The sequence below is a fragment of the Nitrosomonas ureae genome (assembly GCF_900206265.1).
In the GTDB taxonomy this organism is placed as follows: domain Bacteria; phylum Pseudomonadota; class Gammaproteobacteria; order Burkholderiales; family Nitrosomonadaceae; genus Nitrosomonas; species Nitrosomonas ureae_C.
The window spans coordinates 288,358-1,211,103 of sequence record NZ_LT907782.1; the positions used below are offsets into that span (position 1 = coordinate 288,358).

The following is a 922,746-nucleotide window of genomic DNA, read 5'->3' on the forward strand; positions in this document are numbered from 1 at the left end:
CGCGGTATTCCGGCAATATTGATGACTCCCAATTTCTTTATCGAAAAACCCGTGCGCTGGTTAGAAGTTATTTCGCGTTATCGCGCAACGGTTAGTGGTGCTCCCAATTTTGCTTTCCAACTCTGTGTCGATCGTGTCAGAAGTTCGCAATTGCTGGATATCGATTTATCGACTTGGCGTGTTGCATTCTCAGGGGCGGAACCTGTGCGCAGAGAGACCATGCAAGCGTTTATTGAATGTTTCAGTCCGGTTGGTTTTTCAGCGGGTACGATTTATCCTTGTTATGGTTTGGCTGAAGCCACGCTATTTGTAACCGGAGGGGTGCGCGGAGAAGGAATGCAGACTCACGAGTTTTCTTCTGCAGCGCTTGCGCTGGGACGCGCAGAGTTGGCAACGGAAGGAATGCCGGTCGTAGCGTGTGGTTTTCCGGCATCCAATCATTCAATAAAAATCGTCGACCCGGAGAAACTGATTCCTTTATCTGATGGTAATGTCGGTGAAATATGGACAATGGGTCCAAGTCTGACATGTGGCTATTGGAAACGTCCTCAGGAAACTGCGCAAGCCTTCGTGCATATTGAAGGAGAGTGTTGGTTGCGGACTGGGGATCTTGGTTTTATCCACGCCCATCAGTTATACATTATGGGGCGATGTAAAGATCTCATCATTATTCGTGGGCAGAATATCTATCCACAGGATGTTGAGCTGACTATCGAGGAAGAAGTGGAAGCCGTTCGGAAAGGACGGGTTGCAGCATTTTCCGTGCAAACTGCTGAAGGAGAAGGAATCGGCGTCGCCGTTGAAGTTTCCCGCAACATGCAGAAACTGATTTCGGTCGAGGCACTGATTGAGGTGTTGAGTGAAGCAGTCAGCGCAAGCTGTAACGAACCTCTGTCTGTGGCGTTATTGTTAAACCCGGGCGCTTTGCCTAAAACTTCGAGCGGAAAATTGCAGCGTACTGCCTGCCGCCAGGGATGGCTTGAGCGTACGTTGGATGCGTATGCAATTTATGAATATGGTTATTTTATTCTTGATGAGAAGGGACAATTACCTCAAGCATTGACCGATGAAACAGAAATTGCGGTGGCAGCTGTTTGGGAATCGGTATTAAGCCGCACCGTATTGACACGCGAAGATCATTTTTTTGCAATTGGTGGCAATTCATTAACCGCCATTCAGGTTGCCGCACATATTTCAGAACACTGGTCTATTCAATTTACTCCGCGCAACTTGTTTCACAATCCGCGATTACATGAGTGTGCAGCGGAAATCAAAGGTTGTTTATCTTCAAGTTCATCGCAGTTCGCATTGGAGAATCGCATCTTACCCCTGCGGAACAAAGTTAATGCGCTGCCTTTATCTTTCGGGCAACAGCGATTATGGTTTCTTTGGCAACTTGATCCATCCAGCAATGCCTATAACATTCAACATGCATTACGATTGTCCGGTGCGCTGAATAAGTACGCATTTTATGCAAGTATTGATGATCTGATTGAGCGGCATGAATCATTACATACGATTTTCCGTGTTGCCGATGATGGTGCGGTGGAACAATTCATTCATCCGGAAATACCCAACGTGGTTACCGGTATCGATTTGCGCGATATTACGATAACAAAGCGCGAAGCAGAGGTTGCAAAGGAAGTACAGAGAATCATCTCGATTCCCTTCGATTTGACGCAAGGGCCATTGCTGCGCATCGCCTTAATCCAGGTGACCGAGAGCGAGAGCATTTTTGTAATCATCATGCATCACATCGTTTCGGATGGGGTGTCCGTGCAAATCTTGCTGAATGAACTCGCCGCATTTTATCAGGCGCATGTGCAGGGTAAATCAGCGTGTCTCGATAATTTACCCATACAATATGTGGATTATACGGTTTGGCAGCAGGCATGGTTGGAAGCGGGTGAGAAAGATAGGCAACTTGCTTACTGGCGTGATTACTTAGGTGACGAACATCCGATTCTACTGCTTCCTGCCAATCGCGTCAGACAACCAGTCACAAGTTATCAAGCCGGACGTTATAGTTTCGATCTGCCTCCCGATGGGTTGAATAAGTTACGGCAGTTGGCGTTGCGCCGTGGAGCAACCCTTTTTATAACGTTACTGACAGCTTTCCAAGCGTTGTTATTTCGATATACGGGGCAACAAGACATTCGCGTGGGTGTTCCGGTTGCTGGTCGTAATCGGATCGAAACAGCCCGCCTAATCGGATTTTTCGTTAACACTCAAGTGTTACAGAGTCAACTAGATGGCCGAATGTCGCTTGATGAACTCTTGAATCAAACACGGGAATCTGCGATTAATGCGCAAAGCTACCAGGATCTTCCTTTTGAACAATTGGTCGAGGCACTGCATCCTCAGCGTGATTTGCGCCATAGCCCGTTATTTCAGGTGACCTTCAATCACCTGTTGAAGGATTTTCGTATTTTTCAGGAATTTTCGGGACTTGCACCTAGCGATTATTCACTTCCCGAGCAGTCTGCACAACTCGAGTTGCGGCTGGAGACAATCGAATTACCGGATGGTAGCGTAAGTGCCAGTTTTATTTATGCCTCCGATCTTTTCAATTCGTCATGGATTAAGCGATTGGGACAGCATTATCTGCGCATCCTGGAGGCATTAGCAGATTGTCCGGGTGTGATGATCAGCGATATCGATTTGTTAAGTGAAGAAGATAAGCAACAACTTGAAACTTGGGGAAACCATTGGTCTGATATATCAGTTTTTCAGCCCATTCATCAACTAATCGAACATCAGGCAGAGAGTAATCCTAACAGAGTGGCTATAATCTCGGGTCACATCGAGTTGAGTTATGCGGAACTCAATTGCAGATCAAACCAACTGGCGCATCGACTGATCGACCTCGGTGTCAAGCCAGAAATGGGGGTCGGTATTGCAATTGAACGTAATTCTATTGAATTGATTATAGGTCTTTTGGCCATCTTGAAGGCGGGTGGCGGCTATGTTCCGCTTGACCCGGAATATCCAACAGAGCGATTGGATTATATGCTTGAAGATAGCGGTATTCAGCTTCTGCTGACACAAGCGCATATTAAATCAAGAATTCCTCATAAAGAAGGCATAGAAATACTGGCGCTTGATGCGCTTGATTTGAGCGCTGAGCTGAAAATCAATCCTGAGATTGCTTTGCATGACCAAAGTTTAGCCTATGTTATTTACACTTCAGGTTCAACCGGTCGACCTAAAGGAGTTCCGGTCGCGCATGGTTCTTTAGCCATGCATTTGAGCGCTATTAAAGAAATTTACGATGTTCGGCCAGACGATCGTGAATTGATGTTCTTCTCCATGAATTTTGATGCAGCTGCCGAGCAATGGATCACTCCCTTGACACAAGGTGCCGCGTTAGTACTTTCCTCAACCAGTGATTTGGCAGGCGATGGTTTTGTGGATCTGATCGAGAAACATCGCATTACTACGCTGCATCTTCCTCCAGCCTATCTGAGAATGCTGCTGCCGTTGATGAGCGGAAAAGCACACACGGTTCGTACTTGCATAGCAGGTGGGGAGGCGTGGTATGCCACCGATGTAATGGCGGTCCGGGATGCGTTTCGGAATGCCCGGCTAGTCAATGCATATGGTCCTACTGAAACCGTGATTACTCCCGCTGCATGGATTAGTCATGCAGATAAGGATGGCCGTATTTGTATAGAAAGTGAGTATGTTCCAATCGGCGTGCCGGTTGGTGCACGCAACCTATATGTTCTGGATGCGCAACTCAATCTTGTGCCGCCAGATGTGATAGGCGAGTTGTATGTGGGTGGAGAAGGATTGGCCCGTGGTTATCTGCGGCGACCGACTTTAACCAGTGAGCGCTTTATACCGGATCCGTTTGGTTCACCGGGTAGTCGTCTTTATAGAACAGGTGATTGGGTGCGCTGGCGCGACGAAGGGAAACTGGAATATCTGGGTCGCGTCGATCAACAAATCAAGATTCGTGGTTTCCGCGTAGAGTTGGGTGAAATCGAAGCGCAAATACTTGCCCAGACCGGCGTGCGCGAAGTGGCGGTGTTAGCGCATGAGGGTCATGGCGACTTGCGTTTAGTCGCTTATCTGGTGCCGCATAACGGCGTGCAGCTGAGTTCGACATTGCTAAAAACATCGCTAGCAGCGGCCCTTCCCGAATATATGATTCCCGGTTTGTTTGTTTTTCTGGAAGCTTTGCCGCTCAATCCCAACGGAAAAATAGACCGGAAAGCACTGCCTTTACCGGAGCAATATGACAAAACTGATTACGACCCGCCCGTCAACGCACTGGAAATGGTTATAGCCGAGATCTGGTCGGAAGTTCTGGAGATTCCTCAAGTCGGATTGCAAAACAATTTTTTTGATCTGGGAGGTCATTCGTTATTGTTGATCAAGGTTAAGCAAAAATTGGAAGAACGCTTAAATATTCACATAGCTATCGTAGATCTTTTCAAATATACCACTGTAGCAAGCTTGGCAAAATTTGTTAGTCAAGGAGATACCAGGAATGCATCTTTACAGCGTCATCGGGAGCGGGCGCAGCGGCAACGTAGCACTTTTATTCAACGAAAACAAAAAGCGGAGAGGATACAGTGATGCATAGTGCTGAAGAGTTGCAGGAAAACACAGAGCTTGATATTGCAATCATTGGGATGGCGTGCCGTTTTCCCGGTGCGGGCGATATCGAGTCTTTTTGGCATAATCTGCGTGAAGGGATTGAATCCATCAATTTTTTTACCGATGAGGAATTGCTTTCGCGCGGCGTATCTTCCGAGGTTATTAATGACCCTCTGTACATAAAGGCAGGCGCTCAGCTCAAGGATGTCGATCTCTTTGATGCTTCTTTTTTTGGCTATACCCCACGTGAAGCGGCAGAAACAGACCCTCAGCATCGGATTTTTCTTGAAGTGGCATGGCAAGCCTTGGAAGACGCAGGCTACGATGCATCAAGATACGTCAATCCGATTGGTGTATATGCGGGATGCGGCGTAAACACTTATCTGTTAATGAATCTAATGGCTGGCGGCAGTATGTCAGATATGCAGGATATTTCTGCATTACAAGGCCTAATGAATGGCAATAATAAGGATTCCATGACCACCACGGTTGCCTATAAGCTCAACTTGCGTGGACCGGGTATTACCGTTCAAACAGCGTGCTCTACTTCTCTTGCAGCAACACATGTGGCTTGCCGGGGTTTACTTAATCATGAAGCCGATATGGCCATTGCGGGCGGAGTATGGGTAAATTTGTTGCACGGCGAAGGGGGTTATCATTACCAACCGGGTGCTATCCTTTCACCGGACGGTCATTGCCGCGCTTTTGATGCTAAGGCTGCGGGGACAGTGATAGGAAGCGGCGTGGGTGTGGTGGTACTTAAGCGATTGACGGATGCTTTGGCTGATGGCGATACCATCCATGCGGTGATTAAAGGCTCCGCGATCAATAACGATGGTTCCGCTAAGGCGGGCTATACCGCTCCCAGTATCGAAGGGCAGGCGGAAGTCATACTGGCCGCTCAAGCCAATGCAGGTATTTCTGCGGACACCATCAGCTATGTTGAAGCGCATGGCACCGGCACAACGATCGGTGATCCGATCGAGATTGCCGCATTGACACAGGCTTTTCGGGAAAGCACCGACAAGCGGGGTTTCTGCGGTATCGGTTCAGTCAAGACGAATGTAGGTCATCTGGATGCAGCTGCAGGCGTCGCAGGTTTGATTAAAACAGCACTTGCCCTGAAATATCGGATTCTGCCCCCTAGCTTGAATTTCGAGCAACCCAATTCACAAATAGACTTTTCTTCGAGTCCGTTTTACGTCAACACTGAGAATAAGGCCTGGCCGGATGGTTCAACTCCGCGTCGCGCAGGCGTCAGTTCGTTTGGTATCGGCGGAACCAATGTACACATGGTGGTTGAAGAAGCACCAATGAGCAATCCATCGGGAGCTTCTCGCGACTGGCAAACGCTCATGGTTTCGGCTAGAAGTCCAAGCGCACTGGAGACGGCGATGACCCGCTTGCAAAGTCATCTTACTATTCATTCAGAACAAGCTTTAGCTGACGTTGCCTATACCCTTCAAGTCGGGAGAAAGGATTTTTCTTATCGAGCTATTGCATTATGCAGGAATCGTGAAGAGGCACTAAGCCTGATGCAGAACCGGAATGAAGATCTTTTCATGACACAGCAGGTGGCATTTGAGAATCGCCCGGTCACATTTCTTTTTCCAGGGCAGGGAGCTCAATATGTGGATATGGCTCGCGATCTCTATCGGAATGAGCCGGTTTTCCGCCAGGAACTGGATCGTTGTATTGATCTGCTTAAACCGTATCTGGATTTTGATCTATTCACAATATTGTTTCCTGATACCAATGAAGAAGATCGCGCTGTGGCGTCAGAGTGGCTTGAGCAAACTGAAGTTACACAACCTGCATTGTTTGTAATTGAATACGCTTTAGCAAAATTATGGATGTCATGGGGCATTCAACCCACATCGATGATAGGTCATAGTGTGGGTGAATACGTTGCAGCTTGCTTGGCCGATGTATTTTCCCTGGAAGACGCTGTGCAGTTAGTGGCGATGCGCGGACGCTTGCTTCAGCAAATGGACAAGGGCTCAATGCTGGCTGTCATGTTGTCCGAAGACAAACTTATGACAATGATCACTGAAGATTGCGATTTGGCAGCAGTCAATGGGCCGGAGCTTTGTGTTTTATCGGGTTCTATTGCGGCTATTGATGAGATTGAAAAGAATCTGATTCAGCAAGAGATCGTGTGTCGACGATTACATGTTTCGCATGCTTTTCATTCCAGCATGGTGGAGCCCATAATTCCGGTTTTTGGTAATCTGATGACCAATGTTAAGTTGCGTCGCCCCACGATTCCATTTTTCTCAAATTTAAGCGGGGGCTGGATTACCGCTCAAGAAGCTACAGATCCCGGTTATTGGGGACGGCATTTGCGTGGAACGGTGCGTTTTAATAATGGCCTGCAACAATTGTTGAGTAATCAGGCGCAAGTTTTTCTCGAAGTGGGTCCAGGAGAAACATTGATTACATTAGCTCAACGCCATCCATTAGCAAAGCCTGAGCAACTGATGGTTTCCTCGTTACCCCATCCGAATAAAAATCATGATACCCAGAAACACTTGTATCTCAGTTTGGGTAAGCTTTGGTTAAACGGACTATCCATTGATTGGGAGGGTTACTATGCTCATGAACGCCGCCGCCGTGTTTCACTACCGACCTATCCATTTGAACGCCAATCCTATTGGATTAAACCGGAAAAACAGGAAGGGCAAGCTTCGCATACCGCAAAAATGCATACACGCTCAATCAATGATTGGTTTTATGTACCTTCATGGCGGCGTGCTGAGAAACTTGAATTTGGAAGTCTTTTCCCTGAAGCAGCCGGGTATTGTTTGATTTTTAAGAATGAAAATACGCTTGGCGCTGCCTTGGTGGAGCAACTGCTGACTTATGGCGTTAAGGTTATCACGGTTTCTGCTGGCTCTGAATTCTGCCGCAAAAATGAGCATGCCTACATCATACGCCCTGATGATAAAAATGATTTTGATCGACTGCTTCAGGACATTCGTGATGAGAAAAGATCAATTCAGCACATTTTCTATTGTTGGAGTTTAAGCTCAAACGATGAAATTTTGACTCAGGCAGAAAGCTTGGCAAGATATTTTTACAGTCTGCTTTATCTTGTCAATGTATTAGAAAATAGCCAATCGAGTGTTCTTTCGGGTGAGCGAACGGAAATTACCATCGTGGCCAATCAGTTTTCAGATGTTACGGGTAACGAAACACTGAGTCCGGAGAAGGCGTTGTTAACAGGGCCATGTAAGGTCATTCCGCAAGAGCATTCTAATCTGAATTGCCGCCTGATTGATGTTGAATTGCCGGTGCCGGGCAGTGTTGCCGAATCACGGCTGGTTGAGCAGATACTCGTCGAATCACAAGCGGATAATGATAATTCAATGATCGCTTATCGAGGTCCGCACCGCTGGGTTCAGTTTTTTGAATCCATTCGCTATCCCACATCTGCAATCAACCGCTTTAGATCCGGCGGAGTTTATTTTATTACGGGTGGATTAGGTGGCATCGGTCTAACGCTAGCGGAATATTTAGCGCAAAAATTTCAGGCTAAATTGGTGTTATTGGGGCGTTCTCCGATTCCACCTCGCGAGAGTTGGTCAGAGGTTTTGTCTGCAGCCAGTAAAGACAGCGCTGTGTATCACAAAATAGAAAGCATCAGGAAACTTGAGGAACTGGGTGCTGAAGTGCTAGTGGTCAATGCGGATGTTGCGAATTTAATGGAGCTGAAAGCGGCTGTGATGCAGGCAAAGCATGACTTTGGTGTCATCAATGGTGTTATTCATACTGCCGGTGAAGTGAGTAATGGGTTAATGTCTTTAAAAACAGAAGAGACGATTGCGCGAGTACTGGGACCAAAGGTGCATGGGATGCAAGCGTTGCAAGCGATATTTAAGGGCGATTCGCTGGATTTCATGCTGTTATGTTCTTCACTGGCAACGATGGCGGGCGGCCTTAATAAAGTTGATTATTGTGCAGCCAACGCTTATTTGGATGCGGTTGCCCATTCTGCCTACCGTGAACATGCATATCCTGTCATATCGATTAACTGGGATAGTTGGCGTGACGTCGGCATGGCTGCAAATATGGAGATGCCTGACGGTATAGGAATTGCACCAAAGGAAGGTGCAGAGGTATTCGAGCGTATCGTGAATGGCCCGAATATTCCTCAGGTTATCGTTTCGACACTCGATTTGCAGACTCGATTGGGGCAGACTCAACAGGATCTCCTTGCTCAGCCTTTTGCCTTTACACCGCCTGTACATAAAGCGGGAAGATTTTCAAGGCCTGTACTACAGACCACTTTTAAATCACCCGAAAGTGAGTTGGAGATAAGTATCGCTGAAATTTGGCAGAGCTTGTTGGGAATAGAAGCTATTGGTGTTGATGATAATTTATTTGAGCTGGGCGGCGATTCGCTGCTGGGAATACAGTTGTTGTCAAGAGTAAGAGCAGGTTTTTCCGTGGATTTGCATCCGGCCGATTTTTTTAGATCACCCACCATTACTGCTTTGGCGGCACTGGTCGAAACTAAACTGCTTGATGAAATCGAATATTCTTAATAATGGAAAACAATAACGACCTTACCCAGAGACGGGCCCGTCTGACGCCAGAGCAGCAACAGCGACTAAAACAGCGGCTTCAAATAAATAGTGATCAGGTGCCCCCGAAATCCACTATTTCACGCCGTCATGCCAGCGAATCTGCACTTGTTTCCTATGCTCAGCACCGCCATTGGTTTTTATGGCAACTGGATCCGCAAAGCACGGCGTACCATCTCAGCGGCGTGTTGCGTTTGCTTGGGAAGTTGAATACTGAAGCATTGCAAGTCAGTTTTCAAACACTGGTAGCACGGCATGAATCGTTGCGCACGGTTTTTCGGGCCAATGCAGAAGGGCTGCCGGAGCAGATCATAGAACCGGAAGGCAAGTTTGAACTGACAATGATCAGTTTGTGCGATTTACCGGTAGGGCAGCGCATTCAACGCGCGCGTGACGAAGCGATCCGGATCAACGCAACACCGTTTGATTTGACGCAAGGCCCCCTATTGCGCGTTGCCTTGATTCAGGTTGAGGCAGAAGAACATCATCTGGTGGTTGTGATGCACCACATTATTTCCGATGCCTGGTCCAATCGCATCATCATCGACGAATTTGCCGCGTGCTATCGTGCACACATTGAAGGGGATCCGTTACTGTTGCCGGAACTTCCGGTTCAATATGCCGACTATGCGCAATGGCAGCGTAACTGGCTGGAAGCAGGAGAGAAAGATCGTCAATTAATATACTGGCGCAATCAGTTGGGTACAGAGCATCCGGTATTGCAGCTACCGACTGACCATGCGCGTTCGTCGAACAGCAGTTACCAGGCGGCACAGCATGATTTCACTTTGCCCGATTCACTGGCAACTCGCTTGCAATGCCAAGCGCAGGATCGGGGAGCAACGCTGTTCATGATGTTGCTGACCGGCTTTCAGGCATTGTTGTACCGCTACACCGGTCAAGGCGACATTCGCGTAGGGGTGCCGATTGCCAATCGTCACCGGGCGGAAATAGAGAATGTTGTGGGCTTGTTTGTGAATACTCAAGTATTGCGCAACACCATTGATAGCCGCATGCCGCTGAGCATAATACTTGAGCAATCCCGTGAAGCGGCTTTGGGTGCGCAGGCATACCAGGACTTGCCGTTTGAGGAACTGGTTGAAGCGCTGCAACCGGAGCGCAGCTTGAATCAGAATCCACTGTTCCAGGTCATGTTCAATTACTTGCGCGAGGACTATCGCGCGCTGCAGCAACTGCCCGGTTTAACGGTCGAAGAATATCAACCCAGGGAGCGGGGGGCGCAATTCGAATTGACGCTGGATATCGTGGAGAGGCCGGAAGGCCGGATTGATGCGCGCTTTACTTACGCCACCGAGCTGTTTGAACCGGGGACAATCAAGCGGTTAAGCGAACATTACTTAAAGGTTCTGGAACAACTGGCTGAATGTCCGCAGCGATGTGCAGGTGACATCACGTTATTAAGTGTGGATGAATGGGAGCGGCTGAAGAACTGGGGAGTGAACGAACGGCGTTATGCCAATATTGAGCCCGTGCATCGGCTGATCGAACATCAGGTGGCAGTTCATCCTGATTCGATAGCACTTATTTTTGCTGATACCGAACTCAGCTACGCAGAACTGAACTGTCGCGCGAACCGGTTGGCGCACCGGCTTATTGCACTGGGCGTTAAACCGGAAACTCGTGTGGGGATTGCGGTTGAGCGTTCAATCGAGATGATCGTGGGTCTGCTGGCAACGCTCAAGGCGGGTGGTGCGTATGTGCCACTGGATCCGGATTACCCGCAGGATCGTTTGAATTACATGGCGATGGATAGCGGCATTGAGTTATTGCTGACACAAAGTCATATCAGACAGAAAATTCCACTGCTTGCAGAGTGTGAAATACTGGAACTGGATAGACTTGACCTGGCAAAAGAACCGGAGCATAACCCAAAAATCAATTTGCACGGCGAGAACCTCGCCTACATCATTTATACCTCGGGCTCCACCGGAAAACCTAAGGGCGTAGCCGTGCGCCATCACGCATTGGGTCATTTCATACTGAGTATGCTTGAGTCACCTGGTATGGAAGCTGGTAATACGCTGATATCAGTTACTGCATTCTCATTTGATATCGCCGGTCTGGAGATTTATCTGCCTTTAAGTGCAGGCGCGCGGTTAGTGTTGGCATCCCGGACAATAAGCCAGGATGGACCCCAGCTCGTGCGCTTACTCAAAAATTACCAGCCAAATGTGTTTCAATCGACACCGGCTGGGTGGCGCGTGCTACTGGCAGCCGGGTGGAAAGGTTGGCAGGAAGAAAATCACTTATCGTTGAAATGCTTATGTGGTGGAGAAGCGTTATCAATCGATCTGGTGAATCAGCTGCAGGCATTGAATGTTGAGTTGTGGAATATGTACGGTCCCACTGAAACAACTATTTGGTCAATCATCGGAAAAATCAACCAAAAAGTGATAACACTTGGTGCGCCTATTGCCGCTACCCGGTTGGTCATTCTCGATACCGAACTGAACCCGGTTACTTGCGGTATGCCAGGAGAATTATATCTCGGTGGTGCAGGGCTTGCGCGGGGTTATCACAATAAATCAGGTTTAACTGCACAACGATTTGTAGCTGATCCATTCAATGAGAAAGGGGAGCGACTTTACCGTACGGGAGATCTGGTGAGATGGCGATCAGATGGGCAGATTGAGTATCTGGGACGCCTAGATCATCAGATTAAGATCAGAGGTTTTCGTATCGAGTTGGGTGAAATTGAAACGCAACTGCTGCTACAACCGCAAATCCGGGAAGCGGTGGTGGTAACAAAAGAAAGGCTGGATAGTATAAGGCTGGTTGCTTACATTTCTTGTCGAGAGGAAAGTAAGATAAATACGGCTGAACTGCGTGACGTCCTGGCAGAATCCCTGCCGGACTATATGATTCCATCAGCAATAGTTATATTGGAAAGCCTGCCACTGAATGCGAACGGTAAGGTGGAGCGCAAACTTTTACCCGATCCGGAATTAATCGACATGAACCTCTATGAAGAACCGCAGGGCGAAGTGGAAGAAGCATTGGCGGCAATCTGGAAAGAAGTATTGGGTCTTCATCGAGTGGGACGCAATGACCATTTTTTTGAGCTGGGAGGACATTCTCTGTTGGTTTTGCAAGTCCAGCAGAAATTACAGGCCATGAGGCGAATTACATTACCATTGCGCGCCTATTTTGAGCACCCTCTTTTGAGAGAAATTGCTGCGATGGTACAAGCACAGAGTGTTTCAATTGCCGAAGAATGCAGCACATTGGATGAAATGGCAGAAATAATTAATTTATTGGAGAATTGATTGGAATTGAATAAACAAGATATTGCTAAACGGTTCGGTGCGCTTTCGGTTGAGAAACAAAAAGCCTTTCTCAATACATTGAAGGAACGAGGAATTGATTTCTCGTTGCTTCCTATCGTTCGGCAATCTCTGGAAAATTCTCCAATTCTATCCTATGCTCAGCACCGCCATTGGTTTTTATGGCAACTGGATCCGCAAAGCACGGCGTACCATCTCAGCGGCGTGTTGCGTTTGCTTGGGAAGTTGAATACTGAAGCATTGCAAGCCAGTTTTCAAACACTGGTAGCACGGCATGAATCGTTGCGCACGGTTTTTCGGGCCAATGCAGAAGGGCTGCCGGAGCAGATCATAGAACCGGAAGGCAAGTTTGAACTGACAATGATCAGTTTGTGCGATTTACCGGTAGGGCAGCGCATTCAACGCGCGCGTGACGAAGCGATCCGGATCAACGCAACACCGTTTGATTTGACGCAAGGCCCCCTATTGCGCGTTGCCTTGATTCAGGTTGAGGCAGAAGAACATCATCTGGTGGTTGTGATGCACCACATTATTTCCGATGCCTGGTCCAATCGCATCATCATCGACGAATTTGCCGCGTGCTATCGTGCACACATTGAAGGGGATCCGTTACTGTTGCCGGAACTTCCGGTTCAATATGCCGACTATGCGCAATGGCAGCGTAACTGGCTGGAAGCAGGAGAGAAAGATCGTCAATTAATATACTGGCGCAATCAGTTGGGTACAGAGCATCCGGTATTGCAGCTACCGACTGACCATGCGCGTTCGTCGAACAGCAGTTACCAGGCGGCACAGCATGATTTCACTTTGCCCGATTCACTGGCAACTCGCTTGCAATGCCAAGCGCAGGATCGGGGAGCAACGCTGTTCATGATGTTGCTGACCGGCTTTCAGGCATTGTTGTACCGCTACACCGGTCAAGGCGACATTCGCGTAGGGGTGCCGATTGCCAATCGTCACCGGGCGGAAATAGAGAATGTTGTGGGCTTGTTTGTGAATACTCAAGTATTGCGCAACACCATTGATAGCCGCATGCCGCTGAGCATAATACTTGAGCAATCCCGTGAAGCGGCTTTGGGTGCGCAGGCATACCAGGACTTGCCGTTTGAGGAACTGGTTGAAGCGCTGCAACCGGAGCGCAGCTTGAATCAGAATCCACTGTTCCAGGTCATGTTCAATTACTTGCGCGAGGACTATCGCGCGCTGCAGCAACTGCCCGGTTTAACGGTCGAAGAATATCAACCCAGGGAGCGGGGGGCGCAATTCGAATTGACGCTGGATATCGTGGAGAGGCCGGAAGGCCGGATTGATGCGCGCTTTACTTACGCCACCGAGCTGTTTGAACCGGGGACAATCAAGCGGTTAAGCGAACATTACTTAAAGGTTCTGGAACAACTGGCTGAATGTCCGCAGCGATGTGCAGGTGACATCACGTTATTAAGTGTGGATGAATGGGAGCGGCTGAAGAACTGGGGAGTGAACGAACGGCGTTATGCCAATATTGAGCCCGTGCATCGGCTGATCGAACATCAGGTGGCAGTTCATCCTGATTCGATAGCACTTATTTTTGCTGATACCGAACTCAGCTACGCAGAACTGAACTGTCGCGCGAACCGGTTGGCGCACCGGCTTATTGCACTGGGCGTTAAACCGGAAACTCGTGTGGGGATTGCGGTTGAGCGTTCAATCGAGATGATCGTGGGTCTGCTGGCAACGCTCAAGGCGGGTGGTGCGTATGTGCCACTGGATCCGGATTACCCGCAGGATCGTTTGAATTACATGGCGATGGATAGCGGCATTGAGTTATTGCTGACACATAGTCATATCAGACAGAAAATTCCACTGCTTGCAGAGTGTGAAATACTGGAACTGGATAGACTTGACCTGGCAAAAGAACCGGAGCATAACCCAAAAATCAATTTGCACGGCGAGAACCTCGCCTACATCATTTATACCTCGGGCTCCACCGGAAAACCTAAGGGCGTAGCCGTGGAACATGGGGCATTGGCAATGCATGTGCAAGCCATCGGCGAACTTTATGAGATGACGACGGAAGATCGTGAATTGCAATTTGCCTCGATAAATTTCGATGGTGCGCATGAACGCTGGCTGGTACCGCTGGCCTTTGGTTCAGCACTAATGCCGCGCGATAATGATTTCTGGTCTGTTGAACGTACTATTTCCGAAATTGACAACCATCGAATTACTATTGCTTGCTTTACACCGAGCTACTTGCAACAATTGGCAGAATTTTCCGGCAATACGGGACAAAATTTGCCTATTCGTTCCTATACTGTCGGCGGCGAAGCAATGAGCCGCACCAGTTTCAACTTTATACAAAAAACACTCCTTCCTCCGCGTATCATCAACGGTTATGGCCCTACCGAGACAGTTATCACACCCTTAATTTTTAAGGCATATCCAGAAACCCAGTTCGATTCAAGCTATATGCCCATTGGCTCACTAGTCGGTGATCGTACGGCCTATATTCTAGATGCAGAATTCAATCTGGTGCCGCAGCAAGTCATTGGAGAATTGTATCTTGGCGGGACAGGGCTTGCGCGTGGTTATTTGAACAAAGCCAGCTTGACAGCGGAGCGTTTTATAGCGAACCCTTTTGATGCAGAGGGAGGTCGTTTATACCGGACGGGTGATTTGGCGCGCTGGCGAATGGATGGACAGATTGAATATCTGGGACGCGCGGATCATCAGGTAAAGGTGAGAGGTTTTCGCATTGAGTTGGGGGAAGTTGAAGCGCAGTTGCAATTACAGCCTGATGTTAGGGAAGCGGTAGTGGTGGTGAAGGAGGGGCCCGGCGGTGTGCGTCTGGTCGCTTATGTTTCGCTACATGTTGGGTATGCGAGCGATGCTGCCATGTTGCGTGAGTCCCTTGGAAATACATTGCCGGATTACATGATTCCATCGGCGATCATCGTGTTGGAAAGTTTACCGCTGAATGCGAACGGAAAAGTGGATCGCAAGCTCTTGCCGGAGCCTGAATTTGTCAGCACTGATCAATATGAAACACCCCAAGGGGAAATAGAAGAGACATTGGCGGGAATCTGGCAGGAAATTCTGGGTATCGACCGTATAGGACGCAACGATAATTTTTTCGAGCTGGGAGGTGATTCGATTCTCAGTTTGCAGATTGTCACCAAAGTACATCGTGCAGGCTGGAAAATCACACCGCGGCAATTATTCGAGCGGCAAACGATAGCTGCCTTGGCGGTATTGACCAAACCGGTGGAAACGGTTGTCGGGATTATTCGTGAACAGGCCGTTTCTACGGGTAAGCCCATTCCCATGTTGCCCATACAACTCGAGTTTTTTACACAACAAATACCCTTGAGGCACCATTGGAATCAGGCCATGCCGTTGAGAATCCGGCAATCTCTGAATGTGCTGTTACTGGAGCAGGCGCTAAAGGCGATTGTTCAACATCATCGAGCGTTACGTTTTTGTTATGAAGAACAGATCGATAGCCGGTGGACACAAATTCCCACAGAATCAATATCGCAAGACCTGTTATGGAAGCGGCATGCCGCTGATGCGAAACAATTAATCGCGCTCTGCAACGAAGCGCAGCGTAGCCTGAATTTGCAGCAAGGTCCGTTGATCCGAGGCATGCTCGTCGATATGGCCGATCATACCCAGCGGTTGCTGCTGGTAATTCATCATTTGGTGATTGACGGTGTTTCTTGGCGCATTCTGATGGAGGATCTGGAAACTGCTTACATGCAGGCGTTGCGCGGTGAAGCAATTCTCCTCCCTGAGACTACCAGTGACTATTCCATATGGACTCAGCGGCTGCAACAGTATGCACGTAATCATGCAGCTGAATTTGCTCATTGGCAGAATCTGGCAAATATTTCCGCTGATTTGCCCTGTGATTTTCCGCAAGGTTCAAAGCGCACGCAATGCTATCAGAAAATCACGATAAACCTGAATCAGGAACAGACTCAGGCTTTACTCAAAGATGCGCCGGCTGCTTATCGCACGCAAGTCAACGACCTGCTCCTTACCGCACTGGGTAATGCGTTATGTCGCTGGAGCGGTCATAAAGAAATTCTGGTGGATCTCGAAGGTCATGGGAGAGAGGATCTCTATCCTGAAATTGATCTTTCGCGCACAATTGGATGGTTTACATCCATTTTTCCAGTAGCCCTAGGCGCATCGGGAGATCTGGCTCAGAGAATCAAGCAAACGAAAGAATATTTACGGTGCATACCGAACAAAGGGTTAGGTTATGGTCTGTTTAAATACTATGGTACCGAGGAGCAACGGCAAATTCTAGCCGAACTATCGAAGGCGCAAGTGGTATTTAATTACCTGGGTCAATTTGATGCCAATTTTGCAGAAGATTCGCTCTGGACGCTGGCCGAGGAATCAGTCGGCGAATCGATGGATGCCGGCGTTCTCCAGCAGCACGATTTATTGGTTAACAGCCATGTATACGGTGGTGAGTTTTTTCTGGAAGTGGGTTATAGCGAAGCGCGATATCTTAAAACAACGATAGAGGTATTTGTAAATGCGTTTGTGGTTGAGCTTGAAGGTGTGATTGAGCATTGCAAAGGAGATATTCAGGGTATCACACCGTCTGATTTTCCTTTGATTCAAATGACTCAGGATGAATTGGACAGTTTACCGATACCTATTGCGCGGCTCGATGATCTTTATCCGTTATCGCCAATGCAAACCGGGATGTTGTTCCATAGCGTATTTGATACGAATGAAGATATTTATCTGAATCAATTACGGGCGGATGTGGAGTACTTGGATGTGGAGCGTTTCAAAGCTGCCTGGGAGGCTGCGATAGATCGGCACGAGATATTGCGTACCGGTTTTGTTCAGGAAGGAAAGACCCCGTTACAATGGGTGGCCAAAATCGCTGAGCTGCCATTCATGGTGCATGACTGGCGTGATCTGAATATTCATTCGCAAACTGCCTGGCAGCAGGATCTTGATGCAGTGGCACAATCAGAACACACATTGGGTATTGATTTAACAAAACCACCGCTGGTTCGTATTGTCATTGTGTGCCTCGCTGATAATCGCTATCACGTCATTATGACGATTCATCATCTTTTGTTGGATGGATGGAGCACTTCTCAGCTAATGGGAGAAATACTGCGGCAGTATAGTGGTGAAACACTATCCCCGCCCCGCGCCCGATATCGGGATTTTATTCAATGGTTAAAAGATCGCGATCAGAAAAAATCAGAAATATATTGGCAGGAGCTATTGCATCATACTACCGAGCCGACAAGATTGGCCAATGTGATTTCCATGCCTGTAAGAAACATGGGATATCAAGAGCATGTACATCCACTTGACTCAGCTATTAGTAACAAACTGATTTCTTTTGCAAAACGTGAGCGTATCACGATAAATACCTTGCTGCAGGCTGTTTGGGCTCTTTTGTTGGGGCACTATACAGGTCAGCAAAGGGTTACCTTTGGAGTGACGATAGCCGGTAGACCCTCGGATTTGCTCGCAGCGGATCAGATTCTCGGACTCTTTATCAATACCTTGCCAGTGAGCATTGAACTTCGGCCCGAATTGACAGTGGGTAGCTGGTTGCGTGATTTACAAGTGCAAAACCTGGCTTCGCGCGAACACGAGCATACGCCTTTATATGAAATTCAACGCTGGGCGGGACAAAGCGGGCAAGGGTTGTTTGATAGTATTTTAATCTTTGAAAACTATCCGATTGATGAGGCATTCAAACAATATACGCCTGGAAAGCTTATTTTCTCTAACGTCAGGGGACTGGAGACTACCAATTATCCAATGACGGTTTCGGTCATAGAAAATGACGGGTTAAGTTTGCACTATGGATACGATTGTCAATTCTTTTCAGAAGTAACCGTCACTGGCATTGCAACTCGGATCGAGCAATTGCTTGAAAATATTACTCATAGTGAAAACAAATGCTTACATGATATTACATTTTTAGGTGCAGCAGAATGGAAACAGCTAAGAGATTGGGGGATCAACGATCAGCGCTATAATCGTAATGAACCCGTGCATCGTTTGTTTGAGCGGCAAGTAAATAAACAACCTGACGCCATAGCACTCATTTTTGATGACGTGCAGCTCAGCTACGCGCAATTGAACGAGCGTGCAAATCGATTGGCACACCGGCTGATCGCCCTGGGAGTAAAGCCGGAAAGCCGGGTAGGAATCGCGGTTGAACGCTCGATCGACATGGTAATCGGATTACTGGCGATACTCAAAACAGGAAGCGCGTATGTACCGCTTGATCCGGATTATCCGCAGGAACGGTTAAATCATATGATTGCAGACAGCACAATTGAATTGCTGTTAACTCAAAGCCCGTTGCGGAACCGGATTCCTCATTCGGTGGAGTGTAATATCCTGGAGTTGGATAGGTTGGATCTAACCGGGTATCCGGATACCGATCCCGATGTGAGGCTGCATGATGAACATCTGGCCTATATCATTTATACCTCCGGTTCTACCGGAAAACCTAAAGGCGTCGGCGTTGTTCATCATGCATTGGCTGAACATACATATGTTGCCATCGATTTTTTCAAACTGTGCAGCACAGATCGGATGTTGCAATTCTCCACTATCAATTTTGACGGCTTTATTGAACAGTTTTTCCCCCCTTTATGCGCGGGTGCAGCCATTGTGTTACGGGGCTCCCAGTTATGGGATAGCGAAATGTTTTATCGTGAATTGCTGGATAAACAGATTACCGTTGCCGATCTCACCACTGCCTATTGGTTTTTGCTCGTGCAAGATTTTGCCAAGCTAGGGCTGCGCAATTACGGTGCGTTGCGGCAAGTGCACGCGGGTGGCGAGGCCATGTCTCCGGAAGGAATCAAAGCTTGGCGGCAAGCCGGTATGGCTGGAATCACATTGTTGAACACCTATGGACCCACAGAAGCAGTGGTTACCGCCACAGTTGCAGATTGTGGCGGGAATAAATCCGTCGATAATTTCGACTCGACTCAAGTGACAATTGGGAAACCTTTGCCAGCACGACACATTTACTTACTCGATGCTAATTTGACACCCGTTATAGGCGGTGTGGCCGGTGAATTGTGTATCGGTGGTGAGCTGCTCGCACGGGGTTATCTCAATCGATCCGCATTAACTGCGGAGCGGTTCATCGCAGATCCTTTTGATAGCAAAGGAGGGCGACTTTACCGCACCGGCGATCTGGCCAGATGGCGAGCGGATGGACAGATTGAATATCTGGGGCGTCTGGATCATCAGGTTAAAATCAGAGGATTTCGTATTGAATTAGGTGAAGTTGAATCCCAACTATTGTTACAGCCGGGAATCAGAGAGGCCATTGTGGTGGTGAAGGAAGGATCGACCGGAGCAAAGCTTGCCGCGTATATATCCCTGCATGCAGGGGCGACGATCGATACAACTGAGCTAAAAGAAACTCTGACGCAATCTTTGCCTGACTATATGATTCCTGCGGTATTTGTCGTGTTAGAGAGTTTGCCATTGAATGCGAATGGTAAGGTTGCCCGAAACTTGCTGCCCGAACCGGAATTTGTCGGCACAAGTCAATACGAAGCGCCACAGGGAGAAGTAGAAGAAGCGCTAACGGCCATTTGGATAGAAGTATTGGGAATCAAGCGCATCGGGCGAAATGATAACTTCTTTGAGTTGGGGGGAGACTCTATCCTGAGCTTGCAGATTGTTACACAAGCACGCCGAATAGGATGGAAGCTTTCACCACGGCAACTATTTGAACAACAGACGATTGCCGCGTTGGCGCTGGTGACAGAAACAATGTCAGAACCTGTGCTTCATGAATCACAGCCTGATCGCGGTTATCTGGAAGATTATCTCGATGAAAAAATCATTGCAACACTGCCATTCGATAGTGACGAAATAAGAGATATTTATCCGCTGTCCCCGATACAGGAGGGCATGTTATTTCATACCCTGGAGGCGCCTGGTACCGGCCTTTATGTAACTCAAATCAGCGTTGAGGTGGAAGGGCTTGATGCAGCGCGTTTGGTGCAGGCTTGGCAGACGATGATTGCCCGATATCCGATATTGCGCACCGCTTTTTTATGGCGAGCGGGGCTTGCCCGCCCATTGCAGATTGTTCTCAAGCAGGCGGCAATGTTGGTCAATCACTTGGATTGGCGCGAAAAGGAGCTTAAAGAGGAACACATTACTGCGTATGCTGATCAAGAGTTGAAACGTGAATTTGATTTTCTCAATCCTCCATTGGCGCGATTAAGCCTGATCCAGATTGATGAAAATCGCCACCAATTAATATGGACTAAACACCATATATTGCTGGATGGTTGGAGCGATTCGATACTAATCAGTGATTGGTTACGCTATTACAATGGTGAAAAACTTGCACCGATCGGTCCCGATTACGGTACGTATGTGCACTGGCTGGAAAAACAAGATAAACAGGCTTCACAACATTTCTGGCAAGCTGAGCTTAGTGGCATTGAAGGGTCGACATTCTTGTCGCAAGCCGTTACCAAAAAGGTTGATAAGGAAGATCGACCGGAGTTTGCTCAAATTTATACGCGATTGAATGTTGAGGAAACGCGTTCATTGCAAATTTTTGCGCAACAAACACACATTACACTGAATACTTTTGTCCAGGCCGCCTGGGCATTATTGTTGCAACGATATACGGGGAAACAGACGGTTGTTTTTGGAGCCACGGTGTCAGGTCGGCCACTGGGGTTGTCTAAAGCGGACGAAATAGTCGGATTATTTATCAACACGATTCCTATTCCGGTAGAGCGGCATAGTCATCTAACAGTCAGAGAATATCTAAGCGTGCTGCAGAAAACCAATGCGCGCTTGCGCGATTACGAGCACACATCGCTGGCCGATATTCAACGCTGGGCGGGATTTTCTGGTCAGCCGTTGTTCGATAGCATTATCGTATTTGAAAATTACCCGATTAACGCAGCCTTACGTGATACTGAGTCATATGGATTGCGCTTTGGCGCAATGCAAGGCAAGGGATTGACAGGATATACGATGGATTTGCAGGTGACGGTCGAGGATACGTTGGAAATAGAATACTCATACGCTTGCAATGATCTCACCGATCAATTTGTACTGATTCTGCGTAATCATATGGAACTTTTGATGTGGGAAATGATGAGCGATCCGCAACGAATTGTTGGAGAACTGGGATGGCTGGGGAAACAAGAGCTTGACCGATTATTCCTTCTTCGTGGCAACTCAGATTCACGCCATGTGTCGCAGGCTTATCAGCCGGTTCATCGTCAGATCGAACGTAATGCAGCACTACAACCGGATGCCATTGCGTTGCTGATGGGGGACCAGGAAATATCTTATGCTGAACTGAATATGCAAGCGAACAAATTGGCTCATCGACTCATGCAACTAGGGATCAAACCGGAAATACGTGTAGGTGTTGCGATGGAGCGTTCTCTGGATATTATTGTCACGCTACTGGCCATACTTAAATCCGGCGCGGCTTATGTTCCTCTCGATCTGGATTATCCAACTGATCGGCTTGCATTCATGATAAAGGACAGTGTCCTATCGCTATTAATCACGCAAAGTAAAGTATTGTCGAAGCTCGAATTTGATGCCGCTGTACCTAAACTGGCCATAGATGCTATCAAGCTTGAGGCTGAATCAGCACGTAATCCGGAGATACCAGTTCATGAACATAATCTTGCCTATGTCATTTATACATCAGGATCCACGGGTTTGCCAAAAGGTGTAGCGGTGACGCATGGTCCACTTGCCATGCATTGCCAGGCGACCGGCCGGATTTATGATATGCATCCCCGTTCCTGCGAATTGCTTTTCATGTCATTTTCATTTGATGGTGCACATGAACGTTGGTTAACCGCATTGACTGTCGGAGCTGGTCTAGCGATACGGGATCAGGAATTGTGGACTGCCGAGCAGACCTATGATGCTTTGCGTCATTATAGTATTACTAACGCCGCATTCCCTCCAGCTTATCTGGGGCAGATTGCCGAGTGGGCGATGCCACGTAATGATCCGCCACCGGTAGAACTCTATGTGTTTGGCGGTGAAGCCATGCCCAAGACTTCGTATGATTTGATCCGCCAAACCTTGCGGCCGCGCACGCTGATCAATGGTTATGGGCCGACCGAAACTGTGGTGACGCCATTGATTTGGAAAACACAAGCCAGCAACAGCTTTGATTGCGCTTATGCACCGATTGGACGCCCTGTAGGTGAACGCGTTGTGTATGTCTTGGATGTCGATATGCAACCGGTGCCAATGGGTATTGTCGGTGAGCTTTATATCGGCGGGTATGGATTGGCACGCGGATATCTGGGACGTGCCGGTTTGACCGCGGAACGCTTCATTGCCGACCCGTTTGATGAGCATGGCGGGCGCCTGTATCGTACCGGTGATCTGGTGCGGTGGATGGATGATGGCAATATCGAATATGTTGGCCGTGCCGATCATCAGGTAAAAATACGCGGATTTCGCATTGAGCTGGGTGAAGTTGAAGCGCGTATCCGAGAAGTAACCGGCGTTGCCGATACGGCAGTGGTAGTGCATGACGGTGTAACGGGTGCGCAACTGGCGGCCTATGTGGTTCCTGTTGAGGAAAAGTCGACGCAGAACCTGATGGCACAGTTGAAGCAAACGCTTGTCAAACGCTTGCCCGAATACATGCTGCCCGCGCACTTCATTGCGCTAACTGCACTGCCACGTTTACCGAACGGCAAACTCGATCGCAAACTGTTGCCACAACCCGGTGTCTTGGTGAGCGATACCTACCAAGAGCCATCGACACCTGAAGCCAAAATGCTCGCAGAGATATGGCAGGAAGTTCTGGGTGTGGCGCGTGTGGGAGAAACAGACAATTTCTTTGCGTTGGGCGGCGATTCGTTGTCGAGCTTGAAAGTCATTGCGCGTATACGCAGCCTTAATAATGAGAAATTGAATTTCAAGCTGCGGGATTTGATCCAGCGACCAACTATTGCCAGTTTGCTGGGATTGGATAAACGTGCTGCAACCGATACCAGTGGATTATTGGCGCTCAACCAATTTAGCGAAAACGTGACAATTAAACCATTATTCTGCATCCATGCCGGATTGGGTACCGTTTTTGACTACCAGCCGTTGGCGCGACAATTGCAGGGCGTGCGGGCTGTGTATGGGTTACCTTGCCGTATGCTGGCTGATTCCGCACACTGCGATATATCCTTAAATCAAATGGCAGAAGATTATTGCGCGATGATTCGCTCCATTCAGCCGGTGGGGCCGTATCATTTGCTGGGCTGGTCATTGGGCGGCACCCTGGTCGCCATGATGGCTGCATTGCTGGAAGCCAAGGGAGAAACCGTGGCATTCCTGGGTCTTATAGACCCCTTTATTCCTGTGGCTGAGCTAGCGCAACCCGATGACTGGCAACAGGATTTTGTTGGTTTTGTTGCCGTGGCAATTCCCGGTGTTATGCTTGATGCAACAGCATTACCCAATCAATCTTCGGAGGTAGGGTCAAAGCAAATAGTCGTCGATTTGCTGGAAAGCGTGTTGGCCATTAGGCAAGCCCAGCTTCAAGCTGGTAAACATACGGAATTTCAAGGCTATGCCGATATGGGAGCAGAAGAACTGGCGCAAATTTTTCTCGTGGCGCGTCATTTAAAAGCACTCTCACTGCAGACACTTGCCCTAGATCCTTTGAACACGCAAGCAATATGTTGGTGGGCGGCTGACCGTAAGGCAGACGAACGGCTTGTGCTTACCCAGCAAATCAAACCGGCTAAGATATGCTCGCTGGAAATCGATGCTGGCCATTTTGACATCGTGCGCGCCGAAACTTTGTTAGCAGGGGTGAAGTCGCTATTGATGACAGCCCAAAGGGAAATTGGCCGTGTTCACGGTGAAGAGAGCGGGGTTGCGAGAGAAAATCTTTAATCATTATCATTGTTCATACATTGATAATGATTGCACACCTAAGACGTGAACGATTTTTCGGGATATTAATTTGTCGTTATTCTAATTTTTTTACACTAATGGATGACTTTTTCTATTACCCTCTGTATGCTTTTAATAAGTCTGCAGAGTTCTAAGTAAGGAAATAGAGACGCACAGGAGGATAATTCATAGAGCAGACTGTTGGATTATTCTCGACCCAAGCTGTTTAAATCACTAATCAAGCAAAATCTGGCGAACCACTAGCCTATCAATTGAGAAAGGGGTTAAACATCATGAACGCACTTTTCACGCTGTTGGCTGCTTTTTTTGTTTCCTTTGTACTGGCGGGTTGTAAAGATCACCAGCTCACACCACCTCAAGAAATGATTTGTGGCACTATCCAGGGATTAACATGTCCGGATAAGCAGTATTGTGATTTTGGAGTCGGTCAATGCAAAATTGCTGATGCTCAAGGCATTTGCAAAGTTAAACCAACGATATGCACAAAAGAATACAAACCAGTCTGTGGCTGCAATGGAAAAACCTATGGTAATGCCTGTGAAGCGGCCGCGGCAGGTGCTTCCATTGATTATCCGAGCGAATGTAAAGCCGTAGAACCTCAAGTTTGCGGAGGAATTGCAGGAATTAGATGTCCAGGCAACCAAATCTGTATTGATGATCCAAGTGATAGCTGTGATCCTGAGCACGGAGGAGCAGACTGCCCAGGGATATGTGCAACCCAGTAGAAGTGGTGGGGTATCGTTATTTAGTTGACACGAAGAGCTTGTTCTGTTTTTTAAGATGTATAGATGAGATAGCCTGACATGAGCTCCACGTGTGAAGCGATGTAAGCAAAGAAAATATTGTCCATCAAGAGCATTAAATCAAGTGAGGTGACTGTCATGAAACAACTTAATATGATCAATCTTTTTTCCATGTTGCTCGGATTATGGTGCTGGTTTGGTCTCATCGGCATCCAGCAGGTTGCTCAGGCAGAAACGACGAAATACTCAGAGACGCTTAAAACTGAGTATCAATATGCTGTAAAAGTTAACTGTTCGCTACTGCTACCGCACCAGGATGGTAACTTAGCAAGAGGAATTTATCGTACGGCTGTCAATATTCATAATCCCACCGATAAGAAAATTACCATTGCTGCCAAGGTGGCGCTTGCGACACAATTTGGTTCCGAGCCAGGTCCCTTCGATGTTACTCCATTCAAGAAAGCTGTTCTTCAACCGGACGGAGCGGTCGGAGTTAGCTGTTTTGATATTGCAGGCTACTTTTGTCCGATTAATAGTGTTTGTGTAGATTTCGCATTTTTAGAGGGATTTCTGGTAGTGAAAAGCCCTGTTCCATTAGATGTCGTGAGCGTATATACCGCTCGGCATACTGACGGAGAAGTTGAATCTATGGCTGTTGAAACAATTGAACCGCGAAAAATTCACGATACCGTTAAGCTGGAATCAGCAGTACCTATCAAACCTGGAGAAGGAAAACGGATGGATTATCCACCCAAGGGGGGAGCGGATTATTATGATCAGAAACCAAAACAAATGTGTGGCGGAATTGCCGGTTTTCCCTGCCCTGAAGCCATGAAGTGCGTGGATGATCCTACAGATGATTGTGATCCAACCAAGGGTGGCGCCGATTGTGCGGGCGTCTGTGTGAAATAACTACAAGTAAGCATAAAAATGGTTCAGCAAGATGTGTAACAGTTGACTTGCTCCCGCTTGCTGGACTATCAAGGAAAAGCGTCATGAAACCATTTGCTGTGATTCTTATGGGTACGTTATTCCTTCAGAAAAATTCCATGGCAACGTCACAGGAGCCTTTCGATTTGAAAAACATGACTTGCTATATTTCTATAATGAACACGAATGACTGCACAGGGATACCAACACTTCATTCCGGGGTGCTGACTATTTTAAAAGAAGGCACTTTTGAACTGAAGGCACAGTATGAGGGGTGCTTCATGGCTGAGAAGGTGACAGAATCAGGAAAGTATGAGGTATTCCGTTTTAAAGAAACGATGAGTCTTGAACTTCTGACAACAAAGACAATGGGAATGAAAGATGCAATAGCAGATTTTCCCAGAACGCTTGGGTTTGCAAATTTAAATTACGATAAACTGAATGGGTACTTTGTTGACATATCTGCTGTGATTCGTGGGCATGGGCGCCATCCGGAAAATATTATTACCTCGAAATTGCAATGCGAGGTGGATGAATGACCCAATCACCAGGTACTATCCCTTTACGGACTTGACAAGAGTTGTAGCGGTTAATGCAGTAATAATTCTTTTTATAAGAACAGATCAATTTTGATTAATTCAGAAAAGGAGTTCACAGCATGGCACACCATAAGGAAGTTTTTGAAGGTTGCACGATTGAAATAAAGGATGATACCAGCGTATCGATTAATGGTAAGGAAATTTTTTATCAGCATGATGCGGCAAAAAACAAGTGGTCTTCGAAATATCTGCCCTATACTCAGTATGATTCGTTATTGGAAATGGCTAGAGCAATCGTTCGCGATAGTGTTGAGTTTTCCCACGTAGAAGAATAGTTTGAAACACTAGAAGAAGGAGGAAATTCTTATGGCTATTAGAAAGGATGCAAATACCCTGACTGCTGCTGAACGAGCAGAATTTGTTGCCGCTGTTCAAGCTTTGAAAGCCGAAGGTATCTATGATCAATTTGTCCTCAGGCATGCAAACGCTCCTATGAGCGCCATTCATCGGTGTTCGGCCTTTTTGCCCTGGCATCGCCGCTTTATTTTTGATTTCGAGCTAGAGTTGCAGCGTGTCTCAAGCAACCCAAATCTTGGGTTACCTTACTGGAACTGGCCATCAGGAGGAGCAAATGCTTCCATGTGGAATGACGATCTTCTCGGGGGAGATGGTGATGCTGGTGGAGTCGTCCGCACCGGACCATTCCGGGCTGGCCAATGGACGGTCATTAATGCTAGCGGATTACCAGCCGGACCGCTGATGCGGGCTTTTGGCCAGAATGGGTTGCCAACCTTGCCTACGCAAGCGGAAATCGATCAAGTCATGGCTGTTACGCCTTATGACACGCCTCCCTGGGACATGAACAGTAATCCAAGCTTTCGTAACCAGCTTGAAGGCTGGATAGGTCCCAATCTCCACAACCGGGGACATGTCTGGGTCGGCGGTTCCATGTTGCCGATGACATCGCCGAATGATCCGGTGTTTTTTATGAATCATTGCATGGTCGATAAAATCTGGCATGAGTGGCAAATACGCTTCCCGAATCAAGGTTATCTTCCAGCAGCTGGTGGTCCCTTTGGACAAAACCTTACAGATCCGATGGGTAGTACCCCTACAGGACAGGTTGGGCAGCGTCCCATCGATGTGCTGGATAGTGCCGCCTTGGGCATTGTGTATGACGATGCCGTTGTTCAGCCTCAGCCAGAAATACCGCTCATTGTTGTTGGAGCCGGCCCCACGCAAGCTGATATTGGAACACCGGGAGAAACCGATGTTTTCCGGTTCGAGATTCCATCTTTCGGTCCGCATACTATTTATACCACTGGACCATCTGATACTTTCATGACTCTGTTCGGTCCTAATGATCCGAATGTCGAAGTGACGTCGGATGATGATGCCGGTGAGAATTTCAATGCACAAATCACGCGGAATCTTTCGGCTGGCACTTACTATCTGCGCATTCATCTTTATAGTCCAAGCACTACGGGAAATTATGCGATTGGCGTGCGTTCTGAAGGTACCAGCCCTAGTCCAATCCCTGAACTCATTGTCGATGGCGCAAGTATCAATGCAGCTATTTCCGCGGCCAATGAGAGCGATTTATACCGGTTTAATATAACCACTGAAGATACCTATACCATTGAGACGAGCGGGACTACCGATACCATTATGACCTTGCATGGCCCTAACAGCCAGATACCGGAAATTGACAGAAATGACGATGGCGGAATTTCCTTAAATGCACGTATTCGCCGCCAGCTCGCAACAGGTGAATATTTCGCGCGCGTGAGACACTACTCACCTATCGGGACAGGAGCCTATTCCATTCAGCTAATTCGAGGGTGATATTAAAAAATTCCTTTAAGTTACAATTCAGAAGCAGACTTCTCAGATTTTTCTCTATCGAGCTACCTCCATCTTTACCGGAGGGAGCTCAATTGACCCTGGTTTGTGACTCTGCCTAAAAAAGAACTGTAATTCCTCTCTAGATAATGAAGTCACGAGATTAGAACGATGAGATTCTTGTAAAAACACAGGGATTTCATATGACATATTCACACCGCAGACATGACATATCAGAGGAAGTATGGGCGCAGCTAGAGACACATCTGCCTGGACGCCAAGGCGTTTGGGGAGGGCTGGCCAGAGATAACCGGCAATTCATCAATGCTGTTTTCTGGATTATGCGCACGGGTGCGCCATGGCGGGATTTACCGCCGGATTATGGCGATTGGAGCAATACGCACCGTCGTTTTATTCGCTGGCGCGACAAGGGCATCTGGGAAAAATTACTGGAAGTGCTGATTGACGACCCGGATTACGAATGGCTGATGATTGATGCCAGTCATTGTAAGGTACATCCTCATGCTGCCGGAGCCAGATGCGGGAATCAAGACATGAGCGGCACAAAAGGGGGCTCAATACCAAGATACATCTGGCCGTGGATGCGCATGGTATGCCGGTCAGAGTTTTTATTACACAAGGTACCACAGCGGATTGCACGCAGGCTGGCCGCCTGATCGAAGGGCTTGATACGGATTATTTACTGGCGGATCGCGGTTATGACAGCAATGCGATTATTGAACAAGCAAGAAAACAGAGCATGGAAGCTATAATTCCTCCAAAGAAAAGCCGTGCAGCGCAAAGGTTCTACGATAAGGCATTGTATAAATTGCGGCATCTTGTAGAAAATGCTTTTCTGCACCTCAAGAGATGGCGCAGCATCGCCACAAGATACGCCAAAAATACCACCTCTGTTGACACCGGTCGAAAATTGACCAGAAAAGGCTAGTTGTAACGGTTGAAAATTGACCAGGTAATTTCCGTATCCTGCTTAAATTTTAGGCAGGAGAATTTAAGAGGTGATTACCATGGTTATGTATGCAAAGATACGACGGATGTTTTACCGTGAACATCTGTCAATTAATGAGATTCAACGAAGAACGAGTTTGTCGCGGAACACGGTCAAGAAGTGGTTGAAAGTGCCAAGCGACAGCGCGGTTAAATATCAAAGGGCGAAGAAGCCTGGCAAGTTGACACCGTTTGAATCCAGGTTAATGTTAGCGCTGGAAGCGGATGCGCGTCGTCCGAAGAAGGACCGGCGCACGGCGTTGATGTTGTTCAAAGAGATATTGAACGAGGGTTATACAGGCGGTTATACGATTGTATGTGACTTTGTTCGCAACTGGCGCAATCGAGGGAATCAGAGTAAAGCGGCGTATGTGCCGCTGAAGTTTGCGCTGGGTGAAGCATTCCAGTTTGACTGGAGCGAAGAATGGCTGGTGATCGGCGGCATCCACCGCAAGGTACTGGCAGCCCATACCAAGCTATGCGCCAGCCGTACTTTCATGTTGTCGGCTTATCCGTCACAAAGTCACGAAATGCTGTTTGATGCGCATACCCGGGCATTCACTACTTTTGGTGGTGTGCCGAAACGCGGCATTTACGACAACATGAAGACCGCCGTGGACAAGGTGTCTAAGGGCAATGGACGTGTGGTGAATACGCGCTTCTTTGCGATGACGGCACATTACCTGTTCGATCCTGATTTCTGCAATGTGGCTTCCGGCTGGGAAAAGGGTGTTGTCGAGAAGAATGTTCAGGATATGCGCCGCCGCATATGGAATGAAGCCAAGCAACAACAGTTTGGCTCATTCGATGACTTAAACAGATGGCTTGAAACGCGCTGTCGCGGACTGTGGTCTGAAATCGAGCATCCGGATTATGCGGGCATTACCCTTGCCGATGCACTGGAACAAGAACAACTGTACCTGATGCCGATGCCAGCACCGTTCGATGGCTATATCGAAGTATTGGCGCGGGTATCCAGCACGTGTCTGGTTACATTACTGCGCAACCGGTATTCCGTTCCCTGTCGTCTGGTCAATCAGGTGGTGGCCGTTCATCAGTATGCCGACCGTATCGAGATCGTCCATGACAATGCCGTAGCAGCCTGTCATAGTCGTCTGATGGATAGCGACCAGGTCAGCTATAACTGGCAGCACTATATCCCGGTCATTGAGAAGAAACCGGGGGCCTTGCGCAACGGTGCGCCATTCGCCGAACTACCGGCACCTTTGCTGCAACTGCAGATTGCACTGAGGCGCAGAGAACGTCAGCAGGCCGATCGAATCATGGCAAAAGTGCTCAGCCTGGTGCCGACGCATGGGCTGGAAGCTGTGCTGGTCGCTGTTGAACTGGTGCTGGAATCCGGCGTGCCCAGTGCCGAGCATGTTGCCAATGTATTGGCACGGCTGAAATACACCGACGTACCAGCGTCAGTGGAAACAACACTGAAACTCAATGAAGAACCGCAGGCCGATACGGCGCGCTATGATCGTTTGAACACCAAAGAGGTGCCGCATGTCAGACATACTTGCGCAATTCAAAGCGCTGAAATTATATGGCATGGCCAGCTCCTATGCTGAACTGAGGCAACAGAATACGCCCGATGTCGCTGACAGTTTTAATTTCGCAGACACACTGCTAAACCAGTTACTCCAGGCTGAAACAACCGAGCGCAACCTCCGTTCCATTCGCTATCAGACACAAGCTGCCAGATTCCCGGTGCAGCGCCACTTACAGGGCTTCGACTTCAGTCAGTCCAAAGTCGATCAGCAACTGATTCATCAGCTGGCTACAATGGAATTTACAGCCGCTGCACAGAACCTGGTGTTGGTCGGCGGCACCGGTACTGGCAAAACACACCTGGCCATTGCCATCGGCACTTCAGGCATCCAGCATCACAATAAAAAGGTACGCTTCTTCAGCGCCATCGATCTGGCCAATAGTCTGGAACAAGAAAAATCAGCGGGCAAACAAGGCAGGCTTGCCTTGCGGCTGTTGCAGATCGACCTGGTCATTCTCGACGAACTGGGCTATCTGCCATTCTCACAAGCCGGTGGCGCACTATTGTTTCATCTACTCTCCAGGTTGTATGAACGTACCAGTATCATTATCACCACCAACCTCGCATTCGCAGAATGGAGCATCGTATTCATCGACGCCAAAATGACTACAGCGCTGCTGGATCGACTCACACACCATTGCCACATCATCGAAACCGGCAACGAGTCTTTCCGCTACAAACAAAGTACAGCCAATGCAAAGATCAGAATACAGCAGCGGGAAAAAGAAAAATATTCTCCAGAAGAAAATCTGGTCGATTCGTAGTCAATTACAACAAACTAAAACATCAACAGGAGGCAAATTACCAATCCAGTCTGGTCGACTTATCCACAGATGCGTAGTATCCTGCGCTCTATTTTCCCCTGGTCAAATTTCAACCGTAATGGGTGGTCAATTTTAAACCGGTATCAACATCTGTTAACCTTCTTTTTAGCTAGCCATGCTCCTCCTTCGATTGATAGCGGATCACGGTTTTTGTGGTATACATGAAGAACTTGAATAATTTCTACCACCGTAAATTGAGCTTTTCCGCAATCTGATGGAATTTTTGTTTGGGGAATTTGAATATAACCCCAGAACTTGTAATCATCTATACACGTAATTGTCTCATTAGAGTCGTTGAAAAATTTGCATAGGGTGCCATCAAATTCTATGCACAAGCGAATTTTTCCTAGTTTGGCTAATTTAATTACATATGCTTTACTTCTTTTCTTATTGGAACTTGAAGTTAAAAATTCTGCGGCATCTTCAATGGTGCAATACTCGTGGTCTGACATAGCACTCCTTTTCAGCGCCCTTTGAAAGAAGCCACTGTCAGGCCAGCAAAGGTATCTGGCTTTTTCCTCCGTCGAGGTAGGCAGCGGCTAATCGTTAATTTAAGCTTGCTGAATATAGCGTAGCGCTGTAGCAAAAATACTTATGGTGTCGGCTGATCCCGTCGGATGAATGGGGCGGATAGAATCGGGTATGCGGTTGCCACCAGGGCATAAATCTTTAACACCTATTTCGTTGGAGATACGCTCAATTTCTCCATAGCTATCGAGGCCAATCAGCAGGGCATGATTGATTGCTTTCTGTTGTTCAGCGTCGATACTAAGTTCATGATTATCAATTATCTTGTGCCGTATTTTTAGTGCCTCAGAAATGATTGCTGCTGTTTTATGGTTTATAACCTCAATAAAAGCATCGCCATTTTCATCGTTAACAGCCCACTTATTATGAGGTGCATCTATGCAATACCAAATTTCAAATGGATCGCAATTATCCGGATATTGCTCTGCCAATTGCTCGGGTGTTGCTTCGTTGTATGCTGTAGAATCTTCATTAGCCATGATTCAAACTCCTTTATAGTTTGTGTTGTGGTTAGGGGCTCAAGTGCTATTACACTTGATAACCCCGCTTTTACCTGAATCCGTCAGGCGGCGGTTTGGGTTCGTTATGCAGCCCTAAAAGGTAATATTGATGCTCCTGTCTTGATCCCATCCAAATAATCAGCCCAGTCCTGCATCATGCGCGCCCGTGGTTCCAGATAGAGAGCATGGTTGTAACTCGCTGAAACGGCATCACGCTTGCTGTGTGCCAACTGCAATTCGATATGATCATGGTTATACCCGCGTTCATGCAGGACCGTTGATGCTATCCCCCTGAAGCCATGTCCGGTCATGCGTGAGTGATAGCCAAGCCGGTATAGTGCATACAGTATGGTATTGTTGCTCATCGATTTGCCGTTCCTGCGTTCGCTGGGAAAAAGTAAGACTTCATCGGCTGCCAGGCTCTTTATTTCCGTTAGTACTGCAATAGCCTGATCGGATAGGGGTACGATATGCGGTGTTTTCATCTTCATTCGTTCAGCCGGTATGCGCCATTGTTTTTTATCCAGATCGATTTCATCCCATCGTGCACCAATTAATTCACTGGTTCGCACAAACGTTAACGCCATCAATTGCAGTGCCAGCTTGGTTAATGGCTGGCCGTCGTATGAATCGATTTTATGCAGTAGTTCTGGTAATTCTTTCTGATCCAACCGTGCATAGTTGGTTTTCTTGGTGGGTTTTAGTACATCGGAAGGCTTGATATCCGCTGCTGGGTTGCGTTCTGCCAGTCCATGTGCCACGGCATAGCGCATGATCTGATTGCAAGTGGTTAATGCGCGTTTGGCAATATCTAACGCACCCCTGGCTTCAATCTTCTTGATTGCCATTAATAACATGGGTGCGGTTAATTCAGTGACAGGCTTTCTACCGATAACCGGGAAGATGTCCGCTTCCAGTCTCCGGATCGTATAACCTGCATGGCGTTGGTTGCGTGCTGCGCTCCATTGAGTCCACCAAAGACGTGCTATTGATTCGAAGCTATTGGTTGCCGCCATTGCCTGCTGCCGCTTCTGTTCTTTTCGATTGTCGGAAGGATCAATACCTTGTGTCAGCAATTCTTTGAAGCGGATGTGTTCTTGTCTTGCTGCGGCCAACGATATGGTCGGGTAGAAACCCAGGGATAACATCTTTTCTTTATCGTTAAAGTAATAACGAAAACGCCAGCATTTCTGACCATCTGGCTGTACCCATAATGCCAGCCCCTTACCGTCTGGTAGGTTGTAACGTTTATCCCTGGGCTTCGCTGCTTTGATGCTCGAATCAGTGAGTTTCATGCAATCTCCTGAATACCGGTAAACACACTAAAAACGGGTAATAAAAATACGGGTAATTTATTACCCTTAAATATACCCGCTTTTCGATTATGTTACCCGCTTTACTCAGGGTTGCCAATAGTTGGCTAAATTACTGCAAGATTATTTATTTCAAAGAGGTTTTTTGGTGTTGCTAGGTATCTATTGGTGTATCTGTGGCGGAGAGAGAGGGATTCGAACCCTCGATAAGCTTTTTGTGCCTATACTCCCTTAGCAGGGGAGCGCCTTCGACCACTCGGCCATCTCTCCGTTAATTTGTTGAATGCAATCGTAGAATAGTTTGTTGATCAATTCTTCTGATTGAGTTTAAGGGGCTTGCTCAAGATCAAACGCTTTATGTAGAACCCGAACCGCCAGCTCCATATATTTTTCATCGACGACAACCGAAATTTTTATTTCAGAAGTGGCGATCATTTGTATATTGATTCCTTCTTCCGCTAATACACGAAACATTTTGCTTGCAATCCCCGCGTGTGAGCGCATTCCAACACCCACGACAGATACTTTTGCAATTCTATCACCTCCGAGTACATCACGTGCACCAATATGAGGTTGAATCTTTTCTTTCAAAATATTCATCGTATTGTTAAATTCATTGCGGTGAACAGTGAATGAGAAGTCGGTTAGACCATCATGACCAACGTTTTGTATGATCATATCCACATCGATATTGGCGTCTGCTACGGGACCAAGAATTTGATATGCAATCCCAGGATGATCTGGAACACCCAATACAGTAATTTTTGCTTCGTCGCGATTAAATGCGATTCCTGAAATAACCGCTTGTTCCATATCTTCATCTTCCTCAAAAGTAATCAAAGTGCCCTGGCCTTTATCTTCAAAGCTTGATAAAACTCTCAGTTTCACTTTATATTTTCCTGCAAACTCGACAGATCTTAATTGCAAGACCTTGGAGCCAAGGCTTGCCATTTCGAGCATTTCTTCAAAAGTTATGGTGTTTAACCTTCTTGCTTCTGCTACAACACGTGGATCAGTAGTGTAAATTCCATCAACATCTGTATAAATTTGACATTCATCCGCTTTTAGAGCTGCGGCCAGCGCCACTCCGGTTGTATCGGATCCGCCGCGACCAAGTGTTGTGATGTTGCCTTGCTCGTCTACACCCTGAAATCCCGCTACGACCACTACATAACCCGCAGCAAGATCAGCCCGGATTCTGTCTTCATCGATATTTAAGATTCGAGCTTTCGTGTGTGTGCTGTCAGTTAAAATTTTAACTTGTGATCCTGTATAGCTTCTAGCTTGGATATCGAGTTCCATTAATGCCATTGCCAATAATGAAATGGATACCTGTTCGCCGGTGGAGATCATGACATCCAATTCGCGCGGATCCGGATTCACTTGCACTTCATGAGCCAAAGCGATCAAGCGATTTGTTTCACCGCTCATGGCTGAAACAACAACTACAATTTGGTGTCCTTGTGAGTGAAATTTTGCCACTCTACGGGCAACATTCTTTATCCGTTCGGTGCTTCCGACTGATGTGCCGCCATATTTTTGTACGTAGAATGCCACGGATTAATAACTCACTTTATTTCTGAATTGGAAAACCGCAGGATTTTACACACTTCCTTCAAAGAAAACCAGATTTTGCTTTTCTACCTAGTGCTCCGGTTTGAGATTTTTCCATACCTCAAGCGTATCAAAATTTAAATAAAGCCCCTTGTTTACCATTTCTTGTGACTTGATTTTTCTCATAAGTTGATGAGACAAAATGATTTCATATGGTTAATTCTTATTCTCAAGTTTTTTTGTTAAAATCTCCAGCAACTCGCTATTAATCCAGGCTTTCCTTGGCAAAGCCCAGAGTTTGTCATGGGCGAATTTTCTGCACTGCAATGCATTTTCTTCCGGCATGAGGATAACATCGGCTTCTGGTAGATTAATCTCGTGTTGACTAAATCGATGATTTTCAGCATAAGAATGCAATTTTGCATGGAGGCCTTTGTTTTGCATGAGGTCAAGGCACCAACGAGAGTTATCAGCATCAGTTACAATATGCAGCTGCTTATTTTTAAAATGGGAAATGGATTGCTGGATCTCGGGCTTAAGCACGTTATACACCATTTCATCTGTCAGCTGCATAGTGTTGTAGGTTTTACCCCATTTGCTCATATCCGGGTAATGATCAGGTTTCCCATTTGTTACGAGAATATCGGATTTTTTTAATTGATTAAGATTGATACGTAGCGGTCCCGCGGGCACCGAGAGTCCATTGCCAAAACTATGTTCACTGAAATTGACCGTTATGATTTCTATATCGCGTTCAAGCCGATAATATTGCATACCGCCATTACAGATGATGATATTACATTCCGGGTGGGCGTTCAGTAGTGCATGGGCGGTGGCTATTCTATCTTTTCCAACCCACACCGGACAGGATGCCCGACAGCGATGAGCCAGCAACAATGTTTTTCCATCGATACTATACGGATCACTCTCGGAAGTTATTTCACGTGGCAAGTCGGGGGTATCGGAGTTGTCGTGCGTTATAATTCCCGGTTGATAACCTTGAGTTGTCAAGCAATCCACTAACCAAAGCAATAAAGGCATTTTGCTGCCATCTTCGACACTGATACTATCAATCACAATGACAGTGACGGGTAATTTCACCGAGGGAAAAATATCCAACCAATAACAAAGTTTTTTCAGTGTCAATAAAAAACCATAGAGAACACTGATTGGCCACAAAAGAAAATGCAAAGGAGTAATGCGATACCAATAGAGGTCAGATAATTTCATATTTTACTTCTACTCAAGAATTGTTTAAGGTGGCTAGGCAATTTGAAAAAATGATTCAATGCGGCATAAAAATTTTTACACGGCTTATATTCCGCATGCAACAAAAATTATGAGCAAGTCCCGAGCCAATCATTAAAAAAACAACTTCTACAGTTTTTAAATCGATGCTATTTATACTGATGATCCGGATGATGATATGAAATCTTGCATACCTATATTGCGATCACAGTTGATGCAGCGTTTTTAAAATTAAAAGACAGTACATATTAAGCTTATGAAAATACCTGTAAATCGATTGCTTGTACCTACTTTGTCAGCGGATGGCAAACCAAGAAAACCGCATCATATTGCATATACTGACTGGGGTGACCGCGAGAATCCACATGTTGTGATCTGTGTTCATGGATTGACGCGTAATTGCCGTGATTTCGATTATCTCGCGCACGCGCTGCAAACGGATTGCAGGGTAATTTGTGTTGACGTGGTGGGCCGGGGTCAAAGTGATTGGCTGCAGGAGGCGCAGGATTATGAATATTATCCTTTGTATCTTTCGGATGCGATAGCTTTGCTGAACCACCTTAAATCTCAATACACAACGGCAATAGTGCTGGATTGGGTGGGTATCTCCATGGGTGGGTTGATTGGCATGGTGCTGGCTTTGCAGCAAAATTTACCCATGTCGATCAAAAAGTTGGTTATAAGTGATTTAGGCCCGCTTATTTCTTCGGTGGCATTAAAAAGAATAGCCGAATATGTGGGTAAGGATCCCCGTTTTGTTAGTTTTGAGGAATTTAAGAATTATATGAAACTGATTTCAGTTTCATTTGGCCCCTTAACTGATGAGCAATGGACTCATATGGCGATTCATAGTGCCCGTGCGTATCCTGACGGCTCATACGGTTTTCGCTACGATCCAAGAATTGCAGTGAGTTTTCAAACGCATGAGATTACAGACATCGATCTGTGGGCACAATGGGATCAGCTCAATGTTCCTACATTGGTATTGCGTGGAATGGAATCCGATATTCTGTCGGCAGAAACGGCTGAGCAAATGAAAGTGCGTGGCGCAAAAGCCAAGGTAATTGAATTGCCGGGTATCGGTCATGCTCCCATGCTGATGGATGATAACCAGATCAAGATCGTGCGGGATTTTATTTTGAATGTGCGTGACGGCGCAGTTTGAATTTCTACATCATGCAAATATCGCAATAAGAAAGATTTTAACGATAACGGCAGCTAAATCCCACTGACGTTATCGTTAGGTCCTGATAAGAAATTAGAAACGAATATTATATTGAACGTAGAAAAGATCAGGGGAAATTCCCGGTCTTTGTTTGTCCAGGAATTCACCGCGCCACATTTTTGAATAGCCTACTAATACATCCTGGTGGCGATTTATATGGAGATTTAGGCGGAAATCAAGTTCATCTCCGATATGACTGCCTGACTGACCTGTGACATCCTGTAGTGTTGCCAGACCGGCAGCGTTGTATAAATAATCGCGGTTATTAGCCAAATAGAAGCGGTGGTATTGCGTGATGAATGTTATCCATGGCATCGGTTGCATAGTAAATTGAGCGTTGATGTCGTGCATATTTTGGCGTCCGATGCGATCCAGGAAACCCAGATAGTAATGGCCGAACGGAAACAACTGATTGAATGTGTTACTTCTGCCATCTTTAGAGTTGCTATCGCCGGATGCAAAATCATAACGTATCCAGCCTTGCGGATTCATCGGTAGCGGTAAACGATAACCAAGGCCGGTCGCTACCGCAAAAGCGGAAATATCGAGATTGGAGCGCTGACCGAACTGATACATTCCTTCCAGTTCGTACAAGAAATTGTCAAAATTTCCAGCTACGCGGCCACCGATCGTATGCGTATCCGCATTACCTTGTAGAATGTTTCCTGCGAGTATATTAGTAGCTGCAAGATTACGATCATTGATTAAGCTTAGAAAGTAAAGATCGATTAAGTGGCCGGGTTTTGGCTTATTCGTAGCCCACAAGCCAAAAAAGTTTTGCTGCGTATCCCAATTATCGACATTGCCTTTCTCAATAACCATCGGGCGCATCCAGAATGCATCCAGATCCCATTCTGCCGTACGCCAGAAAGCTTTCACACCCTGGAATGTTCTGCGCGTATTAACCCAATCCAACGTGGAAATCAGCCTTTGTGAGCCGTACATAAGCTCTTGCCGGCCGACACGAATATATGCCGGACCATTATTAACGGTGGCCAGCTTGATGTCGGCAAACATATTTAAAATATCGGCATGATTCCTGTCAGTTACCAGTGGAGGCAGTTCAGAACCAAAAGCACGCGCGTCAATCAGTTCTGCAAATAAGCGCACCCGGTCGCGATACCATAAATCTGCATGAAAACGTGTACGTAACAGATGGAAATCGTTATTGGTACCTTCCGCATTCAAGCGGCTGTCGGTTTCATGAGTGTAGCGATACCAGAAGCTTCCGCCAAAAGATAGCAACCAATCACTGGCTAAATGAATTCTCTTAACCGGATCAAACAGGTCTTTTTCATGCTCCGGATTGTCCAGATAACGAAAGTCTATGTCATAGGCCGGCGTGGTTAAGAGCGCAAACGGTGCATAGGGTGCAACGGGCGGTTTTTCACGCTTATTGCCGGTAATTAAATCCCATAGGGAAAAATAGCCAGGGCCTGCAGGAGGTAACATAAATAAGCCGGGGCGTGATGCCGGACTGACCGGGGGTACCTTCGACATATCGAATTGACCTGGAGCAGGTTGCGCTGCTGCGAGGGGAGGCGAACTGGTGCTTGCGGGCGCCGGGTTTGTGGCATAGGCTTGAGAAACCAAGCACATAGCAGCAGTAATACTAAAGCCGATAATATTGAATAATCTGTGTTGCATTTTTTTTATCCAATGTATTCTTAACCCAGCGGAGGGCTCTGCTGAAAAAGAAGACATGCGCGATGAACTCATTACAAAACTCCTGTTATTGGGGTGAATATGGTGTTACAGAGGCAAAAATTGTTGCTGGCAGAGTACTTTTTGAACAATTTGGGTTGCCATTATAAGCGATAAGCTCTTTTCTTAAAGTCCGGATATAATTTCTTTATAGATTTTGATCGGATACTTACGCGTGTTTTGCATTAATATCAGTGATATAAAATGTAAGTATTGATTAATATCAAGGAACTTCATTCTGTTGTAAATTGGCTACATTAAAATCAAGATAGCGTTACAGCAGAAAATTCGAAAGATGATTTTATGGATTAATTTTTACTGCTATCCCCAGGGCTTCAATTCTTTTTGCGTAATCTTTCAGCCAGGATTCATCCACTGTTGATAGCTGAACTGCTTCAGGTTGCAGGGAGGGTCGCGCTATGCCATACAATAAAACGCCTTTGAGCGGAATTTTATGATTAATCAGTTGTTGCAAGAAATTCAAATAAGCGACTATTTCCTCTTCGGCAGGAGGCAGGGCATTTATCTGAAAAACACAGGTTTGTAACCACGTGGGGCACAATGAAGTGGCTATCCGCAGATGATCATTAATTTTCCTCAGACTGATCGATGTATTGTTGATGTATTGTCTCGCTGTTGCCAATGCGCGATCGAATTTGAACCAGACTTCGCCATTTAATTCAGCCATCTGTTTCAGGCCCGCTTGTACAGTAGGCCGATAAATTAGGCTACCGTTGGTGATTAATACGATTTTCAAATCTGCCGGTAATGCAAAGTCTTTCTTGACGCGACCAATCAACTCGATAACTTGATCAAATTCTTTTGCACTGGTGGGTTCACCGTTGCCGGATAAAGCGATATCGTGGATTTTTCTGGCTTCCGGGGGTACTTGCTTGTGCATGAAATCGCCATGAATCAAATCGCGCAAGAATGATTGCAACTCGGCTTCCAATCTGCTCAGATCAATGCGCGGAGCTGAGCCACGCTTAAGTTCCGGCACCTGGCAATATATGCAGCGCCAGTTGCAGGCATTATTAGGATTCAGATTAATTCCGATTGAAACTCCGCCCGCACGACGCGATATCACCGGATAAACATAGGTGAGTCCGGCACTATCGCGACTGTGATTAATGGTATTCAATAAGTTAGGTTTTGGTTGCAATGTTACAATCTCGTTTATTTAGCACTAGTAAAATTGTATCTATGTTAATCACACGCAAGTTGGAATTTGACGCAGGCCATCGCATTTCAACACATAACAGCCAATGCCGACATTTACACGGACATCGCTATTGTATTGAAATTACCTTGTCGGGTAACATTATCGCTGACGAAGGCGTAGCACAGCAAGGCATGGTCATGGATTTTGCCGCAGTGAAGCAAATTGCCAAATCTACTTTGGTGGATTACTGGGATCATGCATTCCTGGTTTATTCCGGGGATAAGAAAGTTTTGCAATTCTTGCAATCCATTGAAGATCATAAAACGGTTGTGCTGGATGTTCAGCCTACCGCAGAGAATCTGGCATTGATCGCTTTTAACATTTTGGATGATGCTTATCAAGATAGCTATGGCAACCATCTGCAATTAGAACAGGTGCGCTTGTTTGAAACGCCCAATTGTTGGGCTGATGCAGTGCGCGGAGCACGGTAACTTTTAACTTATTTTACTGTCATGTTTATAGATTCACATTGTCACCTGGATTTCCCCGATCTTGCCAAAGATCTTGATCAATTATTAGTTAATATGCAGGAGAACCAGGTTACGCATGCGTTATGCGTCAGTGTCAATTTGCGTGATTTTCCACGGGTACTTGCGTTGGCGGAAGCGCATCACAATCTGTTTGCCTCAGCAGGCGTACATCCTGATTACGAACATGAGATTGAACCGTCCGCGCATGAATTGGCAAAGCTGGCCCATCATCCCAAAGTCATTGCCATCGGTGAAACCGGTTTGGATTATTTTCGCCTGCAAGGCGATATGGAATGGCAGCGGGAGCGTTTTCGCCAGCATATTCGCGCCGCATTGGAAGTAAACAAGCCTTTGATCATTCATACGCGTTCCGCTGCCGCAGATACTTTGCGCATTATGCGGGAGGAGGGCGCTAGCCAGGTAGGAGGTGTGATGCATTGCTTTACCGAAACCCGGGAAGTTGCCGAGCAGGCGATGGCAATGAATTTTTACATTTCATTTTCAGGTATCGTGACATTTAAAAACGCGATTGCATTAAAAGAAGTTGCCAAGAGTATTCAATTGGATAGAATGCTGATTGAAACCGATTCGCCTTATCTCGCTCCAGTGCCATTTCGCGGCAAACAGAATCAGCCTGCGTTTGTGCGGCATGTCGCGGAAGAAATCGCGCGTTTACGCGCAGCGGAGTTAAATGACATTGCTATTGCTACCACAAATAATTTTTTCAACTTATTTAAAATCCATAGAAATGGCCTACCTACTTAAATTGCATATTCTGGCTGCATTCATAATCACATTTCTCAGTGGGCCATTGACTGTTTCCGCCGGTATTCAGGAAGATTTAATCTGGGCCATAGAAAAGGACAACTTATTCGAAGTCTCTAAATTGCTTAACAAAGGCGCTAACCCTGATGTTCCTGATAATGAAGGCTACACGCCATTGATGATTGCTGCAAAAAATAAAAATTTGAAGCTCGCGCAGATATTGATTGAAGCAGGTGCAAAACTGGATATTCGGAACGGTTATGGTGAAACAGCCATTATGTTGGCTAGCTATCATGGCCAAACCGAGTTGGTAAAACAGCTCTATATCAAGGGTGCAGAAATCAATCATGACGGATGGAACCCTATAATCTACGCCGCATCCGGCGGGCACTCGCAGATTATCCGATTGTTATTGAGTGGCGGCGCCGATATTAATTCGGCAACCGACAATGGGACGACAGCGTTGATGATGGCGGCCAGAGAGAATCATTTGGATACGGTTGCCTTGTTACTTGAGAATGGTGCAGATTTGACGGTTGAAAATGAACATGGCGACAATGCCTTGGCTTGGGCTGAAAAACAAAATCATCAGAGTATTGTGAAATTCCTTAAAAACTATGGAAAATCCAAGTAAACCGGTTGTAAGCACTAGTTCCTGGTAAAAATTTGTGATGCAATCCTTACATGGAAAAGTTGCGGTTGTTACAGGCTCCGCCCGGGGAATTGGAGCGGAAATTGCACTTACACTAGCCAGTGCGGGGGCAAAAGTTGTCGTCAATTATGTAGAAAACGAAATGGCGGCAGATAAAGTTTGTGCGGCTATTGTCAAGGCAGGCGGCGAATGCATTGCAGTGCAGGCCGATGTCAGTGATCCGGTTGCGGTACAAAAACTTTTCACTGTAACCGCTGAACAGTTTAATCAAATCGATATTCTTATCAATAACGCTGGAATTCTGTTGTTTAAGGAAATTTCTGAAATCCGCAACGAAGAATTCGAACGCATCGTCGATATCAATTTCAAGAGCGTTTTTTATACCTTGCGTGAAGCAGCCACTAAACTGGCGGATCATGGCCGCATTGTCACTATCTCCAGCACCGTGACGCGCTTGATGTTACCTAAATACGGTGCATATGCCGCGACCAAAGCTGCTGTGGAACAGTTGACGCGTATTTTTGCCCGTGAAGCGGGAAAGCGTGGCATTACTGCCAATATCGTTTCACCCGGTCCCGTCGATACGGAGTTATTTCGCACGGGAAAAACTGCAGCAGACATAGCGCGTATGTCTGAAATGGCTGCACTGGGGCGAATCGGCGCAACCGATGATATTGCCCAAGTGGTGTTGTTTCTAGCGAGTGATGAAGCACGCTGGGTTACAGGGCAAAATATTGGTGTCAATGGTGGAATCATTTAGTAAAGAGGATCGGAAAATCAAATGCGTATCGGCGTACCTAAGGAAATTAAAATTCATGAATCCCGTGTGGGGCTGACACCAACTGCAGTGCGCGAGCTGGTTGCGCATGGTCATCAGGTCATGGTGCAAAAGAATGCCGGAATACAAATTGATTTGGACGATGGCAAGTATCAGAATGCAGGTGCGGAGATCGTGGAAACGCCGCAGGAGATTTATGCCAAAGCGGATTTGATTGTCAAGGTTAAGGAACCGCAACCTAATGAGATCCCGCTGCTGCGTCAAGGTCAAGTACTATTCACTTATCTGCACCTTGCAGCTGATCCGGTACAAACTCAAGGATTGATAGATTCCGGTTGTATCGCCATTGCTTACGAAACCGTTACCGATCGCTTCGGCGGTTTGCCCCTGCTGGCACCGATGAGTGAAGTAGCCGGACGCATGGCGATTCAGGCGGGTGCGCATGCGCTGGAGCTGGATCAGGGTGGTCGCGGTATGTTGCTTGGGGGCGTATCCGGTGTTCCTGCTGCGCGCGTCGTAGTCATTGGTGGAGGAGTGGTTGGCACCAATGCCGCACGTATTGCCATGGGTGTGGAGGCGCATGTTACAGTGCTGGATAAATCGATTCATCGCCTGCAACAGCTGGATTTCCAGTATGGTTCCAGAATCAATACCGTCTTTTCAACCGTGGATGCACTGGAAGAGCATGTTTCAAGCGCCGATCTGGTTATCGGTGCCGTGTTACTGCCGGGGGGGGCGGCACCCAAGCTGGTAACGCATGAAATGGTTACACGCATGAATCGCGGTGCTGTTTTGGTCGATGTTGCGATTGATCAAGGGGGTTGTTTTGAAACTTCCAAACCTACTACGCTAGCCAATCCCATTTTTACTGTCGATGGCGTGGTGCACTATTGTGTTTCCAACATGCCGGGAGCGGTTGCCAGGACTTCCACTTTCGCATTGAATAATGCAACCTTGCCGTTTGTGGTGACGCTTGCCAATAAAGGCCACCGCAAGGCGCTAATAGAAGATGCGCATTTGCGCAACGGCCTGAATGTTTGTCAAGGTCGATTGACGCATGAAGCTGTGGCGCGCGATCTGAAATTGGAATATACGCCTGCGACAGCTGTACTGGATTAAGTTGTATGATTTGAGGTCCATTACTGAATTTCCATAACGTTATTAAGTTCATGAAGTTGTGTCAGAGGTGATTTTCTGGAATTGTCAGAAGCATGATTAACGATTCCTTTAAACAAACGACAAATCAGGGTTTCTTCGATCAATTCATCATATGGGGTTTATTCATGCGGATGTTTCGTCCATGCATGTATTTTGTAAGTTTGTTTTTTTTATTGTCTGCATGTCAAATTAATAACACTCTATTTCCCAGCATTGCGCCTGCACCGATTCCGATTGCTTTACCCGCGCCTGCCGAGAATCCGGTTTCCTATGCTGAAGAAATCCGCCCGATTCTTGAGAAAAAGTGCTTGACATGTCACAGTTGTTACGATGCGCCGTGCCAGCTTAATTTGGAAGGTGCGGAAGGGTTAGCGCGCGGCGCTTTCCGTGAATCGATCTACGGCGGCGCACGGACCGAGGCGATGCAACCCACTCGATTGGGTCTCGATGAACAGACCATTTCCGGTTGGCGGGAGCGTGGTTTCTATTCGGTGCTGCACGCTGAGAATAAACAGTCGGAAGCGTTAATATCCGGCATGATTTCTCTGGCAAAGCAGTTTCCTTTTCCAGAGAACAGTAAATTACCGGATTCTATCGAATTGGGTATTAACCGGAAAAATCAGTGTGTCTCTAGTGAAAAATTTGCAGATTATGCGCATGAATACCCGCTCAGTGGGATGCCATTTGCAGTAACCGGTCTTAGTGACCAGGAATATTCCCTTTTGGCTGGATGGGTCGGGCAAGGAGCGGTGATTCCGGATGAACCTATCACTCTTACAAGTGATGAGAAAAAGGTAATTAAAGAATGGGAGACGTTTTTCAACCGGAATGAAAATCGCCATAAGCTTGTAGCACGCTGGTTGTTCGAACATCTGTTTGTGGCATCTCTGTACTTTCCTGAATTGAAGGGAGAGCCTCGTTTCTTTGAGATATTGCGCTCATCGACACCATCTGGCACGGATATCGAACCGATTGTCACCGTCAATCCGAATGACGACCCCATGGGGCCGTTTTTTTATCGCTTGCGCCCGATTACTGGCAGCATCGTGCACAAGCGGCGTATTCCTTATCCGCTGCATCAGGAAAAACAACAACGAATCAATGCGCTTTTTTTTAATAAGCCCTGGCAGATCAGAAACTTGCCGGGTTACAGTTATGCAGAGCGTGCCAATCCGTTTGTGACGTTCGCTGATATCCCGGCTTACGCCCGTTATCAGTTTATGTTGGATGATGCGGAATATTTCGTGCGTACTTTCATTCATGGTCCGGTTTGTCGCGGACAGATTGCTACCGATGTGATACGGGACCATTTCTGGACATTGTTTCAGGATCCGGAGTCCGATCTTTTTGTAACCGATGCCGCTTATCAACGCGAAGCTATTCCTTTGCTGGCAATGCCAGGGCAAAACGATGATCTGCTCGCAATGGGCGAAAACTGGCTGCATTATCTTAAACGACATAATGATTATCAAGCGTTGCGGCAGAATCGGTATGTATCGCAACAACCGCAAGGCGCTTCGCTCGCGCATGTCTGGGATGGTGCTGGGAAAAATAAGAATGCTTTGTTGACCATTTTCCGTCATCACAATAGCGCTTCGGTGGTTGGGGGGCTTGTTGGGGGTATTCCGCAGACCCTATGGTTAATGGACTATCCATTGCTTGAGCGAACTTACTATGAGCTCGTGGTCAATTTCGATGTATTCGGTAACGTTGCGCATCAACTATTGACCCGATTGTATTTTGATCTGATACGTAATGGTTCGGAACATAACTTCATGCGCTTGATGCCGGCTGGTCAACGTGAAGCCATTTTGCATAATTGGTATCAGGATTTAGGTAAGCTGAAGTTCGGAATTGTTTATGAGAAGATTGACGATGAATCACCCTCAGCGGAAATCTTTACCACAAAAAATCCGAAGCAAGAATTGGCACATAGAATTCTTGCTCGTTTTCAATCTGTTAATGCTATGTCATCCGATCCGCTGAATCGTTGCCAGAACGCAAATTGCAGCCGATCGAGTGAACCGCGATGGGTGCAAAACGCAGATGCAGCTTTATCCACTCTTGCAGCACGGCCTGCAGCCGGGCTGAGTGGCATCAAGCAATTGCCGGAAGTGACATTTATACGCGTCACGAATGAGAAAAATGAGCGCACTGTATATACGTTGCTGCGAGATCGCGCGCATAGCAATGTTGCTTTTATTCTGGGGGAGGAATCACGGTATCAGCCTGAGAAAGATCAACTTACCATATATCCGGGTATCACCGGAAGCTATCCTAATTATATCTTTGATGTGCCTGTCGCTCAAATCGGGGAATTTGTCACATTGCTTGGTAATGCGGAGAAAATGGAGCATTTCGAATATATTGTAGAAACTTGGGGGATACGACGTACGCATCCGCAGTTTTGGGAAATCCTACATGACTTTACCGCTTGGCAGAGCGAGCGACAACCCTTGATAGCGGGTATATTCGATATCAACCGTTATGAAAATTTTTAACATTATTGATAATTGAATTTGATGAACCTGATTCGTAGCTACGGATTACTTTAAAGCTTTTTATTGCCATGCAACCTACTGTTATTATCAATCAACATCGAAATACAGCGTTAATTGTCGCTTCAAGCGGGAAGAAGTTGCTCGTTATTAAATTAGGTAAAGGCAAATTGGCGGTAACTCCACTTTCTTTGGCAGAAATTAAAGATCAAGGTTATATTGTCAGTAATTATTCACCTAAACTGGCTGCGCAGTCTTATTTGGAACATGGTGCAGGAGTGGGTGAAAGGGCTAAAAAATACCTTGAAATGATCGCACGTAGCGAATTTTCGGATAAATTGATTTATGACTTAACGTAGGAATGCCTGGATCTGAAAGATTTCGGGGATGGTTTATAGCAAGCTGATCAATACTTCGAAATACAGGAAATCGGTATTGCCCGAGCGATGATCAACACAGGGGTGTATGTTACCGCTTGCACAGGACGGGCTTGCCGCAATGCGGTTTTTCACGAAATCTTCCGCGGTGAAGTGAGTGTATCCCAGAACAGCGTTGATTTTGGGGGTTACTTGATAACGGATGCGTCCCTCCAGTGAATGACCGGCATAATCCCCGCTTTGCCCGGTTCGATCGCGATTAAACCCGGGATCCTTAATGGTATTGCTGATGTTGCCGTCCAGAATATCGAACATGCGATCCCGTTTGCTGGCTAGAAAATACCAAGCATAGGTAAGTTCAAATCCTATTTTTTGCATCGGTTGAAGATCAAAGCGGATTTTGGGAGCCTTGAGGTTTTCATAAACAACATAGTGGTCGGCCGACCAAGGTCGCGCAAATCCAAAAAAGCGATCGAAGCGATTATCGACGCCATCATTGGGATCTCGATCGCCGCTGGCATAACCATAAAAACCCGTCAGACGGGGTTTCCATGGATGTTCAAAAGTCTGTCCCACTTCAACAGTATACCCTTGTGCATCTTGTCTCAGAGGACCGCTATATCCGAGTTGATGGTTATAACTGACATCAAAATCAAAGAAATTCCCTGCCTTGCCGTATGCACGGAATCCCGGCATGTGGATTTCCCGATCTAACTGATTGGTGGCGGTAAAGCCATTGGGGTCAGCCGTTTGCTTCTGGCCCATATAATACGGTTGCAGGGTGACGATGTCAGACCATTTGCGCCAATGGCCGATAGCACCAAAAAACCATAAATGATCATTCGCCACATCAAATTTTGTTTGCAGGCGCCTGACAGGTTGCAGGCCAAACAGATCAAGTTCCCAGTCATTGACATCGCGTCCCAGATTTAAGCGAAAGCCTTCGAATGTATTGGTGGTATTGCGCCATTCATTGCGCGCGATAAAACGCCTATCGGTTGTTTCATAGGCCATCCGGCCTACGCGAAAGCGGATGGGTCGATCCTGATTCCGATCATCGATCCCGAGTCCTTTTTTGAAATATAATTCACCGTAGGCATTCAGTAGATCATACTCGTTTCTTTCCTGATCAGTGATGGCATGTTTGTTGTTAACCACTCTTGAATCCTGAAACTCTACCGCAAACCGGAATGGATCCAAAATATCTCTAATGCCTATCCATGCTCGATGTCTCAGAAATATCGGATTATCTTCACCACCTTCAATGCGTCGAATATCATTATTGCGCCATTCATAACGCGTGCGATGTTCCAGACCGACATCCAGCCAGGTTAAATCACTAAGCGCAGGGATACCGATATCGCTTAAGCGGCGTACATAACGCGGCGGATCCGATTCCGGATTGGTCGCATAACCATCCGATCGCCGATAATAACTGGCTAGTTGTTTGTTTGCATCCGGCTTTGATTCCGGCACAATGGCAGGCAATGACTTTGAGTGATCGACCGATTTATCGGCAGCTGTTTTTAAATCTATGGTACCTGTTTGAGCAATCCGCACAACACTTGATTTATCCATTTCATCTTCAATCGATGGCGGATTGCTTGAAGCCGCCTGAATAGGTTCGATAAATGCACTTAATGCGACGATGTGTAAAAAAAACCAAATAAATTTCACTTTATTCTCCTGCATGAATTACCTTGTAATGCGGTACGATCACTAAAATTTTTGTTTTTTAATAAATTAAACGATGCTCAATTGACTATTTAACAGAGTGAGTCGAGGTTTATCGCATAGCCATAAAATTGACAGGGGCGAAAGATAGCAATTTTCTGATATGAAGAGAAATATTATTTGTTCATTTTTTTATAACAAAAATATATATGTAAGATTTATATTATGATCATTGGGTGTCATATTTCGATAGCGGCATTTTAGTGTGATAATTCACTTGTGAGGCAATATAAAAATTTATGATTCTATTAGCGATAAATGTGGCAGCACTAAAAAGAAAACTATTAATTGCTATACCAAAGCTTGTTGGGGTAATGGCGATTTCGGGATGCTCTGTTTTTATGGCGGCTAAACAACCAGAAAAAAAAGACATCGATTTATTACAGGAAGGTGTTACCAGAACTCAGTTAATATCGGAATTTGGCGCTCCCGTCATTAGTGAATATAAAAACGGCAAGCGGTTTGAAATTTTTAAGTTCGTGCAAGGATATAGTACCGGAGCCAAAGCTGGAAGGGCATTTCTACATGGTGCCGCCAATGTTGCAACGCTGGGTCTTTGGGAGTTGGTTGGTACGCCGACTGAAATCACCTTTAGTGGTAACGATATGGCTTTTCAGGTGCAGTACGATGAGAGTGATGTGATTGAAGAGGTGGTTATTATTAAAAAGGAATAAATGATAATTCAATATCAGCACTTGAAAAATGATCAAAAATAACCTCCGGTATAAACCGGAGGTTAAGGGAGGGATACCGCAAGTAAATCAAATCATATACTTCTGAACGAATAGCAAAAAATTCAACCTGCCTATTCCAGTTCAATATACTTCGCAAACATGGCTGATCGAACACGATCTGTTGTCAATATTAGTTTGCGATGTCTGTAAAATCAATGTGACAAAATGTCGCACTACTCCAAAATTTAAACAAAAGCCTGATACAAATTGATCTTTCGAGAATCTTGATTGCAAGGTGCGACAATTTGTCGCATTGTAATTCATGATCGGGGGTTGGATAATCCAGTCAGCGGATAGAGTAAATGAGAATACATTGAATGCGGTAAGTACAATGTGAAACTGTGGTTTCAAGATTCTAGAAGCTTAAGACAAAGATTGCATTGGGTTGCAAAAATCAGAAAAAACAGAGTATCAGATTCATCTGAACTAACGAAAAGAGGAATTGGAATGGCAAGCCATAATAAAATTAAATTTGTAGCAGGCTCAGTGATTGCTGCGGCAATATCAGTCATCGGGCAAAATGTATTCGCGCATACTGTGCTTGAAGTACCGTCTATCGCTGAAGGTGTCAGAGCATCGAATAATGTTGTCGTCGGACATGGTTGTGGGGAAATCAATGTCATCGGTACCAGCGTAGTGTTCCCTGATGGCGTGGATTCGACCATCACCGTTGATGGTCAGCCGCATACCGGTGCGTTGACCGATTTTATCCAAAACTGGGGAAACTTGAATCAGAAAATATTTAGCAAAGCTGTCTTTACCTTTCAGGGTGAAAAAGTGGATGCCAATGGCAATGTTTCCGGTTTCTGGGCCGGCGGTGGCGATTCCTTACCGCATGATATGGCAGGTTTTATTCCTTTTAGAACCAGCGCAGCGATTATCGAACCAACCTCTTGCGCAGCCAGCGTGAAATTCCATGTATCGATCGTCGATATTTGTGAAATTACACCGGTTGATGGATTTAGTGATGAAACAGTTAATCGGTGGACCCTGGCGGGATTGGGCACACCTTATGATCGCCCGGAAGATGGTGCAGCTTCATTGACTATTACACGGAGCGAAACTAATCCTTTGCCGGAGTCTTGTGGAGGAACAGGTCAGGTTGTTGAAGTTAAGCCATCAGCAGCGCAAATCAATCGGGATATGCCAATTATTTTTAATGGCAGTCAAGTTTGGCCGCAATAATTTGCACCATACTCTATAGGCAAGGCGATCGCAGGCGTGTAAAAACGTCCGCGATTGGAACATTAAAGGTGGTAATTAAGTATGAAAGCTATCGATGAGGTATGATCATGGCACAACTATTTTTCCAAAAAGCATTAACCATTATTTTTACTTTAACTGCGCTTGGGGTTGCAGGTGTCAGTCATGCACATGATGCCGGGGCCACTATGGATCCTGAGGGTAATATCGCCAGTTTTACCGGCTATGCGCAAGTTACTTGTTCCTTGGATACTCACCGTTTGGTTGCCAGTGTTCAGGATACTTCGTTGCCACAAGCTAATTTATTCGTAAATTTGCAGATGATTAAAGGGATCAACGCAATCAGCACGACCGATCCGGTTTCCGGCGATGGCGTTTCTAGTCCCGAAGTGAGTATAGCGGGCGGTGGTGGCGTATATCTTTTGCTGGTGAATAAAACCGGTCCGGGTCCGCGCTCTTTTATTGTGTCATATCATTGTATGTCCATTAATAATGAGCATACGAACACGGATATCAAGGTTAATCAATTCCAATAATAGTTTTTATTTCTTCGTATCATAGTGTTATAGGATCATTGAGGTATTAGCTATGAAAAAAATTAAATTCTTTTGCTTTGCTGTTGCATTGCTATTCCTGTTTGCAAGTCCGTCTTTCGCGGAGCATCTGGAGCGGGCATCGTCTTCTTGTCACTTGACTACACTGGATGGTGAACCCACCTATGATCTGCAGGAATTGAAAGGTAAAGTGGTCTACATGGATTTTTGGGCGTCGTGGTGTCCGCCATGCATAAAATCTTTCCCGTTTCTGAATCAATTGGAGCAGGATTTGAAGGATGAAGGTTTGCATGTGGTCGGTATCAACTTGGATGAAAAAGTTACCGATGCGCAAGCATTTCTTGCCAAAAACCCGGTTGATTTTTCGATTGTTGCGGATCCCAGTAAACAATGCGCCCAGGTATTTGAGCTGATGGCGATGCCAACATCGTATTTGATCGATCGCAATGGAAACATTCGCCATGTTCATCAAGGATTTCGTTCGGGTGAGTCAGAAGAATTACGTGCGCTGATTACACAATTACTGAAAGAGTAGATCCTTGGCCTCAAGATTTGCGTATTTCCAACTCCAATGATCAGACGAAATAATCGCGTTATAATTGCGCACTATTTAATTCTTGCAGTGTGTGCTGTTTTGTCAGGCTGCAAGAGCGTGGCGCCTTGGGAGCGTGGCAATCTGGCAAAAATGCAGATGGAAATAGATCCCCATCCTTTGCAAAGCGAACTCCAATCCCACAACTATAGCAGCCGGGAAGCAGCGCCCAGTCATAAATCCTCTTCCGGTGGCGGGGGGTGTGGCTGCTATTAAAGCTAAGTTCTTTCCGGAATGGCCATTGAGGTAACACAATTTGCATCGAAACAGTAAGAAGCCTCAGCGTCAGCGCGGATATCGGTCATTCATCAGCACCACGGAGTTAGTTCCATCAGCAAAATCAAGAAATACACTCCAGGCATTGACTTCCGCAGCATTGGTTTTGCCCGGCTTGTTATTATCGCCGGAGCATGCAACAGGAAAAGATCGGGTCAATTTTCAATACAGCCGTTATCAGGAAGGCGAGCGCAATCTATTTGGCGCACCCAATAATTTAAAACCCATTTCCGCTGATGTTTTGCACGGTAGCGGGATTTTTTCGCTCAGCGACCGCACCAAATTTACGTTTGGATATACCCAAGACACGTGGTCCGGTGCAACGCCGGTCACTATTACGCCATTGGCCACCGATGGGGGTAATCGTCCCTATACAGTTAATGGGACAGTGGTTGGTGCTTCGCCCATTCTCAACAGCAATATACTTTTAGACCAGGATTTGAATCCTATCGGACGCGATCCCATCACCAAGCAATTAACGGGCGATGTGGATACCCGATCAGTATTGGTAATGTCGTCAGCTTCTCCGGAAACACGCCGCCAGGCTAATTTTGGATTGAGTCATGAATGGAATGAGGCAGCAATCAATGTGGGGGGGGATTCTCCCGGGAAAGGGATTATCAATCAAGTTTTGGTTCTATTGGCGGGCGGTTGGATTTTAATCAGAAACTCACCAGTGTTAAATGGGGAGGGGGTTATACATCCAGCAAGATTGGCGCCATTCTCGATCATGATTCATCGCCCTATATCACCAAAACTGCGTATGAGTCGCAGATTGTCAGGCGCAGCGGTTCGGAGATTCTGCGAGGCGACCGGCAAGATTGGGTAACGAATATTGGTTTAACCCAGGTACTTAACAAGAACGCATTGATCGATGCCAATATTAGTTATACGCACAGTTCCGGCTTCCTGGAAAATCCCTATAAGGCTACTTCGATCATTTTTATTGATCCGGCTAACTTGAACAACAATTCAATTACGGGTGATGTACGTGCATTGATCGAGCAACGTCCCGATAGACGTAATCAGGTTGCTCTGAATGCCAAATACATTCAATATATCAATCCGTTTAATGCCGCGATGCATGTGGGTTACCGGTTATCGGTTGACGATTGGGGGGTCAATACGCATACGTTTGATGCCAGCTGGGTGCAACCGATTGGCAGCAGTGGGTGGACGCTGACACCGCGGATTCGTTACTACTCGCAAGATTCTGCCAGTTTTTACCAACCTTATTTATTTTCTCAACAAGCCTTCAATAAGCAAGCTGTGGATAATTTAGGGCGGAAAGTCTGGATTGATCAAAATAATCCTGCACGTCAATATTTTGGCGAGACTCAATTTGATCTGGTTGATCAAAATGGCAATCCGGTCGACCTCTCGGTTGGTGCTGCGCCTAAAATGGTTGCATATGATTCCGGAAAATTACCCGATCATTTCTCCAGCGATCATCGTCTGGCGGGATTTGGCGCATTAAGCGGTGGTGTGATATTAAATAAAATGCTCGGCAAAGGCGTCGCGCTGGAAGCCGGTTTTGAATACTATACCCGCGCGAGCTCGATGCAGGTTGGCAGTGGTGGGAACAACAGTTTTGCCGATTTTGATTATTATGTGGCAAATGCAGCGATAAAGTTTGATATTGAACCGGCCACTTCCCTGCCCATGGTTGGTTCCGGTGGGTCTTCCACATCGCATGCGCATGCGTCGCCGCATCATCACGCCCAACCTCCCGCAGGGGTTATGTTTGGTCATATGCTCGATAAATCCGGAGATTTCATGGCAGGCTATCGATTTATGTACAATTGGACCGGTGGAAATATGATGCAGGGTACGCACAAGGTGAATGATCAAACTATTGTCGACCAGGGTTGCAACAGCGAATCTTGCCGGTTTGTGCCGACATTCATGGATATGCGCATGCATATGGTTGATCTCATGTATGCCCCGACGCAGTGGTTCAACGTCATGTTAATGCCGACATTTATGGATATGGATATGAATTTGCGCAGGCTGGACGGGGCTCCGTCCCCTAAACCGGGCGTACATGAACATACCGGTGCGGCCGGGCATGAGACCGGCGCAGTGGGAGATACTTATTTTTCATCACTGATAAAATTGCTGGATATTCCCGGTCATCGTGTACACGTGAATCTTGGATTCAGCGCACCGACTGGAAAAGTGGATATCGAACTTCGCCGCATCGCTAAGATTGATGGTGGATTGATCCATTTCGGCATGCAATTGGGGAGTGGCACCTGGGATTTTACCCCGAGCCTGACTTATGCGGGTGACCATAACCGTTGGTCGTGGGGTACGCAATTCAGCGGTATCAAGCGTCTGGAAGCACAAAATAAATCCGGCTATCGCTTGGGTGACCAGTTTCAGGCGACAACCTGGGGCGGCTACGACTTGATACATTGGTTGACTGCCACAGTACGAGGTGCTTACACATGGCAAGATGCGATACATCGGGATTTTAACCAATTCAATGCGCGTATCGGCCCAATGGATTTTCCATCCAATTACGGCGGACAATTTTTTGATCTGGGGTTTGGTGTCAATGCGCGGATTCCAGACGGTCGCTTTGCCGGAAACCGGTTCGGAGTTGAGTGGTTACAACCCGTCAGGAGCGATTTCAATGGATTTCAGCTTGATCGGCAGGGAATGTTATCAGCAACCTGGAGTTATCAGTTTTAAACGGATTGAGTCATTAAATAATAATTTACCGGATGGTCGTTTGATATGTGATGACGCAATTAAAGTATTATCACTATGATTTCAGTGCAATGGGCTCGCCTTGCTCGATCCAGCTTTACGCCCGTCATGAAAAAAAGGTCAAGTACGCCGCCAAATTAGTTATAGATGATGTATATCGCCTGGAAGCAAAATACTCTCGATACCGCACTGACAGCTTTCTATCCGATATAAACCGCATTGCAAAGCAGGGCGGTCACATTGGTGTCGATGATGAAACTGCCGGATTGCTTGATTATGCCAACACTTGTTATCAGCAAAGCGATGGCTTGTTTGACATCACTTCCGGGATTTTGCGGCGCGCCTGGAATTTTAAGTCTGGAAATATACCTGATCCGGAAGTGATTCAATTGCTTCTAAATAAAATAGGCTGGCATAAAATCAGTTGGCAGCGCCCGGTTCTGAAGTTTATGGCTCCGGATATGGAAATTGATTTCGGCGGGGTGGTCAAGGAATACGCTGTTGATCGTGCTGCTTCATTATGCTGGGATGCCGGCATACATCATGGACTGATTAATCTTGGAGGGGATATCAGAGTCATCGGAGCGCATCCGGACACCAGTCCTTGGCGTATTGCCATCCGCCATCCGCGTAATCCGGAGGGTATACTGCAAACACTTTTACTGCATTCCGGCGCATTGGCTAGCAGCGGGGATTATGAACGGTGCATCACACTGAATGGTATTCGATATGGTCATGTGCTCAATCCAAAAACCGGCTGGCCAGTGCATTATATGGCGGCAGTCAGCGTATTGGGTGAATTCTGCGTGGTTGCCGGCAGTGCGTCGACTATTGGCATGTTGAAAGGAGAGGATGGAGCCGAATGGCTCAATACTTTGGGTTTGCCACACCTGTGGGTAAATGTGAATGGGGAATCCGGAGGGTCATTGATGGCGTAAGCAGAAATATATGATTTGGCTCTACCTATTTTCTGAAAAATGATTAAACTGCTAGAGTTTAATTACATTCATTAATGAGCCATTTTATGACACTAGGGTATTTTAATTTAGCCATCCTGACCAGCGTTGCAACGCTGTTTTTTTGTGTATCTACTGTCAAAGCACAACCGGAAGAATGCGTTGATTTGACGGCACCCGTTACGTTGATTGAGTCCAGTGGTTTGGTGTGTTTGCAAAAAATTATCGTGAGCGATTCATTTGGTGATCAGATATATAAAGCATCGTTACAGTGGTTGGGGGTGGATAATCCGAACCGGTTTTTATTGCTGAGCGCAGAGTTCGACGATGCTTCCGAAGCGCATAGCCCAACGTTTTCTTTTCTCACAGGCGTGCTGACTTTGCCTAAGGTTGATTTTCCCAAGCGTTATGGGACGGAGCGTTATACGGTGAGCTTGAGCTGGGTGACCGATGCCGATGATGCGACAGTGGATGCCGTTTCCGTGTTCGAACTGAATTCGGTCGCGGTGTACAACAATCCCGATTATGTGCCCAATGTCACTTGGAAACCCTATGGTATGTTGTTTCCTGAAGAACGGCGTGCGGTCGATTTGCTGGCACAGTCCATTCCTTATGCGCAACTCGCTGACGCCATATACGATTTTGATAACGTAACGATTGGTTCCTGGGAGCTGATTGAATCCACTGGGACAAGTTCGGGGATGGATGCAGGCGTTTTTATAGATCGTGATACGGGCGAATTGGCACTGGTATTCCGTGGCACGGAAACGTGCGATTTTCCATGCTCATTTAAGGAACTGGAAGATACCGCACGGGATGCCATAGCGGATATCGCCATAGGTACGGGGACGGTGAGTGATCAGTTTAAAGATGCCTTTAGATTTGCTCAGGATGTGGTCAAGCGGAATCCCGGTGTAAAAATCACAGTAGTGGGACATTCATTAGGCGGTGGGTTAGCGCAAGCGATTGGTGCTGCTCTGGGATTGAAAACATTTGCATTCAATTCCTCTCCCGTTCCGGATCACTTTTTTGACACTTATACTGTTTCATTGAGCAATGAACAATTGCAAGAATTAATTCATGTGATTGCCGATGTCCATGACCCGGTCTCCAATACCGATGAAACAGGAAAGATATATTTGGATTCGCATCATGTCACACCCTTGATTCAATTTAATTTTGAGTTGCGAGAGATTTTACCTACTCGCAATGTGGATCTGGAAGACTTGAGGTTTGGCCGCCATAGTATTGCCAGGCTCACCGATAATGCGACCAAGCTCATGGCTATTTATCAAGAAGGGTGGTAACGAACGATTACTTCAAGCATTGAAATCATTTCCCTTGGGAACGGCGAATGTGTTGGAAATACACAATTGATTTCGCACAATGATAGGGTACTCAATAGCATAATTGGATATAAGTCAGCCGGATAGTTGCAATTTATTGCTTGATTCCTTGTCTGATAACGATGTCATGAATCAACAAGAGAATGCACGATGACAACTATTCGTTCTCCCGCAGTCGCCGGACTTTTTTATCCTGCTGATGAACACCAGTTGAGGCAGGATGTGCAATTCCTGCTTGAAAAAGCAGATCGGCATGACCTAAAGTCAAAAGCTTTAATCGTTCCACATGCCGGATATCAATATTCAGGTGCCATTGCGGCAGCAGCTTATGCCAGTTTGCGCGTGGCCGCTGCAAACATAAAGCGCGTAGTACTGTTAGGGCCAGCACATCGGGTAGCTATGCAAGGTCTGGCTTTGCCAGGTGTGGATGTTTTTACCACCCCACTGGGCGGCGTAAACGTGGATACCGATTTAGTTAATGCAATCGCTCATTTGCCGCAAGTCAGCATTAGCAGAGCAGCCCATGCATTGGAGCATTCTCTGGAAGTGCAGCTTCCGTTCCTGCAAAGTGTATTGAATGAATTCACCCTCCTGCCATTAGCGATTGGTATGGCATCAGCCGAAGAAGTGGCTGAAGTGTTGGATTATCTCTGGGGGGGTGAAGAAACGTTGATTGTGATCAGTTCCGACTTGTCGCATTTTTTACCCTATGCAACTGCGCAGCATATCGATAATCAAACAGTGCAATTCATCCTGCAATTACAGCAGCCGATTGCATCCGATCATGCCTGTGGAAGCATAGCGATCAATGGTTTGATAATTGCAGCGCAGAAACACGGCTTAATACCGCATTTGCTGGATTTGAGGAATTCCGGAGATACCGCGGGAACCCGTGATCAAGTAGTCGGTTACGCAGCTATTGCGTTTGGCCAAAGAAAGTAATCATGGTGTGTGATAACGCTCCACAAGGAGGAATTTTACTGCAAATTGCACGTGCATCTATTGCACGTGCCTTGCATGTTCCTTGTGCGGCGGTAGCTGTGGAGGAACATATGTCTTGGCTGTGTAAGCCGGGAGCAACTTTTGTCACTTTAATTCAATACGGTGAATTGCGAGGTTGTGCCGGTTCTCTAAAGGCGTATGATCCAGTGCTTGAAGATGTTAGCAATAATGCGGTCATCGCTGCATTGCATGATCCTCGTTTCTTGCCGCTGGTAAAGAATGAGCTCGATACAATAAAGATTGAAGTTTCATTGTTATCGCAATTGCAGCTAATAAATTTTACCAGCGAAGCCGATGCCTTAGCCCAATTGCATCCGAATATTGATGGCATTGTGCTCGAATATGAGCTTCATCGCAGCACATTTCTGCCTCAGGTATGGGAAGACCTGCCTGAACCTCGACAATTTCTTGCCAAGCTAAAACTGAAAGCCCGTTTATCTGAAGATTTCTGGTCTGAGAAGATTCAGTTATCTCGATATACTGTCAGAAAATGGCGGGAAATAGATAATTTTAAGGAGTGTGCACATGGATGAGCCGATTAGTGCGATTCAGCAACATCCCGCCAAGTATTGGCATTTACTGGATGATGGACGGATTCAATGTGATTTATGTCCGCGTGATTGCAAGCTGCACGATGGGCAGCGTGGAACGTGCTTTGTTCGCGGGCGTGTCGGTGCTGCTATGGTGCTGACAACTTATGGACGTTCATCCGGTTTTTGTGTTGATCCGATCGAGAAAAAACCATTGAATCAATTTTATCCTGGTAGCAGTATTTTATCTTTTGGTACAGCAGGTTGTAATCTCGCATGCAAATTTTGCCAGAACTGGGATATTTCAAAATCGCGGAGCTTTGATAAATTGCAGGATCAGGCCAGCCCCGAAGCAATTGCAAGCTATGCCAGGCAGTATGGCTGCAAAAGTGTTGCATTCACCTACAACGATCCAGTGATTTTTGCTGAATATGCGATGGATGTTGCCGATGCTTGCCATGCTGAGGGTCTCAAAACAGTTGCTGTGACTGCAGGCTATATTCATGCTCAACCGCGCCGCGACTTTTTTGCCAAAATGGATGCGACCAATGTTGATCTCAAGGCTTTTACCGAAGAATTCTATGTCAAGCAAACAGGATCGCATCTACAGCCTGTATTAGATACCTTAAAATACCTGAGGCATGAAACCGATGTATGGCTTGAGTTGACAACGTTATTGATTCCCGGTTTAAATGATTCAGATCAGGAAATCAGCGCGATGAGCGAGTGGATCATTAAAGAATTGGGTACTGATGTGCCGCTGCACTTTAGCGTTTTTCATCCGGATTACAAACTGCGGGATCTACCGCAGACACCGGTTGAAACCGTAATCAGAGCGCGCGATATTGCATTGAATGCCGGGATAAACTACGTGTATACCGGAAATGTGCATTTTATCGAGGGCGATACCACTTTTTGTCCGTTCTGCAAGGGTGAATTAATCGTGCGCGATTGGTATGAAATTAAACAATATCATTTAACGTCTGACGGACATTGCGCCAATTGTAATGCCGCAATTGCAGGTCATTATGATCAATTTTCCGCTCAATTCGGCCGACAGCGTATTCCGGTCAGAATGGGAACAGCGGTATGACAATGCTAAGATTCGGCTGCTCCGGGAGAATTTCCAGACAAGCATTGTAGTACAGCAATCACCAGTTAGTTACCGAATATTAGCGTTAAAGATAATATCTCTATAATTAATTATAAATAAGTAATTTTATTTATCTGTTTTATTCAGGTTCATCGATCATGAATTGAAAACCTGCATCATTCAAGTCATCCAGCTCTAGCGCACTATCTACCTCGGTTTCAGCTTCTAACCAATCTTGTACCATATCGGTATCATTATTGCTAAATCCCCGTTTTTCGGCGCGGTAATAGGCTGAGGTTGCAATTGCTTCCTCGCGATCCATTAATTGATCTTTATGGGTTATCGGATTGGTCAGTATATTTCGTTCGTTTTTAGATAATTTTGTATGGGATTTCTTGCTTACCATTTCATTCAATTTGCTAGGCATTTGAGAATTCTCCTTTATTTTCTTGAGCAACGGGCATATCTGCTGATTACACTTCATGTTACTCATCCAATTTACCAAAGGATTGAGAAATTATCGTTGTTGCTGCAATGATGTTAAGATCGCTGTCAAGGTACTGAATAGCGAAACATAGATTATATTTCTCGCCTTTCTTCAGACTTGCGCTCCGATGTTTTTCCACAATTTTTAGATACATAACAAAAATAAAATCAGCGTGTGTTGTCCATTGATGTGTATTTTAATAAAGGCTTTTAGTAACCGATTTGATATGAATCAATACTTGTGGAGAAAGTAAGTAAAATACTCCGCCTGTACTTGCAACGGGGTATTTTAGGCGGATTCCTTAATCCTGGATGAGGATTGTTTCTGGTAATCTTTTGAGAATTCTGTATACATTCCTAACGTAGCGCAGATTTTCTGAAATTCGCTACGGATACTAGCGGGAGATCTTTTTAAGTATGCAGCAAGAATTCGAGTATCTGTCGTTTCCAGAGTTAAACTTGCTTCCAGTAGTTCACGCAGGAATGGTGTTAATAGTCTTTTGCCATCCAATGTTTCAATGAGGCGTGCCGCATGCATTTTTGCACGCCTTAGCTGACCCGTTTCATAAAACTGCGAGTTATTTTTGCGTCGATTTAACTGATAATTAATATTGCGTTGGGTTTCAATTGAAAGTTGTTTCATCCGGAACGCTCCTTGTGTAAGGTGATAGCATCCAGGGTAGCAAAGTTATATGACAGGGATATAACAGAATGTAACCAGCTTTTTGGTATTACGAGATCCCCAGGTTGGTAAAACTATAATGCGTGAAGTTATCGCTCTTCATTTCTGCACATGATTAAGAAACTGCGGAATTTTTTTGGAATCATGCCAATCAACCGGATAACGCCTAATATTCCCGGTTGATTGAAATCACTCATTCATTATGGGCGATGCCGAACTTCTTTTTTCTGCTCGTATCTGACTAACTTGGCAAGATCAAGCAATGATTCGGATAACCATTGCAGGGCATCATCTAACGTTAAAATACCAATTAATTCGCCGGCATCATCAACTATCGGCAAGCGCCGAATGGTTTTGCGGCGCATTAATTCGATCGCCTCATGTATCTCGGTGCTCTCTTTTACGGTAAATATGTCGGGTACCATAATATCGCCGACCGTGATTACTGTTTCGTCCAATTCTGTTGCCATAACTTCGACAATCAAATCACGATCTGTGACCACTCCTACCGGCACGGCGCGGCCATTGGGTTTGTCGATTACTATGACAGCGCCCACATGAAACTGACGCATTAGTTTGGCGGCCTCTTGAACGGTTTCATCCCGTTGAATCACAATTACTTCACGATTACAAATTTCACCGATGGTCATTTTATGCTCTCCTTTCATGTTATCTGAATAAAACAGCTGCATGGATCGATTAATGCGACCAATGAACGTGTAAAAAGTTTTCTGCCTGGTAAAGATGGATATGTGGGTTTTCTATTTTTTCTAAATGAAATTTCATACGCGGAAATGTTCTTTGTGTGCTGATAGTCAGCTTTCTCTTTCTTTGAAACAACAGATTTAATTCGGACATGAAGCCGCCTCTTATTTTGATTGGATAAAAGCCTTATTAACATGATTAATACTGCAACTACATCTTGATCGCTTTGATGATTTTGTCAAGCATTTCAAAGGTGCTTGTTTATCAATTCCAGGCTATTGTCACATACTGATTCTGTAACTTATTGGAAGGATAGAGAATGATTATTGCAGGTAAATAGATTGACACTGATTCATGCTTTTATTACGCTAGAACCACTGCATGATTCTTTCATGACCACCCTGTAATGAAGCAGAGTGGAGTGTATTGTGTCATTTCCCTCGAATTTTTATAGAGTCAGTCAGTATTATTTGAATTTCCAACAAGTGATCGCTTGTGTCTTGCCAATTCAACCAACCCAGCCAAATCAGCCATGAATTAGCTGTAATTGCCGATGATTACATTGATGAAAATTTGCCGGAGTGAACCATAATCGTAATTATTAATCGAATCGCTCATTAACTTTGGCTTTACTTTTTACATAATAACGATTGATTTATGTATTTCGATAAAATCTATAAATTACAGACAGGCGTAAGTTTCAAAATTTCAACCTTTGCTTTACAAGAATTGATTGCTAACGCCATCACTAGACAAAAATTTCCTGAATTGAAAAGCATACGCAGTACCACAGATCTTCATGATTATTTATCGGTTATTGTTTGTGATGGGGTTGAGGGTTTAATTGATAGGCGGCAGCGTTGGTTAGATCATAAGATCAAATCTGCCTTAACTGCAGGACACCCAGTTTCATTTCATAATTTCTGCAATCTTTTTTGGCGTAATCTTGATGAAGATGATCCAGATGGCGATGAATGGCACCAATTAATGGCCAGTGATCAATTCTATTTACAATTGACCATTCTACTCAATAAATTGCGTATAGTGGAACGAAGTTTGTTGCAACATAAAGATATTACGCCAGATTTGTTCTTAGGCTCAACATAAGAGCAGATTGAGGGAGTTAATGGTTAGAGCATTTACAAACCTGCATTGCAAAGTGAATTAATTCCCAACTAATCCTATTTAAAGTATTTTTCTATCAATATTCTCAAGATGGATAGTTCTTGGGTTCATGATATTATGAATTTTATCGATTATTCTGTGTGTGGAAATCCACAACAAATAGTGCAAGCACCTGTGTTCACTTGATTTCTGTCATTATCGGATACAGCCATAGTGTGTAAGGCTAGTTTCCGATTACCGGAGCACAAGTGACTAACGCAGTGCAAAGCCTCCTTAAGTAATAAAAAATATCAAATACTCAAATAATTACGAATCTTTTGATGTAAGGCGAATTCCTACATTGCGATAAGAAGACTACCTAGCTTCGTTTAAGTCTAACTTCCATTTACTTCCGCTGCGCCATAATTGAAAATCTCTCCTACACGAACACGTGTTTTCGACTAAAAATTTATTTATTTTAGGGGTGATTAAATGCAAACAGATCAAATGTTGGATGAAATCAGGGATATTAACTTAAGCTATCTATTGCTTGCAAAGCAAATGCTGCATGATGATAGGGTATCCGCCATGTATCGGCTGGGTATTAATCAGGATCTGGCTGATATCCTGGATAAGCTAACTTCTGCACAGTTAATTAAAATGGCTGCCTCAAATATGCTACTTTGTCGTTTCCGTTTTGATGATCGTTTGATTGCTGAAATGTTATCCACCGATAGCCGTGAGCAATCTGTCTCTAAGTCGCATGTGGCTATTTTGATGGCCGGAAAGCCTGCAGAAGCTGTAGCGTAAAAACAAGCATATAAAGAGGGTTGATCCCATGCGCAATCGAAGCATTATCACCGAAGCCAAGCAAATTCAACTGGCAACTGAATTGATTCAATTAGGGGCTCGATTACAGGTATTGGAAATGAACACGGATCTGAGTCGAGAACGATTAGTAAAGTTATATAAAGAAATTAGAGGGGTATCGCCTCCCAAGGGTATGCTGCCTTATTCAGAAGATTGGTTTATAAGCTGGCAGCCTAATATGCATTCTTCGCTGTTTATTAACATATACAATTATGTAATTGAAAATACAGGGATTAGTGGTATTTATGCATTAATTAAAAGTTATAGGCTCTATGATGAGCATGTTAAAGTCAATCAATTAGAAAAGGTCTTAAGCTTAACGCGTGCGTGGACCTTAGCGCGTTTTGTTGAAAGTGGGGTGTTGTGCATAGCGCCTTGTGTAAATTGCCACGGCAAGTATGTAGTGCATTCACTGGAAATTCATTCAAATCACGTGTGTGGTTTGTGTAATATACCTTCACGAGCAGGAAAAACTAAAAAAGCAGCAATGGCCGCGCTTCATTAAGATACAAAATATAAATCTGCTGAATTAGGTGAGCTTATTTCAGCAGATTCTTCATCCGACTTAATGCTTGTTTAAGATTTTCCATTGAAGTGGCAAAAGATAGCCGCATATACCCTTCGCATCCAAACGCAGAGCCTGGAACTACGGCAACACCGGCTTTCTCCAGAAGATATTCGCTAAACACAATATCATTGGGTGTGTTTATCAGATTTTTCTCATATAACGTATTGATCGATTGACGAACATCCGCAAATGCATAGAATGCACCTTGCGAAGGTAAGCACTGCACGCCGTTTACTTGATTTAATTGTTCGGTTACAAAAATATTACGTTCTTTGAACGCTGTGACCATTGGACGGATACACGATTGATCACCATTTAGTGCCGCTTCAGCAGCTGCTTGAGAAATGGAACTGGGGTTCGATGTACTTTGTGATTGAATATTTTCCATTGCTGAAATGATGTGCGCAGGTCCGCCACAATAACCGATACGCCATCCTGTCATTGAATAGGCCTTGGAAACACCATTGAGAACTATGGTTTGGGGAAATAAATCGGGACAGGCATTGGCAATATTTCCAAATCGTTGCCCAGTTAGCATTATATGCTCGTACATGTCGTCGGTGGCAATGATAATTTTGGGGTGTTTGCGTAAAACCTCACCCAATGCTTTGAGTTCATCCAAAGTATAGACTGCCCCGGAGGGATTGCTGGGGCTGTTGATAACAAACATTTTTGTTTTGGATGTAATGGCTGCTTCCAGTTGCTGTGCGGAAATCTTGAAATTCTGTTCGATTCCGGTACTGATAAACACAGGCTTACCTTCAGCGATTAACACAATGTCAGGATAGGAAACCCAGTAAGGTGCCGGAATAATCACTTCATCTCCCGGATTAATTACAGACAACACCAAGTTGAAGAAGCTTTGTTTACCTCCGCAGGAAACCAGAATTTGCTTGGCGTCAAAATAAAAATTATTTTCGCGTTTAAACTTGGCGACAATCGCACTTTTTAGTCCGGGAGTGCCGCCAACAGCGGTGTATTTCGTCTGGCCTTTATTAATTGCAGCAATCGCGGCATCTTTGATATGCTGGGGCGTATCAAAATCAGGCTCGCCCGCACCCAATCCGATAATATCCTTACCTTCGGATTTAAGCTTGGCGGCACGGGCCGTAACAGCAAGAGTGGGAGATGGTTTGATAGCTTGAACGCGACTAGAGAGTTCCACAAAAAATCCTCGCACTAAAATGAATAGGCCTGCATGTTAGAATGGTACAAAAACATAATATTCAGTCGGAATTATACCTGTGATCGTAACCTTCCCCAATAGTCCGTTCAAATTACATCAAGCATTTGCACCTGCAGGCGACCAACCTGCAGCTATCGCACAGCTAATTGAGGGAATACACGATGGTCTTGCATTTCAAACATTACTGGGTGTTACCGGTTCGGGGAAAACCTATACGATCGCCAATATGATCGCCCACTCAGGGCGTCCGGCAATTCTTATTGCGCCAAACAAAACACTGGCAGCACAACTTTATGCTGAGATGCGTGAATTCTTTCCGGAGAATGCCATTGAGTACTTTGTATCTTATTACGATTACTATCAACCGGAAGCTTATGTACCGGCACGGGATCTGTTTATCGAAAAAGATTCCAGCATCAACGAGCATATCGAACAGATGCGCCTGTCTGCGACAAAATCCTTGCTGGAGCGCGATGATGCAATTATCGTGGCTACGGTGTCCTGTATCTACGGTATCGGTGATCCGGTAGATTATCATGGCATGATTCTGCATTTGCGCAGCGGTGAGAAGATTTCCCAGCGTGATGTTATAAAGCGTTTGACCGAAATGCAATACGAACGTAATGAATTGGAATTCAAGCGCGGGGTATTTCGTGTAAGGGGCGACGTGGTGGATATTTTTCCGGCGGAAAATTCGGAAGCTGCGGTTAGGGTATCATTATTCGATGATGAAGTGGATAACTTGTCTCTATTTGACCCGCTGACTGGCCGCATGCTGCAGAAGTTATCGCGATTTACCGTCTATCCTTCCAGTCACTACGTGACGCCGCGTAGCACCACGTTACGCGCAATGGAAACTATTAAAGATGAACTGTGCGAGCGGCTGGAATATTACTATCAGGAGCATCGTCTGGTTGAAGCCCAGCGTCTTGAACAGAGAACAAGATTTGATTTGGAAATGCTTAATGAATTGGGATTCTGCAAAGGGATTGAAAATTATTCACGTCATCTTTCCGGCAAGAACCCGGGTGAACCGCCACCAACACTGCTGGATTACTTGCCATCCAATGCATTAATGATCATTGACGAGAGCCATGTCACTGTGCCGCAGATCGGAGGAATGTATAAGGGTGATCGTTCACGCAAGGAGAATCTGGTGAATTATGGTTTTCGCCTGCCATCCGCCTTGGATAATCGTCCATTGCGGTTTGAAGAATTTGAAAAAAGAATGCCGCAGACTGTTTTTGTATCGGCAACCCCCGCAAATTATGAGCATCAGCACAGCGGACAGATCGTCGAGCAGGTGGTACGGCCAACGGGCTTGGTCGATCCGATAATTGAGGTGCGTCAGGTAACGACTCAGGTTGATGATCTAATGTCCGAAGTTCACTTGCGTACTGCCAGGAATGAGCGTGTGCTGGTTACTACACTCACTAAGCGCATGGCGGAAGATTTAACCGATTATTTTTCGGATCACCAAATCAAGGTACGGTACTTACATTCTGATATCGATACGGTAGAACGCGTTGAAATTATCCGCGATTTGCGTTTGGGGCAGTTTGATGTGCTGGTTGGGATTAATTTGTTACGTGAAGGTTTGGATATTCCTGAAGTTTCACTGGTCGCGATATTGGACGCTGATAAGGAAGGCTTCCTGCGCTCGGAAAGGTCACTGATTCAAACTATCGGCCGTGCTGCCCGTCATATCAACGGCACGGCCATTTTGTACGCTGAAACCATAACCAGATCCATGCGTGTTGCGATTGATGAGACAAATCGCCGACGTCAGAAGCAGATAGACCATAACGTGCAGCATCAAATTATTCCCCGATCGGTGCATAAAAGAATTAAAGATCTCATCGATGGCGTTTATAACTATGAATCATCGCAGCAAAACCTCAAAGCAGCACAAACACAGGCACGTTATGATGCCATGAGTGAATCGCAATTGGCCAAGGAGATTCAACGTGTTGAAAAAAAAATGCTCAGTGCTGCAAAGAACTTGGAATTTGAACAAGCAGCACGCTATCGAGATGAACTGAAAAGTCTGAAGAATAAATTGCTGATCGGTTTTCCTGATATGACATAACCCGGTTATTTTTTAATCTGCGTAGAAGTCACAAAAACAATCGTGCTGAATGTGCGATTCAAAGTCTTGCTGGTAAAGTTGCTCATGACCATACTTCCAAAGTAGCGGATATGGTCGCCTTTATTTACCTGAGTCGTGGGTGCGGCAATCCAGAACTTATGTCCGCTATTCTCCAATTCCATATAGGTGTAACCGCCGGCATCCATCGTGTCAACAACAATTCCTTCATTGTCAGGCATCTTTTCTTTGGATTCTTGTGTATTCTGCGGCTCATGGTGTAAAGCCATGACACTGGAAGAATTGAATAACGAGCATCCGAGAAGGATGATGAGGGATAAAAATGAAATTTTCATGATACTCCATAGCAACGGTGTTGATCGGTGCAATATAATACACCTCGGCATTATTTAGTGCCAATAGTGGAAGATAGCGATGAGTATTTATCTTGGCGTACTTTTTCAAAAAAGCAAATAGCGGCCGCCGCCGCGACATTCAGGGATTCAGTTTTACCAGGCATGGTAATAGCGATATTCAGGTGTGCTGCTTGAATCATTTCTGCAGATAATCCAGCACCTTCATTGCCAAATAGAAAAGCCGTAGGTCCAGCCAATGAAATTTCAAAAAGATTCTTCGTGGCTTGTATCGAGGTGGCGATGACAGTTCCCGGAAACTGTTGCGCAATCTGTTTTAAGTTGCTATTTTCATAAATATGCAAAAAGAAATGTGCACCCATTGCAGCGCGTAATGTTTTGGGTGACCAGGCATCTGCGCAATGTTTTGACAGGTAGATATGGCTGGCATTGGCGGCGGCTGCCGAGCGCAATATCGAACCCAGATTTCCAGGATCCTGAATCGTTTCCAGTAGAACGCTAAGCACTTCTTTTCTGGTATGAGTTTTCCCTTGCAATGCTGGTTTTGAGATAAGCGCGAGAATTCCTGTAGGTGTCTTGACTGGAGATATTGCGCGAAATAACGAATCGCCGACAATAGTTATTTTCGGAGGTTTATATCCAAAAATTATGTCCATAAAATGTTTATTATCGGTATCTGCAAAATAAGATTCGCTGACGATCAGATTCTCGGGCTTGCCTAATATTGAACAATGAATTTGAATGAGATGAATGCCGTCAAGGAGTGTCAGGCCGGTTCTCTTGCGATATTGCGATGATTCTTCCAGCTTGATCAGTCGTTTAATAAGCGGGTGATCGCGTGAAGTGATAACTGGCATAAATAAATCCCGCAAGTATCGAAACTATTGCAGTAAAGTTCCGCAATTATTGATTTTTGTAGCGGTATTCTGCCGATAAAGCATGTGCTTGTAATCCCTCTCCCATCGCGAGCACTGAGGCAATTTCCCCTAACTTTGCAGCTCCCTGTTGCGAAACCTGGATCAAGCTGCTGCGTTTCTGAAAATCATATACCCCCAATGGGGAAGAGAAGCGTGCGGTTCTTGATGTCGGTAATACATGATTAGGACCGGCGCAATAATCTCCTAATGCTTCGCAAGTATGGCGGCCCATGAAAATAGCACCGGCATGACGGATTTTATCAATCCAGTTTTCTGGTTGCTCGATGGATAACTCAAGATGTTCAGGTGCGATGCGATTGGCAATTGCACAGGCTTCATCCAGATCGTGCACTTGAATCAAAGCGCCGCGATTTTCCAGTGAAGTGCGAATGACATCTCTGCGGGGCATTGTTGTCAACAAACGATTCAAGCTGTGCATTACCTGGTCGAGAAAATCAGCATCAGGTGATAACAATATCGATTGGGCTAGCTCATCGTGTTCGGCTTGGGAAAACAAATCCATAGCAATCCAGTCCGGATCGGTCCGGCCATCACAAATGACTAAAATTTCAGATGGTCCGGCGACCATGTCGATGCCGACGATACCGAACACCCTGCGTTTGGCGGCTGCAACATAAGCATTGCCCGGGCCGACAATTTTATCCACAGCGGGTACGGTTTCGGTACCATACGTCAATGCGCCGATAGCCTGAGCACCACCGATAGTGAATACACGATCCACTCGACTGATCGCCGCTGCCGCCAGAACCATATGATTCCTCTCGCCATTCGGTGTCGGTACGACCATGATCAATTCTTTTACCCCAGCAACTTTAGCCGGAATAGCGTTCATCAGAACCGAAGAAGGGTAGGAGGCTTTTCCTCCGGGAACATAGAGTCCGACACGATCCAATGGCGTTATTTTTTGACCTAATAACGTACCTTCCGAGTCGATATATTGCCATGAATGCATCAACTGTTTTTCATGGTAGCTGTGGACCCGCTCGGCTGCTTGTTCCAGAGCAGTTCGCTGGTTTGATGGCAAAACGGTCAGAGATTGCTGCAAATGATCCTGCGTAAGCTCAAAATCCTTACCGGAAACTGCTGATAGTCTGTCAAATCGATTGGTATACTCGATCAAGGCAGCATCTTTACGCTGCTTAATATCTGCAAGAATCTTGGATACGGTTAATTCGACTGCGTCGTCCTGAGCATTCTCGAATGCCAGAAGTTTCTCCAGATGGGAATCAAAATCAGAGTCTTTTGAATTAAATCGTTTTATTTCTATCATGGTTAAGAGGAATGAATGTCGAAAAATTATGGTTTGACAGCTGCAGAAAATGCATCCAATACCGGCTGGATGGTATCTCTTTTTAACTTTAAGGCTGCCTGATTAATAATCAATCTTGACGAAATGGCCATGATTTCTTCCACCGCTTTCAGATGGTTAGCTTTTAAGGTGCTACCGCTTGAGACGAGATCGACGATGGCATCCGCCAAGCCCACCAAAGGGGCTAATTCCATCGAACCATACAATTTTATCAGATCGACATGCACGCCTTTGGCAGCAAAATGTTCGCGCGCAGTTTGTACATATTTGGTGGCAATGCGTAGCCGCGCGCCTTGTCGAACCGCAGAGTCGTAATCAAAATCTTCAGGTGCTGCCACCATCATGCGGCAGCGTGCAATATTCAGGTCCAGTGGTTGGTAAAGCCCTGCACCCCCATGCTCCAGCAGCACATCCTTGCCGGCGATGCCAAGATCAGCAGCGCCATACTGCACATAAGTTGGCACATCCGATGCGCGTACTATGATCAGACGTACATTCGCTCGATTAGTAGAGAGAATCAGTTTGCGCGATGTTTCCGGGTTGTCCAGTGCCTCAATTCCTGCGGCATTGAGTATAGGTGCGGTGTCATCAAAGATTCGCCCTTTTGACAGGGCGATGGTGATATCAGTCATAAAAAAGTGGAATTACCCAAGATTAGCTGCAGCAAAATCCCAATTGATCAATTTCTCCAGAATTGCGTTCGCATAATCGGCACGGCGATTCTGATAATCCAGATAGTAAGCATGCTCCCAAACATCAATAGTCAATAATGGCCGGACATTTTTTGTCAGCGGGGTTTCGGCGTTGCCGGTTTTGACTAAGGCGATTTTATCGCCATCCTGAACCAACCATGCCCAACCGCTTCCAAACTGAGTCAATGCAGCTTGTGCAAATTCTTTTTTGCAAGCTTCCAGACTGCCGAATGAAGCTTCAATTTTTTGTTTCAGGGTCGATGAGGGTTCCCCGCCGCCATTGGGCTTCAAACTATGCCAATAGAACATATGATTCCAGACTTGTGCGGCATTATTGAAAATCGCAGCTTTTTCCGTTTGCCCGGCGGTTGCCTTGATGATTTGCTCCAAGGATTGTCCTGCCAGATCGCTGTTTGCCAGCAGATTATTCAAGTTGTCGACATAGGTTTTGTGATGTTTGCCATAGTGAAAACTCAGTGTATTTGAAGATATCACAGGTTGTAGCGCAGTATCCGAATAAGGCAATGGGGCCAGGACATACTGCGTCCCGGATTGTGCCGCTTGGGAAAAATTGTCAAGATTGACATTCGTCATAGTGCTCTCCTTATTAAATGGGATATTAGAGTTTATAGTAATTATTATTACCGAATTCAATCATGATCCGAAATAATGATCAATTTGCATTATTCGTTTCAGTGGTGAAAGTGATTTTATTGTAACCTGCCAAGCGCGCGGCTTCCATTACAGTAATCACAGATTGATGCGTAGCCTTGGCATCCGCACTGATGATAATAAAGGGATCGGGGCGATCCTTGGCTGCGAAAAGTAAAGCATCACGCAAGCTTTCAATACTGGAAAACTTGATGGGAATAAGATTGATGGTGTAATCTCCCAGTGCATTGACGGTTATGTCTATACTATTTGGCTTGTCAATATTTTTGTCGACTTCTTCAGCACTGGCTTGTGGGAGGCTGATTTCAAGTTCAGCAAATTTCGAATAGGTTGTCGTCACCACCAGAAAGATCAAAATCACCAGCAGCACGTCGATCATGGGTACCAGGTTGATTTCCGGTTCGTCACTATGTTTTCTGCGTTGAAAATTCATTCAAGGTCAAGCCGTCATTAAGAAAAAAGTAATGTCGCAAGCTTAATACATTGAATAGTCACATCAATGTAAAAGTGCAGCTGAAAATATACCTAGTATAATACCAGTTATAATTTTTATTGAAGCGATCAAAATAGATTGCACGATTATTATGCGGACTATATAAAATAGCCGGCCGTGTTTCAAAATATCCGTGTGTAACGTGCTATTAGATAATTATTATTAAACCTTAAATTCGATTAAAGTTATATGATTAAACCATTAGTGAGCATTGTCATGGGCAGCAAAAGCGATTGGGACGTGATGCGGCATGCGGTAGTTATTCTGGATGAATTCCAGATCACACATGAAGCCAAAGTGGTTTCAGCGCACCGTACGCCGGATTTGATGTTTCAATTTGCTGCAGAAGCCAGGGCGCGCGGCATCCGGTGCATCATCGCCGGAGCAGGAGGCGCGGCGCATCTGCCCGGCATGATTGCGGCAAAAACCACCTTGCCGGTTCTGGGTGTTCCGGTCAATTCCAAGCATTTACAAGGACTGGATTCATTGCTTTCGATTGTACAGATGCCCAAAGGAGTTCCTGTCGCTACGTTTGCCATCGGTGAAGCGGGGGCGGTCAATGCCGGGCTATTTGCGGTTGAACTACTGGCGGTGAATGACAATAAACTGAGTGATCAGTTAAGCCAATACCGGCAGAAGCAGGCTGAATCTGTACTGACTTCCGAACTGCCGAGATAATGCGCATCCTGCCTGGAGCCATGCTCGGTGTCCTTGGGGGCGGACAGCTCGGACGCATGTTTGTCCAAGCGGCACAACAGATGGGGTATCGGGTAACCGTTCTGGATCCGGCAATGGACAGTCCTGCCGGACAAGTAGCGGATGATTTTGTTTGTGCGGATTATGCCGATCATGCAGCGCTGATGAAACTCGGTAACCAATGCGCTGCAATTACCACCGAATTCGAAAATATTCCTGCAGAGTCGCTGCAAAAGCTCGCTGAATCTTGTATCGTCAGGCCGGATACCCGCAGTGTAGCTATCGCACAGAATCGCGTGCTGGAAAAGCAATTTCTGGCGGACAATGGTTTCTCCGTCGCACCGTTTGCCATCATTGCCCACCAACAGGATTTGGTTTCTCCGGATATTGCCCAGTTACTTCCCGGTATCCTGAAAATCAGTCAATTTGGTTACGATGGTAAAGGGCAGATGCCGGTTATCAGCTTTGATGAATTGACGATTGCTTATGATCAACTCGATCATGCGGTGTGCGTGCTAGAAAAATTTATGCCACTTAAAAGAGAATTATCGGTCGTGGTAGCGCGGGGCGGCGATGGGGAATTACAGATCTTTCCGGTATCCGAGAATCAGCATGTGAACGGTATCCTCGATATCAGCATTGTGCCGGCTAGGGTAGCGCCGCAACTTGCAAAGCAGGCACAAGACCTGACTTGCCGGTTGGTTGAGAAGATGGACTACCAAGGGGTGCTATGTGTCGAGTTTTTTGTGCTGCAGGATGATACGTTATTAATCAATGAGATCGCACCACGCCCGCATAACAGTGGGCATTATTCTATCAATGCTTGTATTACGTCGCAATTTGAGCAACAAGTACGAGCTTTATGTGGGCTTCCGCTGGGAGCCACCACGCAACACAGTGCGGCGGTGATGGTTAATTTGCTGGGCGATTTATGGCGCAATGGAAAACCAGACTGGCAACGGGTTTTGCAACACTCATCGGTCAAATTACATTTATACGGCAAAACTGCAGCGCGACCGGGTCGTAAAATGGGACACTATACCGTGTTGAGTAATGACATTGACAACGCATTACGAGAAGCGGGTCACATCAAAAAACAACTTGAGCATCACTGAATTTACTATCCATGACACAACTATCCGCTTTATTTGAAACGACGATCAAAAGCTTGCCTTTTTTACATCGCGGCAAAGTCAGGGATATATATGCTGTCGGTGACGATAAACTGCTCATCGTGCAAACTGACCGCTTATCCGCTTTCGACGTGATTCTGCCAACCGCTGTGCCCGGCAAAGGGAAGATTCTCACCGCGTTATCTCATTTCTGGTTTCAGAAACTTGCGCATATCTTACCCAATCACCTGACGGGCATCGCGCCGGAATCGATGGTGGCGGAAAGTGAACGTGAACAAGTACGCGACCGCGCATTTGTCATTCAACGCTTGAAACCATTGCCAATCGAAGCCATCGTGCGCGGCTATGTGGTTGGCTCCGGCTGGAAGGATTATCAGCAAACTGGCGCTATTTGCGGCATTCCGCTGCCATCCGGCCTGAAACTTGCTGATAAACTGCCCGGCGGCGCGATTTTCACCCCCTCCACCAAAGCGCCAGCCGGTGCGCATGATGAAAACATTGCTTTAACGGAAGTGGAACAGCAATTGGGCAAAGCACTCTCTGAAGAGGTCAGTGCAAAGGCCATCCAACTTTATACCGAAGCTGCCGATTATGCGCTGCAGCGCGGCATCATTATCGCCGATACCAAATTTGAATTCGGTCTGGACGATGCCGGTGAATTGTATTTGATCGATGAAGTATTGACACCCGACTCATCCCGCTTCTGGCCTGTTAGCCAATATCAACCCGGCCAAAACCCGCCGAGCTTCGACAAACAGTTTGTGCGCGACTGGTTGGAAAAACAGGATTGGAATAAAAAAGCCCCAGCGCCTGAGTTGCCGCAAGATATTTTGCAGCAGACGGTGGAGAAGTATCAGGAGGCGTTGCGGTTGTTGGTTGTATGAATTGGAGTTAGATCGTTTTTTCCTTACGCTAATATCTTTCACACATTTTTGTATCAAATTTTGGTCAGACTGGCATTTACTTGCTTATGCTAAAGTACCTTGATTCAATAGATCTTTTTTGTATTGACTTTGTTTGACACATATAATCTTTTTTTCCAGAATTTAAGATAGTAAATTCCTATGAGTAGTAGCATTGAGCAACTATCAGCAGAAAGTATAAAAGGCAGTGTGGATTTTGCGCTAATTGCTATTCGAGAAGATGAGTTTGCAGCTGTATTGCATTATTTCCCGTCGAACGCAGAAGTAAAAGGACAACATAGAACGTATGAAATTTCAGATTTCGAAACCGTTGATGGTTCTACTTATCGGGCAGCACTATTACGTAGCTTGGAACAAGGGCACAGTGCTGCACAATCCGCTACATCTGATGTAATTTCTGACCTTGATCCAGCTTGGATTGTGCTTGTTGGTATAGCTGGTGCTGTCCCTGAAGCTGAGTTTTCTCTCGGTGATGTCGTATTGGCGACACGCATGATCGACTTTAGCATTACTGCTGCCTTGGCTGATGGTACGAAAGAAACTGCCCACAGAGGTGCTCCTGCTCACAAAGCGGTTCAGGACTTTGTTATCCGCCTACCCGCTCTTAAGTCGAGATTGGGAGATTGGAATCATCCTTCCAAGCTTGGAGTCATCATTCCATCCGTTTCTATCGAAGAAGGACTTTCGCATATAACTGATGATGTTTGGAAGGATAACTTGCGACGTTCTCTAAGGTATCGCTTCGAACTCAATGAAGAAAATACACCAAGACTGCCCATTGTGACAGCGGCTCCTATCGCATCCGGAAATATGTTGATGAAAGATCATGTTCTTCTTCAAGATTGGCTGAAAAATGCGCGAGACCTAAAAGCAGTTGAAATGGAATTGCCAGGTGTATTTGAAGCAGCTCGTAGCATAGAGGGAGACATCCCAGTATTAGCTGTACGTGGCATTAGCGATATTGTTGGTTTTAAGCGAGATCCAGGTTGGACTGCGTTTGCCTGCAAAACAGCTGCTTCTCTGGCAAGAGCACTACTAAACTTAAAACCAATACCGCCACGTTCAGAACAACACTCGGATAATATTCCTAAAAATATTATCTCTAAACTTTCTTCTAAACATACGCCACTTGCAAATGGTGCAATAGCCGAGCATCACGGTGAAGATGTAAAAAATGCTCTCGATGCGATTCTCAGGCGTCGAGCATCGCCCGGTCAGGATACTCTCGCACAATTACATGAACTTGCCCGTTTTCTTGATGGTAGTGGAAAGTTTGCGGCAGCGCCTCTTCCCATAAAGGCAGAGGTGTATGACTGGATTGTGCGCATTGCAGCTAGCAATGGATATCTTGTTGATGCCGAAAATGCTCTGTCAAAACTTGTCGAGATGGACCTTCCAGCATCAATCACTGCACAAGCTTGGATGGAAGCGGCTCGCGGAGAGATCGACGCCGCTCTTCGCATGCTTCGCTCAGAAGATTCGGCAGCTGGTAGAAGTAACATCTTTGCGATTTTGCGTACAAAAAAAGGGGATACAGACGCACTTGCTTACCTAGATAAACTTGAAAGCATCAATCCGGATTTGTTTACAGCAATTGGGTGGACCAATGTTATGGGTTGTCTCGCAGTCAATGACAGGATAGAACAGGCAACAAATCTTATATCAATTTTGCCGGATGAAATGTTGTTAGAGTGCACTATTCTCAGATATTTCTGTGGGATGCTGTATGTTGCTAACTCTGTGCCAATGGATCTGCATAGAAGAGTGATTCATGAAGAATTTCTTGCGGTCAGCGATCATTTGCTCGAGGGTGATGAAGCGGAAAATTGGCGCAGTAAGGCTTACGAGGCTTTTGAGGCGTGTAGCCAAATTGCAAAGAATGCAGGCGATGAATCCCTCCTTGAACGATCAAAGACTTGGCTCCGCTGGCTTAGAATAGTGGATCCTGCGCACAGGAGAGAAGAGCTTGATGTGCTAAGGAACGACATGAATGATGGCAAAACAGCCGTGAAATTGATGCCGCTAGCACATGCGTTTGGTGTCAATTTCGATGTGTCAGCGCTGACTAAATACCTTGGTCGAGCTGAAATACTCGGTGGCCTCACACCTATAGAATTGAATGCGAAGGTATTACTGCTAAAGCATCTCGAGCAATATTCAGAACTTGCATCATTTATTGTTGATAATTGGAACAAACTTTTAGAAGTCGAATCTCTTCCGATTCTCGGCGGAACTTTGATTCAGGCTTATGTACAGGCAGGTGAATGTGGGCTTGCCGAAGATGTATTGGAGTTGTCCCAATTTGACGGACATTTTTTTCATGGAGTCGAGAGAGTCTCGACCTGTGAAAGCGAATTGTAGTCTATCGCGATTTGATTTTTCTCATTCAGTTTTCTCTCAAAATTGTTTGGTGATAAGTATCCCAGTCCAGAATGCCTGCGAGTGGGGTTGTACCATGACTCGATCCAGGTGAATATGGCCAGCCTTGCTTCAGTTTTATTTTTCCAGGAGCGCCTATCGATCAATTCACATTCTAGGCTGGCAAAAAAGCTTTCAGCCATCGCATTGTCGTAAGCATCCCCCACACTGCCCATGGAGGGACGCACACCCATTTCCCTGCATCGCTTGCCGAACTCAACACTGGTGTATTGACTACCCTGATCGCTGTGGTGAATCACTTTGCCCGGTTTACGAGTGATTAACGCCATGTTCAACGCACTGATCACCAGACTTGCTGTCATGGTTTCGCCGAAAGACCAGCCCACTACCTTACGGCTGAATACATCGATGACCACGGCTAGGTACAAAAACCCTGCCCAGGTAGGAATGTAAGTCATGTCCGCAACCCATAGTTGATTGATGCTAGCTGCCTTGAAATGACGTTGCACTAAATCCGGTGCAGGGTGGTCACGCTTATTCCGATGAGTCGTGATCACAAAGCCTCGCCTGCGACTCACTCCTTTAATTCCAGCTTCACGCATCAACCTGCCTACGCGCTTATGATTGACCCTGACTCCACGATCGGCTAACTCAACGGTAATGCGGGGGCGGCCATACGTACCATCGCTTGTACGGTATATAGCCATGATCTGCTCGATCAATCGACAGTTGGTAATGGCCCGTCGGCTGGGTGTGCGTTTTGCCCAGTCATAGTAACCGCTGTGCGATACACCAAGTGTTTCACATAGAACACGAGCCGGAAATTGAGCCCGGTTTGCCTTGATTAATTGGTACACCTTCCCTATCAATCCGTGTTGTTTGCAAACCAGGCCGTAGCCTTTGCCAATATGTCACGCTCCATCTCCACACGCTTGAGCTTCTTACGCAATTCCAGCAGCTCCTGCCGTTCGTTGGCACTCAAGGAAACAACACTCGATGTTGCAGCGAAAGCAATTGTCTGGCTTGATCTAATTGGTACACCTGCTGCTCGACACCAGGTTTGTATCGAAGTGTAGTGGCAACCAAATTCCTTGGATAATTGCTTGGGGCATTTGCCTAATGCTACCAATTCCACCATCTGCTGACGAAACTCCGGTGGGTAAGCAGGTTTGTAGTTTTGTGTCATATTTCTTCTCCTTTAAACAGAACATAATGTGTCCGTTCAAAGGGGGCAACTCCAGTATTGAAAACGAAGCAAGCAGAGCTTTATCCTGACGATATTCCGAGATTTCAATTAATGATTCAGCATTGTCGAGGAGAAGATCCGACAAAACAAGCCAAGGATAACTACGATGCATCTGGGAAGATAGAGGATCTTTCGAATCTCATCATAAGCCTTGAAAAAGCACAGCGCTGGGCGGAACTCATACCATATGCTTTAGAGATGTTTAAGCGGGAGCGGAATGTGGCGAATGTACTGCGCTATGTTACATGCCTGCGCAGAACGTATGCTCAAGACGAAGATATAGTTAATTTCCTTGATAGCTGTACCGATCTGGTAAAAAAAGAGCCAGAACTGATGTCAGCACAAGCATGGGCTCTATTTCATCTCGGGGAGTTAAAAAAATCAGAAGAAATCAACAATCAGCTGTTAAACATACGAAATAACATCAACGACCTAAGTTTGGATATTTATTTAAGTGTTCGGACAGGTGAATGGGAGAAACTTCCAGCGATATTGGATCGCGAATGGAATAGACGAAATGAACTTCCTGTTGCATTGCTGCTTGATCTTGCGCGATTGACCGTATTTAGTGCGAGAGAGCGAGCTTTACAACTTGTTAGAGAGTGCACTGAGCGGGAACCAAACAATCCGCGTTCGTTGCTTCAAGCCCACTCTGTAGCTATGGCTTTAGCGCAGGATGATATTGCGATGCCATTATTAAACAGAGTCAGACAATCTTCCAGAGAGGGGGATAACTTTATAAAAAGTTTATCGACCCGGGAGGTAGTTGAATTTATGCAAGATTCAGCGATTGGCTGGCGCAAGAAGAATGAACTGTTTAGAAATGGAAGTATTCCGATTCATTGGGCAGCTCATATTTTCAATGTTCCACTTAGCAGATTGCTGATTGCTATCCCGCGCGAGAATAAAGTACAAGCTGATGCACGAAGACGTCAACCTATCCCGATCAGAGCAGGAAACCGGCGTTCGATTAAGATGTTATCAGTAAAGAGATTAGCTCTCGATGTTACGTCCATTTTTATTCTAAATGAGCTTGGTTTTCTTGAACACCTTTTTGATGTTTTAGATGAAGCACTACTGTCTCCAAGATTTATGGAGATGCTTTTTTTTGAAGGGGAAAAAGTTAAATTTCACCAGCCTTCGAGAATTAAAGCTGCAAAGCCTTTACTTGAACTTCGTAGGAAGGAGCTTCGCGTGCTTGAGGAAACTGAAGGTCATCCCGATTTGGTTACAGCTGTGGGTGAAGAAGAAGCTGCCTTGCTGTGCGCAGCAAAGCGTTCTGGAGGTTTATACATTCATTCGGGAAAGCTCTACCGGATTGACTCTTACATGGAAGAAGAAGCGAAATTAGGAGATTTCTCTGAGAATCTCGCCAGTCCGGTTGTGGTGACCCATGCGCTATGTAATGAAGGACTTATCACAGAAAATAAACTGAAAACAGCATTAGAATATCTAAAATTGGTCAGCACAAGTGAAATGTCAGGAGCAACGCTTGCTCGAGCTGTACCTGTTTTCCTCGATAGAGTTTCAGCTGAATATTTCTCTAAAACTGAGTTATTGGAAGTTCTAATTAATTCGGGTAGAAAAGTATTCATCCACCCGGCTGCATTCGACGAATGGCAGGCTCTGGTTGATACTGAGCGATACTCTGAAGATATGATCGAAGCGCTAGAGAAAGTTCGCAGAGTTATCCGGGAAAAAATGACGGAAGGCAAGGTAAAGTTTCTTCGTGAGGGAAAAAAAAGCAATGACGAAGAGCATTTTGGTATCTCTGCATTATCGCTGGTTGATTTGCTAGAAGATGCTAGTCGAATTGATGCAGCATGCATAGATGATCGTATGCTTAACTCGAAGTCTATTCTTGAAGACAGATATGGCAGGAAAGTTGATTTGCTTTGCTCACTTGATGTTATTGATATGCTGGTGGAACGAGAGGCTGTCACAAAGACCGAGCGCACAGAAGCCATCCATAAGATGCGGGAATGGAGTTTTTCCACGCTACCTGTGGATGCAAATGAGCTCTTGGAGCAGTTATTGGAAAAGAAAGTGGGCGAGACTGGAATTCTCATGGAGTCAGCGAAACTTCGGGTTATACGGGAGTATCTGGCAAGGCTTCATTCCTCAGATTTTTTTTGTGCTCCATCGGATTTGGAATACTTGGACGAGCTTTGGCGAATTGGCCAGAAAGTCATTTGGGATTTATGGAAAGATGAAAAATCGGCCGTGGGCGATATTGTTGCGAGAGCAGATTGGGTGGTAGATCATATTATTCCTGATATTGAGCTGGCACTGCGCTTTGCTCCAGATGGGAAAGAACGAATGGAGGATATAGCTCTAGCCAGAATGATGACTGCTCTGGTGCCCGTGGAGATTCCAGGTGAACTCAGGATAGGTTACGCGGAATGGCTGGAAAGAAAGATCATTGCTCCTTATTTTCCGGCATGCTCGACCTTGATTGATAAGGCGTCGGAAAAAATTGCAGCGTGGGCGATGACGTGTGCGAAGGAGATTGCGAATGAAGCAGAAAATGAAATTGGAGAGCTTGGCAGCGGAGATGCTAATCAAGAAGTTACCAGGAACGATAATTCGTAAGCTTATAAATAATGAGGAGTTTTCTTCATTCTCACAGCTACGTTTAATTAGTTATAAAGAAATCGGCTCCTTTCATTACGAGAGTATTCTGGTTGCCTTGGAAAGGATTCAAAAGCGGGGTAAACGAGTAAGCATTTTTACGAAAGATAGCAAACATTTCTTTTTGGTACGCTCTCCAGAGGGTATTCGTATTGTTAATGCCGAGAATGAAGATGATAGTCGACTAATCCATGATCTGGCTTTTTTGTATCCAGATAAGGATATTCGTCTTGAAGCGCTCAATTATGTCATAAAACAGTGTTGGCCTTCACTGCCATCTAGGAGTTATTGGTTAAGAATTCTTGCAGATAGACCGTTGAGCGAAACCGAATTCTTTCAATTGATATCGGATATTAGCGAAAATCCTGGACGTTTTAAGTCTACGATGAAAAATAGTTGGCATTGTGGAGGCGAAATTGATGTCGCCACATTTTTCCCATCGTCCTTTATATATTACGAAGCCTTGATTGGGTCTTCCTCTGAAGGAATGAGTGCAGAGGATTGGATTGATAGTATTCTGATTCCGAAATTAGAGCAGCATATCGATCTATCGTTATCTGATGGATTGAGGTGTGCTTTGGCTTTGAACATCGATCTTAAGTTGTCGCCAGTAAAGTTGGTTAGTGATATACCGGCTTCCGAACTTCTTGTCGCGTTGAGCGCGCTCGTGGAAACACATTCACCATTGATATTACTCGGCATTATTGAAATCGCTATTTTTCACTTAGATAGCGATGCGAAATTCCTCGAGCTTGCGTCTGAAGCACTGGAGCGTCTATTAGGTAAGAAGTCGGAAGAATCAGGAATTATATATGCGTGGATAATGATGCCGTCTATTGTTAAGACTGGTTTGAGTCGAATGAGTGTCGATGAGAAATTCTGGCATTATCCTCCGTATTGGCGCGGATTGGCTGCATTTGCTCATGCCAATATACTCATTGAGACATTGGAAATGGATTCAAAGGAGGCCGTAGATGATTTCACTGGCTGGCTGGATAATCTGATAACACCAAAAGAAGTTTCTGCAACCTTGCTCGACATGAGGAAAGAACCAATGTGGAGATTTTGGGATATGACATCGCTCAACTTGAAGGATATGATTGTTGGGCGTCTAATGCTTATAAAGAATTGGCGAGTGAAAAGCGGACTGATGTTTACGAATAGTCATCTTGTAGATTCAGCAATTGAAGATCTGGACGGGGAAGGAAGTTTGCTAAGTATAAGAAGATTTAGTCCTTTGCAGGACAAAAGAAGAATTGAAAGTATGGATAGTATCGAGAAAATTGACTCTGATTTAGTGACTGAATTCTTCTCAGATATTATTGATGAGCTTGGACGTGAGCCAACTGGAGTTGTATGGAAAAAGCTTGTTGTTGCTTGTCGTGTTCAGTGTTTCGATAGTAATCTTTTTGATAATCTTATTAAAAGGGTCGGTAATTTGACCTTGGAAAAGAAGGAAAAAGAAAGATTCTTTAATACACTGGAGAGTGCGGCGGAGATAGCTGCGGTACAACGATGCAAGGCTCTTGCTGATGCAGTGACTCATGCGCTTGTTAAAGCAGCCGGAAAATTTTCAACAGCACTGGATGCAAAGATAGGTTATTACATTATTCTAATGTCGTCAGGTGCTATTATTGATGACTCAGATTGGACAGAATGGATTGGGAAAAAGATGTCTGAATACGCATTTTCCGTGCCTAAAGGAGAAGCATGCCAACAGTTACTTGCAAATCTTGATGACTTATCTTCTCTAATGAAATTAAAAGTAAGATGTTTAGGACGCGCTAGAAAGCTTGCAGTATCAGGAATTAATTAACTCGTAATGTAGCAGAAAAATCACAGAATTGTATCAATTACATTAAGTGGTAAATGAACAGGTTAGGATACTAAAATTTTTGATTTTGTTTTGTTACGCAACATTATGTGTAGATTGCCACAAAAATATTTATGAATACAATAACAATCAGTTCTATTTCTAGAAAATTGGTGAATTGGACTTGGGCTCAACTGGCCTAACGACTAGGCAGCTATTACATGCTTTAACTGTCCACTATGCTGTTTTGAATCCGCTGAGTGCAAAAGCATGATTGAGTGGCTGGGAGACTGTGTATACAGTAACTATTTAGCAATAATGCAGATAGACTGAACAGAAATTATATTATGTATCAATTCATTAAATACAATCTAAAACATATAGTATTTCTTACGTATCTCATATTTTTCTTTTACACGACCTCAGACCTTAACTATCGGCCCGGATTTTGAAAAGAATTTCATTTGTTCTATGAATCCACTGTCAATACAATTTTTCCAATAGGATGGCTTTGTTCAAGAAAATTCTGTGCTGCAGCAGCATCTCTTAGTGTGAAAGTACGCGCAATTTCCACCTGTAATTTGTGGGCATCAAATAATCCCGCGCATTGCCGCAGTATTTCACCTTGATGACGCTTTGCGTCTTCCAGTTCGAGTAAAACCGGCGTCAGCATTAATTCAAGGCTGAAACGCGCATTGCGTTTGCGAGCCTCGCTCCAATCAGTATCCGGTGCGGATTGCAGAATGGTTACGATGTCCCCGTAGGGTTTGACGCAGTGGAAACAGTTTTGCAGTATTTCCGGTCCCACAGTGTCAAACACAATATCGACGCCGTTATCGTTTGTCCAGTGCAATACCTCTGCGACGACATCCTGCGAGCGATAATTGATGACCAGATCTGCACCCAGGCGCTTTACAAAATTTGCTTTTGTTTCAGTGCTCACTGTAGTAATGACGCGAGCCCCGGCCAGCTTAGCCAGTTGAATAGCGGCGTGGCCAACGCCGCCAGCACCAGCGTGGATCAATACAATGTGGTCTTGAGTGATGTGTGCCCGATCATGCAATGCTTCCCATGCGGTAATAAAAACCAAGGGGACAGCGGCTGCCTGCTCGAAGGATAGCGAGCGTGGTTTTAAAGCGAGTAAGCTGGCGTCGACTTTTACATATTCGGCATAAGTACCTTGGCGGTTGTTAAAAGCGGGTTGAGAAAAATAAACTTCGTCACCCAGTTTGAAATTATCAACTTGCGCGCCTACGGCTTCTACAATACCAGCCCCGTCGCATCCCGGAATTACCGGAAAAGTGACAGGAAATCGTTCCGGATTGCTGCGAATCTTGCAGTCAATCGGGTTGATCCCGATCGCTTTAATGCGCACTAAAACCTGATCTTCATTGCAATGATCAGACAGTGCGATATCTCCAAAATACAATATTTCCGCTGAACCACCTGCGTTAAAATAAACTGCTTTCATTTTTGCTCCGATAGCATGTTGACTGCGAGAAGGCCGTTAATTATTGGTAATCATGCTGTAGAGCTTATCTTTATGTAACAAGCGCTTCTTTTTCAATTCTTCTAAGTATTCGTCAGTGGTGTTTTCGATACCTTCTTCAATCCTGAGTATTTCACGGTTGAGGTCATGGTATTCCTCAAATAGACGAGCAAAGTGACTATCATGAGTTTTTAATTCATGAATGCGATCGTAATATTCAGGAAATTCGTGGTGTAAATCGTGTTTTTCTATCATGGCTAATTCCTAATTAGTTATATAAATTCAAGGTATAAGTTCTGGGCTATAAAAATTATTAATACTCAGTATGTTGCTATCATGTGTTTAAATTTTTTGTAAGTGACTCAAATTCTTATGCGTGATCCAAAGTTTACTGATATGTAATTAGACTTTGCAAGTTACCTGTAAATAAAGTTTTAAACAGCATTTATAGGAAATTTGTTTACATACAGCATAACTAAGCTACTGCTTTGCAAAGTCAAGTATATTTAAAGTTGTATCGATTCTTTTGAGTAAGCGAATTCAGCCTCGATGCGCTATAATTTCATGTTTATGCGACTGTAAGGTTCAAACAATGTTGCAGGGTGTTAATCTTGCTTGTGTTCGTGGTGATCGCGAGCTTTTCAAGGATATCAACTTTTCTCTCGAGGCAGGTAGCTTGCTGCAAGTGCGCGGCCCTAATGGCAGTGGCAAGACCAGCTTATTACGCATGTTATGCGGCTTATCAAATCCCGCTGCGGGTGAAATTCTCTGGAACGGTACTTCGATCCGATTGCTAGGTGGAGATTATTTTGCGGATGTCACTTATATTGGCCATTTAAGTGGTACCAAAGATGATTTGACGGTTATCGAGAATTTACGTATCTCAAGTGCACTGGCCGGTTTTGAAATTACCTCTAACCAGGCTAATGAAGCGCTGAAACATATGGGACTGAAGGGCAGAGAGGCATTGCCCGCCAAGGTTTTATCGCAGGGACAGCGTCGTCGCGTTGCTTTAGCGAGGTTATTGGTCTGCAGTACTACTTTATGGATACTTGATGAGCCATTAGTTGCACTGGATGTCATGGCCGTTAAATTGATTCAAGGATTGCTGGAGCAACATTTGCAACAAGGTGGCGTGATTGTGATGACAACGCATCAGGAAATTGAGGTGACCGCAGCATCAATTATGCAATTGCATTTGGCTTAATATGTTTATGTGGATAATTAAACGCGATTTATTATTGGCAATGAGGCGCCAATCCGATGTATTGACTACATTATTTTTTTTCATCATCGTGGTGAGTTTGTTTCCCCTGAGCGTTGGGCCTGAAATGAATATGTTACGCACAATGGCACCCGGTGTAGTTTGGGTGGCAGCCTTATTGGCTTCGATGTTATCTCTGGGAAGAATGTTTGCAAATGATTATGTTGATGGGACATTGGAGCAGATGTTGGTATCGCCTCAATCACTATCACTGTTAGTGCTTGGTAAAGCGTTTGCGCATTGGCTGGTAACCGGAGTGCCGCTTGTTTTAATGGCACCGGTATTGGGGATTCAGTACGATTTGCCAGCTGATGCACTATTTGTTCTGACGGTTGCATTATTATTGGGGACGCCGGTTTTAAGCTTGATCGGAGCGATTGGCGCAGGATTGACTCTGGGATTGCGAGGAGGGGGAGTATTGGTTTCGTTATTAGTATTACCTCTTTATATTCCTATATTGATTTTTGGAGCCGGCGCGGTTGAAGCTAATATGGCAGGGATGGATTTTGACGCGCATTTATCATTGATTGGTGCATTTTTACTGGTTTCGATTGTGCTAGCACCTTGGGCTGCGGCTGCATCCTTGCGCGTTTCTTTAGAATAATTGAAGTGCCATTTTTGAATTTATTTCAATATCATCTCATCAATTAAGGGTAATTTATTATGCCTTTTATATAATTTCTGATTTTTTGGTATAAAATTACAGGCTAAGAAAATTGGGGATAGTCGAGAGGTAAAATTAACATGAAAAATTTTATTAATATTGAATATGGCAATTAATTGGTTTAAGTACTCTTCTCCTGCCAGTTTTTATTCATTGGCGGGAAAAATGATTCCGATATTTGTTTTTGTTTCTGTGGTATTGCTAGTGGCAGGACTCTATGTCGGTTTTTTTGTTGCGCCAACCGATTTTCAACAAGGTGAGGCTTATCGGATTATTTTCATACACGTACCCGCAGCGTGGATGTCAATGTTTCTATATGTGGTGATGGCATTTTGGGCAGGTATGGGATTGGCTTTTAATACACGATTGTCTTCTATGCTTGCAACTGCAATTGCACCAACCGGTGCCATGTTCACTTTTATCGCGTTATGGACTGGTGCGTTATGGGGGAAACCCATGTGGGGAACCTGGTGGGTATGGGATGCGCGATTAACTTCTGAATTAATCTTGTTTTTTCTCTATATTGGGTTCATGTCGTTACAGGCAGCAATTGATGATCCACGACGTGCTGATAAAGCTGGCGCAATCATTGCCTTGGTTGGCGTCATCAATATACCGATTATTTATTTTTCAGTACAGTGGTGGAATACTCTGCACCAAGGTGCATCGGTAAGCATCAATCAAGCGCCTGCAATGGCGACGACGATGTTGACCGGTATGCTGATTATGGTACTCGCTAGTTGGATGTATTCTATTGCAGTAATATTAAAGCGAACACGCGTTATTATTCTTGAGCGAGAAAGTCATACGGCCTGGGTGACTGAGCTACAAAAGAAAGGAGCTTTATTGTGATTTGGTCAAGCTGGTCAGAGTTTTTCTCAATGGGAGGATATGGACTCTATGTTTGGGGATCATATATTGTAACGTTCATGTGTATAGTTGGTGAAATTCTGTTAATTTCAAATCGTCGACGAACTTTAGAAAAACAATATAGTCACATCGAAGACTTAGATAATAATGAGACAAAAAATGAAACCACGTCATAAGAAGCTTGTAATGATAGTCTCTGGAGTTACTGCATTAGGAGTTGCTGCTATTTTGGTATTAAACGCTTTTCAAAGTAATCTGGTGTTTTTCTTTAGCCCATCTCAAGTTATCGCGAATGAAGCGCCAATTGGTAAAAGTTTTCGCATTGGTGGATTGGTTGCAGAAGGCAGTGTTAAGCGTGATGATGGATCGACTACGGTACATTTTTCGGTGACAGATACGGCGGAAACAATCCCTGTTGTATACACAGGTATTCTGCCTGATTTGTTTCGAGAAGGTAAGGGGGTGGTTGCGCAAGGAAAAATATCTGCTGAAGGTATTTTTTTGGCTGATGAAGTTCTTGCTAAGCACGATGAAAATTATATGCCGCCTGAGGCTGCCGAAGCTCTAGAGAAAGCTGCTAAAGCACAGAAAGCATCTCTGGTACAGTAAGGTTTTCCCTGAAAAGTTAATAAATTAATATTTGCTTTTCAGGGGAGTTCAATTTTTAATCCTGAATAATTTTTTAATTCTTAAATAAAATCATGATTCCAGAAATTGGTAATTTTTCTTTAATACTTGCTCTCCTACTGGCTACTTTGCAAGGAACATTGCCTATTATTGGCGCAGCACGTGGTATTCCTTCCTGGATAGCATTGGCGAGACCTGTAGTTCAGGGGCAATTTGTATTTGTACTGATTGCATTCTTTTGTTTGGCATATTCTTTTGTCAGTAGCGACTTCTCTGTTTTAAATGTAGCCAACAATTCGAATACAGAATTACCATTTCATTTTCGATTGGCTGCGACGTGGGGATCTCATGAAGGTTCTTTATTGTTATGGGTTTTGATGCTTGCCAGTTGGTCTGTTGCAGTCAGTGTCTTTAGTAAGCAGTTGCCAGATGATGTTGTTGCAAGAGTAATTGGAGTTTTAGGCCTGGTCAGTATCGGTTTTTTGGTATTTATGTTATTTACCTCAAATCCATTTGATCGTTTATTACCTGCTGCAACGGAAGGAAGTGATTTGAATCCTTTGTTGCAAGATTTTGGCATGGTAGTGCATCCGCCTATGCTCTATATGGGGTATGTAGGGTTTTCGGTTGCTTTTGCTTTCGCTATCGCCGCGTTATTGAGCGGGAAGCTGGATGCGACGTGGGCGCGCTGGTCACGTCCATGGACGATTATTGCCTGGGTATTTTTGACAATTGGAATTATGCTCGGTAGCTGGTGGGCCTATTATGAATTAGGCTGGGGCGGCTGGTGGTTCTGGGATCCGGTAGAGAACGCATCTTTTATGCCGTGGCTTGTTGGTACAGCTTTAGTTCATTCGCTTGCGGTTACTGAAAAACGCGGTAGTTTCAAAAGCTGGACAGTTTTATTGGCAATTAGCACATTCGCGCTGAGTTTGTTGGGAACATTTTTAGTGCGCTCAGGTGTTTTAACTTCTGTTCATGCATTTGCAACCGATCCTGCCCGGGGTGTATTTATCCTTGCTTTTCTTGTGATTGTGATTAGCTGTGCATTATTATTGTTCGCATGGCGTGCGCCAAAAGTTGGCTTAGGAGGCAGATTTGACTTGCTCTCGCGCGAATCAATGTTGCTGGCTAATAATATATTGTTGCTAGTCGCAGCGGCAAGTGTATTGTTGGGAACACTTTACCCATTGATTATTGATGCTCTTGGTTTGGGTAAATTATCGGTAGGCCCTCCATTCTTTGAGGCAGTTTTTGTACCAATCATGACACCGGCGATTTTCTTGATCGGTATTGGGCCTATTTCACGTTGGAAACAGATGAGTTTGCCAGCACTGGCTGTTCGTTTACGCTGGGCGTTTGGAATAAGTGTAGTTTCTGCTCTCATGACACCTTTTTTTATGGGCGAATGGAAACCGATGGTTAGCTTTGGTTTACTGCTTGCATTCTGGATTATTGTGTGTGCATTTGTTAATTTAAAGCATCGTCTGAATAACTCCGGAAAAGGGAGTCTGTTTACTAAACTGGCTAAACAGTCAAGAAGCTATTACGGAATGCATTGTGCACATATCGGAGTGGCGGTATTTATTATCGGTGTAACGCTAGTAAACAGCTATGAAACTGAAAAAGATGTACGTATGGAAATTGGCAGCAAGGTAACGGTTGGTGGCTATGTTTTTCAGTTTAATGGTACCAGTGATGCCGTTGGTCCAAACTATAAAGCTGTGAAAGGTGATATTTCTGTTTTTAAAGATGATCAATTTATTCGCACTTTATATCCGGAAAAGCGTACTTATAATGCTTCGGGTATGGCAATGACTGAAGCGGCGATCGATACGGGGTTTTTTCGTGATTTATATGTTGCTTTAGGAGAGCCGTTATCGAATGGCGTCTGGGTGGTTCGTGCTTATCATAAACCGTTTGTGGATTGGATATGGTTTGGGTGTATATTGATGGCAATGGGGGGGATTACCTCAATTACCGATCGGCGTTATCGTCTTAAGATTACTAAAAAGGAATCTGCTGCTACGAGCGATATTGAATCGAAAAAGCAAACCGAAGGCACGCCCGCAGCAGTTGCATCTGCAACAACCAAGGTTGAATTGGCTACGGAGGCCACAAAGTTATGATGCGGTATTTGATGCCTCTAGCCATTTTTATGGTATTGGCCGTTTTTTTACTGGTTGGGTTGACATTAAACCCTCGGCAAGTGCCTTCACCGCTGATTGATAAACCGGCCCCAAAATTTCAACTTAATCAACTGCATGAACCAGAAAAGATAATGTCTTCAGAGGATAATCTTGGAAAAGTTTGGATGCTCAACGTATGGGCGTCTTGGTGTGTTGCATGTCGTGATGAGCATCCTTTGTTGGTGCAATTGGCAAATTCGGGGATCATTCCAATTTATGGTCTCAATTACAAAGATGAACGCAATACAGCGTTGCAATGGTTAAAACGCTATGGCGATCCTTATGCCATAAGCATTGTAGATATCGATGGAAAGGTTGGAATTGATTACGGTGTTTATGGTGTTCCGGAAACTTATGTAATCGATAAAAAAGGAATTATCAGACACAAGCAAATTGGACCTGTTACAGTAGATTCACTTGAAAAGACAATTCTTCCTTTAATTAAAGAATTACAGAATCAAGCATAAAAATTTTTAAGTTAAATGTAAGGATCGATTTTCATGACATGTCAGCTCGGTAATGTAGTAAAGATTATCATTTTTACTTTGGTACTATTCTTAGTTTCTCCACTTAGCGTATGCGCAAAAGAAGCTATACCTGTCGCTGAAGATCCAGAGATTGAAAAAAGAATGTTGGCATTGACCGTAGATTTACGTTGCTTGGTTTGTCAAAATGAATCCATTGCAGATTCCAGGGCGGAATTTTCCAATGATATTCGCCGTGAAATTCGCGAACAGATAAAAGCCAACAAAACAGATAAAGAGATTGTGCAGTTTCTGGTTGATCGATACGGAGATTTTGTTCTTTATAATCCCCCTATGAAACCCACGACCATTCTTTTATGGTTTGGTCCGGTCATTTTGTTCATGATTGGATTAGGTTCACTAGTTGTTTATTTAAGGCGTCGACGGTTACAAATAGAGGATGTAGCGCTTTCACCAGAGCAGCTTAATGAAGCGGAAGCATTATTGAATGAGAATAAAAAAGGTAAGGGCGTATGACGGCTTTTTGGGTTATTTCCGGAATTTTTATTGTTACAGCACTATTGTTTATCATTCCAACCTTATTACGGAATAAGGACACTCAGCTTAAAAACCTGGAACATGATGCGATTAATATTACAGTCTATCGTGATCAGCTTGCTGAGCTTGATAAAGACTTGGAAAATGACATCCTAAGTCAAGAACAGTATAGTAAGAGCAAGCAGGAACTCCAGCAACGTATGTTGCAAGACGTTACTAAACATGAAGAAGTCGTTCTTAAAAAAAATAAGAAAATTCATAACATTGTGCTCTCAGTAATGATTGTGCTGATGTTCCCGCTCGGTGCAGTTTTTCTGTATTTGAATATTGGTGATACGCGCGGATTATTACCACAAGAGCAACTTGCCAGTGCAACACAAATGAACCGAGGTAACAGTGGCGATGATCTCTCAGGCCATGATTTCTCAGCTGCATTGGAAGCCTTGATTGCTAGGTTGAGTAATAATCCAGAAGATATTGAAGGTTGGATAATGTTAGGTCGCACTTACACAGCAATGGAGCGCTACACGGAAGCAAGCAATACATATGCAAAACTGGTGGAATTGATACCTAATAACCCTCAAATTTTAAGCGATTATGCCCGTGTATTGGGACTGAGAAATCAAGGAACCCTGGCTGGAAAGCCAACCGAGCTGCTTTATGAAGCACTTAGGATTGATCCGGAATATCCACCGGCACTAGCACTTGCAGGCCATGCAGAATTTGAGCAGGAAAAATATAATGAAGCTTCGGCGCATTGGGAGAAATTACTGGTGACCATACCTTCTGATTCCCCTTTGGCGAAGTCTGTCAAGGATAGTATTGCTGAAGCCAAGTTATTGGCATCAAGCGGTAAAGGGAATGCTTCGGACCAGCATATTGCGGCGAATGATGCAGTAGTGGAAAAAAAAGATATCCAGCCCGTTAATAATACTTCAGCAACTGAGCCCATCAAGACAATCGCACTTTCAGTATCTGGACAGGTAAATATTCAGCCTGAATTGGTTTCGAAACTAACACCTAGCGATACTTTGTTTATTTATGCACGGGCAAGTACCGGACCTAAGATGCCCTTAGCAATTTTGCGCTTGAAAGCCAGTGATCTTCCAGCAACTTTTACACTGACAGACGATATGGCGATGATGCCTACAATGAAAATGTCCAGCTTCCCAGAAATTGTTATTGAAGCAAGAATTTCTAAATCTGGTCAGGCTGTTCCTTCGAGTGGCGATTTGCAAGGATTTAGCAAACCAGTTAAGCTTGGCAGCGATAACATTGCAATAATGATCGATAAGCAAATACCATAAAAAATGCTGGAAATTAATCATGCAGTAGAAAATTTCAAGTTACCTTCAACCGGTAACAAGGAATTCTCATTGTCTGATTGCATTGGGAGAAATGTGATTATCTATTTCTACCCTAAAGATGATACACCTGGATGCACAGCAGAGGGCCAAGATTTTCGTGATAATTGGCATTTGTTTACCGAGAGGAATTGTATTATTGTTGGCGTGTCTCGTGATAGCATCAAATCACATGACAGCTTTAAAGCTAAAATGCAGTTTCCGTTTGAATTGCTGAGTGATGAAAATGATGAAGTATGTAATTTGTTCAGTGTAATGAAAATGAAGAATATGTATGGCAAACAAGTTCGCGGTATTGAACGGAGTACTTTTGTAGTTGATACACACGGCATCCTAATAAAAGAATGGCGTGGAGTTAAAGTGCCTGGACACGTACAAGAGGTTCTGGATTTTATTAATACATTCAACAGTAATTCACATCAATATTAATTTATATGCCTCTGTACGGTTTTCAATATCGGGAAAAAACGCGGAAAAATCTGGGAAATTTATAGGGTGAGGTACAATTTGAAGCCCTGTCCATTCAATAAAAACGTCAAACTTAAGAAAGTTCATAGGCATATTAATTTATTAGAATCTATAACTTAGCTTTGTATGCTTGTTATGTTGATTGCGTAGAAAGCGAGTACGGAAGTTCGTAGTCCTATTATAGATCAATGCCCTTTTGCGCCTGAACACCGTTACGAAAAGCATGCTTAACGTCGGTCATTTCAGTGACTGTATCGGCTATTTCGCATAGCGCGTCGGGTGCACCGCGTCCGGTAATGACAACATGCTGCATAGTTGGCCGATTTTTTAAATCGTTTAGCACAGCAGTTAAATTCAACCAGCCAAATTTGAGTGGATAAGTCAATTCATCCAGTACAATCAAATTTATCGACGGATCACACAGCATTTCCTGCACGATAATCCAGCCACGTTGCGCTGTCTCGGTATCTCTCTGAAGGTTTTGCGTATCCCAGGTGAAACCTTCTCCCAATACATGCCAGACGACATTGTTCTGTTTCCGGAAGAATGCTTCCTCGCCTGTATCTGAGCGACCTTTAATAAATTGCGCCACCCCTACACGCATATCATGTCCAAGTGCTCGTGCAAGCATGCCAAAGGCTGAGCTGGATTTACCTTTACCGTTACCGGTAAGAATCAAAAGTAAACCTTGCTCACGGTTTGCCCGGGTTATCGCTTCATCAATGATTTCCTTTTTACGCTGCATACGGGTACGGTAGCGTTCCGCGCGGTCAGACTCAATCATAGTGTTATCCTGCGGCGTTGTTTGAATTAAATTGTTGAGAAATTAATATTAGAAACGTGTGAATTACAACAGTCAGGCCCAGATAAAATACAAATGTCTCGGCATAGAGGGGAAAGTATTTGATGAGTTGTTCGCCAAATTCATTAAAGCTTGTTTCAGCAATGCGACCGGAAAAAAAATAGAAGCCACCGCTAGAAAATAACTGGCATAAGGTTAAACCGGTTATGGCGCTGACAGAAAGTGGCAATAAAGTATTCCATGCAAATTGATAGCGCTCTCTGTACCAACGGCCAGTGAGCCATAAAGAAACGTAAGCTGGTAATAGAAATACATAAGCCGGAGTCAAGCAATAATCACTTACATTTCCCCAGTGAGTAGCGGCAAAATCCAACCACCCGCTTAATGCAAAGAAGCCTAAAAGTGGCCAAGTGGAACGTAGATACACACCGGCAAAAAAGAAAATGGCCCAGGATGCGTCTGCCATGCTATATATCGAGGCAAAATGATGACTGCGAGTAAATATCATCAATAATACTAGCAATAATCCTATAGATATTTGACTGCGAATGGATAAGGTCAACATATTGGGTTCCTCTGTTAGGGTTGGTAACGTACCATGGCAAAGAAGCTTCGCCCTGGTTGATTATAGAATGCAGCTGTTTCATAGCGCTCATTAAGTAAATTTTCAATGCGTCCCTGCAGACGCCAGCGTCTATTAAAGTTATATTCAGCGCGCAGATCAAATTTTACATAGCTGTCCAATTTAAGGGTATTGGCGAGATTATCGTAGCGCTGACCTTCAACCAGCAGCATTGCGCCTAATGTATATTGACCGAACTGACGATCGGCATCCAACCGGAATGATTGTTCAGCACGTCGTGGCAATATATTACCGCGATTTAATCCGGACGAATGATCTTCTGGATTCAGGAGCGTCAGGTTACTATTGAGTTGCCAACCTTTAATCTGTGTGCTTAATGTGCCTTCAAATCCGCGGATGCGTGCCTTTTCAATATTGGAGAGTGCAATATTAGTGCGTGCAAAAGTAGTGGCATCAAAAGCAATCAAGTCATCAATACGGGTTTCATAAAAATTCAATGACCAATTACCCCAATCAGCCTTACCGCGTGTGCCGAATTCATAGCTAAGTGAATCTTCCGGACGTAAATTGGGGTTACTAAAATTAGGAAAATACAGATCGTTGAATGTTGGAGCTTTAAAGGCAGTACCAAAGTTGGCAAGTAGGCGGATATTTTCAGTAATCGGATAACCCCAGCCGGCACCGCCTGTCACTCGGCTGCCAAATTGCTGGTTATCGTCATGACGCAGAGATAGTTGAATGTCATGCTTGGCAAATGTTGCCTGATGTTGCGCAAAAACCCCCCAATTGTTCCGTGAATGAACAGTAAAAGCCTCGGTACTTCTAACATGGTCTTTCTGATAATCCATACCAATGGTCAATAGGTTATTGGAGTTTACGGTAAAATCATTCAATACGGAAATCGTATCACGTATGGTATTAAACCGGCTTTGGAAAGCAGTACCAAGAAAGTTATCCGAATCTTCCCGGCTGCGTCCGCCTATCAGGCTAATGCGCCAGAAATCCAGCGGAGAATATCGTGCTGTGCCACCGAGGACTTGTTGCATTAAAACAGCTTTGTTGGCAAAGTTGCCATCAAACTGGGTTTTTCCGGCAGATTGCATAAAACTACCATCAATTTCCAATCCATTCTGAAAGCGATATCCGGCGCGCGTGGATCCGGCGACATTACGGTAACCATCACGATCGGGTTCAAGCTCATTAATAAAGCAGCCGGCGCTGCTAGAACCGGTACAGGCATTAAATCCTTGGGTACCAATTCCACTGGCAGTCATATTAAACCAACCTTGTTTGCCACTATACGATAAACCCGTGGAACCTTCCAAGGTACCGTAGCTGCCGCCCCCAAAGCCAAAGGTTGGCTTAAGTCCAGCCCCGTCACCTTTGCGCGTAAAAATATGAATGACCCCGCCAATGGCTTCAGAGCCATATAAACTGGAGCGCGGGCCACGCACGATCTCAATACGATCAATCTGATCAATAGGAATGTTTTCGAATGCGGTCGTGCCGGATGTGGCCGAGCCGACTTTGATGTTATCGACCATCACCAGGACATGATCTGATTCGGTACCGCGCATGTGTACAAAGGTAGCTTTACCAGCGCCCCCCTGATTGACAATATTGATCCCTGGTACGCCACGAAACAAATCCTGAATCGAACGTGCCTGTTGACGTTCAATATCTTTGCGGGTGATCACAGTCACCGAAGCTAGTGAAGCATCAGCGGTCTGTGCCGTGCGGGTTGCAGTGACAATGACAGGTTTTTCCTGATGATCCGCATTCGCTGCGAATAACGATGTAGTGATCCCCAGAGATAGCAGGGCCAATGCCGGATGGTGGCTTCTTCGCATGATCTGATTCCTTCGCGCACACCCGCGCGTTTTCAAATTTAGAAGTTACGGAATACAGAGGGATAATCAGGAATAGGGCAAACAGACTAGCCCGCAAAAAGCTATTCGAAATGCCACTGATTGCCCTCCGCAATGCCGCAGTATGTTTACTTCAGGCCGGTCTCCGGACTCATGAGCGGAATAAATTCCTGATCTGCGCCTTCCCGTGAAATCGTTCACAGTGGCATGATGCAGATAATTTACTCATTTACCGTTGCGGGGGCAGTGCTGGCATTGTTTAATTATTAATTAATTTGAAACGCACCAGCTTCCCGTTTAACTTTCAAGGAAGACGCTTGAAGGCACCTGAAATGTGAGGGCGAAACTTACCTGACCTGTGGTAAGTATGTCAAGGAAATTAATAAATCGATTCAATGAGCGTAATATTGAGGTCGCGCTTGGCGGAGCACGAGGTGTTCGCATGTCGTGCAAAGCGCGCCGGGATAGTGTCAAAGGATGTCGTACATCATTAGCAATTCGTAATTTGTATGCAGTCAATATGGTTGATGATGACATAGTTGTTTCTTACTTAATGCGTTCAAATTGTTTCAGTTCGAATGTCAGGTTTGACTGCCCCGGCACCTGCTGCAACTCAACGGAATAGGTGAATATTTGCCCGTTGCTATCCGCAACATTGATAAAAGAAAGGTTGAGTTTGCCAGTAGATTGATTAAAGGTGGCGCTTTCATCGCGAAAGCGGTTGGCTAATCTCTCAGCATCCATCAGTTCAAAACGCATTGGATCGCTCCCTGGAAGATGCTGCAAGCGAGCGTGATAAATCATGCTCTCCTCATTCGTTGATGTGACGCTGACTGCCGGTATTTCAAGTAAATTACCTTCAAAACTGGCATTGAGAACCAGTTTGTAGACTGCGCCCGTGGTTCCAAAGGGCGTGCCTGTAGTATTGCCAAGTACATAAAGCTCGCCATCGCCATCTCGTCCGAAACCAAGTATCCAGAAACCAGGTTGATCACGATCGGCCAAGTCTAATTCAAGAATTTCACTGCCATCGGAATAAAAAATCCGGCCATCGGCATTCCCGGTTCTGGCGGTATCGCCAAATACGTATTTTCCTTGTAGCGCCGGGATAGCATTGCCGCGATAGACGAATCCACCAATGATGGCGATGCCTTCGTCATGATCATATTGAATCACCGGATCGATGAAGTTCCCTGCAACAGTGCCATCAGTTACAAATCCCGGGTCGTTACCATTGGGCTCAAAACGAAAACTGCCTTCTTTCAATCCCCAGCCATAATTTCCTCCGGCTTGAATCAGGTTCACTTCTTCAATGTCATTTTGCCCGACATCGGCTAATACGAGCGCGCCTGTTTGAGAGTCAAAAGAAAATCGAAACGGGTTACGAAAGCCGTAGGCATAAGTTTCCGACAGTATGGTATTCGAACCTACAAAAGGGTTGTCGGCCGGTATGCCGTACTTTCCATTGCTTGAATTATTACCTAGTGGGTTGATTCTGAGTAAGCTGCCCAAGGGATTGCCAGGATTCTGCCCGTTACCGTCAACGCCGTGACCGATCATAGAATTCTGCCCATCACGATCGTCGGCTCCGCCGCCGTCGCCAAGCGCAATATATAACATACCATCCGGACCAAAATTCATCGCTCCGCCATTATGATTAAATTGGGGTTGATCAATCGTCAGCAAATCTCGAACCCGTTCTATCGTTGCTGGAGGATCATTTAAGCTGGGAGAGACGAATCGCCATTCGGTAATGACAGAACGATGATCGGCAGTAGCTCCGGGAGGGATAGTGGAAAAATCGCTAGTGGTGATAGCAATTTCTGAATCATAAGTATAAAACAATCCATTGTCGATGTACTGGGGATGGAATGCAAAACCAAGAAAACCACGTTCATCGTAGGATTCGTCACCAAATGCTCCCAGCGGTACTTGATTCGAAGAAAAGAAATCGATGAGAATTTCTTTATTGTTTGTAGCCAAATCGATACGCCATAATTTACGATCTTGATCGCTGACGTATAAATGTTCTGTCGCGCCTGGAATGGGAACTGCCCAGTTAGGTGCAGTCAAGCCGGTTGCAATTTGTTTCAATCGCAAGCGAATGGGACCTTTCTGAATCTGATCCGGAATAGGATCATCTACACGTTCTCCTGCAGATACAGAAGTTTCAGCAGTATTTTGGGCTGTATTGATTGCTGATCCATCAAGTGCAGCACCCAGCAACAATAAAGTTAATAATGGATAAAGGAATTTCATTTTGAAACCTCCCATGGGTGGAATTCAGTCTTATATGTTTTTAAATAATCATTTTTTGGATGCCTTTAAGTTAATGTGAAAATAATAGCAGTTTCATTATAAAAGAAAATGATTGTTACTGAGAAGCTATCGCGATCAGGTAAAGGTTTGTTAAAAGCTACCACTGATTGGGGTTAGGAAAACTGCGGTTATCAAGCGAAATTACGATGGAGTGATCGTTTTTGACCTGATAGGCAATCTTTGCTACATTGTTTTCAGGTGATGAAATCGTCATCTTGCTGGTATCGGTATTCGATGGATTCACACTTTTTATGGATTCCACAGATGGGACAAGAAATTAGCCAAACGCAATTTAATGAACAAGCCTTTAAAGAATATAACCGTCGTTTGCTTAATGAAGCAGAATTGTTGCAGACCCAGCTAACAAAAAGATGTTTCTCGGATATTGGTGAAATTTGCGGATATGAATTGGAGTTCTGGCTGATTGATCACAATTATTTTCCGTCCCCAATTAATCAAGCTTTTTTGACGCGCCTTAACAATCCCTTAGTGGTGCCGGAGCTTTCATGTTTCAATGCGGAACTCAATGGGGTTCCTTTGCCGTTAAGAGGAGATGTGTTGACGGCAATCTCCAAGGAATTAAACCAGAATTGGTTGCAATGCCAGGAAGCTGCGCACGGAATGGATAGCGTGTTAATGATGATTGGGATCTTGCCTACTGTACGGCAAAAAGATCTTTGCCTCCGCAATATGTCCGATCTTAAACGGTATCGCGCGTTGAATGAGCAGGTGGTAATGCAGCGGGTTGGCCGGCCACTTCACATTCGTATTAAAGGACGTGAAAATCTGGATATCTATCATCCGGATGTGATGATGGAAGCCGCTGCAACATCGTTTCAAATTCACCTGCAAAGCGCTCAACGCGAAGCGGTTCGTTATTTCAATGCCTCGATCATAGCTGCAGGACCCATACTGGCGGCGGCAGGAAATTCTCCTTTCTTGTTTGATACCGATCTGTGGGATGAAACACGCGTACCATTGTTTGAGCAGTCGGTCGAAATCGTGGATGAAGCAAACGTGGAAAATCATCGTGTCAGCTTTGGGCAAGGCTACGCACGAGAATCTTTGTTTGAGTGCTTTGCACACAACATTGCCACACACCCAGTCTTGCTTCCTATGCTAATGGATACCCCGACGCAGCAGTTTGAGCACCTTAGATTGCACAATGGAACCATCTGGCGCTGGATTAGACCTTTGATTGGTTTTGATCATGATGGCACTCCGCATTTACGGATTGAACAACGTGTATTACCTTCCGGTCCGACTATTGTCGATATGATGGCAAATGCAGCCTTATACTTTGGCTTGGTTCGTTTTCTTGCTGATCTGGGTGATGCACCTGAATCCCGGCTCAGTTTTGAACAGGCGCGCAATAATTTTTATGCTGCGGCACGCGAAGGATTACGTGCACGGATGGTGTGGTGGAATGACAATGTAACTGATGCAAAGACATTGTTTATAGAAGAAATTTTACCTATGGCGCGACAGGGTCTAAAAGATCTGAAAATTGACAAGGCAGATATTGATCATTATTTGGGTGTTATCGAAATGCGCGTTCAATCCGGCCAGACCGGTGCTGTTTGGCAGCGGGCTTATCGTGAGAAGCATCAGGCGGATAATCTGCAACTTGTAGCCGCTTATCTTGAAAAACAGCGCAGTGGCGCGCCCGTGTATGAGTGGGAAATATAGGCATGCTGACCGAATTGGAAAATTTACCGGAGGGCTTGCTTCAAGTTGAAGCTAAAGAGCTGCATACAGTTCTAGCTGGCCCAACCTTGATTCACCTTCCTGGACGCCGGGATGCACCATTATTTGTATCCGTTTTGCTTCACGGCAATGAAGATACCGGTTTAAAAGCGGTACAGGAAGTATTGAAGAAATATCAAAATGCCGCATTGCCACGCGCACTTTCACTTTTTGTTGGCAATGTTGACGCTGCGCGTCAAGGCGTACGACGCCTGGAAAGACAATTGGACTATAACCGGATCTGGTCAGCAGGGAGCAATGATACGGCTCCGGAACACCACATGACGCGCAAGGTAACTCAAATAATGGCGCAGCGCGGCGTGTTTGCGAGTATAGATATCCATAATAACAGTGGATTAAATCCCCACTATGCGTGTATTAATCGCTTGGATAATGCTTTTCTGCACTTGGCCACCATGTTTTCACGTATTGTCGTATATTTCACTTCTCCTAAAGGAGTGCAATCCGAAGCCTTTGCCGGTCTTTGTCCTGCAGTGACCTTGGAATGTGGAAAACCTGGGGGAAGAAGTGGGGTGGATCATGCTGCAGTTTTTGTCGAAGGTGCATTACATCTATCCAGTTTTCCAATGCATCCCGTGCCCGAGCACGACCTCGATTTGTTTCGCAGTGTCGCTGTAGTTACCGTGCCGGAAGCGGTAAGTTTAAGCATTGGTGCTGGTTCGTCGGATTTGTGTTTGGAAGAGTGCATTGATCAATACAATTTTCGTGAATTAAAGACGGGCACCCGGTTGGGGCGTGTGACGAATGAAAATTTAATACCGCTTTGCACCCGCAACGCAACTGATCATGATATCAGTGATTATTATTTTGAAATTAAGGCGGGAGAGTTAATAACCCGGCGTCCTGTCATGCCCGCCATGCTGACGCGGGACACTAGGATCATTCGTCAGGATTGCTTGTGTTATTTGATGGAGCGTTTGGAAACGCTATCTACCTAAATTTGATATGATTTCTGTTATGGGATCTGATTATCGAGATCGAATGCCAGCAATAAGTGATGACAAATTATCTAAAATTTGATACCCGTTCCAACAAGTTCCGCAGACATGATTTTGTATGAAAAATTCTCAGGATCAAGATTATCCAGTGAATTTCCATCAATTTCTGCATGGGGATACATGAAGAAAGGAAACTTGTTGGAACTATTGGGGCTTATCGCTATATCTTCGGCATGATTAAATGCCAGCCAATTCATTTCCCACGCGCCAAAGAATTTTTCTCTGAGCTGGATGATTTTTGCATCATCCAGCGTCAGGTCGCCCAGTTTTAATACTTGCAGGACATCGGATGGATTGACCGGTATCCATCCACGCCCTGCCAGAAAGAATTCTGCGCGGCAATGCTGGGATTGACTGATATCGCCGTATTGCCCGATGCTTTCATGCAAATCTGAATCGTTGATGCGGATGCCATACTGGTTTCTTGCCGGAATATCGGCGGCTTTTAGAAGTGCAACCAACAATGAATTGAGATCGACACATTTTCCGCTTAACTCGTTATTTTCAAGCATGTATGTAACATTGCCTTGACCGCGCCCACGAGTATTTTCATCATAGTGTGTATTATTGATAATCCAATCGTAGATAGCTCTCGCTTGTTCTAATGGCGTAGAGGCATTTTTCTCCCTGATGATTGCGTGTGCGGTTTCGCGCACAATGCCATTGGTTGGTTTCAACTGGGTCGGATTAATATAATTCCTGATACTATTTGGCAATGCTTGGTTTTTATTTTGCGGATAAAGTGTCGGATCAATGGCATGATGAACAGTTTTGACAATACAGTTGACAGTGACATGCCGCCGATCGCTTTGTTCTTTACCATGCCATTCGGCTTTGAAAATAGGGAATGGGTCTTTACCCAAGGTAGAGAATGAAGCTTTAGTCGCATTGCCATACCAGTTGTTACCTTGAGTAAATTGAAAAATAGTGTCAGAGTCATTGCTGTCGGGCAATGGGAGCCATAAGTGTGCGGATTTACCATGAGCGGGTAGAGCAACTTGATAAGTTATCCGATAACTGGTCCAGTTACTGTGATCGGAAGATAGCAATTGCGTCGCGATGGAAGGTGAAGCAGAAAGGGATAACGCACTGGTGCCGAATAGTTTTATAAAGTCTCTGCGTTTCATGGCTTCCTTCGTATCTTCTGATACTTAAATTTAAGTTGAGCAGATTTTATCCTATCAATTTATTATGTCAATGTGATGAGAGCTATTGCTGTATATGATGACAAAAACAACCCAATTTTTACCCGCCATTGAAATTGAAACAGCTCCTAATCCAATCTATGCCATTATTTGGCTACATGGACTGGGTGCCGATGGGAATGACTTTGTACCCATTGTGAATGAGTTGGGGTTATCAGCCGAGCAATCGACTCGATTTATTTTTCCACATGCGCCCGAGCGGCCAATCAGTATCAATGATGGATACATCATGCGTGCCTGGTATGATATTTTTTCTTCTGATTTTAATGATCATCACGATGAATCGGGTATCCGCAGCTCCCAGGTTGCGATAACTGCTTTGATTGAAAGGGAAATGCAACGTGGAATTTCGGCAAAAAATATTTTCCTGGCGGGATTTTCTCAAGGAGGAGCTCTGGCATTGCATGTTGGATTGCATCATCCTTTGCGCCTGGGCGGAATTGTCGCATTATCGTGCTACTTGCCATCCGTCGAAACTTTTGCAACGGAGGTCACGGTAATGAATGCTACGGTACCCATATTTATGGCACATGGCAGTTTTGATACGGTTATCCCTATCGCAAACGCCGTAGCTTCGAGAGAAAAATTGTTTGCCGCTGATTATCAAGTTGAATGGCATGAGTATCCAATGGCGCACTCTGTGTGTGCACAGGAAATAGCTGATATCAGTAATTGGCTACAGCGAACCATGAATAACAGTGTCAAGATATAGTTCAACGTTAAGCTTTATTGTGTTAATAAAACCAAACCCGAATTGCCATTGTGATTGACTGAACCCAAGAATGCAATCAGGTATACTGAGCGGGTTGGTGAAAAATATTTTCAGGAAAATCGATACTCGATAGAAGTGGTTATAATATTTGATAAATTTGTATTTATTTTATAACTGTTTCTAACAGTGCATCGATAATGCAAACCGTTTCTCAATCATTCACTTTACTTAAAACGTTCACTACTTTTCAAAATTTTTAATTATCATAAACTATGAGCGAATATCTTTTTACGTCTGAATCTGTTTCTGAAGGGCATCCTGATAAGGTTGCCGATCAAATTTCAGATGCTGTGCTGGATGCGATTCTAAGTCAAGATGCTAATGCCCGGGTTGCGTGTGAAACGCTATGCAGCACCGGCTTAATTGTATTATCGGGTGAGATAACAACGCACGCCTCTGTGGATTACAATATTATTGCCCGTGAGACGGTCAAGAATATCGGTTATACCAGTTCAAACATCGGTTTTGACTCCACGACTTGTGCGGTTTTGACCGCGTTTAACAAACAATCGCCGGATATTGCTCAAGGGGTCAATCGGTCAAAAGAAGAAGAAATGGAGCAAGGTGCAGGCGATCAAGGTTTGATGTTTGGATTTGCTTGCGATGAAACCCCACAATTAATGCCGATGCCTATTTTTTATGCACACCGTTTGGTTGAACGTCAAGCAGAACTAAGAAAAAAAGGACAATTGGCATGGCTGCGTCCGGATGCCAAATCGCAAGTGTCTGTAAGATATCATAATGGGAAACCCCAAAGTATTGAAACGGTCGTAATTTCAACTCAGCATGATCCGGATATCTCACACCAAGCATTGACTGAGGCAGTGATTGAAGAAATTATCAAACCGGTATTACCGTCTGAATTGATCAGTAAGCAGATTAAGTATTTAGTCAATCCAACCGGACGTTTTGTAGTGGGTGGCCCGATGGGTGATTGCGGACTAACCGGACGAAAAATCATTGTAGATAGTTATGGCGGCTCGGCACCTCACGGCGGCGGTGCCTTTTCCGGAAAAGATCCATCCAAAGTGGATCGATCAGCAACTTATGCCGGGCGTTATGTTGCAAAGAATATCGTGGCGGCCGGAATTGCCAGCAAATGTGAAGTACAGGTTGCCTATGCTATTGGTGTCGCACGGCCCGTTTCATTAATGGTCAATACATTTGGTACTGGCAAGATTGCTGATGAAAAGATTGTACAATTGATAGAAAAGCATTTTGACCTGCGTCCTCGCGGTATTATTCATACGCTCCATCTATTACGCCCAATCTATGCGAAGACTGCTGCATATGGGCATTTTGGTCGTGAATTTCCCGAGTTTACCTGGGAAGCTACGGATAAAGCCGCTCAATTACGTATTGATGCCGGGCTATAAATTTAGTTATTTTCTCTTTCCTGTTGATTAATAGGCTTTAAATTTATTTTCCCTCTGTGGTGAGGAGCGCTGCAACGGTTTATTCCGTGAGGCTCATCATGAGCGGGTATAGTTACAACGGCGCTCGTTCATACTTTAAGGAGATAATTATGAACGCTGTGCTTAATTCCGACGGTAGTTCCTTTACTGACTATAAGATTGCAGACATCTCACTGGCGGAATGGGGACGTAAAGAAATTGCGATCGCTGAGACGGAAATGCCCGGTTTAATGGCGCTACGCAAAGAGTATGCCAATCAGAAACCTCTGGTTGGTGCATGCATTGCAGGTTCTTTGCATATGACAATTCAAACCGCCGTGCTGATCGAGACATTGGTAGCGTTAGGCGCGCAAGTGCGTTGGGCATCCTGCAATATTTTTTCCACTCAGGATCATGCCGCTGCAGCTATTGCCGCCAGGAATATTCCAGTATTTGCCTATAAAGGTGAATCTCTGAGTGACTATTGGGAATATGCACATCAGATCTTTGAGTGGTCGGTTGATGGGCAATCGCAGGGTGCCAACATGATTCTGGATGACGGTGGTGATGCTACATTGTTGCTCATTCTGGGTGCAAAAGCTGAAAAAGATCCTACAGTAATTGCAAATCCGAACAATGAAGAAGAAATCGCTTTGTTTGCTTCAATTAAAAACAAATTGGCTTCACGACCTAATTGGTATTCAACGAACCTTGCCAGAATACAGGGTGTAACAGAAGAAACCACGACCGGTGTGCATCGATTATACGAAATGTATAAAAACGGCGAACTGCCGTTTCCAGCATTTAATGTGAACGATTCGGTCACCAAATCAAAATTCGATAATCTTTACGGATGCAGAGAATCGTTGGTTGATGGAATCAAGCGCGCAACGGATGTAATGATTGCCGGGAAAATTGCTGTGGTTTGCGGTTATGGAGATGTCGGTAAAGGGTGTGCACAGTCACTACGTGGTTTGGGTGCAACGGTATGGATCACCGAAATTGATCCGATTTGCGCATTGCAAGCGGCAATGGAAGGTTATCGCGTCGTTACGATGAACGATGCTTGTGATCAAGCGGATATTTTTGTGACTGCAACGGGAAACCTGCGCGTGATCACGCATGATCATATGATAAAAATGAAAGACCAGGCGATAATCTGCAATATCGGCCATTTTGATTCGGAGATCGATATTGCTTCCATTCAAAAATATCAATGGGAAAATATCAAACCGCAAGTTGATCATGTCATTTTCCCGACGGGACGGCGGATCATTGTGTTAGCGCAAGGACGATTGGTCAATCTGGGATGTGCAACGGGACACCCTTCTTTTGTTATGTCCAGCTCGTTTACTAATCAGGTATTAGCACAAATGGAGTTATGGCGGAATGGGGCGAATTACCCAAAGAATGTTTATGTCTTACCGAAGCGGTTGGATGAAAAAGTTGCGCGCTTGCATATCGGAAAGCTTGGAGTGAAACTTACCGAACTGACGGATGAGCAGGCAAAATATCTGGGCTTGGATAAGGATGGTCCCTATAAGCCTGAAATGTATCGATATTAATCATTGAAGTATTGCTTATGATGGAGGAGCAATTGAATTTTTTGATCCGATTGCTCCTTTCTGATTGATAGAGTCCTGTCAAAATCAGAGTAATAACGATCATTATCAATGATGGTCGCCCTATAATTTATAGATTTATATCGATGGATTCACAAAAAAAATTTTCTCCAACTTTCAGTTTCGAGCTTTTCCCACCACAAACTCCACAAGGTATCGAAAAATTAAGACTTACGCGCCAGCAGTTGGCGCAATTTAACCCCAAATTTTTTTCTGTAACTTTTGGTGCAGGCGGATCGACGCGTGAGCGGACATTTGAGACAGTACTTGAAATTCAATCGGAAAAGCATGTGGTTGCGCCTCATCTATCTTGCATCGGATCAACGCAACAAAACATTCGCATTATTCTGGAAAAATATTATGAGATAGGAATCCGACGCATTGTCGCCTTACGTGGCGATCTGCCGTCAGGTATGGCGCAGGCTGGAGAGTTTCGATATGCCAGCGAACTGGTCGCTTTCATCCGCAAAGAATTTGGTTCGTCATTTCATATTGAAGTGGCTGCGTACCCGGAATACCACCCGCAAGCTCGATCCGCACAAGCGGATTTTGAGAATTTTAAGCGTAAAATTGAAACAGGTGCAAATTCGGCAATTACCCAATATTTTTATAACACTGAGGCCTATTTTCATTTTGTTGATTCTTGCGAATCAGCGGGTTTGAATATTCCGATAGTGCCGGGAATCATGCCGATTAACAAATTTTCTCAGCTTGTCAGATTTTCAGATACTTGTGGTGCTGAGATTCCCCGATGGATTCGCAAAAAGCTGGAAGGGTATAGCGATGATAGCGCATCTATCCAAGCATTTGGTTTGGACGTGGTGACGGATCTGTGCGAACGTTTATTAAAAGCCGGTGCACCCGGATTACATTTTTATACATTAAATTCAGCCAGCCTAACCTCCATCATTTGGCAACGGCTTAACCTTAAAGAATATGTTCAATAATTAACACTCCTTTACCCGATTCTGCCTATGATCAAATGCTTCCTCAGAGTAGCAGATACGGATTTTGCATCAATAGTGTTCCGGAATGATCTTTTTCCTGATCGCGCAAGCCGGTATATAATGGACATCAATGTTTTGATTAAAATAAAAAAGTACGGGGTTATGAGATGAAAGAGAAAAATACCATTGCCGACAAGGCCATTGTAGAACAGCCAGTGTCAGAAACCATGACTTCAGATGTTCCGACTGTGGATGCCTGTATCGCACATGCCAGAGAAGTCAAGGCTGTACAGCTAGAGCTGATCGCAAATAAGAATTATGATTTTGCGCCAGAATTTTACGAGATGACAATTCAACTGTACCTGTTCGGGGTAATGTGGAAATTTGCAGAAAATTTGGGGAATGCAGAAGGTGCGCGTGAATTGGCGTTTACAGCTTCACAAGTGATGTTAATTCAAGACGGATTGCATAAACAAAAAGCGCTGAAACGTATCGTTTTTCTGAGAAAAATGTCCAAGCTGGAAGACGATCACAATGCCTTGGCAGTGGCCATTGGTTATGAATCTGAAATGGGCGACAATAGTTTAGCTGAGATATTTGATCATTATGTCGATGATACGCAGGTTTCTGGCGCTTTCTGGCGATTGTATGATCGTGGTCGAAAAATAATGCTTTATGGTGGTCTGTTTATAGCCTTTCTGGTCATTTGGTTTGTAACTTTATTTATGCCAGGAAATAGTACGATTGCAATTCTTGCAGCGGGGCTTATTGCAGCGGCGCTTTTTGTAATACCGGTATTCTTGATCGGTATCTTTATATACCGTACAAAAATTAGAAAGGCAAAACAAGCTCATTAATAATAGAGCGAAGGTATTAATGATTGCTTTAGGTAGTTCAATATAAAGCATTAAATTTACTGTAATGAATCAAATTGGCTGCTGAAATTAGATGAGTGCTCAAATTCTTGATGGTAAGAAAGTAGCTGAATCAGTGCGTTCCGAATGGAAAGTCCGCGCTGACAAGCTAGTCCGGTCAGGCATAAAACCAGGGCTGGCCGTAATTATCGTCGGCAATAATACGGCATCCGCAATTTATGTCAGGAATAAAGTCAAAGCCTGCAACGATATTGGCATTTATTCGGAGGTGCATAGCTTTTCCGAGCTTGCAACACAAAATGAAGTACTGGACTGTATCCAATCGCTCAATGAAAATTCACATATTCACGGTATTCTAGTGCAGTTGCCGCTTCCGGTACATTTTGAAAGTAATCGCATCATCACTTCAATTGCCATTGAGAAAGATGTGGATGGTTTTCATCTCTATAACGTCGGGGCATTGATTACCGGTAATACAATCTTTTCACCCTGCACTCCCTATGGTGTCATGATGATGCTGGAAAAGAATCATATTTCAATAGAAGGTCAGCATGCAGTAGTGGTCGGGCGCAGTAATATTGTTGGAAAACCAATGGCATTTATGTTGTTAGAGCAAGGGGCCACGGTTACTATTTGTACTTCGAAAACAGCTGATCTATCGCAATTTACCAGGAGTGCTGATATTTTGGTAGTTGCAACAGGCAAGCCACGCATGATTACTGCTAAAATGGTAAAACCAGGGGCAGTAGTCGTTGATGTGGGTATTAATCGATTAACGGATGGTAGCCTTTGTGGCGATGTTGATTTTGAATCTGTCAAAGAGGTTGCCAGTTATATTACACCGGTGCCTGGCGGCGTGGGACCCATGACAATTACCATGTTGTTGTGCAATACCATTCTGGCCGCAGAGCGAGCTCAAGCCAGCGTTGAGTAGTTTTAAGCCAATTAACCTTTGATAAGTGTGCCTGGAAATGGAATTACAACCTGATATTGATCCGCAGGAAACACAAGAGTGGCTGGATGCACTGAATTCAGTTATTGCCAGTTCCGGTGGGGAGCGTGCCCATTTTCTGCTGGAAAAATTGATTGAAAAAGCGCGTCGTTCAGGCGCGTATTTGCCTTATAGTGCCAGAACAGCTTATATCAACACGATTCCAACGGGTAAAGAAGCACGTTCACCGGGTAATAACGCAATCGAACACAGAGTTCGTTCGTATGTCCGTTGGAATGCCATGGCGATGGTATTGCGTGCTAATAAAAAAACTAATGTTGGCGGGCACATCGCAAGTTTTGCATCCGCAGCGACTCTCTATGATGTTGGTTACAATCATTTCTGGCATGCGCCGAGCGAAACTCACGGCGGAGATTTGGTTTATGTGCAAGGACATTCCTCCCCGGGTGTTTATGCATATGCATTCCTGTCTGGAGAATTAAGCCAGGATCAACTGGATAATTTTCGTCAAGAAACGGACGGAAATGGTTTATCTTCTTATCCGCATCCATGGTTAATGCCTACTTTCTGGCAATTTCCAACGGTTTCAATGGGATTGGGACCGTTAATGGCGATTTATCAAGCGCGATTTATGAAATATCTTGGCAGCCGGGGAATGGTTAATACCGAAGGACGGAAAATCTGGGCATTCATGGGTGATGGCGAGATGGACGAGCCCGAGTCGCTCGGTGCAATCTCACTGGCATCGCGCGAGAATTTGGATAATCTCATTTTTGTAGTGAACTGTAATCTTCAGCGTCTGGATGGACCCGTACGAGGAAATGGCAAAATTATCCAGGAGCTGGAAGGTGCTTTCCGGGGTGCCGGTTGGAATGTGATCAAAGTGATTTGGGGATCTTATTGGGATCCCTTATTGGCTAAGGATACTAAAGGGTTATTGCAGAAACGCATGATGGAATGCGTCGATGGTGAATATCAAAATTTTAAATCGAGAGATGGGGCATATGTGCGTGAGCACTTTTTTGGAAAGTATCCTGAATTATTGGAAATGGTTGCCAATATGTCGGATGATGATATTTGGCGATTAAATCGGGGCGGGCATGATCCCTATAAGGTATTTGCGGCTTATGCAGCGGCGGTAAAGCATACGGGTCAACCTACGGTGATACTCGCTAAAACTATTAAGGGATATGGTATGGGGGAGGCCGGGGAAGCACAAAATATAACGCATCAGCAGAAAAAAATGGGAACCACCTCGTTAAAGGCATTTCGTAACCGTTTTGGTTTGAACATTCCGGATGACAAGATAGACGAAGTGCCTTATCTGACTTTTGCTAAAGATTCGCCGGAATTCACTTACTTGAAAGAACGGCGTAAAGCACTGGGTGGTGCTTTCCATCGCCGTGCAACCAAGGCGAAGCCATTGCAGGTGCCGCCGTTGTCCGCTTTTGAAGCTCTGTTGAAAGCCAGCGCGGAAGGACATGAATCGTCAACCACCATGGCTTATGTGCGTATTCTGAATCTTTTGGTTAAAGATAAAAAAATTAATAAGCATATCGTCCCGATAGTTGCTGATGAGTCGCGTACATTTGGTATGGAAGGCATGTTCCGACAGCTGGGGATCTGGTCTTCAGAAGGTCAGTTATACACGCCACAAGATGCTGATCAATTAATGTATTACAAAGAAGACAAGAACGGCCAGATTCTTCAGGAAGGTATTAATGAAGCAGGTGCGATGTCATCCTGGATAGCGGCTGCGACATCTTATAGTACTCATGGAATTCAAATGATTCCATTTTTTATTTTTTATTCCATGTTTGGTTTTCAGCGTATCGGTGATCTAGCTTGGGCGGCAGGAGATATGCGTTGCCGCGGTTTCTTGCTGGGAGGCACGGCGGGCCGCACGACATTGAATGGTGAAGGGCTGCAGCATGAAGATGGGCATAGCCATATCGTTGCATCAACGATTCCCAATTGCGTATCGTATGATCCGGCATTTGCTTATGAGCTGGCTGTTATTATCCAGGATGGATTGCGCCGGATGTATCAGGAACAAGAGGACATTTATTATTATATTACAGTAATGAATGAAAACTACGCTCATCCTGCAATGCCCGCTGGCGCTGAGAAAGATATATTACGAGGGATGTATCTGTTCAAGCAAGGAAGCAAGAACAGTAAGGAGTTACACGTTCAATTACTAGGGGCGGGAGCTATATTGCGCGAAGTAATCGCAGCTGCCGAAATACTCAAGCAAGAATATAATGTTAATGCGGATATCTGGGGTGTCACCAGTTTCAATGAATTGAGGCGAGAGGCGCAGGGAGTGATGCGTTGGAATATGTTGCACCCCACGCAACCGGCCAAACTGTCTCATGTGCAAAATTGCCTTAAAGGGTACGTAGGGCCGGTAGTTGCTGCAACCGATTATATGAAAATTTATGCTGATCAAATTCGTGAATTTATTCCAGGGCGATATTATGTCCTCGGAACGGATGGTTTTGGGCGCTCCGATACACGCGAAAAATTGCGTCGTTTTTTCGAAGTTGATCGTTTTTATATTACCATTGCAGCACTTAAGGCATTGATGGAAGAAGGAAAAATTTTACCTCAACAGATTGCGGATGCGATACAAAAATACGGTATTGACCCTGAGAAGCCGAATCCCGCAATAAGCTAGATGTGCAGGAAAATAGCATTAATCGTTTAAGAAAAACACTTGTATCATTATCTCTTTCCAGTGAAGTAATTTGAGGAAAATATGTGGCTGAATTAAGAAAAGTTTTCATTCCGGATATCGGAGATTTCAAAGATGTTCCTGTTATTGAGATCTTAATTAAAGCGGGCGATGCTGTTAAAACAGAGGATTCGCTTATTACACTGGAATCTGACAAGGCCACAATCGAGATTCCATCACCTTTCAGTGGCTTGATCAGGGAGATTTTTGTCAAATCCGGAGATAAAGTATCGGAGGGCACGGCAATCTTAAGCATCGAAGATTCTGATGATACCCAAAGTGAGTCGCTGCCACAAACTGCAGTGGAAGAAAACGCTAACAAGAATGTTGTCGAAGTTACGCCTGAAGTTGGCGTTAAACCGGATAACGTCCAGTCAGTACAAAACATGCCACAACCGATATCCGCTAGAGATGATATTTCTTCCAGAGCGCATGCAAGTCCATCAATTCGCCGTTTAGCACGGGAGTTGGGTGTTAATCTGGAATTAGTTACAGGAAGCGGCCCTAAACAACGTATCTTGAAAGAAGACGTGCAAGCCTATGTAAAAGCGGAATTATCGAAATCTGGGAATAAAAATTCAGGAACGGCGTTTGATTTTCCGCCATGGCCCGAAGTCAATTTCGCTAAATATGGTCCTGTTGAATCAAGAAGCCTGACACGTATCAAACAAATCTCTGGCGCCAACTTACATCGTAATTGGGTAATGATTCCGCATGTCACTCAGTTCGATCAAGCGGATATTACTGATTTGGAAGCGTTGCGAAAAAAATCCAACGAGAATCAAAATGCCACTAAATTTAAATTGACTTTGCTGGCATTTGTGATGAAGGCATTGATCGCGCCGCTAAAGAAATTTCCGGAGTTTAATGCATCACTCGATAATTATGCAGATGAGGGAAGCAGTTTAATCATCAAACATTATTATCATATCGGCTTTGCCGTGGATACGATCAATGGGCTGGTTGTGCCTGTAATCAAAGACGTGGATCAGAAAGGAATCTTTGCGATTGCCGAAGAACTAACTCGGCTATCTTCATTAGCACGTGAAGGCAAACTAAAGCCCACTGATATGCAAGGCGCCAGTTTTACCATATCAAGTTTGGGTGGAATTGGCGGTACAGCATTTACACCCATTATCAATGCTCCTGAAGTTGCCATTCTGGGAATTTCAAAGGCCGATATTAAACCAGTTTATCAAGACCTCCAATTTATTCCCCGCTTGATACTTCCCCTGTCGCTTTCCTACGATCATCGCGTCATTGATGGCGCGGCTGCAGCGCGTTTCACTACACATTTGTCAGAGATATTGACAGATATGCGGCTTGCTTTACTATGATGTATCCTAAATCTTGAGATTGAGAAAAAGTGGAAATTATTGATAAGTTTCCTCTAACCGGGATCTATGGGGGTACGTTTGATCCTATTCACTATGGTCACCTGCGTATCGCTGAAGAATTACTCGATCATGCCGGTTTAAAGCGCATTCTTTTTATTCCTTCAGGTGCACCTCGGTTGCGGGTTGCTCCCGCTGCATCAAGAGGTCACCGGTCAGCCATGGTGCGTTTGGCAATTCAAGATAACACCCGGTTTTCTCTTGACGAGCGTGAAGTTAATCGTCCGGGTATTAGTACAACGATTCAATCGCTACGTGAGTTCAGGTGCGAACTTGGTGATCATGCAGCACTTTGTTTTATCCTTGGAGTTGATGCGTTTGTTAAAATAGATCACTGGGTGGAATGGCAGGAGTTATTTGCTTTGTGCCATATTATTTTGGTTGCCCGTCCGGGTTATGTTCCGATCGGCAAAAACAAGGCGTTATCTGCAGAAATACAAAAGGAATTGGTATCTCGGTCCGTCGCGTATGCAAGCGATCTCGGATCACAATCCAATGGCTTTATATATACTGCCCGGACATCATTACTGGAAATTTCAGCATCGCATATACGATCATTAATAAAAAACAATAAAAGCATACGTTATTTATTACCTGAGAATGTCGTTGATTATATTCAAACCAATCGGTTATACACTGGAAATTTATGAATTCTGAAAAGCTTATTAAGGTCATAATCGATGCACTGGAGGAAATTAAAGCGCACGATATCGATGTAATCAATGTCACAAAAATAACTTCGATGTTTGAACATATCATCATTGCCAGCGCGGATTCAACGCGCCAGACAAAATCTCTGGCAAACAATGTACAAGAAAAGGTCAAAGCTGCTGGAGGAAATGTTTTTAGTGTGGAAGGAGAGCAGTCAGGCGACTGGCTGCTGGTTGACGTGGGTGATGTGATCGTACACATCATGCTACCGGCCGTTCGCGAATACTACAATTTGAAAGCGTTATGGTGCGAGCGGAATTAATCCTCCCCGGATCATGCATGATTTCTTCATATTATGAAATGTTTTATACTCGCGGTCGGGCATAAAATGCCAGATTGGGTCAATACGGGTTATCTTGAATATATCAAACGCATACCGCGAGAAATATCAGTGAATTTGATTGAAATAAAACCGGAAAAACGGGTTGCGGGGAAACCGGTTGAACAGCTTCTTTTGGCAGAATATCATCGTATTCGTGCAGTTCTGCCGCACCATTGCCGGATTCAAGTCTTGGATGAAAGTGGTCAGCAATGGACAACAAAACAATTTGCCAATGAAATGCAAGGATGGATGGATAGTGGCGATGCAATCGCCTTTGTGATTGGGGGAGCAGATGGTTTGCATTGTGATATCAAACATACTGCCAACGCATTGATCGCCGTATCGAAATTTACGTTACCCCATGGACTTGTCCGTGTAGTACTGGCAGAGCAACTCTATCGGGCTATATCAATTATAAAAAACCATCCTTACCACAGGGATTGAAAAACGAGCATGCTCTTACTCAATTTTCCACCGTATTTCAGATCCGATAAATAAACTGCTACTGATATCGAATCCTGCGTTTACTGATTAAAACTATATTAATTGAGATGTTTCCCGAGAACCAAATCTATCTTGCCTCAAGAAGCCCTAGAAGACGTGAATTATTAAGACAGGTGGGCGTACGATTTAATCTTCTGATGATGCGTGAAACTTTAGGCCGTACGATTGATATCGATGAACAGTCATTTGAAAATGAAGCGCCTACTGACTATATTTATCGGATTACACAGTATAAAGCTAACGAAAGCTGGAAAAGGTTGTTGCAACGCCGGTTGCCGGTATTACCTGTCCTGGTCGCTGATACAATTGTCACGATTGACGGCACCATATTAGGTAAACCCAGGGATAAAATGCACGCAACTGATATGCTAAAAACTCTATCCGGGCGATCACATCAGGTACTAACCGCTATTGGTGTTGGAATCAGAGATAATATTCAAGTTAAGCTATCGACTTCAACCGTACGATTTCGTGAAATTACCGAACAGGAAATACGCCGATATCTGGAAAACAATAATATCTTGGACAAAGCGGGCGCTTATGCAATTCAAGGTATGGCAGCTGCATTTATCGCTGAAATATCAGGAAGCTATAGTGGGATTATGGGTCTTCCACTGTATGAAACCATACAATTGTTAGAGGAAACCGGCATACAAGTTGTTTAATTTGAATATCAAGATTGAATTTATCCTGCGATATTATACGAAGGATGTTGTAATAAGCCTTTGACTCCTTAGATCAATTACCTGATTTAACGTATCGGACATGAGTAACGAAATTCTAGTGAATATTACGCCCCAAGAAACCAGGGTTGCTATACTCGAACAAGGCGTAACACAAGAACTGCATATCGAGCGTACCAGCGGACGCGGTATCGTAGGAAATATTTATAACGGACGGGTGAGTCGTGTGTTACCAGGTATGCAATCGGCGTTTGTAGATATTGGTCTTGACCGGGCGGCTTTCTTACATGTGGCTGATATTCGTGATCCCAAGCCGGAAGGGGATGTTATGAAACCGATCGAGAAGCTGCTTTACGAAGGCAGTAGTATCGTGGTTCAAGTGATCAAGGATGCGATAAGCACCAAGGGTGCTCGTCTTTCTACTCAGATAAGCCTGGCGGGCCGGTTATTGGTTTATCTGCCGCAAGAATCCCATATCGGTATCTCGCAGCGTATCGAAGATGACAGCGAGCGTGAGTTATTACGTGAAAAGTTGCAGCAAATTCTTCCCGAGGATGAAGCGGGTGGTTATATCATCCGAACTATGGCGGAAACTGCGGATGAAAACGATCTGCGCGCTGATTTGGAGTATTTGCATCGATTGTGGCGCGACATCCAACAAAAGTCTGCGACCATTTCTGCGCCCGTATTGCTTTATCAGGATTTGGATCTCGGCCACCGCGTATTACGCGATTTTATCGATGAGGATACAGCTCGTATTCTGGTTGATTCACGTGAAAATTATCAAAAACTGGTGAAATTTGCACAAAGCTACATGACGTGCATCGCGGAGCGGATAACTTTGTATACCGGCGATCGGCCATTATTTGATTTGTATGCTGTTGAAGAAGAGATTGAGAGATCTCTGGCCAAGCGGGTTAATTTAAAATCGGGCGGATATTTAATCATCGATCAAACTGAAGCGCTCACCACAATGGATGTCAATACCGGCGGTTTTATTGGTGTGCGCAATTTCGACGATACTGTATTTAAAACCAATCTTGAGGCGGCACAGGTCATTGCCAGACAACTGCGTATGCGCAATCTGGGTGGAATTATCATCATAGACTTCATCGATATGGAGTCTGACGACCACAAAAATGCGGTTCTGACTGAATTCAACAAGGCGTTGTCGAAAGATCGTACACGCATAACCGTCAACGGTTTCAGCACATTAGGTCTGGTTGAAATGACGCGCAAACGTACCCGCGAGAGTTTGGCCCATGTACTCTGCGAAACCTGCCCGACTTGCCAGGGGCGCGGCGAAGTCAGGACGGCACAAACCATCTGCTATGAGATTTTGCGGGAGCTGCTTCGGGAATCGAGGCAATTTGATGCGAATGAATTCCGAATTCTGGCATCACAGCAAGTCATTGATTTGTTTCTGGATGAAGAATCGCAAAGTTTGGCGCAACTGGGTGATTTCATAGCTAAGCCTATAAGTCTGCAAATTGAGGAATCTTACTCACAAGAGCAATACGATGTGATATTGATGTAGCATATCTGTGGATGGAAAATTCAAGGTTCGATCAATTATCAGATAAATTCTAAAATCCCAGAAAGAGTACGCTGTTTACTTAACCCTGTTGGCGCTGTGTTTGACAGCCTATCAAGCTTTCAGTATATTTAATAGAATATAAAGTATTTTGATTTCTGCCTTAAATCTTTTTGTTTGATTTTGTATGCGCATCGTTGTTACTGGAATGGGGGTTGTTTCACCGATCGGTACCGGCATCGATCAGTTCTGGAATGCAGCAATTAAAGGTACGAGCGGAATCAATGTCATTCAGTGTTTTGATGCATCCGGCCTTCGCTCCCGCATAGCCGGTCAAATTACAGGATTCGATCCAGCGACTTTTCTGACAGCAAAACAGTTGGAACAAACTGACCGGTTCACACAATTAGCATTATGTGCGGCAGATCAAGCCCTAACAGATGCAGGTAGTCTGAAACACTATGAGCCACGGCGTTTGGCTGTAAGTCTAGGTTCCGGCATGGGTGGATTTTCAACCTTTGAATCTTCAGCAGCACGCAAGTTTCAGAACAAATCCATACCCCCGTTTACTGTACCTCGCATTATGGCCAATTCCGCGGCCGCCTGGATTGCCACAAAGCATGGATTTAAAGGTGCCAATCTGACATGCAGCACCGCCTGTTCGTCTGGTGCGAATGCTATCGGCATGGGATTGGATTTATTGCGCACCGGAAAAGCAGATGTCGTTGTTGCAGGTGGTACGGAAGCGTGCGTATTACCGCTGACTATTGCAGGTTTCGAAGCGTTGCATGCATTATCCACCGGATTTAACACTGATCCTGCGCATGCATCACGTCCATTCGCCCAAAGGCGTGACGGCTTTGTCATTGGAGAAGGTGCGGGTATATTGATTCTGGAAAAAGAAGAACAAGCACAACAGCGAGGAGCCAAAATCTATGCGCAAATTGCCGGGTATGGCTGTGCTTGTGATGCGGCGCATATTGTTGCGCCTGATATAAGCGGACAAGTTGCGGCAATGCAAACTGCGATTGAGGATGCCGGAATTGCACCTGACCAGATAGATTATATTAACGCGCATGCAACTTCTACGCCACTGGGGGATGTGATTGAGACTAAGGCGATCAAGCAGCTTTTCGGTTTGCATGCAGAGGAAATTTCCATTAGCGCAACTAAGTCGATGATCGGTCATACCATTGGTGCCTCGGCTGCGATCGGCAGCATCGCAACCATCATGGCGCTGCATACCAGCATGATCCATCCCACGATAAATCTGGATGAAGCGGATTCTGAATGTGATCTTAACTATACGCCCAATCATGCAGTGCAGAGACAAGTACAAGCAGGTATGTGTAATGCATTTGGTTTTGGTGGAAATAATGCCAGTATCGTCTTTACAACTCCTTAATATGGATACGAATATATGGATACAACAGAACTTGAAATGAAAGTGATCCGGTTTATCACGGAAAAAGTTGAGAATGCGAGCGCTTCAATGATTACTACTGCATCGAAATTTGAAGAACTTGGACTTGATTCGATGGATACTATCCAACTCCTCTTTGACGCGGAAGATGCTTTTGGTATTAGCTTTGAAGGCGAAGAAGTTAAAGGATTCCGTAGCGTAGGGGATATTATCGATTATATAAGCAAGCATCCACCGGAATCGAAACAGTGAAAGAGAGTTTTGTTACACGTTGGTTTGCTTGAACTTGAATAAGGGGCGGGAATAGCTGATTTTGAGTTTCCCCGTACCTGATAAAAATATTTCCCTATCCCTGTTTTTACAGATATAACTTAGACCAATGATGATGGTTAGATTGATGGATCGATTCATGGAAGGGATAATGTTATGAGAATGCAGAAGCTGATTCTCAATTAAAATATAATATTCTATGAGATCTTTGCAAAATCACAAAGATTTTCTATTTTGCTGTAATTCCCGATTTATTTGCCTGTCACTGGGAATTTTTAAGCTATCTTGCCGTAAATAAGCCGAAATAATCATTCTAAAGTGGCCGTTTCTGTCGAGAGGAGGAGGCAATCTCCCTATGTTTGTGTTATCAATCGGTGATCGGCAACGAGTCTGGGTAACCTTTTTAAGTTATACGCCATAGCCAAGAGCATGTGCCAAGCATGCGCTTTGGCCAGACCACGATAACGCAGGATTTTGGCATTGAACCACCTTGCCTGGCTGCCGAAAGTGCGCTCTACAACATACCGGGCTTTCGTGATCAAGCTATTGCGCTGCAACTGCCGCCGCGTCAATGGATTGTTCCTCAAAGCCTTATCCTGAATGCCGTTTTTGATACCACGTGATTTCAAAGCAGCCCGATGTTTTTGACTGCTATACGCCTTGTCGGCATGGATACGGGTTCCCGGTCGGATATTGGCTTTCTCCAACAAACCCAGCAGCGGTTTGCTGTCATGGCAATTGGCCGCGGTGGTTTCAACCGTCAGCACCAAACCATTGCCATCTACTACCGTATGCTGCTTATAACCGAACACTGATTTGCCGCCCTTCTGAATCCAATATGCTTCGCTATCTACACCGGGTTGGGTCACTTCAATGACCCGCATCGCTGATTGAGCACCCGGCTCATCATCTCGTTCTTCCCGATCGTTGACCACTTCATAAGCAGGCCTGGCTTTAGGTCTACGCGGACTTTGCGTAATGCTCGCATCAACATGGCAGCCTTTCCTAACCGCGATGTCGTGCACTTGTATCTGCTCATTCACCCGCGCTAACAATTCATCCCAAGCGTCCGCTGCCGTCAGGCGGGTTCTGAAGCGTGATAACACGGAATGATCCGGTACATCGTCTTCTAACGACAAACCCAAAAATCGCATCACATGCAGGTTCGAATTCGACATGTCTTCCACCGATTCATCGCTTAAACCACCGTTCCAGATTCTTACCAGCAGCATCTTGAACAGCAGCAATCCGGAATACGCCGGACGACCTGCCGCATCCGATACCGGTGCATAATGAGCTGCGATGGCTTTCTCTATCGAGTTCCAGTCTATCAACTGATCGATTTGCTTTAGAAAATTTTCCTTACGGGTACGGCGGGTTACATCGTATTCCGAAAAACTCATAGTCAACACTTCAATGCTATTGTTTTAAAACACAATACTATCATCCAATCCCTTATTCTGGGAGTGTTACGTGCAAAGGTCTCTCTATATGTTATATCCGCATAATTCTGATTACATCACCTGTTGAATCTTTTCTGGTATTACAAAGGTCATACCGCTTGGTTGAATAAGTTAATTTTTTGACATTGCTGGTGTGGGCCTGGGTTGATGCATGGGATAAATTCTACCTCTGAGTCAGATAACCCACTCGAGAACACCCTACAAGACAAGAGCTTTTATTCTACGCTGACACACTCTGATTCAAGAGACTCATTACGATAAGCCTGATCATTCATTCGGACCAAACACTGTAAAGTGGAACGGCTTAACTTTTTTTGCAATTTAAGAGGATAAAAACATGAAAAATATACCGCCTATTATTATAACCAGTCTGGACCAGGCACGCCTTGAACGCTTGTTCAGCTCCAGAAACTATAGTCAACTTCCCGGGATTGATGCACTTATTGATGAAATTGATCGCGCATCAGTTGTAGAACCCACTGAGGTACCACCTGATGTAATTACTATGAATTCGACGATTCGTTTTGTCGATGATATGAATGGCTCGGAGCATCAGCTTACGCTTGTTTATCCTGATGAAGCAGGCGCACATGGAACAATCTCTATAGCAGCTCCTGTCGGAAGCGCTTTGCTCGGGTTGTCTGTAGGTCAATCAATTAGGTGGCAAGTACCAGGAGGACGAGAACTCAATCTGCGCGTACTTGAGGTCATTCGACAGCCCGAAGCAATGGGAGAGTACCTCCGGTGAACTCCGTATTTTCAATTAAAAAGAAGTCAATAAATATTCCATTCCAGTTTGGGATAATCCCGCAAGATTGATATTTTCCTCGTTGAGGGTTGTATCTGCTGCCATAATGCCAATAGAGGCAACGGTATGAGCGCCTGAATCCAGCAAACCTACATAATAGGCTTGATCTTTCTCAGACGGCGCAAGGCCAACCACATTCTCATATAGCAGATTCACAGCAGCCGTATGATTTGTTATGTTGTCACCCAGCGCCGCACTGATTGCAAATTGCATCACGGTTTCATAACTCATACCGGCATCGAGCAGGCTCAAGCCGATGCCGGAAAAGGTCTCGTTTGACACCGATTCTCGGCCAAAAACAGCACCCAGCGTTTTGGCCGTGATGCCAGCCTTGCCGTCAAGGTCAAGCGCTAATGAGATATCATTAAATTGAATCCGTTCGATTTGATTGAGGGTATCTGTGCCGTCTACTCCACCATTCTGATGGATAACCGTCCAGCTTCCATCAGCATCAGGACGGATATCGTAATCACTTAAGTGGCCACGGTAAATGGCTGTGTCAGTATTTTCATTTCCGTTTAATGTGTCATTACCTTCAAACCCGGTCAGTGTATCTCTGCCCGTTCCACCTGTAATCAACTCGGCTGAGCTATGATCGACCGTAAAAGGAGTCTGGAAGCCTGAAAAAGAAATCATAAAAGTATTGGCAGTGGTTCCATTTCCATCTGCTTTGCTGATAATCGCGCCCGACTGCAAATAGCCTTTCAAACCAGCTGTTTCAGATGAAGTGCTTCCTGCGCCGACAAGATGTGCAACTGACAGCATTCCAGAGATTGTTATCTGATTGTCATTAAGGATCTGTCCTTCGTATTTATCAAGTTCCAGAAACTTTATTCTTTCCCATAAAATATCGTGCCATTCCCGGACGATTAATTCCTGTATGGCACCGTCGTTAAAGTAATCCTGCTTACTATCAATTCCATTCTTGCCTGACCAGTTGCCAACCCAATCGTTTCTGAATAAATTGCCATCACTATTATCAAGGCCATAGTATCCGAGATCAAAAAGAGCCGCTTCCCCGAATTGATACTTTCCGATATAACCAAATGAATTTTCAGTGCCATAGTTTTGTGCGCTACCGGGAACACTGGATGATTCTTTGAAACCCAATTCATCAAAATAATCTTGATATGTTTTAGCCATGATTATTTCTCGTTAAGTAAAATAGTATTGATAACACGAAAAGCCGATCAGCCCCTGAGCGCTGGCAGCTGCTCTTCTTTTGGTACGAAATTGAGCGCAATGCCATTATTACACCAGCGTTCTCCACGAGGAGGAGGGCCATCCGTGAAGACGTGGCCTTGATGACCTCCACAGCGTGCGCAGTGATATTCCGTGCGCGGCCAAATCATCTTAAAATCGATTTTAGTTGCTATATGCCCGGCTATTGGTTGGGTAAAACTGGGCCAGCCGGTCCAGCTCTCATACTTGTATGCACTTTCAAACAATGGAAGATAACAGGCGGCGCAAATAAATGTGCCTTCACGATCCTCATAGACCAGATTACTCGATTCCGGACGTTCGGTCGCTTCCTCGAATAGGATCTGATAGGCTCTGGGCGAGACCAATTCACGCCATTCCTTATGAGGCTTGTTGAGAGAGGAAATAGGGCTGGCTGCTTCGCCAACCATCGGCGTGCGCAAACATCCCGGCATCAGAGGAAGCACGGTTGCAACAGTCAGTGTTTTAAATAAAAAAGTGCGTCGTTTCATAAATCTTCTCCAATTCAACAGGATCATCGCGTGCTGAATGATATGCCTCCGTGTTCCTCATCTAGCTTAAATCAGCTTAAGCACAAATATCATGATCACACTTTGATCGTTACAACAGGGAATCCTGTGCTTTAATTATAATTGTTTCAAAGGCGTTCGAACGCCAATAACCAAACTAATTAATTTTTTGATATGACCCGGCAATACTTCGACAAAGCACAAACTCTGATTGATGCGGCAAATAACGAAGATCCGAACCAGGAAATCATTGAGGGCCAAATCTGGCCGAAAGAGTTGCTTTATTCACACCGCATGTCAGATATGCTTGAACGTTATTCACCCAACGCCGATGATGCCATAAAACTGGCAGTGAGAGCGCAACATATCCAGCGCTGGAGAACGCCACGCAGTGCTTATCCGATGGGTCGCAAGGGTTATCATCAATGGCGAGCCGGATTGAACAAATTCCATGCCGACATTATTGCTAATCTGCTTGCTAAGGCTGGATATGAAAACGAATTTATCATGCGCGTGGCCCAGGCCGCTGGCAAAAAATCATTGAAGACCAATCCGGATACCCAGTTATTGGAAGATGTCTCCGGATTGGTCTTTCTTGAACACTACTTACCCAATTTCACGAGTAGGCACCCTGAATACGCTGAGTCGAAGTGGATTGATATCATGGATAAAATTTGGAGAAAAATGTCTCCTCAGGCTCATCAATTTGTTCTTGATAGATACATCAAATTATTGGATTCCTTTGCTATGCTGATTAGAAAAACCGTGATCAAATGAATCAGGATGTTGTTTCTATAGCAAATAAAGCACCCCGCCGCAAGCAGCGGGGTATTAACTGCGCTCTACAATCTGCTGGTTTTCAACCAGCTTTCGCCCCAAGGGGGCGGGGAATTAAACCCGCAGAGATTAAATTAGACGTATTGATGTGGTTACATTAAATCAGGGACATTCCTTAAACTATTTTTTCATTACGGAACAAATATAAGTACGTCCGAACAGCTTATCACTAGATAATGTAGTCACGAGATTAGAACTATGAGATTCTTGTAAAAACACAGGGATTTCATATGACATATTCACACCGCAGACATGACATATCAGAGGAAGTATGGGCGCAGCTAGAGACACATCTGCCTGGACGCCAAGGCGTTTGGGGAGGGCTGGCCAGAGATAACCGGCAATTCATCAATGCTGTTTTCTGGATTATGCGCACGGGTGCGCCATGGCGGGATTTACCGCCGGATTATGGCGATTGGAGCAATACGCACCGTCGTTTTATTCGCTGGCGCGACAAGGGCATCTGGGAAAAATTACTGGAAGTGCTGATTGACGACCCGGATTACGAATGGCTGATGATTGATGCCAGTCATTGTAAGGTACATCCTCATGCTGCCGGAGCCAGAGGCGGGAATCAAGACATGAGCCGCACAAAAGGGAGCTCAATACCATGATACATCTGACCGTGGATGCGCATGGTATGCCGGTCAGAGTTTTTATTACACAAGGTACCACAGCGGATTGCACGCAGGCTGGCCGCCTGATCGAAGGGCTTGATGCGGATTATTTACTGGCGGATCGCGGTTATGACAGCAATGCGATTATTGAACAAGCAAGAAAACAGGGCATGGAAGCTATAATTCCTCCAAAGAAAAGCCGTGCAGCGCAAAGGTTCTACGATAAGGCATTGTATAAATTGCGGCATCTTGTAGAAAATGCTTTTCTGCACCTCAAGAGATGGCGCAGCATCGCCACAAGATACGCCAAAAATACCACCTCTTTTCTCGCCGCTGTACAAATCAGATGCATCGCTCTCTGGGCAAATATTTCGTGACTACACTATCTAAAGCACCAATAATGATCTTCTGCAGAAAGCGCAGTTGTTTTACTATGAAGCGGTGTTGGTTGATATAATTTTTTGTTATTCCTACATTATCAGAGAAAATACTATGTTTACTCGTTCAAAATTTTCATCCCATAAATTTATGTTTGTAATTTTGATTGGGATCATATTTTCCGTCCTGGCGTTTGGTATGCTCTATGGTACAAGCTCACAAGGGGATTCAGCCGAAACTTATCCCAAAGGTTTTCGCGGCGGTGCCTGCACCATAGAAACTGAGAACCTAATCATTGGCTATTCAGGATATTATCTTCCGGCGGACTACGAGTCACCTGAAGATACTCTGCGGTCACCCCATGTTCCTGTTCAATGTGGAAAAGTACCCGAACCAGCGGCAGTGAATATTTCGATCGATTTGCTGTATCCGGAATCGGCACGAAATTTTCTGTTATCTCAACGCTTGGTTAAGATAGTCACTATTGAAAACACGGAAAAAGAACTCGAAATATTGTCTGCACCCGCGGAGCAGCACCCATCGGGTGTAATCACCCAAGCCTTTAAACTGAGTGAAGTGGGGCAATATATTTTGTATTTGGAAGGAAGTACTGAGAACACAAACATTCAAGTCAAAGTACCATTAAAAGTCGGATTGGATTGGCAAGATCATTTCAAAAAGCTTTTCTCAACATTTCTAAAAAAAGATTAATCTTCGTAACCTTACAAGAAATGATTCATGTCGCTATGAACATAGAAAATTTAGTCTGGTAGAGTGAAAATCTTAAGAATCCCTAAAAGATGGGACAATACTTGCCGTAATGATCATTATAAAAATTGGGAGAAATTTCATGGATGTAGCCGGTATAGCAAGAATAGCAACTGAAATGACGGACTTTAGTACTAAGGAGGCAGTTGGCATTGCAGTTCTTAAAAAGGCCATAGATATTAATGCTGCAGGCGCTCTCGCATTAATTGAAGTCATTCCCGATAATTCTCAATCTGCACCAAACTTACCCTTAAATCTCGGACGAAATATAAATACGATCGCCTAATTTCCGTCTCTATTGACTCATCATTAGTAGCTTGTACTCATAAATTTATGTAATGTTGCGGTCAAATAAAAAGCTGAATACTTCAATACGGTTGTTTTAAAGCATAATTATAATACCAGATCCCATACTCTTGGGATTTGGGTGTGCAAAGGTCTCTGATGGAAATTTCAACTACAAGGACATGCATTTTGCTGGGGGCCGTTTTCTCGGGCGGCTTCTCCATAATAACAATAGTTGTTTGATGTTTTTTCAGGGGCAGCTAGGTAGCTCAGTCTTTGATTCGGGGCAACTGATTTGAGTGAATTTCTGACTAATATTGTATTTTTGCAATATTTGCCGAAATTATGATTATATTTCATTTATCTAACGAAGTTTCTAAGATTGTCAGAGATCTTGACGATGATACGATGAATAAAAATCAACAGTTAAGTTTTACAATAAACCAATATTTCAGGAGATTTTATGAAAAAAATTATTTTAACAATGTCTTGTGTAATATCACTGCTTATTGCGAATATACAGTCCATTACGGCTGAAACTATTGCGGTGGAAGGTAATTCCATTTTTATTCTTGATAACAGTGTGACAGGCTCTCAATTGGTTGTGAGAAACCTTAGTGATGGTACTTTGAATTCGTGTCTTGCCGATTCAGGTTTGAATCTTCTCGGTTTGAATATAGACACAGATGCAACTGACGTCATTATCAAAAAAGGTACCGCTGTAGTTACAACTTTAAATACTGTTAGTCAGATAATTGATGTTAAGCTGGTAGACGTTAAAAACTGTCCAATTAGTTATACTACTGATCTCATTGAATGTTATGCAGCGGTACAGGGTGATAAATTAATCATACCATGCCTTAAATACGGTGATAATATCATCTCGGTTGTACTGGGACGTCGAGGCAATTCAATGAACTATGAGTATGAATCATCCAAGCCTGGCAAAGATCATAAGCAAGACAGTGAAAATGATTAGAAAAAAAACATTCAGTTAGTCCAATCAGCCTAGATACGCCGCTTTTTAAGATCTCATCATTAAAGGTAGTCAATAGATGCAATTGCCCTAAAGCTGATTGGAACATTATTTGCTAGGTTTTTTCACTAGCGAATACCCTACAGCATTAGGAAGTTGCCAAGCATAGGTAGTATAGCTGCATCCAGCACATTGCTTCTGCTGAATTAGAGCCGGTAATGCCTCAGTAGATACTTATAAATCAAGTCTCTGTATAAGGACTCGGCTTGCTTTCATCGGATCATAAAGCTCCGCTGCTGCTCAAAAAGTGCATCGCTCCATTTCTATGGTGGCAAGCAACATCAACTTGTGTATACAAGATTGCATCATTATCTTTTCTACTCCTTGTGTCAGCCGCTAGTATAATTTGATCTCAAGAAATCAACTTGTTAAGCCGTAATGTTAAAGTTACTACTTAGCTATTTAATTTAATTTGAAAAAGTAAAGAACCTAAGTACTAAGAGGTATGTTTGTTAATCAAAAATAATTACGAAGTATAGTTTTTCATAAAAACTGGATTTCGATTTATATGGAGCTCTTTTAGTGAATTCACGCATTTCTTTCAATTTACTATCAGATATATGTGATTTTGCTGTGTGCATTAATGCACAAGGAATTATTCAACAGGCATCCAAATCGTCACAGCAATTTTTACAATTATCTAAGGGCTTGCTTCATGAATCGATTGGGTCATACATTCAACCTGAAGATATAGCATTATTTTGGGATGCTCAGGAAAAGGCAAGGAAGACTGGCGAGAAACAGACTTTTATTTGCCGCATTCTACGCCAACTCATGTTGCCGATATGGGTTGACTGCTTCATTCATCGATTAGTGAATGATCAATATATTGTTATTGCATTCGATGCTACGCATTGGAAGGAAAGTGAGACTCGACTGGCTTATTTCTCAACACACGATACGTTGACAGGACTGCCTGGAAAGGTATTACTCGATGACCGCATTGCTATGAATATTCAAACCGCGCAGCGAGAAAAGAGCTTTTTGTCATTAGTGGTAATAAGTTTAGATGGATATAGAAAAATTAATGATTTATTGGGACATAGTATTGGTGATGAGCTAATCAGGAGTGTTGCAGAGCGTCTGCAAAATTGTGTTCGACGTAGTGATACCGTAGCGCGCGTGAGTGATGACGAATTTTCTATGATAATGATAGGGGTAGGGCAGAATAATATTGAGATGATCGCAAGAAAAATATTGACGGCATTACAACAATCATTTCATATTAGTGAGCATACCCTTCATATTAGCGCAAGCTTGGGTATATCCTTGTATCCAGAGCATGGAAGCAGTGCTTCACATTTATATCGACATGCCGAGGTTGCAATGTATAGAGCGAAAACACTGGGCAAGAATCATTGGAAAATTTATAGCGATCAAGTTGATGATAGTGAGAGAAGCGATTTATCATTAGAGTCCGCTATGTATCGAGGAATTGAGAATGGTGAGTTTATGTTGCACTATCAACCGATTTTCTGTGCACAAACTGGTCAATTAAGAGGTGCTGAAGCCTTGATGCGTTGGAAAAATCCAAATCAAGGTTTTATTCCCCCGATAAAATTTATTCCATTGGCAGAAAATAGCGGCTTAATTAAAATTCTTGGAGCATGGGCTTTGCGAAGTGCATGTTATCAAGCGAAACAATGGCAAGATGCGGGCCTTAAAGATTTTTATATTTCTGTTAATGTATCTCCACGTCAGTTTGTTCAGGAAGATTTTCTGGAAATGATCAATGGAGTGCTGAGAGAATCTGGTTTATTACCACAGAACCTTATGCTGGAGATCACGGAAGGTGTGCTGATGGATAATCCTCAGCGCTCGGGTGAGATTCTTACTCAACTACATGTGGCGGGAGTAAAAATTGCTATTGATGATTTTGGCACTGGTTATTCATCATTGGCTTATTTAAAAAAATTTCCCCTATCAGTATTGAAAATTGACAAATCGTTTGTGGATGATGTGATAAATTGCGCCGAAGACATGGCAATCATTGGTACCATTTTGAGTTTGGCAGAAGGCTTGAATCTGATGGTTGTGGCTGAAGGTGTAGAAAATGATGCACAATTAGGATTCTTAAAGCAAGAAGGTTGTAATTTAGTTCAAGGATACCTTACCGGTAAGCCTGTACATTCAGAAGACTTTAAAGACAAATATTTGGCTTGATTTAAAGCCAAAGAAACAAAATCGAGAATCCTTCTTCATATCGAAATTACCCTAGTTACGTTTTTTACTCTCAATTGAGTATACTGAAACTTATCAACAAATTACATAATTCAACTCAGGAAAGTTATTAGCTGTTGGTTTGCTAAGCGTTGAGTGTGAATATAATTTGAAAGTTCCAATACTGATACGATTCTGTATCATTGAGCTTGTCCGTTATCAAAAGAATAGAAAGGAATTTTTAATGACTAAGATTTGGTTTAAAGATTACACTATTGAGTATTTGGAAGGTTTGCGGAATGCCAATATGGGAGAACATATTGGGATTCAGTTTGTTGAGTTGGGTATGAATTTCTTGAAGGCGCGTATGCCAGTCGATAAGCGCACGACACAGCCATTTGGTATATTGCATGGAGGTGCAAGTTGTGTGCTATCTGAGACTTTAGGCAGTGTATCTGGCTGGATGACTATAAATCCCGAGGAATATCGTGCAGTTGGGTTAGAATTAAATATTAATCATATTCGGGCAGTCACTAAAGGTCATGTTATGGGTATCTGTACACCTTTGCATACTGGTCGACGTACACAAGTCTGGCAAACAGATATTATCGAAGAAGATACAAACAAGCGCGTGGCAATTTCGCGATTGACGCTGGCAATTATCGAACAAGGGACGCTCAGCGCACAAAAAGAGCACGTAATTGTCGACCGGCCATCGTAAACCCTAGTATCAGTTTTCCAACTTTGGCTTGTTGTATGTTTAGACTATACGGAAGTTTTATAGTATCAGTGGGATGCTTGCATTAGATTTTTTCATTGCTATTAGTGTTGTGTTCTACATTTTTGTGATTTGTTATTTTTTCTTCTGCAGCGGGATCAATCTCAAGCTGTATTTCTGCTTTCTGATTAGTGAATCCATTGTGGACATCTGGAGATGTTTTGCTTGCATTATTAAATTCGTTTTCATCCGAGTTATCATCTTGCTTACCTTTGCTATTCCACATGAAATATACCGCCCCCAGTGTTACTACAACCACCGGTAAAGTAATGAACACCAGCAATGCATACTCGACAGTCATGTCAGCACTTTGAGGAGGTGGGCTGCTAACAATTACATAAGCGTGCGTTAGCGCAACGCCATATACAGGTAGTAATGCCGCTATATAACGATTTGTGATGAATGGGCGAACTGTTAACATATTTAGTACGTTAGAAGCATAATATCCGACGAAATAAATAAAGATATAAAAGAAAATAGCACCCATAAGTTTTCCTGGTTAATCTGGTTTATCAGTAATTAGAAAGCGTTTTTAGAAAAAAATAATATAACTATTATATGATACACAGATCATCATTAAAAATGTACCAGTCAGTATTCTGGGCACTGAGGAATAATAAGAATTTATGGGCAATAACTCTAAGTTATTTATTTTTCTATCACAAATACTTCACATTTCTCGTGTTAGACTTCATTTACCTTCCTGATAGTTAGTCGATCAGCGTTCATTTGGACGCTGATCTTTTTATCACAAAATTTTCTTCATTAGATTTCTAATACTAATATCTGCGAAAAACATCTCATAGTCGTTCGTAGTAGTTAGTTTAAGTGAAATTGAGAAAATTATTCTTTACTCTTCCACAAAAGATTTATTCTTTTTAAATAAATTAGGTATGCTGCAGACTAGATAATCTAGTTAAGTGATCTATGAATCTATTTACTTTACAGTCTTCAATTGAATCAAATCTGCTTGCAATAGAAAAACCGTTGAATATCCCCGAATATTCTGAGAGACAAGAACTGCATGCTGAATTGAATGCGGTAGCATACGAATTATTGGCGCCGCCTTTTGAGCTCTCACATCTGGTGCTGATGTCTGAACGAGAGTGGATCGAGCAAGAACGAAAGCTGATCTGTCAGTTATGTAGGCGTTATAATATAAACCCGCCCAATTCACATGAAAATGATTTTAGTGCAGATTTTGGTGAGTTTCGTCTTAGATGGGAACGGCATACCGAATATTCGACGTATACTGTTTATCGTTTGGGAGTGTTTGATATTCCATTTAAGCATCCCGCGATTACATATGTGCCACAGGAGTGGTTGTCCAGCTTACCTGGTGAACTCCTAGTTGCGACGCATATTGCCCTGGAGGATCGATCACGACCCAAGCGCAGCTTGCATGAATTATCGGCGCTATTTGCTTCTGGAACTGTAATCGGTTCCAAAGTGGCAGGAGGTGCTGCAAGTGTATGGAGTGATAATCAGATTCACTCTGATAATTTCGGCCGTATTTTGATTCATGATGAGAATTTGCGCAGTCGTCAGATTGGGCGCTTGGTGCAGCGTCTTCTTGAGATTGAAACTTATCGCATGTTGGCGATGTTGCCATTACCCGTTACCCGCAAAATTATTCCGCAATTGGCTCGCGCAGATCAGCGTTTGGCCGAATTGACTGCCAATAATGTGATATTGACCAGTATTGAAGACGAACAACATTTATTGAATGAATTAACACTTTTGGCAGCAGAGGCAGAGCGCCTATCTGCACAAACCAGTCATCGGTTTAATGCATCTCGGGCTTATTATGATATTGTAAAATTGCGTATAGCAGAGTTACGCGAAGAGCGGATTGAAGGGTTGCAAATGTTGCAGGAGTTTATGATCCAGCGCTTGTCGTCGGCAATGGGAACTTGTGAGCTAGTTCATACTAAGCTGGAAACGCTGTCGATGCGTTTAGGGCGTGCATCTGCGTTATTACGTACACGGGTAGATTTATCCATGGAAGCGCAGATTCGTGATTTACTTAAATCCATGGATAATCGGGCGCACATACAACTGCGCATGCAGGAAACGGTTGAAGGCTTATCCGTAGTTGTATTGAGTTATTATTTGCTAGGTATCATCGGTTACGGATTAAAAGCGTTTAAGGCAGCAGAGCATGATATCAATGTAGAATTGCTGACGGGTATTGCGATTCCGGTGGTAGTACTTGGAGTTTTCTTAGTTGTTAGAAGGGTGCGTAATATGATCAGTAAATTGTAAAGATAGCCATAAAGGCTGATTAGAGAGTCACTGAACAATTAGCGGTTTCCAGATTTTTTGGCACTACTGCCAGTTATTTGAACACGAATTCGCAGTACTTCATTTCTCAGCGAAATTTTGTCACCGAATCCCTCCTGTTTTTGCTCATTATCCGCCGCCGGGGTATTTTGAGCAGGCTTATTCCTCAACTAGGGCCTGTTAATACTAAGAGACCTTTGCACGGTTACTGCGCGGCACGATAATTGCGTTAAAAATTTGCGAAAAATGCTCATTTACCCCGTGTAAACTCCGCTTTTTCGCAAATTTTTGACTTATTCTCGTACCGCTCATGACACCGTGCAAAGGTCTCACTAATTAAATGCTTCAACGATAAGAGCGAAATGGAAAGAGAGGAAGATGACATCCAATTTGTCGAATCTGGAGAATATTCGACGAAATCCTTTGAGCCTGCGGAATAATCTTTCAATCCCATTGTGTTTTTTGTACATGGCGCGATCATATTCCTAGGGTTCCAAGCGATTAGCTTTAGGTGGGACAATTGGGATATAGCCAAGCTTCAATGCAAGCTGTCTGGTTTGATCACCTTCATAAGCATGATCCCTCAGAAGATGAGTAAGTGAAGAGACGGGGCCGAGCGCTAACAGGAGTTGTCGTCCTTCCGGTGCGTCATGTGTATACCCCGGAGATAGGGCAAAAGTTATGATTGTTCTGGCATCTGCGGCAACCAGATGAATTTTATTGGTCCAACCACTTCTGGATTTACCGATGGATTGCGTGGTTTTTTTAATGTACCAATACCGCGCTTTGATGCAGGTGCCATTCAACGAAACGGCTCCGATTTTGATGCGAATGATTTGTTGTCGCTGCAACTGTTCAAAAGCTTTTTGAAGCACGCCACTTTTCGCCCATCGATTAATTCGAGTGTAGATGGTATGCCAATTACCGAAGCACTTGGGTAGTCCACGCCACTTGCAGCCATGCTCGGTAATATACAGAATAGCATTGAGAATTTGCAGATTAGAATAATCTGACATTGCCACGTTGGCGCGGCATGCTAGAAAATTTCCCGAAGCATCCGCCGTTTCTTGTGATTATAGCCAAGATCCGCAAAGCTTGATTGGCGTGACATGGTGTATTAAAAAAATTATCAGAAAACACGATTGTCCCAAACTTCGGGATCTGTTCAGTGTTTCTTTAGCATTCCGTAATACTGACAGCTAAACCGCCCAGTGAAGTTTCTTTATATTTTACTGACATTTCCAATCCGGTTTGTTTCATTGCGGTGATGCAGTTGTCCAATGACATAAAATGTTGACCATCCCCACGAATTGCCAGGGATGCAGCGGTGTATGCTTTGATGGCTCCGAATCCGTTGCGTTCTATGCAGGGTACTTGAACCAGACTGCCCACAGGATCACAAGTCATGCCTAGGTGATGTTCTAGTGCGATTTCTGCAGCATTCTCAATTTGTTGTGTAGTGCCGCCTTTTATAGCACACAGGCCTGCCGCCGCCATGGCCGAAGCTGAACCTACTTCTCCTTGGCATCCAACTTCCGCTCCGGAAATTGAGCTATTATGCTTGATTAACCCTCCAATCGCTCCTGCTACCAGCAAAAAATCCCGTACATGTTCCGGAGTTGCGCCTTCATGTTTTACCGCATAGTAAATAACAGCCGGTATTACGCCCGCTGCACCGTTGGTCGGTGCGGTAACCACCATATGTCCGGCTGCATTTTCTTCATTAACTGCCATGGCATAGGCACATAGCCAGTCATTTAAGTTAGCTTTTTGCGGATTGCTCTGTAATTGTTGAAACAATGCATGCGCGCGCCGTTTAATATTTAAACCACCGGGTAACCGGCCTTCCGCGATCAATCCATTTTCCAGGCAAGTTCGCATTGCGTTCCAGATTGCATCCAGTCCCGCATTGAGTTCTTTTTCATTAATGCGCTCTATCTCATTGCTGCGCTTCATGGCGGAAATTGATAAATTGCTATCGGCTGACATTTTCATCATCTGATTAGCTGAATCAAAGGGAAAACCACAGGAGTTGGTTGCCTCTATTTTGATGGGTGCTACAAGTTTGCCGATTTCCGGCAATGTGGTGATAAAGCCGCCACCAATAGAAAAATAGGTTTCGGTTAGCAACGTCTTGCCGGTTTCGTCCAACAGTTGAAAAATCATGCCATTAGGATGTTCTGGCAGAGGTTCTCCACGATCGAAGATAATATCTTCTGCCGGATTGAAGTGAATTGTGATGGATTCTGGGATCTGAATCGTTGTTTGTTGCCAAAGTTGTTCAAATAATTCATTAACATTCAGTTTGGCTAACCCTTGCGGTGTGTATTCATGCATGCCTAAAGTTACAGCTCGATCGGTAGCATGACCTTTGCCCGTGAAAGCCAGAGAACCTCGCAAAGTACAACGAACTTGCAAAAAGGATGGAATCTTGTGATCGGAAACGTAAATCTGGATACGGTCACGAAAATCTTTGGCTGCGACCATAGGACCCATAGTATGCGAGCTCGATGGCCCGATACCTATTTTGAAAAGATCAAGAACGCTAATGAACATTAAATTACCCGTGAAAATTAGGATTATTTACCATAGAGAGTTATGCGCTGAGTGGTGGTGTTTACGCGCTTAAATCAGCAGTCAGCTAGTATCCTATATGTCTTGTATTGACTCAATAGTTTTTATTGGTTGCAAAGTCTAAACACACGACTGTTCAACCATATATTGCCGGGTAATAAAATTATCGAAATAAGTTGCTTTTTACAATTAGTTCGGTATAATTAAGAATCATTCTCATTATTAATAATTCTTTGATCTTGGTTTTGTTTGGTAATAAATTTGACTGAACTTTAGATTACAGGGTATTCGATATGTACGTATGTATTTGCAAAGGAGTTACAGAAAGAGCATTGCGGGAAGCAATTTATCAGGGTGCGGACCGGATGAGGGATTTAAAGGCTTGCCTCGGTGTTACGGAGCAGTGTGGTTTGTGTGCGTGCCATGTCAAACAGGTCTTGGATCAAACCCTGGAGCAAAAATCCCACACGCAAGATCTGATGCCTCAATCTTTTTCTACTCAATCGACTTGTATGTGTGAAAATGCTGCATAGGGGAAAGAGTATCGGGTAGTTTCAAACTGGCGTAGCGGGGAGACGCTACAATAGTATTGTTATTCTATTAGGCCGTTTCAGTGTCTTTTGAATCTTTTTTGTGCCAAGAATATTTTGATTTGTCTTGAAAAGGCGCACCGACGTATGCAGCCAATGTGTGCTTACGTACTTTAGTCAGTTTCTGCGCTAAGGAGCAGAAACTGACTTCGCAGAAGTTAGATACAGGCTCGATCAAACGATATCTATATTTGCGCACTTATTTTCCTTATGTGATACTTGTGTATCATTAAATAGCGCTGTTATGTTACATAAAATGCCTTAGGGTGCTTGCTAAAATAGCAAAAATATTTGTGTCTTAATTTATTATGGTTATCCGCAGGATTGTTAAGTGTGTCTGTTTCTATGCAATATTGTTAAATTTCAGCTTGGCGCTAACCCTTCCTCCGAAATCAAGTTTTGCTGAATCAATAAATCCTCCATCAACTATACGCACCTTTAGTATTCCAGCCGGTTCTTTGCAAGATGCTATCAATCAGTTTGTGGAACAATCGGGAATTAAACTGATTGCCGATCCTGCTTTGCTCCAGGGAAGAGTGACTTTTGGTCTCGATGGCAATTTTGAAATTCAGTCGGCTTTGAATCAATTGCTTGAGAATTCTGGGTTACAAGTAAATAAGCAAGCTGATGGTTATATCATTGCGGTACAGTCAGCTGAATCAGGTTCAGGGGCTGAAGAATCGATCGTTACTTTGCCTTTGATTAAAATCACTGCCGATAGTACGAGTCGTTATACGGCGGTGAGTACCACTACAGCGACAAAAACCAATACTTTACTGCGCGATGTTCCACAAGCTATTTCAGTAATAACCAATGAGTTGATTAAAGATCAATCAATTCGTAGTCTGAGCGATGCAGTTCGCTATGTGCCCGGTGTTGGTGTGTCCCAGGGTGAAGGCAATCGTGATGCGCTGGTTTTTCGCGGTAATCGTTCGACCGGAGATTTTTTTATTGATGGCATTCGGGATGATGCGGAATTCTACCGCGATTTATACAATATTGAACGTGTCGAAGTACTCAAAGGCGCTAACGGAATGATTTTTGGCCGTGGCGGTTCGGGTGGTGTAGTAAACCGTGTGTCGAAGCAGGCCAATTGGGATCCGGTTCGGGAATTTACTTTTCAAGGAGGTTCATTCAATCAGAAAAGAATGACCGCTGATGTCGGCTATGTTATTAATGATGTAGCTGCCGTTCGTTTAAATGCCCTGTACGAAGATGCCGGCAGTTTTCGCGATGGAGTCAATATGGAGCGTCTTGGAATATCTCCCACCATTACGATCAAACCAACACATCGCACTAAGGTGATTGCAGGTATGGAGCGATTTCATGATGATCGTACTGCTGATCGAGGTATTCCTTCATTTTTAGGCCGTCCTGTCAATGTGCATGAGTCTCAATTTTTTGGCGACCCGAAGCGCAGTAATGCGAATATCGATGTGCTTTCATTCAACTCCCTCATTGAACATAAATTTGATTCCGGGGTTACGCTGCAGAACAGGACAAACTATACGACGTACGATAAGTTTTACCAAAATATCTTTGCCAATAGTCAGGTTTTCGCCGGGTTGGTATCGCTCGGAGCGTATAACAATGCAACAACGCGTGAAAATGTTTTTAATCAGACAAATCTGCTCTATTCGCTCAATACCGGACCAATTTCACATACATTGATGGCAGGTATCGAGGTAGGGCGTCAGGAAACCCATAATCAGAGGAAAAACGGTTTCTTTAATAAGGATGTGTCGCAAGTCAATTTACGGGTGCCTATCAGTAATCCGGTTACAAACACTCCAGTGGATTTTTTGACACGCGATACGGATGCGCATAATCGGAGTGTCGTCAATGTTACATCCCTATATATCCAGGATCAGATTGAATTGCTGCCACAGCTGCAATTAATTGCAGGCGTACGCTACGATTTGTTTGAAGTGGATTTTCGCCAGCGGAATGCAGGAAGAGATCACCTGAAAACTAGGGATGATTTGATCGCTCCGCGCTTTGGGGTTATTTATAAACCTATCGAGCCGGTTTCTTTTTATGCCAGTTACAGTCAGGCTTATGTACCACGTGCTGGCGATCAGCTGACATCCTTGAACGTAACAGTCGATACACTTAAACCGGAAAAATTCACGACACTGGAGACTGGAGTTAAGTGGGATATTCGTCCTGATTTGGCATTAACAGGTGCTGTTTATCAACTGAATCGAACCAATGTGATCACGGCTGATCCGAATGATCCGACACGAACCTTCTTAGCTAAGGGGCAGCGTACAGAAGGTGTGGAAATCAGTCTCAATGGTCAATTGACTTCAGATTGGAGTGTAATGGGCGGTTATGCTTATCAAACCGGTGAATTTACCAGTGAAGTACCCGGAGTAGCAAAAAAAGGAGCTACGGTAGGAGAGCTTCCTCGGCATACTTTTTCTGCCTGGAATCGATACGATATTACTCCTAAAGTGGGAGCAGCGGTTGGTGTGATTTATCGTGGTGAGATGTTTGCTTCGGCTGATAATACGGTCAGAATTCCTGATTTTACAAGAGTTGATGCGGCATTGTTTGCACAGTTTACCAAGCGGTTCCGCGGTCAGTTAAATATTGAGAATTTGTTTGATGCCAATTATTTTGCTTCGGTACATAACAACAATAACATTACGCCGGGCTCACCAATAGCCATTCGCGCGACTTTAATTGCAAATTTCTAACAAATAAACAGTAATATCAAAAAAGCAGTTGATAAGATATAAATTGATTTTATAAATAATAATAATTATCATTGATGTTCGTATTTGTATTGATTAATTTTAAAAAGGGCTCCTAATGATGTTTCTATCTAAAAAACTCATGATTTCAATAAGGAAGTTGTTGATAATGAGTTTAATTGTTTTTACTTTAATGATAAATAACACCAGTGTATTTGCTGCAGCTGATGTTCAAGCGATTCAAAACGCTGTGACTGCTTACCAGACGATTGGAACGTTGCGTAGAGAAACGCTAATTAATGGAGATGCTATTGCAAATGCTTATGCAGGTGCGTTACAAACACTTGTGCAGGAAGTAGATACGGCCAATAATCTGAAGTTGGATAGTGATGTTTTGGCTGCAATTGACGAAATCAAAAGTGGAAATGAACCGGCATTGGCAGGTCAGGTAGTCGATAAGACTCTGCAACGTGTTTTTTATCAAGTTGTTTTTAATCGTATGTCAGATATACGCAATCTGTTTGAGTCCACCTCAACTGAGGTATTAAATCAAATGTTGGATGAAATGATTGCGTCTTTTCAAGCGATTTCAGGAAATGTCGCCAGAGCCAATCAAGTGCTGAGTGCGGATAAACAATCAATCGTGGAAGGTAGCAATCCGGGAGCCGATATTGCGTTTAATGAATCGGTTGCACGAATTAGAACAGCGCTGAATAAAAGCAATCCGGAAGAAGATGCTGGTGTTGTCGCTGTTGAGCGTTACGTTACAAGAATCTCATCGCTAGCCCGGGCGTATTACAACGCTGTTCTACGCGAAGTAGCAGGCGCTATAGAAAGTAAAAACAATGCGGATGTTGAAGGGATGCGCGTAGAGCTGAAAGAAGGAGAGGTTTTCTATCGCACTATCGAATCTCTGGTTGCACGCGATAATCCCGTGGGTAATTTGCTCATTAAAGCCCGATTGGCAGGTGATGGTTCTGATCTTGTAGTGGACGAGATAGTTAGCGATTTAAACAAAGGAATGCTGGGTCGATCAAGAGGGGAAATGGCTAATATTGCTACAGCTGAAAATCGTGTAGGAAGAATGGCGGAAGCTTCAGGAACAGTGGAATTTGCCAAAATCTTTATGCCTGATCTTGAATTACGATTGGGCGCGACTGTGCGCGGCAATCTGGAAACCGCATTGAATGATCTGAATAGTGCGGCTAAAGCAGATGATGCTGCTAAATCAGCGGCGGCACAAGCTACAATAACGACGATTTTTGATAGTTATGAGGCTGAGCTTAATTTAACTGAATATGACGCTACTACTGAAACAGCGTTGATTGATAATGCAGTTGCAAGTTTCAAGACAATTGGTGAATTACGTGCAGAAACTACGATTAATGGAGCAGCAATCGAAGCCGCCTATGCAGGGGAATTGCAACAACTGACACAATTGGTTGATCAAGTATATGGCTCAACGATTGACGCAGATGTATCGGCTGCAATTGAATCGGTAAAGGCTGGAAATGAAATTCCATTTTCGCTGCAAATCATCGATAAATCATTACAACGTGTATTTGCTCTCGTTGTTTATAACCGAACAACGCTCGTGATAGAAAACTTTGATAGCTTATCCACTGATGATCTGGTCTTAGAATGGGATAGAGCTAATTCAGCTTATGGCGCTATTGCTGGTACCGCCGCTAGGGTTAACAAGGTTCTCACAGAGGATAAACAAACACTCCAGGATGGCAGTAATCCCGACTTAGACGATCAAATTACTTTGGCGTTTGTGCAGGGAAGAGAGGCATTAAGCAAAGCAAATTCGGATGATAGCTTCAATGTCGTCATAGCGCGTGAAAACATCATCGTTCCATTGGCGAGAAGCTTCTTGATCGGTGTATTACGTGAAGTTGAAGGAATTATTGCGAGCCGGAATACAGATGCCATAGATGCACGGGAAAAACAAATCGAAGGTGAGTTTTTCTACCGTATTGTTGAGAGTTTTATTGCTCCGGATAATCCTGTAGGTAACGATCTGATTAAGGCTCAATTAACGGGTGACTTAGCTAATGTAGTCGCAAACGAAATTGTTATTGAGATCAGCAAAGGAATTATTGGTCAAGTCAATAGAAATATCGACATCATTGAGTCGACTTTTGGGATTGACAGAAATCAGGCTCTCGTAGCGGTTGAGAGAGTTTCTTTATATATCAATATCTTCTTGCCGGATCTGGAATTGCGTTTAGGTACTCTGGAACGTGTTAAGGTACAGAATGCATTGCAAGATCTGAGAGAGGCCAGTGAAACCGATGATGTATCCAAGGCATTAACTGCGGGATCGACGCTAACCGGAATTATAGCAGCGTACGAAAACGAACTAATCTAATAGTTGAATTGAGTAGTATAGCCCATCACTGAAAAATTCAGTGATGGGCTAATTTTTATTCACGACAGTAGAGTAGGGTCAACATTGTCGGTGGATATTTTATCTTGCAACTGTGAAGCTTCCTTTGCAGAATCCAGACAATAATCTTCCAAACAATTATTAGCTATTACAATCCATACTGTATCGTCAAGACACAATTCGGTTAAGTTAAAATCTGTTACCGAGGAATTTTCCAAAATATGATATAACTTTATTGATGGTTTGAGCGTACATCAGATAATGTCTCAGAGTTCATTTATTGCTAAACAGCAGCTCTTAGTGATGCAAAGAGAGAATTTTATATCCTGAGCTTAAACTTTTAGTATTCGGAAATAACTGCTGAAAAAGAAACTGTCACTGAGTGTTATACTGAGCAGGTGCGCAAGAAGCAATGCATATAAATTCAATATCATATTGCTTATTCTAGCCTAAATACGATTGTCAATAATTTTGATATTAACATGCAATTCGTAACCAATGGCCCGGATATCCCAGAAGAACTCTTACGAATGCACGAAGAAGGGCATCTCGTGTTCTTTTGTGGTGCAGGCATTTCCTATTCAGCCGGACTCCCCGGATTTAAAGATTTAGTAGATAAGATCTATGAGTCTGCGGGCACAAAGCGGGATCCGATTGAGCAAGCTGCATATGACCAAAGTCAGTTTGATGCTACCTTGAATTTTCTAGAGAACCGCTTACAAGGACAACGGCAGGGATTAGAGATGCGCAAGGTGCTAGAGAAGGTACTTCAGCCTAATCTACGCCGCAAAGGGGCAATGGACATTCACACTGCATTGCTTAAATTGGCGCATGATCGGAAAGGCTCGTTAAGGTTGGTAACAACTAATTTCGATAGAATTTTTGAGAAGGTAGCAAAACGAACAAAGCAGCCAATTAATTCTTTTGCGGCACCAATGTTGCCAATCCCCAAAGACAGTCGTTGGAATGGATTAGTTTACTTACATGGATTAATACCTGATAAACCGAATGACGATGATTTACAGCGACTAATTGTAACCAGTGGAGATTTTGGCTTGGCTTACCTGACCGAACGTTGGGCAGCGCGATTTGTTAGCGAATTGCTGCGCAATTATGTCGTTTGTTTTGTTGGTTACAGCATTAATGATCCAGTGATGCGCTATATGATAGATGCGTTGGCTGCTGACCGAATGCTGGGAGAAGCTACTCCGCAAGCCTATGCATTAAGTGATTGTGAATCTGGGCAAGAAGAGCATAAGGCTAACGAATGGAAAGCTAAGGGTATTATACCGATTCTATATGAACCCATTGAAGGTCATGCTGTATTGCGCAGCACTCTGAAGCTTTGGGCTGATATCTACCGCGATGGCATTCTTGGAAAAGAAAGAATTGTTATCGAACACGCTATTGCACATCCATCAGCTAGCACGCAGCAAGATGATTTTGTTGGTAGGATGCTCTGGGCTTTGTCTCACCAATCCGGGTTGCCTGTTAAATGCTTTGCTGAATTTAACCCCGTTCCATCTTTAGAATGGCTCAAAGTATTCTCCGAGGATCGCTATCAATACGGTGATCTTGACCGTTTCGGGATATCGCCATGTCCTACGGTTGTTAAAAAATTGCATTTCAGTTTTATTCGTCGACCTGCACCTTACATGCTCGCACCTTATATGTCGCTGGCACCGGAGGTAGCAGATGCCCGGTGGGATGCTGTGATGTTACAACTTGCACGCTGGCTGGTACGGCATCTTAATGACCCGGAATTAATTATTTGGCTGGCTCAACGAGGCGGTCAATTGCACAATCAGTGGTCTAAGTTGATCGAGAATGAATTGGACCGCTACACAAGATTGGAACGTGATGGAAAAACGGATGAGCTAGAGGATATTCGAAAAAATGCTCGGAATGCGATTCCTCAACCATCGATGCGAATACTGTGGCGTTTGTTATTGACGAATCGAGTGAAATCATGGGGGCACGATTGGGAGTTTTACAGATGGAAAGAGCGATTGCAGCGCGATGGCTTAACTGCAACGCTGCGTTTTGAGTTGCGTGAATTGTTGGCACCTAAGGTGGTGCTGAAAAAGCCTTTCCGTTGGAACGAAGATAAAGACAATGACAAAGCAGGGGGCCCGCAGCAACTCAAACAACTCGTAGATTGGGAGTTAATGCTGACTACCGATCATGTTCATTCGGTGCTGGCAGATCTTGCTCAAGTAAAATGCTGGGATGAGATATTGCCAAAACTGCTCGGAGAGTTTCAACAGTTGTTGTCTGATGCATTAGATTTGTTGCGGGAACTGAGTGAGGCAGATGATTTTAAAGATCGTTCTTTTTGGGATCTGCCCTCCATTGAATCGCATTGGCAGAATCGAGGATACCATGAATGGGTAGCACTTATTGAATTGCTTCGGGATGCTTGGCTGGCTACAAGGAAGACTGATCCCAATAAGGCAGCTTGGATCGCGCAAGTTTGGTTCGATTTGCCGTACCCGACGTTCAAACGTCTTGCCCTACTTGCTGCTAGCCAGGATGACTGCATTGCTTCCGAACGATGGTTTGAGTGGTTAATCGTCGATGGTGTGAAGTGGTTGTGGGCAACAGATACTCACCGGGAGGTGATGCGTTTGCTCGTATTGCAAGGTAATCGACTATCGCAGGAAGCAAGTACAAAACTGGAAAACGCTATTCTTGCTGGGCCACCGCGAGAAAAATTCCAGGATGATATTGAGCCGGAATGGCGGCAATCTCATGTTGATTATTCGATCTGGCTGCGCTTTGCCAAGCTTCAAGCAGGCGGCAGTAATCTGAGCACTATTGCTTTGTCATATTTCACAGAATTATCTAAAAGAAATCCTAAATGGAAGCTCTCAGATGACGAGCGAGATGAGTTTACACACTGGATGAGCGGCACAGACGATCCAGATTACGAGGAAAGTCGCAACATCGACATTGCACCGCGAAGTCGTCGAGAACTCGCTAAATGGCTTAAACGACCACTGCCAGAACGCCATCCATTTTACGAAGATACCTGGCGAGACACTTGTAGTTCTCGTTTATTCCACAGCTTAGGTGCTCTATGCGATCTTGCTCAAGAAGGGATATGGCCGCCTGGGCGTTGGCGAGAAGCGTTATATGCATGGAGCGAAGATAAAGTAATTCTCCGGTCGTGGCGCTACGCTGCGGCGTTGGTACAGACCATGCCTGACGACGTACTTCAAGAAATTGCACCCAGCATTGCCTGGTGGCTGGAGAAGGTGTCTAAATTCGTTGACCGGCATGAAGATATTTTACTGGATATGTGCCGTCGGGTAATGGAACTGCCACTTGAATCTGACTCCAGTATCATGATGGATGGTAAATCGATCAATCGACCTGTTCTTGAAGCGATCAATCACCCGGTTGGTCACGTTACCCAAGCATTGCTGAATCTGTGGTTCAAACATAAGCCAAATGACAACGACACACTACCGACAGAATTCAAATCGTACTTCACCAAGCTGTGCGATACGACTGTTAAGCAATTTCTTCATGGCCGGGTGCTGCTCGCCTCACAATTAATTATACTTTTTCGCGTGGATCGTCCTTGGACGGAGCAACATTTGTTGCCGCTGTTCGATTGGACTGCCCAACCAGTTGAGGTGCGAGCGGTTTGGGATGGTTTTCTTTGGTCTCCACGTTTATATCGACCACTACTGATTGCCTTCAAGACGCAATTCTTAGAAACCGCTAATCATTACTCGGAGTTGGGCGAGCATAGTGGCCAATTTGCAGTATTCCTGACTTATGCGGCATTGCATCAGGTGGAAGGATACACTTCACAAGATTTTCGGTCAGCTGTAAGTATTTTGCCTAAAGATGGTCTGCAGGAGATAGCGAAGGCTCTCTCACAAGCTTTAGAAGGGGCCGGAGAACAACCTGAGGATTACTGGAAGAATCGGATTAAACCATTTTTGGAACAAATTTGGCCTAAATCGCACCGCCTTGTTTCAAATGAAATTTCTAAATATTTTGTTCGTCTTAGCATTGCCGCAGGTAAGGAATTTCCTATAGCCTTATCACTAATTCTGAACTGGTTACAACCGTTTGAACATCCAAATCATGCTTTACGTCTTTTCCATAAATCCGGTTTATGCAATCGATTTCCCAATGAAGCACTGCAACTACTGGATAAGATAATTGATAATCAACTTTGGATAACTCAAGAGCTAAAGCAATGTTTGGAAGTGATTTCCCAGGCATCGCCTGCACTGATCAATGATCATCGATACAAACAATTATCGGAACAAGCTAGACGATCGAGTGGTTGATTATCGAGAGTGTTTATATTTTATTATTCATATTGCTGAATTTTCAGCTGATTTCTGTCCCACTGCAATAAATTTCCGGATATATGGAATGGTTTTGTCCGATTCCCGCATTGCCAATAACAATTTCTGATACAACCCTTGCTTGCCAATACGGACTTTTCTTAACTCAAGATTTTTGGTTTTAATATCCGCTAGCCACTCCGGTAGTACGCAGACGCCGCGGTTTAAGGCGGTCATGTGCAGCATGATTTCCAGTGATTCAATCGGTTTTAGTTTCTCCGGTTTTAGGTGTGCGGGGGTCATAAAATGCGTCAGAATATCCAATCTTTCCAGTGGCACCGGGAAGGTTAACAAGTTTTCCTTGCTCAAGTGTTCAGGTGTTAAATATTTTATGCCTGCTAACGGATGATCGGCACACACTAGCAGTACCAATTGATATTCTGCCAAAATCTCATAAACGATTTTTTCTTTTTTGACTATATCAGGTGTGATCAGAACGTCAATATGATGGTTGAGCAAACCTTCCAATCCGGTAAATTGGAATTTTTGTACAATATCGATATCAATCTCGGGCATTCCTCGCATGAACTGGCCGATCATCCCCGTAAGCCATTCAAAACAGGGATAGCATTCCACACCGATACGTAAAATACCTTGTCGGCCCACACTATAAGCTTCGAGAGTTTTCTCCGCCTGCGATAAAACCGGCAATACTTGATTGGCTACCTCCAGAAGAAGTTTACCCGCTTGGGTCAAGCGCAAGTTACGGCCCTCACGTTCCCATAATGTAATGCTTAGTTTCTTTTCCAGATAACCAATCTGATGCGATAAGGCAGGCTGACTTAAACATAATGCATTAGCGGCTTCGGTGAGCGTGCCATTGGAATGGAGCGCCTGGATGATTTTGAGGTGACTGTGTTCGATCATTTATTAGGAAACCTTATTGGTAGATCAAAATTTATCATTATTATTCATTAATCGTTATTCGTACAATAACCCCATCAATATTTATGAGTGGTGATGAAATTATGGTAACGACACACAACCTCGGGTTTCCACGCATCGGTAGAAACCGGGAATTAAAGTTTGCTTTGGAAAAATACTGGAAAGGTGGCATTTCTGAATCAGCCTTATCGGATATCGCGGCGGATCTGAGAGTTCGGCATTGGCAGGATCAATCGATACTCGATTGGATTCCAGTCGGTGATTTTTCATTATACGATCACGTGCTGGATATGAGCTTTATGCTGGGCAATATTCCAGAACGCGTCAGCATGTTTTCCACCGGCAATACAATCGATAACTATTTTCGTGTGGCAAGAGGCCGCTCAGCCAACGATATTACCGCTCATTCCTGTATTAATGCAGGTGAAATGACCAAATGGTTTGATACCAATTATCACTATATCGTACCCGAGTTTAACCGGAATACAAAATTCTCACTAAATGTCAGTGGCCTGCTTGAGCAAATTCAACACGCTCAGAAAATCCATCAGCATATTAAGCCTGTCATACTAGGGCCAGTGACCTATTTATGGCTTGGAAAATCCAAGGATGACAGCGATAAGCTTGACCAATTGGATGAATTACTCGTTATTTATGCGCAATTGCTAGATCGGCTAAAGCATGCGGGTATTCACTGGGTACAAATCGACGAGCCGATTCTGGTTATGGAATTGGCGCAGGAATGGAAATATGCGGTGCGCAAGACATATTATCAATTACAAGCTGCGTCTGTGAATTTAATGCTGACGACATACTTTGGGCAGTTACAAGATAATCTGCAACTTGCTTGCGAACTGCCGGTTCAGGGCTTGCATCTGGATGCTGTTACGGCGCATGATGAGATTGACAAAGTGATTGATTGGTTGCCGGCGCATAAAATACTTTCATTGGGTGTTGTTAACGGACGCAATATCTGGAAAACCGATTTAACTCATACACTGAATTGGCTGGAGCCCATACATGCACGACTGCAAGATCGACTGTGGCTCGCACCATCCTGTTCATTGCTGCATGCACCTGTTGATCTGGAAAGTGAGCAAAAACTCGATGCGGATATTCGGTCGTGGCTGGCATTTGCTGCGCAGAAATTAAACGAAATCGAAGTGCTTGCAAAAGCTTTGAATCACGGCAGAGAAAGCGTTGCTGTGGTTCTGCGGGAAAATAGCGCGGCGGTTACTAGCCGCAAACAATCCAAGCGCGTACATCACGCGGACATAAAAGCACGTGTGGATGAAATCAATGAAGCGATGGGTATACGCCAATCGCCCTATCATCAGCGATCAATCCTACAGCGCAAGCAATTCCGATTGCCGCTGTTTCCTACCACAACCATTGGTTCTTTTCCGCAAACGCTGGAAATCAGACAAACGCGCCGTAATTTCCGCGAAGGCAAACTACCGGAAGCGGAATACCGGCAAGCGATGCGTAAAGAAATTGAATTTTGTGTGCGGGAGCAGGAAGCATTGGGATTGGATGTTTTGGTGCATGGTGAGCCGGAGCGTAACGATATGGTGGAATATTTCGGCGAGCAACTCGATGGGTTTGCCTTTACTCAATTTGGCTGGGTCCAATCGTATGGATCACGGTGTGTCAAGCCGCCGATCATTTATGGCGATGTTTCACATTCACATGCCATGACCACGGAATGGATCGAATATGCCCAATCACTTACCCAAAAGCCGATGAAAGGAATGCTTACGGGGCCTGTCACAATGTTGAATTGGTCATTTGTTCGTGACGATCAACCGCGCGCGCAAACGTGTATGCAGCTGGCGCTTGCGATACGCGATGAAGTTCTGGGTTTGGAGCAAGCGGGCATCCAAATTATTCAAATTGATGAGGCCGCAATGAGAGAAGGTTTGCCGCTCAGAAAATCGCAATGGGATGATTATTTGAACTGGGCAATTCGTGCATTTCGTGTCACCGCAAATGGCGTAAAAGACGCGACGCAAATTCATACGCATATGTGCTACTCGGAATTCAATGACATTATGGAGGCGATCGCACGTATGGATGCCGATGTGATTACGATCGAAACGTCACGTTCGGATATGGAATTACTGGATGCCTTTGATCAGTTTCGATATCCGAATGAAATTGGTCCGGGCGTATACGATATCCATTCGCCCAATATACCGTCTGTTGATTCCATTATTGAATTAATGGAGAAGGCTGCGCAACGAATACCGGTTGAACGTTTGTGGGTGAATCCCGATTGCGGGCTAAAAACACGCACTTGGGAAGAAGTAAAACCGGCATTGCACAATATGATTGCCGCCAGTCGGCATTTAGCCCGTCATTTAATCGCGAAGCAGGTCAGCTAAATTTGACTTGCCGGTGTTATTTAGCGATGATATGCAACACTTTATCCATCACGGTTTATAAGGAGTAATCATGACGACCAATACCATACTCAAGCAAAAAATCACTGCCATTATCAGCGAAAAGCATCTGCTCAAACATCCGTTCTATATTGCCTGGACTGAAGGTAAACTGACCAAGGAGCAATTGCGCCATTATGCTGAGCAATATTTCTATAATGTGCTGGCTGAACCCACCTACCTAAGCGCTGTACATTTCAATACGCCACATATCCATTCGGAATCGAATAGTGGTGATATCAGCGTGCGCCAGGAAGTATTGAAAAATCTGATTGATGAAGAACATGGCGAAAAGAATCATCCGACATTATGGAAAAATTTCGCTTTTGCTTTGGGTGCAAATGACAAGAGCTTAGCGAGTGCCTCTGCATTGCCGACTACCGAGAAGCTTGTTTCCACATTCCGCGATATTTGTTTAAATCGGCCTTTCTACGCGGGGCTTGCTGCGCTGCATGCATTTGAATCGCAAGTGCCTGACATTGCTGCGGTAAAAATTGATGGTCTGGCTAAGTTTTATGGTATGAAGAACCCTGAAGATTATGAATTCTTTTCGGTACATCAGAAAGCCGATATTTATCATTCTCAGGCAGAATGGGCAATTATCGAACGATTTGCCGACAACCCGGAAAAACAAGCGGAAGTTTTGGCTGCAACCCAGGAGGCTTGCGATGCGCTATGGGGTTTTCTGGATGGAATTCATGAAACCTACTGCGCTAACCTGATGTGCGAACAAAAAGAAGCGGTAACTTTACATTAGCGTTCGGAAGCTTGCTTAATTTTCTGATAAGTTCATGTAAAAGTTAATTCTATGATTATATTGCATTATTGTTAATATAATCCAAATCTCTTTCAAGCTTCTTTAGAAAGAATCGCAACAGACTGAGAATAAGCCAATCCCCGGTCATGCCGCGGATTGGCTTATTTATTGATACCTTGAAGAGTTTCCATTTCGATTATCAAAGGGTCACTACTGCGCGATAATTCGCTTTAATTCACGGTCAAAGTTTGCCGTATGGGAACGTGTTTAGCGTATATAATGCTACGTTTGATTGTTCCAAGAAAATCTTGCACTATCAGAATAGATTGTTATTCAATCTTCGCAAAACATTTTCATTACCATGCGCCCAATTTTAAAATCCAGAAAACTGACAAATGTTTGTTATGACATTCGTGGGCCGGTGCTTGAGCGCGCCCGTCAAATGGAAGAAGAAGGCCATCATATTATCAAACTGAATATTGGTAACCCTGCGACATTTGGTTTTGATGTGCCGGAAGAAATTTTGCAGGACGTAATTCGTAATTTATCGGATGCTTCCGGTTATTGCGATTCTAAAGGGTTGTTTGCTGCGCGCAAGGCGATCATGCATTACACGCAGGAAAAGCAGATAAAGAATGTGCAACTGGATGATATCTTTATCGGCAATGGTGTATCCGAACTGGTTGTTCTGGCAATGCAGGCCCTGTTGGATAATGGCGATGAAGTGCTGATTCCGATGCCGGATTACCCACTGTGGACCGCCGCCGTTGTGCTTTCAGGAGGGATAGCTAAGCATTATCTGTGTGATGAAGAATCCGGATGGTTTCCCAATTTGGATGATATTCGTGCCAAAATCACACCGAAAACCCGTGCAATCGTCATTATCAATCCCAACAATCCCACCGGTGCCCTCTATCCTGATGAGTTGTTGCTTAAGATCATTGAAATTGCCCGGCAGCATCAATTGATTATTTATGCGGATGAGATCTATGACAAGATATTGTACGAACAAGCAACGCATACCTCCATTGCATCGCTGGCGGAAGATATTTTGTTTGTAACATTCAACGGACTATCCAAAAATTACCGGGCAGCTGGCTTCCGTTCCGGTTGGGCGGTGGTTTCGGGAGAAAAAAACCATGCCCGGGATTATATTGCAGGGTTGAATATGCTGGCGTCCATGCGATTATGTGCGAATGTGCCGTCACAATTTGGAATTCAAACCGCATTGGGCGGGTATCAAAGTATTTATGATTTAACTCTGCCTACCGGCCGATTGATGCGCCAACGCGATGTAGCGTGGAAATTGTTGACCGATATTCCCGGTGTAACCTGTTTTAAACCGCAATCGGCATTGTATTTATTTCCCCGCTTGGATCCAGAAATTTATCCGATAGAAGATGATCAGGAATTTGCCTTACAACTTTTGCTTGAGGAGAAAGTTTTGCTTGTGCAGGGTACCGGTTTTAACTGGATGAAACCGGATCATTTTCGTGTTGTATTTTTACCTAATGTAGATGATTTGACTGAGGCTGTCGGACGTATCGCACATTTTCTGCAACATTATCGCAAGCGTCACGGTACGTACTGATCAAGAGCTTTGACTTTATTTCTTGTCAGCTGAACCCTATAATCACGCATCAACTTGATTATTAATTTTTTATTGAATTTATGAAACCCATTCACATTGGTTTATTAGGAGTTGGCACCGTTGGCGGTGGCACCTACACGGTTCTCAAACGTAACCAGGAAGAGATCGCACGCCGTGCCGGGCGGAAGATTGTCGTCAAGATGATAGCCGATAAGGATATGGATAAAGCCCGGAGTTTGGCGGATTCGGATGTGACGGTGACCTCCGATGCGCATGAAATTACTAAAAATCCTGATATTGATATCGTAGTGGAACTGATCGGAGGTCAGACCATTGCCAGGGATTTGATCCTGGAAGCGATCGCTCATGGCAAGCATGTCGTTACAGCCAATAAAGCGCTGCTGGCAAATCACGGCACCGAAATTTTTGCCGCTGCGCGTGCCAAAGGCGTTATTGTGGCTTTTGAAGCTGCGGTGGCAGGTGGTATTCCGATCATTAAAGCCTTACGTGAAGGTTTGACAGCAAATCGTATTACCTGGATTGCCGGAATCATCAATGGCACAGCAAATTTTATTTTGTCGGAAATGCGTGAAAAAGGATTATCGTTTGAGCAAGTTTTGATGCAAGCACAAAAACTTGGTTATGCCGAAGCTGATCCTACCTATGACATTGAAGGCATTGATGCGGCGCATAAAATTACTTTGATGTCAGCGATTGCATTTGGTATACCAGTACAATTCAGTAAAGTTTATACCGAAGGAATTACCAAGCTAACCGGTGAAGATATTCGTTATGCGGAAGAACTGGGTTATCGTATCAAGTTGTTGGGAATTACCAAGCGCGTGGAGAAAGGCATTGAATTGCGCGTGCATCCTACGTTGATTCCGATGCGACGTTTGATTGCCAATGTCGAAGGCGTGATGAATGCGGTTGTCGTTAGGGGTGATGCGGTTGGTGCCACACTTTACTACGGTGCTGGGGCTGGTGCTGAACCTACTGCCAGCTCGGTGATTGCGGACCTGGTTGATGTGACGCGCATGCAAACCGCTGATCCGATGCACCGCGTTCCAATCTTATCCTTTCAGCCGGATTTATTATCTGATACGCCGATTATTTCGATGGAAGAAGTCGAGACTTCATATTATTTGCGCATGCAGGTAATCGATAAACCGGGTGTCATGGCTGAAATTACCCGCATCGTGGCAGACCACGATATTTCTATCAGTGCTCTAATCCAGAAAGAAGCCAGCAGCGATTCTGACAGAGTCAGCATTATCATGCTGACCCACTTGACGGTCGAAAGGAATATCAATGCGGCGATTGTGCAGATCGAATCGTTATCTGTGGTGATGAGCAAAGTGATCCGCATCCGCATTGAAGAGCTAAACAATTAATACTAAAGTGAGTCCCGATTATTCGAGAGCTTGACGGAGATTTCCCGGTAGGCCAAACCATAGGTTATCTGAATCAACAAAATTAGCATGCGTTATATTTCTACTCGCGGCGGAATGCCGCAGAAATCTTTTTCTGAAATTCTTTTGAGCGGTTTAGCGCCCGATGGCGGATTGGCGATGCCGGAGATCTATCCCAAAGTTACAATGGCAGAACTGGATGCTTGGAGAAACTTGAGTTATCCGTCGCTTGCATTCGAAGTTTTGTCACGGTTTGCGGATGATATTCCGGTTGATGATTTGCGCAATCTGATCAGCAAGACGTATACTCCCGAGGTTTTCGGCAGCGTGGATATTACGCCACTAAGAACCTTGGAGCCGGGTTTACATATTTTGGGATTATCCAATGGACCGACTCTGGCGTTCAAGGATATCGCGATGCAATTGCTCGGTAATTTATTTCAATATCAATTGGCCAAAACCGGGGATGAATTGAATATTCTCGGTGCAACATCGGGGGATACCGGTTCCAGTGCTGAATATGCCATGCGTGGTAAGCACGGCATTCGCGTTTTTATGCTTTCCCCATTGGGAAAAATGAGCCGCTTCCAGACCGCGCAAATGTTTTCGCTGCAGGATAAGAATATTCTCAACATCGCGATTCGCGGCGTGTTCGACGACTGCCAGGATATCGTTAAGGCTGTCAGCAACGATCATGCCTTCAAACTGGCGCACCGTATCGGCACGGTCAATTCGATTAATTGGGCGCGCATCGTGGCGCAAGTAGTGTATTATTTCAAAGGGTATTTTGCCGCGACCGGAAATAATGACGAGCAGGTTTCATTTGCAGTTCCGTCCGGGAATTTCGGTAACATTTGTGCCGGGCACGTGGCGCGAATGATGGGGTTGCCTATCAAGCATTTAATTCTGGCAACCAATGAGAACGACGTACTGGATGAATTTTTCCGAACCGGCGTGTATCGTCCACGTACCACCGCAGAAACCCGGCACACCAGCAGTCCATCGATGGATATTTCCAAAGCCTCCAACTTCGAACGTTTTATTTTTGACTTGACTGACAGAAACGCGGAGCAGGTGACTGAATTCTGGTCAAAAGTCGACCAAGGCAACGCCTTTGATCTATCCATCACACCATTATTTCCTAAAGTCAAGGACTACGGTTTTGTTTCCGGAAGCAGCAGCCATGCCGCGCGGATTGCAACTATTCGGGATATTTACCAGCGCTATCACGTGCTGGTCGATACCCATACCGCAGATGGTTTGAAAGTCGGGCAAGCACATCGCGAGGCGGGTGTGCCATTGATTTGTCTGGAAACCGCCTTGCCTGCCAAATTTTCTGAAAGCATCACGGAAGCCATTGGTTGCGAGCCGGAACTCCCGGTCGGCTTCGAGAATCTGGAAAGCCTTCCGCAGCGGTATGTGGTTAAAGAGGCGGATGTGCAAGCGATCAAGGAATATATTGATCAGCAATGTAAGATACCTGCGTAGTTTATTCCGGTTCCGGGAAGGAATAATACACCCCGTATTTTACTGTGGTGTTTCCCTTTTGCTAAGCTGACGAGACTGCAATCATATCGATTTTCAGTCGCGTAGGATATACGGCAGTGCCAATCGCTTCTACTATCAATGATGACCTGGTCGGTTACTTCGTTCCATTACGCTCATTCTACGATTAATTTTATAATATTGTTAAACTATATGCTCATAGCGTTATCAATGATATGACGCGGGAGGAGAAATTAACGAATTTTTGCTTCCACTTGTAAACAATTCGAGTAATTTTTACACTTTCAGCTATTAAAATTAACTTTTATTTCTGCGAAACTGTTGCTTCATCACCCTAAGCGATGTTACGGATTTCATATATCTTAAAAATCAGCATAGTTGTGATTCAGTTGAGTTGGCTCAGTGCTTGCGCCAACCTTTCGTATTATGCGCAGGCTGTCGATGGGCATTTTAAAGTAATACATCATTCGCGACCGATTAGCACGGTAATTGCAAACCCTGCTGTTGATCCTAAATTGAAGCAAACATTGAGCAAAGTGATGCAGATGCGTGAATTTGCCAGCCGGGAGTTAAAGCTGCCGGATAATCTGAGCTATACCAGTTATGCAGACTTAGAGCGTCCTTTTGTGGTGTGGAATGTTTTTGCTTCCCCCGAACTTTCGCTTAAACTCAAAAAATGGTGTTTTGTGCAGGTAGGATGTGTCAATTATCGCGGTTTCTTTTCTCAAGCCAAAGCCGAGCGTTATGCGGAAGAACTGCGCCAGGAAGGGTACGATGTTCATGTCGGTGGAATTCGTGCCTACTCCACGCTCGGCTGGTTCAGCGATCCGGTGCTGAATACTTTTATCGGTTACTCCGAAATGGATCTTGCCCGGTTAATTTTTCACGAGTTGGCGCACCAGGTTGTTTATGTGCCGGATGACACTGCTTTCAATGAATCTTTTGCCACGGCTGTCGAGCATGAGGGTGTAAGACGCTGGTTTGCAAGCAATGGCACAGCTTTCGAGCAAGCAGCATTAAGCATCCGCCAAGAAAGGGAAGCAATTTTTACTGATTTAATATTCAGGCATCGGAAAAAACTACATGAACTTTTTGATTCAAATGTGAGCGACTCCGAGAAGCGTATTCGGAAAGCTCAGATTTTTGATGAATTACGCGCTGAATTTTTGCACCTGAAAGCTGAAAAAAGCGAGCTGGCCAACTATGACCGGTGGTTCGGACAAACTTTGAATAATGCATTACTGGCGACTGTTTCAATTTATACTCAATTATTACCGGCATTTAAAGGAATACTCAAACAGCAAGGCCAGGATATGCAACATTTCTTTGATGCAGTAATAAGAATTAGCAAGTTACCTAAACATGAGCGGAATGCAATACTCCTGAAAGCCGCCGAAAATTATTCTCACTGGAATGTCGTCGAACGGTAATTTTCAAATCGCTACGAAAGAATTCATAGAAGGCAAATATATGCCAGGGACAGCTGATCAGTCAGTAAGGTAAAAAACACAAACTACTTGATCAAGCTCAATAATCGCCGGGTTTCTTTTTCGTCCAATTCCAGCCATTGCCCGCGCTTGATTCTGGGCGGCAGATTAATCGGGCCGAAGCGCACACGCATCAGGCGGCTTACCGTCAATCCTATGGCTTCAAACATACGTCGTACTTCGCGATTCTTACCTTCTTTCAAGATCACGCGATACCAGTGATTAGCGCCTTCTCCGCCTTGATCTGCCAGATAGGTGAATGCTGCTTCACCGTCTTCTAATGTTATACCGGTGGTTAATTGTTGCATTTGTTCTTCAGTGAGCTCGCCCAGTATTCGTACAGCATATTCCCGCTCCATTTCAAAACGCGGGTGCATCATGCGATTGGCCAAAGCACCGTCGTTGGTGAAAATCAACAAGCCACTGGTATTAAAATCCAGGCGGCCGATAGCAATCCATTTGGAAGATCGCAAATGCGGCAGTTTGTCAAAGACGGAAGGGCGGCCTTGCGGATCATTGCGGCTGACAATTTCACCTTCCGGTTTGTGATAGAGCAGTACTTTAGGTAACTCTTCTTCCTCATGGATGCGAATTACGCGCCTGCCGATACGTACTATGTCGCCCGGCCCGGCCCGGTCCCCGATCACGGCTATGTGATCATTCAGTTTGACTTGTCCTGAAGCAATCAGTGCTTCCATTTCCCGTCTCGAGCCCAAGCCTTTTTGCGCTAACAGTTTCTGCAGCTTGAAAGTGAGTGTTGCCGATACGGCGGAGGAGGCGGCTAGTGGTTCTGTAGCATTTTTCTTTAAGGTAACTGTTTTTTTCTTGACTGGCCTGATGGGCTTGTTTACTTTCATGAGTGTTTGAATCCGGGAAATGTGCTGACTGAAGCGGTCATTGAATGAATCATTAAACAACCGATTTTAAACCATTCAGAGTTCAATCATGAACTATCCCTCATGGTTCGATATATGATTGAGTATTTATTTTCCAGACTTGTTTCTAATTGAGTCCTTTGCAAGATGCCGCAACCTTATCATTTCGATGCAATTCCGGGTTTATTTCTGACGGATCGGGTGATTTTTAGTCATTTCTCCACTAATGGACCATAAGTAATCACTCTAAACCGGGTATTTTCGGTCAAGAGAGCGTAATATTCCTTGTTTACGCGATCAATTGCCGATCGACAAAGAGATTGGGTAGCTTTTTCAGGTTTATAATCCATAATCAATAGTATATGTCAAGCATGCGCTTTGGCTAGGCCGGGGTAACGCAGTGTTTCGGCATTGAACCACCGCACCTGGCTGCCGAAGGTGCGCTCTACAACATAGCGGGATTTAGTAATCAGGTTGTTGCATTGCAACTCCCAGTGCGTCAAAGGATAATTCCTGGTAGCTTTGTCGGCATGAATGCGGGTTCCTGGTTGGATATGGGCTTTCTCCACCAACACATTTAGCAGCGGCTTGCTGTCATGGCAATTGGCCGCGGCGGTGATTACTGCCATGATATCAACCCGGCGCTATCGACCATTGTGTGCTGTTTATAACCAAATACCGCTTTGCCGTCTTTCCTGACCCAACGTGCTTCGCTATCCACTCCGGGCTCGAGAGCTGCGTATAATAATTTGATTCTACTCAATGAATGGGTGAAGGAATCACTCTCGTAAGGTAAAAAAAATACCTTATATTGTCAAAATGGGAGAAGTTGCTTTAGAAAGGCAATTTAATACCAGGTGGTAAGCCTAACCCGCTACTCAGTTCCGCCATTTTTTCCTGAGTTGTTGTTTCCACGCGCCGCACGGCATCATTAAAGGCTGCTGCAACGAGATCTTCGAGCATTTCTTTATCGTCTCCGACAAGACTGTCATCAATGCTGACTCTTTTGACATCATGACGACAGGTCATAATCACCTTAACCATACCCGCTCCGGATTGTCCTTCCACTTCAATGGTGGCGAGTTTTTCCTGCATTTTTTTCATGTTCTCCTGCACCATTTGAGCTTGTTTCATCATATTTCCCAGATTACCTCTCATCATTGCTGTCTCCTTTGTTTTGAATGGGTTTAATTGAAGGAATAATTAATTTGGCATCAAATTGTTCAATCAGCTCTTGCACAACCGGATCTTTCTCAATTGCTGCAATGGCTTGTGCCTGTTTTTCTTCTTCTGCGCGCTGTTGTATTGCTGCAGGTGTCAATCCTGTGATAATGCCAACGAAAAAATCAAGTGCGATAGGCTTGCCAAAAAAAGTATTCACTGCAGACTGGATTTTATCCTGATATTTCTTTTCCAGCAGGTGCTTATGCACTTCTGGAACGCAGAGTTCTATTTTATCAGTTGAAAGAATTTTGGCTTCACTATGTTGTGCCAACATTTTAGCCATTCCTGCAAGCTTTAATTGCTGAGCCAGTTGCGGCCAAGTAAGATCGGAGTTATTAGCCGGTACGGGCGGGGTTATATCCGGGATGGGTTGCGGTTCATGACCAACTTTTACGGATTGCGGGATGCTTATAGAAGAAACTTGAGGCGGTTGTTGATGTGCTATAAGATCCTCCGGCATGAAGGTAAGCATACGGAGTAATGTCATGGTAAAGCCGGCATATTCATCGGGTGCCAGGCTCAGATCGCCGCGCCCGTGCAGTGCGATTTGATAAAATAATTGTATATCGTCGGGCGCCAGAATTTTTGCCAGCGCATTGATGCGTATATAATCAGGAATATCTTCGCCCAGTGCTTGAGGAATGACTTGCGCCAGCGCGATACGGTGCAGGATGACCGCCAGATCCTGCAATGCACAGTCGAATGAAAGGCACTGGGTTTCCATTTCATCGGCCAATGATAATAATTTCAGACCATTCTTCTGGGTCAAGGCATCCAATAAATCAAACAGGTAGCTATGATCAATGATACCCAGCATATCCCGTACGCTGGCTTCTTCAATTTTGCCTGCTCCAAAAGCAATGGCTTGATCCAGTAAGCTTAATGCGTCGCGCATGCTGCCTTGTGCCGCGCGAGCGACTAGCTGCAGTGATAGGATGTCGCAAGGGATTTTTTCTTGTGCCAGTATTTTCTTCAGGTGATCGGTAATTTGAGGTTGCGGGATTTGCTTCAGATTAAATTGCAAACAACGCGATAAGACTGTGATAGGAATTTTCTGCTGATCGGTGGTCGCGAGTATAAATTTGACATGCGCCGGTGGTTCTTCCAGCGTTTTTAGCATGGCATTGAACGCCGACTTGGAGAGCATGTGCACTTCGTCAATGATATAAATCTTGTAACGCCCGCAAGTAGGGGCATATAGCGCATTTTCCAGTAACTCGCGCATGTTATCGACTTGGGTATTTGAAGCCGCATCCAATTCAACCAAATCAATGAAGCTTCCGGAATCAATTTGCACACATGTTGTGCAAGTACCGCAGGGTGTTGCGGTTATACCTGTTTCACAGTTGAGGGATTTGGCCAGGATACGGGCGATCGTTGTTTTGCCGACACCACGTGTTCCGGTCAGCAAGTAGGCGTGATGCAACCTGTTTTGTTCAAGCGCATTAGTCAAGGCTCTGACTACATGTTCCTGTCCAGTCAGATCTGTGAAATTTCTTGGACGCCATTTGCGCGCAAGGACTTGTGTTTGGGACACTTTTTAGATTTGAAAAGTGAATGACATCCGATTAAACCTACCCGCAATGCGCAAATGACACTCTCAGTTTGCATTGGGTGGCGAGCCAGACCCCCGGCACTCGCAATAAATAGCTGTGGCTGCTTCCTTCCGGACCTGACCCGATTCACTACCTTGCAATGCGGGGAGGCCCGCCATAAAACTTACTAAAACAGATCGACAAGTATACCAGCAGATGATGGATTACTCCAATTTGATTGCCGCAGTATTCGCCCAATATTGGGGAATTTCATCATGAAGTGATGAATGAAAATGGTTACTCGACTGAAAAAAAGAATAATATGACCTCTCTTAAAGTCCATGGCGTCGTTACAGCTGACGTATCCGGTTCAAAACATCACAAGTGCAATAAATAGTAATTCAATGCGCATTGGCCAAATCCGATAAAATGGGCGGTTTTATTCCGGGGCTTTTGAATAAAGCCATGACTATCACCCAATCGACTCGAATGCTAATCAAACCGAGCGATGCCGTCGTGTGGATCTCGTGTCAGCGCCGTGCATGGCTGGATAAGCATCAACCTACTGCGTATGAACCCGATGCATTTAATCAGCTGCTGAGTGATCGTGGTTTGGCGCATGAGGCGGCCATCCTCGCTAAACTGGAAAATCAATTTTCAGTAGTGCAAGCAACATCCTTCGAGCATACGCAAGCTTTGATCCAACAGGGTGCCCAGGTTATATATCAAGGACGGCTTGTGGATGAGAATCAAGGATTGGTGGGTTATCCTGATTTCCTGATTCGACAGGAAAGTGGTCAATACCAATCTGCAGATGCGAAACTTTCACTGAGTGAAAACAAAAAAGCAATTCAGATTCAATTGGGAATCTATCGACGATTATTGGGAAATGGATTGCCTGCCATGGTTTTTCTTGGAGATGGCCGTACTGCATTGCTCGGTGATGAGGTCGAATTGCTGGTTGATGAATTCATTACCAGCATGAAAGCCTTGCTTGACCTGGAACAGCAGCCATCGGTACGTTATAGTCATAGTAAATGCCGTATTTGTCCTTATGAAGCCCATTGCCGTCCGGAATTTGAGATGCGTGAAGATATCTCGTTGCTCTATGGCGTTCATGGCAAAGCCGCGGACGCTTTAGCCGAAGCCGGTATTTCGACTATTTCCCAGTTGGCTGCAAGTACCGTCGACACTGTACCCGATGTGCCTTATCTCAAGGGCAGTAAAAGAAAATACCGTGCCATTCTGCAGGCACAATCTTTTCTGAGCGGTAAAGTCTATTCACTGGATAAAACAGTTCTTCCGGAAGGAACCTGGATTCATTTTGACATTGAAGACAATCCGCTAACCAGAAGCCGTGAGCGTCATGTGTATCTATGGGGTTTTCTGCTGCCGACATATGCCAAGGATGATTTCGATTATGTCTGGACTGACGGTGAAGCAAATGACTATGAAGGTTGGCTAGGTTTTCTACAAAAGGTTGAGGCGTATCGTTCCTTATATCCATCGATAGTGCTAGCGCATTATTCGAATCACGAAAAAGCGACTATACGGAAGTATGCCGAACGCTATGCTATGGAAAATCACACCACAGTATTGTGGTTGCTGGGTCAAGATAGTCCTTTGTTCGATATGCAGAATCCGGTGCTGAATTGCCTGGTCTTGCCATTGCAGGGATATGGACTGAAGGATATTTGTAAACATCCGGATTTGGTTGACTTTCAATGGGAGAATCAAGAATCCGGATCGCAGTGGTCAGTAGTACAATTTAATCGTTTTCTCTCAGAAACCAATCCGCGTGAAAAGCAAAAATTGAAAAATGAAATTCTCGGCTACAACCGCGATGACGTGGTGGCGACGCGCCATCTGGAATTATGGTTGAGAAACTTGTTTTGTTGATTAAAAGCCGATTGCCTCCTAAGTTCTATTCTTGTTCTGACGCAATAATTCGACCGTACGAATCTTCAAATCTTAAGATGTCATCTTCTCCGAGATAACTGCCGGATTGCACTTCGATCAAATGCAGCGGAATCTTACCGGGATTTTCCAAGCGGTGCATTTTACCCAACGGTATGTAGGTCGATTGATTTTCGGTAAACAAGGTTTCTTTATTTTCCACGATGACTTTAGCGGTGCCACTGACGACAACCCAGTGCTCGGCACGATGGTGATGCATTTGCAGGGATAGTTTTTCGCCGGGCTTAACCATGATACGCTTAACTTGAAAACGTTCACCTTTATCGATCCCTTCATACCAGCCCCACGGACGATGGATTCGCAGATGCTCGAGATGTTCCTTGCGTTGATTGAGTTCAAGATGTTGTATTGCATCTTTCAATTGTTGCGTTTTGCTCTTGTGCATGACCAGCACGGCGTCGGCTGTTTCAATCACGATGATGTCATCCAGTCCGATGACAGTAACCAAGCGATTTTCTGCGCGGATATAACTTTTTTGGGTATCCAGTACCAGGGTATCGCCGCTGATAAAATTGCCATCGCTATTCTTGGGTGCAATTTTCCACAGAGAATCCCACGATCCGACATCGTTCCAGCCGAACTGTGCGGGCACCACAGCGGCACGGCTGGTTACCTGCATGATCGCGTAGTCAATTGAGTCCGATGGGGAAGCAGTAAACGCATCTTTATCCGGCAAAATAAAACCAAGATCCGTGGTTCTTTCCAGCCAGGCTTGATGAACGGCAGTGAAAATATGCGGTTGGTGCCGTTGCAGTTCTTGCAAATAATTCTTGGCTGTAAAAACAAACATCCCGCTATTCCACATATAACCTCCTTCCTGTAAATAAGCGGTTGCGGTTTCCAGGTTGGGCTTCTCAAAAAAGGATTGAATGCGGTAAGCGGTGAGCAGAGGTGGTGCTTTAAGTTCGATCGCATCACCGGTTTTAATATAACCGTAGCCGGTTTCCGGCGAAGAAGGCGTGATGCCGAAAGTCACCAGATATCCTTCCTGAGCGGCGATTTTCGCTGTTTCTACAGCTTGCGCAAACGCATCCTGATCATCAATGACATGATCGGCAGGGAGAATGAGCATCAAGGCATTTTCGTCAATCTGGGTCAAATGAAAAGCTGCAAGTGCAATAGCCGGTGCGGTGTTGCGACCGATTGATTCGAGATAAATTGCTTCCGGTTTGATATTGATCGCTTCACATTGCTCCTGGATCAGAAATCGATGCTCGGAATTGCACACCAATATCGGCGCTTGTACATTCTCCAATCCTGCAGCCCGGCCAAGGGTGACTTGCAGCATGGTTTCTTTACCGACAAGCGGGAGCAACTGTTTGGGATAATTGGCGCGGGACAATGGCCACAGTCGGGTGCCGCTACCGCCGGAGAGAATGATGGGGTGAATATTCAAGTTCATTTTTCAGGTATTTTCAGTGTTGGGGTTTATGATGCCATACAAGCTAAGTCACTAACTTATTCGGGGGGTTGTCAAGCCTGTCACAAATAAAAAGCGTAACACGATTACGCATAAACAGGGCATTTTTGATAAGTAGCCTTTGGGCCAATAAGCATGACATACTTCACTAATCTATGATGAATTTGCTGGAGAGAAGCATTTACCTAAGAAAGTGCTTAATAAGCGTTATTTCGAGCGAGTTGAAATATCTTGAGATCCTTTAAATAAAATAGTGCATGCTTAGGTTAAAATACGCGCTATTTTCTTGCGTTGCGTTGCGTTGCGTTGCGTTGCGTTGCGTTGCGTTGCGTTGTTTGTAACAGCCTGAATTTTTGCTTTTCAATACTTGTATAGATCACTCAAGAAGGATTTTTCTATGAAATACCAGACCGATGATTTGCGCATTATCGGTGTTCACGAGCTTACTCCGCCAGTAGATCTCCATCGCGAATATCCTATGACGGAAATCGCGACCGAAACTGTTTACGCAGCGCGGCAGGCGACTCATCAGATTTTGCATGGTGAAGATGATAGATTGCTGGTCGTGGTTGGACCCTGTTCCATTCACGATGTCGATGCAGCATTGGAGTATGCGGCACGTTTGAAGCATCTGCGCGAGGTGCTTAAACAACAGTTGCATATCGTGATGCGCGTGTATTTCGAGAAACCACGCACAACCATTGGCTGGAAAGGATTAATCAACGATCCTGATTTGGATAACAGTTTTCATATCAATAAAGGGCTTAGAATGGCGCGCCGTTTGTTGCTGGATTTAAACACCATTGGCATGCCTTCCGCAACCGAGTATCTTGATCTGATCAGCCCACAATACTTATCGGATCTGATCAGCTGGGGGGCCATCGGTGCACGCACCACCGAAAGTCAGGGTCATCGTGAGTTGGCTTCCGGCGTATCGTGTCCGATAGGCTTTAAAAATGGCACGTATGGCAATTTAAATATTGCGATTGATGCGATCAGCGCAGCTTCGCGTCCGCACCATTTTCTTTCGGTTACCAAAGAAGGGCACACCGCTATTTTTGCTACCAAAGGAAATGAGGATTGTCATATCATTCTGCGCGGCGGAAGTAAGCCGAACTATGATGCCGCTAGCCTTGCTTCTGCAGTTGAAGCGTTAAAAAAAGCTAAATTGCCGCAACAATTGATGATTGATTTCAGTCACGCGAATAGTCACAAAGATTTCCGTCGTCAAACAGAGGTGGCTGCTAATGTGGCCGGGCAGATTGCAAATGGAACCCGTGCCATCTGCGGTGTGATGATCGAAAGTCATTTGGTTGAGGGTTACCAAAAAGCTGACGGGAAAAAACGCGAGGAATTGGTTTATGGGCAAAGTATTACGGATGGTTGCATAGGTTTTGATACAACCGAACAAGTACTTCATCAGCTTGCCGGTGCAGTGGAAAAACGCAGAAAATAATCCTTTTCTTTATCAAGGTACATGTTAGCCGTAGTCGACTATTAATAATATTCCGGATCGTAAAATAAGCATTGTTGCGTAGGCTGCAATCGCACCCTTGAGGTTCTCATTATCTTATCCTCTTACAGATTATTTCCATATTTGAGAAAGAATTACCCCTTTATTCCAAGAATTAAGTCTGTTTGCACGCGCTGATAATGTAGCAATTATAACTGCTTGATATTAATTGGCTCAAAATCTGTGATGGGGAATTAAAGCATGATCCGAATACTGGGAATTACGCTGCTGTTGATCAGTTCGCACGTGTCAGCCTTAACGCTCGGCTGGGTACCGCTAGAAACAGCGGAAAATAACGGAAATCCATTACATATCAATGGAAAAGCGGTGCTTGAATATAAAAACGCCGGACCGGGTGGAATGGAATGGGAAGTTTCGGGTGAAGGCCCCAGGGGAGGTCTGGGAATACGCGAATTATGGTTGTTTGATAATTCAGCAGCGGGAATACCCGGAACAAGCGAGGCAACCACGAAATTCTCAGTGAGCAGCAACAGTATCGGTTTTGTGATGGCAGGAGATCATAACGATGGCTTTGCACAGTTTTTTGTCGATGGCATCGATGTGGGTACCTACGATATGTTTCAAACCGGTAATAGAATTCTGATGGTCACTGGATTGGATTCTTTGGCGCATTCTTTAAGGGTGGTGCAACTCGGACTGCATAATCCAAATTCAACCAAGGGCGATGTCGCAATCTTTGGCGGCGTAGCATTCGATACTCTTACGGCCGCAATTCCGGAACCGGAAACGTATGCGATGCTGTTGGCCGGATTGGGATTGCTTAGTTTAGTCGCATGCCAGAAAAAGCGAAATGTATAACCGAAAAATTTAACTCTCATAAAAAACCCCGCAAAGTGACGGGTTTTTTCATTTTTCATAATCTCTGAATCAGATCCTTTCTTGCACGAGATAAGGAAGCGTTACAGATTCTAATAAAGCACCCCGCCGCAAGCAGCGGGGTATTAACTGCGCTCTACAATCTGCTGGTTTTCAACCAGCTTTCGCCCCAAGGGGGCGGGGAATTAAACCCGCAGAGATTAAAATACCTTTACGCTGCACTCAGAGTCAATCCGAGTTGTGATATGCTTTTAAAGACATACTGACAACTAGGGGGATTATTTATGAAACAGTCAATCAAGAAATTTATTCTATCCACTTGCACGGTTACTCTGATGGGCAGTGCGCATTTTGCATCGGCTGATATCAACAGCGATACCGAAACACTGCTGAATTGGGCTGAAAATACCTATCGAGATCTTTTTCCAAGCCACCAAGTGACACAAAGCCTGGACCCATGGTTATACCGGTTTTATCCGGAAACCGGCATTTATGCGGGGGTGAACAGGGGAGATAATAGCGCTTACGTATTAGGCGGGCCTTATGGATCTACGCCGACCCGGATCGCGGGAGTGCCGGAATTAATTACACAAATCATCGATAGCGGCGGAAACACCAGTATTCCGGCATGTGATACCTCAGGTGCACCCGCTGGTTTGACTTATACGCAAAGCGGTAATGTCGTCAATATCAGTACGGGAGGGGCTTGTGTAGCATTACCCGAGAATAATAATTTTTGTTCAACACCCCAGCAACCGACCGAAACAGGAATTTCCGTGTTGACGACTTCGACGACTAACTCACCCTCAAGAATTAATGGAATTTCAATAGACATTCCTGGTGTTCCCAATCCCATTCAATCTTTTGCAAATGGATTTTCCGACAGCAAGCATTGTACTGTGCATGTTCCAGCCGACACAGCCAATTTGATCATTAATTCCGATGTGTGTTTTGATATGACAGCGCAGACTAGTGGATTCGAAGGCATACCAGGAATCACTGTTACCCCTCCGGTTACAATGAACCTTAATACTACATCCACTAATGTGGTTGTGGCTGATTGCTTTACCACTGATGCGGCTTCGATTTACAATACGGTAACCGGCGAATTCTGGATCAATGACGAGGGTACTTTCGTATCTCAGGGTTCAAGTCGGTAGAGGATTGAAGGTCAGCAATTATTTTTACGATTGTGCGTGACACCAACTTAACAATCAAAGTGCGCTGCATTCCGGCGCACTTTCTTTAAACAGCACGCTATTGTCGGTACTTTTGCGTGACTGCAGCGCATCTTCGCTGATCATCATGGTTTACCGTACCATAACCGGAATGCACTACGCCGGACATTGGAACATTAATCCGGGCCAATAAAGTCAATTCAGCCGGAATATCTCACTCGCACATTTTGTGTGATAATCAATTCACCATTCCGGAATGGACAGAAAGTTTTTATAAAGCAGAATCCATCCATTAATCTTTCTCATTTCCGCGAAGGTTCTCCGAAGTTCAACTCAATGGTGAGGTGATAACTATGACTCCTTTTCTTGGCGAATTAATAGGTACTTTTATTTTAGTGTTGTTGGGTAACGGCGTAGTTGCTAATGTCGTGCTGAATAAATCCAAGGGCAATAATGCCGGATGGCTAACCATTGCAGCCGGTTGGGGAATTGCGCTTTTTGTCGCGGTCTATGCCGTAGCTGCTTCCAGTGGGGCGCATTTAAATCCTGCGGTCAGTATCGGTCTCGCTGCGGCAGGTAAATTTGCTTGGAATGACGTACCCCTTTATGCGGCGGGACAAATGCTGGGCGCCATGCTGGGTGCTTTGATAGTATGGATTACCTACCGCCAGCATTTTGACGCGACGACCGACCCCGATATGCAATTGGCGGCATTTTGCACCGGGCCTGCGATCAGAAGCCCATTCAATAACTTCATCACTGAAGCGGTTGGTACCTTCATGCTAGTGTTTGGCGTAATGATGATTGTCTCACCGCATGCAAGCCTGGGTGCGTTGGATGCATTGCCGGTTGCTCTGCTGCTGTTTGGTATCGGCTTATCACTAGGTGGGCCGACCGGTTTTGCAGTCAATCCGGCGCGTGATCTGGGTCCGCGCATCATGCATGCGATTCTTCCGATGACCAATAAACGCGATAGCGACTGGGGTTATGCGTATGTACCGGTAGTGGGCGGTATTATCGGCGGATTGATTGCCGCCGTGGTGTATTCCCTGCTGTGAGGTTTTGTCGAAGTGCAATTCTGGGTTTGGCTAGCGCCTAACCCAGTCTATGCATTAGTTATGCATTGAATCGGAGATTCTGTCTCTTTATGCGATTCATTCTCCTTAGCTAGGCTTTGCAAATACATTAAATCATAATAAGATAACTCATTCAGAGCCTTAGATGATTTAAGCTCCTTGCCGAGGATAATAATCAAGATAAGAACGGCAAATGTGCCAAACAGTTTGATTAAGAATATTTTTACGTTTTTATCCATGATCTGAGCTTCAGTATTGATCATATGTCATTGGACATGTTGAATCTCTAGGTTTTGCCAGATTTCTAATTTTCTGACGATCAATAGCACATTCATTGCGTTGAATTTCTCTGTTTAACTGATCGGGCATGAAGTTACCAGTGAACTGTATGCTGAAATCGTAAAAGGTAAAGAAATCAATATCACAAATAGCAAGACTTTCATGGCCACTTTTTAGATTGATTGTAATACGAAATTACTCTGCGCAAAATATCAAGAACGCAAACCGACTAGCATAGTAATTCAGTGCGTCATACGAGGTAAACAGCCGATGGCCGGGTGAGAAAATGAGTGTGTCAGAAAATTTACAATTTCTATTAGCCAAGTTGTTGTTTTGTGTTATTGCGATGGGTTGTGCATCGCAGTTACAGGCGCAATCAAAATCCGCTTCTCAACGCTTGGTTTTAACCGGTTCAAGTACCCTGGCGCCTTTGGTCGGTGAAATTGCGCGGCGGTTTGAATCGCTGCATCCAGGCGTACGCATCGATGTGCAAACAGGCGGCTCTTCACGCGGCATTCATGATGTACGGAAAGGAATTGTCGCAATCGGCATGGTGTCGCGTGCGCTGAAACCGGACGAGGCGGATCTGCATGCATTCGTGGTCGCACAAGATGGCGTCAGCATCATTGTGCATGCTGATAATCCCGTCAGAGCCCTCAGCCGGGAACAGATCGCGGATATTTATTCCGGTAGGATTACACGCTGGAATACCGTGGGTGGCACGAATACCCGTATTACTGTGGTTAATAAAGCCGAAGGACGATCTACACTGGAACTGTTTCTGGATTATTTGCAATTGAGAAACAGTGAAATCAAACCGCATGTCATCATCGGTGATAATGCACAAGGTATCAAAACGGTGCTTGGCAATCCGCAAGCCATCGGTTACGTATCTATCGGTGCAGCTGAATTTGAAGCACGGCGCGGTGCGCGGGTACGGTTATTGTCCTTGGATGGCGTAGAGGCTTCGGTGGAGAATGTCCGGCAAGGTATTTTTCCCTTATCGCGTCCGCTGAATTTGGTTACATCCGGAGAGCCGCATGGCCTGGCACGCCAATTCATTGAATTTGCCTCTTCACCGCAAGTGCATGATCTTGTCAGGGCGCAATATTTTGTTCCGGCTAATACTGACTGACAAACTGCTGATTAGTATTCTGCGTGTGGGTGCAATGCTAGCCGCACTGGTTGTGCTGCTCATTCTGATTTTTTTAATATACGAATCCTGGCCGGCTTTATCAAGCCTATCCATAACCCGTTTTATCAATGACGTGTCATGGCATCCACTGGAGAATACCTATAATTTAATGCCCATGCTGTCAGGCACGGTATTGACAAGTTCTGGAGCGTTGTTGCTGGCTATTCCGCTAAGTTTGGCATCCGCATTATTTATTGTATTTTATGCACCATTGCATCTGGCAACGGCTTATAAACGCTTGATAGAGTTGCTGTCCGGCATCCCTTCGGTGGTTTTTGGGTTCTGGGGGTTGACGACTCTGGTACCATTGATCAATCAGTGGAACCCGCCCGGTGCAAGTTTGTTGGCTGGAATACTGGTGCTGACGATGATGATTCTGCCCACGGTAACGTTGACAGCTTATACCGCTTTGGCGGCTGTACCGGACGAATTGTTGCGTAATGCTGCTGCGTTGGGGTTATCGCGTTGGGGAGTGATCAATGGGGTTGCATTGCCCGCTGCAAAAACAGGGGTTGCCGCCGGAATCATTCTGGCAGCGGCGCGTGCACTCGGCGAAACCATGGCAGTGTTAATGGTGGCAGGTAACGTGGTGCAATATCCGGAAACATTTTTTGATCCGGTGCGCACACTAGCAGCCAACATTGCGCTGGAAACCGCTTATGCCATGGGAGACCATCGTGCTGTTCTGTTTGTGTCGGGATTGCTATTGATGTTGTTGATTATGGTGCTGTCGGGTTTGGTCGAGTTGCTGGAGCAACAACGTCATGCATAAAACGACAAATATTCCTATGCGGCAAATTTTACGTGATCGTGCGGTGCAGTTTCTGATTTATGTGTCGGTTATCATGGTCAGCGTAGTTTTTATCTGGATATTGATTGATCTGGCACGAGGTGGCGTGGCGCATCTTTCCTGGGAATTCCTGATGGAATCTCCGCGCGATGCCGGACGCGCAGGAGGCATCGCATCCATACTGGTTTCCACACTATTAATCCTGCTGGTGACAATGCTGACGGCAGCACCGATTGCCTGGACAACTGCGATCCTGCTGGTGGAATTTGTGGCGATTGATAGCGCTTTCGGCAAAACCGTGCGATTTAGTTTGCATGTCTTGGCGGGAGTGCCTTCGATTGTTTTCGGATTATTTGGCAATGCTTTTTTCAGTATTTATCTGGGATTGGGATTTTCTATTTTATCCGGTGGCTTAACGCTGGCCTGCATGTTATTACCGATTCTGGCGAGTACTGCGGAAGCCGGGCTGCGCGCCGTACCGTATGCTTATCGCTTATCAGCCTCTGCTTTAGGCCTGACACGCACGGCAACACTGATTCATTTGATACTTCCAGCGGCCGCGCCGGTTCTGGCTGCCGGACTTCTGCTGGGAATAGGGCGTGCATTAGCGGAAACGGCAGCTTTGCTGTTTACCAGCGGTTATGCCGATCGCATGCCGGACTCGTTACTGGATTCAGGACGTGCGTTAGCATTGCATATTTTCGATTTGTCCATGAATGTGCCCGGGGGTGATGCGCCGGCTTATGCTTCAACGTTGGTGTTAGTCAGTTTGTTATTATGCATTAACGTTTTGGCCATGAAATTTGCCCACAGTATGCACCGCAGGAAGATCATGACATGAATTGTAACCAATGGACCGATAAGCAGGATACTTTTACCCTGGGACCACTGGAGGCCGGACCACCGTGCTGTGATCCATGGCCAGCGATTCAGGTCAGAGATCTGTCTTTGTCATATAACGGCAAGACTGCCCTGGATAAGGTGACGCTGGATATTTATCAAGGCTGCATTACTGCATTGATCGGGCCATCCGGTTGCGGGAAAACCAGCTTTCTTTCAGCAATCAACCGCCTCACTGATCTGATCCCGGGTTGCAGTATCGCAGGAAAGATTCTAATAAATAATCAGGATATACATCATCCTGATATCCATACGCAGACATTGCGCCGCCAAGTCGGCATGGTGTTCCAGAAACCCACGCCCTTTCCGCTTTCCATCCGCCGCAACCTTTCTTTACCACTCAATGAACATGGTACCACTCAAAAAAGGGAAGTAGCGGCAATTATCGAGCAGGTGCTGCGCGATGTGGGTTTATGGGAGGAAGTTCATGATCGGCTGGATGCGTCCGCGCTCAGTTTGTCCGGCGGGCAGCAGCAACGTCTGTGTATTGCGCGCGCGTTGGCGTTGCAACCGCAAATCTTATTGATGGACGAGCCCTGCAGCGCGCTGGATCCGCTTGCGTCCGGCGTCGTGGAAGATCTGATTTGTCGTCTGCGCGGTCGTTATACCATCGTCATCGTTACGCATAATTTGGCCCAGGCGAGGCGGATCGCCAATTATGCAGCTTTTTTCTGGATCAGCGGGCATGCCGCCGGACAGCTGATCGAATTTGGTCGCTGTCAGCATATTTTTGAATCGCCCAGCCATGAACTGACTGCTGCATATATCAATGGCGTAAGAGGATAATTTCATAAGAAATTGGAGTAACACCTTATCAGAAAAGGAGAAATATGAAATATCGCTGGTGGATACTGGCTCTGCTGGGTGTGGTGATAATGTTATTTTTCGGCTTTGGTTTGGAGCGTTTTTTTACCTTGGAAATGCTCAAGGAGCGGCATGAAGAATTACAACAGGCCTATCAAGCAGAACCGTTTCTGGTGATCAGCATTTTCTCGGCAATCTATATTGTGTTGGCCGCATTGTCATTTCCCGGCGCAACAATAATGACATTGGCTGGAGGCGCCATGTTCGGAATATGGATTGGCGTACCGGTAGTATTGGTCTCGGCTACGATGGGTGCCACGCTGGCGTTCTGGATGGCACGTTATGTGTTGCGTGATACCGTGCGGCACCGTTTCGCCGAACATCTGGAAACAATCAACAAAGGCCTGGAGCGGGATGGCGTATTTTATTTGTTGTCGTTGCGCTTGGCTCCGATTTTTCCATTTTTTTTAATCAATTTATTGATGGGATTAACTACGCTGCCCAGCATCACTTATTTCTGGGTCAGCTTGGTGGGAATGTTTGCTGGAACAGTTGTGTATGTTAACGCGGGCACGCAGCTGGCGGCAATCACGCAGATGTCGGATGTGATGTCGCCCGCACTGATTATTTCATTTGCTGTACTTGCGTTGTTCCCCTGGCTGGCCCGTTGGACCGTCGAGCGGGTTAAAACCCGGCGGCTGTATGCACGCTGGCCCAAGCCCGCACATTTTGACAGAAATTTAATTGTGATCGGCGCTGGAGCTGCCGGATTGGTGAGCGCGTATATAGCGGCAGCCGCACGCGCCAAAGTAACGTTGATCGAAAGCCACAAAATGGGGGGCGATTGCTTGAATTATGGGTGCGTTCCATCGAAGGCTTTGATTCGTACCGCGACCTTTTTGCAACAAACGAAGAATGCCAGGTCATTGGGAATTCAACAGGTCGATGTGAATTATGACTTTGTCGATGTGATGGCGCGTGTTCAGCGTGTGGTCAGAACCGTTGAACCGCATGATTCGATTGACCGCTACACGCACCTGGGCGTTGAGGTATTGCAAGGCAAAGCAACCATCGTTTCACCGTGGTCGGTGGAGATCAATGAGAAAACACTGACCACGCGTGCCATCGTCATTGCGACCGGTGCACGCCCGATTGTGCCGCAAATTCCCGGCTTGGAAGCGGTACGCTATTACACTTCCGATACTATCTGGTCACTGACGCAGCGGCCGCAACGTTTGATCGTATTGGGTGGCGGCCCGATTGGCTGCGAACTGGCGCAAGCCTTTGCGCGTTTGGATTGCCGTGTAACGCAGATTGTCCGCAGCGATTTGTTACCGCGTGAAGATACCGATGCGGTGTCGTTGATAAAAACTGCGCTGCATGCCGATGGCGTGACGATACTGACGCACACAGAAACATTGCGCTGCGAGAAAGAAAGTGATGCCCAGTATTTAATAGTGCGTAGTTCAAATGGCGAGGAAATGGAATTGCCGTTTGATGCGCTGCTATGTGCCGTTGGGCGAACAGCACGCACCGAAGGTTTCGGACTGGAAGAGCTGGGTGTCCCGGTATCGTCTCAGCACACCATTGAAACCAATGCCTGGCTGCAAACCCTCTACCCGAATATTTATGCGTGCGGTGATGTTGCCGGGCCGTATCAATTCACCCACACGGCTGCTCATCAAGCATGGTATGCATCGGTCAATGCATTGTTTGGCGCTATCAAGCGGTTCAAGGCCGATTATTCGGTGATTCCATGGACAACTTTTACCGATCCTGAAGTCGCGCGCGTTGGATTATCGGAGCATGAAGCGAGACAGCGCGGTATCGCTTACGAAGTGACGTGTTTTAATCTGCAGGACCTGGATCGCGCAATCGCCGATGAAGCCGCGCATGGCTTTGTCAAAGTGCTGAGCGTGCCGGACAGGGATCGTATTCTTGGCGTATGTATCGTTGGCGTTCACGCCAGCGATTTGCTGGCGGAATTTGTGTTGGCGATGAAGCACGGATTGGGTTTAAACAAAATTCTGGGCACGATTCATACCTATCCCACTTGGTCGGAAGCCAACAAATATGCAGCAGGGGAATGGAAGCGCGCGCATGTGCCGCGATGGCTGATGAAATGGGTGGAGAAGTATCATGCGAAGAGAAGAGGAAAAGTCGACTCGCAGCTTGATAAAAGGAAAAAGTGATTTTATATATTCAGACCCAATGGGTGGTCTTGTTGAGTTAATTACCGGATTTAGAGTGCAACCTCCGACAAATACTCCGGAATACTGGCTGTCCAATTCAGTTTTTGCTGAATCGCATTGACCAGGGCAGTGGAATTGCTGAGCTCGCCATGCACAACGTAAATCTTTTCAGGCATTTTCTGGAAGTGTCCAAGCCAAGCGAGTAAGTCAGCCTGATCGGCATGCGCGGAGAGGCCACCTATGGTATGAATAGTTGCCCTGACACGAACTTCCTGACCAAAAATATTAACTTGCCTGGCGCCATCCACAAGACGCCTGCCCAAGGTTCGCGCGGCTTGAAAGCCGGTAATCAGAATGCTGCATTCAGGTCGGCCCAAATTGTATTTGAGGTGGTGTTTGATACGTCCGGCGTCGCACATGCCGCTGGCTGAAATGATGATAATGCCGCGTTTTATATCATTGAGTTGCATGGATTCCTCAATGTCTTGCACAAAATGTATCCGGGGCTTTCGTGCGCTATCGCTTATCCATTGCAATGCATTGGCGGATTCCTGATCGAGCAGGGCAAGATGCTGCAGCGTGATTTCAGTAGCTGCCCGAGCCATCGGTGAATCCACATAAATTTCCATGTCCTCAAGTCTGCCTTGCCGATAGAGATCTACCAGAAGAAACAGAATGTCCTGAGTACGTCCCACGGTGAATGCCGGAATGATGACGTTGCCGCCTTTTTGAATGAGGGTATCGTTAATTGCATGCACCAGTTCATCCAATGTATCGGTCATATTGCGGTGCAACCGATTGCCGTAGGTGGATTCAATCAACAGAACATCGGTTTGGCGGATAAACGCAGGGTCCCGCACGACCGGATGTCCGGGTTGCCCGAGATCACCGGAAAATACAATTTTCTTATGTCCTGTGGGTTGTTTTATCCAAACCTCGATGATGGAAGAGCCAAGAATATGTCCGGCATCGCGAAAACAACATCGTATTGTGGAATGAGGAGAAATTTCGATATCGTAATCAATACGATGTAATTGCTTCAGCAGGGCTTCCGCTTGTGTCACTGTATAAAGCGGGGCGAGATCTTGTGGAAATTGACTACGGCGACGTGATTTATTGCGCCATTCGATTTCTTTCTCCTGAATATAGGCGCTATCCTTGAGCATGACATGGAGTAAATCGGCGGTCGCCGCAGTGCAGTATACCGGTCCTCGGAAGCCCCAAGCGCTCAACCGCGGCAATAATCCGGAATGATCGATATGAGCGTGAGTCAATAATACGAAGTCGACTGTTTTAGGGTCAAATTTAAAAGCGGTGCGGTTCTTTTTGTCCGCTTCCCTTCCACCCTGAAACATACCGCAATCGACCAAAAATTTTACTGTTCCTGTTTCAATGAGGTAACTGGAGCCAGTGACTTCTCCTGCTGCTCCTAAGAAAGTCAGTTGCATGATATATATTTTATCGATGAATTTAAAGTGTATTCAATATTTGCAGCGTGCCATTGACCAGCAAGTCCATCTCCGATTCATTGATAATATAAGGTGGCATGAAATAAATGGTTTTTCCCAATGGGCGCAATAATAATTGTTGCTTCAACCCGGCTTGAAAACATGTTGCAGCAAAATCCGCATCTTCTGTTTCAACTTCAAAAGCCCAGATCATGCCGCAATTGCGGAAATCGATGACTTTGGGATGAGCTGCAAGCGGGGCGGCAATTTTGTTGAGATAGGCTGCCTTGATTTTGTTGGCATCAATGATTTGATGCTGTTCAAAAATATCCAGTGTGGCTAGAGCTGCGCGGCAGGCTAATGCATTGCCACTATGCGAGTGCGAATGTAGAAATGCATGAGCTGTTTTGTCATCATAGAAAGCTTGATAAATCGTATCGGTGGTCATGACGACCGAGAGCGGCAGATAACCACCGCTCAGACCCTTCGATAAGCATAGGAAGTCCGGAGCGATATCAGCCTGGTTGCAAGCGAACAGGGTACCCGTTCGACCAAAACCGACCGCAATTTCATCAGCAATCATATGTATCTGATACTGATTGCATATTTCCCGCGCGCGCTGCAAATAAACCGGATGATACATGCCCATGCCGGCTGCGCCTTGAACCAGAGGTTCAAGAATGAGCGCGGCGATCTGTTTGTGGTTTTCCGCGACATGCCGCTCGAGGGCGGCAGCAGCGCGAATAGCGTAATCTTGCGCTGATTCGCCTGGTTCAGCATAGCGCCAATCGGGGGTGGGAACATGTACGCACGGATTTAATAATGGCGCGTAGGTTTGCTTGAAAATGGCGACATCGGTGACTGATAGTGCGCCCAAGGTTTCACCATGATAATCGTTTTGCAAACTGATAAAACGATTTTTCTGCGGCTGCCCGCACAAAAGCCAGTAATGAAAGCTCATTTTCAATGCGATTTCAATTGCTGAAGCGCCATCGCTGGCGTAGAAACAATGTCCGAGTGTCCCCGGTGTCATGTTTTTCAGCCGTTCCGATAGCGCTACCACCGGCTCATGGGTAAAACCTGCCAGCATGACATGTTCTATTTTCTCGAGCTGGTCACGAATCGCGGCATTGATATAAGCATTGCTATGGCCAAAGAGATTGACCCACCAGGAACTGATTGCATCCAGATAGCAATTGCCATCCGCGCTATGAAGCCATACGCCTTTTCCGCTGACTATTGGAATAAGCGGATAGGCTTCGTGTTGTTTCATTTGCGTGCACGGATGCCATACAGTTTCAAGACTTCGCTGTTGCAGATGTAATGGAGGTATAGGCGTATCGAGATTGTTTTTTGTCATATTAATTTGTTAACCGAAGTGCGAAAATTCCTGGAGATTACTGCTAGCATTTTCGATGATAGTTAATGATCATTGTAGACTATGAGATGGCACTTCTGAGTATTTTTGACCTGGTACAGGATCCTTGATACATTCATGTTTCCCAATAAAATTCTTTTTTTTCGCAGGTATGAGCCCAGAAATTAATGCCTCTCCATCCAATTTATTGCCTGATGACGATGCGCAACGCATAGTGCTCCACAATGAGGTGCATGCCCGTCCCAGCCAGCGCATCCAGCTACCCGCATTGGTGATCTATGTGGTTGTAATCAATGCGGGTATTACGCGCGAACAGGAATGTGACCATTTGCGCCGTCTTCCCGGGCAACAAACCCTAATGCCGGAGCAATTGCAAAATAATTTTTTACAATTGTACCTGCAAGATTATGTTTTGAGATGGGAGCGTCATACGGAGTTTACACGCTATGCGTTATTACAACACATGCCTGAAACTGTCCAATTGGGTGCGGTAGATCCTGAACTACTGGCTTATATTGTGTTACCGCAAGGATGGCTGGCCGGAATTCCTGGAAAAACCTTTGCGGCTATCAAGCTGGCGATGATGGAGGGTGAACTAAGTCAAGCAGACAAAACACTTGAGCAAGCGCGCAACTGGTTTGGCGGTAATCGCGTGGTAGCGTCGCTAATGGGCAGAGAAGGATACTCGCTTGCAGTGACGGATTTCAGGCTGCGTCCAAGCGGTTTTGAGCGCATGTTGGTGATTATGTCGGCTGATGCATCCGAGACACGCGCTGGGCGTGTTGCGCAGCGCTTGCTTGAAATTGAGACTTACCGGTTAATGGCATTAAAAGGCTTACCGTTCGCTAAGCGACTTATTCCAGAGTTAACCAGTGCAGAACAGCAATTATCGGACATTACCGCGCAACTCGAGAATAAGGCCAGCTCTGATCAGGAGCTTCTCGATACACTGATCTTTCTGGCTGCACGCATTGAGCGTGCCACGGTTGAACATGGTTATCGTTTTGCGGCGACACAAGCGTATAACAAACTGGTGATACAACGTATAAACGAACTTAGGGAAAAAGCCATACCAGGTACACCAACCATTGGAGAATTTATGCAACGGCGGCTTTCTCCCGCGATAGCGACAGTGGATGCGACGGCACAGCGCATGAGCTATCTTTCCGCGCGCGTATCACGAACCAGTGCTTTGCTGCGCACACGCGTTGATATCCAGACGGAAACGCAGAATCAACAGTTATTGGAGAAACTTACCCGTGGCCAGGAATTACAATTGCGCTTACAGAGCACAGTGGAAGGCTTATCGATCGCAGCAATTTCGTATTATGTCATCAGTCTGTTATTGTATTTGGCGAAAGCAGGCAAAGCGGCCGGCTTACTGATACAGCCTGAGCTGCTGACGGGATTGATGATTCCTGTTGTCGTGTGGTTGGTCTGGCGAGCTACGCGCCGTATTCATGACAAATTTTTTAAACTACCTCAATAGTGCTCGTCACAAAATACTGACCCAAATGCAGTTTGGCATAGCGCGTGACGATACGCACCATTGTTTGAGATATAAAATATATTCTCATCAATGTGACCGTGAACGATTAAGTTCTGAACTATGATCTCTTTGTGTTTTTCGGTTCCTGCGTGGGATGGTGTCACACGATTCATACTTTTAGTTTTAGCTTGTCCCCCAATAGTATCGTTGTCGTAATTGCGATCCGCAAGCAAATACTCTGCTGTAATCCCCTCGACCAGACGAGAAGCTTGTGAACAATCTTCTGTGGTATCTTGCGTAGTATCGACTCTGATCGGCATACCAAACGTATCCACAGCCAGACATAATTTTTTATGTTGAACCTCTTTTTGTACGGTTTAGATCGTCGCCTCTTCGCCAGCAGATTAAAGAAAATAAAGAAAGTTAAAATTCAGTCGAAGTAAGCGAAACACAGAATGATGCAATAGCGCCGGTATCCGCAACCATCATCAATCAATCCATTAAAGAATCGCCGTCAAATGTGTTGATTATTGACCACTAGTCGCCGCTTGCTTATACAGCAAAGCAAATTCAAATTGCGTTTGCTATGGCACAAAGCGCAACGCCTGAATATTGTTCCGGATGCCTGTAATGCAACCATCAATTGTGGTTGGATTGTGACTAACAAGCTTTGAGGAAAACAAATGAAGACAGTAAATTATGAATATGGCATTTACAGTTTAAACCTAAGCCAATCCGAAATTATTATGCTTGTATCAGGCTATATTCCTTACGTTGCTTTTGAAAGTGACCCGGAAATTCCTGATGATGAGACACTTTGGATTTACTATGAACCGAAAGAAAATGACATCATTCCGCATATTTATCCTTTCCCGTGCCGGATTATTTCTTATGTGACCTTACCGCATCAGACTATTCTCACGCTGACGCCCAATGAATTTAATGCTGAGCTTATGGAAATGATAGAGAAATTCAAAACAAAAATGGAAAGGGCGGGTGAATGCGTGCATTCTACGGCATCACTGCCGCAGTACACCTTATCCTAAATTACTTTGTTCTACTATATGAAAGCTATTGATTTCATTTTTTATAAACTGCTTTTGCCAACTTATATTTTATTTATTGTATTTTTGAGAAGTAATGATCTTATTTCGCCTAAACGCTTTCAGTGTTTACTATTCGATATACCCGAAAAAATAGGAAAACGCCTTTAAACTCTCACTAATAGCTAATATTGAAAGGACCTCGAGGCTCGACCTCAGGTCGAATATAGGAAACACTGATCTATTCGATCACATCGAATAGAGTTGCAGAGGTTTGATAAATACATGGCTATAGATAAATGGAATAGAGCGATGCAATCAAGCTTTTCTGACCTGGAATATGCGGCAAAGAAGAAACAAACCCGACGAGATCGTTTTTTGGATGAAATTGAAGCTGCAACACTTTGGGCATCTGTGTTGAATGTTATTGCGCCGTACTATCCGGTTAGCGGTAGGCGGGATCACCCACCGACTGGTCTGGAACGGATGCTGATGTATGTTGTGCAACAGTGCTTTGGTTTTTCGGATGAAGGCACGGAAGATGCTGTATATGATAGCCAAGCCATTCGTCACTTTGTGGTAGTGATCTGAATCGGGAAGCGGCAGCGGATGCGACGACTCTGCTGAGATTTCGTCATTTACTGGAAGGGCATCCTCTGACGGAATCGATCTTTGATGCAATCAGCTGAACGTGGATTATTTCATCGCGAAGGCACGATTGTTGATGCTACGCTGATTTCAGCCCCTCCTTCGACTAAGAACAAGGAACGGGCGCGCGATAGCGAAATGCATCAAACCAAGAAAGGCCAGCAATGGCACTTCGGCATGAAGGTACACATCGGTGTCGATGCGCAATCAGGGCTTGTTCACACCCTGATCGGAACGGGCAGCCAATGTCCACGATGTTACTTAGGCACAGGCGCTGCTGCATGGTGATGGAACCGATGTGTTTGGTGATGCGGGCTATCCAGGCATTGAAAAACGACAAGAAGAATCCTGAATTGCCCGTAACCTGGCATATTGCAATGCGTCCTTCCAAGCGCAAGGCATTGCCCAAAACAACAGCAGGCGAACTGATGGGAAGCTTGAACATGCAAAAGCCAGCATTCGCGCCAAGGTTGAGCATCCCTTTCATGTTGTAAAGAATCTGCTCATGCACCGCAAAACCCACTACAAAGGAATGGCCAAAAATAACGCTCAGATGTTTTCACTGTTTGGGCTTGCCAACTTGCTGCTGGCTCGCCGGTGGTTATGTAGCTCAGCCAGCCGGATTGCGTCTTAAAGACAAGAATTGAGGGAAATAATGCAAGAAATAGCGCAATTCAAGCCAGAATATGGCAAATTCTAACCTAATATCCCAAAACCGTTCGCTTAGCCCCTGGGGTGCGGTGTATTAATCAGCGTTTCTTTAGGAGTTCTCAAGTTTGCCCAACCGTTCAAAATTTATCTTATGTGAGAAACCGCACATAAGATAAAGCTCAAAAGATATAACGAGACCTTTGCGCGGTTACAATTCTGGAGCAATGGATCGGATGATATAATTTATATTTTGAAACAATGAATTGAAGCGATGGCCATGAGTTTTTCGGAATATGATGTAACCCGCCGCACGCGGAAAGGGAATTTCCTGAAGCAGATTGATCAATTGATAGACTGGAATTCGATAGAGAAAGCGATCACAGTCCATTACGCACCGGTATTGGATGCAGCGGGCCGTCCGGCGTATCCGGGTTTGCTGCTGTTCAAGATGCTGCTGGTAAGAATCTGGAACGGCGGTTTAAGCGATGAGTCGGTGGAAGACATGGCGAACTCGAATCTGCACGTGATGCGCTTTCTGGGACTGTCACTGGAAGACGATGTGCCGGATCATTCCGTGCTGTCGCGCTTTCGAATCCGGCTGACGGGAGCGGGCGCTTGGGATGGATTGTTAACACGGATAAATGAGCAAATACAAATGTACGACATTATGGTCATGAAAGGCAATCATATTGATGCGAGCATTACGCAGAGTCCGCGTAAACTTAAAGCCAGGCCTGCTTATGAAGTGGTGAGTGATCGGGAAGAACGGGATGATGAAGCGGATGCCCGGACAGCGTGCAAGTCGTTGAAGCGACCCAGCTACGGTAGTCGATGACAATGGTTTGGTGCTGGTGGTTGAAACTACCGTGGCCAATTGCCATGACAGCAAGCCACTGCTGGATTTGCTCGACAAAGCCAATATCCAGCCGGGAGTCCGTGTTCACGCCGACAGGGCGTATAGCAGCCAGAAACATCGCGTTGCGCTGAAATCACGCGGCATTAAAAACGGCATTCAGGATAAAGCCGCGAAGCACAACCCGTTGACGCGCCGGCAGTTATGGCGCAATCACCTGATCGCGAAAGCGCGGTATGGGGTAGAGCGCACCTTCGGCAGCCAGGCAAGCTGGTTCAATGCCAAAATCCTGCGTTACCGTGGTCTGGCCAAAGCGCATGCCTGGCATCTGCTCCTGGCGATGGCGTATAACTTGAAAAGGCTGCCCAAACACTTCGCCGATCGCCGATTAATCACGCAAACATAGGGATTGGGATATTGCGTCTTCTTGATCGGGAATGCCCGGTTTAGAGTGATTATTCCCTGCTCATTTGTAGAAAAATGGCTAAAAATCACACTGCCATATAAAGATAAACCCAGAATTTCATCAAAATAAAAAATCGCGTATTTTTGCAAAGATCTCATATTGTGTCCGATCGAGTCGCTGAATGCATTATCGCAGGACACGTCGTTGCGTATCGATGCAAACATTAATTGACGAGAAATAGATATAACGCGATAAAATCACTACTTTGAATGAAGCTGAATTTGGCTGGATAGTTATTTTAACAAATCGAATGATTATCAGACCAAAGCGCGACTACACTATAAGGAAGTGAATATACTTTTCAACTGATGTTAACTACGTTCCTGATTACAACTACAATATTAGCCATTCTGACAATTTTGCCCTTCAGCCGCCATGAGGCATGGTGGATACGGGGGCTCGACTTTCCACGGTTGCAGCTTTTTCTGGCACTACTGTTCACACTTGTCTTGGAATTGTCACTGCTCGATTTATCATTGTGGCAAACATGGGGGCTCGTTGTGGTTGCATTGGTTTGCCTGGGCTATCAAGCATGGTGGATTGTCCCTTATACACGGATATTTCCGTTAGAAGTAAATGCCGCAAACAATTCCGATAACCAAGGTCGAATTAAAATTATCACCGCCAATGTTTTGATGACCAATCAGAACGCACAAGGATTGATTGCACTGATTCACGAGTGTCAACCGGATATACTGGTAACTCTGGAATCCGATATCTGGTGGCAAACGCAACTGGATATCCTGGAAATCGATTATCCCTATACGATCAAGTGCCCGCTGGATAATCTCTATGGCATGCATGTTTATTCCAGATTTCCAATGATGAACACTCAAATCGAGTATCTGGTAGAACCGGATAAGCCGTCAATGCATGCGCTTGTACTTCTGCCATCGGGACACAAAGTTCGCATACATTTTTTGCACCCCGCACCTCCCAGCCCAACGGAAAATAGTGAATCTTCCGAACGTGACGCAGAGCTTGTGATCATTGCTAAAAGTGTCGCCGATACCGACGTGCCGGTTATCGTAACCGGGGATCTGAATGACGTGGCCTGGTCGGCAACCACGCGGTTATTCAGAAAAATAAGTGGATTACTTGATCCAAGAGTGGGGCGCGGTATGTTTAATACTTTTCATGCCAACTATTGGTTCTTACGCTGGCCGCTAGATCATCTGTTTCACAGCAAGCACTTCTCGCTTCAGAATTTGAAGCGACTCAGAAGCTTTGGTTCGGACCATTACGCACTCTTTACCGAGCTAGTACTTACCGCTGACCGCAATAATGAAGATAACGGCCTGGACGCCGATGCCGATGATTTGGCCTGGGCTAAGAGCAAAACAGAAAATCAGAATGTTAAAAAGAGTGATGTTCCCCAACCTGAAAAACATTCAGTGATCTAGCACATTATTTGATGTATCAAAATTTTTTCTGATACGAGTTTTCTGATACGAGGTTAATAAGTAGCATCAGGTTGTTATTCTTCGGGTGCTCCGTTCATTTATATTTTTTAGATTCTCATAAAAAATATCTTATTTGTCTAATTCGATTGGATAGCAATTTTTCTATGTTGGCTGGGTAAATCTGATAAATGAGAATGCGGTATTCTAATTTTTGCTAGATAGGCTATGTCTGAACCTTTTACAAGCGGGGATACCATTCCTCAGAATCTGGGCTGTGGTTGGTCCACTTCTAGCTGCTGCTGCAAGTGCGATGTGGGCGCGCCATTTTCAAGTGAGGGATCGAGACTACGAACATTCTCGATAGTTGGCACAATTAAACCGCTCTGACCAGTCCAAAAGGTACGATCATTTTAGAGTGGTACAAAATCGAGAACCGTAATGAGCTAAAAGTGAGCTAAAAGGTGCTCTTGTAGACTTCATGGCAAGTTCACATGAATATGTTCGTAAGCAAAGCGAATATCTTACTGAACCCGTGCCGTAGAAGCACTAAGCAGCATCTAAGGCCAATGACACATATGTCTATAGCTGTCAGGATGGAGTTGCCCCCTTTGAACGGACACATTATGTTCTGTTTAAAGGAGAAGAAATATGACACAAAACTACAAACCTGCTTACCCACCGGAGTTTCGTCAGCAGATGGTGGAATTGGTAGCATTAGGCAAATGCCCCAAGCAATTATCCAAGGAATTTGGTTGCCACTACACTTCGATACAAACCTGGTGTCGAGCAGCAGGTGTACCAATTAGATCAAGCCAGACAATTGCTTTCGCTGCAACATCGAGTGTTGTTTCCTTGAGTGCCAACGAACGGCAGGAGCTGCTGGAATTGCGTAAGAAGCTCAAGCGTGTGGAGATGGAGCGTGACATATTGGCAAAGGCTACGGCCTGGTTTGCAAACAACACGGATTGATGGGGAAGGTGTACCAATTAATCAAGGCAAACCGGGCTCAATTTCCGGCTCGTGTTCTATGTGAAACACTTGGTGTATCGCACAGCGGTTACTATGACTGGGCAAAACGCACACCCAGCCGACGGGCCATTACCAACTGTCGATTGATCGAGCAGATCATGGCTATATACCGTACAAGCGATGGTACGTATGGCCGCCCCCGCATTACCGTTGAGTTAGCCGATCTTGGAGTCAGGGTCAATCATAAGCGCGTAGGCAGGTTGATGCGTGAAGCTGGAATTAAAGGAGTGAGTCGCAGGCGAGGCTTTGTGATCACGACTCATCGGAATAAGCGTGACCACCCTGCACCGGATTTAGTGCAACGTCATTTCAAGGCAGCTAGCATCAATCAACTATGGGTTGCGGACATGACTTACATTCCTACCTGGGCAGGGTTTTTGTACCTAGCCGTGGTCATCGATGTATTCAGCCGTAAGGTAGTGGGCTGGTCTTTCGGCGAAACCATGACAGCAAGTCTGGTGATCAGTGCGTTGAACATGGCGTTAATCACTCGTAAACCGGGCAAAGTGATTCACCACAGCGATAGAGGCAGTCAATACACCAGCGTTGATTTCGGCAAACGATGCAAGGAAATGGGCGTGCGTCCATCCATGGGCAGTGTAGGTGATGCCTATGATAACGCAATGGCTGAGAGTTTTTTTGCTTCCCTGGAATGTGAATTGATCGATAGGCGCTCCTGGAAAAATAAAACTGAAGCAAGGCTGGCCATATTCACCTGGATCGAGTCATGGTACAACCCCACTCGCAGGCATTCTGGACTGGGATACTTATCACCAAACAATTTTGAGAGAAAACTGAATGAGAAAAATCAAATCGCGATAGACTACAATTCGCTTTCACAGGTCGAGACTCTCTCGACTCCATGAAAAAAATGTCCGTCAAATTGGGACAACTCCAGTTTGTTACTTTGCTCGGTGATGATCAGTTAACAGTCTCTGCTATAGCTTTCTGGAATGCAACACTGGCAATTCTCAAGTCGTATACCACTCCAGTGGATGAGGAGTATGAGCAGAAGCTCGTAGTGTATCGTGGCGCTAGAACTGAATTCAACGAGCAAGTCCGGAACCATTTACGAGTCTTGGAAGCCATGAAGGCCTAACTTTGCGCTCAAGCGAAACTGACTTACAAAGGCATCGCCCGGCTCCAATTTGCCTTTTACCTTCATGCTAGACTTCTTTAAATTGTATTGTGGTGAACGAGATCCGAATATGGCTATTTGTATCATATATAACGTTAAGGATCAGCGTTGTATCCTCGTGTCTTTCAGAATTGGTCAATTTCTATTTGTTGAAGAAGCTCTAGTGGAAACGTAGGTTGCTATTTTTGATTCAAATTCCATTATGGTAATAAGTATGGACAAGTATCAGGAACATTTGAATTAGGTATATACTGAAAGCGTGCTGGTGACTCCAATAAATATTGGGTAATTATGTTGAAGCTCCTCCAGCCACTAAGATTTTATAGAAAATCTTGTTCTTTTAACGTATTGTTATAAAGGGAGAAATAATTATGAAATTGATATCAACAGCAATCGTAGCCGGAACATTCGCATTTTTTACCGGTACCCAGGCTTGGGCATCGGATGCGGGTCATACCTCAGAAGCAATGGAGCATGCAGGAAAAGCTCAGGCTCATGGTGAAATGGGGCATGCCAAGGAATCGCTTTCGCATGCAAAAGAAAGTTTGGCGCATGCAAAAGAAGCGGGCAAGGAGCATGCTGAAGCACATAAACATATGGATGAAGCGATCAAGCATTTGGAAGAGGCAATCAAGCATGCTGAAATGGGTCATGGCCAGGAGTCTGCTAAACATGCCGAGGAAGCGATGAAACATATGCGTCAATCCGGTCATTGATGAGTTAAGGTTATTTCCCCTCGAGCTCACGAGGGGAAAATTTATGGATTAGCTTTTTGCGCCCATTTCCAAAGCCAGCTTTCTTGATAACTGCGTGGCTTCCTCGGAAACTTCGTTATCCAGCCACCCTTGCAGATGGTTGCACGCAATATCCGCCAATGTTTGAATCCAGTCGGTGCGCTCGTTCAGACAAGGTATATAATGAAACTCCTTACCCCCTGCTTGAACAAATATATTTTTCGCTTCAATCGCAATTTCTTCCAGTGTTTCCAGACAATCAGATACAAATCCGGGGCATATCACATCAACCCTTTGTGTTCGTGCCTTGCCCAATTGTTCCAGAGTAACGGCAGTGTATGGCGTTAGCCATTTGGCTTTGCCAAAACGCGATTGGAAACAAACGGCATATTGGTTTGCATCCAAAGCCAATGCTTCAGCCAGCAGTCGTCCGGTTTTTTGGCAAGCGCAATGATAAGGGTCACCTTTATCCAGGCTAGAGCGCGGGGTACCGTGAAAGCTGATAATTAATTTGTCTGGGCGTCCGTGTGCGCTCCAGTAATCGCGCACATTATGGGCGAGTGCCGCGATGTAAGCCGGATGATCGTGGTATTGTTTGACGGTACGTATAGCCGGTTGATTACGCATCCGGCTTAATACCGTGAAGACATTATCCATTGCCGCTGCGGTGCTGCTGGCAGCATATTGGGGAAAGAGCGGGATGACCAGAATGCGCTCGCAACCTTGTGCCTGCATGTTTTGTAGAACGGTGGCCACTGAGGGTTTGCCAATGTTCATCGCGTATTCGACCATGGGTGGATTTTTTAACCGGGTTTGTAACATTTCCTGTAACAGTTTTGTTTGCCGTTCGGTATGTACTTTAAGCGGTGAGCCTTCCGGCATCCAGATTTTTGTGTATTTTTCTGCGGATGCCTTAGGCCTGAAAGGCAGGATAAAACCATGCAGAATTGGCCACCAAATTAGCCGGGGCACTTCAATGACACGAGGATTGCTGAGAAACTCCTTGAGATATGGGCGTAGTGCCTGAGCCGTTGGCGCGTCAGGTGTTCCTAAATTTATTAGCAATACGCCGGTTCGGTTGCGCGAACCATGTTGATAGTGAGATTTTGAGGTCATGGATTCTAAAGGTTACCTTCATCTGAGAAAATCAATTAACAGTATTTGGATATTACTGGATTACCGGCTTAATGAAAGAATGCAATGGTATTGCGGGTACTTCGTGAATAGTCAGTAATAAATCCGCTGGATACAAGCTCAATGCTGCGACAAACTGTTGGAAAGCAGCTTTGCAGTAATGTCGACAATTGGGATAATGCGCTCATATGCCATGCGTCTAGGGCCGATGACACCGACTGTACCTACAATTTTTCCTTCCATTTCATAAGGCGCGGTCACCACGCTGAATTCTTCCAACGATGTGCTATCGGATTCGCCCCCAATGAAAATTTTTACGCCGTGCGCCTGCCGGCTTAATTCGAGCAGCTGCAACAGCCTAGTTTTGCGTTCGAATAACTCAAATAAACTTTTCAAGCTATTCAAGTTGTCAGAGAAATCATCAACTTGTAATAAGTTATGCTCTCCGGAGAGCACCACGGCCTCGCTGCTTTCATTGATTGCATCGCCACCCATTTCAATCGCTGCACTCATAAGGCTGATCATTTCACTACGCAATTGCTTTAATTCGCTGCCCAAGCGACTACGAATTTGATCCAATGTACAGCCTGCATAGTTCTGGTTAATGAAATTACCGGCTTCGATCAGATCGGATTGGCTATAAGGAGTATGCGTAAAGAGAATGCGGTTTTGCACATCGCCCTCGGGTGTTACGATAATCAGCAGAATGCGTTTTTCGGATAATGCCATAAACTCCACATAACGGAATATTGCGCCTTTCCGTTTGGGCGTAATCACGACACCGGCGAAACGGGTCAATTCTGATAACAACTGAGAAGCCGCGCTGATTAGGCGTGAAGGATTGTCAGGATGGAGCTGATTTTCCAAATGATTCAATTCAATTTTATCCAATGTTTTCACTACCAGCAGCGTGTCGACAAAAAGACGATATCCCTTCGGAGTTGGAATTCTTCCCGCCGAAGTATGCGGACTGGCCACGAGCCCCATTTCCTCCAGATCCGCCATCACATTACGAATAGTCGCCGGACTGAGATCAAGTCCGGAAAATTTTGATAGTGAACGCGAGCCAACTGGTTGGCCTTCGTGGATATACCGTTCTACCAGCGTTTTCAATAATATCTGTGCACGTTCATTTAGCATGGCGTAATTCTACACGAATCAGCAGAATCCATAGTTTGGTTGTAAGAGTAATTTGTCGAATCTCATCTATGCTAAACTTCATTGACGATGGGATTCCCCGATGAGTTTGGCGTTGCAATCGGAGTATAAGTATTTCTGAGAGGGTTTGTATTGTCGATTAGCTATGTTCAATTTGGTTATTTTCAACTTTGCTTAAATTGTTTTTGAGATTAACCTGTTTAATTTTAGAGATAACTTTAGTATTTAAATTTAATTTTTTCGCAATACAATTAAAGTAGGTTATTTTCCTGAGTCATGAATTCCTCATTTTCCACCATCGCGTTGATCGGCAAACATAAAAATCCTGAAATTGCGATACCACTGCTGAGTTTGGCGGAATACTTAACGGCGAAAAATTATACCGTTCTGCTGGATCATCTCACGGCATCACAGATTGGTAGCGATAAATATCTGGCACTGACTCTGGAAGATATCGGCACGCAGGCCGATCTGGCGGTAGTAATGGGTGGTGATGGCACCATGCTAAATATCGCACGAATGCTGGTTTCCTATGATGTGCCCTTGATCGGGATTAATCAAGGAAGACTTGGCTTTCTTACCGATTTATCGGTAGACACAATGTTTAAATCCTTAGATGAAATACTTGCGGAGAATTACATTACCGAACGAAGGATGTTGTTATATGCTGAAGTCATTCGGGATGGTGTTAGCGTTTTTGGCAGTTTGGCATTCAATGATGTGGTTCTTTATCGCGGCATGAGCAGTGGCATGATTGAATTTGAAGTAAGAGTCAATAGTGAGTATGTCAATACACTACGTGCCGATGGATTAATTGTGACGACACCAACCGGATCGACTGCTTACGCACTGTCCTCCGGCGGTCCGATTTTGCATCCCGGGCTGGATTTGATAGCGCTGGTGCCAGTTTGTCCGCATACCCTTAGCAATCGTCCCATCGTGATCGGACCGGAAGCCATTGTTGAAATTCAGATACAAAGTTGTGCGAATGTGCGCATAAATTGTGACAGTCATTCCTGCTTTGATCTGGATCTGACGGACAGCATTATCGTACGGCGATTTCCCAAAACAGTGCGATTGTTACACTCGGTCAATCACAGTTATTATCGTATGCTCAGAGAGAAATTAGGTTGGAGTGAGTTTCCCTGATGTACTTCGCACGGAATATCCTTTCATGCTAAGGCACCTGAGTATAAAAGATTTTGTCATTGTGGAGCGGATTGAGCTTGATTTCATGTCCGGCTTTACAGTTCTGACTGGAGAAACGGGTGCAGGAAAATCGATTCTGATTGATGCGCTGGCGCTGGCCTTGGGTGAGCGCGGCGATGCTAGTCAGATAAGACTGGGTTGTGAACGTGCTGAAATCAATGTGGCATTTGATATCAGTCATTTGCCCGAGCTATTACGCTGGTTGAATGACAGTGACCTACAGGGTGATGTCGATAACTGTCTAATGCGTCGTATCATAGAAACCAGCGGTCGTTCGCGCAGTTATATTAACGGACATGCGGCTACACTTCAGCAATTACGTACTGTGGGGGAATATCTGGTAGCCATTCACAGTCAGCATGCGCATCAATCCCTCATGCAGAAAAATGTACAATGTGAGTTGCTCGATGCTTTTGCAGGCAGGGATGATTTGGTACAAGCGGTTAAGCTGAAGTATCGACATTGGCAGGATTGTCATCAGCAAAGGGTAGCCATGCAGCACCGCACTGCGGAATCTCAGGACAAGCGCGAGCAGCTCGAGTGGCAATTGCAGGAATTGGCAGCGTTAAATTTTACGTTAGAGGAATGGCAAACCTTGCAAGCCGATCATCGCCGGTTATCTCATGTGGCTGCTTTGCTTGCTGCGGCGGATACAAGTATTGATACCTTATCCGAGAACGAAAATGCCGCGTTGATGCAACTCAATGCTGCAAAAAATCAATTGCAGGATTTATTGGAGTTCGATCAGCAACTCAAATCCATTACCGATTTGCTTGATTCCGCGCAAATCCAGCTGCAGGAGGGGATTTACGAGTTGAAACATTATCGCCAGAGTCTGGATCTGGATCCCCAATGGCTGCAACGAATCGAACAACGAATATCCGAGATTCATGCGGCGGCGAGAAAGTTTCGCATAACGCCGGAAGAATTGCCGCATTTGCTCGATACGACTACCGGCCTGTTGGAATCCCTGGGTTCGGACTCGGATATCAGCCATTTGCAAGCACTCGAAGCCATGGCGTTGACTGACTATCTTAGTCAAGCCGAGATGCTAAGTCAGGTACGGAAAAAAGCCGGTAAAGATTTGTCGTTACAGGTGACTGCGGCAATGCAAACGATTGCGATGACTGGAGGTGAATTTTCAGTGTCATTGACGCCATTGGAAACAGGCAATGCCAATGGTCTGGAGCAGATTGAATTTCAGGTGGCTGCGCATCAGGGTTTGCCGCTGCGGCCTTTGGTAAAGGTGGCTTCAGGGGGCGAATTGTCGCGCATCAGTTTGGCAATCCAGGTGATTACCAGCAAAGTGGGTGCTGTCCCTACACTCATCTTTGACGAGGTTGATGTCGGAATCGGTGGACAAGTCGCGGAGATTGTCGGTCTTTTATTAAAAAAGCTTGGAAAAGACCGGCAAGTTCTGTGCATTACGCATCTGCCGCAGGTTGCTGCGACCGGGGATCAACACCTGCAAGTGATGAAGTGCATTAATCAACACGAGAGAAATATGCAAGTGGTGAGTAAAATTGCGCTTCTCAGCCCGCTGGAACGTATTGAAGAAATTGCCCGTATGCTCGGCGGCGTCAATATCACGGAAACCACGCGGCAGCATGCGGTAGAGATGCTGCAAAACAGTGCTTGCGATTAGTTTACTAACTCAGTCAGTCAACACATGTCAATGACATGAGCAAGTTATATTCAATTCATGTCGCTCTGATTTTTGGAAAAAAAGCTCAGTGACGATTCAAGGCCGTTTCCAGCATCAGTAAGGCGATATTTTGCTGGATAGCAATTTTCTTGAGATCTTTTTCTTTAAGTGCTCCGTTTTGTATCTGTTCCCGGGTTATGTCGTAGTAAATTTTCTTTCCATTCCGTGAAAGGAGTGTCTTGTGGCGAATTCCACAATCAGTCAGCAATTTTAGTGCATGGTTGCGGCTGACACCTCCGAGTTCGTCTGATATTTCTTTTAAGCTAAGCATGGGTTGTTTCCATTTTTGATAGATTGATTGGGTTATCCGGTATTTTTTACCTCATCTGACTAGCGGATAAAGTGATGGGTACCGATTGAGTCAACGATCATGCGCCGATAGAGCTCGGATTTGCGGATTTGCAACAGTTCTAGGTTACTGTGGTTATCAGTCAGAATGGTTCCATGCGTTGCATCGATATCCAATAGTCTCTGCTTTAGCCAGATACGAGTGGAAAATGGCAGTGAATCATGGTTCAAATCGATGGCATGGTTCGTGGCGAGAAAGATGAAATCATTGAAATCGGCGCCTGGATCCGAAATGAAAACGTGCTGATGTGGAAAGACCTGTGCCAATGTTCTTGCAACAGAAGCCAGTGCCGGATTCTTACCTTGATCCAGAAACGAGACAAAATTCAACGCAAGAATTCCATGTTCTGAAAGCAGGTTGTGCAATTGGGTGAGTGCTTCAACCGTCAATAGGTGCGTGGGTTCGGTGCCACCCGTGAAAACATCCAGAATGATCAAGTCATAAGGACCTTTGAGCTGGCGAATTTCATAGCGCGCATCGCCGATGATTCTGCGTCCTGTTGGCATAAAGTCGAAGTGTTCACTGGCCGCTTCGGCCACAGCCGGATCAATTTCCAGCGTATCCGTTACAATTGCCGCTTTGTTCAGAGTCGCAACCATATGTCCGGCACCTTGACCAATTAATAAGGCTTTCGCAATATTAGGTGCAAGATGAGGGATTTGTGTCACAATTTTCTGATAGGTGAGGAGGTTTTCTCCATGACTGATACTGGCTGCGCCGATGGTGGAAGCATCTGCAGTAAGCAAGCGGATATTCTCCTTGGGTTTGTCAATGACACGGACCCAGCCATATAGGCTTTCGCGTTCAAATCGGGTTTGGAAGGCATCGGTGTATTCCGCGTGTCCGGAACTGATGATGGGTGGATATAAGCTCAATCCTATAACCGTCAACAGAGCTGTCGGTATCATGGCCGTAATGGATTTCTTCAAGTATTTTCGCTCAATCCATGCTACGGCCATTGCCAGTATCAATAGTGCTACTCCCAAACCCATAAAAATTTCTCGGGAGCCGATCAGAGGAAATAAGTAAAAACCGAGAAATAATGTACCAATCACGCTGCCGACGGTGCTGACCGCATAAATCGATCCCGTGCTGGCGCCTACGTTGGCCAATGCGGAAGTAGACAATTTAACCGCAAAAGGTCCGACCATACCCAGCATGATCAAGCTGGGTGAGAATAAAATCAGTGTACTGATGAAGCTGCCCAGACGTAGGCCAAGCGGGTCCGTAGCCAGCAAAACCGGTCCTGTCAGCCAGGGAATGATGAGCGTTAATAATCCTGCAGTTGCGATGATGAGGGATAATCCCGATCGTGCCCGGTCAGCCCAGATTCCTCCCAGATAGTAGCCGATTGCCAATGCAATCAGTGTAACTGCGATGAGTGAGGTCCATACATAAAGGCTGGCGCCGTAGAACGGTGCAATCAGCCGCGTGCCCAGAAGCTCTATAACCATGACGGCCGCCCCGGTCAGAAATACAGTGCAATAAAGCCAGGTTTTGCCAAGAAGAATTGAAGATGAAGGATTCATAGTTGTTTTTAGTGTCTTACCTTGTTTTTATTAAAGTCGTTGACGATGATACGGCCGCCGGAAATGACCAAATCGGGATATTCCAGTAATTTAAATCGTTGAAACGGGTTGCCGCGGACGGCAATAATATCTGCCGGAGCTTGTTTCATTAATGTACCTAGCAAAGGATTATTCAAATGTTTTCCAGCCTCGGAAGTTGCCGACCTGAATATTCGTAACACATCTTCAAAGTCAATGCCGTCCGGACTGGTTAAATTCAACATCAACACCATTTCTTCAGCGTTAATACCCCAAGGCACATTGTCGTGACCAATTTCAGATCCATAGATAAATTTTGACTTCGTCGTTGTGTTGTGGGATATGATGTGTGCAAGCTTATGTGCATTGGCATGAATGCCAGTACAGCCGGACAGGGTGTCCACCGTGGTTACAAAGGTTACGTTTTGTTCTACTGCACGGTGTAACAGGTCGTCACGAATTTCCGCACAAGGGATATGCGCCCATTCATCGACACCGCCGTCCAGCGCCAGTTCAACACCGGTATTTTCGCTGACATGCGCAGCCACTTTCCGGTTCAATGCGTGTGCCTTAGTTACTATCGCCTTGATAATATCCAAAGAAAGCAATGGCCATGGGGTTTGTGGAATCTCTCCATGCCCGTGACTAGACATCCAAGGTGTGCCCGCCTCACCCCCGGGCTCCAATGAAATTTTGATTACTGTCGAGCCGCCTGCGACTAGATCCGTTACAACTTTTTCCGCTTCTTCAGCGGTGGCAACAGCTACACCAATGGCGCTGTATTTGTCATGAACAGGGGAATTTGCGTTATGATGGCTAAAGATATTTAATGGATAACCATTGACCGCCTGAATGATCGGACCCGCACTCAAAATGCGTAAATTGCCGTTTCCTCCCATTGGTTTTAGCAGCGGTCCGCCGGTATCCCGGACAGTAGTTATGCCATGCTTTAATACCTTATTGCTGGGAATATTCTGAAATGTAATATGTGCATGGGTTTCAATAAACCCCGGCAGAATGGTTGCATCGCCCAATTTTATTTTTCTACTGCACAATCCCTTTAATTGGTTTGCATCTCCGACTTGAACAATTTGATTGCCTTTGATCAGAACGGCTGCATTTTCATGCAATTCGAAGCCGTCGAAAACGCGCTCGGCACTTAGCATATAGCAATGATTGCTTGCAGATGGGGCCGTTGAATCACTTTGAGCTAAAGCATTCAGGCCAAAGGTGAGCGCCAGAGCCAGAAGGGTGAGTTGTGCTGTGGTTCTGAATTGATCTATTTTTGTTTCCATATCTGCCTTAAGTAATTGTTCTTATAGACCTAAACTCTTCAGTGGAGCTGTAGTGATCTTGCAGCGTGCTTAACAAGAATGGGGTTGTAATTAATCTTTGTAGAGAGCCGGTAATTTCTATCGACCTAGATTGATTATTTGGAATTGTAAGTAAAAAAATCGATACTGATAATGCGACAAATTGTCGCATCCATGTAAATAATGAACTGAAATATTATTGATTAATTTATTCTAATGGTTTGTTTGGTAATGATTTATATATGTCTGTAAGAAACACCATGGCAATGTAATAATTGCCTGCGGCAATTTGTCACATTGTTTTTCCATCGTGTGATCCCTATTATCGGTTCCTGAAGAAATTGCCATCTATCTCCTGGTGATTTTTTTAAATGATGTCTCGTTGAAAAACCTCTTGTGGTGCGAGCGCTTGTATCTTTGAAAGTTTTTTTTCTTGCCGTGAGGAATGAGAAGACAAACAATCAGTGGATAATTAAGCGCAATTAGTACCCCGCAGCGTGCTGCGGGGTTTTTTTTGAAAGGTGGCAAGGTGCGACAATTTGCCACATTGCTTTTATCGGATAGAGAAAATATTATCGCACCCTGAAATAAGTTCTTTTCTTAAAATAGTAATATTTTTCAGGGATATAGGAAAAGAATGGTTTTCAGTTGCCCTTTGAGATCCACCTCAAAAGGCAACTTTAGTAAGAGAAATATAAATCATTCTATTAATAAGTTAAAAAGGGGTCTTTGTAACATGTTAACAAAACAATTCAAGCGTTTTACCCATACTGCTTTAGCGACAGCTTTGCTGTTGGGTCTCTCACAAAACGTATTATCGCATACTCGTCTGGAAATTCCTGTAGGAGTTGAAGGCGTTAGAATAACAAACAATGTGGTCATTGGGCATGGCTGTGGGGATGGTACTTTCACAACTAAAAGTTCCGTGGTTTTTCCTGACGGTGTTGACTCAATCGTTAAAGTCAATGGCACAGTTTCAACCGATACTATTGATGCACATGTTACAAATTGGGGTAATTTGTTTCAGAAAGTACTGGATCCCAGTGTTTTCAAGGCTGAAGATGAAAAGACCGATGATAACGGCAATGTCGTAGGGTTTTATGTCAAGGATGGCAAAATGCCGGACCACTACGCGAGCTACCTTAAATTCAGAGCTGGCGCAGTTTTGTTTGAACCGACCTCCTGTGCTTCAAGCGTGAAAATTGTTCTGGCCATTGCGGATATTTGTAAGCCAACGACGATTGCAGGCTTTGCTGAAGGCAAACTTAACTTATGGACGCCGGCGGTAGGATCGGATTATGACGGTCCTGGCTTGCACGGTTTCGATTCTCCAGCCACTTATACGGTAACACGTGACTTGGCTAAAAATCCCCTTCCTGGAAGTTGCTCAGCGACAGGTGACACAGTTGATCTAATTCCATCCGCAGCACAAATCAACCGTGACATGCCGATTAAAAACCAGAAGGGTGTTCAGATCTGGCCGAAACCATAAGAAATTTCGTCATTTATTAGCTTTTTGTTGAAAGAGGAGATGGGCGGTGTGGGAGCTCTTGTTCATCTCCTAATTTTTAAGGGGGTCATAGTGTTGAAATTGACAAACCATAAGAACGGGATTGGCATACCGTTCGTTATTTTTTTTATGGCAGCTACTGGATTTTCCAATTATGTGCTTGCAGATGCAGCCACAGTGAACTCAGTTTCCAGCCTGAATGCCATTCAGATTTATTGCATGGAAGAGCATGGCAACGCATTGAAGCCTGACGCTGATTTTACCGAAGCGATTGTTAATCTTGCCGCATCGAATGATCCGGCGCAGCGAGTAAACGCATTGTCGCAATTGGCGGTAAAAGGCTTGATTGATTCTGAAGTCGTACAAAAAATCCTGCAAACCGCGATCCAGGATTCCGATCCGCAAGTCAGAGGACAGGCAGTGTATGCTTTTGCGCAACAAGGGTGCGGCGATTTATTCGTGGTGCTTGAGCAAGCGTTGCAAGATACTGAGTTTTCAGTACGGTTGATGGCATTGGATAGTTTGGGCGACGATGAAAGAAGCGTGGCATTGCTGAAACAAGTGGTTGAAGACGAAGATGAAGCGCAAGCCATCAAAGATCTGGCGACCATGAAACTGGAAGCTTTGTCCACAAGCAATCAGACGCAGGATAATGGTATTTAATAAAGCGCTTTGGGTATAGCGGTAGTGTGAAAAGCTATATCTGATGATCGTTCAGATCAAAATGAGTGGAAAAATAATTTTTTTAAGGGAGTTTATAATGCAATTCTCAAATGTAAAGGGAATGCTTGTTCCAATTCTGGTATTGATGGCAATCTACGCCAATACAGTTTCAGCGCATAACCAGACAGGTAGTTTTACCACCGGCTTGGCCGCAGCTGTTGATTTTTATCAAGTTACCTGCTTTGACGATGGTAACGGCACACCATCCTATCTTGAAGCACAAGTCAAGGATATGACAGCGAGCACATCTAAAGTCAGTATTCTGGCGTATAAAGGAACTAGTTGCACTACCAACGCGTGCGCACAATTCAGCGTGGATACTACGGATAGTAATACCACATACAGCCCTTTGGTTAAAATTACGCAAGGATCCGGTGTATACAGTTTATTCGTTATGCATACAGCCGCAGGGACGGATAGCTATGATGCAGCACTTCATTGTAAAACATCAACCGGAGTGCATACGGGCACCAGTGTAGTATCAAGACAGCAGCAGTAAGGCTTATTCGGCTCAATCCAATTGTTGCAGATACTTGGGGCGAGAGCATTATTTGGCTTTTGTATCGCAGGCGCCCAATCTCGTGGTTACAATCGAAATAAACGATAATGCTCGGACCCTATTCGCATACTCAAACTTGTACCCCGCATTCTAAAAAGCATACCGAGAATTCAGTAATCCTGAATCGAATTGACTTTTATCAGAACGAGATCATCCTGTTGTGTTTCAATAAAAGCGGATATTTTGTTGAAGTAGTTGGAAAGCTAATTTGCGAAGTGAGGAATGAAAAAATCAGGAAAGCGAAGGTTTTATTCAGAGCAATTTAAAAAGAATGTGCTATCGCTGGTTTTGCTGGCAGTAATTTAAGCAATGCTAGGAATTTTTGCAGATAGTTGTTTGATTTACCGCTTGTTAACATCTTGCTACACTAATAAATTGTGCCTGCTTGTCTAGCGCCCTTTATATTTTCCCAGATCGATCATTCAGTTATTTTAATTCTGATAAAATCCTTGTTTTATTTGAATTAATTTATGAATATAACATACTAGTATTAAAAAGAAATAAGGATAATTATGCTTTCAGTATTAAAAATTGGTGTGATTTTTATTTGCATTTTTGGATTAAGTTTTTTTTCATCGATAACGCTTGCTAGCTGTGCCGGGTGCTTATGTCCGGGTGATCCATGTAATCTTTGTCCATTACCCGCGATGCAGGATGATGCACCGAAGTTAAATGAGCCTGAGTTATGCGGCAAAATAAGAGAGAAAGTGCCACCGACTTCGGCACAACCTGGGTCTAACGAATATTTTCCTAATTTGGATATGTCAATTATGGTATGTGTCAAAGAAGGCGGAGATGTTATCAGGAATAAGCAACGTAATTCTGAATTCCCTGCAAGGTTTTATTGTAAACCACCCATATCCGATATTGGGAGTAAATAAAAGAAATTGTGAGTTGCAATAAAAAAAAAAAGAAAGTAGTATCTAAACCTTTTTTCTTTAAAGGAGCTAAGGATTTATGGCTAATAGCGCACAAGCGAGAAAGCGTGCAAGGCAAGCTGTCAAACGTAGAGAATACAATGTCAGTTTACGATCTGAATTGCGTACTGCGATTAAATATGTAAGAAAAGCGATAGGGTCGGGGGATAAGGATGTGGCTCAAAATGCGTTTAACAATTCTATAAGTACAATTGATTCAATTACCGGAAAAGGCATTATTCACAAAAATAAGGCCGCGCGTTATAAAAGTCGATTATCTTTTGCAATTAAGATGATGAATTAGCAGGTAGAATGAAATTTACTTTTTTATAAAAAAGTAAATTAAAAGCATAAAAGCAAAAATAAACTTGGTTTATAGTTGAGTAAACGTAAACAATTAGACTGGTGTGTTGATATATAGTGTTTAAGATTAAAGATTTAACAGTACAAGGATGACTAAGTAGTCTAGGGGAGGATGCTATCTGTTGAAGGTGGACGGATGGTGGGGTTTTATGCTGAAGGGAAGGGGGTCTTATGAGAGGCCGGGAAGATAAGGAAAGGGAAAGAAATTATGGAAAACCAAAGGAGAGAGAGATGAAAGCCAAGCGATGGGCTGGGGTAATAGCGGGGCTGTTAGGAGCTATGCTGATAGGAACGGCGCATGCGAACATACTGAGTGTTCCGGACGAATTGTATGAAGCATTGAAGCTGGATCGTGAGAAAGCGACACCGAAGGAAGTATACGAAGCGGTGGTGAAGCGCTACAAGGATCCTGAGCAAGGAGCGGGTCGGGGAACATTGGCGCAATACTGGGAACCGATACCATATGGAATATATTTGGATCCTGCGACATTTTACAAATCGCCGACCTCGAATAAAGAGATAGCGAGCCGGAAGGAATGTGTGGAATGTCATACGGACGAATCGCCGGTATGGGTGCAAGCATGGAAGCGCAGCACGCATGCGAATTTAGACAAAGTACGTAATTTGAAACCGGAAGATCCGACTTACTACAAGAAAGCCAAGCTGGAAGACGTAGAGAAGAATTTGCGCTCTTTGGGTAAGCTGGCGGAAGGCGAGAACCTGAAGGAAGTGGGGTGTATTGACTGTCACGTGGATGTTAATGCGAAAAAGAAAGCGGATCACACCAAAGACATTATTATGCCGACAGCGGATGTATGTGGTAAATGCCACTTGGCGGAATTTGTGGAGCGGGAATCGGAAAGAGACACGATGATTTGGCCGCACGGCCAATGGCCTGATGGACGCCCATCGCACGCATTGGATTATAAAGCCAACGTAGAAACCACTGTTTGGGCAGCGATGCCGCAACGCGAAGTAGCTGAAGGTTGTTCGATGTGTCATACGAATCAGAACAAATGTGACTCATGCCATACGCGCCATGAATTTTCAGCTGCGGAATCGCGTAAGCCGGAAGCGTGTGCCACTTGCCATAGTGGTGTGGATCACAACAACTGGGAAGCTTACTCCATGTCCAAGCACGGCAAGATGGTATCGATGCTGGGAGACAAATGGAACTGGGAAGTACAGTTGAAAGATGCCTATGAACTAGGTGGTCAAAATGCACCGACCTGTGCGGGATGTCACATGGAATACGAAGGCGAGTATAGCCATAACATGGTAAGGAAGATTCGCTGGGCGAACTATCCGTTTGTTCCGGGAATAGCGGAAAATATTAATAGCGAATGGTCGGAAGCGCGTTTAGACTCGTGGGTGGTTACCTGTACCAAATGTCACTCGGAGCGTTTTGCACGTTCATATTTAGAATTGATGGACAAAGGCACGCTGGAAGGATTGGCTAAGTATCAGGAAGCTAATGAAATTGTGCATACACTGTATAAGGAAGGCTTATTGACAGGTCAAAAAACTAATCGTCCTGCCCCACCGGCACCGGAGAAAGAAGGCTATGCATACTTTGCACAGTTGTTCTGGTCGAAAGGTAACAGTCCTGCGGCGATTGAGCTGAAAGTACTGGAAATGCACGAAAATGACCTGGCTAAGATGCATGTAGGTTTGGCGCACGTAAATCCGGGTGGATGGACCTATACGGAAGGTTGGGGTCCGATTAACCGCGCGTATGTTGAAATTCAAGACGAAAATACTCGTATTCGCGAGATGATTGCGCTGCAGGAACGGGTGAAGAATCTTGAATCGAAACGTACCAGTTTACTTGATCTGGATGGCACAGCTGAGAAGATCTCGCTGGGTGGTTTAGGTGGCGGCATGCTGCTGGCCGGGACACTGGCCTTGGCGGGTTGGCGTAAACGTAAGCAAAGTGAAGCTTGATAGGCGCTGATACGACAGACCGCACCACCCAGGTGGTGCGGTCAGGAGACAGGCTCCTCCCGTCATTAGGAATTTTTCTGGTGGCTGGAGGATTACTTTTATTGGGCTGGTTTGTGTATCTTTGGTTTAAGCCGATACCGGCTCCCTATCAATATCAATTGGTAGAAGAAGGCGACAGCAGCAAGTTTGGTAAAATAGATCTGACAGGTTGGCCGGATTTAAAGCTTGGTCAATACAAAGTACAAGCTGACGGGGTAGGCAAGCCGATCGCTGAATTCATTGTTGCGAGGCAGAATGATGGGGCGCCGGTACTGATCTATTGGAAGAATAGCACCAATGAAGTGCTTTACAATTTTGACAGAAAGCCATCGGAGCTTACTATTCTGGCTGAAGCGATCAGGAAGTACGCCCCGAAAGATGCGCTGATACTATCCTGGTGGGATACCTCGCGGCAAATCAAACTGCTTACAGGGCACGACACATTTTTTACCCATCACCTGAACGAACCCCTCATGATACCGGCTCCTTGGCTGGAGCACAGCAAAGAGATTCAGGCCTATGAAAAACAATTCTGGCAAAGCAATGCGAACTCGGCGGAATTGGATCGATTTAAACACTTTAGTCAGGCATTGGCGGCACCGGCGGAAGACGGCATTAAGCAACTGCGGCAACTGATTGGTTCCGATCGTGAGACCTATCTGATTGTACACGTGACTGATCTCTATAAACTGGGGCTCATGTACCCTGAAAGTATAGGTGTTGCCTATCAGAATTTTCCGATGACGGGAAACATGCATGGCATGATCAATCAAATGAAAGTACAAGTTAAGGAAAATAATTTTGACACCTATACGTTGCAATCGGTTTCAGACAATGAGATCAGAGTATTTTTTCTGAGCGATGAAGAAAGCAGTCAAACATTGTTGGCAAGAATGCTGCCATTTGTTGATAAGACCGCGCCGACGGAACTGGATTTGGCGCAACTGATCTACCAACAAGGGGGTTATTGGGTATATAAGCTACCTTAAGAACAGAAAAATGACCTTGAGCGATATAAAACCCTCAAAGTGGGCACATAATCATTTACACAAAACGATGATAGCGTACAATACGAACCCATCAAATTTGAATTAAAAAAGTATAAAGGAGGAGAGATGAAATACCCGATAACCTATATATTGGCCATATTGGCGATGGCTGCATTTTTCTCGGGCACGGTGTTGGCGGCGGATTTTGAAGGTCGCACGAAATGTAGTTCGTGCCACAAATCGCAAGCCAAATCATGGAATGACACGGCACATGCCAAAGCGATGGAATCGTTAAAGCCGGGCACACGCAAGGAAGCCAAGATAAAAGCGAAGCTGGATCCGGATAAAGACTACACGCAAGACAAGGACTGTGTAGGTTGTCATGTTGATGGATGGGGCAAGAAAGGTGGCTATACGGTAGAAGCACCGAAGAAGCCGCTAGCGGCAGTTGGTTGTGAATCCTGTCATGGTCCTGGGAAGAGCTATCGAGGAGATCACCGTAAGGGAGGGCAGGCCTTTGAAAGCAAAGGGACTACCATGCAACGCAAGGTATTGGCAGACAAAGGTCAAGATTTTCATTTTGAAGAAGCTTGCAGTGCTTGCCATTTAAACTACGAAGGTTCACCGTGGAAAGGTGCGAAAGCTCCGTATACACCATTCACTCCGGAAGTTGATGCGAAATATACATTTGATTTTGACAAGATGGTGAAGGATGTCAAAGCGATGCATGAGCATTACAAGCTTGATGGTACATTCGTAGGGGAACCCAAATTCAAGTTTCATGATGAATTCCAAGCGAATGCCAAAGAGAAAGTGGCAGATAAAAAAGATAAAAAAGGAAAAGACTGATGAGCGGCTTACAGAAAGGTGCGATAGGGACACTACTGACAGGCGGGTTATTGGGGATATTGCTGGTAGCGGTGGTATTTGGAGGAGAAGCGGCGCTATCTACCGAAGAGTTCTGTACCAGCTGCCACTCGATGACTTATACGCAGACGGAACTCAAAGAATCGACACATTATGGGGCATTAGGAGTCAATCCCGGTTGTAAGGACTGTCATATACCGCAAGGATTCAAGAATTTTCATTTAGCGTTATATACGCATGCGGTGGATGGTGCGAGAGAGCTTTATTTGGAATTGGTTAATGATTATTCGACGTTGGAGAAGTTTAATGAGCGTCGGCTGATTATGGCGCATGATGCACGGATGAACTTGAAGAAATGGGACAGTGTTACCTGCCGTGACTGTCATAGGGATCCGAATCCGCCTGGGGCGGATGCACAGGAAGCGCACAAGAAGATGAAGACGGAAGGAGCGACGTGTATAGACTGTCATCAGAATTTGGTGCATGAGGAAGTACCGATGACGGATCTGAATGCAAGTTTGGCTGCGGGCAAGATGGTATTGAAGCCGGACGAGGACGAAGAAGATGAGGATGACGAAGAAGAAGATGAGGACGATGAAGAAGAGGACAGTGCTGGTGATGTAACCGCAAGCGAAGAAGTTGATGAAGATGAGGATGATGAGGATGACGAATAATTCTCTTCGTGCTTAATGAACTTCAATAAAGTTAATAGAGCGATCTTAACAAAGAATCTGCATATATTCCGTGCAGATTCTTTTTGTGTTTTTGAAAACTAAATTGTGGATTTGCACTTGATTTAATAATTGTATTAAGATCTTCAGGGTTTAATTACTAGATTTGATTCTTCCCCTCCTTATAGCGAAGTGCTTTATCGTTAAATAAAATTAAAGAGGTAATTTTTGTAATATATGAGTAGTAATATCTCATTCGAACAACTCGGCTTATCAACTGATTTGTTGCGAGCCATATCGGAACAAGGGTATACAAATCCCACCCCAATTCAACAGCAGGCTATACCTATAATCCTGAAAGGTTTTGACGTCATGGGCGGAGCTCAGACGGGTACAGGTAAAACAGCGGGTTTTACTCTTCCTATGTTGCAAAAATTAGAGAGTCATGCGAATAGTAGTACATCACCTGCAAAACATCCAACACGCGCATTGATTTTAGTGCCGACCAGAGAGCTTGCGATGCAAGTTTACGAGAGCGTTAGAACGTATGGAAAATATGTGGCACTAAAATCAGCTGTAATTTATGGTGGTGTAAATATCGATGTGCAGATTGCCGCTATACGTTCTGGTGTAGAAATCCTGGTAGCAACGCCAGGACGTTTATTGGATCATCTTCAACAAAAAAATTTGATACTTTCAAAAATTGAAATATTAATTCTTGATGAAGCCGATCGAATGCTGGATATGGGGTTTTTGCCAGATATAAAGCAAATCATTCAGATGTTACCCGATCAACGACAGAATTTAATGTTTTCCGCAACCTTCTCAGAAGAGATCAAGAAACTTGCAGGAAAAATTTTGAAGAATCCGATATTGATTGAAGTGGCCAAGCAAAACTCAGTTAGTGATTTGATTTCACACATAGTTTATTATGTAGAATCAAAGGGTAAGCAAGAATTTCTAATCGATATGATCAAGAAAAAAAACTTGCAGCAAGTATTGATTTTTACACGTACTAAACATGGAGCAGATCATCTGGCACAAAAACTAAATAGTCGGGAGATCCTGAGTTCTGTAATACATGGCGATAGAAATCAACTGCAACGAACCCAAGCTTTGGATAATTTTAAATGTGGTTTAATCCGAATCCTTGTTGCGACTGATGTTGCAGCACGTGGTCTTGATATTGAAGAATTAACTCATGTGATTAATTTTGAGCTACCTAATAATCCTGAAGATTACGTACATCGCATTGGGAGAACAGGGCGTGCGGGAGCGAAAGGATTTGCAATTTCTTTTGTTAGCAGAGAAGAGGCTATCCTATTGGGTGGTATAGAAAGATTATTAGGGATTAAGATTCAAGTAGAGGAAAGTAATTTTGGATTAAAGAGCCAGCAAACTGAGCTTTCAAATAAAACAAATACAATTGAGGAACAAAAAAAATCGAGAGCTTTTTCCTTTAAGAGAGAGCCTCTATCGAAGAGGTCAAAAAGGATTGAGAAAATGGAAGACCCGTTGTTTTCACAACCTTATATATCGAAACATTCTGACTTGATATCAATTCAAGTAGGAATTGATAAGTCCAAAAAGCAAATTATTCATAAGCAATATCCTAGTAAAACATTACCCGCTCTGTTTATTCCTCCCGTAACCAGCAAACAAAAATAAACTAGCTAGGGTCTGTTGATATTTTATAAAAACACCTGCTACATCAGCAACTTGTGATTCACCCCAATAATTATAACCGACTGTTTCTGAATATCTATTTTTGAAATGTCAACAGACCCTAGTGTATCACGAGACATTTGCTCAAAAAGAGATACATTTGATCTATACAGCAGCGAGGAAAGAAGCGGTGTTTCTGGGAGTATCTTGCGGCAATACTCCGACCCTTTTTAAGATGTAATAAAGCATTTTCGACGGTTGGAGTTGTCCCATTTTGATGGACAGTTTTTCATTGAGCCGAGAAAGTCTCGACCTGTGAAAGGGGATTGCAGTTTATCGTGATTTGATTTTTCTGCTTCAATTTTCTTTCAAAATTGTTAGGTGATAAATACCCCAACCCAGAATGCCTACGAGTTGGGTTATACCAGGACCCGGTCCAGATGAATATAGCCACAGTCTTGCTTCAGTTTTGTTTTTCCATGCACGTCTGTCGATCAGTTCACATTCCAAGCTGGTAAAAAAACTCTCAGCCATCGCATTGTCATAAGCATCGCCCACACTGCTCGTGGAGAGGCAACCCTTTATTTCCTCGCATTGTTTGCCAAACTCAACGCTGGTGTACTGACTGCCGTGGATACCCTTCTAAATGTCAGGCAGCAATTTGGATACTATTGATAAGATTGTTGCGTTTTTTCAGAATGTAATAAACTTCTCGCGCAATATGGCGATGAACAACCCCGCCACAAGCAGCGGGGTTGTTCATTTTATTACTTGACGAGCAGTTTCTAAGTAACGAAGACCCTGATTCTTTGCTGTTTCGGCATCCGCAGTTTCTGAAGCCACATGTACTTTTTCTAGTGTTTCTGCGAGCTCTACGAATTCTTCATTAATTTTTTTTAGTGCTTTTTCTAAAGTGTAGGTTAGTTGATGCACATTATATAATTCTTCTGGAGTCAAATTTTCTTTGGTTAGAATTTCTTCTAATTTAGCATTATGTTCAGAAAAGTTAATTACTGCTTCTTTCAGCGTATTCGCTGACTTACCCTTAAAATGATCTGGTCGTTCGCTTGCCGACGCAAATGTCGAGAAGCCTAAAATAAGTATGCTTGCTGTTAAAAATACCGGTCTTTTCATATTTAACTCTCTTAAATAATCTTTCTAGTGATTTAATTCAATTTATTGATGGTTGAAAAAGTGAACTATGATAGATACAACAAATGTCCTGAAAGCCCTGCGTTTGTATATTTCCAGAAGACAGTGACTTTAACCACATTACCATTAGTATATAATAATGATTATTATTTGTAGCAATTAGATTCTCTCCAGGAAAGTTGCTTACATCACCTTGTAAATCAATAAACTGTAATAATCGGCGGCTTCTAATATTTACCTGCCTGGATAAACTTTCCTTATCTGCTGGTACATCGCTATTGTATAGTTTTTGATGTCCGCTTATGTAATTTTGTAACAGCATCTACAGTCGCAACCTTTAGTTCTTTGTAGAAAGTATAGTGTGATTTTTATTAGGGTCTGTTGACATTTCACATAGGTAGCCATAGATATCCACACGCCCTGGCAACCATGCTCTCAAAATTTCTTTTCAGCTTATCGTATCGTATTGCCACTGCTCGATACTGTTTTAGCCGGGCAAAGGTGTTTTCCACCCAATGCCGATATTTGTATAAACCCCAATCCATGTGTGCGCTACCCTTAACCGAGTTGTACTTTCTCGGTATCACAGCTCAAGCCCCCTTCTTTACTATCTGCTCCCGTATGCACTCACTGTCATAACCCTTATCCGCAACAATCGCTTCCACGTCAGGTAACTTGGCGATCAAACCGTGTGCTGCAGAACAATCATTGATTTCTCCACCGGTGATTTCAAACTCAACTGGCGAGTCATAACTATCAACCACCCGATGAATCTTTGTGGTATTTGCCTACGCGGCTTTTACCAATGGCTTGTGGCTTCTTATCAGCAGAACCTGTACTATGCTGGTATGCCTTAACGTAGTGCCATCAATAAATTCCCACTCCTAATCAGGATCAATGGTCAGCGCCTTGAAAATCCTTACCCATTTGTCATGGTGCAAATTGTGCTTGTTATAAATAGCTTCTTGAAGCACAATCTTCTCCAGCTTCGACCAGGACTCATCACTGAGCATCAATCGGGGCATCGCATACTCGTTTTATTGATGGTATAGGAACCTCAATATTACGAGTTTGTTTCTGTTGATTAAATACTAGTCTCAAAATGTCAACAGAACCTAATGATTCTTACATATTAAAGGTTTAATAAACTCAAAACTCATTTTCTTACACGCGTAAATACTCGGTCTTGTCACCCAGCCAGCGCGAGATATGCTGCTGTGCCAATTCCGGGTAATTATTCAGCATTTCATTGGCAGAATCTAGTGCAGCCTCCAGTAACTCACCATCTTGCTCTAAATCAGCGAAACGCAACATAGGCATGCCACTCTGACGTGCACCAAGAAATTCTCCGGGACCTCTCAATTGCATATCTTGGTGGGCAATTTCAAAACCATCAGTATGTTCAAAAATGATTCTGAGCCGTTTGCGAGCAATTTCTGATAAGGGTTGCTGGAACAGCAAAATACAAATACTCGCATCCGATCCGCGCCCTACACGGCCACGTAGCTGGTGCAATTGGGATAATCCCATTCGTTCGGCATTTTCAATCACCATTAACGAAGCATTCGGTACATCCACCCCCACCTCTATCACGGTTGTCGCTACCAATAATTGAATTTTTCCTTCCTTGAACAGCAGCATAATTTCAGCTTTTTCCTGCGGTGACAAGCGTCCATGTATCAGACCCACATTCAATTCCGGAAATATTTTCCTCAGATGCTGATAGGTTTCCATTGCGGCCTGCAATTGCAACGCTTCTGATTCTTCAATGAGCGGACAAACCCAATATACTTGCCTATCCTGTTGACAAGCTAAATGTATACGCGCAATGATCTCATCACGACGTCGATCAGCAATTAATTTAGTGATTACAGGCGACCTGCCGGGTGGCAATTGATCGATAATTGACACATCCAGATCAGCGAAATAGCTCATCGATAACGTCCTTGGAATTGGCGTAGCGCTCATCATCAATTGATGCGGCATCAGATCGGATTGCGCGCCTTTCATGCGTAGCGCCAAACGCTGATGCACGCCAAAGCGGTGTTGTTCGTCAATAATCGCCAGGCCGAGCTGGTGAAATACTACCTGATACTGAAACAAAGCATGCGTACCTACAACAAGTTGTGCTACACCCGATTCGATTTTATCCATCTCGGCTTGTTTTTGTTTTTTTCTCATCCCCCCGGATAGCCATGCAACATGTACTCCCAGTGGTTCAAGCCAAGCAGATAATTTCATGAAATGCTGTTCAGCAAGAATTTCAGTCGGCGCCATGATGGCTGCCTGAAAACCATTCTCAATTGCCTGTAGTGCAGCCAGCGCGGCTACAATGGTTTTTCCGCTGCCCACATCGCCTTGTAGTAAGCGTTGCATTGGGTAAGCGACTGTCAAATCACGGCCGATTTCCGCATATACTTTGAGTTGTGCAGAGGTCAGCTCAAAACCAAGCTGCGCTAGTAATTGTTTCGCTAGTATATTTTTTTGCTCCAGCACTGGCGCAGTGTGGCTTCTCCGTTGCCGGTAATGCAAGCGCATCGATAACTGCTGCGCCAGCAATTCATCGAACTTGATACGCCGCCATGCTGGATGCGTACGTGTTTGCAGGGCTTCAATCGATTCTTCGGGAGAGGGATGATGCAAGCACATCACACTCTCCTCAAAACCTTTCAACCGATATTTTCTGATGATTTTGTCAGGCACTGTTTCAATCAGTGCCTGCACCATTTGTGCATTATGCAATCCTTGTTTGATTATTTTTGCCAGAGTCTTTTGCATCAAACCGGCAGTGGTGGGATATATCGGCGTCATCGAATGCGCCAGAGATTCTCCTACGCGTACAATACGACATTTCGGATGTACCATTTCGGCACCAAAAAAACCATTACGAATTTCGCCCAATAATCGTACACGCTTACCCACCGCATAGGTTTTAATCTGACTACTGTAGAAATTCACAAAGCGCATAACCAGAATGCCGCTGCTGTCTTCAATCCGGCAAATCAATTGCCGTCTAGGGCGAATAACCACTTCATTATAAATAATTACACCCTCAATTTGTACTGTGTGCCCTTGTGGTGCATCACCGATCGGGAACAAATGCGTTTCATCTTCATAACGGATTGGCAGATGCAAAATCAGATCTAATCCATTGTAAATACCCAAGCGGGATAATTTCTCTTGCACGCCGACATTGACAGGCAATGTTTTATTCCTGCAATACCATGATCCCATCCATTTCAACCAAGGCGCCACGCGGCAAAGCCTTGACACCAATTGCCGCACGCGCGGGGTAAGGTTGTGCAAAATGAGTGGCCATGATTTCGTTGACTAATGCAAAATTGTCGAGATCGATCAGAAAAATATTCAATTTCACAATATCGTTCAAACTACCGCCCCCCGCTTTTGCCACCGCTTTCAGATTTGAGAAAACTTGCTGGATTTGAGCTCCAATCCCATCTACCATTTGCATACTGGCTGGATCCAAACCGATCTGACCCGATAGATAAACAGTATTACCGCCGTTCACCCGGATTGCTTGAGAGTAGGTGCCGATGGCTTGTGGTGCATCCACGGTGTGGATTATTTGCTTAGTCATTCTTTCTCCTTATAAAAATTGATTCAATATTTTTGATATAGTTGACACTATTACAAAACCTTTATCGTGCTATTGCGTTATGATGCAACGAACTTTGATCCATTTCAACCGCACCAGAGCATCACTAAAATTCATTTAAATTTTTTACACTATGCAAAAACTGATTATCCAAGGTGGTGTGCCACTACACGGTGAAATTACCATTTCGGGAGCCAAAAATGCTGCGTTGCCCGTTTTATGTGCCGCGCTTCTAACCGAGGAGTTTATAAAAATAAAAAATGTACCGGTGCTTCAGGATATTACCACCATGCTATCCTTGCTCACACAGATGGGAATTAATGTCACTGCAACCAATATTCCGGAAATATCGCTATCAGCTTCTACATTAACTCATCTTGTCGCTCCTTATGAAATGGTTAAAACCATGCGTGCAGCCATTCTGATACTGGGGCCGTTGCTGGCTCGAGCGGGAGAGGCTAATATTTCCTTACCTGGTGGGTGTGCGATCGGCTTACGACCCGTTGATCAGCATATCAAAGGACTGCAGGTAATGGGTGCCGAGATTCATATCAAACACGGTTATATTCACGCTAGAGCGAAGAAGCTGCATGGAGCACGCATTGTATTTGACATCATTACTGTAACTGGAACAGAAAACCTGATGATGGCTGCAACCTTGGCGGAAGGTACAACAATACTTGAAAACGCTGCCCGTGAACCTGAAGTGGTAGATCTGGCCAATTGCCTTATTGCCATGGGTGCAAAAATTCATGGTGCAGGTACTGATATCATTACCATTGAAGGTGTGCCATCATTGTATGGTGCTGAACACACGGTTATGCCTGACCGAATAGAAACCGGAACTTTTTTGGTCGCAGCTACAGCTGTCGGCGGTGAAATTCTCTTAAGAGAAACAGACCCCCATTTACTCGATGCAATCTTGGATAAACTTACCGAGGCAGGTGCTCATATTGATTCCAATGAAAATTGGATTCGTTTAAAAATGCACACCAGACCGAAATCAATCAATGTACGTACCGCTCCTTATCCAGCTTTTCCAACCGATATGCAAGCACAGTTTATGTCATTGAATTGTGTTGCTTCTGGAACAGCCATCGTCACAGAAACAATTTTTGAAAACCGTTTAATGCATGTGCAAGAATTAATACGCATGAATGCGAATATTGAAGTTGAAGGTAATACAGCCATTGTCCATGGTGTTCCCCAGCTCGATGGTGCTCATGTCATGGCGACCGATTTACGCGCCTCAGCAAGTCTTGTGATTGCTGGCTTAGTGGCACAAGGAGAGACTGTAATCGATCGTATCTATCATTTGGATCGGGGTTATGAAAATATTGAAGGAAAATTATCGACCCTGGGTGCGCAGATCCGACGCGCTCAATAAAAAAAGCCTTTGCAATCGCAAAGGCTTTGTAATTAAGAATAAAAAAGCAAACTATCCGATAATCAATTCACATTAAAGTTTCTGTTGTTTGTAGCTAACGATAACCGTTGCAATTTTCTTGTTCAATCCCATCACAGGAACAACCAATATCTTTTTGCCATCCACATCCGATCTTACAGTAATTTTCTGCAAATTTAGAATTTCTCTAGGAAACAACTCTGTACCATTAGCTTCCTCTAATCGTTTGTCCGTTGAAACTAATAATTTTCCATCGTCATTTATTAACACGACACGTTCAGTATCCTTCATTTTGACAATTTCACTAAGGTATTGATCTATCTGATCAATATTATTACGAATCAGTTCACCACGAACCGCCCAAGACAAAATCTGACCAAAACGCTCTTCTTCTTTAATATATTGATGATCAGCATATTCACGGGCTTGCTGTGTAATCAATACACGCTCATGCTCAAGCTTTTTGGCCATGTCAGATTCTGCTTTATTGACGGCAATGATTTTCCAAGCAAAAATAACGACGATAACTCCAACCAGAATCATTGCGTATTTCCCCGGAAGTTGCATCGTCGGAACTTTGGCCAGCCACTCAAACTTGGCGCTTAATTGTGAAAACAAGTTATCAACTGGCGATTGTTGGTTCTGGTTTTGCTTGTTGTTAGCTGTCATGGATAACTCCTTGTGTTATTGGTAGCGAGGAATGCAAATTATCCACTAATCCTGGAGGAAGTAAAAGTGGCGGGTATCAATTAACTCGTGGTTTTGCGCATGATTTGCTATTTTTACATCATAACTGCAACACCATGTCATTCACAGAATCGTGATTAGTCAAAATAACTCGCTTGTATTTTGCTCTATAATAAACGCTTCATGGCATTTTATATGGAAAATAGGGAATCTCAGCGACATAATGGATAATAATTCTGCAGCGAAAAAAGAAAATCACAAAAACACTTGGTCCGGGCGTTTCAACGAACCGGTCTCCACCCTTGTGGAACGTTATACCGCTTCTGTTGATTTTGATCAGCGTCTCGCTGAATATGATATTCAGGGATCGTTAGCTCATGCACAAATGCTTGCAGAGCAAGGAATTATCAGCAACGAAGATTTTACAGCCATACGGCATGGATTATATCAAATCCGCGATGAAATCCGGTTGCATCAATTCACATGGTTGCAAGAACTCGAGGACGTTCATTTAAATATTGAAAAACGCTTAACCACATTAGTCGGCGATGCTGGCAAGCGATTACACACCGGTCGCTCACGTAATGATCAGGTTGCGACCGATATTCGGTTATTTTTGCGCACTTCGATTGATGAGATCACCAGTTTGATTAAAGCCATGCAAGTTGCCTTGTTAAATTTGGCGGAACAGCATATTCACACGATCATGCCTGGATTTACGCATCTTCAGGTCGCTCAGCCTGTATCCTTCGGCCATCATCTGATGGCTTATTTTGAGATGCTAAAACGCGATTCTGAGCGACTAAATGATTGTAGAAAGCGTGTGAATCAATTACCACTGGGTGCAGCTGCATTGGCTGGCACGAGCTATCCGATCAATCGCGAACGGGTGGCGCAATTGTTAAGTTTTGAGAGCGTTTGCCAAAATTCCTTGGATGCGGTGTCAGATCGGGATTTTGCCATTGAATTTTGTGCTTGCGCAGCATTGATCATGACGCATCTATCTCGTATGTCGGAAGAATTCATTTTATGGATGAATCCTGCATTCGGTTTTATCCAACTCGCTGATCGATTCTGTACCGGCTCTTCGATCATGCCACAGAAAAAAAATCCAGATGTGCCGGAACTGGTACGCGGCAAAACCGGACGTGTCAACGGTCACTTAATAGCACTGCTGACATTGATGAAAGCCCAGCCACTGGCTTATAACAAGGATAACCAGGAAGACAAAGAACCACTCTTTGATACTGTCGATACCTTGACAGATACGCTGCGGATTTACGCCGATATGCTTACCGGCGTGCAAGTGAATCAGCAAGTGATGCGCCGGTCGGCTTTGCACGGGTATGCAACGGCTACCGATCTGGCCGATTATTTGACTAAAAAAGGTATTCCTTTTCGTGATGCACACGAAATTGTAGCGAAAACAGTGCAGTATGCGGAACAAAAAGATTGTGATCTTAGTGATCTGGCACTTGATGAGCTACAAAAATTTTCTCCACGAATCGAATTCGATATTTTTGCTGTTCTAACCCTCGAAGGTTCGATGCAGAGCAGAAAGCACACCGGTGGCACAGCGCCTGAACAGGTACAAGCCGCCATTCAAAAAGCCAAAGAGTGGTTGGCTGCAGAAAATTTAAAACATGCAAGCATGGCATGAAATCAACAGACAAATTTCTGTTGCCACGGATAGTTTCTTCGAGGTTAAAGAGGCCTATTCCATCGGTGGAGGTTGTATCAACAAGGCTTATTGTATTGCAGACGGAAAACAACGTTACTTTGCCAAATTAAATACCTCTGGAAATTTGGCCATGTTTGAGGCCGAAACTGCTGGTCTCCTGGAAATTTGCCAATCACGCACTGTGCGTGTTCCCGTACCGATTTGTTCCGGACAAGACGCTCATGCAACATGGCTCATTCTGGAATATCTCGATATCAATAATGGAAAATGCGGCAAAGCATCCGATCTGGGTCAACAACTTGCTGCTATGCATCGTACGACTTGTAATCAATTTGGTTGGATTCGCGACAATACCATTGGGAAAAATCCACAAATCAACACAACCTCCTCAAATTGGGTCGAATTCTGGCGCATGCATCGTTTAGGCAGTCAACTCGAGCTGGCTAAAAACAATGGATTTAATGGAAAGCTGCAAGAGTTTGGAGAACAATTACTGGTGAATCTGGAGAAGCTTCTTCCAGACACTTCGCCATTACCTTCATTATTGCACGGCGATCTCTGGGGTGGTAATTATGCTTATGATAAGACCGGAGAGCCGGTGTTATTTGATCCTGCAGTGTATTACGGCGATCGAGAAACTGATATTGCCATGACCGAACTTTTCGGTGGGTTCCCGGCTGATTTTTATTCTGCTTACCGCTGTGACTATCCTCTGGATTCCGGTTATAATATCAGGAAAGTAGTTTATAATCTGTATCATGTTCTTAATCATCTAAACCTGTTTGGCGGCGGCTATTACTATCAAGCCGAACAAATGATAAGTAACTTGCTTGCAGAAATTCGCTGATAAAATCAGAATCGCATTACCCGTTCTAACGACATACAAAAACCATCTTACTGTTCCAATGAACTATTCATATTGCGATAACCACTCATGACCAAATATGTCTTTGTGACAGGCGGTGTTGTTTCCTCGCTGGGTAAAGGGATTGCAGCTGCATCTCTTGCCGCACTGCTTGAGTCGCGTGGACTTAAAGTGACTATGCTTAAATTGGATCCTTATATCAATGTGGACCCGGGTACCATGAGTCCGTTTCAGCATGGTGAAGTATTTGTAACTGAGGATGGCGCCGAAACAGATCTTGATCTGGGACATTATGAGCGTTTCATCACTACCCGTATGACTCGACATAATAACTTTACTACCGGTCAAATCTACGAAAGTGTTATTCGCAAGGAACGACGCGGTGATTATCTTGGAGGCACTGTTCAGGTTATTCCCCATATTACTGATGAAATTAAGCGCTATATTCAAGCCGGCGTGGGAGATGCGCAAATCGCGATTATTGAAATTGGCGGCACGGTCGGCGACATCGAATCGCTTCCGTTTCTGGAAGCTATCAGACAAATGGCAGTACAAAATCCGCGCTTGGACACCTGCTTCATCCATCTTACCTTATTACCTTATATCGGCTCGGCCGGTGAGCTGAAAACCAAGCCCACTCAGCATTCGGTCAAGGAGTTACGTGAAATTGGGATTCAACCGGATGTTTTGCTATGTCGTTCAGACCGTGAGCTGCCCGAGGACGAGCGCCGAAAAATAGCACTTTTTACTAATGTTCGGGAAGAAGCCGTCATATCCGCCATCGATGTGGATAGCATCTATAAAATTCCAGGTTTACTGCATGCACAGATGTTGGATGAAATTATCTGTCATAAACTGAACATTCTGGCAAAACCTGCGGATTTGGGTGTCTGGAACAAACTAGTATATGCGCTCGAGCACCCCAAACACACAGTTACTATCGCCATTGTAGGTAAATACGTTGATTTAACCGAGTCTTATAAATCATTGTCAGAGGCTTTGATTCATGCCGGTATCCATACTCACAGCCAAATTAACATCACTTACATTGATTCTGAAAATATTGAAACAGAAGGCACCAGGGGTTTGAGTGAAATGGATGCAATCCTGGTTCCTGGCGGATTTGGCAAACGTGGTGTCGAAGGTAAAATAATGGCCATCAACTTTGCCCGAATCAACCGCATACCGTACCTCGGCATTTGTTTAGGTATGCAACTGGCTGTAGTTGAGTACGCACGTAACAAAACCGGCATGAAAGATGCCCACAGCACTGAATTCAATCCGGAAACACCGTTCCCAGTTATCGGATTGATTACCGAATGGCGAACTCGGGATGGACAAATTGAAATACGCGATGAAAATTCCGATATTGGTGGGAGTATGCGATTAGGCGGACAGGAATGTATATTGAAGAAAGATACTCTCGCCTGGAAGACCTATGGCACAGATACCATTATCGAGCGTCATCGCCATCGGTATGAAGTTAATAATCTCTATATTCCTAGATTAGAAAAAGCAGGGCTCTGCATCAGCGGCTTTTCTAAAGAAGAGAATCTATGTGAAATGATAGAACTGTCTGATGCTGAACATCCCTGGTTCTTGGGTTGTCAATTTCATCCGGAATTTACTTCTACCCCACGGTTAGGGCATGCATTATTCAAATCCTATGTTCAAGCAGCAATAAATTTTGCCAGCAAACATCAACTCTCCGGAGATGAAAAAATTCATGCATTATGTAACAACTGACGGAGCACAAAAAACTTAGAATCAAGAAATAAAGAAGAATAATCGGTATTATCGATACATCATTGTGGTTGTAGCAAAAATCACAAAATTGCCATCAATTAATTAATAACAGTAAACGCAAATAACAGGAAAAATGTAGCATGAGTGCAATTGTAGAAGTCATCGCCCGTGAGATTCTGGATTCTCGCGGTAATCCAACTATTGAAGCAGATGTAACGCTGGAATCGGGAGTTCTAGGCCGCGCCTCAGTTCCCTCTGGTGCATCTGTTGGAACCAAAGAGGCAATGGAACTGCGCGATGGTGATGCACAACGCTATTCAGGAAAAGGTGTTCTTAAGGCGGTGAAAAATGTTAATACCGAAATCTCCGAAGCGTTATTGGGTTTGGATGCTATTGATCAAAGTTTCATTGATCAAACTGTAATTGATTTAGACGGATCCGAAAACAAATCCAGACTTGGTGCCAACGCAATTCTGGCAGTATCGCTGGCGGTTGCCAAAGCCGCCGCCGAGGAATCAGGATTGCCGCTGTATCGTTATCTGGGTGGTGCTGCTTCAATGTCAATGCCCGTTCCGTTGATGAACTTAATTAATGGTGGCGCGCATGCCAATAATAATATCGATATGCAAGAATTCATGATTGTGCCGCTGGGAATCTCAAATTTTCATGACGCCATTCGTTGCGGTGCCGAAGTTTTTGGAACGCTCAAGAAGCTTATTAATAACAAAAATATGCCTACTACAGTGGGCGATGAGGGTGGGTTCGCACCTAACTTGGAAAACAATGAAGCAGCTTTGCAATTAATTGTAGAAGCTATTGATCAAGCAGGTTATCAACCTGGAAAAGATATTGCGATTGGTGTTGATTGTGCCAGCTCTGAATTTTTTCATGATGGCAAATACCATTTATCTTCCGATAATTTGCATCTGACGTCAGCGCAATTCGTCGATTATTTATTATCGTGGGTGGATAAATATCCTATCATCAGTATCGAGGACGGTATGAGCGAGCATGATTGGGATGGGTGGAAATTATTAACCCAGAAATTGGGTGATTCAATTCAATTGGTTGGCGATGATATCTTTGTCACCAACGCAAGAATTCTACAGGAGGGGATCAAGCAAGGCATTGCTAATTCTATCTTAATCAAGGTAAATCAGATTGGCACATTAACAGAAACATTCGCAGCCATTGAGATGGCTAAATGTGCTGGTTACACTGCAGTCATCTCACATCGCTCAGGAGAAACCGAGGACACCACCATCGCCGACATCGCAGTAGCGGCCAATGCACTACAAATCAAAACTGGCTCACTATCCAGATCTGACCGTCTTGCTAAATACAATCAACTATTACGAATTGAAGAAAATTTAGGAGATACAGTAAAATATGCCGGCCGGAGCGCGTTTTATCAGCTTAAATAATGAAGCCATTGAGTTTCATACTGCTGATGTTAATTCTCGCAATGCAATACTCATTGTGGGTTGGTAAAGCAAGCTGGTTAAGAGTTCTACAGGTAGATCAAGAAGTTGTCGTGGCACGTAAAAATAATTTACAGTTACAGGCGCGCAATAACAAGCTGGAAGCCGAAGTCAATGACTTAAAACAAGGGCTTGAAGCAATTGAAGAGCGCGCTCGAAGCGATTTGGGTATGATCAAGGAAGGGGAAGTGCTTTTCCAGATTGTCAGGAACGCACAACCTCAAACTTCCCAATCATATATCGCACCATAAAATTCTCTCGAACTTGAGCGATCCTGAGCACTGAATAATCAAATGATTGTTATTCGGATGCTTATCAATTGTTCAATCTGGCTTTGGCTTAAATAAATTTGCTTGAAAAACGTCAAATAATTGACATATTACTTCTGTCGAACTAAATCTCATTGTGGAGCAAAAAAATGAAAAGGATTTTTCTTTTTTTAATTACTAACTTGGCTATCATTGTTGTGCTTAGTATTACTTTACGGCTGCTGGGATTCGAAAGAATTTTGGATGAGCAGGGTGCAGGTCTGGATATTAATTCAGTATTATTGTTTGCAGCTGTATTCGGATTTGGCGGCTCCTTCATGTCGTTAGCAATGTCAAAATGGACCGCTAAACGTTTTACTGGTGCGCAAGTCATTGAAATTCCGAGGAACGCGCGAGAGCATTGGCTATTATCTACCGTACAGCGGCAGGCAAAGATTGTCGGTATTGGCATGCCAGAGGTGGCCATTTATGAAGCTCCTGATGTCAATGCTTTTGCTACAGGAATGTCAAAAGATGCCGCACTGGTTGCTGTGAGTACTGGATTATTAAATACCATGAGTCAGGATGAAGCGGAAGCGGTACTGGCTCACGAAGTCAGTCATATCGCAAATGGCGATATGGTCACATTGGCGCTAATACAAGGTGTCGTCAACACATTTGTTATCTTTCTATCACGCGTTATTGGACATACGATAGATCGTGCTGTATTTAAAACTCAAGAAGGCCACGGACCTGCTTTCTGGGTTACCACCATTATCGCTGAAATTGTTCTGGGTGTTCTGGCTAGTATCATTGTCATGTGGTTTAGTCGTCAACGCGAGTTTCGTGCCGATGCAGGTGGGGCCAGTCTGGCAGGTAAAGGAAAAATGATTGCTGCACTTCGACGATTACAACTAGCTCACGGGCAGGCCCATTTACCGGATCAGTTAGCTGCTTTTGGTATTTCTGGAAGCAGTAATGGATTAACGAGACTATTTATGTCGCATCCCCCCTTGGAGGAAAGGATCGCAGCACTTGAAGCCCAACAGCCCGCTAAATTCTGACATATGATGATAGGAAACGCCACGCGAGTCGCATGGCGTTTTATTTTTTATACAACTTATTATTTATTATGCTGAGCTTCGTTGGTTATTATTTAAGTATGACTAATAACTGATCTCACACAAAAAATATTCGTAATTCTCAAATACAGTTAAAAAGAGTCTTTCCTTTCTTGTATTAATAAGATCTCTTATGAAATTGGTTGTACTGTAAAATAAAAATTAATAAGAAGTTTCTCTCGAAAAATCTTCCCAGATATAAGGTGGATTTACTGAAGGCTTTAATGGCATCCAGAAGGTTGCCACATCCAATGCTCCAACAAGTGTTCGACCCACCGTATGCATGAGACCCATTGCCAATCCAACCGTAATACCATATATCGGACCATCTTTTTGCCCTGTCAGCACTACATTCTTTGGCAGCTCCACCCACCCAGTAGCCACATTTGCAATTCCGCTTACAAATCTCTCACCCGAGGCACTAAAGTTACTGCCTGAAGCAATTGCTTGAGACGAGAAAATAAAAGAAATCGCAAGCACCAAAGATAATTTAACAATACTTCCCATCAAAGAATCTCCTTTATACAGTTTTTAGAATTTATTAAATTTTTGCCTTTAATGAGAGCCAGCAAAAATTCCCTAGCAGTTTACTCTTTCGGAATTAATCATACAAATCAAGCTGAAGTATATTGTGATCGGTTTCCTTCTATATAACTAATGTTAAATCTCTCAGAAAAAATTCTTTTATCTTGCAACAGCTTATCGATTTTGGTTAATCGAAGAATTTGGGATTAAACGCTCTCGCATTGCCAAATTTTCTTTAATTTCCTCCAGTGCGCGCCAGGCCGGTCGGAGTTTCTGGTCTGCAGTTAATTGCAATTGGTTGCCTATTTCAAAAATGCTGTCCTGAGTGGCATTTCCATACGCTGTTAGTACTTGGGCGCGAATAGGTTGTGAGAATTCAACTATCGCAATATAACTATCTCCAGAAGTGGATTTGAATTTGCCATCTTCATCCTTCTCATAAATAATTTCACGAAAAATACCTAGCTCCGTGCTAGAACCGTTACCGGGCAAATCAACTCCATTACGACGCAGACGGGCAATATCTCCCCACGGCGTGTCGAGCTCATTCACACTGGCTCGCAATTCATCCACGGCATCGCGCAAAGCCGATACGGCCAATGACTTGTCAGCTAAGCCGCGAGGCGATATCAATGGCTCTGACGGCGTAAAAGGGTGTGCATAAAAAAGATCGCCAAGCAACTGTTCGGGAAGAAACACATAATTCGCGTCAGCTTCGATAGTTTTGGTAATGGTTCGTTCAACCCATTTCTCGAACCAAACGCTAAAAAGCAATGCACCACGGCTTTCCGCCAAATACTGCCGGTCCCAATGGCTGAGCACATCGGCGGCTTGCTGTAATGACGACTCACCACTCGCATGCGCAGCTGCGAGCAGATCATCAAGCAATTGATCGGCTACCAGTGCGCGCGTAGAATGCTTGGTAGTAATCAGTTCTGCATAACTCATGCGCTGATGCGTATGCAGCATCTGTAATCCCCGCAGTTCACGGTTATTGGTTACATCCGCTGCAATGTTGGAGGAATAGAGATTCTTGTCGAGAAAAGGCATCGTCATGTACCAGGGCGCGCCATTGCTATTTTGTACCCAGCCCGACGTGGGGTCGATTGATTTTGGTAGATTGTGGTAGCTGTGTGTCTCTGTCCAGATCAGACGTGAATCATCCCCGATTATGGGTTTGCGCCAAAAAGCTGTATCTCCGAAGTCTCGAACCGGAATAATACCATTGAAGGCTAACATTATATGTTTGTCTACATCCGCATAAATTACATTGAACAGAGGTAAATGACCGCCTTGTAAGGCTTTCTGGAATGCTTCTAAATCAGCAGCGTGTCCCATTTCCCACCATTGCCGGTTCATATTGGCCAGTAACGGCGTTTGCAGTAACGCCAGGCGTACCGCTAAAATTTGTCCTTCGTGTTCAATTATCGGTCCTTGTCGAGCTCTTCGAATTAGGAAGGCTTCGCTTGCTACACTATCATCCGGTTGACGAATCCGAATAGTTTCAGTAGTGACAGTAAAGCTTTGCTTGACTCCATCTAGCCAATAGCCCTCGTCGAGCACATCACCGATTAATTTCAGTTGATAGAGATCACATCCATCCATGGGGTTGACAGTGTGTGTCCAGCCCAGATGATCGTTAAATGCAATTTGCAATACCGGAGAACCCACTAAAGCCGCACCATAAAGATTCATCTCCGGCAACACGATATGAGCTTCATAAAATGTTTCCAATCCTCCCCAATCGAGATGTGGATTAACCAGTAGCATGGTATTTCCACTGTCAGAATAATTAGCACCTAGTGCCCAACCATTTGAAGCAGCCGGTTGATCAGAAAAATCAAAGCCAGGCAACACTGCGCCACATTCCGATATACCGGCAATAAAGACGGTCATTACTCGCGTGGTATGGGCAATCACATCTTGTGGTGTCACCGGCAGTATGGCTTTTACGGTGTCGGAAATTAACTCAGGGTGTTGTCGTGCGAAATCATTGATGCCAATAGAGAATGCCATCAAGTTTTTCTTAAAATCAGTATCTTGCTGTGCATACCATTCTTCGGCTAAATTCGGAATGCCGAGTAGCCGTGTGGAGCGGTCAGCAGCCAGATAATTCTCGCCAAAAAATTCGGCACCCCGCCCGCGTGCAATAGCATAGAGTTTAAGCAGTAAATCAGCATGACTTCTCATTTGTGCCCAGCCAAAAGCATAAAAGGCATCGCTGTCTCGTCGGGCAACAATATGTGGAATACCCCAGGTATCCCACAAAATCTCCGCAGCATCATGAGTTTTTGTAGGGGGTTGAGCAGGTTGACAGGCGCCCAGAAGTAGAGCGGTCTGTAGCATGATGTACCGTAATAAGTACAACCGAGATCGGTTTTTCATGTTGGTCCTCAATTCCGACGATGTAATAAGCCCCGTTAAAGCAACCGCAGACATAAAAACATTCGTGATTTATTGTGCAACCGCGTGTTCTGCGCGCAAAGCTTTCTTGTCAATCTTACCGACACTGGTTTTAGTGATACTTTTAACTTGCTTGAATCGCGTAAGTAACGCATGCTTTGGAATTGATCCGCGCTCGACAAACAAACGCACCTGTTCTTGTGCAGCCGATTCTTTAAACAGATTATTATCTACGATCAGTAACGCCAGCGGACATTCTCCCCAGCGCTTATCCGGAACACCGATAACTGCCACTTCCTTGACACCGATAACCTGAGTGAGGGCATCCTCCAATTCCAGTGATGATACCCATTCACCAGCGACTTTAATGACATCTTTCAGACGATCAGTAATGTACAGATAGCCATTGGAATCCATGGTGCCGATATCCTGTGTATGCAGATAATCGCCACGCCAGAGTGCAGCACTGGCTTCGATATTATCGAGATACCCGTGCGTTAACCAAGGCGCGCGTGCAACAATTTCTCCGCTGCTTTGACCATCATGTGCTTGCGACTGCATTACTTCATCGACGATCTGCAGATCCACCAAGGGTATTGCACGTCCGGCACAGCATAATTTTGCCAATGTATCATCTGTCATCGGACCTTGCGCAGTAGCATTTAATTGCGCCAACGTAAGTATAGGCGCTGTTTCGGATAAACCATACCCGGCAAAGCAATCGATCCCCATTTCCAATGCCTGTCTGGCCAGTACCTGGGGCAATGCCGATCCACCAATAACGACTTTCCAGCCGCGAAGATCCACTGCAGCTGCTTGTGCCGCGGTCAGTATCATTTTCAATAAAGTTGGTACACAGTGCGAACATGTGACCTGTTCTTCACGGATTAATCGCAGCAACATATCGGGTGCGTACCGTCCTGGGTAAACTTGCTTTATACCAAGCAATGTAACGATGTAAGGAATGCCCCAGGCATGCACATGAAACATCGGTGTCAGTGGCATATAAACATCTTCGGAATGAAAACGTTGCTGCGCTGCCGGTGCAGTTAAGGCCATGCCTGCTGCTAGGGTATGCAATACCAATTGCCTGTGCGTGTAATAAACACCTTTAGGCACCCCAGTCGTTCCTGTGGTATAGAAAGTTGTCGCCCGGGTGTTTTCATCAAAATCACTAAAATTAAAACCGTCTTTTTGATCTGCCAGCCAGCATTCATATTCATTATCAAATTGCAAAATGGTTTGTGGTACTGCTGTTTCATCCGCCATGACAATATACTTTTGTATTCCAGGCAATTCTGCATGAATGCTCTCGATAATCGGAATGAAATCCGCATGCAGCAGCAACATCGAGGCACGGGAATGATTCAAGGTATAGGCAATCTGTGCCGGTGTCAGTTTAGTATTGACTGTCATCAATGTCGCACCATACATCGGTATCGCGAAATAGCATTCGAGATAGCGGTGACTATCGTGATCCATAACCGCAATCACATCGTTCTGCTGCAAACCATATGCGGCCAATGCGGCACCGAACCGTTCAATACGATCATATACCTGACGGTAATTCAAGCGTAATTGATCGCGATAAACAATTTCCTGATTGGCTGCATTCGCTAGCGGTGTATGCCAAAGTTGTTTCAGTAACAGGGGGTATGATGTCATATTTGTTTTAACGCATAATCCATTAGGATGGGTTGTGTCCCCAATGAGAATATTCGACGTTGTGTACTTATCTTTCAACCGGCTTTTAATTCCGGATAACGAAAAGGATTCGGATTGATCATTTTTGAGCGCGCGCCCAGCGTTTCCTTTGCCAGATAATAACACCTGTTACTGAAAGCATGGCAATGAGTAATCCCAGCACCGAGATTATGATGCGTCCGGGCAGGCCAAGAATCCGGCCGGAGTGTAGCGGAAATTGAGCGTCCAGAAAGATATCGCCTGCGCTCCCGGTTCCAGGTATTTTTTCTCCTAGTAAAGAGCCATCCTGGCCGTCGAAATAAAGCCAGGGATTACCAAGGCCAAACTCAGCATGATCTTGTCCCGGTTCATGAAATGTAACACCATAAATACCATATTCCGGATCATAAAACATGCCTCCTAATGGAATGCTCCAATTCCTTTTTTGCGATTCCGCATGGGCTAATTCTATGATTTCGCTGCGAGCAATTATGGGTTCGATTGGTTCATCATGTGGATTGGGAGTACGTATTGCAAAGGGATCGGGGGTAAGTGTGGAAAAGATTGAGACGATGGGTCGGGAAATTTCCAGTTTAAGATTCATTGAGACTGCTGTCACGGAAAGTATCAATAATAGCCCCCATAGCCATACCCCGCCGGAACGGTGCAGATCAAAATTCAACTTATAACTACCTTGCCTCCAGCGAAAAGCAAATGATTTCCGCCAGACCTCAAAATTGGGAAATGAAATCCATAATGCAATGAAGCAATCGATGGACCACACAATTGCCAAAATACCCATTAATACAATGCCTAATTCAATGTCAAAAGCATCCGGAATGTGCATGCTATAGTGCAGTTTATACAGAAAGGGAATGAAGTTCTCGCGAGTGAGCGAGATTTCGCCCCACATGCGCGAGCCCCGTAGTTCTCCACTCACAGGGTCCAGTGCGATTTGATTGAACCCCAAAACAAATGCTTTACCTGTTCTCGGATCTATGCGTCCTTTCACTCCCAGTCCCAAGTTTTCATCAGGCTCGATAGTTAGCGGTAGCCATGTGATGAGTATTCTGGGATCTGCTGCTTCAAGTTGATCCGCAAGGATCGTTGGAGGCAGCGGATCCCCTTGGCTTTGTCTGTCGAATAATTGTGGATTTAACCATTCATCGAGTTCATGATCCCATGAAATGATTGCGCCGGTTAGGCCCGAGATAAAAAGGAACACAGCTAAGAAAAGACCGGCCCAGCGATGTAATAACGTTAGAATCTGACGATTTGCCCTGGATTTTCCGGATTGTTTTTCTTGCTGTTCAATTGCAGCCGGTATTGCAGATTCAATATATTTTTTCATAATGTTAAGCTACGCCATGGGCTGTTATCAGCGGTGAGGCGATTGTTCCGGGTTCGGTTTTTGATGACCGCACATTAACCTGAGTCAAACGACCGTTTTCCATTCGGATAAGGCGATCTGCCAAGTGAAAATAACGATCATCGTGGGAAATCACTAATATTGTTTTGCCCATTGCACGCAATTCGGGAAGCAATTCATGATAGAAGATTTCCTTAAAAACAGGGTCCTGATCAGCGGCCCATTCATCAAATACCAGAAATGGCCGATTCTCAAGATAAGTGATCGCAAGCGCCAGGCGTTTGCGCTGTCCTTGCGATAACGTAAGCGTAGTAAAGGCACCATTCTGAACTTTTACCTTATGCTGTAAGTGTAATTTCGTTAAAAGCTCGTTTCCTTTTTTATCCAGATCGTTTTCATGCTTGGTTTCAAGTAATCGATCAAAAAGGTGGAAATCGGAAAAAATTGTCGAAAAAAATTGCCTGTAATAATCACGATTTATATCTTCGATAGTTACACCATTAAGGATGATCTTTCCTTCTTCCGGAGGATAGAGGCCCACCAGTAATTTTGCTAAAGTCGTTTTGCCGCTGCCATTACCTCCAACCAGGAAGGTAATTTCTCCAGGATGAAATTGCAAATCTATCGGGCCTAGCGTAAACATTTCATCTTTTTGTTCATGATAATAGCGGTGTAACACACTTTCCAACCTAATGGATTGAAAGGGGGGCAATTCAGCTTTAAGGGTTTGCGATTCGGTGGAAGACATGGAGCGCGTAATTTCATCGATGCGTTCAGCCGAAACTTGTGCCAGATTTGCGCGTGGAATATTCAATAATAGAGCTTCGAGCGGTCCCAACATATAAACAAATACCAGTGCATATCCTGTCATGATCAATGTTCGATCGGGAACATCGCCAACCAGCATGAACAGCACCATGCCAATAAATGCATAAATCAAGAAATTTCCCCAGCCTGCTGAAGCTACAAAAATGGACATCCCCAGCGTCCGTTCTTTACGTACTTTTTCAATTGATTGCCCGAGTACATCATTATAAAAAGCAGCGCGCTTGTCTCGATTGAGACGTAATTCTTTTGCACCGTCCGTGAGTGAACGAAAATAAGCAAATAAGTTATCCTGTTCCTCAGCGGCAATATCCAGGTGCCGTATGGCGCGAAGATGGGCAAGATGATATCCAAGAGAGCCAAATCCGATGACCAGGAGCGCTAATAAGAAAACCTGCCATGACAGAAAAGCCATGTAAACCAGGCAGCCGGCAACTACGACAGCATTTGTCAGAATTACCGGAAAACTAACGAAAAATTCGGCTACACGGGTGCAATGCTCGGAAAGTGCGGACTGTATGCGCGCTGCGCCCAGTAATTCGAGTTGCCGGTAATCAGCGACAATCACACGTTTTGCAATAAAACCGCGAAGCTCGGCGTGCGCGGCTTGTCCCAGTCGTTCAAACAAAATGGCGGCCACCACATAACTCACCATGACGCAGAGCGCTGTTGCTGTGAATATGAAAGCCATTTTTTCGTTATCCGATTCAGCGGTTGTCAGTGCGGCACTGATTTGTGCAAGCAGCAGAACACTGCAAATTCCATGCACAATGCTGGCCATTGATGCGCTTAGAAGTAGAGGCTTGGACTGTTTAATAAGATACTTCAACATGGTTTATCCATTTCGGAAAAGATATCAGTAGTGACGAATGATGAAAGCAAATGTTTACTTTCCTGGGCTAACGTAGACAGTAATTTTAAGTAGTTAAACGATTAACTGAAGAAGTATTTGTAGACAGTCATTTCTTGCTATTTGTCAGTGGCAGAGCCATTTTCCAATTTTATTGAGACGTTCTGAAAGATGAGAGGAATAGTTATCAGAAAGTAAAAATAATAAATAATAATACTTCTCATTCGTCTTCAAAATAGATAAAGAAATTACAAAAATAATCTCTCATTGGAAATGAATGAAGCAGTTTCAATTAAATGATCAGCCTGGTGAATTATTAATGAAGCAACCGATACTTCCGGTTCGCTTGATATCTCGTCCGAATCAAATTTGCTATGGCGTTACCTATGAAAATAAAACTTTACGTGTGAAAGAAAATGAAAAGGGGAGAGAAACGCTCTGGCATTTATATAAACAATCTGACCAATTAAACTTGGAATGGGCGGGTTATTCTCATGAATATCCTGAAGCGACCGAATTATTGGCAGCAATAGAAGCTTCGGTAGTGAACTATCCGCATCAGAAAAAACTATCTCTATTGATTCCAAACGATCATCTCAGCGAGCTTTTTGATTCGGGTGTTTTGATTAAAAATGCGAATAATCAGGTTTTTGTTTATGTAGATATTTTTTGGCAGCAAGCCAGAGTATGGCGCCCTTCGATACCTGTTCAGATTTTTCCTATTCACTATGTCGTGAGTCATGGACGGAGTCATCCGCTACGTCCGCCAAAACCCATCGGTAAAGTTTATCAACGGTATATTTCGTGGCTGAACCGTACCTTGATTTTTCGGGCAATTGATCCGGTAACAGATCTGATCTGTTTCAATCGCTGGATGAATGATCCGGTCGTGGCAGAGTTCTGGCAGGAAGAAGGGGATTTATCCAAACATCGTGCTTATCTTGCTGCTATCGAAGCTGATCCACATATAACGGGTCTGATGGGTTGTTTTGATGATGAGCCATTCGGTTATTTCGAAATTTATTGGGCCAAGGAAGACCGGATTTCGCCCCATTACGATGTCAATGATTTTGATCGTGGCTGGCACGTATTGATCGGGGAGCCTCATATGCGTGGCAAGCCTTTTGTTACAGCCTGGCTACCGTCCATTTCGCATTATTTGTTTCTTGATGATGATAGAACACAACGTCTTGTGATCGAGCCGCGCATTGATAACCATAAGATGATACGAAATCTAGCGCAGTGCGGCTATGCAAACATCAAGGAATTCGATTTTCCTCACAAGCGCGCGATGCTTGGCATGTTGTCACGGGAACATTTTTTTGTTGAACAACTATGGGTGCCGCGTCGCATTTCGTTACCCCAGTCTGTCGCATTATCTTAAGGATCTCATGATGAAAATTTTTGATTTGATTGGTATTGGTTTTGGCCCATCCAATATAGCGCTTGCTATAACGCTCGAAGAGAAAAAACAGGCTGGTTATCCCACCGAATCCTTTTTTATTGAGAAGCAGCCTAGTTTTGCATGGCATGCCAACATGATGCTGGATAACGCGCACATGCAGGTTTCTTTTCTTAAAGACTTGGCCACGATGCGCAATCCGGCCAGTCATTTTACATTTATCAATTACTTACACGAGAAGAGTCGATTGCAGGATTTTATTAATCTGAAAACTTTCTTTCCGAGTCGTCGTGAGTTTAATGATTATCTCGCGTGGGCCGCGGGGCATTTTGATCACTGTTGCGCATATGGTGAAGAGGTGATTGAAGTGTTACCGGAAAAATTCAGTGATGAGATTTCATTGTTGCGCGTCCGCTCCAGAGATAAAAGACAAATTGTTCATGAACGATTAACTCGAAGCCTGGTGGTCAGCATTGGCGGTCAACCCAGGATTCCGGAGAGTTTTGCACAAATAAAAGATGATCCGAGGGTTTTTCATTCAAATGATTATTTGAAACAAATTAAACAGCATGTGCAGGCCAGGAAAATTGCTGTAGTTGGAGCAGGGCAGAGCGCATCGGAAATTTTTATGGATTTGCATCATCGTTCTGATGCCACGCAAATTGATTTGATTATGCGCGCCCGGTCAATCAAGCCATCGGATGATAGTCCATTCGTTAATGAAATTTTTAATACCGATTTTACCGATTTTGTTTTTAATACGCCTGAGCAAGAGCGAGGAAGAATTCTCGGTGAATTTTGGCACACCAATTATGCGGCACCCGATCTGGTTCTGATCGAACAAATTTATAACGTGTTTTATCAGCAGAAAGTTGCTGATATAAAGCGGCATCGTTTTTTACGGCGTCATGTAGTCAGACAAGCAATCGCTCAATCAGATGGGATTCAATTCACTCTCCATGACTTGAATGACGATCGCGAGAAAATCTCAACTTATGACGCGGTGGTATTGGCAACAGGATATCACCGCGATCATTACAAATCATTGCTCGCGCCGCTCATGCCTTATTTGAAGGATTGCTCAGTTAATCGCCAATACCGGATAAACAGCGCACCTTCGTTTAAGCCGGCAATTTTTCTTCAAGGTGCTTGTGAGAACAGTCATGGCTTAAGCGATACGTTGCTGTCAGTAACAGCAGTACGTACCGACGAAATAGCACAAGAATTGATGAATCTCATCCATCAGTCAAACAGTACCCAACCTCAGCGTGCAGTAACTTCCGCATTGGCTTAGTCAGTGTATAGAAAAATAAGTAACTAACTTTTTGTGAAATTTAAGATGAAACCCCAGAATAATATTAAAATTATTTCAAAATATGCATGTATGTTTTTTGCCTCGCAGTTGATGATTTTTTCATTACCTATTGATAGTCATGCACAATCCAAACAAGGGTCTTCAGCGCAATCTGCTGCATCAGGCAATCCGCCGCAACCAGCATCTGTACCTCAAGCAGAATCGGAAAAAACCCATCCTCCTGTTTTTCCTATGGTTACAGTCGAAGGAAAGGCCGCTGATGAAGTTGCCGGTTATGTAGCCAAGCGTAGCAACACAGCAACAAAGACGGATACGCCGATTCTGGAGATTCCACAATCAATTTCTGTAGTAACACGCCATGAAATGGATATGCGAAGTGTACAGAATTTTACCGAAGCCTTGCGCTATGTTCCTGGTGTTACTGTTGATCAGCTTGGGTTTGATGGTCGTGGTTTTGAATATATATTGATGCGTGGCTTCAACGGTAATCCGAATGCAAATTTTCGGGATGGTCTGAGTAATGCAGCGCAAGGGTTATTTTTTAATTCTTTTATCACGGATACGTATGGCTTAGAGCGAATTGATGTGCTGCGCGGTCCTTCTTCAGTTATGTTTGGCCGTGGTGATGCAGGTGGTATCATCAATCGTGTTACTAAGAGGCCCAATGCTAATCCAGTACGTGAAATCGAGTTTCAGTACGGTAATTTTGATCGCAAGCGGATTGCGGCTGATGTAGGCGCTGTCAGTAAGGATGGAACTATAATGTTTCGATTGGTCACGACGGCGCTGGAGTCAGGCACGCAAGTCAGGTATCCCAACACCGGCGGCGAACGTGCGCAGATTGAGCGCTTTTATATTGCGCCATCAATAACCTGGCGTCCTACAAATGCCACATCCATTACACTGATGGGTGACATACTGCAAAATCGCAGTGGCTCATCGCCATTTTATATTGCTGCACCGGATGGCAGTTTCTCAAATGTACTGCAAAGCGATCCGAAATTTTCACGATACAATACCAACCAAGCGTCGTTCAGTTATCAAATTGAACATCATTTCAATGAGGCTTTTACTGCGCGCCAAAATTTTCGCTATACACAGCAAACCGGAAATTTCCAGGATTTGTTTTCGAATGGATTCCTTACGGCTGATCGGCCTACATTCGCCGATAGAGGAGCTTATGCTACCAATGAAAGGTTAAGTCAGATTGTTCTTGATACGCATTTGCAAGGCAAGTTTGATACCGGCCCATTTAATCATACGGTATTGTTGGGGGCGGATTGGAATCAGACTAATGCTTCTCTTAAATATTTTGAAGGTTACAATAATGGTTTCGCTCCACCCGGCATTGATCTTTTGAATCCTGTGTATGGTGTGCCGATTCCAAGGCCGGATGTGCTTGGGATAAATGCAAAACAACGCATTGATCAACTGGGTTTTTATATTCAAGATCAAATAAGGTACAACGAAAATTGGATTCTGACACTGAGTGGGCGGTATGACAGAATTCATTCTAAAGATAATGATTTGTTGAGTGTTTCAACAACCCGGGTCAAAGATAGCGCATTTACCGGGCGGGCTGGCTTGACCTATCTGTTTTCGAATGGCATTGCGCCTTATTTCAGTTATTCACAATCCTTCCTGCCGCAGGCCGGTTTTGATTCAAGTAATAAACCTTTTGATCCCACACGTGGCGAACAATTTGAGGCGGGCATCAAATACCAGCCTGTGGGAGGAAGAAGTTTATACACGGCTGCATTTTTTGATCTCTCCAAAACCAATGTATTATCGCGGGATCCAAGCGATGAAACGGGTTTTCGCTTTATGCAATTGGGTGAAGTTAGGTCACGTGGGGTTGAACTGGAAGCTCGTGCCGAATTATTGCGTGGCTTGAATGTAATCGGTTCTTTTACTTATCATGATGTGGAAAATGTTAAGGATACCGACTTCAAAGGCAAAATGCCTGTACAGGTACCAACGACTATGACATCGGGATGGCTGGATTATTCTTTCGGTGCATTGGGTATTGATTGGATACGGGGGTTTGGACTGGGTGGCGGGGTGCGCTATGTCGGTAGAGTTTTTAATGAACAAGAAAATATAAGCTCAACCCCGGCATTTACATTATTCGATGCCACGCTACGCTATGAAAGAGGCCCCATGCTTTTTACCATCAACGCCAGCAATATCTTTGATAATAGATACATTGCCACAACATTTTTCGGTAGACACTATCTAGGTACCGAGCGCACGGTGATCGGTACGTTGACTTTCAGATTCTAGATACATTCGCTCGATTCGTATTCACAATCCCCTTTTCTGGAGAATAATCATGCCACTTGATGAGGATTTGGCGGCATTTCTTGAGCTTGTCGAGAAAAGCATCATTTGCGGGGAAACAACCCCGATGCATTTACTGGCGCCAGAAAAAGCGCGATTGGATTACGATCTTTCCACACAAATACTGGATGTTTCCGGACCGGCCGTTGCGAGCGTGACAGAAATTTCTATTTTGTGTCGTGATGGAGGATCAATTAATGCGCGACTATATAAACCAATCGAGTTTGCGCAAGTTACAGATCCTCGCCCGGTGTTGCTCTATTTTCACGGAGGAGGGTACTGCATCGGCGGACTTGAGTCGCATGATTCGCTATGCCGGTCTTTGGCAGCATTGACTCCGTGTTATGTGCTGAATGTAGCTTATCGCTTGGCACCAGAATATCGTTTTCCTACGGCAGTACAGGATGCACAGGATGCCTATCAATGGGTGATATCCACCGGAGCAGAATTTTCTTTGGATCCAAGCCGGTTGGCAGTGGGGGGTGATAGTGCCGGCGGAACATTGGCCACTGGATTGACAATTAACGCTCGTGAAGAGATGTGGCCACAACCGGTGTGTCAGATATTGCTTTATCCGTGTACAAGTGCTTGGCAGGATACCGAATCTCATCGGCGTTTTGCACAAGGGTATTTGCTTGAAGAAAAAACGTTGCAATGGATGTTTATGAATTATCTCCGCGACAAACCTGATCGAACTGATTGGCGTTTTGCACCGCTCCAGGCAGATAATTTATGCAATCTTGCTTCGGCATTTCTACTTCTTGCAGAATTCGATCCATTGTTGGACGAAGGAATCGAATATGCTGATAAAATGAAAACCGCAGGTGTTTCTACCCGTGTCAAAATTTATCCTGGAATGATTCACGATTTCGCTCGTCTTGGAAACATTGTGAATGAGGCCCATCAAGTGCGAAAAGATATTGCGGATGCTCTCGCGAATACATTCTATTCGAACTAGAAATAAAACTGATGAAGAAGCATATTTTCTATTTAAAGATTGGATTAATCTAAGTGATTGGGGTATTTGTTCGTTTGGCATTATTTCTCATCTTGACGGGGTGCAATATTTTACCCCAGCGAGACCAGCACGAAGTAGGAGCGAAGCTTCCGCATCAATGGAGTGAGGGACAGCCAGGGATCAGTCAGCCGATCCCTGAACAATGGGTAGAAGTTTTTGATGATTTGCAACTGCGGGATTTGATTAAAGCCGCTCTGGCCAATAATTATGAACTGAAGGCGGCGGCGGCACGAGTGGACGCGGCGATTGCGCAGGCCCGGATTGATGGATCTGGGCGTTGGCCGCAAATCTTCTTTAGTGCCGATCACCAGCAAGTGCAGATACGTGAGGCGGGTTTTGGTTCATCGAGATTTGGTGTGTTTGAAGCATTGTTTGGTGTTAGCTGGGAAGTGGATGTATGGGGGCGGATACGTGATTTCCACCAAGCGGCGATGTCGGAGGCCGATGCCACTCAAACTGATTTTTATGGCGCACGACTGTCCTTGGCAGCGCGAGTTGCACAAAGCTATTTTGAATTGATTGAAGCGAAGCTGCAGGCGGCAGTGGTCGAGCAATCGATCAAAGACCGTACCATCATTGCTGACCTGGTACGTGGACGTTTCCAGCGCGGCCTGGTGCGCGGATTGGATTTGCGTTTGGCACTGACTGATTTGGCCAGTGCGGAAGCGCAACTGAAGATAACTCGTAACCGGATTCAAGCCACTGCACGTCGTTTGGAAATTTTGCTGGGCCGTTATCCGGAAGGAGACGAGCTGCAAGCAATTGCTTTGCCTTCTTTGCCTGGTGTTATTGCAGCGGGATTGCCCGCCGAGCTACTGGAACGCAGACCCGATGTAACGGCTGCTTTCAGTCGTCTGCAAGCAGCCGATTTTCGTGCCTCAAGCTCAAGGAAATTACGCCTGCCACGCATTACACTCACTGCGGCAGGCGGCACACGCAGTGCGGATCTAACTGAACTGGTTGACCCCAGATCATTGGCTTGGAACGTGTTTGCAGGGCTTATGCAACCCTTGTTTACAGGCGGGCGAATCGAAGGTGAGATCTTCCGTAATCAAGCACGTGCGGAGGAAGCTTTGAGTCTGTATAAAAATACCGCGCTCAATGCTTTTCGTGAAGTGGAACAGGCTCTGGCAGCTGAAGAATGGTTGCGGGAGCAAGAAATCTCGCTCCGAAAGGCCGTCGAGCAAACCGAAGCGAGCCAAAAACTGGCGGTTTATTCCTATCGCAATGGCCTGATTCAAATTCTCACATTGCTTGACAGCTACCGCAGTACGCTCGATGCGCAAAGCGCGCATTTGTCGGTTACCCGTCAATTACTGAGCAACCGTATCAACCTTTACTTGGCATTAGGTGGAGATGTGTAAAAGGAATAATACGTTGATCTTACAGCGAAATTCTATGACTACGAGTGTATGAAGACACGAAGCCAGTTATTCATCGCACTTTTGCTTGGGATTGCAGGCGTATTGACTGCCGTTGCTATTGTCAGCTTTCCTCCTCAAGTCGATCATCAGGAAAATATTGTTAAAGCGCCATCAGTGCAGTTTATTAAGGTAAAGCCGCAACGATTGCGCATGAACGTGCGTTCGCAAGGTCGCGTAATGGCGCAAACTGAAATAGATTTGGTGACGGGTGTTTCGGGTAATATCATTAAGGTTTCACCGGTATTTGTCAGTGGCGGATTTTTTAGCAAGGGCGATTTGCTGGTGGCAGTCGATCCGGCGGAATATGACTTACGCGTGGCCCAAGCGCAAGCCAGAGTGATGGAAGCGCAATATCAGTTGACGCGAGAAGAGGCCGAAGCGGAACAAGCCCATGACGAGTGGCAACAGTTGGGACAAGGGGATCCGAATCCGCTGAGCTTGAGGATTCCACAACTGAGGGAAAAGAAAGCTAAGCTTGCGGCCGAACAAGAAGAACTGAGAAATGCACGTCTGTTACGCCAGCGTACAGACATAAAAGCGCCTTTCAATGGACGAGTGCGCAGCAAGGAAATCGGGTTAGGGCAATATATTGATGATGGCACCCTATTGGGCAGGATTTACAGTAGTGATGTCGTTGAAGTGCGATTGCCTATCAGTACGCACGAATTGGCTTTTATTGATTCCCCCGACTTGCCTCAGCACCAACAATCTGCGCAGCCGGCAATTGTAAAATTGACGGCTAATTATCAAGGGCAACAGCAAATTTGGCCGGGGAAGATTGTACGCAGCGAAGGTGTTGTTGATCAAGATACCGGAATGATCATCATCATTGCGCAAGTCACTGATCCATTTAGGTTGGCAGTCAAAAAAAATCAATCTACCGGAGAAACATCACGTACTCCCATTTTGCCGGTGGGCTTATTTGTAGAAGCAATTATCGAAGGACGCTGGTTTGATGATTTAGTCGTTATACCTGCTAATGCATTGTATAAAGAACAACGCGTTGCGATCATCGATTCCGGGAATCGATTGCGATTCCGCAGTGTGGAGGTATTCAGGCGGGAACGGGAGCAGGTGATTATTAAAGCCGGATTAAATAAAGGTGAGCGAATATTGACGGCCGGGCTTCACCATCCGGTTGAAGGAATGGAAGTTGCGCCCACTGATGAGTCTATTCCATGAAATTGATCGTCTGGTTTGCCAAGAATCCGATTGCCGCCAATTTCCTGATGTTGATCATTATCGCAGGCGGTGTACTGGGTTTAACGATTTCTAAACGATATACGGTTCCTCCCGCACCTCAGAATCAATTGAAGATAGAAATTGCTTATCCTGGTGCAAGTCCTGCAGAAATAGAGCAGGTGTTATGTATTCCGATTGAAGCGGCTCTACATGATTTGGAGGGCATCCGGCATATCAACTCAGTTGCCGATCAGACAGAATGCGAAGTGACCGTAGAGTTTGATCCAGAGATTGATGCTGCACGATTCCAGGCAAATGTGCAGGCAAGAATAGATCGTATTACAGTTTTTCCAAAAGGCGCTGAAAAGTTAAAGATTCAGGAATTAAATGCTGCTGACATGAACGCAGTAATAATCATGGTGCATGGAGAAGTCGGTACCCATACTTTGATGCGTCAGCGCGATCAATTACAACACATGCTCAGCAAACATCCAAATATCGGAAGGATATTTCCCTGGCCCGAGATCCCTTATGAAATTTCGATTGAAATTACGGAATCCGATTTACGCCGCTATCGATTGAGTTTTGAAGAAATCGCAGAGGCTATCCGGGCTGCTTCCAATAATATCCCGGCAGGAGAGCTTAAAAAAACGGATGGTAAATTATTACTCAGGAGTAAGAGCCAAGCGATGACCGTGGCTGATTATGCTGCGATTAATCTGCGGTCTGATCAGAATGGTTTGCGTTTGTTGCTGGGAGATATTGCGCAGATTCGGGAGACTGTCAATGAAAGAGATGTCTTGGCGAGAATCGATAGCCAGACAGCCATGCCGATACACGTCATGTCAAAAGACCGGATTACGACGACAGTGGAAGCTGTTAATGAGGTTATTGCAGCATTCCGTCCTGGATTGCCTGATGGTGTCAGTATTACAACTTGGGATGATTGGTCGAAATATTATAAGCAAAACATGTCGATGCTGATGGACTCGGCTTTATCCGGATTTTGTTTGATCTTTCTGATATTGGCATTAACCTTGCGATTTCATCTCGCCCTGTGGGTAAGCAGTGGGATTCTGATATCAATTATGGGTACCCTTTGGGTGATGCCGATGCTGGGAATTTCATTGAATGCCTATTCAATCGCGGCATTGATCCTGGTTTTGGGCATTGTAGTGGATGACGCTATAGTAATAGGTGAAAATATTTACACGCACCAACAACAAGGATTTGTCGGTTTAACTGCGGCGATCAATGGAACCTTGGAGGTTGCTCCCTTGGTTATCATTATGGTGTTGTCGACGATGATTGCTTTCATCCCGGGTATTTTTCTGCCCGGGCTGAGTGGTCATTTGATGTATAACGTATCCGCCGTAGTTATTTTAACGCTGATGTTTTCCTTGTTGGAAGCGTTACTGATACTGCCTTCCCATTTGGCGGCATATCATAACCCTGCTGTCAGGCACACTCAGACTGATTTAACAACTTTTTTTAACGCGCTTCAGAAAAAGGTTGATGCAGGATTGCACGGGTTAATTAACAGCATATATATCCCGACCCTTGAAGTCCTGTTGCGTTTTCGTTACATCACATTATCAGCCTTTGCCATTGTTCTGTTGATTGCTGTTGCACTGGTTTCTTCCGGGCGTGTTCAGAGCGTTATGGATATGCCGGTAAACGATTATTACATATTCGCTGTTCTTGAGTTGGTACCGGGCACTCCGTTTGAAGTGGTTGATCATGAAATGATGCGCCTGGAACAAATAGCCAATGAAATCCGGCTTGAATTAAACGCGGAGCTTGGAATCGATGCGACAACCTCATTAAAAGACAGTTTTCAGCATATCGTTACAGTGATTAATGATAATGCGGGTTATGTAGATATTGAGATCGCTATTGATGAGCGTGTTCGCTCTCGGATAGATAGTATCAAACAAAAATGGCAGGAACGTTTTGGCGAACCTCCGGTTGATGGAACTCTAACGATACAGACCTTCTGGCCACGGAATCTAGGAATGCCTGCAACCCGATCGGCAAGTGCAGTTGAGTTAAAATTAATTGCTCCAGATGCTGCAACCCAAAGCGCTGCTAGTGAAATACTGAAAGCCAGACTTTCTTCCTATGCTGGGGTTCATAGTGTAACGGGTACTATGCAAACCGGAAAACCTGAATTGAATCTTAGGTTAAAACCTGAGGCTGCACTTCACGGATTAACCATGAGAGATCTGGGGGAGCAGGTGCGCAACGGTTTTCTGGGGCTTGAGGTACAACGATTTTTTCTTGATCGCGATGAAGTTCGGGTTATGCTGCGCTTTCCTTCGGAGCATCGTCGTTCTAGGGATGATTTGAGTCGCATGCCGATAAAGCTGGCTAATGGGAATACCGTTCCATTTTTTACTGTTGCAGAGGCGGAATACACGCCGGGTTTTGTCAGTATTACACGTGAGAATCGTGAGCGAATACAACGTATTAGCGCAGAAGTGTATAAAGAGGAAGTAAGTGTGGAAGCTATTCTTGCTGATTTACGTATGAATGAGATCCCCAAGCTGGAAGCGCAGTATCCAGGACTTAAAATTGAACCAAGTCAGTCCCGGCAGAAGCAAGAAGAAACGATGTCGGCGTTGTGGGGTTATGGCGCATTAGCAATACTCGGAATTTATGCAATTCTAGCAGTGCCATTGCGCTCTTATGCACAGCCGCTAATAATCATGCTTGCAATTCCATTCGGTTTCATCGGCGCAGTTTTAGGCCATTTGCTTTTGAATATACCGTTATCGTTGGAATCTTATGTCGCGTTGTTTGCGGTTGGAGGAATAGTTATCAATGATAGTTTGATATTGGTTGCAAAAATCAATAAGGATTCACAGAAGGATACATCAGCTTATGGCGCTGTGATCTCTGCCGGCAAAGCACGTTTCCGCGCGGTATTCCTCATGACTACGACTACTTTTGCGGGGTTGTTGCCGCTGATTAATGCGCAAAGCTCAGATGCGGAAAAGATAATGCCGATGGCAGTCACCCTTGCATTTGGCATATTGTTCTCGTTCTTGGTTACTTTATTTCTAATACCGACCGCTTGTGCTATTTTAAAAGAAATATCTTATCAGAAGCCTATGCATAAGGTGCTCGGGTAGATTTTGCAGATGTAATCCTTGAGACCTTTGCACGGTGTCATGAGCGGTACGAGAATAAGTCAAAAATTTGCGAAAAAGCGGAGTTTACACGGGGTAAATGAGCATTTTTCGCAAATTTTTAACGCAATTATCGTGCCGCGTAGTAACCGTGCAAAGGTCTCTCCTTATGATTAATGAATTAGTACTAAATCGTATCGGAGTGAGGGGAGGTTCAATGTTCGATAGCTTGAATCAAGCTTATGGCCCGCGGACACTTTCTTCTGTCAATCGAAGCCGGTAATTTGTGATGATTTAATCAGTTGACCCATTTCATATCCAGAATAACATAGACTTATCGACATCAACCCTGGATCTTCAATTCACGATTACGCGTGCTGGTTCGTCGGCTTCGGATAAATCCATTGCTTTATTTTCTCAAAAAATGGGGTATTCATTCTGTTGAACGCAGGAGAGGTCTGTCTTTATATTTCAAAAATATCAGGAGAAATTATTTCTAATCGAGAATTTAATTTATAGATGATTATGATTTACTGGAAGCATTTCCAATAACTCTGTGAGGAGGTTTACCATGATGAGGAGTAAGTTATTGCATAATAATGTCTATGATATAGATTTTGAACCTATGAATTTTGATGATGAGGATGCATTAGCTGATGGCATGATTCCAGATAGCCGGATTGTAAAACTTATCGATGAGTTGGAAGCTGGTGATGATGATTTTTGTGTTGCTGAGGAATCTGAAATCGCAATAAAATCATTGGGATTTTGCCAATATTACGACTACGAATAATAAGGAAAGGATTAGATATAAGCTCTTGGAGTCGTTTTGCTGATATTGGGGTGATTTATACTTTTTATTTTATCTTCAGTTAGATAGATCTGGATAAACGCGGTTACGTCCTTTCTTCTTGGCATGATAGAGTTGTTGATCCGCTTGTGCGATTAATTCGTTCAGAGATACGTTAATATCTTGAGTGGTCGCAACGCCAAAGCTTGCGGTAAATGAGATTTTCTCGCCATTATCAATAGAAATTTGAATCGTCATGATTCTTTTGCGCATTCTATCTGCTATGGCTATTGCATCGGTCAGTTGCGTTTCCGGCAGAAAAATAAGAAATTCCTCGCCTCCCCAGCGTGCCAGAATATCTCCGCTGCGTGCTTCTTTTTGAATTGTTTCCGCTAGCTGCACCAGAACAAGATCGCCTATAGGATGACCGTAATTATCATTCAGCAATTTGAAATCATCGATATCCAGTATGATTACCGAGGTATAACTTTTACTGCGCAAACTTATGGACCACAGTGGCTGCACGAATTTGTAAAAAGCCCGTCGGTTATTTAGGTTAGTTAATAAATCAATATCAGCTCTTTTTTCAGCTGCCAGCTTTTCGCTCTGATTGATGTTAAAACGTTCGGCAAGTGCAAGTGCCAGCAAAATCGCATCCGCTACCATTCCAATTTCTGTAGCTCGGTAAGTGAGCCAGTTGAAAGGAATGAAACCCCATACCGTATTAGCTGTAACAATCCCGCCGCAAATCGTAAAAATTGATGCTAAGAGAAAATATTGCGCGAATCTGTTTTTTTTACGCAGAGAAATGATCCCTAGTATGACAGCAAGACTAAAGAAGTAAAATATAAAAAGTAGCGATATAAATAACGTTATTATGAATTTGTCGGTCAAAATCGCGATTAATGTTAATACGCAAAAGCTGAGGCAGCAGACGATAACTGATTGATGGATGCGAGGACTTGCGGTTTTGATATCCAAGAAATTCAATGCAAATGCACAGCCACTTAAGGTACACAGCATAATCAATACTGGATTGGACCATTGTTGCCAAAGCGGTGAGTCAGGCCATAACCATTGATAGCCATGGCCGGTATAGGCAGCATTTAGCAGCAGAAATAATAAGAGATAGAGTGAGTAAAAAAAATAGGGACCAGAGCGTAATCCGATATACAGCATAAAATTGTAGGCTACCAATGCCAAAATAATTCCGTATATCAATCCGTAGCTATATGCTTGCAGCATATTTCTATCAGCTGTCTCTTTCGCGGTAAGGAAATAAATGGGTAAAACCATTGCGTCGTCGGATTCAATGCGGATGAGCACGGTAGTGTTACCGGTTCTAAAATCATGCTCAGTAACAAAAAAACGATGGTTAATCGGTCGTTGCGAAAATAGCTGCCTGTCGCCAATATGATAGCTATTAACTAACTTGTTCTTATGGAGATAATAAACATCAATCTTGTCCAACCAGGAGGCTTCAAACAATAAATTTCGGAGCACATAGTCATGCGCATGATTTCTAACGCGAAACGCAAGCCACACTGGTTTTGCGCCGATGCCAAAATTAAGCACGGAATCTGAAGATTGCGAAAAGTCACCATTTTGGAATGCGTCATATGCACTTTGCATGCTTAGATGAGTCTCTTTATTTTGATAAAACTGAATATGCTGCCCAATCGGTTCTTGGTATTTTGTAGAGACATCAATATCTTGTGCGTTTGCCGGTAAGCTCCTGAACGAGCACACGAGCACCATGGCTAGCAATACGGATATTTTTTTCATGAACTGCTTGTGTGCGATAGTCAAGTATGGAGAGCAGTTGTGTTAAGCGGATTAAATTCGCGTTATCTTAAGTTTCATAAACAGTTGCCTGACGTGCGTGTATTTCTAAGTATAATGATAACCCTGAATAGGGAATTTTCGCAAAATCGAGTCTAGCTAACCCCGGAAAGCAGGTTGTTCCGATGCGAATTCATTCGCTGGGGATTGATTCTGCGGTCAGATTTTTGAGCAGACAGGTATATTGACAAAAATGTGATAAGGAGAGTGTGGTTTTTCTGACGAATAACCGAATTGAAATTACCCGTGCCACATTTATCATAGTTTGTTTGATCAAAAGTTAGGAAACCGTGCATGGATATGCATTCGGCCTTCAAAATTGGAAGGAGTGCACGGAGTCAATTCCGCGCGTATAGGGTTTTCTGGCTGAGTTGTGGAAATGGCGATGAATTCATTACTACGGAATCGATGCTCAAATGAGCAATCTATAGAGATGGTAATGATATCATTTTGCAAATTATTTTCGATACTGGTTTTTGTTGATATCCGATGTTTTTATTTAACAGTTTTGTTTCATCACAGTCTGATGGGACAAGTTTATGAAAAAATCTGAAAATGTTTGTAAGGTGGCAGTGTATAAAATAATTGTATTATTCCCGCAAAATTATATTTAAGTGATTAATGTTGAAAAGAGCTATATGAATTAAGCAGGAAATGCTCAACAGCTAATACTATCCTATCTATGAATTTATCGCTTGTCGCGCTTATACCTTTTGTCGGTGCAATCTTTGTTGCTTCCGTTTCCCGCTTGGGTCGATTGCATGCCGCCTGGGGCGCCGGTTTCGTGACGCTGATTGCTTTAGCCATTTTATACCCGATGATTGCTGATGTTTTTTCCGGGCAAATTATCATTCAGCGCTTTAGTTGGATACCGGGGCTCGGCCTGGACCTAGCTTTTCGTCTTGATGGATTGGGGCTGCTCTTTTCGCTGATGATCTTAGGTATTGGCCTACTTATTATTCTCTATGCCCGGTATTACTTGTCGGAGCGGGACGACATGGGGCGTTTTTTTGCTTATTTGCTGATGTTCATGGGTTCCATGCTGGGAATTGTGTTATCAGAAAATATTATTCAGCTATTGATTTTCTGGGAGTTAACCAGTCTGTCGTCGTTCTTGCTCATTAGTTACTGGCAACACCGGCAAGAATCACGCAGCGGTGCGCGTATGGCGTTGGCCGTTACTGGCGGTGGCGGTCTGGCACTGCTTGGCGGTTTTCTGTTATTGGGTGAAATTTGCAACAGTTATGATTTATCCGTGATTTTGATATCAGGCGACAGCATTCGTGCCCATGCGTTATATCTGCCGATGTTGATACTGGTATTACTCGGTGCTTTCACTAAATCAGCTCAGTTTCCATTTCACTTCTGGTTGCCTAATGCCATGGCAGCTCCTACGCCGGTGTCTGCTTATTTGCATTCCGCCACTATGGTAAAAGCCGGCGTGTTCTTGCTTGCTCGTTTGTTTCCCGCTTTGTCGGGTACAGCGGAATGGTTCTGGTTGGTTAGTATGACAGGTCTGGTTACATTGCTTGTGGCCGCTTACATTGCTATGTTTAAGCACGATCTAAAAGGATTGCTTGCGTATTCGACGATTAGTCATCTGGGTTTGATTACTTTATTATTCGGCATGGGAACCCCGCTTGCAGCGGTTGCCGGTGTTTTTCATATCATTAACCATGCGATTTTCAAAGCCTCCTTGTTTATGGCTGCAGGCATTATCGATCACGAAGCGGGTACGCGTGATATGCGCCGTTTGCGAGGATTATGGAAATTTATGCCCCACACAGCATTACTGGCCATGGTGGCTGCCGCTTCTATGGCCGGTGTGCCTCTATTTAACGGTTTCTTATCTAAGGAAATGTTTTTTGCCGAAACTCTGCATCATACTCATCAGCCGTTGGGATGGCTGATGCCTGCCGCAGCAACTCTGGCCGGTATTTTTGCCGTGGCTTATTCATTACGTTTTATCCATACGGTTTTTTTTAATGGCGAGCCGGTTGATTTGCCCAAAACACCACATGAGCCTCCACGTTGGATGAAAGTGCCGGTAGAGATTCTGGTGGCTTTATGTTTGCTGGTGGGGATGCTCCCGGCATTAACTGTAGAACCCATTCTTGCTGTAGCCGCTGCCGGGGTTCTACAGGGATCTGTTCCAGAACACGATTTGGCTATCTGGCATGGTTTTAATCCGGCATTATGGATGAGTGTTGTTGCGTTATTCGGTGGAATTTTAATTTATTTGGTTCGCCGTCCATTATCCGCAGGGTACGAAAAAATCGGTGACCGGCTGGAATTTAGATCACTATACAATTATATGCTTAACCAGCTTTTTAAAATTTCTCATTATATAACCCATTTACTGAATGCACATTCTCTTCAGCAGATGCTGTTTGTTTTTATGCTTTTTATTATGGCGCTTGGCATGATAGGCTCCATCGATAATGCATTCGTTCTAACTGGGGATCGCATACGACTGCCTGTAGATGGCGTCAGCGTATTGGTTACGTTGATTCTTATAATTGCCGCGATAGGTGCTGTTATCCTGCATCGGCAACGTCTAGTATCGCTCATTTTAATGGGTGTGATAGGCTTGGGAGTGTCTCTTGTTTTTATCAAGTTTTCTGCGCCGGATCTGGCCTTGACACAATTATCCGTCGAGGTGGTAACGATTGTTCTGATGCTGCTAGCGTTATATTTTTTACCGCAATTTTCGCCGCGGGAATCCGGCAATTACGTACGCAGCCGTGACGTTTTGGTTGCTACAGCAGCGGGTTTAGGTGTGAGCTTATTAGTTTGGGCTATTTTAACCCGTCCATATCACAGCATCGCAGATTACTTCTTGAGTAATAGCGTGCCAGGTGGCGGTGGAACGAATGTAGTCAATGTCATTCTGGTTGATTTCAGAGGTTATGACACGCTCGGTGAAATTACCGTGCTGGCGTTAGCCGGACTGGGTATATATGCGATGCTGCATCAACTAAAGTTATCGGGCTCGGAACAAGACAGTCAGGGACAAACCTGGGATCATGATTTGCATCCGGTTATCATGGCGTCGTTTGTGCGTCTACTATTACCGCTCGCTTTGCTGGTTTCCGTATATATTTTGTTGCGTGGGCATAATCTGCCCGGAGGGGGATTTATCGCAGGATTAATAACTGCGGTAGCACTAATCATGCAATATTTGGCCAATGGTGTGGCATGGGCGCATAGCCGTTTGTCAGTCAATATGCATCATGTGATAGGTGCGGGTATTTTTATCGCGGTATTGACAGGTGTTGCCAGTTGGTTTTTTGATCATCCTTTTTTGACCTCTACCTTTAGTCATTTGCATTGGCCGATAATTGGAGAGTTCGAGCTAGCCTCGGCTATGATGTTTGATCTGGGTGTATATCTAGTTGTCGTCGGTACCACGCTATTGATACTTATTTATCTTGGTCTGGTACATAAAGAAAGTCATTTGACAAACGTCAGAAAGAGAATCCGTTAATGGAAGCGCTGGTAGCAATACTGATAGGAACGCTCACGGGTTGTGGCGTTTATTTGGCTTTACGCAACCGTACTTTTCCGGTTGTGTTGGGTCTGACTTTTTTGTCTTACGCAGTCAATCTATTTCTACTGGTAATGGGGCGGCTCACTATCGGTAAACCACCCATTATTGTAGAAGGTGTTACGGAATATGCAGATCCCTTGCCGCAGGCGTTAGTGTTGACAGCAATTGTAATCAGTTTTGCCATGACTGCTTTTGTCATAGTATTGTCCCTCAAAGCGCATCTGGAAATGGGAAATGATCATGTGGATGGAAAACATAAACCATGATAAGTCATATGGTTATTCTTCCTGTGATATGGCCATTATTGCTTGGCGCGTTGTTATTGTTGCTGCAAAAACAGAGTCTGCAGGTGTTGCGTATTGTAAGCATTTCATCCGTAAGTGTTTTGGTTCTATTGGCAGGATGGTTGCTCAGCATTGTTAACGATGGCGAGATTCTGGTTTATGCATTAGGTAACTGGCTACCGCCCTTTGGCATTATTTTGGTCGCTGATCGGCTTGCTGCCTGGATGTTGATCATTACTGCATTGGTTTCTTTGTGTGCGCTACTTTATGCAGTGCGCGGCACGGATACTGTGGGACCACATTTCCATGTGTTATACCAATTGCAATTATTTGGTTTAAATGGTGCATTTCTGACCGGTGATTTGTTTAATCTGTTTGTATTCTTTGAAATTCTGCTACTTGCTTCCTATGGTTTATTACTGCATGGTGGGGGTCGGTTGCGCACCATGGCCGGGTTACATTTTGTCATCATCAATCTCGTGGGTTCAACCTTGTTTTTGTTTGCCGTAGGAACACTCTACGGGCTTTTGGGTACATTAAATATGGCTGATCTAGCGGTTAAAGTTGCCGATGTTGCTAGCGAGGATATTGCACTCATTCGTACGGCTGGCTTACTGTTGTTTGCCGTATTTGCTCTCAAAGCCGCTCTTTTGCCGCTTTATTTGTGGTTGCCTGCAGCTTATGCGCATACATCTGCTCCGGTTGCCGCTTTATTCGCCATCATGACCAAAGTTGGTGCGTACAGCATTCTGCGCATTTATACCTTGATCTTTGGCGAACAAGCCGGGCCGATTTCCAATTTGATTCAACCCTGGTTGTTACCCTTGGCTTTGGCAACACTCGTTGCAGGCGTACTGGGTGTTCTGGCAAGTACGCATTTGCGACAGCAGGTGGCCTATCTGGTGGTTGCATCGGTTGGTACACTGTTTATCGCTTTTGGCATCAACACGAGCGCCGGAATAGCGGCCGGATTGTATTATCTGCCACATTCCACCTTCGCTGCCGCCGCATTTTTTTTACTTGCTGATGGCATTGCCAATCGACGTGGCGAAATGGGCGATCGCTTTGAGCCGGGTTTGATCATGATGCATCAGCGAATAGTAGGTACACTCTTTTTTGTAGCGGCGGTTTTAGTGACAGGATTGCCTCCATTATCCGGTTTTGTAGGAAAATTCATGATTTTACAAGCGGCGCTATCACATACGGCTCTGCCATGGATAATGGCTATTGTATTAATAACCAGCTTATTTACTATCATTGCATTGGCGCGTAGCGGAAGTCTGCTTTTTTATCGAGCTCAAGCTCCGCAAGCGAGCCATGCTGCAACGGATACCCATGTTCAGCCTAGTATAGTGCCAGACATAAATGGCTTGGTGATTGCTACCTGTTTGCTTGCGCTATGTGTAGTTATAATGATCTGGGCGGGTGCAATTATCGAGTTTGTACAGGCAACATCAAATCAGTTGCTGCAACCTGATGATTATATTCAATCTGTGCTAGGTATTGAGAAATGACAGCCATGGCTCGTTTGCTACCTCATCCAATTTTATCCCCTACACTGACAGTTTTATGGTTATTGCTGGTTAACAGCATAACACCAGGGCAGATTGTTCTCGGTTTGTTGCTAGGTTGGATGATACCGTTATTAACCCAACGCTTTTGGCCGGAGGTTGTGACAATTCGTAAACCTTTTACTTTGTTGCGGTATATTGGGCTATTACTATTGGATATTATTATGGCCAATTTTACGGTAGCGCGATTAATTCTTGGCGATCTAGATCGGCTTAAGCCGGTTTTTATTCAATTACCATTAAGCGTGACATCTGATTTGGCTATCAGTTTATTGGCTAACAGCATCACATTGACACCAGGGACAGTATCGGCGCGATTGTCTGAAGATCGCAGATATTTGTTAATTCATGCACTCAATGAAGCTGATCCGGATACATTGATCGCAACAATTAAGCAACGCTATGAACGTCCATTACAGGAGATTTTTGAACAATGTTAGATCTCGTGATTAGTATTGCACTTGCATTAGTGGCCGCGGCCGTCGCTATGAGTTTCTGGCGACTGTTGCGCGGCCCCAGTTTGCCGGATCGGATTCTGGCACTGGATACTCTATATGTAAATGCCATTGCATTACTTATGCTGCTAGGAATTCATCTAGGTAGTGCGCTATTCTTTGAGGCAGCATTATTGATTGCTTTGATGGGTTTCATAGGCACTGTTGCATTATGCAAGTATTTATTGCGTGGCGATATTATCGAATAAACTATGTTGGAATATTTATTATCTTTTTTAATTTTGACTGGCGCTATCTTTACTTTCATTGGCTCATTAGGCTTGCTGCGGTTAAAGGATTTTTATATGCGCTTACATGGACCGACCAAGGCTACAACATTGGGTGTAGGGAGCCTGTTAATTGCATCGGCGGTATTTTTCAGTAACCGCGACGCCGGTTTCAGTCTGCACGAAATATTGATTACGCTGTTTCTTTTTATTACTGCGCCGGTAAGCGCACACTTACTTGCCAAGGCAGCATTACATCTGAATCTGCATTCGTTTGCGAAAATACCAATCAAATCAATAAAAGAAAAAGCAAGTAGTGACACAAGTATCAAACACTAAAAGGAAAGTCTTTTTTGCCAGATAAGCATGTATCACATAAACCGGTTTAATTAAAAAAACAGCAGTGATATATTTTATTCATCAAGCTTCTTATTCTGCGCGATTTTCTAGCATAAATTTTTCTTGCTAAATATATTCTTAATTATATAAATGCAAAAAATTGACTTTACTTAAAAATCCGTAAATATTATTTGAAATCAATTAGATATTCCAAGACTAATCAAGACGTTCAGAAATTTAGATAATTTTCGTTGTTCGCTGTTAGTATTGCTAGCTTGAAATTCAGGCATTTCATTCCTACTTGAATAAACAAGTAGATTGACAGGGAAGTTATAGTAAGTTTTAAGATTTGATTCTTTAGTACCTGCTATTATTCAATAATAAAGCCAACTGTTAATTCACGTCTACATTTATTAAGCAGGAAATCAAAAGGCTTGCTTGTAAGCTAAAATTACGGGGATAAACTGGTTTATTTCAAGATAAGAAAGATCCTCTATTTATATTAATATAACCCTAATGCTATTACATCTTTTTGAAGGAAACTATTAACAATGTTGACACATATACAACGCCTTGAAGCGGAGAGTATTCATATCATGCGGGAGGTAGTTGCAGAGTGCGAGCATCCGGTAATGCTCTATTCTATCGGCAAGGATAGCGCAGTGATGCTGCATCTGGCAGTAAAGGCGTTTTATCCCTCGAAACTACCTTTTCCATTACTGCATGTCGATACTACATGGAAATTCAAGGAAATGATTGAATTTCGTGACGTAATGGCAAAAAAATTGGGAGCTGATCTTATTGTTCATATTAACCCAGAGGGTGTTGCAAAAGGAATCAATCCTTTTACACATGGTTCGGCAATTCATACGGATATTTGGAAGACTGAGGGTTTAAAGCAGGCGTTGGATAAGCATGGTTTCGATGTCGCTTTCGGGGGAGCACGTCGCGATGAAGAAAAATCACGTGCAAAAGAGCGTATTTTTTCCATTCGATCTGCACAGCATCGTTGGGATCCCAAGTTACAGCGTCCTGAGTTGTGGCGGCTATATAATGCGCGCAAGAATCCGGGTGAGAGCATTCGAGTTTTTCCACTTTCCAATTGGACTGAGCTGGATATTTGGCAATACATTCATTTGAACAATATTCCTATTGTCCCATTGTATTATGCAAAGGAACGACCTGTTGTAGAACGTGATGGTACTCTAATTATGGTTGATGATGAGCGTTTGCCGCTAAGAGAAGGTGAGTCGCCGATGATGAAGAAAGTCCGCTTCCGTACATTGGGTTGTTATCCCTTAACTGGTGCGATTGAAAGTGAGGCAAGCTCTTTGGTGGATATTATTCAGGAAATGTTACTGGCGCGAACATCTGAGCGGCAGGGGCGATTAATCGATCACGATTCCACAGGTTCGATGGAGAAAAAGAAACAGGAGGGTTACTTCTAATGGCACACGTATCGGATTTAATTGCCGAAGATATCGAGTTGTATTTAAGAACGCATGAAAACAAAAGCATGCTTCGGTTCATCACTTGCGGCAGTGTTGATGATGGGAAAAGCACCTTAATTGGGCGCATGTTGTACGAATCCAAGATGCTATTTGAAGATCAATTGGCTCAATTAGAGGTAGATTCCAAGAAAGTCGGTACTCAGGCCGGTGATCTGGATTTCGCATTACTGGTCGACGGGCTTGCTGCGGAGCGCGAGCAGGGGATAACTATTGATGTCGCTTATCGTTTCTTTTCCACCGATAAGCGCAAGTTTATCGTCGCAGATACGCCGGGTCATGAGCAGTATACCCGCAATATGGTCACAGGAGCTTCAACTGCTGACGTAGCAGTCATTCTTATTGATGCACGCAAAGGCGTACTGACGCAGACACGGCGTCATAGTTATTTGGTTTCATTAATTGGTATCCAACATGTAGTGCTTGCAATCAACAAGCTGGACATGGTGGGATATTCAGAAGAAATTTTTCATCGAATCAATAGCGAATATCGTGAATTTGCAACAGAATTAGGGCTGAATAATATTGTAACTATCCCGATGTCAGCCCTCAAAGGCGATAATATTACTGCATTAAGCGAAAACACCCCTTGGTATCACGGCGAAACATTGATGGGGTTTCTGGAAAATGTACAAGTCGATGATACGAATGTCGAATCCGGAGTCTTTCGTATGCCGGTACAATGGGTCAATCGTCCCAATCTGGATTTTCGCGGTTATTCCGGTATGGTTGCACGTGGTAGTGTTAAGCCGGGTGATCTTATTCGTGTTTTACCTTCCGGCAGAGAAAGCCGCGTAACTCGCATTGTGACCAGCGATGGCGATTTAACCCAAGCAATTTCGGGGCAATCCGTTACATTGACATTAGCTGATGAAATCGATATTAGCCGTGGGGATATTTTAGCCGCAACTGATTCTTTGCCTGGTGTAGCAGATCAATTTGAAGCTACGATAGTGTGGATGGTTGATGAACCGATGCTACCCGGTCGGCCCTATTTGATGAAAATCGGGACAAAAACTGTTACTGCGAATGTTTCGGTACTGAAATATAAGGTTAACGTCAATACACTCGAACATATCGCTGTTACCAAGCTGGAACTCAATGAAATCGGTATTTGCAATCTCAGTACTGATCAGTTGATCGCTTTCGACCCGTATAAAGAAGATCATGATATCGGTGGGTTCATTCTCATTGATCGCCTAACTAATAATACGGTGGGCGCCGGCATGTTGCATTTTGCCTTGCGTAGGTCGCAGAATATTCACTGGCAAGCGATTAATATCAATAAGCAAGCGCATGCTGCCACAAAAAGACAGAAGCCATTTATTCTTTGGTTTACTGGCTTGTCCGGCAGCGGTAAATCAACCATTGCCAATTTGGTTGAGAAAAAACTCTATTCTCTTGGTAAGCATACCTATCTGTTGGATGGAGACAATGTACGCCATGGGCTTAATAAAGATCTTGGCTTCACCGATGCGGACCGGGTTGAAAATATCCGTCGCATTGCTGAGGTTGCTAAATTGATGGTCGATGCAGGACAGATTGTATTGGTGTCATTTATTTCACCTTTCCATTCTGAGCGCAGAATGGCCAGGGAATTGGTAGAGCAAGGTGAATTCTTTGAAGTATTTATTGATACCCCCATTCATGTCGCAGAAGAGCGCGATCCCAAAGGATTGTACAAAAAAATGCGCCGGGGTGAATTGAAGAACTTTACCGGAATTGATTCCCCTTACGAAGCGCCAGAGAATCCGGAAATTCATATTAATACAACGAAGCTTACTCCCGAGCAGGCTGTTGAACACATTGTCAATTATCTGATGCACATAGGTGCATTAAGTTAATACTTGTGTAGTCATTGTCCGTTGAATAAAAAATGAGAGTTAATTGTTTTTCATATGTTTTCATATAGGAAGCTATTCAAATGAATCGTTTTTATGTATTTAATGGTGACGCGGATGGCGTATGCGCATTACATCAACTCAGACTTGCGGATCCAACAGCCGCGAATCTGATAACCGGTGTTAAGCGGGATATCAAGCTGCTGGATCGAGTGGAAGCAAATCGCGGCGATCTTTTAACTGTGCTCGATATTTCTCTGGATAGTAATCGCAAAGGATTGATGCGGTTACTGGAGAAGGGAGTTAAGGTGGAATATTTTGATCATCATCATGCGGGAGAAATACCGCAGCACCCTAACTTGACTGCACATATCGATTTGTCCGCTGATGTCTGTACCAGTCTCCTGGTTGATCGGCACCTAAAAGGGAAATTTCATTTGTGGGCGATTACTGCCGCTTTTGGCGATAATCTTGTGCAAAAGGCTCGTCAACTCGGAATTGCCGCACAATTAACAGAAACTGAAATAGATCAGCTTGCACACTTGGGTGAATATCTAAACTACAATGGCTACGGGGATAATTTGCCTGATCTGCACTTTCATCCCGCTGCACTTTACGAAGAAATCAAACCTTATATTAGCCCATTTGATTTCATCGCCGAGTCGATTGCTTTTAGGAAGCTTTCTGCAGGATATCAGGATGATACGAGCCGGGCAGATTCATTGCAACCTTTGACAACCGATGAACGGTATGCTGCATATTTATTACCCGATGCGCCGTGGGCAAGACGGGTCAGCGGTATTTTTGCCAATAAATTGGCAAACACGCATCCGCAACGCGCACATGCCGTAATAACACCTAATCATTCGGGTACTTATACTGTAAGCGTGCGATCCTCCCTTGCAAATCCAAATGGTGCCGATGTATTGTGTTTGCAATTTGATACAGGAGGAGGACGAAAAGCCGCAGCGGGTATCAACCACTTACCGACAGGTTCATTGGAAAGTTTTATAACCAGCTTTAAACAGCATTTTTGCAGTTAATTCCGTGAAGTACGGGGAAATTTAGGCGAATCTCAATCCGACTAAATAAATCTATCATTTCTTGCCGAGGTTTATTGTCATGATTCTTGTCACCGGCGGTGCCGGGTATATCGGATCTCATACATGTGTTGAGCTGCTGAATGCCGGTTTTGATGTAACCGTGTTTGATAATTTTTGTAACAGTAAACCCGAGGCACTGGCGCGTGTAGCACAAATTGCCGGTAGAGAACCGGAATTAATTTCTGGCGACTGTCGCGATCGAGCTGCTTTAGTGGCCGCCATCAAGCAAAGCAAAGCTAGTGCAGTTATACATTTTGCTGGTCTTAAAGCTGTTGGGGAATCTGTCGCTCACCCCCTTTCATATTATGATAATAACGTAGTAGGTACATTGCGCCTCTTGGAAGCAATGCAGGAAAGTAACGTTAAAACCCTGGTATTCAGTTCTTCTGCGACAGTTTATGGTGATCCGGTTAAGTTACCATTGACGGAAGATCATCCTCTGGCTCCAACCAATCCCTATGGACGCAGTAAGTTGATGATTGAAGAGATATTACGGGATTTTCAGCACAGCGATCATTCATTCCGAATCGGCATATTGCGTTATTTTAATCCAGTAGGTGCGCATCCAAGTGGTTTAATCGGCGAAGATCCTCAGGGAATACCGAATAATTTGATGCCTTTTGTGGCTCAGGTTGCCGTAGGTCGTAGAGATATTCTAAGCATATGGGGTAACGATTATCCTACCGTCGATGGTACTGGGGTACGTGATTATATCCATGTCGTTGATTTGGCGCATGGTCATCTCAAAGCATTGGAAGCACTAGGCGCTTCATCACAAAGTGAACAAAAAAATAATCAATATTCGGAGTGTTTAACCGTAAATCTAGGCACCGGTCGAGGATATAGTGTATTAGAAGTTGTGCGCGCTTATGAACAGGCAAGCGGACGGTCTATTCCTTATCGAATTGCACCGCGACGTTCGGGTGATATTGCTTCTTGTTATGCGAATCCGGATCGTGCTTATGCGTTACTGGGCTGGCAAGCAAAACTTGGATTAGATGAAATGTGCACTAACAGCTGGCACTGGCAGAACACCAATCCCCATGGCTATTAAAATGAAACTGAAGCACTTTCCAATTTAATTTACTAAGAAATATTAAGGAGATATTGGATGAAAGCAATAAGAAAAGCTGTATTTCCTGTTGCAGGGTTAGGAACCCGTTTTTTACCGGCAACCAAAGCGAATCCCAAGGAAATGCTACCTATCGTTGATAAGCCATTAATCCAGTTTGCTGCAGAAGAAGCGGTTGCTGCAGGCATCGATGTGCTAATTTTCATTATTGGTCGTAATAAGAGCTCAATACCGGATCATTTTGACAAAGCTTTTGAGTTAGAAGCCAAGCTTGAGGAGGGCAAAAAGCAGGAAATGCTCAATGTAGTGCGCAATATTCTGCCGTCGCGTATTGATTGTGTTTATATCCGCCAGGCAGAAGCATTGGGATTGGGGCACGCTGTTTTATGTGCGCAATCTGTAGTTGGTGATGAGCCTTTTGCGGTATTGCTGGCAGATGATTTGATCAATGCAAATGAGCGATGCTGTTTGAGTCAGATGACCGATATTTATAATCAGAATCATTGTTCAATTTTGGGTATTGAACGGGTGCCACACGAAACGGTTAACCGCTACGGCATAATCGATAGCATGCCAATTTCAGATAAATTGTCCAAAGTAAATGCCATTGTTGAGAAACCAGCGGTTGATCAAGCACCTTCCAATCTTGCAGTTGTCGGACGTTATATTTTGACGCCACGAATTTTTAAACTTCTGGAGCAAACCGAGCGCGGCGCCGGTAATGAAATTCAACTTACGGATGGTATTGCAAAGCTGCTAAAAGAAGAATCTGTAATAGGTTATGAATTCCAAGGCAAGCGTTTTGATTGTGGCAGTAAGTCAGGTTATCTGCAGGCAACGGTAGAGTTTGCATTACAACACCCTGAACTTAAGGAAGAGTTTAAAACATACTTAACTGATTTAACAAAAGAATATTCCTGAGAACTTCTAACTATATACAGTAACTGAGATTCCCATATCAGATAATGCAGTCACGTGATTAAAGCTATGAGATTCCTGTAGAAACGTAAGGATTTCATATGCATTCACAATTCACACTACAGACATGACATATCAGACGAAGTATAGGGGCAGTTAGAGGCCATCTGCTTGGACGCCAAGGCGTTTGGGAGGATTGGCGAGAAGATAACCGCCAATTCCTCAATGCTGTATTCTGGATTATGGGCATGGGTGCGCCATGGCGGGACTTGCCGCCGGATTATGGCAATTGGAGCAATACGCACCGCCGCTTTATCAGCTGGTGCAACAAGGACATCCGGGAAAAATTACTGGAAGTGCTGATTGACGATCCGGATTACGAATGGCCGATGATCGATGCTAGTCATTACAAAGTTCATCCTCATGCTGCCGGAGTGAGGGGGAAATCAGGGCATGAGCCGCACAAGAAGGGGCTCAACACTAAGATACATCTGACTGTGGATGCGCGCATGGTATGCCTCAGAGTTTTTATTACACAAAGTACCATAGCGGATTGCACGCAAGCTGATCGCCTGATCGAAGTGTAATGGTCAACTAACTCTGGAATGTAAAACCTAGAGAATAGGCTTCAGTACATCTTGCTGTGCTGCATAGCGGTTATGCGAGGAAAAGGTTATTGTTTTTCAATAGGGTTGGCTTTTTCCAATTGATGACGAAATTCATCCAATTGTCGTATCAGTTCATCACTAAAAGATCTAATCTGGTTCTCAAAAAAGGGTACTTGCTGTTCCAGCTTCTTGTTAACGACATCACCAATTGCCCGCAGGCTATTAATAACCTCTCCGAAAGGCATAATTGAAAGGTTATTAAGGGTTTGTCGATAATCTACTTTCCATGCATCATTTTCTTTTAATAAAACAGTATCGAAAGACAAAATTTTATTACTTACGCTATTCTTCAATGCGATAACAGTGGCAACCTTTGCATTGGAGCCATCGATAACGATCATGCCAGTTTTTTCTAGTGATGCTCCCATAATATTTTCTTGTTTAACCACATGATCCTGGGTCTCGCGTGTCGCATATTTTCTGGCGGATTCGAGATCCCCATTCGCCATCGCCTTCCAGAATGTTGTAGTGGTTTGTTCGGGGCTTAATATTGTCTGACAGCCGCTGAATATCAATGATAGGCTCAGAATTAAAACCAATCTTGATAGCCTATGTTTTATGCAATTCAAGTTCAATGTCTGTAATAGGATGTTGTATTCAATCATTAGAAACTCCAAGATTACTCAAGCAACAATCTTTTGCTCAGGAAATATTCTTATAATTCAACTATATTAATAATTTCATTATTATGGAACATCGATTTGGCGAATATTAATCAGTACGACGGCAAAATATCTGTTCCATTTTATTTCTCCCAAGGATGAATCAGATATTTGTCTGATATGTGTCGTCAACGAAAGCTAGACAGATTTATCGAGAGTGTTTCCGAGTATAGTCATCGCGATCCATTTAGTTGCAACTTAGAGAATATACCATCAAGCACAGCTCTGCATAAGCTCGGTTCAAAGCTGAACATCAAATATTTTTTAATTTCTGGAAATTTCGAAGTAATAGATAACACTATAGATAAGAAAAGTTTTGTTGTGTTTTCAAATAAAAAAGGATTTTCACTATGCGATTTAAAGAGCTATTTGATAACTATAAGATCGGAAGCAAGATAATTATTGGCTTGGTCATGAGCTGCGCTTTTTCCGCGCAGGCTGCAAGCAATTTGCATACACAAGAACTAATGCAGCAGCTTGGAATTTTGCAGCAAGAGCTGGTAAATTTAGAACGAGGAAAAGTTGTTTCCTTTCAGGTTACTGAGAATGACAAGAAGGAATTGGCTGCCGGCGTCGCTATCTTTATTTCGTCAGCCCCCGCCGAGGTTGTTGAGTTCCTCAGAAATAAAGGCATGATATCGGTGGATACTGAAATTATTTCTCAATCGCTTATTTCGCCGCAAACGACACTCAGTTCTTTTAAAGAGTTAAATTTTAAATTGGATGAAAAAGATGAAGCGGATCTTTTAATTGCCAAACCGGGGGACACCTTTAATCTGTCCGCTCAAGAATTCAAGACCCTTCAAACCATAAAATCAGAATATCCTGATTTAATAACAGAAGTTTACAGGGAGATTTTATTCGAGCGGTGGCAGGGTTACCATAGAAAGGGTTTGAAGGGAATTGCCACTTATGATCGTGGTGCTGGCAGAGTTTCTGACCCTGGTAAGGAATTACGCACAGCGATGTTAAGCAACAAAGTGCTGTCCAAACATTTTCCTGAGCTTTATCAAGCTTGGCTTAATTATCCTGTCATCATGCCAGCTAATGCTGAAGAACGGTTTTTTTTGATTAATCGACAGGTTGAGAATCGTTCGACCGCCGTTTTGCTGCATCGCATTATATCGACTGAGAAAACTGGTGGGATAATTCTTTCCCGGCAGTTTTATGTGGGACATTCCTATAATTCAAACCAGTTTATTATTGGTTGCCTACCTTATCGCAATGGTTCATTGGTTTTCTACACGAATCGGACTTTTACCGATCAAGTGACAGGTTTTGGCAGTGGTTTGAAACACTCGATCGGACGCGAGCAAATGCGCCATAGAATGGAGAAACACTTAACAAATATAAAAAATGCTCTAAAATAAAAATACAGATCCTGAACTGCTTCAAAACAATCATAAGTATTCCCAGGATGTCTTCACAGTGAGCAAAATATCAATCGCGGAATTTAAGTTTTTAGATTACTATTTGTCTTAATGTTATTTGTATCCGGAATTATCTGCCATCTGTCCGGATCTCTCAGCGGCAACATATAAACACTCGCTCACAGATCAGCACCTTAAGATTTTTGGCTTGTTATTTTTTAACAATTCTTTTGAGTTCAGGAAGATAAATGCCTAATTTAATCAACAAACCAATTCATATTCTAGGAATTGGCGGTATTGGCGCAGCACTTGGCTGGGTGCTGGCACAGCAAGGTTATGTTGTGATTCTGGTGGACAGTGATCGCAGCAAGATAGCTGAAGGATCAAAACACGGTGTAACGGTAGTTGCATTGGGGACACAGATTGTTCCGTTTATTTTCTTTGATGATTGGATACCTCCGAAAGAAGGATTTATTTTACTTTGCACCAAAACCTACGACAATCCTAAGGTACTGGCTCGTTTGTCAAATGATGCTTTTCTGATTCCGGTGCAAAATGGTTTTGATCCCGATCTTGATCAACGTAACCATGCATGTGAAGGCATTGCCTCTTTTGTTTCGGAATGTCAGCGTGATCGTCCGATAACCCGAATTACCCGACCGGGTAGCCTGCACATTGGGGCGCGTCGGCCGATTTCTGATGGCGAGCATGTTGAGATCATGTCATTGGCTCTGGCTCTGGGAAAAGCCAAGTTATTTCCTGTTGAGTTGGTTAAGGACATACGGCCTTATAAGGCAACAAAGCTTATGTACAATGCTGCCATATCACCGCTTGCGGCTGCGGCTGGTGTGGATAACGGAGAACTGCTAAGCGATCAGTTGGCCAAACTGCTTTTCTTTACATTGCTGCAAGAGAATTATGCGATTCTTCAGAATGCCAAAATACCACTTGCCCGTATTGGTCCTTTTCACCCGGATACCGTGTCTTTAATTTTACGCACACCCGGATTGCCGGCAATGATGGCTGTATTCTTTCGTCCATCACTACGCGGTACCTATTGTTCCATGGCGCCCGATATTCATGTCGATCACGCACGTACTGAAATCGATGCATATACAGGTCACCTAATCCGGCTTGCCGGAGAGTTTCCTTGTCCCTTGAACCGTGCCGTGCTTGCACTCATCAATAAGATAACTTCTGAAGGTTTGAAACCAAAGTATCAACACTTGCAAAATTTGGCAGATCATTGGGCCGAGAGGATTGCGTCTTGATTTTAGTCACCGGTGGCGCTGGTTTTCTAGGTACGCATTTAGTCTCTCAATTACTGGATGCAGGGCAGTCAGTTCGTGTCCTGGAACGGCCGGGAGCTGGCGTTGATCATTTGCCGTTGAACCGGATCGAGTTGATCAGTGCTGATATTCGTGATGAGCACGCGGTTAAGAAAGCTACGCGTGATTGTGAGTATGTCTATCATCTGGCAGCAGATCCTAATCTCTGGCGCCGTGACCGGCGGGAATTCGATAGTATCAATCGTCTCGGCACGCTTTATGTTATGCGGGTTGCGCTTGAGAGTGGCGCTAAACGAGTATTGTATACCAGTACCGAAAGTATTCTGACATCCCGCAACCCTAATGGAGAAGCGGTTGAGACACTACGGCTCAAAGCAAGCGATATGGTTGGCCCGTATTGTCTGAGCAAGTTTCTTGCAGAGAAAGAAGTTTTTAAGATGGTGTCAGAAGGCGCTCCCATTGTGGTAGTCAGTCCCACTTTACCTGTAGGACCTGGGGATCGCTTGAAAACACCGCCAACGCGATTATCCTTAGCGTTTTGCAGGGGAGAGCTGCCAGCCTTCCTGGATTGCCAATTCAATCTCATTGATGCCAGAGATGTTGCGGCTGGCATGATTGCGGCGATGAAGAAAGGTAGAACGGGAATTCGTTATTTGCTGGGAGCGGAAAATCTCTTGCTTTCAGATTGGTTAAGCATTCTAAGCAAGGAAACGGGTCAACCCTTGCCGCGTTGGAGGGTTCCTTACCTGGTTGCCCTGCTTGCAGCGGGGATCAGTGAAGCATGGGCAGACCATGTCAGCGGAGAAATGCCGCTCGCCACGATAACCGGGGTGCGTTTGACTCGCCGCAGCATGTTTTTTGATCCCTCTGCCAGCTTGAATGAACTCGGATTGCAACCACGTTCAATAAAAACAGCGGCTCACGATGCCATAGCCTGGTATCGGTTGCAGGGTTGGCTCTAGCTGCGATAAAGAATTGTATCGATTAGGGTGTCGGCTATGGATCACGACAAATCCGAGTAATCAGGTCATCAATACAATAAACCAGACGTTTTCAAGCAACGGGCATGGTTTCCTGTCAGATCAACATGATAGTGAAAAAATTGCAGTATTATTTGCAGCGTTTAATCAATCAAATCAAATTAATAAGATCGAGGATATTTCTAATATTTGATCGCATCGCTAAGTCAGGCTCTCGGTTTCTCGCAGGCCGTTTGTATATCCGAATTTGGATAATTAACCTGCTGGTATTCGTTCATCTGAATCCCGGCATTGCTGCAGTGCAGGAGGTGCAGAATTCGACCAAAGATTCGGCAGTGATTATCTTATCGGCGCCTGATCGTATTAAAAAATTTCTTGTTAAATACCTGAAGCTTCCATCAGAACCGTTTGCGGATGCGGCTGCTGAAGAAATCTTTTTGTACCGTGTACAAAAAGAAATCCGCGATTTATTAGCCACCGAGGGTTATTTTTCCCCATCGATTTCAGTGTTGCGGCAAATTCAGGATGATGTTGCCATACCCGAAATCAAAATTGATCCCGGTGTATTGACGCGTGTCGGGAGTGCTTTGATTACATTTCGAGGAGAAGTTGCTCGTGAGGATGGCAAATATTTGGAACGCATCGAACAGTACCGCGCTGCATGGTCGTTGAAAACGGGTTTACCCTTTCGCTCTTCCGAATGGGAAAAAGCAAAAGCTGCTTTGTTATCCGATGTAACTCAAGAAGAATTTGCTGCTGCGCATATTGTGAGCAGTAAAGCCACTGTTAATCCTGATAATGCGCGTGCTGACCTTTCAATCATCATCGATTCCGGGCCTGTTTTTTATTTAGGTGAAATACAAATCACCGGATTGGAGCGATTTGATCCCGCATTGATCACCAACCTGGCTCCTTTTAAGACGGGTGACGTTTACCGACGGGATGTATTGCATCTTTATCAAATCACGCTGCAGAAAGGTCCACAATTTAGCTCCGTTTCGGTTAGTGTTACGCCGGATGTTGCGCAGCATCAATCCGTTCCCGTTCAGGTCATGTTGACAGAAGCATTATCGCAGCGTTTTGCCTTTGGTGCCGGCTACAGTTCAAATAATGGCGCTCGGGGAGAGATCAATTATCGCAATCATGATTTCTTGGATCGCGCCTGGAATTTAACCAGCATGCTGCGCCTGGAACAAAAGCGCCAAACTTTTTTTGCCGGCATTGATACTTTGCCTGATCAGAACAATGTCAATTATTCATTGGGTGCCAGTCTACAAATGACTGATATAGAGAATTTGAAAACGACTGAAGAAAAAGTCGGTATAACACGAAATTACCAAACCCAAAAAATTCAAATGCATTTGGGTTTGAATTGGCATCATGAAAGCAAGAAACCTGCCGGTGCGATTAACCAGATTAATGAGGCACTCGTCCTCGATTGGCGTTGGAGGCGTCAAGTTGTAGATGATCCGATTAATATCCGGCGTGGTGACGTAACAGAGCTGCGTATCGGCGGTGGCAGTCAGATGTTTCTGTCGGATCAGGATTTTCTTCGTACTTATGCGCGACATCAGACTTGGTGGCCCGTCGGCTCTCAGGATGTCTTTTTTTTGCGCGCGGAGGTTGGTTATACGTTTGCCGCTTCGCGCTTTGGTATTCCACAGGAATATCTATTTCGTGCCGGTGGCATTCACTCGCTGCGCGGATATGATTTTAAAGGTATAGGCGTACAAGAAGGTAATGCAGTCGTGGGCGGGCTGGTCATGGTAACAGGCACCGCTGAATACACGCATTGGTTAACGCAGCAATGGGGCGTTGCCGCTTTTGCCGATATTGGTGGTGCCGAGGATCGATGGCAAAAGATACATCCTTTTTTAGGTTATGGCGCCGGTATCCGCTGGCGCAGCCCGGCGGGTCCGATCGCGCTTGACTTGGCCCGGGGGCACGAAACCGGTTCGCTACGCGTGCACTTTTCAATGGCTGTGGCATTCTGAGTTGCGACTATGATAAATCCATCCGTTGATAATCCGCTGCCAGGAAATCGCCCACGTCGATTCAGATGGCTTGCGGGTTTGATATCGTTAATGTTGATTTGCGTTTTACTTGCCGGATATTGGCTTGTGAATAGTCAATCAGGGGTGCAATGGGCTTTTTCTGTCGTGCATCGATTGAGTTCTGGGACGATTCATTTTGCTGGCGTGCAAGGGGCATTGCATGATCTACGAATTGAGAATATTTATTTTGCCGGTGATGAATTTGAGTTTGAGGGGCAAAATATCCGCATTGTTTGGAACCTGGGTAAATTGTTTTACAAGCAGATCGCAATTGATCAATTGACAGCGGAAACAGTAAAAATTCATCATTTGGCTTCGGCAGAAGATACTCCGCGCGGCACATTACCTGAAAGTTTGAATCTTCCCTTGGCGTTGTCGATTCATGCATTGACTATTGATTCGATGTATCTGATGGCGGCAGAAAATAAGAACGCCGAACCTATCATAACTAACCTTGCGCTGGCACTGGAAAGTGATGGCCATATGCATCAACTGAAATCTCTCAATTTTTACACTCCGTGGGGTTCTGTCACCGCATCGGCGGAATTTAACGGCAGCTCCCCGTTTGATTTATCAGCGCAAATTGAATTATCGAGTGTTGATCCATGGGGTGATGCGCAGATGCTGATCACGGGCAACCTGGAGCACATGAAGATTCAAGCCAGCACGGTGCAATCCACGATTGTTGGAGATTTGCAGCTGCAATTACATCCTTTTATAGACAATCCTGTGGCGCAACTGGATGCCAATATCGAACGACTGAATCCTGCCAGTTTTATAGCTGTGGCACCCCAAGCCAGTCTTTCGCTATCCGCGCATTTTGTGCAAAATGACTCCGGGCAACTGGAAGGCAAGGTGCGAATTGAGAACCATGAGGCTGCTCCATACGATGCTGGTGGCCTTCCTTTATCTTTATTCAGCACGCAGGCATGGATTACTTCTGAGTCTTTGAAATTGCAGGATATTGACATGCAAATGGATGGTGATGGATTGCTTCGCGGTGATTTAATTTGGCATTGGGATGAGCAGTTCGGATCAACCAATATACGGGTCGAACGATTAAATCCATATCATATCGATAACCGTTTGCAAGCGGCGCAAGTTTCCGGACAAATCCAATGGTCCGGCAATGTGCAAACACAGTCTGCGCGTATTCATCTCAAGGATAAATCGATCAATTTGGCAGCGGTGATTGTGAGATCCGGTGAGAATGTCGCGCTTGAACAATTGAATTTGCAACGCAACCAATCACAGTTTACCGGGCACGGCACGCTTACGCTTGATCATGACCAATTATTCGAGCTGTCAGGCCGGTTGGCAAATTTTAATATTGCGGATTTTGTCCGAACAGTGGATTCAAATCTGAATGCGGTTCTTCACATATCCGGGCAATTGTCGCCACACGTATCTGGTGCCTTAAAGTACACAATTCAAAATAGCCGATTAGCGAAATCCCCGGTAAGCGGGTCTGGTGAAATCGCTTTTAACGGCCTTAATGCGTTCGATGGAAAAGCGGGATTAAAAGCGGGATCCAATCATCTGGAGGTGCAGGGCAGTATGGGTGCAAAGAGGAATGCATTTCATCTGCGCCTTAAAGCACCGGATTTGGCGCAATTGGGATTCGGATTGGCGGGTGATTTACAAGCGAACGTGAACTTTACCGGTAGCTTTGATGCACCCGGCCTTGATCTGAAACTTGCAAGCACGCGCTTGTATTTACCGGACAATCGAAGTGTGTCTGGAGTTACTGTAGATGCGAATCTGCACAATGAGGACATTTCTCTGGAAGCTTCGATTGAGCATTATGATGCGCATGAGAAAATTGCAATCAAGAAGCTGAGGATCGATACTCAGGGGAAAATTTCGAACCATATCTTATCAGTTAAAGCGCAGATCAATGAGGATATTACTTTCCGGTTAGCAGCAGCGGGCGGAGTAAGTCCTAAAAAAATCTTGCAATCATTGCGCTGGACTGGTCAATTTACTGAAATTGCGGCCACCGGAAAAATGCCAGTGCGCTTGCTATCCCCTGCGGCATTCTCAGTCAGTGCCCAATCGATTTCTTTAGGTCAGGCTAGATTTTCCATATCAGGCGGATTTGCCAATATTGATCAATTGCGTTGGTCACCGAGGGACTGGAAAACTCAGGGCGACTTTTCCGGTATTGCTCTACTTCCTGGTTCGCAGCAAGTATCCAATCAATCTCCCCTGCAATTGGGTGGTCACTGGAATTTTGTTTCTACCCAGCAATTAATGGGCAATCTGAAAATTTTTCAGGAGCAGGGTGATTGGTATCTGCCCGGCGAAGTGCCGCAGCCATTGGGTATGAAGAAATTACAGTTGATGGTGATCGCCGAGCGCGGAAAATTAATCAGTGAATTCAACTTATTCAGTCAATCTATCGGCTCCGTCACAGTTGATCTGACCATGCCGATCAAGCAGTCCGATTCCAACTGGTCGATTTCCCGTGAGTCAGCATTGCATGGTAAGGTCAACGTAGATATCAATACCTTTAACTGGCTGAATACCCTGCTTGACGGCAGCATGAGTGCCGAGGGACAGATTCAGGCTCATGTCGATATTCAAGGTACGTTGCAGCAGCCGGATTTCAGTGGAACAGTTTCCGGTAGTCAATTGAGTGTGGTATTACTGGATCAGGGAATCAATTTACAGCAAGGTACGATGACGGCAAAATTCCATCAAACGGATTTAAAAATTGATCGGCTCCATTTTGTCACACCCCATGAGGTACCTCCGGATAAGCGCTTGTTTGGCGATTTCGAATCGGATGACATGAGGGGATCGTTAACTATTGCCGGCGATATCGGACTTGCCGGTAATGAAAGCCGGATGAATTTCACAATTCATCAATTGCCGCTGGCGCATAAAGCTGAATATTGGGTCATTGCGTCCGGTTCTGGAGAAATCCGATTTCAGCATCATCGCCTGAATGTGAAAGGGGATTTATGGGCCGATGCGGGCTTATTGTTGCAACCACCGGAAGGTCGGCCGGAATTGGCGGAAGATATTGTTTTTGTAAATGCTCCAGAGCAGCTTGGGCAAAATTTGTCGTTGCTTTTAAACATGAGCCTCAATTTAGGCGAAAGATTCCATATTCGCGTGGCCGGTCTGGAAGGCCGTCTTACCGGTCAATTGCAGGCGCAAAGCGATGAAAATAATAAATTGAAGCTCAATGGTACCATTGCGGCGCAAGATACTTCGTTTAAGGCATACGGTCAAAACCTTTCGGTTAAACGTGGAATTGTCAGCTTTCAAGGTCCTTTGGATGATCCGGAATTAAATATTCTGGCGCTACGGGAAAATTTGGCGGTTGAAGCCGGCGTTGAAATTATGGGCTCGGTGCGTTATCCGCGTGTGAAGCTTATATCAACTCCGGATGTTCCTGATACTGAAAAGCTCTCCTGGATCGTGTTGGGAAGAAAACCAGATGCAAGCGGTTTGGATACATCCGTGTTGTTAGCGGCTGCCGGATCGATATTAGGCGGTCAATCCGGAGGAGGTATTACAGAAAAAATCAGTGCTGCTCTGGGGGTTGATGAAATCTCATTTAGACAGGCCGGTATCGGCAGTTCATTGACCGGGCAAATTGGTGTGGTCGGAAAACGTCTATCGTCGCGTGCGTACCTGAGCTATGAGCGTGGTCTGACAGCAACGACAATGGGCATCACAAAACTGACTTACACGCTTACGCCAAAAGTGACTATTGTCACTCAAGCAGGTGAAGACAGCGCGGCTGATCTGTTTTATACGATTCAGTTTGATTGAATGAGTGGACGAATATCGATTTTTACTCCTGAATTCTGTTTTTTTGCTACGCCCTTAAATATTCACATTAATTTTTTATCATTCACCCGGTTGCAAAGTGACTGATATATCGATAGTCGCGTTTTTTCGCAATACCGTGATCTTGATGGTGTCGCCGACTTTATAGTTATCGATGCGGGAAAGTAACTTATCTACTGAATCGATAGGCTTGTCCTCAACCGCCACAATAATATCCTTTGCGATGATGTTACCTTCAGGCGTGATCGTTGCGCCCTGAAGTCCGGCTGTATCTGCTGCGGATCCGGGGCTGATGCTCAAAATAACCACTCCGGTGACTTTCAGGTGTTGAGTCAGGCGATCATTGAGCTTGCTGTCGACTGTGATGCCCATAGCCGGACGAATATATTTACCTCGGCTGATGATTTGCGGAACCACGCGATTGACAGTATCGACCGGTACAGCAAAACCAATCCCGGCACTGGCACCGCTGGGACTGTAGATGGCGGTATTAATGCCAATCAGGCGGCCTGCCGAATCCAGCAGAGGCCCGCCGGAATTACCTGGATTGATGGCAGCATCGGTTTGAATCAGATTATCAATGGTGCGGCCGTCACCGCCCGGGAGTGATCGATCCAGTGCCGAAACAATGCCGGTCGTCAATGTCCAGTCCAAGCCAAAGGGGTTGCCGATGGCGAATACTTTTTGCCCGACTTTGAGGTCATGGCTGGTACCCAAGGGAACCGGGGTCGGTCTTTGGAAGCCGATACCGATTCGCAACACTGCAATATCGTGCGTCGGACTCGCGCCTACGAGTGAAGCCCTATAATCACGCCCATCGGTCAAGCGTACGGTAGCTTCGCTGGCACCTTTGATCACATGGAGATTGGTAATGATGTGGCCGTGGTCATCCCAAATAAAACCTGAGCCGGTTCCGCTCGGAACGGAGAAGATATTACGCGTCCATGCATCCATAACGCGTTGGCGGGTAGTGATAAATACCACTGAAGCACGCGAATTTTCAAATAATTCAATTGTGCTTTTCTCGTCTTCAGCCAGATTGCCGCGTGCTTGGACTATTCGTGGTTCAGCGCCTTCAAGTCTATCATCAGCGGAAAAATAACCCGGCTGAAGCATATTCGGAAAATAATGGTAAAGAAAGCTGTGAAAAAAAAGTACCAGCAATACGACAGCCAATGATATAGAGATAAAGCGGGGTAGCGTGGGCATGGATGATTGTTCCTGTGGTTTTATTATTTATATCATTGGATTGTGGATTTTGCCCAACGTATTATGTCTTGTTCATTCATCGCGCCGGATTCACGGGCAATTTCTTTGCCATTTTTAAATAGCGCCAACGTCGGAATACTGCGAATTTGGTAATGAGCTGCCAGACTTTGTTCTTCTTCGGTATTTACTTTGGCGAGACGCATTCCCGGTTCAAGAGTGGCAGCTGCCTTAACAAAAGCCGGAGCCATTATACGGCACGGGCCGCACCACGGCGCCCAGAAATCGATCAGCACCGGAATATCATTATTGGAAATATGCCGGTTAAAGTGATTTTTTGTCAGTTCAACCGGGAGTGCGGTAAACAATACTTGATGACAGGCGCCACATTTTGGTGCCGCACTCAGACGATCTGCCGGTACACGATTGGTCGCATGGCAGTGCGGGCACACGATATGTAAGGACATGAGCGGTTTTCCTTGCTAATTTGATAATGTATAAATTAATTACTAGTTCTCGTTCAGTTCGGATGCGTTCAAACGAGTGCGTAGCGATTCAACTTCTTCGATCAGATCGGCAACCAGACCGGCTAATTCGGGGTTGCATTCAAAATCCCGTTCAATTGCAACCATCCGCCTAACACGTAAGAAGCTATGACTATCAAATATCCATACATCCGGATCCGCATTGATGAAATCTTTATCGGGCAATAAACCCCACTGAACATGTTCAATAATCCATTCCCGGCTAACCCGGCAGCTTCGCGCCAAATCATCCAAACTGAGCATGGTGTCTTCGAGTAAGACGGCATCGATTTCTTGCAACATAGTTTTTAGACTCCAAGATTTTGGCGCGGATTAAACGCGAGTTCATGCGCCATGGTTTGGTAAAATTTTCGTGCCTTTTCTGTTGCAGCGGATGGTAGCACGACCTCCAGCACTAAATATAAATCACCGGGTGTGGCCGCTGGAATACCACGGCCTTTTAAGCGCAATTTGCGGCCGGATTGGGAATTCTCCGGTACCCGCACATCGACCAGGCCATCGGGCACCGGTATCTTGACTGTGGCACCCAATGCAGCTTCCCACGGAGCGACAGGTAATGCGGCATAAATATCTTTGTTTTCGATCCGGTAGCGGTAGTGCGGTTTAAAATGAACTTCCAGAAACAAATCTCCGGAGACTTCTCCCGCATGACCCGGACCGCCTTGTCCGGCGAGGCGGATTACTTTTCCGGCATGCACCCCTTTGGGAATGCGTACATTTAACGTATGCTCAACAAGTATGGTGCGTCCTTGATGATCGAGCTTGGGCATGCGCAGTGTCAGGCTGCGCGTTGTGCCATGATAGCTGTCTTCCAGGTCAAGCATGATCTTTGCGTGATGATCTTCACCACGCATGTGGTGTGTGTGCCGGGGATCCGCTCTCATTTGATTTCTAAATAATTGTGAAAAGAAATCGCTGAAATCCGCTGTCTGCGCATCACTAAACCCCTGTCCTGTGAATTCAAAACCCGCATCCCAACCAGGGGGCGGTTGAAAATCACTGCCAGCCTGGAATCCCTGTCGTTCCAATTGATCATAAGCGGCGCGTTTCTCCGGATCAGACAGTACTGTATAAGCTTCATTGATTTCTTTCATTTTTTTCTCGGCGTCCACTTCTTTGGAAACGTCGGGATGATATTTGCGCGCTAAGCGACGAAATGCTTTCTTGATCTCATCCGCTGCGGCATCGCGCGAAATGTCGAGCGTTTTATAATAATTCTTGAATTCCAAGTCAATTCTCCCGGTTCGGTGCAATGTTTACTTCATAAATATTATTAGGGCTGCTTTGAGCTAAATAAAGATGTTTTAGCCGTGGAAAAACGTCTCACTGAGCTTACTTGGTGATAACTTATAAAGCAACCAAAATACATGTAATCAATAGATTGACTCTACATTAGCAGGGATTAACAAAAATCTGTGAATTATCATGGCAGTAAAGAGTGCGGAAGGCATCGTGGCGGACGGATTGAAGCGATGAAGAAGCGGTTGGAATGAGGGTCGCGCTATCTCAAATGATTATGATTTTGAAGCGTAATAACAATTTGATGAATTAAATTATCTGCAAAATTTGAATGTTATATGTGATTAATAGATAGTGTCATCAACCTCAGAATTTAGATATCTTTTCCCGAGGTTGAGCTCGAACATCTCTGAATATGCCGCGATTTTATTTTTTCAGAGCATCACATTGATCAAGAAATGCTTGCCGCGCTGCTTCATTGTCCTTCAAATCCGCAAGCGAGGACTCCAATCCTTTCCCTGCGCAATTTACCGCATTGGCTTCGGGTACTCCGCCACAACCGATCAGAGAGAAACAAAGACCAATCATGCAAGCGGCGCTATATTTTTTAAAATTCATCTAAAATCTTCCTCTATAAAATATACATTAGGGTTAATGGGTGATACTCGATCTCTCAATCGTTTGATGTCGGTTCGGCTACACGAACCGAGCCGCGTATTTTACCCTAATCCATGCTTTTTGTATTTCTACTGTATTTTAACCCGACCAAAGTCTATCGAGAGTGCCTCAAATTTGCTCGTGAATTTATAGCTTTGTCCGATGTGTGCCGTGCATCATGCCTGCGGTTTGATGTGCGCGGCAATTTAAAAAGCCAAACCAAAATATGCTAATCTAGTTTCATATCTGTATACTTCGTAATATTTTGAGAGATTTCTATCGACGATAAGCAATATTCAAACCCACTGGAGCCGGCCAATGAAGTTTTCAATTTACCGCTATGATCCCGATAAAGATGAGAAACCATACATGCAGGATTACGACGTACAGTTGGCTGCGACGGATAAAATGCTATTGGATGCATTGTTGCGAATCAAGTCGATTGATGATAGTTTGAGTCTACGCCGCTCCTGCCGTGAAGGTGTGTGCGGATCGGACGCAATGAATATCAACGGACGTAATGGATTGGCGTGCATAACACCGCTTAAGAGTCTGAAAGATCCGGTTGAAATACGTCCGTTACCTGGATTACCGGTGATTCGTGACTTGATCGTGGATATGACGCAATTTTTCCAGCAATACCATTCGATCAAGCCTTATTTGATCAATAATGATCCGCCGCCTGAAACGGAACGGTTACAGTCGCCGGAAGAAAGGGCTGCATTGGATGGTGTCTATGAGTGCATTTTATGTGCTTGCTGCACTACTTCCTGTCCTTCCTTTTGGTGGAATCCGGATAAATTTGTCGGGCCGGCGGGATTATTGCAAGCCTATCGTTTTCTAGCCGATAGCCGCGATCAAGCAACGGCCGAGCGCTTAGATAATTTGGAAGATCCTTATCGGCTGTTTCGCTGTCATTCCATCATGAATTGTGTTGATGCATGCCCTAAAGGTTTGAATCCAACCCAGGCAATCGGCAAAATCAAAGACATGATGGTTAAGAGAATGGTATGAAAGAATTCGAGCGTGCACGCTGGCGCTGTCGGCGTGGTATGCTTGAACTGGATATCGTGCTGCAACGGTTCATGGAGCAAAATTACCGCCAGCTTGACGAAACGGGATTGCTGCAATTTGAACGATTACTGGCATTACCGGATAATAATTTATGGGATCTGATCAGCGGAAAGCAAGTCAATTATGACACGCAGTGGCGGCCGGTATTGGAATTGCTGCAGAAGAGCTAGATCTGGGTGTTCTTATCAACACCATTAATCCGTTAACAATGCATACTGATTTAATATTGCAATTTGTGGAGATGTAATATGGCACAAGAAGGCAAAGCGACTCTGAATTTGAATAACGGTAGCGACCCTATTGAGCTGCCGGTTTTATCCGGGACTATGGGTCCGGATGTGATTGATATTCGTAAGTTGCACGCACAGAGTGGCTTGTTTACTTATGATCCCGGTTTTTTGTCAACCGCCAGTAATAATTCCGCGATTACTTTTATTGATGGCGATAAAGGAATTTTGCTGTATCGTGGCTATCCGATTGAGCAATTGGCGCTGCATTGTGATTTTATCGATGTATGTTATCTGCTGTTGCAGGGTGAATTGCCAACATCTGAACAGAAAACGGAGTTTGATAGCAAAATAAAAACCCATTCGATGCTGCATGAGCAACTGGTACGGTTTTATAGCGGGTTTCGTCGCGATGCTCATCCCATGGCGGTGATGGTCGGAGTAGTCGGCGCTTTATCGGCATTTTATCACGACGCTTTGAATATTTCCGATCCGTTGCATCGCGAACAATCCGCATTACGGTTGATTGCAAAATTGCCGACGATTACTGCGATGGCATATAAGTACAACATTGGACAACCATTTGTTTATCCGCAAAATAACTTGAGCTATGCTGAGAATTTTTTGCACATGATGTTTTCTGTTCCGACAGAAAAATATGAGGCCAATCCGGTGATTGTGCGTGCATTGGACCGGATATTGATTCTGCATGCGGATCATGAGCAGAATGCTTCCACTTCGACTGTACGCTTAGCGGGATCTAGCGGCGCTAACCCATTTGCTTGTGTTTCTGCCGGTATTTCCTGCCTATGGGGACCGGCGCATGGTGGAGCAAACGAAGCTTGCTTGCATATGCTGGAGGAAATCGGGGATGTTTCGCGCATTGATGAATTTATTCAACGCGCAAAAAATAAAGAGGATAACTATCGGCTGATGGGTTTTGGTCATCGCGTCTATAAAAATATGGACCCGCGGGCAAAGCTGATGCGTGAAACTTGCCATGAAGTTTTGAATGAATTAGGTTTACAGAATGATCGTTTATTCAAACTTGCGCTGCAACTCGAAAAAATTGCATTGGAAGACGATTATTTCATTTCGCGTAAGCTCTATCCTAACGTTGATTTTTATTCCGGCATTGTGCAGCGCGCATTAGGTATTCCAACCAGTATGTTTACCGCGATTTTTGCGATGGCAAGAACAGTTGGCTGGGTAGCGCAATGGAGCGAGATGGTCTCAGATCCGGATTATAAAATCGGGCGCCCTCGTCAACTCTATACCGGTGCAGCCATGCGGGATATTGCCAGCTCGTTTTCTCAAAAATAGCCATCCTTGATAAAAGCTGCCATTTTATGAACAAGCCGTTGATGGAAGAAACTCTTTTGTCTGGAACTAACGCAAGTTTTATAGAAGCGGTTTATGAGGAATATTTGCATAACCCTAACTCTGTCGCATTGGTCTGGCGTGAATACTTCGATAAATGGGCCAGGCAGCCGGATTCTATTGCCGGTAAATCATCAGTGAACAGCGTTGCCATTGCTCCGGTCACAAAATCTTCCGGCTTAGAAATTCAAGCCGCGCTCCCGGAAGTGATGCCAATTGATTCTGATGACCGTAAGCAAGTGGCCGTACTGCAACTGATCAACATGTATCGAAGTCTCGGATTGAATCAAGCCAATCTTGATCCTCTCGGACTCAAACAACAATTGACCATCCCCGAATTAAATCCGGCGCATTTTGGGTTTACCGATGCGGATATGGATAAAGTATTTAATACCGGTTCATTAGTCGGGCCTGATCATGCTGCGTTACGTGAAATTTTGCAAATCCTGCGCGAGACATACTGCGGCTCGATTGGTGCCGAATATATGTATATTTCATCAGTCGAACAGAAACGCTGGATACAGGCTCGACTAGAAGGACAGCGTTCCAATCCGGATTTCTCCATTGAAGTCAAGCATCATATTCTTGAACGACTCACAGCGGCAGAGGGACTGGAGAATTATCTGCATACCCGCTATGTAGGGCAGAAGCGTTTTTCGGGAGAAGGTAATGAGAGCCTGATTCCACTGTTGGATAGCTTGATTCATCGTGCGGGGAAAGCGGGCATTCAGCAAATTGTAATGGGAATGGCGCACCGTGCTCGGCTCAATGTGCTGGTAAATACTCTGGGGAAAATGCCCGCCGATTTGTTTCGCGAATTTGAAGAAAAACAACCGCAACACTTGCCATCAGGCGATGTGAAATATCACCAGGGTTTTTCTTCCGCTATTAAAACATCAGAAGGTATTGTGCGCTTGGCATTGGCTTTTAATCCTTCGCATCTGGAAATTGTTAATCCGGTTGTCGAGGGCTCGGTGCGTGCCCGTCAACATCTATTAAACGATAAGCTGGGGGATCGCGTATTGCCTGTATTGATTCATGGCGATGCGGCGTTTGCTGGACAGGGTGTAGTAATGGAAACGTTGAACTTGTCTCAAACTCGCGGGTATGGCACTGGTGGGACGGTGCATATCATCATTAATAACCAGATCGGATTTACCACTTCAGATCCGCGTGATAGCCGTTCCACGTTGTACTGCACCGATGTCGTCAAAATGATTGAAGCGCCGATTTTTCATGTCAATGGTGATGATCCGGAAGCGGTCGTGATGGTGACTGAATTGGCGTTTGATTTCCGTATGCGGTTTCATAAGGATGTCGTGATCGATATGGTGTGTTTCCGTCGCCTCGGCCACAATGAGCAGGATGAGCCGATGGTGACGCAACCTAAAATGTACCGGATCATTAACCAGCACAACGGTACACGCAAGTGCTACGCCGATAAACTGATTGCCGAGGGCATAATCCGACCGGAAGAGGCGGATAATCTTATTAAATCTTATCGTGATGCGATGGATGAAGGTGTGAATCCTAATAAGGCTGTTTGTTATGATTATAAATCTCCGTATTCCATCAACTGGGAACCTTTTTTAAAACCATTTAAATGGAATAAGCGCATTAGAGCCGGTGTTGCGATACAAACGCTGAAACAGCTTGCCATAAGGTTGACGGATATTCCTGAAGGGTTCAAGCTGCATTCGCGCGTGGAAAAGATCATTGCGGATCGGAGCCTGATGGGTAAGGGTGAGTTGCCTCTGGATTGGGGAATGGCGGAGAACCTGGCTTACGCCACCCTGCTGAAGGAAGGGTATCCGGTAAGATTGTCCGGTCAGGATTCCGGTCGTGGTACATTCTTTCACCGTCACGCTGTATTGCATGATCAGGTAGCAGCGGATCAGAACGAACGTATTTATGTGCCATTACGACATCTTTATCCCGAGCAACCGGATTTTGTCGTGATTGATTCAATGCTATCGGAGGAGGCGGTGCTGGGGTTTGAGTATGGTTATGCAACGACGCAGCCCAATGAATTGATAATCTGGGAGGCGCAGTTTGGTGATTTTGCCAATGGCGCGCAGGTGGTAATCGATCAATTTATCGCCTCGGGTGAAGCTAAGTGGGGGCGAGTGTGTGGTTTGGTGATGATGTTGCCGCACGGCTATGAAGGACAGGGCCCCGAGCATTCTTCCGCTCGGTTGGAACGTTTCTTGCAGTTATGCGCGGACTATAATATTCAGGTTTGCATACCTTCAACGCCGGCACAAATGTATCATTTGCTTCGTCGGCAAATGATCAGACCGATACGCAAACCGTTGATCATCATGAGCCCCAAGAGTATGTTGCGTCATAAAGAATCGGTGTCGAGCCTGGATGAGCTGGCGCATGGATATTTTTACCCGGTTATTTCCGAAGCCGATAGCCTGGATCCAAGAACCATCAGGAGAATTATTGTTTGTAGTGGGAAAATATACTATGAATTATTGGCTTACCGTAAAGAACAACGCATCAAAGACATGGCAATTATTCGATTGGAACAATTATATCCATTCCCGCACGAGGAATTTCAAGCTGAGATTGATCGCTTTTGCAAGGCCAAGGAGGTCATTTGGTGTCAGGAAGAACCAGGCAACCAGGGAGCATGGCATCGCATTCAACATTATCTTCTGCGCCATATGCGATCCGATCAAGTGTTGGGTTATGCACTGCGTGCTTCTGCAGCCTCACCGGCCGTTGGTTATATGGCAAGGCATAAATTTACGCAGAATGAATTAATTGTGGCAGCATTCAGGGATAAAATATAAAAAGAGGGCACCATGTTAGTTGAAGTCAAAGTACCCGTGTTATCTGAATCTGTAGCTGATGCTACACTCATTTCCTGGCATAAAAAAACAGGAGATCAAGTCAATCGATCGGAAAACTTGATCGATATAGAAACCGACAAGGTCGTGCTGGAATTACCTGCTCCTAGTGCGGGTGTATTGACCAAAGTGCTGAAAAATGATGGGGCTACCGTTATCAGCGGTGAAGTGATTGCAATGATTGAAACCGAGGCTACTGGAGTTGCCGACGTTCAACCGCCTCAACCGGATAGTCAGTCGGTTACCGTCACTGAAAAAGAAACATCAATTGCTGCCGAGAAAAATACAGAAAATTCTGATATTGAAGATAGCAATCAAGCAATACCCATGTTGATGCCGGCGGCGCGTAAACTAGCGGAAGAAAACAATTTGAAAACTACGGAAACTTCTGCAATTAAAGGCAGTGGTTTGGGAGGGCGTATAATCAAGGAGGATGTGCAAGCCTATATGGACCGAAAATCCAGCACATCCCTAGAAATTGAATCCGAACCTGAAGCCACCATTACATCTAAGGCTGGGAGGCGTACTGAACGCAGAGTCACCATGTCACGGCTGCGGCAACGTATTGCGGAACGTTTAATAGAATCACAATCTACCGCAGCGATTTTGACCACCTTCAATGAAGTTAACATGCAGGCGATCATAGATTTGCGTACCCGCTATAGAGCTGAATTTGAGAAGGAATATGGCGTAAAACTGGGTTTTATGTCGTTCTTCATCAAAGCGGTTATTGCTGCGCTTAAGAAATATCCGGTTATCAACGCCTCGATCGAGGGCAATGAAATTATCTATCACGATTTCTACGATATCGGCATCGCTGTCGGCAGCCCACGGGGGCTGGTGGTACCGATCATCCGCGATGCAGATCGTTTGACACTGGCGGAAATTGAGTTGCAGATTGCTGATTTTGCCAAGCGTGCTCAGGATGGTAAATTGACCATTGAAGAACTTAGCGGCGGCACTTTTTCGATCACCAATGGTGGTGTGTTTGGCTCCATGCTATCAACGCCTATCATTAATCCGCCACAAAGCGCTATTCTTGGTATTCATGCCACAAAGGAAAGACCAGTGGTAGAGAATGGGCAAATTGTGATCCGCCCAATGAATTACCTCGCGTTGTCCTACGATCATCGAATTATCGACGGCAGGGAAGCGGTATTATCGCTGGTAGCAATGAAAGAGGCGTTGGAATATCCGATGAGTCCATTACTGGAAAAATAAACCGATTATTGTAATGGATTAATCGCGACACAGCGTTCACCGATCCAGCGGCCTGACGTTTCGGCTAATACATGCACCGGGTTGCCACCGATAGTGCTGTCGAATTCGGTATTTCCCGTAAAACTTTCCGGATTGGTAAAGCTACCTTGGGCAAAGCCACTTCCTTGAAAATGTTGATTGGAGCATGCCAGATCAAGCTGATAACGATTGCCCGTGCGGGAGGCATTTTGCACCGTGCAGCCGGATCGACCTTCATAAAAATAAGTGGGAATTTCCTGCTTTGCCATTTCCTCGGTAATACAAATCTTTGACGTGGCTGAGCCATTTTCGATTTCAGGTAATTTAAGCCCATAGCGGCGAGCAAGGGTGCTGAGTTGCTGCATTTGTTCTGATGGAATATGCGGTACCAACGCTAAAAGTTCGGAGCGAGTGGTAACCTCCCATAAGCCTGGACGAATGTGCTCATGTGCAAAACTAGGCACAATGAAGATAAGTGTTAACAAACTTGCAATAAGAATTATTCGCATGAAATGTCTGTAGTGGGTTTCTTGATATCAAAGTCCGGCAAAAGTTTCGTTAAATCGCGCCGATAAATAGCGGGTTTGATAATGAAAATTGATTTCGGTTTTTTATAACCTCCCAGAGTAAAAAGGAAATCTTAATTACTTGGTGCATGACGGCATATAAGTTGTGATCATATCTTTATAATAATTGATTATTTATATTCCTACTATCATCTGCTGTATATTTCAAACTTTCTTTGAGGTGTAGAACATATGGAATGGCAAGGCTGGTTTACGTTAGGGCTATGTATTGCGGTACTGGTAACACTCATTTCTACTCGAATTGGTCCTCATTTGATCATGATTGGAGCGTTGACGCTATTGAGTGCACTCGGAATTCTAAGCAGTTCCGATGCATTGAGTGGCTTTAGTAATTCTGGTCTGATTACGGTTGCTGGCATGTTTGTGGTAGCGACCGGCATGCATGCCTCCGGTGCGATTGATCTGCTTGTCAACACGTTATTGGGTAGGCCTGCGACTCCACGTGCAGCGCTAAATCGCATGTTTTGGCCGGTTGCATTTTTGAGCAGCTTTCTTAACAACACGCCAGTGGTTGCTACGATGATTCCGGCAATTTATAGTTGGTCGAGGAAGATCGGAATTTCACCTTCCAAACTAATGATCCCATTGAGTTATGCGGCAATTTTAGGTGGTACGGTAACGCTGATCGGAACCAGCACCAATCTGATTGTCAATGGACAATATCAGGCATTGACTGGTGAGCCTGGATTTTCTTTGTTTTCGATCACTGCAGTAGGAATACCCGTAGCGATAGCTGGTTTTTTATTTATGTGGTTATTTTTCCCTAAGCTATTGCCGGATCGCACTCAAGGTCAAGCTTTTTCCAATCTGCGGGAGTTTACACTGGAAGTTTCTATCGCACCTGACGGTCCTTTAGTTGGGAAAACGATCGAGCAAGCCGGACTAAGACATTTGCAACGTGTATATTTGATTGAAATTGAGCGCAACGGAATAGTACTGACTGTTGTTACCGCCGATGAAGTGCTTCAAGGGGGGGATCGGCTTGTATTCGCCGGCGATACCGATGCAATTTCTGATTTGTTGCGTATTAAGGGAATCGTACCATCCGCTGAGAAGGGGCAAACGCAAACATTTGCCGAACGGCATCCTGAGCGGCGCCTGGTAGAAGCAGTGGTATCACCCCATTGTACTGCGGTGGGATATGCCATCCGCGATGCGCGCTTCCGTGCTCGCTATGGTGCAGCGGTTCTGGCTGTGGCACGACATGGCGAACGTATCAAGGGTAATCTCGGTAGCATTATTTTGCAAGCAGGAGATACACTACTGCTGGAAGCCAGACCGGCCTTTGTCACTCGGCAACGCTATAACAAGGATTTTTTGCTGGTGAATGACCTGAACACAGAAGCGCCGCGTCATGAAAGGGCTTATATTGCCTGGATGATTTTATTGGGTGTGATCACAGCCGCCAGCTTTGAGATAATCACTATGCTCAATGCTGCATTAATTGGTGCCGGATTAATGATTATTAGCGGTTGTTGCACTGCCAATCAAGCGGAGAGAAGTCTCGATTTAAAGGTCATTATCACGATTGCGGCATCCTTTTCGCTAGGTATGGCACTGGAAAAAACCGGAGTTGCCAAATACCTTGCAGTAAACATCGTTGATCTGAGCGGAGGCACGCCGTGGCTGTTACTGATTTTGACATATATAACCATTTCGTTGTTAACTGAAGTCATTACCAATAATGCTGCAGCGCTTTTAATGTTGCCGATTGTGTTGGAGATCACCGAAAAAGCCGATTTGAACAATGTTCCTTTTGTATTTGCCATCATGATGGCAGCCTCCGCCAGCTTTGCGACACCTCTAGGATATCAAACCAATATGATGGTGTATGGGCCTGGCGAATATCGTTTTATTGACTTTCTCCAAGCGGGTATTCCAATGAATATCATTGCAGGCGTGGTCACTATCACGGTTTTATTGATTGGATGGCCGTTGACTAAATAATTGAGGTGAATCAATTAAAGAATGAAATAAAGCATATATTCTTTTTCTTTTCATTTGATTCTGATGAATGATTACCTTCTATCATAGTTGCAATTGATTAAATCACCGGAGAAAACTGTACATGTCATTAAAAAAATCAATTAATGAATTTGGAGATCATCTAGGTGATAAAGAATCTTTGTTAGAAAAGAATTACCCAAGAATTGCTGAGATAATCCAATTACACTGGGGATATAAAGAGATTTATCAATATATTAATAAATTGCTTGTGGTTGATAAGAATCGAGACCGACAAGGATTCCCAGTGCAGGTATTGCAGGAAATCTATAAATTACAAGAGATACATGAGAAGCTATTTCCTAACTTAAAAGCATTATCAAAGGGCTAATTGCAAGATGGCTCCTGAAGTTATAAACAAAAACTCAGTTTTTTACTTCCCTTTCTACTCATATCAAGCGCGATAGAGGATCTCCTAATGGTAGGCTTACTTTTCTTGTTGCACAGGATGAGATTTTTGCAAAAATACGCGATTTTTTATTTTGCCGATTCAAAATTGAGGGGGTGTCTTATTTTGAAACATCCTAAGGAAGAGAAAATTGGAAGTAAGCTTCTATTAATAAAATAGATTTATAAAATTAGATCGAAATTTAGGTTTGAAACAATTTGGAAAAAAACGCTACAAATGGCAGATAAAATGAAACAAAAATGCGACTAAAATGCGTCACTTTTGATAAAAAATGATTTTTTATGAATTCATATATATTGCGGACAATAGTTATAAGCTAGGCATGTTTTGAACATAGCGGCAACTATAGAGGAGGGCGCTATATCTTCCGTAAAGTGGGTAAACACTATGAAATCCACCTTACCAGCCTACCCGAATCCATCCAAGCTGAATATTGGCTTAAACACTACAAACCAGATAATTCCACATGAAATAAGTGAATTGGAAAATTAACGAATCAAAACCGAAAGGCATTATTCAGCAAGATTAATCACTTCTTTCACCATTTTTTCACTTACTTCCTTACCGGGATAAGCAAGGCGATAAAGAATTACAACTACCTGGGCTTTCTTTTGTGGTGACAATACTTGCTTGTTTTCATTAAGAACTATTTCTAACTGCTCAATAATCATTGAAATTATTGGGCATTCAAAATCTGGAGAGGACTCTCTATATACAGATTTTTCCCCAGTTATGATGTAATCAATATCTGCACCTATGCTATCAATGGCTACCAAATATTCAACGTTTGGCGAACCTTCTCCCTTTTCATATTTTACTTGCGTATTTCTATGAATTCCGCAGACCGAAGTCCACTGCTCTTGAGAGTGTCCGAGGCGTTCTCGTTCCGATCTTATCCTATCACCGATTTCCATTGCACATAATTATATTTATTTGTTGCAATAAGTGTGCATAATGCACATATATTGTTAAGTATTCGTTGGAATTGATAATGAAAGCACGAAAAACACTATCTTTGCAAGAAGCTAAGGAAAATCTTGATAGAAACGGGATGAGTATCCGTTCTTGGGCTTTGAAAAATAATTTTACTCCTTCGCTTGTTAACAACTTCTGAAAGGTAAAGTTAGCTGTCGCATCGGAATGTCTCACAAAATTGCTGTTTTGTTAGGTATTAAAGATGGTGAAATCATTGAAGATTAAGTTGCTACCTTTGCAGTTAAAGGTAGCAACATGGGTTGCAACCTGTTGACACCGGTCGAAAATTGACCAGAAAAGGCTAGTTGTAACGGTTGAAAATTGACCAGGTAATTTCCGTATCCTGCTTAAATTTTAGGCAGGAGAATTTAAGAGGTGATTACCATGGTTATGTATGCAAAGATACGACGGATGTTTTACCGTGAACATCTGTCAATTAATGAGATTCAACGAAGAACGAGTTTGTCGCGGAACACGGTCAAGAAGTGGTTGAAAGTGCCAAGCGACAGCGCGGTTAAATATCAAAGGGCGAAGAAGCCTGGCAAGTTGACACCGTTTGAATCCAGGTTAATGTTAGCGCTGGAAGCGGATGCGCGTCGTCCGAAGAAGGACCGGCGCACGGCGTTGATGTTGTTCAAAGAGATATTGAACGAGGGTTATACAGGCGGTTATACGATTGTATGTGACTTTGTTCGCAACTGGCGCAATCGAGGGAATCAGAGTAAAGCGGCGTATGTGCCGCTGAAGTTTGCGCTGGGTGAAGCATTCCAGTTTGACTGGAGCGAAGAATGGCTGGTGATCGGCGGCATCCACCGCAAGGTACTGGCAGCCCATACCAAGCTATGCGCCAGCCGTACTTTCATGTTGTCGGCTTATCCGTCACAAAGTCACGAAATGCTGTTTGATGCGCATACCCGGGCATTCACTACTTTTGGTGGTGTGCCGAAACGCGGCATTTACGACAACATGAAGACCGCCGTGGACAAGGTGTCTAAGGGCAATGGACGTGTGGTGAATACGCGCTTCTTTGCGATGACGGCACATTACCTGTTCGATCCTGATTTCTGCAATGTGGCTTCCGGCTGGGAAAAGGGTGTTGTCGAGAAGAATGTTCAGGATATGCGCCGCCGCATATGGAATGAAGCCAAGCAACAACAGTTTGGCTCATTCGATGACTTAAACAGATGGCTTGGAACGCGCTGTCGCGGACTGTGGTCTGAAATCGAGCATCCGGATTATGCGGGCATTACCCTTGCCGATGCACTGGAACAAGAACAACTGTACCTGATGCCGATGCCAGCACCGTTCGATGGCTATATCGAAGTATTGGCGCGGGTATCCAGCACGTGTCTGGTTACATTACTGCGCAACCGGTATTCCGTTCCCTGTCGTCTGGTCAATCAGGTGGTGGCCGTTCATCAGTATGCCGACCGTATCGAGATCGTCCATGACAATGCCGTAGCAGCCTGTCATAGTCGTCTGATGGATAGCGACCAGGTCAGCTATAACTGGCAGCACTATATCCCGGTCATTGAGAAGAAACCGGGGGCCTTGCGCAACGGTGCGCCATTCGCCGAACTACCGGCACCTTTGCTGCAACTGCAGATTGCACTGAGGCGCAGAGAACGTCAGCAGGCCGATCGAATCATGGCAAAAGTGCTCAGCCTGGTGCCGACGCATGGGCTGGAAGCTGTGCTGGTCGCTGTTGAACTGGTGCTGGAATCCGGCGTGCCCAGTGCCGAGCATGTTGCCAATGTATTGGCACGGCTGAAATACACCGACGTACCAGCGTCAGTGGAAACAACACTGAAACTCAATGAAGAACCGCAGGCCGATACGGCGCGCTATGATCGTTTGAACACCAAAGAGGTGCCGCATGTCTGACATACTTGCGCAATTCAAAGCGCTGAAATTATATGGCATGGCCAGCTCCTATGCTGAACTGAGGCAACAGAATACGCCCGATGTCGCTGACAGTTTTAATTTCGCAGACACACTGCTAAACCAGTTACTCCAGGCTGAAACAACCGAGCGCAACCTCCGTTCCATTCGCTATCAGACACAAGCTGCCAGATTCCCGGTGCAGCGCCACTTACAGGGCTTCGACTTCAGTCAGTCCAAAGTCGATCAGCAACTGATTCATCAGCTGGCTACAATGGAATTTACAGCCGCTGCACAGAACCTGGTGTTGGTCGGCGGCACCGGTACTGGCAAAACACACCTGGCCATTGCCATCGGCACTTCAGGCATCCAGCATCACAATAAAAAGGTACGCTTCTTCAGCGCCATCGATCTGGCCAATAGTCTGGAACAAGAAAAATCAGCGGGCAAACAAGGCAGGCTTGCCTTGCGGCTGTTGCAGATCGACCTGGTCATTCTCGACGAACTGGGCTATCTGCCATTCTCACAAGCCGGTGGCGCACTATTGTTTCATCTACTCTCCAGGTTGTATGAACGTACCAGTATCATTATCACCACCAACCTCGCATTCGCAGAATGGAGCATCGTATTCATCGACGCCAAAATGACTACAGCGCTGCTGGATCGACTCACACACCATTGCCACATCATCGAAACCGGCAACGAGTCTTTCCGCTACAAACAAAGTACAGCCAATGCAAAGATCAGAATACAGCAGCGGGAAAAAGAAAAATATTCTCCAGAAGAAAATCTGGTCGATTCGTAGTCAATTACAACAAACTAAAACATCAACAGGAGGCAAATTACCAATCCAGTCTGGTCGACTTATCCACAGATGCGTAGTATCCTGCGCTCTATTTTCCCCTGGTCAAATTTCAACCGTAATGGGTGGTCAATTTTAAACCGGTATCAACACGTTAGGAGTGATTTCAGATTTCCTGGGCATTGATAGAAAAAAAGTATTAACCTAAACTAAATAATCCATCGTTATCATTGGTTTCAAAGGATTTCAGTTATGGTTAATGACATCGTATGCAATTATTGACGGTGCATCAGAAGATTGGTTTTTTGTTACTTATTTTTAATACATTTATACATTATTTGGCACTGATTTACCGCAGAAGTAGATTTAAATCTATTTCAAATCATTTGTCCCGATGTTTCAAAATAATTGTCCGCTGTCAACTCTGAAAGAAAATCGGACTTCCGGCGTAATTTTTTTCTTCGATTTAACATAATACAAATTATACGCAATAGGAAGATGCAAGAAATTTAGGAGGAAATCCGATCTTTTATCATATTGGTTAGGTAAGCTTGTAAACGCTTTTCAGCATGGACATTGACAGCGGACAATTAATTTGAAACATCGGGACAAATAATTTGAAACGAGCTAAAAGCAATTTTTATATTGATTAGTGCCAAATAACGCGAAAATTTAACGCTCAGCAGAAATAAAACAATTAATTAGCTTTTAAGGATCTTTCGGCATTCTGTAATTAAGCATGGTAAATCGCAATTTAAATCAATTCCGCTAGGGTTATTTAAAAATTTCAAAAAATCCCTTAGCAAAGATTTAAGCTCACCTGCATGTGTGGAATTAGCATCGCAGCTTTTGTCCTGTACTGTGGAATTGCGTCCACAGCATCTTGACAAGCTGAATGAATGGAGACAACGCGGACGCATGTCCGCGTGAAGAAACTAAATTTGCAATCAAGCCGGTTAAATTGCTGGGTGGGAGGCCGGACGTCCCTCCATCAACGAATCAACGAAACGTCTCTGTGGACTCCGAAATTTCCACAGCTCACCCATTAAAACTTATTTTATACTCTACTTTAAATAACCTCCATTTTTATTTAAAGGATTAGCGCATTCAGTTTTTTCTTTACAGATCAATCCCGCTCGTTGACTGTTTTCATGCCGTTGACCTTATCGCATTGATGCACCAAATTATTGATCGCGCCGATCATGAATTTCTGCAAAACGTCGGGTTGAAACACCATTTTGTTGTTTAGTTTGTCGAGTATTTTTTCTTCGGTGGTCAAGAACTCTTCTGGCAATATCGGTTTGAACCGTAAACCGCCATCATAATCGAACCAGACCAGCCAGCGGCTGCCTTTCAGAGTTTCCATCATTTCATGATCAATCTGAATGTTGGAAGAAGGTTTCGCTTTAGTGGACATGATTGCCTCCGCTTGCTTTGGTAAATTTGATCGATTTATTGCACACGGATTGCCGATTCGCTTCTCTGCCGATTGGGTAATCCAATCGGGATGAGGTAGGGATAATGATTTGTTGCATGGTATTACTCCTGTATTAGCGTTTAAACTTCCCGCCACTCTGACGCCAATCAGGGAGGCGGAACTGTGCAAGTTGGCGTACCGGATACAGGAACCGGCGAGCATGAAGCTCCCTACACAGCTCGCCCAAAAATAGGCTTGTGTATAACGGACAATAAAATAGCCGCTTTAGCGGCTTATCCGCCTGTATACGGGACGCCAATCCCGGCGCGGTATTGACCGCGGCTTTTATCACTTTAACGCGCTATAGCTAGTGCGTCAAAGTAGATTCTTGAATTCTGCGTTAAAAAAGCTGCAAACGCTCACTATCACGTTAACTTTCTATTCCTTTTTATTTTCATCAAAAATTAACGCGTATTTAATGGTGTTTCTGTATGTGCTGTTAACATTCTCTCATGCCCTACTGCATCGAGATTTTTGGAATCAACAACACCCTTTTTTTGCCTGGCCAGGAGGGCAATGATATCCAGGATTTACATTACCTGGATAAACTGGATAAGCATTACGCGGGTAATTATTATATTGGCTTCCAACTGGAGCATTATGCCGCTGACCTTGATCTGTAGTGATTGCAGTTCCTACCGACGCTCCCAGTGCTCCACCAACAATTGCACCGTTACGACCCCCAAGTTCATTTCCCAGTGCAGCTCCAGCGGCTCCACCAAGCGCTCCGCCGACTGCTGCATCAAGTGTGGAGTTTGCACTTACTTCCATAGCAACCAATATCAATATTAGTGAAAAATATTTTAAATCCATGGAATGTTCCCTTTTGAATATAGATTAATATTAATTCACCAACGCTATTTGCCGCCAAAACTTGAGAGCACATCAGCACTCATTAATTTTTCTCTTTTTATATTTCAGCCATTTTTCCAGCCCGACAATGACATCCGAGATCTTTTTCCGGATCAGAAAGCGTGGATTTTCCAACATACATCGGCTTTACGTCCGTTTGATTCCCATAATTTATGAACCCGAAGCGTTGTATAATCGCGCTTGAGGTGCGGCAAGCTTTCTTTTAACGCTGTTATGCCTTTACGTAACAGTATTTTTTCATTTTCAGACACGTCGGTTTCCCAACGTCTCAGGAACGTCCTGCAACTGGGTAATTCACCCCAGCCATTTTTTACAGCAGCTTTGACAGTTTCACGATAGATGACCGTATCAGGTTCGGACAGTTGGCCATACTCTTTACGGAAAAAGAACTATGCATCAGGATGAATTTCCATGCGGGAACGGCCTTGATAATCGGGTGCCAGAATGACTTCCCAATATTGGCGCGGATGTTTTTCTACTCGCTTCAACCAACCGCCATGAAGTAGCTTTAGAAACACCTTGGTAGCGTGATTTAATGATTTCTAATGCTCTTTTCTGCTTAAAGCCACCTTCCAGTAATTTTAAATACTCATCCAGAATATAAACCCTTCGCTGTGCTTCTTCTTTAATTCCAGCGGCTTTACGGCTGTATTGATCAGCTATTGCTTCGTACACATCTAGATCAAATGGTTGATTCTCTTGATCTTGTTTGAGTGATGATAGTATGGAATTAGTTGGTTTATGGTGTTTAATCCAGTATTCGGCTTGTATTGGCTCCGGTAGACTGATTAGCAGTATTTCATAACGCTTTCCTATCTTGCGGAAGATATAACGCCCTCCTCTATAATTGCCTTCTCGTTTCGCACACGCTTCGCGAATTGTTGCTACATTTAACCCATTCAGATAAGAAACTTCAGTAATAGTCAGCTAAATCTCACCAGCAAAACCCGCGATATTATTTTTAGCCAAAATCCTGATATTTTTATCTTTACTCATTGTTCTATTTATATTTTGTTGTCAACCGCTGGTATTGATGTATCCCGCGCATAACCCGCGATAATTTGATATAGTTATCGCAGGTTTTTTACTCGACAATTTCCCCATCCTTAATACCTAAAGTAACTGCAATTTTGTGACCAACTCCCCGAGTACCTGCATTAGTTCCATTTAAGACTTAGAAAACTGTGACAGGAGAAAAACCGTTATTTTTTGCCCAGCTAGCCATGCTGATACCTTTACGAAAAAAATCCTCGCGTACTTGTTGCGGTGTGCGAATGTTTTGTGTTTTCATGAGCACCTCATTACTAAAATAAATACAAACGGTTCCATACGGAACCATGTCAAGGAATTTTTATGAATATTGGCGAACGGCTTGTACAGGAAAGAAAAAGGCTCGGGCTAAGTCAGACCGCTTTCGCTAAGCAAATTGGAGTATCACTTAGTAGTCAGAAGCGCTACGAATTGGGAGAAAGAGAGCCTAATATCGGTTACTTAGAACGTGCAATGCGCTTAGGTATGGATATTAGCTACATCCTGACCGACATCAGGCGCGAGCAAGATCATCTTAAGGAATTGGGTATAGATGAATTCCATGGGGCGCGTATTTTTGATGCAATAGCTAATTACTTAAATTTACTAAAGATGATTTGTCAGCAGTGATTCAATCTGTTGATACAGCGATGGAACATGATTTGTATAATAGAAATCTTCCGCCAGATGATAGCGTGTTTGCGAGCGAAGAATTTTTCTTAATTGCTGCTTCTGAATTATTGAATAAAAATTACAGACTAAAGAATTTGAAAATACTAATGATAAAGTCGACTTTAAAATACTTCATGAAATTATTGAGAACCTGGAATTAATTCAACAAAATAATAACCTCATCCTTACACCTTACAAGAAAGCCCGCGCCGTTGTGATGCTTTATCGTTCATTTAAAGCCAGCGGTAAGATTGATCCTAATATGATTGAAGATATTGTCGCTATATCAGGGAAATCTTTAGATAACTCTAAGAATAATAATACGTTTTAATAGCGACTTATGAATAATTTCGCACTAAAGGATGCTATTTCGTAATACTTGATAGCACACCTACTTTAAACAATTAGAATAAGCTCTCAAAAACCATTTTTCTCAAGCTACTTTATAATGACAGGGCTCCGGGCAAAATACCTTTTACTCAAGAGGCAGTAGCACATCTTTTGAGTGTGCGGCGCGAAACTATTACTGATATAGCTAATAAGCTTCAAAAAGAAAACATCCTCTATTATACACGTGGGTAAATTGAGATCATTGATCGGGAAGTCTTTGAAAGTCATTCGTGTGAGTGCTATCAAGCGATAAAAAATATTTTTGATCCTCAGGACAAGATTGCTGCCTAAAACATAGTTGGAAAGCGTACAGACAGTGCCTTACAACCGCAGTAAATTTCAATTTTAACCATTTGAGGTCAATAATATGAAAGCTTTAAAATTAACTGCTAGTTTAATTCTGATCAGCATACTTTTTATTTCTACAATAGCCGTAGGGGAAAATTCGAGCGTTGGCGAATTTGTTAAAGATTCGGCCATTACGACTCAAATCAAATCTAAAATACTCGTAGCAAAAGATATTGACTCATTGCATATTAAAGTAGATACCGACAACAATGGTATTGTCGTGTTAACCGGCGCAGTGAAATCAGCGGAAGAAAAGGAAAGAGTGCACAACATTGCACATGATGTCGATGGTGTAAAAAAAGTTCTAAACAATTTAAAAATCGACCCTGCTCTATTTAATTAACCCGATAAGATAAGTTATTGTTGATTTATGCTAATTTATTAAACCCGTTCAGCAAAAGGGTATATCAGAATGAACGACCCCGCCCCAAGGGGCGAGGTATCAGAGTTGTGAGATGTGGAAAGTTAGAAAAGTACAAGCTGCCTATCCTCGTGTAGTTTGACCTAGTTTAATGAAACCGGACAGTCCAGTTAAGAGAAAATAGCTTAACCGGAGGAAGAAATGGTAACGAGAAAACAATATGCAAAAGAATTTAAATTAGATGCTATGAGTCTGGTATTGGATCAGGATCACACGACGTCAGAAGTATCTCGAAACCTTGAGATCACGCCTAATATGTTGAGGAGGTGGATCAGGGAATACCAAGCAGATGATGCTGATCAGTCATTCCGTGGTAATGGGAAGCTGACGCCAGAGCAGGAAGAAATCCGGCAGTTGAAAGCGCAAATCAAGCAGCTCAAGCTGGAGAGGGAAATACTAAAGGAAGCGACGGTCTTTTTCGCGAAAGAAACGAAATGAAGTATTCGTTCATTAGCCAAAGGAAAAAGACCTATCCTGTTGGCTTGATGTGCCAACTCATGGGTGTAAGTCGTAGCGCCTACTATGATTACGTTCGGTGCGTTGATAATTATTCTGAACGCCAGCATCACGAGGAAAAACTTGAAGCGGTGCGGGATATAGCAAAATCCAGCAATTATAGTTATGGCAGCCGCAGAATCGGAAAAGCGCTGAATGCGCTGGGTTATCCGATTGGTCGCTGGAAAGCTCGACGCCTGATGCGGGAAGCCGGTGTGCAAGTCAAGCATCGCAGGAAATACAAAGTGACAACCCATAGCGATCACAAACAGCCGGTATTTGAGAACAAGCTGAATCGGCAGTTTGATGTTGCAGCCCCCAATCAAGTCTACGTTGGCGACATAACCTACATTTGGACTCGAGAAGGCTGGCTGTATCTGGCTGTGATCATTGATTTATTTTCCAGGAAAGTGGTCGGCTGGAGCATGAGTCCAAGAATGAAGGCCAGACTGGTTTGTGATGCATTAAGAATGGCTATCTGGCAGCGTCAGCCGCAAGCAGGACTGATAGTACAGCAGGACTTGCGGGGCCCAATATGCCAGCAGGGAGCACCGGAAGTTTCTGGAAATACACGGTTTTGTGGGTAGTATGAGCCGCACTGGCGATTGTTTCGATAATGCTGTGGCAGAAAGCTTTTTCGGCAGCCTCAAACAGGAGCGAATCCACTGGTGCCATTATCAAACTCGTTTCTCAGCTCAGCAAGATGTGTTGCAGTATATTTCCATGTTTTATAACAGTCATCGACTGCACTCATACTTGGGGTACAAGAGCCCAAATCAATATGAGGTAGAAATTGAAAATGTAAAGAAAGTTGCTTAACTGAGTTGTCCGGTTTTACTTGACCGCGTGGGGGTAGATATACCCGGGGTAGGGTGTGCCAGGAAAAAATGTCACATAATGTAATCGAGCTTGGTACCCAATATCAAGGTGGATAAGCTTAAATTGTAGTAACTCAGACTCGATCTAACAGGCACATCGCCAAATCGGGTAACTGTCAGATCGAGTCTGAATTACTACACCTTATGGACTGCAAGAAGCTTTGTCATGTAGTTATCTCCATATGGGCTAAGCATCCATTTGTCACTGTCTACAATAGAAATTAACTTCAATGCTCTGAGTTGGATTTTTAGTGTATCAAACGAACTTGAGTAAATTCGAATATTGTAAATCTTTTGATTTTCATGTTTCGTTGCAAAGTATGAAGAGTTGCTTTCTTCAATGAATTGATTTAGCCGGGATATCACACGATACTCACTTGTCGGACTGATTAAATCGGGCGCAAGGTAGGTAAATAAACTATCCCAGCTAGTCTTAAATGTATGGTCAAATTCTCCATCCTTCTTCCAATACTTAGCCCCGTTCTTTGCTGTCTCTGCGTTCTTTGTCTCGAAACTAAAATCAACTGAGAATTCGTCCTTTCCTTTGGATAATTTTTCTGTACCAGCGGGTTCTACCAGTCCAACTTGCCTAAGTCTTTTTTCAAGTTCCTCAATGTGTTTTTTCATATTGAGAACCTCCTGAGAATGGTCTTCAGGAATTTGGTTCGCTCGAATCCATCCGGGTGATGGATGATGTTTAATTAATTGAGTAATGCTACGACTCATCTTTGCGCCGAGATCAGCAGGGCTTGTAAAATACTTGCATAAGCGTTGCTCTGCGAGTTTTCTGAACTGCTCGAGTTTCTTCTTCGCCTGAGAACTCCCTTCCGTTTTCCCCGCTTCTATCTTAGATGGATCTTCGTGGAGAAAAGCAATCACAGGCTTCACGGTTTCTATAGCATAGCGATACTCCATCTCGGTGAAGCTCATGCCGGTAGCATTTGAGATCGTGCCATATCTTCCTCCAATTATTACTAAATAATAGTCTGATTCATCGATTACTTTCTTAATCCAGTTCCATTGTTCTTCGTTTGCGGCTGGAAATAATTCCATACCAGCAGGCATGCAATCGAGTTCAAGAAGCGCCTGCATGATTTCTGCCCGCTCTTCGATGAGGTCGTTGTATGTCGAGCTAACAAAAACCTGATAGCGCTTACTGGTCATAGTTTGAAGGTATAACGTAATTAAAAAATCATTTAGTCAAATAATCGGGTTGGTATAGTCACATATTTTTGGATATATAACTCTATCATATTGTATTGAATTAAAATTTTTATGAGGAAATATAGTTGGAATGACTAAAAACTACTCGATCAAGTTCGTGAGAAAAATATGATGCATGCACTATAGCTTAATTTTTTTTAGAAATTAGTATAGTAAATTGCTTAATCTTATAATTTAAAGATTGTAATTTTTATTATAGCTTCTGCATTTAGTCATCTCTTTCAACCAACAATCCCGCATACCACCGAATAACTTGCTTAATCTTAGCATCAGCAATCCAACTCTTCTGAACCACAACTCTCGCAAGCTGTTGCCTGAGATAAACCGTACCCTCCTCATTCACCTCAAAATCCCGCTTACGCCACTTCTGAGTTTGTATCCAGCCAATCAACTGTTCATCTAAAGTTGGACGTAACAATTCGATTAAATCCCAAGCCAAACTTGCTCGCCCATCCAAATGCACATGCAAGGCACCTGCTGCCGGATCATATCCATCAAATACTAACGCCCGCTCCGCTCAATGCGCCCAGCAAGGATGGTGTAGCCATAATTTAACATTGCATTAACCGGATGCACCGCTTTGCGTCCCGATCCTGTAAGTGGTGAAGTTCGATTAGAATATTGGCTCCAGTGCTCCGGAAAATCCTTATAGTGAGCTAATTCAAAATTCCATTGATTCCAATACAATTGAGCCGCTCGTCCTTCGGCAAGCCGAAGCATTTCCAAGCTATTCATCAGAGATATGTCATTTAAAATTCTTCGATAAAGCAGCGTTAATTCAGGTTTTACCCGCACAGCCCCATTTAGTTTTTCGACGACGATGCTACGAGCAATCAAAAATGAATTAGCCGTATATTGTGCTCGTCTCTGAAAAGGACGATGGGGAGGAATAGCAGGAATCAAATTCAAGCACAGATCTCCAACCAAATCTAAGGTATAAAGTGCGATACTTTGTTGTGCTAGCCACTCAATGGCGTCTAATGTGATATATCCTGCATAACCCACGATTATAATAGCTTTGATACCATGCACTCCTCGAGCAAGTCTACGGGCCGTATCTTTTGCAGTGAACCAACTGAAGACCAAAAAGCAGTGGGTGTTAAATATCATTTCTCAGATAGCAAAAACCAAGTTTTTACTAATCTAACACTAGGAGTGTCTAGACAATTCCTTACCGATTTTCTTTCAAAACGAAATATAAGATCGTATATTACGTCGGTAATGGATAAAAGAGTTGAAGAAGTAATAAAAAGACTATCCGAACGAGATGTAATTATACCTACTACCAAACGAGACTTATCAACTAAAGATTACATTAAAAAAATAACTTCTAAAATAAATAAAAATGTTATTGATTGTATTGACAGCGAAACCATACCTCATTTATTGATTAACAAACTTGATTCTAATATTTATAATAAAAACTTGATTTACGATGATATTATTAATCAAATTATTGATGATGAAAAAAAAATTACTATATTACGAAATTATTTTGAAAGTACTAATTTGAAAATAGATGAAAAAATTATTTTGCCTTTTGGTAAAATTTATAATTCACCAGTTGATCTAAAAAATCGTGAGCGTAGTGGCAATCTTGGTCAACTATTATTAGCCTCAAATGTAGTATCCTCATATAGAGAGTGGAGCAAAAAAAGAACTAAATTTTCAGAATTTGCTATTTGTTTCCAGAAACCTGACAACGCTGGAAATATTGATGGCGGGCTAACTCATATAGTTACTGATTACAAAGAAATTGGATCAAAACCAATTATAAAAAAGATTGAGGAGCTTAAACAGAAGCCGAATTTTTATTCGCATTTCAATTTTTTATCAACTAATTTTTATGTAATTGGGTTTTATCTAGATAAAATACCTAATATTTTAAAATATGATAAAGATGATACTATTGATTTTGCAAAAAGTCTTAGTCTTGAATCATATTTAGAACAGCTTCAAATTTTGATAGATATTGAGAAAATTGATTTTTTTCATAATGAGAAATTAATTTTAATCACTGCACGCTATAAAAACATTCAGAAAATAAATTTTGAAACAGGAAAAACTTCACGGAATTTACAAAGAAGCACCCCGCCGCAAGCAGCGGGGTATTAACTGCGCTCTACAATCTGCTGGTTTTCAACCAGCTTTCGCCCCAAGGGGGCGGGGAATTAAACCCGCAGAGATTAAAATCCCCATTTCCCGTCCAGATTAATGGCGAGTGCCTTGAAAATTTTGATTCATTTGTTGCTAAAAGATCATGCCTTGAATCTTTTGTAGATGCAATTCTAGTACTTAAACAACTCGGGCAAAACTTCATTACGGTTGACCAACACGCATTCGATACAACATACCTTCTGCCGTAATGCGCGAGTTCCGCTCGTTATTAATTTTTCTTAGTGCAGCCATTTTCTCTAACTTCGATCATAATTCATCACGGAGGATCAATCGTGGCATAGCAATTGTTTTATTGGTGAAGTCGGAATCTCGTTTATTTTTTATTTATGAACACGTTTCTCTAAAACGTCAAGTATTCCTTAAATTTTCATATATTTTTTTCGTTATTTACATGTTAAGCAAATATAAGATTATTTTTTTTAGTTCAACTTTATTTTTTTTCACGTTTGTGACATTTTTTCCTGGCACATCCTACCCCGGGTATATCTACCCCTTACTTGACCGCGTCAGTTTTTGATACTCTTTCCCTTGCCCCTTAACATAGTTCCTTATCGTGTGTTCATCGCCATGACGACCAACAGTACTCGCAAAATAGCCATCACTCCAAAACTCACCGTCCCAGAATTGTTTTTTGACATGAGGACACAAGCGAAATATCTCACTTGCTGTGATACTCTTAATCAGTGTTACCAGTTTTGTTACACTATATGAAGGAACACTTTGTACTAAAAAATGAACATGATCTTCATCTGTTCCAATCTCCAGAAATTTCAACTAATAACGCTTCTCCAGCTCAAGACACACGTCTTGCAGTGTCTTATCTGCAGCCTCATCGAACACAGCACGACGATATTTCGCTGGAAATACCAAGTGATAAAACAATGTTGTTACGTTATGTCGCTTATGTATATATTCGCTCACGCGAATATTTTACGCCCCAAGGGGCGAGGAATTAAACCCTGCAGAGATTAAGCTACTTAAAGATTTTAAGATGAAATTCACCCATAATTAATAACTGCATTACATGTATCTGAAACAATATTCAAGCATTGCGCCTGGGTGCACATCCTTCACACTCGTCGACAACCATTTATATAATGGTTGGTATTATGGAGGGAAGGGAAGTAAAAGTGTAAAAAAAAAACAGGAACATACCTGTTTACGCAAACTTGAGAACTCCTACATTTTGCCCCTGGCAAAGCCTCGGAGCCTCCTTTCAAGATTTGCTACTAGAGTTAGTTTAAAAGGTTTTTCAATTCTAAAGCAGTTTTTACGATTCCGACCTTCTAGATCAACAAAAGAAAAATAATAAAGCTCCTCAGTTCCTGCTTTCACAAAATTATTTCTTAAAGCTTTTTGCCAACAAAGATCAAAATCTTTATGTACCGTACTTTTTTCTTTTAATGGAATCGTTGAGTAGGGATAACAAGCTACAAATTGATCATTCCGAACTGCCCGAATTAATATTGCAACTTTCATATAGTCTTTCCAAACATGCGGTTAGTGTCTGTTGTCAATCTAAGAAATTCATTAACGGCATTGATTTCTCTCCTCTAAAGTTTATTTGTGGCAATCCACCCATAATTAATAGCCGCATTACAGGTATCCGGAACAATATTCACTCGTTGCGCTTGATGGCCGTAGCAGATGCAATTTGATTTGCTTGAAACGCACGCTGCAACCTGCGACCAGTCGACGGCGTCAGATAACATTGAGAGCGACTTGGTAATGAATGACCGGAATTACGCTTGAAGGCTGTATTTCGCCCTCCTGTGTTGATTTGTTGGTTTTTTCCTCTAATTTCTTGCATCGGATCAGCTAATCGGTCAGTAATGCGTCCATAAGTGATTATGGCCATAGCCGGAACTGCGAAAAAGAGGAAAATTGCTGCATAAACCATTTTGGGAATTGGGCGCTTTGGTTTTTCTACATGCAGGCTAGCCGAGTAATACAATTCGAACGCTTTCTTTTCCAGTTTGTACGGTTTCTTGACTGCATTCGCCCGGTTGGTTTTCAGTTTTGGGTTAGCGCAGTATTTCGACCATTCATATTGCGAGGCCTTTGCACGGTTACTACGCGGCACGATAATTGCGTTAAAAATTCGCGAAAAATGCTCATTTACCCCGTGTAAACTCCGCTTTTTCGCAAATTTTTGCCTTATTCTCGTACCGCTCATGACACCGTGCAAAGGTCTCATTGCTTGTTACCTGACCATTCCTGGCTTAAATGAATATGCCGATCAGCATTTTCGAGTACGAACGGATGCACGAATTTGGGCGATTGCGTGATTACCAGGAAATCAAGCCCGTGCTTTCTATGTTGGGAAAGATATTTGATGTACTCTGGAGGGTCTTTCAGATCGATGGCCGGCCACGGATAAGCGGCTTCATCGACAACTATAAGGCTTCTGAGGTATGCTGATTTTCAAGGAGTCCAAAGTTTCATAAAATGGAGACACGAAATGGAGGGTAATCCCCCCATTATTAACCGAAGTTAAAAGTAGAGGTTAATGCGCTAACTGAGCGAGCTTTTGTTTTGGTGTTATTCCTCCAATGGCCGTATTAGGCCGTTCATGATTATAGGTCCACAACCATTTTGTTGCATAGTCCTGAACTTCGGCGATTGACTCAAAGCAGTGCTGGCTTAACCAGTCATAACGTACGGTTCTGTTGTAACGTTCAATGTAGGCGTTTTGCTGAGGTTTGCCGGGCTGTATGAATTCCAGCTGTATGCCGTTCTTTGCCGCCCAGGCAGAGAGTAAGCCGCTGATGTACTCAGGGCCGTTGTCACAGCGAATCCGCTTTGGCTTGCCGCGCCATTCGATCAGGCGATCCAGCGTGCGTATGACGCGCCCTGCAGGTAAGGAGAAATCCACCTCTATTCCCAATCCTTCACGATTGCAGTCGTCCAGTATATTGAGTAACCGAAAGCTGCGGCCATCTTCCAATTGGTCATACATGAAATCCATTGACCAGGTTTCATTGATGGTTAACGGTACCGCCAGCACTTCCGGCTTGTCACGTTTGAGCCGCTTTCTCGGCTTGATCCGCATGTTCAGTTCCAACTCCCGGTAAATACGATAAACACGCTTGTGGTTCCAGAAAAAACCTTTTACATTGCGTAAGTACAGAAAGCATAAACCAAACCCCCAGTTTCGCTGATTGTGCGTCAACCGCAGCAGCCAATCGGCAATGATACGGTTATCAGCATTGAGCCTGGCTTGATAACGGTAACATGTTTCGCTGATATCATAGATCTCACACGCCAGGCGGATACTGATCCTTTTTTGCTTAACAACCTGTTTAGCCATGTCGCGCCGCTGCCAGGGCGCTACCACTTTTTTTCGAGGGCTTCCTTACGTAGCTCGGATTTTAACCGTTCCTCAGCATACATCTTTTTCAACCAGCGATTCTCTTCTTCAAGTTCCTTGAGTCGGGCTATCATTGATGCATCCATACCGCCGTATTTGCTGCGCCATTTGTAAAATGTCGCATTACTCATACCGTGTTCACGGCACAATTCAGGCACCGGCACTCCTCCCTCGGCCTGTTTGAGTATCGCCATGATCTGGCTGTCACTGAATTTCGATTTCTTCATTGCAGAATCTCCTGTCTATATAAATTACAAGAAAATTCTACTTCTGACTCCTGTTATTTTCTGGGGGGATTACCACTGAACTTGAGTTAGAGCTATCCAGAGTTAAACGCGAATTAGCAGAAGCGAAGATAGAGCGTGATTTTATAAAAAAGTGTGCGACGTATTTCGCCAAGGAGTCACGGTGAGATACGGTCTGATTGAGTCGATGCGGCAAAGCTATTCGGTTGGGCTCATGTGTCGAGTATTGAATTGAATGTTTCCGAGAGCGGCTTTCATGCTCAAAGAACGCGCCCGCTTACGTTTACAGTCGCTTCCTTTAGTATTTCCCTCTCCACCCTGAGCTGCTTGATTTGCGTCTTCAACCGCCGAATTTCTTCCTGCTCCGGGGTCAGTTTCCCATTACCCCGGAATGACTGATCAGCTTCATCCGTCTGGTATTCCCTGATCCATCTCCTCAGCATATTGGCACTGATTTCCAGGCTTCGAGATACTTCCTTCCGATGTCGTATCGGCCCTGACAATACCAGACTGACTGCATCTAATTTGTATTCCTTTGTGTATTGCTTTCTTGCTGTCATTTTCTTCCTCCAATTAAGCTATTTTCTCTTAACTGGACTGTCCGGTTTCATTAAATCAGGTCAAAGTTATAACAACTTCTAAGTTGAAGGCTTGTCGGGTTTCTTTTATCGAAATTGAAGTCAATTCAAATTTGTAATGATGTGTTTTTGCTTTTAGGCTGAGAAAATGAACGATCTAATTTATATAGATAACGAAGAAATTAAAAAATTACCGGGAAAGAGTAAAATCAACATTGAAAAGCTTCCGTCTAAACCTAATGATTCTCAAAACTTACCTACAAATGCGGGTACACTGCGCTCCGTTTCCTCCTGATCAAATCTCAACCGCAACGGGTGCTCAATTTTAAACCGGTATCAGCCACCCTTGAACATATAAACAATATCCTTCAATGATACGAGAGGCGACGAGAAACAAATTAATATAATTTTATTTCAAAGTTAGATGCGAACAGATTTCCAATAATTGGATCTCCAATAGATATGATCAAGCCTTGATATTGTGACGCCTTTCTTTTGAGATGCATGCAAGAATTTATTTTTCTCTAAATAAATTCCTACGTGATTTGATGTTTTACCGGTTTTGAAGAACACCAAATCTCCAACCCTTAAATCATTCTGTCTAATTTCTTGTCCAATTTTTGCTTGCATCCACGTTGTTCTTGGTAAATTCATACCGAGTTTAGATTTAAACGTCAGATGCACAAAACCTGAACAATCAATTCCTTGTCGACTCAGTCCGCCATATTTATAGCGCACACCCTGCCATTCATCATAATGAGAATAGAGCACTTTTCTCATGTTATTTGGATCTAATAATGGCTTACTGACAGTAGGGCGATAATTTTGTTTGTAAATAGACCCTTCTTGAATTGATTCGCAACCAACCAAGAAACTTACGCCAATAAAAATTATAGATCGACCAACATATCTTTTCATTGATGAAGTACTTTCTACTTAAATCAGTTCTTAGTTCTCAATCAAAAACCAAGGAATAAAGGATCTAAATGCGGTTACTATGTGACCCTATGCTGGATAATTTTGATAGAACACACTTAGCCATATCTTTTAATGAAACAATCTCATTAACTCCCCCTGTTGCAATGGCTTCTTTGGGCATCCCAAAAACAACACAACTCGCCTCATCTTGAGCAAAGGTATATGCTCCTGCTTTGTGCATTTCCAACATTCCTGCAGCGCCATCTTTTCCCATACCCGTTAAAATCACACCAATAGCATTCTTTCCTGCGCAATTTGCTGCTGAACGAAATAGTACATCAACTGACGGCCTATGTCGACTCACTGGCTCTCCATGATTTAGTTCAGTTATATAATTCGCACCACTACGTTTGAGTAATAGATGCGAATGGCCTGGCGCGATAAAAGCATGACCCGGTAATATCCTTTCCCCCCCCTGAGCTTCAGTAACTGATATCTTACATATACTATCCATACGGTTAGCAAACGACTTGGTAAATCCTTCCGGCATATGCTGCGTTACAAGTATGCCCGGAGAATCAGGTGGCATGCGAATCAGAAATTCTTTAATCGCCTCCGTTCCACCGGTAGAAGCACCTATTATAATTAATTTTTCGGTTGATGAAATGCGATTTAACACAACCGGTAAAACGGCATCCGCAGTAGCACTTTTTGTAACCGGTATAGACATTTGCCGTTTAAGCCTAGCCGATTTGGCTATACGAATTTTATCTGCAATTTCGGTACCATATTCTTTCAATCCTGACACAATATCGATTTTAGGCTTAGACACAAAATCAATTGCACCTAACTCAAGTGCGCGAAAAGTTACGTCCGAACCTTTCTCGGTCAACGTTGAAACCATGACAACAGGCATAGGTCTCAATCGCATTAATTTCTCCAGAAAGTCAATTCCATCCATTTTAGGCATTTCAACATCCAATGTCAGCACATCAGGATTCATGGTTCGAATCATTTCACGTGCCGCCAAAGGGTCAGCTGCAACTCCAACGACTTCCATATCTGGTTGGCTATTAATAATTTCACTCAATAACTTACGAATAAGGGCCGAGTCATCAACGACCAAAACTGAAATTTTTTTCATATTATGAACTCAATGAAATACAAGAGTAGGTTCAATCAAGAAAATAACTCTATTTCTCCACCATTTTCGACTTTGCGTAAGCGTTGACTATAATCTTTTTCACGCTCAGAAATAGTCATGTTACGAGTATTCCGCAATTTCTTTACCATTACCTTACTATTTTTTGGGAAAAAATAGACTTTGCGCGGAAATATATCAACTAAATCTTGTGCTACCACTCTTATTCTTTCAGTTCGCAGAAACTTCAAAACAAAATCTGCATTCCTTTGGCCAACATTCGCAACCGTCAACCCATCCAGAACATTTCCGCCACCAAATACTTTAGCTTCAAGATTACACCTGCGGGCACCCAGTTTGAGCAACTGATTAATCAGTATTTCCATCGCATACGTGCCGTAGCGAGCTGAAGCATTCAAGGGGTTACCCATATCCGCACCACCATCTGGAAGCATAAAATGATTCATACCACCGATACCGCTATAACAGTCGCGTATGCAAGCTGCAACACATGAACCAAGTACAGTTACCAAAAGCATGTCTTTATCAGTAACGTAGTATTCGCCTGGTAACAATTTGACAGCTTGATGATTAAAGCTTTTGTCAAAATATAAATTGCTCGCAATTTGATCATCAAGGATCTCAGTCATACGATTATTACCTTTTCCGGTTAGCTAACTCATAAACTGTTTTCTCACGCAACTTAAATAAATCAATAGCATGTTGAAAACTTTCAGAGTGCCCAGCAAACAACAATCCATCAGAGGCTAACAATGGCACAAATTTTTTCAAAATTTTGTATTGCGTTTTCTTATCAAAATAAATCATTACGTTACGGCAAAATATCGCATCAAATGGACCTCGAATTGGCCAATTATCATCAAGCAAATTCAATTTGCGGAAGGTAATCATATTCCGTAACTCAGGACGAACTCTTGCCGAGCCATCATGAGAACCTTTACCTTTCAAAAAAAACTGTTTCAGCTTTTCCTTAGGTAGTTTTTCTAATTTATCCAGTGAATAAATGCCCATTTGGGCTTTTGCCAACACATTTGTATCCAAATCCGTGGCCAGAATATGTACAGGTGGAGTATATGACTTAAATGCATGCACCATTGCCATTGCCATTGAATATGGTTCTTCACCAGTAGATGAGGCACTGCACCAAAGTTGAATTTTGTCGTGATTTTTACGTTTCTCTATATGCCTCTCGAGAATGGGAAAATGATGTTGTTCACGAAAAAAGGCAGTAAGATTTGTTGTCAAAGCATTAGTAAATGCTTCCCATTCTTCCGGATTGCCGCGCTCTAAATAGTCCAAGTATTCATCAAAACTATCAAAACCTGTCGCACGTAACCGTCTGGCAAGTCGACTATACACCATGTTCTGCTTACTAGTTGAAAGTGAAATACCCGCATGCTTATATATCAACTTTCTAATACGTTCAAAATCAGCCTGAGTAAAATTATATTCGCGCACTTTACTATCAGAGTTATCTTCGATATTCGTTATTAACCCCATAATTTCCACCCACAAATAAGATAAAATGCTATTTTCCGATAACTGTCCAATATCAAACTAAAACCCAGGTACTTCTTTAACAGCGGCAGCCTCATAATCGGTCGAAGTGATACAATTTAACATATTGATAATACAAGGTAATGATATTGCGATAAAGCTCATGCAATTTTTATATGATCTTCTCTTTTTTCATAAAGAATTAAGTATGACCCCTACACAAGCTCCTGCTGAGATGCCATCACCAGAGCTGCAGCATCAAGAATAAGCGCAACTTTGCCATCACCCATAATAGTCGCACCCGAAGCTCCCTGAACTCTACGATAATTACTCTCCAGACTCTTAATAACTACTTGGTGCTGTCCAACCAAATCATCCACAAATAAAGCTGCTTTATGTCCCTCAGCCTCAAGAATGACAAGAATTCCTTTATGAATCTCCGTTACGTTCGGACGCAAATTGAAGAATTCATGCAATGCGATCACAGGGAGATATTCACCTCTTACTTGCACTACACGCCCTTGTCCGCTCACTGTTTTAATATCGGTGGCCGCCGGTTGCAATGACTCGGTTATATAATTTAACGGGACAATAAACATTTGATCTCCCACAACCACAGATAATCCATCAAGTATCGCGAGCGTTAGTGGTAAGCGGATAGATATGCGCGTACCAGATCCAAATGTCGATTCAATATCGATACGCCCTCCCATACTCTGTATATTGCGTTTCACTACATCCATGCCAACACCACGACCTGACACGTCTGTAACTTGATCCGCTGTTGAGAAACCAGCTTCAAATATTAATAACCAGACCTCCTGGTCAGTCATTGCATCATGTGCAGGTAAACCACGTTCTTTTGCTTTGGCAAGAATTTTCCCTCTATTTAGTCCTGCGCCATCATCACTGACCTCGATAACAATGCTTCCCCCTTGGTGGAAGGCTCGAAGGGTAATTGTGCCTTGCGCCGGTTTCCCAGCAGCAATACGTTTTTCAGCTACTTCTACACCGTGATCCAAGCTATTTCTAACTAGGTGTGTTAAAGGGTCAGCAATTTTCTCGATTAACCCCTTATCAAGTTCTGTATTCTCACCAACAGTCCTCAACTCCACGTGCTTATTCAGTTTCGCCGCCAAATCACGCACAACTCGTGGATATCGGCTGAATACAAAACTGATTGGCATCATGCGAATTGACATCACGGATTCTTGCAAATCTCGTGTATTTCGTTCCAATTGACTCATTCCACTATACAATTTCTCGAACAACACCGGATCATACTGAGAAGCTGTTTGCGCAAGCATTGCTTGAGTAATTACCAATTCCCCAACTAAATTAATCATTTGATCAACTTTCTCTATACTGACTCGAATAGATGACGTTTCACTAACAGAGGCTGCTGTATTAGTTTTTCCAGAAGATTTATTTGTAACTTGGGATTCATTTTTGGTGCTACATGTATTCGGCAACTGTGCCTGATCCAGGTTAATTTCGGAATCTTCTATATTCCGCGGTGCAGCGGGTGCTCCTGGGAAGAATCCATATCCTGGTGTAGAAGGCGTCTTACACGCCAATTCATCTTCCTCTGCTAAAACTTCTGCATCACGGACTGATTCATTTAGGATCTCAATTTCTGCAACCTTGGTTGAAGTAATTGTCGTTGCTTTAATTTTAAGACTCGCGGGATCGACCACGAATGCCAAAGTTTCCCAAATATCTTCTTCGCTACTACTTGTAGTCAGTGTTAATTTATAATGCCCCTCCGCATTTACCGGCGTAAGGTTCTCCAGATCCCCCAACCCCCTTAAATTAGAGAATAAATTCTCAAGTGCTGCACTAGTCAAATCCATACTGGAAAACTCGATAATAAAACTAAGCCCTGTGGCAATATTTTCATGAGAAACTTTATCTATACCGGCCCCAACATCAGTCTCTTGCGACACTAACTTAGCCTTAGTTTCAAAAAAAGCTGTTTTGGTATCTACTATCGATGGGGTCTCCTGCGGATCCTCACTTAATCTTTTAAGTTCTTCACAAATGGCTTCAGCAACAGTGGGATCAGCTTGTCCTTCTCCACGATGTCCAGCCAATTGTGCTTTGATAACGTCCCCGGCCTTTAAAAAAGCATCGACCATCTCGCTACGTACCTCAAGCTCGCCCTTACGTAATCTGTCTAGCAGTGTCTCCAACATATGCGTCATCTCCGTCATATCTGTAAAACCAAATGTTCCCGCTCCACCCTTAATTGAATGAGCAGCACGAAATATAGCGTTTAAATCTTCCAAATCTGGCGAATTCACGTCAAGTCTAAGTAAACATGCCTCCATATCCGCAAGTAACTCTGAGGATTCTTCAAAAAATATCTCATAAAACTGTTCAAGATCTGTACTCATGAGAAGCCCTATTTCAAGTTAAATTGTTTGATTGACGCTTTAAAGAAAGAAACCCAATACAACAAAACACTTACTCTTTGAGAGTAGAGGTTATTTAAGCCAATTATTCCGCTTAAAAATATTATTTTCTAACCAATAACTTTACCGATTACTTCCAATAATCGTTTGGGATCAAACGGTTTCACTAACCATCCTGTTGCCCCCGCCGCTCTACCTTTTGCTTTTATTTCATCCCCAGATTCAGTGGTCAATATCAAAATAGGAGTATTTTTGTATTGAGCTAATTTCCGCAGTAACTCAAGTAACTTTAATCCGTCCATGCGTGGCATATTGATGTCAGTTAGTATTAGATTAATCTGATGATGACTTGCCTTATCGAATGCATCTTGACCATCAACTGCTTCAATGACCTCATAACCTGCACCTTTAAGTGTAAAAGTTACCATCTGCCGGATTGATGCAGAATCATCCACTGCAAGTATTGTCTTAGCCATTTATTACTCCTTTGCTGATATTATTAAGTTGCTCGGTAGAAAATGTCCGTTAAGCATTTTTAAAAAAGCTCAACATCGCCCATTTGCATCCCTTGCTGCACAACCGGTTTTTTTTTGCTTTTATTCTTCACCACCTCAACTGCTTTAGAGATTCCTGAATGTATTGAATCCAAAGCTTTCCTTTCAGTTTCTCCCTGCCAAGCACCTTGCCGATCAATACGCTGCAATTCAACATTTAACATTTCCACTTGACGTGTAGTATGAGCAAGCAATTGCGCAACTAAATCACCAAATTGCAAAGAGGTAATTACCATCTCCAACTCTTGTTCGATTTGATTGGCAATAACCATTTGCTTCTCCAATAACTCATTAATGGAGCTACTTGCCTCAGGAGCGGTCATTCTTTCAATAGCTAGAACCATTTCATGATGAGACTCTGTTAATTTACTTATGTACCTGAAATTAATAACTAAGTTATTAACCGCATCACTAACTAGTCTTTCAGCCTGATTCAAATCCCCTTTGATACCCATGAAATATTCATCGGCCGCGTTATTGCATATAACCTTATCGTTATCTTTCAGCGCCAATTTATCTTCAGATTTATTATCAAGTTTGTCGCTAACTGATTGCAGCTCAGTCATAATTTTTTCCTCGCCACTTGTTTTATTCGAAGTCATTGTCGCAATCGTTTGATACAGAAGACCATTATCATGCACCATACATAAGCTTTATCATCGGCTATCACAAATGCCTTATTCAACAGAGCAAAGCCATAACGTATTTGTTGTATCAATACTTCTTTAGCATCAAAAGTTAACGTCATAACATTTACCAACTTTAATTCTGCAGCTCTGCAAAGAATCTAGTAAATTCATAAACATAAAAAATATGAAATCAGCGTTTATGAATAGGTCAAATATGTCGTGAAAATTTTTTACGAATCAATAGGATTCATCAATTCCGATGAGTTATATATCAATACCCAAACTGAAAAATAATCCGATACCACACTCAATCTAATTTAATTGGCAACCTCATTGATTCGATTTGCCCATCCAATTGCTTGTATCTCGATATCTGCCAAGTCACTCAAACTTAGAAAATCAAGTTCAGCCAATATTAATTGAATCGCAGTAACATCCCCTTTCTCATTAGCTTCTATTAACTTCAGTTCTTGACCTAAACGCCCTTCTCGGTTTAATAGCGCTTGACTCATATCATCCGGGATTTCCAGCTTATCGACAATTTTCTGCATCTCAATACCCAGTAGTACATTGAGCAGAGATAATATTCCTACCATAAAAGCTCTTTCTTGATGATTCTTATCATGGGGTCGTTCCGCTGTTGCAATTAATTCCATTAATTTGCCCCGTGCAGCCGCTGTCTGCATTAATGCATTGGACATATTTTCATTAGACTGATCAGCCGTATAGAGCAATAATTGCACCCATCTTTGCAACTGCTTTCGCCCCATTATCATAATCGCATGCTTGATCGAATTGATTTTTTGTGGCAATCCACTTGCTACAGAATTCACCATTCGCATCAAGTTGTAACTCAGTCCAGGTTGATGCTTAAATTCCTTCTCTATTTCTTCAATATCGTTATCCCCCATCACAAGTGTCAGCAATTTTAATAGCGACAACTTTCCAGGATCTGCCCGTTTTACTGATAACACTTCAGGTTTTGCAAAATAAAATCCCTGAAACATCTGGAATCCAAGTTTCATACAATTACTTTCCTGTTCGCGAGTCTCCACTTTTAACGCCAAAAGCAATACTGGCCAACGATTTAATTCAATTACTAATTTAGAAAGCTCATTTGTCTCCAGTTCAAGCACATTCACCTTAACCACACTGACCAATGGTAGCAATTGCTTGACTTTCTCATTTATGGCAACCACATTATCCAGTGCAAATTGATATCCTTTTTGCTTTAACTCGCTACATCGTTGCATAAAATCGGCTGTCAAAGCCGTTGTCTCTTTTATTTCGAGTATCACATGTTTACTGGGTAGCAAACTAATGATATCGCTCATCACTAATCCTGGATCCGCATTGATAAAGCCTCGTTGTTTACCCAACACATTCTGAATACCCAACTGACAATATGCATTGATGATGACATTTGCGGATGCGGATAAGTCGTTACTAATACTGATCTCCTCATCAGCTTCCTCTTGCCTAAACAGCAATTCAAAGGCCACTAAATTTTGATTGCGATCGAGAATGGGCTGCCGTCCAAGAAAGAAACCTTCCATTCACTCCCCCACACTAATCAAGCAATATAAAGAAACTTCAAGTACACCGATTCTGTTTATTTCTCTAGCTTTCTTCATATTTTTACAAATATATTTTCCTGAAATTCATATAATGGAAAAGATGGTTCTTCATCCCGCTCTTGCTCCAAACTAAGCCAAAGCAGGAATTGCTCTGTTTTTTCCTGTTCGCTTTGCTTGATAAAGCGCTCTATCGGCACGGCTTATAACTGAATTCTGATGCTCTCCAAATGAGCGTAATGCAACACCGGCACTAAAAGTTATTGGTATTGATTCGTTATCGATTTGCAAAGAAAAATTTCTTTCCAAGTTATTTTGTAGCCTCTGAATGATAGTTAATGCATCTTCTAGCTCAACCTCGGGCAATAAAATTACAAATTCCTCTCCACCAAAACGCGCCACTATATCGGAAGGCCGTAGTGTCTCCTTGGCAACCGTAACTAAGTTAATGAGTACGCTATCCCCATATTGATGACCAAAATTGTCATTAATTTTCTTAAAATTATCCAGATCAATTAGAACTACCCCCAATGACTGGGCATTTCTATCGGCTCGCGCTGCTTCACGCTTAAAAATATCATCAAGACCACGACGATTGAATGCACCCGTCATTTGATCTGTCTGTACAAGTCCCCGCAGCTGTTCCAACTCATCCTTTAATAATTCAATCTTCTGCTCTGCTCGTTTCACTTGCTCCTGAGCGGCAAAAACCTCATCACTAAATTTCAACCCTCGCGTCTCGGATAACACGACATCCAGAATTCGAATGATCTCATCAGCATTATGTGTTTTACGAATTTGTTCAGCATAATGTTCTACCTGCTTATAATAATCTTCAGAATCAATCATAGATTTCTGCTCACTTCTAATAGCATTAGTCGATTTAACCAATCTTAATATTCTTTTTTGTTTATGATTAATAGCTTCTTGCATTGCTATCCTCCTCAATTGACGACATTAGATGCGGAACAAAACCAGCGGGAGATAATTCGTTGGATTGCGAAGGAGAACCCGTCCTGGTATATACTGCCATGCCAGTAAATTAACAGAATAGGGTTAGAACAGATGTAAAGAATAAAAAGGGAAATCGGGTGTTATTTACCGATAAGAGCGGCTTCTATACTGACTCAATGGTTCATCTGAAAAAGCATCGATCCATAGTTATAAGGATAAGTTACGTGAGAAACTGTGTGAGTAATACCCTAAATGAAAAACTCTATCAATCGTCCATCTCGCCATCGACATTAGGCAAAATCCAAAATAATTATTTTTCTTTGATACAATGCTCCACCATTGCTTGCTTGTAATCAATCCGACCAAATGAAACATCTTTTAATTGACCCTTGCGGTCAAACAAAATACACGAAGGTGTTCCTTGCAGTGCAAAGTTCTCGAAAGTTTCAGCCTTCATCGATTTCTGTTCCAGATAATGCCTAACTTGATGCAGCACTAATTTTCTCTGCTCGTTACTTAAGTTCTCAAAATCCGGAAGAAATTCACCAGCATACCGTAACACGCGTTTATCAGTAACCGGCTCAGTTTCCGCCACAACGCGATCCATGCCCACTGCAAAAGGAATTTTCCATGGCAACTTACCTTCGGATAATATGCCATATTGATTCAGCGCCTTGAGTGTTTCACCGATCACTTCACCGGTGGTAATTAATTTTTGCAAATTCTCGAGCGTATTTTTGTCATAATCCTCAAATGCGGTGGCCAAACCGATGACAACCAATCCATGTTGATGATAACGTTCATGCAGATCGATAGCTTTAGGTAATGAATAAATAAAACAGCCCGGACAATTCACCTGAAAAACCTCAATCAACACCACCGAACCCACTAGATTATTTAACACAATCGGTCCTCCCTGCACCCAAGCAGCAACCGAAATATCAGAAAGCGAATGATTATTCATGGTTAAAATAGTTAAAATAAATAAATAGAAACTCTGGCATATTACAGAAGCTGGACACTGTCATGCATTATTTTTGATAAAAACTAATTCGAATTCGCTAGAAATGCGTTACTGGTTAATGAAATCCGATCCGGATGAGTTCAATATTGACGACTTTGCAGCATTACCCAAGCAGACTGTAGCCTGGGAAGGCGTGCGCAATTATCAATCACGCAATTTTATGCGCAATCAAATGAATATCGGTGATCAAGCTTTTTTCTATCATTCCTGCTGCAAAGATCCCGGGATTATGGGTATTGCAACTGTTAGCAGACCCGCATATCCGGATGTCTCGCAATTCGATTCCAGCAGCAAATATTTTGACCTCAAGGCATCATTGAGTAACCCGCGTTGGTTTAATGTTGAGCTTACCCTAACAAGAAGAATCCGTCTGATCTCGATCAAAGAGCTCAGGCAGCATGAGGAGTTGCGTCGTATGCGGGTACTGCAAACCGGTAACCGCTTATCGATCACCCCGATTGATCCGGCCGAATGGCAATTTATCCTGAACCTGCTATGATCTTATTGGATCCTTTCTAAAGAAACCAAATATGGAATGGTGGCTGATTTACCTTCTGACCGGAGCATTTGTAGGTTTCTTCGCCGGTTTGCTCGGCATCGGTGGCGGACTGATCCTGGTGCCCGTGCTGATCACCGTATTTACAGCTCAGAACTTTCCCGTCGATCGCATCATGCATATGGCGCTCGGTACCACGATGGCCACCATCATTTTCACATCAATCACCAGTTTGCGCACTCACCATCAGCATGACGCAGTAAATTGGCAAATTGTAAGAAATATTACTCCCGGTATTTTTCTCGGTACTTTCGGCGGCGCCACCCTGGCGGGATCGATGACGGGTCAGCTACTGAGCTCTATTTTTGTCATTTTTATTTTTTATGCCGCCACGCAGATGCTGCTGCAATTTCGCCCCAGCCCGATGTTTCAGTTACCTGGAAGAATCGGCTTGTTACTCGCCGGCGGAGTTATTGGCGCACTTTCCAGTCTGGTTGCTATTGGTGGCGGGTTATTGTCAACACCATTTCTTACTTTGTGCAAAATCAAACTTCAACACGCTATTGGCACAGCAGCCGCCATCGGTTTTCCCATCGCGCTGGCCGGAACCATCGGATATGTCGTAAATGGATTGATTCAACCGGATCCACTTCCTGCCAACAGTTTAGGTTATGTTCATTTACCCGCATTAATTTGGTTGGTATCCGCCAGCATGTTGACAGCACCTCTCGGTGCAAGACTTACGCATTCGATCCAAACCGCCATTCTAAGAACAATCTTTGTTGTATTGCTTTATAGTTTAGGTATCAGGATGTTAATCAACTTAATTTAAATTAAAGGGGGAGATGTTGATTTATCTTATTGCAGTATTTCAACTGTAAGATTCCAACCCTTTTCCATCCCTGCCCCACCTAAGAAAACATACACTTAATCTCTGAGAATTCAGTTCTCCGCTTCTTAACGGCAGAACTGATGCAGTTGTGCAGTTAATAATTTCGTAGCTTGCAGTGAAGTACTTTACTCCGCAGCTTTAGCCATTTTGATCGCTCGCATCACCATGTCGCGCGCTTCGGCCGCATCACCCCAGCGACCGACACGCACCCATTTTTCCGGCTCAAGATCTTTATAATGCGTAAAAAAATGCTCTATCTGCTGAAATACGATATCAGGAAGATCCTTTCGCTCGGATACATGTGCGTAATAAGGGAAGGTCTTGGTATCCGGCACACAAATAAGCTTCTCATCACCGCCATGCTCATCTTCGAGATGAAGCAGTGCAATCGGTCTTGCGCGCACTACGCATCCGGCCAGGAATGGCGAACGGGCAATAACAAGCGCATCAAACGGATCGCCGTCATCACATAAAGTATGAGGAATAAAACCATAATTAGCCGGATATCGCATCGGTGTATGTAAAATGCGGTCTACGAATAATGCTCCGGATTGTTTATCAAACTCATATTTAACGGGTTCACCGCCTGTGGGCACTTCTATGATGACATTGACATTGTTGGGTACATTGGCGCCTACAGGGATTGCTCTAATATCCATGAAACATGCCTTTCTCGCTTTTGGGGATTAGGAAGAAACAAATACTGCGACTACGCGGATCATTACTTTTGTAATTTTAGTGTACTGAAGGCTGGAACGACTGTCAAACATTCGTCCTTGGCATTCGAAGAACAAATAAAATAGAACGACTAAATGAATCACCGCTTCCGCAAACGACCCTCAAGTGCAAGTCAAATGAACAACCTCGCTCCCCTCAGGAACGAGGAATAAAACCGGTATCGATTAAACCAAATATTCCGCTCACAAATATTTTGTTACGAGCAAATTGAGTGGACTTAACCAATACCATTGAGCAAGCTTAGCTGGCTCTGATTTTACATATTTTTGCTTACATTACTCACAGACGTGGTGTTATGACGCCATTTTCATCGGACAAGATAATTTCTACGCGCCGATTCAGTTGACGATGTTCGGCAGTATCATTTCCGGTAATCGGCAAGGTTTCACCATAACCGCGTGAAGCGACACGATCATTACTAATACCGCTATTCAGTAAAGCCATCTTCACAGCATTGGCACGTCGCTCGGAAAGTTCCTGATTATAATGGTGACTACCCGTATTATCGGTATGCCCTTCAATTAATACCTTATGCTGAGTATACTGTCTGAGAAAATCTGCCAGTTTTTGCACAGTCCGAACACCATTCGCTTCGAGCTGTGCCATATTGGTACGGAACAATACATCGTTCAATGTAATCACCAAACCGCGTTCTGTTTTCTTGGCGTTTAACTCCTCCAATTCTTTCTGTTGCTGAGCAATCAGTAATTGATCAAATGCCACCTGTTGTTTGGATTCTTCAGCCTCAGCTGTTCTTGCTTCAAGCAGAATTCGATCACGTTCGACATCGGCATTTGCCACCACTGACTCAGCGATTTTCGCTTTGGCAGTTTCTTGCGCGATGGCAACTTGTTGTTTTGCCATGTAGGCTAGATGATTAACTTTAGCATCGTTTTCTCCTTTGTTTAGCGCAACGTCTGCTTTATCCAGAATATTACCGGCTTCTTTTAATTCCAACGCTGCCATATTGGTAACTTGCGGATTTGCTAGTGCACTGTTGTAATGGGTATGCGCTTGCGCAAGAGAAGGGTTGTGCGGAGTCGAGCCGCAACCGGAAACAGTATAAATAGCGATAACAATCAGAATAGTAGAGAAATACCAACTTTTTTGCATAATAAACTCCAGTGAAGATTACTGAACTTGACGATCAATTTCTTGACGTAGTGTATGGCTCGCTTCCTGTAGCGCATCTGCCGCTTTCTGTGCTTTAGCAGTGCGCGCCATGGCTCCAGCAAGTTGGGCATCCATCTGCGCTTGTTCTGCCAGTTGGCGGGCAAGCACATAGTCTTTCTCTCCCATCGCGCGTTCGGCAGCTTCCATCTTTTCCATCGCGGACTTAAATTCCACTGGCGCGAATTCACTACCGCCCGCGCTGAGTGCATTATTTACTGCGGTTCTGGAAGTGGCTATCTGCTCGGTAGGTGCCGGAATGCTTTCACAACCAACCATAAAGATGGCACAAATTACTGTGATATTGAATATGCGAATCATGGGGTACGAATTTAGGGAATAAAAATTCTTCATCATTTTTTGATCCATTGGTAAACCTCCTAAAACAATGGTGGCAATAATTACTTGGCTTTTTGTAATTATTGGAAATTTATTGATATCAAAATCCAGACAAGTCTATTTTAGAAATAACCTTTTTAAGACCATCGCTGATAATTAGATGCTTTCTAATGGAAAAAAACAGTACGCTAGCGCACACATCAGTTCAGACGCCGAGATGCAAACCTGTCTAGTAAGAAACTTGGATAAGCTATCTCAATCTGACAGCAGCAAAGAAAGACTCAATTGGGAGCGGTGTTCTGGAATGCTGTCAATTCTCGACAGGATACTCATACAAATCGACATGGAGGCTTTGGTTTTAGGCCGCATTACAATGCCTCTGGAATATTTCGGACTGAATCCATTCTGTACAGTGATAAAGCGCTTGATAAGTTTTTTCTGATTTCTGTCTGCCGAATCTGTGTAAGAGATCTTTAACTTCAGATTGCAGGAAGATTAAGCAATTTTCCAATATCTTGGCAATCTATGTTCCCAACAATGTGCTGATCCGCGCCGGAGTCGCTTTGCGGTGTCCCAGCACAATGTGACGCGGTCAAGTAAAAAACTGGACAACTCAGTTAAGCAACTTTCTTTACATTTTCAATTTCTACCTCATATTGATTTGGGCTCTTGTACCCCAAGTATGAGTGCAGTCGATGACTGTTATAAAACATGGAAATATACTGCAACACATCTTGCTGAGCTGAGAAACGAGTTTGATAATGGCACCAGTGGATTCGCTCCTGTTTGAGGCTGCCGAAAAAGCTTTCTGCTACAGCATTGTCGTAACAATTACCAGTACGGCTCATGCTGCCAATAAGACCATGTATCTTCAGAAGGTTTCGGTGTTGTCGGCTGGCATATTGCGATCCGCGATCCGAATGCACAATCAGTCCTCTTTGTGGTTGACGCCTCCGGATAGCCATTCTTAATGCATCACAAACCAGTCTGGCCTTCATTCTTGGACTCATACTCCAGCCGACCACTTTCCTGGAAAATAAATCAATGATCACAGCCAGATACAGTCAGCCTTCTCGAGTCCAAATGTAGGTTATGTCGCCAACGTAGACTTGATTGGGGGCTGCAACATCAAACTGCCGATTCAGCTTGTTCTCAAATACCGGCTGTTTGTGATCGCTATGGGTTGTCACTTTGTATTTCCTGCGATGCTTGACTTGCACACCGGCTTCCCGCATCAGGCGTCGAGCTTTCCAGCGACCAATCGGATAACCCAGCGCATTCAGCGCTTTTCCGATTCTGCGGCTGCCATAACTATAATTGCTGGATTTTGCTATATCCCGCACCGCTTCAAGTTTTTCCTCGTGATGCTGGCGTTCAGAACAATTATCAACGCACCGAACGTAATCATAGTAGGCGCTACGACTTACACCCATGAGTTGGCACATCAAGCCAACAGGATAGGTCTTTTTCCTTTGGCTAATGAACGAATACTTCATTTCGTTTCTTTCGCGAAAAAGACCGTCGCTTCCTTTAGTATTTCCCTCTCCAGCTTGAGCTGCTTGATTTGCGCTTTCAACTGCCGGATTTCTTCCTGCTCTGGCGTCAGCTTCCCATTACCACGGAATGACTGATCAGCATCATCTGCTTGGTATTCCCTGATCCACCTCCTCAACATATTAGGCGTGATCTCAAGGTTTCGAGATACTTCTGACGTCGTGTGATCCTGATCCAATACCAGACTCATAGCATCTAATTTAAATTCTTTTGTATATTGTTTTCTCGTTACCATTTCTTCCTCCGGTAATCCCCCCATTATTAACCGAAGTTAAAAGTAGAGGTTAATGCGCTAACTGAGCGAGCTTTTGTTTTGGTGTTATTCCTCCAATGGCCGTATTAGGCTGTTCATGATTATAGGTCCACAACCATTTTGTTGCATAGTCCTGAACTTCGGCGATTGACTCAAAGCAGTGCTGGCTTAACCAGTCATAACGTACGGTTCTGTTGTAACGTTCAATGTAGGCGTTTTGCTGAGGTTTGCCGGGCTGTATGAATTCCAGTTGTATGCCGTTCTTTGCCGCCCAGGCAGAGAGTAAGCCGCTGATGTACTCAGGGCCGTTGTCACAGCGAATCCGCTTTGGCTTGCCGCGCCATTCGATCAGGCGATCCAGCGTGCGTATGACGCGCCCTGCAGGTAAGGAGAAATCCACCTCTATTCCCAATCCTTCACGATTGCAGTCGTCCAGTATATTGAGTAACCGAAAGCTGCGGCCATCTTCCAATTGGTCATACATGAAATCCATTGACCAGGTTTCATTGATGGTTAACGGTACCGCCAGCACTTCCGGCTTGTCACGTTTGAGCCGCTTTCTCGGCTTGATCCGCATGTTCAGTTCCAACTCCCGGTAAATACGATAAACACGCTTGTGGTTCCAGAAAAAACCTTTTACATTGCGTAAGTACAGAAAGCATAAACCAAACCCCCAGTTTCGCTGATTGTGCGTCAACCGCAGCAGCCAATCGGCAATGATACGGTTATCAGCATTGAGCCTGGCTTGATAACGGTAACATGTTTCGCTGATATCATAGATCTCACACGCCAGGCGGATACTGATCCTTTTTTGCTTAACAACCTGTTTAGCCATGTCGCGCCGCTGCCAGGGCGCTACCACTTTTTTTCGAGGGCTTCCTTACGTAGCTCGGATTTTAACCGTTCCTCAGCATACATCTTTTTCAACCAGCGATTCTCTTCTTCAAGTTCCTTGAGTCGGGCTATCATTGATGCATCCATACCGCCGTATTTGCTGCGCCATTTGTAAAATGTCGCATTACTCATACCGTGTTCACGGCACAATTCAGGCACCGGCACTCCTCCCTCGGCCTGTTTGAGTATCGCCATGATCTGGCTGTCACTGAATTTCGATTTCTTCATTGCAGAATCTCCTGTCTATATAAATTACAAGAAAATTCTACTTCTGACTCCTGTTATTTTCTGGGGGGATTACCCTCCCGTTAAGCTATTTTCTCTTAACTGGACTGTCCGGTTTCATTAAACCAGGTCAATGTAACCGATAGTTAATTTGAAAGAATTTTTAAGTACCCGCTTTTCTCTTATTCGTAAGAAATGACCGTAGCTCTATCAGATATCGCGCCTTGAATTTAATCCATGATTGAGGCATTGCGAAACCTGTCTTACTGCTTTATTCGGAAAGGTTGATACGCTTGGTCGACTTCATCTGCGCACTGCGCGACAAATAGCCTAAATAACAGCCTGCCAGCACCCCTAAAATCCAGCTGAGAACAACGAGAGCAGGCATTAAATGTGAATCGTTTGTATCGCGAAATCGGCTGATCAATACCCCCAGCGGTGCCGCACCTACCACTATGAAAGCGCAAATTCCCAGTGCGCCTTTACTCCATCGGTACACCGCGTATGATAACAACAGAAAAGGTGATGCCATGATTAGTTGAATAGGCCAGGAAATACCACTCCAAAGTAACCCAAAACCAATAAATGACAATAGAAAACCACTGACAAGTGCGCAAAAAATAATGAATATATCGTGCCAGAAATTGCGGGTATGCAGTTCTTTTTTCATCTTAAACACTCATTATTTCCAAACACATTGTTAAATGATTCAGCATGCGCACTTGTTCAACATCGATAACACTATCTTAAAATTAACTTTTCCGGAAATTATAATGCCAAGTGTCAATCATTCAATACAACCGCATTGATAATCCGGTTGATCTCAACAACTTGAGAAAACTTTAAGCTATATCGAGAACCTATAATGAATTCAAATTAAAATGCTATACTCGCAAAGCCATTGTAAGCTTGAGAAGGAAGAGGATCAATTTAAATTATAGTTAGATTCTGAATGAGAAAACTTAACAAAATATGTGGCTATTTCTTCTGTTCCCGTTATTACGTCTACAAAATTTCATAGAATGCTGACAACCGTTGTAATCGCATCGATCAATCATGTTTTACGCAGTGAAAGCTGGGCATCCAGGCGATTGCAATCTTTTACCGGGCAAACAGTCTGCATTCGGACTTCTCCCTTAATTAATCTCAAAATGCTGATCAACACAGCGGGTGAATTACAGAAAGTTGATGATTCTATAAATGCAGATGCAACATTGACATTATCTCCGTTAATGTTGCCTGGATTGTTGACCCGCGAACTGAATGCATTTGCGCAGATAAAAACGGCCGGCAATCCGGTCTTGGTTGAGGAACTGATTAATATCGGTCAGCATATCGACCTTAAAGCAATCGTTGAGCACGATCTTAGCAATGCAATCGGAGACATACCAGCGCATCGAGTCGCTCATGCAGGCGAACATCTGATGCAATGGCAAACAAAAAACATTGATCGCTTTTCTCAGACATTGATCGAATATTTAACTGAAGAAAATGTTTTTCTAATCAAGCCAGACACAGTCCATCGATTTGCAGAAGAGATCAATTGCGTGCAGCTTGATATTGATCAACTGGAACGAAGGTTAAATAAATTGGCGCAACATAGCACCTTCGCAAATGAATAGAGAACGCTATGAAGCGCATTCCCATCACCAAATGACACCGCAGAGTAAATAATAATACCTGAAGAAGTATCCTACTAACCTTTTTAACACAATTCACCCCTACCGATTATAGATTTACTCATGCGCCTATTTCGACTTCTAAAAATACAATACGTCGCTTTCCAATTCGGATTGGATGAATTTGTCTTAAATCATAGCCGCCTGCGGGTGTTAAGAATTGTTGTAAAGACCTTAACCTTCTGGAGAAAGCTGGATAAGCCGCGTGGAGAGAGATTACGGTTGGCTTTAGAAAAATTGGGCCCTATTTTTGTTAAATTTGGCCAGATGCTGTCCACCCGGCGCGATCTTTTGCCTCACGATATCGCCGATGAATTGGCTAAACTGCAAGATCAGGTTCCCCCGTTTCCTTTACCGCTCGTATTAGCAGCATTAGAAAAAGAATATGATCAAAAGATCAGTGAAGTATTTTTCGAATTTAGTGACATCCCGATAGCTAGCGCATCTGTTGCACAAGTCCATTTTGCAGTCTTGCACGATGGAACCGAAGTAGCGGTAAAAATATTACGTCCTAATTTGGAACCCATTATCATGCACGATGTTGCATTGATGGATACAGGCGCCTGGCTGGCAGAAGCACTCTGGTCGGACGGCAAGCGTCTAAAATTACGGCAGGTCGTTTCAGAATTCGCCCGCCATTTGGATGATGAGCTTGATCTGATGCGTGAAGCAGCCAACTGCAGCCAATTACGCAGAAATTTCCTGAATTCTCCATTGTTGCTGGTACCCGAAGTCTACTGGGATTATTGCCGCAATGGTGTAATGGTGATGGAACGTGTTAAAGGTACCCCTATCAGTCATGTTGAAAGATTGCAGGCCCAAGGAATCGATATCCCGCAATTGGCACGCGTTGGAGTGGAAATATTTTTTACTCAAGTATTTCGCGATGGATATTTCCATGCCGATATGCATCCTGGAAATATCTTTGTGGGTCAAGATAGCCGGTATATTGCGGTTGATTTCGGCATCATGGGAACACTCAGCGATCAAGATAAAAATTATTTGGCACAAAACTTTCTGGCCTTCTTCCGCCGGGATTACGGGCGCGTCGCACAAGCTCATGTAGAAGCCGGCTGGGCACCTAAAAATACCCGGGTAGACGATTTTGAATCTGCCATACGGGCTGTTTGCGAACCCATCTTCGACAAGCCGCTGAAAGAAATATCCTTTGGGCGGGTTTTGTTTCAGTTGTTTCAAGCCTCGCGGCAATTCAATGTCGAAATCCAACCTCAACTGGTGTTACTGCAAAAAACATTGCTCAATATTGAAGGCCTTGGCCGTGATCTGGATCCGAATCTGGACCTCTGGAAAACCGCCAAACCGTTTCTAGAGCATTGGATGGCTGAGCAAATCGGCTTGCGTGGATTTGCCAGTCGAATACAAAAAGAAGCCCCGAACTGGGCGATTATCCTGCCGGAATTTCCTCGCCTGATACATCAAGCTTTTGCAGAAAACCGCAATCATGCTTTGGAAAAAAGAATGACCGACCTGGTCATCGAAGAAAAACGGCAAAACCGGTTGCTGTTGCTGATTGCAATCTTGCTGGCTGGATTGCTGTTCTGGCAAATATTTCACTGATTCGCTTTAATTCAATATTTCTTCGCGGAGAAAAGCATTCTTCCCGTTAAAACAGTCTTTGCCAGCATAAGTACCCTGCACATCATCAATCCGGTTTTAACAAAAAGAAATACGTTAAACTAGCAACTTATTTTTCTAACCTCATTATTCATTCTTATGAGCTATTATCAATACCATGTTTTTTTCTGCACCAACCAACGTGACGGGGGTGCAAAATGCTGCAATAATTTCTGCGCCCAGGAACTGCGTGACTACGCCAAGCAGCGCATCAAATCGCTAAAACTCGATGGTAAGAAAAGAATCCGTATTAATAATGCGGGCTGCCTTGATCGCTGCAATGAAGGTCCCGTTATTGTGATTTATCCGGAGGAAACCTGGTATACCTATATCGATCAAGAAGATATTGATGAAATCATCGATGAGCACTTGCTCAAGGGAAATATTGTCGAGCGTCTTAGAATCTGATTTACTGCATCCCAATGAATGCTCACTTCCATCCAGGAGGCTTTATTGGTACGGGATCCGCTCTCCAGGTATGAAGTTACTGCAACAATAACAAAATCTACGCGTCATCATTGTACATTCTCATCTACTATTCAGTATCGCCCCGCTCGGAATAACAACATTATCCAAACCATCGCTAGAACTGCCCCAACACAAGTTTTTATGCCACTCAATTGAGTTTTATACTCGTCTCATCGAGTCAAAAAAATCAGAATTATTTTTGGTCCCTTTGATTTTATCTAACAAAAACGCCATTGCATCCATATCATCCATTGGATGCAGTAACTTACGCAGCACCCAGATTTTCTGCAGAACTTCGGCGGCAATCAATAATTCTTCACGGCGCGTGCTTGATCGATTCACGTTAATTGCAGGATATATCCGTTTCTCAGCCATACGGCGATCAAGATGGATTTCCATATTGCCGGTACCTTTAAATTCCTCATATATCACATCATCCATTCGTGAACCGGTATCAATCAGGGCAGTCGCAATAATTGTCAACGATCCACCCTCTTCGATATTCCGTGCCGCACCAAAAAACCGCTTAGGTCGTTGCAGCGCACTTGCATCCACGCCCCCTGTTAACACCTTTCCAGATGCAGGTACCACGGCATTATAAGCACGAGCCAGCCGTGTAATCGAATCAAGCAGTATTACAACATCTTTCTTGTGCTCGACCAAACGCTTAGCTTTTTCAATGACCATTTCAGCCACTTGAACATGCCTAGCAGCGGATTCATCGAAGGTGGAAGAAATCACCTCTCCCTTGACGGAGCGAATCATTTCCGTAACCTCTTCCGGACGTTCATCGATCAATAACACCATCAGAATCACATCCGGATGATTAGCCGCAATGGCATGTGCAATATGTTGCAGCATAACCGTCTTTCCTGATTTAGGGCTGGCCACCAGCAATCCGCGTTGCCCTTTGCCAATCGGAGCAATCAAATCGATAATACGACTTGTAATATTTTCTTCAGCTTTAATATCCCGTTCAAGTACTAGCCGTTCATCAGGGAATAACGGTGTCAGGTTTTCAAAGAGAATTTTCTGCTTGGAATTTTCTGGTGGCTCATTATTAACTTTATCAACTTTCACCAGTGCAAAATAACGCTCTCCATCTTTGGGTGGACGAATCTCGCCATCGATTGAATCGCCCGTATGCAAATTAAAGCGCCGAATTTGACTCGGTGAAATATAAATGTCATCCGGACCGGCTAAATAGGAAGTGTCAGGAGAGCGTAAAAAACCAAATCCATCCTGCAGCACTTCCAGCGTCCCATGACCATAAATATTCTCACCCTTGCGTGCCTGGTTCTTAAGCAAAGCAAAAATCAAATCCTGCTTCCGCATTCGGTTGGCACCGTCAATTTCGTTTTCGATAGCCATTTTTACTAATTCAGTGACATGTAAATTTTTTAGATCAGATAAGCGCATGAGAAAGCTCTTAAAAAAGAATACTTGGGAAAAAGGTAAAGGTGCTGGAAAGGAAAATGTTACAGATGGGGTAATAAAAAAAGCCGCGACGAGGTCTTTATCGGTAAATAACCCACAGATCTATCTGTTTCTAGACTAACGAGCTTAAATATGACTGTCAATAAATGCTGTCAATTGCGATTTTGATAGCGCACCCACTTTGGTGGCTTCTATATTTCCGTTTTTAAAAAGCATTAATGTCGGAATACCACGGATGCCATATTTCGGCGGTGTCAACTGATTTTCGTCAATATTCAGTTTTGCCACTTTGAGTCGCTCGCCATATTCATTGGCGATTTCGTCAAGTATGGGCGCTATCATTTTACAAGGGCCACACCACTCCGCCCAATAGTCAACGAGTACGGGAGTAGTCGATTGTAAGACTTCCGTTTCAAAATTTGCATCGGTAACGTAATGAATATGCTGACTCATAAAATAAAATCCCTCATTAAAATTGTTCAATTCTTGGAATAATAGCCTCAATATTATCTCTGAGACCGGTTTACACGATTATTGGGAAAAAAGCTGTAAAAGAGAGGTATAAAATACCAACCTGATTATGCTATAGAAAAAACTATTAAAAGGGAAGTAGCTGCACCGCAAAAAAATGCTTTAAAACCCAATCCTATAAAATTTTTATACAAAATTGATTCAAGAATCAAGTCTCAGGGCTCCAATTGTTGAAATGCCACAATATGATCAATTTCAAGCTTGATACCAATCTTTTCGCCAATGGCATGATTATGGTGACTGGATACCAATGCCAACACCCGCGCTCCACCAGCAAGACGCAACGTATATAAAATTTCTGCACCACGAAATGCTTTGCTCACGATTGTCGCCTGCAGCGAACTCGTATCGTCATGTACGATATCATCGGGCCGTAACAACACATCCACGTTACTACCCATCACATAGGGATGAGGAATCGCATTCTCTAAAATCCCAAGTTCGACTTCAATCCGTTGCGCACTAATCACTTTTCCGGGAAGAAATACGCCTTGCCCGATGAAGTTGGCAACAAAACGATTCGCCGGTCGATGATACAAATTAAAAGCAGTATCCAACTGTTGCATTTCACCGCGATGCATGACGCCAATTTCGTCAGCTATCGCAAACGCTTCGGCTTGATCGTGGGTAACCAATATAGCCGTGATTCCCTGACTCTTAATAATTTCACGAACTTCTATGCTTAAGCGTTCACGCAAGCTAATATCCAGATTGGAAAAAGGCTCGTCCAATAACAATAGCTCCGGCTTGGGCGCCAATGCTCTCGCCAATGCCACGCGTTGCTGCTGCCCACCCGATAATTCATGCGGATATTTTTGCGAGGCTTCAGTCAAATGCACCACATGCAGCAATTCATCGACACGCCGGGCACGTTCCGCCGCGGTTAAACGATGCAGACCAAAGCCGATGTTGGCAGTCACATCCAAATGTGGAAATAACGCATAATCTTGAAAAACCATGCCGATACGTCTTCGTTCCGGCGGCACAAAGACATCCGCGCTACTGACACAAACTCCGTTTAAGAAAATTTCCCCGCCCAACACGGGCTCAAATCCTGCAATACAGCGTAATGCCGTGGTTTTGCCACAGCCACTCGGCCCTAGCAAACAACCTATTTTCCCTTTCTGCAAAGTCAGGGTTAAATCATGAATCACGCCCTGATTACCATAAGCTTGCCGAACGTTGTTTAATTGCAACAATGGGGTGCTCATTACTTTATTTCAGTTTGCCGCATAAATAAATAGATCGGTATCAATCCAGCCAGTATCAACGTAACCGCCGGCAAAGCCGCCTGCTCCCATTGGCCTTCCGAAGTCATTTCATAGATTCTGACCGCCAGCGTGTCCCAACCGAATGGACGGGTCATCAGCGTAATCGGCATCTCCTTCATGACATCAACAAAAACCAAAGTGGCAGCGGTAAAAATGCCCGGTTTCAATATGGGAATATGCACTGTCCTGATCATTGTCCAGCCATGCACACCCAAACTCATCGCCGCCTCATCAACGCTGTGCGTTATCCTTTGCATTGCGCTGTCAATGGGATAATGACTGACAGCCATGAAGCGTATCAAATAAGCAATCAACATGATGGCCAATGTACCCTGAATCAATCGGCCTGTTTCTATTTCAAACCAGTGTAACGCCAATTCACCAAGCTGCCCATCCAGCCAGGTCAGCGGCACGTACACGCCAATTGCCAACACTGCGCCCGGTAATGCATAACCAATGGTTGCGATACGCACTGCATAGCGCGTGACAGGATCAGAATAACGCCGCACCGCATAAACCATGGCAATCACAACCAGGCAGATTAGCAAAGCCGCCAGACTGGATAATGTCAGGGAGTGCCAGAGAAATTCCAGGTAACGGTCTACATCATAATCCTGTGTAAACGACTGCATGGCCCAATAGCACAATTGTGCAACAGGTAAAAAGAACGCAAAAAACAGCACACTCACCACAAAGCCGATGACCATCCAATTATGCCACCCGGTCAACTGAATACGCTGAGCGCGCGCACTTCTTTTAGTTTCTGCGTAACGCATACGGGCTCTGAACTGCTGTTCCAGCACAATCGCAATAAAAACTATGATGATCAACAAAGAAGCCAGTTGAGAAGCGGCATGCAATGAAAACATGCTAAACCACGCCTTGTAAATAGCTGTGGTAAACGTATTGTAGTTAAACACCGCAACCGTTCCGAAATCCGCCAATGTTTCCATTGACACCAGCATGATACCGCCGGCTATCCAGGGGCGCGCCATAGGCAACACTACTTTGAAGAAACCCTGCCTGCGGCTGAAGCCCAGTGATTGCGCAACCTCTAACGAACGCTTGCCCTGGCTCAGGAAAGCATTCCGTGCCAGCAAATAGACATAGGGATAAAAAGCCAGGGTCATGACGATAATAACGCCCATCCTGCCACGGATATCCGGAAACCAAGATAGATCAGAATCCAGCCAAACACGCAATGTGGTTTGTATCGGGCCGGTAAAATCAAATAAACCCAACGCTACAAATGCGGTTACATAAGCAGGTGTCGCCATCGGCAATAACAACGCCCAGGAAAAAAAACGCCGCCCGGGAAATTCATACACCGCAGTAAACCAGGCCAGGCTGATACCCAATAGCGCAGTCCCAATGATCACGCCCAATACCAGCCAGAAGGTATTGAGTAGCAAAGGAATCAGTGTGGTTTCAAAAAGATGTTTCCAGATCTCATCCGCCGGTGCCAACATGGAAGAAAGAATTACGCCAATGGGCGCCAGTACCAGTACAGCTGCGATAAAAGGTACCCAGCGCCAATTGATCATCAAACGTTTGAAAAAAGACAGAACAAAAAGAAACTTACGTATTCAGGAAATTGATTTTGCACCATTTCAGTCTGCATCAACTTCCTTACTTACGCGGTTTTTAGCGGTATCCTGCACGATCCATCAGTTTTACTGCGGTCGTCTGCAATTCTCCGGCCTTGATCAGATTCATTGGGTTTTGCTTAAAGCTACCCCACCCCGCTACAAATGGATCTGCGGGAATTTTGGGATTGACGGGATATTCCATATTCACATCCGCGAAAAGGTTTTGTGCTTTATCGGATGATAAGAATTCCAGCAGCTTGATCGCCGCTTGTTCGTTGCGGGCATAGCGCGTGACGCCTGCGCCAGAGATATTGACATGCACGCCACTGTTATTCTGATTGGGCCAGAAAATCGCCAGCGGCAAATTGGAATCATTTTTCATTAAACGGCCAAAATAATACGTATTGACCAATGTCACATCGCATTTCCCAGCCGCAACAAATTCCAATGCCCGGGTATCATCGGACAATGGATCGGTGGCCAAATTAGCCACCCAACCCTTAACAATCTTCTCCGTCTCAGCTTCGCCATGCTCGGCAATCATCATTGCCACAAGCGATTGGTTGTATACTTTCTTCGAAGTACGCAAACACAACCGTTTGCTCCATTTAGGATCCGCCAGACCTTCATACGTTGATAGTTCCGCGGGATCCACTTTCTTCGTGTTATAAACCAGAGTTCTGGCACGGATGGATAGCCCGAACCACGCATTGCCCGGATCGCGCAAATGCGCCGGAATATTGCGCTCAAGCACCTCGGATTCAACAGGTTTCAACAAGCCTTTCTGCGCAGCTGCCCAGAGATTACCGACGTCCGCAGTTATCAGCATATCCGCCGGGGTATTTTTTCCTTCCGCCTCCAACCGGGCAAGCAACGCGCCTTCATTATCCGTGGTGTATTTGACTTTAATCCCGGTTTCCTTGGTAAAAGCATCAAACATCGGCTTGATGAGCTGCTCGATCCGCGCTGAATATACAACTACCTCGTTAGCATGCGCGGGCTGAACAATCATTAACGAAAAAACAAAAGGAACGACAATAAGAAAACGGCTTAAATTTGGGCTTACCATGAAAGAAATTCCAGGAAAAAAAGTTATATCAATCGAATTAATCAATGACGAATACTATAGTATGAATAAGAATAATTATCAATTAAATATCTATCGTGAAGAACTGCAAGATCCCGATCAATTCTCGGTTAACGGCTGCGACCACGAACCTAATACCTTGCGTCCCACCAAGGGCAATTTAATGGCGAGCGGATTCCAATTCAGGCCAAAAGACAGGCCCAGAAAATTGAATTCAATGCCTTCCACCGCACTGACCAGAACGCCCAGCAGGCCAAAAAAGGAGATCTGCAAACCACTGCCGCTCGGCGCATGGGAAATAAACCGGTAACCGAGATAATCCTTGCCAATCGCGGTCGGCGGCAAATCCAGCTGCAACTCCGGCACCGCGCGTGAAACCCAAGCGGTAAACGTATTGGAATTCGGCCCCGGCCACATGGTGTAATCTTTCATGTAAGGATAGCGATTAGCCGCCAGATCGATTTTCTCGATCAATGCATCCACCCCGTCACCGCGTAAATCTGCCAAAATCTCGGGCGTATTGCCGTACCAGCGCCGGTCAGGCGCATTCTCATAAACTGCCAATACCGACCTCTGGCTACGACGCAGCCATCCGATCACCTCATAAATGGTATAAGACTGAGCTCCCGTGGGTTTCACGGCAATCCAGGTATGAATCCCGAAATAACCGCGCCAGCCAAAAGCGCGCGCACCATAAACCTGAATAATCGCCTCAGAATTCGTGGCCGGATCAGGCGCTATACCGACCGGCTCGCGGCTCGCATTCCACCAGTACTGCGCTTGCGCATGCTGCGAAAAAGACAGTCCGGCAAGCAAAACAATCACCCAACAACTCAATAAAACAGAGCGACCCACACCCCGCGCAACTGATACTAACATCTTGAGAAAATCCGGTTAAGTCAATGAAAATTTAAATGCTAGATTGAGGAGCACTAAAGAATTCGGCCTACTAGAGAAACTTTCTCATCCAACCAAACATCTTCTGGACTGATAAACCCTTTAGAGTTAAATTCGAACTCTTTACCTGCATGAGAAAAACACTCGTGAACCAATTCCGAGCAGATGTACTCCCGGTCCTTTTCCTTTTTTCCAATACCCAGCGTAATGCGTGCCAAAATCTTTGCGATTTCGTCTTTATCATAGGGTTGCGTCAGCTCGTCTATGCCAAATCCTGCAATCCCTTCAACCGTTGAAGAATTCACATCTTTGCAGCGTGCCAACACTACCCGTCCTTTATAAGGCTTTCCATCTTCATAATCATCCAGGTACTTGGATAAAGGCGCAAAACGCACCCCCATGTCTTCGACACTTTCCAATAGTAAAACACGATCAATCGAATCGAGCCGAAACACTATCCCTACATGACTCCAAGGATTTTCTGTGACTTTTTGTATTGCTTTGGAAGCCCAATAATCACCGGAAGCAAAGAGAATATCTCCGGACTTCAGTTTTGCCCGTAGATCCGAATAAGGAAGAACGGGGAGTGCCTTGATGTCTTTATTTTCAATATGAGCAGCCATTATTTACTCCTTTTGTTGTTAGTGATGTAGGACGCTTGAGTTCAGCGACACCCGTCAAGGTGCCTGCTGAAGCGAGTCATTAACTCTTAGCGCTCGAACCTGAGCATCAAGATCGTTGAACGAAAGACGCTGAAGCGGTAATGCCTCTAGTGAAGCGAGAGAGATCGATTTTTGTGCCGGAAATTTCTTATTTAATAGTTCCGTCGTACAAGTCAAGAAGGATCACTGACGTGTATCTAGGGGATCAGCCCCATCCCGATCTTGCGCCGCAAACACACAGAACACATACACATCAGCAGAGCGAGTGGCTTCTACATCGTAAGTATTGGTTTTCGCATGCCACGCCTTCTTATGCGCGATATCGAAGCGGATGGGACTCAAGACTTTCTGATTCCATGCTTGCAGGTAGGCTGCCGACTTGACCTCCACCTTCAGGTCCTCTCCCGCATCCAAGTCGTATGCGTCCCATTCAATCCTCGGTGTACCGGTACATCCTAGTGCCTTTGCCACCAAGTATTCGGCCAATACTCCTCGCTGCGCGTTCGATAGAAAGTTTGAATACGCCCAGGTCCAAAATTCGTTCTCAGAGATCCCTGTCATATCCATAAGGGCTAACGTAATATATACGACAACAAATGTCTTACTATTGGGAACGGAATATCATAAACGCGGCTAAGCATATTTTAGAATTTGTTTTTTTAGGCACTTTGCAAGAAAGCATCTTCTAATACATATACCAAACACACCATTTACTTTACCCTCGTTCAAGCAATACCGAGATAAAGAAATGCATAGTCACTACTCATCCACCCGTTTACCCAGCATTTCCGGCAAATCACGCAAGAAACGCCCCGCCCCTGCCATCTGACGCCGCAACATGATCCAGTCTTCCGCTCTTTTTTTGGCGTCCAAACAGCGCATCAAGCGGATTCTGAGCGCTTCATCCTGATGGTTCAGGATAGCCGCCCACAATGTGTCATCCACATTATAAATTTTGCCTTCTTGCAAGCTGACAGGAATGATTTGCTCAGCTGGCACGGCCAGATCGGCAGCGACGGCTTGCACCGCGGCGCTTATATTGGCCGACTTGGTATTCGCGGTATCGGTCAAATCATAGGGTGGCTGCCATTCATTCGCCGGGCGCAGCCGATCTATAAAGCTGACGACGACCAGCAGCGGTGCCGGACGCCGGTCTATCCGCGCAGCTTGGTAGGTGCGCAAGGCATTGAGAAATTGCCGTTCAACTTGCCGATCCGGACGATTGGCTGGGGTGACCCAAAGAATCAAATCCGCATTCCCCGCTGCGACCAGCATTGACTTGCTGTCAAAAAATGAATTATCGCAACCGGGGCTATCGAAGATCAGTGCTTGAGTGAATCCTTCGCGCGATAATACGAACGGTTCAAGCGTTTGTGTCGTACCCGTCAAAACATCGGTAGCGGTTTTAAGCTCTCCAAATAAGGCATTGATTAAACTGGATTTGCCCGAATTGGATCGGCCTAATACAAGAATCCGCAAGGGCTCGATCGCCAATGCCGCCGTTTGATCGGTCTGTTTCATATCTGCCTTGGACTCCGGTGTGGCAGACTCCACTTGATCTTCATCGCCGAGCGCCAATCGTCCGCTATACAGATCGATGGCGTAATAACCCACTTTGCACACATAGGCACGTAGAAACCAGCGATGCAATTCATGCCTGGCCTGATCAAAACTGCGCTCGCGCAAATGCCGCCAGGCTTCGCTCAGTAAGGCATTAATCGGATTAATCAATATGCTGCCGGCGCGGTATACATTGAACATTTTTTCCGCCTTGGCTTTCCAACGCTGGATGCGAAACAGATCGCCCACGGTCAGGCGGTTGCTGAAGGGTATTTTTTCTGCAATATCCCTGCGCAGCTCGCGACTGGCCCGCTCGATAATCAATAAAGTATGCGGCAAGGTCAGTTCATAAAGTGGCTTCTCAACCTCCGGATGATAACAATGCGCCACCGTTTCCATCGCTTTTTGCCCCAATTCCGATATCCACCGGCCATCTTCAAGCGGCCAATCCTCCGGATTACAGGTTGCGGCTAGCGCTTCAACCTGTTGCCATACCACGTCCGCACGGGGCGGCCATTCCGGATTGGGTTCGGTCGACATATTCATCAATAACTGACGTTCCTGCCACACGAGCAATTGTTGTAAGCCATAACCCAGCACGCCGCACACCACCATCGCGATCAACCAGTACAGCAGATTTCCGCTTTGCCACAGCCAAAGCACGCCAAAACCCAGTAAGGCCAGCACGGGCAATAACAGCAGAATGACTACCAGTAATCGTAACGGATCAACGGTTGGCAGCGGTTTTTTCATTTGGATTGACTCCGCAACCGTTCTTTGAGCAGGGAGGTGCCCTGTTCCAGTTCCTGCGTATAAATCCTGCGTAACGTTTTTTGGTCAACCTTCAAGCCATCCTTGCGCCTGGCAAAAAAATAGATCGCCGCTTTTCCTAATGCATAAGTGGTCGCGCCGCTGGAACTGGCGCCCCATACGGCACCTATCGTTTGCCCCCAGAAGGGAATCACCTTGACCACAGCGCGGCTCAGCACACGCGTAAGAAAACCGGACGCGATCCCTGCCCCCGCTAATCCGAGAAATTCTGTGATTGTACTTCTATCCCAATACTGCCCATAAAGCCGCGCAAGACTGTGCAAAAGTTTGGCCTGCACCGCGGACACAGCCACCAGGTCCACCACCGGCAAAGCGCCCAATCCTGCCGCGGTGAGCGAATAACCCACAATATGCTGGTGCGCGGTGCGCGCATACAGATCATACACTTCTTTATCGCCGCTCAACTGATGTTGCAATCCTAACGAGGTCAATGACTCGATCGCCTGCCACAATGCTTCCAGCCCATAATCATGCGGTTCAAATCCATCTTCGGGCAGGGTTAAATCCACAACCACCCAGCGCATGGGTGCAAAACCGGGTAATTTTTTCAAAGCATCGCGTTGTGCCTGCAAAGCGCGACGCAGATCAAGCGGAACCGTTTCCGGCAAGGGATCATCCTCATAAGGCCAAGGATGCACATGACCCTGTCCGTTGGGATACAGTTCGTGCAAACCGGTATGCACGATCAGCACAGGCCATTCAGGGTGACGCTGACGGATGGCATGCAGCACTTCAAACACCGCAGCCTGATTGATATCAGCCACTTTCATCACGGCAACCAGTAGATGCGCCTGGGATTCGCAATATTGAATATCGTCACCCGGATCATAAGCCACTTCGCCCAAGCCGCGCGTATCCAGAAACCTCACAATAGGGATGTCGGCGGGAAAATCATAAAAACGGGAATTGCGCGTGCACGGCTGAAAACCATTGCCGATCTCGGCCGCTGCGCTACCGGTCAATGCCCGGATAATCGAAGTCTTGCCCGCCTGTGTTTTGCCCAACAGCCATAACACCGGTACCGGCATCTTGGCGCGTGCTTCACGCAAAGAGGCTTCCAGCAAGTTTTCGTCGACTCTGGGCTCCAGCAAAGCCGTCCGCAATTGCTCCCAGTAGCTCGTCCAGTTTTTCAGATCGCTTAATTTCATCACGTTGTCATCTTATCATCAGTAAAGACGGAGTTAAGCTTGAATCATCACACATCGCGTTCAAACTCATACAATCTTTTAATCTTCTGCGAGAAAAGAAGGCATAAAAGGCGTTATTACATCATTTTTACCCCATCGCCCGGCTGTTAGAATACTTATTATTTAAACCATAAAAGAAAAAAATTGACCTTTGATATCAAATAGGTTACTTATGCCATTTGAAGTTCAATCTTAAAAAGGGGAAGACCAATGAAACTGAGTAAAAAAATGCAAAGCTTTTTTTCTTTGACCGCTGCCGCAATACTCATGACCACAGCGCCTGACAGCGCAAACGCCGGAACGGAACCCTTTATCGGTGAGATAAGTTATGTCGCATTCAACTTTGCACCGCAAGGATGGTATCAATGCGATGGTCAAACCCTCCCTATCAACCAGTATCAAGCGCTCTTCTCCTTGCTGGGCACTAATTACGGCGGCAACGGCACCACCACTTTCGCCCTGCCTGACATGCGCGGCAGAGTTCCGGTGCATCAGGGACAGCATCCCGGCGGTTCGATGTTCACCCTGGGCCAATCCAGTGGCGCGGAAAACATGACACTGACTGTGAACAATATGCCGGCCCATAATCATCCGGCAACGGCGACCTCGGCTTCCACCTCAGCCTTGGCACCGGGCGGTACCGCAACATCGACATTAAAAGCGGTCAATAGCGACGCGGACATAAAAACCGCAGCAGGAAATTCTCTGGCCAATGCCAAAGGATTGAACAGTGCTTATTCTGCCTCCGCGCCGAATGTCAGCATGAGTCCCGCTTCGATTGAGACCACGCTCGATGGACTCAATATCGTCACCACGACAAGCACCAACGTCGATATCGGTGTTGCGGGCAGTTCTCAACCTTTTTCGGTAATGCAGCCGTATACCGTTGTGAATTGCATTATTGCCTGGAATGGCATTTACCCTTCGCGACCCTAGTCTTGTTCAGTGCGGTTATTTGATATTTCTGCCGGCAGAAAATGAAGAAAGCTTTGTGGGCATTGCTATGCGCCGCGACTTTTCTGTCTGAGGCTTGGGCGGATAAAGTTAGCGGCGTAAATATACAAACAACCCGCTCTTTAACTATGCAAGATGCCCAAGATGCATTGGCGTCCGGCAATTATGAGGAAGCCTTTAACCAATATCATGATGCTGCTGTACAGGGCAACAATGCCTTAGCGCAGTTTTCACTGGGGCTTTTTTACCAGAATGGCTGGGGACGTAAAATCGACCCCGTCATTGCGTGCCGGTGGTTCGAACAAGCTGCACAAGGCGGCATTCCGGTAGCTCAACATTTGACCGGCGTGTGTTTTGACGAAGGCATCCATCACCCGGAAAATTCGGTTACTGCGGCCCACTGGTTCCGGAAAGCAGCTCAGGCAGGACACCTCTATTCGTACTGCCACCTCGCCAATCTGCTGATGACTGGACGAGGCTTCCCCAAGGATCCCGTAAAGGCGCTGGAACTCTGCCACCCTGCAGCGCAGCAAGGCTCGCCTCCCGCACAACTCTGGATGGGAAAATTTTACCTGCAAGGCGATCCGGCCATTCGGAATAAACAGGAAGCTTATCGCTGGTTTGCAGCCGCCGCGCGGAAACAAGCGCCTGAAGCCTTTTATTATCTGGGTCTGATCATGCAGAGTGATTCATCGGGAAAACATGCGCCGCCAGAAATCAGGCAAATGTTTGAACAAGCCGCTGCGTTCAAATATGTCCCCGCCTATTTTCAGGCAGGCAAACATTTTTACGATGCGGAACCGGATCCGGAAACCGGTCAATTATCCGCAGAACATCTGGCCAAAGCTTATCTATGGCTTTCAGCAACAATACAACAATCTCAAGACTCGGAAGAAATCTCGGTTGCAAAATCGCTGTTGCAGCAGATCCTCGCCGTCATGCCGGAAACATGGCTAGCCGAGCTTGATCAGAAAATCGCACGGCATTTACAGGGAAATTAAGCAGGGGTCGCTTGATGAAATCCAATCGCAGCGGTATCCAAGCGATCATCTCGGAAACGATCACACTTGAATAGTATATTTTCAGAAACAATGATTAGCCTGAAGTTTTAGAACATTCAAAGGAGTCACGCAATGACCACTACAAATTTCGATAGCGATCCGCTAGTCACTAACGATAACGTTACTTCGGCCACCTACAGCGGATGGACATTTGGTGCCAGTAGCGCAGTCAATTTTGCAAATGCCAATTCTGGAGAGCTTTCGGTGCTTTTGAATCAATCCGGCGGACGATCCATTATTTCCAATTATGGCGGCGCCAGCGTAACCGATTTTTACTTCAAATCTTCGGACGGCTCCGATTTTCAGCTCAATTCATTCAAAATTGACAATGGTCCTAATGGTGCTTCAAGTTCTTTAACCATCGCCGGTTACCGGGATAACGCTCTGATCGTGAGTGCGGAATCTGTCAATTTAGCCATCAGCGATGCGGCTGGAAATATCACTTATACACAACAAGATAATTTTGCACCACTTTACAGCGGATTGCTGACGTTCAATTCCGCATTTAACAATATTGATGAGATACGTTTTGTTTTTGGCAGTGCGGTAGAACTGACCGTCGATGATATCGACATTTCAGCAGCGGTTGTTCCTCCCACGATCACCTCAGCCGCTTACGACGCCAGTACCAATTCGTTGATCGTCACGGGTACCAACATGGTTGCTACCGGCGGCGCAGTGAATGATATCGATGTTTCAAAACTGACCCTGACCGGACAAGGCGGCGCAACGTATACGCTCACTTCGTCCAATGTCGAAATCACTTCAGCTACTCAATTCACGGTTGCTTTAAATGCCATCGATCAGATCAATGTGGAAGGATTGTTGAATAAAAACGGCACTTCTTCAGTAGGCGCAACCACTTATAATATCGCAGCAGCGGTTGACTGGAATCCTGCTCAAACCGGTAACGCCGATACTACAGGTAACGCCATCACTGTCAGCAATGTGCAAACACCAACGATTACCTCTTCCACCTACGATGCCAGCACCGGAACCCTGGTCGTTACCGGATCAAATTTCGTTCAAGCGAGCGGCGCAACCAATGACATCACCGTCAACAAACTTACATTCACCGGCGAAGGCGGATCCACTTACACACTGACAAATAGCAGCAATGTTGAAATCACCTCGGGTACGGCTTTCACGGTTACGCTCAGCGCCACCGATAAAGCCGGGATCAATCAGATTATTAACAAGAATGGCACCAGCTCCACGGGCACCACAACGTATAACTTAGCCGCCGCCGATGACTGGAACACCGTAATCGGCAATACCGATATTTCAGATGCGACCGGTAACGGCATTACCGCCTCCAACATAGCCGCACCCACGATCACATCCGCCACTTTTGACGCCAGCACCGGGGCGCTGGTGGTCACCGGCAGTAGCTTCTTAAAAGCAAACGGTGCCACGAATGACATCGATGCCTCCAAACTGACTTTTACAGGTGAAGGCGGTACCACTTACACATTGACCGATTCCCCTGATGTCGAGATCACCTCCGGCACGGCATTCACCGTAATCCTGAGCGGCACTGATAAAGCCGCGATCAATCTAATCGCCAACAAAAACGGCACAGCGTCAACCGATGGCACGACCTATAATCTGGCTGCTGCGGAAGACTGGGCAGCGGGTGCCGATGCATCCGTCAGTGTAGTGGACACGACTGGCAACGGTATTACGGTGGCCAATGTTGCTGTGCCTGCGATCACTTCAGCTACTTACGATGCCAACAGCGGCGCGCTGACGGTTACCGGCACCGGTTTCCTGAATGCCAGCGGTGCCACCAACGACATTGTTGCCAACAAATTTACGCTCACCGGCGAAGGCGGTTCCACGTATACGCTGACCGATTCCAGTAATATCGAAATCACTTCCGGTACGGCATTCAACATTACGTTGAGCGCGACCGACAAAGCCGCGATTAATCAGATCATCAATAAAAATGGCACGTCTTCGACCGTCGGCACCACATACAATCTGGCCGCTGCGGAAGATTGGGCCGCCGGTGCCGATGCGGCGGTTACCGTAGCCGATACGACAGGCAATGGCATCACCGCATCCAATGTAGCCGCACCAGCCATGACATCGGCAACCTATGATTACAGCAGCAATATGCTAACCGTCACCGGAACCGGTTTTCTCTCCAACGACGGTGCCAGTAACGACATTGATCTGTCCAAGCTGACTATCACCGGAGAAAGCGGTGCGACTTATACGCTGACCACCGTCACGGATGTGGAAATCACATCAGGTACGGTATTCTCGGCAACATTGACTGGCGCGGATCTGATCAATGTTGAGTCGCTGCTGAATAAGGATGGCACATCGTCGGTCAGCAGCACGACCTACAATCTCGCGGGCGCCGAAGATTGGTCAGCGGGTGCCGATGCCGCAGTAGCGGTAGCCGATCTCACCGGTAATGGCATCACGGTCAGCAACTACACCGTTCCGGCGATTACTTCCGCTACTTTTGACGCCAGCACTCATGTTCTGACCGTAACCGGAAGCAACTTTGTTGCCAACAGTGGCGCGAGCAACGACATTGCAGTTTCCCTGCTGACATTAATCGGCGAAGGCGGCAGTTACACATTAACTTCTTCGGATGTTGAAATCACCTCGGCAACCGCCTTCAGCGTCACGCTGAATGTAACCGACCAATTGGCCGTGCACGGCTTGCTGAACAAGAACGGCACCGCTTCTTCCGGCGCAACCACTTACAATATCGCGGCGACTGAAGACTGGATGGCCGGAACCGCAGCTTCCAGCACTGTCGCCGACCTGACAGGCAATGGCATCACAGTCAGCAATGTTCAAACACCTACAATCACTTCGGCAACCTACGACTCTGATTCGGGTATCCTGGTCGTTACCGGCACCCATCTATTTAACAAGACCGGCGCTAATAATGATGTGGACATTTCCACATTAACCTTGACCGGCGGCGTTGCCAATGCCACGTATACCATCACCAGTTCGTCGGATGTGGAAATCACTTCGGCAACTTCTTTCAGCGTTACCCTATCCGGCGCGGACAAAACCAACGTGGATGCATTGCTGGACCAAACCGGCACGACCTCATCGGGGGGTTCTACCTATAACCTGGCCGCTGCAGACAACTGGCTGGCGGGTGCTGATTCTGCGACTGATATTAGCGACACGATCAATGCAATAACCGTTTCAATCAATCCAAGAATCACCTCAGCGACTTATGATGCATCTTCCGGTGCTTTAGTCGTCACCGCCACTAATCTGCAAGCCAATAGCGGCGGTGCCGACATCGATGCATCACTCTTAACGTTCACCGGCGAAGACGGGACCACTTATACGCTGACCGATTCCGCCGATGTCGAAATCACTTCCGCCAGCGCATTCACCATCACGTTAAGCGCTACCGACAAGACCGTCATCAATCAGATCGTCAATAAAAATGGCACCGCTTCCACCGGGGGAACTACTTACAATCTGGCTGCAGCGGATGACTGGAACACCAATGTCACCAGCGGCGACACCGCGGATAGCACCGGCAACGGCATTACTGCTTCCAATGTGGCAGCACCAGCCATCACGTCCGCCACCTATGACGCCAGCACGGGTGCCTTGGCAGTAACCGGCACCGATTTCCTGAAAGCCGGCGGTGCAACCAATGATATTGATGCATCCAAATTCACGTTCACCGGCGAAGGCGGTGAAACCTATACGCTGACTGATTCCGCCGATGTCGAGATCGCCTCCGGCACCGCGTTTACAATTACATTAAGTGCCACCGACAAAGCCGCCATCAACCAAATCATCAATAAAAATGGCACCGCTTCCACCGGTGGAACTACTTATAATCTGGCTGCAGCGGAAGATTGGGCGACCGGTGCCGATGCAGCCGTCAACGTGGCCGATACTACCGGCAACGGCGTAACCGTTTCCAATGTCGCCGCGCCGGAGATCACTTCGGCGACGTATAACACGGGCACCGGCATATTGGTAGTGACCGGCAGCGGCTTCCTGAAAACCAGCGGCGCTGCCAACGATATCGATGCTTCCAAATTTACTTTTACCGGCGAAGGTGGCGCTACCTACACACTCACTGATTCTGTCGATGTCGAGATCACTTCCGGCACCACGTTCACTCTCACTTTGAGCGCAACCGACAAAGCCGCAGCTAATCTTCTTTTGAACAAAACAGGCACCACATCGACTGATGCGACAACTTACAATCTGGCCGCTGCGGAGGATTGGGCGGCAGGCGCCGATGCCGCCGTCAATGTGGCAGATCTCGCTGGTAATGGCATTATCGTAACCGTTGCGACTTCATCTTCCGGCGGTGGCGGCAATGGCAGCTCAACGACCACAACGGTCGATGGCGTTGAAATTGCCACGACAACGCAAGCGGACGGCACCGTAATAACCACTCTATTACCCATCACCGGAACACGGGAAGACGATCCGTCTTCGCTGCTGAATGATCGCGCAGATATTCCGCTGATTACCGGAACATCGGGCAACACCTTACTAACTATCAGTTTACCCACTGGCGTGGGCGTGAATGCCCAGGGCTTGCCTCAGGAAATGAATTTGACCAATGCCAGAAGTGATCTGATCCAACGTATCGCACAACAAGCCGGACTCGATAGCACGGATGAAAGAGTTGTTAATCCGGTTGAAAATTTCTTGTCTACGCTCAATTCTGAAACCACACTCGGTATTCGCACCGTAACCCCCACAATTAATAGCAATCAAGCCCCCGAACTCCCCATTATCATTACAGGGACGGAAAATACCGGTGATCTCCGGCAGGCACTGATAATCGATGCCAGTAATCTGCCACCCGGCAGCATTCTTCAATTAATGAATGTCGCGTTTGCATTTATCGTCGGAGCAGTCAACATAACAGGAGGCGCCGGTGAAAATTATGTCGTAGGTGACGATCACAATCAATATATCGTGTTGGGCGCTGATAATGATGTTTTATTTGGCAGCGGTGGCGATGATACGATCGGTAGCCTTAGCGGCGACGATCAGACTTCGGGGGATACCGGCAATGATATCGTTTTCGGTGGCAGCGGCAACGATCGGTTAAGCGGTGGAAGCGGAAATGACCGACTCAACGGCGGATTGGGTTTCGATACTGCGGTACTGGAAGGAGGATTATCAGACTACCGGATTGAAATAAACAATGACAACGTTATGCTGACACAACTCAGTAATGAAGAAACGGATACATTGACGGATATCGAATTGCTCCAATTTGCTACCGGCAGTAGCGCAGTCATAGCTTACTCTGAGAATGAAGCGGTTGCGCATCATCTGGCAAGAACATGGCTGAAGCGTGATTTAACAGCGGTTGAAGGCAACGCGGTACAGAATTGGGAGAATGCGACTCCTGATGAAATCCTGACAGCTTTTTACAACCTTCCTGAAGACATTGAATTACATGATAAAACCAGTGATGAATTGCTCGCAGGTCTGAACACCAATCCATCGATTATCCGCCTGGACGCAATTCGAAACTTTACGGGCAGCGATGAAAACGATCTTGGTTATCTGCCGCTGGGACTATCCATCAATGCGAATGGTGGCGCAGGCCATGATGCTTTGCAGTTCCCGGGCACACGAGAAAATGTGCATGTGGAATTTTCAGGTGACTGGCTGGAATTAACGCAATTAAGCGATGGCGCCATGTTGAATCTGAAGAATGCTGAAATGATAGCCTTTGACAATGGAGAATCGGTTGTCATTGCACACAATGCAACTGAAGGGATTTTAGGCCGCCTATTCCATGGCTTCTTCGATCGGGATGCCACTATGGCTGAATGGCAATTGGGGCGGGAAGCACTGCAAGATCAGATCGATCCTGACACAATTCTGGATTGGTTCCAGCAGCGCGCCGATCTGGATGCGTTAACCGACGCAGACTACGTACAAACAATTTATTCCCGGACACTGGATCGTTCTGCAACTGACGATGAACTCAGCTTGCAAATGTCGCGGTTGGCTAACGGTCAAATTGAGCGAAAATGGCTGGCTGTCGAAATTGCACAGGGCAGCGAGGCAGCAACCCATTTAATCGGCAGCGTGATGCTGCAGGAGGGATGGATATGAAGTTTTATACACCTGCATAAATGTTACGCTCAGTAATAAGTAATAGTGAAAAATCGACACAGCGCAATTCAATACGCCTTAACTTATGCCTTTGCAATTGAGAGCATATTAATAAATCAGTTGCACTATGCCAATGAGACTCTGGTCGCCATGATGACAAGTGCAATAATAGGCAAGAAAATATATAAACGATCCTGTCCATGAGTACGAATATTGATTTTCATAACCATCATGAATGGAATAGATATCAAAAAGGTGTTTTGCACAGCTTGCAAAACCATTGGAGAAATTTGCAAATCCCCCATAACTATAAAAACCACAAACCCGATAATGAAAAGAACCAACAACTCAAAGTCTGATAAAAAGATAATTTCTTTACATTCGGTGAACACCAACTTCAACATCACCGATAAACATGCTATCACCGACAGTCCGTTTATATACTCATGGAGCCAGGAAAACTGAGCCAGCGCTGAGAGATTGTAAACCAGTATCAACGCAAAAATATTTAAATACAAAGTGCCATGCAGAATACTTAAGTCTGCTGCACGTCGCGTGCGAAAGGAAAAAAATACCAATAATCCTGCCAGACCATATAATATCAAAGCCTTACTACCGCTTAAACCAAACAGTGGTGCAAGCAGTACAGGAAGCAGCAATGCCACAAGTATTGTGATACCGATTGAATGCCATCTTTCAAGCCAATGAGCCATCAGTTTGGAAACATCAGATTGCCTGAGTTTATCAAAATAAGGAATCGTCCATTTTTTGCTGCAAATACCGGTTCCTCGTACGAGCATGAACCATGAAAACATCAGCAATCCTGCGCTGATCAGACTTAGAAAGATCACCCAATCCGGTTTGGATTGCAGCATGATTGCTAATAAACCGAAGGCAAACATCGCAAGATAGATCACCGATACTACTGCCGGATGAGACAACCCGATATCGATCAAACGATGATGCAAATGCCTTCGATCAGAAAGAAATGGATTGTTCTTGGAAAAAATACGCCCTGCCATTACTGACAATGTATCAAACAGCGGCAGCGCTATTATCATAGCAAGCGCGGATAGCGGCAGTTGCGGAGCGGTATGATTCAAACTGACAAGCATTACCCCTAACACATAACCCAACATCATACTCCCGCTATCGCCCATAAAAACTCGGGTGGGATAACTGTTGTGACGTAAGAAACCAATAATCGCACCAATTAGAGATATGGCAATTATCATTAACCCATCGTGATTGACACTCCAGGCAAAATAACCCAAGAATGCCAGTGCAATTACTGAGATTCCACCCGCCAGACTATCCAGCCCATCTGTAAAGTTCAGGGCATTGATGATCCCCACCAAGAGAAATATCGTGAAAAACATCGATGCCTTACCCAATTGTATGTCACCAATACTCAGAATATTCCCAATATGCTCAACTTGCATGTCGCTCAGATAAACAAACAATGTTGCGGATATAAATTGACCCAGAAATTTCCAGCTTGGTGAAATTTCCATGATGTCATCAACAGCGCCGGTTATGACAATTGCGATCAATCCTGTCAGAAAGGCAATAAAAAAAGCATTCAGTGGAAAAAAAATCAAACAAATTATTACAAAACTAATTGAAATTGCCAGGCCACCCATTCGCGGCTTTGGTGTTGTATGAACACTCCGCAGCTTTGGAATATCTATCGCCCCAACCTTCTGAGCCAAGCTGGAAGTAATTGGCATCAGCAACAGTGACAAGAAAATTGCCAGAGATAATATTAATCCAATAAATTCAACTGACATTTCAGCCATAGACAGCACTGATTATTCGAAATACCCACTACAGGATTGCATCTTAACTACCGGGGCTCTTGTCCAATTCACCAGCTTATCGGCTGCTTCGATGTCAATAAATTTGTTCCGAGCCAAACATCGATCCAGTTTCTTATGGGCACCTTTCAAGCCTATATAGGATTTAAATCTTCGATGGAGCGGAATATTTAAAACTGGCTGATCAACATCAAAATCTCGCGGATGAAAATATGTCATCATATAATCAGTCTGATTGGTCAATTTCTGAATCGCCCAGAACGGCATCAATCTGAAATATCCTCTTCCGGAAAATACTAATTTTTTACCTAAAATCTTCCCAAGACTGATTGGGAATTCTTTAATTTGTCCGCTTGCACAACCTAATAGGGAAGGCCGTGCTCGTCCAAAGTTTTTATAGCCGCCATGCCCTCGTTCAATAGGAAAAATAGAACTATCTCTTTCGATTCCATTTTCAAGCAAAGTTTCGACTATCCAGGTATTTCCTCTAACAAATGAGAAACCGGGTGCTCGATAGGTTTTAACTTTTTTTCCGGTAATATTTTCCAGAGTGCAAATTGAACGCCTTAAATCTTCTCGGAATTGACACCGGGTTTGCTGATAGACTAGTTGGTGCATGTATGAATGGGAAGCCACTTCAAAACCAAGCTCATCAATCCGGCGAATAATTTCCGGATAATGCTTAGCCACCCAACCCAGGCAAAAGAAAGTTGCTTTATGCCCATGCAGCAAGGTTAGCTCCAGTAAACGATCGACATTGGCATGGATGCGTGGCTTAAAATTGCGCCAGTGAGCTTCTGTAGCAGTACACTCAATGTCCAGCATATGAAACCAATCTTCTATATCGTAAGTCAGAATATTCATCTTAACGAAATACTCGCAATATCTTATAAATTCAGCTCAGTATAAAATGTTGTCCGTGTTTTGTTGAGGAAAATCATACGCAAGCAGCATATCTCATTTTATTAAAATAATATATACGTCAAATAATTAATAGCGAATGCGATACTGCTCTTAAGAGCTCTGCGACAATTTCCGGAATTGTGTTACCTCATCCCCCGCCAATCAATTTTAGTGAAATAATGATCAATGCTGTTTGTAAAATCAGCGCGGTGGTTTCTGTGATGTAGCAGAAGATATTATTTAAGGCTATACACGGTACATTTTTTTGTTTGAATTTGAAAGATGATGCTTTGGATTGACCGGTAATGCACTGTTCTAGCTGCTCAATTTTAATACTACCGTGCACATGAAATAATTGCTGATAAAAACCAGTCTACAAATATGCTTCACGGCCCCCTTTTTTATACCGGTCAAGCCTGAGCGAATCCCGCCATAGCGAAAAGCTTGCTCCTTAGCGCTACACAAGTTTAACTACAATCTTTTTTCTCGGGTTATTACCTTATTTGTCAGAGAGTTTCATCTATTACTCACAATTTCTGTGGATAACTTTGTGAATAACGCTTTGTTTGGTACGCTAACTTAAATATTTCTAAGGGTTTTTCTTGAATTGATTAATAAGTTAACACTTTAATTATTTTATATTTATCATGCAGTTATGGAACCTTCCTCAGACTGGCATGAAGTTTTTCTGATAACAATTGTATCTTACTGAAATTGTGGATGACTCAGAATGTCAAGCAAAATTTAAGTGTGCTGAAAACACGTACCCCAAGTAAAAACTGACTAGACAATCCTCAAATGAAACTGGGAGTTTTCACTGAATGATGGGCAATAATATGAATCCATTATCCCGAGAGGTACTCCTACAATCCGGATGATCCATGATGTGTTTGTGCATCCAGAAATTGCTGTAAATGAGGTAATAGCCTTGATGGCGCTTCCTCCTGCACGGCATGACCCACCTCATTAAAGATAATCAGCTTCGAATTGGACAAATTCTCATGCAGACGCTCACCAATGGTCAGTGGGACAATTTCATCATCCCTGCTCCATATGATTAAGGCGGGAAGCAGCAAACTCGAATAGTTTTCTGAGAATTGCTGTAAATCTGCCGGCAACAACTGTCGTACGGTGGTGAGTGTTGCGTACTTTGCATTGGGTTTGGCGAGATTGCCTGCATAGTGATCAATGGTGCTTTGCGGAATAGCGGCATCATTAAAATACACTTTCTTCAGCAAGCTTTTAACCTGAACAGCATTTGGAATAGCGTGGATCACTAGAGGACCCAGTACCGGAGTGGCCAGTATTTTCACAAAGCCGGGCAGTTCTTGCGGATATGCAATACTATCTATTAACACCAGACTGCGCTGCAGGTTCGGATGCGAAGAGGATAAATAGATCGATGCAGCCAAGGCTACTCCGCCTCCGTAAGAATGACCGATAATGTGAAGATTCTTCAGATTATTTTCAAGAATAAAATTCCTTACCAACCGTGCCTGATCATAAACGGAATAAGCGTTATCGCGTGGTTTGGGCGATTCTCCAAAGCCTTTCAGATCAATGGTGATTACCCGGTATTTCTGCGCCAAAGGTTCAACAATATGCCGCCAACTATAACTGCTGGCACCAAAACCGTGAATCAGAAGCACCGGATCCCCTTCACCCAAACTTTTAGATGCCAATCGCAATTCACCCGTCTGTTCCGGATAACGATATTGCGACCAACCCGGAATATCCTTGTCCATAACGGCACAGCCGCCAAGACCGAAAATCATACACAGACAGGCAAAAACAAAAACGCTTATGCGAGGATTTTTCATTAATTTAGAGATCGGACTAACATCACCATATCAAATAGGCCGCCAGCAGCAAAAGAAATGGCTCCGAAAATAGGCAATATCGCAATAATCCGGCAAGCTATTCTTAAATGCTCAGCTTCCTCCTTATTTTCAATCCTCATGTGACGCGGAATTGACAGGATCACATAGCTAATCAAACTAAGAAAAATGATATTTCCAATAGTAAGCGGCAGCAGATTGGTGAAATAGATTTCTATTGGGCCGAGTGTCTTCCCGGCACAGTATCCACACTCATCGATCAGTTCAAATATCAAGTCGCGCCGTGCATTAATGGTTTGAAAAAAGCTCAGTGTCGTGTTTACTGCCCCCCATAAAGCTGCCAGCAAGACAATGGGAAGTCCCAATCGATCCATTTCTGCTCCTTTTCAAATCAAAAATTGAGGAAGTCTAAGCGGATTCACACGCAACCGTACCTACATTGCATGACAGAGGTTATCACGGCGATATGCAAAAAGAAATTCGATTGCTATCAGAGGCAGGCAATAATGAAACCAAGCTTCCGCATTATTGAACGATTCTCTAAACAGCAGGAATCCAATCAATGCTGAACGAATCCAGCCATAGTTATATAAAAAACTGCGCGACTTCTGTACATTCACGTATCCTACGCGGTTATTCCATAATCAATCACAAATTATAATGCAATACCAACTCTTCGCCACCACGCCCAAAGCGATGGAAGGCATTCTCGCAAATGAAATCAGCGCTCTGGGTGGACACGATGTACATCAAAAATTGGCTGGTGTGGCTTTTCAGGGCGATCTGGCCATGGCATATAAAGCTTGTCTATGGCTACGCACTGCCAGCCGCGTTTTGTTATTACTTAACAGCTTCGAGGTAAATTCCCAACAGGATCTTTACGAAGGCATTCAACGCACCGACTGGTCCGAGCATTTAGGTCCTGACGACAGTTTAGCGGTATCGTTCAGCAGCAAAAATAATCCGGTAATCGATAACACGCACTTTGGCGCACTGAGAGTCAAAGATGCCATTGTCGATCAAATGCGTGCCAAGTTTGGCAGCCGACCTAGCATCGATACCGCTTACCCCAGCATTCGAGTCAATGTCTATCTGCATAACAAAACCGCACAGTTAAGCTTGGATTTATCCGGTGAAAGTTCACACAAGCGTGGTTATCGCGGTGTCAATATTGCGGCACCTCTCAAGGAGAATCTTGCTGCGGCCATTCTGTTGCGCGCAGGTTGGCCGAAAATTGCCCGCGAAGGGGGTTCACTGCTCGATCCGATGTGCGGTTCGGGTACGCTTTTGGTGGAAGGTGCGCTGATTGCAGGGGATATCGCACCGGGCTTGCAACGGGATTATTACGGGTTTCTAGGCTGGAAGCAACACGATGCTGCGCTGTGGCAAAACATTCTAGAACAAGCCCGGCAGCGCCGCGAGATAGGCTTAGCCACATTACCGGTGATGGTTGGTTTTGATCAGGATCGCGACAGCGTCAATGCCGCATTGCGGCATATTGAAAATGTAGGGTTATCCGACAAGATCCACATCGAGAAACGTCATATCGCCGATGCCTCCGCCGCGACAAGCTGGCCCCAGGGATTGATCGTTTGCAACCCGCCATATGGCGAACGTCTTGGCGATGAAGAACAAGCCGGAATGCTATATCGTGAATTTGGCGAGGTATTGAAACAACGCTTTACTGGCTGGCAAGCCGCGATCATTATCGGCAATCCGGAACTGGGCTTCCGATTGGGCATCCGTTCGCACAAACCGATCACGCTTTTTAATGGCGCACTGGAATGCAAGTTGTTGCGATTGACCATTGAGGAAAAAGCTTTTTTTGAACCGAAAACCAAATCCCAGCAGGAACGTATTGAATTCATCCACCGCCGCGCCCAAGCCGGGCAGCCCGACAATCAGGCGGAGATGTTCGCCAACCGATTACGTAAGAACCTGAAAAAGGTAACCAAATGGGCCAAACATAATCACATCCAGTGTTATCGCCTATACGATGCCGATCTTCCGGAATACGCCGTCGCTGTGGATGTTTATCAAGGCGAAAAAATCTGGGTCAATGTTCAAGAATATGAGTCACCCCGATCGATCGACCCTGCCAAAGCCAATCAGCGGCTCGCCGGAATAGTGGCAGAAATACCCAAAGTGCTGGAAATTCCCGCCGAACAAGTATTCTTGAAAATTCGCCGCAAGCAAAAAAACATCGATCAATATGAAAAGCAAGGGAATTCCCGCCGCTTTCATGTGGTTGAGGAAGGTGGGTGCAAGTTTTGGGTGAATTTTGAGGACTACTTGGACACCGGTCTGTTTCTTGATCACCGCCCAATACGCTTACTGATTCAACAACAAGCTAAAGGTAAACGTTTCTTGAATTTATTCGCTTACACCGGCAGTGCCACCGTGCATGCAGCAGTCGGCGGTGCGATATCGAGCCTCACGGTGGATATGTCCAATACTTATCTGGATTGGGCCAGGCGCAATTTTCATCTCAATGGCATCAGCGACGAACACCAACTGATTCGGGCCAATTGCTCGGAGTGGCTAGCGCAACAAGCGCAAGCAAAACATAAACAACAATTTGACCTGATCTTTCTCGACCCCCCCACTTTTTCCAATTCCAAAAAAATGGATGAGATCTTCGATATCCAGAAAGATCATATACCACTGATCCATAATACCGCGGCCCTACTGGCACCCAAAGGAACCTTGTATTTTTCGACCAATTTCCGCCGTTTCAAATTGGACAAGGAAGCATTAAGCGATCTGATCATTGAAGATATCAGCACCAAGATGGTCCCCGAGGATTTTGTGCGCAACCCCAGAATACATTATTGCTGGAAAATATCTCGCTGATCAAATTTCATCAGCAATAGCGCCACAAGAGTTATTGAGCAAAAAACCTGCATGAACAATCAATTCTTAGTAATCCGATAGTTTATATCATCTTACCTCACAAGCGGATTGACGGGAAATATTCAGACATGCTATGAAAAAGACCGAATAGCGGTATCATTAAGTCATAAGACTTCCTACTCAGGTAAAAAACGATGAAGAAAACAGTACTCATTACAGGTTGCAACCGCGGTATCGGACTGGAATTTGTGCACCAATACGCCGTGAACGATTGGCATGTCATTGCTTGCTGCCGCAACCCGGTGTCAGCCGATGCATTGAACCGTTTGGCTGCGCAACATTCAGAGCAAATCAGCATTTATCCATTGGATGTCGCTAATCATTCGCACATTGAACAGTTGGCACACACGCTATCCGGGAATGCCATTGATTTATTGATCAATAATGCCGGAGTTTACCCATCGGAATCAGGCGATGCTTTCGGAATGACGGATTACGAAGCGTGGGCACATACCTTTGCAGTGAACACCATGGCACCGTTGAAAATGACCGAGGCATTTCTTCAACCGATTGCCCGCAGCAATCTGAAAACCATTGTTACCATTACCAGCAAAATGGGCAGTATTGCAGATAATCGCGGCGGCGGCAGTTACATCTACCGTTCCAGCAAGGCGGGTGTCAATATCATCATGAAAAGCTTATCCATAGATTTAAATCCCAAGCAAATCACTGTTGTCTTGCTGCATCCCGGTTGGGTAAGAACCGACATGGGTGGCCCGAACGGATTAATCTCGACCGAGCAAAGCGTCATCGGCATGCGCCGCGTTATCGATAACCTAAAATTCGAAGATTCCGGAAAGTTTTATGCTTTTGATGGGCAGATTGTGCCTTGGTGAATACAGATCCAACCCGATAACAATTTAACTACTTCGAATCTTGCCTCCAACTAAAACCAGCTATCCGTGCCATTCAATAGTGCCTTGACCGATAAACGTTACGCAAAGGCTTCACCAGCATCGACAAGCCAAACACCAACACGCTGAACAGCACAATGGTAGTACCGGAAGCGACGTTGAAAATATAACTCAAATACATACCCATCACGCCGGTCACCGCGCCGATGATGGTCGAATAAATAATCATGCTGCTAAAACGATCCGTCAGCATTCTCGCGGTCATGGCCGGAGCAATGAGCGTAACGGCGACCATGGTAACGCCGATGACATTCAGCGACGCGATAACCGAGAATGTAAGCAACAACGAAAATAGCCATTGCACGGAAACGGTTTTGATACCGAACACACGCGCCGCTTCATTATCGAAAGTGGAAAACAGTAATGCGCGATACGTAATGAACATGGTAATCAGCGTGAAGAAAGCGACCATCCCGATGATCATCAAATCCTGTTCAGTGATGCCAAGAATATTGCCAAATAAAGCTGCTTCGAAGTTTTGTTTAAAATTCCGCATCTTGCTGACAATCGCCACACCCAGGGCGAACATCGCTGTGGTTACTATCCCGATCGCAGCATCCAGTTTGATTTTATTATTTTCAGTAATTTTGTTGATGATGAATGCGGCAAGTAACCCCATCGCGCACGCGCCCACATAAAAATTCAGATTCAGGGTGATACCGATTACTGCGCCGCCAATTGCCGCATGAGACAATCCGTGACCGACGTAACTCATGCCGCGCAGCACGACATAAACCCCGATCAAGCCACCGGATGCTCCCACCATCAACGCTGCAAGCAAGGCATGGCGAAAGAATTCATACTCGATCGGTTCCAACAGGAATTCCATCAGGGATGCTCATCCATGAAATTGAGCGGCGTACTGTTTGCAATCAGGAGATGTCCTTCGGATCTCACAATGACGATATCCCCCCCATAGGTTTTAGTCAGGATTTCGTTGGTAAATATCGTATTCGGCCGACCTTGGGCAACCAATCCCCGATTGAAACAAATCACCCAAGGCAAGTGAGATGCCACTGCATTTAAATCGTGTGTAGTTAACAATATAGTAATACCTCCCTTATTGATATCACCCAACAAATGCAATACCTCGTGCTGAGTCTTGATATCAACCCCGGAAGTCGGTTCATCCAGGATCAGAAGCTTAGGATTGTTGATCAATGCACGCGCCAGAAACGTACGCTGTCGTTGCCCCCCCGATATATCGCTAATATGGTTTTGCAGGCAATTATCAACACCTAATCGATGCGCAAGGTCCCAAATGCAAGCTCGTTCCTGCTTACTGAGCCAAGGCCAAATACGCCCATTGGTATAAAGTCCCATGGAAATGACTTCTTCAACCGTTACCGGAAAATTCCAGTCAACACTGCCTAGTTGCGGCACATAACCTATTGTGCCTGGTCTCACTGTATTCACGGGATAGCTATAGAGTTCCACCTGACCTGCGCTCACCGCATGAATCCCCAAAATAATCTTCAGCAACGTCGACTTCCCACAAGCCGTGGGACCGACAATTCCGGCAAATTGACCTGCGGCAATTTCCAGACAAAGGTCGTCAAATACTACATTTTGTTCATAACGAGCCGAAACGCCGGTCAATTTTACTGCAGGAACCAAGGGTGAATCAGAATGCAATGTTGCTGGCATCAATGTTGCCCATACAGGTTGAATTACCGCCTAAGGCTTCGGTCATTGTGACCATGTTAGCCGTCATCATACCGATAAAAGAATTATTAGGTGCTGCCGGAAGCTCATCATCCGAAAGTTGATCGATAAATTTGGCTTTTGCTTCCCGGGCAATTTGTTTCATCACCTTGCTGGGAAAAACTTCTGAACCAAATATGGCTGGTACCCCTGTTTCCCGGATTTGTTTAATGATACTGATAACTTCTTGGGGACCGGGTTCGGAGAAATCGGAAGGTTGAATTGCTGCGATAACTGTCATGCCATAACGTGGCGCAAAATAGGCAAAAGAGTCATGATAGGTTACCAGCTTACGGTTTTTTTCAGGAATTGTCTCAATACAATTGAAAATGGCCTGATCCAGTTTCTTTAATTTGGTCAAATAAGTTGCGGTATTTTCCTGATAATTCACTTTATTGTCAGGATCGAGCAAAATCAGGTTGTCTTTTATTATTTCTGCATAACGCATTACCAATTCAATATTTAGCCATAAATGGGGATTCGGGTGTCCGTGTTCGCGGGGAAAACTAAAATCATACTGCCAGTCCGCTTCTTTTAGCGTAAGGTTTCCCAGCTGCAGAATCGAAGTTTCAGACCTTTTTACCTTTCTCGCCAATTTTAATGTGGGCAATTCCAGATCAAGGCCATTCATGATAATCATGTCGGCCGCCCGTAATATTTTTATGTCCGAAGGAATGGGCTCAAACGTATGGGAATCGATACCATCAGGAACGATTCCGGTTACTTTGATGTGTTTTCCACCGATATTTTGCACGATGTTCGTGATCGGTGAGACGGTAGTAACAATTTCCGGTACTTCATGAGTACTGGCTGCAAATACCGAACTTTGCAAGTAAGGTAGCAGCAAACATAAAAAAATCCATGTAATTCTGAACGTTATAAATTTCATAACCACGCTTCCCTTAATTAATATTCTTCTGTTGTATGAAAAAAAAACAATTTATCATACATTTTGAATTATTATGAGTCGCCATAAGGCATTCAAATAATAAAACATGAGATTTTACGGGGAATAACATGCAAAAAATAACTGCCCTGTCGTCCGTATCACTGCGGTTTATCCAAGCGAGTAGTATTTTATCAATGAGTTGGGCACCCTTGTGGGCCGACGCTGCAGGTATTCCAACTCTTAACGAAATGGTCGTACGTGCCAACGCGCGGGAATTGATCGGCTCTGCCAATTCCGCCAATGAAGGCACTGTCCTTAAGCATCAGCTTGATCTGCGCACGGTTTATCGTCCGGGAGAGTTACTTGAAACAGTACCGGGTTTAATTGTTACGCAACATAGTGGCGAGGGCAAAGCCAATCAATATTTCTTGCGCGGTTTTAATCTCGATCACGGCACAGACTTACGAATTACCGTCGATGGCATGTTAGTCAATCAACGTTCGCATGGTCACGGCCAAGGTTGGGCAGATACCAACTTTATCATTCCGGAATTGATAGGCAACCTGCAATACATGAAAGGGCCGTATTACGCTCATCAGGGAGATTTTTCCTCTGCCGGAGCTGTCAGTATGGGCTATGTCGATAAACTACCCAAAGGCATTGCGAGCTATGGTTTAGGACAACAAGGATTTATGCGGGGGCTGGTAACTAAATCGCATGAAGTCGGACGTGGCAATGTTTTGTATGCGGTCGAACTGCTCACTAAAGATGGCCCATGGGTTAAGCATGAAGATTTCAAGAAATTTAATGCAGTATTGCGTTATAGCCAAGATACCGGATCAACCAAATTCAATGTTACCGCGATGGGCTACGGTGGAAACTGGAACTCTACCGATCAGATTCCGGCAAGAGGGGTAGCCAGTGGCTTCGTTCCACGATTGGGTGCCATAGATCCCAGTAGTGGCGGGGAATCGCATCGTTTTAGTCTCTCGAGCGCCCTTCAACACACAAGTCGTTATGGCATCACTCAATTCAACTTGTATACGCTTCATAGTAATTTGGCATTATTTTCAAATTTCACCTATTTTCTGGATGATCCCGTAAATGGAGATCAATTTTCTCAGATTGACAAACGCTTTCAGTCTGCAATGAATGTAGATCATCTTTGGGTCAGCAGAATTAGAGGGATTGAGATCGAAAATACGGTAGGTGTTCAGTTTCAAAACGACGTAATCGATAATGGACTGCTGAGCACAAAAGAACGTCAAACCTTGTCAACTACCCGCAAGGACCATATCTATCAAAACAGCGTGGGTATTTTTTATCAGAATAGTATTCAATGGCTGGAAAAATTTCGTAGCGTGGCCGGCGTCCGTTCGGATTATTATTGGTTTGATGTCAACAGCAATCTCAATGTAAACTCGGGCAACCGTTACGATAGTATGACAAATCCTAAATTGAGTCTGATTTTTGGACCTTGGGTACAAACGGAATTGTATTTTAATTATGGCAGTGGATTTCATAGTAATGACGCGCGCGGAACAACTTCTATCGTTGATCCAAAATCTGGGGATCCGACTAACAGGGTCAATCCGCTGGTACGCTCGACCGGCTATGAAGTCGGGGTTCGCACCGCGATAATTCCAGGGCTTCAGGCTTCCTTTGCCGCATTCCAGCTGAATCTTGACTCAGAATTATTATTTGTAGGCGATGCCGGAACAACTGAGGCCAGCCGTCCAAGTAAGCGGGAAGGATTTGAGGTTTCACTGTTTTATATGCCCAAAGATTGGTTGACAATCGATATTGATTATGCATTGGCACGTGCGCGTTTTAGTGATGACGATCTCAGCGGCAATTACATCCCTGGCGCAATTAGAGGCGTAGGCAAGATGGCGGTTTCCGTCGACAACATTGGCCGGTTCTTTGGTAGCATGCAGATGCGCTATTTTGGCAAGCGCTCATTGATCGAAGATAACAGCGTACAATCCAATCATACCGTGACGCTTAATGGTCAGCTCGGGTATAAAATCGGCAGCAATGTGCGCGTGATCCTGCAAGGATTCAATTTACTTAACACGTATGCGCATGCGATTGATTACTACTATGCTTCCAGGCTTCCTGGAGAACCTGCGGCTGGGGTCAACGACGTGCATTTTCACCCGATCGAGACTCGTTCACTGCGGGTCAATCTGGTAGCCAATTTTTAATTGACAATATAAATTAACGATTCCTTAAATTATCTGCTGATGTACGATTTTACGTTTTTCCAACCAACTGAATTCTAATCATAATTCCTAGGGGGGTGTTTTATGGAGCGCTTTACTATTTCAATGGATGATCAGCTTTTTAAACAATTCGATAAACTTGCGCAGGCACGTGGTTATGACAATCGTTCAGAAGCGATTCGTGATCTTGTCAGAGAATATCTGGAAACCGCGCGCCTGCAAAAAAACAACCAAGGCTATTGTATTGCCACGCTGAGTTATATCTACAATCATCATGAAAGGGATCTGGCCAGTCAGGTAACTTCAGCACATCACAGCCATCACGATTTGACATTGTCGAGTATGCATGTTCATATGGATCACGATAATTGCCTCGAAGTTGTTATCCTTCGCGGTACGATTCAGGATGTCCGGGCTTTTGCCAATCAGATAATTGCTACCAACGGTGTGCGGCATGGCAAATTGCACATCGTACCGATTGAATTTGCCCAGGAACATCACTCCCATTCGACTGCTGCGCATACGCATAGCAGCCCATTGACCTAATTTTCTAATATAACCTTTTGAAAATAAAGAACCTCGTATTTTAGTAACGAGGTTTAACCGCAGAATTTTGTCATATTCAGTGTGAATTTCCCCAATATTTGGATTTGCTGGCGGCAAATAGAAACATCCACATGACTAAAACAAAAGGGAATGTCAGGGTCGGCAGGCCAATCGGTGCAAGGAAATTAGCCAAACCGGCCTGGCAAATAACAGTTAGAACTCCTGCCAGTAGAGCTAGAATCGCAGTGCCGGTAGTAGGCTTGAGGAAAACCCAGCCAATAGCCATCATTGTCAGCACCGGATTGAATGCATAAAGCCCCATTTCAATCAGCGTCTTATCCGCACCCAAGCAGATCGGTAAGGCGACACCAACAATTGCACCGGTTAGCGCCATGGATGCTCCGCGCAATGACGTAATTGCAATACCGATAAGAAACAGGATGCCTACAATAACGCTATCGGCAAACATCACTTCGGCGACGCCTTTTGTAATGGCGGTGTACCAGGCTTCTGCCGCATCTTGCGTAAAGGCAGCAAACTCCGCTGCTACCACTGAGGCTGCCGCAATGTCGGTGGGAATGCCGGGTTCCGGCAACACAGGACCACGCGCAAATCCGTCAAAAGAATAGACGGCTACCATAAACATCCAGCATGTCAGAACAAAGGGAGATGTCGATGCGGGAATGTTATAAGGCTGCAAAATCCGCATCAAAGCAGCGAGCACAATGGTTGATAAAATTGATGCAAGCACCACAAAAAGCCAGAGTTGTGGTGTGTTTTCCAGAAATAAAAATAGACAAGGACCTACCAAAGTTCCGTTAAAACCGTATAACCCTGCTTCGATATCATCATCCGGGAACCCTAACAAATACGCAGCAACTGTACTGCTGATTACCCCCACTGTCGCAGCAAGTCCGGCAGTAACCCCCCCAACATATAAGGCGATTAGAAAAATAAGACCGGTAACCGCATTACAGCAGAAAAACACTTGCCCTACACCTCTAAAGATAATACGCAAAGGCTTAGGTATTGCTTTGTCAATTGATAAAGACCATTCCATGATTATTAGCTCCTAAAGTTTATATAAAAAAGAAACTACGGTAACTAAATAAAACAATAATCCACTTAATCATTCGGACTAGGGTTAACAATTAAGCTTATGCCAGGAAATTTATCGACCTGCCTGTTGTTTCACTTCGTCCAGCAGTCCTTGTTTAACAATAAAATCAATTATTTGATCAACACCTTCGCCAGTGTGCAGATTAGTAAACACAAATGGCCGATCACCTCGCATTTTTTTTGCATCTCGCGCCATCACATCCAAATTTGCTCCAACGTAGGGTGCCAAATCGATTTTATTAATGACCAGCAACGCTGAGCGGGTAATGCCAGGTCCCCCCTTGCGTGGTATTTTCTCACCCGCTGCAACATCGATCACATAAATGGTTAGATCAGAAAGTTCCGGACTGAAGGTGGAGGCTAGATTGTCGCCACCGGATTCAACCAGGATAAGATCAAGATTGGGAAAGTCGGCCGTCATGCGCGCAATGGCCTCAAGATTAATGGATGCATCTTCCCGGATGGCGGTATGCGGACATCCTCCTGTTTCCACACCCATCAGACGCTCCGGAGGCAGGGCATTGGCGCGTAATAAAATTTCCATATCTTCCTTGGTATAGATATCGTTCGTAATGACAGCCATTTCGTAACGATCACGCATTTTCTTACTCAAAGCCTCACATAAGGCTGTTTTTCCTGATCCTACCGGACCCCCGATACCCACCCGAAGTGGATTTGATTGTTTATTCACGTGTAATACCTCAGAAATTATGACCGATATATCCTGCTATATTGCGTTTCATGTTGCATCGACAACAATGACAATCCCGGTGCCCAATTCGACAGTTCATCATCATTGAGTTGCTGCGCACGTACCGATGCTTCTTCTATGACTGAATGTAACGACAATAAAAGACTCTGTCCGGAAACCTGTCCAAGCGGCACTGATTTCACGCAAACTAATACCTGGTTTTCAACCAAAGAAAACAACATTCCAAGCAGTGCCGCTTCATGGGGTACGCCCAGTGCTTCAGCCGCACATGCAAACGCGGTGGGTAAAGGCATTTCGGATTGATTGGCTAAAATTGCATTCAAGGAATCGTCCGCAACCTGTAGGTCCGTGACCAATTTCCCCAGAGAATACCCCATCTGTATAGTTTCCGCGCGAAACTCTGCAGTATCTCGTGCTGCAATAAAACATTCAGTCCAGTAACTAACGGCTGCCACATCGCGCTCGGCAAATGCTTTAAGCAAGCGCCATAGGATGGGTGCTTCGAAATCCGCGATGATATTCAAGGCCTCAGAAATCCACGCACGCGCAGAATTCTCATTATGCACGTCACCCTTTTCAATAGCGGACTCCAAGCCTTGCGAATACGTATAGGCGCCAATTGGCAGCGAGGGACTTGCGAGTTGCAGTAAACGAAGCAATGAAGCGGATTGCACAGTGAATGACTCCTAAGATTGCGAGTCGGAAGGTCTGTGAATCTTTTGACGTACTGGTATTGGCGCAAGCGGACCATGCGCATGATAATGACCATCGTCATGGTGATGGTGTCCTCCTCCACCATAAGCACCTGATTCCGGTTCAAATTGCTCATCCTCTTCGATGACAGAAGCACCCAACCCCTCCAGCATTTGTTTCAAGACAGCATCTTGATGAATACGCAGGAAAGCTTCCCCAACTTGTGTTTGCGTATGTCGATTACCCAAATGAAAAGCACAGCGCAATAAATCATGAGGCGTCTGGCAAGTAACTCGATAAGTGGGTTCTTTAGCGGCAATAATCTGCACTACCCGCCCGTCATCGCTTCTGAGAAAATCATTATTACGTAATATTGTGCCCCGCACAGTAAAAATCGCCACTTCCTCGCCTGAGGCAAGCGTCGTTCTTAACCGACTGTTTTCGCGCATTTCATAAGGCAAAACGAGTTGCGCATATACTGAGTCTGCATGATCTATTTTCGTATTCAGCGTAAGCATTTTTATTAACATAAGTCATTGATTATATGGCAGCCATCAACGAAATAAACGTCGTGATAGCTGCTCATCGGAATGGAAAAATCCTTTGTTCCTGTTTACTCGTTAAAGAAGTAAAGAAGAATTACGCCTAAAACAGAAAGTAACGTTGTGCCATTGGTAATACATCTTCAGCACCGCATGTCAGCAATTGCCCATCTGCACGGACTTCATAGGTTTCCGGATCAACTTCCATCTTAGGTGTCGCGCTATTGTGAATCATGTCTTTCTTGCGCAAATTTCGGGTATTCTTTACCGCAATAATATCTTTATCCAACTTCAGTTGATCAATTAAATTGGCATTAAGTGCGGCTTGCGAAGCAAATGTGAAACACGATGTTTTGATCCCGCCCCCATATCCTCCAAACATGTAGCGATAATGTACTGGCTGAGGTGTTGGAATCGATGCATTAGGATCACCCATCAGCGACGCTGCAATCATTCCACCTTTCAATATCATGGATGGTTTTACGCCGAAAAAAGCTGGCCTCCATAATACAAGATCCGCATATTTACCGACTTCTATCGAACCAATTGCGTGCGCAATACCGTGTGTGATGGCTGGATTAATTGTGTATTTGGCAACATAGCGCTTGACACGAAAATTATCATTCCTCGAATTATCTTCTTGCAATGTTCCGCGTTGTATTTTCATTTTATGCGCGGTTTGCCATGTGCGCAATACAACTTCACCAATACGCCCCATCGCCTGTGAATCTGAGGACATCATAGAAATTGCCCCCATGTCATGCAAAATATCCTCAGCGGCAATTGTTTCTTTACGGATACGTGACTCTGCAAAGGCAACATCCTCCGGAATGTTGGCGTGTAAATGATGGCACACCATCAACATATCCAAATGTTCATCAAGAGTATTGACCGTATAAGGACGAGTCGGATTCGTAGACGATGGTAAAACATTTTCCTGACCAACAACCGCGATAATATCCGGAGCATGACCTCCACCCGCACCTTCGGTGTGGAAAGTATGAATAGTCCGATCTTTCATGGCAGCAATGGTATTCTCCAAATATCCGCCTTCATTAATGGTATCGGTATGGATTGCGACTTGTACATCATATTTATCCGCAATATCCAAGCAATTGTCGATCGCGGCGTATGTGGTACCCCAATCTTCATGAAGCTTCAGACCACAAGCGCCGGCAAGTACTTGCTCCTCAAGCGGTGTGGGCAAGCTGGTATTACCTTTACCGAAAAAGCCTGTATTCATTACTAGCCCGTCCGATGCCCTTAGCATCGAATGAATATGCCAGGGGCCGGGCGTACAGGTGGTTGCCGCTGTTCCTACTGCAGGTCCGGTACCGCCACCCAGCATGGTAGTGATGCCGTTCATCATGGCATCTTCGGCTTGTTGCGGAGAAATGAAGTGAATATGGGTATCAACACCGCCTGCGGTAACAATCGAATTTTCACCAGCAATAATCTCAGTCGCTGAGCCAATTGCCATCGTAACATTCGGCTGAATATCCGGGTTACCGGCTTTTCCGATATTAGCTACTTTGCCATTCTTGATCCCTATATCCGCTTTTACAATCCCCCAGTGATCGATAATGATCGCATTGGTAATGACGGTATCCATAACATCCGCATGATTTCGCTGTGATTGTCCCATACCATCCCGGATCACTTTGCCACCACCGAATTTCACCTCTTCACCATATGTAGTGAAATCTTTTTCAATTTCTATAAATAGTTCTGTATCTGCCAGACGAACACGATCCCCGGTCGTTGGACCCATCATCTCGGCATAGTTTCGACGGGAAATTTTTACGCTCATTTTCTTACTCCTGTAAAATTATTGCGATACAAACTATTTGAGTTTGCCCATCACTTTTTGGTTAAATCCATAAACGATCCGATCTCCCGCAAGCTCAACAAGCTCAATCGTTCTTTCTTGCCCTGGTTCGAAACGAATAGCTGTCCCGGCCATAATATTCAGGCGCATGCCATAGGCAGCTTCTCTATCAAATTTCATGGCAGAATTAACCTCATAAAAATGAAAATGGGAGCCTATCTGTATTGGGCGATCCCCTCCATTTGAGACGGTTAGAGTTTTAGTGTTTCTACCCACGTTTAATTCTATTTCTCCCGCCTCAGTAAATACTTCACCTGGAATCATCGGTACTCTCATGGCGATCTCCTATACTTTAAATTAGCTAAACAATCGGATTATGAACAGTCACCAGTTTTGTACCATCTGGGAACGTTGCTTCAACCTGAATGTCCGGAATCATTTCGGGAACACCTTCCATGACATCAGAGCGAGTTAATATTCTTTGCCCGGCAGCCATAAGCTCTGCCACCGTCCGACCATCTCTGGCCCCTTCCAGTACAGCACATGTAATCAGAGCAACTGCTTCAGGATAATTCAGTCGTAAACCACGCGCTTTACGTCTTTCTGCGAGTAGTCCGGCAGTAAATATCATTAGCTTGTCCTTCTCTCTCGGTGTTAAGTCCATAGTTTTTCTCCTGGGTAAAATAACATTTACAATTTAAAGCTGCTGCAGCATCGTTAATGTAAAAACACTACAATTAATTATTACTAGGGATTCACGTATTCCACATCCGCGGCACAATAGCAGCACTTCCGATTAATTCGGGTCGCAGCAAACCCCAGACACACAACATTACCTGCCTTGCCACTTCGCTTGAATCACCCAAATAACGCACCACCACAGCTGATTTAAGTTGCGATAGGCCGACCTGGCCGGTTCCCTTTGTAATTTTATTTGTTTCTTCTCGAACCAGATCAATCAATGGCTGAGGTATTGTTTTTCCAGTCAAAATCAGTGTCGCGCAGACTGTTTTTCCAGACAATGCCAAAGCGCCATTCATCGCAGAGCTCTCGCCAAGAAGGCGTATTTGCTCCAGCCAGATCAACTTGTTATTTCTCTTGATACTGGTACGTTGCTTGATTTGTCCGTTACTGAATGTTTCACCGTAGGCGGTTCTTCCAAAACACAATATTTCACAACCTACATAAACTGCGTCATCTTCCAGGATCACCTGATGATCAATTTCTACGTTTGCATTGTTGTAAAAAATGGTTTCCTGTGGTACCCATTCAAGAGAGCCACCTTTTCTTACATAGACTTTGATTTTCTGATGTGAAGTATGGCCGTTGGCTTTATACCATTTGGCAGCACCGGGGGTAGTTATCTGTGCATTGGCCGATGCATCGACTTGAGCTGAAATTTCCAGCTGATCACCACCTACAATTCCACCTGGCGGATGAATAATCACCACATGGCAAATCTTTTGTCCTTCAGGGTAAAAAGGTTTCTGTACTAATAAAGGACCGAAGTGTTCTCGTTCTACGAGGCGCGTTACCCCATCCACTTCAGAGAATTTGAGTGATAATCTTGCTTGGAGGGGCTTATGCTCTGAAGCTACGTTTGAAGTGGGCATAACGGCATCAGTTGGCTGCTTGAAATCACTCGGAACAGTAAAATGCCGCTGCGTGATCTCTGATTCTTCGGAGTAAGTGGATAACAACATGGTTTTTTTCCAGTATTTATTAACGGAGAAAAGATTACAGAAAATCCTAAATTTGTAACTGGAAAGAAATTTTAAAAACATCAAGCGTTGGACCTGAAATTCCGGGAGCATAATTTAATCCCTTCATCAGCAGATCTCCATGCTGATAGTAGGCTGAAATACGTGCATTAAATCCATCGATAATATAGTTTAGACCCGTTTCAATTTCTTCTCGATTACTGCTTACATTGGGTTGGACGCTGGTAAATCTGCCATAAGGCTGAAAATGCCCTATGCCAATTTTAGTTGGAAACATATAAAGACCGGTTACTGTCCACGACTTACCATCAAACATGCAGAAGCAATCGCGATCAGAAAATGCGGCGGTAGAATAGTTAGCATAAAATTGTTTATATTCGGCGTTTAGAGTAGTAACTCCCATGTTCCTGGGCAATACTTTTTCAAATAGCAAATCACCTGTAAAACCAAGAAAATCACTACGATTTGTAAACGAGCCGGCACCATTCTTTTGATAAGACATACCAAACGCGAGTGCTAAAATATCTCCCGCTTTGCCATAATACGTGCTGGAAGTGTAATAACCGGGGTTTTTTTCCGGATTCAGAAAATTATAGGTAACACGCGCAGCTGTCAGTATAGTGCCGCCCGGATTAGGACCTGCAGTTTTCGAGGATTCCAAGCCACGAAAAACTCCCACTGCATAACCCAGCGTGCCTGGAATAATACCAGGCTCTGCATTACCCCAAAAAGTTACACCGTCGTCACGGCCGTAACGACCGGCACCACCCTCACCAAACTTAGTGCTGAAATCTTGAGAAAAGAAAGGGGTTTTGAATGCATCATGGGTAGCCTGGAAAAAAGGACCGCTTAATTCCCCCCGTTCCGTGGGTGCCAACATACGCCCCCCCCATATATTAAAGTAGCGGTTGTACTCAAATTTAACAATCGCATCCAGAATGTTGTAGGACATCTTTGGATTTTCACCAGAAGCGGTATTGTTACAAAAGAAGCACTCGGTATTCACTTCGAATTTGAAATGCTGATTAAACTGCCCATTGAGATAAAGACGCGCATTGTCATTGCTGTAGGCACCATCGTTTAAATTTCCAGAATTTGGATTTTCCGTCCACAACCCTGTACCGCGATACCCCGCACCTAAGCTAATCCATCTGTTTTCATTCGTTTCCACCCTGAGCATCTTTTTAATCGGTGCCGTTGCTCCGGCCATCGAGTGGGCTTTCGATGCAGATAAAAGAAAAACACTTATTAATAGAGTCGTTAGGAAAAACCATATCCATACCTGTTTCCTCAATTTTTTATTACTTATATGGAAACTGCGCGGGTCGAACATGATAAATAACTCCAAATTTGTATTCTTAATTTTCATTTGAAAGTTGCTATTGTCTTTATGCATGAGATTGCTCGTTCCCTATATTAGACTGCCCCGATTGAATGGTCGATGATTGTTATTACAAAGATAAGCAAAGTAATTTTATCGCAGAATTTCTATTAATTACATTTGGTAATACTTTTCATATGTTTAGTATGATTGATTATTAACAAATCTTTAATAATTCGATGCTGTCAGTTCAACGCTTTCTTGTTAACCGAGGTATGCTGATTTTCGTAAAGTCCGAAGTTTCATATAAAAGGAATAATTGTATACTCAATATAGCCAGGTATTTCGGGATCAATGCGCAAGTTACAAATACAAGACTCTAAACCAGCGAATACAATCTATAATCCTAAAGCTACTATTAGGATGATCAACCAGATAGTACGAGCGGCGCGACCAATTTGGATACACGTTCGAAAGTACCATAGGGGTTATGTGAGTTAAAGTGCTCAAATAACACAGAACAATCATTGAAAAGGAATGGAATGCTGATAGGTTACCCAAGCAGATAAATCATGTGATGGCAAAAAAGGTCTAACCACAAAAATGTTAGCCTGAACTTCTACCTGTATACCACTGCTTCAGGCTAATACAGGGATAGAAATATTTTTGGCAGAGGCTAGCTTGTCATAAAGCTCTGTGCAAAATTGCGGCCGATTTCTTCATTGCGAAAACACACACTATCTCTTGTCAAATCGGGAGGCATCTATATAAATGAAAATGACTGATATTACTGCGATTCTGGGTAACGAAAGCGAACTACTTCTCAAGCATGTTTGCAATACGATTCCTAAACATAACTTACAACTGCCAGGTATTGATTTTGTCGATCGTGTAATGGCATTGAGCAATCGCAAGCCAAGTGTTTTACGCAATTTGCAGGCACTTTATCATCAGGGGCGATTATCCGACACAGGTTATTTGTCCTTGTTGCCTGTAGATCAAGGGGTGGAACACTCGGCAGGCGCATCGTTTGCACCTAACCCAATGTTTTTTGATCCGAGATGTATCGTTGAACTTGCTATTGAAGGTGGCTGCAATGGCGTCGCCTCCACTCTGGGAGTATTGGCTATCGTGTCACGTCAGTATGCACATAAAATCCCTATGATTCTTAAAATTAATCATAATGAATTGCTGACTTATCCTAATAAATTTGATCAAACAATATTTGCGAGTGTTGATCAAGCCTTCGACATGGGAGCCTGTGCAGTGGGCGCAACTGTATTTTTTGGTTCGGAGGAATCACGTCGTCAAATTCAAGAAGTTTCAGCAGCGTTTGAACATGCGCACAATCTAGGTATGGTAACCATACTATGGGCTTACACTCGAAATAGTGCGTTTAAAGCTGCAGATAACGATTATCATGTCAGCGCCGATCTAACGGGGCAGGCTAATCATCTGGCAGTCACCATCGGTGCGGATATCGTTAAACAAAAAATGGCTACCAATAATGGGGGCTATAACGCAATAAAATTTGGCAAAACTCACCCTAAAGTTTATAGCGAACTCACCACGGATCATCCGATTGACCTCGTGCGCTATCAAGTCGCAAATTGTTACATGGGACGTATCGGCATGATCAATTCGGGTGGGGAGTCGGGCAGTGATGATTTGCACCAGGCCATTAGAACGGCCGTAATTAACAAACGTGCCGGAGGGATGGGGCTGATTTCCGGGCGTAAGGCCTTCCAAAAACCTTTCGCCGAAGGTGTCAAATTGCTACACTCGATTCAAGATGTGTATTTGTCGCACGAGGTAACCATAGCTTGAGAGGGTGGTTGGAATGTAGCAGGTTAAACCTGATAAGACAGTCACCCGATCAAATCGGGACTGTCTTATCAACAATGCAATCACTTGGAATGTGATTGCTGTATCGCATCCAGGTTGCTTCGCGCCTCTTCATTTCCTTGCGCAGCTGCTTTCTCAAACCATTCGATAGCTTTCTTCTCATCCCTTGCCACGCCTTCTCCGGTAAAATACATGGCACCTAAATTATTTTGTGCATCTACATGTCCTTGTTCCGCAGCCTTTTTAAATAACTCGACAGCTTGTTCCATATCTTGAGGCACCCCCTCACCATTGGCATACATAAGCCCTAAATTGAATTGCGCATCGGCATAACCCTGCTCCGCCGCACGGTAAAACCATCCAGCCGCAAGTTCCGGATCGGTATTTAACACTTGACCGGAAGCTGTCTTGGAAACGGCATCACCCGTATAATACATTACACCTAAGCCATTCTGGGCGACTGGATCTCCAGCCCTTGCATCCTCCATGAGCGCCTTAAATTTTTCCGCAGCAATATTTTCATCGCCGACACCGGACGGCATAATCTGTTCCTTCAACGCAGCCTTCTCTTCTTCAGTCAGTCCCTCACTCATAAATGATGGGATCTCGCCCATCTTGGTAATTTCACCCATGGGATTAGGTATTGCGCTCTCTTCTGATTTATCACTTTTTGTCTCTTCACTGCAACCATGCAGCAATAAAACCGCTGCCGCAAGTAATAAAACAGCCAAAACTTTCATTTATAATTTCCTTTATTTCTCAAGTTAAACAATATAAAAAATACACTATAACAACTCGATGAGAAGTTGTGTATCGATAGTTACTAACGAGCCCCCGCCTTTTTTAATAATTCAGTAATTTCCCGATGATGATAGCGGCTGGCAAGCATCAATGCAGTCATTCCATTACCCGCTTTAAGATTGAGATTGGCATTTGCTGCGATCAGCGAATAGACTGCTCTCAAATTACCATGTTGAACTGCAAGCATTAATGCAGTAGCACCATTTTCCAACTGATAATCTACTTCAGCTTTTGCATTAACCAGAATTTGAATGGTCTGCTGATGCCCTTCCTGAGCAGCCAGCATGAGAGCTGTCATACCGTCTGCCCGTTTAGCATTCACATCGCTCTGGGCGTCTAACAACAGAGTAATTACTTTCCGTCTATCTTTCTCAGCAGCCAGCATCAATGCTGTGCCATCTTCTTCAGAAACGGCATTCACATCCGCGCCAGCTCTCAATAAAATCTCAACCATCTGATCACGACCATCCCGGGAAGCACGCATTAAAGGAGAGAGACCGTCATCTGCTCTTAGATTCACATCCGCACCGGCTTGTAGAAACCGCTCGACGATAGCGGAATTTCCTTTATTTACCGCTGCTAGAAATGCCGCATTCAATTCTTTCGAGCCTATTTTTTGATTCTCAAGAATAGTATTCACCACAGAAAGATTTCCCTTATCTGCGGCAGTAATCAATTCATCATCAGTATTCCCTGACCAGGCATCGAAAGCTAGAAAAGCCAGCAAAAATATTACTTTTGTTATAAATTCTTTTTTGAAAAATCTTATCATGCAAAATTTCCTATAATCATTCAATTATATTCATATGATTCCAGAATTCTAATCAGCTTATCGGTTTTGTATTTATTAATCGAATGGAAGAATTATACAATTTAAACAATTTTATTACCGCCATGTAACCCAGAATTCTCTTATCTATTACATTTCAAGATCATGTGCTGTATGCTATTGTTGCATAGACTGTATTAATCTACTGCCCGATAAAAAAATCTGACGCAAACCGCTAATTTTGATGGATACCAATCGGAGCGTATTTAACGTGGTATCTTGGCTGGTCATGTAATTACAGTTAATAAGCTAAAGTTCTTACTCTGCAAATAATTCAAAAAATTAATTTTTATGATCATTGATCATTATGACATTGTTATTGTTGGCGGTGGCCCAGTAGGCATGGCATTAGCGCTTAGCCTGCATGATCATGGAATATCCAGCCTGCTTCTTGAAGCTCGCGGATTACCGGAAAAAGACGAGGATCCGCGTCCATTGGCATTATCGCATGGCAGCCATCTGATATTGCAGCGCCTGAAAGTGTGGGATAAGTTAATACAAAATACCCCGATCCGGACAATTCATATTTCCAACCGCGGCAGTTTTGGTCGTACTATTTTGGAATCTCTGGATGCCGGTGTTCCTGCGTTGGGTTATGTAGTGAATTATCATGATCTTTTTAGCGCCATGCATACGCAGCTAACTGCCGCGCAATCCAAATATATTACTGGTGCTTTAGTTACCCGAATCGATACTGCTGAAAGCTCAGGCAATGTATTTTTTGATCATCGCGGACAATCGAAACAAGTAACCGCTAAGCTGCTAGTTCTGGCTGATGGCGGTCAGCTTACCAAGCACATCCCCGACATTAATTATCAATCCTATGACTATCAGCAATGGGCAGTAGTAGCAAATATCAGAGCTGAGAACAAGCAAGCGGGTATCGCTTATGAGCGCTTTACGCCGGATGGACCTATTGCGCTACTTCCCAATGATCCGGATTTTTCTTTGGTATGGACTGTAGCTCCAGAAATTGTAAAAAAAATTACCGAATTGAATGACAAATCTTTTTTATTCCAGCTTCACCAACATTTTGGTGATAGACTCGGAAAATTTATTGATGCGGGAAAAAGATCGGCATTTCCGTTATCACTTAAATATGCCGCATCCTCCGTATCGCAAAGAATTGCACTCATCGGCAATGCAGCCCAAACTTTACATCCTGTTGCAGGACAGGGGTTTAACCTAGGCCTGAGGGATGCCTACGAATTGGCACATGAAATTGTTCACACAAAAGATGTATCGCAAGAGCTCGGCACATCCACCATGCTATCCAGATATCGCCAGAGAAGACAAAAAGACAGTAACGCTGTTAGAATCTTTACCGATACTTTGGTCAAGCTATTTTCCAATGATAATAAAATACTAAACCAGGCTTGTGGATTTGGCTTAAGTACGTTGGATTGCCTACCGCCGCTGAAGCGTTTTGTTGCACGTCGAATGATATTTGGCGCTAAAAGATAATGTTGATCTTTGTTCCACGGTCAATTTGACAAAGGTTATAATAAAGCGCGCAGGGAATACGAATATAGAGTTCCGTTTTGCACGGTTGGGCTTTAAGCTACTTTCTACAAACTTTCAAATTACAGCAATACTCAACATCAGAGCTAACCTACTATTACTAATCTCCAAAAGATGTTTTCATGCAAATCGGCCCTCACATTCTAAAGAATAAATTGATTGTTGCTCCAATGGCCGGTGTTACCGATCGACCATTCAGACAGCTTTGTAAATCAATGGGTGCCGGGATGGCCGTATCCGAAATGGTATCAAGCAACTCTCTGCTCTGGGGTTCTAAAAAAACACAGCGTCGCGCGAATCATGAAGGAGAAGTTTCTCCCGTTTCTGTTCAGATTGCTGGCGCTGACCCGCAGATGCTTGCGGCAGCAGCACAGTACAATGCAGAAAATGGTGCCCAGATCATTGATATCAATATGGGATGTCCGGCAAAAAAAATTTGTAATGTCATGGCTGGTTCAGCACTATTACAAGATGAAAAATTAGTAGAAAAGATCCTAACTACTGTAGTCAGAGCAGTTGATATTCCAGTAACACTTAAAATCCGAACCGGATGGGATAAACAGCATAAGAATGCGTTAGCAATTGCACGTATTGCAGAAAATTCCGGCATTCAGGCACTTGCAATTCATGGTCGGACACGAGCATGCGCATACACTGGCACCGCGGAATACGACACCATCGCCGCGGTGAAGGCAGCAGTTAGAATTCCTGTCATCGCAAATGGCGATATCACTACCCCGGAAAAAGCAAAACAAATCCTGGTTTATACTAAAGCGGATGCGATTATGATTGGCCGCGCTGCGCAGGGAAGACCCTGGATTTTCCGCGAAATTGATCATTTTCTTACTACAGGCCAACATCTACAATCACCTGAAGTATCTGATATACATAGAGTTTTAATTGATCATCTGTATGATTTATATCATTTCTATGGTGAATACTCGGGCGTTCGCATCGCACGCAAACATATATCCTGGTACACCAAAGGGCTCATAGGTTCCGCCGGCTTTCGTCAGGCAATGAACCAATTACCGACCAGTGATCAGCAAATTTCTGAAACCAATAAATTTTTTACCCAATTAGCTAAACAAGGCCAAAGATTGAGTTATATCAAAGAGGGGAGTAATTAGTTTATGAGCGCAGTAAAGGAGAATGAAATTGCATCATGCATACGAAATGCCATAGGTGGGTATCTCAACGATCTGGATGGAGAAAAGCCGGGAAATATTTATAGCATGGTAATTCAAAGCGTTGAAAAACCTTTAATAGAAGTTGCCATTCAGCATACCCAAGGGAATCAAACACAAGCGGCTGAATTACTTGGAATTAACCGCAATACCTTACGTCAAAAAATGAAACAATATCAGATTAAATGATTATTAAACAAGCACTCATCAGTGTTTCTGATAAAACCGGAATCATTGATCTAACCCGGAAACTCATACAATACGGCATCAAAATTATATCTACGGGCGGTACTGCGAAATTATTAAATGAAGCTGGAATATCCGTTATTGAAGTTAGTAATTACACGGGTTTTCCGGAAATGCTGGATGGTCGAGTGAAAACACTTCACCCAAAAATTCATGCAGGTATTCTCGCCCGCGATGATTTGCCTGATCATCAGCAAGCGCTTGATCAAGCATCAATATCAAATATCGAACTGGTAATAGTCAATCTATATCCATTCAGGCAGGCAATCGCAAAACAAAACTCCACACTCAGTGATGCGATTGAGAATATTGACATTGGAGGCCCCACAATGATCCGCGCAGCTGCTAAGAATTATCAGAAAGTCACCGTAATAACCGACCCCTTGGATTATTCTTCACTCTGCGAAGAACTGGAAGCTAACAATAAATCGATCAATGCGACCACTCGTTTTAAGTTGGCCCAAAAAGCTTTTGCGCATACAGCCTCGTATGACAGTGCCATCAGTAATTATTTGACTGCATTGGATGAAAACTTTCTCCACAAAGATTTCCCAGAATCACTTCATCTGAATTTCAATATCGCACAGAATTTACGCTACGGAGAAAATCCCCATCAAAAAGCGGCATTCTATCGAGATTCGGTCATAACTGCTGGTGGTTTGGGGAATTATCAACAGCTGCAAGGAAAAGAATTATCCTACAATAACATTGCAGATACCGATGCAGCGTGGGAATGTGTTAAAACATTTGACAAACCGGCCTGTGTAATTGTAAAACATGCCAATCCTTGCGGAATAGCCATTTCTGAATCAGTACTGAGTGCTTATCAACTGGCATTCGCAACCGACCCGGTTTCTGCTTTTGGCGGCATCATCGCTTTCAATCGAATCATCGATAAAGATACTGCAGAGGCGATCCTCAAACAATTTGTTGAAGTGATTATTGCGCCGGAAATTTCACCCGAAGCGCAACAGTTGTTATTACAAAAAAATAACATTCGAGTATTGATGGTACCGTTACAAACAGGAGGCTCTATCTATGACTTAAAAAAAGTCAATGGCGGACTTCTTGTTCAAACACCGGATATTTCTAATATTACCGCAGCCGATTTGACGATAGTCACCAAAGTAAAACCCACTTCGCAACAATTGGATGATTTATTGTTCGCATGGAGAGCAGCAAAGTTTGTCAAATCCAATGCAATTGTATTTTGCCGCAACGGTCAAACAATCGGCATTGGCGCAGGTCAAATGAGTCGGATTGATAGCGCACGGATTGCGTCCATAAAAGCCCAGCAATCGGGCTATACACTTGCAGATTCTGTTGTCGCATCGGATGCATTTTTCCCCTTCCGCGATGGTTTAGACGTTGTTGTACAAGCAGGAGCAACAGCGATAATTCAGCCTGGCGGCAGTATTCGTGATGACGAAGTTATTGCGGCCGCGGATGAACAAGGCATCTCCATGATATTCACAGGCATCCGTCATTTTAGACATTAGAAAATCTCTGTATCATGAAACTATTAGTTATTGGTGGGGGAGGCAGAGAACATGCGCTGGCATGGAAATTAAGCCTCTCATCACGCGTACACAAGGTATTTGTGGCACCTGGAAATGCGGGTACTGCACTAGAGCCAGGGGTAGAAAATATTCCCATTACTGCAATCCCTGAGTTAATCGAATTTGCACGGAAAGAGCATGTTGTAATCACCGTTGTCGGACCAGAAATACCGCTTGCTGCAGGTATTGTTGATGCCTTCCAAGCCAGCGGCTTAAAAATATTTGGACCAACTCAGCAAGCGGCTCAGCTCGAGACTTCAAAGATTTTTGCCAAGAAATTCATGCAGCGACACCAGATTCCTACCGCATCCTACATGAGCTTCACTGATGCTGAATTAGCACATCAATATATTGATCAGCAACCCATCCCTTTAGTAATCAAAGCAGATGGCCTCGCGGCAGGAAAAGGTGTCATTGTTGCACAAACCCATGAACAAGCACACTCAGCTGTGGATGCCATACTGGTCAATAAAAATCTTGGCACTGCAGGATGTGAAATTATTATAGAAGAATTTCTCCAGGGCACAGAAGTCAGCTTTATCGTCATGACGGATGGCCTCCATATCCTCCCGATAGCAACAAGTCAAGATCATAAACGTCTTTATGATAAAGAATTGGGTCCTAATACTGGCGGAATGGGCGCATACTCACCCGCTCCTTTTATTTCACCCGATCTGCATGCACAAATCATGCGTAATATTATCGATCCTGTCATTAGCGGATTACGGCAAGAGGGCATCCGCTATACCGGCTTTCTTTACGCCGGTTTAATGATTACAGCGGATGGTCATGCAAACGTACTGGAATTTAACTGCCGTCTGGGAGATCCGGAAACGCAACCTATCATACTTCGTTTAAAAAGCGATCTGTTGACACTCATTGAGCATGCTATAAATGGAACGCTAGGCAATGTTGATATTGAATGGGACAAACGTGCCGCGCTTGGGGTTGTGATGGCGGCGCATGGTTATCCTGAAAATCCGAGAAAAAATGATGTCATTCATGGCCTGCATGATCTTATCAATGAACAAAAGGACAATGACACTTTTCATATTTTCCACGCCGGAACGATCATGAAAGGAAAAGACGGAAACGAAATTCTGACTGCAGGAGGACGGGTTTTATGCGCAACGGCACTAGGCGAAAATGTTAAAGCCGCTCAGCAAAATGCTTATAAGCTCATCGAAAAAATTTACTTCGAGGATTACCAAATTCGCCATGATATCGGCTCTCAAGGCATAAATTATCAGGAAAAAAACAAAAAGTAATTGAATAAGTATTTTCAAATATAATTGAACAAGGATAACCCAGAAATTTTAATATAGGATTGTTGCGCAGCTTGGAGATACAGCTGTTGTCTTTGAAAATCTGAAATTACCTTCGACAGATCGGCGTTTTGCAAATCAGAAAGTAGTTTTTCAAATTGAATACTTTGATCTTCGCCAACACTTTCCAAGCTGTCTATTTCATTCATTCGAGCCCCGATAGCGGACTGTTTAGTAAGTACATGCTCCAAACTGTTGTTAATATTTTGAAGTGCTGTATTTAAGCTATTTGACAATCGTGTGCTTGCCGGTTGACTGCTGGACGGTGTTTCGAGTGCCGTAATCAAATCGCTCACGGTTTCAAAAATACTTTGATTACTGCTTGGAAAAACTGTAAATCTATCCCCATTCGCCGGATCCCCCGTAATACTTAATTGTATTCCATCAAAACTGATCGCGCTGTCACTGGTGTAAGGATTACCTGACGAAACTGCCGACCCTGTGGTTACGTTTACAATATCATAGGTTGTCACACCGGCTGCAACTGTGAAATTAATTTCATAATTAGCACCAGTAAGATCAGTTGGTACAGTCACTGATCCCTTATCGATAATGCCAGTACCCGTGTTTAATGCGTCGGCTGCGGTTGAGAAAATACCGTTCCCGTCCTTTATACGCTCAAAAACATCGGTACCAGAATCGCTGACAGCAAGCTGACGCGCCGATCCAACATGATTCATTCTCTGCCCTTGATCTCCCGCATACTGCACATTCAGACCCGTTTGAACAAAAGGCTTTGTATTAGCTTGATATCCCGAAAATAGGAATTGCCCATTTTCATCCGTGGTATTGGCTAAACCCACTAATGAATCAAACTTACCACGTAATTCCGTAGCAAGAATTTTCTTATCCGCATCGTTTAGTGTCGAATTTCCGGCATAAACGGCTGAGTTATGCACGCTCTGAAGAATCGAAGTTATTTGCTTGAGTACATTCTCTTCCAGCCCCAATGAGGAGCTTGCACTGGCACGATTAACAGAGAATTGTTTATTCAGTGATGCTGCTTGTGTAACATTCAACGCCTGTGCCGCAGCAATTGGATCATCTGAAGGTGTCAGGATTCGTTTACCGGTAGATAGTTGCTGTTGGGTCTTAACTAAGTTGCCCTGGTTCTGGAGCATCAAATTAGTCCCAGTTTCATGAATTGTTTGTGTACTGACGCGCATGATATGACCCTCAGCTTAGAAATACATTTAACGGATACGAAGAATTGAATCAAACAGTGTATTGCTCATTTCAATAATCTTACTTGCAGCTTGGTAAGCTTGCTGAAAACGCATTAAATTGGCAGCTTCTTCATCCAGATTAACACCTGATGTGGACTGTATAGTATTTTCAATTTGTGCCAGGAAATTAGCTTGTGACTTACTGGTCACTTCCAATTCTCGCGTTTTATTACCAATCTGACTAACAAGCTGTCCATAAGCGGACTGGTATGATGCCGTACCATTCTCCACAGTATTTTTAGTTTGTAAGGCACCCAGCAACAATGCATTCCGATTATCGGCAGAGCCGTTAAGGTTAGGTGTAATTGTAAAAATATCCCCTGCAGCAGGGTTGCCACTAATTTGAAAAGTATAACCATTGAAACTAATATCAGCTCCTTCAGTATATGCTTGATTAGTGGCTGGTAACCCGGCACCAGTACCCGTCACATCATATTGACCATCGTATGGCGCATGAAATGTTATAGTCAGGGGTTGCTGAAGATTGGGATCCAAAGGCAAAGGATTTACAGTGCCAGCACTGATCTTTCCAGTACCGATATTCGTTACTGCTGCATTGGTACGATTAGGCGCTGCTGCAGCAATTTTGGTTGTGTCGGCAATATTTACCGCGATATCTTTCGCGCCATTTACAGTAGGTTGTATTCGGAATCTCTCATTAGTAAGAATAGTCGCTCCGGTAACAGAAATACCATCAAGCACTAATGGCGCTCCTCCTGACGGAGCAACTAAGGTACTTACCGAAGTATTATCTGATAATCTCGTTAATGTATAGTTAGTGCCATCGTATGAGAACTGATAATCACTCGTAGTTAAGGCACCATGATCACTTATGCTTGCAGTGATATTAGAAGCCGGATTATTGGTTAATGCTGAAATTACCTTGGGCGAGGAGACAGTGAAGAAATTTTCTCCCATATCACCATTAAGATCCACACCTAACTGATGTTGCTCATTGAAACTATGCGCTAACGTAATGGCAATTCTTCCTAAAGCATTTTGTGCATTATCAAGCGTTTCGCTTCGAAAGGACAAAAGCCCTCCCAAAACCCCACCGGTAATCTGATCCTCATGAATTTGAATAGTATTATTCCTTGAGATGAGACCTAAGGTTAAATCGCTCGGATCATCAGGTGATTGGATCGCTTTTAGCGATAGTACCTGGCTTCCAACAACCAATGCTTGTCCATTTCCCACAAAAATACTTACACTTCCATTACTTTCCCGAATGGTATCCGTATTGATTAATTTACTTAGCCGGTTGATAAGTTCATCACGCTGATCGAGCATATCATTAGCGGGTTGCCCACCAGATGCGCCTTCTGCCAGTGTAATCTGTTGATTTATCTCGGCTAGCTGACCCGCCAAAGAATTTACCTCAACAACAATACTGGTAACTTGAGCGTTAATGTCTTCTCTCATTTGTGACATGCGTTGATCCATACTTTGGAATCGCGCCGCGAGCGCTTCACCATTACTTATCATAGCTTGGCGTGATGGAATCACAGATGGATTTGATGCCACGTCTTGCAATGCACTAAAAAAATTTTGGAGTGCTGGAGAGAGTCCTGAAGTAGTGTCTCCCAGCATATCGTCTAGTTGCTTAATTTGTGCAAAATGACTATCGAGCGATTGGCTTTGTGTTTGGATCTGTAAGGATTGGTTAACAAGAAATTGGTTGTATATACGTTGAACTGTCGTTGAGTGAACACCACGCCCAACAAATCCGGCTCCCGATGATTGGGGTGTATTGGTGTTCAGTATGACCTGCTGGCGATTATACCCGGGAGTAGCCACATTACTGATATTATGACTGGTTGTTAGTAACTGATTTTGCGCAGTTAGTAAACCAGAAATCCCAATGTCAAGAATACCATTTCCCATAGCTTATATGCTGGCCTTTAATTTTATTAAATTTCTAATAGTGATATCGGTAAGTTGATAAAAGAATTAAGAAAATTTCTTTGTCAAATGAATTCACGATTCCGCATTGCTTCACTGTTAATTATTCGAATCAGCTTCTCGGCATATTTGGGATCGGTAGCATAACCAGCTCGCTGCAAACCTGTTGCAAATCCAGCAAAATCAGGAGATTCTAAGACTTTTGCATAGCGCGGATTATCCAATAACAATCTAGCATAATCGTTAAACCCTTCCGCATAGGAGCTATAAGCACGAAATTTATCTACGATCTTTTGTGGTATACCATTAATATATTCAGTAGTTACTTTCTCTACGGTGTCACCCTTCCAACTTGAGCCGGCTTTAATACCGAACAAATTGTAGCTTGGGCTATTGTCATCACGACGAATCTCATGTTTGCCCCAACCACTCTCAAGGGCTGCCTGGGCCAGCATAAAATGAGAAGGAATACCCGTTGATTGAGAGGCCGCCTTTGCATGTGGTAGAAGCGTATCGATAAAATCCATTGAGCGATTGAACGATTTCGTCAGCTGTGATTCAATTTGAATGGGCGTTATAAAAACTTCATTCGTTGAAGTCATTTGTTCTGCTTTCTTCGAATTATGCATGCTGGACCACAATTGGCCGGATATATCCTCGGGGTGTCCATTTTTTGGAGGTGATGGCGGATTAACGGCATTAATAGAAGACAAAATAGCATCGGCCTGACTTATCGAAGTCTGTGGTTCAATCGAACCCTCTGTTCTACCTAATTGCTTTACTAATATATTAGCGATACCAATTCCTTTGGTTGACAGATGCTGGGCAAGTTGTTGGTCATACATCTGTGTAAAAAACTGCGTTTGTTGACTATCAAAAATTCCATCTTTAGGAGTCGCCTCCCGCATGCTTTTAAGTAACATATTCATAAACAGTGCTTCAAATTGCTGTGCCGCCTTATGCAGCGCCTGCTGCGGATTCCGTTTTGCCATCAACTGCAAATCATCAATGCTTTTGGCATCGACTGCAAGCTTGCTTGAAATATCCGCTGATATCATCATGTATATTTTCCGGGTTAAATAATTTCCAAATCCGCACGCAACGAACCCGCGGCTTTTAGTGCTTGCAAAATGGACAATAAATCTTGTGTTGTTGCACCAATCGCTGTTAACGCTTTAACAACTTCCCCAAGATCGGCTCCGTTTGGCAACAACATTAAATTTCCTTCGTCAGTACGTATCTCAACTTGAGACCGTTGTGTGACAACAGTTTCGCCCCGCTGTGCAAAAGGGCCTGGTTGGCTAATGACAGGCTCTGTATTAATAATGATTGATAAATTGCCATGCGCAATTGCGCTTGTTTCCAGCGTCACCGATTGATTCATTACAATTGATCCGGTGCGGGAATTAACAATAACTTTTGCTGTTGCTTTAGCGGGAACTACATCCATGCTCTCAATCTGGGAAATAAACATGATTCTCTGGCTAGTATCAGCAGGCGCTTTCACTTGCACGACACGTCCATCAACCGCAACGGCAGAAGCCGGGTAAAATGAATTAATGGCATCTACGATTCGATTCACCGTTGTAAAGTCGGTTGAATTCAGCTCAAGATTAATGTAATCCCCCTGCCCTACAACCGTTGGAATCTCACGTTCGACTATACCTCCTCCGGTGATCCTTCCCACGCTGAGATGATTAACCTGCACACTGCTTCCTCCGGCAGCGGCGCCGATACCCCCTACCAAAACACTTCCTTGTGCCATTGCATAAACTTGATTATCAGCTCCTTTTAGTGGAGTCATTAGCAACGTTCCGCCACGCAAGCTTTTTGCATTTCCCATGGACGATACCGTAACATCAATATGCTGCCCGGTTTTGGTAAATGCCGGCAGTGTTGCTGTCACCATTACAGCTGCAACATTTCGTAACTGTAAATTGGTTCCGGGCGGCAAATTAACACCTAGCTGACCCAACATATTGATAATGCTTTGTACCGTAAATGGTGTCTGGGTAGTCATATCACCACTTCCATCTAAGCCGACTACTAACCCATAACCTATCAATTGATTGTTACGTACTCCCTGAATCGATGCTAAATCCTTTATTCGATCCGCTAGACTTATGCCCGGCAGGAATAAGCATATCATCAGCAAACTTTGAATAATCATGTGCAAAATTTTCATAATGTTATGTACTTTTCAGAAAATCGAATATACGTATCAAAATAATCAAAAAGGTGTCGCATTCAGAAAAAAGCGCGATAACCACCCCATCGTCTGAGCTTCATCAATATAGCCATTAGCTCGATATTCAATGCGCGCATCAGCTATCTGTGTCGATGATATGGTGTTTCCCATGACATGGATTGGATTGACCACTCCAGAAAGCCTGATGAATTCTTGCCCTTGGTTTATACCAATCTGTTTTTCACCACTGACCACCAGATTTCCATTGGGCAATGCCTCAATCACTGTTACTGTAATCGTTCCTTTAAAATCATTTTTGCTGGAACTCTCACCACCGCCATCAAAACTATTATTGGATTTAGCTTCAACAGTGGCGTGTTTTTTTAATAAACCTAAAGGTATTCCAAGAAGACTGGGAACCGAGAAATCAATACTTCCTGAGCGATCTACATTACTTCCTGAGCTCTTACTTGCATTGGTTCGTTCATTCAAAGTAACAATGATCGTATCGCCAACACTTCTTGCGCGGCGATCTTCAAATAAAGGGGTATAACGAACACCATTCGTCGTACTATTTAGGGCTTGCAAAATGGAGCCATTAGGCTGAATGACTGCCAAGCTTTGATGAGCTGGTCGTAAGGAATTAGGTTGATGAGTAACTGTTGATGGCGTGGTTGTACAACCCGATGCGAGCATAAAAAACATCAATATATACGCGAAAAGATATTTATTACCTATCAACGGCTGGCAGTTAACCATTCCTATTACTCCCGTAATTAACCGATTATAATTGCGCTAGTTTTTGCAGCATTTGATCGGATGTCTCAATAGACTTGGAATTCATTTCATAAGCACGTTGCGTTTGAATCATATTAACCAATTCCTCCACTACACTTACATTTGAAGTTTCAACGAATCCCTGATCCAGAATTCCCAATCCATTTGTCCCAGGCGCATTCTGATTGGGCGTCCCGCTGGATGCAGTTTCCATATAAAGGTTCTCGCCCATTTTCTGTAATCCGGATGGATTGATGAAGCTTGCCAATTGGATATTACCAAGTTGTATAGGTACATTAGAGCCGGGCACCGTTGCAGATACCGTGCCATCTCGCCCTACAGTCACAGTCTGAGTATTGGGTGGAACAACAATTGCCGGCTGTACCATATATCCGCTCGAGGTTACAAGTTGACCATTAAGATCCAATTGAAATGCTCCATCACGAGTATAAGCAGTTGTACCATCAGGCATTAGCACCTGAAAAAAACCCAGCCCTCGGATTGCAACATCGCGCGGATTATCTGTCGGTTGTATTATTCCCTGGGTAAAAATACTTTCAGTTGCTACTGGTTTAACACCCGTGCCAAGCTGTAAACCAGAAGGTAATTGGGTTTGTTGCGAGGATTGAGCGCCGGGTTGTCGCAACGTTTGATACATTAAATCTTCAAACACTGCACGAGATCGCTTAAAACCATTGGTATTGACATTCGCCAAATTATTAGCAATCACATCCAATTTGGTTTGCTGTGCTTCTAAACCCGTTTTGGAAATCCATAATGAACGTATCATTTGATTAATCCCCTCAATTTACTGTTTCTAAGCTCTTACAAGCATAATTTGACTCGCCTGCTGTGCGTTGCGTTCTGCATTCTCCAGCATCTTCATTTGCATATCGAACTGACGAGCCAAAGCAATCATGCTGACCATCTCATGCACGACATTCACATTACTGCCTTCCAGTGTTCCGTCGATCAGTCGAACTCTGGCATCAACAAGTGCCTCCTTACCGTCTTTCTGACGAAACAAACCATCGGCACCTTTTACAAGACTCTCCTCCGGAGGATTGACCAACTTAATTCGCCCGACAATAGCCACAGTATTTGGCAGCGCATTAAGCGGAACTGTTGATACGGTTCCATCCACACCGATGGTTATACGCGTTTCCGGTGGGACAGAAATAACCCCCGTGTCACCTTTAACTTTCAGGCCATTCTGGGTTAACAGCAAACCATTTGGACCGACTTGCAAACTGCCATTGCGGGTATACGCCTCTTCACCATTATCAAGCTGTACGGAAATCCAACCAGGACCACGAATAGCGACATCAAGATCGCGCCCAGTTGTTTCTAATGGGCCGGTAGTGAAATCGGAACCTGTTGTTGAATCCACCACAAAAGCGCGGGTCGGCAATCCATCGCCAAATAATGGAACCGCACGGAATGCATTGGTTTCAGACCGATAGCCCGTGGTTGATGCATTAGCGAGATTGTGTGCTACCGTCGCTTGTTGATTCAGCGTATGGTTTGCACCGGTCATTGATGTGTAAATAAGTCGATCCATGGATTTCTACTCAACTTTCGTAAAAAAAAACTAAAGATTAACCAATGTTTGCAAAATTGCATCCTGAGTTTCAATTGTCTTCGCATTCGCTTGATACATACGCTGAGCGGTAATCATTTTTACCAATTCAGAGGTTAAATCCACATTGGCGGATTCAACGGCAGAAGCTTGCAGCACTCCTAACGTTCCTGAGTTGGGCTGTCCAACCAGTGGTTGGCCTGAACTGGGCGTTTCTATCCAACGACCATCACCAATGGGATTGAGACCTTGTGGATTTACAAAACTGGCCAAGACAACTTGCCCCAGTGTTTTATTTTGTCCATTACTGTAATTTCCTTGAATTATTCCCTCAGGAGACGTTGTAAAACCAGCTAATCGACCCGATGCATATCCATCGCTCTGTGCCAAATTAATACCAAATTGAGAGCCAAATTGTGTCGCTGTAGTCAGATCCAAAGCGAAAACCAAAGGAGAGCCTGCTCCCAGTGTCGGATTGATGGTTGCCAAATCCACTGACACATTAAAAGGTGCGATCGGTGCAGTCAGAATTCCATTATCGTCAAACGTTAAGGTCACTGCAGCAGCGCCGTCCAACGTAACGCCAATAGGGACGCCTGCCGGATCAATTGCGCCATCGACACTCGCATACATATCCCATGTATTGGCTAATGCGCCCGATTTCTGAAAATAATAAGTAAACGCATGATCATTACCTAAGCTATCGAAAAACACTCCGGATCTTTTTTCATTAAAGCTCTGAGTATTATTCGCATCAAAAATAGCGACTGCAGGCGCATCAGCATTTGATGGCAAATTAAAACCCAGATTGAAAGTCGATGTGACTCTTGGAGAAATATCGCTGGTATTCAATTGTAGATTGGTTGGCTGAGCGGTGTTTATATTGCCATCCGCATCGGGTGCATACCCGGTCAGATTTATTCCGCTCGCATCGGTGAGAAATCCATTTCCATCGAGACGGAATTGACCATTACGGCTATAACTAATCACACCGTTATCATTCATACGAAAAAAACCTTGGCCATTTATCGCGATATCCAATGGATTATTGGTTGGCGCAATATCCCCCTGGTTAAATAACTGCGCAACAGTAGCTACTCTCGCACCAATGCCCACTTGAGTGCGCGAAGAACCGGCTCCATCCAATGAATTTGCAAATATATCGGTAAATTGAGCTTGAGACTGTTTATACCCGACAGTATTTACATTGGCAATGTTATTACCCACTACATCCAGATTTGTCGATGCCGCGCTTAAACCACTTAAACCTTGTTGAAAACCCATCTTGCTCTCCTAATCAAAATACCTGTTTAACGTCAGATAAACTGACTAATCCCAACGCTTTACCCATATCGAGAAAAGTACCCAGTTCTCCATGGGAAACGCTATTTACCGTTCCAAATGAAAGCGTATTGACTTTTACGTCCTTATCACCCTGTTTTGCAGTAACCTCAAAACTATAATCACCCGCGGCTGCTTGAGTGCCGCTGTCTGTTTCGCCATCCCAAGCAATAGTACTGACGCCTGCCGGTTGCACACCCAATTCCATTTTTCTAATTGCAATACCCAAGCTATCGAATATCGTTACAGTTGCTTGATCGACCGATTGAGCTAATTCAATTCCGGCTATAGCGCCTTCTCCTTCAAGAGTAATGGATTTGCCGGGAACATAAGCGCTATGTCCAATCATTTCCAATGCTTCGATCGATCGGCCATCATCAGCGCTGGAAACCAATTGCTGCAGTGTTGTGTTTAATTTATCGATACCTGTCACCGTGCTGATTTGCGCCAACTGACTAGTCACTTCTGCATTGTCTAATGGTTTGAGTGGGTCTTGATTTTTCATTTGGGTAATCAGAAGCTTCAAAAAACGATCCTGAGGGTTTTCGGCATCCTTCTTAGTTTTGATACCTGCTGTGGTTCCCGCCGAAATTGATTGCGAATCGGCTGCTTGAACTGAAGTCATGGAATGCTCCTTTATTGACCGAGGGTCAGGGTTTTTTGTAACAGAGACTTAGTAGTGTTCATCATATCGACACTATTCTGATACGAGCGTGAGGCCGACATCATATTGACCATTTCATCGACGACATTGACATTTGGCATCGTCACATAACCGCTTGTATTCGCAAATGGATGATTGGGTTCAAATACTTGCCGCATCGGCGATGGATCATGAATAACGCCCGCAACCTTAACACCCGCAGCACCATTAGCATCCGCACGCAATGTGCTGAAAACCACTTGACGTCCACGATATGGTTCTCCAGTCGAACTGGTAACACTATCCGCATTCGAAAGATTGCTCGCCACCACATTCAAACGCTGCGACTGCGCGGACATGGCCGAGCTAGCTATACCAAACACATTAAATAATGACATTTTTTATCTCTCCTGCAATGCTAATGATATATTTTTAAGCTCATTACTTAAGAAAGTGATGCTCGCATCGTACTTGATTGCATTATCAGCAAATCGGGTGCGTTCCATATCCATATCAACCGTATTTCCATCTGCGCTAGGTTGCAAAGGAACGCGATATAGAATGTTATCTCCGAATAATCCAGGCACAGATGAATTAATATGCATTAACGATGTCGTATTAAGGCTTACTTTTTTCAGGCTTGGGGTAGAAGAAAGTTTTTCATGAAGCATACTGGCAAAGTCAATATCTTTTGCCTTAAAATTAGGGGTATCAGCATTAGCCACATTGCTTGAAAGTAATTCTTGCCTCGCAACCCTTAAGCTTAACGCAGTGTGGTGATAATTTAATTCTTTATCAAGTTTATTAATCATCTTCTATATTGCCTTAATCAAATAATTTTCTATTCATCATTTAGCATTTAGCATTTAGCATGCCAACTATAGTAAATGCTCGGATTGATAGGCGAAGCAACAATAAAGACAAGAAATAGAGGTTATCTTTGAGCATGAATCCATTTGCAATTGCTTAATATACGGATATAGCGGCAATAATTGCCGGCATCGGCAAAAATGAATGATCCAGCAAATAAAAAAATTATGATACGTTACTCAATATTAATCCTTTGCCCAATCATCGTGGTACTTGCTTCTTTTACGCCGGCACTTGCGTCTCGGCACAAAAATATTCCCCCTAGACAAGAAATATCTCTGATAAATAATGCAATTGAAAATTTTCTCTACAGCAACACAGCTAGCTTGCCCGGTCACGTCACTGTAAATATAAGTCAAATTGACAGACACCTGGTATTACCGGAGTGTCCGCAGTTAGAACCTTTTATTCCGGTAGGAAACCGTTTATGGGGAAAAACTTCTATTGGTGTCCGTTGTAATAGCGGGATTGCAACCTGGACCATCTACGTGCAAGCAGAGATAAATGTGATGTCGAATGTGTTACATACCGCTCGACCTATCGCTACCGGACAAATAATCACCAATGAGGATATTGCGCCTCAGAATACCAATCTGACACAATTACCCGAAGGCATACTCACCGATGCTTCGCTAATAGTGGGTAAAGTTGCCGCAACTAATTTACCAGCCGGTCAACCCTTACGTCCGCAAATGCTACGGGCTCCCTATGTAATCTTACGGGGACAAACCGTCAGTTTAGTCGTTCAAGGCCGCGGATTTAATATTCAATCTGAGGGACAAGCATTAGCTGATGCGGCTGATGGGCAGGTGATTCAAGTTCGCAATAAATCAGGACGAATCGTCAGCGGATTAGCCCGTCCCAATTCAATTGTTGAAATAAAACCATAGCTTATACCCAACAGAATAATTCCCCTGCAGTCGCTAACCACTAAAAATTAATACCGTATTAATACTTAAATCAGATTTATAATCATTAATGACATCGCAAAACAATTAACAAATTATTTTTTACTGTGATAAACATAAACCATACGCTTGAAATCAAAAAAATTCTGACCGATACTTTAGGATTGGACAAACGGCTCGATGCAATGGGGTCGGATGTAATATTACTCGGCAATATTCCTGAGCTTGATTCAGTTGCAATTGTTACGATCATTTTGGCTTTAGAGCAAAAATTTTCTATCTCAATAAAGGATGACGAAATTAGTGCCAAAACTTTTGAGAAGCTTAGTTCATTGGCTAACTTTGTAGAAATAAAACTGGCTGAAAAGAACAGGCAATTAGCCTGAATCTACCCTCAAATACCGGCACACTACCGATTGTGTTCTGATTCAATTCATGCATAATCACTTTTAATACAATCAAAATCATCATGGAGCATAGCATTGAAATTACACCCTGCTCATTTCTCTCATCAATATATTTTCACTGGGTACGGTGACGAATATGTGGAAATCAATCAAATTCGATATGAAAAAAATTTGATTGTATTACCGAGCCAGCTAATTGAAAACTGGCCGGTTATTTCGATTTCCGAGCTAGAGATACAGCATTTTGAAAATCTGTTACCTCATACACCAGAAATAGTTGTTCTAGGCACAGGTATCTCGCATCAATTCCCGCACTATTCATTGCTGGATCAAATGGCTAAAATGGGTATTGGAATTGAGATTATGGACACAAAAGCTTGCTGCCGGACCTATAATATTTTAGTTGAAGAAGGACGGCACGTCGCAGCGGCTCTGTTTATATAAAACTGCAGCGATGCAAGGGAACACCCGCTATCCTGAACGACATCAAAATACCAAAAAGGAAGCATTCTCAGACTCACGGTATAGATATTCATAGTAAGACTATGTTGCGCAAACAACTGCGTCACAACAAGATGCCGCAATTCCCGTCAATTCTAGACTCTGCCCGATTGGCAAGGAAGTAGCAGTAGCGCTACTTACTGGGCACGAGCGCCAGGTGAATTGAACAAACCATCAAACTATCATCAATCAGTATCTTTGACTTCAAGCGCAGTTAGTTCCAATCCCTCGATTTCTTGCAAGGACCTGCCCGCAATCCCTTGCAAATCTCCGTACATGCCCACTGTCGCTGTCATCACGCGTTCAATCTGTTCTTCGCGTTTGGCCCATTGTTTCATAATCGCCTTTCGTTCCCTTTCGAGATCTTGTTGCATAGTGGAAAACGCTTCGACAATTGCTTCCACACGCTGACGGAAACGCGGACCGGTGAGGTACTGGTAGACCATTTCGGTTTTGGTTTGCTGGCCTTCGGATGATTGGCGCGCTAATGCAACTTCCAATAGGGATTGACGCAGAATCATCGCTACCGGCAATGTGGCACGTGGATGGGTAACCCAAACACCTTCAATCAATTCAAACGTTTCAACACCTTTTGGCAGGCTATGGCTCACAATAATGGCGATTTCCGCCTTCGCGGTACGCTGATCATCACGCAGTTTCACCAACCAGGTATCGCTCCAATTCTTGGTACGTTTGAATTCCCACAAAATGACACCACACGGTTGGCCGCCTGTGCCAACAACACGATGCAACACATCCCCACCATATTCCCCCTTGGGTACCGGATCAATCCCATCATAAGGAAATTTCAAGCGCAAAAGATTCTCCAGCTCGAGTTCCTGCACTTCCCCTTGCAATTGTTGCGATCCTTGCTCTGCTCTACGTTTGAGGTCTTCAATCTGTTTTTGCATCGCGGCAATGGTTTGTTCCTTTTCCATTACTTTGAATTTTTGCTCTTCTTCGGCTTCTTTTTTGGCGAGGGTACGAGCTTCGATCAATCCATCCTGCACCCGCTTGGCAACGGTGAGCTCCAACTCGCGTTTGGCATCATCAAGTTCTCGCTGTTTCTTGATCAATTCAGCTTGCGCTAGTTGTGCTTGCGCGAGCTTTTCTTCACGGACTTTCAGTATTTCTTGTAACTCGATCAATTCGCGCCCCTTGCTTTCCAGCTCAGCGGCATTGGCCAACTTAGCTTTGCGGGACTCTTCTGCAATCACACGCACGCGCTCTGTTTTCAGCTGCTCCGCCACTTGAGTGGCTATCTGGTCTTCCAACCCGCGTTTGTCTTCGGTCAACTGCTTTTCCTTGTCACGTATCGCTTGCTCACGCTGAATGATTTCGCTGTCTTTTTGGGCTAATCGTTGCTCAAATTGCTTGCGCGTCGATTCGATCAGTGGGGCTGCCAATGATTCAGTGAGCTTGATTTCTGTTTTGCAGTTCCAGCAGGTAATCGTTGGTTCTGTCATAACGCTGTTTCTCCGGTTAAGGGCAATGATATTATTCACTGCACGTGATTGGCACCTTGATTTTGCAGTGGATTCAAATCTGAAGTTGCAACTTTTTTAAACCAAGTAAGTAAAAGCAGGCTATATTAGCCGGTCAAACTGCTTGAACATTAAATAAAAAAACCAATGCACTATCGTGCAGTTTGCCAGAGCGCAACGATAACAGATTTACGAATGTGTAAGCGATGCAAAAAACAAGCTTTGAAGAAATATTTCATATCCTTCGCTCAAATGAACACATGCAGCACTTGACGGCAAAACGTGAAATGCGTTCTACTTCTATAAATTACCCGCAATGAAAAAACAGCACAGACATTCACCGCAAGATTTTTACTTTATGCATGAACAGGTCTGTTCAATCAAGCGAGGCCACTTTTCAAGCCTTTCCTTGAGAAATATTGAATAGATTCAACTCGATCAATCTTTACCAAGGGTCGCAACTATGAGTGAATTTATCAAGATACTGATTATCGAAGATGAAAAAATAGTGGCTCTTGATTTAAAAAGGCGTCTGACGAAATTAGGTTACCACGTCACAGGGATGGCTGCCAATGGTCAAAAAGCGTTAACTCTGGTGAATCAGGATCTGCCCAATATTGTTTTGATGGATATTCATATCCAAGGAAGTATGGATGGAATCGAGTTGGCCGGCATATTGCAAAGAACGCATAGTATTCCAATAATTTATCTCACAGCCTATTCCGAAGCGCAAACCGTAACCCGCGCAAAAGCAACCAAACCCTACGGGTATCTGCTAAAACCCTTTTCTGACAGAGAATTAAATATCATCATCCAAGTCAGTATAGAACGCTACGAAAGTGATATTCTGTTAAAAAAAAGCGAGCAGCACTTACGCCTTGCATTAGAAGCGGCACGTATGGGCACCTGGGAGGTGACAAAAGCTTCCCAGAAGGTATTCATGGGCAAAAGCCCGAGAGGCGATCTTGAACCCATAACCAATTGGGAAAGTTTTTTCCTCACCATCGACAATAGCGATAAATCAAAAGTTTGTGACTTCATTGATAAACTCTGTGCTAAAAAAGGTTACGCAGCCGAAATAGAATTTCGTGTCACCACTAGCGCAGGGAAAATTTGCTGGTACAAGCTATACGGGAAATCATTTGAGAATGGTAGCTCCGCTCAATATCAAGTTGTTGGAATCTTGCAGGAAACTACTGAAAATCGACTTGCAAAAGATCGCCTAGCTCAGGCAGCAACGGTTTTTGAATGTTCCACGGAAGGTATTATCATCCTGAACAAGAACAAGTTGGTTGATTGCGCCAATAATGCCTTTTATTCCATGACCCAGTATCAAGAGCGTAATCTCAAGAATAAAGAATTGCCTTTTCTTACCCATCGATCACTGAATGGAAATATTTATGAGGACTTATGGCGTAGCGTTGAGACACATGGCTGTTGGCGCGGAGAAATCAAGGCATTTAAAAGAAATAAAGAAATAATGTACATCTGGCTTACGATCGGACTAATTCCGGTCGAGACAGGTATGGAAAAGCAGTTTGTAGTGATGATATCGGATATTACAAAGATCCGTGAAACCCAAGAGCAATTAGCGCATTTTGCGTATTACGATAGCCTTACTAATTTACCTAATCGTATTTTGATCATGGATCGCCTCAATCAGGCCATAGCAAAGGCGGCACGTGATTCATCCTTGCTGGGCATATTATTTATTGATCTGGATAACTTTAAACGAATTAATGATACTTTGGGGCATAAACACGGCGATTCAATGCTATGTCTCATTTCGCAAAGAATATTATCAGTATTACGCCAAAGCGATACATTAGGGAGATTGAGCGGGGATGAGTATATTGCTGTTGCGGGTAACGTTGAATCATATGATGCCTTGATCAGAATTGCCGGAAAAATATTGGATTGCATTTCGAAGCCTGTCGTTCTCAGTAATATGGAAATAATCCCCTCATGCAGTATTGGCATCAGCGTGTATCCCCATCACTCCGAAAATCCGGATCATTTAGTGCAAATGGCGGATACAGCAATGTACGAAGCTAAAAAGAACGGGCGTAACAATTACGCCTTCTATCATCCTGGTCTAACACAAAGGGCCGCCCATCACCTGACGCGGGAAAGGGAATTGCATCATGCGCTGATCAATGATGAATTTTTACTTTATTTTCAGCCCCAATTTTCTCTGATAAATAAAGAAATAATTGGAGTGGAAGCTCTGATCCGTTGGAAGCATCCCAAGAGAGGACTACTACTACCGGCAGAAATTATTCCCGTTGCCGAAACCAGCCGATTAATTATTGATATCGGTAATTGGGTCTTAAAGGAAGCATGCAAGCAACTGCATCAATGGCGAACCGATGGTTTGGACAATTTACGTATGTCAGTAAATGTTTCAATACGCCAGCTCGCAGATAATAATCTGCAAAAATTTATCGCAAAATTATTACATCAGTATTCTCTCCCTGCGCATTCTCTCGAACTGGAAATCACAGAATCTTGTTTGCAAAATGAATTAATTTATATCTCCTGCCTGGAACAATTAAAAAAATTGGGAATACTCATCTCCATTGATGATTTTGGCACAGGTTATTCTTGCCTGAGTTCGTTAAAAAACCTCCCGATACATCGCTTAAAGATTGACCAAAGCTTTGTTAAGGGAATCCCGCTGGACAAGAATGATTGCGCCATTGCAACAGCTGTTCTGGCATTAGCTCAGAAGCTTAATCTGCAAGTAACCGCTGAAGGCATCGAAACATATGATCAGATTACTTTTTTGCTCGGTCACGGATGTAATGAATTACAGGGTTACTGGCTTAGCAAACCGATTTCTCCCAAACACATCCCCGATTTAATACGTGACTTTCCCGATCAATTGGCAGATTTAAAATCCTGAGTTTTTATTCATCATCAGCAAATCCAGTTATGTCTTCTAATCGATTTAGAAATTTCAGCAACCCCGAGGAAATGGTACACCTTGCTGTGGAAGCCTCCCCTAATGGGATGGTGATGGTCAACGGTGAAGGTAAAATAGTCTTGGTAAATTCAGCTTCGGAAAAACTTTTCGGTTATTCTCGGCAAGAACTTATCGGGCAGCCAATTGAAATGCTGCTACCGGGGCGATTTCGCGCACACCATCCAGAGCTGCGGCTTACTTATGTGAAGGAATCAAAGTCTCGCCCGATGGGCCATGGCAGGGACCTCTATGGTTTGCACAAAAATGGAAAGGAATTTCCGGTCGAAGTTGGCCTTAATCCAGTTGAAACCAAGCACGATGGGACGTTTGTACTGGCTGTCATCATTGACATAAGTGAGCGCAGACAAGCTGAGAAAATGATTAACCTGGCCGTGGAAGCAGCGCCAAATGGTATGGTCATGACCGATCATAATGGGAAAATTTTGTTGGTCAATTCCACAACTGAGGAATTGTTCGGTTATCTGCGTCAAGACATGATAGGACAACCGATAGAAATGCTCATACCGGCATCACACCATTCGCACCACCCGGCATTGAGAAAGAATTTTCTAAAAAACCCTAGTAAACGCGCTATGGGGCATGGGCGAGACCTTCATGGTGTACACAAGAACGGCAAAGAGTTCCCGGTTGAAGTGGGCTTAAATCCAATCCAAACGACAGAAGGAATTATAGTTCTGGCTTCGGTTATCGATATCACCGCACGCAAACAACAAGAAGAACAGCTTATAGCGGCTCTGAAAGAAAAAGATTTATTATTATCGGAGATTCATCACAGAGTTAAAAACAACCTGCAAATTATCGACAGTCTTTTAGGTATGCAATCTGAAACTCTGCATGATGATACTGCGGCAATCAAGGTCTTAACAGAAAGTCAGAACAGGGTCAAATCGATGGCTCTCATTCATCAAATCCTGTATCAATCGCAAGATTTCTCCCAAGTTGATTTTTCCGCATTTATCCACTCATTGGTGAATAATCTTTTAGTTTCCTACACTCCGGAGGCTTCCAGGATAAAAACTAAAATCGATACTGATGAAATTCTTATTCCCATTAATATCAGTATACCTTTGGGTCTGCTGCTAAACGAATTATGTACAAATGCAATGAAGTATGCTTTCCCAGGGAATCATTCGGGAACAATTCGAATTAGCTTAAAGCATCATAGCGCAAACAAGTTGTTGATGCGTATTAGCGATAATGGAATTGGCATAGCAGAGGATTTTGATATGGGAGATACATCCACACTGGGTCTACAACTCGTTCAATTGCTTAGTGAACAAATTAACGCAGAGTTAACCATTCATCGCAGAAATCCGACAAGTTTCACCCTTATTTTTCCGAAGGATCTGTAATAAAGCCGATTCTTGTCATGCCCGCTTTGGCTGCGATGCTCATTACCCGTGCAACATGTTCATAATGTGCCAATTTATCCGCGCGAAGATGTAACTCAGTTTCAGGTTCCTGGGTTATTTTTGCAGTGAAACGCGGTGCCAGCTGCTCCAACTGCTCAGGCTCGCCATTCCAGAACAGACTACCATCCGCACGTATAGCCAACTCAATATGTTCGGTTTGTGTAATATTGGGAACATTTTCCGCTTTTGGCAGATCAATCTTGACTGAATGTGTCAGAAGCGGGGCTGTAATAATAAAAATAATCAACAAAACCAACATCACATCCACCAGCGGAACAACATTAATTTCTGACATAGGCGTCTGGCGACTGCTATCCTGTATACTTCCGAACGCCATTATTGCCCCCTGTCCATAACAATATCAATCGAATTTGCATCTATTTCATGCCGCGATTGCGCGGAAGAAGAGATGGATGCATCAGTGTTATCTCCAGCCGTTATCAATACGAATAGATCATGAGCAAAAGCTTCCAGGCGCGCAAGCCAGATACGGTTACGGCGCACAAAAGCGTTGTAGGCCAGTACCGCCGGAATGGCTACCGCCAACCCCAGCGCCGTCATGATTAATGCTTCACCCACAGGACCGGCAACCTTGTCTAAAGTACCTTGCCCCGAGAGGCCAATTTGTATCAATGCATGGTAAATACCCCATACTGTTCCAAACAAACCAATATAAGGCGCTGCCGAGCCTGCGGTAGCGATTAGCGTTAGTCCATTCTCAACTCGCGTAGCTTCCTGATCGATACCGTTGCGTAAGGTACGTGTCAGAAATTCATTCGTCCCTTCGGCGGTCAAAGACTTATGTATGTTGCGTATTTTGGAGTCACTCGTCGCATCAATGCTCATTTTAGCAAGCTCTGAGAATGCATTATCCGGCACCGCATTTTTTAATTCGATGCGAGCTGTTTGGAGCGAATCATAGCTCCAGAAATGTTTTAAAAAAGCTTCGACACGCCGTTTAGCAATTAGATTTGCAATGCTTTTTGTAATAATTAAATACCAGCTTGCAATTGATAGTGACAACAGTAATACCAACACGCCAATACCCACCCCATCAATTTGATTGAGAAAATGGGAAAAGCCAAGTCCTTGTTCCATGAATTAATTTCCTTGCAATACAAAATTAAAAGGTTGTAAGGCTACCGCCCGAACCGGTTGGCCATTACGCAGTGACGGATTACAGTGCCAGCTTTTTACCGCAGTCAATGCTGCAGTATCAAGACGCTCATAACCACTGCTATTAAGAATTTTTGCCTCATCAATACGCCCACTCTCATCCAGCTCTACACGCAATACCAATTTACCTTCCTCACCCATGCGCCGGGAGATGGCAGGATACGTTGGCGGAGATAATTTTGGACACGAAACGGATAATTCCGAAGTTAATGTTACAGGTCCGGTCGGCATTTGCGCTGGCGCAGAATCCGACAAAGATCTGGATTCTCCGGTTTGATCGAGAACCAGCTCTGTTGCAGGTGATGGTTCCGGAGCAGATTCGATATGCTCCTGCTTAGGAATTGCGGGAGCTTTCGCTACAAGACGTTCTTGTTTGGGTTTGACAGCAGGTTTTTTGGCTGGCTGAAGTTTTACAGGCACAGGCTCCGGCAATGCTTCAGGGGCAGCGCGTGATATTGAGGGAGCAATCAGCTCAGCGAACAAAGTAACTACCTGATCAGGAGCTGGAATTAAGCGCTGATTCCATAAAAAATAAAATAAAGCAGCGTGCACAACCAGTACGAACAACAATCCCGGCAATGAAATAAGACGTTGTTGCTGCGAAAAATATTCACTATTTTTCCAAGATAATGATTGCATTACAGAATAACAAATCCAGAAAAATTCTTACTTATTATTGACCCGAAAATACCACCAGCTAATGCATTTACTCGACAAATTCGTATGTAACTATTACATCGACAATCTGTTTCCGTGACCTAAGTGCCATTGGTTAGAAAATAAAGCTTCACATTTTTATATGATAACGCAAACGATAATAGTTATCAATCGCCGGATTGAAGCTTAACATCAGGATAATTTGTCAAAATAATATAGGAGGCTTTATCATTAATAAAAACACACTTCGCTAACTAACAGATAATGCGATCATATTTAATTTAATTCAAACACATGACTTACTCCACACCCGGCTTCTGGCGTCGCATTATTTGTCTGATTTATGAATTTCTTCTTCTACTAGCCGTTTTGTTATTTGCGGGATTCATTTTTCATCTTATTTTCAGAGATACACAAGCGGTTTATTTTCGCCCACTATTTCAATTTTATCTACTCTTAGTCATGGGGTATTACTTCACCTGGTTTTGGACACATGGCGGGCAAACATTAGCCATGCAAACCTGGAAGATGCGCATCGTGACAGCGAATGGCAGCGGCCTAACAAAAAAACAAGCTATTATTCGTTACTTGCTTGCAATAACCGGGATCTTTCTTTTTGGGTTTGGAATCATCTGGGCATTGCTTGATCGCGATCACCAATTTCTCCATGACCGTATCGCAGGAACCCGAATCATTTTGTTGATAAGTTAGGTTCACTTGGAATCGACTAACCCTGTTACGATAATCCGTCTATTACCTTGATCTTTTTATAGGGATTTACATGCACATTTTTAGACACAGCATAAAAAGTGTATACTAAACGCCTTGTTATAGTTTTCTCTATATGATAATAACTAGTATTTAAAGGTTGGTTTTAATAATCCGTTGATATCACAACTTTACTTCTAGATTAGCGAACATTTAAAAAAACAAATGCGTAGCCAAATTTTATCAACCATTACCTGTTTTAAACTCTATCTGAAAGAATGTTCCATTCAAGCTAACTGCGTTGTTATCTTAGCTGCAACAATCGCTATTTTTATCACTGACTTAAGCCTCCCCTTAGGCGTTGCGGCTGGCGTTCCTTTTGCACTGGTAATATTTGCCAGTCTGTGGGTAAGCGGAGTTCAATTTACCTATCTGATTGCCGCGCTTGGATTCATTCTAACCATCGCGGGATTCTTTCTGTCATCATACATGGTTGCACCATTAAACATTGTATTGTTTAATCGAGGAATAACTTTGTTGTTGATCATTTGTTCCGCATACATGGTAATTAAAATCAAAAAAGCAAATCTGGACATTACAACGCTAATGAACCAAATATTGATTGATCCTGTTACAGGATACAAAAACCGCCAAGCTTTTGAAACCGAACTGGATACAGAAATTCTGCGCAGCAAGCGATATAGTCGCAGTTTATCCTTAGCGATTATCGATATTGATCTTTTAAAGTTATTTACTGACAATTACGATTATAAAAGCAAAAGCAATTCTATCAAGAAAGTTTCCCAAGAAATCAAAACCAACATCAGAATAACCGATTTCTTTTACCGCATTGATATTAATGTGTTTGCTATTATATTTTCTGAAACAGATTTGATTGAAGCTAAAAAAGTATGTGAAGCCATCCGCAAGAAAATCTCCTCCATCATCGATAAAAACGCTGAAAACAAGATCATGATAAGTATCGGTATCGCGACGCTAGAACAAGCGGATAACAAAATTAATCTATGCAAGCGCGCGGAAGACGCCCTCTTTATCTCAAAGCAGAATGGAGGACATCAGGTTTCCACTTTGCCTGCAGTTGCCAATAAAGAAAAACCCCCTGTCGCTGCCATCTTGTCTCGTTCAAGATACGATTGACCCCATTTTCTAACTCAAAACAAGTAAAATATCTCCTGCACACTCAAATCAATTCTTTTTTTACTGCAGAAAAAATGCATTTATTGATGCATTGAAGAAATTATCTCAAGTTCTCTTATATAATTCAGGGTATCCATCAGGCAAAACCCTACGTTTCTGAGATACCCATGAATTTATTGAACAAGCCAATGGCCAAAAAATCAAGCGGCCATTCTTTTCCACCCAGAGTAGCCCGGTTATTGCGTGAATCGGGGCTATTGATGTTGATGGGCGCTGCACTCTATCTGATATTAATATTTTTTAGTTACGACCGTAGCGATGCAGGTTGGTCGCACAGTGGCGATTTTAATCAAATCAATAATGCAGGAGGACACGTCGGCGCATGGCTAGCTGACTTATTGCTATATCTATTTGGCGCATCCGCATGGTGGTGGATTGCTTTCTTTCTGTCTGCAATTGCATGGAGTTATCGTCGAATAGATACTGTCGGTATTTTTGATCGGCATTCCCTGTTACTTTCTCTTGGTGGTTTTTTATTGTTGCTAGCAGCAAGCAGCGGCCTGGAATCGCTCAGATTTTACTCTCTCAGTATTTCGTTGCCCTTACTGCCGGGTGGGATGCTAGGCAACACAATCAGTCATTATCTCTCGCAAATACTGGGATTTACGGGCGCAACGCTGACATTACTGATACTCATCGCTGTCGGATTTAGTCAATTTACAGGCTTATCCTGGGTCCGATTCGTAGAAATGCTTGGCGAGAGTGTTGAAAATCTATTATTACTCCTCAAAAATACATGGGAAACAAAGCAGGATAAATTTGCAGGCATCATTGCCTCTCACGTCCGGGAAAGAGTCGTTGAGAACGAAAAAAAACGTATTGAAAGCAATCCAATTCTGCATATCGAGCCACCCACGACGAATATTGCTAAATCTCAACGCATTGTCAAAGAGAAGCAATCTTCATTATTTTCAGATTTACCTGACTCACCGCTGCCTCCCCTGCATCTCCTGGATGAACCGGATAAAGATTTTGAAGTATTATCCAAGGAGGTTCTGGAATTCACTTCTCGCCTAATCGAACGAAAGCTTAAAGAATTTGGTGTTGATGTCAAAGTTGTTGCCGCCTTCCCCGGGCCAGTTATCACGCGCTATGAAATTGAGCCTGCCATTGGGGTCAAGGGTAATCAAGTCATTAATCTGGTTAAGGATCTGGCGCGCGCACTATCAGTTGCCAGTATCCGGGTAGTCGAAACTATTCCGGGGAAAACCACCATGGGACTGGAAATTCCCAACCCAAAACGCCAGATTGTTCGACTCCAGGAGATTCTCAGTTCACAAGTCTATGCTGATTCCTCTTCGCCGTTGACTATTGCATTGGGCAAAGATATCAGTGGTCGCCCGATGGTATCGGATCTTGCTAAAATGCCTCACGCACTGGTAGCTGGAACCACTGGATCAGGCAAATCAGTGGCGATCAATGCCGTTATCCTGAGCCTTATATATAAAACCGCACCGGATCAAACCCGCTTGATCCTGATTGATCCCAAAATGCTGGAATTATCGGTGTATGAAGGTATTCCGCATTTGCTGACACCGGTTGTCACCGATATGCGGGAAGCGGCTAGTGCATTACGCTGGTGTGTCGCCGAAATGGAGCGTCGTTATAAGCTGATGTCTGCATTAGGTGTACGCAATCTCGGTGGTTATAATCAGAAAATACAAGAAGCCAGTAAAAATGAAACGCCCGTAATTAACCCGCTGGCACTGCCTGGAGAAGAACCGGAATACCTGGAAGAATTGCCGCTCATTGTCGTAGTAATTGATGAGTTAGCCGATTTAATGATGGTCGCCGGTAAGAAAGTTGAACAATTAATTGCCCGACTTGCACAAAAAGCACGAGCATCAGGCATCCATTTGCTATTGGCAACCCAACGCCCCTCCGTCGATGTGATAACCGGTTTGATCAAAGCAAACATTCCTACACGAATTGCTTTTCAGGTTTCGAGCAAGATTGATTCACGCACCATTCTCGATCAGATGGGAGCAGAAGCCTTACTGGGTCAGGGTGACATGCTGTACTTACCGCCCGGCAGCGGCTATCCGCAGCGTGTTCATGGAGCTTTTGTCGCCGATCATGAGGTACACAAAGTGGTTGAATACCTCAAAGAACATGGTGAACCTAACTATATCGAAGAGATTCTCAGAGTTGACGATGAAGAAGGCGATACCGGTAATTCACTAGAATTTAAAAAATCATCCGAGGGAGAAGCAGATCCGCTCTATGATGAAGCAGTTGCCATCGTAATTAAAACCCGCCGTGCCTCTATCTCTCTCGTACAAAGAAATTTGCGCATCGGCTATAATCGCGCAGCCCGGCTAGTTGAAGATATGGAACGGGCCGGTTTGGTCTCATCGATGCAAAGTAACGGTAATCGGGAAGTGTTAGCTCCGGCACGTAACGAATAACCCACCACTCAACTAATTGTAGTTGGTACTACACACCCATTTCATTAAAGGAACCTATGGTGCGTTTGAACTGTTCCATTTTCTTCTTGCTACTCACCCTGATACCCGTTTTGGCTGAAGCAACCGCTATTAACAGTCTGAAAACTTTCATCCAGGAAACCCGCACAGTCCGCGCAAAATTCTCACAAACACTGTACGATAAAAATTCCCGTGCCATTCAAGAATCAACAGGCACCATGCAATTCGAGCGTCCGGAAAAATTTCGCTGGACTTACGAGAAGCCATATGAGCAACTGATTGTTGGCAATGGAACGCAAGTCTGGTTTTATGATCATGACCTCAATCAAGTAACGATACGCCAATTCAGCATCGCTATCGGCAGCAGTCCAGCCGCATTACTCGCCGGTAGTAGTACGATTGAAGATAATTTCGAACTGGTTGAATTAGGCATGCAAAATGAGATGGAATGGCTCGAAGCAATTCCCAAAAGTAAGGAGAGCGCTTTTGAATTCATCCAGATGGGATTCTCACCAGAGGGCGCGCTCAAGATCATGGCATTGCGGGATAATTTTGGGCAAACGACATTATTGTCATTCTCCGAGCTGGATAAAAACCCTACTCTACCCGCCGATTTATTTAAATTCATCCCTCCGGACAATGCAGACGTCATCACTGAATGATCCAGGTCTTTTCTCGGCCAACGCACCGCAAGCACCACTAGCGGAACTGCTACGTCCCAAACAACTCAGCGACGTCATAGGACAAAACCATCTACTCGGCGCTGGAAAACCGTTACGCTTAGCATTTGAATCGGGTAAACCACATTCCATGATTTTATGGGGTCCGCCAGGAACCGGAAAAACTTCCTTGGCGCGTCTCATGTCCACTGAATTCAATTGTGAATTCATATCGTTATCCGCCGTTCTATCTGGCATCAAAGATATTCGCAATGCGATCGAAGAAGCTCGATCAGTCTTGCAAAAAACCGGTCGACACACCATTCTTTTTGTCGATGAGGTACATCGCTTTAACAAATCACAGCAAGACGCTTTCTTACCGCATATAGAACAAGGCTTGATCACTTTCATCGGCGCGACTACGGAAAATCCATCCTTTGAAATTAACAATGCGCTGTTATCACGCATTCAAGTATATATCCTCACCGCCTTATCCGAACACGAGCTATCCTGTTTACTTGAACACGCCCAAAACCAGATGCCGGATAATTTACAATTTTCCGATGAATCAAGGAAGCTGCTAATCGAATTCGCTGATGGCGACGCCAGACGTTTACTGAATCTGCTGGAGCAAATTCACACTGCAGCTAAAACCGAATCAATCACGCAAATCAGCAAAGATATCGTCCTTAACACGCTATCACGTAATATGCGCAGCTTTGATAAAGGTGGCGATGAGTTTTATGATCAGATATCCGCATTGCATAAATCCGTCCGTGGATCTTCGCCCGATGCAGCGCTCTATTGGTTGTGCCGCATGCTGGACGGCGGCGCCGATGCCCTGTATATCGGACGCAGATTGATCCGCATGGCCGTTGAAGACATCGGCTTGGCTGATCCGCGTGCTTTGCGTTTGACATTGGATGCGTGTGAGACTTACGAACGACTAGGGACGCCCGAAGGTGAATTGGCGCTGGCACAAGCCACCTTGTATTTGGCATGCGCAGCGAAAAGTAATGCCGCCTACCTGGCTTACAAGAAAGCCCGTTCTCTGGTTGCCCAGGATAAATCGCGCCGTGTTCCGATACAACTGCGTAATGCCCCCACAAAACTGATGCAAGATATTGGTTATGGAAACGCATATATTTATGCACATGATTGCCCCGAAGCATATGCCGCAGGTCAAAGTTACTTTCCGGATGAAATGTCTGAAGTGAGCTTTTATGAACCGACTGCTTACGGACTCGAACAAAAAATTCAAGAAAAATTAGCTTACTTGCGAAACTTGGATAAACAAGCAAAGAATAAGCTATAGAATTTAATTAATACCGGTTATTTGGGAGGTCTTGCATGTTAGAAATTCAACAACTACGTACTGATCTGGATAATGTTATCCGACAGCTCGCCAAAAGAGGCTACATTTTTCCGGTCGAAACATTCAATACCTTGGAAGCAGAACGCAAAATTATACAAACCCAGACACAGGAATTGCAGGCACAGCGTAATACAACTTCAAAGAGAATCGGTCAGGCCAAAAGCAAAGGTGAAGACATTTCGGCAATTATGACTGAAGTGACACATCTAGGTGATGCATTGAAACTTGCGGAAGATCAGCTTGAGCAAATTCAATATAATTTGCAGAAAATACTGCTCGAGGTGCCTAACCTGCCGCATATCAGCGTCCCTGATGGCAAGGACGAGACGGGCAATGTGCAAATTCGCCACTGGGGCGAACCGCGGCAATTTGATTTTGCCATCAAAGACCATGTCAGCATCGGCGAGGGCCTCGGGTTACTGGATTTTGAAACCGCCGCCAAGCTCAGTGGCGCACGCTTTAGCTTGATGAAAGGCGGACTCGCCCGTTTGCATCGGGCACTGGCACAATTTATGCTGGATACGCATACGCTGGAACATGGATACACGGAAACATATGTACCCTATCTGGTCAACCGGAACAGTCTGCGCGGTACGGGGCAACTCCCCAAATTCGCACAAGATTTATTTGCTATCACTACCGGTGACGCAGAATCATCCTCTGTAGGAAGTATATCTGAATATCATCTCATTCCTACTGCTGAAGTACCGATTACCAACATGGTGCGCGATGAGATCGTGCCGCTGCAATCATTACCCCTCAAATATGTATCGCATACACCCTGTTTTCGTTCGGAAGCCGGCAGCTATGGCCGTGATACGCGCGGCCTGATTCGTCAGCATCAATTTGATAAAGTGGAGCTGGTACATATCGTTCACCCGGATCAATCCTACGATGCCCTGGAGCAACTGGTCGGTCATGCGGAAAAAATTTTACAGAAGTTGATGCTACCCTACCGGGTCATGGCTTTGTGCACCGGAGATATGGGCTTTTCGGCGGCCAAAACTTATGATATTGAGGTTTGGCTGCCAGCACAAAACACCTATCGGGAGATTTCCTCCTGCAGCAATTGTGAAGCGTTCCAGGCCCGCCGCATGCAAGCACGCTTTCGTAATGAAAATGGCAAGCCGATGTTGCTACACACATTAAATGGCTCTGGATTGGCCGTTGGACGCACGCTGGTAGCGGTGCTGGAAAACTACCAAAATGCGGATGGCAGCATCACCATACCGGAAGTTTTACGCTCCTATATGAACGGCCTTGACCAACTCGGGCGTAGCAGCGCAAAATAAAACTGAATACAACCATTCATTCTTCTTTATAGGAAGCACCATCATGCAAAATGAACATACCGGTCAGTTCGACAACACATCTGACAACGATAGTAAGCTTAAAACACTCGAAGCAGAGGTTCGTGAAGCGATTGCCAGCGGCACGCATATTCAAGAAACCGTACACCGGCTTACCCTGGAAGCCATGAATGCAAAACATATTGATCTGGAATCCCTGCAGCGAATCATCACTGCGGTGATGGATGGCGTGCACGACGGCGCGGCACACCAATTGCAACATGCAACTAATCAAGCGCACGCAGCAAAATCACAGATTACCGAAGCGGTTGCAGGGCTTGATTCGGCGCTCGCTGGATTTGCTGAAGCTTCCAAACTTGCCGTTCAAGAAGTAACAAGCCAAGCCAGGAAATTCTCTGACACCGAGTTACAACGCACTCGCTCTGATCTGGAAGGTCTGGAAAGTTTATTTCTTGATACGCTTCATCGTACCGGCACAGCAGCGCAAGGCGTGATTGCAGAGATTCTGTTGGATTTAAGCCAGCATGCAAAAAATAATGGAACCACGGTAGGTTCGCAATTAAAAGAAACCTTGGCCATTTTTGCACAGCAGATCGCAGCAGTCGGGCAATCCCAGCTGGAAACCGGTGCCACTCTCGCGCAAAAAACAGCTGAATTTGTGAGTAAAATTACTCAAGGTGTCCTCTCTGGAATCAAGGACAAATCCAAATAAAGCTATTATAAAATTCGATAAATGAGATGATTGCTGGTCATGCACAGAATCTGCATAACCAGCGAAGCCTAGCTTAAATCCTCACCACCTAGTGCATCAACCATTTCGGTAATAAGTTGACTTAACTCACCGGTCATAATGGCGAAATCACTGACAAACAATTCCTCAGCATCCTCTGTCGATTCTTTCACAATATCCTGTGGTACGATCCGTCGCAGTTGTAAATTATCATGCAGCACAAATGAAATTTTACTATCCCACGTCATTGCCAGTTTAATCACTTTCTTCCCCGCCCGGATATGACGCGCGGTCTCTTCGGCTTCCAGCACATGATGAGTATATTTGACGGTCGCTTTCTCATCATTCATGCCTTGCAACTCGCAATCCCTATCGATACTGAATATAGAGGGCAAATCAGTACCGGACAACCAACGCGTCATCGCTGAGGAAGGAGAAGTCTGAGTTTCCAATGGTGCCAACGTCAGGCCGTGCATCGATTTAACCAACACCTCAACCAGTTCATCGGCTTTCTGAGTACTTGCCGTATCGATAATCAAACGATTCTTGACCGCATCGATCCAGGCATACGTTTTGTGCCGCTGCGTAAAAGCGCGTGGCATCAACTCAATAATTGTAGCTTCCTTGATATCCCTGATTTGTTTCTTACTTGGCTTGAAGCCTTGCATCTGCTCCATTTTCGCTAAACGGCCTTTAGCCTGCTGATTGATCACACCGGCCGGTAGCAACTTCTTCTCCACACCCAAAGCAATCAGCCACTGCTGACCATAGGCATGGACAAAATTTTGCGGTTCCTCGCGCGGTGTCATCCAACCACGGCTTTGCATCTCCATTTGCAGACATGGCTGCAACGCATGATTGGACAACGCCTCTTCGAGGCTATTCAATGTTATATTTCCGCTGGTGATACGATAGACTTGTAAATTTCTGAACCACATAATTTATTCTATATTAACTGTTTGATTTGTATTAAATTTATATAGTATGAAGAAAATATATTCCGCCAACACTTTGATGGAAGCCCAGATAGTACTGGATCTGCTCGAACACGCCTACATTCCGGCGCAAATTTTTAACCAGCACGCGCAAGGCGTAACCGGGGAAATCCCTTTTACGCACGCGTATCCTGAAATATGGATCACCCGCGACGATGACCATGAGCGCGCCAAACGTGTCATTGAAACCTACGAAAACACCCCGGTTACAACCGGCAATGTGCACTGCCCCTCATGCCATGAAGAAAATCCGGCGAATTTTCAACTGTGCTGGAAGTGTGGAAGCGGATTGGAAGTTGCAGTATATCGCGATCATATCTGAAACCTGAAACTAAAATTTCGTAATGAGAGAAAAAATCTCTGTTATCACTCCAATCTGCGATTGATCAATTATGATTGCACGGTAAATTGATTTACCATCTTTCTTCAATACTTCACTCACCCAAAGAAATCTTATGTTACCCCCCATCGAACACCGCCTTGCCACCGCACTTGCAGCAAAACCCTCACAAATCCATGCTACGATTCAATTGCTCGATGATGGCGCTACGATACCGTTTATCGCACGTTACCGCAAGGAAGCGACCGGCGGGTTGGACGATGCACAGTTGCGATTGTTGGCAGAGCGATTGCATAGCCTGCGCGAGCTGGAGAAACGGCGCACAGCAATCATTGCAGCCATTGAAAAGCAAGATAAAATGACGCCGGAATTGCTCGATGTGATCGCACATGCAGAAAACAAAGCGCATTTGGAGGATTTGTATCTGCCGTACCGCAAAAAACGCCGCACCAAAGCACAAATTGCCATCGAAGCGGGCTTACAGCCACTGGCAGATACTTTATTGGACGACCCGAGGATCGACCCGCTCATTGAAGCGGCGAAATACCTGAAGACACCATTTACTACTGACGAAGGCGACAATCCAGGAGTGGCCGATACCAGCCAAGCATTGGTGGGTGCACAGCATATTCTGATCGAACGTTTTTCCGAACATGCCCCGCTGCTGCAAATGTTACGCGATTACCTGCACGTGCACAGTGTTTTGACCGCCAAGGTTGCCAAGGACAAAAAAGACAGCGACACTAAATTCACCGATTATCACGACTATTGCGAAGCTATCGGCAAAATCCCTTCGCATCGTGCGTTGGCGCTGCTACGCGGAGAACGCGAAGGCATTCTGAAACTAAAACTACTGCTGAATTCTGAATTGGAAGAAAAGAATCGGATTTTAGCACCCAATCCATGCGAACAGCGGATCGCGCGCCAATTCAATATCCATGACCAGAAGCGCGCGGCAGATAGCTGGTTGATCGATACTGTGCACCAAGCATGGCACAACAAAATTTTCACGCATCTAGAAACGGAATTAATGGGTAACCTGCGAGAACATGCCGAAACTGAAGCGATCCAGGTATTCGCACAGAACCTCAAAGCCTTGTTGCTTGCACCCCCCGCTGGTGCGTGCGTCACCATCGGACTCGATCCGGGATTGCGCACTGGTGTCAAAGTGGCTGTTGTTGACATTACCGGTAAAGTACTCGACACCGCGACGATTTATCCGCATGCACCAAAAAACGATTGGAACGGTGCGCTGGCGATTTTGAAACAACTGGCGGAATGCCATCGTGCCACGCTGATTGCGATCGGCAACGGTACTGCATCACGCGAAACCGACTTGTTGGCTAAGAATCTGATTAAACAATATCCGCAACTTAAACTCACATCGATTATGGTGTCAGAAGCGGGTGCGTCAGTGTATTCCGCTTCCGCACTGGCGTCGGAAGAATTACCGCAATTGGATGTATCTCTGCGCGGTGCGGTTTCGATCGCACGGCGGTTACAGGATCCCCTGGCCGAGTTGGTCAAGATCGACCCGAAATCGATCGGTGTAGGCCAGTACCAACATGACATAAATCAAAGCCAATTGGCGCAATCGCTCGATGCTGTGGTGGAAGACAGCGTCAATGCCGTCGGTGTTGATGTCAACACCGCATCTGCGGCATTGCTGCGTTATGTCGCCGGGCTCAGCAGCAAAATCGCGCACAACATCATCGCATACCGCAACACCCATGGCATGTTCGCTAAACGCATCGATCTGATGAAAGTCCCGAGCCTGGGTGAGAAAACCTTCGAGCAAGCCGCCGGATTCCTACGTATTCCCAACGGTGCCCATCCACTTGATGCTTCCGCTGTTCACCCGGAATCGTATCCGCTAGTTGAGCAAATACTGAATGACACAAAACTGAACATCTCAGAATTGATCGGCAATCAAGCAGTTTTAAAAGCTATCCGCCCGGAACAATACGCCAATGCGCAATTTGGTTTGTTGACCGTCAAAGACATTCTGAAAGAACTCGAAAAGCCCGGTCGCGATCCTCGCTCCACCTTCAGAACCGCCGCTTTTAAGGAAGGCATTGAAACTATAAAAGACTTACGCTCCGATATGATACTCGAAGGCGTTATCACCAATGTTGCCGCATTCGGTGCATTTGTTGATATCGGTGTGCATCAGGATGGTTTAGTGCATATCTCGGCACTATCAGATAAGTTTGTCAAAAACCCACATGCAATCGTTAAGGTGGGTCAAGTAGTCACAGTCAAGGTATTAGATATTGATGAAAAACGTAAGCGAATTGCGCTAACAATGCAACTTGCTGATAACAAAAAAATATCCTAAAGGAATTATCACTTTAATGCCTGTTGAACTTGCGATTCCCCGCGGTCTTGCCACGTGGATAAGTGAAGGGCGCACAAAGCAAAATTATTGGAAAACGCTTCCTCATGGGAAAAATTTTAAACTTTGATTACGAATCTGAGAATCTGATATAGATTCTTGTAACAAAGCCCTGGGAAGCCGGGGTAAAAAATTTAATTCATAGAAATATCAAATAGTAAGCGATATCAGCAGTTACCAAATCTGCACTCCCCTTGATAAAGCCATTTATATTAGCTGTCGAATCGGATATAATACCGCGCTTTGGGTCGTTAGCTCAGCCGGTAGAGCAGCGGACTTTTAATCCGTTGGTCGCGCGTTCGAATCGCGCACGGCCTACCAAATAGAATAAGGGGTTAGCTAAACACTAACTCCTTTTTTCTTTTTGAACGTGACTAAAACGTGACAGATTCACAACATTCCCGCCACGTCCATCCTCGATTCTAGCCGCTGCAATCCGTAAATGCTCAGTAGCATACTTCGCATAGCGATCCACCATGATCCTGGATTTCCAGCCGCCTAAATCCTTCAGTTCATCGCAGCTCGTACCAGCCTGACGATGCCATGAAGCCCAAGTATGCCTGAGATCATGAAACCGAAAATCCTTCAATCCTGCTTTAGCTAGAGCGGTATGCCACGCACTGTTCGTAATTTCCCAGAGAATCGGCTTACCTTGATAGGTAAAACAAAACTGCTCATGCTTTCCGAGTTGCTCTTCAAGAACGGCGATAGCATCATAATTCAGCGGCACACCTCGCGGTGTTCCATTCTTGGTTTGGTTAAGCCAGGCCGTTTTACGTTGTAAATCAACCCGATTCCACTCCAAACCAGTTATCTCCCTAGCGCGGCAGCCCGTAGCAAGAGCAAAACGAATCAGAGCCGCCAAATGAGGAGGACTAACGACTATTAACCGATTAGCTTCCTCTCTTGTTAGCCATCTATCACGTTCTGTTTCGCCTGTTAAAAAGCGAATTTTTGGCATAGTCTCAATCCATTGCCATTCATCTCGTGCCATACGCAACAAGCTACGAATTAATGCCAGATAACGATTTACTGTAGCAGGCTTATTTCCTTTAGCAAGCACACCTTGTATAACAGACCAAATTACATCACCGGTAATCTGATCTAATAATAAGTGACCTAAAAAAGGATCAAGCTTGCGGCAAATGCGCTGAACATCATCGAAGCTTCGCAAAGTTGCTTTTATCGCGAGATACCGTATTACGGCTTCTTGCCATGAACGCTGGGGTTTGATTCCGAAGTGATGTTCCCTGAATGCTTCAAGCCTGATTTTGGCTAGCAGTGCTTCGGCATCTTGTCGGTTTTCAGTCCCAGCGCTTTGGCGTATTCTTTTGCCGTTTGGGAGCGTTGTTGCAATCCACCAGAAGCGGGAATCTTGCCTCCGGTAGACACCTTCTTGGGTTTGGGCCATATTGCCTCCTTCTTAGCCCGCCCGTGCTCGCACTGCTTATATTCTTCTATCCAGGCATCCAGGTCAACCCTGTCATATAGGCAGCGACGACCCAGTTTGATACAGGGAATCTCTAGTTCAGAGAGCAGTGTCACGCCAATACCGAGATATTGCGCCGCTTCTTCTTTGGATAAGCATCGGATTGAAGGCAGAGGCAGGCTAATTTTATCCATCACTATTCACCGTCTGACTGTTTCCGATACTCAATGGCAGATTTATCCAGCTTGGCTTTTTCTTCGGCTTCGATATCACGATTCAGAATGATATTGAACTGACGCGCTTTGATAGCTATCTTTTCTTTGATGAAATCATCGAAAGACAATCCCAAATTGAAGCTTTTTTCATCAAAATGCTGGCAGAAAGCGAGCTTGTAAGCAGCAAAGCCATGATCAAAATCCGTAATTTGCTCACGCGCCATAAATGAAACCAGCGAGCTCAAAGCGTAGCGGAAAATCATTTCATTTCTGGGAATACGAGTTGAAGTAAAACGAGGCAACAGAGGATTGTTATCCGTTTGCCAATCCACCGATGATAAATAGCACCACAATGGATGGATAGGCCAGCGTGAACGAGTTTGATCTTCAATATTAGGCAGCGTTAGCCGCAACCATTCAGTAGTTGCGTAACTCCATAAACCGTTGAGATTATCCAATACTTCAGTTAACTTACCGAGCCCTTTCTGGGTAAGTACTTCACGTTTTAATTGAAATTCAAGCCGCCAGACCGGATCATATCCATTCCATCCAGCTTTGTGCCACAATTCAAGAAGATAAGCTTTCTTGGAATGCCTAATCTCCAGGGTTTTGTTATACAAACGGCAACTGATAACACCACCCGCCCCGATCATCCAGCCGGAGAATTCCCGCTCAACCGAATAGGTATTGATAGCTGCTGCACGCGTAACCCAGGCGTGACGATCCCAGCTTTCCATATTTACCAAAGTGACAAAATCAACAAACAGATCAATCCGGCTGACATTGGCTGATTGATCCATAGTCCCTAATCGCTTCAGAATGAGATACAGAGCATTTTCTGCATCCACAGGAGCCTTATAGGTCAGATACTCGCTGGAGAGCTGCACATAGGCAAATGGAATAGACCGGCTACGGGATAGCTGAATATGAAAGGCATTATCTCTCAGCACATAAGGAAAAAAACCTTTTCCGCTACTTTTTACTTCAAAGATATGCTCGTTTATTGGGTATTGAGCAAGCGCCTGCTCATGTAACTCAGGCGACTGAGCAATCTGTTTCAGCTCTTTTAACTCTTCATCCACATCAGACAATAACTCACCTGGATAGGATAAATAAAGGCTATCAACCCCAAATCTTAACAGCTTGAAATACTCTCTATTGCTGTTATTGGGTACTGTGTTACTAGGGGGCGTACCCTGTGGCGATGATTCTGACTGATGCAATGCATCTGTCAAATTCTGTTCCACTTCGCCATCACGCCACGCGGCCGTGCTCACGCACGTCGCCTCGCGTGTTGGCTCAGCGGATTGATTTTGATTTAATGTTACAGCACTCGATAAAACGTCAGCTTCTTCGTTCATGATATACCTCATATCCACGGCGGCCATGCAAAATGCTTGCCGCAACGGATAGAGATTTTGTATACCAATTCAGAATTTGTATTCCACCCAAAAATTGAACTTTTAAGTGGTTGCGTATTGTTTCATATAGGTGTTGGCGAATTTACGTAATGACTTTTCAACACCGCCACCTGCTGAATTAGCTGTATAGAGTTTTAGCTCTTCTACAAACAATCGGTAAAGTTGATCATTGGATAGACGTGTTGCACCTGCTTCAGAAAGAATTCTGAGAATTAGACGCATTTGTTGAAAATTAGCCTGCTTGAGTTTTGCCGTAACGCCACTTTGCGTTTTTCTAAGCTTGTCAAGAAATACATCATCACGCAACCGCCTTGCTTTACTGATTCTGTCGCTGACTGTTTGACATCCAATAATCGTTGGGTCAATTCGAATCGCATCAAATAGTGCTTCATCATTACCAGAACGGACACGATCAATCAGTTCATTTAAAAAACAGCCATGGTAAAGAAGGCAAAGCAAGGAATACTGAATGGAATAAAAGTATGCGCAATAATCGTGAAGAAAAGGACGTAAAGCTTCAATCTCTTCTTCGGTCAGACTATCTCTTGTTTCAAAATGGTCATCAACTTGTTTGGCGACATCCGGCAAAGCAATAATTTTCCCAGGTGATTCCGTAATCTGCTTGCGCCAGGCAACCATTTGATCCTGTTGAAGGAGGACTGGAAAGTTGAAATTTATATGATCTTTGACAGGTAATTCATATAAATGGCACCAACCGAATGAGTCGCTCTCTTTATCAAACAACTTATCATTAATTTCAATGATCGTTTGCATCGTCTCCTCGATTTCAGGAACCATTTGTTCCCATAACTCAAGGATAGCTCGCAAATTTTGTGCTGTAATGCCGTTAGCATAATGGGTTTCATTCATGTTGAGTTGCCGTATTAATTAATTCGACTTGCGACTAAGATGCTAATTACTAATTATTAGCTTCTTTTTTGGTTTTTATCTGTTACGGAAAACTACGGCAACATATTCAAATACTGAATTAATATTGTGCACAACAGCTTTGCTCTTGTGCATAGTATGGGAACAGACTGGCTATGCCAGACTGTGACATTAAACCAGTGAGAATCAGTTTATTTAAACAAATACTGAGCTAAGAAAGAATAATTTCTTAAAAACTAATTCTTTTCGAATGGCAATTCTTTATTAATTTGCTATTGCGACCACACCGTTAAGCATTTATCGTTGTACTTTAACCGACAAAATGGGGTTATCTGTGAAATCTGTAGTCTTTTTTAACAACAAAGGTGGGGTTGGAAAAACAACACTTGTTTGCAATGTGGCGTCATATATTAGCATCCATAAATCAAAGCGAGTTTTGCTGATTGATGCCGACCCGCAATGTAATGCAACTCAAGCAATGCTTTCAGACGAAATATGCGAAAAGATTTACCTTGATCGCGACCCTAATTTGCCAACCTTATTTGATTATCTTGCACCAATTGAAGCAGGCGAGCCTGCAATATCTAAAAAAATAATTCCTTTTCTTGGTACACAAAACCAGTTTAAAACAGATTTAATACCTGGCCATCCCAAGATCTCATTAGTAGAGGATAAGCTGAGCAGTGCCTGGAATGATATGCAAGCGGGAACACTAGCCGCTTACCGCATCACAAATTGGTGTTCCCAGCTCTTTGAAAATCTGGAATCCCGATATGACCTAGTAATTATCGATGTAGGCCCATCTCTAGGCGCTCTTAACAGAACAGTTTTGCTTTCTGTAGACTATCTTGTGACGCCTTTTGGATGTGATATTTTTAGTTTGCTTGGTATCCAAAATATTGCCTCATGGTTAAAAAATTGGCAGCGTCAATACACCAGGAGTATCGCAAATGTAAAAGAAGATCGGCCAGGGGAAATAGAGAATTATCCAATAATCACTGATAGTGATACTAAATTTAGATTTGCAGGCTACTCAGTTCAACAATACGTGACTAAAACTTTCAAATCCGGTAAGCGACCTGTAAAAGCTTACGATAAAATTTTGCAAGAAATCCCTATTACCGTTGAAGTCAACCTAAGTTTCCTGAAATCAAGGAATTTGCAGACTAATGATCTTGAACTAGGTCACATCCCTTTCTTATACAGTCTCGTTCCCCTTGCCCAAGCCCACAGGTATCCAATTCATGAGCTCAGAAAATCAGGAAAACTTATGGGAAACCAATTTAAACAAGTAGAAGATTACCAAAAAATAATGAACATCTTCTGTGACAAGCTCATGCAAAATATCGGAATCGAGCAATGATAAGTTGGCCAAGATCGCTAATTCGAGAAGTGGCAGCCAGAAGATGCGTTTTCTTTTTGGGCGCTGGAGTATCTGCAAGTTCTATTGATGATCATGGAGTCCATCCTAAAACATGGAAAGAATTCCTTAATGAAGCGCAGTCGCTTATAGAAAATACACAAGAAAAAACTATTGTTAAAAAAATGATAAAAGAAAAACAATATCTTTTAGCACTCCAAGGTATTCACCAATTTGCCAATAAAAGTGATTACAAAGATTTCTTGAATAAAAATTTTAATAATCCAGCGTACCAACCCAGCAAGCTACATGAGAATATTTATGATCTAGATTCTCGCATCGTAATCACAACAAATTTTGATCGTATCTATGAGAATTATTGTATGACAATAGCAAATTCTGATGCGTATAAAATTATCAATTATTATTCTAGGGATTTAGTTGATGAGATTAGATCGGATAGTCGTCTTATTATCAAGGCACATGGATCTATAGATGATATCTCAAATATGATATTTACACGCTCGCAATATCACATGGCTAAAAGAAATCATTCACAATTTTATGAAATTATAAAAGCAATTTTTCTAACAAACACCGTTGTTTTTATAGGCTGTAGTCTCACTGATCCTGACGTGTTACTGATTCTTGAGGAAGTAAAAATTTCAAGCTCATCAGAAAGACCGCACTACGCAATCATTAAAAAGAAATCGATGAATACTCTAGAGCTTAGTGATTGGCAAAATACCTTCAACATTAGTGCACTTGAATATGGACCATCATATGAGAATTTGTTAACCGATCTAAATAATTTATTAGGACAAGTAGAAAATGAACGATCCACAGTCATATCGTAAAAAAAACATTGCTACTGATCTAAACAGATAAATCCTTTGATACAACCGCAGCACACAAAAATATCCCATCTTGGGATGTTTTCAAAATGAGGGTATAACTTTGTGAAATTTAATTTTTACAAGAAGAGCCCAGTCTTTGAAGTCCATCAATAGTGATGAATATCATAGTTTCCTGGAATGTCTAATATCTGCCAGAAAAAATGCAGATTTAACTCAGCAGGAATTAGCCGATAGGCTTAATAAACCACAATCCTTCGTATCAAAATATGAGAATCGCGAACGCAGGTTGGATGTTATAGAGTTTCTACAGATTGTTCGTGCGATTGGCGTAAGTCCATCAGAAGTGCTTAGAAAGATGGAAATAAATAATCCATTTAAAAAGATCTGAGGGCATTATGAAAATTGTCCACATCGAAACACTTATCCAGAAAGGTAATTTTGCTGTTTCAGCAGAATGGGAAAGAATCAGAGAGCAGGCGCTTTCTTCAGTAAAGTTAGTGGATTGGCCACCAGGCTCTGGGTTTTTTACAATTTTCCCAGAAAGCGGCAAGAAGACAGGCCAAGGCAATGGCGTAAAACCTATTAAGAACCGTGCAATTGATAATTTAATCAAAGAAGGCTGGGTTAGCGAATACCCTTGGCCGGTAGGTGAGCGTATAAGACCCGGTAATATGGATGCAGCTTTCATTTCACAAAGTGGTATCGTTGCGTTTGAGTGGGAAACTGGAAATATCTCATCAAGTCACCGCTCTATGAATAAGATGGCACTTGGTCTTCTTACTGATGCAATTATTGCTGGATTACTTATTGTTCCTTCTCGTAAGCTTTATCCTTATTTAACCGACCGTATTGGTAACTATAGTGAATTAGAGCCTTACCTTCCCTTGTGGCGTGCCATACCATGCAACCGAGGTGTTTTGGAAATTATCGTAATAGAACATGATGCTGAAAGTAAATCTGTTCCAAGAATCCCAAAAGGAACTGATGGTCGCGCCAATATTTGATTATCCTTCTATATAATCAGTATTTTTGTGATGATGAATATGGTTATTTTCGAGACGGAAGATAATATCATCTGAAAAATCTAGTTCTATGCCAATCCATCTCCTTCCTTTTTTTTCGCAGACCGTATAGGTTGTTCCACTTCCACCAAAGGGGTCAAGAACAAGATCATTAGCTGATGTTGAAAGCTCAATGACACGATCAAGAATTTTTGTCGAGAGTGCATTAGCTTTTCGATTTTTTGATTTAAATTTAGAATGCCTTACAGGAGGAATATCTGTCCAAACATCTTTCAGATTTACACCTTGGGGATTCATCGCATTTCGATGGCCACCATAGTCCTTTATTTCACCATCGCAGTGTCTACAAGTTTCAATAGGTGTTCTAATTTTCCTGAAAATCCTCGGTTTTCCTTTGGTAAAGTATAAAAGACTATAGTGAGCTGGATAGAGTTTTCCTGAAATCGGAAGACCACTCTTCATTTCTATTGAGATGTCATGTCGGAACTCAAGACCTTTATCCATTAAATAAGCGCCTAACAATATATTCCAACGGGGTAGATTATAAAGAAAAAAAGCTCCTCCTGGCCTTAAAAGCCGGATGCACTCATCAATCCATCTATGACACCATTTTATATATTCATTTTCAGGACGATTATCCTTAGTCTTAGCTCCATAAACCTTATTTAGATTAAAAGGTGGATCTGCGAAAATGGTATCGATTATTTCATCGCGAAAAGCTGGCAATATATCTAAACAATCACCATCAAATAGAGCTCCTAATTTTGTTTTGTAGCAAAGATTAGGCAGAGGTGAGCTATTGATTAGAAATTGAGAAGCATCAAAAAACGATTCTGCAAATAATGAATGTTTTTGATTATCATCTTGTGCAATAGTCAGTGTAGACACGCTCTTTCTCTTTTAAAATAATCTGTGCATCTAATAATATCCTAAAATAGGATAATTTTAAAATAAAAAACTGCTTAACCCCAATCTTAATTTGACAAAAAAACTAAACTAACTTCAAATTGAGGCATTGTCAAAGATACAGAATTACTTGAAGGATACAAGAAGGATTGTGTCAAATTTGTGTCAAACTACACTGCTAATCCTACTGTTTAGGGTTGTGTGGCACTGGTTTTATGCTTGGCAAGCATTGCAAGTAATTGATTTGTATATATCTAAATTTTACAGCTACGTTTCGTAATCAGCGAGTCGGAGGTCCGACCCCTCTCCATTGCGCCAATTAGACATTTTTATTAGTTCATTATCAATTGGGTTTAATGAACTTTTAGGCCGTATATTAAATGGAAGTGTAGGGATGTCACTACCCTTTCACTTCATTTTCTGGTTAATTTTGTATCTAAGGATGTTAGCCTGTGTACATACTAAAATTGGAATTTATTAAGAATAAATACCTGAATAAATTCCAAATAAGTCATTTTCTCATGCTCCTGAGTGTTTATTTACTCAATAAATTCAGCAAATTCACTTTTCTTTAACTTAATCTTATAAAGAAGTTGATCATAAAAATGAATTCGAATTATCGAGTGAATAATTAAATATGCACTTAAAATAACTAAGGCAAGATTAAGTATTCCCAGTGGAATTAGAAAATGCAAAACATTGAGGGCATCATAAAATTTTGAAGTGGCTACCAGTAAGCTCCCGACTGACAAAGGAAGGGCTAGTATTGCTATGCCTGTTCGCATAACAGATAGTGATGTACGTTTTTCAGCTAAAATAAGCTGAATCTCATCCACTACTGCCGAATCAATTTTCGATATTTCCTCAGTCAAATCTCAGTCCTTTGAAATATTACAGCTTCTAGCTATTAATTAAACAATTCCAATATTCATTATGTTGTGTTTGGAGAAATCTAAATCAACAGTATTGATGCAAAATACTATACAATTTTGCATCGAATGAGAGCATCTTCGTCGTAAGTGTATATCGCACACAGTCTATGATATCCATCCGCCACAATAACTTTACCATTGATTGAGTCTCTTATCAGAAGAAGAGGTGACAACTGATCCCCCGACAGTGTTTTCTGATGATTTTTAATGATATGAGTATTGCTTATCCCGAGCAATGATAAACCGGATGTCCTAAAGATATCTTTAGCTTTAAATTCTGAAGGTACTACTTTTTTTTAAGATTACCCACATAATTAGCGGCCGTCTGTTCATCGTAAATTAAACGCAAATAAGATAAAGCCGCTGGATAATTATGTGCTTCTGGCTCATTTAACCAGTTAATTTCTACTTTATTTACCATATTTATTAAAATATCATTAGTGGAATCGAACATATTAGTCATTCATATATCAATTAATTTTGAGATATTGATGATCATATTTTGAACCACAATAAATTTTTATTTATCAGCAACTTATGAATAGTGATTGACAGAATTTGAGCGTGACAAATCTGTCTGCTATTTACGAGTGTTGGCGAGCACTAGCGAGTTTAATATTAATATAAACAGTAAGTTATAATACCTTTTAATCCGTTGGTCGCGCGTTCGAATCGCGCACGGCCTACCAAATGAACAACCCCGCCGCAAGCGGCGGGGTATCAGAAGAGAGCGAGTTGTCTGTCTTCGTATAACTGCTGATAGACATCTCCGTGCTTTTTAACGTAATCTCTTATTGTGTCCTCATCGCCATGACGGCCAACTGTACTGACGAAATAACCATCAGTCCAGAATTCCCCGCCCCACAACTGTTTCTTCACATGAGAACATAAGCGAAATACCTCCCGCGCCGTGATACTCTTGGAGACCTTTGCACGGTTACTACGCGGCACGATAATTGCGTTAAAAATTTGCGAAAAATGCTCATTTACCTCGTGTAAACTCCGCTCTTTCGCAAATTTTTGCCTTATTCTGGTACCGCTCATGACACCGTGCAAAGGTCTCTCTTGATCAGTGTCACCAGTTTTGTGACACTGTATGCGGGAACCGACTGCACCAGAAAATGCACATGATCCTTATCTGTACCAATCTCCATGAATTTCAACTGGTAACGCCGTTCGAGATCTAAACAGACATCCCGCAACACCCCGTCCACAGCTTCATCAAATACGGCGCGGCGATATTTCGCCGGAAACACCACATGATAAAGCAGCACTGTTTCATTATGGCTCTTATGTATATATTCGCTCACGCAAATATATTACGCCCCAAGGGGCGGGGAATATATCCCGGAGAGATTCAAACATTAAGCGATCATGGAAATTCTAAAGCAGTTTAGTAGCACGGCAAGGCCGTGCGCCATTTATGGCTCGTTTATGCAAATTTGAGAATTCATTTTTATAAATATTATTATAACTTAATGCTATAATCGTAGCCCCGGGGATTCAGCAGCCTCCCCAATCTAAGACGATTCTCGTCCAAGGTCTGCTTCGATATTGGATAATTCCAAGGAGAAGTAATGGACGAATCACAAAAACATATTTCTAGTTCCGCCAAGGCTACCCCACCCAGACAAGTAACATTAACTGAGGCTTTCTGGTATTGGTTAAAGCTTGGATTTATAAGCTTTGGAGGTCCAGCAGGACAAATTGCTATAATGCATCAGGATCTTGTTGAACGCATGCGATGGATTTCAGAGCGGCGATTTTTGCATGCCTTAAATTATTGCATGTTACTACCAGGTCCCGAAGCTCAGCAGCTTGCAATTTATATAGGGTGGTTATTACATCGCACGTGGGGTGGAATTATTGCCGGAGTCTTATTTGTATTACCTTCTTTAGTCATTCTTATTATACTTTCCTGGGTTTATGTCGCATTTGGAGATGTTTCCATTGTGGCTGGTATATTTTATGGGATAAAACCAGCAGTGACAGCCATCGTAGTTCAAGCAGCTTATCGAGTTGGATCAAGGACGATTAAAAATAGCGTTTTATTATCAGTCGCAATAGCTTCATTTATAGCAATTTTTGCTTTAAAAGTTCCATTCCCGATAATTGTAGCTTCTGCGGCTCTTATAGGTTTTATCGGTGGAAAGTTCATACCCAAACACTTTCATATCGGTAATGCACATACGAAAGCAAATGTTTCCTATGGTGCGGCATTAATCGATGACCACACACCGCCGCCTGAACATGCACGCTTTATCTGGTCAAGATTAATTATAATTGCATTAGCAGGAATAATGCTCTGGCTAATCCCAATAAGCCTATTGACAGTGAATCATGGTTGGGATCACACATTTACTCAAATGGGTTGGTTTTTCACAAAGGCTGCATTACTAACTTTCGGCGGTGCTTATGCAGTTTTACCCTATATCTATCAAGGAGCAGTCGAGTTCTATGGATGGCTTACACCAGCACAAATGATCGATGGTTTAGCACTAGGAGAAGCAACACCGGGGCCATTAATAATGGTAGTAGCATTTGTAGCGTTTATTGGAGGATATGTAAAAGAACTCCTAGGATCGGATATGCTGTTTTTGGCAGGCTCGTTATCAGCAATTATCTTCACTTGGTTTACATTTTTACCATCATTTATTTTTATTCTTGCAGGCGGACCCATTGTCGAGTCAACACATAATGATTTAAGGTTCACAGCGCCATTAACTGCGATCACAGCAGCAATTGTGGGAGTTATCCTAAATTTAGCACTATTCTTTGGATATCATGTTTTATGGCCGCAAGGGTTTAGCGGCACATTTGATTGGATATCAGCGCTGATCGCCTTAGTAGCTGCGGTTGCTTTATTTCAGTTTAAGCGAAACGTACTTGAAGTAATCTTTGTTTGTGCTGTTATTGGACTTAGTGTAAAAACAATTTTTATATAAAACCGTTTAACAAGATAGTGGAGTTTAAAATGAATCGGCGGTACAGCAAAGCCGCCCACCGTATTTGACTCATTTACGCATCCCTACGGATAAAGGTTGATTGTATTTCACTGGCGTAAAGGATCTGTTTAATGGAGAACTGGTAAGCTACGCTATGAATGAAAGAATGACTAAAGATTTAGTTATACAAGCTTTGTTTCATACAACTGCAAGTAAACATCCCGGTAACGGACTAATTGTTCGAGACCTTTGCACGGTGTCATGAGCGGTACGAGAATAAGGCAAAAATTTGCGAAAAAGCGGAGTTTACACGGGGTAAATGAGCATTTTTCGCAAATTTTTAACGCAATTATCGTGCCGCGTAGTAACCGTGCAAAGGTCTCTGTTCATTCAGATTGTAGCAGCCAATACTGTGTACATGATTACCAGAATTTATTGCAACAATTTGGCATGATCGCTTCCATGAGTCGTAAAGGTGATTGCTATGATAATACGCCGATGGAAAGTTTCTGGGGAATACTTAAAACCGAGCTGGTGCGCCGCCGGAAATTCAAAACACGGCATAAGCCCGTCAGGAGATTGCCGAATATATCGAGATCTTCTATAACCGACTGCGCAAACAAGAAAGATTTGGGCTATATCGCCCACACAATTTATGCAGCGACAGTGCGCAAGTCTACTCGCTGCTTAAATCAATGGACTCCATTTTTGGAAGCACACATCATATGACTCGATTTAAGAAAATTAAAATTCCAATCCAGAAACGTAACGCTTTATTTTAGAAAATACGAGTACCAAAGTTCTCAAAATAATATTGATCAATTTCATCACGAGAAAATTGGTGATTCTGTCCGCCGCGCTGGGCGATTTTTAAGGAACCCATTAACGAACCCAATTGACCTGTGGTTTGCCAGTCCAGATTATTGACGATACCGTATAGCAATCCAGCGCGATAGGCATCGCCGCAGCCAGTGGGATCGACGATTTCTTTAGGTTTAACACTAGAGATCACAAATTTCTTGCCATCGGCGTAAATAAGGGAGCCTTGCGCGCCCAGAGTGATGATTAGGGCTTTGACTTTGTTCGCTAAGGATTCCAGATTAATTCCCGTACGGTCTTGCAGCATCTGACCTTCATAGTCATTGACGGCGATGTAATCGGCTTTGTCGATAAAATCAAGTAGCTCCTCTCCGTTATACATCGGCAGTCCCTGTCCCGGATCAAAAACAAACGGAATGTCAGTTTTGTAAAATTCGCCCGCATGCTGCATCATACCGTCGCGTCCGTCCGGCGCAATAATGCCCAACTGAATATCACGGGTTTCCTGCACGGAATTAAGATGCGAGAAGTTCATCGCTCCCGGATGAAATGCGGTGATTTGATTATCATCCAGATCAGTGGTAATAAAGGCTTGCGCAGTGAAAGTATCGGCTACGTGCAATACGTGTTCTTGGGTCAGGTTTAATCGTTCAAACCGTGTGGCATAAGGCGCATAATCATCGCCGACGGTAGCCATCATGACAGGCTCGCCCCCCAGCATTTTCAGATTGTATGCAATATTACCGGCACAGCCTCCGAATTCGCGGCGCATTTCAGGAACTAAAAATGCGACATTTAATACGTGAATTTTCTCAGGCAAAATGTGATTCTTAAATTGATCCTGGAAAACCATAATATTATCGTAAGCGATAGAACCACATATCAATGTGCGCATTATTCGGTTTTTACCTCAATCAATGGGATTTGACTTAACTGCGTCAGACACCCTGCTGCTTCCAGGCCAAATCCGGTTCACGCGCAGCCTTGACATCATCCAGCTTACGTACCGGCATAGTATGCGGCGCGCCTTTCACCATATCCGGTTGTGTTTCGATTTCCTGCAGGATTTCTTTCATTGATGTGACAAAAGCATCCAGCGTCTCTTTGGATTCCGTTTCGGCTGGTTCGATTAACAAGCATTCGGGAACCAACAGTGGAAAATATGTCGTTGGGGCATGATAACCTTTATCGAGCAGGCGTTTGGCCAGATTCATAGCGGTTACGCCGGTTTTATCCTTGATATCCTTCAGCGTTACGATGAATTCATGGCTGGCGCGGCGATTCGGATAAGCAATTTCAAATCCCGCTTTGCGCAATTCAGCCATCAAATAGTTGGCATTCAGTGTGGCAAACTCGGAAATGCGATGCATCCCATCCAATCCCAGTAAGCGAACATAGATATATGCACGTAGCAGCACACCGGCATTCCCCATGTGTGCGGACAATCGGCCAATAGATTGCGGTTTGTCCTTTTCAGTAATCCAGCGATAAGTATCACCTTCCTTGGCAACAATGGGAATCGGCATAAAAGGTAACAAGCGTTCAGCCACGCCTACCGGCGCAGAACCCGGACCTCCACCGCCATGCGGAGTCGAAAAGGTTTTGTGCAGATTGATATGGATCACATCAAAGCCCATATCACCCGGTTTCACTTTACCCAATACCGCATTCAGATTGGCGCCGTCGTAATACAGCAAGCCACCCGCCTGATGCACCACACGACTCATTTCAGCAACATTTTTTTCAAACACGCCTAAAGTCGATGGGTTAGTTAGCATCAGCCCGGCAGTTTTTGGCCCAACGGCGGCTTTCAATGCGTCCAGATCCACATTACCATCTTTGTCGGTAGCGATCTCCACTACTTTGAAACCGCACATCACTGCAGTAGCCGGATTTGTACCATGCGCTGCATCGGGCACAATGATTTCAGTGCGTTCAAAATCGCCGCGCGATTCGTGATAGGCACGAATCATCATAACGCCAATCAATTCCCCCTGGGCACCCGCCATCGGTGTCAGGCTGACACCGGCCATGCCGGTAACCGATTTCAGGATTTCCTGCAACTCATACATGCACGCAAGATAACCTTGTCCGGTGTCTTCAGGTGCCAGTGGATGCCGGGATAGAAACTGCGGCAACATCGCTAATGAATTACACGCGCGCGGATTGTATTTCATCGTGCATGAACCTAGAGGATAAAACTCGGTATCAATCGAAAAATTCTTTTGTGATAAGCGAGTGAAGTGACGCACCGTATCCATCTCGGAAACTTCCGGCAGCAGCACTTTCGATTTGCGCTGCAGATTCTGCGGAATTGCAGACTTGCTTGCCGGTTTTGCCGGTGATTGGGAATAATTAAAACGCCCTGGGCGCGAGTGTTCAAATATCAACATGATCTATAGATTCAATCTCAATTTATTGCTTCAAGGCAGCCATGGCTGCGTCATAATTAGGTTCATCCGCAATTTCCGGAACCAGTTCAGCATGAATAATTGTGTCTGACTCATCCAACACAATTACCGCACGCGCTGTAATCCCACCAAATGGACTATCGGCGATCAAAACTCCATAATCCTTCATAAAATTGGCACCACGCATGGTCGATAATGTAATTACTTTATCCAAACCTTCAGCGTCAGTAAATCGGCTCATGGCGAAAGGCAAATCAGCGGCAATAATCAATACTACGGTATTGTCCATATTACTTGCCTGCTGGTTGAATTTACGGGTTGAAATTGCACATACCGGCGTATCCAGACTGGGAACAATGTTCAATACTTTCTTTTTTCCTGCATAATTGGCCAATGTAACATCCTGCAGATCTCGATTGACCAAAGAAAATGCCGGTGCCTTTTGACCGACTTTTGGAAAAGTACCTTCAATTTTGATGGGATTTCCTTTGAGAGTAACCATGATTTTTCCTTAACAATATAGTTGAAAGTAATAGGTTTAAGTAAAGCGAGGTTAATTAACCAAGCACTTGCTGCATGGCGGTTGCATAATTTCGCAAATCAGATTCAGTCTTGGTTTCCGTTGCACAAACCAACAAGGTATTACCCAATTCAGGATATTGCCCTTGCAAATTATATCCCCCCAGAATGCCTTTCTGTTTCAGCTTATTCAACACATCAGCAACAGGCTTAGACAAAGTTAATGCAGTCTCATGAAATACGGGCCCGCTAAATGTTCTTTCCACACCCTTAATCTTCACCATCTGTTCGACCAATTCCAGCGTATTGGCGTGAGATTGTGCCGCCACCCGACGCAATCCTTCCGGCCCCACTAACGACATAAAAATAGTGGCTGCGGTCACCATCAACCCTTGATTGGTACAAATATTGGATGTTGCTTTGGAACGGCGGATATGTTGTTCGCGCGCCTGCAGGGTCAGCACAAATCCTTCTTTGCCATCCAAATCCGAAGTACGACCAATAATACGTCCTGGCATCTGACGCACCAGCTCGTTTTTGCACGCCATAAAACCAAAGTATGGACCACCACTGGATAAAGGTATTCCTAGGGGCTGGCCTTCACCGACAGCAATATCGGCACCCTTGCTGCCCCACTCTCCAGGAGGAGTCAATACTGCCAACGTAGTTGGATTAACAACACCGATGGCAAAAGCATTTTTGCTATGCGCCCAATCGGTCAATGCATCGACTTGTTCCAACACCCCAAAGAAATTAGGTTGCGGAATCACCAGAGCGGCAAAATCTTCATGATTCGAGTTGACTAATGATTCCGGTAGAATTTGTCCGCATTCAGTGCAGTAAGGCAATTCCACCACTTCAATTTTTTGATTGCTGACAATAGCACGAACCACCTGACGATAAACAGGGTGAACTGTTTGCGGAATCAAAATACGCCGCGACGTTTTGTGCGAACGCACTGCCATTAAAGCAGCTTCAGCCAGCGCCGTAGCACCGTCATACATGCTGGCATTGGACACATCCATCCCGGTCAGAGAAGCCATCATGGATTGATATTCATACAATAACTGCAAAGTCCCTTGACTGGCTTCTGCTTGATAAGGTGTATAGGAAGAATAAAACTCTCCGCGCGTGGTGATCTGCCAAACCGCCGCAGGTATATGATGCTCATAAGCACCCGCACCAATGAAGTTTTGATAAAACCCATCTTGAGTAGCACGTGCCATCATCAGTCGAGTTATTTCCATTTCGCTCAGTCCGGGAGGAACGCCTGTTAATTCACCGCTGATCAATTCTTTTGGAATTTCATCAAAAAGCTCTTCAATTGTTTTCGCGCCAATGCTGGCAAGCATTTCGGTAACATCTTCTTTGGTATGTGGAATAAACGGCATGATTTATCTAGAAAACTTTCAGAAATAAGACATTAAAATAGTAAAACAAAGTACATTTCAATCCTGGATAGACGTTAGTGATCCTCGTTCTCGACCAACTCGTTATAAGCAGTTGCATCCATTAATCCATCCAGCTCGGCTGTATTACTGGGTTTTAATTTAAATAACCAGGCGGAATAAGCATCTTCGTTTATTTTTCCTGGCTCATCGACCAGCGGAGAATTCACCGCGGTAACTTCACCCGAGATAGGAGAATATACATCTGCAGCTGCCTTGACTGATTCCGCTACTGCGCATTCCTCTTTTTGTTTAAGCACACGTCCAACTTCCGGTAATTCGATAAACACCATATCACCGAGTAATTCCTGCGCATGATGGGTAATACCAACAGTGACTGTACCGTCCGCCTCGGATTTTACCCATTCATGAGATTTGCTATATTTTAAATGTGTTGGAATACTCATTTTTCACTCCGGATTAAAGTAATCAAATATTTTTAATTAATTGTTATTAAACCAATACTTTGCCATTTCGCACGAATGGGTATTTTACCACCTTTGCGCGCAGCTTTTTATCGCGCACGATGACATCGACTTCATCTCCAATGGTTATTTGCGCGGGGATACGTGCCAAAGCAATCGATTGGTTCATGGTTGGCGAGAATCCGCCACTGGTAATCTCACCCGAATACTCAACGCCATCTTTTTGTCCGACAACTAGTTGATGGCTTCTCAATACACCACGATCAACTAGTACCAATCCTACTAATTGGTGCGTAACAACGGTATCTGACAGTATCTGTTTACCAATGAAATCACGTTCACTTTTCAGATCAACGGTCCAAGACAAGCCGGATTCCAACGGATTCTTTGTCTCATCCATATCTTGACCGTATAAATTCATACCCGCTTCCAGACGCAGCGTATCACGCGCACCCAATCCAGCAGGGGCAACACCAGCAGCATATAACGATTTCCAGAATACAGGCGCATCGGCAGCAGGCAAAATAATCTCAAAGCCATCTTCGCCGGTATAGCCCGTACGTGCAATGAAGTATTGCCCGATAACTGCGGATTGAAATTGCTTTAGCTCTTCTGTCGCTGATTGAGAATTTGGAATGACCTGCCAGACTTTGGCGCGGGCATTGGGGCCTTGCACAGCAATCATGGCAAGATCGCGCCTTGGTGTAATTTCGAGATTAGGTGCCCATTCATCACGTTTTTTGAGCATCCAGGCGACATCCTTATCCGCTGTGCCAGCATTGACCACGATGCGGAACCAAGTTTCAGACAAAAAATATATGATCAGATCATCAATAATACCTGCTTGCGGGGTCAGCATGCAGGAATACAGCGCTTTGCCAGGAAGCGTCAATTTATCAACATTATTTGCCACCAGCCTGCGTAGAAAGTCGCGCACATTGTCGCCTTTAATATCCACGGGCAACATGTGTGAGACATCAAACATGCCTGCATCCTGACGGACTTTATGGTGCTCGTCTAACTGTGAGCCGTAATGCAACGGCATATCCCAGCCACCAAAATCCACCATTTTGGCATTCATATCGCGATGGGTTTGATTAAGGGGTGTCATTTTCAGCACGGAATTCTCCCGGAAATAGATAAAAGTCATCTCAGATGGCTTCGCACCCCTCTGTCCTTTTACCTGAGAGATTTACAGATTAGCATCCGCGTGCCCCTTCGGTGGTCAAAAATAATTTTTTGACACTCTCCAGATTGCCCGTCACAAGCGGTTCTCAAGGAACAAGTCTGACTTGACCCTGCCTGAGCGATTCCGGGGGGTTACGCCTTCGGCGGCGCTTCTTAATGATTAGCGCGCTCTCCTGCTTGGACTTCAAATGGCTGAGTGCGAACTATACTCTAGTAACAATGTTTTATACAAGCAAGCCATTCAAATAAATTTTCTGACCGGTTATAAACGATGATGATCAAAAAAGTAAACTGATTGGCAGGTACAAAGAAAGCTCGAATGATCGGTTTAAAATAATAAATAATTATTTTAATATTAATCTCTTGAAAATCTTATTCCAATCGTTGCGTGAGTATCGGATACCGTTAATATGGCAGAAAAATGATCATCGATTTGAATCCACTGCGCACCACCAAATTTGATAGTGGCCGGAGTAAGCGGATCACATCCTCTTGCATTTTGCAATTCATCCGGAATATTCATACAAACTGAATGATATAGCTGCTGTGCCATGTCGATATCGGAATCAGGTATCGGTGCATCACGCGCTGTGGGACTTTTGTTCCGTCCGCCACTCATGCCCCGATAATAGGTGATTTGACGAAAAGCCGGATTATCATCGACCTCCACACGGGAAATCGTACTCCGGCCTTTATCTGCATACTCCTGCTTGGTATACAGGGATTCATTGACCTTCGTGTAATCTCGCGCTTGCAGAATTTTCGCAATCATTTCCACTGGCGTACTAATTGAAATACCCTCGATTTCAATCGTTTCTAAAATATTTTTTTCCGGGCTGCTGGCCCACCCTTGCGATACAGCAATGCATAATATCGCAGTGATCCATAACAACATGGGCTTCCAGATAAAACAGCCCTGCCGTGAATTCTGCCATTTCATATTGTTCATCTCAACCTCCTTGTAAAAATATCAATGCGCATGTTCCCCAGGCGGAGGCATGATTTCACCCTCCTGATTAAGTTGTCTCAATTGGAGTGTTAAAGCATCGAAATTTTGCCAGCCGAATCCCTCAAATTGAGCCACCCATCGTGCACGCAAGTAACCGAAACGATCGGTGATAAATTCCATGTGCCTGGGAAACATTCCCTTGCCCGATAGATCAGGAACTGTTCTAACCCGTCGGTAGAGCCAATAACTATCTTTGATTTCTGACCACCCCTCAATGACCACTGGAAAATTTGCAATTTCAGTGATTTGTTCTAACTCCCATAGCTCCAGGGCACGAATCGGTACCGCCAAAACCTCGGTATCTAGCGCCTTGATCCGATCGTATGAAGCAGCCAATTGAAAAAAACGCTCTTTGGATTGCGGCCAGGAAAACAACACCAGCAATACATTCTTGCGTAAACGAAAATCCCTTAAATTGCCACTAGAACCGTCACTCGCTGCATAGTTAAACACCGGCGATGCGATGACAGGCATCTCGGGTAAAATCATACTCCCCAACAAGCGTGAATCAAAACCACGCGATAATGCGTGAAGAAAATTGATCAAATCCCAGCGATCATCTTCGGACAAAGTTGCAGCAAAACCCGGCATCTCCGTCCCCGGAATACCATGCGTCAGTAGATGAAAAACATTACCTACAGTATATTGTGCCGTATGCTGTTGTGTGAGCAGATCAGTAGGGTCCCGTACCTCGGGATCGGCAACGGGCTGAGTACCCTTGCCTTGCGGACCGTGACAGTTGATGCAGTTTTCTGCGAACAGGCGGGAGCCATTGACAATGGAAATGGTATCAAAAGGTACCGTCGGCTTCAGGTAAGTCTCAGGATAGGCTTCAATCGCCAAAGGCGGCAAAGCAATCGCCATTGAACTGATCCCCAGAAAACCAGGTACTAAAATCTTTACCATCCTGCTCCAATGGTATCTCTTACCCAGCCAAACAGTACACAATGCAATGAAAAACAAAACAACTCCAGACCACACCATTTCCTGCACATACGGCTCATCCCAAGTTGCATTGATCGAAAAACGGAATGGATAGGGCCAATTCTCAATCACCGTATGCTTGGCTGGCAACGTGTTGGCCAGAATAGTTGCAAGCAGCACCAGCAATAATGCCAACAAAAACTCAATGCCGACCCACTGTCTTAGATGTTTGGCACTGCGATGGGCCTGTTCAGTGCCCTCCTCGAACAGCATGGGAAGCCACCGGTAACGTGCATGATAGGCAATCACCAAAATAACCGTCAGGACGCTTAACTTCGCGATCAACAGCCAACCGTAAGGACTGGCAACCAGGGTATGATAAAAAGTTTCAACCAGGCGATCGGTAACGATCAGGCCGGTAACGGCCAGTAAAAGTATTACAGGTAACGCAACGGCCGAGAATTTCTTTAGATAATTGGCCGTTTCCAAATCAACTGCTTTACCGGATTTGTAGTTGCTATATAAGATAAAAAGAAAGGCCGGTAACGCACCAAACCAGACACCTGCCAATAATATATGCACGGCATACGGTGCAACCGCTGCAACAGACATCTCATCCGCACTGGAATGACTCATCAACGTACCCGCTATCAACGGGAGAGAGGCGGCAACTGCCCATAAAAGATAGTGCCATCGTTCCCGCTGAATACGCCGAAAATAAAGTATAACTATCAATAATATACTTGCCAGTATCGCACGCGCCACCCAAATATAGCCAATCTGCGTCTTCTGCACGATTTCCAGCCAGACAAATGGATTCCAAGCGTTAGCAGCAACTCCCGTGGCTTCACCCGTAGTGACGGCCAGGATGCCAAGCAATCCTAACAAGATAATGCCTGCCATCCATGGAAACCACTTTTCAAGCCGACCAACCCACGAGGTTTCAAACAATGTCTTCGGTTGACCAATAATTACCAGAAAAATACAACTTCCGAACAAAATTAAATTAGCGGTCAATTGTGACCACCGTGCACCTGCAGCAATGATTTCAATCATGGGTTTACGATAGGAACATTTCTATTATTGTGATAATTCCCGCAAGATAGATTGCGACAGACAACAACTCAATCAGCAGGCAGTTCAAAATTGTGAGCTCAAATAAAATTATTAAAACATTCTACCTTGAGTTGAAGGATATTCAAGCCTGCAAATTACGCAAGTGAGCAGATTACTCTGCCTATTGCCTGAGAGATAATCATTACAATTTGTTCATTGAACTAATAGACCCGCTTTGCTGGGTTCAGATGCTTAAGACATATTAATCGGCCAGCCATCACGTCGGCTATATATTTCGAGATCATGCGGAAAAATTCTTACCTGCTGAGCTCTACGCATCTATATCGTCTTGAATCCACCGTGCTCCGATGATATGCACCGTCGCAGAGTGGTGCTGGAGGAATTGCCGTGCAACGGTAAACCATGAATAAAATTGGTGAATTACGTCATCATAAACAAACTGTAAAACCAAAGAAGAACGGAACGGGGGGTAGCAAGCCATCTTTTTACTGTTAATGTAAACATGGCTTGCCGGATTGTTTCTCGCGCTATCTATTTAAGATGCATGCTATTTTTGACCGATTTTACTCCGGCGACGCCGCTGGCCACTTCAATCGCTTTATTAATACTGGCGGAGGAGCTTACAAAGCCGCTGAGCTGCACTACCCCCTTGAATGTTTCGACATTAATTTCGGTAGCCTTCAGTGTCGGCTCATTCAATATGGCGGCTTTTACCTTGGTGGTAATAACAGTATCGTCAAAATATTCTCCTGTCCCTTCCTGTTTATGCGTTGACCCACATCCCACGGTAACGAGTAATGCCACAGTCAAAAAAGGTAAAAGGAATAATCTCGTGAAGTACTTCATAATTCAATCTCCTGTCAATTGCTCATCTCAAACGATCAGCTTGGTTAGATCAATAATACCCCGAACTGGTTATTCAACCATCCTTCTCATACTACACTTGCAATCATGATCAATCTAGTGGCGCATGCTCGCCATTTGTTTGCATGTTTCGGCACAGTCTCTACAGGCTTCGACACATTGATCCATATCTCCGGTTTTTTCGCAATCTATTGCGCATGCTTCACAAATCTCGGCACAAATAGCGCAAACAGCGCTGGAATGAGCGGCACCACTGAGCATGAAATTAGCTGACGTCTGACAGATTTCGGCACAACTCATCAGTAGTCGGAAGTGCGTGGATTCAACATGTTCCCCACCGGTTTCAAGGCAATGATTCATCCCCATGTGCAGGCAAATCTGATAACAACGGGTACAGGCTGCAATACAGGCTTGCATATCATGCTTGGTGTAGATTGACTGATTCATAAATGTCTCCTAAGGTAAGTAGTGAGTGGATAAAGATAAATAAACAATGAAACAATACAATTAGTTAAGGAAATTCTGAAAAGCACGAATTGATCATATTGAACACAATGATCAATCTTCAATAATGAATTAATAAATTACTCGTCATGCATGAAATGTCACTTGTTCGGAATTTATTTAACACGACAAACAATACTGCAATGAAATAACCCCATAACATAATGTTTTTATGACAGAAGCTGGAATCACGCGAACAACTGCAACTATAGTTACAATGCTAATCGTGGTCTGTGCGGTATCATACATATTCAAAAAATGATCAGACGAAACAATCATCGGCTTGATTTTTGACTTGACTTTGGGACCAGGACTTAACATATTTGCCCATTGAATTTTTCGATGTGTCGCATCGCGCGACTGCATAAAAGTGCATAAGAAGATATTTATTACAACGACGAATAAACGGGTTAAGCGCAAGGCTTTATCCTGCGCGATTCATCCATGATTTACCAAGGATTTATCATTTCTTATGGCGAATATGAATGCGATTGATACTTTTCAGTTTGCCTTACGATCATTACTGGCTCATCGGCTGCGTACGGTATTGTCGGCATCGGGAATTGCCATCGGAATTGCAGCGGTCATTCTCCTGACCGCTATTGGCGATGGCGTACAACGCTTTGTATTATCCGAATTCACTCAGTTTGGCACTAATATCGTCACGATTACACCGGGAAAAATCAATACACATGGCGGCTCCCTGGGTGCTATCGGTAGCGCGCGATTGTTGACGATAGAAGATGCGATGGCCTTGCGGCAAAGTCGCCACGCCGAATATATCAATGCCAGCGTAGTCGGCAATGCGGAAATCCGCGCACAAGGTCGTAGCCGCCGTGTGACGGCGTACGGCCAAGGACCCGATTTCGCCAAGGCATTTAATATGCAAGTCGAAATCGGACAATTTTTGCCTGATGATGATCCGCGTAATCCACGAGCATACGCAGTATTGGGTGCAAAAGTACGCGCGGAGATATTCGGCGACACTAACCCTCTCGGTGCAATCCTGCAGGTTGGTGGTTCGCGCTTCCGTGTGATCGGTGTCATGGCATCGAAGGGTCAAGTACTCGGGTTTGATCTGGATGACACTGTTTTCATACCCACCACTCGAGCATTGGAAGTGTTCAACCGGCAAGGTGTGATGGAAATTCAACTGGCCTACTTTCCCGATGTTCCGGTGTACGCCGTTGTCGACGATATCCGGCGCATCCTGATTGCACGTCACGGGCGGGAGGATTTCAGCATCAAACCGCAGCAGCAAATGCTCAGTACTTTATCCACTGTGTTGGGCGTATTAAAGTTTGCGGTTGCTGCACTAGGCGGTATTTCTTTGATAGTAGGCGCAGTCGGCATGGTCACGTTAATGCATATCGCGGTTTCTGAACGAGTATCGGAAATCGGTTTGCTTACTGCTTTAGGTGCGACACGTACGCGCATCCGTATTTTATTCTTGCTGGAATCCATTGCGCTTTCCACACTGGGTGGGTTAGCAGGATTATTTATCGGCGCAGGCATCGCCTGGTTGCTCAAATTATTGATTAGCGATCTGCCCGTGAATATTCCATGGGATTATGTACTGGGTGCCTTGTGCATATCGATGGTGATTGGCCTCGCCGCCGGTGTGATCCCAGCCATGCAGGCGGCAAAACTAAACCCAGTGGATGCATTACGTACAGATTAATCGATAGGTAACTCATTGTTTTCTTATTTTTACCGTCCTGAGCACTACTTCAGTAATGCGATTTAAGCTGATATATAATCCGGCATACTTTACTCTTTCCAAGCTGCAAGAAACAGAATGAACCCAAATGTGATATATGAAGCATACTGTAAAGTTTTGTAGCCTCATAATACTGACAAATGTGAGCATTGCCTCATGTCATGCAGTTAATTTCACCTACAAAGGCGGCCCTAGGGTCAAGACTGATGATGGCAAATTTGAAATTGGGTTAAACGGCCGCGGACACTTCGATGTGCATTCGTTATATCCTGATCAGGCAAATCCGGGTTATCCTGCATTGGGCAGTCAACTTTTGTATGGCGATGATCGTGATGGCTTTAATTGGCGCAGAACCTACGCCACCATTACGGGAAGAATTTATGGGGTTAATTTTAAATTCGAAGATGATTTCGCAATTAATGCGACTACCGGCTTTCCACATAGCCTTCGAGAAGCCTGGATAGCAACGGGATTGGGAACGGGTCAGTTAACCATCGGGCAATTCAAGCCGTACCGGGGATTGGAAGAAATAACCAGCTCCAATGAAATCACCTTGATGGAACGACCATCAACCTCCTCTACCGGAATATACAGCGGACGTCAATTTCTGACTGGTATTGGCTATCGGGGAATGGTCAAGGACAATCTGGGTTTTGGCATTCATGTGATGAGCCTGTCGCACTTTGGTTTGCCGTTTACAGGGATCAGCTATGGCGGTCGCGCGGTCTGGCTGCCGATCGACAAAGCAGGCCACATTCTGCATCTTGGGCTTTCTGCCAGTCGGGATACCACCAATAAAGATTCCCTCTCAGCTGGAGTGGTCGACGTTTACGGTGGACGCCAAGGCATCACTCAATCCTTGGGAATCGCCGGAACCAGCTTGGGCGTGCCTAACCATAATAGTCAATCCACCTTTGCTGCAGAAACCGCATATTCCTTCGGGCCGTTTACACTACAAGGGGAATATGCCATCACAAGGCTAGATAATACCCATCAAACAGCTGGAAACAGCAGGGATTCCACCATTCATGCTTTTTATGTGCAAGCCAGCTGGTTTGTGACTGGAGAAACTGCCGTGTATAGGAAAGATCGCGGTGCTTTTGGTAAACCTCAGCCAAACGGTCGATGGGGCGCAGTGGAATTTGCTGGACGTTATGATCTGGCTGAGAATTCCAATCAAAGCCTCACCGCCAATCCATGTAGAACAGGTACCTCAAAATGCCAGATTCAAGTCGTCACATTGGGTGTAAATTGGTACCCTTATACGAACATCCGGTTTATGCTGAATTATTATTTCGCTGATGCGGTATTTGGAAACACCGGCTTGAATACGCCAACGCGTACTGATCATTTTTCAGTGCTTTCTTTCCGAACTCAGCTCAGCTTCTAATAGACTAATGCGATAACCACCGGAATTTCCAATTTTCTGTCAATCTATTAATCAAGGAGGTCTTGCATGCGCATTCTGCTCGCTTTAATCATGTTTTCTCTAGTGAATTCCGCTCTTGCCTGTAACAATGCACTTTTGGACCAGAATTTTCGTAAGCTTGCAGCATCGGAAATGGTGAATTTATGCGAAACCTACGTCGGCAAAGTGTTGCTCGTTGTAAATACCGCCAGCAAATGCGGCTACACACCGCAGTATGAGGAGTTGGAACAACTGTATGATAAATATCAATCCAAAGGATTGGTCGTACTGGGTTTCCCATCCAATGATTTTATGGGACAGGAACCTGGAACCGAAGCTGAAATTCAAGATTTCTGCCGCTTGACTTACGATGTAAAATTCCCAATGTTTGAGAAAACCACGGTAAAAAAAGGCCATGCGCATCCATTTTATGTTCAATTGGCTGAATTATCCGGCACCTATCCGACCTGGAATTTCCAAAAATATTTAATCGGCCGCGACGGCCAATTCATCGTCCAATTCAGTCCGCACACCAAGCCTTCCGACCAAGCTGTAGTAACAGCAATCGAACAAGCGCTAAGGCAATAAATTAATGAACAAACAACAGCGATCTCCGTCTGATTTACCAGACAACCAGAAGTCGGAAATAAGCATCCTTGCGCTCTTGATCATGTCCTTGTTTATCGGGCTGATTGCCGGGGCCGGCCTCGACAAGTTTTATATACTGCCAATAGCAATCATCTCTGCAGTGATACTTATTTCCAATCGAAACAAAATTGCCAGTGCAGTTCAACCGGAAAAAATCTCACGACAGCATATAAAGCCGGTAGAAAACAATTATATTTGGCCTGAATCGGGACAGTTTGCCTGCATAATTGCAACGGCTCCGTATCAGCAAGTGCTTCAACAATTGGCACAGGAAAATGCTATCAATCTGGATGAAAACCCAATTACAAAAACACATATTCTGAAAGCCCATCTGATAATCGACAATAGTAACCCTTTTGACAGTGACGTGGTTCATATCGACATTGCTGGGTATACCGTCTATTATCTAAATCGTGAAGAATCCATAAGTTTCCGCCGCAGACTCCACGAAAAAGGGGTCTGTAACCAAATTATTACTTGTAATGCAATTATTTCTGGAAGCAGCGAAACAAATAAAGAACCTTTCCGCTATACAGTAAAACTCGACATTGAGCCATTCTGAAAAATAATAACTCATAGGAATTACTGGCCAATTCCGAGTAAATTCACTTTTCAGCATCTTCCTACTAAGCGGTTACAATTAGACTGTAATAAACCCGCTGCTCTGCTCAACTTAAAACAAGGTAATCTGAATTTTAATCACTACCCGCTTAAAAGCTCCCAAATCTCTCAGGAGCATATCGAACCATATCATGTTCCAGTGATTGTAACTTTTCCCTCATCAAATTGCCTACATACAATTGAGAGTTTGAAGGAATCAGATTCTCCGATATTTCGCGTTGTTTGATTTTTTCTATCGCTTGATTGAAACCATCAATGAATTGATATGACTTGCCTTCTACATTCTTGAATAACGTTTCACCAAAATAAGTAAATTCATTTTCACTGGAACATCCAAAAGAAGCCTTATCTGAAGCTGCAGCAGTAAAAATCAGACTGGTTTCATTTTTCAGTGCATCAATAAAAGCACCAGAGTAACACGCAGAAACCAAAATAATGCGCCATTGTATGCCTGCATCATCCAGATAAGCTCTAATATCATTCGGACCTATGGCGTTGAGTTCAAGCGGCCACATGCTAATTGAAAGCTCATGATCGAAAGAACCGTGACTGGTTAAATACAACAGCACGATATCTTCCTCAGGATTTATTTTACCGCCTAAGTGATTTAATGCAATTTTCAGATTTGTGGATGAAGCGAGCGGTGTTGTATCGATTGTTTTCAAGTTATTAATCAACGCAATGGACCGACCTGTCGCGCCAAGGTTGTGATTCATGACATTCTGTACATTAATAACTTCTCTCATGAATACATCTTGCGAAGAATCAGCGCCAAACCCGATAAAGAATAGATCGGTTATGCCTTTTACACCGGGTTCGATAGCATTAAGCGCATTATTCAGCAATTGATACTGGTTATAGTAAACCTGTTCTTGATTGACGTAGCCTAATTCATCATCATTATAAGCGATCAACGCTTCTGAATAATCAAAATCCTCATGCCAGAAACTTAACGAAACATTCGTCAGTGGATACGAAACACCTATCCAAAGCATGACAATCAGCAGTGCCTTAATTTTTTGCCCATTTAATAACTGCAATGCAACATAAAAACAGACACCCAGAATCCATAGTGTATAAACCATATACCCAGCTTCAAAGTAAGCATCTGGTAAGAAAGGTATAACCACAATAGAAAAGAGATAAAAAAAAGGCAATATGCTGTATGTGATAGTCAGGAACCGTAATAAGTAGTCTTGTTTATCACAAAGCTTTGCCAGTACAAACCCCACCAGAAGAACTCCCAGTAGCTCCACACCTATATATCCCAAACCAAACCACCCGAAAACCGGATTGGGTGTCATTACATACGAAGCAGCAAGTGTTGTTAAGACATAAAAACCCAAGAGCAAAACGAACTGATCATGCGAAACCGTTACCCGATCAATAATATTACGATGGAACATTAACAGTTTTATGCCACAGGCAAGATTCAGAAATAAGGTTTGAAGTTCTTTAATTGCCCCAGATTGCTTCAGCTCTTTAGGAATACTTGCATATAAATCCATGTTTATCTCCAGGGTTAATATCGGCCAATACAACAAACCCAACTAAGTACGGCATTAACTCATTCTAAATAAAGATGCCATCAGCGCACTCACAATCATTTTTTCATACTTTTGCTATCAAAGCTCAAGCTAAAGCGCTTCTTCAGAAACCAACGAAAAAGCAACAAAAATAGACCTTATTCAACCAATCAAAAAATACTCACTGCAGTGATAATAAACCGGCCTGGAATTTTTCTAAAGAAAGCATCTTTGCTCCTTAATTTGACAAGAAAGTATCCGACTAGTTGATCGCATTTACGACTTACACCCGTTAATGCCTGGAAAACAACCGTTTCGTCATATTTTTCAAGATCCCGTAACTTTAGCCGATACCGCACACGATTATTCATTCTAACTTGCTTAACAAATTTGGAGAGCACACTATGAGCACAGCCTTACATGAGATTGATGAACGCACCAATCTGACTGCCAACAACAAATTTGAATTGTTGCTGTTCAGATTAGGCGAAGCTCCAGGTACCAATCATCGGGAACTATTCGGCATTAACGTTTTTAAGGTGCGTGAAATCCTGGTGATGCCAGACATCACGGAAATAGCAAACGCCCCCCCGCATGTAATGGGCATCGCCAATATTCGCGGTCAAGTCATTACGGTCATAAATTTGCCAAAAGTTGTAGGTTGCAATCCAAGCAAAGGAACTTCCATACTTTTAGTCACCGAATATGCGCGTTCGACGCAAGCTTTCGCAGTCGAGGAAGTCAATGAAATTGCACGCCTGGACTGGAATCAAGTAATCGCTGCAGAAGGCAAGGGTGGTAACTTGATCACCAGTATCGCGCGGCTTGATGGTGATAAAGAAGGCTCCCGCTTAGCCCAAGTACTGGATGTTGAGCAGATCTTGCGCGATGTACTTCCCAACTCTGCTGACGAGATGGTATCCCAAAATATCGGCAGCAAAATAACCCTCCCTGCCGGAAAAGTAATCTTAGCCGCTGATGATTCACCCTTGGCACGCAGCTTGATTGAAAATGCACTGAAAGCACTGGAAGTACCGTATGTAATGACCAAGACCGGACTCGAAGCTTGGTCCAAAATTCAATCCATGTCGGATATTGCCGCAACGGAAGGTAAAACCATTCATGACAAGGTTGCTTTAATCTTGACTGACCTGGAAATGCCGGAAATGGATGGGTTCACGCTTACCCGCTACATCAAGAGCGATCAGCGATATAAATCCATTCCGGTGATAATACATTCCTCCTTGACGGGTGAAGCAAACGAAAATCACGTAAAATCGGTAGGTGCAGATGCGTATGTCGCTAAATTTGTCGCAGAGGAATTAGCTGATGCAATGAGAAAGGTATTGTCATAAAACAGCGTCAATTTTATAACAATTCATCAACTCGCGAATAGGGAAAAACCGACGAAGTTATCGCGTTTATTGCCAACCGGTAACTTCATAACCTTTCTCCTCCAAACAACGAGACACAAAGTTTGCATATGCCTGGCTCGGTTGCGAGGGTCTTGTAGAGAACAGAATTCCTCGCAACAATCCGGCAACAGCTCCGCTGGCAGCACCAATCAGTGAGCCTTGACCCACCGATCCATATATAGCTCCTCCAGCTGCACCGCTGGCAGCACCTACACCGGCGCCCATAGCCGTACTAGTCGCCACATCTCCCATCTTCCCCCTGCCTTCCCGGGCGCCTGCCGATTCAGCCAGCCGTTCACATGCCTCAATATCCCTCTCCGCAGAATTTTTACCGACTGATAAAAAATGTGTGTTGGGATATAAAACTGGTCCCGTGCTGGAGCAAGCCGATACACCAATAAAAATCAAACCGGCCATCAATATTGTTGCGAATTTCATCGTTCATCCTCATCTCGTAAACATTTTTACCTGGTTAAGCAGTATATAGCCGAAATGTCTATAGTATCCTTAAAAAAACACACTAATCCAATTGACAATATACTAGTTCATTAGCGCCCAAAGCGAGATCCCTGCAGTTTAATGTCTGCGCGCGCCCATGCTTGCTCAAAACGTGCCGTGATAATTGCCGCTTCATCCATTTTGTTTTGCGCTTGCAATGCCTGCGCTAAACCGTAAAGCGCCCATCCGTTGTTGCGATTCCGGCGCAAATCTTCCCAATAAACTATTTCTGCTTCATTCGGTCGTCCTGATTCCAAAAGAACAGCGCCCAATGCCAAACGTGGCGGCAAGTGAAATTCTGCTGGTTCGGTATACACCAAAGCATCATCCAGACGCACCGCTTTTTCAAGATGTGCAATAGCTTGATCAAATTTTCCATGGGCAGCGGCAATTTCTCCGGCGAGAACTTCAGGCGCAGCGCTCAGTACAGTCTTAGTCGTATTTTTAGAGAGCAACGGACTATCCAACGAAGGATCTTTCATAATCTTGCGCAATGTCTCCAATTCTTGCTCGGCATGCTGTAATTGTTCTGTCGCAACAAATGCGAGTCCACGCACATAATGCCAGCTTCCGGTTAAAAACAGATTGGTTGTGGGAGGTGGAGGTACAGCGAGAATTTCCTGCCAGTATCCAAATCGTGCAAGTGCCCAATAAGGCGTTACACGGAATATTGCTGTCAACGGTATCGTTTCCAATACTTCATCGCCAATCTTACTGGCTGTTTCCTGTGCCGCGCTGATAGCAAGCTTGCTTTGACCATCCAATGTCGCTGCAAACCAGAGAAAGTGAATATTGTGCGGATAGTACACCATCGGATATACACCGTGCGCCTGACATTGCGCGATGTAACCCTCATCTGCCGCGATTGCAAGCTGGTTACTTTTTATTGAGTCGGCATAGCGGCCCACACGCTGATAAATATGCGATGACATGTGTATCATATGCCCTGCTTCAGGCATCAGCGTCAACAATTTATCAGCTGCTTGCTCAGCACGCTCGGGGGTATCAGTCGGTTCTATCAAATGGATATACATATGTAAAGCACCGGGATGCTCCGGATTGCGCCGCAACACTGCTTCAGTCAATGCCACGATCTCTGCTGTTCCTTCATAAGGTTGGCCATCCAGCATCCAGTAGCCCCAGGGTCGCAGATCCATCATGGACTCTACATACAGCATTGCTACATCCTCATCGTGCGGGAAGCGATGAAGCACCTCCTTCATGGCCTGCGCATAAGCTTTATCATTTGCTTCCCGATGCTCAGATCGCCCTGAATAGCGTTTTTCAAGAGCACTGATCAATGCTTGCTCTTTCGGTGACGCATTTATCATCAGCGCTTTGGCCTTTTGCATGATCTTCAAAGCATTGGGTTCTTCATTCGGTTCCATCATTGCGTTGATATTGGGACCAAGTACCAGTGCCTGGCCCCAGTATGCTATTGCAAGGTCGGGCTCCAACCGCGCCGCCTCGCGGAATGCCCGGCGTGCCTCTGCATGGTTGAATGCATAAGCGAGATTAAGACCCTGGTTGATGTATTGTTGCGCTAGTGGATTACGTGTGCTGACCGGGAATGTGTGGGAACCCAGGTTGAGCAACCTGGGAGCAAGCTGACCATCCGTACCTGATCTATATTCTGATTCAGATGCCACATCATGCTGATGCTCTCGTTCCGATTCTCCAGCAGCTAATTGTTTTGGCCTTATATCTTCTGATACTTCGGCCTCGGCGAATGATTCGCAAATAGTTGCTAAAATCAACATCAAAATGAATAGTGTGAAACGAACAGCAGTATAAAATTGCATGATATACCCCTTGAATAAATTGCCATTACGCAATGGCTATAGCTACTTGCCTCCGGTTTGCTAAAAAACGATATAACAAGTCAGTTTTTTATACATAGCCAGGAATACCGTGGAAAACCAGCGCGCATAAACAAGCATAATTTCCAGCCTCTATTCAGCCGTAGTTGGATCAATCACCGTCTTGATTCGAGAAACACGGTTGGCTGGAAACTCACCTTGTTCAGCGTGTGCTCTGACGGCCGCTTCATCCGGCGCGATGTAGATGCAATAGACTTTATCATCCGTTATATAGCTTTCTAGCCATTGAACTCGTGCACCCATATTGCTCAATACACCGCATGATTTTTGAGAAATAGCTTGCAGATCCTGCGATGTCAATGATCCTGCTCCAGGAATTTCACGTTCGATAATATATTTTGGCATAGTGGCTTCCAATAAGATTGATTAAATTAACATGACCAGTCGTATTTTAATTATGTAAAAAATTAAGCCATGAAGTAATCTCCCAACAAATCGTGACAGCATTGTTTAACCGGAGTGGATGATTTTTCTATTTTCATCCGCAATAAAGCGCCTTGCCAAGCATTTATCAATAAATCAGCCATTTCTTCAGCCGATTTATCTAATCTGACCGTTCCTTGCCGTTGCGCTTTCTCTAATCCAAGCTGCAGCAGTTGCTGATAACGTTTGACCGCTGCTTGAAGAGATTGCTGGCACACTTGGCTACTATCTCCCAATTCACCCATCAGATTGCCTAAAAGACACCCTCCCTTAAACTCATTTTTCTCAAGCTCTGCAATGAGCTCATTGAAATAACCTCGAATTGCGCCGAGCGCATCCGTATCAGAATTATCCAAATGCCCGGCTAATTGCGTAATAAATGGACCGATATAATGCTGGATGACATCAGCCCCGAAATCTTCTTTGCTATCAAAATAATTATAAAAGGAACCCTTGGGAACGTTCACTGCATCGAGAATTTCCTGTAATCCGGTACCATGATAACCTTGCCCCATGAATAAGGTTACCCCCTGATTCAGCAAGCTCTCGCGATTAAATTCTTTTTTGGTTGATTTTGACATGGAAATATAATACGACCAGTTGTCTCATATGTCAATCAATAAAAATAGGCGGATTCAATTTCGAGGTGCAACACCTAACGGTGATTTGGTATAGCGCACCGTCTTCCCGAAGAATATCTCAAACGGAGTTCTGAATCCAAGTACTTTGCGTGGTCGATGATTGAGTCTATCCACCGCCCATTGCACTTGTTCTTGGGTAACCTCGATTAATTCCATTGCCTTGGGGAAATATTGGCGCAGTAACCCGTTGCTGTTCTCGTTCAAGCCACGCTCCCATGAATGGTAAGTGTGAGCGAAATAAACATCCGTATCGAGTTTCGCCGAGATGGTTTCATGCTCCGTAAACTCTTTTCCGTTGTCGAATGTCATGGTGTAGTACTTGTCTTTATGGGGATGCAGTAGCCGCGTTATCGCTGCCGTCACACCCGATGCCTATTTGCAGGGTACTTGGGCCGCCAGTATGTAGCGCGACTTCCGTTCAGCCAATGTGACCAATGCGCCTCGATGGTTCTTGCCGATCACGGTGTCGCCTTCCCAGTCACCTATGCGGCTCTTCTGATCGACAATCCCCGGGCGTTCGTCAATGCCGATCCGGTTCTTGATCGTGCCCCGGCGCTCTTGACCACCCGCGTAACGTTTCCTGCGTGGTTTCTGGCAGCGCAAGTGTTGCCACAGGTCGCCACCACGGCGTTTGTCTTCATAAATGTGCACGTAGATCGTCTCATGGCTGATTCTCAATCCGCATTCCAGTGCAAGTCGGCAAGATGCTTGTTCCGGGCTCATATCCAACCGAATCAGTCGTTCAACTTCCGCCCATTCCAGCAATGAGCGACGCTGTACATTGATGCATTGCTTTCGACGCTCATCCCGTAATTCCTGCGCCTGCCTTGGACACCAGCCACGATGGCCTTTGTTTCGTCCGAATTCCCGAGATATCGTTGATTTGTGTACCCCCACCTCATCCGCAATTTGCGATTGATTCAATCCCGCTTTCTTCAAACCAGAAATCTGGTATCGTTGCTCTTCGGTGAGCTGCTTGTAGTGCTTCATCTGTGCTCCTTTTACTTGGTCGTTTAAGCAGCTCCGATACTACCGCAGCTTGCCTATAAACTTCCTTACAAAAGTTGCACTTCATAGCTGAATCCGCCATACATTGATGATTCTTCTAATGGAACACATTCACTAATTTAATAACTCATTGACAACACGGTTTCTTCTTATTCTGCATTCTGTTAAAGGTGCACTAGATCCATCGTAGGTCGGCTTGCAAATCAGCATCGATAAATCACAACTTTTATAAAACGGAGCGAATCGTTACAGCCAGCACTGCACAACAGAATGCGTACCAGATATAGAATATTGCTGCTATACAAACTTGGTAAGCAACTTGAGAATAATCCCGCCAAACTCGTCGGCATTATCAACAATTTTATTGATTTTCTCGTTCTGATCACCAGAACGCTTAATGATTTCCATCAACGCCGCAAGCTTCTTGACTTCAGCCGGGTCTGGAAAAAGTTTCTCTATTTCATCGTCCGATAAGCGGGTAATGACTGAAATTTTTCCCGCAAGCTTATTATCCGTTCTATTTCCCGCTTCATTAATGACCTGATCCAATTCCGCTTGAAATTTATCCCAATCAATTGTCATCATCACACCTCATTTGCCTAGTTTATCAAGAATCATTTTGATCTTTTCGCGATATTTCTCCGCATCTTGCACGCGATCTTCAATACTACGCGCAGCAACAACCAACTCGGATACAGCTAGATCGGTTTGGGTGACGAATTTATCGACATCCGAGCTTGCCGCCCCGATCATATCGAGGTAACGCTTTCTGTTTTCCTCGACTTTTGATGCGGACTGCAGAAAAGCGGTCAGTGAATTATTAATCGCTCGTGCCTGATCATACTCCGATTTAAGTTTGCTTCGTATTGCCGCTTCAAGCTCATCCAGCGGCTGAATCAGCTCGACACGCTTTTGATTAATTTTTACTTGTAGCTTAGGTCCGACGAGCGTAATAAAGGTTAGTCGATCGGTTGCATCTTGTGACTTAACAACTTGCTTCCAAGTTGCATCGACCCTGGGGTCACTGAAAAACTCCCGGGCAAATATCGGTACCCATACTTCTTGCACAAAGTCATCGACGCGCAGCCTTTTATCGCGAAAAAACTCTTGCAGAAGCCTGACGTGCGCTGCTTCTAACGAAGAAATCCGGGTGCCGAGCTGTGCCGAAAGCTCCGGAGCTTCAGAGGGTATCGATGCGCACCCCGTTAATAAAGACACCGCCAACATGATCGAAAATATTTTCTGATTCATGAACACCTCCAGAATGAATGGATTAAAAGTTCAACAAATATTTTGAAGCATCATATTATCCGACACCCAGAAATATTCATTTTTTTAAGATGCGTAGACATTAATTTTTATACGAATTCGATCAGTTAGCTATTTCTGAACCAATAAAATTAGGTTCGTTGATTTATAATCGCTGTCAAATACTTCTCTGTTAAGGATTTGGAATGACTAATCTATCACAATCAAGGGGACTCCCTATATTGATTATAATGTTAATGACCGTTTCGTCGCCTGCATTGACTAACGAATCTCTTACTGCGTCAGATTGCTGCCAACAATCCGATGCGCAACACACAAGTCTGATCGAATTACCCGCGGAAGCGATTCAACAACTTAAAATTGATGCAGGATTCGGCTGGGGTATTTTTAGTGGCACCATCTACAATGGCAATGAACATTATCATGTGAAACAGCTGGTTGTCAGCATGACCCCGATCCATGATCATCACCAGACGCACATGCATGCAAATATGTCGCACGAAGCAAAACAACATCAAATCAACCTGGAGTTAGCCCCAATGACGAAAGGCGCCCTTTCCATGCCACTTACAGGTGATGATGTTCATGTGCATGATTTCAAGTGGGAGATTATCAGAGTCATGGGATATCAAGTACGCTAAACAATCAATATGATGCAGCTTATAAAAGCAATTCTTCAATTTATGAAATATGGGTAAGAGTGATTATTATCATTTTTTTTATGACACGGTGTATGATCGTACGTTAATGCAGAAAGTAATTGTGCATCTCTTTCAAACTTATAAAATAATAAAGGCAAGTCATGGTTAGTGCATCCAACGTCAAAATAATGATCCTCGATGACGACACCTTCATGCTCAAACTTCTGACACGCATGCTAGCCAAGCTAGATTATACTTCCGTCGTCACTTGCGATAACGGTTCGGATGCTCTGAGAAAAATCGATCACATCGACACCCGTCCGGATTTGATTCTACTCGATTTAAACATGCCGGATATGGATGGCATTGAGTTTGTGCGTTATCTGGTAGATCGACAATATCACGGTAAGTTGATTCTTGTCAGCGGTGAAGACGAACGCATGCTGAAAACTGCCGAGAGGCTGGTTCATGCTCATAAAATATCCATGCTGGGTTACCTTCTCAAGCCTGTAAGTCCTGAAAAATTATCTGAAATATTGCAACAGTGGAAACCTGATTCTTCAGCCGGGCAGCTACCCAGCCAGAAAATTTATACTGCCGCGGATATTCAATCCGCTCTTGCCCATCATGAATTAGTCAATTATTACCAACCCAAAGTATCGGTTGCAACGGGCGACGTTATCGGAGCGGAAACATTAGTCCGCTGGCATCATCCGAAAGATGGGATCATTTTGCCTGATCGATTCATTCACATTGCAGAAGAAAATAATTTAATAGACGATTTGACGCACCAAGTTCTGCAGCAGGCCATAACTCAGGCCAAGCAATGGCATGAGAACGGGTTGACATTACGGATTGGAATTAATGTTTCGATGGAAAATCTGGCCTCACTGGATTTCCAGGATTTCGTGGTTAATCTGGTAACCGAAAGCGGACTCCCGCCACAAAAAATCGTACTCGAAGTCACTGAAAGTCAACTAATGGGAACCGATACACGTATCCCCCTGGAAATCCTGACACGCCTACGTCTCAAAAGATTCCATTTGTCAATTGACGATTTTGGTACCGGACATTCATCATTAGCGCAATTACGCGACATTCCTTTCAATGAACTTAAAATCGATCAGGGCTTTGTGCATCGCGCCCGTGAAGATGACACATTGCGCGCCATTTACGACGCCAGTCTATCAATGGGCAAGCAACTGGGCATGGATATCGTGGCGGAAGGCGTCGAGGATCGCAACGATTGGGAATTATTGAGAGAAACAGGATGCGATATGGCTCAAGGTAATTTTATTTCCGGACCGTTGCTGCCTGATGACTTCCTCCTCTGGATGAACGAATGGCAAAACAAGGTACATACCGAATTAATCGTCGCACCGAACTAGTTGAACCAATTGGCAATTCAAGATTATTCTCAAAACAATTAGATTACTAATATAACTCTTTGGAATAAATTAAATCCTGCATAGCATAATGTCTCAGCTGCAATTCCCCGATTTATAGCTAAACGGGCACTTTACAGAAAAAATGGAATGGGAAGCCATGCTCCCATTCCAAATTCACATCATGCCAATCTACATACCAGCCGCTCTTCGCCGTACCATGAATCCGATTAAGCCTAAGCCAGCCAATAGCATGGCATAGGTTTCAGGTTCGGGTACTGGAGATAGCAGAAATGCTTCAGAACTAGGGGAAAATAAATTATATACACCTGTACCGACAATCTGCCCATTATTATTGAGATCACTAAATCCAAAAGCTTTATATCCCGATGTAACAAAGACATCTAATAAGTCGAGATTTATCATCTTTCCATCTCTGTAAAGAAAAGTATCAAAAGTATTGCTATTAACTTCGACGCTTACCAACACTTCACCAGCATCGTTAATACTAAAGGCATTGCTTCCCTTTCCATCAAAAAAAGTAGTACTCAGATCAATCATTCCCACACCATCAGGCCCTGTAACAAAACCATGGGTAAGTGTGGGTGAAACATTAAACGATCCAACAACCTGCCCGGAATTGTTAATGTCGTAAGCAATACTGTTCGATTCCGATACCAATCCTAAGGATAATGCAAGATCAGTCATACCCACTCCATTAGGACCCGTAATAAAAGCATGAGAATAACCTTCATCTGTATGAGACCACCCCACTACTTGCCCGGAATTATTAATAGCATTAGCTTCACTGAATCTCCCAGTTAGTGTACTTAGAGTACCCAAATCAGTCATTCCGGCACCATTAGCGCCGGTAACAAAAGCATGAGATGTATTATTTGCCAGTGTAATCTCTGACCTTCCTACTACCTGTCCGGAATCGTTGATACCGAGAGCGCGGCTATTACCACCCCCTAAAGTGCCTAGGTCAATCAAGCCGGCGCCATTCAAACCGGTAATAAAAGCATGTTCAAATCCAGTAACTCTGTCAACAGTTGTAGCTCCCACCACCTGTCCAGTCTCATTAATATCTTGAGCAAAGGAAAATCTTCTTATGGCTCCTAAATCAGTCATTCCGATCCCATCGGAACCGGTGATATAAGCATGAGCAGCACGATCTTTACCTCCAGGCACAAACTCTGAGGCTCCCACTACTTGCCCGACATCATTAAGCGCAGATGCAAAGCTGCTTGCACCACCCAATGTACCTAATTTAGTTAATGACCAATCCGCATAGCCCAATGCGGGCGCTGAGATTGCATAAATTGCGGCAAAAACAATTGCTGTACGTTTGAATTTCAAATATTGAGACCTTTGCACGGTGTCATGAGCGGTACGAGAATAAGGCAAAAATTTGCGAAAAAGCGGAGTTTACACGGGGTAAATGAGCATTTTTCGCAAATTTTTAACGCAATTATCGTGCCGCGTAGTAACCGTGCAAAGGTCTCATTTAATGTTCATGATATCGCTCTAAAGTTATTTTATTGTTGTAATATGAATGATAGTGGATCTTATGGACACTTACCGATGCACCGCGCCATAGTGCAGCAATCATTCTGTGCTGCAAAAGCACTCATTCGGAAGGAAGGAATTATGAAAACTTCGCTTTCCACTTACCTAAAAATTAGCACCTTTACAATAAAATAACATACTGGCAATCCAATGTTCTGCCAAGCACTTCCTTTTTACAATAAAATTTTCATTAATCAATAGGTTAATATATTTATAACAGAGCTATAGTCATGCGCCTGGCAATGAGAATTTCATTATAGAGATAGCCGAGATTAACGAGTGGGTACAAACACCTCATGTACTTGGCTGAACGATGCCCCAGGCGTCAAACCGCCGCTGATGACATGCAACCGGCCATTGACTACAGCCGCGCCTAAACCATGACGGGCTGTCGGCATGGGTGGCAATACAACCCAACGATCCTCGTCCGGCAAGTACATTTCATGCGTATTGAACGTGCCTTCACCGGATTCACCTCCCACCACGTAAATGCGCCCGTCGATCACGCCAGCAGCAATGCCACTTCGTGCGGTCGGTAACTTGGCGCGCGCCTGCCATTGATTCGTGGCTAAATCATAGGCTTCGACCACATCCATATTCTTACGATAATTCAGGTCCGGACGCCCGCCAATGGCATAAATCTTATCGCCTGCAGTCACAATCGCCAAATGATCGCGTGCTGTCGGCATCGCTGCGGCAGAAGTCCAAATGTTGGTTCGCGGATCGAACACTTCTACAGCCGCGGAGTTGTTGTCGCCGTCGTACCCGCCAATGGCATAAAGGCGACCTTGATGTACCGCCACACCTAATGCGCCACGCGCAGTAGGCATAGGTTTCAGTTCGCGCCAAGTTTGATTAACCGGATTAAATTGATAGAGAGTGGCAACTGCGCGCCACACCGATAAACCGCCTTTAGTAAAGCCGCCAACCACATATAGATGCCCATTTAGAGCGGCAATTCCGGCATGATGTCGGCCCTCCGGTAGCGGCGTTGTTTCAGCCCAGGTATCGGCAGCGGGATCATAGACTTCCACCATGCGACTGATGGCAAAATCCAGCACATTGCCCAGGCTCGGCTGACTGAATCCCCCCACTGCATAAATTTTCCCGTTCAATGCAGCGGCTGCAATTTCAGTGCGTTTATCCAATGTGGGTGCTGCATTATGCCAAACTCCAGGACTAACGGATTCCGCATGTGCCAGTATAGTGTTGCAAAGAACCAATAAGGCAATCAGAAATTTTAATTTTGACATGGCATGCTTCCTTATGATTGGCTGAATGATAACCGCAAGGATCAGGTTCTACCTTACACAACCTTTTCCAGATAATCAATTGTCAGGTTAGAAGCTTTCGGTATGCCCAAATGAGACGGATAAGCCTCTACTTGACCAGTCAAACGGTAGCCTCTACGTTGGTAAAATGCGATCAATTCCGGACGCTGTGACACTACGAACATGCTAAATTTGCGCACTTGCATTATGTTATAAGCAAAGGCTTCCGCATATTCAAGCATATATTTGCCAAATCCCTGTTGCTGCAAGCTGGGATGAACTGAGAAAAAACCGATGTACGCATGCTCTTTTTCTTTTGCCACATAAATACATGACACCAGCATGAATGATTGATAAGCAACAAAGAAAAAGGCATCAGAGTGCCTCATGGCAGTTTCTATTTCCAGCCGATCAGTTCTATCTCCCTGAATAATCGCAGCTTCTGTGGTCCATCCGACTTTTCCGCGATAGGTCTGATTGATGAGATCGCTAATAGCTTGCGCCTGGTGATAACTGGCCTTTTCAAGACGAAAAGTAGAAAAATTCATTCGGCCGTACTCAATGCTCTGAAATATAGCGCTAGAGAAGTCTAGCCAATACCCAAGACGGGGCTTTTGGTTAATGCGACCAGGGCAATATACGCAAACACGCAGAGCGCAGCTATCCACGAAGTAATCCTGGCTTTGCGGGTTTTGCCAAAACGCATCGCTACCATGCCCAAGCCGATATACACCAGCAAACCGGATATCTTTGCAGCCAGCCAAGCATGTTCGAGCGGATTTTGCTGGATTGCGATCGCCAACAGAATGGCACTGATAAGTAATAGCGTATCATTGATATGCGGCAGAATCCTGACCCAACGCTGGTGCAGGTTTTGGGAACCCTGAATCAACCAGATACCGCGCAAGAAGAATAATGAGAAACTTAAAATCACACTGCCGACATGAATCATTTTTAATAACGCATAATCCATTATCGATTCCCAGGGATTAACCATCCATGGCTACCGGTCACGGCACCGGCTATGGTGATCAAGCTGAGTATCAATAAGATCATATGCTTACGCTGAATGCTGACAAACATTTCAGGAGAGATATTTTTCTGCACGGATACTGCAGCTTGGCGACGGGAACGTGGCTCCATAACAAACAACATGACGCTAAACAACAGCCAGATTAACACCATGGTATGCATCCACCAATATTGCCATTGTACAAAGCGTTGCCACACATCCAACGCATATACCATGTAAAAACCAGTTAAGCCAACGATCAATGTAGAAATCCGTGCTTGCGCGGCAAAACGCTGCCGGAAACGAGCAAAAATTTCCATCGCTTCCGTTGCCGACGGCAAGCGCGCGAGCATCGGCAACAGCACTAGCGTTACCATCGCCACGCCACCAATCCACAAAACCACACCCAGAACATGCAATACCCGGGCAAGTATCAATTCATCCATAATGATTATTATCGTTCACAAACACTACTATAGAGAATGAAATGAATCTGCCGCTCACTCATTTTCCGAAACCCATACCTCAGCTTCTTCATAATTATGAAACACTGCTACGTTGGCACTCACAAATAAATTAAAAACCCAGGTACCCCAAGTTTGCCATTCGTCATCCGTGACAACCGCCACCCGGTTAAACTCGCTGCCATGATCGCGCATGAACTTGATTTCTTCCCAAGCGACATCAACGGTGTAATCGAGCATGTCACGCCAATCAAATAAAAGATTTACCTTGCCATCAAAATGTGACTTGTAGAGTACCTGTTGCTCAAACTCGTGGTAATCGGTCAAAGTGAACTCCCCAATGACCGCAACAATTACCAGATTGTCCTTTTTCTGAATAGTAATCATAATTCCATCCCAAATGATAACGAGCTCATCATAGGCAATTAAACGGATTGGTGCAAATTTTGCCTGCTGACAAGTCACTATAAAGTCATTTTGAGGTAACAGTCGGCGTCAATTTAAAACCTAAGATACCGCTGAATAATCCCCCTGCAACAATCAACCCCATGCCCAGCCAGGCAATTGGCGATAGAATTTCATTCCAGTACCAAACTCCCCAAAGGCTGGAAAACAACACTGTACTATAACCCAACGATGATACCACCAGGGTAACACCTTGATGATAAGCACGCGTCATCGCTAATTGCGCCAGGGTTGCGACCAGGCCGATTCCGAGTAACAGCAGCAATCCTTGGCCGGTGATAGGGCTAAATGAAGTAAATAGCAGCCACACACCAGTTAATATGGTGCTAATCAAGGTAAAATAAAATACTACATGCCATTCCGTTTCACCCAGATTACCTAACTGCTTGACATTGATATATGCAATTGCCGCAAAAAAGCCTGATGCAATTCCCATCACACCTGAGAACCACTGATCGTCAGGTACGGTGGGGCGCAACAACAGCATTACTCCCATAAAACCCAGCATCACGGTCACGACCAGCGGCCAGTGAATGTGTTCCTTCAGAATCAAGGTAGAAAATAAAGCAGCAAAAAGGGGCCAGGTATAATTCAGCGAAACGGCAGTGGCTAACGGCAACTGCGTTAAGCAATAAAAGAACATCAATAGGCTGACCAGACCCGTTACTCCGCGCCAACAGTGAATCCGCCAATGTGGCGTGCGTATCGACAAGCGATAAAAACGAAGGATCAGGTAGGTTATCCAGACACCAAATAACGATCGATAAAATACCAGTTCGGTACTGGAAAAATAAGCAGCGCCGAGTTTAACCAACACACCCATAAAAGCAAACATAAATGCAGCAACCAACATCCACATTGAGCGCATTAATCCGACTTCCTTAAATATTGTTAATTACAAATGAACGATCACATCAAAGGTGGGGTTCGATCTCACGTCGCAGGAATTGATGAAAATGTTCCATTCCGGCTTCCATTGGCATTTGATAGGGCCCGCTTTCGCTAAGATTCTGAGCATATAATGCACGCCGACCTGCGGTTATAGATCGACAGATTTCTTCATCCTCGCGTGCGGTTTCTCTATAGGCCGCTTGTTCAGCCTCCACAAAATCGCGTTCGAATAGGGCAATTTCTTCCGGATAATAGAACTCAACGACATTCATGCAACTTTCAATCCCGGTTGGCAATATCGTACTAATGACCAGTGTATAGGGGTACCACTCAAGCATGATATTGGGAAAATATAACAGCCATATGGCGCCATGTGACGGCATCTTTCCTTCAGTTTGCTGCAGCACTTGCTCATGCCATGTGGCATATACGGGACTGCCTGGTTTTTGCAGACGTGCGCTATTAATGGCTACGGTTTGTGCACTGTACCAATTATCAAACTCCCAATTGAGTTTCTCGGTATTGACGAAATGACCCAGACCCGGATGAAACGAATCAACGTGGTAATCTTCCAAATAAACTTCTATAAAGGTCTTCCAGTTACAATCATAATGTTCGACCTGTACGCGATCCATCAAGTAACCGGAAAAGTCAAAACCCCGAAGAACATCGGTACTTAGATTTGTCAAATCTTGAGACACATTGCGCTTACCGGAAAATAGCAAGCCATTCCAGTTTTGCAGCGATGTTTTTGCAAGATTGAGACAAGGATTCTGATCAAAATGCGGTGCACCCAACAGTTTTCCATCCAGCGCATACGTCCAGCGATGAATAGGGCACACAATGCTTTTGGTATTGCTTCTACCATTCAATAACAGGGCTTGCCGATGCCGGCAAACATTGGAAAGCAATTCAATCCCTTGTTCATTGCGCACCAACACTCTAGCTTTCTCCATTCGTTCCGGCACATAATAATCCCCTATATTTGGCACCATTACTTCATGACCCACGTATCCCGGCCCTTGATCAAAAAGGATAAGTTTCTCAATTTCAAGAATTTTTGGATCCAGGTACCAGTCAATGGGGAGTTGCGCCGACATTTCAGTCAGTTGTGAGACCTCAGCCATATTTGACATATTAATACCCTATATTCTCCCTAGTAAAAAATTAGCGGCGAAAATACACGAAAAGACAAAAATTTGAAACCCGATTATGCAAGTAAGAAACGAAAAAACGATTGCTTGGCTATAATAGCAATCTTAATAGTAGAATATCAGCATCCGCTTTTTGCTGTGACAATCACAAAGTGTAAATTGTACAAGATTGAATTTTTTAATTAATCAAAAAGAGAGCCTCTTAATGAAATCCACACACCTGTTTAAAAAGAATTCATGGATAATTTTATTGTCCACAGTGTTTATTGCTGGGCTTGCCGCTTGTGACAGCAGTAATGAGAACACTGCCACAACATCTGCATCGTCATCCTCTGCATCCACTACCAAAAGAAATATGCCCACGGGCTCAGCAGTCGGTATATTAGTTGATTCTCCCGTCTCCGGAGTTACCTACAACGCTTCTTCAGGAAAATCGGGCACAACTGATGAGAAAGGTAACTTTAACTTCAACCATGGCGACAAAATCGAATTCAAATTGGGCGGTTTGACACTGGGAAATATTCAGGGTTCACAAATTGTAACGCCGATTGAACTGGCAGGAGAAAGCAACAACAAATTACAAAATTTATTAATCTTATTGCAATCACTTGATTCCGATAGCGATTTATCCAATGGCATTTCCATTTCACGCGAGACAGCCGCCGCTGTGAATGGATCCATAAATCTCGACAGCAATCCGCAAACATTTGCTGAAACAGCTAATTTAAAAAGTATCATGGAAGCTGGAAATATCGAAGGGGAAGCCAGAACTCCCGAGGAGGCTCGCGATCACTTCATGTCGCAGGGTGTCGCACTGCTCAGCGCACAAATCTGGGTAAGCTATACCAATCAAACTGCCAGCGTACTGCGAGTCGCTGCTGATAATAGCGGGGAATATTTGCACGCCGAAGCCAGACCGGATGATTCCTGTGATGAAAATCGCGTCTGCGGTGGACGCACCATATTTCAGGCAGGTGTCGAAGCAGGTATTGCCAATGCAATTGATTTTGACAATCGTGGATTCAAGCTGGTTGGAAAACCCACTATCGATACCAACATCAAAGCCGGTTTATCTGATCCGGGCCCAACTCGCAGGGTACGTACCGACGGTTTTGAATTGATTTATTCGGACATCGTGACAGTACAAAGAGAACGGGAAAAAACCAGTGTATTTGGCGAACTCTTCCATATTGCCAAACCAATCGAACTCAGCAACGAAAATGAAGTTGCAGAAAAAGAAGTTAAGGAGATACGCTTCGCAAAAATTGATAACGATGCAACCGGAATTATCGGAGCCTGGGCTTACGATGAGAATGCCATCAAAACCCAAACGCTGGTATTTTTTCCAAACGGTAAATTCCTGATGCTCGACCCCACCGGCGAAGCACAGCGTGAAGATCAAGCGAAATGCGGAAAACCGGGTATCGAATTTGCATCCTATGCTTATGACAAGGGAAACAACAAACTCAGCTTGTCAGGTTATACTTATAATACAAATGGTTGTGTTGGATTTTCCGATGTGGAAGGCAGCACAAACTTCGCGATCAGTTCCGATGGAACAACGGCAAAATTAGAAAAATCCGGCGAAGCACCCATTACACTGTATCGCGTTTCAAAATAATTTTTTACTTCATTCGAGGCAGTTACGCACCGGAATTGATTCAGAATCCGGTGCGTAATGTCTTTCAGTCGCGATAATTCCGGCCTTATGGTCATTATTCGGGTCGCCCTTAGCGTTCCTGTCGACACTCTGTTTGATTATCAAGCCGAAGATGCCAGCTCGCACGATATTGGTCGGCGTGTCTGTGTACCCTTTGGTAAAAAAAAGCTCACAGGCATTATTATGGCAATCGGGAAGGAAACTCAGGTTCCGATCGAGAAGCTTAAATCCGTTTATTGCATTTTCCGGGAAATTAATTCGCTCCCACCCGCATTGGTGGATTTGTTCCAATTCTGCAGCCAATATTATCATCACCCGCTCGGCATGGTCATCATGAACAGTTTGCCCGTACTGCTGCGCAATAATAAGCCGGTTAAACTGAAAGATTCCGCACAACACCCCTTGCTTCTCACGGATTCAGGCAAGCGGATCGATATCACCACGATTCCTGCGCGCAATCGCGTGGCGCGACGCTTGCTGACGGAATTTCAAAATACAACCTTACTGACTGCTCAACAAATCAAACAAATTTCACCGCGCGCCATTAACTTACTGATTGAATGGAAGCGACTCGGTTGGGTCGTCGAAAAACCGACAATCGAGACATCCTCATCCAAAGCTACGCACATTCCCACCCTGACAGCTGACCAGGCCAAAGCTGTAACAATCGTGACGGCTGGACTGAAACGATTCAACACCTGGTTGCTGCATGGAATAACCGGCAGCGGCAAGACCGAGATATATTTGCGTCTTATCGAATCGGCTTTGTCACATGGTAAACAGGCACTGGTACTGATTCCAGAAATCAATTTAACCCCTCAGCTGGAAGCTGTTTTTCGTGCACGCTTTCATACCGCTTCATTAATCAATCTGCACAGCGGACTCAACGATACGCAACGGTTAACCGGCTGGCTGCAAGCCCAGCGCGGTGAAGCCAAAATTATTCTAGGCACGCGCCTGGCAATTTTCACACCATTGTCCAACCTGGGTCTGATCATCGTCGATGAAGAACACGACAGTTCATTCAAACAACAAGACGGATTACGCTATTCTGCACGTGACTTGGCGATCTTTCGCGCACGGGAAATAAATATTCCCGTAGTGTTGGGCTCCGCTACACCATCCCTGGAAAGTTATTTCAATGCCATCAATGGCCGCTACCAATATATTCACTTGACTTCTCGCGCAATACAAAATGCCAGGCTGCCTTCGATTCAGTATATTGATACACGTATTCATAAGTCACAGGATGGATTGTCCCAACCATTACTCAAGGCGTTGGAAAAATGCTTGGCAAACAAACACCAAAGCCTGATTTTTATCAACCGGCGCGGCTATGCACCAGTACTGCTATGTAAATCCTGCACCTGGTGCGCACTCTGCCAACGCTGCTCCACTCGCCTTGTGGTGCATTTGCGCGATAAAAAATTATGCTGCCACCATTGCGGTCATGAAGAAAATTTCCCGCGTGCTTGTCCGCAATGCGGCAATCAGGATATCGCACCGTTTGGTCAAGGCACGCAACGTGTGGAAGAAACGCTGCGTGCACATTTTCCAGTAGCGCGAATTTTGCGCATCGACCGCGACAGCACACGACGCAAGAATGCCTGGAAAGAAATTTTGCATGCCATTCATACCCAGCAAGTAGATATTCTGATTGGTACTCAACTGTTAGCTAAGGGACATGATTTCCCTAATTTGTCCCTGGTTGGCATTTTGAATGCCGACACCTCGCTCTACAGTACGGACTTTCGTGCCAGTGAACGTCTATTTGCACAACTCATGCAAGTTTCGGGTCGTGCAGGCCGCGCCAATGTTGCTGGGCATGTGTTAATTCAAACTGAATTTCCCGATCATCCTCTATATCATGCGTTGCAGCAACACGATTATGAAACCCTGGCGCAGACTTTGCTAACAGAAAGAAAAATAGCCGGATTTCCACCTTATGTACATCAAGCACTTTTGCGTGCCGAAGCCCATAGCATTAAAATTGTGCTTAATTTTCTAAAACAAGCTGCGCACTTGGCCAAGCCAACTCAAGCGATAGAACTGTATGATCCAGTGCCTGCTCAACTGTTGCGTTTAAAAGGAATGGAACGCGCATATTTACTCGTACAATCGACTTCACGCAAACAATTACAGACATTTCTCGCTGAATGGTATATGCAAATAAATACATTATCTACTCGCAAAGTGCGCTGGGTGCTGGATGTCGATCCAATTGAATTTTGATTTATAACAAATTTATCTTTAGTAAGTCCGGATGAAATATTCCGACACTCATACGCTCCGACTCTGGCAATATGTTAATAACAGAAAATCAGACAGCACTTAATGCCACTTAGAAATGGCAACTGTCATTGGGCAACTGTCATTGTGCAGCTCCATAAAATGACGACTTGCGAAGCTGAATGGTATTTCAGTAAACTTCACATTGCATTCGAGAAATTTGGCTGGCACTGAAAAAATAATCTCACGAACCTGCGGATACACTATGAAGGCCCGGCAAATATTATTTATCTCTATTAATCCAGAATCTGTACTTTTATCCGCCTCAATTAAGTATGGCATACTGACTCCGATTTGGTTGCAGGAGTATTCTGCACAATTTTAATCAGCAAAAGCCATAGACCGATAACCCTATCGAGGAGGATAGATTGCTTTTTACACGTGATGATCACAAGATTAGTATTATTGGCGGCCTACTCCTGCTGGGATTAACATTATCAACCGGGATCGCTGTTTACAGCGCAATGCGGCAACAGATTGAATCCGTACTGGGCATAGGCTTACGTGTTGCGTTGCAAGGCAAGGCGCTTCTGGTAGAAAATCAAATTCAAAAAAGCATGGGGGATACACGCGCTTTAGCTCTCCGTCCATTCTTGATCCAATCCATACAGGATCTCAATACACAACCAGAAAATAAAAGTGCATCACGCGATCTTGAGCGAAATGTCAATTCACTCCTAGAGGTAGGTTTTTCTGCCGTAGTTATTTATGATGCAAAGGGCAATAAGCTATCCCAAATTGGCCATTTTTCTGAAAATATAACTCAATCAATACCTTTGCCGGAATATCATGACACATTCCTCATATGGGATAAGCAATTTATTTTGCGCACTCAGGTCGATATTGCAGATCCAGAAAAACGCCATATTGGCAGAATTGTGACAGAAACCAAACTACCACAAGTAACTCGCAGATTCAGTGAGATCAGATCCATTGGCAAAACCGGAGAATTCATATTGTGCGCCCCTCCGGCTATCGATACACAAGCAATGGCTTGTTTGATCAGTCAAATTGACGGTGTAAAATTTACCCATCTGCGATATGCAAGAGAAGGAGGAATATTGCCAATAAGTCTTGCGCTCAATGGCACAAGCGGTGTCATTGCGGTAAAGGATTATCGTCAAATACCGGTAATTGAAGCATATGCGCCGCTTCATGGTATTGGTTTAGGGATGGTTCTGAAGTTGGATCAGGAGGAATTATTCAATCCGGTTAATGATCAATTAATAATCATCGTACTTTATCTCGCTGGATTGATTATTGCTGAAATATTGTTATTAAATTGGTTTGTCCGCAAGCTAATCAAATCCGAAAGAGAGTCACGCGATGCCAAAGAAACCGCAGAACAGATTTCCATCGAACTAAGCCATAAGGAAATTGAGTTACGCGAACGCCTGAAAGAAATCACCTGCCTGTACGAAATTCGCCGCAGCATTGGGTCGGATTTATCCGTCGACAAAGCTTGTCAACAGATCATTGCACATCTGATACCCGCCATGCAATATCCGGAACATGCTTCGGTAATCATAGAACTCGATGGAGAGCGCATTTCTTCTACGTCTTCATCTCAAGACATGACGCACGGATTAAGCTCCAGAATCAGCGTCAATGGCAGGATACGCGGCCAATTAAGCGTTTTTTATCCTCAAGATAAGCCTTTTCTGGTTCTGGAAGAGCAAAAGCTTATCGATGCGATTACCAGTGACCTGGCGCGATGGTTGGAACGTAAGCAAGTCGATGAGTTATTACATGAGCGCCTAAAAGAGATTACATGCCTGTATGAAATTCGCCGCGGCATTGGCATGGAATCATCGATAGACAACGTTTGTCAGAATATTTTTGAACATCTGCTACCGGCTATGCAATTTCCCGAAATTGCAAGTGCAGTAATCGAACTCAACGGTTGGAGATTTACCGTCGGTAAATTTGACCCGGAAGCCGGACATCGATTACAGTCAAAAGCCAAAATCACTCACCGAAAAACTAGTTATTGGCGCACAGAACGAGATCCTGCGTGTACTTGCTGTTCCATGATTCGTGTTAATGGCAAAGTGTGCGGTCAAATACGAGTTTATTACCCGGCAGATCACCCTCATATGGTGGTGGAAGAGCAGAAACTCGTTAACGCGATCGCCAGCGACTTGGAAAGCTGGCTGGAGCGCAAACGATTGGAACAAGCGCTGGTATTCGTAGCTGAAGAACAGGCACATACCATCGGACAGGAGTTGCACGATAATCTAGGACAACAAATAGCCGCTATCGGCTATCAAGCCAGAGCACTGGAGAAGCAAATCATTGCCGCAGGAAACATCAGCATGGCGACAGTTGCCGCCTCAATTGCATCACAAGCGCAAATCTCAGTAATACACATCAAGCAACTGGCGCAAGGGCTGCTTCCGTTTGAAATTGAAGCCAATGGCGTGATTGCCGCATTACAAGCGCTAGCAAATAGAGTAGCAACGACTTACAGCATATCTTGTGTGTTTTCATCAAAAAACAACATTACTATTCATGATGATACTTTAGCACTTAATCTGTATCGAATTGCCCAGGAAGCCGCCAACAATGCAATTCGCCATGGTAAAGCACAACACATCACTATATCTTTATCTTCAAATGAAGAATTATTGTGTTTATCAATTTCCGATGATGGTAGCGGATTTATTGAAACAAGTGAAACCTCGCAAACATCCTCTGGAATGGGTATAAAAATAATGCAATATCGTGCCAAACAATTGGGTGCAAAATTGGATTTTCTCCAGCGCCCCGAAGGTGGCACGGAAGTACGTTTAGAAATGCGGATGGCCTGAAATGTCTACAAATAAAATAAAAGTAATGTTAGTGGATGACCATGCCATGTTGAGGCACGGCATGGCGATGATGATCAACATGGAATCCGATATGGAAGTAATTGCCGAAGCCGGTGATGGCAACGAGGCATTGGCAATACTGAAGAAAAATGAACCTGTTGATATTGTTTTATTGGATGTCACACTTAAAACCGTATCCGGTTTCGAAGTGATTAAAAGTATGCATGCACTGATACCTACTCTTCCGGTCTTATTTGTTTCCATGCATGATGAATCAGTGTATGCAGAGCGCGCTTTACGTGCCGGTGCGCGGGGCTATGTAATGAAACAAGAACCGGGCGAAATATTGCTGGCGGCGATTCATGAAGTACTCAAGGGTAACGTTTATTTAAGTAAGCAAATGCACGAGAAGTTATTGAAACGTATTGCATCGGGTCACTCCGAACCCGAACAGCTCATTAACACGCTTACCCCGAGCGAATTTGAAGTACTCCACCTGATCGGACAGGGGCATAGCAGTCAAGAAATTGCAAAATTGCTGTGCCGCAGCATCAAAACAATTGAAACGCATCGTTTCAATATCCGGGTCAAACTGCATTTAAAAGATGGTGCTGACTTAATCCGCTACGCCACACGTTGGATTTCTGAGGAACCCTGAACACACACTGCTCGATTTGATCTAGGGGTTTCCCTTACCTCAAAACAATGGATTCCCCAATATCATTTCAGTATTGATTCTCGTAGGATACGCACATGTGTCAATCCATTTGGGAGTTTTAATATTATGAATAATATCAAATTTGGAAAATATCTTGCAGTTTTACCGATGCTTTCTATATTAGTTGCCTGTGCGCAGTTGAGCCCAATGGAAGCACAAAGTGTAGACAGCAGAAAAAATGTGTCGGAAGCCAAAACAGTCAATGATCACGAAAATCTGATTAATTACTACGATAAGCTGGCCAATGAAATGACCGTAAAAGCTGAAGAAAAAAGAAAGTTACTGGAAGAATATGAAAATCATAGTCAACACTATGGCAGGCGTGGGCAGGATTATAGGTCACACACACTGGCAAATATCCGTTACTATGAGCAGGAAGCATCAGAAGCCATTAATCATGCAGGTTATCATCGCAAGATCGTTGCAGAACTTCAAAGAAATGAATATGCAAAGTCTGTTGACAGACCGGAACAAGCAGGTAATCTTAAAATTAAAGCCAGACTCAATGAACCTGAGAACTTGAAAAAGAATTAAAATATCGTTTTGATATTGGGCGAATACTTTTATAATTAGACCTATGAACTAATATCGCCTTTAAGAATGCCAAAGGCACGGGGAATGTTACGGTACATTCCCCGTGCCTTTGGCAATTTATATTTGTATGTATGAATGAATCGTGCCATCACTCTAAAAATAACTTCCTAAAAAGGTTATTACTTGTTTTTACTTTAGGAAGTACGTTTCTTTTCTTTTCATATACCCCTACTCCTTACGCCAATAATTTAAAAAAACATTTTAAAGATAGCCGTATAGAACTCGGTGGTTGGATTCACGGCGGCGCGACTTTAAACCCGAGTCAATCGGGCGGTTATAATGGCCCTGTTGCTTTTGCTGATCAAGCCAATCGATTTCAATTAAATCAATTCAATTTGTTTCTGCAACGTCCGGTAATATCCGAAACCAGAAAATGGGATATTGGCGGACGTTTTGACTTTTTATTTGGAACCGATGCGATCTTCACACAAGCCTTTGGTGTACCAACTTTCGATGTGAATTCCGGAGAGCCTCTCAATCGCAATAACTGGGATCTCAATCTATGCTGCTCTTCAACGCGCACTTATGGCATCGCACTTCCCCAAGCTTACTTGGAAGTACATGTACCCATAGGAAAAAACGGAATCAATCTAAAAGCAGGGCATTTTTACTCACCGACCGGTTTTGAAACCATCCCAGCACCGGATAATTTTTTCTATACCCGTGCCTACTCCTTCAATGCCGGAGAGCCCTTCACTCATACCGGTCTCCAAGCCAACTATATCGTCAACAGCAATTGGTCCATTTCAGGAAGTGCCGTTACCGGCAGTGCAACAGGTGGTTGGGATAGCGGGTGGGATAAACAATTAGGTAATTGGGGAGGTATTGCGGGTATTACCTGGACTAGCGATAATCAAGCCACCTCGCTCAATGTTACCGGCACTTATGGCAAAATTTCAACCCGCAGTGACGAGTCATGGGGAATGTACAATATAGTATTTCAACACAAAATAAATCCCAAAACGCTGCTGGTACTGCATCATGTTCATGGTTACGCCGGTGGCGTTTTATTAAATAATTTGAAATACACGAATGTAGTGAAAAATGCTGAATGGATTGGTTTTGTAACACACCTATACCATGATCTTACTGAGAATTTATCGATTGGTGTACGTGGAGAATGGTTCCGTGACCGGGATGGATTCCGCAATCCCTCTCCTTTCCGAGTTGCTGCGGCAACCAATATCGTAAACGGCGTGGCTAGCAGTTATGCGGGGAATATCAGCAGTGTCACTATTACCCCGGCCGATTATTATGCTGCAACCATCGGTTTAAACTGGAAAGCCGCAAAAACATTGAAACTTCGATCGGAGGCGTTAAAGAAGCTCAATATTCGTCCCAATATTCGCTATGACAGGGTCGATGCTTTGCATACAACCGCTTATCGACCCTTTGCCGGCAATAAAGATCAAATTCTGTTCTCACTCGATTTCGTAATCCCATTTTAGGGACACACATCATAAAAAGGATAAAATGCAAATATCATCGGAAAAAACAATTATTCCAGATCATCCAGCGCAAGCTTTGGGCCCGACCTGACCTTGGCTTTATTAATTGAATCATCGCGTTGTTTCGTCGCCATTCTTTTATGAAATTCGGCAAATCTCAGACTCTCTTGCAATGTCTTTTCATGAGCGCGAATATTCGCGGAAGTATGTGACTGCAAATCCAGGCCTCTTCTTCCATAATAGTATGGACGCGCTTCGTATGCCGCCAGGATCCTTTTATTTTTCTGCAGATTTGATCTCGCTTCTTCAGCTACTGTTTCATAATAATGAACCAAAGCTTCGTGATCATTATTTGCAATACCTTTTGGCGCAATCAGTGACGCATTCATTTGAGCACACGCGCTCAGAATAATCAGCGTTAATATTCCTACTGATAATTTTAATGTTTTCATAATGAATACCTCCTCTAACTTATGGCACCATCTTAGTTTGATCAGCACTCCGTGTATATTGGGAAAACCCTTGTTTTTCATTAATGGAAACCATTAACCTTAGTGAAAACAATACCTTTCCAGAGCTCACGGCAAATTCAATCTCACCGCTAATAAGCTAATTTAAAAGATATCTTGAAATGAAACATGGCTTGAAATACTCAGGATGGCTGATATGTGCCCTGACAAGCGGCATTCTTTTTTGCTCAATATATTCTGATAATCTTTGCGCCAACAGTTTCAAAAAGTATCTTACCCAGCGCAAATTGGAATTCGGCGGCTGGATCCATGGCGGCGCAACACTCAATCCCAGTCAATCCGGGGGATTTAATGGCCCGGTTATTTTTGCCGACCAGGCCAATCGGTTCCAATTGAATCAATTTAATCTGTTTATGCGGCGCTCGGTTGTTTCCGAAGGAAAAACATGGGATTTTGGCGGGCGTTTCGATTTCATGTTTGGAACCGATGCCATTTTCACTCAGGCATTTGGCGTACCAGCCTTCGATGTCAATGACGGAACACCACTCAAAAGAAATGAGTGGGATCTCAATCTATGCTGCAATTCTACGCGTACCTACGGCATCGCTCTGCCGCAAACCTATCTGGAAGCCTATGTCCCTGCCGGTAATGGGTTGAACATAAAATTAGGCCACTTCTATACGCCGACCGGCTTCGAAACTGTTCCAGCACCTGACAATTTTTTCTATACACGAGCATATACGTTGAACGTCGGCGAACCTTTCACGCATACGGGGATGCTCGCCACGTATTATGTCAATCCAAACTGGCAAATTATGGGGGGCCCACTGACAGGCAGCGCAACAGGTGGGTGGGATGCAGGCTGGAATAGGCATCTCAGTAATTGGAGCGGATTGGGAGGATTCACCTGGACCAGCGATAATCAAACCACTTCATTTCATCTTTCCGGAACCTATGGCGAAACTTCCGCGCGCAGCAGTGAGATTTGGGGGTTCTACAATATCGTGTTCAAGCACAGAATCACTCCCAAAACCTTGCTGGTTTTACACCAGGTTTATGGCCATGCCGGAGGCGTATTGCTGAATAATCTGAAATATACCAATGTAATCAAGGATGCCGAATGGTTTAGCGCGCTCATACATTTATATTATGATTTGACCGATAATGTATCCATTGGCGCCCGGGGTGAATGGTATCGTGACGAAGACGGTTTTCGTAACCCCTCCCCATTCCGTATCGCCGCTGCCACCAATGTCGTGAATGGCATCCCCGTCAGTTATGCCGGAAATCTCAATACCGTCACCATTACCCCGGCCGACTATTATTCCATGACAGTTGGTTTAAATTGGAAAGCCGCCAAAACGCTTAAGCTGACCTGGAATGCGCTGAAAAAACTCACTATCCGCCCGAACATTCGTTATGACAGGGTCGATGCGTATAAAACCAACGCATACCGACCGTTTGACGGCAACAAGGACCAAATCCTGTTCTCACTCGATTTTTTGCTGCCTTTTTAGGCATTGAGGATAATTGGATACTACTAAATAGGATTATTGACTCGGGGGGCGGATATAAAGTAACCTGATCTTTTAAAAAGAACACAGCATGGGGAGTAACCTCATGATACTTCCGCAGAGAGATAAAGAACCGGATTTAGCGTTTGCCGGACTGGCTATACTTATTCTATTTGGATTCTTGATCTGGCATGACAATCCTATCAAGAGTTCCCGCCCCGCTGACCCTGTCTCAAAAGAACTTTTAGAGCTAAACATAATAGACCATGCCTACAAGAGCTGGCTGTGGGAAGATCCTTTTGGAAAAACTTTCAAACCGAGCGAGGACAGAAACCAGAGAAATCCTTATGATCAAGATTGCAAGCAACTAAGAAAAAAGATAGAAAGCCAGAAAAAAAATAAAGGTAAGCCTGTTGAGATATTGGCTGCCTTATTGGAGACTAGCCCTAATACCACTGATAATAAAGAAACTCGCCTCCGGCATCGTTATGCAAAAATTGCAGGACTCATCGAAGCTGGCTATAGCCCATCAGAAGGAACTCATCAATTGCATTATTGCAGGATTGATGATCCGAAGACCCAGGGCGCTCAGGATAAAAAATATAATATAAGCTGGGAATATTTTAATTTCACGCAAAACCCGAATGAGGAAAATGAGAAACCCGATGTCATTTTATTATGGTTAGATAATAATGTTTTCAATGGTAAAACTCTCCTTACCCCAAAAAATGAAGCTAATGATTCCCCTGATAATGCTCACGAATTTCTAATATCTCTAATTCATGAGAATGAAGATTTCGCCCATATTAAGAATAATTTATATCTTTTTGATTGGAGTTACTCAGAGTATTGCTGGAACGACCCAGGTAGTAATCAAGAATGCAATGAATCGGATAAAAACGTCATTGATGCAACGTCAGATAGTTATCCGGAAAAAATTGTACGACCTTTAAAATTTCTTCCACAGCATTCAGAACATTCAAAAGAATTAGTTGAAAAACTAACCGAGGAACTCGTTAGGTATCGAAGAATTAAAGATTTATCTGAGATAGCTATTATTGTTGAACAGGATACGCAATATATACGCGAATTGTCAGAGACATTTTCAAATAAATTCCAATGCAAAATATTAAATAGTCAAAGCTCAGTTGATGAATGTCATAAGAGCGATCATGCATTAAATTCAGTTAAAAGATTTTCTTATTATAAAGGGTTGGATGCCTATCAGTATCGATTAGAAAAAGAAGAAAATCGCAAGCCCAAAAAATGGAATGAAGATGGATATTTATCATCTGTGGATATTCGTAACCCATCCTTCGGTCCGGCACAATTTGATTATCTGCAGCGTATAGCAGCGCAAATTAATAATAGCCATAAAACCATCGATATTGAAAAACGTGTTGGTGGAATAAAAGCGGTAGTTATTTTTGGCAGCGATTATTATGACAAGCTGCTCATTCTTCAGGCACTGAGGTCAGAGATGCCAAATATTCTAATTTTAACTACTGATCTGGATGCAAGAATGCTACATCCGCAATATTTTCGCTGGACCAGAAATTTGATTGTTGCTTCATCTTTTGGTTTGCAGCTTCCTCAAAATAAACAAAGTTCTTTTTCTGCTTTTCGTGATAGCCAGCAAACAGAGATTTTTTATAACGTGACACAATTAATAGAGAAATCAAGCATCGCATATTCCTCACCGGTACTTTTTGAAATTGGTCGGAATAACTATGTACATTTGCCTCAATCATCTGATAAGGCTGAGAGAATTAAAGAAATTCTATCGCAGGAAATGTTTAGCCAAAATCAAAATAAGCATCAGTTTTGGTTATTGTCTGGTATAACCTTGGCTTTAATCATCTTACTTTATGGATTTCGACCTAACTCTTTTAAATTATGTAGTTATATAGCAGTTTCTGCTAGCGTAATCTTTATTATTTATTATCAAGCCATTGAGAAAAATGAAGAGCCGCTGAGTTTCACCGAAGGTATTAGTTTATGGCCTGCAGTATTTATTCAAATCATTGCGATCGCCTTAGCGCTGTATTTTTATTACAGCGCATACTTTAAATCAGAAAGCATGCTTAAAAGAAACTTTGAGTATCTACAATCTAAATTTAGTTTAAAAAGTAATTTAAACAACAAAGAACAACGTACAGACACTGAATGGTACTTCTTTATATTTATTACCGTTGTAACATTAATTTTGAGTATATGGATTTATGCGTCAAACGATTTTAAACCTGATGGTTATTTAGATTTTTGGGCTTGCGCCACTGTTCTAGCAGTGCTTATAGTCATATATATAGCGTTAGAATATAAATTCTTTAAATCCTACTTAATAGCAATCACACATTGGAATGATAAAGCTGAGTGTTATCTTAATAATCCTAAAGTTCCTAAGCTCATTAAATTAGAACAGATATGGAATGAATACAATAGACTTGGCCACTGGAAACCGTACCTTATCCGCATCACTCTGATGTGGTTAGTATTTGCATTAATTGAAACCATTCTTTTTTATTTAGTGCCTTCCTGGCCTCAGTCGGCTCGGGGCAATTTTGCTTTTTATTTAGATTGGTTTATAGGCATAGCCAGTTTCATCGTTATCATGCTTCTGACGTTTGTTGTGCTGGATACTTACAGACTTAATTACTATTTTATTAGAAAGCTGCGCATACAACATCCTCTGATCGTTGAAGATGTTTACTTAACACGGATAAAGGAACCTGATATTTGTGATAAAGCCCAAAAAGAATTAGCAAGGATGAAATATGCCAATCTCACTGCGCCTCATAAGAAACTTGAAGAAATCATCACTCTGGTAGCCGGAAGAACGCGCGTAGTGGACGGTCTGATTTATTATCCCTTGATTTGTATTATATTGATGCTATTGGCCAGAATATCTTATTTTGATAATCAGGATTTTCCTTATAGCAAAGCAATCAGCTTCGGGGTAAGCATATCCCTGCTCATTTTTACAGGTTTTATGATCCGCTCCGAAGCAGAAAAGCTCAAGTTTTCAGTTATTAGAAGTGCAGAAAATTTGAAAATAAAATTCAAGAATCAAGCAGCGGATATTGATGCAACCATTGAAAAAATAAGTAACATTAAAAGCGGCGTTTTCCAGCCCATGTTAGAACAACCTGTGATGAGAGCGCTATTACTGATTTTGGCGTTTATTGGTATTCTTGCGGGAGAATTCTTAAAGATTTTTGGTTAATAAAATACGCATAGGATCATCTTTTCATGTTGCTACTCTCTCCTTAAGCATGCGATCTCAAGTTTCTTTGGATTGAAACAGCCCTTTCAGATCGAAATGGCATTCCTCATACATCACTGTAACAGACTGTTTGAGCTTGACACCGTAGAATTCTTGTGCAGCTTTATCTTCGACCAATCATTTCAGCTTTCATGATTTCCACCCTGTCGTTCCAAATGCGCTTCCACATCCCTCTGACTAAACCCAATCGCACTGGCGACACGATCTGCGTGGCTTACTTTGGAAATGCCTTCAATCAGGCGGTGTGTCGGACCTTGCGGCATGAATTCGACTTGCAGGTAGCGGCCAATATTGTCTTTTTGCAGCAGTTCGCACAGTTCGTGATTGTGCGTGACCAGCAAAGTGCTGGCACCGAGTTTATGGAATCCTTTCAGGATATATTCCGAGATGGTCATTTTTTCTTCAAACGTCGTGCCTTCGGATAATTCATCCAGTACCACCAGACTGAGTGGAGTGGCATTAAAGAAAATCTCCTTGGTGCGCTGCAATTCATGGCCGAAGCGCCCCATTGCGGCACTGAGCTGGCCGGGGTCAGGAACCTGATAATAGAGACGTTCGGCCGGAACCAGTTGCCCTTGCATAGCGGGAATGTAGCAACCGATTTGCCCGAGTAGTTGAATTTGCACCACGGTCTTGCAATACGCTGTTTTTCCGCCGCTATTCGGGCCAGTGATGATCAACACGCGCCCTGCCCGATCGAGGTGGATATCGTTCGGCACATAATCCGGAATTGACCGTATCAGTAGCGGATTCCGGGCTTGACTTACAGTTAGGCGGTGCTGCTTCTCATCAAGAATCTGCGGCAATACTTTGTCACCGATAATCGATTGACCATAGCGGTGAAAAGACAACAATTCATCCAGCATGCCAAGTGCCTCGACCACTTTGGCTAATTCAGGGCTTTCGCGGAATTGCTTGCGCAAGGGGTAAATGATCGAATCGCGATCGGATACGCCCATCGCCAGCAACAGAATCGGAAACACCGGGACGGTGAGCGCCAAAATGCCATAACCGATGTAAGACACATTGAACTGCGGCATGAAGTTTTCAAAGAAAAACAGAATACCGTACGAAGCGGCAAAGAAAATCGCTATCGGGATGAGTTTAAATAAGGTGGGCCTGAAGCGCGAAAACAGATCGAAGGCCGATTTTTCTTTTTTGCTTTTAAACTTGCTGCCGGAAACATAAACCGGGCCTTTCATCAATGCGTAGGTGCGTGATTGGCAGAAATCACGAAAAGCATCCAACAGCGTGCGCAAATAAGCAGACTGTGGCTGTGGAACTTGTGCAGCGCCTTCAACCAAATCCACAGCAAATTCGGTGCCGTCTACGTATTGCCGATAACCATAACCACCGAATTCCAGTTTATCGGTACGGCTGCTTGGATCTTCGGTTGTGAGACCGCCAACAAATTCGCCATATAACAGATATTTCAATGATTTTTCTCCGGAAGCCGCTTTGCTCACAAATTTCGTGATTGCATCAAACAATTGCGGATCCGATTCCATCTCAAGCAATGCCATCTGTTTCTGCTGCAGTATTCCCACATTCTGATTCGGGCGGGCAATGGAACGATACAGCGTCATTCGACCGGCTTCAGTTTGGGTTTGATTGATCGTATGAAACAAGGTCTCTGCTTCAATCGCTTCAAAGGTTTTCGCATCCAGCGCTTCATAGTCGTTTTCGGCGGGACGGAGAGTCTCCATCGTTGTAGGTTGTTCGGAATCGGATAAGATAAATTTCTTGCGCCAAATATCAATCATATGGAAAGTTTGTTTAAGGTTTTTTCGGTTTTTATGGGTTGCCAGCAAGCAAGGCTGCCTGAACGTGTAAAATACGCATATTTGCAATGAAACACAACACAATGACATTTCCTGCTCACTCGCACAATGTTTCTTACGATGCGATCTGTTAACAAAGTGCTACGCCTGGTTGTTTTTATCGCCGTGGCAAGTGCTATTGCGCTTGCAAGCTGGTATTACACCCGGCCAAAACCATTGGAAGTGGATTTGGCCGTCATCACCACAGGCGATGTGGAAGCCACGATAGTCAACACGCGTGCAGGGACGGTCAAATCCTGCCAGCGATCCAATCTTGCACCCATAACCGGTGGGAAGATTGTAAAAATCCGGGTAAAAGAAGGTGATCATGTGCAAAAAGGACAGGTTTTGCTGGAGCTATGGAATCAGGATTTAAAAGCGCAGCGCGAACTGGCGCAACGTCAACTCACCATGGCGCAGGAACGGCGCCGCGAAACCTGCATCCTGGCGGAGAATGCTCAGCGTGAATCAATCCGTACGCAACAGTTGGTGGAACAAGGCTTTGTCAGTTCGCAGCGGTTCGACGATGCTCATGCCAACGCACGTTCCCGTCAGGCCAGTTGCGAAGCGGCCATTTCCGACATCAAGCGCGCCGAAGCGCAGATCCACGTATCCCAGGCCGGAATTGACCGCACCATCATCACGGCCCCGTTCTCCGGTGTAATTGGAAAAATTTCCGGTGAGCTGGGTGAATTCACTACGCCCTCACCACCTGGCATCCCTACCCCGCCGACAATTGATCTGATCGACGACAATTGCCTGTATGTCACCGCGCCAATGGATGAAGTCGATGCGCCCAAAATCAGGGTGGGACAGGAAGCACGTGTCACGCTCGATGCCATGCCTGAGAAAATATTTCCGGGAAAAATACGACGCATTGCGCCCTATGTCACTGAGATCGAGAAACAGGCACGCACCGTGGATATCGAAGTGGATTTTTTGCATATCCCTGCCGATGCTTTGCTGGTGGGTTACAGTGCCGATGTAGAGGTGATCCTTGAACGCAAGGAAAATGTAGTGCGTATTCCGACGCAGGCCATCCGGCAAAATAATAAAGTCTGGAAGGTGGATGACAATCATCGGTTAGCCGAAGCATCACTGGAAACCGGTTTGAGCAATTGGAGCTTTACCGAAGTCCGCGGCGGCTTGAAAGCAGGTGATCAAGTTCTGATGTCTTTTGATCAAGACAACATCAAAGCGGGTGTTGCCGTACAACCCAAACCGCAATAATCATGATACGCCTGACTGCCATAACGCGTACATTCCATATGGGTGATCAAATGGTTTATGCATTGAATGACATCAATCTGCAAATCGCTTCAGGAGAGTACGTTTCAATTATGGGGCCTTCCGGCTCGGGAAAATCCACATTGCTGAATATTCTTGGCTTACTCGACAAGCCTGATAGCGGATGTTATGAACTGGATGAAAAGCGCGTCACCGATTTATCAGAAACTGAACAGGCACAAATCCGCCGTGAAAAAATCGGCTTTGTTTTTCAATCGTTCCATCTGGTTCCGCGCTTGACCGCTGCAGAAAATATCGAACTGCCGTTAACGCTCAGCGGCATGCCTTCTGAGCAACGGCAAATACGTGTCAATGAGGCGCTGCAGGCCTTCGAATTGAAACAGCGCGCGCAACACCGACCGGCAGAGCTTTCTGGTGGCCAGCGCCAGCGTGTGGCGATTGCGCGTGCAACCATCATGCAACCCAGCGTTATCCTGGCGGATGAGCCTACCGGAAACCTGGACCATCAGATCGGTGCTGAAGTTATGGCACTATTGGAAAATTTGCATCATCGGGGGACCACATTGATTGTCGTCACGCACGACCGGGAATTAGGCGCACGTGCGCATCGTCAGATCGGCATGCGAGATGGAAAAATTCTAACGGATCAAGCCGATGACGCTGGTTGACACATTACAAACCTCATTTAAAACAGTGTTGAGCTATCGACTCCGCTCATTGCTGATCGTACTCGCGATGGCTTTAGGGGTAGCCGCGGTAGTGATATTGACAGCTTTGGGCGATGGCGCAAGAAATTATGTAATCAATCAGTTCTCTTCCATCGGAACCAATCTGCTGGTGGTGTTACCCGGGCGGGCGGAAACCTCGGGTTCATTCCTGGGTGCAGTATTAGGTCAAACACCACGTGACCTCACCCTAAAAGATGCGCAATTGATCGGCCGTTTGCCGCAAGTGCGGCGTTATGCACCGCTCAATGTGGGTGAAGCAGAGCTATCTGCTGCCAATCGCTTGCGCGCTGTGACCGTGCTAGGCAGTAACGCCAATCTGATACCTATCCGGCATATGAAGCTAGCACAAGGAAATTTCATGGCGCAGGGCACTGAGAGCAATGCCCAAATTGTTCTCGGTGCAAAAATAGCCAATGAATTTTTTCCTCGCACGCAAGCTGTCGGGCAGCGCATTCGATTAGGCGACAGCCGATTTCTAGTCTCCGGTGTTCTGATGTCGCAGGGTGAAACCATGGGATTCAATACCGATGAAATTGTCATTATTCCGATTGACTATGCACAAACCATGTTTAATACGACTTCACTATTCCGCATCCTGATTGAAGCCAAGAGCCATAACGAAATCGAACCCGCAAAACAAGCAGTGCTAGCAACCATGAAACAAAGTCACGATGGAGAAGAAGATATCACCGTGATTACGCAAGATGCCATTCTCTCGACCTTTGATCGCATTTTGCAAGCATTGACCATGGCGGTCGCGGGAATTGCCGCGATCAGTCTGATTGTTGCCGGTATTTTAGTGATGAATGTCATGCTGGTTGCGGTCAGCCAACGCACCGCAGAAATCGGCCTGCTGAAAGCCATCGGAGCAACCTCCGCCGATATCCGCCGCCTGTTCTTTGCCGAAGCGATTTTGTTGTCGATGGTAGGCGCTATTTTAGGGTTTCTGTTAGGCCAATTCGGCAGCTTGATGCTACGTCTGGCATTACCGCAGCTTCCCGCCTGGCCACCGGCATGGGCAACTATCGCAGGGATTATGGTCGCATTAATAACCGGAATTCTAGCCAGCATACTGCCTGCCAGTAAAGCAGCTCAACTGGATGCAGTAAATGCACTGGGAAAGAAATAACTTTAATAGCACGTTCCATTTTATTTTTTGTTCGCTGGCAAGCCATCATCCCAAGCTTGTTATCAACCACTCGCAATCCCGACATACTGGCCAGCGAAATTGGATCTGATTTAATGTGATCCAGTTGTTAATCCTTGTAAAAATCACGGTTTTTCTTTGGTTGATTTACCATTCTCATCAGAAGCATCGGTATCATGTTTTGTAACATCATCCGGTCCATAGGCCGACATTTTCGGTCTATCCATCAAATGCCCATCGGGCGTTCTTTTGGGTTCATTACAAGCAGTCAGAACCGAAACTGAAAATAGTCCGGCTAGAAACAAATATTTTGTCGTCATATTTTTGCTCTCCTATACACAAGTCGTTAGCTTAATCCAATCAAGGTACGGATATGAAATTATTATTCAATATTTGAAAATTTTTCGAGAGTAAATTTATCCATATAAAATCCTGGTATGCATGTACTTGCTTTGCTGCGATGGTTTGCAGCCTACTTTGGCTCTTGTAAACGTAAGAGCAGTGCAAGTATTTTACCAATTTCTGAAATGCAATCGATCGATGGGATACGGCTGCTATAATTCTGAATCAGGGTTAATTCAAGATGATCATAAAAATGAAAGAACAAATAAAGGAGCGCTCGGAGTTCGCACGTTGGAGTTTCAAGCACGCATGTCTGTCTGCAGCTATTGCTGCTGTCGCTGTCCTGGGATATCGTTTTGGCATAATGAACTACCAAGTGGCATTGATAATTCTTATTGGCGGAGCAGCACTTGGCATGATGGCCATACTTTCTGCCGTTGTTAGCATTCTCGCCATTATCACCTCAGTCGACACTAAAGTAACAGGTATGCTCTCAGCGCTTGCTGGACTGACACTTGGCCTTGCAGTTGCGGCACCCGTTTTTCTCACCATTCAAGCGGGATATAAAGTACCCCCTATTCATGATATCACCACTGATCTGCAAAACCCACCTGACTTTGCAGCCATACTTACTTTGCGCACAGCGGAACACAATCCGCTAGACCGGAAAACACCCGCTAATCTAACTGAACTTCAGCAAGCGGGATATCCCAATCTTGGTTCTTTGCTGATCAATAAAGATCCGAGTCAAGTTTTTACCGAGGCTGTCGCGCTCGCCAAAGCGTGTGACTGGGAAATCATAGCAGTCTCTGCCGAGGACGGTATCATCGAAGCAACCGCTACAACCCGGTTTATGGGTTTTAAGGATGATATTGTGATTCGCGTTTCCGCTAAAGCAAATAAAACGATCGTTGATATGCGCTCCGCCTCTCGTATCGGAATCAGCGATATGGGGACCAACGCTACGCGCATTAAAGCGTTCTTGCATGAACTTAACAACGTCAAGTAGCAACATAAGAAAATTATAGAGTGAAGTATTCATAATCAATGGCTCTCGTCAGTACACAACACACTCAGGCTGGTAACATTGAATGCAGATACACGATTTTCTTAATTACTACTCTTAACCTTGGGATTTTGCAGAAACCAAAACTAATGTCAGGATAAGTAGAAATCCAGGCCTCACATATTCTAAAACGATACAAATAGTTTCTCAATGGTTTGATAGCCTGTTAAAAATCAGCGTGGATGAAGTTTGATCTTGACAAGACCTGCCAAATACACCATCATCGCCCCCGCAAAATGAAATTGTAATGATTTGTAGAAAAACAATCGGCCTAGTCGATTTCAGTTTGAAAGCATCGAAACAGTAGCGAAATGCAACTTCGAATCCCGTGATTGCTTCAATCTGATATAATCCTCCGGTTGCTTAACAAACTGGAAATAATTAGATTGTACTTAAGCGCCCGTAGCTCAGTTGGATAGAGTACTTGGCTACGAACCAAGGGGTCGTGGGTTCGAATCCTGCCGGGCGCGCCAATTGATTGAATAATCTTATTACAATTCAATATACGGAATTATCTGTTTTCTAGTCATTACTCAAATGGCCAAGTAGCTCAGTCGGTAGAGCAGAGGACTGAAAATCCTTGTGTCGGTGGTTCGATTCCGCCCTTGGCCACCAAATAAATCAATAAGTTATCAAATAAAACCCTAAGTGCTTTTTGTCTCTTAGGTATCGTGTAAGGCTGGTGTAAGAAATTCCTGTGAATGACTGATCAACGAAAAGTAGTCAGTCATTAAATTTTCTTTTTTCACTACAGTTATTTTCTTATCTGCCGATAAAGCAAGAGCACAACATCACGCTTTATGAAAGATGCCAGGGGAATTCGTCAGAGTTTCTCTGGTTATCCCAAACACTGATAATTTTCTACGTTACAGATAATTCATAATAAAAAACCAGTACGCATGGCTTTGTGAATGCCAAAAGGTGCGTACTGGATGAGTCAGTTACCAATCAACATGGCCTGAATGACTGACTAACTGATAAAGCTATGAGCGAGTAATTTCAATAACGAGTCAACTACTTTGATGTTGACATGATGTGTTTGGATTAAATAAAAACCCGCCATAAAGACGGGCATTGGGTAACGCCTCTATTTCGCAGTGTAGGTGAGGTCTTGGAAAATATCTTTGATTTGAAAATTAGAAAGCGGTGTTTGCATACTATGCGCTTTTTCTACCGCTTCATTAAGCGTTGCATGCGTAGAAATGAGTTGCCCCTTTCCTCCTAAGCTACAATTTTGTCTTAAGGTCAAGATGAATCCATTAAGTCCATTTGTCATTTGCGTGCGTCCTTTTAATAAGTCAATGAATAGCTGTCCTGAGTGATCTGCTGTGTTTTGTATATCGTTTGAAGTATTAGTCCTCCTTGATTTAAAAATAATCATTTGTGGTTGATTCTATAGCGTCAATTCTTCGCTTAAAATCTTATCTAATGATGCAATCACTGCTTTTCGTTCTGGACTATCAAGTTTCATTAAGGAAAGCGGGGGCAACTCAAAATATCGATTAATTTGGAAACGTCCATATATTAATTCTTCCAAATATGACACAAATAGATTATCTTGGATTTCTATCACTTGCGCGCCAGTTACTCGAACCCCGGCATCTTTCAAGGCCATTGCAAGCCAGTCGACTCTTTCAAAATATAAATTGGGTATAGTTTCCGTTACTGTCTCTTCAAAAACCTTCAACTCTGCTTCGTTGCATATTTTTTTCCCTGTGAAACTACTTTTGTTAACTTCTGCATATTGATATTTAACTCCGGTATTACCGCCAATCCTGCCGCTCTTTGATCTGAACGGATCAATGTTTGATTCACGCCATGCAATAGCAGCCTGTAAGCTGTCAGTAGGCATTCCGCGTTTTTTTAATTTCACAACCATTTGACGCGATATTCCCAAGCCTTGGGATAAGTCACATATTCTCATAATGAAAACCTTAGTAAGATATTAGCAACCAAGTATAAAAAATGCTCCGCTAGAATTATGATGGGGCCTGAATCACCCTCGACGGTATAAAGCCACAGAGGAACCTATAAAACACATAATAATCAATATGTTATATTAATTAAAGTATGTTTGCTGTCCTGCTTTCATTCTATATTGACAAACTTCTCCATAAATTCATGCCCGCTACCGCTCCATTCATCAATCACTTTATTTTCTTCGGTTGGAATTGATAGCAAACTAATTCGATCTTCGATGAAATCAACATATTTTATTTTCCAAATTACACCCCCATGCTTCTTGGTATATCTATGTGCAGAGGAAATAACTATTTTCTCCGGCCATGTTAAGTTTTCGTAATCATTATTCATAGTTCACAATCTCCTTTTTCATTTAGCGGTTATATAGTTTCTTCTAGTGCCTTAATAAACTCAACATTCTCACGTTTCGATTACCTTCAAGCCATTAGATCAATCACGCTGGCAGGCTTCTTAATCATTGCAGTGATCCCTTTTCGATTAATTCAAGTAAGGTGAAAGCATCATATTTATCCTTGGGTATTTGCATCTCAAATGTTGCTACATTGCGGATTGCTATGGTTAGAATCACGTTGTCCGGATCGCTATCCACATCGGCAATGATTGCCCTTGATGTGCTGGGATTGTCTGCCAGTATCGCCAATACTTTTTTGCGTCGTTCTTCCCGTTTCAATTCCGCAATGATTGCCGGTTTGTGCTTTCGTAATCGTTGGATTAACTCTTCGGTTATTTTCTCGGGTGGCGATAATTCAAGATAATCGCCGTCAGCTTTAACCGTGAAGTTTTGTCCCCTAAGTTCTTTTATTATTTCGATAGCGTTCATCAAAATCTCGCTGTTCTTAAGTTGCTGACAGAATATCTTTAGCCAGTTTGATAGCTTCTTTTCCGGTCAGCATAATCATTCTGCTTTCTTTTCCAAAACTGATATTTAAACCAGTGTTAATACATGAACTGCCTTCGTATATTTCTATATGAACAGCGCTGTCTTCATTGGTCACGTTTCCAATAAATTGAACCGCTGAATAAGTTTTACTGTGCATAACACCATGTAAGCGATTATCTTCTTCTCTGGATTCGTTTAGTTGTTGCGAAATATCAATCACTTTGTTGTCCATTTCATATCCTTATGCATTTCTGGGTTAGGGGTGTTTTATCCGCAACACCGCCACAATCGTTATGTGATGCGGGTTCCAGCGTTGCGGATCGTGTTGCGGATGGATTTTGTGGCGGATTATCCGCAACACTAAAAGCCTTGTGGTTGCTTGGTTGTGGCGTTGTGGCGGATAAAATGCCATTTTCCGGAGGGGTGTGAAGATATCGTGCAAAAGCATCTTGAAACTGCTCTAACTCGTAACCTTTCGGAGTGTCAGAATATCCAAAGCGAATAGTTTTCGGTCTGATCGAATACTCAGCTAAACGCTTGGCAACTTGTCGGGGGCTGATTGGTCGACCATGATTATAGGTTTGCCATCCAGCCTCGGTATCATCACAAAGTGCCTGTACTAAATCAGCCGTGCGGATTTTATTTGTACCCTTGTTCTCGAATATCTGCTGTATATCCGCCAACAATTCCGCACCTGTGGAGACTACTGTCTCTTTGTCTTTATTCAAAGCAAGTGCTGCCTTACGAGCGAGTTCAGCCCATTCCACGCCTGCAATATCTGCAATGGCAAGCAACGGTTCCCAGTTATCGGCTGCACGGTTATCAATGCCAGCGGGCAGCGATGGCTTTGCACTGGCAACTACCGATGAATAATCAATTTCTATTCGTGCTAATTTTGAGCGAATTAGATTAATGCTTGAGCGGTCAATATTTCGCAATGACTGTATGCGTTCTCCCGCCATTTTTCGTCGCAACACAATCTCAATTGATCGGTTATGCAGTGTGTCTTTGCTTTTTCCGATAAATGCCAATACCTTCGCGCAGAATGTTTTGAAGGCTTTAAGCTCGTGGTTATCGCCAACGCATCGCAACACCTTACCGCCTCGCTTGTGTCCGCTATTTATCAGGCTGTGCCGTTCATCGTTAGGGTCACGTAATAACCAACTATCCGCGTCATCAAGTAATAGCGTGGGTTGCTCCTGCTCCACTACCCTAAACATGGCAGCAATGCTCACACCTTCGTTTGGTAGTGGGCGGCGCACGAACAATTCAACAATATCCTTTACTGTGGTTTTTCCGCATTCGGATTCTGGTGCACGAATTATCAGCAGCGGCGCAAAATAAACGACCTCAATAAACCAACTGAAAACGCACCATAATGGCATTACAATATCAGCATGAGGTGGCAGAATTGCATGGCGATTGAATACCGCCTTGATTTCGTTTAATACATCCGCCAAGTCGACCGCTGAGTGATAAGGCTCGGTCTGTTCGACAAGGGATTCATCAGTGGCGGTATCTTTGCGTTCTATTTTAACCAATGAATCCAAAGTTGCCGGGCGACATTTAAGCCTTTTTGCTTCTTCAATGCGCACTCGGTCGTATTCCATCGGGTGCAGTTTCGCCAATCTTGCGAGTGTCTCTTGCATGGTTTCAGTAGATTGATCAGCAAATGCAGCTTGCTGCTCTTGTGTAGCTGGGATAGTTTCAAAAGCCATTGATGACCTCCCAAGCCGGGTGGATCAAGGTAGACGCTGAATATCTCTGATCATTTTCCTGTGCTATGTCAAAATTGAAAACCGTTAAAACTTTCGGGTTAATGTCGAGAATTTTTTGAACGAGTGCCTTAACTATTTTTTCTTGTCCGTTATGATGTACGATTTGAACCGATAATCCCGCCAAGTAAGCAAATATTAATTGGTCAATTTTTGCATCAGCAGGAATGACAATACGCGGGAAAGCTGCACCAAGCTTCCAGTCAGTGGACACTACTATTCTGTGGACCGGCACCAACCCTTTGCGCCTTAGATCATCCAATATTCGACCGTACGGCGGGTATTTCTTTATGATAGAATTTGCTTTCATTTCAGGTTCCTCAGTAAATCCCGCTCAAAGGCTATTTGGCGGGATCTCCACATCAATCAAATTTATTATTTTCAATAAACTTTTCAGCCGCCTCTGTAACTTCTGATTGAGTAGCCTGGGGCAATATTTCTGTACAAAACTGCTTAATAAAAGTACTGAAGTCGCTGGAATAAGGAATGTGACCATTAACCGAAAAGGCCGCTATGGCTTCCAACAATTTGCTTTTAAGTTTCTTATCGTTCTGGATTTCTCTAAAGATAGCGTCACGTCGAGCAATACAATATTGACTTCTAGCAACTTTCGTGTCTTGCTTCAATTGGTTAATCTCTTGATCAGTTTCATTTAAAGCTTCACGCGCTAAGTCAGCCAGTCGTTTAGCAGATTCCAGCTTTCCGCGCTCTGCTTCAATTTGTTGTCTCGGTTTATCCAGATCGGAAAACTCGATTTCTCCCAAAACAACCCTCTTTTCAAGTTGCCTGTAGGAAGTCTCAAGATTATTAATATTTCGAGTAATTTCGCTCGCATGGCTGTCTGCTTCGTTCGCCTTTAGCTGTATCTTTTCCTTGCTGGTCAATACAGCATTGAGCTTTGCTTTGATTGCTTGGAAGTTATCAGTAGTCACGATTAAATACCTCCGTTTAACAGCTTGGCAATATCAGCGACCGGCCAAAGCAAGCGATTGCCGAGTTTTACTGGCCTGATTCCGAAGTATTCACCGGTTAAGCAATATTTTTTTCTTACGGTTTGGGGTTTGTGATTGGTCACTCTGGCTATTTCATCAGTTTGGATGTGATCCCGTCCGATAGCGAGTTTCGCAAGTTGATCAAGCGCAACCGAGACATTGGATGCTGCATGTATATGTGAAATTTGCTGCTCCATCATTCGTCCTTTATAAACGATTCGCCTTGGCGGGATTGCCATTGCGGCGAGTTGATGGTATGAAATAGTATTTGTGGGCTACTCGATTTGATACGGATGAGCTTGCTGGAGGGTAAACAAGCTAGCTGATGGGTATTTATAAGTGATTATTCTTTCTGCAATTCCTAATTTTGTCGGTTTTCTTCAATTTATTTAAGCGGCTTATGATTGCTTTGTCGTCCGATAATACGCCCCGGTATTTATCTAACATTTCTCTGACAAAACTAGCTTGATAACCATGCCTTTTAAATTGTTCCGCTCTGGATATTGCTTCATTTTCAATTTCTTTAAGTGCTATGCTTCTTGGGTCATTTTTTGCGCGCTTTAATCCCCCTTTGCTGGGGATTTCCACTCTCGCAATTTTTACGACAGGCTCCATAACCGCATCAGAATCATATTTAAATGAATCACCGGTTTCTTCCAAAAGAAGAATAAACAATTCTCCTGACTCTTTAACTTCAGGTGTCATGTCCGGATTATCAATTGCAGCTTGTATAGCATCCTTTAATATGTCCCTAGCTTTTATATGGTGTAAATTGTCTTCATACAATTTGTGGATTGGTTTGAATACTTCCTTTAATTCTTCCCATCTTTTTTTTGATTCAATTTCAGCCTTTCTTTTTCTTCTTTCGATTTCTTCTCTGTCCTCCTGTGAAAGGCTTTCTAAATATTTTTTTCTAGCTTCTCGAAATTTTTCTGCCGTGATCTTCATTTCATTTATTCCTTCAAGTATCCCCTTCAACAAACACCACCCCAGGCGGTGAAGGTCTCCGCTATTCGCCCCGTCGGGCTAGGGGTGGTTAATCTTTAAATGTTACTTAACTGATTTGATTTCATCTAAACCACGATATTTCTCAAAGTGCTTTAATCGACTATCAGCATTTCTTGCAATGCCATAAAGAGTGCGAATTTGGTCTAGAGAATGTTGAATATGAAAAAGTAAATCTGGTACATCATCGATAGATTGAAAATTACCACCAGATTCATCTTCGTTAACTAAACAGCCAATACCAATAACTGTTTTTTGTAATGAAATTGTTGCGTTTTCAGCAAGATCGGTAGCCCCAGCAAACCACCTCAATTCTTCTTTAGTTAAAGTTGGCGCTGCCCGATCCCATAATTCCATCATTATATTATTGGTATCGCATACCCCTTTAATGCCATTGGTTTGTACTTCTGCGGTAGAATCTTCATTAGCCATAATGTGACACTCCTTTAAAGTGTTGCGTTGTGGTTAGGGGTTTATCTTGTGCCATACACTTGATAACCCCGCTTTTGCCTGATTCCGTCAGGTGGCGGTGTTGCTTCGTTTTATGCTGGTAATCGTTTCAGCGGTTTAAAATCCGGTTTCGGTTGTTTCTTTGCCTGCCATAAATCCCATTGCGTTTGCATTCCCAGCCATACATCAGGTGTTGTGCCAAGCCATGCAGAAAGACGTAATGCCATTGAGGCGGTTATTCCAGCTTTACCGTTTAACACCTTGGATAGCAAGACGCGGGAAACTTGCAATTCCATGGTGGCTTGGGTAATGGTCATACGTTCCGGTAGCCAATCCCTTAAAACTTCGCCTGGGTGTGCTGGGTTGTGCATTCTGCTCATGTTTTCTAATTAATGCTGCTTTATCCAATCCCGTAGCGCGTCATTAATTCGTGTTTGCCAGCCGTTACCGGTTGCCCTGAATTGCTCCAAAATTTCAGTATCTATGCGGAGTGTTACTTGCTCTTTTTTTCCGCTCCCTTGTGGCCTTCCGCGTGCTCGCTTGAATTGTTGCAATTCTTCATCCGTTAAAGGTGGATTGTCCGGATCGGTAAGCGCGGCTGCTGTAATCTGCGCATCTTCTTCCGGTGTATTGAGCAGAATCTTCCGCCCTGATTTAGTCGTTAAGTACTTTTGCATAATGTCTTTTCTCTCGGTTGTTGGCCTTGCGCAAGCTGATTATTCGCCGGTTATTTTCATGATCAACATAAACTACGCAATATAATCTTTCTCCAATTGGCGCTAAGGCAATCATGCGAATTTCCCCATACTCGCGTCGCATGTCCTGGCATATCAGCGCATCATCCCAATCAATGAATACCGCTTCAGTCAGTGATACACCATGCTTTTCCTTATTTATTGCATCCTTGGCAGCATCGCAAATCACTTTCATATATTAATGTAGTTATGTTTATTATCGAAGTCAAGAATTATTTGTAGTTATGTTTATTTCTTTACAACACACAATCCTGCTTGTGTTGGTATAAAATTAATCCCTGCTTCCTTCAATATCCAGCTTTCTATTTTGACGTGCCACATGCGCAGCAAATCAAGTGGACGGCGTATATAGTTTTGTTCTCTAACTCCTTGCGGCTTATGTCCCTGAATTTGTGCGGCGATACCTGCGGGCATTTCTATCCATTCACACAAACTGGCAAAAGAACGCCTCAATCCGTGCAAAGTTAAATCCAATCCAGCTATTGCACATGCTTTTCGGTGCGCTATGGAAGGATCGGTTAAGCGGCCACTTGCAGCGGTAGGGCTTGAAAATACCCATTCGTTGCGGCGCGTGAGTGCGGATAGCAAATTAGCCACATAAGGTGTTAACGGAATGACTCTAAAATCTTCTACTTTGTCATTAATCGTTAAGCTATTCCATTGAAAATCTATATCCTGCCAGCGTAAAGAAGCGATTTCTTCGCGGCGTGCGCCAGTCAGCAAAAGAGTTTGCAGATATGCGGATATGATGGGATTCTGAATTTGTTTGATTGCCTTAAACCATGCGAGCAATTGCTCGCGCTGTAACACGTCGTGCTTAACCTTAGCCTTGCCCAGACTCTCTCGGGCATCATTATTCTGTGCTGGATTGCTTGTCACAATGGCTTTATACGTTGAATGTCTTCCGCACCAATTCAGAAAAGCTCTTAATAATCGTAGAGCAAGCCGTGCGCGTGTCGGTCGGGTCATGGCTTCGGTCTGTGCCCACTCAGTCACTAATTCTGGCGTTAAGTCTACCAGTCGAATTTTAGCAAGTGTGGCAAGTGATCCAGGCTCTGTCAGTTTTTTGCTTCGTTTGCGTGCATCGCCACCGGCTTGCATAACTTTGTCATGGTCGCGTATGTGCAACTCTGACCATAGCGGCTTGCGGGCAGTCACATATTCTTCCCATGCTTGACCTACTGTAACGATTTCACGCGCTTCCTGCGCTTTCCTAGCTGCTTCTGAGGCTTGTTTTGCCGCTTTTTCTTCTGCTGCTTCTTGACGCGGGTCTATGCCTTGATCGGTCTTAACTTTTAGTCGGGCTGCTTCGGTTTGTGCGTCTGAGATACTCCACGCTGGATAGTTGCCGATGGTTATACGCATGGTTTTGCCGTGTAGCTCAGTTTGGAATATGTAAGATTTTGTACCGCTGGCGGTAACTCGCAATCCCAAGCCGGACTGTTTCCCATCCCAGAAGATAGATTGCTTTGCCCCTGGTTTGCACTTGAATGATGCGACTCGTTCGGAAGTGAAGTTATCCCATTTCATTTTTGATTATTTCCCGTGTAAGGCTGGTGTAAGGAAATAATATCAAAATAACGGAACACCAATCAACACTAATAATAGGTAATATTCTGTAACTTATTTGTTTTTTAAAGAAAATAATAATTATTTGAATAGCGATCAACACCGATAAACGGCATTTAATGAGGACTGAAAATCCTTGTGTCGGTGGTTCGATTCCGCCCTTGGCCACCAAATAAAACAATAAGTTACCTAATATACCCCAATAGTAATTTTCTTATGGGGTTACGCGGGGATTATATTGCAACTATATGGCAACCATTACTGGATTGACCTCTTAAGTGTTTTCGCCGGACTTAATTATTTTGCTTAAGGTCAAGTTAGTTCCGCTCATTAATCTAACTCCAATACTTCTCGAATTTTCGTGAATTTTTCTCTTCTCAATTACCGGTAAATTACCCGCTTCATTGTTAGCTCAAAATCACAAAAGCCAATACTACCGAAACTTGAAGTGGTCCCGAAAAGTTCGGGCAGCTGAATGGCTATGCTAAGGTTTTATTTTCTGTATGATAATTTTTATCGATAAATGAGTGCAGAAAAGGAGCAAGAAACGTAGAAATCATTCATCGAAATTTAAATCAAAAGTTGCATTGACTGCGATCAAGAGTAATCAGTCGCTGACTGAGCTCTCTCAACAATATGGAGCAATCTGATCGTGAACTGGAGAAACAGTTGATTGAGAACAGCAGCGAAATTTTTGCAGCGGGTAAGCGACTGGCGCCGGATAGAAGGTTGGAAGTTCAGTCGTTACAGACGAAGATTGGTCAATTGACTATGTAGAATGATTTTTTGTCCAAAGCGCTGGATCGCTATACCGGCCACAGTTATGAACCCAGTAAATTGCGGAAAGCAGATCAATGGTTAAGAAAATAACTCCTAAGTTATCTGTCCCAAAAATAAGGCCCACTTCTCGGTCTCTTTGCAAGGATTCTAAATCATTGGAGAGTTCCTCATGCAATGTCGCTTGAAAGAATTCCGCAAGGTGGTTTGGTAATACAAACAATATAGATTAACCTAGTTCAAAACTGGTGATCCCATACATCCGCTCAAAATCCAGTGCGGGCATATACTTGGTATACATTCTCGATGTTTCAAAAACAATCTGCAAATCATGGCGTTCAACTAAAGCTCGCGCATGGGGATTATTCTCACAAATATCCAGGAATACCGGTTGATTTTCCTTTACAGAAGCAAGTAATCCCAACCATAGAGTCTCGGCTAACAATGGATTATCAGCAAATAACGGGGCAACTTTATACCCTACGCGGCAAGGGCGAATTACTCCATATGCGATAATCTGATTACTCTGAATAATCCCTAAAGCAATGCTCTCAGGCTGAGTAAGCCACAACCTTAGAAATTTAGCTCTATCAGCGGGGAAAAATGCTGAATCATACGAACATATTTGCGCAAAAGGAATTCTTGCAAGTTCAATCAATTCCGGATTACATGGAAATTGTCCGCCTGTTAATCCTTGATAGCGAATATTGCGGTATGCTGCCTGAAAGCCGGATTTTTTATAGTTATCCTGTTGTGCAACCACCCCATCCAGACCGATATTGCACCCTTTGAGATAATTAAGCCCAGCATGCCAAAGCTTAAAACCATATTGTTGTCCACGATATGGTTTTTTAACAATATAAAGTCCCATAAACCCAAACGAATCGCTGTATTTAACCGCTGATAGACAGGCAATAGGTTGACCGTTAAGTAGGCCTATGAAGAAACCATCCCTATCCGCAGCATAAAAGCAATCTCTATCATGTAAACCAGGATTCCAACCTTCAATAGCAGCCAATTCGATAGCAAAATCTATCTCATTTTGCATCATTGGCCGGATAATATATTCGCTGTCCATTAATTCTTTTATACCTAGGAACAAAGATCCAGCGAAGGCGTATCCACTATATCGCTAAACATGCTTATTATCATCAATATAAGCAATACATCTTCAATTATATTTAGAACCTTCAATCCCTATTTTTTGGTATATGCAACACACCAGCCCTGGGAATTAATGCTCCCTTCAACGACTTTACATTCCCCTTGAGCTTCAGGTGTCTTACCTGGAATAAACTGCATGCAATTACTGCATTGCTCTTTGTCGTTTGGTTCATCCCGGTATTGCATTGATTCCTTTGAAGCTTTAGACGCATGAGCGTAATTCATCAAGATATTGAAAAGAGGGATAGTGGTTCCCAGTGCGATAAATTTCATTATTCTGCGCCGTGAGAATTTTTTCTGAAAATGTCTCATCATAGTATCCTCCTTCGAACAGGTTATCATGGAAATTCTCTTACACAACAATCAAAACATATGGTTTAGGTTTATAAGGATATCTACCTAAAATAAATTATCTGTACGGCAGCAAACATTAATAAAGAAACCAGAGTCGATGTATGTTTCATTTGTTCAAATGACTTTCTCATATTTAATTAGCGGAAAAAACATAAACTCACGCTGAGTTTTTATTTTGTAAAAGACTCAAAAAACGTTCAACAATATCAGGTCTGGCGGAATATGACTTTTAGCCACACCCACTTAATACCGGCCAGTGGCGCAAGGACTGGATTGAAGTGTATTGCGGTAGCCTGGGGAGGGCTGCTCGAGCGAATCACTTCGTTGCGCGGCACTCGCTCCCTCACCTATTTTGGTGATATGTCTCGGTTGCTGCGTTTCGTGCGCCTCATACTCCATCTCGCTCCCCGAATTAATCGGCATTTCCCCAGATGATAATACGCGATGGCTAGTAATGCAGCCAAGTGAACGCATTAACGCGTTTCCCCGTTTGCTTTGTGCTATTCATTCACCTCCATGAAATCAAAGCTAAATTTATCCGATGAAGGAAGTATGAAGATGAAAATTCTGTTTTGCAAAACTTACATACAGGTAAATTCGACCCGGAAATGAGCTCACAAGGGGAATTATGTCATTTTCATCAGATAGAAAATTGACAAATATTTACCGACTGAAATTTTACGTCACTTCGGAACTTGAGAGGAAAACGGTGCAGAAAAAAACCGCCTCTTGGGACGGTTTTTTTCTCATTCTAATGAGATTGTTTCAGTATTAAAATACTTGGAGATCAATGTCCAGGCTTGCTGGTACCACCGTAAGGGCGTGGATCTTGTCCTTCTTTAAGGCAGTTACCATTACCATCTATTCCAAATTGACAGTCATCGGCACTGGCATTTGGATCACCCATATCGGCATTTGAACAAGCAGTTAAGAAAGCTAGTAGAACTACAGTAAAAATTGACAGTTTCATCACTTAATTTCCTTATTTAGATTTACCATATTTATTTTGAGGGTTTGAGTATATAACAGAACAGAAAAAATTTCCAAGCACTTGGCCATCGATATCACTCACTAATGCCATATCAGCAGATGTTTTATCTGCTTACCCGCCACGCAGTATTTGCATTAAATAAACGCCATATTTGTCGAGTTTGCGTGCACCGACACCTGTCACTTGACTCAATTCATCTTCTGTTTTCGGGCATAAACGCACCAATTCATGCAACGTGGCATCATGAAAAATCACATAAGCCGGAACACCATGCTCTTTGGCTGTCTTTGCCCGCCATGACCGTAACTGTTCCCACAAATAGCGCTCGGTTGAATCCAAGGGTGTTAAATCATCGCCATGGCGCTTTTTAGATAATTGCTCGGTTCTGGTTTGTTGACGTAAATATACGTTTTGCTGCCCTTTAAGTACAGCACGGCTGGCTTCAGTAAGATGCAAAGCACCATGCCCTTCACTGTCCGGCGTCAGTAAACCCAACGCAACAATTTGGCGAAATATCGCCCGCCAGGTTTTTTCAGGCAGGTTTTTCCCGATCCCAAAAGTACTGATTTTGTCATGATGCCATTCTTTTACACGATCGGTCAGGTTGCCGCGCAAAACGTCAATTAAATGACCTGCGCCGAAAATTTGCCCCGTACGATAAGCACACGACATTGCCTTTTGTACCTCCACCGTGGCATCCCAAACTTTAGGCGGATTTAAGCAAATATCGCAATTTCCGCACCCCGCAGCAGTGTCAACACTTTCACCGAAATAACTTAGCATGCGAATACGACGGCAAGTAGTCGTTTCGCATAACGACAACATGGCTTCCAGTTTGCGTGCAGCGCCTTGCTTAAATTTGACCTGCGCTTCGGATTCTTCAATCATACGCCGCTGTTGAATGACATCGCCAAGACCATACGCCATCCAGGCATTGGCTGCTTGTCCATCACGACCAGCACGGCCGGTTTCCTGATAATAGCCCTCGATGCTCTTCGGTAAATCCAAATGCGCGACAAAACGCACATCGGGTTTATCGATTCCCATACCGAACGCAATCGTGGCAACCATGATGATGCTCTCTTCGCGTAAAAATTTTTCCTGATTCAGGCTTCGCTGCTGCATACTCATGCCGGCGTGATAGGCCACAGCGTTCAAACCCTGCTTCACCAACCAAAGAGTGATTTCCTCCACCTTTTTACGTGACAGGCAATATACAATCCCAGCATCCGACGAATGTTCCGCCTGGATGAAAGCCAACAATTGGGAACGACTGTTAGTTTTATCGATAATCTGATACCGAATGTTCGGGCGATCAAAACTTGAGACAAATACTTTAGCTAAATTCAACCCAAGCCGCTCAATGATTTCTTTACGCGTATCCATGTCGGCGGTTGCTGTCAATGCAATACGCGGAATTGCAGGAAAACGCTCGTGTAAAATCGATAATTGAATGTATTCCGGACGGAAATCATGTCCCCATTGCGAAACACAGTGTGCTTCATCAATCGCGAACAGCGCAATCGGAATACGTGTCATCAGATTCAGAAACCGCGCAGTCAACAAGCGCTCAGGCGCCACATACAGCAAATCATATTCATCCGCTAAAAGCTTCTGCTCAACCAGAATAGCTTCTTGTTGGGATAATGAAGAATTCAGCACTGCGGCGCGTACCCCGATTTCGTGCAATGCAGTGACTTGATTGTGCATCAAAGCAATAAGGGGAGACACGACAATAGCAACACCATTGCGTAATAACGCCGGAATTTGATAACACAATGACTTGCCACCACCGGTTGGCATCAACACCAGGCAATCGCCTCCACCGGCAAGGTGCGCAATGACTTCCGCTTGCTGCCCGCGAAAAGCCGGATAACCAAAAACTTCCTTCAATAAATTAAGCGCTTCGGACATTCCAAATAGAATTGCTGCAAATTCCCACTAATTAACCCGATCAAGGCATGATTGTAATTTACATTGTCTGTAAATTGCTTTTCTAAGAATCATAAAGACTTTCATGATACTACACCGGGATGCAGGCACAGCTACTGGTAAGTTTATTTTCATTCAATCGGTTTGATAACAATTGTTAATGCCGTTTCAAATTATTCATGCGGTTGTACTGGTATAATTCCATGAAGGTGTCTTTATTTATAAAATTTGTGATGTTAGTTTGGAGAAACGAATATGGTGGTAGCTGATGTTCTGAAATTGATTCAAGACAATGAAGTTAAATTTGTTGATTTGCGTTTTACCGATACCAATGGAAAAGAACATCATGTCACCCTGCCTGCACATAACTTTGATGCAGATAAGTTTGACGATGGACATCCTTTTGACGGCTCATCGATTGGTGGTTGGAAAGGAATTCAGGCATCCGATATGTTATTGATCCCTGATCCTGATACCGCGAATATGGATCCATTCATGGATGAACCCACATTACTGCTTACTTGTGATGTGGTCGAGCCTGCCGATGGCAAAGGCTATAGTCGTGACCCGCGTTCATTAGCCCGGCGCGGGGAAATTTACCTAAAGTCAACGGGCATCGGGGATGTGGCTTATTTCGGACCGGAACCTGAGTTTTTTATATTCGATTCGGTACGCTGGCATACCGGCATGTCCGGTTGTTCGGTCAAAATAGAATCTGAAGAAGCGGCCTGGAGTTCGTCAATCAAGTACGAAAGCGGTAATATCGGTCATCGTCCTGCTGTCAAAGGCGGCTACTTCCCGGTTCCTCCCGTAGATTCGCTGCAGGATATCCGCTCCGCCATGTGCCTGACCCTGGAAGAAATGGGTGTGGGTGTCGAAGTTCATCATCATGAAGTAGCTACCGCAGGTCAATGTGAAATAGGCACACGCTTTAATAGTCTGGTGAAGCGCGCGGACTGGAATCAGATCCTTAAATACGTGATTCATAATGTCGCGCATTCATACGGCAAGACAGCAACTTTTATGCCCAAACCGATCGTGGGTGATAATGGTTCCGGCATGCATGTGCATCAGTCGATCTGGAAAGACGGTAAGAATTTATTCTCCGGCAATGGTTATGCGGGTTTATCCGAAATCGCGTTGTATTATATCGGTGGTATCCTCAAACACGCTAAAGCGCTCAACGCCATCTGCAATCCCAGCACCAACTCCTATAAAAGATTGGTTGCCGGATTTGAAGCACCCGTCAATCTGGCTTATTCGGCCAGCAATCGGTCAGCCGCAATTCGTATTCCCCATACCAGCAGCCCCAAAGGACGACGCATAGAAGTTCGTTTTCCCGATCCGACCGCAAACCCTTATCTGGCATTCACTGCGTTAATGATGGCTGGTTTGGATGGCATCCAAAATAAAATACACCCCGGCGACCCGATGGATAAGAATCTTTATGACCTGCCGCCAGAAGAGGCTGCCAAGGTGCCTAATGCCTGCGCTTCGCTGGATGAAGCGTTGGAATGTCTGGATAAAGATCGGGATTTTTTGATTCGGGGCGGCGTATTCTCCAATGATTTGATCGATGCGTACATTCAATTGAAGATGGATGAAGTCAAATTATTACGTACCACCACACATCCGATTGAATTCGATTTGTATTACAGCTTATAATTTTCATTATTCACAAACTTAAGAAGCTGAATATACCAAACGGTATTAATTACTTATAGGATAACGCCTATAACCCAGCACCGATTAAGCCGTGTAATAAAGAGAATTTGGCAGTTCTTTTTTTGCTTTTCAACAAAGATAATTTTGATAAACTAATCAGGCAGTTGATATTGTCATCAATATTCTTTCAGCAAAATATGAAAACTATAACGCTCTTAATTCTATTGATCTTTATTTTACCCATTGGCTTCCCGCAAGCAATGGCCGGCTCTGAGATATATAAGTATGTCGATAAAGATGGCAATATTACCTTCACGAATCGCCGCGTCTCTAATGCAGAAAAGATTTCCATTGCCTCATTTTCGAGAAATACAAAATCCAGTCAGTCAAAACCAAGTTCAGATTTAAATCTTCCGCGCGTAAACGATACAACCCAAAAAAACCGTGATGTCATGCGGCGTGAGATTCTACAAAAAGAACTCATTGCCGAAGAAAAACTCTTTTCTGAAACACAGAATTTCTTGGACGAGATCCGCAACAAGCCTGAGTTTAAGAATAATTCTCAGGAAAGGACTGTAAAGCTAAAAAATAAATTGCTTCTGCACCAAAGAAACGTCGCGGCATTAAAAAAAGAATTAGGTCGGTAAATGCCAAGAAATTACTTCTTGTTCATTACATTAGCTCTATTTTCTAGCTTATCATCTTATGCCGGCGTCTATAAGCATATCGATGAGAATGGCAACGTGACCTATTCGAATATTCCTTCCAACGACTCCAGACGTATCGATTTGCCCCCGATTATTGTCGTTCCACCTGTAGATACCGGTGAAGTTGAAGATCGAATTGCGAAGCGCAGAGAATCCATGAAACTTCGAGAGCAACGCGAACAACTGCAAAATAAAATTGCCGAGGAAGAAGCGCAGCTTAATGAAGTAAAAAGCGAGTATAAAGACGGTATGCCGGACCGCTTGGGCAGTGAACGCAATTACCAAAGATACCTTAATCGCGTAGATCGCCTGCGAGAAGAAATCAGCGCACGCGAGAAAAATCTGGAATTAATGAAAAATGACTTAGGCAAAATGCCTGATAAAATCAGATAAGTGATCATGCTTTTTCCGTTCATGTCTCAATTGCCTCGGGAATGTGTTACGTGTCACTTAAAGCCCCTCCCCGCAAGACAGCGAGAAATCAAACCCGGAAAATTAAACATCCAATTAGCAATCCAGCTCCACCAAAACGGGCGCATGATCCGAAGGACGTTCAAGCTTGCGCATCGCTTTATCAATCGTACTTGTCACACATGCGTTGCAAAGCTCCTCGCTAAGGAGTATGTGATCGATCCGCAATCCCTGATTTCGACGAAACGCCATCATCCGGTAATCCCACCACGTGTAGGATTTCTCAGGCTGTTCAAACAAGCGGAAGCTATCAGCCAAACCTAAATTGAGCATATTTCCGAAAGCAGAACGTTCGGGTTCGCTACACAGTACTTTCCCTTTCCAAAGTTCGGCATCATAGACATCCCGATCCTCCGGTGCGATATTGAAATCGCCCAATACTGCCAATCTCTTGTAATCTATCAGTTCCTGCTTCAGCCATTGAGTAAAAGCTGGCAACCAGCATAGTTTATATTCATATTTTTCCGACTCAACATTTTCGCCATTGGGCACATAGGCGCAAATCACACGCAAATCTCCATAAGTTGCAGCGATTACCCTTTTCTGTTCATCAGCCAAGCTGGGGATTGCAGTAACTATATTGCTTCCTTGCCGTTTACTCAGTATCGCCACACCGTTATAAGTTTTTTGCCCCGCGAAGACGGATTCATAGCCTGCAGCTTTTATTTCATTGATCGGAAAATTTTCATTGATTAATTTTATTTCCTGCAGACATAACACATCGGGTTGATGCGCTACCAACCAGTCAATTACCTGCGGGAGGCGTACTTTGAGGGAATTAACATTCCATGTTGCCAATTTCATAACCATAAATTATTTATACCTCAGCCTTACTTGCAATAGATAATGAAGCATCACTATCATCGCAGTTCCTTTAATCAGTATGGAAGAAGCGTTCGACTTCTGCCAAATCCCGGGTACGCTTCATGGGAGGCAGGCTTTGCCATATCTGCTTGCCATAAGCTTTTGTTGTCAAACGCGGATCACAAATCATCAAAACACCGCGGTCTGTTTCATCCCGGATCAATCGCCCGGCTCCTTGCTTCAAATTTATAACTGCGCGAGGCAATTGATATTGCATAAACGCATTGCCACCTTCATTATTAATTTTATCAATTCGCGCCGATAAAACCGGATCGTCCGGAGGCGCAAACGGCAATTTATCAATGATAACCAAAGACAACGCATCCCCTCGCACATCCACCCCTTCCCAGAAAGATTGACTGCCAACCAGAATCGCATTATCCAATTTGCGAAAACGCTCCAATAGATATGAGCGCGAGCCCTGACCCTGAAGTAACAACGGAAAAGCGCTGAAATCATCAGAATTCTGTAATAACTCATAAATCCGTTGCATCGCACGTAAACTGGTACAGAGGAAAAAAGCGCGTCCGCGACTGGCGCGTAATACCGGCAAGGCCGATTGAACAACCTGGTCAATATAAGTTTTATGCTGCGGCTCCGGCAAGCCTATCGGCACATAAAGCAGTGCCTGTGTAGAAAAATCAAACGGACTATCCCAGCAAGCGGTTTGCGCTGTATTCAACCCCATTTCATTATTGTAATGAGAAAAATCCTTTTTAACCGACAGGGTTGCTGAAGTAAAGATCCAGGCACGTGGCGATGTCATCATCTGTTTTTGAAAGATTTCGGCAATCGATAACGGCGTTGCATTAAGCTGCAAGGCATGATGATAAACTTCAACCCAACGCACATGATCTCGCATTTCTGTTTCACTACGCCAGCGCTGAATCAGGTATAAATGATTGGTAGCCCTCTGACGGCAATTTTCCAATCCTTCAGATCGCTCTGATTGACTCTCCAGTTGCTTCACCAGATCAAGCAACTGTTCCAGCAGCTTATCCAGCGCAACATTGAAATTCGAGTGTTGATTGATTGCTGGCAAAGATAACCGCGTGTTGTCTTCCATGATGGTTAAGCGCAAATCGCGTGCCGCTTTTTCCATGGCGGTAATAGCTTCCGGGAGCGGCACAAAATCTTCAGCCGCTTGAATCGCTTCCACTCTGGCATCGCGTGCAAGATCCAGCAATTGCCCGGTACTGATCGATTCGCCAAAAAACAGGCTGGCCGTTTCCGGTAATTGATGCGCCTCATCAAAAATGACCGTATTACAGGCGGGCAGTAATTCCGACAAGCCCTCATCCCGGAGCATAACATCCGCAAAAAACAAATGATGGTTCACCACCACGATATCCGCCGATAATGCTTGTTTGCGCGCTTCCATCACGAAGCATTTTTTATAGCTGGGGCACTCGGAACCCAGGCAGTTATCCCGGGTTGACGTTACATGCTGCCAAATGGCAGCCGTTTCGGGTACTTCATTAAGACCGCTTTTATCACCACTGTTACTGATATTGGCGTAGCGTTCTATTTTCTGTAGATATTGGATCTCATCGCGATTAACAAAGCTCAGCTGTGTGTCTTGCAGACTTCTTTCCAAGTGATAATGGCAAATATAATTTGCTCGTCCTTTTAACAATGCAATCGTAACCGGTATTTTAAGCGCTGCACGCACAGTTGGAATATCACGATTAAACAACTGGTCTTGCAGTGTTTTTGTTCCAGTGGAAATGATCACTTTACCCCCCGCCAACAAAGCGGGCACCAAATAGGCGAAAGTTTTGCCGGTTCCAGTACCTGCTTCAGCCACCAGAACTTGATTTTTGGCTATTGTCGCTGCAATGGCCTGCGCCATTTCCAATTGCTGCGAACGCGCACGATACCCCTTGATGTGATTGGAAAGTACGCCATCAGATGAGAAAATGGAATCAATATCAAGCATAAAATCAGATCTGCCGGAATTCCAGAGCTAGGAGCGGATCACAATGGAGTGGAAATAATATCTTCAGATAAGGCTACGCTAATTAGGATAAGACATTGAGAACTCAGAATATAGAGCCAGAGCCACGGTATGTAATTTCCGGAAAGAATGAACGCGTAAAAATACCCTATAAAAACGGTTATTGAGTGATGATCATGATTTACGATTTTCTGAGTCTAAGGAACGTTTAGCGCGTATTCTTCTGATTTCCTTGGGATCAATAACCAGCGGCCGGTAAATCTCGATTCTGTCTCGTGACTGCAGTGATGTATGCGGTCCTACCAATTTTCCAAAAATGCCCAGCTTATTTTTTGCCGGATCTATTTCGGGAAATTGCTTCAAAAATCCCGAAAGCGCTAAAGCCTCACCCACCGTACAGTTACCCGGCACCGTCATTTCTTTCAAAACTTGAATATCCGGCAGGGCATAGACGATTTCAACCTGGATTACTGCTGTCATCGTTTGCCGTAGATGACTTCCGCCCGTTCAATAAAAGATTCCACAAAACTGTTTGCGATCATATGAAATACCGGACCCACAAGCTTTTCCAGGATTTTATTTGAAAAAGTATAATGCAAGCGAAATTTTATTTTGCAAGCATTTTCGGATAATGGAATAAACTGCCAATAACCATCCAAATGCTCAAAAGGGCCATCCAGCAGGCTCATTTCAATCAAATCAGGCGGAAAACGCTTGTTCTTGGTGGTAAAGCTATGCTGGATATGATGATAATTGATTTTGACTGTCGCATGCGTGGTTACTTCATCCTGAGGATCCACCGAGGTACCGCCGCACCACGGAAGGAAATCCGGATATTCCTTGACATTATCAACTAATGCAAACATTTGCTCAGCTGAATATTCAACCAAAACTGATTTTTCTATTTCTGCCATAAAAGTAAATCACCTCACATCGGTGAGGAACACTGAAAAACTGATAAAATATGCTTAATTTTAGTCATTCCCACTGCTTAATCCCTGTATGAGTATAGTACAAAATAAAAAAGCTTTTCACGATTATTTCATCGAGGAAAAGTACGAAGCAGGCTTGGCACTGGAAGGGTGGGAAGTTAAATCCATACGCGATGGCCGAGTTCAGCTGAAAGAAGCCTATGTCATTATTCGGAACAGCGCATTATATCTCATTGGCAGTCATATCAGCCCGCTTAAGACAGCGTCAACGCACATTAATCCTGACCCGGTACGAACCCGTAAGTTGCTGCTGCACGCAGAACAAATTAAACGGCTTATCGGCAAAGTCGAACGCGCCGGATATACACTGGTTCCATTGGATATGCATTATAAGACAGGCAGGATCAAGCTGGAAATAGGCTTAGCCAAAGGCAAAAAACAGCATGATAAGCGCGAATCCGAGAAGCAAAAAGAGTGGGAACGCACTAAACAACGCTTGATGCGTGACAAGTAAAACAATTCATCTTCATCTACCGATTTAATTTTATTCAATAATTTTTATGACTATGCAAAAACCTATTGCGATCTGGTTACTTATTTGTTGTGCCATGGTATTTGCCATGATAGTGGTGGGTGGCGTTACGCGATTGACCGATTCAGGGCTCTCAATTGTCGAATGGCAACCTATCGTGGGCACCATGCCCCCGGTCACACAGGAAGATTGGGACGTATTGCTCGAAAAATACCGCGCTACACCGCAGTATCAAAAAATCAATAAAGGCATGAGTGTCGATGAATTTAAAAACATCTTCTGGTGGGAATACTTTCATCGTTTACTGGGACGGCTTATCGGGATAGTATTTTTTGTCCCTTTTGTTTATTTTCTGATCAAAAAAAGAATCGACCGATCTTTAGGAATCAAGTTGACCGGCATATTTATACTGGGGGGATTGCAGGGGTTGATGGGATGGTACATGGTCATGAGCGGTTTGGTTAACGATCCGCATGTCAGCCAGTATCGGCTTACCGCACATCTTGGGTTGGCTTTTGTGATTTTCGCCGCGATGTTCTGGGTTGCCCTGAGTCTACTCACTCCACAAAGCGAACACCCCAAACCCAATGAAAAAATTCAAAATTTACGCAGATTTTCTTATAGTCTCACGTCATTGATTTTTATCATGATTCTTTCCGGAGGATTTGTTGCCGGTATTCGTGCTGGCTTAGCTTACAATACCTTCCCGCTGATGAACGGATACTTGATTCCGCCAGACCTTTTTATTCTGGAACCCTGGTATCGAAATTTCTTCGACAACATCACTACCGTCCAATTCGACCATCGATTGATTGCGTGGCTATTGGCTTTTTTAGTTCCTCTTTTTTGGTTTAAAACACGCAAAGTCGAACTATCCGGCACTACACGCCTTGCTTGCAATCTTTTCTTATTGATGCTGGCAGTACAGATCAGTTTGGGTATCACAACTTTATTGCAGGTGGTGCCGATCCATCTGGCAGCATCCCATCAAGGGGGCGCAGTGCTGCTATTTGCGGCATCGTTGTGGGTTAGCCACCGCTTCCGGTAGTACTAAAAAAAGCCGGGCAAATTTAATTGACCGGCTTTTTTTAGTATCAATAGAACATAAAATTCTGTCAAAGCGCCTCGAACACACCTGCCGCGCCCATTCCACTCCCAATGCACATGGTCACCATGCCGTATTTTTGTTTATGACGTCGCAATCCATGCAGCAATGTGGCCACCCGGATTGAACCGGTGGCTCCCAGTGGATGCCCCAATGCAATTGCACCGCCCAAAGGGTTCACTTTATTTCGATCCAATCCCAGATCGCGAATCACTGCAAGGCTTTGCGCCGCGAATGCCTCATTTAACTCGATCCAATCCAACTCATCCTGCTTGATGCCGGTTTGTGCGAGCACTTTGGGAATCGCTTTGATCGGGCCGATCCCCATAATTTCAGGCGGAACACCCGCTACCGAAAATCCAATAAATCGCCCGATCGGGGACAGATTGAAACGTTGCATCGCAGCCTCACTCATCAGAACCACCGCGCCGGCACCATCTGACATCTGCGAGCTATTTCCCGCAGTTACCGAGCCCTGGGCAGCAAAAACCGGTTTCAACTTCGCCAATGCATCCAGACTGGTGTCGGCACGGGGTCCTTCGTCAGTATCTTTGATGACAATTTTCTCACGCACTTGGTGCGTAATCAGGTCGGGGCGTTTCTCATCCACCGGATAAGGTGCAATCTCCTGCTGGAATTCGCCGGATTGGATAGCTTTGATAGCACGCTGATGACTGGTCAGGGCAAATTCATCCTGATCTTCGCGCGACACTTTCCATTGTTCGGCCACTTTTTCTGCCGTCATACCCATCCCATAAGCGATCGCCACATTTTCCTCATGCGCAAACATCATCGGATTCATGGAAACTTTGTTACCCATCATCGGTACCATACTCATGCTTTCGGTACCTCCCGCAATCATCACGTCGGCTTCTCCGAGGCGAATGCGATCCGCAGCCAGCGCCACCGACTGCAAGCCCGATGCGCAAAAGCGATTGATTGTCATACCAGCCACATTATCGGGCAAACCTGCCAATAACAACCCCACACGCGCCACATTGATGCCCTGCTCGGCCTCCGGCATGGCACATCCAACAATTACATCATCAATTGCTTTCGGATCCAGTCCTTCGCATTGCTTCATCACTGCACGCAGCACATGCACCAGCATGTCGTCAGGGCGTACATTCTTGAACATGCCGCGCGGCGCTTTTCCCACCGGAGTACGTACAGCAGCTACAATATAGGCTTCTTGAGTTTGCTTGGTCATAGAATTCTCCGTGAATCGTGATATCAGTTTCTAAGTGGCTTGCCGGTTTTAAGTGTATGTTCGATACGCGCCTGGGTTTTGGCAGTTGCCAGCAACTCCATGAAGGCTGCTCGTTCCAATTCCAGAAACCAATCTTCATCGACCAGGCTGCCGGGGGTTAAATCACCGCCACACATGACATGCGCCACCTTATTCGCGATCAGATTGTCATGCTCGGAAATAAAACCGCCTGCGCGCAGATTAACCAACTGACTCTGGATCGTTGCAATCCCGGCGTTACCCGCTACCGGAATTTCCCGCATGCGCAGTGGCGGACGATAACCAGCTTCTGCAAGTGCCAGCGCCTGCGCTTTGGCCACGTACAATAATTCAAAACGATGCATCACGACGGTATCGGCATGGCGCAAATAACCGAGATCCTTGGCTTGCTCCGCACTTTTCGCCAATTCCGCCATCGCCACGGTTTGAAAATAGTGTTTGAGCGATGGGAAAGGATCGCCGTCTTTGGCATTTTGCGCCGCGCGCATGGCAAACTCTTTGCATCCGCCACCCGCAGGCAATAACCCTACACCTGTTTCCACCAAACCAATATAACTTTCCAGCGTTGCCACCGCACGATCGCAATGCATGACAAATTCACATCCGCCACCCAACGCCAAGCCATCCACGGCCGCAACCGTCGGAATCATCGAATAGCGCAACGCTTGTGAGGTTTGTTGAAATTGCTTGATCATTCCTTCCACTTCTGCCAGTTTCTTAGCCATCAGCACATCGGCAAGATCCAGTTCCCGCGCCACTTGCAGCACCGTTGCCTGGGCCGACTTCTTAAATTTTTTAAGAAACGATTGAAATGCGCTCGGCGGCTGCGGTGGCGCAGGGGGTTCACTGTCCTGCTGCGCATTTGGTTTAGGCCGCTCGGTGGCCTTCTGTAAGTTAGCGCCGGCAGAAAACGGCGGCTCTGTTTGCCAGATCACCAGGGCGCGCCAGTTCTTTTCAGCTTCCTTAATAGCCTGCTGCACACCTTCCAGTACATCAATGCCAATCGTGTGCATTTTGCTCTTGAAACTGAGGATAGCGATGCCATCACCGTTATGCCACATTCTCACGGCATCGGTCTCAAATATGGTTTTTCCATATATCACTTCTTCACCGATCAATCGATCAGGGAACAGTTGGCGTTGATACACGGGCAGTGCGGAACGCGGTTGCAGCTCCCCGGAAGCGGGAGCAAAAGAACCTTGACTGGTATGCACGCTTTGTTTGTCGCTTGCAGCGATCGTTTTAACCCATTGTGGCAACGGTGCCTGACTCATGCTTTTGCCAGCAGCGATATCTTCCTGAATCCAATTAGCAATTTGCTTCCATCCCGCTGCTTGCCAGATTTCAAACGGTCCCTGATTCCAGCCAAACCCCCAGCGCACCGCCAAATCGAGATCACGCGTATTATCCGCAATGGCTTCCAGCTGTACTGCGCAGTAATGAAACAAATCACGGAATATGGACCACAAAAACTGTGCTTGCGGCTGCTGGCTATTGCGCAGCGCAGCAAATTTTTCTGCGGGATTGCTGTATTTCAACAATTGCTTCAATTCATCATCCACTTCAGCCGCAGACAAACGATAGGTTTGCGATGGCAGATCAAGCACATGAATTTCATTTTTTATTTTCTGATAGACCCCACGCTTGACTTTTTCACCCAATGCCCCTGTTTCGATCAAACCTTGCAACCAATCCGGCACGGCAAAATAGCGATGCCAGGGATCATCCGGCAACGTATCGCGCATGGTATTGATGACATGCGCCAAAGTATCCAAACCGACCACATCCGCGGTGCGGAACGTTGCGCTTTTGGGACGCCCAATCAAGGAACCCGTCAGCGCATCGACTAGATCGAATCCAAAATCAAATTCCCGGCCATGATGCATGGTGGCTAGTAACGAAAACACGCCGATGCGATTGGCGATGAAGTTGGGAGTGTCTTTAGCGCGTATCACGCCTTTGCCCAGATAAGTCACCAGAAATTCTTCCAGGTGATCAAGCATTGCCCCATCGCTGGATTGACAAGGAATCAATTCGACCAGATGCATATAACGCGGCGGATTAAAAAAATGTATGCCGCAAAAACGATGGCGTAATGTTTCCGGAAAAGCTTCGGCCAGTTGATTGATCGATAATCCCGAGGTATTACTAGCAAAAATCGTATGCTCCCCCAGATAAGGCGCAACCTTGACGTACAGATCGCGTTTCCAATCCATACGTTCGGCGATCGCTTCAATCACCAAATCGCAATCTTTGAGCTGTTCCAGATGTTGATCGTAATTGGCCGCTTGGATAGAGGTGGCTTTGGTTTTGATCGACAGTGGCGCGGGCTCCTGTTTTTTAAGCTTCTCCACCGCCTTGATCACATTGGCATTGGGATTATCCGCCTCGCCCGGCAACTCAAACAACAATGTTTCGATATTGGCATTGACCAGATGTGCCGCAATCTGCGCGCCCATTACGCCAGCGCCCAGTACCGCAGCTTTCCGTACTAAAAAACGTTGATCTCTCAATTTCGCCTCCTGCTTGATCCGGTTATGGATATGGAATAAGACACTGTTTGTATCGATCGTGGCTCAAAGAGTACAAGCATGAGACCCAAAGCGCAAGCTTGTTTGTTGTCTGAAATCCGAGATACCGCTCGCGTACTCTACACTGCCCGCTCCTGAGCGTAAAAACCGCAATTGAAAAAATCAACCCCAGATATCCGCAAACTTCTCCGCGTTAAACCCCACGGTTGCACGCTTTCCATCGGTAATCAGCGGTCGCTTGATCAGACGGCCATTACCCCCAAGCAGCGTGAGTATTTCCTTGTCAGATAAGGCGGGCAATCGCGCCTTGATTTTTAATTCGCGGTATTGCACCCCGCTGGTATTAAAAAGCTTATTCAATGAAACATTGGCGCACGCAACAATCGCAGCCAGTTCTTCCGCAGTTGGTGGATTTTCGGTGATATCGATAAATTCGTAGCTGATTCCGGTTTGCAATAAATATTGCTCCGCCTTGCGGCAGGTATCGCATTTTTTATAACCGTAAAATTTGAGCATGATCTATTCACCGCCTTTCGGTCCCCAGAACACCACCCAGGTACAAAAATCCGCTGAGAAATTTTCAAAACGATGCTCCACATGGGCGGCAACAAAAAACACCATACCGGGTTCAAATGAATGACGTTCGCCCGCCACCACAATCTCACCGTGACCGGAGTGGATGAAATATAGCTCATCCTGATCATGCGGCGTTTGTATATCCGTATCCTTGGGCGCATAAACTTCCACCGACATGGTGCCATGTGCGAATGCCAACGTAAAAGGCTCGCCCATCGGCCATTCCGCACTGGCCTGGCCGGGAATGCGTTGCATCAAATCAATTAATGTTGCTTTCAGCATGTGGCCACCTCTTGTTGTGTCAAAACTGCATAAGTTGATTACGGGGCAAGTATAAGTGAACTCGATAGCCAATACCACAACGGGCTTGACACAACTGCAAGGTTCCTTATTAAACGCATCCCATATTGCAGCTTCTCTAAGTTTCATCGGCATGAGCTGGGAAGGATTTGTAATTGAAAATATTCTGAATACTATTGATCAGAATCAGGATAAACCTTATTTTTACAGAACTTCATCCGGCAATGAAATCGACCTAATACTAGAAAGATCAGAAAAGTAAACATGGGCAATTGAAGTGAAAAGAACACTCTCCCCATAATTTACCAAAGAACTCCGGCTCGCAAGCCAGGATATTGCAGTTTCAAGAAACTTCATCATTTATCCCGGCAGCGAGCGTTTTCCTTTGGTGGAGAATACTTCGGCGGTAGGTCTAGCAAATTTCCTGAATACACTCATGATGCGCAAGTAAGCAGCACAATAAGCAAAACTTAGTGCTCAATTTTTGCCAGATAGTTAACTAATTATCGAATTCCTGTGAGTTTCATTTATCAGCGCAGTAGTAACATTAGGGTGCTCCACTAATCCCATCATACTGAATAATCAAATTTTCTTTGGTGCAAGCTTTTCGAATATAGCTGCAAACTGGTTTACAAGATAAGGTGCAAAAAGTGTCAGTCCGGCAACTAAGAAATTGACAATATTTTCGGTATTTGGCATTTTCCCGGTTCTTGAAAAGGAATATACGGCGAAAATCCCAAATCCCAAAAACATCAATAAAATTACCATCATCCCTACAAGTGCAATCATTCGGCTAGAGCTTGCCCGCAATTCAGTAATCATCACCGGATTTCCATTCGCATCAAGCCTCGGCTTAAAACCTCCATTGCCATCTGCTTCCAGAGATGTAACTTTAGCTTCTTCGGACAGTGCATCAGCCAATGACCATTTTGAGTTCGAAAGAGCAGATCGAATCAGTGCGACGCTGATTAATGACCCCATAAAAATAACGCTTATTACTACATAAATAAACCATGGCTCCGCCGCAATCCATTCTTTGGATTGATCTGAATCCGTTTCTTTTATTCCTGTATTTTTTATACCCGTGCCTTCATTCTTAACCGCATCTCCTTTAACTTCACTTTGACCTGCGGATTGAGGCTGAGCTGCAGCGCCGCTTGCTGGAGGTGCAAGTACCTCTGCAGCATGTGTATTAAAAGAAACCATAGCCAAAATAATCACCAACCATATTGCGATATTCATCCGCATCTTCATTGCATTCTCCTTTAAATATAAAACGCTCTCATTCATAGCCTAAATAATGAGATTTGGTTAGTGCAGCATTTGGTCTATTCTTAATCTAAAAATACGTATCTACGAAAAAATTCTGATGTAGCTTTTGACTAGATTAGGAGCACGCTCTTTCGCCCAGACACCGTCACCGCTTTCACTGTCTCTATCTCCTTTTCCATTCGTATTTCCTTCGATAGTTTTAATTTTGCTCTTGATGGAACTCTGATCTTCGGCCACTAAACCAATATGAGAAAAGTCGTAAACAACAAAATCTCCCGCTTTCGCCTTTTCAGTTTTTGGTAATAATGCAATCTTGTGTTGTTTTGCCCATTTCTCCCATCCAAATGCACTGGCATCCCGGCAACGCCATTTTTCAGCTAATGAGAATGTTGCAAGACCCAAAGCTTCTCTCACTTTCTCGTCTTCTAGCCATTCCCGCATTATCCAGGCCGTAAATGCGGCGCACCACGGCCACGCTCCCGGTGCCAACCATGTAGCCCCTTGGTATTCAACGATTCGTGCCCCGGTATTATTTTTCAGGTCTTCACGAGTACCCACTTCAGCTCTGGCAATTTCAACAAGTTTTTCGATATTCTCATTCATTTTACTTATCCTTTAATTTTTCCTTCTCAAGAGTGTCTCTATAACTAGCTAAAAAAGCGGGTGCAATCTAAGTATATGAAAAAATAAATTGTTCAGAGTAAAATCCTACAATATGGCCCTGATCCCATTTGCTTACTTAATTACGCTGAATAGCAACTTCAAATTAAACTTATTAAGGGCGAATCAATAAGCAATTAATAAACTGATCTATAAGGAGTTATTCCAATTTCTATGCTTGATTAGGATGAATTTTATTAAATTCCGTTAAAGCGTCAGTACTTAACTTGATTATCTCATCAAGTATTTTCTGGTTTGTGTTTAGCTTATCAACCGCAGCAATCAGCTGCTTTAATAGATCCAACTGTGCAGTAGATGGTGGATTTATGGCATCTTTATTTGCATCAAATGCTGCTAATTTTGCATCTAGCAATGCTTTGTCTGCTGTTAATACGAGAATTCTTCTGTCATTTTCTGCAACCTCTCCCGGAGAAACATTTGGTTGTCTATTGCGATTCCTTAGCTTCGAGATTGAATCCACAATACCTTCTCGTGCTATCTGATAGCTCTCATAATAGTCCTGTAACTGCAAGCCAGTCATTTCATTTTTTTTAAACATATTCTTTTCTCCTTAAAATATTTATATTTTCTTCCCGGACTAAAGCCTTGGTGAAGTTTCAAACAGTGAATTACTTGTAACGCTACTTATCAGAGTCTTTATTTTTCTGTTTTGTCTTCTTTTTTGTCTGTAGCTGTGCCTGATGCTGTTCTAGCGGTACGAATATCATTCAGTACGGTAGAAAAGAAACTAGTCAGAAACTGCAACTGCTCTTCATATGTAGGCTCTTTAGCCAAAATACCGAGTTTTTTAGAAATAGTTGACAAATCATTTTTTGGAATAACTAATGGTTGCTGTGAAGTTAATATATCCTTGTTTATTGATGCCTGCTTTAATTGGATTGACTGCTGGTATTCTTGAATTGCATTGGAAGTACGTCCCAATTCTTCCATCAAGATAGCGTAGCTGGGTTTGTTTTTTTCTCCAGCGATTACGGCAGCAGCTTGTGCACCTTGTCGATAGGTTTCGAATGTAACTTGCTGTCGTTCAGCTTCTTTGCTAAGCAATGCAATAGCTTTGACTCTCTTTTCTGCTATTTCACGTCTGTTCCCAGCAAAGTTAGATAGTTCCGAATTTACGAGAGAAGAGTTTGCTGCGGTTATTCTGGCTAATTCACGCACTTCAGACGTAGATGAACAGGCAGCAAAAAATAAGCTCGCTGAAAAAACCATAGCAAATTTGAACATAGATTTTATTGGTAACATTAGTTTAAAACTCCTCCAGCAATAGTAAATAAGCCCGCAGCTTTAAGTGCTTCGATCATCAATTTTGCGAGTTCTTCCCTTTTCATGCCTGAACCATGGTAGGCAGCCAGTGCGTTAACTGGCTGCTTAATGGCTACCTCCCACAGTCGAAGCGCAGTTTCTGAAGCATCTAATGCTTGTCCATGCTCAATGTCGAGTAACCGGTATTTAATTTCGTGTATCAAACGCTGTGACCCCGTGGATGCATTCAAAAATCGTGTCATCGCAATCACCATATGACGGCGCGCAGGTTCATTGATGGATCTTTGATACAAATCTGATAGTTTGATTTCATTATTACCGTTTGCCTGACGCGCCCAGTTTATGTGTTGTTGAGACATCATTAAACTTTCTATTTCATCAAGAGCAGCAGCGCGTTTCTGTTGAAGCAAGGCAATTATGGATTTGGTTCTGTCAATTTGTTTTTCCGCATCTTCTTTTAACGTCATTAGCCGCTCTTTTTCAAACAATAAGGCGTTAATTGGTGGCAACGCTGTAAGTGCTTCAATCCCAACAAACCGACCAGCGAAACTGGGAAGTTGAGCGACAACAGTCAACGCCTCTTTTGTCTTTAAACATTTTTCTTTTTCTTCCGGTTTTACTTCAGAGCAATTGAGTTTTCCTTCGTCCAGCTTGTCTTTAGCAAGCACATCTAATAAAAGATTAATGTTATCGATTTGTAATTTTGTAGCACTTTGCTTGCCCAAAATTCCTGTTTTAGAGAGTGTGCCAAGCGCCTCCTTTAATTGATCCGCTTTGTCATTGATTTTCTTTGTTACATCCGAAACATCTGTTTCAGCTTGTTTGAGAGCTTCTTTATATTTTTCGAGAGCTTTGTCATATGCTTCTTTTGCATCCCCCTTAGCCTTCTCTTGCTTTTCCATTTCTTCATTTGCTTTGCTTTCTTCTTGAGCGATAACACTAAAAATACCACCTATTTTTGCCAATTCTTTCCAAGCCTCCTGATGCTTCTCGCATCTTTCTTTAAAACTTTGCAATAAGCGCCTAACATCTGCATTTGATTTAATTGATTTTGCTGCCGCTTCATACTTATCAATCATTTTGTTATCGACAACAAATTTTGCATCGACTCCTATTCTGCATTCAGGCGCAGATGTGGATAGCAGCTTACTAAAACGCTCAACAGCTTTACTCAAATTTTCCAGGGTATCGTAAAATTCATTAATACAAACAGTGAACGGAACTGGAACTGTATCTTTATGACAAGTTAAAAGAATTGTATTTTCATGACCAGTAAGTTCGAGCAATCGATCATTAATCATTCGTTCTTGTTTTTTGCTTAATGATTCTGCTTCGGGTGCTCCTGGTATTTTCCTGTCTTCCAGTAATGCACGCAGTATTGTATTGCGCCCAATCAGAGCAGCCTGCGCAACTATTTCAAGTTCGTGATCTAATAATTTGGCTTGATTTTTACGTTCTTCTTCAAGAATCGCTTTAAAGTTGATTTCATCACTGGTCTTTTTTACTAATGATGCTGTAGCGTCGTTATCTGGGTTATAAAAATGGATACCAGCGCAACCAGTTAAACTAATAAATCCAATTAAAAACACTAGATTTGTCAGTAGACGAACCAATTGTTGCAAACAATCCTTGAAGTGTTTTTTTCTTTTCGAGATATCCCTGTTCACAAAAAAATCTCCTGTCATATTGTGTTTTGTTGATTTCATTTTTTGTACACTTTGTACTTTTACCCTAACAACTCTTTGGTATTCTTTTGCGATCTGACGGTTTATAGGTTTTATTTGTTTTGTCAGTTATTCCATAAAACGATCAACCTTTGTATGATGAATCTTAATAGCGTTATATAACAATATGAATGAAATAAAAATAACCCAATTGAGTCATTTTGAATAAGTAAATACAAGAATTACAATTGAAGAAATTCCCTTATGCCAGTTTCACCAGCATTTCACTGCGTGTCGAAACACCCAATTTGCTGTATATACTTTTGATGTGGTTGCGTACGGTGTGATAACTAAGACTAATCTCTTTGGCAATATCCTTGGGAGAGTTACCTTGGTAAATCAGCGTGGCAATTTCAAGTTCGCGGCTGGTTAGACCTGTTCTATCTAACCGGTTGAAGATTTTTCCATTTTTGTTCGTAACGCGGGATAAATGCAGGAAATAAACATCTTGTTGATAATCGGCATTCGAGTGAATTAAAGTCAGTTTGATTTCATAGAGACGTTTACCTAGTTTTGACAGAAAGCTGTAGTATCCGATTTGATTGCATTGAACAAATTGAATAAGATTCAAGGCTGTCGAAAGAAACAAGTTTAGTTCCGGCCCGATAGCTTTTACAAAGGCTTGGCTTTGTAAAAGAACCGCACCATCATTCCGAATGGCGACGACCGGATCAGCATGATTCGACCAAAAGTTCTGTACTTTCCTGCGATTCAGTGTTTCTTCGCGAAATAATATGAAATTCAGCGCCTGTAACAGAAAGGGTCTAAGTATTTTCAGCAGTTCGATTTCACGTTGACTGAAAATTTGATGATGATTGGTGAGCCGGCAAAAATAAAACCGGAATGCGGATTGATGCCCCTCATCAAAAACTGTAATAAGCGTATAGTTGTGATGTGATTGCTGCCAGGACTGATCGCAAGAATGATGACAATTACTCAGACCGTCAAGACACTCAACAAGATTAGAAGAATGGACCGGCAGTGACATATTCACGTTAGCGCATATAAACCCTTCTGCTGGCAAATTCTGCAAAACAACGTGTAAGAAACGTTTCCACCCTTCTTGACAACATGTCGACTGATTAATGCTGTCAAGCAACTGCAGCGTATTTCGTTCGCCTGCAAACCGTCCGTAGAACACACCATTGCATGCCAGCAGTGGCAATAATGCCACTTTCAATACCTGATTAAATTCATCCCTGGTTTGGCAATTATTCAACCAATTGATCGTAGCCAACGCTATCTGATGATCCCTACACGCAAGCGCATCCCAACAAATTTCTTTATCCATGCTCCTACTCCCACTTTCTTTTTAGTATTTATGAAGCATTTTTAATGAGCAAGAAAAGTGTATCTCATCCAAAAATATAGTGGTTGTGAGAATTCTCACAAAGAAAGAAGTAATACTGTAAAACAGGATAGGCTATTTGAGTTCTCGGATTAACAAATAAATAATGATCAGGAGCAAGCTCAATCCGGCATTCCAATAGCAATAATGATTACTACCGGAACGATGAAACAGTCATTCCAATAAATATAGCCGCTGCTCCATCCATTGCACTATATTCTCCAGAAGCTCCGTACGTGCCGGTTCTTTTAAGAATAGATGCTGGTGATACTGTAGATTGGAAAATATCAGAACCTCGTTATCAGGATGAGACTGTAAGGTTACACGGGCAAAATCCCTACTGCCCCATGCCGGCGTGATCGGATCTTGCTCCGAATACACCAGATAATACGGTGTCGAAAATTCTTTCATGTGACGGCGGAAATTTACAATCTCCGCTTCAATGCCTTTCACAAAACGCAGCAAGGTACGGCGGACAATCCAGCCATCAGCACGCAGGCGTGCTTTTTCTTCCTCGCTATCGGTCAAATAATCCTGCACCCAATCCGGAGAAACCGGCGACAGAAAACTGCGCAAGCCGGGCCAGGATGCTATTTCAAACAGGCCATCCAGGAGAGGTACAGTCACCAGCGCTAATGCTTGATTGAAAATTAACGCGGGCAGGGTTTCATTCTGAGGGCGCAGAAAATGCGTTTCGGCGTGAAAAGACAACCTGATCAGAGGATTTGCCATCCAACCGCGCCACCCCGGTGGTTCGCTGACAGCAAACGCCGGAGCCAGCAAAACGATTCCCTGCACCCGTTTGAGCAATGACTTTTCGTCGCGCAATTGCGTCAAGTAAGAAGCGGTCACCAAGGCGCCCAAACTATGCGCGATAATAAATACCGGGCGCTCTGACTCACTTTCTGCATCGCATAGCGCGATCGTTTCTCTGAGCGCACGATCCAGATTGCGCCGAAGCGGCTCCAAATCTTTCAATGGTACTTGCGCCAGATAAGCATCACTGACCGACTGTCTGCCCGAACCGCTGGTCAATGCTGAATCCGCTTGTAGCAGCACCGGATTGGAAAGCCCATGCGCATAATGATCGAAACCAACAACCAAGAACTTCCGCGCAAAATACTGCGCCACCTCGCCATAGCGCCCGATATGTTCGTTCATACCGTGAACCAGCAGCGCGCAAGCTGGCGCTGAGGCATGATTTGCTGGTGAAAGCATGCGCAGAAGTAACGGACCATCACTCTCCGGCTGATCAACACGAACTTCTTTTCCCCAGCGAGGATAAAGCTCACTGACAAATTTTTGATGCACACAACCGGATAGCAGCAGAAGCAAAAATATTCTTGTCAGAATTGCCGCTTGACCATTAGGATTAAGATAATGCATGTCAGGGGCGGGGCAGCATGTCCGCTTTGCGGTCATGCCCTTCCCGTCAGTCAGAGGTGCGACCCATAAACGCTAATTGAGGATAAGTTGAAGAGTAAAAAGTTAAGTATTATGATTTCTACTATCCTTAGCTAGTGAGTAAAATAATGAAGAACAAAATAATATTTCGTATGCTTCAATCGGCACTATTAATTATTTTTCTAATTATATGGTTTTTATTTTCAGCAGATCAAAAATTGTTTGTACATGGTTCTTCTAATTTTTCTAATCCGGACTTAGACGAAAAAAGCAATTCCAATTCTTACGGATACGAATCCCATCCTTATCCCGATAATAGCAAACGAGATGATAATGAAAGGGAACTACGATCTTATGATAGTCCAGGAGAAGCATCTCCTGGACTATCATCTGAACCCCAACAAGAAATTGGTGATCCTTGCACTTTAATAAAATTACCAGTATGCAATGAGTAGAAGATAAATGACTTTACATCAATTGGATAAGCTATCGAGTATAGCTTTATCAGTTATTTCTACATTCGCGATCATCACTGGAGGAATTTTTGGGTTGGTTGAATATATGGGACATAAAGAGGACTTGAGAAAAAGTGCGAGCCTAAATCTAGTGACTAACTATCATTCTGATGTGTACTTAAAAAATACCGAAAAATTACAAAATATTTGGAGTAATCATTATCCAAATTTAATCATTTTGTCTAATGACAATATCCTTCATAATAAAGAAAAAATAATTGCATATAATAAATTTGTTATCGAAATGGTTAGTAAGGAAAGTATTTCTCAGGAAATAATTAACATTTTAAATTTTTATGAAAGAGTTGCTATTTGTGTAGAAGCGCAGCTTTGTGATAAAGAAGTTATTGATAACTTTTTCTTAAATGACGGTCGTACTTTTTTTAATAAATTTTACCCTTATATCTGCGCCTTAAGAAATCAATGGCAAGATAATAAACTTTGGTTTAAACCTGAAACTTATTTTAAACCGGGGATAACATTGTGTAATTAATGATTATGCTATTTAGAATAGAATTAATGTTTTTAGCATTCACACACTTGTGCTTCTCTCTTTTGGCATTTAATAATGCTCTTAAACATAGAGTGGAGTCGAGAGTCTTGACATAAATAAAATTGCCACGCAAATTTTCTGCTATATCTTCCGTCATAAATCGGGACTGTATATGAACAGCTCGCACTTATTGATTAACCGAAATCACCGTATCGAGAGCGTTTTTTTCTGCTGAACATCGGAAGAACCAGGCCCAGAAATATCCCACCGCATAATACTAAAGCCCCGGCAATAAACCAATCCTTCTGGTTGTGGTTTTCCAGTTCACGGTTTTCCAGTTGCAACGCAATGAGGCGCTCTTCAACTGTAATCAGTTTTTCATGCAATTCCTTGTTTTCTTCGTCAATGAGCAGCACATTGGCGGAAGTTTTTTTAATGGATTCCATTTGCTCCACTAATCGCTTGTTATCGCTCTCGAGTGTTTTCAGGCGCTTTTGCGAGCTTTCATATTCATCCTTGACGGCTTTTAGCTGGGTGCGTATAGAGCCTTCGTCCACGTTTGTAAGGTCGATCTGCTTCACCATTTTTTCCAGTTGCGATCGGGCGTCAGGTTCGGCGCTCAAATAACGGCTCAGTATCCAGCCTTCCATGCCATTGGCAATTTTGACGCGCGTATGCCCGGTTTCTGCATCATTTTCCAGCACTTCCACGGGGGTGCCACTCTTCAACATTCTGAGAATCGCATGACTCAAGGTCGGGCCTCTGCGGAAGGTGACCTCCAATTGATCCGATACGTATCGGGTTTCAGCGGAAATTGAGACAGAATAGGGAAAGCAGACAATAAAACAAATCAGCAAAACGACATATTTATTTTTATTCATAAAATTTATCGGATGGGTTCAAGAATTATGCAAATCCTGATTAGAGAAGATGTAAACCAGGCAATGGATCCTAATAGGTTCTGGCTTTGGGTGGAAACGATTCGACTGTGAGCGGCTTCAGGCGGACAGGTTTGTAATCCAGCCGATGATCTTCACTGAAAAATAGCGTATGTTTCAACCATTTGACATCGTCCCGCTGCGGATAATCATCCCGCGCGTGGGCACCCCGGCTTTCACGCCGGGCTTCCGCCGAAATCATCGTGGCAATGGCCACTTCTTTCAAATTATCCAGTTCAAGCGCTTCAATCCGTGCGGTATTGAATATCTTGCTTTTATCCTTGATCTCCGTGCGCCCCACTTGCTCACCGACCTGGAGAATTTTCTCCACGCCTTTCTGCAGCATGTCTTCAAAGCGAAACACACCGCAATAGGTTTGCATGGTCTTGGCCAAGGCGGCATGAACCTGCGCGACACTCTCGCCATTTTGCTGGTTTTCCAATCGTGCCAGACGGTTCAGTGTTTTGTCCGCTGCATCCTCCGGCAGTGGTTTATGATGCGGGTGCGTTTTCAAGTCTTCAATGATCTGATTGGCAGCAGCACGGCCAAAGACGACCAGATCGAGCAATGAATTTGTGCCCAGGCGATTGGCGCCGTGCACCGAAACGCAGGCGCATTCGCCTACCGCGTAAAATCCGGAAACGACTTCTTCCGGGCCGGTTTTATACGGCGCAACGACCTGCCCCAAATAATTGGTAGGAATGCCACCCATCATGTAATGCGCGGTGGGTACGACCGGGATCGGCTCATTAATAGGGTCGACATGAGCAAATTTAATCGCCAGTTCACGGATGCCCGGCAACCGGGTTTTAATAATTTCACTACCCAGATGATCAAGCTTTAACAATAAGTGATCACTTTCCTCGCCACAACCACGCCCATCCTTCATTTCCGTAGTCATGGCGCGTGAAACTACGTCACGGCTGGCTAGATCCTTGGCATTGGGTGCGTAGCGCTCCATGAAACGCTCGCCTTCCCTGTTCAGCAAATAACCGCCCTCACCTCGCACCGCTTCGCTGATCAAAACGCCCACACCGTACACGCCCGTGGGGTGAAATTGCCAGAACTCCATATCTTCCAGCGGAATCCCTGCGCGTGCGGCCATGCCCAGGCCATCGCCGGTATTAATCAATGCATTGGTACTGGCTTGAAAAATCCGTCCGCCACCACCTGTGGCGAATAAAGTCGCCCGCGCCTGCAACACCAGGATTTCCCCGGTTTCCATTTCCAGCGCAGTGACGCCCAACACATCGCCCTGTTCGTCGCGAATCAGATCCAGCGCCATCCATTCGATAAAAAATTGCGTGTTGGCGCTGACATTTCGTTGATACAGGGTGTGCAACAATGCGTGACCGGTACGATCAGCCGCAGCACATGAACGCGTGGCTTGCGCACCGCCAAAGTTCTGTGACTGACCGCCGAACGGGCGTTGATAGATTTTTCCGTTTTCCAGGCGATCGAACGGCATGCCAAAATGCTCCAGTTCGTATACCACTTCGTTGGCATGACGGCACATGAATTCAATGGCGTCCTGATCGCCCAGGTAATCGGAGCCCTTCACGGTATCGTACATATGCCAATGCCAATTGTCTTCGGTCACATTCCCTAGCGCAGCGGCAATTCCCCCTTGTGCTGAAACGGTGTGGGAACGCGTGGGAAATACTTTGGATAGCACCGCCACTTTCAATCCTGCTTCGGACAACTGCAGCGCCGCCCGCATTCCAGCACCCCCTGCTCCTACAATGACCACATCAAACTTTCTTTTGATTAATGACACATTAGCTCCACAATATTTCAGCAACCCAAACCAGATAAAACAGCAAAGCAGTCACCACCGCGATATGCATCATTAAGCGAATCGGTGTGGAATGAACATAATCCATCAGAACGTTGCGCACACCCACCCATGCATGCCAGAACATACCCATAAAAAACACAAAAGTTGCGATGCGCAGCCATTGAAGCTGGAATAAGCCTTTCCATTCCGCGTAATTCTGTGGAGCTGCAACACATAACACACCGACCAGAACAATAAGATAAATTGTCATCAGAATGGCGGTCACACGCTGGAGCAGCCAATCCCTCGAACCGTAGTGCGCACCCGTGACAGCCAATCTGGATTGCCTCACCATAGCACCAATCCCGACAATGTAGTGAGTACGAATCCCGCAATCAACACCAGTTTGCTTCCTGTCCGCGCCTGTTCCAGCACGATGCCTACTTGCATATCCAGTAACAAATGACGGATGCCGGCACATAAATGATGCAAAAAGAACCAGAGCGGTAGCAGCAGAATCAGCTTGATCATTGAATTACTGATATAACCCTGCAATATTTCAAAGCCTTGCGGTGATTCCAGCAAGAGCTGCAAACCGCACAACAGCAACGGGATGCCGGGAAAAAAGAGCAATACACCGCTGATACGATGCAGAATCGAAACCACGGCGGGGATGGGCTGTCTGATCTTGAGCAGATTCAGATATTTGGGGCGTTTATGATGTAATTTTTCTTCCATGCGAAAAATTCTAGTGTAGAAATGTTGTCGCCAGAGTTAAGCTTACACGCTGAAGATTGAAGCCAAGTTTAGTCTGTTATGGTTCCCGATACAAGCCATATCAAGTCATATGACAATCTCACTCGTCTGATGAACGCCATTCGATCGAGAATAAATGGAGCAAACGAAGAATTGCAATTCGGCCGATACGATGAATAAAGCAAGTGATAAAACACCGCTTGGGTATAATAAACCCATAGTTTGGGTCTGTTTTCAACCGCACCGCGGCGCACCCCTTAACACCGTTAAATTGACAAGCACCATCATGCAATCCGTCGCAAGAACAATAGCACTCGTTACTTTTTTATCGTTACTCAGCGCCTGCAGTATTGTGCGCCTGGGTTATGATCACGGGGCACAACTCACTTGGTGGTGGCTGGATGGTTACGTCGATTTTAACCGCGAACAGGCACCACACGCCAAGCAAGCGATTCAGCAGTGGTTTAACTGGCATCGTACGGCACAGCTTCCGGAATATGTGGATTGGCTGGCCGTAGTACGCGGCCAGATCGACGGCCCGCTGACAGCTACGCAAATCTGTCATTGGTCCGATGAACTGCAAGGTATTCTCGCCCCTGCCTTTGAACAGGCTGTGCAGCTGAGTACACCGGTGGTATTGCGTTTAGGCGAAGCACAGTGGCGCCATCTCGAGCAACGCTATAACAAAAGCAATGAGGAGCTACGCCGCGACTATCTGCAACCAGATCTTGGAGAGCGCCGGCAGGCTTCGATCAAACGCACCATCAAACGTATTGAGAACCTATATGGCAGCATTAACAAAGCACAACGGCAATTAATCGCAGCCAGCATTGAATCCTCACCTTTCAATCCCGAAATCTGGATGATCGAACGCCAGCGCCGACAACAGGAGACTTTGAGAATATTGCGTCAGCTCACACCTGAATTCGCCACGCATGAACAGGCCATTACCGCATTACAGACTCTGATCGAACATACGCACCGTTCCAACGATCCAGATTACCGCGCTTATCAGTTGAAGCTCTCTGCCCATACCTGCGCTTTCATCGCACATATGCACGACAGCACCACGCCAACTCAGCGCCAGCATGCGCATGACAAATTAAAGAAATGGGAAACGGATTTACGCGCGCTGATGATCAAGAATAGTATGCATACTGCTCTGGAATAGCGGATTTACGCATCTACTGCGTGATCTGAAATATAGTCAGATTCATAATCAGAAACGGGAAAATATCCTGCTGCTTCAGCACTCATGACGCCCGTTTACAGTTCGGGAACCCGATTATCACATGCAAACCTTATCTCCATCTACATTCCAGGCTGTGTGTCCTTGCATTTGCTCCCGAAAAATTCGACACAATCTTATTGCAATTTGTTTCTCTAAGGAATTTCTTAATTTTAGTTGGTTATTCACACAGGCACGTTTTATAATCCGCACGCATTAATGACCTAATAACGGAATGATCAGTATAAAATTATTGACTGAGTATTCTTTCCAAATGACATGAACCCAAATCTGAATCAGCTGCAACCCTATCCCTTCCAGAAGCTCCGGTTATTACTCGAAGGGGTGGTACGCAATGCGGCATTGAGTCCGATTGATCTTCAAATTGGCGAACCCAAGCACGCAACACCTGACTTTATCCGCCAAGCCATAGTGGATAATCTGGATGGTCTATCGGCATACCCAACGACGCTGGGAATACCAGCGCTACGCAATAATATCGCGGCATGGATAAAACAGCGTTTTAATTTGCCGGAAATCAATCCGGATACTGAAATTATTCCTGTCAATGGCAGCCGTGAAGCGTTGTTTTCTTTTGCGCAAGCAACGATAGATCGCAGCGCCGCATCTCCGGTAGTCATATGCCCCAATCCGTTTTATCAAATTTATGAAGGCGCCGCGTTATTGGCAGGGGCGACACCGCATTTTATCAATACGCTGCCCGAAAATCGTTTTCGATTGGATTTCTCGCAATTGAGTCATGACGTATGGTCGCGCGCGCAGTTGATTTATGTTTGTTCGCCCAATAATCCGACGGGTGCAGTCATGACACTGGAGGAATGGCGGGAACTGTTTGCACTATCCGATCGTTATGGTTTTGTAGTCGCTGCGGATGAATGTTATTCGGAAATCTATTGTGATGAAACGAAACCGCCATTGGGCGCGCTGGATGCTGCACATCAATTGGGCCGCACAGGTTTTCCGCGCTTGGTGGCATTCAACAGCTTATCGAAACGTTCCAATGTACCGGGAATGCGCTCCGGTTTTGTGGCCGGTGATGCGGCAATATTGCAACAGTTTCTGCTGTATCGGACATATCATGGCTGCGCCATGAATCCTGCAGCTCAGGCTGCCAGCGCAGAGGCCTGGAATGATGAAAAGCATGTGGTGGAAAATCGCCGGTTGTATGCGCAAAAATTCTCTGAAGCGCTGGCTTTACTGGCGGATGCAATGACCGTGCAAATGCCGGATGCGGGTTTTTATTTGTGGATTAAAACACCTATCGGCGATACCGAATTCACCAAACGATTGTATCAAGATTATAATGTGACGGTACTGCCAGGCAGCTATCTGGCGCGTGACGCACAAGGCAGCAATCCGGGGAAAAATTATATTCGGGTTGCGTTGGTAGCTCCTGCGCAGGAATGTAGCGAAGCGATGCAAAGAATTAAAAGCCTCGTGACTCAATTTAGTTGAGTCGACTGAATTTAAATTACTAAGGAAAATTATGAGTGAATTAAAAACCATCATTGAAGAAGCTTTTGAACGCCGCGCTGAAATTACACCCCGTAATGTCGATGCCAGTTTGAAGGAAGCCGTAACACAAGTTCTGGCGATGCTGGATAACGGTAAATTGCGCGTAGCTGAAAAAATCGACGGTGATTGGATTACGCACCAATGGATCAAGAAAGCGGTATTACTGTCATTCCGCATCGAAGATAACAATTTTATCAAGGGCGGTTTTTCCAATTATTTTGACAAAGTACCGTCCAAGTTCGCCGATTACAGTTCCCGAGACTTTCGTGACGGTGGCTTTCGTGTCGTGCCGCCTGCAGCCGTGCGCAAAGGCTCGTTTATCGCCAACAACGTCGTGCTGATGCCTTCTTACGTCAATATAGGCGCGTATGTGGACGAGGGTACGATGGTTGATACGTGGGCCACCGTTGGCTCATGCGCACAGATTGGCAAGAATGTGCATTTATCGGGTGGCGTTGGCATTGGCGGTGTGCTGGAGCCGGTGCAGGCCAATCCGACCATTATCGAAGATAATTGCTTTATTGGAGCGCGCTCGGAGATTGTGGAAGGCGTGATTGTCGGTGAGAATTCCGTCATATCCATGGGGGTGTATATTGGTCAAAGCACGAAAATCTACAACCGTGAGAGCGGTGAAGTCAGTTACGGCCGTATTCCGCCCGGATCAGTCGTGGTATCGGGTAATTTGCCGGCAGAAAACGGGAAGTACAGTTTGTACTGTGCCGTGATCGTGAAGCAAGTAGATGCAAAAACACGTTCCAAAACAGGAATTAATGAATTGTTGCGCGGAATATAAACGAAATATTCCTAACGTGGATACCCCCTATTACGGGGGCTTATTCTTGATTATTTTATGGTGACCTGGTTGTCGACATTCTTGACCCCATCCACGATCCAGGTATGCATATTAGTGCGGGTAATCTGATCTTCATTACGAGCGACACCCGTGAGTGTTACATGCCCTTCGTTAACTTTAATTTCAATGCTGGCACCCTGTAATACCGGATCCGATTGAATGGCCTGGGTAACACGAGCAAAAATGGTTGAATCATCGTAAACAATTCCGGGAGGTGGCGCGACCCAGGACGGATGAGTTCTTTCCGCGTAGTTTTCACACCCTATCAAAAAAAAGATGCTTATCAGCAATAAAGCTGAAGTCAATAATTTAAAAAAAATCCTCATGGTTGTTTATCCTATCAATGTTTGCTTTACAGGTATTTCGTAATTCTTCTTATTCGCTGATGAAAATTGATGTCACTCATTCAGCATGGATGGCATCATAACGCTACCGATAGGAAATAAACAAGCCGGTAAACTCAAAAACATACCCACAATAACAATCCAGCATTTAGTCTGCGCGGATCTCAATAGCAGTTCGGATTAAATTATTCACTTGAGCACTCAAATCACTGGACAAGCAGTCAAGCTCATATATTTTATCGGTGACGCGTATACTGCGCAGCCAGGTAAGCTGTCGTTTGGCCAATTGTCGCGTTGCGGCAATTCCCATGTCATGCAATTCGTCGCTGTCGATTTTGTTATCCAGGTAAAGACAGGCCTGCCGATAGCCGACACATCGCATGGAGGGTGACTCCACGCCTAATGTCGGAAAATTTTGGCGTATGGATTGCACTTCTTCGATCAATCCGGCGTTTAACATGCCTCTAAAGCGCTCAGCAATACGTAAATGCAATTGGCTGCGTTCACTGGGTATCAATGCAATACTGATTTTACGATAGGGAAAATCAGCGGGTTGAAAGTTTTTCAGAATCTCTGACATCGGCTGTTGCGTCAAATAACACACCTCCAATGCACGCTGGATACGCTGACTATCGGTAGGTTTGATACGTGCAGCAATGATCGGATCCAATTCTGATAATTTCTGATGCATTGCAGGCCAGCCATGTTTCTCCGCCATATTTTCCAACGTCAAACGCAGGTCTTGATCAGCCGCAGGCAATGCGGACAGGCCTTGTTGTAAGGCTCGGAAGTAAAGCATCGTACCCCCTACCAGTAGCGGAATTTTGTTACGTGAGGAGATATCCTGCATGATGCTTAAAGCATCCTGGCGAAATTGTGCTGCTGAATAAGATTGATCGGGATCAATGAGATTAATCAAATGATGTGGGGCATGAGCCAGGATTTCTTGCCTGGGCTTGGCCGTCCCGATATCCATGTAACGGTATACTTGAGCTGAATCCACGCTGATAATTTCACTCGGAAAATTTCTTGTGATATCCAAGGCAATTTGGCTTTTGCCACTGGCTGTGGGGCCCATCAAGAAAATAGCAGTGGGATTTTGCATTACGCAGGATTAATTGTATGAAAAAGAGCGGGAATGAAGTGAAATAGAAACAATTGTTTAATTTTAAATAATAAATGTATAAAAGGCTTATCGTTAAATAGTCATTGGATAATCAGAAAAACTCGGCTAAACTTTGGCAAATTTAACTTTTGTTAGGATTAAGGCTTTGAAAATTTTTGCTGTCGTATTATTTCTCCTCATATTATATAGCCTGGGATCAGCACTGTATTATATGTACAAGGATAAAGGGCATTCAACGCGCATGGTCAGATCCTTGAGCATCCGTATCGGCTTATCTCTTTTCTTATTTATTGTCATGATGATAGCAGCCCGCTTGGATATGCTGGCTGAATAATTTTTCCGCCCGGAATCGCTTTATTGTGCAACCGTGAGTCTGCCGAAGTTGTATAAAGATGTGGTTATTGTTGGCGCTGGCGCTGCAGGCATGATGTGTGCCATTGAAGCGGGTAAACGAGGCCGTAGCGTACTACTCATCGATCATGCCAGTAAGTTAGCAGAAAAAATCCGCATTTCCGGCGGTGGCCGTTGTAACTTTACCAATCGGTATACTACAGCGGAAAATTTTATTTCCGGTAATCCGCATTTTTGTCACTCCGCATTGGCTCGCTTTACGCCACAGGGTTTTATTGCGCTGATTGAGAAACACGGGATTCGCTACCATGAAAAGAAATTAGGTCAATTGTTCTGCGATGGTCGCTCACAACAAATTATCGATATGCTTCACGGCGAGTGCAACGCAGTGGGTGTAGAGTGGCAAATGCCTTCTGCAATCAAAGAAATAGTGAACTTATCCAGCGATAGGAAAAAACCCGGCACTGAATCGAATTTTAGCGTGATAACCGAGCGCAATACCATTGAAACCAAGTCTCTGGTGATTGCTACAGGCGGGTTATCAATCCCGCAAATTGGCGCAAGCGCATTGGGCTATCAAATTGCCAATCAGTTTGGCGTTCGTGTAACACCCTTGCGGCCTGGTTTGGTGGGTTTAACTTTCTCAGCCGATGAATTTTCCGCCTTTAAGGAAATTTCAGGCGTGGCGATAGATGCTGAAGTGAGTTACAACAGCGCTTCATTTCGTGAGAATGTCTTATTTACCCACCGCGGATTAAGCGGTCCTGCTATATTGCAAATATCATCGTATTGGCAACCCGGGAAACCTCTACACCTCAATCTGCTACCGCAACAGCGCGCACAACAGATTTTTCTTCTTTATCGTAGAAGCGCCGTACTTTTACCGAATCTGTTAGCCCGTTATCTACCTAAACGTTTCGTGCAGATCTGGTGCACTTTCATATTAGCCCCACTGGGTATCGCTGCAAAACCTATTTGTGATTACCGGGAAAATGAATTGCTTCTGATTGCGGATAACCTCCATAATTGGCAGATTATTCCGAGTGGCACGATCGGTTATAAGAAAGCCGAAGTGACAGTAGGCGGTATCGATACTCTCGAATTATCATCCAAAACAATGGAATCCAAGCGCATGCCAAATCTGTTTTTTATTGGGGAGGTAGTAGATGTTACCGGCCATTTAGGCGGATTCAACTTCCAATGGGCCTGGTCATCAGGTTATGCTGCAGGGCAAGTGGTCTAAATTTTGTATGCGATATCAGTTGAAAAATAAAAAATATTTTATTTTTCTCCATAAAAATAGGATGCGATCGAGAAATAGGTTCTGCGCCACATATAGGTTCCACACGCAACTTCCTTGAAATCTTCCATCCATACTCTTAATCCATCCGGACTAACACGCCAATAGTCTTTGGGAACCGCATGATAGGGGCAGAGCCAAGGCAATTGAACCCATATTCTTCCGCCCGGTTTTAAGACTCTCTTGAGTTCCTGAATTGCCTTCAATGGATAGGGAACATGCTCCAGTATCGATATACAGACCACTGCATCAAAGCTGTCATCTTCAAAGGGTAAGTCATGGATATCATAATGATAATCAATGAAATCACGCATATCGTATTTATCAACACTGACCCAGTTCGGCCCATATTTTTTCCCTAATCTATTCTTTACCCCAATTTGAAGACATGGCTTATCTTCACAACCTTGCAGGAATTCTTCAAATATCTTTGCATAGACCGCGTCAGGATCAGTACTCGTTTGGCGTACTGCATTTGCGGCTCGTTTGTATTCGATAAGATAAAACAAAAAAGATAAGTACTTCTTTAATAAAGAATAAATTTTCCTAAGTATGTTTTTCATTTATTTCTCTGCATTGGTAATACGAGGTATCAGATACCCAGCGCGCCCCATTTTCTATTTACTGAATGCATCTGGCGGATAAGAAACTTTCGACAAGCTTGGAAAATACCATCGATTATCCCTAACTCTTCTTAGCCATATTATCAGTTATCAGATTAATTATCTTGCTCCATCAAAACTGTATCAAAGATTTCATAGGGCAAGATAAGACGATTAATGCAGACAATGCTCCACTATTGAAAAAGGTTACGCGTGAGCTCTACGGAATATACATGCTTCGCGCACCTGCACCCCTTCCAGCAGCAAAATCACGGGAAATAGCAGGTTCAATTTTAAAAAACCATCAATTAGATTTTCTCGAACTTACAATAACTTCGTAGGAGATATGTACTAGAAAAAAAGTAATAATGACCTATTGGTTGCAAGAAGTATTTCTACTAATATGAGTCCCCTTTGTGAAATCAATCATTTCACAGAAATTCAAAGCTTCTTGGGAAATTTGCAGTAACAGCCTGAATAGTAAAGTTAATGATGGATAGACAACTAAAACGTGAGGGATTAAACATGTTAGTCAATGTAAACAAAATTCGAACCAGTCTCATACGACGAATAGCTGTGATTACTGCATTCTTCTTGTCAACTGGCATTGCGGGCATGAATGTACACGCCCACACACCTCACGACATGGTAATTGCATTTGCCGCATCACCGGATTATGCCAATGATAAAACCATGTTCTTAATTAGCGATGGAGCATTTACAGGCTGGTATTATGATCAAGTGATGCGGTCTACTGACGGTGGCGTAAACTGGATCAACATAGCGAACGGATTGGATCATCCACTCGAATACAGTGTTCTTCGCGTTTCTCCAAAGTTTGCTACGGATCAAACGGTATTTGCGGGCCTCAAAGGCAAAGGAGGTGTTTATCGATCCACCAATCGTGGCGATTCATGGGAACCCTATAATACAGGCCTTGCTGCTGCAAACAAAATCATAAGAAAAATGGAAGTTGCTGAAACCAGCAATGGTTATGTGATTTACTTTACTGAAGGCAACGGTGCTTTATTCCGCCGCTCCAACACAGATGCACAGTGGACTCAGGTACTCAATAAAACCAACAAGGTAGCTGTTATCGCAATCTCGCCCGATTTTGCTACCGACAACACTTTAGTGATCGCAAGCGATACCGGATACTTGCGAAAATCCACCAATGGAGGCATCGACTGGATCGAATTAGGAAATCCAACAGGAACCATCATCTACGATATGGCCATCGCTCCAGGCGCAACGGAAATATTCCTGGCGACCCCAAGCTTTGGAATTTTTCATAGCAGTGATGGAGGAAGTACCTTTGTCAACAAGGGTACTAACCTACCCAATGAAGCAATCAATAATATCGCGGTTTCACCGAATTATGCGATCGATCGCACGGTATTTTGTACCAGCCTGACCCAATCGGTATTTAAATCCGCCGATGGTGGCGACAATTGGACACTGTTTAATTCAGGTGCAGTGGTTACAGTTCAAACGACACCCCTCAATGAAATGACTGACTTGCAGGTCTCCCGTACCTATGCGACAGATCAAACGGTATTTTTGCCGGTATTTGACGGGCTCTTCATTTCAAAAAATGGAGGCAGCACTTGGAAGCAGAGTCAAACACGGATTGGCGTATTGACAGGACTCGCGCTGTCTACAAGTTTTAACACGGATCAAAAAATGATTGCCACAACGTATGTCGGCCGAGGTATCGCTATTTCTGCAGATGGTGGTACAACCTGGTCTACCAGTGGCTGGCCCAATCCAACGGGACGGAAGATGAACTTTTTTGATTCACAAATCATTAAAAATGCCAATGGCAATCAAACAATCGTTACCGCGACCAATGGCTACGTGGGGAGTTCGAACGATTTCGGTGCCAGTTGGAACGTTAAGTTTATCCCTAGATTTCTTGAAATCAGGAAGGATCTCGTTTCGCTCACAGCTTTAGCAGCATCGCCGAACTTTGCGACCGATAAAGAGATATATCTCGGCTCAAGACTCCATGGATTGCTGCAAACCAAAGATGCGGGAAAAACTTGGATATTGCAACGCGGAATGCCGACAAATCATCCTATTACAAGCGTGGCTGTATCGCCTAACTATGCCACCGACCGTACTGCATTTGCTGTTAACCGTGCAGGGGAAGTCTGGCGTACACAGGATGGCGGAAATACTTTCCTGCAAGTAGGCGCCAGTTCGATCATCCAAGCCGGATGGGCTGGGCAAAGATATATGTGGGTTGCGATATCTCCTCAATTTGCTATCGATAATCTTGTTCTCGTTGGCACCACCAGTGGGATTTATCGCTCAACCGATGCCGGCACCACCTGGATAAAAGAAGCCGACACCTCGGTTGGGTCAAATGCTGTTATTTTACAAATCGAATTTTCGCCAAACTTCGGTAACGATCGCACGATTTTTGTCAATGTCCGGGGCAAAGGATTGTTTAACGCAAATCTGGACGGAGCGGGCGCGGTAACATCTACATTCAATACAACTGCTTCATTGATTGGAACTGAAAATATTGAATTCATTGAATTCAATATATCGCCCACCTATCAATTGGATTCTACGATTGTAGGTGCTGCAAGAAAAAATATCTATAAATCAATGGATGGCGGCTTAACCTGGGCAGTAGCAGGATATCCTGACAATTAAAGCACCTAAGATTGCAAATATGCACCGCTCGATTCTAATCGAGCGGTTTTATTTTATCCAGAATTTTGCGCTAGCCCCGATGTTAACGGTAATCAATATAGTGTTTAGCGACAGGATTCTATTTAATTACCGCTTTTTCACTAAACCTGGGATAGCAAATCCCAGCAATAGATAAACAATCTGCCATTGTTCGTCGCTCAGTTCCAGTCTATCATTCACTTCTACGGAATAAACAAAAAATTTTCGTTGAATATTACGAAAATTCCAACAAAACAAACCATAATCCATAGTTACTAAATTTTTTGGAGAGATTTATGCGCAATTTGCAATTAGCAGCGTCCATTCTCTTTGTACTTGTTTTAAGTAGCTGCGGCTACAATACGCTTCAATCCACTGATGAGCAGATTAAAGCCAGTTGGGCGGAAGTGCTGAATCAATACAAACGGCGTGCGGATTTAATACCTAATTTGGTCAATACCGTTAGGGGATTCGCTGCTCAGGAAAAAGATGTGTTGCTTGGCGTTACGAATGCGCGTTCCAGAGTTGGCGGTATTCAGGCAACCCCGGAACTCATCAACGATCCCGAATCATTTACTAAATTCCAAAATGCACAAGAGGAGTTGTCCAGTTCCCTTTCAAGATTGCTGGTCGTAATCGAGAATTATCCCGAATTAAAATCGGATGCCAACTTTCGTGATTTACAAGCACAATTGGAAGGTACCGAAAACCGCATTACTGTAGCACGTAATCGGTATATCAAGGCGGTTCAGGACTACAATACGATTGTTCGGTCTTTTCCCAGCAATCTCACAGCCATGCTGTTTGGATTTCAGACAAAGCCCGGTTTCACCGTGGAAAATGAAAATGAGATTTCTGTTGCGCCAAAGATCGATTTTGATACACCGAGACCGGAAGATAAATAAGCCCGGCTATCATCCATCTTATGCAAGTTAGATTAATCAACCAAGAATCAATCCTCAGAATCAAAATCATGTTTTTCAGGATTATTACTCTACTCACAATTCTATTGGCAATTACTTCAGTCAGGGCAGAAATGGCCATTCCATCTCTTAAAGTCCATGTAACTGATTTAACCGGCACACTCTCAGCTCAACAAACTGCACAATTGGAACATCAATTAGTGGCATTTGAGAAAGCGAAAGGTAGTCAAATTGCAATATTGATTGTCCCTACCACTCAACCTTATGCGATTGAACAATATGCTATGCAGGTTGTTGAGGCGTGGAAAATAGGACGCAAGGATATTAACGACGGTGTCTTGCTACTGATTGCTAAAAACGACAGAATGCTTCGTATTGAAGTTGGTTATGGTTTGGAGGGGGCGCTACCGGATGCAACAGCGAAACGGATTATCTCGGAAATCATTACACCTCGATTTAAACAGGGACAGTTTGCCGAAGGTATTCAGGCAGGTATTGATGCAATCATAGGCTTGATCAATGGCGAGACCCTGCCCCTCCCAAGCAACACACACAACAATATTTCGTCAAGTGCACACACAAACATTGAAAACTTGATCGTCATTCTGATCTTTTCCACTGTTATAGGAAGAATATTGCAAGTACACCTCGGACGTATTGTCGGAGCCAGCGTAACGGGTGTTGGTCTAGGATTTGTCGGTTGGACATTATTCTCTTCGGTAGCAATCGCTATACTCATCGCCACTATTGTATTCATTCTGAATTTATTCATTCATATCAATCCGGGAATCTACCGCACCGGGCGAGGTAATTGGTCAAATTCTGATTTTAGAGGCGGCGGCCCGGGGGGTGGAGGATTCAGCGGAGGCGGCGGCAGCTTTGGCGGCGGCGGTGCCTCGGGGAGATGGTAAATGAATTTAGTTCGTATAATGCGTCATCTATCTTCCGGACAATGGTTGCTTCGACGTGTATTTCCCACTGCCACCCTAACCGCTATTGAACAAACAATTCAGCAATCGGAAATGAATCATAGCGGTGAAATTTGCATTGCTGTAGAAGGTACGCTCAATACCCTGGCTCTGATTAAAAATCAAACCGCCCGAGAGCGTGCTATTGAAGTTTTTTCACAATTGCGAGTATGGGATACCGAGCAGAATAATGGTGTGCTCATTTATTTGTTACTGGCGGATCGTGATGTAGAAATCATTGTGGATCGTGGCATTCACGCGAAAATTTCCAACGCGGAATGGGAAAATATTTGTCATAGTATGGAATCCTTATTTAGTCAACGACAATTCGAAGCTGGTTTCATTCAGGGCATCCATGCCATTAGTGAGCTTTTAGAAACCCATTTTCCTTACGATCCCCAAAAAGACAAAAATGAATTAACCAATAAACCTACGGTACTGTGATAGGGTACTGTGATAGTTTTATTATTTGAGTCCGTAAATCCCGAGCCCGTGAACCCTTTATCAATCGAACAGATCGACTGCTAAAGGCTAAAAATATCGATATCATTGAACAATGACCTATCACGATTAGCAGCACAGCGTTAATAAATGTAAATGCACCCGTTGCACAATCAAATGTTCACCTGTCTACGCACAGCGTAATTCTCCAATTTATGACTCATCAATTTTAAGAGAAAAGCCGGTACTTGATGTAGAAATATCATAAGCGCATATCGCTGCTTTGCTTCTTTGTTGACGTTGATATCCCAGCCCGCTATATCACATCGTGTAAAACACAACAAATTTCACTGATCAATTAAATCGCTTCGTATGTTAGAAAGCGCACAGAAAGATAATCCGAATAATCTAAAATGATCAACAGCGCTCATACTTCTTTTTAATGAGTCGACCGCACCAGTCAGGGTAAGCCTCATTAGCCTAGCCGGATGACTGGATCTGAACCCTCGATGCGCATCTCCCCTAGCCCTTCTATCTGCGCATCGGGGCGTTTCCCTTCAAATCTTATATTTCTATAGTTATTTCATTAGGTTAAAGAATAGTCGCCGAGAAACATCTTCATCACATGCATAGAACTCGATCCAGCGCGCGCACTCAACAATTTTCACGTAATCATTCTCTTGAAAGATCAAAGTAGTGTGCGGTTACGTACAGATAGATTTCCCATGGAATGAAAGAATAAAAAACACAATTAATCACAATTACTGGTTGTTTTATTTTGCATGAAGGTTACTTCATGTTCAGTTGATGTCTTGATAGTGGAGCAATTCATATGAAGAAAGTAAATATTTTATTTTTGACGGTACTGGGAATGAGCGGTCTTGGCTTGGGGATCAATAATGCCATAAGCAAAAGTGATAACGTATTACCCGAGCGGAAGAATGACGCAATAATGAATGCACAGACTATTCATCCCAACCCAGAACAGAAAAAAAGTGAGCATGACCGCTCTTATATTTTCGATGCTTCCAGTGCTCTGCCTTCTTCAAGCGCCTTCCAGCAGCAACCGGATAATGGAAAAATTCTCGGGTTTGATTTTTACAGGGATGCCCTCAATGCTAAAAAGCCTATGCAAGCCTTTGAGGAAACGATGAAATCCGATATGGCGCAACAACCGGAAATCAGTAAAACCCAGCACAAATTACTGCTAAGCCGTTACGATCTCACGCCACGTTTCGATCCGGAAGTAACCATGACTCGTGGCAAGCCGCTTGCAGTTGGCCCCACTGCCATTCTGAAAAACAAAATAAGCTGGCAAAAACTAGCCGACATGTCTCCCGAAGAAATCCGCAATAATAATCTCTTTCCTTATCCCGCATTACCACACCCCAAGCAGGTAACTGGCGGACAGGTCTTTCCTCCCATGCAAATTTCAATGTTTCCGAGATTGGAGCGATTCGACGTTGAATTTGATTTGCCGGAAGCTTTTCTGCCAGAATTTCCGCCTGCTATTTTTCTTCAGAACAGGCCTGAACTAGGGGATGTTTCACGCGGCGAGGTTATTTCCATTAATAATTTCTATCGTTTGTTCAAAGACATACTGACTCCTGTCCAATTGACTGGATTACAAATGCTACTCACGCCATTGCCGCAAGAAGAATTCAATCCTACAGATGATCGTAAAAGCGCCCAACCCAGCCTTGGCGTGACCTGTTTTGATTGCCATGTCAATGGCCATACCACAGGACAATTTCATTTAAGTCCCGATATGCGCCCGCAGGAACGGCGCATTCGATTGGATACCACGAGTTTGCGCGGCGTTTATAGTCAACAAATTCATGGCTCAAAACGCAGCTTGCGCTCCATTGAAGACTTTACAGAGTTTGAGTTCCGTACCGCTTATTTTAATGGCGATCCCATACACGCCATGAAAAAAGGATTCCCCATGATTGATCGAATTCATGTGAGCCACATGGCGCAGTTTCAAAACATGCTGGACTTCCCTCCTGCTCCCAAATTGGATGACAATGGTCGGCTGAATCACTCAAAAGCGACTGAAAAAGAAATCAGAGGCGAAAATATTTTCTTTGGTAAAGGACAATGCGCCAATTGCCATCAGCCCCCTGCATTCCTTGATAATCAAATGCATGATTTAAAACTTGAGCGTTTTCTGAATGAACCCGGCGATGGACCAATGAAAACTTTTACACTTCGCGGTATTAAAGACAGTCCGCCTTATTTGCATGATGGTCGTCTGCTTACCCTTGAAGACACCGTTGAATTTTTTAATCTGGTGTTGCAGCTTAAACTGACGGATGAGGAAAAATCCGATCTGGTGGCCTATATGAAGCAACTTTAGGATTTGTCTGGATAATTGTCATTTCGAATGATCCCCAAATGATTCTTACTCATTTTTAATAATGATGCATTCTGAGCGTTTATCCAGAAAAGCTTGTTTTATAGATTACGTCATGAATATTCCGGTAAATAAATTAACAATTCGTGTCATAAAATAGGTGATAAAAATGAATGCCGTCAGATGGATCGGAATTTCTTTTTTCGCACTATTTTTTTTACTCGTATTGCTAATCTCATTGCAAAACTGGAATTGGGCGCGAGCAATCGTTGCACAACAAATTAGTGATTTGACCGATCGTGATTTCACGATTAACGGCAATTTGACAGTCGATTGGTCTTTAACGCCCCATATCAGACTTGAACAGATACAGTTTGAGAATGCAGCTTGGAGCAAACAACCTAACATGCTCGAACTGGCGGCATTGGATGTGCGTATCGATCTGATTGAATTGATCAAGGGCCGTATGTTATTTCCTGAGATTATCCTTACCCGGCCCCATATAATTTTACAGAAATCCCCGCAAGGCGAGGCTAATTGGGAATTTACGGCGGATACAGGTAATCCGGAAAGCAAAACAGATATTCCGCTTATTGAGCGTTTGCGCATCACGGAAGGCCGCCTTGTTTATCAGGATTTTTCAGTTGATACAGAAATTATCACAACCTTGGCTACCATTAAGGAAGCGGCGCACGAAGAAGAATTTACCAAGTTATACGCCGAAGGAAAGCTGAAAGGACATCCGCTGCAAATAAATTTAAAGGCAGGCCCTTTGGTTGCATTGCGGGAAGCTGATATACCTTATCCACTAACCTTAAGCTTACAAACCGGAAAAACTCGTGTCAAAGTCAAAGGCACTGTAATGCAGCCTTTGCAGCTCAAAGGCCTGGATTTGCAATTTGCAATACAAGGCCCTAACCCCGAACTATTATCACCCATCCTCGGATTGCCTATGCCCAGCTTACCTCCTTATCGATTAGAAGGTGATTTGTCCCATCATGGACATACGTGGCAAATCAGCAATCTGAATGGACAAGTAGGAGATAGTGATCTTGCCGGAATGATCAGTGTGAAGTTAAGCGAGACAGTACCTTTTATACAGGCTGATCTAAGATCTAAAACAATAGATTTGGATGATATTGGACCATTGATCGGTCTTGCTCCCGATACAGGTGCCGGTGAAACTGCATCCTCAGCTCAAGAGAAAAAAGCAAAAGAAGAAACTAAAAATCCTTTTGTCTTGCCCGACGATTCGATCGATTTTAAGGAATTACAGGCTATCAATGCCGAAATTACTTTACGTAGCCGACAGGTTAAATCAAAACTACCTGTAGATGATCTCTTCCTGCAGGTAATCATAGATGATGGGCATTTGAAACTTGCGCCCCTGAATTTTGGGGTAGCCACCGGAAATATTCGCACACGTCTTGAATTAAACACCAGAACGCAACCCGCCAAAAGCAAGATTGAAACCGAAATACGCCATGTTCAACTGGGCGAGGTTTTACGCCGCTTTGAAATCGCTGATGACAGCGCCGGATTAATAGGCGGTCAGGGTATATTCTGGCTCACAGGAAATTCCGTTGCAGAAATGTCGGCGTCGGCTGATGGGGGATTATTGATGATAATGACAGGCGGGCAATTGGATGATCTGCTGGTTGAACTGGCGGGGCTTGATGTGGGCGAAGCCTTAGTGGCGCTATTCGATAAAGACGATGATGGTAAAATCAATTGTGCTTATGTGGATCTTCCAATCAATGGCGGCGTTATGAATATGGACAATTTTATTGTGGATACTCAGGACACTTTATTTCTAAGCAAAGGAACCATTGACTTAAATAATGAAGAGTTGGATCTGATTATTGATCCCAAGCCCAAGGATTTGAGCATTTTCTCAGCGCGCGCACCGCTCCATATAGCAGGCACTTTCAAGAAACCCACTTTTACCCCGGGTGCTTCCGCAATACTCAGGGGTGCAGCTTCACTCGCATTATTACCTTCAGCACCCATTGTAAGTTTGTATTCATTTATCCAAGAGGAACAAGAAGATAAGCAAACGGGTGGAGAAGAAAATATACGGTGTGGCGGTCTGATAGGCGCAATAAATGAAGCGCGCAAGAAGAAGGCGCTCTGATTTTGCACAAAAAGGAGAGAAGCGCATGATTTACACCTTGCGTCACGTAGGGATTATAGGATATCTATTGATGATATTGAGCATGACCAGTTGCGCTGGTTTTAATCCTGATGCGACAGAAGAAACACCCCGTGAAGATATCATTCTAGCCATGAAAATAAAGGCAAAGCTGATTGAAGCGGAAGAATTGAAGGCCGCCGCCATTCATGTCGAGGCAGCTAATGGATCAGTGAGAATAAGCGGGTTCGTCGAAACGGAATCTCAACGAAAACTGGCCAGCTCGATTATTCAGCAATTTCCCGATGTGAAACAGATTAACAACCAACTTAAGGTCAAGTAGAAGCCACTTATATGTGAAGAACTTACTCGGTTTCTATATCACTATTTTTTAACTTAATCGGGGAAAAGCTAGTCCCCATTTTCCTGGAATTAAAAAATGGATATCAAAATCTTAATTGATGAATATAGTGCGGTAAGAAGCCGCACTCTGGAACTGATCGAACCCTTGTTTGAAGAAGACTGCAGCGTTCAATCCCTGGCGGAAGCGAGTCCGGTCAAATGGCACTTGGGACATGCCGCATGGTTCTTTGAAGCTTTTGTTCTCCAACATTATGAGGCAGCATTCCAACCTTTCCAGCAAGAGTTTCTCACGATGTTCAGTTCCTACAATTCATCCAATGTGCCGCATCCGGATCCGAAACGCGGTTTCTTCACCCGGCCCTCTTTAAAAGCAACACGCGAATATTGTCACAACATTGATGAGCGCATGACCCATCTATCGCAACAAGTCACCGAAGATGAAAGACTACAGATGATAATTACGCTGGGGATTCATCATGAACTTCAACATCAGGAACTCATGCTGGCAGACCTTAAGCACCTGCTATCGCAAAACCCATTGAACCCGATTTACCAGCCGGAAATCAACCTGAGCGCAACTGCTTCAGGCATATCCGTTCCACTGGATTGGCATAGTTTTGATGGCGGTATAATAGAGATTGGCTATGAAGGAGAAGGTTTTAGCTATGACAATGAATCGCCACGCCACAAGCAGTATCTTTACCCTTATCAACTGGCATCACGTTTGGTCACTAATGGAGAATACCTGCAATTTATTGAAGACAATGGTTATGATAATCCGTGCTTTTGGTTTTCAGAAGGTTGGAATTGGATCAAATCCGCCCATTGCAGACATCCTCTTTATTGGCGCTATGAAGCTGGAGAATGGAAAGAATTCACACTTCATGGGCTTGTTCCGCTCGACTTGGATCTTCCCGTGATTCATATATCGTATTATGAGGCCAGTGCATTTGCGCAATGGTGTGATGCACGCCTGCCTACCGAAGCGGAATGGGAAAATGCAGCATCCCGGCAAAAGATCGAAGGGGATTTTGCGGATAACAATTATTTCCATCCCCATCATACGGTCATCGGTAAAACCGTTAAAATCAATGCACTTTACGGTTCTGCCTGGGAATGGACACAATCAAGCTACTCGCCCTACCCTGGCTACAATCCAAAAAAATCCAATAGGAGCAAGCCTAAATCCGACATTTGGGATGTAGCTGTGGGCGAATATAATAGCGAGTCTATGGTAAATCAATATGTCTTGCGGGGTGGCTCCTGTATCACGCCAAGAAAACGCATTCGTCCCAGTATGCGGAATTTCTTTCCTGCAGAAACACGTTGGCAATTTTCCGGCATCCGTTTGGCGCGTAATGAAGCATGATCAATAGAATAAATTTATCTCGATGTATTCGAACGATTAAACCGATAATAGACACAGCGCGAACCTGTCTCTATTATCGCACCAGTATTTTTCCAATACTAATCCTGCTTCATCGGTGATGGAAGTTATTGACTCGATTGAATACTTATAAGAACTTTCAGTATGAATGGTCTCCATTGATTCGAAATCGAAACTTCTCCCTGCTATCGTAACACTTTGAGGTTTACAAGAAACCAGATGCATTTCTATGCAGCTGTTATCTTCATTGAAAATAGCTTTGTGTTTGAAACCGTTCTGAACATCGAAATTTCCATTCAGCTCGGTGTTGATTCTGGTCAGTATATTTTTATTGAATTCGGCAGTAATACCTTCCGCATCATCATATGCCCGAATAAGCACATCCCGATCTTTAATCAGATCAATCCCCAGCAATATTTTTCCATTGCTCCCGCTCAATCTTTTAAAATTTCTTAAAATGTCGGCCGCCTCAGACCGGGAAAAATTACCTAGGGTCGATCCCGGGAAAAACACCACATTGGATGAATTTTCCAGGTTTGTTTCACTGACTATTTGCTTTACAACCTCTTCATTGGTGAAATCGCCTTCTAACGGCTGAATGTCCAGATGCGGAAATAGGCCGCTTAGTCTGTTCACCGAATAGCTCAGCATCTCCCCGGATATTTCAAATGGAATAAAAGCCTTGGGCTGCTCAATGGCATGGAGTATTTTTTGTACTTTATGTCCGGCTCCGCAACCCGGCTCGATGATAATTGCATGCGGTCCGAGCTGTGACGCAATTTCTTCGATATGATGATCCAAGATATCCAACTCAACGTGAGTTAGATAATACTCTTTTAATTGAGTTATTTTTTCAAACAACCAAGAACCTTGCTCATCATAAAAATATTTACAGGGTAAAGTCTTGGGCGCGCTATCCATTCCTTGATAGACATCGGACAAGAAATCGAGGTCCGCGATAGGGGTCAGTGTTTCTTCAGTTACGACAGGCATAATCATCCTCTGCGAGACGAATTCCACTCATCATCCAAGATTGGTGGGGATAATAAAAATTCCGATAACTACTTCTTAAATGCTGCGATGGCGTCAAGCATGACCCACCACGCAGTACTATTTGGTTTACCATAAACTTACCGTTATACTCGCCTGCCACATCCGTAAACGGTTTAAAACCTTGATAAGGCATGTAAGCACTACCTGTCCATTGCCAAGCTTCTGTTGTCATTTGCAAAAGCCCATCGCCTTCAGCTGCCCGGGGGTGTAAATGCGCAGATTCACCGGAATTCCCGAAAATATTTTCTGATTGACTGGCATATTCCCATTCCACTTCGGTAGGTAAGCGTTTGTCAGCCCATGCAGCAAAAGCATTGGCCTCATAATAATTAACGTGACAGACCGGCTTATTCAAATCCAGCGGTTCTGGACCCGACAGTGTAAATTCGTACCAGCTATCATCTTTTTTTGTCCAATAAAGCGGCGCATTGTGATCATTCTGTTTAACATTTGACCAACCATCAGAAAGCCAATAATGAGGATTCTCGTAGCCTTGATCCTCTATAAATGCTAAATATTCCTTATTGGTAACCAAGCGGGAGGCTAATCTGAAACTTTGTATCAACCGATCATGCCGAGGTTTCTCATTATCAAAAGAGAATCCTGTATCTTTGGCACCCATCTCAAAAATGCCTGTTTCAAAATCAATCCATTCCAAAGGTGAAACTGCACTATGGCGAGGTGCATTTTCCAGTGCTGATGAATAAATTGGACTCATTGGATTGAGCGAAAGTGCGTGCTTAATATCCATTAATAATAATTCCTGATGCTGCTTTTCGTGATGAATACCTAACATCAGAATTTCACTTAAATGAAGGGGTATTTCAGCATAATGAGAAGGCAAGTCTTCAATATAATTATCAACATGATGTCGATAACTTAATATCTCCTGCAAGCTGGGTCTCGCGAGTAAACCACGCAAAGATCGAGTGAATTGCTCTCCTATACCGTTATAGTAAGAGTTGAATAAAACCTGGAAATGATCATTAAAAATCTTGTACCCGGGTAAATGCGGTACCAGTAAAAATATCTCGAAAAACCAGCTAGTATGAGCCAAATGCCATTTCACAGGGCTGGCATCCGGCATGGATTGCAATTGACAGTCTTCTGCGTTTAAATTTTTGATGAGCGTTTCTGAATATTGCCGCGTATGTTTGAACAGCTCGAATATCGAATATACAACAGAACTCTCCAACCCATCCGTAAAGTGTGGTTTCATCTCAGATCCCCAATCATACGCGTCGCCTCCCAAATGCATACATTACAAAAATCCCTTTTATTTTAAATAATTAACCACGGGTTTAGTTTATTCTGCGAAGTGATGCACTATCTTCAAAAACACCAGGCGCCAGTTATTTACAGCTCATAAAAATTACTTTTTTCACATCACTTAAGAACACCTGTTCTCATGAAGAACCCGCCCTAAGGGGCGGGAGACCGCATCCGCAGAAACTAATTTCTTCAACCAACCACAAGTTCAACTAGTTCATTACAGTTTGGTCTAATAATTTGATCCGGAAGGATTGCTTGGACTGGTGCCGGATGGAACATTTGAATTCATTCCCGACGGATTGCTTGTGGGTGCTCCCGGTGACCCAGGCATATTCGAATTTACTCCTGTAGGGTCATTGGGATTAACAATTGCAGGGTTATTAGGATTGTCTTGAGAACCATCACGTGAAAGATCACGTGAGAGAGAATCGGATTGCGAGCTTCCCATTGAATCCCGATTGATATTGTTTTGTGGCTGAGGCGATTGTGCGGATATACTGGTGCTGACTAATACAAAAATCGCGCTCATAATAAATATCAAGGCTGTTTTTTTCTCTCTAATCATGATATTAATCCTTTCGTGTTATTAATAGGAAGTGTAATAGTGCAGGTTAATCATCGTTTCCGTCTGTACGTCACCGTACAAAAAAATTTGTTCTACCTACCCCCGCCCTGTCTCCAAAAAGCAAGATTGCGGAGAATTGCAAGCTAAAAATTAATACGGGGGAAATTTTGAAACAAAAAGGGGGTTATTAAATTCGAGGAGTAACTATGCTGGAACAATAAGTGTGTTAGCGCACATTCACGGTAATTAATTCTTGTAATAATTTAATTGCGATTGTGAAGTAAGCCTTCCGCAAGAACTACAAAATCGCCCACTTGAATATCCATAAGGAATTGAAATATCAAATGACTTAGGATGTTTATCTGAGCTAATTTATTCAGGAGAATTTTATCATGACACAATTCAACAGCCGATTCTTGGCTTTTATTTTATCTATTATATTGGTTTCTTTTTTAAGCATTCAGTCCGTCCACGCCAGTGAAGCGGGAGAATTCATTGATGACGCTGTTATCACTACAAAAGTCAAAGCGGAAATTTTCAATGATCCATCGTTGAAGACCTTTGAAATCAGTGTGGAGACTATAAAAGGTGTAGTCCATCTCAGCGGTTCGGTCAGCAGCCAAGCCAACATAGATCGCGCGGTCGAGATTGCACGCAGTATTAGCGGTGTTACAGCCGTCGAGAACACGATGACTGTTAAGTAAGAAATACTGCATTGATGGTTAATCAATGCAGTAACCATTAATATTATTCGCTCAGATGATTTTTTAATTCGTCATCTAAGATCTAATACGATAACCATCAATGCTATACGCACCTGCACCATAAGCCATCAATAACATAAATCCACCCGTGATCGCCATATTCTTCATAAACATGATCATCTGAATTTGATCGGAAAAATCACTGTGAAAAATCATCGCAGCCGCCAGAGTAAAGGCTGCCAATACCATCGACACCCGCTTGGTTTGCCATCCCGTCACAATGGCAAAACCACCCACCACTTCAAGTGCTATCACCAGCGGCAATAGCATACCCGGCACACCCATCGCCTCCATATACCCTTGTGTACCTTCGTATCCACTGATCTTGAGAAACCCGGAAATTACAAAGATCTGACCCAGGAATATTCGTGCGACCAATTGACTGATTTTATTCATTTGTATCTCCTTAAGAAGTGATTGATAATTTCATCGATTACGTTTGATCCAGGCACGATCACGCACGAAGGTATTGGTTTGAAAATCCCACATGGCCTGATCAATTTCCTCCCGGGTATTCATCACAAACGGACCATGACGCGCAATCGGTTCATGAATCGGCTTACCACTGACAACGATAAATCGTGCTCCTTCTTTTCCGGCAATAAAATCAAACGAATGATCATCAGTGTCGAAGATAACAAGGGAGTGTGACGGCACAATTTGCGCATTGAACTGCCCGCTTCCTTCAAATACATAAAGCAAGCTATTTTTTCCGGGTGGCAAACGATGTTGAAAATGCTTTCCGGGCCGTACTTGTACGTCGAAATAAGTCACATCCGTAATGTTATCCATGATAGGTGCATGCGCATCAGCGAAGCGGCCAATCAAAACCTTCAACGTATAGTCCGGAGTCTCCACGACTGGAAAGGCTTCAGCAGAATATTCCTGATATTCGGGGGGATCCATCTTGTTGGCTGCAGGCAGGTTAATCCACAGCTGAAATCCGCGCAGCAGGCCATTTTCCTGCTGCGGCATTTCAGAATGGATAATACCGCTTGCGGCCTTCATCCATTGTGCAGAACCGGGTCGCAGATCACCGCTATTGCCCATATCATCCTGATGCATCATATGGCCATCAATGATATACGTAAAAGTAGTGAATCCCCGATGGGGATGTGACGGAAACCCGGCAATGTAATCATCCGGATTATTGCTGCTGATATGATCCAGTAGCAGGAATGGATCGTAATCGCGCAGTACCGGCGTACCGATCGTCCGGTGCACGATAACTCCGGCACCTTCCGGAACTGCCACTGCAGGAATGATGCGTGAAGAATTCATTATTGCGTCCATTATTTCTCCTTTGCAGTAAAAATTATTATGTTGTAGTTCAGGAAGTATTATCATGGTTGCTATAATAAGAATAAACAGTAATTCTATAAATATACTGTTCTCATATAAGCAACAATAAGACTAAAATGGATCGATTTGAAAATATGAATGCATTTGTGCGTGTCGTTGAAGCCGGCAGTATCAGCGGCGCTGCGGATCGCATGGATGTGGCAAAGTCAGTGGTTAGCCGGCGTTTGAAAGAGCTTGAAGCGCACCTCGGCGTGGAGTTATTCCATCGTACAACGAGGCAGATGAATTTGACCGACAGTGGACGCGCCTTTTATCAACAATCGGTACGCATTCTTGCCGATATCCTCGAGGCAGAACATGCCACTTCGCAATTTCACGGCGCCCTAAAAGGCAACTTGAAAGTGGCTGTGCCGCTGAGTTTTGGTCTGATGCACCTGGGACCCGCTATCAGTGAATTTTTGCAGGCTCATCCGGAAATCACATTTGACCTGGATTTTAATGATCGTCAAGTGGATATATTGACTGAAGGCTTCGATCTGGCAATTCGTATCGCCAGCCTGCCGGATTCCAGTTTGATTGCCCGCCGTCTCGCCTCTATTCAAGCCATTATGTGTGCGAGCCCTTCATATCTTGCACGCATGGGGGAACCCCAATCGCCGGAAGAACTTATCCATCATCGATGTTTGGCTTACAACTTGATCAGTAATTTTGAAAACTGGAATTTGTACAATACCGAAGGTCAGTTGATCAGAATAAAAATAGTACCTTATTTAAAAGCCAGTAATGGCGAATTTCTTCGCGATGCCGCCGTAGCGGGATCGGGTATCATACTGATGCCGACATTTATCGTATATAAGGAAATCGAACGCGGCGCTTTGATACCGTTACTGACTCAGTACACATCCTCACAGCTCTCTACCTATGCCCTATACCCACAAACCCGTCACCTTTCCCAGCGTGTGCGGGCATTTGTCGATTTTCTGATTCAGCGATTCGAGGGAGCGCCTTATTGGGATTCATGCCTGCAAAACAAGAAGTAAAGTATGTTGATCTTATCGCAACCCAAAGTTTCACAAATTGAATAATCGGTCAGCGCAAACAATCGATGGATGTCTGGAAATTATAGTTGCCTGGGAATAAAATTATAAATGGGAGATTTTATTTAAGTTTCGTATGAGATTTTATCAACGTAATTCAACCTCTATCAATGGGTTAACCGAATTTCCCTGTATTTATGAAATAGCAGCCATAGAAGTTATTTGACGTTTAATTTCGTTACTGGCTGTCAAATTTATCAGGCATGTACTTGAATGGTTAATAGGAGAATTCTCATGGCCAGCGTAAATTATCAAAGACGGCAATTTCTGCAATATGCCGCGTTAGGCGCAATAACCGCCGCAATGCCCGGCTTCTCGCTGGCTGAAATCCGCTCAGCCGGAAAAACCGCCAATAGTGCTTTCAAGGCCGATGTTGAAATTGCACTCACGGCACAAGCGACTGATATGCCAATTCTTCCCGGTGCCCGTACGCATGTTTTAACATACAACGGAAAAGTGCTCAACGGTCCGCAAACCGCACTAAGAGATCTACCAGGTTATTTGGGTCCGATCCTGAATTTCGAGCGCGGGCAGAAAGTCCGGATATATTTCCATAACCAATTACCGGAGCCTTGCATTACCCATTGGCATGGCATGCACGTGCCGCAGGTGATGGATGGTCATCCGATGTACGCCATCGATCAAGGTGAGCAGTATATTTACGAATTCGAAGTAGACAATCCAGCAGGTACCAACTGGTACCATGCACATACTCACGAATTGACCGCCACGCAGGTTTACCAAGGCTTGGGCGGGTTGATTACCGTAACCGATGAGGCGGAACGAAAACTGGAATTGCCCGGTGGAGAATATGATTTGCCTTTGATCATTCAGGATCGCAGTTTTACACAGGGTAACCAGCTACGCTATATATTGGGTATGCATCAGCGCATGCAAGGGTTTTTGGGCGATACCATTCTGCTCAATGGCCAGAAAGACAACGTGATTCCGGTTAAGACCAGAGCTTACCGACTGAGAATTTTAAATGCATCGAATGCCAGAATTTATAAACTGGGATGGAATGATGGTACACCGCTGACAGCAATCGGTACCGATGGCGGATTACTGCCAAAACCTGAAACATTTCCTTATATCATGCTTGCGCCCGCTGAGCGGGTAGAATTATGGGTTGATTTCAGCGGCCGCAAAGTGGGTTCGGAGCTAATATTGCAAAGCTTACCGTATCAAATCCCCTCATCCCATATGGGAGGAATGGGTGGCAGAGGCAGAATGGGCATGATGGGGCAGGCAGGGCAGCATGAAGCGCTTTCGATTGCATCTTTCAAAATCACTGAGCGCATAAGCGATTCACCCCGATTACCGGAGCGATTAATCCCGATGCAACGCTGGACGACGTCCCATGTAACTCAGCCGGATAAAACCGTACCCATCGCAATCGGCATGCGTCATATGTCGTTTCAGTTGAATGGTAGAACGTTTGAAATGGAAAACTATCAGGACATAGAAAAAATTCCTGTCAATAGCTTACAAAAAATCAGGATATTTCACGAATCCGGTATGGGGATGGGAAGAATGGGCGGCGGCATGCGCGGTGGTGGCATGGGCATGATGATGTCTCAACCTCATCCGATTCACATTCACGGCCAACAATTTCAAATCGTATCGCGCACTCCAACCAATCCACAAAGCGACGCATACAACACCGTTAAAGACGGGTTTATCAATAGCGGTTGGAAGGACACCGTGCTGGTATTGCCAGGGGAAGAAATAGAAATTATTAAGCCATTCCAGGATCATACTGGTTTGTTTCTCTATCACTGCCATAATCTTGAGCATGAAGATATGGGAATGATGCGTAATTTTTGGGTGGGATGATGTGATCTGCTATAAGAAACCATGCGCACGCTATCATTCGCTTAATGATAATCGAAAGTTGTTATCATTAAATTCGTTTCTTCTTGGTTATACTACCTAATTACATTAACTAAAAAATAAAACTATGCCTACGCGAAGATCTTTCATTAAACGCTCTATTTTGGGATTGCTAGCTGGTACAGTTTCGATGAATATAAAGTCGCAGGCTGTTGATAGGCCTAATATTATTCTCATTCCAACGGATCAACATTACGCCAACGCTATGTCCTGCGCCGGAAATATCAATGTTTCAACACCTGCGATTGACTTTATCGCTGCCAATGGCGTCAGGTTTGTAAAATCGTATTGTGCGTTTCCATTATCACACCATCAAGTGCGGCTTTGATTGCATCACGTATGCCTTATGAACTCGGTGTATCAAGTAATGATCAAGGAATACCGGAAGATATTGAAATACTAGGAGAAACCTTCCAAAATGTCGGTTATTAGACATTCTGGTCGGGGAAATGGCATGTTCCGATTGAAATCCCCGAACCTGGAAGTAACGATGTTAGAGGTTTTGACGTTTTGCCTTACGATGATCCATTTTATAATGGGAACATCGCTGAATTGGACATAAATTCAGTAAAGTCTGCCATCAAGTTTTTAAGAGAAAAACCTATCAACCCCTTTCTGCTTTCAATTTCTTTTAATAATCCACATGATATTACCCATGTTAATGAGAAAACCATAAATGAGTTTGGAATTCCCACTAATCCCATTCTGCTGCCTCATTTGGCAAGCAATTTTTATGCACCGGACCTGGAGTTTGGTCAAGCTAGTGGCAGTACAACTCCCCCCGCTTTAAATTCCAACATAGGATGGAGCAATTTAAATTTTCGCCGGCATTCCTATCAATACTATCGATTCATTGAAACTGTTGATAATCAAATTGGAGAGATTCTTGAAGGGATTAAGTTAGCTGGATTAGAAAGTAACACATACCTGATCTTTACAGGTGATCATGGTGAAATGAATGGATCTCACCGTCGGATAAGAGAATTCTCAATGTACAACGAAGCATTGTCCGTTCCTTTTATCATAAAAGGCCCTGGGATTCCGGGAGGTGTTGTTAATCGGAAGCATTTGATTTCTGCGCTGGATCTCTATCCAACATTATGCGATGCTGCAGGAATTACAACGCCTCAAGGTTTGCGTGGGAAGAGTGCGCTGAAAGTTCTAAGAAATTTTAATACTCCCTTGAGAAAATATGCTTTTGCTCAAATTGGAAACTTTTTCAGCCGAGTAGCTGTAAGTACTCGCTATAAGTATGCTCTTTTCCTCAAGACGCATACTGCATATGATATTCCTATCCGAGAAGCTTTTTTTGATATGGAAGCTGACTCTGGAGAAACCAAAAATTTAATCAATAACCTCGCTCTCAAACCAATAATTGATAATCACCGTAACGCATTAAACAATTGGATGATTCATACTAACGATCCATTTGTGACTCAAGCTGTTGTTGTAGATTAAGTTTTAATATTGTAATAATCAACTAATTCGCAATAATGCAACACCTTGGATTCTAGCCATCGCGTTTGGCTGCCAAAGGTTCTCTACAACGTAGCGAACCTTTGGTAATCTACAAAATTATTAACTTTAAAATAATCTCATATTTTCAATGAGTTTTGGATGGCATCCATGAATCCGATAAAGAGCTCCGCCGCCAGCAGCGAGGTTTCTTATTCTTGCGAGCTGGTTGTTACATCGAACGGTTTTAGTGAGTATTCAACATCCTTCATATACCAATTAGGGAAACAAGTCTGTGTTCCCGGGGATTCCCTGGGAGAAAATATGGAACGATACCAAATGGGTTGACCTGTTTCTGCCTGTCTGATTTTTATATGACGCAATGAATCAAATTCAATTATTAAATAATGAGTTGATTCATTATTATCAATATATTCCAAAACATGCTCATCAGAGGCAAAGTCAGTTACTTTTAGAACCGGCGATTCGGTTCCAAGAATATTCTTCACGATGAATCCATCTTCAGACATCGTCATTTCTTGAAGTTGTTCTTTAGTTCCGGTCCATGCTTTCCAGTCAGCCATTAAATAACCTCCCTACATTTAACACATTATTTTTCAAATAAGAATATCGTAATATCATTTAGGTACCTAATCGAGCACAGTGTTGATACCATCACTTTTCCACATCTGTTAAATGAACGCGGTAGTTTTTTCACAGTTACAAGACTTTTGGATTCGAGTTTATTTAAAACTTTTTCCTACCGACTCCCAGCCTTCTATAAACTCTACAACTGTTGCACCTTCACCAGCACTTAATAGGTGCTTCAAGAATTGTTGATAGATATCAATATAACCCAATGGTTTTATTTATCTGTTAAATTCCATACAATTTTGATAAATTAGAAATCAGCTGCTGCCATGCTTTTTCTGTTATCAGCCATTAAATTTCCACCCGCATTAATTGTCATTAATTGTGTGCGTGCGGGGACAATTCCGTTGCCCTTGCTTGACACCCGTTCCTGTGCGCACACTACTTGTTTAATCCCTCTAGAATAAAATATTAGAGGTTTCTTCACATTTTTGGTCTGGGTTTCAGTTAACGAATTTGCAGTCTTTGAACCTGACCCCTATCCAAATGCCTGAGTTTCGTATTCATAACCTGAAAAAGCCGCTTTCATTTCCTGGTTAACTCCTTCCAAACTTCTTCTGTATAGGGTGTCCATTCATAAGCATTCATAATGGCTGATCTACACATTCTGCTGATCATGTAACTTGGCAGAATGTAATAAGTCCCTTGATCTGAAACAATTATGTCTGAATCATCATCCTGCGGCATCTGTTCTTTGCATTTGATCCAGTTAATGTGCATGATCGTTTTTCATTTCGGTTAGGCTTAGAAAAACTCGACCGCAATCGACCGACGTTTGGAAGAGGTAAGTTGCTCAAACTTTCCTTTCACCTTTTCCATCACTTTGAGCTGATTTTATACATACTGACGAATATCTTCCTCGTATAGTTTCAACAAAATAGATTTGTGTCCACAGCTTTCCCCAAAAAATACTTTCTCTTTATCTTTGGGGAAATACGGAAAAATTCTTGAGCTGATATATTTTTTCATTTTTTAACTTGCATAACATGTATTGACTGAACCCTCAAATCCGCTCTCTCCATCCTTTAACTAAAATCTATTGAGATTGAAGCACTAGCTCCACAATTTCTATAGACGGGCCGTCTCGAAAGTAAGCCTCCGAGATTTTCGTTAAGCTGCTAAGTCACTCTCTTTTCTCACGCTCTGAGGATGTTTTAGCGAAAAAAGAACCTTGGTCCACCATTCAGCTAAACTCCCGTTAGAAAAAGTACAGTATCTTATGGATTCTACAAGGAAAAATAGAAGTTAAAGAATTGGTAATAACTGAAAGCCGGCGCAGAATGACAATCCTTCAGAGATTTCAAGCATGCTCAAACACCAAGGTAGTATCTGTCAGAACTCATTGACTTCACTGATCCAGACATCCCATCGTTATCATTTCATCTCACTGCATGAAGCACCAAACCGGAAACAACTGTAGCAGCGATGATGCTTCATACTGATCGGTTCTTGCAGACTCTCAGTCAATGTTTTCCCCAATGCATAATCGGCATCATCATCAACCAGCGTACACGCATAGACCTTGCATTCACCGGCATTTTTTACCACCATACGGCTGAAAGCGCACATGAATTCACGTCGGGTCGATTCGGTCTGATAATCCACCATGCAACTTTGCGTAATCTGAGGAGCAGGAACTGTGGTATTGGGGGGATAGAATTCAGGAAATTCAATTCGCGGCAAATCTTCCGGCAAGCCCGCACCGCGAAATACCTCGGAAAAACAGTTGGCCACTTTACTTGCCGGCAAACCGGAAATTTTCTGATTAGCCACGGATACACTGAATCCCCTATCGCTCAAAGCACATAACCCGTCCAATGCCATCGAAAACATTCCTTCACCACGGCCTTTATCATGTTCATGCGCCATAAAATGATCTAAACTAACCCGGAAATGCGCAGCATGGGAATGCTCACGCAATGATTCCAATTGCGGTAAACGCTTAATCAGTGGTTCCGTAGCGTTGGTCAATACCATGCAAGGGCGATACTGTAATGCATAATCAAGTATGTGCACTATGTCTTTATTAATGAACGGCTCCCCTCCGGTAAAGGAAAATTGCTTAACACCCAAAGCTACCGCTTCGTCAATAAACGGTTTAACATCATCGAAACGCATAAGCTGCAAACGATCATCACCCGGTTTTGATCCTTCCAGGCAAAAAGGGCAAGCCAGATTACATGCGGTACCGGTATGAAACCATAGTTCCTCTAAAGCATGGGAACGGATAAAGCCACGCGGCTTATCATCGTGGGTGACGTACCATAACTTGGAACGGGGATGGCGCTTTTCGGATGCGGATAAGACGGTAGCATTCATGTTCAACAGCACCCGCTGATCTGCTCACCAGTAGTTGCATCAGCAAACGGAATGCCCATGCCACAACCTGGAAAAATACCGAAGTGCCGGTCAAAGTTGCCATAAAAATCGAAATGCTCCCTGAATCGCGTGTCATGCAGCATGCGCCAGGTATTGCCACATACTGGAAACTGCTTAGCTGTTTCAATGAAATGATGCTTATCCAACCGGAAAGCATGAGGGTAATGAGGAATCGTGCCTCGATATACCACCGCTTGCCCATGATCCTCACAAGCCGGTTCCAGATCGTGCAATTTGAACAGTCTATATGTTGCGGAATAAAAACGAATATTACCGATCTTTTCTGATAATTCAGGATTATTAATGCCAATTGATCGATCATCGATCAAACGCGGATCGGAAAAGCCATTCTTGCGTGCCAATTGCAAAAAGTCATTCCAATAGAGTGCCCCGCTCAAGCATTCGCCATACAACACCGGATCATGCACCAATGCCGATGGGATACGGCGATCGCTGTAAACATCGGAAAAATACAATTCACCCCCAGGCTTCAACACGCGAAAGGCTTCACGTAATACTGCCGCCTTATCCGGCGCCAGATTAATAACGCAATTCGATACGATCAAATCCATGCTGGCATCCGCCAACTCAAGTTCGTGCAATCGTTCGATATACCCTTGCAGGAAGCACACATTGCTGCGTTTGTAACCAAAGGCTTTCTGATGATATTTTTCATGCTGACGTGCAACCGTCAATTGCTCCTCCGTCATATCCACGCCGACAATTCGTCCTTTCTCTCCGACCAACTGCGCCAGCACATATACATCCCTTCCTGCACCGCACCCCAAATCCAGAATGGCTAATCCCTCCAGTAATTCAGGCAGCACCAAGCCGCAGCCATAATAGCGTGCTCGCACTTCTGCATGCACCCGGTTCAACAGTGGCTTTACAAAATACGGCAGCCCGGCATCAGTGCAACATGCATTCGTCAATAAATCCTGAGTACCCGTGAGCGTTTCGCCATAATATTTTTGCACGCTCTCTTGCATGATATTCCCCCGCATTGAATGATTTGTATCATTATGTCATTCACGAACCAATTTTAGAACGATATCTTGCGGCAAGTTCCTGCGGTCTGGCGCCACACATAAAATTCCAGGCCAGTCTACGATTATGCCAGGTACGCCGCCACCAGCCATCACGCTGCCAACGACGCGAATCTATAAAAATAGGCTCGGACAAAGATACAAACTTACCACAACGGCGGGCTGATCGCACCAAAGGCACTTCCTCGAATAACGGCCAAGGCGCATGCCCGTCGGTTTGTTGATAAACTGAACGCTTGATAAAAATTCCTTGATCACCGTAAGGAACACCGAAACGGCATCGCAGCGCAATCGCGGGCTCCAGGATAAAAGCTTGCCACGCACGCGGTTTGGCAAAGCGGAAATGAAAATATCCACCGATCGCACCTTGTGCTAGCGCGCCTGATATCGCTCGGACTGAATCGGTTGATAGTTGCGCATCCGCATGCAAAAACCACAGTACATCACCCGTGGCCTGCATTGCACCAATGCGCAATTGCTGCCCGCGGCAAGGCTCACTCACCAACCGCTGCACCTTGAACCGCTTACAAATATTTAAGCAGCAGGCGCTATTGGCAGCATCAACAACAATAATTTCGCATGGTTTATCCGGTAATTGCTGCAATTGCTCCAGTAAACGCGCTAATTTCCCATCATCATGGTAGCAAGGAATAATGACACTACATTTAACCATAAGGTATTTCGGGAGATGAAACAATCGTATCAACAAGTTCCAATAACATACGGCGTGCAGGCCGCTTATCCTGTCGCAGCAAATTGCCCAACTTTATCAGATCCTTCAGCTCATCGACATCCTGACCTTGTTTTATCGTCGTCACGGATTTTCCTGCATTGCGGCAAATGTCTATCAAAGAGATCCCCAAGCAATCACTGCTCCATGGCAAAACGCTCAAGTTTGGCCATGCACATCGATTTGCCATCAGCACGACACCGCCATCCAGGGCCGGAATCAATACGATATCATGATGCTGCAATGCGCCACAGGCTGCATCATAATCTACACTGGTCAAGCCCGGCGCGTCACTGCCAATAAATACTAATTGCTCTTCGCCTTGTACACGCAATGCCCGATCTAGCGCATTGAGCCGTTGCCCCAGATTTCCCGTCACCTGGGGCATAACAGTTACCGGAAAATGGGTTGGCAGTGATAAGGCTTGCACCCACTTCACATCACCCTGATCGGCGGGGGCAATTACTACCGGACCCGGCCATGCACTTACATCTTCCAGCGCACAAGCCAATAATGCATCAGCAACTTGCCGGGCTGCTTGTGCACCCAAGCTCGCAGCCAGTCTTTGCTTACCGATTCCGATAGCCGGTCGCTTGCACAGTAAAACAAGAATAACTTTGCTCATATGGCCGTCAAAATAAATTCTCTCAGTTCAGAACCTTAAATAAAAAATAAGGAAATTACATCAAACCATTACACTATTCATACACTTCTCTATAATAATCAAATAAATAAGTAGAAAAATACTATAAATTGCTCGCTCCTGATGCAGAAAATGCAGAATAACTATCTGTTACCTGAAAAAGTAGTGTTAGAATTCTGTCGTCTAGTCACTTAACCCTGTTTTAATCATGACATACCGGTTATTTGGCTTGACGAGATTTGCCCTTTCCTCGCATTTCTTTGAATATGGCAAGTATGAAATAGAAATTATGATCAACTGACCAATTACTACAAAGGATATATAAAATGTTTGAAAGTTTAAAAAATCTGTTAAAACATTTTACAGGCAATCAAGAATCAGCTTCCGCTACTCCAGGTGCCGGCATTCAGCAAGAAACAACAATTCCATCAGCCAGCGCTGAAGAAAGTAATGCTAAATACATTACCCTGAATCAATTCAATTTAGGCATAGGGTCTATTGGGCCCGACAATCGCAACGATATTGATCGGAAAATTTTAAATGAAATGTATCAAGCCATCGCAGCCGGGTTGTTTAATGTTCCGGTAAACGGTTCAGTACCAGAAATATGTGTTGATGGCCGTACCAATAAAAGCGGTTATCGCAAAAGTGCTCCTTGTGCAGCCGGAGGCACTTTAAGCATAGTGTACGGTGGTGATCTCGGAAGCAATTCAGCCGCCATTGACATCAATGAACTACAGTTAACCACACAAACCATTAACAAACTTAAAGAAAAAGGACACCAGACTGGCGTACATGGCGACGATCATAGTGACTGCGGCTGCGGCGCATGCTCCAAAGCGCCGACAATATATCAACATATCACCGAGCGCATCAATGATCTTGCTTCACTGATTAGTAAACTGGGTATTAATATCACCGGATCAGAAAAAGAATCCATTGTTCAGCAAGCCAAAAATCGCTTAGATCAGGCGGGTTTCTTCGCTGAAAACAGGGCATCCATAATCCAAGCCGCGCAGGATACAGGCGCAGCCTATGAAGAGTTAGTCGGGCAACACAATGAATTAGGTATTGCTTTAAATACACGGACAGGCACAACGGTGGATCGCTCTGCAATTCGTTCGAAATACGGACCACAATACGACGTGTTTGTAGTTGATGCCTGGGCGTTCGGCACTGCGGCAAAGGATATCAATTCAACCGCTAATGAAGAAGATGAACAACGCATCGCTAAAGCTATCACCCTGCAAAACGTAGCCACTGCCTCCATTCTGGGTCATGGCTCTCTACCCATTATCCCGATCGCCTAACTCGCGTTTGTAAATCATTATCGGGACGAATTCTATCTCGAATCAACCCCGTGGCAGGCCCACGGGGAACTATGCGCTGCTGATACCGCCTCTTTTTTCGTTATGAATCGAAAAACAATAGATTTAATAAATTACTTCAAGTAGTTGCGCAACACAGACGGTTTGGATCGGTTTGGATCAAGTGTCGGTTTGGGCGAATTGCACGTGCGCGGGCAAGTTTAAAATAGCGTCGGCATTACTGCTTGAAAATACTTGTTCAGCCGCTTGCTGCCAAGGCAGCCAGATATAATTCAAATGTTCTCTGATGGAGATTTTAATCGGCGTAATGTCTGACAAACATAAACCGAATACATGCTCAGTGTTGAATTTAACATCAGGTCCATAGCGCCAGCGCCATTCTTGGTAAATTTCATATCGGTTTTCAATTCGCCAATCGGTCAATTCGTAATCGGCGGTACTAAGCCCTGTTTCTTCAGATACTTCCCGCGTTGCAGTCTGAAGTAGTGTCTCTCCGGGATCCTGACTACCTGTAACCGACTGCCAGTAACCTGGATGATCCGCACGTTCCAACAATAATACTTGCAAATCAATCGTATGAATAACAACCAGCACGGAAACTGGAATCTTGTACATTAAAACGACGGCTACCCGCTACTTGATTTAGTATCCACTTGGCGCAAGCGAATATTAAGTTCCTTCAATTGCTTTTCATCAACAGTACTGGGAGCATGAGTCAACAGGCATTGCGCACGCTGAGTTTTAGGGAACGCAATAACATCCCGAATGGATTCTGAGCCGGTCATCATGGTCAGAATACGATCCAGGCCAAACGCAATGCCGCCATGCGGTGGAGCACCGTACTGAAGCGCTTGCAGCAGAAAGCCAAATTTTTCTTGCGCTTCCTGTTCGGAAATATTTAAAGCACGAAATACCTTGGACTGAACATCCTGGCGATGAATCCGTACTGATCCGCCGCCGATTTCGGAACCATTCAGAACCATATCGTAAGCCTTGGAAAGCGCTTGGCCGGGATCGGTTTCGAGCAAATTCTCATGCCCATCAGCCGGTGATGTAAAAGGATGGTGCAACGCCTGCCAACGATTTTCTTCCTCATCCCGCTCGAACATCGGAAAATCAACTATCCATAACGGCTTCCATTCCGCTTCGGCATGACCATGCCGATGACCCACCTTAATGCGTAATGCGCCCAAAGATTCATTGACAATTTTGGCCTTGTCCGCACCGAAAAAAATCAAATCGCCATCCTGAACACCGGTACGAGCAAGAACGGTTTGAATTGTACTTTCCGGCAGAAATTTCAGAATCGGCGACTGCAATCCTTCCAAACCATCGGAAAGACAATTAACCTTGATATAAGCTAAACCCTTGGCGCCATAGATAGAAACAAAAGCCGTATAATCATCAATCTCCTTACGTGACAATTCACCCCCATTAGGCACGCGCAAGGCAGCCACCCGACCATCCGGCTTTTCCGCCGCCTCACGGAAAACCTTGAAAGGAACTTCTTTCATGATATCGGTCAGCTCGGTAAACTCCAGTGGAATGCGCAAGTCAGGTTTATCAGAGCCATATTTAAACATCGCCTCGGCATAGGTCAAGCGCTGGAATGGGTTGGGCAAATCCACATTACTCACATTCTTAAATAATCCCCGTATCATTTCTTCCATCAAAGACATGATTTCATTCTCTGACAGAAATGAAGTTTCAATATCGATCTGAGTAAATTCAGGCTGCCGATCCGCGCGCAAATCTTCGTCACGAAAACATCGGGTAATCTGATAATAGCGATCAAAACCTGACACCATCAGAAGCTGCTTGAACAACTGCGGCGATTGCGGTAAGGCAAAAAAATGTCCGGCATTAACCCGTGACGGCACCAGATAATCTCGTGCGCCTTCCGGAGTGGATTTGGTCAGCATTGGCGTTTCAATATCCAGAAACCCATTTTGATCCAAAAATATGCGAACCGCCATGGCAACTTTATGACGCAACCGGAGATTCGATTGCATCGCCGGACGGCGCAGATCCATATAACGATGCTCCAGTCGCACGACCTCACTGATATTATCGTCATCCATCAAAAATGGCGGCGTCAGGGAAGCGTTCAAAACCTCAATAGCCGCTACCAGGATCTCGATTTCACCGCTGACCAAAGACGTGTTGATCGTTCCTTCAGGTCGTCTTCGTACCCTGCCGGTAATTTTCAGTACATATTCATTGCGTATTTTTTCCGCTGTCTGAAATGTTTCCACGTTATCGGGATCGCATACCACTTGCACCAAGCCTTCGCGATCGCGTAGATCAATGAATATGACGCCTCCGTGATCTCTGCGCCGGTGCACCCAACCAAAGAGTGTTACTGTTTTATCTAGATATTCGGTATTAATGGCGCCACAGTAATTTGTACGCATAATTGTTTCAAGGGTCTGAGTAATGAGATCGATAATTTCTGGTTTGATCACCGCGATATGAAGACGCTCAGGTCAATCAATCAACGGCTGCTGCAGTCGTTGACGGACTGCTCTCTTTTTTCGCAACTGTATCCGCAGTTGCAGGTGCTGCTGATGGCGTACTTTCGGTGCTTTCCTTCGCAGCAGGTTTAGTCTCCGCTGGTTTCGTCTTGTTTTTAAAATCGGTTACGTACCAACCGCTGCCCTTCAATTGAAATCCCGCAGCAGAAATCAGCTTAGTATAATTATTACTGCCACACGCAGGGCATACAGCAATGGGTGCATCGTTAATCTTTTGCAAATGTTCTTTCTCGGCACCGCATGAATTGCAAAGATATTCATAAATAGGCATAGAGACCTCCAACAATCCAAAATTGAGAAACCGGAGATTATACCTTAACCTGTTTTGTTTTAAGTGTGCAATCGCTACGGCACAGAAATCCTACTCACCACAATAAATTCTATTTTCTCGATTACCGTTAATAAGCGGGGTATGGTACCAAAATGATCATCATGCCGATGAATTGTGTTTCATTTACGCCTACAGAGAGGAAAAACATTATTACCTATACGTGACTTTGTTGGATCAAAATTATATATTATGGCCAGAATCGTTTATTTATCTGCCCAATCGCGCTCATCTTCAGGAATATTGCCATGAATCACAATTTATTCAACAGCCTGCATGAATTAAATCTTCCCCATGGAAATCGCGCGAAATATTACTCACTTCCTGCACTGGAGAAAAACGGCGCGGGGAAAATCTCCCGTCTGCCGATTTCGATTCGCATTGTTCTGGAATCAGTGTTGCGCAACTATGACAATAAAAAAATCACCGAAGCGCATATCCGTCAATTGGCAAAGTGGAAACCGGATGCTCCCCGGGTAGACGAAATACCCTTTGTTGTTTCGCGTATTGTATTGCAAGACTTCACCGGCGTACCGTTGCTGGTGGATCTCGCCGCCATGCGTAGTGCGGCAGTCAGATTGGGGAAAAACCCAAAGCTGATCGAACCATTGGTACCGGTCGATCTAGTGGTGGATCATTCGATTCAGGTTGATTATTACGGCAGCAAAGATGCGCTGAATCACAACATGGAAATTGAATTTTCCCGCAACAATGAACGCTATCAGTTCATCAAGTGGGGCATGCAGGCATTTGACACTTTTAAAGTCATTCCGCCAGGAATCGGCATTGTACACCAGGTCAATCTGGAATATCTTGCACGCGGCGTCCATCAAAAAGATGGATTAATATACCCCGATACTTTGGTTGGTACCGACTCGCATACCACGATGATCAACGGTATCGGCGTGGTAGGCTGGGGTGTCGGCGGCATTGAGGCAGAAGCCGGCATGCTGGGGCAACCGGTTTATTTCCTTACGCCCGATGTAGTGGGTGTAAATCTCACAGGGCAGCTGCGCGAAGGTGTCACTGCAACCGATTTGGTTTTAACGATTACAGAAATGCTGCGCAGATCCAATGTAGTCGGAAAATTTGTCGAGTTTTACGGCACAGGAACGGCCTCATTGACATTACCCGATCGCGCCACCATCGCTAATATGGCCCCGGAATATGGTGCCACGATGGGGTTCTTCCCGGTTGATGATGTTACCGTCGAATACTTCAAAGGTACGGGGCGCAGCGATGAAGAGATCAAAGCATTTCAAACTTACTTCCAGGCACAGCAGATGTATGGCATCCCCCGCCAAGGCGACATCGACTATAGCAACGAGCTGACTCTTGATTTAAGCTCAATTGCGCCCTCACTGGCAGGTCCCAAACGACCACAGGATCGCATTGAGTTGAACGCGATTAAAACCAAATTTACCGAGCTCTTTAACAAACCCGTTAATGAAAGCGGTTATGGCAAGCACGATGACGATCTCGAGCAACGATACTTGACCCGCACTGACCGGGCTCAGGATCTCGAGGTATGCACTCATATCGATTCTGGTGATGCGGATGAGAGTCGGCTGTCATCACCCATTCCCCGTAAAGTATCGAAAGAAAGCGGCCCTTCAACAGCAAGCCGTACGGTACCTGCCGAACGGCGAATGGCATCTCGCAACGTCGCCGAAATGACCAGCAATCGGCCCACCCCCGATCCGATCGAATTATCCGCACACAAATTCAATGGCTTCTCGATCGAATTAGGTCACGGCGATGTCCTGATTGCCGCGATCACATCCTGCACCAACACTTCCAATCCCAGCGTGTTGCTCGCCGCAGGGTTACTGGCTAAAAAGGCTGTCGAGAAAGGATTGTCGGTCAAACATCATATCAAAACGTCACTGGCGCCGGGTTCGCGCGTCGTTACCGATTATTTGACCGTTACCGGATTGTTACCTTATCTGGAACAGCTGGGCTTTAGTCTCGTCGGTTACGGCTGCACCACCTGTATCGGTAATTCCGGACCTTTAGCCGAACCGATTGAAGAAGCCATCGTCAAGAATGATCTGATTTGTGCAGCGGTGCTGTCAGGAAACCGCAATTTTGAAGCGCGCATTCATTCGAATATCCGCGCCAATTTTTTAGCATCTCCACCGCTAGTGGTTGCTTATGCCATTGCAGGCTCGATGCTGAAAGACTTGACCGCCGAACCTATCGGTATCGGTAAAAACAATCAACCGGTATGGCTGAAAGATATCTGGCCCAGCAGGGCGGAAATTGATGCGCTGATGAAATTTGCCACGAATGCGGATACTTTCCGCCAACTCTACAGCAACCTCACCAAAGATCATGACTTGTGGAATAACGTCACCACCGTTGCTGGACAAACCTACAGCTGGCCTCAATCCACTTACATCGCTGAGCCACCCTTTTTTGAGAATTTCTCGCTGCAATCAGCCGTCTCCAACACCAGCAATGACATCAAACACGCCTTTGCACTGGGCATCTTCGGTGATTCCGTGACCACGGATCATATTAGTCCGGCGGGTGCAATCAAGGATATTTCTCCGGCTGGCCAGTATTTGCTGGAACACGGTGTCCCTAGGGCAGACTTTAACAGCTACGGCGCCCGCCGCGGCAACCACGAGGTGATGATGCGCGGCACCTTTGCCAATGTACGTATCAAGAATCTGATGATCCCCGGCAGTGAAGGCGGCGTTACGCTCTATCAGGGTACAATCGGTGCCGCACCTGAGCAAATGTGCATTTACGATGCCGCAATGAAATATCGTTCGCAAGGCATTCCCACCGTTGTTTTCGGCGGTAAGGAATATGGCACTGGTTCAAGCCGCGACTGGGCCGCCAAAGGTACGCAACTTCTGGGAGTCAAAGCGGTGATTGCAGCCAGTTTTGAACGTATTCACCGCAGCAACCTAATCGGTATGGGTGTTCTACCCCTGCAATTCAAAGACAATGACAGCATCGAAGCCCTTGGAATTAAAGGTGATGAACGATTTGATATTTTAGGATTGGACAATCCCCAACCGCAAAAAGATGTCACCCTGGTGATACGCAAAAAAGACGGCAGCAGTCAATCAGTGCAACTGTTGTGTCGCATTGATACTGCTATTGAGGTGGATTATTACAAGCATGGCGGTATTTTGCCTTATGTACTGAGAGATTTGATGAGCTAACCAAGGATGGATAGGCGCAAAAAAAATTATTTTTTTACCTGCAGGGTAAATACATCAACCAGGCGGATCGTGGCCTTGCTGATGTCTTTCTCTGGTGCATCAATTCCAATCACATACCCGGTTAAGGTATCTTCTGTTAGTTTAATGCGGATCATGTGACGAAATTTCTCGGAACGCGCACCGCCCCCAGCTTCATTATTATGGCAATTAAACGCCAAGGACACCGCCAAATACCACCCTAGCCAAATACATCCAAATATCGCACCCGACATAAAAGCCATCAGCAAACGCGATGCGTCTACCGCAACAAGCTCACCTTGCATGGTTGCAAAGAATACGGCTATTCCGATCACAATCCAGGCAATCAGTAACCCTTGGCCAATTTTTTTCTGAACATCAGCTGAAAATTCCCTGAAAAAATATTGAGACGTAAACAAGTGTCCAGCAATCAATGTTATTGCTATCGCAGCACCGCAAATAATCAGCCAGCTTGTCCAATCGACATACAAAGCCAAACACACCGGTATTGAGATTTGCAGGATGGCATGCCAAAAACCTATGGCCAGAAATTTGCCTATATTGGCTTTAGCCACTCCGAGCTTATCCGATGCAAAAAATGGAAATGCGGTTAAGCCTAGAATGACTAATGACCAGACAACGATGACCAACAAATCAAAACTCATGATCGATGCCTTGTATGTGCCATAATGCAGAAAACCCACAGCCATATAAAAGATTCCCATCACGCTCAGTACCCATAAGGGGATAAAATCCAACCAGGTTTCTTTCCTGATTCGGGAGCGTTCGAATAAAATATCACTGTAACAACGGATAAGGCTGAATATCAGCAGCCCTGCCACACATGACAAACCAATCAAAATAGCTGCCAGGAATGATGGAGGGGTCGATTCTCCCGGCTCAAGAATCAGTAGTAATAAGGGAAAAAACCCCAATACAACAGGGATGAGAAATGTTATCAGACGCCTGTTCCAGATATCCCGTGAAGCGCTATATTTAACTTTCAATAACTCCGGGATACTCATGAGCCGCCATGCGATCAGAAATGCAACAAACAAAAGGAGGTAAATCAAATCGATCCAATATCCGCTGAGGGTGGCATCGGTATCCGCAAGAGTCAATGCTACCTGAATGCGCGCCAGAACGTCCTGATCTCCCCAGACTGGACGTAAGTTATTGGGCACAAGTTCAAATAAAGACCACGTGCTTTGTGGAACGGTCACTGCAAAATAGGTGATGAAACCAACCATTGCGCCAATTAACCACGCATACCCCCCCAGAAAGATCTGCCATGGATTGAGAATCCGCTGTGTCACTTCACGATGCGAATCCATCTCAGCAGGATACACGCTCTGTTTCTTGATTTCGCCAGCATCCGTATGGCTTGGATGCAAAAAAGCGCCACCACCGCCTGCCACCACAGAAGCATAGTTGCTGTACTCTCCATTCTCGTTGGCATTGCCCCAATAACGCTCATAATGATGAACATCACCTGAAATATCCAAACGGCATTTGCTATGATCCAATCTGCCATCCTGCAGAAAGCCGGGTTCTAATCCCAATCGTAAGAATAATTCCGTCATGGCAGCATGGCTTGCTGCGCGCTTGCCGAATACCGTACTGGGCTCGGGCGTGGCAACAATTAATTTATCGGGAATTGCATTGCGCAGCGTTTCCTGTACTTCCTCTTTTTTGTTTTCATCAAACAAACTTCCATCCTGGGTAAGCTTGTCACAAAACTGACTGACAAAAAAAGCCTGTTGACGTTTATCCATCTTGCCGGCTTGTGAATCAAGTCCCCATAGCCTCCAACCAAAAGGCAAATTTAACCAAACATAGCTTGATTTTTGTTCACGCCTAAAACCATGCAACCCCAATGGAGGATCGGTAAGATCTTCTTGTTCGCGCACAAGAGGATGAATATCTTGCACAATAGGGTGACAGAATTGCCGGTTGAAACCATCCAAAGCATCATAATAATCATGATTAGCCGGGATACCGTAAATGGGGCGTTGGTCTATCTTTTCTCCGGTAGTAACCGCAATATCCTCATAAGCCCAATTGAAAGGTGTCTGAAAGCGTTCTTTCAAGGCAGCAATATCCGCTGCATGATACGCTGTATCCCCACCGACGAATAAAAACTCACCGCGCGGCAACCGCTGATTAAATTCGCCAGCCCGGCTTAATGAAATGGAATGTCCCCGTGTTATCTTTCCATCCTTACACCACAATCCGCTCATGCACAAATAGGCTACGTTATAGACTGCTCGCGATCCATCTCCGGTATCGGCAATATAGTCAAACCAGTATTCTTGTTCAGTATCATTGCAGTGAGGAGGTGTAAGGGCTTCCGCAAACATCCAATCCCTGGAATCCTGCTTTTCACCATTTAATAGATAACTTAGAATACTTTCAAGACTGGCTAAAAGCTCCCTGCCTGCCAACCAGCTCACCGGCCGTTTGAACTTGCGCTCTATTCCCATTCAATCGTGGCCGGGGGTTTACCGGAGATATCGTAAACAACACGGTTAATGCCGCGAATTTCATTGATAATACGATTGGAAACCTTGCTGAGTAGCGAATACGGCAATTCCGCCCAGTTAGCGGTCATAAAATCCTGGGTTTGCACAGCTCGCAATGCAATCACGTATTCGTAAGTGCGTCCGTCCCCCATCACGCCGACGGATTTGACCGGCAAAAAAACCGCAAAGGCTTGTGAGGTTTTTTCGTACCAGCCGGAATGTTGCAATTCTTCAATAAAAATTTGATCGGCTTGCCTGAGCAGTTCAGCATACTCGTATTTGACTTCGCCCAAAATGCGCACGCCCAACCCAGGTCCTGGAAATGGATGACGAAATACCATATCACGCGGCAAGCCCAGTACCAATCCAAGCTCGCGCACTTCATCCTTAAATAATTCCCGCAGCGGCTCGAGCAATTTCAGATGCAATGTCTCCGGCAATCCTCCGACATTGTGATGGGATTTGATCGTATGCGCTTTCTTAGTTTTGCCACCGGCTGATTCGATCACATCGGGATAAATCGTGCCTTGTGCCAGCCACTTGGCATCATTGATTTTTGCCGATTCACGCTGAAATACCTCGACAAATTCGCGCCCGATAATCTTGCGTTTGGTTTCCGGATCGCTGATACCGGTGAGACTGCGATAGAAATCACGGCTGGCATCGATATGAATCACTTTAACCGCCAGGTTTCCGGCAAAGGTTTCTCTCACCTGCTTGGCTTCATTAGCACGCAGCAAGCCATTGTCGACAAATACGCAAGTCAATTGATCGCCAATGGCACGATGAATTAGCGCCGCTGCCACCGATGAATCGACCCCGCCGGATAATCCCAGAATAACCTGGTCACTGCCAACCGCAGCACGGATTCTGCCAATCGCTTCCTCGACATAGTCCGGCATGGTCCAGTCGCGCCCCAGGCCGCAAATGTCATGCACAAACCGGTCAATCATCGTTTTTCCTTGCGGCGTATGCGTAACTTCGGGATGAAATTGAATGCCGTAGAAGCGACGCTTATCGTCCGCCATGGCGGCAATAGGCGTGGCAGCGTTATACGCCATAACCTCAAACCCTTGCGGTAACGTAATCACAGCATCACCATGGCTCATCCAGACATCCAGAATATTGCTTCCGTCCACGCTGACTCGATCTTTAATATCCTGAAACAATAGGCCATGCTGCGTTGTCTGTATCTCCGCATAACCGAATTCGCGCACCGAGGCACTCTCCACCGAACCGCCCAACTGTGCCGCCATGGTTTGCATGCCATAACAGATGCCCAGTACCGGTACACCCAGCTCAAATACAACTTGTGGCGCACGCGGCGTTTCGTCTTCGATAACCGAGGCGGGCCCCCCGGAGAGAATGATACCTTCAGGCGCAAAAGTCTTGATAAATTCCGCATCGACATCATAGGGATGCAATTCGCAATACACATTCGTTTCGCGGACACGACGGGCAATCAGCTGTGTATATTGGGAACCGAAGTCCAGGATCAGGATTTTTTGATGCATTATGTCCGGGCCGTTATTTGACGTGATAATTGGGAGCTTCTTTGGTAATCTGAACATCGTGCACATGGGATTCGCGGATGCCGGCTGAAGTGATTTCGACAAACTCCGCTTTGTCGTGCATCACCGCAATCGTTTCACACCCCAAATACCCCATGCTCGAACGCACCCCCCCCATCAACTGATGAATGACTGCAGAAATACTCCCTTTGAATGGAACACGCCCTTCCACGCCTTCAGGAACCAGTTTGTCGTTATTCTTATGTTCCTGATCCTGGAAGTAGCGATCACTGGAGCCCTGCTGCATGGCTGACAGTGAGCCCATACCGCGATAGCTTTTATAAGAACGACCTTGAAACAATTCAATTTCGCCCGATGCTTCCGCAGTTCCAGCAAACAATCCACCGAGCATCACCGAATCTGCTCCGGCCGCCAGTGCCTTGGCAATATCACCCGAATAGCGGATACCGCCATCGGCGATCATCGGTATGCCGCTCCCCTTTAATGCTTCGGATACGTCATGAATAGCGGTTATTTGCGGAATGCCCACGCCCGCGACAATGCGCGTGGTGCAAATGGAACCGGGGCCGATACCCACTTTCACCGCATCCGCGCCATGATCCGCCATCGCTCTGGCAGCTGCTGCTGTCGCGACATTTCCACCGATCACTTGAATCGACGATAGATTCTTTTTAACCCAGGCAATGCGATCCAGAACGCTTTGTGAATGACCATGCGCAGTATCAACGACAATGACATCGACACCGGCTTCCGCCAATGCCAATGCGCGTTCTTCACTACCCTCGCCAACACCGATAGCCGCGCCTACCCGCAACTGTTCCTGTTCATCTTTACTGGCCAACGGATATTCCGAAGTTTTGATAATATCCTTCACTGTAATCAGCCCGCACAGTTCAAAGTTGTCATCGACCACTAGAACGCGTTCCAGACGGTGTTTGTGCAACAATCCCAGCACAGCTTCGCGCGTTGTATCTTCCGTGACCGTCACCAGACGGCTTTTGGGTGTCATGATGTGCTTGATGGCCTGATCAAGATTGGTTTCAAAGCGTAAATCCCGGTTGGTAACGATACCGACGACTTTTTTGCCGTTCACCACCGGCAATCCGGATATTTTGTGCCGCCGTATCAGTTCGAGCACTTCGCGCACAGTCATGTTCTGATGAATCGTGATCGGATCTTTGACTACGCCGCTTTCAAACCGTTTGACTTGCGCCACATGCGCCGCCTGGGCCTCGATAGGCATATTTTTGTGGATGATACCGATACCGCCTTCTTGCGCCAAAGCAATCGCCAAAGGCGCTTCCGTCACGGTATCCATGGCGGCTGAGATAAGCGGGATATTCAAGCTGATGGTGCGTGTCAATCGTGTCGCCAAACTGACATCGCTCGGAAGAACCGTCGAATGGGCCGGAATCAAGAGAACATCATCAAAGGTAAGCGCTTTTTGAGTCAATTGCATAATGACAATCCTTTGCAAAGCGACATTATAGCCAAAATCGGCAACAATTTTCGTGCCAATTCGCCCAAGAATACAGCATATTTCAAGTTAATATGTTTTAATGCACGAAATCTTTAAGGAAGCTCTAGAAACCCGCATCTGCTATTTCGAGCACGGTGAGAAATCTTTAACCATCACTGTCATAGACTTTCGCCTTGCTCGGAATAGCGTTCGCTCGGAGCTTCCTTAAGTTGCCTAAATACGAAATCGATATATTTCAGACCTATTATTTTTCTGGAGCATGCAATGAGAATTGTTGTATTTACTGTGACTATCTTGCTATTTAGCGCTTCAGTCAGTGCACAGATTTACAAATGGGTGGATGAAACCGGCAAAATACATTACACCGACCAACCCCCTCCTCCTCATGTGAATACAAAAGAACAGCAATTAAATATCAACACAGCACCGGCGGCCGGCAGCCACCCAGGCAACCCATCAAATGCCTTATCTGATGAGCGGGAAGAATTTGAGAAACGCAGAAAGCAAAGACAAGAGAACGAAGCGAAAGACCAGGCACAAGCTGAAATAAACAAAAAAAAATGCACGGAGGCTCAGACTCAACTTAGAATGTACGCTGACTCACCCCGCCTGACGATTCCAGATGGTGCGGGTGGAATTGTCTATGTGGATGATGATCTGCGGCAAAGGAGAATTGATGACGCGAATAAAGCAATCGCCACATTCTGTAGATAATCAATACTCTTAAATTAAATGGTCGCAACTATTGGCAAATTAATTGCTGTTTTTCTTTTCTTGCTAACAGGTACTTCAGTTTCGGCTGAAGTACCTGTTTCATATTCTGAATCGGGTAGCAATTCGTCCAGCCGTACGGGTGTGTCCCAACAAGAAAACTTAAGACCTGGAATGTTATGGCAAATTCGACCGGGCGAAGATATTTTGCAGATTGCCCGTTTGATATTTCCTGACAATACCCATGCCCGCAATAACCTTGTCCGCGCTATTATACAGAGCAACCCGGAACATTTTCCGGGTGGCATATATCGACCTATACCAGCCGGAACAACGCTCCACATCCCGGATTTAAGAACGATCAGCGCCTATGCAAAACCTGCAACCCAATCACGACACAATAGATCGAAAAAGAATCCATCCCAACGCGAATCGCAAGAAACAACTCAAGAGTCCTCTCAGTACCCGCCTAAAGATCATCAACGGACACTCAATCTGATTGCACAACTCGAACAAATTTCTGATGGCGAGGCTAATCAACTCAATCTGCTTACCCGGCACGTTGAATCGATGGAAACGCAGATTGCCGCAATACAAACGCTGTTGTTATTGAAAGCTGCAATCGCGCAGGAAAAACAAATCGAAAACGTTGAATTCATTGCAGAGATTGAGCAAGAACCCGAAATAGTTACAATGATACAGCCGGAAGACAACCCTTCTCAGATCAATACCACTATTAGTACGGCGGAAGACATCGTGCAGCCGATTGAAAATTCGCCCCCCTGGAGTGACTTCAATGCGGTTTCATTAGATGATGACTTATTTTCGGATCCCACTTTTCTTTTTGGCATTTTACTGACTTTATTGATTATCCTTATGATGTTACGCAGCCATAAAAAGATTAAAGAGAGATTTATGCGCCCCCCGGATGAATCATTGACGAGCGCACGGCATCGTTATGCAGAAGTCTTACTGCAGCATGCTGAAAAAATCGCTCAATCAACAGAAAATTCTCCTGATAGGCGCGATCAGACAACATCGGCGCCCCCTGCATTCATCGAACAGGAAACACCCGAAGCTGCGATTGAATTATTACAAAAACAATTGGCAACCAATCAGCATGACATACCGACCTGGTTGATATTATTCGAAGCATTATACAAATCAAACAATCGACGGGATTTCAAGAAAAACGCACGGCGTTTTAAGCGAATGAAAATATTTCCTGATATATGGCGGCAAATTCAGGCTCTGGGACATCGGCTCGAACCCAATGAATCGCTTTATTTTGATGAACAAAAACGCCGAGAAAAGTTTTTTTCTGATACATCGCAAGTCAGCTAAAAGCACAGCAAGTAAATCTGCAACACTGATTCCAAAGACTTTTCACTGTACCGGATCCTATAATTTTTTACGAAACTCCGGATACATGTCATTTTGGGCATGGCGGCAAATCTATCGCATTGATTGTTAAATATTCCCAATATGCTCGAAACAACCGCTACGAATTTTTCAGAGCTACCTTCAGTACCGACTATTTCAATGAAAGACTTTCCAGTGCTCTTGCGTGATTCCATTCACCATGAAACAACAGGCCCTTTTTCTCCGGGGTGCGATCACTGGTCCAGGTGATATGATTACCATCCGGCGTGAACACCGGCAAACCGTCGAAACCTTCCATATCGGTCACACGAACAGGTTCTTTCTGCCCGTCGGCATCGACAATATACAATTCAAAATTGCGGTGCCCATGTAAATTAGTCGCAAAAATAATGTACTTGCCGGAAGGATGATAAAAAGGCGCCCACGACATGACATTCAGGCGCGTGATCTGTTTTTGATCGGTACCATCGATGTTCATGGTGAAAATCTCCGCCTCGCGACCGCTTTCCGAGAAACGCCGCCACACGATCCGTTTTCCGTCGGGACTGAAGAATGGACCCCCATCGTAACTTTGTGTGTGCGTCAGCCTTTTGACGTTGGAACCATCGGCGTTCATGATATAAATATCGATCATCGAAGCCGGATTGACTTTGAACAATGCCGCTTCTTCCGCCGATAATTCATCACTATACGCACGGCGATTTGATGCGAATGCGATCAGCTTACCGTCCGGCGACCATGACGCTTCGGCATCGTAACCCAGCGTGTTGGTCAGATTCCGTATGTTTTTCCCGGAAAAATCGGTTTCGTAAATATCATAAAACTCATCATAATCCCATGAATATGATCTTTGTTCCCCTGATTTGCGGCGCTCGATCTCTGCAACCATCTTGGCTTTGGCTTCCGCATCCTCGTGAGTCGAGGAGAACAATACTTTCTCCTGCACCGGATGAACCCACGCACATGTGGTTTTGCCAGTGCCTGGAGACACCTGCTGCACTGCACCGCTGTTAATATTTTTCAGAAAAATCTGATAAAACGGATTATCATCCGCCACTTCCGCCTGGTAAATCATCCACTTCGAATCCGCGCGGTAATACGCCTCCCCGGCGCGTTTTTCCTTGACGGAAAGCTGGTGTTCGTTGGTGATGAAATCAAATGCACCGGCATGGGCTGTTGTCAGAAAAACCAAGACTAACAACAAACTGCAAAATGTTATTTGTATAAAATTTCTCATAAAATTAAAAATACCTGGTAACCGAATAAATAGAAAACATTTAAACATAGGCACAAAAGGAAAGTAAACACTCAATGCGATAGAATGCAATGAGTAATAACACATCGCTTTATCCCAACGTTCAAATTTATAAACCACCCCATAGATTTAAATAAAGAATGCAAAAATCAATTAACCTCGGCATCGCATGTATTTTTATTGTTGGCAGCCTGTTATGCAGCATGATCGCGTCCGCGAGCGCTTCAACTTTCCATCACCGGATGCAAATCCAATTGTCGCCGGATACTTCGGAGATTCGTGTTCAGGATCGGATTAAAATCCCTGATCAGGCACGTGAGGCAAAACAATCGGTGCAGCTTGAATTCTTTCTCCATGCGGGCTTGACGATTACTGATGTGCAGGGAGCGACAATCAGGACGGATGGCAATCAAGCCGCCTTGAAATCCCGTCCCATTTCAATCCGCCATTACACGGTTACATTACCGCCGGATCAGCAAACCTTCACGCTGCAATACCAGGGCAAGATCCACCACGCGCTTCAAGGGCCGGGACAGGAATATTCGCGCAGTTTCGGTTCCACACCGGGTGTGATTTCATCGGAAGGTGTGTATCTGGCCAATTCCAGCGCATGGTATCCGCAGTTTGGTGAGGCCTTGGTATCGTTCCACTTGGATATTCAATTGCCGGTTGATTGGGATGTGGTAAGCCAGGGCACGTTATTGCGCGAGCAGCAAACGAATACGATGCAAAATATCGTGTGGGAGGAAAAACAGCCGCAAGATGATATCTATCTCGTCGCCGGGCGCTATCAGCGTTACACGCAATCCGCCGGCGCGGTGAATGCCTTAGTTTATCTACGCAGCGCCGATCAAGCATTGGCGCAAAAGTACCTGGATGCAACCGCGCAATACATCGCCATGTACAATAAACTGATCGGTCCGTATCCATATAGCAAATTCGCGCTGGTTGAAAATTTTTGGGAAAGTGGTTACGGCATGCCGTCGTTCACGCTGCTCGGCCCCAAAGTGATTCGTTTTCCGTTCATTTTGCATTCGTCGTATCCGCATGAAATTCTGCATAATTACTGGGGCAACGGTGTGTTCGTCGATTACGCCAAAGGCAATTGGGCGGAAGGATTAACCGCTTATCTCGCCGACCATCTGGTCAACGAGCAACGCGGCAAAGGCGATGAATACCGCCGTGATGCCCTGCAAAAGTACGCGGATTTTGTCAGCAAGGAGAAAGATTTTCCAATCATCCGCTTTGTATCGCGCCATAGCGCCAGCTCGGAAGCGGTGGGATATGGAAAAACCATGATGTTTTTCCATATGCTACGCCAGGAATTGGGCGACGAAGCTTTCACACGCGTATTGCGGCAATTTTATAAGCAGTTCAAATTCAAACAGGCAACTTTTGCAGATTTGCTCGCAACATTCAACGCAACCACCAATCAGGATTTTTCGCAGCAATTCGAGCAGTGGGTACATCGCGCCGGTGCACCGGATCTGGTGCTGCGGCATGCGGAAACCGAGCCTACTGTACAGGGATTCAAGCTCACTTTAACGATCGAACAAACCCAAGCGGGCAATCCATACCGATTGAAAATACCGTTCTCCGTCACGCTGGAGAATGATGACATGGCAGTGGAATCGCATATTCTCGTCGACCAGCGCGCACAAACCATCGTCCTGGAATTTGCCAACCGTCCGGTGCGCATCGACCTTGATCCGCATTTCGATGTATTCCGGCGTCTGGATAGCCGTGAAATTCCCTCGGCGTTATCGCAAGGTTTTGGTGCGGAAAAACCCTTGCTGATTTTGCCCGCACGGGAACATCCGTCTATTTTGGCAGCGTACCGCAACCTGGCCACGAACTGGCAGAAAACGCAATCGAGTCCTCTGGAAGTCATCACCGACGATAAACTGCGAACGTTACCTGCAAACCGTACCGTCTGGATCATGGGATGGCAGAACAAGTTTACCGATGCCGTTACCCAAACTTTGGCGGATCGCGGTGTTACCCATCAGAACAAGCAATTGCAGCTGAATCAAAAAAACTATCCGCAGGCGGATCATGCGGTAGTGCTGACAACCCGGCAACCATCCCATGCGGATAAAACCTTGCTATGGGCCGCTGCCGATAATCCCAAGGCAATTGCCGAATTGGCCAATAAATTACCGCACTACCGCAAATACAGCTATCTGGTGTTTAAAGGCGACGAGCTGACCAATATCGACAAGGGCCAATGGCCGATCACGCAATCGCCGCTCTCACTACCCGTGCAGCAAAAAGACGGCTACGTTCTTCATGCCGCACAGACCACGCATGCCGGTATTACCAAGCCCCGCCGCGCATTGGCGGAACTGCCGCCGGCATTTTCCGAAAGCCGCATGATGGCGGATATTCATCATCTGGCACATGAATCGTACAAAGGCCGCGAACTCGGCACGCCGGAATTGGATGAAGCGGCCACTTATATCGCCAAGCATTTTCAGCAAATTGGCTTGTTGCCGGGCGGCGATAGCGGCAGTTTTTTCCAGACCTGGCAGCAGGATGTCGGTTTACCGAAAGGCAACGTTGCCTTGCGTAACGTTGTCGGCATTCTACCCGGCACCAACCCGCAGCTCGCCGGGCACAGCCTGGTGATCGGTGCGCATTACGATCATCTTGGTACCGGCTGGCCGGACGTGCGCGCCGCGCATCAAGGCAAAATTCATCACGGCGCGGACGACAACGCCAGCGGCGTCGCGGTAATGCTGGAACTGGCGCGTCAAGTGGTTGGCAAATGGCAGCCGGAACGCACCGTCATTTTTGTCGCGTTTACTGGCGAAGAAGCGGATTTGCTCGGCTCCAAGCATTATGTCCGTAACAACGAATCATTCCCGGCCGAGAAAATCATCGCGATGCTCAATCTCGATACCGTCGGGCGGCTTGAAAACAATCCGGTCACGATATTTGGCACCGGCACCGCGCGTGAGCTGGTGCACATTTTCCGTGGCGCGGGATTTGTCACCGGCATCCCGATCAACGCGGTGCAGGATGATTTCGGTTCCAGCGACCAGGCCGCATTTATCCAGGCGGGTATTCCGGCAGTACAATTTTTCGCCAGTGCACACGAGGATTACCATGCCCCTGGAGACACCACCGATAAAATCGACGCCGCCGGATTGGTCAAAGTCGCCGCAATTCTCAAGGAAGCCACCGAATACCTCGCCAACCGCATCGAACCATTGACGGTTACGTTATCATCAGCCCCCGCACCAGCAACCGAATCCAGTGAACCTAAAGAAAAACGCACCGCCAGCCTCGGCACCGTCCCTGATTTCTCCTACCCAGGCGAAGGTGTGCGCATCGACAACACCCTCCCCGACTCCCCGGCACAACAAGCCGGACTGCAACAAGGCGACATTTTGATTCAACTGGCTGGGCAACCAGTTAGCGATTTGACATCGTATGCGGCGATTTTGCGCTCACTGAAAGCGGGGGAGAAAGTGGAATTGCAGTTTCGGAGAGATGATGCGGTAATAGTGGCTGAAGTGGTGTTGGTGGAACGTTAGCAGCCTAATTGCTGATTTCGGATCGATTTAATTGCTGAAGCAGCAACCGAGCCGCCAAATGGAGCTTGCCGTCAAAAATAATAGAGTGTTACTCCATGAAATATTGGTTTTTCCATACTTAAATGAACATACTGGTAATTTTTTAGCCGATCACATTAGCCATGTTTGCTGATTTCAACTGCTTTGAAAAAAATGTCTCATATAATACGCTACATACCAAGACCAAGCGTCTCATAACTAATAAACATAGGATATATAATGCTGAAAAATATAGTGCTTGATGCTCTAATCGCAAGAGAAGACTTCGAAGTTAAAGATGAGACTGGCGGCACTACAAGGAATATTGGCACTGTCGGCACAAGAGATCTTGAGTACGACTCATTCTTTTTTAGTGCTCTTAGGAAACCTGATTTCCAAAGAGAAACAAATGAGTGGGATGCTAAGCGTATCGTTTCATTAATCGATAGTTTCATTTCTGGCGACCTAATTCCTGCGGTAATTCTTTGGCGCAGCGCTGCAAGCTACACTTTTGTAATTGATGGAGCTCACAGGCTTAGTGCTTTGGCTGCATGGATTAACAATGATTTTGGTGATGGAAATATTTCCAAACAGTTCTATGATGGAGTTATTCCAGAAGAGCAGATTTCTGCTGCTGAGGATACCAGGAAGTCTGTAAGAAAGCAGATTGACTTATATTCAGACTATAAATTGGCACTAAAAAACCCCGAGAAAGTTGAACCTCATATTGCGGAAAAGGCTAAATCACTTGGTGCCTTGGCAATCCAAGTACAATGGGTTGAAGGAGATGCAAAAAAAGCTGAAAGCTCGTTCTTCAAAATTAACCAACAAGCTGCACCTATTGATAAAACCGAGTTAATGTTGCTGCAATCAAGACGAAAGCCCGCTGGAATTGCGACAAGAGCTATTTTACGAAGTGGAAAGGGGCATAAGTATTGGTCATATTATTCACCTGAAGTACAGAATGAAATTCAAGATCTTGCAGAAGAAATAAATGAAATATTATTTCAACCTTCTTTAAAAAATCCTATTAAAACACTTGATTTACCAGTAGGAGGAAAAAATTTCTCATCACAGGGACAATCGTTAATTCTTGAACTAGTTAATAAAACTAACAATGTCGATAATAATAATGAAAAAGATGATGTGGATGGAAATGAAACCGTTTTATATCTTAAAAAGTGTTTAAAAGTTATTAGATGCTTAAATAGTGTGCACTCTTCCTCTTTGGGTCTTCACCCTGCAATTTATTTCTATTCAAAAGATGGTAGGCATAAGCCCGCATCTTTCTGGGCGGCCATAGATTTTATTCAAGAGCTCGAAAAAACAAAAAGCTTTAGTCTATTCACTAAATTCAGAGAGCCATTTGAACAGTTTATTCAACAGTATGATTATATTGTTCAGCAAGTTGTCAGAAAACATCGAAGCGCTTCAGCAGCTTATCCTTATATTACAAAACTATACTTTGTTGTTCTTGAGCTATTGAAAAAGAACATACCTGTTAACGAGCTTCCAAAACATATATTGACTAATGAAAATTTTTCTTATGTAACCTTAAGTGATCAAGGTTTAGAGGAAATTACAAGCAAGGATTTTTCAAGAGAAAAGAAGTCGGAGGTGTTCATTAGGGAAGCAATTGAAAGTGCTATTAAATGCTCAATATGCGGAGGACTTTTGCATAAAAATTCTATAACTATAGATCACATAAAAAGAAAAGAAGATGGTGGTCTTGGAAATCCAGATAATGGTCAATTAACTCACCCATACTGTAATTCAACATACAAAAATTAGTAAAAATGCAAATAACAACTCGCTCAAACATATTAAGCATTGCGCGCTTTACTTGATAGTACTATAACCCGATTATGCCTCGTAGTTTACCGCCGGTTTGGTACCCCGTGTACTTCATGCTCAACACTGCCACTTAGCTCGGCATTAACCTCATGCGATACTTCCTCTTTATTCTCCTAGCTTTTCTAATCCAGTCAATTTCTGCCTTCCCAGCATCCAGCACATGCCCGGCAGTTTTAGATTAAGAATGCTTGGTAAAAAATTCACTTCAGTTGTATCAAGAAGATGCTGAGCAGTGGTGGAAAATTTATCACCATACCATAGCCAAACCCAAGGCGCGCAAAAATTTCAACGATGTCACACTTTTTTTGCGCCTATGGTCTGGCAGCACCGATGGAAAAATGACTGAAGGTCTTGTCACCAATACTGATGAAATTCTGGTCAAGAACAGCCTATGCTTCTTTGAAGGAATACTGGGACTATCCAAGCAAGAAATAGCTGCATTCATTACGCACTATTGGTTATTGACAGAACCAGGACCGATTGCCATGGCACTCAAGCAAGCCTTGGAAAATACACGTTATCGGGATATAGCAGCGCAATTACTGCAAGAAACTTGCATTCAAGTCACAGATTGGCAAAATTATGCACGTCATCCACGATTAACTCTTACAAACTACATGACTGCTACGATCATCCAACACAAACGGACACAGAAACAACACGGGGAGATTGTGTAATGCATACCTGCTGGATCATTGCCGGACCGAATGGTGCAGGCAAAACCACATTCGCACTGGAATATCTGCCCAAGGTGGCGAACTGTGCTCATTTTGTTAATGCCGATCTGATCGCAGTTGGTCTTTCTCCGCTGGCACCGGAGCGAGAACTTATTGCGGCAAGCCGTATTTTTTTGAACGAAATCGAAGAAAACATCAAGCGCCAAGAAAATTTTGCATTCGAAACCACGCTTTCAGGTCGTAGTTATTTACGCCTGATCGATCGGCTGCAGAGCGATGGTTGGCAAGTGGAATTGATCTATCTTGCCTTGTCCAGTGTCAGAATATCGGAAATGCGTGTAGCGGAAAGGGTCGCACATGGTGGTCACAATATTCCGTTGCGCGATATTAAGCGGCGTTTTACTCGTAGTTTAGCTAATTTACTCAATGTATTCAGCCATAAGGTTGATCGCTGCATTTGTTTTATGAATAATGGTCAAATGCCGATTCCCGTGTTTGAACAAACGGGCGATAACCGTGATATTCTTCACGAAGTTTATCACCAGCAGTTATTAATGGAAGTTACGAAATGAAGATAACCTCAAAAGCAAAGCTCTCAGAAAATGGTCAGGTAATCCTGGATTCGCTGCAAAAAGCTGTAACGCTGGCGCTTGAAAGAAAACGTCGATTGGGCCATTACGCCGTGATCTGGCAGGACGGCAAACCAGTGATGATCGGCGAGGATGCGCCGAAGGCATCAGAAAATTCTGCCAGTTCTGAAGCTGGCAGAGGCTTTTAAACTGAATCCTCTACTGTATGTTCCCATTAAGAACGGGGTGGTTAACTGATCAACCTTCGGTTAGCAGACACATAGTTTCCCTGTTGTAGTCATTTCATGCAAAAATATAAAAATAAATTAAGCTAAGGAGATGTCATGTCACTGCGTATTAATGATCAAGCACCTAATTTTCAGGCAGAAACCACTCAGGGAAGAATCGATTTCCATCAGTGGATCGGCGATAAATGGGCGGTATTATTTTCCCACCCTAAGGATTTCACGCCGGTTTGCACAACGGAATTGGGATATATGGCCAGTATTCAAGCCGAGTTCGATAAGCGCGGTACCAAACTTATCGGGCTGAGTATTGATCCGCTTAATGATCATGAGAAATGGCTCAAAGACGTTGAGGATGTCGGGGGTTCATCGGTTCGTTACCCGGTTATTGCAGACACGGATCTGCATGTGGCCAAACTTTATAATATGTTCCCTGCCGATGAAACAGGTTCAGCGGAAGGACGAACGGCCCTCACCAATGCAACCGTCCGCTCAGTATTTATCATCGGCCCTGATAAAAACATCAAGCTCATGATGACTTACCCTATGACTACAGGTCGTAATTTCAATGAAATCTTGCGCGTTATTGATTCAATGCAGCTAACCGCAAAGCACAAAGTCGCGACACCCGTAAACTGGCAGCAAGGCGACGATGTCATCATTGTTCCTTCAATCAGCAATGAAGAGGCGCAGAAGATTTACCCGCAAGGCTGGGAAACAGTAAAGCCCTACCTGCGCAAGGTCAAGCAACCATGATTTTTATATACAGCCGGTTACACTCTTTAATCTATTGATCGATGGTTTTAGTCCACGATGATCTGCCAATAAAAAAGGATTAGCTTAAATGCCAATCCTTTTTTATTTCCGCACGAATCCCAATTTATTTTTATCATATTGTTAAGGTCGGGTATTTCTTCGATAATTCCGAGAGGTTAAGAAAATTAATTGGCGATGAAATCCGACCAAACGCGTGCGGAACTCTGCTCGATGAGTAAATCGTTGCGTTATATATAGGCATATTCTTCAATAAAGGAGTATTCAATGAAAAAAATCCTTATTGCTATTTGTGGTGGTCTAATACTGTCTTCTTGTACATGGGTTAAGGTTACTTCAAAAGGTGAAGGTGTGCGCCTGGTGCAATCAACTCGAACAGTCGAATCATGTAGGAAATTAGGGCAAGTTAATACCAAAGTTGAAAGTAAATTAATAGTGTTCAACCGTGATGCGGATAAAGTTTCAGCTGAACTTGCGGACCTTGCACGTAACGAAGCGGCTTTGATGGGTGGAGATACGATTATTCCCATTTCAGAAATTACTGAGGGAAGGCGCAGTTTTGGTGTTTATCAGTGTTTCGCGACAAGAACGCAATGATTAACCTATCCCGTGCGTGGATTTACACAACAAGTGACTCTGGCCGGAAAACAAATGTACATGCAAAAACATCTGGAGTTAAAATGACTTGCCCAATATATTCGGGCGATTTGTTCCGGAAAGAGGCTCTTAAACACCAAGAGATCGGCAAAACGTTCCTCTTAATCGCGTTTTAATAAGGGGATGCCGTCGTATGAATAATAACGCTCTGATTTTGGTTGATTCGACAAAACTCCGCGAACTTGTTGCCGGGCTTGATCTGCACGATGAGAAAACTAAATAATACATTGAAGCTCGCTGGCTGAAATATGTCGAGTGGTGGGATTCCCGAACTAGCAGCGCAAGAAAGAAATACTATGCCTTGCGTAGCGCAGTAGTGATTGCAGGCGCACTCATTCCTGCACTGGTAGGTCTTCGGTAGTTGGTGGAGGGAGAATACGGTTGGATTTTTGCCGTCGCGTCAATCGTGGCTAGCCTTATCGTAGCAATCTGTGCAGGTATTGAAAGTCTCTTTAATTTTGGCGATATCTGGCGTGAAAAACGTGCTGCTGCAGAACTGATCAAGAGTGAGGGTTTCAGTTTCTTTCAGTTGATCGGTGAGTACACGCCCTTTAAATCCCATCAGGAGGCCTATCCGCTATTTGCCAGAAACGTTGAGAACCTGATCCGCAATGAGATTAAAGACTATATATTCGCCATTAGCACGAAGAATCAGAATTCCACCTTAACCAGCAGATCGACTGGCAACGAACAACAAGGTTGAGACATGCCGATTTTATTTATAGACGGGTTAAAAAAATAGAATTCTTGAATAATTACGTAGGCAATACTTATCAATCTTAAAAAGATTGATGTAAAATCATATGGATGATGTATTCAAAGAATTTAATATCACATCTCTGACCGCTTTAGAGCAATAACTTGCTCGACTCGGAAAACGCAATAACTTAAATCCGGCAGTAATACATACTTTCTCCACAAAACTGCTTTTGGCGCGAGCAATGCGCCGAATATGATTGTGATCGTCCAGTACTATAACGGCAACCACTGAAAGTGTATGTTTTTCACATAAAATATAATCAAAATGCTTAGGAGGTATCCGGTATATCGCAGCCTTACAATTTTGTATCGTAAAAATCTCATCGGGTGTAAGCACGTCATTAATCCGTACCTTCGCAAATATTTCATAGTCTTTGGATAAAGATTCTTTTAACGCCAGAAAAAAAGAATACTCAGTACTAGAAAGAATTTCCTCGAGAGATTCATATTTAAAATGTTTAGACTTGTGGCGAAATTTAAATAATGTAAATGTCTTGGTAAAAATTGTAATGATGTTCATAACTGAGCATTGGCTGTACATGAAAAAATATGATATCGGCATGCACAAAAGCACTTTGAAGGTTCTTAGCAAAATAGCGCATGTAATTTGCTTAATCTTGACACGAATGCCGGTCGTCGCAGCAATCCAGGATTTTCTTCACGCTTTTCAACACTCCGCTAACCCGTATCTACATCCGTTTTATCACGATGCAGCCGTGCCCGCACCTATGTAACTTCGTCAATCAGTGTTCCTTGGGACCTGAAAAAAGAATGGCAAAATGCAAATTAGGAATGACCGGGAATTCGTGCTCAAAAAAACGGCAGCAGTACCAAAAAATCCGAAAGCCGCTAATTATTCAGCGTTTCCTTAATGCTCGGCTTATTTCGCTTTCAACGCCAACGGATTTAGCGCCAGTTGTTGATAGTAATTCACCCATGAAGAGTATTTCTCCGGCGCCGCCCATACGCGGTAATGCAGACGAGACATGGTAACGGGATCGCTCAACAGTACCAGACGGCGATCGAGATTGAGTTTATCCGGGGTTTCATTCAGCGCCTGCTCAACATGACGATCGCGGGCACTCTCAAGCACTTTACTTTCGCGGTGACGCGCGGTGGCCATCGCTGTCGCCAGTGCGTTGAACGATGGATGAAACACGGCGTGCATAAAGCCGTCGCCCAGCGTGCGGTTGCGATTCATTACCAGATAGTTGTCTGTATCCACCAGCACCTGAGGTGGCGAATACTCTTCCGGTATCATGAACAACTTCCAACGTTTGGCGCGCAAGCCAACAGACGCGCGACTGGAAATGACCGACACGAGCGGTGACAGAATCAACGAGAAGACAATAGGCGCCAGCCAGAACAAGAAACGCAGATCAAGCCACGCCATTCCTAGGGCCCATACCAGCCCCAGCAACAGCTGAGAACCATGGCGCATAAAGGCTTCACTCCACGGCGTGGAATCGTCGTCACGCTGTGGCGAGTTCCACACCACCTCCCAGCCAAGGAACGCGCTGACCACGAATACGGTGTGGAATAGCATACGCACCGGTGCCAGCAGCACCGAAAAGAGCACCTCCAGCAACAGGGAGATCGTAACACGAACGAACCCACCGTACTCTTTCGTCCCTTTGCACCAAATAAGCAGAATACTCAACAGCTTGGGCAGGAACAGTAACACCATAGTCGAGGCTAGCAGCGCGATCGCCAGTTCCGGTCGCCACTGCGGCCACACCGGAAACAGCTGGTGCGGTTGCAGGAAATATTGCGGTTCCGTGAGCGTATGCACCACCTGCAGCGCAGTAGAAAGCGCAAGGAACATAAACCACAAGGGCGCGGAAAGATAGGACATTACCCCTGTCAGGAACACCGCACGGTGTACCGGATGCATGCCTTTTACCAGAAACAGGCGGAAGTTCATCAGATTACCGTGACACCAGCGGCGGTCGCGCTTAAGCTCATCCAGCAGATTCGGCGGCAGTTCCTCATATGAACCCGACAGATCGTAAGCGATCCACACTCCCCACCCCGCACGACGCATTAATGCCGCCTCCACGAAGTCGTGAGAGAGAATGGAGCCCGCGAAAGAACCTTCACCCGGCAGAGGCGCCAGCGCACAGTGTTCAATAAACGGTTTCACACGGATGATCGCGTTGTGACCCCAGTAGTGTGATTCCCCTAATTGCCAGAAGTGCAAGCCGGCAGTAAACAGCGGCCCGTAAACGCGGGTCGCAAACTGCTGGCAACGCGCGTAGAGGGTATCCATGCCTGAGGCTTTCGGCGATGACTGAATGATGCCGGCATTCGGGTTAGTCTCCATCAGGCGCACCAGATTGATCAGGCACTCCCCTGACATCACCGAGTCCGCATCCAGCACCACCATGTAGGTGTACTGGTTACCCCAACGACGGCAGAAATCGTCAATATTGCCGCTCTTACGCTTCACGCGGCGGCGGCGACGACGATAGAAGATCCGGCCTTCACCTTGAACCTCTGCAATCAGTTCCATCCACGCTTTCTGTTCTGCAACGCAGATATCAGGGTTATAGCTGTCGCTCAGAATATAGACATCGAAGTGTTGTTGTTGACCCGTCGCTTTCACAGATTCCCAAGTCGCGCGCAATCCGGCAAATACGCGATTCACGTCTTCGTTGCAGATAGGCATAATCAACGCTGTACGATGCTCGGGATTGAGTGGCACATCCCCTGCCGTCGATGCCGAAATACTATACTTATCTTTACCGATCAGTAGTTGCAAAAAACCCATCAGCGCCGTCCAGAAACCGGCGGATATCCAGCAGAAGAGAATAGCGAAGAGGATCAAAATGCCGCTTTGCAGTATATAAGGTAGCAACTGCATAAACGATATCCGCGCATCCTGGCCAATTATATCGATCGGATTGATCAGCGCCCAGCCCTGGTAAGGAAGGATAGTTTTCATATACCAGGTCGCAACCACGGTTTGCGACAACGTCAGCAGCAGCAAAATGTAGCGGCGGATGGTGCCGACGGTGCGCCATTGCTGTTCGTGAGTCTGCTCTTTCTGCGTCAGTCGCGACACATAGCTCGGCGTAATATCCCGCCCACGCAGATGATCCCAGAATCGCCCAATCGGATTGGTGCGCCACGGTTCCGGTGACATCGATGAACGCGTTGCTTTGGGCATCGCCTTCAGTTGCGTACGCTCTTCGTCGTCTTTAATCAGTTGTCCGTCAACTAAAGCATCAGGCCAGCTCTGCTTTAGTCGCGCTTTCACAGACCCCAGCGGCGAATCATCTTCACGCACATAGTGATGTTGCTCAGGATCCAGCGCCTCATGAAGGGTGCGGATATCCATTGTCGGCAGCGCCGCTTTCTCAGCTTTAGTCAGCAGCAGCGCGTCTATATACCCAGCTACCTTATTCATCGGAAGGTAGCTGATAGCTCCAGGTTTCACTTAGCGTCTGGTCACCGTTGACTAGCACAGCGCGCATCTCAGTGATTTTCTTCACATCTTTCACTTGTATGCGCAACATCAGGCGCCAGCCTTTAATGACCGGGTTGTAACGTGCGCTGCTCTCAACGATCTCACCGTTGTCATCAATACTGGCCTGAACCGTAACAGGAGTATTCTGCGGTAGCTTCTTCATCTCCGCGCCAGTGAAATCGACGACGAAGGCGATCGTGCCATCAGGCCGACGAATAAGATTGGACTGTTTTACATCACCTGTTGAACGACGGGTCTGCATGACGTACGCGTTATCCGGATCATGTAGTTTGTCTTCGTCACGGCTGAAGGTGATGGTGTAGTTGAAGTTCATCTCTTTACCAGCTTCCGGCAATTGATCCGGCGTCCAGAAAGCGACAATGTTGTCATTGGTTTCGTCGTTGGTCGGAATTTCCACCAGCTCGACTCTACCTTTGCCCCATTCCCCTTTCGGCGTTACCCACGCGCTCGGACGTAGATCATAACGGTCATCCAGATCCTCAAAACGCGAGAATTGGCGGCTACGTTGCAGCAGACCAAAGCCCTGTGGGTTTTCCATGGAAAAACTGCTGATAGCCAAATACTTCGGGTTGTTCAGCGGACGCCAGATCCACTCTCCATTGCCGGCGTGAATGGAGAGGCCGTTAGAATCATGTAACTCAGGACGGAAGTTTGTCGTCGGAGAAGGCTGGTTAGAGCCAAACAGGAACATGCTCGTCAACGGCGCAACGCCCAGCTTACCGACCTCATCGCGCAGATAAACTTTCGACTCGACGTCAACCACGATATCGCGATCCAGAATCATGACAAAGCGGTAAGCACCCGTCGCACGCGGAGAGTCGAGTAGCGCATAGATTGTCAAGTGCTTGTCAGCCGGCTTAGGCCGCTCGATCCAGAATTCTCGGAACCGGGGAAACTCTTCACCGGAAGGCAGAGCGGTATCGATAGCCAGCCCGCGTGCGGAAAGACCATAAAACTGGTCTGCGCCAATCACGCGGAAATAACTGGCGCCGAGCATACTGAGAATTTCGTCGTTTTTATTTTTGCTATTGATCGGATACAGCACTTTGAAGCCGGCAAAACCAAGATCTTGCACCGTGTCTTTGTCATACTCGACATTGCCGAAATTGAAATAATCAGAACTGTATTTGATTTTATGTACCGACGTGGCGGTAACTTCATTAATTTCGACAGGCGTATCGAAGTACATGCCCTGGTGGTAAAACTCAAGCTTGAATGGAGTCTTCAGATTACTCCAGTAAGCTTTATCATGATTAAACTGAATCTGCTGATAATCCGCATATTTCATAGTGCGGAAAAGGGAAGGCAAGTTGCTTTTCGGCGCTTCATAGCTTTGGCCAGCTAATAATTGAGCTTGTTTTGCGACATCATCGAAGGTAAAGGCCCAAACCGACGAGGCATGCAGGGCCAACATCACTGCTGCGCCCACCCAACACATTTTTATCATTTGTGGTTTATGTTTCATCAGTTCATCCTTTGTGTGCTTATATCGATCCGGTCCATTCTAATGAAAACTCAGGCAAGCCAGCAACAGAACTCCCGCTTTGTTCAGCGCGCTGCTCATGAATTAAACAAGTAAAAATGCCTCATTTTCACTTTGCGTGATTATCAGGTCAAATTCAATCCAGAAATTTTACTTATTAATAGTTCTGTACTTTCTTGCTTGCCACCATTACCGAGCTGGAACTTGGTCAGCTTGGCGATCTAAGGTGCAGGTGCTTCATCACGTTAAAATTTTACAATCTGATGCGTATGGTGATGATCTTTGGCTGGCAGTTGAGCACGACATAAGAGTCAATTCATGTATCCTGCTAAACCTTATCCAGATGTTCCTTAGAATGTTTGTGTTATCTGATAAATTGATGACACCCTGCACCGTCAACATCAAGGTGTTGTCGCCATTACCATACAAGGCGATGGCTTCAATTCCGTGAATTTTGTCGATCACACCCGATAGATCCAAATTAAAGTTGCTTCCGATCAATCCTAAAGTATCAGTACCTGTACCACCGTCGACGAACTCGAAATCACCATTCGACATGTGAATGTAATCGTTACCGGCACCACCATCAAACGAATCCGCACCGCCTCGACCGATCATCCGGTCATTGCCTGCTTCGCCACTGAAGCACTCTGGAGCTTTGGTATCAATAAAATTATCATCTCCAGATGTACCTTGAAAATCCACTTCATCGACTTAGCTGCTGCAGCCAAAGATCACGTAACTAGAACCCGAACTATTACCATTCGAGTCGGCGCCAAGAACTCCCACAATCAAATCATTAAACTAATATCCATTGATGTCTCTCGCTCTGCTGACTGAGAAACCTATATACCTTCCTCCGAACACACCATCTAAACGAAAACCGTTATTACCAATTGAGACTGGACATGTTTGTTGCAGATTTAAACCTGAGGCCTTGCCAAACACTACATAGCTAGTACGGAACAAGAATATCGAATACGAGGTTCGTATATCTGCGAGGGAAACTCAAGGATTTTTACGGACTCCAGTGTTGCTGCATATTTTTCACTCCGGGCATCAATTATCAACAGTAAAAACTATGAGGAAATCATCTGCGGATGTTTTGCGCTGCGGAGGGGAATTACACACCCAGGCTTTTGGATACAGCAACAAATTGATTATAAGTGTCTATTTATTTCAATTTTCCCATCACATCTATTTTGAGTATTAATCCGGCAGCATAAGTTTCACAAATAGAAAAATAAACCTTTTTCACGTATAATTCTTTCTTCAATAACCAAGGCATCCAAACGAGTCTGTCCTGGTTCTGTTTCTCTGATTTTGCCAGTTTCCAAGGAGTTTTCTGTGTCACAACGACCGCATGCCATCCTAGCGCTCGCCGATGGAACAATTTTTCGTGGCGTGTCTATTGGCATTGACGGCATTAAAGCAGGCGAGGTGGCGTTTAATACTGCGATGACCGGTTATCAGGAAATATTGACTGATCCGTCTTATTGTCAGCAAATTATCACCTTGACATATCCACACATCGGCAATACCGGGATCAATCCCGAAGATTTCGAATCCGGCAATATCAACAAGGTTCATGCGGCAGGTTTGGTAATTCGAGATCTTCCGTTGATGGCAAGCAGCTTTCGCAAAACCCATACTTTATCCGAGTTTCTCCATGAGCAGGGCGTCGTTGCCATTGCTGAAATTGATACCCGCAAGCTGACACGCATCCTGCGCGAAAAAGGCGCACAATCGGGCTGCCTCATGGCGGGAGAGGTAGACGAGGAAAAAGCATTACAAACTGCAAGAGAGTTTCCCGGATTGGCCGGTATGGATCTCGCTAGAGTGGTCAGTTGCCGTCAATCGTATACCTGGACAGAAGGAGAATGGTTATTGGAATCCGGTTTTCAAACTCCGGAAAATTTCCAGCTTCACGTTGCAGCTTTTGATTTTGGTATCAAGCGCACGATTTTACGCAAATTGGCACAACGCGGTTGCAAGGTAACGGTTTTTCCCGCGCAAACATCCGCTGATGAAATTTTTGCAATACAACCTGATGGAGTATTTCTCTCTAATGGCCCCGGGGACCCTGAGCCCTGCGATTACGCCATTTCTGCAACCCAATCCCTATTGAAAAGCAATATCCCGATCTTCGGCATCTGCCTGGGTCACCAATTATTGGGATTGGCTAGCGGCGCACGCACCGTAAAAATGAAATTTGGCCATCATGGCGCAAATCACCCAGTACAGGACATCGTCAGTGGGAAAGTTATCATAACCAGTCAGAATCACGGATTTTCAGTGGATGCTGATACGTTGCCTCCCACCGCACGTATCACGCATGTATCCCTGTTCGATGGCAGTTTGCAAGGTTTTGAATTAATCGACCAACCGGCGTTTTGTTTTCAGGGGCACCCGGAAGCCAGTCCAGGTCCGCATGAAGCCGACTATCTGTTTGATAAATTCATCAACATGATGCAGCGTTATAAAAATAACCCCCAATAACCATTACGTGACACCACGTTAGTAAGCATGCCTAAACGTACCGACATTCAATCCATACTCATCATTGGCGCCGGCCCTATCATCATCGGCCAGGCCTGCGAGTTTGATTATTCCGGCGTACAAGCCTGCAAGGCTTTGCGAGAGGAAGGTTATCGTATCATTCTGGTTAATTCCAATCCTGCCACCATCATGACTGATCCTGAAATGGCCGATGCCACGTATATCGAGCCCATTACCTGGAACATGATCGAGAAAATCATTGCAATTGAAAGACCACAGGCTTTGTTACCCACCATGGGTGGTCAGACTGCGTTGAATTGTGCGCTGGATCTTGTCAAACACGGAGTATTGGAAAAATATGATGTTGAATTGATCGGCGCTTCGCGTGAAGCCATTGATATGGCGGAAGATCGCGAAAAATTCAAGCAGGCCATGACACGCATCGGCCTAGGCTCCGCCCGTTCTGCAGTGGCGCACAGCATGGAAGAAGCACTGCAAGTTCAGGCTATGCTGGGCTATCCGGTCATTATCCGCCCTTCCTTTACCATGGGGGGCAGCGGCGGCGGCATTGCCTACAACCGGGAAGAATTTCTGGATATTTGTGAACGTGGATTGAAAACTTCTCCCACCAAGGAATTACTGATCGAAGAATCCGTGATCGGCTGGAAAGAGTTTGAAATGGAAGTAGTGCGAGATAAGAACGATAATTGCATCATTGTCTGCTCTATCGAAAACATCGATCCGATGGGTGTGCATACCGGTGACTCGATTACGGTAGCGCCTGCACAAACACTGACGGATAAAGAATATCAATTGATGCGCAATGCATCAATTGCGGTATTGCGTGAAATTGGCGTCGAAACCGGTGGTTCCAATGTTCAGTTTGCCATCAATCCTGACAATGGCCGCATGCTGGTAATCGAGATGAATCCGCGGGTTTCGCGTTCTTCCGCCTTAGCATCTAAAGCCACCGGGTTTCCGATTGCCAAAATTGCAGCCAAGCTCGCGGTTGGTTACACCTTGAATGAATTAGGGAATGACATCACTGGCGGAATTACACCTGCCTCGTTTGAACCAACGATTGATTACGTTGTTACCAAAGTACCCCGCTTTGCTTTTGAAAAATTCCCGCAAACCAATGATCGCCTGACGACACAAATGAAATCCGTCGGTGAAGTCATGGCAATCGGACGCACGTTTCAGGAATCCTTACAAAAAGCCTTGCGCGGACTGGAGACCGGTGTTGATGGGCTGGATGAAAAAACCGACAACCTGGAAAGCATCCAAACTGAGCTGGCCAATCCTGGTCCAGAGCGAATCTGGTATGTCGCCGATGCTTTCCGTCACAATCTTTCATTGGAAGAAATTCATCAGTTAACACATATCGATATTTGGTTTTTGGCGCAAATCGAAGACCTGATTAAACAAGAACGAGCATTGGCGGAAATTAAGCTAGAAGCACTGGATAAACAAGTATTACGTAAACTGAAGCGTAGTGGTTTTTCCGATCGGCGATTAGCCAAACTGCTCTGCACTGATCAAACCGCAGTTCGTAAACAACGACACCAGCTTAACTTGCATCCGGTCTACAAACGCGTTGATACCTGTGCTGCGGAATTTGCTACCAGCACAGCTTATCTGTACTCGACTTACGAAGATGAATGCGAATCTTACCCCACGGATAAAAAGAAAATTATGGTTCTGGGTGGTGGCCCTAATCGTATCGGTCAAGGGATAGAATTTGATTATTGTTGCGTTCACGCCGCCTTAGCGCTACGAGAAGACGGTTTTGAAACCATCATGGTTAATTGCAACCCGGAAACCGTCTCCACCGATTATGACACGTCAGATCGATTATATTTTGAACCACTGACATTGGAGGATGTACTCGAAATCGTCGCTGTGGAGAAACCTGATGGCGTAATTGTACAGTATGGCGGGCAAACGCCCCTTAAACTCGCGCGCGACCTGGAAACCAATGGCGTATCGATTATTGGTACCAGTCCGGACATGATCGATTGCGCCGAAGATCGCGAGCGCTTTCAGAAAATGCTGCAGCAATTAGGCTTAATCCAACCCCCCAACCGCACTGTACGTAATCCCGAAGAGGCTCTGATCGCCGCCGAGGAAATTGGCTACCCGTTAGTAGTACGACCCAGTTATGTATTGGGCGGGCGGGCTATGGAAATAGTACACGAGAGAGCCGATCTGGAACGTTATATGCGCGAAGCCGTCAAGGTTTCCAATGATTCTCCTGTATTATTAGATCATTTTCTTACGCACGCTACCGAGGTCGATGTCGATGCGATTTGTGACGGGAAAACAGTTCTGATTGGCGGCATTATGGAACATATTGAACAAGCAGGTGTACATTCCGGTGATTCTGCGTGTTCGCTGCCCACCTTTAATTTACAGCCCGAAATACTGGATGAGTTACGTCGGCAAACTGCTGAAATGGCACGCATGCTGAATGTCGTTGGACTGATGAATGTACAATTTGCGATTCAAGACGATACGGTTTATGTACTTGAAGTCAATCCCCGGGCGTCGCGTACTGTACCTTTCATCTCCAAAGCAACCGGTCTTCAACTGGCCAAAATTTCGGCGCGCTGCATGACGGGAAGATCTTTAATTGAGCAAAATATTACCCACGAAGTAATTCCATCATACTATTCTGTCAAAGAAGCTGTTTTTCCCTTTATAAAACTTCCCGGTGTTGATACGATATTGGGTCCAGAAATGAAGTCGACCGGGGAAGTGATGGGTATGGGGTCCACTTTTGCGGAAGCTTTTGTTAAATCCCAATTAGCAACCGATGTTCGCCTGCCTGCTTCCGGAAAAATTTTTATTAGTGTGCGACGCTCGGATAAATTGCATGCGGTTGAAATTGCACGCAACCTTGCAGAACTTGGTTTCACTCTATATGCGACGCGAGGCACAGCTGCTGCCATTACAGAAGCCGGAATAGAAGTCATCATCATCAATAAGGTTGCTGAAGGGCGGCCGCACATTGTTGACATGATTAAAAATGGTGAAATCAGTTTGATTATTAACACTGTAAAGAATCAGCGTAGTGCGATACGGGATTCATATTCAATTCGCCATGCTGCACTTCAGGCGAAAGTAACTTACTATACAACTTTAGCCGGTGCACGCGCTGCCTGTGTAGGCATCACTAACAAACGTGAATTGCAGGTTTATAATTTACAAAAAATGCATATACAACTCTAAGCATAGATGAAATTGGATTCGACTTTTAGAAACAGGATAAAAATGAAAGGTAAAAAATTACAATGAGTACTATTCCGTTAACCGTGGCTGGAGCTGAAGCATTGCGTAAAGAATTGCATGATATGAAAACGATTCACCGTCCTGCCGTTATTGCCGCAATTGCAGAAGCACGTGCTCATGGTGACCTTTCAGAAAATGCTGAATATGATGCTGCCAAGGAAAAACAAGGGTTTATTGAAGGACGTATCGCCGAACTGGAAAGTAAACTTTCTAGTGCGCAGATTATTAATCCGGCTCTCATCAATGCGGATGGTGCTTGTGTTTTTGGCGCTACAGTTGAACTGGAGGATTTGCAAAATAGCGAAGTGGTAACTTATCAAATCGTAGGAGATGATGAAGCTAACATTAAGGATGGAAAAATATCCATCAGTTCTCCCATTTCGCGTGCGCTTATTGGTAAATATGCAGGGGATATTGCAGAAGTTCATGCGCCTAGCGGTATTCGTGAATACGAAATATTGGATGTCAAATACATCTAAATATTGCTATCAAATTCAGTTCTGGAAACTTCGCTTGGTGCGAAAAGATGGGCTGGTCTTTTTTTGTGATGAACGCTCCTGCTGCTTTTCAGCCTCTTCTGGCCGAGGTCGATAAATAATAAAAACTTTACCAATATGCTGCACAGGTGCAGCATTTAACAGTTGGCATATCTTTTCAAACAATTCATTTCTGACAATCCGATCATCTATCAGTACCCTGATCTTAATTAATTCATGGCTTGAAAGTCCACGATCTAATTCTTCTATAACACTAGGGGATAATCCTGATTTTCCAATCATCACAACTGGATTCAACGCATGCGCTTGTGCTTTTAATTCACGCCGATGAGCAATAGTTAGTGTTAACATAAATTCTCTTAAAACGCGTTATTCTACTAGATGAAACGGGCCAAAACCAGTAAAGCTTGGATGAAGGAGCATGTTAATGATTTTTTTGTCAAACAAGCAAAGAAAGAGGGATATCGTTCCCGTGCTGCGTATAAATTGCTTGAAATTACTGAAAAAGATCAAATACTAAAACCAGGATTGACTGTCGTTGATTTAGGCGCAGCACCCGGCAGCTGGTCTCAAGTAGTCAGCCATAAAATAGGTCGCGGTGGCAAAGTTATTGCGGTGGATATTCTTGAGATGGCACCGTTACCCGGTGTAGAATTTATTCAAGGTGATTTTAGAGAAGAATACGCCATCGTCGAATTAAAAAAACATTTAGGAAACGATCAACTCGATCTTGTCATTTCAGATATGTCACCCAATATGAGTGGAATCGTTATCAGCGACCAGGCCAGAAGTATGTATTTAGCAGAACTGGCGTTAGCTTTCGCAATGGAACAACTGAACTATGGTGGAAATTTTCTAGTCAAAGCTTTTCAAGGCAGGGATTTCGATCAATTCCTTTTCGATATGCGTGCTGGATTTAAAAATGTGATTATACGAAAACCTAAAGCATCGCGCGGTCGCAGTAATGAATTGTATTTATTGGGGTTAGGGAAAAAGTAATCATTAAAATCGATCAGAAATGAATGGATCCCTCCAGTGATTATGATAAAAGTTAGTAGTAGGATGAGAATCCGATAGCACATTTATTATTAAAAACGAACTATTCTGTTATAGTAAAGAGAAGTTAGAGTAACTAATTGATGATTTTTAGGTGCAAACCAAGGAGCTATCTTGAATAACTTAATTAAAAACATGGCCATTTGGCTGGTAATTGCACTAGTGTTGATGACTGTATTTAATCAGTTCAGCGTTCGTCAACCGACGCAAGTGCCTATGGAATACTCGCAATTTATAACCGAACTGAATCAAGGCAGAATTGCTAAAGTTATTATCGAAGGGCGCACACTTAAAGGGACAAAGTCTGATGGCCGGCGTTTCACAACATACGCGCCATCCGATCCTTGGATGGTAAGTGATCTGTTGAAAGCTGGTGTTATTGTTGAAGCAAAACCGGAAGAAGAGCCCTCTATGTTGATGAGCATCTTTATTTCATGGTTCCCAATGCTTCTGCTGATAGCCGTATGGATATTTTTTATGCGCCAAATGCAGGGTGGCGGGCGTAATGGTGGCGCATTCTCATTTGGCAAAAGTAAAGCACGCATGCTCGACAAATCAGCCAATACCGTAACCTTTAATGACGTTGCCGGTTGCGAGGAAGCTAAAGAAGAGGTTGCTGAACTGGTTGAATTCCTGCGCGACCCTACAAAATTCCAGAAACTGGGGGGGCGAATCCCGCGCGGTGTATTGATGGTCGGTAGTCCGGGAACCGGAAAAACGTTGCTTGCTCGAGCTATTGCTGGAGAAGCTCAGGTACCGTTCTTTAGTATTTCCGGCTCGGATTTCGTTGAAATGTTTGTCGGTGTAGGCGCATCCAGAGTTCGTGATATGTTTGAGCAAGCCAAAAAACATGCGCCCTGCATTATTTTTATCGATGAGATTGATGCAGTAGGTCGTCAGCGTGGCGCTGGTCTAGGTGGCGGAAATGATGAACGCGAACAAACTCTTAATCAGTTATTGGTAGAAATGGATGGGTTTGAAGGTGCCATGGGCGTGATTGTAATCGCTGCAACTAACCGCCCCGATGTATTGGATCCAGCTTTGTTACGCCCCGGTCGTTTTGACCGTCAAGTAACGGTGCCATTACCTGATATTCGGGGACGCGAGCAAATTCTGCATGTTCATATGCGCAAAGTTCCGCTGTCACCTGATGTAAAAGCAGATATTCTTGCGCGTGGTACGCCGGGTATGTCGGGTGCCGATTTGGCGAACTTAGTCAATGAAGCGGCGCTGTTTGCGGCTCGAAGTAACAAACGCCTGGTGGATATGGATGACTTTGAGCGTGCTAAAGACAAAATATTTATGGGCGCAGAACGACGCTCAATGGTTATGCCTGAGCATGAGCGTAGAAATACTGCTTATCATGAATCTGGACATGCAGTTGTAGCACAGCTATTACCAAAAACTGACCCCGTACATAAAGTAACAATCATCCCAAGGGGTCGCGCTTTGGGCGTAACCATGCAACTGCCGACAGAAGATCGTTTCAGCATGGAGCGCGAGGAAATACTACAAAGGATTTCGGTAATGTTTGGCGGGCGCATAGCCGAAGAAGTTTTCATGAAGCAAATGACCACAGGTGCATCTAATGATTTTGAGCGCGCGACAGACTTAGCACGCCAAATGGTAACTCAGTGGGGAATGTCAGACGAACTTGGCCCAATGGTTTATGGTGAAAATGAAGGCGAAGTTTTTCTTGGTCGCTCAGTAACTACTCATAAAAACATGAGTGAAGCAACCATGCAAAAAGTTGATGCAGAAGTTCGCCGCATAGTCGATGAACAATATGCTATTGCACGCAAACTCATTGAAGAAAACAAAGACAAAATTGAGGCCATGACTCAAGCTTTACTGGAATGGGAAACGATTGATAGTGATCAGATCAAGGATATCATGGAAGGTCGTCCGCCGCGTCCGCCCAAACCACCGCAAATCATGTCTTCAACTGCAAACGATGGGTCTTCAACGGAAGAAACTGAAGAGCCAGATGAATCTCAGGCACCGCGAGAAGTGGCGAAAGAAACTGATTAACCATTGATAACTTTATTTAATTAACGGGATATGATTTTATAAAATCATATCCCGTTTTTAATTACTCGTTCACTTTTTACTGTGCCTTCATTCCCTCACGATTTTATCGCTTCATCCAGCCATCCGTTGATAATGGGTATTATTAACGTAACACCTGATTCCTTCTCAGATGGCGGGCTTTTTTTATCCACCCGGAAAGCCATTGCGCATGCAAAAAACCTCATTGACGAAGGTGCTGATATTCTTGATATTGGCGGAGAATCAACACGCCCCGGAAGCCAGTATGTCAATATCGATGAAGAATTAATGCGCGTTATACCCGTACTGGAAGCCCTTGCAGACACTGGCATTCCTATTTCCATAGATACTTCCAAACCGGAGGTGATGAAACATGCAATCGAAGCGGGAGCTTTTATGATTAATGATGTCAATGCACTGCGCAACCCAGGAGCGCTGGAAGCGATAGCACCGCATAGGCATGTACAGGTTTGTTTGATGCATATGCAAGGCACACCCCAAAAGATGCAAACCAATCCGCAATACAGAGATGTGGTCTCTGAAGTAAAAGATTTTTTACAACAGCGGATACAAGCGGCAAACGCGGCAGGTATTACACTTAACCGGCTGGTTATCGATCCCGGTTTTGGGTTTGGCAAAACATTGCAACATAATCTTTCATTACTTAATCAACTCAATGAATTCACCGCACTGAGCACACCGATATTAGCAGGCTTGTCCCGCAAATCCATGCTGGGCGCAATTACCGGAAACAATGTAGATCAGCGGCTGCATGAAAGTGTTGCCGCAGCCTTGCTTGCTGTAATTAAAGGTGCCAAAATTGTGCGTGTGCATGATGTCAAAGCAAGTAAAGCAGCTCTTGCTATCTACAATGCCTTGCGGGATTGCGATAGCTAGCTAGATCAGTAAACTGCTTGTGGCGTTTTGTTTATCCTCAATCATAATTTCATAACTTGGCTAAAAAATATTTTGGAACAGATGGCATCCGAGGTCGGGTAGGACAATTTCCTATTACACCTGATTTCATTATGCATTTAGGTTACTCGGCCGGGAAAGTCTTGGCAGCCGCCGATTGGCATCTTATGGAAGGAAAACGTCCGACAGTTCTGATCGGCAAAGACACGCGAGTATCCGGCTATATGCTGGAATCCGCCTTGGAAGCCGGATTATGTGCAGCGGGCGTGGATGTTCTCCTGTCAGGACCCATGCCCACCCCAGCCGTAGCCTATCTGATTCGTGCATTGCGGCTGCAGGCTGGTATTGTTATTTCAGCCTCACATAATCTGTTTGAAGATAACGGCGTAAAGTTCTTTTCCGCGATCGGCTGCAAACTTCCGGATGAAATGGAGCACAAAATCGAGGCTGAGTTAAATACACCCATAGTAACCAAGCCTTCCGCACAGTTAGGTAAGGTTCAACGAATTGACGATGCCGCTGGTCGCTATATCGAATTCTGTAAAAGTACTTTCCCCTATCATCTGGATCTGCGCGGACTTCGCATTGTAATCGACTGTGCGCATGGCGCTGCATATCATATTGCCGGTCACGTTATGCATGAATTGGGTGCCGATGTCGTTACCATTGGCGTACAACCCAACGGATTAAATATCAATCTTGAATGCGGTGCTACGCATGGTACTACATTGCAAAAAGCGGTTAAACAACATCATGCTGATTTGGGCATTGCGTTGGATGGGGATGGTGACCGGGTCATGATGGTGGATAAACAAGGTAGATCTTACAACGGCGATCAACTGATTTATATTATCGCTAAACATCGGAAACAGAGAAAAATTCTCACTGGAGGTGTCGTAGGCACCCTAATGACAAATCTGGCAATTGAAAATCAATTTAAGAAATTACGTATTCCTTTTCTCCGAACCAATGTCGGTGATCGCTATGTACTCGCATTACTGCAAGAGCAAGGGTGGCACTTAGGCGGCGAAAATTCCGGGCATATCATTTGCATGGATAAACATACAACCGGTGATGGCATCATATCCGCTTTGCAAGTTTTATATGCACTTCGCGACGCCGATAAGACATTGGCAGAGTTTATGCGCGGCGTCTCTCTATACCCGCAGCGACTGATCAATATAAAAATTCCCAAACCGTTTAATTTTACCGGCAATAAAGCGATTAATACTGTACGCAAAGAAGCCGAAGCTGATCTAAACGGTAACGGGCGTTTACTCATCCGAGCCTCGGGAACGGAGCCTCTCATTCGTGTAATGGTCGAAAGTCAATCCAAACAAAAAGTTAATTATTGGACTGAACGAATCGCCAAGATCGTTCAAATTGCCAGCACGTAACGCATCATCATTTTTCGCATGCCTAACTCCTGATACGATGAACAATCTGTACACGTGCTGAAGAGTCAGGTTTAGCAACAAAACACAAAAATTGTCATAATCCTGTAACAATTCTGAAATAGTATAGCGCGTAGTTTTCTTAAAACGCTCATCCCCTACTTTATTCATTTGGAGCACGTATAAACATGTTGAATTCTTTGAACTTCAGAGCACCCATTGCAGCAGTTTTCCTAAGTACGCTCTTCTATACAGGCTTCGCCAGCGCCACACCGATCGTGAAAATTGATGGCTCAAGCACTGTTTTTCCCATTACCGAAGCCGTTGCGGAAGATTTCCAAATAGCCAAACGCGGCGCAATTAGGGTCACAGTCGGTATCTCTGGTACAGGCGGCGGGTTCAAGAAATTCTGCCGGAATGAAATCGATATTGTGAATGCATCCCGACCCATTACTGAACTGGAAATGGAAGCCTGTAAGAAAGAAGGTGCGCAATTTATTGAAATGCCCATCGCTTTTGACGCTTTAACTGTGGTTGTTAATCCAAAAAACACGTGGAGCAGAACGATTACAGTCGAAGAATTGCAAAAAATATGGGAACCCTCCGCACAAGGCAAAATCACCAACTGGAATCAAATAAACCCGGCATGGCCGGACAAAAAGATCAAACTTTATGGCCCAGGAGCGGATTCCGGTACCTTTGAATACTTTACGGAAGCTATTGTTGGCAAAGCCAAGTCAAGCCGTGGCGATTTTACGGCATCAGAGGATGATAACGTTCTGGTGCAAGGCGTTGCAAGTGATCTCTATGCATTAGGATTTTTTGGTTTTGCCTATTACATCGAAAATAGTAAAAAAATTAATGCCGTTGCAATTGATAGCGGGGATGGCGGCATACTTCCTTCTGCGGCAACCGTAGAAAACAACAGCTATAAACCATTATCGCGCCCGATATTCATTTACGTTAATGCTAAATCCACAGAAAAACCGGAAGTAAAGGAATTTATTAATTTCTATATGCAGAATGCAACAGAGCTGGTCACCGAAGTGAAATATTTTCCGCTCTCCAAAGAAGTATATGATCTCAATCTCGAACATTTAAACAAGAAAAAAGTAGGTACGGTGTTCAAAGGCACCGGAACCAACATAAAGCTGGAAGACATTCTTAAGTTGGAATCCAGTTTATAAACAGCTGCTTGCTATAAGATATTCTATATTCAGCGGTACTTGTTGTAATTAATACGCACAAGGAAGTGCTGTTCAATTCTAAGCCAAATAAAGGCTTATACTTTGAACAGCACTTCCTTTGCCATTTATAAATGGGATAAACTGCGTAAGTAATGGATTACCTGCCAATCTTTTTAGATATTAGAAACAAAGCTTGTCTGATCGTAGGTGGCGGTCAAGTCGCCACCCGCAAGGTTATGCTATTGCTCCAGGCTGGTGCGCAAGTATCAGTGGTAGCACCTGAACTGGATAGTGTTTTAGATGAGTGCGCCGCTCACGGCACTATCACCCATCGGGCTGAGTGCTTTCAGCCCGAGCATCTTCACAATATTGCGCTCGTAATCGCTGCAACAAATGATCATGCTATCAATCGGCAAATTTCCGAAGCGGCGCAACAAAGACAAATTCCAGTTAATGTCGTGGATAATCCGGCATTATGCACTTTTATCATGCCATCCATCGTCGATCGCTCTCCACTCCTAATCGCAGTCTCCAGCGGCGGGCAATCGCCGGTCTTGGCGCGATTGCTGCGTGCGCAACTGGAAACCATGATACCTGTCGCTTACGCACGTATCGCTACTATTGCAGGGAAGTTTCGTCAGCATGTAAAACAACATTTTACCCACCCGGAGAAACGGCGCATTTTCTGGGAAAAAATCCTGCAAGGTCCATTTATTGAAATGATATTGGCCGGTAAAGATAAAACTGCTCAAAATTATTTGCAGCAATCGCTGCAACAGGAAAAGAATGAACCACCGCAAGGTGAAGTTTATTTGGTCGGTGCCGGTCCGGGCAATCCTGACTTATTGACTTTTCGTGCCATGCGTCTGATGCAGCAGGCCGACGTAGTCATTTATGACCGTCTGGTCTCAACCGCAATTCTTGATATGGTGCGCCGTGACGCCACGCGCATATACGCTGGCAAGGAACGTAACCGCCACACACTGAAACAGGAATCGATCAATCAACTGCTGGTAAGGTTGGCGCAAGAAGGTAAACGAGTATTGCGCCTTAAAGGCGGAGATCCTTTTATTTTTGGCCGGGGCGGTGAAGAAATTGAAACTTTGGCTTTAAACCATATTCCTTTTCAGGTTGTACCAGGCATTACGGCTGCATCGGGTGTTTCAGCCTATGCAGGAATCCCGCTGACACATCGTGATTACGCGCAATCATGCATTTTTGTGACCGGTCATCTGAAAAATAATACCATTGATCTCGATTGGCCGCACCTCGCCTGCCCCAACCAGACCATTGTGATTTATATGGGATTGCTTGGGTTGTCCGTGTTATCCCAGCAACTGATCACCCATGGTTTGCCAAGCTCCACACCCGCAGCAATCATTCAACAAGCTACGACGCAACAGCAAAAGATCGTGATCGGAACCCTGCAAACACTACCTAACTTGGCCGCAGCCGCTCATTTATCTCCTCCCACACTGATTATTGTTGGAGAGGTTGTCAAACTGCACAAAAATCTTGCATGGTTTGAACCAGCATCTGAAAATTCTTAGATTAATTTAATTATATATAACCAATACTTGCATGACATAGCATTGTCTTATCAGTCGATTAGTTTGATACTTTAAATCTCATTGACAAGTCAATCGCCTGAATATTCTTCGTTAAACTACCGATTGAAATTCGATCAACACCGGTTTCGGCCACCTGACGCACGTTATCCAGTGTTATGTTACCGGATGCTTCCAGAATCACCCGTTTTTCAGACTGCTGATGGGTCAGAATAACCGCCTCCGATAACTGCTTCAGCGTAAAATTATCCAGCAGCACCATAGTGGCGCCGGCCGCCAGGGCTTCTTGTAATTCCGGCAGTGATTCCACTTCAATTTGGATAGCGGTTCCCGGAGGAGCAATCGCCAATGCTCTGCTTAAGGCGGATCGGATGCTGCCTGCAGCAATGATATGATTTTCCTTGATCAAAATCCCATCATATAAACCCAAGCGATGATTAACGCCACCGCCGCATGTCACAGCATATTTTTGCGCCAATCGCAATCCAGGAAGTGTTTTACGCGTATCCACAATAACAGCCTCAGTACCCGCAATGGCATCCACAAAACGTTTTGTGTGTGTCGCTACAGCGGATAACATTTGCAGAAAATTCAGCGCGGAACGTTCTGCAGTCAGCAAATCGCGAGATCTTCCCTGGATCTCACAAAGCTTTTGTTCAGATTGAACAAGATCTCCATCAGCGGCAAACCATGTGATGAGTGTTTCAGGCGATAATGTCAGAAAACAGGCCTCAAACCACTGTACTCCGCACAATACCGCCTTTTCCCTACTGATTATCACAGCACTCAATACACTTTCACGAGGAATCAGTGATGCTGTCAAGTCACCGCTACCGATATCTTCTCTCAATGCACATTGCACGTTAGCGTGTATTTCATTATGTAAATCTTGCAATTTCTTTTTCCTCATTGTTAATCAGGAATGAAAAATATCATATTGACTCTTCTATGACATACATACCTTCAGTACCGCCAGTACTGCCATATGCAAAAAAATGATAAGTAAATGAATTTTTATTAGTTCCAAGAATAAAGTAAGGCTAGTAAATTTACCGCTCTCGCAACAACGATTATTTCAGCAATGACACAATTAACAACAACACACAAGAGTAATCAACTTAACACGGACGTTATCGAAGAAATCCTGGGCGCTGTAACCAGTATCGAATATGGATCAGTTGAGGTTGTGATACACGATGGCAAGGTTGTGCAAATAGAATGCCGTAAAAAAATTCGTTTAAGTCAAAGCAAGCCTACCCGGAAAACGCTGGAACCATGACTAAGCCGGATAACTCTCGGGTCTGTGCGGGCAATAGCAAGTTAAATCCAGACAAATAAAAATAACACCGACCACACACATGGAGGTGAGAACGTAAAAACAAAATCAGTGGCCTAGCCGGGGTTCCGGAAGGTGCATTCAGGAGAATACCTTGAAATTATTTAATTTTTTTCTACAAGCTGCGTTTCTTAGCACCTTGATTATCCGTCCGGCCTATGCAGCTTCGGATAATAAACCCTCAATAAATTTTGAAACCATGCAGCAAACTATCGTTCAGTTGGCGCAACAAATTGCGGTGGATATGGGCAGGCCGCTGGGAAATAGTACAACGAATCAAGCCAAGCCAGCAGGAAAAACATCCGAAGTTGAAAAAACTTTGCCAACGATCGAGCCGCAAACGAAATCTCCGCCGACAGCACCGGCAGCTGCGCAATCCACCAGCTATCATCAACGTTCCAATAGCTATGCTACCAATCCGGATTCTGATCCGCCACGATATGTGCGGCAATTAAGCGATATCGGCGTTCCGGCTTTTAAAGATATTACTTGGCTGGACGTCGGTTTGGAACATCGCACGCGCTATGAGTGGCGCAATAATGACATACGCCGGGTTGAAGGAGGAGAAGATAATCCGTTCTTCTTGCGCAATCGAGCATGGATAGGGATAAAGAATATATTGGATCCTTTCCGGTTTGCGGTGGAGTTTCAAGATTCGAGAGTCTATAACAATAAGCATGCAATCACTGATCAAGAAAGAAATGAGTTCGATCTGCTCAACGCTTATGGTGAATTAAATTTCAAAAAAGCACTCGGTGCCGATGACCGGGGTAATGATCGTCCAATCCGATTCCGGGTTGGACGCATGGCTTACGAGACCACCGATCGGCGTTTTATCGCACGTAATGAATGGCGCAATACCACTAATACTTTTGAAGGTTTTCGGCTGAATCTGGGACGCGAAGCCAATGACTGGGAACTTGATCTGTTCGGCATGCAACCAGTTAGACGCTTGCAAACCAAGTTTGACGAGGCTAATAGTAATCTGTGGTTTTTTGGTGGGATCGGCACTTGGCGCAAGTGGTCTGACATCGCCACCATTCAGACATACTACATGGGCCAGAAGCAAACGGCTGATCCAAATGGCTTTACCGCCACCAATCGGCTGGATCGGGAAATTCATATGCCAGGGTTTCGTGTTTATGGCAAAGCAGGCAATATTGTTGATTTCGATGTCAGCTACAACCACCAGTTAGGGTTTTCCGGCCCCAATCGCGTGGATGCGAATGGATATACCATCGAAGTAGGACGAACATTTGAGCATTCCTGGAAACCTCGTGTTGGCTTATTTTACGGGTATGCCAGCGGTGACAAAGATCCCACTGACAATGTCGACAATCGTTTTGATCGCTTTTTTGGATTTGCACGCCCTTGGTCAGCGGATCACTATGTTATTTATGAGAATCTCAAGGCTCCGAAAATTAGGTTTGAATTTACTCCCACCCAGAAACTCGGGTTTGAGCTTGGTTATGGCGCATACTGGCTGGCCAGTAAAACCGATCGCATGTTCGATATTCTCGATGGCAATATCAGCAACACCGTCAGGGATCCCGGATTCAATCGCGACCGTACCGGGCAAAGCGGTGATTTTGGCGGTCATGCCTTTGAAGGACGCATACGTTATCAACCCACCCCGAGAATCAACACCATACTTGGATATACCCATTTTACTGCGGGTGAATTCGTAAGAAACCGCATTGCCGCAAGCCCGTCTTGCGCTGACGGGCATTCCCACCCTTGCGTGGATCATCGCTCAGGAAATACGGATTTCTTGTACTTTGAAGTACTCATCAGTCTCTTATAAACCATTTTAAATTTCTACTGGAGGAAAAATTATGAAGATTAAAACATGGCTGGCAACAAGTATTCTGACAACAAGTCTCATCATCAGCAGCAGCGTGCTTGCGGAAAAAACACTCTTAAATGTTTCTTATGACCCGACACGTGAGCTGTACCAGGAATTCAATGCAGCTTTTACCAAATATTGGCAGGCAAAGAACCATGAGAAAGTAGTCATCCGGCAATCTCACGGCGGCTCCGGCAAACAGGCGCGTTCTGTCATCGATGGACTGGAAGCCGATGTCGTGACACTGGCCTTGGCTAACGATATCAACGCCATCGCAGAAATTGCCAAATTATTGCCGGAAAACTGGCAGCAGCGCTTATCCCTGAACAGCACCCCCTATACCTCCACAATCATTTTCCTGGTACGTAAAGGCAACCCCAAAGGCATTAAAGATTGGGATGATCTTGCGCGTTCCGGCGTTGCCGTCATTACACCGAATCCGAAAACCTCCGGTGGCGCCCAATGGAATTACCTCGCGGCATGGGAGTATGGCAAACAACACTACGGCGAAGATAAAGCCAGAGATTTTGTCGCCAATATCTATAAAAATGTGCCGGTGCTGGACTCCGGTGCGCGTGGTTCAACAACCACATTTGTGGAACGAGGCGTCGGTGATGTTCTGATTACATGGGAAAACGAAGCATTCCTGGCACTCAAGGAATATGGCGCGGACAAATTTGAAACTGTTATTCCTTCTTTGAGCATTCTGGCAGAACCGCCGGTTGCGGTCGTTGATAAAGTCGTCGACAAGCGTGGCACACGCCAGATTGCCGAAGCGTATTTGCAGTTCCTCTATTCGGAAGAAGGACAGGACATCGCCGCCAAACACTTCTACCGGCCTACTCATGCCAAGATAGCGGAGAAATATGCTCAGAAGTTTCCAAAAATTAAATTGTTCAAAATTGATGATGCTTTTGGCGGCTGGAAGAATGCGCACAAAATCCATTTCGCCGATGGTGCGCATTTCGATCAGATTTACTTGAAGTAATCATAATGTAGCGCGCCACAACGCGCTACTTAAATTTGTAGAGAGAAAATTCCATGAATGCATCGGTAAAACATCCTCATACCATCAAAGATGAGTTTGAACTCATCCAATCCGCCACCGATTATTATCTTCAACGCGATGAAAAAGGTTGGATCAGCGGACGTTTCTTTCAGCACGAGCTGATCAGTATTTTTCAACCCATTTTTAGTGTTTCCCAAGGCCAAACGATGGGTCATGCAGCGTATATCCGTGCGAAAGCAGATGGAGAAATTGTACTTTGGCCCTGGCAGATATTTTCATTAGCCTCGAAAGATGAGCAATTGGTTGAATTGGATCGTTTATGCCGCGCAATTCATGCATCGAATTATTATTTCAATCATCCTTACCCATCGGACAGCTTGTTTGTCGAAGTTCATCCGCGTTTGCTCGAGAGTGTCAAAGACGATCACGGACAGGCATTTGAAAACTTTCTTGACTTGATCGGTGTACGAACTTCCCAGGTAGTGATCGAGATTCCTGTCACGGTTAATCGCAACTGGAAACTACTTCAGCATGTTATTGCTAACTATCGTTCCCGCGGTTATTTAATTGCGGCCAATTACAGCATTGGCTGCAGTGACTGGATGATAAAGCTAGGGAGCCTGTATCCCAATATCGTGCGCATTACTGCAAATGATCTGATTCAGCATGAAGACATCACCTCACTGGTGGACACCATTCATAGTGCAGGTGCCAGCTTACTGGTGCGAGAAATCGAAACGGCGATTCAATTTGCAACTGCCTTCAAAGCCAATGCGGATTATTTACAGGGAAATTTGCTTGGCCAACCGGAGCAAGCCATTAACACGCGCGATCTTTTACATCGCGCCTAATGCAGCAAATAGAAACATTTAACCCTTACAAATTGAATAACCTACACAGGAGTCCGATTTGAACAATTTTAAACAGCACAGCATTTTGCCAGGTTTTAATTTGGCGCTCGGATTTACGTTGCTGTATTTGAGTTTAATCGTTTTGATACCGCTTTCAGCGGCATTCATCCGTACCGCAGAACTAACCTGGTCCGAATTCTGGATCATTGTTACAACACCGCGAGTGGTGGCCTCCTATCGACTGACTTTCGGTGTGTCGTTTGCGGCTGCTCTCGTCAATGCATTTTTTGGTTTGTTAGTGGCATGGGTATTGGTGCGTTATCATTTTCCCGGTAAAAAAATAGTCGATGCGCTAGTCGATCTTCCTTTCGCACTGCCAACCGCCGTGGCCGGAATTGCTCTAACCGCACTGTATTCCGGCAATGGCTGGATCGGTCAGTATCTCGAACCATTGGGAATCAAAGTCGCCTTCACGCCGTTAGGAATTTTTGTAGCGCTGACGTTTATTGGATTGCCTTTTGTCGTGCGTACCGTACAACCGGTACTCGAAGATATTGAGACCGAACTGGAGGAGGCAGCCGCTACGTTGGGTGCCAATCGCTGGCAAACCTTCGCGCACGTGATCTTTCCTATCCTATTTCCCGCCTTGATGACCGGTTTTGCACTGGCCTTCGCGCGCGCAATCGGTGAATATGGATCGGTTATTTTTATTGCCGGAAACATGCCGATGGTTTCTGAAATTACGCCGCTACTGATTGTCACCAAGCTAGAACAATACGATTATTCGGGCGCTACAGCATTGTCAGTTGTGATGCTGGTGATTTCTTTCATTCTGTTATTGATTATTAATTTGCTGCAATGGTGGAGTCGGCGCCGCAGTGCACGAGCTTGAGAACAATTATGACGACGACTATCACATTTCCTTTATCCGGTAAAACTTTCCAGCAACGTGCTACGCAAGAACCCTCCTGGGTACGTCGTTTCTTGATTGTACTGGCATTGGCATTTTTAACGTTATTCCTTTTCGTTCCATTAATTTCGGTTTTTTATGAAGCTTTCAAGAAAGGGGTAGATGTTTATCTGGCGGCAATCACCGATCCTGACGCAATTTCCGCTATCAAGCTAACCCTAACCGTGGCAGCGATAGCAGTACCACTGAATTTGGTGTTCGGTATCGCTGCTGCTTGGGCTATCGCCAAATTTGAATTCCGCGGCAAAAATCTGCTGATCACGTTGATTGATCTGCCTTTTTCTGTCTCTCCGGTGGTTTCCGGGCTGATTTATGTGCTCGTATTCGGACTGCAAGGCTGGTTGGGACCTTGGCTGGCAGAACATGACATCAAAATTATTTTTGCTGTTCCAGGCATCGTACTGGCGACGGTCTTCGTTACGGTACCGTTTATCGCACGGGAATTGATTCCGTTAATGCAGGCACAAGGAACCGAAGAAGAAGAAGCTGCCGTGGTATTGGGTGCAAGCGGCTGGCAAACCTTCTGCAAAATTACCTTACCCAATATTAAATGGGGACTATTGTATGGCGCAATTCTTTGTAATGCGCGGGCGATGGGTGAATTTGGCGCAGTATCGGTTGTTTCAGGACATATTCGCGGCAGCACCAATACCATGCCGTTGCATGTTGAGATTCTCTACAACGAATACAACTTTGCCGCTGCATTTGCAGTAGCTTCTTTGCTAGCTTTACTGGCTTTGGTCACACTGGCGCTGAAAACGCTCATTGAATTTCGTAATAAACAACATCAGACACAACGAGGTGATGAATGAGTATTGAAGTTATTAGTCTTTCCAAACAGTTCGGTACGTTTACTGCGCTGCATAATGTCAGCCTACAGGTACACTCCGGCGAATTACTGGCACTACTGGGACCGTCAGGCTCCGGAAAAACTACATTACTGCGTGTAATTGCAGGGCTTGAAACGGCCGATAGCGGTCAGGTGCTATTTCATGGCGAAGATGCAACCGACCAGCACGTACGCGAACGTCAGGTCGGGTTTGTATTTCAGCACTATGCGCTATTTCGCAACATGACTATTTTTGAGAATGTGGCTTTTGGTCTAAATGTACGCCCAAAGAAATTCCGCCCTGCCCAAGAAGAAATCCGTGATCGTGTGATGAAATTATTACACCTGGTGCAGCTGGATTGGTTGGCGGATCGCTACCCGCACCAACTCTCGGGCGGTCAGCGCCAGCGTATTGCATTGGCACGCGCACTTGCTGTAGAACCCAAAGTATTATTGCTGGATGAGCCTTTTGGCGCCCTGGATGCCAAAGTACGCAAGGAGCTGCGCTCGTGGCTCAGACGTTTGCATGACGATATGCACATTACCAGCGTATTCGTCACACATGATCAGGAAGAAGCGCTTGAAGTTGCTGATCGGGTGGTTGTCATGAATGAAGGCAAAATTGAACAAATCGGCACCCCGGATGAAGTGTACGAACAACCCTCCAGTCCATTTGTCTATGAATTTCTTGGAAATGTGAATCTATTCCATAGTCGGCTGCATCATGGGCGTGCCTGGATTGGCGATATTGAAGTCGATGCGCCAGAGCACGCGGATGCTAACGAGCTTGCCGCAATTGCTTACGTACGTCCACACGAAATCGAAGTGGAACGTGCTCATAAAGGCGAAGCAGCAATGGCGGCACGAGTGATTCACGTTCTCTCGGTGGGTCCGATTGTCCGGTTGGAATTGGTCCGCAACAATGATGAGGACAAAACCCCGATCCAAGTCGAACTCAGCAAGGAGCGCTTTCGCGAGTTACAGCTGACAAAAGGCGATGAAGTATTTATCAAACCACGTCGTCTTGATTTGTTCCCAAGTCAGAAAATTAGCGCAAATAATACGCTGCAAGCAACCTAAGATACTGCAATCGCGGCAAGAAAACGAGGAATTAAACCCGTAAAAGATTAAAAGAGGGAAATAAGAATGCATTTACAACCACTGGTGGATTATTTTAACGATCGCTTTGCAACCGAGCACCATTCCAATATTCGACCCTTTACGATAGAAAATGGTCTTGTGAGCGGTATTTTCGGGCCCATTCAGATCAGTAGCATTTTCGAATCTGTTCGGCAGACAGATGACAACGAGAAACTTGTCGGTCATATCGCACAGATATCGGTCACACCCTATACTCACAATCAACCCAGCGAACAGCTGATAGAAATCGGGAACCTGCTCACCGAAGTTATTACGCAACCCGCTGACTTTCAATCTATTATCAACCTGGATCGTCTGTGCCGCACGGTTCACATGTTGAACTACCTCAACTACTCTGAAAATGGTGGCGTGCTTTTTCTGGATGTTGATCCCAGGCATATCCTTGGCGTTCAACAGGGTCATGGGGCTTACTTTGAAGAAAGTATAATCAAATGCGGATTGGCGACACAGAATGTGGTCATTTCAATGGCAATCAATAGTTTTTATGCTTTACATCATACTCAATTGCTGGAGGGGTTAAACAATTATCGTCGGCGTAGCTATCAGATCGCCCTAAATATCGGCTCGTTATACGGTGCTGACGGGATTCGGGAAATAATCACAAAATTATCAGCCGATTTTTTGCGCATTAATGCACCCAATACAGCAACGCACCAGAATTCAGACATGAGTTGGTCAGAAACGCTTAAGCCGTTGACAGGGCTACAAAATATACATGGAGGACAAACCATTCTACAACAAGTTAAAAATAAGAAACAAGCTAATATTGTCGCTTCTGCAAAATTTGACCTGGTACAAGGTGACTATTACGACAAGCTGATTACGGATCATCTGAGATGCTTATGATGAAGCTCGACAATCAATGTGACAATGGATCCGAATAAGCAGATTACTGTCATTTTATTAGATTAAATAGCTAAGGAAAGGCAATGAATTTTCAACAATTGCGCATTATCAACGAAACCGTAAAGCGGAATTATAATTTGACCGAGGTTGCCAATGCCTTATTCACATCGCAATCCGGCGTCAGCAAGCATATCAAAGACCTGGAGGACGAGCTGAATATTGAATTATTCATTCGGAAGGGTAAACGATTTATCGGCTTGACCGAACCGGGAAAAGAGCTGGTCAAAATTGTCGAGCGCATTTTATTTGACACAAAAAATATCAAACACTTAGCCGAGCAGTTCAGTAATCATGATCAAGGACACTTGACCATAGCGACAACGCATACGCAAGCACAATACACACTACCTCCTGTGGTGGCGGAGTTTAAAAAGATATTTCCAAAAGTTCAGCTGATCCTGCATGAATCCAGACCGGATGAAATTTTATCCATGCTGATCAATGGCGAGGCCGATATCGGTATTGCGACTGAAGCATTGGAAGGCGCGGTTGACCTGGTGTCTTTTCCCTATTATACCTGGCAACATGCGATTATCGTCCCTGTGGGACACCCCTTGCAATCTGTCTATCCTCTCACACTCGAAGCCATTGCAGAGTTTCCGATCATTACCTATCACCATGGAATGACGGGCCGGTTTAGAATTGATCAAGTTTTCGCCAAAATGGGGCTGATTCCGGATATTGCCATGTCTGCACTGGATGCCGATGTAATCAAAACCTATGTAAAGTTGGGATTAGGTATCGGAATCATTGCTTCCGTCGCTTTTTCACCCGAACGGGATACAACGCTCATTAAACTGGATAGCGAATACCTATTCGAAAAGAATACAACCTTTATTTCAGTTCGTCGTAATCATTTTCTGCGGGGTTATGCTTACCGGTTTATTGAGTTATGCATGCCCACCTTAAATGAATCGATAATTCGCTCCGACGTCAATCCACTTATTGATGTGGAATAAAAAATTTGCATACTCTGCAGCAAAGTAACTTGCAGACAATGGTTGGAATACACCCTCTCAGGATAAATCTTACAATCTATCTATCAGATAGTGAACAATTGTAATGAGCTGCTGTTTTCATTGATACAATCGATCAATTTTTAAGTTCGGCAGATTTTCAGGCTCATTGCGATACAGGATAAGGGGGTTGTATGTCCAGTGTAATCGATCTATTTAGCTACAGTATTGCTGCGATGTTGGGTGTCACCTTCATCGGCATTGTCGTTACCTGGTTTATTCAGGATATCACACAGAAAAAGCATTCCGTGCTACGCAATTATCCTGTTATCGGTCGATTGCGGTATATTTTCGAACGGCAAGGTAAATACTTCCGGCAATATTTTTTTACCAATGATCGGGATGAAATGCCATTTAATCGCGCAACGCGCGGCTGGATTTACAAAAACGCCAAAAATAAGGGCAGCCTCGTTGGTTTCGGTTCCACCCATGATTTGCGTCAACCGGGCTCGGTTATTTTTGTCAATGCCGCCTTCCCTATTCAGGAAGAAGATCAATTACCAACCCCTTCGCTACAGATCGGTAAAGGATATTGCGAGCACCCGTTCGAAGCCAAATCAATTATCAATATCAGCGGAATGAGCTACGGTGCCATCTCCAAACCTGCAGTACGTGCATTATCTCTGGGTGCCGCACAAGCTGATTGCTGGTTAAATACGGGGGAAGGTGGATTGTCGCCCTATCATCTCGAGGGTGGTTGTGATTTGATCATGCAAATCGGCACCGCCAAGTATGGCATTCGGGATGAACATGGCAATTTCTCACCGCAACGTGCAAAAGAATTGAGTAAAGTGGTCAAAGCTTTTGAAATCAAGCTATCACAGGGCGCCAAACCTGGTAAAGGCGGATTGCTACCGGCTAATAAAGTACATAGCGAGATTGCCGCAATCCGTGGCATTCCGGAAAATCAGAACTCGATCAGTCCGAATCGCCATAAAGATATTAACAATATTGATGAACTGCTCGACAAGATCCATTTTATCCGCGAGCTGACGGGACGGCCCGTTGGTATTAAAACAGCCATTGGCGGATGGAATTTCATTAATGAAGTATGCGACCACATCAACCGGCGCGGATTGGAATACGCACCGGATTTTCTTACTATCGACGGTGGCGAAGGTGGAAGCGGCGCAGCGCCTCAAACACTGATGGATCACGTCAGCTTGCCAATCTCGGAAGCCTTGCCACGCGTAGTGGATGCGTTATTGCAATCCGGCTTGAAAAATCGAATTTATGTTGTGGCTGCGGGGAAATTGGTAACTTCTGCGGAGGGTGCGTGGGCACTTTGTGCTGGTGCAGATTTTGTCAATACAGCACGTGGTTTCATGTTTTCATTGGGCTGCATTCAGGCAATGCGTTGCCATCTCAATACTTGCCCTACTGGTGTCACGACGCATGATGAGCGTTTACAGAATGGATTGGTGGTGGAAGAAAAATATCTACGGGTTGCGAACTATGCCAGAAATGTTAATAAAGAAATTAACATGATCGCTCATTCATGCGGACTACATCACGCCCGTCAGTTTAAACGCGAGCATGTACGTATTGTTGAGACCGCCGGGAAAAGCGTGGCTTTAAACATTCTTTACCCCTACCCTGAGGTACCCAGAAAAATAAATTTGGATTAATCAATCCAAGGATCACTTCGTATTGACAAACTATTTTCATCATTTTCTCGAATTCCAGCCACAAATAAGAAAATCCATGATGTTGCATCATCCTAAGAATTAAGGGAGAAAAACCTCTTAGATATATATTTCAACAAAGTATTCTATTGTCGATAATGCATGAACTAGAAATTTCATAATTGCATGTAGCCAAAGACAAATAATGCTTCGTTCCGTGATCAATCAATATAACAGAAAGATAATATTAATCAGCAGCCTGACTCTGGTTATGTTGATCCTGTTCACAAGTCTTTCGGTATATAGCGTAATGCAGAGACAGATCGAAGCAATCGCTACTTCAGGTCTCGAAGTTGCATTAGAAAACACGGTCAAGCATATCCAAAAACAGATCATGCATTCCGTAACGAATACCCGGGCAATATCAACTCGCATCTTTCTCACGCAAAGCCTGGAAAAGTTTTATTTTGAACACTCGCAACAGGAAGGTATTGAAGGGATTGCGCAGTCAATAGAAAAAATACTGTCTACTTTTTTCTCGGGTATTGAGATTTATGATATTGATGATCAATTGATTTTAAGTGCAGGTAACCTCTCCAAGCACAGAAAACTTACTGTTGAGTTGAATACTGGATCGAGTATCAACACGATCTTATTTTGGAATAATGACTTCATCGTTCGAAATTCAATTCAGCTTGTGAATGAATACGGCAAACCAATTGGCCGTGTCATCACAGAAGAACGCATGCCCAATCTCACAAGGATTTTTACAGAGGCGACTCTCATCGGCAATACCAGCGATTTCCTTCTTTGCGCACCTGTCAAGGGCAATAACCTTGAAATGGACTGCTTTCTGCGTAACTTTGACGATAATCAGCTTAAGCGTATGCAACGCATCCTGAACAATCAACCGCTGCCGGTACATTTTGCATTAGAAGGCCAAACCGGAGTTAAATTTACCAAGGATTATCGGCAGATTGAAGTTGTTGCTGCTCATTCTCCCGTGGCTTATGGTCTTGGAGCGGTTCTTAAAATAAACAAGGATGAGTTAAATAATTATTCAACCGATCAGATCAAAACAATTATTTCTTATTTGGTCCTGATCCTTTTCTGTGGCATTGCAATTATAAGCTGGCTTACATTACCCCTGATCCAGAAATTAATTAACCAAAAGGAATCTTATCTGAATGAGCGCTTAAAAGAGAATCTCTGCTTACAGAAAATCAGAAGCTATCTGGCGCTGGATCAGAGCACCGAGGATACGTGCAAAAACATTTTAAAATCTTTACTGCCCGTTTTTGAATTTCAAGAAATGGCCGTCGCCATGATTAAGCTTGAAGATAAACAATACTTCACTCCCAAGTACCAGGATAACTTATCCAATTGCATAAGCTCAGCCATTATTTGTAATGGACAACAATGCGGTTTGCTACAAGTGGCTTATATTCGTAACTTCCCATCCACATTAACCTATCAGCAAAATCTTGTTGACACCATTGCACACGACCTGGGTCGATGGTATGAAGGGAAAGAAGCGGAGAAACGCATTATTGAAATGGCAACGCACGATGCATTAACCGGCCTACCCAATCGATACTTACTGCGGGATCGTATCGAACAAATATTGGTTCATGATACGCGCCTACAACGACAAATGGCCGTACTGTTTATTGATCTGGATCATTTTAAAACTATCAATGATTCACTTGGTCATGAAATAGGTGATTTGCTATTAAAAGCCGTGGCAGATAGACTAAAATCTTGCGTTCGCAACGAAGATACGGTCGCCCGTCAGGGAGGCGATGAATTCATTGTAGTGCTCAATTCTATCGCCGAATCACTTGATGCCGCAAAAGTGGCTCAAAAAATTCTGGATTCATTCGCACTACCTTTCCATATTCATAACAATGAGCTACATATTGACGGCAGCATTGGTATCGCAGTGTTTCCTGATGATGGTGTTAATGCGGAAACACTGCTTAAAAACAGCGATGTTGCCATGTACCATGCCAAGAAGAATGGGCGCAATAATTATCAATTTTTCACCGATGAACTGAATAAATCCGCCTACGAAAGACATATCCTCGGTCTTGATTTACGTTATGCATTGGAACGAAATGAATTGCTTTTATATTATCAGCCTGTCATGGATGTGCCCAGCCATAATTTATATGGCGTGGAAGCACTATTACGCTGGCGGCACCCTGAGCAAAAACTGATTACTCCCGATAAGTTCATTAACTTGGCAGAAGAAACAGGGTTGATCATTCCCATCGGTGAATGGGTTATAAGGACAGTCTGTTTGCAAATAAAAGCTTGGCAAGACCAAGGTTTCTATGTGCCCAGAGTCGCCATTAACTTGTCTGCACGGCAATTTCGCGACAAGGATTTAATCAAGAATATCTCGCGTATATTGAGCGAAACCGGCGTTAAAGCCAAACATATCGCTTTGGAAATAACCGAAAGCATGTTGATCGATAATATCGAAAAAGTGGTGGAAACGCTTAATCGCCTTGATGCAATGGGCTTACACATCTCGATTGATGATTTTGGAACAGGATACTCGAGCCTCAGTTATCTAAAGCAATTCCCCATTCACACACTTAAAATAGATCGTTCCTTCGTGCGTGACCTCGTAACCGACAAAAATGACCGCACCATTGTAGCCGCAATAATTGCAATGGCGCACAGCCTGGAAATGGAAGTCATTGCGGAAGGCATTGAAATAGAAGAGCAATTAGATTTTCTGGTAACACAAAAGTGCAATCACTATCAAGGTTATTATTTCAGCAAACCGGTTACTGTTTCTGAAATTGAGCTGATGCTAATGAACTCGGTAACTCAATCGAACAAGATTCGCGCTATCGGCTCCGCAAAATAATCTACTCTTGAAAATCCCCACCTTTCCCCCACGTAGGCATTTAATAACCTATGATAGGAGAATTTCATGCGTTTTGACAAACTGACCACCAAATTCCAACAAGCATTTGCTGATGCACAAAGCATCGCTGTCGGCCAGGACAACCCAACTATAGAACCCCAGCATTTGTTACTGGCATTATTGCAACAGGATGATGGCAGTACGCTGTCGCTATTGCAACGCTCTGGCGTTAATACCACTCCCTTGCTGGAGAACATCAAGCAAACTATTTACCGCTTGCCGAAGGTTGAGAATTCAGGTGGTGAGGTGACGATTTCCCGTAGCCTGAATAATCTGCTCAACGTAGCTGATAAAGAAGCGCAAAAACGCAGCGATCAGTTTATTGCCTCTGAGATGTTTCTTTTGGCAGTCTTGCAGGAAAAAGGCGAAGTAGGCGCATTGTTAAAACAATATGGCGCCAACACCGCAGCTTTGGAGAAAGCGATTAATGCAGTCCGGGGGGGCGAGCAGGTGGGTAGCGCTGAAGCTGAAGGCAACCGTGAAGCATTGAAAAAATACACCCTGGATCTTACTGAACGTGCGCGCCAAGGCAAACTGGATCCGGTGATAGGGCGTGATGATGAAATCCGTCGGGCAATTCAGGTGTTGCAGCGGCGCACCAAAAATAATCCCGTTCTGATTGGTGAGCCCGGAGTGGGTAAAACCGCGATTGTTGAAGGCCTGGCACAACGCATCATCAATGGAGAAGTACCTGAAAGTTTGAAAGACAAACGTGTTCTTGTTTTGGATATGGCAGCGTTACTGGCCGGTGCAAAATACCGCGGTGAATTTGAAGAACGCCTCAAATCAGTGCTGAAAGAACTGGCACAAGACGAAGGTAAAACCATTGTATTCATCGATGAACTGCATACCATGGTAGGTGCCGGCAAAGCAGAAGGCGCCATGGATGCGGGCAATATGTTGAAGCCAGCCTTAGCACGCGGAGAATTACATTGTGTTGGCGCAACAACACTCGATGAGTATCGTAAATATATTGAAAAAGATGCTGCGCTAGAGCGGCGTTTTCAAAAGGTCCTTGTAGAAGAACCCAGTGTGGAAGCTACCATTGCAATATTACGTGGCTTACAGGAAAAATACGAAGTACATCATGGAGTAGATATTACTGATCCCGCCATTGTTGCTGCCGCGGAATTATCCAATCGGTATATTACCGATCGTTTCCTGCCTGACAAAGCCATTGATCTGATAGACGAAGCAGCGGCAAGAATTCGTATGGAAATAGATTCTAAGCCCGAGATATTGGATAAGCTGGATCGGCGCTTGATACAGCTAAAAATTGAGCGTGAAGCAATTAAAAAGGAAAAAGATGAAGCATCACAAAAACGTCTTCAATTATTGGAAGAGGAAATCAAACACAAAGAACGAGAATATGACGATTTAGCCGAGATCTGGAAAGCTGAGAAATTTCAGGTACACGGCTCTCAGCAAATCAAGGAAGCAATGGAGAAACTTAAGCTGGAAATAGAAGCAGCCACTCGTAAAGGAGATTGGCAAAAAGTTTCAGAATTGCAATATGGCCGCTTACCGCAGTTGGAAGCACAATTGCAGCAGACTGCAGGAAATGAATCAACTTCTGCACCTACACCTAGATTGTTACGGACTCAGGTAGGTGCTGAAGAAATTGCAGAAGTGGTATCGCGCGCCACCGGGATTCCTGTGTCGAAAATGATGCAAGGTGAACGGGAAAAATTGCTTCTGATGGAACAAAAACTTCATGATCGAGTGGTGGGTCAGGATGAAGCCGTACGGCTGGTTTCGGATGCGATTAGACGTTCCCGTGCCGGCTTGGCGGATCCCAATCGTCCTTATGGATCGTTCTTGTTTCTGGGACCTACCGGGGTAGGAAAAACGGAACTATGCAAAGCGCTGGCTGGTTTTCTATTCGATTCCGAGGACCATCTCATTCGTGTCGACATGTCTGAATTCATGGAAAAACATTCTGTCGCACGATTGATTGGCGCTCCACCGGGCTATGTCGGCTATGAAGAAGGCGGTTACTTAACCGAGCTCGTGCGCAGAAAACCTTATGCGGTTATTTTGCTGGATGAGGTTGAGAAAGCGCACCCGGATGTATTTAATGTTTTGCTGCAAGTTCTGGACGACGGACGAATGACGGATGGTCAGGGACGCACTGTCGATTTCAAAAATACAGTGATCGTCATGACATCCAATTTGGGATCCCAGATGATTCAGGAAATGTCAGGAAATGAGTATCAGGCGATCAAACAGGCCGTCATGAATGAAGTGAAAACATACTTTCGTCCCGAGTTTATTAATCGCATCGATGAAGTTGTTGTGTTCCATGCATTGGGTGAGAAGCACATCCACTCGATTGCCCGGATACAATTGCATTCCCTTGAAGCGAGACTCGCCAAACTGGAAATACAGTTGATAGTAAGTGAAGCAGCACTCACCGCCCTTTCTCAAGCAGGATTCGACCCGGTATTTGGTGCACGCCCTTTAAAACGAGCCATTCAAACACAAATTGAAAATCCTTTGGCCAAAGAAATTTTGGAAGGGAAATTTGTTGCAAAAGATATCATCCAGGTCGACTACCACGATGGCATGATCAGTTTCAGCAGAAAGTAAAAATAATCTTTCCGTATGTATGTCAACGAATCCTATTCATCATGCATACGGCAAAGACAAAATATGCCGAAGTCCATAGCGAAACTCAATAATCAACATTAGTTTGAGGTAAAATAAGACTTTTTACTGGGTAAATCGTCATGTTCAAAGGTAGCTTGGTTGCTATCGTCACTCCCATGGATGAAGAGGGCGGATTAGATTTGGATCGCTTTCGCTCTCTTTTAGATTTTCATATCAATCAGGGTACTGATGGCGTTGTGGTAGTTGGCACCACGGGTGAATCTCCAACAGTGGATTTTGATGAGCATCATCTGTTAATGCGCACGGCGGTCGATCATGTCGCAGGACGCATACCGGTCATTGCAGGAACCGGCGCAAATTCGACGCGCGAAGCTATTGATCTATCCATTTTTGCCAAGAATTCAGGTGTGGACGCATGTCTATCAGTCGCTCCTTATTATAACAAACCCACCCAAGAAGGGTTATACCAGCACTTTAAAACAATTGCTGAAGCTGTTGATATTCCGCATATTCTATATAATGTCCCTGGAAGAACCGTTGCTGATATTCACAACGATACCGCGCTTCGCTTAGCACAGGTTCCTAATATTGTCGGCATTAAAGATGCAACAGGTGATATTGGGCGAGGCTGCGATCTTTTGCTGCGTGCACCTTCCGAATTTTTCATCTATAGTGGAGATGATATTAGCGCATTGGCATTGTTATTGTTAGGAGGTCACGGTGTTATTTCAGTTACTGCAAATGTGGCCCCTAGAATGATGCATGAAATGTGCATGGCTGCGCTTTCGGGTGAAATAAATACCGCAAGATCGTTAAACAATAAACTTCTGCGCCTACATACAGATTTATTTATCGAAGCCAATCCTATTCCTGTGAAATGGGCCGTTACACAAATGGGTTTAATAAATTCCGGAATCCGTCTGCCACTAACACCATTATCCGCTCACTACCATGAACTTATACGCGAAGCAATGCAACTAGCGGATATCCACGACCTAAAGAGGTAAAACATCAACCATGAAGTGGCGAAAAATAATCTTGCCGTGCCTGATGCTAATGTTTTTGATGGCAAACACAGGTTGCACTATGTTTCCTGAAACCAAGAATATCGATTATAAGTCAGCCGGCAAGGTACCCGCCCTAGATGTACCTCCTGACTTAGTTCAGCCTGATATTGATGAACGCTACTCCATTCCCGAACTGAGCGCACCAGGAAGTACAACGTTTTCCAGTTATAGCAATGAGCGGGGAGGACAACAAAATAGCGGCTCATCGTCTTTATTACCCTCTTCCTTCCAGAATGTGCATATTGAACGTTCAGGAACGCAGCGCTGGTTAGTTATTCCTCAAAAACCTGAAACTGTATGGCCGGTAATTAAAGAATTTTGGCAAGAACTGGGTTTTCTGATCAAAACAGAAGTTCCGGAGGCTGGAATTATGGAAACGGATTGGGCTGAAAATCGAGCCAAGATTCCACAAGATATTGTGCGTTCTTTACTCTCTACAGTTCTCGATAGCATTTATTCCACTGCTGAGCGTGATAAATTTCGTACCCGTCTGGAGCGAAGCGAAACAGGAAATACGGAAGTGTATATCAGTCATCGCGGCATGATCGAAGTCATGGAGGGCGGTCCTCTGAATCGCACCATTTGGCAACCACGCCCAGCAGATCCTGATCTGGAAGCTGAAATGCTCTCTCGTTTAATGATGCGCTTCGGCGTTGAGGAGCAAAAGGCCAAACTGGAATTAGCCACCAGCAAAAATAATACTTCCGTCGAACGCGCTTATATCGACCAAGAAGGAACGACTCTTGTTATTAATGAGGCGTTCGACCGATCCTGGCGACGTGTTGGTTTAGCTCTTGATCGAATCGGCTTTACCGTTGAAGATCGAAATCGTGAAGAAGGCATTTATTTTGTACGTTATGTTAATCCCGATATCGATAGCAAGAAGAAAGGAGACGATAAAGGCATTTTATCAAATATAATGTTCTGGCGCAGCGATGACAAGGATACCGCCAAAGCGGCAAAGTTCCGTATTCAGGTTCATAATACCGGAGCCAATGCATGCAAAGTGACCTTCTTAAATGATGACGGGTCAGCGGTAAATTCAGCTACATCCAGCCGTATCCTGAAGCTATTGCATGAGCAGTTAAAATGACACCCTTGATCGTCCCAAGAAATACGCTCATTTAATGTTTTCCTCTGCCGTATCTACGGCAATTGTTATATCGAGAATTGTCACAGAAATGCATTCAGTGGGATGCTGGAAATCTACCATACCCGGTCCCAGCCTTGAAACCCATCATAAGATTTTAGGTATTATATTTGTACTGAGACTTATAGAAAAAAATAAAATTAGCTGCTATCTTATGCAGACAAAGATAAACTTCTCCATCATTTACATCAAAAACGGAAGGAGCATTTCATGACCAAAGTAATTTCAATTCCAGACATGAGAAACCAGAACCGTCGTCAGGCTATGCCCTTCTTTTGCATCTATCACCTGGGGATTAAAACCGGCAGAAGATTGGGCGAACGTAGAACTCCTGAGAAAGGAAAACCGGAATATGTAGATCGCTATGCAGGGCATTTGATGCTTTGTACGGTTGCTATTTTGTTGTTAGGTGTATTAGATGCTTTTTTTACACTCAATATTCTAGCCAGAGGTGGAGAGGAACTGAATTGGGTTATGGCGCAACTGATTGAAGATAGCACACAAAAATTTATCAGTTTTAAGTTGGCATTGACCTCAATGGCACTGATGCTGCTGATTATTCACCATAATGTACGGTTGACTGAAAAGGTACGCGTGTGGCATATCAAGTATTTGATTCTTTCTGGTTATACAGTATTGATCGGTTATGAGTTATATTTACTGAATCTTGCAGGCTTTTACTGATTCATATCGGAGTGAGCGAGAAAAACTAATTCCGGTATGATGTAAAGTAACTAGCGACTTTCCTCAAATCATCAAATGCCAATGTACCGGCAGCAAGTTGCAATCGAAGATAAGCCAGCAAATAATTATATCTTGCCTGAGCAAGATCACGCCGCGAGGTATGTAATTGCTGCTGAGCGTCCAAAAGATTTAAATTAATACGGATACCGCCACGAATGCTTTTCTGCGTGGCTTCCACAAGCAACTCTGCTGATTTTACTGCCAGTTCCAAGGATTCAATCCTTTTGACGCTACTGATTAACAGATTATATTGCTTACGTAATTCTACCAAAACCTTATCAGTCGCCGCATCTAATTCAGCTTCAGCACGCGCATGGTTTGCAACTGCTTGTGTAGTTAGCGCATTTACGCGTCCCCCTGAATATATCGGCATATTAACTTCAATTCCAATCGTTCCGAACTCTGCATCCAAACCCTGTGTAACAAAAGAACCTCTTTTATTCTTTTGTAAGCTGGCAACCAAATCAACGCGAGGTAAATGCCCCGCATGATTTTTCTTAATTTCTTCTTTCCCGGAAACCACATTATGGCGTTGCGTGACCAACTCAGCATTCTGCTCCAATGCCAAAGATTGCCAAGTATCATAGCCATCCGGAAGCTGTATTGTATGAGAACTGAAAGTATCATCTAGACGGACCAGTTGTGTTATTTTCTGCCCTATCAGGGCTTCCAACTTAAGTTGTGCAATTTCCAGCTCATCTTTTGCTTCAATTATTTTCGCTTGTGCTAACGCGTGCTTGGATTGTGTTTCCAAAACATCGGTAGTCGTCCCTTCTCCTTTTTGCAACATGCGTTCATTGACACGTTTCAGTTCTTCAAGGGCTGCAAGCTCTGTTTCAGCAATTCTTACACGGTCTTGTGCGAGTAAAGTTTCGACATAAGCCTCTACAACTCGAACGAGAAGCTGCTGACCATGCCCAAGAAATTTTGCACGGCTGGAATCAGCCCTGGCTTTCCCTTGCTGATAGCCAGCTATTGCTTCAAGATTGAATAAGGGTTGACGTAAGGTTAACGTACTCACTTGCCCATCAAAATTCAGCGGTTGAGTACCCGTACCGGTATCCAACGTACCTGAATTCTTATTTTGGGCATGCGTCACAGTCAAGCTAGGCAAAAGACTGGCACGTCCTATGATTTCTGCCTGCTGTCCCGCTTCATTTTCGTGCAGCGCAGAACGATAGATGGGATCGTGCTGCAATGCTGCCTCATAAGCATCCAAAAGGCTCATAGCATGGGCGAAATTAATTACATTAAAGAAAAGTAAAAAAACAATTATTACGCTCTTAGAATAAAAAGTAATCATCGCAACTACTCTTCACTTAGAGATGAATGCACACGATCAAGAATGGGTTTAAATAAATAATTCATAAGTGAACGCTCACCTGTTTTGATGAATATTTCTACCGGCATGCCCGCTCGTATTTGTTCATCGGTCAATTGTTTCATACCTTCCGGCGTTACCTTAGCTTTAATACTATAAAATGGAAATCCGCTGTGCTCATCTATAAGTCGATCTGCGGATACCTGAGTAACGATACCGGGAATATTGGGTGTTTTCTTTTGATTGAGAGCAGAGAAAATCAAATCGACTGGAAGGTCAACATGAATTTTGTCAATTAAATGCACAGGCACCTGACCTGTAATGATCAGCATATCATCGCTTGGAACGATATCCATCAATTTGAATCCTGGACTGATTACACCCCCTTTTGTAAATACGTTCATACCGACTACAATACCATCGACGGGAGCTTTAACTTCTACGTTTGCCAATTCAAAATCCTGCCCAATCAGGCGATTACTTAAAGCTTCAGCTTCGCGCTGCACATCGGACAGTGCTTGCCTAACTTCTTTTTGATATTCCTGCAAGCGGTGAATGCGACGTTGTTCGAGCTCTGTAATCTGGCGTTGCGTGCGTCCAATATCTCCAATGCCGGAAGAAATGTCTCCTGTAAGTTGCGTATAAGTTCGCTCAAGCTCCAGAACACGATTGTGGGGAACGAAACCATCCATTGCAAGATCACGTAAACTAAAGAGTTGTTCTTCAAGAAATTTGAGCTGCTGTTTTTTACTCGCCATAGATGCCTCTAATCCCCGCAGCTGTAATTTCAGGCCGGCAGTGCTTTCACCAATTGCAGCGATCTCATGCTGTAAAGCAAGCTTACGAGCTGAAAATAACTGATTCTGAATGCTGATATTATTTGTAACACGCGGATCATTCCCGGATCCAAGCAATTCTTTTGGAAAGGTGATTTCATTAGCGCCATCACGTTCGGCCAATAACCTTGCTTCGATTGCACGCGCTGCATAGAGCTGACTACGAGTTATTTCAGCTTGAGCTTTGATTTGAACATCATTCATGCGTACCAGTATCTGCCCCAGCTTTACATGATCGCCTTCTTTAACCAGAATATCATCGATAATACCGCCAGTTTGATGCTGCACTGCCTGAAGGTGACTCGCCACAGTAACTGTACCCATGACAGGCACCCCTTTATCCAAAGGAGCGATAGATGACCACAGAACAAATCCACAGAATCCTGCCAAAACAATCCACCAGCCAAGTTTGGTATAAGTTGTTTCATCTGTTTTGACTTGAGTGGATAGATCAACCATTGGAACACTTTCAACAATTGATTCTTTTTCTTCAGCAACAAGCTTCATCATTATTCCTATTCGTTGATCGAAGTATTCTCAATATATGATTGAACGGAGTGACACCTTTCGTTTAATTGGTTTTCGTATCATTTGCATCCGCAGTTTGAGAGCCTTGGCTGGCAGTCTGATTTTCAGCTTTCTTTTGTGCCAGTAATGCCTGTTGAGTTTGCTGTTGTTTTGTCAAAGTCTCGATCACTTCTTTGGTAGGGCCAAACATTTTTACCATACCATCTTGCAATAATAATAGCTTGCTGGTCGCACCAAGAATACTGGTTCGGTGTGTAATCAAGACAATAGTTTTCCCACGTTTACGCAAATCAATGAGGGCAGCCAGGAGCGCTTGCTCACCTACATCATCCAGATTTGAATTTGGCTCATCCAGAACGATCAATGAGGGATCATCGTACATTGCACGCGCTAAGCCAATGCGTTGCTTTTGTCCGCCGGAAAGTCCCGCGCCACCACCGCCCAACACTGTATCGTAACCTTCAGGCATATTTAGAATCATCTCATGAACACCGGCTCGTTTAGACGCGAGAATAACCTTCTCTGCGTGAATCTCGCCAAAACGCGCAATATTTTCTGAGACGGTGCCTGCAAATAGCTCAACATCTTGAGGTAAATACCCGATGTACGGACCCAACTCATCTTTATTCCAAAGATAAACATCCGCACCATCCAATCTTACTTTTCCCGAAGCAGCCGGCCATACGCCGACCAATAATCGGGCCAATGTGGATTTCCCGGATCCACTGGGGCCAATAATTCCGAGAACCTCGCCGGCATTCAACGAGAATGAAAGCCCTTTAATAACAGGAATTTTACCACCAGGTGGAGCTGCAGTAACACTTTCGACGTTAATGATACCTGCTGGTTTCGGCAATGCCATCCCCGCTTCACGCGCCGGATTATGTTCAAGTAATTGAGTAAGTCGCTCATAAGCACTGCGTGTACTTCCTATTTGCTTCCACACGCTGATTAATAACTGAACCGGTGCAATGGCTCGACCTAATAGTATCGAACCTGCAATCATCATTCCGGGAGTAATGCTATTCTCTAAAACCAATAGTGCGCCTAACCCCAACATCAGCGACTGCAATGCAACCGTGAAAGATTTAGATAGTGCAGTCATAACACCTGCCTTTTCACTGGCTTCAGCCTGCAAATTAAGAAAACGACTGTGTAATTTATACCAACGGGATTGTATATTGGGCAACATACCCATAGCTTCGATTACTTCAGCATTACGTAAATTATTTGATGCCACATTGGTAGACGCTACAGCCATTGAATTGGCCTCGGCCAAAGGCTTGTGTGATATTTTTTCATTAATGTAAGCAAGCGCAATTAATATAGCCGTGCCGCATAATGCAAAAATACCCAAGCCGGGATGGAACATGAATATCACGAACAAATAAATCGGAAACCACGGCGCATCAAAAAAAGCGAATAAGGCATTGCCCGTTAGAAATTGCCGTAAATTCGTTAAATCTTTCAAAGCTTGCCCAGCATTGCTATCACCCTGCTTCAAGCTTTCTTCAAAAGCGGCAGTATAGACACGTTTATTCAACTTCATATCGAGCTGCGCACCGACCCGGATTAATACAAAACTGCGTATATATTCTAATGCTCCCATAAAAATATAAGCACCTAGCATAATCAACGTTAGCATCAGCAAAGTTGTTTCGTTGCGACTGGTAAGGACACTGTCATAAAGCTGCAACATATAAATGGCCGGCATAAGCATGAGCATGTTAATGACTGCACTGAAAACCCCAATGTTTCTGAAAGCTTTCTTAAAACTTACCAGTACTTGTGCAACCTCATTTTGAGGAGCTCGAAATTTGAATTTCATCTATTATAGCGCCATGATTTAATGTTACCCGATTACAAATATGCAATTTGTTGAATTAATTATAATTGTTGATGATCATTTTTGACCAGGCAAATCTTTTTCAGTCAACTCAAATACTCTAGGAAAAAAATTCAGATCCCGTTGTAAATCTGAGCAATCAAAATTTAGATTCTGATTCATTCGTTCGGCCATCGCTGACGTCCAATCACGATAACGGGGTAACCATCGAATCACCCATGTAACACTCTGAAAAAACCACAGCGGTATCGTCAATATGCGCTGCGGTTGATGCAATACCGCAAAAATCCGATTAACCATTGCACGGTACGTTAAAGTCTCCCCTCCTCCCAAATTGTAAGAACGATTTGCTAAACTTAAAGTGGTAAGTGCCTTAAAACATGCAGTCGCGACATCTTCTGCATGAATCGGCTGCCGCAAACCCTGAGCTGATCCTAATAGCGGAAAGAATCGAAACCGACGAATAAAATGCATCATTTCAGTAATATTTTTATCTCTCCCATACCCATAAATCATTGTTGGCCGCAGAAATATCCATTCTATTTTATGCGCAGTCATCCATGCTTGCACCCTCTCTTCACTTTTGATCAGCCGCATTGCAATTTCTCGCTCTTTGAAATCTGTAGATGAGTTTTTAGTGAAACGACTGGTGGAGGATAATACAACAATCCGACGAGCATCATAGGTTAATAAGAGATCAAAATGTTCTGGTAATATCCAGATGGGAGCAACGCACACCCAAAAAGGAATAGTTTTGTTTTCTGTGGGATCGCTAAAACAACCATTCCTCTCGAACTGCCGCCAAATGATGTGTGGATGATTTTCTGTGAATAAACGACGTGAAAAGGCGGTAATCCGATAATCGTTATGCACTAATTGGCGTAGTAAACATTGGCCAACCAAGCTGGTTGCACCCAGCAATCCGACACGCTGTTCATTCATATTTTTATTTTTATTTTTATTAATCTGTAACAGTATTGTGCAGAAAGAAACATCACGACAACTCCAAAGCGAGACCATACTGCCAGCGAAACTAATCTCATCAGCATCTTAGGATATTGTTGCTGAAAAAATTTCCGATAAAAGCGTAACATTCCTTTATGCTTGTGCCATGTGACAAAGAAAGGCCGGGAGCGGCTGCAGGCTCCTTGATAATGAACCACCGGAGCATCCGGTATGAAAACAATTTTCCATTTCTTTTGTTTGAATCGCATACAAAGATCTAAATCTTCGCAGTGTAAAAAATAATTTTCATCCCACAGACCTACATCATCGATGGCTTCACGCTTTACCAGCATCAATGCACCGGAAATTGCTTCGACTTCAATGGGTCCATGAGGTAATGGTTTGTTATTAAGGTGAAAATCAAGAAACAAATAGGGCCAGAATTTCTCCAGGCGATACAATCCGAAAGCACGCACAAAAGCACGCCAGGGAGTCGGTATGGCTCTCCGCCCCCCGCCTTGTTCGGACCCATCAGGATTAACCAGAAAACCACCGACCATACCAATATGAGTATCTGATTCTATTACCTGAACCATGCGCTGCATTGAATTTTCCTGCAAGATACAATCAGGATTTAGGAAAAGAATAAGTGACTGAGTGGACAATTTAAGACCGGCATTGCAACCTGCAGCGAATCCTACATTATCATGCAGACGAACAATGTGCAGTTTTTCTGATGAAAGCTTATTTTCCAATTCTGTTAAGCTCGTATCAGAAGAAGCATTATCAACCACAACAACTTGCCGAACTTGCTGCAATACTGCATGAACACAACTTGCCAAAAGCGGACCGCTATTATAATTGACGATGACTGCTGTTACCGGTTTGTTGCAGGTGAAATTCAATTAACTTTAACTCCAGTTGCCCTAAGTTTCATAATTAAAAAATGCCCTAAGATTCCTGACCGGGCAATTGACCTGAAAACATTTTTCAATATACGAATATGCGGAGACTACATGTCATTTTACCGTCTTCAGCTTGCCACCGACAGTAAAAAACACCTGCACTCCTAACACCTCATGCACCCTAGCACACATTTTGTCTTGGCACTAACCATTATTTGGAAGCAATACTCAATGTCCAGACTAGGTAATTCTGTTTCCCGGAACCCTAAGATACGCTGCGGTGAATTAGCACGTCCCTTGAAGAAATGAAGACAGCTTTATCGAACTCATTATAGGGAATTGTTCCTTAGAAAAAGATCAATAAAACCTGATAGCACAAGCTAGGTAGGCTTAATAACCGACGTTCCAAACATAATGATAATTACCCCAGTCAAACAAACGCCTACACCAATCAGTGATGGCGGGATGAGCTGCATCTATCTCTCACAATCAACATCCAGCGCCACACAAATATAGACACCGCCAATTTGCAGCATAAATACGTCCTGCAGTCAAAAGATGAAGCGCGAGCAAACAAACAATGCTAAGCTGATAACTGCTAGGAAAAGCGACCAAAGAAAGGCTTACCTTCTTTCAAGCAGAGATAGGCAATAACAACCGATAATCTCCTCCAAAGCGCTCACACCGAATAAACTCATTGTTTTTATGATTTCCATTACTGCAATTTCAGTAAAGGCAATTATTTCTAAGCCATAATTAGCAGAAAAGACTGTAACTTGATCTCAAAAATCTTACTATGGATCAAGAGATCGTTATTAGTGTAAAACAATACTGTATGTATGTAGTGAACAAGCCAAGGTTTAAAAGCTTATTGTTAAAAGCGCCTTGGAAATACTTGTAATTACATTGACAGTAGCCATTGAAACAAAGATTACTGAAAAAATATCTGAGTAGGCTATCCACTGCAGCCCGATCCGATCGATTATTCAGAGCACGCGGGTAATTCTGTATGTTCTAAAAATGAACCGGTGAATTTTAACGTTCAATTACTGAAGGACTTTACTGATAGAGAACCCTGACCGCCGAAAATGCTTTCTGGCATACATAAAAAGGCCAAATCGGTTATTTATACCTAATTTCTTGAAAATTGCGGATAAGTGATTCCGTAATGTATATTCACTCATTTGTAAGTACGCTGCAATCTGTTTATTTTGCTCGCTACCACTGGCTTGAGAAAACACTTTAAGAATTTCGCATTCCTTACGTGTAAGCGCGCTGATCTTTCTAGTATTAATAGAAGGAGAGGCGGTCTTTCTCATATGGAAGTTTTGTAGAAAGGTACGGCTGGCCGTTTCCCGATCAAGCCACAATTCTCCGTCATGAACCTTCTCAATCACTTTAAGTATCGTTTGAATGGATTCCTTTTGATATACAACCCCACGGGCACCTGAAAGTACTGCTTGGTCAATTACTTCCTGATCGCGTATCCTGCAAAAAATTACGATCTTTGTATCACCGTTATTAGCAAACTCAGAAATATAATTTACACAATTAATATCACCCAAATAGATATTGATTATCAAAACATCTGGCTGTTTTTCCAAAATCAACCGTTTGGCAAGAAAAATATTTTCTGCTGACCCAACAACCTCCATTCTTGGTTTTTGGCCATTGATCAGCTTCTCTAATCCCCAAAGCACTATTTGCTGATCATCAACCAACAACACCCGGATGGGGTTTAGAGAAGATTGTTTTGCCAATCTTAAAGATCTATCGATCTCAGCATCATGTCCATTAAAAACAGATTCAGCATTTTGGCAGCTCCTTTCATTACTACATTCCCGAGCTCTATTGCCCAAGACTGAAACTAATGTCATGGTGCGCTGCATGATTGACTGAGTGGTATAGCTTGTAAAATATACACAGAGCTTAGAGTTTCCGATTGATAGGTTAAGCGGATGAGTTACACACAGATTGTCATCATCCAGCTCCATATCAGTCAAAATAAGATCCGGTTTATCAATTTTTACTCTGAATAAAGCTGCTTTATTTGAATTGTAAATGCCGGTAATTTCGTATTCCCATCCTTTAACTATATATTCCAGATTCCCGCCAGAAATATAATCGTGAATTAGGATTAAAACCCGCGGAACTTCTAATTGGTTATGAGAAATTCTCTCCAATGCCGATTCTGTTTTTTTATTCATTGATCTTTGCCTTTAAAGAGTTTTATGACACTACAACTTTTTATTTGCAATAAAGACAAACTCGCGTATATAAACGACTAAGCAAAATGCCTTTAATAGTTTAATACACACATGCTCCATAAGAGGAGAAAAAGTAGCCAGTATCTGGTATGTTAATTCCCCATGTCAGCACAAAAGTTTTAGTGATAAACAAATAAACTGATTTTCAACTTATCTTTTCTTAAAATTTTTACTACGTATCAACAGCCCAGAAGGCATTGAGAGGGATAAAAATGCCTAAGGGCTGTTTTCTTACTTGATGTGTCAGAGAACATAAATCCCGGTTACACTGAGCAAATCTATGTGTAACCATTTCCCACACACAAATGAACTATACGTGGGAAAAAATCCCATGTCAATAATTCTGTAATATTTTTCTGATAAATCTATATGAATGAATGATAACCTCATGTAACACAATAACTTTATGATCCACTTTTGAAGATGCTACTTAGGGTATTAATCCAACATTCTATAAGGCTAATTATTTTTGCAATTAGTCGAGTATATTATGCTGTCTTAAAGCCACTAAAAGGATTAGTAATATGACTGAGAATGCAATCTCGTGTGAGCAGCATGATTTCGTGGAAGTTGCTTGTATGTATCGTTATCGGCTCAGGCTCGTTTTAAAAAACCGGCTAATAATCGAAGGTATAGCAATTGATATAGTCAATTCTCCAGAAAAACAGGAATGTCTTGTTATTGATAATGACTCAAGAGTACAAATCGAGTTAACACAGCTCGTCAGCATGAAAGTACTGACCCCTAACGCTAAGTTTCGTGAAGTTATCTTCGAGTAGAATATTGCAAAAGAACTTTTATTTCCGTATTTCCAATACCCCCACTTATCGAAAAAAACTATCTTTGCCATTATGTCAGTCGTTTCAGAACGCTTAATTATCTGGCATGGTCAACATGGCCGTCATCATTTACCGTGGCAAAAAAGTCGTGATCCTTATGCAATCTGGCTATCAGAAATCATGTTACAACAAACCCAGGTCAATACAGTCATTCCCTATTATGTGCGATTCATGCAGGAATTCCCGACAATTGATAGCCTCGCGCAAGCTTCGCTTGACACTGTACTAAGTCTTTGGAGTGGTCTTGGCTATTATTCGCGCGCACGTAATCTACACATAACAGCCCGCAAAGTAATGCACTACTATCAAGGACAATTTCCTTGCACACGGGAGACTATTCAAAACTTACCGGGAATTGGACGCTCAACAGCAGCCGCAATAGCAGTTTTTTCCTTTGGTCAGCGAGAAGCAATTTTGGATGGCAATGTTAAACGAATCTTTGCACGTTATTATGGAATTTCCGGTTATCCGGGAGAAAACAAGACACAGAATTTGCTATGGAAAAAAGCCGAAGAATCATTACCCGTTCATTATCATAATGGCAAGATCGAAACCTATACTCAAGCGTTGATGGATTTAGGCGCTACCGTTTGTACTCGGCAGGCTCCGCTGTGTAAAATTTGCCCGCTGCAATCGAAATGTGTGGCATTAAAAGAAAACCGCGTGAATCAGCTCCCCGCCGCAAAACCTCGCAGGCCATTCCCGCAGAAAGAAACCATTTTTCTGCTGTTGATGCAAGGACAGAGTATACTGCTGGAACAAAGACCATCTTCAGGTATCTGGGGAGGATTATGGTGTCCACCTGAAATTGGTGTCGGAATAGATGTTATCAGTCATTGTCAGTACAATTTAAATATTGAAGTAAAAGCACCGATTAAGTTGCCAACACTAGACCATCAATTCACACACTTTAAATTACGTATACATCCGCAATTACTACAAGTAACCTCCTCAGAATCGCTGATCACACTGCCCAAATTTATTTGGACCAAACCATCGAATGCGCTTGCAAAAGGTATTCCGGCACCTGTCAGAAAATTAATTAAACAAACTTTCTTGTCTGATCACACTTCGCTTAGGATTTAAATTAGAAACTGTGGAAAACTTATCTGAATGGAAAAAACATCAACGCAAACGATTGATCTCTGCTCGTGAAAATATTCCAGAAAAAACGCATTGGGAATGGAGTCAGGCAATTTCAGGTAATCTTATACAAAAATTGCCCAATCCGCAGCAAATGATTATCGGTATATATTGTCCATTCCGCGGTGAATACGATCCGCGATCCATAGCCCGATATCTTATCCAGAATGGCGCTACGCTTGCATTACCGGAAATCATCGGCAAAGATATCCCCTTATGCTTCCGCGAATGGTCCATAGATACACCGATGAAAAATGGTGCTTACGATATTCCGATCCCAGTTGACACCCAAATTGTCCGGCTGGATGCAGTGATAATCCCCATGGTGGGATTTGATCAGCGAGGCTATAGGTTAGGTTATGGCAGTGGTTTCTTCGACCGCACACTGGCTAGTTATCAGCGACAGCCACTCAGCCTTGGTGTGGCTTTTGAAATGCAACGATTAGAAGATACTTACCCACAAGCGCATGATATCGCGATGCATTATGTAATTACAGAGGCAGGGAACTTTCAAACCAAGAATTATTGACTACTCAATGCTGCAGAATGTTAATCGATATTCCTGTAAAGTAACGGAAGTTTTATCTTTCTGCTCCCCAACGGGCCATCAAAGCATGATCGACTCCCAAATGATCGAGAATTCGGGCAACAACAAAATCCACCATATCCTGTATCGTTTCGGGGCGATGATAAAAACCGGGATTAGGCGGCAGAATTACTGTACCTGCCCGTGCCAATTTGAGCATATTTTCCAGATGAATTACAGAAAACGGCATCTCCCTGGGGACGATGATAAGTAACCGATTTTCCTTTAATACAACATCAGCTGCACGCTCAATCAAATTCTGACTCATACCTGCAGCTATGGCAGCCAAAGTTCCCATGGTACACGGACAAATAACCATTGCATCAGCCGGATTGGACCCCGAAGCAATGGGTGCAAACCATTCTTCACGTCCAAAAACGCGCAACTGCCCATCTCGAGCATGGAATTGACGAATAAAAAGAGCCTCTGCTTCTTTGGCATTGGCAGGCAGCGTAAAATTCATCTCCTGTTGCGCAACAATCTGTGCCACTTTTGAGTACAGCAGATTAACCTGCTTATCCTTTTGCAACAACATCTCGAGCAAACGAATCCCGTAAGGCATCCCAGATGCCCCGGTCAATGCCAAGGTAATCGTGTGAGGATTTTTCATCGAAATTTACACGGATTTGAGAAACTAGATCAGCTACAAGAAACCAAAGAAAAAAGCACCTTAATGCGAATCCTTATTCTCTAATTGATGATTCATTTCCCGTTCATGACGTTCGATAAACTCTTTCGTACCATCTATTCCACGTAATTGCAAGACATAATTTCGTACTGCTGCTTCCACCAGAACAGCCAAATTACGACCCGCTGCCACCGGAATAATTACCTTCGGAATATCAACATTCATAATTTTTTCAGTAAGATCACTAATCGGCAGTCGCTCCAATAAACCAGAGCCGGCTCCACCGCTATTTTGCAAATGCACAATCAGTTTCATATTCTTCCGGCGCCGCACTGCAGTTTCGCCGAAAATTGTACGGATATTCAGCATGCCTAATCCGCGCACTTCCAAGTAATCCCTCAACATTGGAGGACAGATGCCTTCCAATGTTTCCGGGGCAATACGTCGTAATTCGACAACATCATCCGCTACCAAACCGTGGCCACGACTAATCAACTCCAGAGCCAATTCACTTTTACCGACACCACTTTCCCCTGTTATCAGCACCCCCACGCCCAGTACATCTAAAAACACCCCGTGCAAACTACAGGATGGCGCCAACACGCTACTCAGATAAGTGCGTATTAACCAGATTACTTCCAAGCCAGGAAAAGGGGAATGAAGCAGCGGAATATTAAATGTACTGGCCATATTGAAAATGGGTGCAGGCACTTCAGCATTATCCGCGACAATAATACAAGCCACGTTACTCTGCTGAATAAGTTGATTAATCTTTTTCTCCAGAGAAGCGGCTTCCAGTTTTTTTAAATAGTGAATCTCATCAATGCTAATCACCTGAATCCAATCGGGATGAATAAAATTCAAATGGCCAATCATACCCTGACCTGATTGCGCAATCTTCTCATCGCTCAATTCAATAACGCCGCCATTTTGCCCTGCGATCCAAGTCAGATTAAGCTTTTCTTTCTTATCGTCAAAGAGTTGGGCAATACTAATTCGCGACATTCGGCTTCCAATCAACAATAAGTTTATGAATTGCTGCAGCGTCTTTGCACTGTAAGACACTTTCACGAAATGACTTATCACTGAACATTTGTGCCAGCTCGCTTAAAATCTGCAAATGCTTGTCAGTCGCTTTCTCCGGAACCAGTAAAATACATGCAATATTAACTGGTTGACCATCAGGTGCATCAAATGGCACCCCTTCTTTCATCGTCACCAGAGCCGCTACCGCTTCACGCAATCCCTTTATACGCCCATGCGGAATAGCTACACCTTGTCCCAAACCCGTTGAACCAAGTTTCTCGCGGGCAAACAAACTATCAAAAACCTGGCTGCGAGCAATCTGATTGGTATTCTCAAACAATAATCCAGCTTGCTCAAAAACACGTTTCTTACTAGTAACATCTAAATCGACAATAACATTTGAAACAGATAACAGTTGTGAAATTTGATTCATAGGGAATAAAGTCATTTCATTCAAACGGCAGCATAAAATGCAAGATTTGAACGCAATTAATAGTGTTCACGAAAAATACATTAATTCTATCTGGAAAAATTGGATACCCGAATCAGCTCGAATTATCCAAAATCCTGATCTTTCAATGAACCATGATTTCGGCGTTCAAGATTCTTTTCCTTGTGTTTGAGTATTTGCCGGTCCAATTTATCCACCAAACTGTCTATAGAGGCATACATATCCTCACTGTCGGTTTCAACAAAAATATCTTTACCGCGCACATGTACATTTGCTTCAGCCTTTTGTTTAAGCTTTTCAACCGATAGAATGACGCTGACATCGATCACATGATCAAAATGACGCGTAACCTTGCTGATTTTTGAGGTCACATAATCTCGCATTGCATCAGTAATTTCTACGTGGTTACCTGTAAGTTTAAGGTTCATATTTTTCCTTTATTCGAATTAAATTGATTTGCGAAGATTGGCTGCAGGAATCTGTAACGATTCCCGGTACTTCGCAATGGTACGACGTGCAACAACGATTCCTTGTTGTTCAAGAATAGTTGAAATTTTATTATCGCTGAGTGGTTTTTTTGAATTCTCTTCCTGTATCAACTTCTTGATTAATGCACGGATGGCCGTAGCTGAACAAGCTCCGCCAGAATCTGTAGAAACATGGCTTCCAAAAAAATATTTAAGCTCAAAAATACCACGCGGAGTATACATAAATTTTTGTGTCGTTACCCGGGATACTGTTGATTCATGCAGATTTAATATTTCTGCAATTTCCCTTAGTACAAGCGGACGCATCGCAACTTCTCCGTGCTCAAAAAACTGCTGCTGACGTTCTACAATTACACCAGCGACTTTAAGGATAGTGCTTGAACGTTGCTGAACATTTTTAATCAGCCATTTCGCTTCATTTAACTGACTTATGAGACCACGTGCAGAATGATGCTCTTGTTTCAATATATTAGCATACAGATGATTAATATTGAGACGTGGGATTGCACTCATATTAAGATTGGCCAACCAAACTCCATTTCTTTTTACCACTGTGATATCAGGAATAATGTAGCGTTCACTCTGAGAATTAAACTGAATACCAGGCTTAGGATTTAAATTGATAATCAGTTTCCGGATAGCTTTTAGGGTTTGATCATCACATCCCAATAACTTTCTGACTTGCACAAAATCATGTGACGCCAGAATCCCTAAATATTCTTGTACAACTTTTATAGCCTGGGTACGGTAGGTCACTTCACCTGGTAATGCTTGCAGCTGCAATACTAAGCATTCCCTTAGATCACGCGCACCCACCCCGGGTGGATCATATTGCTGCAAGTGCATGAGCGCACACTCCAGATCCTGCAAATCAATCCCCAATTCTGCGGGTAGCAAATCCACCAGTTCGACCAAGTCTTGCAATAAATAACCATCGTCATTCAAGCTGTCAATCAACAATCCGACAATTTTTCTTTCATGTTCGGAGATTGGACTTAAGGACGCTTGAAAATTCAAATGTTCACGTAAACTTAGTGGTTTATCAGGAACCTGCAGTGATTCCCTATCGTCATCCTCAAAGGTATTATGAAGAGAAATATTTTCTTGCAACCATTCAGAATCCGATTCAAAATTTTCTTCCGATATGATGTCGGCATCAGATTCGCCCCCTTCGATTGAAGCGCTCTCAGAATCCACGGAATGGGGAGATTCTACAGATTCAGATGAATTATTCGCCTCAGATGAACTCCAATCATCGCGCAATTCCAACAACGGATTTTCCTGCACAATACGCTCGATCTCTTGATTCAACTCAAGTGTTGATAACTGCAACAGTCGGATGGATTGCTGTAACTGAGGAGTTAGCTTCAGTTGCTGAGTCAGCTTGAGTTGGAGTGTTGGCTTCATAATCCCGAAAAAACAACTGTTACTAATTGATGCAACATCAATTCCTTCTTTTTCTTATAATCGGAAATGCTCTCCCAAATAAACTTCTCTGACCTTTTCATTATCTATGATTTCTTCCGATCGACCTTTTGCCAGCACATGCCCTTCACTAATGATATAAGCCCGATCGCAAATCCCTAATGTTTCTCGGACATTATGATCGGTAATCAGCACACCGATTTTTCGCTCCTTAAGAAAGGCTATCACTTTCTGGATATCCAGAACCGCAATGGGATCAACCCCCGCAAAAGGCTCATCGAGCAAAATAAAACGAGGTTGCGATGCCAAAGCACGAGCTATCTCAACCCGGCGACGCTCACCTCCCGATAAACTAATAGCAGGATTATTACGCAGATGACTGATATGCAAATCGTGTAATAAGTCATCTAAATGCCGTTGTTTTGCATCTTCATCCAGGCTTTGCAACTCTAATACAGCAAGAATATTCTCTTCAACCGTCAAGCGCCGGAAAATAGATGCCTCCTGTGGCAAATAACTTAATCCAAGCTTTGCCCGCTGATGAATCTGCAACAGGCTTAAATCCTGATCATCCAAATAGATTCCACCGCCATCAAGAGGCAATAGGCCAACAATCATATAAAAACAGGTTGTTTTTCCAGCACCATTAGGCCCCAGTAATCCAATCACCTCACCGCTACTGAGTGAAAAGGAAACATCCTCTACAACCGTACGCGACTTATATCGTTTCTTTAAATTATTTGCCTTTAACTCACTCATATCATGCAATTACATCCATTGCTAACTGGACAGCTCATTAAATTACTCAGGTTTATTTTTTGGTTGAATGGTTATCCGCACCCGTTTATCCGGCCCAGTTTCAACCCCTCGTTCTTTACTGCCAATCACCTGAAAAAACTCGTTATTCATGTTATAGGAAATATAATCGCCCAGCACTTCATCTTCACCGCGTATTAGCCGCGCTTGACGAAATAGTTCAATTTTCTCTGTTTTACTATCGTATTCAGCCCGCTCACTCCAACCCTCTACATATTCATTCATCCGATCGCGTTTCTGACGGAAGCTGACAAGATTCCCTGTGGCGGTTGCATGTCGAAATCCTTGCGAATCTTCTTTCATAATTACTTTATCGGCATTAATACGTAATGTTCCCTGCGTCAGGATTACATTTCCGATAAAAATACTGATCCGTGTCCCCTCTTTACGATTCACATCTTCTATAGTTGCGCGATCCGCTTCCAAATGAATGGGCTGCTCACGGTCAGCTCGTTCAGCCCAAGCAGCAGAAACAGAGCATACACTCCAGAAAAACACAATTATCAGTTGCTTCATAATTTGATCAATTAGTTATTAACAGCACTTACTTTCGACAGCAGTTGTATCTTTCCAATGCGATTGTTGAACTCCAAACCAGTCGCATGAATTACAGTATTCAACTTTGTAATAGTCACCGCCCGATCTGTTTTTACCAAATTTTCATCCGGAATGAGGTATAAAAAATCAGTACTCAACGTTATTTTATTTTTGTCATCATCAACACCTCTCATTGCTGATACATTTCCTGTTAAATAAATATCTGCCCCTTTATTTTTTATTTCAGCGTGATCAGCATGCAAACGCATAAGAGGGTTTCCCGGATCAATACTAATAAAATTTGTTTGCTCCAATTGAGTAACTTTTTCCTCCAGATAATGACGCAGTTTTTGCGCTGAAAATTCACGTTGAATGCCTTGATTATGATCCACTCGAATACCGGACAAATCTTCTACAATATAGTCTGGATTAAAGTAAGCATTATCATTTTTATTTTTCTCAGGCGGCCTGGTTAATACATCCAACCAAAATGTCAGCAAAATCAGGATAACGAAAAAAATTAAGGGTGAGCTAATATAGGGATGCTTACTCATTCAAAATTACTCGCGCTTAGTTCCACACTTCCGGATTTGGATTATCTCTATTATTAATTTTAATAACATACTCTTGCAGGATTATATCAGAACGCTAATTCTCGTTTAATGTATTGGCTCTAGAAACTTTTACGCTAGAAGCCCTCTAATTTGATCGATGGATTCATATATTCAAATAGAATGCTGTACATTATTTAATAAATCTTTAGGAAAATACCCCATGACAATGCCCAAAAAAGTTTTTGAATTTGAGCAATATGATCAATTACAGGATGAAATATGTGCACAGCGCATTATCGCAGCCAAAAAGAATCTGGGGCAGCGTGTCGTGATCCTGGCTCACCACTATCAGCGTGCGGATGTATACCGGCATGCGGATCTGACGGGCGACTCCTTAAAACTTTCTTTTCTGGCCGCTCAGACCGATGCTGATTATCTAGTATTTTGCGGAGTTCATTTTATGGCTGAAGTTGCGGATATACTGTCTAGCCCAGAACAAATCGCAATTTTACCCGACTTGGCGGCCGGCTGCTCAATGGCAGATATGGCCAATCTCTCGAATGTCGAGCGGGCATGGCGGGAAATCTCGGAAATCATGAATCCTGATGAAACGATTACCCCCGTCACCTATATCAATTCTTCCGCCGATCTAAAAGCCTTTTGCGGTGAACACAATGGTATCGTTTGCACATCCAGCAACGCCAGTAAAGTATTGCAATGGTCTTTCAAACAGCGAGAAAAGGTGCTGTTCTTTCCTGATCAGCATCTGGGTCGCTGGAGTGGACACCAGCTAGGCATTCCGTTAGAAGAAATGTTCGTGTGGAATTTTGATGAACCTATGGGGGGATTAACACCAGAACAAATTAATAAAGCAAAGATTTTTTTGTGGAAGGGCCATTGTTCCGTTCATCAGATGTTTCAACCACAGCATATTATCCGTTTTCGTAATCAATACCCCGACGGCATTGTCATTTCGCATCCGGAATGTAATTATGAAGTTTGCAAAGCTTCGGATTATGTCGGCTCAACCGAGTATATTATTAAAACCATCGCTGCAGCAAAAAGTGGAACGCGCTGGCTGGTTGGTACCGAATTAAATCTGGTCAGCCGGATTACAGAAGAATTCAAATCCCAAGGTAAAATCGTTCAATTTATGTCACCCATGGTGTGTATGTGCTCAACCATGGCACGTATTGATCCGCAACATCTGGCCTGGACGTTGGAGAATCTGGTCAATGGCAATATCGTGAATCAAATCAAAGTACCTTTGGAAGAAGCAAAGCAAGCAAGATTAGCATTGGATAGAATGTTGAAGATTTCATAATCGAACGTCCCATTTTCGGCACTATAAAACTGGAGACCTGATGGTTGCATCCACAATGAAGCTTATTCATCAATGAAAGATATTGATTTTGTTGAAGGCAACCTTATTACTCTTGTGCATAATGGTGAGGAATATTTTCCTGAACTAGAAGCCGCAATAGAAAAGGCGCAATTTGAAATACATATTGAAACATATATTTTGGAATACGATACCGTTGGCAAAAAGATCATCGCCGCCTTAAAATACGCGGCACAACGTGGCGTATCCGTGCATCTGTTATTCGATGGATTTGGCTCACAAAATTTCCCCACGGCAGAAATAAGCCTTATGCTGCAAGCCGGTATTAAAGTACTCATATTCCGCCCAGAATTTATATTCTCAATGCCACGTCGTTACCGTCTGCGCCGAATGCACCGCAAATTGACACTTATCGACGCCCAAATCGCTTATATCGGCGGGATAAACATCATAGATGATCAGGACAATCCCGAGAAACTAACACCACGCTTCGATTATGCTGTTGTTGTTAAAGGCCCGCTATTGATTCAGATCCATAAGGCTGTGAAGCATTTATGGATGTTAGTCGCATGGGTACACTTCAAAAAACGCTGGATCACTCCCAACACTATAAAACCGGCAAACAATTCTTGCGGAAATCAGAAAGCTGCTTTTGTTATCCGCGATAATTGGCACCATCGCCATGACATTGAACACGCTTATCTGGAAGGCATTAATCAAGCAAAGAATGAAATTATTATTGCCAACGCTTATTTCCTGCCTGGAAAAAAATTCAGTAATGCGTTGAAAAATGCTGCTCAACGAGGTGTCAATGTCGAACTTTTACTGCAAGGTAGAATTGAATACCCTCTGCAACATCATGCCACTCAGGCGTTATATGAGAATCTATTGCAAGCCGGCATAAAAATTTATGAATATAATCGCAGCTATTTACACGCCAAAGTAGCCGTTATTGATCAATATTGGTCAACAGTGGGTTCATCCAATATTGATCCATTTAGTTTACTTCTTGCACGCGAGGCCAATGTTTTCATTGCAGATCATCGGTTTGCCAATGAACTGAGAACCAGCCTAAAAACCGCAATTTCACAAGAATCCACCCTAGTCGCATCAACCGACAAAAACTTTTTTTCCAAATGGAATTATGCAATAAATTGGTTATGTTTCTATATCGTACGCTTGTTGCAAGGTATGCTAGGTTATGATCGGCATGACAGTAAACTATAATCCCTTATCAATCACATCGGGTCTCAGTTGTATATAACAATCAAATCACACGGATGAAACCTACACAGTACGCATTCACACAATCCGACTTATCTTCAGTACAACGGGATCAAATTACTGCAGCCGCTCAAATTTTGCGCACTGGGGGTACAGTAGCTTTTCCGACTGAAACTGTATATGGACTTGGCGCCGACGTGACGAATCCAATCGCCATAGACAAGATTTACAAAATAAAGCAACGTCCTACCCATCATCCGCTAATCGTTCATATTGGCAATATTTCCCATCTGCACTATTGGACAAAAGCTATACCGGACTCAGCATGGAAATTAGCTCATCACTTCTGGCCCGGACCTTTAACATTAATTCTACCACGCAGCAATCGGATTCCTGATAATGTGACTGGCGGGCAAGACACCGTTGGGATCAGATTCCCAGCGCATTCCGTAGCATTGACTTTACTACATGCTTTAGGACCGGAAAAGGCCTTGGCTGCACCGTCTGCTAACCGGTTCGGACGCATCAGTCCAACCTTGGCAGCGCATGTGCATCACGAATTAGGCAGCACTGTTGATATGATTCTCGATGGCGGAGCCTGTGATGTAGGCTTGGAAAGCACTATTGTCAGTTTTCACGATGAAATACCGCAAATACTGCGGCCTGGCAGTATTACGTTGTCAGAACTTGAAGCAGCCTTAAATAGCCCCGTTATTCTTGCACATCATATCAATAATCAGTTAATCCAGACTTCTGGATCATTACCGGCGCATTATGCCCCCACAACACCATTAAGGGTGTATTCGGATACACAAATATGGCAGCATGCTTTTATACTGGCTGAAAAAAATTTGCGCGTCCTGGTCATCACCTGGTCGAATATTGATAAACCAAAATTCTCAAATCAACTTATCGAGCAATTCTCCATGCCTGAAGACCCGGTCGCTTATGGTCAACAACTTTATGCAAAATTACGCCAGTTTGATCAAGCAGAATTTGATTATATGCTGATAGAATCACCTCCTGATCATCCCAACTGGTTAGCCATAGCGGATCGTCTGCAGCGTGCCAGTTACCATTTACCTGACAACAACTGAAATTAATCAAGAAAATGAAAAATCAAAAAAAGTTGCAAGCCGTACTGTTTGACGTTGATGGCACGCTTGCCGATACCGAACAAGATGGTCATCGCATTGCTTTCAATGCCGCATTTCAACAATTTAATCTCGATTGGAATTGGGATATTGATCTTTATGGCAAGCTATTAGAAATTACTGGCGGAAAAGAACGAATTCGCTATTTCATGGAAAATTTTGCCCCTACCGAGCTCAACAAAAACGATCTGACGAATTGGATTGCCAGTCTGCACAAAGCTAAAACCAAATACTTTGAATCACTGATGGAGGCTGGCAATATTCCATTGCGCCCCGGTGTTGCACGATTAATTCAAGAATTACGGCAGAAAAAAATAAAATTTGCAATCGCAACCACAACAACTATGGAAAATGTCACTTCTCTGCTTAAATCCACATTAGGCGAAGAATCAATTGACTGGTTTGACGTGATTGGCGCCGGCGACATTGTTCCATCGAAAAAACCGGCACCCGATATATATCATTGGGTTCTCAATCAGCTTGATTTGCCCGCACAACAGTGTATCGCAATAGAAGACTCAGAAAATGGGCTGAAATCAGCACGAGCCGCACTTCTCCCGACGCTGATCACTGTAAGCGGCTACACCAACCAACAAAGCTTTGATGGGGCTGTTGCAGTTTTGTCTGATCTGGGTGAACCCTCAAAGCCATTGACTCAAATACAAGGCGTAACAATTATTCAAGGATGGGTAGATTATGAAATACTCAATAATTTAATTAATCATTGAATTGCGATCACTATTACTCAATCTATTTTATATAAATAACGGATTTAATCTTTTTAATCCATATAAAAATATGAATCTTCCAATATGAATCTTCCATATATTGAAGGATGTTATAAAAAGTCTGATCGTATGCCATGAACACTCATGGGATTATAGTATAAACATATAGAGTATATGAGATACTTTATTATCAATTAATATTGAGGTAACGTCATGGAATCCAGGCAATCAAGAATCATTATCGTAACCATGATGAGCACATTAACGTTTCTTTTTAGCTCCTCAGAAGTCACCGCCTCAAATGCTAGCCGCCATACAACTGAAGCTATAAAACACGCTGAAACTGCACGCATACACGGTAAATCAGGACACACCAAAACCCTATTAGAATATGCACAGGAAAGTCTTACTCATGCAAAAGCTGCAGAAAATGAATTGACAACATCACATCAACGCATAACGGAGTCTATCCAACATTTGGAACAAGCAATCGCCCTGGCTAATCAGGATGATTCTGAAGCAGCGACAAAGCACATCACACAAGCTCTGGAGCATATGCGACTTCCGATTTCAGAATGAGACTGCAGACAAAGTAAAAAAATGATGATTTCCAGCCATTCGCTGATCTGCTCATTCCTTTAATTAGGACTGATTGGGTAAATATTCCAATGGATCAACCGGTTTACCATGTTTACGTATCTCAAAATGCAACTGGGTCATATCGGTATCAGTATTTCCCATTTCCGCAATTTTCTGCCCTTTTGCTACAGCCTCGCCTTCTTTAACGAGTAGTCTGCTATTATGTGCATAGGCACTGAGAAATGTATTGTTATGCTTGATAATGATCAGATTCCCATAACCACGAAGTCCATGCCCACTGTAGACAACTTCACCTGCAGCCGATGCAAATATTGGTTGCCCAGCTTGACCTGATATCTTTACACCCTTCGAATTATTGGAAAAAGAGGATAGTAATTTTCCTGTTGTAGGCCAGATCCATTCAGCAATCGAATGACTCGTTGGTATATCCGATTTTGATGTTTCGGGTTGAGGAGCCGTTTCAATTTTGGTATTTGCCATCACAGGAGGGGCAACTGGGAGGGGTTGCGCTGCAGATGGCGAGGTATGATTTTCCGGATATTGTAATCGCGCCACATTTTGTTCTGAGAAAGGCAATTTAAGGGCCTTTGGGCTCGTTTTTAGTCTACCTGCATTAACGTTATTATTTGCTGCGGAAGTTGCAAAATCGGAAGAATCTACACCCGGTTCGATAGCTGTAGTTATCGGTTGCTGGGGTAATGCAAACAATATAGGCTGTGAATCACTTATCGGTATAGACAAGCTAATTTTTTGCCCTGGCTTAATGGAATTTGGGTCAGTAATCTCATTCCATTCCACCAATTTTTTGTAATCAACATTGTTTTTAAGCGCAATTCCGTATAGGGTATCCCCTTGCTGCACGATATAAAACTGAGGATGATCCAGATTGTTGGACTCGATCGGCCTAGCTGACGCTGCAGAATCGGTTTTCACACGATCAACCACCGGCACAGGCGGTTGTGTCGTGCTGCATCCCAATAAAAAAAGATAGATAATCAGCAGCAAATAAAAATTACAGGTATATGATTCTGATTTTCTTGTCATAAAAATAAATAACTTAACGATACAATTACAACTATCAGTATTGATCATTGCAACATTTGTCATTTTGTGTTCCCCGAGTTACTATTTTTTTACAACCCCTCCGAGCAAGGGGACAAAATTCACCTCTTCAAGAACAGTCTCATTATACCCTTGAGAATTGCGCTCAATAACACACAAATTCTGCTTCTGAGTTCCTTTGGGAAAAATCATTCTGCCACCGACGACTATTTGTTCCAACAATGAAACAGGAACATGTGTAGTCACCGCTGTCATGATAATACCATCAAACGGTCCGGCCTCTGAAAGTCCAAGTAAGCCATCTGCATGTTTTAAATAAATATTTCTAATTTGTAATTCCTGCAATCGAATTCTAGTTCGCGTTAATAATGGTCCTATGCGTTCTATTGAATAAACTTTCTGTGCAATCTTTGCTAGTACAGCTGTCTGATATCCACAACCAGTTCCAATTTCCAGTACTTTATCTAAGTGTTTATTTACACGTAATAATTCACTCATTCGTGCAACAATCCATGGACTTGATATAGTTTGTCCATAATTTATGGGCAAAGCAACATCTTCATAAGCTCTACTCGCAAGCGCTTCTTCAACAAAAATATGACGAGGAATTGTACTCATCGCTGATAAAACCACTTCATCAACAATCCCTTGTGTACGTAAGCGCTCAATCATGCGCATACGCGTCCGCTGAGAGGTCATACCAATTCCAGAATGACTCACTTTCACCAATCCATACTCACAAAAATTTATATCACCTCAACATACCAGGTGCCTGATTATCAAGCCACCTTGCTATGAGATCCAATTGATCATATCGGGTTAAATCAATCTGCAGTGGAGTTACTGAGACCCGATCATTCTGGGTTGCATAAAAATCTGTACCTTTACCCGCATCCTGTGCAGGACCTGCAGCGCCAACCCAGTACATAACTTCTCCACGAGGGCTTTGTGATTTGATCACTGGTTCAGCTTTATGGCGTCGCCCCAGTCGAGTAACTTCGATCCCCTTAAGTTGGTGATACTCGATATCCGGCACATTAATATTTAACAGAACCGGGCTCTTGATTTCATTTTCTCTGAAGTGACTTACCATATCAGCTGCAACACATGCAGCCGTCAAGTAGTTTCCACGAGACGCATTAACCAAGGAAACGGCTATTGAAGGGATGCCCAGTAAAAAACCTTCTGTAGCGGCGGCAACAGTACCAGAATAGATTGTGTCGTCACCCATGTTAGCGCCTTGATTTATGCCGGATATAATCATATCCGGCATTACATCAAGCATACCTGTGACTGCCAAATGAACACAATCCGTTGGTGTTCCATTGACATAATAAAAACCATTATGAGATTTCTGCAAGTTGAGCGGGCGATCCAATGTTAATGAATTACTGGATCCACTCCGATCTCTTTCAGGAGCAACTACTATGATTTCTGCCATTTTCGAAAGAAAATCGGCAAGACAAGCAAGGCCGGGCGCAAAATAGCCATCATCATTACTGAGCAATATGCGCATTTTTATAAGCTACTGATTATAAATTTATCGAAAGAAATATGTTCCGGTGCATTAAATATTGCATCAATCATATTTACAAACATACTTAACCACATGGTCGGGGCGAGAGGATTCGAACCTCCGACCACTTGCACCCCATGCAAGTACGCTACCAGGCTGCGCTACGCCCCGAGTGCATAATTATAGCAAACAAAACACTCAAACTTTTGAAGCTATCACTGAAATACTATTTCATGAAAGCAAATGTGACCTTATACTATTAATCTCACACCGGATATAACCTAAATCCATCTTTGGAAAAAACAGATTAATATTGTCTTTATCAGATGTATTTGATTCTGTAATATGTTCCAATTGATTCCGTGCACCGTTGATTGTAAAGCCTTGCACGTACAGTAACTCTCTAATGCGCCGTATCAATAAAATTTCTTGGCGTTGGTAATAACGACGATTTCCACGACGTTTAACTGGTTTTAATTGTAAAAATTCGTGTTCCCAATAGCGCAACACATGCGGTTTGACATCACACAGTATCCCTACCTCCCCAATTGTAAAATAGCGCTTAGCAGGGATTGGCAACAATGTGTTATTTGTTTTTTTACTTTCCATGATAATTTTTTTCGACCAAGGCTTTTAACTTCTGACTAGCATGAAATGTCACTACACGACGTGCAGTAATCGGAATTTCTTCACCTGTTTTTGGGTTTCTACCGGGACGTTGCGGTTTCGAGCGCAGCTGAAAATTGCCAAAACCGGACAATTTAACACCTTCTCCATTTTGTAAGGCAGTACGCACTTCCTCATAGAAAGACTCAACCATGTCTTTCGCTTCACGTTTAATTAGTCCGACATTCTCAAATAATAGATCAGCTAATTCAGCTTTTGTTAATGCCATGCTTCACTCCTTTTAGTTATAATTCTGTGTAATATTAACTTAATACAGAGGCGATTCAGTAATTAGTAGCGTCCTTAGAAATACAGATTAATGCGCTATCAAGATTATTAATCTACGAAGAAAATTCAAGTACGAATCTTAACAAGCATCAATTACGCAATTCGGCGCCAAACTGATTTTTCAATATTGATATTAGACTTGTTACTGTAGATTCTACTTGCTCATCCGTCAGTGTTTTCTCAGTATCTTGCAACAATACACGGAATGCAAGACTTTTTTTGTTACTTTCCATACCGTTACCGCGATAAATATCAAATAATGATATATCCGATATAATTGTTGATTTCACTGCCTGCATACTGGATAGTAATGAATATGCACTAATATCATTATCAACAATAATTGCAATATCTCGTCTTACAGGTGGAAATTTAGAAATTTCCTTAATAAGCGGCAGAGGTCTTGGCTTCAAACTGTGTAAATTAAGCTCAAACAATATCGTATTTTTTTGCAAACTGTATTTCGTCTGCCAACGTGGGTGCAATTCACCAATCCATCCAATAATTCGATCTTCGAAGTAAATTTCTGCCGACTTTCCAGGGTGTAATGCTGGATGAGAAAATCTTTTAAACTCAACTGATTTACCCCGGCACAGAACCTCCACATCGGCTTTAACATCATAGAAATCCACATTTCTTGCTGCTATTCCCCATTGTTCAGATGAAAAATCTCCATAGCTAAGTCCAGAAATTTTTTCTATTTGCTTACAATCACTCACATTCTCGCGTAAAAAACAACAGCCAACTTCAAACAAACGCACCCTAACTTGCTTACGATTTAAATTAAACTGTAAATTGGCAATGAGCCCACCTATCAACGTACTGCGCATTACATTCATCTGATTTGAAATCGGATTCAGCAACGTGATTGGCTTATGATTATCTACTAAATCAGCTTCCCAACCAGCATCTACGAAAGAATAATTAATAACTTCTTGATAATCAAGATTTATTAATGTTTGTTTAATTTCAGTTGTGGTATGTTGTGTTTCAAGTGCCGGTACCATCGCCATACTGGCATACGGATAATAAGTGGGAATGTGATCATAGCCATAAATGCGCGCCAATTCCTCAACAAAATCTTCTTCTATCATTAAATCAAAACGATAAGTGGGCGGTATCACACTAAAACATTTATCTTTTTCAGAGAATTTAAATCCTAATCGCCTAAAATAATTACCGATTTGCTCCCTATTGAGATCAATACCCAATATCCGTTTTATTCGTTCCATACGCACATCAACTGAAGATCGCTGAGGTAATTCATTCTTTATTTCGATTACCGTGCCTGTTTGACCACCACAGATGCTATGAATTAGATATGAAGCACGTTCAAGTGCGTTTCTTGTAGTTGCAAAGTCTACCCCACGTTCAAAACGATAAGCTGAATCTGAACTAAAGCCTAGATGAAACGATTTACCACTGATTACAGTCGGATTAAAGAATGCACTTTCTAAGAAAATATCCGTGGTGCCATACGTCACACCACTCTCCAAACCACCCATGATGCCGGCTAGTGCAAGTGGTTTATGCTCATCCGTTATTAAAAGCATTTCTGGAGTCAAGTCTACTTGATCACCATTCAATAATTGAATTTTCTCATGCGAGAACGCATAACGCACTTGAATGGATCCACCCGTTATCTTAGTCAGATCAAAGGCATGCATGGGCTGACCTATTTCGAGCATCACATAATTCGTAATATCAACGACTGGATTAATTGATCGTATACCACTACGTTCTAATCTCTGCGTCAACCATAGTGGCGTTGACACATTGAGATTAATATTCCGCAATAATCGGCCACAATATAGCGGACATGCATCGGGAGCAGTCACATAAACATTAAGCGCATCATCAATTTCGTCAGAAACATTTTCTATCGCAAACGGGAGCTGGATATCAGTATCTGTTATGGCTGAAACCTCACGGGCTACACCTTGTACGCTCAGGCAATCAGCTCGGTTAGGAGTCAAACTCAATGTAAAAACTCTATCCTCCAGTTGATAATAACTGCGAAAATCCATACCGACCGGAGCATCATTAGGAAGTAATAACAAACCATCCGCCACTTCACTAATACCTAATTCTTTTCCTGAACATAGCATTCCGGAAGAATCTATACCTCGCAATTTCGTCTTCTTAATCATAAGATTAGGTAAATTTGCCCCGATCAATGCACAGGGTACTCTTACTCCTGCACTTACATTAGGTGCACCACAGACTATCTGCAATAGATCATTATCAGATTTTCCTGTTTTAACATTACAAACGTATAGCCTATCTGCCGTAGGATGCCTCTCAACCGAAACAACTTCTGCCACGATCACATTATCAAAATCGGACGCTACGGGCTCTATACTTTCAACTTCAATCCCAGCCATCGTGAGTGCATGCGCAAGCTGATCACCAGAGCAAGCAGGGTTAACAAAACTTCGCAACCAGATTTCAGAAAATTTCATGAAAATTCACAACTACCACAGTAAGTAAGTACATTTTCTGGATTTAATTAAACTGTTTAAGAAAACGCAAATCATTTTCAAAAAACAATCTCAAATCATTGACGCCATATCTGAGCATTGTCAAGCGCTCCACACCCAAACCAAATGCGAATCCGATATATTGTTCACTATCGATCACGACATGCTTTAATACGTTGGGATGAATCATTCCACACCCAAGCACTTCCAACCAACCTGTATGACTACATATCCGGCAGCCTTTTCCACTACACATCACACAACCTATATCCATCTCAGCAGAAGGTTCAGTAAATGGGAAAAAAGATGGTCTGAATCTTACTGACAAATCATCATGTTCAAAAAATTGCGCCATAAAATTGGTTAAAATACCTTTTAAAGCAGAAAAATTGGCATTCTCGTCAATCCATAAGCCTTCTACTTGATGAAACATTGGTGTATGTGTTACATCAGAATCACAACGATAAACCCGACCTGGCGCGATCACTTTAATGGGCGGCTTATTAGTTTGCATATATCGAATTTGAACTGGCGATGTATGTGTTCGTAATAAATCTCCATTATCAATATAAAATGTGTCATGCATAGCACGGGCCGGGTGATTTTTTGGAATATTCAAAGCTGTAAAATTATAAAAATCAGTTTCGATTTCGGGTCCTGAGACCACATTGAAACCAATTGAATGAAATAATCCCTCAATACGCTGCAAAGTCTGCGTTACAGGATGCAGTCCACCAACACTATGCCCTCTGCCTGGCAAAGTAACATCTAAAGCCTCTTCCGTCAGCTTTTTTTCTAGTTCTTTGGCTTGAATTACACTCCGCCGGTTCTTAAGCGTCGATTCTAATTGAATTTTTGCTTCATTAATCTGACTACCTATAATAGGACGCTCTTCAACCGGAAGCCTTCCTAATCCTTTGAGCAATTCTGTAAGAATACCGTTCTTGCCGAGATAACGCGCCTTAACATTTTCCAACTCTGCAGCATCTTCGATATTATTCATCAAAATTTCTGCTTCAGAAATAATTTCTCTCAGATTTTCCATGCCAATTAAGCGTTGAGAATTACTTTTTCATTCATTATCATTTTCATAAGAAAAAGGGAGGTTCAGGGTTTACCCGACCTCCCATCAGCATATTATCATTACTAATTATGTCGCTAAACTAGCCTTAGCTTGTTCTACAATTTTCTCAAAAGCACTCTTATCAAATACAGCCAAATCAGCCAACACTTTTCTATCGACTTCGATACTAGCTTTTTTCAAACCATTCATAAATACACTGTACGATAAACCACACTCACGAGTAGCCGCATTGATTCGAGCGATCCATAAAGCTCTAAATTGTCTTTTACGTTGACGGCGGTCACGATAGGCGTACTGGCCAGCCTTCATAACAGCCTGTTTTGCTATACGATAAACATTTTTTCTACGCCCTCGATAGCCTTTAGCTAAATCCAATATTTTTTTATGCCGCGCATGAGCGGTTACACCACGTTTTACTCTAGGCATCTTTACTCCTTCTTTATGCGTAAGGCATCATAGTACGGATAGCGTTCTCATTAGTAAAATGAACTTCCGCTATGCCTCGTAATTGACGTTTATTTTTTGTTGTTTTTTTTGTCAATATATGACGCTTGAAAGCCTGTGAGCGTTTAATACTTCCACTTGCTCGAAATTTAAAGCGCTTAGCTGCTCCGCTTTTAGTTTTCATCTTAGGCACAAAATACTCCTCATTTAACATGAAAACAGGTGTCCTCGCGATAGAGAAACTTTACAAACCTGATAATCATTTATTTTTATATTACAATTACTTAAAAAGCAATACATTATTTACATTGATGTCAGTGAATCTATCGCCACTACTTTTGATTTATCTGTTTTGGTATCTTTTTTCTTAGGAGATAATACCATAACCATTTGACGTCCTTCCATTTTAGGAAATTGCTCCACTATTGCAAAGGACTCTAAATCATCTTTCACACGCTCAAGTAAACGCATACCAAACTCTTGATGCGCCATTTCACGCCCACGGAAACGCAATGTCACTTTAACCTTATCACCTTCATCCAAAAAGCTTATAAGATTCCTAAGCTTAATATTATAGTCTCCTTCATCCGTGTTCGGCCTAAATTTAATTTCTTTAATTTGAACCTGTTTTTGCTTTAATTTCGCATCATGCTTTTTCTTACTTTCTTGATAGCGGAACTTTCCATAATCCATCAATCTACAAACCGGTGGCTGTGCCGTTGGAGCGATCTCAACCAAGTCAACACCTGCATCTTCCGCCAAGGCATTCGCATCCGCAAGTAAAACAATACCAACTTGCTCTCCATTCACACCAATCAAACGCACTTCCGGCACATCAATTTCTTCATTGATACGCACTGACTTATCCTGAACTATGGCAAATTCTCCAAAATTAGTTAAATAAAGAAATTACACCTTCAACGAAAGCTCTTCATTAAACCGCACGAGGAAGTCTGGTAATTTCATTTGACCAAGATTCTCACCCATCCGATTACGAACAGCAATTTTATTTGCTCGTACTTCTTCATCTCCAACAATAATCTGATACGGAAGTTTCTGCAAACTATGCTCGCGGATTTTATAGGTTATCTTCTCATTTCTCAAGTCTAAACTCGCTCTAACGCCATTTTCCTTTAATTGAGCAACCACTTCTTGAGCGTAATCAATCTGTGTACGGGATATATTTAATACAACAACTTGTTCAGGCGACAACCACAAAGGTAATGCACCTGCATAATTTTCTATCAATATCCCGATAAATCTTTCCAATGAACCAAGTATAGCTCTATGCAGCATAACCGGTACCTGGCGCGAGTTATCCTCTGCTACATATTCCGCGCCTAAGCGATCAGGCATCGAAAAATCTAGCTGCAATGTGCCACATTGCCACAAACGACCAATACAATCCTTGAGGGAGAATTCAATTTTAGGACCGTAAAAAGCCCCTTCACCAGGTTGCCGCTCCCACTCCAATTTAACTTCATTGAGTGCCGCCTCCAATGCAGCTTCTGATTTATCCCATTGCGCTTCTGAACCGACGCGTTTTAGAGGGCGAGTTGAAAGTTTTATCAAAATTTCCCGGAAACCAAAATCTGCATAAACAATTTTCAATAAATCAATGAATTCCACAACCTCTTGTTGTATCTGATCTTCAGTACAAAAAATATGTGCATCGTCTTGCGTAAAAGCACGCACTCTCATGATTCCATGCAACGCTCCGGATGCTTCATTACGGTGACACGAACCAAATTCTGCGAATCGAATCGGCAATTCACGATAACTCCGCAAGCCTTGATTAAATATTTGCACATGACCAGGACAGTTCATTGGCTTGATAGCAAAATCACGTTCATCTGAATGCGTAATGAACATATTTTCACGAAAGTTTTCCCAATGCCCTGAACGTACCCATAAATCCTTATCCAGAATTTGAGGTGTGCGTATTTCGTGATAGCCATTGTGACTCAGAATATTCCTCATATACTGTTCTATTTGTTGCCATAGCGTCCATCCTTTTGGATGCCAAAACACCATACCGGATGCTTCGTCTTGCATGTGAAATAAATTCAATTGCTTACCAATCTTGCGGTGATCTCTTTTTTCTGCTTCTTCTAATCGATGCAAGTAACTTTTTTGATCATCTTTGCTCGCCCAAGCAGTTCCGTAAATACGTTGTAGCATTTCATTGTTTGAATCACCGCGCCAATAAGCACCAGCAACTTTCATAAGTTTAAAAACTTTTATTTTTGAAGTGGTAGGAACATGCGGTCCACGACAAAGATCAGTAAAATCACCTTGAGAATAAAGTGACAAATCTTCATCACCCGGTATTGATTCAATTATTTGTGCTTTGTAAAACTCACCTTGCTTCTTAAAAAAATCAATTGCTTTAGCTCGTTCCAGTATCTTTCGGTCTATTTTCAAATCCCGTTTACTGATTTCAATCATGCGCTTCTCAATCGCAGTTAGATCCTCAAAAGTGAATGAGCGCTTGTAAGAAAAATCATAATAAAATCCATCATCGATTACCGGCCCAATGGTTACTTGAGCCTCTGGGAATAATTCTTTTACCGCATGCGCTAACAAATGGGCACAAGAATGCCTGATAATCTCTAATCCTTCATCATCTTTTTCCGTAATAATCGCCAGATCACTATCATCTTCAACCAGATAACTTAAATCAACCAATTGTCCATTGATTTTTCCAGCGATAGCTGCACGCCCAAGACCCGAACCAATGGCCATCGCAACTTCCATCACACTAACAGGATGTTCAAAAATACGTTCTGATCCATCCGGCAAACGAACTACAGTCACAAACATTCCTTCAAAGAATTCATTTTAACAAAAGTGATATGTCATAAAATCCCACAACATCGAGAAATTTTATTTGAGCATAAAGTTATTTATCAAATGATGTTTTATACCAGTTACTCATTTTTTGCAAACCATTTAGAATCTTCGGTGCAAAACCAATAGCTACTGCATCGACCAAACAATACCAAGCTGCTACTCCACTGGGAGGATTTCCCTGAGTCCAATTAAAAACTGGCTCAATGGATGCCCATTTCCAAGTTCCTGCCGCCGTTCCTATAATCTCAAGCCACGTACAAATAAAGAAGGCTCCCAGATAAACCATTGGCGACCGCCCTTTGAATAAACAAATAACAAAAATGCAAAATAAAAAGGCCCCTACTTGATCACCTTGCTCAGGAATTCCGCTAATACCCCAAAGTGACCATAGTCCACCCGATACAATAACAAAAATTGCCAATTCTTTTGCATTCATCAAAAAGAATCTTGAGCGGGAAAGTGCGACTGCAGTCAAATAAACCATTCCATGTCCAGGTGGAACATACAATGGAACATTCCCAAATCGATAGGTATATCCTTCCATATAAATGGAAGCAAAATGTTCTCCTGCAGTTGCAAATGCAACCGCAACTACAACTTGCATGCGCACTTCTTTATTTTCACCAATCAGTAATCCAAACAAAAAAATCCAGGCGATGACTCCCATAATGTTTTGAGTTTCATAACTTGCACTGCCATCGATTACCAGGCTCACTGCAACACAAAAGAAAGTGAAACCAGCAATAAAGTAGTCTTTATTTCTATGTGGATAAACAACATCCGGCCTTGAAAAATGATTCAACATACAAAAACCTCAACGAATAAAAAGCCCGCCATAGGCGGGCCATTCAAGTATTTTTTATATCAAAATCTCACAAAAAATATTTTGAGCATCCTTTTCTAAAAAAGATAGATTACTCTCTTAATCAAAAAGGGAATTATTCGTCATCATCCTCATCTTCTTCGTCATCATCCTCTTCGCTTGCGGTTACATCACTAGCACTGTCCTCTTCTTCATCGTCCTCATCTTCTTCTTCGTCATCCTCATCTTCTTCGTCTTCGTCCGGCTTCAATACCATCTTGCCCGCAGCCAAACTTGCATTCAGATCCGTCATCGGTACTTCCTCATGCACCAAATTCTGATGACAGTCTATACACGTCGCTCCTTCCGTCTTCATCTTCTTGTGCGCTTCCTGTGCATCCGCCCCAGGCGGATTCGGATCCCTATGACAGTCACGGCAGGTAACACTGTCCCATTTCTTCAAGTTCATCCGTGCATCATGCGCCATAATCAGCCGACGCTCATTAAACTTCTCCAACGTCGAATAATCATTAACCAATTCCAAATAAAGCTCTCTCGCACCATCCACCGCATGCGTATATAACGCTAAATGAAAATTCTTGAATCCTTGCGGTATATGACAGTCCTTACAACCGGGATTGACTCCTAATGCCCCATAATGTGTCGATTCTTTGAGTTCCGTCTGCGTATAAGTCATCGAGTGGCAGCTGGTACAGAACTCTTCGGTAGATAGCGCCGCTTCTCCTCCAAATACCACCGCTACCAGCAATATCCCCAATAACCCGCCTGTCAGTAGTGTCCCTATCGCACCTTTCTGTAAGCCGCTCATCAGTCTTTTCCTTTTTTATCTTTTTTATCTGCCACTTTCTCTTTGGCATTCGCTTGGAATTCATCATGAAACTTGAATTTGGGTTCCCCTACGAATGTACCATCAAGCTTGTAATGCTCATGCATCGCTTTGACATCCTTCACCATCTTGTCAAAATCAAATGTATATTTCGCATCAACTTCCGGAGTGAATGGTGTATACGGAGCTTTCGCACCTTTCCACGGTGAACCTTCGTAGTTTAAATGGCAAGCACTGCAAGCTTCTTCAAAATGAAAATCTTGACCTTTGTCTGCCAATACCTTGCGTTGCATGGTAGTCCCTTTGCTTTCAAAGGCCTGCCCTCCCTTACGGTGATCTCCTCGATAGCTCTTCCCAGGACCATGACAGGATTCACAACCAACTGCCGCTAGCGGCTTCTTCGGTGCTTCTACCGTATAGCCACCTTTCTTGCCCCATCCATCAACATGACAACCTACACAGTCCTTGTCTTGCGTGTAGTCTTTATCCGGATCCAGCTTCGCTTTTATCTTGGCTTCCTTGCGTGTGCCCGGCTTTAACGATTCCATCGCTTTGGCATGTGCCGTGTCATTCCATGATTTGGCTTGCGATTTGTGGCACGAACTACATTTCGTGCGACCTTCAAAATCCGCCGCCAACACCGTGCCCGAGAAAAATGCAGCCATCGCCAATATGGCCAATATATAGGTTATCGGGTATTTCATCTCTCCTCCTTTATACTTTTTTAATTCAAATTTGATGGGTTCGTATTGTACGCTATCATCGTTTTGTGTAAATGATTATGTGCCCACTTTGAGGGTTTTATATCGCTCAAGGTCATTTTTCTGTTCTTAAGGTAGCTTATATACCCAATAACCCCCTTGTTGGTAGATCAGTTGCGCCAAATCCAGTTCCGTCGGCGCGGTCTTATCAACAAATGGCAGCATTCTTGCCAACAATGTTTGACTGCTTTCTTCATCGCTCAGAAAAAATACTCTGATCTCATTGTCTGAAACCGATTGCAACGTATAGGTGTCAAAATTATTTTCCTTAACTTGTACTTTCATTTGATTGATCATGCCATGCATGTTTCCCGTCATCGGAAAATTCTGATAGGCAACACCTATACTTTCAGGGTACATGAGCCCCAGTTTATAGAGATCAGTCACGTGTACAATCAGATAGGTCTCACGATCGGAACCAATCAGTTGCCGCAGTTGCTTAATGCCGTCTTCCGCCGGTGCCGCCAATGCCTGACTAAAGTGTTTAAATCGATCCAATTCCGCCGAGTTCGCATTGCTTTGCCAGAATTGTTTTTCATAGGCCTGAATCTCTTTGCTGTGCTCCAGCCAAGGAGCCGGTATCATGAGGGGTTCGTTCAGGTGATGGGTAAAAAATGTGTCGTGCCCTGTAAGCAGTTTGATTTGCCGCGAGGTATCCCACCAGGATAGTATCAGCGCATCTTTCGGGGCGTACTTCCTGATCGCTTCAGCCAGAATAGTAAGCTCCGATGGCTTTCTGTCAAAATTGTAAAGCACTTCATTGGTGCTATTCTTCCAATAGATCAGTACCGGCGCCCCATCATTCTGCCTCGCAACAATGAATTCAGCGATCGGCTTGCCTACCCCGTCAGCTTGTACTTTGTATTGACCAAGCTTTAAATCCGGCCAACCTGTCAGATCTATTTTACCAAACTTGCTGCTGTCGCCTTCTTCTACCAATTGATATTGATAGGGAGCCGGTATCGGCTTAAACCAAAGATACACAAACCAGCCCAATAAAAGTAATCCTCCAGCCACCAGAAAAATTCCTAATGACGGGAGGAGCCTGTCTCCTGACCGCACCACCTGGGTGGTGCGGTCTGTCGTATCAGCGCCTATCAAGCTTCACTTTGCTTACGTTTACGCCAACCCGCCAAGGCCAGTGTCCCGGCCAGCAGCATGCCGCCACCTAAACCACCCAGCGAGATCTTCTCAGCTGTGCCATCCAGATCAAGTAAACTGGTACGTTTCGATTCAAGATTCTTCACCCGTTCCTGCAGCGCAATCATCTCGCGAATACGAGTATTTTCGTCTTGAATTTCAACATACGCGCGGTTAATCGGACCCCAACCTTCCGTATAGGTCCATCCACCCGGATTTACGTGCGCCAAACCTACATGCATCTTAGCCAGGTCATTTTCGTGCATTTCCAGTACTTTCAGCTCAATCGCCGCAGGACTGTTACCTTTCGACCAGAACAACTGTGCAAAGTATGCATAGCCTTCTTTCTCCGGTGCCGGTGGGGCAGGACGATTAGTTTTTTGACCTGTCAATAAGCCTTCCTTATACAGTGTATGCACAATTTCATTAGCTTCCTGATACTTAGCCAATCCTTCCAGCGTGCCTTTGTCCATCAATTCTAAATATGAACGTGCAAAACGCTCCGAGTGACATTTGGTACAGGTAACCACCCACGAGTCTAAACGCGCTTCCGACCATTCGCTATTAATATTTTCCGCTATTCCCGGAACAAACGGATAGTTCGCCCAGCGAATCTTCCTTACCATGTTATGGCTATACTCGCCTTCGTATTCCATGTGACATCCCGCACAGGTCGGTGCATTTTGACCACCTAGTTCATAGGCATCTTTCAACTGTACTTCCCAGTTCCATTTGTCTCCCAGCATCGATACCATCTTGCCGTGCTTGGACATGGAGTAAGCTTCCCAGTTGTTGTGATCCACACCACTATGGCAAGTGGCACACGCTTCCGGCTTACGCGATTCCGCAGCTGAAAATTCATGGCGCGTATGGCATGAGTCACATTTGTTCTGATTCGTATGACACATCGAACAACCTTCAGCTACTTCGCGTTGCGGCATCGCTGCCCAAACAGTGGTTTCTACGTTGGCTTTATAATCCAATGCGTGCGATGGGCGTCCATCAGGCCATTGGCCGTGCGGCCAAATCATCGTGTCTCTTTCCGATTCCCGCTCCACAAATTCCGCCAAGTGGCATTTACCACATACATCCGCTGTCGGCATAATAATGTCTTTGGTGTGATCCGCTTTCTTTTTCGCATTAACATCCACGTGACAGTCAATACACCCCACTTCCTTCAGGTTCTCGCCTTCCGCCAGCTTACCCAAAGAGCGCAAATTCTTCTCTACGTCTTCCAGCTTGGCTTTCTTGTAGTAAGTCGGATCTTCCGGTTTCAAATTACGTACTTTGTCTAAATTCGCATGCGTGCTGCGCTTCCATGCTTGCACCCATACCGGCGATTCGTCCGTATGACATTCCACACATTCCTTCCGGCTCGCTATCTCTTTATTCGAGGTCGGCGATTTGTAAAATGTCGCAGGATCCAAATATATTCCATATGGTATCGGTTCCCAGTATTGCGCCAATGTTCCCCGACCCGCTCCTTGCTCAGGATCCTTGTAGCGCTTCACCACCGCTTCGTATACTTCCTTCGGTGTCGCTTTCTCACGATCCAGCTTCAATGCTTCATACAATTCGTCCGGAACACTCAGTATGTTCGCATGCGCCGTTCCTATCAGCATAGCTCCTAACAGCCCCGCTATTACCCCAGCCCATCGCTTGGCTTTCATCTCTCTCTCCTTTGGTTTTCCATAATTTCTTTCCCTTTCCTTATCTTCCCGGCCTCTCATAAGACCCCCTTCCCTTCAGCATAAAACCCCACCATCCGTCCACCTTCAACAGATAGCATCCTCCCCTAGACTACTTAGTCATCCTTGTACTGTCAAGCTATTTGAAAGATTAGCATTACACGAACACTACATCAGTTTTTTCCATACTAAACGGCACTATCAACACTATCAATTGAGACATCTGATTCGGCAATAATCTCAGGTATTTTTCCTTGCTTTTTCCTCTTACTATGAAAAGATAATCCCGTACCAGCAGGAACTAATCTGCCAACGATAACATTCTCTTTTAATCCGCGCAAATCATCTTTCTTGCCCATAATTGCCGCTTCAGTCAATACTCGAGTTGTTTCTTGGAATGAGGCTGCAGAAATGAATGAGTCCGTCGATAATGATGCTTTTGTAATACCTAACAACATAAATTCATAAGTAGCTGGCATTTTCTTTTCGGCAATTAATCGTTCGTTCTCGACGAGTAAATCGGCACGCTCTACCTGCTCTCCCGGGATAAATGCCGAATCACCCGAATTGGTAATTTGCACTCGCCTCAGCATTTGACGAACAATAACTTCAATATGTTTGTCATTAATCCTAACACCTTGCAATCGATATACATCTTGGACTTCATCAGTAATATATCGCGCCAATGCTTCAACCCCTTGTAAACGCAAAATATCACGTGGATCTGCCGGTCCGTCAACAATAATTTCACCTTTATTCACTACTTGTCCGTCATGTGCCATTACGTGTTTATCTTTTGGAATTAAGTATTCATGCACAATTTCTTCAAGATCAGTAATAATTAGCCTTTGCTTACCTTTGGTGTCCTTACCAAAAGAAACAATGCCCGTAACCTCAGCTAACATGCCTGCATCTTTTGGCGCCCTTGCTTCAAATAGCTCTGCCACGCGCGGCAAACCTCCTGTAATATCACGTGTTTTAGAAGTCTCTTGTGGAATCCTTGCCAATACTTCGCCTACACTCACCTGTTGTCCATCCCTCACCGTGATAATACAACCGATCTGGAACGTTATGCTCACAGATTGACTACTACCCAACATCTTTATTTCATTCCCATCATCATCCAAGAACTTCACTAGTGGACGTAAACCTTTCGATTGTATAACTCCTCGACGTTTTGGATCAATAACTACTAATGTCGACAATCCAGTAACTTCATCGATTTGTTTCGCTACAGTGACCCCTTCTTCAACATTTTCGAATCGCACCTTCCCAGTATATTCTGTTATTATAGGGCGAGTATGCGGATCCCAAGTGGTTAATATCTGGCCTGCTTTAACCATCTCACCATCCCGTACTAGCAATGTTGCACCGTAAGAAGCTTTATGTCTTTCACGCTCGCGTCCATTTTCATCTTGAATAATGATTTCACCGCTTCGTGAAATAGCGATTAATTCATTTTGAGCATTGGTCACATATCTCATCGTTGGAGAATAATGTACTGTGCCACTTGACTTGCTTTCAACCTGACTTACCACCGCAGTTCTGGAGGCTGCACCACCAATATGAAATGTACGCATTGTCAATTGCGTACCTGGTTCACCAATTGATTGAGCGGCAATAACTCCTATTGCTTCGCCCACATTGACCGGAGTACCACGCCCCAAATCCCGTCCATAACACTTCGCACATAAACCATATCGAGTTTCACAGGTAAGTGGTGTACGGACTTTTACTTCATCAATACCCAAAGATTCAATCAAATCTACAGCATCTTCATCCAACAATACCCCCGATGCAAAAACCACTTCTTGACTCTCGGGATTAATTACATCGTTAACTACAACTCTACCTAAAATTCGCTCGCGTAATGCTTCAATAATTTCACCACCTTCCACTAAAGCTTTCATAACTACGCCACTATCAGTATTACAATCTTCCTCTGTAACCACAAGATCTTGAGTAACATCAACTAATCGTCGAGTCAAATAACCTGAGTTAGCAGTCTTTAATGCCGTATCTGCTAATCCCTTCCTGGCACCGTGTGTTGAAATAAAATACTGTAGGACATTTAAACCTTCACGGAAGTTAGCTGTAATTGGTGTTTCAATAATCGAACCATCAGGTTTTGCCATCAATCCGCGCATACCTGATAACTGACGTATCTGTGCCGCTGAACCACGAGCACCAGAATCCGCCATCATATAGATTGAATTAAATGATTCTTGCGTTAACTGTGCACCTGTCTCGTCAAGTTGAATCTTTCCGCTAGACGTGTCAAGTACTGGCTCTACACCAAGCTGATTCATCATAGCTTTGGCAACTTGATCCCCTGCTCTACCCCAAATATCCACCACTTTGTTATAGCGCTCTCCTTGTGTCACCAAACCCGATATATATTGCCCTTCAATTTCTTTTACTTCTTGTTCCGCCTCAGCAATAATGTTGCTTTTCTGAGTCGGTATCAACATGTCATCCGCACAAATAGAGATACCGGCACGCGTTGCATAACTAAATCCCGCATACATGAGCTTATCAGCAAAAATCACTGTTTCCCTCAATCCACAACGTCTAAAACTTGCATTAATCAGTTTTGATATCTCTTTCTTTTTTAATGTTTTATTGAGCAATGAGAATGGAAGTGCAGGAGGAAAAATTTCAAATAATAATGTTCTTCCTACTGTTGTTTCATACCGTGTAATTTTTTCATACCGTTCGCCATCCGCATTAATGTCATATTCCCTGATTCTCACCTTGATTCTTGCATTTAATTCTACATTCCTACTTTCATAAGCACGTGAGACTTCACTGACATCCTGAAATAGCATACCTTCACCCCGAGCTCCCATTTTCTCCCTAGTAGTATAATAAAGTCCGAGTACGATATCCTGAGAGGGTACAATAATGGGTTCTCCATTAGCTGGGGATAAAACATTATTGGTAGACATCATTAATGTTCTGCACTCCATTTGTGCTTCTAATGAAAGCGGTACATGAACAGCCATTTGGTCACCGTCAAAATCAGCATTAAATGCAGCACAAACTAATGGATGCAATTGAATTGCTTTACCCTCGACCAGAACTGGCTCAAACGCTTGAATACCCAATCGATGCAGAGTTGGTGCACGATTTAACATAACTGGATGCTCACGAATTACATCTTCAAGAATATCCCATACTACTGCAGTTTCATTCTCAACTTCGCGCTTGGCAGCCTTGATGGTACTTGCAATTCCCATTAGCTCCAGTTTATTGAAAATAAAAGGTTTAAATAACTCGAGTGCCATTTTCTTAGGCAATCCACACTGATGGAGCTTGAGTTGAGGTCCGACAACGATAACTGAGCGACCAGAATAATCCACACGTTTACCTAGCAAGTTCTGGCGGAAACGCCCACCCTTACCTTTGATCATATCCGCCAATGACTTAAGTGCTCGTTTATTAGCACCAGTCATTGCCTTACCCCGACGACCATTATCCAATAATGAATCAACCGCTTCTTGCAGCATACGCTTTTCATTGCGAACGATAATTTCTGGTGCTTTTAACTCTAATAATCGTTTTAGCCGATTATTACGATTGATAACCCGGCGATATAAATCATTCAAATCCGAAGTCGCAAAACGACCGCCATCGAGCGGCACCAAGGGACGAAGATCTGGTGGCAAAACTGGTAGCACGGTCAAAACCATCCATTGTGGTTTTATCCCTGACTTATTAAATGCCTCCAGCAGTTTAAGTCGCTTAGAAATTTTCTTAATCTTTGTTTCCGATCCAGTACTATCCATTTCACGCCGCAAGTTCTCAATCTCGGCTTTAATATCCAGATTACTTAATAGATCACGAATGCCTTCAGCGCCCATGCTCGCACTGAAATCATCTCCATATTCTTCTGTTTTTATTAAATAATCCTCTTCAGTCAGTAGCTGACAACGCATTAGGGGCGTCAAGCCAGGATCAGTAACTACATAAGCTTCAAAATATAGGATTCGTTCAATATCACGTAAAGTCATATCCAATACCATACCCAAACGCGATGGTAGGGATTTTAAGAACCAGATATGTGAAACAGGTGAAGCCAGTTCGATATGCCCCATACGTTCACGGCGTACTTTTGACAAAGTTACTTCAACACCACATTTCTCGCAGATGACACCACGATGCTTTAGCCGTTTATATTTTCCACACAAGCATTCATAGTCCTTAACTGGACCAAAGATCTTGGCACAAAACAGACCATCTCGCTCCGGTTTGAAGGTACGATAATTAATCGTCTCAGGTTTTTTTACTTCGCCATAAGACCAAGAGCGAATTTTCTCTGGAGAAGCAAGGCCAATTTTTATGGCATCAAACTCTTCTTTGTGAGTAACTTGTTTAAATAAATCTAGCAGTGCTTTCATTTGTCACTCCTGTAAATCAGAGGGCAATAAAATTTTGATGAAATTTATGTAATATGCATGATGGGATAGGTAAAACTAACCATTCCATTCCTGGAAACAATTAATGTTGTTCCAAATCGATATCCATACCCAGTGAACGTATTTCTTTTACCAATACATTGAATGACTCCGGCATTCCAGCATCAATTTTATGATCGCCCTTAACAATACTTTCATAAACTTTAGTGCGCCCTGTGACATCGTCCGATTTGACAGTTAACATTTCCTGCAAGGTATATGCAGCTCCATATGCTTCCAATGCCCAGACTTCCATCTCACCAAAGCGCTGTCCACCAAACTGTGCTTTACCACCTAATGGTTGCTGTGTTACTAAACTATAAGGACCTGTTGAACGCGCATGCATTTTATCGTCCACCAAATGATGAAGCTTCAAAACATGCATATACCCAACAGTAACCGATCGATCAAAAGCTTCCCCTGTTCGGCCATCGTATAATGTAATTTGACCCGATCTTGGCAATCCTGCAAGCTCCAACATGTCTTTGATTTCTTTTTCAGTTGCACCATCAAATACTGGTGTAGCAAAAGGAACTCCAGCTATCAGATTTTCAGCCAATGATAAAATCTCTTTGTCTGACAAAGAGGAAATATTTTCTTTCTTACCGCTTTCATTATAAATCTTATCAATAAAATCCCTAATTTCATTTATGTTTCTTTGTGCTTTTAGCATTCCATCAATTTTCTTACCGAGACCTTTCGCTGCCCACCCTAAATGCACTTCAAGAATTTGACCTACATTCATTCGCGAAGGAACACCTAGGGGATTTAATACCACATCAACAGGCGTCCCGTCAGCCATATAGGGCATATCTTCCAAAGGTACAATTTTGGAAATAACACCTTTATTACCATGTCGTCCTGCCATTTTGTCACCCGGCTGCAAACGCCTTTTGACCGCGATATAAATCTTGACCATCTTTTGTACGCCAGGTGCCAGTTCATCACCTTGAGTAAGCTTTTTCTTTTTCTCTTCAAATGCAACATCAAATGCCTTACGTTTTTGCACCATACTCTCACGTACTTGCTCTAATTGTATGCTCGCGTCCTCATCCATCAAACGGATATCAAACCAGTAATGTGGATCAAAGCTTTGTAGATATTCGACAGTAATTTCTTTCCCTTTTGCCAGCTTATTTGGCCCTCCCGTAGCAACTTTACCTATCAATAAGCGCTCAAGACGAGAAAATGCATCTTCTTCCACAATGCGCATCTGATCTGCCAAATCTTTTTTGTAGCGATCGAGCTCATCATCAATAATATTTTGAGCTCTCTTATCCCGCTCAATACCCTCACGAGTAAATACTTGCACATCAATTACAGTTCCCGAGATGCCTGATGGAACTCGCAGCGAAGTATCTTTTACATCTGATGCTTTTTCACCAAAAATAGCGCGCAATAACTTCTCTTCCGGTGTTAATTGCGTTTCACCTTTGGGTGTAACTTTGCCAACCAGAACATCACCGGCTTCAACTTCTGCACCAATATAAACAATACCCGATTCATCAAGACGTCCTAACTGATACTCAGATAAATTTGGAATATCAGCCGTTATTTCCTCAGTACCTAACTTGGTGTCACGACTTACAACTGATAGTTCTTCTATATGAATAGAAGTAAAACGATCTTCAGCCACGATCCGTTCTGAAATCAGGATAGAATCCTCAAAGTTATATCCATTCCACGGCATAAATGCCACCAACATATTTTGCCCTAACGCAAGTTCACCCATATCAGTGGATGCACCATCTGCAATAACATCATCTTTGCTGATATTATCACCAACCTTAACTAAAGGACGCTGATTAATATTTGTATTTTGATTGGAACGTGTATATTTTATAAGGTTATAAATATCCACCCCAACCTCTCCCATGTGCGTTTCGATATCATGCACACGCACTACAATTCGACCTGCATCCACATAATCGACTATTCCACCTCGTTTAGCCCGAACAGTAGTACCGGAATGCATTGCTACAACCCTTTCAATTCCTGTACCTACGAGCGGCTTCTCCGCGCGCAAGCAGGGAACTGCTTGACGTTGCATATTTGAGCCCATTAATGCACGATTGGCATCATCATGCTCTAAAAACGGGATTAGGGATGCCGCCACCGATACAATTTGTGCTGGCGCCACATCCACGTATTCAATACGATCAGGTGAAGACAGTGCAAATTCGTTTTTGTAACGGCAAGATACAATCTCACTAATCAATCGATGATTGTGATCAAGCTCAGCATTAGCTTGAGCAATCATAAAGTTGCCTTCTTCAATTGCTGATAAATAATCAATTTCATCAGTTACTTGACTATTCTTAACCCTGCTATAAGGCGTTTCTATAAATCCATACTCATTGGTTCGTGCATATAGCGCCAGTGAGTTAATAAGACCAATATTAGGCCCTTCTGGGGTCTCGATTGGACACACACGACCATAGTGTGTCGGATGGACATCACGCACTTCAAAGCCCGCTCTTTCCCGTGTCAATCCTCCGGGCCCCAATGCCGAAATGCGACGCTTATGCGTTATTTCAGATAATGGATTAGTTTGATCCATAAATTGCGACAGCTGACTGGATCCAAAGAATTCTCGAGCAGCTGCAGACACTGGTTTTGCATTAATTAAATCATGAGGCATCAGATTTTCTGATTCCGCCTGACTCAAACGTTCTTTGACCGCACGCTCTACACGCACCAAGCCGGATCTAAATTGATTCTCCGCCAACTCACCAACTGAACGCACACGTCGATTTCCAAGATGATCAATATCATCTATTTCCCCTCGCCCATTTCTCAGTTCTACCAGAATTTTGATCACCGCAATAATATCTTCATTCGATAGCGTTGGTGATCCTGTCAACTCGATTCTTCCTACTCTACGATTAAATTTCATCCTGCCTACTACGGATAAATCATATCGTTCTGGCGAGTAGAACAACCCGGCAAATAAAGCTTTAACCGCATCTTCTGTCGGCGGTTCACCAGGTCGCATCATACGGTAGATTGCAATCTGTGCATTCATTTCATCGGTTGTTTCATCAATTTTTAATGTCTGAGAAATATAGGCACCATGATTAAGATCATTAACATATAGCGTATTAATTTTCTTTACATTTCCTATGCGAAACTTTGCTATCGTTTCTTCACTGATTTCATCATTAGCAAGCGCTATAATTTCACCGGTATCTGGGTCGACTATATTTTGTGCCAATATTCTTCCCAATAAAAAATCTTCAGGAACTTCTAATTGATCAATTTTAGCTTCTTGCATTTCTCGAATATGCTTAGCTGTAATCCGCTTATCTTTCTGAACAATTATTTTTTTGCCTTTGGCAAAAATATCGAAACTTGCTACTTCTCCACGCAAGCGATCCGGCACGAGCTCAAACCGTATTCCTTTGTCTGAAAAATGAAAGCAATCGAAAATAAAGAACTCTTTCAATATTTGCTCAGAAGTACAACCAATTGCCTTCAACAACGTAGTTACAGGCATTTTACGGCGACGATCTATCCTAAAATACAAACAATCTTTTGGATCAAACTCAAAATCTAACCATGATCCACGATATGGAATAATCCGTGCAGAAAATAGCAATTTTCCTGAAGAATGAGTTTTTCCACGGTCATGTTCAAAAAATACCCCTGGAGAACGATGCAATTGAGAAACAACCACACGCTCAGTCCCATTAATAACAAAAGATCCTGTCTCCGTCATCAAAGGAATTTCACCCATGTAAACTTCCTGCTCTTTGACTTCTTTAACAGTTGGCTTGGATATTTCCTTATCCATAATTGTCAGTCTTACTCTTGCACGCAAGGGCGATGCATAAGTTAATCCTCGTTGCTGACACTCTTTTACATCAAATACTGGCGAACCAAGCTCATAGCTTATAAAATCTAAACGTGCATTTTTGGTATGACTCTCAATTGGAAAAATTGAATTAAAAGCAGCCTGTAATCCTTGAATCCGACGTTTACTAGGTGCGATATTTTCCTGCAGAAAAGCCGCGTAGGATTCTATCTGAGTTGCAAGTAGAAAAGGAATTGATAAAACACTTGCACGCTTGGCAAAACTTTTTCGAATACGTTTTTTCTCTGTGAACGAATAGCTCATGAGTTTTCTCCGGGAGAAGAAGACTGAGGGTTGAATAGTTGAAGTCAAGTAACTATCAATTGCTGAAATGCCAAAAAACGGCACCTCAGATGGTCAAAATATCAAGGGCTGGCAGCGTTAATCTCTTCCCACCAGCCCTATAAAATTACCTCTCTACTTAATCTCGCAAGTAGCACCCGCCTCTACCAGCTGCTTCTGAATTGAATCTGCTTCATCTTTGGATGCACCTTCCTTAACGGGTTTTGGTGCCCCATCAACTAAATCTTTTGCTTCTTTCAAACCTAGACCAGTCACCGCTCTTACTACTTTAATAACATTCACTTTACTTTCGCCAGCGGAGGACAAAATCACAGTAAACTCAGTTTGCTCTGCCTCAGCTGCCGCTCCCCCACCACCGCTAGGTGCAGCGGCGACTGCAACAGCTGCTGCTGCAGACACCCCGAATTTTTCCTCCATTTCTTTAATCAACTTTGACAATTCAAGCACTGTCATATTTGCAATTGCTTCCAATATTTCGTCTTTCGTTACGGCCATAATTATCTCCTAGTAATTTCCTGTATATTAAGCTATTTATATAAAATAGAAGCTGATAAGCTATTTACTATCGCGCACCATCGCTAAACCGCGTACAAATCTAGTTGGCACTTCATTAAGCGTTTGAACAAACTTAGCTATAGGTGCTTGCATTGTTCCCAGTAATTTAGATAACAATTCATCACGACTCGGCAGCGCAGCTAGTGCAGTAATTTCATCACGTGATATTACCTGATTCCCTATTGCACCCACTTTAATCACGAATTTGTCATTCCCTTTGGAAAATTCATGCAATACTTTTGCAGCTGCGACTGGATCGGTACCTATACCATAAACAAGTGGCCCCACCATATGCTTGGCTAGTTCAGCATAAGGTGTGTCAGCAACAGCACGACGAACCAATGAATTTTTTATGACACGAAAATAAATTCCTGATTCACGAGTCTTTGCTCTTAGCTGAGTCAATTGACCAACTTCTAATCCTCGATACTCTGCAATAATGATAGCTTGAGCATTAGATATCCGGGTGCTCACTTCAGCTACTATAGCTTTTTTCTCTTCAAGATTTAGACTCAAGGTTCATTCTCCATCTGTAAAAATAACACTTAGAGTAATTAAATTAATTACTCTAAGTACTACAAATTGGCAACCTTAAACCAGGAAAACAAGACTCCTGTTTTGGGTTCACCATCTACGCTGGGTCTTCATTTGAATTGAGAAAAAATAAAATTTTTTATTTCTCAATTCAGTAAACAAATTTTAAGTATTTCAAATAAAATCCCATTCAATCAGATCATTATTTACATACCCCAGCGGTCTTTGACAACCTACTAATCCATATATACTTCTATATTTATTAGTAGCCCACAAAGTTCTGTCTTTATTACTGTATTATACTTGTTTGATCTATCCTGACACCGACACCCATGGTGCTAGAAACAGAAACTCTTCTTAGATAAACACCCTTTGATGAGATTGGCTTAGATTTATTAAGCGCATCAACTAACGCCTTCAAATTCTGTTTTAATGCATCTATTTCGAATGATGCTCGTCCAATCGTGCAATGAATAATACCTGTTTTGTCAGCTCGAAATTGTATTTGTCCAGCTTTAGCATTCTTAACAGCATTCGCAATATCTGCAGTCACAGTTCCTACTTTTGGATTTGGCATCAGACTGCGAGGCCCTAGGATTTGACCTAATTGACCGACTACCCGCATAGCATCTGGACTTGCAATTGCAATATCAAAATTAATATTTCCCGCCTTGACATCAGCTGCTAAATCTTCAAATCCTACTATATCTGCCCCCGCTTCCTGCGCTTCTTTAGCTTTATCTCCCTGAGCAAATACTGCAACACGAACTATTTTTCCAGTTCCTGCGGGCAAAACTACCGATCCACGCACCGCTTGATCGGATTTCTTCGCATCTATCCCTAAATTTACTGCGATATCAATAGATTCATCAAATCTGGCCGTAGCTGCTTCCTTAACTAATCCAAGTGCTTCATCGATTTGATATATTTTATTGCGATTAACTTTCTCTGCTATGGTTATATAGCGCTTTGATGAACGTGTCATTTTATATACCCTCTACTTCTATGCCCATACTGCGAGCACTTCCTGCTATAGTACGCACTGCAGCATCCAAGTTCGCTGCGGTTAAATCCGGCATTTTTGTTTTTGCTATTTCTTCTGCCTGATTACGATTCAATTTCCCAACTTTATCTGCATGCGGTCTAGCGCTTCCTTTACTTATTCCAGCAGCTTTCTTTATTAATACCGATGCGGGCGTAGTTTTCATCACAAATGTAAAGCTTTTGTCAGCATAGGCAGTAATTACTACCGGTACGGGCAATCCCGGTTCAATTTTCTGCGTAGCTGCATTAAATGCTTTACAAAATTCCATAATATTTAGCTGCCGCTGCCCTAATGCAGGACCAATTGGTGGACTTGGGTTAGCCTTACCTGCCGGCACCTGTAATTTAATATAACCAATTATTTTTTTTGCCACTACGCTCTCCTTATGGGTTAAACGAGTGATGAATCACTCTCCCCAGTTATCTATAATACCAATCAACACTCACACAGCTGTTCTTCAGTTTATTAATTTCAAGAATAAACACTATCTAGGATTTTTCAACTTGATTGAAATCTAATTCTACTGGTGTGGGTCGACCAAAAATTGACACCGATACTCTGAGTTTGCTTTTGTCGTAATTAACATCCTCTACATTGCCATGAAAATCAGTGAATGGACCATCCTTAACACGAATAGCTTCTCCTATTTCAAATAGGATTTTTGGTTTTGGTTTCTCCACGCCTTCTTGGATTTGGTGGAGTATATTATCTACTTCTTTTTGACTTATTGGTGTTGGCTTCATCGCTGATCCACCGACAAAACCCGTTACCTTGTCTATATTCTTAACCAAATGCCAAGTATCATCAGACATTTCCATCTCCACCAAAACATACCCTGGAAAGAATTTTCGTTCACTAATATTCTTTTGTCCGCTTTTCATTTCAATCACTTCTTCCACTGGCACCAAAATTTGACCAAATTTATCTTGCATGCCAGCACGATCAATACGATCTCTTAATGCTCTCTGCACACTTTTCTCATACCCTGAATAAGCGTGAACTACATACCATTTCATACTCATTCTTTCCTCAGAGAAATTTAAGCATCTTGATTCATCATAAGTTTCACAAGAGACATCAGAGCTGCATCGATGAGCCATAAAAACAAAGCCATCACAACAACAAAAGCAAACACCACGCCAGATGTCTGAAGGGATTCCTTACGGCTTGGCCACACGACCTTTTTTATCTCTTCAGAGGATTCTTTACAAAAAGCGTAAAAGTTTTTCCCTTGAGTCGTAAACTTAGCAATAATGGCCGCTGACAATATCCCTATCAATATAGATAAAACACGAATAACCATAGCGCTTTCATTCAAATAAAAGAATCCAGCGACACCTGCCAAAACAAAAAACACTGCAAGCAACAGCTTTAATTTATTCACCTTTTGAATCCCTTGTACCTTACAAAAACATCCATCAAAGTATCTATGGTCGTTTGAATTTTTACTAGAATTATTTTTTATAACTACTTTCTATTTAATAATTCCACTAATTACCTATATGGCAGGCCAGGAGGGCATCGAACCCCCAACCTTCGGTTTTGGAGACCGACGCTCTGCCAATTGAGCTACTGGCCTATTATCTGAAACATTACTGGAGTTATAATAATGTAAGAACAATTATTATTTCAGTCTTTCGGAGAATGTACTTACTCAATAATTTTAGCCACAACGCCTGCACCAACAGTTCTTCCACCTTCACGTATCGCAAAACGCAATCCGTCTTCCATCGCAATTGGCGCTATTAAGTTTACCGTCACCGAAACATTATCCCCAGGCATCACCATCTCTGTTCCCGCTGGCAACTCTATCGCTCCCGTCACATCTGTCGTTCTAAAATAAAATTGGGGACGATAGCCGGGAAAAAACGGAGTATGCCTTCCACCTTCTTCCTTACTTAATACATAAATCTCCGCCGTGAATTTAGTATGGGGTGATATGCTGCCCGGCTTCGCCAATACTTGGCCTCGCTCCACCTCTTCACGCTTCGTACCACGCAAAAGTATCCCCACGTTGTCTCCTGCCTGCCCTTGATCCAGAAGCTTACGAAACATTTCGACCCCCGTGCATACTGTCTTTAGTGTCGGCTTGAGACCCACTATCTCAATCTCTTCACCCACTTTGATTATGCCTCTCTCTACACGACCCGTTACAACAGTTCCGCGACCAGATATTGAAAATACATCTTCAACCGGCATAATAAAGGCACCGTCAATAGCACGCTCCGGTTGTGGAATATAACTATCTAGCGCATCTGCCAATTTCAGAATGGAAGCCTCACCAATATCACTTTGATCACCCTCAAGCGCTTTCAACGCCGATCCAACTATAATCGGCGTATCATCACCTGGAAAATCATATTTCGATAGCAGCTCACGTATCTCCATTTCCACCAACTCAATCAGCTCAGCATCATCAACCATGTCTGCTTTATTCATGTACACAATGATGTAAGGAACACCTACTTGGCGCGCCAACAAAATATGTTCTCGCGTCTGCGGCATCGGACCATCGGCTGCAGATACAACCAATATCGCTCCATCCATTTGGGCCGCTCCCGTAATCATATTCTTTACGTAATCCGCATGGCCCGGACAATCCACATGAGCATAATGACGCTTATCCGTCTCATATTCAACATGAGCTGTGTTTATGGTTATCCCACGCGCACGTTCTTCCGGAGCAGAATCAATTTGATCATAACTCTTCGCTTCTCCACCAAACTTCTTCGTCAATATCGTCGTAATTGCTGCCGTAAGCGTAGTCTTACCATGATCCACGTGCCCTATCGTTCCAACATTCACATGTGGCTTCGACCGCTCAAATTTACTCTTTGCCATGTCTTGTTTCCCCTTTACGTGCTTTAACCATAAAATCTATTCAACCTATGGAGCCCATGGCCAGAATTGAACTGGCGACCTCTCCCTTACCAAGGGAGTGCTCTACCACTGAGCTACATGGGCAAGCATACACAAACAACATTAATTACAATTTACAATTGACACCACTCAAATCTGGAGCGGGTGAAGGGAATCGAACCCTCGTCGTAAGCTTGGAAGGCTTCTGCTCTACCATTGAGCTACACCCGCATCAAACCTTATAAGAAAGCGCAAAATCTACCCATCAAATAGGATTCCCACTCCCTAAAACTGCTATTACTACTCTTTTTAATTTGGTGGAGGGGGAAGGATTCGAACCTTCGAAGGCAGAGCCGTCAGATTTACAGTCTGATCCCTTTGACCGCTCGGGAACCCCTCCGAACGAAACAGGGAATTATGAATATATTGCCCTAATAAGTCAATCTTGTTTTATATTGAAGCAATATAAAAAACCAATAATATTTCAGAATATCATTAAAACAAACCAGAAACACGTTATTTAACAAATCCTAGCGTTAGAAAACAAACTAAGTAAGTCGAATTCTTGGATCAACAAACGTATAAGAAATATCAGTAAGTATCAGGCCCAAAATATAAAGCATTGAGCCTAAAAAAACCATTGCCCTAACAATTGCAAAGTCCTGTGAATTAATGGCATCAATTGTATAACTGCCCAATCCTGGAATACCGAAAAAAGACTCGACTAGCAGGCTGCCCAAAAACAATAGCGGCACCACAACCACCGCACCGGTTAGAATTGGAATTAATGCATTCTTAAGCACATGCCTGAATAAAACCATACGCTCCGATAGTCCTTTCGCTCTAGCTGTACGCACATATTCTTTATTCATCTCCTCTAAAAATATTGTACGATACCAACGAATATTCGATCCAGCACTACTAATAATCCCAATTAAAACCGGCAGCACCAAAAATTTTGTTGCATCTAATCCAGTCCCATAGCCCGATATGGGTACCCAGTGCCATAGCTTGCTTATCAGAAACTGTCCAACGATAATATAAAATAAACTTGAAATAGACATCAGTCCCACACATAGAACTACACCCCAGAAGTCGATATAGGTAGCACGAAAAAAAACCATCAGTAATGCAAAAGTGACATACACAAGCAATCCCAATACAAATACAGGTAACGCAATGGCAAGACTTGGCATCATGCGCGACTTAATTTCTCGTGCGATATCCCGACCATCATCGGAACGTCCAAATTCAAAGATAAACATTGAAATTGATTTCTCAAAGAAAATGGTATTCGTCAGTTTTTCCAGTTTCACAGCTTCGGAATTGAACAATAAAGGTTTATCGTAACCTCGCTCAACTTTCCATTTTTCAATTGCTTCAGGCGTTACATACTTGATACCCAACTGCATACGCGCCATATCGTCAGGTGTATTCACTACAAAAAACAAGGCGAATGTAAGTAAATTAACTCCGATTAAAATCGGTACCGCAAAAAACAAACGTCTAACAATATAACTAAGCATTATCAGTTGTTATCTTTAACTCAGACTATACGTATCGCAGAACTACTTTCATAACGACGGAAAGCATTTACAGCGGGAATAATACTAATCACCAGAATAAATAATATCAATGCAATAGGCCAAAACACAGGCTGATTCCATTCCTGGCGTTTAGCTTCTCGCAAATTAGCATCAATTTTGAAATATTTGAGATTATTATTCGATATTCTATTAGGCTTAACATTCTGATACCAAGAATGATATAAACCATAGTCTTTAGGATGATACCCCCACAACCAAGGCGCATCATAACGTAATATCTCTACCATACGATCTATGATCAATTGTCGTTCCGCTCCGTCCTCCATATTCTTCATCTTTTCAAATAGCTGATTATATTCGTCATTATCATAATTTACAGCATTCTCACCGCTAATTCCGACCTTACGTTGAGGACCATATAATAAAAACAAGAAATTTTCCGGATCAGGATAATCTGCATTCCAGCCCCACTCGAAGATTTGTGCATTACCTTTCCGGATTTTATCCTGAAAACGATTGTAATCAGTACTTCTGACTACCAATTGTATATTTAATTTTTGAAATTGCTTACGCATCCAATCCAGCTTGGATCTATCTTCAGAACTACGTGCTGTCACATCAAAATACAAAATTAATGGCGCTCCCGTTTTCCGATCAATTCCATTTGGATACCCGGCCTCTGCAAGCAAAGCCTTGGCAGTTTTTATTGATTTTCGCTGTGGCTGGTCATCAATCCAGTCATAGACTATCGGATTAATACCTGCCCGGCCATCACGATAACCCACAATTCCAGGCGAAATCGGGCTTTGCGCAGGTATCCCTCGACCATTTGCAAAAATTGAAATAAATTCTTCATAATCTACCGCAATCGAAATTGCCTGACGAAGCTTTCTAGCTGATTCACGTTCACGTTCATTTCTCCCGCCCACCACAGGATCCAGCATGTTAAAACCCATATAATAAGTTGATACCGCCACGGTTGTTTCCAATCTGATTCCTTGCTCTTCCATTTCTCGAGTAACTGTAGCCTCTCCTTGCCCCACTAACTGAACCGCTTGATCAAAACTATCGGAGCCTATGCCGGTGGCATCATAATAGCCTTGTAAAAATTTATTCCACCTGGGAATGCTTTCTTTTTCCCGGGTATAGACAACTTTATCAATAAATGGCAGTTTTTTTCCTGCATCCTTTAGCAACTCATTTTTCTCATCTTCAGACATACCATTTACCGGATAGTATTCGTCACGAAAGTTCGGATTCTTTTCCAACACCATGCGCAGATTGGGATCGTTTTCAGTGAGCATATAGGGACCTGTACCAACTGGATACCAATCTAGTGTTATGTTCTTTTGCACTAATCCCGGTTGAGAATAAAAGCGATCTGCTTCCCAAGGAATCGGCGCAAAAAAAGGCATAGCTAACCAATATTGAAATTGAGGATACTTGCCATGTATTTTTATGCTATATGTATATTTATCAATTAGTTGAACTCCTTCCAGCTGATACTTCCTCAGATCCAGGTATGCTTCTTCCTTAGGTCGATTTTGTTCTGCATGCTTCAATTTAGCGGCGTAGTCCTTCAGCCCCACTATGTAATCCGCCATGAGTCCGTATATTGGAGAATGCAATCTTGGATGAGCCAGACGTTTAATCTGATATACATAATCTTCGGCTTCTAACTCTCTAGTATGCGTGTATGGAAAATCGGACAACTTAAATATCGATATTAATACGTCCTCATTCAGTGCATGATATAACCAATTATTTTGTTCATCTATTACAAAAGCTGGATGTGGTTGAAAGGAAATTCCTGGTTTAATCGAGATCTCATAAACACTATAAGCAATATCGTCGGAACGCGCTTCATCCGGCAGCTGATTATCTTCTGCGTCAAAATATCTCACAACGGGCATTTTGTCTGCAGTTGCCGGAATTAAAACAAAAGGTCGTTTCAAATAATGATACTGTAAGGGAGGCTCGTAAATTTGGGCAGTAAACTGAATTTCGTTTGAACTGTAAGATTGCACCGGATCAAGATGCTTAGGGCGTTCACTAAATACGCTATAAAGAATATTTTTCCCTGCATCCGATGCAGCATAAGGATTATTCCAACTATACTCGCCACATGCGGCTAATTGCACAATAATAACAATCAATAACCAAAATTTAATTAATAAAATTTTCATTGCAAACGCGGCTTTTCGGAATCTGTTTAAAGTCAAAATGATACCCACATCTTCAACTCATTCTTGTGTTTAACACCACCTAATTCAACCCTTCGGCTATAATTTGCCAAAATGCTCAATTTTACAAGGAAAATTTATGGGATTTCTAGCAAATAAACGCGTGCTCATTACAGGATTACTCAGTAACCGCTCGATTGCTTATGGTATTGCCAGCGCCATGAAACGCGAAGGTGCATCATTAGCGTTCACTTATCAAAGTGAAGAGCTTCGTGGACGGGTTGAGAAACTGGCCGCTGAATTTAGCAGTAACTTACTTTTTCCCTGCAATGTAGCTAGTGACGATGAAATATCGATGTGCTTTGAGCAACTGCAGAAACATTGGGACGGACTGGATTGTATTATCCATTCGATTGCCTTTGCACCCCGGGAAGCTCTAAGTGGAGATTACCTAGAAAGTGTTAATAGAGAGGCTTTCCAAATTGCGCACGACATCAGTGCTTATAGTTTCTCCGCTCTTGCTAAAGCTGCTCTGCCATTAATGCAAAACAGAAATGGCGCACTTTTGACATTAAGCTACTTGGGTGCTGTTCGCGTCATGCCCAACTACAATGTAATGGGATTAGCCAAAGCCAGTCTTGAAGCAAATGTTCGCTTCATGGCTTCCAGTCTGGGTCAAAAAGGAATACGTGTTAATGCTATCTCTGCCGGACCAATTAAAACTCTGGCAGCTTCCGGTATTGGAAACTTTGGAAAGTTATTAGGTTATACTGAGAAAGTCTCTCCGCTACGACGCAATGTCACCATCGAAGAAGTTGGCAATGTCGCTGCATTCTTATGCAGTGATCTGGCTAGTGGAATTACCGGTGAGATAACTTATGTAGACGCAGGTTTCAATACCGTCGCATTTAATCTCAGTGATTAACCAAAATCAAAAATTATTCTGTATGATTTTGACATCATACCGTTGTCTGATTGCAGCCAGATAAGATGATATTTCTTCTTGTGTTATCATCTGCTGCAATTGTTTAGCGAAGTTCTCAGGCGTTGTTTTTTCATCTGAATCAGGTTCTATGACTTTGCTAATTCGTATCAAATTGAATCCACCTTCCGGTTTAACCGCACCGACATAAGCCGGAAGCTCATCAACTTCTGCTCGAAAAATAGCCCGTAGAACCTCATGATCTAATCCCTGTGGCTGCATATAAGAAATCAACTGCGCATCGTCCCAAGCAACATCATCAAGAACCTCCCCCGCCTGCAATCGGACAAGCTTTTCTTGCCCCTCTGCTACAGCCATTGATACAGCCATCTCTTTCTTGAGTTTCTCCACAATCTCATCCTTAACAACCGCTAGTGATTGCGAAGTAGCCGGTTTATATTCAATAATACGCGCAGAAACAAATGTATCAGGGTTTACCTCGATAGCTTCTGTATTACGGTTATTTGAAATAACGTCATCTGAGAAAATTGCTGATAACAAATTTTCATTGGCAAGGATCGCAGGCTCTTTTGAATCTTTTGTAATCCAATCACTTTTCTCTATGATTAATTCAAATTTTTCTGCTGCTGCTTGCAGACTTTCACCCTGCTCATAAACAACATTGCTAAAATCTTCAACAATCTCACCAAAAACACTTTCTACCATTTCAACTTTGAGCGTATTCTCAATTTGTTCACGAACCTCTTCTAGATCTGGATGCCGTTCTTCCTTAATTGCAGTTAATTTGATTATATGCAGACCAAAATCTGTCTCCACTATGTCGCTGATTTCATCCAATTGCATCGAAAAAATTTCATCTTCAAAAGATTTAACCATGACTCCGCGGGCAAAGAAACCAAGATCGCCTCCTCGCATTGCTGAACCAGGATCATCTGAATGCTCCTTGGCTATTTCTGCGAATTGATCAGGATTCTGTTTAACCTGCTCCAAAATCCTCTTAGCCTTCTCTCGCGCCATCTGCTTTTCCTCTTCCGGCGCATCTGGAGATACACTGATTAATATGTGACTAGCCTTACGTTCTTCAGATTGACCAAACTCCGATTGATGTTCTGAAAAATATGTATTGATCGCCTCGTCACTCACAAACTCATTTTTTGCCACCTTTTCCAACGACAAAACCAGATATTCAACTTTGGCACGTTCCGGCAAATCAAAATCTGTTTTATGCTGCTCATAATAAGCCGAAATATCTGCTTCTTCGGGTATGGCCTGAGAAAGGAATTGATCCGGCGTAATTTTCGACTGACTGATTTCACGTCGTACCTCACTAAGATACTGTACCCTCTCAGTAGTAGTTCTAGGCGTAATGGCATTTTCACTATATCCATCCAGTAATTGTTGCAGCAATAATTCATTGCGCACACGCGACTCAAATATTACCGGAGTAAGCCCCTGATTACGCAATAATTCCTCATACTGTTGCTTAGAGAACTTATTATTCTTTTGGAATGCTTGGACATCCTGAATTGTCTTAATTAACTGTGAATCCAAAACAACGAAGCCATTTTTAACAGCTTCTTGGTACAATAGCCTTTGCTGAATCAGTCTTTCAAGTACAGAGCTTCTCACTTCAGAAGTATCAAGCATCGCGCTATCAAAGTTTGCGCCAAGCATAGCCCGCACTCTTTCATGATGATCACGTAATGCCTGTTCATATTCTCGCCGAGAAATTTCTTCACCTTCGACGACCGCAACATAGCCTTCGCTACCATCATTCCTATAGGATTCCACACCCCAAAACATAAATGGCAAAACTGCTAAGCCCAGAATTACTTGAACAACACGCTTTTTTCGATTGACTAGATCAAACACAATTAGAATCTGCGAAAACTATTTTAGTGGAAAAAACTCGGAGGATTAAAATCCTATTACTCATTCTTTTTTTGGCGGAGTGGACGGGACTCGAACCCGCGACCCCCGGCGTGACAGGCCGGTATTCTAACCAACTGAACTACCACTCCCAAACTGGCTATTGATTGGTGGGTGCTGACGGGATCGAACCGCCGACATTCGCCTTGTAAGGGCGACGCTCTACCAGCTGAGCTAAGCACCCCAATCAGAAAGTGCGCTAGTTTACTGCATCTTTGAGCGCTTTACCAGCACTGAATTTAGGAACCTTAGCTGCTTTGATCTTAATAGCTGCTCCCGTACGAGGATTACGACCCGTACGTGCAGCTCGTGTACCTACTTTAAAAGTCCCAAATCCGACCAAAGTTACACTCTCATTTTTTTTAAGCGCTCCCTTTATTGCAGTTAATGCTCCATCCAATGCGCTTCCTGCCGAGGCTTTGGAAATTTTAGCCGATTTTGCGATAGCTTCAATAAGTTCGGATTTGTTCATATAATTCCCCTTCTAAGTTTAATGGTAATTAAATCACAAGCAAATACTGCAGTCGCACTTATATCAAGCCGTTAACGCACGGTCAAGCAAATTAAGGCATTTCGGCCACATCAATTATTTGATCAATCTACATCACGAAAAAACATATTTTATGCAACACGAATAAAATCATATAAAAACAATACCCTATAAAATAGGGCAAAAACCACCTACTCTTCTTCGCATTAATAGAATATCAATAAATTTCTGATTTCTGTTCACGATTTAACAACACCTCTACAGCACACCGTGCTGACACCCCTTCATGTAAAATACTGCAAATTGCCTGTGTGATGGGCATTTCAATATTCAATCTCTTACCTAACTGCAGCACTGATAGCGCTGCATGCACACCTTCAGCAACATGTCCAAGTTCATTTAAAATATCATGTAATGTTTTCCCCGCCGCTAACATCAAACCTACTTGCCTATTCCGAGATAAATCGCCCGTACTTGTCAGAATTAAATCACCTACACCCGCTAACCCTATAAAAGTCTCCATCTTTCCGCCCAAGCTCAGACCCAGCCTAGTGATTTCCATTAAACCACGTGTGATTAATGCGGCACGCGCATTGTGACCAAACCCAATGCCGTCAGAAATACCTGCGGCGATGGTAATTACATTCTTTATCGCACCTCCAATTTCCACACCAGTGATGTCTTCACTCGTATAGATTCTCAGTCTTGAGCTATGTAATTCTACTGATATTCTGCTTGAAAACTCATGATCGGTAGAGGCAAATGTTAAAGCTGTCGGTAACCCTCGTGCAACTTCTTCCGCAAAACTGGGGCCCGATAAAACTCCGCAGCGAGAAAGCGTTACGTCATATTCTTCCGCAACGATCTGATGAGGTAGATAAGCAGTTCCTGTCTCTAAGCCCTTACATCCCCATACTAGCGGCACTCTGATATTGCTCGCAACAATAGTTCGTAAAGTTTCACGTAAACCCGCAATGGGAACAACAAGTAAAGCAAGATCAACATTATCAAGCGCTTCAGTGAGTTGCGAGGTAATATTTAGCGATTCAGGTAACGAATGTCCTGGCAAAAAGGATTGATTAATGCGCCTGCTACCCATGTCAATCGCGTGGTCTGGATCCTTTGTCCACAAATTTATTTGATGACGCGCAGAAAAACTAATTGCTAATGCAGAACCCCATGCACCTGCGCCCAGTACAGCAATTTTCATGAACCCCAAACCTGGTTGACTTTGATATAGCCTGTTTGACCGTCTCTATGCCGCACTTTTATCCACCCTTGGATATCCGACGGCATCCACTCCATAACGATATTCTCTTCAACCTGAAATATTAATTCCGATTTAATATCGGCAGACTGGTGAACATCAGCCAATGGTACTATGACAATGACATAGCGTTGCTGGCTCAAATCTTTCTTTTGAACCCAAGCAAGACTCCCGCTACTATCCCGGACTTTTGCCCATCCCTCGACATCCACTACGACTTCAACCGGTAGATGACGACCTGCAACAAATAATTTATCGGCCTGTAGCGATGGAGCGTCATACATAACGATTGCATTCTCGGCTATTGAAAAAAATTCCATGTCAGCCAAAACATATCCTGGATATAAAAACCACATGCTCATCACTGCAGTCAGCATTTTATATTCCAATCTAAGTGTTAGATTTTGGAATTTTTTCTTCATTGTCAAATTACTTCTATTTTTCAAGTTTTTTATTCTTTTAGTGTGTGCTGGGTTCTGTTTTCTTTTGTTGATAGATCGCTTCAAAATTTACCGGATTAAGAATTACAGGCGGAAAGCCCGCCCTAGTCACAATATCCGATACTACCTCACGCAAATAAGGAAAAAGAATATTAGGACATCCAATACCCAGAACGGGATCTATTTCCTCATTCGGAATATTTTGAATACGAAAAATACCGGTCTGTTGAGCCTCAACCAGAAACATTATTTTATCTTTAATCTTAGCGGTAACCGTTACCGTTAACTGCACTTCGTACAAACCAGTATCAATACTCTGATTTCTAGTTCCAAGTTGCAGATTGATCTCAGGCGTATCCCTTTCCAAAAAGATACTGGGTGCATTGGGAATCTCCAAGGATAAATCCTTTACATAAATTTTTTCTATGGCAAAAACTGGTTGTTGTTGCTCACTCATATTTAATATCCAGATGAATAAAAAGTTAACTTATTATTTAAATCGCAATGCTCTGATTACGTGATTACACTGCCAGTAATGCCACCAACTCCCCCTTACGATCAAGTTGCGTTAAATCATCATAACCTCCCACATGATGCCCACCGATATAAATCTGGGGAACAGTGCGGCGACCGGTTTTATCCATCATCTCAACACGCTGATCAGGCTCCAGGTCAATACGAATTTTCTCAATTACCTCAACGCCTTTTGAACGTAATAGACTTTCTGCCATTTTACAATAAGGGCAGAAACCGGTCGTATACATAATTACTTTGGGCATAGGGTTCTTTAGCGTTTGGCAATTGGTAAACCTGCGCGTTTCCATGCGTCAATGCCGCCCATGAGATTAATTACCTGAGCAAATCCATTCTTCTTCAAAACCAAACTGGGATTATTCGATCGAATACCACCACGATATATTACGATAATGGGCTTCTCTTTAAACTTCTGAAGTTCTGTCCAGCGTTCCGCAATTTTTTCAGCGGGAATATGCTTGGAGTTCGGCAAATGGCCCGCGGTATACTCACTATCATCCCGAACATCAAGCACTAGTGCATCCTGGTAGTTGATTAATTGTACAGCCGCTCGCGTATCAACTTCTTTTATGCCGCGCTGGGTAAATATTGGCCATAGCAATAACGATCCACTGACTAATGCAGTAATAACAAAGAGTAAATTTTCTAACCTGAGCAAAAAATGATCTTGAAATAGTGATAATTCCATATAAATTTTATTCTGTTTTTAAACGATGATTTTATCAGAAACTAAAAAACTGCGGGGTTCCTTTATCTTCCTACACAAAGAGCAAATACTTAATTCAGATAAGGCACTGACTGAGTTCTAAAAATTAAATCTAACTCAGTTTGTGCTTATGCGCGTCTTTGTTGCCCGAACCAAACTCATTTACTGGTAAATAATAAAACTTTAACCGTTATGGCTGGTTAACCGTTCGTCCAATAATTCAATCCAATGTTTAACAGGTATCGATGTACCGTTTTGCAGATGCATCAAACACCCAATATTAGCAGTAGCAACCTTAGTCGGTTTTCCGGATTCAAGGGCAATGACTTTGTTTCTCAATAATTGCTGCGAAAGTTCCGGCTGTAAAATTGAATACGTACCTGCTGAACCGCAACACAGGTGTGCATCGGGCACAGCGGTTAAATCAAAGCCAGCAAGAGTCAGAATTTGCTCCACTACGCCAGGAATTTTCATGCCATGCTGCAGGGTACAGGGAGAATGAAAGGATAATTTCGTGTGATTCGGCTCTACTCTCAATTTGATCAATTCTTGCAGATTCCCGGTTTCAGCCAGTAATACTTCACTAATATCTTTGGTCAAAGCTGAAATATTTGCCGCTTTCTCTGCATAATCCGGATCATGACTTAATAAATGTCCATATTCTTTAACTGTTACCCCACATCCACTGGCGGTCATCACAATCGCCTCAATCCCTTTCTGCTCAACTATAGGCCACCACGCATCGATATTGCGCCGCATATAATTAAGTCCATCCTGCTGGGCATTCAAATGAAAAGTAACCGCACCACAACATCCTGCATTCTCAGCCTTGATCAGTGATATGCCCAAGCTGTTCAATACGCGTGCAGTAGCGATATTAATATTAGGTGCCAATGATGGTTGCACGCAACCAGCAAGAATCAGCATTGTGCGCACGTGCCGCTCTGCAGGCCATGCGTTGAGGGAGCCAGACCTGACTGGAATTTTTCTTTTAAGGCTTTGTGGTAAGAATGGACGAACGACTTGACCCATTCTTAATAATGTATTGAACCACAATGGATTAGGTAAAATTTTTCGTAATGTGTAACGAAAAAATTCTGCTCCAAGATTACGTTTTACCTGTTTCTCGACAATGCCACGGCTAATATCCACCAACGTGCCATAACGTACTCCTGATGGGCAAGTTGTTTCACAGGCACGGCAAGTAAGACAACGATCCAGATGCAATTGCGTTTTTTGCGTTACCGGTTGCCCTTCCAGCATCTGTTTCATTAGATAAATACGACCGCGTGGACTATCCAGCTCATCCCCCAGAATCTGATAGGTAGGACAAGTAGCCAGACAAAAACCACAGTGTACACAACTGCGCAGAATGGCATCCGCTTCCTGTCCATGCGGTGAATTCTTTATAAAATCAGCAAGCTTGGTTTGCATTTAAAATTCTGGATAAAGTCGACCGGGATTAAAGATTTTTGATGGGTCAAACTGCTCTTTCAGCAGATGATGAATTTTCATCATAACCGGATCCAATGGATGAAATACAGCATTGCGAAACTCACGACTACGAAACAAAGTAGCATGACCACCCGCATCTTTAGCTATTTTACGAATAATCTCCTGATCTACGCTTGCGTCGCAAAGCAACCACCGTAAACTGCCATTCCATTCCAGCAATTGTTTCCCAGGCAATAAAATCGGTACTGTTGTTGATTTAATCGATAAACGCCATAGAAGCTTATCTGATTGAAAAAAATCATGCCACTGCTCACGCACCGATTGCCAGAAGTCCCTGCCTCCAGCCAACTCTTCACCCCCCAATTTTGCCTGCGCTGCGCGAACCGCTGATTCCGCACCGGACAACCTGAGAAATAACACACCTCCCACATAACAAGTTGCCGAAATCGGCAGCGGCTTGCCAGCCCACTGATTCATTTTCTCAATTGCTGCAGCTTCATCCATAGACATTTGCAATGTAATTTCAACCCTTGGTTTTGGCAAAACCTTCAATGAAATTTCGAGCAATACACCTAAAGTACCCATGGCTCCCACCATTAGTCGGGAAACATCATAACCAGCAACATTTTTCATCACTCGCCCACCAAACCGCAAATCTCTACCTTTCCCGTCGAGTAATCGCATACCCAGTACAAAATCACGTGCCGCACCCGCAGCAGCACGCCGCGGACCCGATAAACCCGTCGCCATACAACCGCCCAAAGTCGCATTCGCACCGAAATGGGACGGCTCGAATGCTAGCATTTGCCCTTGTTGCTCCAGCAAAGACTCCAGATCCATTAAGCGTGTTCCCGCGCATGCTGTAATCACTAACTCCGTCGGTTCGTAATCAATAATGCCGTGATACGTCGTCATATCTAACACTATCTCCCCCTGCCCAAATGAGGAATTACCATAAAAATGCTTGGTACCGCCGCCACGTATTTGCAATGGGGATTTGTTCTCAGATGCAGTATGAATGACTGCTTTATACTGATCGATAATAGCTTGTTGCATAGATTCTAAAATCGCGGTAATTCCGCAAATCTTTCTTCACCTCGATGCACATGCATCGCACCCAATTCCGCACAACGATGTAAAGTGGGAACCGCCTTACCGGGGTTCAGCAATCCCATCGGATCAAATGCCGCCTTAACGGCATGAAACATTTCCAGCTCCCCCTTACCGAATTGGACGCACATCTGGTTGATTTTTTCCATACCCACGCCATGCTCCCCTGTTATCGTACCACCTGCATGAATGCACATTTCCAGTATCTTTCCACCAAACTCCTCTGTTCTTTCCAGTTCACCAGCCTGATTGGCATCATATAAAATGAGAGGATGTAAGTTACCATCCCCTGCATGAAACACATTCATACACCGCAATCCATATTCCTGGGATAGCTTCTCAATACCGCGCAGTACATCGGCTAATCGTTTGCGCGGAATCGTCCCATCCATGCAATAGTAATCCGGCGACACTCTTCCAGCAGCTGGAAATGCCGCTTTCCGTCCGGCCCAAAACCTAAGGCGCTCGGCTTCATCGCGCGAGGTACTGATTTTGGTTGCGCCGCCTTGCTGCATAATGGCATAAATTCGCTTGATTTCATCGGCCACTTCTTCTGCGCTGCCATCGGATTCGCATAGTAAAATTGCCTCCGCATTCAGGTCATAACCCGCATGTAAAAATTCTTCCACTGCATGGATAGTAATTTTATCCATCATTTCCATCCCTGCCGGGATAATACCTGCCCCAATCACATCCGCCACCGCATTGCCCGCCTTGATCACATCATCAAATGCCGCCATTACCAGCTGTGCTTTTTCCGGCATAGGAATCAGTTTCACCGTAATTTCCGTGACTATACCGAGCATACCTTCACTTCCGGTTATTAATGCGAGCAAATCATATCCCGCACTATCCAAGCTCTCACCTCCTATTTCCAGAGGCTCTCCATCAATCATCACAATCCGCAATTTAACAATATTGTGCACAGTAAGACCATATTTCAGGCAATGCACGCCTCCTGAATTTTCCGCCACGTTGCCGCCAATCGAGCAAGCAATCTGCGATGAAGGATCTGGCGCATAATATAAACCATACATCGCCACTGCTTCACTAATTGCCAGATTTCTGACCCCGGGCTGTACACGCGCCGAACGCGCCAGTGGATCTATCGCAACGATTTGATTTAACCTCGCCAATGACAGTAAAACACCTTGTGCATGCGGAAGTGCGCCTCCCGATAAGCCAGTACCGGCGCCTCGTGCCACCACAGGAGTTCTCATTGCATGGCAAAGCTGCAAAATTTTGATGATTTGCTCTTCCGTATGCGGCAACACAACTACCAGCGGCAAAGCCCGATACGCTGATAAACCATCGCATTCATACGGTCTCAAATCTTCGACTTCGTATAGCACCGCATCATGCGGCAATATCATACGCAGTTTGTTAATAAGTTCTGGTAGAGCCATATGGTTAATTATTCCCGATGTTTTCGGATTTCGTGATCAGCAAGTTTTTCCAGTATTTTTACGATAGCAGAATTATCCCATTTTGCACCGCCATGTGCGAGGCAGGCAGAAAATAATTCTCGCACCGTTGCAGTATTAGGTAAGCTTACACCCAAAGCGGATGCGCTATCCAATGCAATATTCAAATCTTTCTGATGTAATTCAATGCGAAAACCGGGCTCAAAGCATCGATTAATCATGCGTTCCCCGTGTACTTCCAGTACCCGAGAAGCCGCAAAACCACCCAACAAAGCTCGCCGAACTTTATCTGGATCTACTCCTGCCTTGGATACAAACAAGAGCGCTTCGGCCACTGCTTCGATCGCTGAGGACACAATAATTTGATTGGCAATCTTACAAACCTGGCCTGCACCATTTTCCCCTACATGAACTACATTTTTCCCTAACAATCCCAAAATAGGCCTGACTTTTTCGAACACTGTCGCGCTCGCACCCACCATGATCGTCAACGTTGCATTTTGCGCCCCGACATCACCTCCAGATACGGGTGCATCCACATAATCATGACCCAACGCATTGATACGCGCTGCAAACTTTCGCGTTTCCAGTGGCGAAATCGAACTCATATCCACAATCGTTTTAACATGCTCCGAACCAAACCTCAACAGTTCTATAATGCCATTATCGCTAAACAAGACTTTTTCAACATCTGGCGTATCTGGCAACATAGTCATAATAATATCCGCGTGCTGAGCTACTTCCTTAGGTGAAAGAAATTCCCTTCCACCCAATGCAATCAAATCTTCGGGGACCCTGCTGCGCGAGTGCAAAAAAAGACTATGTCCTCCCTTGATCAAATGCTCGGCCATAGGCTTCCCCATAATACCCAGACCGATAAAACCAATATTTGCCATAATTAAAATACACGCCGGATTTAAAAAAGATTGAATAAAAGTAGTTAATTACACCATACTGGCATGATTTAATAAACTCGGACATTCCAGTTAAGGAAAAATAGCTTAACTGGAGGAAGAAATGATGACGAGGAAGCAGTATACAAAGGAATACAAATTAGATGCAGTCAGTTTGGTATTGGATCAGGGCCATACGACATCGGAAGTATCTCAAAGCCTGGAAATCAGTGCCAATATGCTGAGGAGATGGATCAGGGAATACCAGGCGGATGAAGCTGATCAATCACTCCGAGGTAATGGGAAACTGACGCCGGAGCAGGAAGAAATTCGGCAGTTGAAGTTGCAAATCAGACAACTGAAGCTAGAGAGGTAAATATTAAGGAAGCGACTGAAGATTCAACCGGTCATTGCAACACTGCTGAAATTTTCTGTGATGGGGATAAGAAATTCAATGTTTTTCTTGGTCGATGATTTGATTCTTCTGCCATCATGTCGAGTTGCTCCTGTGAATAAACGGATATATCGGTCTTTTTAGGTATATATTCCAGTTAATTTAGCGGGAGCTTCGTTCGACTAAGGTTGCGATATACGACTTTTGGGTACCGCAGATTAAATCTGCCCTCCCAGTGTCCCGGAATGACTCGATCATTCACTTCTTGCGGTCGATCGTGGATGGATACCGCATCAATAATGCCGCCCCGGGCATTGCCTTGGTATTGAAGTGCCTGGATTGACGCATCACCCGTTGCGCCCGCAACTGCCGGAGCAGCTCCTTTTTTAAAGCACTATGTAATTGAATAAACATCATTTTATAGAGAGTTTCATGTGAAATATGCATAGTCGATGCTTCAGGACCAGTTTGTTTCAGCCAACCCACCACTGGGTCGGGTGGCCACTTGCCAGTCAGTTTATCCGATACGATAGTGCAAAGCTGATGTTGTCATTAAGCTTACAGACGCGTTTATCGGCCGCTACGGTACGGTATTTCGACAATCCACCATTGCGGTAGATTTCTCGGGAAACCGTTGACGTGGCCCTGTTGAGATTTCTGGCAATCGCCCTAAAGGATAAATTAGCCGATAGTTCTCGTGATATTTTCTCACGCTCTAGTAACGACAAGTCCCTGGCCGAATGTTTGAGCGGCGATGGCTTTATTCCATCGATTTTTTGTAAGTAGCAAAATACCGAACCGGCATGTTTAATGAACAACCCCGCCGCAAGCAGCGGGGTATCAGAAGAGAGCGAGTTGTCTGTCTTCGTATAACTGCTGATAGACATCTCCGTGCTTTTTAACGTAATCTCTTATTGTGTCCTCATCGCCATGACGGCCAACTGTACTGACGAAATAACCATCAGTCCAGAATTCCCCGCCCCACAACTGTTTCTTCACATGAGGACATAAGCGAAATACCTCCCGCGCCGTGATACTCTTGATCAGTGTCACCAGTTTTGTGACACTGTATGCGGGACCGACTGCACCAGAAAATGCACATGATCCTTATCTGTACCAATCTCCATGAATTTCAACTGGTAACGCCGTTCGAGATCTAAACAGACATCCCGCAACACCCCGTCCACAGCTTCATCAAATACGGCGCGGCGATATTTCGCCGGAAACACCACATGATAAAGCAGCACTGTTACATTATGGCTCTTATGTATATATTCGCTCACGCAAATATATTACGCCCCAAGGGGCGGGGAATATATCCCGGAGAGATTCAATTGCTGACCGATTTCGCTCAACGATTTACCTTGTGACCATAGCTACCACATCGTTTCCTGTGAATGATAAGTAAAACTTCGTTTTGAAGTTGATGATTCGAGACCTTTGCGCGGTTACAATCTTGGAGCAATGGATCGGATGATATAACTATATTTTGAAACAATGAATTGAAGCTATGGCCATGAGTTTTTCGGAGTATGATGTAACCCGCCGTACCCGGAAAGAGAATTTCCTGAAGCAAATCGATGAATTGATAGGGTGGCCCTCGATAGGGCAAGCTATCGCAGCGCATTATGCAGCGTGCAGCAGGTCGTCCGGCGTATTCCGGGCTGCTGCTGTTCAAGATGCTGCTGGTAGAATTCTGGCACGGCGGATTAAGTGATGAGTCAGTGGAAGACATGGCGAATTCGAATCTACACGTGATGCGATTTCTGGGATTGCCGTTGTAAGATGATGTACCAGACCACTCAGTATTGTCGCGTTTCAGAACGCGGTTAATGGCGGCGGACGCGTGGATGGTCTATTAAACCAAGTCAACCGGCAAATACAAGCGCACGATATCGAGGTCAGGAAAGGCTATCATGTCGATACGAGTATCACCCGGAGTCTACGCAAACATAAAACCCGACCGGCGTATGACCAGAATTACAGCGGAATAAGAGGCTTGTGTGTTTTTGCAAAGGTCTCTTCCTGATATACTTTAATACGAGACGCCACTCCGCAAACAGCGAGAAATTAAATTTGAATGAATATTCACCTTCAATCCCATGAAAATTAACTCAAATCTAGACCTTTATAATTCATTCCGCGAGCTTATCCTCTTCTTTATATTTATTCTTTGCATCTCAGCCTCGCTGTATGCTAAAGCAGAAGGTATTGAGAACTTGCAAAAAAATGCAAGTATTACCTATGAAAAAATGATACAAGCTAAACAGAATGCTGAAACCTTCACTAAAGATTTAACTTTTGCTGAAAAAAAACTGGCTACAGCAAAACAAAAATTAGCGGAAGCGGAACAAGCAGTCGAAACGGCAAAGAAAAAGTCTGAGCAAGCTAAGATCTCGATGGAGAAAGCAGTTAAGCAATGGAAGCAAGCCTCGGATGCGTTAGCGAACGAATGGGGTAAAACCGAAGTAAAATAATCATAGATAATATTATTAGTAGTAATTCAGATTTGATCTGACAATAAGATCTTGCCAAAGGGGGGATTACCCGGTTTGATAGAGGTGCGAAACTTTATCAACCAAGCGCGAAAGCGCAAAGGAGTAATCCCATAAGTATTGTTCAACACAATGTCATCAAACACAAAATTGGTTTGCTTAATCATCCGAACTTGGCACTGTATCCCGCGCTTGCAAGGTGATGGGGTTTTCTCGCGATACTTTTTATCGCTATCAGGCTGCCGTGGAAACAGATGGCGTTGATGCCCTGATTGATGCTAGCCAACGCAAGCCCAACATCAAGAACCGCCTCGAAGAAGCGAGGCAGCTGTCACAGCTTTTGCCCTTGGAGCAGCCTGCTTTTGGTCAAGTTCGGGTTTCCACGAACTGCGCAAATGCGGAATCTTCGTTTGTTTATCCGGTGTCCGTTCGGTGTGGCTGCTCCAGAATCTGTAGTCGTTCAAAAAGCGTCTATCCGCCTTGGAAAAGCATATCGCCGAAACCGGGAAGGTGTTAACCGAGACACAGTACAGGCGCTGGAGAAGAAACAAGAAGATGGTGTTCCCATGATGAAATCGAGACCGCTCATCCCGAGTATTTCTGTAGCCAGATACCCTCTACGTCGGTACTATTAAGAGTGTGTGGCGGATTTATCAGCAGACTTTCGTCGGATAACTATTCCAAGTGGGCTGCCACCAAGCTATATACCACCAAGACACCGATCACAGTGGCTGATTTGCTCAATGATCGGGTGCTGCCATTCTTCGCCGAGCAGAGTATGTGCGTCATCAGTATCCCCTGATCGACCGTGGTACCGAATATTGCGGCAAGTCAGAGAATCACGATTACCAGTTCTATCTGGCACTGAATGACATCGAGCATTCCAAAACCAAAGCCAATCATCCACAGACCAACGATATTTGCGAGCGTTTCCACAAAACAATCTTGTAGTTCTATCAGATAGCATTCCGGCGCAAGAATAAACAATCCCGTGGCAAGACCACGAGGTATTAGAAAAGCTCAAGCTGACGCAGTTCTTCTTTTGGCTTGCCTTGATTCTTTACATACCGCTCAACTACACTCCAGTCCGCTCTTCTCCTATAGTTGCAACATAATAGCCATCCGTCCAAAACTCACTGCCCCACAGATCTCGTTTCAAATCCGGCTTCTTCTTGAACAATTCTCGCGCTGTAATACCTTTGAAAACCCTAACAATCTGACCCGGTGGAATTTTCGGATGTGCCGTACAAAGTATATGTACGTGGTCTTTGTCGCAACCTATCTGCTCAAACTCGATGTCGTATCGATCTTCTATCTCTTTTGCAGTCATCATAATGATTCTTACAACCGCCTCGTCTAATAATCCACGTCTGTATTTCACAGGAAATACAATGTGATAATGTATCTGCCACGCACAGTGGCCCGCTTTCTCTACAACATTTCGCATCCCAACATTTTAAAGCCTAGTTAGATCCCCGTGGCAAGACCACGGGGAATCGCAAGTTTACCAATCCATTGAAGAGTTACAACATGAGGGGATAAATGGATAGTGTTACAACAGCACGCGTACTCATCAGAGCAAGATGCTATGAGCGCACGCCAATGCAAACTTTAATTGACGCAAAGGAGGTATGGGACAATAAAATCGCTGCCTTGAATAATTGAATTTGATCTAACAGGCACATCATCAAACCGGATAACTGTCAGATCAGGTCTGAATTGCTATATTTTATTCTAAAAAAATCATCATCTTGACATGGGGAATTCCCGCTTCAATAAATTTTTCTGCAGAAACTTGCTGAAATCCAAATTTTTCATAAAACTTAACTGCGTTAATTTGCGCATTAAGCATTGCTTTTTGCATCTGACGCCTCCTTAATTCCTCTAATATTTTTTTCAGCATCGCACTGCCATACCCTTTACCTCGCCATTCTTTCAATACAGCCATTCTCCCGATATGTCCGTCTGGCAATAGTCTTCCAGTTCCTACTGCCTCTCCGTGATTATTAAATACCAGAAAATGCGTACTGATAATATCAAACTCATCCCATTCTAAATCTACTGGAACCTGCTGTTCAAGAATAAAAACTGTTGTTCGAATATTTCGTAGAGTTAGAGTTTCCGTTTCCCAATCTACGACACGTACGAGATGATCGCATCGCATTTTTATAACAATTTATTAAGAAACCTATTCAAATGGATGGCGCAATAAAATAGTATCTTCTCTGTCGGGTCCAGTAGAAATCATATCAATAGGTATTTCACACACTTCTTCTAATCTTTTCAAATAATTCTGTGCGGCCTTGGGTAGTTGATGGAATTTTTTTATACCTGCTGTATTTTCTACCCAACCGGGTATTTCCTCATAAATCGGCTCACAGCAATCCAAATCATCCGCACCAACCGGAAGAATATTACTTTTGTTACCGTCAATCAATCGATACCCAATACCCAAACTAAGGCTCTCCACCCCATCTAGAACATCCAGCTTAGTAATGCATAATCCTGTTACACCATTTATTTGAATGGAGCGCTTTAGCGCAACTGCATCAAACCAACCGCAACGACGCGGACGACCTGTTGTTGATCCAAACTCATGTCCACGCGAAGCCAAATGTCTACCAATATCGTCGTCCAACTCAGTCGGAAATGGACCGGATCCGACTCTTGTTGTATACGCCTTGGTAATACCCAACACATACTGCAGCATTTGTGGCCCAACTCCGCCACCCGGTCCTGCTGCACCTGCCACACAGTTACTCGAGGTTACAAATGGATATGTACCATGATCGACATCCAATAATGCTCCTTGCGCACCCTCAAATAATAAATTATTACCTGCTTTATGCGCCTCAAATAAAAGCTGCGGAACATCCGCTATCATTGGCTTAATACGTTCGGATTGCATTAACGCATCATCCATCGTTTTATGAAAATCGATCACCTTTACATGAAAGTAATTTTTCAACACAAAATTATGATAATCCAGCATTTCACCCAATTTGGCTGCAAAACGATCTCGATGAAACAAATCTTGTAATCGAATTGCACGACGAGCAACTTTATCTTCGTATGCAGGCCCGATACCACGCCCTGTGGTGCCAATTTTTCCTACGCCTTTGGCAGTTTCACGGGCATTATCCAACGCAATATGGCAGGGTAAAATGAGTGGACAAGCCGCGCTAATACGCAAACGCCCAGTAACATCAATACCATTCTGCTCCAGCATATCAATTTCATTTAGTAATGCTTCTGGTGAAATTACTACACCATTTCCAATGTAACAAATAACATTGTCTCGCAGGATACCGGATGGAATTAAATGCAATACTGTTTTAGTATTACCAATGACCAATGTATGACCTGCGTTATGTCCACCCTGAAAGCGGACTACACCTTGAGCATGATCCGTTAACCAATCAACAATTTTGCCTTTTCCTTCATCGCCCCATTGTGTACCAATGACGACTACATTTTTAGTCATAATCCTATTCTCAAAAAATCTGTGGATTTAAACCCAAGAAATTAAATCTCTTTAATTATCCATTTCCCATCAAGCAACACTAATTGTCTGTCACAAACTATAAATTCATCCTTTTGTTCTGGCAATTCCATAACTACAATATGTCCTGCTTTACGTAATTGCTGAATCATACCTTCCAGTCTCTTATCCTTCTTCTCAAAAGGCGCTCGTATTCCTTTGGGATATTTTTTAGGTTTTACTAATCTGGATAATTCTCTTAAATCCATACTAAAACCAGTTGCCGGTCGTGCCCGCCCAAAGGTTTTCCCTATTTCATCGTAGCGTCCACCGAGGGCAATAGCACTTGAACATCCTCTCGCATATGCAGCAAATACCATTCCTGTATGATAATGATACCCCCGCAAATCAGCTAAATCGAATGCAACGCTCCCCACTACTGGCTTCAGCTCTTTTTCAACCATACCAAGTTCATTCAATGCAGTTCTAATTACTGGATAGTCAGGCAGTCGCGCCATCGCATCGACCAGAATCTTTTTATCACCATAAAGCTCAGGTAATAAGAGCAATGCCTCACGAATACCTTTTTTCAGCTTTAAGCACAATTCCTGTAACGTTGAAATATCTTTTGCCTGTAGAACCGAAAATAATTCGGCCTCAAGTTCTCGTGATATTCCAGCACCTTTTATTAGTCCACGAAAAACAGCTACATGACCGAGATCCAGATGAATTTCATTTATATGAGAAACCGACAAGCACTCCAGCATAAGACGTTGCACTTCCAAATCACTCTCCAATCCTGAGTGACCATATAGCTCAGCACCAATTTGCAAGGGTTCACGGGTTTGTGTTATTCCTGATGGAATCGTATGTAGTACACTATTGACATAGCAGAGTCGTGTTATACCGTTAAAATTCAATAAATGTGCATCAATTCTTGCCACTTGAGGTGTCATATCAGCGCGCAATCCCATCATTCGTCCACTTAACTGATCGATAACCTTAAATGTTTGCAGATTCATATCACTGCCACTACCAGACAGTAATGACTCTACGTATTCTAATAAAGGTGGTATAACTTGCTGGTAACCATGCGTCAGCAGTAAATCAAGAATCTGCCGACGCGTTACCTCAATATGCAATGCTTCTGCTGGCAATATATCTTCAACATATTCTGGGAGCAACCAATTATGCATGCTAAGACTGACAAAGCGTCAGAGGGAAGTGAAAAATGATTTAAGTTATGACGACAAGTAGTATTAATCCGATCAACATTGAAGTTAATCCTATGAAACGCAATTGATTATCATTGGTCTCAATTAACTTCCTGAATGCTTCTCTCCAAGTATCCGGAGATAAAAATGGCAACATTCCCTCTAGAATTAACACCAGTGCAACTGCATTTAAGAAATTTTCCCACATGTATGATAACTCCTGCTTAATTACGCATTCATAATATCTTCAATGAGAAGCATAAAAAAATGATAGGCTCTGCCACAAAATAGAATAAACAATAGCTTCTATTCTCAGAATTTCTGCATAAGCATCCACCATTATTAAATCCACGCACGCCTCAGTGAAAATACATTAGGACGCTAAATTGTATCTATTTGTAATAAAACAGAGCCTTAACTAATTCTACAAGAGCATATATTACTATTTACTAACTGCAGGATTTTTTAAATATTTAAAGAAATCGGAGGTGGGCTCAAGAACCATCATATCCCCCTTATTCTTGAACGACTGCTTATAAGCATCAATACTACGCCAGAAGGCATAAAATTCAGAATCTTTCTGAAATGCAGCTGCATAGATTGCAGCAGCCTGGCTATCACCATCACCCATTGTTTTTTGGGCTTCCCGATAGGCCTCAGCTAATATAATTTCTCTTTGTTTATCCGCGTCAGCACGAATTTTCTCCGATTCAGCAGCACCGGTTGAACGTAATTCATTTGCTACTCGTTTTCGTTCTGCCTCCATACGCCTATATACCGATTCACTCACTTCTTGTGGAAGATCCACACGTTTTAGGCGTACATCAACAACTTCCACTCCAATGGATCGAGCATCATTATCCGCTTTTTGACGCATAATCTCCATAATTACATCACGCTCACCCGAAACCACATCGTGAACCGTACGATTACCAAATTCATCACGCAAACTTGCATTGATGGTTTGAGCTAACCGTGTTTGAGCTAATCCTTCATCTCCTCGTACGCTGATATAATATTGTTTCACATCCACGATACGCCATTTTACAAACAAATCTACTAAAACGTTCTTTTTCTCAGAAGTAATAAATCGTTCCGGCTCTTCAGTGTCCATTGTCAGAATACGCTTCTCAAAAAAACGTACATTTTGTGCAATTGGAATTTTAAAATATAAACCTGGATCGGTTTTAACATCGATCACTTCCCCAAGTTGAAATAAAATTGCCTGCTGACGCTCATCAACAATATAAATTGCCGAACTGCCCAGAAAGAAAATTGCAATAATGATGCCTGAGAATACTGATGTAAAACTTTTCATTTATCTTATCTCCCGTTCGCGACTACGAAAAGATTCTCGTGCTCGTAAACTGCTATCAGGTGTTGTTTCCTGTACTGCAGGTGATGTAGGGGCCGGTGAAACCGAAGTTGATCCGCTTATATTAATGAGTTTATCGAGCGGCAAATACAGAAGATTATTACCGTTCTTCTGATCAACAACAATTTTACTCGTATTAGAAAGCACTTGCTGCATCATATCCAAATATAAACGCTCGCGTGTAACGTTTGGTGCTTTACTATATTCAGTAAGAATCTGTTCAAAACGACTGGCATCACCCTCAGCGCTTACAATAACACGCTGCTTATACCCTTCAGATTCTTGAATTAGTCGAGCCGCATTACCGGCTGCTCTTGGTATGACATCATTTGCATACGCCTGCCCCTCATTTTTCTGCCGCTCTCTATCTTGACCTGCTTTTACTGCATCATCAAATGCAGCTTGGACTTGTTCAGGCGGCTGTGCATTCTGCATCGTCACTCTGCTAATCAAAATACCAATTTCATATCGATCAAGTATTTTTTGCATCAGCTGTGTTGCATTGGCTGCCACTTGTTCGCGTCCTTCATAAAGAACAAAATCCATTTTACTTTTACCTATGACTTGCCTGATTGCAGTCTCAGCTGCTTGAAGTACAGCTTCATCGGGGTTTCTATTGTTGAATAGAAAATCCTCTGGATCATTCAATATATACTGTACTGCAAACTGAATATCGATAATGTTTTCATCGTCTGTTAACATTAATGCTTCGCGTAGCACCTTGCTTCTTACATTGTTCCGGTAGCCAATTTCAACTGTCCGGACCTGACTGACATTCACAACTTCCACTCTCTCAACCGGATAGGGAAAGTGCCAACGTAATCCTGCTGATGATGTATCGACATATTGACCAAATCGCAATACCACACCTCTATGGCCCTCATCGACAATATAAAAGCCACTACCTAACCACACCACAACCAACAAACCAAGGATTAGTATAATGCTTCCACTACTCTGCGGCTTAGATCCTTGAGTACGCGGCCCATCATCACCACCTCCGCTTTTTTTTTGCCCAAACATGTCATTGATTTTTTTATTGAAATTCCGCAACACGTCATCTAAATCTGGTGGACCAGAATCGCCTTTATTTTTTCCCCATTGTGGATCATTTAATCCCATAATCATTCCTGTTTGTTCGTTCAAAAAAAATCTTGTACAGAAGCACAATCTCGAAGCCCATTATTTATTTCCATTGATTCTTTATTCAGTTTTTTGGAGTTTTCTAAGATTGTTTCTGTCAACGCCTGCCTTACAAACTCAACTCCCTCGCCTGTTTCTGCGCTTAAACGAATGCGTGATATTCTACCATATTCATCACGTACGCAACCTGCACTGCGTAAGGTTGCGTCGATTAAGTCAATTTTGTTGAAAATCAAGATCTGTGGAATAACATCAGCGCCAATTTCTTTTAATATTTTATTAACTTCTTTAATTTGCTCGTCACTATTGGAGTTACTAGCATCTATCACATGAAGCAATAAATCAGCCTGCACGGTTTCTTCGAGTGTTGCACGAAATGCAGCTATCAATGTATGCGGCAATTCCCGGATAAACCCCACTGTATCCGAGATAACTACAGTACTGCCTTCTTCAATGAATAATTTACGTGTTGTTGTATCTAGTGTAGCAAATAGCTTATCAGCAGCATACGATTGTGCACGGGTTAATTTGTTGAAGAACGTTGATTTACCTGCATTAGTATAACCAACAATAGACACCGTGAGTGAGTTTGATCTTCGCCTAGATCGTCTTTGAACATTTCGTTGACACTGCAGATCCGAAAGTTTTTCCTTAAGTAATTTTACTCGCTTTTTAATTAATCTCCGATCCGTTTCCAGTTGAGTCTCGCCAGGTCCACGTAAACCTATACCGCCTTTCTGTCTTTCAAGATGGGTCCATCCGCGCACAAGACGTGTTAAAAGATATTCCAGCTGAGCCAATTCAACTTGCAGCATTCCTTCATGACTGTGAGCTCGCCGGGCAAAAATGTCAAGAATCAGATTCGTGCGATCAATAACATTACAATTTAAACGCAAAGATAGGTTTCGTTGCTGTGCTGGGGACAGATCATGATTAAATATAACCAACCCAGCCTCTGTCTGCTGCATCACTCGCACGATTTCCTCAACTTTACCCCTTCCAATATATGTTGTGGAATCAGGGCGGGATCGCTTTCCCGTCACAATTGCAACAACCTCAAGCTTATCGCTGGAAGCTAACAGTTGCAACTCTAACAAACTGTCTTGATGAGTACCGCAGCCGAAATCGACACCCACCAAAATTGCTGTATCGGATGCTATTAATTTATTCATGCCCAATAGGCATATCAGACATCGCGCGTTTCCACTGTTTCAACGGGAATAGTAACAGCTCTTGCAGGCACTACTGTAGAAATTGCGTGTTTGTATACCATTTGCGTAACCGAGTTTTTCAGCAACACTACATATTGATCGAATGAATCAATTTGTCCCTGTAGTTTAATACCATTCACTAAATAAATGGATACTGGAATATGTTCTTTCCGTAATATATTTAGAAATGGATCTTGTAGTAACTGTCCCTTGTTACCCATAGGTAATTCCCTATTTTAATTATTCGTTATCGGAATGGTAACTCTACTTTATTTTTAAATGTAAATCTATATTAGATTTTACTCGTTCAGCATTCAGCATTCAGCATTCAGCATTCAGCAAAAAAGTTATATCAAATTAATTTGCCAATCCAATACTTTTATTCCACATTCAGGCCGCCCAGACTATGAATAATCCGAGCGGCCCGAACCCACTTTTTACACTTATAATAGTCACACTAAAATTTCAGCAGTCTTCTGTTTGATTTCAACAATTAGAATGGTACTGGCTTAGGGGTATTATTATTTGATGGTGGAAGAATGGGTAATTTAATTTCAGGCTGCACACCCGTTAGCGTTTTCAAAAAGGCGACAATACTATCAATTTCTTTCTTGTTGAAGTCGCGATCCAATTGTACTTTACCCATTATTCTTACCGCATCTTCTAATGTGGTTACGGCGCCATCATGAAAATAGGGATAAGTTAATTCTATATTACGCAAAGTTGGTACTTTAAAGACATTTAAATCAGTATCTTTTCCAGTAACTGCTTTTCGACCTTCCACCTTACTTTTTGTTTCATAAGGATGATGAACACCAAACTTCTGATACAGTGCACCTCCTACAGCTTTCCCATTATGACAACCAGTGCACCCACTACTTTTGAATAACGTATATCCTTCAAGTTCTTGCTGATTTAAAGCCTTTTTATCTCCTTCCAGCCATTTATCAAAACGAGATCCCGGAGTAACCAATGTATCTTCAAAAGCTGCAATTGCGGTGGTTATTCGATCAATATCAACTTGGTCTGAGCCAAACGCTTTCTCAAAATAGGTACGATATTGAGGAATCGATTGTATTACATCAACGGCAATTTTATGTGTCGAACCCATTTCTCCTGGATTTGCAATCGGCCCCCCGGCTTGCTCTTTTAAATCTTTAGCGCGCCCATCCCAAAATTGCGCCAAATTCATACTAGAATTTAATACAGTTGGAGCATTAATTGGTCCTTGATGCCATTTATGACCGATAGAACTCGGAAGATTATCTGTTCCACCCATGCTCAAATTATGGCAAGAGTTGCAAGAAATAAATCCAGACATAGATAAACGCGGATCAAAAAATAACATTTTCCCTAATTCAACCATATCAGCATTTTCAACTTTTGCAGGTTTAATAGGTTGGATAGGCTCATTGGCTGAGGTATTAACCGAAATGACAAGCATGCCAATCGATATAAGTGATGCAACAAGTATATGCATCTTCATCGGTACTCTCCCTAATTTAATAATAAGCGGCTGTAATGGCGCAGCCGATTACGCCTGATGAAAAGCTCACAGATGGAAAATTTTATTAAAAGATAAAACTAAACCATCCACTTCTATTTCTCTCAAATTTACAACAAAAGAATGATCCTAAGATACACTCATGTTAGATTTTTTTATTCATTCACTTCCAATTGATCAGTCAAAGCCTCTCTGCCAACCCCTGCCAAAGTATCCACATCATAATCAGCACATTGACAAGGATCTGTTTTTAACAGACGCGACAACTCCGTCAATGCTTGTTTATAAACTTTGCGTTTAAATTCCACAACCGAGTCTAACTCAACCCAATATTGATTCCAACGCCAGGCATCAAATTCCGGATGGGTGCTTTGACGTAACGAAACATCGCTATCACGCCCAACCAATCGCAGCAAATACCAAATCTGCTTCTGCCCCTTATAATTGCCACGCCATTCCCGTCTAATCCATCGATCAGGCACTTCATATCTCAGCCAATCACGTGTACGTCCAACAATTTCAACATGATTCGGACGCAATCCTATTTCTTCGCTCAGCTCTCGATACATAGCTTGCTCTGGACTTTCTCCAGACTTAATGCCTCCTTGTGGAAATTGCCAAGAATTCTGTCTAATACGTTTACCCCAAAAAACTTCGTTTCTTGAATTTAAGAGAATAATACCAACGTTGGGACGATATCCATTACGGTCAATCATATGAACTGTTCATTTGACCCATCAAATAAATGGATTTTTTCATACTTTACGATAGATTGAAAGTATTCATAACCCAAAAACAAAAACTCATGTCTTTTCATATACCTTGATTACCTAATCAAATCACGAGCGCATAACTCATGGGATTACTGCACACTATCAACAAGCATTTCACGGTAAAATCATTATTTCTTATCATAATGGAATAGCTCATGCGCGTCTCACAATTTTTTGTTTCAACACTTAAAGAAGCACCCGCGGAAGCAGAGCTGATCAGCCACAAGCTTATGTTGCGCGCCGGATTGATCAAACGCCTTGGGAGTGGGCTATACACATGGATGCCACTGGGTTTGAGAGTATTAAGAAAAATCGAAAACATTATACGTGAAGAAATGAATAGCAGTGGCGCCGTAGAGATTTTAATGCCCGCTATACAACCTGCAGAATTATGGCAAGAAACTGGAAGATGGGACGTATTCGGTCTGCAAATGCTAAAAATCAAAGATCGCCATAAACATGATTTCTGTTTTGGCCCCACTCACGAAGAAATCATTACCGATACTGTACGCAAGGAAATCAAAAGTTATCGCCAGCTGCCGCTCAATTTCTATCAAATACAAACTAAATTTCGCGATGAAATCAGACCCCGCTTTGGGGTTATGCGCGCACGCGAGTTTGTCATGAAAGATGCATACTCATTTCATACGAATGAAGATAGTTTAATGCAGACCTATCAACTCATGTATGAAACCTACAGCCGTATTTTTACTCGCATCGGATTGCAATTTCGCGCAGTCTCAGCTGATACGGGTGCTATAGGGGGCAGCGGCTCACATGAATTTCATGTCTTAGCGGATTCCGGCGAGGATGCAATTGCCTTCTGTCCTGATTCAGATTATGCGGCCAATATTGAATTGGCCAGTTCACCAACACCTCCTCAAAGTCGCAGCATTCCCGATGGCAACATGCAAAAAATTGCCACCCCGGGTAAAAAGACTTGCACTGAAGTCGCAGAATTTTTGAAAATTCCATTGAACAAAACCTTAAAAACACTCGCTGTAAAAACTAATGATCAAATATTCTTCTTATTATTACGTGGCGATCATCAATTGAACGAATTAAAAGTAAGGAAAATACCCTTTTTATCTGAATTTCAGTTAGCAAATGAAGAAGATATTCTAGATGAAACTGGCACGGTACCCGGATATATTGGTCCGGTCGGGTTAAATACCTGCGTGATTGCAGATCAAGCAGTTATAAATATGAGCAACTTTGTTTGCGGCGCAAATGAAGAAGGTTTTCACTTGATGCATGTCAATTTTGATCGTGATCTCAAATTACCGGAATATGTTTTTGATATAAGAAATGTAGTTCCGGGTGATGCATCTCCTGATGGGAAAGGCATTTTAGAAATTTGCCGAGGAATAGAAGTAGGGCATATTTTTCAATTACGCACGAAGTATTCTAAAATTATGAAAGCCACTTTTTTAGATGAATCCGGATGCACTCAATATATGGAAATGGGTTGTTACGGTATTGGTGTATCGCGTATTGTTGCTGCAGCCATCGAGCAAAACCACGATGAGTATGGCATTATTTTTCCGGCTGCAATAGCTCCGTTTCAGCTAGCAATAATTCCGATCGGCTTGCAGAAAAATCCTCAAGTAAAAGAAATCGTGGAAAAACTTTACCAACAATTCTTGGATGCACGCATAGAAGTACTTCTAGACGATCGAGATGAACGTCCCGGCGTCATGTTTGCTGATATGGAGCTAATGGGTATTCCACACCGGATAGTGATTGGAGAACGCGGGCTTAAACAATCGACTATTGAATATCAAGGCCGGAAAGATCGCTCTCCTGAAGCTATCTTTATTGATGAAATTTTTCCATTTATATTTACCAAACTATGCATAGATTAACCTTCGCAATACTTTTATTACTCATTCCCAGTCTCATTTATGCCAATAATCCGGGTTATGAACAGCTCGCCGCCAGTACACAAACAATCATTCTGCATGAAACAAGTGATCAGGCCGCCTCATACATAGAGTATGCAGCCATTGCAGATAATGTTACCTGGCTCATCAGCATGAGCCATCGTTTAGAAAAATACATACCTGATCTAATCGAACGAGAGGATTTTCTAAGAACGGTTTATTATGAAGCAACGCGAGCAGGACTGGATCCTCAACTGGTGCTAAGCGTCATTCAAGTTGAAAGTGGTTTTAAAAAATATGCCGTTTCTCATGCAGGCGCGCGCGGCTATATGCAAATCATGCCATTCTGGGTAGGTGTCATCGGTCATCAGGATCACAATCTCTTTCACTTGCGCATGAATTTGCGTTATGGATGCACCATTCTTCGGCATTACCTAGATAAGGAAAATGGGGATTATTTCCGTGCGCTCGGAAGATATAACGGTAGCTTGGGGGAAGCTTTTTATCCACAACTTGTATTCAATAAATGGCGAACCACCTGGCGCTAAGCATCATTACAATGAGATAAGCTTATAATCAATAAAATAATAACAATAAGAAACAGCTCCTACAAAGTCAGTACGGGTAAGTATTATTTCTTTTCCATTGATTTTGACTCAATAAATTTTTCGATACTCTCACGTGAAATAATGCCTAGCTGCCGTGCAGCTGGATTACCATCAGGATCGTAAAAATACGTGCTGGGCAATAATGAAATCTCATCTAATTGCGAAGCAATTTTACGATCGCCTAATACGATAGGATAGTTGATTGATAGAGAACGCACAAAACTCATAATTTCTTGTGGATCACTATAATCCATCGCAACGCCAATAATCATAATATCTTTACGATCTTGATACAGAGAAATCAAGTCAGGAATTTCTTTAAGACACGGAGCGCACCAAGTCGCCCAGAAATTAATCAATACCCAGCGTCCCTTATAATCCTCAAGGTTATGAAGCTCACCTGTGGCATCTTTAAATTGAAATGCCTGCACTTGAAAGCTTAGCAATAAAACTATTTTTAAAATCAATAGGCTGAATTTATTTCTCATCGCATCAAGACAATAAATTTATAAATAACTTAAGTGTAACTACACCTGTGGATGTGCCCGTTCCAGTTTACTGCATAGCTTATTTAATGCGCTCAGATATGCTTTTGCAGAAGCCACGACAATATCTGTATCCGCACCATGCCCATTAACAATACGATCAGATTTTTGTAATCGTACGGTTACTTCGCCTTGCGCATCAGTACCACTGGTGATATTGTTCACGGAATATAGTTGCAGCTTCGCCTCGCTCAAAAGCAATTTTTCAATCGCACGGAAAGTGGCATCTACGGGACCACTCCCTTCAGAATCAGCGCTCATCTCATTCCCGTTATCCGAAATCACCACACGTGCATAAGGGATCTCACCCGTTTCGCTATGCACAATCAACGAGATTAGCCGGAAACATTCATGCAATACTAACTCTTCATCCGATACCAATGCATGAAGATCTTCATCGAATATCTCATGTTTTTTATCGGCCAATTCCTTAAATCGCATGAAAGTATTGTTAAGCATCTCTTCGGATTCTAGCTCGATACCAAGTTCCATTAGGCGATTCCGAAAAGCATTACGCCCCGAATGCTTTCCCAGCAATAATTTGTTTGCACCCCAACCCACATCTTCTGCACGCATGATTTCATATGTCTCGCGGTGTTTCAATACGCCATCTTGATGAATACCCGACTCATGTGCAAAAGCATTCGCACCGACTATCGCTTTATTGGGTTGGACTGGAAAGCCGGTGATACCCGAAACCAGTTTACTTGCCGAAACAATATGTGTTGTATCAATTCTTGTATCACAAGGAAAATAATCCTGTCGGGTACGAACAGCCATCACGATTTCTTCCAATGCAGCATTCCCCGCTCTTTCCCCCAAGCCATTGATGGTACATTCAACTTGCCGTGCGCCATTCATCACTGCAGTCAATGAATTAGCCACAGCCAGTCCTAAATCATTGTGGCAATGAACCGAGAAAATTGCCTTATCCGAATTCGGAACGCGCTCACGTAAATTCCGAATAAGCGTCCCGAACTGATCCGGCATGGTATAGCCAACTGTATCAGGAATATTAACCGTGGTTGCGCCCGCATCGATCACAGCTTCAAGTACCCGGCACAAAAAATCCAATTCTGATCGACCCGCATCCTCTGGGGAAAACTCAATATTATCAGTGTATTGACGCGCCCAATTCACTGCCTTAACGGCTTGTGTTATTACCTGATCAGGTGACATTCGCAACTTTCTTTTCATATGAACCGGCGATGTAGCAATGAAAGTATGAATACGCGCTGATTGCGCGCCTTTTAACGCTTCACCCGCACGCTGAATATCAGTTTCAATCGCACGCGCTAACCCACACACCATGCTATCCTTGACTGAGTCAGCAACTGCCTTCACAGCCTCAAAATCTCCATTTGATGCTGCCGGAAAGCCCGCCTCGATAACATCCACCCCCATGCGCTCCAGTTGCCAAGCAATACGCACCTTTTCTTCCTTAGTCATGGATGCACCCGGACTTTGCTCACCATCACGCAACGTTGTGTCAAAAATAATTAAATGCTCTTGCATTATGCTCTCCACATGAAGAAGAAACCTTAAAGTAAGATAAAATTCGCTACTCGAATTTTATAGGGAAGAAAGAAAATTAGGGAGAGAAAATTTAGCGCGCAAAGCGCAACAACAGACACGCACGTGCCTTTATTGAAACTGCAGACAGGGAGAAAAAATATTTATCTTTCTTTTCAGACATCATGATGGGAAATATAATTAGTTTTTCCTTCGAATGCAAGGGGCAAACTTTAGGAATTAATTGTTTCACTACTTCTTTTGCTTCGACCAAACCGCCATAATTTAATAAAATATCCCGAAAACGCATATGCTGCAAATAAAAAAAACAAAACCAAAGGTGGATGACTAGGTATCAATACAAAGAAAAACAAAACCAATAATAATACTGTAAAGAAGGGGACTCTTCGACGTAGATTTATCTCTTTCCCGCTATAATACGGGATGTTACTTACCATAGTAAATGCAGCAAACAGTGTAACGATACTTGCCAGCCATTTAACATCACTTCCTTGTATCTGAAAATTAATCGTCACCCAAACAAGCCCCGCTATCAGCGCAGCAGCAGCGGGACTGGGCAAACCCTGGAAGAAACGTTTATCAACCACTTCGATATTAGTATTGAATCGCGCAAGCCGTAAAGCTGCGCATGCACAGTATATAAACGCAACGATCCAACCCCACTGATCCATTTCTTTCAAGGCCCATTCATATACTATCAATGCAGGCGCAACACCAAATGAAACCATATCCGACATACTATCGTATTCGGCACCGAACTCACTTTGAGTTCCAGTAAGGCGCGCCACTCGACCATCGAGTCCGTCAAGAACCATCGCAATAAAGACAGCAATTGCCGAATACTCAAAATTCCCATTCATTGCTTGCACAATGGCATAAAATCCAGCAAACAGTGCGGCCGTCGTGAATAAATTCGGTAACAGATAAATACCACGCCTGCGCAATCTAGACTTGAGTACAGTGCGTTCTGATATGGAATCGGGCATTATTAGTTAATGAAAGAAAATGCAGATAGTAATAAGAGCGGCAATGGATCATTGATTCAAATACACCGTTGAGAAACAACATAACAAGGGCCTTTGACAATAAAATTCTACTAGAAAGTAAAAAGAATCCACTTATTAACTTACCATTCTGACTTATTCTTCTCGAAACTCAGCCAGAATTGTCAATGTTGCTGACACTTTATCGCCTATGTTGACATTAATTTTAGTATTCACCGGTAAATATACATCCACTCTCGAGCCAAAACGTATAAACCCAAAACGTTGCCCACGCGTCATATGATCTCCCGGGGATACTTGACAAAGAATCCGTTTCGCAATGAGTCCAGCTACCTGAACACAAGTCACATCGGCACCATTATCAGCTTTAATCCATAATGCATTGCGCTCATTCTCCAATGATGCTTTGGGTAAATCCGCATTTACGAATTTACCCGGGAAATACCATTTATCACGTATTTCACCATCAATAGGGCTGCGATTGGAATGCACATTAAATACATTCATAAATACGCTGATTTTGACAGCTTCCCGCTCCAAATAAGGATCCTGAGTTTTCTCAACTGCAACAATTCTACCATCCGCCGGCGCCAATATGGCATTACGGTTAGATGGCACTTCCCTCGGTGGATCGCGAAAAAACTGCAAAACGAAAAAAGCAATCACCCAAAAGGGGATTGACCAGAGCCAACCAACCAGGAACACTGCGCCAAACGCAGCAGAAAATGCAATCGCGATATGCAACCAGCCTTCGCGAGCAATAATAGGATGAGGATAATAAGCCATAAATAAATTACTACAATAGCTCCGTAAATAAAAAAACCAGAATTCTAATAATGAAATTATTAGTTAATTTTTGCCTTGATCAACCAGTTTATTCTTTTTGATCCAGGGCATCATATCGCGCAACTTAGCACCCACCTGTTCAATGGGATGCTCGGATGCAATACGGCGACTTGATTTAAGTACCGGTGCACCTGCCTGATTCTCGAGAATAAATTCCTTTGCATATTCACCGGTCTGAATCTGATGCAATATCTTCCGCATTTCGGTACGCGTTTCGTCAGTTATTATACGTGGCCCACGGGATACGTCGCCATATTCAGCATTGTTGGAAATGGAATAACGCATATTTGCAATACCACCTTCATAAATCAGATCAACAATCAGTTTAACTTCATGTAAACATTCGAAATAAGCCATCTCTGGAGCATATCCGGCTTCCACCAGTGTTTCAAAACCAGCTTGAATCAGCGCAGTCAAACCTCCACATAACACAACTTGTTCACCAAACAAATCCGTTTCAGTTTCTTCTCGGAAATTAGTTTCTATCACACCCCCGCGCGTACCTCCATTGGCAGCTGCATAGGATAAGGCCAGATCACGCGCTTTACCTGATTTGTTCTGATGCACCGCTATCAATGTCGGTACGCCACCTCCCTGCAAGTAAGTTGAACGCACTAAATGACCAGGCCCCTTTGGCGCAATCATAATGACATCCAGATCTTCACGTGGCGTTACCTGCCCATAATGAACATTAAAACCATGTGCAAAAGCCAAAGTTGCGTTTTTTTTCAACCCCGGTTCAATTTCCTTTTTATATACCGGACCAATTTCCTCATCGGGCAATAAGACCATCACAACATCTGCATTCTTAACCGCATCAGCAACTTCCTTAACTTTTAAGCCCGCTTTTTCCGCCTTACTCCAGGAGCCTCCGCCCTTGCGCAAACCTACGGTAACTTTAACCCCTGACTCACTCAGATTATTGGCATGGGCATGCCCCTGTGAACCATAGCCCAATATGGTTACTTTTTTTCCTTTTATAAGAGATAAATCGGCGTCTTTATCGTAATAAACTTTCATTATTTTCCTTTTAACAAAATTAGGGTAAAACCGGAGAGCAATAGAGAAAACTTCTTAATGAATTGAATACTCTGGATTACTAACCTTGAGATCCGCGCAAATTGGCAATTGCGGATTATACCTTTAAAATCCATTCTCCGCGCCCTATACCGGAAGCACCGGTTCGCACGGTTTCGAGTACTGCACTGGATTCAATAGCTTCAAGAAATGCATCCAATTTCTCGCTGGTGCCAGTTAGTTCAATAGTATAAGATCTATCCGTAACATCGATAATAGAGCCACGAAAAATTTCAGCTAACCGTTTAATCTCTTCACGTTCCGCATCAACTGCACGCACTTTCACCAGCATCAGCTCGCGCTCGATATGATTTCCATCACTCAAATCTATAATTTTTACCACTTCGATCAGTTTATTCAATTGCTTGGTCACTTGCTCCACGACTTCATCCGATCCAACGGTTACGAGGGTCATTCGTGATAAAGTTGGATCTTCAGTGGGTGCAACTGAAAGCGATTCAATATTATAGCCACGCGCTGAAAACAGACCTGCTACACGAGACAAAGCGCCCGCCTCGTTTTCCATCAATAATGAAATAATATGTCGCATTTATTTTCTATACCAGAATCATTTCAGAGAGCCCCTTACCACCTGGCACCATGGGAAAAACATTTTCAGATTGATCCGTAATAAAATCCATAAACACTAACTGATCTTTAAGCTTAAATGACTCTTTCAAAGCATCTCCGACATCTTCCGGTTTTTCGATTTTCATTCCGATATGTCCATAACTTTCAGCCAGTTTTATAAAATCAGGCAACGCATTCATGTACGATTCTGCATATCGATTCCCGTGAAAAAATTCTTGCCACTGCCTGACCATTCCCATGTAACGATTATTCAGATTGATAATTTTCAGCGGCAATTTATATTGCTTGCAGGTCGATAACTCCTGAATGCACATCTGGATACTCGCTTCGCCGGTAACACAAGCTACTTTCCCATTCGGATTTGCCAATTGCACCCCCATTGCGGCAGGCATGCCAAATCCCATCGTACCCAGTCCACCGGAATTGATCCAACGTCGAGGTTTGTCAAATTTATAAAACTGCGCTGCCCACATTTGGTGCTGGCCGACATCTGAGGTTATAAATGCATCGCCTTTGGTAATCTCGAATAATTTCTCAATCACCATTTGTGGCTTGATAATCTTGCTCTTGCGATCAAATTTCAAGCAATCCCGCTCACGCCATAAATCAATCTGTTTCCACCATTCCTTCAGCGCAACATGATCCGGTTTATCTTTCTCAGTTTTAAGTAGCTTGATTAATTCCTTGAGCACATCCAAAACATCGCCAACAATGGGTATATCTACTCTTACGCGTTTTGAAATTGATGATGGATCAATATCAATATGAATAATTTTCCTGTTTTCGTTAAAAAAGTGCTTGGGATTACCAATGACGCGATCATCAAATCGCGCACCCACAGCTATCAGGACATCACAATATTGCATCGCCATGTTCGCTTCATAGGTACCATGCATCCCTAGCATACCCAATGATTGCTTATCAGTTGCAGGATATCCTCCCAATCCCATCAGCGTATTGGTACAAGGAAAATTCAGCATTTGCGTCATCTCGGTCAATTGCGGCGCAGCATCACTTAATATTACCCCGCCACCCGCATAAACCACTGGACGCTTGGCACTGAGAATCAGTTCGACAGCTTTTTTAATCTGCTTGGCATGCCCTTTCGTTACAGGATTATAAGAACGCATTGATACTTTGTCAGGATATACAAATTTGGTCTTTTGCTGCGAAACATCCTTCGGAATATCCACCAATACGGGGCCCGGACGACCTGTCGATGCAATGTAAAACGCTTTCTTAATCGTATGCGCCAGCTCTGTGATATCTTTCACCAGAAAATTATGTTTGACACAAGGCCGTGTAATCCCAACAGTATCCACTTCCTGAAACGCATCCAAACCAATAGCGTTAGTCGGTACCTGACCGCTGATTACTACCATCGGTATCGAATCCATATAGGCCGTGGCAATACCAGTCACTGCATTGGTTACACCGGGGCCGGAAGTCACCAGCGCAACCCCCACTTTATTGCTGGAACGTGCATAACCATCCGCCGCATGTATCGCTGCCTGCTCGTGGCGCACCAAAATATGCCGCACCTTATCCTGTTTAAACAATTCATCATAAATAAATAATACAGCCCCGCCAGGATAACCGAAAATACACTTTACACCCTCTTCCTGCAAACACCGTATGGTAATTTCAGCACCGGTCAATTCCGCACTCATGCTTTTTGCATCCCACTGTTAATTCAACAAGTTAAAAATATTTCAACAGCAAAGTTTCATATCGTGCCGTCAAACACCTGTACCACCCACTGTCAGCCCATCAATCCGTAGTGTAGGCTGTCCAACGCCCACCGGAACGCTCTGGCCTTCTTTACCACAGGTCCCCACCCCTGGGTCCAATAGCATATCATTACCAATCATCGACACTCTCGTCAGTACGTCAGGTCCATTACCGATCAGAGTTGCCCCCTTAACCGGATAGGTAATTTTTCCGTCTTCGATCATATAAGCTTCCGCAGCGGAAAAAACAAATTTTCCGCTGGTAATATCGACTTGTCCACCACCAAAATTGGCAGCATATAGACCGTGTTTCACTGAAGCTATTATTTCTGCCGGATCCTTGTCGCCATTAAGCATATACGTATTGGTCATACGTGGCATGGGGATATGTGCGAAAGATTCACGCCGACCATTGCCGGTCACCGGAGAATCCATCAATCGGGCATTCAAACTATCCTGCAGATAGCCCTTAAGTATGCCATCCTCTATCAATACAGTACATTGGGTTGGATTACCCTCATCATCAATATTTAATGATCCTCGCCTGCGTGGAATTGTTCCATCATCGACTACCGTGACTCCGGGTGCTGCGACACGCTCACCAATTCGCCCTGAGAAAGCGGAACTACCCTTGCGATTAAAATCCCCTTCCAGGCCATGGCCAATTGCTTCGTGCAGCAATATCCCAGGCCAACCACTGCCCAAGACGACCGTCATGGTGCCGGCAGGCGCCGGACGGGCGTCAAGATTGACGATTGCCTGATGCACAGCTTTTTGTGCATAGTCCTGCAAAATTTCATCGGTAAAATAAGCGTAATTGAAGCGCCCACCACCGCCAGCAACGCCTTGCTCACGACGACCATTTTCCTCGGCAATCACCTGCAAAGACAATCTGACCAGCGGTCTCACATCAGCGGCAAGCAATCCATCGCTTCGGGTTACCAATATAACCTCATATTCACCGGCGAGCGATGCGACTACTTGAGTAACCCTGCGATCAAGCTGTCGCGTATAGCGTTCAATTTTTTCCAACAACGCTACTTTTTCCGCATCCTTAAGACTTGCTATCGGATCGTCAGGCAAATACAACTGAGTTTGCCGATCCATTACGCCATTATGTTTTGCTATCTGCACGGAATGCATGGCACCCTGATCAGCAATGGCACGCGTTGCCTGCGCCGCCGAAATCAGTGCTGGCATACTGATATCATCGGAATAAGCAAAGCCGGTTTTTTCTCCGCTGATCGCACGAACTCCAACACCTTGTTCAATATTGAAGCTGCCTGACTTAACGATACCTTCTTCCAGCATCCAACCTTCCGAGCGGCTATATTGAAAGTATAAATCAGCATAATCAATCTTATGCGTGAGTATTTGACCCAACACGCGCTGCAATCCTGCAGTATCAATATCATAGGGCGTCAATAAGCAACGATCTGCAATTGCAACAAACTCTGTGGATTCTGTCATAGATTCAATGGTCATTATATTCCGTTTATGTTGCTCAATAGAGCATGCGCCAGCCGAATAAGGCTGATTCAGTACACAAAGAAAGCACTTTAATTTAACAAGGCTGTAAAGTTCGATGATCCAGCGCTGGCAAATTTGCCCGCAAACTGGTCTGGTAATCCGGATCAATTGTCGCCACTACCGCTCCAGAACCACGTGGCAAACGTTCCATCACCACCCCCCAAGGATCAACGATCATGCTATCTCCATTGGTTTCACGTCCACTCACGTGATAACCTCCCTGCCCGGGCGCAATCACATAGGCCATATTTTCAACCGCCCGTGCACGCACCAATACTTCCCAATGCGCTTTTCCGGTAATTGCGGTAAACGCCGCAGGCGCAAGGATAATATCAACATTTCTCATAAGGCGAAACAGCTCCGGGAACCGCAAATCGTAGCATATCGATAGACCGATACGTCCAAAAGGCGACTCTACAGTCACCACTTTGTCTCCGGCTTTAATGGTTTTTTCCTCGGCATAATGTTCTTGCCCCAATTGCAACCCGAACAAATGAATCTTGTCGTAACGCGCAACCTGCTCTCCACTATCCGCATAAACCAGGCAGCTATTATAAACTTTGTCTGGATCCGGTGATGCCAATGGCACCGACCCCCCCACCAACCATATTCCCAAACGTTTTGCCGTATCACTGAGAAATTTCTGGATCTGCCCATCCCCTGGCTGCTCCCGAATCGCCAACTTATCCGTATCTTTCATCCCCATGATACAAAAATACTCGGGCAATACAACCAGTTTGGCCTGTTGTGAAACGGCATCCTCTATCAGACGCGCCGCTTCTTCCAAATTCGCGGTCACGCTTGGGCCCGAGGCCATTTGAATCGCGGCCACACGGAACCCCTGGTGTTTCTCATTTTCCTTCATAGATCGTTGTTAAGCCATGTACTTTTCTGTGGTAAATCGCTTTGATTATTTGAATCCGCAGCAATATACGAAGTATCGGTAGATTGTGCTATTGGATTCTCGTTTTTATCAAGCACCTCTTCTTTTTCTTTTTTCTTAATTATTCCATATAAAATCATGGATTCATATTATTATGCAGAATTCTAGCATTTACTCTGACAACGTTGTATTTTGATTTTGCTTAACCTGGTATTAGCAGATTGGATCACAGTGAAGAATTAACCGTTCAACAATGGACACCACCGATCACTCCCCAGACGCGGCGCTAGCCGCAGCACTACCCTTCAGTCGCTATGCGCAGCGCCTGTTGGAAAGCGAACCTGCGCAAAAAAATATATTACTGAAAACCCTTCAATTTCCTCTCCAAAAAGTTGAGATGCAAACATTCCTTGCTTCTTACGCCAAACATATCACGGATGAGCAAACTTTACACAGCGTACTGCGCAACTTACGCAAACAAACCCTGCTGCGTTTATTTATTCGCGACATTAACGGCCAGGCCGATTTATATGAAGTCATGCGCTGCATGACCGAGCTTGCCGAAGTCACGATCAATTCCGCGCTTCAGTATCATGAAAACTGGATGACACAACCCGATCGCTTCGGGTTACCGCGAGGCGAACATAGTCATAGCATTCAACACCTATTAGTTGTCGCCATGGGCAAATTGGGAGGGGGCGAACTCAACGTATCCTCCGATGTTGATTTAATCTTTGTCTATCCGGAAGAGGGTGAAACCGATGGCGCCAAATCGATTTCGAACCATGAATTCTTCGCCCGCCTGGGACGCAAACTGATCGCCAGTCTGAATGATTTTACCGTAGACGGGTATGTATTCCGGGTCGACATGCGTTTGCGCCCGCATGGTGAAAACAGTCCGTTGGCCATCAGTTTCCCCATGCTGGAAGAATATTTCATTAAACAGGGAAGGGAATGGGAACGTCACGCCTGGATCAAAGGCCGGATCATTGCAGGCGATGCGGATGCCGAAACCCAATCGACCCTGATGGAAAAAATAGTCAGACCTTTTGTATTCCGCAAATATCTGGATTTTAACGCGTATGCAGCGATGCGAAGTCTACATGCGCAATTGCGCAAGGAAGTCGAGCGCCGCGAAATGCACGACAATATCAAACTGGGGCCTGGCGGCATTCGGGAAATAGAATTCATCACGCAGGTTTTCCAATTAATTCGCGGCGGCCGCGATGTCGATCTGTGCATCCGACCCACCCTCAGCGTTTTGCAACGCCTGAAAAAAAAGCAGCAACTGCCGGAGCAAGCTGTGACAGAACTCATTCAGGCTTATCACTTCCTGCGCAAACTGGAGCACCGCCTGCAATACCTGGATGATCAGCAAACGCAAACATTGCCATTGAACCCGGACGATCAGCAGTTAATCGCAAGCAGCATGGGTTTCCGGAATTATGTCGACTTTATGCACCAATTGGATATTCATCGAAGAGACGTAACGCGTCACTTTGAGCTCATTTTTGCCGCTCCCAAAAAATCGCGCACACACGACACACTGGCTTATTTGTGGCAAACCAAGGCACAAGATACCTCTCAAACCGAAGCTGCTGCATCGCAATTGAGCACAATGGGATTCACCGAGCCGGAAAAAGTATCCGAACGGCTCCGACTGTTTTATCACAGTACCTTTTATCATCAATTGCCTGAATTTAACCGTCAGCAGATCAATACCCTGGTTCCCTTGTTGATTGAAGCCGTGGCCAAGCTCCCGCCGGTTGAAATTACGCTCGAGCGCATGCTGCGGCTGCTCGAGAAGATCAGCGCGCAAACTTCTTACTTAGCACTGCTGCTGGAGCATCCTCATACCCTGCAACGGGTTGCGGAACTAGCCAGTATCAGCCAATGGGCCAGCGACTATCTGGGACGTCACCCGATTTTAATGGATGAGTTATTGCGTCACAATGTGCCGCACCCGGCGCCGGACTGGACAGCACTCAATCGCGATCTTGTATATCAATTGAATCACGTCAATAATCCCAAAAATGACGTAATCGAATGGCAAATGGATGTCTTGCGGCATTTTCAGCATGCGCAAGTGTTCCGGCTATTGGTCACCGATCTGGAAGGTTCGCTACTACTCGAAACGCTGAGCGATCATCTGACCGCATTGGCCGATTTGATTCTGGACAACATATTGAAGCTGGCCTGGGCGGGTTTAAAAAAACGCCATCGGGAGACGCCGGCATTTGCGATTATCGGCTATGGCAAATTGGGTGGGAAAGAACTGGGCTATGCTTCCGATCTTGATATGATATTTTTGTATCAGGATGATCATCCCGATGCGGCGGAAATTTATACCAAACTGGGGCAAAGCATCAATGCCTGGCTTACCCGCCACACATCGGCCGGCTTACTGTATGAAACCGATCTGCGCTTGCGCCCGAATGGTGCAACCGGTTTGCTGGTCAGCTCGATGGAAGCTTTCGCGCAATACCAGCATGAACAAGCCTGGGTATGGGAGCATCAGGCATTGACCCGAGCACGTTTCGTAGTGGGCGACCCACACGCCGGGAAAGTATTTGAAAACACCCGCAAAGAAATTCTGTGCAAAGCACGCAATGTAACCCAACTCAAACAAGAGATTCTGAAAATGCGCGAGAAAATGCGGGACGTTCATCCCAACCCCACTGCCCTGTTCGATATCAAGCATGACCGCGGCGGTATCATCGATGTTGAATTCATCGTGCAATATCTGGTTCTGGGTTATGCCTGCCAATATCCGCAACTTACTGGTAATATCGGCAACATTGCGTTATTAAAACTGGCCGGGGAACTCGGCCTGATCTCGACCAACACCGCGGAGCAAGTACGCTCGGCGTACCGGGAATTCCGCCGCATTCAACATCGCCTGAGGTTAAATGATGACGCGGACATGACCGGTAACGCGCCGAACGACGGACAAACACAGAAATTTGCCCGGGTCGACGGCAGTCATTTGAAAGACGATCGCACGGCCGTTCTGGCGTTATGGGAAGAAGTTTTTGGTCAGCAATCAAACCCACCCGGCTAAAATCGATCACACTCTTATGCACGATCCATGAATCGGAGGGTAATGGCAAACCGATACATGGATATTTATTTTGCTAGAATGATCTTAAATAAAAATTTCTGGCACGATTTCTGCTTATGAAGCATCACACACACTGTGTGCCCTAATCAACTTAAAGGAGAACAACAAATGCAACATACACAAAAAGGTTTTACATTGATTGAATTGATGATCGTTGTCGCTATTATCGGTATTCTGGCTGCAGTGGCCGTACCTGCTTATCAAACTTATACTTTAAAAGCGCGGTTTACTGAAGTCACTAATGCAACGGCTCCATTCAAAACTGCAGTTGAATTGTGTGTACAAACTGGTGCTTGTGTTGTTGCCGGCGCCATCCAAGTCCCAGCAACAGGTGCCCGTGCTAACACTGATGTACCAAATGACGCAGGCGCTTCAGGCGCGGTAACTTCTGTAGCAGTAGGAGGTAATGGATTAATTACAGCTATTCCCGTTGCTGCAAATGGAATAGCTGCGGGTGATACTTATACACTCCAACCTACTATAACTGGAACAGGTGGAGTATCATGGGTCGCTGGAGGTGGTTGTAAAACTTCAGCGTCTACTGGTGGCCCTATTTGCTAATATCCAAGCAACTTGTTAAGGCGCAATGCCCTTTAGGGATTGCGCTTTTTTCATTTCTGTCTTAGAACATCCAGCATTCCTCAAGACCCAATATCCTTTAAGAAAGGATAGGAAAACCGGCCATCCCTTCAGGTATAAAACCGCTATTTATTTTTGACTTATTTACGAGTCCAGCTTCTGCAACCCATTACGTCAAAATGTGACCATTTACGTCACATTCACTCGAATCAGTTACTTGATGCACACTATCCGCACTTGATGAATATCCGTCACGCCTTGCAAAACCTTTTCGATGCCATCCTGCTTCAGCGTGCGCATGCCTTCGCCTAACGCCGTCACCAGCATTTCAGCCACGCGCGCGCGTTCCTGGATGTTCTTCTTCAATGCATCAGTGGCGGTCATCAGTTCATGCAATCCCACCCGGCCGGAAAAACCGGTGTTATTGCACAGATCGCAACCGACCGGTTTATGCAGCATGATCCGCCCGCTTTCATCGCCGTACCGTTCGATCCATTGTTGACGGATTTCTTGCATGGCGGCTTCGGGATCGGCTTTGAAATGATCGATATTCCTGAGTTCTTCGCAGTATTCGTTTAACAGCGCATTGATTTCCCGTTCGCCGGCCACATACGATTCCTTGCATTTGCACAAGCGCTTGGTCAACCGCTGCGCCAGCACGCCCAGCAATGCATCGGAAAAATTGAACGGGTCCATCCCCATATCCAACAAACGAATCACCGATTCCGGCGCGCTGTTAGTATGCAACGTGGCTAAAACCAAGTGCCCCGTGAGCGAGGCTTCAATGCCGATGCTGGTGGTTTCCTTGTCGCGCATCTCACCCACCATGATGATATCGGGATCCGCGCGCAGGAACGAGCGCATGATCGCCGGAAAAGTCAGCCCGGCTTTGACGTTAATCTGTACCTGCCTCAAGCCTTTCTGCGTGATCTCCACCGGATCCTCCGCGGTCCAGATTTTGGTATCGTCGCGATTGAGATATTTAAGCACCGAGTGCAGCGTGGTGGTTTTACCCGAACCTGTGGGGCCGCAGACAAAAAATAACCCATAAGGTTTGCTGACAATTTTTTTCAGCTCCTCCAGGTTACGCTCGGTGAATCCCATTTTATCCAACGGGATCGGCTCTCCAGCGGCCAGAATACGCATTACTACATCTTCCACCCCACCTGCCGAAGGAATGGTCGCAACCCGCAATTCAATATCCAGTGGCGCAAATTTTCTGAATTTGATCTTGCCATCCTGAGGCCTGCGCTTCTCCGAAATATCCAGATCGCACATGATCTTGATCCGTGTCACCAGCGGATTACGATAACTGGCCGGAATCTCGATATAGGGCATCAATGAACCATCCTTGCGGAAACGGATTTTGGTTTTTTCCTTGCCCGAAAAAGGTTCGATATGAATATCGGACACCCCCATCTTGTAGGCATCGGTAATGATTTTATTCACCAGTTTGACCAGTTCATTATCCGATGCGGCTGAAGATTCCTCTATGTCGTTGGAGCTCTCCTCAACATGCTCGTCTCCAAGATTGAAAAGCATTTCATTGATATCACCGGCCCCCGCCTCGTCCTGACTGCTGCCATAAAACTGCTCTACCGTCGCCGTGAATTCACGCTTGGTAGTCACCGCATAAATAATCCTGTGCTTGGGAAAAATCGTATTTGCAATACGCTGCGATTTGATCTGCTCCGGATCGAGCGTTAAAACCACCACGCCTTCTTTGGTTTCATCAATGGGTAGCAAGGCATTACTTTCAACATAATCTTTTTTGATATTCTTCAGCAAATCCATCGGCTTGACCCGATCAGCCCGAAAAGATTCGTACTTGACGCCAAAAAACAAAGCCAGTGCCTTACCGATGAGCGGCAAGGCAATCTGAAACTCATCCGCCAGCACATCTTCTAAATCGCAGCCTTTTTTTCGTGCCGAACGTGTTGCCAGATCAAGTTCCGCGGCGGAAATCACCGCGTCGGAAATCAGATAGTCATATTTTGATTTAAGCAGGCGCACCGGTTGTTGCCGCTGATTAAACGCAATCGCCAGCGCTTGGCAGATTTCAATGGCCTTCTTCACTGTCGCAGCTGAGAAAGGCTCATTATTATTGCTGTTAATGACCTGAACCACGCCTAACAGGTCTTGGTTATTCGGATTTAAGATCGGCACCGCCAGCATTTGTTTGGTTCGATAACCGGTACGTTTGTCGACATCGTTGGAGAAAGTAAGAGCTGCATTAATTTTTTTTAACTCGGATTTATTGTAAACATCCTCAATATTGACCACTTTCTTGTGCAATCCGGCAAAACCGACAATACTTTTTTCCGTTACCGGCATTTGCAAATCCTGAAACGAATCAAGGCCTGTTTTAACCCGTGTCACAAAACATGATTTATCCACACTCAATGAATAAATCGTTAATCGTTCCGCATTAAATAGCGCACAGATATCTTTACTGACTTCCGCCATAATTTCGTCTAAATTAGTGGCAGCATTTATCTTGCCGACAACTTTACGGAAATTCGCAATCGCATCCGATCCCTCAGAGGTATGAGAGGTATCTTTCGGCTGATGAGGCGTTAATACAGTTGCATTCATGGCATCACATCCTAAAATTCAAGTAATTGATTATTTTCAAGCTGGCGAGGACGATAACTTTCCATACACTGATTGATTTCCTGCATCGTTATTTCAGCCTCGCCGGGTTTTAAATGCGTGATAAATATCTCCGCCGTTCGTTCCAGTTTCTTCAGGTCTTCTGCCAGCAAGCTGGGACAATAATGCCGGGATCTTTGAGCGATGTCCCGCTTCCGATTGCAGAAAGCCGATTCAATAATTAAATATTTCAGATTTTCAATTTTATTAACGGCTATCCATAATGCATCATTAGTCGTAGTGTCACCGGTGAATACCAGGCTGGCTTGCCCGGAATCAAGCTGATAGCCCACAGCCGGGATAGTATGATGCACAGGCAATGGGGTGATTTTTCGCTGATTGAGGCAAAGGGTTTGATCTAATGCCAGAGCCTCATAGCGCATATAAGGCATGGTGGCGACTGGGATTTTTGTAAAATCCGGCCAGAGATACCAGTTAAATAAGTGTTTTTGCAGTATATCCAGTGTCGCCGGTATGGCATGAATGATTATCGGCTGAGTACGCATGGAGCCCACGGTATCCACCAGAAAAGGAATAAAAGCCACATGATCCAAGTGTGCGTGCGTCACCAAGACATGATCAATCTTGACCATTTCTGCAATGGTCAAATTTCCCACCCCGGTTCCGGCATCAATGAGAACATCATCATCCAATAACATGGCCGTGGTATGCGCACCGCTTCCCACTCCCCCGCTACATCCGAGAACCCTGAGTTTCAATGCAGTGGCCTCAGAAAAATATTATCTAACCAGCAATACGGGAAGGTTTGACAGTTGCATCACTTTGTTCGTCACCGACCCCAGCAACATACCTTGTATGCCACCTTTACCACGCGGCCCCATAACAATCTGATCGTATTGCTTTTCGACCGCAAAACGAACAATCATTTCAGCCGGATTTCCGATAGTAATGTGGTGCTGGTAGGGAATTCCCGCTTGATCCAGTAAATCCCGCGCGGATTGCAGGCTTTTTAATCCTTCTTCCTGATGATATTGTGTGATATCCGATTGATTAATAAAGAGCGAGACATTGCCATCGAGAGGATATTGCACGTTCAATAAATGCAATTCCGGTTTTTCCTTATACCACTCCAGTAATCGAATAAATTCACTGACCGTCTTGTCGGAATTATCAGAACCATCAACAGGTAACAGGATTTTTAGCATGATCAGTCCCTTTATTTTTAATTACAGCAATCATCAGTTGGATTTTTCTTCATCAACCAAATCAATGACAGGACCAATCTTGGCCTGCTGTCGGGCAGCCAACACTTTACCCAGGATAATCACCAGCAAAGCCATTACCGGCGGCGCGATCCAATGCAAATATTTTGCCTGGGTACTGACCCAATCTTTGGTCGCCACATCGGTGACCGCCATATCGCCCGCGATCCACCCCAACAGTCCCGCACCTATCAGAATCGTCACGGGATAACGATCCATGACTCGCATCACCAGCTGACTTCCCCACACAATAATAGGCACACTGATGACCAAGCCAAAAATTACCAAGCCCATACTATCCTTAGCCGCACCCGCGATAGCGATTACATTGTCGAGACTCATCACGGCATCGGCCACAATAATCGTTTTAATTGCGCCCACTAAAGTCGTACTGGCATCAACTTCATGCACTTCTGCCGGTTCCGGTTGCAACAACTTGATACCGATCCATAGCAACAGTACCGCGCCAACAATTTTTAAATAGGGAATAGCAAGCAAACTGAGCGCAAAAAAGATCAATACCACACGTAACCCAATAGCACCGACAACACCCCACATAATGCCTAGTCTGCGTTGATGTTCCGGCAAGCGCCTGCAAGCAAGCGCGATGACAACCGCATTATCGCCTCCCAGCACGATATCAATTGCGATGATTTGCATAACAGCAATCCAGAATTGCGGACTATCAAACGCCATTTAATCTTTCCCGGTTAAAATTCAAATCAAAATCACAAAAAATTCAACCACCATTTTTCCCTGCCTGATCCTCAACACCAATAAACTTCAGCAGCTCGTTTTTCTGCTGTAAAGTATCGCTGTAACCCAATTCAATCAAATGCCGGCAAAAAGGGGCTTCAAATAACACATAGCTCAGCAAGGTCGATCCATTGGGCCCCATGGCACCAATAGCGCGATATAGAGAACGCATGATCCACGGCAGGGTATGAGCGTAGTTCTGTGCAATCTCGTTGATACCTTCGCTGGGCGCAATCATCATTGCTTCAACCGGACGCAGTGAAATATTGTTTTGTTTAAATACTTCAGAGGGAATCAACTTCAGCGTTTCATTAATGCGCAACAAGCGTTCCAGATCAACATCCAGACTGTCGACAAAAATACTGTTCAACGCATGCCCTGCAATCTGCGCAAAAGGGGGATAACTCGTAGCACTGGTACGTTTGGGTTCATCAGTCACGGGTTTACGTACACCGATAATCAACACCTTATCGGCACCCAGATGAAGCGCCGGGCTTATGGGGGCCATCTGACGCATCGAACCGTCACCGAAATATTCCCGATTTAATTTCACGGCTGGAAAAATAAAAGGTATCGACGAAGAAGCCATTAAATGCTCAACCCCGATTTCAACCGGAACCCCCAGCCGCTGCGCTCTTTTCCAAGGCAGAACTTCTCTTGCCGCTTGATAGAATGTAACCGACTGTCCCGAGGTATAGCCCCATGCGGTCAACCCCAAGGCATGTAATGAACCGGAGCGGATGCAGTGCTGGATGGTGCGAAAAGAAAAACGGCTCCTTAACAACGCTTCCAGCGGTGCATTATCTAATAAAGAAATCGGATTATGCTGACCGTATTCAGTCGAAATTAACGATAGCAAGCAGCGCAAAGTATTATGAATCACACCGACCAGATCAGAGCGGTAAATCTGATCTACGTGAAAATTTGACCAAACATCCTCTAACTGTGCCACACCTTCAGAAAAATTGTTGGCTGCAACGGCTATGCTGGCAGCATTGATAGCTCCGGCGGATGTTCCACAAATAACAGGAAACGGGTTACACGACTTATCCGGCAGTAATTCCGCAATAGCGCGCAATACCCCTACTTGATAAGCTGCACGCGCCCCTCCTCCGGTCAGTACAAGCCCAACCTTTGGTGCGCCTAGATTATGCTTTTTTTCATGCACGGACTGCAGATACTAACTTCACTCTTTCCAATGCATCCTGCAAGGTTTCTTCCGGTAAGCTATTAAGCGAACTGGATAAAATTTTCGCCGCCTGACAAGCCGATGCGGGCAACACAGCGCTATCCAATTTGGCTACAAACATGGCCGCGGCCCCTGTGGTATCCAGCAAACATTGACGCTCATTCATCAAAATCTCCATCTCTTCACGTAACATGGAAACTTCCCGTCCTTTCAGTATAGTATTGGGCATATATTATTCCTTAAAACATTGATACAGTATGCAACCTATGCAATCTTTCAAGCAATATATCAGAACCATAATTCATTTAAGCTTTAAACTCTGTGCGGTTTGTCACGCTATTCCCTCAATTTCATGACTCATTCATCAGAAATCATTTTCGTTACACATTATGGACAATCATTTAACTGCTGAATTATACCCTGAAATCGAGCCTCATGGTCAAGGAAGATTACCCTTGGATGAAATTCACACCATGTATTGGGAAGAGTCCGGAAATCCTGCCGGAATTCCCGTAATATTTCTGCACGGCGGCCCCGGAGCCGGATCAACCCCGGCGCACCGGCGTTTCTTTGATCCGGCGTATTATCGCATTGTCATTTATGATCAAAGGGGGGCTGGACGTTCCACCCCGCTCGGTGAAATTCGCGAAAATACAACCCCTCACCTGATTAACGATCTGGAATTACTCAGACAACATCTGGAAATTGATCGATGGTTGGTATTTGGAGGTTCCTGGGGCAGCACACTGGCGATTGCCTACGGCGAAGCACATCCAGAACGCTGCCTGGGCTTTATTTTGCGGGGAATTTTTCTTTGCCGCAAGCAGGAAATCGACTGGTTTCTTTACGGACTGCGCAATTTATTTCCCGAAGCTTGGCGTGTTTTGGTCGCACCGCTATCGACAGAGGAACGCAACGATATTCTTGCGGCTTACTATCAGCGTCTGATGAGTCCTGATCCAGCCATACATTTGCCTGCCGCGCGCACTTGGAGCACCTACGAAGGTTCGTGCTCCACCCTGTTGCCCAATCCCGCAACGATCAGTTATTTTGCCAGCGATACTGTCGCATTGGGTTTGGCACGCATGGAAGCACACTACTTTAGCCATAACATTTTTTTACCGGAAAACGCTTTGCTGAAAAATGTGCATAAACTGCACAACATTCCCGCCATCATTGTGCAAGGGCGCTATGATGCGGTCTGTCCAATCGTCAGCGCCGATGATCTGCATCGGGCCTGGCCACAAGCTGAATATATCATTATTGATGATGCCGGCCATTCGGCATGGGAGCCCGGCATACAATCAGCTCTGGTCACGGCCACCGATCAATTTAAGATCACAATCGAAAGTACAGATTTACCATAAAGATATAGCTGTATATCTGCTGGTGAATTAAAGATGCAAGCCACACTCGGTCTTGGGTTTTCCGGCCCAACGACCGCAACGGCCTTCACCTTTCACAGTGCAATGCGTGCAACCTATCGAGGAATACCCCTCAGCCACAAGCGGGTGGAAAGGTAATTTATGCTCAAGGATATAGGCGTCGCGTTCTTCGCGAGTCACATCAATCATCGGATTAAATTTAATAATTCCCCGCCGTTCTTCAAAAATGCTCAAACTTGCACGATGATCCGTCTGCCAGCTCATCAAACTTGACACCCAAACATGATAGTTGGGCTTGATTTCTTCCAACGGGCTAATTTTATTTATCGTACAGCAGAAATCAGGATCCACCTCATACAACTTTTCTTTCTTGCTGTACCAGTGCTGATAGGCATCCGCTCTCAGATCCTTGACTTTAAGATGATATAACCCGATCAAATAATCGCGATATAACAAGGTTTCCGGAAAATGAAAACCCGTATCTACAAAAAAAATAACCTGTTCGGGACGGATACGGGAAATAATGTGCAAGAAATAAGCAGAGGTTGCTGCAAAAGAGGAGGTCACCATCACTTTTTCAGGATGAAAATCAACATAGAGATTGCGCAGGCGTTCCTCAAAATTGAGCGAGCGGTAACGATCATTTAATTCGCTAATAGCCTGCACGCTCAGCCCGGCACTATTAGTATTATCATTTTTTTGAATTACAGCGGCTACTTCAGACATAACATTCTCTTATTAATCAATTCCACTATCACGAACTCAGACCCCCTCACCCTGGCATCGCGACACTATTCTTCGCGTAAACACACAAGCATGAAGTATCCCCCTCTTTAGCTGCAAAATACCGAGTATCCACTGGACTGTCAAACTCATTACTGATGTATCCGGAAAACGGTTTTCTGATTCAGATCACTCAACCTATTATTTAATGCCTCATTTCCACTCATTCTCACAAACTTAATGCTACTGCAATCTTGCTGACATCGGCATGTCATGGTCGCTTGCTAGCATACCCCTCGCATACATCACGCTCGTCACATACGTGATGTGTGCGAATACGAATGATGCATTATTGAACACATTCAGTGCTCGTAATGTGCTTGGCAATACTTTAAAAACACATCGGAGATTTCACATGAAAATGCAAAAAATGTCTTTATTGTCTTTAGTTGCTGCATTGTTGTTGGTTAGTTTCAATGCAATGGCCGCATGCGGGGATCAAGTTCTAACCAAATTAACCGCACCTGCCTACGCAAATCTGAATGCCATATTGACACCGGCACAAGTAACAAAATTCAAAAACAAACTGAATGGGGTTACAGGTGCGCCTACTTACAACTCACTACTTAATGAAGCTAACACAGTCGCCGCACTGATAGCGAATGGCCGTGTTCTGATCACGCTTCCCGATGGAACTGTCGTTGTTGATACTTCTAAAGGAACAAACAATACCTATGCCAATTTTCAAGCTAAAACAATCAATGAAAACCACAATTCCCGCATCGCGATCTTAGATGCACAGTTATGGGCTTGTGGCGTTGGCTTGGAAACCAAAACCAGCACATCAACAGGCGACGTGGAAGTTTACCTGGCAAAACGCCTCGGTGCTTATTTGGACAGCGCCGGAACCGTAAGACTTTCCCATAAATAATCACCGTTCTTCATTGAGCATTCAGCTCGCAAGAGTGGATTGCAATCGATTAATCCACTCTTTTCCCCACTGCAGCAGATTTTTCCCATGCAGCTTTCTCTGATAGCACAATAAAAATCAATAATTTATACCTCTTCCGGCCATGCAGATACAAATTTTGCAAATTTCTGCTTGTTAGTCAGCATGTTTGACACTTCACACAGTTTTCGGTATTTTTAAAAAAGCGCCTGCTTTTCCTGCGCGCTGCTTCATTACAATCTGCATCAATGTAGTTGCATAATTATTAAATCGTTGCTCAAAATATGAGCTCACAGTGTGCTCAAATAACAATGAACAATGAATCTTTACTAGAAATATACTTGTTATGAAATCACAAAAAACCTATCCGTTTTATTTTAATTTTCTGCTGCTGATAAGTGCAGTTCTTTTTCTGACTGCAACACCTGTTACAGCAAATAAATCCGTTTATGGCTATCTTGAACCGGTAACGCTGGCACCTGACGAGGTTACGCTGACGGCAAAGCTGGATACAGGTGCCGAAACTGCTTCAATATCCGCAACAGATATTCAGTTATATGAGAAAGAAGGTGAAGAGTATGTAAAGTTTAAAGTCTCTCATCCCGAGTTGGAACAGACACTCCACTACAATTTACCGATTGTTCGCTATTCAAAAATAAAAAGACGTGCCATTGATGGTACTCAAGCTCAAAAATATCATTCACGTCCTGTCGTAAAGATACAAATTCATTTTGATGGCAAACCCTATAACATCATGGTCAATCTGATTGATCGTTCCCGTTTCTCAACACCATTGCTGTTGGGCAGAAAGGCATTAGAGAAAGTTGATGCCATTGTTGACAGCACAGTAGCCAATACGCTCTTAGTCAAGAATAGAAGTTAACCAATACCTACATAACACCGACCTCCGGCAGGTGGTTAATGACTAAGGAACAACCGGGGGTGTTTGCAAAAATACGCACCGTTGACGAAATGGCATTCAAATCATTCAGTTGCTGAATTGATTCTATTGCAGAATAAGTTCCACTCAAAATTTATCGTGAAAATTTTTAAGTATGAGCAAGGCATTTACCAAGGAAAATGAAGGCGACGATGACCTGGACGACACACCGAAATTACCGCAGAGTTTAAAGAATTACATTACGCCAGGCGGGTATCAACGATTGAGGGATGAGTTCGATCAATTGTGGAAAGTGGATCGCCCCGAATTGGTAAAAACTATTACCTGGGCAGCTTCCAATGGGGATCGTTCAGAGAATGGTGATTACATTTATGGTAAAAAGCGCTTGCGTGAAATCGATCGCCGCTTGCGTTTCTTATCCAGGCGCCTGGATAGCGCGGAGATAGTTGATCCCTCGCAGCGTGGCGAATGCGATCAGGTTTTTTTTGGCGCTACTGTAACAGTCTGTAATGCCCAAAACGAGAAACAAACTTACAGTATCGTTGGCATGGACGAAGCAGAACCCGGGTGTGGCCGCATCAGTTGGATTTCACCTCTGGCCAAGGCGTTGCTCAAGACGCATGAAGGTGATGTGGTAACGTTGCATACTCCAGGTGGAGTGGAAGAACTGGAAGTGATTGAGGTTCATTATAAAGCGTTATGAGATATGAATGCACCCGGTTATAAATGGTACATATTGAAAGAATTGACCGCAAGCAGTAAGCATAAAAACCATACGTGTTACAGTTACTACTATCGAGAGTGCTCATCCGGATATAGAAACCAAGACACATCGAGTTAACAAGGGTAAGCCAAGTCCATTTTGGCTATATATTCTATTCAGTCTCAGCACAGCAAATCAACCAAACTTACCCGTAATGTAATCCTCGGTGGCTTTTTCTTTGGGCGTGGTAAAAATCGTATCTGTTTCACCGAATTCAACTAATTTCCCTAAATACATGTAGGCGGTAAAATCGGAAACACGTGCTGCCTGCTGCATATTATGTGTGACAATAACAATGGTGTAATCTTGCTTAAGTTGAAAAATAAGCTCTTCAATATGTGCGGTGGAAATCGGATCCAGCGCTGAAGTTGGTTCGTCGAGCAGCACTACTTCAGGTTTCACGGCAATGGTGCGGGCTATACACAAGCGTTGTTGCTGCCCGCCGGAGAGACTCATGCCGCTTTGATTCAGCTTATCCTTAACCTCTTCCCATAGCGCGGCTTTGCGTAATGCCCATTCGACCCGCTCCATTAATTCGCTACGATTTAAGCTTTCATACAACTTCACGCCAAATATCACATTATCAAAAATGGACATAGGAAAAGGTGTCGGTTTCTGAAATACCATACCCATTTTAGCGCGCAGGATATTGATATCATGTTTCTTATCCAGAATATTGACGCCATCCACCCTAATCTCGCCTCGAGCCACCTGGCTGGGGTAAAGTTGATACATGCGGTTGAGCGTACGCAATAATGTCGATTTTCCGCAACCGGAGGGACCAATAAACGCGGTAATCTTTTTCTCCAGAATATTCATGCTGACTGACTTGAGTGCATGATGCCTGCCATAGTAAAAGTTTAAATCGTTGATGGTCACTTTGGCATCAGCTTGTTTTGCTTGATTGGTATTCATCGTAGCCTTAAATTCAGACACTTCTTCCGCAATTTTCGGATGTTCGTGCGATCCCAATAATTTACTGTAGAACAATATCTGCTGGTTTCTCATATTCATTACCTGTTGTTTTATGCCTCTGTCTTTTCATCAGTAATCCGGTAATGGGCGGTAAAAATGCTTTAAGTTGACAATGTTTTCTTACGCAAGAAAAAGCGCGCAATGATATTGAGCCCCAAAACACTCAATGTAATTAGCAATGCACCCGCCCATGCCAGTTCCTGCCATGATTCATATGGACTCATGGCAAACTGGAATATCACTACCGGCAGATTCGCCATCGGCTGATTCATATCCACAGTCCAGAACTGATTATTCAGCGCTGTGAAAAGCAACGGCGCAGTTTCTCCACTGATGCGCGCAATTGCCAGCAGCACGCCGGTCAAAATACCTACCTCGGAAGCGCGCCAGGTCACCAGTGTAACCACTTTCCATGGGGGAGCGCCTAAAGCTGCGGCTGCTTCACGCAAGCTATCCGGAACAAGGCGCAACATATCCTCCGTGGTGCGCACGACAACCGGAATGACGATGATTGACAGCGCCAGAGCACCCGCCCAACCGGAAAAATGGCCAACCCTGGCCACATAGACGGTATAAACAAACAGTCCGATAACGATAGACGGGGCAGACAGCAGAATATCGTTAATAAAACGGGTCACTGAGGCTAACCAGCCGTGCTGACCAAACTCAGCCAAATAGGTGCCCGCCAGGATACCCACGGGTGTACCGATCAGAGTGGCCAGTGTTACCATCATCAGGCTACCGATAATCGCATTGAGCAATCCGCCCGCACTACCCGGTGCTGGTGTCATTTCGGTAAAAAGCGCGACACTGATGCCATCCAATCCCTTACCGATCAGGACAAACAATATCCAGAACAACCAGAACAGACCAAAGATCATAGCCAAGACAGAGAAAGTCAGATGAAGAATATTGATCATGCGTCTTCGGGTATAGATCGGAATCATACAAACCTTTACGTAGCAACACCTTCGCGTTTTTTCAGTTGTGTTAACAAGAGCTTGGAACAAGCCAATACCACAAAGGTGATAAAGAACAAAATCAAACCCAGCTCAATCAAAGCCGAGGTATACAATTCCCCGTCAGCCTCGGTGAATTCATTGGCTAACGCCGAAGCAATGCTGTTTCCGGGCATAAAAAGGGAAGCATGCAACTGATGCGCGTTACCAATCACAAACGTAACCGCCATGGTTTCACCTAATGCGCGCCCAAGCCCGAGCATAATCCCGCCGATAACCCCGCTTTTGGTGTAGGGCAAAACCACGTTCCAAATCACTTCCCAAGTCGTAGCACCAAAAGCATAGGCGGATTCCTTTAGCATGGAAGGCACTATCTCGAACACATCACGCATGACGGCAGCGATAAAAGGAATGACCATGATTGCCAGTATAATGCCGGCGGCTAACATGCCTATTCCCATAAAAGCACCTTCAAACAAAAACCCAATGCCCGGTAAATCTCCTAAAGTATTCTGCAACCAGGGCTGCACAGTACCGGCAAAAAACGGGGCAAATACAAACAAACCCCACATACCATAAATAATGCTGGGAATTCCGGCCAGGAGTTCTATCGCCGTTCCAAGCGGGCGGCGCAACCACGGGGGAGACAGTTCCGTCAGGAACAGTGCGATACCGAAGCTCACGGGAATACCGATCGACAGTGCAATGATCGCGGTAACCAAAGTACCCACAATCGGCACCAACGCGCCGAATTGCTCTGTAACCGGATTCCACTCCGAACTAATAAGGAAGTTAAAACCAAAAGTCTTAATGGTAGGCAGGCTGCCCACGACAAGCGAACCTATCAGCGCAACCAGCAGAATTAAAACAATCACGGTAAAAAACCACGTTGTTTTTTGAAATAACTGGTCCAGTAACTGCTGCCTTTTCAGCTTTGCTGTGGAAATAATTTTTGGCATGGATCGTTGTTATAGCTGTAATGACCAGACGCATGTCATTTTCATCGGCTACTCGCTAACCGTGTATATCGCGCGGCCATCCTTACCTTTGACATTGGCTTCCCAGGAGGTCTTAATCAAAGCAACCAGATTGTCGGGCAGCGGAATATAATCCAATTCCAGCGCCATATCCCTCCCATGCGCATAGGCCCACTCAAAAAACTTTAATACTTGCATCGCTTGCGCCGGCTTACTCTGGGATTTGTGCATTAGAACAAAAGTAGCGCCTGTAATCGGCCAGCTACCCGAACCGGGTTTGTTCGTAAGAATTTCGTAAAAACCGGAATCTTTATCCCAATCCGCATTGGCAGCGGAAGCCCTGAAGCTTTCTTCGGTAGGCAACACATACTGACCTGCCAAATTTTGCAGTTGCACGTAGTGCAATTTGTTTTGTTTTACATAGGCCGCTTCGATGTAACCAATCGAATTCTTGATCTGCTTCACGAAATTGGCTACGCCTTCATTGCCTTTTCCACCCGTACCTATCGGCCAGGCCACTGAAGTAGCCGCACCTACTTTAGCTTTCCATTCCGGACTCACTTTACTTAAATAATCCGTAAACAGGAAAGTAGTACCGGAGCCATCCGCACGATGGACGATCGCAATATTGCTGGCTGGCAAAACAATGCCCTCATTCAGTTCCGCAATGGATGCATCATTCCAGCGCTTGATTTTTCCCAGAAAAATATCGGCCAAAACTTTTCCGGTTAATTTAACCTGGCCTTCCTCGATTCCTTCAAGATTAATAATAGGCACGACACCGCCCAGCACCGTCGGAAATTGCGTCAAGCCATCCTTCTCCAACTCTTCTCGTGTCAGAGGCTTGTCAGATGCCCCGAAATCTACAGTCCCGGCCTTGATTTGTTTGATACCGCCACCGGAACCAATGGATTGATAATTCAACCGTATGCCTGTTTCTTTGTGATACCTGTCCGCCCACTTGGCGTAAATCGGATAAGGGAAAGTAGCGCCCGCACCGGTAATATCAGCGCCAGCAGCTAGTGTTGTGCACAATAGCGCTGCGGTAGCTGCCAATACATGAAAAAAGTGCCCTCTCATTCGAATGCTCCTGTCGCGACATAGATCCAATATAAGATGAAATTTTAATCACTGAATGTGACAGAGTGATGACAAATAGATTGCTTTTGAGAATCCCCTCAGTAACTGCAGGCAATCAGCAGGCTGAGAGGAAAGATAGTTAGAAGGTAAAACATAGAACCCAATTCAACACGCCCACGATCTCCAGGATTGTTGTGACACTTTAAACCATTCAAGTGCTTGGGTTAAGCGGTTATTTTCCAATGCATCGAGAGGAAAGCATAGAAAATCTTTTGAGAAGAAGTTAAGCAGTACTGTACTATGCGCACACAATTTTAATATTCATAAATTTTATTACGCGATACCGAGGGTTTATTTTTCGGCGAAGATTTTATATTAAAGCGATGTATTTTATTTCCAGGCTTATTGCACATAATGGCAAACAATAAATAGGCCGAATAAAGATAAAGCCCCATAAACAAGCCTGAAATACTTCCCCAATCCACGGTCAGCTCATAAACTGCAATGCCGGTGATGATACTCAGCAATACAAAACCCATGGATGCAGCTACCCGCACCAGTAAATTATCAATTTTCATGCACGACTCCTTATGTAAGCGTGTTTAGAGATTATTCCCCGACCCGATCCAACCGCTTGTTGGTAATGATCATGGTCTTGTCATTTCCGGTACCGGAATGCTGGATGTTTACAAACAACGTATGCGGATCCTTACCAAAATAGATACCGGTACCTTCCGCAGCAGCATCTTTCAATGAAGCAAACAAATACACGCCGTCACTAAAACCATCGCCATCTTCATCCGGCAGAGCAACCCAGATATCGCTATTGGAGTTATCCTCAACAATCCACAATTTACCGTCCGGGCTGCGCGCCAGATTGTCGGGTCGCTTGAACCCGGTTACACCCATGGCCGTACTTGTGGGTCGAACTTCATGAGGCACATTCACTCCAGGCTGAACGAAGTAGCTCACTATCGGAACGGATGCCAGTTTAATAGCCAATATTGCACCAGGGCCGTTAGTGTTGATCGGATCGTTAGCATCCTCACAGGTCAATGCTGCAAACAAAGTATGTTCGATACGCTCCAAATCCTCCGGGCGGCAAAAAGGTGTAGCGCCTACAGCTTGGGCGGCGACCCTGGCATTAACCTGCACTTGATCCATATCCAGCGCAACCCATTCGGCCTCGCCGGTTTTGATACTATTTTTCACGCGTAAAACATATAGCTGACCCCTGCTCAAGTCACCATAGGTATGCGGTACGAATTTGTAAATCGAGCCCGTATTAGTTTCATCGATAACGTAGACGTTTCCTTCATCGTCGATTTCAATACCTTCGTGAGAAAGTGACCCCAACAAGGGCCGGACTTTGATTTCTGCTGCGATGGTCGGATCGTTCTTGGCGAAAATTATTTCGTATAACATGCCGCTTTCTGCGTCAGGCGCGTCAGGATCAGGCAGTGCCGCCGATATGGTTTCCTCCGCGAAAAGAAGTGTCTGCCAGGGCGTCCACACCAAACCATCCAAACCTTCCCAATCATGACGTTGCGCCAGAATATCAGCTTTGCCGGTTTGCAAATCCACAATCGAAACGGCGCCCCCGGCGTAAGGCGCAAGACCGGGTCGCACTTCATGGGTACGATATAAATAGCGGCCTGCATATTTTCCGGTTTCATTAACGGTATTCATGTCGGGTAAATCATTCGATCCAGGATAAATATCCAGATGACGCTCGTCTGCAATAATATGTTGCGTAAAACCTTTGGGAATGACCCACGGCTCGCTATCGAGAATACGTGGATCGGTTGTCGTTTGCTCATAAGCAGAAGCTGCGATTGGTTTGAAACTCATGGGACCATCTACCAGCACCGCTTCAGCATAAACCCATGTAGTCAACACGGCACAAACCGGTAGCGCCCAAGTTGATTTATTCATGAATTTCTCCTGAAAATTTAATTAGATTCGGTTTACCGCCGGACAATCGACTTACTGTCGTCACTGCCGCAACTATATCGGCCTAATATGAAATACTGATGTCAACTGAATGAATTTTTCATGAATGCTTGATGTCGTAGAAACCTGCCGACACTGACCGGTTCAACCATTCCGAATTATTCTTGAGGTCGCCTCTAATCATTCAGAGTTTTAAATAAGATGAGACGAGGTAAGCAGGCAACCCGCAGAACGAATGCTCGCAAATTTGCGATTTCTAGAGATGCCCTTAAATAAAAAAATCGCTGGTACCCCGGAAGGTAAATCCAGCGATTTCTTCTCAATGAATACGTTGGTGCTACTGCGAAAACTTCAATGCATGCGTAACAACAACAAAGCATTCAAGACAGACACCTATTAATTAAAATTAAATGTCCATTCTCTGGTCCAATCGTCGTTCTCATCCTTGAATGCACCTATATAATCGACTGCGGTGAAGAAAGGATCGCTCACCGAGACTCCACCCAAGGTTAGCGGTGAACCGGAGGCTGGCAAATAACCGCTCAGTAAAGGATCGCCCTCTTGATTCTCAGATTGCGACAAGAACCAATCCGCTGTTGCAAACGTAGCACCTTCGCCATCCGCAAAGTTGCCGGTGCAATTAACAAATGAATTTTGTATGGTCAAAGTGCCGCTTAAGCTGCCAGGAGTGCCCGCATGAGCAAAAGTTGCCGGACCATCAATCGTTAAACATGACGAGAATCCACCCACAATCACAGAATTCCAGATGTTGACACCGGTTCCACGACGTAACAACACACCTTCCACGGCACTACCTGTTCGACCGAGAATAGTCATGTTGGACAAAATTGGCTGAGCGCGGGGAGTACTGCCATTGTCGACTTCATTGTTGTCGGCTTCAATCCCGCGATCACCCGAATCAGCCGCCTGCTTGATTAAAATAAATTGCGCACGGCCTTGCCAGCCATTGGTCCAATCGAGAGAATCGTCACGAATGTTCGTCAACACCAGATGCTTCATTTGCACGGTGCCACCGAAAACTTCGATACCATCATCCAAACCTGCGTGCACCTGCACGTAATCAACAATCGTTCCTGAACCCACACCATTAAACGTCAAACCGTTAAGTTCCTCATCCTGACGAACCGCATCACCGGCAAAAAGAATTTGTACATATTTAAGCACGCCGCTATTATCCGCAGGATTATTACCGCCATAAATCTCGGTGGTAACCGCCTCGAAAGGAACTTCGCACACAGGTACACCTACATTACATCCGTTAACCGGTGCGTTACCTGCCAGAACCAGACCGGCCCACTCGCCTGCATCCTGACCCACTGCACCCGTCATGACAATGGGATTGTCCGGTGTGCCCTCAGCCAGAATTCTTGAACCCCGTCTGATCCACAAATAAGCCTTATCCAGACCGATAATATTAGTGCCTGGATTAATTGTTAAGGTAGCACTTTGGGTGTTATCACCGCCCACATAGACCGGTCCCTCGAGCACCCACACAATGTTTTTTGTCAAAGTAACATTGGTTGTAATCGTGCCACTCAAGATACAGGAATTCGCGGTTGGACCGGGTTGCGCAAAGCCAGGACAACCCGTAAATGCATTATTAACCAGTTGATCGATCGTGAAGCTCATCGGATTCGACCCAGGCACCAATTTCAACTTGGCATAAAAACTGTCGGCTCCAACCGTCACCGAAGCAACATGCACTGAGCTCGTATCGGAGTCAAACACGTTACGTTGTCCTGTTGTAGCTGCAATAGGATTGGCCGCAATCAACTGCAATCCGTCCCCCGCAAGTTGTAATTGAGCACTGTAGAATGCCGACGACCCGCCACTCAAAACTTCAACCACGGGAAGGTCAACAATGCCCGATGCCGGATCGTATGTGGCCGTTGCCTGTACATTGAGCGCAGCAGCACTCAACAGCACTGCTGACGCAGTCATTAATTTTTCTTTTATATGTTTTAATTTGAACATGATTTACCCACCTCCAAGTTTTAAATAGGTACGCAAATCTAACAAACCAACATGACAGGGATATTACATTCCCATGTAAATTAAAAATTCGGTTAACCAAAAAATGAAAGAGTTGACGACCGAATTTATTGTCTGTAATTGTAAGCCGTCCCGATTGGACATGTGCAACTAAGATGGGATTCGGATACGCCATAAGACAGCTAGCAAGCTGCCAATCAACGAATGCATGAGTGCTGAAACCGCTCCTGCAACGGGCGTCAACAGCAGCATTGGAAATGCCTGTTTAGCCAGCACAATGGCCAAACCGGAGTTCTGCATGCCAACTTCCACCGCAATCGTGCGCGCAGTTTGCAACTGGCAACCGAGTAGTTTTGCCAAGTGATAGCCAATGAAAAAGCCACCCCCATGCAGCAAAGCTGTTGCAAGCAGCAATTCAGCGCCATGATTGAGAATGGACTCCGCATGAGCTGCAAACACAATGGCACAGATTACGCATACCCCCAACACGGACAGCAAAGGTGCAGCTGGCATTACGCTTTGCACCAATCGCGGCACCCAGCGATTGAGCAGAACGCCCAGCGCAACGGGCAGTATTACGACTTGCAATGTTTGTTTGAACAATAACCAACTATCCACCGGAACAAGCGCACCGGCAAACAATTGCGTGAGTAACGGCGTCAGCACGACTGCAGCCAGGGTGGAACAAACCGTCATGACAACGGAAAGCGCAACATCCGCCTTGGCAATATAAGTCACCAGATTTGAAGCCGTACCACCAGGGCAACAGCCCACCAGAATCAGACCGACCGCAAAATAATCGGGTAAGCTAAGCGTATACGCTATACCGTAAGCTAACGGGGGCATGATGGAATATTGCGCCGCAAAACCAATGGCTACTGTTTTGGGCATGCGAACAATGCGGCGGAAATCATCGAACGTGAGCGTCAGCCCCATACACAGCATGACAAACGCCAGAATTAACACTACGACGGAGCCTTGATTCAGGAAGATCAACCACTCCGGCCAAATTAATGCGGCCGCGCACAGCACAATCATCCATAGCGGAAATAACAGCGTTAGTTTTTGCAACATGCTTACCGGATACCGTTCATAGTGGCTGTAGCGCAGGGTTCGCAAGCCAATCAATAAACATTCGCAAAAGAGATAATTGATTCATCTGAAGCATCAGCAACCCAGTCAAGTGAAAGAAATTATGATCCGGCGACACTCTACATGAAGTTGGCGCTAAACAGCTAATTAAAATCTTATTATTTTCTACCATTAATAAACGGGGTGGTAATACGCACTCAGGCGATCAAGGACCATCACAAATCAACTCTAACGTGAAGCCAAAATAATAAAGGTCGCTTCACGATTCAAGCGACCTTTTATCGATCACCACAGATCAGCACCACATACCAATGCGATAGTTTTTTGAGCGATTTGTCAGGCTACCGGGAAATCCGTCGTCACATTTACCCCGACCAACAGCACCGCCTCACCTTGCGTATACGTGTGGAAATTTCCGTGAACGCCGCCATCCGTCCAACCGCTGCTCAACCCAACCACGCTATCTCCCGCGTTACCTTTGATCTTCAAGGTATTTGTTGTATCCGACAGATCGATGACATTCTGCGCCGTCAAGGTCAGCGTGTTATCTCCGACTCCATACAAACTGATGGTTTCAATGCCGTGAATGTTATCGATCACGCTGGACAGATCGAGATTGAATCCGCTACCGGCCAGTCCTAAAGTATCGGTACCCGAGCCACCATCGACAAGCTCGAAATCATCCCCCAGTATGCGGATGTAATCGTTACCTGCACCGCCATCGAACGAATCCGCACCACCCCGGCCGATCATGCGGTCGTTGCCACCCCCTCCCTCAAAACTCTCCGCAACTGAAGTGCCAGTAAAATTATCGTCTCCTGGTGTACCGGGAAAATCCACGTCATTACCGGTAAAATCGCTGCGACCGAAGATCACGTAACTGGAACCATATGAATCAGCACCTGGAGCACCGATCATTAAATCATCAAAGCCATCGCCATTGACGTCCCCCGCACCACTAACCCACATACCAGATTCATCATCTTCTTCCGCTCCGTCCAGACGAATACTGTTACTATTGTCAAGATCGGACAACGTTATCTCAGCGTCAAATCCCGAAGCTTTGCCAAATAACACATAACTAGAACCAGAGTCACTGCCGTTTGGATCAGCACTAGGAACACCAATAATCAAATCATCAAAGCCATCGCCATTGACATCCCCTGCACCACTGATTACATTGATAAAAACAAATCCATTATCTATCCCCTTCAGACGAAAACCATTACTACCGTCAATCTCGGATAGGTTCATCGTGGCTTCAAAACCGGAGGCTTTACCAAAAACCACATAATTATTTGGATTGCCGCTGAATGAACTATCGCTGACAATCACGTCATCAAAACCATCGCCATTGACATCTCCCGCAGTGCTAACACTGCTACCCAACCGATCACCTAGCGCTATGTCTTCAAAACGAAAACCATTGCTGCCGTCCAAATCAGACAGATTCATTGCGGCTTGAAATCCCGAAGCTTTGCCAAACACCACGTAACTGGAACCGGAGTTACGCCCGTTTAGATCGTCGCTAGGCATACCAATAATGAAATCATTAAAACCATCGCCATTGATATCCCCTGCATCGCTGGCCGATCCTCCAGATGCAAAACTCCCTGGAACTTCATTTATACGAAAACCGTTACTGCCATCCAGATCGGACACATTCGTAAGCGCATCAAAACCTGATGATTTACCAAACACCACGTAACTAGCCCCCGAATATCCATCGTAGGGATCATCACCCAGAGAGGTTATAATCAAATCATCAAAGCCATCGCCATTGATATCTCCTATACCGCTGAATGATTTAGCTGAGAAATCATAGCCTTTTACCCCATCTATGCGGAAACCCGTATCCTCATCAAGGTCAGATAATTTCAATTTGGGGTTGAAATCTTCAGGTTTTCCAAATATCACATAGGCTGAGCTATTTAAGGAATATGAACTCACAAATCCCGTAATAAGCGCTACGTCCTCAAAACCATCTCCATTAATATCACCGACTCCTTCGACAAAACTTTGACTCTTACCTCCGTAAATCTCAAAACCATTTTCACCGTTCAGGGTATCCAAGTCCATTGTGGCACTGAAACCCGATTCCTTGCCAAACACAACGAAGCTTCCATGATAGTTTTTCTCAAAAATATGCCCAATTCCCATATCGTCAAAACCATCCCCGTTAATATCACCTGCACTGCTAACAGAGAGACCATCAAGATAATGAGAGCTGACAGCACCATTTGTACCCCCATTCAAACGAAATCCATTGCTGCCATCAAGGCTTGATAAATTAATACTTGTCGTTGCCATTATTTTGCCTCCAAAATAAGAAGGGATTTGCAAGCAATCCATTAATTGCTAGGGTATTCACCATCATCTTGATCATAAACTGAGTGATCTGATGATTATGTAGCTTCGCCAGCGGAATATTCCATCGCATACCGCAAACCGTTAATTTAAATTATTTTTATAAGAATATGTTGACGAGATCAGGCACTGTGGCACAAAAATACTTTAATGACAATTCAGATAATTCTGACTGTATATGTAGGTTTTAAAGAAGCTTGAGGAATGCTTGGAAAACAGCGGAAAGTTTGGCTGAAAAACGCATTCTCTGCAGAAGTTGTCGTACCAGGACATCAGATATTGCAACCTAGTATTTGTAAAGACTGAAAGCAAAGCAATTGAACAAATTTTGGTGCATGGGTTGCTGACCTGACTTTAATGCTTTTGCTAACACCTTGATACAAAGTTTATTTCCATAAATTCTAATGGTTTCCCTTAGGGGTCAGCAAGGGTTTCCCCAGTATAAGAATCAAGGGTTTCCCGATTTATTTTGGATGCCGGAGTCATTAATATGCACTCAATCGTTAAAACTTATTTCGGAGGCAAAGATCATGAAAACCCAAAAAACTATTACAGCAATATCATTAATCGCTGCTTTATTTTTTGTTGGTCTGCCCTTCAGTTCCGCAAGCGCTGAAGAAATTTTAACCGCTCAAGAACATCTGCAATTGGCAAAGCAACATGAAGTGTTATTAAAAGAAGCAGAAGTTAAGCTTGCAGAACACCAAGCTGCTTTGGAAGATTATGAATCAAGATCTTTTTACTATGGCCGCAAAGGTCTGGATTTTCAATCTCATGAGAAAGCTAACATTCGTGAATATGAGAAATTAGTAGCTGAGAATAAAGCTCAGGCAGCGATACATTACAAATTAGCTGGTGAAAGTCAAACACCGCAATTTGTAAGCGGCAGCAGCAATACCCAAGTTAATTAATAAAATCTCCTCGTTATAAAAAAGCCACTTGATATCAAGTGGCTTTTTTATTGCCTGAAATAACATCAGGAAAACACCCTAAAGCGCAAGCTGGGTAAAAAAACAAACCGGAAGATGCGCTCTTTTCGATCTGTTTCTAACAATCGAGTAATTCTGAAAGGCTCGTTAACCTACCGGGAAATCCGTGATCACATTCACCCCGATCAGCACCACCGCATCGCCCTGTATGTACTCATGAAAGTTACCCCGAATACCGCCATCAACCCAGCCGCTGCTCAATCCAACCACGCTATCGCCGGCGTTGCCTTTGATCTTCAGCGTATTCGTCTCACCCGATAGATCGATGACATCCTGCGCGGTCAACGTCAACGAATTATCCCCGACACCGTATAAAGCGATAGTCTCGATACCGTGAATCTTATCGATCACACTAGACAGATCGAGATTGAACTCACTCCCGGCCAATCCCAGGGTATCGGTGCCCGAACCACCATCGACAAACAGAAAGTCATCGTCTAGTATGCGAATATAATCATTTCCGGCACCGCCATCGAATGAATCTGCGCCGCCGTGGCCGATCATGCGGTCGTTGCCATCACCACTCTCAAAGCTCTCCGCCGCTTTGGTGCCGGTGAAAATGTCGTCTCCGGGCGTACCGGGGAAATCCACCTCATCACTAAAGCTGCTGCGGCCAAATATGATATAGCTAGAGCCAGATTCGTCACCATTCGCAGCAGCATCAGGCGCACCGACAATCAAATCATCAAAACCATCACCATTCACATCACCCGCGCTGCTGACTGACAAACCCGATCGATCACCTTCTGCTTCGCCATCCAGGCGAAAACCATTGTTGCCATCAATACTGGATAAATCCATCGTGGAATCAAATCCGGATACTTTGCCAAATACTACATAGCTGGAACCTGAACCGAGAGCACCATTCGGGCTGGCGTTGGCTGCACTAATAATTAAATCGTCAAAGCCATCACCATTTACGTCCCCCGCTCCGTCCACAGAAATACCTGAATGATCAAACACTGCTTCACCATCCAGGCGGAAACCGTTGATACCATCCAGGCCAGATAGATTCATCGTCGCATCAAATCCGGATGCCTTGCCAAATATCACATAACTGGAGCCGGATTCATTGCCATTCGGATCAGCACGAAAAGCACCAATAATCACATCATCAAAGCCATCGCCATTAACGTCTCCCGCTCCGGCCACAGAGGAGCCCGAAGAATCAAAGATTGCTTCACCATCCAGTCGGAAACCGTTGGTACCATCCAGGCCGGATAGATTCATCGTCGCATCAAAACCTGAAGCTTTACCGAACACCACATAATTAGAGGAAATATAATTCGAAGCGACACCAAAGACACCACCAATAATCACATCACCGAACCCATCGCCATTGACATCTCCCGCTCTACTGACCGAGCTTGCCGCTTGATTCAGGCGAAACCCGTCACTGCCATTCAATCCGGATAGTTTCATCGTGGCACTGAATCCTGAAGCCTTGCCGAATACCACGTAACTGGAATCAGTGGTACCGGCCGTAACAATCACGTCGTCAAAACCATCACTGTTAACGTCACCCACACTGCTCACAGAGGCACCCGATCGACCACCTACTTCACCATCCATGCGAAAACCATTCTTCCCATCAAGATCGGATAAATTCATCACCGCAGAAAAACCTGACGATTTACCAAACACAACATAACTGTAACCCGAGAAATTTCCAGCTCTGTAGGCACCTATAATCAAATCTTCAAAACCATCACCATTCACGTCTCCCGCATCGCTAAAGGAATCACCTGACCAATCACTATTTTTTACTCCATCCAGGCGAAAACCATTACTGCCGTCAAGACTGGATAAATCCATCTTGGCATCAAATTCAGAAGCCTTGCCAAACACTACATAGGTGGAGCCGGAAAATAAACCGTTCGGATCAGCATATGGCGTGCCAACCATCAAATCATCAAAACCATCACCATTGACATCTCCAGCGCTACTTACCAGCCTACCCAAATCGTCACGCGCGTCCACTCCATCCAGGCGAAAACCATTTTTACCATTGAGACCGGACAAATTGATGATACCAATATCCGAGAATTCAACCCGCACTGCCTCATCCACCTTCAATACCGCTCCATTCTGCTTGTACGTATGAAAACCACCTTGGATTCCTCCATCCACCCAATGATTACCGCGTACAGTAATTTCATCGCCGATATCACCCTTGACGATCAAGGTGCCTGAAGTATCGCTAGGCAGAGCAAGCAATTCCGCTGTGGTTAATTTCAACGTATTATTTCCGTTACCGCTCAGATCTATCGTTTCAATGCCATTGATTTTTCCCCGGACATCAGCCAGATCCAGATGTATTCCGCTTCCATCCAAAGCCAGCGTATCGTGCCCTTTGCCACCGTCAACCAACTGGAAATCCAGATCGGGCACCCGGATAGTGTCATCGTCGAGCCCTCCATACATCACATCCGCCCCGCCACCGCCGATCAATAAGTCATTACCATCATTCGCATCAAAACGCTCCGCCGCCTCGGTGCCTGTAAAAACATCATTATTTTCAGGAATGCCCACATAGGTTACGGTACCGGTAAACTGACTTTTGCCAAAGATCACATAAGCAGCGTCATCACCAGGATTAGCACCCGGGTCGGCGACCATTAAATCATCAAATCCATCCCCGTTGACGTCTCCTGCCCCGCTGACCCAGCGTGACGCTCCATCGAAACGAACACTATTAGTGCGGTCTAGTTCGAACACTTTTACCGTGGCATCAAACCCGAATGCCTTACCGAACATCACGTAACTAAAGCCGGAACTGCTAAAAATCAAATCGTCAAAGCCATCGCCGTTGACGTCTCCAGCTCCGCTGATTGTATTGCCGAAAAATCCACTACCACTTCCAATTCTATCCAAAAGAAAGCCATTATTTCCATCCAGATCGAATAAGTTCAACGTGGCTTCAAATCCTGATGATCTACCGAATACAATACCCCGTCCAATAATGACGTCATCAATCCCATCGCCGTTGATGTCTCCCGCACTGCTGACTTCTCCGAAAGTACCAACAATGTGAAAACCATTACTGCCGTCAAGATCGGACAAGTTCATCGTGGCATCAAAACCTGAAGATTTTCCGAATACAATATTGCCGTCAACAATGACGTCATCAATCCCATCGCCGTTGATGTCTCCCGCATTGCTGACCGATTCAACCGAACCATCGATGCGAAAACCATTATTCCCATTAAGTTCGGCAACATCTACCACTGCATCAAAACCGGATGATTTACCAAACACCACGTAACTGGCTTCATCGTTGTATTGATAGGGAGCGAATTCGGAGCCTATGATCACGTCATCAAAACCATCACCATTGATATCTCCCGCACCACTAAATGATCTACCGGTAAAATTACCATCGGGCACTCCATCGATGCGAAAACCGGTATTCCCATCCAGATCGGCTAAATTCCCGGGATTAATATCACCCGACTTGCCAAATATGATGTATGCGGAGCTATAAAAACTATAATAACCATATGAACCTGTAATTAGAGCCACGTCATCAAAACCATCGCCGTTTATATCACCGACACCTTCGACAAAACTTTGATTAGTGCCGCCAAGCGCAAAACCATTTTTACCGTCAAATCCAGTCAAATCTAGTGTGGCATCAAAACCTGAATCTTTACCAAATACGACGTAACTTCCTCCATAGTACTTCTCAAAGACAAGCCCGATTCCCATATCGTCAAAACCGTCGCCGTTCATGTCACCCACGCTGTTGACCGATATGGCATCCAGATAATAACTATCAAGCACATTCAGACGAAAACCGTTACCGCCATCCAGACTGGATAAATTGATACTGATCATGGGCTCCCTCACCTCCGGCAGAGGCGGGAAATCCACGCCGCCATCGGTGAATTCGCTACGGCCGAATATGACGTAACCGGGGCCGGAATCATCGCCGTTTGAATTCGAATTGGGCGCATTCACGATCAAATCATCAAATCCATCGCCATTCATGTCCCCGGCACCGCTAACCGAACCGCCAAAAGGACGATCATATATCGATCCATCAAACGCTGTTAATTTCGGACCATCAATACGAAAACCATTATTATCACCGTCCAAATCGGATAGATTCATTGCCGCGTCAAATCCCGAAGCCTTACCGAATACCACGTAACTGGAACCGGTCAATACCCCTTGCGGATTAGCAAAAGGCGCACCAATAATCAAATCAGCAAAACCATCGCCATTGACATCCCCCGCACTGCTTACAGAACGGCCCGAGAGATCATTAATCGTCGCTCCATCCAGCCGGAAACCGTTACTGCCATCGAGAGCAGACAGATTTAGCACTGCATCAAAACCCGATGACTTGCCAAACACCACGTAACTGGAGCCGGAATTGCGTCCGTTCAGGTCAGCTGAAAAATCCCCAATAATCAAATCAGCAAAACCATCGCCATTGACATCCCCCGCATTGCTGATCGCACCCGCTCCTCCATCCAGACGAAAACCATTGTTGCCATCGAGAACGGACAGATTCATCGTTGCATCGAATCCCGATGACTTGCCAAACACAATATAACTAGTACCGGAACGGTCACCATTTTCATCGATCCTGGTACCCCCAATCATTACATCATCAAAGCCGTCTCCGTTGACGTCTCCTGCATTGCTAACCGTGCTACCTCCATCCAGACGAAAACCATTACTGCCATCGAGAACAGACAGATTCATCGTCGCATCGAATCCCGATGCCTTGCCAAACACTACGTAGCTGGAGCCGGAACTATTACCATTCGGATCAGCTCCGTAAGCGCCAATGATCACATCATCAAAACCGTCTCCATTGATATCACCCGCATTACTAACTGAAAAACCTGAATAATCATACGCCGCCACACCATCCAGACGAAAACCATTGCTGCCATCAAGATCGGATAAATTTACCTCCGCATCAAATCCCGATGACTTGCCGAATACCACATAGCTATTACCGTAGTAGTAATGCGTATTACCAAAATGTTTACCAACGATTAAATCATCCAACCCATCGCCATTGATATCCCCCGCGCTGCTGACCGAGCTTGCTCCGCTATCCAGACGAAAACCATTGCTGCCATCGAGATTGGACAGATTCAACGTAGCATCAAATCCATCGGCCTTGCCAAACACCACATAGCTAATCAAATTAAAGCCACTAACAATCACATCATCCAGGCCATCGCCATTGACGTCTCCTACATTGCTTACCCAGGTGCCTGAAAAACCAGACCCCTGCGCGCCAACCAGACGAAAACCGTTCTCTCCATCCAGGTCTGCCACATTAATACTTTGCGTTGCCATTTTTTGTCTCCAAATAAGAAGAGATTTGCAGCTTATCCATCAATCCTGAGGTCATTCACCGTCATCTTAGCCTTGAACCAAGTGGTTAAATGATTGGGATACTTATCAGCAGAATATTCCATCGCATACCGCAAGTCGTTAATTTAAATTATTTTTATTAGAATATATTGACGAGATCAGGCACTGTGGCACAAAAATCATTGAATGACAATTCAGATAATTCTGACTGTATGTGTAGGAAGTTAATTGGAAATTTTTGTATGGGCTTGTCAAACACATGCAAAAAACCACTCCCTGGAGGGATTAATAACGATCGGTAAAGCTAAGAGATATGATAGATCTTACCGGGAGCTCCCGGCGTTCTGTTTTTGATATAGCATCAGGTAACAGCGGCATCAATGGTGTGATCGAAAAATCATGCGCTTCATGATGTGAAAATTGTATTATTTTCTACAATCAATAAGCCAAGCGAACACTAAAGTTAAAGAAGCGTCCACGGCGGAACTGCCTGCTGATTTCGTCACCTTGCATGATGAGCACATCGTCATCCAATAGATTTTGTGCTGATGCCTGCATCGATATTCCCCGATACAAATTCTGGCTGAGCACAAAATCGACTTGATGAAAGGGCTGCTCGTATTTATCGGGCGTTCCCAGTAGCCCTGCGGCTACGATACGTTTGCTGGAGACGTTGTACAATAAGGTCGCCTGTGTCTTCCAGGCCGGATTATCATAGCCGATCTGAAAATTAACGATATGCGAAGAATGACCTTGCAAGGGCCTTTCGACGGTCGTCAGCGATGCCAGATTCTCGGCGCTTAATTGAACCTTCGATGTAGACCATGTGTAATTGCCACCTACATAAAAATTTTGCAATTGCGGATGCACAAAATCCAATTTTTTTAGCAATTCAAATTCAAACCCATAAATATTCGCTTTATCCGTATTCTGATAAGTATTCAGCACGCCAGAGCCCACTTGAGTGACCAACTCGATGGGATTGGTCAGATCTTTCCAGAAAAAACCGGCAAAGATGTTTTCACTAGGCGATAAGTAATATTCCCAACGCACATCCCAGTTGGTGATCGCGGTTTGTTTGAGATTCGGATTACCGATGGTTTCCTGGTTGGTATTGATATCGGTAAAGGGAGCGATGGATAATTCCCTGAAATCCGGTCGTGATAATGTTTGGCTAAAACCCGCTCGCAGTTGCTGTTTGTCCGTAAGAAACATCGTAGCCGTTGCTGCCGGTAACATATCAACTCTGTTCAGTCTTGCGGTTGTGGGCAAATTATCCTTGAATGTATTGACCTTCTGATCATTATCTTCCCATCGCAATCCACCGGTGATATTGACTCTATCGTGCAGCAACCAGTCCATTTTTCCATAATAAGAAAAGAGGTTTTGAGACGCGGTGTAGCTTTCGCTGGCCCGGGTGACATCACGCAGTTGAAATCCATTCCTCCCGATGAAGGCGGGTTGCAGGATATTTTCCACCGAGGGTTGAGCTAAAACGGAATTATCGAAGGATGTTGTAAAATAGTTAAAGCGCTGAATATTCGAGTCACGGGTTTTATCCTGGGTGATAAAACCGCCGTGCATCGTTATTTTATAATCACGCAAAACCTCTAATGGCAATTTCCCATCGACACGCCAGCTTCGATCCCGGTCAATCAGATCGGAATACATGATCTGATTGCTATCCACCTGACGCGAAAAAGAGAAATTGCCGTTTCTTGAAACATCATCGTAACGATAATCGCGTGTTTTAGGCTCAACCCGATCGGCGGTGGCATCGGTAAACAACCAGTTAACGGTAAAATCCTTCAATTGATCAAACCGGTGCTCACCCCCTACCTGATGCATGAATAATTGATTCGAGAAAAATTTAAGCCGCGTTCTGCGGATATCAAAAGTTTCAGCATCGGTAAATCCCTGAGCAACTCTGGCTTCATCGAAAGATTGGCGCAAGAACATGGTCTTCGCAAAAAGCTTATGCGTATCCTTATATTGCAGTTCTGTTCCGCCATAACCCGTCAGATGCACTTCGCGCAGCGACCGTTGCGTATCAAAATCCATTTTTTTGATCAACTCGCCATCATCCGTAGCAAATTCGCGGTTGATTTCGTTCTGCCGTCTAAATTCCTGTTTCCAGCCAGCCGCTGCAATGTAACCCCAGGTAAAATCACCATAAGAAAAACGATCGCCGACAGACGCTTGCATGCCCGTATCGGGGCCGATCTTTTTCCTGTTGACATCCCACACCCCTGACAAATCCTCGCCAAGTTTTTCCAGTTGCACGGGCGTAACGCCATTCGGATTAAAGGGGGATTGCGGACGCAGGTTTCCATCCTTGATTGCAGCATCCAGCGAATCGGGCATGGCGCGCGCGCCATCGTCATAACTGGTAAAGTCAATGCCGCCTCCCTTGTACGTCAAACCTTCCTGAAAGGTGGTATTGTCATTAACACCCGCCTGCAAATTGAGGTTGAAAAAGAACTCATCCGGAATGCCGCGCGTGCGCATCTCCAGCGTGCCCCCGGCAAACTCCGCCGGGCGATCCGGCGAGTAGGTCTTTTGCACCTGCACACTCTCAAGAATATTGGTGGGGAAAAGATCCAGTGGCACCACGCGACGGGTCGGATCCGGGCTGGGAATCGCTGCACCGTTCACCAGTGTGGTTGAGAATCGCTCACCCAATCCACGGATAAAAATGAACTGGCCGCCGACCAGCGTGAGTCCGGATGCCCTTCGTAACGCACTAGCGGCATCGCTATCGCCCGCACGGCTAAATTGCTCGGCACCCAATACGGTTGAAACAGATGTGGCGGTGCGTTGCTCTTCAATCACCGAAGCCACCGTACCTGCCAGATGGGGCTCCAAAACCACATATTCAGCCAATTCCACCCCTGCAGGGGTAAGCTTGAAGCTGAGTTCGGTGGTTTGCGCGTCAGTGATCTTGACATCATCCTGCGTTTGGCTGCTGAAAGCGCTATGTAACAAAGAAACGCTGTAACTGCCGGCCGCAACCGTGGCACTTATCCGACCTTGCTCATCCGTTCTTAATTTTTGCTGGGATCCACTCAGAAAAACTTGTACATCCTTGATCGGTTTCTGTGTTTCTGCGGATATCACTTGCACGGAAATAATACCCTCCCCCTGATCTTGCGCTTCGCTCGCGGTTGCCTCCATACCGGCTAACGTTCCTGCGACCGAGCTTTCAATATTGAGCAATGGCTGCTTTTTTCCGGGATAGAAGGTGATCAGTATTTGCGCGTTCTCAGCCGGACGCAGGGGTAAATCGAAAGTAAATTCTTGATCCTGGGTTTTGAGCGTGAATTGATACGATCCGGGCGGTAATTTCCCCGCAATGCTGCCATTCGCATTGGTTTTCAACGCGGAATCCCCGTCCGAACGCCAATTATAGGTTGAGGGCGTGGCTTCAAAAATTAATGCTGCATTGGATTTGTCATACCATTCACTGGTAATGGATAGCTCAGCATTTTCAATCGGCATTCCGTTCTGAAATAAATAAATCGCAAACTCGGCTTTCTCAGTTTCAGCCCGAGCAAAGGTACTGATCAAAGCAATCGCGATTATGCTGCAAAACCAGAAAATTTTTTTTAATTTTTTTGTATTCATTTGGCGTATCAAGCCCCCTCTCCACTTACAACACGCTGGTTCATGGAGATAAATTCTAATTATGGATTGACCGAAAGAGCCGTTCCGGGCGGATGGTTAAGGCGGCATGGCGAGCGTACGCATCAGGTGCATTGCCAGGGTTCGTTTTTGCATACTTCCATCAAGCGGCGAAGTTCCGTGGCTTTGCGAAAAAGTTCAGCGTTCGTGAGATGTTGCAGGTGCTTATCGACCGCGGAAAAACGGCGGCTCGAAAATAGCGCATAAGCCAATGCATAGCGAATATCCTGGTCTTCCAATAAGCCGGTACGGTACAAACTGGACTCCATATTGGCGGCATGTTCGAATTGCTTTAATGCCAGCAGAATCGATAACCGCTGTTTCAACTTCACTTTTTGATCACTGATGCTTTCATTGAGCGTCAAGGCTTTGTGAAACCGGCCTGCGCGCCGGTAGATTTCGGCGGCTTCCGCCTGTAAGACAGGATTCAATAATGAAGCCTGCTCCAGAATAAATGCTGCGGAATTCAACTGCCCCTGATCCAGATAAGTATGCGCCAGCAGTTTTGCCACCATTTCCTCATGCGGGTATTGCAGGCGCGCAACTTCAAGAATGTTGATGGCTTCCCGATATTCCCGGCTCAAACGCAATGCATTGCCGAAGGCGACATAATCCGTAGCGGTTGCATCCGCGCGTTTGAAATATTCCCGGCCTAATCGGATAGCTTCCTGATAGAGTCCCAATTCAACAAAATAAAACACCTTGCGCTTGAGAAAACGAGAATCCGATGGAAAAGTGCGCTGCCCTGCGTTCAAGGTATCGATCGCCGCTGTGGTTCGTTGCAAGTGCCAATAGGATTCCGCTTTCAAACTGATTAAGACTGCATCCTTGTTAACCAACGCACCGGCCTTTTCAAGGGCATCAAGGGTATTCTTGTAATCTTTCACTCCGAAGTAAGCTTGCGCCAAATAGATAAAGATGGATGGATCCTTTTGTCCATTCTTGACTGCTAGCCGCAAGCTGTCTTTGGCTGCTTCGAGGTCGTTCAATCCCAGATACGATAAACCTTGCAGCGTATAAAATCGGGCCAGATCGGTTTTTTTATTGCCTAAATCGACACTTTGCAATGCCAGCAAAGCGCGGTCATGATGCCCATCTTTAAGCATGACCGCAGCCAATTCAATAAAATCGGTGGGTTGCTGCGCCTTATTATCGCTTGCTCCCGCAGGATAAGCGTAACAACTCAGGGCGATAGCCACATAAATCAGGTAATGAAATTGCCAGAGCCCGTGGTTTTTCATATCAACGATCAAGATAAATCAAAGCGAATTTTTTGCTTGGCCCAGACACGAACCGTGTCACCTTTGTACTTCGCCGGTTCAAAATGCCAAGCGCGAATGCCTTGCAGCGCTGCCGCATCAAAAATCCCGGATGGACTGGACTCCAGCACTTGTACCTGATTGATGGAACCATCGGTTTCAACCAACACCGACAAGACAACATAGCCCTTGATACCGTTCCTTTTGGCTGTCGGCGGATATTTGAACGATCCGCGCGCTATCGGTTTAGGTGGAATATCCACCAGATCGGCGGTCATGACGGCGTTACCGGTTTTACCCAGCAAACCATCGTCAATATCGCGTTGTCCGTTATCCAAACCCAGCGAACCCAAATCAATGCCGGATAGCGCAGTATCCAATCCTTTGAAAGGCGCGGGCGCTTGCGGACGGGATACCTGCTTTTTAGGCTCCACTTTCTTGATCTCTTTTTTGGGTTCTTGTTTGATCTCCCGCGTCATGGAGATTTCCGTCACGTCCTGGGGAGGCGTTCTTTCAATCTTTCCCATGTAGTGATTTAGTATCACGATCAACCCAAATACAAATACCAGGCCGAATAACATCGACACAGCTCCAGCCAAATGCTGTTTCATATTGATAGTTCTCATTTTCTTCACCCCGCTTCTTTTTTAGTTGCAACACCTACGCTTTCGGCACCCGCCAAACGCGCCTGATCCACTACTTCTACCAATCTTCCTGCCGGCACACCTTCATCCGTCACCACCAGAACAATCTTGTTGGAGGCCGTGCTCAGCGCATCGCGTAACTTGCTTTGTATCAACCACAACCGCACGGGTTCGCCATCCATGTACGTATCGCCATTGCGATCGATAAACAAACGGATCGCCTTGCTCGATGCCGCTACGGCGCTATTCGCTTTGGGTCGCTCCAACTCCAGTTTCATATCCTTGACAAAAGTCGTTGTCACCATAAAAAAGATCAATAAGATAAAAACGATATCGATCAAGGGCGCCATATCGATGGTGGTTTCTACTTCCGCCGATTCTTTGTGTCTCATGATGAAAAACTCTTGGTTGGGTGATGGCTATGGATCTGATGACACAGCAGGTCCTTGACTTGCGCGAGATCCAACTCTATTTGATGCTGCTTGCGGTTTAAGATGCTGTGCGCCAGCAAACCGGGGATGGCGACCGTGAGTCCCATCTGGGTGGTAAACAAAGCTTGTGAAATACCCCCGGCGATTCCCCCGGATTGCGAATGCAAGGTCATCGTTGCCAATGAATCGAATGTTTCAATCATCCCGATTACTGTTCCCAACAAACCCAACAAAGGAGAAATGATGATGACGATGCGCACCAAAACGGAAAATCTACCGATCTCCCTTTCATATTCATAAAAAGCAGCATCCAAATGACGTCGCAGATTTTTCACCCCTTTCTGTTGCAATCGAACGCCTTGCTTAATGGCCTGAGCAACGATACTTCCGGCGGGCTTGTCATCGTGTTGCTGGTAATATTTCAATAAGTCGCGCACACCCATGCTTTTGGGTGATTTCATTACCCAGAATCGATAACCCAAGCCATACCATAGCAATAGGATGCACAGCACTAAAGGCGGCATTACGATTCCGCCCGCCGCCAGCAGCTGTTTTATGATCAGAATCAATTCCGCGAAATCCATTTCAAGTACTACCTAAGGCCAAGGCAGATTCGTCCACAATGGATACATTCGGTTCATCGATATCCAGTCCGCCACCCAAAAAAACATTGATGATTCTGAGCGCTGAATGCTCCATATCGCGTTTAATGTTTTTCGCCCAGGAAGACAGCAATGACCCCAGCATCAGCGCCGGAATGGCCACGATCAAGCCGAGTTGTGTTGTTACCAGAGCAATCGAGATACCATCCGACAAAAGTTTAGGGTCACCGGTACCAAATTCGGTAATCATGTCAAAGGTTTCGATCATGCCGGTTACCGTACCCAGCAAACCGAGCAGCGGCGCTACGGAAGCAATCACCAATATTGCCGTGCCAAAACGATCCAATGGGCTGGATTCTTGCAGAATGGCCTCGTACACGATGCCTTCCATATGATCCCGGTCATCTTTCAAATGGCGCAGGGTGTAGTGCAACACGCGCCCGATCGCGGAGGAGTTGTCTTCACAGCTTTTCTTGGCCACCTCCAGATCGCCGGAAGCCAATTCACCAAGAATCTGCTCCGTCAATTGTTGGGTGTTAGCGCTATTCGTCCGCAGTAAATGGGCACGGATCAGAGACAACAAAGCTGCAAAGCCGCCCAGTATTACGATGATCCAACCAATGGGACCTCCGGAATCGATAATGCCTATGAGGGTTTTCTCAGGGGATTCATCAATGGAGCTGGTGCGTGATTCAAATAGATACAACTGCAAAACATCCGGCTGTTCGTTCTTGCTCAATGCAGTGGCGTTTTCTGCACCCGCATTTTTCCAAACCTTGAAATCCCCTCCTCCCGCAGGAACCAGACTCCCGCTGCCACCGTCGCTGATGCCATAAGCTGCAATATTGCCCAGATGAATCAACGATCCTTCAACCTGTTTACCGTCGGCCAAGAAAAAATGACCTGACTTGGTCTGGATTGCGCCGAGATTCCGCAGTAAAGACAATGCCTGCTTAAACAAAAAATCAACTTTGACCGGATCGTTATCCTTGGCTTCCTTCATTGCCTCGGGCATTTCTATGCCATGATTCTTCAACGTCCCTTCAGCTTGCAAATAGGTGGTTTCCAGAGCATCGCTACGTTCTATCACAGCGGCTTCCTTGTGTTCCGATTCGGTAAGCTGTGCGCTCAACTGATCAATTCTGGCTGAACGTTCGACCGAGCTGCGTTCAAGCGCATTGACTTTACCGCTCAACGCCTGTTCTTCCCGATTGGCGCTGGCCTGATAATTTCTTAGGCGTTCGGCCAATTCACGTTTCTGCGCTTCCAGAAAAGCATATTCACGTTTATAAGCCGTTTCCAGGTTAACGGTATCTTGTTTGATTGAATTTGTTTTCTTGGCAGGCGCGGATTCAGGCTTTCTTTCAGGTGCTGAAACCGATACATTCTCGGTGACTTCAGTACCTTTCTGATCCTGCGCAAAAGCCAAATGCGGCAGAATCATTGACAGTGTCAGGATTAATAATTTTATTTTCATTTTTTTAACGGATTCGGTAATTCAAAATAACCCTGGCGAATTTGTTTCTTCAACGAATCAAACAAATTCCTGATTCGCTCCCTATCGCCTGCGTTATCCACCATTTCAAACTTCCAGCCGCCTTGCGCCAGCTTCCTGGCCATGCCGCTTTGGTTATCCTTGGTTTGAAAGAAAAGAAATACCGTGCCCAGCTTGGCGATATCCACCAGCACTTTTTCCCCGTCGAGCATGATCGTTTGCTGATAAATGCCATTTTCCTTGCTCAGACGAATTTCATCCTCGATCAATGACCACGCCTGGTTGACCGCCTTGTTGGGATCTATCTGTTGATTGATCAGATTGTTTTCCAGATCATTAATCGCCTTGACGCGATCTTCCATTTTGAAGGGGAAGCCGGTTTGAATATGCCGCCGGTATTCACCCAATGCCGCCAGCAGAACCGGCTTCAAACTTTCACCCGATTGCTCTGCCTGTTTCGCAGTAACGCCCAGCTTCTCAATGGAATGCTGCAACTTCTCAATACTCAGTTTTTGCCGCCGCTCTTCAACACTTAAATCCGCCAGTTGCGAATTCAGTGCTGATATTCTGCTGCCGTGCTTTTCCTTCTCGAGATCCAGTTGCATTTGTAGCGTTTCCACTTCACCGCGAATTTTGGCCAACGACTTGGCCAGGTTCTCCAGGCTATTCCCCATCACTACGGACGTAGATAACAGCAAAATCATCACGCTGGAAAATAAAGCTGTTTTTTTAAAAAAATGGTTTGGCATAAATTCCTCATCAACAATGCCCATGCATACTACAAGTTGAATATTTCACTTTCATGACAGTTCGATGTCATTTCATCAATCCTTTCCGAGATCGATCAAAGTCGTTGCAATCGAACAGCAACCGAGATATTGAGGTAACGCGGTCTTTTGATATAGGAGGGGTATCTGTCAGTCTGGCAGGGTATTAAGAAACAGCAGATTGAGTGATTTTTACGTTTAAGAAATAATTCGATGATTTTGTATTGAGATTCCTAGAAGGATTGAAAGTGTCGTTTCGTTGGGTAGGTGTAGAAAATTCCAAGCAATCCCGCATATCTCGAGGTAATAATGTGTCGGTTCGGAATGAGCCTTGCCACATTAACGGCATTGGATTGTTTTGGGGTTCTAACAAACAGCACATCGTGGTCATACACCAGATTGGTGTCGAATGTATTGATGATTGGTAGCCCCATCAGTCAGCAGTGGATCTGAGGCGACCATCAGAATCAGAACTGTGCACATATGCCCTAGTTATAGCCCATATAAGCTTTTCAGGTTAGGATCAATTCAATTACTGGAGACACAAGCTTATTCGGGCTACTTGCTGATTACAACACATAAAATATATGGTATTCATCAACAATATTCTCAATTCCAGACCTGTCTCCAAGTTCCTTTAGGTCGAGGGACAATCAATTTAGTTAAGGCAACATTTCTTGTATTTGCGCCCACTGCCGCAAGGACAGAGGTCGTTACGGCCAATCTTGCGCGCTCGGCTTCGCCTCATCATCAGTGTCTGAAGAGCCTGGTCGATCGGAACCGGCTCCTTCATATCTTTGGTTTTCTCATCCATCTGCGCATCTTGATTCCACGGGAAGAGCAGCGAGACACCGAATTGTACGTCTGGACCCGTTGAAGTCATGCAGAGACCAAACCACTGCGAAGCTTTCTCCCGGTACTTACGAAGCGTGCAGTATGACTCCAGTCGAGGGCCAGCTACGTTTGATGGCTCATCAGTGCAATGGAAGGTAATGCCTGAACCTTCTTTAAATCCGAACGTGACGTCATGCACCTGACCATCAGCACGAGTCCGAGCAGCCAGTTTGTCTACAGCGCGACTCATTTCCTTCACAGCCTGCTCGCTCATTTCTAGGAGCAGGAAGCCGAGATCAATAGTTGCAGAGTCTGGTCGAGCTTCTATTTCTTTCACTATTCGCCCAACCGTCGTCTTCCCAAATCGAGTCAGAACGCCGTCGGGTGTGGCTGCCCCTTGCACGCCAGCTCGCCTCACCGCCATCGCAATGTCTAACCCGGCCGAAAAGTCATCGCACAGATGCATCAGATTAACGTCAGACTGCACCCACAGGTTCTTCGTCAGGTGATAGCCAAGGATCGTTAGTTCCTGCGATGCCATGAGTTGCTCAGCGTAGTTGGCCCGTCGGTTCACATAGCTAAGAAGCTGCAGGGGCGACTGAAGCATTTCGGTCATGGCATCCACAGCAAACACGTCCATAACCAACGGCGCTTGTACCCGATCAATGGATTCTGTCTTCAGGAATTGCCGTGCCTGAAAGCTCAAAGCTGGGTAGTGATCACTGACGACACAGAAGATGTAAATCTCCTTGATGTCATCCGGCAGTACGACCTCGCGCCCATCAGCGGCCACGAGCCTGCATTCCTTTTCGATCAGGTTTTTAGCGCAAGCGGCACCTTGGTCATAGGCAACCTGTACCGCCTTCTTGAAGTCGTTGCGAATAACCTGATCATTTCCTTTTCTCGATTCAAGTGTAAGGCGCTTTGATTTTGCCTGCACGATGATGGCCCGATTGCCCCAAACGACAAGAACGTCTACATCAGATACCTTTGCTGCCTTGGTTCTGAATATATCTACATTCAAATAAACGCGATCCTTCCCAAAGACCAAGCCGAGTCGCTCGGCTACAAAATCTTCAGTGAAGTCACCTCGGTTCTTCGAGAGTGTTGGACGATATGCCTCGTCTTGATACATCCAATGATGAGGAGCCTCGTATATCGCTTCAGCCAATGAGTAAGTCTGCAGTGATAAGAATTCTCCGCTCCGCGTCCGCAGTAGGGGCATAGCCGTAATAACGTTGAAATCGTGCAGTGCGTTGAATCCTTCATTGCGCTCTGTTGATGGCAGTTCAAATGCCCCGAGTACTCTTTCCACAATATCGGTAGCAAGATTCGCCTTTGCTGCAATTTCATCGGCAGTGAATGAGAAAAGAGGGAGCATTGTCCACTCGTCAGGATGGAGTTGCCCCCTTTGAACGGACACATTATGTTCTGTTTAAAGGAGAAGAAATATGACACAAAACTACAAACCTGCTTACCCACCGGAGTTTCGTCAGCAGATGGTGGAATTGGTAGCATTAGGCAAATGCCCCAAGCAATTATCCAAGGAATTTGGTTGCCACTACACTTCGATACAAACCTGGTGTCGAGCAGCAGGTGTACCAATTAGATCAAGCCAGACAATTGCTTTCGCTGCAACATCGAGTGTTGTTTCCTTGAGTGCCAACGAACGGCAGGAGCTGCTGGAATTGCGTAAGAAGCTCAAGCGTGTGGAGATGGAGCGTGACATATTGGCAAAGGCTACGGCCTGGTTTGCAAACAACACGGATTGATGGGGAAGGTGTACCAATTAATCAAGGCAAACCGGGCTCAATTTCCGGCTCGTGTTCTATGTGAAACACTTGGTGTATCGCACAGCGGTTACTATGACTGGGCAAAACGCACACCCAGCCGACGGGCCATTACCAACTGTCGATTGATCGAGCAGATCATGGCTATATACCGTACAAGCGATGGTACGTATGGCCGCCCCCGCATTACCGTTGAGTTAGCCGATCGTGGAGTCAGGGTCAATCATAAGCGCGTAGGCAGGTTGATGCGTGAAGCTGGAATTAAAGGAGTGAGTCGCAGGCGAGGCTTTGTGATCACGACTCATCGGAATAAGCGTGACCACCCTGCACCGGATTTAGTGCAACGTCATTTCAAGGCAGCTAGCATCAATCAACTATGGGTTGCGGACATGACTTACATTCCTACCTGGGCAGGGTTTTTGTACCTAGCCGTGGTCATCGATGTATTCAGCCGTAAGGTAGTGGGCTGGTCTTTCGGCGAAACCATGACAGCAAGTCTGGTGATCAGTGCGTTGAACATGGCGTTAATCACTCGTAAACCGGGCAAAGTGATTCACCACAGCGATCAGGGTAGTCAATACACCAGTGTTGAGTTCGGCAAGCGATGCAGGGAAATGGGTGTGCGTCCCTCCATGGGCAGTGTGGGGGATGCTTACGACAATGCGATGGCTGAAAGCTTTTTTGCCAGCCTAGAATGTGAATTGATCGATAGGCGCTCCTGGAAAAATAAAACTGAAGCAAGGCTGGCCATATTCACCTGGATCGAGTCATGGTACAACCCCACTCGCAGGCATTCTGGACTGGGATACTTATCACCAAACAATTTTGAGAGAAAACTGAATGAGAAAAATCAAATCGCGATAGACTACAATTCGCTTTCACAGGTCGAGACTCTCTCGACTCCATGAAAAAAATGTCCGTCAAATTGGGACAACTCCAATCTCGCTCTGCTCGCATGGCTTTCCTGTCAGTCATAGACTCATCCTCCGAGGTCTGCATTTTTAAGTTTTGCGGCTGTCGAAAATTGAACATTCCAATGTCAGGAATCGACTACTCGATTCGTCTGCGCGCAATCCACTGAAGTGCAAAAGTGCCTTGTTGTGGCCAAATTAACACAAACGGGGTCAGATCGGAAATCAAGAAAAAAGCGGGTACTGTAAACCCGGTCAACACAGCTGGGAACAGAATCTCGAATATAGACTACAAAACAAAGATTTATGTAATTCATCGACAATATTCTCAATTCTACTCCTGCCCCCATTTTCCTCCGAGCAGTCTGTTTTCCAACGCTTTCCAATCGAAAGACACTGTTCCGTTTCTGGCTTCATAAAATCTCTTCCATGAAACCAATAAGTTAAGGCATGCGCGATCAATATAGCGTAGATCCTCGAAATCGAGATGTACATTTCTCTTCAAGGGGATGTCGTCCAAGATATTGGCCATCTTGGGAAGACTTACGAACGTGGCGGCACCTGAGAATTTGATGGAAATCGGTTTATCGTTTATCCCTGGGTCGACGGAAACCTTAAGGGTGTTGGTTGAATAAATCAGCTTCGCAAGTGCCACACCGAACCCTGCAAGCACACCTATCAAGAGATTAGTTGTCACAATGGTCACCAGGGTCACCGCATACACGGCGACTTCTCCCCGGCCGAACATGGAAAGTGTCCGGATAGCCTGCACATTGATGAGGGTATAGCCGGTATACACGAGAAGGGCGGCCAAGCTCGCGATAGGAACCCGTTCGAGTATTTGCGGAAAAAGTCCGGCAAAGAGCAGTAACCATCCGCCATGCAGAATAGCTGAAACACGGGTTCGGCCTCCACTCTGAATATTGGCTTTGCTACGGACGATCACCCCGGTCATGGGTAAAGCACCAAGGAATCCACATAAAAGATTGCCAACTCCCTGAGCGGACATTTCCCGATTGTATCGGGTCCGCGGCCCCGAATGCATGTGGTCGACGGCAGTGGCGCATAAAAGAGTTTCCGCGCTGGCGATAAAGGCAATGGCGATTGCTATGGACAATAGGGATGGATCGAGAAGGGAGGCAAAATCCTCTATCTTCAAAAAATCGATCGAGCTACCGAGGCTATCACGGAACTCAATATAATCGATGGAGAGATTTTGCACATAAGCTACGCCACTGGCGACCAATACCCCCACCAACGGAGCCGGGACAAATTGAAACCTTTTGGGCACCAGGAATTGCCACAGAATAATGACTGCGATCGTGAGAATTCCGATGTGGGCCGACACCCAATGGCTCGGGTCATCTCCCTCATGAGGAATCAACCCTTTCCTCATGGCTTCGGGGATGGTCAAAATATTCTCAAGCCCGCTTTCCTTAGGCGTGTCCCCAATCATGATGTGAAATTGGCTTGCCAGGATGAGCACGCCGATTCCCGCCAACATCCCTTGAATAACCGCAGGGGAGACGGCCCGGAACCATTGACCCAACTGGAGAAATCCCGCCAGGATTTGGATGGCGCCTGCCGCCAGAACCACTATTCCCAGCTTGTCTACGCCAAAACGCTGGATCATATCGAAGACAAGTACGGTCAGACCCGCAGCCGGGCCGCTGATCTGTAGCGGACAACCGGCAAGAAGCCCGACAATCAGCCCACCGACAATACCGGTGATAATACCCTTCACGGGAGGGACACCGGAAGCAATGGCAATGCCCATGCACAACGGCAAGGCCACCAGAAACACCACCACAGACGCCAAAAAATCACGTTGTACATCTTTCCGCGTCATCGTGCAAAACCCCTTCCATTCTAGTTTCTTAATCATCAGTCATCCGACAGGGTTAGGGAGGAAGAGTTTCTTCTTCCAGACATCCTTGACCGTTTTGACCTGTTTTGGAAATACGCGGAAGCCACAAGATTATTCAGCGTTATAATGAATTCCATTTATTTGCATGCCAATACAAGTCAAAATCCGACTTATCCCTAACGTTATGTGGCGGCGCAAAGGAGCACAAGATGCCCTCTATAATTTCAACCGATCAACTGAGATTTTTTATCAATCGACTGCGCGAACGCCTCTGGGTAAAACCGCTGGCTGCCTGCCTACTGTCGATCGCTGCGGCCCTTGCAGCCAAACTTGCGGATGGCACCGAGTTAGGGTTAATTCTTCCCACAATTAAACCCGAGCCTGTTGAAACCATACTTTCCATCATGGCCGCCAGCATGCTGGTTATTGCCACCTTTGCAGTAACCTCCATGGTTTCGGCCTATGCTTCGGCAAGCAGCACAGCAACACCGCGATCATTTTCACTGGTGATCGGCGATGACCGATCACAGAATGCACTATCGACATTCATTGGCGCTTTCATATACAGCATTGTGGCTTTGACGGCGATGAAGAACGGTTATTTCGAAGCAGCAGGACGGTTTACACTTTTCATCCTCACGGCCATTGTATTCGGCGTTGTGATCATAACGTTTGTGCGTTGGGTGGACAGCATTGCTCGTCTGGGCCGCATCGGAACGACTATCGCCAAGGTTGAACAAGCAACTGCCCAAGCATTGAGGCTTCGGCAGAAGTCGCCCACCCTCGATGGTGTACCGGTAGTTTCACAGGTTCACGGATGGGCAGTATTCGCGTCACATGTAGGCTATGTACAGCATATCGATATTGCAGCCCTTGAGACATGGGCGGAAGAAAACGAAGGCCGAGTGGTGATTGCGGCTTTGCCGGGCACATTTGCAGCTCCCGGGCGAGAATTGGCCTACATCAGCACTTGTTCGGGAGAAATAACAGAGAGCGACAAGCAGCAAGTCATTCAATCGTTTCAAATCGGAGACAACCGGCTTTTCGATGATGATCCGCGATTCGGCCTTGTAGTTTTATCGGAGATTGCCTGCCGCGCATTGTCGCCCGCAGTCAATGATCCCGGCACGGCTATTAATATTATTGGCACGTTGGTGCGGCTCTTTGTTCTGTGGAATGCCCCTCTCAAGGCTGGAGAGGAACACACCCCGAAGTATAACCGGGTGGAAGTCCCCGAGATTTCAATTCACGACATGTTCGATGATGCCTTCACCGGTATCGCTCGTGACGGCGCCGGCACGGTGGAAGTGATGATCAGGTTGCAGAAAGCGCTTCAATCACTGGCTTTGATTGGGGATGCGCCCATGCAGGAAGCCGCCAAACTTCATGCGCGGCTGGCGCTGAAACGCGCACAACTTGCTCTGAATCTGTCAGAAGATTTGGCAACCGTATGCAATGCAGCTGCGTTTGCAAGCACGGATGTATCACCCGGGAATCTGCAAGTTTTATCCGGTGATGGCGTTCCGAATCATCGAGCGCCCTGAATCCTATTTCCCGAGATGCGCAGGAATCTAAACTGGAAAACCATTCCACCTAATTTGCAGCTGACGGGATATAACAAAATTTACTCATTTCGATTCTGCGTATTCAATCGAATAATCCCATACTAACTTATTCTCCAGATTCTGATCTGAGTATAAATTTATTTCTTTTTTAAAATCCCTGGCTTGCCCGGGAGGAATCGTTATATAGATGTATTCTTTTTTTTCCGCGAAAACGATGCAATGCGTATCACCATCATTTGCGCAATCTTTCGCATTGATTCTTAGTTGGAGACCGTTCAATGTGTATTTCTCTGAGTTATTAACGATGCGCCCCGTCAATTCATATTCATTATTGTTTATAGCTTCAAAAGATATGTTTCTCAAGATCACTTCTGCAGAAGAAATCCTACTCTTAGATTTATTTTTCTCGTATTCTTGGAATCCCCAAATCAAAGAACCGCCCACGATGCCAATCACAATGAAGTAACCTGCAAACTTTCTAAAGCGTGCCGACACCACGAGCAAAACTAAAATAATAATTCCGAAGAGCCATTTCATAAGAAATTCCTCATATAAAGATTGATTTTGATCCCATGATAAAGAAAGTTGATAAGCGGATTTGAATTACTCGGCAATGAAAGAGCAGCTTCAATCACGTTCAAGTACCGATATTCCTTCTTAAACCTTTAAAATCAATCGATTGTAAAGAACACGCTATTTTATCCATTTCCTGGGCTTGCAATTAATTTACGGGATTATTGATAAAGGGTAATAAAAATTTTTCGCATTCATACTACAATTGGAACCAGTTCGATCCCAAAACGCATGAATATGAATCAATTAATAAATATCATCCTGATCAATCCAAAATTATTGGAAGCAAAAATATGAATTATTTATTCTCATTTATACCATCTTTTCCCATCACATTTCTGGGCTCATTATTAACTCAGGTTACTTTATGCCTATTGGCCTTAAATTTGAGCGGATGCGCATCTCAGGAATCTGTCCCAACCCCGGTCATTGAACCCCTACCGGTAGCCACAGTCGAGGATGAAAGCTTAAAAAAAGAAATTGACCGTCTGGAAAAAATAATTGCAGAAAAGGACAAAATAATACGAGATCAGCAGGTTAAACAAAATAATCAAGCGCAAACACTGCAAGAGGTCAATAAAGAGGCGGTCCGTACTCAGGTTAAACTACATCGGTTAGCTACTAAATCCAGCACCGCTTCTGCCATAGCGGAAACTGAAGTAAGCCTAGAGCGCTTGAAACAGGCTCAAATTCCTGCAGCCGATAAAATCCTGCAAGTGCAAGCACATCATCTCGTTGAAACGGCCTCAGTCCTTTTTACTCAGGATCAATTTGCTGCAGCTATGAATTACGTTGCACAAGCAAAACAATTGATCGATTTGATCACGCATCCCAATCGCAAGAAAACAATCGATGATAACAATTCCTTTTTTGAATTTATTACACCGATACAATTGCACACAAAGACGAATGTCAATATACGCACGGCTCCCAATGCCAATGCCAAAATAATCAGCATGCTGAAGAAAGATACCAAAGTATCAGCTAATGCGAGCCTGGGTTCCTGGCTAAGGGTGCAGCATGAGCAGAATCAAGGATGGGTTTTTAACATAGGGTTAGAAGTAAGAGGAAACAACACGCCGTAGCGTCAACTGTGTTGCTGCTTTACTTTCGGCATAGGCGCTACACAGTGGACTTGATTACGCCCGGAACGCTTGGCTTGGTACAACGCGCTATCCACCCGGGCTAGTAGCGTAGTCAAAGAAATATCTTCCGGTTCGCTTTGAATAATCCCGATACTCAGCGTAACTCTGAGTGTTTTATTAAGCGAACCGCAATGCACATTCGCAACTTGTGCACGTATCCGCTCCGCGGTTTTCATCGCTTCATTTACAGCGGTTTCAGTCAGAATGATAATGAATTCATCACCCCCATAACGGGCGGCAAAATCAACGTTGCGAATTGATTGTGAGATTTTTTTCGCTACTGCAGCGATCACCTCATCGCCAGCTACGTGTCCGAGGTTATCATTAAAAGTCTTAAAATGATCAACGTCGATCATCAGTACAGCAAAAGGACGTTTATTCCGTTCATATCGAGCTAGCTGATCGCTAATGATCACATTCAGCTTATTGCGGTTATAAAGCCCCGTTAAACTATCGGTAACCGATAGCGTTTCCAACAAGTGATTTTTTTTCTGCATCGCATCACTTGCAGCAGTAATTTCTATCTGATTCTGCCGCAGCTTATCAGTCATCTGATTAAACCTTTGCGTAAGCTGGCCTACCTCATCACGCTGCGATGTGATTAATTCGACGTTGAGATCACCTTCCACAATTTTCTCTGTGGCGTTAATCAGTTTCTGCAAAGGAGCCACAATGGCATGGCTCATACGTAATGCAATGGCTGTCACCAGAAAGATAATGATACTGATCAGACCAGCAAAGAAATTACGTTGCTGTTCCCAAGCCGAATAAACAGATTCATAGCTTCTGAACGCAACGATCGTAACAGAAAGTTTCTCTGATTCGTACGCCAGACCGACCACTTTCTCTTGTTGTGGCCCCACAAAAATCTCATATTCTCCCGGATTCTCGTTTAAGAGTTTCATTACATCGAGATCAAACAGCCTCGACTCATTTGTCTTCAGAACCCCGGTATCACTGGCTAACATTATATTTCCGGCTTTATCTAGCAACAGAACTTCACCGAGAGGGGATTTAACTTTATCTTTTAAACCTGATTGAATGCCGCGCATATCAAACGTTACAATCAGCGCTCCCAGGATATAGTCATCAATCGATAATATGGGTACCGACACACTTAAAATTGCAGTTGCATAATTCTCATTCCACTCCGGGGAAATGACGACATCGCCCTGAATAGAAGCATCTTCCGGCCAGTTCTGCGATAACGTCACTGATAAAGGTGTTGCTACATTACTTGCAACTATTCCACCTTCCACATCAACCACCGTCAATTCCAATACATCCTCCAGCCGCCGGTGCACTGATTTCAGATAAAGCTCCAGGGCTCCTTGCTGAGCCTTGGATGTATTTTTCTGCGGCTGATTTTCTAAGGATAGTCCCTCAATAAGAATTTTAGAAGTGGAAATAGATGTTGCCAGATCACGCGCAACCAGAGCCTGCTCCTTAATCCATAAATCTGATTCCCGGCCGGCATAGTTAGCCAAAGCACGGAGCTCACGCGTAACATTCTCGTTGATCATCGCGTCATTTTGCTGAAACGACAAGATACCCAACCCTACAGCAGGAATCAGTGTAGCCAGAATAGAGAAAACAATAATTTTGCTTTTAATATTCAAATTAAACCTTGATCAGGTCATAATAAGCTATAGAGTGCGCAGCGCAATCGGTTGCTTATCAGGATAATTACTGATTTGATAACCCTGCCATAATCGACCTGCGATAAAAGATGCAATGGCGTTGGCATGCTGCTGTAAATTCGGATTACCCATCTCCTCGGTGGTTTGCCGGAAAATTTGCAGCCAACGCTCAAATAATTCGGCAGTAAGTTCTGGCAGTGCAATATGCTTAGGCATCGGTGCTCCACGAAATCTGCTAGTCCCGCGTAATTGCGCTGACCAGAAATTAGTCATTTGTACAAAATGCGCATCCCAATCAATCACATGCGCTTCAAAAATAGGGCCTAGCGAAGGATCTTTTCTGGCTTTCGCATAAAAAGTATGCACTAATTGTGCTACATCTTCCTCAGTATATAAGCTTGGATTAGGCATAGAAAAAGGCGTTTGATTCATAATTTTATTGATTACCTCATTAAAGTTATTAATTAAGACTGTCAACTAAAAGTGTCTAACAAAAAGATCTTCCAAACTTGCATCGAATCTATTGTTGTGGGAGATTTTTCATATTGACTCAACTTTTCTTTGCGTGAATTTGTTATACAAAGAAAGTATCAAAATTGCTTTGCCGCAATTTCATAGAAGTTATATTGCAATGATTCGAATCCGACTCACTTTATCCGGCAAAAACCTCCAGAATCATTGAGAACAAAAATCCTCAAGTATTTCCTACCAAAACGGATAAGTCTATCTTTCGTTACCTCGATTGTCCAATTTGGAATCACTTAGAATTATCCAGAATAGCAAGACAAGTAGTATGATTCTCTAATCTTTCAGGAAATCCCAATCACTATGAAAAATTTACATGGAAGAACACTGCTGACCAACCCGGCTCATACCAAGTCAACCGGATTTACACATGCAGAACGTGAACTTTACGGCCTGCGGGGATTGCTTCCTTATAATGTTGCAAACCTAGACCAGCAAATAGAACGTGTACTCGGTAGCTTGCGCCGCAAAAATAGCGCCATAGAAAAATATATATTCTTAAATGCCCTGCTGGAACGCAATCAACGGCTTTTTTATCGCACCATGATTAATCATATCGAAGAGATTATGCCATTAGTCTATACCCCGACCGTGGGAGAAGCTTGCAGGGAATTTGCGCATATTTTCAGGAATGCGCAAGGATTCTATATTTCCCCTGAAGACCGTGGCGAAATTGCCACCATCCTAAAAAACTGGCCCGAAGAAGATATCCGGGTCATTGTTGTGACTGATGGAGAGCGCATTTTAGGTTTGGGAGATTTGGGAGCCAATGGTATGGGTATCTCCATCGGAAAAGTCGCTCTGTATGTTGCATGCGCAGGAATACATCCGGCCCAATGCATGCCAGTCATGCTCGATGTAGGCACCAACAATACCCCCTTACGCGAAGACCCGTTATATCTGGGTTATCCTTACCCGCGTATTAACGCTGATGCTTATCGCTCGCTGGTGGATGAATTTGTAAAAGCGGTGCAATCACGCTACCCGAATGCATTGATACAGTTTGAAGATTTCTTGTCGCCGCATGCATTTGAATTTTTAGATCGCTATGCCCCGGAAGTACGGTGTTTTAACGACGATATCCAAGGAACTGCTGCAGTTACTTTAGCGGGTATCTATACCTCATGCCGTATTACCAAGAAAAAATTCACCGACCTGAATATCATGTTCTTGGGCACAGGATCTGCTGCAAGCGGAACTGCAGAACTGGCCGTGAATGCATTCATTGCCGCTGGATTAAACCAATCGCAAGCACAGAAAAGACTTTGGTTTATTGATAGAAAAGGTCTTGTAACTGCGCACAACGAAAATATTAAACCCCGCATCAAACCATTTGCACATGAGCACCCTGCTTGCAGTTTCGTTGATGCCATCAGCACGATCAAACCGGATGTACTGATTGGTGCCACTGGCGTGGCAGGGACTTTCACCGAAGCTATTGTACGAGAAATGTCTGCCGTTAATGAACGTCCGGTTATTATCGCTTTATCGAATCCAACCTCTCATACCGAGTGCACGGCTGAGCAAGCTTATGATTGGAGCAATGGACAAGCTATTTTTGCCAGCGGGAGTCCGTTTGATCCCGTAAGATACAAGAATCAATTACTTAAGCCTGCACAAGGCAATAACGCTTATATTTTTCCAGGCATAGGCCTCGGTATATATGCCAGTGCCGCCCGACTGGTAACACAAAGCATGTTTTTGACCGCCGCAGATGTATTAGCAAGCATTGTTTCGGAACAAGAAATTCACAGCGGCGCAGTTTACCCTTCACTGACTCGCGTACGTGAAGTCTCACATGCTATCGCTGTTGCCGTCTGCCAAGTGGCTATCCAAGAAAAGCTGACAAGTTTGAGTATGCCGGAGGATCTTGACAACTATGTTAGATCATTGATGTATGAACCCAATTATTAGGTCATTTATTGCACTGAAGAATCTGCAAATTCATGCGAATAGATTGATCACACCATCCAAACCCACATAATTAATCGAATACGTTGCATGCTGTTGAACAATGGGTTTGGCATGATAAGCAATGCTGATCCCGGACTCAGCCATCATGCCCAGATCATTTGCGCCATCTCCAATCGCAATGATCTGTTCACGTTTCAGCCCAAGGTTATCGCGCACTTGTTTTAATACTTGCGCCTTTCCTTGCCTGCCAATAATTTCTCCCACTACTTTTCCGGTCAGTTTATTATTTTCAATCTCCAATACATTGGCAGCCGCAAAATCAAGCCCCAATTTTTCCTTAATCCGTTCGGTAAAAAATGTAAAACCACCCGAAAGCACCATTGTCTTTATCCCGCACCGCTTCGCTTGTTGCAGCATTTTCTCGGCACCGGGATTAAGCCTGACTCGCTCATCGTAGACTTTCTGCAATGCATCTTGATGCAAACCTCGCAATAACCAGGTCCGGCGCGTCAGGCTTTCTTCAAAGCTTATTTCACCCCGCATCGTTTGCAGTGTAATCGCTGAAACCTCAGGCCTGAAATTCTGCATATCAGCAATCTCGTCAATGGATTCAATGGCCAGCAACGTAGAATCCATGTCCATTACAATTAATTTAATATCCGACAATTTTTGTTCGGGTTTTACAAACGCAAAATCCAATTCCGAGTGCAAACAATATTCAGGGATATCATTGGAATATGTCGCATTTGTCAAACGAAAGGCTTGACCGGTAATCCGCTCAATTCCATCTGCATGGGCTAGTTTTGCAACAGACCGTAAATCGCTGTTATTAACTTCCAGTCCTTGAAGGATTAGATTCATAAATAATGATCCTAGCTGGGGCTCCATTCAATAATTTGATTGCGCCCCGCATGTTTAGCCGCATAAAGTGCAGAATCCGCAGCTTTAATCAAGTCTTTTGCATCATGGAAAGATGCGGCATTTTCATAATATGAGGCAACTCCAATTGAAGCAGTAATATGGATAATGCTGTTACTATCAAATTTATACGAAATTGCGGCAACCGAATCTTTTAATCTGGCAATGAGATTTCTTGCAGCAGAAAGCGGCGTTCCCGGAAGAATTAAAGCAAATTCCTCACCACCATAGCGACTCAACGTATCATCCTGGCGGATTTGGTCAAAAATCGTTTTCACTACAGTGGCCAAAAGCGAATCTCCTGCAACATGGCCGTACGTATCGTTAACATGCTTAAAATGATCAAGATCAATGATTGCCACGGTCAACGGCAAATTATATTGTGTTGACAGATTAAACTCTCGCCGTAATGTTTCATCAAAATACGTGCGATTATAGGCACCTGTCAATCCATCGCGCTGCGATTTATCTTCCAGGTCTTTGATTCTTGACAGGCTATGGATCATCAACAATTCTTTCGCTTCAGCCAGAATCCCGTTGACTTCTGAAGAATCATGCAGCGTCATTTCAAACAAATCCTCAACGGCATTCAGTTCCACTTCCATGATCTTGATAACCTCAATAAGTACATTTGTATCAAATCCAAGCCAGTTTTGTGCTACTTGGTTTAAAGCGGTTATTTTGTCAGTATCATGGGGATACAAAAAATAGTCCGCCAAGTAACGAGAAACTGCCAAACATGCCTGCAAGGTTGGACCCAAGTTTTTCGGTTCCGGTTGACTGTGACTATTAATGCAAGATAACGCAATGTAATCAGGTATATGCCATTTCTTAAGCAGCGCATACCCTAATTCATCGTGCCCGGCACCAAACGCCTCGCGCTCGTTATTGAGCAATGTATCATGATCAGTAGTCGAGGCAAAAACCACCCCATATTCTTCTGGCATAATGATCCAAAATGCAAGGATGCCGATCTCTTGAATCAAACCTGCTAGAAATAAATCATCCAGAAAGTTCAATTCAAGCTGTTCTCCAAGTGCACGACTTGCTAGTGCTGAAGCTATCGACCTGCGCCAAAAAATATTGTTATCAAAAATGGAACTCTGGCTCGATAATGGATTTTTGATTAGAGAATTCGTTAATGAAAAGGATAGCGCAATTACAAGAACGGTGTGCGTACCCAGTATGCTGACAGCTTGCCGGATATTTGTTGCGATCCGGCGGGATTTATATAATGGTGTATTAGCAGTTCGAAGTAATTTTGCAGAAAGTACCGGATCCAAGGAAATATATTGACAAACTGCTCCGATATCGGCGTCAGGATCATTCGCCAGTTCAATTATTTTGACAGCGGCCGCAGGCAAAGTTGGCAACGTTGTACAAAAATTTAATCTTCTTTTCAATACATCATCAATCACTTACCATCCTTATTATTATACAATACTTATATACTATTGAATAACATACTGATTATATTTTCATTATAATATATAACACAGCATATTTGCTTATTTCTACAAGGATTATCTATTATAACTTATCAAATTATTCACCATACTTCTTGATTCTCATCAAATGATCATTTTTCAATCAAGTTGTATGCTATTAGATTATCGTAGAAATTGTTTTGATTATTTGGAACAAAGCGGTTATAAGACATTTAACTGAATAAAAAAACCAAGCTGATTAATTGTTCAATAAACATTCTTGACAAAGGAGTCGAACGTGGATTTTGGAATTAAAGTTGGAACCCCGGAGAAACAGCGGGGTGCCTGTGCAGTCATTGGAATTTTCGAATCAAGAAAAATGACTGAATCGGCAAAAGTATTGGACAAAATTACACAAGGGTATATTAAAAGCATACTTACGTCAGGTGATATGGACGGAAAGGTAAATACCTCACTGTTGCTTCATAATGTTCCGGGCATACACTTTAAAAGAATTTTATTGATTGGACTAGGAAAGGAACAGGAATTTAAGGAAAAAACATTTTTAGGAGCGATCAATTCCATTTTCAGTACTTTACAAAAAACAGCAGTAACTGATGTCATGCTGTTTTTATCTGATTTCCCCATTAAAGAACGTGCGAATGAGTGGAAGATCTGCCAAACCGTTATTGCTGTAATCAGTAGCGTGTATCAGTTTAATCAGCTAAAAAGTAAACCGGAAAACAATCCGGGAAAATTACGCAAGATATTATTATGTATCGATAACCGGTCAGAGTTGATCGCATGTGAACAGGCCATGCAGCAAGGCTTGGCTATTGCTCATGGTATGAATCTCACCAAAGATTTGGGTAATCTGGCACCGAATATCTGCACCCCTACTTATCTTGCCACGCAAGCCAAGAATCTCGCCAAAACGCATAAACTCAAAGCATCCATATTAGAGGAAAAAGATATGGAAAAGCTAGGTATGGGCTCTTTCCTCGCTGTTGCTCGCGGTAGCGAACAACCGGCAAAATTAATCGTGCTGGAATATCATGGGCTGAGTAAAAAAGAAGATCCCATTGTTTTAGTCGGCAAAGGAGTAACTTTTGATACGGGTGGCATTTCGCTCAAGCCTGCCGCCGAAATGGATGAAATGAAATTCGACATGAGCGGAGCCGGTAGCGTACTCGGCACAATGCTCGCAGTTGCCGAAATGAAATTGCCGGTCAATCTGGTCGGTATTATTCCCGCAACCGAGAATATGCCTAGCGGTAAAGCCACAAAGCCTGGAGACGTAGTAACCAGCATGTCCGGACAAACCATTGAAATTTTGAATACCGACGCAGAAGGACGCTTGATTTTATGCGATGCATTAACCTACGCCGAACGCTATAACCCCAAAATGGTGATTGACATCGCCACTTTGACAGGTGCTTGCGTGATTGCCTTAGGTAATTTCACCACTGGCTTGATGAGTAATGATGACAAGCTTACGCAAGAACTTTTGGCTGCCGGGGAACTCACCGCTGACCGCGCCTGGCAACTGCCTTTATGGGATGATTATCAGGATCTGCTGAAAAGCAATTTTGCAGATATTGCCAATATTGGTGGCAGAACTGCGGGGACCATCACAGCGGCTTGCTTCTTATCCCGATTTACCAAGAAATACCGCTGGGCACATCTGGACATTGCAGGAACGGCCTGGAAATCAGGTAAAGATAAAGGATCAAGCGGCCGACCGGTACCGTTATTAACGCAATTCCTAATTACGCAATCAAAGATCTCTAAATGACGTTATTTTCGTATAAATCCAATGCGTTGATCGCTATGACACAGATTCTTTTCTACTCGGGATCAAACAATAAATTGCAAACAACCTGCCGGCTTTGTGCCAAGGCAATACAACAGCATATGAGAGTATTGATTTACGTGCCTGCATCAAAATTGTTGGACCAGCTAGATCAATTACTATGGACATTCTCATCTACCAGCTTTATTCCGCATTGTAATATTCTGGACGATGCTAAATTGGTTAGCGCAACACCGGTGATTCTGAGTGGGCAAATTCAAGTCAACTCCCCGTTTGATGTGTTAATCAATCTGCATGATCAATCTCCACACTTATTCGATCAATTCGACCGCTTAATCGAGATCGCAGGCACTTCTCATGAGGATAAGCTGGCAGCACGCGAACGTTACCGTTTTTATAAGAATGCCGGTTACGAGATACAGCATTACCATTTAAACGATCAATCCGAACCACACTAACAGCTGTTTCTTTTATCATGGATGAGAATAAACCTGCCATCGATTTTGATGATGCCGCAATACTGGAAAAATTTCGCAGCTTACTCAACAAATATCAGAGTCAAGGTAAAATCACTCCGGCAATAAGTAACGTAACGCTCACTGCAAGCGCGCAGCAGGCCGACAAAACAGTATCCATGGATGCAAGTACGATACCATTATTAAGCGAAGTAGTAGTACTGCATCCATCCGTAATTCAACCACAGCCCGCACGCCTTACACCGATCCAACTGATACTCGATGCTGCGTTGAGGGATGCAAATATTGAAATGGATACGCTGAATAAAAAAGCATTGGCAAACGCTTTGGAAGTCCGTTTGACTAATCAAATCAAATAATCGTTATAAATAATACAAGACTCACCCACATCTGTATAACAATAGAGATTGTCGACTGACTGGTTCTAAATAACCCGTGTTTCTTGTCATACGCACGGTATGCCATCCGCTATAATGGTAACTTTACTAGCCACATTTACACCCTTTAAATTTCATGGATCTCGAAAAAAGCTTTAATCCCAAGCATATTGAAAATCTTTGGTACTCCCAATGGGAATCAGCCGGATATTTCAAGCCAGCTGCCGATGAAAATCGTTCCGCTTATTGCATCATGCTGCCACCTCCCAATGTTACGGGCACATTGCATATGGGACATGCATTTCAACATACCTTGATGGATGCGTTAACGCGCTATCACCGCATGCAGGGGTACAATACTTTATGGCAACCAGGTACTGATCATGCCGGCATTGCCACACAGATTGTGGTTGAACGTCAACTGGATCAGCAGAATCTCAAGCGGCAACAAATGGGCCGGGAAGCATTCTTAGAACGGGTATGGCAATGGAAAGAGGAATCCGGCTCTACCATCACCCGGCAAATGCGACGCATGGGCACTTCGTGTGATTGGACGCGCGAGCGTTTTACCATGGATGATGGGCTATCACGCGCAGTTACCGAAGTATTTGTTCGCTTATATCGGGAAGGACTCATTTATCGCGGTAAACGATTGGTGAATTGGGATCCTGTCTTGCAAACCGCCGTTTCCGATTTGGAAGTCGTAGCAACAGAAGAAAATGGCTGGTTGTGGCATATTCGCTACCCATTGGAACAAGCGGATGGTTCCGACGCAGAACAAACAAACGCCTTGATTGTCGCCACCACCCGCCCAGAAACCATGCTGGGTGATGTGGCCGTCGCCGTGCATCCCGAGGATCCGCGTTATCAGCACCTGGTCGGACGACATCTCAGACTACCGCTGTGTGAGCGCACTATTCCAATTATTGCAGACTCTTATGTCGATATGGAATTTGGCACCGGTTGTGTAAAAATTACTCCGGCTCACGATTTTAATGACTATCTGGTTGCGCAACGGCATCACCTGGTTCCGATTAACATTTTTACCCTGGATGCAAAAATCAATGATCTGGCTCCGGTAGAATATCAGGGCATGGATCGCTTTGATGCCAGAAAAAGAATCATTGCCGATCTGGATGCACAAGGGTTTCTGGTTGAGACCAAACCACACAAATTGATGGCTCCACGAGGAGATCGCACCCAAACCATCGTCGAACCGATGCTGACTGATCAATGGTATGTCGCGATGGATAGCCTGGCTAAACGTGGATTAGAAGCCGTTGCCGAAGGCGAAATTAAGTTCACGCCGGACAATTGGACGCATGTTTACAATCAATGGCTGGAAAATATTCAGGACTGGTGCATCTCGCGCCAATTGTGGTGGGGCCATCGTATTCCGGCATGGTATGACGAAGATGGTAACGTCGTCGTTGCACATAATCTGGAAGAAGCGCAAAAAATTTCCGGCAGCAGCAATCTGAAACAAGATGACGATGTGCTGGATACATGGTTCTCATCGGCGCTCTGGCCATTTTCCACCTTGAGCTGGCCGGATGAAACACCGGAACTGAAAACGTTTCTGCCAACTTCGGTATTGATTACGGGATTTGATATTATCTTCTTTTGGGTAGCGCGCATGGTGATGATGTCATTACATTTCACCAACAAAATACCTTTTAAGGAAGTATATATTACTGGCCTGATTCGCGATGCCGAGGGTCAGAAAATGAGCAAATCCAAGGGGAACGTCCTGGATCCTCTGGATCTGATCGATGGCATTACCCTACCTGATTTGATCGCAAAGCGCACAACCGGATTGATGAATCCAAAGCAAGCCGAGTCGATTGAAAAAAATACCCGCAAACACTTTCCCGAAGGCATTCAGGCATTTGGAACCGACGCCTTGCGCTTCACATTTGCCAGCTTGGCTTCACACGGACGTGATATCAAATTTGATCTGCAGCGCTGTGAAGGATACCGCAATTTCTGCAATAAACTGTGGAATGCGACACGCTTTGTACTCATGAATTGTGAAAGCAAAGACACCGGATTGGATGAGTCATTACCACTATCGTATTCTGCAGCCGATCAATGGATTATCAGTCGCTTGCAACAAGCTGAGCAAGCAATCGAGCTGGCATTTACCCAGTATCGTTTTGATCTTTTGGCACGTGAAATCTACGAATTGGTTTGGGACGAATACTGTGACTGGTATGTTGAGTTGGCCAAAGTGCAATTAAACAATCAGCAGGATTCGGTTCATCGAGCAACGCGCCGAACTTTAGTCCGCGTATTGGAAGCCATACTACGGCTCGCACATCCGATCATTCCATTTATTACCGAAGAACTATGGCAAAAAGTGGCACCCCTTGCAGGAAAACAAGGTGCAAGTATTATGTGCCAGCCCTACCCGATTGCAAATGCAACAAAAATCAATCAACAATCTCTTGAGGATATTTTGTTGCTCAAAGAAATAATCAATGCTTGCCGCAATCTGCGCGGTGAAATGAAACTATCACCGGCACTCAAGGTACCACTCCTTGCCGTTGGTGATTCACAAATGTTAACAGAGTCCTCTCCCTACTTACTTTCATTGGCTAAATTATCAAATATAGAAATTCAATCCGGTGGATTACCAAACGCAGATGCTCCTGTGGCAATTGTCAGAGATTTCAAATTAATGCTGAGAATAGAGATAAATGTGGAAGCGGAACGCGAACGTTTATCCAAGGAAATTACTCGCATTCAAGCTGAAGTATCCAAAGCACAAACTAAACTTTCCAATCCCAGCTTTGTAAAACAAGCACCAGTCACGGTTGTTACACAGGAAAAAGAACGCCTGGTTACATTTAACAAAAAACTCGATGACTTAACCATACAGTTAAAAAAGCTGAATTAATCGCTTCTAAAAAAGTATCTATCAATAATTATTATGGACAAACCACAAAACGGGTCAAGAGTAGAGTTCCATCCAAACAGTTGTTAGCAACCGCTGCATAATCTTTACTTTTAGACACAACTAAAAATGAAGCGATTACCATTACCTGGCAGCAGATTCTGGCGTGTATTTCAGGAAAAAATTGATCAATAAGAAGTATCCCGCTTCGGAAGCAAACCTTAAGACTTGAGACTTGAGATTTTCGCAGTGCGATTAAAACTAACTTAATATTCAGCTGATGGTAATAACATCCTTAACTATATCAATCAACTAATTTATTTTTTATTGCATAGCGAATGATCTCGGAGTTGTTTGTCAGTTTGAGTTTCTCGAGTAATCGTGCACGATAAACACTCACTGTTTTGGGACTTAGAAACATCTCGGATGATATTTCAGACAAAGTTTTACCTGCTGCAATAAAACACAACGTTTGATATTCACGATCAGATAGAGTGGCATGAAGGGGTTTATCGGTATCGGAGTTAATAATATTAGCAAGTTCTTGCGCGACAACAGGACTAACATACTTATCTCCCGCAGCAACTTGCCGAATAGCCACTACCAGCTGCGCAGGTGCGCTTTGTTTATTCAGATAACCTGATGCACCTGCTTTTAATGCTCGAATAGCAAACTCGTGCTCATTATGCATACTAAGCATTAGTACTGCCAGACTTGGTCTGTCTTTCTTTATCTGCTTCAAAATCTCAATACCGTTCCTGTCTGGCAGGGATATATCCAATAACATGACATTAAAGTCCTGCTGTCGCGCAATTTTGATCGCCTGGAAACCTGTCTCTGCTTCCCCGGTCACTTTAATATCATCGGTCTCACTGAGTATTTGTTTCAAACCTTGACGAACGATCGCATGATCATCGGCAATCATTACACTAATCATGTGTATACCTCCAGCTAATAAAGAACCCTACCGCAAGTGGTGGGGAATATAACCTGATGAGATTTAAAGCAGAGAAATTTTCTTTCTCCTCTTAACAGAATATGATGGGGACAACTCTTTAAATTTATTATTTAAATCATATGATTGTTCAGAATGACATTCCAAATCCCCAGTTGGTATCAAAATAGTCACCTTAGTTCCTTTTTCCGATTCTCCAGAAATATGGAAATTTCCCTTTAATTGCAGACATCGTTCACGCATTCCTCGTATTCCAAACGAATCTTGCTTCTTCATATCAATTTCAGTAATTCCACATCCGTTATCCATCACTTCAAGTAGAATCAAGCCTTCCAACTCAACAAGTTTTACCTGAATGCGTGATGCATTGGCATGCTTGGAAATATTTGTCAGTGTTTCCTGAAACACTCGAAAAATCGCAATCGCCAAGTCCGCATCTAAAGATATTTCATCATTGTCGCATGATACTTTGCAAACAATACCGGTACGATCACTAAATTCTTTTGCCTGCCATTGCACAGCGGCAACAATCCCACAATCAAGAATTCCCGGACGTAAATCAAGTGAGATTCGTCTAGTACTGTCGATTACCCGGTCCACTAGTAATTCAATAGATTTCGCTTTCTGTTGATAAAATTCTAGCTTTCTTGCTGTCTTATCCAAACAAGGGAGTAATTCACATTTAATGGCAGTTAATGTTCCGCCAATGTCATCATGAATTTCACGTGCGATTCGAGCTCGCTCCTGTTCTTTAACCTTCTGTAAATATGAAGATAGCTCGGCCAATTGTTCACGCGAACGTGCAATCTCACGCTCTGCCAATTTATTGCGAGTAATATTTATCATAATGCCATCCCACAGCATGACTCCATCGAGCATTCTTCTAGGCGTTGCGCGTAAACTAATCCATTTAATATCACTATCTCCTTTAACTTGAATACAACCCTCCCAATTCCAGGTTGAAAGCTGCTCGGCAGATGTCATCATTAGTTGACAATAGGATTCTTTATCTTCAGCTAAAATTAATTCCGGGAAAAGCTCCGGGTTACTCATTAGCTTCTGGGGAGATAACCCCAGTAGCGTTTCGCTTGCATCACTGACATATGGAAAACTAGCTTGATTATTAGTGTTTAACTGAAATTGAAACACAACTCCGGGGAGATTAGATGTAATTGCTTGAAAAAGTACTTCACTTTTCTGCAATGCAGTTTGAGCAGTAATAAACCGCTGGTTATTATTTGCCTCACGCAAACTACGTCTAATTACCGGTACTAATCTAGCAAGATTGGCCTTCATCATAAAATCATATGCGCCCAAAGCCATGATAGATGCAGCCGCCTCTTCACCGACATTACTTGAAATAATAATTAAGGGGGTGTCCAATCCTTGATTTTTTATCAATTTGAGCACATCACACGCATTAAATCGTGGCAAAGCATAATCGGACAGAATTACATTCCAGTCGGGTATCTTCAGTGCTTCCTGCAAATCCTCAACCGTAGTAACACACTGATAGTTTATTTGAAAACAGCTTTGTGAAAGTATTTTCAAAACCACATCAGCATCCTCTGCAGAATGTTCAATCAGCAATATTTTTAATTCTTCTTCATTGACCATCTCAGCACCTCATTGAATGAAGCCGATATAACCTAAAGAGTTAAGTTACAAAACTAATTAACTGAATTTTTTTATGAATTCTACTTTACTTAAAAATTTTAAAAAAAACATTTATAACACGAATAGCTGATATTAACCAAACGATTAGGTAAAGAATACAAAAGTAAAATCCTAAACTTTTTAGAATGATCTCCGATAACTGCAATCAACGGTGCTTGCCTTTCTTCTTGGATTGCGAGGAAGTCACCACCGTAATTTAAATTAAAGATTAATCCGCCCAAGGTTTTTTATACCTTCCTGGATCGCGGAAAAACCGACTGGCAATAATGCCAAATGTAAATAGGAGAACCCAAATGTCTCAAGTTATAAATTCAAATATTGCTTCACTGACTGCACAACGTAACCTTAATTCATCACAGTCATCATTGAACACATCTTTAGAACGTTTATCTTCTGGATTGAGAATCAATAGTGCTAAAGATGATGCCGCTGGTTTGGCGATTTCTGAAAGAATGTCGACACAAATTCGCGGATTGAATCAAGCTAACCGCAATGCCAATGATGGTATTTCACTCACGCAAACTGCTGAGGGTGCATTGACAGAAATCGGCAACAACTTACAGCGTATTCGTGAATTATCGGTTCAGGCATCGAATGCAACAAACACTGCAAGTGATCGTGCAGCGCTTCAAGCTGAAGTCACGCAATTAACCTCTGAAATTCAACGTGTCGCTACTCAAACTCAATTTAATGGAATGAATTTGCTCGACGGCTCTTTCGGCACCTTCAATCTTCAAGTCGGCGCTAACGCCAATCAAACTATTTCTGCATCGTCAGGAAATTTTCAAACCAATTCATTCGGCAACTATCGTATCGGTGGCCTAGCCGCTTTTACTGCAGGCGGTGTTGGTGATCTTGTCGCGGGAACAATCGGCGCTAATAGCGATGCAATCGGCAATGCTGTACTGGTTAGCGGAACAACTGGCGATGCATCAGGCGTTAACGGCGCAGCCGCTGCAGGTGATTTCAGAATTTCTACTTCCTCAGGAAACTTTGATGTCTATTATCGTGCGGGAGCCAGCGCTGCTGAGATAGCCAGCTCAATCAACAAAACCGGCAGTGGCGTGAATGCTTCCGCTTCTACCGAAGTAGTACTCGGTGCAGCGACCGGTAGCGGTGCTGGATTTCTACAGAACACTACTTATTCTTTTGCAATTTCAACCGATTATTCAGACCCGACCAATGCAAATACGGTTGATCCAAAGTTCACGACAATTTCTTTTAAAACGGGTGGAGCGGATGATGCATCCGATGTCGATTCTGGAAATTACTTGAGCACAGCAATCAAAGCATTCAATGATGCTTCTGCCAAGACAGGATTTACTGCCGAAGCTGTGCAAACAGAAGATGGCTATTGGGCTATTAAGCTAAGCAATGCGAACGGGAACGATCTTCGCATTTTGAATAATTCCTATGACAACACTGGAGCTGCAATTGGTATCACTGTCTCCGACATAGCAGTCCTCGACGGTGATACAGGCACCACTGACTCCCTAGCAGATACACTTGCCGGCGGTGGGCTCGATGCAACTACAGGTGTATGGACTAATGGCAACGGTGCTTGGTACACCGGCAAAGTGACGCTCGATTCTTCTCAGTCATTCAGTGTAACAACGGCCGTTGCCGATGTCTTTCAAGATGCAGCAACACCTGGTACAGCGGCAGCTGGTACTTACGGTGCACAGCTACAAGCTACCAACGCAGTTGATGTTACCTCGTATGATGCAGCACAACGCACCCTATCGATTGTCGATGCTGCTCTGAGTACAGTCAATAGTCAACGCGCTAACTTTGGTGCTCTGCAGAATCGCCTTGAAAGCACGATGTCAAATTTGCAGTCCACTTCGGAAAATCTGTCAGCTTCACGCTCTCGGATTAGAGATGCTGATTTTGCTGCTGAATCGGCGAATCTGACACGATCCCAGATTCTTCAGCAGGCTGGTGTAGCGATGTTGGCACAGGCTAATCAATTACCCAACAATGTCTTATCGTTATTGAGATAAGCGATCATCTGAGAATGACTTTGGGGTAGCTCACGGATTCTATAATGACTACCCCATAGTCACCCGTATAGAAGGAGATTTAGCATGATCACTAATTCAACAGGAAATACAAGCAACATTGTTTCTCTATCTACAACTTTTCATCCTACCTCGATTACGAACAAGTCTTCGACAAATCTGACCAACAATGAAAATGTTCCTGACCAAATAGCACAATCTATCACAGCCAATGCTGATCAATTGCATGAGGCTGTTGGTAAAATAGAAAAATTTTCGCTAGCCGTGCAACAAAATTTGAAATTCTCTATAGACGAAGATTCTGGCAAAACAGTAATTAAAGTTATGGATGCCACAACCGATGAAATAGTTCGTCAAATTCCAACTGAAGAAATGATTGATATAGCACGCGCGCTCAGCAAAATCCACGGCGCTTTATTTAACGACTGTGCCTAATATTATTGTTGCAGAATTAGATAAAGTGAGGAACACAGCATGATCTCATCACCAGGTCTTGGTTCAGGACTAGATATCAATGGAATCATTAGCCAACTTATGGCAATCGAACAACGACCTCTCCTGCAGCTAAGCACGAAAGAAGCGAGACAGCAAGCTGAACTTTCCGCCTATGGTAACTTAAAAAGTGCACTATCTACCTTCCAGGGTACCGTTAAAACATTAGCCAATTCGTCTTTATTCACAGGTGTCAAGGCATCGATTGTTGATTCTACGATCGCTTCCGTTAACGCAACTTCCAGTGCAGAAATAGGTGCGCATCAAATTGAAGTACAAACTCTCGCACAGGCACAAAAAATAAAATCCGAATCTTTTACATCACCCAGCGATATCATCGGCAGTGGTACGCTAACCATTGAATTTGGTACCTATAACATAGATGGGACATTCACTGAGAATTTAAAAAAAGCGTCTGCGTCGATCACTATTGAATCCGATCAAACATCTCTTGCAAATATACGGGATACAATAAATAAAGCCAGTATCGGTGTCACTGCAAGTATCGTCAACGACGGCAACGGCAATCGACTGGTTTTATCATCCAATGATTCTGGTTTGAATAATGCTTTAAAGATCACAGTCAGTGACGATGATTTAAACAATATTGATAACAATGGCTTATCAAAACTTGCTTATGATGCTTCAACTGGTGGTACAGCAAATATGTCTGAAACCGTCGCAGCACGGGATGCTACCTTAGTAATAGATGGAATTACCATTACCAAGCCATCCAACACCATCACCGATGCATTGCAAGGGATGACAATCAATTTATTCAGAGAAAATCCCGGGACAACTACCAGCTTATCAATTACGAAGGATACAACAAGTGTACAGACTGCAGTTAGTACGTTTGTGAATGCATATAACGAACTGCAAAAAACCATCGCTAGCCTGTCTAATTATGACCAAGTCAACCAACAAGCATCTATTCTGACTGGAGACTCAACAGTACGAGCAGTGCAGACCCAGTTGCGAGGTATATTGAATTCAAGCTTACAAAGTAGTGTTGCAGGAGAATTAAATACACTATCGCAAGTCGGCATCAGCTTCCAAAAAGACGGCACCCTATTGTTAGATAACGGCAAACTAAATGCTTCACTCAATGATCCTACCAAGGATGTTTCATCGTTATTTGCAACAGATGGCTTTGCTGCAAGACTGGATCGAATGATTGATGGAATGCTTGAAAACAATGGCTTAATTGATGGCCGCATGGATGGCATTAACACATCTATCAAGGATATAAATAAACAACGCGAAGCGCTGGGCAGTCGTCTTGAAATTGTAGAAAAACGATTTCGCACCCAATTTACAGCTTTAGATACAACAATTGCGAGTATGAAACAAACCAGTGAATTCTTGGCACAGCAACTATCTAGTTTGCCCGGTGCTAATACTAATAACTAAAAATCACTAATTTTATGAGATAGGAATACAAAATGTTTTTCACAACAAATGCAATATCCACCTATCAACGCGTTGGTATTGAAACAGGTGTTGAATCAGCTGATCCGCACAAGCTTATTTTAATGTTATTTGAAGGCACACAGGAAGCTCTAGCAAAAACTAGAATGCATATGCAGCGTAACGAAATAGCTGAAAAGGGGCAAATGATTTCAAAAGCCATAACCATAATTGACGAGGGCCTGAGTGCTTGTCTCGATATGAAAGCGGGTGGTGATTTAGCAATCAAGCTTCAAGCACTTTATAATTATATGACACATCAATTATTAGTAGCTAATATTCAAAATAACATTGAAATATTAGATGAAGTAAATAAGCTTTTATCTGAACTATATAGCGCCTGGAAAGAAATCGGAGAATCCAATCAGGCGAAAACCACAATAAAAGCAATCGCTATCTAATCAAATATTTTGTAACAAAAAAGGATATGTAAAAGAATGGACAATGCACATACGATAATAATCTACAATACCATTTTAGCAACAACCGAGAAAATGCTGACCGCTGCACAAAATAGCGAATGGGATCAATTAGTATCATTAGAACAAGAATGCAGGAAGCTGACCGAAAGTCTCAAAAAAAATGATACAGAGCCTCCGCTTGATAGGGAATTACAACAACAAAAAATAAAAATTATTCATCAAATATTGGATAACGATGCCCAAATTCGGGCAATTATTGAGCCATGGATGGCAAGATTACAGGAAATGCTCAGCATCAATAGGCGCACACGCAATCTCCAACAAACCTATCAGCCTATTAACACTATATAAACACTCAAATTAAGAATCAGAATATGTTGCTCTTATCGGATAAATACAAACAACGAATATAAGCTGTCTTGAATCCAATTATAATCAAAACTGATTTAATCACGCCTCTAACACAGATAAAATCTGTATCACCGGTAATACCCGTAACAGCAATTCTTGATTCACAAGACTCTTCTAGCAAATTTGAACAAGGTCAGAAATATCAGGCATTCATTGAAGCACGTTTATCTAACGGATACTCCAAGGTATTGGTTAACAACAAACTGCTTCAAATAGATTTGCCAGTAAAATTTCAACCCGGCAGTAAAATAGAACTAGTTTTTATTTCTCACCAACCAAACCTAAAATTCCTCATTCTCGATGAAGCTATTATAAAATCAAAAGAAAATATCACTTCAATAAGCACCACTGGGCGATTTATCGATCTTCTAATACATGACACTTTGAAACATGCCTCAACTAATGCCACCCAATTCCTAACAAGTTCTTCTCCACTTCTGAATGGAACACCAACAAATAGCACTGAATTACCCGGTTTATTGCAAAAAGCAATTATCCAAAGTGGTTTATTCTATGAATCGCATCAGGCTCAATGGATTAATGGAGAAAATACACTGGAAAATTTACAACAAGAACCACAAAGTAAATTACTGTTAGCGATACCTGAGTTATCTATGACTAAAACAGCGATTTCTGCTTCGCTAGTTCCTGAAATACCAGCGCATACTCAGAGTATGTCATTAGTACAACAACAGCTAAACACACTGGAAACCGGGCATCTCTTCTGGCAAGGTGAAGTTTGGCAGGGGCAGCCGATGAAGTGGGAGATCTGTGAACAACCTGAAGATAAAAGCAAGAGTGGTGAATCCGATCCTGCAGTACAGTGGCGTACACAATTTCACTTATCACTACCACAATTAGGAGATATTACTGCGACTCTTTTAGTTAACGCTCAAGGTATTAATATTAATATAGAAACATCGCGGGTAGACACAACTAGTTTATTAAAAGGCAATCGGTCTCTGCTTACGACAGATATGCAATCTGCAGGATTAACTATCAAAACAGTAGAAGTTCAATACAATGACAACAAATGATTCTTACTCCACCGCTGTAGCGCTTGCGTATCGAGAAGGACAAATCGCACCTAAAGTAATCGCTAAAGGTCGTGGTCTCATTGCTCAAGAAATTATTCGGCGTGCTAAAGAAGCAAATATCTATGTTCATGAATCAAGTGAACTAGTTGCATTATTGATGCAAGTAAATCTTGATGACCGCATTCCGCCACAGCTTTATGTCGCAGTCGCTGAATTACTTGCATGGCTTTATCGCCTGGAAAAAGCAGAAACAACCCTGGTGACTGCTAACAGTCTTAGCAGCAAGATCGCACAACAAACTTTGGAGGGAAATTGACAATGCTTGCACCTAATCAGGAAACTGAAACATATGAAGTATTAGAACCGACTACACTATTCTCTGATGAAAAAAATGAGAAATTCCGCATCCGCTCGGAAATTGATATTCTCTTTATACTTCGCGGAATCATGCAAGCGGATTCACTCATTACACTTTATCCCGATTATGAAAGTGATTTTATACTGACATCGATTCTAGCCATAAACTCTGACAGGAAAGAAATGGTCATTGATTATGGCATCAATGAGAAACATTGCCAAAAAGCTCTCAATTCCAAAGAATTAGTTTTTGTCACCACGCAAAATAGAGTAAAAATAGAGTTTGTCTGTAATCAAATCAAGAAAATTTACTTCAATAATAAAGATGCATTCGTAGTTAATATCCCAGAAACTCTCCTACGCATACAAAGAAGGAATCATTTTCGCATATCCACCCCTATCGTAAAGCCACTTAAATGTGCTATTCCAATACCCGGTAAAAACACAACGACTTCTAAAGCTGAGGTCGCACTCCTGGATATAAGTTGTGGCGGTACTGCGGTCATTGATCAACATCCAATTATCAATTTTGACCCAGGAATAATTTATGACAATTGCCAAATCATGCTTCCAGAGATTGGTACTATTAACGTTACTATCCAAGTAAAAAACACCTACGAAATCACTTTACGTAATGGGCAAAATTGTATGCGTGCAGGGTGTCAATTTATTAATCTAGCAGCAAATATGGAAGCTATGATACAGCGCTATATTATTAAACAAGAACAAATGAGAAAAATGAAATAAACTGAATTGCTCTGGCCAAATAAAACCGGACACTTTTCTAAGCTCATTTCCAAATTCAATTAATAACGTGTTGATATTAAATATAATTACAGACACTCACTCTTCCTCAGCATTCCGATCGGCATTGAAGATTCCCAGTTTGCTGCAGTACTTGTTCATGGGGCTTGAGTGCAGAAGCAGCAGAGTTAAATCACCTGGGACAAAGCTGGAGGCTATTGACTGAGCGCCTCAGAGGTGCCTCGCAAGCCACAAACCGCCCAGAAATAGCAACTAAACATTCAATTTATTGATCATAGCATTTGCCCTCAATCTCGCCCAGATGCTTGCGTAACACCCCAAATATCCGCTTTCTACGCTTCCTAATACCATCTGGAACTTACAATCCATTTTATGTAGGTCAAACCCTGATACTCTTTCATCTTGAATCTCCTCCTCTTGGCCAAGATAGAAGATTCTCAATGACCGTCGCATAGGCAAACCTCAGTGAGCCTCCCGGAAAAACCGGGGACTTACCTTACTGAGCTATCGCAAACAAATTTTCCGAGCCATACGATGCAAGCTGTTATTTTCTAGTATAAATAACCTCAAGCATTTTCATTTCATCACCACCCTGATGGGTTCCATACATGATAAATTCTTGTACATCACTATTTACAATTCTCCAAATAGAACGATGCGTCATATATCCTCCACCTACTTCAGCATGCCGTCCTGTTAAGGTAATGATCTTGCCATCCGCACTCGCCGTACCGTTCATCATGAAAATTTGCGTACTCATGGTATCGATCCATGTCGAGATATACTGTTTAAGCAGATTATCGTACGCAACAGTCCAGATACCCGAATACGGCTTTCCATGCATACTGCCCGTGATTTCCTGCTGAAGAAAACGGCCGCCTAGCAGTAGCTTGATATCTGCAGATCCGGTTGATTCTACAGCCGGTTTCTGCGGATCCATCCATTCTTTCGTCTTGGTTATCCAACTGCCCGTAAGACTTGCAAACAATTTATGCGGTTCTCCAGGTGTAGCTAACTTAGCATAAACTTCCATCATCTCTTCATGACTCATGGGTTTATCATTCTTTTGGTCATTCGCAAGAACACCCATTGTCATTAACAAAGAAAACACAATAAATAGAGTAAATTGCAAATACCGCATAGTCTTCTCCTCAATAAAAAATTGTCAATAAATCTGAATTAATAAAACCAACTAGAAACTAACAATTGTCTTGAAACCACCATAGGCCATCCGCTTGCAATCGAAGGGATGAGAATCAGGGTTCATCGAAGACGCCAAACGTGGATCAGCCATAACCGCCTGATTAACCCGGTCACGATGTTCTTTCGATTCGAACACGATCCATGCAAAAATAACCGTTTCATTTTCGTCGGCATCGGTTAATTTTTTGAATGACACCAACTCTTTCTGATCGAGGTCATCTCCCGCACACTCGATATATTCCAGGGCACCGTGCTCTTTCCAAACCAAGCCAGCCAATTCAGCCATTTTTTGATATTCCTCCAGTTTATCCTGAGCAATTGGAATCACATAACCATCAACATACTTTCCCATTGTTTTCTCCTGTAAGATATTTACTAAAGTTAAACTTAACGAACTTTCAATCTGCACACGCAACTAATGCGGCTTAACTCACAAGTCTATCAACACTTCGTATTCACGCGTAAATCAACTTGCCGCCAGAAGCGGATTTGACTGAGACATAACACTTCCCCTTTCTGCAAAAATTAAAAACAAGATTTTTTGATTGGGCAAATAGTAATGCATTAATCATTTTTACTGCGCTCCAGCTCACGAAACCGCTCGACAGCTTCACTGGGTTCAAAATCGTCCAGCTCAAATAATTGCCGCACTTCTATTTCACAATTCTTTCCTTCGCCCGCAGGATTAGGGAAACGCTTACTCCATTCAAGAGCGTCGGCCTTTGATGCAACCTGAATCAAGGTATAACCAGCGATAAGCTCTTTGGTTTCGGTAAACGGACCATCGATCAGCGTACGTTTATTTCCGCTGTATTGGATGCGCCAACCTTTTGAGCTGGCTTGTAAGCCGGATGCATCCAGCAACACACCTGCTGCCGCAAGTTCTTCATGAAATTTCGCCATCTCTGCGATAAGTTGTTCTTCAGGCATAACACCTGCTTCCGAATCCTGGCTTGCTTTGACTATGATCATGTAGCGCAATTGATTACTCCTTAGATTAAGTTATATGATCAATCAAGTTGTAAATAGCTTGATTTCGTTGCTTAGTCGAATAAAACCTGTAGAAATCGACAAACCGGAAAAAATTTTTTCAGCTTATTAATTTTCGCAAGCGAAATGTTTCAATTCTCGATTTTTCCCACGTTACCGCTTTTCGAATTGGTGTATCGGCCTGACTTCGATACTACCAACCTGCGCGGGTGGAATTTGGGCAGCCAGCTGGATAGCTTCATCCAAATTCTGGGCTTCAATCAAATAAAAACCGGCCAGCTGTTCTTTAGTTTCAACAAAAGGGCCATCTGTGCTTGAAATCTTGCCCTTGCGTACCCTGATCGTAATGGCTGCTGATGGAGGTAATAAACGATTGCAATCGACAAAATGTCCGCTCCTGCGGATGTCAGCGGTAAATTCACGGTATTCTTCGTAATGCCTATCAGCATCGGCTTTTGACATTTGCTCCATAACTTTTTCGGCACAAATCAAACAAAGATATTTCATAGTTAATTCCTTATATTGAACCGAGAAAAATGACTGCGCTCAATAGTCGATTGACAGTGGGCAAAATCGACAATGAGTTTATTGATTTTGTAGCTCAGTCAATCTTTTTTGCAGAAACCGCCGTTCAGGTGCTTGTTGGGTAAGTTGTAAAGCATGTTGATAGGCTTCAATTGCTTCATTAAGCTGCCCTAATTTGCGATGAAAATCAGCCTTGGCGGCATACATGAAATGATAATCCGCCAGTTGGCCCTGAGAAATGAGCGCTTCGATCAGTTCTAATCCTATTGCCGGTCCATCGCGCATTGCCACTGCGACCGCACGATTTAATTCGACAATAGGCGACGGATAAATCTGCTTGAGTACGTTATACAATCCTACAATTTCGCGCCAATCGGTTTCTCCTGAACTCGGTGCTTCGGCATGCACGGCGGCAATAGCGGCCTGCAATGTATAAGCGCCAAACCCTGACAAACCAAGTGCGTGTTTCACCAGAATCACACCTTCATCGATCTGATCACGATTCCAGAGTAAGCGATCTTGCTCATCAAGTAAAATTAGATCGCCTTGCGCATTAATTCGGGCGGCCCGACGCGAGTCTTGCAGCAGCATGAGAGCCAGAAGTCCGAGAACTTCCGGCTCTGACGGCATCAATTCCAGGAGTAACCTGCCAAGACGTATTGCTTCAACTGAGAGATCATGCCGCATCAATTCAGTACCGGATGAGGCTGAATAACTCTCGTTAAATACCAAATAGATAACTTTTAGAACTGAATCCAGACGATCTGGTAAATGCTCCCGTTCCGGAACCTCATAGGGAATCCGTGCATCACGGATTTTTGCTTTGGCGCGCACAATTCGCTGGGCAACTGTTTTGGGTGTTATCAGAAAAGCATGAGCAATTTCTTCAGTACTCAACCCGCAGATTTCTCGTAAGGTCAAGGCAATCTGAGCTTCTGACGATAAGCTCGGATGACAACAGGTAAAAATCAAGCGTAATTGATCATCTTCCAGACTTCCATCCGAATTGTCATCAACCGGAAAAATTAAAGTAGCAAGATGAGCGGGTATTTCATCAATGCTATCGAAACGCGCGTTACGCCGAAATTTATCAATGGCTTTAAAGCGTCCTACAGACACCAACCAAGCCTTAGGGTTCTCTGGTATACCCTGTTGCGGCCATTGCTCCAGTGCAATTTTGAATGCATCGTGGAGCGCTTCCTCTGCTTGATCGATGTCTCCCAGCAAGCGTATTAACGTAGCTAGTACACGTCGGGATTCATTGCGATAAATCTGTTCTAATGTTTCCGTATAATTTTGTACCGATTTCGTCAATTGGATTACCTTTTATCTTTGGGTAACCTTTTCAGGTTATATCCTATAACCGTTGGAATATGCCCGATATGTTCAAGGCTTCGCTCTTGTCCTGTTTAAGTGGTTGCACGTTTATATGCTGTTAAAAAACTTATCGAATTATTAACATAATCAATCTACTCAGAGCCTCTCTTAATTCATTACTTAAAATTATGAAACGTAAAAAGATCGACGATACACCTTCAGCAAACCGAATCTAATCACACTTGTTCCGGATACTGCTGATCTAAATATTTATCATAATTGTTGACGTGGTTAATATTCCCACGTATAGTCCTGCCGTGCGGGAAAATATCTCGCACTATTTGATGTCACTCATCAGGAAAAATTGAATCGATGAGAACTTAATTTTCAAAGGAAAACTACAATGAAATTAATGACTAAAAAGACCCCAACAACTGCAGCTGAAATACTGGCAATATTCGTAACATCGTTGCTACTTCATGAAAAAAATTCAGTAACATAACAGTTGACCAATCGAGCTAATTGGCGATGATCGTGTCTGTTGTGAGTATGAGGGCGGTATCGATTTTTATCGATAAAGTAACCGCAAATGATTCAAACAAGAAATCTATAATGATTCTTAAATGCTCTTAGAATGATGAAAGCTACTATATCTTGAGTAACTATAGTGGTTGATTTGAAATAACTCATACATAAGATTTATTACTCATTCACACAACTGAAATTCCATTCGCCTCGAATAGATTTCTCAGCTTCAGCAAACTGTCTATTACCAAGCAAAATTTAATGCTGTTAATTTCTACAGCACTTCGCAAATAGACTTTTTACACCTAACAATTTATTTATTTATTGAGAATCTGATAAATCGTTGGTTGATTGGCTTTGTAATGTCAAGCCAGAAATAACCTTCCAACATCTTATCGAATAAAGTTACCGGATCTTCTAACGTTCTAGTAGCGTTAAGCGGATACTTTTTGTGGAATTCATAGCAGTATTCAGGGGAGTACTGTCGGCAACGCAAGTGATTATTGCGCAAGACCTTTAAGGATAGGTTTGCGCACCACATTTTCCACAAAAACTATCAATCTTATGGCAAATAAGACAGTCCTATTTAAATTTAAAAAATCAATATCTTATATATCTCTGCATTCAAAAATTTCTTGACCTTGAAGAATAGGCATTAGCATTTTTAATGATGTTTTTCTGAAAGAAGCTCACGAATTTTCCAAGCAGAAATAGAGTAATACTCGAGAAAAGAGATTGCGCAAGGAAAACCCAAGGGAGGGCAATATTTAAACAAATCTAAGACGTAAATAGTTTTCATTTATGAACTGTATTAAGTTAACCAGAACAAGCTCTTAAAACAATTTTTAAATTTTTAGCAATACCATGATTTCTTCAAAACTCGTCAAAGGAACTTTACATGAAAATTAGTAACTTCATGATATCAAACAAAATACTAATCAATATACCTCAGAGAATAAATGCGATAACTATTGCAGCATTATTCGTCATTGGTATGATTATTATGCCTGTGGGAATAGTAGGCGCAGCCTCACTACCTGCCGGAACCACCGGAGTAAAATGGAATCCAGGCCACTATTACACCATTCAAAACTGGGCCAATGATGACCCAATCTACATGGCAAAAGTCTACAAAGAACTAAAAGCAACCCCTGCATTACGTGGAATGCAAATGCGTTTCTTATGGGGTTGGATCGAAAAATCACCGGGTGTCTATGATTTCTCGATTATCGATAAGCATCTGGAAAAACTCGCACCCATGGGTAAGCGCTTGGTTATTCAGGTGCAAACAAAATCATTCGAGGCCGACTGGAAGCTCATACCCAATTATTTAAAAGAACCTAAATATGAGGGCGGCGCTTTTGCATTCAGGGACTGGGGGTCCAGTACCATAGACGGCTATAACATTAAATTATGGAATCCTTACGTACGTGACCGTCTGATCGCCTTATTCAAGGCATTGGGTCAACGCTATAACTTACATCCCCATGTTGAAGGTATCGGCATGATAGAAACGGCTCTGGGGCAGTCAGTAACACCACTGACAACGATTCAAACTGATAAATGGTTTGATAATTTAATCATCGTGCACCAGAAAATGCGTACCTTTTTTCCTAATACCATGACGATTCAGGAAATAAACTACCCGCGCGATTATCTTAAACAAATCACTACCGCAATGGTAAAAATGAGTGGGACACTTGGCTGCCCGGATGTTTATCCGGATGAACCCGGTCTAAATTTTCCAGGAGATGCATATTCCCCTCCAGGTGCTTATTACTATTTCTCTAAGCTTTCAGGAACCATACCTATCGCGCCGACCGTAGAAAAGGTCAATTATTTAAATACGCGGGGCGATAAAAAAGGCCATGTGCCCACTGTACAGGAGATTCTTGTATTTGCACGGGACGAATTAAAATCCAATTACATATTCTGGCAGCGTGTCCCTGAATATGTCGATAATGTCTTAGAGGTTATGAATTTTACTAATCAAAAAAGTACTCCGTCCGGTGGCCTGAAAGCGGCCTGCCCGACTGCTTACTCTTCCTGTATAAAGAATTAGTAATTCTCTGATTTGTAGTAGGCGCAAGAGCGATTTGTCAAATCGCTGTATTGAAATGGGCAGCTGCCAGATCAGTTTTGCGCTACTACAGACGACCTGTTGGATTACTGGCTGTTATTGTTATACACGGAAACAACCTTCCAATATTTTATCCAAAGGATCACCCGATCTACGGTTGGTCCAGCAATATCCAGCAGGTGCTTTTGTGGCATTCATAAGCAGTATTCCCTGAATACTGTCTGCAATTCAAGTCATTGCAGAAAAAACTCTCGATGGTTAACTGTGTACACCACATTTTCCATGCCAATCGGCAAGTTGATGATAATGAATCAATTTGCCACGTATTAAAAAGAGCGGGTAGTTCTTATTCAGGAGTTTTCCGCTCTAAATAGCGCTCATTATCTGTTTTTTGATAATGTGTTTTTGAGAAATATCCGCGATTCTTTGCAATCCGGAATATAACGGCGCTCAAATTATGAGATTGCATTAGGAAGAAAAGAGTATTTATGAACATCAGCGATGTAAATAGTTTTCATTTGCAGACTGATTGGAGTAAATCAGACAATCTTGCGAAGCATTTCTCCAAACTTTGAGCAATACACAACTTCTTCAAACTCATCAAAGGAATCTTAAATGAAAGTTGAGAATTTCATGAAACCAAACATTATCTTACCGACTGTACGCAAACGGATGCATGCTGTATTCATTGCAGCATCCCTCGTCACGGGCACGATGGTTGCATCCGTTGGAACAGTACAGGCAGCCTCACTACCGGCAGGAACTACCGGAGTAAAATGGCATCCAGGTCATTATTACACTATTCAAAACTGGGCTAATGACGACCCGATCTACATGGCAAAAGTCTATAAAGAGCTTCAGGCAACACCCGCGCTGCGGGGCATGCAACTGCGTTACTTATGGGGTTGGCTGGAGAAATCACCGGGGGTCTATGATTTCTCTTCCATCGACAAACATCTTGCCAAGCTAACTAAAATGAACAAACGTCTGGTCATTCAAGTGCAGACCAAATCATTCGAAGCTGACTGGAAGCTCATACCGGATTATTTGAAGGCACCTAAATTTGAAGGCGGCGCATTTCCGTTTAAAGACTGGGGATCGACCTCTATAGACGGCTATAACATCAAATTATGGAATCCCTATGTACGTGATCGCCTGATCGCCTTATTCAAGGCACTCGGTAAACGCTACAACTCCCATCCGAATTTTGAAGGTATCGGCATGATCGAGACGGCTATGGGTCAAGCGGTGAAACCGCTGACAACGGCTCAAGCTGATAAATGGTTCGACAATTTAATCATTGTGCAGCAAAAAGCACGAACATTCTTCCCTAACACCATGACCATTCAGGAAATCAATTATCCACGCGAATATCTCAAGCAAATCACTACCGCGATGGTAAAAATGGGAGGAGCACTCGGTTGCCCGGATGTTTATCCGGATGAGCCCGGTCTTAATTATCCTCCCAGTCCCTATTCCCCCCCAGGCGCATATCACTATTTCTCTAAGCTCTCAGGAACTGTACCGATAGCACCGACCGTGGAGAAGGTCAATTATTTAAATACGCGTGGTGATAAAAAAGGCCATGTACCCACCGTTCAGGAGCTTCTTGTATTCGCGCGCGACGAATTGAAATCCAACTACATATTCTGGCAGCGTATCCCTAAATATGTCGATGATGTACTGGAGGTTATGAACTATAATAATCAAAAAAGCACCCCCTCAGGCGGCTTGAGAGCCGCTTGTCCCAAAACTTATCCTTCATGCATTGGAAAATAATATTTTTTGATCGGTAGCAATCGTGATTTCATCTGGCAATTACCCGGCTCCATGAAGTAATTGGTAATTGTCAGATCAGCATTCCGGTCTGTTAAAAAACCATCAGAATCATTTACGCTAAATTGTAAATCGACACTGTATTGTTTCACCGGAAATTTCATCCGGTCTCTTATCCAAGAATCCCCGATTTTGCTGCCATTCAGTAGCGCTGAGCGGATCCTTTTGTGAATAGTTATAGCGCATTCCCTCCGTCCTTGTCAGTTCTATCAATTATTTTCCCGCAAACCTTCTGGTGCAAGATTTATGCACCCTATTTCCGGCAATAATTGCCAAGTCAATAATAAATAAAGAAATTCTATTGCCACCAAAAAGACCCCCCATTCTATATTTATTTCAGAATTCGAAAATTCTCCGCTTCGGTATAGTGATCATCATCTTTTTCTAACGTCATTTTTCTGAAAGGCACTCAGGAATCTCTCCCATCAGAAAAAAATGTTCTTAAAAAGAGATTGCATTAGGAAGCACTCAACGGGGGATATTTAAAAGCCCAAAACGTAAATAACTTCCATTTACAAGCTGGATTAAGTGAACAAGAGAAAGTTTTCAAAAGCAACTCTCAGAATTCCGGGCAATACGATAACCTCTTCAAAATCACTATAGGAATCTTATATGAAACCAGACAGTTTAATGAAATTGAACATTATTTTATCAATCGCTTTCAAACGGATAAATGCACTATTCATTGCAGCTTTATTCGTCATAAGCATGATTATCGCTTCTTTGGCATCAGTGCATGCAGCCCCGATACCTCCTGGAACCACTGGGGTAAAATGGCATCCCGGCCACTATTACACCATTCAAAACTGGGCTAATGATGATCCGATCTACATGGCACAAGTTTACAAAGAACTTGAAGCAACCCCTGCACTGCGTGGCATGCAACTGCGTTACTTATGGGGTTGGATCGAAACATCACCAGGCGTCTATGATTTCTCCTCCATCGACAAGCACTTGGAGAAACTCACCGCAATAGGAAAACGCCTGGTTATTCAGGTGCAAACCAAATCATTCGAAGCTGATTGGAAGCTCATACCGGATTATTTGAAGGCACCTAAATTTGAAGGCGGCGCATTTCCGTTTAAAGACTGGGGATCGACCTCTATAGACGGCTATAACATTAAATTATGGAATCCTTATGTGCGTAATCGCCTGGTCGCGCTGTTTAAGGCATTGGGTGAGCGCTACAACTCGCATCCGAATTTTGAAGGCATCGGCATGATCGAAACGGCTATGGGACAAGCGATAACACCACTGACGGCTGCTCAAACCGATGGATGGTTTAATAATTTAATTATCGTACAGCAGAAAGCACGTACGTTTTTTCCCAACACCATGACTATCCAAGAGATCAACTACCCGCGCGAATATCTCAAACAGCTCACTACTGCAATGGTCGATATGGGCGGGGCACTCGGTTGCCCGGATATTTATCCCGATGAACCCGGTTTGAATTTTGTTGGGAACCCCTATTCTCCCCAAGGTGCTTACGCCTACTTCTCTCAGCTTTCAGGTGTTGTACCGATCGCTCCGACAGTGGAAAAAGTCAACTATTTGAACACGCGTGGCGACAAACTCGGTCATGTGCCGACTGTTCAGGAGTTGCTAATATTCGGACGCGATGAATTGAAATCCAACTATATATTCTGGCAACGCCTTCCCGAATATGTCGGTCAAGTGTTAGAAGTAATGAGCTGGAAAAGGCAAACCGGCACTCCATCAGGTGGTTTAAGATCAACCTGCCCGAGCGCCTACCCTTCCTGCATCACTGATTAATAGTCAATCATCCTGAGATACACAGGCATCTTAAATCATGTATCAATAACTTATTCTGCAATCACCATTTCGACCGGAAAACATATCCATGCATTTATATTTTCGGTCGGAATGATGGTTAAGGATGCTAAACTGCAGCGGCATTCCATTGCTCGATAAAACTCATCCATCAAAGCACAAGCGTGTGTGCACGCTCGAATCGTAACGTCAATTCGACTACTTACTCATCAACCCGGATAAACTGTAGTCAGTAGGAAATGTTTATGGATTCACCATCTTTTTTTCTCAATCTCAATGGCTGGCAGAGGCTTAGAGAAATAAAAACCCTGAAACCGGGTGCATCCATGCAAAGCAAGATAAGCCAGCTGCTGCTCATTCTCCACCCCTTCCGCAATCACTTGCAGGCCCAGGGCATGCGCCATGACGAGAATGGCATCAATGATCGCCGTATCATCCGGATCGTCGGGAATGTCACGCACGAATGAGCGATCGATCTTCAAGGTATTGATCTGGTAGCGCTTGAGAAAACTCAGATTGGAATAACCGGTACCAAAATCGTCGATCGAAATTTCAATCCCAAGTTCACTTAATTGCCGCAATGTCTTGATGGTTTCTTCAACATCTTCAATCAATTCGCTTTCAGTGATTTCAAGCGTCAAGTAATGTCCTGTCACTCCGGTTTCATCCAGGATGCGGACAATATTTTCCACGAGGGTTTTCTGCCGGAATTGAATAGCAGAAAGATTGATCGCCAACCTGGGAAACTCATAGCCTTGCTTTTCCCATGCCTTTATCTGGAGGCACGACTGCCGCATCAGCCATTCTCCAATCGGTATGATCATACCAGTCTCTTCAGCCAATCGAATAAATTTGACCGGATAAATAAGGCCATCACCGGGGCGTTGCCAGCGTAACAGCACCTCGAAACCATCGGCTTTGCCGCCATTGACGTTAACAATCGGCTGATAATGCAGCAGGAGTTCATCGCGTTTAAGCGCATTTCGCAAAGCGACTTCCATGGAGTGCCGCTCTTTTGCCTGCCTGTTCATTTCCGGCTTAAAGAATTCGCAGTTATTGCGACCATTCTTCTTGGCATGATACATCGCAATATCGCTGTTCCTGAGTAATGTCCATATATCCTCGCCATCATCCGGAAACAGGGAAATACCGATACTGCCGCTGATATGAAGTTCCTTCCCGTCGATCAGAAAATGCAGTTGCAATGCATTCAATATCTTTTGCGCTACTGCCTCGGCATCAAAAACACTTTCGAGATTGGACAGTAACACGATAAACTCATCTCCACCCTGACGGGCTACCGTATCTTCACCCCGCACAATGGATACAAATCTGGCCGCCACTGCTTGTAACAGTTTATCCCCCACATCATGGCCTAATGAATCATTGATGACCTTGAAGTTATCCAGATCGATAAACAATACCGCCACGCGTTCCCGATTGCGGTTACCATGCTCTAACGCCCGCTCGATGCGATCCTTCAACAAGGCTCTGTTGGGTAACCCGGTTAAAATATCGTAGGTTGCCATCTCCAGAATACGCTGTTCAGCCATATGACGTTCCGTGATGTCAACAAACATACCGATCAAATACAAAGGCTTTCCTGATGTGTCACAGATCGGTTTTTTAAAGGTATGAACCATACGGTTTTGCTTAAGCGTCGCATTCCACATGGTTTCTTCGAAATCAATTTGACATCCACTCTCAAATACCTCCTGATCTTTGGCGAGAAAGTGCTCCATCTGAGCGGGTGGAAAAAGCTGACTGGCATCCGTACCTTGCAGATCCTTAAAACTCAGACCCCATTGCAATTCGCAGGCTTTGTTTATCGCCAATAATTTACTCTCGGTATCCTTGATAAAAATGGCGATGGGCAATAGATCGATAAGTTCTTGAAATTTTGATACATCACTGGAAAATAAGTAATTTGTAGGCATGCGTATTGATTCATCATTTACATGAGAGTAATTCCACGTATGAGCTATTCCACTTCAAGTACCATGGGCTATCAACACATACCCTGGCAAGCTAACAGAAAATTGCTGCTTTGGCCACAAATAAGCCTATCTATTGATGGGGTTACGCCTCTCTATGTATGATTTTATCAACCCCCTGACAATTCACCGGTATGACACACCGGCAGAAAATCGCTAACCCTATGATATATCATTAAATATGAAATGGTGTATTACCTAGCGGTCAACGGGCACGGCTCAAACGATTATTCCGTCACCTCAATCTTGCCGCGTAGCGACTTTTTCCGGCCCTGAATTGTCTTTCCTTCCAAGCGCTTGATCCTGGATGCCTTAGTGGGCTGCGTGGGTTTGCGCGGTTTGATCTCGGCAATGACACTGTTGATCAGTGCCTGCAACCGGTTCAATGCGTCTTCCCTGTTCTTGATCTGGCTGCGATACCGTTGCGCCTTGATGATCACGATACCTTCACTGGAGATCCGGCTATCTTTCAAATTCAACAGCCTCTCTTTGTAATTTTCCGGCAAGGATGATGCGTTGATATCGAAGCGCAAATGAATCGCAGTCGATACCTTATTCACATTCTGCCCGCCGGCGCCTTGCGAGCGTACCGCCTGAATCTCGATTTCATTCAAGGGAATGGTAATGTTGTTCAATAATATCAACATGATGAATCGTTCTAAAAACTTTTTTAGGAGTTAAGTACTGAATAATGCAATGGTCTTTGGAAATACCGCAACGGTCTATGATAACAATACCAGCCGTTATCCGTTATCCCACGATAATCGCAACTGATACGCACCTCGGTTACAAGCAAGCTCCTTTCTCAGGAAAAGCCGAACAATCAAGCCTCGATACAGAATCCACAGAAAGTTTGAAGTCCTGGGGTTTTTATGTCATAAACTACCTGATCAATCATCAAACCCTGCACTGTTTATCGCAATGCTAAAAAGGAAAGAATGACACCATGGCTAAAGCCAAAGTAATCAAAACAGAGCCATTGGAAAAACAACTGTGGAAAGCCGCCGACAAATTACGCAAAAACATCGACGCGGCGGAATACATGTAATGGTCAAATGCAGAGTGGTTTGATTAACAAGGTTGCGGCGACTTCTGCCGAAGTGACTGACGCACACGGTTTTCAGCATGTTTGCCCCAATGGCGGCGCAGTCTATGCAGCCAAAGGATATGGCTTGAATCCTGTCAAAATCACACTCAAGCGGAAAGGCTGTCATGATGGGACCATCAAGAAGAACAGTATGAAAGAGAAGAATCGCGATAAAGATCGTTGGTTATCAGCAATTCGCGCACCTTATGAACGTGTGTTTGCGCATCGCAATAAAAAAGTTCGCTATCGCGGGTTGGTGAAAGTGCAGTTTCAGGTGGGTATTCGGGCGCTGGTATTCAATCTCAAGCGGCTAATGACATTAGGGGTTGATCGAATTACGTTGTGCCATACATAGGATAAATCCGCCCTCAATCTGCCCAATCAGGCAAATTGACGGCAGAAAAGGCTTCCAGAAATTCTATTCTTTGTTAATTCTGCGATTTCTTGATGTGTCGTTGCTGGTTTTTTGTTTTTCTTAGCTCTTTTGAGTTTTCCGACAAGCCCATACAACGGTTGCCAGTAACGATAGCGCACGGGAACTGATGCAGAATGACCAGCTGCGGGAGCTGGCGATCATGCTGACACAGCGCGTGCGGCAAAATGCTTCGATCGACTGGACCATCAAGGAAAGCGTGAAAGCCAAACTGAAAGTAATCGTGAAACGCACCTTGCGTCAGTTTGGCTACCCCCCGGATATGCAATTACTGGCAACCGAGAGGGTGTTGAAACAGGCAGAAATAATTGCGAATGAGCTGGCTGCGTGATTACCGGCAACATGGTTACGTCTTAGCACGAAGATAGAGAGTCGTTCTGTCGGATCCCGGCAGTTGCCGTTCTTCGATTTCAAACAGAGCTGTTTTGTCTTTGACAAGATCCGAGAGTTTTTTGTAGCCATAGAGTCTGGAATCAAAGTCGGGCTGCAGCTTAGTCAGGTAACTCCCAAAAACACTCAGATTAGCCCAACCCGTATCATCAACGGATTGCTCCAATGCGGTCAGAACAAATTCTTCCGGAAACTCAGGCTTTTGTTCCACTGTCTTTGTAGCAGCTTTGGTTCTTGTGGACTTCTTTTTAGTCTTGGCCCCGGGTGGCGGTTCGGTCGATTCGCTAACCGGGCTTGAACGCAGAATTTCGGTAAACACAAATTTGTGGCATGCATTACGAAAGGCATCCGGTGTTTTCTTCTCGCCAAACCCAAGTACCATCAATCCTTCTTCACGAAGCCGCATGGCCAGACCCGTAAAATCACTGTCACTGGTAATCAAGCAAAACCCATCAAATTTACGCGTATAGAGCAAATCCATCGCATCAATAATCAATGCGCTATCGGTCGCGTTCTTTCCCGTGGTATAAGCGAACTGCTGCACCGGCTTGATCGCATATTTTTGCAACACCTTCTTCCAGGAAGCACTGGCATGGGCGGTAAAATCCCCATAAATACGTTTTACCGTCGCTTCTCCAAAGCGCGCAATTTCAGCCAGAAGGCTCTCAATGACGGCCGCTTGGGCATTATCGGCGTCAATCAACACCGCCAATCGCAAAGTGGGTTCTTCGGATTCATTTTTTGTAACTAATCGTGGAGAAGCCAAGATAATTCCAACCGTTGTGAATGTGTAGAAAGATGAGTGTATACGCTTAGTAGCGAGACTACCAAGCACAATATTTCATAGGGTTATCCATATAAAACCATAGCATTATAAAATGTTCCCATTACCTGCGGGCTGTCTATGATGTACTCCATCCATCCGGAAGCTTGATCATAATTCTATCAAGTAGGATAAAATAAGCCATTGTTTGATCACGCGATACTCACTAAGTTAGAAATAAAAAAATGCGCATTGCAATCATCGGCGCCGGTTGTTCCGGTCTCACCGCTATCAAGCATCTGGTGGAAGCTGGCCTGAAAGACATCGTTTGCTATGAGGAAAGCGATCAGATCGGCGGCAACTGGGTGTATACAGCGGCACCGAGTCATAGCAGCATCTGCAGCGCAACCCATACGATTTCCAGCAAATCCATGTCGCAGTTCAGTGATTTTCCGATGCCGAATCACTATCCGGATTATCCCAGCCACCAGCAGATACTGGCTTATTTTCAGGCGTATACCCGGCATTTCCAGCTGGAAAGATATATCCGCTTCAATGTCGCCGTTCAGCATGTCAGGAAAATAGCAAAGGAACGGTGGCATTTGTCTTTGAGTGATGGTACCGAAGCGGAATTTGATTATCTCCTCATTGCCAATGGACATCTATCCATTCCGCGCCACCCGGATTGGAAAGACGATTTTTCCGGACACTACCTGCATGCCCATGACTATAGAACCACTCAAGGATTAGAACACCAGCGGGTACTCGTAGTCGGCGCCGGAAACTCCGCCTGCGATTGCGCGGTTGATGCAAGCCGTGACGCCGCCTGCGTGGACATGAGCTTGCGCTCGCCGCAGTATATTATTCCCAAACTCATTATGGGAAAACCCACCGATACCTTTGCGGCTGCGTTGCAGTGGCTACCACAGCGCCTGCAAAACCGGCTGCAGAAAATTTCCCTGCGCATTCAGATCGGGCGCTATCGTGATTATGGATTACCCGAGCCTGATTTTTCACCCGTACAGGCCCACCCCACCATCAATTCGCAGATCTTCGATAGAATCCGGCATGGCAAAATACGTCCTCGCCCAGGCATTCAAAGGATCTCGGGGCAAACAGTCCATTTTATCGATGGCTTATCGCAGGAATACGATGTCATCATTGCCGCAACCGGTTACACAATCAGCTTTCCATTTTTTGATGCGAACTTTATTAACTGGAAGGATGCCGCCCACATTCCGCTTTACTTGCGCATCTTTCATCCCGATCATCCCAGCTTGTTTTTCATCGGGTTGATACAGCCACAAGGTTGTATTTGGACACTCGTAGAAGCGCAATCCCAACTCATCGGACAGTTGTTGACGGGCAAAATCCGGTTACCCGGCAATTGGCGTGAATCGGCCATTACTGAAGGAAAAAACTGGGCACAGCAATTCATTGCCCGTCCCCGTCATTCACTGGAAGTACATTACTATCCCTATCTAAAATCTCTGCGCCAGATAATCAAGCGCCCAAACCAATCATCCAAATAGCGGTCATAAATGGATTCTGTGATTGTACGCTATGCAACTTACAATATCGTGTATGGTGTAACAATATCCAATTCAAATAATACGAAAAAGAACTATGAAGGCTAAAAAACAATCTACCGGTGACCGCGTGGGCTGGCGCTTCGACAATAGTTATGCGCGCTTGCCCGATTATTTTTATGCGCAACTGTCCCCTGTCCCTGTGTGCGCACCCCAGACCGTCATCGTGAATCACGCCCTCGCAGCATCGTTGGGATTGGATATCGGCGTTCTGACTACCGAAGAAGCTGGCCTGCTGTTTTCCGGAAATGAGTTACCACCGGGCGCGCTACCGATCGCGCAAGCCTACGCCGGCCATCAGTTCGGTCATTTCACGATGCTGGGCGATGGGCGGGCAATCCTACTAGGTGAGCATGTCACGCCGACTGGCGAGCGCTTCGACATTCAGCTCAAAGGCTCGGGCCAGACGCCCTTTTCACGCCGTGGTGATGGTCGCGCGGCTTTAGCGCCGATGCTGCGCGAATACATCATCAGTGAAGCGATGCATGCGCTGGGTATTCCATCGACGCGCAGTCTTGCCGTAGTCACCACCGGAGAGCAGGTGATGCGTGAAACTCCGCTCTCCGGTGCGATTCTGACCCGCGTAGCCGCCAGCCACCTTCGCGTCGGCACGTTTGAATATGCCGCCGGGCAAGGAGGTGCTGATGCGATTAGAATCCTGGCGGATTATACGATTCAACGTCATTATCCCGATCTGAATAATGCCGCAAATCCTTATCTGTCGCTGCTCAACCGGGTGATCGAGCGGCAAGCTGCATTAATTGCGCAATGGGTGCTATTGGGCTTCATACACGGCGTAATGAATACGGATAACATGAGTATCAGCGGCGAAACTATCGACTACGGCCCGTGCGCATTCATGGATGCGTATAACCCCAACACGGTATTCAGTTCGATCGATCAGAACGGCCGCTATCGCTATAGCAATCAGCCGCTGATGGCGCAATGGAATCTGGCGCGCTTGACCGAGACCTTATTGCCGCTGATTGATCCGGTATCAGAAAAAGCGGTGGTATTAGCGGAAGAAGCCATCCATGCTTTCCCGGCAATCTACCAGACCGAATGGATAACGGGGATGCGCAAGAAATTAGGATTGCTGACGGAACAAGCCGATGATTCCGAATTGATCACCGGCTTACTTACCTGGATGTATCAGCATCAAGCGGATTACACCAATACCTTTCGTGCGCTGTCGGCAGAAACTTTGCCTGCGGATAGCCTATTTCAGGACGAAACCTTTGAAGCATGGCATGCTCGCTGGCAAGCCCGGCTGGCGCGCCAATCCGCAACTAAAGAACAATCGGTGCGTTTGATGCAGGCCAACAATCCTGCAATTATTCCACGCAACCACCGCGTTGAGGAGGCGCTCACCGCCGCTTCCGAACGAAGCGATTATACGGTGATGCAACAATTGTTGGCGGCAGTGGCTCATCCCTATGCCGATGTATCGGAATACTATGATTACCGCACACCGCCCGCACCGTCGGAACGTGTGTATCAAACATTCTGTGGAACATAACTTAATGTTAGAGACCTTTGCACGGTGTCATGAGCGGTACGAGAATAAGGCAAAAATTTGCGAAAAAGCGGAGTTTACACGGGGTAAATGAGCATTTTTCGCGAATTTTTAACGCAATTATCGTGCCGCGTAGTAACCGTGCAAAGGTCTCTATTAATAAATAATCCTTGCAAGGAGAACAGATATGGCCATTACCCTTAATCACACCATTGTGCCCTGCTTTGATAAAGTCGCATCGGCGAAATTTTATAGCCGCGTATTCGGTTTTGAATACGTGGGCGTATTTTCACATTTTATTGTGGTGCGCGTGAATGACACATTAAGCCTCGATTTCGATAACAAGGAACAATTTATGCCACTTCACTATGCATTCAAAGTATCCGAACAAGAATTTGACACTTTGTTTGAGCGGCTGCAGGCTGAGCACATCCCCTACGGCAGCGGCCCGGGTACTCCGGACGACATGACGATCAATCACAACTATGGCGGTCGTGGCGTTTATTTTCGCGATCCTAATGGGCATCTGCTGGAAATGCTGACAGCGGATTACGTCATTCCATCACCGTAATTCTTGCGCAAACAATGATTCAGTATCTCTCTAAGGCGCTATATTCATGCTGCCCGGTATAATGCTAACCATGGCTCTATTTGTACCGGATAGTACAAACCCGATTCAAAGTGCTGCTGACCATTATCAACACGTAGACACTTATCAGGTAACGATCAAATCCACACACAGCAAGCAGCCCGGCAATCCGGATATCATTCGCTATTACTTCAAGAAACCGGGCCATGTTCGCATAGAAATAATTGCACCGGCATTCAAAGGCGCAGCATTGATTTATAGCCCGAAGTCCGGAAAGGTCAAATTATGGGTATTGGGACACGGCAAATTCCCTTCTTTCAGTTTAAGCCCGGAAAATAAAATGATCCAGAATCCATCAGGTCAGCGGATCGATCATTCGGATCTCGGCGCCTTGTATAAAAACATCATGACACTGCAAGATCATGGCACAACCACTGTGATCGGCCAGGAATCAATTGCCGGAGAAACCGCTTTACATCTCAATGTCGAAGCGGAACGGGATTTCAGCGTAAATGGTATAGCCCGATTCCAATTGTGGTTGAACATCACCACGGGCCTTCCTCTTAAAGTAATCAGTTACAAAGCGGATGGCAGTTGGATTGAACAAGTGGAAATGTCAGAATATCGAATTAATCCGGTATTCCCTTCCGATTTCTTTGACCAGTAGTAGCATGACTACAGAATTTAAATTTGTCACAGAATGGCGGATTGATGCACCTTTAACAGAAGTATGCGATGCGGTTAGTCACTGTCTGGATTGGCCAATGTGGTGGAAAGGTGTTGAAGCAGTGGAAAAACTTGAAAGCGGCGATGCAAATGGCATTGGCAGTGTGCATCGCTTTACTTGGAAAGGACGGATTCCCTATCGTTTTACATTTGACCTGCGTGTCACTGGCTGGATCCCGCTTACGCTGCTGGAAGGTCAAGCACAGGGCGATATTATTGGAACGGGCCGGTGGAATTTTTTCCGTGAAAATGAACTAACCGTGGTGCGTTATCACTGGCACGTCTATCCTAACCGGCGTTGGATAAATCTGATTGCTCCAATCGCATCACCCCTATTCAAATGGAATCATCATCAAGTCATGCGGCAAGGGGCGGAAGGCATGACCCGCCTGTTAAATGCCCGAATAAAAAGCTTTCATGCTGCAGCCGAAACAACCCAAAGATGACTTGAACGATCTACCGCAGCCTGCTGGCTCAGTTATCCGTTGGAGATTCAGCCCCTTCATCCTGTTTCTTCCATTTGTCGTAACACTCGAGACCGCAATAATATACGATGTAATCTGTCGCCTTCACACTCGTCGCCTCAGATAACGGTATCTCTTTGAAACATACTTCGCAAGACACTATCTCCGGCGCTACGATTTTCTCCTGTTCAATCATTTCAAAATCTCCTATCACTGAAAATCGATTTTGCTTCATTAATTTTATTGCGTTGCACAATACCGTCACCCTGCATTTATTGCGGAGGCGGAGGGGGCGGATTTCCGGATGGCGGTGGCGGCGGCGTAAAATTTTCTGACGGGCTTGTGATCCCTGGGCTGGCATTGCTGTTCACCGGCGGGCTACCCGTAATTCTCCCCGCAACCGGCACACGATGGCCTTTTGCATACATGCATTGAATATAGCTCATGTCGTATTGCCGTTGACCCATATACCCGGAAGTCTCAGCCGTGCCCGAACCAACAACACCGCCCGCTAGAAGCCCGGTACCTGCGCCAATTGCAGCGCCCTGTCCGCCCCCTATAGCGGCACCTGCAGCGGCACCAAGCCCTGCACCAATCGCCGCGCTTTCTATACCGCTCGCTTGAGAAGCTTGCCGCGGCGTTTTACCGCCAACTTGCTCATAGGCATAAGCCCTGCACTCAAAATCATCCATACGAAACTGCTCAAAGCTCTTTCCAGTGCCTGGCAACGTCATGACGCTCGGGCCAGTCGGCAGATTCACGCAGGCAGTTATTAAACCTGTCACCCATAGGATGGATAATCTTCTCAAAATTAACATACTCGGCCTCTCACGTTATTGTCCGGGCGGTTGCGGCGCTACTTGCAGCCAACCGCCAGGGCAGTTCCTGACATATGGATAATAACCATCCGGATCTTTACAATAATACCAGTAATTAGTACGTGGTTGCGCGGGCTGGGCCGATTGTGCGGGCTGCTGGGTTTGTTGCTCGATATACACAGGCGGCGTAGTCGGAACAATCACCGTCGGAGGATAAGCATAAGCAGGCGGAAAGTAATAGGAAGGATAGCCATAACCGTACCCGCCAAATCCATAGCGGCCGAAGCCATAGCCCCCATAGCCGTAACCGCCATAATATCCTGGCCCGTAATAACCCAGACCGATACTTAAATGACTATGTCGATGTCCATGCGCCCAAACAGAGCTACTTACCACGATTGAAAGCAGCGCAATTGCCAGAAATATCCGCTTCGCATTTCGCATAAAAAGATCCATTGAATATATATAATATCAGACCGAAAATTAGACTGACACATTACCTGAGAATTCCATTGTTGAGGAACGACATCTTCCGCTTATCAAAATTTTAATAATCTAAAATTGATATGGATATTACTCGAGCATGGAACATGCGCCGCAGAATTATTCACCCAAATCACTTTCCCGAACAATACGTGCAAGATCCAGCAAATTGCTTGCGCCGGTTTTTTGCATGATTTTGGATTTATGGATTTCAACAGTGCGATGACTGATACCCAGGCAAGATGCGATTTCTTTGTTAGTATGCCCTTGCACCGCCAGGGTCATCACTTCCCGTTCACGTCCTGTGAGCTTTATCAGACACGACATCATTTCTTTATTGCGTGCAATGTCGCTTATCCTTTTCTTCGCCTCTGCGAAAGCAGCGCGCACGCAAACCAGCAGTTTCTCCCGGATCACCGGCTTTGTCAGAAAATCCACCGCCCCTCCCTTGATCGCTCTCACGCTCATCGGAATATCGCCATGTCCGGTAAGAAAAATCACCGGCAGTGCAATCTTGCGCCAAGTGAGCTCTTCCTGCAGACGCAAACCATCCATCCCCGGCATTTTTACATCGATGATGATACAACCAAAGAAATCAGGATGATAAGCACTTAGGAAAGCGTCCGCATGCTCGAAAGCTTGTACTCTGATGCCTGCCTGTTCAATCATCAGCATCAGCGAATCCCGCACGGCTGCATCGTCATCTACAATAAATACAGTCGGTTCATGCATGATCATGGGGCAAAGGGTAAAGTAAAAAGAAACTTGGCGCCGGATTGTGTATCAGGATCCAGCCAGAGATGACCGCCATTGGTTTCAATCAATGCGCGGCTGATGGCAAGCCCCATGCCAATACCGGCTGGCTTAGTGGTAAAAAAAGGTTCAAATATGCGTTTTGTCATGACCGCGTCAAGTCCTGGGCCATTATCCTGAACAATCACTAGAGCTTTATCAGTGCCATTCATAGTATCTATTTGAGTGGTGATCGTTAGTGTTGGTAAATCTACAGCGCGCATAGCCTCATCAGCATTCCGGAATAGATTTACCAGAACTTTCTGCACTTGTATACGATTACATTGCACCACCGGAAGATTTTGCTGCAAATGCAGCGCGAGATAAAATTTTCCATGACCGTCATTACTTACAATAGTTAACGCATCCCGTATCAAATCGTTCAGATTCAAACGCTCGGTTACCAACTCGCCTTTCTGCAGAAAAGCTAACAGCTCATGCAAGCTGCGCCCGGCACGTTGCGCTTGTTCCACGCAACCCTCAAGCGCTCTTTTCAGGCTGTTTGAGGTAAAACCATCGTTATGAATCGCATGCAGAGCCACCTCACTATAAGCCGAAATTGCCGCCAGTGGTTGATTAAGTTCATGAGCTATTGCTGAGGCCGTTCGCGCCGCGATTTGTTGTTTAAGTATATTCTCTGTCTCGTCGCGCTGCATCTGAAGCTTTTTCTGAGTATTTTTCTGCTCCGTAACATCACGGGTGACGCCTATCAATCGATTCGCATAACCCGCTTCGAAATATACTCTTCCACTTGCGGATATCCAACGCTCGATATGATTAAGGGGATCAACAATGCGGTATTCCGCCTTGAATTCACCGTTACCGGCGGGATTCATGGCATAATCAATAACGGTTTGTCTCCCCGCCCGGTCTTCCGGATGTATCCTCGCGACAAACTCTTCGTAACTTACGGTTGTTTCAGAAGGCTCACCCCAAAGCTTGCGCATCTGTTTATCCCAATAAATGATATTGCGTTTGATATCGTAGTCAAAAATACCCAAGCCCGCAGCTTGCTTGGCCAAACGCAAGCGCTCTTCACTAATTCGCAGCGCTTCCTCGACATCAAGACGTCGATTAATGGCGTTGAAGGTAATGAGTACATAAAGTTGCTGCTGCACTCTGATAGGGCTCAGACTGATATCCAACAACATTTCTTTGCCATCGCGGCTTAACACCATGAGTTCATTTCCGGCACCCATAGAGCGCTTCACCGGCTTGTTTAAAAAAAGCTCTTGATGATATCGATATTGTTTCCGGTACCGCGGCACGACCAGTATCTCAATCGCCAGCCCGCTCAACTCGTCTGCGGAATAACCGAACAACTGTTGCGCGGCTGGATTGGCCAGCACAATATGGCCTGATCCTTCAGCCAGCAGCATTGCATCTGCTGCAGCTTCAAACATCGTTACGAAACTCAGGTTTCTGGGTACGGTGATCAAAATAGTTTCCTGTTAGTAGATTCGCGGAAGAGAGGCTGTAAATCTTACGATAAAAAGCAATTATTTTATACATATTGTTTATATATAAGGGCTTGCACTTACGTGTCGGTACGAATATTACCCCTTGTTATTCTCCTGTAGGATTTCGACAGGGTAAAAAATAAACCCGTCTTCACACATAAATTGCATTGATAAAAGATAAGAAATATCACCCAGGAAACAGAGCAATCATTCCGGCTTTATGAACGACAGCTTATGGTTTCTGATGTGATTTCTTCACTACGCTAGGTTAAAACATTTAACAGTTTGGAGAACTGAAATGAATAAAAATAGATTGGCTTACAAATTTGCTCTGCCAGCTTTACTCATGCTACCAGGCACAATAATCGCCACCGATGCATCCAAGAATCCGCCGGCAGAGAAAATTCCCCTTGAACTTCAGCGCGATCAATCCCAGCAACCTGCACCTCAAAGGATAAAACGCGTCAAGTTTGCTGATGAAATCTCGGAGGGGCTTAAGAAAGCGCAGCTTATTCAAACCGGAATAAGAGGAGGAATATAATCATGTCACTATCCAGTCTTCTCGTACCTGCGATACTTTTCTTCGCGCTCGGCATGTTTGCTTGTCTCATCAAATCGGATCTTAAGTTCCCGCCGGATATGCACCGGATGATCGTTATCTATTTATTGATTGGCATCGGGTTACATGGCGGCAAAGAGCTTGCCGCAGCGGATATGGGAGATGCTCTCTCCGCTGTATGGGCAGCGCTTGCGTTTGGCATTGTGCTGCCAATCATTGCTTATATTATCTTGCGCGGACTTGGAAAAATCGATCCCCTGAATGCTGCAGCCATTTCCGCACACTATGGTTCGGTAAGCGCGGGGACCTATATGACAGCGGTTGCGTTCCTGGGCGGTATCGGTGTGACATATGAGGCCTACCCCGTAATTATGCTGGCCATTATGGAATCACCCGCAATTATGATTGGCTTGGTTCTTGCCGGTTATTCCCGAAGAGTCATGGGGGGAACGGCCAAAACTGACAAAGGAATGATGAAACATCTGTTAATCGATGCCTTCACCAACGGCAGTATCTTGTTGTTATTTGGCTCCATGGCTATTGGTGCGGTTGTTTCAGCACCCAGTTACCACAAAATCGAACCTTTCTTCGAGCTCATCTTTATGGGCGCGTTATGTATTTTCCTGTGTGATATGGGGATGGAAGCGGGGAAAAGGCTGTCTGAATTTAAATCCGTCGGCATTTTCCTGGTTGGCTTCGGTATCGCCATGCCCTTGATCGGGGCGGCATCCGGATTATTTGTGGGACATTTCCTTTTGGGCTATTCAGTCGGTGGCATTACATTGGTGACAGTACTGGCCGCCAGCTGCTCTTACATCGCGGTTCCACCGGCAATGCGCCTTGCGATCCCCGAGGCGAATCCGTCGTTCTATCTGACTTTATCGCTCGGGGTTACTTTCCCATTTAACGTGGTTGTGGGTATTCCCATGTATTACGCGGCTGCTCAGTATTTACATGAAACCTATTATCCCTGGTGATTGGAATTACAGCTGCAATAAGACGTGTTTGGCATTTGTAAGATTGTGCCGTGGTGGGGTATCAGGGCGGCGGCACCAAAAAGACCCCCCGCCGCCCAGTGCCCTTGAATTAGCAGAAATTAAAGTAGTGACTTATTTGCTTGAATACAACTTATTGCTTTGAAGTTCTTCGGGAGATTGCTCAGCAATTAGCACAGAAAGCGCTTAACTCCCTGTTCTGATATTAATATTTTATGGAGAAAAATCATGTTTTCTACACCCGAATCCTTTGTATCAATGAAACGGATCGAGATTGTCATTCATGAAGAAAGGCTGGATGATTTGATCCAGTTGTTTCATGAAGCCGAAGTGTATGGCTACACACTCATTAAAAAAGCAGGTGGTTTTGATTCAACGGGTGAACGGGATCAAGACGACTTTATCCTGGAACAATATAACGCAGTATTAGTTCTTGTCTGCGATAAGAATCAGGCGGATAAGCTTCTCGCGGTGCTGCAACCCAAGATAAAAGATTTCGGTGGCATGTGTCTGATTTCCGATTGCCAGCGAATTTCTGTACTGTGAATTATCATTATTTGAGACCTTTGCACGGTGTCATGAGCGGTACGAGAATAAGGCAAAAATTTGCGAAAAAGCGGAGTTTACACGGGGTAAATGAGCATTTTTTGCAAATTTTTAACGCAATTATGGTGCCGCGTAATAACCGTGCAAAGGTCTCTATTTAATTAGATTTCCCGACAAGCATGGCGTAGGCAAAAATTTCATTAATTACGTTTACGATGAGCTTGTCGGGCTCGAATACAATTAAATTCCTAGAGCCTGTATACCAAATTAAATCCGTTATTTCAGTTCGATCCGTATCGACAGCTTCAGCTGTTTTATCCGCTAACTCTCCCCGCACTGACGATCCACCAATCACATTCAACGTAATATATCTACTCTGTGGCGCGTCAGTGTTGATACAATAGACCAATCGTTAAACGATGGTTATTATATTGAAACTACAGGCTTTGTTTAGGAGCTTATGATGCAAAACAGGTGGATGCTGAAAGCAATTTCTTTATTGATGGCGGTGACACTATTACCCGGTTGCTGGACATTGGCTGCCGTGGGCGCAGGTGCTTATGGGGGTTATAAAATGAAAGAACATGGGTATACCTTGCAAAACCCTATTACCAAAGAGAAGAAATCGGGAAAGTAGAATGTATTATTTGGTTTTTCTTTGGATACCTTCCATCTTATCTTTTCTGAAACTTTCATAGATCATCAACACTGCACCGATAAAAATCGCTGAATCGGCAACATTGAAAGCGGGCCAATGATAAGTGCCGATATAGAAATCCAGAAAATCGACCACATGGCCCAATGTGATGCGGTCATACAAATTACCCAGCGCACCTCCGAGAATCAGACTCAATGACAAGCAAAACAACCGCTCATGTCTGTACCGATTGAGCAAATAAACAATCAATAGCGCTGCACTGCCTGCAATACCACTGAGAAACCAGCGTTGCCAACCGGACTGCTCGCTCAGAAAACTGAATGCAGCACCGGGATTATAGGTAAGCACCAGATTAAAGAAGCTGGTCAACGGAATGACCTGACCGAATTCCAGCGTAGACTCTACCCAGTATTTGCTTGCAAGGTCCAGCACTAAAATAACGAAGGCTATGCCCAAACTGATGTGAAGCTTCATAGCATGAGGTTTCCAGAAAATGATCGTAGGGTATTAGGCATAATTGCGCGCTTCCCCATTACCATAAAGATTGGAAACGCAACGTTCACATAAAGTTGGATGATCCGCGTGATGCCCGACATCCGGACGATAATGCCAGCAGCGTTCGCACTTTGTATGGGGACTGGACGTCACAAGAATACTTTCCTGCTGCGAATCATTGACCTGTATCAGGTTGACTGCAGAGACAATGAGCACAAAACGTAAATCGTGATGTAGTGAGCTAAGCAAAGTGAAATCCTCGGCGCAGACACGAATCTCAACCGTAGCCGCCAAAGAAGAACCTATTTCTCCCTGAATACGGGAATCTTCCAGTTTTTTCAATACGTGTGAGCGCAAGGTACGTATTCTCGCCCAACGCAGTTGCAGATGTTCGGCATCAGGCTGCACCGGAAAGTTATGCCAATGATGCAACAGCACGCTATCTTCGCTATCGCCCGTCAGATGTTCCCAGACTTCTTCCGCAGTGAAACTCAGAATCGGCGCAAACAAACGTACCAGGCAATGGGTAATATGATGCAGCGCAGTTTGTGCCGAACGGCGAGGCAAACCTGCCGCTGCTGCGGTATACAGACGATCCTTGAGAATATCCAGATAGAAGCCGCCCAAATCTTCAGAGCAGAAATTATGTAGCTTATGGACCACTTGATGAAATTCATAGCGTTCATAGCCCTGTATTAAATCTTTCTGGAATGCTGCTGTTAACACCAGCATATAACGATCAATTTCCAAGCAATCCGCGACGTCAATCGAATCCGTTTGTGGATCAAAATCCATCAGATTAGCCAGTAAAAAACGCAGCGTATTACGAATACGGCGGTAACTCTCAATGACCCGTTTTAGAATTTCTTCGGAAATGGAGAGCTCTCCGGAATAATCGGTGGATGCAACCCACAAGCGCAGGATATCGGCCCCTGAAGTATCCATCACTTTTTGTGGTGCTATCACATTGCCCTTGGATTTGCTCATTTTGTGACCGTTTCCATCCACAACAAATCCATGCGTAAGCAGCGCCTTGTACGGCGCACGATCATCAATGGCACAACCCGTCAGCAAAGAAGATTGGAACCATCCACGATGCTGATCGGAACCCTCCAAATATAAATCAACCGGGAATGTAAGATGTGCATCTGCTTTAACAACAGTATCGTGCGTGGTGCCGGAATCAAACCAAACATCCAGGGTATCGGTTAGTTTCTTATAATCCTTGGCTTCCTCACCGAGCAATTCAGTGCCCACCAACGCAAACCAGGCTTCGATGCCTTGCTGCTCGACCTTTTGCGCTATTTGTTCGAGCAGCTCCAGTGAACGTGGATGCGGCGCATGCGTGTCCTTATGCACAAAAAATGTCATCGGCACACCCCAGTTACGTTGACGTGATACGCACCAATCCGGACGATTCCTGATCATTGCTTCCAGACGGGCCCGCCCCCATACCGGGAAAAATTTCGTAGCATAGACTGCCTGCAGAGCCAGTTCCCGCAGTGTTCTATCCTGCGTGGATGAAGCATCTGCATTGCGCAAATTCATGCCAATAAACCATTGTGGCGTGGCACGGAAAATAATGGGGGTTTTATGGCGCCAGCAATGAGGGTAGCTATGCTCTATCTTTTTCAGGCAAAAAAGATGCTCACCGGTTCTGAGCGTATCGATAAGAATATCGTTGGCCTTCCACACAGAGAGCCCGCCAACCAAAGGGACATGCGCAACAAATTGTCCATCGCCCCCAACCGGACTGTCACTTGGCAAGTTGTAATTTTGCCCGACGAAATAGTCGTCCAGACCGTGTGCGGGCGCCGTATGCACAAGTCCGGTACCGGCTTCCAGCGTGACATGCTTGCCACATATGATTTTTACCCTTCGCGGCTCAAACGGATGCTGCAATGACACGTGCTCCAGTGCCTGGCCTTTGCAGGTGGCCAGTGTTTTACCGGTCAAGTCGTAACGCCCGAGACAAACCTCCTTCAGTTCACTGGCCAGTATCAATAAGCCTTTTGTCGTTTGCACCAGCGCATATTCAAATTCGGGATGAACACAGACGGCTTGATTGGCAGGCAATGTCCACGGTGTGGTAGTCCAGATGATGGCATAAGTTTGGGCATGTTCAGGGATAGGGACGCCAAATATTTTGCTCAGTGACGAAGACGAGAATGAAACTGCAAAACCCACATCAATGGCGGGTGAGGTTTTATCTTCATATTCCACTTCCGCTTCAGCCAGGGCGGAGCCGCAATCGATACACCAGTTAACAGGCTTCTGGCCTTGATACAGATAACCCTTTTGATAAATTTTTCCCAGAGCACGAATAATGCCGGCTTCTGTTTTGAAATTCATCGTAAGGTAAGGATGTTCCCAATCGCCCAGCACGCCCAGACGGATGAAATCGCTTTTCTGACGCTCCACCTGTTCTTGGGCAAAAGCACGGCAGAGTTCGCGCACTTTATCGGCTGGCAAATGCTTGCCATGTTTTTTCTCGATCTGGTGTTCGATCGGCAAACCATGGCAATCCCAGCCGGGAATATAGGGCGCATCAAAGCCGGACAAGGTTTTACTTTTGATGATGATATCCTTGAGGATTTTATTGACCGCATGACCAATATGAATATCACCATTGGCATAAGGCGGACCATCGTGCAGTATGAACTTTGGGCGCCCCTTGCTGGCAGAACGAATTTTCCGGTACAGATTCTTTTCTTGCCAGGCTTTCAGCATACCGGGTTCACGATTGGCAAGATTGCCACGCATCGGAAAAGGCGTATCAAGTAAGTTTAAGGTTTTCTTATAATCAATCATGAAAGTACAAATAAGTTAAAAAGCGCCACACACGCGATTAAAATGGGTGGGGGCCGTCATAAAAAATTCTTTGGCTTGCGCGACATCTTTTTCAATTTGCCGCACAAGCGTGCCGATATCCGCATATTTTTCTTCGTTACGTAATTTGTGCAGAAAATCAACCCGCAAGCGCTGCCCATAAATTTCATCGTTAAAGTCGAACAAATGAACTTCCAATACAGGCTTGCCATTGTCATGAATGGTTGGCCGTATCCCCAAACTGGCAACCCCGGGTAGTGGAATCTCCGGTGACGACGGATTGGCACCATATACCGACACGACAAAAATGCCATTAAGAGGCGGGGAATGCTTCAACTGAATATTGGCTGTGGGAAACCCTATTTGCCTGCCTAATTTGTCGCCATCTATGACACGGCCGCTGATATTATACGGCCTGCCCAACAATTTTCCGGCTTCATCCAAATTACCGGCAACCAGTGCCTGACGAATCGCGGAACTGGAAACACGCTGATTATCAACCAGAACGCTCGGCATGACTTCCACAGTAAAACCATTTTCTGCAGAAAGCGCTAGCAGCGTAGCAGAATCGCCAGCACGGCGTGTTCCAAAACGAAAATCATCGCCCACCAGCAGCCAGCGAACATGTAATTCTTGATTCAGAATGTGCGTGATAAATCGTTCCGGACTGAGTTTGGCAAAATCAGAATTAAAACGACAGATAACAATACAATCGATCCCTGTCTGAATTAAGCCATTCATTTTTTCCCGTAAACCGGTCAAGCGTACCGGCGCCTGATGGGGTGTAAAGAATTCACGCGGATGCGGCTCAAAAGTCATCGCGCAAGCCGGAAGTCCGAGCTGATTGGCTGCACTCTTTAAACGGGCAAGCATAGCCTGATGGCCTAAATGGACACCATCAAAATTACCTATGGTAAGCGCAATCGGTGTCTTAGCGTATTCTGATGTCCTGCGCCAAGTGTGCATGGAATAAGCGGAGACCAAAAATTAGCAATTCTAACGTGTTTAAGGCGATCAGGTCTAGTTTGCGTTAGATCAATTGTCATCTTGATTTCGTATAGCGATTGAGGATTCTGCTTATTAATTTGTCAATTTACATTGCGCTGTGATTTTCCGCACAAATAATTCACTCACACACGATTACTATGAGCATGTAACTCGAATCTTTTTTCCAATGGAAGGGTATTCTTAAACAAGAACATCGAGTTATACAATGTTCACAATATCGTCATGGATTATGGTTATACTCACTCAGTGATACGTTCAAAAGAAATAAATATCTGCTGATTTGGGCGTAGCACTTAACTAATAAAATACTTGTAGCATGGAGCTTTTCATTTAAATTTCTCAACAATATGTGAGGTGAAAAAATGGCAGTCGTTAACGGTACAAATTTTAATGACAACAACACAGTTCAATTCAATGGTGTTTTTTTTCAATTGTTTCCACAATTAGACGGAACCAATGGCAATGATACGATTTCCGGCTTTAATGGAACCGATATTCTCCGCGGCAACAATGGAAATGATGTATTAGATGGCGGCGCAGGGGCTGATAACATGGATGGAGGTGATCACAACGACGTGTACTTTGTTGATAATCTTAGCGATGTAGCAGCAGAAGTTTTCAATGATGCACTAGGAGGCATCGATTTGGTAAATTCTTCCGTCACACATACTTTGGGGTTTGGTATCGAGGACCTCAATTTGACAGGTGCCGCCATCATTAACGGCACAGGCAATGAAAATGGAAATAAAATCAATGGCAACTCAGCCGCTAACATCATCAGCGGATTAAACGGCAATGATCGCCTTTTTGGCCTGGGTGGCAACGATACTTTAACTGGCGGAAATGGCAACGATAATTTGGCCGGTGGAGACGGCAATGATATTCTGCAAGGCGGATCCGGCAATGATATCTTGCGGGGCGACAATGGTGATGATATTTTAGCTGGCGGACTGGGTAACGATACGCTTTTTGCGGGTCTCGGCGCTACCGATCACTATCTGTTCAATACCACATTGAATAGTGCGACCAACGTGGATACCATCATGGGTTTTTTTGCACCTGTCGACACCATTCGATTGGACAACGATATATTCACCAGCCTTGGCGCACCAGGAGGCATAGCTGCGGGTAATCTCAAGATCGGCCCGGGTGCAGTCGCAACAGATGCTAACGATTTCTTAATTTACGACACCACCACCGGCGCCTTGTCATATGACGCCAACGGCAATGGCGCCGGCGCAGCAGTTCAATTCGCTACCATCGCCGGTGTTGCTCCGTTATCAGCAGCTGATTTCTTGGTTGTCCAATAAGAAATCAAAAGATCCGTCTCTAGCAGTACTTTACAAGTCAGACTCTATTACACCAGGATGTCTGACTTGTATCATCAAAAGAAATACTCATGCGATAAGGATTTGCTCTAAGCGGGCAGCCAGTCTGTCAGATTGCTAATTTATTCCGCTCTACCACGACTTATAGTTACACTGCACATCTCGTGCGCCGCTTCTCAAATTGCCGGTAAATTGACAATTATCCCGATTGAACATGATCTGAAAAGCGTGAGGTGTTATAATACCCGCCAAAGAATTGAATAATCCGTTAAAAATACGTTATGTCACGACCCTTATTCCCAAGAACACCGCTGCTCGATGGCGCCGATATCAGTCTAAAACGTGAGGAAATACGTCATTATTTTCACACCACGCTGGATCGCTATGAGCAACTATTCGAAACGCTGCGTAATGACGAGGCATATTATAAGAAACCGATTACACTGCGACATCCCTTGATTTTTTATCTGAGCCATACTGCAACCTTTTTTGTTAACAAGCTGATTCTTGCCGGACTGATCGCCGAACGTATCGATTCCCGCCTGGAATCGATTTTTGCCGTGGGCGTCGATGAAATGAGCTGGGACGATCTGGACAGCACACATTACAATTGGCCCAGTGTCGAAGAAGTGCGCGCTTATCGAAAATCCATGCGCACTTTGGTCGATGAATTGATCAGCACCATGCCGCTGACTTTGCCCATTTCCTGGGAAAGCGACTGGTGGCCGATTCTGATGGGTATTGAACACGAACGTATCCATCTGGAAACTTCTTCGGTACTGATCCGCCAGCACGGGTTACATTTTGTGCAACCGCATGCGGATTGGCAACCCTGCCGCAAATCCGGCACCGCGCCGCAAAATGAATTGGTTCACGTTGCTGCCGGCACCGTAACAATCGGAAAAAATAAAACCGATCAACAACATTACGGCTGGGATAATGAATACGGCTTACATACAGCGGATGTCCCAGCATTTCAAGCGAGCAAGTTTCTGGTCAGCAACCAGGAATTCTTACCTTTTGTTGAAGCCAATGGTTATCATCTTGAAAATTATTGGCAGGAAGAAGGCCGCTCCTGGTTAAAATTCACGCATGCAGAACACCCGGTATTCTGGATCAGAAAAGACGATTCATGGTACTTGCGCCTGATGACCGAAGAAATTCCGATGCCCTGGGATTGGCCGGTTGAAATCAATTATCACGAAGCAAAGGCATTTTGCAACTGGAAAGCCGCTGAGACCAAACAGCCGGTGCGGCTGCCCACTGAAGATGAATGGTATCGGCTCTATGATACTGCACAATTATCCGAAGTACCGAGAGATACGAAATCCTGCGGCAATCTGCATTTGGATTATTATGCATCGAGTTGTCCGGTCACTGAATTTCCTTATGGCGAATTTTTCGATATCATTGGAAACGTCTGGCAGTGGACAGAAACGCCTACTTATCCTTTTTCCGGCTTTGACGTCCATCCGTTATATGACGACTTCACCACACCGACATTTGACGGTCAGCATAACTTGATCAAGGGCGGTTCGTGGATTGCCTGCGGTAACGAATCGCTGTACAGCGCACGTTATGCCTTCCGCCGCCATTTCTTCCAGCATGCGGGCTTCCGTTATGTAGTGTCGGATGCGCCAGCAACACTGCCGGCTTCCAATTACGAGACCGACAAACTGCTGTCGGAGTATGCAGAATTTCATTATGGCGACAGCTACTTCGATGTACCCAATTTCTCCCAAGCACTAGCCGAAATTGCGCTCGCAGCCATGGGAAACAAGCCCAGGTGCACCGCGCTGGATTTGGGCTGTGCATCCGGCCGCTCCACCTTTGAGTTAGCACGCGGTTTTGATCATGTCACCGGCATCGATTTCTCCGCGCGATTCATCGGCCAAGGCGTACAACTCGCGCGACAAGGTGTACTGCGTTACACCTTAACCGAAGAAGGCGATCTGGTTTCTTATAAGGAACGCACGCTATCCGATCTCGGGCTGGATCACGTCAAAGATCGCGTTGAATTTTTTCAGGGCGATGCCTGCAATTTGAAAGCGATTTTTACCGGATATGACTTAATACTCGCTGCCAACCTGATCGACCGCCTGTATGATCCACATAAGCTGCTCCGCGACATTCATACGCGCATTAACACCGGTGGTTTGTTGATGATTGCGTCGCCCTACACGTGGCTGACCGAACATACCAAGAAAGAATCCTGGGTGGGCGGCTTTAAGCGCGATGGCGAGAATTTCACCACATTGGATGGTTTGAAAGAAATTCTCGGCAAAAACTTCCGCCTGATACAAGGCCCTCAGTCCGTGCCCTTTGTCATTCGTGAAACCAAGCGCAAATTCCAGCACACCTTGTCGGAAGTCACTATCTGGGAGAAAATTTCTTGAATCGTGGTTTTGACTTTGACCATGAGATCAACCGCACAGCAACTCACAGCGTCAAGTATGACGGGCTGCAAGCGATGTTTGGCAACAGCGAGGTCATCCCTGCGTGGGTGGCGGACATGGATTTCGCCGCTCCACCTGCAGTCACCCAGGCACTGATAACGCGTGCCAGTCACCCGATTTACGGCTATACGCTTTTCCCTGACAGTTTATACGATGCTCTGATTCACTGGATGCAGCGGCGGCATGGCTGGAGCATCGAGCGCGAGTGGATTATTCCGTGCCCCGGCGTGGTGCCATCGATCAATGCCGCCATAATGGCGTTCACCCAGCCCGGTGAATCGGTCATTGTTCAACCCCCGGTATATTTTCCTTTTTTCTCGGCTGTTACACAAACCGAACGGGTGCTGATTCAAAATCCACTCATTCTGCACAATGGCCGCTACACCATCGATTTTGATCACCTGGAAAACTGTGCCCGGGAAGCAAAACTGCTGTTGTTATGCTCGCCCCATAACCCGGTGGGCCGGGTCTGGCAACCCGATGAGCTGGCACAGCTGTTACAAATTGCCGAAAGACAAGACTTAATCATTTTTTCTGACGAAATTCACGCTGATCTGGTTTACCCGGGCAATCAACACCATGTTCTCGCCGCAATTGCAGAAAATGACACTGAAATCATTACGGCAGTAGCGCCCAGCAAAACCTTCAATATTCCCGGATTAAACCTGTCGGCATTGATTATTCCCGACGCATCCATCCGCAGTGCCATCACACAGACATTCAACACCTTTCACGTCAGTGCATCCAATCCCTTCAGTATCGCTGCGTTTGAGGCCGCCTACTGCGAAGGCGAAGAATGGCTAGAAGCGCTATTGATTTATTTGCGTGACACGCGCGATTGCGTTACAACCTTCTTAACCGAGCAACTACCAAAAATCAAGGTAATCGAAGCCGAAGGCACTTACTTGTTGTGGCTGGATTGCCGCGCAATGAACATGACCGATGTACAGCTAAAGCATTTTTTTATCCATGCAGCAGGCGTCGGAATGAACCCCGGTATACAATTCGGCAAGGAAGGCAGCGGGTTTATGCGGCTGAATATTGGTGCGCCGAGAAAAACGATTCTATCGATTATGCAAAGAATTAAGCACGCCTGGCATACTGAAGGTCACCTTTGAAAATTCCTATTTTCGATCATCCGTTCCGTGGCTCGCCTCTGACCTCATCGCGTCACACTATGTTGTTATTCGCAAGAAATGCTTCCTTACACATCAGTTATAGGTATAAGCGTCAAAACAGAAACCATCTGGAACTTAAAACATCAATTCACCCAACCTAGGAAGAAATTATGCCCAATGACACACTGGAACTCGCACAAACACTGATTGCCCGCCGGTCACTCACTCCTGATGATGATGGGTGTCAGCAAATTTTAATCGATCATCTGGAAAAACTCGGCTTCCATATTGAAAAAATGCGTTTCGGTAATGTCGATAATCTTTGGGCCCGACGCGGCAACACAACACCCCTGCTTTGCTTCGCCGGACATACTGATGTTGTGCCCACTGGACCATTGGAACAGTGGGACAGCGATCCATTCATACCCACTATCCGCGATGGACGCTTATACGGACGCGGTGCTGCTGATATGAAATCATCACTGGCAGCCTTTATTACCGCGATTGAAGCCTTTGTGGCTCAGCATGCCCACCATCAAGGATCCATCGCATTATTGATCACTTCAGATGAGGAAGGCGTGGCGATCGATGGTACCGTAAAAGTAGCCGAAACGCTTAAAGCGCGCGGTGAGTTACTCGATTATTGTATCGTGGGTGAACCGACGTGCACAGACAAACTGGGCGATACGATCAAAAACGGCCGCCGCGGCTCCTTGTCCGGAAATCTGACCATCAAAGGCATACAAGGACATATCGCCTATCCGCATTTAGCCAAAAACCCGATCCATCTGGCTGCTCCGGTGATTGCTGAACTGGCACATACGGAATGGGATCAGGGCAATGAATTTTTTCCCCCGACAACCTGGCATATTTCCAATATCAATGCTGGAACAGGTGCCACCAATGTGATTCCCGGTACCCTGAATTTATTGTTTAATTTCCGTTTCTCCACCGCCAACACGGTTGAATCTCTCACAGCCAAAGTACATGAAACCCTCGATAAACTTGGACTGGATTATGAATTACAGTGGGAACTCTCAGGGAAACCGTATCTCACGCCCAAAGCCGAATTAGCCGACGCGATAAGTGCCGCCATTACCAAAGTCACCGCTGTGGAGCCACAATTGTCCACCTCAGGAGGCACTTCGGATGGCCGGTTTATTGCAGATATCTGCTCCCAGGTGGTTGAATTTGGTCCGCGTAACGCGACCATTCACAAACTGAATGAGTATGTCGACGTCGATGACCTTGACCAACTCTCGCGAATTTATCTGTTGACCATGGAAAATTTATTGTCTCCGAAAAAGGAAGCAATTCAAACCCATTCAAGCAGCTTCCTCGATAAGCTGAAGAAATATTTTTCTTTTGAATAAAACCGATTAAAAAACCCTGTGGTTTTACTGCAGGGTTTTGGAAAATTGGAACACATACTGGCAACGATCACAACACATATCTTGCCAAATCCTCGCTTTGCGACAAATCCTTAAGGCGTTCATCAACATAAGCCGCATCGATGACCAGGGTTTCACCGCTATGTTTGGGTGCATTATAAGAAACTTCCTCAAGCAGCTTTTCGATCACGGTATGCAGGCGCCTGGCACCAATATTCTCTGTCTTACTGTTAACAGAATGGGCAATTTCCGCCAGGCGTTTGATCGCATCACTGCCAAATTGCAATGTTACGCCCTCGGTAGCCAACAGTGCTTCATACTGACGCGTAAGGCAGGCATCGGTATTGGTCAGAATCTGCTCAAAATCACTCACACTCAGGCTACCCAATTCCACACGGATGGGAAAACGCCCTTGCAGCTCCGGAATCAAATCGGAAGGTTTTGACATATGAAAGGCACCGCTGGCAATAAACAGAATATGATCGGTCTTGATCATTCCGTATTTGGTGGAAACGGTTGTACCTTCCACCAAAGGCAACAGGTCGCGCTGCACGCCCTGGCGTGAAACATCCCCGCCGGCATTGTTTGCCCGGCTGGCAATTTTGTCTATTTCATCCAGAAACACGATGCCATTCTGTTCTACATTCTGCAGGGCGGAAAGTTTCAACTCCTCGTCGTTGACCATTTTCGCAGCTTCTTCTTCCAGCAGTATCTTTTTTGCTTCGCGAATCGTCAATTTGCGGGTTTTCTTTCTCTCACCGGTCATATTTTGAAACATGCCTTGAATTTGGGATGTCAGATCTTCCATTCCCGGCGGCGCAAAAATTTCCATGCTGGCGCGTGAAGCCGCTACTTCGATCTCAATTTCCTTATCATCCAGCTCCCCTTCACGCAATTTTTTACGAAACTTTTGGCGTGTCAGATTATTGTGGTCTTCAGCATTCATTGATGAGCCGAAATCCCTGGAGCCCGGCAATAGCGCATCGAGAATACGATCTTCCGCATGATCTTCCGCAAGCGGTTGTTTCTTTCGGGTTTCTCTTTCCCGTGATTCTTTCACGGCTGTTTCCGCGAGATCGCGAATAATTGAATCGACATCGCGTCCGACATAGCCGACTTCAGTAAATTTAGTGGCTTCGATCTTGATAAAAGGCGCATTTGCGAGTTTGGCCAACCGGCGTGCAATTTCGGTTTTACCGACACCGGTTGGCCCGATCATCAGAATGTTCTTCGGGGTGATTTCCTGACGCAACGGATCAGCAACCTGCTGGCGGCGCCAGCGATTTCTCAGCGCGATCGCAACAGCCCGTTTGGCTGAGTTCTGGCCAATGATATGTTTGTCCAGTTCGTGAACAATTTCCTGTGGAGTCATTTGTGACATGGTTTCAGATTTTGTAGTAGATGTAGTGTAAACATCGGCTAAGCTACCGACCTAACAAGTTAATAGCTTAAACCTTCGCATGGATAAAAATTCTTCTGCTAATCGAGAAATTCAATCGATCATTTCGATAATATGATCCTGATTGGTATAAATACAGATATCACCTGCAATGGTCAGCGCTTTTTTTACGATTTCTTGGGGGGGTAGATCCGTATTTTCCAATAAGGCACGCGCAGCGGCCAATGCGTATGAACCCCCACTACCGATCGCGGCAATACCCAGCTCAGGTTCGATAATATCGCCAGCACCGGTGACGATCAGCGTTGCCTCTTCATTGGCTACCACCAGCATAGCCTCCAGTCTGCGCAAAATACGATCGGTACGCCAGTCTTTGGCCAATTCAACCGCAGCACGCATGATATGCCCATGATGGGCTTCCAGCTTACCTTCAAATCTTTCAAACAAGGTAAAAGCATCGGCAGTCCCGCCGGCAAATCCGGCCAAAATTTTGTTATGATAAAGTCTGCGGACTTTACGGGCACTGGATTTAGCCACTACGGCACCAAGCGTTACCTGACCATCGCCACCCAATGCAACATGATGGCCACGCCTCACTGAAACAATTGTTGTCATGAAATTTCTTATTGCGTTACAAAATTCGATTATAACGTATAAAGCCCAGCCAATTTTGCTAGAAAAACCCTATCAGCGTTTAATTTCTTTTCTTGGCTCGTGGATGTGCAGCATCGTAAATCTTTGCCAAGTGCTGAAAATCAAGATGGGTATACACCTGAGTGGACGTTATATGGGCATGCCCGAGCATTTCCTGAACTGCGCGCAAATCACCACTGGATTGCAACACATGGGAAGCAAACGAATGCCGCAAAATATGCGGATGTACATTTTGGTGCAGGTCCTGCTGTCTCGCCCTGCTTTTCAGTCGATAAGCAATAGCGCGCATACTGATCGCATCACCGCGTCGGGATAAAAAAAGTGCAGTCACATTCGGTTTGATAATTTGCAACCGCAACGCCAACCACGTTGTTAATGATTGCAACGCATATTCGCCTACCGGAACGATACGAGTTTTGCCGCCTTTGCCCAGAACCCTGATTGTTCCTTCCGCAAAATGAACATCCTCAGGCCGAAGTTGCGTCAATTCCGCCAGCCTTAAACCGGAGGAATAGAATAGCTCAAACATCGCGCTATCGCGGGCGAGCAAAATATTCTCAACGGGAAATTGCAACAGTCGTGTAGCCTCATCAGGTGACAATGCATGCGGTAATTTTTGCGGTGATTTGGGAACACGCACAGCATGGCAAGGATTATGCTGAAAGCCGTGTTTGCGAATTAAGAAATTATAAAAACCACACCAGGCGGACAGCATTCTAGCCAAACTTCTGCCGCCAAGCCCTTTACCGTGAAGTTGCGCAATCGCTTGACGGATATTGGGCGATTGCACTTGCGCTAAATCATCCGTACCCAGATGTTCCAACAAAACGCGAATATCACGTGCATAGCTTTTACAAGTCAGCGGCGACAAGCGCCGCTCATAAGCCAGATGATCGATATAGGCAACAGCTCGCAGTTCAGGAGTGCTGGTCATCGATCACATTCTGCTGATCGGCCAAACCACCTACGGTTTCGGCTTGGTCGTACCGTGTCACGGTAGTGCACACCAATTCCCCTAACCGTTTCAGATGCAACGTCCCCATTTCAGTATAAAACCGTTCAGCATCAGGGCTGCCCAAAACCACTAAACCAATGGTTTGCGCGGTATTCAAAGGAATCATCGCAAACGAGTTGAGATGCTCGGCCCCCTCTCCGAACCATTGCTTGATTTCATCCGCAATATGATTACCGCAATAGGGCTGCGGCAGGCTCTCGGCAATAGTACGCACATCCTCACTGACGGGAGTGAATTCAGCATGGGATTTTGCGCCATTAGCAACATTCCAGAGCCGCATTGCCACCAATGGAATAGCAAAATCCTCTTTCAAACTGAAGTACAGAGCATGGAACAATTCATCGATATTTGAAACAGAAAGCAAAGCGATTACCAGGCGATGCATCTTCTCTCCGATCGCATCGTTTTCTTCACCAAAGCTGATCAACTCCAGCAGCTTATCCTGCAGCACCCGGTTTCTTTCCCGCAAGGCAATGATTTGTCGCTCATTGAGCGAGATTACTTTTTCATCCTGCGGGTGGGAGATTTGAAGATCCGCCAGCAAATCAGCATACTGATTGAAGAACTGCGGGTGTTCCTGCAAATACTGTGCAACTTCTTCCGGTTTCATCATAGTTCCTTGATTGATTACAAATTAATCTCACCTTCAAATACCGTGACTGCCGGGCCGGTCATCCAGACCGGCTCACCGTAACCTTGCCAGTTAATTGTCAACTCACCGCCTTGCGTACTCACGACAACCTGACGATCCAGCAAACCCAGAGTAATGCCCGCCACCACAGCAGCACAAGCGCCTGTTCCACAAGCCAGCGTCTCACCCGCCCCACGCTCAAATACGCGTAACTTGATATGATTCCGATCAATCACTTGCAGATAACCCACATTGACCTTATTAGGAAAACGCCGGTGCTGTTCAATCAACGCGCCTTCGGTTGCCACCGGCGCACGCGCGATATCTGTCACCACGCGCACGGCATGTGGATTCCCCATCGACAACGCGCATATTGTAACCGGGCTATCCGGTAATTCAAGCTGATAAGTCAATGCGTATTGATCAGCAATGAACGGAATCCGCTCCGGTTCGAAGATCGGTTCTCCCATATTCACCGTGATATTTCCATTGTTTTCCAGCCTGGGCGATATCACACCGCTCAAAGTTTCGATACGGATTTCGCTATTTTGCGTCAAACCATGATCATGTACATAGCGCACAAAACACCGCGCTCCATTGCCACACTGCTCAACTTCGCCGCCATCGGCATTGAAAATACGATAGCGGAAATCCGCCTGCCCTTCCGCTTTTTCAACCAACAGCAACTGATCACAGCCAATACCGAAATGCCGATCCGCCAGGTGGCGAATTTGCTGCCGGTCAAGATTCACCGTTTGATTGATACCATCCACGACCACAAAATCATTCCCCAAACCCTGCATTTTGGTAAATTTTAATTTCATCGGTCACGTATTCCAACGGCTCATATCTGTCAGCGTCATCAAAAAATCATTCATCACGAAGCCTCCCCCGATATCGACAATACTATCCCCTGCAATTTCAAATCCATACTGCTGATAAGCAGCAATAGCGCTATGGTTGCGTTTATTGACTGTGAGTATCAGGGTTTGCAAGTCTTTACTTTGCATGAGGTTAATGGCATCCGCCACCAGCATCGCCCCGTAGCCTTTGCGATGATGATCACAATGGACGTACAGTTTATCAATTTTCAGCTCGTTTGGCTGCCCGGTCAGCATACAACAGGAAAAACCTATAATGGTTTGATCCAGAGTCAGCTTTCTCCACCAGATATTGGGATCCTTGAGTTGATTCTCAATCAGCGTGGGCTCGTATCGTTGCGCCAGCATATAATCAATCTGAGCCGTTGAAATAATAGGCGCATAATGATGTTGCCAGATTACGCGCGCCAATTCGGCAATCTCGGATACATCCAATGATGTTAAAGGCAGTATGTTCAGTTGCATTTGGATTATGAACAGATTAATCTTATATCCGCCCTGTATAAAACACCTTTTACAATGGATTCTTATACAGCATACCTACAAAGTATGAAGTGAAATAATAGGTTGCAAGCAACTATTTCTACTAAATTGTCTTGGTCAGGAAGATACTATCCAACTTAAAATGATAGATGAATATGAAAGGGAAAGCTTGAGCAAGTCCCTTTTTCTTTTAAAACTCGACCGCTTATGCAGTCGAGTTTTTTATTGCTGGGTACTATTGCAAGGATATAATCTCAGGATCCCTCGATATGAACAAGAGATATGCTACTGTTTAAACATGACTAATCCGCAGTTCTCGCGGTATCACTGCCACCTTGTGAAGACGTTACCGTAACGCGTGCTGGCGGTACCAGGAATGCATCCGCCCCCGATAGCACCACTTCATAACGTCCGGGAACACCCACTTGCGGCATTAGGAACGCAGCGGCCCCTATACGCAGCGTAAGTTCAGGGATAGCGCCCGCAGTCGGGCTTATCTTATCACTCGAAAAGGCCACAACCTTTATTTCTCCCGTCGCCTTGGTCCAAGTTGCCAGACTAATTCTCACATCGTCAATAACATCGATATCTTGCACGGTTTGTAAGCCGTTGGTACTTGTGGCAGTAACCGTTACTTGGTCAGGTACAGAAAGACCATTGGCTGCATTCAACGTTGCGCGCTTGAAAAAGGTACTGGCATCATCGAATGTCATTGGCCCGTTTTGATTCGCCTGGGGTATACCACTAAGTGCAACAGTAGCGGTGATCGGCGCTTTCACCCAAACATTGATACGAGCTGTCGTATTACCGGTGGTCGCGTTTGTGGTACGGAAATAAGTAGCGCGCACAGGTTCAATTCCTGGCGGGGTATTAGCTTCGTCATATATTTTACCTGTTACAGAAAATAAGTTGGTCTCAACAAAATTCTGCCCGGCACCATCCAGATCCACACCCACCGGACCTTCGATGCGGAAATAATTAACACCGCAATGACCGCCGATTACTTCATGATCAATATTAGGATCACCCACATAACCGTCCGGTGCAAACGGTGCAATATCCGGATCCCAGATCAGGAAAGGACCCACCTCACCACTTAACATGGTTTCAAATGGCGCGGCGCCACCGATATCGCGAGTCACATTAATAGCGCGCGTACCGGCCGTAGCATCATAAACCTCCGGCGCACAGTTTCCGTCAACTTCATTGAGAAAAGGGTGCCAGATTTTATATTCACCAGCAACCGGTATATCAACTCGGATACGTATACGCCCAAAAGCGAACTGATCGTTCGGTGCGGGATCTCCCGCACCATAAGCTGCCTCCAAAGCCAGCACCAGATTAGCTCGTCCCCCTCCAGCCAGATTCAGAGCAGCATCAGCCGACCACCAAAACGCCTCCGCGCCAAAGCCGGTCGCTTCGGATGTTGCATTGCCTGGAATCACAGGGTCGAAGAAACACATACCCGTAGCTCCATCGCCATCCAAACATAATTGCAAAACAGTGCCGTTAGTGTCGGAAAACCAGGTCGGGAAATGATTCACTGGGGATATTAAACCCTTACCGGCTAACGACGCATTGGCTGATGGCATACTCAGTCCCATCATTGCCACCACAAAGACAAAAGCAAAACCCACTTTCTTGCCTATGTCAGTAATTTCTTTTATTTTAAAGAGCTTCATGATTCAACGTCCTCCGTTTAAGGGATAGTTTTAAGTAATTCATAACTATCCAACATAAATATTATCTTTCTCATTGCTATCGTGATTAAGGAAGCTCCGACTTTATCGCAGGATTTATTCAGAGCTTCCCTAACACTTAAGCACGTACTTCTAAGTGTGCGCCTCTGCGGTATGCACAACCTTTGGATCCAGATGATTGATGGTTGCCATGATTTGCCATGGATCAGACAATGCGGGCGCCATGCTCCAGCGTTTACGTTCATCGTTGCCAATGCGCACCATGCCGGTATGATTTTCCTTGATGTTATCGACGTCTTCCTCGACATCATAAAAACCCAGCCGGTAGCGGATCAATTCGATATCTTCCGGCGCGCCCGTCAGAAACTTCCAGCCGTCCTGGATGCCATAGCGATCAGCATATTGCTTGAGCAATTCCGGCGTATCGCGCTCAGGATCCAGCGTGATGGAGTACATGAAAACATCGCGACCTGCACGCTCGCCCAACATATTCCGCACTTCCCGCAGATTCGCCGTCGATTTCGGGCAAATGCCGGAGCATTGCGAATACATCATGTTGATCGCAACCACTTTGTCGCGGATCAGGTCATCATAAAACCTCACCGCCTCGCCTTCATGCGTGTATAGCGTAACGTTCGGAAACGGCGCGGCGCTATCCGCCGGTTTGTATTTTCTGATATTGGGATTAAGCGCAGGCTTAGCTTCACTGAAACCCAGCTTCTGCCAAGCCGAATTCAATCCAATCAAACCCAATGCCGCCAGTCCCATGCCAGCCAGTATTTCCCTGCGTGAACCCACGGGTTCGTTATTTTCCTTATTCATGATATCCCCCTCTCTCTTTTCTTAACCCAGAATATCCCAACGCACCATCATGGCGTGGTCTTCATGGATCATATTATGGCAATGCATCACATACTTACCAGGGAAATCCCGGAACCGCATGAATAGTCTCACTTTCTCATTCGGTCCCAACCGGTAAACATCCTTGCGCCCTCTCTCATGTACAGGGACAGGCACTTCGATGCCATCCACGTAACGATTGAGGATTAGCCCTTCTTCGAAATGAATATGCACCGGATGACTCCAGCCGCCGGACGGATTATCCAGTTCCCAGATTTCAAAGCTGCCCATAGCCATATTCGCACCCGCAGAGCGGACGTTCACAAATTTGTCATTGATCGCCCACATACCGTTTTTGCGCTCAAAGCGCCAGTATCTGACCGGAGCCGTCGCGATCTCCGTAGCGGTCGGTCTGCGGATCGGGCGCAGCTTGGCCGGAACCTGACTGACATCCGGTTCATCCGGCTCGCGATCAACGATGAATTTGAGTACCTTCATTCCCGGTGCTTTGACACCTTTGGGCCCGCGCGAGCTGGTTTGCTCCCAGCGATTCACCAGGTAGAGTTCCGTTCCTAACGGATACAAAGAAAAATCCACCACGATATCCGCACGCTCGGCCACGCCCAGACGGACGTTCTTGCGGTTCAGCAGCGGCTTCGGCAGCAAATTGCCATCGTTGGCGATATAGGTGAAAGACTGTTGCACATTGTTGGCCGTAACCAAATGAAACTGATAAAAACGTGCTATGCCTGCATTAAGCAGGCGAAAACGGTATTTACGGCTTGCCACCTTGAGTACGGGTTCAATAATACTGTTGACCGTCACTTTGTCACCCAGTGTGCCTTCCGAATTCATCTCTTCGAAAATATGCATGCCGTTAGCGTCAAAACGCTTATCCTGAAAAGCTAACGGATAATCATAAGCACCGCTGGGCAATCTTAAAGCGACCGGATTAGGATCATGCTCGTCACCTGAATCCAGCTCATCGTAAAGCAAGTAAAAACCGGCCAAACCACGGTTGGCATTGGGCGCGGTAAAATCCAGACAGTGATCGTGGTACCACAGCGTTCCCAACGCTTCACGCTTATCACCACCCACGGGGTTTTTGGCACTTTTTGGAAATTCATCGTATCCCGCATAGACATTGGGATAAAAATGATCCTTGAATTGACCTGGCCCACTCAGCGTTGGTCCTGCCTTAGTTGCACTGAAATAATCCCCTGGGAAACCATCGCTCTCGGAAGGTGTATGCAAGTTATGCAAATGCATACTGATTTCCGGCGTGCCGAAACCCGTATGATTATCCGGTAACTCATTATATAAACGCACTATTACTGGGCGCCCATAACGCGCATGAAAGGTGGGATTATGATAATCCCCGCCACTTGAGTTTTTACCGATATAGTGCCAGACCAATTGCCTCGGGTAATCCGGATGGAACTCATAATCCGTAATCGCTTCAGCTCGAAGCTCGTAAGTATCGGCCTGACCGGATTCAAGCGGATGCGCACCAAAAAAATCATCCCAACGCTGATGATCGTTACGCCCGCATTCTCCATTTTCGGTATTAGCGACCCCCTGTGGAGGGAAAGCGTCATTGGACAAATCAGTTTGTTCCAGCGGCTCAACCTCCTCCGGTAATTCTCTTTGCCAAGGCCGGGTGGGCGGGCTAGGTGGTAACGATTCATCCGGAATGGCTTGTGCTGAGCTTTCACGCGAAGTTAAAATGGCCGGTGCGGCCAGAATCGTGGCACCCGTTGTTTTAAAAAACGCACGCCTTGATTCATTGGATGGAGAATCCGAATCAGCGACGTTACCCCGATTGGATTCATACTCTCCATTTTTCATGATAATGCCCTCCTACTCTACAGTTATTTTTTAAATTCACACTTTGGGTGCGTCTTGATTATGTATAGGCCCTGCCAAACTTATATTGACATCCATCAAATTGCTTTTATTTGATGGATGTCACTCCCTTCCCTGGTGCTTACAGCACCAAGTCTCCCCCAACCAGCGTTGGTGCTCCGAATAACTGAATTTCGAACTCAGCCGCAGCATTTCCATTGATGTTGGCTTGCAACAAACCCGTTGCAGAGTCGTAACGCACCTGCCCGCCGCCACTGAACGCGGCATTTCCGATAAAGATAAACGCTTGATTACCGGGAAATGCAGCCAATACGTTCGCATCGATCGCGCTCAGGTCAATGGTATCGATTCCCGTTTCAAAGTCCATGATGGTGTCTCTATTGGCCGGGTTGGAATGACCCACGGTTGCTAGATAATCAAAGATATCCGCATCCGCTCCACCTATCAAAGTATCGGCGCTCGGTCCGCCAATCAGCGTATCGTTACCATTGCCGCCATTGAGTATATCGATGCCCGCTGCGCCATTCAGCGTATCGTTGCCATCACCGCCATTTAACGTATCGAGACCGGCTCCGCCGTTAAGAGTATTGTTGTTGCTGTTACCGATAATAATATTGGCTAAGCCATTACCGGTACCATTGACCGCATTCCCGCCGGTCAAAGTAAGGTTCTCAACATTGGCAAGAAGCGTGTAGGTCACCGGACTCTCAACCGTATCGATACCTTGATTAAGCAACTCGGTAATCGTGACCGGTAAATTGCTAATTACATACGTGTCGTTATCCAAACCGCCCCGCAGTGTATCCGTACCACCTCCGGCAATCAGCGTATCGTTACCTCCTAGACCGGTGAGTATGTTGTTGCTGGCGTTGCCGGTTATCACGTTACCCACGTTATTACCCGTTCCATTAATCGCTGCGCCACCCGTAAGGGTCAGGTTTTCCAAGTTAAGACCCAGCGTATAGGTTACCGAGCTTTCAACGGTATCGGTACCACCTGCAGCACCGGCAAACTCTGTAATCGTGTCGGTCGTGGTATCGACAATATAGGTATCGTTGCCGCCTTCGCCTCTCAGAATATCGACACCACCCAAACCATTCAGCGTATCATTGCCCGTCAAACCCAAAATGACATCATTGCCGGCAGTGCCCTCCAAGTTATCGTCACCGGGAGTACCGACAATGACAAGCCTATCCGTAAATTGCAACCGCTCAACGTTACGAACCCTGTCGCTGCCATCGTCAGCACCACCGCCACCATTACCAGGATTGACATGATCAATAAACAAAGTACCTGTCGAGTCTGAATTGATGACATAGTTGGCAAATACATCCTGATACACTGCGGTATCGACGCCAGTACTGTTCGATAAAATCTCACGCACAATCACCAATTGATCGGGGCTATACGTACCGTTCTGCATCGCAGTCCGCAACGCAGGCGTCATATTGGGGAAAGTCGCAATTTGCGTTGCAGGGTTATTAGGATCGGTGCGTACGCTGATGCGAACATTTAACCACGCATCGCCATCGATAATGTCATCACCGCCGCGGCCTTCAATTGAATCACTACCGCCACCACCAATTAAAATGTTGCCGGAGCTGAAACTCGTAGCTCCATTCAGCAACGCACTCAACCCGCTGATCATGCCAATCCGCTCAGCAGCCGTATGCGTTCCGTTGAGTTGATTGACGTTATCCAGCGCGTTGTTTTGCCCGGTAACCGGATCTATCAGCTCCAATTCAACGCTGGTACGATTGTCACCCCGTATGATGTCGTTTTGATTCCATCCCGATGCGGCTTCAACCAGATCGAAACGATCCGCGGTATCTACAAAGGGGCCTGGAACAAGGAGTCTGGCCAAATCAATATTTGCAGCCACTGTGCTGCCAACATTCCCGGCCCAGTCAAAGCCGCTCGCGCCATCGTTCCGATCGGCACCAGCCAAGCCCATCATAATATCATCACCGCCTTCACCAATGAATTCGTCGAGACCGCCGCTACCCACAAACATATCATTGCCGCGAATCGGATCACGATTGAAGGGATCGAAATTGTCACCGGTAGAACCATCGGCCGTTCCAGTTTGAATCCAGTCATCGCCTTCATTGCCCTGCATGACTTCATTCGGCGCGTTACCGAAAATAAAGTCGTTACCCGGGCCGGCAAACACTTCCGAAATATCATTACCCGTTATAATAAAGTCATGACCCGAACCGCCCAAAATCAGATTAATACCAGCACCGCCGTTAATCACATCATGCCCATCCCCACCTTTGATATTGTCGTCACCCGAGGTATCGGTAATGATGTCATTACCATCGCCACCATTGAGTGAATCGTTACCCGCACTACCCTCGATACGGTCATTGCCGCCATCACCCCATACCGTGTCGTCACCAATCCCTGCACGCATTCTATTCGCACCATCGGTACCACCCATCACGATGTGCTCTCCACCGTTATAGCGAATGGTATTTGGACCTAATGAGGTATCCCTGATCAATAGCGCGGTTTCATTATAAGGAGTGCTCGGGTCATTCGGTATCGGACCGGAAGTTCCCAAATTACCAACTTCAAAAGTGTAAGTCGGAGTGGAAAACACATCGAATGGCAGATGTTTCACATTCGGGAGGTTGCGCATGATCATTTCTGCAAAGGAGTTCTCTTCCAGTTGCGTGAGGAAATCAAGCCCGGCGGTACGCGCCAGATAGTAAAAACGATCGCCATTCTGCAGGTTTTCCATTTGGGTTTCAAACACAAAGTTGAATGTTGAACCCAATAACCCGCCAAAAGGTGCTTGCGCCTCAGCCAATCCACCAATCCAGAAATCGACCGAATCCAAGCCAGTATTGGCCGTAGTGAAGCCATTGTCGCTATTTAGAAAGTCACCATTTTCATCGATGAGCGCTTGCGCTGCGGCACGTTTGCCTGCATTATCCGTGGCAGCAGCAATGCTTGGATGATTGCCATAAGCGGCAATAAAATTAACCAGCGATTCAGGATGTCTGAGCTCCGCGCCAAAATCGGCCCAACTCACGTAAGGCGTCACGGCACTGAGCCCGCTATCCTCAAAAAACATACGGCGTGCATCGTTCAAACCAGGAATACCGGTATCGCGAGCACGTGTCATGTTGATCGTCGGCAAATCGAGCGGCAGTCCTACAAGATTGTTGCGCAAAGCTTCGGTCACGAATTCATCGATTTCATTGCCGACTTGTTTGGTCATACCTCTCACCACGGCTGCTGCGGCATTGAGGTTATTCGTGTAATCGTCGGCAAACTCTACTGGGTTCAAAAATGCCTGAATCAATCCAATATCATTGCTGCTGCCATTTGCATTCGTTCTGGCCACGGTTTCAGTCAGCATCGAATGACCAAAGCGATACACCACATGGGCAAACTCGGCCATGATGGCAGGGTCAATCGAGCTGTCATAGCCGATAAAAACGTCGACATTCGGTTGTACTTTACGGGCAAATTCTTCGAACACCAAGTGTTGATATTGCATTTCAGTTGCAAAACGTGCAGCTTGAAACAATTTCTCGCCATCCCACTGATTACCGGGTAGCTTCCATTGGTTAATAAATGCCGGGTCCCCGCTAGCTGTAATCAAATCTTTAACTTCTTGGACTTTGCGGTTATGTTCCGCATGAAACACGGTATGCACCGTGGTCAATCCGATATTCTCGTTACCGCGGCCATCACCGGTAATAAAGTGTCTGTCGAGTAACTCATCATCGTAAGTACCGGCAGCGGGTGTATTGCCCACATCGGTATCCGGATCAGGATTTAGCACACCGGCAGCGAATTTAGGCACAGCCGTATGGGCGATATCATCTAAAAAGGCATGGCCGGTACGAACTACATTACCTGGAATATTTACTCCATTTCCACCATTAGCGGCTGGATTACCTTCGAGCAAAGTGTTTCCCTGCAACACCAATTGCGCATAACCGTTAGGACCTGGAATAAATTTTCCATACGTATCAGTTGCCAGTAATGGCAGATTTGTTAAATCAACATCGGTCAGATTCAGACCCAGCATGGTATGAGCTTGTGCTTTAATATCGGCCCAGGTTGCAAGACCGCCCAAACCACCGGAACCTTCCAGCAAGTTACCAGTTGAGACCGGATCACCAGTGTTCGGATTGATTGCATATTCACGCAAAAACACCTGATGCGAAGGATGCGAGGTATAAGTTTGATTCTGATCTACAAACGGGGTTGTTTGGTTAATATGATTGTGAATATCATCACCTGTACCTATGATGTTATCCGGACCAGGTAAATTAGTCGCTCTGGTCAGGGTCATAAAATTCGGCGCACCCGGCGCAGGGTCAAACAGCGGATCATCCGGTTGCAGCGGAACAAAAACGGTACCGCTTTGACCTTTATTCACCAAATCCAATCCGTGATCAAAAAACTGGCCAAAAAGCGTAAACCATGAATTGAACGGCGCGGATAACCCTGCATCGGGCGTAACATTCGGAATAAAATAGGTTTGAAAAGGCGTACCGTCGAAACGAATACCGTTAACGATCTCCGAGCCGACGGTGTTATTAAAAGCAGCTTCCGCAGCAGGATTACTTTCTGTTTGATCCACAATCAGATTACTGATCAAACGCGGTTGCGAATCAAATACCAAACCGTTTTTCTGATTATAATGGGTCGGATTACCCGCTCCAGGAAAGCCTGCGGGTATATTCTCTCCAGGTCTGAATTCCGGCGCCAGTAAGCGTGGAAATACCCTATCCGCTGCTCCGAACAAGCTCTGACCATCTTCTAGATTATTATAAGTGCCATCAACATTGCGCAAACCAAAAGGAATCAGAGGATCACCTACAAGTCCAGGCAATGCGTTGAAAGTGCCTGATTGCTGCGCGGCAGAATCTGCATCAGCAATTGCTATTTGCTGAAGTAGAAAATCTAGATCGGTTCTGCTGAAATTTGCCATTTTATCTAACTCCCGTATTTATTTATAAATCTAGCAAGCTAAACACTTCCTGCACTGTGGTGACTCACTACACTTAAGTTAATAATTTTTAATAACTCTCTCTTAAATTTGAGAGAAAAATATTATTGCTGACGCCCTATCCCTCCAAATCAGATGCATTCCGCTACTTGACAAACTATTCAACAGAAAATTTAATACTCTGATTTATTGCGAAATTCTTACCCTCTCGTAATGTTGTTTTTGTCTATCAACAGGATGTAGTGCCATACGGTAATAATCTTTCTAACTCTTTCATCCCACTTCTCATTTTTGGCAATAAGATAATATGCTTGTAGTGTTCAAAAAATAAGGGACAAGCTGCAGCAATTTTGCAGGATGCTTGTCCTAGTTTTGTCCTTGTTTATGTAGGATCATTCTTTCATAATAAGTTATTTTATTTAATTAAATCATAAAGATATAGCCATTAAAAACTTGTGAAGAAACTATAAAGGAAAATGTGAATAAATAATGAAGGAAAGCCAGTTTCAGTCCATTCCGGAAACTGGGCTTTAAAGTGAAGACTGTTTTTCTGAAGGAGGCGATAACGTCAATGGCGGTTTATTGAATTTATGACGCATCGCATTAATAATATTCAATAGCGGGGGCTTTCCGATAATTTTGGCTTCCAGCTTGCGTTTATTGGGAAAATCCAACAATGAAATCCCAATCAGCATTGTCAGCAAACCTTGCCCCGGTAGAAAAAGCATCATGAAGCCTGCAATCAAAAATACAAAACCGACAAGGTTTTTAACGATTAATCCGATAATGCGCAGTATTGGATGGTGCTCCTTCATCCAGTAACGAGGAATGCGCACATCAAAATAATCACTCGGTAGGCGAATCAGAATCCATGGAATAGCGACTAAAGAAGCAATGAAGCCAATAATCGATGCGACCGTCAAACCGATCAATACATCGATAGATACCCACTGATGTATTATCGCGACGATATCTTCCAGCATAAAATTAGCCTGATAAATTGAGAATTACTCAGATCTCTCCGAATAATCTGATAGGAAAAGTTGTACTACGGAAGGATTCCTGCCGCTTGTGAAAGCGGCAGGAACAAATCTGCAACATCAAAGATTAAAATTAAGGAACGATACGATTGTTCAGAATTTCTCTGCTTGCGTTGTTCCAGGTTACATCGGTCAGGTTAGAGTAACGGGTGATAATCTGTGCTGCAATACCACCTGAAAATAAACCCGCCCAGCCCAGAATCACAAAGCCCCAGTGCAACGGTGCGCTAAACAGTTCTTCCATGAACCAGAAAGCATGTCCCCATTCGTTCAATCCTACGTTCGGCAGAATCATCAATGGGCCCGCAATCGCCATCACCAACGGAAACGATGTGCCGCGGCTATACAATGGCAGACGCGTCATCGCGTACAGGTAGGCCGCTACTCCGCATACAATGTACATCGGGAATGAGCCATAAAATACCACTACGTGACTCGGTGTAAAGCTCGTGTCACGAATAATCACCTGGTGCCAGCTTGCATCCTGTTCGGTAAAGAAGCTGCCGCCCCAGTAAACACCAAACAAATATACACCCAGCCACATCATCCAGTAAAAATAACGTTTGATCTCAAGCTTGGTGTCCAGATTGTCCAGTTGTTCCTTGGTATCGCGGGTCTTCAGTATCCACCCCCAGGTTACCAACGCAAACAGTGGCATCAGTGTCATGTGTACGCGCCACAGTCCCATCCATACCTTGTCAAATTCAGGCTCCATCGAGTCCATGCCATGTGAATATGCAAATGTCCTTTGGTACCAGATCCAAAATATCGCTACCAAAAGCATCGTTAACATGCCCAGCTTGTAATACTTCGAGTCGTACCACAGCGACATGTCATAGTTGGCGCTCGCCGCGCCGCTAGTTGTGCCATAGGTTGTTGCCATGTTTACCTCCTATTAATTTAACAGATTGTTTGTTAATAGAAAAATTTGTTTGAGATGGAAATCTACTTTCACCACCCAACACAAATTAGACAGAGGCTTTCTTCATGAAAGTTCCCATTAATCTGTGAAAACTCCGTCGGGCATTTACAAAATAGTCACCGACTCTATAAATGCAAGAATATTTTATAAACTAATATCCAATCTTTCAAATAATTAACAAATTAATCCTAAGCCCGCGAGTAACAATATTGTCACAATTTTGTAAAAAAAATGATGTTGTCACAAAAATGTAACATTGCTGTTATATAACTCCTGTCTCGTCTAGCAATTTATTTTTCAATCCTGGATTAACGACAGATAATGAAATTTTTCAGCCTTATTTTAGCAACCCTAGTAATATTCAATTTATGTGCCATCTCCAGCGCTTATGCATTGGATTTGTATGTTGATACAAAAACCAAACAAGTTTTTGCGGAACCTGGACCGAATAGAGTTCATATGGGTACGTATGTAAAAACCGATAATCCATCGGCGCAACCCGAATCCCCCAAGCTAGCTACTACCCCCTCCTCGGCACCTGCTGAATCAGAGAAAAAAGAAACAGTGGCCGAATCGACTCCGATGCGTGAGGGAAAAACCACAGCGGTAGCGGACAAAACCATTCACGAACGTCTGGCTAGCCAAGTCTCAGTGCTGGAAGAACGCATTAAGGATGTTGAGAAGATACATGGTACATTTGATGATCGGGGTTTACATTGGGCCACTAAAGATGGAAATTTTTCAATGTCGCTTAATGGACGGATACAACCCGCTTCACAATATAATTTCGTCAATGATCCCGACCCTGCCTTCGGCTCCAATACCGCGAATGAGCTGAATAGTGGCATGAATATCCGCCGCGCTCGACTGGGTGTTGAAGGCACTTTTTATAGAATATGGGATTATAAATTCGAGTTTGATTTTAGTCGTGGCAATGGTTCTGTGGGATCCGGAATTACGGATGCTTTCGTACGCCTGAATCATACGGACGCACTCTCTTATAAAATAGGCTCATTCAAAGAGCCATTCAGTCTGGAAGAAGCTGCCAGCAATCGATTTATTACCTTTATCGAGCGCCACATGTCAGTCAATTCGTTTGTAGATAACCCCAATACTTACAAAACAGGTATCGGCGCTAATTATGCAGTAACACGCTTCCAAACCGGACTGGCTTTTCAAACCGAGCCTATTGGAGCGTGGTCAGCGGCATCAACTTCGGTGAATGCAAACGGCAACCAGAGCCGCAACAACGGCTCGGGCGATACGGGTTGGGAAGGCATAGGCCGCGTCAGCGGCAGACCCTGGATGGAAGATGAAAACAAGTTCTTACACGTTGGCATCTCCGCAGGACACACCGCAGTCAACACGCAGTATCGAGCCGATGGCACTATGGTTGGGGAAGGCTCTAACGGCGGCGGCGGCGGTATGTCATTTGTCGCATTCCCGGGAACCAATGTGGATCGCAGTAATGTCCTGAATACCGGCAACTTAAGTACCGGTGCGCTCAACGATCCAAACCGGCGCGAGATTAGCAGCTATGATCGATATGGTGCAGAAGCATGGTTTGTTCATGGCCCCTTCTCAGCACAAGCAGAGTTTTTACGCACCAATATCAATGGGGTTGGTTATGATGGAGAACACTTGACGGGTTACTATGGTTTCGTGAGTTACTTCCTGACCGGGGAATCCAAAGCCTACCATGTCAGAAACGGCGCAGCAAACCGGATTAGACCAAACCGGCCGTTCCAATGGAATGGATCGGGATGGGGCGCATTCGAACTGGCTGCCGGTTATGATTACATTGATATGAATTCGGGAGTCATCAGAGGCGGACGCGCTGATATGGTCCGGTTCGGTTTCAATTGGTACCCTCACTCGAACGTTAAGTTTCAGGCAAACGTTATACATATGCTGGATATCAATACGGCTAGAACGCCCATTACCAATACCGATGGATATTCCGGAGGCGCTGGTGCACGGACTAATGGCTGGAATAATGGCGATTTGAGTGCATTCTTGACTCAATGGACTATCGATTTTTAAAAGCGATTTGCGTTGCGCACACAATGGGAACTCAGAAAACTCCGAGTTCTCATTACATTACATTTAAATCTATCTTCTGAGTCTTAGCTCATATCAAATACCTCACAATTAAACTATAGGCTAACAATATGTGGATTATTATGATCTATAGTAGGCTGCCCAACACAATCCATCTCACACCAGGAGGACAACATGCCGCAAATATACATCTTCAAGATACTAAACATAATGCTCCTACTCTGTGTAGGTATTAGTATTGCAAACGCACAATCGATTATCCAAACTGATGGCTCCAGCACCGTTTATCCCATTACCAAAGCAGTCGCCGATAAATTTCAAATCGTAAAAAAAAATACAGTGAATGTTACGGTCAGTATTTCCGGCAGCGGTGGCGGCTTTAAGAAATTTTGCCGCAGTGAGATCGATATCGTGAATGCCTCACGGCCCATTCTGAAGAATGAAATGCAGGATTGTAAAAATTCCCGTATTCAATACGTTGAAATCCCGGTAGCTTTCGATGCCTTGACCGTAGCGGTTAATCCGGAGAATCATTGGGCAACGGCCATGACATTGGTACAATTGAAAAAAATATGGGAACCGGCTGCGCAAGGCACGGTGACCCGATGGAAACAAATCAATCCGACGTGGCCCGATGAAACCATCAAACTCTATGGCGCCGATCCGGATTCCGGCACTTATGATTACTTCACCAAAGCCATTGTAGGTAAGGCAAAATCAAGCCGCAGCGACTACACTCAATCCCCGGATGACAACGTATTGGTTAACGGGGTGGCCAGCGATAAGAATGGTCTGGGATTTTTTGGATTTTCCTATTACATTGAGAATCAGAACAAAGTCACAGCTGTTGCCATCGATAATGGAAAAGGGCAAGGCGCTATTCCTCCAGCGGTCGAAACTGTCGAAAATGGCAGCTATCAACCTTTATCACGCCCGATCTTTATCTATGTCAATGTTAAAGCCATCGAGAAGCCTGAGGTTAAGGAATTTGTGGAGTTTTATCTGAAAAATGCTCTCTTGTTGGTAAAAGAAGCAAAGTTTTTTCCACTACCGCCCCGAGCTTATACAACCATGCTGGAGCACTTTAACAAAAAAAGAACAGGCTCGGTATTTAGTGGGGTACCGGCAATTGGCCTCACCATCGACGAACTGATCAGACGCGAAGACCGGCTTCAGTACGAAAATTTTTAAATTCATACCCACGAAATAAGTAATTGTCTTAATCACTTATCGCTCTAAGCCTTTGAAAAACTCACCCTGTCATTATCGGCCTAGTGATGAATCTTTAACAATCAATGGGTAGATTTATCGCCTGATTTCAAATGCGTTTGTCCAGAGCTTCCTTTAACAACTGGTAATAATTTCGTTAAGTGATTATTACCAGTTGTTGTTTTTTCAAATTCAACTTTCATTTATGATATAAGTCCCCCATTGCAATTAAATAACATGATCCCCTCTGCAAAAATCATCTAATTTATGTCTTTCAACCCCATTATCCTGTGGACAGATGCACTTATATATTTATTCGTTGGTATTGTATTTTTTTTGATTTGGTATGTAAGACGAAACGAACATCTATTGACCCCCTGGAGACGTGTAGGACATAGTGCCAGCGGCATGTCCGCGCTGACAGTGCTACTTTTTTTCTTGATCGTAGGGTTACTCGATACTATCCACTTTCGCCCCGCTCTCGATCATAAAACTCCGGATGGGAAAAACGTTTACAGTGTGGAAGTCTTGAGCGTACTTGATCTCCTGGTAACACCACTGCGCACGAATATGGAAAAAACCTATTCCGCGCCATTGGCGACACACCTCTACGCAAAAGAAACGATTGAGCTTCCCGATGGCAGCCAGGTCCGAACCTTCGCCCGACTTAAATACGGCGGAGCTCACCTGCAAAATCCTGATACGGATCATGTCGGTGATATTACATGGCGCAGCACAAAAGGTTTGATGGCTGGTTTTCTGGTCTGGTGCTTGTTTACCGCAGGTTTAATCACGTTATTGTCACATCGACATCAGAAAAGTTTTCCCCAAACCATCGCAACCATTTTGCGATGCAAAATGGAAATTCCCTGGCACGCCATTTTGATCACCTTATTAATTCTGCTGCTGATTATCGGTTGCGGAACAGCATTAGCCGGTCACTACCATGTCTTAGGTACTGACAAGGTTGGACAAGACATTCTGTATCAATCACTCAAGAGCATTCGTGTCGCTCTGGTCATTGGTACTCTGACCACGTTGATTATGCTGCCATTTGCGCTATTGCTCGGCATTATGGCGGGTTATTTCAGCGGTTGGATCGATGATGTCATTCAATATATTTATACCACACTGAATTCCATACCCAGCGTCCTATTGATCGCCGCTGCAGTACTTATGATGCAAGTGTATATCGAAACCCATTCAGAATTATTCGAAACCGTCGCCGCACGTGCCGATCTGCGTTTGTTATTCCTTTGTATTATTCTTGGCGTGACCAGTTGGACCAGTTTATGCCGATTGCTTCGCGGCGAAGCGATGAAGCTGCGCGAATTGGAGTATATCCAGGCAGCCCATGCCTTTGGTGTCTCGCATTGGCGCATCATCACGCGCCACATTTTACCGAATGTAATGCACATCGTTTTAATTGCGACAGTCATGGATTTTAGTGGTTTGGTTCTGGCCGAAGCGGTTTTATCTTATGTCGGCGTGGGTGTCGATCCTTCCACGATGAGCTTTGGCACTATGATTAACGCGGCACGCTTGGAAATGGCACGCGAACCGATAGTCTGGTGGGCATTACTGGCAGCATTTGGATTTATGTTCACTTTGGTATTGAGCGCCAATTTATTTTCCGATGCAGTACAAAACGCTTTAGATCCACGCACAAGAACGTTAAAACAAAGCAAGAAATTCTTTCAGAAATCAGAAAACAAATCACAACCATCAAGCAAAATATCCCAAGCTATCAAATCAACCGAATCTTCTCATCAACCATGAAAAATCTGCTGGAAATAGAGCATCTTGAAACCTTGCTGCATACCGGCAATGCGCCCGTGCGTGCAATCGATGGATTGTCTCTGGCCATTTTACCGGGTGAAACATTTGCATTACTCGGAGAATCCGGATGCGGCAAGTCAATGACAGCACTTTCCGTCATGCGCTTGCTACCTGAAGTAGGTGAAATTGTTGCCGGAAAAATCAAACTCAACGGCACAGATATTTTGCAACTCTCTGAAAGGGATATGCGCACAATCCGGGGTAAACGCATCAGTATGATTTTTCAGGAACCGATGTTGAGCCTGAATCCAGTGCTGACCATTGCTGAGCAAATTGAAGAAGTATTGAACCAGCATTTGCAATTATCCAAAAATGCAACCCGGCAACGCATTCAGGAATTGCTGGAACAGGTCGGCATTCCTGATGCAACGCAACGCATGCATGAATATCCGTTCCAGTTTTCCGGCGGCATGAAACAACGCGCCATGATCGCCATGGCGCTTGCGGGCGAACCCGAGTTGCTTATTGCCGATGAACCCACGACAGCCCTGGATGTGACAATACAAGCACAAGTCCTGGATTTGATGCGACAAGTTCAGCGGCGCACGCACATGGCAATTTTACTGATTACGCATGATCTGGGCGTAGTTGCCGAAATGGCTAAACGCATCGCAGTAATGTACGCAGGAGAAATCGTCGAACTGGCTTCCCGGGATGATTTCTTTCACCGCCCGGCTCATCCCTACTCACAGCAGTTATTTGCATCTTTACCCGGAAAACAAAAACGTGATCAGGCATTAACTGTTATTCAGGGCAACGTGCCCTCCCTTGCACAACAGTTTAAGGGCTGCCGTTTTGTTGATCGCTGTAATCAAGCACTGGCTATCTGTCACCATACCATCCCCCAATGGCATCCGGCAACATCGGGAAGCCATCAGGTGCGGTGTCATCTGTATTTGGATCAGCAAAATGTCCCGGAGAAACCATCAGCAAATAACGCTGAGCAGCGAGTCATCGCTTTTGATGCAAAAACCGATACGACAGAAGAAATATTATTACAAGTTACCGAACTCAAAGTCCACTTCCCGATTCGCAAAGGATTATTCAAACGTGTAGTCGGTCACGTTAAGGCAGTCGATGGCGTATCGCTAAAAATTGTTGCCGGACAAACTTTGGCATTAGTCGGTGAATCGGGATGCGGCAAGACAACGATCGGTAAAAGCATTCTGCAATTGATTGAACCAACCGCAGGAAGCGTGCGCTTCAGAAACCAGGAACTGGTTTCTCTGAAACGCGATCAGCTTCGGCAAATACGTTCTCAATTTCAAATTATATTCCAGGATCCTTACTCTTCACTGAATCCGCGCATGCGAATTATTGAAATTCTGCGGGAAGGCATGGATGCGCTGATCATCAGAAAAAAAAATGGCTCTAAAACTCACGCTGCATCGTCAATTGATTCAAGAGAGAAAAAAATTGATGCATTATTACGTCAAGTGGGCTTGCCTGTTGAGGTAAAATGGCGGTATCCGCATGAGTTCTCCGGTGGTCAGCGGCAGCGTATCGCCATTGCGCGTGCTTTGGCGGTTAATCCGGAACTATTAATCTGCGATGAGCCGACTAGCGCACTGGATGTATCGGTTCAGGCGCAAATCCTGAATCTGCTCAAATCGCTGCAAAATAATTTAGGGCTTGCATTTTTATTTATTACCCACAACATCGCTGTTGTGGAATATTTGGCTGATGAGGTTGCTGTCATGTATTTGGGACGAATTGTTGAATATGGGCGTATTGATGAGGTGATAAGCCATCCCAGGCATCCCTACACCCAAGCGTTGCTATCATCAGTTCCGCAAATTGAATCCAATCCCGACCGCCAAGTCATTGCGTTGAAAGGTGACCTGCCATCTCCAGTCACACCGCCAACCGGCTGTCACTTCCATCCACGCTGCGCCAGCGCTATGCCCATTTGCCGCGTGACCTATCCGCCGGTCAGCACATTCAGCGCAACGCATACAACCCATTGTTTCCTTTATCCACACCAACAAGTTTTTTGAAATCATGAGCATTCATAACGAAGTGGCGCGCCGCCGCACTTTCGCTATCATTTCCCATCCTGATGCAGGTAAAACTACGCTGACTGAAAAATTGTTGATGTATGCCGGTGCGATTCATATCGCCGGCAGCGTAAAAGCACGCAAAGCCAGCCGTCATGCCACCTCGGATTGGATGGAAATCGAAAAACAACGCGGTATCTCGGTCGCCAGTTCAGTCATGCAAATGGAATACCGCGATTGCGTCATTAACTTACTCGATACTCCCGGCCATCAGGATTTCTCAGAAGATACCTATCGTGTGCTCACCGCAGTCGATGCCGCACTGATGGTAATTGATGCCGCCAATGGCGTCGAAGCACAGACATTACGTCTGCTGGAGGTCTGTCGTGCACGCAACACTCCGATCGTCACTTTTGTCAATAAAATGGACCGTGAAGTGCGTGAACCGTTGGATTTGATTGATGAAATCGAACGTACCCTGGGTATGGCCACCATTCCATTCACCTGGCCGGTCGGCATGGGAAAAAACTTTCAAGGTGTCTGCGATCTGAAAAATGATTGTATGCGCATATTTCAAGCCGGATCTGACCGGGTCGACAATAAAAATGAAATGATCGCGCAGCTTGACGATCCGCAGATCCAACAACGTTTCGGCACGGATTTGTCCAGCGCTTTACAGGCAATCGAGTTGATTAAAGGGGCTACACCGGCTTTTGATCATAAAGTGTTTCTTGCGGGTAAACAAACCCCTGTTTTCTTTGGTTCCGCGATCAACAATTTCGGTGTGCGGGAAATTCTCGATTCATTGGTCGATTTGGCTCCTCCCCCCGAGTCACGTAACGCTATTCAGCGCGAAGTATTGCCAGATGAAAAAAAATTTTCCGGCATGGTATTTAAAATTCAGGCCAATATGAATCTGGCACACCGCGACCGCATTGCCTTTGTGCGTATCTGCTCCGGTCATTTCAAGCGCGGCATGAACTTGAAAGTCGCACGCAACGGCAAGGATATCCGCACCAGTACAGTGGTATCTTTTTTGTCGCAACGTCGTGACATTCTTGAAGAAGCCTATCCCGGAGATATTATTGGCATACCGAATCACGGTACGTTGCAACTTGGCGACACTCTGACCGAAGGAGAGGTATTGCAATTCACCGGTCTGCCTTTTTTTGCTCCGGAAATTTTCCGTACCGTTGAAATTTCAGATCCGTTACGCAGCAAACAATTGAAGCTGGGATTGACACAACTGGGTGAAGAAGGTGCGATTCAGGTATTCCGTCCACATTTGGGTAACCTGCTATTACTCGGTGCCGTTGGTACGTTACAGTTTGAAGTGGTTACTCATCGACTGCAATACGAATATGCGGTGGCTGCCCGGATAACGCCAGCTAAATATCAACTGGCACGCTGGATTACTTGTGACGATACACGTGAACTACAGCGATTTATTGAAGCCAACGCGCATCGGATCGCCTATGATGCTGTCGATGCTCCCACCTTTCTGGCCGCTTTTGGCGCGGAATTAAGTGTCGCAGAAGAAAACTGGCCGGCGATTCGTTTTCATAAATTACGCGAACACGCCGGTTTGGTGTTTCAGGATCATATCAACGCATAAGGGCACACAGGATGATATGGATACCGGCTATTTTATTATTCATCTTTTTTACAGTATCCACGCAGGCTAGTAATTTAATCTCCCCCTCGGCTGATCATCTTACCCGGTTTGTTGTTATGGGTGACATGCCTTACACCGATACCGAATATGCCCTGCTGGAGCAGCCTGATGGCACCATCGCCAAAGCCATTCGCACACTTAACCCCCCCGTACTCATTCATCTGGGAGACTTCAAGCAGGGCCGGATAAGCTGCAGCGACGAATTGTTCCTGGATCATTACCGCCAAATTGCACAGCTCAATCCCCATAGAGTTGTCTATACCCCCGGCGACAATGAATGGGTGGATTGTGATCGATTTACCTTTTCCGCGCGCTATGACGAACTGGAACGGCTCAACTTCTTGCGTCAGCTCTTTTTTCACCAGGATCACCATCAATTAACTAAAGACATTCCCGGTCTTGTGCGGCAAGAAGGCTTTATCGAAAATGCACGATGGGAATCCAGTCCAGTTGTTTTTGCCACACTGCATGTTCCCGGAACAAATAACGGTCGTATGGAAATTTTACGCAGCAACCTGCAGGATGCCTTGGACGAAGCCGATTATCGCGATCAAGCCAATGAACAATGGTTACGGCAATTATTCATCGCGGCAGAATCCGCGTCAGCACTTGTCATTGCATTCCACGCCGATATTTTTAATTTTGATCATAAGAAGCCTGCTTGTACAATCGAGAATCGCACGAATTGCGATGGCTATCGAAAGCTGCGTGATTTGATTAAGCGCCAAGTTGCACAATTCGCCAAACCGGTTTTGGTAATTCATGGCGACTCTCAGGCATATTGCCTGCACCAACCGTATACATCGATTCCTAATCTCTGGCGGCTCAATGCCCCCGGAGACTATAGACACATCGATGCCAGTCAGGTCGTGTTTGATCCAGAAAATAAAAATACGCCCTTCACCGCTAGCGGCGTGCTTGACCGCAAACCTGCTCCGGCAATCTGCAGCTATAGTATTTTCGGTTCATCCCGACATTCTCCATCTTTATCTTTATTTCCAAGAAGACAGCTATCATGATATTCAGCATGACCGGTTACGCCGCGGTTAGCCAGGAAACACCTCACGGATCTTTCAGCATTGAAATACGCTCAGTCAATAACCGCTATTTGGATATTCTATTCCGCCTGCCGGATGAGTTCCGCAAGCAAGAAGCAGTAATGCGAGAACTGCTCACTGCGCAACTCGGTCGCGGCAAAGTCGAATGCCGTCTGAATTTTTCCCCATCAGTCAGCACGGTAAATTTGCAACAACTGGATCACACGCTATTAGAGCAATTACTGCAACTGGAACAAATGATTAAAACACGACATTCCGTAGCGGCATCGCTAACCGTCGCAGAAATTCTTAAATGGCCTGGCATATTGGGAAGTAATCACGCAAATATCGAAGAATTCGATGAAATCACGGTAATGCTGCTGCAAACTGCACTGAACGATTTAAAAACCGCACGGATACGGGAAGGTAATAAACTCAAATCAATTCTACTGAATCGCATCGAGCAAATGCGTCAACTTTTACAGATAGCATCACCGCGGATTCCCGCACTTATCTCGGCTTTTGAAGAAAAGCTGCGTACTCGCCTTGAAGAAATTTTAGGTAACTATGAAAATGAACGGATTCACCAGGAAATTACATTATTTGCCGGAAAAATCGATGTGGACGAAGAGCTCTCGCGTCTGCAAGCACATCTGAATGAAGTGGAGCACATTCTAAATAAGGGCGGCTATGTCGGGAAACGGCTCGATTTCATGATGCAGGAACTGCATCGCGAAGCCAATACCATCGGATCAAAGTCGGTTGATTTGGAAATCACGCGAATCTCTATGGAGTTGAAGGTGATCATTGAGCAAATGCGAGAGCAAGTTCAGAATATTGAATAATGAAATCACCCTGAGACTTCATAATCCCTATATATTTTATTGATAGGCAGTAAAACTATCATTGTTTGATCATTTGCCTGAGGCCAAAATTGCTATGCTTAACTTATGCCGTGTTAACAGCAGCCGATTCAATACGGAAAAAATTAATTCATTCTTTGGCAATCCAAAAAAATTATTTTAATAATTAGATTGATGTCATTTCATAGAGAACTGAAGAAAAATGGGAAAATTATTCTTTTATATCCTAATCGCGATATTGATCTATTGGATAATTAAGAGCCACCATTCTAAGAAAGACTCAAATATATCGAATCAGGATTCGATCGAAGATACGGTCAATTGTGTGCATTGCGGTGTTTATTTGCCTAAAAGTGAAGCGATCAGGCAACATGATAAATATTTTTGTTGTCAGGAGCATTGTGATCGGTTTTTAGGCTCCTCGTCTTAAATTAATCGTTGTGTCAACACCTACTTATTCATCACAAACAAAACACTCAATATTCTGGCCTTTCCATTCAAAACCAGCAAGTGCTGAGTACACCGGCCCGTATTGGTGTTCGCTTTATTATTTCAATATTTACCGCATAATACTGGGCAGTAGCCTGCTCATTAGTGTTTGGAAATTTGAGTTCACGAACTTTGGCTCGCATCATTACACCCTATTTTTGTACGCAGGACTTTCACATGTAGTTTGCAGCTGTATATCCCTGTTGCTGGTTAAATTAAGAACCCCCGGGTTTAATTGGCAATTAACCATACAAGTGATTGGTGATATTGTTTTTTTTACCATTATGCTCTATGCCAGCGGCGGGTTGCAGAGCGGTTTGGGTGCCATACTGCTGATATCCCTCGCAGCAGCGGGATTAATCAGCCGCGGTCGTTTAGCATTATTTCTTGCATCTATTGCGACAATCAGCTTATTGCTGCAAGAAACCTATTCCTTGCTTACGGTTAACTATTATTCGGCTCAGTACTCACAAGCGGGTTTATTGAGCATGGCGTATTTTGCTGTAGCTTGGCTGGCACATCAATTAGCCAAACATACTTTAGCCAGTGAGCAGCTAGCAAAGGAACGGGGTATTGATCTGGCAAATATGTCACAAGTCAATCAACTGGTCATTCAGGATCTGCAGGAAGGCGTACTGGTAATCGATAAACATGGCGTTATCCGACAGCATAATAGCTACGCTGATAAGCTGCTCGATTTAAGATCATCTGCAACTAACCCAAAATCGCTCAAGCTTTCCGACTATGCACCTGATATAGCTGACCGACTTAAAAGTTGGCAAGGGGATAGCAAGATGAGTTTCGATCTATTGCGCTTAACGCATAGTCATGCATTAGTGCGCACCCGCTTTCTACCTATACAAGCTGATTTCAGCAACGGGGTTGTAGTTTTTCTTGAGGATATGGGGCGTATACAAGCGCAGTTGCAGCAACTCAAACTGGCAGCAGTGGGACGCTTGACAGCCAATATTGCACATGAAATTCGTAACCCGCTGTCCGCTATCAATCACGCAGCGGAACTTCTGGAGGAAGAACAACAAGAAAATCATACCGATCCCCGCCTGGTGCGTATCATCTGTGATAATACCCGGCGATTAAACAAAATCGTACAGGATGTATTGCAACTAAACCGACGTAACATTCCAAAACCGGATATCTTAGAAGCTCACGATTTTATCAAGAAATTTCTTGAAGAGTTTTGCGATGTGGAAAAAATTGATAGCGATGTATTCATATTTCAAAACGCCAATAACGATTTAGTCAGTTTTGATCGCGATCACTTGACCCAAATACTCTGGAATTTGTGCCGGAATGCATGGCGACATTGTCGCAAGCAAGCGGGCAGTGTTCTTGTTGAATTATCTACGACAACCAACGGGCATAATGTTTGTCTGAATATTATTGACGATGGTCCGGGTGTGAATCCGCAGCAGGTCAAAGAAATCTTTGAGCCTTTCTTTACAACTGCCGATGGTGGCACAGGATTGGGTTTATATGTGGCGCGTGAACTGTGTGAAACTAATCAGTCATCGCTTGATTATATTGAAGATTCTTCAAGTGGGCATTTTAGAATAATATTTAGTTGCAGTGAACCATGTCGATAGATAATGAACGGATTAATCTGCAAAAGAAGACTTTATCTCCCAGAATACTAGTTGTGGATGATGAGCCGGATATTATTGAATTGTTAGAGCTCACACTTGCCCGAATGGGAATGGAAGTTTCTAGCGCAACTTGTATTCATGATGCTAAAGCGCTACTGCGATCACACTCTTTTCAATTATGCCTCACCGACATGCGATTGCCTGATGGCAATGGATTGGAGCTGGTTAAATATATTTCGCAGCACTTTGTTGATGTTCCTACTGCTGTTATTACTGCGTATGGCACCACAGAAAATGCAGTAGCTGCGCTGAAAGCAGGCGCTTTTGATTATTTACCAAAACCTGTTTCCTTGAAGCAGTTACGTGATCTTGTTAAATCGGCTTTGAGCCTTCCACCGGTAAAGATCGAATCAGCAGGACAAGGTGAAATAAGTCAACAACGCACGCTACTTGGTGAATCCGAATCCATGCGCCAGTTACGCGTAACTATCGACAAACTCTCGCGTAGTCAAGCGGCAGTATATATCAGTGGTGAATCCGGTAGTGGTAAGGAATTAGCCGCAAAAATGATTCATGAAAGAAGTGCCCGTCACAAGCAACCATTTGTTGCAGTCAACTGTGGCGCAATTCCAGAAAATTTGATGGAAAGTGAATTTTTTGGCTATAAGAAAGGTGCCTTTACTGGCGCGGAAAAAGATCATGATGGATTTTTTCTGACCGCCAACGCCGGTACCTTGTTTCTTGATGAAGTCGCCGATTTGCCATTAACGATGCAAGTTAAGCTGCTTCGGGTCATTCAGGAAAAACAAGTAAGAAGGATTGGGGATACACAAGAAAAAAATATTGATGTGCGAATTATCAGTGCCACTCACAAAAAGCTAAATCACTGCGTCACAATAGGTCAGTTTCGACAGGATTTGTATTACCGTTTGAATGTCATTGAATTGAATATGCCTGCATTGCGTGAAATGCGCGAAGATATTCCGCTCATTGCAGAAGCTATTCTGGAAAAGCATTGCCAGGAAACCAATCGACCTATCTGTCACATCAAAAAAGATGCCATGATCATGCTCAAGAACTATGATTTTCCAGGGAATGTTCGTGAACTTGAAAATATTTTGGAACGCACGTTAGCGCTTTGTCCGGATGTGGACATTGGAATAGAAGAATTGCAATTGCCGAATCAGAAAGTTGAAGCAATACCAAACAACGATGCGGCAGAAGTCACTCAAATCTCCGCCATAGCCACTCAAGTGAGGACAGATCATAATCTACCGCTACAGGATTATCTCGATAAACTGGAGAAAGATTCCATTGTCAAGGCGTTGAATGAGAGCCGATACAATCGTACTAAAGCAGCTAAAACATTAGGCATCACAGTTCGTTCATTGCGTTACCGGATGGAAAGATTGGGGTTAAACGACTAATCAATTTCCAATCAAGTGATATTCCACACCTTGTACATCAATGAATGCAAAAAGCTTGATGTACAAGATGCCGTACGTTATTTCGATAAATCTGATTCTTTTCCGCCTTAGTTACTCGTAAATTCTGCCTCAACGTCCGGTCAGTGCGGATTGCAACAAACTAGCACTGGCTTGCCCACTTGCCTTACTTACATAACTGGTAATAACAGGAATAAATTGACCAATCATATCGGGAGAAAGATCCAATTGCTGAAAGGATGCCGCCAATGCAGCAGCATTCCCCAACGAATTATTTTTATCTCCCATCAATGAAGATAAATTGCCAGACAAATTTGACATCGCAGGTGCAGCGCTCAACATGTTATCCATTCCTGGAATAGATCGGGATATTGTTGCAAATGCTTGCGGATCCATATTAGTTTGAGCCATCTGGAATATGGCTCCGGCCCCACCTAATGCTTGTTGCGGCGATACACCCAAGCGATGAGATAAAATATCAACCAAGCCAATTTGCGCCATTCCAGCCGGATCATTTGCAGCCGTCGCTCCGGTATTCAGGATTTGCCGGCTGCTTTGCGCCGCACTTTCCACAGTAGACAGGCCCTGATCGATCGCCCCCAGCGAACCAGTACCGCCTGTATTAGTTGCGCATCCGCTTATGAAAAAGGATACCGCGATAGCAATTAAATAATAATTCATCTTTCTCATGACAACTCCTTCCAAAATAAAAAATTTAAGCATTCACCAAATATCTTAAAGACAGCATGCCATCAATAGACGTTCAATGCTACATAATACATGCATTGTCATAAATTCTTCATAATACAGTCATCAAATTTTCATACTTTTTGGTTATGCTCCTCGGTATCATAAAATAACAAGGAGAAAATAATGTACTGCTTAATCAAAGAGTGGCCCAATAAAATGGCAACACTAATGACTGAAGATGGCGTTGTACTCTGGACATTCAGCGATGTGGAAGAAGCACGCAAAGTATGGCAAGACTGGTGTTCTCTTCAAAATGACAAAAAACCAAGTCAATCCAGTCAAATTGGCTCTTCAGATCTATCCGAGCAAATTTTTTAAACACTCAGTCACAATTTAACGAGCAATTCCCCTCATTTGGGGAGTATTCTTAGCGAATCAGATTTATCTTATACTTTTCTGTTCAATCAAATCCTTACCAATCATCTCTCCACACCATAATCAGAATGCTTAAAATAAACGCCTAACTCCTTTATCTTAGGCAAGCTTAATGCATATAAAATTTTATTCAGACTCTCAGCATCGACAAACTGATCATGCCCCACAAAGCAGCGCGGCCGACAAAGCCGGCCTTCCCGCGGGAACATTGATACACATCGGAGCAAAGCATCAATCAGAATGTAAAATCTCAGCAATTCAATACAGTGCCGAGACACTTATCTATCATGAAATTTCATCAGTCTCAGATCTGCAACCGTTGCAAAATAACGAATTGATCACTTGGGTAAATATAGACGGACTAAGCAATATTGATATTGTCGAAAGGATCGGTCATGAATTGAACATTCATCCTTTAGTGTTAGAGGATATTTTAAGTACGCACCAACGCCCCAAGCTAGAGGAATATGAAAATTTTCTGTATCTGGTCATCAAAGGCATCAGTCTTGATCAGAACAAAATTTTCAACCTACAGTACGAGCAAATCAGTATTTTGTTATTAGCCAATTATGTTATTACTTTCAAAGAAAAATCTGATACTACATTTGATCCCGTCTATCATTACCTGAAAAATCGCAGTGGTCGATTGCGGCTAAAAGGCAGTGATTATCTGGCATACGTTATTCTTGACACCATCGTTGATGAGTATTTTGTAGTAGAAGATAGCTTGGATGATGTCATCGATTCATTGGAAGACAATATTTTGCTCAATTCCAATAAAGAAATACTACAAACTATCCAACAAATACGCCGCAGCCTGATCTCAATGAAACGTAATATCTCTCCATTACGTGAATTATTGGCAGCAATCCAACATATTGATACCCCGTTATTGCAGGAAAAAACATTGCGTTATTTTGGTGATGTCTATGACCATGTGCTACGTGTTAATGATTCACTTGAATCCTTTCGCGAAAGAATCTCAGCAATGCATGATATTTATCTTTCCAATATTAGTAACAAAATGAATGAAACAATGAAAATCCTGACTATTTTCGCGACTATTTTCATACCATTGACTTTTATTGCAGGTATTTATGGCATGAATTTTGAATATATGCCTGAACTGAAATGGCGCTGGGCCTATCCTGCAGTATGGGTAATCTTTATTTTAGTTAGCCTTGGCTTACTTATTTATTTCAAAAAAAAGAAATGGCTATAGCTGTATACAGATGCAGTTCATCGGCTCTGTACTCCATCCAAACGCAAACCAATTGCCTAATCGTCGATATAAAACAAAAAGAGATTCAATTCCAAAGTTGAATTGAATCTCTATCAAACGCTTCTTCTTTTTAATAGGTTTCTAAAAAAGAAACTTATTTATTATATTTTTATTAATGAACAACCCCGCCGCAAGCAGCGGAGTATCAGAAGAGAGCGAGTTGTCTGTCTTCGTATAACTGCTGATAGACATCTCCGTGCTTTTTAACGTAATCTCTTATTGTGTCCTCATCGCCATGACGGCCAACTGTACTGACGAAATAACCATCAGTCCAGAATTCCCCGCCCCACAGCTGTTTCTTCACATGAGGACATAAGCGAAATACCTCCCGCGCCGTGATACTCTTGATCAGTGTCACCAGTTTTGTCCCACTGTATGCGGGAACCGACTGCACCAGAAAATGCACATGATCCTTATCTGTACCAATCTCCATGAATTTCAACTGGTAACGCCGTTCGAGATCTAAACAGACATCCCGCAACACCCCGTCCACAGCTTCATCAAATACGGCGCGGCGATATTTCGCCGGAAACACCACATGATAAAGCAGCACTGTTTCATTATGGCTCTTATGTATATATTCGCTCACGCAAATATATTACGCCCCAAGGGGCGGGGAATATATCCCGGAGAGATTCAAAATCTCAGTTGTCCGCGATACTCAATACCAATCAGAATGCTCAGTTTACCAGCAAAGCATGGATTATTGTTTTGAAGAATCACGATATACAGATCAGTATGAATGGAACAGGTTGTTATCATGATAATATTTTGTTGAACGATTATGGCCCAAAGTCTAAGTATGAGTATGAGTATGAGTTCTTATACATTGGCGCACTCAGTAATTTAAAGGATATAAGGAAAAGTTTGACTCAGTGGTTTGATTGGTACAATCAGGAACGTTTTCATCAAGGTCCTTGATACCCGAACTCCCAACGAGGTTTATTATCAATATCAAGCAATTCATCAGGCTGATCGGGCCTGATTAACTAACGATAGCAGAGCTTAATTTTACACTCAGGTTGTACAGTTGTTGCAGGTGACCACTTCACTTTTCAAAAATGCCCAACTATTTCGATGCACTTCTGTTTCTAATGTAATTCCGGGTGCTTATGATCTGCAGTAACTCCAATCCTTTCTTTTTTATCTGCTGTCTCTTTGCGCTCTAACAATTCGTAGATATAGCATAGTGCACCTAGTCCAGTTGCAATAATTATTATTAAAATAGGCGAAGGAATTGACACATCAAGATACCAACTCCACCATTCCAAACCAGCAAAACTAATAAAAATTAATGGTGCAATGACTAACGGTAATATGTCATTATCCATGCCTTTATTAATTTTTTCTCTTATGCTCCGATATAAGATATTAAATAAGCCTCTGATCCTATAATATTTCTTTCTTACTCTCGAGTTAATATTTTTTAATTGATATTTATTCATTGAATAACGTACCCAGTATTGTTATAAATTAATGAAGTTAATTAAATCAACTAGTATATGAATTGAAGTTTTTAAAATACTTAACGGAAGTGACTATCGAAAGTTGATAGTTATAAAAGGAATCTGTCGGATATGTTAATTGTGGGCGAAATGTTTGTTAAAATACCGTGCTCATTGAAAGCATATTTACGGTAGTTACTATAGAGGGTACGCAAAATAAAACACTCGTCGTAAGCGTTAAAGTATTAATGGCGCACTCCTCGAGTCGCTGATTTTCGCCAGCTTACGCCTCAAGGAGCTGAGAATAGACCCGGTAGAGATCAATATAATTAGATAGCTCAAATTTTATTCCTTCGTTACACCCATACAAACCATTTTTCCATGACCTGCAGATCACAATAATCGGGCTAACTATCCTAATAATAGGATAAACAAAGAATTAACTCATATCTCTGCATTGTTTTTCTTATTAACAAATAGCCACTGCTCTACTTATTCGCCAAACGCATCTCTGAGCCACTCGATCTCCTGTCCATTAATACCAGACAATAAAAGTGCATCAAATCGACAAGGTGATTCTATTTTTAATTCAGTTAGATAATATTGTGCGGTTCTTAATATTTTTAACTGCTTCTTAGAAGTAATACTCGCTGCTGCTCCACCATATTTTTCATTTGTGCGCATACGCACTTCAATGAAAACCAGCGTTTCTCCATCGCGCATTATCAGATCAATTTCTCCAAAGCGACAACGATAGTTTTTTTCGACCAAAACCAAATGTTGCCGCTGCAAATATAATAAAGCGATTTTTTCAGCTTCACTACCATTCATCTTCTGCAATATTTTTTGCATTTTTTATGAGTTGAACTTTACCATTCTCAAACTGTGCTGCAACAAGCTCACGCACAAATTGATTAGGTGATTGATAGCGAATCTGCCCGGTTACACCGTCAATAGCGATTGCGCTAACAGGTTGTGGCAACATTAAATTTGCCAGCAACCGGAAAGCATCAATCCCCAGCGCATAAAGGCGTTCCATATCCATGCTTCTAGTGGGACTGAGATGACGATAAGCCATGACAGCAGGATGATCGGGCTGCAGTAGCCAGGGCATATCAAGAAACTGAATACCATTAAGATCATTATTGAATAAAAAATTATCTGCTCCTGAAAAAACCTGTGATGTAGCATATACAGGCACTTCCGGATCAAGGTAAGAGCGTAGCAAACGTGACTTAACTGCGTCCAGAGCAAGAAAAACTAAATGACCGCTACCAGCAGTCAAATTACGAAATTGCTGAAGCGTAATTGGATTATCAGCATACAAAAATGATTCGGCAGTTTTATCAATTTCATTTTGCCATCGCAGTGTAAAAGCGTTCTGGAGCCGTTTGGATAAAGGACTGTCATCACCGATGACAATGGCATGATTTTTACCGCTTGACAGTGCTAATTCAGCAAGTTGATTCGCTTCAGATTCCATTTGCAAGCCAAAAAAATATAATTTTGGTGGTAAGGTAGCATCACTGTCTGCAGTGTTCAGTGCTAAAGTAGGTACATTTGAGAAATGGCTGGAGGCTACAGCCGCAACACCGTCACGCGTAAGAGGGCCGACGATGAATATTGCACCGGCATTGAGTGCCTGATAATAAGTAATCAAAATATCGAGCGGATCGTCAGTAGTAGAATATAACCGAATAATTGCTGGAAGCGGTTCGCCGCGTTGTGTGGCAGCCACAAAACCATCTTTCACAACATTAGCAGCTTCACCAAATGAAGCAGATTCCAAAGGCAGTAATAGCGCAATATGGGGTACTAGTGCGGATTCCGGTAAACTTTCCAACCGGCCTTGTTCATCGAGATCGGTCGCCGTTGATGAAAAGTTAAAACTTAATAACAAGATTACCGCTAGGGTAATGGTAAAAAAACGTTGCATTGTGAGGATCATGCCGAGCAAAAGTACATTATATGTGGTTGCCACACCAATAGGAAATTTAAACGATATCAGTCTACGGGCTTTAGATATTCTGACAAAAGTAGATGTGGTTGCCGCAGAACATATACAGGTTTCCGGACATTTATTTGCTGCGCACGCCATCTCCTCCAAACTTATTAGCCTTCATCAACACAATGAGGCAGTCGTTTCCAATAAGATTCTGGCACTATTAAATAGCGGAAAAAGTGTTGCTTTAATAACAGATGCAGGCACCCCCGGCATTTCCGATCCAGGCGCAATCCTAGTTCAATACGTACGTGCGCAGGGATACTCAATTATTCCCATTCCCGGTGCAAATGCAGCAATTTGCGCCCTATCAGCCAGCGGCATTACAAATCCACATTTCCTATTTTATGGTTTCTTACCGGCTAAAACTGGATTACGTAAACGTGCACTAATCGAATTAAAACCACAGCTGTGCACATTAATATTTTATGAAGCGCCTCATCGGATTCTGGAATGCATAATCGACATGCTGGATGTTTTTGGGCCTCAGCGGGAACTGACTGTTGCCCGGGAATTAACTAAATTATTTGAAACTATCCACCGAGGAACTTTATACGAAATTCATTCCTGGCTGCAAGAAGATATCAATCAGCAAAAAGGTGAATTCGTTTTATTGCTGTCCGGTGCGGAACCTACGGATAAATCCGAAATCAGTGAACAAGCAGAGCGCACATTAAAATGCTTGCTCATTGAACTTCCGTTAAAACAATCAGTTAAACTCGCAGCAGAGATCACTGGTGAAAGCAAGAATTCGCTCTATCAACTGGCATTGAAGTTAAAAAATGTACGATATCCCGAATAGTACAATGATGATGCCTACGCTATAATTCAGACCATATTCCTTATATTTGGTGGCTACTAACCCTTGACCTGCATAACTATTATCCGTCCAGATGATTGGCACTTACATTTACGTGACGACGAGCAATTGCGCTTCGTACTACCTCATACTGCAAAGCAATTTGCGCGCGCAATCATTATGCCTAATCTTAAGCCGCCGATTGTAACAACAGATATGGCCTTATCTTACCGTGCAAGAATTTTGGCTGCTTTACCTGAGCCGTTGCATGGCAGCTTTGATCCGCTCATGACACTGTATTTAACTGACAATACAGCACCTTCAGAAATCGCTCGAGCAAAAGAAAGTAAAGCGGTACAGGGAGTAAAACTGTATCCGGCCGGCGCGACCACAAATTCGGATGCCGGAGTGACCGATATTACCAAATGCTATGCAACCTTGGAGGCAATGGAACAAAATAATCTGCTGTTGCTGGTGCATGGTGAAGTAACAGATGCCAATGTAGATATATTTGATAGAGAAAAGATTTTTATCGATCGTGTGCTAGATCCTCTGATACGGCGTTTTCCCAGTTTGCGCATCATATTCGAGCATATCACTACCACTGATGCCGTAATGTTTGTAAAAGAAGCATCCAAATTTATTGCTGCTACGATTACGGCACATCACTTATTGTTGAATCGTAATGCGATTTTTCAAGGCGGTATCCGTCCTCATCACTTTTGCTTGCCTGTCTTGAAACGCGAAATTCATCGTCAAGCATTACTAAATGCAGCAACCAGTGGGAATCCGAAATTTTTTCTGGGTACTGACAGTGCGCCGCACGCACAGATCAATAAAGAAAATTCCTGTGGCTGCGCTGGCATTTACACAGCCCATGCCGCTATTGAATTATATGCCACAGCATTCGAACAGGCAGGTGCGCTTGGAAAATTGGAGGCTTTTGCCAGTTTCTATGGTGCGGATTTCTATCAATTACCCCGCAATAGCAGCCATATTACGTTAAAAAAAGAATACTGGACTGTTCCCGAGCAATTCGAATTTGCAAATGAAAAATTGATTCCTCTTTATGCCGGAGAGAATTTAACTTGGAAAATATCATAGTTATCAGAGGATATTTTGTACAATTACGTTACACCTGAATAACCTGCAAAATCAATTCCAATATTTTCTACTTTCTACAGTAATCGAACTTATAAGTAGCTGCTTTAGGCAATCACTTCCCCGATGTATCGTTAACAATCAGCAACTGCAAGACAGGTCCGGAAAATTCGATGTAATAATTGATTCTCTAACGAAGCTCCAAACTAAAAAAATTATGTACTGACAATCATCATGACAGGCTACTACACCGGCATTAGAGATTAGAGCAACAATCGATTGAAAATATTTATAAGATCCTATTTCTGCAAAAACTTATCCGGTTATTACAATGCATTAAGAAATATCCAATAAGTTTGCATTCAGCTTCTATTAAGCCCAAAACTTGCACAATTAAAATAGATGGTTGTTGCACTAAAAAACATAGATGAAGTTTATATAAAAATTTTTATGAATTATCTATGCCTTAGTTTTAATCAGGAGACAAATCATGAATGTAAAAAGCATTCTTATTGGATCTATAATAATTGGGATACTTTCTCTGAGTGGATGTGTGGCCACCCCATACTATGGAGGCTTAGGGTACTATCGAAACACAGCCCACGGCTATGGACATCAATCGCCCATTTACATTAATCCAGGTTACATCGGAGTACATAAGCACTTTATCGGCGGATCCAGACATATGCGCGGGGGATACCGATACTTTATCGGTGGACATAAACACCTGCATGGAAGGCATAATTTCATCGGGAGACACTATCTAGGTGGATACCATCGATGATAAAAAAGATTAAATTTTGATAATGCCTTCGATATGAATATGCCCGGCCTAAAATCCGCTTTCAATAATTGAGAAATCTGCTATCTTTGTTCATGAAAAAATTCCAGCAGTTTCACTTTATCGCTGATTGTTCACGATGCCGGTTTGCTAATCTTACTCCATGATAATTTCTAAAAACTGTCAATTAGTCTTGCATCTATTGTGTTTTAAAACTAGAAGGTTTTAGATTCTTTGACGGCAAGATATAATATTCATTTTTTGCGGATTCATATGAAGCTTTTATTTGTATTATTGCTAACGTGCCTGACTGTTTCATCAGCATCTGCACAGCAACAAGAAATTCCTGTAGCTGCTAAAGCTTTTATGCTATCAGATTATCAAACGGGACAAGTATTGGCTGGACAAAATGTGCATGAACGCATAGAACCGGCATCTCTCACTAAATTGATGACTGCTTATGTGGTGTTTTCGGCATTAAAGCAGGGGCAGCTTGCGCTGGATCAAACCGCCGTGGTATCCGAAAGTGCTTGGCGCATGATTGGTTCACGCATGTTTATCGAGCCCAATAAACAGGTTACTGTGGATGAACTAATCCGCGGTATGATCGTCCAGTCCGGTAATGATGCTTGCATTGCTCTAGCTGAAACCGTCGCAGGTTCGGAAGCAAACTTCGTAATTATCATGAATAAGGAAGCGAAGCGCCTGGGAATGCAGAACACACATTTCACCAATACAACCGGATTGCCTGACCCCGGTCACTATACAACAGCCCATGATTTAACATTACTGGCAACGGCGATTATTCGTGATTTTCCGGATTTTTACCCACTTTATTCGTTAAAAGAGTATACCTATAACAATATTACCCAACCTAATCGAAATCGGCTGCTATGGATCGATCCGCATGTTGACGGCATGAAAACAGGCTGGACTAAAGCTGCCGGTTATTGCCTAATTACATCGGCGATACGGGATAAACGACGATTGATCTCAGTGATCATTGGTGCCAAATCGGCCAATGCACGCAGTATAGAAAGTCAACGCCTGCTTAATTATGGCTTTCAATTTTACGATACGCTGCATCTGTACAAAAAAAATGATTCACTTGCCACTATCCATTTATGGAAAGGCACTCAGAATGAATTGAAAGCCGGATTCGACCGCGATGTTTTTTTCACACTACCCAAAGGGCAGGCGGACAAATTAAAAGCCACCATGGAGTATAAACAACCTCTGATTGCACCAATTCAACTTGGACAGGAAGTTGGCACAGTCAAATTTACACTCGATGATAAGACGGTCGAAATTTACCCATTAGTGGCCTTGGAAAAGGTTGATTCAGCCAGCTTCCTGGGTCGTGCATGGGATAGTGTAAAATTGTTGTTTAATTAATCTCCAACTTAACTCACAAAAAGAATCTCGCATGATATATCTGAATGGCAAGTTTATGCCCATCGAAGAGGCATTCATTCCTGTGTTGGATCGTGGCTTTATTTTCGGAGATGGTGTGTATGAGGTTATACCCGTATATTCACGCAAACCTTTCAGACTTGCTGAACACCTTATACGTCTGCAACACAGCCTGGATGGTATACGTCTGCAGAATCCATGCAGTAATGATGAATGGAAAAACATTTTAAACCAGATCATTGCCAATAATGATGGAGAAGATCAATATCTTTATCTGCACATCACCCGTGGAGTGGCCAAACGCGATCATGCTTTTCCTGCGAACGTTCCACCCACTGTTTTCATTATGAGCAATCCGTTGCCGCAGCCACCCGAAGAATTGCTCAAAACTGGTGCATCGGCTATTACAGCTACCGATAATCGCTGGATTCGCTGCGACGTCAAAGCCATTTCTCTGTTACCCAACGTATTGTTGCGGCAATTGGCAGTAGATAGGCATGCACTTGAAACTATCTTGATCCGGAATCAATTCCTGACCGAAGGTGCCGCCAGTAATATTTTCATCGTTAAGGATAAAGTTCTGTTTGCCCCCCCCAAAAGTAATTTGATGCTACCCGGAATCACATATGATGTAGTGCTCGAACTAGCTGCAGCCAATCAAATTCCTCATGAAATCCGGGAAATTTCTGAAACGGAAACGCGCATGGCTGATGAAATTCTGCTGACATCATCGACCAAAGAAATCATGCCGATTACCTTATTGGATAATCAATCCGTGGGAGATGGCAAACCAGGAGAATTATTTAGGCAGCTGCATGCGCTCTATCAAGAATATAAAGCAACTCACATGCGCGGACAAATTACAAGCCGTTTAACAAATTGATTAAAAATCAAATTATCTTCGATTGGCAGTTATGACAGAACAAGCTTCATTAATCGAGTATCCTTGTGATTTTCCAATCAAGATTATGGGGAAAGCACAGCAGGACTTTACTCAAACAACCCTGGCTATTGTTAAATACCACGCCCCCGATTTCGATGTTAACACTACGGCGATCAAAACCAGCAGGAATGGTACTTATTTAAGCCTCACCTGTACCATTCGCGCGACTTCCCGATCCCAGCTGGATGATTTATATCAGGCGTTATCAGAACATCCCATGATCTCGGTGGTATTGTGATTATCCATGCGACACCAGCATTTATTATCCACTCATGCACAGCAGCGCTTTATTATAAAAACTATCGGGTTATCGGATTATCTGCCTATCTGGCAGGCCATGAGGGATTTCACCCAAGCCAGAACTGTCCAAACCTATGATGAAATCTGGTTATTACAGCATCCGCCCGTGTTTACTCAAGGGATTGCAGGAAAGGATGAGCATTTATTAAACAGTCATGGTATTGATGTCATTAAAACAGATCGTGGCGGTCAAATCACCTATCATGGGCCGGGACAGATTGTTGCTTATTTGCTGCTGGATATACGCCGATTAAAACTCGGCGTACGCGAATTGGTCAGAAACATGGAAAGTGCTGTAATTGATTTATTGAAGAGCTATCATATCGATGCATCAGAACGGATTGAGGCGCCGGGTGTTTACGTCAACAACGCTAAAATTGCATCATTGGGACTTAAAATCAGGAAAAATTTCTGTTATCACGGCATCGCTTTGAACGTGGATATGGATCTGACTCCATTCTCCTACATTAATCCATGCGGTTACCAGGGCCTCCAAGTTACACAAACCAAAGATCTGGGCATTCCCGATGGGTTAGAAATATTAAGCAACAAGCTAGCAGATCAATTACAAGTAAAACTTCTTAAAGGATAATCAGTTTATCATCATGACCACCGATACCCGGCAAAAAGGCGCTGACAAAACTGCGCGCAATCCTGTCAAAATAGCGCCACAATCACGCAATGATCTGTTGCGTAAACCTTCGTGGATTCGCGTTCGTTCCTCCAGTAGCGAAAACTATTACGAAGTTAAGCGGCTGCTGCGCGAACATAAGCTTCATACGGTCTGCGAAGAAGCATCATGTCCCAATATTGGCGAATGCTTTGGAAAAGGAACGGCAACTTTTATGATTTTGGGCGACTTATGTACACGCCGCTGCCCTTTTTGCGATGTCGCTCACGGCAGGCCCAAGCCCCCAGATGCCGATGAACCGTTACATTTGGCGCAATCAATTGCGGCGATGCGATTAAAATATGTAGTGATCACCAGTGTAGATCGTGACGATTTGCGCGATGGTGGTGCTCAACACTTCGTCGATTGCATCCGCGAAATACGTGTTCACTCTCCAACTACCAAAATTGAAACTCTGGTACCGGATTTTAGAGGCCGTCTTGAAATTGCCCTGGAAAAACTCTCAGCTTGCCCACCGGATGTTTTAAACCATAACCTCGAAACCGTACCCAGATTATACAAGCAGTGTCGGCCCGGCGCAGACTATAACAATTCACTGAAGTTATTAAAAGATTTCAAGAATAATTTTCCTTATATCCCGACAAAATCAGGTTTAATGCTGGGCTTGGGAGAAACTGACGAGGAAATTATGGAAGTATTGCATGATTTGCGCAGTCACAATGTGGAGATGCTGACTATTGGTCAATATTTACAACCCAGTATCGGCCATTTACCAGTCATGCGTTATGTTACGCCCGAAGCATTTAAAGCTTTCGAGCATGCGGCACTTGCAATGGGGTTTAGTCACGCTGCTTGCGGGCCAATGGTGCGTTCCAGCTATCACGCTGATCAGCAAGCCCACGAATCAGGTTTATTTTAGCGGCATAGATTTATACCCATACAATTCATTGATAACTAGGAATTAATAATCTCAAAATCATGCGTGATCTTAACCGTCTGTTTGAGCATGATCGAAGCCGAGCAATATTTCTCAGAGGACAAGTTTATCGCTCGTTCTACCTGCTGTGAATTCAAATTGCGACCTGTGATAATGAAATGCAAATGAATATGAGTAAATACCTTTGGGTCGACAGATGCACGCTCAGCTTCAATTTCCACCTCGCAATCGGTAATATCCTGACGGCTTTTTTTCAGAATCAGCACCACATCAAATGTAGTGCAACCGCCTAACCCCATTAACAACATTTCCATTGGCCGCGGCCCCTGATTCTGTCCTCCTGCTTCAGGTGCGCCATCCATCAATATCGAATGACCGCTGCCGGATTCAGCCACGAAACTAACGTTGCCTTTCCACTTAATACGAGTCTTCATTTTTACCTACCGCAATAATAAAAGTTTTATGCAAACAAAAAGCCGACGCTTTTAGACGTCGGCTTTTCTGAATTCTGAATACTTAATTACTTCAGTGTCAGGATAAAATCAGCTAACACTTTAGCATTTTCCGGGCTAACGTTAGCGTTTGGTGGCATTGGGATCGGACCCCAAACTCCATTGCTCCCTTTTACAATCTTATCTGCCAGATAGGCAGACGCATCAGCTTGATCTGCGTATTTAGCGGCAATATCTTTCAGGCTTGGGCCCACTAACTTAGTATCAACATTGTGGCAATTCAAACAACCACTGTTTTTTGCCAGATCGGCATCTGCTTGTGCAACACCGACTAAGAAAAAGGCAGATGCAGCTACTGCTCCAATTAATACTTTTTTCATATCTCTTCCTTATTAAAATTATAAATGGGCTGATATTCTAACCCGAACTTTACAGACTTGCAGCAATTCCTATAAGTTTTGTGATTTTCAACGTTCAATCTGTTGCTCAACATCCTCACGCACTTACCACCCCAACTGCAGGCTCTGATGATACTGCCTTGCTGAGACTTCGGAGTAAATTATTTAGTTCCAGTGAACACGCATGAACTAAATAATATCGATAATGCACGGAATCAATCCGTTATTGCGCCTGCACTGGCACTTGATACCAGTTTTGCATATTTTGCCAAAACTCCACGCACATAACGCGGCGGCGGCGATTGCCAGGATGCACGGCGTTGCGCAAGCACATCATCAGGCACGTTCAATTGCAACAGTCGCCGTTCGGCATCAATGGTAATTGAATCTCCTTCGTGCACGAGTGCAATGGTTCCACCGACGAAAGCTTCCGGTGCCACATGGCCAACCACCATGCCGTATGTTCCACCGGAAAAACGCCCATCGGTAATCAATCCAACCGAATCACCCAAACCTTCACCGATCAAAGCGGAAGTCGGCGACAACATTTCGCGCATACCCGGGCCGCCTTTGGGACCTTCGTAACGAATGACCACTACGTCACCGGGTTGAATTTTTCGCGCCAGGATTGCCGCCATGCACGTTTCTTCCGATTCAAATACACGCGCAGGCCCGGTAATCTTCGGATTTTTAATTCCGGAAATTTTCGCCACGCACCCTTCAGTGGATAAATTACCTTTCAAAATAGCCAGATGTCCTTGCGCATACATTGGATTGTCCCATTGGCGAATCACATTCTGATCGGCACGAGGTGTATCCGGAATTGCTTTCAAAACTTCCGCAATAGTTTGTCCACTGATCGTAAGGCAATCCCCATGTAACAGCTCGTGATTCAGCAACATTTTCATCACCTGCGGGATTCCACCCGCCCGATGCAAATCAGCGGTCACATAACGTCCAGAGGGTTTAAGATCACACAGTACCGGCACTTTACTGCGCATCCGCTCGAAATCATCAATGCTCCACTCGACTTCAGCCGCATGCGCAATCGCCAGAAAATGCAGGATGGCATTAGTCGATCCGCCCACTGCCATAATTACAGCCACAGCATTTTCAATCGATTTACGCGTGATGATGTCACGCGGCAGGATTTGCCTTTTGATGGCATTAACCAATACCTCGGCGGATTGTCCGGTGCTGATCAATTTCTCATCGTCTTCAGCCGACATCGTGGAAGAATAGGGCAGGCTCATACCCATCGCTTCAAACGCGGATGACATTGTATTGGCAGTAAACATGCCACCGCAAGAACCTGCACCCGGGCAGGCATTACGCTCAATCTGCAGCAATTCCTGATCATCAATCTTCTTTGCACTGTGCTGTCCCACCGCTTCAAATACGCTGACAATAGTCAGATCCTGATTTTTATAATGCCCCGGCTTAATCGTGCCACCATAAACAAAGATTGCCGGCACATTGATGCGTGCAATCGCAATCATTGCACCCGGCATGTTTTTATCGCAACCACCGATAGCAATCACACCATCCATACTTTCAGCCTGCACGCAGGTTTCAATCGAATCCGCAATAACTTCTCGCGAAACCAAAGAATACTTCATGCCCTCAGTACCCATCGAGATCCCGTCCGACACCGTAATGGTGCCGAACATCTGTGGCATGGCACCTGCTTGCCTCAATGCTGATTCAGCTTTTAACGATAGCTCGTTCAATCCTTTATTACACGGTGTAATCGTTGAATAGCCATTAGCAACTCCGACAATCGGTTTATTAAAATCCTCATCGTTAAAACCGACTGCACGCAACATGGCACGACTAGGCGCGTGTTGAGTACCCTGAGTAATAGCCTGACTACGTTTATTATCTGGCATGCTTGCTCCTGAATAAGATAAAAATACAATCTATGACACGGTGTATACCAGCGCAATTGGTATAATGCTTGATATTTTACCGTAAATAAGGCCAAAACTATGCTCGTTTACCCGCAAATTGATCCGGTTGCCATCTCGCTAGGGCCACTTTCTGTGCATTGGTATGGATTGATGTATCTACTTGGTTTTGTTGCGTTCATTCTGCTAGGGCGATATCGTATCAAACATAATCCACACAGCACTTTTACTTATGAAATGCTTGATGATGCACTCTTTTACGGCATGCTGGGGGTAATAGTGGGTGGACGACTGGGGCATGTGTTGTTCTATCAGTTTGGTTATTATTTAGAACACCCGTTACATATTTTCGCCATATGGGAAGGTGGCATGTCTTTTCATGGTGGATTTCTGGGTGTCTTTGTTGCGATGATATTGCTCGCTCGCAAATATCATCTGCCATGGCTTGCGGTAACTGACTTTGTCATCCCATTGATTCCACCGGGATTGGCCGCTGGTCGCATTGGCAATTTCATCAATGGCGAATTATGGGGACGGCCTACTGATGTTCCATGGGGTATGGTTTTCCCTTATGTCGACGAACTTCCCCGTCACCCTTCTCAATTGTATCAATTTGCGCTTGAGGGCGTAGTGCTGTTCATTTTTATTTGGATCTACTCAACCAAACCACGCGCCACTGGAGCAGTCACGGGCGCATTTATGATTGGCTACGGTGTTTTACGTTCCTTCGCAGAATTTTTCCGTGAACCAGAAGATGGCTTCATGGGCGTACTGACTTTAGGGATCACAATGGGGCAATGGCTATCAATTCCAATGATTCTGGCAGGAATAGCAGCCATTATTTGGTCACGACACCACACCAACACTGTTCAACCACGTGTTACTTCAAGAAAACATAGCAAAAATAAAAAACATAACACCTAATGGAAACCATTAGATAAAAAACAGGGTTTCCCCAATATACTCGCCACATCACATGAAACTATCATAACAGTCATCAATCTGGCATTGGAGAAACTGATCATGAAAGCACAAAAATTCTTAACGTTAATCTCTGTTTTGGCATTCAGCTTAGCTGCTTCATCAGTATTCGCCGTGGAAGTAGAAGGTATCGATGACAACGATCATGCCGCGTTGACACGGCATTATGAAAATGTTGCCAAGGAAACCGAAGCAAAATTACAAAAAAACAAAGCTGCACTCGAAGATTACGAAGCCCACGCTTATTACTATGGTAGACAAGGTCAGGATTTCAAATCGCATACAACCGCTAATATTCGCGAATACGAGGAAGTTTTGGCAGAAAGCCTTAATAATGCGGATCTACACAAAAAAATAACAATGGATCATGAAAATCCATCAATCAACAAAGCTCGTGTTAATCTTGATCAAAATACATCAGCAATCAGATAATTAGTAGCAACGCAATAGGATCTGCGAAAGATCCAATAGAGAACTGACAGTCGCTGGGAAACCAGTGGCTGTTTTTTTTATTCCACCCACGCCTTTATCAATTATTTAAACTGAACTAGCGCCTATCAAAGTAGAACAGGTTAGCGCAACTCGGATGCAGACGACCCAAATCGTCTACCCTCATCAGGTTAAATACACTTGAATTAGCGCCTTTAAAGTCAAGAATAAAATACCAACCACCAGTTTCCCTGATAGATACTAAGCAATCACGCATTTCCAGAAACTAAACGCTTAGCTGGAAACCAGATATTAAACCGGCTACCCTTGCCTACTTTACTAATAACTTCGAGACGCGCCTCATGCCGGTTCAAAACATGTTTGACAATTGCCAGTCCCAAACCTGTGCCACCAGTTTCTCTTGAACGACTGTTATCAATACGGTAAAAACGCTCTGTCAATCGCGGAATGTGCTCCGGTTCAATCCCGATTCCGCTATCTTGCACAAAGAACAACCCTTGATCATGGCGCTTTTCCCAGCTGATAATTATTTCCCCGCCGTCCGGAGTATAACGAATCGCATTACTGACCAAATTACCAAAAGCACTACGTAACTCTTCCTCGCTCCCCAAGAGCTGATCTTGCGAAGCAACAGTTAATTTGATTTGATGCCGCCCTGCACTCAGAGATTCTGCATCTTGCAAAAGATCTTGCGCCAAGCTCACTACATTCACTATTTTTTCGCTGACCTTATTCTGCTCGTTCTCAAGACGTGACAGAATCAACAAATCCTCAATCAATCGCTGCATGCGAGTTGTTTGCTCAGTCATCAGTGCCAAGGCACGCTTATTGAAGCTGCTATTAACATTATCATCAGCGGACAATGTTTCAAGAAAACCACTGATGACGGTAAGCGGTGTGCGCAATTCATGCGAGACATTTGCAATAAAGTCGCGCCGCATCGTTTCTATTTTCTCAAAGCGCGTAATATCTCGGCTGATCAGAAGCTTCTGGTTATAACCATAAGGCACTAACTGCAAGGAAATAATCAATCCTTGCAATCGGGTCTGCTTTAAAATTAATGGGCTACTATATTGGCGTGCTGTCAGATATTCGACAAACGGTATCTGCCTCACCAAATAGGTAATCTGCTGACCGACATCCAATGCAAGACTGATTCCTAGATGCTCCTCCGCAACCGGATTACACCATTCAATACGATCATTCATATCGAGAATAACAATGCCATCTGGCATAGCGGAAGTAACGCTTTGCATTCGCTTTAAGGCAATACTCAGCATTTCCTGGCTCTGACTATGTTGACGCACGTAGCGCGCCAAATGAGCATATACCTCATCCCAGGCTCCGGAACCGGCTGGGATGCTTGCTGGAGAATGATCAGAAAGCTGTAGCCAGCGCTCTAACAAAACCAAATGGCGAATATGATGAAATACAACCCAGAGCATGATCACACTGAAAAAAATCAGTGCTTTCACAGCACCAAAGATTATCCATAGTAATGCTGTAATGAAGACAAGGAAAAGAATATTTGATAAACGCTGCCAGATATCAGACACTTAAGCACTACCCTACAATAAGACAATTATCCGAGAAAATTTGCAATCATTACTAAAATTCACTGTGCTTGAAGAAGCATCACAATACACACGGATCAGCGCTTTGATCGATCAGATTCATCACTGTAACACCCTCCGGAACAAACATTATCAGATTTTCTTATTTGAATCATCAGTGAGGGCTAGAGCAACTGCCGAGAACCGATAACCTGCTCCCCTGACAGTTTGTATCCAGCTGTCTTTACCCGACCATTGCAAAGCTTTTCGTAACCGGCGGATATGTACATCCACAGTACGCTCTTCGACAAATACATGATCACCCCATACTCGATCCAATAATTGGCTACGCGAATATGTGCGTTCGGTATGTGACATCATAAAATGCAGCAAACGATATTCTGTAGGTCCCAGTTCAATTTCTTTATTTCCGTCAGTAACACGATGATTGACGGGATCCAATCGCAATCCATGTATTTCAACCACTTGCGCAGAAGCTTCCGGGATCAATCGACGCAAGACCGCGTTAATGCGTGCGATCAATTCGCGCGGTGAAAAAGGCTTTGTCACATAGTCATCCGCTCCTATCTCCAGTCCGGCCACTTTGTCCGCTTCCTGGGTTCGTGCTGTCAGCATGATAATGGGGATGATACGAGTACGCTCATTGCGCCGTAGAAGTCGTGCAAAATCTATGCCGGTCATATTGGGCAACATCCAATCCAACAAAATCAAATCCGGCAGTGAATCATGGATGATTGTCATTGCTTTTTCCGCATCCTCAGCACAGATGCTTTCATATCCCGCTTGCTGCAAATTATAGGCAATCAGCTCCCGAATAGCAGCTTCGTCTTCCACGATCAGTATTTTTGCGCTCATGCTTGTATTCCTGCATCAATATTTTTTTGCACAGTTTGCTACAATGGAGCCATTGCATATCCTTAATTCATCATATTAAATAAAGATCATGGCTGGTTTAACCAAAAACACACCGCATCCGACAGAAATCAAATTGCATCAGAAATCCGGAATTCTGGATATTACTTTTGCTGATGGCAAATCCTTTCAATTCTCATGTGAATTTTTACGCGTTCATTCACCCTCTGCCGAAGTAAGCGGCCATGGTCCGGGACAAGAGGTACTTCAAACCGGCAAGAAAACGGTCGGTATCAGTAAAATTGAACCTGTTGGCAATTATGCCATACAACTTAATTTCACCGATGGCCATAATACCGGGCTTTATTCATGGGATCTGTTATATAACTTTGGTCTTAATCAGGATACAATGTGGCAACGTTACTTGCGGCGCTTAGAAGCAGCCGGCGCCAGCAGAGAACTCGAAATCAAACCCCCAAAGACGCTTCATTCCTGTAAGTAACTTATTTATCAATAATTATTCAAACGCCACATTCTATTCAAATTAATGTCATGACTAAAACAACTCATTTTGGTTTTAATACCGTTGCAGAGGATGAAAAGGCCGGCAAAGTCGCTGAGGTTTTTCATTCTGTCGCAGAACGCTACAATTTAATGAACGATCTGATGTCGATGGGAATGCACCGATTATGGAAACGTTTTGTGATGGAAACCAGTGGAGTAAAACCTGGCGACAAGGTATTGGATATTGCCGGCGGCACTGGAGATCTAAGTGTATTATTCTTACAGAAAGTAGGTAAATCGGGGCAGGTGTGGCTAACTGACATTAACAATTCCATGCTTTCGATCGGACGTGACCGTCTGATCGATGAAGGTACACCGACTCCGGTCGCTCAATGTGATGCCGAAAAATTACCTTTTCCGGACAATTATTTTAACTGCGTCAGTGTCGCGTTTGGTTTGCGAAATATGACCCATAAGGATATTGCACTCAAAGAAATGCTACGGGTCATAAAACCAGGCGGAACGGTTCTGGTATTGGAATTTTCCAAAATTTGGAAGTTGCTTCAACCTGCCTACGATGCCTATTCGTTCAAATTACTACCTGCAATGGGTAAAATGATTGCAAATGACGCGGAAAGCTATCAATATTTAGCGGAATCCATTCGCATGCATCCTTCCCAAAATGAATTGAAAGAACTTATGGAGCAGGTTGGCTTCGAGCGCGTGGAATACTTCAATCTTACCGCAGGTATTGTAGCGCTCCATCGAGGATATAAATTTTAACCTCTTCTCGATTCCACCTTTGTATTTGAACATACAGCTCAGTGACAGGCAGTACGAAATCAAAGCAATTTATCACCGAGCCGTACGCCACCCAATATAATCAGAATCTTGCGAGAAATCATCCCAAACAAACAGCGGTTCAGGGGTTGGGTAAGTTGGAAGCCAAAAAGTGGCAAAATCCAATACACCAGCTCCAGTACGACCTGCAGTATGAAAAACACCCCATAATAATCCTTCGGCAGCACCTATGACAGCATTGCTATCTCTCTGACTCCACAAATTAATATTTTTTGGTAACTCCATCCATCCGGTGGCTATATTCGCAATACCACTTACAATCTTCGTGCTTGCCCTGTTAACATAAACTCTATTGGAAATTTCTTCCATGGCCTGAATCTGCGACGAAAAAATAAAACACAGCAACACCCCCACGACTAATTGTTTAATTATTCTCATTATTTATATCTCCTTCAGCAATTTTAATCCCTCATGATCATCACTTTATTGAAATATTCAATGCATGATATCGAATATAGTATGATTGAAATTCAATTAATTAACCATGGAGAGATTCTGAAATGTCTAATATGCTGGAGATCGTTTTATATTCTGCAATTGCATTAGTTGCGGGATTACTGGTTGCACAGTTTATTAATGAGAAATTTCGCAAATGATAGGCTTTGCCCAAGAATCTCTTATGCAGTCTTGTGCTCCCAGTTCCAATTGGGTTATCTTATCCCTACTCATCTTCAATCTTCATCGCTCTCTTTTGCCCGATTATTGATAACCGCCAATTGCAACGCGACGGCAAAATAAGTCAGTGAGAGATACGCCCGAAATCGATAAATCCGGCGCGCTCAGGTAACATAGTTTCTAAAGAAAAAACTGACTAGCTTATACGCAATCGCTAAATCGATCTTTAATTACGCAAGAAATCTAAAAAATGACAAAACTAATATTGATAATCACATTGATACTTTCATTGATCCTATACGGATATTATGCAGTAACCGGAAATGAATCAGTATTGACACCTATACTGCTTGGCCTCCTTGTTTCATTTACTTGTTCGATGCTATTGCTGACAAAGAAATAGCGAGCGCCGAAAACTCAATCTTCATGAAACATATGCAAACCAGGGTCCAATCACTTACAGAATCTTTCGCTAATGTGACTATCGGTTATTTCATAGCCTTGGCCGCACAAATGATCGTATTTCCGCTTTATGAAATAGAAGTCAGCATAAGCCAAAACATTCAAATCGGAGTGATCTTCACAGCTGTTTCGATAGCGCGCAGCTATCTGCTGAGGCGATTTTTTAACTATTACCATCACCGACCCGCAAGATAAGTAGTCATACACGAAAAAATTTTATCGATGACATAAGATGCCACCCGCACCCCCGTGTGTTTTCATCAAAATCTGCAAAACCAAAATTTACCCGATCTGTCAGCCAAGATTTCTATTTATCTTTATTAGAATTGCGTTGGAGATTATCAACCGTCAATGCCGCACCGAATAGATGAATCCAAGGCAAATTCAAACGTAAATAATCAAGATAGACACTCCCCAAAGCACACCCAAGGCTAGTGCATTAATACCCGTATGAATATTTCTATTGATCAATTCTACAATTCAAACTAAAGCTTACAGCAAGAGTCTTACCAACAAACTTACACATTGAATATGTTGTACAACAATTGAATTAATACATTGCACCGGAGCAATTTCCGATAAATCGCGGGAGAAGAATCATGAAACCATTTTTACTATTGCTTTGTTTGCTACTGAGCGCCTGCGCCGGATTACCCTCTGCAATCGAAAATGCGCCGGCAATAAACGTTTCCTATCATCAGATCAGCCATGACATCAATAATTATAAAGACGCGCCTGTTCGCTGGGGAGGCGTGATTATTGACGTGGAAAATGAAGCGCATGCAAGTCTGATACAGGTTTTATATTACCCTCTCGATTTCAGCGGCCGCCCGCAGTTGCACAAAGCAGGTGCAGGCCGCTTTGTAGTTAAAAGCGCCGAGTTTCTGGATCCGGCTGTCTATGCCAAAGATAAGGAAATTACCGTTGCCGGGGTAATTACGGGGAATATTGAACAAACCGTCGGCAAAAGGGTTATTCAGGTACCATTACTAACTGCAACGGCAATTCATCTTTGGCCGACCTATCCTAATTATAATGACTACCGGGGTTACTACGGACCTTATCCTTATTTTGGCTATCCAGGTTACTATCCTTATTTCCGTGGTGGCTTTTATGGGCCCTATTACCGCTGGTAATCCCCAATTATTTTAGTCGCAACAAAGTATCGCTTATGCAGCGCCCATAGTCGCATTGCTAAAAGAAGTCTGTTGTATTGGCTTCTTTTTTATCGAAAACATGCCCATTCTCCAAAAGATTTTCGTAAAAATGCAATTGATTTTTCCCGTTCTGTTTGGCGTGATAAAGCGCCTGATCTGCGCGTCCAATGATTTCGGAAGCCAGGTAATTCAATTCATTAATCAAAGTTGCACCCATGCTGATCGTCACCGTCTCAATTTGCGGGAAGTGATATTCCTGAATCTTATTGCGAAAACGCTCCAGTGCTTTATAGGCCTCTTCTTTATCGGGGGCACGGAAAATCACCACAAACTCCTCTCCCCCAAAGCGAAACAACAAATCCCTTGCGCGGAAATTTTGCTTCATCACATAGGACAATAACAGTAAAACCTCATCTCCCATGATATGACCAAACCGATCATTGATCGATTTAAAATCATCTATATCAATGATAGCAAGACAGAACTTTTCTGTTTCCACCCTTGGCCTTCTGCGGTTCAATATATTACCGTCATGATCTTGATCAATATCAGAACCCACAGTGAGTGCACTTATTTTCTTGATATTCACTTCAAAAGTCTGACGATTCAATAAACCGGTTAGTTTGTCTTTCTGACTTTCATCCAACAGACTACGGAAGTTATGTGTAATACTCAGCAAGCTGGAAATAATCAGCATCTCTCCTTCAGTCAAGGGATGAGGAAGCTCAAAAGTCAACATCTCCTCAATTTTGTTCACAGCCAGTATGGGATAAACCACCAGATACCGGTCTCCCTGGTAATGAATATAAGGCTTTCTGGTTGTCTCCATCCATAGCTGGGCGGATTTAATTTCCTCAGGAATCGTGATTTCGGAGGTATAAATCTCCTGTGATTCTGAAAGTTGTCTTTTACTATCATCCTGAATCAAATCAATTGAATAAGTAGACAGCCAGCACGTAGCATTGGTCTGATCAAGCTTATACATTGAAATCTGATTAATACTTAAAAGTTCAGCCAAAGTTTTCAATAAACTGAACTCGAACAATTCAATGTCTCGAATTGTAGTCAAAGATACTAATTTATTAAGCAGAGAAGGTGGTGCAACATCTTTTTTATTAAGCATATATAAGATTCTGATGACAGGGCAATATTGTGATTATAGCCATATTGCCCTGTAGGGAAAACTTCAAAATCAATAAAATGAACCTAAAATCCCATCCGAACAGAACCATTAAACCCAAGACCGAAGATTTGCCATTGAAACTCCAAGATGCCGCGAATGCCTGAAAAATTCCCACAAAATTAGTAGTAGAATACCCGCAGACTTGCATACCCGGGTTAACTATCCGGGCAGTTCTGACAACCAACGCAATACTCAGCAGCCAGCCTCTGATAAGCAAGGGAGAAAATAATCTATACCAAATAAATAAGGGTTCTAAGCTCGTTTCTAGCGCCACAACAGCAACGCAAATGATTTCTCGACCACCCAACGATAAGAATTGATGAAAGGAATAAAATCATGCATGTAACCATCGTCACTGTTTCAGTCAAACCGGAAAAAGTGGAAGCCTTCAAGGAAGCTTGCCGATACAATCACGAAAACTCCATCCTTGAGCCGGGTAATATGCGCTTCGATATTTTGCAATCCGCGGATGATCCAGCAAAATTTGTCTTTTACGAAGCCTATAAAACCCAGCAGGACGCAGCCGCCCATAAAGCAACCGCGCATTACCTGGCATGGCGCGATACCGTCGCGGACTGGATGGCTGAACCCCGCCAAGGTGTCGTCTATCAAGGTTTATATCCGATCGTGAACAACTCCGATGCTTAATTTCTCTATCGCCCGGCTGCCGCGCATCGAATTTGGCACGGGTGTTATCAAAAAACTGCCGGATATCATTACAGGCTATGGGTCGAATATTGTGCTTGTCACGGGTGCACGCTCGTTCTTGAGTACCAGTCATGGGCAATCTTTTCTGGATCAACTCAAACAGCGTGCGATTACTTGGCAGCATTGCATAATTACCGAAGAACCCTCCCCCGCTCTGATCGATGATCTTGTTAGAACTTTTGCAAATGAAACTTTTGATGCCGTAGTCGGGATCGGTGGCGGCAGTGCATTGGATGCTGCCAAAGCCATTGCCGGCCTAGTGAAAATTCAACACTCTGTCATGGATTACCTCGAAGGCGTCGGCCCGGAGTTACCGTACCACGGCCCGGCTCTTCCATTCATCGCGGTACCTACCACCGCTGGCACCGGCAGCGAAGCCACCAAAAATGCCGTACTCAGCGTGCAAGGCGAAAACGGGTTCAAGAAATCCTTCCGCCACGACAAACTGGTCGCCGAATACGCCATCGTCGATCCGGATTTACTTACCAGCTGCCCGCCCAGTGTGATCGCCGCCAATGGCATGGATACGTTGACACAACTACTGGAATCCTATGTTTCCACCAAATCCAACGTCTTCACCGATGCTCTGGCGATCAGCGGCCTGCACGCCGTGCGCGATGCACTGATCCCACTTTACCACCAGCAAGGGGAGCTTGCACAACATCGCGAAAAAATGGCCTATGCCGCGCTGTTATCAGGAATCACACTGGCACAAGTCGGCCTCGGCTCGGTGCATGGCCTAGCCTCACCATTGGGTGCTTTTTATCCGATTCCTCATGGTGTCGTCTGCGGTACCCTGGTCGCCTCCGCCGCCCAAATCAACATTCAAAGCATGCTGACGCGCAAACCCACCAACAAAGCACTGGCAAAGTACCTGCATGTCGCAGAAATTCTGTGCCAGAAACGTTTTATCGATCCCCAAGCCGCGTACAACGCACTAATTGATCTGCTAGTGCAATGGACCAACGAACTCGCCCTGCCGCGACTGTCACATTACGGATTGCAAGAAACCGCATTAGATAAAATCATCGCCAACTGCCGCGGCAGCAGCATGAAAACCAATCCCATCGTTTTGACCGATGAAGAAATCAGGCGAATTTTGCTGGAACGAATATAGTGATAATAACGAAAACTTATTTTAAGATAAGCAAACGACTACAACATCCTGGAAGAATCTTAAAAGTAGGCTTGGAATCCGTTTTTTGTAAAACTTTATACCATCCTTAAAAGGTGCACCATTGTGAAAGGTGAATGGATTCGTAAATCGAGTAACTCAGACTTAACAGTGATTTTCGTTCATGGCTTTTTATCGAACGGCAAAGACTGTTGGAAGAATGAAGAAAGCAACGCTTATTGGCCCGAATTACTGATGAACGAATCGGCGCTTAATTCCATTGGAATCTATATTTACACATATCAAACTGATTTTTTCAGCGGATCATACAATCTAGGAGACGTCGTTGATGATCTAAAAGAACGATTAAAGTTGGATCATGTACTCGAAAGTAAAAATTTGGTTTTCGTGTGCCACAGCATGGGTGGTATCGTAGTTCGAAGATATTTGGTATCTCGGGCATATGACCTCGAGGAAATAACCGTGGGGTTATATCTGGTCGCATCGCCTTCATTAGGATCAGACTATGCAAACTGGCTAGGGCCGATTGCGCAAATGATGAATCATTCACAAGCCGATGTACTACGCTTCAGTCAAAACAATCAGTGGTTAAATGACTTAAATAAAGATTTCAAGAACTTGATCGGCTCAAACAGATTAACGATTTACGGGAAGGAAATTATCGAAGACAAGTTTGTTATTTTAAAAAAAATGGTCTTTCTGAAACAAGTCGTCGAACCATTCACTGGTGCACTTTATTTTCCAGAACCCTACAAGCTGCCAGGTTCCGATCACTTCTCGATCGCAAAACCAGAAAACAAAGATTCAATTCAACATCGATTATTGCTTAATTTTATTGCACTGAATGTTCTACAAACCAGCTTGCCGCAACAACCTGAGCACAAGCCTGTCACACCGACAGAAAAACCATTAGCCAATACCGTCAGTTTCACAGAAACATCTACACAACTTGAATCATGGCAAATCAAACTCAGAACCAAACTGATCGAGCAACTAAAAAAAGCAGAATTGAAACAGATTGTCAATGTATTTATTGACGCCTTGATTGTGACCAATCCTAGCTTAAAAAGAGACACTGAAGAGATTGCAACCTATCTCGTCTCTGGCCAAAGTGATCGACACTTACAGATTGCACAGTACTTAACCGCAGTAAAAAGCTCACCCAATCCATCTCAGTTAACTCAATCGGGAACAGAGCAGCTTTTTGGCTACTTATTACAAACACTGGTACGCAAAAATTGTGAATCTAACGATAACGGTTTGACGAAAATTGCGGTAAGAAATAATGAAACAGCAAAAATGATCGGTGCCAGCAGAACAACCTACAGCTATCTACCAATCTACGATGAAAACCAAAGAGAGCACAAGAACGGGCAAAAAGATCCTTTCTCTCAGAATATCGATTACTACTTTCCCGAAACCGGTGAACTTAATGAAGCTTCCATATGCAATCAAATAGCAAAAGATCTGTTAATTTCCCTAGGTCATTCTTCTGATAGGTCCAATTCTAAAGAAAATCCTTTAGAATCGCTCATTGGCATTCTCAGCGCCTATAGCGACAAGCCTGAGAATGCACCCATACAGGCGCTTTATCTGAAAAATAATGCAAATCACAATCCGTTACATATTCGCTCCGTTGCGGATCAATTTCGCCAACGACTCGATGGATTGATATGGATGTATGTGTATGGGGAAAACAAATCCGAAGATTGGCTGCATACCTCGGAAGCCAAGTTGGAAGGATTAATGGAGCGGTATATATGGGAGAAATCAGAATTGCGATCGTTGCAACGCTCGTCACCAGAGGAAGCCACAATGAATTCGAAATTTAATCTGGGAAATTTTGGAGATCACGCTACAGTAAATATTGTGACAGGCACACAAACAGATGCGCATGTGGGCCACAACACTCATCAATTCACCCCCCAAGTCTCCGATCAATTACAACGACTACTTACAGAAGTAATTCAAGAAGCTGATAAACGTGATGAAATCAACAAAGCGCAGTTTGCTGAATTATCGCAAGCTATCAATCAAATCAGGACTGAAATCCAGAAACAGCAAAATCCTGATAGCAATGTTTTGTCGAAAACCAAGATAATTCTTGAAGGTTTCAGAACGGCTGAAGGCATTGGTACAAGCGTCGAGAAAATCATTACCCTGCTTGCAAAATTTATATAAAAAACCATGACTATCGAGCCACCTCAACACCCCCTCGCAAAACAACTTTATTTACCCACTGTTGGCACTTGGCAAGAATCCTGGTACTGGCTCGATGGCAAATCGCAAGATGCCATTGATCTGGCTGTAGCCAGTGGCAGACCGCTGCTAGCGAGAGGTTTACCCGGTACCGGCAAAAGCGATTTGGCGCGCGCAGCAGCTGAGTATTTAGGGCGGGCGTTTGTTTATGAAGTCATCACAGCGCGCACTGAACCGCAGGATTTATTATGGCATTTTGATGCGATCGCCCGATTGGCTGATGCACAAGCTCGGGAAAGTAACGCAAATTCAGTCAGTCCGTTAGATTATGTCAGTCCCGGCCCGCTGTGGTGGGCGTTGAACTGGGACAGTGCCGCGCGATATTTAGAAAAACACTCAAAAGCCGCAACACAAAGCCCCAATCCATCACTGATATTGCAAGATGGTAAAATCAAGAAACAAAGTGACCAGGCATCCACCCATGGCACAGTGCTATTACTCGATGAAATTGACAAAGCCGATAGCGAATTACCCAATAGCCTGCTAGAAGTTTTGGCCAACACCGGTTTCCGCTTGCCTTGGGAAGCGATGGAAGTCAAATCAGCAGGCGGCAACCGGCCATTGATGATCATCACCACTAATGAAGACCGCGAACTGCCGCCAGCGTTTGTACGCCGCTGTCTGGTACTGAACATCGTTCCGGATACTGATTTTGCAGCATGGATCAAACAACGCGCGCGTGTTCATTTCCGGGATCCTGAACGCGATCCAAATGATCAGCGCCCTGCTCTGACGCAAAAAATTCTGGATGATGCAGCCACCAAGTTGATGGAAGAACGGGATAAAAACCGTGGCGATGGCCCGCAACCGGGCTTGGCGGAATATCTGGATTTACTACGAGGACTGGAGCATCTTGCCCCTAATAACCCGCAAAAACAATCCGAATGGCTGGATCGTGTGTATAGTTTCGCCTACCACAAGCAGCCGGATATAGCAGGCAACAATCTGTAACTGTTCGTGCAATCATCTAACCCAAATAATCTTCGATTCAATGGCGCAAGGGGACGTGCAGATTTGCTGCTCGCCCTTGCCATGGCCGGAGAAGATCGGGCAAGACAAAACGCATTCGCTGCCGTACTGGGTTTTTTACCTACACCACTTCTCACTAAAGAAATCATCGATTCCACGACAAATATAATTGATGGCACAAATCCAGATCTGATTCAACCTGTAACTACGGAGCAAATCCGGCACCAAATCAATTTTCGCCCTTATCATCTGACATCCATTGACGCAGTAACCTCAAAAGAAGCCTGGCAGCAACCCGAGCCAAATGAAACCAACGTGCTTGACCAGCAAGACATGAAAGCTTGGGATGCCAGCTATCAAACACCGCAAGCAATACCCATCGTCCCCTGGACACGTTTGTGGCCAAAACTGCGTCAAGCGGTGGCGAAATCGCGTTGCTCCACGTTGGATGTTTTACGCCTAACGCAACAACTTTCGCATGGTCGTGTGGTGTGTCGTTTCCCGCGCAAGCAGCGGCTCAGTTGGCCGAATCCGCTTCCTGTGATTCTGGATTTCTCCGATCGTCTAACACCGTATTGGCATGACTGGCATTGGCTACAGCAGCAATTGCATGATCAATTGCATCAAAATGTACATTGCTACCGCTTGCACGGTGTGCCACAAATGCCGGTGCAACGCATGTTGAAAAACCAGCCCCATACACAATTTACACCATGGCCGCACCTCACACCCGGCAGCACAATGTTGATTGTCAGCGATTTGGGAATGACCGATTCTGCGCACTCTTGGCCAATGACGTGCTGGCAATCAAAGCTTTCTGAACTGAAGCAACGTGGGATACACGTAATCGTCCTGGTACCTGCTTCGATTCAGCATTTGCGCTCACAACTCACCAACCAGACTACATGCTTACGCTTAAGCCCGGATAGCTACCTTCGGCCTCTGCGTAGAAAAGCTGCACAAGACACGAATCAAATTGATTTCGAAACCCGGTTATCCGCAGCTGCAGAAACGTTATTGACTATGATGTCAGTCGCAACACGCATAGAACCTGCTTTATTGCGTGAATTGCGCACCTTTCTGCCCATTGGGAATCGCGATTCCGGCGTTGAGGGCGAAGTATGGTGTCATCCCGAGTTGGATACCGCCGCAACCGCCTGTGCCATTGCACCTTGGGCCGTACAACGCTGGCGCGGCAAATTCAGGCAATTGCCGGAAACACTACAGCAGCGTACGCTGGATTGCCTGCGCAACTGGCATGCACAACTTCCGCAGGCAATTCACCATGAAGAAACATTATTGTGGCAACATTTAACAAAGCTAGAAATACTCCCGCAGGAAGCGGCGCATTCGAATAAAGCACGTGATTTCTTCAAAAAACTTACCAATACGCTGCAAGCACCTGAGAAGCAAGGCACGCTTTCACACGCGCGCATGGTACAACTGGCCGACCGGCATGTACTCTGGGCAGCACCCGTGCTGAAGCAGAAGGAATCGTATATCACGAGACTTTCGGTCGCCGTCCATCGAGCCGAACCCGAGCGAAGCCATCAAGGCTTACCGGCAGGCATCGATCCTGCCGAATGGTTAAAAATGTCACACTCTCTTTCAACGCAGCGCATGCAACTCGTCCTCGATATCAACTCTGCACTAAGCCTGCTACCCGCAACTTCGCACTTACCAACAGGAATCGTCCGCCTAGCCACATTGGAAATTGATCGCGACACGCTGCTCTGGGCCAATCAGTACCATGAAAGGATATCAACGTACCGCCCCTGGCAATGGGAAACCTCTTCATCCAGCGAGCATCCAACGCCTCATTTACCTAACCCACTGGAAATAGCTGTAGAATCACAAGCGCTGCAATCATACCCTGCTTTAATTTTGCATACCGGACAAGAACGTTTACATTTTGAAGCTTTCAATCCACTCGCATGGGCATCAGCCTGGGGACAAGATGCATTCGGATTATTCGCTGAACTCACTATTCGACGAATCACCCAACGCTTTCGTTGGATCACTCCCGGTACCTTCCTGATGGGTTCCCCGGAATCCGAACCGGAAAGAAATGATAACGAAGCACAGCACGAAGTCAGGTTGACTGATGGTTTCTGGCTGGCCGACAGCGCCTGCACGCAAGCGCTATGGACAGCGGTCATGGAAGATAATCCCAGCCGTTTCCAGGATGATCCGAATCTTCCGGTAGAAAATGTCAGTTGGTTCGATATACAAAAATTTATCGAAAAATTAAATACGCTGTTTCCGGATTTACATGCCCAGCTTCCAACCGAGGCACAATGGGAATACGCCTGCCGTGCGGGTACCCGCACGGCATTTTCGTTTGGAGAAAGCATCACGCCCGGGCAAGTCAATTATGATGGCAATTACCCTTATGCCGGAGGCGGGAAAGGCTTATACCGGGAAAGAACCGTTCCGGTCAAATCATTACCGCCGAATTCATGGGGATTGTATGAAATGCATGGCAATGTATGGGAATGGTGCGCCGACTGGTATGAAAAATACCCTCAGCAAGCAGCGACCAATCCGCTTGGTCCTGACCAGGGTACAGTCCGCGTGCTGCGTGGCGGTTCCTGGCTCAACTTCGGCGGGAACGCGCGCTCCGCTGTCCGCGACTGGGACGAGCCTGATGATCGCTACGATAACATCGGGTTTCGTCTGGCCCCAGGTTGAAAAAGCGGGCCAAGAGGCCGGCAGGCCTCTGATCAATCGCCTTCGGGCGGACAGTCGAGACGGAGCGAGACGGTCAGGCCGAAGGCCTAAAGAATTTTTTACATAAAAATTTACATAAAAAAATATGTAATTTTACTAATAGCCACATTTATCCGATAAAAACATGAAATTAGAGTTTTTCACGATACCTGCAAAATTTCCGCAAGAAATCCAGCAGGCGTTAAATTCTTTCTGTGCACAACATCGTGTGCTGACCATTGATAAGCAATTTGTCAATTTGGGCAATGAAAGCTATTGGTCGATATGCATCACCGCTTTGGAAAGTAACTCCCAAGATTCCATAAAAAACACGGCTAACAAGCGTGAAGTCATCGATTACAAGGAAACACTCGGTGAGCGGGATTTTACCGTGTATGTGCAATTGCGCAATCTCAGAAAAACCTTCTCCGAACAAGAAGGTATTCCTGCTTATGCATTATTCACCAATGCGCAATTAGCCGCCATGGTCACTCAATCTGTCAATACACTCGCAGAACTCGCACAGATTGAGGGAATCGGAAAAGCACGCCTGGAGAAGTATGGAAAACCTTTTCTACAGATTTTGCAAACCGCACGTGGGGCCTCCATCGATCAAAACATAAAGCCCGAAAAAAATGAAACGACACCGGATTGAATTAACCGCGATCGCCGCTTGGGATAATTTACTGCTTGCCGTGTTGAAAGCAGCCAAAGGTAAACGCTTCCGTCCCGCTGTAACGTCTTTTTTCATGAATTTGGATGAAAGCATTACACAGTTACACAATGATATTCTTGAACAGAAAGTACCTGATGGTAATTACCGTTCATTTGTCATTCACGATCCCAAACGTCGCACCATCCACGCCGCCAGCTTTACCGACCGGGTATTGCATCATGCGATTATGAATTGTGCTGCTCCAATATTTGAAAATTCACTGGTCGGTACATCCTTTGCCTGCCGTCCAGGCAAAGGCATCCATCTTGCGGTCGTACAGGTACAACGCAATCTGCAGCGCTTTCCCTGGTTTGTGCAAGTCGATGTAGAGCATTATTTTCCAGCAATCGACCATGCACGCTTGTTGAATTTGCTGTCCCGCCGGTTTAAGGATGTGGCTTTCATGCAATTACTGGAAAGGATCATCCGCTCTTATCAATCGACTCATGGTAAAGGATTACCTATCGGCTCACTGACTTCTCAATATTTCGCCAATTATTACCTGGACAGCACTGACCGTTTTCTATTGAATCATCCGGCAGTGTGCGCTCACATTCGCTATATGGATGATATTGTGTGGTGGTGCGAAAACAATTCAGACGCACGAATAGTGTTGCAGGAGTTAACTGCCTATGTTCGCAATGTTTGCCAATTAAAACTAAAACCACTCATTCAAATTAATCGAAGTACACAAGGAATCACCTACTGTGGTTTTAGGATTTTTCCTGGTACCCTGCGACTAACAGCACGTAAGCAACGTCGCTATCGATACTTGCGACAACATTACGAAGCGACATGGAAACTCGGCTTTATTGACGATCAAAGCTTGCAAACCACTTATGATGCTATTCTTGCCGCCACCTTACCTGCACATAGTAAAACATGGCGGCAACGGGATTTGCAATTGCACCCCTGTCTGTACGACAATGGGAATGGGTGATGATCAATAGCAATTATCGCGTGCTGCGTGGCGGTTCCTGGAACAACAACGGCAGGAACACGCGCTCCGCTGTCCGCAACAGGAACGAGCCTGATAATCGCAACGATAACATCGGGTTTCGTCTGGCCCCAGCTTGGATGAGTGCGGATGCCTCTTTCAACCAGATCGTCATCCAGTCCGCATGTACGGTGCGGCAAAAAGAAAATGCCCTCCGGTGCACGAGTAGTCCTATGCGGAGCCTTATGCGAAAGCCCACCGGAGAGGCGACTACAGCCTGGTCACTGATTTTGACTTTTATTCACTCGCTTGTATGCACACCTTTGTGAATTCAGAGAAAGCCGATTCTCTGCCATCAGCTTTCCCTTCTCCATGGGCCAGCGAATGGGGTCAGGATAGTTTTGGTTTATACATGGATCTGGATTATCGAGGTATCCGCCAGCGCTTTCGTTGGATCACCCCCGGTACCTTTCTGATGGGTTCCCCGGAATCCGAAGCGGAAAGATATGATAACGAAACACAGCATGAAGTCAGGTTGACTGATGGTTTCTGGCTGGCCGACAGCGCCTGCACGCAAGCGCTATGGACAGCGGTCATGGAAGATAATCCCAGCCGTTTCCAGGATGATCCGAATCTTCCGGTAGAAAATGTCAGTTGGTTCGATATACAAAAATTTATCGAAAAATTAAATACGCTGTTTCCGGATTTACATGCCCAGCTTCCAACCGAGGCACAATGGGAATACGCCTGCCGTGCGGGTACCCGCACGGCATTTTCGTTTGGAGAAAGCATCACGCCCGGGCAAGTCAATTATGATGGCAATTACCCTTATGCCGGAGGCGGGAAAGGCTTATACCGGGAAAGAACCGTTCCGGTCAAATCATTACCGCCGAATTCATGGGGATTGTATGAAATGCATGGCAATGTATGGGAATGGTGCGCCGACTGGTATGAAAAATACCCTCAGCAAGCAGCGACCAATCCGCTTGGTCCTGACCAGGGTACAGTCCGCGTGCTGCGTGGCGGTTCCTGGTTCAACCTCGGCGGGTACACGCGCTCCGCTGTCCGCGACGGGTACGAGCCTGTTGATCGCAACGTTCTCATCGGGTTTCGTCTGGCCCCAGGTTGAAAAAGCGGGCCAAGAGGCCGGCAGGCCTCTGATCAATCGCCTTCGGGCAGACAGTCGAGACGGAGCGAGACGGTCAGGCCGAAGGCTTAAATTTTTACGCAAAAACCTCTTTCAAAAAATTTTCAATCGACCGATACGCCCGATTCGCCGCGATTTCCTTGTATACCGTGCCAAAGCCGGGATTATTGGCTTTGGGGTTGGTAAAGGCATGCATGGTGCCGCCGTAGACATGCACTTGCCAATCGACATTCGCTTGGGTCATCTCGGTTTCAAATGCGAGCACTTGCTCGGGCGGTACCATCGGGTCGTCGTGGCCGTGCAAACAAAGCACCTTTGTCGTGATATTTGCATTGGCGACATTGCCCGGCGCAAGAATGCCGTGAACACTGATCACGGCTTGCACATCCGCGCCGGAGCGCGCCAGTTCCAGCACACACATGCCGCCGAAACAATAGCCCATCGCGGCAACTTTGGCAGCATCAACTTGCGGCAATTGGCGTACGGCATGCAAGGCGGCGGTGATTCTGCGCCGCAGCAGAGAGCGATCCTGAGCAAACGGCGCCATCAAGGCACCATTCTTTTCCGCGTCGCCATCAGCACCGAATATGCCTTTACCGTACATATCCAGCGCAAAGCCGACATAACCCATATCGGCGATTCTTTCCGCGCCTTTGCATGCCATTTCACGCCGCCCACTCCAGTCATGCGCAACCAATACCACGGGCTGAGCCTTACCGGTGTCGTGATAGGCCAGATAGCCCTCCAAACTTGTATTTCCATCCAGATAATCGATCATTTTTGTAATCATGTCATTACCTCTTCTCGCAAATATTAAGGTGTGTTATCAATTAAAACAGTGATAATCTTATGGTGCAATATTAATGTATTTGTATGGAAACTTATTCAAAGGATTCGATGATGACCTCTACACTCAAATCATTATTAACCGGCATTTCCGCGTTTACGTTGTATACCGCGTCCGTTCAGATTGCAGCGCAGGATTTTCCTATACAAAAAACTCTACCACTTGAATTATCAACCCAGGCTGCGATGGCGGCAATCAAAAAATGCCACGACGATGGATTTAAAGTCAGCGTGGCTATTGTCGATCAATCAGGTTTGCTCAAGGTGCAGTTGAAAGCCGATGGCGCCGGGCCGCACACGCTCGATAGCAGCCGCCGCAAGGCTTATACCGCCAACAGCTTGCGTGATTCAACGCATAAATTTGCCATGCTGGTAACGCAAAAACCGGAATTGCAAAGCTTGATGCATTTGAACGAAAGCATTCTGCTATTAGGCGGTGGCTTTCCGATCAAAATCGGTGGTGAAGTGGTGGGCGGCATCGGCGTCGGCGGCGCACCGGGAATTGAATATGATGAAGTCTGCGCCAGCGCGGCGCTGAAAGTTCTGAAAGCGGACGATACGTTTGAGAAGAAATGATGGGTGATTACTCTCCCCGCATCATAATGGCATACGCGATGAACATTTCTTCCAGAAACAGACGCGGATTGAGCGGATGATGCGATAGCTGCTGTTTGATATAGAGTTCGCGGGTGAAAGTTACGCAGCCGGACAGATTGATCTGCTCGCTTAACGCCTGAATGGCTTGCGATTGTTTCAAATAGTAGCGGATTTTTCCGGTCGTGCGATAACTGACCAAGTCATAGCACCATTTTTGCAACCAACTGACCACAATTGACAAACTCGTTTGCTGCAACGCTGCGGCCAGCATCAGTGGATCAAACTGCTTGGGATGGGCAATGTGTTGAATGAATTGTTCATAGTGCACTGCGTACTCTCCTTTATCCAACAGCAATGCGGATAACGGCGCATAACCCGCAGCAGCGAGCTTACCTTCAGGATCACTGACCGCTTGCTGTTGCAACCACGCCACGGAAGATTCGACATCCGGTATCGGCATCGTAATCTGCTGACAACGGCTGCGTATGGTTGGCAGCAAATGCTGCGCCTGGTGCGTAATCAGTATGAACAATACATTCTCCGGCGGCTCTTCGAGTTTCTTCAGCAATGCATTGGCTGAGGCGGTATTCATCGTCTCCGTAGGATAAATCAGGATAATCTTGTAACCGCTTTGATGGCCGGTCAGATAAACAAAATCGGTCAATTTCCGAATCTGCTCGACGCCGATCTGCTGACTGGCGCTTTTCTTAGTCGTAGCGCTGGCGGATTTTTCTTTGCCTTCTTTCTTCTCGCTGTCTTCCCCGGACATTACATCAAGTGCTTCCGGCATCACGGAATAAAAATTAGGATGGCTATCGTGTTCAAACCAGCCACAACTCAAACATTTTCCGCAAGCCTCATGATCAACCGTGGGTGCAGTGCAGAGCAATGATTTGGCCAGTTGGCGCGCAAAATCATATTTGCCGATGCCCTGCTTACCTTTGAGCAATAACGCATGCCCCAGGAATTGACGGCTACGCATCAATTTCGACCAAATTCCCTGTTGCCAGCGATAAATTTCACTCATGATGCAACAAGGGCCGCAAGACTTGTTCAACCGCAGCTTTGACTTCCGGTAACGATCGATTGCTGTCGATAATTCTGATGCGATCTGGGAACCGTTGCGCTCTATCCAGATACGCCGCGCGCACTCTTAGAAAAAAATCGGCTTGCTCTTGCTCGAATCGATCCGCGACTCCTCCTCGACTCACACGCTGTTGCCCCACATTAACCGGGACATCGAAATACAATGTCAAATCAGGCTGCAAGGTACCTTGCACCCATTGCTCCAGAATGACCAATTTAGCGCTATCCAATCCCCTGCCTCCACTCTGATAGGCAAAGCTGGCATCGGTGAAACGATCCGACACCACCCACTGATCCTGCGCGAGAGCGGGCCAAATCACTTTATCCAAATGTTCACGCCGCGCTGCGAACATCAGCAATGTTTCGGTTTCCGCATGCATGGCCATGGATTTATCCAGCAGCAGTGCGCGCAACTGTTCGCCCAACGCGGTCCCGCCCGGTTCTCGCGTCACCACAACCTGTTTCCCGGCACGTTGCAATAGTTCGGCTATACATGCCAGATGGGTCGATTTACCCGCGCCGTCGATACCTTCCAGCGTAATGAATTTGCCTTGCTTCATGTGATTCCGGTTTTCAAGTTTGGTTAAGCTAAGCTACCATGCAGCATCATTTAATTTTCAACTCATTTTATCGCATGCAAATCGATACATCCGGTCTTGTTGATGTCGTTTCATTCATTGCCTCGCCTAATTGCGATGAACGCCCGGCGGGTGCGGAAATCAACTTATTAGTGATCCATAATATCAGCCTCCCGCCCGACGAATTCGGTGGCACTGGCGTGATTGAGTTGTTTACCAGTCAGATCGATCCGCAAGCACATCCTTACTATCAATCGCTACAAGGATTGAAAGTATCGGCGCATTTTTTCATCCGCCGCGATGGCATGATCATTCAATTTGTCCCTTGCACTAAACGTGCCTGGCATGCAGGCATATCCCAATGGCAAGGCAAAGAACGCTGCAATGATTTCTCGCTGGGCATTGAACTGGAAGGTAGCGATTTGATGCCATTTGCCGATGCGCAATACGCATCATTGAGCGCATTAACCAGATGCCTGTGCGATCACTATCCCATCCGGCATATCGCCGGGCATTCGGATATCGCACCCGGACGCAAAACCGATCCGGGGCCTTATTTTGATTGGAAGAAATATGCATCCGATTTAGGCGAAAAAAAATTTTTCAATGCAATACAAAATTTTTCATGATGTCGCAAACAACTGCAGCCTACTCATCCTTCTGAATCAGTTACGTGTCACCTGGTAGCTCGCAATTAACCTGCACTCTCTTCCCGGTGCTACTTCCACGACATCATTTGCCGCATTCGTGGTTTCAACACATACTAAGCGTTGATAATCGGTATCTTCCAGATCGGCCATTTCCTTGGAAATTTTTTCCCAGGGATTCCATACCACTGCAGTTTTGCTGCCTTGGGAGGTAATCTGAATGCGTCGGTTCAGCGCACTATCGTCGATCGTTAAGGTGTTGCCAACATCCAGATAAATGCGGTCGACTTCGGTGTCGATGGCGACGTCGCCCGTCTGATGTTTTTGCGTGTTGCCGCCACCGGCTTTGTCGAGATAATCGCAACCGGCAAGCCCCACTACTTTCGCGCGGGTAATGTCGCCGACCTTGAAATAGGTGTGAAACGCCTGGGTAATGGTGAACTTTTCCTTGCCGGTGTTGCGCGTGATCAATGACAGGTTCAAGGTGTCGCCGATGACGATTTCTTGCCGCAGACTGAACGAATGCGCCCAGATGGCTTGGGTTTCCGGCGTATCGTCCAGTCCGACAATCACTTTGGTATCGCCATTACTCAACGCTTCGGTGGCTACCACATTCCAGCTGCGGTTACGCACAAAGCCATGCCCAGGACGACCCTTGCCTTCCGGATCGGCACCAAACCACGGCCAGCAGATCGGCGCACCGCCTTTAATTGCTTTGCCATCCTGGTAATACGCTTTTTCACTCAGGAACAAAACATCTTCCGGTTCTCCGGCTGGCTGGTATGACAACACCTGTCCGGCATGAAGCGAAATCAATGCTGCGGCCTTGGCATTATTCACCCGGATCATCGGCAATCCGCCGTTACCCGCTATAAATTCAAGTTGACCCGCAATTTTGTACTTGGTGTTAAGTTCTTCGATAGTCATCGCTTTCCTTATCAAGTTATTGGTTATTCAGATATTTATACTTTTACTGGCATCACCCGGTTGGCCGCAAGTTTAGCACGGCTTCGCGCTTCGTCCGTGTTCATACCATTCGCCAACGCAACACCCATGCGCCGGCGCTGGAATGATCCCGGCTTGCCGAACAAGCGTAAATCGCTATGCGGCACGCTAAGCGCTTCAATCACGCCGGAGAACGCAATACCTTGCGCTTCTAATTGACCATAAATCACCGCGCTGGCACCCGGCGCCAACAAAAGGGTATCCACCGGCAATCCCAGAATGGCACGCGCATGCAAATCAAATTCGCTCTGTTTCTGGCTGCACATGGTCACCATGCCGGTATCATGCGGCCGCGGACTGACTTCGCTAAACCACACCTCATCGCCTTTGATAAACAATTCCACACCGAAAACACCTAAACCACCCAGATCATCAGTGATCTTTTTAGCCATCTCACGTGCGCGTTCCAATGCTATAGGTGACATTCCCTGCGGCTGCCAGCTTTCCACATAGTCGCCATGCACCTGCACATGACCGATCGCTTCACAGAAATGCGTTTTCACGCTCCCATCCGCACCCAGCGCACGTACCGTCAGTTGCGTAATTTCATAGTCAAAATGAATCACTCCCTCGGCAATCACCCGCCCCTGATTCACCCGGCTGCCACTCGCGGCGTAATGCCATGCGGCTTCAATATCATCTGCATTTTCGATACGCGATTGTCCCTTGCCCGACGAGGACATCACCGGTTTTACGATACAGGGATAACCGATCTTGCCATCAATTGCGGCGCGCAGTTCATCCAAACTATTGGCAAAGACATAAGGTGAAGTAGGCAAACCCAGTGTTTCTGCCGCAAGGCAGCGAATTCCTTCGCGATTCATTGTAAGTTTAGCGGCACGCGCAGTCGGAATTACGGCCGCAATCCCCGCCTGCTCGATTTCTATCAACATATCGGTCGCGATAGCTTCAATTTCCGGCACGATGATATCCGGCTTCTCCCGCTCGATTAGCGCACGAAGTGCCTGACCATCCGCCATGTTGATCACATGCGCGCGATGCGCCACCTGATGTCCCGGTGCATCGGCATAGCGGTCTACCGCGATGGTTTCCACACCTAGACGCTGCAGCGCGATAATCACTTCCTTACCAAGTTCGCCACTGCCCAGCAGCATGACTTTGGTCGCTGACGGACTCAGCGGTGTGCCGATAACGGATCGTTTATTCATCATATGTTTTCCTCTGTTGCTGTTCTGTTCTTTTCATATCCTGTTGTTGTAATGCCCACTGCACATGTTCCCGCACCAAAACTGAAGCATCATTTAACCGCGCTTGCAGCGCCTGGACGATTTCCACCGAATACGGCGCATTCCCCAAGCCAACCGCGATATTACGCAGCCACTGTATATGACCAATACGGCGTATCGCACTGCCCGCCAATTTAGCTTCAAATGTTTCCTGATCCCAGCTAAATAATTCAATCAACGATACATCATCCAATCCATTGCGCACATGAAAATCATTTTCGTTAGTGATTCGGGCAAATTTATTCCACGGACACACCAATTGGCAATCATCGCAGCCATAAATGCGATTGCCAATCAGCGGACGTAGCGATTCGGGAATGCTGTCTTTTAATTCAATGGTCAAATAGGAAATACAGCGCCGCGCATCAACCTCATACGGCGCAACAATCGCTTGCGTTGGACAAATGTCGATACATCGACTGCAACTGCCACAATAATTTTCAGTTTCTTCATCCACGGGAAGCGGCAGATCGACATACATTTCACCCAAGAAAAACATCGAACCCGCTTGACGCGACAACAGCAAAGTATGCTTACCGCGCCAGCCCAGACCGGCTTTCTGCGCCCATGCCACTTCCATCACCGGCGCACTATCGGAAAATACCCGGTAATTGAACGCCCCTGCTTCCGCCGTCATTTTATCCGCCAGTTTTTGCAACCGGGAACGCAAAACCTTATGATAATCCCGCCCCAGTGCATAACGTGAAATAAATGCGCGTTCACCGGAGTGGATCACATCCCAGCTATTTTTGACGGAGGGTGGTGCATAATTGATACACACGGAAATAATTCGCAGTGTTCCTGGTTCAAGTTCGGCGGGACGAGTGCGTTTGGTGCCATGTTTCGCCATATAATCCATTTCACCGTGATATCCTTTATCCAGCCATGAGAAAAAACCGGATTCGATTACAGTGATATCCGCGTTTGCATCGGCAATACGGACATCATGAAAACCCAGTTCCTTGCCCCATGTTTTAACGGCAACTGCCAATGCGGCATAATCAGATATTTTATTTGTTGAGGTATTTTTTTGCATAGCATTTATTCGACAGATTGCGGATCAGCACAAAGCCATACTCACTATCTTTCCAACGAAGCGGAAACCTTGAAATTTGGTGAAAAATTAGCAACTTGCTTACACCCTGGCATGACAATTCATCTGCTTGGCAATCTAGGCGCCGGTAAAACCACTTTAACTCGGGGTATTTTACACGGCCTTGGATACTCGCATATCGTCAAAAGCCCTACCTATAATTTAGTTGAAATCTACAAAATCTCTGGGTTATACTTGTATCACTTTGATTTTTATCGATTCAATGATTACTCGGAATGGGAAGAAGCAGGTTTTCGCGATTATTTTAATTCCAATTCTATTTGCTTGGTGGAGTGGCCTGAAAAAGCAGGGAACTTATTGCCCGGCGCCGATTTGCGGTGCTTTCTTAACATACTTGATTCCGGCAGAAATATTGAAATCCGAAGCGGCACAGAGACAGGAAAACAATGCCTGATACATTGGACTACAGAAAAAAATACTTGATAGCATACTTTAACGTTTGCAGTAATGTAAGCGTAAAAAATATTTTTCTGGCGCCTCTGATCCTAATCTTTTGTTGTTGGATACTGTTAAACCAATCCGCTATGGCTGCGGATGCTACCGTTCAATCCGTTCGCGTTGGATTGACTCCTGATTATACACGCATCACCCTTGAATCCGATCGGCCGCTTGAATATGAGCTGAGTATGCTCGATAACCCGCACCGCGTGGTTATTGATCTAAACAACACCAAGCTTAATCCGGTACTGCATACCTTACCTCAGAAAGTGGACGCTATCGACCCATTTGTGCAAAATATCCGTATCGGTCAATTCACTCCGCACGTTATCCGATTGGTGTTTGATCTTAAAGCGCATGTCGTTCCTCGTACATTTGTTGTACCGCCGAAAGAAAATTTTGCCTATCGCTTGATATTGGATATTTATCATCCGCACAAAGCAGCTAACGCGGATTTGAACACTCGTACCCAACCTGCCGCCAAAGCAAAGTTTGAGACGGATGTTCTGGATGAATTGGTCGCCTCATTAATACAAGACAGCAGCAAAAAAGAATCCAACCTGATCCGGGTTGTTCCTCCGTCTCCCCCAAAAATCCAACCACCGCAACCTGTAATGCAGGCTGAGCAACCAGGCAGTTTTCAAGCCGCACAATACCGTAAGCCCAATTCGACACCACAAAAAAGTATGGTACCGCGGATTATCGTGGTAGCAATTGATCCCGGTCACGGCGGGAAAGATCCCGGAGCGATCGGAAAACAGGGCACCTATGAGAAAGATGTTACGCTGGCAATTGCCAGAAAACTTAAGGAAAAAATTGATAAAGAACCCAGCATGCGGGCTATTCTGACACGGGATGGCGATCATTATATTTCGCTTCCGCAGCGGCGGATAATCGCCCGGCGCGCCAATGCCGATTTGTTCGTGTCCATACATGCAGACGCCAATCCGAAATCGCACGCTCATGGCTCTTCGGTATTCACTTTATCTGAGCATGGTGCCACTTCAACTACGGCCAGTTGGCTCGCCGACAAGGAAAACAGCGTTGATGGTGATTTGATGGGAGGCATTGACATCACATCGAAATCAAAAGATATCAAGGAATTGCTACTGGATTTGTCACTCAATGCCGCCATTAACGATAGCGTTAAATTGGCTGAATATGTACTGAAACAACTTGGCAGCATCAATCATCTACACAAAAGGAATGTAGAACAGGCTGGTTTTGCAGTACTCAAGTCACCGGATATTCCTTCAATTCTGGTGGAGACTGCTTTTCTCAGCAATCCCAAAGAAGAAGTAAAATTGCGCAGCGGAGACTATCAGAGCAAAATGGCGGATGCAATGTTTCTGGGGATAAAGAAATATTTTTCCGATAATCCAGCATTAGCTCGCGCCGCAGTAGCGCAAACAAAGTAAGCTTGCTGAATGCTCGTCAGGAGGATAACAAGCCTGATTAAACCGCTTTATTTGTCATAACCCTATACAATAGCACTTTCTGTCCCAAGTAGATCGCAGTATGCACAGGCAGATCAAGACGCACAAATCTTCGTGTAAATATTAGAATTAGCCTCGATCGGGTTTAAACATTGGGTATTTCTATAACTAGGTCACGTCTAAATTAATATCTGTTCTTTACTCTTACGAAACAATGAATCATTGGTATCAACTTTGTACTAAAGATGGCTCTCCTCACATTATCTTGACGGGTAACTATACTTTAGCGGCATTGGAATCCTTGTTAAAACCGTTAGAGGATGAGCTATCTCGTGAGGCTAAAAATCAGAATCTCTATTGGGATTTAACGGGCATTGAGCAAATCGACACTGCTGGCACCATCCTGCTCTGGCGCGTATGGAAAACTAAGCGTCCCAATCGTTTACAACTACGTCCCGAACATGAAAAGATGTTTCAACGGTTAGAACGGCTGCCCGCTCATCAATCAGAAATCAAACATCGAGATTTACTGTGGCCACTCACTAACCTAGGTAAACTGGTACTGGTTTTATGGCAGCATTCCGTAGGCTTAATTGCATTGATTGGCCAGTTAATGCTTGATGTGATTTACTTAATCCGGCATCCTGTTTATATTCCTTGGCGGGAAATCTCTGCAAATCTATACCGAACCGGTGCTCAGGCGCTGGGTATCACCGCATTGGTAGGATTTCTGATCGGGATTGTGTTAAGTTACCTCTCCTCCAAACAATTGCAATTATTTGGTGCCGATATCTTCATTATCAACATCTTGGGAATTAGCATCATCCGCGAACTGGGCCCCATGCTGGCGGCAATACTGGTAGCAGGTCGTTCTGGCTCAGCGATGACGGCACAATTGGGTGTCATGCGCGTAACTCAGGAATTGGATGCTTTGACTGTCATGGGAATTTCCCATAGTCAACGATTGATCTTACCCAAAGTTCTGGGTCTTGGCATTGCAATGCCGCTGCTGGTCATGTGGACCAGTGCAGTGGCATTATTAGGCGGTATGGTTGCAGCAGAAATACAGCTGGGTTTACACTATCATTATTTCATTACTGCGCTACCGGATTCCGTGCCGGTAGGAAATTTGTGGTTAGGATTAGGAAAAGGGATTGTATGCGGAATGGTGATAGCGTTGATTGCATGTCATTTTGGATTAAAAATTAAACCAAACACTGAAAGCCTGGGCGAGGGTACCACCGCTTCTGTCGTAACCGCCATCACCATGGTAATCATTATTGATGCAATTTTTGCAGTGCTCTTCTCTGACGTAGGACTCCCCTAGATTCATGACGGAACCGGAATGTATTATTGAGATTGAATCGCTACACACCCGCTATGGTAATCATGATATCCATCGCGATGTCAATTTAAATGTGTATCGCGGCGAAATTCTGACTTTGATCGGCGGCTCGGGTAGTGGAAAAACGACTTTGCTGCGACATATGTTGGGATTAGAGCAACCTTCCCAGGGAACCGTAAAAATTTTCGGCCATTCCCGGAATGATGCCACCTTCAATCGTCAAGAAAAAGTCATACGAAGCCATTCCGGTGTGCTTTTTCAACAAGGGGCTTTATTTAGTGCATTGACTGTATTCGATAATGTTGCACTGCCCTTGCGTGAGTTGCATATACTCGATGAAGACATGATTCGTGATTTGGTGATGGTTAAACTCAATATGGTGGCAATTGAACTGGAACACGCCAATAAAATGCCGGCAGCCCTATCTGGAGGAATGATCAAGCGCGTCGCTTTAGCCCGCGCTCTGGCATTGGATCCAAAAGTATTGTTTCTCGATGAACCTACAGCCGGACTGGATCCCGAGCTTAGTGAAAGTTTTGTGGAACTGATTCTTGCTTTACGCACTGAAATGGATCTCACTATTGTCATGGTTACCCATGACCTTGAAACACTTGTAGCATTGTCTGACCGTATTGCCGTGCTGGCCGATCAACAAGTCATCGTGACAGGTACCCTGGATGAGATATGCCGCTTTCAACACCCATTCATCACTAGTTTTTTTAAAAGCATACGGCATAAAATCGAGCAAAAAAATCACTCGGAGCAAACATGGAAAACCGTGCCCATGCCCTCATAGCCGGCATTTTTGTTATTTTATTGAGTATCTCTGTGGCCTTAGTCGCCATGTGGTTCAGCGGCAACAACACCAAGCGCACAGATTATCTCGTGGTAACAAAAGAATCGGTGAGCGGGCTGAATCCTCAATCTGCCGTACACTATCGCGGTGTAAATATTGGTAAAGTGGAAAAAATTCAATTTGATCCCGATAATCCGCACCAAATACTCATCCATATTGCAGTCAACGAGAACGTTATCCTGAGAAAAAGTGTTTATGCACAATTAGGCTATCAGGGTGTTACAGGACTCGCTTATATTCAGCTAAACGACGATGGCGTGAATAATGAAATACTGAGTGATGAGAGAATTCCAATGCGTCGATCCTTATTGGATGAAGTCACCGGCTCAGGACAGGATTTGCTAAGCAATGTCAATAAGCTAGTATTAAAGATGCATCATTTATTGAATGAGCAAAACCAGAATCATATTTCACAAATTTTACAAAATATCGATAAAGCAACCAAAAATTTTGACGGTATTGCTGGCCACTTGCAACCAGTGCTAAGTTCATTCACTGAATTAACCATAGAATCAGGTACCTTAGTCAAACGTTTGGATCAACTGCTGGGTGAGCTCAATCTTACTGTAGCTAAAGCCAATCAAAAAGAAGGTATTTTTGATAGTTTGTCGCAAAGCACTCAGGAACTTGCCACTACTATCCCTGAATTGCGAAAATTGAGTCACAGCCTACTACGTAACTCCAGTAACCTGGATAAAGTGCTTTATCAATTAGAAGAAAACCCCCAGAGCTTGATCTTTGGTCGCTCTCCGTCATCACCTGGTCCAGGCGAAACCGGTTTCGTCCCACCTATAGAAAATAAACCATGAAGCAAATGCTATTGTTGATTTTTACTATTTTTCTACTCACGAGTTGCACAGGATTGCATAAACCTCAACCCGCAATATCGACTTATGCTTTTAGCATGCAGCATTTATCATCCATCGAACAAACACCGAATCAACCTTATCTACATCGAAAAAGCTTGCTAATTGCTGATGCGGCAGCACCCTCCTGGCTGGATAATACGGCTATCCATTATCGGCTGATTTATCATAATCCTGCACAATCATATGCTTATGCTAATAGCCGCTGGATAGCGACTCCTGCTACATTGCTCACTCAGCAGATACGTCACCGTATCGTTACCAGCACACCTGAGCAAGTCATAAGAGACAGCGGCATAGTAAAAGCTGATTATACTTTGCATATTGAACTGAACGAATTTATCCAGCTGTTCGATGCCACTGACTCCAGCCATGTCGTGGTTAGCTTTCGTGTTAGCTTAATTGAACACAACTCCCGCAAACTATTCGCTCAAAAAGATTTCAGTGCTATCGAAAGCACTCCTTCTGCTGATGCCGCAGGCGCGGTATTTGCCTTAAGTTCTGCAAGTAATAAACTGATTAATGAATTAGTGAACTGGCTGACCGGAGAACTGCCTCCCGCTTAACCTAATAAGATTGCCAAAATTAATCGCAAGTTTGATTAATTTGTCATTCGCTTATGATAGTATCCGGTAAATTATCATTTAAGGTTCATTCATGCGTTTAGTCTGTGTTGTCATTTTCTTAGCTTATTCTTTAAGTGCGTGTGGTCATAAAGGTCCGCTTTTTCTCCCTCAAACTGATGAAGCTAACCGCATGGCGCCAAGTGAAAGTGAAACGGAAAGAAAATGAGCGGCTTTCCGGAATTCATCTACCACGACGATGAGCTTTTTGTCGAATCAGTACCTCTAAAGCAGATTGCTGAAAAATTCGGAACACCCTGTTATGTCTACTCACGATCAGCATTGACTAAGGCTTATCAAGCGTTCGATACAGCATTTGCAAATCGTGATCATCTGATCTGTTTTGCAGTTAAGGCCAATTCAAATATTGCCATACTCAATCTTTTCGCTCAACTTGGCAGCGGCTTCGACATTGTATCCGGCGGGGAATTGCAGCGTGTCATCAAAGCAGGCGGAGATCCGGGAAAAATAGTTTTTTCCGGTGTTGGAAAAAGCAGGTATGAAATGCGTATGGCTCTGGAAGTGAATATCTTATGTTTCAATGTAGAATCCGAGGCTGAATTAATTGCCTTGAATAGGATTGCCAAAGATATGGACAAGCTTGCACCGGTCAGTTTACGTATAAATCCGGATGTCGATGCCAAAACACACCCATACATCTCCACCGGCCTCAAAGAAAACAAATTTGGTATTCCCGCCCGTGAAGCTGAAAGGATCTATAAATCCGCGCACTTATATCCCAATATTCGCTTTATCGGCTTGGATTGCCACATTGGCTCGCAGTTGACGGAACTTGAGCCTTTCATGCAAACCAGCAAAAAAATGCTCCACCTATTGGATAGTCTTCAAGCGCAAAACCTGGAGATTGAGCATCTGGATTTAGGCGGAGGATTAGGTATTCGCTACAACGATGAAATTCTGCCGTCGATTGGTGATTATGTTTCCGCACTTTGTATCAACACACATCAAATAAAACAACGCCTTCTAATTGAACCCGGCCGTTCTTTGGTGGGTAACGCAGGCATTCTTCTGACGCGCATTGAATACCTAAAACATACACCCGCACGTAACTTTGCAATCGTTGATGCGGCAATGAACGACTTGATGCGTCCAGCACTTTATGATGCTTATCATGAAATTTTACCCGTTCACAAAAATTCTGGAGAAATCGAAGATTACCAGATCGTAGGACCTGTATGCGAAACTGGTGATTTTTTAGGTCATGATCGTCGGATCGGTCTGATCGATGGAGATCTTTTAGCTATCATGTCAGCCGGTGCATATGGTATGAGTATGAGCTCAAATTACAATTCACGACCACGTGCTGCTGAAATCATGGTAGATAAAGATACTACTCACATTATCCGGCAGCGTGAAACGATTGATCAGTTATTTTCTAACGAGAGAACTCTATCTTAATAAGCAGCATGAATCAGGAGATACATTTAATTATACTAACAAGTTGTACCGCTTTATGATAAATCTGCAATGACAAGCCACTCTCGCATCAATGATGAACAATATCAAGACTACATTCTGCAGGGTGTCTCACGCACTTTTGCATTAACCATTCCACAATTACCCGAGCCTTTACGACGCATCATAGGCAATGCATATCTGCTTTGTCGAATCACGGATACGATTGAAGATGACAATGCTTTGACGATAGAACAAACCCGGCAATTATCGGATATGTTTGCCGAAGTAGTATGTGGAAATGCATCAGCGGAGGAATTTTCACTAAAATTGCACCCTCTCCTTTCTGATCAAACCATTCCTGCTGAACATGACTTAATAAAGAATACCCCCGCAGTTATTCGTATCACGCACAGTTTTAATCCCGTGCAGCGTAGGGCACTGGAGCGATGCGTTAGAATTATGGCGCAAGGCATGGTGGATTATCAGGAAACTGAATCTTTGGAGGGACTCAAAGATTTATCTGCAATGAATCAGTATTGCTATTACGTTGCAGGCGTTGTCGGTGAAATGTTAACCGAGTTATTCTGTGATTACTCAGCGGAAATTAATGCACACAAACCCGTCTTGATGAAACTTGCCGTATCATTTGGACAGGGCTTACAAATGACCAATATTCTCAAAGATATATGGGATGACCGTAAAAGGGGTGCCTGCTGGCTGCCACAAGATATTTTCCTTAAGAATGGATTTAACCTTAGCAAATTACAGCCGGGTATGAACGATACCAAATTTCAAGCTGGATTGGCAGAACTATTGGGAGTGGCTAAAGGACATCTACTTAACGCCCTGATCTATACCAACCTAATTCCTCCGCACGAGAGAGGCATTCGCCGATTTTGTTTATGGGCAATTGGCATGGCCATCTTGACGCTTAATAAAATAAATCGACACCGGAATTTTTCTGAAGGTGCACAAGTCAAGATCAGTCGCCGTAGTGTTAAAGCAACTATCCTGACAACCAGTTTGTTTGCCAGCCACAATTGGATACTCGAGCTATTGTTCAAGTATACTTCCAGAAAACTTCCAGAAGTTAGCTCACACTCAGCGGCGTTATCAGAAATTAGCTAAGCAATTACAATAATATGAAATCATTAGTTACAGGAGCAACTGGATTTCTCGGCTCAGCGGTTATGCGATGCTTGCTAACAGCCGGCCATGATGTTCGGGTTTTGGTTAGACCGAACAGTAATCGCAAGAATCTTGAGAGTTTTGCGGTTGAAATTTGCGAAGGCGATCTACGTAACCATGAATCCCTTAAACATGCGGTTCAGGGTTGCGATAATCTTTTTCATGTTGCAGCTGATTATCGTCTTTGGGTTCCTGATCCAGAAACCATGTATGATATCAATATCAATGGAACGCGTGCCCTCATCATGGCTGCGCATCAGGAAGGCATAAAACGTATTATCTATACCAGCAGCGTAGCAGCACTGGGCCTAAATCCCGATGGATCACCGGCTAACGAAGAGACTATATCAGATATTTCCGCAATTACCGGATACTATAAACGCTCCAAATACCTTGCTGAACAAATTGTGAAGCAATTAACCGATGAACACCATTTACCCTTAACTATCGTTAACCCTTCAGCCCCGGTAGGCCCGGGAGATATTCGCCCCACCCCAACCGGGCGCATTATATTGGATACACTCCTGGATCGCATGCCTGCCTATGTGAATACTGGTCTAAATATTGCTCATGTTGATGACATCGCGTATGGTCATTTACTGGCATACCAGAACGGGAAGCCGGGAGAACGCTACATACTGGGTGGCGATGACATGACTCTACTGCAAATCTTGCAAGCCATCGATGAAATCCAGGGAGTAAAAAAGACTCGTATCAGCATACCTATCAGCGTCATGCTACCTATGGCATGGTGGATGGAAAGAATTGCAAGTCTCACACACTCAGAACCCCGTGCAACACTGGATAGCATTCGTATGGCTAAGAAATTGATGTTCTTCTCCAGTAAAAAAGCACAACATGAATTAGGTTATCAATACCGCCCGGCACGTGAAGCAATTAGGGATGCAGTTAACTGGTTCAAAGAAAATGGCTACAGCAACTAATTAATCAAATATTTTCCCGGGAAGTATCGGTAAACATCCATCTGCAGCACATTAAAACCTCTAAAAACTGCACGCTTAGGGATTCGTGGTTACGTATATCACCTTCGGAAATTTCAATCGCAAAGCTCTTAATCTAGAGCACGATTTTCACCCAATCTTTTCTTATTTGACCTAAATTTTAACAATCATCTGTCGTAAACACACCAGGCAAGATTAATACAAACCAAACCATTTAATTAGCCAGTGATAGATTTTGCAATTCCAGTACTACCAAAAATATAGCTATTTACGGAGAAAAGTATGTCTGACAAAAATTTAAAATTCTTGGTGGTCGATGATTTTTCTACTATGCGTAGAATCGTTCGCAACCTTCTAAAAGAACTTGGATTTGTCAATGTTGACGAGGCGGAAGATGGTGCAATTGCATTGCGTAAACTGCAAGATGGTAATTTTGACTTTATCGTATCTGATTGGAATATGCCCAATATGGACGGGTTAACTATGCTCCAGAATGTGCGCGCAAACTCGGCATTAAAGAATATTCCCGTCCTCATGGTTACCGCTGAAGCTAAAAAGGAAAATATTGTAGCTGCCGCCCAAGCGGGTGCAAGTGGTTATATCGTTAAACCATTTACTGCTGCCGTGCTTGAGGAGAAACTAAATAAAATTTTCCAGAACATGAAAACCAAATTAGCTGAGAAAGCGTAAATTCCATTTAATAACAGACAGGTAAGTTAACTATGAATACAAAACATCAGACAAAAATAAAGGTTAACGAAATTCATCAAGCATCCACTCCCAAAAAATCTAGAAAATCGATTCAATTAGCAGATGCATCAAAAAGTTCTGAAGTCAATCTTACAGAAAACCAAGAACTAATAACAACTGACAAGAAAGTTATTGATCAGGTTGGATTATTAACACGAAACTTACATGATAGCTTGCGAGAATTAGGATATGACACACGTCTCCAAGAGATTGCTGCTGAAGTGCCCGAAGCTCAAGACAAATTGACTTATGTAGCCACAAAAACTGAACAAGCTGCCGAGCGTGCACTCAATGCCACGGAGATCGCAATGCCGATTCAAGAAAAGCTTGCAAATAATGCAATTTATCTATCCGAGCAATGGAAACAAGCCTTTGAAACCCAGCAAGTGAACCCAGACACTGAAATGTTCAAAACATTGCTTATTGAAACACTTCAATATCTTGACAAAGTACCTGAACAAACTAATGCAACCAATACACAACTGCTTGAAATAATGATGGCACAAGATTTTCAAGATCTCACAGGTCAAGTAATCAAGAAAATTACGCATATGGTCCAAAGTTTAGAAAAAGATCTCATTGATCTATTGTTGGCCAATGTCTCTGTCAAGAAGAGCCATGCGGATGATGAAGGACTTATGAATGGGCCAGTTACCAATCCTGAGAAAAGAAATGATGTCGTATGCAATCAAGATCAGGTAGATGATTTTCTGGCTAGTCTTGGTTTCTGAACTGCACACAAAATTTTTCCAAGTATCGTTGTGTGAATTGATCTCTGGTTTTGCACTTCTCATTTTCTTTATTTTGAGGGGATTTCTTCCTGTAATAATGCTTTCTTTAGCATCTGATATACAAGGACGCATAGAACAGGCTTAAGCAACCTCATAAAGGACAAACATGGCGAACGGCTACACAACAAATCGCCCCGCGCGCAAGCAAGGGCGCGTTTGGAAATAAGTCACAGTCAAATCATAGCACTAAAAAATTCCAGCGTACGATATAGCAGCTCAATGAATGAAAAGAAATAATCGCGCTGATCAATCGCTAAATTGCTGAATCGTGGCTTTACAAAAAAGACAGCGATTAAGTCCGAGGATGCTCCCATCATCTACTCAGTCGCGCAAGGTGCCATCTGGTGATGGGAATGATTGGGAAAAATTCCAGATCAACCTGGTTCAAATGCTTTTATGTATTTTGAAAGAGAGCAAAGAATAAAAATTGCACTTCATATTTAAATCCACCCTAACTTAATAAAGTCTGTCATCGCCCTTAATTGATTTAAACTCAATTAATCGCAAGAAATGCACGCATTCCCCAGTTCATTAATTTGAAAAAGAAATGGCCATTACGGCCTTGATTGTGATAAATTCATGGTTGGTAAGTCAGGTATATAAAAATTGGCTTCCTTCATAACATTAATATAGGAGTAGAAAATGAGCAAATTTCTGATCGCTGCAATCGGTTTGGTTTTTTTAGTAGGATCTTCTGTCACAATGGCAAGCGGAAACAAAGAGTCTTCAATGCCACCAATGTCTGCCCAGGATATCTTGAATCAAATGTCATGCGAAGGCAAAAAAGACGGTGAGAAAATTAGAGATCGCACTGACGGTGAAATGATTACCTGTCCTGCTAAAATCAAACAGCCAAATTTTGGTAAATAATTAATCAGTTGTAAAGCACCTCATAAATAGGTCAAGCTTGAGTGGATCGCTTTTTATGTTTTATCACCTAAAACAATCGCATCGATTGAATAGGGATTTGAATAAATTTAGCACTGTCGGCTTGATCTATTGTTTTGTGTGCTCAATGCAAAATGTATCATGAAGCGGATAAATAATCGCTCAACACATTGAATAATTTTTCCTGGATCGTCACATCGTATTAATGGATATCAATAACTACTTATCATGACGATCCATTAAATCGACACAAAAAATTATCGTTCTCAGAAGAAAAGTAAGATTCCAATAAAAATATCTTGATAATAAAATGCTTAAAAGATATTTTCCTCGCTCATAAAAATAGATGAATTAATACAAATTTGATTTGCAATTTTTACTCATTGAGAAGGAAAATAATGAAACAAGTATTTATTTTATCTTGCATTTTGTTTTTTTATACTGGCAGTTCCCTGGCACAAAAAAACAATCCGGATATTAAATCTCAGGCGGCTCTCGTTTTTAATGCACAAAATGAGTACGTCATCTACGACAAGAATGCCGATAAGGTTATGCCCATTGCTTCCATTACCAAATTGATGACGGCCATAGTTACGCTGGATGCACGTTTATCACCGAATGAAATCATCACGATAGAGAATGCTGATGTTGACAAGCTAAAGTACACCACTTCCCGTTTACCCGTAGGCAGTAAGCTTTCTAGACATGAGTTGTTGAAGTTATCATTGATGTCCTCAGAAAACCGCGCAGCGGCAGCGTTAGGGCGCACCTACCCTGGTGGTACTCAGGCATTTGTGAATGCCATGAACATCAAAGCCAAACAAATGGGTATGATTAGCAGCCGATTTGTCGAACCCACAGGATTAAGCAGTAACAATGTAGCGACTGCACGCGATTTGGCCAAACTGGTCGCTGCCTCCAATCGCTATACGGTAATACGCGAATTCTCCACCGCATCACAACATTCCGTATCTCCGGGAAACAAACGCGGTCAGTTGCAATATGTCAATTCCAATAGCTTAGTGCGCAGCCAGAACTGGACTATCGATGTTTCCAAAACCGGATACCTGAATGAGGCCGGGCGCTGTCTAGTCATGCACGCCAAAATTTCCGGGCAGCCCGTTGTTATCGTGCTTCTTAATTCATGGGGTAAAAATACGCGTATCGGTGACGCAAATCGTGTCAAGAAATGGATAGAAAGCAATCCAGGTCGCAAACAAGTATAGCGAAATCAAACCAAACTAAGCCAACTGGTAAATTTCACTGTATTTAGTGGTTAAGTAATGAATAAAATGTTCCGGATTCAAAGCTTCACCGGTTACACGCTGCACAAGCTCTTGTGGCGTGTAAAGTCTGCCTTGGCGGTGAATTTTTTCGTTTAACCAGCTTTTAATCGGCGCAAAATTTCCTGTTGTAATGTTTGTTTCCGTCTCCGGTTGCTCGCTCTTTAAGGTGTTATAAAACTGACAGGCATATATCGCACCCAATGTATACGAAGGAAAATACCCAAACGCCCCGCCGCTCCAATGCGAATCCTGCAATACGCCCAACGTATCCGTGGGCGGCGTAATTCCCAGATATTTCTGCATTAATTCATTCCAAATCCCGGGTAAATCATCGACCCGTATCGAATCGTCAAACAGACCCTTTTCGATCTCGTAGCGCAATATGACATGCAACGGATAAGTCATCTCATCCGCTTCCACACGGATAAAACCCGGCTTACACGTATTGATCGCACGATAAAACGAATCCACAGTGGCGGATTTCAGATTATCGGGAAATGTGGCCCGGATCGTCTCGAAATAATGCAGGCAGAATGGCTTACCCTGAGCAATCATGCGTTCCCAAAACAATGATTGGGATTCATGAATTCCCATCGTTAAGGATTCCGCGGCCGGCACATCACCCAACTCATACGGGCGTCCCTGTTCGTACAGTGCATGACCGGTTTCATGAATTACCGAATACAATGATTCGATAAAGTCACTATCCTTATAACGCGTTGTAATCCGCACATCGGTGGGATGACTGCCACCGCAAAAAGGATGCACCGACACATCGATCCGACCTTGTTGAATATTAAAACCGATATCCTGGCTGATTTTACGTGCCAACGCTTCCTGTTTATCGAGCGCAAACCTGCCCTGCAGGAATGACGTATCCGGTTGTTGAGGATGATTTTGAATAGCTTCGATCAACGGTATCAGCGTCTGCTTCAAGCGCTCGAACAGGGGTGTGATCATGTCCATCGTGGTGCCGCGCTCAAACAGATCGATATTGGCGTCATAAGGTCTCAAATCGGGCGATACACACTGCGCCCACTCGGTCTTCAATGCCAGGAAACGTTTCAACACCGGCGCAAAATCGGAAAATTTATTCTCTTGCCGCGCCATCACCCAAACACCCTGCCCGCGCGAACCCAACTCTGTCAGCTCCTGCACCAACCGCTTCGGCACTTTGATTTCCAACTCATAACTGTGCAGCGCTTCACGGATATTGCAGCGTTCAACTTCACTCAAGCAATCTGAATTTTTTTCTTTCAACTCATTCAAGCAATCCCCCAGCGCAGAATCAGTCATGCGCTCATGAATCACCCCCGCCAGCGCAGCCATCTGTTTCGCGCGCGCCTCACCGGCGCCTGCAGGCATCATCACTTCCTGATCCCACCCCAGCGTACTCATCACGCCATTTAAATGGGCAATTTCTTCCAATTTTTGCACTAAATTTTGATAATGTTGATCCATAGTCATTTCGCTCTTTAATCAAACCGCAGATATTACAATAATCCCCTAATCTCAAGGAATAACGCTAAAATTACACACTCACCATCATACAACTTTAATACTAGCCATTCACATCGCCATGCTCTGGATTAAATCACTGCACATTATTTTCATGGTCACCTGGTTCGCGGGACTATTCTACCTTCCACGTTTGTTTGTTTATCACGCGATGTGCGAAGACCAACCCGGCAGAGAGCGCTTCAAGATCATGGAGCGCAAACTGTATTATGGCATCATGACCCCCGGCGCGGTGCTAACTGTAGTGTTCGGCGTGTGGCTTTGGCTGGGCTACGGTTTCTCGGGAAGCTGGTTGTACGCCAAGCTGGCATTGGTATTGATACTGATCATCTATCATTATTACTGCGGAAAATATGTTAAAGCGTTTAAAAACAATGCCAATCAGCATGGTCACGTATTTTACCGCTGGTTCAATGAATTTCCAGTGTTAGTTTTGTTTGCGGTGGTGATACTGGTGGTGGTTAAGCCTGACCTGATGATAGTGATTTCCGGGTTATTTGAGTAGCGACCAAAGCGCAAGACAGACTCCATCTCTCCAACCCAGACCACCATGCATCGATTCCCATTGAAGTTCATCACTGGTCAGCGTTTCCCCTGCTTTGCAAGTTACTAGCCTTTTCAGGTCATAATCCATTCGATGCACCTTATCGGTACTGCTTTTCAACTATCCTGACTAATAGAAACTTCAATTTTACAACCAAGAACGGCTGCAAATTTCTCTAAAGTCGATAGTTTGATATCTTCGGCATGATTTTCGATTCTCGATATTGCTGATTTCTTTGTGTTAAGTTTCTCAGCAATCTGTTCTTGTGTTAGCCCGGAGGCTTCTCTGGCTTGTCGAAGCAGCACACCTATTTTAAAAGCCTGATAGCCTTCTTCATAATTCTCATTAAATGCAACATCAACCGCCTTCCGCTTGCTGACATATTTTCTTAAATCACTCATGATTATTTTCTCCTTTTGAGATATTCTTTCTTACGCGCTTCGGCGATCAGAATTTCTTTTGCAGGCGTTTTTTGTGTTTTTTTCTGAAAAGCATGATTTAGAATCACCACTTGCTTGCCTTCCAGAAAACCCAATAATCGAAAAATGTTATTTCCTGCTTGAATTCGAACTTCCCATAAATCATCAGTATTCACCAGTTTCTTAAAATACTGCGCAGGAATAACTTCCAGATCTTCAATCAACTGCAATACCCAAGTTACTTTTTGCACTTGCTCTCCCGATAAGGAATCCAAAAAATCTTCTACCGGACAAGCGCCTGACTCCGATCGGTAAAAATGAATCGTTCTCATTGTATGATGTTAACATACAAGTTAACCAACGACAATTGGGGCGACACAAACTTATTGATCAATTGGTAAATTCCTCACTACGATGTGATACCTACGAATTGTTACGATTGTATGAGATTCGGATTATCTAGTACTGGTTCTGTTTTCGGTGGTGATATTGGTAGTAATTAGACCTAATGTGGATGCAGTTGATTTCTGATATTCAACTTGATCATAGTTGTCACAACTCAGTATCTAGTAGCTAATATTAAGATATTTCTTGAATTTCTGTTTCGTTGGCTCGAATTGTTGTGTTAGCCAATTAAGCTCAGTTTCTATTCCCTCACAAACTTTTTGATGATCATATCCATATGGTTTAGGTTGTGTAGAATCACGGTATTGCTTGTTCCAGGATTGAAGCTTCACACCATGCTGATATATTTCTTCGATATATTTTGAGATTTCTGGTTCAAATAAAAAATCTGCTTCAGAAACAGCTTTACGAAATTTTAATAAATCGTCATAACTCGCTCCTGCATCTCGAACAACAATACCCAGAATCTGTCGGACTTCCTCGTATACTTTTAGTCGTCTATCATAAAGATCAAGAAATAGCTTCTGTCGATTTATCTTCCATTGCTGATACGCAATGTATGTTGTAACCACAGCAATTGTTGGTGTCAATAACGCCTTTGAGATTTCGATAAACTGCTCAATACACATACAAACCTAACAAATATCAGATAAATGGTATAAATCTAATCATCCACAACCACCTGCCCCGGAAACAGCACCTCCGTAAACCCGAACTGTCTAAAATCCTTGATCCGCATCGGATACAGAATCCCCTGCAAGTGATCACATTCATGCTGTACCACGCGCGCGTGAAAACCATTGACGTTGCGGTCGATCGCTGAGCCGTATTGATCGAAGCCCTGATAGCGCAGGCTCGTATAGCGTGGTACGACGCCGCGCAGGCCGGGTACGCTGAGGCAACCTTCCCAGCCGTCTTCTTTGTCGTCGGATAATGGCGTCAAATGCGGATTGAGGAGCACGGTAAAGGGCACTTCGTCGGCATCGGGATAACGTTGATTCTTTTCAAACCCAAAAATGACGACTTGCAGACTCATGCCGATTTGGGGCGCCGCCAGGCCCGCGCCATTCAAATGCGCCATGGTATCCTGCATATCCTGGATCAGCGCATGCAGTTCCGGGGTATCGAATCGATCGACAGGTTTAGCCACTTGCAGCAGCAATGGCTCACCCATTTTGAGTACCGGTTTAATGGCCATCGCAGCTCACCACATGTTCCAGAATGTTTCTGACGCCCATCATCGCTTGCTCCAATACCGCATAAATCTCCTTCAACGGAATACCGTTCACGTTAGTGCCGCGTCCTGCGGCATAATTGGCAACCACGGCAATGCTGGCATAATTTAAGTTCAGCTCCCTTGCCAGCGCGGCTTCCGGCATACCGGTCATGCCTACGATATCCGCGCCGTCGCGCTCCAGGCGGTTGATCTCGGCGGCTGTTTCCAGCCGGGGACCTTGCGTCGCGGCATAAACTCCGCCATCGAAAACTGCTTCGTTGGCATTTTTTGCCGCTTGCAACAATAAGGCGCGGGTGTACTGACTATACGGCAATGTCATATCAATATGCGTGACGGGCTGTTCCTTGTCTTCAAAAAAAGTGAAACTGCGTCCATAAGTATAATCAATAACCTGATCCGGAATCATGAGCCGCCCCGGTGCCAGATCAGCGCGAATACCGCCTACCGCCGCTACGGCGATGACATGCGAAGGCTGCAATGAATGCAGCGCCCATAAATTTGCGCGATAATTGATCGCATGCGGTGGAATCGTGTGTCCATGCCCATGCCGCGCCAGAAAAACGATATCTTCATTTTTCATCTTGCCAAAGGTCAATGGGCCGGAAGGCTCACCGTAAGGGGTACGTATGATTTCCCGGCGCGATATTTCCAGGCAGGATAATTGCGTCATTCCACTGCCGCCAATAATTGCAAACATCATTCTCCCAAACTTGGATTCAATCTTTTACTGCATAAACGGCGGGTAAATTCCGCCACACCCCGTGTATATCCATGCCGAACCCAAAAACGTAGCGGTCCGGAACGATCAGCCCAACAAAATCAGCCTGAAGCGGCTTCGGCTTGCTCGTTTCTTTCTCGGTAAACACCGCGCTATAAAATGCTTTTGCGCCATTTTTCAGCACTTTATCACGAATGGCAGCAAGCGTAAGGCCTTGATCCAGAATATCATCCAGCACCAGCACAACCCGATCTTTGACACTCTCTCCAGGCTCAACCCGCCATTGAATTTCCCCACCCTGTAGCTGCTTGTTATAACGTGACAAATGCAAATAATCAAAATCCAGCGGAAAATGAAGTTGCGGTAACAAGTGCCCGGTAAATACCACCGCACCGCCCATCACGCATAAAACCAGTGGCTGTTGCTGCGATAACCGCTGCGTGATATCCCGTGCCATACGATGCACCGTTTGAGCAACCGTTCGCTCGGAATAAATCAGTTCCGCCGTTTCCAGGATTTGTTGCGCTTGTGAATAAGTCAGCATGGCAATTTCAGCGTTCTTGCAGTAATTCCAGCAATCCCGCTTCATCAAGCACAACAATACCCAAGCTCAGCGCCTTGTCGTATTTGCTGCCCGGATCCGCACCCACGACGACATAATCTGTTTTCTTGGAAACACTGCCGCTCACTTTCCCCCCTAGCAATTCAATCTTTTCTTTAGCTTCTTCACGGCTCATAATCGGTAGCGTTCCAGTTAAAACAAACGTCTTGCCCTGCAAGGGTCTCGCTTCTCCGGCCAAAACGGATATTCCCTCATGCTCACTCCAATGCACTCCACAGGCACGAAGCTGCTCAATCACTTCACGGTTATGGGTTTCGGCAAAGAAATCCGCAATGCTTTGCGCCACCACCGGACCCACATCCGGAATTTGTTGCAAACGCTCACTACCGGCTTCGATCAGCCGGTCGAGGCTGCCACAATGCGCCGCCAAATCCTTTGCGGTGGCTTCTCCAACGTTACGAATCCCCAATGCATAGATAAATCTTGCTAATGTCGTATGCTTACTTTTTTCTATCGCGCGCAAAATATTACCGGCTGATTTCTCCGCCATGCGTTCCAGATCAGCCAGCGCACTTAATCCCAATTTATACAAATCCGCCGGGGTACGGATAATCGCCCGATCCACCATCTGCTCAATCAGCTTATCGCCCAAGCCCTCAATATCCATCGCCCGACGCGAAGCAAAATGCAAAATTGCCTGTTTACGCTGCGCCGGGCAAAATAATCCACCGGTACAACGCGATACCGCCTCATCCACAAGCCGCACGGCCTTAGCGCCACATACCGGGCAATGCTCCGGCATCACAAAAACCTGCGTATCTACCGGACGTTTTTCCAGTATTACCGATACGATTTCCGGAATCACATCACCCGCTCGGCGAACAATGACGGTATCGCCAATGCGCACATCCTTGCGTTCAATTTCATCCGCATTGTGCAAAGTGGCATTGGTAACGGTCACGCCACCGACAAATACCGGTTTTAAGCGCGCGACCGGCGTCAAGGCGCCGGTTCTTCCAACCTGAATCTCAATACCCGACAGTTGCGTGATCGCTTCCTGTGCCGGAAATTTGTGCGCCAGCGCAAATCGTGGCGCGCGCGATACGAATCCTAACCGTTCCTGCTGTGCCAGGGAATTGACTTTATACACCACGCCATCAATATCATACGGCAAGCGCACGCGCTGCACCTCAATCGCTTGATAATACGCTAACAATTCTTGCAACCCTTTAACTACGCCACCTTCTTTGGCAATGGGGAAATGTAACGACGCAAGATAGGCCATTACATGACTGTGTTTATCCAACGGCATGTGGCAATCCTGATATTCTCCAACGCCATAAGCAAAGAAAGTTAAACGCCGGGTTGCGGTAATACCAGGATCCAGCTGACGTAACGACCCTGCTGCTGCATTGCGCGGATTGGCAAATTCTTTTTCACCTTTAGCGGATTGACGCTGATTCAAAGCCAGGAAATCCGCTCTCAACATTAATACTTCCCCTCTCACTTCCAGCCATAATGGCGGATTCTCGACCGGCAGCGACAAAGGAATTGATTTAATCGTTCTCAGATTCAATGTGATATTTTCGCCCGTATAGCCATCGCCACGTGTCGCACCGGTTTTAAAAATTCCATTTTCATAACATAAACTAACAGCCAGTCCGTCAAATTTCGGCTCTACCGCATATTCGACATTGTCCACTGCCAACCCTTCACACACGCGCCGATCGAAAGCTTCCACTTCGGCATCGTCAAACGCATTACTCAGCGATAGCATCGGCCTACGATGCACAATTTGCGAGAAAGCTTTGAGTGGTGCCGCACCCACGCGTTGTGTGGGAGAATCGGCTGTGATGAGTTGCGGATAGTCTTGTTCAATGTGCTGCAACTCGCGCAATAGTCTGTCATATTCGGCATCGGGAATGGATGGAGTGTCCAATACGTAATACCGGTAGTTGTGCAGCTCGATCTCGGCGCGTAAATCTTGTATGCGTTGCCTTATTTTCTCGATTCTTTCATTCATATCGAATCAGTATAATGAATCCCGGTAAAACACGGTTTCAGTTCTTGACCAAAAATCCTTTATACTGCGCATTCGTCAAAAAACCAACCCTGTGACTTCATCTTGTTCTAAAAAGTACATTATGAGCAATAATAACAATACATTAAAAATCCGCATTCAGATTCAGCAAGAACCTCCGCAAGCCATCGAGGAAATTTACCCCGAACCTGAAATCGTTTATGAAGAATCCCTGGATTGGAGAAAAATTTCTATTGCCGCACTCACCCTGCTAACTATTTTAGTTTTACTCGGTTATTTAATTTTCAGTAGCGAAAGCTCTGAGAGGTCCATAAATGATTCAGCAATTTCCACACCTGAGAGCACGTTGCCTCCGACAGAGATTGAAACCAAACCCGACACATCCGACAACCCGGCAGGAATTGAGCCAGACACCCTGATCAACACGCATCCTACCCCATCAGCGCCGACAACCGACAGTAACATTACCCCACCTCAAACCATCATCCTACCCGCCAGAAAACCAAAAACAAGCTCTATTAGTGATTTACCCACCTCACCAGACAAAAATGCTCCCAAAACCGCACCTCAATCCAAGCCGCAAAAAACATCGGATCAACCCGAAGTTCTTAGAGCCTTGTTAACCCATGCAATCAAAGGGCGCGAGCCCGTTGATTCGATTGATACTGTACAATTAAAACCGGGAGAAACCAAGCCCATCCATTTCTACCTGCAATTACAAAACCTGCAAGGAAAAAATATCCGGGTTAACTGGTATTTTAATAACAAACTGGATTCACAATTACGCTTGCAAGTACATAATAGCAATTGGCGCACTCACGCCAGCAAGCAACTGGATCACCAACGAATAGGTTCCTGGCGTGTGGAATTAATCGATGAATCGGGAAATCAGCTGGCAATCAGGAATTTTACCGTCACGGAAAACTGAGTTTTTGATCTTACTGAATAAGCAAGTTAGGACGCACCATGAAATATTGCAGCAACTGTAGTGCCACTGTCGTATTGATGATACCTGAGGGCGATTCTCTACCCCGCTATGTATGCAACACCTGTAATATCATTCATTATCAGAATCCCAAAATGGTTGTGGGATGTATTCCTGAATGGGAAGATAAAATTTTATTGTGCAAGCGTGCGATAGAACCCCGTAAAGGCTGGTGGACTTTGCCCGCCGGTTTTATGGAAAATAACGAAACGCTGGCACAAGCCGCAGCGAGAGAAACTCTGGAAGAAGCTAATGCGCGTGTGGAAATTGGCGATTTATACGCAGTATATAGCCTGCCTCATATCAGCCAAGTTTATTTTATTTTCAGGGCAAAGTTGCTAGACCTCGATTTCAAGCCCGGAATCGAAAGCCTGGAAGTCAAACTGGTATCCGAACAAGAAATGCCGTGGGAAGAAATGGCGTTTCGGGTCATTCACGATCCGCTCAAGCACTATTTCAAAGAACGCGTTCAAGGAAAATTCAATCTTCATGTCGATGTGATTAACAAAACTCAGAATGCCCCATAATATGGATGAATAAATTCTAATATGGAAAATTACGAAACACTGCTAGCAACAATCGCTTTAATGATGGGTGCTTCCTGGGCCAGCGGCATTAATCTGTATGCCGTTTTATTGGTGCTGGGAGTGGGTGGCTCGACAGGTCATATTAATTTGCCTGCTGAATTATCGGTATTACAAGAACCCCTGGTGATAGGTGCAGCCGGTATTATGTATTTCATTGAATTTTTTATGGATAAGATTCCTGGAATGGATTCTGCATGGGATTCTATTCATACTTTTGTTCGAATTCCTGCAGGTGCCATGCTAGCAGCCGGCGCAGTCGGAGACGTGACACCTGCACTTGAAATTGCCGCAGGTATTTTAGGAGCCGGTGTGGCTGCAACCAGCCATGCTACCAAAGCTGGCACACGGTTGTTGATAAACACATCTCCTGAACCGGTTTCGAATTGGTCAGCTTCCATCACGGAGGATTTTTTGGTGTTCACGGGGATGTGGGCAGCGCTGAAGCATCCGGAAATCTTCCTGATATTATTTGTTGTGTTTATGGGTATTACCCTGTGGGTATTACCAAGAGTATGGTATTTAATTAAAACATTGCTTTCAAAAATGGCAAAATTTCTCAGTTTTGCATCTAGGCAAACTGCAACAAGCAATGAGGCGGACTCTATTCTTCCATCAATGGAATCTCAACCACATGAACAGATAATGGCACTGGAACGATTGCGACAACTACGCGATTGCGGCGTGCTCACGGAACAAGAATTTGAACAGCAAAAAAGCGCCATTCTGAAAAAGAGCGACTAAGACGATAATTACGTGATTAAATTTCTCAATTATCGCGATGCAATACTCTTGGCAATATCAGTGCTCACACAAAAGATGATTCCAAACATAACTTGTCGATAGTTCAATGCGACGCCGGTGGGATATCTTTTGTACAGTTATCGATAATTTCGGTGATATTGGCGTATGTTGGCGCCTTGCCAAGCAACTGGTTCATGAACATGGCCATTCAGTACGATTGTGGGTTGATAATTTAGGCAGCTTTGCCAATATAGCACCGGATGTAAATTCTCGAGCTCAGTACCAAATCATTCAATGCGTTGAGATTTGCTATTGGCAACGATCATTTGTGGATACTGAACCGGGAGACGTAATCATTGAAGCATTCGCGTGTGAATTGCCTGAAAAATATGTAATGGCGATGTTACAGAAAGAAACCAATCCTGTCTGGATTAATTTGGAATATCTGAGTGCCGAACCTTGGGTGACTGAATATCATGGTTTACCTTCACCGCATCCCCGTTTTTCTTTAACCAAAACATTCTTTTTTCCCGGCTTTGTGCCGGGCACTGGCGGATTGTTGCGGGAGAAGGATCTTCTGGCGAGCCATGATGCCTTTAACCATGCAGCAGAGCAGGAATTCTTCCGACGCAAAGATTTACCTAGAAGAAAATCCGGGGAGATACGCATTTCATTGTTTTGTTATCAAACCGCGCCCATCGAAAACTTCATTCAAGTATTATCAGAATCAACGGTACCCGTTTTATTGATCGTGCCGCAAGGAATTGCTGCTGATCGCATTTCAGCACTATTTAATCATACAACATGCCAGACTAAGGCATTAATAAGCTATAAGCGACTTACCATTCAGATTATTCCGTTTATGGAACAAACGGAATACGACCTATTGCTGTGGAGTTGTGATTTTAATTTTGTACGCGGTGAAGATTCTTTTATACGCGCACAGTGGGCGATTAAACCTTTCATATGGAATATTTACCCTCAGCAGGAGGATGCTCATCGGGATAAATTGGATGCGTTTCTTACGCTATACACAGCAGGGTTACCTGTCAAAGTTGCATCCGCCGTGCAAACAATGTGGCACGGTTGGAATGAGAAATATGAATTAAATAATCTTATTTGGAAAAACTTCGCAGCTTGTTACGAGCCTTTGGTTCAGCATAATAAGAACTGGGTTAAGCAATTGCTGAAACAGGAAGATTTAACATCCAATCTGGTGCAGTTTGCTGAAAATCAGCTATAATTCCCGGTTATCAAGCTCAAAGCTTACTGTTGATACCCACATTAATCTAACTTCTAACTTAAAATTTGGAATTGAACTATGAAAACCGCAATGGAACTACGATCAGGCAACGTCATAATGATTGGTAATGACCCTATGGTTGTACAACGGGCAGAGTTTACCAAGTCTGGCCGTAATGCATCTGTGGTAAAAATGAAATTGAAGAACCTGTTTTCCAGTACTACAACCGAAACTGTTTACAAAGCGGATGAAAAATTCGATTTAGTTGTTCTGGATAGAAAAGACTGTACATACAGTTATTACGCTGATCCGCTCTATGTTTTTATGGATGCGGATTATAATCAGATTGAAGTTGAGGCTGACAACATGTCAGACGTTCTGAATTACTTGACGGATGGTATGGAAGATGTATGTCAGGTAACTTTCTACGATGGCAAGGCGATTTCTGTTGAGTTACCCAATACAATTGTACGCGAAGTCGAATATACCGAACCAGCAGTACGGGGCGATACAACGGGCAAGATCATGAAACCCGCTCGCCTTGCGGGAACAAATTTTGAAATTCAAGTGGCGGCTTTTGTTGAGATTGGCGATAAAATCGAGATTGATCCGCACAACAACGAATTCCGAAAACGTGTTTGATGACTGATCGAAATTAAGGTGGCTATGCCACCTTTCTTTATGCCGGACATTTAACTGGCAACAACTTGAATATCAGGCTCTAGGGTTCTAAGCATATTCTCAATTCCTCTCAGGGTACCCGAAATTGAACTGGGACATGTACCGCATGCACCTTGATAATGGATACGCAGAATGTTGCCCTCCAGTCCCAGGATATGCAAATCACCACCATCACTTTGCAGATAAGGGCGTACCTCTTCATCTAATAAAATATTGATTTTCTCCAAACGCAGTTGATCTTCCGGATTCAAGTTCGCCAGAGCCTGGCTAGCAGTAGCGATGGTTTCGGCAGATTGCGCAGAAGCGGCCGGCGCTGCACGGATAGGGTCGGCGATATCTCGCGCCAAGTCTTGCCAATTAGCCTCACCATCCTGGGTAACAGTGATCCAATGATCGATATAAAAGACATTCGTGACATGATCAATATCGAATAACGCAGATGCTAACGGGTCGTCTCTAGCGGCTTCAGCATTATCGAATGAACGTGCAACGCCCCATGTCAATGGTTCTTTAAGAATGAATTTTAAAGCATTCTTATTGGGTGTTCCTTCAATGTCAGAGATTTTTGGCATTTTGTGAGTATTAAGGTATTGAAACTGCGATTGATATGCAGTATGGATGGCTAATAGATGTTATGCACAGATCTTAAACTGACACTCAACCAACAGAATGATTCGATACTACTTGTGCGGAATCATTATTGGCTTCGGTCGAAGTATTAGAAATAGAGTTGAGTGCGGCATGCAAAGTATGCCACGGCAAAATTGCGCATTTAACCCGCGTCGGTAAGTCGCGAATGCCTGAGAAAACCGTTAATCGCCCAAGATGATGCGGATGACTCGTATCCAGTTTTCCAGTAGCCAGTTCGCGAAATTCATGAATCAGTATTTCCGCATTCGAACGAGATTTCCCTTTGACTGCAGTTGTCATCATCGATGCGGAAGCCTTGCAGATTGCGCAGGATTCTCCTTGGAATGCAATATCACAGATCTGCTCATTCTCAAGTTGCAATGTAATATCCAGACGATCACCGCATAACGGATTGTGACCCACTGCATGATGACTCGCTTGATCCAGCTTGCCATAATTACGCGGCTTTCTGTTGTGGTCGAGAATGACCTCTTGATACAAAGAATTGGTATGCATTATAAGAAAACCTTCTGAACTGTTTTAATCCCGGCAATCAAAGCATCAACCTCTGTCTTGCTATTATAGAAAGCAAATGAAGCTCTGGAGGTGGCCGGTACATTAAATCGCTGCATGACAGGTTGTGCACAGTGATGCCCGGTACGAACGGCAATGCCATCTTGATTTAAGATGGTTCCAATATCATGTGGATGGACTCCATCAATGGTGAAAGAAATGACAGCAGTTTTTTCATTCGCTGTACCAATAATCTTAACACCAGGGATTTGAGCAAGACATTCGGTTGCGTAATCAAGCAATGTAAATTCATACGCAGCAATATTCTCGATACCAATAGCCGTCAAATAATCAATGGCAGCGCCAAAACCAATTGCAGCGGCAATCGGTGGAGTACCTGCCTCAAATTTATGAGGAATGGTGTTATAGATCGTTTCTTCAAAAGTTACCGATGCGATCATATCCCCGCCACCTTTATAAGGCTGCATGGATTCCAGGAGTGCAGCTTTACCATAGAGCATGCCTACTCCGGTCGGACCACATAATTTATGCGCTGAGAATGCATAAAAATCGCAATCAAGCGCCTGCACATCAATAGGTATATGAGGAGCAGCCTGTGCACCATCAATTAACACAGGAACATCATATCGATGAGCGAAATCGATCATTCTTTTAATCGGATTAATCGTACCGAGTGCATTCGAAACATGGATCAAACCGACAAACTTAGTACGCTCATTAAATAACCTTTCATATTCGTCGACATCTAATTCGCCTTTGTCATTAATTGGGACAACACGAATTTTTGCACCTTTTTCGTTAGCCAGCATTTGCCACGGAACAATATTAGAGTGATGTTCCAATGTGGTAAGAATAATTTCATCGTTTGCTTGGATAAATTTGCGTCCATATCCTTGCATAACCAAGTTAATGGAATCTGTTGTACCGCTGGTAAAAATAACTTCCCGATCTTCGCGTGCATTGATGAATTGTTGTAACTTACATCGTGCATCGTGATATTCCTGCGTGGCAACTTCAGATAAATAATGTACGGCACGATTAATATTTGCGTGTTGTTTAGTTTGATAGCGTACTAAGCGATCAATGACTAATTGTGGCATTTGACTGGATGCAGCATTATCAAGGTAGACAAGCGGTTTTCCGTCAATTTTCAGATCGAGAATAGGAAAATCGGTGCGAACCTTTCTCCAATTGATGTCAGAAGTAATTTCTGATTTCAGAGAAGCATGCGCTGAATTCATAATTTACTACCCCGAGTTTGATTAAGTACAGTTTGTTCCAACTGCTGCCTGAGTGAATTTACGGGAATACGATTGATTATTTCCGCACCGAAGGCGTAAGTTAATAAACTGCGTGCTGTTGCTTCTGATAAGCCACGGCTTTGTAGATAAAAAATTTCTTCTTGATCAAGCTGCCCAACTGTTGCTCCATGCGCACATTTAACATCATCGGCAAAAATCTCCAGTTGTGGCTTTGTATCTATTTGTGCAGTTTTACTCAGTAACAAGTTACGGCTCGATTGTGATGAATTTGTTTGCTGCGCATGAGGCCGTACGATAATTTTTCCATTAAATACAGCATGAGCTTTATCATTGACGATACATTTATGTTGTTGACGACTGATTCCATTTGGTTTTATGTGATCAATGCAGGTATGCGTATCGGCCAACTGGTTATCTGAAATTAACGCAAGCCCATCAATCGTGCACTCTGCAGCTTCATCACCTAATTGAACATTCAGATTGTAGCGGGAAATCTGCGCTCCTAATGAAATGCTGACCGATTGATAGTTACTTCCATGAACCAATGAAACTGCGCAATTTGCCAGATGATAAGCTTGTGCGCTTTCACGTTGAATTCTAATGTGTTTCGCGTGCGCATTCGCTGACAAGCTAATTTCTGTTACTGAATTTGTCACATAGGCGGTCTCCCGAAGAGAGACATAATCCTCAACAAATGTTACGTTACTTCCGGGCTCTCCAATTATCAAACAGCGTGGATAGCAAGTTACCTCTGATTGTGTCGCAATGAACAATAAGTGAATGGGTTCTGCGATGACGGTATTCTTTGGCGCAATGATCAATGCGCAATCACGAAGGAATGCTGTATTGAGCGCAGCAAATACGTTGTTATCAAATTTAGCGTATTGACCAAAATGAGATTCCAGAACTGATGCATGTGTTAATAAGAATGTTGATAAATTGCCAATCTGAAGTACTGCGGGATCAACATGGGTCGATAACTGCGGAGAGTAATAGCCATCTACAAACACCAGAGAGCTTTTTGCTTCCTTCAGATACAAATGTTCAATATCCTGCGTTTGCAAATTAGTGTGCGGTTGTGCAGACTGAAAGGATAGGCGAGTAAGTGCCGAGATATCAGTGAAGCGCCATTCTTCGTCACGCTTCGTGGGTAATCTCTGCGTACTGACATGATCAATGGCACGAGCACGTAATTGATTTAACCATGATAACGGCTCATTTGATTTTGTCGACCAAGATTTCAGTAAGCAATCAAGGTAATCGGTAGCAACTGTTTCGCTCATGCGATTGCTCCGGCAATTGACCGTTTATTTGCAGTAACCCAGTCATAACCTCGTGTTTCCAGTTCAAGTGCTAATTCCTTACCACCTGTCAACACAATATGGCCTGACTGCATAATATGCACAAAATCAGGCACAACATAATCCAATAAACGTTGATAGTGCGTTACTAAAATTGTGGCATTGTCTTTATTAGTAATATGATTAACACCATTGGCTACGGTTTTAAGTGCATCGATATCAAGCCCGGAGTCCATTTCATCCAAGATACTCAATTTGGGTTCTAACAAGGCCATTTGCAAAATTTCGTTTCGTTTTTTCTCACCACCTGAGAACCCCTCATTGACACTACGATCCAAGAAATCGGGATTCATATCTAATAATTTCATTTTTTCGCGCACAAAATCATCAAATTCGAGAGGATCCAACTCTTCCTTGCCTCGTTGGGCTTGTATTGTGTTATAGGCAAGACGAAGAAATTGCGTGTTTGCTACACCTGGGATTTCGATCGGATATTGGAAAGCCAAAAATAATCCAGCGCGTGCGCGATCCTCAGGTACCATTTCCAACAAATCTTTATCTTCAAACCGCACGGTTCCTGCTGTAATTTCATACGCAGCGTGGCCTGCCAGCACTTTTGCCAAAGTGCTTTTTCCGGATCCATTCAAACCCATAATTGCATGAATCTCTCCACTTTTTATCGTGAGATCAATGCCTCTGAGAATCTCAGTGCCATTAATACTGGCACGCAGCCCCTGAACCATGAGAAGGGTTTTACTGTTATTAACAATCATCCGACACTCCCTTCCAACTTAAAACTGAGAAGCTTGGTAGCTTCAACAGCAAACTCCATTGGCAATTGCTGAAACACATCCTTACAAAAACCATTAATGATCATTGAAACTGCTTCTTCTGCATCGATGCCGCGTTGCGAAAAATAAAAAAGCTGATCTTCGCCAATTTTAGAAGTAGACGCCTCATGCTCAACAATTGCACTGTTATTATGAACTTGAATATAAGGAAAAGTATGCGCACCACATTGATCGCCAATAAGCATAGAGTCGCATTGCGAGTAATTTCGCGCACCTTCGGCGGTCGGAGAGATACGTACCAGACCACGATAGCTACTGTTAGAATGGCCAGCCGAGATACCTTTACTCACTATGGTGCTGCGCGTATTTTTCCCGAGATGAATCATTTTCGTCCCAGTATCAGCTTGTTGATAATTATTGGTTACCGCAACTGAATAAAATTCTCCAACCGAATTATCACCCCGCAATATGCATGACGGATACTTCCACGTGATTGCGGAACCGGTTTCTACCTGTGTCCATGAAATTCGAGAATTCTTCCCTTTTGCCAAACCCCTCTTAGTAACAAAGTTGTATATACCACCAATCCCATTCTCATCACCAGCATACCAATTCTGGACTGTTGAATACTTGATATCTGCATTATCTAACGCAACCAGCTCAACCACTGCAGCATGTAACTGATTAGTATCAAATCTAGGCGCCGTACAGCCTTCAAGATAAGACACAGTAGCATCTTCCTCTGCAATGATTAATGTACGCTCAAACTGTCCGGATCCTTCTGTATTAATGCGAAAATAGGTGGACAGATCCATCGGGCATTTGACACCTTTAGGAATAAAGCAAAAAGAACCATCCGTAAATACTGCAGAATTCAAAGCTGCAAAATAATTATCACCCACAGGCACAACAGTTCCCAGATATCTCTGAATAAGCTCTGGATGGTTATGCACGGCTTCAGAAATGGAGCAGAAAATGATGCCGACTTCCGCAAGCTTTTGCTTATAAGTAGTAGCTACCGAAACACTGTCAAAGATAACATCGACAGCGACACCTGCAAGTGCCGCGCGTTCATGCATCGGCACACCAAGCTTTTCAAATGTACGCAATAATTCAGGATCAACTTCATCCATACTTGCCAATTTTTTCTTGGGCTTTGGTGCTGAATAATAACTGATAGCTTGAAAATCAATTTTTGGATAATGAACGTTTTGCCATTCAGGTTCTTTCATTGTTAACCATTTTTGATAAGCTTCCAGGCGAAATGACAAAAGCCACTCAGGCTCATTTTTCTTGGCTGAAATTAATCGAATGATATCTTCATTGAGCCCTTTGGGAGCAACATCAGATTCAATTTTAGTGACGAAGCCGTGTTTATACGGTTGATTAACCAGACTTTGCAGTACTGCACTCATTTGGTTTCTTCCTTTATTTTAGTATTTATATAATTTGAAACAGATATCCTACAATCTTAAATTACATCAAAACGACTACTGATATACAAACCGGAAATATACTGGAATCGAAATTACTATTAATTAAATCTAAACGGATTCTTTTACGCTGAAGCTATCGCCACAACCGCATGTATTATCAATATTCGGATTAATAAACTGGAAAGAACTGTTGAGACCTTCCTTGACAAAATCGATTTGAGAACCATTCAAATAAGGCAGGCTGTATCTATCAACTACTATCTTAGTTTTATGTGACTCAAATAACTCATCATCGGGGTTAATCTCATCAGCATAATCAAACGTATAAGAAAATCCTGAACAACCCGATTTTTTAATCCCAACACGGAGTGCAAGTCCTTTACCGCGCTTCGCAAGTTGTTGCTGAATATATTTTGCAGCATTTTCAGTTAGTGTAATAAGCATAATTTAGTCCAATGTATTATTTCTTCGTATAAGCAAAAACTTATCCTAATTTAATTAGACACAGACTTAATAATATTGTTCTATAGCAATTTATCTATAAAGCATTGTTAGATTTTTTGAGAATGGAAAATCTTATTAAAAACGAATATCAGCTGTACGCAACCGTTGTTTCACGTCGTATATCAGCTTCACGTCGCATATCAAGAAGGGGAACGATTGCTTCATTCTGTTGATTGATTTGATTATCCACCAATTCCTTAAGTGTAACAGCACCAAGATACTCAAAAATGAGCTCATTCAATTTCGCCCATAAATCATGTGTCATGCACTTTCCATCATTATGACAATTTTCTTTACCGCCGCATTGCGTGGCATCGATAGGCTCATCAACCGCAAGAATAATGTCGGCTATCGATACTTTATCTAAATCTTTTGAAAGACAATAACCACCTCCAGGACCACGCACACTATCCACCAATTCAGATTGGCGCAACTTTGCAAATAACTGTTCCAAGTACGACAAGGAAATCTTCTGTCTTTGACTGATATCCGCCAGTGTTATTGGATGACTGCTTTGCTGCAAAGCAAGATCAAGTAACGCGGTAACCGCAAATCTTCCTTTTGTAGTTAATCTCATGATTAATCCTCTAAATAAGTGTTAGCAAAAATAATACCCGATTAATTTTATCAACTATACAATACCCGATTGATTTAGTCAACAATAAGCGAGGTAATTTTCTGATCATGACAATAACCTGATACTCATCTGATAATTAATCAACTGCTTCTAAAATTATCCAACAATCAAAGCGATCAATAGTGGGTACATTGTTCTACATTTTTGCATTGTTCTGTTTTCTCTCTCTGTTTCATCAGGTTTCCTTGCGCGGCGCAAGTTATCAATACCACTGCAATGATTTGTGGTGACATCACCTTTGCATATGTGCGAGGAATACCAATGATAGTCAGATTTCAGCAACTCATTGCTCGATATATTCGTTTCTTGCAAGCTCTGGAGATATTCTGAAATTCTTTGGTAAGATTGAATAGCCTTACTTTGTATTCAATAATGGGATTGTCAGAATATGAGCGTTTCTTTCCTCTTGGCTCAGATAGTGTAGTCACGAGATATTTGGAGCAATACATCTGATTTATACAGCGGCGAAGAAAGAGGTGGTGTTTTTGGCGTATCGTGTAGCGATGCCGCGCCATCTCTTGAGGTGCAGAAAAGCATTTTCGACAAGATGCCGCAATTCATACAATGCTTTATCGTAGAACCTTTGCGCTATACGGCTTTTCTTTGCAGGGATTATAGCTTCCATGCCCTGATTTTCCCCCTCACTCCGGCGGCAAGTCCCGCCATAGCGCACCCGTACGCATAATCCAGAATACAGCATTGTGGAATTGGCAGTTAAACCCTCCCCAACGCCTTGGCATCCAAGCAGATGGCCTCTAGCTGCTCCTATACTTCGTCTGATATGTCATATCTGTAGTGTATAAAGCATATGAAATCCTTACGTTTCCACAGGAATCTCATAGCTTTAATCTCGTGACTGCATTATCTGAGGTTGGAGCCCCTATCAAACTCGGCGATACTCTCGATTTCCAGGGTTCTATATAATTTAATTAGACCTCAACGGGTAGAGCAAATAGATCATGTATCGGAAACGCCGCACCCGATACCACTTCTGCCACATCATCTAGTGGTACGGATAATCTTATTTTTGTATCTGATAGCCCTTATTTCTTAAGTACCGCCAGCTGCTCCTTCAGTGCTTTGATTTCTTCTTCCGCCCGGATTTGCGGAGTAATATCGTACTGTACCCCGAGGAAATAGAGTAAGTTTTCGTTTGAATCAAAAAGTGGGGACACCAGCAGATGGTTATAAAATAGTTCGCCATTTTTGCGATAGTTTCGCAATACCACTTCTACAGGTTTTTTATTTTTAATGGCTTCCTGGAGTTGCTTAACACCAGATTGATCATGCTCACTTCCCTGCAAGAAACGGCAATTCTTACCCACGGTTTCCGCCAACGTATAACCCGTTATAATTTCAAATGCCTTATTAACATACACTAAAGGCAAATCCTCTTGGTCAGGATCGGCCAGTGTCACTCCATTGACACAAGAATCAAGAATCTTGGACAATACTTGCGGAATCAATCCAGGGTCTTTTTCAACGATAAAATCCATGATTTTTTCTCCAGGTTAATCAGCTATTGGCTAAATACGCATTGTAATGATTGATTATTTTGAGCTGGCCAAATCTGCCTCAATAATTTTTTTGATGTTTTTTACAGTTCTTTCCGTTCCATCCTGAACTGCTATGCGCACCAGCTTCTCAAAAGGCCTCACATGAAGATCAAGACTCAGCAGTTCAAAGGTAAACGTCATTTTGCTATCAGTCGCATTGACTGATTCCATCACATAGTCACATCGATAGGGATTGGATGTTCCTTCAAAACAAATACGTGTACCAACATCAAAAATCTTAACTTTGAAAGTTGATTCCGATCGATTGCCTTGGTCAATGCGTACTTGACGGCATACCGTTCCCAACTGTATTGGGCCATCCGTCAATTTTTCCAGTTCTTTAACTTCAGGTGACCATCTGGGGTAGTTAATAAGCAGATCATTACCAATGAAATTGAAAAGCTTATCTGCCGGACTTTGAATAATTGTACTGGCCTTGCCTATTACAGGACTATCTTTGAACAAACCAAGCATATATATCTCCTGCGTAGTGTCTGCTAAACCACGTAAGTATCGATTCCTGCCAATAATAAGTCATATTGGGTTTCTACGAGCTCTTTTATTGTCAGTGCCGGAATACCGGTGATCAGGTTTCCTTCCGAAACCAGCCAACCAACAGCATCCGCAGCTCCAATGCTTACCACATAGCCTAATTCGTGGTGTATATAAGGCTCAAGCAATCCCGGAAAACCTGAATGGCGCAATACATTACGCGCCACTAACTTTCCTTTACGAACAGCTGATTGTGCCGTCAGCGTATTTGATCCCGGAGATTGATAGTACGAACAATCACCAGCCGTAAAAATATTTTGTAACGGCTTCCGGTTAATTACTATCTGTCCAAAAGCGTTAGCCGTATAGGTTTTTTGCTGCTTCTTGCCCAGAAACAAAATTGCCAGTCTGGATGGTAATTCAAATTGCTTTTTTGTTATTTTTTCAGTCAGAAGAATCTTATCAGAACCCTGCTCACTGTAGTATGTGTTAGGATAAAAAGCAATTTCCAAATCGCGCATCCGAGATTCAGCATACCTACCAAAACCATCAGGAAATTGCTCAAGAACACGCTCACCTGAATGAATCAGACGTAACTCTGTTTTATACTTCTTACGCATCAGGAATTGCTTTATCTCAAACAGAAACTGTATGCCGGTTGCCCCTCCCCCTACAACTGAAATCGATTGATTCGGAACATTGTTTTGATTGAGAAAATTTCCTAATAGATCAGATCCCGTTGCGGTAGTAAAATCAGACAAGTTCAATACATTTTTTGAAGCCATAGGACCTGATGCACTGTTTTCGCAGCCGGATGCAATAATCATATAATCAAAATTCAAAACCGCCTCATCAAGAATTAATTGTTTGCTGTCTTGACAATCCTGCAACGTATTTTGATCAAAATCCACTGATGCCAGCACATGCTTGCATCCGTAACGAATCTCTAAATCACCAAATGAAAACAATAAATCTGTTAGAGGATACCTGAATGTTTCATGCAAATGCGTAATCTTCAGATGCTGTGTTCTGGGATCTATGAGTGTGATATCCGTATCGGGAGCAAATTGCAACAGATTGGTCAATGCAGCAAGCCCTGCATATCCTCCGCCTACAATAATCACTTTCAGTTTTTTTTGTTTGGTTATATTAAAAGGCAAAAAAGCCACGCCATCTCCTTACCTGCTGTCGCTTGGGAATACTCAATTTCCCCGTTAACGTAATTCTCAACCTCAGCATCTTTCTAAGACACTTCTAATCGTCGTTACTACAGACTAGCACAAATATTGTTTGATAGCTTCAATTCGAAATTAATTACAATACAGAAGAAATTATCGAGGAATAAGATTGACTTGCCAGTTTTCTCTCGCCCATTGCCAAAAAGAAGAGATATCTCCTTCAAGAATTACCGCTGGAGGCGTCTGTCCTAGAAAACACAGTGCCTTAAACAATTGCAGCAGCACATTTGCCATATCAATGGGCTCGGCGTTGGTTTGTTTACTGAGTTTCTCACCCACCGCATTGGTTACGATCGGAAGATGCATATATCGCGGCGTACTATACCCTAACAATCGCTGTAGAAATATTTGGCGCGGCGTAGAATCCAAAAGATCCGCGCCACGAACAACATGCGTGATACCCTGCTCAGCATCATCGACTACAACGGCCAATTGATAAGCATATATCCCATCAGCCCGGCGTAGTACAAAATCGCCAATTTCCCGCTTGAGTTTTTGTGCATACGGGCCCTTTAAAATATCTTGAAATTGAATTTCATTCTCATTCGTTTGAATACGCAGTGAACATGCTTTGTCTGATAAAGAAGGATTTTTCAAACACGTCCCAGGATAGATGGGGCCACCAAGACCGATGATGCTGGAATCAGCAATTTCTTTTCTTGAACAAGTACACGGATATATTAAATTTTGTTTCTCTAATCTATTCAGTGCTTCCCGATAGGCTTCAAGACGCCGGCTTTGAAAAACGACTTCTTCATCCCACTCCATGCCAAGCCTTTCCAGTACAAATAAGATTTCACTTACGGCTCCGGGCACTTCCCGCTGAAAATCTATATCTTCTATCCTGATCAGCCACTTACCTTGATTAAATTTTGCATCGAGATAACTGCCTATAGCCGCAACCAGTGAACCAAAATGCAACGGCCCTGTTGGAGATGGCGCAAACCGACCACGATAACTTTTTTCTATCAATGGGTGAATATTCACTAAGAAAAGTATGTTGAATTTATAAAATACTACACTACTACGTTACATGGGTATTACTGACTGAGCTTATAAACTATAATTTACACAGAAGCGCAATCTATTCATTTTCGATTTTCTCTAATTAAGATTTCTTTTAAGCTGGATCATGCATATTCACATTGTTGGGATTTGCGGCACTTTCATGGGAGGCATTGCAGCCATTGCGAGAGAGTCCGGATACAAAGTAACAGGTTGCGATCAAGATGTTTATCCGCCGATGAGTACACAGCTTGAATCTCAGGGAATAGAATTAATACAGGGTTATTCAATCGAGCAGATCCGGCTTCAGCCGGATATATTCGTAATTGGTAATGTGGTTACCCGCGGAAACCCGTTGATGGAAGAAATTCTCAATCGGAATTTACCTTATATTTCCGGCCCACAGTGGTTATCAGAAAATATTTTGAGGCATCGCTGGGTGCTTGCCGTTGCCGGTACGCACGGCAAAACCACGACCAGCTCGATGCTGGCCTGGATATTAGATTACGCGGGATTAAATCCAGGTTTTCTGATTGGTGGAATTCCCGAGAATTTTGGTCTATCTGCAAGAATTGGAATTATTCGATCAGAACACCCACAGGATTCTGAATCAAATTTAGCGGAAATTTCACCATTCTTCGTTATTGAAGCCGACGAATATGACACGGCTTTCTTCGATAAACGTTCTAAATTTGTTCATTATCATCCCAGAACTGCAATATTAAATAATATTGAATATGATCATGCAGATATCTTTCCTGATCTTTCAGCCATCAAACGTCAATTTCATCACTTTGTACGAATCATTCCCAATAACGGCTTGATCATTGCCAATGGAAAAGATGAGAATATAAAACACGTTTTGACACAAGGCTGCTGGACTCCCCTAGAGGAATTTGGAACTGAAACTGATTGGAATGCTCAATTGCTTGCAAACAATGTAATAGATATTTATTCTGCTCAAATCCATCAGGGCTGTTTGCATTGGGATTTATTAGGTGAGCATAATCGCATGAATGCTCTGGCAGCATTAATCGCTGCCCGACATGCCGGAGTACCGGTCGAAACAGGAATTGCGGCATTATCAGAATTCAAGAATGTTAAACGTCGCATGGAGAAACGCGGCACTGTCAACGGCGTTACGGTTTATGATGATTTTGCACACCACCCTACTGCAATTCAAACAACACTGAATGGTTTAAGAACCCATGTTGGTCAAAAAAGAATCATTGCAGTACTCGAACCTCGCTCCAATACAATGAAGATGGGTGTTTGGAAAGATTATCTTGCGCACAGTCTGCAAGAAGCAGATCATGTTTTTTGCTTTACGGGTGACTCACAATGGGCAAAAGCAGCTCTCAGCACGTTAAATAATCGAGTCGATTACTGCGATGATTTAAATCAGCTAATACAAAATATCGTGGCAACCACAAAACCAGAAGATCATGTCTTGATCATGAGCAATGGCGGCTTTGGCGGCATTCATGATAAATTATTATCAGCCTTACAAGAGGATCAGTGATGCCTCTTGGTGCAAATTCCGGAACAGGCTAGCGATAGCTACTCGCCCTCGAATTCACATAATGCAAAGACTCTATGTCCAAGCTTTTCCAAACGAGCTCTCCCCCCCACATCCGGCAAATCAATAACGAAACAACATTCCACGACTTCCCCGCCCATATCCTCTATCAGTCCTGCAGCCGCTTCTGCAGTACCACCGGTTGCAATCAGATCATCAATCAAAAGTATCTGATCTCCCGGTTGAATTGCATCTAGGTGAATTTCAATACGGTCACTGCCATATTCTAATTGGTAGTCTCTTCCCAATGTTTCTGCAGGAAGTTTATTTTGTTTACGGATAGGCACGAAGCCTTTGCCTAATTGGTACGCAACCGGCGCACCGATGATGAATCCTCGCGACTCGATCCCAGCCACCTTATCAATCGTAACTGCGTCGTAACGGCTTGCGATCTCTTGTATTGTGGTATACAACCCGCAAGGATCTTTTAATAGCGTTGTGATATCACGAAACATGATTCCATGCCGTGGATAATTCGGAATGGTGCGAATACGAGATTTAATTGGCATATTCGTGTTTATTTGAACAAATAATAAGCAAACGATGGTTTTTAATGAAAAAGGCCTCAACCTGTAATAGGTTGAGGCCTTTTTTAGAATGATTTCAATAGCTACACTAAATCAAATCTTAGTGATCCATTGCAGCTTTTGCATCAAAGCTTGCCGGTGCTTTAAGTTGAGTCATCATGTTGTCATCCCATTTGCCTTCTACATTCATATGCAGTGCAGCACCCAGCAGTACAGCTTCAATCAGATTATGACTGAGGTATACATATAGGCCTGGTTGATGGAATTCATAGGCTGCAGCAACTGCGGAACCGGCTGGAACAAACCAAGTTTCTTGGCTGGTCAACGGTGTATCGCTGAATGAACCACCTACCCAGTACAGATCAGCATGACCACCAATCAAATGCGGATAGGAAGCACGGTTAGCTTGAGAGTGGATAAACAATACTTTTTCACCTACTTTAGCTTTCAGCGCATTGTCACCGGTAATCGCACCAACCGCACCGTTGAACACTACGTGAGTTGGAATGAGACCTTTAGCTACTTCCAACATGTCTGCCATACCTTCGGCTGGTGAGCCATAGGCTTTGAAGTTGCCTTTGTCGTCTTTCGGCAGATAGAAATCCTGTTCGCCAATGTAAAAAGCTTTGTCGTATTTGTATGGTTTGCCTTTCGCATCTTTCAGGCCATCTTTTGGCAATACCATAATAGCACCGCTCATACCTGAAATGACGTGGAACGGAATCATGGTTCCACCTGGTGCGCAATGGTAAACAAATACACCCGGTTTAACAGCTTTCCAGCGTAAAACCACTTCTTCGCCTGGTTGTACCAGTGTTAAGCCAGCACCACCCAATGCACCGGTTGCTGCATGGAAATCTACGTTATGGGCCAATGTGCTTGATTTTGGATTGGCCAAGGTCAGCTCAACATAATCGCCTTCGTGCACAATAATCAGCGGACCTGGAATGCTGCCATTAAATGTCAGACCCCAGACTTTTGCACCTGGCGCAACCTCCATCAGCTTTTCAGTGGTTTCCATGCGAACTTCAACAACTTTTGGTCCTTTAGAAACCTGATCGTGCACAGGTACATTTGGTGGGGCCACCAGTTGTTGTTTTACCCGTGGTAATTTAGAAATGTCTTGTGCTACCGCTACTTGTGTAGCAGCAAAACAAAGCAATCCTAATCCTACTACTGCCTGAACAGCTTTAATCATATCTCCCTCCATAAATGATGAATTTTGCGCTTTTTTTATGCGCCATTCTTAATTCGTTGAGACAATCTCAAATTGCTTCAACACCTTCCCTTTTCTAAATCTCAAGAGTAAAGGGCAGTGCCGGAACTATACACTTTCTTCGTTGCACTGTCTATTTTTGCGTAACGTAAACTACTGAAATCTTTTTGATAAAGTCACAATATGAACAGGGGATTTTCTCATTGCGTGTATGCAGAACCCTCCCTGTTAATCTGGTAATAATTTAATTTTTGTAGCGATTAGATTTTCTTGTGCACCTCTAAGCACAATAATAACGTCACCAATTTCTAATCCTGTCTCATTGGCAACCACCAATGCTTCTTCTTTTCCTCGCAGTTACTTCACCAAGCAGGTCCGCAAACTTACATTCTCCAAAGTCCTATTGATGGCTACTGCACTTCTAGTCCTCATTATTCATTATCACTACGAGGAGTTACAAAAACAATCCTCATGATCGTTTTCCGTTTCATCGGTTACTCCATGATAGAAGCTGCATAACAAAAATTGACAGTAATGCTGCCGTCACAGCGAGCTGAAAAAACCTTACACTAACCCTATCGCGCTTGCTTGCACCGCTCCAAAACCAAATATAATACATACGTTTCATAACAATGAGAGCAACCCTAGAGGACACTCCAGAGTTGAGTGAATCACAATCTATTTAAGCCATAATGCTATAATGGCCCTGATTTAATAATTCAAAGCAAAATGCCAGTACCTCATCTTTCCACAGCCCTGCGCGGCCCTATTCTTGACCTCGAAAATCGTATCATTAATGCCATGCCGACCATCGAACATTGGATGAGAGGCAAATGGCGTGAGCATACTGTGCCATTTTACTGTTCCGTAGATTTACGTAACAGCGGTTTTAAACTCGCACCTGTTGACACCAATTTGTTTCCTGGCGGATTTAACAATCTGAATCCGGACTTCATTCCTTTATGTGTGCAAGCGATGATGAATGCGATCGAGAAAATATGCCCGGATACACATAGTGTATTGTTAATCCCGGAGAATCACACACGCAATATTTTTTATCTGCAAAACATTGCCACCTTGCAAAATATTATGCAACGGGCCGGATTGAATGTCCGTATTGGCACCTTATTGCCGGAAGTCACTACAACTATCGATATTGATCTTCCCGATGGCCAGTCTATTCAGCTGGAGCCGATTGTGCGGAAAAATAATCAATTGGGCGTAGAAAATTTTCAACCCTGCGCGGTGTTGCTTAACAATGATCTATCCACAGGCATTCCGGAGATTTTACAAAATCTGAATCAAATTGTGATCCCTCCTCTGCATGCCGGCTGGGCAACACGTCTAAAATCTAATCATTTTGCCGCTTATGATCGCATTGCTCTGGAATTTGCGGATTTGATTGGCATTGATCCTTGGTTAATCAATCCACGTTTTAGCTCATGCGGAGAAATTAATTTTCATGAAAAACAAGGTGAGGAATGTGTAGCAGCCGCTGTTGACCGGATCCTCTCGGTGATCAGGAAAAAGTATCAACAATATGGTGTTAAGGAAGATCCTTTTGTCATTGTCAAAGCCGATTCGGGAACTTATGGAATGGGAATCATGACAGTAAAAGACGGCACCGAAATTTATAATTTAAACCGCAAACAGCGGAATAAAATGGCCGTAGTGAAAGAAGGATTGCAAGTTTCCCATGTGCTGGTACAAGAAGGCGTTTACACATTCGAGACGATCAATCAAGCGGTAGCGGAACCCGTTATCTATATGATAGATCGCCACGTCGTCGGAGGGTTTTATCGCGTTCATACCGGACGCGGTATCGACGAAAACCTTAATGCTCCCGGCATGCATTTTGTTCCCTTGGCATTTGAAACCACTTGCCTGGAGCCGAACGCCTCCCAACCCAATATTATTCCGAATCGTTTTTATGCCTATGGCGTTGTAGCACGTTTGGCGCTATTAGCAGCCGCATTGGAATTGCAGCACACCGATACTTCGGATGCAAAATTAAGTTCCGCATAAGCTCCATTATGAAGCTTGCCTTTATCATTGATCCGCTGGATTCCATCAAAACGCATAAGGACACCAGCTATGCCTTGATCTGTGAGGCAATTGCGCGGAACCATCAGGTCTGGGTACTTTATCAACATGACATCGCATTGATCAACCATGTTGTCACAGGCTTTTCGCGCGCATTGTCACTTACAAATCCATCATCTGCGGATGGTTTGTGGTACAAAATCAGTGATATTTCGGCAACTCCTTTGCACGAATTTGACATTGTATTAATGCGCAAGGACCCGCCATTTGATATGGAATATATTTACAGCACGTACTTGCTGGAATTAGCTGAGACCCAGGGTGCCTGGGTGATCAATAACCCCAGGAGTATCCGCGATTACAACGAAAAGTTTGCTATCACTCAATTTCCACAATTTATTACCCCTACACTAGTAACCAGCCAGGCGCACTTAATTAGAGAATTCCTAGTTATTCATCAGGATATTATATTAAAACCACTGGATGGTATGGGTGGTGCCAACGTGTTTCGTATCCATCTTGCAGACTATAATATCAGCGTGATTCTCGAAATGCTCACTCACTATGGGACACGAACTATCATGGTGCAGCGCTTCATTCCTGAAATCGCTCAAGGCGACAAACGTATCCTTCTGATTGCAGGCAAAGCGGTACCTTTTGCTTTAGCGCGCATTCCTAAGCTCGGTGAAACGCGCGGCAATCTTGCTGCCGGCGGTACGGGAACAACGCAGCCCCTATCTACGCGCGACAAAGACATTGCAGATTCACTAGGCCCGGAATTGGTTAAAAATGGTTTAATGTTGGTAGGATTAGATGTAATTGGCGACTATTTAACAGAGATTAATGTCACTAGTCCTACAGGAATGCAGGAAATCACACAGCAGACCGGCTTAAACGTTGCAGCCATGATGCTGGATGCCATTGAAGAAAACTTCAAATCAAGAAATACTGAAATAATCCCTATATCAAAATCATGATCAGTTCACTTTGTGCATAACCTTAAAGAAGGCGCTAATTATCATCACATTACCAAGGCTCCTCAATACGAAACTGCATCTTATCCAAAATGAATTGCCTCAGCTAGGCATCTGTCAGTAAAATCCAATTTCAATCCACACAAAAATACCCAATCATCATGCGCGCCAGTCCAATCTTATATAAAACCGTATTGTTTGCCTGTTTGTGTTTCTTATCGCCCATTACACACGCTAATCGAGTTGCTTGCTTTACAACCAATATGGGGCAATTTTGTATTGAGCTTTTTGAAACACAGACACCGGTCACAACCGCCAACTTCATCAGCTACATTAACAGTGGTGGCTATACTGATGGAATCTTTCATCGCAGTGTCCCTGATTTTGTCATTCAAGGCGGCGGTTTTAAAATTATTCCTGGCACCACCGGAGAATCGCTCACCGCTGTTAATCCCCTTCCTCCAATTATTAATGAATTTAAAATTTCCAATACCCGTGGCACCGTCGCTATGGCAAAAATTGGCGGCAATCCCAATAGTGCAACCAACCAATGGTTTGTCAACTTAAATGACAACGCTTTGAATCTGGATAATCAGAATGGAGGATTTACCGTGTTTGGCCGCGTTATTTTTGATGGCATGACAGTCTTTGATGCTATTGAAGAACTTCCAATAAGAAACTTTGGAGGAAGTTTTACTGACACGCCACTGAAAGACTATGATGGTTCATCATCAGTATCGCTTAATAATTTAGTCCGGATAAATAGTGTTGAACTCATTGACACAGCAAGCGTTTTCAGCCATGAAATTTTGAGTTTTGCGGTGGATATTGGAGCGGGAAATGCACTGGAGGTCAACTTACGGTTGATTCAAAATAGCCCTTCCATTGTATTTGAACTCGACCTGAACAATATCGTAGCACTGAATAGTAAACCTCTTAATATCGCCACTTTCTCGAGCATAGATGGCCAATTACACATCCCATCGGCAATGATCAATCCATCCACCATTCTCAGAAACGTGCAAATGCAATTAACCGATGCAGAATCATTTCAATTCACATTAGTCAGTTACGAATAAAATTTCGATGCGGCAAAGATACACCTCAATGGGGTACGCTGGAAATTATTGTTCGCTTTAATTTAAGTATTTCAGGTTGATTGAGCGTTTCTTTTTCCAATAGCTCTTGCGCAGTTTGATCCAGCAAACCACGATTGGATTGAAGTATATTGAGCGCACGTTCCAGGGCTTGATCAACCAACATACGAATTGCAACATCAATCTTACTGGCAGTTTCTTCACTGTAATTGCGGCTTTGTGGCATAGGCACATTGGGTTGTAGAAATACTGACTGCTCCCGATCATACGCCACGTTACCCAATGCGTCGCTCATGCCATACCTCAACACCATGGCGCGCGCAATATCGGTGACGCGTATTAGATCGTCTGCCGCGCCGGTGGAAACTTCGTTAAATACGATCTCCTCGGCTGCACGCCCTCCCAGCAATACCGCCATTTTATTTTGCAGTTCCGCGCGAGTCATCAAATAGCGATCTTCGGTAGGGCGTTGAATAGTGTAACCCAGTGCACCGACACCCCGCGGAATAATGGATACTTTATGAATCTCATCGGTACCCGGTAACGCCAACGCCACCATCGTATGCCCAAGTTCATGAAATGCCACTACACGGCGTTCATCGGGGTTTAACAGGCGGTTACGTTTTTCCAATCCTGCCACGATGCGCTCAATCGCATTATTAAAATCCGCCATCGTAACCGATGGTGCGGCACGCCGGGTTGCTAACAGAGTCGCCTCGTTGATAAGGTTAGCCAGATCCGCTCCGGTAAATCCCGGTGTCAACGCTGCAACTTCCTCAATTCTAACGTCGCTGTGCAACTTTACCTTTCTTGCATGGACATTAAGAATTTGTTCCCGCCCAATTTTATCAGGACGATCCACCAACACCTGGCGATCAAACCGTCCGGCCCGCAACAGTGCCGGATCAAGAATTTCCGGTCTGTTGGTCGCTGCCAGCAGCACGATACCACTGCTGGAATCGAAACCATCCAGTTCAGCCAACAGTTGATTCAGGGTTTGCTCCTTTTCGTCATGCCCGCCACCCAATCCGTAAGCACCACGTGCGCGCCCCAGCGCATCCAGTTCATCAATAAAAATTATTGCTGGCGCCATCTGCCTTGCTTGTTCAAACAAGTCACGCACCCTGGCTGCACCCACACCGACAAACATTTCTACAAATTCCGAACCGGAAATGGAGAAAAAGGGTACTCCTGCCTCGCCCGCCACTGCGCGTGCCAACAATGTTTTCCCGGTACCTGGCGGCCCCACCAGCAAAATCCCTTTCGGTGCCCGTCCACCTAAACGACCATAATCCACCGGATTTTTCAAGAAATTGATAATTTCAACCAATTCCTCCTTGGCTTCATCGACACCCGCCACATCGTCGAAAGTAACCTTGGTTTCCTTTTCCACAAATACTTTGGCGTGGCTTTTACCAATCGACATCAACCCGCCTCCCATACTGCTTCCCATGCGGCGAATCACAAATAACCAGATTCCGACAAAAATTGCTGTCGGCACAATCCAGGACAATAAATCACGCAACCAAGTGCTTTGTACCACACCGGTATAAACCACATGATATTTATCCAGAATTTCCGCTAATTCCGGTTCCACCCGTGTCGTAACAAAATCTTTATATCCATCCGCGTGTTTTTCTTTCAATGTTCCAAAAATCTGATTCTCGGTAATCGCAATCTCGGCTACCTGCCCCTGCTCTAGCAAATACTGGAAACGACTATAGGGAATGGGCTCAACTTGAGTATATTGCTTATACAAATTCTGCACTAACAGCAAAGCTAATAGCGCCATGGTAATAAACCAGAAATTAAGATGCGTTCTTCTGTCCATTGATCAATTCCAAAATTGGATTAAAAAGTTTATCCATTACACCGATACAGACGACACTATAAGATAATGCAGCTCTGCATAAGTTTCAGCACCGCAACCCAATCAATTGTGACAATCAGGATTAGAAACGCCAGTCTAGTTGCAGACCGCCGATATTGATTTGCTCGGAAAACTGCCCGGAAAGGAAATCTCCCGTTACGCCCCTACGACTGATTGAAGGACTATCCATAAACAGATGCGCATACGCACCATGAATGGAAATATTATTCCGCACCGCATAAGTAAAACCAAAAGTCAGCCAATAACGATCGCTATCGGGAATTCGAGGCGATCTGTGTTGTGCATTGGGAATCGGCGTTTGATCATAAGCAAATCCTGTTCGCCATATCCATTTATGAGTTGCGGAAAAATAATTAACCCCGAAAGCATAACGCCACGTATCGTTCCATTTCAGATTTTGCACATCATCGGATTGCGATGAGGAAAAATTCGTTCTGAGCTCCCGAACCAAACTCCAGTGCGTCCATAAAGCATCCGCAGAAACTTCCCAGCGCGGATTGAGACGGTGCGAGAAACCGAATAAGACCGAGTCCGGCAAAGTTACCGGCGTAACCGCATGCGTATCCACCAAAATATTCCCTTGCGTCAGCGCAATGGCTTTATCCGGCAGGGTGAAATTTGCATCTCCCTTTACGTCATGGGCAATGCGGGAACGATAACTGACGCCGAATCGAGCATCAGGGGTCAGCGTGTAAAATGCGCCTAAATTGTAGCCGAAACCGACACTGTCACCCTTGAGCGAAACATGCCCGTCCGCGGCTTGCGGCGCAATTCCCTGACTTAAGCATGGCAATGCTCCCTGCAATAAAAAACATGCCGGTCCCAGATCAATTGCGTTGGTTAATTTGGATCGCAAGTACTGCACATTAAAGCCGGCGCCCAAAGAAAATTTTTCAGTCAGCTTGAACGACAGAGACGGATTAAAATTAATCGTCAGAACTTCTGAATCAATGGCCTGGTAGCGCCCTTTCCAGTCCGAATCATAGCTATTGCGCATACCATAAGGTAGATTAAATCCAAAACCAAAAGCTACGCGGTTCGACAATTCCTGCACATAATAAAAATTCGGAATAAAAACCGATCGCCCGCTATCTCCGCCATCCCCACCCGTAAGCGGCGCGCTACCCAACCGTGAAGCACTATCATGAAAAGTTACCGACGGTACGATATAGTAACTCGCGGCCGAAATCAATTTACCGCGCACCTGGCTCATCGCAGCCGGATTAAAAAACACCATACTACCATCGCTCGTATTAGTAGGAGCACCGGAGAACGCTTGACCTAATTCTTTTACACTGTGTTCCATCACAGCAATACCGGCACCGAATACCGGGGCAGAAGCCACGAGCAGAATAAGTCCGGCTCGATACAGAAACTTCCAATAAAATAAACTTTCTGCAATACGTCTCATGTTAATGAGCATGCTCCCGTAATTTATTCTCCAGTGCCTTACCCGCACATTGCACTATAGAAGCTTACTTTATTTCAAAAGATATTATGCACAATTTTTTGGGTATGGATATAAGAATTTTCTGACATATAACACTATGAATATTTTATATCTTTTACGCAATCAACATTTTGCCACAGAAAACTGCATAGGTTACTTACCGATTTCAAAGCGCTGAAAATTTATGCACCCTTACTCGAAACTGCGCTTGTACATTTATCATAAACATTCAGTAATACTCCGAAAATCTCCATTATCTTGCCGCAAAAAAGCCTTATTATATGACGTCAAGATCCAATTAATTGCAATGTGAATTCCCAATCTCCCTCCCCCAATCGTTCTGGCGCATTACTGGCGGAACAAATCAAGCTGGCTTATCAGCAAGCTCCTAAGGCATTATTTGTCACCTTGATTGTTGCCACTATGTTAGCTTATATTTTTTGGGGATTGGTCGGAAAAAACTGGCTTCTAGGCTGGTTGGCGGCAATTTATGCTCTCACTTTCGTCAGGTTTCTGATGGTCAAGGCCTATTTCCGTAAAAAACCATCTGCTGCCGAATCAGTAATCTGGGGACAGCAATTTTATATCGGTGCACTGTTAGCAGGGATACTGTGGGGTTCCGCCGGAAGCATTTTCTTTATTGCTGATAGTGCTATCCATCAATTATTCCTAGCCTACTTGCTGGGCGGCATGGTTGCAGGTGCAATGGCGACCTTATCGTCGTATAAAGGTGTCTTTTTAGCTTTTTCGATACCTGTTGCGCTTCCTTTCACTTATCAGGTCATTACGTACGAAAGTGATACTCAGATAATCATCGCGCTGACTTATTTGTTATTTGTATTTACGATGGGCAGAATTTCGTACCAACTGCATCAAACAATTACGGATTCGCTAAAACTTCGTTTTGACAAAAACGAGCTGCTAATGCGCCTGATTCAAACCAAAAATCAGCTGGAACAGCGAGTAGCAG

Annotated in this window: 818 protein-coding genes, 11 tRNA genes, 1 other RNA gene, 20 pseudogenes and 3 riboswitches (2 of these 853 cut by a window edge); of the genes and pseudogenes, 412 read left to right on the forward strand and 438 right to left on the reverse strand. The window is 44.3% G+C overall.

The genetic code is table 11. From position 1 onward, the window contains the following. The 12 genes from CPG39_RS01305 to istB (CPG39_RS01360) all read left to right on the forward strand — a co-directional run. Nucleotides 1-4,584: the 3' portion of a non-ribosomal peptide synthetase gene (locus CPG39_RS01305; RefSeq protein ID WP_096291683.1), read on the forward strand. It extends 708 nt beyond the left edge of the window; 4,584 of the gene's 5,292 nt are visible here — the last part of the coding sequence; its start codon lies beyond the left edge, outside the window; the stop codon is at nt 4,582-4,584. Continuing rightward, entirely contained in the window at nt 4,584-9,152 is a 4,569-nt protein-coding gene (locus CPG39_RS01310) for a type I polyketide synthase (protein ID WP_096291684.1), read from the forward strand. Before CPG39_RS01305 ends, CPG39_RS01310 begins: the two co-directional genes overlap by 1 nt. Before the next feature lie 2 nt (nt 9,153-9,154). Continuing rightward, complete coding sequence (locus CPG39_RS01315) at nt 9,155-12,478, forward strand: non-ribosomal peptide synthetase (protein ID WP_096291685.1); 3,324 nt, start codon at nt 9,155-9,157, stop codon at nt 12,476-12,478. Continuing rightward, on the forward strand, nt 12,479-24,406 hold the full coding sequence (locus CPG39_RS01320; protein ID WP_096291686.1) for an amino acid adenylation domain-containing protein: 11,928 nt from the start codon (nt 12,479-12,481) through the stop codon (nt 24,404-24,406). A 293-nt stretch (nt 24,407-24,699) separates the two neighbouring features. Beyond that, on the forward strand, nt 24,700-25,152 hold the full coding sequence (locus tag CPG39_RS01325) for a Kazal-type serine protease inhibitor domain-containing protein (protein ID WP_096291687.1): 453 nt from the start codon (nt 24,700-24,702) through the stop codon (nt 25,150-25,152). A 156-nt stretch (nt 25,153-25,308) separates the two neighbouring features. Beyond that, a complete protein-coding gene (locus CPG39_RS01330) occupies nt 25,309-26,082 on the forward strand; it encodes a Kazal-type serine protease inhibitor domain protein (protein WP_096291688.1) in 774 nt (257 codons plus the stop codon). Between the two features lie 83 nt (nt 26,083-26,165). Next, the gene (locus CPG39_RS01335; protein ID WP_096291689.1) at nt 26,166-26,639 is read left to right on the forward strand and encodes a hypothetical protein; all 474 of its coding nucleotides are present in this window, start codon (nt 26,166-26,168) and stop codon (nt 26,637-26,639) included. A gap of 119 nt (nt 26,640-26,758) precedes the next feature. Continuing rightward, on the forward strand, nt 26,759-26,974 hold the full coding sequence (locus tag CPG39_RS01340; RefSeq protein WP_096291690.1) for a hypothetical protein: 216 nt from the start codon (nt 26,759-26,761) through the stop codon (nt 26,972-26,974). 31 nt (nt 26,975-27,005) lie between these two features. Beyond that, nucleotides 27,006-28,484, forward strand: a complete 1,479-nt coding sequence (locus CPG39_RS01345) for a tyrosinase family protein (protein WP_096291691.1) — start codon at nt 27,006-27,008, stop codon at nt 28,482-28,484. 200 nt (nt 28,485-28,684) lie between these two features. Continuing rightward, nucleotides 28,685-29,430 (forward strand): IS5 family transposase gene (locus tag CPG39_RS01350; RefSeq protein WP_197702892.1). Its coding sequence is split into 2 segments (ribosomal slippage): nt 28,685-29,039 and nt 29,039-29,430, totalling 747 coding nucleotides; the frame shifts between segments, so codons are not numbered across the junction. Between the two features lie 79 nt (nt 29,431-29,509). Then, complete coding sequence (gene istA, locus CPG39_RS01355; RefSeq protein ID WP_096291693.1) at nt 29,510-31,066, forward strand: IS21 family transposase; 1,557 nt, start codon at nt 29,510-29,512, stop codon at nt 31,064-31,066. After that, complete coding sequence (gene istB, locus CPG39_RS01360) at nt 31,002-31,811, forward strand: IS21-like element helper ATPase IstB (RefSeq protein WP_096291694.1); 810 nt, start codon at nt 31,002-31,004, stop codon at nt 31,809-31,811. Before istA (CPG39_RS01355) ends, istB (CPG39_RS01360) begins: the two co-directional genes overlap by 65 nt. 143 nt (nt 31,812-31,954) lie before the next feature. Here istB (CPG39_RS01360) and CPG39_RS01365 read toward each other — a convergent pair whose 3' ends face one another. The 6 genes from CPG39_RS01365 to lpxK all read right to left on the reverse strand — a co-directional run bounded on the left by CPG39_RS01365 (nt 31,955) and on the right by lpxK (nt 36,996). Next, nucleotides 31,955-32,323 (reverse strand): hypothetical protein, encoded by a 369-nt coding sequence (locus CPG39_RS01365; RefSeq protein WP_096291695.1) that lies wholly within the window; start codon nt 32,321-32,323, stop codon nt 31,955-31,957. Between the two features lie 99 nt (nt 32,324-32,422). After that, complete coding sequence (locus CPG39_RS01370; RefSeq protein ID WP_096291696.1) at nt 32,423-32,878, reverse strand: hypothetical protein; 456 nt, start codon at nt 32,876-32,878, stop codon at nt 32,423-32,425. 104 nt (nt 32,879-32,982) lie between these two features. Further along, nucleotides 32,983-34,194, reverse strand: a complete 1,212-nt coding sequence (locus tag CPG39_RS01375; protein WP_096291697.1) for a tyrosine-type recombinase/integrase — start codon at nt 34,192-34,194, stop codon at nt 32,983-32,985. 195 nt (nt 34,195-34,389) lie between these two features. Next, nucleotides 34,390-34,482: transfer RNA gene (locus CPG39_RS01380), tRNA-Ser, on the reverse strand. Between the two features lie 57 nt (nt 34,483-34,539). Next, complete coding sequence (locus CPG39_RS01385) at nt 34,540-35,769, reverse strand: aspartate kinase (protein ID WP_096291698.1); 1,230 nt, start codon at nt 35,767-35,769, stop codon at nt 34,540-34,542. Nucleotides 35,770-35,982: 213 nt separating this feature from the next. Further along, nucleotides 35,983-36,996 carry a tetraacyldisaccharide 4'-kinase gene (gene lpxK / locus CPG39_RS01390; protein WP_096291699.1) on the reverse strand — a complete coding sequence of 338 codons (1,014 nt, stop codon included), beginning with the start codon at nt 36,994-36,996 and terminating at the stop codon, nt 35,983-35,985. A gap of 274 nt (nt 36,997-37,270) precedes the next feature. Here lpxK and CPG39_RS01395 point away from each other — a divergent pair, with 274 nt between their 5' ends. Continuing rightward, nucleotides 37,271-38,179, forward strand: a complete 909-nt coding sequence (locus tag CPG39_RS01395; RefSeq protein WP_096291700.1) for an alpha/beta fold hydrolase — start codon at nt 37,271-37,273, stop codon at nt 38,177-38,179. Between the two features lie 93 nt (nt 38,180-38,272). On the opposite strand, the gene CPG39_RS01400 is transcribed toward CPG39_RS01395, so the two are convergent. Both CPG39_RS01400 and CPG39_RS01405 read right to left on the reverse strand, forming a co-directional pair. Then, on the reverse strand, nt 38,273-39,886 hold the full coding sequence (locus CPG39_RS01400) for an alginate export family protein (protein ID WP_419866138.1): 1,614 nt from the start codon (nt 39,884-39,886) through the stop codon (nt 38,273-38,275). 358 nt (nt 39,887-40,244) lie between these two features. After that, the gene (locus CPG39_RS01405) at nt 40,245-41,105 is read right to left on the reverse strand and encodes a radical SAM protein (RefSeq protein ID WP_096291702.1); all 861 of its coding nucleotides are present in this window, start codon (nt 41,103-41,105) and stop codon (nt 40,245-40,247) included. 41 nt (nt 41,106-41,146) lie between these two features. Here CPG39_RS01405 and queD point away from each other — a divergent pair, with 41 nt between their 5' ends. The 7 genes from queD (at nt 41,147) to CPG39_RS01440 (ending at nt 47,845) form a co-directional block, all read left to right on the forward strand. Further along, nucleotides 41,147-41,596, forward strand: coding sequence for a 6-carboxytetrahydropterin synthase QueD (gene queD, locus CPG39_RS01410; RefSeq protein ID WP_013647439.1), 450 nt, complete (start codon nt 41,147-41,149; stop codon nt 41,594-41,596). A 21-nt stretch (nt 41,597-41,617) separates the two neighbouring features. Continuing rightward, a complete protein-coding gene (locus CPG39_RS01415) occupies nt 41,618-42,400 on the forward strand; it encodes a TatD family hydrolase (RefSeq protein ID WP_096291703.1) in 783 nt (260 codons plus the stop codon). Then, nucleotides 42,384-43,034: an ankyrin repeat domain-containing protein gene (locus CPG39_RS01420; protein ID WP_096291704.1), complete on the forward strand. Its 651-nt coding sequence runs from the start codon at nt 42,384-42,386 to the stop codon at nt 43,032-43,034. The genes CPG39_RS01415 and CPG39_RS01420 overlap by 17 nt, the downstream gene beginning before the upstream one ends. A gap of 37 nt (nt 43,035-43,071) precedes the next feature. Then, a complete protein-coding gene (locus CPG39_RS01425) occupies nt 43,072-43,812 on the forward strand; it encodes an SDR family oxidoreductase (RefSeq protein ID WP_096291705.1) in 741 nt (246 codons plus the stop codon). Between the two features lie 21 nt (nt 43,813-43,833). Continuing rightward, complete coding sequence (ald, locus tag CPG39_RS01430; RefSeq protein ID WP_096291706.1) at nt 43,834-44,949, forward strand: alanine dehydrogenase; 1,116 nt, start codon at nt 43,834-43,836, stop codon at nt 44,947-44,949. A gap of 92 nt (nt 44,950-45,041) precedes the next feature. Further along, on the forward strand, nt 45,042-47,489 hold the full coding sequence (locus CPG39_RS01435; RefSeq protein ID WP_231990351.1) for a fatty acid cis/trans isomerase: 2,448 nt from the start codon (nt 45,042-45,044) through the stop codon (nt 47,487-47,489). Nucleotides 47,490-47,557: 68 nt separating this feature from the next. Further along, nucleotides 47,558-47,845, forward strand: coding sequence for a hypothetical protein (locus tag CPG39_RS01440; RefSeq protein WP_096291707.1), 288 nt, complete (start codon nt 47,558-47,560; stop codon nt 47,843-47,845). A gap of 33 nt (nt 47,846-47,878) precedes the next feature. Here CPG39_RS01440 and CPG39_RS01445 read toward each other — a convergent pair whose 3' ends face one another. Next, entirely contained in the window at nt 47,879-49,540 is a 1,662-nt protein-coding gene (locus tag CPG39_RS01445) for an alginate export family protein (protein ID WP_096291708.1), read from the reverse strand. Between the two features lie 317 nt (nt 49,541-49,857). On the opposite strand from CPG39_RS01445, the gene CPG39_RS01450 reads away from it, so the two are divergent. The 11 genes and pseudogenes from CPG39_RS01450 (at nt 49,858) to amrS (ending at nt 60,598) form a co-directional block, all read left to right on the forward strand. After that, the gene (locus CPG39_RS01450; protein ID WP_231990352.1) at nt 49,858-50,271 is read left to right on the forward strand and encodes a hypothetical protein; all 414 of its coding nucleotides are present in this window, start codon (nt 49,858-49,860) and stop codon (nt 50,269-50,271) included. 507 nt (nt 50,272-50,778) lie between these two features. Beyond that, nucleotides 50,779-51,516, forward strand: a complete 738-nt coding sequence (locus tag CPG39_RS01455) for a hypothetical protein (RefSeq protein WP_096291710.1) — start codon at nt 50,779-50,781, stop codon at nt 51,514-51,516. A 107-nt stretch (nt 51,517-51,623) separates the two neighbouring features. Continuing rightward, entirely contained in the window at nt 51,624-52,070 is a 447-nt protein-coding gene (locus CPG39_RS01460; RefSeq protein ID WP_096291711.1) for a hypothetical protein, read from the forward strand. Between the two features lie 52 nt (nt 52,071-52,122). Beyond that, the gene (locus CPG39_RS01465) at nt 52,123-52,623 is read left to right on the forward strand and encodes a TlpA family protein disulfide reductase (protein WP_096291712.1); all 501 of its coding nucleotides are present in this window, start codon (nt 52,123-52,125) and stop codon (nt 52,621-52,623) included. Between the two features lie 99 nt (nt 52,624-52,722). Then, entirely contained in the window at nt 52,723-52,896 is a 174-nt protein-coding gene (locus CPG39_RS01470; RefSeq protein WP_231990353.1) for a DUF4266 domain-containing protein, read from the forward strand. A gap of 175 nt (nt 52,897-53,071) precedes the next feature. Next, nucleotides 53,072-55,653, forward strand: a pseudogene (locus CPG39_RS01475) (DUF3570 domain-containing protein). 50 nt (nt 55,654-55,703) lie between these two features. Then, nucleotides 55,704-56,609, forward strand: coding sequence for an FAD:protein FMN transferase (locus CPG39_RS01480; protein WP_096291714.1), 906 nt, complete (start codon nt 55,704-55,706; stop codon nt 56,607-56,609). An 86-nt stretch (nt 56,610-56,695) separates the two neighbouring features. Next, on the forward strand, nt 56,696-57,934 hold the full coding sequence (locus tag CPG39_RS01485) for a lipase family protein (RefSeq protein WP_096291715.1): 1,239 nt from the start codon (nt 56,696-56,698) through the stop codon (nt 57,932-57,934). A gap of 189 nt (nt 57,935-58,123) precedes the next feature. Further along, entirely contained in the window at nt 58,124-58,915 is a 792-nt protein-coding gene (gene amrB, locus CPG39_RS01490) for an AmmeMemoRadiSam system protein B (RefSeq protein WP_096291716.1), read from the forward strand. A gap of 2 nt (nt 58,916-58,917) precedes the next feature. Continuing rightward, nucleotides 58,918-59,508, forward strand: coding sequence for an AmmeMemoRadiSam system protein A (amrA, locus tag CPG39_RS01495; RefSeq protein WP_096291717.1), 591 nt, complete (start codon nt 58,918-58,920; stop codon nt 59,506-59,508). Next, on the forward strand, nt 59,501-60,598 hold the full coding sequence (gene amrS / locus CPG39_RS01500) for an AmmeMemoRadiSam system radical SAM enzyme (protein ID WP_096291718.1): 1,098 nt from the start codon (nt 59,501-59,503) through the stop codon (nt 60,596-60,598). The genes amrA and amrS overlap by 8 nt, the downstream gene beginning before the upstream one ends. A gap of 139 nt (nt 60,599-60,737) precedes the next feature. On the opposite strand, the gene CPG39_RS01505 is transcribed toward amrS, so the two are convergent. The 3 genes from CPG39_RS01505 to CPG39_RS01515 form a co-directional block, all read right to left on the reverse strand. Then, on the reverse strand, nt 60,738-61,025 hold the full coding sequence (locus CPG39_RS01505; RefSeq protein WP_197702893.1) for a DUF2934 domain-containing protein: 288 nt from the start codon (nt 61,023-61,025) through the stop codon (nt 60,738-60,740). A gap of 348 nt (nt 61,026-61,373) precedes the next feature. Continuing rightward, a complete protein-coding gene (locus CPG39_RS01510) occupies nt 61,374-61,727 on the reverse strand; it encodes a hypothetical protein (protein WP_096291720.1) in 354 nt (117 codons plus the stop codon). Between the two features lie 239 nt (nt 61,728-61,966). Further along, nucleotides 61,967-62,416 (reverse strand): CBS domain-containing protein, encoded by a 450-nt coding sequence (locus CPG39_RS01515; RefSeq protein ID WP_096294220.1) that lies wholly within the window; start codon nt 62,414-62,416, stop codon nt 61,967-61,969. A gap of 712 nt (nt 62,417-63,128) precedes the next feature. On the opposite strand from CPG39_RS01515, the gene CPG39_RS01520 reads away from it, so the two are divergent. From CPG39_RS01520 to flhC, 3 genes are all read left to right on the forward strand, one after another. Then, nucleotides 63,129-63,578 (forward strand): hypothetical protein, encoded by a 450-nt coding sequence (locus CPG39_RS01520; protein WP_096291721.1) that lies wholly within the window; start codon nt 63,129-63,131, stop codon nt 63,576-63,578. Nucleotides 63,579-64,067: 489 nt separating this feature from the next. Then, nucleotides 64,068-64,385 carry a flagellar transcriptional regulator FlhD gene (gene flhD / locus CPG39_RS01525; protein ID WP_096291722.1) on the forward strand — a complete coding sequence of 106 codons (318 nt, stop codon included), beginning with the start codon at nt 64,068-64,070 and terminating at the stop codon, nt 64,383-64,385. A gap of 28 nt (nt 64,386-64,413) precedes the next feature. After that, nucleotides 64,414-64,950 carry a flagellar transcriptional regulator FlhC gene (gene flhC, locus CPG39_RS01530; RefSeq protein WP_096291723.1) on the forward strand — a complete coding sequence of 179 codons (537 nt, stop codon included), beginning with the start codon at nt 64,414-64,416 and terminating at the stop codon, nt 64,948-64,950. Nucleotides 64,951-64,984: 34 nt separating this feature from the next. Here flhC and CPG39_RS01535 read toward each other — a convergent pair whose 3' ends face one another. Further along, nucleotides 64,985-66,178, reverse strand: coding sequence for a pyridoxal phosphate-dependent aminotransferase (locus tag CPG39_RS01535; protein WP_096291724.1), 1,194 nt, complete (start codon nt 66,176-66,178; stop codon nt 64,985-64,987). Nucleotides 66,179-66,257: 79 nt separating this feature from the next. Between CPG39_RS01535 and uvrB the strand changes: the two genes are divergently transcribed. Continuing rightward, nucleotides 66,258-68,288 (forward strand): excinuclease ABC subunit UvrB, encoded by a 2,031-nt coding sequence (gene uvrB, locus CPG39_RS01540; RefSeq protein ID WP_096291725.1) that lies wholly within the window; start codon nt 66,258-66,260, stop codon nt 68,286-68,288. 5 nt (nt 68,289-68,293) lie between these two features. On the opposite strand, the gene CPG39_RS01545 is transcribed toward uvrB, so the two are convergent. The 6 genes from CPG39_RS01545 to CPG39_RS01570 form a co-directional block, all read right to left on the reverse strand. Further along, complete coding sequence (locus tag CPG39_RS01545; protein ID WP_096291726.1) at nt 68,294-68,641, reverse strand: hypothetical protein; 348 nt, start codon at nt 68,639-68,641, stop codon at nt 68,294-68,296. A gap of 50 nt (nt 68,642-68,691) precedes the next feature. Beyond that, nucleotides 68,692-69,516 carry a TrmH family RNA methyltransferase gene (locus tag CPG39_RS01550; protein WP_096291727.1) on the reverse strand — a complete coding sequence of 275 codons (825 nt, stop codon included), beginning with the start codon at nt 69,514-69,516 and terminating at the stop codon, nt 68,692-68,694. Nucleotides 69,517-69,562: 46 nt separating this feature from the next. Then, a complete protein-coding gene (gene hisD / locus CPG39_RS01555; protein WP_096294221.1) occupies nt 69,563-70,864 on the reverse strand; it encodes a histidinol dehydrogenase in 1,302 nt (433 codons plus the stop codon). A 29-nt stretch (nt 70,865-70,893) separates the two neighbouring features. Further along, complete coding sequence (hisG, locus tag CPG39_RS01560; RefSeq protein ID WP_096291728.1) at nt 70,894-71,538, reverse strand: ATP phosphoribosyltransferase; 645 nt, start codon at nt 71,536-71,538, stop codon at nt 70,894-70,896. Between the two features lie 12 nt (nt 71,539-71,550). Next, on the reverse strand, nt 71,551-72,192 hold the full coding sequence (locus CPG39_RS01565) for a superoxide dismutase (protein WP_013647470.1): 642 nt from the start codon (nt 72,190-72,192) through the stop codon (nt 71,551-71,553). Nucleotides 72,193-72,271: 79 nt separating this feature from the next. Beyond that, nucleotides 72,272-72,703 (reverse strand): ExbD/TolR family protein, encoded by a 432-nt coding sequence (locus CPG39_RS01570; RefSeq protein ID WP_074721119.1) that lies wholly within the window; start codon nt 72,701-72,703, stop codon nt 72,272-72,274. 249 nt (nt 72,704-72,952) lie between these two features. Here CPG39_RS01570 and purE point away from each other — a divergent pair, with 249 nt between their 5' ends. From purE to CPG39_RS01590, 4 genes are all read left to right on the forward strand, one after another. After that, nucleotides 72,953-73,441 carry a 5-(carboxyamino)imidazole ribonucleotide mutase gene (gene purE, locus CPG39_RS01575; RefSeq protein WP_096291729.1) on the forward strand — a complete coding sequence of 163 codons (489 nt, stop codon included), beginning with the start codon at nt 72,953-72,955 and terminating at the stop codon, nt 73,439-73,441. Further along, nucleotides 73,441-74,574 (forward strand): 5-(carboxyamino)imidazole ribonucleotide synthase, encoded by a 1,134-nt coding sequence (locus tag CPG39_RS01580; protein ID WP_096291730.1) that lies wholly within the window; start codon nt 73,441-73,443, stop codon nt 74,572-74,574. Before purE ends, CPG39_RS01580 begins: the two co-directional genes overlap by 1 nt. Nucleotides 74,575-74,585: 11 nt before the next feature. Next, on the forward strand, nt 74,586-75,476 hold the full coding sequence (locus CPG39_RS01585; RefSeq protein ID WP_096291731.1) for a phosphoribosylaminoimidazolesuccinocarboxamide synthase: 891 nt from the start codon (nt 74,586-74,588) through the stop codon (nt 75,474-75,476). A 180-nt stretch (nt 75,477-75,656) separates the two neighbouring features. Beyond that, nucleotides 75,657-77,876: a hypothetical protein gene (locus tag CPG39_RS01590; protein ID WP_096291732.1), complete on the forward strand. Its 2,220-nt coding sequence runs from the start codon at nt 75,657-75,659 to the stop codon at nt 77,874-77,876. Here CPG39_RS01590 and CPG39_RS01595 read toward each other — a convergent pair. After that, nucleotides 77,834-79,080 (reverse strand): IS3 family transposase gene (locus CPG39_RS01595; RefSeq protein WP_231990354.1). Its coding sequence is split into 2 segments (ribosomal slippage): nt 77,834-78,798 and nt 78,798-79,080, totalling 1,248 coding nucleotides; the frame shifts between segments, so codons are not numbered across the junction. The two genes, CPG39_RS01590 and CPG39_RS01595, sit on opposite strands and share 43 nt — an antisense overlap. Nucleotides 79,081-79,137: 57 nt before the next feature. On the opposite strand from CPG39_RS01595, the gene CPG39_RS01600 reads away from it, so the two are divergent. Both CPG39_RS01600 and CPG39_RS01605 read left to right on the forward strand, forming a co-directional pair. Then, nucleotides 79,138-81,732 (forward strand): hypothetical protein, encoded by a 2,595-nt coding sequence (locus CPG39_RS01600; protein ID WP_096291733.1) that lies wholly within the window; start codon nt 79,138-79,140, stop codon nt 81,730-81,732. Further along, on the forward strand, nt 81,656-83,587 hold the full coding sequence (locus CPG39_RS01605; RefSeq protein ID WP_096291734.1) for a hypothetical protein: 1,932 nt from the start codon (nt 81,656-81,658) through the stop codon (nt 83,585-83,587). The genes CPG39_RS01600 and CPG39_RS01605 overlap by 77 nt, the downstream gene beginning before the upstream one ends. 466 nt (nt 83,588-84,053) lie before the next feature. Here CPG39_RS01605 and CPG39_RS01610 read toward each other — a convergent pair whose 3' ends face one another. Further along, nucleotides 84,054-85,055 (reverse strand): zinc-binding dehydrogenase, encoded by a 1,002-nt coding sequence (locus CPG39_RS01610; RefSeq protein ID WP_096291735.1) that lies wholly within the window; start codon nt 85,053-85,055, stop codon nt 84,054-84,056. 36 nt (nt 85,056-85,091) lie between these two features. Next, nucleotides 85,092-85,328, reverse strand: coding sequence for a YdcH family protein (locus CPG39_RS01615; protein ID WP_013647476.1), 237 nt, complete (start codon nt 85,326-85,328; stop codon nt 85,092-85,094). A gap of 337 nt (nt 85,329-85,665) precedes the next feature. On the opposite strand from CPG39_RS01615, the gene ccmA reads away from it, so the two are divergent. The 10 genes from ccmA to CPG39_RS01665 all read left to right on the forward strand — a co-directional run bounded on the left by ccmA (nt 85,666) and on the right by CPG39_RS01665 (nt 93,502). Further along, complete coding sequence (gene ccmA, locus CPG39_RS01620; protein ID WP_096291736.1) at nt 85,666-86,280, forward strand: cytochrome c biogenesis heme-transporting ATPase CcmA; 615 nt, start codon at nt 85,666-85,668, stop codon at nt 86,278-86,280. A 1-nt stretch (nt 86,281) separates the two neighbouring features. Continuing rightward, nucleotides 86,282-86,941 (forward strand): heme exporter protein CcmB, encoded by a 660-nt coding sequence (gene ccmB / locus CPG39_RS01625; RefSeq protein WP_096291737.1) that lies wholly within the window; start codon nt 86,282-86,284, stop codon nt 86,939-86,941. A gap of 165 nt (nt 86,942-87,106) precedes the next feature. Then, a complete protein-coding gene (locus CPG39_RS01630; RefSeq protein WP_096291738.1) occupies nt 87,107-87,853 on the forward strand; it encodes a heme ABC transporter permease in 747 nt (248 codons plus the stop codon). 77 nt (nt 87,854-87,930) lie between these two features. After that, nucleotides 87,931-88,047, forward strand: a complete 117-nt coding sequence (locus CPG39_RS01635; RefSeq protein WP_419866143.1) for a hypothetical protein — start codon at nt 87,931-87,933, stop codon at nt 88,045-88,047. Further along, nucleotides 88,031-88,480: a cytochrome c maturation protein CcmE gene (gene ccmE, locus CPG39_RS01640; protein WP_096291740.1), complete on the forward strand. Its 450-nt coding sequence runs from the start codon at nt 88,031-88,033 to the stop codon at nt 88,478-88,480. The genes CPG39_RS01635 and ccmE overlap by 17 nt, the downstream gene beginning before the upstream one ends. A gap of 92 nt (nt 88,481-88,572) precedes the next feature. Continuing rightward, nucleotides 88,573-90,627: a heme lyase CcmF/NrfE family subunit gene (locus CPG39_RS01645; protein ID WP_096291741.1), complete on the forward strand. Its 2,055-nt coding sequence runs from the start codon at nt 88,573-88,575 to the stop codon at nt 90,625-90,627. Next, nucleotides 90,624-91,154: a DsbE family thiol:disulfide interchange protein gene (locus CPG39_RS01650; protein ID WP_013647483.1), complete on the forward strand. Its 531-nt coding sequence runs from the start codon at nt 90,624-90,626 to the stop codon at nt 91,152-91,154. Before CPG39_RS01645 ends, CPG39_RS01650 begins: the two co-directional genes overlap by 4 nt. A 33-nt stretch (nt 91,155-91,187) precedes the next feature. Then, a complete protein-coding gene (locus CPG39_RS01655; RefSeq protein ID WP_096291742.1) occupies nt 91,188-91,688 on the forward strand; it encodes a cytochrome c-type biogenesis protein in 501 nt (166 codons plus the stop codon). After that, nucleotides 91,685-93,016, forward strand: coding sequence for a c-type cytochrome biogenesis protein CcmI (gene ccmI / locus CPG39_RS01660; RefSeq protein ID WP_096291743.1), 1,332 nt, complete (start codon nt 91,685-91,687; stop codon nt 93,014-93,016). The genes CPG39_RS01655 and ccmI overlap by 4 nt, the downstream gene beginning before the upstream one ends. Before the next feature lie 3 nt (nt 93,017-93,019). Further along, entirely contained in the window at nt 93,020-93,502 is a 483-nt protein-coding gene (locus tag CPG39_RS01665; protein WP_096291744.1) for a peroxiredoxin, read from the forward strand. Nucleotides 93,503-93,719: 217 nt separating this feature from the next. Here the strand turns inward: CPG39_RS01665 and cobO are convergent, their stop codons facing one another. The 4 genes from cobO to CPG39_RS01685 form a co-directional block, all read right to left on the reverse strand. Continuing rightward, nucleotides 93,720-94,325: a cob(I)yrinic acid a,c-diamide adenosyltransferase gene (cobO, locus tag CPG39_RS01670; RefSeq protein ID WP_096291745.1), complete on the reverse strand. Its 606-nt coding sequence runs from the start codon at nt 94,323-94,325 to the stop codon at nt 93,720-93,722. Nucleotides 94,326-94,329: 4 nt separating this feature from the next. After that, nucleotides 94,330-94,908, reverse strand: coding sequence for a hypothetical protein (locus tag CPG39_RS01675; RefSeq protein ID WP_096291746.1), 579 nt, complete (start codon nt 94,906-94,908; stop codon nt 94,330-94,332). A 14-nt stretch (nt 94,909-94,922) separates the two neighbouring features. After that, entirely contained in the window at nt 94,923-96,776 is a 1,854-nt protein-coding gene (gene btuB / locus CPG39_RS01680) for a TonB-dependent vitamin B12 receptor (RefSeq protein ID WP_096291747.1), read from the reverse strand. Between the two features lie 136 nt (nt 96,777-96,912). Continuing rightward, nucleotides 96,913-97,140, reverse strand: a riboswitch (cobalamin riboswitch). A gap of 200 nt (nt 97,141-97,340) precedes the next feature. After that, nucleotides 97,341-99,053: a PQQ-dependent sugar dehydrogenase gene (locus CPG39_RS01685; protein WP_096291748.1), complete on the reverse strand. Its 1,713-nt coding sequence runs from the start codon at nt 99,051-99,053 to the stop codon at nt 97,341-97,343. Between the two features lie 324 nt (nt 99,054-99,377). Here CPG39_RS01685 and CPG39_RS01690 point away from each other — a divergent pair, with 324 nt between their 5' ends. Continuing rightward, nucleotides 99,378-100,802: a glutamate--cysteine ligase gene (locus CPG39_RS01690; protein WP_096291749.1), complete on the forward strand. Its 1,425-nt coding sequence runs from the start codon at nt 99,378-99,380 to the stop codon at nt 100,800-100,802. Nucleotides 100,803-100,804: 2 nt separating this feature from the next. Continuing rightward, complete coding sequence (locus CPG39_RS01695; protein WP_096291750.1) at nt 100,805-101,818, forward strand: M14 family metallopeptidase; 1,014 nt, start codon at nt 100,805-100,807, stop codon at nt 101,816-101,818. Between the two features lie 71 nt (nt 101,819-101,889). On the opposite strand, the gene CPG39_RS01700 is transcribed toward CPG39_RS01695, so the two are convergent. Continuing rightward, a complete protein-coding gene (locus tag CPG39_RS01700) occupies nt 101,890-103,005 on the reverse strand; it encodes a transglutaminase-like domain-containing protein (RefSeq protein WP_096291751.1) in 1,116 nt (371 codons plus the stop codon). A gap of 94 nt (nt 103,006-103,099) precedes the next feature. Here CPG39_RS01700 and CPG39_RS01705 point away from each other — a divergent pair, with 94 nt between their 5' ends. The 15 genes from CPG39_RS01705 to CPG39_RS01775 all read left to right on the forward strand — a co-directional run bounded on the left by CPG39_RS01705 (nt 103,100) and on the right by CPG39_RS01775 (nt 119,205). Further along, entirely contained in the window at nt 103,100-103,795 is a 696-nt protein-coding gene (locus tag CPG39_RS01705) for an alpha/beta hydrolase (protein ID WP_096291752.1), read from the forward strand. A gap of 272 nt (nt 103,796-104,067) precedes the next feature. After that, entirely contained in the window at nt 104,068-105,231 is a 1,164-nt protein-coding gene (gene metK / locus CPG39_RS01710) for a methionine adenosyltransferase (protein ID WP_096291753.1), read from the forward strand. Between the two features lie 55 nt (nt 105,232-105,286). Then, a riboswitch (S-adenosyl-L-homocysteine riboswitch) is annotated at nt 105,287-105,364 on the forward strand. Nucleotides 105,365-105,380: 16 nt separating this feature from the next. Beyond that, entirely contained in the window at nt 105,381-106,814 is a 1,434-nt protein-coding gene (gene ahcY, locus CPG39_RS01715; protein ID WP_096291754.1) for an adenosylhomocysteinase, read from the forward strand. Between the two features lie 143 nt (nt 106,815-106,957). Then, on the forward strand, nt 106,958-107,818 hold the full coding sequence (metF, locus tag CPG39_RS01720; RefSeq protein ID WP_096291755.1) for a methylenetetrahydrofolate reductase [NAD(P)H]: 861 nt from the start codon (nt 106,958-106,960) through the stop codon (nt 107,816-107,818). A gap of 167 nt (nt 107,819-107,985) precedes the next feature. Continuing rightward, complete coding sequence (locus CPG39_RS01725) at nt 107,986-108,675, forward strand: hypothetical protein (RefSeq protein ID WP_096291756.1); 690 nt, start codon at nt 107,986-107,988, stop codon at nt 108,673-108,675. Nucleotides 108,676-108,766: 91 nt separating this feature from the next. After that, nucleotides 108,767-109,627 carry a bifunctional methylenetetrahydrofolate dehydrogenase/methenyltetrahydrofolate cyclohydrolase FolD gene (gene folD, locus CPG39_RS01730; RefSeq protein ID WP_096291757.1) on the forward strand — a complete coding sequence of 287 codons (861 nt, stop codon included), beginning with the start codon at nt 108,767-108,769 and terminating at the stop codon, nt 109,625-109,627. 37 nt (nt 109,628-109,664) lie between these two features. After that, complete coding sequence (aceE, locus tag CPG39_RS01735) at nt 109,665-112,325, forward strand: pyruvate dehydrogenase (acetyl-transferring), homodimeric type (RefSeq protein ID WP_096291758.1); 2,661 nt, start codon at nt 109,665-109,667, stop codon at nt 112,323-112,325. Between the two features lie 83 nt (nt 112,326-112,408). Beyond that, nucleotides 112,409-113,719, forward strand: coding sequence for a dihydrolipoyllysine-residue acetyltransferase (gene aceF / locus CPG39_RS01740; protein WP_096291759.1), 1,311 nt, complete (start codon nt 112,409-112,411; stop codon nt 113,717-113,719). A gap of 29 nt (nt 113,720-113,748) precedes the next feature. After that, nucleotides 113,749-114,426, forward strand: coding sequence for a nicotinate-nucleotide adenylyltransferase (nadD, locus tag CPG39_RS01745; RefSeq protein WP_096291760.1), 678 nt, complete (start codon nt 113,749-113,751; stop codon nt 114,424-114,426). Continuing rightward, a complete protein-coding gene (gene rsfS / locus CPG39_RS01750) occupies nt 114,423-114,749 on the forward strand; it encodes a ribosome silencing factor (protein WP_096291761.1) in 327 nt (108 codons plus the stop codon). Before nadD ends, rsfS begins: the two co-directional genes overlap by 4 nt. A 33-nt stretch (nt 114,750-114,782) precedes the next feature. Further along, complete coding sequence (gene rlmH, locus CPG39_RS01755; RefSeq protein ID WP_013647504.1) at nt 114,783-115,253, forward strand: 23S rRNA (pseudouridine(1915)-N(3))-methyltransferase RlmH; 471 nt, start codon at nt 114,783-114,785, stop codon at nt 115,251-115,253. Between the two features lie 107 nt (nt 115,254-115,360). After that, on the forward strand, nt 115,361-115,978 hold the full coding sequence (locus CPG39_RS01760; RefSeq protein WP_096291762.1) for a Maf family protein: 618 nt from the start codon (nt 115,361-115,363) through the stop codon (nt 115,976-115,978). Nucleotides 115,979-116,078: 100 nt separating this feature from the next. Further along, nucleotides 116,079-117,533: a ribonuclease G gene (gene rng / locus CPG39_RS01765; protein ID WP_013647506.1), complete on the forward strand. Its 1,455-nt coding sequence runs from the start codon at nt 116,079-116,081 to the stop codon at nt 117,531-117,533. 184 nt (nt 117,534-117,717) lie between these two features. Next, the gene (gene fabF, locus CPG39_RS01770; RefSeq protein ID WP_096291763.1) at nt 117,718-118,935 is read left to right on the forward strand and encodes a beta-ketoacyl-ACP synthase II; all 1,218 of its coding nucleotides are present in this window, start codon (nt 117,718-117,720) and stop codon (nt 118,933-118,935) included. 15 nt (nt 118,936-118,950) lie between these two features. Beyond that, nucleotides 118,951-119,205 carry an acyl carrier protein gene (locus tag CPG39_RS01775; RefSeq protein ID WP_096291764.1) on the forward strand — a complete coding sequence of 85 codons (255 nt, stop codon included), beginning with the start codon at nt 118,951-118,953 and terminating at the stop codon, nt 119,203-119,205. 371 nt (nt 119,206-119,576) lie between these two features. Here the strand turns inward: CPG39_RS01775 and CPG39_RS01780 are convergent, their stop codons facing one another. Continuing rightward, the gene (locus tag CPG39_RS01780) at nt 119,577-120,626 is read right to left on the reverse strand and encodes an IS5 family transposase (RefSeq protein ID WP_096291765.1); all 1,050 of its coding nucleotides are present in this window, start codon (nt 120,624-120,626) and stop codon (nt 119,577-119,579) included. Nucleotides 120,627-121,023: 397 nt separating this feature from the next. Here CPG39_RS01780 and rnk point away from each other — a divergent pair, with 397 nt between their 5' ends. Further along, nucleotides 121,024-121,434, forward strand: coding sequence for a nucleoside diphosphate kinase regulator (gene rnk / locus CPG39_RS01785; protein WP_096291766.1), 411 nt, complete (start codon nt 121,024-121,026; stop codon nt 121,432-121,434). Nucleotides 121,435-121,449: 15 nt separating this feature from the next. Here the strand turns inward: rnk and CPG39_RS01790 are convergent, their stop codons facing one another. After that, entirely contained in the window at nt 121,450-122,637 is a 1,188-nt protein-coding gene (locus tag CPG39_RS01790; RefSeq protein WP_096291767.1) for a hypothetical protein, read from the reverse strand. Between the two features lie 47 nt (nt 122,638-122,684). Next, nucleotides 122,685-123,206 carry a peptide-methionine (R)-S-oxide reductase MsrB gene (msrB, locus tag CPG39_RS01795; protein ID WP_096291768.1) on the reverse strand — a complete coding sequence of 174 codons (522 nt, stop codon included), beginning with the start codon at nt 123,204-123,206 and terminating at the stop codon, nt 122,685-122,687. Nucleotides 123,207-123,398: 192 nt separating this feature from the next. Here msrB and CPG39_RS01800 point away from each other — a divergent pair, with 192 nt between their 5' ends. The 7 genes from CPG39_RS01800 (at nt 123,399) to CPG39_RS01830 (ending at nt 130,026) form a co-directional block, all read left to right on the forward strand. Beyond that, nucleotides 123,399-124,001, forward strand: coding sequence for a DUF4202 domain-containing protein (locus CPG39_RS01800; RefSeq protein WP_096291769.1), 603 nt, complete (start codon nt 123,399-123,401; stop codon nt 123,999-124,001). A 290-nt stretch (nt 124,002-124,291) separates the two neighbouring features. After that, nucleotides 124,292-125,055 (forward strand): IS5 family transposase gene (locus tag CPG39_RS01805; RefSeq protein ID WP_096291770.1). Its coding sequence is split into 2 segments (ribosomal slippage): nt 124,292-124,649 and nt 124,649-125,055, totalling 765 coding nucleotides; the frame shifts between segments, so codons are not numbered across the junction. 46 nt (nt 125,056-125,101) lie between these two features. Further along, nucleotides 125,102-125,767: a hypothetical protein gene (locus CPG39_RS01810; protein ID WP_231990355.1), complete on the forward strand. Its 666-nt coding sequence runs from the start codon at nt 125,102-125,104 to the stop codon at nt 125,765-125,767. A gap of 139 nt (nt 125,768-125,906) precedes the next feature. Continuing rightward, entirely contained in the window at nt 125,907-126,110 is a 204-nt protein-coding gene (locus CPG39_RS01815) for a YjfB family protein (protein ID WP_096291771.1), read from the forward strand. A 462-nt stretch (nt 126,111-126,572) separates the two neighbouring features. Next, nucleotides 126,573-127,088 carry a hypothetical protein gene (locus CPG39_RS01820; RefSeq protein ID WP_096291772.1) on the forward strand — a complete coding sequence of 172 codons (516 nt, stop codon included), beginning with the start codon at nt 126,573-126,575 and terminating at the stop codon, nt 127,086-127,088. A 579-nt stretch (nt 127,089-127,667) separates the two neighbouring features. Further along, nucleotides 127,668-129,308, forward strand: coding sequence for a putative bifunctional diguanylate cyclase/phosphodiesterase (locus CPG39_RS01825; protein WP_096291773.1), 1,641 nt, complete (start codon nt 127,668-127,670; stop codon nt 129,306-129,308). A gap of 241 nt (nt 129,309-129,549) precedes the next feature. Then, entirely contained in the window at nt 129,550-130,026 is a 477-nt protein-coding gene (locus tag CPG39_RS01830) for a hotdog fold thioesterase (RefSeq protein WP_096291774.1), read from the forward strand. A gap of 82 nt (nt 130,027-130,108) precedes the next feature. Here CPG39_RS01830 and CPG39_RS01835 read toward each other — a convergent pair whose 3' ends face one another. Continuing rightward, a complete protein-coding gene (locus CPG39_RS01835) occupies nt 130,109-130,570 on the reverse strand; it encodes a hypothetical protein (protein WP_096291775.1) in 462 nt (153 codons plus the stop codon). Between the two features lie 440 nt (nt 130,571-131,010). On the opposite strand from CPG39_RS01835, the gene CPG39_RS01840 reads away from it, so the two are divergent. Beyond that, nucleotides 131,011-132,348 carry a DUF3422 family protein gene (locus tag CPG39_RS01840; protein ID WP_096291776.1) on the forward strand — a complete coding sequence of 446 codons (1,338 nt, stop codon included), beginning with the start codon at nt 131,011-131,013 and terminating at the stop codon, nt 132,346-132,348. Between the two features lie 350 nt (nt 132,349-132,698). Here CPG39_RS01840 and CPG39_RS01845 read toward each other — a convergent pair. Then, nucleotides 132,699-133,401: pseudogene (locus CPG39_RS01845) on the reverse strand (IS5 family transposase). 141 nt (nt 133,402-133,542) lie between these two features. Then, nucleotides 133,543-134,922: an L-serine ammonia-lyase gene (locus tag CPG39_RS01850; RefSeq protein WP_096291777.1), complete on the reverse strand. Its 1,380-nt coding sequence runs from the start codon at nt 134,920-134,922 to the stop codon at nt 133,543-133,545. 311 nt (nt 134,923-135,233) lie between these two features. Between CPG39_RS01850 and CPG39_RS01855 the strand changes: the two genes are divergently transcribed. Beyond that, nucleotides 135,234-135,473, forward strand: coding sequence for a (2Fe-2S)-binding protein (locus CPG39_RS01855; protein ID WP_013647520.1), 240 nt, complete (start codon nt 135,234-135,236; stop codon nt 135,471-135,473). A gap of 67 nt (nt 135,474-135,540) precedes the next feature. On the opposite strand, the gene CPG39_RS14320 is transcribed toward CPG39_RS01855, so the two are convergent. Beyond that, nucleotides 135,541-135,729 carry a hypothetical protein gene (locus CPG39_RS14320; RefSeq protein ID WP_145956196.1) on the reverse strand — a complete coding sequence of 63 codons (189 nt, stop codon included), beginning with the start codon at nt 135,727-135,729 and terminating at the stop codon, nt 135,541-135,543. Between the two features lie 154 nt (nt 135,730-135,883). Here CPG39_RS14320 and CPG39_RS01860 point away from each other — a divergent pair, with 154 nt between their 5' ends. The 3 genes from CPG39_RS01860 to dsr1 all read left to right on the forward strand — a co-directional run bounded on the left by CPG39_RS01860 (nt 135,884) and on the right by dsr1 (nt 144,931). Continuing rightward, nucleotides 135,884-138,232, forward strand: coding sequence for a TonB-dependent siderophore receptor (locus CPG39_RS01860; RefSeq protein ID WP_231990356.1), 2,349 nt, complete (start codon nt 135,884-135,886; stop codon nt 138,230-138,232). A 166-nt stretch (nt 138,233-138,398) separates the two neighbouring features. Beyond that, the gene (locus tag CPG39_RS01865; RefSeq protein WP_231990357.1) at nt 138,399-140,603 is read left to right on the forward strand and encodes a hypothetical protein; all 2,205 of its coding nucleotides are present in this window, start codon (nt 138,399-138,401) and stop codon (nt 140,601-140,603) included. A gap of 500 nt (nt 140,604-141,103) precedes the next feature. Further along, nucleotides 141,104-144,931 (forward strand): anti-phage defense-associated sirtuin Dsr1, encoded by a 3,828-nt coding sequence (gene dsr1, locus CPG39_RS01870; RefSeq protein WP_096291780.1) that lies wholly within the window; start codon nt 141,104-141,106, stop codon nt 144,929-144,931. Nucleotides 144,932-144,958: 27 nt separating this feature from the next. On the opposite strand, the gene CPG39_RS01875 is transcribed toward dsr1, so the two are convergent. Next, on the reverse strand, nt 144,959-145,858 hold the full coding sequence (locus tag CPG39_RS01875) for a LysR family transcriptional regulator (RefSeq protein WP_096291781.1): 900 nt from the start codon (nt 145,856-145,858) through the stop codon (nt 144,959-144,961). A gap of 101 nt (nt 145,859-145,959) precedes the next feature. On the opposite strand from CPG39_RS01875, the gene metE reads away from it, so the two are divergent. The 6 genes from metE to CPG39_RS01905 all read left to right on the forward strand — a co-directional run bounded on the left by metE (nt 145,960) and on the right by CPG39_RS01905 (nt 155,013). Then, the gene (metE, locus tag CPG39_RS01880) at nt 145,960-148,260 is read left to right on the forward strand and encodes a 5-methyltetrahydropteroyltriglutamate--homocysteine S-methyltransferase (protein WP_096294223.1); all 2,301 of its coding nucleotides are present in this window, start codon (nt 145,960-145,962) and stop codon (nt 148,258-148,260) included. 70 nt (nt 148,261-148,330) lie between these two features. Further along, nucleotides 148,331-149,074: a CADD family putative folate metabolism protein gene (locus tag CPG39_RS01885; protein WP_096291782.1), complete on the forward strand. Its 744-nt coding sequence runs from the start codon at nt 148,331-148,333 to the stop codon at nt 149,072-149,074. A 361-nt stretch (nt 149,075-149,435) separates the two neighbouring features. Then, complete coding sequence (locus CPG39_RS01890) at nt 149,436-150,665, forward strand: pyridoxal phosphate-dependent aminotransferase (protein ID WP_096291783.1); 1,230 nt, start codon at nt 149,436-149,438, stop codon at nt 150,663-150,665. 80 nt (nt 150,666-150,745) lie between these two features. Then, on the forward strand, nt 150,746-152,059 hold the full coding sequence (locus CPG39_RS01895; RefSeq protein ID WP_096291784.1) for a homoserine dehydrogenase: 1,314 nt from the start codon (nt 150,746-150,748) through the stop codon (nt 152,057-152,059). 87 nt (nt 152,060-152,146) lie between these two features. Then, a complete protein-coding gene (thrC, locus tag CPG39_RS01900) occupies nt 152,147-153,565 on the forward strand; it encodes a threonine synthase (RefSeq protein WP_096291785.1) in 1,419 nt (472 codons plus the stop codon). Between the two features lie 398 nt (nt 153,566-153,963). Then, nucleotides 153,964-155,013, forward strand: coding sequence for an aminopeptidase (locus CPG39_RS01905; protein WP_231990358.1), 1,050 nt, complete (start codon nt 153,964-153,966; stop codon nt 155,011-155,013). An 83-nt stretch (nt 155,014-155,096) separates the two neighbouring features. On the opposite strand, the gene rluB is transcribed toward CPG39_RS01905, so the two are convergent. The 5 genes from rluB to ffs form a co-directional block, all read right to left on the reverse strand. Continuing rightward, the gene (gene rluB, locus CPG39_RS01910) at nt 155,097-155,927 is read right to left on the reverse strand and encodes a 23S rRNA pseudouridine(2605) synthase RluB (protein WP_096294224.1); all 831 of its coding nucleotides are present in this window, start codon (nt 155,925-155,927) and stop codon (nt 155,097-155,099) included. 383 nt (nt 155,928-156,310) lie between these two features. Continuing rightward, nucleotides 156,311-156,574 carry a hypothetical protein gene (locus tag CPG39_RS01915; protein ID WP_096291787.1) on the reverse strand — a complete coding sequence of 88 codons (264 nt, stop codon included), beginning with the start codon at nt 156,572-156,574 and terminating at the stop codon, nt 156,311-156,313. A gap of 205 nt (nt 156,575-156,779) precedes the next feature. After that, a complete protein-coding gene (locus CPG39_RS01920) occupies nt 156,780-157,103 on the reverse strand; it encodes a YbaB/EbfC family nucleoid-associated protein (RefSeq protein ID WP_172424136.1) in 324 nt (107 codons plus the stop codon). Next, a complete protein-coding gene (dnaX, locus tag CPG39_RS01925; RefSeq protein WP_096291789.1) occupies nt 157,093-158,706 on the reverse strand; it encodes a DNA polymerase III subunit gamma/tau in 1,614 nt (537 codons plus the stop codon). The genes CPG39_RS01920 and dnaX overlap by 11 nt, the downstream gene beginning before the upstream one ends. A gap of 76 nt (nt 158,707-158,782) precedes the next feature. Further along, nucleotides 158,783-158,881, reverse strand: an RNA gene (ffs, locus tag CPG39_RS01930) — signal recognition particle sRNA small type. 288 nt (nt 158,882-159,169) lie between these two features. On the opposite strand from ffs, the gene CPG39_RS01935 reads away from it, so the two are divergent. Beyond that, on the forward strand, nt 159,170-160,603 hold the full coding sequence (locus tag CPG39_RS01935) for a TM0106 family RecB-like putative nuclease (protein WP_231990359.1): 1,434 nt from the start codon (nt 159,170-159,172) through the stop codon (nt 160,601-160,603). A gap of 25 nt (nt 160,604-160,628) precedes the next feature. On the opposite strand, the gene CPG39_RS01940 is transcribed toward CPG39_RS01935, so the two are convergent. Further along, complete coding sequence (locus CPG39_RS01940) at nt 160,629-162,083, reverse strand: mannose-1-phosphate guanylyltransferase/mannose-6-phosphate isomerase (protein WP_096291790.1); 1,455 nt, start codon at nt 162,081-162,083, stop codon at nt 160,629-160,631. Nucleotides 162,084-162,498: 415 nt separating this feature from the next. On the opposite strand from CPG39_RS01940, the gene aroG reads away from it, so the two are divergent. The 4 genes from aroG (at nt 162,499) to CPG39_RS01960 (ending at nt 166,687) form a co-directional block, all read left to right on the forward strand. Continuing rightward, the gene (gene aroG / locus CPG39_RS01945; protein ID WP_096291791.1) at nt 162,499-163,557 is read left to right on the forward strand and encodes a 3-deoxy-7-phosphoheptulonate synthase AroG; all 1,059 of its coding nucleotides are present in this window, start codon (nt 162,499-162,501) and stop codon (nt 163,555-163,557) included. A gap of 258 nt (nt 163,558-163,815) precedes the next feature. After that, on the forward strand, nt 163,816-164,433 hold the full coding sequence (locus CPG39_RS01950; RefSeq protein ID WP_096291792.1) for a PEP-CTERM sorting domain-containing protein: 618 nt from the start codon (nt 163,816-163,818) through the stop codon (nt 164,431-164,433). A gap of 302 nt (nt 164,434-164,735) precedes the next feature. After that, nucleotides 164,736-165,611 carry a hypothetical protein gene (locus CPG39_RS01955; RefSeq protein ID WP_096291793.1) on the forward strand — a complete coding sequence of 292 codons (876 nt, stop codon included), beginning with the start codon at nt 164,736-164,738 and terminating at the stop codon, nt 165,609-165,611. Between the two features lie 371 nt (nt 165,612-165,982). Then, nucleotides 165,983-166,687, forward strand: coding sequence for an MIP/aquaporin family protein (locus tag CPG39_RS01960; protein WP_096291794.1), 705 nt, complete (start codon nt 165,983-165,985; stop codon nt 166,685-166,687). A gap of 47 nt (nt 166,688-166,734) precedes the next feature. Here CPG39_RS01960 and CPG39_RS01965 read toward each other — a convergent pair whose 3' ends face one another. After that, nucleotides 166,735-166,944 carry a hypothetical protein gene (locus tag CPG39_RS01965; RefSeq protein WP_145956197.1) on the reverse strand — a complete coding sequence of 70 codons (210 nt, stop codon included), beginning with the start codon at nt 166,942-166,944 and terminating at the stop codon, nt 166,735-166,737. 326 nt (nt 166,945-167,270) lie between these two features. On the opposite strand from CPG39_RS01965, the gene CPG39_RS01970 reads away from it, so the two are divergent. The 5 genes from CPG39_RS01970 to CPG39_RS01990 are packed head-to-tail and all read left to right on the forward strand — an operon-like array spanning nt 167,271 to nt 172,865. Beyond that, nucleotides 167,271-168,119: a phosphate ABC transporter substrate-binding protein gene (locus tag CPG39_RS01970; RefSeq protein ID WP_231990360.1), complete on the forward strand. Its 849-nt coding sequence runs from the start codon at nt 167,271-167,273 to the stop codon at nt 168,117-168,119. Then, nucleotides 168,025-168,951 carry a phosphate ABC transporter permease subunit PstC gene (gene pstC, locus CPG39_RS01975; RefSeq protein ID WP_231990361.1) on the forward strand — a complete coding sequence of 309 codons (927 nt, stop codon included), beginning with the start codon at nt 168,025-168,027 and terminating at the stop codon, nt 168,949-168,951. Before CPG39_RS01970 ends, pstC (CPG39_RS01975) begins: the two co-directional genes overlap by 95 nt. Continuing rightward, nucleotides 168,944-169,810: a phosphate ABC transporter permease PstA gene (gene pstA / locus CPG39_RS01980; RefSeq protein ID WP_096291797.1), complete on the forward strand. Its 867-nt coding sequence runs from the start codon at nt 168,944-168,946 to the stop codon at nt 169,808-169,810. The genes pstC (CPG39_RS01975) and pstA (CPG39_RS01980) overlap by 8 nt, the downstream gene beginning before the upstream one ends. Then, nucleotides 169,807-170,655 (forward strand): phosphate ABC transporter ATP-binding protein, encoded by an 849-nt coding sequence (locus tag CPG39_RS01985; protein WP_096291798.1) that lies wholly within the window; start codon nt 169,807-169,809, stop codon nt 170,653-170,655. Before pstA (CPG39_RS01980) ends, CPG39_RS01985 begins: the two co-directional genes overlap by 4 nt. A gap of 44 nt (nt 170,656-170,699) precedes the next feature. Further along, the gene (locus tag CPG39_RS01990) at nt 170,700-172,865 is read left to right on the forward strand and encodes an FAD-dependent oxidoreductase (protein WP_096291799.1); all 2,166 of its coding nucleotides are present in this window, start codon (nt 170,700-170,702) and stop codon (nt 172,863-172,865) included. A 50-nt stretch (nt 172,866-172,915) separates the two neighbouring features. Here the strand turns inward: CPG39_RS01990 and CPG39_RS01995 are convergent, their stop codons facing one another. Then, nucleotides 172,916-174,313 (reverse strand): MBL fold metallo-hydrolase RNA specificity domain-containing protein, encoded by a 1,398-nt coding sequence (locus CPG39_RS01995; RefSeq protein ID WP_096291800.1) that lies wholly within the window; start codon nt 174,311-174,313, stop codon nt 172,916-172,918. A 22-nt stretch (nt 174,314-174,335) separates the two neighbouring features. Further along, nucleotides 174,336-175,673: an adenosylmethionine--8-amino-7-oxononanoate transaminase gene (bioA, locus tag CPG39_RS02000; RefSeq protein ID WP_096291801.1), complete on the reverse strand. Its 1,338-nt coding sequence runs from the start codon at nt 175,671-175,673 to the stop codon at nt 174,336-174,338. Between the two features lie 169 nt (nt 175,674-175,842). On the opposite strand from bioA, the gene CPG39_RS02005 reads away from it, so the two are divergent. Beyond that, nucleotides 175,843-177,180 carry a DUF3422 family protein gene (locus CPG39_RS02005; protein ID WP_096291802.1) on the forward strand — a complete coding sequence of 446 codons (1,338 nt, stop codon included), beginning with the start codon at nt 175,843-175,845 and terminating at the stop codon, nt 177,178-177,180. Here CPG39_RS02005 and CPG39_RS02010 read toward each other — a convergent pair. After that, nucleotides 177,174-177,500, reverse strand: coding sequence for a hypothetical protein (locus tag CPG39_RS02010; RefSeq protein WP_096291803.1), 327 nt, complete (start codon nt 177,498-177,500; stop codon nt 177,174-177,176). The genes CPG39_RS02005 and CPG39_RS02010 overlap by 7 nt on opposite strands. A gap of 363 nt (nt 177,501-177,863) precedes the next feature. On the opposite strand from CPG39_RS02010, the gene CPG39_RS02015 reads away from it, so the two are divergent. The 8 genes and pseudogenes from CPG39_RS02015 (at nt 177,864) to smbP (CPG39_RS02050) (ending at nt 185,127) form a co-directional block, all read left to right on the forward strand. After that, nucleotides 177,864-178,226: a hypothetical protein gene (locus CPG39_RS02015; protein ID WP_096291804.1), complete on the forward strand. Its 363-nt coding sequence runs from the start codon at nt 177,864-177,866 to the stop codon at nt 178,224-178,226. A gap of 309 nt (nt 178,227-178,535) precedes the next feature. Further along, a pseudogene (locus tag CPG39_RS02020) lies at nt 178,536-179,505 on the forward strand (IS5 family transposase). A 294-nt stretch (nt 179,506-179,799) separates the two neighbouring features. Further along, nucleotides 179,800-180,357, forward strand: a complete 558-nt coding sequence (locus tag CPG39_RS02025; RefSeq protein ID WP_172424065.1) for a transposase — start codon at nt 179,800-179,802, stop codon at nt 180,355-180,357. Between the two features lie 10 nt (nt 180,358-180,367). Beyond that, nucleotides 180,368-180,781: a transposase gene (locus tag CPG39_RS02030; RefSeq protein WP_231990430.1), complete on the forward strand. Its 414-nt coding sequence runs from the start codon at nt 180,368-180,370 to the stop codon at nt 180,779-180,781. 368 nt (nt 180,782-181,149) lie between these two features. Next, nucleotides 181,150-182,244 carry an endonuclease/exonuclease/phosphatase family protein gene (locus CPG39_RS02035; protein WP_096291807.1) on the forward strand — a complete coding sequence of 365 codons (1,095 nt, stop codon included), beginning with the start codon at nt 181,150-181,152 and terminating at the stop codon, nt 182,242-182,244. A gap of 648 nt (nt 182,245-182,892) precedes the next feature. After that, nucleotides 182,893-184,139, forward strand: a protein-coding gene (locus CPG39_RS02040; RefSeq protein ID WP_231990362.1) for an IS3 family transposase whose coding sequence is annotated in 2 segments (ribosomal slippage) — nt 182,893-183,175 and nt 183,175-184,139 — 1,248 coding nt in all. Because the reading frame shifts where the segments join, the coding sequence is not laid out codon by codon here. After that, on the forward strand, nt 184,136-184,372 hold the full coding sequence (locus CPG39_RS02045; protein WP_096291808.1) for a hypothetical protein: 237 nt from the start codon (nt 184,136-184,138) through the stop codon (nt 184,370-184,372). Before CPG39_RS02040 ends, CPG39_RS02045 begins: the two co-directional genes overlap by 4 nt. 410 nt (nt 184,373-184,782) lie before the next feature. Continuing rightward, nucleotides 184,783-185,127 carry a small metal-binding protein SmbP gene (gene smbP, locus CPG39_RS02050; protein ID WP_096291809.1) on the forward strand — a complete coding sequence of 115 codons (345 nt, stop codon included), beginning with the start codon at nt 184,783-184,785 and terminating at the stop codon, nt 185,125-185,127. 48 nt (nt 185,128-185,175) lie between these two features. Here smbP (CPG39_RS02050) and hemH read toward each other — a convergent pair whose 3' ends face one another. Both hemH and hrcA read right to left on the reverse strand, forming a co-directional pair. Beyond that, nucleotides 185,176-186,261 (reverse strand): ferrochelatase, encoded by a 1,086-nt coding sequence (gene hemH / locus CPG39_RS02055; protein WP_096291810.1) that lies wholly within the window; start codon nt 186,259-186,261, stop codon nt 185,176-185,178. A 138-nt stretch (nt 186,262-186,399) separates the two neighbouring features. After that, the gene (gene hrcA, locus CPG39_RS02060; RefSeq protein WP_096291811.1) at nt 186,400-187,419 is read right to left on the reverse strand and encodes a heat-inducible transcriptional repressor HrcA; all 1,020 of its coding nucleotides are present in this window, start codon (nt 187,417-187,419) and stop codon (nt 186,400-186,402) included. A gap of 294 nt (nt 187,420-187,713) precedes the next feature. Here hrcA and CPG39_RS02065 point away from each other — a divergent pair, with 294 nt between their 5' ends. Both CPG39_RS02065 and recN read left to right on the forward strand, forming a co-directional pair. Beyond that, nucleotides 187,714-188,586, forward strand: a complete 873-nt coding sequence (locus tag CPG39_RS02065) for an NAD kinase (protein ID WP_096291812.1) — start codon at nt 187,714-187,716, stop codon at nt 188,584-188,586. A gap of 25 nt (nt 188,587-188,611) precedes the next feature. Then, complete coding sequence (recN, locus tag CPG39_RS02070) at nt 188,612-190,291, forward strand: DNA repair protein RecN (RefSeq protein ID WP_096291813.1); 1,680 nt, start codon at nt 188,612-188,614, stop codon at nt 190,289-190,291. 85 nt (nt 190,292-190,376) lie between these two features. On the opposite strand, the gene CPG39_RS02075 is transcribed toward recN, so the two are convergent. Genes CPG39_RS02075 through CPG39_RS02085 form a run of 3 tightly spaced genes read right to left on the reverse strand, consistent with a single transcriptional unit; the run spans nt 190,377 to nt 193,542 of the window. After that, nucleotides 190,377-190,622, reverse strand: a complete 246-nt coding sequence (locus tag CPG39_RS02075) for a hypothetical protein (RefSeq protein ID WP_096291814.1) — start codon at nt 190,620-190,622, stop codon at nt 190,377-190,379. 59 nt (nt 190,623-190,681) lie between these two features. After that, a complete protein-coding gene (locus CPG39_RS02080) occupies nt 190,682-192,229 on the reverse strand; it encodes a fused MFS/spermidine synthase (protein WP_096291815.1) in 1,548 nt (515 codons plus the stop codon). A gap of 8 nt (nt 192,230-192,237) precedes the next feature. After that, on the reverse strand, nt 192,238-193,542 hold the full coding sequence (locus CPG39_RS02085) for an amidohydrolase family protein (RefSeq protein WP_096291816.1): 1,305 nt from the start codon (nt 193,540-193,542) through the stop codon (nt 192,238-192,240). A 754-nt stretch (nt 193,543-194,296) separates the two neighbouring features. Between CPG39_RS02085 and CPG39_RS02090 the strand changes: the two genes are divergently transcribed. From CPG39_RS02090 to CPG39_RS02135, 9 genes are all read left to right on the forward strand, one after another. Continuing rightward, on the forward strand, nt 194,297-195,052 hold the full coding sequence (locus CPG39_RS02090) for a hypothetical protein (RefSeq protein ID WP_096291817.1): 756 nt from the start codon (nt 194,297-194,299) through the stop codon (nt 195,050-195,052). A gap of 90 nt (nt 195,053-195,142) precedes the next feature. Then, entirely contained in the window at nt 195,143-195,733 is a 591-nt protein-coding gene (locus CPG39_RS02095) for a HEAT repeat domain-containing protein (protein WP_172424066.1), read from the forward strand. Between the two features lie 97 nt (nt 195,734-195,830). After that, on the forward strand, nt 195,831-196,292 hold the full coding sequence (locus CPG39_RS02100; RefSeq protein WP_096291819.1) for a hypothetical protein: 462 nt from the start codon (nt 195,831-195,833) through the stop codon (nt 196,290-196,292). 1,017 nt (nt 196,293-197,309) lie between these two features. Continuing rightward, the gene (gene rpsT / locus CPG39_RS02110; RefSeq protein WP_096291821.1) at nt 197,310-197,573 is read left to right on the forward strand and encodes a 30S ribosomal protein S20; all 264 of its coding nucleotides are present in this window, start codon (nt 197,310-197,312) and stop codon (nt 197,571-197,573) included. Between the two features lie 290 nt (nt 197,574-197,863). Beyond that, nucleotides 197,864-199,576: a multiheme c-type cytochrome gene (locus CPG39_RS02115; protein ID WP_096291822.1), complete on the forward strand. Its 1,713-nt coding sequence runs from the start codon at nt 197,864-197,866 to the stop codon at nt 199,574-199,576. Continuing rightward, nucleotides 199,573-200,604, forward strand: coding sequence for a hydroxylamine oxidation protein HaoB (gene haoB / locus CPG39_RS02120; RefSeq protein WP_231990303.1), 1,032 nt, complete (start codon nt 199,573-199,575; stop codon nt 200,602-200,604). The genes CPG39_RS02115 and haoB (CPG39_RS02120) overlap by 4 nt, the downstream gene beginning before the upstream one ends. Before the next feature lie 126 nt (nt 200,605-200,730). Then, nucleotides 200,731-201,453, forward strand: coding sequence for a cytochrome c-550 CycA (cycA, locus tag CPG39_RS02125; protein ID WP_096291823.1), 723 nt, complete (start codon nt 200,731-200,733; stop codon nt 201,451-201,453). Then, the gene (locus CPG39_RS02130) at nt 201,453-202,145 is read left to right on the forward strand and encodes a NapC/NirT family cytochrome c (protein ID WP_096291824.1); all 693 of its coding nucleotides are present in this window, start codon (nt 201,453-201,455) and stop codon (nt 202,143-202,145) included. The genes cycA (CPG39_RS02125) and CPG39_RS02130 overlap by 1 nt, the downstream gene beginning before the upstream one ends. A 234-nt stretch (nt 202,146-202,379) precedes the next feature. Continuing rightward, a complete protein-coding gene (locus tag CPG39_RS02135; RefSeq protein ID WP_096291825.1) occupies nt 202,380-203,810 on the forward strand; it encodes a DEAD/DEAH box helicase in 1,431 nt (476 codons plus the stop codon). A 354-nt stretch (nt 203,811-204,164) separates the two neighbouring features. On the opposite strand, the gene CPG39_RS02140 is transcribed toward CPG39_RS02135, so the two are convergent. The 5 genes and pseudogenes from CPG39_RS02140 to CPG39_RS02160 all read right to left on the reverse strand — a co-directional run bounded on the left by CPG39_RS02140 (nt 204,165) and on the right by CPG39_RS02160 (nt 208,557). After that, on the reverse strand, nt 204,165-204,365 hold the full coding sequence (locus CPG39_RS02140) for a hypothetical protein (RefSeq protein WP_096291826.1): 201 nt from the start codon (nt 204,363-204,365) through the stop codon (nt 204,165-204,167). Between the two features lie 201 nt (nt 204,366-204,566). Continuing rightward, the gene (locus CPG39_RS02145) at nt 204,567-204,941 is read right to left on the reverse strand and encodes a DUF6746 family protein (protein WP_096291827.1); all 375 of its coding nucleotides are present in this window, start codon (nt 204,939-204,941) and stop codon (nt 204,567-204,569) included. 407 nt (nt 204,942-205,348) lie between these two features. Next, nucleotides 205,349-205,984: pseudogene (locus CPG39_RS02150) on the reverse strand (IS5 family transposase). Between the two features lie 139 nt (nt 205,985-206,123). Then, nucleotides 206,124-208,193: an ATP-dependent DNA helicase RecG gene (gene recG / locus CPG39_RS02155; protein WP_172424067.1), complete on the reverse strand. Its 2,070-nt coding sequence runs from the start codon at nt 208,191-208,193 to the stop codon at nt 206,124-206,126. Next, entirely contained in the window at nt 208,168-208,557 is a 390-nt protein-coding gene (locus CPG39_RS02160) for a RidA family protein (protein WP_096291829.1), read from the reverse strand. Before CPG39_RS02160 ends, recG begins: the two co-directional genes overlap by 26 nt. A 151-nt stretch (nt 208,558-208,708) precedes the next feature. Between CPG39_RS02160 and murA the strand changes: the two genes are divergently transcribed. Then, nucleotides 208,709-209,962 carry a UDP-N-acetylglucosamine 1-carboxyvinyltransferase gene (gene murA / locus CPG39_RS02165; RefSeq protein WP_096291830.1) on the forward strand — a complete coding sequence of 418 codons (1,254 nt, stop codon included), beginning with the start codon at nt 208,709-208,711 and terminating at the stop codon, nt 209,960-209,962. Nucleotides 209,963-210,034: 72 nt separating this feature from the next. Here murA and CPG39_RS02170 read toward each other — a convergent pair whose 3' ends face one another. Continuing rightward, nucleotides 210,035-210,649: a hypothetical protein gene (locus tag CPG39_RS02170; RefSeq protein WP_096291831.1), complete on the reverse strand. Its 615-nt coding sequence runs from the start codon at nt 210,647-210,649 to the stop codon at nt 210,035-210,037. Between the two features lie 241 nt (nt 210,650-210,890). Between CPG39_RS02170 and argH the strand changes: the two genes are divergently transcribed. The 6 genes from argH (at nt 210,891) to htpX (ending at nt 217,752) form a co-directional block, all read left to right on the forward strand. Further along, a complete protein-coding gene (gene argH / locus CPG39_RS02175; RefSeq protein WP_096291832.1) occupies nt 210,891-212,327 on the forward strand; it encodes an argininosuccinate lyase in 1,437 nt (478 codons plus the stop codon). Then, nucleotides 212,311-213,195: a fructosamine kinase family protein gene (locus CPG39_RS02180; protein WP_096291833.1), complete on the forward strand. Its 885-nt coding sequence runs from the start codon at nt 212,311-212,313 to the stop codon at nt 213,193-213,195. The genes argH and CPG39_RS02180 overlap by 17 nt, the downstream gene beginning before the upstream one ends. A gap of 87 nt (nt 213,196-213,282) precedes the next feature. Beyond that, nucleotides 213,283-214,959, forward strand: a complete 1,677-nt coding sequence (locus CPG39_RS02185; RefSeq protein ID WP_096291834.1) for a CTP synthase — start codon at nt 213,283-213,285, stop codon at nt 214,957-214,959. Between the two features lie 140 nt (nt 214,960-215,099). Then, on the forward strand, nt 215,100-216,383 hold the full coding sequence (eno, locus tag CPG39_RS02190) for a phosphopyruvate hydratase (protein WP_096291835.1): 1,284 nt from the start codon (nt 215,100-215,102) through the stop codon (nt 216,381-216,383). Further along, nucleotides 216,383-216,691, forward strand: a complete 309-nt coding sequence (gene ftsB / locus CPG39_RS02195; RefSeq protein ID WP_096291836.1) for a cell division protein FtsB — start codon at nt 216,383-216,385, stop codon at nt 216,689-216,691. Before eno ends, ftsB begins: the two co-directional genes overlap by 1 nt. 167 nt (nt 216,692-216,858) lie before the next feature. Next, entirely contained in the window at nt 216,859-217,752 is an 894-nt protein-coding gene (htpX, locus tag CPG39_RS02200; protein WP_096291837.1) for a protease HtpX, read from the forward strand. 219 nt (nt 217,753-217,971) lie between these two features. On the opposite strand, the gene CPG39_RS02205 is transcribed toward htpX, so the two are convergent. The 5 genes from CPG39_RS02205 to CPG39_RS02225 all read right to left on the reverse strand — a co-directional run bounded on the left by CPG39_RS02205 (nt 217,972) and on the right by CPG39_RS02225 (nt 225,446). Then, nucleotides 217,972-218,316, reverse strand: coding sequence for an exosortase system-associated protein, TIGR04073 family (locus CPG39_RS02205; RefSeq protein ID WP_096291838.1), 345 nt, complete (start codon nt 218,314-218,316; stop codon nt 217,972-217,974). A 192-nt stretch (nt 218,317-218,508) separates the two neighbouring features. Beyond that, a complete protein-coding gene (locus CPG39_RS02210; protein WP_172424068.1) occupies nt 218,509-220,719 on the reverse strand; it encodes a penicillin acylase family protein in 2,211 nt (736 codons plus the stop codon). A 69-nt stretch (nt 220,720-220,788) separates the two neighbouring features. Continuing rightward, nucleotides 220,789-222,402: a long-chain-fatty-acid--CoA ligase gene (locus CPG39_RS02215; protein WP_096294228.1), complete on the reverse strand. Its 1,614-nt coding sequence runs from the start codon at nt 222,400-222,402 to the stop codon at nt 220,789-220,791. Nucleotides 222,403-222,520: 118 nt separating this feature from the next. Continuing rightward, on the reverse strand, nt 222,521-223,771 hold the full coding sequence (locus tag CPG39_RS02220; RefSeq protein WP_096291840.1) for a PepSY-associated TM helix domain-containing protein: 1,251 nt from the start codon (nt 223,769-223,771) through the stop codon (nt 222,521-222,523). Nucleotides 223,772-223,775: 4 nt separating this feature from the next. Beyond that, nucleotides 223,776-225,446, reverse strand: a complete 1,671-nt coding sequence (locus CPG39_RS02225; RefSeq protein WP_096291841.1) for a cyclic peptide export ABC transporter — start codon at nt 225,444-225,446, stop codon at nt 223,776-223,778. Between the two features lie 337 nt (nt 225,447-225,783). Between CPG39_RS02225 and CPG39_RS02230 the strand changes: the two genes are divergently transcribed. From CPG39_RS02230 to CPG39_RS02265, 8 genes are all read left to right on the forward strand, one after another. Next, nucleotides 225,784-226,848 carry a GNAT family N-acetyltransferase gene (locus CPG39_RS02230; RefSeq protein WP_197702907.1) on the forward strand — a complete coding sequence of 355 codons (1,065 nt, stop codon included), beginning with the start codon at nt 225,784-225,786 and terminating at the stop codon, nt 226,846-226,848. Nucleotides 226,849-226,855: 7 nt separating this feature from the next. Continuing rightward, nucleotides 226,856-228,160: a lysine N(6)-hydroxylase/L-ornithine N(5)-oxygenase family protein gene (locus CPG39_RS02235; RefSeq protein WP_231990363.1), complete on the forward strand. Its 1,305-nt coding sequence runs from the start codon at nt 226,856-226,858 to the stop codon at nt 228,158-228,160. 111 nt (nt 228,161-228,271) lie between these two features. Continuing rightward, nucleotides 228,272-230,464, forward strand: a complete 2,193-nt coding sequence (locus tag CPG39_RS02240) for a TonB-dependent siderophore receptor (protein WP_231990364.1) — start codon at nt 228,272-228,274, stop codon at nt 230,462-230,464. 49 nt (nt 230,465-230,513) lie between these two features. Continuing rightward, nucleotides 230,514-231,479: an alpha/beta hydrolase gene (locus CPG39_RS02245; RefSeq protein WP_096291845.1), complete on the forward strand. Its 966-nt coding sequence runs from the start codon at nt 230,514-230,516 to the stop codon at nt 231,477-231,479. Between the two features lie 53 nt (nt 231,480-231,532). Next, the gene (locus CPG39_RS02250; protein WP_096291846.1) at nt 231,533-232,903 is read left to right on the forward strand and encodes an efflux transporter outer membrane subunit; all 1,371 of its coding nucleotides are present in this window, start codon (nt 231,533-231,535) and stop codon (nt 232,901-232,903) included. Between the two features lie 48 nt (nt 232,904-232,951). Next, on the forward strand, nt 232,952-234,145 hold the full coding sequence (locus CPG39_RS02255) for an efflux RND transporter periplasmic adaptor subunit (RefSeq protein ID WP_096291847.1): 1,194 nt from the start codon (nt 232,952-232,954) through the stop codon (nt 234,143-234,145). Next, the gene (locus CPG39_RS02260; RefSeq protein ID WP_096291848.1) at nt 234,142-237,279 is read left to right on the forward strand and encodes an efflux RND transporter permease subunit; all 3,138 of its coding nucleotides are present in this window, start codon (nt 234,142-234,144) and stop codon (nt 237,277-237,279) included. The genes CPG39_RS02255 and CPG39_RS02260 overlap by 4 nt, the downstream gene beginning before the upstream one ends. A 586-nt stretch (nt 237,280-237,865) precedes the next feature. Then, nucleotides 237,866-238,069, forward strand: coding sequence for a hypothetical protein (locus tag CPG39_RS02265; RefSeq protein WP_145956198.1), 204 nt, complete (start codon nt 237,866-237,868; stop codon nt 238,067-238,069). Nucleotides 238,070-238,144: 75 nt separating this feature from the next. Here the strand turns inward: CPG39_RS02265 and CPG39_RS02270 are convergent, their stop codons facing one another. After that, complete coding sequence (locus tag CPG39_RS02270) at nt 238,145-239,851, reverse strand: sensor domain-containing diguanylate cyclase (protein WP_096291850.1); 1,707 nt, start codon at nt 239,849-239,851, stop codon at nt 238,145-238,147. A 739-nt stretch (nt 239,852-240,590) separates the two neighbouring features. Here CPG39_RS02270 and CPG39_RS02275 point away from each other — a divergent pair. The 12 genes from CPG39_RS02275 (at nt 240,591) to CPG39_RS02330 (ending at nt 253,402) form a co-directional block, all read left to right on the forward strand. After that, on the forward strand, nt 240,591-243,395 hold the full coding sequence (locus tag CPG39_RS02275; protein ID WP_096291851.1) for a monovalent cation/H+ antiporter subunit A: 2,805 nt from the start codon (nt 240,591-240,593) through the stop codon (nt 243,393-243,395). Next, nucleotides 243,395-243,724 (forward strand): Na+/H+ antiporter subunit C, encoded by a 330-nt coding sequence (locus CPG39_RS02280; protein ID WP_013647728.1) that lies wholly within the window; start codon nt 243,395-243,397, stop codon nt 243,722-243,724. The genes CPG39_RS02275 and CPG39_RS02280 overlap by 1 nt, the downstream gene beginning before the upstream one ends. A gap of 8 nt (nt 243,725-243,732) precedes the next feature. Continuing rightward, nucleotides 243,733-245,256, forward strand: coding sequence for a monovalent cation/H+ antiporter subunit D (locus CPG39_RS02285; protein WP_231990365.1), 1,524 nt, complete (start codon nt 243,733-243,735; stop codon nt 245,254-245,256). Beyond that, nucleotides 245,253-245,753, forward strand: a complete 501-nt coding sequence (locus CPG39_RS02290; protein WP_096291853.1) for a Na+/H+ antiporter subunit E — start codon at nt 245,253-245,255, stop codon at nt 245,751-245,753. The genes CPG39_RS02285 and CPG39_RS02290 overlap by 4 nt, the downstream gene beginning before the upstream one ends. Then, a complete protein-coding gene (locus tag CPG39_RS02295) occupies nt 245,747-246,016 on the forward strand; it encodes a K+/H+ antiporter subunit F (RefSeq protein ID WP_013647725.1) in 270 nt (89 codons plus the stop codon). Before CPG39_RS02290 ends, CPG39_RS02295 begins: the two co-directional genes overlap by 7 nt. A gap of 3 nt (nt 246,017-246,019) precedes the next feature. Beyond that, nucleotides 246,020-246,373, forward strand: coding sequence for a Na+/H+ antiporter subunit G (locus CPG39_RS02300; RefSeq protein ID WP_096291854.1), 354 nt, complete (start codon nt 246,020-246,022; stop codon nt 246,371-246,373). Nucleotides 246,374-246,924: 551 nt separating this feature from the next. After that, nucleotides 246,925-247,821, forward strand: a complete 897-nt coding sequence (gene cysD / locus CPG39_RS02305; protein WP_013647722.1) for a sulfate adenylyltransferase subunit CysD — start codon at nt 246,925-246,927, stop codon at nt 247,819-247,821. Beyond that, nucleotides 247,821-249,725, forward strand: a complete 1,905-nt coding sequence (gene cysN / locus CPG39_RS02310; protein WP_096291855.1) for a sulfate adenylyltransferase subunit CysN — start codon at nt 247,821-247,823, stop codon at nt 249,723-249,725. The genes cysD and cysN overlap by 1 nt, the downstream gene beginning before the upstream one ends. Before the next feature lie 80 nt (nt 249,726-249,805). Then, nucleotides 249,806-250,765: a DHH family phosphoesterase gene (locus CPG39_RS02315; RefSeq protein ID WP_096291856.1), complete on the forward strand. Its 960-nt coding sequence runs from the start codon at nt 249,806-249,808 to the stop codon at nt 250,763-250,765. Between the two features lie 79 nt (nt 250,766-250,844). Continuing rightward, nucleotides 250,845-251,879 carry a UDP-glucose 4-epimerase GalE gene (galE, locus tag CPG39_RS02320; RefSeq protein WP_096291857.1) on the forward strand — a complete coding sequence of 345 codons (1,035 nt, stop codon included), beginning with the start codon at nt 250,845-250,847 and terminating at the stop codon, nt 251,877-251,879. Between the two features lie 57 nt (nt 251,880-251,936). Then, nucleotides 251,937-252,818: a UTP--glucose-1-phosphate uridylyltransferase GalU gene (gene galU, locus CPG39_RS02325; protein ID WP_096291858.1), complete on the forward strand. Its 882-nt coding sequence runs from the start codon at nt 251,937-251,939 to the stop codon at nt 252,816-252,818. Nucleotides 252,819-252,982: 164 nt separating this feature from the next. Further along, nucleotides 252,983-253,402 (forward strand): IS5 family transposase, encoded by a 420-nt coding sequence (locus CPG39_RS02330; RefSeq protein ID WP_419866144.1) that lies wholly within the window; start codon nt 252,983-252,985, stop codon nt 253,400-253,402. A gap of 86 nt (nt 253,403-253,488) precedes the next feature. Here the strand turns inward: CPG39_RS02330 and CPG39_RS02335 are convergent, their stop codons facing one another. Next, nucleotides 253,489-254,088, reverse strand: a complete 600-nt coding sequence (locus CPG39_RS02335) for a DUF4878 domain-containing protein (protein ID WP_096291860.1) — start codon at nt 254,086-254,088, stop codon at nt 253,489-253,491. A 407-nt stretch (nt 254,089-254,495) separates the two neighbouring features. On the opposite strand from CPG39_RS02335, the gene CPG39_RS02340 reads away from it, so the two are divergent. The 5 genes from CPG39_RS02340 (at nt 254,496) to CPG39_RS02360 (ending at nt 263,624) form a co-directional block, all read left to right on the forward strand. Further along, on the forward strand, nt 254,496-255,515 hold the full coding sequence (locus tag CPG39_RS02340; RefSeq protein WP_096291861.1) for a hypothetical protein: 1,020 nt from the start codon (nt 254,496-254,498) through the stop codon (nt 255,513-255,515). A 248-nt stretch (nt 255,516-255,763) separates the two neighbouring features. Then, nucleotides 255,764-256,786: a ketopantoate reductase family protein gene (locus CPG39_RS02345; RefSeq protein ID WP_096291862.1), complete on the forward strand. Its 1,023-nt coding sequence runs from the start codon at nt 255,764-255,766 to the stop codon at nt 256,784-256,786. Beyond that, on the forward strand, nt 256,783-257,766 hold the full coding sequence (locus CPG39_RS02350; RefSeq protein WP_096291863.1) for an NAD-dependent epimerase/dehydratase family protein: 984 nt from the start codon (nt 256,783-256,785) through the stop codon (nt 257,764-257,766). The genes CPG39_RS02345 and CPG39_RS02350 overlap by 4 nt, the downstream gene beginning before the upstream one ends. A 125-nt stretch (nt 257,767-257,891) precedes the next feature. After that, nucleotides 257,892-259,778, forward strand: a complete 1,887-nt coding sequence (locus tag CPG39_RS02355) for an autotransporter assembly complex protein TamA (RefSeq protein WP_231990366.1) — start codon at nt 257,892-257,894, stop codon at nt 259,776-259,778. Between the two features lie 9 nt (nt 259,779-259,787). Further along, complete coding sequence (locus CPG39_RS02360) at nt 259,788-263,624, forward strand: translocation/assembly module TamB domain-containing protein (protein ID WP_096291865.1); 3,837 nt, start codon at nt 259,788-259,790, stop codon at nt 263,622-263,624. A gap of 78 nt (nt 263,625-263,702) precedes the next feature. Here the strand turns inward: CPG39_RS02360 and CPG39_RS02365 are convergent, their stop codons facing one another. The 5 genes from CPG39_RS02365 to trbK all read right to left on the reverse strand — a co-directional run bounded on the left by CPG39_RS02365 (nt 263,703) and on the right by trbK (nt 267,250). After that, nucleotides 263,703-264,851 carry a S1C family serine protease gene (locus CPG39_RS02365; protein WP_096291866.1) on the reverse strand — a complete coding sequence of 383 codons (1,149 nt, stop codon included), beginning with the start codon at nt 264,849-264,851 and terminating at the stop codon, nt 263,703-263,705. 32 nt (nt 264,852-264,883) lie between these two features. Continuing rightward, the gene (gene trxC, locus CPG39_RS02370) at nt 264,884-265,315 is read right to left on the reverse strand and encodes a thioredoxin TrxC (protein WP_096291867.1); all 432 of its coding nucleotides are present in this window, start codon (nt 265,313-265,315) and stop codon (nt 264,884-264,886) included. A 42-nt stretch (nt 265,316-265,357) separates the two neighbouring features. Then, nucleotides 265,358-265,675 carry a chaperone modulator CbpM gene (locus CPG39_RS02375; protein WP_096291868.1) on the reverse strand — a complete coding sequence of 106 codons (318 nt, stop codon included), beginning with the start codon at nt 265,673-265,675 and terminating at the stop codon, nt 265,358-265,360. Nucleotides 265,676-265,680: 5 nt separating this feature from the next. Further along, a complete protein-coding gene (locus CPG39_RS02380) occupies nt 265,681-266,622 on the reverse strand; it encodes a DnaJ C-terminal domain-containing protein (protein WP_096291869.1) in 942 nt (313 codons plus the stop codon). 436 nt (nt 266,623-267,058) lie between these two features. Next, nucleotides 267,059-267,250 (reverse strand): entry exclusion lipoprotein TrbK, encoded by a 192-nt coding sequence (trbK, locus tag CPG39_RS02385; RefSeq protein ID WP_096291870.1) that lies wholly within the window; start codon nt 267,248-267,250, stop codon nt 267,059-267,061. A 357-nt stretch (nt 267,251-267,607) separates the two neighbouring features. On the opposite strand from trbK, the gene CPG39_RS02390 reads away from it, so the two are divergent. From CPG39_RS02390 to odhB, 5 genes are all read left to right on the forward strand, one after another. After that, nucleotides 267,608-268,303 carry a succinate dehydrogenase iron-sulfur subunit gene (locus tag CPG39_RS02390; RefSeq protein WP_096291871.1) on the forward strand — a complete coding sequence of 232 codons (696 nt, stop codon included), beginning with the start codon at nt 267,608-267,610 and terminating at the stop codon, nt 268,301-268,303. Further along, nucleotides 268,300-268,533 carry a succinate dehydrogenase assembly factor 2 gene (locus CPG39_RS02395; protein ID WP_096291872.1) on the forward strand — a complete coding sequence of 78 codons (234 nt, stop codon included), beginning with the start codon at nt 268,300-268,302 and terminating at the stop codon, nt 268,531-268,533. The genes CPG39_RS02390 and CPG39_RS02395 overlap by 4 nt, the downstream gene beginning before the upstream one ends. Before the next feature lie 78 nt (nt 268,534-268,611). Beyond that, a complete protein-coding gene (gene gltA, locus CPG39_RS02400; protein ID WP_096291873.1) occupies nt 268,612-269,913 on the forward strand; it encodes a citrate synthase in 1,302 nt (433 codons plus the stop codon). 26 nt (nt 269,914-269,939) lie between these two features. After that, on the forward strand, nt 269,940-272,771 hold the full coding sequence (locus CPG39_RS02405; protein WP_096291874.1) for a 2-oxoglutarate dehydrogenase E1 component: 2,832 nt from the start codon (nt 269,940-269,942) through the stop codon (nt 272,769-272,771). A gap of 12 nt (nt 272,772-272,783) precedes the next feature. Continuing rightward, nucleotides 272,784-274,049, forward strand: coding sequence for a 2-oxoglutarate dehydrogenase complex dihydrolipoyllysine-residue succinyltransferase (gene odhB, locus CPG39_RS02410; RefSeq protein WP_096291875.1), 1,266 nt, complete (start codon nt 272,784-272,786; stop codon nt 274,047-274,049). A gap of 5 nt (nt 274,050-274,054) precedes the next feature. Here odhB and CPG39_RS02415 read toward each other — a convergent pair whose 3' ends face one another. Beyond that, entirely contained in the window at nt 274,055-274,576 is a 522-nt protein-coding gene (locus CPG39_RS02415; protein ID WP_096291876.1) for a DUF3617 domain-containing protein, read from the reverse strand. Nucleotides 274,577-274,825: 249 nt separating this feature from the next. On the opposite strand from CPG39_RS02415, the gene CPG39_RS02420 reads away from it, so the two are divergent. Both CPG39_RS02420 and CPG39_RS02425 read left to right on the forward strand, forming a co-directional pair. Continuing rightward, nucleotides 274,826-276,601 carry an SLC13 family permease gene (locus CPG39_RS02420; RefSeq protein WP_096291877.1) on the forward strand — a complete coding sequence of 592 codons (1,776 nt, stop codon included), beginning with the start codon at nt 274,826-274,828 and terminating at the stop codon, nt 276,599-276,601. Between the two features lie 121 nt (nt 276,602-276,722). Next, nucleotides 276,723-276,989, forward strand: coding sequence for a hypothetical protein (locus CPG39_RS02425; RefSeq protein WP_096291878.1), 267 nt, complete (start codon nt 276,723-276,725; stop codon nt 276,987-276,989). Nucleotides 276,990-277,579: 590 nt separating this feature from the next. Here the strand turns inward: CPG39_RS02425 and CPG39_RS02430 are convergent. Next, a complete protein-coding gene (locus CPG39_RS02430; protein WP_096291879.1) occupies nt 277,580-277,981 on the reverse strand; it encodes a helix-turn-helix domain-containing protein in 402 nt (133 codons plus the stop codon). A 77-nt stretch (nt 277,982-278,058) separates the two neighbouring features. Between CPG39_RS02430 and CPG39_RS14850 the strand changes: the two genes are divergently transcribed. From CPG39_RS14850 to istB (CPG39_RS02440), 3 genes are all read left to right on the forward strand, one after another. After that, nucleotides 278,059-278,181: a hypothetical protein gene (locus CPG39_RS14850; protein ID WP_269457640.1), complete on the forward strand. Its 123-nt coding sequence runs from the start codon at nt 278,059-278,061 to the stop codon at nt 278,179-278,181. Between the two features lie 245 nt (nt 278,182-278,426). Further along, on the forward strand, nt 278,427-279,926 hold the full coding sequence (istA, locus tag CPG39_RS02435) for an IS21 family transposase (RefSeq protein WP_197702908.1): 1,500 nt from the start codon (nt 278,427-278,429) through the stop codon (nt 279,924-279,926). Further along, nucleotides 279,919-280,728, forward strand: coding sequence for an IS21-like element helper ATPase IstB (gene istB / locus CPG39_RS02440; RefSeq protein WP_096291694.1), 810 nt, complete (start codon nt 279,919-279,921; stop codon nt 280,726-280,728). Before istA (CPG39_RS02435) ends, istB (CPG39_RS02440) begins: the two co-directional genes overlap by 8 nt. 1,123 nt (nt 280,729-281,851) lie before the next feature. Here istB (CPG39_RS02440) and CPG39_RS02445 read toward each other — a convergent pair. The 5 genes from CPG39_RS02445 to CPG39_RS14565 all read right to left on the reverse strand — a co-directional run bounded on the left by CPG39_RS02445 (nt 281,852) and on the right by CPG39_RS14565 (nt 284,366). Further along, entirely contained in the window at nt 281,852-282,142 is a 291-nt protein-coding gene (locus CPG39_RS02445) for a hypothetical protein (RefSeq protein WP_096291881.1), read from the reverse strand. 540 nt (nt 282,143-282,682) lie between these two features. Then, complete coding sequence (locus CPG39_RS02450) at nt 282,683-283,015, reverse strand: hypothetical protein (RefSeq protein ID WP_096291882.1); 333 nt, start codon at nt 283,013-283,015, stop codon at nt 282,683-282,685. A 152-nt stretch (nt 283,016-283,167) separates the two neighbouring features. Beyond that, entirely contained in the window at nt 283,168-283,437 is a 270-nt protein-coding gene (locus CPG39_RS02455) for a DNA-binding domain-containing protein (RefSeq protein ID WP_096291883.1), read from the reverse strand. 34 nt (nt 283,438-283,471) lie between these two features. Then, the gene (locus tag CPG39_RS02460; RefSeq protein WP_096291884.1) at nt 283,472-283,750 is read right to left on the reverse strand and encodes a hypothetical protein; all 279 of its coding nucleotides are present in this window, start codon (nt 283,748-283,750) and stop codon (nt 283,472-283,474) included. A 499-nt stretch (nt 283,751-284,249) separates the two neighbouring features. After that, a complete protein-coding gene (locus tag CPG39_RS14565; protein WP_197702894.1) occupies nt 284,250-284,366 on the reverse strand; it encodes a hypothetical protein in 117 nt (38 codons plus the stop codon). Between the two features lie 62 nt (nt 284,367-284,428). Here CPG39_RS14565 and CPG39_RS02470 point away from each other — a divergent pair, with 62 nt between their 5' ends. The 4 genes and pseudogenes from CPG39_RS02470 to CPG39_RS02490 all read left to right on the forward strand — a co-directional run bounded on the left by CPG39_RS02470 (nt 284,429) and on the right by CPG39_RS02490 (nt 287,249). Beyond that, nucleotides 284,429-284,734 (forward strand): helix-turn-helix domain-containing protein, encoded by a 306-nt coding sequence (locus tag CPG39_RS02470; RefSeq protein ID WP_096291885.1) that lies wholly within the window; start codon nt 284,429-284,431, stop codon nt 284,732-284,734. Between the two features lie 543 nt (nt 284,735-285,277). After that, the gene (locus CPG39_RS14985) at nt 285,278-285,358 is read left to right on the forward strand and encodes a hypothetical protein (RefSeq protein WP_419866145.1); all 81 of its coding nucleotides are present in this window, start codon (nt 285,278-285,280) and stop codon (nt 285,356-285,358) included. 175 nt (nt 285,359-285,533) lie between these two features. After that, nucleotides 285,534-285,857, forward strand: coding sequence for a BON domain-containing protein (locus CPG39_RS02485; RefSeq protein ID WP_096291888.1), 324 nt, complete (start codon nt 285,534-285,536; stop codon nt 285,855-285,857). Nucleotides 285,858-286,076: 219 nt separating this feature from the next. Further along, a pseudogene (locus tag CPG39_RS02490) lies at nt 286,077-287,249 on the forward strand (IS3 family transposase). A 194-nt stretch (nt 287,250-287,443) separates the two neighbouring features. On the opposite strand, the gene CPG39_RS02495 reads toward CPG39_RS02490, so the two are convergent. From CPG39_RS02495 to CPG39_RS02505, 3 genes are all read right to left on the reverse strand, one after another. Beyond that, nucleotides 287,444-288,472: a DUF4062 domain-containing protein gene (locus CPG39_RS02495; RefSeq protein WP_096291889.1), complete on the reverse strand. Its 1,029-nt coding sequence runs from the start codon at nt 288,470-288,472 to the stop codon at nt 287,444-287,446. 268 nt (nt 288,473-288,740) lie between these two features. Then, nucleotides 288,741-288,995, reverse strand: coding sequence for a CRISPR-associated endonuclease Cas1 (locus CPG39_RS14855; protein WP_269457650.1), 255 nt, complete (start codon nt 288,993-288,995; stop codon nt 288,741-288,743). A 38-nt stretch (nt 288,996-289,033) separates the two neighbouring features. After that, on the reverse strand, nt 289,034-289,642 hold the full coding sequence (locus CPG39_RS02505) for a CRISPR-associated endonuclease Cas1 (protein ID WP_096291891.1): 609 nt from the start codon (nt 289,640-289,642) through the stop codon (nt 289,034-289,036). 111 nt (nt 289,643-289,753) lie between these two features. Here CPG39_RS02505 and CPG39_RS02510 point away from each other — a divergent pair, with 111 nt between their 5' ends. Further along, nucleotides 289,754-290,647, forward strand: a complete 894-nt coding sequence (locus tag CPG39_RS02510; protein ID WP_096291892.1) for a hypothetical protein — start codon at nt 289,754-289,756, stop codon at nt 290,645-290,647. A gap of 549 nt (nt 290,648-291,196) precedes the next feature. Here the strand turns inward: CPG39_RS02510 and tnpA (CPG39_RS02515) are convergent. The 6 genes and pseudogenes from tnpA (CPG39_RS02515) to CPG39_RS02540 form a co-directional block, all read right to left on the reverse strand. Then, nucleotides 291,197-291,631, reverse strand: a pseudogene (gene tnpA, locus CPG39_RS02515) (IS200/IS605 family transposase). 258 nt (nt 291,632-291,889) lie between these two features. Continuing rightward, entirely contained in the window at nt 291,890-292,189 is a 300-nt protein-coding gene (locus tag CPG39_RS02520; protein WP_096291893.1) for a hypothetical protein, read from the reverse strand. A 139-nt stretch (nt 292,190-292,328) separates the two neighbouring features. After that, the gene (locus tag CPG39_RS02525; RefSeq protein WP_231990367.1) at nt 292,329-292,907 is read right to left on the reverse strand and encodes a hypothetical protein; all 579 of its coding nucleotides are present in this window, start codon (nt 292,905-292,907) and stop codon (nt 292,329-292,331) included. Further along, a complete protein-coding gene (locus CPG39_RS02530) occupies nt 292,904-293,110 on the reverse strand; it encodes a zonular occludens toxin domain-containing protein (RefSeq protein WP_269457651.1) in 207 nt (68 codons plus the stop codon). Before CPG39_RS02530 ends, CPG39_RS02525 begins: the two co-directional genes overlap by 4 nt. 106 nt (nt 293,111-293,216) lie before the next feature. Continuing rightward, nucleotides 293,217-294,307 (reverse strand): IS3 family transposase gene (locus CPG39_RS02535; RefSeq protein ID WP_096291894.1). Its coding sequence is split into 2 segments (ribosomal slippage): nt 293,217-294,046 and nt 294,046-294,307, totalling 1,092 coding nucleotides; the frame shifts between segments, so codons are not numbered across the junction. Between the two features lie 305 nt (nt 294,308-294,612). Beyond that, a pseudogene (locus tag CPG39_RS02540) lies at nt 294,613-294,885 on the reverse strand (transposase); the annotation flags it as partial. Nucleotides 294,886-295,051: 166 nt separating this feature from the next. On the opposite strand from CPG39_RS02540, the gene CPG39_RS14445 reads away from it, so the two are divergent. Continuing rightward, on the forward strand, nt 295,052-295,198 hold the full coding sequence (locus CPG39_RS14445; protein ID WP_172424069.1) for a hypothetical protein: 147 nt from the start codon (nt 295,052-295,054) through the stop codon (nt 295,196-295,198). Nucleotides 295,199-295,323: 125 nt separating this feature from the next. Here CPG39_RS14445 and CPG39_RS02545 read toward each other — a convergent pair whose 3' ends face one another. The 10 genes from CPG39_RS02545 to CPG39_RS02590 all read right to left on the reverse strand — a co-directional run bounded on the left by CPG39_RS02545 (nt 295,324) and on the right by CPG39_RS02590 (nt 305,569). Then, the gene (locus tag CPG39_RS02545; RefSeq protein ID WP_096291896.1) at nt 295,324-295,821 is read right to left on the reverse strand and encodes a C40 family peptidase; all 498 of its coding nucleotides are present in this window, start codon (nt 295,819-295,821) and stop codon (nt 295,324-295,326) included. Nucleotides 295,822-295,885: 64 nt separating this feature from the next. Then, the gene (locus CPG39_RS02550) at nt 295,886-296,965 is read right to left on the reverse strand and encodes a protein-glutamate methylesterase/protein-glutamine glutaminase (protein WP_096291897.1); all 1,080 of its coding nucleotides are present in this window, start codon (nt 296,963-296,965) and stop codon (nt 295,886-295,888) included. A 35-nt stretch (nt 296,966-297,000) separates the two neighbouring features. After that, nucleotides 297,001-297,612, reverse strand: coding sequence for a chemoreceptor glutamine deamidase CheD (gene cheD / locus CPG39_RS02555; RefSeq protein WP_096291898.1), 612 nt, complete (start codon nt 297,610-297,612; stop codon nt 297,001-297,003). A gap of 7 nt (nt 297,613-297,619) precedes the next feature. Beyond that, nucleotides 297,620-298,483, reverse strand: coding sequence for a CheR family methyltransferase (locus CPG39_RS02560; protein ID WP_096291899.1), 864 nt, complete (start codon nt 298,481-298,483; stop codon nt 297,620-297,622). 212 nt (nt 298,484-298,695) lie between these two features. Beyond that, nucleotides 298,696-300,876: a chemotaxis protein CheA gene (cheA, locus tag CPG39_RS02565; RefSeq protein WP_096291900.1), complete on the reverse strand. Its 2,181-nt coding sequence runs from the start codon at nt 300,874-300,876 to the stop codon at nt 298,696-298,698. Nucleotides 300,877-301,004: 128 nt separating this feature from the next. Then, the gene (locus CPG39_RS02570) at nt 301,005-301,370 is read right to left on the reverse strand and encodes a response regulator (RefSeq protein ID WP_096291901.1); all 366 of its coding nucleotides are present in this window, start codon (nt 301,368-301,370) and stop codon (nt 301,005-301,007) included. A gap of 59 nt (nt 301,371-301,429) precedes the next feature. Further along, a complete protein-coding gene (locus tag CPG39_RS02575) occupies nt 301,430-302,092 on the reverse strand; it encodes a hypothetical protein (protein WP_096291902.1) in 663 nt (220 codons plus the stop codon). A gap of 302 nt (nt 302,093-302,394) precedes the next feature. Continuing rightward, nucleotides 302,395-303,633, reverse strand: a complete 1,239-nt coding sequence (locus tag CPG39_RS02580) for an EAL and HDOD domain-containing protein (RefSeq protein ID WP_096291903.1) — start codon at nt 303,631-303,633, stop codon at nt 302,395-302,397. A 150-nt stretch (nt 303,634-303,783) separates the two neighbouring features. Beyond that, the gene (locus CPG39_RS02585) at nt 303,784-304,584 is read right to left on the reverse strand and encodes a GGDEF domain-containing protein (protein WP_096291904.1); all 801 of its coding nucleotides are present in this window, start codon (nt 304,582-304,584) and stop codon (nt 303,784-303,786) included. Nucleotides 304,585-304,915: 331 nt separating this feature from the next. Continuing rightward, a complete protein-coding gene (locus CPG39_RS02590; RefSeq protein ID WP_096291905.1) occupies nt 304,916-305,569 on the reverse strand; it encodes a thiol-disulfide isomerase in 654 nt (217 codons plus the stop codon). Nucleotides 305,570-305,672: 103 nt separating this feature from the next. Here CPG39_RS02590 and CPG39_RS02595 point away from each other — a divergent pair, with 103 nt between their 5' ends. Together CPG39_RS02595 and CPG39_RS02600 are read left to right on the forward strand one after the other, a co-directional pair. Then, nucleotides 305,673-306,128, forward strand: a complete 456-nt coding sequence (locus CPG39_RS02595) for an EVE domain-containing protein (protein WP_096291906.1) — start codon at nt 305,673-305,675, stop codon at nt 306,126-306,128. A 31-nt stretch (nt 306,129-306,159) separates the two neighbouring features. Beyond that, the gene (locus CPG39_RS02600; RefSeq protein WP_096291907.1) at nt 306,160-306,957 is read left to right on the forward strand and encodes a sulfite exporter TauE/SafE family protein; all 798 of its coding nucleotides are present in this window, start codon (nt 306,160-306,162) and stop codon (nt 306,955-306,957) included. Nucleotides 306,958-307,142: 185 nt separating this feature from the next. On the opposite strand, the gene ppa is transcribed toward CPG39_RS02600, so the two are convergent. From ppa to CPG39_RS02635, 6 genes and pseudogenes are all read right to left on the reverse strand, one after another. Further along, a complete protein-coding gene (gene ppa, locus CPG39_RS02605) occupies nt 307,143-307,676 on the reverse strand; it encodes an inorganic diphosphatase (protein ID WP_013647590.1) in 534 nt (177 codons plus the stop codon). A gap of 358 nt (nt 307,677-308,034) precedes the next feature. Beyond that, entirely contained in the window at nt 308,035-308,868 is an 834-nt protein-coding gene (locus tag CPG39_RS02610) for an OmpA family protein (protein ID WP_096291908.1), read from the reverse strand. Nucleotides 308,869-308,886: 18 nt separating this feature from the next. Beyond that, a complete protein-coding gene (locus CPG39_RS02615) occupies nt 308,887-309,294 on the reverse strand; it encodes a DUF4398 domain-containing protein (protein ID WP_013647592.1) in 408 nt (135 codons plus the stop codon). 587 nt (nt 309,295-309,881) lie between these two features. Further along, nucleotides 309,882-311,053: pseudogene (locus CPG39_RS02625) on the reverse strand (IS3 family transposase). A 49-nt stretch (nt 311,054-311,102) separates the two neighbouring features. Continuing rightward, nucleotides 311,103-312,193 (reverse strand): IS3 family transposase gene (locus CPG39_RS02630; protein ID WP_096291527.1). Its coding sequence is split into 2 segments (ribosomal slippage): nt 311,103-311,932 and nt 311,932-312,193, totalling 1,092 coding nucleotides; the frame shifts between segments, so codons are not numbered across the junction. A gap of 268 nt (nt 312,194-312,461) precedes the next feature. Further along, nucleotides 312,462-312,860: a lysophosphatidic acid receptor gene (locus CPG39_RS02635; RefSeq protein WP_096291910.1), complete on the reverse strand. Its 399-nt coding sequence runs from the start codon at nt 312,858-312,860 to the stop codon at nt 312,462-312,464. Nucleotides 312,861-313,212: 352 nt separating this feature from the next. Between CPG39_RS02635 and CPG39_RS02640 the strand changes: the two genes are divergently transcribed. From CPG39_RS02640 to CPG39_RS02650, 3 genes are all read left to right on the forward strand, one after another. Then, nucleotides 313,213-313,812: a ubiquinone biosynthesis accessory factor UbiJ gene (locus CPG39_RS02640; protein ID WP_096294229.1), complete on the forward strand. Its 600-nt coding sequence runs from the start codon at nt 313,213-313,215 to the stop codon at nt 313,810-313,812. Between the two features lie 120 nt (nt 313,813-313,932). Then, the gene (gene ubiB, locus CPG39_RS02645) at nt 313,933-315,447 is read left to right on the forward strand and encodes a ubiquinone biosynthesis regulatory protein kinase UbiB (RefSeq protein WP_096291911.1); all 1,515 of its coding nucleotides are present in this window, start codon (nt 313,933-313,935) and stop codon (nt 315,445-315,447) included. A 156-nt stretch (nt 315,448-315,603) separates the two neighbouring features. Then, nucleotides 315,604-315,912, forward strand: coding sequence for a (2Fe-2S) ferredoxin domain-containing protein (locus CPG39_RS02650; protein ID WP_096291912.1), 309 nt, complete (start codon nt 315,604-315,606; stop codon nt 315,910-315,912). A gap of 219 nt (nt 315,913-316,131) precedes the next feature. Here CPG39_RS02650 and rho read toward each other — a convergent pair whose 3' ends face one another. The 10 genes from rho to CPG39_RS02700 all read right to left on the reverse strand — a co-directional run bounded on the left by rho (nt 316,132) and on the right by CPG39_RS02700 (nt 326,985). Beyond that, nucleotides 316,132-317,391 (reverse strand): transcription termination factor Rho, encoded by a 1,260-nt coding sequence (rho, locus tag CPG39_RS02655; protein WP_096291913.1) that lies wholly within the window; start codon nt 317,389-317,391, stop codon nt 316,132-316,134. Between the two features lie 144 nt (nt 317,392-317,535). After that, on the reverse strand, nt 317,536-317,862 hold the full coding sequence (gene trxA, locus CPG39_RS02660) for a thioredoxin TrxA (protein WP_096291914.1): 327 nt from the start codon (nt 317,860-317,862) through the stop codon (nt 317,536-317,538). 233 nt (nt 317,863-318,095) lie between these two features. Next, the gene (locus CPG39_RS02665; protein WP_096291915.1) at nt 318,096-319,151 is read right to left on the reverse strand and encodes an ABC transporter ATP-binding protein; all 1,056 of its coding nucleotides are present in this window, start codon (nt 319,149-319,151) and stop codon (nt 318,096-318,098) included. Next, nucleotides 319,151-320,755, reverse strand: a complete 1,605-nt coding sequence (locus CPG39_RS02670) for an ABC transporter permease (RefSeq protein WP_096291916.1) — start codon at nt 320,753-320,755, stop codon at nt 319,151-319,153. Before CPG39_RS02670 ends, CPG39_RS02665 begins: the two co-directional genes overlap by 1 nt. Before the next feature lie 100 nt (nt 320,756-320,855). Further along, nucleotides 320,856-321,869, reverse strand: coding sequence for a Fe(3+) ABC transporter substrate-binding protein (locus CPG39_RS02675; protein ID WP_172424070.1), 1,014 nt, complete (start codon nt 321,867-321,869; stop codon nt 320,856-320,858). A 117-nt stretch (nt 321,870-321,986) separates the two neighbouring features. Further along, on the reverse strand, nt 321,987-322,766 hold the full coding sequence (locus CPG39_RS02680) for a DUF3750 domain-containing protein (protein WP_231990368.1): 780 nt from the start codon (nt 322,764-322,766) through the stop codon (nt 321,987-321,989). Nucleotides 322,767-322,819: 53 nt separating this feature from the next. Then, the gene (locus CPG39_RS02685) at nt 322,820-323,407 is read right to left on the reverse strand and encodes a YiiX/YebB-like N1pC/P60 family cysteine hydrolase (RefSeq protein ID WP_096291917.1); all 588 of its coding nucleotides are present in this window, start codon (nt 323,405-323,407) and stop codon (nt 322,820-322,822) included. Nucleotides 323,408-323,629: 222 nt separating this feature from the next. Then, a complete protein-coding gene (locus CPG39_RS02690; protein WP_145956199.1) occupies nt 323,630-324,007 on the reverse strand; it encodes a hypothetical protein in 378 nt (125 codons plus the stop codon). Between the two features lie 198 nt (nt 324,008-324,205). Beyond that, complete coding sequence (locus CPG39_RS02695; protein WP_096291919.1) at nt 324,206-325,759, reverse strand: GTPase family protein; 1,554 nt, start codon at nt 325,757-325,759, stop codon at nt 324,206-324,208. Then, nucleotides 325,756-326,985 carry a YcjF family protein gene (locus tag CPG39_RS02700; protein ID WP_096291920.1) on the reverse strand — a complete coding sequence of 410 codons (1,230 nt, stop codon included), beginning with the start codon at nt 326,983-326,985 and terminating at the stop codon, nt 325,756-325,758. The genes CPG39_RS02695 and CPG39_RS02700 overlap by 4 nt, the downstream gene beginning before the upstream one ends. 249 nt (nt 326,986-327,234) lie before the next feature. Between CPG39_RS02700 and CPG39_RS02705 the strand changes: the two genes are divergently transcribed. Continuing rightward, entirely contained in the window at nt 327,235-327,960 is a 726-nt protein-coding gene (locus tag CPG39_RS02705; protein WP_096291921.1) for a phage tail protein, read from the forward strand. A 195-nt stretch (nt 327,961-328,155) separates the two neighbouring features. Here CPG39_RS02705 and CPG39_RS14990 read toward each other — a convergent pair. Beyond that, nucleotides 328,156-328,230: pseudogene (locus tag CPG39_RS14990) on the reverse strand (hypothetical protein); the annotation flags it as partial. Between CPG39_RS14990 and CPG39_RS02710 the strand changes: the two are divergent. Together CPG39_RS02710 and CPG39_RS02715 are read left to right on the forward strand one after the other, a co-directional pair. Further along, a complete protein-coding gene (locus tag CPG39_RS02710) occupies nt 328,212-328,979 on the forward strand; it encodes a tetratricopeptide repeat protein (protein ID WP_419866146.1) in 768 nt (255 codons plus the stop codon). The pseudogene CPG39_RS14990 and the gene CPG39_RS02710 sit on opposite strands and share 19 nt — an antisense overlap. 132 nt (nt 328,980-329,111) lie before the next feature. Next, nucleotides 329,112-335,138, forward strand: a complete 6,027-nt coding sequence (locus CPG39_RS02715) for a DUF4214 domain-containing protein (RefSeq protein ID WP_096291923.1) — start codon at nt 329,112-329,114, stop codon at nt 335,136-335,138. A gap of 125 nt (nt 335,139-335,263) precedes the next feature. Here CPG39_RS02715 and CPG39_RS02720 read toward each other — a convergent pair whose 3' ends face one another. The 4 genes from CPG39_RS02720 to CPG39_RS02740 form a co-directional block, all read right to left on the reverse strand. After that, complete coding sequence (locus tag CPG39_RS02720) at nt 335,264-336,937, reverse strand: glycosyltransferase family 4 protein (protein WP_096291924.1); 1,674 nt, start codon at nt 336,935-336,937, stop codon at nt 335,264-335,266. Nucleotides 336,938-336,949: 12 nt separating this feature from the next. Then, nucleotides 336,950-337,819 (reverse strand): polysaccharide deacetylase family protein, encoded by an 870-nt coding sequence (locus CPG39_RS02725; RefSeq protein ID WP_096291925.1) that lies wholly within the window; start codon nt 337,817-337,819, stop codon nt 336,950-336,952. A 902-nt stretch (nt 337,820-338,721) separates the two neighbouring features. Next, nucleotides 338,722-339,603: an alpha/beta fold hydrolase gene (locus CPG39_RS02735; protein WP_231990369.1), complete on the reverse strand. Its 882-nt coding sequence runs from the start codon at nt 339,601-339,603 to the stop codon at nt 338,722-338,724. A gap of 74 nt (nt 339,604-339,677) precedes the next feature. Then, nucleotides 339,678-340,070: a hypothetical protein gene (locus CPG39_RS02740; RefSeq protein ID WP_096291928.1), complete on the reverse strand. Its 393-nt coding sequence runs from the start codon at nt 340,068-340,070 to the stop codon at nt 339,678-339,680. Between the two features lie 286 nt (nt 340,071-340,356). Here CPG39_RS02740 and rlmKL point away from each other — a divergent pair, with 286 nt between their 5' ends. Continuing rightward, complete coding sequence (gene rlmKL / locus CPG39_RS02750; protein ID WP_231990370.1) at nt 340,357-342,549, forward strand: bifunctional 23S rRNA (guanine(2069)-N(7))-methyltransferase RlmK/23S rRNA (guanine(2445)-N(2))-methyltransferase RlmL; 2,193 nt, start codon at nt 340,357-340,359, stop codon at nt 342,547-342,549. Nucleotides 342,550-342,743: 194 nt separating this feature from the next. After that, entirely contained in the window at nt 342,744-343,445 is a 702-nt protein-coding gene (locus CPG39_RS02755; protein WP_096291931.1) for an SDR family oxidoreductase, read from the forward strand. Nucleotides 343,446-343,518: 73 nt separating this feature from the next. Here the strand turns inward: CPG39_RS02755 and CPG39_RS02760 are convergent, their stop codons facing one another. The 3 genes from CPG39_RS02760 to CPG39_RS02770 are packed head-to-tail and all read right to left on the reverse strand — an operon-like array spanning nt 343,519 to nt 346,116. After that, nucleotides 343,519-344,352 carry a metal ABC transporter permease gene (locus CPG39_RS02760; protein WP_096291932.1) on the reverse strand — a complete coding sequence of 278 codons (834 nt, stop codon included), beginning with the start codon at nt 344,350-344,352 and terminating at the stop codon, nt 343,519-343,521. Further along, nucleotides 344,352-345,170 (reverse strand): metal ABC transporter ATP-binding protein, encoded by an 819-nt coding sequence (locus tag CPG39_RS02765; RefSeq protein ID WP_096291933.1) that lies wholly within the window; start codon nt 345,168-345,170, stop codon nt 344,352-344,354. The genes CPG39_RS02760 and CPG39_RS02765 overlap by 1 nt, the downstream gene beginning before the upstream one ends. Further along, nucleotides 345,148-346,116: a metal ABC transporter substrate-binding protein gene (locus CPG39_RS02770; RefSeq protein ID WP_096291934.1), complete on the reverse strand. Its 969-nt coding sequence runs from the start codon at nt 346,114-346,116 to the stop codon at nt 345,148-345,150. Before CPG39_RS02770 ends, CPG39_RS02765 begins: the two co-directional genes overlap by 23 nt. 128 nt (nt 346,117-346,244) lie before the next feature. Here CPG39_RS02770 and CPG39_RS02775 point away from each other — a divergent pair, with 128 nt between their 5' ends. Together CPG39_RS02775 and nikR are read left to right on the forward strand one after the other, a co-directional pair. Then, a complete protein-coding gene (locus CPG39_RS02775) occupies nt 346,245-348,323 on the forward strand; it encodes a TonB-dependent receptor (protein ID WP_096291935.1) in 2,079 nt (692 codons plus the stop codon). 102 nt (nt 348,324-348,425) lie between these two features. Continuing rightward, the gene (nikR, locus tag CPG39_RS02780) at nt 348,426-348,887 is read left to right on the forward strand and encodes a nickel-responsive transcriptional regulator NikR (RefSeq protein WP_096291936.1); all 462 of its coding nucleotides are present in this window, start codon (nt 348,426-348,428) and stop codon (nt 348,885-348,887) included. A 76-nt stretch (nt 348,888-348,963) separates the two neighbouring features. Here nikR and yut read toward each other — a convergent pair whose 3' ends face one another. The 9 genes from yut to CPG39_RS02825 all read right to left on the reverse strand — a co-directional run bounded on the left by yut (nt 348,964) and on the right by CPG39_RS02825 (nt 356,835). Further along, nucleotides 348,964-349,947: an urea transporter gene (yut, locus tag CPG39_RS02785; protein WP_096291937.1), complete on the reverse strand. Its 984-nt coding sequence runs from the start codon at nt 349,945-349,947 to the stop codon at nt 348,964-348,966. A 111-nt stretch (nt 349,948-350,058) separates the two neighbouring features. After that, the gene (gene ureG, locus CPG39_RS02790; RefSeq protein ID WP_096291938.1) at nt 350,059-350,697 is read right to left on the reverse strand and encodes an urease accessory protein UreG; all 639 of its coding nucleotides are present in this window, start codon (nt 350,695-350,697) and stop codon (nt 350,059-350,061) included. A gap of 17 nt (nt 350,698-350,714) precedes the next feature. Next, nucleotides 350,715-351,392: an urease accessory protein UreF gene (locus tag CPG39_RS02795; RefSeq protein WP_096291939.1), complete on the reverse strand. Its 678-nt coding sequence runs from the start codon at nt 351,390-351,392 to the stop codon at nt 350,715-350,717. A gap of 12 nt (nt 351,393-351,404) precedes the next feature. After that, the gene (gene ureE, locus CPG39_RS02800) at nt 351,405-351,929 is read right to left on the reverse strand and encodes an urease accessory protein UreE (protein WP_096294232.1); all 525 of its coding nucleotides are present in this window, start codon (nt 351,927-351,929) and stop codon (nt 351,405-351,407) included. Nucleotides 351,930-352,056: 127 nt separating this feature from the next. Beyond that, the gene (ureC, locus tag CPG39_RS02805) at nt 352,057-353,763 is read right to left on the reverse strand and encodes an urease subunit alpha (protein ID WP_096291940.1); all 1,707 of its coding nucleotides are present in this window, start codon (nt 353,761-353,763) and stop codon (nt 352,057-352,059) included. 33 nt (nt 353,764-353,796) lie between these two features. Further along, nucleotides 353,797-354,105: an urease subunit beta gene (locus CPG39_RS02810; protein WP_041362960.1), complete on the reverse strand. Its 309-nt coding sequence runs from the start codon at nt 354,103-354,105 to the stop codon at nt 353,797-353,799. Nucleotides 354,106-354,142: 37 nt separating this feature from the next. Beyond that, entirely contained in the window at nt 354,143-354,445 is a 303-nt protein-coding gene (gene ureA / locus CPG39_RS02815) for an urease subunit gamma (RefSeq protein WP_013647629.1), read from the reverse strand. Between the two features lie 91 nt (nt 354,446-354,536). After that, on the reverse strand, nt 354,537-355,484 hold the full coding sequence (locus tag CPG39_RS02820; protein ID WP_096291941.1) for an urease accessory protein UreD: 948 nt from the start codon (nt 355,482-355,484) through the stop codon (nt 354,537-354,539). Between the two features lie 46 nt (nt 355,485-355,530). Beyond that, on the reverse strand, nt 355,531-356,835 hold the full coding sequence (locus CPG39_RS02825; RefSeq protein WP_096294233.1) for a hypothetical protein: 1,305 nt from the start codon (nt 356,833-356,835) through the stop codon (nt 355,531-355,533). 765 nt (nt 356,836-357,600) lie between these two features. Between CPG39_RS02825 and CPG39_RS02830 the strand changes: the two genes are divergently transcribed. Beyond that, nucleotides 357,601-358,650, forward strand: coding sequence for a class I fructose-bisphosphate aldolase (locus CPG39_RS02830; protein ID WP_096294234.1), 1,050 nt, complete (start codon nt 357,601-357,603; stop codon nt 358,648-358,650). An 80-nt stretch (nt 358,651-358,730) separates the two neighbouring features. Here CPG39_RS02830 and CPG39_RS02835 read toward each other — a convergent pair whose 3' ends face one another. Together CPG39_RS02835 and CPG39_RS02840 are read right to left on the reverse strand one after the other, a co-directional pair. Continuing rightward, the gene (locus CPG39_RS02835; RefSeq protein WP_096291942.1) at nt 358,731-359,408 is read right to left on the reverse strand and encodes a tetratricopeptide repeat protein; all 678 of its coding nucleotides are present in this window, start codon (nt 359,406-359,408) and stop codon (nt 358,731-358,733) included. A gap of 83 nt (nt 359,409-359,491) precedes the next feature. After that, a complete protein-coding gene (locus tag CPG39_RS02840; protein ID WP_231990372.1) occupies nt 359,492-360,265 on the reverse strand; it encodes an ankyrin repeat domain-containing protein in 774 nt (257 codons plus the stop codon). A gap of 324 nt (nt 360,266-360,589) precedes the next feature. Here CPG39_RS02840 and CPG39_RS02845 point away from each other — a divergent pair, with 324 nt between their 5' ends. The 5 genes from CPG39_RS02845 to purD all read left to right on the forward strand — a co-directional run bounded on the left by CPG39_RS02845 (nt 360,590) and on the right by purD (nt 366,079). Next, entirely contained in the window at nt 360,590-361,762 is a 1,173-nt protein-coding gene (locus tag CPG39_RS02845) for an FAD-dependent monooxygenase (protein ID WP_096291944.1), read from the forward strand. Between the two features lie 179 nt (nt 361,763-361,941). After that, a complete protein-coding gene (gene dusB, locus CPG39_RS02850) occupies nt 361,942-362,949 on the forward strand; it encodes a tRNA dihydrouridine synthase DusB (RefSeq protein WP_096291945.1) in 1,008 nt (335 codons plus the stop codon). Nucleotides 362,950-362,952: 3 nt separating this feature from the next. Beyond that, the gene (locus CPG39_RS02855) at nt 362,953-363,195 is read left to right on the forward strand and encodes a helix-turn-helix domain-containing protein (protein WP_013647637.1); all 243 of its coding nucleotides are present in this window, start codon (nt 362,953-362,955) and stop codon (nt 363,193-363,195) included. After that, on the forward strand, nt 363,192-364,751 hold the full coding sequence (purH, locus tag CPG39_RS02860; protein ID WP_096291946.1) for a bifunctional phosphoribosylaminoimidazolecarboxamide formyltransferase/IMP cyclohydrolase: 1,560 nt from the start codon (nt 363,192-363,194) through the stop codon (nt 364,749-364,751). Before CPG39_RS02855 ends, purH begins: the two co-directional genes overlap by 4 nt. Before the next feature lie 14 nt (nt 364,752-364,765). Then, complete coding sequence (gene purD / locus CPG39_RS02865; protein WP_096291947.1) at nt 364,766-366,079, forward strand: phosphoribosylamine--glycine ligase; 1,314 nt, start codon at nt 364,766-364,768, stop codon at nt 366,077-366,079. A gap of 14 nt (nt 366,080-366,093) precedes the next feature. Here purD and flgL read toward each other — a convergent pair whose 3' ends face one another. The 11 genes from flgL to flgB all read right to left on the reverse strand — a co-directional run bounded on the left by flgL (nt 366,094) and on the right by flgB (nt 376,604). Continuing rightward, entirely contained in the window at nt 366,094-367,302 is a 1,209-nt protein-coding gene (flgL, locus tag CPG39_RS02870; protein WP_096291948.1) for a flagellar hook-associated protein FlgL, read from the reverse strand. A 27-nt stretch (nt 367,303-367,329) separates the two neighbouring features. After that, the gene (gene flgK / locus CPG39_RS02875) at nt 367,330-369,246 is read right to left on the reverse strand and encodes a flagellar hook-associated protein FlgK (RefSeq protein WP_096291949.1); all 1,917 of its coding nucleotides are present in this window, start codon (nt 369,244-369,246) and stop codon (nt 367,330-367,332) included. A gap of 83 nt (nt 369,247-369,329) precedes the next feature. Continuing rightward, nucleotides 369,330-370,325, reverse strand: a complete 996-nt coding sequence (gene flgJ, locus CPG39_RS02880; protein ID WP_096291950.1) for a flagellar assembly peptidoglycan hydrolase FlgJ — start codon at nt 370,323-370,325, stop codon at nt 369,330-369,332. Nucleotides 370,326-370,339: 14 nt separating this feature from the next. Further along, complete coding sequence (locus CPG39_RS02885; RefSeq protein WP_096291951.1) at nt 370,340-371,449, reverse strand: flagellar basal body P-ring protein FlgI; 1,110 nt, start codon at nt 371,447-371,449, stop codon at nt 370,340-370,342. Between the two features lie 45 nt (nt 371,450-371,494). Next, nucleotides 371,495-372,211, reverse strand: coding sequence for a flagellar basal body L-ring protein FlgH (locus CPG39_RS02890; protein ID WP_062559414.1), 717 nt, complete (start codon nt 372,209-372,211; stop codon nt 371,495-371,497). Nucleotides 372,212-372,236: 25 nt separating this feature from the next. Then, the gene (gene flgG / locus CPG39_RS02895) at nt 372,237-373,019 is read right to left on the reverse strand and encodes a flagellar basal-body rod protein FlgG (protein ID WP_013647644.1); all 783 of its coding nucleotides are present in this window, start codon (nt 373,017-373,019) and stop codon (nt 372,237-372,239) included. 27 nt (nt 373,020-373,046) lie between these two features. Continuing rightward, a complete protein-coding gene (flgF, locus tag CPG39_RS02900; protein ID WP_013647645.1) occupies nt 373,047-373,790 on the reverse strand; it encodes a flagellar basal-body rod protein FlgF in 744 nt (247 codons plus the stop codon). Between the two features lie 30 nt (nt 373,791-373,820). Continuing rightward, the gene (gene flgE, locus CPG39_RS02905; protein ID WP_096291952.1) at nt 373,821-375,092 is read right to left on the reverse strand and encodes a flagellar hook protein FlgE; all 1,272 of its coding nucleotides are present in this window, start codon (nt 375,090-375,092) and stop codon (nt 373,821-373,823) included. Nucleotides 375,093-375,105: 13 nt separating this feature from the next. After that, nucleotides 375,106-375,774: a flagellar hook assembly protein FlgD gene (locus CPG39_RS02910; protein WP_096291953.1), complete on the reverse strand. Its 669-nt coding sequence runs from the start codon at nt 375,772-375,774 to the stop codon at nt 375,106-375,108. An 11-nt stretch (nt 375,775-375,785) separates the two neighbouring features. Beyond that, nucleotides 375,786-376,190, reverse strand: coding sequence for a flagellar basal body rod protein FlgC (gene flgC / locus CPG39_RS02915; protein WP_096291954.1), 405 nt, complete (start codon nt 376,188-376,190; stop codon nt 375,786-375,788). A 3-nt stretch (nt 376,191-376,193) separates the two neighbouring features. Next, nucleotides 376,194-376,604, reverse strand: a complete 411-nt coding sequence (flgB, locus tag CPG39_RS02920) for a flagellar basal body rod protein FlgB (RefSeq protein WP_013647649.1) — start codon at nt 376,602-376,604, stop codon at nt 376,194-376,196. A gap of 225 nt (nt 376,605-376,829) precedes the next feature. Between flgB and flgA the strand changes: the two genes are divergently transcribed. From flgA to CPG39_RS02935, 3 genes are all read left to right on the forward strand, one after another. Continuing rightward, the gene (gene flgA / locus CPG39_RS02925) at nt 376,830-377,552 is read left to right on the forward strand and encodes a flagellar basal body P-ring formation chaperone FlgA (protein ID WP_231990373.1); all 723 of its coding nucleotides are present in this window, start codon (nt 376,830-376,832) and stop codon (nt 377,550-377,552) included. A 125-nt stretch (nt 377,553-377,677) separates the two neighbouring features. Next, complete coding sequence (locus CPG39_RS02930) at nt 377,678-377,956, forward strand: phosphopantetheine-binding protein (protein WP_096291956.1); 279 nt, start codon at nt 377,678-377,680, stop codon at nt 377,954-377,956. Between the two features lie 159 nt (nt 377,957-378,115). Continuing rightward, the gene (locus tag CPG39_RS02935) at nt 378,116-378,421 is read left to right on the forward strand and encodes an Mth938-like domain-containing protein (RefSeq protein ID WP_419866139.1); all 306 of its coding nucleotides are present in this window, start codon (nt 378,116-378,118) and stop codon (nt 378,419-378,421) included. A gap of 242 nt (nt 378,422-378,663) precedes the next feature. Here CPG39_RS02935 and CPG39_RS02940 read toward each other — a convergent pair whose 3' ends face one another. Further along, the gene (locus CPG39_RS02940) at nt 378,664-379,944 is read right to left on the reverse strand and encodes a DUF2130 domain-containing protein (RefSeq protein ID WP_096291958.1); all 1,281 of its coding nucleotides are present in this window, start codon (nt 379,942-379,944) and stop codon (nt 378,664-378,666) included. 481 nt (nt 379,945-380,425) lie between these two features. Here CPG39_RS02940 and CPG39_RS02945 point away from each other — a divergent pair, with 481 nt between their 5' ends. After that, entirely contained in the window at nt 380,426-382,867 is a 2,442-nt protein-coding gene (locus CPG39_RS02945; RefSeq protein ID WP_096291959.1) for an EAL domain-containing protein, read from the forward strand. 29 nt (nt 382,868-382,896) lie between these two features. Further along, complete coding sequence (locus tag CPG39_RS02950) at nt 382,897-384,300, forward strand: sensor histidine kinase (protein WP_096291960.1); 1,404 nt, start codon at nt 382,897-382,899, stop codon at nt 384,298-384,300. On the opposite strand, the gene CPG39_RS02955 is transcribed toward CPG39_RS02950, so the two are convergent. Genes CPG39_RS02955 through CPG39_RS02965 form a run of 3 tightly spaced genes read right to left on the reverse strand, consistent with a single transcriptional unit; the run spans nt 384,278 to nt 386,175 of the window. Beyond that, nucleotides 384,278-384,697: an ExbD/TolR family protein gene (locus tag CPG39_RS02955; RefSeq protein ID WP_096291961.1), complete on the reverse strand. Its 420-nt coding sequence runs from the start codon at nt 384,695-384,697 to the stop codon at nt 384,278-384,280. The two genes, CPG39_RS02950 and CPG39_RS02955, sit on opposite strands and share 23 nt — an antisense overlap. Then, nucleotides 384,697-385,458: a MotA/TolQ/ExbB proton channel family protein gene (locus CPG39_RS02960; protein ID WP_096291962.1), complete on the reverse strand. Its 762-nt coding sequence runs from the start codon at nt 385,456-385,458 to the stop codon at nt 384,697-384,699. Before CPG39_RS02960 ends, CPG39_RS02955 begins: the two co-directional genes overlap by 1 nt. A gap of 3 nt (nt 385,459-385,461) precedes the next feature. Next, nucleotides 385,462-386,175 (reverse strand): energy transducer TonB, encoded by a 714-nt coding sequence (locus CPG39_RS02965; protein ID WP_096291963.1) that lies wholly within the window; start codon nt 386,173-386,175, stop codon nt 385,462-385,464. A gap of 312 nt (nt 386,176-386,487) precedes the next feature. On the opposite strand from CPG39_RS02965, the gene CPG39_RS02970 reads away from it, so the two are divergent. From CPG39_RS02970 to CPG39_RS03000, 7 genes are all read left to right on the forward strand, one after another. Beyond that, nucleotides 386,488-386,904, forward strand: a complete 417-nt coding sequence (locus tag CPG39_RS02970; protein ID WP_096291964.1) for an RDD family protein — start codon at nt 386,488-386,490, stop codon at nt 386,902-386,904. A 558-nt stretch (nt 386,905-387,462) separates the two neighbouring features. Then, nucleotides 387,463-388,059, forward strand: a complete 597-nt coding sequence (locus CPG39_RS14645) for a GGDEF domain-containing protein (protein ID WP_231990374.1) — start codon at nt 387,463-387,465, stop codon at nt 388,057-388,059. Nucleotides 388,060-388,226: 167 nt separating this feature from the next. After that, nucleotides 388,227-390,527, forward strand: a complete 2,301-nt coding sequence (locus CPG39_RS02980) for a DNA translocase FtsK (protein ID WP_096291966.1) — start codon at nt 388,227-388,229, stop codon at nt 390,525-390,527. 56 nt (nt 390,528-390,583) lie between these two features. Further along, the gene (lolA, locus tag CPG39_RS02985; protein ID WP_096291967.1) at nt 390,584-391,207 is read left to right on the forward strand and encodes an outer membrane lipoprotein chaperone LolA; all 624 of its coding nucleotides are present in this window, start codon (nt 390,584-390,586) and stop codon (nt 391,205-391,207) included. Beyond that, nucleotides 391,185-392,519, forward strand: a complete 1,335-nt coding sequence (locus CPG39_RS02990; protein WP_197702895.1) for a replication-associated recombination protein A — start codon at nt 391,185-391,187, stop codon at nt 392,517-392,519. The genes lolA and CPG39_RS02990 overlap by 23 nt, the downstream gene beginning before the upstream one ends. A gap of 35 nt (nt 392,520-392,554) precedes the next feature. After that, on the forward strand, nt 392,555-393,871 hold the full coding sequence (serS, locus tag CPG39_RS02995) for a serine--tRNA ligase (protein WP_096291968.1): 1,317 nt from the start codon (nt 392,555-392,557) through the stop codon (nt 393,869-393,871). 43 nt (nt 393,872-393,914) lie between these two features. Next, nucleotides 393,915-394,601: a DUF6781 family protein gene (locus CPG39_RS03000; protein ID WP_096291969.1), complete on the forward strand. Its 687-nt coding sequence runs from the start codon at nt 393,915-393,917 to the stop codon at nt 394,599-394,601. A gap of 68 nt (nt 394,602-394,669) precedes the next feature. Here the strand turns inward: CPG39_RS03000 and CPG39_RS03005 are convergent, their stop codons facing one another. Then, complete coding sequence (locus tag CPG39_RS03005) at nt 394,670-395,506, reverse strand: recombination-associated protein RdgC (RefSeq protein ID WP_231990375.1); 837 nt, start codon at nt 395,504-395,506, stop codon at nt 394,670-394,672. Between the two features lie 97 nt (nt 395,507-395,603). Here CPG39_RS03005 and CPG39_RS03010 point away from each other — a divergent pair, with 97 nt between their 5' ends. The 3 genes from CPG39_RS03010 (at nt 395,604) to CPG39_RS03020 (ending at nt 398,670) form a co-directional block, all read left to right on the forward strand. Beyond that, nucleotides 395,604-395,936, forward strand: coding sequence for a DUF2007 domain-containing protein (locus CPG39_RS03010; RefSeq protein WP_096291971.1), 333 nt, complete (start codon nt 395,604-395,606; stop codon nt 395,934-395,936). 133 nt (nt 395,937-396,069) lie between these two features. Continuing rightward, the gene (locus tag CPG39_RS03015; protein WP_096291972.1) at nt 396,070-398,292 is read left to right on the forward strand and encodes a Tex family protein; all 2,223 of its coding nucleotides are present in this window, start codon (nt 396,070-396,072) and stop codon (nt 398,290-398,292) included. Between the two features lie 302 nt (nt 398,293-398,594). Beyond that, nucleotides 398,595-398,670 (forward strand) — tRNA-Lys (locus CPG39_RS03020). Nucleotides 398,671-398,695: 25 nt separating this feature from the next. On the opposite strand, the gene CPG39_RS03025 is transcribed toward CPG39_RS03020, so the two are convergent. From CPG39_RS03025 to CPG39_RS03040, 4 genes are all read right to left on the reverse strand, one after another. Next, entirely contained in the window at nt 398,696-399,706 is a 1,011-nt protein-coding gene (locus CPG39_RS03025; protein ID WP_419866147.1) for a tyrosine-type recombinase/integrase, read from the reverse strand. Continuing rightward, a complete protein-coding gene (locus tag CPG39_RS14995) occupies nt 399,625-399,972 on the reverse strand; it encodes a helix-turn-helix domain-containing protein (RefSeq protein WP_419866140.1) in 348 nt (115 codons plus the stop codon). Before CPG39_RS14995 ends, CPG39_RS03025 begins: the two co-directional genes overlap by 82 nt. A 2-nt stretch (nt 399,973-399,974) precedes the next feature. Further along, nucleotides 399,975-401,354 (reverse strand): replication initiation factor, encoded by a 1,380-nt coding sequence (locus tag CPG39_RS03035; protein WP_096291974.1) that lies wholly within the window; start codon nt 401,352-401,354, stop codon nt 399,975-399,977. Nucleotides 401,355-401,456: 102 nt separating this feature from the next. Next, the gene (locus tag CPG39_RS03040; protein ID WP_096291975.1) at nt 401,457-402,284 is read right to left on the reverse strand and encodes a hypothetical protein; all 828 of its coding nucleotides are present in this window, start codon (nt 402,282-402,284) and stop codon (nt 401,457-401,459) included. A gap of 352 nt (nt 402,285-402,636) precedes the next feature. Between CPG39_RS03040 and CPG39_RS03045 the strand changes: the two genes are divergently transcribed. The 4 genes from CPG39_RS03045 (at nt 402,637) to CPG39_RS03060 (ending at nt 405,523) form a co-directional block, all read left to right on the forward strand. Continuing rightward, entirely contained in the window at nt 402,637-403,665 is a 1,029-nt protein-coding gene (locus CPG39_RS03045) for a ParA family protein (RefSeq protein WP_096294236.1), read from the forward strand. Further along, the gene (locus CPG39_RS03050; RefSeq protein WP_096291976.1) at nt 403,662-404,519 is read left to right on the forward strand and encodes an SIR2 family protein; all 858 of its coding nucleotides are present in this window, start codon (nt 403,662-403,664) and stop codon (nt 404,517-404,519) included. Before CPG39_RS03045 ends, CPG39_RS03050 begins: the two co-directional genes overlap by 4 nt. 136 nt (nt 404,520-404,655) lie before the next feature. Further along, the gene (locus tag CPG39_RS03055; protein WP_096291977.1) at nt 404,656-404,907 is read left to right on the forward strand and encodes a helix-turn-helix domain-containing protein; all 252 of its coding nucleotides are present in this window, start codon (nt 404,656-404,658) and stop codon (nt 404,905-404,907) included. 7 nt (nt 404,908-404,914) lie between these two features. Further along, nucleotides 404,915-405,523: a hypothetical protein gene (locus CPG39_RS03060; protein ID WP_096291978.1), complete on the forward strand. Its 609-nt coding sequence runs from the start codon at nt 404,915-404,917 to the stop codon at nt 405,521-405,523. Here the strand turns inward: CPG39_RS03060 and CPG39_RS03065 are convergent, their stop codons facing one another. From CPG39_RS03065 to tnpA (CPG39_RS03085), 5 genes and pseudogenes are all read right to left on the reverse strand, one after another. Next, nucleotides 405,524-406,429, reverse strand: coding sequence for a DNA-methyltransferase (locus tag CPG39_RS03065; protein ID WP_197702896.1), 906 nt, complete (start codon nt 406,427-406,429; stop codon nt 405,524-405,526). It lies immediately after the preceding gene. Between the two features lie 557 nt (nt 406,430-406,986). After that, nucleotides 406,987-407,319 carry a hypothetical protein gene (locus CPG39_RS03070; RefSeq protein ID WP_096291979.1) on the reverse strand — a complete coding sequence of 111 codons (333 nt, stop codon included), beginning with the start codon at nt 407,317-407,319 and terminating at the stop codon, nt 406,987-406,989. 346 nt (nt 407,320-407,665) lie between these two features. Then, nucleotides 407,666-407,842 carry a hypothetical protein gene (locus tag CPG39_RS14650; protein ID WP_231990376.1) on the reverse strand — a complete coding sequence of 59 codons (177 nt, stop codon included), beginning with the start codon at nt 407,840-407,842 and terminating at the stop codon, nt 407,666-407,668. A 257-nt stretch (nt 407,843-408,099) separates the two neighbouring features. Continuing rightward, nucleotides 408,100-408,300: pseudogene (locus CPG39_RS14655) on the reverse strand (transposase); the annotation flags it as partial. Nucleotides 408,301-408,446: 146 nt separating this feature from the next. Continuing rightward, nucleotides 408,447-408,689: pseudogene (gene tnpA, locus CPG39_RS03085) on the reverse strand (IS200/IS605 family transposase); the annotation flags it as partial. Between the two features lie 267 nt (nt 408,690-408,956). On the opposite strand from tnpA (CPG39_RS03085), the gene chrA reads away from it, so the two are divergent. From chrA to CPG39_RS03095, 3 genes and pseudogenes are all read left to right on the forward strand, one after another. Then, nucleotides 408,957-410,324, forward strand: a complete 1,368-nt coding sequence (chrA, locus tag CPG39_RS03090) for a chromate efflux transporter (protein WP_096291981.1) — start codon at nt 408,957-408,959, stop codon at nt 410,322-410,324. A 100-nt stretch (nt 410,325-410,424) separates the two neighbouring features. Further along, nucleotides 410,425-410,567, forward strand: a pseudogene (locus CPG39_RS14660) (IS3 family transposase); the annotation flags it as partial. Nucleotides 410,568-410,711: 144 nt separating this feature from the next. After that, a pseudogene (locus tag CPG39_RS03095) lies at nt 410,712-410,971 on the forward strand (IS3 family transposase); the annotation flags it as partial. Between the two features lie 131 nt (nt 410,972-411,102). On the opposite strand, the gene CPG39_RS03100 reads toward CPG39_RS03095, so the two are convergent. The 10 genes from CPG39_RS03100 to CPG39_RS03145 form a co-directional block, all read right to left on the reverse strand. Continuing rightward, a complete protein-coding gene (locus CPG39_RS03100) occupies nt 411,103-412,038 on the reverse strand; it encodes a carbohydrate kinase family protein (RefSeq protein WP_096291983.1) in 936 nt (311 codons plus the stop codon). Nucleotides 412,039-412,081: 43 nt separating this feature from the next. Further along, nucleotides 412,082-413,536 (reverse strand): aminomethyl-transferring glycine dehydrogenase subunit GcvPB, encoded by a 1,455-nt coding sequence (gene gcvPB, locus CPG39_RS03105; protein ID WP_096291984.1) that lies wholly within the window; start codon nt 413,534-413,536, stop codon nt 412,082-412,084. A 22-nt stretch (nt 413,537-413,558) separates the two neighbouring features. Continuing rightward, on the reverse strand, nt 413,559-414,056 hold the full coding sequence (gene tpx / locus CPG39_RS03110; protein ID WP_013647776.1) for a thiol peroxidase: 498 nt from the start codon (nt 414,054-414,056) through the stop codon (nt 413,559-413,561). 55 nt (nt 414,057-414,111) lie between these two features. Then, nucleotides 414,112-415,464, reverse strand: a complete 1,353-nt coding sequence (gene gcvPA, locus CPG39_RS03115; protein ID WP_096291985.1) for an aminomethyl-transferring glycine dehydrogenase subunit GcvPA — start codon at nt 415,462-415,464, stop codon at nt 414,112-414,114. Nucleotides 415,465-415,538: 74 nt separating this feature from the next. Continuing rightward, nucleotides 415,539-415,928 (reverse strand): glycine cleavage system protein GcvH, encoded by a 390-nt coding sequence (gcvH, locus tag CPG39_RS03120; RefSeq protein ID WP_013647778.1) that lies wholly within the window; start codon nt 415,926-415,928, stop codon nt 415,539-415,541. Between the two features lie 46 nt (nt 415,929-415,974). Next, nucleotides 415,975-417,066, reverse strand: coding sequence for a glycine cleavage system aminomethyltransferase GcvT (gcvT, locus tag CPG39_RS03125; RefSeq protein ID WP_096291986.1), 1,092 nt, complete (start codon nt 417,064-417,066; stop codon nt 415,975-415,977). A gap of 41 nt (nt 417,067-417,107) precedes the next feature. Then, a riboswitch (glycine riboswitch) is annotated at nt 417,108-417,209 on the reverse strand. 280 nt (nt 417,210-417,489) lie between these two features. Further along, complete coding sequence (locus tag CPG39_RS03130; RefSeq protein WP_096291987.1) at nt 417,490-418,083, reverse strand: hypothetical protein; 594 nt, start codon at nt 418,081-418,083, stop codon at nt 417,490-417,492. A gap of 21 nt (nt 418,084-418,104) precedes the next feature. Next, complete coding sequence (locus CPG39_RS03135) at nt 418,105-420,123, reverse strand: CopD family protein (protein ID WP_096291988.1); 2,019 nt, start codon at nt 420,121-420,123, stop codon at nt 418,105-418,107. 552 nt (nt 420,124-420,675) lie between these two features. After that, nucleotides 420,676-420,990, reverse strand: coding sequence for a BON domain-containing protein (locus CPG39_RS03140; protein WP_096291989.1), 315 nt, complete (start codon nt 420,988-420,990; stop codon nt 420,676-420,678). A 114-nt stretch (nt 420,991-421,104) separates the two neighbouring features. After that, complete coding sequence (locus CPG39_RS03145) at nt 421,105-421,455, reverse strand: four-helix bundle copper-binding protein (protein WP_096291990.1); 351 nt, start codon at nt 421,453-421,455, stop codon at nt 421,105-421,107. Between the two features lie 538 nt (nt 421,456-421,993). Between CPG39_RS03145 and CPG39_RS03150 the strand changes: the two genes are divergently transcribed. The 4 genes from CPG39_RS03150 to CPG39_RS03165 all read left to right on the forward strand — a co-directional run bounded on the left by CPG39_RS03150 (nt 421,994) and on the right by CPG39_RS03165 (nt 425,850). Continuing rightward, nucleotides 421,994-423,193 (forward strand): ABC transporter permease, encoded by a 1,200-nt coding sequence (locus CPG39_RS03150; protein ID WP_096291991.1) that lies wholly within the window; start codon nt 421,994-421,996, stop codon nt 423,191-423,193. 181 nt (nt 423,194-423,374) lie between these two features. Next, entirely contained in the window at nt 423,375-424,622 is a 1,248-nt protein-coding gene (locus CPG39_RS03155) for an OprO/OprP family phosphate-selective porin (RefSeq protein WP_231990377.1), read from the forward strand. Nucleotides 424,623-424,688: 66 nt separating this feature from the next. Next, nucleotides 424,689-425,228, forward strand: coding sequence for a glutathione peroxidase (locus CPG39_RS03160; RefSeq protein WP_096291993.1), 540 nt, complete (start codon nt 424,689-424,691; stop codon nt 425,226-425,228). Between the two features lie 4 nt (nt 425,229-425,232). Then, complete coding sequence (locus CPG39_RS03165; RefSeq protein WP_145956200.1) at nt 425,233-425,850, forward strand: hypothetical protein; 618 nt, start codon at nt 425,233-425,235, stop codon at nt 425,848-425,850. A gap of 148 nt (nt 425,851-425,998) precedes the next feature. Here CPG39_RS03165 and CPG39_RS03170 read toward each other — a convergent pair whose 3' ends face one another. Then, complete coding sequence (locus CPG39_RS03170) at nt 425,999-427,417, reverse strand: C13 family peptidase (protein ID WP_096291995.1); 1,419 nt, start codon at nt 427,415-427,417, stop codon at nt 425,999-426,001. A 188-nt stretch (nt 427,418-427,605) separates the two neighbouring features. Then, the gene (locus tag CPG39_RS03175) at nt 427,606-427,806 is read right to left on the reverse strand and encodes a hypothetical protein (protein ID WP_096291996.1); all 201 of its coding nucleotides are present in this window, start codon (nt 427,804-427,806) and stop codon (nt 427,606-427,608) included. Between the two features lie 33 nt (nt 427,807-427,839). Here CPG39_RS03175 and CPG39_RS03180 point away from each other — a divergent pair, with 33 nt between their 5' ends. Continuing rightward, nucleotides 427,840-428,790, forward strand: a complete 951-nt coding sequence (locus CPG39_RS03180) for a chemotaxis protein (protein WP_096291997.1) — start codon at nt 427,840-427,842, stop codon at nt 428,788-428,790. Between the two features lie 66 nt (nt 428,791-428,856). Here the strand turns inward: CPG39_RS03180 and CPG39_RS03185 are convergent, their stop codons facing one another. The 7 genes and pseudogenes from CPG39_RS03185 to CPG39_RS03215 form a co-directional block, all read right to left on the reverse strand. Then, on the reverse strand, nt 428,857-429,288 hold the full coding sequence (locus CPG39_RS03185) for a glycine zipper family protein (protein WP_096291998.1): 432 nt from the start codon (nt 429,286-429,288) through the stop codon (nt 428,857-428,859). A gap of 110 nt (nt 429,289-429,398) precedes the next feature. Beyond that, nucleotides 429,399-431,150: a tetratricopeptide repeat protein gene (locus tag CPG39_RS03190; protein ID WP_096291999.1), complete on the reverse strand. Its 1,752-nt coding sequence runs from the start codon at nt 431,148-431,150 to the stop codon at nt 429,399-429,401. Nucleotides 431,151-431,300: 150 nt separating this feature from the next. Next, a complete protein-coding gene (locus CPG39_RS03195) occupies nt 431,301-431,573 on the reverse strand; it encodes a DUF4242 domain-containing protein (protein ID WP_096292000.1) in 273 nt (90 codons plus the stop codon). Nucleotides 431,574-431,635: 62 nt separating this feature from the next. Further along, a complete protein-coding gene (locus CPG39_RS03200; RefSeq protein WP_096292001.1) occupies nt 431,636-432,232 on the reverse strand; it encodes a TetR/AcrR family transcriptional regulator in 597 nt (198 codons plus the stop codon). A gap of 74 nt (nt 432,233-432,306) precedes the next feature. After that, nucleotides 432,307-433,282: pseudogene (locus CPG39_RS03205) on the reverse strand (IS30 family transposase). A 315-nt stretch (nt 433,283-433,597) separates the two neighbouring features. Next, the gene (locus tag CPG39_RS03210; protein WP_197702897.1) at nt 433,598-433,885 is read right to left on the reverse strand and encodes a hypothetical protein; all 288 of its coding nucleotides are present in this window, start codon (nt 433,883-433,885) and stop codon (nt 433,598-433,600) included. A 6-nt stretch (nt 433,886-433,891) separates the two neighbouring features. Beyond that, a complete protein-coding gene (locus CPG39_RS03215; protein ID WP_096292002.1) occupies nt 433,892-434,551 on the reverse strand; it encodes a hypothetical protein in 660 nt (219 codons plus the stop codon). A 248-nt stretch (nt 434,552-434,799) separates the two neighbouring features. Between CPG39_RS03215 and CPG39_RS03220 the strand changes: the two genes are divergently transcribed. Together CPG39_RS03220 and CPG39_RS03225 are read left to right on the forward strand one after the other, a co-directional pair. Further along, on the forward strand, nt 434,800-435,210 hold the full coding sequence (locus tag CPG39_RS03220; RefSeq protein WP_231990433.1) for a hypothetical protein: 411 nt from the start codon (nt 434,800-434,802) through the stop codon (nt 435,208-435,210). Nucleotides 435,211-435,371: 161 nt separating this feature from the next. Beyond that, on the forward strand, nt 435,372-436,598 hold the full coding sequence (locus tag CPG39_RS03225) for an EAL domain-containing protein (RefSeq protein ID WP_096292004.1): 1,227 nt from the start codon (nt 435,372-435,374) through the stop codon (nt 436,596-436,598). Between the two features lie 189 nt (nt 436,599-436,787). Here the strand turns inward: CPG39_RS03225 and CPG39_RS03230 are convergent, their stop codons facing one another. Then, on the reverse strand, nt 436,788-437,954 hold the full coding sequence (locus tag CPG39_RS03230) for a PEP-CTERM sorting domain-containing protein (protein WP_096292005.1): 1,167 nt from the start codon (nt 437,952-437,954) through the stop codon (nt 436,788-436,790). 24 nt (nt 437,955-437,978) lie between these two features. Between CPG39_RS03230 and CPG39_RS14450 the strand changes: the two genes are divergently transcribed. Further along, nucleotides 437,979-438,299 carry a hypothetical protein gene (locus CPG39_RS14450; protein ID WP_096292006.1) on the forward strand — a complete coding sequence of 107 codons (321 nt, stop codon included), beginning with the start codon at nt 437,979-437,981 and terminating at the stop codon, nt 438,297-438,299. A 137-nt stretch (nt 438,300-438,436) separates the two neighbouring features. Here CPG39_RS14450 and CPG39_RS03240 read toward each other — a convergent pair whose 3' ends face one another. The 7 genes from CPG39_RS03240 to CPG39_RS03270 form a co-directional block, all read right to left on the reverse strand. Beyond that, nucleotides 438,437-439,417 (reverse strand): Kelch repeat-containing protein, encoded by a 981-nt coding sequence (locus CPG39_RS03240; protein WP_096292007.1) that lies wholly within the window; start codon nt 439,415-439,417, stop codon nt 438,437-438,439. 53 nt (nt 439,418-439,470) lie between these two features. Then, complete coding sequence (locus tag CPG39_RS03245; protein WP_096292008.1) at nt 439,471-439,983, reverse strand: GNAT family N-acetyltransferase; 513 nt, start codon at nt 439,981-439,983, stop codon at nt 439,471-439,473. Between the two features lie 41 nt (nt 439,984-440,024). Next, the gene (locus CPG39_RS03250; RefSeq protein ID WP_096292009.1) at nt 440,025-440,408 is read right to left on the reverse strand and encodes a SirB2 family protein; all 384 of its coding nucleotides are present in this window, start codon (nt 440,406-440,408) and stop codon (nt 440,025-440,027) included. Next, entirely contained in the window at nt 440,408-440,893 is a 486-nt protein-coding gene (locus CPG39_RS03255; protein WP_096292010.1) for a hypothetical protein, read from the reverse strand. The genes CPG39_RS03250 and CPG39_RS03255 overlap by 1 nt, the downstream gene beginning before the upstream one ends. Before the next feature lie 54 nt (nt 440,894-440,947). Then, nucleotides 440,948-441,298, reverse strand: coding sequence for an STAS/SEC14 domain-containing protein (locus CPG39_RS03260; protein ID WP_096294238.1), 351 nt, complete (start codon nt 441,296-441,298; stop codon nt 440,948-440,950). A gap of 85 nt (nt 441,299-441,383) precedes the next feature. Then, on the reverse strand, nt 441,384-442,244 hold the full coding sequence (locus CPG39_RS03265; protein ID WP_013647804.1) for a DMT family transporter: 861 nt from the start codon (nt 442,242-442,244) through the stop codon (nt 441,384-441,386). A 46-nt stretch (nt 442,245-442,290) separates the two neighbouring features. Continuing rightward, nucleotides 442,291-443,403: an aromatic ring-hydroxylating oxygenase subunit alpha gene (locus tag CPG39_RS03270; RefSeq protein WP_096292011.1), complete on the reverse strand. Its 1,113-nt coding sequence runs from the start codon at nt 443,401-443,403 to the stop codon at nt 442,291-442,293. Between the two features lie 223 nt (nt 443,404-443,626). Between CPG39_RS03270 and CPG39_RS03275 the strand changes: the two genes are divergently transcribed. The 6 genes from CPG39_RS03275 to CPG39_RS03305 all read left to right on the forward strand — a co-directional run bounded on the left by CPG39_RS03275 (nt 443,627) and on the right by CPG39_RS03305 (nt 452,940). Then, nucleotides 443,627-445,042 (forward strand): adhesin, encoded by a 1,416-nt coding sequence (locus tag CPG39_RS03275; RefSeq protein WP_096292012.1) that lies wholly within the window; start codon nt 443,627-443,629, stop codon nt 445,040-445,042. A 57-nt stretch (nt 445,043-445,099) separates the two neighbouring features. Beyond that, nucleotides 445,100-447,313 carry a primosomal protein N' gene (locus CPG39_RS03280; RefSeq protein WP_096292013.1) on the forward strand — a complete coding sequence of 738 codons (2,214 nt, stop codon included), beginning with the start codon at nt 445,100-445,102 and terminating at the stop codon, nt 447,311-447,313. 425 nt (nt 447,314-447,738) lie between these two features. Continuing rightward, nucleotides 447,739-450,180, forward strand: a complete 2,442-nt coding sequence (locus tag CPG39_RS03290; protein WP_231990378.1) for a sensor histidine kinase — start codon at nt 447,739-447,741, stop codon at nt 450,178-450,180. A gap of 1 nt (nt 450,181) precedes the next feature. After that, nucleotides 450,182-450,838, forward strand: coding sequence for a response regulator (locus CPG39_RS03295; protein ID WP_096292015.1), 657 nt, complete (start codon nt 450,182-450,184; stop codon nt 450,836-450,838). 126 nt (nt 450,839-450,964) lie between these two features. Next, nucleotides 450,965-451,432, forward strand: coding sequence for a hypothetical protein (locus CPG39_RS03300; protein ID WP_096292016.1), 468 nt, complete (start codon nt 450,965-450,967; stop codon nt 451,430-451,432). A 131-nt stretch (nt 451,433-451,563) separates the two neighbouring features. Beyond that, nucleotides 451,564-452,940, forward strand: coding sequence for a porin (locus CPG39_RS03305; protein WP_096292017.1), 1,377 nt, complete (start codon nt 451,564-451,566; stop codon nt 452,938-452,940). Between the two features lie 50 nt (nt 452,941-452,990). Here the strand turns inward: CPG39_RS03305 and CPG39_RS03310 are convergent, their stop codons facing one another. Continuing rightward, a complete protein-coding gene (locus CPG39_RS03310) occupies nt 452,991-453,392 on the reverse strand; it encodes a hypothetical protein (protein WP_096292018.1) in 402 nt (133 codons plus the stop codon). Between the two features lie 179 nt (nt 453,393-453,571). Here CPG39_RS03310 and CPG39_RS03315 point away from each other — a divergent pair, with 179 nt between their 5' ends. Together CPG39_RS03315 and CPG39_RS03320 are read left to right on the forward strand one after the other, a co-directional pair. Beyond that, nucleotides 453,572-454,927, forward strand: coding sequence for a porin (locus CPG39_RS03315; RefSeq protein WP_096292019.1), 1,356 nt, complete (start codon nt 453,572-453,574; stop codon nt 454,925-454,927). 103 nt (nt 454,928-455,030) lie between these two features. Then, nucleotides 455,031-458,147 carry a hypothetical protein gene (locus CPG39_RS03320; protein ID WP_096292020.1) on the forward strand — a complete coding sequence of 1,039 codons (3,117 nt, stop codon included), beginning with the start codon at nt 455,031-455,033 and terminating at the stop codon, nt 458,145-458,147. 182 nt (nt 458,148-458,329) lie between these two features. Here CPG39_RS03320 and CPG39_RS03325 read toward each other — a convergent pair whose 3' ends face one another. Continuing rightward, the gene (locus CPG39_RS03325; RefSeq protein ID WP_231990379.1) at nt 458,330-459,970 is read right to left on the reverse strand and encodes a MutS-related protein; all 1,641 of its coding nucleotides are present in this window, start codon (nt 459,968-459,970) and stop codon (nt 458,330-458,332) included. A gap of 138 nt (nt 459,971-460,108) precedes the next feature. Between CPG39_RS03325 and CPG39_RS03330 the strand changes: the two genes are divergently transcribed. From CPG39_RS03330 to CPG39_RS03340, 3 genes are read left to right on the forward strand one after another with little or no spacing between them, the layout of a single operon-like run. Next, complete coding sequence (locus CPG39_RS03330; protein ID WP_231990380.1) at nt 460,109-461,257, forward strand: efflux RND transporter periplasmic adaptor subunit; 1,149 nt, start codon at nt 460,109-460,111, stop codon at nt 461,255-461,257. Nucleotides 461,258-461,259: 2 nt separating this feature from the next. Continuing rightward, on the forward strand, nt 461,260-461,943 hold the full coding sequence (locus CPG39_RS03335; RefSeq protein WP_096292023.1) for an ABC transporter ATP-binding protein: 684 nt from the start codon (nt 461,260-461,262) through the stop codon (nt 461,941-461,943). Then, on the forward strand, nt 461,930-463,132 hold the full coding sequence (locus CPG39_RS03340) for an ABC transporter permease (protein ID WP_096292024.1): 1,203 nt from the start codon (nt 461,930-461,932) through the stop codon (nt 463,130-463,132). The genes CPG39_RS03335 and CPG39_RS03340 overlap by 14 nt, the downstream gene beginning before the upstream one ends. Before the next feature lie 143 nt (nt 463,133-463,275). Here the strand turns inward: CPG39_RS03340 and CPG39_RS03345 are convergent, their stop codons facing one another. After that, nucleotides 463,276-463,470, reverse strand: coding sequence for a hypothetical protein (locus CPG39_RS03345; RefSeq protein WP_096292025.1), 195 nt, complete (start codon nt 463,468-463,470; stop codon nt 463,276-463,278). 275 nt (nt 463,471-463,745) lie between these two features. On the opposite strand from CPG39_RS03345, the gene CPG39_RS03350 reads away from it, so the two are divergent. The 3 genes from CPG39_RS03350 to CPG39_RS03360 all read left to right on the forward strand — a co-directional run bounded on the left by CPG39_RS03350 (nt 463,746) and on the right by CPG39_RS03360 (nt 465,173). Then, entirely contained in the window at nt 463,746-464,501 is a 756-nt protein-coding gene (locus CPG39_RS03350; protein WP_096292026.1) for a DUF1499 domain-containing protein, read from the forward strand. Between the two features lie 453 nt (nt 464,502-464,954). Then, nucleotides 464,955-465,031: transfer RNA gene (locus CPG39_RS03355), tRNA-Arg, on the forward strand. A 66-nt stretch (nt 465,032-465,097) separates the two neighbouring features. Further along, nucleotides 465,098-465,173 (forward strand) — tRNA-Phe (locus CPG39_RS03360). Between the two features lie 472 nt (nt 465,174-465,645). Here the strand turns inward: CPG39_RS03360 and CPG39_RS14665 are convergent. The 15 genes from CPG39_RS14665 to CPG39_RS03435 all read right to left on the reverse strand — a co-directional run bounded on the left by CPG39_RS14665 (nt 465,646) and on the right by CPG39_RS03435 (nt 473,928). Beyond that, nucleotides 465,646-465,939, reverse strand: coding sequence for a hypothetical protein (locus tag CPG39_RS14665; RefSeq protein ID WP_231990381.1), 294 nt, complete (start codon nt 465,937-465,939; stop codon nt 465,646-465,648). Between the two features lie 12 nt (nt 465,940-465,951). Next, a complete protein-coding gene (locus CPG39_RS03370) occupies nt 465,952-466,437 on the reverse strand; it encodes a hypothetical protein (RefSeq protein WP_096292027.1) in 486 nt (161 codons plus the stop codon). A gap of 209 nt (nt 466,438-466,646) precedes the next feature. After that, nucleotides 466,647-466,871: a hypothetical protein gene (locus tag CPG39_RS03375; RefSeq protein WP_096292028.1), complete on the reverse strand. Its 225-nt coding sequence runs from the start codon at nt 466,869-466,871 to the stop codon at nt 466,647-466,649. A 124-nt stretch (nt 466,872-466,995) separates the two neighbouring features. After that, nucleotides 466,996-467,361 carry a hypothetical protein gene (locus tag CPG39_RS03380; protein WP_096292029.1) on the reverse strand — a complete coding sequence of 122 codons (366 nt, stop codon included), beginning with the start codon at nt 467,359-467,361 and terminating at the stop codon, nt 466,996-466,998. A 16-nt stretch (nt 467,362-467,377) separates the two neighbouring features. After that, nucleotides 467,378-467,653, reverse strand: coding sequence for a hypothetical protein (locus tag CPG39_RS03385; RefSeq protein ID WP_096292030.1), 276 nt, complete (start codon nt 467,651-467,653; stop codon nt 467,378-467,380). 1 nt (nt 467,654) lies between these two features. After that, nucleotides 467,655-469,139 (reverse strand): DUF3631 domain-containing protein, encoded by a 1,485-nt coding sequence (locus CPG39_RS03390; protein WP_096292031.1) that lies wholly within the window; start codon nt 469,137-469,139, stop codon nt 467,655-467,657. After that, the gene (locus CPG39_RS03395) at nt 469,129-469,506 is read right to left on the reverse strand and encodes a hypothetical protein (RefSeq protein WP_096292032.1); all 378 of its coding nucleotides are present in this window, start codon (nt 469,504-469,506) and stop codon (nt 469,129-469,131) included. The genes CPG39_RS03390 and CPG39_RS03395 overlap by 11 nt, the downstream gene beginning before the upstream one ends. A gap of 52 nt (nt 469,507-469,558) precedes the next feature. Further along, on the reverse strand, nt 469,559-470,128 hold the full coding sequence (locus tag CPG39_RS03400) for a hypothetical protein (RefSeq protein WP_096292033.1): 570 nt from the start codon (nt 470,126-470,128) through the stop codon (nt 469,559-469,561). 2 nt (nt 470,129-470,130) lie between these two features. After that, nucleotides 470,131-470,427, reverse strand: a complete 297-nt coding sequence (locus CPG39_RS03405; protein WP_231990382.1) for a helix-turn-helix domain-containing protein — start codon at nt 470,425-470,427, stop codon at nt 470,131-470,133. A gap of 94 nt (nt 470,428-470,521) precedes the next feature. Next, nucleotides 470,522-471,136, reverse strand: a complete 615-nt coding sequence (locus tag CPG39_RS03410; protein ID WP_096292034.1) for a hypothetical protein — start codon at nt 471,134-471,136, stop codon at nt 470,522-470,524. A gap of 102 nt (nt 471,137-471,238) precedes the next feature. Next, nucleotides 471,239-471,625, reverse strand: coding sequence for a hypothetical protein (locus CPG39_RS03415; RefSeq protein WP_096292035.1), 387 nt, complete (start codon nt 471,623-471,625; stop codon nt 471,239-471,241). 110 nt (nt 471,626-471,735) lie between these two features. After that, nucleotides 471,736-472,023 carry a HigA family addiction module antitoxin gene (locus CPG39_RS03420; protein WP_096292036.1) on the reverse strand — a complete coding sequence of 96 codons (288 nt, stop codon included), beginning with the start codon at nt 472,021-472,023 and terminating at the stop codon, nt 471,736-471,738. A gap of 9 nt (nt 472,024-472,032) precedes the next feature. Continuing rightward, nucleotides 472,033-472,320 (reverse strand): BrnA antitoxin family protein, encoded by a 288-nt coding sequence (locus CPG39_RS03425; protein WP_013647833.1) that lies wholly within the window; start codon nt 472,318-472,320, stop codon nt 472,033-472,035. After that, the gene (locus tag CPG39_RS03430) at nt 472,298-472,573 is read right to left on the reverse strand and encodes a BrnT family toxin (RefSeq protein WP_096292037.1); all 276 of its coding nucleotides are present in this window, start codon (nt 472,571-472,573) and stop codon (nt 472,298-472,300) included. Before CPG39_RS03430 ends, CPG39_RS03425 begins: the two co-directional genes overlap by 23 nt. A gap of 53 nt (nt 472,574-472,626) precedes the next feature. Further along, nucleotides 472,627-473,928, reverse strand: coding sequence for a tyrosine-type recombinase/integrase (locus CPG39_RS03435; RefSeq protein WP_096292038.1), 1,302 nt, complete (start codon nt 473,926-473,928; stop codon nt 472,627-472,629). A gap of 675 nt (nt 473,929-474,603) precedes the next feature. Here CPG39_RS03435 and CPG39_RS14455 point away from each other — a divergent pair. After that, nucleotides 474,604-474,744, forward strand: a complete 141-nt coding sequence (locus CPG39_RS14455; RefSeq protein WP_172424073.1) for a hypothetical protein — start codon at nt 474,604-474,606, stop codon at nt 474,742-474,744. Between the two features lie 229 nt (nt 474,745-474,973). Here CPG39_RS14455 and CPG39_RS03445 read toward each other — a convergent pair whose 3' ends face one another. From CPG39_RS03445 to recQ, 5 genes are all read right to left on the reverse strand, one after another. Then, a complete protein-coding gene (locus CPG39_RS03445) occupies nt 474,974-475,822 on the reverse strand; it encodes a GNAT family N-acetyltransferase (RefSeq protein ID WP_096292040.1) in 849 nt (282 codons plus the stop codon). 119 nt (nt 475,823-475,941) lie between these two features. Next, on the reverse strand, nt 475,942-476,223 hold the full coding sequence (locus CPG39_RS03450) for a high-potential iron-sulfur protein (protein ID WP_172424074.1): 282 nt from the start codon (nt 476,221-476,223) through the stop codon (nt 475,942-475,944). 282 nt (nt 476,224-476,505) lie between these two features. Then, nucleotides 476,506-476,736, reverse strand: a complete 231-nt coding sequence (locus tag CPG39_RS03455) for a hypothetical protein (protein ID WP_096292042.1) — start codon at nt 476,734-476,736, stop codon at nt 476,506-476,508. Nucleotides 476,737-477,049: 313 nt separating this feature from the next. Continuing rightward, the gene (locus CPG39_RS03460; protein WP_096292043.1) at nt 477,050-477,232 is read right to left on the reverse strand and encodes a hypothetical protein; all 183 of its coding nucleotides are present in this window, start codon (nt 477,230-477,232) and stop codon (nt 477,050-477,052) included. A gap of 132 nt (nt 477,233-477,364) precedes the next feature. Beyond that, on the reverse strand, nt 477,365-479,167 hold the full coding sequence (gene recQ / locus CPG39_RS03465) for a DNA helicase RecQ (RefSeq protein ID WP_096292044.1): 1,803 nt from the start codon (nt 479,165-479,167) through the stop codon (nt 477,365-477,367). A gap of 273 nt (nt 479,168-479,440) precedes the next feature. Between recQ and glnA the strand changes: the two genes are divergently transcribed. The 3 genes from glnA (at nt 479,441) to CPG39_RS03480 (ending at nt 481,950) form a co-directional block, all read left to right on the forward strand. Next, nucleotides 479,441-480,850, forward strand: a complete 1,410-nt coding sequence (gene glnA / locus CPG39_RS03470; RefSeq protein ID WP_096292045.1) for a type I glutamate--ammonia ligase — start codon at nt 479,441-479,443, stop codon at nt 480,848-480,850. A gap of 197 nt (nt 480,851-481,047) precedes the next feature. Then, a complete protein-coding gene (locus CPG39_RS03475; RefSeq protein ID WP_096294241.1) occupies nt 481,048-481,497 on the forward strand; it encodes a DUF4124 domain-containing protein in 450 nt (149 codons plus the stop codon). Further along, nucleotides 481,498-481,950, forward strand: a complete 453-nt coding sequence (locus CPG39_RS03480) for a DUF4124 domain-containing protein (protein WP_013647844.1) — start codon at nt 481,498-481,500, stop codon at nt 481,948-481,950. Nucleotides 481,951-482,064: 114 nt separating this feature from the next. Here CPG39_RS03480 and xth read toward each other — a convergent pair whose 3' ends face one another. From xth to CPG39_RS03500, 4 genes are all read right to left on the reverse strand, one after another. Then, a complete protein-coding gene (gene xth / locus CPG39_RS03485; RefSeq protein WP_096294242.1) occupies nt 482,065-482,832 on the reverse strand; it encodes an exodeoxyribonuclease III in 768 nt (255 codons plus the stop codon). Between the two features lie 70 nt (nt 482,833-482,902). Continuing rightward, nucleotides 482,903-484,831 carry an ATP-dependent DNA helicase gene (locus CPG39_RS03490; protein ID WP_096292046.1) on the reverse strand — a complete coding sequence of 643 codons (1,929 nt, stop codon included), beginning with the start codon at nt 484,829-484,831 and terminating at the stop codon, nt 482,903-482,905. Between the two features lie 192 nt (nt 484,832-485,023). After that, complete coding sequence (locus CPG39_RS03495) at nt 485,024-485,329, reverse strand: RnfH family protein (protein WP_013647847.1); 306 nt, start codon at nt 485,327-485,329, stop codon at nt 485,024-485,026. Beyond that, nucleotides 485,326-485,763, reverse strand: coding sequence for a type II toxin-antitoxin system RatA family toxin (locus CPG39_RS03500; RefSeq protein ID WP_096292047.1), 438 nt, complete (start codon nt 485,761-485,763; stop codon nt 485,326-485,328). Before CPG39_RS03500 ends, CPG39_RS03495 begins: the two co-directional genes overlap by 4 nt. Before the next feature lie 88 nt (nt 485,764-485,851). Here CPG39_RS03500 and smpB point away from each other — a divergent pair, with 88 nt between their 5' ends. Together smpB and CPG39_RS03510 are read left to right on the forward strand one after the other, a co-directional pair. After that, entirely contained in the window at nt 485,852-486,295 is a 444-nt protein-coding gene (smpB, locus tag CPG39_RS03505; RefSeq protein ID WP_096292048.1) for an SsrA-binding protein SmpB, read from the forward strand. Nucleotides 486,296-486,347: 52 nt separating this feature from the next. Continuing rightward, nucleotides 486,348-487,361, forward strand: coding sequence for a COX15/CtaA family protein (locus CPG39_RS03510; protein WP_096294243.1), 1,014 nt, complete (start codon nt 486,348-486,350; stop codon nt 487,359-487,361). 67 nt (nt 487,362-487,428) lie between these two features. On the opposite strand, the gene CPG39_RS03515 is transcribed toward CPG39_RS03510, so the two are convergent. The 4 genes from CPG39_RS03515 to CPG39_RS03530 all read right to left on the reverse strand — a co-directional run bounded on the left by CPG39_RS03515 (nt 487,429) and on the right by CPG39_RS03530 (nt 492,203). Next, nucleotides 487,429-488,628 carry an acetyl-CoA C-acyltransferase gene (locus CPG39_RS03515; protein WP_096292049.1) on the reverse strand — a complete coding sequence of 400 codons (1,200 nt, stop codon included), beginning with the start codon at nt 488,626-488,628 and terminating at the stop codon, nt 487,429-487,431. Between the two features lie 23 nt (nt 488,629-488,651). Next, a complete protein-coding gene (locus CPG39_RS03520; RefSeq protein ID WP_096292050.1) occupies nt 488,652-491,180 on the reverse strand; it encodes a 3-hydroxyacyl-CoA dehydrogenase/enoyl-CoA hydratase family protein in 2,529 nt (842 codons plus the stop codon). Nucleotides 491,181-491,360: 180 nt separating this feature from the next. Continuing rightward, nucleotides 491,361-491,714 carry a Spx/MgsR family RNA polymerase-binding regulatory protein gene (locus CPG39_RS03525; RefSeq protein ID WP_096292051.1) on the reverse strand — a complete coding sequence of 118 codons (354 nt, stop codon included), beginning with the start codon at nt 491,712-491,714 and terminating at the stop codon, nt 491,361-491,363. 3 nt (nt 491,715-491,717) lie between these two features. Further along, entirely contained in the window at nt 491,718-492,203 is a 486-nt protein-coding gene (locus CPG39_RS03530) for a cupin domain-containing protein (RefSeq protein ID WP_231990383.1), read from the reverse strand. 4 nt (nt 492,204-492,207) lie between these two features. Here CPG39_RS03530 and CPG39_RS15000 point away from each other — a divergent pair, with 4 nt between their 5' ends. Continuing rightward, nucleotides 492,208-492,336 (forward strand): DUF4143 domain-containing protein, encoded by a 129-nt coding sequence (locus CPG39_RS15000; RefSeq protein ID WP_419866141.1) that lies wholly within the window; start codon nt 492,208-492,210, stop codon nt 492,334-492,336. A 320-nt stretch (nt 492,337-492,656) separates the two neighbouring features. On the opposite strand, the gene CPG39_RS03540 is transcribed toward CPG39_RS15000, so the two are convergent. From CPG39_RS03540 to CPG39_RS03570, 7 genes are all read right to left on the reverse strand, one after another. Beyond that, nucleotides 492,657-493,316, reverse strand: a complete 660-nt coding sequence (locus tag CPG39_RS03540; protein WP_145956201.1) for a hypothetical protein — start codon at nt 493,314-493,316, stop codon at nt 492,657-492,659. A gap of 111 nt (nt 493,317-493,427) precedes the next feature. Next, entirely contained in the window at nt 493,428-493,949 is a 522-nt protein-coding gene (locus CPG39_RS03545; RefSeq protein WP_096292055.1) for a hypothetical protein, read from the reverse strand. Nucleotides 493,950-494,178: 229 nt separating this feature from the next. Beyond that, nucleotides 494,179-494,565, reverse strand: coding sequence for a hypothetical protein (locus CPG39_RS03550; protein WP_096292056.1), 387 nt, complete (start codon nt 494,563-494,565; stop codon nt 494,179-494,181). Nucleotides 494,566-494,663: 98 nt separating this feature from the next. Next, nucleotides 494,664-495,269 carry a hypothetical protein gene (locus CPG39_RS03555; RefSeq protein ID WP_096292057.1) on the reverse strand — a complete coding sequence of 202 codons (606 nt, stop codon included), beginning with the start codon at nt 495,267-495,269 and terminating at the stop codon, nt 494,664-494,666. Further along, nucleotides 495,269-496,996 (reverse strand): coiled-coil domain-containing protein, encoded by a 1,728-nt coding sequence (locus CPG39_RS03560; protein WP_145956202.1) that lies wholly within the window; start codon nt 496,994-496,996, stop codon nt 495,269-495,271. Before CPG39_RS03560 ends, CPG39_RS03555 begins: the two co-directional genes overlap by 1 nt. A 220-nt stretch (nt 496,997-497,216) precedes the next feature. Then, on the reverse strand, nt 497,217-498,305 hold the full coding sequence (locus tag CPG39_RS03565) for a response regulator transcription factor (protein WP_096292059.1): 1,089 nt from the start codon (nt 498,303-498,305) through the stop codon (nt 497,217-497,219). Between the two features lie 231 nt (nt 498,306-498,536). After that, the gene (locus CPG39_RS03570) at nt 498,537-499,784 is read right to left on the reverse strand and encodes an alpha/beta fold hydrolase (RefSeq protein ID WP_096292060.1); all 1,248 of its coding nucleotides are present in this window, start codon (nt 499,782-499,784) and stop codon (nt 498,537-498,539) included. Nucleotides 499,785-499,894: 110 nt separating this feature from the next. On the opposite strand from CPG39_RS03570, the gene CPG39_RS03575 reads away from it, so the two are divergent. Together CPG39_RS03575 and CPG39_RS03580 are read left to right on the forward strand one after the other, a co-directional pair. Then, entirely contained in the window at nt 499,895-500,221 is a 327-nt protein-coding gene (locus CPG39_RS03575) for a hypothetical protein (RefSeq protein ID WP_096292061.1), read from the forward strand. Between the two features lie 7 nt (nt 500,222-500,228). Further along, nucleotides 500,229-500,774, forward strand: coding sequence for a DUF4760 domain-containing protein (locus CPG39_RS03580; protein ID WP_096292062.1), 546 nt, complete (start codon nt 500,229-500,231; stop codon nt 500,772-500,774). A gap of 194 nt (nt 500,775-500,968) precedes the next feature. On the opposite strand, the gene CPG39_RS03585 is transcribed toward CPG39_RS03580, so the two are convergent. The 4 genes from CPG39_RS03585 to sdhC form a co-directional block, all read right to left on the reverse strand. Next, nucleotides 500,969-501,655: a TIGR04211 family SH3 domain-containing protein gene (locus CPG39_RS03585; protein ID WP_096292063.1), complete on the reverse strand. Its 687-nt coding sequence runs from the start codon at nt 501,653-501,655 to the stop codon at nt 500,969-500,971. Between the two features lie 70 nt (nt 501,656-501,725). Next, nucleotides 501,726-503,489, reverse strand: a complete 1,764-nt coding sequence (gene sdhA, locus CPG39_RS03590; protein ID WP_096292064.1) for a succinate dehydrogenase flavoprotein subunit — start codon at nt 503,487-503,489, stop codon at nt 501,726-501,728. Between the two features lies 1 nt (nt 503,490). Next, nucleotides 503,491-503,844, reverse strand: a complete 354-nt coding sequence (gene sdhD / locus CPG39_RS03595) for a succinate dehydrogenase, hydrophobic membrane anchor protein (RefSeq protein WP_096292065.1) — start codon at nt 503,842-503,844, stop codon at nt 503,491-503,493. Then, nucleotides 503,838-504,227 carry a succinate dehydrogenase, cytochrome b556 subunit gene (gene sdhC / locus CPG39_RS03600; RefSeq protein WP_096292066.1) on the reverse strand — a complete coding sequence of 130 codons (390 nt, stop codon included), beginning with the start codon at nt 504,225-504,227 and terminating at the stop codon, nt 503,838-503,840. Before sdhC ends, sdhD begins: the two co-directional genes overlap by 7 nt. A gap of 154 nt (nt 504,228-504,381) precedes the next feature. Between sdhC and CPG39_RS03605 the strand changes: the two genes are divergently transcribed. From CPG39_RS03605 to dapD, 3 genes are all read left to right on the forward strand, one after another. Continuing rightward, on the forward strand, nt 504,382-505,416 hold the full coding sequence (locus CPG39_RS03605) for a DUF6279 family lipoprotein (protein WP_231990384.1): 1,035 nt from the start codon (nt 504,382-504,384) through the stop codon (nt 505,414-505,416). A gap of 336 nt (nt 505,417-505,752) precedes the next feature. Then, complete coding sequence (dapC, locus tag CPG39_RS03610) at nt 505,753-506,949, forward strand: succinyldiaminopimelate transaminase (RefSeq protein ID WP_096292067.1); 1,197 nt, start codon at nt 505,753-505,755, stop codon at nt 506,947-506,949. A gap of 31 nt (nt 506,950-506,980) precedes the next feature. Beyond that, nucleotides 506,981-507,802, forward strand: a complete 822-nt coding sequence (gene dapD / locus CPG39_RS03615) for a 2,3,4,5-tetrahydropyridine-2,6-dicarboxylate N-succinyltransferase (RefSeq protein ID WP_013647867.1) — start codon at nt 506,981-506,983, stop codon at nt 507,800-507,802. A gap of 50 nt (nt 507,803-507,852) precedes the next feature. On the opposite strand, the gene CPG39_RS03620 is transcribed toward dapD, so the two are convergent. Together CPG39_RS03620 and miaA are read right to left on the reverse strand one after the other, a co-directional pair. Further along, nucleotides 507,853-508,188 (reverse strand): BON domain-containing protein, encoded by a 336-nt coding sequence (locus tag CPG39_RS03620; protein ID WP_013647868.1) that lies wholly within the window; start codon nt 508,186-508,188, stop codon nt 507,853-507,855. A gap of 166 nt (nt 508,189-508,354) precedes the next feature. Beyond that, on the reverse strand, nt 508,355-509,311 hold the full coding sequence (miaA, locus tag CPG39_RS03625; RefSeq protein WP_096292068.1) for a tRNA (adenosine(37)-N6)-dimethylallyltransferase MiaA: 957 nt from the start codon (nt 509,309-509,311) through the stop codon (nt 508,355-508,357). Between the two features lie 166 nt (nt 509,312-509,477). Between miaA and CPG39_RS03630 the strand changes: the two genes are divergently transcribed. Beyond that, the gene (locus CPG39_RS03630; protein WP_013647870.1) at nt 509,478-509,666 is read left to right on the forward strand and encodes a twin transmembrane helix small protein; all 189 of its coding nucleotides are present in this window, start codon (nt 509,478-509,480) and stop codon (nt 509,664-509,666) included. Nucleotides 509,667-509,714: 48 nt separating this feature from the next. Continuing rightward, complete coding sequence (locus tag CPG39_RS03635; RefSeq protein ID WP_096294245.1) at nt 509,715-510,926, forward strand: NAD(P)/FAD-dependent oxidoreductase; 1,212 nt, start codon at nt 509,715-509,717, stop codon at nt 510,924-510,926. Between the two features lie 38 nt (nt 510,927-510,964). On the opposite strand, the gene CPG39_RS03640 is transcribed toward CPG39_RS03635, so the two are convergent. Beyond that, nucleotides 510,965-511,546 (reverse strand): class I SAM-dependent methyltransferase, encoded by a 582-nt coding sequence (locus CPG39_RS03640; protein WP_096292069.1) that lies wholly within the window; start codon nt 511,544-511,546, stop codon nt 510,965-510,967. A 564-nt stretch (nt 511,547-512,110) separates the two neighbouring features. Between CPG39_RS03640 and CPG39_RS03645 the strand changes: the two genes are divergently transcribed. From CPG39_RS03645 to egtB (CPG39_RS03680), 8 genes are all read left to right on the forward strand, one after another. Beyond that, nucleotides 512,111-514,249: a hypothetical protein gene (locus tag CPG39_RS03645; RefSeq protein WP_096292070.1), complete on the forward strand. Its 2,139-nt coding sequence runs from the start codon at nt 512,111-512,113 to the stop codon at nt 514,247-514,249. Between the two features lie 314 nt (nt 514,250-514,563). Further along, complete coding sequence (locus tag CPG39_RS03650; RefSeq protein ID WP_096292071.1) at nt 514,564-515,172, forward strand: LemA family protein; 609 nt, start codon at nt 514,564-514,566, stop codon at nt 515,170-515,172. A gap of 131 nt (nt 515,173-515,303) precedes the next feature. Beyond that, complete coding sequence (locus tag CPG39_RS03655; protein WP_331716183.1) at nt 515,304-516,101, forward strand: YgcG family protein; 798 nt, start codon at nt 515,304-515,306, stop codon at nt 516,099-516,101. Beyond that, a complete protein-coding gene (locus CPG39_RS03660; RefSeq protein WP_096292072.1) occupies nt 516,102-516,602 on the forward strand; it encodes a TPM domain-containing protein in 501 nt (166 codons plus the stop codon). 829 nt (nt 516,603-517,431) lie between these two features. Next, a complete protein-coding gene (locus tag CPG39_RS03665; RefSeq protein WP_096292073.1) occupies nt 517,432-518,958 on the forward strand; it encodes a cytochrome B6 in 1,527 nt (508 codons plus the stop codon). A 166-nt stretch (nt 518,959-519,124) separates the two neighbouring features. After that, entirely contained in the window at nt 519,125-521,089 is a 1,965-nt protein-coding gene (locus CPG39_RS03670; protein ID WP_096292074.1) for an AsmA family protein, read from the forward strand. A gap of 25 nt (nt 521,090-521,114) precedes the next feature. Next, complete coding sequence (locus CPG39_RS03675; RefSeq protein WP_172424075.1) at nt 521,115-521,429, forward strand: BON domain-containing protein; 315 nt, start codon at nt 521,115-521,117, stop codon at nt 521,427-521,429. Nucleotides 521,430-521,525: 96 nt separating this feature from the next. Then, entirely contained in the window at nt 521,526-522,818 is a 1,293-nt protein-coding gene (gene egtB / locus CPG39_RS03680) for an ergothioneine biosynthesis protein EgtB (protein WP_096292076.1), read from the forward strand. Nucleotides 522,819-522,854: 36 nt separating this feature from the next. Here the strand turns inward: egtB (CPG39_RS03680) and egtD are convergent, their stop codons facing one another. From egtD to CPG39_RS03695, 3 genes are all read right to left on the reverse strand, one after another. Further along, nucleotides 522,855-523,829 (reverse strand): L-histidine N(alpha)-methyltransferase, encoded by a 975-nt coding sequence (egtD, locus tag CPG39_RS03685; RefSeq protein WP_096294247.1) that lies wholly within the window; start codon nt 523,827-523,829, stop codon nt 522,855-522,857. After that, nucleotides 523,813-525,108: an ergothioneine biosynthesis protein EgtB gene (egtB, locus tag CPG39_RS03690; protein WP_231990385.1), complete on the reverse strand. Its 1,296-nt coding sequence runs from the start codon at nt 525,106-525,108 to the stop codon at nt 523,813-523,815. The genes egtD and egtB (CPG39_RS03690) overlap by 17 nt, the downstream gene beginning before the upstream one ends. A gap of 282 nt (nt 525,109-525,390) precedes the next feature. Beyond that, on the reverse strand, nt 525,391-525,726 hold the full coding sequence (locus CPG39_RS03695) for a hypothetical protein (RefSeq protein WP_096292078.1): 336 nt from the start codon (nt 525,724-525,726) through the stop codon (nt 525,391-525,393). A 392-nt stretch (nt 525,727-526,118) separates the two neighbouring features. On the opposite strand from CPG39_RS03695, the gene CPG39_RS03700 reads away from it, so the two are divergent. Next, nucleotides 526,119-526,430 (forward strand): BON domain-containing protein, encoded by a 312-nt coding sequence (locus CPG39_RS03700; protein WP_096292080.1) that lies wholly within the window; start codon nt 526,119-526,121, stop codon nt 526,428-526,430. Between the two features lie 75 nt (nt 526,431-526,505). Here CPG39_RS03700 and CPG39_RS03705 read toward each other — a convergent pair whose 3' ends face one another. Both CPG39_RS03705 and CPG39_RS03710 read right to left on the reverse strand, forming a co-directional pair. Further along, nucleotides 526,506-526,886, reverse strand: a complete 381-nt coding sequence (locus tag CPG39_RS03705; RefSeq protein WP_013647886.1) for a DoxX family protein — start codon at nt 526,884-526,886, stop codon at nt 526,506-526,508. A gap of 30 nt (nt 526,887-526,916) precedes the next feature. Beyond that, complete coding sequence (locus tag CPG39_RS03710; protein WP_096292081.1) at nt 526,917-527,783, reverse strand: pirin family protein; 867 nt, start codon at nt 527,781-527,783, stop codon at nt 526,917-526,919. A gap of 125 nt (nt 527,784-527,908) precedes the next feature. On the opposite strand from CPG39_RS03710, the gene CPG39_RS03715 reads away from it, so the two are divergent. The 4 genes from CPG39_RS03715 (at nt 527,909) to CPG39_RS03725 (ending at nt 532,240) form a co-directional block, all read left to right on the forward strand. Then, the gene (locus CPG39_RS03715; protein ID WP_096292082.1) at nt 527,909-528,832 is read left to right on the forward strand and encodes a LysR family transcriptional regulator; all 924 of its coding nucleotides are present in this window, start codon (nt 527,909-527,911) and stop codon (nt 528,830-528,832) included. Nucleotides 528,833-529,123: 291 nt separating this feature from the next. Further along, entirely contained in the window at nt 529,124-530,725 is a 1,602-nt protein-coding gene (locus CPG39_RS03720; RefSeq protein ID WP_096292083.1) for a multicopper oxidase family protein, read from the forward strand. Between the two features lie 187 nt (nt 530,726-530,912). After that, the gene (locus tag CPG39_RS14325; RefSeq protein ID WP_145956203.1) at nt 530,913-531,110 is read left to right on the forward strand and encodes a hypothetical protein; all 198 of its coding nucleotides are present in this window, start codon (nt 530,913-530,915) and stop codon (nt 531,108-531,110) included. Between the two features lie 182 nt (nt 531,111-531,292). Beyond that, complete coding sequence (locus tag CPG39_RS03725; RefSeq protein WP_172424076.1) at nt 531,293-532,240, forward strand: sulfatase; 948 nt, start codon at nt 531,293-531,295, stop codon at nt 532,238-532,240. A 209-nt stretch (nt 532,241-532,449) separates the two neighbouring features. On the opposite strand, the gene CPG39_RS03730 is transcribed toward CPG39_RS03725, so the two are convergent. The 6 genes from CPG39_RS03730 to CPG39_RS03755 all read right to left on the reverse strand — a co-directional run bounded on the left by CPG39_RS03730 (nt 532,450) and on the right by CPG39_RS03755 (nt 537,668). Beyond that, nucleotides 532,450-532,821, reverse strand: a complete 372-nt coding sequence (locus CPG39_RS03730) for a hypothetical protein (RefSeq protein WP_096292086.1) — start codon at nt 532,819-532,821, stop codon at nt 532,450-532,452. A gap of 592 nt (nt 532,822-533,413) precedes the next feature. Then, complete coding sequence (locus CPG39_RS15005) at nt 533,414-533,608, reverse strand: DUF551 domain-containing protein (RefSeq protein ID WP_096292087.1); 195 nt, start codon at nt 533,606-533,608, stop codon at nt 533,414-533,416. A gap of 654 nt (nt 533,609-534,262) precedes the next feature. Next, nucleotides 534,263-535,207, reverse strand: a complete 945-nt coding sequence (locus CPG39_RS03740) for a radical SAM protein (RefSeq protein ID WP_096292088.1) — start codon at nt 535,205-535,207, stop codon at nt 534,263-534,265. A 2-nt stretch (nt 535,208-535,209) separates the two neighbouring features. Beyond that, a complete protein-coding gene (locus CPG39_RS03745; RefSeq protein ID WP_096292089.1) occupies nt 535,210-536,256 on the reverse strand; it encodes a methyltransferase domain-containing protein in 1,047 nt (348 codons plus the stop codon). A gap of 40 nt (nt 536,257-536,296) precedes the next feature. Further along, entirely contained in the window at nt 536,297-536,986 is a 690-nt protein-coding gene (locus tag CPG39_RS03750; protein WP_096292090.1) for a TIGR04283 family arsenosugar biosynthesis glycosyltransferase, read from the reverse strand. Beyond that, nucleotides 536,979-537,668, reverse strand: coding sequence for a TIGR04282 family arsenosugar biosynthesis glycosyltransferase (locus tag CPG39_RS03755; RefSeq protein WP_096292091.1), 690 nt, complete (start codon nt 537,666-537,668; stop codon nt 536,979-536,981). Before CPG39_RS03755 ends, CPG39_RS03750 begins: the two co-directional genes overlap by 8 nt. A 344-nt stretch (nt 537,669-538,012) precedes the next feature. Between CPG39_RS03755 and CPG39_RS03760 the strand changes: the two genes are divergently transcribed. Further along, a complete protein-coding gene (locus tag CPG39_RS03760) occupies nt 538,013-538,996 on the forward strand; it encodes a cadmium-containing carbonic anhydrase (RefSeq protein WP_096292092.1) in 984 nt (327 codons plus the stop codon). A gap of 177 nt (nt 538,997-539,173) precedes the next feature. Here the strand turns inward: CPG39_RS03760 and nudB are convergent, their stop codons facing one another. From nudB to CPG39_RS03775, 3 genes are all read right to left on the reverse strand, one after another. Continuing rightward, complete coding sequence (gene nudB, locus CPG39_RS03765; protein ID WP_096292093.1) at nt 539,174-539,629, reverse strand: dihydroneopterin triphosphate diphosphatase; 456 nt, start codon at nt 539,627-539,629, stop codon at nt 539,174-539,176. A gap of 11 nt (nt 539,630-539,640) precedes the next feature. Further along, nucleotides 539,641-541,428: an aspartate--tRNA ligase gene (aspS, locus tag CPG39_RS03770; protein WP_096294248.1), complete on the reverse strand. Its 1,788-nt coding sequence runs from the start codon at nt 541,426-541,428 to the stop codon at nt 539,641-539,643. 76 nt (nt 541,429-541,504) lie between these two features. Beyond that, nucleotides 541,505-541,819, reverse strand: a complete 315-nt coding sequence (locus CPG39_RS03775) for an FmdB family zinc ribbon protein (protein ID WP_096292094.1) — start codon at nt 541,817-541,819, stop codon at nt 541,505-541,507. A 305-nt stretch (nt 541,820-542,124) separates the two neighbouring features. On the opposite strand from CPG39_RS03775, the gene CPG39_RS03780 reads away from it, so the two are divergent. Further along, nucleotides 542,125-545,055, forward strand: a complete 2,931-nt coding sequence (locus CPG39_RS03780) for an aconitate hydratase (RefSeq protein WP_096292095.1) — start codon at nt 542,125-542,127, stop codon at nt 545,053-545,055. Nucleotides 545,056-545,081: 26 nt separating this feature from the next. On the opposite strand, the gene CPG39_RS03785 is transcribed toward CPG39_RS03780, so the two are convergent. The 3 genes from CPG39_RS03785 to guaB are packed head-to-tail and all read right to left on the reverse strand — an operon-like array spanning nt 545,082 to nt 550,586. Beyond that, entirely contained in the window at nt 545,082-547,556 is a 2,475-nt protein-coding gene (locus CPG39_RS03785; protein WP_096292097.1) for a hypothetical protein, read from the reverse strand. Then, nucleotides 547,547-549,109: a glutamine-hydrolyzing GMP synthase gene (gene guaA / locus CPG39_RS03790; RefSeq protein WP_096292099.1), complete on the reverse strand. Its 1,563-nt coding sequence runs from the start codon at nt 549,107-549,109 to the stop codon at nt 547,547-547,549. Before guaA ends, CPG39_RS03785 begins: the two co-directional genes overlap by 10 nt. A 13-nt stretch (nt 549,110-549,122) precedes the next feature. Further along, entirely contained in the window at nt 549,123-550,586 is a 1,464-nt protein-coding gene (guaB, locus tag CPG39_RS03795) for an IMP dehydrogenase (RefSeq protein WP_096292100.1), read from the reverse strand. A gap of 285 nt (nt 550,587-550,871) precedes the next feature. Here guaB and CPG39_RS03800 point away from each other — a divergent pair, with 285 nt between their 5' ends. Both CPG39_RS03800 and CPG39_RS03805 read left to right on the forward strand, forming a co-directional pair. Then, the gene (locus CPG39_RS03800; RefSeq protein WP_096292101.1) at nt 550,872-551,321 is read left to right on the forward strand and encodes a DUF4124 domain-containing protein; all 450 of its coding nucleotides are present in this window, start codon (nt 550,872-550,874) and stop codon (nt 551,319-551,321) included. 18 nt (nt 551,322-551,339) lie between these two features. Then, nucleotides 551,340-552,662 (forward strand): FimV family protein, encoded by a 1,323-nt coding sequence (locus tag CPG39_RS03805; RefSeq protein ID WP_096292102.1) that lies wholly within the window; start codon nt 551,340-551,342, stop codon nt 552,660-552,662. A 190-nt stretch (nt 552,663-552,852) separates the two neighbouring features. On the opposite strand, the gene CPG39_RS03810 is transcribed toward CPG39_RS03805, so the two are convergent. Further along, entirely contained in the window at nt 552,853-553,938 is a 1,086-nt protein-coding gene (locus CPG39_RS03810; protein ID WP_231990386.1) for a TolB family protein, read from the reverse strand. Between the two features lie 158 nt (nt 553,939-554,096). Between CPG39_RS03810 and CPG39_RS03815 the strand changes: the two genes are divergently transcribed. From CPG39_RS03815 to CPG39_RS03850, 8 genes are all read left to right on the forward strand, one after another. Next, complete coding sequence (locus CPG39_RS03815; protein ID WP_096292103.1) at nt 554,097-557,495, forward strand: M20/M25/M40 family metallo-hydrolase; 3,399 nt, start codon at nt 554,097-554,099, stop codon at nt 557,493-557,495. Between the two features lie 258 nt (nt 557,496-557,753). Then, nucleotides 557,754-559,304, forward strand: a complete 1,551-nt coding sequence (locus CPG39_RS03820; RefSeq protein ID WP_096292104.1) for a GmrSD restriction endonuclease domain-containing protein — start codon at nt 557,754-557,756, stop codon at nt 559,302-559,304. Nucleotides 559,305-559,555: 251 nt separating this feature from the next. Beyond that, a complete protein-coding gene (locus tag CPG39_RS03825; RefSeq protein ID WP_096292105.1) occupies nt 559,556-560,044 on the forward strand; it encodes a hypothetical protein in 489 nt (162 codons plus the stop codon). Beyond that, nucleotides 560,044-560,616 carry a zeta toxin family protein gene (locus CPG39_RS03830; RefSeq protein WP_096292106.1) on the forward strand — a complete coding sequence of 191 codons (573 nt, stop codon included), beginning with the start codon at nt 560,044-560,046 and terminating at the stop codon, nt 560,614-560,616. Before CPG39_RS03825 ends, CPG39_RS03830 begins: the two co-directional genes overlap by 1 nt. Then, a complete protein-coding gene (locus CPG39_RS03835) occupies nt 560,613-560,822 on the forward strand; it encodes a hypothetical protein (protein ID WP_096292107.1) in 210 nt (69 codons plus the stop codon). The genes CPG39_RS03830 and CPG39_RS03835 overlap by 4 nt, the downstream gene beginning before the upstream one ends. Before the next feature lie 135 nt (nt 560,823-560,957). Continuing rightward, entirely contained in the window at nt 560,958-561,614 is a 657-nt protein-coding gene (locus tag CPG39_RS03840) for a peroxiredoxin (RefSeq protein WP_096292109.1), read from the forward strand. 285 nt (nt 561,615-561,899) lie between these two features. Then, nucleotides 561,900-562,229: a DUF4156 domain-containing protein gene (locus CPG39_RS03845; RefSeq protein WP_096292111.1), complete on the forward strand. Its 330-nt coding sequence runs from the start codon at nt 561,900-561,902 to the stop codon at nt 562,227-562,229. Between the two features lie 466 nt (nt 562,230-562,695). Beyond that, nucleotides 562,696-562,992: a DUF4231 domain-containing protein gene (locus CPG39_RS03850; protein ID WP_172424077.1), complete on the forward strand. Its 297-nt coding sequence runs from the start codon at nt 562,696-562,698 to the stop codon at nt 562,990-562,992. Nucleotides 562,993-563,088: 96 nt separating this feature from the next. Here the strand turns inward: CPG39_RS03850 and CPG39_RS03855 are convergent, their stop codons facing one another. Continuing rightward, entirely contained in the window at nt 563,089-563,610 is a 522-nt protein-coding gene (locus CPG39_RS03855) for a DUF2726 domain-containing protein (RefSeq protein ID WP_331716184.1), read from the reverse strand. On the opposite strand from CPG39_RS03855, the gene CPG39_RS03860 reads away from it, so the two are divergent. Further along, on the forward strand, nt 563,588-563,782 hold the full coding sequence (locus CPG39_RS03860; RefSeq protein WP_145956204.1) for a hypothetical protein: 195 nt from the start codon (nt 563,588-563,590) through the stop codon (nt 563,780-563,782). The genes CPG39_RS03855 and CPG39_RS03860 overlap by 23 nt on opposite strands. Nucleotides 563,783-563,928: 146 nt before the next feature. Here the strand turns inward: CPG39_RS03860 and mdoH are convergent, their stop codons facing one another. The 3 genes from mdoH to CPG39_RS14920 form a co-directional block, all read right to left on the reverse strand. Further along, a complete protein-coding gene (gene mdoH / locus CPG39_RS03865) occupies nt 563,929-566,457 on the reverse strand; it encodes a glucans biosynthesis glucosyltransferase MdoH (RefSeq protein ID WP_096292117.1) in 2,529 nt (842 codons plus the stop codon). Beyond that, nucleotides 566,450-567,985, reverse strand: coding sequence for a glucans biosynthesis protein MdoG (gene mdoG, locus CPG39_RS03870; protein ID WP_096294249.1), 1,536 nt, complete (start codon nt 567,983-567,985; stop codon nt 566,450-566,452). Before mdoG ends, mdoH begins: the two co-directional genes overlap by 8 nt. A 276-nt stretch (nt 567,986-568,261) precedes the next feature. Continuing rightward, complete coding sequence (locus CPG39_RS14920) at nt 568,262-568,726, reverse strand: hypothetical protein (protein ID WP_096292118.1); 465 nt, start codon at nt 568,724-568,726, stop codon at nt 568,262-568,264. A gap of 642 nt (nt 568,727-569,368) precedes the next feature. On the opposite strand from CPG39_RS14920, the gene carA reads away from it, so the two are divergent. The 3 genes from carA to greA all read left to right on the forward strand — a co-directional run bounded on the left by carA (nt 569,369) and on the right by greA (nt 574,290). Then, nucleotides 569,369-570,520 carry a glutamine-hydrolyzing carbamoyl-phosphate synthase small subunit gene (carA, locus tag CPG39_RS03885; RefSeq protein ID WP_096292120.1) on the forward strand — a complete coding sequence of 384 codons (1,152 nt, stop codon included), beginning with the start codon at nt 569,369-569,371 and terminating at the stop codon, nt 570,518-570,520. A 27-nt stretch (nt 570,521-570,547) separates the two neighbouring features. Beyond that, nucleotides 570,548-573,751, forward strand: a complete 3,204-nt coding sequence (carB, locus tag CPG39_RS03890) for a carbamoyl-phosphate synthase large subunit (RefSeq protein ID WP_096292122.1) — start codon at nt 570,548-570,550, stop codon at nt 573,749-573,751. Between the two features lie 62 nt (nt 573,752-573,813). After that, on the forward strand, nt 573,814-574,290 hold the full coding sequence (greA, locus tag CPG39_RS03895) for a transcription elongation factor GreA (protein WP_013647929.1): 477 nt from the start codon (nt 573,814-573,816) through the stop codon (nt 574,288-574,290). A 15-nt stretch (nt 574,291-574,305) separates the two neighbouring features. Here greA and CPG39_RS03900 read toward each other — a convergent pair whose 3' ends face one another. Beyond that, on the reverse strand, nt 574,306-574,659 hold the full coding sequence (locus tag CPG39_RS03900) for a YhbY family RNA-binding protein (RefSeq protein WP_096292124.1): 354 nt from the start codon (nt 574,657-574,659) through the stop codon (nt 574,306-574,308). Between the two features lie 30 nt (nt 574,660-574,689). Here CPG39_RS03900 and CPG39_RS03905 point away from each other — a divergent pair, with 30 nt between their 5' ends. The 6 genes from CPG39_RS03905 to cysG all read left to right on the forward strand — a co-directional run bounded on the left by CPG39_RS03905 (nt 574,690) and on the right by cysG (nt 582,459). Next, the gene (locus CPG39_RS03905) at nt 574,690-575,307 is read left to right on the forward strand and encodes an RlmE family RNA methyltransferase (RefSeq protein ID WP_096292125.1); all 618 of its coding nucleotides are present in this window, start codon (nt 574,690-574,692) and stop codon (nt 575,305-575,307) included. Between the two features lie 171 nt (nt 575,308-575,478). Further along, nucleotides 575,479-577,395 carry an ATP-dependent zinc metalloprotease FtsH gene (gene ftsH / locus CPG39_RS03910; protein ID WP_096292126.1) on the forward strand — a complete coding sequence of 639 codons (1,917 nt, stop codon included), beginning with the start codon at nt 575,479-575,481 and terminating at the stop codon, nt 577,393-577,395. Nucleotides 577,396-577,527: 132 nt separating this feature from the next. Further along, nucleotides 577,528-578,310 carry a dihydropteroate synthase gene (folP, locus tag CPG39_RS03915; RefSeq protein WP_096292127.1) on the forward strand — a complete coding sequence of 261 codons (783 nt, stop codon included), beginning with the start codon at nt 577,528-577,530 and terminating at the stop codon, nt 578,308-578,310. Between the two features lie 56 nt (nt 578,311-578,366). Continuing rightward, nucleotides 578,367-579,725: a phosphoglucosamine mutase gene (glmM, locus tag CPG39_RS03920; RefSeq protein ID WP_096292128.1), complete on the forward strand. Its 1,359-nt coding sequence runs from the start codon at nt 578,367-578,369 to the stop codon at nt 579,723-579,725. A gap of 185 nt (nt 579,726-579,910) precedes the next feature. Then, nucleotides 579,911-580,909: a PstS family phosphate ABC transporter substrate-binding protein gene (locus tag CPG39_RS03925; RefSeq protein ID WP_096292130.1), complete on the forward strand. Its 999-nt coding sequence runs from the start codon at nt 579,911-579,913 to the stop codon at nt 580,907-580,909. A 152-nt stretch (nt 580,910-581,061) separates the two neighbouring features. Next, nucleotides 581,062-582,459: a siroheme synthase CysG gene (gene cysG / locus CPG39_RS03930; protein WP_096292131.1), complete on the forward strand. Its 1,398-nt coding sequence runs from the start codon at nt 581,062-581,064 to the stop codon at nt 582,457-582,459. A gap of 58 nt (nt 582,460-582,517) precedes the next feature. Here the strand turns inward: cysG and nadC are convergent, their stop codons facing one another. Further along, on the reverse strand, nt 582,518-583,387 hold the full coding sequence (gene nadC, locus CPG39_RS03935; RefSeq protein ID WP_096292133.1) for a carboxylating nicotinate-nucleotide diphosphorylase: 870 nt from the start codon (nt 583,385-583,387) through the stop codon (nt 582,518-582,520). A gap of 171 nt (nt 583,388-583,558) precedes the next feature. Here nadC and CPG39_RS03940 point away from each other — a divergent pair, with 171 nt between their 5' ends. The 15 genes from CPG39_RS03940 (at nt 583,559) to CPG39_RS04010 (ending at nt 602,478) form a co-directional block, all read left to right on the forward strand. Then, the gene (locus tag CPG39_RS03940) at nt 583,559-583,756 is read left to right on the forward strand and encodes a YezD family protein (RefSeq protein WP_013647939.1); all 198 of its coding nucleotides are present in this window, start codon (nt 583,559-583,561) and stop codon (nt 583,754-583,756) included. A gap of 151 nt (nt 583,757-583,907) precedes the next feature. Beyond that, entirely contained in the window at nt 583,908-585,617 is a 1,710-nt protein-coding gene (locus CPG39_RS03945) for an alginate export family protein (RefSeq protein ID WP_096292134.1), read from the forward strand. A 31-nt stretch (nt 585,618-585,648) separates the two neighbouring features. After that, complete coding sequence (locus CPG39_RS03950) at nt 585,649-586,647, forward strand: sulfate ABC transporter substrate-binding protein (RefSeq protein WP_096292135.1); 999 nt, start codon at nt 585,649-585,651, stop codon at nt 586,645-586,647. Between the two features lie 53 nt (nt 586,648-586,700). Beyond that, on the forward strand, nt 586,701-587,519 hold the full coding sequence (locus tag CPG39_RS03955; RefSeq protein ID WP_096292137.1) for an EAL domain-containing protein: 819 nt from the start codon (nt 586,701-586,703) through the stop codon (nt 587,517-587,519). 58 nt (nt 587,520-587,577) lie between these two features. After that, nucleotides 587,578-588,411, forward strand: a complete 834-nt coding sequence (gene cysT, locus CPG39_RS03960; RefSeq protein ID WP_096292140.1) for a sulfate ABC transporter permease subunit CysT — start codon at nt 587,578-587,580, stop codon at nt 588,409-588,411. Nucleotides 588,412-588,419: 8 nt separating this feature from the next. Then, nucleotides 588,420-589,301, forward strand: coding sequence for a sulfate ABC transporter permease subunit CysW (gene cysW, locus CPG39_RS03965; RefSeq protein WP_096292142.1), 882 nt, complete (start codon nt 588,420-588,422; stop codon nt 589,299-589,301). Then, complete coding sequence (locus tag CPG39_RS03970) at nt 589,298-590,398, forward strand: sulfate/molybdate ABC transporter ATP-binding protein (protein ID WP_096292143.1); 1,101 nt, start codon at nt 589,298-589,300, stop codon at nt 590,396-590,398. Before cysW ends, CPG39_RS03970 begins: the two co-directional genes overlap by 4 nt. Before the next feature lie 66 nt (nt 590,399-590,464). Continuing rightward, on the forward strand, nt 590,465-591,325 hold the full coding sequence (locus CPG39_RS03975; protein WP_096292145.1) for a hypothetical protein: 861 nt from the start codon (nt 590,465-590,467) through the stop codon (nt 591,323-591,325). A gap of 83 nt (nt 591,326-591,408) precedes the next feature. Beyond that, nucleotides 591,409-592,344, forward strand: a complete 936-nt coding sequence (locus CPG39_RS03980) for a CysB family HTH-type transcriptional regulator (protein ID WP_096292147.1) — start codon at nt 591,409-591,411, stop codon at nt 592,342-592,344. Nucleotides 592,345-592,535: 191 nt separating this feature from the next. Beyond that, the gene (locus tag CPG39_RS03985; protein WP_096292149.1) at nt 592,536-594,029 is read left to right on the forward strand and encodes an FMN-binding glutamate synthase family protein; all 1,494 of its coding nucleotides are present in this window, start codon (nt 592,536-592,538) and stop codon (nt 594,027-594,029) included. 307 nt (nt 594,030-594,336) lie between these two features. Next, the gene (locus CPG39_RS03990; protein ID WP_231990388.1) at nt 594,337-596,907 is read left to right on the forward strand and encodes a putative bifunctional diguanylate cyclase/phosphodiesterase; all 2,571 of its coding nucleotides are present in this window, start codon (nt 594,337-594,339) and stop codon (nt 596,905-596,907) included. 66 nt (nt 596,908-596,973) lie between these two features. Further along, nucleotides 596,974-599,556: an ATP-dependent chaperone ClpB gene (gene clpB, locus CPG39_RS03995; RefSeq protein WP_096292152.1), complete on the forward strand. Its 2,583-nt coding sequence runs from the start codon at nt 596,974-596,976 to the stop codon at nt 599,554-599,556. 140 nt (nt 599,557-599,696) lie between these two features. Further along, nucleotides 599,697-600,584 carry a 4-hydroxy-tetrahydrodipicolinate synthase gene (gene dapA, locus CPG39_RS04000; RefSeq protein ID WP_013647951.1) on the forward strand — a complete coding sequence of 296 codons (888 nt, stop codon included), beginning with the start codon at nt 599,697-599,699 and terminating at the stop codon, nt 600,582-600,584. 10 nt (nt 600,585-600,594) lie between these two features. Then, nucleotides 600,595-601,737, forward strand: coding sequence for an outer membrane protein assembly factor BamC (bamC, locus tag CPG39_RS04005; RefSeq protein WP_096292154.1), 1,143 nt, complete (start codon nt 600,595-600,597; stop codon nt 601,735-601,737). Nucleotides 601,738-602,004: 267 nt separating this feature from the next. Beyond that, nucleotides 602,005-602,478 (forward strand): DUF5658 family protein, encoded by a 474-nt coding sequence (locus tag CPG39_RS04010; protein ID WP_013647953.1) that lies wholly within the window; start codon nt 602,005-602,007, stop codon nt 602,476-602,478. A gap of 25 nt (nt 602,479-602,503) precedes the next feature. Here CPG39_RS04010 and CPG39_RS04015 read toward each other — a convergent pair whose 3' ends face one another. The 6 genes from CPG39_RS04015 to CPG39_RS04040 all read right to left on the reverse strand — a co-directional run bounded on the left by CPG39_RS04015 (nt 602,504) and on the right by CPG39_RS04040 (nt 611,126). After that, nucleotides 602,504-603,766 (reverse strand): TolC family outer membrane protein, encoded by a 1,263-nt coding sequence (locus CPG39_RS04015; RefSeq protein WP_231990389.1) that lies wholly within the window; start codon nt 603,764-603,766, stop codon nt 602,504-602,506. Nucleotides 603,767-603,846: 80 nt separating this feature from the next. Beyond that, a complete protein-coding gene (locus CPG39_RS04020; protein ID WP_231990390.1) occupies nt 603,847-605,205 on the reverse strand; it encodes an HlyD family type I secretion periplasmic adaptor subunit in 1,359 nt (452 codons plus the stop codon). 61 nt (nt 605,206-605,266) lie between these two features. Further along, the gene (locus CPG39_RS04025) at nt 605,267-607,051 is read right to left on the reverse strand and encodes a type I secretion system permease/ATPase (protein ID WP_096292159.1); all 1,785 of its coding nucleotides are present in this window, start codon (nt 607,049-607,051) and stop codon (nt 605,267-605,269) included. Between the two features lie 75 nt (nt 607,052-607,126). After that, the gene (locus CPG39_RS04030; RefSeq protein WP_096292161.1) at nt 607,127-608,011 is read right to left on the reverse strand and encodes an NAD-dependent epimerase/dehydratase family protein; all 885 of its coding nucleotides are present in this window, start codon (nt 608,009-608,011) and stop codon (nt 607,127-607,129) included. Next, nucleotides 608,008-608,919 carry a glycosyltransferase family 2 protein gene (locus CPG39_RS04035; protein WP_096292162.1) on the reverse strand — a complete coding sequence of 304 codons (912 nt, stop codon included), beginning with the start codon at nt 608,917-608,919 and terminating at the stop codon, nt 608,008-608,010. The genes CPG39_RS04030 and CPG39_RS04035 overlap by 4 nt, the downstream gene beginning before the upstream one ends. Nucleotides 608,920-609,965: 1,046 nt before the next feature. Beyond that, entirely contained in the window at nt 609,966-611,126 is a 1,161-nt protein-coding gene (locus CPG39_RS04040) for a DNA-binding response regulator (RefSeq protein ID WP_096292164.1), read from the reverse strand. A 638-nt stretch (nt 611,127-611,764) separates the two neighbouring features. On the opposite strand from CPG39_RS04040, the gene CPG39_RS04045 reads away from it, so the two are divergent. The 3 genes from CPG39_RS04045 to CPG39_RS04055 all read left to right on the forward strand — a co-directional run bounded on the left by CPG39_RS04045 (nt 611,765) and on the right by CPG39_RS04055 (nt 613,697). Beyond that, nucleotides 611,765-611,965, forward strand: a complete 201-nt coding sequence (locus tag CPG39_RS04045) for a Rho-binding antiterminator (RefSeq protein WP_231990434.1) — start codon at nt 611,765-611,767, stop codon at nt 611,963-611,965. A 72-nt stretch (nt 611,966-612,037) separates the two neighbouring features. Next, the gene (mutY, locus tag CPG39_RS04050; RefSeq protein WP_096292168.1) at nt 612,038-613,111 is read left to right on the forward strand and encodes an A/G-specific adenine glycosylase; all 1,074 of its coding nucleotides are present in this window, start codon (nt 612,038-612,040) and stop codon (nt 613,109-613,111) included. 10 nt (nt 613,112-613,121) lie between these two features. Further along, entirely contained in the window at nt 613,122-613,697 is a 576-nt protein-coding gene (locus CPG39_RS04055; RefSeq protein WP_172424078.1) for a 5-formyltetrahydrofolate cyclo-ligase, read from the forward strand. A gap of 52 nt (nt 613,698-613,749) precedes the next feature. On the opposite strand, the gene CPG39_RS04060 is transcribed toward CPG39_RS04055, so the two are convergent. The 8 genes from CPG39_RS04060 to lptC all read right to left on the reverse strand — a co-directional run bounded on the left by CPG39_RS04060 (nt 613,750) and on the right by lptC (nt 619,679). Beyond that, on the reverse strand, nt 613,750-614,364 hold the full coding sequence (locus CPG39_RS04060; protein ID WP_096292172.1) for a flavin prenyltransferase UbiX: 615 nt from the start codon (nt 614,362-614,364) through the stop codon (nt 613,750-613,752). A gap of 60 nt (nt 614,365-614,424) precedes the next feature. After that, nucleotides 614,425-615,387, reverse strand: coding sequence for an HPr(Ser) kinase/phosphatase (gene hprK / locus CPG39_RS04065; RefSeq protein ID WP_096292174.1), 963 nt, complete (start codon nt 615,385-615,387; stop codon nt 614,425-614,427). Next, on the reverse strand, nt 615,374-615,841 hold the full coding sequence (locus CPG39_RS04070; RefSeq protein WP_096292176.1) for a PTS sugar transporter subunit IIA: 468 nt from the start codon (nt 615,839-615,841) through the stop codon (nt 615,374-615,376). Before CPG39_RS04070 ends, hprK begins: the two co-directional genes overlap by 14 nt. Before the next feature lie 122 nt (nt 615,842-615,963). Beyond that, the gene (hpf, locus tag CPG39_RS04075) at nt 615,964-616,287 is read right to left on the reverse strand and encodes a ribosome hibernation-promoting factor, HPF/YfiA family (RefSeq protein ID WP_013647966.1); all 324 of its coding nucleotides are present in this window, start codon (nt 616,285-616,287) and stop codon (nt 615,964-615,966) included. An 18-nt stretch (nt 616,288-616,305) separates the two neighbouring features. Then, nucleotides 616,306-617,754, reverse strand: a complete 1,449-nt coding sequence (locus tag CPG39_RS04080; protein ID WP_096292178.1) for an RNA polymerase factor sigma-54 — start codon at nt 617,752-617,754, stop codon at nt 616,306-616,308. A gap of 54 nt (nt 617,755-617,808) precedes the next feature. Further along, a complete protein-coding gene (lptB, locus tag CPG39_RS04085; RefSeq protein WP_013647968.1) occupies nt 617,809-618,531 on the reverse strand; it encodes an LPS export ABC transporter ATP-binding protein in 723 nt (240 codons plus the stop codon). Nucleotides 618,532-618,573: 42 nt separating this feature from the next. Next, the gene (lptA, locus tag CPG39_RS04090) at nt 618,574-619,104 is read right to left on the reverse strand and encodes a lipopolysaccharide transport periplasmic protein LptA (protein WP_096292180.1); all 531 of its coding nucleotides are present in this window, start codon (nt 619,102-619,104) and stop codon (nt 618,574-618,576) included. 11 nt (nt 619,105-619,115) lie between these two features. Beyond that, the gene (gene lptC / locus CPG39_RS04095) at nt 619,116-619,679 is read right to left on the reverse strand and encodes an LPS export ABC transporter periplasmic protein LptC (protein WP_096292181.1); all 564 of its coding nucleotides are present in this window, start codon (nt 619,677-619,679) and stop codon (nt 619,116-619,118) included. Between the two features lie 220 nt (nt 619,680-619,899). On the opposite strand from lptC, the gene nadA reads away from it, so the two are divergent. The 5 genes from nadA to smbP (CPG39_RS04120) all read left to right on the forward strand — a co-directional run bounded on the left by nadA (nt 619,900) and on the right by smbP (CPG39_RS04120) (nt 624,706). Further along, nucleotides 619,900-621,003 (forward strand): quinolinate synthase NadA, encoded by a 1,104-nt coding sequence (gene nadA, locus CPG39_RS04100; RefSeq protein ID WP_419866142.1) that lies wholly within the window; start codon nt 619,900-619,902, stop codon nt 621,001-621,003. A gap of 72 nt (nt 621,004-621,075) precedes the next feature. Next, a complete protein-coding gene (gene clsB / locus CPG39_RS04105) occupies nt 621,076-622,248 on the forward strand; it encodes a cardiolipin synthase ClsB (RefSeq protein WP_096292183.1) in 1,173 nt (390 codons plus the stop codon). Between the two features lie 53 nt (nt 622,249-622,301). Continuing rightward, nucleotides 622,302-623,342 carry an L-threonylcarbamoyladenylate synthase gene (locus CPG39_RS04110; protein ID WP_096292185.1) on the forward strand — a complete coding sequence of 347 codons (1,041 nt, stop codon included), beginning with the start codon at nt 622,302-622,304 and terminating at the stop codon, nt 623,340-623,342. Nucleotides 623,343-623,356: 14 nt separating this feature from the next. Next, nucleotides 623,357-624,127, forward strand: coding sequence for an HAD family hydrolase (locus CPG39_RS04115; RefSeq protein WP_096292186.1), 771 nt, complete (start codon nt 623,357-623,359; stop codon nt 624,125-624,127). 213 nt (nt 624,128-624,340) lie between these two features. Next, nucleotides 624,341-624,706, forward strand: coding sequence for a small metal-binding protein SmbP (gene smbP, locus CPG39_RS04120; protein ID WP_096292188.1), 366 nt, complete (start codon nt 624,341-624,343; stop codon nt 624,704-624,706). Between the two features lie 63 nt (nt 624,707-624,769). Here the strand turns inward: smbP (CPG39_RS04120) and CPG39_RS04125 are convergent, their stop codons facing one another. From CPG39_RS04125 to CPG39_RS04280, 32 genes are all read right to left on the reverse strand, one after another. Then, nucleotides 624,770-625,834, reverse strand: a complete 1,065-nt coding sequence (locus CPG39_RS04125; RefSeq protein ID WP_096292189.1) for a peptidoglycan DD-metalloendopeptidase family protein — start codon at nt 625,832-625,834, stop codon at nt 624,770-624,772. Nucleotides 625,835-625,852: 18 nt separating this feature from the next. Beyond that, the gene (locus CPG39_RS04130) at nt 625,853-626,515 is read right to left on the reverse strand and encodes a protein-L-isoaspartate(D-aspartate) O-methyltransferase (RefSeq protein ID WP_096294251.1); all 663 of its coding nucleotides are present in this window, start codon (nt 626,513-626,515) and stop codon (nt 625,853-625,855) included. A 25-nt stretch (nt 626,516-626,540) separates the two neighbouring features. Beyond that, on the reverse strand, nt 626,541-627,305 hold the full coding sequence (surE, locus tag CPG39_RS04135) for a 5'/3'-nucleotidase SurE (protein WP_096292191.1): 765 nt from the start codon (nt 627,303-627,305) through the stop codon (nt 626,541-626,543). Between the two features lie 94 nt (nt 627,306-627,399). Continuing rightward, nucleotides 627,400-627,476, reverse strand: a tRNA-Pro gene (locus tag CPG39_RS04140). A gap of 60 nt (nt 627,477-627,536) precedes the next feature. Beyond that, on the reverse strand, nt 627,537-627,914 hold the full coding sequence (locus CPG39_RS04145; RefSeq protein ID WP_096292193.1) for a MerR family transcriptional regulator: 378 nt from the start codon (nt 627,912-627,914) through the stop codon (nt 627,537-627,539). After that, a complete protein-coding gene (locus CPG39_RS04150) occupies nt 627,904-628,200 on the reverse strand; it encodes an integration host factor subunit alpha (protein ID WP_096292195.1) in 297 nt (98 codons plus the stop codon). The genes CPG39_RS04145 and CPG39_RS04150 overlap by 11 nt, the downstream gene beginning before the upstream one ends. A 148-nt stretch (nt 628,201-628,348) precedes the next feature. Next, complete coding sequence (pheT, locus tag CPG39_RS04155; RefSeq protein WP_096292197.1) at nt 628,349-630,721, reverse strand: phenylalanine--tRNA ligase subunit beta; 2,373 nt, start codon at nt 630,719-630,721, stop codon at nt 628,349-628,351. Between the two features lie 43 nt (nt 630,722-630,764). Next, the gene (pheS, locus tag CPG39_RS04160; RefSeq protein WP_096292199.1) at nt 630,765-631,784 is read right to left on the reverse strand and encodes a phenylalanine--tRNA ligase subunit alpha; all 1,020 of its coding nucleotides are present in this window, start codon (nt 631,782-631,784) and stop codon (nt 630,765-630,767) included. 105 nt (nt 631,785-631,889) lie between these two features. Then, a complete protein-coding gene (rplT, locus tag CPG39_RS04165; protein ID WP_096292201.1) occupies nt 631,890-632,249 on the reverse strand; it encodes a 50S ribosomal protein L20 in 360 nt (119 codons plus the stop codon). Between the two features lie 13 nt (nt 632,250-632,262). Then, the gene (gene rpmI / locus CPG39_RS04170) at nt 632,263-632,460 is read right to left on the reverse strand and encodes a 50S ribosomal protein L35 (protein WP_013647984.1); all 198 of its coding nucleotides are present in this window, start codon (nt 632,458-632,460) and stop codon (nt 632,263-632,265) included. A gap of 110 nt (nt 632,461-632,570) precedes the next feature. After that, nucleotides 632,571-633,143 (reverse strand): translation initiation factor IF-3, encoded by a 573-nt coding sequence (gene infC, locus CPG39_RS04175; protein ID WP_096292202.1) that lies wholly within the window; start codon nt 633,141-633,143, stop codon nt 632,571-632,573. A 33-nt stretch (nt 633,144-633,176) separates the two neighbouring features. Continuing rightward, nucleotides 633,177-635,084, reverse strand: a complete 1,908-nt coding sequence (thrS, locus tag CPG39_RS04180) for a threonine--tRNA ligase (protein WP_096294252.1) — start codon at nt 635,082-635,084, stop codon at nt 633,177-633,179. A gap of 85 nt (nt 635,085-635,169) precedes the next feature. Next, nucleotides 635,170-635,925, reverse strand: a complete 756-nt coding sequence (locus CPG39_RS04185; protein ID WP_096292204.1) for a hypothetical protein — start codon at nt 635,923-635,925, stop codon at nt 635,170-635,172. Between the two features lie 133 nt (nt 635,926-636,058). Further along, on the reverse strand, nt 636,059-636,751 hold the full coding sequence (locus CPG39_RS04190) for a NapC/NirT family cytochrome c (RefSeq protein WP_096292205.1): 693 nt from the start codon (nt 636,749-636,751) through the stop codon (nt 636,059-636,061). Next, on the reverse strand, nt 636,751-637,473 hold the full coding sequence (gene cycA / locus CPG39_RS04195) for a cytochrome c-550 CycA (RefSeq protein WP_096291823.1): 723 nt from the start codon (nt 637,471-637,473) through the stop codon (nt 636,751-636,753). Before cycA (CPG39_RS04195) ends, CPG39_RS04190 begins: the two co-directional genes overlap by 1 nt. A gap of 126 nt (nt 637,474-637,599) precedes the next feature. Next, complete coding sequence (gene haoB / locus CPG39_RS04200) at nt 637,600-638,631, reverse strand: hydroxylamine oxidation protein HaoB (protein ID WP_231990303.1); 1,032 nt, start codon at nt 638,629-638,631, stop codon at nt 637,600-637,602. Then, nucleotides 638,628-640,340 (reverse strand): multiheme c-type cytochrome, encoded by a 1,713-nt coding sequence (locus CPG39_RS04205; protein ID WP_096291822.1) that lies wholly within the window; start codon nt 640,338-640,340, stop codon nt 638,628-638,630. The genes haoB (CPG39_RS04200) and CPG39_RS04205 overlap by 4 nt, the downstream gene beginning before the upstream one ends. 206 nt (nt 640,341-640,546) lie before the next feature. Beyond that, nucleotides 640,547-644,758: a DNA-directed RNA polymerase subunit beta' gene (rpoC, locus tag CPG39_RS04210; protein WP_096292207.1), complete on the reverse strand. Its 4,212-nt coding sequence runs from the start codon at nt 644,756-644,758 to the stop codon at nt 640,547-640,549. Between the two features lie 100 nt (nt 644,759-644,858). Further along, nucleotides 644,859-648,932: a DNA-directed RNA polymerase subunit beta gene (gene rpoB, locus CPG39_RS04215; RefSeq protein WP_096292208.1), complete on the reverse strand. Its 4,074-nt coding sequence runs from the start codon at nt 648,930-648,932 to the stop codon at nt 644,859-644,861. A gap of 153 nt (nt 648,933-649,085) precedes the next feature. Next, entirely contained in the window at nt 649,086-649,466 is a 381-nt protein-coding gene (gene rplL, locus CPG39_RS04220) for a 50S ribosomal protein L7/L12 (protein WP_013647990.1), read from the reverse strand. A gap of 60 nt (nt 649,467-649,526) precedes the next feature. After that, on the reverse strand, nt 649,527-650,042 hold the full coding sequence (gene rplJ, locus CPG39_RS04225; RefSeq protein WP_096292210.1) for a 50S ribosomal protein L10: 516 nt from the start codon (nt 650,040-650,042) through the stop codon (nt 649,527-649,529). Nucleotides 650,043-650,349: 307 nt separating this feature from the next. Next, nucleotides 650,350-651,045 (reverse strand): 50S ribosomal protein L1, encoded by a 696-nt coding sequence (gene rplA / locus CPG39_RS04230; RefSeq protein WP_096292211.1) that lies wholly within the window; start codon nt 651,043-651,045, stop codon nt 650,350-650,352. Nucleotide 651,046: 1 nt separating this feature from the next. Further along, nucleotides 651,047-651,478: a 50S ribosomal protein L11 gene (rplK, locus tag CPG39_RS04235; protein ID WP_013647993.1), complete on the reverse strand. Its 432-nt coding sequence runs from the start codon at nt 651,476-651,478 to the stop codon at nt 651,047-651,049. 115 nt (nt 651,479-651,593) lie between these two features. Then, nucleotides 651,594-652,127, reverse strand: a complete 534-nt coding sequence (gene nusG, locus CPG39_RS04240; protein ID WP_013647994.1) for a transcription termination/antitermination protein NusG — start codon at nt 652,125-652,127, stop codon at nt 651,594-651,596. A 17-nt stretch (nt 652,128-652,144) separates the two neighbouring features. Next, the gene (secE, locus tag CPG39_RS04245) at nt 652,145-652,489 is read right to left on the reverse strand and encodes a preprotein translocase subunit SecE (protein WP_096292213.1); all 345 of its coding nucleotides are present in this window, start codon (nt 652,487-652,489) and stop codon (nt 652,145-652,147) included. A 119-nt stretch (nt 652,490-652,608) separates the two neighbouring features. Next, a tRNA-Trp gene (locus CPG39_RS04250) sits at nt 652,609-652,684 on the reverse strand. 71 nt (nt 652,685-652,755) lie between these two features. Beyond that, nucleotides 652,756-653,946 (reverse strand): elongation factor Tu, encoded by a 1,191-nt coding sequence (gene tuf, locus CPG39_RS04255; protein ID WP_013647103.1) that lies wholly within the window; start codon nt 653,944-653,946, stop codon nt 652,756-652,758. A gap of 48 nt (nt 653,947-653,994) precedes the next feature. Beyond that, nucleotides 653,995-654,069, reverse strand: a tRNA-Thr gene (locus CPG39_RS04260). A 52-nt stretch (nt 654,070-654,121) separates the two neighbouring features. Beyond that, nucleotides 654,122-654,195: transfer RNA gene (locus CPG39_RS04265), tRNA-Gly, on the reverse strand. 84 nt (nt 654,196-654,279) lie between these two features. After that, a tRNA-Tyr gene (locus tag CPG39_RS04270) sits at nt 654,280-654,364 on the reverse strand. Nucleotides 654,365-654,512: 148 nt separating this feature from the next. Continuing rightward, nucleotides 654,513-655,490: an ABC transporter permease gene (locus tag CPG39_RS04275; protein ID WP_096292215.1), complete on the reverse strand. Its 978-nt coding sequence runs from the start codon at nt 655,488-655,490 to the stop codon at nt 654,513-654,515. Between the two features lie 20 nt (nt 655,491-655,510). Then, nucleotides 655,511-657,697, reverse strand: coding sequence for an ABC transporter substrate-binding protein (locus CPG39_RS04280; RefSeq protein ID WP_096294253.1), 2,187 nt, complete (start codon nt 657,695-657,697; stop codon nt 655,511-655,513). 136 nt (nt 657,698-657,833) lie between these two features. Here CPG39_RS04280 and CPG39_RS04285 point away from each other — a divergent pair, with 136 nt between their 5' ends. Beyond that, on the forward strand, nt 657,834-658,619 hold the full coding sequence (locus tag CPG39_RS04285; protein WP_096292216.1) for an enoyl-ACP reductase FabI: 786 nt from the start codon (nt 657,834-657,836) through the stop codon (nt 658,617-658,619). A 6-nt stretch (nt 658,620-658,625) separates the two neighbouring features. On the opposite strand, the gene CPG39_RS04290 is transcribed toward CPG39_RS04285, so the two are convergent. The 13 genes from CPG39_RS04290 to CPG39_RS04350 form a co-directional block, all read right to left on the reverse strand. Continuing rightward, a complete protein-coding gene (locus tag CPG39_RS04290; protein ID WP_096292217.1) occupies nt 658,626-660,509 on the reverse strand; it encodes a SurA N-terminal domain-containing protein in 1,884 nt (627 codons plus the stop codon). A 72-nt stretch (nt 660,510-660,581) separates the two neighbouring features. Continuing rightward, nucleotides 660,582-660,658 (reverse strand) — tRNA-Asp (locus tag CPG39_RS04295). A 16-nt stretch (nt 660,659-660,674) separates the two neighbouring features. Continuing rightward, nucleotides 660,675-660,750, reverse strand: a tRNA-Val gene (locus CPG39_RS04300). A gap of 15 nt (nt 660,751-660,765) precedes the next feature. After that, nucleotides 660,766-661,038: an HU family DNA-binding protein gene (locus CPG39_RS04305; protein WP_013648000.1), complete on the reverse strand. Its 273-nt coding sequence runs from the start codon at nt 661,036-661,038 to the stop codon at nt 660,766-660,768. Nucleotides 661,039-661,273: 235 nt separating this feature from the next. Continuing rightward, nucleotides 661,274-662,266, reverse strand: coding sequence for an NAD(P)H-dependent glycerol-3-phosphate dehydrogenase (locus tag CPG39_RS04310; protein WP_096292218.1), 993 nt, complete (start codon nt 662,264-662,266; stop codon nt 661,274-661,276). Next, nucleotides 662,263-662,745, reverse strand: coding sequence for an SH3 domain-containing protein (locus CPG39_RS04315; RefSeq protein WP_096292219.1), 483 nt, complete (start codon nt 662,743-662,745; stop codon nt 662,263-662,265). The genes CPG39_RS04310 and CPG39_RS04315 overlap by 4 nt, the downstream gene beginning before the upstream one ends. Nucleotides 662,746-662,782: 37 nt before the next feature. Then, nucleotides 662,783-663,220, reverse strand: coding sequence for a protein-export chaperone SecB (gene secB / locus CPG39_RS04320; protein ID WP_096292220.1), 438 nt, complete (start codon nt 663,218-663,220; stop codon nt 662,783-662,785). Between the two features lie 64 nt (nt 663,221-663,284). After that, complete coding sequence (gene grxC / locus CPG39_RS04325) at nt 663,285-663,542, reverse strand: glutaredoxin 3 (protein WP_013648004.1); 258 nt, start codon at nt 663,540-663,542, stop codon at nt 663,285-663,287. Between the two features lie 8 nt (nt 663,543-663,550). Beyond that, nucleotides 663,551-663,985 carry a rhodanese-like domain-containing protein gene (locus CPG39_RS04330; RefSeq protein ID WP_096292221.1) on the reverse strand — a complete coding sequence of 145 codons (435 nt, stop codon included), beginning with the start codon at nt 663,983-663,985 and terminating at the stop codon, nt 663,551-663,553. Nucleotides 663,986-664,186: 201 nt separating this feature from the next. Next, nucleotides 664,187-665,437 (reverse strand): glycolate oxidase subunit GlcF, encoded by a 1,251-nt coding sequence (glcF, locus tag CPG39_RS04335; RefSeq protein WP_096292222.1) that lies wholly within the window; start codon nt 665,435-665,437, stop codon nt 664,187-664,189. Continuing rightward, nucleotides 665,438-666,514, reverse strand: a complete 1,077-nt coding sequence (gene glcE / locus CPG39_RS04340; protein WP_096292223.1) for a glycolate oxidase subunit GlcE — start codon at nt 666,512-666,514, stop codon at nt 665,438-665,440. 5 nt (nt 666,515-666,519) lie between these two features. Continuing rightward, nucleotides 666,520-667,974: an FAD-linked oxidase C-terminal domain-containing protein gene (locus tag CPG39_RS04345; RefSeq protein ID WP_096292224.1), complete on the reverse strand. Its 1,455-nt coding sequence runs from the start codon at nt 667,972-667,974 to the stop codon at nt 666,520-666,522. Nucleotides 667,975-667,982: 8 nt separating this feature from the next. Continuing rightward, nucleotides 667,983-668,888 (reverse strand): 2-hydroxy-3-oxopropionate reductase, encoded by a 906-nt coding sequence (locus CPG39_RS04350; protein WP_096292225.1) that lies wholly within the window; start codon nt 668,886-668,888, stop codon nt 667,983-667,985. Between the two features lie 121 nt (nt 668,889-669,009). Between CPG39_RS04350 and CPG39_RS04355 the strand changes: the two are divergent. Beyond that, nucleotides 669,010-669,258 (forward strand): annotated as a pseudogene (locus CPG39_RS04355) (transposase); the annotation flags it as partial. Between the two features lie 279 nt (nt 669,259-669,537). Here the strand turns inward: CPG39_RS04355 and CPG39_RS14670 are convergent. The 3 genes and pseudogenes from CPG39_RS14670 to tnpA (CPG39_RS04370) all read right to left on the reverse strand — a co-directional run bounded on the left by CPG39_RS14670 (nt 669,538) and on the right by tnpA (CPG39_RS04370) (nt 670,562). Beyond that, nucleotides 669,538-669,726: a hypothetical protein gene (locus CPG39_RS14670; RefSeq protein ID WP_145956205.1), complete on the reverse strand. Its 189-nt coding sequence runs from the start codon at nt 669,724-669,726 to the stop codon at nt 669,538-669,540. Nucleotides 669,727-669,791: 65 nt separating this feature from the next. Further along, the gene (locus CPG39_RS14675) at nt 669,792-670,166 is read right to left on the reverse strand and encodes a helix-turn-helix domain-containing protein (RefSeq protein WP_096292227.1); all 375 of its coding nucleotides are present in this window, start codon (nt 670,164-670,166) and stop codon (nt 669,792-669,794) included. Further along, nucleotides 670,120-670,562 (reverse strand): annotated as a pseudogene (tnpA, locus tag CPG39_RS04370) (IS200/IS605 family transposase). Before tnpA (CPG39_RS04370) ends, CPG39_RS14675 begins: the two are co-directional and overlap by 47 nt. 345 nt (nt 670,563-670,907) lie before the next feature. On the opposite strand from tnpA (CPG39_RS04370), the gene CPG39_RS04375 reads away from it, so the two are divergent. From CPG39_RS04375 to CPG39_RS04385, 4 genes and pseudogenes are all read left to right on the forward strand, one after another. After that, the gene (locus CPG39_RS04375) at nt 670,908-671,063 is read left to right on the forward strand and encodes a transposase (RefSeq protein ID WP_096292228.1); all 156 of its coding nucleotides are present in this window, start codon (nt 670,908-670,910) and stop codon (nt 671,061-671,063) included. A 62-nt stretch (nt 671,064-671,125) separates the two neighbouring features. Then, nucleotides 671,126-671,308 (forward strand): hypothetical protein, encoded by a 183-nt coding sequence (locus tag CPG39_RS14330; protein ID WP_145956206.1) that lies wholly within the window; start codon nt 671,126-671,128, stop codon nt 671,306-671,308. Between the two features lie 73 nt (nt 671,309-671,381). Then, complete coding sequence (locus CPG39_RS04380) at nt 671,382-671,756, forward strand: hypothetical protein (protein ID WP_096292229.1); 375 nt, start codon at nt 671,382-671,384, stop codon at nt 671,754-671,756. A gap of 131 nt (nt 671,757-671,887) precedes the next feature. Beyond that, a pseudogene (locus CPG39_RS04385) lies at nt 671,888-672,722 on the forward strand (helix-turn-helix domain-containing protein); the annotation flags it as partial. A 62-nt stretch (nt 672,723-672,784) separates the two neighbouring features. Here the strand turns inward: CPG39_RS04385 and tnpA (CPG39_RS04390) are convergent. From tnpA (CPG39_RS04390) to CPG39_RS04440, 11 genes and pseudogenes are all read right to left on the reverse strand, one after another. Then, a pseudogene (gene tnpA, locus CPG39_RS04390) lies at nt 672,785-673,221 on the reverse strand (IS200/IS605 family transposase). Nucleotides 673,222-673,503: 282 nt separating this feature from the next. Beyond that, entirely contained in the window at nt 673,504-673,938 is a 435-nt protein-coding gene (locus CPG39_RS04395; RefSeq protein ID WP_096292230.1) for a GNAT family N-acetyltransferase, read from the reverse strand. A 24-nt stretch (nt 673,939-673,962) separates the two neighbouring features. Beyond that, nucleotides 673,963-675,258, reverse strand: a complete 1,296-nt coding sequence (locus CPG39_RS04400) for an adenylosuccinate synthase (RefSeq protein WP_172424079.1) — start codon at nt 675,256-675,258, stop codon at nt 673,963-673,965. A 41-nt stretch (nt 675,259-675,299) separates the two neighbouring features. Further along, nucleotides 675,300-676,451, reverse strand: coding sequence for an ATP phosphoribosyltransferase regulatory subunit (locus tag CPG39_RS04405; protein ID WP_096292232.1), 1,152 nt, complete (start codon nt 676,449-676,451; stop codon nt 675,300-675,302). Between the two features lie 40 nt (nt 676,452-676,491). Next, nucleotides 676,492-676,677, reverse strand: a complete 186-nt coding sequence (locus CPG39_RS04410) for a DUF2065 domain-containing protein (RefSeq protein WP_096292233.1) — start codon at nt 676,675-676,677, stop codon at nt 676,492-676,494. 234 nt (nt 676,678-676,911) lie between these two features. Further along, nucleotides 676,912-677,787 (reverse strand): protease modulator HflC, encoded by an 876-nt coding sequence (gene hflC / locus CPG39_RS04415; RefSeq protein ID WP_013648014.1) that lies wholly within the window; start codon nt 677,785-677,787, stop codon nt 676,912-676,914. Further along, nucleotides 677,788-678,966, reverse strand: a complete 1,179-nt coding sequence (hflK, locus tag CPG39_RS04420; protein WP_013648015.1) for an FtsH protease activity modulator HflK — start codon at nt 678,964-678,966, stop codon at nt 677,788-677,790. A 20-nt stretch (nt 678,967-678,986) separates the two neighbouring features. Beyond that, nucleotides 678,987-680,159, reverse strand: coding sequence for a GTPase HflX (gene hflX, locus CPG39_RS04425; RefSeq protein ID WP_096292234.1), 1,173 nt, complete (start codon nt 680,157-680,159; stop codon nt 678,987-678,989). Nucleotides 680,160-680,173: 14 nt separating this feature from the next. Next, nucleotides 680,174-680,419 (reverse strand): RNA chaperone Hfq, encoded by a 246-nt coding sequence (gene hfq / locus CPG39_RS04430; RefSeq protein WP_013648017.1) that lies wholly within the window; start codon nt 680,417-680,419, stop codon nt 680,174-680,176. Between the two features lie 272 nt (nt 680,420-680,691). After that, nucleotides 680,692-681,684, reverse strand: a complete 993-nt coding sequence (locus tag CPG39_RS04435; protein ID WP_096292235.1) for a cytochrome-c peroxidase — start codon at nt 681,682-681,684, stop codon at nt 680,692-680,694. A gap of 173 nt (nt 681,685-681,857) precedes the next feature. After that, nucleotides 681,858-682,418, reverse strand: a complete 561-nt coding sequence (locus CPG39_RS04440; RefSeq protein WP_096292236.1) for an RNA pyrophosphohydrolase — start codon at nt 682,416-682,418, stop codon at nt 681,858-681,860. 212 nt (nt 682,419-682,630) lie between these two features. Here CPG39_RS04440 and CPG39_RS04445 point away from each other — a divergent pair, with 212 nt between their 5' ends. Then, nucleotides 682,631-684,340, forward strand: a complete 1,710-nt coding sequence (locus tag CPG39_RS04445; protein WP_096292237.1) for a proline--tRNA ligase — start codon at nt 682,631-682,633, stop codon at nt 684,338-684,340. Continuing rightward, complete coding sequence (locus CPG39_RS04450; protein WP_013648021.1) at nt 684,328-684,906, forward strand: lytic transglycosylase domain-containing protein; 579 nt, start codon at nt 684,328-684,330, stop codon at nt 684,904-684,906. Before CPG39_RS04445 ends, CPG39_RS04450 begins: the two co-directional genes overlap by 13 nt. Before the next feature lie 83 nt (nt 684,907-684,989). On the opposite strand, the gene CPG39_RS04455 is transcribed toward CPG39_RS04450, so the two are convergent. The 10 genes from CPG39_RS04455 to CPG39_RS14470 all read right to left on the reverse strand — a co-directional run bounded on the left by CPG39_RS04455 (nt 684,990) and on the right by CPG39_RS14470 (nt 694,845). Continuing rightward, nucleotides 684,990-685,454, reverse strand: a complete 465-nt coding sequence (locus tag CPG39_RS04455) for a TlpA family protein disulfide reductase (protein ID WP_096292238.1) — start codon at nt 685,452-685,454, stop codon at nt 684,990-684,992. A gap of 39 nt (nt 685,455-685,493) precedes the next feature. Continuing rightward, nucleotides 685,494-687,026, reverse strand: a complete 1,533-nt coding sequence (locus CPG39_RS04460) for a 2-isopropylmalate synthase (protein WP_096292239.1) — start codon at nt 687,024-687,026, stop codon at nt 685,494-685,496. A 230-nt stretch (nt 687,027-687,256) separates the two neighbouring features. After that, nucleotides 687,257-688,030: a CDP-diacylglycerol--serine O-phosphatidyltransferase gene (gene pssA, locus CPG39_RS04465; protein ID WP_062559152.1), complete on the reverse strand. Its 774-nt coding sequence runs from the start codon at nt 688,028-688,030 to the stop codon at nt 687,257-687,259. Between the two features lie 153 nt (nt 688,031-688,183). Further along, nucleotides 688,184-688,834, reverse strand: a complete 651-nt coding sequence (locus tag CPG39_RS04470; RefSeq protein ID WP_096292240.1) for a phosphatidylserine decarboxylase — start codon at nt 688,832-688,834, stop codon at nt 688,184-688,186. 63 nt (nt 688,835-688,897) lie between these two features. Then, complete coding sequence (ilvC, locus tag CPG39_RS04475) at nt 688,898-689,914, reverse strand: ketol-acid reductoisomerase (protein ID WP_096292241.1); 1,017 nt, start codon at nt 689,912-689,914, stop codon at nt 688,898-688,900. A 115-nt stretch (nt 689,915-690,029) separates the two neighbouring features. Further along, nucleotides 690,030-690,521, reverse strand: coding sequence for an acetolactate synthase small subunit (ilvN, locus tag CPG39_RS04480; RefSeq protein WP_013648027.1), 492 nt, complete (start codon nt 690,519-690,521; stop codon nt 690,030-690,032). Between the two features lie 7 nt (nt 690,522-690,528). After that, nucleotides 690,529-692,232 carry an acetolactate synthase 3 catalytic subunit gene (locus CPG39_RS04485; protein ID WP_096292242.1) on the reverse strand — a complete coding sequence of 568 codons (1,704 nt, stop codon included), beginning with the start codon at nt 692,230-692,232 and terminating at the stop codon, nt 690,529-690,531. 69 nt (nt 692,233-692,301) lie between these two features. After that, nucleotides 692,302-693,777, reverse strand: coding sequence for a metalloprotease TldD (gene tldD / locus CPG39_RS04490; RefSeq protein ID WP_096292243.1), 1,476 nt, complete (start codon nt 693,775-693,777; stop codon nt 692,302-692,304). Between the two features lie 79 nt (nt 693,778-693,856). After that, nucleotides 693,857-694,687, reverse strand: a complete 831-nt coding sequence (locus CPG39_RS04495; protein ID WP_013648030.1) for a carbon-nitrogen hydrolase family protein — start codon at nt 694,685-694,687, stop codon at nt 693,857-693,859. Beyond that, nucleotides 694,684-694,845, reverse strand: a complete 162-nt coding sequence (locus tag CPG39_RS14470) for a hypothetical protein (protein WP_172424080.1) — start codon at nt 694,843-694,845, stop codon at nt 694,684-694,686. The genes CPG39_RS04495 and CPG39_RS14470 overlap by 4 nt, the downstream gene beginning before the upstream one ends. A gap of 113 nt (nt 694,846-694,958) precedes the next feature. On the opposite strand from CPG39_RS14470, the gene glnE reads away from it, so the two are divergent. Together glnE and CPG39_RS04505 are read left to right on the forward strand one after the other, a co-directional pair. Next, a complete protein-coding gene (glnE, locus tag CPG39_RS04500) occupies nt 694,959-697,766 on the forward strand; it encodes a bifunctional [glutamate--ammonia ligase]-adenylyl-L-tyrosine phosphorylase/[glutamate--ammonia-ligase] adenylyltransferase (RefSeq protein WP_096292244.1) in 2,808 nt (935 codons plus the stop codon). A 168-nt stretch (nt 697,767-697,934) separates the two neighbouring features. Next, on the forward strand, nt 697,935-698,387 hold the full coding sequence (locus CPG39_RS04505; protein WP_096292245.1) for a pilin: 453 nt from the start codon (nt 697,935-697,937) through the stop codon (nt 698,385-698,387). 231 nt (nt 698,388-698,618) lie between these two features. On the opposite strand, the gene CPG39_RS04510 is transcribed toward CPG39_RS04505, so the two are convergent. From CPG39_RS04510 to CPG39_RS04535, 6 genes are read right to left on the reverse strand one after another with little or no spacing between them, the layout of a single operon-like run. Continuing rightward, the gene (locus tag CPG39_RS04510) at nt 698,619-701,000 is read right to left on the reverse strand and encodes a GspE/PulE family protein (protein WP_096292246.1); all 2,382 of its coding nucleotides are present in this window, start codon (nt 700,998-701,000) and stop codon (nt 698,619-698,621) included. A gap of 11 nt (nt 701,001-701,011) precedes the next feature. Next, on the reverse strand, nt 701,012-701,776 hold the full coding sequence (locus CPG39_RS04515) for a 3',5'-cyclic-nucleotide phosphodiesterase (RefSeq protein WP_096292247.1): 765 nt from the start codon (nt 701,774-701,776) through the stop codon (nt 701,012-701,014). Nucleotides 701,777-701,797: 21 nt separating this feature from the next. Continuing rightward, nucleotides 701,798-702,223: a universal stress protein gene (locus tag CPG39_RS04520; protein WP_096292248.1), complete on the reverse strand. Its 426-nt coding sequence runs from the start codon at nt 702,221-702,223 to the stop codon at nt 701,798-701,800. 33 nt (nt 702,224-702,256) lie between these two features. After that, entirely contained in the window at nt 702,257-702,976 is a 720-nt protein-coding gene (locus tag CPG39_RS04525) for a TerC family protein (protein WP_096292249.1), read from the reverse strand. 43 nt (nt 702,977-703,019) lie between these two features. Continuing rightward, entirely contained in the window at nt 703,020-704,204 is a 1,185-nt protein-coding gene (locus tag CPG39_RS04530) for a patatin-like phospholipase family protein (protein WP_096292250.1), read from the reverse strand. After that, nucleotides 704,197-704,454 carry a hypothetical protein gene (locus CPG39_RS04535; protein ID WP_096292251.1) on the reverse strand — a complete coding sequence of 86 codons (258 nt, stop codon included), beginning with the start codon at nt 704,452-704,454 and terminating at the stop codon, nt 704,197-704,199. The genes CPG39_RS04530 and CPG39_RS04535 overlap by 8 nt, the downstream gene beginning before the upstream one ends. Before the next feature lie 160 nt (nt 704,455-704,614). On the opposite strand from CPG39_RS04535, the gene pip reads away from it, so the two are divergent. Then, nucleotides 704,615-705,592, forward strand: coding sequence for a prolyl aminopeptidase (gene pip / locus CPG39_RS04540; protein WP_096292252.1), 978 nt, complete (start codon nt 704,615-704,617; stop codon nt 705,590-705,592). Nucleotides 705,593-705,619: 27 nt separating this feature from the next. Here the strand turns inward: pip and CPG39_RS04545 are convergent, their stop codons facing one another. After that, nucleotides 705,620-706,336: a phosphoadenylyl-sulfate reductase gene (locus tag CPG39_RS04545; protein ID WP_096292253.1), complete on the reverse strand. Its 717-nt coding sequence runs from the start codon at nt 706,334-706,336 to the stop codon at nt 705,620-705,622. A gap of 412 nt (nt 706,337-706,748) precedes the next feature. On the opposite strand from CPG39_RS04545, the gene CPG39_RS04550 reads away from it, so the two are divergent. The 3 genes from CPG39_RS04550 (at nt 706,749) to greB (ending at nt 708,886) form a co-directional block, all read left to right on the forward strand. Further along, on the forward strand, nt 706,749-707,264 hold the full coding sequence (locus tag CPG39_RS04550) for a hypothetical protein (RefSeq protein WP_096292254.1): 516 nt from the start codon (nt 706,749-706,751) through the stop codon (nt 707,262-707,264). Between the two features lie 364 nt (nt 707,265-707,628). Further along, nucleotides 707,629-708,165: an ATP-dependent zinc protease gene (locus tag CPG39_RS04555; RefSeq protein ID WP_096292255.1), complete on the forward strand. Its 537-nt coding sequence runs from the start codon at nt 707,629-707,631 to the stop codon at nt 708,163-708,165. A 172-nt stretch (nt 708,166-708,337) separates the two neighbouring features. Further along, nucleotides 708,338-708,886 carry a transcription elongation factor GreB gene (gene greB, locus CPG39_RS04560; RefSeq protein ID WP_096292256.1) on the forward strand — a complete coding sequence of 183 codons (549 nt, stop codon included), beginning with the start codon at nt 708,338-708,340 and terminating at the stop codon, nt 708,884-708,886. Nucleotides 708,887-709,081: 195 nt separating this feature from the next. On the opposite strand, the gene pstB is transcribed toward greB, so the two are convergent. The 9 genes from pstB to CPG39_RS04605 form a co-directional block, all read right to left on the reverse strand. Continuing rightward, nucleotides 709,082-709,861: a phosphate ABC transporter ATP-binding protein PstB gene (gene pstB / locus CPG39_RS04565; protein ID WP_041363067.1), complete on the reverse strand. Its 780-nt coding sequence runs from the start codon at nt 709,859-709,861 to the stop codon at nt 709,082-709,084. Between the two features lie 161 nt (nt 709,862-710,022). Next, a complete protein-coding gene (pstA, locus tag CPG39_RS04570) occupies nt 710,023-710,868 on the reverse strand; it encodes a phosphate ABC transporter permease PstA (RefSeq protein WP_096292257.1) in 846 nt (281 codons plus the stop codon). Between the two features lie 8 nt (nt 710,869-710,876). Beyond that, nucleotides 710,877-711,839 carry a phosphate ABC transporter permease subunit PstC gene (gene pstC / locus CPG39_RS04575; protein ID WP_096292258.1) on the reverse strand — a complete coding sequence of 321 codons (963 nt, stop codon included), beginning with the start codon at nt 711,837-711,839 and terminating at the stop codon, nt 710,877-710,879. A gap of 48 nt (nt 711,840-711,887) precedes the next feature. After that, nucleotides 711,888-712,937, reverse strand: a complete 1,050-nt coding sequence (gene pstS, locus CPG39_RS04580) for a phosphate ABC transporter substrate-binding protein PstS (RefSeq protein ID WP_096292259.1) — start codon at nt 712,935-712,937, stop codon at nt 711,888-711,890. 314 nt (nt 712,938-713,251) lie between these two features. Further along, nucleotides 713,252-713,515: a hypothetical protein gene (locus CPG39_RS04585; RefSeq protein ID WP_096292260.1), complete on the reverse strand. Its 264-nt coding sequence runs from the start codon at nt 713,513-713,515 to the stop codon at nt 713,252-713,254. Nucleotides 713,516-713,546: 31 nt separating this feature from the next. Then, nucleotides 713,547-714,872, reverse strand: a complete 1,326-nt coding sequence (locus tag CPG39_RS04590) for an alkaline phosphatase PhoX (RefSeq protein WP_096292261.1) — start codon at nt 714,870-714,872, stop codon at nt 713,547-713,549. A 414-nt stretch (nt 714,873-715,286) separates the two neighbouring features. Then, nucleotides 715,287-716,885, reverse strand: coding sequence for a hypothetical protein (locus tag CPG39_RS04595; RefSeq protein ID WP_096292262.1), 1,599 nt, complete (start codon nt 716,883-716,885; stop codon nt 715,287-715,289). Nucleotides 716,886-717,053: 168 nt separating this feature from the next. Beyond that, complete coding sequence (locus CPG39_RS04600; RefSeq protein ID WP_231990391.1) at nt 717,054-718,031, reverse strand: bile acid:sodium symporter family protein; 978 nt, start codon at nt 718,029-718,031, stop codon at nt 717,054-717,056. Nucleotides 718,032-718,331: 300 nt separating this feature from the next. Continuing rightward, nucleotides 718,332-720,305 carry an integrin alpha gene (locus CPG39_RS04605; RefSeq protein WP_096292263.1) on the reverse strand — a complete coding sequence of 658 codons (1,974 nt, stop codon included), beginning with the start codon at nt 720,303-720,305 and terminating at the stop codon, nt 718,332-718,334. 587 nt (nt 720,306-720,892) lie between these two features. Between CPG39_RS04605 and CPG39_RS04610 the strand changes: the two genes are divergently transcribed. After that, nucleotides 720,893-721,273, forward strand: a complete 381-nt coding sequence (locus CPG39_RS04610; RefSeq protein ID WP_096292264.1) for a hypothetical protein — start codon at nt 720,893-720,895, stop codon at nt 721,271-721,273. Between the two features lie 165 nt (nt 721,274-721,438). On the opposite strand, the gene CPG39_RS04615 is transcribed toward CPG39_RS04610, so the two are convergent. The 8 genes from CPG39_RS04615 to CPG39_RS04650 all read right to left on the reverse strand — a co-directional run bounded on the left by CPG39_RS04615 (nt 721,439) and on the right by CPG39_RS04650 (nt 735,552). Then, complete coding sequence (locus tag CPG39_RS04615; RefSeq protein WP_096292265.1) at nt 721,439-726,673, reverse strand: FG-GAP repeat protein; 5,235 nt, start codon at nt 726,671-726,673, stop codon at nt 721,439-721,441. A 456-nt stretch (nt 726,674-727,129) separates the two neighbouring features. Beyond that, nucleotides 727,130-730,315 carry a TonB-dependent receptor gene (locus CPG39_RS04620; RefSeq protein ID WP_096292266.1) on the reverse strand — a complete coding sequence of 1,062 codons (3,186 nt, stop codon included), beginning with the start codon at nt 730,313-730,315 and terminating at the stop codon, nt 727,130-727,132. Nucleotides 730,316-730,437: 122 nt separating this feature from the next. Next, complete coding sequence (locus tag CPG39_RS04625) at nt 730,438-731,613, reverse strand: tetratricopeptide repeat protein (protein WP_096292267.1); 1,176 nt, start codon at nt 731,611-731,613, stop codon at nt 730,438-730,440. 8 nt (nt 731,614-731,621) lie between these two features. Continuing rightward, nucleotides 731,622-732,257, reverse strand: coding sequence for an energy transducer TonB (locus tag CPG39_RS04630; protein ID WP_231990392.1), 636 nt, complete (start codon nt 732,255-732,257; stop codon nt 731,622-731,624). Between the two features lie 5 nt (nt 732,258-732,262). Beyond that, on the reverse strand, nt 732,263-732,667 hold the full coding sequence (locus CPG39_RS04635; RefSeq protein WP_013648059.1) for an ExbD/TolR family protein: 405 nt from the start codon (nt 732,665-732,667) through the stop codon (nt 732,263-732,265). Next, nucleotides 732,664-733,290 carry a MotA/TolQ/ExbB proton channel family protein gene (locus tag CPG39_RS04640; RefSeq protein ID WP_096292269.1) on the reverse strand — a complete coding sequence of 209 codons (627 nt, stop codon included), beginning with the start codon at nt 733,288-733,290 and terminating at the stop codon, nt 732,664-732,666. Before CPG39_RS04640 ends, CPG39_RS04635 begins: the two co-directional genes overlap by 4 nt. Before the next feature lies 1 nt (nt 733,291). After that, the gene (locus CPG39_RS04645) at nt 733,292-734,785 is read right to left on the reverse strand and encodes a MotA/TolQ/ExbB proton channel family protein (RefSeq protein WP_096292270.1); all 1,494 of its coding nucleotides are present in this window, start codon (nt 734,783-734,785) and stop codon (nt 733,292-733,294) included. After that, nucleotides 734,782-735,552: a DUF3450 domain-containing protein gene (locus CPG39_RS04650; protein ID WP_231990393.1), complete on the reverse strand. Its 771-nt coding sequence runs from the start codon at nt 735,550-735,552 to the stop codon at nt 734,782-734,784. Before CPG39_RS04650 ends, CPG39_RS04645 begins: the two co-directional genes overlap by 4 nt. Nucleotides 735,553-735,818: 266 nt before the next feature. Between CPG39_RS04650 and CPG39_RS14335 the strand changes: the two genes are divergently transcribed. After that, nucleotides 735,819-735,998 carry a hypothetical protein gene (locus CPG39_RS14335; protein WP_145956209.1) on the forward strand — a complete coding sequence of 60 codons (180 nt, stop codon included), beginning with the start codon at nt 735,819-735,821 and terminating at the stop codon, nt 735,996-735,998. A 230-nt stretch (nt 735,999-736,228) separates the two neighbouring features. Here the strand turns inward: CPG39_RS14335 and CPG39_RS04655 are convergent, their stop codons facing one another. Then, on the reverse strand, nt 736,229-737,785 hold the full coding sequence (locus CPG39_RS04655; RefSeq protein WP_231990394.1) for a nuclease-related domain-containing protein: 1,557 nt from the start codon (nt 737,783-737,785) through the stop codon (nt 736,229-736,231). Nucleotides 737,786-737,855: 70 nt separating this feature from the next. Here CPG39_RS04655 and CPG39_RS04660 point away from each other — a divergent pair. After that, a protein-coding gene (locus CPG39_RS04660; RefSeq protein ID WP_231990253.1) for an IS3 family transposase occupies nt 737,856-739,102 on the forward strand; the annotation gives its coding sequence in 2 pieces (ribosomal slippage) (nt 737,856-738,138 and nt 738,138-739,102; 1,248 coding nt in all). Nucleotides 739,103-739,439: 337 nt separating this feature from the next. Here the strand turns inward: CPG39_RS04660 and CPG39_RS04665 are convergent. Further along, nucleotides 739,440-740,990, reverse strand: a complete 1,551-nt coding sequence (locus CPG39_RS04665) for a SulP family inorganic anion transporter (RefSeq protein WP_231990395.1) — start codon at nt 740,988-740,990, stop codon at nt 739,440-739,442. A gap of 191 nt (nt 740,991-741,181) precedes the next feature. Here CPG39_RS04665 and CPG39_RS04670 point away from each other — a divergent pair, with 191 nt between their 5' ends. Continuing rightward, nucleotides 741,182-742,516, forward strand: a complete 1,335-nt coding sequence (locus CPG39_RS04670; protein WP_096292272.1) for a DUF2254 domain-containing protein — start codon at nt 741,182-741,184, stop codon at nt 742,514-742,516. 84 nt (nt 742,517-742,600) lie between these two features. Here CPG39_RS04670 and CPG39_RS04675 read toward each other — a convergent pair whose 3' ends face one another. After that, on the reverse strand, nt 742,601-743,074 hold the full coding sequence (locus CPG39_RS04675; RefSeq protein ID WP_096292273.1) for a hypothetical protein: 474 nt from the start codon (nt 743,072-743,074) through the stop codon (nt 742,601-742,603). A gap of 329 nt (nt 743,075-743,403) precedes the next feature. On the opposite strand from CPG39_RS04675, the gene CPG39_RS04680 reads away from it, so the two are divergent. Then, a complete protein-coding gene (locus CPG39_RS04680; protein WP_231990396.1) occupies nt 743,404-744,195 on the forward strand; it encodes an SH3 domain-containing protein in 792 nt (263 codons plus the stop codon). 2 nt (nt 744,196-744,197) lie between these two features. Here the strand turns inward: CPG39_RS04680 and CPG39_RS04685 are convergent, their stop codons facing one another. After that, a complete protein-coding gene (locus tag CPG39_RS04685; protein ID WP_096292274.1) occupies nt 744,198-745,874 on the reverse strand; it encodes a diguanylate cyclase in 1,677 nt (558 codons plus the stop codon). A 27-nt stretch (nt 745,875-745,901) separates the two neighbouring features. Next, nucleotides 745,902-746,327 carry a group III truncated hemoglobin gene (locus CPG39_RS04690; protein ID WP_096292275.1) on the reverse strand — a complete coding sequence of 142 codons (426 nt, stop codon included), beginning with the start codon at nt 746,325-746,327 and terminating at the stop codon, nt 745,902-745,904. Nucleotides 746,328-746,723: 396 nt separating this feature from the next. On the opposite strand from CPG39_RS04690, the gene CPG39_RS04695 reads away from it, so the two are divergent. Further along, a complete protein-coding gene (locus CPG39_RS04695; RefSeq protein ID WP_096292276.1) occupies nt 746,724-748,334 on the forward strand; it encodes an NAD-dependent malic enzyme in 1,611 nt (536 codons plus the stop codon). Nucleotides 748,335-748,364: 30 nt separating this feature from the next. On the opposite strand, the gene serB is transcribed toward CPG39_RS04695, so the two are convergent. Further along, nucleotides 748,365-749,195: a phosphoserine phosphatase SerB gene (gene serB, locus CPG39_RS04700; RefSeq protein WP_096292277.1), complete on the reverse strand. Its 831-nt coding sequence runs from the start codon at nt 749,193-749,195 to the stop codon at nt 748,365-748,367. Between the two features lie 11 nt (nt 749,196-749,206). Further along, nucleotides 749,207-750,670, reverse strand: a complete 1,464-nt coding sequence (locus CPG39_RS04705) for a diguanylate cyclase (RefSeq protein WP_096292278.1) — start codon at nt 750,668-750,670, stop codon at nt 749,207-749,209. A 307-nt stretch (nt 750,671-750,977) separates the two neighbouring features. Between CPG39_RS04705 and CPG39_RS04710 the strand changes: the two genes are divergently transcribed. The 4 genes from CPG39_RS04710 to CPG39_RS04725 all read left to right on the forward strand — a co-directional run bounded on the left by CPG39_RS04710 (nt 750,978) and on the right by CPG39_RS04725 (nt 756,244). Beyond that, a complete protein-coding gene (locus CPG39_RS04710) occupies nt 750,978-752,474 on the forward strand; it encodes a leucyl aminopeptidase (protein WP_096292279.1) in 1,497 nt (498 codons plus the stop codon). After that, nucleotides 752,471-752,950 (forward strand): DNA polymerase III subunit chi, encoded by a 480-nt coding sequence (locus CPG39_RS04715; protein ID WP_096292280.1) that lies wholly within the window; start codon nt 752,471-752,473, stop codon nt 752,948-752,950. The genes CPG39_RS04710 and CPG39_RS04715 overlap by 4 nt, the downstream gene beginning before the upstream one ends. Nucleotides 752,951-752,967: 17 nt before the next feature. Further along, nucleotides 752,968-753,327: a hypothetical protein gene (locus CPG39_RS04720; RefSeq protein WP_013648075.1), complete on the forward strand. Its 360-nt coding sequence runs from the start codon at nt 752,968-752,970 to the stop codon at nt 753,325-753,327. Between the two features lie 154 nt (nt 753,328-753,481). Continuing rightward, the gene (locus CPG39_RS04725) at nt 753,482-756,244 is read left to right on the forward strand and encodes a valine--tRNA ligase (RefSeq protein WP_096292281.1); all 2,763 of its coding nucleotides are present in this window, start codon (nt 753,482-753,484) and stop codon (nt 756,242-756,244) included. Nucleotides 756,245-756,545: 301 nt separating this feature from the next. Here the strand turns inward: CPG39_RS04725 and CPG39_RS04730 are convergent, their stop codons facing one another. Together CPG39_RS04730 and CPG39_RS04735 are read right to left on the reverse strand one after the other, a co-directional pair. Further along, nucleotides 756,546-757,178, reverse strand: a complete 633-nt coding sequence (locus CPG39_RS04730; protein ID WP_013648077.1) for a response regulator transcription factor — start codon at nt 757,176-757,178, stop codon at nt 756,546-756,548. A gap of 63 nt (nt 757,179-757,241) precedes the next feature. Then, a complete protein-coding gene (locus CPG39_RS04735; protein WP_096292282.1) occupies nt 757,242-758,813 on the reverse strand; it encodes a histidine kinase in 1,572 nt (523 codons plus the stop codon). A 353-nt stretch (nt 758,814-759,166) separates the two neighbouring features. Here CPG39_RS04735 and CPG39_RS14860 point away from each other — a divergent pair, with 353 nt between their 5' ends. The 8 genes from CPG39_RS14860 (at nt 759,167) to CPG39_RS04775 (ending at nt 765,830) form a co-directional block, all read left to right on the forward strand. Continuing rightward, on the forward strand, nt 759,167-760,876 hold the full coding sequence (locus CPG39_RS14860) for a flagellin (protein WP_096292283.1): 1,710 nt from the start codon (nt 759,167-759,169) through the stop codon (nt 760,874-760,876). An 84-nt stretch (nt 760,877-760,960) separates the two neighbouring features. After that, complete coding sequence (locus tag CPG39_RS04745) at nt 760,961-761,329, forward strand: flagellar protein FlaG (RefSeq protein ID WP_096292284.1); 369 nt, start codon at nt 760,961-760,963, stop codon at nt 761,327-761,329. Nucleotides 761,330-761,368: 39 nt separating this feature from the next. Beyond that, complete coding sequence (gene fliD, locus CPG39_RS04750) at nt 761,369-762,799, forward strand: flagellar filament capping protein FliD (RefSeq protein WP_096292285.1); 1,431 nt, start codon at nt 761,369-761,371, stop codon at nt 762,797-762,799. 32 nt (nt 762,800-762,831) lie between these two features. Continuing rightward, nucleotides 762,832-763,257 carry a flagellar export chaperone FliS gene (fliS, locus tag CPG39_RS04755; RefSeq protein ID WP_013648082.1) on the forward strand — a complete coding sequence of 142 codons (426 nt, stop codon included), beginning with the start codon at nt 762,832-762,834 and terminating at the stop codon, nt 763,255-763,257. Nucleotides 763,258-763,293: 36 nt separating this feature from the next. Further along, complete coding sequence (locus CPG39_RS04760; protein ID WP_096292286.1) at nt 763,294-763,629, forward strand: flagellar protein FliT; 336 nt, start codon at nt 763,294-763,296, stop codon at nt 763,627-763,629. A 68-nt stretch (nt 763,630-763,697) separates the two neighbouring features. Further along, nucleotides 763,698-764,726 (forward strand): flagellar hook-length control protein FliK, encoded by a 1,029-nt coding sequence (locus tag CPG39_RS04765; protein WP_096292287.1) that lies wholly within the window; start codon nt 763,698-763,700, stop codon nt 764,724-764,726. Beyond that, nucleotides 764,713-765,042, forward strand: a complete 330-nt coding sequence (locus tag CPG39_RS04770) for an EscU/YscU/HrcU family type III secretion system export apparatus switch protein (RefSeq protein ID WP_096292288.1) — start codon at nt 764,713-764,715, stop codon at nt 765,040-765,042. Before CPG39_RS04765 ends, CPG39_RS04770 begins: the two co-directional genes overlap by 14 nt. A 2-nt stretch (nt 765,043-765,044) precedes the next feature. Continuing rightward, nucleotides 765,045-765,830 (forward strand): flagellar brake protein, encoded by a 786-nt coding sequence (locus CPG39_RS04775; RefSeq protein ID WP_013648086.1) that lies wholly within the window; start codon nt 765,045-765,047, stop codon nt 765,828-765,830. Between the two features lie 562 nt (nt 765,831-766,392). Here CPG39_RS04775 and CPG39_RS04785 read toward each other — a convergent pair. The 5 genes from CPG39_RS04785 to CPG39_RS04805 form a co-directional block, all read right to left on the reverse strand. Next, nucleotides 766,393-766,989 carry a DUF1579 domain-containing protein gene (locus CPG39_RS04785; protein WP_096292290.1) on the reverse strand — a complete coding sequence of 199 codons (597 nt, stop codon included), beginning with the start codon at nt 766,987-766,989 and terminating at the stop codon, nt 766,393-766,395. Between the two features lie 51 nt (nt 766,990-767,040). Continuing rightward, on the reverse strand, nt 767,041-767,403 hold the full coding sequence (locus CPG39_RS04790) for a DUF1428 domain-containing protein (RefSeq protein ID WP_096292291.1): 363 nt from the start codon (nt 767,401-767,403) through the stop codon (nt 767,041-767,043). A gap of 212 nt (nt 767,404-767,615) precedes the next feature. Beyond that, the gene (locus tag CPG39_RS04795; RefSeq protein WP_096292292.1) at nt 767,616-768,032 is read right to left on the reverse strand and encodes a YciI family protein; all 417 of its coding nucleotides are present in this window, start codon (nt 768,030-768,032) and stop codon (nt 767,616-767,618) included. 162 nt (nt 768,033-768,194) lie between these two features. Then, on the reverse strand, nt 768,195-768,548 hold the full coding sequence (locus tag CPG39_RS04800; protein ID WP_096292293.1) for a YciI family protein: 354 nt from the start codon (nt 768,546-768,548) through the stop codon (nt 768,195-768,197). Nucleotides 768,549-768,626: 78 nt separating this feature from the next. Next, nucleotides 768,627-769,880 carry an RNA polymerase sigma factor gene (locus tag CPG39_RS04805; protein ID WP_096292294.1) on the reverse strand — a complete coding sequence of 418 codons (1,254 nt, stop codon included), beginning with the start codon at nt 769,878-769,880 and terminating at the stop codon, nt 768,627-768,629. Nucleotides 769,881-771,306: 1,426 nt separating this feature from the next. Between CPG39_RS04805 and CPG39_RS04810 the strand changes: the two genes are divergently transcribed. From CPG39_RS04810 to CPG39_RS04825, 3 genes are all read left to right on the forward strand, one after another. Beyond that, on the forward strand, nt 771,307-772,470 hold the full coding sequence (locus tag CPG39_RS04810) for a glycoside hydrolase (protein WP_096292295.1): 1,164 nt from the start codon (nt 771,307-771,309) through the stop codon (nt 772,468-772,470). 633 nt (nt 772,471-773,103) lie between these two features. Beyond that, on the forward strand, nt 773,104-774,267 hold the full coding sequence (locus CPG39_RS04815) for a glycoside hydrolase (protein ID WP_096292296.1): 1,164 nt from the start codon (nt 773,104-773,106) through the stop codon (nt 774,265-774,267). 669 nt (nt 774,268-774,936) lie between these two features. Next, nucleotides 774,937-776,100, forward strand: a complete 1,164-nt coding sequence (locus tag CPG39_RS04825) for a glycoside hydrolase (protein WP_096292298.1) — start codon at nt 774,937-774,939, stop codon at nt 776,098-776,100. 269 nt (nt 776,101-776,369) lie between these two features. Here the strand turns inward: CPG39_RS04825 and CPG39_RS04830 are convergent, their stop codons facing one another. Next, the gene (locus tag CPG39_RS04830; RefSeq protein ID WP_096292299.1) at nt 776,370-778,055 is read right to left on the reverse strand and encodes an EAL domain-containing protein; all 1,686 of its coding nucleotides are present in this window, start codon (nt 778,053-778,055) and stop codon (nt 776,370-776,372) included. A gap of 284 nt (nt 778,056-778,339) precedes the next feature. After that, nucleotides 778,340-778,759 (reverse strand): alternative ribosome rescue aminoacyl-tRNA hydrolase ArfB, encoded by a 420-nt coding sequence (arfB, locus tag CPG39_RS04835; protein ID WP_172424081.1) that lies wholly within the window; start codon nt 778,757-778,759, stop codon nt 778,340-778,342. Between the two features lie 299 nt (nt 778,760-779,058). Here arfB and CPG39_RS14690 point away from each other — a divergent pair, with 299 nt between their 5' ends. The 3 genes and pseudogenes from CPG39_RS14690 to CPG39_RS04850 all read left to right on the forward strand — a co-directional run. Continuing rightward, the gene (locus tag CPG39_RS14690; protein WP_231990397.1) at nt 779,059-779,160 is read left to right on the forward strand and encodes a type I restriction-modification system subunit M N-terminal domain-containing protein; all 102 of its coding nucleotides are present in this window, start codon (nt 779,059-779,061) and stop codon (nt 779,158-779,160) included. Nucleotides 779,161-779,179: 19 nt separating this feature from the next. Beyond that, nucleotides 779,180-779,554, forward strand: a complete 375-nt coding sequence (locus CPG39_RS04845; RefSeq protein ID WP_231990398.1) for a hypothetical protein — start codon at nt 779,180-779,182, stop codon at nt 779,552-779,554. 148 nt (nt 779,555-779,702) lie between these two features. Further along, nucleotides 779,703-779,963, forward strand: a pseudogene (locus tag CPG39_RS04850) (type I restriction enzyme endonuclease domain-containing protein); the annotation flags it as partial. 15 nt (nt 779,964-779,978) lie between these two features. Here CPG39_RS04850 and CPG39_RS04855 read toward each other — a convergent pair. After that, complete coding sequence (locus CPG39_RS04855) at nt 779,979-780,788, reverse strand: NYN domain-containing protein (RefSeq protein WP_096292302.1); 810 nt, start codon at nt 780,786-780,788, stop codon at nt 779,979-779,981. A 242-nt stretch (nt 780,789-781,030) separates the two neighbouring features. Between CPG39_RS04855 and CPG39_RS04860 the strand changes: the two genes are divergently transcribed. The 5 genes from CPG39_RS04860 (at nt 781,031) to CPG39_RS04880 (ending at nt 785,651) form a co-directional block, all read left to right on the forward strand. After that, nucleotides 781,031-782,317 carry a flavin-containing monooxygenase gene (locus tag CPG39_RS04860; protein ID WP_096292303.1) on the forward strand — a complete coding sequence of 429 codons (1,287 nt, stop codon included), beginning with the start codon at nt 781,031-781,033 and terminating at the stop codon, nt 782,315-782,317. Between the two features lie 94 nt (nt 782,318-782,411). Next, nucleotides 782,412-783,893: a protein adenylyltransferase SelO gene (locus tag CPG39_RS04865; protein WP_096292304.1), complete on the forward strand. Its 1,482-nt coding sequence runs from the start codon at nt 782,412-782,414 to the stop codon at nt 783,891-783,893. Between the two features lie 184 nt (nt 783,894-784,077). Next, nucleotides 784,078-784,461, forward strand: coding sequence for a VOC family protein (locus CPG39_RS04870; RefSeq protein WP_096292305.1), 384 nt, complete (start codon nt 784,078-784,080; stop codon nt 784,459-784,461). 46 nt (nt 784,462-784,507) lie between these two features. After that, the gene (locus CPG39_RS04875) at nt 784,508-785,146 is read left to right on the forward strand and encodes a LolA family protein (protein WP_096292306.1); all 639 of its coding nucleotides are present in this window, start codon (nt 784,508-784,510) and stop codon (nt 785,144-785,146) included. A 4-nt stretch (nt 785,147-785,150) separates the two neighbouring features. Next, nucleotides 785,151-785,651, forward strand: coding sequence for an SRPBCC family protein (locus CPG39_RS04880; protein WP_096292307.1), 501 nt, complete (start codon nt 785,151-785,153; stop codon nt 785,649-785,651). A 28-nt stretch (nt 785,652-785,679) separates the two neighbouring features. Here CPG39_RS04880 and CPG39_RS04885 read toward each other — a convergent pair whose 3' ends face one another. The 5 genes from CPG39_RS04885 to CPG39_RS04905 all read right to left on the reverse strand — a co-directional run bounded on the left by CPG39_RS04885 (nt 785,680) and on the right by CPG39_RS04905 (nt 789,201). After that, on the reverse strand, nt 785,680-785,904 hold the full coding sequence (locus tag CPG39_RS04885) for a DUF3330 domain-containing protein (protein ID WP_197702901.1): 225 nt from the start codon (nt 785,902-785,904) through the stop codon (nt 785,680-785,682). Between the two features lie 37 nt (nt 785,905-785,941). After that, the gene (locus CPG39_RS04890) at nt 785,942-786,487 is read right to left on the reverse strand and encodes a YMGG-like glycine zipper-containing protein (protein WP_013648110.1); all 546 of its coding nucleotides are present in this window, start codon (nt 786,485-786,487) and stop codon (nt 785,942-785,944) included. A 15-nt stretch (nt 786,488-786,502) separates the two neighbouring features. Next, entirely contained in the window at nt 786,503-786,931 is a 429-nt protein-coding gene (locus CPG39_RS04895; protein WP_096292308.1) for a hypothetical protein, read from the reverse strand. Nucleotides 786,932-787,090: 159 nt separating this feature from the next. Further along, a complete protein-coding gene (locus tag CPG39_RS04900; protein ID WP_231990399.1) occupies nt 787,091-787,702 on the reverse strand; it encodes a response regulator transcription factor in 612 nt (203 codons plus the stop codon). Between the two features lie 2 nt (nt 787,703-787,704). Continuing rightward, nucleotides 787,705-789,201, reverse strand: coding sequence for a PAS domain-containing sensor histidine kinase (locus CPG39_RS04905; RefSeq protein WP_331716185.1), 1,497 nt, complete (start codon nt 789,199-789,201; stop codon nt 787,705-787,707). A gap of 319 nt (nt 789,202-789,520) precedes the next feature. Here CPG39_RS04905 and CPG39_RS04910 point away from each other — a divergent pair, with 319 nt between their 5' ends. From CPG39_RS04910 to CPG39_RS14475, 4 genes are all read left to right on the forward strand, one after another. Beyond that, a complete protein-coding gene (locus CPG39_RS04910; protein ID WP_096292311.1) occupies nt 789,521-789,763 on the forward strand; it encodes a hypothetical protein in 243 nt (80 codons plus the stop codon). A 2-nt stretch (nt 789,764-789,765) separates the two neighbouring features. Next, entirely contained in the window at nt 789,766-790,758 is a 993-nt protein-coding gene (locus tag CPG39_RS04915; protein WP_096292312.1) for a sodium-dependent bicarbonate transport family permease, read from the forward strand. Between the two features lie 246 nt (nt 790,759-791,004). Then, complete coding sequence (locus CPG39_RS04920) at nt 791,005-791,322, forward strand: P-II family nitrogen regulator (RefSeq protein WP_096292313.1); 318 nt, start codon at nt 791,005-791,007, stop codon at nt 791,320-791,322. Between the two features lie 460 nt (nt 791,323-791,782). Further along, on the forward strand, nt 791,783-791,959 hold the full coding sequence (locus CPG39_RS14475; protein ID WP_172424054.1) for a hypothetical protein: 177 nt from the start codon (nt 791,783-791,785) through the stop codon (nt 791,957-791,959). Nucleotides 791,960-791,965: 6 nt separating this feature from the next. Here CPG39_RS14475 and lspA read toward each other — a convergent pair whose 3' ends face one another. From lspA to CPG39_RS04940, 3 genes are read right to left on the reverse strand one after another with little or no spacing between them, the layout of a single operon-like run. Beyond that, a complete protein-coding gene (lspA, locus tag CPG39_RS04930) occupies nt 791,966-792,454 on the reverse strand; it encodes a signal peptidase II (RefSeq protein WP_096292315.1) in 489 nt (162 codons plus the stop codon). 33 nt (nt 792,455-792,487) lie between these two features. Then, nucleotides 792,488-795,286, reverse strand: a complete 2,799-nt coding sequence (ileS, locus tag CPG39_RS04935) for an isoleucine--tRNA ligase (protein WP_096292316.1) — start codon at nt 795,284-795,286, stop codon at nt 792,488-792,490. Between the two features lie 15 nt (nt 795,287-795,301). Continuing rightward, nucleotides 795,302-796,270 carry a bifunctional riboflavin kinase/FAD synthetase gene (locus tag CPG39_RS04940; protein ID WP_096292317.1) on the reverse strand — a complete coding sequence of 323 codons (969 nt, stop codon included), beginning with the start codon at nt 796,268-796,270 and terminating at the stop codon, nt 795,302-795,304. Nucleotides 796,271-796,674: 404 nt separating this feature from the next. On the opposite strand from CPG39_RS04940, the gene CPG39_RS14865 reads away from it, so the two are divergent. The 4 genes from CPG39_RS14865 to dapE all read left to right on the forward strand — a co-directional run bounded on the left by CPG39_RS14865 (nt 796,675) and on the right by dapE (nt 802,587). Next, on the forward strand, nt 796,675-797,622 hold the full coding sequence (locus tag CPG39_RS14865) for a calcium-binding protein (protein WP_096292318.1): 948 nt from the start codon (nt 796,675-796,677) through the stop codon (nt 797,620-797,622). A gap of 299 nt (nt 797,623-797,921) precedes the next feature. Beyond that, nucleotides 797,922-800,036, forward strand: a complete 2,115-nt coding sequence (gene ovoA / locus CPG39_RS04950; protein WP_096292319.1) for a 5-histidylcysteine sulfoxide synthase — start codon at nt 797,922-797,924, stop codon at nt 800,034-800,036. Further along, complete coding sequence (locus tag CPG39_RS04955) at nt 800,033-801,214, forward strand: MalY/PatB family protein (RefSeq protein ID WP_096292320.1); 1,182 nt, start codon at nt 800,033-800,035, stop codon at nt 801,212-801,214. The genes ovoA and CPG39_RS04955 overlap by 4 nt, the downstream gene beginning before the upstream one ends. A 170-nt stretch (nt 801,215-801,384) precedes the next feature. Continuing rightward, on the forward strand, nt 801,385-802,587 hold the full coding sequence (gene dapE, locus CPG39_RS04960) for a succinyl-diaminopimelate desuccinylase (protein ID WP_096292321.1): 1,203 nt from the start codon (nt 801,385-801,387) through the stop codon (nt 802,585-802,587). Between the two features lie 67 nt (nt 802,588-802,654). Here the strand turns inward: dapE and hslU are convergent, their stop codons facing one another. The 12 genes from hslU to CPG39_RS05020 form a co-directional block, all read right to left on the reverse strand. Then, a complete protein-coding gene (hslU, locus tag CPG39_RS04965; protein ID WP_096292322.1) occupies nt 802,655-803,986 on the reverse strand; it encodes an ATP-dependent protease ATPase subunit HslU in 1,332 nt (443 codons plus the stop codon). Nucleotides 803,987-804,097: 111 nt separating this feature from the next. After that, nucleotides 804,098-804,619, reverse strand: coding sequence for an ATP-dependent protease subunit HslV (gene hslV / locus CPG39_RS04970; RefSeq protein ID WP_096292323.1), 522 nt, complete (start codon nt 804,617-804,619; stop codon nt 804,098-804,100). Nucleotides 804,620-804,698: 79 nt separating this feature from the next. Next, complete coding sequence (xerC, locus tag CPG39_RS04975) at nt 804,699-805,592, reverse strand: tyrosine recombinase XerC (protein ID WP_096292324.1); 894 nt, start codon at nt 805,590-805,592, stop codon at nt 804,699-804,701. Next, nucleotides 805,576-806,286: a DUF484 family protein gene (locus CPG39_RS04980; protein ID WP_331716186.1), complete on the reverse strand. Its 711-nt coding sequence runs from the start codon at nt 806,284-806,286 to the stop codon at nt 805,576-805,578. Before CPG39_RS04980 ends, xerC begins: the two co-directional genes overlap by 17 nt. 14 nt (nt 806,287-806,300) lie before the next feature. Continuing rightward, entirely contained in the window at nt 806,301-807,128 is an 828-nt protein-coding gene (gene dapF / locus CPG39_RS04985; RefSeq protein WP_096292326.1) for a diaminopimelate epimerase, read from the reverse strand. A 3-nt stretch (nt 807,129-807,131) separates the two neighbouring features. Then, nucleotides 807,132-807,650: a GNAT family N-acetyltransferase gene (locus CPG39_RS04990; RefSeq protein WP_096292327.1), complete on the reverse strand. Its 519-nt coding sequence runs from the start codon at nt 807,648-807,650 to the stop codon at nt 807,132-807,134. Nucleotides 807,651-807,970: 320 nt separating this feature from the next. Beyond that, complete coding sequence (locus CPG39_RS04995; RefSeq protein ID WP_096292328.1) at nt 807,971-809,350, reverse strand: hypothetical protein; 1,380 nt, start codon at nt 809,348-809,350, stop codon at nt 807,971-807,973. Between the two features lie 150 nt (nt 809,351-809,500). After that, on the reverse strand, nt 809,501-810,190 hold the full coding sequence (locus CPG39_RS05000) for an SCO family protein (RefSeq protein ID WP_096292329.1): 690 nt from the start codon (nt 810,188-810,190) through the stop codon (nt 809,501-809,503). Between the two features lie 21 nt (nt 810,191-810,211). Next, nucleotides 810,212-812,056 (reverse strand): multicopper oxidase family protein, encoded by a 1,845-nt coding sequence (locus tag CPG39_RS05005; RefSeq protein WP_096292330.1) that lies wholly within the window; start codon nt 812,054-812,056, stop codon nt 810,212-810,214. A 139-nt stretch (nt 812,057-812,195) separates the two neighbouring features. After that, the gene (locus CPG39_RS05010) at nt 812,196-817,031 is read right to left on the reverse strand and encodes a peroxidase family protein (RefSeq protein ID WP_096292331.1); all 4,836 of its coding nucleotides are present in this window, start codon (nt 817,029-817,031) and stop codon (nt 812,196-812,198) included. Nucleotides 817,032-817,579: 548 nt separating this feature from the next. Further along, nucleotides 817,580-818,032 (reverse strand): PGPGW domain-containing protein, encoded by a 453-nt coding sequence (locus tag CPG39_RS05015; protein WP_096292332.1) that lies wholly within the window; start codon nt 818,030-818,032, stop codon nt 817,580-817,582. Between the two features lie 130 nt (nt 818,033-818,162). Continuing rightward, nucleotides 818,163-818,972, reverse strand: a complete 810-nt coding sequence (locus tag CPG39_RS05020; RefSeq protein WP_096291608.1) for a methane monooxygenase/ammonia monooxygenase subunit C — start codon at nt 818,970-818,972, stop codon at nt 818,163-818,165. A gap of 360 nt (nt 818,973-819,332) precedes the next feature. On the opposite strand from CPG39_RS05020, the gene CPG39_RS05025 reads away from it, so the two are divergent. The 10 genes from CPG39_RS05025 (at nt 819,333) to CPG39_RS05070 (ending at nt 833,212) form a co-directional block, all read left to right on the forward strand. Next, nucleotides 819,333-821,054, forward strand: a complete 1,722-nt coding sequence (locus CPG39_RS05025; RefSeq protein ID WP_096292333.1) for an OprO/OprP family phosphate-selective porin — start codon at nt 819,333-819,335, stop codon at nt 821,052-821,054. Nucleotides 821,055-821,246: 192 nt separating this feature from the next. Continuing rightward, nucleotides 821,247-822,263, forward strand: coding sequence for a PstS family phosphate ABC transporter substrate-binding protein (locus tag CPG39_RS05030; protein WP_096292334.1), 1,017 nt, complete (start codon nt 821,247-821,249; stop codon nt 822,261-822,263). A 285-nt stretch (nt 822,264-822,548) separates the two neighbouring features. Beyond that, nucleotides 822,549-824,060, forward strand: a complete 1,512-nt coding sequence (locus tag CPG39_RS05035) for an ABC transporter permease (protein ID WP_096292335.1) — start codon at nt 822,549-822,551, stop codon at nt 824,058-824,060. Then, nucleotides 824,057-826,117 carry an ABC transporter ATP-binding protein gene (locus CPG39_RS05040; RefSeq protein WP_096292336.1) on the forward strand — a complete coding sequence of 687 codons (2,061 nt, stop codon included), beginning with the start codon at nt 824,057-824,059 and terminating at the stop codon, nt 826,115-826,117. Before CPG39_RS05035 ends, CPG39_RS05040 begins: the two co-directional genes overlap by 4 nt. A 4-nt stretch (nt 826,118-826,121) precedes the next feature. Beyond that, on the forward strand, nt 826,122-827,732 hold the full coding sequence (locus CPG39_RS05045) for a peptide chain release factor 3 (RefSeq protein WP_096292337.1): 1,611 nt from the start codon (nt 826,122-826,124) through the stop codon (nt 827,730-827,732). 116 nt (nt 827,733-827,848) lie between these two features. After that, nucleotides 827,849-828,811, forward strand: coding sequence for a hypothetical protein (locus CPG39_RS05050; RefSeq protein ID WP_231990400.1), 963 nt, complete (start codon nt 827,849-827,851; stop codon nt 828,809-828,811). Then, nucleotides 828,808-829,674, forward strand: a complete 867-nt coding sequence (locus CPG39_RS05055) for a YicC/YloC family endoribonuclease (protein ID WP_096292339.1) — start codon at nt 828,808-828,810, stop codon at nt 829,672-829,674. The genes CPG39_RS05050 and CPG39_RS05055 overlap by 4 nt, the downstream gene beginning before the upstream one ends. 220 nt (nt 829,675-829,894) lie before the next feature. Next, the gene (locus tag CPG39_RS14870; protein WP_096292340.1) at nt 829,895-830,122 is read left to right on the forward strand and encodes a PP0621 family protein; all 228 of its coding nucleotides are present in this window, start codon (nt 829,895-829,897) and stop codon (nt 830,120-830,122) included. Nucleotides 830,123-830,384: 262 nt separating this feature from the next. Continuing rightward, nucleotides 830,385-831,785: a two-component system sensor histidine kinase NtrB gene (locus tag CPG39_RS05065; protein ID WP_231990401.1), complete on the forward strand. Its 1,401-nt coding sequence runs from the start codon at nt 830,385-830,387 to the stop codon at nt 831,783-831,785. Continuing rightward, a complete protein-coding gene (locus CPG39_RS05070) occupies nt 831,776-833,212 on the forward strand; it encodes a sigma-54-dependent transcriptional regulator (protein WP_096292342.1) in 1,437 nt (478 codons plus the stop codon). Before CPG39_RS05065 ends, CPG39_RS05070 begins: the two co-directional genes overlap by 10 nt. Before the next feature lie 129 nt (nt 833,213-833,341). On the opposite strand, the gene CPG39_RS05075 is transcribed toward CPG39_RS05070, so the two are convergent. Next, nucleotides 833,342-833,920 carry a DUF2780 domain-containing protein gene (locus CPG39_RS05075; RefSeq protein ID WP_096292343.1) on the reverse strand — a complete coding sequence of 193 codons (579 nt, stop codon included), beginning with the start codon at nt 833,918-833,920 and terminating at the stop codon, nt 833,342-833,344. 183 nt (nt 833,921-834,103) lie between these two features. Here CPG39_RS05075 and CPG39_RS05080 point away from each other — a divergent pair, with 183 nt between their 5' ends. Together CPG39_RS05080 and corA are read left to right on the forward strand one after the other, a co-directional pair. Beyond that, complete coding sequence (locus tag CPG39_RS05080) at nt 834,104-834,298, forward strand: hypothetical protein (protein ID WP_096292344.1); 195 nt, start codon at nt 834,104-834,106, stop codon at nt 834,296-834,298. A gap of 169 nt (nt 834,299-834,467) precedes the next feature. Next, the gene (corA, locus tag CPG39_RS05085; protein WP_096292345.1) at nt 834,468-835,577 is read left to right on the forward strand and encodes a magnesium/cobalt transporter CorA; all 1,110 of its coding nucleotides are present in this window, start codon (nt 834,468-834,470) and stop codon (nt 835,575-835,577) included. 205 nt (nt 835,578-835,782) lie between these two features. On the opposite strand, the gene tnpA (CPG39_RS05090) is transcribed toward corA, so the two are convergent. After that, nucleotides 835,783-836,226, reverse strand: a complete 444-nt coding sequence (gene tnpA / locus CPG39_RS05090; protein ID WP_096292346.1) for an IS200/IS605 family transposase — start codon at nt 836,224-836,226, stop codon at nt 835,783-835,785. A gap of 149 nt (nt 836,227-836,375) precedes the next feature. Here tnpA (CPG39_RS05090) and CPG39_RS15010 point away from each other — a divergent pair, with 149 nt between their 5' ends. Next, on the forward strand, nt 836,376-836,558 hold the full coding sequence (locus tag CPG39_RS15010) for an integrase core domain-containing protein (protein ID WP_419866148.1): 183 nt from the start codon (nt 836,376-836,378) through the stop codon (nt 836,556-836,558). Nucleotides 836,559-836,728: 170 nt separating this feature from the next. On the opposite strand, the gene CPG39_RS05100 is transcribed toward CPG39_RS15010, so the two are convergent. The 3 genes from CPG39_RS05100 to CPG39_RS05110 all read right to left on the reverse strand — a co-directional run bounded on the left by CPG39_RS05100 (nt 836,729) and on the right by CPG39_RS05110 (nt 839,018). After that, entirely contained in the window at nt 836,729-837,082 is a 354-nt protein-coding gene (locus CPG39_RS05100) for a hypothetical protein (protein WP_145956210.1), read from the reverse strand. Nucleotides 837,083-837,574: 492 nt separating this feature from the next. Next, complete coding sequence (locus tag CPG39_RS05105; protein ID WP_096294257.1) at nt 837,575-837,913, reverse strand: YraN family protein; 339 nt, start codon at nt 837,911-837,913, stop codon at nt 837,575-837,577. Then, entirely contained in the window at nt 837,903-839,018 is a 1,116-nt protein-coding gene (locus tag CPG39_RS05110; protein WP_096292349.1) for a penicillin-binding protein activator, read from the reverse strand. The genes CPG39_RS05105 and CPG39_RS05110 overlap by 11 nt, the downstream gene beginning before the upstream one ends. Before the next feature lie 10 nt (nt 839,019-839,028). Here CPG39_RS05110 and rsmI point away from each other — a divergent pair, with 10 nt between their 5' ends. Beyond that, complete coding sequence (gene rsmI / locus CPG39_RS05115) at nt 839,029-839,886, forward strand: 16S rRNA (cytidine(1402)-2'-O)-methyltransferase (protein WP_096292350.1); 858 nt, start codon at nt 839,029-839,031, stop codon at nt 839,884-839,886. A gap of 63 nt (nt 839,887-839,949) precedes the next feature. After that, a complete protein-coding gene (gene pyrC, locus CPG39_RS05120; RefSeq protein WP_096292351.1) occupies nt 839,950-840,987 on the forward strand; it encodes a dihydroorotase in 1,038 nt (345 codons plus the stop codon). A gap of 574 nt (nt 840,988-841,561) precedes the next feature. Here pyrC and CPG39_RS14485 read toward each other — a convergent pair. After that, on the reverse strand, nt 841,562-841,705 hold the full coding sequence (locus tag CPG39_RS14485) for a hypothetical protein (RefSeq protein ID WP_172424083.1): 144 nt from the start codon (nt 841,703-841,705) through the stop codon (nt 841,562-841,564). Nucleotides 841,706-842,038: 333 nt separating this feature from the next. Between CPG39_RS14485 and CPG39_RS05125 the strand changes: the two genes are divergently transcribed. From CPG39_RS05125 to lipA, 5 genes are read left to right on the forward strand one after another with little or no spacing between them, the layout of a single operon-like run. Then, entirely contained in the window at nt 842,039-843,160 is a 1,122-nt protein-coding gene (locus tag CPG39_RS05125) for a D-alanyl-D-alanine carboxypeptidase family protein (protein WP_096292352.1), read from the forward strand. Between the two features lie 31 nt (nt 843,161-843,191). Continuing rightward, nucleotides 843,192-844,061 (forward strand): D-amino acid aminotransferase, encoded by an 870-nt coding sequence (locus CPG39_RS05130; RefSeq protein ID WP_096292353.1) that lies wholly within the window; start codon nt 843,192-843,194, stop codon nt 844,059-844,061. 31 nt (nt 844,062-844,092) lie between these two features. Then, entirely contained in the window at nt 844,093-844,359 is a 267-nt protein-coding gene (locus tag CPG39_RS05135; protein ID WP_074721181.1) for a YbeD family protein, read from the forward strand. A 6-nt stretch (nt 844,360-844,365) separates the two neighbouring features. Then, a complete protein-coding gene (lipB, locus tag CPG39_RS05140) occupies nt 844,366-845,013 on the forward strand; it encodes a lipoyl(octanoyl) transferase LipB (protein WP_096292354.1) in 648 nt (215 codons plus the stop codon). 13 nt (nt 845,014-845,026) lie between these two features. Continuing rightward, a complete protein-coding gene (gene lipA / locus CPG39_RS05145) occupies nt 845,027-845,971 on the forward strand; it encodes a lipoyl synthase (RefSeq protein WP_096292355.1) in 945 nt (314 codons plus the stop codon). A gap of 35 nt (nt 845,972-846,006) precedes the next feature. Here lipA and CPG39_RS05150 read toward each other — a convergent pair whose 3' ends face one another. From CPG39_RS05150 to ilvD, 3 genes are all read right to left on the reverse strand, one after another. Beyond that, a complete protein-coding gene (locus CPG39_RS05150; protein ID WP_096292356.1) occupies nt 846,007-846,423 on the reverse strand; it encodes an OsmC family protein in 417 nt (138 codons plus the stop codon). Between the two features lie 86 nt (nt 846,424-846,509). Next, nucleotides 846,510-846,821, reverse strand: coding sequence for a c-type cytochrome (locus tag CPG39_RS05155; RefSeq protein WP_013648163.1), 312 nt, complete (start codon nt 846,819-846,821; stop codon nt 846,510-846,512). 233 nt (nt 846,822-847,054) lie between these two features. Then, nucleotides 847,055-848,728: a dihydroxy-acid dehydratase gene (gene ilvD / locus CPG39_RS05160; protein ID WP_096292357.1), complete on the reverse strand. Its 1,674-nt coding sequence runs from the start codon at nt 848,726-848,728 to the stop codon at nt 847,055-847,057. 99 nt (nt 848,729-848,827) lie between these two features. On the opposite strand from ilvD, the gene lgt reads away from it, so the two are divergent. Both lgt and CPG39_RS05170 read left to right on the forward strand, forming a co-directional pair. Next, the gene (gene lgt / locus CPG39_RS05165; protein WP_096292358.1) at nt 848,828-849,670 is read left to right on the forward strand and encodes a prolipoprotein diacylglyceryl transferase; all 843 of its coding nucleotides are present in this window, start codon (nt 848,828-848,830) and stop codon (nt 849,668-849,670) included. 99 nt (nt 849,671-849,769) lie between these two features. Further along, entirely contained in the window at nt 849,770-850,159 is a 390-nt protein-coding gene (locus tag CPG39_RS05170) for a hypothetical protein (RefSeq protein ID WP_096292359.1), read from the forward strand. 266 nt (nt 850,160-850,425) lie between these two features. Here CPG39_RS05170 and phoR read toward each other — a convergent pair whose 3' ends face one another. Then, nucleotides 850,426-851,733, reverse strand: a complete 1,308-nt coding sequence (gene phoR, locus CPG39_RS05175) for a phosphate regulon sensor histidine kinase PhoR (RefSeq protein WP_096292360.1) — start codon at nt 851,731-851,733, stop codon at nt 850,426-850,428. Between the two features lie 150 nt (nt 851,734-851,883). After that, the gene (gene phoB / locus CPG39_RS05180; protein ID WP_096292361.1) at nt 851,884-852,606 is read right to left on the reverse strand and encodes a phosphate regulon transcriptional regulator PhoB; all 723 of its coding nucleotides are present in this window, start codon (nt 852,604-852,606) and stop codon (nt 851,884-851,886) included. 88 nt (nt 852,607-852,694) lie between these two features. Between phoB and CPG39_RS05185 the strand changes: the two genes are divergently transcribed. Both CPG39_RS05185 and ubiE read left to right on the forward strand, forming a co-directional pair. Beyond that, a complete protein-coding gene (locus tag CPG39_RS05185) occupies nt 852,695-853,105 on the forward strand; it encodes a gamma-butyrobetaine hydroxylase-like domain-containing protein (protein ID WP_096292362.1) in 411 nt (136 codons plus the stop codon). 50 nt (nt 853,106-853,155) lie between these two features. Continuing rightward, on the forward strand, nt 853,156-853,890 hold the full coding sequence (ubiE, locus tag CPG39_RS05190; protein ID WP_013648170.1) for a bifunctional demethylmenaquinone methyltransferase/2-methoxy-6-polyprenyl-1,4-benzoquinol methylase UbiE: 735 nt from the start codon (nt 853,156-853,158) through the stop codon (nt 853,888-853,890). A 72-nt stretch (nt 853,891-853,962) separates the two neighbouring features. Here the strand turns inward: ubiE and CPG39_RS05195 are convergent, their stop codons facing one another. Next, nucleotides 853,963-854,346 carry an exosortase system-associated protein, TIGR04073 family gene (locus CPG39_RS05195; RefSeq protein ID WP_096292363.1) on the reverse strand — a complete coding sequence of 128 codons (384 nt, stop codon included), beginning with the start codon at nt 854,344-854,346 and terminating at the stop codon, nt 853,963-853,965. A gap of 672 nt (nt 854,347-855,018) precedes the next feature. Between CPG39_RS05195 and CPG39_RS15015 the strand changes: the two genes are divergently transcribed. Continuing rightward, nucleotides 855,019-855,240: a DUF7220 family protein gene (locus CPG39_RS15015; RefSeq protein WP_419866149.1), complete on the forward strand. Its 222-nt coding sequence runs from the start codon at nt 855,019-855,021 to the stop codon at nt 855,238-855,240. A 404-nt stretch (nt 855,241-855,644) separates the two neighbouring features. Continuing rightward, nucleotides 855,645-856,181 (forward strand): Slp family lipoprotein, encoded by a 537-nt coding sequence (locus CPG39_RS05205; RefSeq protein ID WP_096292365.1) that lies wholly within the window; start codon nt 855,645-855,647, stop codon nt 856,179-856,181. Nucleotides 856,182-856,239: 58 nt separating this feature from the next. Here the strand turns inward: CPG39_RS05205 and CPG39_RS05210 are convergent, their stop codons facing one another. Then, nucleotides 856,240-857,187: a GGDEF domain-containing protein gene (locus CPG39_RS05210; protein WP_172424084.1), complete on the reverse strand. Its 948-nt coding sequence runs from the start codon at nt 857,185-857,187 to the stop codon at nt 856,240-856,242. Between the two features lie 534 nt (nt 857,188-857,721). Here CPG39_RS05210 and CPG39_RS05220 point away from each other — a divergent pair. The 9 genes from CPG39_RS05220 (at nt 857,722) to CPG39_RS05260 (ending at nt 867,946) form a co-directional block, all read left to right on the forward strand. Further along, a complete protein-coding gene (locus CPG39_RS05220; RefSeq protein WP_096292368.1) occupies nt 857,722-858,033 on the forward strand; it encodes an antibiotic biosynthesis monooxygenase in 312 nt (103 codons plus the stop codon). Continuing rightward, nucleotides 858,026-859,210 (forward strand): iron-containing alcohol dehydrogenase, encoded by a 1,185-nt coding sequence (locus CPG39_RS05225; RefSeq protein WP_096292369.1) that lies wholly within the window; start codon nt 858,026-858,028, stop codon nt 859,208-859,210. The genes CPG39_RS05220 and CPG39_RS05225 overlap by 8 nt, the downstream gene beginning before the upstream one ends. A gap of 123 nt (nt 859,211-859,333) precedes the next feature. Further along, complete coding sequence (locus tag CPG39_RS05230) at nt 859,334-861,409, forward strand: esterase/lipase family protein (RefSeq protein ID WP_145956211.1); 2,076 nt, start codon at nt 859,334-859,336, stop codon at nt 861,407-861,409. 6 nt (nt 861,410-861,415) lie between these two features. Further along, a complete protein-coding gene (locus CPG39_RS05235; RefSeq protein WP_096292371.1) occupies nt 861,416-862,438 on the forward strand; it encodes an AAA family ATPase in 1,023 nt (340 codons plus the stop codon). Nucleotides 862,439-862,444: 6 nt separating this feature from the next. After that, complete coding sequence (locus CPG39_RS14710) at nt 862,445-865,147, forward strand: formylglycine-generating enzyme family protein (protein ID WP_231990402.1); 2,703 nt, start codon at nt 862,445-862,447, stop codon at nt 865,145-865,147. 163 nt (nt 865,148-865,310) lie between these two features. After that, nucleotides 865,311-865,820 (forward strand): HRDC domain-containing protein, encoded by a 510-nt coding sequence (locus tag CPG39_RS05245; protein ID WP_096292372.1) that lies wholly within the window; start codon nt 865,311-865,313, stop codon nt 865,818-865,820. After that, nucleotides 865,801-866,820, forward strand: coding sequence for a reverse transcriptase/maturase family protein (locus tag CPG39_RS05250; protein ID WP_096292373.1), 1,020 nt, complete (start codon nt 865,801-865,803; stop codon nt 866,818-866,820). Before CPG39_RS05245 ends, CPG39_RS05250 begins: the two co-directional genes overlap by 20 nt. Beyond that, on the forward strand, nt 866,820-867,146 hold the full coding sequence (locus tag CPG39_RS05255; protein WP_096292374.1) for a formylglycine-generating enzyme family protein: 327 nt from the start codon (nt 866,820-866,822) through the stop codon (nt 867,144-867,146). The genes CPG39_RS05250 and CPG39_RS05255 overlap by 1 nt, the downstream gene beginning before the upstream one ends. Further along, nucleotides 867,143-867,946 carry a formylglycine-generating enzyme family protein gene (locus CPG39_RS05260; protein ID WP_231990403.1) on the forward strand — a complete coding sequence of 268 codons (804 nt, stop codon included), beginning with the start codon at nt 867,143-867,145 and terminating at the stop codon, nt 867,944-867,946. Before CPG39_RS05255 ends, CPG39_RS05260 begins: the two co-directional genes overlap by 4 nt. Nucleotides 867,947-868,040: 94 nt before the next feature. Here the strand turns inward: CPG39_RS05260 and CPG39_RS05265 are convergent, their stop codons facing one another. Further along, the gene (locus tag CPG39_RS05265) at nt 868,041-868,754 is read right to left on the reverse strand and encodes a dienelactone hydrolase family protein (RefSeq protein ID WP_096292376.1); all 714 of its coding nucleotides are present in this window, start codon (nt 868,752-868,754) and stop codon (nt 868,041-868,043) included. Between the two features lie 107 nt (nt 868,755-868,861). Here CPG39_RS05265 and CPG39_RS05270 point away from each other — a divergent pair, with 107 nt between their 5' ends. Further along, nucleotides 868,862-869,386, forward strand: a complete 525-nt coding sequence (locus CPG39_RS05270; protein ID WP_231990404.1) for a GlcG/HbpS family heme-binding protein — start codon at nt 868,862-868,864, stop codon at nt 869,384-869,386. Between the two features lie 7 nt (nt 869,387-869,393). Here the strand turns inward: CPG39_RS05270 and holB are convergent, their stop codons facing one another. Further along, nucleotides 869,394-870,434, reverse strand: a complete 1,041-nt coding sequence (gene holB / locus CPG39_RS05275; RefSeq protein ID WP_096292377.1) for a DNA polymerase III subunit delta' — start codon at nt 870,432-870,434, stop codon at nt 869,394-869,396. Then, the gene (gene tmk, locus CPG39_RS05280) at nt 870,427-871,053 is read right to left on the reverse strand and encodes a dTMP kinase (protein ID WP_096292378.1); all 627 of its coding nucleotides are present in this window, start codon (nt 871,051-871,053) and stop codon (nt 870,427-870,429) included. Before tmk ends, holB begins: the two co-directional genes overlap by 8 nt. A 74-nt stretch (nt 871,054-871,127) precedes the next feature. Here tmk and ampD point away from each other — a divergent pair, with 74 nt between their 5' ends. Continuing rightward, complete coding sequence (gene ampD / locus CPG39_RS05285; protein WP_096294260.1) at nt 871,128-871,700, forward strand: 1,6-anhydro-N-acetylmuramyl-L-alanine amidase AmpD; 573 nt, start codon at nt 871,128-871,130, stop codon at nt 871,698-871,700. A gap of 36 nt (nt 871,701-871,736) precedes the next feature. Here the strand turns inward: ampD and CPG39_RS05290 are convergent, their stop codons facing one another. The 3 genes from CPG39_RS05290 to queG are packed head-to-tail and all read right to left on the reverse strand — an operon-like array spanning nt 871,737 to nt 875,006. Then, the gene (locus CPG39_RS05290; protein ID WP_096292379.1) at nt 871,737-872,645 is read right to left on the reverse strand and encodes a D-hexose-6-phosphate mutarotase; all 909 of its coding nucleotides are present in this window, start codon (nt 872,643-872,645) and stop codon (nt 871,737-871,739) included. A gap of 35 nt (nt 872,646-872,680) precedes the next feature. Next, nucleotides 872,681-873,892, reverse strand: a complete 1,212-nt coding sequence (gene purT, locus CPG39_RS05295; RefSeq protein WP_096292380.1) for a formate-dependent phosphoribosylglycinamide formyltransferase — start codon at nt 873,890-873,892, stop codon at nt 872,681-872,683. Continuing rightward, complete coding sequence (queG, locus tag CPG39_RS05300; RefSeq protein WP_096292381.1) at nt 873,885-875,006, reverse strand: tRNA epoxyqueuosine(34) reductase QueG; 1,122 nt, start codon at nt 875,004-875,006, stop codon at nt 873,885-873,887. Before queG ends, purT begins: the two co-directional genes overlap by 8 nt. Here queG and tsaE point away from each other — a divergent pair. From tsaE to pbpG, 14 genes are all read left to right on the forward strand, one after another. Then, on the forward strand, nt 875,001-875,507 hold the full coding sequence (gene tsaE, locus CPG39_RS05305; RefSeq protein ID WP_096294261.1) for a tRNA (adenosine(37)-N6)-threonylcarbamoyltransferase complex ATPase subunit type 1 TsaE: 507 nt from the start codon (nt 875,001-875,003) through the stop codon (nt 875,505-875,507). The genes queG and tsaE overlap by 6 nt on opposite strands. A gap of 101 nt (nt 875,508-875,608) precedes the next feature. Beyond that, complete coding sequence (locus CPG39_RS05310; RefSeq protein WP_231990405.1) at nt 875,609-876,940, forward strand: N-acetylmuramoyl-L-alanine amidase; 1,332 nt, start codon at nt 875,609-875,611, stop codon at nt 876,938-876,940. A gap of 232 nt (nt 876,941-877,172) precedes the next feature. Then, entirely contained in the window at nt 877,173-878,285 is a 1,113-nt protein-coding gene (locus tag CPG39_RS05315) for an MlaE family ABC transporter permease (RefSeq protein ID WP_096292383.1), read from the forward strand. Between the two features lie 4 nt (nt 878,286-878,289). Beyond that, entirely contained in the window at nt 878,290-879,099 is an 810-nt protein-coding gene (locus CPG39_RS05320; protein ID WP_096292384.1) for an ABC transporter ATP-binding protein, read from the forward strand. After that, the gene (locus CPG39_RS05325) at nt 879,072-879,968 is read left to right on the forward strand and encodes an MlaD family protein (RefSeq protein WP_096292385.1); all 897 of its coding nucleotides are present in this window, start codon (nt 879,072-879,074) and stop codon (nt 879,966-879,968) included. Before CPG39_RS05320 ends, CPG39_RS05325 begins: the two co-directional genes overlap by 28 nt. Beyond that, nucleotides 879,965-880,591 carry an ABC-type transport auxiliary lipoprotein family protein gene (locus CPG39_RS05330; protein ID WP_096292386.1) on the forward strand — a complete coding sequence of 209 codons (627 nt, stop codon included), beginning with the start codon at nt 879,965-879,967 and terminating at the stop codon, nt 880,589-880,591. The genes CPG39_RS05325 and CPG39_RS05330 overlap by 4 nt, the downstream gene beginning before the upstream one ends. Nucleotides 880,592-880,682: 91 nt before the next feature. Then, nucleotides 880,683-880,817, forward strand: coding sequence for an LPS translocon maturation chaperone LptM (lptM, locus tag CPG39_RS14715; RefSeq protein WP_145956213.1), 135 nt, complete (start codon nt 880,683-880,685; stop codon nt 880,815-880,817). Further along, nucleotides 880,814-882,067: a diaminopimelate decarboxylase gene (gene lysA, locus CPG39_RS05335; protein ID WP_096292387.1), complete on the forward strand. Its 1,254-nt coding sequence runs from the start codon at nt 880,814-880,816 to the stop codon at nt 882,065-882,067. The genes lptM and lysA overlap by 4 nt, the downstream gene beginning before the upstream one ends. Nucleotides 882,068-882,136: 69 nt before the next feature. Continuing rightward, on the forward strand, nt 882,137-883,195 hold the full coding sequence (locus CPG39_RS05340; protein ID WP_096292388.1) for a phytoene/squalene synthase family protein: 1,059 nt from the start codon (nt 882,137-882,139) through the stop codon (nt 883,193-883,195). 14 nt (nt 883,196-883,209) lie between these two features. Continuing rightward, nucleotides 883,210-884,199, forward strand: a complete 990-nt coding sequence (gene hpnA / locus CPG39_RS05345; RefSeq protein WP_096292389.1) for a hopanoid-associated sugar epimerase — start codon at nt 883,210-883,212, stop codon at nt 884,197-884,199. Nucleotides 884,200-884,499: 300 nt separating this feature from the next. Beyond that, a complete protein-coding gene (gene cheY / locus CPG39_RS05350; protein ID WP_096292390.1) occupies nt 884,500-884,907 on the forward strand; it encodes a chemotaxis response regulator CheY in 408 nt (135 codons plus the stop codon). A gap of 32 nt (nt 884,908-884,939) precedes the next feature. Next, a complete protein-coding gene (gene cheZ / locus CPG39_RS05355) occupies nt 884,940-885,698 on the forward strand; it encodes a protein phosphatase CheZ (RefSeq protein ID WP_096292391.1) in 759 nt (252 codons plus the stop codon). A gap of 702 nt (nt 885,699-886,400) precedes the next feature. Continuing rightward, nucleotides 886,401-886,628, forward strand: coding sequence for a hypothetical protein (locus CPG39_RS05360; protein ID WP_096292392.1), 228 nt, complete (start codon nt 886,401-886,403; stop codon nt 886,626-886,628). Nucleotides 886,629-887,044: 416 nt separating this feature from the next. Further along, nucleotides 887,045-887,872 carry a D-alanyl-D-alanine endopeptidase gene (gene pbpG / locus CPG39_RS05365; RefSeq protein WP_013648204.1) on the forward strand — a complete coding sequence of 276 codons (828 nt, stop codon included), beginning with the start codon at nt 887,045-887,047 and terminating at the stop codon, nt 887,870-887,872. Between the two features lie 15 nt (nt 887,873-887,887). On the opposite strand, the gene CPG39_RS05370 is transcribed toward pbpG, so the two are convergent. After that, nucleotides 887,888-889,393, reverse strand: coding sequence for a carboxypeptidase M32 (locus tag CPG39_RS05370; protein WP_096292393.1), 1,506 nt, complete (start codon nt 889,391-889,393; stop codon nt 887,888-887,890). A gap of 118 nt (nt 889,394-889,511) precedes the next feature. Here CPG39_RS05370 and hemJ point away from each other — a divergent pair, with 118 nt between their 5' ends. Further along, a complete protein-coding gene (gene hemJ, locus CPG39_RS05375; protein WP_096292394.1) occupies nt 889,512-889,955 on the forward strand; it encodes a protoporphyrinogen oxidase HemJ in 444 nt (147 codons plus the stop codon). A gap of 155 nt (nt 889,956-890,110) precedes the next feature. On the opposite strand, the gene CPG39_RS05380 is transcribed toward hemJ, so the two are convergent. The 7 genes from CPG39_RS05380 to ligA all read right to left on the reverse strand — a co-directional run bounded on the left by CPG39_RS05380 (nt 890,111) and on the right by ligA (nt 895,358). Then, nucleotides 890,111-890,395: a helix-turn-helix domain-containing protein gene (locus tag CPG39_RS05380; protein ID WP_096292395.1), complete on the reverse strand. Its 285-nt coding sequence runs from the start codon at nt 890,393-890,395 to the stop codon at nt 890,111-890,113. 2 nt (nt 890,396-890,397) lie between these two features. After that, the gene (locus CPG39_RS05385) at nt 890,398-890,745 is read right to left on the reverse strand and encodes a type II toxin-antitoxin system RelE/ParE family toxin (RefSeq protein ID WP_096292396.1); all 348 of its coding nucleotides are present in this window, start codon (nt 890,743-890,745) and stop codon (nt 890,398-890,400) included. Nucleotides 890,746-890,979: 234 nt separating this feature from the next. Then, nucleotides 890,980-891,447 (reverse strand): hypothetical protein, encoded by a 468-nt coding sequence (locus CPG39_RS05390; protein ID WP_096292397.1) that lies wholly within the window; start codon nt 891,445-891,447, stop codon nt 890,980-890,982. A gap of 35 nt (nt 891,448-891,482) precedes the next feature. Then, nucleotides 891,483-892,016 (reverse strand): peptide deformylase, encoded by a 534-nt coding sequence (def, locus tag CPG39_RS05395; RefSeq protein WP_096292398.1) that lies wholly within the window; start codon nt 892,014-892,016, stop codon nt 891,483-891,485. After that, complete coding sequence (locus CPG39_RS05400; RefSeq protein WP_096292399.1) at nt 892,006-892,752, reverse strand: S-methyl-5'-thioinosine phosphorylase; 747 nt, start codon at nt 892,750-892,752, stop codon at nt 892,006-892,008. The genes def and CPG39_RS05400 overlap by 11 nt, the downstream gene beginning before the upstream one ends. Nucleotides 892,753-892,771: 19 nt before the next feature. Continuing rightward, nucleotides 892,772-893,317: a hypoxanthine-guanine phosphoribosyltransferase gene (locus tag CPG39_RS05405; protein WP_096292400.1), complete on the reverse strand. Its 546-nt coding sequence runs from the start codon at nt 893,315-893,317 to the stop codon at nt 892,772-892,774. A 7-nt stretch (nt 893,318-893,324) separates the two neighbouring features. Further along, nucleotides 893,325-895,358 carry an NAD-dependent DNA ligase LigA gene (gene ligA / locus CPG39_RS05410; RefSeq protein ID WP_096292401.1) on the reverse strand — a complete coding sequence of 678 codons (2,034 nt, stop codon included), beginning with the start codon at nt 895,356-895,358 and terminating at the stop codon, nt 893,325-893,327. Between the two features lie 121 nt (nt 895,359-895,479). Between ligA and CPG39_RS05415 the strand changes: the two genes are divergently transcribed. The 5 genes from CPG39_RS05415 (at nt 895,480) to CPG39_RS05435 (ending at nt 899,574) form a co-directional block, all read left to right on the forward strand. After that, on the forward strand, nt 895,480-896,304 hold the full coding sequence (locus CPG39_RS05415) for a DUF2914 domain-containing protein (protein ID WP_096292402.1): 825 nt from the start codon (nt 895,480-895,482) through the stop codon (nt 896,302-896,304). Between the two features lie 38 nt (nt 896,305-896,342). Further along, the gene (locus CPG39_RS05420; protein ID WP_096292403.1) at nt 896,343-896,888 is read left to right on the forward strand and encodes an NUDIX hydrolase; all 546 of its coding nucleotides are present in this window, start codon (nt 896,343-896,345) and stop codon (nt 896,886-896,888) included. A 21-nt stretch (nt 896,889-896,909) separates the two neighbouring features. After that, complete coding sequence (locus CPG39_RS05425) at nt 896,910-897,689, forward strand: DUF4126 family protein (RefSeq protein ID WP_096292404.1); 780 nt, start codon at nt 896,910-896,912, stop codon at nt 897,687-897,689. A 106-nt stretch (nt 897,690-897,795) separates the two neighbouring features. Next, nucleotides 897,796-898,932, forward strand: coding sequence for an elongation factor P maturation arginine rhamnosyltransferase EarP (gene earP / locus CPG39_RS05430; RefSeq protein ID WP_096292405.1), 1,137 nt, complete (start codon nt 897,796-897,798; stop codon nt 898,930-898,932). A gap of 78 nt (nt 898,933-899,010) precedes the next feature. After that, nucleotides 899,011-899,574, forward strand: a complete 564-nt coding sequence (locus CPG39_RS05435; RefSeq protein ID WP_013648234.1) for an elongation factor P — start codon at nt 899,011-899,013, stop codon at nt 899,572-899,574. A 50-nt stretch (nt 899,575-899,624) separates the two neighbouring features. Here CPG39_RS05435 and CPG39_RS05440 read toward each other — a convergent pair whose 3' ends face one another. The 13 genes and pseudogenes from CPG39_RS05440 to gluQRS form a co-directional block, all read right to left on the reverse strand. Next, the gene (locus CPG39_RS05440) at nt 899,625-900,185 is read right to left on the reverse strand and encodes a NifU family protein (RefSeq protein ID WP_096292406.1); all 561 of its coding nucleotides are present in this window, start codon (nt 900,183-900,185) and stop codon (nt 899,625-899,627) included. A gap of 85 nt (nt 900,186-900,270) precedes the next feature. After that, a complete protein-coding gene (gene sufU, locus CPG39_RS05445; protein ID WP_096292407.1) occupies nt 900,271-900,759 on the reverse strand; it encodes a Fe-S cluster assembly sulfur transfer protein SufU in 489 nt (162 codons plus the stop codon). Next, nucleotides 900,759-902,018 (reverse strand): cysteine desulfurase, encoded by a 1,260-nt coding sequence (locus CPG39_RS05450; protein ID WP_096292408.1) that lies wholly within the window; start codon nt 902,016-902,018, stop codon nt 900,759-900,761. The genes sufU and CPG39_RS05450 overlap by 1 nt, the downstream gene beginning before the upstream one ends. Beyond that, on the reverse strand, nt 902,015-903,322 hold the full coding sequence (gene sufD, locus CPG39_RS05455; protein WP_096292409.1) for a Fe-S cluster assembly protein SufD: 1,308 nt from the start codon (nt 903,320-903,322) through the stop codon (nt 902,015-902,017). Before sufD ends, CPG39_RS05450 begins: the two co-directional genes overlap by 4 nt. Continuing rightward, entirely contained in the window at nt 903,319-904,113 is a 795-nt protein-coding gene (sufC, locus tag CPG39_RS05460; protein WP_096292410.1) for a Fe-S cluster assembly ATPase SufC, read from the reverse strand. Before sufC ends, sufD begins: the two co-directional genes overlap by 4 nt. Further along, on the reverse strand, nt 904,110-905,546 hold the full coding sequence (gene sufB / locus CPG39_RS05465) for a Fe-S cluster assembly protein SufB (protein ID WP_013648240.1): 1,437 nt from the start codon (nt 905,544-905,546) through the stop codon (nt 904,110-904,112). The genes sufC and sufB overlap by 4 nt, the downstream gene beginning before the upstream one ends. 129 nt (nt 905,547-905,675) lie before the next feature. Beyond that, on the reverse strand, nt 905,676-906,011 hold the full coding sequence (locus tag CPG39_RS05470; protein WP_096292411.1) for a HesB/IscA family protein: 336 nt from the start codon (nt 906,009-906,011) through the stop codon (nt 905,676-905,678). A 148-nt stretch (nt 906,012-906,159) separates the two neighbouring features. After that, nucleotides 906,160-906,648 (reverse strand): Fe-S cluster assembly transcriptional regulator IscR, encoded by a 489-nt coding sequence (gene iscR, locus CPG39_RS05475; protein ID WP_013648242.1) that lies wholly within the window; start codon nt 906,646-906,648, stop codon nt 906,160-906,162. Nucleotides 906,649-907,162: 514 nt separating this feature from the next. Further along, nucleotides 907,163-907,339 (reverse strand): annotated as a pseudogene (locus tag CPG39_RS05480) (IS5/IS1182 family transposase); the annotation flags it as partial. A gap of 412 nt (nt 907,340-907,751) precedes the next feature. Then, nucleotides 907,752-908,204, reverse strand: coding sequence for a PAS domain-containing protein (locus CPG39_RS05490; protein ID WP_096292413.1), 453 nt, complete (start codon nt 908,202-908,204; stop codon nt 907,752-907,754). A gap of 54 nt (nt 908,205-908,258) precedes the next feature. Further along, entirely contained in the window at nt 908,259-908,738 is a 480-nt protein-coding gene (locus tag CPG39_RS05495) for a polyketide cyclase (RefSeq protein WP_013648212.1), read from the reverse strand. Nucleotides 908,739-908,761: 23 nt separating this feature from the next. Continuing rightward, on the reverse strand, nt 908,762-909,925 hold the full coding sequence (locus CPG39_RS05500; protein ID WP_096292414.1) for an NAD(P)/FAD-dependent oxidoreductase: 1,164 nt from the start codon (nt 909,923-909,925) through the stop codon (nt 908,762-908,764). 162 nt (nt 909,926-910,087) lie between these two features. After that, complete coding sequence (gene gluQRS, locus CPG39_RS05505; RefSeq protein ID WP_096292415.1) at nt 910,088-910,981, reverse strand: tRNA glutamyl-Q(34) synthetase GluQRS; 894 nt, start codon at nt 910,979-910,981, stop codon at nt 910,088-910,090. A gap of 145 nt (nt 910,982-911,126) precedes the next feature. Between gluQRS and mpl the strand changes: the two genes are divergently transcribed. Continuing rightward, nucleotides 911,127-912,521, forward strand: coding sequence for a UDP-N-acetylmuramate:L-alanyl-gamma-D-glutamyl-meso-diaminopimelate ligase (gene mpl / locus CPG39_RS05510; RefSeq protein WP_096292416.1), 1,395 nt, complete (start codon nt 911,127-911,129; stop codon nt 912,519-912,521). Between the two features lie 38 nt (nt 912,522-912,559). Here the strand turns inward: mpl and CPG39_RS05515 are convergent, their stop codons facing one another. Next, complete coding sequence (locus CPG39_RS05515; RefSeq protein WP_096292417.1) at nt 912,560-913,087, reverse strand: adenine phosphoribosyltransferase; 528 nt, start codon at nt 913,085-913,087, stop codon at nt 912,560-912,562. 118 nt (nt 913,088-913,205) lie between these two features. Then, nucleotides 913,206-914,303, reverse strand: a complete 1,098-nt coding sequence (nirK, locus tag CPG39_RS05520; RefSeq protein ID WP_096292418.1) for a copper-containing nitrite reductase — start codon at nt 914,301-914,303, stop codon at nt 913,206-913,208. 747 nt (nt 914,304-915,050) lie between these two features. On the opposite strand from nirK, the gene gshA reads away from it, so the two are divergent. The 3 genes from gshA (at nt 915,051) to CPG39_RS05535 (ending at nt 918,417) form a co-directional block, all read left to right on the forward strand. Then, nucleotides 915,051-916,346, forward strand: coding sequence for a glutamate--cysteine ligase (gshA, locus tag CPG39_RS05525; protein ID WP_096292419.1), 1,296 nt, complete (start codon nt 915,051-915,053; stop codon nt 916,344-916,346). An 8-nt stretch (nt 916,347-916,354) separates the two neighbouring features. Beyond that, nucleotides 916,355-917,341: a glutathione synthase gene (gene gshB / locus CPG39_RS05530; RefSeq protein ID WP_096292420.1), complete on the forward strand. Its 987-nt coding sequence runs from the start codon at nt 916,355-916,357 to the stop codon at nt 917,339-917,341. Nucleotides 917,342-917,499: 158 nt separating this feature from the next. Further along, on the forward strand, nt 917,500-918,417 hold the full coding sequence (locus tag CPG39_RS05535; protein ID WP_096292421.1) for a peptidylprolyl isomerase: 918 nt from the start codon (nt 917,500-917,502) through the stop codon (nt 918,415-918,417). 25 nt (nt 918,418-918,442) lie between these two features. Here the strand turns inward: CPG39_RS05535 and ftsH (CPG39_RS05540) are convergent, their stop codons facing one another. Both ftsH (CPG39_RS05540) and CPG39_RS05545 read right to left on the reverse strand, forming a co-directional pair. After that, nucleotides 918,443-920,266, reverse strand: coding sequence for an ATP-dependent zinc metalloprotease FtsH (ftsH, locus tag CPG39_RS05540; protein ID WP_096292422.1), 1,824 nt, complete (start codon nt 920,264-920,266; stop codon nt 918,443-918,445). Nucleotides 920,267-920,387: 121 nt separating this feature from the next. Then, nucleotides 920,388-921,737 carry an OmpP1/FadL family transporter gene (locus tag CPG39_RS05545; RefSeq protein ID WP_096292423.1) on the reverse strand — a complete coding sequence of 450 codons (1,350 nt, stop codon included), beginning with the start codon at nt 921,735-921,737 and terminating at the stop codon, nt 920,388-920,390. Between the two features lie 348 nt (nt 921,738-922,085). On the opposite strand from CPG39_RS05545, the gene CPG39_RS05550 reads away from it, so the two are divergent. Next, nucleotides 922,086-922,746, forward strand: the 5' portion of a protein-coding gene (locus tag CPG39_RS05550; protein ID WP_096292424.1) for an EAL domain-containing protein. 1,736 nt of this gene lie beyond the right edge of the window; the window shows 661 of its 2,397 coding nt (coding positions 1-661); its start codon is at nt 922,086-922,088; the stop codon falls past the right edge of the window.

What these genes read in the sequence shown, in the direction of transcription:
- ovoA (WP_096292319.1), top strand. Translation starts at nt 797,922, where the DNA reads ATGTCACGACCCTTATTCCCAAGAACACCGCTGCTCGATGGCGCCGAT.
- dapA (WP_013647951.1), top strand. Translation starts at nt 599,697, where the DNA reads ATGTTCAAAGGTAGCTTGGTTGCTATCGTCACTCCCATGGATGAAGAG.
- CPG39_RS01850 (WP_096291777.1), bottom strand. Translation starts at nt 134,922, where the DNA reads ATGTTCATTAGCGTTCTTGATCTTTTCAAAATAGGTATCGGGCCATCG.
- amrB (WP_096291716.1), top strand. Translation starts at nt 58,124, where the DNA reads ATGACAACTATTCGTTCTCCCGCAGTCGCCGGACTTTTTTATCCTGCT.
- CPG39_RS04725 (WP_096292281.1), top strand. Translation starts at nt 753,482, where the DNA reads ATGGATCTCGAAAAAAGCTTTAATCCCAAGCATATTGAAAATCTTTGG.
- hpnA (WP_096292389.1), top strand. Translation starts at nt 883,210, where the DNA reads ATGAAATCATTAGTTACAGGAGCAACTGGATTTCTCGGCTCAGCGGTT.
- CPG39_RS04650 (WP_231990393.1), bottom strand. Translation starts at nt 735,552, where the DNA reads ATGCCAAACCATTTTTTTAAAAAAACAGCTTTATTTTCCAGCGTGATG.
- hslV (WP_096292323.1), bottom strand. Translation starts at nt 804,619, where the DNA reads ATGACAACAATTGTTTCAGTGAGGCGTGGCCATCATGTTGCATTGGGT.
- CPG39_RS03670 (WP_096292074.1), top strand. Translation starts at nt 519,125, where the DNA reads ATGAATGCCGTCAGATGGATCGGAATTTCTTTTTTCGCACTATTTTTT.
- CPG39_RS03580 (WP_096292062.1), top strand. Translation starts at nt 500,229, where the DNA reads ATGACTTTACATCAATTGGATAAGCTATCGAGTATAGCTTTATCAGTT.
- CPG39_RS01835 (WP_096291775.1), bottom strand. Translation starts at nt 130,570, where the DNA reads ATGGGTGCTATTTTCTTTTATATCTTTATTTATTTCGTCGGATATTAT.
- rlmH (WP_013647504.1), top strand. Translation starts at nt 114,783, where the DNA reads ATGAAATGTTTTATACTCGCGGTCGGGCATAAAATGCCAGATTGGGTC.
- CPG39_RS05220 (WP_096292368.1), top strand. Translation starts at nt 857,722, where the DNA reads ATGCATGTAACCATCGTCACTGTTTCAGTCAAACCGGAAAAAGTGGAA.
- CPG39_RS03620 (WP_013647868.1), bottom strand. Translation starts at nt 508,188, where the DNA reads ATGAGGATTTTTTTTAAATTATTGACTTCAGCTTTATTGCTGATAAGC.
- CPG39_RS03270 (WP_096292011.1), bottom strand. Translation starts at nt 443,403, where the DNA reads ATGTCAAATATGGCTGAGGTCTCACAACTGACTGAAATGTCGGCGCAA.
- CPG39_RS02300 (WP_096291854.1), top strand. Translation starts at nt 246,020, where the DNA reads ATGTTGGAATATTTATTATCTTTTTTAATTTTGACTGGCGCTATCTTT.
- CPG39_RS02375 (WP_096291868.1), bottom strand. Translation starts at nt 265,675, where the DNA reads ATGTTGCAAGAAATCGATGCCGTCTTACTCGAAGACACCATGCTCAGT.
- CPG39_RS04345 (WP_096292224.1), bottom strand. Translation starts at nt 667,974, where the DNA reads ATGGCTCTACCAGAACTTATTAACAAACTGCGTATGATATTGCCGCAT.
- rpoC (WP_096292207.1), bottom strand. Translation starts at nt 644,758, where the DNA reads ATGAAAGCACTGCTAGATTTATTTAAACAAGTTACTCACAAAGAAGAG.
- CPG39_RS04315 (WP_096292219.1), bottom strand. Translation starts at nt 662,745, where the DNA reads ATGAAGAAAAAATTCCAAAATCTAACACTTAGATTGGAATATAAAATG.
- CPG39_RS03745 (WP_096292089.1), bottom strand. Translation starts at nt 536,256, where the DNA reads ATGCAAGAGAGCGTGCAAAAATATTATGGCGAAACGCTCACGGGTACT.
- lpxK (WP_096291699.1), bottom strand. Translation starts at nt 36,996, where the DNA reads ATGAAATTATCTGACCTCTATTGGTATCGCATTACTCCTTTGCATTTT.
- ureC (WP_096291940.1), bottom strand. Translation starts at nt 353,763, where the DNA reads ATGAGCGTAAAAATTTCCCGTCGAAACTATGCCGAGATGATGGGTCCA.
- CPG39_RS03160 (WP_096291993.1), top strand. Translation starts at nt 424,689, where the DNA reads ATGCGCATTCTGCTCGCTTTAATCATGTTTTCTCTAGTGAATTCCGCT.
- CPG39_RS01920 (WP_172424136.1), bottom strand. Translation starts at nt 157,103, where the DNA reads ATGAGAGGTAATCTGGGAAATATGATGAAACAAGCTCAAATGGTGCAG.
- CPG39_RS03210 (WP_197702897.1), bottom strand. Translation starts at nt 433,885, where the DNA reads ATGATGACAATTGATTGGGATAAATTTCAAGCGGAATTGGATCAGGTC.
- CPG39_RS04860 (WP_096292303.1), top strand. Translation starts at nt 781,031, where the DNA reads ATGCGCATTGCAATCATCGGCGCCGGTTGTTCCGGTCTCACCGCTATC.
- ald (WP_096291706.1), top strand. Translation starts at nt 43,834, where the DNA reads ATGCGTATCGGCGTACCTAAGGAAATTAAAATTCATGAATCCCGTGTG.
- CPG39_RS03955 (WP_096292137.1), top strand. Translation starts at nt 586,701, where the DNA reads ATGAATGCATCGGTAAAACATCCTCATACCATCAAAGATGAGTTTGAA.
- CPG39_RS14670 (WP_145956205.1), bottom strand. Translation starts at nt 669,726, where the DNA reads ATGCATATTTCACATGAAACTCTCTATAAAATGATGTTTATTCAATTA.
- CPG39_RS01760 (WP_096291762.1), top strand. Translation starts at nt 115,361, where the DNA reads ATGTTTCCCGAGAACCAAATCTATCTTGCCTCAAGAAGCCCTAGAAGA.
- CPG39_RS01330 (WP_096291688.1), top strand. Translation starts at nt 25,309, where the DNA reads ATGAAACAACTTAATATGATCAATCTTTTTTCCATGTTGCTCGGATTA.
- pstC (WP_096292258.1), bottom strand. Translation starts at nt 711,839, where the DNA reads ATGCCAAAAATTATTTCCACAGCAAAGCTGAAAAGGCAGCAGTTACTG.
- CPG39_RS02315 (WP_096291856.1), top strand. Translation starts at nt 249,806, where the DNA reads ATGAATCGTTTTTATGTATTTAATGGTGACGCGGATGGCGTATGCGCA.
- purT (WP_096292380.1), bottom strand. Translation starts at nt 873,892, where the DNA reads ATGAATAAACGATCCGTTATCGGCACACCGCTGAGTCCGTCAGCGACC.
- CPG39_RS01615 (WP_013647476.1), bottom strand. Translation starts at nt 85,328, where the DNA reads ATGATAGAAAAACACGATTTACACCACGAATTTCCTGAATATTACGAT.
- tldD (WP_096292243.1), bottom strand. Translation starts at nt 693,777, where the DNA reads ATGACCATTGAATCTATGACAGAATCCACAGAGTTTGTTGCAATTGCA.
- CPG39_RS01505 (WP_197702893.1), bottom strand. Translation starts at nt 61,025, where the DNA reads ATGCCTAGCAAATTGAATGAAATGGTAAGCAAGAAATCCCATACAAAA.
- CPG39_RS04015 (WP_231990389.1), bottom strand. Translation starts at nt 603,766, where the DNA reads ATGAGCCTTTTGGATGCTTATGAGGCAGCATTGCAGCACGATCCCATC.
- ccmE (WP_096291740.1), top strand. Translation starts at nt 88,031, where the DNA reads ATGAAACCACGTCATAAGAAGCTTGTAATGATAGTCTCTGGAGTTACT.
- CPG39_RS02810 (WP_041362960.1), bottom strand. Translation starts at nt 354,105, where the DNA reads ATGATTCCAGGTGAAGTATTTACTGAGGCGGGAGAAATAGAATTAAAC.
- metE (WP_096294223.1), top strand. Translation starts at nt 145,960, where the DNA reads ATGGTAACGACACACAACCTCGGGTTTCCACGCATCGGTAGAAACCGG.
- CPG39_RS01955 (WP_096291793.1), top strand. Translation starts at nt 164,736, where the DNA reads ATGAAACAGTCAATCAAGAAATTTATTCTATCCACTTGCACGGTTACT.
- CPG39_RS02145 (WP_096291827.1), bottom strand. Translation starts at nt 204,941, where the DNA reads ATGAAAAGACCGGTATTTTTAACAGCAAGCATACTTATTTTAGGCTTC.
- ureA (WP_013647629.1), bottom strand. Translation starts at nt 354,445, where the DNA reads ATGGACTTAACACCGAGAGAGAAGGACAAGCTAATGATATTTACTGCC.
- CPG39_RS02160 (WP_096291829.1), bottom strand. Translation starts at nt 208,557, where the DNA reads ATGACTAAGCAAATAATCCACACCGTGGATGCACCACAAGCCATCGGC.
- CPG39_RS01395 (WP_096291700.1), top strand. Translation starts at nt 37,271, where the DNA reads ATGAAAATACCTGTAAATCGATTGCTTGTACCTACTTTGTCAGCGGAT.
- dapD (WP_013647867.1), top strand. Translation starts at nt 506,981, where the DNA reads ATGAGTGAATTAAAAACCATCATTGAAGAAGCTTTTGAACGCCGCGCT.
- CPG39_RS04110 (WP_096292185.1), top strand. Translation starts at nt 622,302, where the DNA reads ATGAAACCTACACAGTACGCATTCACACAATCCGACTTATCTTCAGTA.
- CPG39_RS04695 (WP_096292276.1), top strand. Translation starts at nt 746,724, where the DNA reads ATGAAAAATTTACATGGAAGAACACTGCTGACCAACCCGGCTCATACC.
- chrA (WP_096291981.1), top strand. Translation starts at nt 408,957, where the DNA reads ATGGACGAATCACAAAAACATATTTCTAGTTCCGCCAAGGCTACCCCA.
- fliD (WP_096292285.1), top strand. Translation starts at nt 761,369, where the DNA reads ATGATCTCATCACCAGGTCTTGGTTCAGGACTAGATATCAATGGAATC.
- CPG39_RS04715 (WP_096292280.1), top strand. Translation starts at nt 752,471, where the DNA reads ATGACGTTATTTTCGTATAAATCCAATGCGTTGATCGCTATGACACAG.
- CPG39_RS04940 (WP_096292317.1), bottom strand. Translation starts at nt 796,270, where the DNA reads ATGCACACTTGGCGCAGGACATCAGAATACGCTAAGACACCGATTGCG.
- glnA (WP_096292045.1), top strand. Translation starts at nt 479,441, where the DNA reads ATGGTGGTAGCTGATGTTCTGAAATTGATTCAAGACAATGAAGTTAAA.
- CPG39_RS04520 (WP_096292248.1), bottom strand. Translation starts at nt 702,223, where the DNA reads ATGCTAAAAATCCTGTTACCTGTTGATGGTTCTGATAATTCCGACAAG.
- aroG (WP_096291791.1), top strand. Translation starts at nt 162,499, where the DNA reads ATGAAATACCAGACCGATGATTTGCGCATTATCGGTGTTCACGAGCTT.
- CPG39_RS01635 (WP_419866143.1), top strand. Translation starts at nt 87,931, where the DNA reads ATGTGTATAGTTGGTGAAATTCTGTTAATTTCAAATCGTCGACGAACT.
- hprK (WP_096292174.1), bottom strand. Translation starts at nt 615,387, where the DNA reads ATGTCGCGAATTAGTATTGCCCAACTCTTTGACGATAAGAAAGAAAAG.
- CPG39_RS02525 (WP_231990367.1), bottom strand. Translation starts at nt 292,907, where the DNA reads ATGAGACCTTTGCACGGTGTCATGAGCGGTACGAGAATAAGGCAAAAA.
- CPG39_RS05380 (WP_096292395.1), bottom strand. Translation starts at nt 890,395, where the DNA reads ATGAGTGATTTAAGAAAATATGTCAGCAAGCGGAAGGCGGTTGATGTT.
- CPG39_RS02220 (WP_096291840.1), bottom strand. Translation starts at nt 223,771, where the DNA reads ATGAAAAAATATATTGAATCTGCAATACCGGCTGCAATTGAACAGCAA.
- CPG39_RS03180 (WP_096291997.1), top strand. Translation starts at nt 427,840, where the DNA reads ATGAGCACAGCCTTACATGAGATTGATGAACGCACCAATCTGACTGCC.
- CPG39_RS05360 (WP_096292392.1), top strand. Translation starts at nt 886,401, where the DNA reads ATGAGCAAATTTCTGATCGCTGCAATCGGTTTGGTTTTTTTAGTAGGA.
- CPG39_RS02285 (WP_231990365.1), top strand. Translation starts at nt 243,733, where the DNA reads ATGGTTATTCTTCCTGTGATATGGCCATTATTGCTTGGCGCGTTGTTA.
- glcF (WP_096292222.1), bottom strand. Translation starts at nt 665,437, where the DNA reads ATGCAAACCAAGCTTGCTGATTTTATAAAGAATTCACCGCATGGACAG.
- CPG39_RS05050 (WP_231990400.1), top strand. Translation starts at nt 827,849, where the DNA reads ATGGGTGACATGCCTTACACCGATACCGAATATGCCCTGCTGGAGCAG.
- clpB (WP_096292152.1), top strand. Translation starts at nt 596,974, where the DNA reads ATGCGTTTTGACAAACTGACCACCAAATTCCAACAAGCATTTGCTGAT.
- CPG39_RS03420 (WP_096292036.1), bottom strand. Translation starts at nt 472,023, where the DNA reads ATGAGCAGAATGCACAACCCAGCACACCCAGGCGAAGTTTTAAGGGAT.
- CPG39_RS14650 (WP_231990376.1), bottom strand. Translation starts at nt 407,842, where the DNA reads ATGACTAATATGTTCGATTCCACTAATGATATTTTAATAAATATGGTA.
- CPG39_RS04915 (WP_096292312.1), top strand. Translation starts at nt 789,766, where the DNA reads ATGTCACTATCCAGTCTTCTCGTACCTGCGATACTTTTCTTCGCGCTC.
- CPG39_RS01335 (WP_096291689.1), top strand. Translation starts at nt 26,166, where the DNA reads ATGAAACCATTTGCTGTGATTCTTATGGGTACGTTATTCCTTCAGAAA.
- CPG39_RS02990 (WP_197702895.1), top strand. Translation starts at nt 391,185, where the DNA reads ATGCAGACGTCATCACTGAATGATCCAGGTCTTTTCTCGGCCAACGCA.
- CPG39_RS02065 (WP_096291812.1), top strand. Translation starts at nt 187,714, where the DNA reads ATGAATTCCTCATTTTCCACCATCGCGTTGATCGGCAAACATAAAAAT.
- ileS (WP_096292316.1), bottom strand. Translation starts at nt 795,286, where the DNA reads ATGATTGATTATAAGAAAACCTTAAACTTACTTGATACGCCTTTTCCG.
- argH (WP_096291832.1), top strand. Translation starts at nt 210,891, where the DNA reads ATGGATAATAATTCTGCAGCGAAAAAAGAAAATCACAAAAACACTTGG.
- aspS (WP_096294248.1), bottom strand. Translation starts at nt 541,428, where the DNA reads ATGCGTACAAATTACTGTGGCGCCATTAATACCGAATATCTAGATAAA.
- folD (WP_096291757.1), top strand. Translation starts at nt 108,767, where the DNA reads ATGAGTGCTCAAATTCTTGATGGTAAGAAAGTAGCTGAATCAGTGCGT.
- CPG39_RS04445 (WP_096292237.1), top strand. Translation starts at nt 682,631, where the DNA reads ATGCGCGTCTCACAATTTTTTGTTTCAACACTTAAAGAAGCACCCGCG.
- flgB (WP_013647649.1), bottom strand. Translation starts at nt 376,604, where the DNA reads ATGATTAATAAACTTGATAAAGAATTAAATTATCACCACACTGCGTTA.
- CPG39_RS03650 (WP_096292071.1), top strand. Translation starts at nt 514,564, where the DNA reads ATGCGCAATTTGCAATTAGCAGCGTCCATTCTCTTTGTACTTGTTTTA.
- CPG39_RS02360 (WP_096291865.1), top strand. Translation starts at nt 259,788, where the DNA reads ATGATAAATCCATCCGTTGATAATCCGCTGCCAGGAAATCGCCCACGT.
- CPG39_RS02390 (WP_096291871.1), top strand. Translation starts at nt 267,608, where the DNA reads ATGAAGTTTTCAATTTACCGCTATGATCCCGATAAAGATGAGAAACCA.
- ilvD (WP_096292357.1), bottom strand. Translation starts at nt 848,728, where the DNA reads ATGCCAGATAATAAACGTAGTCAGGCTATTACTCAGGGTACTCAACAC.
- CPG39_RS01700 (WP_096291751.1), bottom strand. Translation starts at nt 103,005, where the DNA reads ATGAAACGCAGAGACTTTATAAAACTATTCGGCACCAGTGCGTTATCC.
- greA (WP_013647929.1), top strand. Translation starts at nt 573,814, where the DNA reads ATGAGTACTATTCCGTTAACCGTGGCTGGAGCTGAAGCATTGCGTAAA.
- CPG39_RS03380 (WP_096292029.1), bottom strand. Translation starts at nt 467,361, where the DNA reads ATGAACGCTATCGAAATAATAAAAGAACTTAGGGGACAAAACTTCACG.
- CPG39_RS03990 (WP_231990388.1), top strand. Translation starts at nt 594,337, where the DNA reads ATGCAGAGACAGATCGAAGCAATCGCTACTTCAGGTCTCGAAGTTGCA.
- CPG39_RS02670 (WP_096291916.1), bottom strand. Translation starts at nt 320,755, where the DNA reads ATGATCAATTGGCGCTGGGTACCTTTTATCGCAGCTGTACTGGTACTG.
- CPG39_RS14485 (WP_172424083.1), bottom strand. Translation starts at nt 841,705, where the DNA reads ATGTCCACCGATAAAGTATCGGTATCCCCCGCGCATATGTCTGGATCC.
- CPG39_RS01865 (WP_231990357.1), top strand. Translation starts at nt 138,399, where the DNA reads ATGAGTTTAATTGTTTTTACTTTAATGATAAATAACACCAGTGTATTT.
- CPG39_RS04865 (WP_096292304.1), top strand. Translation starts at nt 782,412, where the DNA reads ATGAAGGCTAAAAAACAATCTACCGGTGACCGCGTGGGCTGGCGCTTC.
- sdhC (WP_096292066.1), bottom strand. Translation starts at nt 504,227, where the DNA reads ATGGAAGAAAAATTACATCATAAACGCCCCAAATATCTGAATCTGCTC.
- CPG39_RS01325 (WP_096291687.1), top strand. Translation starts at nt 24,700, where the DNA reads ATGAACGCACTTTTCACGCTGTTGGCTGCTTTTTTTGTTTCCTTTGTA.
- cysD (WP_013647722.1), top strand. Translation starts at nt 246,925, where the DNA reads ATGTTGACACATATACAACGCCTTGAAGCGGAGAGTATTCATATCATG.
- CPG39_RS03675 (WP_172424075.1), top strand. Translation starts at nt 521,115, where the DNA reads ATGATTTACACCTTGCGTCACGTAGGGATTATAGGATATCTATTGATG.
- CPG39_RS14645 (WP_231990374.1), top strand. Translation starts at nt 387,463, where the DNA reads ATGGTAATTAAAATCAAAAAAGCAAATCTGGACATTACAACGCTAATG.
- CPG39_RS04375 (WP_096292228.1), top strand. Translation starts at nt 670,908, where the DNA reads ATGCAGCGTGCAGCAGGTCGTCCGGCGTATTCCGGGCTGCTGCTGTTC.
- CPG39_RS04630 (WP_231990392.1), bottom strand. Translation starts at nt 732,257, where the DNA reads ATGAGAACTATCAATATGAAACAGCATTTGGCTGGAGCTGTGTCGATG.
- CPG39_RS02595 (WP_096291906.1), top strand. Translation starts at nt 305,673, where the DNA reads ATGCGTTACTGGTTAATGAAATCCGATCCGGATGAGTTCAATATTGAC.
- CPG39_RS03425 (WP_013647833.1), bottom strand. Translation starts at nt 472,320, where the DNA reads ATGCAAAAGTACTTAACGACTAAATCAGGGCGGAAGATTCTGCTCAAT.
- CPG39_RS05495 (WP_013648212.1), bottom strand. Translation starts at nt 908,738, where the DNA reads ATGCTTGGTTTGTTCAAAGATAGTCCTGTAATAGGCAAGGCCAGTACA.
- CPG39_RS03540 (WP_145956201.1), bottom strand. Translation starts at nt 493,316, where the DNA reads ATGAATATCGCAATATGGTTGGTGATTATTTTGGCTATGGTTTCTTTT.
- clsB (WP_096292183.1), top strand. Translation starts at nt 621,076, where the DNA reads ATGAAAGATATTGATTTTGTTGAAGGCAACCTTATTACTCTTGTGCAT.
- CPG39_RS03800 (WP_096292101.1), top strand. Translation starts at nt 550,872, where the DNA reads ATGAGAATTGTTGTATTTACTGTGACTATCTTGCTATTTAGCGCTTCA.
- CPG39_RS04990 (WP_096292327.1), bottom strand. Translation starts at nt 807,650, where the DNA reads ATGCAACTGAACATACTGCCTTTAACATCATTGGATGTATCCGAGATT.
- CPG39_RS03280 (WP_096292013.1), top strand. Translation starts at nt 445,100, where the DNA reads ATGTCTTTCAGTCGCGATAATTCCGGCCTTATGGTCATTATTCGGGTC.
- CPG39_RS02255 (WP_096291847.1), top strand. Translation starts at nt 232,952, where the DNA reads ATGAAGACACGAAGCCAGTTATTCATCGCACTTTTGCTTGGGATTGCA.
- CPG39_RS01580 (WP_096291730.1), top strand. Translation starts at nt 73,441, where the DNA reads ATGCGCATCCTGCCTGGAGCCATGCTCGGTGTCCTTGGGGGCGGACAG.
- CPG39_RS04900 (WP_231990399.1), bottom strand. Translation starts at nt 787,702, where the DNA reads ATGCATGAACCGACTGTATTTATTGTAGATGACGATGCAGCCGTGCGG.
- CPG39_RS01885 (WP_096291782.1), top strand. Translation starts at nt 148,331, where the DNA reads ATGACGACCAATACCATACTCAAGCAAAAAATCACTGCCATTATCAGC.
- CPG39_RS15010 (WP_419866148.1), top strand. Translation starts at nt 836,376, where the DNA reads ATGAATGGAACAGGTTGTTATCATGATAATATTTTGTTGAACGATTAT.
- CPG39_RS01370 (WP_096291696.1), bottom strand. Translation starts at nt 32,878, where the DNA reads ATGGCTAATGAAGATTCTACAGCATACAACGAAGCAACACCCGAGCAA.
- CPG39_RS04400 (WP_172424079.1), bottom strand. Translation starts at nt 675,258, where the DNA reads ATGACTAAAAATGTAGTCGTCATTGGTACACAATGGGGCGATGAAGGA.
- smbP (WP_096292188.1), top strand. Translation starts at nt 624,341, where the DNA reads ATGGAATCCAGGCAATCAAGAATCATTATCGTAACCATGATGAGCACA.
- CPG39_RS02135 (WP_096291825.1), top strand. Translation starts at nt 202,380, where the DNA reads ATGAGTAGTAATATCTCATTCGAACAACTCGGCTTATCAACTGATTTG.
- CPG39_RS02505 (WP_096291891.1), bottom strand. Translation starts at nt 289,642, where the DNA reads ATGATATTTAACACCCACTGCTTTTTGGTCTTCAGTTGGTTCACTGCA.
- CPG39_RS03975 (WP_096292145.1), top strand. Translation starts at nt 590,465, where the DNA reads ATGCATTTACAACCACTGGTGGATTATTTTAACGATCGCTTTGCAACC.
- CPG39_RS04435 (WP_096292235.1), bottom strand. Translation starts at nt 681,684, where the DNA reads ATGAAGATGCATATACTTGTTGCATCACTTATATCGATTGGCATGCTT.
- tuf (WP_013647103.1), bottom strand. Translation starts at nt 653,946, where the DNA reads ATGGCAAAGAGTAAATTTGAGCGGTCGAAGCCACATGTGAATGTTGGA.
- CPG39_RS05415 (WP_096292402.1), top strand. Translation starts at nt 895,480, where the DNA reads ATGAGCAATAATAACAATACATTAAAAATCCGCATTCAGATTCAGCAA.
- CPG39_RS04485 (WP_096292242.1), bottom strand. Translation starts at nt 692,232, where the DNA reads ATGAGTGCGGAATTGACCGGTGCTGAAATTACCATACGGTGTTTGCAG.
- CPG39_RS04185 (WP_096292204.1), bottom strand. Translation starts at nt 635,925, where the DNA reads ATGTTGAATCATTTTTCAAGGCCGGATGTTGTTTATCCACATAGAAAT.
- CPG39_RS02100 (WP_096291819.1), top strand. Translation starts at nt 195,831, where the DNA reads ATGCAATTCTCAAATGTAAAGGGAATGCTTGTTCCAATTCTGGTATTG.
- CPG39_RS02290 (WP_096291853.1), top strand. Translation starts at nt 245,253, where the DNA reads ATGACAGCCATGGCTCGTTTGCTACCTCATCCAATTTTATCCCCTACA.
- CPG39_RS04150 (WP_096292195.1), bottom strand. Translation starts at nt 628,200, where the DNA reads ATGGCATTAACAAAAGCTGAATTAGCTGATCTATTATTTGAGAATGTC.
- CPG39_RS03315 (WP_096292019.1), top strand. Translation starts at nt 453,572, where the DNA reads ATGAAACATGGCTTGAAATACTCAGGATGGCTGATATGTGCCCTGACA.
- CPG39_RS03450 (WP_172424074.1), bottom strand. Translation starts at nt 476,223, where the DNA reads ATGATGAGACATTTTCAGAAAAAATTCTCACGGCGCAGAATAATGAAA.
- CPG39_RS02280 (WP_013647728.1), top strand. Translation starts at nt 243,395, where the DNA reads ATGGAAGCGCTGGTAGCAATACTGATAGGAACGCTCACGGGTTGTGGC.
- CPG39_RS01895 (WP_096291784.1), top strand. Translation starts at nt 150,746, where the DNA reads ATGAAACCCATTCACATTGGTTTATTAGGAGTTGGCACCGTTGGCGGT.
- sufD (WP_096292409.1), bottom strand. Translation starts at nt 903,322, where the DNA reads ATGAGCGAAACAGTTGCTACCGATTACCTTGATTGCTTACTGAAATCT.
- CPG39_RS05170 (WP_096292359.1), top strand. Translation starts at nt 849,770, where the DNA reads ATGAAAGCACAAAAATTCTTAACGTTAATCTCTGTTTTGGCATTCAGC.
- gshA (WP_096292419.1), top strand. Translation starts at nt 915,051, where the DNA reads ATGCCAGTACCTCATCTTTCCACAGCCCTGCGCGGCCCTATTCTTGAC.
- CPG39_RS03820 (WP_096292104.1), top strand. Translation starts at nt 557,754, where the DNA reads ATGCTGAAAAATATAGTGCTTGATGCTCTAATCGCAAGAGAAGACTTC.
- CPG39_RS01775 (WP_096291764.1), top strand. Translation starts at nt 118,951, where the DNA reads ATGGATACAACAGAACTTGAAATGAAAGTGATCCGGTTTATCACGGAA.
- ilvC (WP_096292241.1), bottom strand. Translation starts at nt 689,914, where the DNA reads ATGAAAGTTTATTACGATAAAGACGCCGATTTATCTCTTATAAAAGGA.
- CPG39_RS05310 (WP_231990405.1), top strand. Translation starts at nt 875,609, where the DNA reads ATGGCTGCGGATGCTACCGTTCAATCCGTTCGCGTTGGATTGACTCCT.
- CPG39_RS05025 (WP_096292333.1), top strand. Translation starts at nt 819,333, where the DNA reads ATGAAATTTTTCAGCCTTATTTTAGCAACCCTAGTAATATTCAATTTA.
- nirK (WP_096292418.1), bottom strand. Translation starts at nt 914,303, where the DNA reads ATGATTAAAGCTGTTCAGGCAGTAGTAGGATTAGGATTGCTTTGTTTT.
- odhB (WP_096291875.1), top strand. Translation starts at nt 272,784, where the DNA reads ATGTTAGTTGAAGTCAAAGTACCCGTGTTATCTGAATCTGTAGCTGAT.
- earP (WP_096292405.1), top strand. Translation starts at nt 897,796, where the DNA reads ATGCGACGCCGGTGGGATATCTTTTGTACAGTTATCGATAATTTCGGT.
- pip (WP_096292252.1), top strand. Translation starts at nt 704,615, where the DNA reads ATGGACAATCATTTAACTGCTGAATTATACCCTGAAATCGAGCCTCAT.
- CPG39_RS03050 (WP_096291976.1), top strand. Translation starts at nt 403,662, where the DNA reads ATGATAAGTTGGCCAAGATCGCTAATTCGAGAAGTGGCAGCCAGAAGA.
- CPG39_RS03585 (WP_096292063.1), bottom strand. Translation starts at nt 501,655, where the DNA reads ATGAATAAAAATAAATATGTCGTTTTGCTGATTTGTTTTATTGTCTGC.
- CPG39_RS01420 (WP_096291704.1), top strand. Translation starts at nt 42,384, where the DNA reads ATGGCCTACCTACTTAAATTGCATATTCTGGCTGCATTCATAATCACA.
- CPG39_RS01585 (WP_096291731.1), top strand. Translation starts at nt 74,586, where the DNA reads ATGACACAACTATCCGCTTTATTTGAAACGACGATCAAAAGCTTGCCT.
- CPG39_RS05270 (WP_231990404.1), top strand. Translation starts at nt 868,862, where the DNA reads ATGATGACCTCTACACTCAAATCATTATTAACCGGCATTTCCGCGTTT.
- CPG39_RS14675 (WP_096292227.1), bottom strand. Translation starts at nt 670,166, where the DNA reads ATGTCTATCAGCAGTTATACGAAGACAGACAACTCGCTCTCTTCTGAT.
- CPG39_RS05080 (WP_096292344.1), top strand. Translation starts at nt 834,104, where the DNA reads ATGTACTGCTTAATCAAAGAGTGGCCCAATAAAATGGCAACACTAATG.
- CPG39_RS04770 (WP_096292288.1), top strand. Translation starts at nt 764,713, where the DNA reads ATGACAACAAATGATTCTTACTCCACCGCTGTAGCGCTTGCGTATCGA.
- CPG39_RS03310 (WP_096292018.1), bottom strand. Translation starts at nt 453,392, where the DNA reads ATGAAAACATTAAAATTATCAGTAGGAATATTAACGCTGATTATTCTG.
- CPG39_RS05000 (WP_096292329.1), bottom strand. Translation starts at nt 810,190, where the DNA reads ATGAATAAGGAAAATAACGAACCCGTGGGTTCACGCAGGGAAATACTG.
- nadA (WP_419866142.1), top strand. Translation starts at nt 619,900, where the DNA reads ATGACAATGCCCAAAAAAGTTTTTGAATTTGAGCAATATGATCAATTA.
- gcvPA (WP_096291985.1), bottom strand. Translation starts at nt 415,464, where the DNA reads ATGCCGTTTATTCCACATACCAAAGAAGATGTTACCGAAATGCTTGCC.
- murA (WP_096291830.1), top strand. Translation starts at nt 208,709, where the DNA reads ATGCAAAAACTGATTATCCAAGGTGGTGTGCCACTACACGGTGAAATT.
- CPG39_RS01960 (WP_096291794.1), top strand. Translation starts at nt 165,983, where the DNA reads ATGACTCCTTTTCTTGGCGAATTAATAGGTACTTTTATTTTAGTGTTG.
- CPG39_RS04625 (WP_096292267.1), bottom strand. Translation starts at nt 731,613, where the DNA reads ATGAAAAACCACGGGCTCTGGCAATTTCATTACCTGATTTATGTGGCT.
- CPG39_RS02835 (WP_096291942.1), bottom strand. Translation starts at nt 359,408, where the DNA reads ATGAAAGTTTTGGCTGTTTTATTACTTGCGGCAGCGGTTTTATTGCTG.
- CPG39_RS01590 (WP_096291732.1), top strand. Translation starts at nt 75,657, where the DNA reads ATGAGTAGTAGCATTGAGCAACTATCAGCAGAAAGTATAAAAGGCAGT.
- CPG39_RS02180 (WP_096291833.1), top strand. Translation starts at nt 212,311, where the DNA reads ATGCAAGCATGGCATGAAATCAACAGACAAATTTCTGTTGCCACGGAT.
- CPG39_RS02205 (WP_096291838.1), bottom strand. Translation starts at nt 218,316, where the DNA reads ATGGGAAGTATTGTTAAATTATCTTTGGTGCTTGCGATTTCTTTTATT.
- flgK (WP_096291949.1), bottom strand. Translation starts at nt 369,246, where the DNA reads ATGGGAAATGGTATTCTTGACATTGGGATTTCTGGTTTACTAACTGCG.
- tmk (WP_096292378.1), bottom strand. Translation starts at nt 871,053, where the DNA reads ATGAAGCAAGGCAAATTCATTACGCTGGAAGGTATCGACGGCGCGGGT.
- istA (WP_096291693.1), top strand. Translation starts at nt 29,510, where the DNA reads ATGGTTATGTATGCAAAGATACGACGGATGTTTTACCGTGAACATCTG.
- CPG39_RS04790 (WP_096292291.1), bottom strand. Translation starts at nt 767,403, where the DNA reads ATGGGAAAGTATGTTGATGGTTATGTGATTCCAATTGCTCAGGATAAA.
- CPG39_RS01995 (WP_096291800.1), bottom strand. Translation starts at nt 174,313, where the DNA reads ATGCAACTGACTTTCTTAGGAGCAGCAGGAGAAGTCACTGGCTCCAGT.
- cycA (WP_096291823.1), top strand. Translation starts at nt 200,731, where the DNA reads ATGAAATACCCGATAACCTATATATTGGCCATATTGGCGATGGCTGCA.
- CPG39_RS02980 (WP_096291966.1), top strand. Translation starts at nt 388,227, where the DNA reads ATGAATTTATTGAACAAGCCAATGGCCAAAAAATCAAGCGGCCATTCT.
- CPG39_RS02885 (WP_096291951.1), bottom strand. Translation starts at nt 371,449, where the DNA reads ATGAAAATTTTGCACATGATTATTCAAAGTTTGCTGATGATATGCTTA.
- CPG39_RS02770 (WP_096291934.1), bottom strand. Translation starts at nt 346,116, where the DNA reads ATGAAATTTATAACGTTCAGAATTACATGGATTTTTTTATGTTTGCTG.
- CPG39_RS01400 (WP_419866138.1), bottom strand. Translation starts at nt 39,886, where the DNA reads ATGCAACACAGATTATTCAATATTATCGGCTTTAGTATTACTGCTGCT.
- CPG39_RS04815 (WP_096292296.1), top strand. Translation starts at nt 773,104, where the DNA reads ATGAAAGTTGAGAATTTCATGAAACCAAACATTATCTTACCGACTGTA.
- CPG39_RS05245 (WP_096292372.1), top strand. Translation starts at nt 865,311, where the DNA reads ATGAAATTAGAGTTTTTCACGATACCTGCAAAATTTCCGCAAGAAATC.
- CPG39_RS04275 (WP_096292215.1), bottom strand. Translation starts at nt 655,490, where the DNA reads ATGCTTAGTTATATTGTTAGACGTTTGTTTTTTGCGGTACCGATTTTA.
- fabF (WP_096291763.1), top strand. Translation starts at nt 117,718, where the DNA reads ATGCGCATCGTTGTTACTGGAATGGGGGTTGTTTCACCGATCGGTACC.
- CPG39_RS05545 (WP_096292423.1), bottom strand. Translation starts at nt 921,737, where the DNA reads ATGAGACGTATTGCAGAAAGTTTATTTTATTGGAAGTTTCTGTATCGA.
- CPG39_RS01690 (WP_096291749.1), top strand. Translation starts at nt 99,378, where the DNA reads ATGGGACAAGAAATTAGCCAAACGCAATTTAATGAACAAGCCTTTAAA.
- CPG39_RS05440 (WP_096292406.1), bottom strand. Translation starts at nt 900,185, where the DNA reads ATGCCAAAAATCTCTGACATTGAAGGAACACCCAATAAGAATGCTTTA.
- CPG39_RS03515 (WP_096292049.1), bottom strand. Translation starts at nt 488,628, where the DNA reads ATGACCAAGCAAACTCAAGAAGCCTATATTGTAGCTGCTGTACGTACT.
- holB (WP_096292377.1), bottom strand. Translation starts at nt 870,434, where the DNA reads ATGAGTGAAATTTATCGCTGGCAACAGGGAATTTGGTCGAAATTGATG.
- sufB (WP_013648240.1), bottom strand. Translation starts at nt 905,546, where the DNA reads ATGAGTGCAGTACTGCAAAGTCTGGTTAATCAACCGTATAAACACGGC.
- CPG39_RS04045 (WP_231990434.1), top strand. Translation starts at nt 611,765, where the DNA reads ATGTATCGTTATCGGCTCAGGCTCGTTTTAAAAAACCGGCTAATAATC.
- CPG39_RS02015 (WP_096291804.1), top strand. Translation starts at nt 177,864, where the DNA reads ATGAAGACAGTAAATTATGAATATGGCATTTACAGTTTAAACCTAAGC.
- CPG39_RS04125 (WP_096292189.1), bottom strand. Translation starts at nt 625,834, where the DNA reads ATGACAAATGTTGCAATGATCAATACTGATAGTTGTAATTGTATCGTT.
- CPG39_RS14470 (WP_172424080.1), bottom strand. Translation starts at nt 694,845, where the DNA reads ATGATTTTATATGGAATAATTAAGAAAAAAGAAAAAGAAGAGGTGCTT.
- CPG39_RS04030 (WP_096292161.1), bottom strand. Translation starts at nt 608,011, where the DNA reads ATGAATGAACAGCGTGTCGGATTGCTGGGTGCAACCAGCTTGGTTGGC.
- htpX (WP_096291837.1), top strand. Translation starts at nt 216,859, where the DNA reads ATGAAAAGGATTTTTCTTTTTTTAATTACTAACTTGGCTATCATTGTT.
- CPG39_RS03140 (WP_096291989.1), bottom strand. Translation starts at nt 420,990, where the DNA reads ATGAAGTACTTCACGAGATTATTCCTTTTACCTTTTTTGACTGTGGCA.
- CPG39_RS05010 (WP_096292331.1), bottom strand. Translation starts at nt 817,031, where the DNA reads ATGGCAAATTTCAGCAGAACCGATCTAGATTTTCTACTTCAGCAAATA.
- CPG39_RS03490 (WP_096292046.1), bottom strand. Translation starts at nt 484,831, where the DNA reads ATGCTTGATATTGATTCCATTTTCTCATCTGATGGCGTACTTTCCAAT.
- pbpG (WP_013648204.1), top strand. Translation starts at nt 887,045, where the DNA reads ATGAAACAAGTATTTATTTTATCTTGCATTTTGTTTTTTTATACTGGC.
- CPG39_RS04620 (WP_096292266.1), bottom strand. Translation starts at nt 730,315, where the DNA reads ATGAATACAAAAAAATTAAAAAAAATTTTCTGGTTTTGCAGCATAATC.
- CPG39_RS02010 (WP_096291803.1), bottom strand. Translation starts at nt 177,500, where the DNA reads ATGCCGATCAGAGTCGATACTACGCAAGATACCACAGAAGATTGTTCA.
- aceE (WP_096291758.1), top strand. Translation starts at nt 109,665, where the DNA reads ATGGAATTACAACCTGATATTGATCCGCAGGAAACACAAGAGTGGCTG.
- pstA (WP_096291797.1), top strand. Translation starts at nt 168,944, where the DNA reads ATGCATAAAACGACAAATATTCCTATGCGGCAAATTTTACGTGATCGT.
- CPG39_RS02775 (WP_096291935.1), top strand. Translation starts at nt 346,245, where the DNA reads ATGCAAAAAATAACTGCCCTGTCGTCCGTATCACTGCGGTTTATCCAA.
- CPG39_RS01565 (WP_013647470.1), bottom strand. Translation starts at nt 72,192, where the DNA reads ATGACGAATGTCAATCTTGACAATTTTTCCCAAGCGGCACAATCCGGG.
- CPG39_RS04800 (WP_096292293.1), bottom strand. Translation starts at nt 768,548, where the DNA reads ATGAAATATCTTTGTTTGATTTGTGCCGAAAAAGTTATGGAGCAAATG.
- CPG39_RS03950 (WP_096292135.1), top strand. Translation starts at nt 585,649, where the DNA reads ATGAAGATTAAAACATGGCTGGCAACAAGTATTCTGACAACAAGTCTC.
- CPG39_RS04305 (WP_013648000.1), bottom strand. Translation starts at nt 661,038, where the DNA reads ATGAACAAATCCGAACTTATTGAAGCTATCGCAAAATCGGCTAAAATT.
- CPG39_RS02075 (WP_096291814.1), bottom strand. Translation starts at nt 190,622, where the DNA reads ATGCTTAGCTTAAAAGAAATATCAGACGAACTCGGAGGTGTCAGCCGC.
- pstB (WP_041363067.1), bottom strand. Translation starts at nt 709,861, where the DNA reads ATGAATACCAATCAAGCAAAACAAGCTGATGCCAAAGTGACCATCAAC.
- CPG39_RS03385 (WP_096292030.1), bottom strand. Translation starts at nt 467,653, where the DNA reads ATGGACAACAAAGTGATTGATATTTCGCAACAACTAAACGAATCCAGA.
- CPG39_RS02275 (WP_096291851.1), top strand. Translation starts at nt 240,591, where the DNA reads ATGAATTTATCGCTTGTCGCGCTTATACCTTTTGTCGGTGCAATCTTT.
- CPG39_RS04555 (WP_096292255.1), top strand. Translation starts at nt 707,629, where the DNA reads ATGAAATCACAAAAAACCTATCCGTTTTATTTTAATTTTCTGCTGCTG.
- queG (WP_096292381.1), bottom strand. Translation starts at nt 875,006, where the DNA reads ATGCAAAAAAATACCTCAACAAATAAAATATCTGATTATGCCGCATTG.
- CPG39_RS04025 (WP_096292159.1), bottom strand. Translation starts at nt 607,051, where the DNA reads ATGAAATTCAAATTTCGAGCTCCTCAAAATGAGGTTGCACAAGTACTG.
- CPG39_RS05250 (WP_096292373.1), top strand. Translation starts at nt 865,801, where the DNA reads ATGAAACGACACCGGATTGAATTAACCGCGATCGCCGCTTGGGATAAT.
- trbK (WP_096291870.1), bottom strand. Translation starts at nt 267,250, where the DNA reads ATGAATTTTAAAAAATATAGCGCCGCTTGCATGATTGGTCTTTGTTTC.
- CPG39_RS05015 (WP_096292332.1), bottom strand. Translation starts at nt 818,032, where the DNA reads ATGCTGGAAGATATCGTCGCGATAATACATCAGTGGGTATCTATCGAT.
- mpl (WP_096292416.1), top strand. Translation starts at nt 911,127, where the DNA reads ATGCATATTCACATTGTTGGGATTTGCGGCACTTTCATGGGAGGCATT.
- CPG39_RS02600 (WP_096291907.1), top strand. Translation starts at nt 306,160, where the DNA reads ATGGAATGGTGGCTGATTTACCTTCTGACCGGAGCATTTGTAGGTTTC.
- CPG39_RS03335 (WP_096292023.1), top strand. Translation starts at nt 461,260, where the DNA reads ATGATACGCCTGACTGCCATAACGCGTACATTCCATATGGGTGATCAA.
- lptA (WP_096292180.1), bottom strand. Translation starts at nt 619,104, where the DNA reads ATGAAGCAACTGATAATTGTGTTTTTCTGGAGTGTATGCTCTGTTTCT.
- nikR (WP_096291936.1), top strand. Translation starts at nt 348,426, where the DNA reads ATGGAGCGCTTTACTATTTCAATGGATGATCAGCTTTTTAAACAATTC.
- CPG39_RS02665 (WP_096291915.1), bottom strand. Translation starts at nt 319,151, where the DNA reads ATGAGCACCCCATTGTTGCAATTAAACAACGTTCGGCAAGCTTATGGT.
- cheA (WP_096291900.1), bottom strand. Translation starts at nt 300,876, where the DNA reads ATGAGTACAGATCTTGAACAGTTTTATGAGATATTTTTTGAAGAATCC.
- CPG39_RS03100 (WP_096291983.1), bottom strand. Translation starts at nt 412,038, where the DNA reads ATGCGCACATTGATATGTGGTTCTATCGCTTACGATAATATTATGGTT.
- CPG39_RS04080 (WP_096292178.1), bottom strand. Translation starts at nt 617,754, where the DNA reads ATGAAGCCAACACTCCAACTCAAGCTGACTCAGCAACTGAAGCTAACT.
- rpsT (WP_096291821.1), top strand. Translation starts at nt 197,310, where the DNA reads ATGGCTAATAGCGCACAAGCGAGAAAGCGTGCAAGGCAAGCTGTCAAA.
- CPG39_RS03320 (WP_096292020.1), top strand. Translation starts at nt 455,031, where the DNA reads ATGATACTTCCGCAGAGAGATAAAGAACCGGATTTAGCGTTTGCCGGA.
- CPG39_RS02700 (WP_096291920.1), bottom strand. Translation starts at nt 326,985, where the DNA reads ATGAAATTAAGCGATCTGAAAAACTGGACGAGCTACTGGGAGCAATTG.
- CPG39_RS05470 (WP_096292411.1), bottom strand. Translation starts at nt 906,011, where the DNA reads ATGCTTATTACACTAACTGAAAATGCTGCAAAATATATTCAGCAACAA.
- pstA (WP_096292257.1), bottom strand. Translation starts at nt 710,868, where the DNA reads ATGATTCCGATCTATACCCGAAGACGCATGATCAATATTCTTCATCTG.
- CPG39_RS03200 (WP_096292001.1), bottom strand. Translation starts at nt 432,232, where the DNA reads ATGTCAAAATCAACCAAAAAAGAATTTAATCGCGAGAGCTTGCTGAAT.
- rlmKL (WP_231990370.1), top strand. Translation starts at nt 340,357, where the DNA reads ATGCAATACCAACTCTTCGCCACCACGCCCAAAGCGATGGAAGGCATT.
- CPG39_RS03815 (WP_096292103.1), top strand. Translation starts at nt 554,097, where the DNA reads ATGCAAAAATCAATTAACCTCGGCATCGCATGTATTTTTATTGTTGGC.
- CPG39_RS02765 (WP_096291933.1), bottom strand. Translation starts at nt 345,170, where the DNA reads ATGCCAGCAACATTGCATTCTGATTCACCCTTGGTTCCTGCAGTAAAA.
- flgF (WP_013647645.1), bottom strand. Translation starts at nt 373,790, where the DNA reads ATGGATCGACTTATTTACACATCAATGACCGGTGCAAACCATACGCTG.
- CPG39_RS03925 (WP_096292130.1), top strand. Translation starts at nt 579,911, where the DNA reads ATGTTGAATTCTTTGAACTTCAGAGCACCCATTGCAGCAGTTTTCCTA.
- CPG39_RS05155 (WP_013648163.1), bottom strand. Translation starts at nt 846,821, where the DNA reads ATGAAAAAAGTATTAATTGGAGCAGTAGCTGCATCTGCCTTTTTCTTA.
- CPG39_RS03785 (WP_096292097.1), bottom strand. Translation starts at nt 547,556, where the DNA reads ATGGGAATAGAGCGCAAGTTCAAACGGCCGGTGAGCTGGTTGGCAGGC.
- hslU (WP_096292322.1), bottom strand. Translation starts at nt 803,986, where the DNA reads ATGTCACAAATGACTCCACAGGAAATTGTTCACGAACTGGACAAACAT.
- CPG39_RS02685 (WP_096291917.1), bottom strand. Translation starts at nt 323,407, where the DNA reads ATGGCTGCTCATATTGAAAATAAAGACATCAAGGCACTCCCCGTTCTT.
- CPG39_RS03260 (WP_096294238.1), bottom strand. Translation starts at nt 441,298, where the DNA reads ATGATTACTATTCAGAAAAAGGACAATCTGGTAATTGTTGCGGTCATT.
- rho (WP_096291913.1), bottom strand. Translation starts at nt 317,391, where the DNA reads ATGCGCTTATCTGATCTAAAAAATTTACATGTCACTGAATTAGTAAAA.
- rplL (WP_013647990.1), bottom strand. Translation starts at nt 649,466, where the DNA reads ATGGCCGTAACGAAAGACGAAATATTGGAAGCAATTGCAAATATGACA.
- CPG39_RS04505 (WP_096292245.1), top strand. Translation starts at nt 697,935, where the DNA reads ATGCAACATACACAAAAAGGTTTTACATTGATTGAATTGATGATCGTT.
- trxA (WP_096291914.1), bottom strand. Translation starts at nt 317,862, where the DNA reads ATGAGTCAGCATATTCATTACGTTACCGATGCAAATTTTGAAACGGAA.
- CPG39_RS04810 (WP_096292295.1), top strand. Translation starts at nt 771,307, where the DNA reads ATGAAAATTAGTAACTTCATGATATCAAACAAAATACTAATCAATATA.
- lptB (WP_013647968.1), bottom strand. Translation starts at nt 618,531, where the DNA reads ATGAGTGAGTTAAAGGCAAATAATTTAAAGAAACGATATAAGTCGCGT.
- CPG39_RS02910 (WP_096291953.1), bottom strand. Translation starts at nt 375,774, where the DNA reads ATGACTTCAGTTCAAGCAGCCGATTCGCAATCAATTTCGGCGGGAACC.
- CPG39_RS03970 (WP_096292143.1), top strand. Translation starts at nt 589,298, where the DNA reads ATGAGTATTGAAGTTATTAGTCTTTCCAAACAGTTCGGTACGTTTACT.
- CPG39_RS02950 (WP_096291960.1), top strand. Translation starts at nt 382,897, where the DNA reads ATGTCTTCTAATCGATTTAGAAATTTCAGCAACCCCGAGGAAATGGTA.
- CPG39_RS02760 (WP_096291932.1), bottom strand. Translation starts at nt 344,352, where the DNA reads ATGGAATTCCTGTTGGAACCGATCGAGTATGAATTCTTTCGCCATGCC.
- CPG39_RS02415 (WP_096291876.1), bottom strand. Translation starts at nt 274,576, where the DNA reads ATGCGAATAATTCTTATTGCAAGTTTGTTAACACTTATCTTCATTGTG.
- CPG39_RS04830 (WP_096292299.1), bottom strand. Translation starts at nt 778,055, where the DNA reads ATGCCTACAAATTACTTATTTTCCAGTGATGTATCAAAATTTCAAGAA.
- CPG39_RS03575 (WP_096292061.1), top strand. Translation starts at nt 499,895, where the DNA reads ATGAAGAACAAAATAATATTTCGTATGCTTCAATCGGCACTATTAATT.
- nusG (WP_013647994.1), bottom strand. Translation starts at nt 652,127, where the DNA reads ATGAGTATGAAATGGTATGTAGTTCACGCTTATTCAGGGTATGAGAAA.
- CPG39_RS05390 (WP_096292397.1), bottom strand. Translation starts at nt 891,447, where the DNA reads ATGTGTATTGAGCAGTTTATCGAAATCTCAAAGGCGTTATTGACACCA.
- CPG39_RS03305 (WP_096292017.1), top strand. Translation starts at nt 451,564, where the DNA reads ATGAATGAATCGTGCCATCACTCTAAAAATAACTTCCTAAAAAGGTTA.
- iscR (WP_013648242.1), bottom strand. Translation starts at nt 906,648, where the DNA reads ATGAGATTAACTACAAAAGGAAGATTTGCGGTTACCGCGTTACTTGAT.
- flhD (WP_096291722.1), top strand. Translation starts at nt 64,068, where the DNA reads ATGCAAACAGATCAAATGTTGGATGAAATCAGGGATATTAACTTAAGC.
- istB (WP_096291694.1), top strand. Translation starts at nt 31,002, where the DNA reads ATGTCAGACATACTTGCGCAATTCAAAGCGCTGAAATTATATGGCATG.
- CPG39_RS01790 (WP_096291767.1), bottom strand. Translation starts at nt 122,637, where the DNA reads ATGGCTAAAACATATCAAGATTATTTTGATGAATTGGGTTTCAAAGAA.
- CPG39_RS01465 (WP_096291712.1), top strand. Translation starts at nt 52,123, where the DNA reads ATGAAAAAAATTAAATTCTTTTGCTTTGCTGTTGCATTGCTATTCCTG.
- lptC (WP_096292181.1), bottom strand. Translation starts at nt 619,679, where the DNA reads ATGAGTAAGCATCCCTATATTAGCTCACCCTTAATTTTTTTCGTTATC.
- CPG39_RS04525 (WP_096292249.1), bottom strand. Translation starts at nt 702,976, where the DNA reads ATGGCGTTTGATAGTCCGCAATTCTGGATTGCTGTTATGCAAATCATC.
- serB (WP_096292277.1), bottom strand. Translation starts at nt 749,195, where the DNA reads ATGAATCTAATCCTTCAAGGACTGGAAGTTAATAACAGCGATTTACGG.
- CPG39_RS04285 (WP_096292216.1), top strand. Translation starts at nt 657,834, where the DNA reads ATGGGATTTCTAGCAAATAAACGCGTGCTCATTACAGGATTACTCAGT.
- nudB (WP_096292093.1), bottom strand. Translation starts at nt 539,629, where the DNA reads ATGTACAAGATTCCAGTTTCCGTGCTGGTTGTTATTCATACGATTGAT.
- galE (WP_096291857.1), top strand. Translation starts at nt 250,845, where the DNA reads ATGATTCTTGTCACCGGCGGTGCCGGGTATATCGGATCTCATACATGT.
- CPG39_RS02235 (WP_231990363.1), top strand. Translation starts at nt 226,856, where the DNA reads ATGATGAAAATTTTTGATTTGATTGGTATTGGTTTTGGCCCATCCAAT.
- CPG39_RS01915 (WP_096291787.1), bottom strand. Translation starts at nt 156,574, where the DNA reads ATGGCAGTAATCACCGCCGCGGCCAATTGCCATGACAGCAAGCCGCTG.
- CPG39_RS02635 (WP_096291910.1), bottom strand. Translation starts at nt 312,860, where the DNA reads ATGAAAAAAGAACTGCATACCCGCAATTTCTGGCACGATATATTCATT.
- CPG39_RS02675 (WP_172424070.1), bottom strand. Translation starts at nt 321,869, where the DNA reads ATGGTAAGCCCAAATTTAAGCCGTTTTCTTATTGTCGTTCCTTTTGTT.
- hfq (WP_013648017.1), bottom strand. Translation starts at nt 680,419, where the DNA reads ATGGGTAACAAGGGACAGTTACTACAAGATCCATTTCTAAATATATTA.
- CPG39_RS05005 (WP_096292330.1), bottom strand. Translation starts at nt 812,056, where the DNA reads ATGAAAAATGGAGAGTATGAATCCAATCGGGGTAACGTCGCTGATTCG.
- recQ (WP_096292044.1), bottom strand. Translation starts at nt 479,167, where the DNA reads ATGTCCGAAGCGCTTAATTTATTGAAGGAAGTTTTTGGTTATCCGGCT.
- CPG39_RS02240 (WP_231990364.1), top strand. Translation starts at nt 228,272, where the DNA reads ATGATTTTTTCATTACCTATTGATAGTCATGCACAATCCAAACAAGGG.
- sdhD (WP_096292065.1), bottom strand. Translation starts at nt 503,844, where the DNA reads ATGGTGAGGCAATCCAGATTGGCTGTCACGGGTGCGCACTACGGTTCG.
- istA (WP_197702908.1), top strand. Translation starts at nt 278,427, where the DNA reads ATGGTTATGTATGCAAAGATACGACGGATGTTTTACCGTGAACATCTG.
- CPG39_RS03170 (WP_096291995.1), bottom strand. Translation starts at nt 427,417, where the DNA reads ATGGATTTATATGCAAGTATTCCTAAAGAGCTGAAGCAATCTGGGGCA.
- CPG39_RS04280 (WP_096294253.1), bottom strand. Translation starts at nt 657,697, where the DNA reads ATGAAAATTTTATTAATTAAATTTTGGTTATTGATTGTTATTATTGTG.
- CPG39_RS01675 (WP_096291746.1), bottom strand. Translation starts at nt 94,908, where the DNA reads ATGTTGACCTTATCCATTCGCAGTCAAATATCTATAGGATTATTGCTA.
- CPG39_RS03905 (WP_096292125.1), top strand. Translation starts at nt 574,690, where the DNA reads ATGAAACGGGCCAAAACCAGTAAAGCTTGGATGAAGGAGCATGTTAAT.
- CPG39_RS14455 (WP_172424073.1), top strand. Translation starts at nt 474,604, where the DNA reads ATGGAGCAATCTGATCGTGAACTGGAGAAACAGTTGATTGAGAACAGC.
- egtD (WP_096294247.1), bottom strand. Translation starts at nt 523,829, where the DNA reads ATGCCTGTCGTAACTGAAGAAACACTGACCCCTATCGCGGACCTCGAT.
- ccmA (WP_096291736.1), top strand. Translation starts at nt 85,666, where the DNA reads ATGTTGCAGGGTGTTAATCTTGCTTGTGTTCGTGGTGATCGCGAGCTT.
- purE (WP_096291729.1), top strand. Translation starts at nt 72,953, where the DNA reads ATGATTAAACCATTAGTGAGCATTGTCATGGGCAGCAAAAGCGATTGG.
- CPG39_RS03655 (WP_331716183.1), top strand. Translation starts at nt 515,304, where the DNA reads ATGGCCATTCCATCTCTTAAAGTCCATGTAACTGATTTAACCGGCACA.
- galU (WP_096291858.1), top strand. Translation starts at nt 251,937, where the DNA reads ATGAAAGCAATAAGAAAAGCTGTATTTCCTGTTGCAGGGTTAGGAACC.
- CPG39_RS05030 (WP_096292334.1), top strand. Translation starts at nt 821,247, where the DNA reads ATGCCGCAAATATACATCTTCAAGATACTAAACATAATGCTCCTACTC.
- CPG39_RS03435 (WP_096292038.1), bottom strand. Translation starts at nt 473,928, where the DNA reads ATGAAATGGGATAACTTCACTTCCGAACGAGTCGCATCATTCAAGTGC.
- CPG39_RS01965 (WP_145956197.1), bottom strand. Translation starts at nt 166,944, where the DNA reads ATGGATAAAAACGTAAAAATATTCTTAATCAAACTGTTTGGCACATTT.
- CPG39_RS02940 (WP_096291958.1), bottom strand. Translation starts at nt 379,944, where the DNA reads ATGACAGAACCAACGATTACCTGCTGGAACTGCAAAACAGAAATCAAG.
- CPG39_RS03340 (WP_096292024.1), top strand. Translation starts at nt 461,930, where the DNA reads ATGACGCTGGTTGACACATTACAAACCTCATTTAAAACAGTGTTGAGC.
- rplA (WP_096292211.1), bottom strand. Translation starts at nt 651,045, where the DNA reads ATGACACGTTCATCAAAGCGCTATATAACCATAGCAGAGAAAGTTAAT.
- gcvPB (WP_096291984.1), bottom strand. Translation starts at nt 413,536, where the DNA reads ATGTTGATATTTGAACACTCGCGCCCAGGGCGTTTTAATTATTCCCAA.
- CPG39_RS03705 (WP_013647886.1), bottom strand. Translation starts at nt 526,886, where the DNA reads ATGAATAAAATCAGTCAATTGGTCGCACGAATATTCCTGGGTCAGATC.
- CPG39_RS03700 (WP_096292080.1), top strand. Translation starts at nt 526,119, where the DNA reads ATGACACAATTCAACAGCCGATTCTTGGCTTTTATTTTATCTATTATA.
- CPG39_RS03460 (WP_096292043.1), bottom strand. Translation starts at nt 477,232, where the DNA reads ATGAAACTGTCAATTTTTACTGTAGTTCTACTAGCTTTCTTAACTGCT.
- btuB (WP_096291747.1), bottom strand. Translation starts at nt 96,776, where the DNA reads ATGCGAAGAAGCCACCATCCGGCATTGGCCCTGCTATCTCTGGGGATC.
- flgL (WP_096291948.1), bottom strand. Translation starts at nt 367,302, where the DNA reads ATGCGCGTCAGTACACAAACAATTCATGAAACTGGGACTAATTTGATG.
- rpoB (WP_096292208.1), bottom strand. Translation starts at nt 648,932, where the DNA reads ATGAGCTATTCGTTCACAGAGAAAAAACGTATTCGAAAAAGTTTTGCC.
- CPG39_RS04470 (WP_096292240.1), bottom strand. Translation starts at nt 688,834, where the DNA reads ATGGCTTATTATCCTCATCCTATTATTGCTCGCGAAGGCTGGTTGCAT.
- CPG39_RS01985 (WP_096291798.1), top strand. Translation starts at nt 169,807, where the DNA reads ATGAATTGTAACCAATGGACCGATAAGCAGGATACTTTTACCCTGGGA.
- CPG39_RS02405 (WP_096291874.1), top strand. Translation starts at nt 269,940, where the DNA reads ATGAACAAGCCGTTGATGGAAGAAACTCTTTTGTCTGGAACTAACGCA.
- glcE (WP_096292223.1), bottom strand. Translation starts at nt 666,514, where the DNA reads ATGCAACAAGCTATTATCGATCAGTATAAAGCAGTCATTCATACTGCA.
- hflC (WP_013648014.1), bottom strand. Translation starts at nt 677,787, where the DNA reads ATGAAAAGTTTTACATCAGTATTCTCAGGCATCATTATTGCAATTTTC.
- CPG39_RS02590 (WP_096291905.1), bottom strand. Translation starts at nt 305,569, where the DNA reads ATGAATAATCATTCGCTTTCTGATATTTCGGTTGCTGCTTGGGTGCAG.
- CPG39_RS02270 (WP_096291850.1), bottom strand. Translation starts at nt 239,851, where the DNA reads ATGAAAAAAATATCCGTATTGCTAGCCATGGTGCTCGTGTGCTCGTTC.
- xth (WP_096294242.1), bottom strand. Translation starts at nt 482,832, where the DNA reads ATGAAATTGGCAACATGGAATGTTAATTCCCTCAAAGTACGCCTCCCG.
- CPG39_RS01800 (WP_096291769.1), top strand. Translation starts at nt 123,399, where the DNA reads ATGACCCGGCAATACTTCGACAAAGCACAAACTCTGATTGATGCGGCA.
- CPG39_RS04890 (WP_013648110.1), bottom strand. Translation starts at nt 786,487, where the DNA reads ATGTTAATTTTGAGAAGATTATCCATCCTATGGGTGACAGGTTTAATA.
- CPG39_RS03980 (WP_096292147.1), top strand. Translation starts at nt 591,409, where the DNA reads ATGAATTTTCAACAATTGCGCATTATCAACGAAACCGTAAAGCGGAAT.
- CPG39_RS03665 (WP_096292073.1), top strand. Translation starts at nt 517,432, where the DNA reads ATGAAGAAAGTAAATATTTTATTTTTGACGGTACTGGGAATGAGCGGT.
- ubiB (WP_096291911.1), top strand. Translation starts at nt 313,933, where the DNA reads ATGCGCCTATTTCGACTTCTAAAAATACAATACGTCGCTTTCCAATTC.
- CPG39_RS01655 (WP_096291742.1), top strand. Translation starts at nt 91,188, where the DNA reads ATGACATGTCAGCTCGGTAATGTAGTAAAGATTATCATTTTTACTTTG.
- CPG39_RS05195 (WP_096292363.1), bottom strand. Translation starts at nt 854,346, where the DNA reads ATGAGAATAATTAAACAATTAGTCGTGGGGGTGTTGCTGTGTTTTATT.
- CPG39_RS01415 (WP_096291703.1), top strand. Translation starts at nt 41,618, where the DNA reads ATGTTTATAGATTCACATTGTCACCTGGATTTCCCCGATCTTGCCAAA.
- CPG39_RS03475 (WP_096294241.1), top strand. Translation starts at nt 481,048, where the DNA reads ATGAAAACTATAACGCTCTTAATTCTATTGATCTTTATTTTACCCATT.
- CPG39_RS03830 (WP_096292106.1), top strand. Translation starts at nt 560,044, where the DNA reads ATGCATACCTGCTGGATCATTGCCGGACCGAATGGTGCAGGCAAAACC.
- CPG39_RS04665 (WP_231990395.1), bottom strand. Translation starts at nt 740,990, where the DNA reads ATGATTAAGAAACTAGAATGGAAGGGGTTTTGCACGATGACGCGGAAA.
- queD (WP_013647439.1), top strand. Translation starts at nt 41,147, where the DNA reads ATGTTAATCACACGCAAGTTGGAATTTGACGCAGGCCATCGCATTTCA.
- CPG39_RS02045 (WP_096291808.1), top strand. Translation starts at nt 184,136, where the DNA reads ATGAAAAAAATGTCCGTCAAATTGGGACAACTCCAGTTTGTTACTTTG.
- CPG39_RS01340 (WP_096291690.1), top strand. Translation starts at nt 26,759, where the DNA reads ATGGCACACCATAAGGAAGTTTTTGAAGGTTGCACGATTGAAATAAAG.
- pstS (WP_096292259.1), bottom strand. Translation starts at nt 712,937, where the DNA reads ATGAGAGGGCACTTTTTTCATGTATTGGCAGCTACCGCAGCGCTATTG.
- CPG39_RS02420 (WP_096291877.1), top strand. Translation starts at nt 274,826, where the DNA reads ATGGAATGGCAAGGCTGGTTTACGTTAGGGCTATGTATTGCGGTACTG.
- CPG39_RS03500 (WP_096292047.1), bottom strand. Translation starts at nt 485,763, where the DNA reads ATGGCAGAAATAGAAAAATCAGTTTTGGTTGAATATTCAGCTGAGCAA.
- CPG39_RS03525 (WP_096292051.1), bottom strand. Translation starts at nt 491,714, where the DNA reads ATGCTCAAATTTTACGGTTATAAAAAATGCGATACCTGCCGCAAGGCG.
- CPG39_RS15015 (WP_419866149.1), top strand. Translation starts at nt 855,019, where the DNA reads ATGCAAACCAGGGTCCAATCACTTACAGAATCTTTCGCTAATGTGACT.
- CPG39_RS03495 (WP_013647847.1), bottom strand. Translation starts at nt 485,329, where the DNA reads ATGACAGCAGTAATCCAGGTTGAAATCGTCTATGCCCTGCCGGATATT.
- CPG39_RS04760 (WP_096292286.1), top strand. Translation starts at nt 763,294, where the DNA reads ATGGACAATGCACATACGATAATAATCTACAATACCATTTTAGCAACA.
- CPG39_RS02395 (WP_096291872.1), top strand. Translation starts at nt 268,300, where the DNA reads ATGAAAGAATTCGAGCGTGCACGCTGGCGCTGTCGGCGTGGTATGCTT.
- egtB (WP_231990385.1), bottom strand. Translation starts at nt 525,108, where the DNA reads ATGAAACCACACTTTACGGATGGGTTGGAGAGTTCTGTTGTATATTCG.
- CPG39_RS05045 (WP_096292337.1), top strand. Translation starts at nt 826,122, where the DNA reads ATGAGCATTCATAACGAAGTGGCGCGCCGCCGCACTTTCGCTATCATT.
- tpx (WP_013647776.1), bottom strand. Translation starts at nt 414,056, where the DNA reads ATGGTTACTCTCAAAGGAAATCCCATCAAAATTGAAGGTACTTTTCCA.
- CPG39_RS05100 (WP_145956210.1), bottom strand. Translation starts at nt 837,082, where the DNA reads ATGAATAAATATCAATTAAAAAATATTAACTCGAGAGTAAGAAAGAAA.
- CPG39_RS03410 (WP_096292034.1), bottom strand. Translation starts at nt 471,136, where the DNA reads ATGAAGATCACGGCAGAAAAATTTCGAGAAGCTAGAAAAAAATATTTA.
- CPG39_RS01630 (WP_096291738.1), top strand. Translation starts at nt 87,107, where the DNA reads ATGGCAATTAATTGGTTTAAGTACTCTTCTCCTGCCAGTTTTTATTCA.
- CPG39_RS02650 (WP_096291912.1), top strand. Translation starts at nt 315,604, where the DNA reads ATGAGCTATTATCAATACCATGTTTTTTTCTGCACCAACCAACGTGAC.
- gshB (WP_096292420.1), top strand. Translation starts at nt 916,355, where the DNA reads ATGAAGCTTGCCTTTATCATTGATCCGCTGGATTCCATCAAAACGCAT.
- thrC (WP_096291785.1), top strand. Translation starts at nt 152,147, where the DNA reads ATGCGTTATATTTCTACTCGCGGCGGAATGCCGCAGAAATCTTTTTCT.
- CPG39_RS03835 (WP_096292107.1), top strand. Translation starts at nt 560,613, where the DNA reads ATGAAGATAACCTCAAAAGCAAAGCTCTCAGAAAATGGTCAGGTAATC.
- msrB (WP_096291768.1), bottom strand. Translation starts at nt 123,206, where the DNA reads ATGAAACGACGCACTTTTTTATTTAAAACACTGACTGTTGCAACCGTG.
- CPG39_RS02640 (WP_096294229.1), top strand. Translation starts at nt 313,213, where the DNA reads ATGCTGACAACCGTTGTAATCGCATCGATCAATCATGTTTTACGCAGT.
- CPG39_RS04495 (WP_013648030.1), bottom strand. Translation starts at nt 694,687, where the DNA reads ATGAAGGAAAATGAGAAACACCAGGGGTTCCGTGTGGCCGCGATTCAA.
- CPG39_RS01970 (WP_231990360.1), top strand. Translation starts at nt 167,271, where the DNA reads ATGAGTGTGTCAGAAAATTTACAATTTCTATTAGCCAAGTTGTTGTTT.
- CPG39_RS04350 (WP_096292225.1), bottom strand. Translation starts at nt 668,888, where the DNA reads ATGGCAAATATTGGTTTTATCGGTCTGGGTATTATGGGGAAGCCTATG.
- CPG39_RS01890 (WP_096291783.1), top strand. Translation starts at nt 149,436, where the DNA reads ATGCGCCCAATTTTAAAATCCAGAAAACTGACAAATGTTTGTTATGAC.
- CPG39_RS01650 (WP_013647483.1), top strand. Translation starts at nt 90,624, where the DNA reads ATGATGCGGTATTTGATGCCTCTAGCCATTTTTATGGTATTGGCCGTT.
- CPG39_RS02820 (WP_096291941.1), bottom strand. Translation starts at nt 355,484, where the DNA reads ATGTTGTTATCCACTTACTCCGAAGAATCAGAGATCACGCAGCGGCAT.
- egtB (WP_096292076.1), top strand. Translation starts at nt 521,526, where the DNA reads ATGGATATCAAAATCTTAATTGATGAATATAGTGCGGTAAGAAGCCGC.
- CPG39_RS04205 (WP_096291822.1), bottom strand. Translation starts at nt 640,340, where the DNA reads ATGAAAGCCAAGCGATGGGCTGGGGTAATAGCGGGGCTGTTAGGAGCT.
- rsmI (WP_096292350.1), top strand. Translation starts at nt 839,029, where the DNA reads ATGCCGAGCAAAAGTACATTATATGTGGTTGCCACACCAATAGGAAAT.
- CPG39_RS02245 (WP_096291845.1), top strand. Translation starts at nt 230,514, where the DNA reads ATGCCACTTGATGAGGATTTGGCGGCATTTCTTGAGCTTGTCGAGAAA.
- CPG39_RS02735 (WP_231990369.1), bottom strand. Translation starts at nt 339,603, where the DNA reads ATGGACAAGGATATTCCGGGTTGGTCGCAATATCGTTATCCGGAACAG.
- CPG39_RS05255 (WP_096292374.1), top strand. Translation starts at nt 866,820, where the DNA reads ATGATCAATAGCAATTATCGCGTGCTGCGTGGCGGTTCCTGGAACAAC.
- CPG39_RS05150 (WP_096292356.1), bottom strand. Translation starts at nt 846,423, where the DNA reads ATGAAGACTCGTATTAAGTGGAAAGGCAACGTTAGTTTCGTGGCTGAA.
- CPG39_RS03060 (WP_096291978.1), top strand. Translation starts at nt 404,915, where the DNA reads ATGAAAATTGTCCACATCGAAACACTTATCCAGAAAGGTAATTTTGCT.
- CPG39_RS03190 (WP_096291999.1), bottom strand. Translation starts at nt 431,150, where the DNA reads ATGCAATTTTATACTGCTGTTCGTTTCACACTATTCATTTTGATGTTG.
- CPG39_RS02035 (WP_096291807.1), top strand. Translation starts at nt 181,150, where the DNA reads ATGTTAACTACGTTCCTGATTACAACTACAATATTAGCCATTCTGACA.
- CPG39_RS03265 (WP_013647804.1), bottom strand. Translation starts at nt 442,244, where the DNA reads ATGCGCTCAATGTGGATGTTGGTTGCTGCATTTATGTTTGCTTTTATG.
- CPG39_RS04535 (WP_096292251.1), bottom strand. Translation starts at nt 704,454, where the DNA reads ATGCCCAATACTATACTGAAAGGACGGGAAGTTTCCATGTTACGTGAA.
- CPG39_RS15000 (WP_419866141.1), top strand. Translation starts at nt 492,208, where the DNA reads ATGAGCTGGGAAGGATTTGTAATTGAAAATATTCTGAATACTATTGAT.
- CPG39_RS02575 (WP_096291902.1), bottom strand. Translation starts at nt 302,092, where the DNA reads ATGGTGCATGATAATGGTCTTCTGTATCAAACGATTGCGACAATGACT.
- ampD (WP_096294260.1), top strand. Translation starts at nt 871,128, where the DNA reads ATGCAAATCGATACATCCGGTCTTGTTGATGTCGTTTCATTCATTGCC.
- cycA (WP_096291823.1), bottom strand. Translation starts at nt 637,473, where the DNA reads ATGAAATACCCGATAACCTATATATTGGCCATATTGGCGATGGCTGCA.
- CPG39_RS03255 (WP_096292010.1), bottom strand. Translation starts at nt 440,893, where the DNA reads ATGGATGAATTGATACTTGCCCGGGTATTGCATGTTCTGGGTGTGGTT.
- CPG39_RS04545 (WP_096292253.1), bottom strand. Translation starts at nt 706,336, where the DNA reads ATGTCTGAAGTAGCCGCTGTAATTCAAAAAAATGATAATACTAATAGT.
- CPG39_RS05040 (WP_096292336.1), top strand. Translation starts at nt 824,057, where the DNA reads ATGAAAAATCTGCTGGAAATAGAGCATCTTGAAACCTTGCTGCATACC.
- CPG39_RS14850 (WP_269457640.1), top strand. Translation starts at nt 278,059, where the DNA reads ATGAAAGCACGAAAAACACTATCTTTGCAAGAAGCTAAGGAAAATCTT.
- CPG39_RS02510 (WP_096291892.1), top strand. Translation starts at nt 289,754, where the DNA reads ATGGATAAAAGAGTTGAAGAAGTAATAAAAAGACTATCCGAACGAGAT.
- CPG39_RS03695 (WP_096292078.1), bottom strand. Translation starts at nt 525,726, where the DNA reads ATGATTAGAGAGAAAAAAACAGCCTTGATATTTATTATGAGCGCGATT.
- CPG39_RS02740 (WP_096291928.1), bottom strand. Translation starts at nt 340,070, where the DNA reads ATGGATCGATTGGGACTTCCCATTGTCTTGCTGGCAGCTTTATGGGGG.
- CPG39_RS02335 (WP_096291860.1), bottom strand. Translation starts at nt 254,088, where the DNA reads ATGATTGAATACAACATCCTATTACAGACATTGAACTTGAATTGCATA.
- CPG39_RS01435 (WP_231990351.1), top strand. Translation starts at nt 45,042, where the DNA reads ATGATTAACGATTCCTTTAAACAAACGACAAATCAGGGTTTCTTCGAT.
- CPG39_RS14475 (WP_172424054.1), top strand. Translation starts at nt 791,783, where the DNA reads ATGATGCAAAACAGGTGGATGCTGAAAGCAATTTCTTTATTGATGGCG.
- CPG39_RS02225 (WP_096291841.1), bottom strand. Translation starts at nt 225,446, where the DNA reads ATGTTGAAGTATCTTATTAAACAGTCCAAGCCTCTACTTCTAAGCGCA.
- CPG39_RS04060 (WP_096292172.1), bottom strand. Translation starts at nt 614,364, where the DNA reads ATGAAAAATCCTCACACGATTACCTTGGCATTGACCGGGGCATCTGGG.
- CPG39_RS03715 (WP_096292082.1), top strand. Translation starts at nt 527,909, where the DNA reads ATGGATCGATTTGAAAATATGAATGCATTTGTGCGTGTCGTTGAAGCC.
- CPG39_RS04585 (WP_096292260.1), bottom strand. Translation starts at nt 713,515, where the DNA reads ATGAAAATTGATAATTTACTGGTGCGGGTAGCTGCATCCATGGGTTTT.
- ftsH (WP_096292422.1), bottom strand. Translation starts at nt 920,266, where the DNA reads ATGGACAGAAGAACGCATCTTAATTTCTGGTTTATTACCATGGCGCTA.
- def (WP_096292398.1), bottom strand. Translation starts at nt 892,016, where the DNA reads ATGGCCATTAAACCGGTACTCAAAATGGGTGAGCCATTGCTGCTGCAA.
- CPG39_RS02615 (WP_013647592.1), bottom strand. Translation starts at nt 309,294, where the DNA reads ATGGATCAAAAAATGATGAAGAATTTTTATTCCCTAAATTCGTACCCC.
- CPG39_RS04655 (WP_231990394.1), bottom strand. Translation starts at nt 737,785, where the DNA reads ATGCTCCCTCTTTTCTCATTCACTGCCGATGAAATTGCAGCAAAGGCG.
- dusB (WP_096291945.1), top strand. Translation starts at nt 361,942, where the DNA reads ATGCAAATCGGCCCTCACATTCTAAAGAATAAATTGATTGTTGCTCCA.
- miaA (WP_096292068.1), bottom strand. Translation starts at nt 509,311, where the DNA reads ATGCAAAATCCCACTGCTATTTTCTTGATGGGCCCCACAGCCAGTGGC.
- CPG39_RS05405 (WP_096292400.1), bottom strand. Translation starts at nt 893,317, where the DNA reads ATGCTGACTTATTCACAAGCGCAACAAATCCTGGAAACGGCGGAACTG.
- CPG39_RS14865 (WP_096292318.1), top strand. Translation starts at nt 796,675, where the DNA reads ATGGCAGTCGTTAACGGTACAAATTTTAATGACAACAACACAGTTCAA.
- CPG39_RS03760 (WP_096292092.1), top strand. Translation starts at nt 538,013, where the DNA reads ATGTTTGAAAGTTTAAAAAATCTGTTAAAACATTTTACAGGCAATCAA.
- CPG39_RS03325 (WP_231990379.1), bottom strand. Translation starts at nt 459,970, where the DNA reads ATGATTGATATTTGGCGCAAGAAATTTATCTTATCCGATTCCGAACAA.
- CPG39_RS02130 (WP_096291824.1), top strand. Translation starts at nt 201,453, where the DNA reads ATGAGCGGCTTACAGAAAGGTGCGATAGGGACACTACTGACAGGCGGG.
- CPG39_RS04595 (WP_096292262.1), bottom strand. Translation starts at nt 716,885, where the DNA reads ATGTTCAAATTAAAACATATAAAAGAAAAATTAATGACTGCGTCAGCA.
- ccmI (WP_096291743.1), top strand. Translation starts at nt 91,685, where the DNA reads ATGACGGCTTTTTGGGTTATTTCCGGAATTTTTATTGTTACAGCACTA.
- CPG39_RS03640 (WP_096292069.1), bottom strand. Translation starts at nt 511,546, where the DNA reads ATGAAAAACATACTTAGGAAAATTTATTCTTTATTAAAGAAGTACTTA.
- CPG39_RS14665 (WP_231990381.1), bottom strand. Translation starts at nt 465,939, where the DNA reads ATGATTATTTTTAAATCAAGGAGGACTAATACTTCAAACGATATACAA.
- CPG39_RS04010 (WP_013647953.1), top strand. Translation starts at nt 602,005, where the DNA reads ATGACCAAAGTAATTTCAATTCCAGACATGAGAAACCAGAACCGTCGT.
- CPG39_RS01780 (WP_096291765.1), bottom strand. Translation starts at nt 120,626, where the DNA reads ATGAGTTTTTCGGAATACGATGTAACCCGCCGTACCCGTAAGGAAAAT.
- CPG39_RS03510 (WP_096294243.1), top strand. Translation starts at nt 486,348, where the DNA reads ATGCAAAAACCTATTGCGATCTGGTTACTTATTTGTTGTGCCATGGTA.
- CPG39_RS02945 (WP_096291959.1), top strand. Translation starts at nt 380,426, where the DNA reads ATGAGTGAATTTATCAAGATACTGATTATCGAAGATGAAAAAATAGTG.
- eno (WP_096291835.1), top strand. Translation starts at nt 215,100, where the DNA reads ATGAGTGCAATTGTAGAAGTCATCGCCCGTGAGATTCTGGATTCTCGC.
- pheT (WP_096292197.1), bottom strand. Translation starts at nt 630,721, where the DNA reads ATGAAATTTTCTGAAATCTGGTTGCGAAGTTTTGTTAACCCTGCTTGC.
- flgJ (WP_096291950.1), bottom strand. Translation starts at nt 370,325, where the DNA reads ATGATGATATCAGCGGATATTTCAAGCAAGCTTGCAGTCGATGCCAAA.
- smbP (WP_096291809.1), top strand. Translation starts at nt 184,783, where the DNA reads ATGAAATTGATATCAACAGCAATCGTAGCCGGAACATTCGCATTTTTT.
- CPG39_RS04910 (WP_096292311.1), top strand. Translation starts at nt 789,521, where the DNA reads ATGAATAAAAATAGATTGGCTTACAAATTTGCTCTGCCAGCTTTACTC.
- rnk (WP_096291766.1), top strand. Translation starts at nt 121,024, where the DNA reads ATGAAAAATATACCGCCTATTATTATAACCAGTCTGGACCAGGCACGC.
- pssA (WP_062559152.1), bottom strand. Translation starts at nt 688,030, where the DNA reads ATGCCCGATTCCATATCAGAACGCACTGTACTCAAGTCTAGATTGCGC.
- rplT (WP_096292201.1), bottom strand. Translation starts at nt 632,249, where the DNA reads ATGCCTAGAGTAAAACGTGGTGTAACCGCTCATGCGCGGCATAAAAAA.
- phoB (WP_096292361.1), bottom strand. Translation starts at nt 852,606, where the DNA reads ATGAGCGCAAAAATACTGATCGTGGAAGACGAAGCTGCTATTCGGGAG.
- CPG39_RS03560 (WP_145956202.1), bottom strand. Translation starts at nt 496,996, where the DNA reads ATGAAATCAACAAAACACAATATGACAGGAGATTTTTTTGTGAACAGG.
- CPG39_RS01815 (WP_096291771.1), top strand. Translation starts at nt 125,907, where the DNA reads ATGGATGTAGCCGGTATAGCAAGAATAGCAACTGAAATGACGGACTTT.
- CPG39_RS03345 (WP_096292025.1), bottom strand. Translation starts at nt 463,470, where the DNA reads ATGACGACAAAATATTTGTTTCTAGCCGGACTATTTTCAGTTTCGGTT.
- guaA (WP_096292099.1), bottom strand. Translation starts at nt 549,109, where the DNA reads ATGCATCAAAAAATCCTGATCCTGGACTTCGGTTCCCAATATACACAG.
- CPG39_RS02970 (WP_096291964.1), top strand. Translation starts at nt 386,488, where the DNA reads ATGACTTACTCCACACCCGGCTTCTGGCGTCGCATTATTTGTCTGATT.
- CPG39_RS02115 (WP_096291822.1), top strand. Translation starts at nt 197,864, where the DNA reads ATGAAAGCCAAGCGATGGGCTGGGGTAATAGCGGGGCTGTTAGGAGCT.
- CPG39_RS02210 (WP_172424068.1), bottom strand. Translation starts at nt 220,719, where the DNA reads ATGAAAAACCGATCTCGGTTGTACTTATTACGGTACATCATGCTACAG.
- amrS (WP_096291718.1), top strand. Translation starts at nt 59,501, where the DNA reads ATGGATGAGCCGATTAGTGCGATTCAGCAACATCCCGCCAAGTATTGG.
- CPG39_RS02890 (WP_062559414.1), bottom strand. Translation starts at nt 372,211, where the DNA reads ATGGTTAACTGCCAGCCGTTGATAGGTAATAAATATCTTTTCGCGTAT.
- CPG39_RS05330 (WP_096292386.1), top strand. Translation starts at nt 879,965, where the DNA reads ATGAAGCAAATGCTATTGTTGATTTTTACTATTTTTCTACTCACGAGT.
- glnE (WP_096292244.1), top strand. Translation starts at nt 694,959, where the DNA reads ATGGACACCACCGATCACTCCCCAGACGCGGCGCTAGCCGCAGCACTA.
- CPG39_RS04785 (WP_096292290.1), bottom strand. Translation starts at nt 766,989, where the DNA reads ATGCGGTATTTGCAATTTACTCTATTTATTGTGTTTTCTTTGTTAATG.
- CPG39_RS03755 (WP_096292091.1), bottom strand. Translation starts at nt 537,668, where the DNA reads ATGAGCAAAGTTATTCTTGTTTTACTGTGCAAGCGACCGGCTATCGGA.
- lipA (WP_096292355.1), top strand. Translation starts at nt 845,027, where the DNA reads ATGACCACCGATACCCGGCAAAAAGGCGCTGACAAAACTGCGCGCAAT.
- CPG39_RS02580 (WP_096291903.1), bottom strand. Translation starts at nt 303,633, where the DNA reads ATGGAAGGTTTCTTTCTTGGACGGCAGCCCATTCTCGATCGCAATCAA.
- CPG39_RS15005 (WP_096292087.1), bottom strand. Translation starts at nt 533,608, where the DNA reads ATGCACATTAACTGGATCAAATGCAAAGAACAGATGCCGCAGGATGAT.
- CPG39_RS02445 (WP_096291881.1), bottom strand. Translation starts at nt 282,142, where the DNA reads ATGTCCACTAAAGCGAAACCTTCTTCCAACATTCAGATTGATCATGAA.
- CPG39_RS04640 (WP_096292269.1), bottom strand. Translation starts at nt 733,290, where the DNA reads ATGGATTTCGCGGAATTGATTCTGATCATAAAACAGCTGCTGGCGGCG.
- CPG39_RS01365 (WP_096291695.1), bottom strand. Translation starts at nt 32,323, where the DNA reads ATGTCAGACCACGAGTATTGCACCATTGAAGATGCCGCAGAATTTTTA.
- CPG39_RS03250 (WP_096292009.1), bottom strand. Translation starts at nt 440,408, where the DNA reads ATGGATTATGCGTTATTAAAAATGATTCATGTCGGCAGTGTGATTTTA.
- istB (WP_096291694.1), top strand. Translation starts at nt 279,919, where the DNA reads ATGTCTGACATACTTGCGCAATTCAAAGCGCTGAAATTATATGGCATG.
- CPG39_RS02825 (WP_096294233.1), bottom strand. Translation starts at nt 356,835, where the DNA reads ATGTTCGACCCGCGCAGTTTCCATATAAGTAATAAAAAATTGAGGAAA.
- CPG39_RS02755 (WP_096291931.1), top strand. Translation starts at nt 342,744, where the DNA reads ATGAAGAAAACAGTACTCATTACAGGTTGCAACCGCGGTATCGGACTG.
- gltA (WP_096291873.1), top strand. Translation starts at nt 268,612, where the DNA reads ATGGCACAAGAAGGCAAAGCGACTCTGAATTTGAATAACGGTAGCGAC.
- CPG39_RS02260 (WP_096291848.1), top strand. Translation starts at nt 234,142, where the DNA reads ATGAAATTGATCGTCTGGTTTGCCAAGAATCCGATTGCCGCCAATTTC.
- CPG39_RS03390 (WP_096292031.1), bottom strand. Translation starts at nt 469,139, where the DNA reads ATGGCTTTTGAAACTATCCCAGCTACACAAGAGCAGCAAGCTGCATTT.
- CPG39_RS01665 (WP_096291744.1), top strand. Translation starts at nt 93,020, where the DNA reads ATGCTGGAAATTAATCATGCAGTAGAAAATTTCAAGTTACCTTCAACC.
- CPG39_RS03330 (WP_231990380.1), top strand. Translation starts at nt 460,109, where the DNA reads ATGCGATCTGTTAACAAAGTGCTACGCCTGGTTGTTTTTATCGCCGTG.
- CPG39_RS03185 (WP_096291998.1), bottom strand. Translation starts at nt 429,288, where the DNA reads ATGAAATTCGCAACAATATTGATGGCCGGTTTGATTTTTATTGGTGTA.
- CPG39_RS03145 (WP_096291990.1), bottom strand. Translation starts at nt 421,455, where the DNA reads ATGAATCAGTCAATCTACACCAAGCATGATATGCAAGCCTGTATTGCA.
- CPG39_RS03445 (WP_096292040.1), bottom strand. Translation starts at nt 475,822, where the DNA reads ATGGACAGCGAATATATTATCCGGCCAATGATGCAAAATGAGATAGAT.
- CPG39_RS05070 (WP_096292342.1), top strand. Translation starts at nt 831,776, where the DNA reads ATGTCGATAGATAATGAACGGATTAATCTGCAAAAGAAGACTTTATCT.
- CPG39_RS03175 (WP_096291996.1), bottom strand. Translation starts at nt 427,806, where the DNA reads ATGAATAATCGTGTGCGGTATCGGCTAAAGTTACGGGATCTTGAAAAA.
- grxC (WP_013648004.1), bottom strand. Translation starts at nt 663,542, where the DNA reads ATGCCCAAAGTAATTATGTATACGACCGGTTTCTGCCCTTATTGTAAA.
- CPG39_RS04995 (WP_096292328.1), bottom strand. Translation starts at nt 809,350, where the DNA reads ATGAAGCTCTTTAAAATAAAAGAAATTACTGACATAGGCAAGAAAGTG.
- sufU (WP_096292407.1), bottom strand. Translation starts at nt 900,759, where the DNA reads ATGCATACCAATTCTTTGTATCAAGAGGTCATTCTCGACCACAACAGA.
- CPG39_RS04690 (WP_096292275.1), bottom strand. Translation starts at nt 746,327, where the DNA reads ATGAATCAAACGCCTTTTTCTATGCCTAATCCAAGCTTATATACTGAG.
- dapC (WP_096292067.1), top strand. Translation starts at nt 505,753, where the DNA reads ATGAACCCAAATCTGAATCAGCTGCAACCCTATCCCTTCCAGAAGCTC.
- ilvN (WP_013648027.1), bottom strand. Translation starts at nt 690,521, where the DNA reads ATGCGACATATTATTTCATTATTGATGGAAAACGAGGCGGGCGCTTTG.
- CPG39_RS03000 (WP_096291969.1), top strand. Translation starts at nt 393,915, where the DNA reads ATGCAAAATGAACATACCGGTCAGTTCGACAACACATCTGACAACGAT.
- CPG39_RS03710 (WP_096292081.1), bottom strand. Translation starts at nt 527,783, where the DNA reads ATGGACGCAATAATGAATTCTTCACGCATCATTCCTGCAGTGGCAGTT.
- CPG39_RS02585 (WP_096291904.1), bottom strand. Translation starts at nt 304,584, where the DNA reads ATGCAAGAAGCTATTAATCATAAACAAAAAAGAATATTAAGATTGGTT.
- CPG39_RS05235 (WP_096292371.1), top strand. Translation starts at nt 861,416, where the DNA reads ATGACTATCGAGCCACCTCAACACCCCCTCGCAAAACAACTTTATTTA.
- CPG39_RS04510 (WP_096292246.1), bottom strand. Translation starts at nt 701,000, where the DNA reads ATGAATGCAACTGTATTAACGCCTCATCAGCCGAAAGATACCTCTCAT.
- CPG39_RS05340 (WP_096292388.1), top strand. Translation starts at nt 882,137, where the DNA reads ATGACAAGCCACTCTCGCATCAATGATGAACAATATCAAGACTACATT.
- CPG39_RS02495 (WP_096291889.1), bottom strand. Translation starts at nt 288,472, where the DNA reads ATGACCAGTAAGCGCTATCAGGTTTTTGTTAGCTCGACATACAACGAC.
- recG (WP_172424067.1), bottom strand. Translation starts at nt 208,193, where the DNA reads ATGGGATCATGGTATTGCAGGAATAAAACATTGCCTGTCAATGTCGGC.
- sufC (WP_096292410.1), bottom strand. Translation starts at nt 904,113, where the DNA reads ATGATTGTTAATAACAGTAAAACCCTTCTCATGGTTCAGGGGCTGCGT.
- CPG39_RS04450 (WP_013648021.1), top strand. Translation starts at nt 684,328, where the DNA reads ATGCATAGATTAACCTTCGCAATACTTTTATTACTCATTCCCAGTCTC.
- CPG39_RS01695 (WP_096291750.1), top strand. Translation starts at nt 100,805, where the DNA reads ATGCTGACCGAATTGGAAAATTTACCGGAGGGCTTGCTTCAAGTTGAA.
- CPG39_RS03275 (WP_096292012.1), top strand. Translation starts at nt 443,627, where the DNA reads ATGAAATCCACACACCTGTTTAAAAAGAATTCATGGATAATTTTATTG.
- CPG39_RS04645 (WP_096292270.1), bottom strand. Translation starts at nt 734,785, where the DNA reads ATGAAAATAAAATTATTAATCCTGACACTGTCAATGATTCTGCCGCAT.
- CPG39_RS03395 (WP_096292032.1), bottom strand. Translation starts at nt 469,506, where the DNA reads ATGAAAGCAAATTCTATCATAAAGAAATACCCGCCGTACGGTCGAATA.
- CPG39_RS02215 (WP_096294228.1), bottom strand. Translation starts at nt 222,402, where the DNA reads ATGACATCATACCCCCTGTTACTGAAACAACTTTGGCATACACCGCTA.
- CPG39_RS02830 (WP_096294234.1), top strand. Translation starts at nt 357,601, where the DNA reads ATGACTGATATTACTGCGATTCTGGGTAACGAAAGCGAACTACTTCTC.
- CPG39_RS04680 (WP_231990396.1), top strand. Translation starts at nt 743,404, where the DNA reads ATGAATTATTTATTCTCATTTATACCATCTTTTCCCATCACATTTCTG.
- CPG39_RS04895 (WP_096292308.1), bottom strand. Translation starts at nt 786,931, where the DNA reads ATGCGAAATGCGAAGCGGATATTTCTGGCAATTGCGCTGCTTTCAATC.
- CPG39_RS04615 (WP_096292265.1), bottom strand. Translation starts at nt 726,673, where the DNA reads ATGGCAACGCAAAGTATTAATGTGGCAGACCTGGATGGAGAGAACGGT.
- CPG39_RS02355 (WP_231990366.1), top strand. Translation starts at nt 257,892, where the DNA reads ATGATAGTGAAAAAATTGCAGTATTATTTGCAGCGTTTAATCAATCAA.
- CPG39_RS04040 (WP_096292164.1), bottom strand. Translation starts at nt 611,126, where the DNA reads ATGAATAAAAAAACAGAATCGGCATTGGAGAGAATTTCTCATAACCAA.
- surE (WP_096292191.1), bottom strand. Translation starts at nt 627,305, where the DNA reads ATGCGCATATTGCTCAGTAATGATGATGGCTATTTTGCGCCCGGCCTT.
- CPG39_RS04380 (WP_096292229.1), top strand. Translation starts at nt 671,382, where the DNA reads ATGAAAATTAACTCAAATCTAGACCTTTATAATTCATTCCGCGAGCTT.
- CPG39_RS03220 (WP_231990433.1), top strand. Translation starts at nt 434,800, where the DNA reads ATGTTAATGACCGTTTCGTCGCCTGCATTGACTAACGAATCTCTTACT.
- hflX (WP_096292234.1), bottom strand. Translation starts at nt 680,159, where the DNA reads ATGAATAAATTAATAGCATCCGATACAGCAATTTTGGTGGGTGTCGAT.
- fliS (WP_013648082.1), top strand. Translation starts at nt 762,832, where the DNA reads ATGTTTTTCACAACAAATGCAATATCCACCTATCAACGCGTTGGTATT.
- CPG39_RS04825 (WP_096292298.1), top strand. Translation starts at nt 774,937, where the DNA reads ATGAAACCAGACAGTTTAATGAAATTGAACATTATTTTATCAATCGCT.
- CPG39_RS03660 (WP_096292072.1), top strand. Translation starts at nt 516,102, where the DNA reads ATGAATTTAGTTCGTATAATGCGTCATCTATCTTCCGGACAATGGTTG.
- CPG39_RS01345 (WP_096291691.1), top strand. Translation starts at nt 27,006, where the DNA reads ATGGCTATTAGAAAGGATGCAAATACCCTGACTGCTGCTGAACGAGCA.
- CPG39_RS02695 (WP_096291919.1), bottom strand. Translation starts at nt 325,759, where the DNA reads ATGAAAAAACCGCTGCCAACCGTTGATCCGTTACGATTACTGGTAGTC.
- CPG39_RS02025 (WP_172424065.1), top strand. Translation starts at nt 179,800, where the DNA reads ATGAGTTTTTCGGAATATGATGTAACCCGCCGCACGCGGAAAGGGAAT.
- CPG39_RS14450 (WP_096292006.1), top strand. Translation starts at nt 437,979, where the DNA reads ATGAGCGGTACGAGAATAAGGCAAAAATTTGCGAAAAAGCGGAGTTTA.
- dapE (WP_096292321.1), top strand. Translation starts at nt 801,385, where the DNA reads ATGCCCAATGACACACTGGAACTCGCACAAACACTGATTGCCCGCCGG.
- CPG39_RS04875 (WP_096292306.1), top strand. Translation starts at nt 784,508, where the DNA reads ATGCTGCCCGGTATAATGCTAACCATGGCTCTATTTGTACCGGATAGT.
- ureE (WP_096294232.1), bottom strand. Translation starts at nt 351,929, where the DNA reads ATGCTTACGCTGAATACGAAAATAGATCATGCAGACTCAGTATATGCG.
- CPG39_RS03550 (WP_096292056.1), bottom strand. Translation starts at nt 494,565, where the DNA reads ATGTTTAAAAAAAATGAAATGACTGGCTTGCAGTTACAGGACTATTAT.
- CPG39_RS14870 (WP_096292340.1), top strand. Translation starts at nt 829,895, where the DNA reads ATGGGAAAATTATTCTTTTATATCCTAATCGCGATATTGATCTATTGG.
- CPG39_RS03415 (WP_096292035.1), bottom strand. Translation starts at nt 471,625, where the DNA reads ATGGCTAATGAAGATTCTACCGCAGAAGTACAAACCAATGGCATTAAA.
- CPG39_RS05185 (WP_096292362.1), top strand. Translation starts at nt 852,695, where the DNA reads ATGGCTGGTTTAACCAAAAACACACCGCATCCGACAGAAATCAAATTG.
- CPG39_RS02345 (WP_096291862.1), top strand. Translation starts at nt 255,764, where the DNA reads ATGCCTAATTTAATCAACAAACCAATTCATATTCTAGGAATTGGCGGT.
- CPG39_RS05225 (WP_096292369.1), top strand. Translation starts at nt 858,026, where the DNA reads ATGCTTAATTTCTCTATCGCCCGGCTGCCGCGCATCGAATTTGGCACG.
- flgG (WP_013647644.1), bottom strand. Translation starts at nt 373,019, where the DNA reads ATGATACGTTCATTATGGATTTCCAAAACGGGTTTAGAAGCACAGCAA.
- flgE (WP_096291952.1), bottom strand. Translation starts at nt 375,092, where the DNA reads ATGGGTTTTCAACAAGGTTTAAGTGGTTTAAGCGCGGCATCGACAAAT.
- CPG39_RS01950 (WP_096291792.1), top strand. Translation starts at nt 163,816, where the DNA reads ATGATCCGAATACTGGGAATTACGCTGCTGTTGATCAGTTCGCACGTG.
- CPG39_RS03240 (WP_096292007.1), bottom strand. Translation starts at nt 439,417, where the DNA reads ATGTCAAAATTAAAATTTCTGATTGCCTTATTGGTTCTTTGCAACACT.
- corA (WP_096292345.1), top strand. Translation starts at nt 834,468, where the DNA reads ATGCATATAAAATTTTATTCAGACTCTCAGCATCGACAAACTGATCAT.
- CPG39_RS03985 (WP_096292149.1), top strand. Translation starts at nt 592,536, where the DNA reads ATGTCCAGTGTAATCGATCTATTTAGCTACAGTATTGCTGCGATGTTG.
- CPG39_RS05535 (WP_096292421.1), top strand. Translation starts at nt 917,500, where the DNA reads ATGCGCGCCAGTCCAATCTTATATAAAACCGTATTGTTTGCCTGTTTG.
- mutY (WP_096292168.1), top strand. Translation starts at nt 612,038, where the DNA reads ATGTCAGTCGTTTCAGAACGCTTAATTATCTGGCATGGTCAACATGGC.
- cheY (WP_096292390.1), top strand. Translation starts at nt 884,500, where the DNA reads ATGTCTGACAAAAATTTAAAATTCTTGGTGGTCGATGATTTTTCTACT.
- CPG39_RS02170 (WP_096291831.1), bottom strand. Translation starts at nt 210,649, where the DNA reads ATGACAGCTAACAACAAGCAAAACCAGAACCAACAATCGCCAGTTGAT.
- CPG39_RS05400 (WP_096292399.1), bottom strand. Translation starts at nt 892,752, where the DNA reads ATGTTTGCAATTATTGGCGGCAGTGGAATGACGCAATTATCCTGCCTG.
- CPG39_RS04920 (WP_096292313.1), top strand. Translation starts at nt 791,005, where the DNA reads ATGTTTTCTACACCCGAATCCTTTGTATCAATGAAACGGATCGAGATT.
- CPG39_RS02845 (WP_096291944.1), top strand. Translation starts at nt 360,590, where the DNA reads ATGATCATTGATCATTATGACATTGTTATTGTTGGCGGTGGCCCAGTA.
- CPG39_RS03455 (WP_096292042.1), bottom strand. Translation starts at nt 476,736, where the DNA reads ATGCGTTCACTTGGCTGCATTACTAGCCATCGCGTATTATCATCTGGG.
- CPG39_RS02720 (WP_096291924.1), bottom strand. Translation starts at nt 336,937, where the DNA reads ATGGCTGAAATGTCAGTTGAATTTATTGGATTAATATTATCTCTGGCA.
- CPG39_RS03370 (WP_096292027.1), bottom strand. Translation starts at nt 466,437, where the DNA reads ATGGTTGTGAAATTAAAAAAACGCGGAATGCCTACTGACAGCTTACAG.
- CPG39_RS03555 (WP_096292057.1), bottom strand. Translation starts at nt 495,269, where the DNA reads ATGTTACCAATAAAATCTATGTTCAAATTTGCTATGGTTTTTTCAGCG.
- CPG39_RS03150 (WP_096291991.1), top strand. Translation starts at nt 421,994, where the DNA reads ATGAATGCGATTGATACTTTTCAGTTTGCCTTACGATCATTACTGGCT.
- CPG39_RS02450 (WP_096291882.1), bottom strand. Translation starts at nt 283,015, where the DNA reads ATGGATTTAAAATATTTTTCACTAATATTGATATTGGTTGCTATGGAA.
- CPG39_RS01610 (WP_096291735.1), bottom strand. Translation starts at nt 85,055, where the DNA reads ATGAAAGCAGTTTATTTTAACGCAGGTGGTTCAGCGGAAATATTGTAT.
- CPG39_RS04395 (WP_096292230.1), bottom strand. Translation starts at nt 673,938, where the DNA reads ATGCGATGCGATCATCTCGTACGTGTCGTAGATTGGGAAACGGAAACT.
- CPG39_RS14690 (WP_231990397.1), top strand. Translation starts at nt 779,059, where the DNA reads ATGGCTAAAGCCAAAGTAATCAAAACAGAGCCATTGGAAAAACAACTG.
- gcvH (WP_013647778.1), bottom strand. Translation starts at nt 415,928, where the DNA reads ATGAGTATTCCAACACATTTAAAATATAGCAAATCTCATGAATGGGTA.
- CPG39_RS05210 (WP_172424084.1), bottom strand. Translation starts at nt 857,187, where the DNA reads ATGTATAAGCTTGATCAGACCAATGCTACGTGCTGGCTGTCTACTTAT.
- CPG39_RS04885 (WP_197702901.1), bottom strand. Translation starts at nt 785,904, where the DNA reads ATGAAGCAAAATCGATTTTCAGTGATAGGAGATTTTGAAATGATTGAA.
- hisG (WP_096291728.1), bottom strand. Translation starts at nt 71,538, where the DNA reads ATGACTGATATCACCATCGCCCTGTCAAAAGGGCGAATCTTTGATGAC.
- lgt (WP_096292358.1), top strand. Translation starts at nt 848,828, where the DNA reads ATGCTCGTTTACCCGCAAATTGATCCGGTTGCCATCTCGCTAGGGCCA.
- CPG39_RS01485 (WP_096291715.1), top strand. Translation starts at nt 56,696, where the DNA reads ATGACACTAGGGTATTTTAATTTAGCCATCCTGACCAGCGTTGCAACG.
- lipB (WP_096292354.1), top strand. Translation starts at nt 844,366, where the DNA reads ATGCGACACCAGCATTTATTATCCACTCATGCACAGCAGCGCTTTATT.
- pheS (WP_096292199.1), bottom strand. Translation starts at nt 631,784, where the DNA reads ATGGAAAATCTGAGAGAAATTATTTCTGAAGCAGAAATTTTGATGAAT.
- cysN (WP_096291855.1), top strand. Translation starts at nt 247,821, where the DNA reads ATGGCACACGTATCGGATTTAATTGCCGAAGATATCGAGTTGTATTTA.
- CPG39_RS03405 (WP_231990382.1), bottom strand. Translation starts at nt 470,427, where the DNA reads ATGGCAATCCCGCCAAGGCGAATCGTTTATAAAGGACGAATGATGGAG.
- CPG39_RS03740 (WP_096292088.1), bottom strand. Translation starts at nt 535,207, where the DNA reads ATGAATGCTACCGTCTTATCCGCATCCGAAAAGCGCCATCCCCGTTCC.
- CPG39_RS03775 (WP_096292094.1), bottom strand. Translation starts at nt 541,819, where the DNA reads ATGCCTATTTATGAATATCTTTGCAATTCATGCGGTGCCGAGAAAGAA.
- CPG39_RS04550 (WP_096292254.1), top strand. Translation starts at nt 706,749, where the DNA reads ATGAAAATGCAAAAAATGTCTTTATTGTCTTTAGTTGCTGCATTGTTG.
- CPG39_RS03300 (WP_096292016.1), top strand. Translation starts at nt 450,965, where the DNA reads ATGAATAATATCAAATTTGGAAAATATCTTGCAGTTTTACCGATGCTT.
- CPG39_RS01570 (WP_074721119.1), bottom strand. Translation starts at nt 72,703, where the DNA reads ATGAATTTTCAACGCAGAAAACATAGTGACGAACCGGAAATCAACCTG.
- ccmB (WP_096291737.1), top strand. Translation starts at nt 86,282, where the DNA reads ATGTTTATGTGGATAATTAAACGCGATTTATTATTGGCAATGAGGCGC.
- ftsB (WP_096291836.1), top strand. Translation starts at nt 216,383, where the DNA reads ATGAAGCCATTGAGTTTCATACTGCTGATGTTAATTCTCGCAATGCAA.
- purD (WP_096291947.1), top strand. Translation starts at nt 364,766, where the DNA reads ATGAAACTATTAGTTATTGGTGGGGGAGGCAGAGAACATGCGCTGGCA.
- greB (WP_096292256.1), top strand. Translation starts at nt 708,338, where the DNA reads ATGAGCAAGGCATTTACCAAGGAAAATGAAGGCGACGATGACCTGGAC.
- metK (WP_096291753.1), top strand. Translation starts at nt 104,068, where the DNA reads ATGAGCGAATATCTTTTTACGTCTGAATCTGTTTCTGAAGGGCATCCT.
- CPG39_RS05130 (WP_096292353.1), top strand. Translation starts at nt 843,192, where the DNA reads ATGATATATCTGAATGGCAAGTTTATGCCCATCGAAGAGGCATTCATT.
- guaB (WP_096292100.1), bottom strand. Translation starts at nt 550,586, where the DNA reads ATGCAATTGACTCAAAAAGCGCTTACCTTTGATGATGTTCTCTTGATT.
- CPG39_RS02705 (WP_096291921.1), top strand. Translation starts at nt 327,235, where the DNA reads ATGAAACTGAGTAAAAAAATGCAAAGCTTTTTTTCTTTGACCGCTGCC.
- CPG39_RS04405 (WP_096292232.1), bottom strand. Translation starts at nt 676,451, where the DNA reads ATGCATAATTGGTTGCTCCCAGAATATGTTGAAGATATATTGCCAGCA.
- CPG39_RS04145 (WP_096292193.1), bottom strand. Translation starts at nt 627,914, where the DNA reads ATGGAAAGTAAAAAAACAAATAACACATTGTTGCCAATCCCTGCTAAG.
- CPG39_RS01645 (WP_096291741.1), top strand. Translation starts at nt 88,573, where the DNA reads ATGATTCCAGAAATTGGTAATTTTTCTTTAATACTTGCTCTCCTACTG.
- CPG39_RS03645 (WP_096292070.1), top strand. Translation starts at nt 512,111, where the DNA reads ATGTTAGTCAATGTAAACAAAATTCGAACCAGTCTCATACGACGAATA.
- CPG39_RS04605 (WP_096292263.1), bottom strand. Translation starts at nt 720,305, where the DNA reads ATGGCAACGACAAGTATTAATTTATCAAGCCTTGATGGCAGCAATGGA.
- secB (WP_096292220.1), bottom strand. Translation starts at nt 663,220, where the DNA reads ATGAGTGAGCAACAACAACCAGTTTTTGCCATAGAAAAAATTTATGTA.
- CPG39_RS01605 (WP_096291734.1), top strand. Translation starts at nt 81,656, where the DNA reads ATGAAGCAGAAAATGAAATTGGAGAGCTTGGCAGCGGAGATGCTAATC.
- CPG39_RS02680 (WP_231990368.1), bottom strand. Translation starts at nt 322,766, where the DNA reads ATGTTAGTATCAGTTGCGCGGGGTGTGGGTCGCTCTGTTTTATTGAGT.
- CPG39_RS01440 (WP_096291707.1), top strand. Translation starts at nt 47,558, where the DNA reads ATGCAACCTACTGTTATTATCAATCAACATCGAAATACAGCGTTAATT.
- CPG39_RS01550 (WP_096291727.1), bottom strand. Translation starts at nt 69,516, where the DNA reads ATGCCAGTTATCACTTCACGCGATCACCCGCTTATTAAACGACTGATC.
- CPG39_RS02365 (WP_096291866.1), bottom strand. Translation starts at nt 264,851, where the DNA reads ATGCCCACGCTACCCCGCTTTATCTCTATATCATTGGCTGTCGTATTG.
- CPG39_RS02520 (WP_096291893.1), bottom strand. Translation starts at nt 292,189, where the DNA reads ATGAAAGTTGCAATATTAATTCGGGCAGTTCGGAATGATCAATTTGTA.
- CPG39_RS01725 (WP_096291756.1), top strand. Translation starts at nt 107,986, where the DNA reads ATGAAAGAGAAAAATACCATTGCCGACAAGGCCATTGTAGAACAGCCA.
- CPG39_RS05385 (WP_096292396.1), bottom strand. Translation starts at nt 890,745, where the DNA reads ATGAGAACGATTCATTTTTACCGATCGGAGTCAGGCGCTTGTCCGGTA.
- CPG39_RS03245 (WP_096292008.1), bottom strand. Translation starts at nt 439,983, where the DNA reads ATGAATTTTTCTACTTTTCGTCTTGAAAAGGCCAGTTATCACCAGGCG.
- CPG39_RS04440 (WP_096292236.1), bottom strand. Translation starts at nt 682,418, where the DNA reads ATGATTGACCGTAATGGATATCGTCCCAACGTTGGTATTATTCTCTTA.
- CPG39_RS05320 (WP_096292384.1), top strand. Translation starts at nt 878,290, where the DNA reads ATGACGGAACCGGAATGTATTATTGAGATTGAATCGCTACACACCCGC.
- flgC (WP_096291954.1), bottom strand. Translation starts at nt 376,190, where the DNA reads ATGTCATTATTTAATGTGTTTGGTATAGCTAGCTCGGCCATGTCCGCG.
- CPG39_RS03010 (WP_096291971.1), top strand. Translation starts at nt 395,604, where the DNA reads ATGAAGAAAATATATTCCGCCAACACTTTGATGGAAGCCCAGATAGTA.
- CPG39_RS03810 (WP_231990386.1), bottom strand. Translation starts at nt 553,938, where the DNA reads ATGAGAAATTTTATACAAATAACATTTTGCAGTTTGTTGTTAGTCTTG.
- CPG39_RS03860 (WP_145956204.1), top strand. Translation starts at nt 563,588, where the DNA reads ATGAAAAAATATGATATCGGCATGCACAAAAGCACTTTGAAGGTTCTT.
- CPG39_RS04730 (WP_013648077.1), bottom strand. Translation starts at nt 757,178, where the DNA reads ATGATTAGTGTAATGATTGCCGATGATCATGCGATCGTTCGTCAAGGT.
- CPG39_RS02430 (WP_096291879.1), bottom strand. Translation starts at nt 277,981, where the DNA reads ATGGAAATCGGTGATAGGATAAGATCGGAACGAGAACGCCTCGGACAC.
- CPG39_RS03720 (WP_096292083.1), top strand. Translation starts at nt 529,124, where the DNA reads ATGGCCAGCGTAAATTATCAAAGACGGCAATTTCTGCAATATGCCGCG.
- CPG39_RS01685 (WP_096291748.1), bottom strand. Translation starts at nt 99,053, where the DNA reads ATGAAATTCCTTTATCCATTATTAACTTTATTGTTGCTGGGTGCTGCA.
- bamC (WP_096292154.1), top strand. Translation starts at nt 600,595, where the DNA reads ATGAAGTGGCGAAAAATAATCTTGCCGTGCCTGATGCTAATGTTTTTG.
- CPG39_RS14325 (WP_145956203.1), top strand. Translation starts at nt 530,913, where the DNA reads ATGAATATAAAGTCGCAGGCTGTTGATAGGCCTAATATTATTCTCATT.
- CPG39_RS04775 (WP_013648086.1), top strand. Translation starts at nt 765,045, where the DNA reads ATGCTTGCACCTAATCAGGAAACTGAAACATATGAAGTATTAGAACCG.
- mdoG (WP_096294249.1), bottom strand. Translation starts at nt 567,985, where the DNA reads ATGATAAAAATGTGTTGGGTGGGCGCAGCAGTGATGTTGGCCCTGCAT.
- CPG39_RS04735 (WP_096292282.1), bottom strand. Translation starts at nt 758,813, where the DNA reads ATGGTCAATGAAGAAGAATTAAAAATATTGCTGATTGAACATTCTGCA.
- CPG39_RS05450 (WP_096292408.1), bottom strand. Translation starts at nt 902,018, where the DNA reads ATGAATTCAGCGCATGCTTCTCTGAAATCAGAAATTACTTCTGACATC.
- CPG39_RS05265 (WP_096292376.1), bottom strand. Translation starts at nt 868,754, where the DNA reads ATGATTACAAAAATGATCGATTATCTGGATGGAAATACAAGTTTGGAG.
- recN (WP_096291813.1), top strand. Translation starts at nt 188,612, where the DNA reads ATGCTAAGGCACCTGAGTATAAAAGATTTTGTCATTGTGGAGCGGATT.
- CPG39_RS03215 (WP_096292002.1), bottom strand. Translation starts at nt 434,551, where the DNA reads ATGAATCAGAAAATATTTTCGATCATGTTGGCGGTGTCTTTATTAACG.
- CPG39_RS05035 (WP_096292335.1), top strand. Translation starts at nt 822,549, where the DNA reads ATGTCTTTCAACCCCATTATCCTGTGGACAGATGCACTTATATATTTA.
- CPG39_RS02545 (WP_096291896.1), bottom strand. Translation starts at nt 295,821, where the DNA reads ATGAAAAGATATGTTGGTCGATCTATAATTTTTATTGGCGTAAGTTTC.
- CPG39_RS03805 (WP_096292102.1), top strand. Translation starts at nt 551,340, where the DNA reads ATGGTCGCAACTATTGGCAAATTAATTGCTGTTTTTCTTTTCTTGCTA.
- smpB (WP_096292048.1), top strand. Translation starts at nt 485,852, where the DNA reads ATGAGTATAGTACAAAATAAAAAAGCTTTTCACGATTATTTCATCGAG.
- CPG39_RS02960 (WP_096291962.1), bottom strand. Translation starts at nt 385,458, where the DNA reads ATGGAACAAGGACTTGGCTTTTCCCATTTTCTCAATCAAATTGATGGG.
- trxC (WP_096291867.1), bottom strand. Translation starts at nt 265,315, where the DNA reads ATGTCCTTACATATCGTGTGCCCGCACTGCCATGCGACCAATCGTGTA.
- CPG39_RS03845 (WP_096292111.1), top strand. Translation starts at nt 561,900, where the DNA reads ATGAAAAAAATCCTTATTGCTATTTGTGGTGGTCTAATACTGTCTTCT.
- CPG39_RS05290 (WP_096292379.1), bottom strand. Translation starts at nt 872,645, where the DNA reads ATGACTATCGAAGAACTTAACACCAAGTACAAAATTGCGGGTCAACTT.
- CPG39_RS01935 (WP_231990359.1), top strand. Translation starts at nt 159,170, where the DNA reads ATGACTATCACCCAATCGACTCGAATGCTAATCAAACCGAGCGATGCC.
- arfB (WP_172424081.1), bottom strand. Translation starts at nt 778,759, where the DNA reads ATGTTGATATTATTGAACAACATTACCATTCCCTTGAATGAAATCGAG.
- CPG39_RS02085 (WP_096291816.1), bottom strand. Translation starts at nt 193,542, where the DNA reads ATGGAAACAAAAATAGATCAATTCAGAACCACAGCACAACTCACCCTT.
- CPG39_RS04675 (WP_096292273.1), bottom strand. Translation starts at nt 743,074, where the DNA reads ATGAAATGGCTCTTCGGAATTATTATTTTAGTTTTGCTCGTGGTGTCG.
- CPG39_RS01480 (WP_096291714.1), top strand. Translation starts at nt 55,704, where the DNA reads ATGACGCAATTAAAGTATTATCACTATGATTTCAGTGCAATGGGCTCG.
- CPG39_RS03840 (WP_096292109.1), top strand. Translation starts at nt 560,958, where the DNA reads ATGTCACTGCGTATTAATGATCAAGCACCTAATTTTCAGGCAGAAACC.
- CPG39_RS01830 (WP_096291774.1), top strand. Translation starts at nt 129,550, where the DNA reads ATGACTAAGATTTGGTTTAAAGATTACACTATTGAGTATTTGGAAGGT.
- CPG39_RS02425 (WP_096291878.1), top strand. Translation starts at nt 276,723, where the DNA reads ATGTCATTAAAAAAATCAATTAATGAATTTGGAGATCATCTAGGTGAT.
- CPG39_RS02550 (WP_096291897.1), bottom strand. Translation starts at nt 296,965, where the DNA reads ATGAAAAAAATTTCAGTTTTGGTCGTTGATGACTCGGCCCTTATTCGT.
- CPG39_RS03780 (WP_096292095.1), top strand. Translation starts at nt 542,125, where the DNA reads ATGAATCACAATTTATTCAACAGCCTGCATGAATTAAATCTTCCCCAT.
- CPG39_RS01855 (WP_013647520.1), top strand. Translation starts at nt 135,234, where the DNA reads ATGTACGTATGTATTTGCAAAGGAGTTACAGAAAGAGCATTGCGGGAA.
- flhC (WP_096291723.1), top strand. Translation starts at nt 64,414, where the DNA reads ATGCGCAATCGAAGCATTATCACCGAAGCCAAGCAAATTCAACTGGCA.
- hemJ (WP_096292394.1), top strand. Translation starts at nt 889,512, where the DNA reads ATGCTCTGGATTAAATCACTGCACATTATTTTCATGGTCACCTGGTTC.
- CPG39_RS02185 (WP_096291834.1), top strand. Translation starts at nt 213,283, where the DNA reads ATGACCAAATATGTCTTTGTGACAGGCGGTGTTGTTTCCTCGCTGGGT.
- CPG39_RS04115 (WP_096292186.1), top strand. Translation starts at nt 623,357, where the DNA reads ATGAAAAATCAAAAAAAGTTGCAAGCCGTACTGTTTGACGTTGATGGC.
- lysA (WP_096292387.1), top strand. Translation starts at nt 880,814, where the DNA reads ATGAGCGGCTTTCCGGAATTCATCTACCACGACGATGAGCTTTTTGTC.
- CPG39_RS05315 (WP_096292383.1), top strand. Translation starts at nt 877,173, where the DNA reads ATGAATCATTGGTATCAACTTTGTACTAAAGATGGCTCTCCTCACATT.
- CPG39_RS05435 (WP_013648234.1), top strand. Translation starts at nt 899,011, where the DNA reads ATGAAAACCGCAATGGAACTACGATCAGGCAACGTCATAATGATTGGT.
- CPG39_RS02340 (WP_096291861.1), top strand. Translation starts at nt 254,496, where the DNA reads ATGCGATTTAAAGAGCTATTTGATAACTATAAGATCGGAAGCAAGATA.
- CPG39_RS05125 (WP_096292352.1), top strand. Translation starts at nt 842,039, where the DNA reads ATGAAGCTTTTATTTGTATTATTGCTAACGTGCCTGACTGTTTCATCA.
- hpf (WP_013647966.1), bottom strand. Translation starts at nt 616,287, where the DNA reads ATGAACCTTAAACTTACAGGTAACCACGTAGAAATTACTGATGCAATG.
- CPG39_RS02560 (WP_096291899.1), bottom strand. Translation starts at nt 298,483, where the DNA reads ATGGGGTTAATAACGAATATCGAAGATAACTCTGATAGTAAAGTGCGC.
- dsr1 (WP_096291780.1), top strand. Translation starts at nt 141,104, where the DNA reads ATGCAATTCGTAACCAATGGCCCGGATATCCCAGAAGAACTCTTACGA.
- cobO (WP_096291745.1), bottom strand. Translation starts at nt 94,325, where the DNA reads ATGATTGAGTCTGACCGCGCGGAACGCTACCGTACCCGTATGCAGCGT.
- bioA (WP_096291801.1), bottom strand. Translation starts at nt 175,673, where the DNA reads ATGACAAAAAACAATCTCGATACGCCTATACCTCCATTACATCTGCAA.
- CPG39_RS03730 (WP_096292086.1), bottom strand. Translation starts at nt 532,821, where the DNA reads ATGGCTGACTGGAAAGCATGGACCGGAACTAAAGAACAACTTCAAGAA.
- CPG39_RS01520 (WP_096291721.1), top strand. Translation starts at nt 63,129, where the DNA reads ATGTATTTCGATAAAATCTATAAATTACAGACAGGCGTAAGTTTCAAA.
- CPG39_RS03530 (WP_231990383.1), bottom strand. Translation starts at nt 492,203, where the DNA reads ATGAAACTTAGAGAAGCTGCAATATGGGATGCGTTTAATAAGGAACCT.
- CPG39_RS03605 (WP_231990384.1), top strand. Translation starts at nt 504,382, where the DNA reads ATGGAGCAAACGAAGAATTGCAATTCGGCCGATACGATGAATAAAGCA.
- CPG39_RS04980 (WP_331716186.1), bottom strand. Translation starts at nt 806,286, where the DNA reads ATGATGAAACCGGAAGAAGTTGCACAGTATTTGCAGGAACACCCGCAG.
- CPG39_RS03015 (WP_096291972.1), top strand. Translation starts at nt 396,070, where the DNA reads ATGTTACCCCCCATCGAACACCGCCTTGCCACCGCACTTGCAGCAAAA.
- CPG39_RS03940 (WP_013647939.1), top strand. Translation starts at nt 583,559, where the DNA reads ATGACACAATTAACAACAACACACAAGAGTAATCAACTTAACACGGAC.
- cheD (WP_096291898.1), bottom strand. Translation starts at nt 297,612, where the DNA reads ATGACTGAGATCCTTGATGATCAAATTGCGAGCAATTTATATTTTGAC.
- CPG39_RS05370 (WP_096292393.1), bottom strand. Translation starts at nt 889,393, where the DNA reads ATGGATCAACATTATCAAAATTTAGTGCAAAAATTGGAAGAAATTGCC.
- CPG39_RS04635 (WP_013648059.1), bottom strand. Translation starts at nt 732,667, where the DNA reads ATGAGACACAAAGAATCGGCGGAAGTAGAAACCACCATCGATATGGCG.
- CPG39_RS01460 (WP_096291711.1), top strand. Translation starts at nt 51,624, where the DNA reads ATGGCACAACTATTTTTCCAAAAAGCATTAACCATTATTTTTACTTTA.
- CPG39_RS03480 (WP_013647844.1), top strand. Translation starts at nt 481,498, where the DNA reads ATGCCAAGAAATTACTTCTTGTTCATTACATTAGCTCTATTTTCTAGC.
- CPG39_RS01840 (WP_096291776.1), top strand. Translation starts at nt 131,011, where the DNA reads ATGAATCTATTTACTTTACAGTCTTCAATTGAATCAAATCTGCTTGCA.
- CPG39_RS02955 (WP_096291961.1), bottom strand. Translation starts at nt 384,697, where the DNA reads ATGGCGTTCGGAAGTATACAGGATAGCAGTCGCCAGACGCCTATGTCA.
- CPG39_RS01455 (WP_096291710.1), top strand. Translation starts at nt 50,779, where the DNA reads ATGGCAAGCCATAATAAAATTAAATTTGTAGCAGGCTCAGTGATTGCT.
- CPG39_RS04460 (WP_096292239.1), bottom strand. Translation starts at nt 687,026, where the DNA reads ATGCAAGAGCATTTAATTATTTTTGACACAACGTTGCGTGATGGTGAG.
- CPG39_RS02855 (WP_013647637.1), top strand. Translation starts at nt 362,953, where the DNA reads ATGAGCGCAGTAAAGGAGAATGAAATTGCATCATGCATACGAAATGCC.
- nadC (WP_096292133.1), bottom strand. Translation starts at nt 583,387, where the DNA reads ATGAGGAAAAAGAAATTGCAAGATTTACATAATGAAATACACGCTAAC.
- CPG39_RS04020 (WP_231990390.1), bottom strand. Translation starts at nt 605,205, where the DNA reads ATGATGAAGCTTGTTGCTGAAGAAAAAGAATCAATTGTTGAAAGTGTT.
- CPG39_RS03130 (WP_096291987.1), bottom strand. Translation starts at nt 418,083, where the DNA reads ATGAACAATATGAAATGGCAGAATTCACGGCAGGGCTGTTTTATCTGG.
- CPG39_RS03135 (WP_096291988.1), bottom strand. Translation starts at nt 420,123, where the DNA reads ATGATTGAAATCATTGCTGCAGGTGCACGGTGGTCACAATTGACCGCT.
- hrcA (WP_096291811.1), bottom strand. Translation starts at nt 187,419, where the DNA reads ATGCTAAATGAACGTGCACAGATATTATTGAAAACGCTGGTAGAACGG.
- CPG39_RS04190 (WP_096292205.1), bottom strand. Translation starts at nt 636,751, where the DNA reads ATGAGCGGCTTACAGAAAGGTGCGATAGGGACACTACTGACAGGCGGG.
- CPG39_RS05110 (WP_096292349.1), bottom strand. Translation starts at nt 839,018, where the DNA reads ATGCAACGTTTTTTTACCATTACCCTAGCGGTAATCTTGTTATTAAGT.
- CPG39_RS05135 (WP_074721181.1), top strand. Translation starts at nt 844,093, where the DNA reads ATGACAGAACAAGCTTCATTAATCGAGTATCCTTGTGATTTTCCAATC.
- hemH (WP_096291810.1), bottom strand. Translation starts at nt 186,261, where the DNA reads ATGACCTCAAAATCTCACTATCAACATGGTTCGCGCAACCGAACCGGC.
- xerC (WP_096292324.1), bottom strand. Translation starts at nt 805,592, where the DNA reads ATGACCAGCACTCCTGAACTGCGAGCTGTTGCCTATATCGATCATCTG.
- purH (WP_096291946.1), top strand. Translation starts at nt 363,192, where the DNA reads ATGATTATTAAACAAGCACTCATCAGTGTTTCTGATAAAACCGGAATC.
- CPG39_RS05490 (WP_096292413.1), bottom strand. Translation starts at nt 908,204, where the DNA reads ATGGATTTTATCGTTGAAAAAGACCCTGGATTGATTCCGCAAGTATTG.
- CPG39_RS14445 (WP_172424069.1), top strand. Translation starts at nt 295,052, where the DNA reads ATGAACGATCTAATTTATATAGATAACGAAGAAATTAAAAAATTACCG.
- CPG39_RS01705 (WP_096291752.1), top strand. Translation starts at nt 103,100, where the DNA reads ATGATGACAAAAACAACCCAATTTTTACCCGCCATTGAAATTGAAACA.
- metF (WP_096291755.1), top strand. Translation starts at nt 106,958, where the DNA reads ATGGATTCACAAAAAAAATTTTCTCCAACTTTCAGTTTCGAGCTTTTC.
- CPG39_RS03375 (WP_096292028.1), bottom strand. Translation starts at nt 466,871, where the DNA reads ATGAATAATGATTACGAAAACTTAACATGGCCGGAGAAAATAGTTATT.
- rluB (WP_096294224.1), bottom strand. Translation starts at nt 155,927, where the DNA reads ATGAAAGTAAACAAGCCCATCAGGCCAGTCAAGAAAAAAACAGTTACC.
- hflK (WP_013648015.1), bottom strand. Translation starts at nt 678,966, where the DNA reads ATGGGATTAAATGATCCACAATGGGGAAAAAATAAAGGCGATTCTGGT.
- amrA (WP_096291717.1), top strand. Translation starts at nt 58,918, where the DNA reads ATGGTGTGTGATAACGCTCCACAAGGAGGAATTTTACTGCAAATTGCA.
- cysW (WP_096292142.1), top strand. Translation starts at nt 588,420, where the DNA reads ATGACGACGACTATCACATTTCCTTTATCCGGTAAAACTTTCCAGCAA.
- CPG39_RS03565 (WP_096292059.1), bottom strand. Translation starts at nt 498,305, where the DNA reads ATGGATAAAGAAATTTGTTGGGATGCGCTTGCGTGTAGGGATCATCAG.
- CPG39_RS04745 (WP_096292284.1), top strand. Translation starts at nt 760,961, where the DNA reads ATGATCACTAATTCAACAGGAAATACAAGCAACATTGTTTCTCTATCT.
- CPG39_RS03570 (WP_096292060.1), bottom strand. Translation starts at nt 499,784, where the DNA reads ATGACCGCAAAGCGGACATGCTGCCCCGCCCCTGACATGCATTATCTT.
- CPG39_RS04880 (WP_096292307.1), top strand. Translation starts at nt 785,151, where the DNA reads ATGACTACAGAATTTAAATTTGTCACAGAATGGCGGATTGATGCACCT.
- lptM (WP_145956213.1), top strand. Translation starts at nt 880,683, where the DNA reads ATGCGTTTAGTCTGTGTTGTCATTTTCTTAGCTTATTCTTTAAGTGCG.
- rng (WP_013647506.1), top strand. Translation starts at nt 116,079, where the DNA reads ATGAGTAACGAAATTCTAGTGAATATTACGCCCCAAGAAACCAGGGTT.
- CPG39_RS04870 (WP_096292305.1), top strand. Translation starts at nt 784,078, where the DNA reads ATGGCCATTACCCTTAATCACACCATTGTGCCCTGCTTTGATAAAGTC.
- CPG39_RS05105 (WP_096294257.1), bottom strand. Translation starts at nt 837,913, where the DNA reads ATGAATGGTAGTGAAGCTGAAAAAATCGCTTTATTATATTTGCAGCGG.
- CPG39_RS01315 (WP_096291685.1), top strand. Translation starts at nt 9,155, where the DNA reads ATGGAAAACAATAACGACCTTACCCAGAGACGGGCCCGTCTGACGCCA.
- CPG39_RS14995 (WP_419866140.1), bottom strand. Translation starts at nt 399,972, where the DNA reads ATGGATAAAATTAGCCTGCCTCTGCCTTCAATCCGATGCTTATCCAAA.
- CPG39_RS01875 (WP_096291781.1), bottom strand. Translation starts at nt 145,858, where the DNA reads ATGATCGAACACAGTCACCTCAAAATCATCCAGGCGCTCCATTCCAAT.
- CPG39_RS01310 (WP_096291684.1), top strand. Translation starts at nt 4,584, where the DNA reads ATGCATAGTGCTGAAGAGTTGCAGGAAAACACAGAGCTTGATATTGCA.
- CPG39_RS01990 (WP_096291799.1), top strand. Translation starts at nt 170,700, where the DNA reads ATGAAATATCGCTGGTGGATACTGGCTCTGCTGGGTGTGGTGATAATG.
- CPG39_RS14860 (WP_096292283.1), top strand. Translation starts at nt 759,167, where the DNA reads ATGTCTCAAGTTATAAATTCAAATATTGCTTCACTGACTGCACAACGT.
- CPG39_RS02230 (WP_197702907.1), top strand. Translation starts at nt 225,784, where the DNA reads ATGAAGCAACCGATACTTCCGGTTCGCTTGATATCTCGTCCGAATCAA.
- CPG39_RS04410 (WP_096292233.1), bottom strand. Translation starts at nt 676,677, where the DNA reads ATGTGGGAAAATTTCTTAAATGCAGTTGCACTGGTGTTAATTCTAGAG.
- CPG39_RS01820 (WP_096291772.1), top strand. Translation starts at nt 126,573, where the DNA reads ATGAAAAAAATTATTTTAACAATGTCTTGTGTAATATCACTGCTTATT.
- CPG39_RS14565 (WP_197702894.1), bottom strand. Translation starts at nt 284,366, where the DNA reads ATGAAAACACAAAACATTCGCACACCGCAACAAGTACGCGAGGATTTT.
- CPG39_RS02295 (WP_013647725.1), top strand. Translation starts at nt 245,747, where the DNA reads ATGTTAGATCTCGTGATTAGTATTGCACTTGCATTAGTGGCCGCGGCC.
- CPG39_RS02090 (WP_096291817.1), top strand. Translation starts at nt 194,297, where the DNA reads ATGTTAACAAAACAATTCAAGCGTTTTACCCATACTGCTTTAGCGACA.
- CPG39_RS05205 (WP_096292365.1), top strand. Translation starts at nt 855,645, where the DNA reads ATGAAACCATTTTTACTATTGCTTTGTTTGCTACTGAGCGCCTGCGCC.
- pstC (WP_231990361.1), top strand. Translation starts at nt 168,025, where the DNA reads ATGGCCTGGCACGCCAATTCATTGAATTTGCCTCTTCACCGCAAGTGC.
- CPG39_RS02005 (WP_096291802.1), top strand. Translation starts at nt 175,843, where the DNA reads ATGAGCCCAGAAATTAATGCCTCTCCATCCAATTTATTGCCTGATGAC.
- CPG39_RS04590 (WP_096292261.1), bottom strand. Translation starts at nt 714,872, where the DNA reads ATGAATAAATCAACTTGGGCGCTACCGGTTTGTGCCGTGTTGACTACA.
- CPG39_RS04610 (WP_096292264.1), top strand. Translation starts at nt 720,893, where the DNA reads ATGAAAACCCAAAAAACTATTACAGCAATATCATTAATCGCTGCTTTA.
- folP (WP_096292127.1), top strand. Translation starts at nt 577,528, where the DNA reads ATGGGTATTATTAACGTAACACCTGATTCCTTCTCAGATGGCGGGCTT.
- CPG39_RS01375 (WP_096291697.1), bottom strand. Translation starts at nt 34,194, where the DNA reads ATGAAACTCACTGATTCGAGCATCAAAGCAGCGAAGCCCAGGGATAAA.
- CPG39_RS04720 (WP_013648075.1), top strand. Translation starts at nt 752,968, where the DNA reads ATGGATGAGAATAAACCTGCCATCGATTTTGATGATGCCGCAATACTG.
- lspA (WP_096292315.1), bottom strand. Translation starts at nt 792,454, where the DNA reads ATGAAGCTTCACATCAGTTTGGGCATAGCCTTCGTTATTTTAGTGCTG.
- ahcY (WP_096291754.1), top strand. Translation starts at nt 105,381, where the DNA reads ATGAACGCTGTGCTTAATTCCGACGGTAGTTCCTTTACTGACTATAAG.
- lolA (WP_096291967.1), top strand. Translation starts at nt 390,584, where the DNA reads ATGGTGCGTTTGAACTGTTCCATTTTCTTCTTGCTACTCACCCTGATA.
- serS (WP_096291968.1), top strand. Translation starts at nt 392,555, where the DNA reads ATGTTAGAAATTCAACAACTACGTACTGATCTGGATAATGTTATCCGA.
- CPG39_RS03195 (WP_096292000.1), bottom strand. Translation starts at nt 431,573, where the DNA reads ATGCCAAAATATATTATCGAACGTGAAATTCCTGGAGCAGGATCATTG.
- CPG39_RS03350 (WP_096292026.1), top strand. Translation starts at nt 463,746, where the DNA reads ATGAAAGAACAAATAAAGGAGCGCTCGGAGTTCGCACGTTGGAGTTTC.
- flgA (WP_231990373.1), top strand. Translation starts at nt 376,830, where the DNA reads ATGATACGTTACTCAATATTAATCCTTTGCCCAATCATCGTGGTACTT.
- CPG39_RS02690 (WP_145956199.1), bottom strand. Translation starts at nt 324,007, where the DNA reads ATGACAGGGATCTCTGAGAACGAATTTTGGACCTGGGCGTATTCAAAC.
- CPG39_RS03165 (WP_145956200.1), top strand. Translation starts at nt 425,233, where the DNA reads ATGAACAAACAACAGCGATCTCCGTCTGATTTACCAGACAACCAGAAG.
- carB (WP_096292122.1), top strand. Translation starts at nt 570,548, where the DNA reads ATGCCTAAACGTACCGACATTCAATCCATACTCATCATTGGCGCCGGC.
- CPG39_RS03035 (WP_096291974.1), bottom strand. Translation starts at nt 401,354, where the DNA reads ATGAACGAAGAAGCTGACGTTTTATCGAGTGCTGTAACATTAAATCAA.
- CPG39_RS04310 (WP_096292218.1), bottom strand. Translation starts at nt 662,266, where the DNA reads ATGAAAATTGCTGTACTGGGCGCAGGTGCATGGGGTTCTGCATTAGCA.
- CPG39_RS02080 (WP_096291815.1), bottom strand. Translation starts at nt 192,229, where the DNA reads ATGAATCCTTCATCTTCAATTCTTCTTGGCAAAACCTGGCTTTATTGC.
- CPG39_RS02965 (WP_096291963.1), bottom strand. Translation starts at nt 386,175, where the DNA reads ATGCAATCATTATCTTGGAAAAATAGTGAATATTTTTCGCAGCAACAA.
- CPG39_RS03225 (WP_096292004.1), top strand. Translation starts at nt 435,372, where the DNA reads ATGGTTAGTGCATCCAACGTCAAAATAATGATCCTCGATGACGACACC.
- yut (WP_096291937.1), bottom strand. Translation starts at nt 349,947, where the DNA reads ATGGAATGGTCTTTATCAATTGACAAAGCAATACCTAAGCCTTTGCGT.
- CPG39_RS02485 (WP_096291888.1), top strand. Translation starts at nt 285,534, where the DNA reads ATGAAAGCTTTAAAATTAACTGCTAGTTTAATTCTGATCAGCATACTT.
- CPG39_RS02715 (WP_096291923.1), top strand. Translation starts at nt 329,112, where the DNA reads ATGACCACTACAAATTTCGATAGCGATCCGCTAGTCACTAACGATAAC.
- CPG39_RS05325 (WP_096292385.1), top strand. Translation starts at nt 879,072, where the DNA reads ATGGAAAACCGTGCCCATGCCCTCATAGCCGGCATTTTTGTTATTTTA.
- CPG39_RS03900 (WP_096292124.1), bottom strand. Translation starts at nt 574,659, where the DNA reads ATGTTAACACTAACTATTGCTCATCGGCGTGAATTAAAAGCACAAGCG.
- rsfS (WP_096291761.1), top strand. Translation starts at nt 114,423, where the DNA reads ATGAATTCTGAAAAGCTTATTAAGGTCATAATCGATGCACTGGAGGAA.
- CPG39_RS02610 (WP_096291908.1), bottom strand. Translation starts at nt 308,868, where the DNA reads ATGCAAAAAAGTTGGTATTTCTCTACTATTCTGATTGTTATCGCTATT.
- ppa (WP_013647590.1), bottom strand. Translation starts at nt 307,676, where the DNA reads ATGGATATTAGAGCAATCCCTGTAGGCGCCAATGTACCCAACAATGTC.
- CPG39_RS03545 (WP_096292055.1), bottom strand. Translation starts at nt 493,949, where the DNA reads ATGAATGAGAATATCGAAAAACTTGTTGAAATTGCCAGAGCTGAAGTG.
- cheZ (WP_096292391.1), top strand. Translation starts at nt 884,940, where the DNA reads ATGAATACAAAACATCAGACAAAAATAAAGGTTAACGAAATTCATCAA.
- CPG39_RS03855 (WP_331716184.1), bottom strand. Translation starts at nt 563,610, where the DNA reads ATGCCGATATCATATTTTTTCATGTACAGCCAATGCTCAGTTATGAAC.
- ligA (WP_096292401.1), bottom strand. Translation starts at nt 895,358, where the DNA reads ATGAATGAAAGAATCGAGAAAATAAGGCAACGCATACAAGATTTACGC.
- CPG39_RS05075 (WP_096292343.1), bottom strand. Translation starts at nt 833,920, where the DNA reads ATGAGAAAGATGAATTATTATTTAATTGCTATCGCGGTATCCTTTTTC.
- CPG39_RS01515 (WP_096294220.1), bottom strand. Translation starts at nt 62,416, where the DNA reads ATGACCATCGGTGAAATTTGTAATCGTGAAGTAATTGTGATTCAACGG.
- CPG39_RS01940 (WP_096291790.1), bottom strand. Translation starts at nt 162,083, where the DNA reads ATGAACTTGAATATTCACCCCATCATTCTCTCCGGCGGTAGCGGCACC.
- CPG39_RS04670 (WP_096292272.1), top strand. Translation starts at nt 741,182, where the DNA reads ATGCCCTCTATAATTTCAACCGATCAACTGAGATTTTTTATCAATCGA.
- CPG39_RS01510 (WP_096291720.1), bottom strand. Translation starts at nt 61,727, where the DNA reads ATGAAACAACTTTCAATTGAAACCCAACGCAATATTAATTATCAGTTA.
- mdoH (WP_096292117.1), bottom strand. Translation starts at nt 566,457, where the DNA reads ATGAATAAGGTAGCTGGGTATATAGACGCGCTGCTGCTGACTAAAGCT.
- CPG39_RS04455 (WP_096292238.1), bottom strand. Translation starts at nt 685,454, where the DNA reads ATGAGAAATAAATTCAGCCTATTGATTTTAAAAATAGTTTTATTGCTA.
- CPG39_RS04070 (WP_096292176.1), bottom strand. Translation starts at nt 615,841, where the DNA reads ATGAATCAAATTTCACAACTGTTATCTGTTTCAAATGTTATTGTCGAT.
- CPG39_RS03040 (WP_096291975.1), bottom strand. Translation starts at nt 402,284, where the DNA reads ATGAATGAAACCCATTATGCTAACGGCATTACAGCACAAAATTTGCGA.
- CPG39_RS02570 (WP_096291901.1), bottom strand. Translation starts at nt 301,370, where the DNA reads ATGGCTAAGACAATACTTGCAGTGGATGATTCTGCATCAATCCGGCAG.
- CPG39_RS03430 (WP_096292037.1), bottom strand. Translation starts at nt 472,573, where the DNA reads ATGAAAGTGATTTGCGATGCTGCCAAGGATGCAATAAATAAGGAAAAG.
- CPG39_RS05420 (WP_096292403.1), top strand. Translation starts at nt 896,343, where the DNA reads ATGAAATATTGCAGCAACTGTAGTGCCACTGTCGTATTGATGATACCT.
- CPG39_RS03295 (WP_096292015.1), top strand. Translation starts at nt 450,182, where the DNA reads ATGTCTACAAATAAAATAAAAGTAATGTTAGTGGATGACCATGCCATG.
- CPG39_RS02725 (WP_096291925.1), bottom strand. Translation starts at nt 337,819, where the DNA reads ATGAATATTCTGACTTACGATATAGAAGATTGGTTTCATATGCTGGAC.
- CPG39_RS05515 (WP_096292417.1), bottom strand. Translation starts at nt 913,087, where the DNA reads ATGCCAATTAAATCTCGTATTCGCACCATTCCGAATTATCCACGGCAT.
- dapF (WP_096292326.1), bottom strand. Translation starts at nt 807,128, where the DNA reads ATGAAATTAAAATTTACCAAAATGCAGGGTTTGGGGAATGATTTTGTG.
- CPG39_RS02470 (WP_096291885.1), top strand. Translation starts at nt 284,429, where the DNA reads ATGAATATTGGCGAACGGCTTGTACAGGAAAGAAAAAGGCTCGGGCTA.
- CPG39_RS05055 (WP_096292339.1), top strand. Translation starts at nt 828,808, where the DNA reads ATGATATTCAGCATGACCGGTTACGCCGCGGTTAGCCAGGAAACACCT.
- cysG (WP_096292131.1), top strand. Translation starts at nt 581,062, where the DNA reads ATGGATTACCTGCCAATCTTTTTAGATATTAGAAACAAAGCTTGTCTG.
- CPG39_RS05020 (WP_096291608.1), bottom strand. Translation starts at nt 818,972, where the DNA reads ATGGCAACAACCTATGGCACAACTAGCGGCGCGGCGAGCGCCAACTAT.
- CPG39_RS03750 (WP_096292090.1), bottom strand. Translation starts at nt 536,986, where the DNA reads ATGGTTAAATGTAGTGTCATTATTCCTTGCTACCATGATGATGGGAAA.
- CPG39_RS01545 (WP_096291726.1), bottom strand. Translation starts at nt 68,641, where the DNA reads ATGAAAATTTCATTTTTATCCCTCATCATCCTTCTCGGATGCTCGTTA.
- ubiE (WP_013648170.1), top strand. Translation starts at nt 853,156, where the DNA reads ATGACTAAAACAACTCATTTTGGTTTTAATACCGTTGCAGAGGATGAA.
- CPG39_RS05425 (WP_096292404.1), top strand. Translation starts at nt 896,910, where the DNA reads ATGGAAAATTACGAAACACTGCTAGCAACAATCGCTTTAATGATGGGT.
- CPG39_RS04330 (WP_096292221.1), bottom strand. Translation starts at nt 663,985, where the DNA reads ATGGAATTATCACTATTTCAAGATCATTTTTTGCTCAGGTTAGAAAAT.
- CPG39_RS01425 (WP_096291705.1), top strand. Translation starts at nt 43,072, where the DNA reads ATGCAATCCTTACATGGAAAAGTTGCGGTTGTTACAGGCTCCGCCCGG.